The following is a 905,373-nucleotide window of genomic DNA, read 5'->3' on the forward strand; positions in this document are numbered from 1 at the left end:
AGTTCAGCGGGTGCCGGACGGGAACGATGGGTTCGTTATCGTCCGAACTCTTCCGCCTCCCATCGGTCACGGAAGGCAGTCTGGCATGGGTGCTCATGGCTCAGTTCTCCGCGACACTCGGGTTCACCACAGCCTTGTCGATGGCCATCGCGCTCAGTCCCCACTTCGTCATGATCTTCTGGTAGGTGCCGTCGTCCATGAGCCGCTGGACGGCGGCCTGCATGGCCTCGGCCATGCCCGAGTTCTTCGTCATCGCGGTGCCCAGGGGGTTGGGCTTGAGGTAGCTGCCCACGACCTTGGCGCGTTCGTTGCTGGTCTTGACGAAGTAGCCGACGGCGGTCGCGCCAGACCAGTACAGGTCACTGCGTCCGCTGGTCAGGCTCAGCGCGGCCTGGGCGTCGTCGTTGAACACCCCGATCTTGATAGCCTCCTTTCCGTCCTCGACACACTTGGGGTTCTGCGCCTTGGCGAATTCGTACTGGCGCGCACCGCGGACGACGGCGACACTGCGTCCGCACAGATCGTCCAGGCTCGTGACCTTGATGCCGGAGTCCGACCGCGCCGCGAACAGCTGGTTGGACTGCAGGGTGGCGACGAAGTCGACGACCTTCTCCCGCTCACTCGTGACGCCGAACTGCCCGATCGCAGCGTCGAAGCGGCGCGCCTGCAGGCCGGGGATGAGGGAGTCGAACGAGTTCGGCACGAACTTCACGCTCAGGCCCATGGTCTGAGCGGCCGCACGCACCACGTCGACTTCCCAGCCGACGATCTTGTTGTGCTTGTCCTGGAACTCGTCGGGCGGCGAGCCCAGAGCGACGCCCACCCGCAGGACTCCCGCCTTAGCAACCGAGGCCGGAACCAGCTTGGCTGCCGCCTGGTCCTTCTGCGCGGTGATGGAGGCGTTGTTCGTCGCCTTGGACGTGTCGCCACCGTCTGAACCGCTGGAGGAGCATCCGGCGACGGCGAGGGTACAGCCGAGCGAGATGGCGATTGCTGATCTGCGTGTCTTCATGGGTGTTCCTTAGGCCTGCTGGGTTGTCTGGAATCGGCTGGGGGACAGGAACGAGATGTCGTGATTCGTGTGACCGTCGACGGCGAGTTCTGCGGCGATCTCGCCGAAGACGGGGGCCAGTTTGAAACCGTGACCGGAGAACGCCGCGGCCACCGTGACCGGGCTGCCCGGGTGAAGGGGGCCGAGGAGGGCGTGCTCGTCCGGGCTGTAGAGGTCGCTGTAGGTGGCGATGCGGATGGGGGTGTCGTTAAGCGCGGGCAGGACAGACCGGACCGCTGCGGCGGCGTGCTCGACGATGTCGCGGCCGACCGTACGCGGCAGCTCGTCCGGGTCGTCCAGGTCGGTGAAGGCCGGTCCGCGGGCGATGACCTTCACCGACACGCCATCGACACAGGGGAAGCAGGAGAAGGTGGGGGTACCGACCCGGATGGCCACCGGCGTGCGGTTCAGGTCGAAGGCGCGCGAATCGCGCCGGGGGAACCAGGTCGCCACGAACTGCTTGGGCGCCAGCTGGAAGCCGGCGAACAGCTTCAGGCGGTTTGCCCAGGGGCCCGGGCACACAATGACGCGGTCGAAGGTGTCCTGGCCGTGCTCGGTGACGACCACCGCGCGGTCCCCGTCCTCCTGCACGTCCAGCACCGCGGTGTTGGCACGGACCGTAGCCCCGGCGGCCTCAGCCAGCCCGACGGCCGTCACCACGCTGGCCTCCGGCCGGATCAGGCCGCCGAGCGGGTCGAACAGCAGGGACTCGCCGGGGCGAAGCGGGTGCTCGGGAACCCGGATGCGGGCCGCCTCCTCATCCAGCTCTTCCAGCGTCAGCCCGTGGGCCGCCGCCGCGTCGCGCACCGCCTGCAACCCCCCATGGTCGCTGGGGCCCACCGTGGCGCATCCGACCGGGTAGAACAGCTGCTGGCCGGCTGCCGACTGGAGGCTGCGCCACCGCTCCAGAGACTGAAGCAGGAGCGGCACGTAGTCGGCCTGCTCCTCATAGGCGACACGGAAGATCCGGCTCTCCCCGCCCGCCGCGCCGCGGTCGTGCCCGGGGGTGAACGCGTCGTACCCGACGACTTCCACCCCGCTGCGGACCAGATGCAGCAACGCCATTGCGCCGATCGTGCCGACACCGACAACGGCCACCTTCATACGGCTCCTGGCCATACGTTCGCTCGCCTTCCCTTCGCTCACCGACACTGTGTTGTCGGCGAGATTGCAGGGAATGTAGGCTGCACTACTAAAAGGAGTCAATGTCTGTCGTGAAAACTACGAGATTTTCGAGTGCACCGCTACACGAGCGCGTCGTGGCGCTCGCTGACGAGCTGTCGCCCAGCGAGCGGAAGGTGGCCCGCTACCTCGCGGACCACCCCAACGAGATCCCGTCGTCGACCGCCGCCGACCTGGGCCTGCGCATCGGGACCAGCGACGCAACCGTGGTGCGCACGGTGAAGGCGCTCGGCTACTCAGGGCTACCGGAACTCAAGCGAGTCCTGCTTAAGGCGGTGGTAGATCGGCGCGACCCCGCCCGGATGCTCGCACAGTCGATCGAACAGCTCGGCACCGATGCCACCATCGCCGATCAGGTACTGCTCGACACCAGCAACCTGATGCTCGAGGCACGCCACCTCGTAGACCCCGACACCTGGCACACGGCCGTCGACCTCCTCGACACAGCCGGCGAGGTGCTGGCCTACGGGATCGAGGAAGCCGGATGCGTCGCGGAATTCATCGCCATAGAGCTGCGCCGGTGCGGTGTACCAGCCCGTAGCCTGACGCAGACCGGACTCGGCGTCACTGGCGGGCTGCTGCCCCTCTCCAGCAACGACACCGTCCTCGTCGTCGCCCCGCTGCGCCACTTCCGGGAGATCGACGTCGTCATCGACCACGCCCGCGCCGTGGGAGCACGGGTGCTGTTCATGAGCGAAGCCCTGGGCATGTCGGTGCGTGACCGGGTGGACGTGGTTCTGCAGACACCCCAGACGAATGTCGGTCCGGCCAGCCCGGTGATCATCGCAATGGCCCTCGCCCGGGCGCTCACCCTGGAGATTGCCGCACGTCACCCCGACCGCGCCGTCGCGACCGAGCAGCTGGTCAACGAGCTTCGCTACAAGGCCGTCGGAACAGACCTGGACGTTGACCCTCTGCCCTCGCTGCCCACCGGCGCCGAGCCATCGGAGGAGGCTGAGTGAGCGGCACTGCCTGATGCTCGGCTCCGCCGGCCTTTGGCGTCCCGGCGCATCCAGGTCGCCTCGGCTCCCCCCCCCGGTGCTCGTCGGCCCTGGACGCCGAGGGCTGCCCGGTGGATCACGGCCGAGCCGGGGGAACGCCGGGCGCTAGGCTCTGGCGTGATCTGCACATTGCCCGACACGGCCGTGGTCGCGTCCGGGCTGATGCGTTCGCTCTTGCTGGCCGAACGCTAGCGGCCGAGCGCGCTGGCGGGACCCCCATCGACGCTCTCGCGTACTTCCTGGCCGGCGCGAGCTTAGGACCGGATCTCGATGATGCGGTGCCGCCCCGGGATCCGCGAGGCCGACGTGCAGGAGCTGCTGGTGGACCTACCGCTCTCATCGAGGAGCTCGACAGGGCGCCCGGCTTGCGCAGCAGCTGCCAACCGTGCCGCCCGACGGGCTGGTCGGCGTGTTCGCCCACGTCCTGCCACTCGAGAGGGATCCGCCGACGAAGATGCTGCTGTCGAAGAGCAGGGGCTTGAGCTGGGCGCGGGCGGTTTAGAGGGCGGCGGTGTATCCGGCGGGGCCGGAGCCGATGATGACGACGTCGCGTATCTCGCTCACGCCGTCGCCTCCGGCTTCGCCGGGGCGATCTCGGCGATCAGGCCCTCGACCAGGGTCTTGATCTCGTCGCGGATCGGACGGACGGCCTCGACGCCCTGGCCGGCCGGGTCGTCGAGCTTCCAGTCGAGGTAGCGCTTGCCGGGGAAGACGGGGCAGGTGTCGCCGCAGCCCATGGTGATGCAGACGTCCGACTCGCGGACCGCGTCGATGGTGAGGATCTTCGGCGTCTCCTTGGAGATGTCGATGCCGACCTCGGCCATGGCCTCGACGGCGGCCGGGTTGACCTGGTCGCCCGGGTTGGAGCCGGCGGAGCGGACCTCGACGCGGTCGCCGGCCAGGTGGGTCAGCCAGGCGGCGGCCATCTGGGAGCGGCCGGCGTTGTGGACGCAGACGAACAGGACGGACGGCTTGTCGGCCATGGTGATCGTTCTCTTTCGTCGCATGGCGGAACTCGGCCGCCAATGACTTCAGCCACCGCTGATATCAGCGAGTGGTGATGTGAGAGTATCAGTGCATGCTGACTTCAGTCGATCCTGATGTGATCCGGGTGCTGGGTGATCCGCTCCGCCTGAAGATCGTGACCCTGCTGGCGCGCGAGACGCTGTGCACGACGCACCTGGTCGAGGAGACCGGAGCCAAGCAGACCAACCTGTCCAACCACATGAAGGTGCTGCGCGAGGCCGGGATCGTGGAGACCGAACCCTGCGGCCGCTACACCTACTACAAGCTCAGGCCCGAGGTCCTGGCCGACCTGTCCGAGCAGTTCGCCGAACTCGCCGCCGCCGCCCGTACCGCCGCCGAGAACAAGAGGGCCTGCCCGTGACCTCCACCGAGCCCACCACCTCCGTGCAGACCGGGGGTGGCGACGACTCGATCGTCAAGAAGCTCTCCACCCTCGACCGCTACCTGGCGGTGTGGATCCTCATCGCCATGGCCGTCGGCCTCGGGCTCGGACGGGCCATTCCAGGGCTGAACGACGCGCTGGCGAAGGTGGAGGTCGGCGGTGTCTCCCTGCCGATCGCGCTCGGCCTGCTGATCATGATGTATCCGGTCCTGGCTAAGGTCCGCTATGACAGGCTGGACGCCGTCACCGGCGACCGGAAGCTGATGATCTCCTCCCTGGTCATCAACTGGATCCTCGGACCTGCGGTGATGTTCGCGCTGGCGTGGATCTTCCTGCCGGACCTGCCCGAGTACCGCACCGGCCTGATCATCGTCGGCCTGGCCCGCTGCATTGCCATGGTGATCATCTGGAACGACCTCGCCTGCGGCGACCGCGAGGCCGCGGCCGTGCTCGTCGCGCTGAACTCGGTTTTCCAGGTCCTGGCGTTCGGTCTGCTGGGCTGGTTCTACCTCGACCTGCTGCCCGGCTGGCTCGGCCTCGGCGACGGAGAGCACCTGGACATCTCGATGTGGGAGATCGCCCTGAACGTGGTCATCTTCCTCGGCGTCCCGCTGCTGGCCGGCTTCCTGACCCGCCGGATCGGTGAGCGGAAGATGGGCCGTGGGGGCTACGAACAGCGCTTCCTGCCGAAGATCGGGCCGTGGGCGCTGTACGGGCTGCTGTTCACGATCGTCATCCTCTTCGCCCTGCAGGGCAAGACCATCACCTCCCAGCCCCTGGACGTCGCCCGGATCGCGCTGCCGCTGCTGGTGTACTTCGCGGTCATGTTCTTCGGCACCTTCGTCCTCGGCAAGGGCCTGGGCCTTGCCTACGACCGCACCACCACGCTGGCGTTCACGGCTGCGGGCAACAACTTCGAGCTGGCCATCGCGGTCGCCATCGCGACTTTCGGCGTCACCTCCGGTCAGGCCCTGTCCGGCGTCGTCGGCCCGCTCATCGAAGTCCCGGTGCTGATCGGCCTGGTCTACGTCGCACTGGCCTGGCGTAAGAAATTCGCCGCCCATGCGGTGACGACTGCACCGTGACGCAGCACACGGACGTGGTGGTGGTCGGCGGCGGCCAGGCTGGGCTCGCCGCCGGCTACCACCTGCGCCGCCACCCTGGGTCCGCTTCTACGAGCTGGCCGCCGCCGATGCCGCCGCGCCGGCCAAGGACATCGACACAGAGCTGGTCGGTCCGGGTGGCACGCTGTTCTCCACACCGCGGCTGCCGCAGGCTCCGGCGGGGGCCGACGGTACCCATGCCCACCTCATGATCCGCATCATGCTGGAAGACGTTGCCACCAGCTTCCTGCGCGATTCGGTGGCTGAGGCAGACCGCTTCACGGTGCTGTCCGACTTCGACCGGCTGCCGGTGCCGGCCCGGGCTGAATGGGGTCACCTGCTGTTGGACATGCTCCGTGACGTGCCGGAGGTACCGGATGAGCACTGCAAGTGGCGCTTCCGGCGTCTTCTCGAAGAGGACGGGGCCCGTCAGCTGATCGTGGGCGCGGCCACCCGCTTCGATCCCATCGTCCAGGCTTCCTTCTCCGCGTACGTGCAACTGCGCCACCATGAGGTCACCGCGCGCACTGGCATGGCAGAGGAATCTTCCACGCTCGGAGTCCTGCTCACTCCACGCCACGACGGCGTGCGCCCGTGGGATACCAACGTGGTGCGCGTCCACGGCGACCTGGACCTGTCCGATGAAGAGATCCAGGTCTACAGCGAGGCATGGAACCGTGCGGCCGAGGACGCTGAGTCAGCGTGAGCGACTGAGCCGGGACAGCACGTGCGCGGCATCGCGGCCCACGCCGCGCAAGGTGTTGGAAGAGAAGCTGCGCTGGAACTCGATGCCGACGAACCCGAGCCCGGGAACGGTGGCGATGCCGCCGTGGTGGCGGGGCCGGCCATCGGTGCCCAGGACACCGCTTCCGTTCAGGTAGGGACAGGTGAGGCGGTACCCGGTGGCCCAGATGACCGTACCGACAGGTTCCTTGGCACCGTCGGCCCACACGACACCGTCCGGTGTGAGACGAGCGAACATCTCGCGCCGCTCGATGCCGTGGGTGTCGAGAGCCCTGCGGTAGCGCCCGTCGTCGAGGACGGACACCGGCACCCTCTCCAGCATCCGGCTCAGCGGGGCGATGTCGAACCCGGTGCGCCGGAGCCACCAGTGAATGTCCCGGCCCAGCGGACGCTGCTTCACCCAGCCGATCGGCCGGCGGCTGGCCAGCGTGGTCTCGGCGACCACGCCGAGTTCGGCGGCAATCTGGACGGCCGAGTTGCCGCCGCCCACGACCACGACGCGCCGGCCGGTGAACGGCTCGGAGGTGCGGTAGTCGGCGGCGTGGAGCGACTGCCCGGCGAACTCCTCACAGCCGGGCACGACCGGCGTGTAGGGACTGCGGAAGGCGCCGGTCGCGGCCACGACCGCTCGCGCCGTGAACTCGGCGCCGTCCTCCGTGCACACCATCCAGGCACCGTCGCGCGGCTGCACCGAGGTGACGGTGGTGGAGGTGCGGATGTCGGCGTCGAGCCGGCGGGCGTAGGCGCGCAGGTAGTCGACCACTTCGTCCCTGGTCGGGTAGCGGTCGCCGTCACCGGGGAAGCGCATGCCGGGCAGCGACGAGTACCGGGCGGGAGAGAACAGGGTGAGGCTGTCGTAGTAGCGGGGCCATGACCCGCCGACCTGGTCGGCCGACTCCAAGACGAGCGCACGCGCGAAACCGTGGCGGGGCGCGAGTGCGGCGGTGGCCAGACCGGACTGGCCGGCGCCGAGAACGATGAGGTCGGCGTGGGGCTCCATGAGAACCTTCTCCTGTAAGCGTCGTCGTTTCGGGAAGTGACGAAATATGAGTCGCGGATCAGCCGAGGAAGTGGCAGGTGGCGGTGCGGGCGAGGGGGTCGACCCGGCGACGGCCGACTTCCTCAAGGCCCTGGCGAGCGAGACCCGCCAACTGGTCATGCAGCAGTTCGCGGGCAGTCGCGAACTGACTGTCGGAGAGATCGCCGAGCGGTGCGGCCTCAAGCCGTCAACGGCCTCCGAGCACCTGAGCCTCCTGCGGCGCGGCGGCCTGGTCCTCTCCCGCAAGGAGGGCAAACAGGTCTTCTACCGCGCCGACGGCGCCACCATGGCTCACCACCTGGACGCCCTCAAGGCATACCTGCTGCGCTGCTGTCCGCTCGGCTGCGGCGCCTGACCGCAGCCCGGCTCGGGCAGCGGTCAGCCGCGCAGATCGAGCATCGCGGCCATGGCCGCCACCACCGGCGGTGCGACCTGGTAGTAGACCCAGGTGCCGCGCCGCTCGGAGGTCAGCAGGCCGGCCTCGCGCAGCTTCTTCAGGTGGTGGGACACGGTCGGCTGGGACACGCCGACGTCGGCGATGTCGCACACGCACGCCTCCCCGCCCGGATGCGAGGCGATCCTGGAGAACAGGCGCAGGCGCACCGGGTCCGACAGCGCCTTGAACATGGCGGCCATCTTCTCCGCGTCCGCCGGGGACAGCTCCCCGGCGGTGATCGGCGGGCAGCACGGTACGACATCCCCGTCCTGCAGGACAGGGAGTTCCACGGCCTCTGATTTCGACATGTGTCTATGTTGACACTCGTCGATACGGGTGGCAAGCTCCGAGGCGTAGACACGTATCGACAGACATCGAAACAGGGAGTCGTCGTGGCCACCACCCTCCGTACTGCGCTCACCGCGGCCCGAGCCCGTCGCACCGCCCGCCACCTGGCCGGCGTCAGCTTCTGCGACAGCTGCGCTCAGGTCAGCGACAGCGCCGCCCGGGCGGCCGAACGCCGGCAGCACACTCAGCCAACCGCCCTCACGCACGCGCGCTGACCCCCTTCGCCCTTCAAGGAGATCGAGCATCATGAGCACCCAGCAGCTCCCTGTCGTCGTCATCGGGGCCGGCCCCGTCGGGCTCGCCGCCGCCACCCACCTCGTTGAGCGCGGCATCGAGCCCCTCGTCCTGGAAACGGGCGGCCGTGCCGGTGCGGCCGTGCGTGAATGGAGCCACGTGCGCCTGTTCTCCACCTGGGGCGAGGTCGTCGACCCGGCCGCCGAGAAGCTCCTCGCCCCCACGGGCTGGATCCGCCCCGACCCGGCGACGTACCCGACCGGCGGAGACTGGGCCGAGCAGTATCTGCAGCCGCTCGCCGACGTCCTCGGCGACCGGGTGCGCACCGGGGCCACCGTCACCGGTGTTTCCAGGACCGGCCGCGATCGGATTGTCGACGCCGACCGGGAGCAGCAGCCGTTCGTGGTGCACGTCGAGTACGCCGACGGCCGCGAGGACCGCGTCTTCGCCCGCGCGGTGATCGACGCCTCCGGTACCTGGGCCACGGCCGGCCCGGCCGGCGGCAGCGGTCTGCCCGCGCTCGGCGAGAGGGCGGCGGCCGACCGGATCACCTACCGCGTACCGGATCTGAAGGACCCGGCCGTCCGCGCCCGGTACGCGGGTAAGCACACGGCCGTCATCGGCTCAGGTGCCTCCGCCTTCACCGCGCTCGCGTACCTCGCCGAGCTGGCCGAGTCCGAGGGCGGTACGGGCACGCACGCGGTGTGGATCCTGCGCCGCGGCATCTCCGGCTCCACCTTCGGCGGCGGCGCCGCCGACCAACTGCCCGCCCGAGGAGCCCTCGGCCTCGCCGCGAAGGCTGCTGTCGACAAGGGGCACGCGGACGCGGTCACGGGCTTCCGTACCGAGGCGTTCGAACGCGACCGTGACGGCCGCCTGGTCCTGGTGGGCGAGGACGGACGCCGCCTCGACCCGGTGGACGAGGTGATCGTGCTGACCGGCTTCCGCCCCGACCTCTCGTTCTTGGACGAGCTGCGCCTGGGCCTGGACGAGCGTCTTCAGGCTCCAGTGGAACTGGCCCCGCTGATCGACCCGAACCAGCACTCCTGCGGCACCGTCTACCCGCACGGTCACCGCGAGCTCTCCCACCCCGAGCAGGGCGTCTACCTGGTCGGCATGAAGTCCTACGGCCGCGCGCCCACCTTCCTGGCCATGACCGGCTACGAGCAGGTCCGCTCCGTCGCCGCGGCCGTCGCCGGCGACATCGAGTCCGCCGACCGCGTGGAACTCACCCTCCCTGAGACCGGGGTCTGCGGCGGTGCGGGCCTGTTCGACACCCCGGACGCCCAGCAGACCGAAGGTGACGGATGCTGCGCTGCCCCGGAACCGCAGCTCGTCACGCTCGTCGCGCCCGCGGCGGTGGGCACGGCTGCCGAGGAAGCACCGGCGGGCGGCTGCTGCGGCTCGTGACCGGCCTCAACACCCGCGACAGCGGGGCCGCGACCGGAACAGGGGACCGGTCGCGGCCCCGCGCCGCCCTACCTACCTTCTGCCTGACGCAGATCGTGAGCTGGGGCATCGTCTACTACGCCTTCCCCGTCCTCGTTCCGCTTCTCATGGAACGCGGCTACACGACCCTGCGGATGCGATCGCGGTCGCCCCGGCGACCTTCAACACGGTCAACAAGTGGGCCGCGGGGATCTCGGACAACCTCGCGCTGGGCATCCTGTGCGAGGCGCCCGCCATGGGCGTTCCGGTCGCCGTGCCTGAACTCCGCCCAGGCCGCCCATCCTGCATACCGCCGGAGCCCGGACGTGCTGCGGGAGATGGGCGTCCTCATCGGCTCCTACGAGCCTCACCGGCCGAAGCCGGGCGGCGGTGCCGACCGCTACCGCTGGGAGGAAGTGCTGGAGCTGCTTGCCCCGAGGCTGCCCGCAGGGTCGTGATCAGCGCCGATGTGCTCGCGGCGAGTTCCTCGGCCACTCGGCCCCGGGCTTCACGTTCCGGACGTACACCCACTGCTGCCGTCCAGCGAGAGCCGGACCCTCAAGGCGGTCGACGGTGCCTTCACCGGCGCGGAGCCGCCGGAAACCGGAAGGGCGAGGCCCGAAGGCCCCGCCCGGGTGTCGCGAAGCCCCGGCTCAGGGCCATACCAGGCAGTACGCCTGGTGGCCGGCCTCGTGCAGGCGGTGGCTGAAGTCCTGCCACTCGTGGAGCAGCTGGTACACGTTGAACGCGTCACGCGGGCCGCCCCGGTCCGGGACCGTGGACCAGATGAAGGCGGCCGCGCCGACCGCCTCCTCGCCTATGCCGCGCAGGGGGTCGACGACCGTCATGGGGAGCTTCACGACCGCGTAGTCGGGGTGCAGGACGACCAGTTCCAGGGGCGGGACCTTGTGCAGGGGGACGCCCTCGATGCCCGTGAGGACCATCGCGGCCATCGTCTCCGGCTTGATCTTGGTGAACATGCCGTTCATCCCGAGCTCGTCGCCGCCGAGTTCCTCGGGGCGCATCGAGATCGGGACGCGGGCCGCGGTGGCGCCGTCCGGCGCGCCGAAGTACTTGTACGTCACCCCCACCCGACCACCATTCCTGCTCTCCGCCCCCCTCAGCGGGCCGGTCCGCTCCGGCTCGCCATGGGTCCGAGGCGTCGTCTCGTCCGTCTCCTCCGCCTCGCGCCGGTGCCTTCCCCGCCGGGCACGTCGAGGACCCAGGTCGTCAGTCCCCTCGCCCAGTCCGCCACCGCGATGCATATCTCCACCCGACTGCTTTTCTAGGACGCGTGGCCCCGCCGCGCAACCCGATCATCGTGTCAGTGACCTCCCCCACGGCCGCCCGCCGAAACGTGCGGTGAACCATCTTGTCCGCGGGATCTTCGCAGCCTCCGGCCGCCCGGCCGTATGAGCTGTGTGTATCAGACGACAGTTTCGCAGATCACGCGGGATCGGGGGCCGGATGCGCGAGGCCCGCCCTGGCCTACCCTGAGACGAGTCACACGCACCCGCAGCCCGGCGAGATCCCGGGACGTCGGAGAAGGTCGGAGAAGTCGCAGGTCATGAGCGAACTGCCATATTCGTACGAAGCCCCAGCCTCGCAGGCGCTGTTCGATCGTGCCGCGGCCGTCACTCCCGGTGGTGTGAACTCACCGGTGCGTGCCTTCCGCGCCGTCGGCGGCACGCCCCGGTTCATGGTGTCCGGCGCCGGACCCTGGCTCACCGACGCCGACGGCCGTGAGTACGTCGACCTCGTCTGCTCGTGGGGGCCGATGATCCTCGGGCACGCGCACCCCGAGGTGATCGCCGCCGTGCAGGAGGCCGTCGCCCGCGGTACGTCCTTCGGCACGCCCGGTGAGGGCGAGGTCGCGCTCGCCGAGGAGATGGTCGCCCGGATCGAGCCGCTGGAGCAGGTGCGGCTGGTCTCCAGCGGGACCGAGGCCACCATGTCGGCGATCCGCCTCGCGCGCGGCTTCACGCAGCGCACCAAGGTGATCAAGTTCGCCGGGTGCTACCACGGCCACGTCGACTCGCTGCTCGCCTCCGCCGGGTCCGGGCTGGCCACGTTCGCGCTGCCCGACACCCCCGGCGTCACCGGCGCCCAGGCCGGCGACACCATCGTGCTGCCGTACAACGACCTCGACGCCGTGCACGCCGCGTTCGCCGCGCACCCCGGTGAGATCGCCTGCGTGATCACCGAGGCCTCGCCCGGCAACATGGGCGTCGTACCGCCGCTGCCCGGTTTCAACCAGGGTCTCAAGGACGCGTGCGCGGCGAACGGCGCGCTGTACGTCTCCGACGAGGTGATGACGGGCTTCCGGACCAGCCGCGCCGGGTGGTACGGCGTCGACGGCGTCCGTCCCGACCTGATGACCTTCGGCAAGGTGATGGGCGGCGGCTTCCCGGCCGCGGCCTTCGGCGGGCGCGCCGACGTGATGGCGCACCTCGCCCCGGCCGGGCCCGTCTACCAGGCCGGCACCCTCTCGGGGAACCCCGTCGCCACCGCCGCCGGGCTGGCCCAGCTGCGCCTGCTCGACGACGCCGCGTACGAGAAGGTGAACGCCGTCTCGGCGCAGATCCAGGCGCTCGTCGCCGAGGCGCTGGCCAAGGAGGGGGTGGCGCACACGCTGCAGAACGCCTCCAACATGTTCTCGGTGTTCTTCACCGACCGCCCGGTGCGCAGCTACGAGGACGCCAAGGCGCAGGAGTCGTTCCGCTTCACCGCGTTCTTCCACTCCCTGCTCGAGAACGGCGTGTATCTGCCGCCGTCGGCCTTCGAGTCCTGGTTCGTGTCCACGGCCCACGACGAGCGGGCCGTCCAGCGCATCGCCGACGCCCTCCCGGCGGCGGCCCGAGCGGCAGCGGAGGCGACCGCGTGAGTACTGAGGAGAAGCACCGCGAGAACGAGGACATCACCGTCGTCCATCTGATGCGGCACGGCGAGGTCGACAACCCCGACGGCATCCTCTACGGCCGCCTCGCCGGCTACCACCTCTCCGAGCTGGGCCGCCGCATGGCCGACCGGGTGGCCGAGCACCTCGCGTCCCGCGACATCGTCCATGTCGGCGCCTCCCCGCTGGAGCGGGCGCAGGAGACGGCCGAGCCGATCGCCAAGGCGCACGGGCTGGACATCGTCACCGACGAGCGGCTGCTCGAGGCGGAGAACGTCTTCCAGGGCAAGACCTTCGGCATCGGGGACGGCGCGCTGCGCCGCCCGGCCAACTGGAAGCATGTGGTCAACCCGTTCAAGCCGTCCTGGGGCGAGCCGTACGTCGACCAGGTCGTCCGCATGACGGGCGCGCTGAACGCGGCCAAGGACGCGGCGCGCGGACACGAGGCGGTGCTGGTCAGCCATCAGCTGCCGATCTGGGTCGTACGGTCCTACGTCGAGAAGCGGCGGCTGTGGCACGACCCGCGCAAGCGGCAGTGCACGCTCGCCTCGCTGACCTCCTTCACCTACCGGGGGGATCGCATCGTCTCCGTCGGTTACAGCGAGCCGGCCCGCGATCTGGTGCCGAAGCATCTGCTGGCGGGCGCCAAGCCGGTGAAGGGGAAGGGCAAGGCCTTCGGGGCGTGAGACCAGGGCACCTTCGGGGCGTGAGACAAGGACGCCTTCGGGGCGTGAGACAAGGACGCCTTCGGGGCGTGAGACAAGGACGCCTTCGGTGCTCAACGCCCGTACGCCCGGCCCGGTAACGGCCTGACGCCGATTCGTTGCCAAATCTTCGCACTTGACGGGAACCTCCCGGTCCGTCACGTCCTCTGAATGAGTGACCACCAGAGGACGTGACGAAGGGGGGCGCCATGCGTGCTCTCTCCCGCAGGGGAATGCTCGGGCTCGGCGCGGGTGCCGCTGCCGCCGTCTCGCTGGCGGGCTGCGGCGGCGGCGACACAGACTCCGACGGTTCCACCCCCGGGAACGGTTCCGGCAAGGGGGGTGACGGCGGGTCCGGGAAGCCGAAGCCGACGAAGACGGCCCGTCCGATCGGTGACGGGTCCACCTCCTTCACCGGCAAGCAGCCCCACCAGCCGGAGGCGCCCGTGCCGCTGGAGCCGGGTCAGGAGCCCCCGCAGTTCGTCGTCTTCTCCTGGGACGGGGCCGGCGAGGTCGGCAACGGGCTCTTCCCCCGGTTCCTGGACCTCGCCAAGGAGCACGGCGCGTCCATGACCTTCTTCCTCTCGGGGCTGTATCTGCTTCCCGAGTCCAAGAAGCGGCTCTACGACCCGCCGAACAACCCGCGCGGCGCCTCCGACATCGGCTACCTCACCGACGGGCACATCAAGGACACGCTGAAGAACCTGCGCCGCGCCTGGCTCGAGGGCCACGAGATCGGCACGCACTTCAACGGCCACTTCTGCGCCGGCTCCGGCAGCGTCGGCAACTGGACGCCGCAGCAGTGGCGCAACGAGATCGACCAGGCCAAGTCCTTCGTGAAGGAGTGGCGCACCAACTCCGGGTGGACCGACCTGGAGTCCCTGCCGTTCGACTACGACAAGGAGCTCGTCGGCGGCCGCACGCCCTGTCTGCTCGGCCAGGACAAGCTGCTGCCCACCGCCCGTGAGCTCGGCTGGCGCTACGACGCCTCCTCGCCCGGCGGACGGCAGGTCTGGCCCTCGAAGAAACAGGGCATATGGGACCTTCCGCTCCAGCAGATCCCGTTCCCCGGGCGCTCCTTCGAGGTCCTGTCGATGGACTACAACATGCTCGCCAACCAGTCCCTCAACACGACCAAGGCGCCCGCCCACAACTACCCTGCCTGGCGCAAACAGGCCGCCGGGGCGTACATATCCGGCTTCAAGCGCGCATACGAGTCGAACCGGGCGCCGTTCTTCGTCGGCAACCACTTCGAGGAGTGGAACGGCGGCATCTACATGGACGCCGTGGAACAGGCGCTCAAGCACATCGCACGGGAGAAGGAGAAGGGCGGCGACGTGAGGATCGTCTCCTTCCGGCAGTTCACCGACTGGCTCGACGTGCAGAAGCCGGAGATCCTCGACAAGCTCCGCACCCTGGAGGTCGGCCAGGAACCGGCCGGTGGCTGGAAGGCCTTCACCAAGGACGCTGGCGCCGGCGCCGGAACGGAGTCCGGCAACCCCGCCTGATATGCGGGTATCCGGCCGCGCGTGAGCGCGCAGGGGGGTGCGCAAGATCCCCGGAACGGACATGCGAAACTTTTCACATGAGTGCCGCACGCCGCGCCCCCCAGCGCTCGAACCGGGCCCCGCAGAGCTCGCACCGCGCCACCCGCGCCGTCCGCGTCCGCCGTCGCGCCGGCCTGGCCGCCGGTGCCGCCGCGGCCGCGCTGGTCGTCTCCGCCTGCGGCTCCGGCGGCACGTCGGGCGGCGGCGGTGACACCGGCTACGTGGCCGGATCCGACGGCATCGCCACCGTGGCGAAGGGCAGCCGCGCCGACGCCCCCGACCTGTCCGGCAAGACCGTCGACGGCGACCGGCTCGCCGTCGACGACTACAAGGGCAAGGTCGTCGTCGTCAACGTGTGGGGCTCCTGGTGTCCCCCCTGCCGCGCCGAGGCCAAGAACTTCGAGAAGGTGTACCAGGACCTCAAGGACGAGGGCGTCCAGTTCGTCGGGATCAACACCCGTGACGCCACCGTCGGTCCGGCCCGCGCCTTCGAGGAGGAGCAGGGGGTCACCTACCCGAGCCTGTTCGACCCGGCCGGCAAGCTGATGCTCCGCTTCGAGAAGGGCACCCTCAACCCGCAGGCCGTTCCCTCCACCCTCGTCTTCGACCGGGAGGGGAAGATCGCCGCGCGCTCGCTCCAGGCACTCAGCGAGGAGAAGCTGCGCAAGATGATCGACCCGGTCCTCGCGGAGAAGTGACGTGACCGCAGTGTCCATGCTGGCCGCCGACCCCGGCGAGACGGTACGCAGCGGGGCGCTGCTGCTCGCCCTGCCCATCGCCGTGCTCGGCGGGCTCGTCTCCTTCTTCTCGCCCTGCGTGCTCCCGCTGGTCCCCGGCTATCTCTCCTATGTCACCGGCGTCTCCGGCACCGACCTGGCGGAGGCCCGGCGCGGCCGCATGGTGGCCGGCGCCTCACTGTTCGTCCTCGGCTTCACCGCCGTGTTCGTCTCCGGCGGCGCCTTCTTCGGCTACTTCGGACAGAACCTCCAGGAACAGTCGGACGTCCTGTCCAAGGTGCTCGGCGTCTTCATGATCCTCATGGGTGTCTTCTTCATGGGCCTGATGCCCTGGCTCACCCAGCGCGAGTTCCGCTTCCACCGGCGGCCGGCGACCGGGCTGGTCGGCGCCCCCGTCATCGGCGCCCTCTTCGGCATCGGCTGGACCCCCTGCATCGGTCCGACGCTCGCCTCCGTCACGGCCCTGTCGTTCAACGAGGCCACCGCCGGCCGCGGCGCGCTCCTCACGGTCGCGTACTGTCTCGGCCTCGGCGCGCCGTTCGTACTCACGGCCGTCGCCTTCCGCAAGGCGCTCGGCGCCTTCGGCTGGGTCAAGCGCCACTACACCTGGGTGATGCGCATCGGCGGCATCATGATGATCGCGACCGGACTGCTGCTGCTGACCGGAGTGTGGGACATCATCGTGCAGCACATGCAGACCTGGTCCAACGGCTTCACTGTGGGGATCTGATCCGATGAGCAACACCACGACAGACAACGCCCCGAAGGCCGGTGACGACCAGGACCTCGGCGCCGCCGGCTCCCAGCTGTCCACCGCGCCCAAGGAGGAGCAGCCCAACCTGCCGTCCCTGGGCCTCATCGGCTGGGCCCGCTGGTTCTGGCGGCAGCTCACCTCCATGCGGGTCGCGCTGCTGCTCCTGCTGCTGCTGTCGCTCGGCGCGATCCCCGGCTCCCTCATCCCGCAGACCGGCATCGACGAGACGAAGGTCGCCGCCTTCCGCGAGCAGCACGACGTCCTCGCGCCGGTCTACGACAAGCTCGGGCTCTTCAACGTCTACAGCTCGGTGTGGTTCTCCGCGATCTACATCCTGCTGTTCATCTCCCTCATCGGCTGCATCGTGCCCCGCACCTGGCAGTTCGTGGGCCAGCTGCGCGGACGCCCGCCGGGGGCGCCACGCCGGCTGACCCGGCTGCCCGCGCACACCACCTGGCGCACCGACGCGGAACCCGAGCAGGTCCGCGAGGCCGCCCTGGCCCTGCTCCGCGGGCGCCGCTTCCGGGCCCATGTCGTCGGTGACGCCGTCGCCGCCGAGAAGGGCTATCTGCGCGAGGTCGGCAACCTGGTCTTCCATGTCGCGCTGATCGTCATGCTGATCGCCTTCGCCTGGGGGCAGCTCTTCAAGTACGAGGGCAACAAGCTGATCGTCGAGGGCGGCGGCTTCGCCAACACCCTCACCCAGTACGACGACTTCCGCTCCGGGAACCTGTTCACCGAGGACGACCTGGACCCGTTCAGCTTCGACCTCGTGGACTTCAAGGCGACGTACGAGCCGACCGGGCCGAACCGGGGCACCCCGCGGACGTACGAGGCGGACCTCACCTACAGCGTCGGCGCCTACGGCGACGAGCGGAGGACCACCGTCAAGGTCAACGAGCCGCTGGAGATCGACGGCTCGAAGGTGTACCTCGTCAGCCACGGCTACGCGCCCGTCCTCACCGTGAAGGACGCGAGCGGCAAGGTGGTCATGGACAAGGAGGCCGTCGCCCTGCTGCCGCTCGACGGCAACGTGACCTCCTCCGGCGCCGTCAAGGTCATGGACGGCTACCGCAACGCCGACGGGGAGCGGGAGCAGCTCGGCTTCAACGCCTTCTTCCTGCCCACGTACGGCGGTGAGGGCAGCACGATGCTCTCCGTCTTCCCGGCGCTGATCAACCCGATGCTCGCGCTCTCCGCCTACCACGGTGACCTCGGCGTCGACGCGGGCACCCCGCAGAGCATCTACCAGCTCGACAAGACCAACATGGAGGAGTTCAAGGACTCCGACGGCAAGCTGTTCAAGAAGCAGCTCGCCCTCGGGGAGACCATGACCCTCCCGAACGGCGCCGGCACCGTGACCTTCGAGGGCGTCAAGGAGTGGGCCGGCTTCCAGATGGTCCAGGAGCCGGGCGGCGGCTGGGCGCTGGGCGGTGCGGTCGCCGCGATCGCCGGGCTCGCCGGCTCCCTGTTCATCCAGCGCCGCCGCGTGTGGGTGCGCGCGGTGCGCGGCGCCGACGGCGTCACCGTCGTCGAGATGGCCGGACTCGGCCGCAGCGAGTCCGCGAAGGTCCCCGAGGAACTGGGCGACCTCGCCGGACTCCTCTACGACAAGGCACCGGGGGCGCCTGAAGCCGAGGGCTCGGAGGAGTCGGACGGCTCCGGCGGCTCCGACGGCTCCGACGAGTCCGGCCGCACTGACCGGACCGCCCCCAAGACCACCGGATCCACCGACACCGACACCGACACCGACACCGAAGCCGTACCTGCCGAAGGGGCTGAGCAGCAGTGACTCTCGCCGCCGCGAACAACGAGAACCTCGCGGAGATCAGCAACGTACTGATCTACTCCGCGATGGCGATCTACACCCTCGCCTTCTTCGCGTACATCGCGGAGTGGCTCTTCGGCAGCCGCAGCAAGGTCGGCCGTACGGCCGCGGCGCTCACGCCGAAGGCGGACACGGTGCGGACGGCACCGGCCGTCACCGTCAACAAGGGCGGCGGCACCGCCGTACTGGAGCGGCCCACGGTCGTCGTACGCGCCTCGAGCGGTTCCCGTGACGTGCCCGACGGGCCCGGGGCGCACGGCGGGGACGAGCAGGGCGACCTCTACGGACGTATCGCCGTCTCCCTCACCGTGCTCGCGTTCCTCCTCGCGCTCGGCGGTGTGCTCACCCGGGCGCTGTCCGTGGAGCGGGCGCCGTGGGGCAACATGTACGAGTTCAACATCACGTTCTCCACCACCGCGGTCGGGGTGTACCTCCTGCTGCTGGCGCTGAAGAAGAACGTGCGCTGGATCGGCCTGTTCCTGACCACCTCGGTCCTCCTCGATCTCGGTCTCGCCGTCACTGTCTTGTACACCGCCAGCGACCAGTTGGTTCCCGCCCTTCACTCGTACTGGCTGTACATCCACGTCTCCACGGCGATCCTGTGCGGCGCGGTCTTCTACGTCGGCGCGATCACCACGGTGATGTACCTGTTCAAGGACTCCTACGAGAACAAGCTCGCGAGCGGCGGCAGGCCCGGCAGCTTCGCGACCTCGTTCCTGGAGCGGCTGCCCGCCTCCTCCTCCCTGGACAAGTTCGCCTACCGCGTCAACGCCGCCGTGTTCCCGCTGTGGACGTTCACGATCATCGCGGGCGCCATCTGGGCCGGTGACGCGTGGGGCCGCTACTGGGGCTGGGACCCCAAGGAGACCTGGTCCTTCATCACCTGGGTCGCCTACGCCTGCTACCTGCACGCCCGCGCGACGGCCGGCTGGAAGGGCCGCAAGGCCGCCTACCTGGCGCTGGGCGCCTTCGCGTGCTGGCTGTTCAACTACTACGGCGTCAACATCTTCGTCTCCGGCAAGCACTCCTACGCCGACGTCGGCCTGGGTGTGCTCCAGTCGGCCGGCTTCTGACCCACCGGGCTCCGCGCGCGGGCCGGTCTCCCGCGACCTCCGGGTCATGGGAGGCCGGCCTGCGGCGTGTCACCATCAGCAGTCCGGCCTCCCGGCCGACCAGCAGGGGCACGGTCTGACACCAGAGCTCGAACGGCTCCGGCGACGAAAGTGCTCACCTGCTGGCGGCCACTCATCGAGTCTCACTCATGACCCGATGAGCCCCATTAGGCGCCGATGTCCTCGTTCCACAGCTGTGGATGACGCGCGATGAACTCCCGCATCAGCGCGACGCACTCCGGATCGTCCAGCAGCACGATCCGCACGCCGTGCTCCGCCAGCCAGTCGTGCCCGCCCTGGAAGGTGACGGCCTCGCCGATCACCACGCGGGAGATGCCGAACTGCCGGACCAGGCCGGAGCAGTACCAGCACGGGGACAGCGTCGTCACCATCGTCGTGCCCCGGTACGACCGCTGCCGTCCCGCCGCGCGGAAGGCGGCGGTCTCCGCGTGGGCCGACGGATCGCCGTCCTGCACGCGGCGGTTGCGGCCCCGGCCGAGCAGCGTCCCGTCGGCGCCGTACAGCGCGGCGCCGATGGGGATCCCGCCCTCCGCGAGCCCCGCGCGGGCCTCCGTCAGGGCCGTGGCGAGCCAGGCGCGTGCGGTGGCCGGATCGAGTGCGTCCATGCGCCCAGTGTCCCCTGCCGGCGGCCCCCGCCGGGCGCGCCGCACCGCCTCGGTACGCTGACCCGATCGCCGCCGCGCGGACGGCGGTTGGGCCTGGGAGGAACGACATGGGTGCTCCGGTTCTGGAGGAGCTGCGGGAGGTCTGCCAGCCGCAGGCCAAGATGGCGAGCCGCAACGGCGAGCACTGGGCCGGCCGGCTCTACATGCGCAGGATCTCCCTGCGCACCACCCGCCATCTGGTGCGTACCCCGGTCACCCCCGACCAGCTCACCTGGACCATGGTGGTGTGCGGGGTGGCCTCGGGCGCCGCGCTGATGATCCCGGGCCTGACCGGCGCGATCCTCGCGGTCGTCCTCATGCAGCTGTTCCTGCTCTTCGACTGCGTGGACGGCGAGGTCGCCCGGTGGAAGGGCCAGAACAGCGCGGCCGGCATCTACGTCGACCGGCTCGGCGCCTATCTCGCCGACGCGGCGCTGATGGCGGGCGCCGGCTACCGCGCCGCCGAGTCGGGCGCCGGCGGCTGGCTGTCGGTCGGCATCGCCACCGCCCTCGGTGTGGTCCTGCTCAAGGCCTCCACCGACCTGGTGGATGTCGCCCGCGCCCGCCGCGGTCTGACCGTCGCCGACGACGAGTCGACCCGCCCCCGCTCCCAGGGTGTCGCCACGGTCCGCCGCGTCGCCGCCGCCTTCAAGATCCACCGCGTGACCAACGGCATCGAGGCGTCCCTCGTCCTCCTCGTCGCGGCCGTCGCCGACGCGCTGACCGACAGCCTCGACTCGACCCGCTGGGCCCTCGGCGCGCTCGCCGTCATCACCTGGGTGATGGTCCCGGCCCACCTGCTGTCGATCCTGTCGTCGTCCCGCCTGCGCTGAGGGCGCGCCGGGGCGGGACGGCACCCACGATGTCCTGGAGCAGGGCGTAGTACCGCGCGGGCCGGTACTCGAAGTCGACCCATGCGGCCAGCCCCGCCGGGTCGCCGTCCGTCCCCCGCAGCAGATCGACCGACACCTGCCGGAAGCGTTCGGCCACGCCGTCCCGGTCCGCCTTAAGCAGCAGTGCGCGCAGTTCGGCCACGGCGGCGCGTACCCCCTGACGCTGCTCACGGTCCGCGTCCAGGGCCCGCCGCCACCCGGCGGCGGGCGCGGCCCCGGCGAGGTGCAGCTCCAGCCGGGCGGCCAGCCGCCTGCCCTCCTCGGCCGTGCGGCGCGCGGCCGGGCCGGCCTCGACCAGCACCCACAGCGCGGTCAGCAGCGCCGCGGAGCGCGAACCGGGCGGGGTCGCCTCCAGCCGTACCACCGTGTTGTCGCGCACGTCGTCGGCCTTGCGCCGGGCGGCGGTCCACAGCTTCTCGGCCGTGCGCCGTCCCGCGCCGGACGCCTCCGCCACACCGTGCGGTCCGGCGTCGAGCACATCCTGGACGCTGCGCAGGCCGTGGCGTTCCAGGTCCTTCACCGGCAGGAGCACCAGGCCGGTCCACCGCAGCCTCGCGACCGGGATCCGTTCCAGGCGCTCGCGCACGGCTTCCTCGTACAGTGGCGCCCAGGCGTCCCGGACCGCCCGCACGGCCCGCGCATGGTCCTCGGCGACCCCGGCGGCGAGCCGGTGCAACCGCTCGGCGAGGCGGACGACGCCCGGGCGGACGCCGGTCAGCCGGAACAGGGAGCGGATGTTCCCGCCGAGGACACCGACGGTGGTCAGGAGCATTCCGAACCCCACCAGCACACCGGACATCTCCATCCACCGGTCGCCGTGCCGGTCCCGCTCCGGCGAATACAGCTCGCCCTTGTGCACGCCCTCGGCGACCACCCGGCCCACCTCCCAGCCGATGGAGGTACCGGGCCGGTAGTGCGGCGCCTTGAGGATCTCGCTCCGCTCCGGGTCGCAGAGGTACGGGGCCTGGTGCCTGCCGGACCCGTACGGATCGGTCCACTCGACGGTGCACGTCCCGTCGGGCCGTTCGCCCAGGACGGTCAGCTCGACCTGCTCCAGTTCGGGGCGGTCCGGGGCCGCGAGGAGGACGGCGATCGAACAGGTGATCAGCACCAGACCCGCGGACACGACCCACCGGAAGAACGGCACATGCTTCATCCGGGCCCCCGTCTGTCGCCCCGTCGCGGCTCGGCTCGTGACGGGCCCTCACTGTCTCGGAGGCGTATCCGCGCCGACAACGACGCGATCCGGCAGCCGCACGGCTCCGGGCCCTTCCTGTCCCCGGCAGCGGCAGCCGCACGCGGTCGCGGGCCGGTCGCGGGCCGGTCGCGGAAACCTCCGAGACCGATACTTCATACTCATACTCCTCAACACCCCCATAAATAAAGGGAGTTGAGCCGTCGACTGTCGGCCCGCTCCGAGCTCGGTGACACCTACCGGAAGGATCACACGAACGTGCACGACTTACGCAGGCCCACCAAGGCCCGGACGACACCGCATGCCGCCGGACCCGAGGCGATGCCCCTCACCGGTATGGCCGCGCTCCGGCAGCGCGCGGGGAACGCGGCGGCGACCCGCTGGGTGCAGCGCCAGACGGGCGCCCTGGACGAGCACTACGCCACGCGACCCACGGAGCACCCCGAGTGGGAGACGTACCAGAAACTGACGCAGGCCGCGGGCATCCCCAAGGACGAGGCCGAAGCCGCCTGGCAGCTCCTGCTCGGCGGGGTCGACTCCCAGCCCGCGCTGAACGCCGAGGCCGCGGCGCGAACGAGCGACCGTCAGAAGCAACGGGGAGATCCGTGCGACGAATACGTGGTACCACGAGTTCGTCAAGCTCATGACCAAGCATCTGGAGCTCGAGACGCCCACCATGGCCCTGTGGGCGGGCGGCGACGGTGTCAGCGAGTACGCGCACTCGCGGGGCCACACACCGCTGGCGGTGACCCGGATCGGCAGGGTGCTCAACGTCCTGACGCTGCACCCGGACTGGAAGCTGACCGGGCCGATGTGGAACGTCCTGTCGAAGGCCTTCGTGAACCTCGCCACCGGCCCCGTCCACATCTTCGTGCGGGCCTACGAACCGGACAGCATCCTCATCCGCCTGGAGGTCCCCGAGCTCCACCTGGTCCAGCGGCTGAACCCGGACGTGGAGATGATCTGGCATCCCCTGTACACCGGGCCGGACGGGCGGACGAGGGAGATCTCCCCCCGACTGCCGACTCGTCGACAACGCGGAGTACGACGGCCGCGACAAGTGCGTGAGCGTCCTGTTCCGCTACCTCCGCCAGTTCCACGACCGCGGCAACAAGGAAGCCGCCCCCGCCCACAAGAGCATGGAGCGGATCCTCACGGAGAACGGCCACAAGGACGGTGTCTAGGCCCCGGACATCAGCTACTGCATCGCATCTCCCTCTCGAGGAGGGCCCGGAAGGTGCCCGGCGGCCGGCCGGTGAGGCGCTGGACGGTGTCGGTGACGCGGTCCTCCGCCCCTTGGGCGATGGCACGGTCCAGGCCGGCCAGTATGGCGGCGAACTCCACCGGCACCTGCGCCGTGAGGTGATCGCGCATCTGCTCGTAGGACAGACGGCGGTGGACCACGGCCCGGCCCGTGACCTCGGTGACGATCGTGGCGATGTCGTCGTAGCCGAGTGCCTCGGGCCCGGTGAGGACGAGATCGGTGTTGGGGGTCTGCTCGTCGGTCAGCGCGCGGACGGCCACGGCCGCGATGTCCTCGGCGTCGACGAAGCCGACCCGGCCGCTGCCGGTGGCGGTCCGGATGACGCCCTCGTCGCGGATGCTGCGGGCGTGCGCGTGCGTGCCGGTGAAGTTCTGCATGAACCACGAGGGCCGCAGCACCGCCCACTGTTCGAACAGACTGGGCAGGGCCTGGTGCACCGCTCCCACCGCCGGGCCGCCCTCAGGAATGGCCGAGGAGCTCAACAGCACCGCGCGGTGCACGCCGGCGGTGCGGGCCCGACGCAGAAACGGGAGCATGATCGCCGCGGGGTCGGAGTCGCCCACGGGCGGTATGAGGTGGACGCGGTCGACGCCGTCGAGGGCGGCCGCGTGGGTGGCGGAGTCGTACCAGTCGAAGGAGACCGGCTCGGCACCGGCGACCGGGGTGGCACGGCGACTGGCGGCTCTGACGCGGTGGCCCGCGGCCGTCAGTTGCGCGGCGGTGCGGCTGCCGGTGGTGCCGGTGGCGCCGATGACCAGAGTGGTGCCGGCGCCGGTCATCGGCTGCTCCCGGTGAAGTCGGCGGCGGGCTCCTGGACGGCGAGGGGGTTCCAGTAGTCGCGGTAGGAGATGAGGTGCCCGTCCCGAACGGTCACGACGGCGATGTAGGTCATGTCGAAGGGAGCGCCGCTCTGCACCAGGCGGCCGACGCCGCGCATCTCGACCACGATGGTCTCCGGGTCGGTGGTCTCGTGGATCCGCAGGTCGGGGAAGTCGTGCAGGTCGATGTGGTCGGGGTAGTGGCGCATGTAGGCGGCGACGGCCTCCTTGCCCTCCAGACGGCGGGGCCAGCCGTCTGGGGCGAAGGGGAACTCCATGAGGCCGTCCTCGGCCCACAGGGCGACCCACGCGGGGATGTCCTTGTCGAGCAGCAATCGCAGGCTGTGGCGGTACAGGTCCGCCGGGGAGGTGGGTGCGGACATGGGTATCCTCCAGTCGTAGAATCCGGACCTTGGGTCCGCTTCGACGATACGGACCCCGGGTCCGTTTTGCAAAGGGAGGGAGCGGCATGCCCGAACGCCAGTCGTCCCGCAAGGACGCCATCCGCAACCGGGAGGCCGTGCTCGCGGCCGCCGACGCCCTCTTCACCCGCCGTGAGAGTCCCGAGGACGTCACCATGGCCGACGTCGCGGCCGCGGCCGGCGTCGGCAAGGGCACGCTCTTCCGTGCCTTCGGCGATCGCGCCGGACTGCTCCGCGCGCTGTACGAGGCACGGCTCGAACCCATCAGGCAGGCCGTCGAGACCGGCCCGCCGCCCCTGGGACCCGCGACCCCACCGCACGCGCGCGTACCCGCCCTGCTCGACGCCGCCCTGTGCTTCAAACTCGACAACCGGCGCCTCGCGCTGGCGCTGGAGGAGGGCGGGAGCAGCAGCCCGTACCGGGCGGAACACTACGAGCGGTGGCACAGCCTGCTGCGAGCCGTACTGGAGCAGATCCCCGGCCTGGACGACAGCGACTTCACCGCCCACGCCCTGCTCGCCGCCACACGAGCCGACCTCGTCGAGCACCTGGCCGGAGAAGAGCGCGTTCCGCGGGAGACGATGCGGGCCCAGTTGGCGAACTACGTCACCAGAGTCCTGGCCTCGGGCCCACTGCAGGTGCCGCCCATCGAGAAGTGACCGAGGATGGGGCGGGTCCTTGCAGCTCCCGGGCTCACGTGCACGGCATCCCGCGCGACAAGGTGTCGGCTCGAGTGAGCACCGGGGGCTGGTCCGGCCAGGCGAACGCGTACCGGGGATCGCCCGCTCGGTTCAGCCGTACGAAGCGCAGGAGTTCACGGACGATGCCCGCGTTGCCCATCGCCCAGCCGGTGCGCGGTTCGAGGCCGCTCGGGGTGGCCCGGTGCTCGACGTTGGACCAGCGGGCGCCGTCGGTGTCCCGGATCGCGCGGGCGGCCAGGTCCGCGACGAGGACGTGGGCGAAGTCGTACGCGTCCTGCTGTTCGGCAATCCGGTCGCAGGCCAGGGCGAGGACGCCCGCAGTTCCGCAGCAGCGGCCGTTGTTGTCCCAGAAGCCGGGGCGCAGCCGCCGGGGCAGGCCGGAGTGGGTGACCGTGTGCCAGCAGCGGTCGGCGAGGGCGGACCAGGCGCCGTCGGCCGTGACGTCCCGCAGCAGCCGGAAGACCTGGGCGTCGCCTGCCGGGCCGTGGCACCAGCCGTAGCTGATGGGCTCGATCACATCGGGGCGGTACTGCGGCGTGGAATGCAGCACCAGGAAGCCCTCCGGCCCCGCCTCGTCACGCGCCACGACGTCCGCGGCACCCGCCAGCGCCAGCTCGAGAAGGTCCGCGCGGCCGGTGGCCCGGCCGATCCGGGCAAGCGCCAGGACGATGCCGAGCGTGCCGTGCGAGATGTGGTGCAGACGGGATTCGATGCCCGTGCGGTGGGCCCACTGGACGCCGTTCGGGGTCTGCTCCGCCGCCCGCAGATACGGCTCCACGGCGAGGACGGCCAGTTCGGCGTCGCCGGCCAGCAGTGCCCCGAGGCCGATCCCCGCGTTGCCACCCATCAGCTCGAACAACTCGCCCCAGCGGGTTCCGTCGAACCGTGAGCGCACGAGTCCCAGCGCGCGGTCCGCGGCGGTGCCGGCGGCCTTGTCGCCGAGTTCGTCGTGAACGGCCCGCAGGACGAGCGCCATTCCGGTGCGCCCGAAGTAGAGGGAGTCGTCGCCGGTGCCCTCGACGAAGGCCGCGAGGCCGCGGGCCGCGCGCAGGGCGGCATCGGCGTAGGAGTCGTCACCGAAATGCCGCCACGCCTCCAGGAGCACGGGGACGTTCCCGGCCGTACCGCTGTAGAGCATCGGGTCGAGTTCGTCGTCCGAGGGCCCGCTCGTCCAGGCGAGACTTCCGTCGGCCGTTTCCCGCGCCGTCGAGGTCAGCCACCGCAGCCCGTCCACGGCGAGCCCCTCGACCTCGTCGACCGCCACGACCGTGGCCTCCGGTGCCGTCATGGGCCCACTCTCGCATGAGCTTCCGTAGAGCGGGTCCACATCGCGCCGGAGAGTGCCCGGTCAGAAATCGCAGGTCCGGTAGTTGTAGCCGGCGAACCACCAGTCGCCGGTCCCGTCCCCGAAGCGATATTTCCCGTCTTCGTCGCGCGCCAGGGTGAAGGAGCGGTACCTGCCGTTGTACGCCACCACCAGGAACTGGCCGGAAGCTTCGCTGCCCGACATGTAGGAGAGCCGGTTGTCGGCATTGCCCCAGGTGTTCTTGCCGGCGCTTCCGTCGGCGGACGCGGCCCCCATGAAGTGGCGTTGCCAGTCGGCGGTCGCGGTCGCGGTCCTGCTTCCGAAGATGCCGTCGATGTCTGCGGTGGACGTGAGGTAGCCGTCCGCCCACAGGATTTGCTGCCACATGCAGGTGGCGTTGGAGCTGGTGTTGTGGGTGGTGTCCGTGACGCCTTCGTCACCCCAGTCGTCGGTGTAGGTGCCGGCGCCGTAGATGTAGGCGAGGCCGCTGTAGTTCCCGGATGCGGAGGCGGGCGTGGTGCTCAGTGCCAGGGTGGCGGCGGTCAGCAGTCCGACCGCGGATGCGGCGAGCTTGATCCGCTTGAAGCGTGAACTCATGAATCCCCCAGAATCCGGCTTCCCTTGGGAGCCAAGCAGGTGAGTGGCGCACACGTGTCGCCGTCGGTATCCCGCAGGTTCAGTGCCACGTTCCTTCACACTCGACGATCTGCCCCCTGGAGTTGGCGTGACAGGCCCGTGCCGCGACCTTGCGGGTGGGGTATCGCGCCATCCAGTTCGCGCTGTGCTGGGGGAGCGATTCGAGGTAGGAGCAGTCGAGGGCGCCACCGACGGGCCGGTAGTGCCAGTGGCCTGCCCAGTGGCCGGGACTCTCGGAGATCTCGTAACGGATCTGGACAGCCGCGCAGTGGCCGTCGGTCTTCCTGTCCCACACCTTGCTGTGGACCCAGACCTCACCGTTGGCCTGCCAGTAGATGTCCGTCTCCTGCTCCACACCACCGACATAGCTCTTCGCGGTCCGGTGTGCCCATCCCGCGGGCGCGCCCTGGGTGGTCTTGGCCCAGTCGTTGGTGCTGTGTGCCGAGGCCGGCGTGGTGGTGATCAACACCATGCTGAAGGCCGCGCCCAGCAGCCCGAGTACGCGTCGCTTCACTGACTCCCCCTTGAATGTCGCCGCCACGTGGCGTCGGTCTCGCGGAGAGTCTGGCGTGCGCGGGCCATCTCGGCGTCAACCCCGGGTTGGGCTTCGGGTAAACCTCCGCGGTAGCCGAGAGGTACGCCGGCGCGATCTCCTCCGGCTGTGCGACCCGTGCGAGCGGGCCCTCGGTGCCCAGGTGGGCCGCGTTGTGCCGGTGGTCAGCCGCAGCATCCGCCGGCGTCGGTCTGCCCGCTCTCGGGGGTGGTGGTGCGTCGGGCTGGGGCCACGAGCACCTTCTTGATTCGACGTTCGTCGATGCCGCTTCGCTTCGGAGCTTGCCACCCGTATCGACGAGCGCCAACATAGACACATGTCGAAATCAGAGGCCGTGGAACTCCCCGTCCTGCAGGACGGGGATGTCGTGCCGTGCTGCCCGCCGATCACCGCCGGGGAACTGTCCCGGGCGGACGCGGAGAAGATGGCCGCCATGTTCAAGGCGCTGTCGGACCCGGTGCGCCTTCGGCTGTTCTCCAGGATCGCCTCGCATCCGGGCGGGGAGGCGTGCGTGTGCGACATCGCCGACGTCGGCGTCTCGCAGCCGACGGTCTCCCACCATCTGAAGAAGCCGCGCGAGGCCGGCCTGCTGACCTCCGAGCGGCGCGGCACCTGGGTCTACTACCAGGTCGCACCGCCGGTGGTGGCGGCCATGGCCGCCATGCTCGATCTGCGCGGCTGACCGCGAGCGACGGGAGAAACGATCACCATGGCCGACAAGCCGTCCGTCCTGTTCGTCTGCGTCCACAACGCCGGCCGCTCCCAGATGGCCGCCGCGTGGCTGACCCACCTGGCCGGAGACCGCGTCGAGGTCCGCTCGGCCGGCTCCGCCCCCGGCGAGCAGGTCAACCCGGCCGCCGTCCGGGCCATGGCCGAAGTGGGCATCGACATCTCCGGGGAGACGCCGAAACTGCTCACCGCCGACGCGGTCCGCGAGTCGGACGTCTGCATCACCATGGGCTGCGGTGACGCCTGCCCCGTCTTCCCCGGCAAGCGCTACCTGGACTGGAAGCTGGAGGACCCCGCCGGCCAGGGCGTCGAGACCGTCCGTCCCATACGCGACGCGATCAGGACCTTGGTCGAGGGGCTGATCGCCGAGATCGCACCGGCGGAGGCGGAAGGGACGCCCTGAGCGGGGTGCGCGAGGTCGCGTGAGCCCGGGGGTGCGCGAGGTCGCGTGAGCCCGGGGGTGCGCGAGGTCGCGTGAGCCCGGGGGGTTCGGGCGGACAGGTTCGACGCCGGGTGCGGTGGGCGCACGTTCGGCTGGTCCGGTGGAGGGAACCGTTCCGTTCGGGGGTGCGAGCGGTGGCCGGTGAGGAGCGGCCGTGAACAGACTGAGGGTCGCGTCCGAGCTCGTCGCCTGAACCGGGGGTACCTCAGCGGCGCGCGCATCCCTCGTCCCCAGGAGGCACGCCCATGGCGTTCAATCCGCTGGAGCAGCGGGGCATCCCGCTCGACCGCCAGCTGCGCAGCTGGCGGGAGCTGAACGTTGACCCGATCGACCCGGACCGCTGCGACCCGTACACCCGGTGCCGGATCATCACGATGAACGGGATCGAGGTGGAGGCGATCCTGTTCAGTCACCAGCTCGCCCGCCACACCGCGGACCCGGAGATCAAACGGCAGCTCGCGCGGGTGCGCTACATCGAGGCACAGCAGCAGAAGGCCGTGAACTGGCTGCTCCCCGGTGTGTCGTCAGTGCTGGAGACGACGATCGCCTACGAGCAGGTCGCGGTGGACCTGACGGCATGGGTGGCCCGGATGGAGCCGGACCCGTATCTGAAGCAGGCGTACGAGTTCGGCGTGCTGGAGGACTTCGACCATCTGTACCGGTACGCCAACCTGTACGAGATGATCGAGCACCGCAAGGCGGAGTCGATCGTCGACAATCTGACCGAGGTCATGCCGGGCCGCCCCACGCGGTACCACCACCGCAACCCAGTCGACAACGTCCGTGACCCCTACGCCAAGGACCGGACGGACCCGCTGTCCAAGCTGCACGCGCTGACGATCATGTCGGCGGAGCAGCAGACCATGAACTTCTACATGAACACCGGCCCCACCTACATGGAGCCGATCGCCCGTCAGCTCTACCAGGAGATCGGGCTGATCGAGGAGGAGCACGTCACCCACTACGAGTCGCTGGTCGACCCGGGTGAGACGTGGTGGGAGCAGCTGGTCAACCACGAGTACAACGAGTGCTACCTCTACTACTCCTTCATGGAGCAGGAGAGCGACCCCAAGGTCAAGGCGATCTGGGAGCTGCATCTGAACATGGAGCTGGAGCACCTGCACGAGGCCTGTGACCTCATGCGCCGCCACGACGGCCGCGACCCGGCGTCGGTGCTCGCACCCGAGTTGCCCAACGTGCTCACCTTCGAGCCGAACAAGGGCTATCTGCGCGAACTGCTCGACACGCAGATGGACCTGACCACGCTCGGAGCCGGCTACGTCCGCGAGGCGCACGAGCGGTTCGAGACGATGCAGGAGCAGATCCACGGCGGCGAGGCACCGCCGAGCGACCGGGTGATGGCCGAGCACGACGACATGTTCGGCCGCGAGTACCGCGTCCAGTCCGAGGGCGAGCACCCCGACCCCGCGCTGCGCGAGAAGTGAGGGGAGCCCCCGCATGTCCGAACTGAGGACCCCGCAGGCCGGCGACGACCACGCCGTGGACGACGACGTCGTCGCGCTGCTGATGCGCCAGCACGGCGACATCCGCAATCTCTTCGACGAGGTCGAGGCCGCCGAGGGCGAGGAGCGCCGGGACGCCTTCCGCCGTCTGGTGCGTCTGCTGGCCGTCCACGAGACCGCCGAGGAAGAGGTCGTCCATCCCTTCGCCCGGAAGCGTTTCCCCGGGGGCGAGCAGGTGGTGAAGGACCGGCTCGCCGAGGAGAAGGCGGCCAAGGAGACACTGGCGGCGCTCGACGAGATGGACACCGACGACCCCCGGTTCATGCCGAAGCTGATGAAGCTGCGCAAGGAGGTCCAGGAGCACGCGCGGGCGGAGGAACGCTACGAGTTCATCCACATCCGCCGCAGCACCGACGTCACCGGGCTGGCCACGATGGCGAAGGCGATCAAGGCCGCCGAGGCCATGGCACCGACCCGGCCGCACCCCGGCGTCGAGTCCGGGGCGAAGAACGTGGCCCTCGGACCGGTGGCCGCCCTCATGGACCGCACCGCGGACACGGTCCGCAGGATCATGGGAGAGTAGATGGAATACCCCTAGGGGGTATATCGTTCCCGACTGCGGGGCCGTGCGGAACCGCACGGCCCCGCACGGCCCGCGCAGTTCGCGGTCCGTACCGCACGTGGATCGGGGATGAGGGGCATGAACCACGGCACGCAGCACTCCGACAGCGGGCACGCGCACGGCGGGCACGCGCACGGCGCCACCTGGGCGATGGCGGTGAAGGCGACGCTGCACTGCCTCACCGGGTGTGCCATCGGCGAGATCCTCGGCATGGTCATCGGCACGTCGCTGTCGTGGGGCAACGTGCCGACGATGGCGCTGGCCATCGCCCTGGCCTTCGTCTTCGGGTACTCCTTCACCCTGTTCGCCGTGGTGCGCGCCGGGGTGTCCCTGAAGGCCGCGGTCAAGGTCGCGCTCGCCGCCGACACCGTCTCCATCGCGGTGATGGAACTGGTCGACAACGCGATCATCGCGCTGACCCCGGGGGCGATGGAGGCGCAGCTGTCCGACTCACTCTTCTGGTTCGCGCTGCTCGGCGGCTTCGCCGTGGCGTTCGTGATCACCACACCGGTCAACAAGTGGATGATCGGCCGCGGCAAGGGCCACGCCGTGGTCCACGCCTATCACTGACCCGTTCCGCTACGGCACCGGAAGGCTCCCCGCGCCGGCGGCCTCGTCCAGCAGCCGTATCAGGGACGCCCGGGCGCGGGCCACGCGGGAGCGGACCGTGCCGACCGGGCAGTGGCTGAGCGCGGCCGCCTCCGCGTAGGGCAGGCCGAGCAGCTGGGTGAGGACGAACGCCTCGCGCCGCTCGTCCGGCAGCGTGGCCAGCAGGTCCAGCAGGGCGACGCCGTCGTCGAAGCCGGGCAGGCCGCGCGGCTGGGCCCGCTCCACGGCGGCCTGCCAGTCCGGCACCTCGGCCGGCCGGGGCCGGGCGGCGTTGTACCGGTAGCTGTCGACGACGGCGCGGCGCGCGATGGACAGCAGCCAGATGCGGGCCGAGGAGCGGCCCTCGAACCGGTGCAGACCGGTGAGCGCGCGCAGGAACGTGTCCTGGGCGAGGTCGTCGACGGCCTGGGGGTCGCCGCACAGGTGGCTGACGTAGCGGCGTACGTCGCGGTCCAGGGCGCGGACGAATTGCTCGCCGGCGTGCGCGTCACCGCCGCGGGCGGCCAGTGCCCACGCGGTGATCGGGTCGTCGTCCGACGCGTCGCGCCGGGACTCGCCGGGCGAGCCGGGCAGGTCGTATGTGATCACCTGGTGTCCTTCTCGGAATCCGTGATCCGGACCGGGGCACGGGTGGCCGCGGGCGGTCCGGTGAAGTGGGGGCGGCCCCGCGCACGCGGGCGCGGCGCGCGTGGCGGGCGCCACGGCGGCGGTGCGTGCGTACGGCCGGGCCCGGGGCGCGCGGGAGCGGCCCCGGGAGGATCGGCTGTCGTCAGAGGACAGCGGTCCCCACGGGCGGACCACGGGACGTGATCGCGTGGACGAGAAGGAGAAGGCCCGGGGCACGGTCCGAGCGGGGGCGGCCGGGGCGGATCCGGCGGCGGTCGGGGACGACGGGGAGGGCGAGCAGCAGCCGCAGGGGCGCCGCGAGCCATCCGGCCACGGACCGCAGGATGCGGAAGGCGGCCTTCTCTCCGTAGGCCAGCCACAGTCCGGTGAGGAGAGCGGCGAGCAGGTGGGCGGCGAGCATGCCGGACGACGAGTCGCCGCCGCCGGTCAGGGGGAGGCCCATGGCGCCGACGTCCATGTGGTCCCCGGACATGGAGGACGTGGGCATGTGGGACGTGGGCATGTGCGACATGGGCATGTGGGCCATCGGCATGGGCGCCAGGGCCGTGTGCCGCATGGGCATATGGGCCATGCCCATGTGGTTCATGGAGGCGTCGGCTCCGGTGGCCGGCTGGGTGAGGGAGAACACCGTGTGCAGTGCCGTCTGCGCTGCGACCGCCACGGCCACGACCACCAGGAGCCCGCGCTCCCGGCCGGCTAAGCACCAGCCGACGGCACCCGTCGCGACCGTTCCCACGCCCAGCGTCCACAGGGGGACGTCGCGGCCGGACATCATGACGTGGCCCAGGGCGGCGAGCAGCACACAGACGGCCGCGAACACCGCGGCCCGTACCGTGCGGGAACCCCACCCTGCGGTCATGGCGCCTCATCCTCGCATCCGAACCCCCTCCGCCACAGGAGGGACGTCATCCCCACCCACCGCACGGGTAGAGTTGCCGGGTCCGCCGTGTCGGGGCCGACGGAGCCCCCGGCGATGAATCGTTGTCCGCGGGAGAGAGTGTGCGCATGTCTGTGAGGCCCGGCGCCGCTGCCTGCCCGCCGTGACCCTTCGCCCCGAGGTGACCCTTCGCCCCGAGGGGGCCGCCCCCGTCGGCCCCGGGCGTTGCCTCCCCGCCCCTCACTGACGTCCTTTCCGAGCCCTTCCCCCGCCCTTCCGCGCGCCCGCGCCCCTGCCGGGTGTGCCCGAGCACGACAGGTTCCCCGCGTCTTGTCCACCTCCTCCGCACTGTCCCCCTCCGCCTGGCTGCGCGGCTCCCGGCGCCCGTCCTGGCTCTCCGATCCGAAGGTGCTGCGCACCGAGGTGCTCGGCGGCCTCGTGGTCGCGCTGGCGCTGATACCCGAGGCGATCTCGTTCTCGGTCATCGCCGGGGTCGACCCGGCGGTCGGCCTGTTCGCCTCGTTCACCATGGCGGTGACCATCGCCATCGTCGGCGGCCGGTCCGCCATGATCTCCGCGGCCACCGGGGCCGTCGCCCTGGTCATCGCCCCGCTCAACCATGAGCACGGCTTCGGCTACCTGATCGCCGCCGTGATCCTCGCCGGTGTCTTCCAGATCGTCCTCGGCGCGCTCGGCGTGGCCAAGCTGATGCGGTTCGTGCCGCGCAGCGTGATGGTCGGCTTCGTGAACTCCCTGGCCATCCTCATCTTCATGGCCCAGGTGCCGGAGCTGACGGACGTGCCCTGGGCGGTCTATCCGCTGCTGGCCGCCGGCCTGGCGCTGATGGTCCTCTTCCCGAAGGTCACCACCGTCGTCCCGGCGCCGCTGGTGTCCATCGTGATCCTCACCGTCGTCACCGTCGGGGCGGGCATCGCCGTGCCGACCGTGGGCGACAAGGGTGAGCTGCCGTCCTCCCTGCCGGTGCCGGGGCTGCCGGACGTGCCGTTCACCCTCGACACGCTCACCACCGTCGCGCCGTACGCGCTCGCCATGGCCCTGGTCGGGCTGATGGAGTCGCTGATGACGGCCAAGCTGGTCGACGACATCACCGACACGCGCTCCTCCAAGACCCGTGAGTCGCTCGGCCAGGGCGTCGCCAACATCGTCACCGGCTTCTTCGGCGGCATGGGCGGCTGCGCGATGATCGGCCAGACGATGATCAACGTGCGGGTGTCCGGTGCCCGCACCCGGCTGTCGACGTTCCTGGCGGGCGCGTTCCTGATGGTGCTGTGCATCGTCTTCGGGCCGGTCGTCTCCGACATCCCGATGGCGGCGCTGGTCGCCGTCATGGTCATGGTGTCGTTCGCCACGTTCGACTGGCACTCCGTCGCCCCGAAGACGCTCCGGCGGATGCCAGCCGGGGAGATCACCGTCATGGCGGTCACGGTCGTCTGTGTGGTCGCCACCCACAACCTCGCGATCGGCGTCGTCGTCGGCTCGGTCACCGCGATGGTCGTCTTCGCCCGCCGCGTCGCCCATCTGGCCGAGGTCACCGCCGTCACCGACCCCGAGGGCGGCACCGTCGTCTACCGGGTCACGGGCGAGCTGTTCTTCGCGTCCTCCAACGACCTGGTGGGCCAGTTCGCGTACGGCACCGACCCCGACCGGGTCGTCATCGACCTGTCCGCCGCGCACATCTGGGACGCCTCGTCCGTGGCCGCGCTGGACGCCATCGAGACCAAGTACGCCCAGCACGGCAAGACGGTCGAGATCACCGGGCTGAACGAGCACAGCGCCCGGATCCACCGGACGCTCAGCGGAGAACTCACCGGCAGCCACTGACCCGGCGGGACGGGGCGGAACCGGTCAGTTTCCGAGAAGCGGACCCGACCGGGCCGCCCCTACCGTCGGAGGCATGAACTCCATCGACTCCGTGACCCTGGACGTGGCCGACCCCGAGGCCGCCGCACGCTTCTACTCCGACGCCTTCGGACTGGACCCGTCGCGGTCACGGGTACGGGTGCGCGGCTCGGAGGAGCCGACGAGCGGCTTCCGCGGCTTCACCCTCTCGCTGGTGGTCTCCCAGCCGGGCAACGTCGACGCGCTGCACCGCGCCGCCCTCGACGCCGGCGCCACCTCCCTGAAGCCCGCCGAGAAGTCGCTGTGGGGCTACGGCGGCGTGGTCCGGGCACCCGACGGCACCGTCTGGCAGCTCGCCACCTCGTCGAAGAAGGACACCGGCCCGGTCACCCGGGACGTCGACGAGATCGTCCTGCTGCTGGGCGTCGAGGACGTCAAGGCCACCAAGCAGTTCTACGTCGAGCGGGGCCTCACCGTGGGCAAGAGCTTCAGCGGCAAGTACGTCGAGTTCGCCACCGGCCCGGACACGGTCAAGCTGTCGCTGTACAAGCGCCGCGCCCTCGCGAAGGTGGCGGGTGTCCCCGCCGACGGCACCGGCTCGCACCGGCTCGTCGTCCACAGCCCGCTCGGCTCCTTCACCGACCCCGACGGCTTCGTCTGGGAGGCCTCCGGTCAGTAGCCGAACACCTGGGTCCAGGTCCAGTCGTCGGTGGTGACGCCGACGCCGAGGGACTTGAGCGAGCAATTGAGGATGTTCGCGCGGTGGCCCTCGGAGTTCATCCAGGCGTCCATGACGCTCTCGGCGGAGCTCTGGCCCTGGGCTATGTTCTCGGCGCCGGGGCTCGGGTGGCCCTGCGCCTTGGCGCGGTCCACGAAGCTGCTGCCGTTCTGGCCGGTGTGCGAGAAGTAGTTGTTGGCGGACATGTCCTCGCTGTGCAGCTGGGCGGCCCTGGCCAGCCGGTCGTCGGCCTCGACGGGATCACAGCCCGCCTTGGCCCGCTCCGTGTTGGTGAGGCTCAGGACCTGCGCGGCGGGGCCCCCGGCCGGGGGCGCGGCCGGCTTGTCCGGCGTCGACTGGGCCGGCGGCTTCGCGGGCGCGGACGTACGGGTGGGTGCGGACTTCCCCTCGGACTTCTGCGCTGTGGGGGTGTCCGAGGCGCTCGGCTTGCGGGACGCGCTGGGCGACGGTGAGGACGAGGGGGAGGAGGAAGAGGAAGGGGACGCGGAGGACGCCGCGGCGGAGGGTTCGGACGTCGTGGCGCCGGGCTCCACGGAGCGCGCGCCGCGCTCGGACGCCGCCTGGGGACGGTCCCGTTCGCCGTCGGGGGTCAGGATGGCTATCCCGGATATCGTGCCGCCGGTGACCAGCAGCGCCGCCGCGACTGCCGCGACGGTCCGGCCGCGCCGCCTGCGCTCCCGGCTCCGCGCCCGGAGCTCCGTACGGTGGCCCACCACCGGGCCCGCTTCGTCACCGGCGGCGGATTCCGCGGTCCGGGAGTACGCGGACTCCGGCACGGCGTCGTCCCCGTACGCCGAGTCCCGGCCACCCGGCACACCGCCGGGGCCCGCCGCGCCGTCACCGCCCGGCCGGTGCGGCACACCGCCACCGTCCGCAACACCACGGTGCCCAACCACACCGCCGGGCCCCGCCTGCGCACCGCTGCTGTGCCCCGCCCGCCCCTCGCCGGGGCCGGCCACCACATCGCCCTGTGCCGGCCACACATCCCCGTACTGAGCCGGCCCACCGCCGTGCTCGGCCCACCCTCCGTCGCCGGAGCCGACGCCATGTCCCGCGCCGCCCGGGTCCGTCCACGCACCCGGCTCGCCCCACGCCCCGCCCGTGCCCGTGCCCGTGCCCGTCGGCACCTCCCCCGGCCCGCCCCCGGGCCCCATCGGCCCCGCGAACGGCATCCCCGGGTCGCCCGTGCCGGGCACCGGGCCCAGCGCGTCCGGACCGGCCCCGGGTCCGGCCCCCGGCCCGGCGACCGGTGCCGCGTCGGCCGTCCCCGTGCCGAAGGCGGTGAGCAGGGCGGAGGCCGCGAGGAGGCTCGCGCCGACGGGGACCAGGCCCAGGCCGACCAGCAGGCCCTCCGCCGGGACCAGGCCCGACTCGAAGCCCGAGCAGACCGTGCAGTCCCGGGCGTGGCGGGCGATGCGCTTGCGCCACAGGGCGGAGGGGACGGTGTCCCAGGAGGCGACCACGTCGTCCAGGAGGACACAGCGCGGCCGGGCGGCCAGGGCCCGTACCACCAGCCGGGCCGTCTCCAGCTGCGCCTTCATCCGCTGCACGCGCACCGCCGTGTGCTGCGGCGACAGCTCCAGCGCGGCCGCGACCTCCGCCCGCGTCAGCTCGCCGGCCGCCTCCAGCCACCACAGGGACAGCAGCACCTGGTCGTCGGGGTCCAGCCAGCGGGTGGCCTCCGCGGCCTCGCGCCGCTGGCCCTCGAGGCCGAGCCGCACGATCGTCAGGTCGACGAAGTCGGCGCCCGGGTCGGCGACGTCGTACGCGTCGTGCAGGGCCGCGCTGGCGGGGGCCGTACGGTGATCGCGCCAGTGGCGGCGGAGCTGGTTCATGGTGATGGCGACCAGCCAGGAGCGGAAGCCGGCGGGGTCGTCGAGGGAGCCCAGCGCGGCGAGGGCGCGGAGCATGGTCTCCTGCACCACGTCGTCGACGTCGGGGTGCCCGTTCAGGGCCCGGCCCACGATGTTGTAGACCAACGGGAGGTAGGCGGCGACGAGTTCGTCCTGGGCGTGCGTGTCGCCACGCTGTGCCGCCTCGACCGTCTCCCTGCCGGGTCCGCTGCTCGCTGCCACGCTCGTCCACGCTCCTTCTCGGTCCTGGACCCTGCTGTCCCGGCCCTTTCCTCACAGGAGAGCCGCAGCCGCGGTCCGGATAACGCAAAACCGGGAAACGGATTCGCGCGGGCGTCATTCCAGCACGTGCCGCAGATACGCCCCCGGGTCGGCGAGATACCGGCGCCAGTGGTCGACGAGATCCAGGTCCTGCCAGGTCGTGCGGCGCATGCCGTGGTCACCGACCTCGACGATGTCGGCGCCGGGGAGCGCGGTCAGCAGGGGTGAGTGTGTGGCGCACATCACCTGGGCCCCGGCACGGGCCAACTGGTCGATATGACCGATCAGTCCGAGGCAGGAGGAGAAGGACAGGGCGGCTTCCGGCTCGTCGAGGACGTACAGCCCCGGGCGCAGGAACTTGTCCCGGAACGCCGCGAGGAAGCCCTCACCGTGGCTGCGCGCGCCGGGGTCGAGGCCCTCCCGGCCGAGGGCGTCGAGGGCCGTCTCGGCGCGCAGGAAGAAGCCCTGCCGGGCGGACCAGTCGGCGAGCATCCGGCGGCCGCGGGGGGCCGCGTCGAAGCGGATGTGCTCGCCGAGGACGGACTTGGCGCGGTGGCTCGCGTGGCGCCACTCGTGGGAGCCGCCCCAGGAGTCCAGTCCGAAGCCCTCGGCCAGCGCCTCGACCAGGGTGGACTTGCCCGAGCCGTTCTCCCCGACGACGAAGGTCACCGGGGCGGTGAACCGCATCCCGCCGGCGAGCAGTTCGCGTACACAGGGCACGGACCAGGGCCACTCGTCCTCCTCGCCGGAGCCCCGGTGTGCGTACGCGCGTTCGATGATCACGGGGCCGAGTCTCCCACGGCGCCGGGGATTTCCCGGGGAGGTGCGGCTTCAGGGCAGGAGACATGCGGCGCCAGGGCCGTTCGTCGTCGTGCGGCAGGACGGGCGGGCCGGAGTGGTTCCGTACAGGGTGGCGGGTGCGGCGCAGGCGCGACGGAGGGATTTTGGCCGTATCTCGTCTGCCGTCCCACGCCCCCGCGCAGGCTTAATGATGCTCCCGAGCCACGCACCGCGCGGTTGTCTGCGACGAAGGAACGGGGGGACCTCTTGGCCGACCCGAGAAACACCGGCGTCCCCCCTCCCGACCCCCCGCCCCGCCCACCGCAGTCACCACCCCGGATACTCCCGGTGCCGTCGCCTCCCCGAAGGGGAAAGCAGGTGGAACTGCGGGTCGAGCGCCACATCCTGTGGGTGGGGTCTGCGGCGGCTCCGGTGCGCAACATCAGCTGGGTCGACGTGTTCAGGCTGAAACCCGCCTGGGGGAGGGCGGCCGGCTACTTCCTGGTGCTGACGCTCCTCGCCCTCCTGATCACCGACCGCATCGGCCCCACGGACGGAAACGGCGAGGACACCGGTTCAGCCCTTCGCCTGCTCCTCCTGATCACTCTGGCCGTCGTCTGCGGCGTCCTGCTCTCGTCGCGCAAGCCGGTGCTGGTCGTCGAGCTGAACAGCGGCTCACGGCTGGTTCTGACCCGGTCGGACATAGAGGAACTGCGGGCGGTCGCCGGCCAGCTCGTGTACGCGATGGACCACCCGGAATACGAGTTCTCCACCTTGCTCGAGCAGCACAACACCACGAACAACTTCGGTTCGGTCGTCCACATGAACGGCGGCAAGGGAAACACGGGGATCAAACTATGAGCGACACATCGAACTACTACGGAGACGTCGTCCACGTGAACGGCGGCGAGAAGGTCGTCGGCATCAACCACGGCACGGTCGTCCACAACGACGGCACCGCTCAGGATGCCGAACTCCAGGCCGCCGTGGCCGACCTCACCCGCTTCCTCAACGACCTGCGCCCGCAGCTCACACCGGACCAGGCCCGGACCGTGGACGACGCACTCCCCGAACTCGCCCCCGACCGCACCGCTTTGCGCGAACGCGGCCTTGTCCTGGCCTCCGTCGCCCAGATCGCGGCAACCGCGGGCGAGATCGGCAGACCCGTGACGGACGCGATGGCCCGCCTGCTCGCCCTCCTCGGCTGACACAGCCCCTCACTGACCGGAACGGCGGGAGAGCAGTGCGGCGAGCCCATGTACCTCGCGGTACGTGTGTTGAGCCTCCACACGGCGTCGCGGCCTGTCTCCCGCGCCGTGAACGCCACCTCGACCGGGTCTCCGACTACGCCACCGGCCGTTCAACCAGGCTGACCAGCCCCAAGAGCGGCACGGCAGCAACCGCAGGTGTGCGAGGGCACCAACACTGGTGCGGGCCACCGAGTCAGCCCCGGCTGTGTGCCAGTACCTCCGCCGGCTCGCCGGAACCCCCAGCCTTCCGCCCGCACACCTGCACGCAGAACCCCCGCCTCACGTCTCCGCGGCTGCGGGCAGTCGTGCCTCCCCCAGTGCCTTGCCCCGCACCACCTACCGTCCCCGCACCACCTATCGTCCCCGGACCACCTATCGTCCCCGCACCCCCTCCACCGTGAACCCCGTAACCGTCCCCCCACCCTCCCGCCGGAAGGCATACGGCGCACCCCCGTGCGCCAACGCCACCTCCCGCACGATGGACAACCCCAGCCCCGACCCCGGCAGGGACCGCGCGTCCGCCGCCCGGTAGAACCGGTCGAACACCCGCGTCAGATCGTCCTCCGCGATCCCCGGCCCCCGGTCCCGCACCTCCACCCGCACCACCCCCGGCCGCGCCGGCCCCGCGACCCGGATCTCCACCGGCCCACTCCCGTCCCGGTCGAACTTCACCGCGTTCTCCACCAGGTTGGACACCGCCCGGGTCAGCATCCCCGGCCGCCCGTCCGTCGTGGTGTCGCCGCTCGCGGTGACGAGGATCTCCCGGCCCGTGCGCCGCCGCGCCGGCCCCGCCACGTCCTCGGCGATGTCCGCGAGGTCGACCCGCTGCGGCGGTTCCGTGTCGTACTGCCCGGCGGCGAGGTCGACCAGTTCGTTGACGAGGTCGGTGAGTTCGCGGGCCTCCTGGGTGAGGTCGGCGACGAGTTCCTCCCGGCTGCCGGGCGGCAGCTCGTCGATGCGGCGCAGCAGCGAGATGTTGGTGCGCAGCGAGGTGAGCGGCGTACGCAGCTCGTGCCCGGCGTCCTGGACCAGCCGGCGCTGGTCCTCCTCGGACTGGGCGAGCCGGCCCAGCATGCGGTCGAAGGCGCGGCCGAGCCGCCCCACCTCGTCGTTGCCCGCGACGGGCACCGCGATGCCGAGCCGCCGGGTGCGGGCGACGGCCTCGGCGGTGTGGGTGAGGACGACCAGCCGGCGGGTGATGCGGCGGGCCAGCCACCAGCCGAACAGCCCGGCCCCGACCACCACCGCCGCCATCAGGATCAGCGTGCGCCGCTGGAGGGCCCGCAGCAGGTCCTCGGTGTTGCTGAACTCCTGCGCGACCTGCACCGCGCCCCGGCCGCCGCCCAGCGAGACGGTCGCGACCCGGTAGACGTCGTCGCCGACGTCGACGTCCGCGTGCACGACCACCCGCCCCGCCGTCCGCGCACCGGCGATCCGGCGGTCGGGGCCGACCACCGGCAGCCCGGGGTCACCCGGGTCGAAGACGCTGCCGTCCGGCCCGAGCACCTGCACATCGGTCCGGGCGGGCCGCACCAGGTCGTGGCCGGGCGCGGCGGAGGAGAAGTCGTGCGGGGTCATCCGGTTCTGCCGGACCTCGCCGCGCAGGTCCTGGACGACCTCGTCGAAGACCGACTGCTGGTCCACCCGCACCAGCCGGGCCGCCGCGTTGTAGGACAGGATGCCGACCAGCACAGTGACCGTGGCGGTGACCGCGGCGAACGCCAGCGCGAACGTGGTCCCCAGCGACAGCAGCCGTAGCCGCCGGCGCGGGACCGGCGTGCCTGGCGCGGGGTCCGCGGCCACTCAGCCCTCCCGCAGCACGTAACCCACCCCGCGCACCGTGTGGATCAGCGGCGGTGCGCCGGGCTCGTCGAGCTTGCGGCGCAGATAGCCGACGTAGACGGCGAGGTTCTTGGAGCCGGGGCCGAAGTCGTAGCCCCAGATGCGGTCGTAGATCGTGGAGTGCTCCAGGACGACGCCCGCGTTGCGGATCAGCAGCTCGAGGAGTTCGAACTCGGTGCGGGTCAGCTCCAGCTCCCGGCCGCCGCGCCAGGCCCGGCGCGCCTGGGGGTCCATGCGCAGCCCGGCCGCCTCGAGCAGCCGTCCGGAGGGTTCCGGCTGCTCCACGGGCCCGGGCTCCGGCGCCGGGGTGACGGGCGCGGCCCGGCGCAGCAGGGCGCGCAGCCGGGCGAAGACCTCCTCGACGTCGAACGGCTTGACGACGTAGTCGTCGGCGCCCGCGTCCAGTCCGGCGATCCGGTCGGCGGTCTCCACCAGCGCGGTCAGCATCAGCACCGGTGTGCGGTCGCCCTCGGCGCGCAGCACCCGGCACACCTGGAGGCCGTCGATGCCGGGCATCATCACGTCGAGGACCAGCACGTCGGGCCGGCTGCGGTGGGCCTGTGCGAGGGCCTCGACCCCGTCGGCGACGGCCGTGACGCGGTAGCCCTCCAGGGTCAGCGCGCGCTCCAGCGCGTTGCGGATGGCACGGTCGTCTTCGGCGAGCAGAACGGTGTGCGGCACCCGCCCAGTGTGCCAACCCGGCGGCCCGCCCCGGATCCGCCGGGGGTTCCGGGCCACGCTTCTTACCCGTATCTCACCCGGCGGGCCGCAGCGCCGCCAGGCGCTCCTCGAAGGGGGTGACCTCCTCGAAGGTGTCCCGCCGTGGCAGCGGGCGGGCGGTGGACTGCCCCGCCATCAGCGCCGCCAGTTCCTTCCCCGCCCGCTCGACGCGCTCGTCCAGGCCCTCGGCGCCCCAGTCCTCGGAGGCGGCGTAGACGCCGGTGGGGACGACGACCGCCCGGAGGTAGGAGAAGAGCGGGCGCAGGGCGTGGTCCAGCACCAGCGAGTGGCGCGCCGTGCCGCCGGCCGCGGCGATCAGCACCGGCTTCCCGGCGAGGGCGTCGGGGTCGGTGACGCCCAGCGCGTCGAAGAACGACTTGAACAGTCCGCTGTACGACCCGGAGAACACCGGGGTGACCACGATCAGCCCGTCCGCCCCGGACACCGCCTCGAACGCCTCGGACAGCGCCCGGCCGGCAAAGCCGTTGGTGAAGGTGTGCGCGATCTCGACGGCGAGGTCGCGCAGCTCGATCACCCGGACGTCCGCGGGAGCGGGCTCCGGGGCGGTCGCGGCCGGGGCGGCCACCGCGGCCAGCCGGTCGGCGAGCAGCCGCGTGGACGAGGGCACGCTCAGTCCGGCCGATACGACGACGAGCCTCATGCGCGCGCTCCTTCCCGCTTGCTGTCCTGCGCGTCCTTCTGCCCGCCGTCCCTCTTCCCGGCGGCGGCCAGCAGCGATCCGTGGGTGGGGGCGTCCGGCACGCCGGCCGGACGGTTCCTGGCGAACTCCTCGCGCAGCACCGGCACGACCTCCTCGCCGAGCAGGTCGATCTGTTCCAGCACGGTCTTCAGCGGCAGCCCCGCGTGGTCCAGCAGGAACAGCTGGCGCTGGTAGTCACCGGCGTAGTCGCGGAACGACAGCGTCTTGTCGATCACCTGCTGCGGGGAGCCCACGGTCAGCGGGGTCTGCTCGGTGAACTCCTCCAGCGAGGGCCCGTGCCCGTAGACCGGCGCGACGTCGAAGTAGGGGCGGAACTCGCGCACCGCGTCCTGGGAGTTCTTCCGCATGAACACCTGACCGCCCAGGCCGACGATCGCCTGCTCGGGCGTGCCGTGCCCGTAGTGGGCGTAGCGGGCCCGGTACAGCTCGACCATGCGCTTGGTGTGGTCGGCCGGCCAGAAGATGTTGTTGTGGAAGAAGCCGTCGCCGTAGTAGGCGGCCTGCTCGGCGATCTCCGGCGAGCGGATGGAGCCGTGCCAGACGAACGGCGGTACGCCGTCCAGCGGGCGGGGCGTGGCGGTGAAGCCCTGGAGCGGGGTGCGGAACCGGCCCTCCCAGTCGACGACGTCCTCGCGCCAGAGCCGGTGCAGCAGGGCGTAGTTCTCGACGGCGAGGTTGATGCCCTGGCGGATGTCCTTTCCGAACCACGGATACACCGGTCCGGTGTTGCCGCGGCCCATCATCAGGTCCACCCGGCCGTCGGCCAGGTGCTGGAGCATCGCGAAGTCCTCCGCGATCTTCACCGGGTCGTTGGTGGTGATCAGGGTGGTCGCGGTGGAGAGGATCAGCCGCTCGGTGCGGGCCGCGACGTAGCCGAGCATGGTGGTGGGGGAGGACGGCACGAACGGCGGGTTGTGGTGCTCGCCGGTGGCGAAGACGTCCAGGCCCGCCTCTTCGGCCTTCAGCGCGATGGCGACCATGGCCTTGATCCGCTCGCGTTCGGTCGGCGTGCGCCCCGTGGTCGGGTCGGGGGTGACGTCCCCGACGCTGAAGATCCCGAACTGCATGGCGGCTCATCCTCCGGTTTGTTGACGGTTCAACTATACCCCGGGAACGACTCCCCCACCCCGCCTATTCCCCCGCCACGGGTACCCCGCCGGCCGGCCGCCTACGGCACCAGCGCCAGCCGCCCCCGCACGCCGCCCTCCGCCAGCCGCGCATGCGCCTTCACCGCGTCGGCCAGCGGATACGTCTGCTCGACCCGCAGCGTCAGCACCCCCTCGTCCACCAGCCGCACCAGCTCGGCCAGCCGGCCGCCGTCGGCGGACGCCTCCACCGCGGCCACCCGCACCCCGCGCCCGGCCGCCGGCTCCGCGCCCGGCATCACGCCCGCGTAGGCACCCCCGTCCCGCACCCACGCGACCGCCCTTTCACCGAGCACCGCCGCGTCCAGCACCGCGTCGAAGCTCCCCGCGTCCACGGCGCCGCCCGTGAAGTGCGCGGCACCGAGCGAACGCACGAGCTCCTCGTCGTCCTCCCGGGCCAGACCGGTGACGGTGACCCCCCGGTGCGCGGCGAGCTGGACGGCGTATCCGCCGACCGCGCCCGCGGCGCCGGTCACCAGCAGCGACGCACCCTCGGACAGCGTCAGCAGATCCAGGGCCTGCACGGCGGTCAGCGCGTTCAGCGGCAGCGTCGACGCGTGCACCGCGTCGGCCGTCCGCGGCGCCCGCGCCACCGCCTCCGCCGGTACGACGACGTACTCGGCGTGCGCGCCCAGCGGCTTCACCAGGCCGTGGTCGAGCGCGATCACCTCGTCGCCGGCGCTCCACGCGGTCGCCGGCCCGGTCGCGTCGACCGTCCCGGCGACATCCCAGCCGAGCCCGGTCACCTGGCCGGCCTCGCCGAAGACGCCCTGCCTCATCATCGCGTCGACCGGGTTCAGCGTCGTCGCCGCGACCCTGATCCGCACCTCGCCGGCCCCCGGCTCGGGCATCTCCACGTCGTCGATCCGCACGGCCTCGGGCCCGCCGAACGACGTCACGACTGCAGCACGCATGGCTGAAAACTCCCTCAATGTCACTCTTCGCCGCGGTTTCTCCGCGGCCGAGCACAACCCTAGGGAGAGCTACTATCAATAAGTAAGTAGTTACCTGGAAGTGCGTTTGTCTCCCGGAGGTGAGCCATGCCGACCATGACGGCGGCCCAGCGGCGCGAACAGGCCCGCGTCGCGTACGACGCGTTCATCCGGAACTGCCCCACCAACCAGCTCCTGGACCGCATCAGCGACAAGTGGGTCTCCCTGGTGGTCAGCGCGCTCGCCGACGGCCCCATGCGCTACAGCGACCTCGGCCGCAGGATCGCCGGCGTCAGCCCCAAGATGCTCACCCAGACCCTGCGCGCCCTGGAACGCGACGGCATCCTCACCCGCACGGTGACCCCGTCCGTCCCGGTCCGCGTCGACTACGCGCTCACCCCGCTCGGCTCCAGCCTCAGCACGCTGCTGAGCGCCGTGAAGGACTGGGCCGAGAACCACTTCGACGAGGTGCACGCGGCCCGCGAGCGCTACGACGCCGAACCGGCCCGGAAGGACTAGGGTCCTAGACGTCCCCCGACCGCAGCCGGGCCGCCTGCTCGGTGCCGAAGGCGGTCGTGCGCCGCATGTGGTCGACGAACAGCGCGAGTTCGGCGTCGTCCAGGTCCTCGAAGAGCGTCACCCAGCCGCTGCCGAACCGCTCCCACGTCCGCCCGAACTCCGCCGCCTTCTCCGGCACCGGCGCCACCAGCACCAGGCGCCGGTCCCCCGCGTCCCGCTCCCGCGTCACATAACCCGCCCGCTCCAGCCGGTCCACCAGCCGCGTCGCCGAGCCGGTCGTCAGCCCCGTCAGCTCCGCGATCCGTCCGGTGGTCACCGGGCCGCCCTCCAGCGTCAGCAGGTTCAGACACTGCAGATCGGTGGGGTGCAGCCCCAGACGATCGGCGAGGGCCTGGTTGAACAGGGCGTACGACGCCATGTGGCGCCGGGACACCACGGCCAGCTCCGCCATCAGCCGCGGCCGCGCGCTCCCCGGCATCCCGCACCTCCCAGTCCCGTCGAGCCCTTCGCCGTACCGCATGTATCCCCGGTGCGGGCCGCGGCAGGCGCCCTCCAACAGGTGACAGCGGGCGGCCGGGGCACGCGTGCGAAGCTGCGGGCATGCTGATCCTGCGCTCCGCCGCCCTGTTCGTCCTCGCCGCGCTCCTGGAGATCGGCGGCGCCTGGCTGGTCTGGCAGGGCGTACGCGAGCACCGCGGCTGGATGTGGGCGGCCGGCGGCGTGCTCGCGCTCGGCGCCTACGGCTTCGTCGCCACCTTCCAGCCCGACGCCCACTTCGGCCGGGTCCTGGCGGCGTACGGCGGCATCTTCGTCGCAGGCTCGATCCTGTGGGGCGTGGTCGCCGACGGCTACCGCCCGGACCGCTGGGACATCACCGGCGCCCTGGTCTGCCTGGCCGGGATGGCCGTGATCATGTACGCCCCGCGCAACGGCTGACGCCCCCGCCACCGCCCGGACGGCGCCGCTTATCCTGGCCGGGCACGGCCGGCCCCCGCGCCGCGCCCGGATGCGCCCGGTCCGCCCGATGATGTCCGATGACGCCCGACCGCCGAGGAGCAGTCCCCATGGCCACCGCCGTACCGCCCGCCGCGTCCCGCATCGCCGTCGTCACGGGCGCGAGCAGCGGCATCGGCGCCGCCACGGCCCGCCGGCTCGCGGAGGCCGGGTACCGCGTGGTGCTCACCGCCCGCCGCAAGGACCGTATCGAGGCGCTCGCCGAGGAGATCAACGCCGCGGGCCACGCGGCCACGGCCTACCCCCTCGACGTCACCGACCGCGCGGCCGTCGACGAGTTCGCGACGGCCTTCAGGACCATAGGCGTCCTCGTCAACAACGCCGGCGGCGCGCTCGGCGCCGACCCGGTCGCCACCGGCGACCCGGAGCAGTGGCGCACCATGTACGAGACCAACGTCCTCGGCACCCTCAACCTCACCCAGGCCCTGCTCCCCAAGCTGGACGCGAGCGGCGACGGCACGGTGGTGGTCGTCTCCTCCACCGCCGGCCACGCCACCTACGAGGGCGGCGCGGGCTACGTCGCCGCCAAGCACGGCGCCCACGCCCTCGCCGAGACCCTGCGCCTGGAGATCGTCGGCCGCCCGGTGCGCGTCATCGAGATCGCGCCCGGCATGGTCAGGACCGAGGAGTTCGCACTCACCCGCTTCGGCGGCGACGCGGAGAAGGCCGCCAAGGTCTACCAGGGTGTCGCCGAGCCCCTCACCGCCGACGACGTCGCCGACACCATCACCTGGGCGGTGACCCGCCCGCCGCACGTCAACATCGACCTGTTGGTGGTCCGCCCGCGGGCCCAGGCCTCCAACACCAAGGTGCACCGGGAGTCCTGATGACCGACGACCTCGAACAGCGCCGACTGGCCCTGGAGAAGAAGCGTGAGCGCTACGTCTGGTACTACCTCGGCTACTTCCTCTTCGGCATCCACATCGTCGCCTTCGTCATGATCTACGCGGTCACCCACGCGAAGTAGCCCGCGTCAGCCCTTCACGCAGACGACCTGCTTCAGCTTGGCGACGACCTCCACGAGGTCCCGCTGCTGGTCGATGACCTGCTCGATCGGCTTGTACGCGCCCGGGATCTCGTCCACGACGCCGGAGTCCTTGCGGCACTCCACGCCCCGCGTCTGCTCCTCGAGGTCCTTCGTGGAGAAGCGCCGCTTCGCCGCGTTGCGGCTCATCCGCCGGCCGGCGCCGTGCGACGCCGAGTTGAAGGACTTGGCGTTGCCGAGGCCCTTGACGATGTACGACCCTGTGCCCATGGAGCCCGGGATGATGCCGTACTCGCCGGAACCCGCGCGGATCGCGCCCTTGCGGGTCACGAGCAGGTCCATGCCGTCGTAGCGCTCCTCGGCCACGTAGTTGTGGTGCGCGCTGATCTCCGGCTCGAAGACCGGCTTCGCCTTCTTGAACTCCTTGCGGACCACGTCCTTCAGGAGCGCCATCATGATCGAGCGGTTGTACTTCGCGTACTCCTGCGCCCAGAACAGGTCGTTGCGGTACGCCGCCATCTGCGGGGTGTCCGCGATGAAGACGGCGAGGTCGCGGTCGACCAGGTTCTGGTTGTGCGGGAGCTTCTGCGCGATGCCGATGTGGTGCTCGGCCAGCTCCTTGCCGATGTTCCGGGACCCGGAGTGCAGCATCAGCCAGACCGAACCGGACATATCGGTACATACTTCAACGAAGTGGTTTCCTCCGCCCAGCGTTCCCATCTGCTTGGTGGCCCGCTCCTCACGGAACTTCACCGCGTCCGCCACCCCGCCGAACCGGCCCCAGAAGCCGTCCCAGCCGCCCGTCGCGAAGCCGTGCAGCCGGCCGGGGTCGACCGGGTCGCCATGCATGCCCCGGCCGACCGGGATCGCCTGCTCGATCTTCGAGCGGAGACGGGACAGGTCGCCCGGCAGGTCGTTCGCCGTCAGGGAGGTCTTCACCGCCGACATGCCGCAGCCGATGTCGACGCCCACCGCGGCCGGGCACACCGCACCGCGCATCGCGATCACCGAGCCGACCGTCGCACCCTTGCCGTAGTGCACGTCCGGCATCACGGCCAGACCCTTGATCCACGGCAGGGTGGCCACGTTCCGCAGCTGCTGGAGCGCGCCCTCCTCCACCGTCGCCGGGTCCGTCCACATGCGGATCGGAACCTTCGCGCCCGGCACTTCCACGTACGACATGACGACCCCATTCCCCCGAAAAACCGACAAAAGCCTTGAATCGCAAAACCGGCGCCAAGGTCGACGAAAAGGGATGACGGACCGGCGTCCACGGCAGTGCGTGCGGTACACATTGTCCGGGGAGACCGCCCCCCTGCGGCAACCGATTAACCAGCGGGGACACTGGGAGGACCGGCGGGCACCGTCCCCGCACCCACCGTCGAGAGGAGCCCGACCGTGCAGCGGAAGGCGTACGTAACCGGCGTCGCCGCGCTCCTGGCGGCCGTCCTGGCCGGCTGCACCGGCAGCTCGGACAGCGGCGGCCGGTCGGACGACTCCAACCCCGGCAGCGCCGGTGCGGCGACCCAGGAGGCCCAGCCCGGCAGGTACGCGACGCTCCCGGAGCCCTGCGGCGCGGTCGAGGAGTCGACGCTCGACGAACTCCTGCCCGGCATCGGCGAGATGCGCGACGAGGAGCGGCGCGAGAAGGCGTACGCGGGCGAGGCGACCCTCACCTACGACACCGACCGCAAGGTGGGCTGCCGCTGGAAGGTGGAGTCGGCGCAGGCCACCGACCACCTGCTGATCGACCTGGAACGGGTCGTCTCCTACGACAACGCCGTCAGCGACGACGCCAAGGCGCAGGAACTCTTCGCCGCCCGGCAGCAGTACGCGAAGCTGCCGGAACCCGCCGCGACCACCACGGAGCCCGGCGCCCCCTCCACCGAGCCCGCTAAGAAGGCGAGTTCGTCCCCTTCCTCCGGATCGCCCACCGGCTCGCCGTCCGCCACCCCCTCCGATCTCCGGCCCCGGCTGCTGGAGGACCTGGGCGACGAGGCGTTCCTCGACGACGAGCTGGGCAGCTCCGGTTCGACCGCTCAGCAGCGCACGGTGACTGTGGCGTTCCGCACGTCCAACGTGATCGTGACCGTCGAGTACGCGGAGCAGCCGATGACCGTCGGCATCGTGCCGGACAGCAAGGAATTGCAGGACAGGGCACGGGAACTGGCCTCCGAGTTGGCCGATTCCCTGGGCGGCTGAGCGCCCTTCGCGCCCTCCTCGCCCCTCCTGACGAAGCCCGCGAAGCAGGGCCGCGCGACCGGCTCACCGCGTACCGTGACCCCTCGGACCCGATCCGACCGCAGGGAACACGAGCGTCATGAGTGAAGGAACCATGCAGCGACGAGCAGAGCGAGAGCAGCCCGAGCGAGCCAAGCGCCTTACCCGCGTTCTTGTCGGCGCGGCCGTTGTCCCGGCGATGCTGATCGCCGCCGGCTGCTCCTCGGACTCCGGCTCCGACGACGGCAAGGACAAGGGTGCCGGCGCCTCCGCCTCGACGTCCGCGAGCCCGTCCCCGACGGTCCAGGCGGCGGCGTACAAGAAGCTGCCCGAGGCCTGCTCGGTGCTGTCGAAGAAGACCCTGGACGATCTGGCACCGAAGGCGAAGTCGGGCAAGGAGGGCAGCTCGGACGACGTCTCCACGCGCGCCAGCTGTTCCTGGAGCAGCCTGGACAACAACGGTGTGAAGGGCTCGCAGTTCCGCTGGCTGAATGTGTCGCTGCTGCGCTTCGACTCGGACACCACCCGGGGCGCGGGCGACAAGCTGGCCAAGGAGTACTACGACAAGCAGGTGCGCGACGCCCAGGGGACCGAGGGCGCGAAGGGCACCAAGGCCGAGCCGGTCACCGGGACCGGCGACGAGGCGACGGCCGTGCGCTACGACCTGAAGAAGAAGGAAGGCACCTTCAAGCAGCAGACGGTCGTGGCCCGGGTGGAGAACGTGGTCGTCACGCTCGACTACAACGGCGCCGGGCTGGCCGGTGACAAGACGCCGGACGCCGGCGATCTGCTGAAGGACGCGCAGAAGGCCGCCAAGGAGGCGGTGGCCTCGGTGACGAAGGCCAACGGAACGGGCTCGGCGGACAGTTCGCCGTCGCAGTCCGCGTCGGGCAAGGCGTCGTCCAAGCCGTCGCCGTCGGACTCGAAGCCCGCCTCCGACAAGGGCTGAGCCCTCTGAATCGGAACCGGCCACCCGTTCCCCGCACACATGTGCCACTCTGTTGCGCGCAACAACACGCATGGGGAGGGGAGTACGGGTGGCCGCGCCACTTCAGCTGACACGGACGCACCGGGTTCTCATCGGTGTGGTCGTCTTCGGAGCCGTGATCATCGCCGGGATCGGCTTCGCGGGTTCGTACGCGGCTGTCCGTGAACTCGCCCTGAAGAAGGGCTTCGGGGACTTCAGCTATGTCTTCCCGATCGGCATCGACGCCGGCATCTGTGTCCTGCTCGCCCTGGACCTGCTGCTGACCTGGATCCGCATCCCGTTCCCGCTGCTGCGGCAGACCGCGTGGCTGCTGACGGCGGCGACGATCGCCTTCAACGGCGCGGCCGCGTGGCCCGACCCGCTCGGCGTGGGCATGCACGGCGTGATCCCGGTGCTGTTCGTGGTCTCCGTGGAGGCGGCCCGGCACGCGATCGGGCGGATCGCCGACATCACCGCCGACAAGCACATGGAGGGCGTCCGCCTCACCCGCTGGATGCTCTCGCCGGTACCCACGTTCCTGCTGTGGCGGCGGATGAAGCTGTGGGAGCTGCGCTCCTACGAGCAGGTGATCAAGCTGGAGCAGGAGCGCCTGGTCTACCAGGCCCGTCTCCGCTCCCGGTACGGCCGCGCCTGGCGCCGCAAGGCCCCGGTGGAGTCCCTGATGCCCCTCCGTCTCGCCAAGTACGGCGTCCCCCTCGCCGACACGGCCCCGGCGGGCCTGGCCGCGGCGGGCATAGAACCGGCCCTGATCCCCCCGGCACCGGAGCACGACGCGGCCGCGGGCGGCCGTGCCGTCCAGGCACGGGGCGAAGCACCCGCCGGGGAGCAGCGCCTGCAACTCGAGGGCAACCAGGAACCGGAGTACCGGGACGACACCACCGGCAACCCCTGGCTGCACGCCCGCGACCCGCAGACGGTCGAGTACCACGGCGGCTACGACCCCACGTACGACCCCGACGAGGAGTACGCCCGCTGGTACGCGGAGCAGCAGCACGCCGAGCAGTACGAGGACCAGTACCAGGAGGAGCCGCCCCTCCAGGAGCCCTCTCCGGAGGAGACCGGCAGCTTCCCCATCCCCGTCGTCCCCGGCGGCCGCACCCGCGAGCTCGGCGAGGGCGGCGGCACCTCCGCGTCCGACCCGGACGAGGAGGCGTACTACCAGGTGTTCCGTCAGTCGATAGACGGCAGTTACCCCACGCCCCGCGTCCTGGGCGACAACATCGAGGCGACCTACGGCACCACGCTGAGCCCGAGCGCCCTGAAGGCCCTCGCCGAACGCTTCCAGGCGCGCCACACGGCGGAAATGGAAGAGGACCACATCGCGTAGCGCGCACACACGACGACAGACGACAGGGGGCGCCCGGTGATCACCGGGCGCCCCCTGTCGTCGTCCTGCCGCCTACTCCCCGAGCAGGGTCCGCACCCGCTCCTGCCCCACCGCCAGCAGCAGCGTGGGCAGGCGCGGGCCGGTGTCCCGGCTCACCAGCAGGCGGTACAGCAGTGCGAAGAACGACCGCTGGGCGGTCTTGATCTCCGGCGGCAGCTCCTTGGGCGTGGCGTCGGCCGGGAAGCCCGCCTGGACCTTGGGCACGCCGTAGACGAGGTGGGTGAGCCCGTCCAGCGACCAGTTGTCCGCGAGCCCGTCGAGCAGCAGGCGCAGCGACTGCCGCTCCTCGTCGCCGAGGGACTTCAGCAGCTCCGCGTCGGGCTCCGAGCGGACGATGGTGCGCTGGTCGGCGGGGACGTGGGTGTTGATCCACGCCTCGGCCTTGTCGTAGCGCGGGCGGGCCTCGTCGAGGGAGGTCAGCGGGTTCGCCGGGTCGAGGTCGCTGAGGATCCGCAGCGCCTGGTCCTCGTGCCCGGCGGTGATGTCGGCCACCGAGGCCAGCGTGCGGTACGGCAGCGGGCGGGGCGTCCGCGGCAGCTCACCGCTCGCCGTGCGCACCGCGCGGGAGTGCGCGGCGACGTCGGCGGGCAGGGCGGAGCCGTCGGCGACCTTGGCGTCGAGGCGGTCCCACTCGTCGTAGAGGCGCTGGATCTCCTGGTCGAAGGCGATCTTGAAGGACTGGTTGGGCCGGCGGCGTGCGTACAGCCAGCGCAGCAGCTGCGGCTCCATGATCTTCAGGGCGTCGGCGGGCGTGGGCACACCGCCCCGGGACGACGACATCTTCGCCATGCCGCTGATGCCGACGAAGGCGTACATCGGGCCGATGGGCTGCTTGCCGTGGAAGATCCCGACGATCTGCCCGCCGACCTGGAAGGACGAGCCGGGCGAGGAGTGGTCGACCCCGCTGGGCTCGAAGATCACGCCCTCGTACGCCCAGCGCATCGGCCAGTCGACCTTCCAGACCAGCTTGCCGCGGTTGAACTCGCTCAGCCGGACCGTCTCCGGGAAGCCGCACGCCGTGCAGGCGTAGGTGAGCTCGGTGGAGTCGTCGTCGTAGGCGGTGACCGTGGTGAGGTCCTTGCCGCAGTTGCCGCAGTACGGCTTGTACGGGAAGTACCCGGCCGCGCCGGAGCTGCCGTCGTCCTCGGCGGCGGCGCCGGAGCCCTCGGCGGCCTCCAGCTCGGCCTCGTCGACCGGCTTCTGCTGCTGCTTCTTCGCCGGGGCCTTCTTCGTGCGGTACTGGGCGAGGATCGCGTCGATGTCGCCGCGGTGCCGCATGGCGTGCAGGATCTGGTCGCGGTAGGCGCCGGAGGTGTACTGCTCGGTCTGGCTGATCCCGTCGAACTCCACGCCCAGTTCGGCCAGCGACTCGGTCATCGCGGTCTTGAAGTGCTCGGCCCAGTTCGGGTGCGGCGAGCCCTTGGGGGCGGGGACGGAGGTCAGCGGCTTGCCGATGTGCTCGGCCCACGACTCGTCGACCCCGGGAACGCCGGCCGGGACCTTGCGGTAGCGGTCGTAGTCGTCCCAGGAGATCAGGTGCCGGACCTCGCGGCCGCGGCGGCGGATCTCGTCGGCGACGAGGTGCGGTGTCATGACCTCGCGGAGGTTGCCCAGGTGGATCGGGCCCGAAGGCGAGAGCCCGGACGCGACGACGACCGGTTTGCCCGGGGCCCGACGCTCCGACTCCTCGATGACCTCATCCGCGAAACGGGAGACCCAGTCGGTGGTCTCGGTGCTCTGAGCCACGATCGGCACGTCCTTCTTTCTGCTCGGGCAGCCGGTACGGTCGCACGGCTGACCGCTTCATTCTCCCAGCCCGGCCCGTATCCGCGAAAATCGCTTTTCACGGCGTGGGATACTCGTCTGTCGTAGCAGTCCCACGAACCCGAGCAGAACGGCAGCCTCCATGGCCTCGGTCACGTCCCTCACCGACTCCGTCCAGCAGCAGCTCGCGTCCGCCCTCTCGGCCACCCGGCCGGAGGCCGCCGGCGCCGACCCGCTGCTGCGACGAAGCGACCGGGCGGACTTCCAGGCCAACGGCATCCTCGCGCTGGCCAAGAAGGCGAAGTCCAACCCGCGCGAGCTCGCGGCCGAGGTCGTCGCCCGCATCACCACCGGCGACCTGATCAAGGACGTCGAGGTCTCGGGACCCGGCTTCCTCAACATCACCGTCGCCGACCGGGCGATCACCGGGAACCTCGCTGCCCGGTACGCGGACGACGAGCGCCTCGGGGTGCCGCTGAACGAGAACGCGGGCATCACGGTCATCGACTACGCCCAGCCGAACGTGGCGAAGGAGATGCACGTCGGCCATCTGCGCTCCGCGGTCATCGGCGACGCCCTGCGCGGCATGCTCGACTTCACCGGCGAGAAGACGATCGGCCGGCACCACATCGGCGACTGGGGCACCCAGTTCGGCATGCTCATCCAGTACCTGTTCGAGCACCCGGGCGAGCTGGCCCCGCCCGAGGAGGTCGACGGCGAGCAGGCCATGTCGAACCTGAACCGGGTGTACAAGGCCTCGCGGGCGCTCTTCGACGCGGACGAGGAGTTCAAGGAGCGGGCCCGCAAGCGGGTCGTCGCCCTCCAGTCCGGCGACAAGGAGACGCTGGAGCTGTGGCAGCAGTTCGTCGACGAGTCGAAGGTCTACTTCAACTCCGTCTTCGAGAAGCTCGACATGGAGATCCGCGACGAGGAGATCGTCGGCGAGTCCGCCTACAACGAGGGCATGCCGGAGACCGCCCGCCTCCTGGAGGAGATGGGCGTCGCCGTGCGCTCCGAGGGCGCGCTGGTGGTGTTCTTCGACGACATCCGGGGCAAGGACGACCAGCCGGTCCCGCTGATCGTGCAGAAGGCCGACGGCGGTTTCGGCTACGCGGCGTCCGACCTGACCGCCCTGCGCAACCGGGTCGACGAGCTGCACGCGACGACGCTGCTGTACGTCGTGGACGTCCGCCAGTCCCTGCACTTCAAGATGGTCTTCGAGACGGCCCGCCGGGCCGGCTGGCTGAACGAGGACGTCACCGCGCACAACATGGGCTACGGCACGGTGCTCGGCGCGGACGGCAAGCCGTTCAAGACCCGTGAGGGCGAGACCGTACGCCTGGAGGACCTGCTGGACGAGGCCGTCCAGCGGGCCGCCGAGGTGGTGCGGGAGAAGGCGCGGGACCTCACCGAGGACGAAATCCGGGAGCGGGCCGCGCAGGTCGGCATCGGCGCGGTGAAGTACGCGGACCTGTCGACCTCGCCGAGCCGCGACTACAAGTTCGACCTGGACCAGATGGTCTCGCTCAACGGCGACACGTCGGTCTACCTCCAGTACGCCTACGCCCGTATCCAGTCCATCCTCCGCAAGGCCGGCGAGGTCCGCCCCGCTGCCCGTCCGGAGCTGGAGCTGCACGAGGCGGAGCGGGCCCTGGGCCTGCACCTGGACGCGTTCGGCGACACGGTCTTCGAGGCGGCCGCGGAGTACGCCCCGCACAAGCTGACGGCGTATCTCTACCGGCTGGCCACGCTGTTCACGTCGTTCTACGACAAGTGCCCGGTCCTCAAGGCCGACACCCCGGAGCAGGTCGGCAACCGGCTGTTCCTGTGCGACATGACGGCCCGCACTCTCACCAAGGGCATGGGCCTGCTGGGTATCCGGACCCCCGAGCGGCTCTGACCCCTCCGACGGCACACGCGACGCGGCCCGTCCTCTCCCCCGGTGGGAGGACGGGCCGCGCCCGGTTGTGCGGTGCCGGGTCCGGCTCAGCAGGCACCGCACCGCGACCGGAGCCCGGGTGGAGCTGCGCTACAGCGGGGAGTGCGGCGCCGGCTGGGCCCGGATGTACGCGACGCGCGTCGGCGACGGGCTGACGGTGACGGCGGGCGGACCGACCCGCCGGGCGCGCATCGCGGACGAGGTCGACGCGGCAGCGTACGTCTACACCGCCATGACCACGGCCCGTCCGGGAACGGTCCTGCGGGCCTGTTTCCGGCCCACCGCGGCCGCCGACAGCCGGCGGGAGTGCTTCGAGGCCCGCGTGGGCGGGGGTGCCCCGGTGAGCCCGGCGAGCTGAGGCGCCGCGTGCCGGCGGCCCGTCATTCCTGCAGGGTCGTGCCCTCCGGCACCCACTTCTCGCCGCCCAGCGGGAACTCGTACGCCGGGCGCCCGTTGTTGCCGCTGGTGCGGAAGGGGCGGCCCTTGTCGTCCACGGTGAGCGTGCCGCTGCGGGAGCCGCTGGACCACTTCAGCTCCAGGAACCAGCTGACGTCGTAGGCGGAGGCGTCGGCGGTGATGTAGTAGACCTCGGGGTCGGACTGGCTGACCGAGAACGGGAAGTCGTCGTGCCCGGCCTGCGGGGTCACGTCCGGCCGCGCGGCGTCGAGGGCGACGGTGAAGGAACGCGTGGGCACGCCCGCGCCGCAGCCGACGCCGGGGTGGCCCATCACGAAGTCGTTCCACGCCAGCGGCGACCGCTTGCCCGCCACCCGCACGGTGAGATCCTCCACGACCACCGTCCTGTCCGAGGTCCCCTGCACGGTGAGCTGCACATACTGCTCCCCCGAGGACACGGCCCCGAACGCGCTGACCCACGCCGGCGCGTCCTGCTCCACGGGCGGCGGTTTCACCTCGCTCGCCGGCCGGTTGACCAGATACCGCTGGAAGCAGGGGCTCTCCCAGGCGTACGGCTCGGTGTGCACGGTGAGCGGCACCCCGCTGTCCTCGTCGTCGGTGTCCGCCGCGGCGGCCCCGGCGGCCGGCGGGCTGCTCGTCTTCTTGTCCGCCGGGGCGGGGGTCTGGGACGGGGAGGCGGAGGCGGAGGAAGAGGAAGAGGGAGAGGCGGAGAGCGACGGTGTGGGTGTGACGTCCTTGTCGTCGACGGTCGCGGCCCCGACCGGCTTCTTGGCCGCGTCGCCGTCCGTCCCGCCGTCCGGCAGCCCCAGGGCGACCGTGATACCGACGACCACGGCGGCGACGGCGGTCCCGGCCAGGACGGCGGTACGGGTACGGCGCCGGGGGCGGGGTCCGGCGGACGCCTCTTCCGTCGGGGGTTGGGTGTACTGCTCCGGCGCTTCGGCGGCGGGTGCCGGTGCGGCGTTCCGGTCCGGCGCTTCGGCGGCCGCGGGTCCGGTGGTCCTCCCGGGCGCTTGCGTCACCGCTGGCGCGGTGTCCTGCTCCGGTGTCCGCGTCACCTTCTCCGGCGCATCCGCCGCCGGGGTCTCGGGCTTGCGTCTGCGTACCGCGTCCGCGAGCACCCACCGCCGGTGCAGTTCGACCAGTTCCTCGGGGCCCGCCTTGCAGAGCCGGGCCAGCCGCTCCACCGGCGCGTAGTCCGTGGGCACCGCGTCCCCGTTGCAGTACCGGTGCAGCGTCGACGTACTCATGTGGAGCCGCTTGGCAAGGACCCCGTAGCTCAGCCCCGACCGGTCCTTCAACTCCCGCAGGAGCGCTGCGAACTCCGCCGCGGGCATGCTTTCCGACACTGTTCCTCCTTCCCCCTGTCCCGTTCCGCCATTCCAGGGAACGGCCATTTCCCCAGGTCAGAGCGGTATGAGCGTTCCAGCGTCCCGGATCGTCCGCCGGATGTGGCGGCCGGGACGGATCCCCTCACAAGCTTTGGTCATCCAAGCACGCCGCTCCCGCCGAACGGTCGAGCGGCCCCAACTCGTGACGAGAAAAGAGAATTTGCCATGCGTGCCTCCCGCCTCCGCCTGATCGCCGCCGCCGGAATCACCCTCGCCACGCTCGCCCTCACCGCCTGCGAGGACGGCACGGGCACCAAGGACGAGGGCCCGGGTCAGTCGACCGACTCGGCGGCGACCGCGGACGGGTCCAAGAACTCACCCACGGACCCGGCGGCGGAGGGCACCGGTACGGGCAAGCCCGCCCAGGACGGCAAGGGCGGCGGCAACGGAGGGAGCGACGGCGGCAAGGACACGGACCAAAGCGCCGGTTCGCCGGCCGACTCCGGCGACCCGCAGTCCCGCGTCGCCTGCAACGGCTCCAACACCAGCGTCACCGCGAAGCCGGTCTCCCGCCCCGTCAACCACATGCTGATCACGGTGAAGAACACCGGGTCCAAGCTCTGCGACCTCACCTACTACCCGGTGCTCCGGTTCGACGAGATGCAGTGGGTGCCGCAGCCGGTCAAGGAGACCCAGCCGCAGGCCGTGGTGAGCCTCCAGCCGGGCGAGACGGGGTACGCGGCGGCCCTGCTGTCGGCCGCCGACGGCAGCGGCGACGGCGGCACCACCGGCCGGAAGCTCGCCGTCGGCTTCCAGGGCTCCACCCCGAACAGCGACGGCGGCCCGGCCGCGATCCCGTCCCTGCCGGCCGAGGGCGTCTACTACGACAGCTCGCTGGCGGTGACGTACTGGCAGCGGTCGATGGACGACGCCCTCAACTACTGAGCGGCCCGGCCGGGACGTGGACGCGCTCGCAGGCGCCGTATCCCCGACACCTCCGGGATCCCCGACATCCCCGGGATCCCCGACGTCTCCGGGCTCCCCGCAAAACACGAAGGACACGCCGTGGTCCGTCCCTCCCCCGCGAGGCTCTCCTCCGCAGGGGCGGACCACGGCGTGTCCGCGGTTGCCGCTCCACTCAGTCGCAGTAGGTGAAGAGCAGGCCGGAGTAGTCCCAGAACGCCGAGGGGCGGGTCGGGAACGAGGACGACACCACGACGTACGTCTACACGCCCATGGTCACGGCCCGCCCCGGCACGGTCCTGCGGGCCTGCTTCCTGCCGGCGTCGACACCGGCGGCCGCACCTGCATCGAGGCGCGCGTCGGCGCCTCCACGACGACCTCTCCAGCCGCGGGTCCCGCGGCCGCGTCCGTCCCTTACCGCGCAGCGTTCAGCTTCTGGGCCGCCTCGATCGCCCAGTAGGTCAGGATGTTGCGCGCGCCGGCCCGCTTGATGCCGGTCAGCGTCTCGAGGATCGCCCGGTCCCGGTCGATCCAGCCCTTCTCGGCGGCCGCCTCCACCATCGAGTACTCACCGGAGATCTGGTACGCCGCCACCGGCACGTCCACCGTGTCCGCGACCCGCGCCAGGATGTCCAGGTACGGGCCGGCCGGCTTCACCATCACCATGTCGGCGCCCTCCTCCAGGTCGAGCGCCAGCTCGCGCATCGACTCACGGACGTTCGCCGGGTCCTGCTGGTAGGTCTTGCGGTCGCCCCGCAGCGAGGAGGCGACGGCCTCCCGGAACGGGCCGTAGAAGGCGGAGGCGTACTTGGCGGTGTAGGCGAGGATCGCCACGTCCTCGCGCCCGACCCGGTCGAGGGCGGCGCGGATGACCCCGATCTGCCCGTCCATCATCCCGCTGGGCCCGACCACATGCGCGCCCGCCTCCGCCTGGACCTGCGCCATCTCGGCGTACCGCTCCAGCGTGGCGTCGTTGTCGACGCGGCCCTGCTCGTCCAGCACCCCGCAGTGCCCGTGGTCGGTGGTCTCGTCGAGGCACAGGTCGGACATGACGAGCAGGTCGTCCCCGACCTCGGCCCGCACGTCCCGCAGGGCGACCTGGAGGATTCCGTCCGGGTCGGTGCCCGGCGTCCCGAGGGCGTCCTTCTTCGACTCCTCCGGCACGCCGAACAGCATGATCCCGGAGATCCCGGCCGCCACGGCCTCGGCGGCCGCTTTCTTCAGACTGTCCCGCGTGTGCTGCACGACGCCCGGCATCGCCGCGATCGGCACCGGCTCGCCCGCCCCCTCGCGCACGAAGGCCGGGAGGATGAAGTCGGCGGGGTGCAGCCTGGTCTCGGCGACCATGCGCCGCATCACGGGAGTGGTACGCAGACGCCGCGGCCGCGCGCCGGGGAAGGATCCGTACGTCGTCATACCACCTACGCTACGCCCGCCCCGCCCGTGCCTTTGCCGACGCCGAGTCGGCGGCCCGGAGGCCATGTGCGGGCCTCCCGCCCCGGAGTCATGCTGGAGGAAAGGCCCCGAACGGCGGGTCCCTCCGTACACGCCTCACGGAGGACGCGATGACCACCACGCATCCCACCCCCGACCTGTTCGCCCTGTCGGAGATCCGCGGCCCCGTGCTGCGCCCCGGCGACGAGGGGTACGCCGAGGAGGTCACGGGTTTCAATCTGTCCGCCCTGCGCACCCCCGACGTGGTCGTCGCCGCGACCGGTGCCGACGACGTGGTGAACGCGCTGCGCTGGGCGTCGGCCACCGGCACCCCGGTCGCCGCCCAGGCCACCGGTCACGGGGCCAACTTCCCCGTCGACCACGGGTTGCTGATCAGCACCGCCCGCATGAGGGCCGTGGAGGTCGACCCGGGGCGGCGCACCGCGACGGTCGCCGCCGGCGCGAAGTGGGGGGACGTGCTGGCCGCGGCCGCGCCGCACGGGCTGGCCACGCTCAACGGCACGTCCACGGACGCGGGCGCGACCGGCTACCTCGCGGGCGGCGGTCTGCCGGTGCTCGGCCGGACGTACGGGTACGCCGCCGACCTGGTCCGCTCCTTCCGGGTCGCCACGCCGGACGGGCGGCTCCACGAGACGGACGGGACCAGCGAGCCCGAGCTCTTCTGGGCCCTGCGCGGCGGCAAGGGCACCGTCGGCGTGGTGACGTCCCTGGTCACGGAGTTGCTCCCGCTGCGCACGGTGCTCGGCGGCGGCCTCTACTTCCGCGGCGAACACGCCGAGGCCGTCCTGGCCGCCTGGACGGAGTGGACCCGCACGGTCCCGGAGCGGATGTGCAGCGCGTTCGCCGTCCTGCGCATGCCGCCCATCCCGCAGATCCCCGAACCGATCCGTGGCGGCTTCTGGGCCCGCGTCGCGGTCGTCTGGACCGGCGACCCGGCCGAGGGCGAGCGGCTGCTGGCCCCGCTCCGCGCGGCCGCGCCGGTGGCCGTCGACTGGGTGGAGGAGATGCCGTACACGGACATCGACCGCGTGCACCTGGACCCGCAGGATCCGCTCCCCGCCCGGGAGTCCTGCTCCCTGCTGCGCGAACTGCCCCCGCAGGCCCAGCGGGCCTTCCTGGACCAGGTGGGCCCCGACGCCTCCGGCAGCCCGATCCTGGTCGCCCAGATCCGCCACATGGGCGGTGCCCTGTCCCGCCCCGCGCGCACGGAGGACGCGATCTGCGCCCGCGACGCGGCCCACCTCCTGGAAGCCGTCGCGGTCATGGGAGCCCCGCCCGACGCCGAGGCCGTCGAACGCGCCACGGCGTCCCTGCACACGGCGATGTCCCCCTACGGCACCGGCCGCACGATGATCAACATCCACGGCACCCCCGGCGACGCGGCCGACCGGGCCCGCGCCTGGACCCCACAGGTCCACGAGCGCCTGCGCCGCGTCAAGGACACGTACGACCCGGCGAACCTCCTGCGCTTCGGCCACACGGTGTGAGAACCGCTGCCCACCTGGTCCGGGCCGGCCGGGAGAAGGCTCTGATCCTGCTCAAGATCCTTTACCTTGCTACCGGTCGGTAGATACGTTCGTTCCCGACCACAGAGGTGGACAACACCTCATAACTGAACAGAAATACGGGGACTCTGGCATGACCACCAGAATCATCACGAACACCGGGCGGCGCGGTGCCGCCCGGCGCACCGGCGCGATGCTCGTCGCCGCCGTCACCGCGGGCACCCTCCTCGCCACCGCCACCGGCGCCCAGGCCACGGAAGCCGCGGACCCCGCGGCACAGCGCACGGTCTCGGCGACCGCCACTCCGGCCGCCGAGGCACCGGAGTTCACCGCGGCGGAGCGGGCGCAGGGTGCGGTGCTCGCGCAGGGGATAGCCGAACTCGGCGTGACCGAGGACCAGTTCGCCGCCGCCCTGGACGTGGCCCTGACCAGGCCGGCTCCGGACCCGGATGCCCTGCGCACCCGTCTCGCCGCGCTCCCGGCGCGGCCGACGGCCGAGCAGCTCGTCCAGGCCGCCCACCCCGAGGACGGCGAGGCCCGGGCCGCGCTGCTGCCCCTCTTCGCCAACGCGGAGGTGCGCGCCGCCACCCTGGCCCGGCTCGCCCCGGCCGCCGCTGCCGCCCCCGGCGGGAAGCAGCCGATGATGGCCGCGATGGGGTGGTGGGACCAGACGAAGTTCGTCGTCAAGTGCAGTGCCGCCGTCGCCGCCGTGCTGATCAGCTTCGCGCCGGCCGGTTCCAGCATCAAGGTCGCCCGCGCGGTCGCCCTGTTCAAGCGGTACGGCGCGAAAAAGACGGCGAACATCATCTGGCGCTTCGTCAACGGCAAGCGCGTCGGTTCCAAGGAGCGCGAGGCCGTGAAGGCGTTCATCGGCATCTCCGCCATCTCGTCCGCGTGCGGCAAGTGAGGTGAGTGCAGTGACGATCGAGCATGTCGCCGTGATCGCTCTGGCGGTCGAGGTGGTGATCATGGTGCTGGCCCGGGTCGGCACCGAGCGTCGCCACTGGAACCACGCCAAGGGGCGCGGGCCCGCCCCGCTGAAGAGGGACGACGTCACCCTCGCGTCGGGGACGCTGTACGCGATCGCCGCGGTCGCGATGGTGGCGGGTGCCGTCGCCACGCCGGTCGAGCTCACGCTCGGGGCGGTCGGCACGTTCGCGCTGTTCGGCATCCTGCTTCCGGCGTTCGCCGCGAACGCCGTGCTGGTGCTGTCGACGCGGGGCAACCCCGGGGCGGTCACCGCGGGCCGGCGCGGGCTCGCTTTCGCGGTCGCCGCGGGAGGCGGTCTCCTGTCGGTCGGCCTCGTCTGACGAACTCCCGTCGGGCGTCCTCGTCCGACGAGCTCCCGTCAGGCGTCCTCGTCCGACGAGCTCCCGTCAGGCGTCCTCGTCCGACGAGCTCCTGTCGATCGGCCTCGTCCGACGAGCGCGCATACGGTCACGGACCCCGGTGCGGTGCACGGGGTCCGTGCCTTTTGGACCTGTAGAGCCCGCACCGTTTGGCTCTGCCCTTCGGGCCATGACTGCGCCAGGCTGGGAGAACCGTCCATCTCCCGGAGGGATCCTGTGAGTCTCGCGTTCCTGCTGACCACCCTGGTCGTGGTGGTCACGCCCGGCCCCGGCGTGGTGTACACCCTCGCCGCCGCGCTGTCCCACGGCCGCCGGGCGAGCCTGCTGGCCGCGCTCGGCGGCACGCTCGGCGTCGTACCGCACCTGGTGGCGACGATCAGCGGCCTCGCCGCGCTGCTGCACGCCAGCGCCGTGGCCTACTCGGTGGTGAAGTACCTCGGTGTCGGCTACCTGCTGTACATGGCGTGGACGACGCTGCGCGACAAGGACGCGCTGACCGTCGAAGCGGCAAAGACCGCGCCACCGCCCGCGCTCCGCGTGATCACCTCCGGGGTCCTCATCAACCTGCTGAACCCGAAGCTGACCTTGTTCTTCGTCGCCTTCCTCCCCCAGTTCGTGCCCGTCGGCACGCCCGGCTCCCTCGGCATCATGCTCCAGCTCGGTGCGGTCTTCATGGCTCTGACCCTGGCCGTCTTCGCCGTCTACGGCCTGTGTGCCGCGGCCGTGCGCGACCGCCTGATGACCCGGCCCCGCATCATGACCGGCATCCGCCGGGTCTTCGCCCTCTGCTTCGTCGGCATGAGCGCACGCATGGCGGTGGCCTGACATGCGCTTCCGGCACGCGGACGCCATCTGGTCCGACCACCCCCGCCTCGCGGCGGCCGCCCTGCACGCCACCGGCATCGGCCCGGCGGCCGACGTCGGCCCCCGCGTCGCGGAGTACACCGCCCGCGCCCTGACCCGGCTGGCCGGCGCCACCGAGGGCCAGTTCCCCGAAGTGCTCGCCTGGCGCCGGACGTTCACCCGGATGGGGCTCAAGCCGACGCAGTACCGGTGCGCCTCGGAGTCCCTGCTGCGGCGACTGCGCAAGGAAGGGACCCTCCCGCGCATCCACCCCGTGGTCGACCTGTGCAACGCGATCTCCGTCGCGTACGCCGTCCCGGTCGCCGTCCTCGACGCCGACCGCATCACCGGCCCGCTGCTCGAAGTGCGCCACGCCCACGGCGACGAGGAGTACACGACCTTCGGCGGCGCCATCGAACATCCCGCCCCCGGCGAGGTGACGTACGCCGACTCCGCCGGCCGGGCGCATGCCCGCCGCTGGACCAACCGGCAGAGCGGCCACTCCGCGGTCGGCGAGCACACCACCCGGATCTTCGTCGTGGCGGAAGCCGTGCACGACGGCGGTGCGGACACCGTCGCGGAGGCGGTGCGGACGATCGCCGCCGAACTCACCGCGCACTGGCGGACCGACCCCGTGACGGCCCTTCTCACCCCCTCCGCACGGGAGTGCACGTTCAGCGACGAGCCCCTGTCCGGCGCCCGGACACCGTAAGGGACGCGTGGCACCATGGGTGCGGTGAGCGAGCAGGAACGGCCGACGGCCGACGCGGCGGAGACCACCGCCCCGCCGGCGCCCGGCTCCGACTTCCTCTCGCTGTACGCCGGCGACGCGCCCGCGGGCGGTAAGGCGGACTGGCTGGCCCAGCGGCTGCGGCAGGCCATCACCGACCGCCGGCTGACCGTGGGCAGCAGGCTCCCGGCCACCCGGGTGCTCGCCGCCGAACTGCGCGTCTCGCGCGGCGTGGTCACCGAGGCATACCGGCGCCTGGCCGAGGACGGCCACGTCGAAGGGCGCCGGCGCGGCGGCACGGTGGTGGTCGCGGCACCCCCGGCAGCGGCACCCCCGGCCCAGGGCACGAAGCCCCCGCACCCCGGCGGTACGGCCCCACCCTCCCCCTTCGCCGGAGAACCCGACGCCGACGTCTTCGACGCGCTGCGCGCCGCCGACGCCCGCATCGACCTCACCCCCGGCCGCCCCGACCTCTCCGCGTTCCCCCGCACGGCCTGGCTGCGCGCCGAACGCGCCGTGCTCGCCGAACTGTCGGCCGCCGATCTCGGCTACGGCGACCCGCGCGGCGCCCCGCGCCTGCGCCGCGCCGTGGCCGACTGGCTGGCCCGCAGCCGCGGCATCAGGGTCGACCCGGACGGCCTCCTCGTCGTCGCCGGCATCGCGCAGGCGCTCACCCTGCTGACCCCCCTGCTGTCGGCGGACGGCATCACCGCTGTCGCGGTGGAGGACCCCGGCTCGCTCGGCACCCGCCAGCACCTGCGCAACGGCGGACTGGCCACCCCGCCGGTCCCGGTCGACGCCCACGGCCCACGCGTCGACGCGCTGCGCGCCACCGGAGCCCGCGCCGTGCTCCTCACCCCCGCCCACCAGTTCCCCACCGGCGTGGTGACCAGCGGCGAGCGCCGCCGCGAACTGCTGCGCTGGGCCGCGGACGGCGGCCTGATCCTGGAGGACGACTACGACGCCGAGCACCGCTACGACCGCCCGCCCGTGCCCGCGCTGCGCGCCCTGGTCACCGACGAGGTGCACTACATGGGCAGCGTCTCCAAACTCCTCGCGCCCGCGCTGCGCATCGGCTGGCTCCTGCCGCCGGCCCGCCATCTCAAGGCGCTGACCGACGCCAAACGCTTCACCGACCTGGGCAACGCCGTACTGCCCCAGCTGGTCCTGGCCCAGCTCATGGAATCGGGCCAGCTCGAGCGGCATCTGCGGCTGCTCCGCGCCCGCCACATCCGCCGCCGGGACGCGATGATCCACGCCGTGCAGGAGCATCTCCCGGGCGCGGTCGTCCACGGCGCGTCGGCCGGGCTGCACCTGACGGTCACGTACGCCCCGGACGTCCCCGACACCGACCTCGCCGCCGCGGCCCTCGCCCACGGCGTGAAGTGCCATCCCCTCTCCTGGCACCGCCAGCTGCCCGGCCCCCCGGGCCTGGTCCTCGGCTACGCGGCCGACCCGCCCGGCACGATCACCGAGGGCGTACGGACCCTCGGCCGGGCCCTGCGCGAACTGACCCGGCGCTCCTGAGTTCCGTAACGGCGCTCAAGCATGTGTCCAGGTTCCGTCTTGGTCTGTAACAGGCGCGTCCTAGCGCGCCGTTGGGCGAAACGCGGGCCGGACCGGGCGCCTCTAGGTGATCAGAAACGGCCGCCCGCACCAACGAGCGGGCCCCCCACTGACACTGAGGATGACACCATGCGCGTCAACAAGCTCACCATCGCCGCCCTGGCCGTCGTCGCGGGTCTCTCGCTCACGGCCTGCCAGAACGACGACGTTGCCGCCGCCGGCGACACGCCCGCCGCCTCCCCCACGACCGCCGGCACGGGCGGCCAGGACGGCCAGAAGGGCAACGACGCCTCCACGGGCGGCTCCGACGGCAACGACCAGGCACAGGGCTCGGTCGCCGGAACCGGCTCCAACCAGAACGGCGAGGTGGGAGAGTGCCGGACCGACGAGCTCGAGGTCACCGCGGTGGAGGGCGCCGGCGGGGACGACGAGGGCCTGGTCGCGGTGGAGTTCGGCAACGAAGGCGGCCGGGACTGCTCCCTCGTGGGGTACGCGGGCGTCGACCTGGAGACCGGCTCGGGAACGGTGTCCGCGGAGCGTACCGGCGAGGAGGCCGAGACGGTCATCCTCAAGGACGGTGAGTCGGTGTCCTTCGCCGTCAGCTACCCGATCAACAACTCGGGTGGCTCCGGCGTCAAGATCACCAGCCTGGTGGTGACCCCGCCGAACGAGACGAAGTCGGTCACCCTGGACTGGCCGGGCGGCGCTTCCCTGCCCGTGACGGACGGCTCCGGCTCCTCCGTGAAGGTCGGCCCGATGGGCAGCGCCGGCCAGGGCGGCTGACCACCATCGGCACGACAACTTCACCGACACCACATCGGCCAGGCCCTCGCCCCGGGAACGCTGGTCCCGGGGGGCGAGGGCCGACCCACGACCCCAACAAGGGTCCACAGCCGCTCCGCCCCCTTGAACAGGACCGGCGGACGGACAGAACAACTTGAGGACAGTCCAACAGAGCGTCAGTCAGTGCCCGGGTCACGACCACCGGAACCCGAGTATCAGCATCAATGTCAGTGCCGGCGGCTACGGTGCCGCGCATGAACGAGACGACCGGTGACGACCGCGCCTTCCCTCCCGCCCTCGCCGAACTGGCCCGCACGGGGGTCGACTACGCCGACGGCGAGGGCATCGACTTCGAGCCCTATGACGCCTTCGAATCGGCCGAGGAGACCACGGACTGGCTGCGCAAGTGGACGGGGAACCCGGACCTCGACGGCGACGCCTACCGGGTCTTCGGGCAGGACGGCACCGGCGGCCTCGCGGCCCTCTGGCGCGTGCGGCCCGGCCGTCCCCTCGCCGAACAGCCCGTGATCTTCCTGGGCTCGGAGGGCGAGCGCGCCGTGGTGGCCGGGAACCTCTCCGACTTCCTGTGGATGCTGGCCGACGGCTGCGGCCCCCTGGAGGCGGTCCTGGACGAGGACCGCGAACTGCGCCCCGACGCGGCGCTCACCGCCCTCGCCGAACGCCACGCCACCACCCCCCGCAGGCCGGCCCACGCCATCCTCACCGAGGCCGCAAGCGAGTTCCCGGCCTTCTCGGACGACATCGACGCTCTCTGCCGCTGAGGTCACTGAGCCCCGTCACCAGAAGCGGGCGACCTCCAGCTCGGCCCACACGGTCTTGCACGGCACCGGCCCTGCCACCACCCCCCAACGGTCCGCCAACTCCCCCACCAGCACCAGCCCGTACCCCGACTCACCGAGCTCCGGCACGGCACTCCCCCGCACCGGCAGGCTCTCACCCTTGGCGTCGGTCACCTCGATGCGCAGCACCCCGCACGTGGTGACCGTGAGCGCGAGCCGGAAGCCGCGCCCGGGAACCCGGCCGTGCGCGACGGCATTGGCGGCCAGCTCGGCAACAATCAGCCGGGCCGGATCCAACGGCACGCCCCACCCCTCCAGTTGCTCGGTGGCGAACAGCCGAGCCAGCCGGGCACCCCGGCGCGTGGCGGAGAGGGGCACGGTGAACTGGTGGAGCGGGGTGCGGGGTACGGCGATTCTTTGATCCATGTCACTCAGGGTGTTCACTCGCGTTCCCGCTGTGAAGGCGGTGGACCCGTGCGACCGAGGGCTGTCCGGCCCGTCCCTCAGGGCAAGGGCAGCGCCAAGCACGGCAACCGCGCGTGACGCAGATGCTGTCCGCAGCCATGGACACACAAGGTGAACGTCTCGGGCCCCGGCCGCCCCGCCGTCTCGTAGCCGTCGAGAACGCGCTCGACCCGCTCCCACAGCCGCACCGGACCCCCCTCCCGCACCCGCCAACCCCCGTCACCGTCCGGCGTCAGCGCGGCGGCCGACCCGCTCGCCACGTCGATCAGATGCACCGCGTCGCCGACGGTGGCCAGTTGGGCACCGGGTACGGCGCTCTGTACGAGGAAGCGCAGATGGAAGGCTTCCTCGCTCCCGGTGGTGATCCGCTCGGGCCCGTACCGGGCGACCCGCATCTCTCTCGGCAACCCCGCCGCCCAGTGGGCGGGATTACCAAAGGCCAGCGCAGCGTGCGTGCGCGCCGCCATGAAGGAGACCGTACCGCCGAGCAGTTGCCCCTCGGCGGTGCCGTCCCCGGCGACGGTGAGCAGGACGCGGGCGTACCCGTACAGCCAGCCGGAGAGTGTCAGCAGGATCTTCCCGCCCGGCCGGGTCTGGGCGACCAGGGCCGGGGGCACGGCGCGGAAGGAGCAGGCCGCGACGATCCGGTCGAACGGGGCCTCGGGCCAGTACCCGTACAGCCCGTCGGCGACCGCGAGGGTGGGCGCGTAACCACAGCCGTGCAGCGCGCTCGCGGCGCGTTCCAGCCGGCGCGGATCCACCTCGACGCTCGTCACACCGGCCGACCCGAGACGTTCGCAGGCGAGTGCCGTCGAGTACCCCGTACCCGTGCCGATCTCCAACACCGTGTGCCCTTCCCGGACATCGGCGTCGGCCCACATCCGCACCACGAGCGACGGCAAGGTGGAGGACGAGGTCGGGGCCCCTCCGTACCGCTCGACCGGGTTTTCCCACTCGGGTTCCTCACCGTCGAACTGCGTGATCAGCGTGGTGTCGGAGTACGCGGCGGCCAGCCAGCGCCCGCGATCGAGCGCGGCGGTGACCGGCTGCCACACGGCCAGCCCCCGCCCGTCCCGCTCCCCACCGGCCAGGTAGAACCCAGGCACGAACCGATGCCGCGGCACCGAATCCACGGCCGCCCGCCAGCCCGGATCGTCCAGCTCCCCACGTACGGCAAGCTCCTCCACCATGACCGCACGCAGCCGCGCGGCATCGGTCTCGAGGTCTACGGGCAACGCCATGGACGGCCCTTCCTTTCACCTGGTTTCACCACGCATTGTGCTCGCGCGCGTGCAGACTGTGCATGCGATCAGCTCGTACAAGCGGCGGCTGTACGCCAGGTGGGCCGGTTTCTGTCCGGGCTGCCCGGGGTGACCGGGCGCGGGCGGCCGGAGTTGGTCCGGGGAAGGACGCGCGCGACGGGAGGCGGCGTACATGAGCGGGTGGGAAGCAGGTCTGGACGACGAAGAGGCCGGTGCCGTGATGCGCACCGTCACACGGCAGTTGAAGCTGTGGCGCGAGGCGGCCGGCCTCACCCAGGCGGAGCTCGGGGCGGCGATCAAGTACGGGGAGGAGATGGTCTCCTGCGTGGAGCGGGGGCGACGGATCCCCCGGCCCGAGTACTTGGACGCGGCGGACGAAGTCCTGGGCGCGGGCGGCAAGATCGCCGCGATGAAGAAGGACGTGGCGGAGATCCGGTACCCGAAGAAGGTGCGGGACCTGAAGAATCTGGAGGCGGAGGCAACCGAGCTGTGCGCCTACAACAACTCCGTCATCCACGGATTGCTGCAGACCGAGGAGTACGCACGGGCAGTGCTCAGCGCCCGCCGCCCGCCGTTCACTGTCGACCAGTTGGTACAGCAGGTGTCGGCCCGCCTGGCGCGACAGGAGATCGTCAGCGACACGACAGGCCAGGCGGCCTTCAGTTTTGTCCAGTGCGAGTCGACGCTTCGGCGGCCCATCGGGGGCAAGATGGTGATGCGTGGGCAACTCGAACGGCTGTTGGAAGTCTGCGCGTTCCGCAACGTCGACCTTCAGGTACTGCCGCTGAGCCGAGAGGAGAATTCGGGGCTCGACGGCTCGTTCCGGCTGCTCAGGCTCGGGGACGGCACCACGGTCGGTCATGTCGAGGTGGCGCACATCAGTCGCGTGATCACGGAGCCGAAAGAGGTGCAGCTCCTGGACATCCAGTATGGAATCATCCGGGCACAGGCTCTCAGCCCACGGGAGTCGATGGCCCTCATCGAAAAAGTGCTTGGAGAGACATGAAGCTGGAGTGGATAAAGAGCAGTTACAGCACGTCCAGCGGCCCCGACTGCGTCGAGGTGGCCACCCCGGACGAGAGTCACGTCCTCGTCCGCGACTCCAAGAACCCCGCAGGCCCTCGCCTCGACCTCACCTCAGCCGCTTGGTCGGCCTTCCTGCCGTACGCCTCCGGGCGCTGACATCGCAAACACACGTGGCCCACACCCCACTACATACGTGCGGGTCACGTCTGCGTCAGCGGACCACGCCATGCGGTGACCAGCAGTGTGTCGGCCGCTCGCGGTCCTTGCCCGGCGGGCAGAAGGGCGCCGCTGATCCGGGTGAAGCCGGCTTCGTCGAGGAGTTTGGTCCACACGTGCTCCTGAAGCACCCAGCGGCGCATCGTGGCCGGCCCCCCGTCCGGGGTCCGGGCCGGAATGTCGGCGTGCTCCACGTCGGGCTGAGCGGGCGCACCGCCGAGGTAGTGGGCGAGTGTGGAGAACACCAGCCGTCCGCCCCGCCGCAGCACGGACGCCGCCACCGGCAGCAGCTGACGCGGCTCGGTGAAGTCGACCGCGCCGAACACGCTGTAGAGCACGTCGTACGTGCCGGGCGCCGCCCGCAAGTGCTCCACGACGTCTGACCGCACCAGTTGCAGGCGCGGCGCGAGGTGGCCGTACAGGTCCGTGGCCATCGTGTGCTGAGCGGGTGAGGCGTCGACGGCGACAATCCGGGCGGGCCGGTGGTGGACGGCCAAGTGGGCGGCGTGCCGGGCGGCGCCCGCGCCGAGGTCGGCGACGCACAGTCCGGACAGATCACCGAGGATGTCCGGACCGGGCCCGCAGTCCTGGCCCCAGGCCCACCGGAACGTGTCGGGCACGGTCCGGTCGGTGGCGTGGCGCGTGCGGCCGTAGTGGTGCCACAGGTCTGCGGAGGTAGGAGCTGTCACTCGCCCCATGGTGGCGGGCACAGCCTCCAGGAGGGCCGGTTCGCGGGAATCCGCACACCGCCGTGGCCCGAGGCTGAACGGGGACCCGAGGACGAGGAAGGGCGCCCCCGGAAGGGCGCCCCGTGTCACCTCACGTCGTGGACCGGCGTCTGCGTGCACCCGGCCGACGCTCGCTCGGCCGGGTCACCGGGTCGCCCGCGTCGATCGCGGCCGCGCGGCGGCGGGCGCCGAAGTCGGCCAGGGCCTCCGCCAGCTTGTGGACCGACGGCTCGGGAGCCATCACGTCGACGCGCAGGCCGTGTTCCTCGGCCGTCTTCGCCGTCGCCGGGCCGATGCAGGCGATGACCGTCACGTTGTGCGGCTTGCCCGCGATGCCGACCAGGTTGCGGACCGTCGACGACGAGGTGAACAGCACCGCGTCGAAGCCGCCGCCCTTGATGGCCTCCCGGGTCTGCGCGGGCGGCGGCGAGGCGCGCACGGTCCGGTAGGCCGTGACGTCGTCCACCTCCCAGCCCAGCTCGATCAGGCCCGCGACCAGCGTCTCCGTGGCGATGTCGGCGCGCGGCAGGAAGACGCGGTCAATCGGGTCGAAGACCGGGTCGTAGGGCGGCCAGTCCTCGAGGAGACCCGCCGCCGACTGCTCGCCGCTCGGCACCAGGTCCGGCTTCACGCCGAAGGCGATCAGCGCGGCGGCCGTCTGCTCGCCCACCGCGGCGACCTTGATGCCGGCGAAGGCGCGGGCGTCGAGGCCGTACTCCTCGAACTTCTCCCGGACCGCCTTCACCGCGTTGACCGAGGTGAACGCGATCCACTCGTAACGGCCCGTCACCAGGCCCTTGACCGCCCGCTCCATCTGCTGCGGGGTGCGCGGCGGCTCCACGGCGATCGTCGGCACCTCGTGCGGCACGGCCCCGTACGAGCGCAGCTGGTCGGAGAGCGACGCCGCCTGCTCCTTCGTGCGCGGGACGAGCACCTTCCAGCCGAACAGCGGCTTGGACTCGAACCACGCCAGCCGGTCGCGCTGGGCGGCGGCGGAACGCTCACCGACCACGGCTATCACCGGCCGGCTGCCCTCCGGGGAGGGCAGCACCTTCGCCTGCTTCAGCGTCTGCGCGATCGTGCCGAGCGTCGCCGTCCAGGTGCGCTGCCGGGTCGTCGTACCGGCGACCGTCACCGTCAGCGGGGTGTCGGGCTTGCGTCCGGCGGACACCAGTTCGCCCGCCGCGGCGGCCACGGAGTCGAGCGTGGTGGAGACGACCACCGTGCCGTCCGACGCGCCGACCTCGGTCCAGCACCGGTCGGACGCGGTGAGCGCGTCGACGAACCGCACGTCCGTGCCCTGGGCGTCGCGCAGCGGCACACCGGCGTACGCGGGCACGCCGACCGCGGTGGCGATGCCGGGCACGACCTCGAACGGCACCCCGGCCGAGGCGCACGCCAGCATCTCCTCGGCGGCGTACGCGTCGAGCCCGGGGTCACCGGACACCGCACGCACGACCCGCCTGCCGCCCCGCGCGGCCTCCATGAGAAGATGTCCGGCATCCCTCATCGCGGGGACACCGGCGGTTGTTGACGCGCCGTCAACGACCGTCAGCTGGGGCGTGCCCGTGCCCGGCACCGACGGATCGGCGTCCGTGTGCACTTCGGCGACGCCCTGCCTGGCGTGCGTCCGCACGACGTCGAGCACGTCCTGCTCGGCGACGAGGACGTCCGCGTTCGCCAGCGCCTCCACGGCGCGCAGTGTCAGCAGTCCCGGATCCCCGGGTCCGGCACCGAGGAAGGTGACGTGCCCGTGTTCCGGAGGGGCGGGAAGGGTGGTGGGGCTCAATGTGCTCGCTCCCCCATCAGACCGGCCGCGCCCTGCGCGAGCATCTCGGTGGCGAGTTCGCGACCGAGCGCCATCGCCGCCTCGTGCGTCTCGGGCACGGGACCGGTGGTGGACAGCTGCACCAGCGTGGCACCGTCGGTCGAGCCGACGACACCCCTCAGGCGCATTTCCTTGACAGACTGCCCGTCGGTCAAGAGGTCGGCCAGCGCCCCCACAGGTGCGCTGCAGCCGGCCTCCAGGGCGGCGAGCAGTGACCGCTCGGCCGTCACGGCGGCCCGCGTGAACGGGTCGTCGAGCTCGGCGAGCGCGGCGATGAGGTCCGCGTTGTCCGCGGTGCACTCGACCGCCAGTGCCCCCTGGCCGGGGGCGGGCAGAATCGTGTCGACCGACAGGAAGTCGGTCACTTCGTCGCTGCGTCCGATCCGGTTCATCCCGGCGGCGGCCAGCACCACGGCGTCCAGCTCGCCCTTGCGGACGTACCCGATGCGGGTGTCGACGTTGCCCCGGATCGGGACGGTCTCGATCTCCATGCCGCGGGTGCGCGCGAACGCGTTGAGCTGCGCCATACGGCGCGGCGAGCCGGTGCCGATGCGGGCACCGCGCGGCAGGTCGGTCAGCTTCAGCCCTTCGCGCGTGATCATCACGTCGCGCGGGTCCTCACGGACCGGAACGGCCGCCACGACCAGCTCGTCGGGCTGTGTGGTCGGCAGGTCCTTCAGCGAGTGCACCGCGAAGTCCACCTCGCCGCGCGCGAGGGCCTCCCGCAGCGCGGCCACGAACACCCCCGTGCCGCCGATCTGCGCGAGGTGTTCGCGCGAGACGTCGCCGTACGTGGTGATCTCGACGAGCTCGACGGGCCGTCCGGTCACCTGGCTCACGGCATCCGCCACCTGCCCGGACTGGGCCATGGCGAGCTTGCTCCGCCTGGTCCCCAGCCTCAGTGCCTTCTCAGTCATCCCGGCCCTCGGCTCTCTGCGTTCTTCTCGGTGCTTTCCTCGGCGCGGGAGACGGAGGCCACCGTCTCGGGGTCGAGGTCGAACAGGGTGCGCAGCGCGTCGGCGTACCCGGCGCCGCCGGGCTCGGCCGCGAGCTGCTTGACCCGTACCGTCGGCGCGTGCAGCAGCTTGTCGACCACCCGCCGCACGGTCTGTGTGATCTCCGCGCGGTGTTTGTCGTCCAGGCCGGGAAGCCGCCCCTCGAGACGGGCGATCTCTCCGGCCACCACGTCGGCCGCCATGGTGCGCAGGGCGACGACGGTCGGCGTGATGTGCGCCGCCCGCTGTGCCGCCCCGAACGCGGCGACCTCGTCGGAGACGATACGCCGGACCTGGTCCACATCGGCAGCCATCGGAGCGTCCGCGGACGCCTCCGCGAGCGATTCGATGTCGACCAGCCGGACGCCGGCCAGCCGGTGCGCGGCCGCGTCGATGTCGCGCGGCATCGCCAGGTCCAGCAGGAAGAGCAGGGGCTCGGGGCGGGGCGGCTCGGCCACCGGCTCCGGGCGGCGCCGCTCGGGGATCCGGCCGGCGGTGGAGGCGGTCGCGGCCAGCGCGCCGATCAGGTCGGCGTCGGCCTCGGGGCCGCCGCGGCCGGTGCGGCGGCGGTCGACGGTCGCGCCCGTGGCCCAGGCGGCATGCTGCTCCAGCGTGGCCGCGTCCATGCCGGCGACGGCGGCCTCGCCCATCACGGAGAAGCCGGGGGGCACGGAGGCCAGGTCGAGCGGGCAGTTCTCGTCGGTGCCGGCAGCGGCGGACTGCCGGACAGCCCCGGCACCGGCGGACGCGGACGGCTGAGACGCCACCGCACCGGCAGGAGCGGACGGCTGGGGAGCCCCGGCACCGGCAGGAGCAGACGGCTGAGACGCCACCGCACCGGCGGAGGTACGCGCCTCGGAAGCCACCGCACCGGCGGACTCGGGCGACTGAGGGGCCACCGCACCGGCAGGAGCGGACGGCTGGGGAGCCCCGGCACCGGCAGGAGCAGACGGCTGAGACGCCACCGCACCGGCGGAGGTACGCGCCTCGGAAGCCACCGCACCGGCGGAGGCGGGCGACTGAGGAGCCACCGCACCGGCGGAGGCGGGCCGCACGTGGGGCTCGTCGGCCACCTCGTCGAGGTCGACGACGACCGGCTGCCCTCCGGCGCGGCTCTCGACGCCCGACGCGATCGCGTCGGCCGTAAGGACGAGCCCGGTCGCGCCGGTGCAGGAGACGACGACGTCTGCACGTGTCAGCTCGAACGGCACCGATGCCATCGGTACCGCGCGGGCCAGCACGTTCGTGTCGTCGGCCGCCGTGAGAATATCGGAGAGCCGCTCGGCGCGGTCGGGCGTGCGGTTGGCGACGACGACCTCGGCGACACCGGCCCGCGCGAGCGTGGCCGCGGCCAGCGAGGACATCGAACCGGCGCCTATGACCAGGGCCTTCTTGCCGTGGGCCCAGTTCTCGACGGGCCGCCCGGCGGCGAGCTGCTCCAGTCCGAAGGTGACCAGCGACTGCCCGGCGCGGTCGATCCCGGTCTCGGAGTGGGCGCGCTTGCCGACCCGCAGCGACTGCTGGAACAGGTCGTTCAGCAGCCGGCCCGCGGTGTGCGTCTCCTGCGCCCGGGCCAGCGCGTCCTTGATCTGGCCGAGGATCTGCCCCTCGCCCACGACCATCGAGTCCAGCCCGCAGGCCACCGAGAACAGGTGGTGGACGGCCCGGTCCTCGTAGTGCACATAGAGATAAGGAGTGAGCTCCTCCAGACCGACCCCGCTGTGCTGGGCGAGCAGCGTGGACAGCTCGGCGACACCGGCGTGGAACTTGTCCACGTCGGCGTACAGCTCGATGCGGTTGCAGGTGGCGAGGACCGCGGCCTCGGCGGCGGGCTCCGCGGCGACCGTGTCCTGCAACAGCTTGGTCTGGGCGTCCGCGCCAAGGGTGGCCCGCTCCAGCACGCTGACCGGCGCACTTCTGTGGCTCAGTCCGACGACGAGGAGACTCATGCCGGCATCACGGCGGGTACGTCCCCGTCGGGCCCCTGGTCGGTGGCGGACTGCTTGCGGGGGGCGGCGGGGGCGACGGCGGTGTCGGCCGCCGCTTCCTCACCGGCTTTGCGCTGCTCGTGGAAGGCGAGGATCTGCAGCTCGATGGAGAGGTCCACCTTGCGCACGTCGACGCCGTCCGGCACGGACAGCACGGTCGGCGCGAAGTTCAGGATGGAGGTGACACCGGCGGCCACGAGCCGGTCGCAGACCTGCTGGGCGGCGCCGGCGGGGGTCGCGATCACGCCGATCGAGACCCCGTTGTCCGAGATGATCGACTCGAGCTCGTCGGTGTGCTGCACCGGGATCCCGGCGACGGGCTTCCCGGCCATCGCGGGGTCGGCGTCGATCAGCGCGGCGACCCGGAAACCGCGGGAGGCGAACCCGCCGTAGTTGGCGAGGGCGGCGCCGAGGTTACCGATACCGACGATCACAACCGGCCAGTCCTGGGTGAGGCCGAGTTCACGGGAGATCTGGTACACGAGATACTCGACGTCGTACCCGACGCCCCTGGTCCCGTACGACCCCAGGTAGGAGAAGTCCTTGCGCAGCTTCGCGGAGTTGACCCCCGCCGCGGCCGCCAGCTCCTCCGAGGAGACCGTGGGCACCGAGCGCTCGGAGAGCGCGGTCAGGGCGCGGAGATACAGCGGAAGCCGGGCGACGGTGGCCTCGGGAATCCCTCGGCTGCGGGTCGCCGGTCGGTGAGTTCGGCCAGTTGCCACGGTGCTCCTGCGGGTAGAGCGGGGCTTCAGGCGGTCACAGATCAGGTCATACGTCGAGCCATACGCCCTCGGACCGCCCCGTCGAATGCAGGCTATGTCTTTGTGAACGCGTGCACAAAGATTGTGTCCGATTTGCCCGGCCAACGTGACCGGGGTCACGCGCCCCCGGCGCACTGCGCTGGAACCGGCGCATGAGCACCGCCATTCCTTCTCTTCTGGGGGCAAAACCGCACACGCTCCTCTGTGAATCCCGCCCCCGAGACCAAACCGCCATCGATCCTAAGCGACTTTCCGGCCAGTTTGTACTGGCCGGTCAGTCCCCGAGCGCCCTGCGGAGCCGGTCCTCGTCGACACGCCAGAAGGTGTGCTGACGGCCATCGACGAGCACCACGGGGATCTGCTCCCAGTACAGGTCGTACAGCTCCCGGTCCTCGGTGATGTCCTTGCGCTCCCACGGAACGCCGAGTTCCGTGCACACCTTCTCCACCACCACCTGCGCGTCGTCGCACAGATGACAGCCGGGCTTGCCGATCAGGGTGACGAGCCGGTCCCGCGGAGCGGCCGGAGTGTTGCGGCGGAAGAGAGGGCTCATACGGGCCATTGTCGCGCGCTTCGTAACGCCGCCGCCCCGGAGAGTTCACGACGTTCGAACCCGGCGGATCCGGAACCCGCCGTCCGGACTGGCTATGCTCACGCCATGGCCGCTCTCGGATGGCTCACTCCCCGTAGGCGCTCCGCCACGGCGCGGAGCGTGTTGGCAGGCGAGGCCTCGGCGGAGGCAGCACGCAAGTCCACCCAGGACCTTGCCGAACGCGAACCGGAGTTCCCGGTACCCGGCGACGAACGGGCCGCCGCGTTCTTCGACCTGGACAACACGGTGATGCAGGGCGCCGCCCTGTTCCACTTCGGCCGGGGCCTGTACAAGCGGAAGTTCTTCGAGACGCGCGAGCTGATGCGGTTCGCCTGGCAGCAGGCGTGGTTCCGGCTGGCGGGGGTCGAGGACCCCGAGCACATGCAGGAGGCCCGCGACTCGGCGCTCTCCATCGTCCAGGGGCACCGCGTCGCCGAACTGCAGTCCATCGGCGAGGAGATCTACGACGAGTACATGGCCGAGCGGATCTGGCCGGGCACCCGGGCGCTGGCCCAGGCGCACCTCGACGCCGGGCAGCGGGTGTGGCTGGTCACGGCGGCACCCGTGGAGATCGCGCAGGTGATCGCCCGCCGGCTCGGGCTGACCGGGGCGCTGGGCACGGTCGCCGAGTCGGTCGACGGCGTGTACACCGGCAAACTCGTGGGTGAGCCGCTGCACGGCCCCGCCAAGGCGGAGGCGGTGCGCGCGCTGGCGCTCGCGGAGGGGCTGGACCTGAGCCGCTGCGCGGCGTACAGCGACTCGCACAACGACATCCCGATGCTGTCGCTGGTCGGCCACCCCTACGCGATCAACCCGGACGCCAAGCTGCGCAAGCACGCCCGCCGCATGGACTGGCGCCTGCGCGACTACCGCACCGGCCGCAAGGCCGCCAAGGTCGGCATCCCCGCGGCGGCCGGCGTCGGCGCGGTGGCCGGCGGCACGGCGGCCGCCATCGCCCTGCACCGGAAGCGCCGCTGACCACCGGCCGCGCCGCCGGGGCCCGCTTCGTCCACGGGCCCGCGGACCGCGTTGTCCACAGGCCCGCCGGCCGCGTCGTCCACAGGCCCCTGCACTCGGTCTGAAGGGCCGTCATACTTCCGGAACGGGGGAGACGAGGGCGGCTACGGCTGACGGGCCGGACGGGGGTGGGGAACGTGTCCGCACGTGGACGCCGATCACGCGGTGAGCTGATCCGGCAACGCGCGCAGGCGCGGTTCGTGGGCAGACGCGCGCAGCTGTCGCTGTTCGCCGAGAACCTGGCGAAGGACCCGCTCGCGGAGGCCGATCCGGCGGACTTCCTGTTCCACGTCCGCGGTGTGGGCGGGGTCGGTAAGTCGACCCTGCTGCGGCAGTGGCGGGAGACCGCGCAGCGGGCCGGTGCGGTGACCGCCGTGGTCGACGAGAACGACGTCCACGGCGTACCGCAGGCGCTGACGGCACTGTCCCGGCAGCTGGCCGGCGAGGCCGGGCCGCTGAAGGGGTTCGACCGGGAGGCGGAGCAGGTCCGCCGGGAGCAGGCGGCGGCCGCCGATCCCGTACCGGCGGACGGCGCCGGCCCGGCCGACGGCGAGGCGTCGCTGGCGAGCCGGATGGTGGCACAGGCCACGCTGGGTGCCGTGTCCCTGATGCCGGGCGCCGGTGTGGTGACCGCGATGGCGAGCCCGGAGGCCGCGGCCCAGGGCCTGGACCGGCTGCGCGGCGCCGCGGCCCGTGGCCGCCGGGGGCGCGCGGCCGACCCGACGTCCCTGTACCGGGCGTTCGTCAACGAGCTGGACCGGCTCGGCGGACAGCACCGCTGGGTGGTGCTGTTCTTCGACACCTGGGAACAGACCGGGCGCTACGACGACGCGGCCAGGGCCTTCGGTCTGTTCCGGGGGCTGCTCCTGGAATCCGGCGACAGCGTGGAGCCCGCGGCGCGGAGCTTCCTTGCCGAGGAGCCGGACACGGACTGCGTCACCGACGTCCTGTGTATCTGGCCGAGCTCTCCGGCCTGGGTGGTGACCTGGCGGACCGCGCGCGGCGGTGCCATGGGCTGATCTCCGAGCATGTCCGGAACGAGGGGCGGATCACGCTCGGATCCGGTCAACGCGGCACACCCTGACCGACCTCGACCGCGGTCCAGGACGCGCTCCCCAACACGCCCAATCCAGCTCTCGTACCCCGCAACCCCTCTGTCCAGTCCCGTTGGCTGGACACGGCCACAACTCGCCCCGCTCACACCCCGAAGACGAAAACTTTCGGTCAACAATTGGTCACCACAGCACACTTGAACGCACGTCAACCGGTTACGGAAGCGACGTAATCGACGATTTGAGCAACTCGGTGTAGCAGAGCCTGCACGAAGCGTTATTCTCCTCAGACGCAATCCGGTACCAACCCGTCGCTACGACGGGTGAACGGTCCCGCACTGCACGTACTACGTACTGCACGTGATGGAAGCTCTGCCTCTGGGAGTCCCGTGTACCCACACGTCGGGGTTGACGCCTCGGGCCTGGCTACGCTGCGCGCGACAGTCGCGACAGCCCGAGACATGCTGCGCGGTTTCGTCCCGACCGCGCACACCGTCCCCGCATTCGCCACCGCCCTCGCCGGCCCGTGCTACGCCCTCGCCGACGGCACCGCCGCCGTCGGCCGGAGGGGCCGCCCGGCCACCACCGCCCGCCGCCCCGCCGCCGACAGCGACAGCGCCCGGATGATGGACCTCGTGGAGCGCGCACAGGCCGGTGAGGCCGAGGCCTTCGGGCGGCTCTACGACCAGTACAGCGACACCGTGTACCGGTACATCTACTACCGCGTCGGCGGGAAGGCGACCGCCGAGGACCTCACCAGCGAGACCTTCCTGCGGGCGCTGCGCCGTATCGGCACCTTCACCTGGCAGGGACGCGACTTCGGCGCCTGGCTGGTGACCATCGCCCGCAACCTGGTCGCCGACCACTTCAAGTCCAGCCGCTTCCGCCTCGAGGTCACCACCGGGGAGATGCTCGACGCCAACGAGGTCGAGCGATCCCCCGAGGATTCCGTTCTCGAGTCCCTGTCCAACGCCGCCCTCCTCGATGCCGTACGACGACTCAACCCCCAACAGCAGGAATGCGTCACGCTCCGGTTTCTCCAGGGCCTGTCCGTCGCCGAGACCGCCCGGGTCATGGGCAAGAACGAGGGCGCCATCAAGACCCTCCAGTACCGGGCCGTCCGCACCCTCGCCCGGCTCCTCCCTGACGACGCCCGCTGACCCGTACACCCCCGTCCGGCGGAACACGCTCCGCGACAGCCAACTCACGGTACGTGAAACCCGGTTGGCTTCCTCATTCGGTCATCCGGAGTCCGTAACCCAAGTGCCGCGCCGCTCGTTGTGCGGGATACAGGCTCCCTGTGGTCACCCCCTGACCGACTTCGATCACTCGATCGTGTGGCCTTGGTCGGGCCGGGGAACCCTCAGGACCCCCTGGGGAGTCGACCGTCATGACGAGAGGAGGTGCCGCCAGTGATCGCGAACGTATCGGCGCACCGGCGGGCGAACGCCTTCGCCCAGGCCCTGGAGGAGCAGTCCGACCGGGGCACGGCGGCCGAGCAGTCCGAAGGACCGGCACCGGCACCGGCCGCCGCGGAGAGCGAGCAGGAAGAGCTGCTCGCTCTGACCTCCGGCCTCGGCGCGCTGCCCAGGCCGGAACTGGACCCCGAGGTCAAGGTCGTCCAGCGGGCCCAGCTGGTGGCCGCGTTCGAGGCCATGCTCCAGGAGGGCACCGCGGCGGGCGAGGCGACGGATCAGGCCGTACCCGGACAGCGTGCGCGCCGCGCCCGGGGCGCACACCGGGCGACCCCGCTGGGCAGGCTGCGACCGCGATCCCGGCTCGCCAAGGGCCTCACCGCGGGCGGACTCACCATCGGGGTCGCCGCCGGCGCCCTCGGCGGAGTCGCGGCCGCCAGCTCCGACGCGCTGCCCGGCGACTCCCTCTACGGGCTCAAGCGAGGCATCGAGGACGTCAAGCTCGGACTCGCCGACGGCAGCGACGAGCGCGGCCGGGTCTACCTCGACCACGCCTCCACCCGCCTCGGGGAAGCACGCCGGCTGATGGAGCGCGGCCGCAGCGGCTCCCTGGACCACGAGTCGCTCGGCGAGGTCCGCCGCGCCCTGTCCGCCATGCGGCACGACGCCTCCGAGGGCCACCGGCTGCTGCGCGAGGCGTACCAGCGGGACCCGGACTCCCTCGGCCCCATGCAGGCGCTCTCCTCCTTCTCCCAGAACCACCGCGAGTCCTGGAGCACGCTCCGCGACCAGCTGCCGGTGCAGCTGGGGGACGTCCGGGATCAGGTCTCGTCGGTGTTCGACGCCATAGACGAAGACGTCGCCCCGCTCCAGTCCCTCCTCCCCCAGCCGCCCAGCGACAAGGTCGGCGACGGGACGCGGCGCAGCGGCTCCGCATCGGCCTCCGGCGACCCGTCGGCGTCCCGCCCGGCGCAGTCCCCCGGCACCGCCGACGACACCTCCGGCGGGAGCGCCGCACGCGAGGCGGATCCGTCGAGCTCCGCCGGCCCGGACCGCGAGAGCGACGGCCTGCTCGGCGGCAACACCGGCGGCCTGCTCGACCCGCCCGGGGAAAGCGCCGGCACCGCCACCACACCGCCGCCCACGGGCGACGCCACCCGACCTCCGGCCCCCGACGTCACACTCCCACCTCTCCTACCCGGTCTCCTTCCGGGTCTGGGCATCGACGCCGAGGACGCGGAATAGGGCCGGGGGCGCCCCCTACGAAGGGGCGCCCCCCGGCACCGCACACACATACGGCCGGTAGAAACGACCTGACCGGTCGGAGGAACTCAGAAGAACACCGACCGCCGCTGCACCAACAACTTGGCCCCTCCTGTCCGCTGCCCTCGCACTGCTTCGCAGGCTTCGGACAGCTGCGCCGGACTCCGTCCGGCGACTCACCACCCGGGCCAACGGGAAGGCGGCTTCAGAAGAACACCGACCGCCGCTGCACCAACAACTTGTACAGCGTGTGCTGAATCTGTTCCCTGACCTGGTCCGTCAGGTTGAACATCAGCATTGGGTCCTCCGCCGCCTCCGGCGGAAAGCCGTCCGTCGGGATCGGCTCGCCGAACTGGATCGTCCACTTCGTCGGCAGCGGCACCGCACCGAGCGGCCCGAGCCACGGGAACGTCGGCGTCAGCGGGAAGTACGGGAAGCCCAGCAGCCGCGCCAGCGTCTTCGCGTTGCCGATCATCGGGTAGATCTCCTCCGCCCCGACGATCGAGCACGGAACGATCGGCGCCCCCTGCCGCAGCGCCGTCGAGACGAACCCGCCCCGCCCGAAGCGCTGGAGCTTGTACCGCTCGCCGAAGGGCTTCCCGATGCCCTTGAACCCCTCGGGCATCACCCCGACCAGCTCCCCCTGCGCCAGCAGCCGTTCCGCGTCCTCCGCGCAGGCCAGGGTGTGTCCGAGCTTCCGGGCGAGTTCGTTGACCACCGGCAGCATGAACACCAGGTCCGCGGCAAGCAGCCGCAGATGACGGTCGGCCGGGTGGTGGTCGTGCACGGCGACCTGCATCATCAGGCCGTCCACCGGCACCGTCCCGGAGTGGTTGGCGACGATCAGCGCGCCGCCCTCCGACGGGATGTTCTCGATGCCCTTCACATCGACCCGGAAGTACTTCTCGTACACCGGACGCAGCAGCGACATCAGAACCTGGTCGGTGAGCTCCTCGTCGTAGCCGAAGTCGTCGACGTCGTAGTCCCCGGTGAGGCGGCGGCGCAGAAAGGCCAGGCCGCTCGCGATCCGCCGCTCCAGGCCGCCGTCGCCGTCACCGTCCCCGGCGCTCTCGGCGGCCGGCTGCTCCTGGGTCTGCTCGTCCTCACCGGTCACCGGATCATCATCGTGCACGGGCGTCACTCCCGGCAGGGGCTGGACCTCCCCCACCGCCGCGGGCCCCGGCCCGCCCTGGCGCCGACTCGCCGCACTTCGGCGGCGCGACGTGCGCTGCGCGGCCCCGCCGCGGGAACGGTGGTCGTCGTCGAACGGAATGACCTTGGCGTCCGCCATCGTTGCTGCGCTCCTCAGTTGGCGCTCTGCGTCGGGGAGTGACCGCTGCCCGGCAGGGGCAGCGCGGCGATCCGGTCGACGGCCCCCGCGAGGGCCTCCGGCGGAAGCAGCCCGGGACCACGACTGCGGACGAAGTCGGCAAACGTTTCGGCAGTCGAGTACTTCGGGGTGAAACCCAGCGTCTCCCGCATCTGGTCCGTCGCCACCACCCGTCCGTGCGTGAGCAGCCGGATCTGCTCGGGCGAGAAGTCCGACATCCCCAGCGTACGCATCAGCGAACCCGCCCAGGTGACCGCGGGGAGCAGCAGCGGCACGGTGGGCCGGCCCAGCCGCCGGGAGCACTGCGAGAGCAGCAGCACACCGTCGCCGGCGATGTTGAAGGTGCCGCTGTTGAGCGTGGAGCGGCGGGGTTCGTGCGAGCCGATCCGCAGCACCTCGATGACGTCGTCCTCGTGGACGAACTGCAGCCGGGGGTCGTAGCCGAAGACGGTCGGCAGCACCGGCAGCGAGAAGTACGAGGCGAGCGGGCTGTCCGCGGCCGGGCCCAGGATGTTGGCGAACCTGAGCACGCACACGGCGACGTCCGGGCGGCGCCGCGCGAAGCCGCGCACATAGCCCTCGACCTCGACGGTGTCCTTGGCGAAGCCGCCACTGGGCAGCGACTTGGGCGGGGTCGTCTCGGTGAAGACCGCCGGATCGCGGGGCGCCGAACCGTAGACGTTCGTACTGGACTTCACGACCAGCCGCTTGATGCTGGGGGACTTCTGGCAGGCGCCCAGCAGCTGCATGGTCCCGATGACGTTGGTCTCCTTCAGCGCCGTCCGGCTGGAGCTGCCCAGCGGCGTCCCGGTGACGTCGAGGTGGACGACCGTGTCGGCGCCCGTCTCGGCGAGCACCCGCGCGATGGTGGGCTGCCGGATGTCCGCCTGGACGAAGTCGGCGCCGCCCAGGTGGTGCTCGGGCGGCACCGCGTCCACGCCGACGACCCGGTCCACCTCGGGGTCCCGCAGGATCCGCCGGACGAAGCGGCCTCCCAGCTGCCGGGCCACCCCGGTCACGAGCACGACCTTTCCCAAGATCAGCGCCTTCCTCTCGCCCTGCTCCCGACGGCCAACCTATCGGGTCACCGTCGCTCTGCGGAACCAACCGAATGCCCGTCGTGACGACCGCCCCGGACGTACGAACGGCAGTGGCCCCCCACCGGACTGCGGTGGGGGGCCACTGGACACGCTTTCGCGCTGCCGCTTACTTCTTGTTGCGACGCTGGACGCGCGTGCGCTTGAGCAGCTTGCGGTGCTTCTTCTTGGCCATCCGCTTGCGCCGCTTCTTGATAACAGAGCCCACGACTACCCTCGCTCACTTCTCATCACTCGGTGTTTGGGCGCCATGGGCCCACACGACCTACGAGGGGCTAGCCTACCCGCCCGAGCGCTGAGGTCGTAATCGAGGTGACCGGGGAGGCCCCTACACGCTCGGTACGGGACTCCCCGGCACGCCGTCAGGCGGTTTCCACCCCCACGTAGCTCTCGCGGAGGTACTCGTGAACCGCTTGCTCCGGGACGCGGAAGGACCGCCCCACCCGGATCGCGGGCAGATGACCGCTGTGCACCAGGCGGTACACGGTCATCTTCGACACTCGCATCACCGAGGCGACTTCCGCCACGGTAAGGAACTGAACCTCGTTCAGAGGCCTCTCGCCAGCTGCAGCCATGACACACCTGAACCTTCCGCACTCGACGGCCACCGGCTTCCCCTTCCGGTGACTCTTCGTCGCTGCGTGCTCACTCCCCAATGTAGGTGCCTGTGATGCGAGTGGGGAAGAGGTGCAGCCATCGGCGACCTACTGTGACAGACACGCTCGATTGAGTACGTAGCGGGTCAGCGGCAGGTAGTAATCGGACCGCGCACCGTCCTCAAGTGGAACGACGAGCGATACGGCCCCCTCGGCCTCCCCGACGAACGGGGCCGGGTCGTTCACATCGGCCAGTCCCATGGCCTCGAACCCCAGCTGACCTGCCCCGCAGACCCAGCCGTGGTCTCCGATCACCAGCGCGGGAAGCGGCCCGCCGGCGTCGGCCGCCGCGGCGAGCGCGGTCCGAACCGGGAGCGGGGAGTGCGTGTGTGCGCCCGGCTCACAACCGGGGTGCTGCGAGGTCGCGCCGCGGACGAGCCCGACTCCTCGTACGTAGTCGAGGTTGCAGGTGCGTAGGCCGAACCGGGTCGTTATGTCGACACGGCGACCCTGCGCCGGAGTGAGGACGGTACATCCCGCTGACGACAGACCGTCTGCCAGAGCGGCGTAGAAACCGAGCAGCCGGTGGGGGTGACCGGTCCCGAGAAGGACCGGCTCACGGCCCCGGGCGGCCTCCGCCAGACGCTCCGCACAGGCGTCCAGCGCGGCCAGGGTACGCCCGGGGTCGATCACATCATGGCCGAAGGTATGCGCAGGATCGGCCGAAACTCCACACCGGTCCGCCATCAGCGCGATCAGATCCCGCTGTCCCCATACCCATTGCGGATCCAATCCGATCAACAGGCGCGGGTCCCGCGCGGCGAACAACCGATAGCTGCGCAGGCTCTCCTCCCGGGTGGTGCCCACCACCCCGGCGAGCCGGGCAGCCAGGAGATGCGCACGAAGGCCGTCGGTGGTCAGCACACCAGCGATGGTGCGGGACACCGGGGCCCTGCGGGGCCGGAACGGCACGGACACCGCACGGTCGGCCTAACGGCCCCCGCGGACGCCGTCGTCGGAGCCGGCCCTACGGGCACCCTCCCCCGGGGCCCTACGGCAGCAGCCCCCGCAGCGGGAACACCGCACGCCGTGTCGCGAGGATCGCCTGGTCCAGGCGGTCCGCCGGGTCGTACCCCTCGTCCCACGCGGTCCAGGACACCGGCCACCGCCCGTCCGTCATCCGCCGGGGTGCCGGCTGCCGGGTCCGGGCGTAGACCTGCTGCCGCCATTCCTCGGGGATCATCTCCGTCGGCTCCACGGGCCGCCCGGCCGCGATCGCCACCAGATGGGTCCAGGACCGCGGCACGACCTCCACCACCGCGTAGCCGCCACCGCCCAGTGCGACCCACCGCCCGTCGGAGTACTCGTGCGCGAGCTCGTGGCAGGCCGTCTGCACCGCCCGCTGCGCGTCCAGCGACACCGCCAGATGCGCCAGCGGATCCTCGAAGTGCGTGTCGGCCCCGTGCTGCGTCACCAGCACCTGCGGCCGGAAGTCCGCCAGCAGCTCCGGTACGACGGAGTGGAACGCCCGCAGCCATCCGGCGTCGCCGGTCCCGGCCGGCAGGGCGACGTTGGCCGCACTGCCCTCCGCCGTGCCCGCTCCGGTCTCCTCCGGCCACCCGGTCTGCGGGAACAGCGTCCGCGGATGCTCGTGCAGCGAGATCGTCAGCACACGCGGGTCGTCCCAGAACGCCGCCTGCACCCCGTCGCCGTGATGCACGTCCACATCGACGTACGCGACCCGCTCGGCCCCCAGCTCCAGCAGCCGGGCGATGGCCACGGAGGCGTCGTTGTACACGCAGAAGCCGGAGGCGGACCCGGGCATCGCATGGTGCAGCCCGCCCGCGAAATTCACCGCGTGCGCCGCCTCCCCACGCCACACGGCCTCCGCCGCCCCCACCGACTGCCCCGCGATCAGCGCCGACACCTCGTGCATCCCGGCGAACGCGGGATCGTCCAGCGTGCCCAGCCCGTACGACTGGTCCGCGAGCTCGGGCACCTCCGACGCCGTCCGCACCGCCTCGATGTAGTCCTCCCGGTGGACGAGCCGCAGCGTCGACTCCCCGGCCGCCTTGGCGGCGACCACCTCCACCTCGCGGTCGAGCCCGAAGGCGGAGACCAGTCTCCGGGTCAGGTCGAGCCGGACCGGGTCCATCGGATGGTCCCGGCCGAAGTCATAGCCCGTTACTGCCTCGTCCCACATCAGCTGTGCGCGGCCGCTCATGATGGCCACCGTATCGGTCAGGCCGAGGCGCGAACGAACGGGCGTACACGAGGGTCACCAGGACCAACACCATCGGAACGAGCATCGCCCCGCGATAGCTCCACACATCGCCCAGCGTCCCGACCAACGGAGAACCGATCAGAAAGCCCACATAGTTGAAGACATTCAGCCGGGCTATGGCCGCGTCCGAAGCCCCCGGCCGCCCCGTCTCGTCCGCACGCCGCCCCGCCGCCGCGAACGTCTGCGGCACCAGCACACACAGTCCCAGCCCCAGCAGCGTGAACCCGAGCATCCCCGCCCACGCCCCGGGCGCCCCGGCCACCACGGCGAACCCCACCGCCGCCACCAGCGCCCCCGCCCGCACCACCGCCACGGCCCCGAACCGCCGCACCCCGAGGTCCCCGATCGTCCGCCCCAGCAGCGTGGTGACCATGTAGACGTTGTACGGAACGGTCGCCAGCTGCTCCGAACTGCCGAGCACGTCCTGGAGGTACTTCGCACTCCAGTTGGAGACCGTCGAGTCCCCGATGTAGGCCACGGTCATCACCAGACACAGCGGCAACAGCCATCTGAGACCGCCGCCCGCGCCCACACCCTCGACGTCCTGTGGAGCAGCGTCGTCGCGGCTGTCGACGTACCAGCGGCTCCCGACCAGCGCCGCCGGCATCAGCACCAGCACGACCGGCAGATACGACACCCACAGCGCCAGCTCCCAGTGCGCCCCGACCCAGGCGAGCGACGCCCCGACGATCCCGCCCAGGCTGTACGCCGCATGGAAACTGAGCATGATGCTGCGCCCGTACGCCCGCTGAAGGCTCACCCCGAGCATGTTCATCGACGCGTCCAGCGCGCCGACGGCCAGCCCGAAGGCGGCCAGGGCCACGGCGAGCAGGGTCATGTCACGGCCCGCCCCGACCCCGAGCAACGCCAGCAGCACCACGGGCTGCGACCAGCGCAGCACCCGGCTCGGCGGAACCCGCTTCACCAGACGCTCCGTGGTCACACTGCCGACGCCGGCCAGGATGGGAACGGCGGCGAGGAAGACGGGCAGCAGCGCGTCGGAGACCCCGTACCGGTCCTGGATGGCCGGGATGCGCGTCACGAGCAGAGCGAACGCGACGCCCTGCACAAGGAAGCTGAACGCCAGCGAGGCCCTGCCGCGCCGCAGCACATCAGTCATGGCGGCGAGCGTAAGGCTCGGGGGTACTGGTGGGTAGATCCGGTCAAAGATGAGTCGGATTCAGTTTCAGTCCGAGTCTCTGGAGACGAGCGCGACCAACTCCCGCATGTCGCCGAAGAGTCGCGTGGCTCCGTCGAGCTTCTCGGCCGGCGTCATCGCGGTGAACCCGTACACATCCATCCCGGCCGCCACGGCCGCCTGCACACCGAGCGGGCTGTCCTCCACGACCACACACCGCTCGGGCGGCAGGCCCATGCGCGTCGCCGCGTGCAGGAACAGATCGGGGGCGGGCTTCCCGCGTCCCACGTCCTGCGAGCTGAAGATCCGCTCGTCGTCGAACCACCGGTCGAGCCCCGCCGCACGGTGCCCCACCCGGATCCGCTCATGACTCCCCGACGACGCCACGCAGTACGGCACCCCGTCCGCCGCCAGCTTCTCCAGGACGTCGGCGACCCCGGACACCGGCTTCAACTCCCGCTCGAACGCGGCGAAGACGCGAGCGTGGAAGACGTCGTCGAAGTCGGCCGGCAACCGCCGTCCGGTCCGCTCCTCGATGAGGTCGTGCACCCGGTGCAAGGCCGACCCCATGTAGTCCCGGATGGAGTCCTCGTAGGTGGTGGGGTGCCCGAGCTCGGTGAGGTAGGAGGCAAGGTGCCTGTTGGAGATGGGCTCACTGTCGACGAGCACACCGTCGTTGTCGAAAATCACGAGGTCATAGCGCATGGCATGACCCTAAACGCCGAAAGCCCCCGGGCCGAATGGCACGGGGGCTCTCTCAAGAATTGTTCGGCGGCGTCCTACTCTCCCACAGGGTCCCCCCTGCAGTACCATCGGCGCTGTAAGGCTTAGCTTCCGGGTTCGGAATGTAACCGGGCGTTTCCCCTACGCTATGACCACCGAAACACTATGAAACAATCAACAACCAGCACCACGCCGTGACCATGGCATGGGGTTGTTCGTGGTTTCAGAACCAACACAGTGGACGCGAGCAACTGAGGACAAGCCCTCGGCCTATTAGTACCGGTCAACTCCACACGTTACCGTGCTTCCATATCCGGCCTATCAACCCAGTCGTCTACTGGGAGCCTTACCCCATCAAGTGGGTGGGAGCCCTCATCTCGAAGCAGGCTTCCCGCTTAGATGCTTTCAGCGGTTATCCCTCCCGAACGTAGCCAACCAGCCATGCCCTTGGCAGAACAACTGGCACACCAGAGGTTCGTCCGTCCCGGTCCTCTCGTACTAGGGACAGCCCTTCTCAAGACTCCTACGCGCACAGCGGATAGGGACCGAACTGTCTCACGACGTTCTAAACCCAGCTCGCGTACCGCTTTAATGGGCGAACAGCCCAACCCTTGGGACCGACTCCAGCCCCAGGATGCGACGAGCCGACATCGAGGTGCCAAACCATCCCGTCGATATGGACTCTTGGGGAAGATCAGCCTGTTATCCCCGGGGTACCTTTTATCCGTTGAGCGACGGCGCTTCCACAAGCCACCGCCGGATCACTAGTCCCGACTTTCGTCCCTGCTCGACCCGTCGGTCTCACAGTCAAGCTCCCTTGTGCACTTACACTCAACACCTGATTGCCAACCAGGCTGAGGGAACCTTTGGGCGCCTCCGTTACTCTTTAGGAGGCAACCGCCCCAGTTAAACTACCCATCAGACACTGTCCCTGATCCGGATCACGGACCCAGGTTAGACATCCAGCACGACCAGACTGGTATTTCAACGACGACTCCACCCGAACTGGCGTCCAGGCTTCACAGTCTCCCAGCTATCCTACACAAGCCGAACCGAACACCAATATCAAACTGTAGTAAAGGTCCCGGGGTCTTTCCGTCCTGCTGCGCGAAACGAGCATCTTTACTCGTAGTGCAATTTCACCGGGCCTATGGTTGAGACAGTCGAGAAGTCGTTACGCCATTCGTGCAGGTCGGAACTTACCCGACAAGGAATTTCGCTACCTTAGGATGGTTATAGTTACCACCGCCGTTTACTGGCGCTTAAGTTCTCAGCTTCGCCCACCCGAAAGTGAGCTAACCGGTCCCCTTAACGTTCCAGCACCGGGCAGGCGTCAGTCCGTATACATCGCCTTACGGCTTCGCACGGACCTGTGTTTTTAGTAAACAGTCGCTTCTCGCTGGTCTCTGCGGCCACCCCCAGCTCACCGAGTAAATCGGATCACCGAGTGTGGCCCCCCTTCTCCCGAAGTTACGGGGGCATTTTGCCGAGTTCCTTAACCATAGTTCACCCGAACGCCTCGGTATTCTCTACCTGACCACCTGAGTCGGTTTAGGGTACGGGCCGCCATGAAACTCGCTAGAGGCTTTTCTTGACAGCATAGGATCATCCACTTCACCACAATCGGCTCGGCATCAGGTCTCAGACTATTGCCAGGCGGATTTACCTACCTGACGTCCTACACCCTTACCCCGGGACAACCACCGCCCGGGATGGACTACCTTCCTGCGTCACCCCATCACTCACCTACTACCAGCTCGGGTCACCGGCTCCACCACTCCGACCTCGTCCGAAGACTCAGCCGACGGCTTCACGGGCTTAGCATCACTGGATTCGATGTTTGACGCTCCACAGCGGGTACCGGAATATCAACCGGTTATCCATCGACTACGCCTGTCGGCCTCGCCTTAGGTCCCGACTTACCCTGGGCAGATCAGCTTGACCCAGGAACCCTTAGTCAATCGGCGCACACGTTTCTCACGTGTGAATCGCTACTCATGCCTGCATTCTCACTCGTCAACCGTCCACAACTCGCTTACGCGGCTGCTTCACCCGGCAGACGACGCTCCCCTACCCATCACGATCCCCGTTGGGGGTACATATCGCAATGACACGACTTCGGCGGTACGCTTGAGCCCCGCTACATTGTCGGCGCGGAATCACTAGACCAGTGAGCTATTACGCACTCTTTCAAGGATGGCTGCTTCTAAGCCAACCTCCTGGTTGTCTCTGCGACTCCACATCCTTTCCCACTTAGCGTACGCTTAGGGGCCTTAGTCGATGCTCTGGGCTGTTTCCCTCTCGACCATGGAGCTTATCCCCCACAGTCTCACTGCCGCGCTCTCACTTACCGGCATTCGGAGTTTGGCTAAGGTCAGTAACCCGGTAGGGCCCATCGCCTATCCAGTGCTCTACCTCCGGCAAGAAACACACGACGCTGCACCTAAATGCATTTCGGGGAGAACCAGCTATCACGGAGTTTGATTGGCCTTTCACCCCTAACCACAGGTCATCCCCCAGGTTTTCAACCCTGGTGGGTTCGGTCCTCCACGAAGTCTTACCTCCGCTTCAACCTGCCCATGGCTAGATCACTCCGCTTCGGGTCTTGAGCGTGCTACTCAGATCGCCCTCTTCGGACTCGCTTTCGCTACGGCTACCCCACCCGGGTTAACCTCGCAACACACCGCAAACTCGCAGGCTCATTCTTCAAAAGGCACGCAGTCACGACGTTGAGTGCAAGCACTCAACGCGACGCTCCCACGGCTTGTAGGCACACGGTTTCAGGTACTATTTCACTCCCCTCCCGGGGTACTTTTCACCATTCCCTCACGGTACTATCCGCTATCGGTCACCAGGGAATATTTAGGCTTAGCGGGTGGTCCCGCCAGATTCACACGGGATTTCTCGGGCCCCGTGCTACTTGGGTGTCTCTCAAACGAGCCGCTGACGTTTCGACTACGGGGGTCTTACCCTCTACGCCGGACCTTTCGCATGTCCTTCGCCTACATCAACGGTTTCTGACTCGTCTCATGGCCGGCAGACCATGAAAGAGAGATCCCACAACCCCGAATGCGCAACCCCTGCCGGGTCTCACACGCATACGGTTTGGCCTCATCCGGTTTCGCTCGCCACTACTACCGGAATCACGGTTGTTTTCTCTTCCTGCGGGTACTGAGATGTTTCACTTCCCCGCGTTCCCTCCACTTGCCCTATGTGTTCAGGCAAGGGTGACAGCCCATGACGACTGCCGGGTTTCCCCATTCGGACACCCCCGGATCAAAGCCTGGTTGACGACTCCCCGGGGCCTATCGCGGCCTCCCACGTCCTTCATCGGTTCCTGGTGCCAAGGCATCCACCGTGCGCCCTTAAAAACTTGGCCACAGATGCTCGCGTCCACTGTGCAGTTCTCAAACAACGACCAACCACCCACCACCCCAAGCAGCGGCTCGAGTTCACTGGGGCCGGCACCGAAGGAACGACCATGCGGCCGTGCCTTCAGACACCCAACAGCGTGCCCGGCACCCTCGCCTCTCGTGGTCTGCGTTCCACGCTCCGAAGAGCAGTACTAGCAGCCCGAGGCGGCTGAAGATGCCGAGTAGTCAACGTTCCACCCATGAGCAACCAGCATCAGACGTTCGCCGATGTACTGGCCTCTGACCAACCGGAGTTGGTGAGAAGTGCTCCTTAGAAAGGAGGTGATCCAGCCGCACCTTCCGGTACGGCTACCTTGTTACGACTTCGTCCCAATCGCCAGTCCCACCTTCGACAGCTCCCTCCCACAAGGGGTTGGGCCACCGGCTTCGGGTGTTACCGACTTTCGTGACGTGACGGGCGGTGTGTACAAGGCCCGGGAACGTATTCACCGCAGCAATGCTGATCTGCGATTACTAGCGACTCCGACTTCATGGGGTCGAGTTGCAGACCCCAATCCGAACTGAGACCGGCTTTTTGAGATTCGCTCCACCTTGCGGTATCGCAGCTCATTGTACCGGCCATTGTAGCACGTGTGCAGCCCAAGACATAAGGGGCATGATGACTTGACGTCGTCCCCACCTTCCTCCGAGTTGACCCCGGCGGTCTCCCGTGAGTCCCCAGCACCACAAGGGCCTGCTGGCAACACGGGACAAGGGTTGCGCTCGTTGCGGGACTTAACCCAACATCTCACGACACGAGCTGACGACAGCCATGCACCACCTGTACACCGACCACAAGGGGGCACCCATCTCTGGATGTTTCCGGTGTATGTCAAGCCTTGGTAAGGTTCTTCGCGTTGCGTCGAATTAAGCCACATGCTCCGCCGCTTGTGCGGGCCCCCGTCAATTCCTTTGAGTTTTAGCCTTGCGGCCGTACTCCCCAGGCGGGGCACTTAATGCGTTAGCTGCGGCACGGACGACGTGGAATGTCGCCCACACCTAGTGCCCACCGTTTACGGCGTGGACTACCAGGGTATCTAATCCTGTTCGCTCCCCACGCTTTCGCTCCTCAGCGTCAGTATCGGCCCAGAGATCCGCCTTCGCCACCGGTGTTCCTCCTGATATCTGCGCATTTCACCGCTACACCAGGAATTCCGATCTCCCCTACCGAACTCTAGCCTGCCCGTATCGACTGCAGACCCGGGGTTAAGCCCCGGGCTTTCACAACCGACGCGACAAGCCGCCTACGAGCTCTTTACGCCCAATAATTCCGGACAACGCTCGCGCCCTACGTATTACCGCGGCTGCTGGCACGTAGTTAGCCGGCGCTTCTTCTGCAGGTACCGTCACTTTCGCTTCTTCCCTGCTGAAAGAGGTTTACAACCCGAAGGCCGTCATCCCTCACGCGGCGTCGCTGCATCAGGCTTTCGCCCATTGTGCAATATTCCCCACTGCTGCCTCCCGTAGGAGTCTGGGCCGTGTCTCAGTCCCAGTGTGGCCGGTCGCCCTCTCAGGCCGGCTACCCGTCGTCGCCTTGGTGAGCCGTTACCTCACCAACAAGCTGATAGGCCGCGGGCTCATCCTGCACCGCCGGAGCTTTCGAACCGCCTGGATGCCCAGACGGTTCAGTATCCGGTATTAGACCCCGTTTCCAGGGCTTGTCCCAGAGTGCAGGGCAGATTGCCCACGTGTTACTCACCCGTTCGCCACTAATCCCCACCCGAAGGTGGTTCATCGTTCGACTTGCATGTGTTAAGCACGCCGCCAGCGTTCGTCCTGAGCCAGGATCAAACTCTCCGTGAATGTTTTCCCGTAATCGGGATGAACACCACGAGAGCGGTGCGAGAGGAGGAATAGTCCCCTCGCACACAGCGTCCTCGCTGTGTTTTTTCAAAGGAACCTCGCCCCAGCAGAAGCTGGAGACGGGGTATCAACATATCTGGCGTTGACTTTTGGCACGCTGTTGAGTTCTCAAGGAACGGACGCTTCCTTCGTACTCACCCTCTCGGGCTTTCCTCCGGGCGCTTCCCTTCGGTGTTTCCGACTCTATCAGATCTTTTTCTCGATCTGATCCCCGGTCAGCGGGGTTTGTCATCCCGGCCGTTGGGCCGTTCCGACGAGTGAGACTTTAGCGGATTCCCGGCTCCCGACCTAATCGGGGTCCTGCGCCCTTTCGGGTGCGGATTCCTCATTGCGCGAATACACATACCAATGGACACGTCGGCAGACAGACTGCTGACGTCGATCAGTAGTGGTACTCGCGGAATGGCCACCCGGGGACCGACCGAAGTCGGCGCTCACGTCGGGCAACCCGGAGAACACTACGGATCCCGCCAAGGCGTGTCAACTCGCTGCCCGGCCCCACCCCCAGGGCGTAGGGTGGGCCCATGACGACGCGTACGTACAGCCAGTTCTGGTGGGCCGCCTGACGGCGGCCGACGCTACGTACGCACTCGACGGCCGCCGCCTCGGCGGCCGTTTTGTTTTCTCCCTCCAGCACTCCGAGGGGCGGCCGCACCGGGGACGGCGGTCCTGGCCAGGAGCAGGGAGAAGAAGAGATGACACGGGTCTTCAGTGGGATCAAGCCGACCGGACATCTGACGCTGGGGAACTATCTGGGGGCCATGCGGCGGTGGGCCGCGGTGGACCAGCACCAGTCGGACGCGCTGTTCTGCGTGGTCGACCTGCACGCGCTGACCGTGGACCACGATCCGGGGCGGGTGCGCAGACTCAGCCGGCAGGCGGCGACGCTGCTGCTGGCGTCCGGGCTCGACCCGGAGCTGTGCACGGTGTTCGTGCAGAGCCATGTGGACGAGCACGCGCGGCTGTCGTATCTGCTGGAGTGCGTGGCCACGGACGGCGAGATGCGGCGGATGATCCAGTACAAGGAGAAGGCGGCCCGGGAGCGGCGGCGGGGCGGGAGCGTGCGGCTGTCGCTGTTGACGTATCCGGTGCTGATGGCGGCGGACATCCTGGCCTACCGGGCCGATGAGGTGCCGGTCGGCGACGACCAGACGCAGCATGTGGAGCTGGCACGGGATCTGGCCGTGCGGTTCAACCAGCGGTACGGGCATGCCTTCGTGGTGCCGCGGGCCACCCATCCGGTGGTGGCGACGCGAGTGATGAATCTGCAGGATCCGCTGGCGAAGATGGGCAAGAGCGAGGACACGGGGCCGGGGATCGTCTATCTGCTGGACGAGCCGGACGTGGTGCGGAAGAAGGTCATGCGGGCGGTGACCGACAGCGGACGCGAGGTCGTGTACGACAGGGAGGCCCGGCCGGGGCTGGCGAATCTGCTGGAGATCCTCGCGGCGTGCTCGGGTGGGAACCCGGAGGCGCTGGCCGGTGTATATGAGTCGTACGGGTCTTTGAAGAGGGACACGGCGGAGGCCGTGGTCGAGGTTCTGCGGCCCGTGCAGGAGAGGCACAAGGAGTTGTGCGCGGATCCTGGCTATGTAGAGGGGGTGCTGCGGGATGGTGCGGAGCGGGCGCGGGGTAGGGCGCGGCCGACCGTGGATGCCGCTTACCGGGCGATCGGCCTGTTGCCGGCGGGCTCGGATACCGGGGCGCCCGTGCTGAACGCGGCTCGGTAGGCGCGGGGGCTGGTGGCGAGGCGCGATGCGAAGTGCTGACGCATGGTGACCTCGCTGCCGAAGCCGGCCCGGCGGGCGACCTCGGGCATGGGGAGGTCGGTGCGTTCGAGGAGGCGCTGGGCTGCGGCGATGCGCTGGTCGAGGAGCCAGCGCAGCGGCGTGGTGCCGGTGGCCGCGGTGAAGCGGCGGGCGAAGGTGCGCGGTGACATGCCGGCGCGGGCGGCCAGGTCGGCGACCGTGAGCGGCTGGTGGAGATGGCGCAGGGCGTGCTCGCGTACGGCGGCGAGGGTGTCGGCGTCGCGGTCGGTGCGGGGAGTGGGGTGCTCGATGAACTGGGCCTGGGTTCCGGTGCGGAAGGGGGCCGTGACCATGGAGCGGGCGATGGTGGCGGCGGCTTCGGCTCCGTGGGCGAGGCGGATGAGGTGGAGGCACAGGTCGATGCCGGCGGCGGTGCCGGCCGCGGTCCAGATGTTGTGGTCCTCGATGAACAGGGCGTCGGGGACGACGGTGACGTGGGGGTGGTGGGCTCGGAAGAGGTCGATCAGGTTCCAGTGGGTGATGGCGCGGCGGCCGTCGAGGAGACCGGCCTGGGCGAGGGTGAAGGCGCCGCCGCAGAGGGCGGCGATGGGGGTGCCACGGGCGTGGGCGTGGCGGAGGGCGTCGAGTACGGGAGGCGGTGCGGGGGTGAGGTGGTCGTCGAGACCCGGGACGACGACGAGGTCGGCCTCGGTGAGCCAGGTGAGGGGGCGGTCGGGGAGCAGGGTGAGGCCGCCGCGCATGGGGACGGGGGTGGTGTCGGAAGCGACGCGGTGCAGGTCGAAGGCGGGGGCGCCGCGGTCGGTGCGGTCGGGGCCCCAGACCTCGGTGATGACGGAGACGTCGAAGGCGCGGATGCCGGGGAAGGCGACGAGGGCCACGCGGTACGGGGCGCGTGGGCGGTCCGGTGCGGGGGTGCTCACCATGGTCGGCAGTAAACCATCGATCGATGGCTTTTGCACCTCTGGGATGCGGGGCGGAGGGCGGCAAGGATCGGGGGCATGGATATCGCGGAGAACGCAGCGCTGGTGGTCGTCGATGTGCAGCAGGGCTTCGAGGACCTCGAATTCTGGGGGACGCGGAACAACCCCGGAGCCGACAAGAACATCGCCTCGTTGATCGACGTCTGGCAGGCGTCGGGCCGGCCGGTGGTGTTCGTGCGGCACGACTCGGTGGGGCCGCGGTCGCCGTTGCGGCCGGGACAGCCGGGCAATGCCTTCAAGGACTATGTGGAGGCGCGGCGGGGGAAAGGGGGTGCGGGGTCCGAGCTGCTGGTGACGAAGAGCGTGAACTCGGCGTTCCACGGTTCGCCGGATCTCGATGCCTGGTTGAAGGAGGCGGGCATCTCCCAGTTCGCGGTGGCCGGGATTCAGACCAACATGTGCGTGGAGACGACGGCCCGGGTGGGTGGGAACCTGGGGTACGAGGTGCTGTTCGTGTACGACGCGACGTACACGTTCGGTCTGGAGGGGCCGTTCGGCTGGCGGCGCGAGGCCGAGGAGCTGGCGCGGGCGACGGCGGTGTCCCTGCACGGGGGTGGTTTCGCCCGGGTGGTGACGACCGGGGAGGTCGTGGAGGCCGCGGGGTGACCCTCTCCGTGCAGGGGTGGTGAGGTGCGTCAGTCCTTGGTGCCGCCGGCGAGTTCGCGGCTGCGGTCGCGGGCGGCTTCGAGGGCGGCGATGAGGGCGGCTCGTACGCCGTGGTTCTCAAGTTCGCGGATGGCGTTGATGGTGGTGCCGGCGGGGGAGGTCACGTTCTCGCGGAGCTTGACGGGGTGTTCGCCGCTGTCGCGGAGCATCGTCGCGGCGCCGATCGCGGACTGGACGATGAGGTCGTGGGCCTTGTCGCGGGGCAGGCCCAGCAGGATACCGGCGTCGGTCATGGCTTCGACCAGGTAGAAGAAGTACGCCGGGCCGGAGCCGGAGAGGGCGGTGCAGGCGTCCTGCTGGGACTCGGGGACGCGGAGGGTCTTGCCGACGGCGCCGAAGATCTCCTCGGCGTGGGCCAGGTGCTCGGCGGTGGCGTGGCTGCCGGCGGAGATGACCGACATGGCCTCGTCGACGAGGGCGGGGGTGTTGGTCATGACGCGGACGACCGGGGTGCCGGTGGTGAGGCGCTCCTCGAAGAAGGAGGTGGGGATGCCCGCGGCGCCGCTGATGACGAGGCGGTCGGCGGGGACGTGCGGGGCGAGTTCGTCGAGGAGGGCGCCCATGTCCTGGGGTTTGACCGTGAGGATCAGGGTGTCGGCAATCTTGGCGGCTTCCGGGTTGGAGACCGGGGTGACTCCGTGGCGGGCGCGGAGTTCGTCGGCCCGTTCCTGGCGGCGGGCGGTGACCAGGAGGTCGGCGGGGGCCCAGCCGGCGCGGATCATTCCGTTGAGCAGGGCTTCGCCGATCTTGCCGGTGCCGAGGACTGCGACTTTCTGGGTCATGGCTGTTGGTGCCCTCCAGGGGTGGTTTGTCCCTCGTCATCCTCGCATCCCGGAGGTGTGGCGGGTGTGGGCGTCCGGTGGGCGGGACGCCTACGGGGTTCGGCGTTTCAGGGTGGCGGCGCCCAGGGTGAGAACCAGCAGGGCGCAGCCGGCGACGATCAGGACGTCGCGGACGAGGGCTGCCGTCATGTCGGTGTGCTGGAGGACCTCGTTCATGGCGTCGACGGCGTAGGACATGGGCAGCGCGTCGGAGACGGCCTCCAGGACGGGGTGCATGTTCGGGCGGGGGGTGAAGAGGCCGCAGAGGAGGAGCTGGGGGAAGATCACCGCCGGCATGAACTGCACCGCCTGGAATTCGGAGGCGGCGAAGGCCGAGACGAAGAGGCCGAGTGCGGTGCCGAGGAGGGCGTCGAGCAGGGCCACCAGGAGGAGCAGCCAGGGGCTGCCAGTGACGTCGAGGCCGAGGAACCAGACGGCGAGGCCGGTGGCGAGGACGGACTGGACGATCGCCAGGGCGCCGAAGGCGAGGGCGTAGCCGGCGATGAGGTCGCCCTTGCCGAGGGGCATGGCCAGGAGGCGTTCCAGGGTGCCGGAGGTGCGTTCGCGCAGGGTGGCGATCGAGGTGACCAGGAACATCGTGATGAGCGGGAAGATCCCGAGGAGGGAGGCCCCGATGGTGTCGAAGACGCGTGCGCTGCCGTCGAAGACGTAGCGGAGCAGGAAGAGCATCACGCAGGGGACGAGGACCATCAGCGCGATGGTGCGCGGATCGTGGTGGAGCTGGCGCAGGACCCGGGCGGCGGTGGCGGTGGTGCGGGAGAGGTTCAGGGCGCGGGGCGGGGCGGGTGCGGCCGGGGCGGTGGGGGCGGCCGTCGTCGGGTGGGTGGTGCTCATGGGGTGGTCTCCTTCGCCGTCTCCTGTGTGCGGCCGGCCGCGGTCGCCTCGTCGACCAGGTGGAGGAAGGCGTCCTCGACGGTGTCGGTGCCGGTGCGGGTGCGCAGGGCGTCGGGGGCGCCGTCGGCGAGGATCTCGCCGGCGCGCATGAGCAGGAGGCGGTGGCAGCGTTCGGCCTCGTCCATGACGTGGGAGGAGAGCAGCAGGGTCGCGCCGCGTTCGGCGGCGATGGTGTGGAAGAGCTGCCAGAGGTCGCGGCGCAGGACGGGGTCGAGGCCGACGGTGGGTTCGTCGAGGACGAGCAGTTCCGGGGTGCCGAGGAGCGCGACGGCGAGGGAGACGCGGCTGCGCTGCCCGCCGGAGAGGGTGCCGGCGAGGGCGTCGGCGTGGGTGGTGAGGTCGACGTCGGCGATGGCCCGGGTGACGTTCTCGTGGCGGCGGTCGGCGGCCGCCCGGCCGGGGTCGAGGATCGCGGCGAAGTAGTGGAGGTTCTGGCGGACGGTGAGGTCGTCGTAGACGGAGGGGGCTTGGGTGACGTAGCCGATGCGGGTGCGCAGGGTGGGGTGTCCCGCGGGGCTGCCGAGGACCTCGAGGGTGCCGGTGACCTTGGCCTGGGTGCCGACGACGGCCCGCATCAGGGTCGATTTGCCGCAGCCGGAGGGGCCGAGGAGGCCCGTGATCCGACCGCGCGGGACGGTGAAGTCGAGGCTGCGCAGGACGGTGCGGGGGCCTCGGACGACGGTGAGGTCCTGGGCGTGGACGGCCGGTTCCTCCGGTGGGCGGGAGGAGTAATTCATCATGCGATGAATAATCCTCCGCGCCCCGGGAGGCGTCAAGCCGTCGGTGTCGTCGGCGTCGTCGCGAGGAGGAGGACGACGTCGTAGGTCTCCTCGACGATCCCGTCCGGGAAGATCCTCAGGACGTGCCGTCGCTCCTCGGCGAGGTAGGCCGCGGTGCGGTCGGCGTCCTGGGTCAGGAAGACCGAGTGGGTGCCGAGGTTGGCCAGGTGGGTGTCGACGGGCACGCGGCGGCTCCAGCGGATGTCGCGGCGGAGCAGGCCGAGGCGGCCGGTGGGGTCGGCGGCGCGGGCGCCGACGGTGCGCTGCTCGGCGGAGAGTCCGCGGCCGAAGTGGCGGTCGAGGCGCCGGCCCGCCTCGGCGATCCACGTCACGTCGAGCGCGGCGGTGTTCCACCACAGGGCGAGTGCGCCGCCGGGGCGCAGGACGCGCAGCGCCTCCGGGACGGCACGGGCGGGGTCGGTCCAGTGCCAGGCCTGGGCGTAGGTGAGGACGTCGGCGCAGTGATCGGCGAGAGGGAGGGCATTGCCGTTGCCCCGGACGACCGGCACATGGGGCAGGGCGCGGCGGAACTCGGCCGCCATGCCGTCGCCGGGCTCGACGGCGAGCACATCGGCGCCGCGCGCGTGCAGACGGGCGGTCGCCATGCCCGTACCGGCGCCGACGTCCACGACGCGGGAGCCGGCGAGAGGGCGTCCGGCCAGCTCCTCGATGGTGTCGAAGAGCGCGTCCGGGTAGGAGGGGCGGTTGGCCGCGTACCGGGCGGCGGCTCCGTTGAAGGAGTGGGCTCGGGCGGTGTGGGCGGCCTGGTCGGAACTCGATGTCGTCATACGGCCATGGTGGCCGTGGCAGGGCGCGGGCCGGAGGGGTTTCTCCGGTGCGGTCAGGAGCGGCGGCGCTTCTTCGACGGGTTCCCCGAACGGCGGGTGACGCGCTTGTCGTACTCCTCGCGTGCCGTGGCGTACTCCGCGCGGTGCAGCTTCTCGCCCGGCGCCTCGACGAGGGAGCGGACGAAGTAGGCGAGGAGTGAGCCGATGAAGCCGATGGACAGCAGGCCGCGCAGGGACGCCTGGCGCTCGGGGTCGGGGCGGGTGCTGAAGCCCGACCAGGTGTGGCGGAAGGCGAGCGAGCTGCAGATCGCGAACATCACGACCATGAGCAGCGAGACGAAGCTGCCGACGTCGGCGATCCGGAGCCCGTCGTAGGCGATGCGCAGCACGAAGCAGGCGGCGGCCGCGGCCGCGAGGGAGCCGACGGCGACGCCGATGCGGCGGGCGGTGTAGCCGCCGGAGTGGTCGACCCAGGTCGTGCCGAAGAACCGGATGGGCTCGGGCCGGGGGCCCGCGGGGGTCCCGGGGGTGCCGTGCGTGTCGTTCTCTGCTGCGCTCACCCGACGATTGTCACTCCTGCCCGCGCGGACGCGGGACCCCTCCCCCGCCGGCTCCCGCCGCGGGCCGGTTGTGCGGCCCGCGGCGGGCACCACGGTGGCGGTCCCTCTAGCAGCGCGGGGCGACGTAGCCGTCGCTGCCGGTGTAGATGTACGCGTCGGAGACGTACTGGCCGCTGCCGATGTTGTCCCAGATGTTCGACGTGCCGTACGGGCCCGACACCCGGGTGCCGGTCGTCTGGCAGTTGATCCGCACCCTGGCGCCCTCGGACAGGACCCGCACGACGGAGTAGTTGGTGCCGGGACCGCTGCGGACGTTGAGCCGGTAGCCCGGAGCCACCGGGTAGGAAGCCGCGGCGGCGGCCGTGGTCACCTTCTCGTCCCCGCCCGCCATCTCCTGCGTCCCGTCGACAGACATGGGAAACCTCCCCCGTTTTTCGTCCCACGACCGTCGTGGGGCCACAGTCATTCCCCTGGAACAAGCCATGAAACACGAGTTCTCCGATCACACGTACTTACGGGCAAGCCCCCTCGGTCCCGTACACCTCATCGACTAGGCTCCGAACGATCGCGCGCGTGAACGACAGCACGGGGGTGGTTCCATGGCGCCGCAGCGGAACGCCGGGGCGGGCGCGGAAGCGGAACTTCCTGAGTACGCCGGCCACTACCGTCTGGAGTCATGCCTGGGCTCGGGCGGCATGGGCGTGGTGCATCTGGCCCGCAGCCCCTCGGGGATGCGGGTCGCGGTGAAGGTCGTGCACGCCCGGTATGCCAGGGACCCCGAGTTCAGAGGGCGGTTCCGGCAGGAGGTGGCCGCGGCGCGGCGGGTGAGCGGAGCGTTCACGGCGCCGGTCGTCGACGCCGACCCGGAGGGCGTGCGGCCCTGGATGGCCACCCTGTACATCCCCGGTCCGACCCTCTCCGAGCAGGTGAAGCGGAACGGCCCCATGGACCCGGACCAGTCGCGTCGGCTGATGGCCGGACTGGCGGAGGCGCTGCGCGACATCCACCGCGTGGGCGTGGTGCACCGGGACCTGAAACCGAGCAACGTCCTGCTCGCCGAGGACGGGCCGAAGGTCATCGACTTCGGCATTTCCCGGCCACGTGACAGCGAACTGCGCACGGAGACGGGGAAGCTGATCGGAACGCCGCCGTTCATGGCGCCCGAGCAGTTCCGCAGACCCCGTGAAGTGGGCCCCGAGGCCGATGTGTTCGCCCTCGGCTCACTCGTGGTGCACGCGACGACGGGACGCGGTCCGTTCGACTCCGACAGCCCCTATGTCGTCGCCTACCAAGTGGTGCACAACGAGCCCGATCTGACGGGCGTACCGGAGTCGCTCGCGCCACTGGTACTGCGGTGCCTGGCCAAGGAGCCCGGGGACCGGCCGACACCGGACGAGCTGATGCGGGAGCTGCGGTCGCTGTCCGCGGCGTACGAGACGCAGCTCTTCGTCCCGGCGCCGCGCACGCCCGCTGCCTCGGAGGCGGCGAAGGAGCCGGAGTCATCGGCGGAGGCACCGAAGTCCCCGGTGGAGGCGGCCGGGGAGCGGCCCGTGCGGCGGCTCGGCCTGCGGACGGCCGTGGTGGCCGGGGCGCTCTGCCTCGCCGTGCTCGGCGGGTTCACGGCGGTTCAGCTGCTCGGCGGCGGCACGGAAACCGCGCGGAAGGCCCCTGCCGCGCAGAGCGCGGCGGGCCGCTACGGCACGTGGGAGACGGCGCCCGCCCCGGACAGCGGCGGCATGCCCCAGTGCACCCCCATGACCGAGGGGCTGCTGTGTGCCCTGCCCGGCCTGGTCTTCGCCCTCGACCCGGCCGACGGCCGCACCCTGTGGCGGCACGAGGTGGAGGGGACGGTCCGCAGTGAACCGCCGGTCGTGGCGGGCGGCTTCGTCCACCCCTCCCTCGACCGGATCGGTGATCTGGAAGCGCTCGACCCCGCCACGGGCGAGCGGGTGTGGCGGAAGGACGCGCCCGAGTACCAGGGGCTGGAGGCGGTCGGCGACATGCTCCTGCTGACCCGCGGCGACGGGACGGTCACGGGCGTGGACGCCGCATCGGGCGAGACCCGCTGGTCCACCCGGATCCCGGGCCATGGCGTGCCGTACTTCACCTCCTTCGCCGGGGAGACGGCTGAGACGGGGGAGACCGGTACGGCGGGGCAGGCGGTGAAGGCGGCGGAGCCGTCGGCGTACACGACGAGCACGTCCCGGGACGAGAGCCGGACCCGGGTCACCGCGGTGGACCCGGCGACCGGTGAGGTGCGCTGGGACGCCGAGCTGGAGGGGTCGCTGACGCCCGTGGGAGCCGCGGACGGGGACGTGTACCTCGTCGCCGGCGGCGATGTGTCCGGGGACGCGAAGGCCGTGCTCCGCTACACGCCCGCCACCGGCGACACCCGCCGGGTGACGCTGGAGGTGCCCGTCGCGGAGGCGCAGAGCGGGGTGCACGGGGACACCGTGTACCTCATGGGTGCGGGCGGTTCGCTGGTCGCCGTCGACATGGCCGCCGGCACCGAGCGGTGGCGCCTGGAGACGGGTGTGAGCCGGGGCTCGGTGCCCGCCTCCGACGGGCGACACGTGTATGTGACCGCGCCCGACGGGCGGCTGCTGGGCGTCGACGCCCGCGAGGGCAAGCTCCTCGGCCAGACCCGGCCGCGTCTCGGCGCCGATTCCGACCGCGTTCCCGCGTCGCTGCCGACGCCCGTGCTCGCGGGAGGCCACGTCTACGCCGGTGCGCCCGACGGCACCGTGTTCGGCGTGTCGGGGCGCGACCCGGCCGCCTGGTGATCCGACGGGCGCCCGCGAGGGCGGACCGGGCGGTCAGCCCAGCTTGCTCACGTCCCGCACCGCGCCCTTGTCCGCGCTGGTCGCCATCGCCGCGTACGCGCGCAGGGCCGCCGAGACCTTGCGGTCGCGGTTCCTCGGCACGTACCGGCCGCCCAGCGCCTGCTCGCGCCGGCTGAGCTCGTCCTCGTCGACCAGCAGCTCGATGGAGCGGTTGGGGATGTCGATGCGGATGCGGTCGCCGTCCTCGACCAGGGCGATGGTGCCGCCCGAGGCCGCCTCCGGGGAGGCGTGGCCGATGGACAGGCCGGAGGTGCCGCCGGAGAAGCGGCCGTCGGTGACCAGCGCGCAGGCCTTCCCGAGGCCACGGCTCTTCAGGTACGACGTCGGGTAGAGCATCTCCTGCATGCCGGGGCCGCCCTTGGGGCCCTCGTAGCGGATGACGACGACGTCGCCCTCCTTGACCTGCTTGGTGAGGATCTTCTCGACGGCCTCCTCCTGCGACTCGCAGACGACCGCCGGGCCCTCGAAGGTCCAGATGGACTCGTCGACGCCGGCCGTCTTGACGACGCAGCCGTCGACCGCCAGGTTGCCGCGCAGCACCGCGAGGCCGCCGTCCTTGGAGTAGGCGTGCTCGACGGAGCGGATGCAGCCGCTCTCGGCGTCCTCGTCCAGGGACTCCCAGCGCTCGGACTGGGAGAAGGCCTCCGCCGACCGCACGCAGCCGGGGGCGGCGTGCCAGAGCTCCAGCGCCTCCCGGGAGGGCGAGCCGCCGCGGACGTCCCAGGTCTTCAGCCAGTCGGCGAGCGAGGGGCTGTGGACGGAGTGCACGCCCTCGTTGAGCAGCCCCGCGCGGTGCAGCTCGCCCAGCAGGGCGGGGATGCCTCCCGCGCGGTGCACGTCCTCCATGTAGTACGTGCGGTCCTTGGCGACGTTCGGGGCGACCTTGGCCAGGCAGGGGACGCGGCGCGAGAGGGCGTCCATCTCGGTGAGGCCGAAGGAGACGTCGGCCTCCTGGGCGGCGGCCAGCAGGTGCAGGATCGTGTTGGTGGAGCCGCCCATCGCGATGTCGAGCGCCATGGCGTTCTCGAAGGCCGCCGGTGTGGCGATGTTGCGGGGCAGGACCGAGTCGTCGTCCTGCTCGTAGTAGCGGCGGGTCAGCTCGAGCACCGTGCGCGCGGCGTCCTCGTAGAGGGCCTTGCGGGCGGTGTGGGTGGCCAGCACCGAGCCGTTGCCGGGCAGGGAGAGGCCGATGGCCTCGGTGAGGCAGTTCATCGAGTTGGCGGTGAACATGCCGGAACAGGAGCCGCAGGTCGGGCAGGCGTTCTCCTCGATGCGGAGCACGTCCGCGTCGGAGATCTTGTCGTTGGCCGCCTCGACCATGGCGTCCACCAGGTCCAGCGTGCGGACCGTGCCGTCGACCAGGGTGGCGCGGCCGGACTCCATCGGGCCGCCGGAGACGAAGACCGTGGGGATGTTCAGGCGCAGGGCCGCGTTGAGCATCCCCGGCGTGATCTTGTCGCAGTTGGAGATGCAGATCAGGGCGTCCGCGCAGTGTGCCTCGACCATGTACTCCACGCTGTCCGCGATCAGGTCGCGGGAGGGCAGGGAGTACAGCATGCCGCCGTGGCCCATCGCGATGCCGTCGTCGACGGCGATGGTGTTGAACTCGCGCGGGATGCCGCCGGCCGCCGTCACCGCCTCACTGACGATCCGGCCGACCGGGGCGAGGTGGGTGTGTCCGGGGACGAACTCGGTGAAGCTGTTGGCGATCGCGATGATCGGCTTGCGGCCGATGTCCGCGCCCGGTACACCGGAGGCGCGCATAAGGGCGCGGGCGCCCGCCATGTTGCGGCCGTGGGTGACTGTGCGGGACCTCAGATCGGGCATCGTCGCTCGCTCCTTCGGAGAGTTCTGACGGCATCGAGCGTACGCCGGTCATCCAGAGGGCGGGACAAGGTGTCCGGAATACGGGACGAATGTCTCAGTGCCGCCCGGCAAGGCAGCGCCACGCGGGGGCGGTTCCCACCCGGACGGCGTCAGCGGCCGGTCAGGTGGCCCTGCACCACGGGCGCCACGCGGCGCACGATCTCCTCGGGGTTCACCGAGGCCAGCGGCTCCACCTTGATCACGTAGCGGATCATCACGATGCCGACCAGCTGGGCGGCGGCCAGTTCGGCGCGCAGCTCCGCGTCCGCCGCGTCGATCCGGCCGGCGACGCGGCGCAGCAGCTGGCCGGCGATCAGGCGGCGGAAGACCGCGGCGGCCGTCTCGTTGTTCACGGCGGAGCGGACGATCGCGAGCAGCGGGGACCGGGTGACGGGGTTCTCCCAGAGCCCGATGATCAGGCGGGTCATCTGCTCGCCGATCTCCTCCACCGGGCCCTCGGAGATCGTGTCCCGCACGGCGAGCGCCGGAGCGAAGGCGACCTCGACGGCGGCCTCGAACACCTGCTCCTTGGTGCCGAAGTAGTGGTGCACCAGCGCCGGGTCGACCCCGGCCGACTTGGCGATCCCCCGCACGGACGTCTTGTCGTACCCCCGCGCGGAGAACTCCTCGCGGGCCGCGTCGAGGATGCGGTCCCGGGTGCCGGCCGCTTCCGTACGAGGCGGGCGGCCGCGGCGCCGCGTGGTGCCGTCGCCCCGCGCGGAGGCGCCCGGACCGTTGCTCGCGGTGAGGCCGGTCACCGGCGGGGCACCCGGATCGTGGAGGAGTCGGAGGCGAGGTGGAGACGCGTGAAGGCCAGCGCCTCGGCCAGATCGGCCTCCCGCTCCGCGCTCGACATGGCCCGCCGCGTGTTGACCTCGATGACGACATGGCCGTCGAAGCCGTTCGACGCGAGGCTTCCCAGCACCTCCGCGCAGGGCTGGTCGCCGCGGCCGGGGACGAGGTGCTCGTCCTTGGCCGAGCCCTTGCCGTCGGCGAGGTGCACATGGCCGAGACGGTCGCCCATGCGGTCGATCATCCGCAGGGTGTCGGTGCGGGCGGTCGAGGCGTGGCTGAGGTCGATCGTGAAGTGGCGGTAGTCCTCCTTGGTGACGTCCCAGTCGGGGGCGTAGGCGAGCATCTCGCGGTCGCGGTAGCGCCAGGGGTACATGTTCTCCACGGCGAACCGCACGTCCGTCTCGCCGGCCATCCGCCAGATGCCCTCCACGAAGTCGCGGGCGTACTGCCGCTGCCAGCGGAAGGGGGGATGGACGACGACCGTGCCGGCGCCGAGCTTCTCGGCGGCCGCCTGGGCCCGCTGGAGCTTGGTCCAGGGGTCGGTGGACCACACGCGCTGCGTGATGAGCAGGCAGGGCGCGTGGATGGCCAGGATGGGGATGCGGTGGTAGTCGCTGAGTCTGCGCAGTGCCTCGATGTCCTGGCTGACCGGATCGGTCCACACCATGACCTCGACGCCGTCGTACCCGAGGCGCGCGGCGATCTCGAAGGCCGTCGCCGTCGACTCCGGGTAGACGGAGGCCGTCGACAGGGCGACCTTCGCATCCGGGATGCGGACTACGTCCCTTGGTTCTGCCACGAGCCTCAGGTTACGGGGTGGGGTCGGGTGGATGCGGGGTGCCCGCTGGCCGTTGTGGTGAGTGCCATAGGCGCGTGCCGCGCTACACCTGACCCATGTGGTCCAGGCGGCGGAGGATGACGCCCTCCCTCAGGGCCCAGGGGCAGATCTCCAGGCGTTCGATGCCGAACAGGTCCATCGCGCCTTCCGCGACCAGGGCCCCGGCGAGCAGCTGCCCCGCGCGGGCCTCGGAGACGCCGGGGAGCTCGGCGCGCTCGGAGGCGGTCATGGCGGCGAGCCTGGGCACCCAGGCCTCCAGGGACTCCCGTTTCAGCTCGCGCTGGACGTAGAGGCCCTCGGCGGAGCGGGCCGCGCCCGCGAGCCGGGCGAGCTGCTTGAACGTCTTGGACGTGGCCACCACGTGGTCGGGGGCGCCCAGGCGGCTGAAGTCACCCACCGTGCGGGCGATCTCGGTGCGCACATGGCGGCGCAGCGCGCGGACGTCGTCCGGCTCGGGCGGGTCGCCGGGCAGCCAGCCGGCGGTGAGGCGGCCGGCGCCGAGCGGCAGCGACACCGCGGTGTCGGGCTCCTCGTCGAGGCCGTAGGCGATCTCCAGGGAGCCGCCGCCGATGTCGATGACGAGGAGTTTCCCGGCCGACCAGCCGTACCAGCGGCGGGCGGCGAGGAAGGTGTGCCGGGCCTCCTCCTCGCCGCTGAGCACCTGGAGCTCGACGCCGGTCTCCTCGCGCACGCGCGCGAGGACGTCGTCGGCGTTGCCCGCCTCGCGCACGGCGGAGGTGGCGAACGGCAGCAGTTCCTCGACGCCCTTGTCCTCCGCGGCCTGGAGCGCCTCGTGGACGACCTCGATCAGCTGGTCCACCCCGTCGGGGCCGATGGCTCCGCCGTCGTCGAGGAGCTGGGCGAGGCGCAGCTCGGTCTTGTGCGAGTGGGCGGGCAGCGGGCGCGCGCCGGGGTGCGCGTCCACCACGAGCAGATGCACGGTGTTCGAACCCACGTCGAGGACTCCGAGTCTCATGTACAGAACGCTACTGCCCGCAGCGCGCCGTGTTGGCCGGTCTGCGGTGGCCGAGCCGGTCCCGTTCCCCGGTGCGGGCGGCTTACCCTGGTCGGGTGCCAAAGACGAAAAAGGCGAAGGACGAAAAGGCGGACAAGAAGGCCAAGCGGGACAAGAAGGCCGGACTGGTCGCGGATTCCTCTTCGCGAGTGACAGCACCGCAGTTGCCGGGGCAGGCGCCGGCGGACGACGAGAAGAGCCTCGATTTCGCTCGCGCATGGGTGGAATTTCCTGATCCGGCGGACAACGAGCAGGTCTTCCGCTGCGATCTGACATGGCTGACCTCTCGTTGGAACTGCATCTTCGGCAGCGGCTGCCAGGGCATCCAGGCCGGCCGCGCGGACGACGGGTGCTGCACCCTGGGTGCCCACTTCTCGGACGAGGACGACGAGAAGCGGGTCGCCGAACATGTGGCGAGACTCACGCCCGACATCTGGCAGCACCACGACGAGGGCCGGCGGGGCGGCTGGGTCGCGGAGGACGAGGACGGTGAGCGTCAGACGCGGCCGTTCCAGGGCTCGTGCATCTTCCAGAACCGGCCGGGGTTCGTGGGCGGCATGGGGTGCTCGCTGCACATCCTCGCCCTCAAGGAGGGCCGCGAGCCGCTGGAGACCAAGCCGGACGTGTGCTGGCAGCTGCCCATCCGGCGGACCTACGACTGGATCGACCGGCCGGACGACACACGCGTGCTGCAGGTGTCGATCGGTGAGTACGACCGTCGCGGCTGGGGCCCGGGCGGCCACGACCTGCACTGGTGGTGCACGTCGGCCACCTCGGCCCACGGCGCCGGGGACCCGGTGTACGTCTCCTACCGCGCGGAACTGACCGAACTGATGGGCAAGGCGGGCTACGACCGCCTGGCGGAACTGTGCGAGGAACGCCTGGCGTCCCAACTGCCCCTGCTGGCACCGCATCCGGCGGATCCGGCGAGGCAGGCGGATTCGGCGGGTCCGGCGGACCAGGCGGATGCGGCGGGCCGGCCGGGCGCCTGACGCGGGGCGGACGGCACGCGGCGCGGGCCGGTGACAGCGCCGCGCGGACGCCGCCGCGTGCAGGGGCCGGGGTGTCCCTTCTGCGGCAGCCGCGGCACCCGCACGGCGAAAGCCACGCCGCCGCTCACGCCCCGGCCCGCCGGGGGCACCTGGCACGGGGGCGCATAGCGCCTGTGCTTGCGGTAAGGGCACATGACGCCGAACCCTCCGGCGCGACGCCTGACGCCGACCCGTCCGAGGGACGGGGTGCCCCTGACACCCGAGCCCGACGCGGCGCGACGCCGAGCGTCCGACGCGGGTGCCTGACGCGGGGCGTTCGACGGCTCCTGGCGCTCTGGAACGCCGGGAACCGGCCGTGCGGACCTCCGGCACCAGCCGCAAGGAGCGCGGCCCCGCTCCCCCCACGCCGACCGGCCGACACAGAAGCGCCTGATGCCGCCCGCGCATCCGGACCCCGGGATCCCGACGCGAGGCGTTCAACGGCTCCTGGCGCTGTGGAACGCCGGGAACCGGCCGTGCGGACCTCCGGCACCAGCCGCAAGGAGCGCGGCCCCGCTCCCCCCACGCCGACCGGCCGACACAGAAGCGCCTGATGCCGCCCGCGCATCCGGACCCCGGGATCCCGACGCGGGGCGTTCGACGGCTCCTGGCGCTGTGGAACGCCGGGAACCGGCCGTGCGGACCTCCGGCACCAGCCGCAAGGAGCGCGGCCCCGCTCCCCCCACGCCGACCGGCCGGCACAGAAGCGCCTGATGCCGCCCGCGCATCCGGACCCCGGGATCCCGACGCGAGGCCGTCCCGATACGGCGGTGCGCGGGGCGGGGCAGTCCGCGTCGGCCCACGGCCCCTCGGGGGTCCGGCACCGAGCTGCCAGGGCGCGGCCCGCTCCCCAACCGACCGGCCCGGCTGAGGGCCTACTCCGCGGGTGGGGGTGTTTCGGAGGTTTCCGGGGTGGGGGTCACCGGGGTGCTGGGGGTCGGGCCGGTGGGGGTGGGGCCGTCGGTGGTGGGCTCCGGGGTGGGTGAGGGGGGCGGGTCGCTCGGTGCGGGCTCCGACGGCGGCGGGGTCGTGGGGGTGGGGTCAGGGGCGGGTGACGACGCGGGAGGGGCGCTCGGGGTGCCCGGATGCGCGGTGCCCGGGGCGCCGGGGTGGCCGGAGGGCGAGGCGGGGACCGAAGGGGCGGGGCCGTAACCGTCGATGGTCACGGCCGAACCCGCCGGGGAGATCGCCACCGTCGCGCGCCAGGGGCCGGACGGCTCGCGCAGCTGGTCGACGTAGACCCGGACGGTCACCGACTCGCCGGGGGCGAGGGTTCCCGACGACTCGCTCAGGTAGAGCCAGGACGCCTCCGTCGCGGCCGACCAGTGGACCGGCCGGGCGCCCGTCGCCGTCAGGGTGATCAGCGTCGTGTCGCCCCTGTGTCCGGCCGTGACGGCCAGTGTGGCCGCGCCCCTGTGTCCCGCGCCGCCGGTGCCGACGACCTCCACGGACACGTCCGCCCCGCCGTCCTCGTCGAAGCGGGGGCTCGGGCGGGTGCCCGCGTTGCCCGTGTTCTCGTAGCCGGCGCCCGCCTCCTCGCCGTCGAGGTCGACGGTGCCGCCGTCCTCCCGCGCGGAGGCCGAACGGCCGTCCTGGGCCTCCCCGACCGGCGTGCCCCGGTAGGCGGCCCACAGCGCGAGCACGGGCGCGGCGACGACGGTGGCGACGACGGTCGTCGTCATGACACGCGCGCGGAGCCGGTTCCGGCGCGCGACACGGTCCTTGGGGTCCACGGGGAAGCCGCGCCGGTCGAAGCGGGGCGCGGCACCGCGCGCGCGTGGGTGATGCGCGATGGCGGTGCGCAGGGCCGCTGCAGGCACCGGCAGGACGGGCAGGGCGTCCGGGGTGACGCTGGTGCCGGGCCAGCGGCCCGGAACGGCCCGCTCGGCGGTGCGGCGGCAGCGCGGGCAGTCGTCGACGTGCCGGACGAGTTCGCGGCGCAGGGTCGTGCTGAGCACCAGCCGCCGGTCGCCGGTGAGATGCGCCACGCCCGGACAGGTGCCGGTCTCGACGACGGCGAGCGCCGCGCGGGTGCGTTCCACCTCGCAGGCCGCGGTGGCGAGCAGCTCACGCGCGGCGGCCGGTTCCCTGCCGAGCACGGAGGCGACCTCATGGGCGGCGAGGTCGTGGCGCACGGCGAGTTCGAGCGCCTCGCGCTGCTCCGGGGTGGTGCCGGCGGCCTCCGGCCACGCCAGCTCGGCCAGTTCCCGGCGGCGCCGCTCCCGCACCTCCTCGGAGACGGCCGGGGCGGCGGGCGTCCCGGCCTCCCGCCGGCGGCCCGCGCGGCGGCCCGCGCGGCGTCCGCCGTGCGTGGCCTGGCCCCGCTGCCTGGACTCCGCCAGCCGGCGCAGACACGCCCAGCGGGCCAGGGCGTACAGCCAGGCCCGGCGGCTTCCCAGCTCCTCCGGGACGTGCCGGCCACGGCGCTCGGCGAGCGCGAGCACGTCGGCCAGGGCGGCGATCGCCGCGTCGTGGTCGCACAGCACGGACAGGCAGTAGGTGAACAGGCCGTCCAGATGGGCCTCGTAGCCGGGGGCGGGCCGCTCGGCCAGGGTGCGTGCGGCGCCGCGGTCGCGTACTTCCCGGTGCGCCCGGCGGGTTCCGGTCGTGCGGGTCGAGGTGTGCGCGCCACTGCTTGTCATCCGGCGACCGTAGGGGGCCCGGGGCGGCCCCTTCCGGAGCCCTGCGCACTTTTAATCCGTACGGGTGAAACGATCCCTCAATCGGGGACAGGAACCTTTCACCGCACGTGAGCCGCGCCGCGACCGCGCCCGCAGCCGCGCCGCCCGGCCCGGCGGAACGAGGGTGCGGGATGCCCCGCTGTCAGAGGCTGCCGCTACCTTTTCCGCATGGCTGCCCGTACGAAGACCACCAAGGACCGCCCGTCCTTCCGCTGCACGGAATGCGGCTGGCAGACGGCCAAGTGGCTCGGCCGCTGCCCCGAGTGCCAGGCATGGGGGACGGTCGAGGAGTACGGCGCGCCCGCGGTCCGTACGACGGCGCCCGGCCGGGTCACCACCTCCGCCCTGCCCATCGGCCAGGTCGACGGCCGTCAGGCCACCGCCCGGTCCACCGGCGTGCCCGAGCTGGACCGGGTGCTCGGCGGCGGGCTCGTGCCCGGGGCCGTGGTGCTCGTGGCGGGCGAGCCGGGTGTGGGCAAGTCCACGCTCCTGCTGGACGTCGCGGCCAAGTCGGCGAGCGAGGAGCACCGCACGCTGTACGTGACGGGTGAGGAGTCGGCGAGTCAGGTCCGGCTGCGCGCCGACCGCATCCACGCCATCGACGACCACCTGTATCTCGCCGCCGAGACGGATCTGGCCGCCGTCCTCGGCCACTTGGACGCGGTGAAGCCGTCCCTGCTGATCATGGACTCGGTGCAGACGGTCGCGTCCCCGGAGATCGACGGCGCCCCGGGCGGCATGGCCCAGGTCCGCGAGGTGGCGGGCGCGCTGATCCGCGCCTCCAAGGAGCGCGGGATGTCCACGCTCCTTGTGGGACATGTCACCAAGGACGGCGCGATCGCCGGACCGCGCCTGCTGGAGCACCTGGTGGATGTCGTCCTGCACTTCGAGGGCGACCGCCACGCGCGGCTGCGCCTGGTGCGCGGCGTCAAGAACCGCTACGGCACCACGGACGAGGTCGGCTGCTTCGAGCTGCACGACGAGGGCATCACGGGTCTCGCGGACCCCAGCGGACTTTTCCTGACCCGTCGTGACGAACCGGTCCCGGGCACGTGTCTGACCGTCACGCTGGAGGGCCGCCGCCCTCTGGTCGCCGAAGTACAGGCGCTCACCGTCGACTCGCAGATCCCCTCCCCCCGGCGCACCACGTCCGGCCTGGAGACCTCTCGGGTGTCGATGATGCTGGCGGTGCTGGAACAGCGCGGCCGGATCAGCGCCTTGGGCAAGCGGGACATCTACTCGGCGACGGTCGGCGGGGTGAAGCTCTCCGAGCCGGCCGCCGACCTGGCCGTCGCGCTGGCGCTGGCGTCGGCGGCGAGCGACACCCCGCTGCCGAAGAACCTGGTCGCGATCGGCGAGGTCGGCCTCGCGGGCGAGGTGAGACGCGTCACGGGCGTCCAGCGCAGGCTCGCCGAGGCCCACCGTCTGGGCTTCACACACGCGCTGGTTCCGGGCGATCCGGGCAAGGTTCCGGCGGGAATGAAGGTGCTGGAGGTAGCGGACATAGGGGACGCTCTGCGCGTGCTTCCGCGCTCGCGTCGCCGAGAGGCCCCGCGGGAGACGGAGGACCGCCGGTAGACTTTGCCCAGGTCTCGCCCGTCCGTACGAACCGAGTGCGCGAAGCGGGGGCGCCCCAGAACCTGCGACCGGAGGAGTGCAGTGGCAGCCAACGACCGGGCAGCAGCTCCCGGAAAGTCCGGTGGGAGTGCCGGTTCCGATGGCCTGATGCGCGCCTCGCTGAGCGCCGTGGCACCCGGCACCGCCCTGCGTGACGGCTTGGAGCGCGTACTGCGCGGCAACACCGGCGGTCTCATCGTGCTCGGTTCCGACAAGACCGTCGAGACGCTGTGCAGCGGCGGCTTCGTGCTGGACGTCGAGTTCACCGCGACCCGGCTGCGGGAGCTGTGCAAGCTGGACGGCGGCATCGTGCTGTCGTCCGACCTGTCGAAGATTCTGCGGGCGGGCGTCCAGTTGGTGCCGGACCCCACCATCCCCACCGAGGAGACCGGCACCCGGCACCGCACCGCCGACCGCGTCTCCAAGCAGGTCGGCTTCCCCGTCGTCTCGGTGTCCCAGTCGATGCGCCTGATCGCGCTGTACGTCGACGGCCACCGGCGGGTCCTGGAGGACTCGGCGGCGATCCTGTCCCGCGCCAACCAGGCGCTGGCCACCCTTGAGCGCTACAAGCTCCGCCTCGACGAGGTCGCCGGAACGCTGTCGGCACTGGAGATCGAGGACCTGGTGACCGTCCGGGACGTGTCGGCGGTCGCGCAGCGGCTGGAGATGGTACGCCGCATCGCCACCGAAATCGCTGAGTACGTGGTCGAACTGGGCACCGACGGTCGTCTCCTCGCCCTCCAGCTCGACGAGTTGATCGCGGGCGTGGAGCCGGAGCGCGAACTGGTGGTGCGGGATTACGTGCCCGAGCCCACCGCCAAGCGCGCCCGCACGGTCGAGGAGGCCCTGCACGAGCTGAACGTGCTCACGCACGCGGAGCTGCTGGAGCTGTCGACCGTGGCCCGTGCGCTCGGCTACACCGGTTCGCCGGAGACCCTGGACTCGGCGGTGTCGCCGCGCGGCTTCCGGCTGCTGGCGAAGGTGCCGAGGCTGCCCGGCGCGATCATCGACCGTCTGGTGGAGCACTTCGGCGGTCTGCAGAAGCTGCTCGCCGCCAGCGTGGACGATCTCCAGACGGTGGACGGCGTCGGCGAGGCCCGCGCGCGGAGCGTGCGCGAGGGTCTGTCGCGGCTGGCGGAGAGCTCGATCCTCGAGCGGTACGTCTGAGCTTCGAGCGGTACGTCAGTCCGCCTTCAGCACGAAGGACGTCCGCGCCTTCTCGAACCCCGGTGCCTTCGCCTCCACCAGGTACGTCCCCGGCTTCGCCGACCCCGCCTTCGGCGTCGCGCACTCCGGCGCGCTCGCCTTGCGGTCCCACTTCACGGAGTAGGTGATGCTGTCCCCGGCCGGGACCCGGAACACCAGGCTCCGCGCCCCCTTCGGGCAGTCGTCCGACGCCCAGAACGGGTCGTCGTCGCTGGCCTGAGCGACCGTCAGCACCGCGTTCTCAGGGCCGAGATCGATCTTGCAGTCGCCGGCGGAGGTGTTGCGCGCGGTAAGCAGGAACGTGGGCGTCTGACCCGGGTCGTAGGAGTTGCGGGTACTGCGCAGACTCAACTCGACGGCGTTCGCGGAGCAGTTGGGCAGGCCTGAGCCGGATCCGGCCGGCAGCGCGTCGCCCGCGCCGACCCCGGCCGACGTACCGCCCTCGGAACCACCGCCGGCGCTGCCCCCCGCGCCCCCGGCGCCGCCGGAGCCGTCCGGGTCGCCGTTGGCGCCGTCGTCGCCCGAGCCGGACGACGAACCGCCGGAACCGCCGGAGCCCTCGCTGTCGTCGGACCCGCCGCCGCCCGACTCGTCCCGTCCACCGGGCGCCTGGCTGATCGCCGGTCCGGAACTCGACGGTCCCGGCGTGATGGACGGCGCGGGATTCTTGCCGTTGGCACCCGTGTCGCGGTCGTCCCCGCCCCCGCCGCCGGAGACGACGATCCAGGTGGCCAACAACGCCAACAGGGCCAGCACGGACAGCAGTACGGCCCTCCGTCGCCAGTAGATGGAGGAGGGAAGCGGCCCGACCGGATTGCGCAGAGATCCCACGGCGCAAACCTTACGAGAGATCGGCGCGTTAGCTTGCCCCACCCGCCGCTCTGGGCGACAACTTTTCAGGATCATCATCCCGGAAACCGGCCAGTCAGCCTGACTTGCGTCCGGTACCGCAGCCGGTGATCGCTGGGTGTGACCGATTCGGGCGCTCACCTACAGTCTGTGACCGTGGACTTCGGGGGATGGTGCGCGCGTTCGCGATCGCGTCGCTTGCACCTCTGGCCACGGCTGTGCCGTTCCCTTGGGGCGGGCTGTGTCGCGGCGACCGGAGAACTCGCCTGTTCCCGAGCGGCCGTTGGCGCAGCCGTCCACAGTGCCCGGCGAACCCGGGGCGGGGCGGCACGGCGGGTGCACCTGTGTTGGTGCGGGCCGGGGGGGTGTTCGCGCAGCCCGGCGCTTACGGGGCGCCATCGCGCCCACCCTCCCCCACTCTCGGCTTCTCCCCCACTCTCGGCTTCGCTCGAGCGGGAGGTACCCCCATGAGCGGGGGGACCCCCATCGCCCTGGGGGCACCTCCCAGGCCCTTGAGGCACTGGGGGAGGCGACTGCCCGCGGAAGCGGCGAGAGCAAGGCGACTGCCCGCGGAAGCGGCGGGAGCCCAGGAGCGGCTGGTGGCGGAGGTGGCGGGAGCCGGGAGGGCCGGCCGCGGGGTGGCGGGAGCGGGGGGCTGGCTGGGGGGTGGCGGAAGCGGGGGGGGCCGGCCGCGGGAGCGGCGGAAGCCGGGGGGCCGGCCGCGGGAGCAGCGGAAGCCGGGGGGCCGACCGCGGTGGGGGTGGAGAGTGTGGGCCTGGGCGGCTCGAGTCGGTCGGTGGAGAGGAGAGGAGGGGCGGGGCGGGGCGGATCTCTCGCGCGTTGGGGGGTGAACCGTGCTCGTGTGGGTGCTCCTGGGGCTGGGGCCGTGGCGCTCACCCCTTACGTGGGGACCGGCGTGGCAGGATCGAGGGGCCATGACTGCTCCCACGAAGCCCCCGTACGGCCATCCCGCCGATTCCGCGTCCGAGCGTGCTCCCGGTGAGCCGCTGCACTCCCCTGTCATCGACTGGTTCGACGAGCACGCCCGGGACCTTCCGTGGCGGCGCCCGGAGGCCGGCGCGTGGGGAGTGATGGTCAGTGAGTTCATGTTGCAGCAGACCCCGGTGAACCGGGTGCTGCCCGTCTACGAGCAGTGGCTGGCCCGCTGGCCGCGCCCCGCCGGCCTCGCCGCGGAGGCGCCCGGCGAGGCCGTCCGCGCCTGGGGCCGGCTCGGCTACCCGCGCCGCGCGCTCCGCCTGCACGGCGCCGCCGTCGCCATAACGGAACGGCACGGCGGCGACGTGCCGTCGGACCACGCCCAGCTGCTGGCGCTGCCCGGCATCGGCGAGTACACCGCCGCGGCGGTGGCGTCGTTCGCGTACGGGCAGCGGCACGCGGTGCTGGACACCAACGTGCGCCGGGTGTTCGCCCGCGCGGTGACCGGTACGCAGTACCCGCCGAACGCCACCACCGCGGCCGAGCGCCGGCTGGCCCGCACCCTGCTGCCGGAGGACGCCCCGACCGCCGCGCGGTGGGCCGCCGCCTCCATGGAGCTGGGCGCGCTGGTGTGCACGGCGAAGAACGAGTCATGCCACCGCTGCCCGATCGCCGCCCTGTGCGCCTGGCGGCTCGCGGGCAAGCCGGCCCACGACGGCCCGCCCCGGCGGGGTCAGACCTACGCGGGCACGGACCGTCAGGTCCGCGGGCGGCTGCTGGCCGTGCTGCGGGAGGCACCCGGGCCGGTCCCGCAGACCGCGCTGGACCGGGTGTGGCACGAACCGGTGCAGCGCGCCCGCGCGCTGGACGGTCTGGTCGCCGACGGACTCGTGGAGCCCTTGCAGGGAGGGCTGTACCGGCTGCCGCTGGCCTGATCCGGGGCAGCCGCCGAGCCCTCACCCGAGCCCCACCCCGAGGGCCGCTCCGGGACCGCTCCTGGGCCGCTCCCGTTCACTCCCGTCACTCCTGTCCCGGCCCCACAATCGGCCATAACCGGTCAAGGCCACCCCAGTCGGGCAGCCGCTTTACCCGCTTTCTTCTTCCGTTACACAACCGACGGACAGCCGAGGGCTGCCCGCAAGCTCCAGCGGACAGCGCCGTGACAACGCCTCCGTACCTTCAATCGCGTGCTCGACAAGGAGCACGACGAGCAAGGGTCACAGGCAGTGCGACCGGTCCGCGCGGGCGGCCGGGACGGGGATCGGGAGGCGGTTCACCATGGCGCAGGGCGAGGTGCTCGATTTCGAGGAGTACGTCCGCACGCGGCAGGACGCGTTGCTGCGCAGCGCCCGCCGCCTGGTCCCGGACCCCGTGGACGCGCAGGACCTGCTCCAGACCGCGCTGGCCCGGACGTACGGCCGCTGGGAGACCATCGAGGACAAGCGGCTGGCCGACGCCTATCTGCGCCGCGTGATGATCAACACGCGCACGGAGTGGTGGCGGGCCCGCAAGCTCGAGGAGGTGCCCACCGAGCAGCTCCCGGAGCCCTGTGTGGAGGACGCCACCGAGCAGCACGCCGACCGGGCCCTGCTGATGGATGTCATGAATGTGCTCGCCCCGAAGCAACGCAGTGTCGTGGTGCTGCGACACTGGGAGCAGATGTCCACGGAGGAGACGGCCGCCGCCCTCGGCATGTCGGCCGGAACGGTCAAGAGCACGCTGCACCGGGCGCTCGCCCGGCTCCGCGAGGAGCTGGAGGCACGCGATCTGGACGCACGGGCGCTGGAGCGTGAGGAGCAGGAGCGTTGCGCGGCCTGACCGGCCCGAGGTCCGCACGGACCCGGTCCACCGCCAGGGCGGCGACCACGGCGACGGCCGTGGTCGCCGCCGTCGTGCTGTTCGCCGGCGGTTGCGGGACGGGCGGCACCGGCACCCGGGACGAGGGCCCGGCGCACGGGGACTCGATGGCGAGCGCGGCCGCGCCGGTCGCGCCCTCGCAGACCCCGCACGAGGTCGACGTCAACGCGGTGCGTCTGCTCAAGGCGGACCCGGCCGTCTCCGTGGAGGTCAAACGGGAACTCAAGCCGTGTGTGGCCGACGAGTACCCGGTCGACGTGAGCTACGGCAACCTCACCGGGGGAACCTCCGACGACGTCGTGATCAACGTGCTGACCTGCGGGGACGCGGTGGGCGTCGGCTCGTATGTGTACCGCGACCAGGATGGCGCGTACGTGAACGTCTTCGCCTCCGAGGACACCCCCGTGTACGCGGAGATCGACCGTGGGGACCTGGTGGTGACCAAGCAGGTGTACGACCGCGGCGACCCGGTGACGAGTCCCTCCGGCGAGGATGTGATCACCTACCGCTGGGCCTCGGGCCGGTTCGACGAGCAGTACCGCACGCACAACGACTACGGGCAGGTGGCGGGGGCGCAGCCGTCGCCGATGCCCGAGGGCTGAGACACGGCACCTTGGAATGAACCGCGGGGCCGCCCCGTCCGATGAAGGGGGTGAACCTTTCGCGCGCCTCACGCGTTCGCCGGTCGGGCGACAAGCGGCCCGGGGCGGACCGGGAGGGCCGCGCCCGCACCCACACGAGACCACACGAGGACTGAGAGCACCGGGATGGCAGACCAGACCCACGTTCTGTTCGTCGAGGACGACGACGTCATCCGCGAGGCCACCCAGCTCGCCCTGGAGCGGGACGGCTTCGCGGTGACCGCGATGCCCGACGGGTTGTCGGGCCTGGAGGCGTTCCGCTCCGACCGGCCCGACGTCGCGCTGCTCGACGTCATGGTCCCGGGGCTCGACGGGGTCAGCCTGTGCCGGCGCATCCGGGACGAGTCGATGGTCCCGGTCATCATGCTGTCGGCGCGGTCCGACGCCATCGACGTGGTGCTGGGGCTGGAGGCGGGCGCCGACGACTATGTGACCAAGCCGTTCGACGGGGCCGTCCTGGTGGCCCGCATCCGCGCGGTGCTGCGGCGTTTCGAGCGGGCGGGCGGCACCCGGGAGGAAACCGCGCCGGACGCCGGGGGCGTCCTGGCCTTCGGCGAACTGGAGATCGACAGAGAGGGCATGGAGGTGCGCAGAGCCGGACGGCAGGTGGCGCTGACGCCGACCGAGATGCGGCTGCTGCTGGAGTTCTCCTCGGCTCCGGGCACCGTGCTCTCCCGGGACAAACTGCTCGAACGGGTGTGGGAGTACGGCTGGGGCGGTGACACCCGGGTGGTGGACGTCCATGTGCAGCGGCTGCGGACCAAGATCGGCCAGGACCGTATCGAGACGGTCCGCGGCTTCGGCTACAAGCTGAAGGCCTGAGCAAGCGGATGCGTGGGGGGTATTTCCGGGACCTGGTGGCGGCGGGCGTGCGCCGGGCGGGCATCGGGGCGGGTCTGAGGTGGAAGCTCAGTGCGGCCATCGCGCTGGTCGGGGCGCTGGTGGCGGTCGTCCTGAGCCTGGTGGTGCACAACGCCGCGCGGGTGTCGATGCTGGACAACGCCCGCGACCTGGCCGACGAGCGCATCATGATCGCCCAGCGCAACTACGAGATGTCCGGGCGGCTGAACTTCCCCAACACCAAGATCGACGACCCTCAGCTGCCGCCTGAGCTGCGGGAGCGGGTCGAGGCGGGGCGGCGGGCGACCTACGTGGCCGACCGCAGCGGGTCGCCGGACATCTGGGCGGCCGTGCCGCTGAAGAACGGTCATGTGATGTCGCTGCACTCGGGTTTCACCGACCGCAGCTCCGACATCCTCCAGGACCTCGACCAGGCCCTGGTGATCGGTTCCATCGCGGTCGTGCTCGGCGGCAGCGCGCTCGGGGTGCTCGTCGGCGGGCATCTGTCGCGGCGGCTGCGCAAGGCGGCCAGCGCCGCCAACCAGGTCGCCAAGGGCGAGACGGACGTCCGGGTGCGCGATTCCATCGGCGGGGTGGTGCGCGACGAGACCGACGACCTGGCCAGCGCGGTGGACGCCATGGCGGACGCGCTGCGCCAGCGGCTGGAGGCCGAGCGCCGGGTCACCGCCGACATCGCGCACGAGCTGCGCACACCGGTGACCGGGCTGCTCACGGCCGCCGAGCTGCTGCCGCCGGGCCGCCCGACGGAACTGGTGCTGGACCGGGCCAAGGCGATGCGCACCCTCGTGGAGGACGTCCTGGAGGTGGCCCGGCTGGACAGCGCCTCCGAACGGGCCGAGCTGCAGGACATCCTGCTCGGGGAGTTCGTCGCCCGGCGGGTCGCGGCGAAGGACCCGGACGTCACCGTGCAGGTCGTGCACGAGTCGGAGGTGACCACCGACCCGCGGCGTCTGGAGCGTGTGCTGTTCAACCTGCTCACCAACGCCGCCCGGCACGGCAAGCCGCCCTTCGAGGTCACCGTCGAGGGGCGGGTCATCCGGGTGAGGGACCACGGGCCCGGCTTCCCGGAGGCCCTGCTCGCCGAGGGTCCGAGCCGTTTCCGCACCGGGAGCGCGGACCGGGCCGGGCGCGGTCACGGGCTGGGGCTGACCATCGCGGCCGGCCAGGCCCGGGTGCTGGGCGCACGGCTGACCTTCCGCAACGTACGGCCGGCCGGGGCACCGGAGGGCGTACCGGCCGAGGGCGCCGTCGCCGTGCTGTGGCTGCCGGAGCACGCGCCGACGAACACCGGGAGCTATCCCGTCCTGGCGTAGGGGCGGCGACCGGTCTCAGGCGGTACGGCCCCAGGAGAAACGGCCTCAGGAGAAGCGGCCTCTGCGGTCAGCAGGCCCAGTCCTTGTCCGTGTCGAGTCCGCCCTCGCGGCGCTGGGTGAAGGAGAACCAGTTGCCGGAGTCGTCGCGGAACAGCGCCTCGGTGCCGTACGGCCGTTCCTGCGGCTCCTGGATGAACTCGACCCCGCGGTCCTTGAGCTTGGCGTAGTCGCCGTGGATGTCGTCGGTGGTCAGCACCCCGGGGCCGAGCGCTCCCTTGGCCACCAGCGTTTTGATCATCTCGGCGGACTCGGGGTCCATGCCCGCGCCGGGCACCATCAGGGTCAGCTCGACGTCGGGCTGCTCCGGTGAGCCGACAGTGAGCCAGCGCATCCCGCCCTCGCCCAGGGTCATGTCGGTGCGGACCTCCAGGCCGAGCTTCTCGGTGTAGAACTCCTTCGCCCGGTCCTGGTCCAGGACCCAGACGGTGGAGATGGCGAGACCCTTGATCATGGTGTACTCCTGCTTCGCGGCCGCTTCTTCGGTGCTCTGTCACCGTAGGCAGCGCCACCGTCAGCGCGCTTCTCCGGAATTGCGCTGTGCCGCCGCCGTCCCGTCCGGCCCGGGCCGGTGGCCGCCGAGCCAGTGCATGGCGTAGCAGCCCGGGATCAGGGCGGCGCCGCGCCCCACGAACCGGGCGCGGTACTCACTGGGGGTGAGGCCGGTCCGGGCCTTGAACCGCGCGGAGAAGGTGCCCAGGCTGCTGAAGCCGACCAGATGGCAGATCTCCGTGACCGTCAGGTTGGCGGTGCGCAGCAGGTCCTCGGCGCGCTCGATCCGGCGGTGCGTGAGGTACTGGCCCGGGGTCTCGCCGTAGGTTTCCCTGAAGGCGCGTATGAAGTGGTAGCGCGAGTAGCCCGCGTGTGCCGCGACCGCTTCCAGGTCGAGGTCCGGGTCCGCCCAGTCGCGGTCCATCGCGTCCTTGGCCAGCCTCATCCGGCGCGCCCTGTCCATGCCCTCGATGGTGGCACGGGGGTCCGACACCGGGTCCGGGCCCGGGTACGCGGCAGGCCCCCGGAGACGCTCCTCCGGGGGCCTGCTCCGTGCTCGCTCGTCAGACGGGCTCGGTCACCGCCGCGGCCGCCGGGGCGGCGTCGTCGGCGCCCTTCCCGGCGGGTCCCTCGCCCTTGAGCGGGACCTCCTTCACGAACACGGCCGCCGCCAGCGAGATCACCGCGATCACGGCGCCCAGCAGGAACGCCGAGTGCGTGCCCGAGGACACCGCGTGCTGGTAGGCCTCACGGGCCGCCTCCGGCAGCTGGGCCAGGCTGTCCGCGTCCAGCTGGGCGGACTGCTCGGTCACCTTGGAGCCCAGCGAGCCGGCCCGCTCGGTCATGGCGTCCTGCACCCGGCTGTTGAAGAGCGCGCCCATGATGGCGACGCCGAACGAGGCGCCGAGGGTGCGGAACAGGGTGGTGGACGACGACGCCACGCCCATGTCCTTCATCTCCACGCTGTTCTGAGCGACCAGCATGGTGATCTGCATCAGGCAGCCCATGCCGAGGCCGACCACGGCCATGAAGACCCCGGAGGTGAAGCGCGAGGTCCCGGTGTCCATCGTGGACAGCAGGTACAGGCCGACGACCATCAGCGCGCTGCCGAGGACGGGGAAGATCTTGTACCGGCCGGTGTTGGTGGTCACCCGGCCCGCGACCATCGAGGTGACCAGCATCGCGCCGAGCATCGGCAGCAGCAGCAGACCGGAGTTGGTGGCGGAGGCGCCCTGCACGGCCTGCTGGTACAGCGGCAGGAAGAGCGTGGCGCCGAACATCACGAAGCCGACCATGAAGCCGATGACGGACATCAGCGTGAAGTTGCGGCTGCGGAAGATGTGCAGCGGCAGCACCGGCTCGGCGGCCTTGGTCTGCCAGAAGACGAAACCGATGAGGGAGGCGACACCGAGGCCGGTCAGCTCCATGATCTGCGCGGAGGTCCAGGCGTACTCCGTGCCGCCCCAGGTGGTGACCAGCACGATGGCGGTGATGCCGACCGTCAGCAGGGCGATGCCGAAGTAGTCGATGCCGGCCTTGGACCGCTTCTTCGGCAGGTGCAGGACGACCGCGACGGAGGCCAGCGCGATCGCGCCGAGCGGCAGGTTGATGTAGAAGGCCCAGCGCCAGCCCCAGTTGTCGGTGATGGTGCCGCCGACCAGGGGGCCGCCGATCATGGCCAGCGCCATGACGCCGGCGATCATGCCCTGGTACTTGCCGCGCTCGCGGGGCGGGATGAGGTCACCGATGATCGCCATGACGCCGACCATCAGGCCGCCGGCGCCCAGGCCCTGCACCGCGCGGAAGCCGATCAGCTCGCCCATGTTCTGCGCCATGCCGCTGAGCGCGGAGCCGATCAGGAAGATCACGATGGACGTCATGAACGTGCCCTTGCGCCCGTACATGTCGCCGAGCTTGCCCCAGACCGGAGTGGCGGCCGCGGTCGCGAGGGTGTAGGCGGTGACCACCCAGGACAGGTGCTCCAGGCCGCCGAGTTCGCCCACGATCGTCGGCATCGCCGTGCCGATGATCATGTTGTCGAGCATCGCGAGCATCATCGCGATCATGAGCGCGAGCAGGACCACCCGCACGCTGCGCGGCTGTTTGCCGCTCTCTGTTTCCGCGGCCCCCGCCGCCTCTGTCATCGCCATGGGTTTTCACTCCCCCGGCCACCGTTGTGTGGCCACCGCTACTTACTTGCCGCCCGGCTAGTTCTTACACTGGGAAGGTAGTCGCGCAACTAGCCGGGCGTCAAGTAAGTTTTTATCCAAGGCAGGTCGAGTAGGAGGATGGGCGGCACCATGGACGGCACCACACAGCGGCGCCGCGGGAACACCCGCCAGCGCATCCAGGACGTAGCCCTCGAACTCTTCGCCGAGCAGGGCTACGAGAAGACCTCACTCCGCGAGATCGCCGAGCACCTGGACGTCACCAAGGCGGCGCTCTACTACCACTTCAAGACGAAGGAAGAGATCCTCGTCAGCATCTTCGAGGATCTCGTGCGGCCGATCGAGGACCTGATCGAGTGGGGGCGCCGGCAGCCGCGCTCACTGGAGACGAAGCAGGAGATCATCCGCCGCTACAGCGACGCGCTGATGGGCGCGGCCCCCCTCTTCCGCTTCATGCAGGAGAACCAGGCCACGATCCGCGAGCTGAGCATCGGCGAGATGTTCAAGAACCGCATGCTCGGCATGCGGGACATCCTCATGGACCCGGACGCCGATCTGGTGGACCAGGTGCGCTGCGTCAGCGCCCTGTTCACCATGCACGCCGGGATGCACGTCCTGGTGGACATGGAAGGCGACCCCGAGGAGAAGCGCAAGGCCATCCTCGAGGTCGCCATCGATCTGATCACCCAGGCCCACCGGGGCTCGTCGGGCGCCCAGCTCAGAGGTTGACGCCGTTGGCGCGCAGGAACGTGGCCGGGTCGACGGCGGAGCCGTAGTTCGGGGTGGTGCGGATCTCGAAGTGCAGGTGGGGGCCGCTGGAGTTGCCGGTGCTGCCGGACTGGGCGATCTTCTGGCCGGTCTTGACGACCTGGCCGACCTTCACGTTGACCGAGGACAGGTGGGCGTACTGGGAGTACGTCTTGTTGCCGTGCTTGATGACGACGGCGTTGCCGTAGGCGGGGCCGTCGCCGGCGCCGTTGCCGCCGGCCTTGACGACGGTGCCGCCGTGGGTGGCGACGACCGGGGTGCCGGTCGGGACGGCGTAGTCCTGGCCGGAGTGCTTGGAGGCCCACATGCCGCCGTTCTGGGCGAAGCTCGCGGACAGCTTGTAGCTCTTCACCGGCGAGACCCAGGACGCCTGCTTCTTCGCGGCGGCCTTCTTGGCCGCCTGCTTCGCCTGGGCCGCCTTCGCGGCCGCGGCCTTCTTCGCCGCGGCGGCCTTCTCGGCCTTGGCGGCCTGCGTCTTCGCGGCCTCGGCCTGCGCGGCGGCCTGCGCCTGGACGGCACTCGCCGCGCCGGAGGCGGCCGTGGTGTCGACGGAGGCGACCGCGACCCCGGCCCCCAGTGCGACCGAGGCCCCCAGTCCGGCGGTCAGCACGGCCGCGCGGGTGCGGATCAGGGACGTACGGGAGGAACGGGACGTGACGCGCTCGAACATCAAAACCTCGTAAGGGAGGGGGCAGAGGAAAACCACCCGGCGGACGGGTCCGCGCCTCGGTGGCGATTCCTTGGTAGCCCCTCCGGCCATAACGGCGCAAAGGTGTGATGTACGACGATAGTTCGTACTTCTGCACTGAGATACACGTCTCTTGACAGAGCATTCTTATGGGGTGAAACCCTCATTTAGAGCTGATCGATCAGAACGGTGAGCTAAATGTCCGTTTTGCGACAAGCGTTTAGCCACTATTCCGGCTAGTACCGGACAAACCGCCTGTGCACCATGTCACCGGCGAAGGAGTTCGGCCATTCCATAAATGTGGCGCAGACCTCTAGGCGCCTACCGCCCGGTAACCCTACGGTTCACCTCGCGCCACCCTCGCAGACGAGCATGTACACGCCATGTTGGCAGCGTTACGGACGTGAGAGGACCCCCACGACTATGAGAAGCCGACACCCCTGGCTGCGCCGCGCATCGGTCACCGCCGTCTCCGCGGCCGTCCTCGTGGCCCTGGCCGCACCGGCCGAGGCCACGGCCCCCGCCCCCGCAGCGCCCTCCGGGCAGCTCGTGGCGGCGCCCGCGGCGGCAGCGGCGGACGTGGACTACGACACCTGGCAGCGGGACTGCCGGGCGGTCATGGACCGGGCCCTGCCCTATCTGAAGCAGCGGCTCGGGGACACGGCGCCGGGCGAGAAGCCGGCCCTCGTACTCGACATCGACAACACGGCGCTGGAGACCGACTTCGGGTTCAGCTTCCCGCAGCCCGCGAACAGGCCGGTCCTGGAGGTGGCGGAGTACGCCCAGGAGCACGGGGTGGCCGTGTTCTTCGTGACCGCCCGCCCGAGCATCATCCACTGGCCCACCGAGTACAACCTCGACCACGCCGGCTACGAGTCCGCGGGCCTGTACGTGCGCGGCTTCGTCGACCTGTTCCGGGACGTGGCCGAGTACAAGACGGCCCAGCGCGCCGACATCGAGTCGAAGGGCTACACGATCGTCGCGAACATCGGCAACAGCGCCTCCGACCTGTCCGGCGGGCACGCGGAGAAGACGTTCAAGCTGCCGGACTACGACGGTCAGCTGTCCTGACACGGCTCCGGTGGCGGCACCGGGCCGCGACGCGGAGAAGGGTCTGCCCCGGGACGTGTGTCCCGGGGCAGACCCTTCTCGTACGGTCGGACGCGGTGGTTACGCGTCCTTGCTCAGGTTCGGTCCGGCGCCGCCGGCCGCCTGCTCGATCGGCGGGACGTCGGGCAGGGCCGACTTCTCCTCACCGCGGAAGGTGAAGGTCGCGCTGTCGCCCTCGCCCTCCGTGTCCACGACCACGATGTGACCGGGGCGCAGCTCGCCGAAGAGGATCTTCTCCGACAGCGAGTCCTCGATCTCCCGCTGGATGGTCCGGCGCAGCGGCCGGGCGCCCAGAACGGGGTCGTAGCCCCGCTTGGACAGCAGCTCCTTGGCGGACTGGGAGAGCTCGATGCCCATGTCCCGGTCCTTCAGGCGCTCGTCCACCTTGTCGATCATCAGGTCGACGATCCGCAGGATGTCGTCCTGGCTGAGCTGCGGGAAGACGACCACGTCGTCGACGCGGTTGAGGAACTCGGGCCGGAAGTGCTGCTTGAGCTCGTCCTGGACCTTGTTCTTCATCCGCTCGTAGTTGGTCTTCGTGTCACCCGCGGCGGCGAAGCCGAGGTTGAAGCCCTTGGAGATGTCCCGGGTACCGAGGTTGGTCGTCATGATGATGACCGTGTTCTTGAAGTCCACGACCCGGCCCTGGGAGTCGGTCAGGCGACCGTCCTCCAGGATCTGCAGCAGCGAGTTGAAGATGTCCGGGTGGGCCTTCTCGACCTCGTCGAAGAGGACGACCGAGAACGGCTTGCGGCGGACCTTCTCGGTGAGCTGGCCGCCCTCTTCGTAGCCCACGTAGCCGGGGGGCGAACCGAAGAGACGCGAGACCGTGTGCTTCTCGCTGAACTCCGACATGTCGAGGGAGATCAGCGCGTCCTCGTCGCCGAAGAGGAACTCCGCCAGCGCCTTCGACAGCTCGGTCTTACCGACACCGGACGGACCGGCGAAGATGAACGAGCCACCCGGACGCTTGGGGTCCTTCAGACCCGCACGGGTACGGCGGATCGCCTTCGACAGCGCCTTGACGGCGTCGTTCTGGCCGATGACCCGCTTGTGGAGCTCGTCCTCCATGCGCAGCAGACGGCTGGACTCCTCCTCGGTGAGCTTGAAGACCGGGATGCCGGTGGCGGTCGCGAGGACCTCGGCGATCAGGTCGCCGTCGACCTCGGCGACGACGTCCATGTCGCCGGCCTTCCACTCCTTCTCCCGCTTGGCCTTGGCGGCCAGGAGCTGCTTCTCCTTGTCGCGCAGGGAGGCGGCCTTCTCGAAGTCCTGCGAGTCGATCGCGGACTCCTTGTCGCGGCGCACGCCGGCGATCTTCTCGTCGAACTCGCGCAGGTCCGGCGGCGCGGTCATCCGGCGGATACGCATCCGGGAACCGGCCTCGTCGATCAGGTCGATCGCCTTGTCCGGCAGGAAGCGGTCCGAGATGTAGCGGTCCGCGAGCGTCGCCGCCTGGACCAGGGCCTCGTCCGTGATGGAGACCCGGTGGTGCGCCTCGTAACGGTCGCGCAGACCCTTGAGGATCTCGATCGTGTGCGGCAGGGACGGCTCGGCGACCTGGATGGGCTGGAAGCGGCGCTCCAGGGCCGCGTCCTTCTCCAGGTGCTTGCGGTACTCGTCCAGCGTGGTCGCACCGATGGTCTGCAGCTCGCCGCGGGCCAGCATCGGCTTGAGGATGCTCGCCGCGTCGATGGCGCCCTCGGCGGCGCCCGCGCCGACCAGCGTGTGCAGCTCGTCGATGAACAGGATGATGTCGCCGCGGGTGCGGATCTCCTTGAGCACCTTCTTCAGGCGCTCCTCGAAGTCACCGCGGTAGCGGGAGCCGGCGACCAGCGCACCGAGGTCCAGGGTGTAGAGGTGCTTGTCCTTGAGGGTCTCGGGCACCTCGCCCTTGACGATGGCCTGCGCGAGGCCCTCGACGACGGCGGTCTTGCCGACGCCGGGCTCACCGATCAGGACCGGGTTGTTCTTGGTACGGCGGGACAGCACCTGCATGACCCGCTCGATCTCCTTCTCGCGCCCGATGACCGGGTCGAGCTTGGACTCACGAGCGGCCTGGGTGAGGTTCCGGCCGAACTGGTCGAGGACCAGGGACGTGGAGGGCGTGCCCTCGGCAGGACCGCCGGCGGTGGCGGTCTCCTTGCCCTGGTAACCGGAGAGCAGCTGGATCACCTGCTGCCGCACGCGGTTGAGATCGGCGCCCAGCTTGACCAGGACCTGGGCGGCGACGCCCTCGCCCTCACGGATCAGGCCGAGCAGGATGTGCTCCGTGCCGATGTAGTTGTGGCCCAGCTGAAGGGCCTCGCGGAGCGACAGCTCCAGGACCTTCTTGGCACGGGGGGTGAAGGGAATGTGCCCGGACGGGGCCTGCTGGCCCTGGCCGATGATCTCCTCCACCTGCTGGCGGACCGCCTCGAGCGAAATCCCGAGGCTCTCAAGGGCCTTGGCGGCGACACCCTCACCCTCGTGGATCAGGCCCAGGAGGATGTGCTCGGTGCCGATGTAGTTGTGGTTGAGCATCCGGGCTTCTTCCTGAGCCAGGACGACAACCCGCCGCGCGCGGTCGGTGAACCTCTCGAACATCGTTAATCGCTCCTCAGAGCGGTCAGGCAGTGGGGGGAACTTCCCCTCCCTGTCCTTCCGCAGCTTAGTCCCGCAAGCGGGGACCGCTCATTCCAACTGCCGACACCGTCGATGGCCTCCTGACCCCGCTCACGCCGACATCTGCTCCAACCCGATGGTGCGAGACGATGTTCCCGCAGGCCAGACAGTTACCCCCATCGCCAGTACGCCCATGGCGAACGGGAGACGTGCCGCCCTGCGTGTCGCCCCCTCCCACTAGGGATGTCTTACCCGCTGCTACGGACAGTCCATGCCGAGTGCACGGGTTCCCTCCGCTACGGGCGAACAACCTTGTGCCTCCCCGCACCCCCTCGCGCCCCCTTGTTCGACACTCTGTGCTCATGCGTGGAAACCCAGCGTAACTCGCGAGTGCTTCCGGTGGTTGCGCGGGGCATGGCGTCGAGTGACGGCGGGCGGGGCGGAAACGGGCCGGGCGACGACGAGGTGCGTCTCTGGTACGAGGACGTCCTGGGCTGGCCCACGGTGCCCGCGGAGCGCGGGCGGACCGGGCAGCGCGGGCGGACCGGGCAGCGCGGGCGGACCGAGCAGCGCGAGCAGCGCGGGCCGTCCGTGCGGCTCGCCGTGGGGGTGCGGTTCGACGTCCTCGACGTGCCCGCGGAGGCGGGGGCCGCGGCGCTGGCCCGGCTGGAGGGCCGGGGGCGTCGCGGGGGCAGGCCCGTGGGGTTTCCCGTCGCGCTGTGCGGCGGCCGGATGCTGCTGCTGGTGGCCGCGGGCAGCGCGGCGGAGCTGCCGGGGCTGCTGGAGTGGCTGGAGTGGGGGGCGCCGCTGGAGCTGGACCTGATGGCCGTGGGGGCCGGCGGGGTCATGGAGGCTCCCCTGCCGCTGTCCGTCGGCTCCGGTGCGGGCGTGGGTGCGAGTGCGGGCGCGCCTGATGTGGGTGCGGGCGCGTGGGCGGGTGCTGGCGCGGGGGCCGCCAGGGGTGGTTCGCAGGGGGCCGCCGTGTGGCTGCGGCCCCCCGGGCCGGAACGCGGGGCCGAGGCCTCGCTGCCGACGCTGTCGGCGATGGGTGCGAGGGATGCTCTGGGGGACTGTGACAGCCCCCCGGACCTCGCGCGGGTGGTGAACACGGTGGCCACGCAGGTCCACCGCGTCCGGCTGCGGCGCGCTCGCGCGGCAGCCGCCGTACGGGCCGACGCTCAGCCGTTGGCCTTCTCGTAGGCCTCGCGGATGGACGCCGGAACACGGCCGCGGTCGTTGACCTCGTATCCGTTCTCCTTCGCCCAGGCGCGGATCGCCGCGGTGTCCTGGCTCCCGCCGGAAGAAGCACGGGCCTTTCCGCGCCCGCCCGAAGCGCGGCCCCCGGTGCGACGACCGCCCTTCACGTAAGGCTCGAGAAGGCCACGGAGCTTGTCCGCATTGGCGGTGGTGAGATCGATCTCGTACGTCTTGCCGTCCAACGCGAACGTGACGGTCTCGTCCGCCTCGCCGCCGTCGAGGTCGTCGACAAGAAGGACCTGAACCTTCTGTGCCACCGGATTTCCTTTCATCGATAACTTGAGGGTCGGGGGTGCCGGCGTCCGCCGTATCGCCGCCCCTTGTTATATGCAGTACTGCAGTACTCCGGAAAGCAAACCGCTTTTGCCGTAAAAACACAAACCCCTGGCGGAGACCCGCTCCCCGGGCCCGGCTCGGAAACATGCGCGTTTCGGACATAGGGAACCGCTGGGGAACCGCTGGGGAAGCCCTGCGGAACCGCCGCGGAACCCTCCGCAGATCACAGATGCAGAAGCATCCGGCTGTTGCCCAAGGTGTTCGGTTTCACGCGTTCGAGACCGAGGAACTCCGCGACGCCCTCGTCATAGGAGCGCAGCAACTCGGCGTACACATCCCTGTCGACGGGCGTCTCCCCGATCTCCACGAAGCCGTGCTTGCCGAAGAAGTCCACTTCGAAGGTCAGGCAGAATACGCGCCGAACACCGAGCCAGCGGGCGGTCTCCAACAACTTCTCCAGCACCCGGTGGCCGACGCCGGCGCCCTTCAGGCCGGGCTTCACGGCGAGAGTGCGCACTTCCGCGAGGTCTTCCCACATCACGTGCAGGGCGCCGCAGCCGACCACCTCGGCGTTGTCGTCCCGTTCCGCGACCCAGAACTCCTGGATGTCCTCGTAAAGCGTCACCGTCGCTTTGTCGAGCAGGATGCCGCCGCGGACGTAGGTGTCGAGGAGACGGCGTACGGCGGGCACATCGCTGGTGCGGGCCCGTCGGACGGTGATGGCATTTGCGGTGACTTCGGGGCTGTCTGCTGACATGAGCGGACGCTATCGTCCGGCGCGGTCCTCGGTGGAGCCGGGGTTCTCGTCCGAGTCCCGGTTCTCGTCCGAGCCTCGGTTCTCGTCCGAGCCCCGGTTCTCGTCGGAGGTTTCCGGGAGCTGGACGATCCGTACCGCGTCCGTGAGAGCCTGGCGCTGTTCCTCGCTCATCATGCCGAAGAAGGCGACGAGAGCGGCGGCGGCGTTGTCACTCTGCGACCACGCCTCGTTCATCAGGGCCGCCGCGTAGGCGGCGCGAGTGGAGACGGCCTCATATCGATAGGCCCGGCCTTCGGCTTCTCGGCGCACCCAGCCCTTCTGATGGAGATTGTCCAGAACGGTCATCACCGTGGTGTACGCGATGGACCGTTCCTTCTGCAGATCTTCCAGGACTTCCCGAACGGTCACCGGCCGGTTCCACTTCCACACCCGCGTCATGACCGCGTCTTCGAGTTCTCCCAATGGGCGAGGCACAGCTTCGACGATAGTGCGGGATCTTGGTAATGGCGTGCCGGAAGGGGGCCCGAGGGGGCAAATGCGCACAAAAGGGACGTACGACGGTGTGTCGTACGCCCCTCAGGTGCGGGCCGTGTACCCCGTCAGGCCTCGTTCTTGGGCGCTTCGGCCCTTGCGAGGGCGGCGTCGACGGCGGCGTCCTCCTTGGCCTTGTTGGCGCCGCCCTGGGTCTTCACGATCACCCTGATCACGGCGATGAAGAGGACGGCCATGACGGCCGGGGGGAGGAGCGCGGAGACGTAGTCCATGAATCCAGGGTAGCCAGGGTGGGCCGTCAGCCCGCGGCCAGGTGCTCGTCGGGTGGTGGCGGCGGCGTGGGCTTGCGGCGGGGGAAGACCTCGCCGGGGGTGGGGATGGGGCGGGGGGTGGGCTTGGGGGTGCCTGGGGCGGGGTGGGGGGTGGGTGCGGGGGCCGGGCTGGGGTTGGGTGCGGGGTGCGGGCCGGCGGGGCCCTCCTCGGGCTTCTTCTCTTTCTTCTCCTGCTGCTGGTCCCGGTCCCGGTCCCGGTCTGCGGCGGTGACTTCCCTGCCGCCGGGGAGGGCGGTGAGGCGGGTGCGTTCGCAGTGGCGCAGGAGGGTGACGGCGGTGGGGTTGCCGCTCAGGGCGCGGAGGGCGGCCAGATCGTCGGGGTGGGGGCGGTATCCGGCGCCCAGCGCCTCCTCCAGGAGCGTGAGGTAGCCAGCGGCGGTGCCGGGGAGGGCGGCGCGGTAGCGGCCGAGGTCAGCCAGGAGGAAGGCGCGCAGCCTGGCACTCTCCCGCGTCGCCTCGTCGAGGGAGTCGGCGAGGTGGAGACAGTCCTGGACGTCGTCGGCCGAGGCGGGGGTGGGGTGCAGGGCGAGGGCGAGAGCGCGGCGGAGCACGCGCAGTTCCTCTGCGCCGAACGCCATGCCGCCGCGGGATCCGTAGGGCGTGGGCATGCTGCGACGATACGCGCTAATCAGACAAACACCGTGTATGGGGTGCAGGTGTGGCGTGCGGCGCCACCCGGGTGGGTGGGATGCCTGCGGCGCAGCTGCGGGTGCGGTGGGGGTGCGCGTAGCGCCCACGGCGGGTGGGGGTGCGGGGCCGGGTCGGGGGTGTACGTCCTCGGACTGGCGCGATTGAGCTTGCTGGTGGGGCTGAACGGCGCGGACGCGCCAGCCACTGCGGGCGCACACCCCCGCCCCGTCCCCTCCCGCCACCGGCGAGTGCCGCACTCCCCGACCTGCGCGCCGCCACTCCCCGCGATCCGCGCCGCCGCTCCCCGCCCTCCGCGCGATCCGCGCGATCCGCGCGATCCGCGCCATCCGCGCCATCCGCGCGAGGCGCGCCATCCGCGCCATCCGCGCGAGGCGCGCGAGGCGCGTGAGCCGCATGAGGCGCGTGAGCCGCATGAGGCGCGTGAGCCGCATGAGGCGCGTGAGCCGCATGAGGCGCTGAGCCGCATGAGGCGCGTGAGCCGCGGGCAGTCGTGCCTCCCCCAGTGCCTGAAGGGCCTGGGAGGTACCCCCAGGGCGATGGGGGTACCTCCCGCTCGAGCGAAGCCGAGAGTGGGGGAGGAGCCGAGAATGGGGGAGGCACCCCGCACGCGCCGGGCTGCGCAGACACCCCCCGGCCGGCACCAACGCAGGGCACCTGCAGAAGCGCCGGGTGTGCAGCACCGCCCCCCGGCCCGCACCAACGCGGGCCAGCGTTTTCGCGCCGGGTGTGCAGCACCGCCCGGCCCGCACCAACGCCGGCCGGTGTTCACGCGCCCGCTGTGCAGCGCACTCCCCGCCCACGCTCGCGCACGCGTCACATGCGGGAGATGTTCCGTTCGTACACCAGCCGCAACCCGATCAGCGTCAGCCACGGCTCGTGCTCGTCGATCACCGAACTCTCCCCCAGCACCATCGGCGCCAGCCCACCCGTAGCGATGACCGTCACATCGTCCGGATCGTCCGCCAGCTCCCGCGCCATCCGGTTGACCACGCCGTCGACCTGACCGGCGAAGCCGTAGATGATGCCGGACTGCATCGCCTCGACCGTGTTCTTGCCGATCACACTCCGCGGGCGCGCCACCTCGATCTTGCGCAGCTGCGCGCCGCGCACCCCGAGCGCCTCCACGGAGATCTCGATGCCGGGCGCGATCACACCCCCGACGTACTCCCCGCGCGCGCTCACCGCGTCGAACGTCGTCGCCGTCCCGAAGTCGACGACGATCGCCGGACCCCCGTAGAGGTCGACCGCCGCGACCGAGTTGATGATGCGGTCCGCGCCGACCTCCTTGGGGTGGTCGGTGAGGATCGGCACGCCCGTCTTCACGCCCGGCTCCACCAGGACCGCCGGGACGTCGCCGTAGTAGCGGCGCGTGACCTCGCGCAGTTCGTGCAGCACGGACGGGACGGTCGCGCAGATCGCGATGCCGTCGATGCCGTCGCCCAGCTCGTCGCCCAGGAGCGGGTGCATGCCCATCAGGCCCTGGAGGAGCACCGCCAGCTCGTCGGCCGTGCGGCGGGCGTCCGTCGAGATGCGCCAGTGCTCGACGATGTCGTCGCCGTCGAAGAGCCCCAGGACGGTGTGGGTGTTTCCCACGTCGATGGTCAGCAGCATGGCTACTCCGCCGCTCGCAGGTCGAGGCCGATGTCCAGGATGGGCGCGGAGTGGGTCAGGGCCCCCACGGCCAGGTAGTCCACGCCGGTGTCCGCGTACGCCTTCGCGTTGGCGAGCGTGAGGCGGCCGGAGGCCTCCAGGGCGGCGCGGCCGTTCACCAGGGACACCGCCTCCTCGCACTCGGCGGGCGTGAAGTTGTCGAGCAGGATCAGGTCGGCACCGGCGTCCAGGACCTCGCGGAGCTGGTCGACGGTGTCGACCTCGACCTCGATCGGGACGTCCGGGAAGCGCTCACGGACCGCGCGGAACGCCTCCGCGACGCCGCCGGCCGCCACCACGTGGTTGTCCTTGACCAGGGCCGCGTCCGAGAGGGACATGCGGTGGTTGACGCCGCCCCCGCAGCGCACGGCGAACTTCTCCAGGGCGCGCAGGCCCGGCGTGGTCTTGCGGGTGTCGCGGACCTTCGCCTTGGTGCCGTCGAGGGCGTCCGCCCACGCGCGCGTGGCCGTCGCGATGCCCGACAGGCGGCACAGCAGGTTCAGGGCGCTGCGTTCCGCCGTGAGGATGTCACGCGTGCGCGTGGTGATCGACAGGAGCTTCTGGCCGGCCTCCACGCGGTCGCCGTCCTCCACGTGGCGTTCGACTTCGAACTCCTCCGTGCAGACGATCGACATGACCGCCTCGGCGACCCGGAGGCCCGCCACCGTGCCGGCCTCCCGCGCGGTGAAGTCGGCGGTGGCTACGGCGTCCTCCGGGATGGTCGCGACCGTCGTGACGTCCACGCCGTGCGCCAGGTCCTCCTGGAGGGCCACGTTGGCGATGTCCTCGACCTCCACGGGGTCGAGGCCCGCGTCGGCCAGGAGCTGGGCGAGCGCGGGGTCGAGGCCGCACTCCAGATAGGTCTCCTCGTCGGCGCCGCAGGCACAGCCGTCGCCACAGCCGCCGGAGGAGACGAGGGGAAGGTCGGGGGTGGTCACTGCTGTCACTGCTCCTGGTGCCGGGGGAGGGTAGGGGGGAAGTCTGTGGTGCCGGTGGTGTGCACCGCCAGCGTCCGGTCCGGATTGAGCCGTACGACGATGTGGCGGCGCCACGTGGTGTCGTCGCGCTCGGGGTGGTCCTCGCGCCAGTGGCAGCCGCGGGTCTCCTCGCGCCGCTGTGCGGCGGCCACCAGGACCCGGGCCACGCACAGGAGGTTGGTGGCCTCCCACGTGTCGACGCCCGGTTCGGCGGTCTTGCCGTTCTCGTCGAGGGCGTCGCGTGCGTCGGCGTGCAGCTGGTGGAGGCGCCGCGCGGCCTCGGACAGGGACGCCTCGGAGCGCAGCACGCCCGCGCCCCGGGTCATGATCCGCTGGATGGTGAGGCGGGCCTCCGGCGGCAGGAGGGGGTGCGCCGGGCGCTCCGTGACGGGCAGCGGCTGCGGCACGCGCGCGTGGTGGGCGCTTCCGGTGCCCGCGATGTCCCCGGCGATGCGTTCGGCGTAGACCAGGCCCTCGAGGAGGGAGTTCGAGGCCAGGCGGTTGGCGCCGTGCACCCCCGTGCAGGCGACCTCGCCGCACGCGTAGAGGCCGGGCACGGTGGTGCGGCCGCGGGAGTCGGTGCGGACGCCGCCGGACGCGTAGTGGGCGGCCGGGGCGACCGGGACGGGCTCGGTGGCCGGGTCGATGCCGTGCGCGCGGCAGGCGGCGAGGATCGTGGGGAAGCGGTGCTCCCACATCTCGGCGCCGAAGTGCCGGGCGTCGAGGTACATGTGCTCGGTGTTCTGCTCCCGCATGCGACGCGTGATGCCCTTGGCCACGATGTCGCGCGGGGCGAGTTCGGCCAGTTCGTGCTGCCCCTGCATGAAGCGCACGCCGTCGGCGTCCACCAGGTGGGCGCCCTCGCCGCGTACCGCCTCGGAGACCAGGGGCTGCTGGCCCTCCGCCTCGGGCCCCAGGAAGAGGACCGTGGGGTGGAACTGGACGAACTCGAGGTCGCTGACCTCGGCGCCCGCGCGCAGGGCGAGGGCCACGCCGTCGCCGGTGGAGACGGCGGGGTTCGTCGTCGCCGAGAAGACCTGGCCCATGCCGCCGGTGGCCAGGACCACGGCGGGGGCGTGCACCGCCCCCACGCCGTCGTGCTGGCCCTCGCCCATGACGTGCAGGGTGACCCCGGCCGTGCGGCCGTCGGCGTCCGTGAGGAGGTCCAGGACGAGGGCGTTCTCGACGGTGCGCAGCCCCCGTGCGCGGACCGCCTCGACGAGGGCACGGGAGATCTCCGCGCCGGTGGCGTCACCGCCCGCGTGGGCGATGCGACGGCGGTGGTGGCCGCCCTCGCGGGTGAGCGCGAGGCCGCCCTCGCCGGACTCGTCGAACTGCGCGCCCGTCGCGATGAGGCGGCGTACGGCGTCGGGGCCCTCGGTGACCAGGATGCGGACGGCTTCCTCGTCGCACAGGCCGGCGCCGGCGACCAGGGTGTCGTCCAGGTGCTGCTCGGGGGTGTCGCCCTCGCCCAGGGCGGCGGCGATGCCGCCCTGGGCCCAGCGGGTGGAGCCGTCGTCGAGGCGGGCCTTGGTGACGACCACCGTGGTGAGGCCCGCGGCCTCGCAGCGCAGCGCCGCCGTGAGTCCGGCGACGCCGGAGCCGACGACCACGACGTCCGCGTCGATGGACCACCCGGGCGCGGGCGCGTGCAGTCTTATGCCTGTGCTCGTCACGAGGCGGCTCCGAAGCTTCCGAAGGTCAGGGGGATGTTGTCGATCAGGCGGGTGGTGCCCACGCGGGCGGCCACCGCGAGGACGGCCTCCCCGGTGAAGTCGTCGCCGATCTCGGTGAAGTCGGACGGGTCGACCAGGGCCAGGTAGTCCAGCACCAGGGGCGGGTCGAGGCGGGCGGCCACGTCGAGGACCAGGCGGGCGGCGGCGCGGATGGCCGCCGGGCCGCCCGCGGTGGTGGCGACGGCGTGCACGTCGGCCGCGGCGCGGGACTCGCCGATGGCGCTGAGCGCCTCGGCACGCGCGCGGGTGGCCGGTACCTCGCTGGCCCGCGCGCGCAGCGCCTGCTGGGCGGCGTGCCGGTCGCGGCCCGCGAACAGGGCCTGGGAGAGCGCGAGCGCGGTGCGCCGCTCGGCGGGCGAGAGGTAGCGGTTGCGGCTGGACAGGGCGAGCCCGTCCTCCTCGCGGACGGTGGGCACCCCGACGATGTCGACGCCGAAGTTCAGGTCGCGGACCATGCGGCGGATCAGGGCGAGCTGCTGGGCGTCCTTCTGCCCGTACAGGGCGAGGTCGGGCCGGGTGAGGTGGAGCAGCTTGGCGACGACGGTGAGCATGCCGTCGAAGTGGCCGGGCCGGGCGGCGCCCTCCAGGCGTTCGCCCATGGGGCCGGCGCTGATCCGCACCTGGGGTTCGCCGCCGGGGTAGACCTCGTCCACGGCGGGCGCGAACACGACGTCCGCGCCGGACTGCTCGGCGATCTTGATGTCGGCGTCCAGGGTGCGCGGGTAGCGGTCCAGGTCCTCGCCCGCGCCGAACTGCAGCGGGTTGACGAAGACGGTGACCACGACCTCGCCCGCGGGGCCCGCGATCTCGCGCGCGGTGCGGATCAGCGTGGCGTGGCCCTCGTGCAGCGCGCCCATGGTCATCACGACGGCGCGGCGGCCGGTACGCGCGCGTGCGCTCAGTTCGGCGGCGGTGCGCAGCACAGTGGCGGTCATCGGGCGACTCCGTATCCAGGCGCGCGGGTCGTGGTGCGGTCGGTGGTCCTCATCGGTCCTCCCCCGGTGCCTGGGCACCGTCGGCGAGCACCCCGAGGAGGTCCTCGGCGAGTTCCGGCTTCAGCAGGCCGTGGGCGAGGGCACGGTCGGCCGTCGCGCGGGCCATCGCCAGATAGCCGGCCACGGCCCCCGGGGCGTGCCGGCGCAGCTCGCTGACGTGCGCGGCGACCGTGCCCGCGTCGCCGCGCGCGACCGGGCCGGTGAGGGCCGCGTCGCCGGAGCGCAGGGCGTTGTCCAGGGCGGCGCCGAGCAGCGGTCCGAGCATCCGGTCCGGGGCCCCGACGCCGGCGGTGCGCAGCAGTTCGAGGGACTGGGCGACCAGGGTGACCAGGTGGTTGGCGCCCAGGGCGAGGGCCGCGTGGTAGAGCGGGCGGTTCTCCTCGGCGATCCACTCGGGTTCGCCGCCCATCTCGATGACAAGGGCCTCGGCGGCCAGCCGCAGTTCCTCGGGCGCGGTCACGCCGAAGGAGCACCCGGCGAGGCGCTGCACGTCGACGGGGGTGCCGGTGAAGGTCATCGCGGGGTGCAGGGCGAGCGGCAGGGCGCCCGCGCGCAGGGCCGGGTCGAGGACCTTCGCGCCGTACCGGCCGGAGGTGTGCACCAGCAGCTGCCCCGGCCGCACCGCGCCGGTGTCGGCGAGTCCGGAGACCAGCTCGGGCAGCGCGTCGTCGGGGACGGTCAGCAGGACCAGCTCGGCCTGTCGGAGGACCTCGGCGGGCGGCATCACCGGCACGTCCGGGAGCATCTGTTCGGCGCGCCTGCGGGAGGCGTCGGAGACGGCGGAGACGGCCACCGGGCGGTGTCCGGCGAGCTGGAGGGACGCGGCCAGGGCGGGGCCCACGCGTCCGGCGCCGACGACGCCGACGGTGAGCCGCGCGGGGCGGTCCCTGGGATCGGGCTGTGGGGTTGTGTTCACGCGACGGCGGCCTTCCCGTTCCAGTCCGCTCGGGGTACCGGACGATTTCTCGTCATGTTAACGCGATCGGTTCCGGGGGCGTCCGGTTGTCCACAGGCTGTGGGTTTCCGTGCGACGCGGCGGCACACGCGCGTGCGGAAATGTGCGGGAAGGGCGCGGGACGGGAAACCGGAGTGCCCGCGCGGGCGGGGGCACGGGATGATCGCGGGTATGAGCGATACGGCGGACGACACCGACGACACCACGGCCGGGGACGAGCGGCCCGGATCCACGGCGGACGGCACACACCTGCCGACGCCGCGCGAACGGCGGCTCGCCGCGTGGCGCAAGGCCCCGCGGGTGCTCGCCCGCCTCGGTTTCCTCGCCCCGCTCTCGCAGCGCCTTGCCCTGCTGGAGGCGGCGGGCGAGGTGTACGACCTCGACGAGGACTCCGACCTCTACGGCAACGGGGTCGTGACGGCCCTGGAGCAGCGGGTCGCCGGCCTGCTCGGCACCCAGGCGGCCGCGTTCTTCCCGACCGGCACGATGGCGCAGCAGGTCGCGCTGCGCTGCTGGGCCGGCCGCACCGGCGACCCGACGGTCGCCCTGCATCCGCTCAGCCATCCGGAGGTGCATGAGCGTGGCGCGTTCAGCCAGGTCAGCGGGTTGCGCCCGGTACGCGTGACCAACGAACCCCGGCTGCCCACGGCCGAGGAGGTGCGCGACTTCGAGGAGCCCTTCGGGGCGCTGATGCTGGAGCTGCCGCTCAGGGACGCCGGTTTCGTGCTGCCCACGTGGGAGGAGCTGACCGAGGTGGTGGACGCCGCGCGGGAACGCGACGCGGTGGTGCACGTCGACGGCGCGCGGCTGTGGGAGTGCACCGAGCACTTCGGACGCCCGCTGGAGGAGATCGCGGGCCTCGCGGACAGCGTCTACGTGTCGTTCTACAAGTCCTTCGACGCCTTCGGCGGTGCCGCCCTCGCGGGCCCCGCCTCGCTGGTGGAGGAGGCGAAGGTCTGGCGGCACCGGTACGGGGGCGCGGTGTTCCAGCAGTTCCCGACCGCGCTGTCCGCGCTGATCGGGCTGGAGCGTGAGCTGCCCCGGCTGCCGGAGTACGTACGGCACGCGCGCGTGGTCGCCGCCGCACTGCGTGAGGGACTTCACGCCGGGGGGCTGCCCTGGTCCCGGGTGCATCCCGAGGTGCCGCACACCTACGACTTCCAGGTGTGGGTGCCGTACGAGCCCGAGGCGGCGGCCGAGGCGGCGATCGCGGCGGCGGAGGAGACCGGGGCGATGCTGTTCGCCAACTACTGGGATCCCAAGGGCCCGGGGCTGTCCTTCACCGAGGTCCATGTGCGGGCCGCGGCGCTGGAGTGGACGGCCGGCGACGTCCGCGCGGCGGCCGTGGACTTCGCGCGGCGGCTGCTCCGGCCCTGACGGCAGGCGCCCCCGCCGCCGGAGATGTGCGGCCGCGCGGGGGCGCCTGCCGGGCCCGGTCAGTCGAGGCGGATGTGTTTCAGGCCGACGGCCGCCTGGCGCAGCCGGGTCCGCATCCGGCCCTCGTGGTTGGGGCGCAGGGTCAGGCCGGCGAGCACGGCGATGCGGTCCGCGGTCTTCGGCACCGTGGTGTGGTCCGTCCACAGGTGCTCGGCGAACTCCGGCTCGGCCAGCCGCTCCAGGCAGTGGTCGAGCCGCCGCACCGCCCAGCTCTCCCGCCGCAGGGCGGCCTTGCCCATGACGGAGGCGAGGACGTGGCCGAAGGTGCGCTCGCGCAGGCGCCGCAGCACGGTGTCGCGTTCGGCGAGGAGGGTGAAGTGACGGACGTCGTGGCCCATGTCGCGCAGCCGGCCCACGGTCTGCGCGAAGTACCCGGGGTCGGTGACGGTCATGGGGGCGATCACCACACCGTCGTGCTGGGTCAGGGTGAGGTCGAGGACCTCGACGACGCCCTGCCGCCAGGCCGTCAGGTCCTGGAAGTCGCCGCGCAGTTGGGGCGGCAGCATGCGGTGCAGGCCGAACCCGGGGTACTCCGGATCGCAGACGACGCTCCCCGGCAGCCGGCGCCGTATCTCGTGTGCGGTCTGTGTCTTGCCGCCCCCGAAGGGCCCGTTGATCCACAGGAGCATGCGCCGACCCTACCGGCGCGCGGGCGTGCGTTCAGCCGTGTCCGCCGGCCCGCACCAGTCCCGTCTCGTAGGCGAGGACGACCACCTGCACCCGGTCCCGCAGGCCCAGTTTGGTGAGGATGCGCCCCACGTGGGTCTTCACGGTCGCCTCGGAGAGCACCAGCCGGGCCGCGATCTCGCCGTTGGACAGGCCCTGGGCGACCAGCATCATGACCTCGCGCTCGCGCTCGGTGAGCCGTTCCAGCGTCTTGTGCTCGGGCTGCTTGCCGGAGCTGGGCAGCATCGGCGCGAAGCGGTCGAGGAGCCGCCGCGTGGTGGAGGGGGCGACCACGGCGTCGCCGCTGTGCACCGCGCGGATCGCGGTGAGCAGTTCACCGGGCGGCACATCCTTGAGCATGAAGCCGGACGCGCCCGCCTTCAGCCCGGAGAAGGCGTACTCGTCGAGGTCGAAGGTGGTGAGGATCAGCACCTTCGGCGGGTCGGCGTCGGCGCAGATCCGGCGGGTGGTCTCCACACCATCGAGCTTGGGCATGCGGACGTCCATCAGCACCACGTCGACGGCGGTGGACCGCAGCGCCTGGAGGGCCTCGACGCCGTCGCCCGCCTCCGCCACGACCTCCATGTCCGGCTGGGCGGCGAGCACCATCCGGAATCCGGTGCGCAGCAGCACCTGGTCGTCGACGAGCATCACGCGGATCGTCATCGGGGCCTCTTCCGTTCGGTTCGTCGTCGGACCGTCACAGGGGTTGTGACAGGGTGTCGGCAGGGGGTGTGCGGCGGACTCGGGGCGCTGGTCGTCGGCCTCACAGCGCGGGTTTGAGCGGCAGCAGCACACTGATGCGGAATCCTCCGCCCGGACGCGGTCCCGCGTCCAGCGTTCCGCCGACCATGCCGACCCGTTCGCGCATGCCGATCAGTCCGTGCCCCTGGCCGTCGAGGCCGCCCTCCTCGTACAGCTCGTGCGGGGCGCCCTTGCCGTCGTCCTCCACGAGCAGGCCCAGCCCGTCGTCGAAGTACACCAGACGCACGCTGGCGCCGACGTTGGGGCCGCCGTGCTTGCGGGTGTTGGTGAGCGCCTCCTGCACGATGCGGTACGCGGTGAGCTCGACGCCGCTGGGCAGCGGGCGCGGGGTGCCCTCCACCTTGAAGTCCACGGGCAGTCCGGACCCCCGGCACTGCTCGACGAGGTCCTCGATCTGCCGCACGTCGGGCTGCGGCACGTACTCACCGGCCTCCTGGTGCTCGCCGGTGCGCAGCACGCCCAGCAGGCGGCGCATCTCGGCGAGTGCCTGGCGTCCGGTGGAGGAGATGGTCTCCAGGGCCTTCTTCGCCTGGTCGGGCGCGGCGTCGAGGACGTAGGCGGCACCGTCGGCCTGCACCACCATCACCGACACGTTGTGCGCGACGACGTCGTGCAGTTCACGGGCTATCCGGGCGCGCTCCGCGGCGACCGCGACCTTGGCCTGCGCCGCGCGCTCCTTCTCCAGGCGGGCGGCCCGCTCCTCCAGCTGCGCGAAGTAGGCGCGGCGGGTGCGGATGGAGTCGCCGAGCACCCAGGCGAGCGCGAAGGGCACGGTCTGGAAGACCATCACGCCGATGTTCTCCGCCGTACTGGCGTCCTCGTTGGGCCAGCGCAGCGTCGCCAGCGGCGCCGCGCACAGGGCGGCGGTCAGCGCGAACCGGGACGCCCAGCGGGCGCCGATCGCCGCGACCGTGTAGACGATCACCAGCAGGGCGAAGTCGGCGGGCATCGTGGCCACGTCCGTCACCAGCTGTCCCACGCCCACCGCCAGGGCGAGCACCAGCATCCGCTCGGGCATCCGCCGGCGCAGCGCGACGACCAGCGACAACAGCAGCATCACCGGCACGGTGAGGAACGGCAGATCGGTCCCCTGGGAGTCCTCCTCGACCACTCCGCCGATCACCGAAAGCCCGAACAGGACCACGGCCCAGAAGCCGTCGACCCAGGTCGGGTGTCTGCGGAGCAAGTCGTAGAGGCGCTGCACGTAACCCAGCGTAAAGAAGTGAAATGCGTGCAGGGGTCAACCGAAGGGCCGATCCCCTGCCGGTACACGTACTCCGCAAGGTGGAGGCCCGGCTGATCCGCGCGTCTAACCTGGGCCGATGACGACGGCAGGGACAGGAGAGCGGAACCGGTGACCACAGGGGCTGCGGAGGACGGCCGGCGGGGCTGGCGGGGCTGGCGGGCGGCGGCCCAGGAGGCCCTGTACGGGCCGGACGGCTTCTACCGCGGGCCCGGCGCGGGCCCGGCCGGGCACTTCCGTACGTCGGTGCATGCCTCGCCGCTGTTCGCCGGCGCCGTGGCGCGGCTGCTGTGCCGGGTCGACGAGGCGCTGGGGAGGCCGGCGCGGCTCGACTTCGTGGACATGGCGGCCGGGCGGGGCGAACTGGTCACCGGCGTCCTCGCCGCGCTCCCCGCCGAGGTGGCGGCACGCGCGCGTGCCCACGCCGTCGAGCTCGCCGGGCGGCCCGCCGGGCTCGATCAGCGGATCGAGTGGGGGGCCGAGCCGCCGGCGGGGATCACGGGGCTGCTCTTCGCCAACGAGTGGCTGGACAACGTGCCCGTGGACGTCGCCGAGGTGGACCCGGCGGGCGTGGCGCGGACGGTGGAGGTGCGGGGGGACGGCACGGAGCGGCTCGGCGAGCCGGTCGCCGGTGCGGACGCCGCGTGGCTGGCGCGGTGGTGGCCGCTGGGCACGGAGGCGGGGCTCCGCGCGGAGATCGGGCTGCCCCGGGACCGGGCGTGGGCGGCGGCGGCCGGGACCGTCGCACGGGGGCTCGCCGTCGCCGTGGACTACGCGCACACGGCCGCCGCGCGGCCGCCGTTCGGCACCCTCACGGCCTTCCGGGAGGGACGGGAGACGGCGCCCGTGCCGGACGGGTCGTGCGACATCACCGCCCACGTGGCGCTGGACGCGTGCGCCGAGGCCGGGCCGCACACCGGCGCGCGCCTGCTGACGCAGCGGAAGGCCCTGCACGCCCTGGGCGTGAGCGGCGCACGCCCCCCGCTCGCCCTGGCCGCCACCGACCCCGCCGGGTACGTGCGCGCCCTCGCGGAGGCCGGGGAGGCCGCCGAACTCACCGCGCCGGGCGGGCTCGGGGACTTCGGGTGGCTGGTGCAGCCGGTGGGCATCGGGGACGTACTCGGCGGCTGACCGCGGGCGCGGCGCCCGCGGTCCGCGGCTTCGGGGGCGGGCCTACTTGTCGATGTCGCCCACGACGAAGAACAGCGACCCCAGGATCGCCACCATGTCGGCCACCAGCGTCCCCGGCAGCAGCTCGGTGAGGGCCTGGATGTTGTTGTACGACGCCGAGCGCAGCTTCAGCCGGTACGGGGTCTTCTCGCCCTTGCTGACCAGGTAGTAGCCGTTGATGCCGAGCGGGTTCTCGGTCCACGCGTACGTGTGGCCCTCGGGCGCCTTGAGGACCTTCGGCAGGCGCTGGTTGACCGGGCCGGGCGGCAGCTCGGCGAGCCGGTCGAGACAGGCGTCGGCGAGGTCGAGGGCGTTGTGGGTCTGCTCCAGGAGGCACTCGAAGCGGGCCAGGCAGTCACCCTCCTCGCGGGTCACCACCTTCAGGACGTCACCCAGTTCCCCGTAGGCGAGGTACGGCTCGTCCCGGCGCAGGTCGAAGTCGACGCCCGAGGCGCGCCCGATCGGCCCGCTCACCCCGTAGGCGTGCACGGCCCGGGGGGACAGCACGCCGACGCCGCGCGTGCGGCCACGGAAGATCTCGTTGCCGAGCACCAGGTCGTCGAAGCGGTCCATGCGGGAGCGCACGCCGGAGACGGCGGCACGCGCGCGTGCGATCCACCCGGCGGGCAGGTCCTCCTTGAGGCCGCCCACACGGTTGAACATGTAGTGCATGCGCCCGCCGGAGACCTCCTCCATGACGTGCTGGAGCTCCTCGCGCTCGGTGAAGGCGTAGAAGATCGGGGTGATGCCGCCGAGCTCCAGCGGATAGGAGCCGAGGAACATCAGGTGGTTGAGCACCCGGTTCAGCTCCGCGAGCAGCGTGCGCAGCCACACGGCGCGCTCGGGGACCTCCATGCCGAGCATCCGCTCCACGGCGAGGACCACGCCCAGCTCGTTGGAGAACGCCGACAGCCAGTCGTGACGGTTGGCCAGCATGATGATCTGCCGGTAGTCACGGGCCTCGAACAGTTTCTCCGCGCCCCGGTGCATATAGCCGATCACCGGCTCCGCGCGGATGATGCGCTCGCCGTCCAGGACGAGCTTCAGCCGCAGCACGCCGTGCGTGGAGGGGTGCTGCGGTCCGATGTTGAGCACCATGTCGGTGCTCTCCGCCGCGCCGCCGATACCGACCATGGTCTCCGTCGTAGGAGTCATGAACACAGTCTCTCCTACGTACGCTGGCCTCATGGAGACGGGGAGCCCGCAGGACAGGGGGCCGACGGTGACGGACGGAACGGCGCACGCGGTGGAGCCGGTGGGCGCCGGGGACGAACCGGTGTGGATCGCGCTGCCACCCGGCCTGCTCAAGCTGCGGCGGTTGCTGCTGGTGGTGTGGCTGGGACTGCTGACGCTCGCCACCGCCCTGGTGCCGGGGCTGCTCGCGGGTCCCGCCTGGGCCGCCTTCGCGGCACTGCCGCTGGCCCTGCTGCTGTGGGGCTGGGTGATGCTGGAGCGCAACTGGCGCTCCTGGCGGTACGCGGAGCGCGCCGACGACCTGCTCATCAGCCGGGGCGTGCTGTGGCGCGAGGAGACGATCGTCCCGTACGGGCGGATGCAGCTGGTCGAGGTCACCTCCGGCCCCGTGGAGCGGCACTTCGGGCTGGCCAGCGTGCAGCTGCACACGGCGGCCGCGGCGACCGACGCGACCATCCCCGGCCTCGATCCGGCCGAGGCGGAACGGCTGCGCGACCGGCTCACCGAGCTGGGCGAGGCCCGATCGGCGGGGCTGTGACGGCGCCCGGCGTCCAGGAGGACGTACGCGGCCGGCCGCCGGTGACCGAGCGGCGGCTGCACCCCGTCACGCCGTTCAGGCGGGCCTGGGCGCCCGTGGCGGTGCTGATCGGCTGGGCGCTGCACGATCCCGACCAGGCGCAGCGGCAGCTGAGCCGGCTGACGACCACGACCCTGCTGATCGTGCTCGCCGTGCTCGTCCCGGCGGCCGCCCTCTACGGCTTCCTGAGCTGGTGGTTCACCCACTTCGCGGTGACCGACAGCGAGTTGCGCATCCGTACCGGGCTGCTGTTCCGGCGCACCGCGCACATCCGGCTCGAGCGGATCCAGGCCATCGACGTCACCCAGCCGCTGCTCGCTCGGGTCGCGGGCGTGGCGAAACTCAAGCTCGACGTCATAGGCACCGACAGCAAGGACGAGCTCGCCTTCCTCGACGCCGGCGAGGCGCGCGCGCTGCGCGCCGAACTGCTCGCGCGGGCGGCGGGTTTCGCGCCGGAGACCGCGCACGAGGTCGGGGAGGCGCCGTCCCGGCAGATGCTGCGGGTGCCGCCGCGCGTCCTCGCCGTCTCCCTGCTGCTGACCGGGTCCACCTGGGTCTGGCTCGTCGTCGCCTGCGTCGCGGTGCCGTCGCTGTGGACGGCCACCCACAGCCTGTGGACGGTGCTCGCCGCGGCGGTGCCCATGCTGGGCGCGGCGGGCGCGAGCAGCGTGGGGCGGTTCGTCACCGAGTACGACTGGACCCTCGCCGAGTCGCCCGACGGGCTGCGCATCGACCACGGGCTGCTGGACCGGGCGCACGAGACGGTGCCGCCCGGACGCGTGCAGACCGTACGGATCGTCGAACCGCTGCTGTGGCGGCGGCGCGGCTGGGTGCGCGTGGAACTCGACGTGGCGGGGTCGTCGAACTCCCTGCTGCTGCCGGTCGCCCCGCGCGACCTCGCCGAGTCGGTCGTCGCGCGGGTGCTGCCCGGGGTGAGCGTGCCCCCGCGCGAGGCGCTCGTCCCGCCGCCGCGCCGCGCGCGGTGGTGCGTGCCGGTGTGGTGGCGCGGCCACGGGCTCACCGTGACCGACACGGTGTTCGCCGCGCGGCACGGGCTGCTGCGGCGCAACCTGGCCCTCGTGCCGCACGCCAAGGTGCAGAGCGTACGGCTCGTCCAGGGCCCCTGGGAGCGGGCCCGCGGGGTCGCCGACGTCGTCGTGGACACCGGCGCGAACAAGTCGGTCAGCGCCCGCCTCAGGGACGCGGGGGAGGCGGCGACCCTGCTGCACGCCCAGGCCGAACGCTCCCGCACGGGACGCCGGGACGCCCGCCCCGATCGCTGGATGGCCTGACGGACAACGGCGGCGGGGCCCCGCACGTGTCTCGCGCGGGGCCCCGCCGGTGCGGCCCGTGGTCCGGGTCCTTCAGGACGCCGCGCTGCGCAGGCCCTCGACCTCGATGTGTTCCGTCTCGTCGTGCTCCGTCAGGTCGATGACCTGACCGGCCGCGCCGCGCGCCGCCTCGCCGACCGGCTTGTGATCCGTCTCGTCGGCCGGCTTGTGATCCGTCTCGTCGGCCGGGTTGTACTGCGTCTTGTCGGCCGGGTTGTACTCCGGCTCACCTGCCGGCTCGTACGCCGCTTCGCCGGCCGGCTCGTACTCCGTCTCGCCGGCCGGCTTGTACTCCGTCTCGTCTGCCGGGTTGTACTCCGGCTCACCTGCCGGCTCGTACGCCGCTTCGCCAGCCGGCTCGTACGTCGCTTCGCCGGCCGGCTTGTACGCCGTCTCGTTCTCGGCCTTGTGCAGCGCGAGCGCCTCCTGTCCGACGACATCGGCGAGGTCCTCGTTCTGGACGGTGTCCAGGGCGGACCCGTCCGCGTCCTGGTCCTGCTTCGTCCCGAAGAAGTCGAACCCGCCCTCGGTCACGGGACGCCGTACCGGCTCGGTCGGCGGTACGACCGCGACCGCGGTCGGCACGGTGAAGTGTCCGGAGGGCTGCCGCGCGGGCGGGACCGGAGACGCGGCCGGTGCGCCGGAGGCGGCCGCGCGCTCATGATCGCCGGCCGCCTCGGGCCGGCCCTCGGCCTCGTCCTCCTGCGCCGGCTCGGGCTTGGGCTTCCCGGTGGGCTCGGGGCCGTCGTCCTCGGGGGTGCCGTCGCCCTTCGGACCGTCGTTCCGCTCAGGGGCGGTGCCGTCGTCCGGCCCGTCGGAGGCGGGCCGGACGGTGGCGTCGTCGTTCCCGGCCGTCCCGGCGTCGTCGGAGCCCTCGGCGGGCTCCCCGGCCTCGTCGGGCTGTCCGGTCTCCTCCCGGGTCTGCCCCTCCGCCGGCTCGCCGGTCTGCCCGTCCGTCTGCCCGTCCGTCTGCCCGTCGGTCCCCTCGCCGGCCTCCCCGGCGGCCTCTCCCGCGGTGGTCCCGGCGGTGTTCCGGTCCGCGTCCCCGGCGAGCCGCGCCAGCGCGGCGTCGGCCTTCAGGAACAGCTTCGACCCCTCCGGCGAGAAGACAGCGCGCGCCGCAGCCGCGTCCTCGGCGCCGGTCCCGTCCCCGGCCGGTGCCACGTCCCCGGCCTCCCCGGACGCTTCCGCGGCCTCCGGCTCCTCGGAATCCGACGTCCCCGGCGGCAGCGCACGGGCCGGGACCGTGGCCTCGATCTCGAGCACCCGGCGCTCCTCCAGGACGGTCGCCCGGTCGACCTCAGACGCCGCGTACCGCCGCAGCAGCGACGCGTGCTCGTTGCGCAGCCCGGCCAGCTCCGCGCGCTTGGCGCGCAGCCGCTGTTCCAGCTTCGCCCGCAGCTCGCGCGACTCCTCGAGATCGGACTCGAGTTCGGCGATCCGTTCCTCGAAACGCCATTCGTCGCTCGCACGCGCGCGCGAGAGATCGGCGACGCGTTTACCCGCCTGGGCATCCCAGTGCCGCATGACGACGGCGCCGGCGATCGCGGTGACCGCGGCGACCGCGGCCAGGACACGAAGCGCCATCGGTTGCGTGAACACCCAGGACCCCAGGGCGCAGACGGTGGAGACGCCTGCGATCGCCGACGGGGGCAGCATCCTGTGCAGAGGCGGGGAATGGCGGTGACGTCCACGTGGCATGGCCAGAAACTTACCGCGCGTAGGGGAATCGTGGTGCCCCGGGCCGTAAAAACAAAGCCACATCCAAGCTTTCACAGGGCATCAGGGAACGCGGAACGAGCGTGAATAGACACACGACCCGATTTCATCAAGATCATTTCGTCACCGGTGGACCGTGAAGTCCCTTCCGGCGCATTCCGCTTCCCGTACGAGGCACCGCTGCCGGCGCTCCTGCGGGCGCCGCTCCCGGCTCCGCTCCCGGCGCCGTGTGAACCCGTTGCGAACATCCGGCCGCGCGGAGTGAACCTCCCTGGCTGCGGCACCGTCCTAGAGGGCGCAATGTCGCCGGATGCCCGAATCGGCGCCGGAACCACGCTCTCTCGCGGAACTACGGGACACGATGTCTGTCAGGACGGGTGAGGAAATGCCGGACGGGGTGCCGAGACCCACGGACGGGCGGCGCCTCGGGGGCGGACCACGGGACGACGGGGCGGCCGGGGGCACCGCGGCCGTACCCGACGACCGGGCCGTACGGGGCGTGCGCCGGCTGCTGCGGGGACCACGCCCCGAGGCGGTCCCCGTCCTCGCCGGACGCGCCTGCGCCCTGGTGGGCGTCCTGGACATCGCCGCCGGCGTCCTCCCCCGCTTCCGGCACGGCTACACGTACGCCGTCGCCGTGCTGCTCCCCGACGCGCTCGGCCCGATCGCGGCCGCCGTCTCCCTCAGCGCCGGTGTGCTGTTGCTGCTGCTCGCGCAGGGACTCAAGCGCGGCAAGCGCAGGGCCTGGCGGGCCGTCGTCGCCGTACTCCCGGTCGGCGCCGTTGCCCAGTTCGCCTACCGCGACTCCGTCCTGGGCGTCCTCCTCACCACCGTGCTGCTCGCGCCCCTGCTGCACCACCGCGGGCAATTCACCGCACCGCCCGACCCGCGCAGCAGATGGCGGGCACTGGCCAACTTCGTCCTCATGGGCGCCGGATCGCTGCTCCTGGGCCTGATCGTCGTCAACGCCCACCCCGGGCCGCTGATCGACGACCCGAGCCTCGCCGACCGCCTCGCCCACGTCCTGTACGGCCTGTTCGGCCTCCAGGGCCCGATCCACTACCGGGGCGACACCTCCTGGACCGTCTCCCTCTCCCTCGCCGCGCTCGGCCTGCTCACCGCCGTCACCACCCTCTACCTCGCCCTGCGGCCCGAGCACCCCGCCACGCGGCCCACCGAGGACGACGAGGCACAGCTGCGCGCCCTGCTCGACCGGCACGGCCACCCGGGCGCCCACGGGCACACCGCGCTGCCCCGCGGCACGGCCGTCGTCTTCTCCCCCAGCGGCAAGGCCGCGGTGACCTACCGCGTGGTCTCCGGGGTGATGATGGCCGACGGCGATCCGATCGGCGACGTCGAGGCCTGGCCCGGCGCCATCGAACGCTTCATGGACGTGGCCAGAGCCCACTCCTGGATCCCCGGAGTGCGGGGCTGCTCGCGGACCGGCGGCGAGGTGTGGACCCGCGAGACCGGGCTCCACGTCCTCGCACCGAGAAGCGAGGGGGACGAGAGGAACGAGGGGAACGAGGCGGTGGTGGACACCGCGGATTTCCCCCTGGCCGGCCGTGCGACGCGCACCGTGCACCACACGGTGAGGCGCATCGCGCGAGCCGGTCGTCGGACCCCGGTACGGCGCGTCCGTGACCTCGGCGGGTCCCGGACGCGCCGCCCCGCCCCCGCGAGGACCGAGCACGGCGACCTGAAGGCGGTCCTGCACGCCACGCCCGGGGTCCGGACGGCACCCCACCGGCCCTGAAGCCGGACCCGTCCGGGCGTCCAGCCGAACCCGACCCGGGCGGGGAGCCGGACCCGGACCCGGGCGGGGAGCCGGACCCGGACCCGGGCGTGAAGCGCCGCACCGCCCGGCCGTCGCCGCACCCGGGGCGAGGCACCGCACGGCCGTCCCCTGGGCCTACGCTGAACATATGAGCAACCACAGCGGACGCCGACACGTCGCGGGCCTTCCTCACTGGGACCGCTGCGCGGTCATGGGAGTCGTGAACGTCACCCCCGACTCCTTCTCCGACGGCGGCCGCTGGTTCGACACGACGACCGCCGTCAAGCACGGCCTCGACCTGGTCGCCCAGGGCGCCGACCTGGTCGACGTCGGCGGCGAGTCCACCCGGCCCGGCGCCACCCGCGTCGACGAGGCCGAGGAGCTCAAGCGTGTCATCCCCGTGGTGCGCGGCCTCGCCGCCGAGGGCGTCACCGTCTCCGTCGACACCATGCGCGCCTCCGTCGCCGAACAGTCCCTCGCCGCCGGCGCCGCACTCGTCAACGACGTCAGCGGCGGTCTCGCCGACCCGGCCATGATCCCCGTGGTGGCCGCCGCCGGAGCCCCGTTCGTCGTCATGCACTGGCGCGGCTTCCTGGAGGGCGGCAACGTCAAAGGCGTATACACCGACGTGGTCACCGAGGTCGTCGACGAGCTGCACGCGCGCGTGCGGGCCGTCCTGGAGGGCGGCATCGCCGCCGACCGCGTGATCGTCGACCCCGGCCTCGGCTTCTCCAAGGACGCCGGCCACGACCTGGCCCTGCTCGCCCGTCTCGACCGCCTCCTGGGCCTCAACCACCCCGTGCTGGTCGCCGCCTCCCGCAAACGATTCCTCGGCCGCGTCCTGGCCGGACCGGACGCCCCGCCGCCGCCCGCGCGGGAGCGCGACGCGGCCACCGCCGCCGTCTCCGCCCTCGCCGCGCAGGCGGGCGCCTGGGCGGTCCGCGTGCACGAGGTCCGCGCGACCGCGGACGCCGTCCGGGTCACCCGCGCGATAGAACAGGCCCGCACGGCAGAACGGGCGCACACGGCGCCCGCCACACCGTCCGAACCCGGCGCACACGGCGCAGAAGGAGCCCGGTGACCGCACCCCACACCGACGTCGAACAGGTCGAAGCCGCCAACACCGCCTTCTACGAGGCACTGGAGAGGGGCGACTTCGAAGAGGTCGCGTCGCACTGGCTCACCCCGGCCGACCTCGGCATCGACGAGACGTACCACGACCCCGCGGACAGCGGAGTCGTCTCCTGCGTACACCCCGGCTGGCCCGTGCTCACCGGACGCGGCGAGGTCCTGAGGTCGTACGCCCTGATCATGGCGAACACCGACTACATCCAGTTCTTCCTCACCGACGTGCACGTCTCCGTCACCGGCGACACCGCCCTGGTGACCTGCACCGAGAACATCCTCAGCGGCGGCCCCGCACCCGAGGCCGGTGAGGAGCTCGGGCCGCTGGTCGGCCAGCTCGTGGTCGCCACCAACGTGTTCCGGCGCACACCGGCCGGCTGGAAACTCTGGTCGCATCATGCCTCCCCGGTCCTCGCCGAGGAGGAGGAGACCGAGAACGGCGAGACCCCGGGCGCCCCGGACTGAACACCGTGGCCCCGGGGCACCGGCCCTGTCGGCGGCCGCAGGTAGATTCGAGAGCAGGCCGGTGTGCCCCCGCACAGGGCACCGACCGGCCGGACCGACGACTGCAGGAGTGATTCGCGTGGATCGTGTCGCGCTGCGCGGCCTGAAGGCCCGCGGGCACCACGGTGTGTTCCCGAAGGAACGCGAGGAAGGCCAGACCTTCGTCGTGGACCTCGTCCTCGGCCTGGACATCAGGCCGGCCGCGGCCGACGACGACCTGACGAAGACGGTGCACTACGGCATCGTGGCGGAGGAGGTCGTGGCCGTCGTCCGGGGCGAGCCCGTCAACCTCATCGAGACGCTCGCCGAGCACATCGCCCAGGTCTGTCTGAAGCACGACGTGGTGCAGGAGGTCGAGGTGTGCGTCCACAAGCCGGACGCGCCGATCACCGTGCCCTTCGACGACGTGACCGTCACCATCACCCGGAGCCGCGTATGACCAGGCCGTCCGCCACGGGCCACACCGACCCGACCGTCCAGCCCGTCCCCGCCTCCGTCGTGGAACAGGTCGACGCCGCCGACACCACCCTCCAGAACCCCGAACGGGCCGTGATCTCCCTCGGCGCCAACCTGGGCAACCGCCTGGAGACCCTCCAGGGGGCCGTCGACGCACTGGAGGACACCCCCGGCATCCGGGTCAAGGCGGTCTCCCCCGTGTACGAGACGGAGCCGTGGGGCGTCGAGCCCGGCAGCCAGCCCTCGTACTTCAACGCGGTCGCGGTCCTCAGGACCACGCTGCCCCCGTCCTCCCTGCTGGAGCGGGCGCAGGCGGTGGAGGAGGCCTTCCACCGGGTCCGCGACGAGCGCTGGGGCCCGCGCACCCTGGACGTGGACATCGTCGCCTACGCCGACCTCCACTCCGACGACCCCGGCCTCACGCTCCCCCACCCGCGCGCCCACGAGCGTGCCTTCGTCCTCGCCCCGTGGCACGACGTCGACCCCGAGGCGGAACTCCCCGGCCGCGGCCCGGTCGCCGACCTCCTCGGAACCGTCACCCGCGACGGCGTCACGCCGCGCGCGGACCTGGAACTCCGGCTGCCCGAGTAGCCGTTAAGGTCGAGACGCCCCGTATCCGGGGGCACCGGTCCGGGTGAACGCGAAGGGACACCGTGAAAGAGCTGCGCATCAGGGTGCTGGCAGGCGTCTTCGTCGTCGCCGGGATCCTGGCCTGGGCCGTCGCCCGCCTGTGGAACTCCCTGGGCACCCTCCCGAGCGTGCCCGTGGCCGCGCCCATCGTCCTCGCCGTGATCGCGGTGGTCCTCGTGGCCACCGCGCTCTCCCTCCGCGCCCGCCTCAAGGCCCAGCGCGAGCGGCAGCACGACGCCAAGGGGGTCGACCCGCTGATGGCGGCCCGCGCGGTCGTCTTCGGCCAGGCCAGCGCCCTGGTCGCCGCCCTGGTCGCCGGCATGTACGGCGGCACGGGCGTCTTCCTCCTGGAGTCCCTGGACGTCCCTGCCCGCCGCGACCAGGCCATCTACGCCGGCCTCTCCGTCCTCGCCGGCCTCGGCGTCATAGCGGCCGCGATCTTCCTGGAACGCGTCTGCAAGCTCCCGGAGGACGACGACGACAACAACCGCGGCCCGGGCCCGGCCCCGGCGGCGTGAGCCGGCGACACGCTCCGCGTCAGCGCGCCATGATCAGGCTCATTGCCTCGTTGCGGGTGGCCGCATCGCGCAGCTGACCGCGCACCGCCGAGGTGAGGGTCTTCGCGCCCGGCTTACGGATGCCCCGCATGGACATGCACATGTGTTCGCACTCCACCACGACGATCACCCCGCGCGGCTCCAGGATGTCCATCAGGGAGTCCGCGATCTGCGTGGTGAGTCGTTCCTGCACCTGCGGACGGCGGGCGTAGACGTCCACGAGCCGGGCCAGCTTGGACAGCCCCGTGATCTTGCCGCTGGTGGACGGGATGTACCCGACGTGCGCCACGCCCCTGAACGGCACCAGATGATGCTCACAGGTCGAGTACACCTCGATGTCCTTCACCAGGACCATCTCGTCGTGACCGAGGTCGAAGGTTGTCGTCAGGACGTCCTCGGGCTTCTGCCACAGGCCCGCGAAGATCTCCCGGTACGCTCGCGCCACCCGTGCCGGGGTTTCGAGCAGGCCCTCACGGTCCGGGTCCTCGCCGACCGCGATGAGGAGCTCGCGTACGGCGTTCTGGGCCCGCTTCTCGTCGAACTCACCGATGGGGGCTATGCCGTCCAGCGTCACGGGGTCGGTCATGGGGTGCCTCGTTCCTGTGCCTCACGCGTGCGGGGCACGCGTCTCAAGTGCGGTGATGCAAATGCCGCGCCCCCCAGGCTAGAACCAGGGGGGCGCGGCATCCATTCCGGGCCCGGTGGGGCGCGGGGAGGCTGGGATCAGCTCTCCGGGCGTTCCTCCGGGGTCCGCCGCTCCTGCTGCGCCGGGGCGGGCTCCGCCGCGGTGCTCTTGGCGGTGCTGATGGCCGGCGTCGCGCCGTTCGCCCCGTTGGTGAGGGCCAGCTCCTTGGGGGAGAGGACCGGCGGGCGGGTGGACGGCGTGCGCCGCGAGGAGCCGGTCCAGGCGGGCCGGGGCGGGCGCTTGACGATCGGGGCGAAGATCTCGGCGATCTCCTCCTTGCCCAGCGTCTCCTTCTCCAGGAGGGCCAGGACGAGGTTGTCGAGGACGTCGCGGTTCTCGACGAGGATCTCCCACGCCTCGTTGTGCGCGGTCTCGATGAGCTTCTTGACCTCTTCGTCGACCAGCGCGGCGACCTCTTCCGAGTAGTCGCGCTGGTGAGCCATCTCACGGCCGAGGAACGGCTCGGTGTTGTCGCCGCCGAACTTGATCGCGCCGAGCCGCTCGGTCATGCCGTACTGCGTGACCATGGCGCGGGCCAGGCCTGTGGCCTTCTCGATGTCGTTGGCGGCACCGGTGGTCGGGTCGTGGAAGACGAGCTCCTCCGCCGCGCGGCCGCCGAGCATGTAGGCCAGTTGGTCCAGCATCTCGTTGCGCGTGGTGGAGTACTTGTCCTCGTCCGGCAGGACCATGGTGTAGCCGAGGGCGCGGCCTCTGGACAGGATGGTGATCTTGTGGACCGGGTCGGAGTTCGGTGAGGCCGCCGCGACCAGGGCGTGTCCGCCCTCGTGGTACGCGGTGATCTTCTTCTCCTTGTCCGACATGATCCGGGTCCGCTTCTGCGGGCCCGCCACCACGCGGTCGATCGCCTCGTCCAGCATGTGGTTGTCGATCAGCTTCTGATCGCTGCGCGCGGTCAGCAGCGCGGCCTCGTTGAGCACGTTGGCCAGGTCGGCGCCGGTCATGCCGGGGGTGCGGCGGGCGACGGCCGACAGGTCGACGTCCGGGGCGACCGGCTTGCCCTTCTGGTGCACCTTGAGGATCTCCAGCCGGCCCTGCATGTCCGGGCGGTCGACCGCGATCTGGCGGTCGAAGCGGCCGGGCCGCAGCAGCGCCGGGTCGAGGATGTCGGGCCGGTTCGTCGCGGCGATGAGGATCACGCCGCCCTTGACGTCGAAGCCGTCCATCTCGACGAGGAGCTGGTTGAGGGTCTGCTCGCGCTCGTCGTGCCCGCCGCCGAGGCCGGCGCCGCGGTGGCGGCCGACCGCGTCGATCTCGTCGACGAAGACGATGGCCGGGGCGTTGGCCTTGGCCTGCTCGAACAGGTCGCGGACCCGGGAGGCACCGACACCGACGAACATCTCGACGAAGTCGGAACCGGAGATCGAGTAGAACGGCACGCCGGCCTCGCCCGCGACGGCGCGCGCGAGCAGGGTCTTGCCCGTTCCGGGCGGGCCGTACAGGAGCACGCCCTTGGGGATCTTGGCGCCGACGGCCTGGAACTTCGCCGGCTCCTGGAGGAACTCCTTGATCTCGTGGAGCTCCTCGACGGCCTCCTCGGAGCCCGCGACGTCGGAGAACGTCGTCTTCGGGGTGTCCTTGGTGATGAGCTTCGCCTTGGACTTGCCGAAGTTCATGACGCGGGAGCCGCCGCCCTGCATCTGATTCATCAGGAACAGGAAGACGAGCACGATGAGGACGAACGGCAGCAGGGACAGCAGAATGCTCACGAAGGGGTTCTGCTTGGACGGCGAGACCGTGTAGCCGTCCGGGATCTGCTCGTTCTGGAACTTGTCCTGCAGCGTCGCGGCGATGGTGACGCCCTGGTCGCCGATGTAGCTCGCCTGGATCTTCGAGCTGCCCTCGACCTCTTGGCCGTCCTTGAGCTGGACCTTGATGGTCTGCTCGTCGCCGGTGGTCAGCTTGGCCTGTTCGACCTTGTTCTCATTGATCGCCTGGACGACCTGGCCCGTGTCCACCGTCTTGTAGCCGCCCGACGAGCCGACGACCTGCATCAACACGACCACGGCAAGGACGGCCAGCACGATCCACATGACCGGCCCACGGAAGTATCGCTTCACGTCCATCCATACGGAGCGGTGCCGCCCCGTCCCTCCTGCCATAGTGAGTTTGATAAAGGCTGTTCTTCGGACGGTACCCCAGCATTGTCCCCCGAAGCTGCGGGGGACGGCCGACATTCGCGTCCACGCATGCTCCAACGCCGCGGAGCCCGCCGGGGTTCCCGATCACCGTACGGCCGGCCGGGCCCCTGGGTTCAGCCGCCGTAGACGTGGGGGGCGAGCGTACCGACGAACGGGAGGTTGCGGTACTTCTCGGCGTAGTCCAGGCCGTATCCGACGACGAATTCGTTGGGGATGTCGAAGCCGGCCCATTCCACGTCGATGGCGACCTTGGCGGCCTCGGGCTTGCGCAGCAGCGTGCACACCTTGAGGGAGGCGGGCTCGCGCGAGCCGAGGTTGGAGATCAGCCAGGACAGGGTCAGTCCGGAGTCGATGATGTCCTCGACGATCAGGACGTGCCGGCCCTTGATGTCGGTGTCGAGGTCCTTGAGGATCCGCACCACACCGGAGGACTGGGTGCCCGCCCCGTACGACGACACGGCCATCCAGTCCATGGTGACGGGGGTGGACAGCGCCCGCGCGAGATCGGCCATCACCATCACCGCGCCCTTGAGCACGCCGACGATCAGCAGGTCCTTGCCCGCGTACTCCGCGTCGATCTTGGCGGCCAGCTCCACCAGCTTGGCGTCGATCTCTTCCTTGGTGATGAGCACCTTCTCGAGGTCGGCACCCATGTCGTTCGCGTCCACCGCATCACTTTCGGTCGTCCCACCGGCCGGTCCGGTCCGCCCCGCGACTCGTACGGGTCGGTGGGGTCCGGATTCAGCCCTGCCGAATGACCAGTCTGCCACCCTGCCGGCGGACGACGACCCGGCCGGGGAGATTGATGGCTCCCTGACCGCGCCAGCCGGTGATCAGCCGGTCGACCTCCTCGATGTGGCGGGCGAACAGCGATCCGGCCGGGGATCCGGCCTCGATGGCGGCGCGGCGCAGCACGCGCCGGCGCACGGCGGGCGGCAGGTCGTACAGGGCGGCGCACTGCAGGCGGCCGTCGGCGTCCCGGACGCCGGCCTCGGCCCGGCCGGCCCAGGCGTCGAGGGCGTCGGCGTCGTCGCGGGAGAGCTGGGCCGTACGGGCGAGGGCCTCGACGACGCCCTTGCCGAGGGCCTTCTCCAGGGCGGGCAGGCCCTCGTGGCGGAGCCGGGAGCGGGTGTAGGCGGGGTCGGCGTTGTGCGGGTCGTCCCAGACGGGGAGGGACTGGACCATGCAGGCCTTGCGGGCGGTCTGCCGGTCGAGCTGGAGGAAGGGGCGCCGGTAACGGCCGTCGGCCCCCGAGACCGCGGCCATGCCGGACAGGGAGCGGATGCCGGAGCCGCGGGCGAGGCCGAGCAGGACGGTTTCGGCCTGGTCGTCGCGGGTGTGGCCGAGCAGGACGGCGGCGGCGCCGTGCCGTTCGGCGGCGGTGTCCAGGGCGGCGTAGCGGGCGTCCCGGGCGGCGGCCTCGGGTCCGCCCGCGCGTTTGCCTCCGCCGCCGCGGTACGCGGTGCCGTGCGCCACCTTGGTCTCGCTGCCGACGGTGACGGCGACGGACTCGACGGGGTCGAGGCCGAGTTCGCGCAGGCGCGCGACGACTTCGGCGGCGCGCAGGTCGGAGCCGGTCTGGAGGCCGTGGTCGACGGTGACGCCGCCGGCGCGGATGCCGAGCCGGGGGGCTTCGAAGGCGAGGGCGGAGGCGAGCGCCATGGAGTCGGCGCCGCCGGAGCAGGCCACCAGCACGAGCGGGGAGGAGGACGGCTCGTGCGGGTGCCGGCCGGGGGTTCGGCCGTGGTCGTCGAGGATGTCGGTCAGGACGCGGCGGACCGCCAGGCGTATCGCCGCGACCGCAGGATGGGGACCCATGTCCGGTTCCCTTCATGAAGTTTTCGGGGGGTGAGCCCGAGGTTCGGTCACGCAGAGTGTATAGATGGTGACAGAACCGGGCCGTTCCCCGAGCATTGCACGCCTGCCCAGGGCCCACGGTCCCTCGGACGGGTGATTGGAGGGGCGTCCGTCTGCCATCGGCCGGATCCGTCGCATGCCAGGGGCACGGGGCTCATGCTTCCGGTTTGCGGTGCACCCGAGTGATCCAGTCCGCCGGTTTGGCGATCTCCGCCTTGGTGGGGAGGGTGTTGGGGGAGGTCCACACCCGGTTGAAGCCGTCCACGCCCACCTCCTCGACGACGGCACGGACGAACCGTTCTCCGTCGCGGTACTGCCGCAGCTTGGCGTCCAGGCCGAGCAGCTTGCGCAGGGCCATGTCCAGGCGGGAGGCGCCCTTGGCGCGGCGCTGCTGGAACTTCTCGCGGATCTCGGCGACGGTCGGCACGACCTGGGGGCCGACGCCGTCCATCACGAAGTCGGCGTGGCCCTCCAGCAGCGACATCACGGCGGTGAGCCGGCCGAGGATCTCGCGCTGCGCGGGCGTCTGCACGACTTCGACGAGGGAGCGCCCTTCGTCGCCCTCCTCTCCCTCGGGGCGTCCGCCGGCGAGCGACTGGACGGCTTCGCGGACGCGTTCCAGGAGGGTCATGGGGTCGACGTCGGTCTCCTCCAGGAACGACTGGATCTCGCCCTCGAGGTGGTCCCGCAGCCAGGGCACGGCGGTGAACTGGGTGCGGTGGGTCTCCTCGTGGAGGGTCACCCACAGGCGGAAGTCGTGCGGGTCGACGTCGAGTTCGCGTTCGACGTGGACGATGTTGGGGGCGACGAGCAGCAGCCGGCCGCCGCCGTTGGCGCCGGCCGGGAGGTCGCGGGTGGCGGGGGCGAAGGTCTCGTACTGGCCGAGGACGCGGGAGGCGAGGAAGGACAGCAGGACGCCCAGTTCCACGCCGGTGACCTTGCCGCCGACGGCGCCGAGTACGGCGTTGCCGGGGCCGGTGCCGCGGCGTTCCTGCATTTTGCCGAGGAGCGGCTTGAGGAGTTCGCGGAAGCCGGCGACGTTGGCCCGGACCCAGCCGGGGCGGTCGACGACGAGGAGGGGGGTGTCGTGGGTCTCCTCGGTGCCCAGACGAGTGAAGCCCCGGACGTGCTCCTCCGAGGCTTTCGCGTGCCTGCGCAGCTCCGCGACGACGGCGCGGGCCTCGTCGCGGCTCACGTCGGGGCCGGGTCGCATGAGCCGGGTCGCGGTCGCGACCGCGAGATTCCAGTCGACCATGCCGGAAGAGGCAGCACCACCGATGCTCGTCATGCGTCAACGGTACGTGAGGGGGTCGGTTCCGGGCAGGGCGACGAGAGTGGGGGCGGCCGCGGAGAGGGGGCGGGGGTGGTGCGTTCCCCCGCCTCCTCTAGTGCCGCGGCAGGCAACGTTTGCCCGTCAAGGAGCGGCGTCCGGTGCGTGCTCTCGGCGTGCCGGCCGGAAGTCCTCGTACTGGACGTACTTGGGCTTTCGGCCGGTGCGGCGAGAGTGCGTGCCGGGCGTCGCGACGGGGCGAACGTTGCCTGTCGGGGCACTAGTTTCGGCAGCCGCAGGTCGCCAAGGCCGTGGCCGCCTTGTCGAGGGCCGTCTGGGCGGCCGTCGGGCCGGGGGTGTCGTTGGCCAGGAAGGCGAAGGCCAGCAGGCGGCCGTCCCGGTCGACGACGGTACCCGCGAGGGTGTTCACGCCGGTGAGGGTTCCGGTCTTGGCGCGTACGACGCCGGCCGCGCCGTCGGTGTAGCGGCCGGCCAGGGTGCCGGTGAAGCCGGCGACGGGCAGGCCGGTGAGGGCGGGGCGCAGCTCGGGGTGGGCAGGGTCGCCGGCCGTGACGAGCAGGGCGGTGAGGAGGTCGGCGGTGAGTCTGCCGCGCCGGTCGAGGCCGCTGCCGTCCCTGATGTGGATGCCGGGGCCGACGGGGAGTCCGAGGTGCTCGAGGCGGGCGGTGACGGCCGCACCGGCGCCGGCGAAGTCGGGGGTGCGGCCGGTGGCGAGGGCGGTGTGCCGGGCGAGGGCCTCGGCGAGGTCGTTGTCGCTGTGGGTCAGCATCCGTTCGACGAGGGCGGAGAGCGGGGGCGAGGCGACCGTGGCGAGGGTGGTGGCCCGGGTGGTGGCCTTCGAGGGGCCGGGGGGCGTGGTCTTGATGCCGTGCTTGCCGAGCAGGTCGCCGAACTTCCGCGCGGCGTCGGCCGCCGGGTCGGCGACGCGCGGGGCGGGGCCGCCGGTGGAGTCGTCGGTGCGGGCCTCGTCGGCCATCAGGGGGGTGACGGGGGCGAGGTTCGTGTTGACCCCGATCGGGTGCCGCGTGGTGCCCTTGTAGAGGGTCGTGTCGTAGGACAGCGTCACCTTGCGCACACCGCGCTTGGCCAGGGCGGCCGCGGTCCGCTCGGCGAGGTCGGGCAGTCCGGCGAGGCCCCGGGTCTCCTTGCGTGCGGTGAGCGTGGGGTCGCCGCCGCCGACCAGGACGACCTCCTCGGTGTCGGGCTCGTACACCGCGCGGGTGGTGAGGCGGTGGTCGGGGCCCATGGCGGAGAGCGCGGCGACGGCGGTGGCGATCTTGGTGGTGGAGGCGGGGGTGAGGGCGTCCCCGGTGCCGGTGCCGTACAGCTGCTTGCCGGTGGCCACGTCGACGACGGCGGCGGAGCGGCGGCCGAGCGCGGGGGACTTCAGCAGCGGGTCGAGCAGGCCGGCGAGGGTCTTGGCGGCGGGCGCGGACCGGGCGGCGGTGGCGGTGCCGCCGAGTCCGGTGAGCACCGAGGCGGCCGGCGGGGCGGTCCGCACTCCCTTCGGCGGGGTGCCGGCGTTCGCGCGGCTGCCGCCGTGATCTGTGCCACGCGAGGCTTCCAGGGCCACGGCCCGGTCGTGCTCGGCCGTACGCTGACCCGAGGAGTCCCAGGGGCCGGCGACGGTCACCACTGTCGCGGCCAGCGCCAGACCGGCGGTGGCCGCGGTCGCGGTGAACTGCCAGGTCTTCGGCCGCGTGACCCGCTTGACCTGCGGTGATCCCGGCCGGTCCGGCCGTGCGGACCGTGGCCCGAGGGCCGCGGCGGCGCGCGCCGTACGTGACCGTACGCTCTGCGCTGCCCGGGTGAGACGCGGCCGCAGGGCGTCCGCGATCCGCACGACGTGCGGTCCCGCAGCCCGCCAAGGCCTCAGCTCCGGCACGACCACCAGCCCCTTTCGCGACCACATACCTGCGTGAGGGACACTTAACCACCAGAACTATGTGCTGATCATGGAGGAGCGTCCGGTGGAGTTCGACGTCACGATCGAGATCCCGAAGGGTTCGCGGAACAAGTACGAGGTGGACCACGAGACGGGTCGGATCCGCCTGGACCGTCGGCTCTTCACGTCGACCGCCTACCCGACCGACTACGGCTTCGTCGAGAACACCCTCGGCGAGGACGGCGACCCGCTGGACGCGCTGGTCATCCTGGACGAGCCGACGTTCCCGGGCTGCCTGATCCGCTGCCGCGCGATCGGCATGTTCCGCATGACGGACGAGGCCGGCGGCGACGACAAGCTGCTGTGCGTTCCGTCGACGGATCCGCGGGTCGAGCACCTGCGCGACATCCACCACGTGTCGGAGTTCGACCGCCTGGAGATCCAGCACTTCTTCGAGGTCTACAAGGACCTGGAGCCCGGCAAGTCGGTCGAGGGCGCCAACTGGGTGGGCCGGGTGGATGCCGAGGCCGAGATCGAGCGGTCCTACAAGCGTTTCAAGGAGTCGGGCGGCCACTGAGCCCTCCCCCGCTGCGAGACGCAGAACGGGCCGCACGCGCGCGTGCGGCCCGTTTTGTTGTGCGTGCGCATACTGAGGCAGTGGGAGGGACAGGCCGGGGAAACGGTCCTGCGGACAGTGTCGTGACAAGGAGCGAAGGGCAAAGTGACGGACGCGGAGGACCGCAAGCCGCAGTCGGACGAGGCGAGGAGTGCGTTCATGCCGCCCGCCGGTGTCGCGGCGGCGGCGGAGGCCGATGCGTCGACGACGTCCGAGTTCGCGCTTCCCGAGGGACTGGCCGTCTCCAGGAACCCCACGGAGTCCGAGACGACCTCCGAGTTCGCGGTGCCGGACGGGCTGGACGTGGCGCCGCAGCAGCCCGTCGAGGCCGAGGGGTCGGCCTTCAACCCGCCCAGTACGTACAGCGCGCAGCAGCCGCCGCCGGCGTTCACCCCGCCGAACGGTGTGCCGGCCGTCAGCCTGACCCGCGACGTGCCGTGGCAGGACCGGATGCGCACGATGCTGCGGATGCCGGTGACCGAGCGGCCGGCGCCGGAGTCGGTGCAGCGGCACGACGAGGCGGGCCCGGCCGTGCCGCGGGTGCTCGACCTGACCCTGCGGATCGGGGAGCTGCTGCTGGCGGGCGGTGAGGGCGCCGAGGACGTGGAGGCGGCGATGTTCGCCGTCTGCCGCTCCTACGGCCTGGACCGCTGCGAGCCCAACGTCACCTTCACCCTGCTGGCGATCTCCTACCAGCCCTCCCTGGTGGACGACCCGGTGACCGCCTCCCGTACGGTGCGCCGCCGCAGCCCCGACTACACCCGTCTCGCGGCGGTCTACCAGCTGGTCGACGACCTCAGCGACGACGAGACGCACGTCTCCCTGGAGGAGGCCTACCGGCGGCTGGCGGAGATCCGGCGCAACCGGCACCCGTATCCCGGCTGGGCGCTGACCGCGGCGAGCGGGCTCCTGGCGGGCGCGGCCTCGGTGCTGGTCGGCGGTGGCTTCGTGGTGTTCCTGGCCGCCGCGGCCGGCGCGATGCTCGGCGACCGGCTGGCGTGGCTGTGCGCGGGGCGGGGGCTGCCGGAGTTCTACCAGTTCACGGTGGCCGCCACGCCGCCGGCCGCGATCGGGGTGGCGCTCACCGTGGCGCACGTGGACGTGAAGGCGTCCGCGGTGATCACCGGTGGGCTGTTCGCGCTGCTGCCCGGGCGGGCGCTGGTGGCGGGCGTGCAGGACGGTCTGACCGGCTTCTACATCACGGCGTCCGCGCGCCTGCTGGAGGTCCTGTACTTCTTCGTGGGCATCGTGGCCGGTGTGCTGACGGTGCTGTACTTCGGCGTGCAGCTGGGTGCCAAGCTGAATCCGGACGCCGCGCTCGGGGGCGAGTCGCACCCGGTGCCGCAGATCGCCGCGTCGATGGCGCTGTCCCTGGCCTTCGCGATCCTGCTCCAGCAGGAACGTTCCACGGTGCTCATGGCGACCCTGAACGGCGGGGTGGCCTGGGTGGTCTACGGGGCGATGCACGTGACGGGTGACATCTCACCGGTGGCGTCCACGGCGGTGGCGGCCGGTGTGGTGGGCCTGTTCGGGCAGTTGCTGGCGCGGTACCGGTTCGCGTCCGCTCTGCCGTACACCACGGCGGCGATCGGGCCGCTGCTGCCCGGTTCCGCGACGTACTTCGGTCTGCTGGGCATCGCCCAGAACGAGGTCACCTCGGGTCTCGGGTCGCTCACCAAGGCCGTGGCCCTGGCCATGGCCATCGCGATCGGGGTGAACTTCGGGTCGGAGATCTCCCGCATCTTCCTGCGGATCGGCTCCCCGGAGAAGCGGCGGGCGGCCAAGCGGACGCGGGGCTTCTAGCGCCTTTTGCCGTCCGGCTCGCAGCGCCGCGCCGTCCGGCTCGGTCCCGGGGGCGCGTGGGCGGCTGCGGGCCGGTGGAGGTGGTCCGCGCAGTTCCCCGCGCCCCTGCGGGACGTGCTTCAGTAGCCGCCGTTGTAGGGCTGCTGGTTGTGGTACTGGTCGTTGTCGTACGGCTGCTGAGGCTGCTGCGGGTAGCCCTGGTTGCCGTAGTGCTGCTGCCGGGGCTGCTGCGGGGCGGCGGCCGGGGTGATGCGGCGCAGCTGGGTGGTGGCGTCGTCCATGACCGGGGCCTGGGCGTGCTGCGGGGCGGCGGCCGGGGCCTCGGCGGCGGCGCGCTTCTTCTTCCCGCGCTCGCGCAGGTACTCGACGATGATCGGCACCACGGAGACGAAGACGATCAGGACGAGGATCGCCTCGACGTTGGTCTTGATGAACTCGATCTGTCCGAGCCAGTAGCCCGCGAGGGTGACACCGCAGCCCCAGGCCACGCCGCCGATGACGTTGAACGTGAGGAACGTGCGGTACTTCATGCGGCCGGCGCCGGCCACGATGGGGGCGAAGGTGCGCACGATCGGCACGAAGCGGGCCAGGACGATCGCCTTGGGGCCGTACTTCTCCATGAACTCGTGGGCCTTCTCCAGGTTCTCCTGTTTGAAGAGCTTGGAGTTGGGCCGGCTGAACAGTCTGGGGCCGAAGAACTTGCCGATCATGTAGCCGACTTGGTCGCCGATGACGGCGGCCAGCACGATCAGCGTGCACACCAGCCACAGCGGCTGGCTGATGTAGTTGCCCTCGGCCACGAAGAGACCCGCCGTGAACAGCAGGGAGTCACCGGGCAGGAACGCGAAGAGTCCGGATTCCGCGAAGACGATCAGAAGGATGCCGGGAAGGCTGAACGTCTCGATCAGGTAGTCCGGGCTCAGCCACTCGGGGCCGAGCGCAAGGGTGGTCACGGGGATGTGGCTCCTGCAGCTGGGGGGTACGGGCTGGGCTGGCTGCCCAAATTATGAACGCAGCCGTCGGAGCCCAGGTTCCGCGGGGGTACCCAGCATGCACCGTCCTGTGGCCCGGAGAAAGCCGCGATCCGGCGCCGTGGGGCATCCGTGCTGGTCGTGGCCCGGACGAGAGCCGGGCCACGACCGCTCAGGAGATGTGCCGCACGGCGTTGGCGAGGATCGCGTCCCGCAGGTAGGCGGCGAGACCGGGCTTCGCCTGGTCGATGTTCCGGGTGAAGCGTTCGTCGTTGACGTACATCTCACCCAGGCAGGTGTGCATCTCGTGGTCGCACTCGTAGTGGTTGCGGGAGATTCCCTCGCGGTGGGCCTCGGCGGCGTCCATCGCCGCCTCGGAGTCGGCCGGCTCGCCGGCCTCCATCAGCCCGACGAAACGCCGGGTGAGCTCCTCGGCCTCGCGCTGGATCCGCTGCCAGTCCTCCTTGGTGTAGGAGGCCGCCCGCTGCTGCGACTGACGGTAGGCGTCGGTGTTGCCCCAGCGTTCCTGGACCTCCTCCTCGTAGGCGTCGGGGTCGAAGTCCCCGAACACCTCGAACTTCTCCTCGGGCGTCAGATTGATCCCCATCCTGCGTGCCTCCATGGCGTGTTCCACGGCCGCCGCCATCTTCCGCAGCCTCTCGATCCGGGCGGTCAGCACCTCGTGCTGCCGGCGCAGATGCGCGCGCGGGTCCGCGTCCGGGTCGTCGAGCAGGACGGCGACCTCCTCGAGCGGGAAGCCGAGCTCGCGGTAGAACAGGATCTGCTGCAGCCGGTCGAGGTCGGCATCGCTGTAGCGGCGGTGTCCGGCCGGGCTGCGCTCGCCGGGCACGAGCAGGCCGATGCCGTCGTAGTGGTGCAGGGTGCGCACCGTGACGCCGGCGAAGTCGGCCACCTGTCCCACGGAGTAGCTCACTTCCGCTCCTTTCGGTTCCGCGCTCCAGCCTGGGTCCTCACGCCACGTGAGGTGCAAGCGGGTTCCCGAATTGTCCGTCTCGTCCGTTTATCGTGTGCGCGTGTCCCAGGACAGCGCGCCGCCCGCCCCCTCCGCCGCCACAGCGGCCACCGCGCGCGCCCTGCTGCCGACCATCGTCCCGGCGCTGCTGGTGGGCGTGGTGACGAGTCTGGTGCTGCTGGGGGTGAGCGCGGCGGCGGAGGAGCTGCAGGACGTCCTGTGGCAGACGCTGCCGGACGCCCTCGGCGTCGGCCGGTACTCCGTCCTGTGGATGTTCGTGGTGCTCGTCGCCACCGGCGTCGCCGTCGGGCTGGTGGTGTGGAAGGCACCGGGCCACGCGGGCCCCGACCCCGCGACCACCGGCCTGGAGGCGCCGGTGCTGCCGCCCGCGGTGCTGCCGGGGCTGCTGCTGGCGACCGCGTTCGTGCTGGCCGGCGGGCCGAGCCTGGGGCCCGAGAATCCGATCATCGCGGTGAACGTCTCGCTGGCGGTGTGGGCCGGTCTGCGGGCCTTTCCGCGGACCGAGGAGCGCGGCTGGGTGGCGCTGGCGGAGGCCGGGACGATCGGCGCGCTGTTCGGTACGCCGGTGGCCGCCGCCCTGGTCATCTCGGAGGCGCTGGCCGGGCAGCGGATCAAGGGGCAGCTGTGGGACAGCCTTTTCGCGCCGCTGGCGGCCGCGGGGGCGGGTGCGCTCACCACCTCGCTGGTGTCGGAGCCGAGTTTCGATCTGCGGCTGCCGCCGTTCGGGCGGCCCGGCTGGGGCGATCTGCTGGCATCACTCGTGGTGGCGTCGGCGGGCGCGGCACTCGGCATGTGCGCCGTGTACGCCTTCCCGTACGTCCACAGGGCCTTCGCGCGGCTGCGGCACCCGATGCTGATGCTTCCGGCCGGCGGTGCGGTGCTGGGCGCCCTGGCGGCCGTGGGCGGGCAGCTGACCCTGTTCAAGGGGCTCGACGAGATCGCGGAGCTGGCGGCCGACCCGGACGGCTGGACGGCGGGCGAGTTCGCCACGATGACCGTGGTGAAGCTGGCGGCGCTGCTGGTCGCCGCGTCCTGTGGCTTGCGCGGCGGGCGGATCTTCCCGGCCGTTTTCGTGGGCACGGCGCTCGGGCTGTGCGCGCACGCCCTGGTGCCCGCGGTGCATCCGGCAGTGGGCGTGTCGGCGGCCGTCCTGGGGCTCTTGCTGGCCGTCACCCGGCAGGGCTGGGTGAGCCTGTTCGTCGCCGCCGTCCTGGTCGCCGCCCCCGGAGTGCTCGCGCTGCTGTGCCTGGCCTCCCTGCCGGCCTGGCTCCTGGTCACGGGCCGCCCGCACATGCAGCTACGGCCGGGCGGGACGGCCGTCCGGTGAACCGCCGTCCATGGAACCCACCGCCCTCACGGGCACCCGACACCGCACGGAGGCACCCATGCCACTCCAGAGAGCCGCGCAGCACGACGAGCGCCCCATGTCCGTCAACCCTTTCCTCGGGCCGGCGAACCCGGTCGGGGACATGACCGGGGCGCCGCCCCGGCACCGGATGCCCGCCAGGCCCATGGCTCCGTCGACGGCGTATCAGCTCGTGCACGACGAACTGATGCTGGACGGCAACGCGCGGCTGAACCTCGCCACCTTCGTCACCACGTGGATGGAGCGGGAGGCGGGCGTCCTGATGGCGGAGTGCCGGGACAAGAACATGATCGACAAGGACGAGTACCCGCGCACGGCCGAGCTGGAGCGGCGCTGTGTGTCGATCCTCGCCGACCTGTGGCACGCGCCCGACCCGTCGGCCGTGGTGGGCTGTTCGACGACCGGTTCGAGCGAGGCGTGCATGCTCGCCGGGATGGCGTTGAAGCGGCGCTGGAGCCGACGGCGTCCCGCGCCGGGTGCCCGGCCGAACCTCGTCATGGGCGTCAACGTCCAGGTGTGCTGGGACAAGTTCTGCACCTTCTGGGAGGTGGAGCCCCGTCAGGTGCCCATGGAGGGCGAGCGGTTCCACATCGACCCGGAGGCCGCCGTCGCGCTGTGCGACGAGAACACCATCGGGGTCGTCGGCATCCTGGGCTCCACCTTCGACGGGTCCTACGAACCGATCGCGGACCTGTGCGCGGCGCTGGACAGGCTCCAGGAACGCACCGGGCTCGACATCCCCGTGCATGTCGACGGGGCGTCCGGCGCGATGGTCGCGCCCTTCCTCGACGCGGACCTGGTGTGGGACTTCCGCCTCCCGCGCGTGGCGTCGGTCAACACCTCGGGGCACAAGTACGGGCTGGTCTACCCGGGTGTCGGATGGGCGCTGTGGCGGAACGCGGACGCGCTGCCCGAGGAGCTCGTCTTCCGGGTGAACTACCTGGGCGGCGAGATGCCCACGTTCGCGCTGAACTTCTCCCGGCCGGGCGCGCAGGTCGTCGCGCAGTACTACACGTTCCTGCGGCTGGGCCGGGAGGGCTACCGCGCGGTGCAGCAGGCCGCGCGGGACGTGGCCACGGGGCTCGCCGCGCGGATCGAGGCGCTCGGTGACTTCCGGCTCCTCACGCGGGGCGACCAGCTCCCGGTGTTCGCGTTCACCACCGCGCCGGAGGTGACGGCGTACGACGTCTTCGACGTGTCCCGGCGGATGCGGGAGCACGGCTGGCTGGTGCCCGCGTACACCTTCCCGGCGCACCGCCAGGACCTCTCCGTCCTCCGCGTGGTGTGCCGCAACGGCTTCTCCGAGGACCTCGCGGACGTCTTCGCCGAGGACCTGACCCGGCTCCTCCCGGACCTGCGCCGGCAGCCACGTCCCCTCACGGAGGACAAGAACGCGGCCACCGGCTTCCATCACTGACCTGCGTGCTCCGGGAGGGTCCCCCGTGGGAGCTACTCGTTCTGTCCACTCAGGGGTGAATCGGGGACGTCGCCGCTCTCGTAGCGTCCATGGCAGATCGCGGAAGGCACGCGACCGATGCCATACGGAGGTCACCATGAGCACGACGCACACCGCGTCCCCCCAGCCCACAGGCCGGAAGGGCCGCCGCTTCCTGCGGTCTCCCCTCGGCTGGATGCTGATCGGGATGGTGGCTGTGGGCCTGGCGTCCAGCCTGGTCTCGGCGGGCGGGGTGGTCGCCGTCCTGGGTGCGGCCGTGGCGGTTGCCGTCTACTGGGCGGTCATGCGCCACGTCGCCCAGCGGGACGTCCCGGAGATCGCGAAGTCGGGGGCCGTGACACAGACGTTGTCCGGTGCGGTGATCGGCTTCGGGCTCATCACCGTGTCGATGCTCACGCTCCTCACCGAGTTCTCGTTCGACGAACGGCCCGGTAACGCCCTGTCGATCGTGGCGAGCATGGCCGCGATACAGGTCGGCGCCGCCGTGACCGAGGAACTGCTCTTCCGCGGCCTCGCCCTCCAGGCGCTGGAGAAGCTGTGCGGCAGCTGGGCGGCTCTGGCGATCACCGCGGCCCTGTTCGGCGGACTGCACGCGGCCAACCCGGGCGCCACGCTGTGGAGCTCGACCGCGATCGCCATCGAGGCCGGCGTCCTCCTCGGTGCCGCGTTCCTGTGGAAGCGCAACATCTGGTTCGCCGTGGGCCTGCACTTCGCCTGGAACACCGGCCTGGGCCTGATCGGCATCCCCGTCTCCGGCCACGCCTCGGAGGGCCTGATGACCACCACTCCGACCGGCCCCGACCTGGTGACCGGCGGGGAGTTCGGCCTCGAGGCGTCGATCGTGCCCGTCGTCATCAGCGTGCTGATCGCCATCCCCATGCTCATCGCCGCCCACCGGCGCGGCAACCTGGTCCCCATGCGCCGCGGGCGCCGCTGACACCGGGTGCCCGCCGCCCACGGGATCTCGCCCCCGCTCGCCCTACGAGCGGGGGCGAGATCCTGTGGGCGGGGGCGGTCAGAAGCGAAAGCCGCCGCTGCGGACCGCCGCGACGAACGCCGACCAGGCGGGCGACGGAACGATCACGGCGGGTCCGTCGGGATCCTTGGAGTCGCGTACGGGGACGCCCGCGGGGTGGCCGTCGAGGACTTCCAGGCAGCTGCCGCCCTCCGGGCCGCTGTACGACGACGCCCGCCAGCCCGTGTACGTCGCGCCGTTCGCTGTGACCTGGTCGGTCAAGAGCGGAAGCCCCCCTCCCTGACCGCCGCGACGAACGCCGACCAGGCGGGCGACGGAACGATCACAGCGGGTCCGTGGATGTTCTTCGAGTCGCGTACGGGGACGCCCACGGGGTGGCCGTCGAGAACCTCGACGCAGCTTCCCCCTTCGCTGTTGCTGTAGGACGACGCCCGCCAGCCCGTGTACGTCGCAGCGTTCGGTATGACGTGATCAGTCATGATGCCCATAGTCCTTCGCTAGTGCCTTCAGCAGGGCCTGAGACTCCTTCAGCGGCAAAGCGTCGCTGAGCGCAAGATCGTAGCGACCTCGCAGCTCCCGAACTACTGACGGGGAGTCGTGCAACGCTCCCATGCGCATGCCCTCGCCGTAGGCGACTGGTGGTTGGTCCTCGAATTCCATCAACGTGAGCATGCCGTCCATCAGCGAGTGAGAGCCCAGCCCGAACGGCAGCACGTGGATACGGACGCGTCCCGACTCCATCAGAAGGGTCAGGTGCGTGATCTGCTCCGCCATGACCTCCCCGCCACCAACGACCCGCCGCAGCACCGCCTCGTCCAGCAGCGCCCAGACTACGGGCGTCACCGGGTTGCTCAGGATCTTCGCCCGCTCCAGGCGTGTGACAACGAGCCTGTCACATTCCTCTTCACCCACCGGAGGGAACGACGTGCTCAGAACCGCACGCGCGTACCTTTCCGTCTGGAGGATGCCCGGGACGAACGACAGGGCGAACTCGCGGATCATCACCGCCTGTTGTTCGAGCAGCCGGGCCGCCTCGAAGTAGTCGGCAACCGCCACGTCCTCTTGCGGCAGAAACCTGCTCAGCACATTCCCCGTGCCCAGCGCGTTGTCCAGCCGCCGCGCGTCCTCCTTCGACGGCACCCGGCGTCCCGCCTCGATGTGCGCGATGTGCGTTCGAGTCATGACCGCCGACTCGGCCAACTGCTGTTGCGTCAGTCCCGCCGACTCACGCTGTTCCTTGAGCCACTCGCCGTAGTTGGTGCCCACGAGATCAACTCCCTTGTGACACATGCTCTGTCACACCGAACCCCCTGGCGAGCCTAGTACGAGCCGTCTCACTCTGTATCGCAATCGCTACGGACCGCGACATCGATCACGGAGTCATCTCATGCTCGACCTCATCGCCCGCCTTCTCGACCCACTGCTCCGTCTCGCCGTGCCCGCAACCGGACGACGCCGGCGCGGCGCGCGGGACGGCTACGAGCCTCCGCCCGCCGAGTGCGGCCCCGCGCCGCACCGGTTCGGCGAACGGCCCCTGCGCGGCGAGGACCACCACCTCGTACGCCCCTACGTCGTCGCGCACGAGCGCCGGGAACAGGAACGGCGCCGACAGGCCCGGCGCCGCGCCCTGCTGATCACCCGTCAGAGCGTCCGCATCCCCCCGCACCCGCACCCGACGCGCCACCTGGGACTGACCGCATGACCCACCACGCCCTCACCCCCGCCCGCCTCCTGCCCTGGGTGAGCCCGGAAGGCAAGCCCTGCTATCTCCTGACCGACGGCAGCGGGCCCCTCTCCCGGGCCGCCGACATCGCCGAGGGCGTGCAACTCGACATGGCAGCCGATCTGCTCGCCCACCTCGCCGACATGCTCGACGACGAGCGGCCCGTGACCGCCGTGCAGCTGCGCTACCTGCTCGCCCGCATGGGCGAGGCCCTGGCCGATGTGTGCCGCATCGCGGAGAGCAGGGGCGCCCGGCTGCGGGTGCACGACCCCGCTGTCACCGACTGAGACGGGCGAAGCGGCGTACCGCCAGAGGGAAGAAGAGAGCGAGGAGGGCGAGGGGCCAGGCGATGGCGGGCCACACGTGGCCCGGTTCTCCGCCGGGGCTGCCGAAGAGGTCGCGTACGGCCGTGGCGGTCTGGGACAGGGGGTTCCACTGGACGACCGTGCCCAGCCAGCCGGGCATGGACTCGGGGGCGGCGAAGGCGTTGGACAGGAAGCCGACCGGCCAGACCAGGATCTGCACGGCCTGCACCAGCTCCGGTTTACCTGCCACCAGTGCCAGGTGGATGCCGATCCACAGCATGGCGAACCGGAACAGCAGGAGCAGTCCCACGGCGCCCAGGAAGCCCGCCGCACCGCCGTGGGGGCGCCAGCCGAGCGCGGCGGCGACGGCGAGCAGGACCGCCAGGCCGAGCGCCGACTGGAGCATGTCGGCGGCGGAACGGCCCACCAGGACCGCGCCGTCGGCCATGGGCATGGAGCGGAAGCGGTCGATGACGCCCTTGTTGAGATCCTGGGTGACGGCGACCATCGTGCTTTCCAGACCGAAGGCCATGGTGAGGGCGAGCATGCCGGGCACCAGGAAGTCGAGGTACTCGCCGCTCACTCCCCGGCCGCCGCCGACCAGGTAGCCGAACATCAGCAGCAGCATGACCGGGAAGACCAGGCCCACGACGACCGCGACCGGTTGCCGTTTCCAGTGCGCGAGTTCGCGGCGGGTCATGGTCCAGGAGTCGGTCAGCGCGTAGGTGGTCATACGGCCTCCTTCGTTCGGTCGTCGGGCCCGGTCAGATGGAGGAACACCTCGTCGAGCGTGGGCCGGCGCAGGGCGATGTCCTCGGCCTCGATGCCCGCGTCCTCCAGTGCGCGGACGGCGCCGGTCAGGGCGGCCATGCGGTCGGTCACCGGTGCGCTCAGCAGCCGCCGGTCGGTGTCCACCGTGACCGTGTCCTTCGGTACGGGCAGCAGGGCGACGGCCGCGCCCAGGTGCCCGGCGTCACGCAGGACGACGTCGATGCGGTCGCCGCCGGTGGCCGCCTTGAGCGCGTCGGCCGTGCCGTCGGCGATGACGCGGCCGGCGTCCACCACGGACATGCGGTCGGCGAGCTGGTCGGCCTCCTCCAGGTACTGGGTGGTGAGCAGGACCGTCGTGCCGTCGCCGACCAGGGAGCGGACGGAGTCCCACACCTCCGCGCGGCCGCGCGGGTCGAGGCCCGTGGTCGGTTCGTCCAGAAAGAGCACCTCCGGTTCGGTGATCAGTGATGCGGCGAGGTCGAGGCGGCGCCGCATGCCGCCGCTGTACTGCTTGACCGCCTTGGACCCGGTGCCGGAGAGGTCGAAGCGCTCCAGCAGTTCGCCGGCACGCGCGCGTGCGCGACGCGCGCCCAGGTGGTGCAGCCGGCCGAACAGCTCCAGGTTCTGCCGCCCGCCGAGCTCCTCGTCGAGCGCCGCGTGCTGGCCGAGCAGGCCGATGCGCAGCCGTACGGCGTACGCCTCGCGCACGACGTCGTGCCCCGCCACCTCGATGCGGCCCGCGTCGGGGCGCAGCAGGGTGGCGAGGATCCGCACCAGGGTGGTCTTGCCCGCGCCGTTCGGCCCGAGCACCGCGTGCACCGTGCCGCGCCCGACCGTGAGGTCGAGCCCGTCCAGCGCGGGTGCGCCGGGTCCACGGCCGCTTCCGCCGTATGTCTTGCGTACTTCCTCGACGATGATCGCCGCGTCGGCCACTGGGACTCCCTTGCTAGTCAAACTTGACTACCCGCCCGCAGCATAATACCCGCCCTAGCGGTGGTCAAACTTGATTAATGCGCATCCCCAGGATGCGGCTCCCGTTCCCCGGTCGCGAACGGGTTCTCCTCGCCGTCGGCCAGCACGCCGACGAACGGCTCACCCTCCCCGGCGAACGTGTACGCGCCGCCCCTGATCCGTTCGATGAGCCCGCGGGTCCACGCGGCCCCGGAGTCCGCGGAGTGGACCCAGAAGTCCATGATCTCCCCGATGTGCCCCAGCTGACCGGGGCCGTCCTCGGGGATGTAGTACTCGGTGACGGCCCTGCGCCACTCCTCGATCGAGCGCATCCGCCGCTCCAGGAGGGCGAGGGCCTCGGCGCGGTCGAGGTCGACCATGAGGCCGAGCCCGGCGGAGAGCACGTCCGGCTTCTGGTCGTAGGAGGTCAGCGCCTCCCGCAGCAGCCGGAAGTACTCCTCGGTGCCCTGCTCCGTGACCTCGTACTCCGTGCGCGGCGGGCCGCCGGCCGTGGACGGGGCGACCTCGTGCGCGTGCAGCAGTCCCTGTTTGGCCATCTGCTTCAGCGCGTGGTAGATCGAGCCGGGCTTGGCGTTGGACCACTCGTGCGCGCCCCAGTACTCCAGGTCGTTGCGCACCTGGTAGCCGTGGGCCCGCCCGTGCTGCCGCACCGCGCCCAGCACCAGGAGACGGATCACTGACATGCGCACCAGAGTAGGCCGCACGGGGCCGCCACCAGGAGCGGCCCCGCCATCCACGGGCCGGTGCGGGCGCGGGGGCTCAGAAGGGGAAGCCGCTGCGGCCGTGCTGGACGGAGATCCACTTCGTCGTGGTGAAGGCGTCCAGCATCGTCTCGCCGTTCAGCCGGCCGATGCCCGAGTGCTTCTCGCCGCCGAAGGGGACGATCGGCTCGTCGTGCACGGTGCCGTCGTTCACGTGGAACATGCCGGTGTCGATCTGCTTGGCGAAGTTCACACCCCGCTCGATGTCACCGGTGTGCACGGCGCCGCTCAGCCCGTAGGGCGTGTCGTTGACGAGGCGTACGGCCTCCTCCTCGCCGTCGAACGGGACGAGGAAGACGACGGGGCCGAAGACCTCCTGCCGGAGCAGCGCCGAGTCCGCGGGCAGGCCGGTGAGCACGGACGGCTCGACCAGGTTGTCGGTGCGGTTGCCGCGCACCAGGGCGGTGGCGCCCTCGGCGAGCGCCTGCTCGACGGCGCCGGAGACGACGTCCGCCTGCCGGGAGTTGATCACCGGGCCGATGACGGTTTCCGGGTCGCGCGGGTCGCCGGCCTTGAGGGACTTGACCTTGGCGACGAACTTCTCGGTGAACTCGTCGGCCACCGCGCGGTCCACCAGGACGCGGTTGGCGGCCATGCAGACCTGCCCCTGGTGGACGTACCGGCTGAAGACGGCCGCGTCCACGGCGTAGTCGACATCGGCGTCGTCCAGGACCACCAGGGCACTGTTGCCGCCGAGTTCGAGCACCGAGCGCTTGAAGTGGGTGGCGCAGACGGTCGCCACGTGGCGGCCGACCTGGTCCGAGCCGGTGAAGGAGATGACCTTGGGGACCGGGTGCTCCAGGAAGGCGTCGCCGATCTCGGCGATGTCCGTGATGAGCACGTTCAGCAGTCCGCCGGGCAGGCCGGCGTCCTCGAAGATCTTCGCGACCAGGGTGCCGCCGACGATCGGCGTGTTCTGGTGCGGCTTGAGCACCACGCCGTTGCCGAGCGCGAGCGCGGGGGCGACCGACTTCAGCGACAGCAGGAACGGGAAGTTGAAGGGGCTGATCACGCCGACGACACCGACCGGCACGCGGTAGACGCGGTTCTCCTTGCCGTCCACCGGCGAGGGGATGATCCGGCCCTCGGGGCGCAGTGCCAGGTGGACCGCCTCGCGCAGGAACTCCTTGGCGAGGTGCAGCTCGAAGCCCGCCTTCAGACGCGTACCGCCGAGCTCGGCGACGATCGCCTCGGCGATCTCCTCCTCGCGCTCCTCGACCAGTCTCAGCGCCTTCTCGAACACCGCGCGGCGGGCGTACGGATTGGTCGCCGCCCAATCCTTCTGCGCGCGGGCGGCCGCCCGGTACGCCTGATCGACCTCGTCGACCGTGGCTATGGTGACCGACGCCAGCTTCTCGTCGTCGTACGGATTGAAGTCGATGATGTCCCAGGAGCCCGTCCCCGGACGCCACTCACCGTCGATGTACTGCTGAGCCAGGTCGGTGAAGTACGACGACATGTGATCCCTCGATCCTTGCTGCATCAGCAGAGCACTGACTGACCGACTGCGCGTTCTGAGTGCACGTCATCGTACTTGCGTTTCATACGAGTTGAAGGCGATCTTTGGACACTCAGGACAGTTGCAGCAGTCCGCGGAGAAGGTCCCGGCTCTCCGAAGGGCCCGGACTGTCGTGCTGGAGCTCCTTGAGCGCCTTCTCGTACTGCGCCACGTCCTCGGCCTTGTCCAGGTACAACGCGCTGGTCAGCTGCTCCATGTACACGACGTCGGACAGGTCGGACTCGGGGAAGCTCAGGATGGTGAACGACCCCGACTCCCCGGAGTGGCCGCCCAGGCTGAACGGCACGACCTGCAGCCGCACATTGGGCCGCTCGGAGATGTCGATGAGGTGCTGGAGCTGACCGCGCATCACCGCGCGGTCACCGTACGGCCGGCGCAGCGCGGCCTCGTCGAGGACGACGTGGAACTCCGGGGCGTTCTCGGCGACCAGGTACTTCTGGCGCTCCAGCCGCAGCGCCACCCGTCGCTCGACATCGGCGTCGCTCGCGCTCTTCATCCCGCGCCGCACCACCGCGCGGGCGTACTGCTCGGTCTGGAGCAGGCCGTGCACGAACTGCACCTCGTAGGCGCGCAGCAGCGAGGCCGCGCCCTCCAGTCCCACGTAGGTGGGGAACCAGCTGGGCAGGACGTCCGAGTAGCTGTGCCACCAGCCGGCGACGTTGGCCTCCTTGGCGAGGGAGATCAGCGAGGTGCGCTCCTGCTCGTCCGTGATGCCGTAGAGGGTCAGCAAGTCCTCCACGTCCCTGGTCTTGAAGCTCACCCGGCCCAGCTCCATCCGGCTGATCTTCGACTCGGAGGCGCGGATCGAGTAGCCCGCCGCCTCGCGCGTGATCCCCCGCGCCTCACGCAGTCGCCTGAGTTGTGATCCGAGCAGCATGCGCCGCACCACCGATCCCGGCTCTCCCGCGCTCACGTTCGCCAGCCTCCCCAACGTCTTCAGGGCCCGCAGTCTGCCACTAAAACACTCCGAGCTGTACTCGTCCGGTTACGGAAACGGAATCCAGCCGAGCCTTTCGCTCAGGAAGCGGTACGGAAAGGGCAGAGAAGGAGCACCGAAGGGGCAAGAGGGCAGCCAGGCGAGGGGGTGAAGATGACGGAAAAATTGGCCAACAAACCAGTACGGGCAGGGTGATTCCGGTCAGCTGCACGTGCATCTGCCCTTGCATCTGCTGTTCGCATCCGAAACCATGGTCCCCGCACCACCGCCGCTCGCTACGACCGCGAATTCCCGGGAGTGCCTCGCATGGGGACGAATGGATCGACCATGCTCGAGCCGTTACGGCAGGGCCTTCCGCCGCTGAACCTCGCGGCCGCCTCCGACGCCGCCTCCTGCGCCCTCCCGGCCCGCTACGAAGCGGTGCGCGACGCACGCCGGTTCACCCGCAAGATGCTCGACCAGTGGGACCTGAGCGACCGTTTCGACGACGTGTGCCTGGTGGTGTCCGAGCTGGTCACCAACGCGCTGCGGCACGCCGTACCGGGCGGCCCCCCGAGACCGGGGCCGCAGGAGCCACCGGTGCGGCTGCATCTGCTGCGCTGGAGCGAGCGGCTGGTGTGCGCGGTGCGCGATCCCAGCGACGAGAACCCCGTCGCCCGCGACTCCGACGACTTCTCCGCCGAGTCCGGCCGGGGGCTGTTCCTCGTCGAGTCGTTCAGCGACAGCTGGGGCTGGCACCCGCTGGCGGGCGCGCTCGACGGCAAGGTGGTCTGGGCGCTGTTCCGCCTTCCACGGCCCGCCGAGGGGCCCGGTACCCGCGGGGTGTGACACGCCGCGGCACGTCGGCACGGCGTGCGTCTACGCGCGTCGCCGCCGCTCGTGACCCCGGTGCCGTCGAGGCCCCGCGCGCGGCGGCCGTGTGAGCCGTCCGCGCGCGGGGGCCCGTGCCGTCCGCGCGCGGGGGCGTCTCAGCCGAGGACCAGGTGGTCGAACTCGCCGTCCTTCACACCCAGCAGCATGGCCTCGATCTCGGCGCGGGTGTAGACGAGCGCCGGTCCGTCGGGGAAGCGGGAGTTGCGCACCGCCACGTCCCCGCCCGGCAGCCGGGCGAACTCCACACAGGAACCCTGCGAGTTGCTGTGCCGGCTCTTCTGCCAGGCCACGCCGTCGAGCCCGGTGGCAGCCATGCCGTTGTACACGCCGGGCGCGTCGGCACCGTCGTACACGTCACCGTCGAACACGTCGTGGTTCACAGGTCGCTCCCCGCTGATGCACTGGCTGATGTGGCCATTGATGCAATGGTCAACTGACCCGGATCATAGCTTCGTTCACGTGCAGATGCATGGGCAGATGCACGTGCACGTGGGGTGTTCCCGCGATTACAGTGTCGCGGTCGTGCCGTGCCGTCTTGACGGACGCTTTACCGAAGGCCCGCTGCTTTGTAGACGCACGCGAGGGCTGTTGTGTTCCATCCTGTGCCGTTTCGGTGAAGGGGGTCGCCGAGGGTGCGAGGTGTGTCACGGAGGGCTGGCCGGGCGGCGTGCGGTTCCTGTTAGCTGACGGCGGTCGACCGGTCGGCGGGGCCGGCAACAGGCAGGGGGACGGCAGTGACTTCGGAGGCTTCGGTGCACTCGATGGACGCGATCGGCGGGGCGCGGGGACCCCGAAGGCAGCGGGGGCCGCGCTCCCGGCGTGCCCGGGTGGCCGCCGCGTCCCTGGGACTGGCCGCCTCGCTCGCGCTGACGGCGTGCAGCGGGGACGGGTCCGACGACGCGGACGACGCCCCGTCGAACTCCACCCCGTCCGCCACGGCGACCGCGGACTCCGGCGGCGGCACGGGAGGGTCCGGAGCGAGCACGGCCCCGGCGAGTGAACTGGAGGGCAGCTGGCTCACCACGGCCGGGGGCAAGGCCGTTGCCCTGATGGTCACCGGCGACCGCGCAGGTCTCTTCGCCACGGGCGGGCCCGTGTGCAGCGGCAGCACCCAGGAGGAGGCCGGAACCCGGTCGATCAGCCTGACGTGCGACGACGGAAGCGAGGAGCGGGCCAGGGGCACGGTCGCGTCCGTCGACGACACCTCCCTGAAGATCACCTGGGAGGGCTCCCTGGGCACCGAGACCTACACGAAGGCCGAGGGCGGCAAGCTTCCGACGGGGTTCCCGACGGCGGGGCTGGGCACCTGAGCACCGCCCGCCGGTCCGGCGGGGCGTCAGGGAAGCGGCCGGCGCGAGTCGACCCGGGCGTCGTCCGCCGCGCGGGAGCCCTCCTGCCAGCCCGCCGCGTCGCTCACGCCGCGCAGCCGCGTGGTGGTCGTCTCCGGGAACAGACGGTCGGTCCGGTCGGCGACCGCCACCGCGCGGGAGGCGAGCACCGGGAGCAGGTCCTCGCTCACCGGTGATCCGGCGGCGGCCGCGAGCCGCGTCCCCACGCGGTGCGCGTAGGCCGCGAGGAAGGACTGCCGGAACGTCTTGGTGCGCTTGCGTCCGCCCGCGCGCTGCGCGGCCTCCGCCTTGGTCATCGCGACGGTGGCCTGCACCAGCAGTGAGGTGTGGAGGAGTTCGACCGCCTCCAGGTCGGAGGCGAAGCCGACCACGGTGGAGAAGCCGAGGGGTTCGTTCCACACGGCCCGGCAGTGGTTGGCGCCGGCGACCGCGTCCAGCAGCACCGCCTTGGCCTGCTCGTAGGGCGGCTCCACCCCGATCCGGCAGGCGCCCGGTGTCCCGGCCGCGGGCGCCCGCGCGGCGACCAGCGCCTCGTCGAGGCTGTGCCGCGCCATCAGCTCCTGCGCCTTGGCGCTGAGCGCCTCCGCCTCCTCCGGGAACCCCGTCGCCTCCGCCTTGGCCAGCAGCGCGCGGATGCGGCCGGAGACGCGGGACTCCGGCCTCCGGTCCGCCGGACCCGGGTCCGGCGCGTCGTCGAGGGGGTCGAGGACCGGCAGGCGCAGCAGCAGACGGTACAGCTCCAGCACGGCCGTGGCGTGCGAGAAACGGTCACCGCGCGGGGCTGCGCCGGGGTACTCCGCCGCGCGGGCGTCGATCCGGGCCAGCTGTGCCTGCCAGCGCGGCCCCCGGGAACGGTCGTCGCGCGGCGCCTGCGCGCGGATCAGCGCCTCGGCCAGCCGCACATGGACGTCGTCCAGTTCGCGCCGGACGATCCGTACGACGTCGGCGGGCTGCCAGCCGCGCCGCCAGGCGGCGGCCACGAACTCCTCGCCCCGCCGGGACAGCTCCCCGTCGGCCGCCGGGTCGGCGGCGAGCAGGGAGGCGCCGGTGTCGAGGGCGGTGTCACCGGTGTCGTGGAGGGCGGCCCGGAAGGCCCGTTCGACGGTGCTGGACGTACTCACGAGCCGATGGTGCCACGACGTCACCCAGAAGTGTCAACTCGAGGTTGACACCCCCCCGCTGTCAACTTACGGTTGACACATGACGACGAACCCCGCCATCAAGTCATCCGTACGCCTCGACGACCTCATCGCGGCCATCAAGAAGGTCCACGAGGAGCCCCTCGAACAGCTCCAGGACGCGGTGCTCGCCGGCGAGCACCTCGGTGACGTCGCCGACCACCTGATCGGCCACTTCGTGGACCAGGCCCGGCGCTCGGGCGCCTCCTGGACGGACATCGGCAGGAGCATGGGCGTCACCCGCCAGGCCGCCCAGAAGCGCTTCGTCCCCCAGGGAGGCAACGACCCCGACCCGAGCCAGGGCTTCGACCGCTACACGCCCCGCGCCCGCAACACGGTCATGGCCGCGCACAACGAGGCCCAGGCCGCGCGCAACGCCGAGGGCCGTCCCGAGCACTTCGTCCTCGGTCTGCTGGCCGAGCCGCAGGGCCTGGCGGTCAAGGCGATCACCCAGCAGGGCGTGACCGTGGACGCGGTCCGCGAGGCCGCCCGCGCGGCGCTCCCGCCGGCCGTCGAGGACGCCCCCGAGCTCGTGCCGTACGGCGCGGCGGCCAAGAAGGTGCTGAAGCTGACCTTCCGTGAGGCCCTCCGCCTGGGCCACAACTACATCGGCACCGAGCACATCCTGCTGGCGCTCCTCGAGCACGAGAACGGCGAGGGCCTCCTCAGCGGCCTCGGCATCGACAAGGCGGCCACCGAGCGGTACGTCACCGAGGTGCTGGCGCAGTACGTCGAGACGCGCACGGAGGACGGACCCGCGCAGGAGGGCTGATCCGGCCGGACCCTGTGCACGGCCGTCGCCCCGGCCGCCGGTCCGGTCGCCGGGGCCTCTCTGCCCCTGATCGGCGGACCGCTGTTCGCCGCGCGGAAGGGCACGCGGCCCAGGCCAGCCGGGAGGGGCACGCGCGTGGAGCACGGTTTCGGTTCCGCGCGGGGCGTCCCGGCTGTGCGGGTGCCGGTCGGGACGTGTGATCCGCTGCTCCGGCGAGGGCTCCGACTCGGGGAACCCCCAGGTCAGGGGCTGTTGTCAGACCCTGCTGCCACACTCGCGGCATGGCCGACAGGTGGGCGCTCGCTCCGGCCGAGGAAGGCGGCGTGGACGTCGCTCCCCTCGGTCCGGACGGGCTGCCCTCCGGGCCGGTGCGGCGGGAGGCGGACCTCGCCGAGGCCGTCCGGAGCCGTCCCGGAGTCGCGCGGTGGGTGTGGCGGTCCACCGCCGAGGTCTACCCGCGCCTGCTCGCCACGGGGGTGCGAGTGGAGCGGGGATACGACATCGAGGCCGCCGAGACCCTCCTCCTCGGCCATGAGGGGCGGTACGGGGAACCCCGTTCGGCCGCGGCCGCGCTGGCCCGGCTGCGCGGGGGCCCCGTACCGCCCGATCCGCCGCAGCGGCACGCCGAACCGGGCGCCCAGTCACCGCTCTTCGAACCCAGCGGCACTCCCCTGCCGCTGACCGACCTCCTCGCCGTCTACGCCGAGCAGCAGCGGCGGACGGACGCCACCGCGCACCCCGACCGGATGCGGCTGCTGACCGCCGCCGAGTCGGCGGGGATGCTGGTGGCCGCCGAGATGAACCGCGCGGGGCTGCCCTGGCGGGCGGACGTGCACCGCGCGGTGCTGCACGACCTGCTCGGCGAGCGGTACGCGGGCGGTGGCGAACCCCGCCGGCTCGCCGAGCTCGCCGACGAGGTGTCCGCCGCCTTCGGCCGCCGGGTCCGGCCCGACCTGCCGGCCGATGTGGTCAAGGCGTTCGCCCAGGCGGGCATCAAGGTGTCCTCGACCCGCCGCTGGGAGCTCGAAACCGTCGAGCACCCCGCGGTCAAGCCGCTGATCGAGTACAAGAAGCTGTACCGGATCTGGGTCGCGCACGGCTGGTCCTGGCTCCAGGACTGGGTGCGCGACGGCCGCTTCCGGCCGGAGTTCCTTGCCGGCGGGACGGTGACCGGCCGCTGGGTGACCAACGGCGGGGGCGCGTTGCAGATCCCCAAGGTGATCCGCCGCGCGGCCGTCGCCGACCCCGGCTGGCGGCTCGTGGTCGCCGACGCCGACCAGATGGAGCCGCGGGTGCTGGCGGCCATCTCCCGCGACCCCGGCCTGATGGAGGTGGCCGGCCGGGAGGCCGACCTGTACCAGTCGGTGTCCGAGCGTGCCTTCTCCGGCGACCGCGCGCAGGCCAAGCTCGCCGTCCTCGGCGCGGTCTACGGCCAGACCTCCGGCGACGGCCTGAAGAACCTCGCCGCCCTCCGGCGCCGCTTCCCCAGGGCGGTGGCCTACGTCGACGAGGCCGCCCGCGCGGGCGAGGAGGGCCGGCTCGTGCGGACCTGGCTGGGCCGCACCTGCCCGCCGGCGGCCCGCGCCACGGACGACGCGGCGGAGGAGGCGGGCATCCCGCTCGCCTCCCCCGCCGAGGACGACCGGAGCGCCGAGGCCCGCCCGTGGGTCCCCGGCTACGCCTCGACCGACGCCCGCGCCCGCGGCCGCTTCGCCCGCAACTTCGTGGTCCAGGGCAGCGCCGCCGACTGGGCGCTGCTGTTGCTCGCCGCGCTGCGGCAGACCCTCGCCGGCATGGCGGCCGAGCTGGTCTTCTTCCAGCACGACGAGGTGATCGTGCACTGCCCCGAGGAGGAGGCGGCGACGGTGGCGGAGGCGATCCGGCAGGCCGCGGACCTCGCCGGCCGGCTGACGTTCGGCGAGACACCGGTGCGCTTCCCGTTCACGACGGCGGTGGTGGAGTGCTATGCCGACGCCAAATGATCAGTCCGCCGCCCGAGCGCCCGCCAGCAGCTCCCGCAGCTCTTCCACCACCGTCTGCTCATCGGTCCCGTCCAGCGCTTCCAGCGCGGACCGCCACTGCTCCCGCGCCTCGCCGGTACGCCCCAGCTCCCGCAGCAGCAGCCCGTGCTGATGGCGGGCCAGGCCCCCGGTGTAGCGGTCGGCGCGGGCGTCCGCGCCGCGCAGCAGCGCGGTGCACTCGCGGACGGCCCGGTCGCAGTGCCCCAGCAGCCGCAGGGCGCGGACCAGGCCGAGCCGGGTCTGGGACTCGCCGTGCCAGTCGCCGTCCCCGCCGAGGATGCGCAGGCTCTCCTCGAAGTGCGGCAGCGCGGCGGCCGGTTCGCCCAGCCGGAGGTGCGCGTAGCCGATGTTGCAGTGCGCGGAGTGCTGCACGATGACCGCGCCGATCTCGTCCCCGATGGCGAGGGAGCGCCGGTGCTGCTCGATCGCGGCCCGCGGATCGGTGTGCTCGTACAGGTTGCCCAGGTGGCTGCGGGTGACGGCCTCGCCGTAGGGGTCGTTCAACTGCCGTGAGTGGGCGAGGCTCTGCCGCAGCGCCCGGCCCGACTCGGTGTACCGGCCCAGCCCTTCGAGCAGCAGACCGCGGTTGTTGAGCGAACGCCGGATCCACGAGACGACGCCGAGCCGCTGCCAGATCTCCAGGGCGCGGTCGGTGAGGGCGAGGGCGTTGCTGTGCCGGCCGGTCAGGAAGTGGAACCCGGCCAGGTCGCCCAGCGCGTACCCCTCGGCGGCCTCGTCCCCGAGCCGCCGCGCCACCTGGAGCGCCGCCCGCCCGAGCACCTCCAGTTCGGGGACGCGGCCGCGGCGCAGGAGGGAGGGGTACAGGAGGCGCAGCAGCACGGAGAGGTGGGCGTCACGGCGGTCCGGGGCACCCGCGGGGCCGGTGGTGCCGCCGGCGTACCGCTCGGCCAGGGTGACGATGTTCTCCAGCTCCCGGTCGCTCCAGGCGAAGGCCGCCGCGGCGTCGGCGAACGGGGGCACGGTGTCGACGTACGCGGTGTGGCCGGGCGGCTGGGACGGTGTCGGGCGGCGGCGGTCCTCCAGGTCCGGGCCGGGTTCGGCGACGGCGGCGAGGACGCGTTCGGCGACGGCGGCGTACCAGCGCAGGGCGGTCTCGGCGGCGTCCTCGTGGGGACCGGCGGGCGTGCCGGCACCGGCGCGTTCCCGGGCGAAGTCGCGGACCAGGTCGTGCGGGACGTACTGGCCGTACGCCGTCTCCTCCATGAGGGCCACGTCGACCAGCCGGTCCAGCGCGGCCCCGGCCCGGCGCTCGTCGGTGCCGGTGAGCCGGGCCATCAGGGGGGCGCCGTAGCCGGGCAGGTCGAGCGCTCCGATGCGGCACAGGGCGCGGGCCGCGTCGCGGTCGGCCTCGCGGTCGGAGACCCTGAGCGCGTCGTGGGCGACGGCCAGCGAACGGCGGACGCTCAGATCGTCGTACTCCAGATGGGGCAGCCGGCTGTCGCTGTCGGAGAGCTGCCCGGCGAGCGCCTCGGGAGTGAGGGCCCGGCGCGCGGCGAGCCGGGCCGCGACGACCCGCAGGGCCAGCGGGAGCCGGCCGGTGAGCGCGACGAGCGGATGCCCGGCGTCGAGCCCGTCCCGGCCGGAGACCGCCCGCAGCAGGGCGGCGCTCTCCTCGTCGGTCAGCGGGGCGAGGGGGACCCGGACGGCGCCGTCGAGTGCGGCGAGCGGCGAGCGGCTGGTGACGATCACCGCGCAGCCGGCGCCCGCCGGCAGCAGCGGCCGTACCTGCGCGGCGTTCGCGGCGTCGTCCAGCACCAGGAGGGTGCGGGTGGGCGCGAGCAGGGAACGCAGCAACGCGGCGGCCGCGTCGGGGTGTCCGGGGATGGCGCGGGGGTCGGTGCCGAGGTCGCGGAGGAGCGCGGTGAGGGCCTGGGCGGGGGTGAGGGGCGTCATCCCCGGGGTCGCGCCGTGCAGGTTGACGTAGAGCTGTCCATCGATGAAACGTTCCTTCATCGTATGGGCGGCCTGTAGCGCGAGCGCGCTCTTGCCGACGCCGGCGGTCCCGCAGATCACGGCCACGGGAGGCACGTCCGGCCGCGGGGGGCGGGTGAGCACCCGGCTCAGCCGGTCCTGTGCGCACCGGCGTCCGGTGAAGTGGACGGGGGGTGGGGGGAGCTGGGCGGGACGTGGCGGGGTGGCGTTGGTGCTGCTGCCGGCGTCGGTGCCGGCGCTGTGGGGCGGGTCGTGCCCCTGGACCTCGGGTTCCCCGTCGCCGCTCCCCCGCAGCACCTCCACGTGGGCCGCGCGTACGCCCGGCCCCGGTTCGATGCCGAGTTCGTCCACCAGGCGGGCGCGCAGATCACGGTGGACCACCAGCGCCTCCGCCTGGCGTCCGGTGCGGTGCAGGGCGAGCATCAGCTGCCGGTGGTACGCCTCCCGCAGCGGATGCTCCGCGGCCAGCGCCGCCAGCTCGGGCACGAGGTCGGCCAGGCGCGCGCCGCCCAGGGCGAGTTCGGCGTCGTAGCGCCATTCCAGGAGCAGCAGCCGCGCCTCGGACAGCCGCCGCACGAGAGCGTACCCACCGGTCTCCGGAGCCAGCCCGGCCAGCGGGGCGCCCCGCCACAGCGCGAGCGCGACCGTGCACTCCCGCACCACGCGCTCCCAGTCGCGCGCGGTGTGCGCGGCACGGGCCGCGGCGGTGCGGGCGTCGAAGACGTGGACGTCCAGCTCGCCGTCGTCCACCCGCAGCGTGTACCCGGTGGGCACGGTGGCCAGCCGCTCGGGGTCGTCGAGCAGCCGCCGCAGCCGGGCCACGTGATTGTGCAGCGAGGGCTGCGCGGAGAGGGGCGGCGCCGCGCCCCACATCGCGTCCTTCAGCGCGTCGACGGAGACGACGCGCCCGGCGTCGAGCAGCAGCACCGCCAGCAGGACACGGAGCTTGGGGCTGCGGATGTCCCGCACGCCGCCGTCGGGGAGGTCACGCCCGTCCCCGCCGTCGTACAGGACCGGCGCTCCCAGCAGTCCGAACCGCAGCCCGCGCCGTGTCACGCGCACCACTGCCTTCCGGGTGACGGGGGACATCCATTGGCCACATGTTAGCGATCCGTTGGCAAGTTCTGATGTGATCACTTCATCGGACCCGGCCCGGGGGTGCGCGCGTAGAACGCGCAGCTCGGGGGAGTGCCACCGTCGCGGCCCGGTCCGGAAACGAGGGTTCCCGGTCGACGAGGTGAACGACCGGGCCCTCGGTCTTCCCGCACCCGGCGGGGTCAGATCACCGGCGGCCGTCCGAGCCGGGTGAGCCGCCACACCGTCCGCCAGCGCATCGCCCGCCGCTCCCCGGCCGGCTCCCGCCACCCCTCCGCGAACCCGCCGAACCAGGCACGCAGCCCGCGCGCGGAACGGTTCCGCGCCACGGTGAGCAGCATCCACACGCCGAGATGCACGGGCACGAGCGGGAGCGGCAGCCGCCGCCGGGCCAGCCAGACCCGGTTCCGGGCGTTCACCCGGAAGTAGATGGCGTGCCGGGCGGGCGAGGTCTTCGGGTGCTGGAGCAGCAGTTCGGGTGCGTAGAGGATCCGCCACCCGGCGTCGACGGCGCGCCACGCGAGGTCGGTCTCCTCGTGCGCGAAGAAGAACTCCCCCGGCCAGTCGCCGATCTCGTCGAGCATCTCCATCCGCAGCGCGTGCCCGCCGCCGAGGAAGCCGGTGACGTAGCCGCCCTTCATCGGGTCCGCCTTCCCGAGGCGCGGCACATGCCGCTGCTGGGTCTCCCCCAGCTCGTCGGCGATCCGGAATCCGACGACCCCGAGCCGCGCGTCGGCGGAGTAGAGGTCCCGCACGCGGCGCAGCACATCGGCGTCGACGAGCAGACCGTCGTCGTCCAGCTCCACGACGACGTCCACGTCCCCGAACTCCCGCAGCCGCTGGATGCCCACGTTCCGTCCGCCGGGGCAGCCGAGGTTCTCGTCCAGTTCGACGGTGGTGACCTCGCCGGGCAGGGACAGTCGCTCGGCGAACTCGGGCAGCGGACAGCCGTTGCCCACGATCACGATCCGCGCGGGCGGCACGTCCTGCTTCGCCACGGACTCCAGCAGGGCGTCCACCTCGGCCGGCCGGTTCCCCATGGTCACCACGGCGACGGCGATCCTCGGCGTCGTCTCCATGCCCTCACCCCAACTCGACCGGCCTGCTCGTGACGGGCGTTGCCCACCGTTCACGGTGGGGACGCCTCGAGTACGCACAGTATCGAACCCGGTGAAGCGGACGCGGTCGCGGTGGACGTCGTCCCGGGGCCCGCCGGCGCCGGGCCCCAGGGCCGTGCCGACCCTGACCAAAAGCCAGGAAGTACAAACTCGACGCGCAAGTGATCGCACCGCGAAGATGTGAGTGCACCGTACAGAAATCCGGCAGGATTAAGGGTCGCCGTGATAGCGTCTGACTGGCGTTTTGACACCCGGGGAGAAGAATGCTGACGAACGTCTCGGTCGAAATGCTTCATCGACTGTTGCGCAGTCCGAAAACCAACACCTGCTCTCTCCGAAGCAGAATCCCACAGTCGAAACATCCGCTTCCGGATCATGGCGGGCGGCACATTACGCGATGAGCGTCCGATTACTCGTGTGCTGTAGCAACACCATCATCGGAGCGGGGATTCAGGCACTACTGGAGCAGTATCATTTCAAGGCCAGCGTGGAGGCATCGGTGCGCCGCGCCATCACCGTGGCCGTCGAGACGGCACCGGAGGCCGCTCTCGTCGTCTCCCCGCTGCTCACCGTCGACGATCGCCGGGAGCTCGCCGAACTGGCGGCCCACAGCAGAGTCATTCTGCTCTGCAAACCGGAGAACGCGCATCGCGCGCTGGAAGTACTGCAGATGCGGGTGCGCGCGGTGCTCTCGGTGGAGAGCACCGTGGAGGACCTCATCCACGTGATCAGGACGGTCACCGAGGTGAACGCCATGGTGCTGCCGGACGAGGCTCGCTGGTCACTGGAGTTCGCCGCCACCCACCCGGCCGCACCATCGGCCGCGACGGGCTCCAAGCTCACCCGACGTGAGCGCGAAGTCATGCTGCTGCTGTCCCAGGGCAAGTCCAACGCCGAGATCGCCGAGCGGCTGACCGTCTCCAGCGCGACCATTCGGTCGCATGTGCATCACGTCCTGCAGAAACTGAACGCGCGGACGCGCGCCCAGGCGATCGCCATCGCCTACGAGTCGGGCCTCATCGACGCGATCACGCAGCAGGACGGGAGTTCCTGAAACGAGGAAGAGCCGCCCACGCCGATGTCGTGCACCGTCAGGTGCAGTCGCGGCCTGGGCGGCTTGTGGTGCCGGGGCAGGGAACAACACCGGGTGTGTCAGCCCGCGGAATATCCTGGTTCTATCCGGTCCCCGGAAATCTCGTCCACCACGGACGCCATGGTGTCGAAAGCGGCGACAAGAGACTGGAACACCTCGGTCTTCATGTCCCGTTCGAACTCCTCGGGACCGGTCACCGAAATCACTTCAAAATAATGGAAGGCGGCATTCGCATCCACTGCGGCACGGTGCACGGCAAAAGAGATCAAACTGGGTAGTTCGGGCGCGGCTCGGTAGTCGCTCTCCCGTACCCAGGTCTCGAACCGGACGGGATCGATTCCCTCGTGCAGTCGGATGCGATGAACGATGACGTGCATGCTCTTCCAGCCCCTTCCGCTCAGCGCCGACGCGCTCGGCGGCGCTCGCCCAGGCCCAGTTCACGGGCGATGTTGTTCTTCTGGATCTCGTTCGTTCCGGAGAAGATCCTGGCCGGCAGGGCATCACGGAGCAGCGACTCCGCCTCGCCGTCGAGAATCCCCAGCGCGCCGCGCAACTGGATCGCGTCGAGCCCCAGTTGCACTGCCGCCTCGCTCACCACGAGCTTGGCGAGGGCGGGGCCGATCCTGTCCTCGCTTCCCGTGTCGATCCCACGCGCCGCCCGGTACAGCATCAGCCGGGCGGTCTCGTACCGCGCGAGCATGTCGACGACCCGGTGGCTCACCGCCTGGAATCCGCCGATGGCCGTACCGAACTGTTCCCGCTCCTGCACGTGGCGGAGCGTGGAGTCCAGCGTGCGCCGCATGCTTCCCAGATAGATGCCGAACAGGCAGGTCCGCTCCCACTTCATCGACGTGGAGAAGACCACGGCGCCCGCGCCCTCCGAGCCCAGCATGTTCGCCGCGGGCACCGGGCAGTCGGTGAAGCGCACATCGGCCATCGGCGACCCGCGCAGCCCCACCTTGTCGTAGGGCCGCCCGACCGTCAGCCCCGGCGTACCGGCCGGCACCAGGAAGGTGGTCAGGCCGAAGAAGCCGCCGCCGTCCCGGGTGGCCGCCTGCACGACGAAGAGATCCGCGACCGGGGCGTTGGTCGTGAAGCACTTTTCCCCGCTGAGCACATAGTGGTCGCCGTCACGCCGCGCGCGGGTCTCCAGGCTCAGTGCGTCGGAACCGGCTCCCGGCTCCGTGATGCCGTGGGCCGCGATCAGTTCCCCGGAGCACAGGGGCGGCAGCCAGCGGTTCTTCTGCTGCTCGGTGCCGAACTCCACGATGGGCATGACCGCGGCGAACAGATGCGCCGCCACGGAGAAGGCAAAGCCGGTGTCCTGGCTGCCCTCCCCGAGCGCCTCCATCATCGCGGCCGCCTCGACGGCGCCGAGGCCGCTGCCTCCGTAGGCGACCGGGACGCTGCTCCCGACAAGTCCCTGTTTGCCGGCCGACTCCCAGCGGCGCCGGAAGCCGTCCGGATCGAAACCGGCCGCCGCCGGGAGTTCGCGGCGGGCGAACCGCAGGACCATGTCGCGCATGTCCCGCGTCTGCGGATCGAAGTCGAGGTCTGGGATGGAGTTCATCATGGCCCGTCCGTGTGTTCCTCGAGGAGCAGGTGGTAGTCGATGCCGCCGGTTCCGAAGGAACTCACGGCTGCCCTTCGCGGCTCTCCGTCCGGAGTCGTCCAGGGGGCGGCAGCGGTGCGTATGCGCGCGGGAATGCGGTCCAGCGCCAGGTCCGGACTGAGGGTGCGCAGGCCGGTGTTGGGGGGAACGGTCGCGGTCCGCACCGCGTGCAGCGCACGCAGCAGGCCGGTCCCGCCGGCCGCCGCGAAGGTGTGGCCGAAGAACGACTTGGCACTGCCGATGTCCAGCGGCCGCCGACGCGGCACGGCACCGTAGACCTGCGTCACCGCCGCGATCTCCACTCGGTCGCCGACACGGGTGCCCGTGCCGTGTGCCTCCAGGTAGCCGACGTCGGACGGGTCGAACTCGACCTGGTCGAAGGCCTGGCGCATGGCAGCCGCCTGGCCCACGGCGTCCGGCGCGATCAGCGACTTCGCGTCGTTCGCGGCGCCGATGCTGCGCAGCAGGCCGTGCACCGGATCACCGTCCCGCAGCGCGTCCTCGTACCGCTTGAGCAGGAAGAGCGCGCAGCCGTCCCCGGGGGAGAACCCGTCGGCGGCCTCGTCGAACGGGGTGATCCGGTCGTGCGACAGCAGGCCGAGCGAGGAGCACAGCACCATGTCACGGGCGTTGCAGGGAAGTTCGACACCACCGGCCAGCGCGTAGTCGACCGCGCCCGAGCGCAGCCGGCCGACTGCCAGGTCCAGCGCGGCGAGCGACGAGGCGCACGCCGCCTCCACGGCCACAGGCACGGCGTCCAGGGCGAACTCGTTGGCGATCAGCGCCGCGATGCCGCTGGCCAGGGAGCCGTCGAGCGCGTGCGTGAGGTCCACGTCCGCGCCGGTGCCCGTCCGCTCCCGGACGAGCCGGAGCACCTCCCCTCTCGCGCGGGCGGTCAGCGGGCCGAGGGCGTTCAGACCCTCGGCCACCTCTTCCAGCACATCGGCGGCGAGCAGGGAGTTGAGGCGGCGCTCGTTGTGCAGCCCCAGGTTGCTGCCGACCGCGATCAGACCGGCGCCCGGCAGTTCACCGGAGGGGGACCCTCGCTGGGCGAAGAGTGCGGCGGCGACGCCGAGCGCCACCCGCTGGGCCGTGTCCAGAGCGGCGTAGCGGCCCGGCGGGAGGCTCAGTCCGGGCGGGGGCCCGACCGGCCTCGGCAGGGGCGCCCCCTGGTCGCTGTAGGAACGGTCGAGGCTGATGGCTCCCGGCGCGTGGTAGAGGTGCCGGTCGAGCACGTCGTCCGGCACCGGTCCGACCATGGTCCGGCCCGCCAGCATGCGTGCCCAGAACGTCTCCGCGTCCGGGGCCCCGGCACACCGCCCGGCGAAACCGACCACGGCGATCGGCTCCGGCCCGGTCCTGCTCGCGCGTGCCCGGCTCACCGGCCGGACGACCTCGGCGGCTGCTCGGCCGCCGCGCCGCGGGGCCCGGTACTCCTCCATGACGATGTGAGCCACCGTTCCGGTCAGCGACGATCCCAGCAGCGCCGCCCGGCGTGGCCCGCCACCGGGCGGTTCCGGCCAGTCCTCGGTGTCGGCCACCGCACGGAAGGCGTCCCCCTGCGGCAACCGCGCTGTTGTTCCGCCGCCGGGCAGTGTGCCGTGGTACAGGGCCAGTGCCACCTTGCTCACCCCGGCCACCCCGGCGTTGGCGAGGGTGTGACCGATCCGCTCCCGGACCGAGCCGACCGCCACGGATCCGGGCTCCGAGCGGCCGAACAGGGCGGTCAGCGCCTCCTCTTCGGCCTGCGACCCGGCACCGGCGCCGTACCGCGAGCACTCGGCGTACTGCACGGTGCCGGCCGCCGTCGCGTCGGCCCGACGCCCGGCGACGGCCGCCTCCTCCCACAGCCCCGCCCGGGTCGGGTACCGGAAGACGCCGGGGCGGCCCTCGTGCCGCACGCCGCACGCGCGCACAGTGGCGTACACCCGGTCGCCGTCCCGCTCGGCGCACGAGAGCCGCTTCAGCAGCAACGCGCCGACACCCTCACTGAACGGGCCCTTGCCGGCGAAGGCCTGCTCTCCGATCCCCTTCGCGGCGAAGGCCCGCGCCGCGAAGGGGCCCTCGTGCCGCTGTCCGGCGATCAGAAGGACGGCATCCGTCAGTCCGGCGCGCAGAGTGTCCGCGGCGTACGCCAGTCCCATGTGCGAGGTGACGTCGGCGGACTCCAGCGCGAACGTCCTCCCGCGCAGTGTGAAGGCGGAGGCCACCCGCGCCGGGATGCTGCTGACGAGCTCTCCCACTTTGTCGTGCGGCGACGCGCCGAGCCGGCGGATCAGCGCGGCGCGGAACTCCTCGGCGATGCCGACGCCCCCTGGCCGTGCGTCATCGCCGTACGCCGAGAGCGCCCGCTCGAGTTCCTCGGCATAGCGGGCGCCCTCGACCCTCAGGGCGTTGGCGTACTGGCGGTCGAGACCCAGGCACGTGCCCACCACCACGTCGACACGGTCCGACGGCAACGGCCGTCGCCGGTAGCCCGCGTCCGCCAGGCACTGACGGGCCGCCTCGAGCGCGAGGACCTGCATCCGGGACATCGACCCGGTCTGGGCCGGTGGGATCCCGAAAGCGGTGACATCGATGTCAAGATCGCCGAGTCCGTCCGCGGTGGAGAGCCCGGCATCATCGGTCGCCGGGGCGGTCAGGTACCGCCAGTAGTCCTCGACCCCACGGGCAGCCGGGTACAACGCCGCGATGCCCGCCACGGCGATCGGCTCGGACGCGGCCGAGAGGTGGTGCTCCTCGGGACACGCGCGCGACTCAGAGGTCATGATGAACGCCCCGTTCCCGACCGGGCCGGCCGCCGGCCATATCGGCGCGCCACCCGCTCACAGGCCACTGACGAGGGTCAGCGCGGGATCCTGCGCCAGGATCTCCGCGTGCCGACGCTGGAGGCGTTCCCCGGGTCTGACGCCCAGTTCCGTGTCGAGACGCTGGCGGGCCAGCCGGAACTGCTCCAACGCGTCGCTCTGCCGTCCGGCCTGGTACAGCCCCAGCATGAGCAGGTCGCAGAACTCCTCCCGCAGCGGGAACTGGGCCACCAGCTGGTGCAGTTCGGCGATCGCCCGAGCGTGGTCCCCGAGCATCATGCGGGCCCGCATCTGATCCGCCAGAGCCGAGATCCTCGTCTCCTCGAACAGCTGAGCCGCGCTGCGGCAGCGCAGCCCGTCGCCCGCGTCCAGCAGCGCCGGACCACGCCACAGGGTCAGCGCCGAGTCCAGCAGCCTCAGTGCCTGTTCGGGATCGGTCGCCAGCCTCGTCTTGGACCGGGACACCAGGTCGAGAAACCGATGCCCGTCGACATCCTCCCGAGGCACCTCCAGGACATAGCCGTTGGGTACGGAACGCAGCACGGTGCTTCCCTTGGTGCCCGCCTGGCCCTGTAACGCCCTGCGTACCCGGGTGGCATGCGCCTGCAGGGCGTTGCGCGGATTACGGATGGTGTCGCCCGACCAGAGCTCGTTGGCCAGGTCAAGGTGAGAAACGGCCTGCCCGGTCTCCATGGCAAGGGTGGCGAGCATGGCCCGGACTTTTATGGATCCCACCGCACGCTGCTGATTGTTCACCGTGACGGATACAGGACCGAGAAGATCTATATGCACAGCGTATCCCCATTATGCTTCGCGGTCTCACGCGAGAACACGTCGGCGCGGGCGCCAGGCATTCACGCATCAGAAAATGAACACCCAAGACTTTTGTCAAGGGTGCCCGAATGGGCATTTTGGACATTGCGCACTGAGATTTCAAAGATTCGCCCGAGGGTGGCAGCACATCGCAGTAGGTCGGCTCGGATCAGACCGGATCCGTCGACGACGGGCGCCGCGCAGAGCATTTTGGGACTTGATCATCAAAATCCTTCCGATTTGCTCCACTATTCCCCTGGTCCGAGGAGCCCCGGCGATGATCCACCCTCAGGCGCCCATCCTGACAGGCATCGCAACCGGGGTCATCGATCGGCCGGATCAATTCACGCCTACATGGACGGTCAACGAAGTATTGATGGCTCAACGCTTCGTTGAAGAAATTCTCCACACGTCAACGAAGAGTGGAGGCCGTTGGGTTCACTCGAGGGGTTGCCCGCTCGGCGGGAAGGCGGCAGACGCGGACGGCCGTGCAGGCGTCAGCCCGAAGGCGGAGCAAACATCTGGCCAAGCGGCCCGGCCGTCATGGTGCCGCGAAGACCTCTGCGCTCATACCGACAAGTATGCGGCGGATTCCGGGCGCCTGAGGGAAGCCGGCGCTTCGCCGGGAGAAATGCCGAGGCGACTGACGAAGAAGGGGTGTCCGGCCAGGCCGAAGAGCGCTGCCGTCTCGCGTCGCAGATCGTCATGCTGCACCACGATGCTGAGCGGATGCAGTGACAGCCCCGCTTCCGTGGCGGCAAGCCAGTAGTCCAGCAGCCGCTCGCCGCCCCGCAGTTGCTCCGCCACACCGCTGGGCCCGTCGGGGTCCCCGGTGATTCCGAGCGCGACCACGGCCGGCGTGCGGCGCCGCACGGTCTCGGCCGTGTGCGCGGCGAGCCGGTGCTGGAAGCCGGCCAGGCACAGGGCCCGCATCACGGGTGGGGCCAAGGTGAGGCGTTTTTGCAGGCGTTGCGGCGGTGTCAGGGGTCCGAACAGTTGATCCGCCGTGAAGCCGTCGCGGTGCCGCCGCGCCTCGGCAGCACTCCACCGCACGTACGCATGGGTCTCCCGCCATGCACCCGGGTGGCTGAAGTCGCGCCCCGCGTGACGTCCGAGGAGGCCGGCGAACGAGGCCCTGTCCTGAGCCGACGTCAGGTGACGTACCGCGATGCCGCTCCGTTCCGTTCCGGGCGGGGCGGCGACGGCCCGGGTGAGCGCGTCGAGTGTCCCGTGGCCGAGGGCGGTGTTCCGGTACGGGCCGCGGTGGGTTCGCCGGCCGCGGGCCAGTGCCCACAGGTCGTCGAGGCGCTCCGCCGAGGGCCGGCCGCGGCGCAGTTCCGCCACGGCCAGGGGAAGCCAGTGCGACGGCCACCGCGCGGCAGGCCGGACCCGCGCGGCGTCCTCGACGGCGTGCGTGCGCAGGACCGGCCACCCCGCGGCGGCCAGAGCCCGCAGCAGCAGCCGCCAGTACGCGCCGCAACTCACCCGCATCTCCATCGCGTGCGCGTCCAGCGCGCGCAATTCCCTGCGGCGGTCCAGGGCGAGCACCAGGTACTCGGCGCCCGCTTCGCCGGCCGTGCCGAGGACGTCGGCAGCCATCCGCCGGGCCTGCGCGGAGTCCGCCCGGGCGAGCGCCCAGGGCTGGCAGTTGTGGGAGGAGGGGCTGAGCGAGGCCAACGCGGCGGCGTCGGCCAGTACGTCTTCGAACCGCCGGGCAGGAGCCGCGGGCGGACGTGGGGCGGGCACGGTCCTCACCTTCTCCGACTGCCGGCGTGCGGGGTCACTCCCACACCAGGGCCAAGTGGTAGCCGTCCAGCTCACGGGCCCAGGTCCGCAGTCGGGTCCGCGAGGCGGGCACGTGCCGCAGCAGTCCGGGGCCCGCCTGCCAGGCGAACCGTCCGTCCTCGTGCCAGCCGGTCAGTCGCACCTCACGGGTGTCGACCCGCAGACCGAACCCGTAGCACTTGAGGACGGCCTCCTTGCAGGTCCAGCGCAGGGGCAGCGGCATGGTGTCCAGGCGTCGCCGGGCCGCGAGGTCGGCCCCGGCCGACGTGTCGTCGTACAAGAGGATGCGGACGAGTTCCGGCGGAAACGAACGCGGACGCTCCAGGTCCACTCCGACCGGCCCGGACCCGCACAACGCGACGGCGTAGTCGCCGGAGTGCGTCAGGCTCACCTCCACCGGGAGGTCGGTCGTGGGCTTCCCGGCGCGCATCCCCTCCGCCACCCGCGTGACGCGGACGTCGTCGTAGGCGACCGGAGTCCTCCCGGTGTGCCGCGCGTGGGCCCGCACGGCGTACTTGAGCGCCATCCGGCCGGCCAGCCACTCCTGGCGCCGGCGCGGCAGGGTGAGCACGTCCGCGTAGGAGGCCTCGGCCGGCGTCAGGTGCCGTGCCTCGAGCCGGGCCCGGGCCTCCGGCCCGGCGGCGCGCAGCCAGGCGAGTGACACGACGGTCAGAGCCAGCCGCGGCGCGGGCCGGAAGACCTGGAGCGGCGCTGCCGGGTCGAGCCGGATGGAGTCACGGCCCGGGCGGTGCCGGGCTCCGCCGGGCGGCGCGGTCTCAGCGGTGGACACGGGGTGGGAGCAGGAACGGATAAGTGCGGCGCCGGATCCTGCGGTGCCAGAAGCGGTCCGCCCGCTTCAGGGCCTGGAGCACTTCCCACATGCGGGCGTCCTCGCGGTAGCAGGCGGCGACCTCGTCGGAGGTGACCGGAGGAAGGAAACGGCCCTCGCTCCGCGCCAGGAAGTCCGGGACGAGGTGCGCGACGCGTTCCTTGTGCAGGTTGCCGAGGAAGTCGAGCACGACGCCGCGCGGCTCGTAGAACTTGTCGAAGATCGCCCGGGTCCGGGACAGCCGCACCACGTCACGCAGGATCCAGGGCAGCGAGGTGAAGAACAGCCGTACATCGAGCCGTTCGCGCCCCCTGGTGTCCCGCAGCAGAGGGGTGGTCACATCGAGGTAGACCAGTTCCCCGTCGAGGTCCATCCAGTTCGACGCCTGGGCGTCGAGCCCGACCTCCGGGGTCACCGCCCCCTCGACCAGCGCGAGGAAGCGGGTGTAGAAGTCGCCGGCCCACGCGCCGCTCTCGGTGCGCAGCAGCCGGGAGCACAGCCGGTCGCCGTCCAGTGCCTCCTGGACGCAGTAGCCGACGACCCTGCCGGAGGGCAGCCGCGTGTGCCACAGCCGGGTGGCGGCCACGCGTACACCGGCCTTCTCCAGACGCTGGACGTACTCATCCACCAGCGACTCGTGGCGCCGGAAGCTGTCGTAGGAGGGGAAGACCGGGAGCCTCTTGCACGCGAAGGAGCCCTGCGCGGTGTCCAGCCGCAGCACGAGGGTGACCTCACCGAACCCGAGAACGGGCAGCTCCGCGTGGCCGGCGGTGCGCAGGGCGTGCTGCACCCGCGTCTCAAGCGCGGCGATGTCCCGCTCGGGCAGAACGAAGGCCATGAGGCGCCGTCACCCCCTCCACCCGGACACCCGTGGGGCCGGGGCGATGCTCAGGCGGCGGTGAAGACGAGCACGGCATTCTGCCCTCCGAATCCGAACGAATTGCTCATGGCCACGTCGACCTTCTCCTCGCGGGCCGTGCCCGAGACCACGTCCAGGTCGACGTCCGCGTCGAGCTGGTCCAGGTTCGCCGTGGGCGGGATGGTGGAGTGCTGGACGGCCAGCACGGTGAGCGCGGCCTCGATCGCTCCCGCGGCGCCGAGGGTGTGGCCGAGCACCCCCTTGGTGGAGGTCACGGCCACGCCGTCACCGAACACCGCACGCAGCGTTCGTGCCTCGATCACGTCGTTGACCTGGGTCGACGTGCCGTGCGCGTTGACGTGCCGCACCTCCTCGGGCCCCACCCCGGCCTGCGCGAGCGCACTCTGTATCGCCCTGCGGACACTGCGCCCCTCCGGCTCGGGGGTGGTGATGTGGTGGGCGTCCGCGGAGGCGCCGTACCCGGCGAACCGGGCCCGCACCGGGGCGCGGCGTGCCCGGGCGTCCGCTTCCCGTTCCAGTACGAGAACTCCGCTGCCCTCGCCGATGACGAAGCCGTCGCGGGCCGCGTCGAAGGGACGGGAGGCGGCGGTGGGATCGTCCACCCGGCGTGAGAGCACCCCCATCTGCGCGAAGCCCGTCACCATCAGCCGGCTGACGTTGGCCTCGGTGCCGCCGGTGAGCACCACGTCGCAGAGGTCGTCCCGCAGCAGCTGCGCGGCGGCGCCGAGGGCGGTGGCACCGGAGGCGCAGGCGCTGGCGGTGACGAAGTTGGGGCCGGTGGCGCCCAGGTCCATCGCCAGATGGCCCGCGGCCATGTTCGGTACCAGCATCGGGAGCAGGAGGGCGGAGACCGCCTGCGGTCCCTTCTCGAGCAGCCGGCGGTGCTGCTTCTCGAACGTCGCGATGCCGCCGAGACCGCATCCGATCACCACACCGACCCGGGCGCCGTCCCAGGTCTTCGGGTCGAGTCCGCTGTCCGCGACGGCCTCACGGGCGGCCACGATCGCCAGCTGGATGAAGCGGTCGTGCATCAGCGCGCTGCGCGGCCCGACATCCCGGGCCGGCTGGAGATCCGGCACCGTGCAGGAGATGTCGATCGGCAGGCCGTCGAGGACCGGGTTCCTCGTGGCCCTCGACCGGCCCTCGCACACGCTCCGCCAGGACACGTCCGTGCCGATCCCGGCGGCGGTGACCAGGCCGAGGCCGGTGACGGCGATACCGGCGCCCGGCGTCAAGGCGTCACCCCGAGACGGCCCTCCACGAGTTCGGCCAGGTGGCCGAACGTGTCCGTCCGGTTCACCGCGTCATCGGCGAGCTCCATGTCGAACTCGGTCTGGAGCACGAGCAGCAGCTCGACGAGAAACAGCGAATCCAGATCGAGTTCCTCGAATGTGGCATCCGGCCTGATCTTCTCGCGCTCCACGGCGAAGTGAGTGACGAGCAGGTCGACGAGCTTCTCGTAAGTAGCGCTCATGAAGGTGATCTGCCTCTCTGCTGAGTTGACCGGATCACTGTGCGGCCGTCAGAACGCGCGCGGCTGCGCGCCGGCGGTCGGCCACATGGCACGGACAGTGAACCGGCGGCTGTCGCACACTCTCGCGCCGCTCGCTTACCGTTCGCTGACCGATTTCTGACTTGGTCTCCGGTCAGAAATCGGTCAGCGAGCGGTAAGCGAGTGCGGCGAGACTCCTGCCAGTCGAGGCCGTCCGGCCGCACCGTTTTCGCGAGGAGTCACGCCTTGGTCGTCTGCCACCGTGCTCACCCGCCCCGCCACGGCGCCGTCCGGACCGGAGCCGGACGATGAGCCGGGCGGCCGTACTCGCCGGCCTCGGCAGTTGCCTGCCGCCCCGGCTCGTGACCAACGAAGAACTGGTGAGCCGACTCGACACCTCCGACGAGTGGATCCGCACCCGCACCGGAATCCGGCAGCGCTACGTCGCCACCGACGGACTGCTCACCTCGGACCTGGCCGCCGGAGCAGGAGCGCTCGCCCTGAAGTCGGCGGGTCTTTCGCGGGCGGACGCCGTGCTCCTGGCCACGACCACCCCGGACCGCCCCTGCCCGGCCACCGCTCCCCTCGTGGCCGAGAAGCTGGGCCTCGGGCACATACCGGCCTTCGACGTCTCGGCGGTGTGCACCGGATTCCTCTACGCACTCGCCACGGCATCGGGTCTCATCGCCGCGGGCACGGTCGACAACGTGCTGGTCATCGGGGCGGAGACGTTCACGCGGATTCTCGACCCGGCCGAGCGCACCACATCGGTCGTCTTCGGCGACGGGGCCGGCGCGGTCCTGGTGCGCGCGGGCGACCCGGCGGAGCCCGGCGCCCTGGGGCCTCTCGCACTCGGCAGCGACGGGAGCGGCCAGGATCTGATCACCGTGCCGCGCGGCGGCCCGCCGTCGCCGGGCGAGACGGCCGCCGACGGCTACTACTTCACGATGCAGGGCAAGAAGGTCTTCCGGCTCGCCGTCCAGCGGATGGCGGAGAGCATCCGGGCCGCCCTCGACCAGGCAGGGTGGCGCATCGAGGACGTGGACCGGTTCGTCGGCCACCAGGCCAACCACCGCATCCTGCTGCGGCTGGCCGACGAGATCGGACTTCCCCGGGAGCGCGGCTACAACCACATCGCCGAAGTGGGCAACACCGCGGCGGCCTCCCTGCCGCTGGCTCTGGACCACGCACACGCCGAGGGCGCGCTGCGCCCCGGCGACCGCGTGCTGCTGGCCGCCTTCGGCGGCGGGCTCACCTGGGGAGCCACCACGCTCATCTGGCCCGGCATCGACCGGGTCTGACGCCGGCGGGAGCCGGCACCCGAGCCAAGCCATCGCAGGATCCAATCAAGGACGGTCATGACCTCTCGGGAACTGATCACCGATTACATCGTCGATGTCTGGATGGACGGCGACGCCGAAGGCCTGGAGCCGGAAACCCCGATCGCGGAACTGAACATCATCGATTCCGTGGGCGTTTTCGATCTCGTTCACCACCTGCAGAGCACCTTGCGGATCAGTATTCCGGTGCGGGAGATATCGCTGAAGAACTTCCGGTCCGTCAACGCGATCGCCGAGCTGGTCGACCGTCTGCAGGAGAGCCAAGGGGGAAACGCGGCATGACATACCGCACGGACGACGCGCTCGACCTCGCACACCTGCACGAGCAGATCGTGCGGATCATCGCGGACCGCTCGGGCTACGACACGTCCTTCCTGCTGCCGGACAGCCATTTCGAGGCGGAACTCGGCATTGACTCCGTCATCCTTCGATCCATTCTGGAAGCGGTGCGCGAGCGCTTCCGCATCGATGACGACAGCCTTCCAGCCGAGCCTGCCACGGTCGGTGAACTCATCGGCGCGGTCGGCAGCGCCCTGCGCCTGCCGGACGCCGCTGCGGGCCTCCGGCAGGACGCCGTGGCCACGGCGGCGACGGGTGCGCCGTCCGAGGACCCGGTTCTTGAGGCCGTGCTCACCGCCGCCGTACGCCAGACCGGTTACCGCGGCGACCAGTTGGACCTGGACGCCGACCTGGAGAGCGCACTCGGCATCGACTCGGTGGTCCTCGCCTCCATCACGGCCGAGGCCGCCGGGGCACTCGGCCTGCACGGGACGGCGCTCGGTCCGGTGGAGGCCACCACACTGCGCGACGTCACCGCCGCGCTGGCCTCCCGCCGTACGACGTCCGCCGCCGGCCCGCCCGTGCCGGGCGCCGACAGCGGCACCTGGGACCCCCGCTCGGCCAAGGACTTCGTCGAGCAGCGCGACCGTGACATCTTCGCCAAGACCCGCAGCTTCCGGTCCTACCTGCGGGGGCGGGAGCGGGAGCAGCTGTACTGGTACGGCATGCCGTTGCGCTCCCGGTGCACCAACCGCGCCGTGATCTACGACGAACAGGCCGGCCGGGAACGCGAGTTCCTCATGTTCGCCTCCAACAACTACCTGGGGCTCGCCAATCACCCGCGGGTCGTCGAGGCGGTCTGCGACGCCACCCGCACCTACGGGGCCACGCACACCGGTTCGCGCTTCATCGGCGGCACCAACACGCTGCACAAGGAACTGGAGCGACGGCTCGCGGCCTTCAAGCAGCGCTCCGCCTGCATCGTCTTCCCCGGTGGTTACGCGGCGAACCTGGGCACGGTCTCCGCCCTGGTCAAGAGCTACGACACACTCGTGGTCGACAAGCTCAACCACATGAGCATCGTCGACGGCGGCCGGCTGTCGGGGGCCGCCCGCAAGATCTACCGGCACAACGACATGGCGGACCTGGAACGGATCCTCGCGCGCACCGCCGAGCAGTCCGACGGGGGCAGCCTCATCGTCGCCGACGGCGTGTTCAGCATGCACGGCGACATCTGCGACCTGCCCGAGATCGTCCGGCTCGCCAAGACGTACGGCTCCCGTGTGCTGATCGACGACGCGCACTCCACCGGTGTCCTCGGCGCGCGCGGCTCCGGCACCTCCGAGCACTTCGGTCTCAAGGGCGAGGTCGACCTCGAACTCGGCACGATGAGCAAGGCGCTGGCGGGAATGGGCGGCTTCGTCGTCGGTGACGAGGACGTGATCGAGTACCTGCGCCACTACGCGAACTCCTACGTCTTCGCTGCGAACATCCCGGCGGGGGTCGCGGCGGGTCTCCTCGCCTCCCTGGACGTCATCGAGGCCGAGCCGGAGCGGCTGAAGCGGCTGTGGGCCAACATCGACGTGCTGCGCGGCAGCCTGCTGGACGCCGGGTTCGACCTGGAGCGCTCGCAGAGCGCGATCCTGCCGGTCGTCATCGGTGACGAACGCAAGGCGATGGAGATGGGGCGCGCGGTCCGCGCCCGCGGCCTGTTCTGCCAGACCGTCGTCCATCCGGGCGTGTCCCTCGGCGACGCGCGGCTGAGGGTCAGCGTCACCTGTGAACACACCCGGCAGGACCTGGACCTGGCCACCGAGATCTTCACCGCCGCCGCCCGCGAGACCGGTGTCCTGCCGGGGGCGCGATGAGCACGCCCGCGTCACGCGGCACGGGGCCGACGCCCCCGGTCGCCCTCCGTCTGCCGCCGCGCGAGAGCACCGCGGCGGATGCGCGCCCTGCCTTCGTGGGACCGGACGGCGCCACGTACGGCGAGGTCCGTTCCCAGGTGGACGCCATCGCGTCCCGGCTGGTGGACACGCTGGAGGTCCGCATCGGTGACCGCATCGCCATCTGGATGGACAAACATCCGTGCTACGCCGAGACCATCCTGGCCGCACTCCAGGCCGGCTGCGCCTACGTCCCGCTCGACGGCGGACAGCCCGCCGGCCGGGCGTCGGCCGTCCTCGCCGACGCCGAGCCCGTGGCGCTGTTCACCGACCGGGCCCACCTGGACCTGCTCGGCCGGGAGCCGTTGCCGGCCTCGCTCCGGGTGGTCGTGACGCGTGGCGAGAACCTGCCCGACACGGTCGGCGGCGTCCCGGTGCGTCCCTGGGACGACTTCGTGCGGGCGGCCGCGGGCCGGGTCACCCTCATGCCCGCCCTGAACCCGGGCCATCTGGCTGCCCTGCTGTACACCTCCGGTTCCACCGGCACCCCCAAGGGGGTGCAGATCTCACACGGCAACCTCGCCGGCTTCGTGAGCTGGGCCCGCGCGGAGTTCGGCATCGGCCCCGGGGACGTGCTGTCCAACCACGCCTCCTTCAACTTCGATCTGAGCACCTTCGACCTGTTCGTCGCGCTCACTTCGGGTGCCGCGCTCTGGATCGTGCCGGATGACCAGGCGAAGGACGTGACGGCACTGGCACGGGGAATCCGGGAGCACGCGGTGAGCGTCTGGTACTCGGTCCCCTCGGCGCTCGGCCTGCTCGTCTCCTCGGGCGCGCTCACCGCCGACGGGGCCAAGAGCCTGCGCCACGTGCTGTTCGCCGGCGAGGTGTTCCCGATGCCCCGGCTGCGCGCCCTGGCCGGCCTGCTGCCCGAGGGCACAACCCTGTACAACCTCTACGGCCCGACCGAGACCAATGTGTGCACGTTCCACCGAGTCCGCCCCGAGGACCTGGACCGCACGGCCCCGGTGCCCATCGGCGGCCCCGTCGACGGCGCCCGGCTGACCGTCCTCGACGAGCAGGGCCGCACCGTGACGGAGCCCGGCACGATCGGTGAACTCGTCGTGGGCGGCGACTGCGTCACGCCGGGGTACTGGCGGCGCGCCGGGGACCCGGCGGCCGCACTGCACTGCCAGGGTCTGCACCCCACCGGCGACCTCGTCTCCTACGACGAGGACGGACTGCTCGTCTACCGCGGCCGCAAGGACCGCATGGTCAAGATCTCCGGCTACCGGGTGGAACTCGGTGAGATCGAGGCGGCGGTGCAGCGGCACCCGTCGGTGGCCGAGGCGGCGGTCCGCTTCTGTGAAGGTCCGGGCGGTGGACGTCTCACGCTCTACTACACGCTCCGCGAGGGCGCCGAGGCGCCGGGCCTGATCCAGCTCAAACGGCACTGTGCGGCGCTGCTGCCCACCTACATGGTCCCGCATGCCGCGCAGCGCCTCGCCACGATGCCGCACAACGCCAACGGCAAGGTCGATCACCGCCGGCTCGACGGGGCCCCGCCCCCGCCCGCCGCGGGGACCACCCGCGCCGGCCGGCCGGCGGCGAGGGAAGGGGGAAGACCGTGAAACCGACGCCGAGCGGCGCGGCACGTCCGGACGGCGACGCGCAGACGGTGGCCGCTCTGCTGCGGCGACGGCTGGACGAGCGGCCCGACGCGGTCGCCTACCGCTTCCTCGAGGACAGCGCGGGCACCAGCACATCACTGACCTACCACGAACTCGACGCACGGGCACGGGCCGTGGCGGCCCATCTCCAGGACAGGAAGCTCGCCGGTCAGCCCGTGATCTTGTCGCACCCACCGGGCGTCGACTACATCGCGGCGTTCTTCGGCTGCCTGTACGCCGGCGCCCTGGCCGTCCCCGCCTACCCGCCGGACCGTACCGGAGCAGGCCGTACGGCCACCCGGCTGGCCGCCGTCGTCCACGACTCGGGCGCCCGGCACGCCCTCACCACGCGCGCGGTCCTGGATGCCGTACGGACCGGGCAGGCGGAACCGCGCGCCACGGGGCTCGCAGGGCTGGAGTGGACCGCGAGCGAGGAACTGGCGCCGGAGCTCGCCGGCGCCTGGCGGGAACCCGACGCCACCGCCGGGACCCTGGCCTTCCTCCAGTACACCTCCGGCTCGACCTCGACACCCAAAGGCGTCATGGTCAGCAACGGAAACCTGCTGCACAACCTGCGGGCGATGCACTCCTGGCTCGAACACGGTGCGGACGCGCAGCTGGTGTCCTGGCTGCCGCCGTACCACGACATGGGGCTCATCGGTGCCATCCTGCACCCGATGTACGGCGGATTCCCCGCCCACCTCATGGCGCCGAGGACGTTCATCCAGCGGCCCCTGTTGTGGCTGGACACGCTCTCCGCCACCGGCGCGACGCTCGGGGCCGCCCCCAACTTCGGCTACGAGCAGTGTCTGCGCCGGGTCACCCCCGAGCAGCGGGACGCCCTGGACCTGAGCAACTGGCGGCTCGCCCTCAACGGGGCCGAGCCGGTGCGGGCGAGCACCCTCGACCGGTTCGCCGAGTACTTCGCCCCGGCAGGCTTCGCCCGCACGGCGTTCATGCCCTGCTACGGGCTCGCCGAGTCCACTCTCATGGCCACCGGCGTCCGCCCGCGGGAGGAACCCGAAGCGGCCCGGTTCTCCGCGGCCGCGCTGGAGGCGGGCGTCGCCGAGCCGGCCGGACCCGACACGGAACGCACCCGCCGGGTCGTGGACTGCGGTTTGCCCGTCCCGGGCGTCGAGGTGGCCGTCGTGGCCCCTCGGACCCGGCGGCGCCTCGGCGCGGACGCGATCGGCGAGGTCTGGCTCGCGGGACCCAGCGTGGCGCAGGGCTACTGGGGCCGGCCGGACGCCGGTGCGGACACGTTCGGGGCGACGATCACGGGCGAGCGGGGCACCCGCTGGCTGCGCACCGGCGACCTCGGGTTCCTGCGGGACGGCCGGCTGCATCTGACCGGCCGCATCAAGGAGATCGTCGTCGTCCAGGGGCGGAACTTCGCCCCGCACGACATCGAGCGCACCGCCGAGAGAGCCAGTCGGGCCGTGCGGCCCGGCAACGGCGCGGCCTTCGGCATCCCCGCCCCGGACGGCGAACAGCTCGGCCTCGTCCACGAGTTGGGCGGCCCCGGCGCAGGGGACCCCGGTGCCGTACTGGCCGCGCTGCGCGGCGCGTTGGCCGAGGAGCACGAGATCGCGCCGCACACCGTCGCCCTGGTCCGGCACTCCGCCGTACCGAAGACGACGAGCGGCAAGACCCAGCGCCGGAGCGTGCGTGCCGCCCTGCTCGCCCTGGAACTGCCCGTGGTGGCGGCGAGCGTGGTGCGCGCCACGGACCCGGCCCCCGAAGCCGGGGCCGGGGACCGGGTGGACCTCGACGGGCTGACGCCCGGCGAGAGCCGTGCCCGGGTCGCCGGCGCGGTGGCCCGTGCCCTCACCGAAGCCGCCGGGCGGACGGTCACGGTCGCCGATGCGGGCAGTTCCCGGCCGCTGGCCGAGCTCGGCCTCGACTATCTGCGGCTCCTCGACGCGGTGGGCACCCTCGAAGCACGGCTCGGCATCCGCATTCCGGTCGGTGAACTTCTGGTGCGCCCGCAGGCCGCCCGGCTCGTCGAGCTCTGCCTCGGCGAGAACGCGGAGCCCGCTGAGCGCGCAGAGAGCACGGAGAGCACGGAGAGCACGGAGGAGGCCGTGCCCGCCGCGGGCATCGGCCACTCGGCGGCGGAACTGGAGGCGTGGCTGCGCGGCCGGGTCGCGGACCGGCTCGGGCTGCCGGCCTCCGTCGTCGACGTCACGCGTCCGTTCGCCTCGCTGGGGCTGGACTCCAGGCAGGCGGTGGCCCTGGGCGCCGAACTCGGCGCTCTGCTCGGCCGGGAGATGCCCGCCGCCACCGTCTTCGACCACCCGACCATCCGGGCCGTGGCGGACCGCTTCGGCTCCGGAGGCGCGGACCGGACACCGGCCCCCGACGCGGCCGCCCCCACTCCGGCTCACGGCGAACCCGTCGCGGTGGTCGGCATGGGCTGCCGGCTGCCGGGAGCGCCGGACGTGGACAGCTACTGGCGGCTGCTCCTCGACGGCAGGGACGCCGTGGGAGAGGTTCCGCCGGGCCGCTGGGACACCGCGGGGGTGGCCGCACCGCGGCACGGCGGATTCCTCGACCGGGCCGACGAGTTCGACGCGGGCCTGTTCGGGATCTCCGCCCGCGAGGCGCACCGGATGGACCCGCAGCAGCGCCTGCTCCTGGAGACCGCCTGGCAGACCTTCGAGGACGCCGGAGCGCCGCCGTCCCGGTTCGCCGGCAGCCGCACCGGGGTCTTCGTCGGCATCAGCAGCCAGGACTACGCGCAGTTGCAGATGCCGCGGCTCGACAGCGCCGACGTGCACGCGGCGACCGGCACCGCGCAGTCGGTCGCCGCGAACCGGCTCTCGTACGTCTTCGACCTGCGCGGCCCGAGCCTCGCCGTGGACACGGCGTGCTCCTCGTCGCTGGTCGCGGTGCACATGGCCTGCCGGGCCCTGCGGGAAGGCGAGTGCTCCGTCGCGCTGGCCGGCGGTGTCAACCTGATGCTGACTCCCGGCCTGTCCGTGGCCCTCGCGGCCGGTGGCATGCTCAGCCCCGGCGGCCGCTGCCGCACCTTCGACGACGGTGCCGACGGATACGTACGAGGGGAGGGCGCCGGGCTCGTCCTGCTCAAGCCGCTGTCCGCCGCCCTCGCCGACGGTGACCGCATCCACGCCGTCATCCGGGGCTCCGCGGTCGGCCACGGCGGCCGCGGCAACGGCCTGACCGCGCCCAGGAGTTCCGCCCAGCGGCAGGTCATGGCGGAGGCGCTGGCGCGGTCCGGGCTGCGCGCCGGCCAGATCGACTACGTCGAGGCGCACGGAACCGGCACCTCGCTCGGTGACCCCGTCGAGTGGGAGGCGCTGGCCGGCGTGTACGGCCGCGGCCGGTCCGCGGACCGGCCCTGTCAGGTCGGCTCGGCCAAGACCAACATCGGTCACCTGGAGGCGGCCGCCGGGATCGCCGGACTGATCAAGGCCGCCCTCGTCGTCAGGGACCGCGAGGTGCCGCCCCTGCTGCACCTCGACCGGCCCAGTAGCCGTCTGGACTGGGACGGTTCCGGTCTGGCCGTGCCCACCCGCCGGCGTGCCCTGTCCGCCGGCGGCACGGCCCGCGCCGCCGTCAGCTCGTTCGGGTTCGGCGGCGCCAACGCCCATCTGGTCCTCGAAGCTCCGCCCGCCCCCCTACGGGAGGAGACCCTCACCGTGACGAACCCCCGTGCGGTGCACGCACTGTGCCTGTCGGCCCATACGCCGACCGCCCTGACCACCCTCGCCCGCTCGTGGCGCACCCACCTCGCCGCGCACCCGGACGTTCCCGTGGCGGACCTGTGCCGCGCCGCCAACACCGGGCGGGCCCATCTGCCGCACCGGGCCGTGCTGACGGCCGGCTCGAACGCCGAGTTCGACACGGCCCTCGACGCGCTGATACGGGACGAACCCGCGCCATCGGTCCTGCGGGGCAACGCGGCCACCGGGCCCACGCCCCGCATCGCCTTCCTCTTCAGCGGCCAGGGCACCCAGTACACCGGCATGGGCAAGGACCTGTACGAGGCCCACCCGGGCTTCGCGGCCTGTCTGGACCGGGCCTGCGAAGTGCTGCGCCCCCACCTCGGCATCCCCCTGCTCGACCTGCTCTTCGACCCGGAGCACGAGGACGCACTGCGCGGCACACGCGACTGTCAGGCCGCACTGGTCGCGTTCGAGGTCGCCCTGGCCCGGCTGTGGACCGACCTGGGCGTGCGCCCGGCGGCGGTGCTCGGACACAGCGTCGGCGCGCTGGGGGCGGCCTGCGCGGCGGGCGCGTTGTCCTTCGAGGACGCCCTCACCCTGGCCGTGGAGCGGGGCCGGCTCATGGACGAGCAGCCGGGGGACGGCGCGATGATCTCGTGCGTCGGTGACCCTGAGGCCGTCCGGGCGGTCGCCGCGGGCTTCGCCTCGGTCGCGGTCGCGGCCGTCAACACCCCCGACCACCTGGTGCTCTCGGGAGCCGCCGAGGACATCGGCCCGGTGCGCGAGCTGCTGACGGACCGCGGTGTCGCGGTGCGCCCGCTCGCCGTCTCGCACGCCTTCCACTCCCCGCTGATGGCCGGGGCGGCGGCACCACTGCGCCAGGCCGCGGGCCGGATCGGCTTCGCCCCGCCGCGCATCGCGTGGATCTCCGACCTGACCGGCGGGCCGGCGGAGCACGTGAACGCCGACTACTGGGTGGAGCACATGCTCTCCACCGTGCGGTTCGCGGACGGTTTCGCCGAGCTGCGCCGGCGGGGATGCGATGCCTTCGTCGAGATCGGCCCGCACCCGACGCTCCTCAACCTGTGCCGGAGCACGGTCGCTCGGCAGGGCGGAGCCGACGGCGAGCCCGGCAGGCTGCTGTGGCTGCCCTCACTGAGCAGGAAGGGCGGCGGCCGGCGGACCTTCCTGCAGTCGCTCGGCCGACTGCACTGCTCCGGCGGCGAGGTCGACTGGTCCGGCCTCGACGGGCGGGCGACCGCCGCCCGGGTCCCGGTTCCGCACCTGCCCATGGAGCGTGACCGGTACTGGTTCGGTCCGGCCGCCGCACGGACCGGCAGCCAGGAGGCGGCGGCCGCCGGGGAACCGGCGCCCGCTTCCGCCCCCGGTACGGCAGCGGGCGCGGCCCCCGGCCCCGCGACGACGCCGGTGCCCGCGGGTCCTCCGGCTCCCGCGCCGGGTGCCCCCTACCCCGTGCCGGGTGCGCCGTTCGCCCCATGGGGCCCCTACCTCGTGTGGGACGGCGTCCGCTATGTGCTGCCCGGCATGCCCTACGTCCCGGCGCCGCCCGCCCCCTTCGCCCACCCCGGCGCCTGGCCGATGCCACCCGCCCACCCGGCCGGCCCTCAGGCCGCCGCACCGGGCTTCGCGCCCCTGCCGGACGCCCAGGGGGCGCCGGCGGGGTCCCCCTCCGCGGACGGCACACCGGAGGGGGGATTCCTGCCGTTCGTACGCGAATGTGTCGCGCTGGTGTCCGGGTTCCCCGTGGAACGGCTGGCGCCGTATGCGAGGCTCGGTGCGGACCTGGGCCTCGACTCGCTGATGCAGACCGATCTCCGGCGTCGCATCACCGCCCGGTTCCCCCGCGAGGCCGAGCAGTTGCGGCACGGGCTGCCCGAGGATCCGACGGTCCAGGACGTTGCCGACCGCCTCGCCGGACGGAGCACGCCCGCGCGGCCCGTCGCCCCGCCACCGGACCCGGTGCCGCCGGCCGCCGTACGACCGCCCGAACCGGTCCCGGTGCGGCCGGAGTACGCCTTCGAGGAGTGGCCCGAGTACACCGCGCATCTCGAGCGCCTGCGGCAGGTCGGCAGTGGCCCCCACAACCCGTACGGTCGCGTCCACCAGGGGTTCAACGGCGCCGTCGCGAAGGTCGGCGGACAGGAGGTCGTCAACTTCGCGTCGTTCAACTACCTCGGTCTCTCCCACCATCCGCGGGTCAGGGAGGCGGCCCGGGCGGCCATCGACCGCTACGGCACCTCCAGTTCGGCGACCCCGCTGCTGTTCGGCGAGACCCCGCTCCACCACGAACTGCAAGCGGAGATCGCCTCGTTCCTCGGCACCGAGGACGCGATCGTGTTCGCCGGCGGCCATGCCACCAACGTCGCCACGGTCGGCCACCTGTTCGGCCCCGAGGACCTGATCGTGCACGACGAGTGGATACACGACAGCACGGTGCGCGGTGCGATCCTGTCCGGCGCGCGCCGCCGCCCCTTCCCGCACAACGACTGGGAGGCTCTGGACCGGATCCTGTCCACGGCCCGCGGTGGCCACCGCCGTGCGCTCGTCGTGATCGAGGGCGCCTACAGCCAGGACGGCGACATTCCCGAACTGCCGCGCTTCATCGAGGTGAAGCGGCGCCACCAGGCCCTGCTGATGATCGACGAGGCGCACTCGCTCGGCGTGCTCGGCCGCACCGGCCGGGGGATCGGCGAGCACTGGGACACCGACCCCGCCGACGTCGAGCTGTGGATGGGCACGCTCAGCAAGGCCATCGGCAGCCTCGGTGGATACATCGCGGGCCGTGCCCCGCTCGTCGACTACCTCAAGTACACCGCGCCGCTGCACATCTTCAGTACGGGCATCGCCCCGGCCGGCGCGGCGGCGGCGCTGGAGGCGATCCGTGTCCTGCGCGACGAACCGGAGCGCGTGGCGCGGGTGCGGGAACTCGCCGAGTTCTTCCGCACGCGGGCCCGCGCGCGCGGCCTGGACGTCGGAGTGTCCCGCGCCTCCGCGGTGATCCCGGTGATCACCGGGGACTGGGAGAGGACCATCGAGCTGTCCAACACCCTCCTGGGCAAGGGCGTGAACGTGATGCCCATCGGTTACCCGGCCGTCCCCCGCGACCGGTGCCGCCTGCGTTTCTTCGTGAACGTCGAGCACAGCGAAGCCGACCTCGAACACTCCCTCGACCTTCTGGTGTGATCCATGACCTCGCACAGCAACGAGCCCATGCCCGCCACGGCCCCCGATGCGCCGCCCCCGGCCGGCCACGCGCCCGACGTCCTCGTCACCGGAGCCGGCGGATTCCTCGGCCGGCACCTGGTCCGCGGGCTGGCCGAGCGGGGCCACCGTGTCCGGGTCCTCGCCCGTCCCGGCAGCGACCGGTTGCCCTTCGCCGAAACGGCCGACGACGTCGTCACCGGATCACTGGAGGACCGCGAGAGCCTGCGCCGGGCCGCCGCCGGTGTCACCCACGTCTACAACTGCGCCGGCGTGTCGGCGGACTGGGGACCCTGGGAGGAGTTCCGCCGCGCCAACGTGGACGGTCCGCGCAACGTCGTGGAAGCCGCCCACCACGCCGGCTCGGTGGCCCGTGTGCTGCACGTCAGCACCACCGACGTGTACGGCTACCCCAAGGAACCCTGCGACGAGAGCCGGCCCCCGCGCGACATCGGACTGCCGTACAACCGCAGCAAGGTCCTCGGCGAGCGCGCGGTCCAGCAGGCGTCCGAGGCCACCGGGGTGCCGGTGACGATCGTCCGGCCGGTGTCCGTCTACGGGCCGGCCAGCAAGGACTTCGTCATCGAGATCGGCGGTCTGCTGCGGCAGAAGCAGATGATCTACATCAGGAAGGGCGAGGTGCCCGCCGGTCTGCTCTACGTGGACAACGCGGTCGACGCGATGATCGCGGCCGCGGGTTCGGAGCACACCGTGGGCCGCGCCTACAACCTGCGCGACCCGGACCGCACCACCTGGCGCGAGTACATCGAGGCACTCGCCGAGGGCATGGGCACCGGCACCCCGAAGCTGAGCCTGCCGACACCGCTGGCCACCGCACTCGCGGTCTGCTCCGAGGGGATGTACAAAGCGCTGCGCGTCAAGTCGAGGCCGGTGCTGACCCGGCACGCCGTCCACCTCTTCGACCGCGACCAGTCGTACGGGATCCACCGCGCCCAGGAGGACTTCGGGTTCAAGAGCGAGGTGGACTTCGCGGAAGGCATGCGCCGCACCCTCGCGTGGCTCGACTCGGACGAGGGGCACCGTCATGTCGCCCGGTGACCCGCTCACCCGGCGAGGCGGCTGGTTCCCCGAACCCGCCTCCGCCGGTGCGGACCGCGAGAGCACGGCCACGGGCCCGTACCTGGTGTGCCTGCCCTATGCGGGCGGCACCGCGTCGGTCTACCGCGACTGGCAGCGGGAGCTGGCGGACCTCGGCTGGCCCGGCCGAGTGGTGCCCGTGCTGCTGCCGGGCCGCGGGCCGCGCCTGCACGAGGCGGCGTACACCGCGATACGGCCGCTCGCGGAGGCCCTCGCCCAGGCCCTGATCTCCCGCGGGTTCACCTCGGACTACGCCCTGTTCGGTCACAGCATGGGAGCCCTGCTCGCCTACGAGGTGGCCCGTGCGCTGACCCTCGCCGGGGAGCGTGAGCCCCGGCACCTGTTCGTGTCCGGCAGCCGGGCGCCGCACCTCTACGGAGACCGCACGGATCACACCCTGAGCGACGACGCGCTGTTCCGGCTGGTCGACGACCTCGGCGGGCTCGGCCCCGAACCCTCCGTCGGCAGCGCCTACTTCACCCGCCGGCTGCCCGCGCTCCGGGCGGACCTGCGCGCCTGCGACGAGTACCGCTGGCGCCCGTCCACCCCGTTGTCGTGCCCGGTGACGGCCTTCTCCGGCGCCGGCGACCAACTGGCCCCGGAGTCCGCGGTGGAGGCCTGGCGCCCCTACACCGCCGGCTCCTTCCTCCGCCGCCACCTGGAGGGGGGCCACTTCTTCGTCAACGGTCCCGCGCGCTCCCGGCTGCTGCGCGAGGTGCGGGCCCAGCTCGGCACACCCCGCTCCGGCCCCGGCGACGACACACGGCCCCTCTTACCGGCAAGGAACGCAGCATGGACATACTGAGTCTCGCCCGGACCCTCCGCAACCGTGTGGAGGACCCGCTCACCGACATCCTCACGGCGGCCAAGCTCCTGGGCAATCCACGCATGCCGCTGCTGCTCGCGCTGTCGAAGGGAGTCATCGAGCCCGTCTACCGGGTGTCCTTCCTGGCCGCCGCCTCCGGCTCCGGGGTGCTCGCCTGCCTCGCCTACCGCCCCTGCGACGTGGCCTCCCTGGCCGACCGCCTCGGCATCCCGGCCGAGGACCGGGACCGCCTGCGCGCCTGGCTCGACCTGGGGGTACGGCTCGGCGATCTCAGCGTCACCGTGGAAGGCTGCTACCGGCCGGCCAGCATCCCGGCCAGGGCCCTGGCCGAGCCCGAGAACGACGCGATCGCGGCCATGCTCGAGGAGGTCGCCCGCTTCCATGTGCCCGCGCTCCTCGACGGCCCCGCCATGCTGCGCGACGGCCGGCGGTTCACCCTCGGGGACCAGGACGGTGCCGTCATCGCACGGTCCACCCGCGTCGTGCAGCCCTTCGTCGAGGAGGCGGTCTCGCGGACCCTCGGCCGCGGCCGCGAGCTGCGGCTGCTGGAGGTCGGCTGCGGCAGCGGCGTCCACGTGCGGTACGCGGCGGAGCTGAACCCGCGGCTGACCGCCGTCGCGATCGACCTGCAGAAGGAGGTCGCCGACCAGGCGGCCGACAACATGGCCGCCTGGGGACTCGCGGATCGCGTGGAGACCCGGCAGGGCGATCTGCGCACCCTCGAACTGGAGCCCCAGTTCGATCTTGTGACGATGCACAACAACATCTACTACTTCCCCGTGGCCGAGCGCGTCGAGGTGCTGCGCAGGGTCCGCTCGCTGCTCGCCCCGAACGGAAAGCTGCTGCTCACCACCGGCTGCCAGGGCGGCAACATCGCTCTGGACGTGCTGAACCTCTGGTTCACCAACGCCGACTTCGGCGGCCCCCTGCCCCGCGAGGCCGAACTCGTCGACCAGATGGAGCGGGCCGGCTTCGTCGACGTGGAGGCCACCCGGATCGTCCCGGGTGAGCAGTTCTGGTCCTTCGTGGGCACCAGCGTCCGCCCCGTGCGGTCCTGACCGCCCGTCCGGCCCGTCTCCCGGGGCCACCGACGGCAACCGGCCATCCGCCACACCCGGTCCTCCCCGACCGCCTCACATCCTTAGGGCACCCACCATGACCATCCACGCGCCCGGCACCGACTCCGTAACCTGGTCCGACCACCTCCTCCGCCTCGGCTCCGCACCCGGCGCCGACCCAGCGGTCCTCGGTGGAAAGGCGGCCCGGCTCGCCGACCTCGTGGCCGCCGGACTTCCGGTGCCGCCGGCCTTCTGCCTCACCACGACATTCTTCGACGCCTTCCTGGACGCGACGGACCTGGCCCGCGAGCTGCCCGGCCTGGACAGCCGCACCGCCCGTGAGCGGGTGCTCGCCACGGCGATGCCGGCCCCGATGGCCGAGGCCGTGCGCGCCGCGTACGCCGCGCTGGGGCGCCCTCGCGTGGCCGTGCGTTCGTCCGCCCTGAAGGAGGACTCCGCGACCCAGTCCTTCGCCGGCCAGCACGACACCGTTCTGGACGTGGCGGGCGAGGACGACCTCCTGGACGCGATCCTGCGGTGCTGGGCGTCGCTCTGGTCCGACCGGGCCGCCGCCTACCGCCAGGAGGGGGAACCGCCGGGCTCCATCGCGGTGGTGGTGCAGGAGATGGTGAACACCGACGTGAGCGGGGTCCTGTTCACGGTCGACCCGGTCGGCGCGCGACCGCACCGGATCGTCGTCGAGGCGTGCGTCGGCCTCGGCGAGGGCCTGGTCGCGGGCCGTGTCTCCAGCGACTACTTCATCGTGGACGACCGCAGCCTGGAGGTCGTCGAGGAACAGGTGCGCCACAAGGTCACCAAGTGCGCCCCGCTCGCCCCCGGCCGCATCGGCGTGACCAAGGTCGACGGCACGGCACGCACCGCGCCGTGCCTGACCCACGACCAGCTCGCCGAACTGGCGCGCCTGGCGCTGCGGGTGCGCGACCACTACGGCTGCGAGCAGGACATCGAGTGGGGCCTGCGCGACGGGGCCTTCCATCTGTTCCAGACCCGCCCCGTCACCACACGCCCGGCGGCCGAGCCGACCGTGCCGAGCCCGTACGTCTCACCGCAGCCCGAGCACATCGAGCAGGGCACCCTGTGGTCGCGCATGGACATCGGCGAGATCTTCGTCGGCCTCATGACACCGCTGGGACTCAGCTTCGCGAAGTACTACCAGCAGCACGTCCACCTGGACTGCACCTCCGCGCTCGGCGTGCGCACCACGGGGGACCCCGATCTGCCCATGGGGTACGTCCAGGGGCACGTCTACCTCAACATCTCCTACAGCGCGTACGCGATGCAGCAGGCGCTGCCCACCCGCGACCAGCGCCGGTTCACCGACCGTTTCGTGAGCGAGGACGTCGACACCACCCACTACGAGAACCCGTTCGGCACCTTTCCCTCCGGCATCCCGGACGCCCTGTCCGTCGCCTTCTGGGTCCGCACCACCGCCAACGAGATGGCACGGGCGGTGCCCCGGTCCAAGGAGATGGCCGACTCCCGGCTGTACGAGTTCGACCGGGCCCGCGGCCTGGACCTGACGCGGATGCCGCGCAGGGAACTGCACGCCGAACTCGACCGGCGGCTGAGCTACTTCCACGACATGCACGTGGGCTACATGCCGTACTACATCAACGCGTTCGGCTTCTACGGGGTGCTTGCCGAGCTGTGTTCGCGCTGGCTCGGCGAGGACGGCGCCAACCTGCAGAACCGCGTCAAGACGGACATGTCGAATCTGCGGACCGTCGGCTGCGCCAAGGAGATCTGGGCCATCGCGCAGGCCGCCAAGGAGCGGCCGGACGTGCTGAGGATCATCCAGGAGGAGCCGCTGGACGCCGTCGAGGACGCCCTGCGCGCGGACGAGGAGGGGCGCGCCTTCTGGGAACGGCACATGGAACCCTTCCTGCGCGCCAACGGCACCCGGGGCCCGCAGGAGATGGAGCTGTCCCACCCGCGTTGGGTGGACGACCCCTCGTACCTGTTCCAGATGATCCGGCGCTACGCGGCCGACGGCTTCTCGGCCGACGACATCCTGCAACGCGGCAGCAGCCACCACGACGACTCCCGTGCCGCCCTGGACCGTCTCCCGCTCCCGAAGCGGAAGGCGCTTCAGGGCGTCATCTCCCTGTACGAGGGGACGAGCGAACTGCGCGAGACCACCCGGATGTCGATGATCACGTCGATCTGGCTGGTGCGGGCCGTGGTCTACGAGGTAGGGCGCCGGCTGGTGGCGGCCGGTGTGCTCAAGTCCCTGGACGAGGTCATGTACCTCGACTTCGAGGATGTGCGCCGCTACCTCGCCGGCGGTGCCGCGGAGACGGTGGCGTTCGACCGCGCCCGGATCGAGGCGGCACGCCGGCAGCACGAGTACAACAAGCGGCTGCCGGAACCGCCGCTCACCTTCATCGGCCACCACGACCCGGCCACCGCCGTACGGCCGGTGCCGGACGGGGAGATCCTCGAGGGCCTCGGCTCCAGCCCCGGACGGGTGGTGGGCCGGGCCCGCATCGTGGAGGACCTGGTCTGGCAGGCGGACGAGTTCGAGGCGGGGGAGATCCTCGTCACCCGTTTCACGGACGCCACCTGGACCCCGCTGTTCGCCATCGCGGGCGGTGTCGTCACCGACATCGGCTCGATGCTCTCGCACAGCTCGATCGTGGCCCGGGAGTTCAACGTGCCGTCGGTGGTGAACACCAAGCACGCGACCCAGGTCATCCGGACCGGAGACCTGATCGTCGTCGACGGCGACGCCGGAACGGTCGAGGTCGCCGAATCCACCGGCTCCTGACGGCGGTTTTGCACGGGGCCGCGGTACATCGCCGGCCGGAGGGCCGCGCCCGGAGCGGCCGGTGACAGACGAAGAGACAGGAAAGGGCGAAGAGCCAGACCGCAGGACGATGCCCGCCGCCGCGTCGGCGGGCCGGTGAGGAGAGACGGATGATCCCTGATCTGTGGTACCCGATCGCGATTTCCACGGACGTCACCAAGAAGAAGCCCACGGGCCTGCGCCGCCTGGGCATGGAACTGGTGCTCTGGCGCGACCTGGACGACAGGATCGTGGTCCAGGACGCGCGCTGCCCGCACAAGGGGGCCAATCTGGGCGACGGCCGCATGAAGGGCAACACGGTCGAATGCCCGTACCACGGCTTCCTGTTCAACGCCGAGGGCGCGTGCACGCTGACCCCGGCCATGGGCAGGGGCGCCCGCATACCCGGCTCGCTGAAGATCCGTTCGTACCCGGCCCAGGAGAGGTACGGCCTCATCTGGATGTGGTGGGGCGACGACCGTCCGGAGAGTGAGCGTCCGGACATCATCGCGCCCACGGAGATCAAGGAGAACGACAAGCTCTACTCCACGATTTCGTGGGAGAAGCCGGTCCACTACACCCGGTACATCGAGAGCGTCCAGGAGTTCTACCACGTCACCTATGTGCACCGGGATCACTGGCTGAACTACCTGGACTTCAACTTCCTGTACGGGACGCTCGCCAAACTCGGCCTGGACGGAAAGCAGAACTTCCTCAAGGCCACCATGATCCACAACCACCATGTGGAGACGGACGACGACGGAATGACCTTCCGCTACTCGTTCGACCACGGCGAGGAGGACGATCCGGGCAAGAGCATCCACTACGTGATCACGTTCTCGTTCCCGTGCATGGTGCACGTGCAGACCGAGGCGTTCGAGACGACGTCGTGGTTCATGCCGGTGGACGAGGAGCACACCCAGCACATCTTCCGCGTGTACGAGTTCCCGCAGCTGAAGCCCTTCCTGCGGCTCGAGTCGCTGCGGCGCATGATGTCCACGCTCCAGGTGTATCTGGAGAAGTACGTCCAGGATCCGCAGGACTACAAGATCATGGCGAAGCAGGAACCCCGGGTCAGTGGTGGCGGCGTCAACAAGTTCATCCCGGTGGACGAGATGAACGCCAAGTTCATCAAGACCCGCGCCCGGCTCCTGCGGGAAGCCAGGGAACGCCGCAACGAGGCGGTCCACGACAGCGGCGACGGCATGGTCGGCGGTCTGGACATGGCCGAGGACGAGGACGCGCCGACGGCACCGGCCGCGCGCCGTGACATGCCCTCGGCCGGCAGACGGCGCGCGGGTGCCGGCCGCCCGTCGGTGAACGGCAACGGCAACGGCGTCCGGAAGGGCCGCTCCGGCGCTGCCCTGCCGCCGGGCGAGGAGGTCGCGAACCGGTCGGGGACCGGGGCCAAGTGAGCCTTCGGCAGGACGGATCACCCGAGGAAGACGGCGAGCGTGACAGGAGACGCAATGTCCATCGAAGAGGACTCGGCCCCGGGCGCCCGGAACCGCGACGGGCAGCGGACCGAGACGTCCGCACCCGGCGCCGGGACGGAGAGCAAGGACCCCTCCTTCGTCATGGAAGTCGTACAACAGCTGCTGGCCGAAGGAATGGACCTGTTCGGCCGGCTGGCCTCGGAGGACGGCGCGGTCGACGACTTCGGGTTCGACCCCGACCTGGTCGACGGTGCGCTGCTTCCGTTGCTCCGCCCGCTGTACGAGAAGTACTTCCGGGTCGAGGCGGAGGGCCTGGAGCACGTGCCGGACGACGGCGGCGCCCTGGTGGTGGCCAATCACTCCGGGACCCTGCCGGTGGACGCGCTCATGCTTCAGGTGGCGCTGCGCGAGAAGCACCCCGCCCGGCGTGCGGTGCGGATGCTCGCCGCCGACCTCGCGTTCGACTTCCCGGTGCTGCGCGACCTGACCCGCAAGCTGGGCCATGTGCGCGCCTGCCCGGAGAACGCTCTGCGGCTGCTCTCCGACGGTGAACTCGTGGGCGTGATGCCGGAAGGCTACAAGGGGCTCGGCAAGCCCTACGAGGAGCGCTACCGCCTGCAGCGCTTCGGCCGGGGCGGCTTCGCGGCCGTGGCGCTGCGCACGGGGCGCCCGATCGTTCCGTGCTCCGTAGTCGGCGCCGAGGAGATCTACCCGATGATCGGCGAGTCACGCACCCTCGCGCGGCTGCTGAACCTGCCGTACTTCCCGATCACCCCCACCTTCCCCCTGCTCGGGGTGCTGGGCCTGGTGCCGCTGCCGACCAAGTGGACGCTCCGGTTCGAACCGCCGGTGCACACCGACATGTTCCCGCCGGACGCGGCGGACGACCCGCTGGTGGTGGAGAAGCTCGCCGGCGAGGTGAAGGACACGATCCAGCACCGGCTGAGCGAGACGGTGCGGCACCGCGGTTCGGTCTTCCGCTGAGACGTGTCCCGCGTGGTGGGGCCCCGGGCCGCGGCCCGGGGCCCCACCACGTGCGCGGGCCGTGCGCTACTGCGCCCGCTCCCGCACCACCCGTGCGATGTCCAGGGACCGCACCATCCGTACCGCGGGGATCTGCGACAGCAGCGACGCCCCCAGCACGGCGACGGCGGCGAGCAGGAGGGAGGACCAGCCCAGGGTGAGCTCCATGGAGAACATGTCGCTGTTGAAGGACTGGATGGACGCCCAGGCGGCCCCCGCCCCGGCGAGCAGCCCGAAGGGCGTCGCGATCGCGGTGGCCGTCAGATTCTCGACCGCGAGGATCCCCGCGATACGCCGCAGCGGTACGCCCGCGGCACTCAGCGTCGCCAGCTCGGAGGTCCGTTCCGCGACGTTGACGGTCATGGTCACGTAGATGACGGTCAGCGCGAGCACCGCACCGAGCGCCAGCATGACACCCACGAAGATCCAGAACAGCTTGAGGAAGCTGTCGAACTGGCGCTTGACCGCTTGCGCGTCCGCATAGGCCACCACACCCGTCATCCCGGTGATCTCCGATCGCACCTGGTCACGTGCCGAGGTGCCGGTGCCCGGCGTGAAACGCACCTCGTAGGTGCCGGGCTCGGCGCCGGTCAGCGACCGGACGGTCTCCGGCGTTCCGTAGAGCGCGGTGCCGAGCGGTTCGTCCAGGAGCCCGACCAGGCGCACCTCCGTACTGCGGCCGGCGCTGCTCACGGTCACGGTGTCGCCGACCGACACACCCAGCTTGTCGGCGAGCGGCTCGCCCCCGAGGATGCCCTCGTCCGGCAGCTTCTCGCTGCCGCCGTCAGCACCGCGGAAACCGTGCATCCGGGTGTCCGGGCGGTAGCCGGTCAGCGAGGTCCGGTACGAGCGGCCGTCCGCGCCGACCGACACCGGGGCCGTCGTGACCCGCTCCACCTCGGCGACGTGGTCCACCGCGCCCAGCGCCTGCGTCAGGTCCGGTGCGCCGGGGGCGGCGGTGATCGTGGCGTCCTGCCGCTGCACCTCGTTGAACTGCGTGTCCATCATCGACCGCATGCTGGCGAGCAGCCCGACGGACGACAGCACCACGACGAGAGCGAGCAGGGTGCCGGTCATCGTGGCCACCGTCCGCCGCCTGCTGCGGGTCAGTTCACGCAGCGCGAGACGGCCGATCACCGGCACGCGCCGGGCACGTGCCACCGCGCGGCTCCACGGTCCCGGTGGCTTCAGGGTGCCCCCGTCGCCCCGCATGGCCTCCGCGGGGGCGGCCCGGGACGCCGCGAGCGCCGGAGCGATTCCGCCGGCCAGGCCGACCACCACGCCGAACAGCACGCCCAGCACCAGGGTGAGCGGCCGCCCCTCGACCACGGTGTCCGGAATGCTGAGCCCCTCGGTGTAGGCGTGGGTCAGCCCCGAGGTGGCGAGGGCGCCCAGGCCGGCACCGGCCACCGCGCCCGCCGTGCCGGCGATGAGCCCGTGCCCGAGATAGTGCCGTACGACCACGGCGCGCGGCGCACCCGCGGCGAGGAAGGTCGCGATCACCTTGCGCTCGGACAGCACCAGGCGGGTGATCAGGACGTAGGCGGCGATGGCGGCCGCCGTGAGGAACAGCATCGGGAAGAGCACGGCCAGTTGCTGGAAGCCCTTGAGGTCCTCGTGCAACACGGCGTTGGACGCCTGGTCGTCGGCCTCGGTGACATCGGTGGCCCCGGCCCGGCGCAACGCGTCGGCCGCCTTCGCGAGATCGTCGTCGGAGGCGGAGTCCTTCATCCGTACCAGGGTCTGCAGGCCCGCGTCCGGGCCCGCCAGCTCGCGGGCCGTCGCCTCGGGGGCGAAGACGACCGCGAAGGAGTGCGGGTCGGACAGGGCTTCCTGCCGGTTGCGCGCGGGCCACAGGTACTCGGGGGACACCACGACGCCGCGCACGGTGAGCGTGCGCCAGTCGTGGCCGTCGAAGGCCCGCAGATGGTCACCCGGTCCGAGGCCGAAGGTGTCCGCGGCGTGCGTCTCCAGCAGCACGCCGTCGGGCGCGTCGGCGCTCAGGGCCCTGCCGGACTTGAGGTCGACGGCATTGACCGGGGGCTGCCCGGTGGCCGGCATGCCCACCACCCGCCCGAGCAGTTTGTCCTTGCCGAGGCGAACGGGCAGATCCTGCTGGGTGCGGTTGGCCACGGCACTCACGCCGGGGGCCTTCCGCGCGGCGTCGGCGGTGCGTTGCGCGTCGCCGCCGGAGGCGGTCAGGTCGGCGAAGTCCAGCCGCTCATAACTGCGCTTGTAGGAGGTGTCCAGATTGCGGAAGGCGTCGTAGCTGGCGATGAACAGCAGCACACCGACCATGACGGTGATCGCGATCGCGATGAACTGCGGCAGCCTGCGGCGCAGGTCACGACGCGTCTTGGCGAGGAGGATGCCGTGCACGCCTGTCACCAGCCCACGGAAACGGCGTCGGCGGGCGTCGCGTTCTTCTCCATGGACGAGATGTTGCCGTCCCTCATGGTGATGACGCGGTGCGCGATGGCGGCGACCGCGGCGTTGTGGGTCACCATCAGCACGGTGCGGCCCTGCCGGTTGGTCTCCTGCAGGAGCTTCAGGACCGACCTGCCGGTGGCCTGGTCCAGGGCGCCCGTGGGCTCGTCGGCCAGCAGCAGGTCGGGGTCCGTGGCCAGGGAGCGGGCGATGGAGACCCGTTGCTGCTGGCCGCCGGAGAGCTGGGCGGGGAAGTGGTCCATGCGCTCGGTCAGTCCGACGGCCGCGAGCAGTTCGGGCACCCGGCGGCGGTCGCCGCGGCCGGTGAGCTCGATCATCACCTCGACGTTCTCGCGTGCGGTCAGGGTGGGCACCAGGTTGAAGAACTGGAACACGAATCCGATCCGGTCCCGGCGGAAACCGACCAACTCCCGTGGCGGGCGGCCGGTCAGGTCGACCCCTGCGACCTGGATCTCTCCGCCGTCGGCGCTCTCGATGCCGCCGATCACGTTGAGCAGTGTGGTCTTGCCGGAGCCGCTGGGGCCGAGCACGACCACCATCTCGCCGGGCTCGATCTCCAGGTCGACGCCGCCGAGCGCGGTGAGTGCGGTCTCACCGCTTCCGTAAGTCTTGGTCACTGAACGCAGGCGCACGCTTCCGCGTGGCGCCGTCACTTCTGCCATCGGTCTCTCCTCGGAGATTCGGCGATGGCGCGGTGTCCTCGGCGGCCGGGGTGCCGTCGGCGACACGCGTCATCATTCAGCGGATTCGGGGGAGTTCGGTGCCATGGGGTCCACGCCGGCGGATTCGGGGGAGTTCGCCGCCGTGGGCTCGACGCCGGCCATCCGGAAAAGAGGGCCGGTCAGGGATGCGGCGCGCAGCTCGGGGTCGAGCATGCGGTGCAGCACCAGGCCGTCGAGGGCGGCGCTCAGCACGACGGCGGTGGCCTCGGCGTCTTCGACGCCCTGGGCACGGAGCCACTGACCGGTGGCCGCGCGATACTCCCGCAGCAGCGTCGACACCTCGACACGCAGCCGTTCGACCCGGGTGGCGGCGAGCAGGGTCTCGCTCATCAGCACCGTCAGCGGATCGTCCGCGGTGTACTGCCCGACGACCTTCAGCATGTCGCTCAGCCCGGTCGGCGTGTCATGGCCGTCGAACAGGGCGACCACCCGCCTCAGTTCCCGCCGGATCGTGTCGAGGGCCGCTTCCACGAGCAGGTTGGTGACGGTGCCGAAGTGGTAGTGCACCACTCCGGGCCGCACACCGGCCCGCTCGGCCATCTTCCGGGTGGTGGCGGCGCCCCAGCCTTCCTCCACGATCAGTTGCACCGCGGCCTCGAGCAGGCTTGCCCTGGTCTGCTGGCCTCGGGCGGCGGAATCCGTCGTCATGATCGCGCTTTCCTCCATCTGCTTCGACGATCCTGTGACCGATCCGGACTGTAGGCCTCGGCGTCTCCCGAACAATTTGAACTATCGCCTTGGACAATCGCCTTGGACCATCGACCAAGTCGATACCCCCAAGGTAGCAGCCGGTTCGCGGAGCACTAGGGGACGTCGATCGGGTGTGCTACGTTGTCGCCACGAACTTGGACGTTCGACCAAGACGATCGGCCAAACCGATGCGTGCCACCCCGGCGGCCGCGTCGGGCGCAGGTCGAGGCCCGGGCTCTGTCGGGCCTCACCCCTTCACCCCCCGGCACTGACGGCCGGTCCACGAGCCACGGCCCTTCGACTGCGGGAGAAGAACCATGGAAGTCGTCAAGAAGGTGCAACCGCCGTCCGGGCCGCTCGGTTTGCTGCTCCGGCTGCCGGTCCACTTCTACAACGCCGGCCTCGGATGGCTGTTCGGGAACCGCATGCTGCTGATCAATCACGTGGGCCGGGTCACCGGAAAGCAGCGCCAGGTCGTGCTCGAACTCATCGAGCACGACCGCGAGAAGGGCCGCTACGTGGTCGCCTCCGGCTGGGGGCACAAGGCGGCCTGGTATCGCAATCTCCTGCACACCCCGGATGTCACGATCAAGGTCGGCAACCGCAGCATCCCGGTCACGGCGGTGCCGATGCCGCCGGAGGAGGCGATCGACTTCATGGAGGCCTACTACTGGCGCAACCGGCACATGGCCAAGCGCCTGCTGCCCCACCTCTACGGCTACTCGGTGGACGGCTCGCGGGCGGACTTCCGGGAAGTGGCGGAAAACGTACCCGTGATGACGCTCGTCACGCGCGCCTGACACACCGCACCTCCGCCTCCCGCGCGAGGCCCCTTCGACCGCTGCCCCGGAGCGACCATCCCCCCGCCACCGGGGCAGCCCCCGATGACGTCCGCTCAGGTCGACCCATCGGGAGCCGCCTCTTGGATTCGAACCCGAGTCACGCATGACGAGGGCACCTCGCCGCAGGCCACGCTCATGCTCGCCGCCGGCATCGACTGGCCAAAGCTGCCCCGAGCAACGCAAAACCCCGGTCACGTTCAATGTGACCTGGGCTTTTTTCAGAGCCGCCTTCGGGATTCGAACCCAAGACCTACGCATTACGAGACCGTAAGGGATCATGCTGCCTCGTACCAGCTGGTACTGCCTGATGCCGTCCTGTCTGATCAGAGCGGCTGCGGTGTCCTGAAACGAGGTCGTCCGGGAATCCTGGCTCGGGCCGCTCGCCGCTGCCCAAGCCCGGCAACCGTCGACGGTGACGCGATCATCGGAACCGCCGACGAAGAGTCCCATGTGCCGGTGACCGGAATGGGGATCCCCCAGGGACGACGGAGGAAGTCGGCGTTCGGGATCGTTCTCCTCGGGCGCTGTCGCCGGATCAGGCACGGGTGAGGTCGGACAGGAGTGCGGGCAGGAGGCGTTCCTCCATGACCGTGCTGCCCGACGCCTCCATCGCGAGGGCCAGTCCGGGGTCCCAGGGGCTGGCCGCGGGCGGTCCCGCGAGTCGCGTGGACCCACCCTCCCGGAGGGCTGCTGTGTAGTCGGCGGCCGTCATCCGCCAGGGGTGGGCACCGTGTCGGGCCATGGCGTTCGCGGTGATCCGCAGGCCGGCCCAGTCGAAGTCGGCGCGCCAGTGCAGCCGGGACCCCGCGCGTACGGCGTCGCCGAGCAGTTTGTGGCAGGCCGCGGACGGGACGCCCTCGGTGCAGACAAGGGCGGCGCCGGTGTCCTGCAGTTCGCCGGCGGCGGCGCGCAGGACGGCCGGGTTCTCGCAGACGAAGATGGTGCGGGCGGCGGGGACGACGGGGTCGGTGGCGAGCTGGTGGAGGGTGAGCCGGAAAGGGATGCCGAAGCCGGCGGCGTCACGCAGCCAGTCGCAGACGACGGTGTCGCCGTCGGCACCGATGTTGAGGACGAGCACTTGGCTGGCGAGGTCGTCCGCGATGGCGCCGGCGCTCTCCCACAGGGCGCGCCGCCCGGCCCGGTCGGGCGGTACCTCCGAGCCGCCGCCGGTGCGCTGGGCGAGGGCCCGCAGGACGAGCTGTTCCAGCGGGGCGCCGGACACGAGGGCCTTGGTGTCGCCGGTGGCCCACTCGGCGAGGACCGGGAGCGGCAGGACGCCGGGAACCCGCTTCGGGGAGCCCGCAGGGCGGTCCCCGTCACCGGTCAGCCCTTCCAGGACACGTACCGCCGCGTCGAGGAGCGGCGCGTCCCCCCGACGTACGAGACGGGTGAGCGTGCCGTCCGCGACGATCCGGTCCAGCCAGGCGGCGAACCATCCCAGCCCGGCGAGCCGACTGGAGTGGGCCGACTTCAGGGCGTCGTCGCGGCGTGCCTCCTCTTCGGCCCGTTCGGCGGGCCGGTCACGCAGCGGCCCGTGGAGACGGCCGAGGGTCTGGAGGAGACCGGTGCCGTACCGGTCGTGCAGATACCCGTCCAGATCACTCAGGGGTACGGCGAGGCGCTTGGCGGTCTCGGGCCGGTAGCGGCCGGTGATCCCGATGACGGTGCGGCGCTCGGCCTCGCTGGGTGTCGCGAGCCCGATGTCGCCGTCGAGCGCGCCTCCGGTGCGCTCCAGCCTGCGGCGGGCGACGGCCAGCAGCCGGGTCCATCCCTCGCCCCGCAACTCGTCGTAGGCCGACGGCTCGCGCTCAGTGGACAACCGCGGCCTCCTCGGGCGTCGGGACGCGCCGGGTGCCGGGCGAGCCGAGGGCGGCGGTGAGGTCCCCGGTGTCGTCGGCGAGGAGCCGGGCACCGTCCCAGACGAGCAGCAGGGCGGAGACGGTGTGGTCGACGGCGGTGTGCGCGAGGTCGTAGTGGGCGGCGGCGGACACGGAGGCGTGGGCGGCCCACAGGTCGTAGCCGGTCATGAACAGGTCGAGGTCGAACTGGGCGGCCAGCGACATGAGTTCGCCGCGCCCGGTGTCGTCCACGCCCGCGAAGGCCTCGTCGAGGGCGAGCAGGCGCGGGGCGTGCGGGTCGGCGGAGTTGAGCATGGCGTGCGCGGCGGCGAACAGCGGCAGGTGCAGCGACACGGACTGCTCGCCGCCCGACAGGCGGCTGTGCCGGGCGCGGGTGAGCCGCTCCTCGCTCTTGTCGGGGCGTACGAGCTGGAACGCGAAGTGCCGCCAGCACCGGTAGTCGAGGACCTCGGCGAGCAGTTCGCGGTAGGGCTGGTCGCGGTGGCGGGCGCGGGCGGTCTTGATCTGCGCGGCGAAGTGCGTGCGCACCCTGGCGAGACCGTCGGGGCCGAGGCGGGCGGCGTCGGCGTCGAGGAGGGAGCAGACGGCGCGCTGCTCGTCGTCGAGATGGTCGGCGAGCAGCCAGCTCACCCCGACCGTCGTCCCCGATGACATCGTCCGCTTGCGCATGTCGGTGTTCATCCGCCGGATCAGGTCACGGGCGTCGACGGTGCGGTCGTGGATCTGCTGGGCGAGCCGGGTGAGCAGGGCGTCCTCCAGGATGCGCTGCTCGGACTCGGAGAGCAGTTCCGCCTGGTCTCGGCGGTGGGAGGAGATCTTCTGGGCGAAGGCGGCGACGGGCAACGGCCCCTCCTCGTCGGCCACGCGCACGAGGATGACGCCGTCGGAGCCGTCCCATTCGGGCCGGTAGTCCTGTCCGGCGGCGGCGAGCTGCGCCTGCAGGTCGTCCAGGGCCCTGGTGAGCCGGGTGACGGACTGCTTGAGGCTGGTCTCCGTGGGGGTGAGGTCGCGGGTCGCGGCCAGGACCGCCTCGTGTACGGCGGCCACGGCCGGCGGGAGTGCCTCGCCGGTCCAGTCGGCCTCCTGGGCGGGCCAGGCGAGGCCGGGCGGGCAGCGCAGGATGTCGAGGAGCTCGCGGGCGGCGTACGGGCGCAGACCACGGGCGGTGTCCTTCTCCTCCGCCGCGGCGACCGCGCCGGCTTCGGCGGCGGCCGTACGGCGGGCCTCGGCCGCGGCGGTGTCCGCGATCGCGGCGTGCTGGGCGGTGCGGGCCTCCTCGGCCTCCCGGACCAGGGCGTCGATCCCGTCCTCGGCCTCCTGCACCTGCCGCATCACCTCCTGCGCCTCGGCCCCGACCGCCGCTTGGAGGGCGTCGAGTCCTGCGGCCTCCTCGGCATGCCGGCGGCGCGCCGCACGTTCGGTGTCCGCCGCCGCCTCCTCGTCCTCGGCGGCGGCGGTGAGCCGGTCGGCGCCCGCCTGGGCGGCCTCGGTCTGGCGGGCGTGTTCGCGACGGCGGGCGGCGAGTTCGCGGACCGCCGCCTCGAAGGCGCGGGTGGCGGTCTCCACGGCGTCGACGCGCTCGGTCTCGATGCCGTGCTCGGCGGCGGTACGGCGCAGGGCGCGCTCGGCGACCGAACAGGCGGCCACCGACTCGTCGTACGAGCCCTGGGCCGCGTCGGCGGCGTCACGGGTGGCGCGCAGCCGCGCCGCGGCCCGGTCGAGTTCGCGCAGGGCCTGCGTGATGCCGGTGGTGCGGGGCAGCGCGGCGCGGGCGGCGGCGTACGCGTCGAGGGCCGCGTCCGTACGGGTCCGCACGCGCCCCAACTCGTCGAGTTCGGCGGCCAGTTCGGCCAGCAGCGCCTCGCAGGCGGCGATCCGGGCGGCGCGCCGACGGGCGCGGGCAGTCGCGCCGACGTACTCGGCGTGCTCCTTGGTGTGGGCGCCGACCAGGACACCGGCCGCGTACCGGCCGTCCGGACCGATCTGCGGGGTCCCGGTGTCGAGGTCGCCGGTGACGGCGACCGAGCGCAGTACGGCGGTGATGCGGGCGGCCGGGATCGCGGCGTCACCCGCAGGGGTCTCGGGGACCTCGGGTCGCAGGAGGTCGGCGAGGCTCGGGCCGTTCACTGGGGCACCGGCCCGGAGGTAGCCCTCGCTGTGCCCGGCCGCCACGGGGATGTCCTCGGCGGTGACCAGGGCGTCGAGGAGGCCGGACGCCTCCAACGCCGCTTCCAGATCCGCACATTGACGATCAGCCAGGTCGCTTTCGAAAGCGACGAGTCGCCACAGGGGCACACCGTCACCGGACGCCCTCTCGGCGGTTCGGCCACGGGCCGGGGGCGGGGCGTCGTCGTACTCGGCCGCGATCCGGTCGCGTTCGGCCTCCGTGTCGGCGCGGCGGCGCTCGACATCCGTGCGCCGGGCGCGCAGGGCGGCGAGGGTGTCGCGCAGTTCCTGTACGGCGGGAGCGGTGGCCTCGGTGAAGGCGTCGGCGAGCGTGACCGCGTCGGCCTCTCCGGTGAGTTCGAGGGCTTCGGCGAGCCGGCTGGCATCCTCCTCGGCCAGCAGCGTGCCGTGTGCTTCCGTCCACCGGCCGAGCGCTGTGCAGGCCTCTTCGCGGGCGGATTCGAGGGCCGCCTCGGCAACCGTCTCGGCGGTTTCGGCCGCGGCGACGGCCTCCTGCGCGCGGTCGAGGGAGACCCGGGCGAGGTCGCGGGTCTGCTCGGCGCCGCGTGCCGTCTGCTGGGCGGCGCGCACGGCCCGGACGCCCTCGTGGCGGGCGGCGGCAAGCACGGATGAGCGTTCGGTGAGGCGGGCGGGCTCGGCGTCGGCCGGGGTCCAGGGGAGGCCGGCGGTGTGGGCGTGGTCGGCGACGGTGGCGGCATCGCGGGAGACGGCGGCGTCGAGTTCGGCGGCGATCCGGGCGGCGTGTTCGGCCTCGGCGCGGGCGCGGCCGGTGGCTGCCGTACGGCGCTCACGCTCGGCGGTCGCCTGCCGGGCGGTCTGCTCGCAGGTACGCACCAGCCGCTCCAGGTCGGCCAGTTGCTCGACGGCCTGGTAGGCGGCGGAGGAACGCAGCTGGTCGAGGCGGGCGCGCTGGGCGGCGAGCGAGGCATCGGCCGACTCGGCGCGCGTCTCGGCGGCGGCCTGCGCCTCGCGGGCCGCCGTCAGGTCCGCTGCGGCGGTGCGCAGGGCGGCGGCGCGCTCGGCGGTCTCGGCGCGGCGGGCGGTGAGCCGGTCCGCGGCGGCGCGGGCGTGGACCCGCAGATAGGTGGAGTAGCTCGCGAGGAAGGCGCGGGTGGCGTCGTCGGCGGCGGCCAGGCCCTCCAGGGTGCGCTGCACGGACTCCATGTCGTCGAAGGAACGGGCCGCCTCGGCGATCAGGTCGTCGTCGAGCGGGCGCAGGCCGGCGGTGAGGGTGTCGGAGAGCTTGGCCGGGTCGAGGTTCTTGGCGAGCTGCGGGCGGCGCAACGTGAGGATCAGGGTGAGCAGTTGCTCGTAGCGCTCCGGACCGAGGCCGAACAGGCGCCGGTCGACGGCGGCGCGGTAGTCGGCCGTGGAGACGATCAGCTCGCGTCCGAGTTCGGCGGCGAGCTGCTTCTTCGTCATCGGCCGGTCGTCGGGGGTGAGGAGGGAGAAGTCCTCGCCGACCCGGCCGTCGGCGACGAAGTGCCAGCGGGCCGGCGTGTCGCGGTGCCGCTGTGCGTGCAGCCCGATGCCGCAGGTGACGGCTTCCCCGGTCTCCCGGTGGGTGAACTCGATCCAGACATAGCCGAGCGCGCTGTCCTGCCCGCGGAAGAGCAGGTTGGACTTCATCGTGCGGTCCTCGGCGGCGAACGGGTTGAGCCGCTTGGGGTCGATGCGCCCGTCGAGGACGAACGGGAACAGCACTTCCAGCGCCTTGGTCTTGCCGGACCCGTTGGGGCCGCGCAGCACCAGCCAACCGCCCGCGAAGGAGAACTCCTCGTCCCGGTAGTCCCACAGGTTGATGATCCCGGCGCGGGTGGGGACGTAGCGGGCTGCCGGTGGGGGGGCGGGAGTGCTCACGGAGTCGCGTCCTTGGCGGTTTCGTCGTCGAACAGGGCGGTCTGGGCGGGTGGTTGGGGGGCCGTACGGGTCTTCACCCGGGCGGTGACCCCTCGGTAACGGGCGAGCAGAGGCAGCGCGAGGGCCCCGCCGTCGACCCGAACGATCAGCGACATGGCGGCCAGCAGGTCGAGAGCCTGGTCGAGCAGCCGGTCCGGGTCGCCGCGCAGATCGGCGGCGAAGCCCGCGCCGTACTCGCCGATGATCTCCTTGAGCCTGCCCCGGAGCCAGGAGTCCGTGACGAAGGGGTACCGGGTCTCGCCCGGCTCGTGATCCGCGTCGACGGCCGTCTCGTACGCCGACTCCTCATCGGGCTCGGCGAGTTCGGCGAGTCCGGTGAGTTCGGCGACCGTCCCACGCGACGGCAGCGCGCCATCGATCCGCCGGGCGCGGGCCGCGAGGCGTTCGGCGGCCGTGGGTGCGGGCAGCAGTTCGAGAGCGTGCCGTCCGGAGCGCTGCACGGCGGCACTGATCCGGGCGGCGAGGAGCAGCGCGGCCTGCGCGACGGTTCCGCCGCCGGGGAAGCGGAGGTCGGACAGCCTGCCGGAGGTGTCGACGAGCGCCACGCCCTCCGCCCGCCGCTCCACCGACAGCCCGGTCAGCCGCTCCAGGTCCTCGGCGAGAGCGGGCGCCCGCAACTGGCCCAGGAGTTCGGTGTCGGCGTCGGCGTAGTACGCGACCGGGTTCTCCAGCACCAGGCGGCGGGCGCGGCGGGCCTGGTCGCGGCGCTGAGCGGCACGGCCTGCGGACAGTCCCAGCGCGCCGGAGGAGTCCAGCAGCGCGGTGACCGAGGTCAGATGCTGCAGGACCCGGGTCGGGTGGTGGACGGCGAGGAGGACCTCGCGGTCGATGTCGTACAGGGCCTCGGCGCGCTCGGGATCGCCTGCCCAGGCGGTGGCGGAGCCGTCGGCGAGGGTGAGCGCGCCGCGTTCGGTGAGCCAGGTGACGGCGTCGACGTAGGCGTCCCGGTCGGGTTTGCGGGCGGTGTCGAGGCCGAGTCCGTCGATGCGTACGGCGTCGGCGGCGACCGCGTCGGCCAGTTCACCGAGCGCCACCTGCGCGCCGTGGCGGCCGAGGGCCGCGAGGGTGAGGACGAGGTAGGCGTAGCGGCGGCGGTCGAAGGGGCGTCCCGCGCGGGTGAGGGCCGGGCGGGTGGTGTCCAGGCCGTCCTGGGCGCGCTGGAGCCGGACGGTGTCGGCGGTGGTGACGAGCCGGTACCCGAGCACCTCCATCAGGTCGGTGCGCAGCTGATCGGCCCAGCGGCGCACGGTCGCCAGCGCCGCCTTGTCCGGGTACGCGGGCGTGACCAGGGGGTGTCGCAGGACGAGCCGTACCGCCTTCTGGTAGTCGGCGAGTTCGAGCGCGGAGACGCCCTCGGCAACACGGCTCATACGACGGCCTCGCTCATGGGGTGACCTCCAGGCGCAGCCCGTCGAGATGGAGACGGCCGCGCACGGTGTCGACGGTGGTGAAGCCCTCGGCGGGGGTGAGGGTGAGCCGTACCCCGTGGGCAGAGCCGGAGGCTGCGGTGACACGGCGGCTGGCGGGGACACGGGCGGCGAGCGTCACGTCCAGCAGGGCGAGCAGTGCCCGCGTCTCCGGCTCGTCGAGCGTCCGGCCGTACACGCCGTCCGACGCGAGGGAGTTCGCGGCACTGCGGCGCTCGGCCTGTTCCTTGAGCTGGCCGGCGCGCAGCAGCGCTCGCCGGTCGTCGTCGCGCTCGATGCGGCCGGGGCCGTGCAGGGAGGGGGTGCGGCCGGACTGGACCAGGGTGCGGGCGAGTTCGACCGGCTCGGCCTCCCACCAGGACGTACGGGACGGGATCCGCTCGGGGTCGGCGTACGGGACGGCGATGTGGCGGGGTGCGCCGAGCCCGAAGACCGCCTGGAACAGGGCGTGCGCGTCCTCGTCGCTCTCGCAGGAGGTGAACCACTGGGCGAGATGGCGCAGTTGGCTCTCCCGGCTCACCCCGCCCCGGCGCGCCTCGGTGACCCGGCGCAGCAGGGCGAGGACGGAGCGGATCGCGGTGACGGTGGCGTCCTGCAGCCGCTCGGTCTCACTGTGCTCGCGCTCCGCGAACCAGTGGACGATGCCGTCCCACCGGTGCCGCCAGTCCGCGAGGCGCTCGGCGGGGCTGCGGAAGAGCCGTTCGTCGGCCTCGGCCGCGTACTCGATCATCCGGTCCACGCCGGTGGCCGCGGCCTTCTCGACCGCCTCGGCCAACAGCGGTGCGTAGCGCCCGATTTCGGCGGTGAACTCCCGCATGTGCGCGAGGAGCGTGTCCTTGTGGGCGAGGAACACCTCGGGCCGGGTGTCGTTGGTCCGGGCCAGATCGCCCAGCATGAGGTAGAAGCGGGCGGCGCGCTGCGCCATCTCGTTCAGCACCGAGTCGAGACGGCCCAGCTTGCGGTACACCTCCTCGCCGTCGCCCGCCGTGTTGGCCTCGGCCAGCGCGCGCAGGTCGCCGAGGATGTCGGGGAAGACGAGACGGGAGAGCTGTGCGTCCTCCAGACTCGCCCCGAGCACGTCCTCCACGGCCCGGTACGCCCGGTACCCGGCCTGGGTGAACTGGTACACGTAGTGCCGGTTGCGGTACTCGGCGAGGTTCGCGGCGCGTGTCCCGTCGTACGACCGGTCCAGGACCTGCCACTCCGCGAGCGCGTCGAGCAACGGCTGAACGCCGGCCGACCCTCCGACGGCGCCCGCGGCGGGATGGTCGACGGCGAGCCGCTCCAGCAGTCCCACCGTGTCCGAGGCGTGCAGCAGCACCTGGTAGTTGGCACGCCCGCGGTCGAAGGCCCGCAGCAGCCACAGGTACTCGTGACGCTTCTCGGCGGCGGCGAAGTGGAACAGCCGCAGCCGGTCGTCGAGAGAGAACGCGTCGATACCGAACGCGCCCTCGTCGACGGGGTCCGCGGCATCGGGCTCCGGGACGTCGAACTCGTCACTCACGGAACTGTGGGCTTCCCTTCTCCTCCGCTTCGGCCGGTGCACGTCCGGCCGGACGTGCACCACCGGATCCACACCAGTCTGCCGCACCCCGATCGGTGCGTGTGAGCCGCTCCCCGGCCCATGCCACCTGTGCTACCGTGCGCCCGTTTCACGCTCCCTGCCGGGCGGTGGCCGCCGTAGGGACCCGCCCGGCGGCCGGCTCAGCGGCGGATCGCCGCGTACGCCCCGAGCCACCCCGTCCCCAGCCGGTCACCGCCCCTGGTGAAGACGGCCGCCCCGCTCTTGCCGGCCGAGTTGTCCGACGGGTCGTCGGGTGGCAGGAGCAGGGTGCTCTCCTCGCCGTCGCCGATGTGCAGGGGTGGTGGTCGCGCCGTCCCACAACCGGATCACCGAGCCCGGTGGGGCCGCCACCCGGACCTCGCCGTCGTCCTCCCGCAGGTCAAGGTGGACGCCGGTGGCGCGCTCCGCGAGCAGCGCGCGGTAACGGTCCGGGGGCAAGGCGCAGTCGTTCGGCGGTGTCGTCCCACTCCAGTCGGGGGCGTCGACGCCACGGGCGCGGGCCGCGCGCCACATCCGGGGAACGAGATCGGGCGCGAGCGGGGCGATGGCCATCCGCTCGCACATCCACAGCAGCCGCCCGGCCCCACGGCCGGGCCCCAGTGCGCGCCACCGGATGCGCTGGGCCAGGTCACCGGCGGCGACGGCCGCCCACGGGTGGACCGTGCCGATCGGGCCCTGCGCGTCATGAGTCCACACAACCCCTGATGATCACGCGGTGGCCGTACCCGTTCGCAGCCGGGTCCGCGACAAGATCGCGAAGTCACACTGGAGTACTAGCTACTCACCATCTGGCCGGCCGAGCACGCCGGCTTCTTCGCCGTCCGCAGACGATACCGACGACGCGTTCCGCCGACGTGCACGTGAACGGCTCCACCGCCAGCAAGCACCGTAGGCCTCGGGCTGCCGCAGTGGGTAGCGTGAGCCGCTCGTTGGCGCTTCAGGCCGGTGGGGACTCGGCCGGCTGGACAAAGGTCGGCTCCGGGTTCCGGGAGCCTGTGTGCAGATAGGTGGTCAGGCGCGCGCCTTCGGTCCGCTCGTCGCGTGGATTGGTCGGCAGGGGCCAGTGGGCCGCCTGGTAGAGAAGCCGACGGTGAACGTCGAAACAGGACTCGACGACATCGCCGACGGCAAACGCGGCCGGGAGCATCCTCGCGTATGCCGCAGCGGCTACTAGCAGCGCTGCGGGAAGAGCCCACCAGCACCACACGGTCCACAAGGTGAACAGGGCTCCGCAAATAAACACTTGAACTGTCAGCAGCAGCGAGGTGTAAGCGGCTGCGGTCTCCTGTCGCGCGGTGTCGGGCAGTAGTAGCCACAGCCTCGGCCAGCACACCATGGGGTCGAGACCGTAGCGGGCACGTATGCGGGACTCCGCCGCACGGAGGCTGTTCCCCAACCGGGTCGGCATCCGTTGGACGCGCTGCGCCGGTACGCGGCGGTGACGGCGCTCGAGACGTGCCCGTTCCGCCAGTTCGCCTGCGGTGAGTTCAGGAAGCGATCTGGCCGCGAGCTGCCGCAGGCGCAGTGACTGTACGTCGGAGCGGTGTGACAAACGGGCCCGCAGTGTGCTTGCCAGGGGCGCGAAAGACGCAGGCCAATAACCTTGCAGAGCGCGCAGAACTGGAATGGCGAGTTGCTGCAACGCCAAGCCGGAGAGGACGATCAAAGTGAGGGGCGCCACCACGTAGATCCCCTGCACGATCGCCGGCTGCCCTTGGCGCTCGCGCCCGAAGGCGAGAGCTCTGGACGTCCAGCCTCCGTCCCGGGACTCTGAACCCGATAGCCAGGCGACCATTCCGCCGACCCAGAACGCGAACGCGGGCGAGAAGAGCGCGGCCACCCAGCGCTCGGCCAGCCGTCCGCCGACGCCTCGCCAGAAGTCTCCGATCACGGCGTGCTCATACCCCCGGACGTGTTGGTCAGCACCGTGCCATCGTTCGGGCAAGACTCTGGCGGCTGGTCGTCCTCGTCGGCGTCAAGGACCACCCAGAACCGCCCGCACCGGGGGCAGACGTGTCGTTCATACCCAACGAAGGGATCGCCGGCGAGGCGCACGTGCCGATCGGTACCGGGATCGGGACCCACCAGTTCGTTCAGCCGCTCTCGGGTACGGTGCCGAGCCGCCAGCATCACCAAGATCTCGTCGAGCGCATCGCCCCTAACCGCGGTGGCGTCCGACCTTAACCGGGTGAGCAACGCTCCGAATTCCGCCCGTACGTCAGGCTCGCCGGGCAGCAGTTCGGGAAGTTCCTCGGCGAGACGCTCGATGGCGTGAACCAGACGAGCTTCCTCGGACGCAGTACTGTGGTCGAAGTCATCGAAGGACACGGTTCATTCTGGCCTGCGGGGACGGCAGGGACAAAGCGAACATGTCAAGTCGGAAGAGAAGGGTGGCACGCACGCCTCGTTCGTCCGGCGACTCCATGAGCCGCGATGAGGCGACCGCTGTGCTGCATGCCCTGATCAAGGCTTACTCGATATCCGTTTTGAGGCATGGCAGTGTTTCCGGGATGAGCGCGTGGTTCCGTGCGCACCCCCGGGCACTGACGCCCGCCTTCGAGGCATTCCTGAGGTCGATCCTCGACACGCGCGGTGCGGGCGTGGAGGCCGTGGTGTCCCACCCTGCCAAATTCGCGCTTCGCGTGATCCACCTCTGCAGGGACGTCGGAGACGAGAGAGGGCTCGCCCGACTCGCCAAGGCGTCGGCGCACAAGGCCGAGTTCGAAACACTCATGGCCCGGCTGGAGGAGGGTTTCCGGTCGCCTGATTCCCTGCACGAGGCGACGGCGCTGTGCGAGCGACTCTTCGATCACCCCTTCATGATGGTCGTGGAGCCCGAAGCCCACACGATTCTGCTCATCCGGATGAGCGTGCTGCTGCGCACAGTGCAGCTTCTCGCGAGCCGATCCGTCCCGGGCCTGCCGAACCTTCGTATTCGCGTCGCGCAGGCGGCCCTGGATCCGCCCCCGCAGGACGGGAGTCAGCATGCCGAGTTGCTCGTGCTCCTCGGGCATGCCTACACGGACCGTGGCGAGCACACCGGCGACATTGAGGACCTGCGTAGGGCCCTGACTCTTTATGAAGAGGCGTGCGGCATCACGCCCGAGGGTGATCCCGAGCGTGCGGACCGCATACACAACATCGGGGCCGCGTGGCGAGATCTCCATGCCATGGCCGAAGAGCGGGACGCACTGGACCAGGCCATCGTGCTGTTCGAATGCGCGGTAACGCTGAGAGGCGAACACACCCTCTACGCCAACAACCTCGCGGCTTCGCTGCGCGACCGATTCCGTCGAGACGGTGAGCCGGCGGATCTAGACCGATCCATCGCCGCGTTCGAGCGCCTCGCAGCCACTGCCTCAAAGACCGATGTCGAACTTCCCCGTGTCCTCACCGACTATTCCGCTGCCCTGCGGGAACGCTTCCACCTCACCTCCGCTCCGGCTGATGTCGACCGGGCCGTCGAGCTCGGCGAGCGCGCGATCGCGCTCGGACCCCGCGGACCGCTTCTCGTCCGATGTCTGACGGAACTCGGCGTGACGCTGGCCGCTCGCGCGTCGGCCCGCCGTGACGAGGCCGATATACGGCGGTCCGTCAGCCTCTTGGAACAGGCGCAGGCGGTGACGAGACCCGGCTCGCGACTGCATAGGCTGGCGGTGGTCCAAAGCGCCATTGTGCAGGGGGGCTGGGATTTCGAGAAGTCCGACGGTGTCTCACAGACAGTGCCCGTCCTGCGCGCCGCGCTCTCCGAGACAGCGGAGGGCACGGGGGACCACCGAAGGCTGACGCAGCTGCTTCTCGAATTGGAGCCGCCGTACGCACTGCAGAGCCGGGACCCGGAGGAAATCACGCGTGCCATCGCCCGGCTCGAGGCCTGTGCCCCGGACGGGAACGAGGACTCGCCGAGTCAGGTCGACGTGACGCGTCCGCTGGCGGATCTTTACGTCATGCGCGGCGTGGTGAACTCCTCGCTCGCCGATCTCGACAGCGGCATCACGCTGGGGCGGGAGGCGGCGGCCGAGGCCGCGCTTGCTTGCGGTTTTGCCGAGCGCTTCGCTCTGACTCTGCAAGTGGACGACTTGGAGAGGGCGCTCACCGCAATCACGTACCCCTCTATCTTATCCGCAACCTCCTGGTACGACTGGCAACATGGAGTCCAAGGGATCGTCGGGACGGCGAGGCGGCATCGGGAACTCCCCGACGGGCAGGACATGACGAAGGTCGCCCTCCGCCTCGTGAGCCGACGCATGGGGACGCCGGGACCCGCGGCGTCGGTCCACGCCATTCTCACCAGTCAGCTCCTCGTGCACCGGTATGAGACCAGCGGGGATCAGGAAGATCTGCGCCATGCCACCGAGATACTGGAGGCCCAGCTCGCGACCACGCCACCCGACACGACGTTCTACGATCACCTGCTCCGACAGGCCGGGGCTCGGTGGCGCGAGCAGTACTCGCTTTCGGCCAGCACGACGGCCTTCAGTCGCACGACCGAACGACTGGGACACGCCCTGAGCAGGTGCGAGCCCGGCAGTACTGACTATCGGCTCGTCATGGGAAACCTGGGAACCGCGCTGCGGGCTCACTACAACGTCACGGGCGATCTCGGTTATCTCGACAAGGCCATCACCGCCTATGAGCGGTCGACGTCCGGTTGGGTCAGCGAAGACGACGGGCCTTCGAGGGCGGTCGGGATTGGCAATCTCGCCAACGCGCTGCGCGCCTCCTACGACGCCACGGGCGAAGGGGACCGGCTCAATCGCGCGATCAACCTGCACGAACAGGCAGTGGCAGCGTTACCGCCCGGCCACCCTGACCTCCCGCGGTGCCTGTTCAACCTGGCGAATGCGCTGATGACCCGGTTCTCCGGGTCGGACAAGCAGCGCGCCGATCTGGAGCGCTCCCATGCACTGCTGAGACGCGTACTCGACGAGATCCCCGACGGGTCTCCGTTGCGCCGAGACACCGTCATGACTCTGAGTATGGCGGCAGCTGCGAAGTTCGGGGTCACCGACGAACCGGCAGACCTGGACGAGGCCGTCGAACTGGCTCGGAAGGCGGTGCGTTCCTCCCGGGAGGGCACTCTGATGGAGAAACACACGGCCCTCCAACTCGCCTCGGTTCTGAGCACGCGCCACACACATCAAGGAAACACGTCAGCCGGCGCCGAAGCCACGGCCATCTTCCGAAGGCTCTGCACGGAGACCGAGGTGACCGACCCGCGGGTGAAGCGTGCCGCGAGCGTGGAGTGGGCACACTGGGCCGCTGGGCGTGGGGCCTGGGGGGAGGCGGCAGAGGCGTCCCGTGCGGCGACCGAAGTGCTGGGCGAGCTCGTGCGTCTTCAGGTGAGCCGCGGGCTGCGCAATCGCGTGATCGGGCAGAACCCGGACTTCGGGGCGTTCGCCGCATACGCCCTCACCCGGTCCGGAGACCGCGAAGCCGCGGTCATGGCGGTGGAGATGGCCCGGGCCGTTTCCCTCAGTGAAGTTCTCCAACTCGGTTCCGCGGACGTCGGATGGTTGAGCGAGCATGGTCACCACGGTCTGGCCGAACGCTTCGAGGCCGCAGCGGCTCGCTGGCTGGCCGCCGCAGACGACAGTCTGGATCGTGACCTGCTCGGCGGCGCCCACGTCGTGGACTTCGCCGAGCACGACGCCGCGGTCAGGGCCGCCCGTTCGAACCTCGAGGATCTTGTCGATGAGATCAGGGCCACTACCGGTCGAGCCGAGTTTTTCAGGCCGCCGAGCTTCGCCGATGTGGTCACAGGCGCGCCCGACCGCCTGGTGTATCTTGTCGCGACCAAGTACGGCGGGGCGGCCCTCATCGTCGACAAGGGCGACGTCCGCCCCCTGGATCTACCAGCGTTGACGACGGAGCAGGTCACTGGCTGGCTGGTAGCGCTGATTCAGGACGGAACGCTCAACTGGTGGGCCCGGCTCGAGACCGTCGCGCGAGAGCTGTGGGATACGGTCCTCGGCCCTCTCACGGTGGCATTGGGTCAGGGGCCCGTGACGCTCATTCGGAGTGGCTATCTCGAACTGCTGCCGCTGAACGCCGCATGGACCCCCGCACCGGACAGGCCAGGGGGGCGTTGCTACGTGATCGACGACATGCCGATCGGCACCGTCCCGAACGCCCGGGTCCTCGCCACCGCCGTCGCCCGCGCCGAGCGCGCCGGGCAGACCAGTGTGCTCGCCGTCCAGGATCCTCAGCCCGTATCGGCCGCGCCCCTGCCCCAAGCGGCCATTGAAGTAGCCGGAATCCGCTCCTACTTCCCCGACGGTGTCGTCCTGGCCGGAGAGCGGGCGGTTCCGGCCGCGGTCCTTCCCCTGCTCAAGGACCACGATGTGATTCATTTCGCCTGCCATGGCAGCGCAGACCTGTTCAACCCGCTCAACAGTTCGCTGACCCTTGCCGGAGACACACCTTTGGAGCTCAGGGACATCCTCAATGCGCGGCTCGGCGAGCAGAATCCTGTCCGTCTGGTTGTCCTCTCGGCATGCGAGACGGGCGTGATCGGACTGGACGTGCCCAACGAGGTCGTCAGCCTGGCGAGCAGCCTGCTCGAAGCTGGAGTGGCAGGCGTGATCGCCTCCCAATGGCGAGTCCCCGATCTGTCGACCTGTCTCCTCATGCTCCGCTTCTACGCCGAATGGAAGGCCAATGGCCGCACAGCGGACTCGGCGCTCCACACGGCCCAGCGCTGGCTCCGTGACACCACCAACAAGGAGAAGGCCGGCTACTTCGCGCCGGGAGCACCCAACGGTCTACCGCCCGCGGCTGCGCGCGGCCTGTGGCGTACCCTCATCCGGCTCGAGCCGGGCCACAAGAGTTTCGCCCACCCCGTGCACTGGGCCGGTTTCGTCTTCGTGGGAGCGTGAGCTGCTACCAGGCCGTACCGACGACTCCGGAGATCCTTGCTAGACCTCGGCAGTACCGTGACACGAAAAAACCCAGATCAGTGGTGGTCCGACATGGGTTTTCATCGAGAGCCGCCTTCGGGATTCGAACCCGAGACCTACGCATTACGAGTGCGTTGCTCTGGCCATCTGAGCTAAGGCGGCGTGCTGTGTGCACCATGGTGCGATCAGCGACGTCGGTAAGTCTACACAGTTTCCGAGGGTGCTTCGTACCGGCCCCGGGGGCGGGCCCCGGTGGGGGGATCCGGGGCCGGTGGCACCGTTATGAGCAGCGCTTTCCGTCCTTCGGCGGGGTGCCGGCGATCAGGTAGGTGTTGATCGCGGAGTCGATGCAGGCGCTGCCCCGGCCGTAGGCGGTGTGGCCGTCGCCGTCGTAGGTGAGGAGGCGGGCCGAGGAGAGCTGGCCGGCCAGGGCCTCGGCCCAGCGGTACGGGGTCGCGGGGTCGCGGGTGGTGCCGACGACGACGATCGGGGCCGCGCCCTTCGCCTCGATGCGCCGGGGCTCGCCCGTGGCCTCCACCGGCCAGTGCGCGCAGTTCAGGGAGGCCCACGCGAGGCCCTCACCGAAGACCGGGGACGCCTTCTCGAAGTCGGGGAGGGCCTGTCGCACCTCGTCCGGGGACGCGAAGGCGGGCGGGAGGTCCAGGCAGTTCACGGCCGCGTTGGCGAACATCAGGTTGGTGTACTCGCCCTCGGCGTCCCGTTCGTAGTAGCTGTCGGAGAGGAAGAGAAGTCCGGCGCCGTCGTTCTCGCGCATCGCCGCCGTCAGGGACTCGCGCAGCTGCTGCCAGGCGCCCTCGTCGTACATGGCGGCGATCACGCCCATCGTCGCGAGCGACTCGGTGAGCCGGCGGCCGTCGGCGTCGCCGGTGGGGATCGGGCGGGTGTCGAGGTCGTCGAAGAACGCCTTGAGGTTCTTGCCGGCCTGCTCGGGAGTGGTGCCCGCGCCGCCGAGGGGGCAGTCGCTCTGGCGCACGCAGTCCTTCGCGAAGGCGGTGAACGCCGTGTCGAAACCCTCCGTCTGCTCGAGGTTGAGCCGCCGCGGGGACAGCGAGGGGTCCATCGCGCCGTCCAGGACGAGACGGCCCGTGCGGTCCGGGAACAGTCCGGCGTAGGTCGCCCCCAGGAAGGTGCCGTACGAGGCGCCCACGTAGTGGAGCTTGTCGTCGCCCAGCGCCGCCCGCACGATGTCCATGTCCCGGGCCGCCTCGACGGTCGACACGTGGCGCAGCAGCCGCGGCGCGTCCTGCCCGCAGCCCTCGGCGAACTTCTTGTACGCCGCGACCAGCGCGTCGGTCTCCTTCGCGTCGTCGGGCGTGACGTCCGTCCGCGTGTACGCGTCCATCTCGGGCCCGTCCAGGCACTCGACGGGCTCGCTGCGGGCGACGCCGCGCGGGTCGACGGCGACCATGTCGTAGCGGGCGCGCACGTCCGCCGGGTAGCCGATCCCGGCGTACGCCTGGAGGTAGCCGATCGCCGATCCGCCCGGGCCGCCGGGGTTGACCAGGAGGGAGCCCAGGCGCTTGCCCGGGCCCGTGGCCTTCTTGCGGGCGACGGCGAGACGGACGTCACCGGCGGACGGTTCGGCGTAGTCGAGCGGGGCGGTCAGCGTGGCGCACTGGAAGCCGGGGGCGCCGCAGTCGCGCCAGGCCGGCTTCTGCTCGTAGTACCGGGTGAGCTCCGCGGGGGTGGAGCGGGGCAGGGGCGTCAGCGCCGCCGTCTGCTCCGCCTGCGAGCTGGCCGTGCTCGTCGAACTCCCGGAGGAGCAGCCCGCGACGAGCAACGCGGCGAGCAGGGTGGCTCCGGTACGGATCCCGCGAGGGGTGCGCCTTGAGTGCATACGGCGATCGTAACTGTGCGCAACGGATCGGACGCTCTGCGCGCACACCGTGCCTCGTACGGGCTACGGCGGCAGGGCGGCCGCAGTGGTGGGCAACAGGTGTGCGTCAGCCCGATCTGAGCGCCATCGTCATCGCCTCCACCGCGAGCAGCGGGGGCACATTGCGGTCCAGGGCCTCGCCGCACGCCGCGATCGCCTCGATGCGGCGGAGCGTGGACTCCGGGGAGCTGCCGCGGGCCAGACGCTCCAGCGTGTCCTCGGCGTCCGTGTTGGCGAGGGCGATGCGCGAGCCGAGCTGGAGGGCGAGGACGTCGCGGTAGAAGCTGGTCAGGTCCGTCAGCGCGATGTCGAGGCTGTCGCGCTGGGTACGGCTTCTGCGGCGCTTCTGCATGTCCTCGAGGTCCTTGACCACGCCCGCCGTGCCGCGCGGCAGCCGTCCGCCCTGGGCCGCGCCGAGCGCCGCCTTCAGCTCCTCGGTCTCCTTGCCGTCCGTCTCCTCGGCGAGCTGCTTGGCGTCCTCGGCGGCGGCGTCGACGAGTTCCTGTGCGGCCTTGAGGGCACCGCCGACGTCCTCGACGCGCAGGGGCAGTTTCAGCACCGCGGCCCGGCGGGCGCGGGCCGCGGGGTCGGTGGCCAGACGGCGGGCCCGGTCGACGTGGCCCTGGGTGGAGCGGGCGACGGCGGCGGCGACGTCCGGCTCGATGCCCTCACGCCGCACGAGCATGTCGGCGACGGCCGCCACCGAGGGCGTGCTCAGGTTGAGGTGGCGGCAGCGGGAGCGGATCGTCGGCAGGACGTCCTCGACGGAGGGGGCGCACAGCAGCCAGACGGTGCGGGGGGCGGGCTCCTCGACGGCCTTGAGGACGGCGTTGGCGGACTTCTCGTTCAGCCGCTCGGCGTCCTCGACGAGGATCACCTGCCAGCGGCCGTTCGCCGGGGCGGTGAAGGACTTGCGGACCGTGTCACGCATGTCGTCCACGAGGATCTGGGCGCCGACGGCGGCGATCGAGCTGACGTCGGCGTGGGTACCGACGAGCGCGGTGTGGCAGCCGTCGCAGAAGCCGCAGCCGGCGGCGCCGCCGAGCGCGCGGTCGGGGCTGACGCACTGGAGGGCGGCGGCGAAGGCGCGCGCCGCCTGGTTGCGTCCCGCGCCGGGCGGTCCGGTGAACAGCCAGGCGTGCGTCATCTTCGACGCCTCGGGCGGGGGCGTGCCGGTCGCCTCGGCGGTGACGAGCGCGTCGGCGTCCCGGGCGGCGGCGGCGAGCTGGTCGCTCACCCGTTCCTGCCCGACGAGGTCGTCCCACACGGTCATGGGGCGGTCCTCCCTTCCGTCGCGTCCGTCACGTCTGCCTTACGGGATCCGTCTGCCCTGTCTGCCCTACGGGCTCCATTGTGCGGGTGGGCACTGACAACCGGGGCACCGCCGGCACGGATACGCACCGACCCCGCGGACACGCGCCCTGCCCGGCACCGACCCGCACCCGCCGTCCGGTCAGCGCCCGCGTCGCCGCCCGCGTCCCCGGCCGCCGTCGTCCTCGTCGTCGGGCTCCTCGTCGCGGGGGCCCAGCAGTTCGTCGGCCAGGGTGGGCAGGTCGTCCAGGGGGGTCTCCTCGGCCCAGTCGGAGCGCTGCAGGCGTCGGCGCGGCGCGTGCTCGGAGCCGACCTGCGGCAGTTCGCGCGTACGGTCGTCGCCGCCGTCGGGGGCACCGGGTCCGGGCTCGTCATCGCGCACCGGGGGCAGCACCGCCGTCTCGTCCGCGGCGCCCGGCGGCACGGGCGGCAGCACCGCGGTCTCCTCGGCAGCGTCCTGCGGGACCTGCGGCCTGGGCAGCTCGGTCGTCACCTCGGCGTCCGGCACCCCGTCACCGGGGCGTCCGGCCCGCCGTGCGGCGTCCTCGTCCGGTACCCGCGGCAGCTTGGCCGTCTCGTCCACGGGTCCGCCCGGGGCGTTCGTCGGCGTCACCACCGGCGTCGGCACGGTCACCGCCTCATCCGCCTGCCGGCCGGAGGACGGCGCGCCCTCGGCGCCGCGCTTCGGCTTCGGCGGTCCCGCCTCGGCCGCGGCAGCCGCCTGCTCGGCCATCCGCCGGGCCTCCTCCGCGCGCAGCAGCGCCTCCTCGGCCTTGCGCTGCTTCTCCAGGCGCAGGGCCTCGGCCTCGGCACGCAGCCGGGCCTCCTCCTCGGCCTGCTTGCGGCGGCGCTCCTCCTCCGCCTTGCGACGGGCTTCCTCCTCGGCCCGCGCCTTCTCCTCGGCGAGCAGCCGCTGCCGCTCCTCCTCGGCGCGCCTGGCCGCCTCCTCGGCCCGGCGGCGGGCCTCCTCCGCCTGCCGCTCGGCCTCGCGCCGCTGCGCCTCCTCCAGCTCGCGCCGCTTGCGCTCCTCCTCCTCGGCGCGCAGCCGCTCCAGCTGCTCCTGGCGCTCGCGCTCCAGACGCTCCTCCTCGGCCTTGCGGGCCGCCTCCTCCTCCGCCTTGCGGCGGGCCTCCTCCTCGGCCTTGCGGCGGGCTTCCTCGCGAGCCTGGATCTCGGCCTCGGACAGCGGCAGCACCTGGTCGAGCCGGTGCCGGATCACCGTGGTGACCGCCTCCGGCTCCTGACCGGCGTCGACGACCAGGTAGCGGCCGGGGTCGGCGGCGGCGAGGGTGAGGAATCCGGCCCGCACGCGCGCGTGGAACTCGGCCGGCTCCGACTCCAGCCGGTCCGGCGCCTCGGTGAAGCGCTCCCGCGCGGTCTCCGGGGCGACGTCCAGCAGCACCGTCAGGTTCGGTACGAGCCCGTTGGTCGCCCAGCGGTTGATGCGGGCGATCTCGGTCGGCGACAGGTCGCGCCCCGCCCCCTGGTAGGCGACGGAGGAGTCGATGTACCGGTCGGTGATGACGACCGCGCCACGCTCCAGGGCGGGCCGCACGACGGTGTCGACGTGCTCCGCGCGGTCCGCCGCGTACAGCAGTGCCTCCGCGCGGTGCGAGAGACCGGCGCTGGAGACGTCCAGCAGGATGGACCGCAGCCGCTTGCCGACCGGGGTCGCGCCGGGCTCGCGGGTGAGGACGACCTCGTGCCCCTTGGAGCGGATCCAGTCGGCGAGGGCCTCGGCCTGGGTGGACTTGCCGGCGCCGTCGCCGCCCTCCAGGGCGATGAAGAAGCCGGTGCCGACGGGCACCTGGTCGGGGTCGTCACCGCCGAGCAGCGCGTCGCGCAGGTCCTGGCGCAGCGGCACCCCGGAGCGGTCGTCGACCTTGGCCAGCACCAGGGCGGCCACCGGCAGCAGCAGGGCGCCGATCAGCATCAGGGTGAACGCGGCACCGCCGTGCGCGAAGACGAACCGGCCGTTCTCCAACCGGTGAGGGCCGATGGCCGCGGCGGCCAGCGGGGCGACGACCGCGCCGAGCGCCACCAGGACGCGTACGACCGCGTGCAGATGCTCGGTGGTGCGGATCCGGCGCTGTTCCTCGGTCTCCTGGTCGAGCAGCGTGTGGCCGGTGCTGGCGGCCATGCCCGCGCCGATGCCCGCCAGCGCCATGATCAGCACCACGCTGGTGACGTCCGGTACGAGCCCGGCGGCCAGCAGCGCGACCCCGGTGAAGGCGAGGGACAGCGCGAGCAGCCGGCGCCGCGACAGGGCCGGCAGCAGGACGGGCGCCGTCCGGATGCCGACGACGACACCGCCGGTCAGCGCGCCCACCAGGAGGCCGTAGAGCACCGGGCCGCCGCCCAGGTCCTTGGCGTGCAGCACCGCCACGGCGACGGCGGCCGACACGGCGGCGGCGACGGACGCGGAGGCCAGCACCAGCAGCGGCAGCGCCCCTGTGCGGCCCTTGTCGGGACCGGCGGCGCTCCTGGGGCGGCGCAGGCCCTCCAGCGGGGAGCGCGCGCGGGGGGTGCGGGTGTCGGGCAGTTCCAGGAAGGTGACGAGGGACAGGGACGCGGCGAAGAGTCCGGCCGCGACGTACGACGCCAGCGCGGCCTGGTGCTCGTCGAACCACGCGACGCCGGTGCCCAGGAGGTTGTTGAACAGGGCCGCGCCGACGAGCGTGAGGGCCGCGAGCGGTATCGCCACGAAGCTCGTGCGCAGCGACAGGCGGCGCAGCGCGTCCATGTGGTCGGGCAGCGGCCGTACGGTCGCGCCCTCGGGCGGCGGAGCGGGCAGCAGCGCGGGCGCGGCGCTCTCCCGGCAGACCGTCCAGAACCGCTCGGCGACACCGGCCACGAAGGCGGTGACGAGGAGCACGGCCAGTGCGTTGTCGGGCGTCCAGTCGATCCACAGCGGGGCCACGATGAGCAGCGCGGCGCGCAGCCCGTCGGCGCCGACCATGGTCCAGCGGCGGTCCAGCGGCCCGTCCTGCGCGGTGAGCGAGGTGAGCGGGCCGAGGAGCACGGCGCCGAACAGCAGCGTCGCCAGGATGCGCACGCCGAAAACGGTCGCCACTGCGAACGCCGCACCGCGGTAACCGCCGCCGAACGCACCTTCGAGGACGGCCGCCTGAAGGGCGAGCAGGATCAGCACCAGGAGGGCGAGGACGTCGCCGACCCCGCCCACGAGCTGCGCGCTCCACAGCCGTTTCAGCTGCGGCCGGCGCAGCAGGGCGCGGACGGCACGCTCGCGGGAGTCCGCGACAAGGGCGTCGTCGGGGGCCGGTTGAGAGGCCGTTGGCTGCTCGGCTCGCGTCATGCGTTCAGCCTATCGGCCCGCGCCGACGGCCCGGAGCTACCCGCCTGGCATGCACACACCCCGACACCAAAGTGTTGCCGGGGCGTTCGCATTCCGAACGCCGGGCGAAGACCGCCCGGCGTCGCCGCGGTGGGGGTGCCGGCGCCCCCACCGGTCAGTCCTCGGCGCCGTTCGAGGCGGCAGCCTTCTTGGCGGCTGTCTTCTGCGCCGTCGTCTTCTTGGCGGCCGTGGTCTTCTTGGCGGCCGTCGTCTTCTTCGCCGCGGTCTTCTTCGCCGGCGCCTTCTTGGCCGCCGCCTTCTTGGTGGCCTTCTTCGCGGTCTTCTTGGCGGGGCCCTTCGCCCGCTTCTCGGCGAGCAGCTCGAACCCGCGCTCCGGCGTGATCGTCTCGACGCTGTCGCCGGAGCGCAGGGTCGCGTTGGTCTCCCCGTCGGTGACGTACGGGCCGAAGCGGCCGTCCTTCACCACGACCGGCTTCTCGCTGACCGGGTCGGTGCCCAGTTCCTTCAGCGGCGGCTTGGCCGCGGCCCGGCCACGCTGCTTGGGCTGGGCGTAGATCGCCTGCGCCTCCTCCAGCGTGATCGTGAAGATCTGCTCCTCCGACTGCAGCGACCGCGAGTCGGTGCCCTTCTTCAGGTACGGGCCGTAGCGGCCGTTCTGCGCGGTGATCTCCTGGCCGTCGGTGTCGACACCGACCACGCGCGGCAGCGACATCAGCTTCAGCGCGTCCTCGAGCGTCACCGTGTCCAGGGACATCGACTTGAGGAGCGAGGCCGTGCGCGGCTTGACCGCGTTCTTGCCCGTCTTCGGGGTGCCCTCGGGCAGCACCTCCGTGACGTACGGGCCGTAGCGGCCGTCCTTGGCGACGATCGTGTGCCCGGTCGCAGGGTCGGTGCCCAGCTCGAAGTCGCCGCTGGGCTTGGCGAGCAGTTCCTCGGCGAGCTCGACGGTCAGCTCGTCGGGCGCCAGGTCCTCGGGGATGTCGGCCCGCTGGTGCTGCTCGCTGTCCTTCTCGCCGCGCTCGATGTACGGGCCGTAGCGCCCGACCCGCAGCACGATGCCCTTGCCCATCGGGAAGGACGACACCTCGCGCGCGTCGATGGCGCCCAGGTCGGTCACCAGCTCCTTGAGCCCGCCGAGGTGGTCCCCGTCGCCGTTGCCCGCCTCGGCCGCGTCACCGTTGCCGGCTCCCTCACCGAAGTAGAAACGCTTCAGCCACGGCACGGCCCGCGCCTCGCCGCGCGCGATGCGGTCGAGGTCGTCCTCCATGCGCGCGGTGAAGTCGTAGTCGACGAGCCGGCCGAAGTGCTTCTCCAGCAGGTTGACCACGGCGAAGGAGAGGAACGACGGCACCAGAGCCGTGCCCTTCTTGAACACATAGCCGCGGTCGAGGATCGTCCCGATGATCGACGCGTACGTCGACGGGCGGCCGATCTCGCGCTCTTCCAGCTCCTTGACCAGCGACGCCTCGGTGTAGCGGGCCGGCGGCTTGGTGGCGTGACCGTCGACCGTGATCTCCTCGGCGGTGAGGGCGTCGCCCTCGTTCACCTGGGGCAGCCGGCGCTCGCGGTCGTCGAGCTCGGCGTTCGGGTCGTCGGCGCCCTCGACGTACGCCTTCAGGAAGCCGTGGAAGGTGATCGTCTTGCCGGAGGCGCTGAACTCCGCGTCCCGGCCGTCGGACGCCGTACCGCCGATCTTCACGGTGACGGAGTTGCCGGTGGCGTCCTTCATCTGCGAGGCGACGGTCCGCTTCCAGATCAGTTCGTACAGCTTGAACTGGTCACCGGTCAGCCCGGTCTCGGCGGGCGTGCGGAAACGGTCCCCCGAGGGGCGGATCGCCTCGTGCGCCTCCTGCGCGTTCTTGACCTTGCCCGCGTAGGTGCGCGGCTGCGGCGGCAGGTAGTCGGCTCCGTACAGCTGCGTGACCTGGGCACGGGCGGCGGCGACCGCCGTGTCGCTCAGGGTCGTCGAGTCCGTACGCATGTAAGTGATGTAGCCGTTCTCGTACAGCTTCTGCGCGATCTGCATGGTGGCCTTCGCGCCGTAACCGAGCTTGCGGCTCGCCTCCTGCTGGAGCGTCGTCGTACGGAACGGGGCGTACGGCGAGCGGCGGTACGGCTTGGACTCGACGGAACGCACGGCGAACCGCGTGTTCTCCAGGGCGGCCGCCAGCGCGCGGGCGTTCACCTCGTCGAGGTGGAGCGTGTTCGCGCTCTTCAGCTGCCCCAGGGAGTCGAAGTCACGGCCCTGCGCGATCCGCCGCCCGTCGACCGACTGCAGGCGGGCGACCAGCGACGACGGGTCCGAGGCGTCCCCCGCGCGGCCCGATGGGGGTCCCCCCGCCGGAGTGAAGTCGGAAGTGGGGGAGAAGGTGCCCGTCAGGTCCCAGTACTCGGCGCTGCGGAACGCCATGCGCTCCCGCTCCCGCTCCACCACGAGCCGGGTGGCGACGGACTGGACACGGCCGGCCGACAGCCGGGGCATGACCTTCTTCCACAGGACCGGCGAGACCTCGTAGCCGTAGAGACGGTCGAGGATGCGGCGGGTCTCCTGGGCGTCGACCAGCTTCTGGTTGAGCTCGCGCGGGTTGGCCACGGCCTGGCGGATCGCGTCCTTGGTGATCTCGTGGAAGACCATCCGCTTGACCGGGATCTTCGGCTTGAGCACTTCCTGCAGATGCCACGCGATGGCCTCGCCCTCGCGGTCCTCATCGGTGGCGAGGAAGAGTTCGTCGGACTCCTTCAGCAGGTCCTTGAGCTTCTTGACCTGGGCCCGCTTGTCCGCGTTGACCACATAGATCGGCTGGAAGTCACGGTCGACATCCACACCGAGCCGACGCACCTCGCCGGTGTACTTCTCGGGTACCTCCGCAGCGCCGTTGGGAAGGTCGCGAATATGCCCGACGCTCGCCTCGACGATGTAGCCAGGGCCGAGATAACCCTTGATCGTCTTCGCCTTGGCAGGCGACTCGACGATGACGAGTCGGCGGCCGCCGTTCGCGGTCTCGCTGGTCGGGGACAACTTCGCTCTTCTCTCCGGTCGACGCTGGGGCCTCCCCAGGCGCTCTCCCCCGGGGGTCGGGTCATGGTGACGCTGCGGAGTGTGACGGTACATCCCGCCCCCGTGTCAAACGGGAAAAGCCCGCAACGGCCACTCGAACGGTAACCCGACTACCACCGTTCCTGCCGCCCGGAGTGTCCAGACTCCGCCCGGGTACATGCGGAGCGCAACCTTTCGGTTACCGCGGGCGGCCGGAGTTCCCCGCTCTTCACAGCCGGGTGAGGGACCACGCGCCGAGGGCCAGGGCGGTCACCGCGACGAGCCCGGCGACGGCGAGGGATGCGACGGGGCTCACATCCTGGGCGACCGGGCGGTGCTGCCGCGCGCGGGTCACGGTCCAGGTCAGCAACGCGGCCCCGAACAGGCAGAACACCACTCCCGTGAAGATCGCCGGTCCGCTCTCCATGACTCCCCCGCGCCCCTCTTTCCCGTCCAGTGACACCGGCCCGGACGGGACGCTGCCACCCCCGGGCGGCGCCCCGGCGAACCGGAGGTGAACGGGGGTGCTACGGAGCGGAGCAACTCGGCCGGAACCGGTCCGGGCCGGCGACGGAAATTTTCGGAGGGATGTGAAAAGGAGGCCGGCGGTGCATGGTGCGGGCGGGACGGATGCGACGGGTGAGGGTGCTGTGACTGCTGGTGTCCGGCGGGTGGACCGGACCGGTGGGTCCGGGCGCGGTGCACCGATGGCCCGGGCGCGGTGGCCCGGTGGCCCGAGCGCGGTGGCCCAGTGGCCCGAGCGCGGTGGCCCAGTGGCCCGAGCGCGGTGGCCCAGTGGCCCGAGCGCGGTGGCCCAGTGGCCCGAGCGCGGTGGCCCAGTGGCCCGAGCGCGGTGCACCCGAAGGGTCTCGCGGCGTGCACCCGCGGGGCCGGTACCGAGCACCTGGGTGGTCGTGCGGTGTGCCCGCGGGGTCGGCACGGCGTCGCTGCCGGGGCCCGGCGCCGTGCACCCGCGGGGTCGGCGCGTGCCGCGGACGGGCGGCTGCGCGTGCCGCCGACGGGCCGGCTCCGCGTCGCGGCGCCCGCTCAGCGGGCCGGCTCCAGGAAGCCCTGCTCCACCAGCAGCCGGATCTGGGCCGGCGTGCGGTCGCGCAGCACCACGGGGTCCTCGCCGAGGAGCTGGGCGATCGCGTCCAGGATCCGGCCCGCGCTCATGGTGCCGTCGCACACCCCGGCGAAGCCCGCGCCGACCGTGTCCACCTTGGTGGCCCGGCGCATCCCGCGGTTCTGCCGCAGCACGACGTGCTCCGGGTCCTCGGCACCGGGCAGCCCGACCTGCTCCTGCACGACCTCGGGGGCCAGCTCGAAGCGCGCCTCCAGCAGCGCCGCGTCGTCGTGCGCCCGCAGATAGCCGAGCCGCTCGAAGTGCGCCCGGACCGTCTCGCCGAGCGGCTGCTCGACCGGGTGCGGCCACTCCTCCACCGTGACCGCGGGCACGGTGGAACCCGACTTGCGCAGGGTGATCCAGCCGAAGCCGACCGCCTTCACCTTCCGCGCCTCGAACTCGTCCAGCCACGCGTCGTACCGCGCCCGGTACGCGGCCGCGTCGCCGCGGTGGTCGCCCGCGTCGCGCAGCCACAGCTCGGCGTACTGGGTGACGTCCTGCACCTCGCGCTGCACGATCCAGGCGTCGCACCCGCGGGGCACCCATGATCTGAGCCTGTCCTGCCAGTCCTCCCCTTCGACGTGCTGCCAGTTGGCGAGGAACTGCGCGAACCCGCCCTCGTTCAGCCGTTCCCCCGACTCCTGAACGATCGTGCGGCACAGATCGTCCCCGCCCATCCCGCCGTCGCGGTAGGTCAGCCGGGCCCCCGGGGAGATCACGAAGGGCGGGTTGGACACGATCAGGTCGAACGTCTCGTCGTGACGGACCGGCGTGAACAGCGACCCCTCGCGCAGATCGGCGGCCGGGGCCCCGGACAGGGCCAGGGTCAGCGCGGTGATGTGCAGCGCGCGCGGGTTCACGTCGGTGGCCGTCACGCGGGTGGCGTGCCGCGCGGCGTGCAGGGCCTGGACACCGGAACCGGTGCCGATGTCGAGCACGGAGGCCACAGGCGTACGGACGGTGATGCCGGCCAGGGTCGTGGAGGCGCCGCCGACGCCGAGCACCACGCCCTCGTCCCGGCTGCCGATGCCGCCGGCGCCGCCGACCGCGCACCCGAGGTCGGAGACGATGAACCAGTCCTCGCCGGACGGCCCGCCGTACGGCCGCACGTCCACGGCCGCGGCGAGCTCGTCCGCACCGGTGCGGGTCAGCCACCCGCTCTCCAGGCAGACGTCGACGGGCAGGACGTCCGCCACGCGCGCGTACGGCACCGGCTGTTGCAGCAGGAACAGCCGGACCAGCGGCTCCAGCGGGGTGTCCCCGCGCGTGACCCGGAGGGCGGGCACCGTCTCGCTGCGGGCCAGCGCCGCGTAGGCGGGGGCGCCGAGCAGATCGAGCAGTCCGTCGGCGGTGAAGGAGGCTGCGAGCAGCGCGTCCCGCAACCGCGCGGCGGCGTCGGGACGGTCGGACGAGGGCAGGGGCGGCAGGCTGACGTCACTCACGCCCCCCATTGTGGCGTCCACCCTCCCACCGCGCGTACGACGGCAGCGGCGGACCGGGGGGCCACGACTGCCAGGGGTGGTGCGGCCCGGAGCCGCGTGCACTGCCGGGGCCCTGGAGCCCGGGGCCGGGTGCACTGCCGGGGCCCTGGAGCCCGGGGCCGCGTGCACTGCCGGGGGCCCGGCGGGCCGGGGCACTGCGACGGCCAGGGTTCACGTAGCCCGGAGACCCTGCGGCCGCCGAGACCCCTGCGGCCCGGGGCCGCGTGCACTGCCGGAGTTCTGGCCGACCGGGACGGCCGGGGCCGCGCAGCCCGGAGACCCTGCGGCTGCCACCCCGGAGGCCATGCGGCGCCGAAGTCCTGCGGCCCCGGGCTACGTGCACTGCCGGGGGCCTGGCGGGCCGCGCCCGCAACGGCCAGGGTTATCCGGCCCGGAGGCGGCCGCCGGGGGTCGCAGCCCGGAGCCGCATGCGCCTCCCGGGCCGTCCGGGGCACCGCGACTGCCGAGGTCGCGCGGCCCGGAAGCCCTGCGGCCGCCGGGGTCCCGCAGCCCCGGGCCGCGTGCACTGCCGGGGGCCCGGCCGACCGGGACACCGCGACTGCCGGGAATCCTGGCGGCCGGGGCTCTGCGGCTCCCGGCGGTCCTGCGGTCCTGTGGTCCTGCGGCCCAGGACACTGCGACTGCCGAGGACCTGGTGGTCCGAGGCTGCCGCCAGCCGGGGGTTCTCCGGCCCGAGGGCCTTGCGGCTGCCAGGGGTCCCGGGGGGCCAGGGCGGCCCGCGACCCCCGGGGTCCTGGTTAACGGTGCGGCGTCAGCTCTTGGTGGCGCCCGCCGACGCCGTCGCGGTCTGGCAGCTGGGCTGACGGGCCATGGCCTGGCCGACGTCGCCCTCCTCCAGCGCGCTGAGGGCGTTGTTGCCGCTCCTGCTCAGCTCGTCCAGCTCGGCGGCGATGTCCTTCAGACCGTCGGCGAACTCCGCCTGGTCGTCGGTGTCGAGGCCGTCGACCTGCTTCTGCAGCGAGGCGTAGGAAGCGGAGATACCGTTGAGCTCCTTGACCGCGTCCTGCTGCTTCTTCTCGCCGTCCTCGACGTCCGGCGCCCCGGCCTTGTTCACGGCGGCGCCGATCGCCTTGTACGCGTCGGACATGTCCTGGAACGCCTTGGAGTCGGCCTTCTGGACCTCTTCCGGAGTGCTGTTGTCCGAGGTCTCCTTCTGGATCGCGGCGTTGGCCGACCTGATCTTGGCCGCCTGCGGCTGCACCGAGTCGCAGACCTCCTTCGCCCAGGCGTCGAGCTCTTCGTTGCTGTCGTCGCCACCGCATCCCGTGAGCGCCAGTACCAGTACCGCACCGCCGGACAGTGCGGCCGCGAGCTTCTTGTTCACCGGGTTGGTCCCTTCCATGGCCTTCGGCCCCGGAAGATACACGCCGGATGGGCGACGACCACCCGTCGAACGTCCGTTAAGACAACTTTTGAAGCCATTTGCACCAAGCGAGAGAAGGCTCACGACGACGGTGCCGAGACGACGGTGCGGGCGGGTGGCACGCCAATGCATGCCACCCGCCCGCACCTTGATGCGGTGTCCGCCGTCCGCCCTAGGAAACCACCGCCGGATCGGGCGACTTGGGCTCCGTCTCGGGGCTGTCCTCGCCGTCCACGGCGATCCCGCGGCGCTTGGACGCATAGACCGCGCCGACGATGACGGCCAGCGACAGCACCGCGATGAGCACCCGCATCCCGGTGCTCTCGTCCGCTCCGTAGGAGAACTTGATGACCGCGGGCGCGATGAGCAGCGCCACCAGGTTCATCACCTTCAGCAGCGGGTTGATCGCGGGCCCCGCGGTGTCCTTGAAGGGGTCCCCGACGGTGTCCCCGATCACGGTCGCCGCATGGGCCTCGCTGCCCTTGCCGCCATGGTGACCGTCCTCGACGAGCTTCTTGGCGTTGTCCCAGGCGCCACCGGAGTTGGCGAGGAACACCGCCATCAGCGTGCCCGCGCCGATCGCTCCGGCGAGGAAGGCGCCCAGGGCACCCACACCGAGGGTGAACCCGATGAAGATGGGCGCCATCACGGCGAGCAGTCCGGGCGTGGCGAGTTCGCGCAGGGCGTCCTTGGTGCAGATGTCGACGACCTTGCCGTACTCCGGCTTCTCGCTGTAGTCCATGATCCCGGGCTTCTCGCGGAACTGCCGCCGCACCTCGTAGACCACCGAACCCGCCGACCGCGACACCGCGTTGATCGCCAGCCCCGAGAAGAGGAAGACGACCGCGGCGCCGGCGATCAGGCCGACGAGGTTGTTGGGCTGGGAGATGTCCATCATCAGGCTCATCGGCGCGCCCTCACCGCTGAGCCGCTCGCCCACGTCTCTCGCGCCGGTGGTGATGGCGTCCCGGTACGAGCCGAACAGCGCCGCCGCAGCCAGGACGGCCGTGGCGATCGCGATGCCCTTGGTGATGGCCTTGGTGGTGTTGCCGACCGCGTCCAGGTTGGTGAGCACCTGGGCGCCCGCGCCCTCGACGTCGCCGGACATCTCGGCGATGCCCTGCGCGTTGTCGGAGACCGGGCCGAAGGTGTCCATGGCGACGATCACACCGACCGTGGTGAGCAGTCCGGTGCCGGCCAGCGCCACCGCGAACAGCGCCAGCATGATCGACGTACCGCCGAGCAGGAACGCCCCGTAGACGCCGAGACCGATCAACAGCGCGGTGTAGACCGCCGATTCGAGGCCTATGGAGATACCGGACAGCACGACCGTGGCCGGACCGGTGAGCGAGGTCTTGCCGATGTCCCGCACGGGACGCCGGGTGGTCTCGGTGAAGTAGCCGGTGAGCTGCTGGATGAGGGCGGCCAGCACGATGCCGATGGCCACCGCGACGAGGGCGAGGATCCGCGGGTCGCCGCCCTTGTCCGCGATCGCCGTGTCGGTGACGCCGTCCAGGTCCGCGTAGGACGACGGCAGGTAGACGAACACGGCGATCGCGACGAGGACGACGGAGATCACCGCGGAGATGAAGAACCCGCGGTTGATCGCGGTCATGCCGCTGCGGTCGGCGCGCCTCGGCGCCACGGCGAAGATGCCGACCATGGCGGTGAGGACTCCGATCGCCGGCACCAGCAGCGGGAACGCCAGCCCCGCGTCGCCGAACGCCGCCGAACCGAGGATCAGCGCGGCCACCAGGGTCACGGCATACGACTCGAAGAGGTCGGCCGCCATGCCCGCGCAGTCGCCGACGTTGTCGCCCACGTTGTCGGCGATGGTCGCGGCATTGCGCGGATCGTCCTCCGGAATGCCCTGCTCGACCTTGCCGACCAGGTCGGCGCCGACGTCGGCGGCCTTGGTGAAGATGCCGCCGCCGACCCTCATGAACATCGCGATGAGCGCGGCCCCGAGGCCGAACCCCTCGAGCACCTTCGGCGCGTCCGCCGCGTAGACCAGCACCACGCAGGAGGCGCCGAGCAGGCCGAGGCCCACGGTGAACATGCCGACGACGCCGCCCGTACGGAAAGCGATCTTCATCGCTTTGTGCGAGACGGCGGTGAGATCCTTTTCCGGCTCGCCCTCGGCCGGAGTGGCTTCGCGTGCCGCTGCCGCGACCCGCACATTGGTGCGTACGGCGAGCCACATGCCGATATAGCCGGTGGCCGCCGAGAACGCCGCTCCGATCAAGAAGAACACCGATCGTCCGGCACGCTGATTCCAGTCGTCCGCGGGCAGCAGCATGAGCAGGAAGAACACGACGACGGCGAATACGCCGAGCGTGCGCAACTGGCGGGCCAGATAGGCGTTCGCGCCCTCCTGTACCGCTCCTGCGATCTCCTTCATGCTGTCGGTGCCCTCGCCTGCCGCGAGCACCTGGCGCACCAGGGCTCCCGCGACCACGAGCGCCGCCAGTGCGACGACCCCGATGGCCACCACGAGCAGGCGGTTGTCGTCGGTCAGCACGGCGGCCGCGAGGGTTGTGGGTCGGCCCGACTCGTATGAGATGGAAAGCCCCGCCATTCGTCCTCCTTGACGCTTGGGCTGAGCTCAAGATGTGGACGGGATTGTAGGTACCGGAACCTGATCAAAACAGAGCGCGGGAAATGTAAATGGCCTGCACGCACTCTTCCCAATGATCGTCGGGCGGCCAGTTGCCCGAAATCGGTAATGCCCTTGAGGCATTCACGTGATCGCATTTCCAGGACACCGGTCGATCGTGAAGGAATTCACGCGATCAACCGCTCGAGACCACTGTAAGGGCGGGTGCCGACACCCGCACATGGCGAAGGGCCCCCACCAGGGGGCCCTTCGGAAAACGGGTCGCTGTCCGGGTGAACCGGGTCAGGCGAGGACGGTGGGCGGCGGCACGGTCGGCCACCTCATGCGGATCGATCCGCCGCTCTCCCCCGCGCTGACCTCGACGTCGTCGACGAGTCCGCTGATGACCGCGAGGCCCATCTCGTCCTCCTCGGTCTCCCCGTCGGCGTCGGCGGATCCGTCACCGGATCCGCGGTCGCCGGGGACCGCGTGGGGCGCTTCGTCGCCGACCTCGATGGAGAACTGTTTCTCCTCCTCGATCAGCAGCACCCTCACGGGCGCCGAGATGCCACCGTGCTGGTGCAGCCCCACGGCCCGGGTGCACGCCTCACCGACGGCGAGCCGGACCTCGTCGAGGACGGCCTCGTCCACTCCGGCCCTGCGCGCCACCGCGGCCGCCACGAGACGGGCGGTCCTGACATGCTCGGGCAGCGCGCTGAAGCGGAGTTCAACGGTGGCCATGCATCCCCCTCGCAACTACGGGCGTGCTGTGGAGAGGCCGGGCCGCCGGACGCCCGGCCCTCCTCATGGTCCTTCTTCCGCGTTCTTCCTCCGCCCTCCGGGGCACCGGGGGGCGGAAACGCGGTGGTCAGTCGGTCGCCGCCACCGCTTCCTCGACCGAGGTGTGGATCGGGAACACCTTGGTGAGGCCGGTGATACGGAAAATCTTCAAGATGCGCTCCTGGTTGCAGACCAGGCGCAGTGAGCCCTCATGGGCTCGGACACGCTTCAGGCCGCCGACCAGCACGCCGAGTCCGGTGGAGTCGAGGAAGTCCACGCCTTCCATGTCGACGACAAGGTGGAAACTGCCGTCATTCACCAGCTCGACCAGCTGCTCGCGCAGCTTGGGCGCGGTATATACGTCGATTTCGCCACCGACCCTGACGATCGTGCGATCGCCCATGGTCTCGGTCGACAGGGACAGGTCCACGGATCCTCCAGCACCTAGCTATCGAGCGGTCGCCCTTGGGGCATCTCGGCTCAGCCCCCGGGACGGTTCGCCAGCCGCGATGGCATTCAATCACTTACCGGCAGGCGTGCACGACGCCTTGGCCCCATTGTCCGTCACGCCAGTGACACACTCGGTGCCGATGGCCAAGAATCACCGATCCGATCGACCCCCGACGGACACGCCCTCCACCACCGCGCCGGGCGTGGTCCTGGACCGGCTCGCGTCCGGACCGAGCCGGGCTTCGCGCATTACTCATACGGAGCACTTGCCCCCACGTGCGGGTCGGCATGCCCGCTGGCCGGACCGGATCCGCACGGAAGTCGTGGCCGCCGTGCGCTCCGCGGGGATCGACCGTCCCTGGGTCCACCAGGCACGGGCCGCCGAGCACGCGCTGGACGGCGAGTCCGTCGTGGTCGCCACCGGTACGGCGTCCGGCAAGTCCCTGGCGTATCTCACGCCCGTCCTGTCCACCCTCCTGGACGGCGCGCAGGCCCCGAACGGCCGCGGGGCGACCGCCCTGTATCTCGCGCCCACGAAGGCCCTGGCGGCGGACCAGTGCCGGGCCGTGAAGGAACTTTCACAACCACTGGGCCATTCGGTGCGTCCCGCGGTCTACGACGGGGACACACCGTTCGAGGAACGCGAGTGGATCCGCCAGTACGCCAACTACGTCCTGACCAACCCGGACATGCTGCACCGGGGCATCCTGCCGTCCCATCCCCGCTGGTCCTCCTTCCTGAAGTCGCTGAAGTACGTCGTCATCGACGAGTGCCACACCTACCGGGGGGTGTTCGGCTCGCACGTCGCCCAGGTGCTGCGCCGCCTGCGCCGCCTGTGCGCGCGCTACGGTGCCTCGCCCGCCTTCCTGCTGGCCTCCGCGACCGCCGCCGAGCCCGCGGCCGCCGCCCGCCGGCTCACGGGCCTGCCGGTGGTCGAGGTGGCCGACGACGCCTCACCGCGCGGTGAACTGGTGTTCGCCCTCTGGGAGCCGCCGCTGACCGAGCTGCACGGCGAGAAGGGCGCCCCCGTCCGCCGTACGGCCACCGCCGAGGCGGCCGACCTGCTCACCGACCTCACCGTGCAGGGCGTCCGCTCGGTCGCCTTCGTGCGCTCCCGGCGGGGCGCCGAGCTCATCTCGGTGATCGCCCAGGAGCGCCTCGCCGAGGTCGACCGCTCGCTGGCCCGGCGTGTCGCGGCCTACCGGGGCGGCTACCTCCCCGAGGAACGCCGTGCTCTCGAACGCGCCCTGTACTCCGGCGAACTCCTCGGCCTCGCCGCCACGAACGCACTGGAGCTCGGGGTGGACATCTCCGGCCTGGACGCGGTGGTCATCGCCGGCTATCCGGGGACCCGGGCGTCCCTGTGGCAGCAGGCCGGGCGCGCGGGACGCTCCGGGCAGGGTGCCCTCGCCGTCCTGGTCGCCCGCGACGACCCCCTGGACACCTTCCTCGTCCATCACCCCGAGGCCCTCTTCGACCGGCCCGTGGAGTCCACCGTCCTCGACCCCGACAACCCCTACGTGCTCGCCCCGCACCTGTGCGCCGCGGCCGAGGAACTCCCCCTGACCGAGGACGACCTGGCCCTGTTCGGCCCGGCCACCGAAGAGCTGCTCCCGCAGCTGGAGGCGGCGAAGCTGCTGCGCCGGCGGACCAGGGCCTGGCACTGGACCCGCCGCGAACGGGCCGCCGATCTGACCGACATCCGCGGCGAGGGCGGCCGGCCGGTGCAGGTCGTCGAGGCCGGTACGGGCAGACTGCTCGGCACGGTCGACGCGGGCGCCGCGCACACCAGCGTCCACGAGGGCGCGGTCCATCTGCACCAGGGCCTCAGCTATCTCGTGCGCTCCCTGGACCTGGAGGACTCCGTCGCCCTGGTCGAGCAGGCGAGCCCGACCTACACGACGGTGGCCCGGGACACCACGTCGATCTCCGTGCTGGAGACGGACACCGAGATCCCGTGGGGCGACGGCCGCCTGTGCTACGGCTCCGTCGAGGTCACCAACCAGGTGGTCTCCTTCCTGCGCCGGCGTCAGATCACCGGCGAAGTGCTCGGCGAGACGAAGCTCGACCTCCCTCCTCGTACGCTGCGCACCCGCGCGGTGTGGTGGACCGTCACCGAGGACCAGCTGGACCGGGCCCGGATCGGTCCGGAGATCCTCGGCGGTGCCCTGCACGCCGCCGAACACGCCTCGATCGGCATGCTTCCGCTCTTCGCGACCTGCGACCGCTGGGACATCGGCGGCGTCTCGATCCCGCTCCACCCCGACACCCTGCTGCCCACGGTCTTCGTCTACGACGGCCACCCGGGCGGCGCGGGCTTCGCCGAACGCGCCTTCCACACCGCCCGCGCCTGGCTCACGGCCACCCGCCAGGCCATCGCCTCCTGCGAGTGCGACGCCGGGTGCCCCTCCTGCATCCAGTCCCCCAAGTGCGGCAACGGCAACGACCCTCTGCACAAGCGCGGTGCGGTACGCCTCCTGACGGTGCTGCTCGAGGGCGCACCGGCCGAGAAGCCGGGCGAGACGGAGGATCCCGCCGCCGGGGCGGCCGGGGTGAGCGAGGCGGCGGACGTCACCGGGGGCTCTGGGCCGAGTGAGGCCGACGGCGCAGGCGGGACGGACGGGGTGAGCGAAGCCGACGGTGCGGCCGGAGCTGCCGGGGCCGACGAAGCCGACGGTGCGGTCAAGACCGAGGGAACAGGCGCGGCCGGTGCCGGCGGGACCGACGGAGCCGGCACAGCCCACGGTTCGGGCGGACCCGACGGAGCAGGCGCTGCCGACGGTGCCGCCGGGGTCCGCGAGGCGGATGGTGCAGGGGTGACTCGAGCCCCGCGGACTGAGGCGTAGCCGAGCCCGGAGGCGTGGCCGGGTCCGCGGCCGGAAGCGCAACCGACACAGGAGCCACGCCGACCGGAACCGGGGCCCGAGCCGGGGTTGAGGCCTGTGCCCGAGCCGGGGTTGAGGCCAAAGCCGAGGCCGGAGCACGAGGCCGGAGCACGAGGCCGGAGCACGAGGCCGGAGCCCGAGGCCGGAGCCCGAGGCCGGAGCACGAGCCGGGGCCGAGACCGGTGCGCCGGCCGGGGCCGAAGCGTCGCCAGGGCCGGGACCAGAGCCAGAGCCAGAACGCCGGCTTTGCCGGATCCCGAGCACCGGGCGGGTCCGGAGCGCCGACCTTGGCCGGATCCCGAGCACCCTGCGGAGCCAGAGCGCCGACCATGGCCGGATCCCGAGCACCGGGCGGAGCCAGAGCACCGGCCTTGGCCGGATTCGGAGCGTCGGCCGGGTCCGGAGCGTCGGCCGGAACCCGAGCGTCGGCCAAGGGCGGGGCCGGCACGCCCGGTCGGGGTTGCGGCCCCGCGGCCGGTCCCGCGCGGGCCCTGACCTCCACCGTGAACGGGCCCCGGCCCGACGCCACCGACACGTCCGAGACCTCGCCGGTGAGCACGCACCGCACAAGCCGTGCGCCCTGTTCCCGGGCCACCCGGTCCGCCCGCGCGCAGGCAGCCGCACCGCCCCGTGTCCAATGGCCGGCCGCGGCGAGCGCCGCCATGTCGGCGCCACCGGCGGCCCGGTGCCGGACCACGACGACGTGTCCCAGGGTGAGAACGATGCCGAACACCACACACAGCACGGCGATGGCCCCGACGCTCCAGACGCTCGCCGACCCCTGATCGGAGCACCGTGCGCGCCTGCGCCCGTCCCGATCGTCCCGGTCGTCCGCCCGCCACCGCACACCGCCGTTCCGGACCGCCCTCACGTTCCCGCTCCCACCGTGTCCTCCGCCGCCGCCACGGCCTCCTCCCGCAGGTCGAACGGCAACCCGTGCAGCACCGGCGGCCTGGCCTCGACGACCACCCGGACCCGCTCCGCCTCCCGGCGCACAGTGATGCGGGCCCCGGGCGGCGCCGCCGCGCGGGTCACCTCCACGACCGCGTCGGGCGGATCCTGACGGGCCGCCGCGCGAGCGCCCGTGTACGCCGCGTCCACGCACTGGATCTGCGCGGCCACCACCAGCAGGCCCCAGACCAGCGCCGTCGCGAACATCACCAGGACGGGCAGCACCAGGGCCGCCTCCGCCGTCACGAACCCGCGGTCGGCCCGGCGCTCACATCCGGCCATCGAGTGCCTGCTGCACGATGTTGCGCAGCGCCGTGCTGACCGGACCGCTGTTGACGACCTTGTAGAGCACGACGGAGAACGCCACGGCCGCCACGATTCCCATGGCGTACTCCGAAGTCACCATTCCGGCGTCCCTCCGTGTCGCACGCCCCTTGCACACCAGGGCACGCAGCCGTGCCCGTACCGCCTGATACATCTCAACCCCCGTGAGGAGAAACTCGCATCGATCTTCCGTGTCCCGCTGTCCGTCCGGTGGGTCCGTCATCGACCACCTCCTCCCAGCACTCCGCCCGCGAGGCCGATCACCACGGGCAGGACGCCGACCGCGATGAACGCGGGCAGGAAACACAGCCCCACGGGTGCGCTGATCAGGACGGCCGCTTTCCGGGCCCGTGCGGTCGCTGCTCGGGTCCACTCCGTTCGGGCCTCGGCGGCCAGCCGGCCCACGGGCGTGGCGAGGGGAAGCCCGGACGTGTCGGCCCGTTCGAGCAGCCGGGCCAGCGGCAGAGCCCCCGGCAGCGACGCCAACCGGTGCCAGGCCGCTCCCGGTTCCCCGCCGAGCCGCACCTCAGCCGCGCCCCGCGCCAGGGCGTCGCCGACCGGCCCGCCCAAGGTCTCCCCGACGGCCTGTGCCGCCAGGACCGGCCCGGCGCCCGCCGCGATGCAGGCGGACAGCAGGTCGGCCGCCAGGGGGAGTTGCCGTGCCGCTCGCGCGGTGTCCGGACCGCGCCTCTGCGCTGCCGCCGTCTGCCGCAGCCGCCACCGCCACAGCCCGGCCGCCGCGGCCAGCCCGGCCACCACCCCGGCAGGCCCGCCCACCAGCGCCCAGCCGGCACAGACCACGCCGATGTGGGGCAGCCACCTCCGCGCGGCTCGCGTCAGCCCGCGGCGGGCGGAGGGCGACGCGCGTTCCGGAGCGAGCAGACCGGTCAGTCGCCGCCGTACTCTCCGCTCGCGCCGCGTGCGGTCCCACCGGGCCGCCAGCCAGACGAGCGCCGGTACGGTCCCCACGACCACCCCCAGCCTGTGGACAACGTCCGCGTTCACGCCGTCCCCTCCTCAGCACCCCGCATGATGCGCAGCGCCCACCACAGCCCCAGCCCCTCCAGCACTCCGCCCGCCGCCAGACAGACCAGCCCCGACGCGGTGTGCAACAGGATGTGCAGCGGGTCGGCGCCGAGCGCCGCGCCCAGTGCCAGACCCACGACGGGGAGCCCGGCGAGCATCACCGCCGTGGCGCGGGCACCGGCCAACTGGGCGCGCAGGTCGGCCCGCTGATCCCGTTCGGCCCGCAGCGCCGCACCCAGCCGGTCGAGTCCCGCCGCGAGGCCGGCCCCCTGGTCCACCGCCACCCGCCAGCACGCGGCGAGCCCTCGCAGCCCTTCGGCGCCCGGCTGCCGTGCCGCCGCCGCGAGCGCGTCGGGGACGTCCCCGCCGAACCGCGCCGCCGCCAGCACGGCGGCGTGCAGATCGCCGAGCCCGCCGGAGTCCCGCGCGGCCGGCAGCAGCGCCTCGCCCGGCTGCCGCCCGGCGCGCACCTCACCGGCGAGCGCCCCGCACAACGCGATCACCGCTTCCGCACGCCGCTCCCCAGCCCGGCGCTGCGCCGCGGCGCGCCGCACCCGCCGCAGCAGGGGCACGCCGGCCGCCCCCGCGACGACCGGCAGCACCGACGCACCCAGCGCCGCCAGCACCAGCCCCACGGCCATCGACCACCACTCGGCGCGCCACCGGCCGCGGATCCGCGCCCAGGCACGGAGCGCCCTGGCCCGGCCCGGCGGCCCGCTCTCCACGGCGCCCCCACCGGCCAGCAGCAGCCGGGGCCGCCCGGCCCCCGCGCTCCCGCCGCCGAGCACCAGCGCCGCGGCTCCCAGACAGGCCGCGGCCGCGGCCGTCGACATCCCGGTCATGCCGTTCATCCCCCGGTCCTCTCCCGCCGTCCGTCACCCGCACGGGCACCCCTGAGCAGCTCCCGCAGCCGCTCCCATCCCGGCTCGGGAAGGAACGCCGCCGGTCCCCAGCGCAGCGCCGGCACCGTCCGCACCAGCCCCGAGGGGTCCCGCTCCAGAACATGCACCTCCGCGATCCGCCGCCGCCCGCCGCGGTCGCGTACGAGGTGGAGCACCACCGAGAGGGCGGCGGCCAGCTGGCTGTGCAGGGCGAAGCGGTCGAGTCCGGCGGCCGTGCCGAGCGCTTCCAGCCGGGCCGGCACATCCGCCGCCGCATTGGCATGGACAGTGCACGAGCCGCCTTCGTGGCCCGTGTTCAGGGCGGCCAGCAGATGGACCACCTCAGGGCCGCGCACCTCTCCCACGACCAGCCGGTCCGGCCGCATCCGCAGCGCCTGGCGCACCAGGTCCTCGAGGGTGACGAGGCCCGCGCCCTCCTGGTTGGCGGGCCGCGTCTCCAGGCGTACGACGTGCGGGTGCTCGGGCCGCAGTTCCGCCGAGTCCTCCGCGAGGACGACGCGTTCGTCCGGGCCGACCAGGCCCAGCAGTGCGCTCAGCAGGGTGGTCTTGCCGCTGCCGGTGCCCCCGCTGACCAGGAACGACAGCCGTGCGTCCAGCAGCGCCCGCAGGACGCGGTCCCCGCCCGGCGGCACGGTCCCGGCCGCCGTCAGCTCCTCGAGCGTGAAGGCCCGAGGCCGCACGACCCGGAGCGACAGGCAGGTTCCGCCGACCGCCACCGGGGGCAGGACCGCGTGCAGCCGTGTCCCGTCCGGCAGCCGGGCGTCCACCCAGGGGCGGGCGTCGTCCAGGCGCCGGCCGGCCACGGCGGCGAGCCGCTGGGCCAGGCGCCGGACGGCCGTCTCCTCCGGGAAGGAGATCCCGGTGAGCTCCAGCCCGCCGCCCCGGTCCACCCAGACCCGGTCGGGCGCCGACACCAGGACGTCGGTCACCGAGGGGTCGGCCAGCAGCCCCTCCAGCGGTCCGCTGCCGACCAGCTCGGACCGCAACCGCTCGGCGGCTCCCAGGACTTCGGCGTCCCCGAGTACCCGCCCCTGGTCCCGCAGCGCCTGCGCCACGCGCGCGGGCGTCGGCTCGGCCCCGCTCTCGGCCAGCCGCCGCCGCACCCCGTCGAGCAGGTCCGGGGGCATGCCCGCGCCGCTCGTCACCGGACCGTTCATGCCGCCCTCGCCTCCACCAGCGCGCGCTCCCAGAACTCCTTGCAGAAGCGGGCCAGCGGCCCCTTGCCGGAGGCGCCGGGCGGTCGTCCCGCATCCTGGGGACGGCGCAGCGCGGGCTCGACGGGCAGGTCCCCGGCGAGGGGCAGTCCGAGCAGCCGGGCCACCTCCCGGTCGTCCAGGCCGGGCGCGTACGGACCGCGTACGGCGGCCCGCAGATCGCGCAGGACCATGCTGACGGCGGAGGCGACGCGGCCCGCCGCGGCGACGGCGCGCAGTTCCGCGGGGACCACGAGGAGACCGAGGTCGAGCTGGGCGAGGACCTCGGCGACACCGTCGTCCACGCGGCGCGGCAGGTCCACCACGACGGTGCCGCCGCCGCGCCGGGCGGCGGCGAGCACCGCCCGTACGGCCGGGGGCGGTACCGCGAGGCAGTCGCTGCGGTCCCAGCTGAGCACCCGCAGCGAGTGCAGTTCCGGCAGGGACTCCTCCAGGGCGGTGCCGCCGACCCGCCCGCGGGACGCGGCGAACGCGGGCCAGCGCAGTCCTTTGGCCGCTTCCCCGCCGAGGGCCACGTCGAGCCCGCCGCCCAGGGGATCGGCGTCAACGAGGAGTGTGCGCAGTCCCTCCCGCGCGGAGGTGACGGCGAGCGCGCACGCGAGGGTGGACGCTCCCGCGCCGCCCCGGCCGCCGATGACGCCGACGGTCAGGGCGGGCCGGCCGACGCCTTCGGCCACGTCGGCGATGCGGTCGACCAGCCACTGCTCGCCGTCGGGCAGCATCAGCACATGGTCGGCGCCGATCTCGACGGCCCGCCGCCAGACTCCGGGGTCGTCCTGGTCACGGCCGACCAGCACCACGCCCGGCCGGCGTGCCGCCCCGCGCACCCGCCGGGCGGCGTCGTCGCCGACCAGGACGAGCGGAGCCGTCTCCCAGCCGTCCCTCGGCTCGGGCACCCCGTGATGGACCTCGGGGGTGGCGCCGGCCGCCGCGCACAGACGCAACAGGTCGTCGAGGAGTCCGGCGTCCTCGGTGACGATCAGAGGTGCGCCCGGCCTGCCTCCTCCGGAGGCGGGCGGCGGATCGTGCGTGATGGTTCCGTTCATGTTCGTCCCCCTTCGCTGCTTTCTCGTACGGCCCTTGCGGCCCCCCGCTCCCACGACGTGCCGGGAACGGGGGCGAGCGGCCTTCGGTGAACGGCCGGAGGAAACCGGCCGAACGCGACCCGGCAATCGGAACCGGGACAGAACTCGCGGCGAGCGGGTCGCGTTGGAATCACGGTGCAGCGATCCGGAAAAACGTGTGGATCTTGGTGGAAAACTGTGGACGAACCGACGGCTGTGAATATCGCGGTCACTCATACCGGTGAGTCCTGGGAGCCCTGTGCGCGAGCTCCACAGAGCAGCCCCACGACTACCCGCGGTAACCATTCATGCGCATGACAAGAACTTCTCTCCCGCCCTCACCACGGCACCATCAGCAGGGAGCGGAACAGAAAAAAGCGTCCGGACATGCGACGACCCCCGCCGGGGGGGAGAGCGGGGGTCGTCCCCACGGCCGACTCGGGGGGGGGAGGAGTCGGACCGGGTTAGACACGGTCGCGAACGATCCGTGACTTCCATGGTGTACCCGAGAGCCCTCTCAGGCAAACCCACGCGCCCCACCTTACGCCGAATGGGCTGCGCCTATGCTCGACGCTGTGGAAAACCACTCCTTGCCCCGCACAGCCGCCTTCTTTGACCTGGACAAGACGGTCATTGCGAAGTCGAGCACACTCACGTTCAGCAAGTCGTTCTACCAAGGCGGTCTGATCAACCGCAGGGCGGTCCTGCGCACCGCGTACGCCCAGTTCGTGTTCCTCGCCGGCGGCGCCGATCACGACCAGATGGAGCGGATGCGCAAGTATCTGTCCGCCCTGTGCCGAGGCTGGAACGTCCAGCAGGTCAAGGAGATCGTCGCCGAGACCCTGCACGACCTGATCGACCCGATCATCTACGACGAGGCCGCCACGCTCATCGAGCGGCACCACACCGCCGGACGCGACGTGGTGATCGTCTCCACCTCCGGCGCCGAGGTCGTCGAACCGATCGGCGAGCTCCTGGGCGCCGACCGGGTCGTGGCCACCCGTATGGTCGTCGGCGACGACGGGTGTTTCACCGGCGAGGTGGAGTACTACGCGTACGGCCCGACCAAGGCCGAGGCGATCCGGGAACTGGCCGCCTCCGAGGGCTACGACCTGGCCCGTTGTTACGCCTACAGCGATTCGGTGACCGATGTGCCGATGCTGGAGGCCGTGGGTCGTCCGCACGCGGTGAACCCGGACCGGGCGCTGCGCCGCGAGGCCCTCGCGCGCCAGTGGCCGATCCTCGACTTCCACCGTCCGGTCCGGCTCAAGCAGCGCCTGCCCGCGCTCTCCGTACCGCCGCGCCCGGCCCTGGTCGCGGCGGCCGCCATAGGGGCCGCGGCGGCCACCGCGGGCCTCGTCTGGTACGCCAGCAGGCGCCGCGCCTCGGCGGCCTGAGCCGCCGCCCGGCGCGGGCCGGCGCACCGCCGCGCGCGGCCCGCGCCGGGCGGCGGCCCGGCGCGTTCGCGATAACGGCACCCGACGAGCATGTAATTGAATTCAAAAGTAAAGAGGGCGGGCCCAGGACTTCCGTGTGCCGGGAACACGGAGTACAAAGGAGTTAACGGCCCGCGAGACCAAGGACATCCGAGAGGATCACCTTTACAACGCATCTGGCCCCACGGACCGAGCATGAAAACCGGGCACCCACGCGACGTCGACCCGTCGATTACGGGCCAGCCGCACCAGGTGACGGGCAAAGTTCCCGGCCTGATGGGCATATTTCGAGGACGCTTGGTAACCCGGTGGACATGCCAGCGGCGGTACGAGTATTCGTACCGCCGCATCTCTGTGCGGCCCCGAATGGGGCCTTTTCACACCGTTCCGTTCACGCCGCCCCGCGCTGAAGAGCCTCGCAGACCGCGGTCGACTCGCGGGCTCCGAGCTCGACCGCGCGCCCGCAGTGGGCGATCCAGGCGGCCACTCCCTCCGGAGTGCCGGAGACATAGCCCTCCAGCGCCTCCAGGTAGGCCTCGCGCCCCAGCTCGGCGTGTCCGACCTCGGCGGGGCAGACCGACTTGGGGTCCAGCCCGCTGCCGATCAGGACGATGCGTTCGGCGGTGCGCGCGACCAGCCCGTTGTGGGAGGTGAAGGGGCGCAGCGCGAGGAGTTCTCCGTGCACCACGGCGGCCGTCACCAGCGCCGGTGCCGAGCTGCCCGCGACGATCAGCCCGGCCAGCCCCTCCAGCCGGCCGTGCGCCTCCGCCGCCCCGGGCAGGGAGAGCCCGGCCAGGGGCTCGTCGACCGGTTCACCCTCCTGCCGGGGCCGTCCGACCTGCTCGGCCTTGCCGGCCGCCGCGACCAGATGCAGCCGGGCCAGCACACGCAGCGGCGACTGCCGCCAGATGGACAGCAGCTGGCCCGCCTCGGCGGTCAGGCGCAGGGCCGCGCCCACGGTGCGCGCCTCGTCGTCCCCGCTGAAGTCACTGCGCCGGCGCACCTCCTCGAGGGCCCAGTCCGCGCCGGACAGCGCGGCCGAGCCACGGGCGCCGCGCAGCGCCGCCTCGGAGGTGATCTCGTTGCTGCGCCGCCGCATGACCCGGTGGCCGTAGACCCGGTCCACGGCCTTGCGCACGGTCTCCACGGAACCGGCCACACCGGGCAGGGCGCCCAGGGCCGCGAGCGGATCGGCGGTCGCGCCTGTCGTACTCATGAGTACGACCCTACGCACCCCGGACGCCCGCCCCACGATGGAGTGGTCTTCTTCACGCCCGACTATTACTCAGCGCTATCCTTCCCTTACTGTTGGTGAACATGAAAACTGCTTTCGTGGGAAAGGGCGGCAGCGGAAAGACGACCCTGTCCTCCCTGTTCATCCGTCATCTCGCGGCCTGCGGTGCCCCGGTGATCGCGGTCGACGCCGACATCAACCAGCATCTCGGGGCCGCGCTGGGCCTGGACGAGACGGTGGCCGCCGGTCTGCCGGCGATGGGCGACCACCTTCCCCTGATCAAGGAGTACCTGCGGGGCAGCAACCCCCGCATCGCCTCCGCCGAGACGATGATCAAGACGACGCCCCCGGGCGAGGGGTCCCGGCTGCTCCGGGTGTGCGAGGACAATCCGGTCTACGCCGCCTGCGCCCGTCCGGTGGAACTCGACGGTGGAGCGGTCCGTTTGATGGTCACCGGCCCCTTCACCGACGCCGACCTGGGGGTCGCCTGCTACCACTCCAAGACCGGAGCGGTGGAGCTGTGCCTGAACCACCTGGTCGACGGCCCCGGCGAGTACGTCGTCGTCGACATGACCGCCGGCTCCGACTCCTTCGCCTCCGGCATGTTCACCCGCTTCGACATCACGTTCCTCGTGGTCGAGCCGACCCGGAAGGGGGTCTCCGTCTATCGCCAGTACAAGGAGTACGCCCGCGACTTCGAGGTCGTCCTGAAGGTCGTCGGCAACAAGGTGCAGGGCCCGGACGATCTCGACTTCCTGCGCGCGGAGGTCGGGGACGACCTGCTGGTGACGGTAGGGCACTCGGACTGGGTCCGGTCCCTGGAGAAGGGCCGGCCGCCCCGGTTCGGCCTCCTGGAGGAAGCCAACCGGGACGCTCTGCACCTGCTGAAGTCGGCCGTCGACGCGACGTACGAACGGCGCGACCCGGAGCGCTACACCCGCCAGATGGTGCACTTCCATCTGAAGAACGCCCGGTCGTGGGGGAACGAGCGGACGGGGGCCGACCTGGCGGCCCAGGTCGACCCCGGTTTCGTGCTGGGCGCGACCGTCACCGCGTCCGCCTGACGCTCACCCCTTCGCCGCCGGGGAGCCGGGCGCTCCCTTGGGGGCCGGAGCGGGGCCCCCGGCCAGGAAGGACTTCCAGCCCTTCGCCGGGGCCTCGCCGACGTCCAGCGAGCGCAGCTTCTTCAGGACGGCCGGTTCCTGGGCGTCCAGCCAGTCCGCGAGCTGCCGGAAGGAGACACAGCGGACGTCCGCCTTGGGGCAGACCGTCTCGATGACCTCCTCGACGGCTCGCATGTACGTGCCGCCGTTCCAGGACTCGAAGTGGTTGCCGATGATCAGGGGCGCCCGGTTGCCCTTGTAGGCCCGTGCGAAGCCCTGGAGCAGGCCGTCGCGCATCTGGTCGCCCCAGTACTCGTGTTTGGCGGGGTCGCCCTGGGTGGCGGTGCCGGACTGGTTGACCATGAAGTTGTAGTCCATGGTGAGCTGTTCGAAGGAGTGCCCGGGGAAGGGCACCAGCTGCATCGACAGGTCCCACAGCCCCTGCTTCTTCTTCGGCCACACCTGGTTGTTGACCCCGCTGGTGTCGTAGCGGAAGCCGAGGTCGCGGGCGGCCTTCATGAAGTTCTCCCGCCCCTCCAGACACGGGGTGCGGGCGCCGATGAGTTCCTTGTCGTAGTCGAAGGGCAGCGGGGCCGCCTCCTTCATGCCGGTGTTGGTCTTCCAGGTCTGCACGAAGCGCTTGGCCTGCGCGATCTCGTCCTTCCAGTCCGCCACCGACCAGTCGCCGACCCCGCCGTCGGCGCCGCAGAAGTGGCCGTTGAAGTGGGTGCCGATCTCGTTGCCCTCGAGCCAGGCCAGCCGCAGCTGCTTCACGGTGTCGGCGATGCCCTCCTGATCGTTGAAACCGATGTCGGAACGTCCCGGGGAGTGCTGCGGCGGCTCGTACAGCTCCCGCTTCTCCTCCGGAAGCATGTAGACGCCGCTCAGGAAGTACGTCATGGTCGCGTCGTTCCGCTTGGCGACCTTGCGGAAGTGGGAGAAGAGCTTCTGGCCGTCCTCCCCCGCACCGTCCCAGGAGAAGACGACGAACTGCGGGGGCTTCTCACCGGGCTTCAGCCGCTCGGGCCGCGGCAGGTGCGGCTGGGCTCCGGTATAGGCGGTGGAGCCGTCCCCGATCAGCCGGAGGACGTTCTTCGGCGCGGGGGCAGGCTGGGCCTTCTCCTTCTCGCCGCTGGTGTCGGCTCCTGCCCCGCAGGCGGAGAGCGAGGCTGCGCAGACAGCGGCGATCACGGTGCCCGCGGCGATCCTGTGGGTGGCGGCCATCCGCCCACCTTCTTCCTTCTCTCGGGCCGGACTCGATGAGGCGATGCCGGGTGCTGTGCCGGTCCTTTCCGACGGCGCCGCCAACGTCGCACGGGAACAGAGAAGGAATTAATACGACAAGCCGATGAAATACCCACTTCACTCGCTGGAGTGATTACTTCGACCGTTTGCCCGGAAAGTCTATGCCAGCCCTTTACTTCGAATTACGATCCGTTTACTGAACGTGCTCATCCCGCCGTTCTGGGGCCGTGCCCCCACGGCCGCGACCGCCCAGCCACCGAGCGGGCCACCCCCTCACGCGACCGCACAGACCCGAAGGAGACGGGACACCATGTCAGCCTGCGTCCCCGCCCGTGCCGCCGATGCGGGCCACACCGAGCGCGCGCACCCGCCCCACAGCCCGCCGCGGCGCGCCCGGGGGCCGCGTGTCGCGGGCGCCGACGTCTCCGCCGCGGTCGCCGTCTTCCTGATCGCCCTCCCCCTCTCCCTCGGCATCGCCCTCGCCACCGGCGCTCCGCTCCAGGCCGGCCTGGTCGCCGCCGCCGTCGGCGGAGTCGTCGCCGGGCGGATCGGCGGCTGTCCGCTCCAGGTCAGCGGTCCGGCCGCGGGACTCACCGTCGTCACCGCCGACCTCATCCAGCAGTACGGATGGCGCACGACCTGCGCCGTCACCGTCCTCGCCGGCCTCTCCCAGCTCGGCCTCGGCTGTCTGCGCGTGGCCCGCGGCGCGCTCGCGGTGAGCCCCGCGATCGTCCACGGCATGCTGGCCGGCATCGGCGTCACCATCGCCGTCGCCCAGCTCCACATCGTCCTCGGCGGCACCCCGCAGAGCTCCGTCCCCGACAACCTCCGCGCCCTGCCCGCCCAGTTGGCGCAGCTGCACCCCGCAGCCCTCTCGGTGAGCGTGCTCACCCTCACCCTGCTGCTGCTCTGGCCGCGGCTCCCCGGCCGGACCGGCCGCCTGCTGCGTGCGGTTCCCGCCCCGCTCGTCGCCGTCGCCGGAGCCACCGCGATCGCCGCCTCCGCCGGCCTCGTCCTGCCCAAGGTGGACCTGCCGTCCTGGCGCAACCACGCCCTGGCCGGATTCCCCGAGGGCCCCGTACTCGGCCTCGTGGCCGCCGTGCTCACCACCACGCTGGTCTGCAGCGTGCAGTCACTGCTCGGCGCGGTGGCCGTGGACAAACTGGTGTCCGCCCGCCCCGGCCCGAGCCACGTCGGCCGGTCCGACCTGGACCGCGAACTGCTCGGGCAGGGCGCGGCCAACGTCGTCTCCGGCTCGCTCGGCGGACTGCCCGTCGCCGGGGTCGCCGTACGCAGCTGCGCGAATGTGCGCGCGGGCGCCGTGAGCCGGAACTCCACGATGCTGCACGGCGTTCTCGTCGTGGCCGCCGCGCTGCTGATGGTCCCGCTCCTGGAGTTCATCCCGCTCGCCTCACTCGCCGCCCTGGTGATGGCCGTCGGCATCCAGATGGTGTCCCTGCACCACATCCGCACGGTGACCCGCCACCGGGAAGTCCTCGTCTACGCCGTGACCACCCTCGGCGTCGTGTCCCTCGGCGTCCTGGAGGGCGTGGCCCTGGGCATCGCCGTGGCCGTCGGTGTGGCCCTGCACCGCCTCACCCGCACCCGTATCACCCACCAGGTGGCGGAAGGAATCCATCACGTACATGTGCGCGGGCAGTTGACGTTCCTCGCGGTGCCCCGGCTCAGCCGCGCGCTGCATCTCGTCCCCCAGGGGGCTCCCGCCGTGGTGGCGCTGGACGGCTCCTTCATGGACCACGCGGCGTACGAGACGCTGCAGGACTGGCAAAGCGCGCACACCGCGCGGGGCGGCACCGTGGAGATCACCGGACGCCGCGCCGGCGTCCGGATCGCCGAACCCGCCGTCCTCACCTCCGGGCATCCGGCCGACGGGCCCGAGGAGGCCGAAGCGTCCGGCTCCGGCTGCCGCTGCCGGCCCTGGACCGCCTGGCGCAACCACCAGTGCGAACGCCCGCGGTCCCTCCCGGACGGCGGCCGGCGGCCGGACACGGCCGACAGCGAGGAAGGGGAGGAAGGAGGGAAAGCCGCGGGACGAACGGCCCGCGCGGACCAGGCCGGCGGGGCCGAGCCGGAACAGGACGGCAGTGGGGGCAGCCAACTGGTGCGCGGCATCAGCGCGTTCCAGAGCCACACCGCCCCCCTGGTGCGCGGCGAGCTGGCCCGGCTGGCGCGCGAGGGACAGCGGCCGACCCAGCTGTTCCTGACCTGCGCCGACTCACGGGTGGTCACCTCCATGATCACGTCGAGTGGCCCGGGAGACCTGTTCGTGGTGCGCAACGTCGGCAATCTGGTGCCCCCGCCGGGCGCGGAGAGCGGCGACGACTCGGTGGCGGCCGCCATCGAGTACGCCGTGGACGTCCTGGCGGTGCGTTCGATCACGGTGTGCGGGCACTCGGGGTGCGGTGCGATGCAGGCACTGCTCGACGCCGAACCGGGCGGCGCCCGGACATCGCTGAGACGCTGGCTGCGGCACGGGCGGCCGAGCCTCGAGCGCCTGGGCGACCCGGGCGGGCCCCCGCCGCGGCTGACCGGGAGGGCGGTCGCCGACGCGGCCGAGGAGCTCTGCCTGGTGAACGTGGTGCAGCAGCTGGAGCATCTGCGCGCCCATGAATCGGTGGCCCGCGCCCTGAAGGACGAGCTCCTGGAACTGCACGGCCTGTACTTCCACGTGGGTGAGGCGCAGGCGTATCTGCTCACCGAGCGGGACGGGCAGAGGGTGTTCGACCGGGTCCGGGCCGTGGACCTGGCGACGTGAGGCGGCACGTCCCGATGTGAGAGGCGTTACACCCCTTGAACCGGCTTGCTCCGGGGCCCGTGGGAAGGGGTGTCGTACAGCGCACCACTCGGCACCCGACAGGTCTAAACCAATTTGCCGTCGGCCCTTGTCAGCGCACCCCCGGGTCTGATGAGGTGTGGCCTGGGACACAACGGACACCCTGGGAAAGGCAGATGCCGTGAGCAATGAAAGCCTGGCCAACCTTCTGAAGGAGGAGCGTCGCTTCACTCCCCCCGCCGACCTGGCCGCGAACGCCAACGTCACGGCGGAGGCGTATGAACAGGCCAAGGCTGACAGGCTCGGCTTCTGGGCCGAGCAGGCCCGCCGGCTGACCTGGGCCACCGAGCCCACCGAGACACTCGACTGGTCGAACCCCCCGTTCGCCAAGTGGTTCAAGGACGGCGAGCTCAACGTCGCCTACAACTGCGTGGACCGCCATGTGGAGGCCGGCCACGGCGACCGGGTCGCGATCCACTTCGAGGGCGAGCCCGGCGACAGCCGCGCCCTGACCTACGCCCAGCTCAAGGACGAGGTCTCCAAGGCCGCCAACGCCCTGCTGGAGCTGGGCGTGCGGAAGGGCGACCGGGTCGCCGTCTACATGCCGATGATCCCCGAGACCGCCATCGCGATGCTGGCCTGCGCCCGCATCGGCGCCGCGCACTCCGTGGTCTTCGGCGGCTTCTCCGCCGACGCGCTGGCCACCCGCATCCAGGACGCCGACGCACGTGTCGTCATCACCGCCGACGGCGGCTACCGGCGCGGCAAGCCCTCCGCGCTCAAGCCCGCCGTGGACGAGGCGGTCGGGCGCGTGGACAACGTGGAGCACGTCCTGGTGGTCCGCCGCACCGGCCAGGACGTCGCCTTCACCGAGGGCCGGGACGTGTGGTGGCACGACCTGGTCGACCGCCAGAGCACCGACCACACCCCGCAGGCGTTCGAGGCCGAGCACCCCCTGTTCATCCTCTACACCTCGGGCACCACGGGGAAGCCGAAGGGCATCCTGCACACCTCCGGCGGCTTCCTCACCCAGGTCGCCTACACCCACTGGTCCGTCTTCGACCTCAAGCCCGAGACCGACGTGTACTGGTGCACCGCCGACGTCGGCTGGGTCACCGGCCACTCCTACATCGTCTACGGCCCTCTCGCCAACGGCGCCACCCAGGTCATGTACGAAGGCACCCCGGACACCCCGCACCAGGGCCGCTTCTGGGAGATCGTGCAGAAGTACGGCGTGAGCATCCTCTACACCGCGCCCACCGCGATCCGCACGTTCATGAAGTGGGGCGACGACATCCCCGCCAAGTTCGACCTGTCGTCCCTGCGCGTCCTGGGCTCGGTCGGCGAACCGATCAACCCCGAGGCATGGATCTGGTACCGCAAGAACATCGGCGGCGACCGCACCCCCGTGGTGGACACCTGGTGGCAGACCGAGACCGGCGGCATCATGATCTCCCCGCTGCCCGGCGTCACCGACGCCAAGCCCGGCTCCGCCCAGACCCCGCTGCCCGGCATCGCCGCGACCGTCGTCGACGACGAGGCCCGCGAGGTGCCCGACGGCGGGGGCGGCTACCTGGTCCTCACCGAGCCCTGGCCGTCGATGCTGCGCACCATCTGGGGCGACGACCAGCGCTTCATCGACACCTACTGGACCCGCTTCGAGGGCAAGTACTTCGCCGGGGACGGTGCCAAGAAGGACGACGACGGCGACATCTGGCTGCTGGGCCGGGTCGACGACGTGATGCTGGTCTCCGGCCACAACATCTCCACCACCGAGGTCGAGTCCGCGCTGGTCGCCCACCCCTCGGTCGCCGAGGCGGCCGTGGTCGGCGCCACGGACGAGACCACCGGCCAGGCCATCGTCGCCTTCGTCATCCTGCGCGGCACGGCCGCCGAGACCGAGGACCTCGTCGGCGAGCTGCGCAACCACGTCGGCGCCACCCTCGGCCCGATCGCCAAGCCCAAGCGGATCCTGCCGGTGGCCGAGCTGCCCAAGACCCGCTCCGGCAAGATCATGCGGCGTCTCCTGCGCGACGTCGCCGAGAACCGCCAGCTGGGTGACGTCACCACCCTGACCGACTCCACCGTCATGGATCTCATCCAGGCCAAGCTCCCCCAGGCGCCCAGCGAGGACTGATCGGGCACCGCCGCGGAGCACGTCCGGGCGCCCCACCACTGGTGGGGCGCCCGTGGGCGCTCCTGTGCGCTTCGGGTACGTTGGCTAAACTGAGCAAAAAGCTGTCTCATGGGGCGCCGGGAAGTCTGGTCGGCACGCGATTCGTGCTACCCGTCGACCAGAGGAACGCCTGTGACCCCACCCCGCACGCCCACCCCCCGCAAGGCCTTCGGGTACCTGTCGTTGCCCGAGCGTTCCTATGTGACGGACGCGCTGCGCACCGAGACCGTCGGCGGCGTCCTCCTACTGCTGGCCGCCGTCGGCGCGCTGATCTGGGCGAACATACCCGCACTGCATGACAGCTACGAGAGCGTCAGCCACTTCCACTTCGGCCCCGAGGCCCTCGGGCTGAACCTGTCGGTGGCGCACTGGGCCGCCGACGGACTCCTCGCGATCTTCTTCTTCGTCGCGGGCGTCGAACTCAAACGCGAACTCGTCGCCGGTGACCTGCGCGATCCCAAGGCCGCCATGCTCCCGGTGGTCGCCGCCCTCTGCGGCATGGCGGCACCGGCGATCGTCTACACGATCACCAGCAGCGCGGGGGGCGGCTCCCTCGCCGGCTGGGCCGTGCCCACCGCCACCGACATCGCCTTCGCACTCGCCGTGCTCGCCGTGATCGGCACCTCCCTGCCGAGCGCGCTGCGTGCCTTCCTGCTCACCCTCGCCGTCGTCGACGACCTGTTCGCGATCCTGATCATCGCGGTCTTCTTCACCGACCAGCTGAACTTCGCGGCGCTCGGCGGCGCAGCAGCGGGCCTGGCCCTCTTCTGGCTGCTGCTGCGCAAGGGCATCCGCGGCTGGTACGTGTACGTGCCGCTGGCCCTGGTCGTGTGGGCGCTGATGTACAACAGCGGCATCCACGCCACCATCGCTGGTGTGGCCATGGGTCTGATGCTGCGCTGCCACCGTCACGAGGGCGAGGACCAGTCCCCGGGCGAGCACATCGAGCACCTCGTGCGGCCGCTCTCCGCGGGCCTCGCGGTCCCGCTGTTCGCGCTGTTCAGCGCGGGTGTGGCGGTATCCGGCAGCGCCCTGGCGGACGTGTTCACCCAGCCCGAGACGCTCGGTGTGGTCCTCGGGCTCGTCCTCGGCAAGATGCTGGGCATCTTCGGCGGCACCTGGCTGACGGCACGCTTCACCAAGGCGTCGCTCAGCGACGATCTGGCCTGGGCGGACGTGTTCGCCGTGGCGACCCTCGCCGGCATCGGCTTCACCGTCTCGCTGCTCATCGGTGAGCTCGCCTTCGACGGCGACGCGTCGATGACGGACAGCGTGAAGGCGGCCGTACTGACCGGCTCGCTGATCGCCACCGCCCTCGCGGCCGTCCTGCTGAAGATGCGCAACGCCAAGTACCGCAGGCTGATCGAGGAGGAGGAGCGCGACGACGACCTGAGCGGTGTCCCGGACGTCTACGAACAGGACGACCCGGCGTACCACCTGCGCATGGCGGAGATCCTCGAGCGCAAGGCCGCCGAGCACCGGCGTCTCGCCCGGGAGAAGGCCGCCGCGCGAGACGCGCTTGCCGAAGTGTCGAGCGGGGCAAGCGATCAGGACCACGGTCCGGCATGATCTGACGAGACGGTACAAAAGACGGACACCGTACGCGCAGTCATGAGGACGTCCGCAGGACGTACGCAGAAGAGGGAGACCGCGATGAGCGCACCCGACGGCAGCCCGGTCGGCGCCGAACGCAGCATCGGCCAGCTGTTCGCCTCGGCGACGGCTGACATGTCGGCGCTGGTGCACGACGAGATCGCGCTGGCGAAGGCGCAGCTCAAGCAGGACGTCAAGCGGGGCGCCACCAGCGGCGGCGCGTTCACGGCGGCCGGCCTGCTGCTGCTGTTCTCCCTGCCGATGCTGAACTTCGCCCTCGCCTACGGCATCCGCACCTGGAGCGACTGGAACCTCGCGCTCTGCTTCCTGCTGTCCTTCGCCGCGAACGTGCTGGTCGCCGTCGTCCTCGCGCTCATCGGCACCGTCTTCGCCAAGAAGGCGAAGAAGAGCCGCGGTCCGCAGAAGGTCGCCGCCTCGGTGAAGGAGACGGCCGGCGTGCTGCAGAAGGCCAAGCCGCATCCGCGTCCCGCGCTGCCGCAGGAGCCGGCCCCCCAGGCCATCGAGGCTGTGGCACGCTCGTCCTCATGACGGACCCCGCCACTCCTCCGGCGCAACCCGCTTCGGTCGTACGCCTCGACATCCCCGGCGGCACCGGGCTCACCCACCGGGACGTCGCCGCCAACGGCGCCCGCTTCCACATCGCGGAACTGGGTGACGGCCCCCTGGTGCTGCTGCTGCACGGCTTCCCGCAGTTCTGGTGGACCTGGCGGCACCAGCTGACGGCACTCGCCGACGCCGGCTTCCGGGCCGTCGCCATGGACCTCAGGGGGGTCGGCGGCAGCGACCGCACACCGCGCGGTTACGACCCCGCCAACCTCGCCCTGGACATCACCGGGGTGATCCGTTCCCTGGGCGAGCCGGACGCCGCGCTGGTCGGCCACGACCTGGGCGGATATCTGGCCTGGACGGCGGCGGCGATGCGCCCCAAGCTCGTACGGCGGCTGGCGGTGGCGTCCATGCCGCATCCCCGGCGCTGGCGGGCGGCGATGGTCTCCGACGCCAGGCAGTCGGCCGCCATGTCCCACATCTGGGGGTTCCAGCGGCCCTGGATCCCGGAGCGGCAGCTCACCGCGGACGACGGCGCGCTGGTGGCGAAGCTCATCCAGGACTGGTCGGGCCCGCACGTACCGGACGAGAAGGCGCTGGAGAACTACCGGCGCGCCATGTGCGTCCCGTCCACGGCGCACTGCTCGATCGAGCCGTACCGCTGGATGGTGCGCTCCCTGGCCCGTCCGGACGGCATCCAGTTCAACCGGCGGATGAAGCGGCCGGTGCGGGTGCCGACGCTGCATCTGCACGGCTCGCTGGACCCCGTGATGCGCACGCGCAGCGCCGCGGGCTCGGGACAGTACGTCGAAGCGCCGTACCGCTGGCGGCTGTTCGACGGGCTGGGGCACTTTCCGCACGAAGAGGACCCGGTCAGTTTCTCGACCGAACTGATCAACTGGCTGAAGGATCCCGAGCCCGATCGGTAACCGGGCGAACGCTGTCGGTGCCGGTCCCGGCACTCACCCCCTGAACGCTTGTCCGACGAACGCCAATTGCCCGACGCATAGGCCAATTGGCGGCCCGCGGGGCGGTTATCGACCATGGGCCAGGGGCACAGGTCGGGGTATGGGCTGGACGCACGACTACAGTGACGCACGCCGCAATCGCCGCTCGGCGGGCGGTGTGAGCTCCCACCAGCGAGGCGGTGCACCACAGATGGCGACCACGGACCTCAGGGTGGGAATTCCGCGCATCCTCCGCCGCCGGGCCCGCTGGGTCTCGGTCCGGCTGCGCCACCCGCGCGGCTGACGGTCCGTACGCCCGCTCGCGGGACACAGAGGGCTACAGCGCGCAGCTGTCGCTGTCCACCGCCTGATTGGCCCTGCGGCCCTTGGCGATGTCCTCCCGGATCTCGTCCACGGTGAGCGCGTAACCCGTCTCGGCGTCGTCGAGCGACTTCGCGAACACCACGCCGTAGACCTCGCCCTCCGGGGTGAGCAGCGGGCCGCCCGAGTTCCCCTGACGGACCGTCGCGAAGAGCGAGTACACGTCACGGCGGACCGTGCCGCGGTGGTAGATGTCGGGGCCGTTCGCCGTGATGCGTCCCCGCAGGCGCGCCGCGCGGACGTCGTACGCCCCGTTCTCCGGGAAGCCGGCGACGATGGCGCTGTCACCGCTGCTCGCGTCCTCGTCCGAGAACCGCAGCGCGGGCGCCCTCAGGTCGGGCACGTCGAGGACGGCGATGTCGCGCTCCCAGTCGTAAAGGACGACGGTGGCGTCGTACTTCCTGCCCTCGCCGCCTATCTGCACGGTCGGTTCGTCGACGCCGCCCACGACATGCGCGTTGGTCATGACGCGGCGCTCGCCGAAGACGAAGCCGGTGCCCTCCAGGACCTTGCCGCAACTCGGCGCGGTGCCCATCACCTTGACGATGGAACGCTGCGCGCGGAGCGCGACCGGGCTGCCCGCCAGGGCCGGGTCCGGGGGCCGGACCTCGGTGATCGGCTCGTTGGCGAACGGGCTGAAGACCTGCGGGAAGCCGTTCTGCGCGAGGACGGAGGAGAAGTCCTGGAACCAGGTGTCCGCCTCGTCGGGCAGCGCGCGCGAGACCCCGAGCAGCACCTTGGAGCTGCGGACCTCCTTGCCGAGCGTCGGCAGCGTCGTGCCGGCCAGGGCGGCTCCAATCAGCCAGGCGACCAGCAGCATCGCGACCACGTTGACCAGGGCACCGCCCGTGGCGTCCAGCGCGCGGGCCGGCGACCAGGTGATGTAGCGGCGCAGCTTGTTGCCGAGATGAGTGGTCAGGGCCTGGCCGACGGAGGCGCAGACTATGACCACGATGACGGCGACGACGGCCGCCGTCGTACCGACCTCGGCGCCGTCCGTCGTGGCGTCCCAGACGACGGGCAGCAGGTAGACGGCGGCGAGCCCCCCGCCCAGGAAGCCGATCACCGACAGGATGCCGACGACGAAACCCTGCCGGTAGCCGACGACGGCGAACCACACGGCGGCGACCAGCAACAGAATGTCCAGCACGTTCACCGCTTCACGCCCCGCCTCGTCGTACCCAGCACGGCGCCCACCCTGTCACGAGCGCCAGTCCAGCGGGACCTGCTTGGTGCGATCCCAGGGGCGCTCCCACCCGGCGAAATGCAGCAGCCGGTCGATGACGCCCGCGGTGAACCCCCACACAAGGGCGGATTCGACCAGGAATGCCGGGCCCTGGTACCCGCTCGGGTGAACCGTGGTCGCCCGGTTGTCGGGGTGCGTGAGGTCCGCCACGGGGACCGTGAACACCCGCGCGGTCTCGTTCGGGTCGACGACCCCCACCGGCGTGCGCATGCGCCACCAGCCCAGCACGGGGGTGACGACGAAACCGCTGACCGGGATGTAGAGCTTCGGCAGTACGCCGAAGAGCTGGACGCCGGACGGATCGAGTCCGGTCTCCTCCCGGGCCTCGCGGAGTGCGGCGTGCAGCGGTCCGTCGCCCAGCGGGTCGCCGTCCTCGGGGTCGAGGGCGCCGCCCGGGAAGGACGGCTGCCCCGCGTGCGAGCGCAGCGAGCTCGCCCGCTCCATGAGCAGCAGCTCTGGGCCGCGCTCGCCGTCACCGAAGAGGATGAGGACGGCGGACTGGCGCCCCGCGCCGTTCTCCGGGGGCAGGAAACGGCTCAGCTGGCGCGGCGCGACCGTCTCCGCCGCGCGGGCCACCGGATCCAGCCAGGAGGGCAGCCCCTCCCGGCTGAGCGTCACCCGGCCGCCCTGGGTACCGCTCGTGCGCGTCATCGCCACCCCTGTCGTCCGGCCGCCTCCCACGGGTCCAACGCCCGGCGGCCCCGAGATCGTTCCGCGGGCCGCCGTGGCGCGGTCCGCTCCGTCATCCGGCCCCCAGCGGCGGGGCGGGCTTGCCGCCGGCGTCCAGATAGGCCTGCGGGGGCTTCAGCCGCTGCCCCGGAAGGTCGGCCTTCTCGTACTTGAGCAGCTTCTTCGCCTTCTCGGGGTCCGTCTCGCCCTCCCCGTACGCCGGGCAGAGCGGCGCGATGGGGCAGGCGCCGCAGGCGGGCTTGCGGGCGTGACAGATACGGCGGCCGTGCCAGATCACGTGGTGGGACAGGTCGGTCCACTCGCTCTTGGGGAACAGCGCGCCGACCGCCGCCTCGATCTTGTCGGGGTCGGTCTCCTCGGTCCACTGCCAGCGCCGTACGAGCCGCTGGAAGTGCGTGTCCACGGTGATACCGGGGCGGCCGAAGGCGTTGCCCAGGACGACGAAGGCGGTCTTGCGGCCCACGCCGGGCAGCTTGACGAGGTCCTCGAGCCGGCCGGGCACCTCGCCGCCGAAGTCCTCGGCGAGCGCCTTCGACAGCCCTATCACCGACTTGGTCTTGGCCCGGAAGAAGCCGGTGGGACGCAGGATCTCCTCCACCTCCTCGGGGTTGGCGGCGGCCAGATCCTCGGGGGTGGGGTACTTGGCGAAGAGGGCGGGGGTGGTCTGGTTGACGCGCAGGTCGGTGGTCTGGGCCGACAGCACGGTGGCGACCAGGAGCTGGAAGGGGTTCTCGAAGTCCAGCTCCGGGTGGGCGTAGGGGTACACCTCGGCCAGCTCGCGGTTGATCCGGCGCGCCCGCCGGACCAGCGCGGTACGTGACTCCTGTCCGGCGGGCCTGACGACGGTCTTCGCGGGAGCGGCCCGCACGGCGGCGGCCGCCTTCTTGGGAGCGATGACCTGCTTCTTGGGGGGTGGGGCCTTCTTGACGGGAGGCTTCTTGGCAGCGGCCTCCGCCGTGGCGGCCCTCTTGGCGGGGGCGGCCTTCTTGGCGGCGGCCTTCTTGGCGGCGGCCTTCTTGGTCACGGCCTTCTTGGTCACGGCCTTCTTGGCAGTCACCTTCTTGGCCGAACCGGCCTGCTTCGCGGCACCGGCCTGCTTCGCGGCACCGGCCCGCTTCTCCGGTGTCGCGCCCGTGCCGGCCGAACCGCCCTCACCGGCGGCGGCCTTCTTCGACGGCGACCTCTTTGTCGTTTTCGCCGTCTCCTTACCGCCATCGGAGCCCTGTTCGCCCACAGCGGAATCGCGACGTACTGCCACCCGTGCAGCCCCCTCGGCCTGTGCTCTCACCGGCGTTTTGGACACCCGGCCAGCCTACGACCCGGCACCGACATCCGCCCCGGCCCCCGAGGACCGGCGTCCAATTGGACCCCTGCCGCTTACCCCGACCGGCCCGTACGGCATCCTTGTGACAGATCACACTGTTTGGACCGTCCGGCAAAATGGGCACCACGGTCCCCTGGTACGTGGGGAGCAAGATCCCCTGAGCAGGCCGACAAGGAGAGAACTCGTGGACGACGTTCTGCGGCGGAACCCGCTTTTCGCGGCGCTCGATGACGAGCAGGCCGCGGAGCTTCGCGCCTCCATGAGCGAGGTGACCCTGGCACGGGGCGACTCCCTGTTCCACGAGGGCGACCCCGGTGACCGCCTGTACGTGGTCACCGAGGGCAAGGTGAAGCTGCACCGCACGTCCCCCGACGGCCGGGAGAACATGCTCGCCGTGGTCGGTCCGGGCGAGCTGATCGGTGAGCTGTCGCTCTTCGACCCCGGCCCGCGCACCGCGACGGCCACGGCGCTGACCGAGGTCAAGCTGCTCGCCCTCGGTCACGGCGACCTGACGCCCTGGCTGAGCGCCCGCCCCGAGGTCGCCACCGCGCTGCTGCGGGCCGTGGCCCGCCGGCTGCGCAAGACCAACGACGCCATGTCGGACCTGGTCTTCTCGGACGTCCCGGGCCGTGTCGCCCGCGCCCTGCTCGACCTCTCCCGGCGCTTCGGCGTGCAGTCCGAGGAGGGCATCCACGTGGTGCACGACCTCACGCAGGAAGAGCTGGCCCAGCTGGTCGGCGCCTCCCGCGAGACGGTCAACAAGGCGCTGGCGGACTTCGCCCAGCGCGGCTGGCTCCGTCTGGAGGCCCGCGCGGTGATCCTCCTGGACGTCGAGCGCCTCGCGAAGCGCTCCCGCTGACACCGACGACACGGAAACGGACTGCGCCGGACGTCTCCCGCGCGGCAGAGTGATCCGCATGGCCGAAGCCGCCGGACACCGCCCCGGACTGGACGCACACGGGTACCTCACGCGCGAGGGCTCCCTCGCGCGGGTGCCGCACGCCTTCCGCCCGGTCGTCGCCGCCGCGCGGGAGCGGCTGGCCGCCGCCTTCGGACCCCGGCTGAACGGCGCGTACCTCTACGGCTCCGTCCCGCGCGGCACCGCACGCGTGGGCCGCAGCGACCTCGACCTGCTGGTCGCGCTGCACGGCGAGCCGACCGCAGGCGACCACCACGCCGCCCGCGTCCTGGAGGAGCGGCTGGACCGCGGGTTCCGCGAGATCGACGGCGTAGGCACGCTGCTGTTCAGCCGCGAGCGGCTGCTGAGCGAGCTGGAACGGCACGACCTGGGGTGGTTCGTGTCCTGCCTGTGCACACCCCTGTCCGGCGAGGATCTCGCCCCCGTCCTGCCGCGCTACCGGCCCGACTCGCTGCTCGCCCGCGAGACCAACGGTGACCTGGCGCTGCTGCTCCCCCGCTGGCGGGAGCGGATCGCCGGGGCCGCCGGCACGGAGGAGGCCAGGCGGCCGCTGGTGCGCTTCATGTCCCGGCACCTCGTACGGACCGGTTTCACCCTGGTCATGCCGCGGTGGAACGGCTGGACCAGCGATCTGACGGAGATGGCGGCGGCGTTCGGCGCGTACTACCCGCAGCGGGCGGCGCAGATGCGGGCCGCCGCCGTCCTCGGTCACGAGCCGGCCGGTGACGCCGGGATCCTCGCCTCGTACGTCGACGACCTCGGCCCCTGGCTCGCCGAGGAGTACGCGCGCGTGCACGGCGTGAAGGCGCCGCGCCCCGCGTGACGGACGTCCGGGGCGACCGGGCGTCCACGGGCCCTAGATGAGACCGTGCTCCCGCAGATACTCCAACTGGGCGCGCACGGACAGCTCCGCGGCGGGCCACAGGGAGCGGTCGACGTCGGCGTAGACATGGGCGACGACCTCGGACGGCGTGCGATGGCCGTCCTCGACGGCCGTCTCGACCTGGGCCAGGCGGTGGGCGCGATGGGCGAGGTAGTACTCCACGGCGCCCTGTGCGTCGTCCAGAACGGGACCGTGGCCCGGCAGGACCGTGTGGACGCCGTCGTCGACCGTGAGCGACCTGAGCCGGCGCAGCGTGTCCAGGTAGTCGCCCAGGCGGCCGTCGGGATGGGCCACGACGGTCGTACCGCGCCCCAGGATGGTGTCGCCCGTGAGGATCGCCCGGTCGGCCGGGAGATGGAAGCACAGGGAGTCGGCGGTGTGGCCGGGCGTCGGTACGACCCTGAGCTCCAGGCCTCCGACGGTGACGACGTTCCCGGCGGCCAGCCCTTCGTCCCCGACCCGCAGCGCCGGGTCCAGTGCCCGCACCCTGGTGCCGGTCAGCTCGGCGAACCGGGCGGCGCCCTCGGCGTGATCGGGGTGACCGTGCGTCAGGAGGGTGAGGGCCACGCGCTTGCCGGCCTGTTCCGCCGTGCCGACGACATGCCGCAGATGCCCGTCGTCCAGCGGGCCGGGGTCGACCACGACGGCCAGGTCGGAGTCCGGTTCCGACAGGATCCAGGTGTTGGTGCCGTCCAGGGTCATCGGCGAGGCGTTCGGGGCGAGCACGTTGACGGCACGCGCGGTGGCGGGGCCGGAGAGGACACCGCCCCGTGGCTGGCCGGGCAGGGTGCTTGCGTCCGTCATACGGTGGCTCCCCCGGTCGGGATGTGCTGGGTGAACTCGTCGTGTCCAGGCCAGGAGAGCACGATCTGACCCTCCACCAGACGCGCGGTGGCCAGCACCGGCGTGAGATCCCGCGCGGGAGCCGCGTCGAGCGCCTCCGCGGCGGTGGCGTACACCGTGAGCTGACGGAGGGTGGCGATGGTCGGGGGCATCATCAGCAGCTCGCCCCGGTCGTAGGCGGCGGACGCCGCGCGGGGGGTGATCCACACCGTGCGGTCGGCCTCCGTGGAGGCGTTGCGGGTGCGCTGGCCCCGCGGGAGCTCGGCGACGAAGAACCACGTGTCGTAGCGGCGGGGCTCGAACTCGGGGGTGATCCAGCGGGTCCAGGCGCCGAGCAGGTCGGAGCGCAGGACCAGTCCGCGGCGGTCCAGGAACTCCGCGAAGGACGTCTCCCGCGCGACGAGCGCGGAACGGTCCGCCTCCCAGTCGTCGCCGGTGGCGTCACCGACCACACCGTCCGGGGTGGGCCCGGCGAGCAGCACCCCGGCCTCCTCGTACGTCTCCCGTACGGCCGCGCAGACGATGGCCTGCGCCCCCGCCTCGTCCACACCGAGCCGGTCCGCCCACCACGCGCGCGAGGGGCCCGCCCAGCGGACGTGCAGGTCGTCGTCGCGCGGGTCGACGCCGCCGCCGGGGTAGGCGTAGGCGCCGCCCGCGAAGGCCATGGACGTACGCCGGCGCAGCATGTGCACGGCGGGTCCGCCGCCGGTGTCCTTCAGCAGCATGACGGTGGCCGCGCGCTTCGGCGTGACGGGCGTGAGGCCGCCGCCCGCGAGCGCCCGGATCCGCTCCGGCCACTCCGGGGGGTACCACTGACCGTCCGCCCGCGCATTCACCATGGCCGGAGGCTAACCCGAGACGCCCGGATGTTCGAGTGCCCACCGCGACGACGGGGGACCACGGCGATTGCCACCCCGGGTGGCCGCGCCCCGTCCGACGGCATCCGGACCCGACGGCCGCAATGACCGAGGGGCACCACAGGCGAGACGCACGCCCACGACAACGCCGACCGGACCCGACGCCCGCCCGCCTCCACGACCGGCGACGCCACCCCTACGGCGACGAACCCACGCGGTTCGCGCCCGGACCGCGACTCCACGGCGCCGCCGACAACTGGTCGGGCCCCGGCCCGCCTCGGCAGCCGGAAGAGCGGCCACGGGGGAACCACAGCCCTTGCGGGCACCGGCGCCCGTGCACCCCCCGGAAGATGTGGGCCGTGCCCGAGTCGCCTCGCGTCCTCCCGGACGGCGAACGGGCCCAACCCGCCTCCGGCGTGGGGCGGGCACCGGAGCCGCGGAAGACACCGCCGCCCGTCACGTCCCCGGAAGCCGCAGGGCGCACCGGAACGTGCGACCGAGGGGCCGCCACAGGCCAGACGCACACCGGCGACGACGCCCACGCGGCAGCGCCCCCACAGGCGTCGAGCGGGCGGCCAGGACAGAGGCCACCGCGACGTCAGGGCCGCTGAAGACACCGCCGATGACCACCCGCCTCCACGGCGCGACACCGCATACGGCGCATACGGCGCATACGGCGCATACGGCAAGCAACGGACCCGCGCGCGGTTCACGCGCGAACCGCGGCTTCGCGGCGGCGGGGCCACAGCTGAACCGCGACCGTCGGAGACGGCAGCCCATACGCAGCCCCGGGCGGCGTGCAGCACGCACGCGCGACGCGGTGCCGACGACATGCCGCCCCGGCACCGGCATGCGGCCCTATTCCCGCGGCGGCGGTGTCGCCCCCCGCGCGGCGCCCCGGGTTACGCCTCCGTGAGCTCCACCTGGATTTCGACCTCCACCGGGGCGTCCAGGGGCAGTACCGCGACGCCCACCGCGCTGCGGGCGTGGACGCCCCTGTCGCCCAGGACCTCGCCGAGCAGCTCGCTCGCGCCGTTGATGACGCCCGGCTGGCCCGTGAAGTCCGGGGCCGAGGCCACGAAGCCCACGACCTTCACCACGCGCGCCACCCGGTCCAGGTCCCCGGCGACGGACTTGACCGCGGCGAGGGCGTTCAGCGCGCAGGTACGCGCCAGTTCCTTCGCCTCCTCGGGGGTGATCTCCCCGCCGACCTTGCCCGTCGTCGGCAGCTTGCCGTCCACCATGGGCAGCTGACCGGACGTGTAGACGTACGGTCCCGACCGCACGGCCGGCTGGTACGCGGCCAGCGGAGGCACCACCTCCGGCAGCCGCAGCCCCAGCTCGGCCAGCTTCGCCTCGACGGCGCTCATGCCTGCTTCTCGCGCTTCAGGTAGGCCACCAGCTGCTCCGGGTTGTTCGGCCCGGGCACGACCTGGACGAGCTCCCAGCCGTCCTCGCCCCAGGTGTCCAGAATCTGCTTCGTCGCGTGGACGAGAAGCGGCACAGTCGCGTATTCCCACTTGGTCATGCGGCCGACTCTAGCCGCTGCCGCAGCAGGTCCCGCGGCCCCCGCCCACCCCGTGTGCCCGCGCCCCGCGCGAAGCGCGATGGCCGCGGTGTCAGCCCACCGCGCGGGGCGCGGGGCCCGCGAACGGCCACCCGGAGCCGCCGGGCCGCGCGGCGAGCATTTAGGCTCGAAGGCGTGAGCAGGCTCCAGGTCGTCAGCGGCAAGGGCGGAACCGGCAAGACCACGGTTGCCGCGGCCCTAGCGCTGGCTCTGGCCAAGGAGGGGAAGCGGACGCTTCTCGTCGAGGTCGAGGGCCGGCAGGGCATCGCACAGCTCTTCGAGACGGAGGCGCTTCCGTACGAGGAACGGAAGATCGCCGTCGCACCGGGCGGCGGCGAGGTGTACGCCCTCGCCATCGACCCCGAACTGGCGCTTCTGGACTACCTCCAGATGTTCTACAAACTGGGCAGCGCCGGCCGGGCCCTGAGAAAGCTCGGCGCGATCGACTTCGCCACCACCATCGCCCCCGGCGTCCGTGACGTCCTGCTGACCGGCAAGGCGTGCGAGGCGGTCCGGCGCAAGGACAGGAACGGCCGGTTCGTCTACGACTACGTCGTCATGGACGCCCCGCCGACCGGCCGCATCACCCGCTTCCTCAACGTCAACGACGAGGTCGCCGGTCTCGCCAAGATCGGACCGATACACAACCAGGCGCAGGCGGTCATGCGGGTGCTGAAGTCACCGGAGACGGCCGTGCACCTGGTCACACTGCTGGAGGAGATGCCGGTCCAGGAGACCGCGGACGGCATCGCGGAACTGCGCGCGGCACGGCTGCCGGTGGGCAGGGTCATCGTGAACATGGTGCGGCCGCAGGTGCTGGACGCCGACGCCCTGGAACTCGTGGCGACGGTCCCTCGTTCCTCTGTCGCGCGGGCGCTGTCGTCCGCCGGCCTCGGCGGCGCGCGGCGCGGCGGACACGCCGAGCGTCTGGTGGAGCCGCTGCTCGCGCAGGCGGCGGAGTACGCCGAGCGGTACGCGCTGGAGACGGAGCAGCGCGCCGTGCTGGCGGATCTGGACGTGCCGTTGCACGAACTGCCGCTGCTCGCGGAGGGCATGGATCTGGCGGGTCTGTACGCGCTGGCCCGGCAGCTGCGCGAACAGGACGTGTCATGACCGCCCGCACCAGCACGGCCCGGCCGCCCCGGTCATCGCGGAACGGCCGTCACCTCCGTCACCGCCACCGCCGTACCGGCCCCGTCACGGGCCGGCAGCACCGGGATCGGAAGCACCGGAAGCAGGGGATGCCATGAGCCGTCGTCCGGAACCGGCGGGGACCCAGGACCCGGCCCGTCACCACCTCTCCCCCACCCGCACGCTCGACATCGACCCGCTGATCGAAGACCCGGACACCCGGATCGTGGTGTGCTGCGGCTCGGGCGGCGTCGGCAAGACGACCACCGCGGCTGCGCTGGGCCTGCGCGCGGCCGAGCGGGGGCGCAAGGTGGTCGTGCTGACCATCGACCCGGCGCGCCGGCTCGCCCAGTCCATGGGGATCGACTCGCTCAACAACACCCCGCGCCGCGTCAAGGGCATCGACGACTCCGCGGGCGGCGAACTGCACGCGATGATGCTCGACATGAAGCGCACCTTCGACGAGATCGTCGAGGCGCACGCGGACGCCGAGCGGGCCGCCGCGATCCTGGGCAATCCCTTCTACCAGTCGCTCTCGGCGGGCTTCGCGGGCACGCAGGAGTACATGGCGATGGAGAAGCTGGGGCAGCTGCGGTCCCGGGACGAGTGGGACCTCATCGTGGTCGACACGCCGCCCTCGCGCTCCGCGCTGGACTTCCTGGACGCGCCCAAGCGGCTCGGGTCCTTCCTGGACGGCAAGCTCATCCGCGTCCTGCTGGCCCCGGCGAAGGTGGGCGGCCGCGCGGGGATGAAGTTCCTGAACGTCGGCATGTCGATGATGACCGGCGCGCTGGGCAAGGTGCTCGGCGGTCAGCTGCTGAGGGACGTGCAGACGTTCGTGGCCGCGATGGACTCGATGTTCGGCGGGTTCCGTACGCGCGCGGACGCCACGTACAAGCTGCTCCAGGCGCCCGGCACGGCGTTCCTGGTGGTGGCGGCCCCGGAGCGGGACGCGCTGCGCGAGGCCGCGTACTTCGTGGAGCGGCTGGCGGCGGAGGACATGCCGCTGGCCGGTCTGGTGCTCAACCGGGTCCATGGCAGCGGCGCGGACCGGCTCTCGGCGGAGCGGGCGCTCGCCGCCGCGGAAAATCTTGAGGACCCCCGCATTGTGGATCAGGAGGACGGGAAAGCTGGACTTCGTAACTCTCCCGACACGTACGACAGTTCAGAATCTCCCGCGGCTTCGGACGTTCCCGACGGAGGCTCCCCCGCCACCACGGACGTCGACTCCCCGGACGGGAACACGGCCCCGGACGCGGATTCGGATGCCGGCGCGGAGCGGCCCGTCGAGCGGCTCACCGCGGGCCTGCTGAGGCTGCATGCCGAGCGGATGCGGCTGCTCTCCCGCGAGCAGCGCACGCGCGACCGCTTCCTCGCGCTCCACCCCGAGGTGGCGGTGACCGAGGTGGCCGCGCTGCCCGGCGATGTGCACGACCTCACAGGGCTGCGGGACATCGGCGACCGGCTCGCGGCCGACCGGCCGGAGCTGCCCGTCACACCGTAGGCCCGGAGAACCCCCGCGCGAGGGGTCCTCAGCCGACCGCGGCGAAGTTCTCGTACACCTCGTCGTCGTTGAGGGGGACCATGCCCGTCCCCCGCTCGTACTCCGTGCGCGCGGTCTCCAGCAGCCTGCGCCAGGAGGTCACGGTCGGCCGCCGGCGCAGCAGTGCGCGGCGCTCTCGCTCCGTCATGCCTCCCCACACGCCGAACTCGACGCGGTTGTCCAGCGCGTCGGCCAGGCACTCCGTACGCACCGGGCATCCGGTGCACACCGCCTTGGCCCTGTTCTGCGCTGCTCCCTGCACGAACAGTTCATCCGGATCGGTAGTGCGGCAGGCAGCCTGCGCACTCCAGTCGGTAACCCAGCCCATACCGGCGCCGTCCTCTCCCGAATCGAGGCTCCCCCACGGCGGCAGCGGCATATTCACCGCCGCCAGTTGAGGACGTTACGGAAGGTGGGCACAGCGCAACACCCCCAGCGGGCCCAATCTTGAATGGTCCGAACGGACTATGGGTAAGCGGCAGATCACCCGGGGGAGTGAGGGGGCGACATGCCCGACAAAGGGGGCATTGCGGGTCAGTTCAGTTGCGTCACAACGGACACCGCATGACACACGAGGTGGATCCGGACACGGGCTCAACACCCTTCGACGGAACTCATGTGAAAAAAGTCGAAGAGATCCGGAACGCTTCGGGGCTGCCGGACGTATTGATTACGTGGCCTCACTGCTGTGACAGTTGAGTGCAGCTTAGGCCAAGGCATATACGCTTGTCCGGCGAATGAGAACGTAGGCTGCTCCTATGCCAAAGAAGCGCTCGGGCGGTGGCCTGTCTCCCACACAGCAGGCTGCCAAGTTCCTCGGTGTCAGTGTCCTCGCGGGGGCCGTCATGGCCGGCATCGCGCTGCCCGCTGTGGGCGCGCTGGGCCTGGCGGCCAAGGGTTCGGTGGAGAGCTTCGACGAGCTCCCGGCCAACCTGAAGACCCCGCCGCTGAGCCAGCGCACCACCATCCTCGACGCCGAGGGCGGCGAGATCGCCACGGTCTACTCGCGCGACCGCACGGTGGTCGGCCTCAAGGACATCTCGCCGTACATGCAGAAGGCGATCGTCGCGATCGAGGACTCGCGCTTCTACGAGCACGGCGCGATCGACCTGAAGGGCGTCCTGCGCGCGATGAACAGCAACGCGCGCAGCGGTGAGGTCTCCGAGGGCGCCTCCACGCTCACCCAGCAGTACGTCAAGAACGTCTTCGTCGAGGAGGCCGGCGACGACCCGACGAAGGTCGCGCAGGCCACCCAGCAGACCATCGGCCGCAAGATCCGCGAACTGAAGTACGCGATCCAGGTCGAGGAGGAGCTGGGCAAGAAGACGATCCTCGAGAACTACCTGAACATCACCTTCTTCGGCCAGCAGGCCTACGGCATCGAGGCCGCCGCCCAGCGCTACTTCTCCAAGTCCGCCAAGAACCTCAACATCCAGGAGTCCGCCCTCCTCGCCGGTCTCGTCCAGTCACCGAGCCGCTACGACCCGATCAACGACGAGACGGAGGCGAAGAAGCGGCGCAATGTCGTCCTGCAGCGGATGGCCGAGGTCGGCGACATCTCCCAGGAGCAGGCCGCCAAGGCCGCCAAGAGCCCGCTGGGCCTGAAGGTCAGCAAGCCGAAGAACGGCTGCATCACCGCGGTCAGGGGCGCGGGCTTCTTCTGCGACTACGTGCGCGAGGTGTTCCTCAACGACCCGGTCTTCGGCAAGACCCGGGAGGAGCGGGCCAAGGTCTGGAACCGGGGCGGTATGACGATCAAGACCACGCTGGACCCGCAGGCGCAGGAGGCGGTCCAGCAGTCCGTCAAGGACCACGTCTACCAGAAGGACGAGGTCGCCACCGCCGCCACCATCGTGGAGCCCGGCACCGGCAAGGTCCTCGCGATGGGCCAGTCCCGGCCGTACGGCAACGAGGCCAAGAAGAACGAGACGATGCTCAACCTCTCGGTCGACGCGAGCCACGGCGGCGGCGCGGGCTACCAGCCCGGTTCGACGTTCAAGCCGATCGTGGCCGCGGCGGCCCTCGAGGGCGGCATGCCGGCGACCAAGGTGTACGCGTCGCCGTACGAGATGGAGTACCCGAGCCCGGTCCAGGCCTGCGACGGCAAGATCTGGAACGAGAAGGGCGTCACGCTCACCAATGAGAACGAGACCGAGGTCGGTCCGTACGACATGAAGGAGGCGACCGCGAAGTCCGTCAACACCTACTTCATCGAGATGATCTCGGAGATCGGCATCTGCCCGGTGACGACGATGGCGGAGAAGATGGGCGTCGAGCGGGCCGACGGCGGTGACCTCGCCCAGGCCCCGTCCATCGCCCTCGGCACCATGGAGATGTCCCCCCTGACGATGGCGGCCGGGTACGCGACGTTCGCCTCGCGCGGGATGTACTGCACGCCGGTGGCCATCGAGTCGGTCACCCAGAAGGTCGACGGGAAGACGGAGTCCCTGGAGGTTCCGAAGTCGACCTGCCGGCGCGCGATGTCGGAGACCACCGCCGACACCATCAACACCCTGCTGAGGGGTGTGGTCGAGGACGGTACGGGTACGCAGGCGGGCCTCGGCAGCAGCCGTCCCAGCGCCGGCAAGACGGGTACGACGGACGAGCGGTACGCGGCCTGGTTCGTGGGCTACACGCCGAACATGGCCGGCTCCGTCTGGGTCGGCGACCCCGCCCACAAGCGGAAGATGCAGAACATCACCATCGGCGGCGTCCCGCACGACAAGGTGTTCGGTGGTGCCGTGCCGGGCCCGATCTGGCGCGACATGATGAACGGCGCTCTGGACGGCAAGGAGGCGCCCGACTTCAACCTGGTGAACATCCCGGACCGCAAGGACCGCGACAAGGACCGGGACAAGGACCGCGGCCGTGACCGTGACGACGACGGGAACAACGGCGACGACGGCTTCCTCGGCGGCCTGATCAACGGCGGCAACGGCAACGGCGGCGGTGACAACGGCGGCCCTGGCGGCAACGGCGGCCCGGGCGGCACCGAGCCGGACCCGACCTTCTCCATCCCGGAGGGCTTCATCGAGGGACCGGGCAACGGCCCCGGAGGACGCGACTGACCGCCTCCGCGCGCACCACAGGACTCCCCCTTTTCCTGGAAGAGGGGGAGTTCTCTTTTTTCACCGATCGCACAACCGGCATCGGACATACCTCCGGCGGCTGGCGTAATTGCGCCAACATCATTGACCCGAACAGCTCCTTTCGTGACAGTTTGCACCCCTTTCAGGAATACCGAACCTCCCCGTATGGTCATCGCGTCGAAGTGGCGATCCAGCGTGCCAAGAACGCGCTGAATCGCGCGTGCATGAAGCGATTCTTCTTCGACTACGACCCTCCGGCTCCCGGCGGGCGCCCCGCGCACAGCTACAACGCGGCCAACATGAAGCGGCGTTGGGGCATCACGGATCCGGCGGAGGCCAAGGAGCACGGTTACCGGCTGCCGCAGGAGCCCAAGGACGACGACTGGCGGCCGTACGAGCTGGAGGGCCCGGACGCCAACTACGTCTTCGACCTCACCCTGGCGTCCGGCGCGTCCGGCGCTTCGCACAGTTCGTACCGCCGCCGGCGCTGGAGTAGTACAGGTAGGCAGTGGACCACACTTCATTGTTGGTCCCGATCAGGTTGTACGCGCCGATCTGGGATCCAGGACACCCGTATGCGAACGGAGCATCTTTCCGGGTGACGGTTGAATTGGAGCGTGGCGTAATTACGCCTTCGCTTTCCGCGGGGCCGCTCAGCCGGCCAGCGCCTTCTTGACCAGCGCCGCGACCCGGCCGCCCTCGGCCCGGCCCGCGACCTTCGGGTTCACGATCTTCATGACCTGCCCCATGGCGCGCGGCCCCTCGGCCCCGGCGGCCTTCGCCTCCTCCACCGCCTGGGCGACGACCTGCTGCAACTCCTCGTCGCTCAGCTGCTGCGGCAGATAGGCGGCCAGCACCTCGCCCTCCGCCTTCTCCCGCTCGGCCTGCTCGGGGCGGCCACCCTGCGCGAAGGCCTCCGCCGCCTCGCGGCGCTTCTTCGCCTCACGGGTGATCACCTTCTGCACCTCGTCGTCGGAGAGCTCCCGCTTCTCCTTCCCCGCGACCTCCTCCTTGGTGATCGCGGCGAGCGTCAGCCGGAGCGTCGAGGAGCGGAGCTCGTCGCGCTCCCTGATCGCGGCGTTGAGGTCATCCTGCAGCTTCGACTTGAGCGTGGTCATGGCCCGATTGTCGCAGGTACAGGTGCGAGAACGCCCGCCGATTTAAGATCCCCTGGTTCCAGGCGTGTTCGGCCCGCCGTCCGCGGTCTGACACGATGGACGCATGCGCGCGCGATACGGAATCCCCCTGGGAATCACGGCGGCCGGGGCCGCCGGGCTGCTGTACGCGGCGGGCTTCGAGGCCCGCTCCTTCCGACTGCGGCGGGTGACCGTCCCCGTACTGCCCTCCGGGATGAGGCCGCTGCGCGTGCTGCAGGTCTCCGACATCCACATGGTCGGGGGCCAGCGCAAGAAGCAGCGCTGGCTGCGCTCCCTGGCGGGCCTGCGCCCCGACTTCGTGATCAACACGGGCGACAACCTCTCGGACCCGGAGGGCGTACCCGAGGTCCTCGACGCGCTCGGCCCCCTGATGGAGTTGCCGGGCGCGTACGTCTTCGGCTCCAACGACTACTACGGCCCCAAGCCGCGCAACCCCGCCCGCTACCTGCTCGAGAAGGTCCAGGGCCGGCACGGCCTGAACGGCAACCCCCCGGTGGTCGGCGCGGTCCACAACCCGTGGGAGGACCTGCGGGACGGTTTCGACTCCGCGGGCTGGCTGAACCTGACCAACACCCGGGGCACCCTGAAGCTCGAGGGCGCGTCGGTCGAGCTGACCGGCCTGGACGACCCGCACATCAAGCGCGACCGCTACCTGGAGGTGGCGGGCGGCCCGTCGAACGCCGCGGACTTCTCCATGGCCGTCGTCCACGCCCCCTACCTGCGCGTCCTGGACGCCTTCACGGCCGACGGCTACCCGCTGGTCCTGGCCGGCCACACCCACGGCGGCCAGCTGTGCATCCCCTTCTACGGCGCCCTGGTCACCAACTGCGACCTGGACACGGACCGCGTGAAGGGCCTGTCCAGGCACACGGCAGAGGGTCGTACGTCCTACCTCCACGTGTCGGCGGGCTGCGGCACCAGCCGCTACACACCGGTGCGCTTCGCCTGCCCCCCGGAGGCGACACTCCTCACCCTCGTCGACCGCGACCAGGGCACGCTCCGGTAACCCGTCCGGCCCACCCATATCGCCCCAACCGGGACATCCCCGCACGCTGGGGTGCATGACCGCGCCGATACCCAGGGACATCCCGGACCTCCCCGCCCTGCCGCGCTCGAAGCCGCGGCTGCTTCCCTCCGCCGTCCCCGCCAGGGCCGTCGTACCACTGGTACGGCGGCCCGTGGCAGCGGCGTACCGCCTGACCCTGGCGCTACTGGCGGCCGGTGCGGTCCTGGTCGAGACGCTCGCCGGCAGCCCGACCCGGATCCTGAGCTACTTCGCGGTCCAGAGCGCGGTCCTGCTGGCCGTGGTCATGCTCGCCTCGGCCCGCCGCGCATGGCTCGCCCGGCACCCGCTGCCGGGCGCGATCACCGGAGCGACGCTGCTCTACGTCACGATGGCGGCTCTCGTCCACCACACGCTCCTCGCGGACGCCACGCCCCGCTTCACCATGGCGGACGGCCCCGTCGGCCCCGCCTGGCTGGAGCCCCACGCGGCCCACACCCTGCACACGGTGCTCCCCGTGGCCGCGCTCCTGGACTGGCTCCTCCTCTCCCCCTCCGCCCGCATGCACCTCCGCCAGGCCGCGACGTGGCTCCTCTACCCCATGGCCTACCTGGTCCTCACCCTGGCCCGGGGCGAACTCCTCCCCGGCTCCCCCATCCGCTACCTCTACCCCTTCCTCGACGTCGCCCGTGACGGCTACCGGAGCGTCCTCGCCAACGCCCTCCTCCTCGGCCTCGCCTTCTACGCCCTGGCCGTCCTCCTGGTGGCCCTGGACCACGCCCGCCCGAACCTGGTCCGCCGCCGCCCCTCGAAAACCGGATTTCGCCTCTAGCCACCAGTGGGCTAAAGTAAACGTCGTCGCCGCGACAGCAGCGACGATCGGGGTGTAGCGCAGCTTGGCAGCGCGCTTCGTTCGGGACGAAGAGGTCGTGGGTTCAAATCCCGCCACCCCGACAGAGAAACACCAGGTGAGGCACCTACTCAATTGAGTAGGTGCCTCACCTGTTTCGTGTGCGTGTCTATCTGCGTGACTACCGCTTCCCGCGTGCCTACGGCCGCCGCGCATCAGCGCCGAAGATCCCGTCCATGACCACGGCGCCGGTCTGGATCACGGGCCGGATCTGCTTCCGGTAGACCTCCTCGGTCACGGCCGTCCCGGAGTGTCCGACGAGCCGGGAGATCACTTCCAGCGGGACGCCACGGTCGGACAGCAGGGACACGAAGCTGTGCCGGAGCTCCCGGGGCGTCCACTCGTCGGCGTTGATCCCATCGACGCCCTTGAGCGCCTGACGGAAGGCACGGCGGACGTTGGCCGCGTCCAGTGGCTTGCCGACGGCCGAGGAGAAGACGAGCCCGTGTTCCTCCCACTTGTCGCCGGCCGCCAGCCGATCCCATCCCTGATCTTCGAACTGCTGCCAGAGGGCTTCGACGCAGCGCGCCGGGAGGGCGAGCGTGCGCCGGGACTTCCGGGTCTTGGTGTCACCGCCTCTCCGGACCGAGCGCCACACCGCGATGTGCGGAGGCTGCGGCGGGTCGGCGTCCGGCTTGCCCTTGAGGAAGACGTGGTCCCAGGTGAGCGCCCGCAACTCCTCGGTCCGGGCACCGGTCAGCAGGGCGACGACGATGTACGCGTACATCGAGGTCCCCTCGGCACCCTTCAGCACGGCCTCGGCCTGAGCGAAGGTGAGCGCCTTGGAAGGACGTCCGGCTTGTCCCTGGGGCACCGAGCACAGCTCGACGACGTTGCGCTTCACTTTGTCCCGGGCCATGGCCCGCTTGATCGCGCGGTTGAGACACGAGTGGATCGCCTGGAGAGTGCGCGTGCTGAGCGTCTTCGCCTTGGCGGCAAGCCAGCGGTCGACGTCCTCCGCGCTCAGGTCGCGGAGCTTGCGGGCACCGAGCGACGGAATGACGTGCTTCTCGCTCAGGAGCGTGGTGGTCTCGACGGTGCTGGGGTCGAGGCGCGCCAAGCCGTACGTGAGCCAGTCCGTCACCGCGTCCTTGACCGTGTAGTTGGTGGGTGCGATGGCGAGGCCGTCCTCATGGTCCCGCAACACCTCCTTGAGCTTGTTCTTGGCCTCCGTCTTGGTCTTGCCACTCCCCCGCTTCACGATCCGCTTTCCGCTCGGATCGAACCCGAGGTTCGCCGTGGCGATCCACCGTTTCCGCTTCTCGTCCCAGTGCAGGCCGCCGTCACCACGGCTCCGACGCTTGGTCATCAGGCCGCACTCTCCATCTGCTCCGCGATGAAGTCGCCCAGGGCGGAGGCCGGAATGCGTCGGCACCGACCGATGGTGACCGAGGGCAGCCGCCGCGTACGGATCAGGTCGTACACCGTGGACCGACCGAGTCTGAGACGGGCCATCACCTCGGCAACGGTGAGCAGTTCGTCATCGTGCACGGTCAGGGTCTCCTTCTGTGTCGTGGGAAGCGGGGTGCGAGGACGCGAAGAGGGCTTCTGCGTCCGTGAGGCCGGTACCGGCGAAGCGCCAGTGGGAGAGGACGAGCACGGTGTCCGGGTCGGGCAGCGGGTGGCCGGCCTCGGCCGCGCGTTCGCGGGCCAGGGCTTCGTTGTGGTCGGCGCGTTCCTGACGGAGGGCGCCGAGGGTGACGGAGTAGGCGCGGGACTTGGTGGAGAAGTGGCCGCGGAAGCCGAGCATGTGGGCCCACTTGCGCAGACGCAGATCTTCGAGTTCGGGCAGCGCGCCGAGATGCCAGCAGGTGAGGATCATGCGCCGGGCATGGTCGGTGACACCGGAGCCGATCAGGTCCGTGATCGGGTTCCGGACGGGCCGGTCGAGGGTGCCCGCGGTCTCGGCGCCCTTGGTGGCGTACTTGGCGACATAGGCGGCCACGGCGCGGCTGGACAGTTCCGAGGTACCCGAGAAGTCGGCCGAGCGGATGGGGCGGATGTCGAGCTGTTCGCCGAAGCGGAAGGCGTACGCGTGGCCGTCGAGGACGGGGCCGGGTGTCTCGGCGAGGCGGGCCGCCGAGCGGATCGCGTCGGTGAGGAGTTCGGTGGTGGCCCAGGCCGGCGGGGCGTCCTCGGCGCCCTTCGGGCCGTCGAGGCGGATGACGGCGTGGAAGTGGACGGCGCCGCGCCGCTGGTACTCGGCGACCTTGGCGTAGGAGACCTTGAGGCAGTCGCGCAGCGCCGAGCGGCCGATACCCGCGCGGGAGGCGAGCTGCTGGCGCAGATATGTGGTGAAGCGGCCCCACAGTGCCCCGGCGTGCGCGTTCCACAGGACGGCCGCGCGGTAGTCGTAGCGGTCCGGGGCCAGGGGCGTGCCGAGGGCGGGGTCATCGTCCGGGTGGAGGCGTCCGCAGCGGCACCGTCCGCTGCCGGGGCGGTTGTGGACGGGGCCGAAGGACGGGGCGGTGAAGGTAGCGAAGACGCGGGGGTGCTGGGCGACGGACGGGCCGATGCCCTTGCCGCCGCTCAGGCCGGCCGTGACGAGGTGGAAGGTGTCTTTGCGGTACACCTCGGCGCAGGTGGCACACCGAGTGGCCCGGCGGTTGTTGCAGCGGATGAGGAGCTGTCCGGCCGGAAGGGCACGGTCGATGACCTCACGGACGATCTCACCCGTGGCAGCGTGGACGTCGAGCCGGTGGCCCTCCATCCGTACGGGCCGCTCACAGCCGCCGAGGCGCTGGATCTGGTGGGCGTAGGCGCTGAGGTCGCCGTGCCGGGCGAGGGACGCCAGACGGCGGATGGCTCCGGCCGAAGCCGTGGAGTGCATGTGCGGTTTCCTCCTGGCGGAGAAGTCGAGGGACTGGGCGACAAGCCCCCGCCCGGCTTGTCGAGGGGGCTAGACAGTGCAGGCAAGCCGGGCGGGCGGAGAAGAGGAGGTCAGCGGCGAGTGAGAAGCGAACGGAGGACGACGGCGCATACGGCCACGGACGCGGCGGTGATGGCGACGGCGAGGAGCATGGAGACCAGGACGGCGCCGACGACCAGGACTACGGCGGTACCGCCGCCCACGAGAGCGAGCACGGTGCCGGGGGTCAACTGGACGGCCGGGCGGGACGGCGTCGCGGGCACGGCGGTCGGCTGCGGAGTCGTGACAGCCGGAGTGATGGCGGCCGGTTCGACGACGGCGGGCGGGGTGACCAGGCCGGTCGGCTGGGGCATGGTTGGCATCTTCGGCTGGAACATGAGCAGGTCTCCCTTCGCGGTTACTTGACGGCGGTGTCGAGGACGGGGGCCAGCAGGCTGTCGGCGAGGAGATAGCCGCCGAGGAGCAGCGCGGCGATGAGCCACCAGGGCGGACGGATGAGCTTGACGCCGAGCACCCCAACCACGAGCAGGGCGAGCCAGAGCGGTACGTCCATGGAAGTGGTCTCCTCTCAGGCCGAGCAGCGGTGGATGCGGGCGGCGAGTTCAGCAGCGGCGCGGCTGTCGTACTCGGCGGAGAAGTCGCAGCGGGGCGCGGTGCAGGCGGCCAGGTGGCGGTTCCGTCCGCGGTCGATGTACGAGGCGACGTTGACCGGGCCGATGCGGCGGACGTTGCGGAAGCGCGGGTTCATGGTGGTGCTCCTCTCTCAGAGGTGAGCGGCGATGGATGCCGTCATGGACGGGGGCAGGCCGAGCCGGGCGCGCACGGCGTCGGGATCGGCAGGGCGACCAGTGGTCGAGCGGTGCTCGTCGGCCAGAGCCCGGACGCGGTCGACGAGGGCGGGTGGAAGCGCAACGGCCGGAGCAGGCGCCGGGGTCGGAACGGTGACCGGTTCGGCGGCAGGCTCTGGAGTGGTGAGTGGTGCCGGGAGCGCGTGCCGGTCGGTCACGTCGACTTCGACGGGTGGGGCGGGGTGCGGCTCCGCTTCCGTGTCAGTGGTCGACGCGGTCTGCTCCCTCGGCTCTTCCTGAATGTGTGGTGTGTGGGCCAGGAGAGTTCCGCCGAAGAAGGCGACGGCAGGCCAGCCCGCGACTGTGACGCGAAGCCAGGCCGGTACGTCGTCCAGGTCGAGGAGTCCGGCCGTGGCGACGTTGGCACCGAGGGACGCGGCCAGCGCAATGAGGAACCACAGCCGCGGACCACCGGCCGTCTGTCCCGCTCGCTGCGCCTGCCGCATCCGGCGCCAGGCGGCGACCAGGAGCAGGTCGACGCTCACGGGGTAGGCCCATGCCTTCCAGCCGTCCTGTCCGGCCGCCGCAGCGAGGTCGTGCAGATGGGAGAAGGACAGAGCGCCGGCGATGACGGCCTGAACGATCACGGCGTCCACGCGGGCCAGGTGAGCACGCATCGACTCGACTCCTTCCGCGTGATCAGCCGTCGGACTTGAGGGAGTCGGCACGCTCGCGGGCGAGTCGGGCCACCTCGGTGGCGCCGGTGTCGCCGGGCGTGTGGGCGGCGATCCGCTCCAGCAGTTCCGCCTTACGCTCCATGAGCGCGGCGTGGTCGGCGGAAGTGCGGCTCTGCCTGAGCGCGGCCAAGTCGGCGATCAGCGCGCTCACCTCGACGATGGTGGGGCGTGACATGGGTTTCCTTTCGGTTCCGGGCATGGAGGGGGTAGGGACGCGGCGCGAGATGGTCACGCAGACCGTGGAGAGGGGGGAGGGCGGTTACTCGATCACCGGACGAGCGGCGGGGACGGCAGCCGAGGACGAGGACGACTTGGCCGCGTCCGTGACGACGGGCCGGAAGGAGTCGAGCCGGGGCAGTGCGGGCGCCAGGGCAGCCGTGTCGCGGCAGATGGCCGCAGCGTCGTCGAGGGTGAGGTGTGGTGAGCGGACGCGGGACCAGCCGCCGGAGGAGTCACCGACGACGGCGACGCCGGGCCGGTCGGCAGGGATCGAGGTCGCGGCCAGGGCCGCTTCAGGAGAGACGTCGGCCAGCGCCATATTCGCCGAGGACTCGTCGTTGACGCGGTGGCAGACCCGGCCGGTCAGCTGAGCGCGGAGCATCGTTGCGCCCCTGCCGAGTTCGGAGCCGAAGCGCTGCCCGCACACCTCCAGGTAGATGCCGGCCGCTCGACCGAGCTGGGCGAGGCGGATGAGCTTGGTGACCATGGCGTCCCGCCGCTTCTCGTCGTCCTTGCTCGCGGCAAGGAAGAACTCTGCCACTTCGTCGACGACGACCACGACCGGCACCGGCCGTACGTCGTCCGGCAGCCCCCACACGTCCGAGGTGAGTACGGAGTCCGGACCGGCCACGCCCGAGAGCCCGATCAGGCGGAACCGTGCCTCCATCTCCTCCAACAGGGCGTCCAGGAGATCGTTCGCCCGATCCGGGTGGTCGGCGAGGGCGGACAACCGGGGAGCGAACGGCGCCAGTTCGACGCCCCATTTGCAGTCGATGCCGACGAGCACGACCGGTCGCCGGGCCAGGCCGCACAGCAGGTTGCGCAGGTAGACGGACTTGCCGGACTGCGTGGCGCCGAGAATGAGTTCGTGCGGCACGGTACGGAAGTCCCGTACATGCCATGCCCCGTCCTCCCGCAATGCGAGAGGCAGGCACAGCGGGCCATTTGTCTGCTGACGCCGGGCGGGACGGACCTCGGCGAGTACGTCCCAGCCGACCAGGCGCAGTTCGAGGCGTCCCGGCTTGGTGGAGCGGACATGCACGGCATGAGCGCCCCAGGCGTGCCGCAGCCGGTCGGCCGAAGCGGTGAAGTCCTCGGGCGCCTGCCCGGCAGCCAGACGCAGCCGCATCACGAGACCGGATCCGGTCGGCCACGGTAGCGAGTGACGCGGCGGTACGGGAGCCGCCTGCCACCCCACCACCCGGGCCGTGGCCCGACGGATGGCTGAGGCGGGAACCGTCAGGCCGCACGCGTCCATCGTCGCCCGGTACGAGGTGAGCACCCGCAGCGCGACGGCTGGATACCCGATGAGCCACCAGAACAGGACCGGCAACCGACGGCGGAGCACGAGCAGCGCGGCCAGGACCAGCAGGACCGGTAACAGCACGCGGACGATGTCACCCATGGTCGTCAGCCCTGAGCCGGTGCGGCGGCGCTGACCATGACGGCGTCGGCCCGGTAGGCGATGCCGTGCCGGGCGCGCCCGCCGAACTCGCTCTCCCAGGGCCGGGCCACCAGGCCCGACAGGAAGACCGGTGCACCCATCACCAGGCCGTCACCGATGCCCTGTTCCGGGATCGTGACCTTGACCATGTCCGAGCCGCCGGCCGCGATGAACACCAGCTCCAGCGTCATGAGCCGCTGATTGGTCACCGGGTCCACGGCGACCTCTCCGGTCTGCCGGTCCCTCACCTTGACCTCGGGCAGCTTGGTAACGAGGAGCGTCGCGTCCGAAGTGTCCACGGGGATGACACGCATATCAGAACCTCACTGGATTGTGGGCACCGGTCGCCCGGCACCGCGCTACATGAGTACCCCCCTAGACAGTGCAAGGAGGGCGGCCCCCAACTGTCTAGGGGGGTTGACGACCACCGTAAACCGACACCCCGTCAACTGTCTAGGGGGGTATACGTACGTGTCTTGGTGTCCGCGGACGCTCTACGGCAACGCCCAGTGAAGGACAGTGGCGTCGTCCCGCGCCTTGCCACGCGGCCAGCGTCGGCCGTCGGGGTCGCCGGCCTCGGCTTCGCGCACGCGGCGGATCAGCTCGTCCGGCCCGGAGGAATCGAGGACGGCCAGGATCTGCCGCCAGTCGGCAAGTTGGAAGCGGTCGACGAGTCGCGTCGCGCCGTCACTCATCAACGTCACGGATGCCAGGGATTCCAGCGGCACCGTCCCTGTCAGGGCGTGTTCGGCCGCTCGCGGGTCGGGACCCGCGATCCAGAAGCCGCCCGGCCGGTTACGGAGCCCCGTCAAGGCGTCCCGGTACTCGGCAAGCGCAGCGGAGTGCTCAGGAGAGCCTGTGGGCAGCGCGTCGACCGGCCCACGCAGGCGCTTGCCCACCTCATCCAGGCGCCGGTCGGTGACCACGTGCGCACTCCCGCCCTTGTCGGCGAGGAGGAGCGAGGAGTCGCCGAGGACGAGGTGCTCCAGCACTCCCCCGCCGGCCCGTACGGCGACGACCGTACTGGTGGGACTGGCCCGGTAGGTCAGATCGCAACTGTTCTCGTGCAAGGCCCGGACGAGGCCGATGGAGTCGGCCAGACAGGCGGCGAGCGGCCGGGCCGGCTGCACGGTGATGCCGCGCAACAGGAGGCCGCCCAGCGTCGAGGAGAACCAGGCGACGCCATGGGTGCATCCCGTCTCAGCACTGCCCACGCCGGCACCGTCTAGGAGGACAGCCGCGCCAGAAGCAGCAGCGGCGAAATCCTCGTTACTTCCGTCCGGATCAGCAGGCAGTGAGGCGAGGGTCACCCTCACGCCTCGGTCTCCTCGTCGTGCCGGTACAGGGGGCAGAGCAGTTCGACGGACTGCGGTTCGCTGGTCTCCGGGTCGTACTCGACACCCACCAGCGTGGAGAAACGGCGGTCTCCCACCTGCCCCCACAGCGTGTTGAGGTCGTTGGCGAGCAGTTGCACGACGCCGAGGGAGCCTTGCGTGTGGATACCGGCGATGGCGAGCAGCGAACCGGAGCCGTCCGGGCGCGACAGTCTGCCGATGTATCCGACGTCATACGGCCGGGCCGGATCACTGTCCTGTCCCGACCGGTGCACGGTGCCGGTACGGCGGTCCACCACTGTCCAAGGCCCGTCTTCCGCGCGCTCCCAACGCAGTACGGGATCCTGCCCGTACGTCTCCCACATTTCCTGAGACATGCGCGGCCCGCAGACGACGACCAGGCCTTCCCGGTTGAGGTCGATCTCACCACTCACCGGCACGTGTTCCGAGGTGACCTCGAGCCCGTACGATCGCGCCAGATCCTCCAGCCGCTTGCCGGAACTGACGTCGTCCACGGCGACGACCGTGCGCCCACGCTCGTCGTCACGCCGCAGCGGAGTGGCGACGGTAACGGCGCCCCGCCCGAGGAAGGCACCTTCCGGCGCCGGACCGGTGTGCCGGATCTGGTGAATCCGCCCACGGCTCAGACCTGCCTTCGCTGCGATCTGCGCATACGACAACCCTTGCGCATGGAGATCCTGCACCACACGCCGACGAAGCCGGGCCAGCTCGGTCACCTCTTGCTGCGCGTCGGCCAACCGGGTCGTGACCTCACGCAGGAGCAGGTACGGATCGTCAATCGCCATGATCCGTTGCAGCTCGTCCGACATGACCTCACCTCCTAGCACTAACCAGGAGTCTAGGGCCCTAGACGAAACGGGCGGGAGACGCCGCCCTGAACGAACGCCTATCACGTAGAACCGGGCCCGCCGCCGAGGAACACCCCGGGGACTCACCCTGCTCTACTTACAAAGCAGGCACGGCCCACCGCCTCACACGGAACCATCACGCACTCACCCGCGCCAGCTCTGCCCAGATGCATCGCCCGCCGGGCCGGTCCTGTACACCCCAGTCCTTGGCACAGGCCGTGACCAGTAGAAGGCCGCGGCCACCTTCTTCCACATCGCTGTTGACACTGCGAAGCAGCGGTTCCCTGTCCCCACCTGCGTCGATGACTTCGATGCGTACGACGTCGTCACCGAAGCCAACGACCACCAGGAACCAGCCGCCGTACCAGCCGCTCCGCGTGTGCCGGACGGCGTTCGTGGCCAACTCGCTGACGATCAACAGGGCGTCATCAACAGGAACTGACCCTTCATCCTCGAGCAGGGCCGCGACGAAGGCACGAGCCTCCGCCACCTTGCGGGGCAGGCCGGGAAACTTACGGCTCCACTGTTTGAGCATGCGAACACTCCTCGTCTAGGGGGCTAGACAGCACAGCGAGCAGAGTATTCTCATGCGCGACAGCAGGCCAGGCATCGTGAGGAATTATTCCTCTAATGAGTGGTGCAGTCCGCCAACTCACGGAACTCGTGCATCACGCGGATCAAGAGCTCCCGCATCTCAACCCCGAAGACCGCGGCTTCCTCGAAGCGGCTGAAGGTCTCCTCGTATGCGGCGACCTCAGCGGAGTCGTCCACGACCCGCTCACCCTGGAAGGTCTCGACCACGACGGCCCGCTGGTCGCACAGGGTGAACCCGTGACGGGGCATGACAGGTACTGCCCGACGCCAGGGGATGATCCCGAGACGTACGGTGCTCAGACTGTCGACGGCCAGGAGCCTGTCGAACTGAGCGAGCATCAACTCAGGAGTTCCCGGCCACGTACGCAAGACGGCTTCCGTCACGACAAACACCGACTCCCGTCCGGGCTCGTACAAGACGCTCTGCCGCTCCACGCGGGCAGCAACAGCACGGCCGACAGCCTCAGGCGCGGGGTTCGGTGCGCTTTCGAAGACGTGCCGGGCATACTCGGCGCTCTGGAGCATGGCCGGCAGGACGACGCATTGGAATGAGCGAACCAGCCGAGCGGACCGCACCGCTTCATCAAGGACTGCCCCGTCGGGTGCGTTGTCGTCGGATGCGTCAACGGTGTTCGGCGCATCCTCCACGGCGGCCAGGAGGTCACGCACCTCACGACTGGCCGGCTCATCAAGGTCGAGAGCACGCGATAGGCGACCCAAGACGTCGGCGCTGGGAACCATCCGCCCGTTCTCGATCTTGGACACGGTCGGCTGTCCCACGCCGGCGCGTTGTGCCAGCACAGCACCCGTCAGACCGGCCTCTGCCCGGAGCCCTCGAAGACGTGCCCCAAGCGCCGTCATCCGCTCCTGCCGCTCACTCCCCATGACCAGGTTCTACACCACGAGGAAGCGGACATCGGCCCCTAACCTAGATGATCAACCTCCCGTAGGACCGTGATTCAAACTTTCTCTACTGGTTCAAGACGGCTCGCTCCGCTCGCCGCGCGCGGCCCGGCCCTCGCCCGGGCCTGCGCTCCTAATGGCGCGGTAAGACGTCGGGCGGTGAGTCATGCCAGGCGTCTGGGCGGGTGGGCATGTGGTGATCCGTAGTCGCTCCTGAGGCCTGACCTCTCAAGACAGAGTCGGCCCCACGTGCCTTCCCGCTCTGTGAAGCATCGCCGGGGTGGCGGGGCCGGTCCGCGCTCATGCCTTCGTCCCGCGCGGACCGGCCCCACCACCCACGCTCGCACACGAACACAGCATCGTTGCTTCTCGTGGTCCAAGCCGCCGCCAGGGAACACCTCTCACCGCTTGACGAACACTCCCAGTTCCGCACCTGACCGAGGCCCCTGGCGACCGCTGGGATTGCGAACGGCTAATCGGATGACGGGCCCTGAGCCCTGCCATTAGGGAGACGCGCAACCCCGCCACGGCGACGACCTCACCTCACCGGCACCCACCCAAGGACACCACCATGACCAGCGTGTTCTGCGGCATCGACTGGGCCACCGACCACCACGACATCGCACTGCTCGACCAGGCCGGCACCCTCCTGGACAAGCTCCGCATCGACGACACCCCCGCCGGCCTCAGCCAGCTCCTGCAACTGCTCGCCCAGCACGGCGACAGCCCAGAGAACCCGATCCCGGTCGCCATCGAGACCTCTCACGGACTCCTGGTCGCCTGCTTACGCGCCACCAGCAGACCCATCTACGTGATCAACCCGCTCACCGCCGCCCGCTACCGCGACCGCTACGCACTCAGCCGCAAGAAATCCGACCACCTGGACGCCAAAGTCCTGGCCAACATCCTGCGCACCGACCCGGCAGAACACCGGCCCCTGCCCGCGGACAGCCACCTCGCCCAGGCCATCACCGTCCTGGCCCGAGCCCAGCAGGACGCCGTCTGGGACCGCGTCCAGACGGGCAACCGCCTGCGCTCCCACCTGCGCGAGTACTTCCCCGGCTTCCTCACCGTCTTCAGGCACTTCCGCGAAGGCCTCGCCTCACCCGTCACCCGCACCCTGCTCGCCGCCGCACCCACTCCGACCCAGGCCGCCCAGCTCACCCAAGCCCAGCTGCGAGCGATCCTCAAGAAGGCCAGACGCCAACGCGAGATCACCGGCGAGGTCGAACGACTCCACACGCTGCTCCGCGAGCCACAGATGCATCAGCCACCCGTCATCGAGCAGGCCATGGGCACCAAGACCCTCGCTCTGCTGCGGCAGTTCGACGCGGCCTGCACCAGCGCCGACGACCTGGAAACAGCCACCACCACGGCCTTCGCCACCCACCAGGACGCCGAGATCATCACCAGCTTCCCCGGCCTCGGCGCCCTGACCGGCGCCCGCATCCTGGCCGAACTCGGCGACGACCACACCCGCTTCACCAGCCCACGCGCTCTGAAGGCCTACGCCGGATCCGCCCCCATCACCCGCTCCTCCGGACGCAAGACCACCGTCCTGGCCAGGCATATCAAAAACCAGCGTCTCGCCTCAGCCGGCCACATCTGGGCCTTCGCCGCCCTCACCGCATCCTCTGGAGCACGAGCCCACTACGATCGCCGCCGCGCAGCCGAAGACAGACACGTCGCAGCCCAACGCAACCTCTTCAACCGCCTACTCGGCTGCCTGCACCACTGCCTCACCCACCGCATCCCCTACGACGAGCAGACCGCCTTCCCCAGCACCGCTTGACTGATCAACCGCATCGGATGTCTGTCTCCGCCCCGCTCCAGCCCGGCCGGCACCCGCGCCGCGCGCGTGGACAAGCCGAGGGCCACAAGGTGAACACCTCTGGTGAGCCACCAAGATCAGAACGATGCCTCCGGCGGGGGATCGGCCAGCACCGGGATGGACGGGGCGCCATCGCCGACTGCGGGTTCGTCGTGGCGTGCGCGGGGGCTTCCATCCCGTACGCCGGCGACCCAGGCAGAGCCGAGCAGACGCGGCCCCTGGCGTCCAGGTCGTTCGTACAGTGGCGCGCTCCACCTGGACGCCAGGAACCACGCCAGCTCCACGGTGTGTGGGTCGACGGCGGACGGGATGGAAGCTGGGGCCGGTAGGGGCGTAGGTTCCCTACGGCTGCATGTCGGCGCCCCGAAGCCTGGACCTAAGCAGTTACCAAGATTCGACCGTCGGTGTGCCATCCGGATCGAGCCCGTACGGCCAAGGGTCATCAAACCCTTCACGGCTTACTCTCTCCTTCGAGAGCGCACGTACGGCACCTGCGTCCCCGGCATTAGCAGCCTGTAGCGCAATCTCGACCGCACCAGCGTGATCGCCCCTATACTCTTTGAGCTCACTGAGTCGACACAGGGCATACGCATTTCCTGCCTCGATCGCCCGCCAATAAAGAGACTCAGCCTCTTTAAGGTTTCCGGCCTTTTTCATCAAGTTAGCGAGGAGCGCTAGCGGAGCATCATCGCCCGACCCGATGAGCGCTCGATAAAGAGCTTCCGCTTCCTTTAGCTTACCGGCCTTCTCTCGATTATTCGCAAGCTCGATTAAGGCGTACGTATCCCCATCCCGTCCGGCACGCTCCAGCATCTTTTCAGCTTGATCACTATCTTCTGAAGCAAACAACAAGTAGCGACACATAGTTCCATAAGTGTCACCATTGCGGCTGGCATCTGTCACGGCATTAATAAATCCCCTAAGATCCCCTGCATCTCCCTTCTCTTCGATCTCAACAATTGGATTCGCTACCCTTCTCCCCGAGCCCCACGGCCCCATAGATGAGTGCTGTACTCCCGTCACTCTGTCCAGCCTCCCTATGGTTGCGCGTGCGGCTTGGCGCACCATCAGAAGAATCGAGCGAGTGAACAGAGAGATGGCCTCGACCTTGTCTCCACCTCTGTCGGACACGATGCGGCCCAGGGAGCCCAGAGCTTCGGTATGCCCTAAATCTAGAGCTTGCCGGTACAACCTCTCCGCTTTTTCCGCATCCCCCAAATTCTCGTAAATCTCGGCGAGACGATAAGCGGCCTCCCCGTCGCCGGCTTCAGAAGCCTTCCGATACCACTCTTCGGCCTCATCTCTGTCACCGGCGTCTTCACGGAGATATCCCACACTATTCATGGCGCGAGCATTTCCCATTTCGGCTGACCGCCGATATAGGGACTCGGCCAATTCGGGATGCTCTTCCATCCACATATCCGCTAGTTCAATCAGCGCAGAGGCATCCCCGTGTTCCTCAACCCGTCTAGTTAGGCGATGAGCCCAGTAGAGTCGGTGCCGATCGTGAGCAGCGACGGCCAGATTTGCGAGCTCTACGAAATCCGTAAGGTACTCATGAGCCGCCTCCCAGAACGAAGCTGGCGGGCAGCATTGGTTACGGTCAAGTCGCCCCAGTTGTTCGAGCGAGTCAGCCAGTCGGTATTTACTGGACGCGATATTGTCTATCTGGTGCAGTTGATGCCGATAAGACGCGCCGCGAATACGAACGGGCACCAGGGGCGCCAAGTTCCCATGCACTGGCCTATTGGATTCACGAAAGGCTTCGTAAAGCCAATTATCCCCAAGGGTCAAGTATTCGGGATCTGTGAGATAGTCCTCCGCTGCATGAGCAAGAAAATTGCCCGCTATGTGATTCCCGACACCGAATCGACGTCCGTCCATGGCGGCCTGAATCAATGCTCTCACGGCAGGGGCGGCCATTCTGTATCGCTCAGACAAGGCTGGAGCTCCTGCGAGATACTGAGTCAGGCGCCCGTCTTGCGCTTGATTCAATGCTTGAGTCAGTTGCGGGTCGCCTGCGCTTGCCATGATCCGAGCATCTCTGATTGCGACTGTGTCAAAATTATCGGGAACAGAGATCAAGCGGCCCGCCAAAAGTTCACGCGTTTGCGGATATGGATCCGGTTTTCCCGATGCGGGAAGAGTCGTGTATTCAGTCGCGTAGTTATTCCACAAAGTACCCAAAATCAGGATCGGGCTAGCCTGTCGGTTAAGTAGGAGAGATCGAAGGGCAGCCGCAATGTGCTCTCCCACCCCTTGGCCGGCACCAATGTAATGCTGAGTTTCGTTTAGCCATACCACAGTGCGCGGCCCCACACACTTGAGATCGTTCAAGGCGGCCTCAGCTCGTGTGGGATCGAATGGGTGCCAGAGGCGCCATCCCTGAGACGCTAGGGGTTGAATTGCCTCCCAACACGCGCGAGTCTTCCCTGTCGAGGACGAACCGACCAGCACGACCATCCCGCTTTGCCCGTCGGCTGCCGCCTTAACAAGAGCCTTCAGCTCTCCATCGTGGTTACGACGTACATAGCCGGGAAGCCGACGAGCCTGCATGCTCTTCGGTTCACTCAAAGCAGGTACGACGTCAATGGCCGGATGAACTTCAAGGTCATGGGGGTCAAACTCAGCGATTGGCCGCCCAATGCCCGCCTCTAAGGAGATCCCGTTCTCCTCTGAAGACCTGTGTTGAACACCAGCAGCGGTCGTCCGAAGCTTCAAGAGAGCCTCCACATCAAGGTGGAGTGCTCGGGCAAGCGCGCCAACGGTTCGGGCGGAGGGAGCAGGGGCGGACCTGTTGAACGCTTCACTGACAGCAGTTCGTCCCAACTTCGAGCGCCGTGCAAGGGCAGTCTTCGTTATGCCCAACTCTGCCAGGCCGTGCTCCAGACGAGCACGTAGTTCAGCCAGAGCCGCCGCAGGCGACGAATCATCCTCCATGGCCATGCCATCTCCCGTGGTCGTTCGCTCCTGTTCGTCTTCGACCAGTTCTACCGTCGCGGACCACGACGAACAGCAACTTGAGGAGATTGAGCAGCACAGGTTGACGCACCGATAGGAGACCGATCGTGTCTTACCACTCTGCTGTTGTTGTTCTGGGCTGCGCCGTGGCCGTGTTGCTCGCTGTGCTTGTCGCGATTGCTACCGCAGTCTTCGCACGTCGAGATCGCGCCACCTACCCCGCAGCTTGCTCGAAGGCAGCCGCAGCATTCGGAACGGCCCTGACACTGGCTTGCAGTGTCACTACGGCGCTGGTGGCAGTCACACGCTGATCATGGGTCTCCAGCCCGCCGGAGCCCTTCATTGATCGCCTCCACCGACCTCGGCAAGCAAACTTGTGACGCGACTGACTGACTCGGCTGAACCCGCTGCCGTGCCAGATGCGTGCCAGGTAGTGCGGGGAACCACGGGGAACAGCAGTCACCCACCCAGCACGCCCGTAGGTCAAGACACCGCTTCTCAACAGGTCAACAAGCCTGCCGGCCGCGCAGAACCCAAGCTTCCCAAGCTGAAGGCTCCGGACTCTCGTGAGCAGTTACCCCGGTCGGCCCCCTGCCCTCGCAGGCTCTGCCAGACTCCCTTCATGGGGCATTGCGCTGGGGTGACACGGCAGGGACGAGCGTGCGGAAACCCTGCCGGATGGAACGGCTACTGCCATCTGCACGGTGGTGGAGGCCGACGAAGCCGAAGCCCACGTGTCTCTACTCCTCCCCGACTTCCGCGCATGCCGGCGCGTCCGGAACCACAGCCGCAACGCAGGCGCAGAGGTTGGTTCTGGTGGTTGAGGTGGCTCTTCATGGGTTGGTTCGAGGCGCTGCGTAACGCGGTAAGCCGACGCTCATGACGGTGCTGGCTGGGCCGTCCCTGGGCCGTCCGAGGCTGCTCGGCAGCGACCAATGACGACCAACGACGACCACCAGGCGCACGAGCCCACCGCTCCTGACCAGCAAAAACCCAGCTAACCAAGATCCCCGGCAAGACCCAAGGCAAGAAGAAGCCGAGGGTACAACAACAATCGGCTAGCCAGGACGTCTCGCCGCCACCCACGATGGGCCCATGGACCGGTTGCAGTTCAGCGCTTGGCAGTACGTGGCGGAGATCCTCCCTCCCGAGGAACTCCCGATGCTCGCTGCGCATGCGCTTATCGATGGACATGATTCCCCTGCCCTGCGCGAGCTGGCCGGTCTGCCGCGCCGGAGCGACCCGGCCGAAGTCCGCGAACTGTACGTTCTAGCCTTGCGCGAACTTGGCATACCCCTTCCCGACGAGGAGACAGCCGGCCGATGTCTCCTGGTGAGACTGGCGTTCAGCCTCGCGAAAGGCGAGCTGAGCCCCAAGGATGTCGGCAATGGACTGTCGATGACGGTCACAGCCCGCACCCGGGAGGAGACACGGTTCCTGTCCGTCGCAGCGGACTACAGCGAATGGCTCGGACCCGACGAGCTTCCGGGATGGGAGAAGGAACTGAAAACCGCGGCCCACTCATTGGCCGCCACCACTGATCTCGGCCCCAGCATCGGTGTCCCAGGTGCGCGGTCCGACTGACTAAGCCGCGGTGAGTCATCGCCGACGCCGCTGGCCATGCAGGCAGCGGCCCGTCTCAGTTTCCCTCTCATTCATCGACGTCCACGAGCGTTCAGACGCGTTCCGCGCCAGGCCCCACACGGGCCGCCGACCAACGGTGAACCCGGGTGAACGGCCATAACCGCAGCTGTCACATCGACCACCACAGTTGGAAAGCGTGCGCCCCCGAGCAACCTCCTTGGGCCGCCGTGCACCGCTGCGCGGAGCAGTGCGCCTTCCACAGAGGACATGTGCCCGGCAATCCTGCACTGGTCCGCACGACGGTCGAGACCGGGGGGAGACGTGGCTCGTACGCAGTCCAGGTGTGGAGCGCTCACGGAGAAGGGCACTCGGTGCCGGCGGCTGGCGATGGTCGGTGCGTCGCGATGCAACCTGCACCGTGGCGAGTGGTCGTCGTACACCATCGAGAAGCGCAAGGAAGCCGAACGCAAGGCGAAGACACGCAAGCGGCGCAAGTGATCCCAGCCGGTGTGAGGTGACATCCATGGCTGACATCAACGACAGCGGACAGCGGCGGCGCCGTGCGGTCTGACACGGCCACGGCCGCCCCGCGCAGCACGGGTGGACGGGCGGTCAGATCGAACTCCTAACCTCGGGCTTTCGCGAGGTGGGGTGTCCGATGCTTGATCAAATAAGCGGAGAGTGCTCCTGACCTGCAACGATGGGACTTGTCTAGGGTCCTGTTAGCTGCACGGAAAGAAGCACTCTCCAGGTGAGTAAGCGTATCGGGTTGTACCCGCGTGTCCGCGTCGAGGGCGGCGGCCGTGGGGTGGTCTCGCAGGCCGGGGCGGTGCTTCTGGTCGAGACGGTCCGCAAGGCGGGTCTGGACACCGCGATATCGGCGGCGTTGGCGCCGTGGCGCAAGCCGCGGACGGTGCACGATCCGGGCAAGGTCCTGCTGGATGTCGCGCTCGGAGTCGCTCTGGGCGGGGACTGTCTCGCCGATGTTGCCGTGCTGCGGGCCGAGCCCGATGTGTTCGGCCCGGTGGCATCCGATCCCACTGTCTCCCGCCTCATCGACGCCCTCGCCGCAGCCGGACCGAAATCGCTCACCGCGATCCGGTCGGCTCGTGCCGAAGTACGCTCGCGGGTCTGGGAACTGGCCGGGGCGAACAGCCCCGCCGCCGACGGCTCGGTGATCGTGGACATCGACGGCGTGCTCGTCCTTGCCCACTCCGAGAAGCAGGACGCCACCGCGACCTGGAAGAAGACCTTCGGCCATCATCCGCTCGTCGCGTTCGTCGACCACGGCCAGGCCGGTTCCGGAGAGCCGGTGGCAGCCCTGCTGCGGCCTGGCAACGCCGGTTCCAACACCGCGAGCGATCACATCGCCACAGCCCAACTCGCGCTGGCCCAACTCCCCAGGCGCCTGCGGCGGGGCCACAGGACGCTGATCCGCACCGACTCCGCCGGCGGGACCCATGCCTTCCTCGACTGGCTCTCCCGCCGGGGCCGGTGGCTGTCGTATTCCGTCGGAATGACCATCACCGACGCCATCCACCAGGCCGTCCTGAAGATACCGAAGAAGGCATGGACTCCGGCCTACGATTCCGGCGGCACCGAGCGGCCCGGCGCCTGGGTCGCAGAGATCACCGACGTCCCCGACCTGAGCACGTGGCCCAAGGGCATGCGGCTGATCGTCCGCAAAGAACGACCGCACCCCGGCGCCCAGTTGCGATTCACCGACCTCGACGGACTACGACTCACCTGTTTCGCGACCAACACCCAGCGCGGCCAGCTTGCCGACCTGGAACTACGTCACCGCCGCCGGGCCCGCTGCGAGGACCGCATCCGAAACGCCCGCGACACCGGCCTGCGCAACCTGCCCCTGCACGACACCGCCCAGAACCGGATCTGGCTGGAGATCGTCCAGATTGCACTCGACCTCCTCGCCTGGATGCCGATGCTCGCCCTGACCGCGGAAACCCGCCTCTGGGAGCCCAAACGGCTTCGCCTGCGTCTGTTCTCCGCCGCCGCCCAGCTGGTCACCACCGGCCGCCGCAGCTGGCTCCGCTTCACCGCCCGATGGCCCTGGACGGACGTGATCACCCACGCAGTCCAGCGACTCGCAGCCCTGCCGAACCCCGACTGACCATCGAATCCGACCGTCCCGACGACTCACATCAACTCCCCGGAACCGTGGAACCCGGCGCCCACCCGACGCGGCACTCGGGCTGCCGGCCTGCCCGGCAGCAGCCACCGAAAGCAAAACGGTCCGCCGACTCCGTCGGCGGACCGTCAAGAAAGATCGAGGCTAAAGCGGGTGTCGCAGGTTCGAATCCTGCCGGGGCACAGCGAGAAGGACCGGCTCAGAAGAGGTTCCTCCCGAGCCAGCCCTTTGCTGTTTCAGGTGCCATACCACGCGTGCAACACCGACGGCAGTTATCGTTACGCCAGCTCGCGATCAACCTGGTGGAGATAACTGAACGGGTGCCCATTCCTCGTCCGGAACAGCGGACGGACCTCACGGGTAGCGATATTGAACCCTATGCTGCCCGCTATGCCTGCCACCCAGGCGAGATCTGGGACAACCAACGCACCTACAGCAGCCGTAGCCACTCCCACCGTGACTGAGATGGACCTCTGCACCCAGGCCATACGGCTGGCTTGGGCAGCTGCCTGGTAGTCTTCGCGCGCCTGTTTCAGCGCCACTCGCATGCGTTCCAGCACGTCGGCCGGGTGCTCCCATTCGCGGCGCAAATCGCTGAGCATGGTCTGAGTGGCACCCATCAAACGTTCCCGCTCGTCGGCATACCTGTCACGAAAGGCCAGCACCTCTGATGTGGTGGTGCCCGGTGCTGGCATGGGCAGCAGACGGCCAAGCTCAACTCGCCAGGCTGCTACACCGAAGCCAGGAGCCATCGGCCGAAGCGACGTCTCATGGGCGGATCGTTGATCGGTGTACGGCGTGTAGGCGCGAGTGTCAGTCGTAAAAGCCACTTCCTGCGCCAGTGTGCCGAGTAATAGAAGGCGTACCTCCCTAGACACGGCCAGGCCGGCGCCACGCCACCTCGCTGAGCTCTCAAGCCTACGCCCCAAACCTAAGCGGATGATCTCTTGCTCCAAAAAGTGGCCGAGCTTCGAGCGGAAGAGAAAGGCATCCATGACAGAAACCTGAGGACTAGGCGGCCCGGCAGCGAGATCACGAAGTTCCCGGGTCAAGACTTCAAGATGAAGCATGTCGTCGAGTGGCTGGCGGTATTCAGTACCGAGGACGATGGGATGGTAGAGCCCTCGTTCTCTGAGATCCTTCAGCTCATCCGAGACTGCATCCTCGTATACCTCTGGATCCATCGGCACCACGGACGCCATGTCGTCCCAGTACAACAACGCCTGATGCAGGACCTCCTGAGGCGGTCTTACCAAAGGGTAGTAGAGCAGCGTAGGCATCGGGTTCCCCTTCCAACAGGGTGATCCACCGTAGTGGACTCTCAGAGCCGTCACCACGAGACGTGATCTGTAGGACAGAACTGCGCGGTTGGCAGCCAGCAACACCCACCCGCCCTCATGTACGAGCCACCTTCAAGCTGCCGAGTACGACTAGCTGAACAACTTCCCTGAGAGCTGCAGTACAGCAGCGGAGTACATAACCACCCCGGCCGCAGCCAACCGCCAATGCGCACAGGTGGCCTCCGGTCGTGTCCCTTGACGTGGTGTAGGCGATCAGTCGTCGGTTGTGGTGGTGGTGTTCGGGAGCACGGGGGCGCTTTCGCCGGGCTCGGTGGGGTAGATCTGGTCCATGCTGCCTTCGGGTAGGTAACGGCGGGGGAAGGCGATCCACTCGTCGTGCATCTCGAAGAGCACGGCGGTCACCAGCCGCAGGAGGGCGTCGTCGTTGGGGAAGACCTGGACGACATCGACGCGGCGTTTGATCTCGCGGTTGATCCGCTCCAGCGGGTTCGTGGACTGAATCTTCTTCCAGTGCCGTTCCGGGAAGGCGGCGAAGGCGGTGAGGTCGTCCTTGGCGTCCAGGAGCATCTGTTTGACCTGGGGAAACTGAGCGCCCAGCATGTCGGCGACCGTGTCGAGCTGGTTGCGGACGGCGTCCTGGTCGGGCTGGGCGAAGATGGTGCGGATGGTTGCGGCGACCATTTCCGCGGCGTCCTTGGGTATCACGCCGAAGACATTGCGCAGGAAATGAACCCGGCAGCGCTGGTAGGCCGCGCCGATCATGACCTTGCGGATCGCCTTGACCAGGCCCGAGTGGTGATCGCCGAGCACGAGACGGACACCGCCCAGGCCGCGTTCACGCAAGGAGCGCAGGAACTGGGTCCAGAACACCTCGGTCTCGCTGTCGCCGACCATCACTCCCAGGACCTCGCGGCCGCCGTCCTCGGTGATGCCGGTGGCGATCACCACGGCCCGGGAGACGATCTGGTGCGCGACCCGTGCCTTGCAGTAGGTCGCATCGAGGTAGATGTAGGGGAAGCGGGTGTGGTCCAGGGGCCGGCCCCGGAACGCGGCCAGCTGGGTGTCCAGGTCCTGGCAGATCCGTGAGACCTCGCTCTTGGAGATCCCGCTGTCCGCTCCCAGTGCCTTGACCAGGTCGTCGACCGAGCGGGTGGACACCCCGTGGACGTACGCCTCCATGATGACGGCGAACAGGGCCTGGTCGATGCGGCGGCGACGCTCCAACAGACTGGGGAAGAAGCTGCCGGCGCGCAGCTTGGGTATGGCCAGGTCCAGGTCACCGGCCTGCGTGGTCAGCGTCTTGTCGCGGTGCCCGTTGCGCAGTGCAGTGCGTGTCTCGGTGTGCTCGTTCCACTCCGCGCCGATCCTCGACGTTGCCTCGGCCTCGATCAGCTCCTGCAGCATCCGCTCGGCCACGGACCGGACAAGTTCGAGTCCGTCCGCCGAACGCAGTGACTCCAGCAGCCGAAGTAAGTCATGCTGGGACAGGGCCATCATGCACCTCCTGGTTGAACTGGCCGTTCACCAGGGAGAGTTGCATGGTGGCCCGCCTGTCGGGCAGAGAGCGGAACCCCTGTCGGCACACGCCCCGGGGCGTACGCCCCAACGTTGATCGGCTACACCACGAAGCGGGACGCCATCTGGCCTCCCGACCAGCCCACCTACCCAGTAGTTCGGGACGAAAAGCTCCCGTGCCACAGTCGTGCCAGATGCAGGGGTCGGCTACGGTCAACAGCGGGGACGAGCGAGGGCATCCGTGCTCGCTAGCTCAACCCAAGAAGCCGCAGGTCACCGGCCAAGCGCCCCAGCCTCTCTCCTAAAGCGGGGGTCGCGCTTCGGCAAGGCCGACGTCGTCACGATCATCGGAACCGGCGCCGAGAGATTCGCCGCCGAGCCATCGAAGTCAGCCAGTTCCACGCACACCACCAGACGCGCGACTACAACAGCACCAAAGCGGCTGCATCCCGAAGTGGTCGCCCTCACTTGCCGCCCCTGTGTCCCCAACTGCTGTCAGTGCAGCCGTTCACAGAGGATGATGCGTCTCACAACAGCACCATCGCAGGGGGGATCATGAGTACCAACATCACGCCGCCGCCGATGCCGGCTCAGCCGCCGCAGCCCGGCAAGAAGAGCCACATCAACGCCTACATCATCGGCGGCGCGGCCATCATTGCCGCCGCCATCGTCGCCACAGGGATCGCCATCTCTGGCCGCAGCGACGACACAGCAAAGCCACAGCCCACCGTCACCGTGACGGAAACCGTCGAGCTCGGTGCCACAGTCGAAGAGGACACCGCAGCAGCAACCGACCAGAACGCAGACGCCAAGGTCGGCGACCAGGCCCGGAACGGCGGAGCCGTCGTCAAGGTCACCAAGGTGGCAGAGGCCGACACCATCGTGCTCGCCGGAGCCCGCAAATCCGCAGGCGCCGACGCCAAATACGTCGTACTCAAGACCGTCGTCAGCAACGAGGGAAAGGCCAGCATGGACCTGACGTGCTCGCTGCCCATCGTCAATGCGCTCATCGACGACCAGGGCCGACGCTTCGACACGATCGAAGATCTTTACGACGTCGCCGGCAACCCAGAATGCAACGCACAGTTGCAACCCGGCTTCGACGACGAGATGCAGTTCGTCTATCGCGTTCCAAAGGACGCGGTGGTAACAACATGGGAGTTCTCCGAGTACGACCTTGAGAACGAAGTGACACCCACCCTCGTCAACCTGACCTGACCAGCCACCATCGGGCCTCCACCCCTCAACCAGGAGTCGGGGGCCTGTCGTGCTGTCAGTCCTGCCAGTACAGGCGAGGCGAGCGTGGAGTAGGCGTCGATTGGGTGGCCTCCTGCACACTCATTCGTGTGAGCACCGGACCACAAGCGCACCAGATCGAGCGGGAACTGCGGGGAGTGGCGGTGAGAACGTCGTTGCCCATCCTGGAGACCCATGGCCGCCGGAGCTCACATCACCCGACCACAGGGGGAGGCGGTGTGCCTGCACTGTCACGCTCGGCACGACGCCGGAGCCGGTCTTCCCCCTGGGCCTCCGCGATGGCTTCCCACTCGTCCCGCTTGGCCTGCATGGACTCCCGCGCCTCCCGGAAGGCGCGGTTCGGTTCGGGTAGTGCCTCTTCCCGCTGCCACGCCCCTACGCACTCCACAGCATGGGCAATCACCCCGCGTAGCACTCCGACACGGGAGCGGCCGTGGAAGGCATACACCAGCCCACTCTCCCACTCTTCCAGCAGATTCATGGTCTCGTTGAGGCGGCGGCGCAGTTTCTTGTCCCGGATGACCCCGATGGCCAACCGGGCCGGCGCAATGAAATCTTGCAGCTTCTCATCCCACGCCTGTCGTGCCGCCGTGACGGCGGCAGCCGCCCCGGCGTCCATCCCCGGCTCCCATTCGCCTGGGACCTCCCGGACATGCTTCTGAAGATCACCAAAAGTCTCGGCCAATGTGGTTACGGCTTGGTCCTGCTTGGCCTGGAGGCGGGCCAAGCGGGCATCAGCCAGTGCCTTAGCCTGCGCCCGGTGTGTACCGAGGTATGACAATCCCGCACCCACCAGGGCGCCAACGAGTCCGGAGACGGGTGAAATCCAGTCCATGGCGGCCAGTCTGCTGGATGGTCTATTGCACTGGCCGCGTGTTTCCCACAAACGAGGAGAAGTACCGGGTGAGTGTCTAACTGCGTGACAACGCCAGCGAACGTCGGCGAACAACCGCGAACGCCTGCGGACCGTCAGCCCAGGTGAGCGCCGTACCAGCTCAAGGCAGCGCCCCCAGCCAAGTTACTTCGGGACGAAGAGGTCGTGGGTTCAAATCCCGCCACCCCGACACAGGTCAGAGGCCCATTTACGTAATCGTGAATGGGCCTCTGTCGTGCGTGCAGCAGCGGAGTACAGGAATCTCTGCGGCTCCCGACGGCCGTCCCTGGCCCGCTCCTACTGCTCGCGCTCGCCCTTCTTCGCCCCCTTCTGCTGGCCGCCGCCGCCCAGTGCCTTGCGGAGCGCCCCGCGGGACTGGATGGAGACGTCGCTTCCGCGACCAAGCCTGAGCTGGCGGCCCGCATGATCGGCCGGTTCCTGGACGCCGGCCGCCACGCGGGCTGGGTTACGGGCGACGAGGTCTACGGCGGCACCCCCACGCCGCGGACCGCGCTGGAAGACCGCGGGGTCGGCTGCGTGCTCGCCGTCGCCTGCTCTCGTCCAGTTTCTACGGTGCGGGGGAGCGGGCTCCGCGCCGTTGCCCTGACCGCTAGGGTACCCAAGCGGGCCTGGCAGAAGCTGCCGGCAGGGGGCGGCGCGAAGGGGCACCACTGCTGCGACTGTGCCGTCATCGACCTGGCTGAACCCCGGTCCGGCCACCACCAGTTGCTGACCCGCCGCAAGCGCACCGCTGGTGAACTCCCCCACTACCCGCCACGGCGCCGCTGGCCACGCTGGTGCGCATCGTCGGGTCGAGATGGCGAGTCGGGGAGACCTTCCACGTGTCGGAAAGGGCTTGGCCGGACTGGACAAGCACTAGGTCCGCCGCTTCACATCGTGGTCGCGCTGGGTCACCCTGGCCGTGCTCGCCCACGCCTTCCTCACGGTCGTCCGCGCCCGCCATCCCGCCCCGGACGGTGCACCGTGAATCTCACAGTTGTCCCAGACCAGCACGATCGGGCCGCCGAGCTGTTGGCGGGCGCTCTGGATCAGGTCGCGGTAGTCCTTCCAGGAGAAGCTCTTGCGCCCGTCGGGCCAGGCGTCCGGGCAGGGACAGTAGTCCAGTCGGGAGAGTTCGCCGCACTTGTAGCAGGCCGGGGCGGCCACCGGTAAGCGGCGGTCCTGGACGCGGATCACGGGGGTGTGGCCGCGGCGGGACCAGGTGCGGGTGGTCGGCGGCGTCATCGAGAATCCGGCCTCGTCCTCGAAGACGAGCCAGGCGTCGAGCGCCGCCACGGTCCTTCCACCTGGAGCCGGGTCTCCTTCACCCAGCCGGCCACCGCCGCCTCGTCCCGCTCGGTGCAGCTCCTTGTGGAAGCGGCACCCGATCAGCGTCTTGATCCGCGCCAGCGCCAGGGTCCAGGTCTGGTCCGGCCGGCCCGTGCGCCACCGGCCCCTTGGCCGGCTCCCGCTCGAGCACAGCGAACAGTTCGTCACTGAACAGCGGCAGTGATGCCGGGCCCCGGCCAGGGCCCGGGCCCGTTCCACGGCCAGGCCTTGCGCCGGCACTGAACCGATCGGACGCTGACCCGCAGGTCGTGCGCGATGACCGGGTTCTCGTCGCCCTGGGCGAACCGCTCGGCCCGGAGCCGCCGCACGGCGGCCTCCGCCGCCGCATCCAGCCTCGACTTCGCACGGAAGGCCCGCCGTTCATCGGTCAGCCCCCTTGCGCACACCTCATGCGGTCGGCATACCGCAGGGATCACGACGCGTCAGCCCTGGCGACACCACGCACTGAAGGTGAGTAACACATTAATGGCCGAGCAACAAAGGCCGGGCGGGGTTTATTCCCGGCGTGGGGGAGTTTTTGTCTCAGTGGTGACCAGCCTTGTTGATGGCGACACTTGACGACATTGCATCTCGGTACACAGTGTGTGAGTCCGAGTCTGCGCACGATGGGTGAAAGTCGTGGGCATTCATGAATTGTGTTCAAACAAGACAGGTTTGGAGAAGTGCGCAGATGGTTTCCCCCGACATACCCCTCCAGCTGAGCGCCCAGTTCTTGCACGAACCCAACGCACACCTCGAGCGGCTGGGCGTGAATGTGCCGGTCAGTCGGGCGGTTTACCCCGATGGCAGGGAGGGATGGCTCGTCACCGGGTACGCCGAAGCCAAGGCATTACTGGCGGACCCGCGGTTGCGCAACAGGCATCCCGCGCCGGATCAGGACGTGGACGAGAGCGACGGGCCGAAGCTTCCCGAGGCTCTATTGTCTCACCTGCTCACCATGGATCCGCCCCATCACACGCGGTTACGGAAGCTGGTGAACAAGGCCTTCACCACACGCACGGTGGCGGCGTTGGGGTCTCGTATCCGGAAGATCTCAGACGGGCTGCTGGACGCGATTCCGGTGCCGGGGGAGGTGGATCTGCTGACTGCGTTCGCTTCTCCGCTGCCGATCACCGTGATCTGTGAGTTGTTCGGGGTGCCCGCCGAGGATCGCGCCGATTTCCGTATGTGGTCTGTCTCGGTTACCTCCTCGTTCTCCGCGGACACCGAACGGCATGCCGCGGAACTGCTCGACTATCTGACCGGCCTCGTGGCGCGGAAGCGGGCACAGCCCACGCAGGACCCGCTGTCCGACCTGGTACACGTCTCCGACGGCGGCGACAGGCTGACCGAGGTCGAGCTGACCTCGATGGCCTGCCTGCTACTCGTGGCCGGGCACGAGACGACCGTCCATCTGATCGGGACCGGGGTGCGGGCCCTTCTGGAACGGCCCGACCAGTTCGAGGCTCTGCGGCGTGACCGGGCCTTGATTCCCGGCGCCGTGGAGGAGTTTCTCCGGGTTTCCAGTCCGGCGCACACGGCGACGCTGCGATACGTCGCCGAGCCGGTGCAGGTGGGGGAGGTCCGGATTCCGGCGGGCGACACCGTCCTGATCTCGTTGCTGGGCGCGAACCACGATCCGCGGCGGTTCGCTGATCCGCACCGGCTCGACGTCACCCGTCCGGCCAGTGGTCACCTGACGTTCGGGCACGGGGTCCACCACTGCCTGGGCGCACCTCTCGCCCGCCTCGAGGCCGAGGTGGCCTTCCGGGGACTGATCGAGCGGTTCGAAGTGATCGAAGCCGACGGGCCTTCACGGTGGCGGGACAGCACGATGATTCATGGACTCGAAGCGCTTCCTGTCCGTGTGAGGTGAGTCGCGCCCCGCAGAATGAGGCGTAACTCCTTGGAAAGGACGCTTTTATGACTGACCGGCCGCTGACGCTCATGGCCGTGCACGCCCACCCCGACGACGAGGCCACCGGGACCGGGGGGATTCTCGCGCGGTATGCGGCGGAGGGTGTGCGGACCGTTCTTGTGACCTGTACCGACGGCAGTTGCGGTGACGGGCCGGGGGGTGTCAAGCCGGGTGAGCCCGGGCATGATCCCGCGGCCGTCGCCGCGATGCGACGGGAAGAGCTCCGGGGGAGCTGCGAGATTCTGGGGGTCAGTGATCTGGAGATGATGGGCTACGCCGACTCCGGGATGGCGGGCTGGCCGAGCAACGACGCCCCCGGCTCCTTCTGGCGGACCCCCGTGGAGGAAGGCGCCGCCCGTCTCGCGGAACTGATGCGGCACTACCGGCCCGATGTGGTCGTCACCTACGACGCGAACGGCTTCTACGGTCACCCCGACCACATCCAGGCCCACCGCATCACCATGGCGGCGCTGGAGCTGGTCACGCTGACGCCGAAGGTGTACTGGACCACGGCGCCGCGTTCGGCGATGCAACGGATGGGCGAGGTCATCCGGGAGGTGTTCCCGGACATGCCGGAGCCGGACCCCGCCGAGGCGGCCGCGATGGCCGAGATCGGTCTGCCCGAGGAGGAGATCACCACGTGGGTGGACACCACCACGTACAGCGGCCGGAAGTTCGACGCCCTGGCCGCGCATGCCAGCCAGGGCGAGAACATCTTCTTCCTCAAGATGGGCAAGGAGCGGTTCGGTGAGCTGATGGGCGTGGAGACCTTCGTGCGGGTGCGGGACACCACCGGCGCGGAGCTGCCCGAGAACGATCTCTTCGCCGGACTGCGCTGACGCGCGCACCGGGTGGGCTCAGCCGGTGGGTCCGATGCGGAGGACGGCGGTAGTGTCCGTCGTTTTGACGACCTCCAGGCTCATCACGTCGTTGATGGTCGCGACCGTGCCCTTGTCGCAGCTCAGGCCGACTCCGCCGCCGCCCGCGGACGACACGCCCCCGCCGCCGGAGCAGCCGGAGACGCTGTAGCCCGAGCCGGTGAGCGGGGCCGTCATCTCGACGGTGCCGTCGCTGATCGCCTGCACCTCGATCGGGCCCAGGCCGTAGGTGTCCGGAACGCTCACCTTGTCCCCGACCTCGACCTCCACCTCGCACGTGCCGTCGGCGCAGGGGCCGGTCGGGCTCGGGGTGGGTGTGGAGGCCGCTGTGGAGGGCGCGGGCTCGGAGGTGGAGGTGGTGGGGGTGTCTGCGGCGGTGGAGTCGTCCGAGGAGTCCGAGGAACATGCTGTGAGGGCTGCCAGGAGCATGGCGGCGACCACTGCTGTCGTTGACGTTCGGCGCATCATGAGGCCATGGAACCCCCTCGCGGGCGGGACCCCTCCCCGGGCCGTCGCGCAAGGCCGGTCACCGGGACCGGCTGTCCGGTCAGCGGTCGGCTACGGGGCGGTTGCCGGCATGTTTCCCCTGTGTCGTAAGGTGCCTCGTTCATGGGCCCGGGAACACTCGCTTGAGGTAGGGGGACGGTTGTGGGCGGCGCTTCGCGCATGGGGTATACGCCGTTGCCGGACGGCGGGGTGCGGTACGACATGGCCACGCGGGAACGGCGGCGGCTGTCGGTCGTGGCCCATCTCGACGGGTCCCGGACGTTGCAGGTGTACGACACGGACGACGTCGGCGCCGACGCGCTGTCCCTGCGGCTGGCCGCCGACGAGGCGGCGGTCCTCATGGACGCCGTGATGCCCGCCCGGCACAGCCCCGGCCTGCTGGCGACGGCCGAGCTGGGTCTGGTCGCCGAGCGGATCGCGCTGCCGGAGGACTCGCAGTGGGACGGGCGGCCGCTGGGCGACACCCGGATGCGCACGGAGACGGGCGTGTCGGTCGTGGCCGTACTGCGCCTGGCCGAGGCCGTTCCGTCGCCGGGGCCGGACTACCTGCTGGCCGGCGGTGACACCCTCATCGTGATCGGCACGCGGGAGGGTGTCGGCGCCGCCGGCGAGATCCTCGGCCGGTAGCGGGCGTAGCGGGCCGGGCCCGCCCGGAGCCGGTCAGGCGCGTGCCGGTTCCGGCTGTTCCGTGGCGGCCGCCGGGGGCGCGGGCGGGCCGGGGCGGGTGAAGCGCCGGGCCAGCGGCTCGGTCCAGCGGGCGGTGAGCGGGCCGAGGACGACCAGGATCAGGACGTACGCCGTGGCCAGGGGGCCGATGCGCGGCTCTACGCCCACGGCGAGGCCGGCGATGACGATGGAGAACTCGCCGCGCGCGACGAGGGTGCCGCCCGCGCGCCACCGGCCCCCGCCCCGGATGCCCGCCCGGCGTGCGGCGTACCAGCCGGTGGCGATCTTCGTGAGCGCGGTGACCACGGCCAGGAGCAGCGCCGGCACCAGTACGGGCGGGATGTCCGACGGGTCGGTGGAGAGGCCGAAGAAGACGAAGAAGACGGCGGCGAACAGGTCCCGCAGGGGGGTGAGGAGGGTGCTCGCGCCCTCGGCGACCTCGCCGGACAGGGCGATGCCGACCAGGAAGGCGCCGACGGCGGCCGACACCTGGAGTTCCTGGGCGAGGCCGGCGACCAGGAGGGTCAGGCCGAGGACGACCAGCAGCAGCATCTCCGCGTTGTCGGAGGAGACCGCGCGGCTGATCAGCCGGCCGTGGCGCAGGGCGAGGTAGAGGACCGCGCCGACGGTGCCCAGGGAGATCAGCAGGGTGACGGAGCCGCCTGCCAGTCCGGCGCCGGCCAGCAGGGCGGTGAGGATCGGCAGGTAGACGGCCATGGCGAGGTCCTCGATGACCAGCACACCGAGCACCACGGGCGTTTCGCGGTTGCCGAGCCGGCTCAGGTCGCCGAGGACCTTGGCGATGACGCCGGAGGAGGAGATCCAGGTGACACCGGCGAGCGCGACGGCGGCCACCGGGCCCCAGCCCAGCAGCAGGGCCGCCAGGGCGCCGGGTATCGCGTTGAGGACGAAGTCGACCGCGCCGGAGGGGTACTGGGTCTTGAGGTTGGTGACCAGCTCCGAGGCGCTGTACTCCAGGCCCAGCAGGAGCAGCAGCAGGATGACGCCGATCTCCGCGCCGGTGGCGGTGAACTCCTCGCTCGCCTGCAACGGGATGATGCCGCCGTGGCCGAAGGCGAGTCCGGCCAGCAGGTAGAGGGGGATGGGGGAGAAGCCCACGCGTCCGGCGAGGCGGCCCAGCAGGCCCAGGGCCAGGATGATCGCGCCAAGTTCGATGAGCATGGCGGTGGTGTTGTGCACGTGCGGCGGTCCTCCGGTTCGGCGACGGCGGCGTCAGTGCCTTGGGTCGGCGGGGGCGGCCGCGCGGGGGCGGCCGCGGCAGGCGGGCGGGTTCTGGGCCGGCCGCGCGGTGGCGGCAGCGGGGCGGGCGGTTCTCGGCGGCGGCAGGGGACGGGCGGACGGTTCTCGGCGGCGGCAGCGGACGGGCGGACGGTTCTCGGCGGGCCGCTCGGCCGGGAGCGGGCCCGCGGCCGGTGCGGCAGGGCGAGGGGTGAAGGGATGGCGGGGTGGAGGGTGAAGAGCGCGGGGTCGGCGTCCGGGCGGGACGGGCGCGTAACGGCCGGGCGGCGGGTCCGCGGTCGGAGAGGGGACCCCGCGTCGGTGCCGGGCCGGGGGTCAGACGCCGGAGGGGGCGTAACCCCGTTCGGGAACGCTGTCACGTGCGGCGTTGTCGATGCGTACAGGCCGGTTCATGTCACGTCGACGCATGTCATGTTCCCCCCGTCGCGATCGAGAGCCATTCCCACGAGATGAGCATTCCGGTCGCCCAAGGGAGCGCCAAGGCTCGGTAAAGAAGTTTAGCGCACGACGAATTTCACATTCTTCGTATTCCATCGGCAATGCGGTGAAAATACCTGCGATCATCCGTCGGACACGCGCGGAGTTCCGTTCTCGCCGAGCCAGCGGGCCAGCTTGCCGTGCCGGCCGATGGCACGCAGTCTGCGCTCCGCCGCCTCGCGGGTCAGCGGCGTCGTGACGAGCAGGAGTTCGTCACCTGCGTTCAGCACGGTGTCGTGGCCGGGTACGACGGAGCTGCCGCCGCGGACGATCAGGGTGATGACCGTCGGGGGCGGCAGGCGCAGCTCGAAGACGGCGACACCGTGCAGCCGGGAGCCCTCCGGGATGGTGACGGTGAGCAGGTCGGCGTCGAGGACGTCGAGGGGAGCCGTCTCCACCTGGATCTCGCGCAGCGCCCCCGTGCGCACCAGGCCCAGGCGCCGGGCGACGGCGGGCAGGGTGGGGCCCTGGATGAGGGTGAAGAGGATCACCAGGACGAACACGATGTTGAGCACGTCGCGTGCCCCGTCGATCCCCGCGACGATCGGGAACGTGGTGAGCACGATGGGGACCGCGCCGCGCAGGCCGGCCCAGGAGATGAACGCCTGCTCCCGCCAGGGGATCGGGAAGGGCAGCAGACAGAGCAGGACCGAGACCGGGCGGGCGACCAGCAGCAGGACCAATCCGACGACGAGTGCCGGGATGATCGCGGAAGGCAGCTCGCTGGGGTCGACGAGCAGGCCGAGCATGACGAACAGGCCGATCTGGGCGAGCCATCCGACGCCCTCGGCGAAGGAGCGGGTGGCGGCCCGGTGCGGCAGCTGGGAGTTGCCCAGCACCAGGCCGGACAGATAGGCGGCGATGATGCCGCTGGCGTTGACCGCTCCGGCCGCGGCGAAGGCGATGATGCCGAAGCCGACCGTCGCCAGCGGGTACAGCCCCGTGGCGGGCAGGGCGATGTGCCGCAGCGCGGCGGCACCCAGCCGGCCCGCCAGCACGCCGAGCGCGCCGCCGAGCGCGAGCTGGTAGACGAGGTTGACCACCAGGGGCCCGGGGCCCGGCAGGTCCGCGGTGGCGGTGGAGAACACCGTGACCAGGATGATGGTCGGGGCGTCGTTGAAGCCCGACTCGGCCTCCACCAGTCCGGTCAGTTTCTGGGGCAGCGGCAGCGCGCGCAGTACGGCGAAGACCGCGGCGGCGTCGGTGGAGGAGACGATCGCCGCCAGCAGCAGGGACAGGGTCCAGTCCAGGCCCAGCAGCCAGTGGACGCCGGCGGCGGTCACCACGACCGAGAGGGCCACGCCCACGGTGGCGAGCACACCGGCGGGGGCCAGCTGCCGCCGTACGTCGTCCCACCGGGTGCTCAGACCGCCCTCGATGAGGATCAGCCCCAGCGCCGCGGTCCCCAGCGCCTGGGCCAACTGGGCGTTGTCGAAGTCCAGGCCCAGCCCGTCCTCACCGGCGACGACACCGACGGCCAGGAACAGCAGCAGGCTCGGCAGGCCCACGCGGTAGGCGGTGCGGGCGGCGGCGATGCTGGCCAGCAGGACGGCGCCGCCGATCAGCAGCGTCACATACAGCTCGGACAGCGTCATCGACCGATTCCCGTTGCGTTCCCGGTTGCGTGGTCAGGAGTCGGGTGGTGGGGGGTCGGGTGGTGGGGGGGCGGTTCGGGCAGGTCGGGCTCCAGGCGGTGGCGGGCCGGCTCAGAATCCGGGCGGGGGCGGGTCGCGGCGGTTCCGCATCCCGCGGTGCGGGTCGAACATCTCCCCGGCGACACCCGCCAGGACCAGCCCCGCGGCGATGAGCAGCCCGTGCGCGAGGGCGATGCCGGCGCCCAGGGCGGCCAGCGCCACGGTGAGCAGCAGCCAGGCCCTGCTGTAACGGTACTCGCGCGGTTGGCAGGGACGGCCGTGGCCGAGGGCGCGCGCGAAGCGGGGGTCCTCGTGGTGGAGTCGGGCCTCGATGTCGTGGAGCCGTTTGTCATCCGGTCCGTCCATCGCCCTCTCCTCGGCCGCCCGGGCGCGGCGGGAGGCGGTGGGAAGCCGTCGTAGCGGTCGCCGGTGTGCTCCATCTGTTCTCCTTGCGCATTCCGTGCCTCACGATCACACCAGGACGAAAAGGCGCAACCACACATACGCGGCCGCGACGGTGACGGTGCCGGTGACCGCGGTGACGATCATGGTGCTGGGCGGGCCGCCGTGGAGCGCGGCGCTCCGCCGGTGTCGCGGGGCATCGACCCGTCGAGCGGACACGGCACCCCGGGCACCACGGGACGCCGACGGGCCGGGAGCGTCAGCGGCGCACCCGGCGGCACGGTCACGGTCGGGGCGCGGTCCGGCCACGCCAGGAGAGAGCCGGTCGCCAGGACCGGCGACGGCGTCATCGGCCGGTACGGCCCGCCACGCCCCCGGTGCGCCGCCCGGCCGGCGGAGGGCCCCACGCCCCCGGGGCGTCCCACCGCCGGGCGCGGCGGCCCGGTGCACCCATTCCGTCGCGATCAGAACACAGCAGGCGGCGAACACCGCCACGGCCATCCATGCCGTGACGTTCATCGAGGCCCGCTCGGCGCTGATCCCACCCTTCCGGCGGACGGGGATTCTCGTTCCCAGGCGGCGGATCGACACAGCAGCATGAGCGGGGCCGGGACGGTCACTTCGCCGGTGTGGCCTGTTCTCTGCTGTGCCGGGCGCATCAGGGGGCGGTGCTCCTCTCTGGAGCCGGCAGCCCGCGTGATCCGCCACACGAGCGGTACTTCTGTGGCAGGACGGACGCAGGGCGAAGCCGGGGGTGTGTTGATCACACCTTCTCCCCGCTCGAGGAGCGCGCGCCATCCAGGACAGCACCCAAATGGGGCAGGGGCGGACCTGTACGGATTTCACGAGGCGTGGGTGTTGTCACCCATGCCCCGTCCCGCCCCGCACGCTCAGGGCACGGTGATCACGGTCTTGCCGCGGGCGTGTCCCCGCTCGACGTGCCGTACCGCCTCGGCCGTATCGGACAGAGCGTAGGTCCGGTCGACGACCGGCGCGAGCCTTCCGGACGTGATGAGCCCGGCGACGGCGAGCAGATCCTCGCGCACCGGGCCGGCCGGAGCCGCCGGGAGGATCACACCCAGGCGCTGCCGGACGAAGGCGTTGAGGACGATCACCCGCAGCATGGCCCCCATCGCCCCGAGGACATGGCCGGGCGAGCCGCCGCCGTTGGCCACCAGGGTGCCCGTCGGGGTGAGCACCCCGCGCAGCCGGCCGGGCGGGTGGTTGCCCACGTTGTCGAGGATCACGTCGTAGCGGACGCGGCCCTCGGTGAAGTCCTCGCGGGCGTAGTCGACGACGTGGGCCGCGCCCAGGGAGCGCACCAGGCCGGCGTTGCCGGCACTGCACACTCCGGTGACCTCCGCGTCCAGCGCCGCCGCCGTCTGCACGGCGAACGTGCCCACGCCGCCGCCGGCGCCGTTGACCAGCACGCGCTGTCCCGCCCGGACCCGCCCCACGGTCCGGATGCCGCGCAGGGCGGTCACCGCGCCCATGGGGACGGCCGCCGCCTGCTCGAAGGTGAGGCCCCCGGGCTTGAGCACCAGCAGGTCCTCCGTGGTGAGCGCGTACTCGGCGAAGGACCCCGGGCAGAAGCCCAGGACCTCGTCGCCGGGCCGCAGCCCGTGCACCCCGGCGCCGACCGCGTCCACCCGCCCGGCCGCGTCGATCCCGGCCACCCGGGACTTCGGGCGCGTCAGCCCCACGCCCGGGGTCAGCCGCGCCGCGTACGGGTCACCGCGCAGCATGTGCCAGTCGTACGGATTGACCGACGCGGCCCGCACCCGCACCCGTACCTGGCCGGGACCCGGCTCGGGGACGTCGAGATCTGCCGGCCGCAGGCTCTCCGGCGGGCCGAAACGGTCCTGCACGATCGCCTTCATCATCCGCTCCCCCTTCACTCCGCGAAATCCGCGAACTACGCGCACTCCGCTAAATCCGCGCACTCCGCGCACTCCGCCGATGCACGCACGCCGATGCACGCACCTCGAAGGTGTACGGCGTACACCTCACATCATGGGTGTACGCCGTACACCCCGCAAGAGGCAGGAGGAAAGGATCAGTTGGCGGCGGTGTGGAGGCGCTCGAGGCCGTCCAGCGTCAGGTCCAGCGCGAACTCGAACTCGAACTGGTCGTCGCAGCCCCCGCCGACGACGGACCCCTCGTCATGGGCGACCGCCATGGCCAGTTCGGTGATGTGCGGATAGCGCGCGGCCATCTCCTCGGGCGGCAGCGCGTCGGGGTCCGGCGCGCGGTCCGCGCCGTCGTCGAACAGCTCCTGGGAGAAGCCCAGCAGCCGGCTGCCCATGATGTGCATCGCGTGGTGGACCAGGTCGAGCGAGAACCCCCCGGCGCGGAAGAGGCCGATCATCGAGTCCAGGTACGCCATCACCGCGGGCGTCGGGGCGGTCCGTGCCTTCATCCGCGCCTCGATGACCCCGGACGCCCACAGATGGCGCAGCAGCATGCGGCGGGCGGACAGCACCCGCAGGCGGACGGCGGTCTTCCAGTCGGCGTCCGCGACCGGCGGGTCGATCTCGCCGACCACGGCGTCGATCATGCCGTCGAGCAGCTCGTCCTTGTTGGCCACGTGCTTGTACAGCGCCATCGGCACGACACCGAGCTCCTGCGCGAGCCTGCGCATGCTGAGCGCGTCGACACCGCCCCCGTCGGCGAGGGCGACGGCGGCGGACAGGACCCGCTGCCTGCTCAGCGGCGTGCGGGACCGCCGGGGCGCGTCGGCCGCCTGCCCGGTCATCTCCACCATCCCTCTCGTACGACCGGACCGCCGGGGGTGTACGGCGTCCACTACGGTGTGCACGCCATGCTAGGCCCTGCCTGGTGCGGCCCTAGGACGCGACCGTCGGGGCCGCCCATTCGACGAACTGGACGACGATCCCGTTGGGGTCGGTGACCTGGAAGAGCCGCTCGCCGGAGGACTCCTGACACAGCGGCATGGTGATGTCCACCCCCCGGTCCCGCAGCCGCCGCTCCTCGCCCTCGATGCCGGTGACGGTGAAGGAGAGGACGAACCCGGCCGTGGGCCCGGCAGCGGGCCGGTCGCGCCGGTCGTCCGGCAGCGCGTCGGTGCCACGGCCCAGCAGGACCAGGTCGACGGCGGCGTCCCCCCGGGTCAGCGAGGCGAACCCGTCGGCGGCGGCTATCTCCTTGTAACCGAGGTGGCTGGTGAAGAAGTCCTGTGAGGCGGTCACGTCGTCGACGGTGAGCGAGAGGGTGGAGACGGTGATCTGCATGCGTTCCTCATCTCGTTGCGGGGTCGGCGCTGGAGGGCGAGCTCGCTACGGCGTCACCGTTCCCGCCTCCTGGACGGGGACGGCCGGGGTTCGCGACAGGTGCAGTTCCTGCAGGATCCGGGTCAGGTCGGCGGGGGCGGCGGCGAGGCGCACCGGAGTGCCGGCGTCCTCCAGTTCGGCAACGTGCCAGGTGCGCGGGATCGTGCCCGGGTCGCCTTCGCGGACTCCGCGGACCCGGGTGAGGGCGAGACGGGAGACCGGGATCGGGCGGGCCGCGAAACGGCCGGGGCCGGAGTGCGGGGTCACGGCGGGCGGACCGTCGCCGCCCAGGACGACGTGGGTGCCGAAGTGGTGAGGGTTGTAGTCGGTGGCGTCGAGGAAGCGGGCCGGCAGGAAGACCTCGGTGTCCTGGTCCGACGGCACGGCGAGGCGCGCTTCAGCCCCGTCGGGCTCCCTCGGCTCCCCCGGCTCCTCGGTCTCCCCGGGCGGGCGGATCCGCGTGGCGCGCCAGGCCCACACCAGCAGGGTGAGCGTCGTCAGGGTGCCCAGCGCCGTCCAGGCGGTCGTCGCGGGCGAGGCGAACGGCTCCCCGGGGTGCAGGTAGCACAGGGGCAGCAGCCACAGCGCCGTGACGACGAGGGCCGCCCCGAACGGGAGCGCCGACGGCAGCACCTCGCCGTCCGGGCGGTGCCGTCCGCGCGCCGCGATCAGGACACGGGCGGCCGGGTAGCCCGCGGCGAGGATCAGCCCTGCCGCGAGCCCGGCGAAGTCCCCGGCACCGGGGGCGTGGTCGCGCCACACATACCGGCTCCCCGCGACCTCCTTGACCACGCCGCGCCACACCGTCAGCCGGACGGGGTCGCCCGCGCGGAACGCCCGGGCCGCCTCCCTGGACACCTCCAGCCGCTCCACCGGGCGGGCGTCGGTGAAGTACAGCCAACTGGTCTTCCTCGGGCGTTGCGGTTCCGTGCGGTCGATGACGGCGCGGACGGTGCCGAGGCAGTCGCCGCGCTCGGCCGCCGGCGTTCCGGACACGCAGGGGGCGGCCGACTCCCACTCCCGTTCGAGCCTGCCGGCGTCTGGGACCGCCCACACGGCGAGGGCCGCGCCCGCCAGCAGCAGGACGCACGCGACGACGGAGCCGAACCGCCCGCTGCCCGTGGTACGGCCCGAGATGACCGTGAGGGGGCCTGGCTGGAGTCCGTCCCGGGCGATGCGGGGGATCGTCCGAGGCGCACCGCCTGGGTCTGCGCCCGCTTCCGCCGGCGCCTTCCCGGCGCCGTGACACCGGTGCAGTGCGCGCAGCCGCTCCAGCGTCGCGTCGAACTCCTCGGTGTCCGGGGTCCAGGTCCGCGGCAGCGGCAGTTCCCACCGGCGTCCGTCCCGGAGCAGCACACTCACCCGGCGGCTCTCCTCACCGCGGGCCAGATGCGCGTACCTGGCCCGGATGCGCAGCTCCGCCACCTCGCTCCAGGGCACGCTCCGGCGGCGCAGCAGGGTGCGCGAGCGCAGTCCGCGGTCGTCGGCGCCGACGCGGGCGGTGACCCGGTGCAGGGCGGCGAACCCCGCGAGCGCGCACAGCAGGGCGGGGACCAGCCAGGCGACCGTGCCGGTGTACGCGGTCAGCGCCGCCCCCACGGCCGCTCCGCTCCAGCCGAGGCCGGCGAAAACCCTCAGGGTGCGCGTCCACCGGGGACGGCAGCTCACTTCCCAGGTGTCCGTCATACGAGAAGAGTGGCAGCAGCGGGCCGGTGTGCGCTTGTGCAGGGTGCGGCAGAGTTGCGCCCGGTCACGTTGCCGACTGCCGTCACCGTCTGGTGGGGTGGTTCCGGGGGCCGCGGCCCGGGAAGGATCGACGTCATGATCATCTTCGGTACCAAGGGGTATCTGTACCAGCTCGCGATACTGACGCTGGTGTGCGCCCAGTGCGGTAATCCCGCCGCGCACACGCTCAGGAAGCGGGTCACGAAGTTCACCCTGTTCTTCGTACCGCTCTTCCCGGTCTCCACCAAGTACGCGACGCAGTGCACGTTCTGCGGTACCGAGAACAAGGTGACCGCGGAACAGGCCGAACAGCTCCAGGCGCAGGCCGCCGCCGGCCCGGACGGGCAGAGGCACGGCCAGCCGCACCCCCAGCAGCCCTACCAGTCGTAGCGCTACCCGTCACAGCAACGCGAGCCGGGTCGTCCGCCGGGTTCAGCCGTCCCACGGCGCGTCGTACGGGTCGCTCGGGGCGGGGACCGGTTCGGCGCGGGTGACCTCGAAGTACGGGACCGGGCCGCCGTTGACCGGGTCCTTCGTACGGCGCGGGGTGTAGCCGCCGGTGACCTCCAGCCAGGTGTCCGGCCGCAGGACCGGGGGGAGTTCACCGGTCAGGGCGATCTTGACGGGCTGGGCGTCGGCGGCGCAGCAGTTGAGCCCCATGCGGACCAGGTACGGGTCGCCCGAGCCGCTCATCGCCACGAAACCGGTGATACGGATGGACCGGCCGCGCAGACGACGTCCGTCGTCGTAGACCGCGCGGGCCGCGTACTCACCCACGCCCAGCCGCAGCGGGCCCTCGTCGGGCAGTTCGGGGAAGCCCAACGGCTTCTGCAGCGCCGTACCGGTGTGGGTGGCGCTGTAGGAGCCGAGGGCGGGCGGGGCGACCAGGATCAGGGCGAAGAGGGGCACGGCGAGGAGCCAGGCGACCCGGGGTTCCCGGTGCGCCTCCCCCGCGTGCGACGGGCGCCGCCACTCGTACCAGACCGTGGCCGCCGCGGTCACGATCAGGACCGCGCCGGACAGCAGCAGCAGCGGACGCAGTCCCGCCTTGACGTACCGCAGGTGCAGATCGGTCAGGCCGGCGTGCAGCACGGTCGCGCCGAGCAGGAACAGCAGGGCCGCCTGGGCCTGGCCGTTGAGCCGGGTTCTCACAGCAGCACCGCCCCCGTCAGCACCGACACGGCCACCGCCAGCACGAAGGTCGCGGGCGCGAAGCGCAGGGCGAAGGAACGGCCGAACGTGCCCGCCTGGAGGGCGAACAGCTTCAGGTCGACCATGGGGCCCACGACCAGGAAGGCGAGCCGCGCCGTCAGCGAGAACTGGGTCAGCGACGCCGCCACGAACGCGTCCGCCTCCGAGCAGATCGAAAGGAGCACGGCCAGGACCGCCAGCACCAGCACCGACAGCACCGGGTGGCCGGCCGCCGCGCGCAGCCACTCCGCCGGGACCACCGCCTTCAGGGTCGCCGCGGCCATCGCGCCGACCACGAGGAAGCCGCCCGCGTGCATCACGTCGTGCCGCACCGAGCCCCAGAACGCCGCGCCTCTGCCCTGCCCCTCGTACGCCGAACGGGAGGGCGGGCGCAGCCAGTCGGCGCGGCCGAGGCGCTGCCACAGCCAGCCCATCGCGCACGCCACCACCAGGCTCGCCACGAAACGGGCCGCCACCATCTCCGGGTTGCCCGGGAAGGCGACGGCCGTCGCGGTCAGCACGATCGGGTTGATCGCGGGCGCGGACAGCAGGAACGCCAGGGCCGCCGCCGGGGTCACTCCCCTGCGCACCAGCGCGCCCGCCACCGGCACGGACGCGCACTCGCACCCGGGGAGCACCGCGCCCGCCGCGCCGGCGACCGGCACGGCCAGCGCCGGGCGCCGCGGCAGGGCGCGGGCGAAGAAGGACGGCGGGACGAACACCGCGATCGCCGCCGACAGCAGGACGCCGAGCACCAGGAAGGGGAGGGCCTGGACGACCACGGCCACGAACACGGTCATCCAGCTCTGCATCACCGGGGCGGACAGGGCGCCGCGGACCGGCCCCTGGAACATCACGGCCGTGAGCAGGACCAGGGTGAGGAGGAGGGGGGAGCTGAGGTGGTGACGCTGCTCGGGTGGGGTGCCGCCCCCGGCTCCGGAGGAGGGCGGTTCGGGTCCGGGTCCGGACCCGCTCGTTCCGCGCGAGGGGGGTGATGTGGTGGTGGCCACGGGCCGGGTACACCTCCGGGGATGGGCGCGCGGAAGGGCGGGGCCGCTCGGGGCCCCTGCCCCTTGGTACGCGGCGCGGCGCACCGGTGTTCAAGTCGCCCTGGAACCAGCGGTCCTGATGAGGCAGTCTCTTCCCCTGTGGTGAGCCTCCTTCCCAACCCCGCCCTGCCCAGCGACCCTTCCACGCACATGGTGGTGTGCGGCGACGACGGGCTGGCACACCGGCTCGCCGCCGAACTCCGGGGCGTGTACCGCGAACAGGTGATCCTCGTCGTACCGCCGGCCGGGCGCGGTGTCCGCCAGCCGGTGGTGGGGCGGGCCCGTGCCGTCTCGGCGGCCCTGTTCGGCCGGATGGTGACCGCCGTCAACAACCGGGGTGGCAGCGGCTCCGACGACACGCTGGTGCCCGACGAGCGGGTGATGGAGGCCGCCGAGCCCACCGAGGAGGTACTCGCCGAGGCGGGCGTGGACCGGGCGGCCGCGCTGGCGCTGGTGTACGACGACGACGAGACCAACATCCGCGCCGCGCTGAACGCCCGCCGGCTCAATCCCCGGCTGCGCCTCGTGCTGCGCCTCTACAACCGGCGGCTCGGGCAGCACATCGAGGAACTCCTCGACCAGGCCGCCGAGCTGGCGGGCGGTACGCCCGCCGGGCGTGCGGGCGGTGGCGGCTTCGGGGGCTCCGGGGCCGACATCGCCACGACCGTGCTGTCCGACGCCGACACGGCCGCGCCCGCGCTGGTCGCCACCGCGCTCGTCGGCACGAGCAAGGTCGTCGACGCGGAAGGGCTGCTGCTGCGGGCGGTGGAGCGCCGGCCGCCGGACCCGGGAGAAGTCGCCGACCCGGGGCTGTGCACGCTGGCACTGCTGTCCGCGACGAGCAACGACCCGGCGGGCGACGAGGGCGCGGAGGACAGCGGCGATCAGGGGCCCCAACTGCTGCCCGACGCGGCGGCGGTGGCGGCGGCGACCGGACGCGGAACGGTCGTACTGGAGCAGCTTTCCTACTCCGGGCCGCCGTTGCCCGCGGGACGGAGCGGGCCGCCGTTCGCCTCGCTGTTCTCGCGGCGGCTGCGCTGGTCGCTGGCGGGGCTGGCCGCCGCGGTCCTCGCGCTCGCCGTCGCGCTGGCCGTGGTGACCCGGGACCACCCGCTGCACGCCACCTATGTGACGCTGCTGGACCTCTTCGCCATCAACGAACCCGCGCACAACGAGTCGCCCGGGCGGCAGGTGCTGCAACTGCTGTCCATGGTGGTCGGGTTGCTGCTGCTGCCGGTCCTGCTGGCGGCGGTGTTCGAGGCGCTGGGGATGTTCCGTACGGCGTCGGCTCTGCGCAAACCGCCGCGCGGGCTGAGCGGGCACGTGGTGCTGCTCGGACTGGGCAAGATCGGGACGCGGGTGCTGACCCGGCTGCGGGAGCTGCACATCCCGGTGGTGTGCGTGGAGGCGGACCCGGAGGCGCGCGGGGTGGCCGTGGCGCGGCGGCTGCGGGTGCCGGTGGTGATCGGGGACGTGACGCAGGAAGGCGTACTGGAGTCCGCGAAGATCCATCGCGCGGACGCGCTGCTCGCCCTGACCAGTATCGACACCACGAACCTGGAAGCGGTGCTGTACGCACGGTCCGTACGGCAGGACCTGCGGGCCGTGCTGCGGCTGTACGACGACGACTTCGCCAAGGCCGTGTACCGCACCCTGCGCACGGCGCACCCCGGTGCGGTGACCCGGAGCCGGAGCGTGTCCCACCTGGCGGCACCGGCCTTCGCCGGGGCGATGATGGGGCGCCAGATCCTCGGGGCGATCCCGGTGGAGCGGCGGGTGCTGCTGTTCGCGGCGGTGGTGGTGCACGGGCATCCGCAGCTGGAGGGGCGGACCGTCGGAGAGGCGTTCCGGCCGGGCGCGTGGCGGGTGCTGGCGCTGGACACGGCGGCGCGCGGGGGGACGGGCGACGGCGCCGGGGCGGCGGCCGAGGCACCGGGGGGCGGGCTGGTGTGGGATCTGCCGGACACGTATGTGCTGCGTCCGGGGGACCGGGTCGTGCTGGCGGCCACCCGGCGGGGGCTGGCGGAACTGCTGGGGCGGCGGGCCCGGAGCACGTCGTAGCGCCTGCCGTACGCCTGCCGGCCGCCGTGCGGGCTCCTCTGGTGGCGGCTCGCCGGGGCGTGACTAGGGTGGGCCGAGGGGACCCGACTGGCGGTGAGCGAGGTCTCTGTGAGCGGATCGGTCTCCCCTGCGCGTGCCGAGGGAACGATGGGCCGCGGCTACGCACGGCACTCCCGGGTGCAGCGCCGCGCCGGTGACTACGGCATGCCCCTGCTGCACCGGGCCCTGGACGCGGTCGTCCTGCCGGAGGGCGGCGCGCCGTTCCGGGCGGCGGACCTCGGTGTGGCCGCCGGTTCCAACTCCCTGGAGCCGATGCGGGCCGTGGTGGAGGGGGTTCGGGGGCGCACCGGCGAGGAGACCCCGGTGACGGTGGTCCACACCGACATCCCCGACAACGACTTCAACACCATGTTCGCGACGCTCCTGGACGCGCCCGGCTCCTACGCACATCTGCCGCACGTCTTCGTCCACGCCGAGGCGCGCTCCTTCTACGAGCCCCTCTTCCCGCCCGCGGAACTGCATCTGGTGTGGAGCGCGATCGCCGTGCACTGGCTGTCCCGGGTGCCCGCGCCGGTCCCCGGGCACATCTTCTCCTCCCGGGCCACCGGCGACGTACGCCGCGCCCTGAAGGAACGGTCCCGGGCCGACTGGGAGGCGTTCCTCGCGCACCGGGCCCGGGAGCTGCGCCCCGGCGGGCAGCTCGTCGTGCTGGGCGGGGCGTGCGCCGACGACGGCACCACCGGGGCGGACGGGCTGATGGACGCCGCCGAGGCCGTCCTGACCGACCTGGTGCGTCAGGGCCTGCTCACCTCGGACGAGTACGCCAGGATGACGATCCCGACCTGGAACCGGACCACGGAGGAGTTCCTCGCCCCGCTGCGCACGGAACCGCTGGCGGGGGTCCTGCGGGTGGAGGAGCACGACCTGGTGGTGCTCCCCGACGTCCTGCTCGACCGGTTCCGGGAGACCGGGGACGTCCAGGACTACGCCGGCCAGGTGACGGCGTTCTTCCAGGCGGCGTTCCTGCCCTCCCTGCTCGCCGCGCTGGACCCCGGCGGCCCGGAGGGCCGGGCGGAGGTCGTGGCGGAGACGTTCGCCACGGGCCTGCGCTCCCGTGTCGCCGCCGATCCGGAAGCGGTCGAGACCCACTGGCATGTCGTCCCGCTCCGCATCGCACGCGGGTGACGCGGGCCGGCGGCCACGCGGTGCCCTGACCGTCCTGCTCCTGGCGGCGCTCATGGGCATCCTCGACGTGCTCATCGTCAATGTCGCCGCCCCGTCCATCCAGCGCGACCTGCACGCGAGCTTCGACGACATCCAGGCGGTGATCAGCGGCTACGTGCTGGTGTACGCCGTGACGCTGACGACCGGAGCGCGGCTGGGGGACACCTACGGCAGGCGGCGCGTCTTCGTCCTGGGCGTTCTGGGCTTCACCGCCTTCTCCGCGGCATGCGCGGCGGCGCCGTCGGCCGGGGTGCTCATCGTGCTGCGGCTGGGCCAGGGGCTGGCGGCCGCGCTCATGCTGCCGCAGGTACTGGCACTGATCCAGATGATCTTCCCGCCCAAGCAGCGGGCCCGCCCGCTCGCGCTGTACGCGGCGACGCTGGGCCTCGGGGCGGTCCTCGGCCAGATCATCGGCGGTGCCCTGCTCCACTGGGACGTCCTGGACCTCGGATGGCGGTCGGTGTTCCTGGTCAACGTGCCCGTCGGGCTCACGGCGGCGGCCTGTGTGCCCGCGACGCTGCCGCGGCACCGGCCCTCCGGGCGGCAGCGTCTGGACCTCCCGGGGCTGCTGCTGAGCGGGGCCGCCATGACGCTGCTGATCGTCCCGCTCATCCGGGGCAGCGCCGACGGCTGGCCCCTGTGGGTGTGGCCGGCGTTCGCCGCGTCGGCCCTGGCCCTGGTCGCGCTGTGGCAGGCCGAGCGCCGGGAGGAGCGGGCGGGCGGTGCGCCCCTGGTGCGGCCGTCGCTCTTCCGCAAGCCGGGGTTCCGGATCGGGCTGGCCATCGCGCTGATCTTCTACAGCGGGAACTACGGGCTGTTCCTGCTGCTGGCGTATGTGTTCCAGGACGGTCTGCGGCTGTCGCCGCTCGCCTCCGGTGTCGCGTTCGTGCCCTTGGGCGCCGGGTTCGCCGGGGCGTCGCTGGCCGGCCGCCGGCTCCTCGCGCGGTACGGCAACCGGGTGCTGGTGGTGGGGGCGGGGACGATGGCGGCCGGTTATCTCGTCCTCGTCGTGACCCTGTGGCCGGGGCCGGCGTCCTCCGGGCCCGTCACGGCCCTGGTGATGGCGCCGGCGCTGCTGGTGGCGGGGGTGGGGCAGGGGATCGTGTCGGCGCCGCTGATCGGGGTGGTGCTGGCCACGGTGCCGGAGGCGGAGGCGGGGGCGGGGTCGGGGATGGTACTGACGGCGAATCAGCTGGCGAGTTCTCTCGGGGTGGCTGTGCTGGGGTCGGTGTTCGTGGGGTTGCTCGGGGCGGATCCGCAGGGTGCGGGGGCGCGGGCGGCGGGCGGGGAGGGGTTCACTTCGGCGCTGGTGGGGTGTTCTTGGGTGTTGCTCGCGCTGGCGGGGGGTGTGGGGGTGTTGGCGTGGCGGCTGCCGGGGGGTGGGCGGGGTGGGCGGAGGGTGCCCTTTGGGGCCGACGGTTCGTGAGGCTCACCGTGGCCCCGGGGGCGGGGTGCCGTTCGCCGGTGCTGGGCGGGGGGCTCGCAGCCCGGCGCTTACGGGGTGCCTCCCCCACTCTCGGCTCCTCCCCCACTCTCGGCTTCGCTCGAGCGGGGGGACCCTCATGAGCGGGCGGTACCCCCACCGCCCACCCGTGCCGCCCTGGGGGCACCTCCCAGGCCCTTCAGGCACTGGGGGAGGCACGACTGCCCGCAGGCTGCGGCGGTGTCAGGGGAGGTGTCTGGTGGCGAAGTCGAGTTCCAGGCGGACTTGTTTGATGCGTTCGTCGACCACCAGGGAGCCGTGGCCGGCGTCGTAGCGGTAGACCTCGTGGACGGCGTTGCGGGACTCGAGACGCTTGACGTAGTTCTCGATCTGCTGGATGGGGCAGCGCGGGTCGTTGACGCCGGCCGAGATGTGGACCGGGGCCCTGACCTCGTCGACGTAGGTGATGGGGGACGAGGCCTCGAAGCGGTCGGGGACCTCCTCCGGCGTGCCGCCGAGCAGCGTGCGGTCCATCGCCTTCAGCGCCTCCATCTCGTCGTGGTACGCCGTGACGTAGTCGGCGACCGGAACCGCCGCGATGCCCACCGCCCACGCGTCCGGCTGGGTGCCGAGGCCCAGCAGGGTCAGATAGCCGCCCCAGGAACCGCCGGTGAGGATCAGCCGGGCGGGGTCGGCCAGACCGGAGGCGACCGCCCACTCGCGGACCGCCGCGATGTCCTCCAGCTCGATCAGGCCCACCCGGTGCTTCAGGGCGTCCGTCCAGGCGCGCCCGTAGCCGGTGGAGCCCCGGTAGTTGACGCGGACCACCGCGTAGCCGTGGTCGACCCAGGCCGCCGGGCCCGCCGCGAAGGAGTCGCTGTCGTGCCAGGTGGGGCCGCCGTGGATGTCGAACACGGTCGGGAGCGGGCCGGTCGCGCCGGCCGGCTTCTGCACCAGCGCGTGGATGCGGCCGCCGGGCCCCTCCACCCACACGTCCTCCACGGGCACCGACCCCGGCGACTTCATCCCCGGCGGGTCCAGGACCACTCCGCCCGTCGTGGAACGCACCGCCGGCGGTTCGGCCGCCGACGACCACAGGTACTCCACGCTGCCGTCCGGGCGGACCGTGGCCCCGGAGACCGCGCCGCGCGGCGTGGGGATCCTCACCAGCCGGCGCTCGGTCAGGTCGTAGCGGAACAGCTCGCCGCGGGCCTCGTAGCCGTGCGCGATGAGCAGACCGGTGCCGTCCGGGTACCACTCGGCGCTCACGTCGCCGGGCAGCTCCAGTACCAGGTCGGTCTCCTCCCCCGTCGCGACGTCCCACACCAGCGGCTCCCAGCGTCCGCGCCGCTGGTGGCCGATGAGCAGCCGGGTGTCGCCCTCGACCGGCGCGAAGCCCAGCACCTCCAGGCCGAGCTCCTCGGTGCCGCCCCGGGTGTCGTCGAGCTCCGCCACCGTCGTGCCGTCCGGGCGCATGACCCTGAGCGCGGAGTGCATCGCGTCCCCGTGCTCGGTGTGCTCCACGGCGATCAGCGAACCGTCGTGGGAGAGGTCACCGACGCCCGCCGACTCGCGGTGCCGGTACAGCTCCACCGGGGCCTCCCCGGTGCGCACCAGGTGGATCGTCGTACCGTCCTCGTCCGTGGAGCGGCCCACGACCGCCGTGCGGCCGTCCCTGCCCAGCGCGATCCCGGCCGGGTAGGAGGGGTCCAGGCCCGGGGCCGCGAGCTCGTCCTCGCCGCCCGAGAACCGCTGCCGGCGCCAGACGCCGAACTCGTCGCCGTCCTTGTCGTCGAACCACCAGATCCAGTCGCCGTCCGGCGAGAGCACCCCGTCCGTCGTGCCGTTGGGCCGGTCCGTCACCTGGCGCTGCTCACCGGTCGCCCGGTCCCAGGCGTACAGCTCGTACGTCCCCGTCGCGTTCGACACGAACAGCGAGCGGTCCGGGGCGTCCTCGGCCCAGTCGGGCAGGGACACCCGGGGCGCGCGGAAGCGCTTCTCCCAGTCGGGCATGTCCTCGGCGCCCTCGTGCCGCGTTCGATCGTTCTGGTGGTCCGCCCGGCCCGGCGCGTCGGACCCGTTGCTCTCAGTCATGACCCCATACTGCCCGCCCGGAGGGTCATCGCGCGGCCCAGCTCCCCAGCCTGTGGACAACTTCTCCCGGATCTTTCACCGGCCCCCCGGGACACCCCGGCCCGGCCCCCCGGACGCGCCCCCGCCCGAGCCGCCCGACGCGCCCCCGTGCGCGCCCACCCCGCGGGCCGGGAACCGCCCGCGGACCCGTACCGTTGAGGACGTGTACCGGTTTCTGCTGACGCCCCGCTGGTGGGGGATCAACGTCTTCCTGCTGCTCTCCATCCCCTTCTGCGTCTTCATGGGGTCCTGGCAGCTGGGCAGGTTCGAGGACCGGGTCGACAGCCACCGCGAGGCGGAGTCCCGGATCGCCGAGGACCGGCGGGAGGCGCCCAGGCCGCTGGACGACCTGCTGCCGGTGACCAAGGCCACCTCCGGCAAGCAGACCACCGCGAGCGGCCGGTACGACACCGAGCTGCTGGTGCCCGACCGGAAGCTGGACGGCGAGGACGGCTACTACGTCCTGACCCTGCTGCGCACCGACACCGGCCGCGCGCTGCCCGTCGTCCGGGGCTGGCTGCCCGGCACCGCCGACCCGGCCGAGGTGCCCCCGGCACCGGCCGGTGAGGTCACGGTGACCGGCGCGCTCCAGGCCTCCGAGACCCCCGGCAGCAACGGCGTCAGCGCCCGCGGCGGCCTGCCGGAGGGGCAGACGTCCGCGATCAGCGCGGCCTCGCTGGTGAACCTGGTGCCGTACGACGTGTACGACGCCTGGGTCACGCTCAACCGCGGGGACGCGGGGATGCGGGCGGTTCCGGCGTCGGCGCCGGACGGCACGGGTCTCGACCTGAAGGCGTTCCAGAACCTGGGCTACACCGCGGAGTGGTTCGCCTTCGTCGGCTTCGTGATCTTCATGTGGTTCCGTCTGCTGCGCCGCGAGGTCGAGCTCGCCCGCGACGCGGAACTGGGCCTGCTCCCGGACGGGAACGCCGAGGACGGGAACGCGGAGGACGGGAACGCGGAGGACGAGGACATCCCCGGCGGCGGCGACGGCGACGACGACGCGCCCCGTCAGCCGACGGGCGTCAGCAGGCCCGTCCAGTAGACCGTCCCCACGCAGGCGTTGCTCACCGTCGTGGTGGCCGAGCTCGAGCCCGTCGACGCCGTGTACGTCACCGCCACGCTGCCGCCGGTGCCGCCGTCCGTCCTGACCAGCTGAGTGGCCGTACCGTTGTCGGACGTGCCCGAGGAGGCGCCGGTGGTGTTCGTCGGCTCGCCGGTGGGCGAGGGGTCGGCCGAGGGCCCGCCCGTGCCGCCGCCCGCGGTGTCACCCGGGTCGGAGCAGGTCTCGGAGGGCACCCAGGCGAACTTCACCTCGTACGACGCGCCCGGCTCGAGGACCTGCTGCGCGGCCTCGAGGGAGGGGTCGGGCAGTCCGGCCGCCGCGTCGCCCGCCACATGCCGCATCGCGCTCACCTTGCCGGCGGCGGCCTTGCCCTGCGGGGTCACGTTCACGACGCCGGGGCCGTCGACGGTGCAGCTCGCGGTGGAGACGTTGGTGACCCGGAAGGAGCCGTAGACGGCGCCCGTGGTCTCGGGGGAGGCGCTGCTCGCGACCGCCGGGCCGAGCTGGGCGGCGGTGCACACGGACGCCTCGTCCTCGGTGTCCGCCGAGGTGTCGTTCCCCTCGGTCGTGCCCGCGCCGGAGCCGGTGCTGCCGCCGCCGTGGTTCCTGTCCTTGGTGTCGCCCTTGTCGGTGCCCTCGACCCGGTTCGACGGACCGCCCGCGGTGCTCTCGCCACCGCCGTGGTCCTCGCCCCGGCCGGTACCGCCCTGCGTCTGCGAGGCATGACCGACGGCGGAGGGGCGGGCGTCGGAGCCGGAGCCGCTGGAGACGTGGACGACGGCGGGGACCGCGGTGCCGACGAAGAGGGCGGCGGCGGCCATGCCGACGAGGGCCTGGCGCTTGCGGGCCCGGCGCGCCGGGACGGCCCGGCGCAGATACTCCAGGGTGCCGTCGCCCGGCTCCACCTCGCGCACCGCCTGGTGCAGCAGGGTGCGCAGTTCCAGCTCGTCCGAGTCGAGCCCCTCGGGGCTCTGTTCGTCCCGGCCGTCGTTCACAGTTCCGTTCCCAGCATGCGTCTGCTTCAGCTCTTGCCCACCCGGCACCCCGGCCCGGCCCGCCCCGGACCGCGCACCGCTCCCATCACCGGGCCGCGCGCCACTCCCATCGCCGGTCAGCGCGCCACTCCCATCGCCGGGCAGCGCACCGTCCGCAGCGGACCGCGTGTCCTCCGTGGAGGCGTGCGGGGCGTCGGGGGCCGGCGCCCCGTCGGAGGCCGGCACGGCGTCGGAGGCCGGCACGGCGTCGGAGGCGGGCGGGGTTTCCGGCTCGCGGGCCTCGTGCCGCGCGTCCCTGGCGCTGGCGTCGCTCATGCCGGGGCCTCCATGGCCAGCCGCAGCGCGGCGATGCCGCGCGAGCCGTACGCCTTCACCGAGCCCAGCGAGATGCCGAGCGTCTCGGCGACCTGCGCCTCGGTCATGTCCGCGAAGTAGCGCAGCACGAGCACCTCGCGCTGGCGGCGCTGGAGGCCCTTCATCGCCTTGATGAGGGAGTCGCGCTCCAGCTGGTCGTAGGCGCCCTCCTCCGCGCTCGCCATGTCCGGCATCGGCTTGGAGAGCAGCTTCAGCCCGAGGATGCGGCGGCGCAGCGCGGAGCGGGACAGGTTGACGACCGTCTGGCGCAGATAGGCCAGGGTCTTCTCCGGGTCGCGGACGCGCTTGCGGGCGGAGTGGACGCGGATGAACGCCTCCTGGACGACGTCCTCGCAGGAGGCGGTGTCGTCGAGGAGGAGCGCGGCGAGGCCCAGCAGCGAACGGTAGTGGGCGCGGTAGGTCTCGGTGAGGTGGTCGACGGTGGTGCCGGCGGCGACGGCGTCGACCGCGCCGTCACGCTGGCCGGGTATGTGGGCGGGACGCGCAGCGGGCATCGGCGCGATCACCGGCATGCCGCCGGACGGACCGGACGCACGGGGTCGGAGTGCCTGGCGGGGCGGGCGGAAAGCCGTGCCCCGCGGCGCTGTGAAGTCGAGTACCTCAGCCACGTCAGTTGGACACGCTTCCCCTCGTAAGGGTTGTACGTGCCGGGCGGTACTTTTGCGGCGGCCGGTTCCGGCGGCCGCCCGCCCGCGTCAGGCAGCACCGCCGACAGCGCTTCCATTGCCCTCATGCGCCCCGCTCTTCCCCTGTGTCCCATATGAACGGGCGTCCCCACGCCCGGCTCCAGACGTCCCCACGTCTGAAAGGCAGCGTCCCCACGTCCCGGATAGGGGTGACCGCAAAGACGCTCCCCGCCCTCCGCTCGGTTGCGGAGGACGGGGAGATGAATCCTCGTGCCATCCTCGGTCGGCGGACAGGCACGTTCAAGTGGTCCAGACCGAGAACCGCGGCTCACAAGACTTACACAGATCCTACAAATGAATCCTGTGTGATCCAGAACTTTTCACTGTTCAGCCACCACGAGCTCGGCGATCTGCGCGGTGTTCAGCGCCGCTCCCTTGCGCAGGTTGTCCCCGCACACGAACAGCTCCAGCGCCGTGGGGTCGTCCAGGGCCCGCCGGACGCGCCCCACCCAGGTCGGATCGGTGCCGACGACATCGGCGGGGGTGGGGAACTCCCCCGCGCCCGGATTGTCGAAGAGCACCACGCCGGGTGCCGTGGCGAGGATCTCGCGCGCCTTGTCGACGGTGACCTCGCCCTCGAAGCGGGCGTGCACGGTGAGGGAGTGCGTGGTGATCACGGGGACGCGGACACAGGTGACCGCCACGGGCAGCGTGGGCAGGCCCAGGATCTTGCGGGACTCGTCCCGGACCTTCATCTCCTCCGACGACCAGCCGTCCTCGCGCAGCGACCCGGCCCACGGTACGACGTTCAGCGCGACCGGCTCCGGGAACGGCCCGGTGTTGTCGCCCACGGCCCGCCGTACGTCACCGGGGTTCGTGCCCAGCTCCGTGCCGGCGACCAGGGACAACTGCTCGCGCAGGGTGCGCACGCCCGCGTGCCCGGCACCGCTGACCGCCTGGTACGACGAGACGACCAGCTCGCGCAGGCCGAACTCGGCGTGCAGCGCGCCCAGCGCGACGATCATCGACAGGGTGGTGCAGTTCGGGTTGGCGACGATCCCGCGCGGACGCCGCCGTACGGCGTGCGGGTTGACCTCGGGCACGACGAGCGGCACGTCCGGGTCCATGCGGAACGCCCCGGAGTTGTCCACCACCACCGCGCCCCGCGCGGCGGCGACCGGCGCCCACCGCCCGGCGACCTCGTCGGGAACGTCGAACAGCGCGACGTCGACCCCGTCGAAGGCCTCCTCGGTGAGCGCGACGACCTCGACCTCCTCGCCGCGCACGGCCAGCTTGCGGCCGGCCGAGCGCGGGGAGGCGATGAGCCGGATCTCGCCCCAGATGTCCGCCCGCTGGGACAGGATCTGGAGCATGACCGTGCCGACGGCCCCGGTCGCTCCCACGACCGCGAGCGTCGGCCGCCCGGAACGGCCGGGTCCCGCTGTGCCGGCCATCAGCGGCCGGTGCCTCCGTAGACCACGGCCTCGTCGCTGTCGGAGTCCAGACCGAAGGCGGAGTGCACGGCGCGAACGGCCTCGGGCACGTCGTCCTTGCGCGTGACGACCGAGATGCGGATCTCGGAGGTCGAGATCAGCTCGATGTTCACGCCGGCGTCGCTGAGCGCGGTGAAGAAGTCGGCGGTGACGCCCGGGTTGGTCTTCATGCCCGCGCCGACCAGGGAGATCTTGCCGATCTGGTCGTCGTAGCGCAGGGAGTCGAAGCCGATGCTGCCCTTGTTCTTCTCCAGCGCGTCGATGGCCTTGCGGCCGTCGGTCTTGGGCAGCGTGAAGGAGATGTCCGTCAGGCCCGTGGAGGCGGCGGACACGTTCTGCACGACCATGTCGATGTTGATCTCGGCATCGGCGATCGTGCGGAAGATCGCGGCCGCCTCGCCGGGCTTGTCCGGCACGCCGACGACCGTGACCTTGGCCTCGGAGGTGTCGTGCGCGACACCGGAGATGAGAGCCTGCTCCACCTGCTTGTCCCCTTGCTTCTTCGGCTCGCTGCTGACCCACGTGCCCTGCAGTCCGCTGAAGGACGAGCGGACGTGGATCGGGATGTTGTACCGGCGGGCGTACTCCACACAGCGGTGGAGCAGCACCTTGGATCCGCTGGCGGCGAGTTCGAGCATGTCCTCGAACGAGATCCAGTCGATCTTCTTGGCCTTGGTCACCACGCGCGGGTCGGCGGTGAACACGCCGTCGACGTCGGTGTAGATCTCGCACACCTCGGCGTCGAGCGCGGCGGCGAGGGCGACGGCGGTGGTGTCGGAGCCGCCGCGGCCGAGGGTGGTGATGTCCTTGGAGTCCTGGCTGACGCCCTGGAAACCGGCGACGATGGCGATGTTGCCCTCGTCCACCGAGGTCTTGATCCGGCCCGGTGTGACATCGATGATGCGGGCTTTGTTGTGGACCGAGTCGGTGATGACACCTGCCTGGCTGCCGGTGAAGCTCTGGGCGTTGTGGCCCAGGTTCTTGATCGCCATGGCCAGCAGGGCCATGGAGATCCGCTCTCCGGCGGTCAGCAGCATGTCGAGCTCGCGCCCGGCAGGGATGGGGGAAACCTGCTCGGCGAGATCGATCAGCTCGTCCGTCGTGTCGCCCATCGCGGAAACCACGGCGACCACCTGGTGGCCGTTCTTCTTGGCTTCCACGATCCTCTTGGCGACGCGCTTGATGCCTTCGGCATCGGCTACGGAGGAGCCTCCGTACTTCTGCACGACAAGGCCCACGTGCGCTCCTCGCTCAGTCCGTCGTTGTCCACAGTCCGCACACATATGTGTCCGCTGCGGTCGGCTCAGTCTATCGAGCGCCCGGAAAACACCTTTGCGATCCCGCATGGTGAGACTCCCCGGCGCTCTTGCAGGGGGGCTCATGCCCATCCCCACGCGGACCACTCGGAAAAGTGCCCCGCGTCACAGTGGGACTCACGCGGCGAGATCCGCAAGGGGCCCGGTGTCGAGGGTGATGTTCACGGGGTCGGGAAGGTCGATCACGGCGCCGAACGGCTTGTTCACCTGCAAGCGGTAACGGCCGTCCTCAGGATCGGAGAAGACGGTGACGGTGCGGTCCTCCCGGTCGACGAGGAGATAAATGGGGATGCCTGCGGCCGCGTACCCACCGGGCTTCTCCACGCGGTCACGCCGGTGGGTATCGGCGTCGTGAGAGGTGACCTCCACGGTCATCAGCACGCCCTCCGCCTCCGACCAGTCCCCGTGTCCCTTCGTGAAGCCGAAGGGAGCAAGGACGCCGTCGGGGCGAGCCCTCCCTCTCCGGTAGGCCTCGACCTTCATGCCACGCTCGGCGTAGAGCCACAGCTCCGGACGGTGCTGCACGCACAGCCTCTGCAACCAGGCCACGATCTGGTCGTGGTCGCCGTCGGTCACTGCCTTGACCTGGACCTTCCCATTGATGAACTCCAGCCGCACGGTCTCCGGGGCATGGCGCTCGAGCTCCTCGAACTCCTCGACGGACATCTGCGGCCGGTGTTCGGTCGTGGGGGTCATGGCGTCGCCTCCTCGACACCATGGTGCCCCGACCGGCGCTTCCTGCACGCTCATTTCCAGCGCCTCGGCGGGAGGCCGTTGGCAATACGGTCGCGGTTGTCGCGGTAGTGGTAGAAGACGCGGTCCTCGATGGGCACGGAGCGGAACGTGTCGGGCACGGGGCCACCCGTGCTCCGCTCCAGCTTCTTCCTCAGGAAGTACGCCGACGCGGTCCCCAGGTGGGCGATCTCCTCGAAGCCCTTGACGATGTCCTCGTCGGACATCGGATTGGCCTCGTCCTCCCTGCGACAGTCCACGCAGATGCCCCGGTCGATCTCCACCGTGCGTTCATCCTGGTCACAGGTGGCACAGGCCATGATCGCGCGGGTGACCTTCGCGCGCGGTTCCCTCTGCTGCGGAGGCATCTTCGACTCCAGTCGTCGGCGGGCGAGACCGCCCGGGTTGCTGACAGTGGGTGGCAGCCCTTCGGTGAGGGCCCGGATGAGGTCCTTCGAGGTCGCCCCGCGCGACAGCCACTCCTCGGCAAGGGGGGCGAGGGAGCGGCAGTCGCCGTGACTGAGCGGCATACGGGGGTCGGCGGCACGCAGGCCGGTGAGGGTGCGGTACGCGGCGCTTTCCGGCTCCGGCTCCGGCGCGTCCGGTACGGCGGGCTGCTCGGCGGAGGACTCCACGGCGGACGGCTGCTCCTCGACCCGGGCCAGGCCCGGCTGGTGGCCCCGGGTGACGTCCTTGCCGTGACGCTCCCGCGCGAACCGCGCCCACCACTCCGCCGACCTGCGGGTACGCGACCAGTACGTGCGCGTGACCCACCGCATGGTGCCGTCTTCGACGGTGATGTGCTCCTTGATCCAGCGCAGGTGGCCGGCCTCGGTGATCCGGTTCAGCGAGGTACGCATCGCCTGCTGGCCGTAGCGGGGGTGCTCCGCCGCGAGCACCTTGTGGCCCATCGCGTGACCGGTGTCGAGATGGTCGATGAAGACGGCGACCTCGGCGTCACGCGGGAGCAGATGTGCGAAGTCCGAGTCCGCGTGCGGGTCTTCGTCACCTACGGGGCGCTTTCCGTACCCCGAATTGGCCATCGGGTGGGACGGGGACGGCAGAGCGGGACTAAGGTGGGCGTAAGCCACGGTCGAAGCCTCGATTCGATCCGTAGGTCAGGCCCCGGAGTGGTGTTGGCGCACCGCCGGGGCCGACTCATTTGCTGGTCGTTTGCTGCGAACCTAGAGCTGCTTCACGCAGCGGCGCAAGCCGATCACGCAACGTCACTCATTCGAGGGATGACGACTCAACTCACGTTCAGACTTGGTTGGTTGGGTATTTCAACCAGACCAGAAAACCCAGGGGAAGAGCTCGGATCCCGGGGCTCAAGCTCCGGGCTGAACTGCGGAAACGAACGCCGCCCAGGCGGACGCCGTGAGGTGGAGCTCGGGGCCCGTGGGGGCGGCCTTGGAGTCACGGACGTGGACGGCGTCCCTCAGGGCGACCTCGACGCAGTTGCCGCCCTCGTTGTCGCTGTAGCTCGACTTGAACCAGCGTTCAGTCGTCAGGAGAGGCGGGACAGTTGGCGTCCCTCATCGACCGTGTCGCGCCCCCAGCGACTCCCCCAGCTCCTCGGCCATGACCTTGCCCGCCTCGAGTTCGAGGGTGTCGTCGCCCATGCCCTGGTCGGTGTCGAGGCCGTCGAGTTCGGCGAGGGGCTGGTTGAGGCGGACGTGGGCGACCACCGACTGCAGGGCGCGCAGGGTGGCGGACGCGGTGGAACCCCAGTTGGAGAAGTAGGAGAACTGCCACCACCACAAAGCCTCCGTGGTGCGGCCGGCCCGGTAGTGGGCCATGCCGTGGCGGAGGTCGGTGATGACGTCGGTGAGGTCGTCGGAGATGCGGGCCGGGACGGGCGCCTTGCGGGGCTCGTACGGGTCGAAGACCTCGGAGTAGACGTCGATCGGGTCGAGCATGCGGGCGAGGTTCTCGCGGAGCTGGTCCACGTCCGGCTCGGGGCCCGGGTCGGGCTCGTAGCGCTCGTCGGGGACGATGTCCTCGTGGGCGCCCAGGCGGCCGCCGGCCAGGAGCAGCTGGGAGACCTCCAGCAGCAGGAACGGGACCGCCGAGTCCGGCTCGTCGCCCTTCGCGACCTCCGTGACGGCGACCAGGAAGCTCTCGATCTGATCGGCGATCTGGACCGCGAAGTCGTCCGGGTTCTGGTGCGTCGCGTGCAGCGTGGCGTCAGACATCTAGGAGTCGTCTCCCCTCGAAGGCGCGGCCGAGGGTCACCTCGTCCGCGTATTCCAGGTCGCCGCCCACCGGGAGGCCGCTGGCCAGGCGGGTGACCTTCAGGCCCATGGGCTTGATCATGCGAGCGAGGTACGTCGCCGTGGCCTCGCCTTCGAGATTCGGGTCCGTGGCCAGGATGAGCTCGGTGACCGTGCCGTCGGCCAGCCGGGCCAGCAGTTCCCTGATCCGCAAGTCGTCCGGGCCCACCCCGTCGATCGGGCTGATCGCGCCGCCGAGGACGTGGTAGCGGCCGCGGAACTCACGCGTGCGCTCGATGGCCACGACGTCCTTCGGTTCCTCCACTACGCAGATGACGGCCGGGTCGCGGCGGGTGTCGCGGCAGATGCCGCACTGCTCCTCCTGCGCGACGTTGCCGCAGGTCGCGCAGAAGCGGACCTTCGCCTTGACCTCCATCAGCGCGTGCGCCAGGCGCCGCACGTCCGTCGGTTCCGCCTGAAGGACGTGGAAGGCGATCCGCTGCGCGCTCTTGGGACCGACGCCGGGCAGCCGCCCCAGTTCGTCGATGAGGTCCTGGACCACGCCTTCGTACAACGGACTGCCATCCTTCCTGGTGTGCCTTCAGTACGTACCGTAGAGGCCCGTGGGCCGTCTTAGAAAGGTCAGAAGGGGAGACCGGGGATACCGCCGCCGCCCAGTCCCTGGGCCAGCGGGCCGAGCTTCTGCTGCTGGAGCGCCTGGGCGTTCTCGTTGGCGGCCTGGACCGCCGCGACGACCAGGTCGGCGAGGGTCTCGGTGTCCTCCGGGTCCACCGCCTCCGGGTCGATCTTCAGCGCCCGCAGCTCGCCGGAACCGGTGACGGTGGCCTTCACCAGACCGCCGCCCGCCTGGCCGTCGACCTCCGTACGCGCCAGTTCCTCCTGCGCCTTGGCCAGGTCCTGCTGCATCTTCTGGGCCTGCTCGAGCAGCTGCTGCATGTTGGGCTGGCCACCACCGGGGATCACGATGAACTCCTTGGTCGATCGGTCGGTCCGTGCTGTCGGTGTTTCGGGGTGCTCACGGTTTTGCCGTTCGGCACGAGCCTACGTGGTCGGGGGAGGCGTCGCCCCAGCACTCTTTCGAGTGAGTTCGGGCGGAGGCCCTATACCTGATCACGGCCATCTTCCGAGGGAAAGAGGGCGCGAACCCCCGACGCGGCCACCCATTGGGCGGTAGGAAGGGGCGGCACGCGCGGACACGGATCGTCATGGTGTGAGCACGGAACGTAGTGGGCAGGGTCGGCAGGGGTCAGCAAGGGTTCAGCTCAGTAGGGAGATACCGGGTGGGTCAGCCGGAGATGCAGCCCGAGGGTCGGCCTCAGGGCCGGCGGGGAGAGGGGGCGGCCGGACTGCGGCCGGGCCGTCCGACGGGGCGGGAGTTCCCGCTCGGCGACTGGGGCGAACCGGCGGCCCGGCTGGACGAGCTGTACCGGTGGGCGGAGCGCGGCGCGCTGGACACCGCCGCCTGGTATCTCGAGGACCGGGCGTGGAAACGGCGGGGCGCGTGGGCGCTGCGGTCCGGGACGGCGGCGGGCGCGCTGACCGGGGCCGCGCTGCCGCTGCTCGATCTGACCGGGGTGGCCGACGGCTTCGCGCCCTGGGGGTATCTGGCGCTGCTGCTCGCGGTGGCGTGCGTCGCCGGGGACCGGTTCTTCGGGATGACCTCCGGCTGGATGCGGGACGTGGCGACGGCGCAGGCGGTGCAGCGGCGGTTGCAGACGTTCCAGTTCGACTGGGCGTCGGAGTGCATCCGCGAGGTGCTGGGTCCCACGGAGGGCACGGCGAGCGAGGCGGCCGAGCGGTGCCTGTCGGTGCTGCGGCGCTTCTCCGAGGACGTGACGGAGCTGGTGCGCGTCGAGACGGCGGACTGGATGGTGGAGTTCCGCAGCGGCGGCGCGCCGCTGGGCGTGCAGACGGCGCTGACGGGGGCGGCACGCCCGGAGAGCGCCGTACCGCACGGCCGCTTCCCGGCCACGCCCGGACCGACCCGCCCGAACATGCCGAGGCAGCGCCCGCCCGAGCCGCGCTGAACCGCACCGGACGGACGGGGGCAGGGCGGGGTGTCATGGACCGCCCCGGCCGCAGAGCTCCATCCCCTCCGGGGTCCAGCAGGGCACATGGCCGTGGGTGCGGATCACGTCCTGCCCGTTGCCCCGCGCGAGATACGTCAGGAAGCTCGACGCCAGTGAGTCCGCCGGCGGCTGCCCGTAGGTGTAGGCGTACTCGATCTCCCGGTACGGGTAGGAGCTGGTCCCGTGCTCGATGGCGTCGACGGACGCGGGGTCGCCGTCGAGGTCCAGGCGGTGCAGCCCCTTGATGCCGATGGCCCGGTTGAGCTCGCTGTACCCGATCGCGCCGGGCAGCTCGGCGACGGTGTCCAGCACCTGCTCGGTGGAGTCCAGCTCGCAGCGGATGACGGGCGCGGACGGGTCGTCCCTGTGGACGCAGTCGACGGAGGAGTGGGCGATCTCGCCGCGGCCCAGCACGCGCTGCTGGAACACCTGGCGGGTGCCGGAGTTGGCGTCCCGGCTGACCAGGTGGACCGGCAGGTCGGGGCCGCCGAGCTCGCTCCAGTTCGCGATCTCGCCCAGGTAGAGCCGCCGTACGTCCGCCGTCGACAGGTTCCGCAGCCCTACGGCGTCGTTGACCACCAGCGCGAACACCGACACCGCGACGCGGTTCTCGCGCAGTTCGGGCAGCCCGCCCGGCTTGGGGCCGTCCGACAGGGCGACCACCGCCGGCGAACCGTGTTCCGCCTCGGCACCGGCCGCCGCCAGGTCCCGTATCCCGGCCGCCGACCCGTGCGGATCCACCTCGATGCGGGGGTCGTCCTCCTCGCAGTCGCGTTCGTACTTCTCCGCGACCTCCCGCAGCACGGGGGCGAACGCCGTCGAGCCGGTGAGTGTCAGGGTGCCGCCCTCGCAGCCGATGGGCGGCGGGCTGTCGTCCTGCGCCACGACGATCACCGCCAGCGCCACCACGCACAGCGTGAGCGTGATGGTGATCAGCCGTGCCGCACGGCTGAACAGCGGGGCCGTCTCGTCCGGGGTGGCGCTGCGGTTGCGGTGCACCTCGCCCTCGCTGAGGTCGCCGCGCAGCTCGATCTCGTCGCCCACGCTCCCGCCGGAGAGCAGCACCAGCAGCTTGAAGTAGGCGCCCCGGTTCAGTGGGACGCGGGGCAGGCGCAGAGTGCTGCCCTGGTGGCCGAATCCCCGTTCCGGGGTGAAGTGCTCGATGAGGTGGCTGGTCGCGGAGGGCTGGGTGACCGAGACGCCGAGGATGGTGCGGGTGCCGAACTCCACGGTCAGGCCGTGGTTCCCCGGGCTCTGGTAGTCGTCGCTGTCGACGGCCTGGAAACCGTCGTTCTCGATGCGCAGCAGCACCATGCTGGCGTCCGTCATCCCGGCCGCCGTGTCGAACCAGCCCACCCGCCGGTTGTTGCGGCGGCCCGAGCGCTGGTCGTCGCCGATCGGGGCGTCCAGCTGGACGCGGTAGCCGATCCGCTTGCGGCGCGGCACCCGTCTCTCGTACCAGACCATGACGGCGGAGGCGACGACACCGAGGATCGCCGTCGCCACGGCCACCAGGTTCTCCGCGCTCAGCCACTGCACCGTGCCGCCCCCGCCACTGCCCGCCCGTCCGACCGGGTGGCCACCGTACGGCCGTACGCGGCACCGGCGGCGACGGACGTCCGCGGAAGTTCACCTGGGTTCGCCGAACGTTCAACCACTCCGGGCGGACGGGGCGTGGCGGACAAGGGCTTGGGCGGACGAGGGCTCGACGGCCCCCGTTCGTCAGTCGCGGGTGTAGGTGAGCTGTCTGCCGTCGCCGGTGCTCACGCGCCGCAGCGAACCGTCGGGGAGCAGGGTGATCTCGCTCGCGGAGCCGGGAGTGCAGGCGCCGGAGGGCCGGCCGACGGTGACGGACGACGGGCCGATGTCCAGCCGGCCGCTCGAGGCGGCGGTGAGCCGGGCCTTGAAGACGCAGTGGTACGGGCCGCTTCCGGTGGGCCCTTCGGCGACGAGCGACAGCATCGTGTCGCCGACCTCGCCCTGCTCGACGGTCAGCCGGCGGGTGTGCCGCCCGGCGGCGTTGGTGAACGAGGTGGACCAGGTGCCCAGGAACTTCTCGGGCACGGTGCCGTCGTCCGCCGGTGCGGAGCTGCTCGGCGGGCGGGTGTCCGGTGACTGCCCGGGGCCGGAGCCGCCCGGCTCCGTGCCGGAGGACGCGCCGCCGCTCGGTGTGACGGGGGCCGACGGGTCGCCTCCGGCGCGCTGGTCGCCGTCCCCACCGCCGCTCATCAGCGCGTACACGGTGCCGCCCGCGGCGAGCGCGACGACCAGCGCGACCACGACGAGCAGCGCGGTCGACCGCCGGTCCCTGCGCGGCTCGAACACCGGCCCGAACGGCGGCGGGCCGTACGGCGGGGTCCGGCCCGCGCCGTAGCCGGCGTACGGGTAGCCGTACGCGGGCGGCTGGGGGTGCTGCTGAGCGTGCCCGTAGGCGCCACCGCCGGGGGTGGGTCCGGGCGGTGGCGTGGGGGTGCTCCGGCCGGCGATCAGGGTGGGGAGGTGATTCACACTCGGCTGCCCCGGCGGCGGCGGAGCGGAGGGCTCCGGGGCGCCGTCATCGGCGGCACGGGCGTGTTCGGGCGTCCCGCCCGGGTCCTCGGCGGCGGGGTCCCGGGCACCGCCCGGTCCGGCGGCGCGGGCCGACTCGGCGGCGGGGCGCGGCTCAGCCGCGGGAGACGGTCCGGCAGCGGGGTTCGGCCCGGCGATGGGTCCCGGCCCGGCAGCGGGGCGCGGCTCTTCGGCGGGGGTCTGCCCGGACGGTCCGGACGCGCCCGGCTGCCCGTCGGCGGATGACGCGGAACCGTCGCCCGGTTGTCTCGCACCCGCCGCCCCGGGAGCGGCCGCCGCAGGCCGACCCGGCTCCCCCGCGACCGGACGCCCCCCATCGGGCGCCGCCTGACGCGCCGCCCCGGCCTCCGGCTGCCTGTCACCGGGCGAAGCGGACACCCCGCCCGACGGATCGGCACCAGGCACACCTGGACCACCGGCCTGTCCCGCCGCCGGCCCGCCAGCAGCACCCGCCTCCCACACCCCAGGCTGCCCCTCAGCGGGTGACGCGGACCCACCAGGCCGATCCGCACCCGCCCCGCCGGGAACGGCCGCTCCGGGCCCACCCGGCTGCCCGCCACCGGGCGCCGCGGGCCCGCCCGGCCGGACCGCACCCGCCCGGGGGTCACCCGCATCCCCGTGCACCTCATGTCCCGCAGCGGGCGCCGCCGGAAGCCCTGGCCCAGGCCCGGCCGCCTGCCCGCCACCGGGCACCCCCGGCCCGCCCCGCTCCGCCGCGACCAGCGTCTCCGGCGTCGGCGGCGCCAGGTGGCCCGGTCCGGGCGACGCACCGTAGCCGTCAGCCCGCGGCGCGGGTGCCGCGTCCGGCCCCCACGCGCCGTGTTGCCCTCCCGGCGCGGGCTCCGGGTCCTCCGCGTCGAGGAGGCGTACGGCGTGGCGGCCGAGCTGGGCGACCAGGGCGCTGGGCAGCCAGGGGTCACGGGAGCGGCCGTCGACGACGGTCTCCTCCGCGCCGGTGCGTGCCAGCACCTCGTCGAGGCCCGGCCGTGCGGCCGGATCCTTCCGGAGACAGTCGCGGACGAGTTCCGCGAGCCCCTCCGGCACCTGCTCCAGGTCGGGTTCCTCCTGGGCGATGCGGAACATCAGGGCGTGCACCCCGCTGTTGGCCGTGCCGAAGGGAACCGCGCCGGTCGCGGCGAAGGCGAGCACCGAGCCGAGGCAGAACACGTCGCACGCCGGTGTGATGCGGTCACCGCGCACCTGTTCCGGGGCCATGAAGCCCGGCGAGCCGACGAGCGCGCCGGTGCGGGTGAGCCCGCCGTCGGCCACCGTCTCCAGCGCCCGCGCGATGCCGAAGTCGATGACCCGGGGACCGTCGATGGTGACGAGGACGTTGGACGGCTTGAGGTCGCGGTGGACGATCCCGGCGGCGTGGATGTCGCGCAGCGCGTGCGCGAGACCGGCGCCGAGGATGCGCACCGACCGCTCGGGCAGCGCCCCGTGATCGTGCCCGACCACCTGCTGGAGGCTGGGCCCGGCGACATACCCGGTGGCGACCCAGGGCACGGGCGCCTCGGTGTCCGCGTCCAGCACGGGCGCCGTCCAGTCGCCGCCGACCTGCCGGGCGGCCCGCACCTCCTGCCGGAAACGCGCCCGGAACTCCTCCTGCCGGGCCAGCTCCTCCCGGACCAGTTTCACGGCGACCGTGCGCCCCCGGTCGGAACGCGCGAGGTAGACCTGCCCCATGCCGCCGCCACCGAGCCGCGCCAGCAGCCGGTACGCCCCGATCCGGCGCGGATCCCCCGCCCCGAGCCTGTCCATCGCTGCCCGCCTCCCCCCTGCAGTGAGCAACACGTCGAGGATAGTGGCGGGCCGCTACCCAGGGCGACGGTCGCGTTGTCTACGGTTGCGTAACAGGCGGGCCGAGAGCGCCGAGGATGTCGGACAGACGTTCCAACGCGCGTATCGCGCGGGCGAGCTCCTCCTCCCCGTACGCCTCCTCGAACGCCTCGGCCAGCCGCTCCGCGTACGCCGCGTGACCGGGGTCGATGCGGCGGATCGCGGCGCGGCCCTCGTCGGTCGGGGCGAGGAGTTTGGCGCGGCGGTGAGCGGGGTTGGGCCGGTACTCCGCGAGTCCGCGCCGCACCAGCAGGTCGGCGATGCGCTGCACGCTCTGCCGGGTGATGCCCATGGTCCTGGCGATCCCGGAGACCGGCAGCGGCTCCGGGAGGACCGCGCCGAGCACCTGCCACCAGGCGGCGGTGATCCCTGCGGGCCGGGCCAGCTCCTCGGCGACCGCGAGGAACTGGCCGTTCAGCCGGAAGGCGCCGAGCGCGCCCCGGCTGAGCAGGTCCTGGCGTGCCCGGCTCACCGGCTCAGTGCCTCCTCGTACACGGCGTACGCCTCCGGGTCGGAGTCGCGGAACAGCCGGTACCAGGCGTCGGTCACCTTGTCGTCGTGGATGCCGAGCAGCCGGAAGATCTCGCGGGCGAAGGCGACGGGCTCGGTGGGGCCCGCGGTGACGAGTCCGCCGTCGGTGACGGCGTCGGCCTCCACGTACCGCCCGGCGCCCGCGTATCCGGTCATGGCGAGGTAGGCGGCGGCGCCGCTGGTGTGCGCCCGGTCGTCGAGCAGCCCCTCCCGGGCGAGCCCGGCGGTGGCTCCGCAGATAGCGGCGACGGGCACACCGGCGTCGAGGAAGGCGCGGGCGGTGCGGGCGAAGGGGGCGAGGTCGTCGCCCTCGTCCCAGAGGGAGGCGCCGGTGAGGATCAGCAGGGAGCTGTCCTCGGGGCGCAGCTCGTCGAGCGCGAGGTCGGACAGCACCCGCAGTCCGCCGGCGCTGGTGACGGGCTCACCGGACGGGGTGACGGTGCGCACCTCGTGGCCGGCGCGCGCGAGGTGGGCGGTGGCGTGACCGGTCTCCCAGTCGGCGTAGGTGTCGTAGAGGGCGAGGTGGACGGGCTTGCGGGTCATGACCGCTCCCTTGTTGGGGCTGGATTCACTGCCTCGATATGACAGCAGCCTGCCATGACGACAGCAGACTGTCAAACAGTCTCCGACCGCCGGCGTCGACAACATGTCGCGGAAACCCCCCGACCGCAGACAGCCCGCCGATGTCGCGGGCCCGGCGCTCCCGCCTACCCTCGGCGGCATGACCCCTCAGCCGAACCCCGAGGCCGGCGCCGCCGTCAAGGCCGCCGACCGTGCGCATGTGTTCCACTCCTGGTCCGCGCAGGAGCTCATCGACCCGCTCGCCGTCGCCGGGGCGGAGGGGTCGTACTTCTGGGACTACGACGGCCGGCGCTATCTCGACTTCGCCAGCGGACTCGTCTACACGAACATCGGCTACCAGCACCCCAAGGTCGTCGCCGCGATCCAGGAGCAGGCCGCCCGGATGACGACGTTCGCGCCCGCGTTCGCCGTCGAGGCGCGCTCGGAGGCGGCCCGGCTGATAGCCGAGCGGACCCCGGGCGACCTGGACAGCATCTTCTTCACCAACGGCGGCGCCGACGCCGTCGAGCACGCGCTGCGCATGGCCCGGCTGCACACCGGGCGCCCCAAGGTGCTCTCCGCCTACCGCTCGTACCACGGCGGCACCCAGCAGGCCGTGAACGTCACCGGCGACCCCCGCCGCTGGGCCTCCGACAGCGGCACGGCCGGCGTCGTGCACTTCTGGGCACCGTTCCTGTACCGCTCGCGCTTCTACGCCGAGACCGAGGAGCAGGAGTGCGCGCGGGCGCTGGAACACCTGGAGACGACGATCGCCTTCGAGGGGCCGTCGACCGTCGCCGCGATCATCCTGGAGACCATCCCGGGCACCGCCGGGATCATGCCGCCGCCCCCCGGCTACCTGGCCGGCGTCCGCGAGCTGTGCGACAAGTACGGCATCGTCCTGGTCCTCGACGAGGTCATGGCCGGGTTCGGACGGACCGGGACGTGGTTCGCGGCCGACCTGTACGACGTCGTGCCGGACCTGATGACCTTCGCCAAGGGCGTGAACTCCGGCTATGTGCCGCTGGGCGGTGTCGCCATCAGCGGGGCGATCGCCGAGACCTTCGCCAGGCGGCCGTACCCGGGCGGGCTGACGTACTCGGGGCACCCGCTGGCCTGCGCCGCCGCCGTGGCGACGATCGGCGTGATGGCGGAGGAGGGCGTCGTGGAGCACGCGGCCGGCCTCGGCGCGTCCCTCCTCGGGCCCGCGCTGCGGGAGCTGGCCGAGCGGCACCCATGCGTGGGCGAGGTGCGCGGCGTCGGCATGTTCTGGGCGCTGGAGCTGGTGCGCGACCGGGAGACCCGGGAGCCGCTGGTGCCGTACAACGCGGCCGGGGAGGCGAACGCCCCGATGGCCGCGTTCGCCGCCGCCGCGAAGGAGGGCGGGATCTGGCCGTTCGTGAACATGAACCGCACCCATGTGGTACCGCCGTGCAACGCGAGCGAGGCGGAGCTGAAGGAGGGGCTGGCGGCGCTGGACGCGGCCCTCACGGTGGCGGACAGCTACGTGGCGTAACCGTGCGTGCGGGTCGGAGTGACCCGGCCGGAGCGGGCGCGGGGCGGCTCTCCCCTCGCGCCCGTTCGAACGTCCCGGCCCTTCCCGACCGCGTAAGGTGGCGTTTCTCGCGGACATTTACCGTGCACGTCATTCGAACGCGACGAGGGAGACGCCCCGAACATGCCCGGCAGCAGCGGCACTGGCGCCGTGACCCGCAGCACCTTGCGGCAGCAGATCGCCGACGCGCTCCGTGACGAGGTACTGGGCGGGCGGCTCCAGCCCGGGCAGGAGTTCACCGTCAAGGAGATCGCCGAGCAGTACGGCGTCTCCGCGACCCCGGTCCGCGAGGCCCTGGTCGATCTGTCGGCGCAGGGGCTGCTCGACGCCGACCAGCACCGGGGCTTCCGTGTGCACGAGTACTCCTGCGACGACTTCCGCGGCATGATCGAGGCCCGCAACCTGGTGGTCGACGGCATGTTCCAGGCGCTGACCGAGGGTCACCTGGCCCAGCTCCGGCCGGACGAACCCCGGGTCGCCGCCGCCCTCGCGGGGGTGCGCCGCCGCGGCGAGGAGGCCCAGCGGGCCGCCCTCGCCGGCGAGGTCACCGTGCTCATCGGCTACGACCTGCGCTTCTGGCGCGAACTCGCGGCCGTGTTCGGCAACCCCTACCTCACCGACTTCCTGCACCGGCTCCGCGTCCAGGGGTGGGTGTACGTGGTGCAGCATCTGCGGCGGCTGCCCGATCTGCGGGGACTTCTGTGGGCCGAACACACCGATCTGGTGGACGCGCTGATGCGCCGTGACACCGATTCCGCCCGGGCGATCGTCGACGGGTACAACACGCACGCGCTGTCCCTCGTCGAGGGCCTGATGGCCGGCGGGATGGGTAAGGGACCTGCACGACCCGCACGACCCGCACAACGGTCCGCACCGGAGGAGTCGCCCCGCCCGGGCGCGGATACGCTTCCCTGACCGGGACGACCACGACCGGGACGACCACGACCGGCACGACCACGACCGGCACGACCGCCCCCGACCACCGCGCGATGCGAGGAGCCCTCTTTTGGCCTGTGACCTGTGGCTGGTACCGCTCGTCGACGTGTTGTGCCACACGCCCGACAATCCGTTCGCCGAGGAACTCGCGCAGTACAACGCGGTGCTGGCGGAGGCGGGGCTGCCTCCGGTGCCGGTGTATCAGTACATGCCGGGACTGACCGGCGAGGTGGCTCCGGTCGCGGGCTTCGACTACGACGCGCTGCACTTCCTGCGCCGGGTGTACCTGCTCCAGGTGTGCGGGCTGCCGGTCACTCCGGTGGACGAACTGGGCGGCGACTACGAGCAGTTGCTGGAGATGTTCGAGGCGACGGCCCAGCAGTCCCACCTGGTCTGGCACTACGACCACGCGGGCGCGTACGTCCCGCTCGACTTCCCCGCCCCCCTCTCCAGCGACGAACTCCTCGCCGGCGGCGGCCCGTTGGGGTCGGCCCACGCACTGCTGCGGGAACTGGAGCTCGTCGCGCCGTCCATCGGCATCGACCCGGCGAACCCCCCGGCGGCACCCGAGCCGCCGCGCGGCCCGACGGAGCTGGAGGAGCCGGCGGTCCCGGCCCCTTACGACCCCAGCCCCTTCGCCCGCGAGCGCCACGTGTGGCTGGGCCTGCACGCGGCGGCGACGCGGAGCCTGGCGCAGGGGTCGATGATCGTCTTCAGCTGACCGTCACCGCGGCTCGCAGAGCCCGTGCGCCGGCCCCCCGGAGGGCGCCGGCGCACGGGCCGGCCGGGCTACAGGAACGAGTTGATCTGGATCGTCTCGGTGCGGCCCGGGCCCACGCCGATCGCGGAGATCGGGGCGCCGGACATCTCCTCCAGGGCCTTGACGTACGCCTGGGCGTTCTTCGGCAGGTCGGAGAAGGACGTGGCCTTGCTGATGTCCTCGCTCCAGCCGGGCAGCATCTCGTAGACCGGCTTCGCGTGGTGGAAGTCCGTCTGCGAGTACGGCAGCTCCTCGACGCGCTTGCCGTCGATCTCGTAGGCCACGCAGACCGGGATCTGCTCCCAGCCGGTGAGGACGTCGAGCTTGGTCAGGAAGAAGTCCGTCAGGCCGTTGACCCGGGTCGCGTACCGCGCGATCACCGCGTCGAACCAGCCGCAGCGGCGGTCGCGGCCGGTGGTGACGCCGCGCTCGCCGCCGATGCGGCGCAGGGCCTCGCCGTCCTCGTCGAAGAGCTCGGTCGGGAACGGGCCGGCGCCGACGCGGGTCGTGTACGCCTTGAGGATGCCGATGACCCGGCTGATCTTCGTCGGGCCCACGCCGGTGCCGGTGCAGGCGCCGCCCGCCGTCGGGTTGGACGAGGTGACGAAGGGGTACGTGCCGTGGTCGATGTCGAGCAGGGTGCCCTGGCCGCCCTCGAAGAGGACCACCTTGTCCTGTTCCAGCGCCTGGTTCAGCACCAGCACGGTGTCGGCGACGTACGGCGCGAGCCGCTCCGCGTAGCCCAGCAGCTCCTCGACCACCTGGCCGACGGCGATCGCGCGCCGGTTGTAGAGCTTGGTGAGCATCTGGTTCTTGACGTCGAGGGCCGCTTCGACCTTCTGGGTGAGGATCGACTCGTCGTACAGGTCCTGGACGCGGATGCCGACGCGGTTGATCTTGTCGGCGTAGGTGGGGCCGATGCCCCGGCCGGTGGTGCCGATCTTGCGCTTGCCGAGGAAGCGCTCGGTCACCTTGTCCACGGTCACGTTGTACGGGGTGATGATGTGAGCGTTTCCGCTGATCAGGAGCTTCGACGTGTCGACGCCGCGCTCGTTCAGACCGCTCAGCTCGGAGAGCAGGACCGACGGGTCCACGACGACGCCGTTACCGATGACCGGCGTGCAGCCGGGGGAGAGAATCCCGGAAGGGAGAAGGTGCAGGGCGTACTTCTGGTCGCCCACGACCACCGTGTGGCCGGCGTTGTTGCCGCCCTGGTAGCGCACCACATAGTCGACGGAACCACCGAGCAGGTCCGTCGCCTTTCCCTTGCCTTCGTCACCCCACTGAGCACCGAGCAGCACAAGTGCGGGCACGCGCGTACACCCCTTCCGGGCGGGGCATGTCCAAGGTCAGGGGCGCACACGGAGGATCACCGTCGCGTGCACCGCGACCACCGTTGGCCGCCAACCGTCGGACCGGATGCCCCGGAATAGACGAAGCCCCTGGCGCAATAGCGCAAGGGGCTCTTGCACAAAGATGCTACCCGAGGAAGCGAGGCATGGCCGAGGTGGCGACTTCCAGGACCTTCTCCGCGGCATCCGATCAGCTCCTGGTGGTCGTCGATCCGGTCGCCCGGCGGGCGGACGGCGAGTCCGTCCGGATCGCGAAGGACGTGATCGGCGCGGGTGCGGCGAGCGCGAAGGTGTGCCTGCCGGACGGTCCGGAGGAGTTCGCGCGGGCGCTGGCGCGGCGCGGGTCGCGCCGGCCGGTGGTGGTCGGCGACGACCGGGCCCTGGTGCGGGCGGTGACGCTGCTGCACCGGCGGCGGGAGCTGGCCGGATGTGCGCTGTCCCTGGTGCCGGTGGGCGGCGCGGTCTCCCTCGCCCGGTCGCTCGGGGTGCCCGCGGGCGCGGTCGCGGCGGCGCGGGCGGTGCTGGACGGGACGGAGCGCCGGATGGACCTGCTCGTGGACGACAGCGACGGGGTGGTGCTCGGCACGCTGCGGATCCCGCCGGTGGGAGGGGTGACACCGGTGCGGGAGGACGCTCCCGGCGGGGCGGGGCGCCCCTGGCTGCGGACGTACCGGACGCTGGTACGGACCCTGGTGCCGGCGCGGCCGTCCGGGACCGTGTCCGCGCCGGAAGGAGGACCGGCGCGGCTGCGGGTGGAGGTGGACGGGGAGACGCTGGTCGATCTGGGGCAGCCCGTGGAGGGCGTCTCGGTGATGCCGGGCGCTCCCGGCCGGGCGCAGGTGGAGGTGCGCCCGGCGTCGGTGGGCACGGAGGCGTCCGTCCTGTCGGCTGAGGGCCGCACGGTGACCGTGTCGGGCGCCCACTTCCGCTACCGGGCGGACGCGACGGTGTCGGGCCCGGTACGCACACGGACGTGGGAGGTGCTGGAGGGGGCGTGGGGGCTGGTGCTGCCTGCGCGGTAGCGGGGCGTCAGGGCTGGGGAGCCTTGAAGTCGGTCGTGTCCAGGACGCAGCCGAACGGGGCGGGGACGGCCAGTTTCTGGCCGAAGGGCTTGGTGTCGCGGGACTCGTAACCCTTGGCCGAGGGCATCGAGAAGACCGTGGCCCGCTCCTCCTGCATGTCGAGGAGGAGGTAGACGGGGACGCCCGCCTTTCCGTAGGTCTCGACCTTGTCCGTCATGTCGTCGTCGCGGGTGGACAGGGAGGTCAGTTCGGCGACGAAGGAGAGGGCTTCGCCGTCCAGGTGGCGGCTGGTCGTCTCGAAGGCGCTGTCGGGCGCGGCATGAACATCCGGTCCGTACGCGCGCTCGTCGCCGGGAAAGACGTAGAGGAACGGGCCGAAGCCGATGGCGTGCCCGGCGGGGAGGTGGGGTTCCAGCTGCCTGCACACCTGGCGCATGACTCGGTGGTAATACCCCTCGGACCACGGCGACACGACGATGTTCCCCCTGATGATCTCGGCCTTGTAGCCGTCGGGCACGTCCAGCTCGTCGAGGGTCCTCAGCAGGTTCTCGAAGCTGTCGGACTCGGTGCCGCTCGTCATCGGTCGCTCTGCCATGACTGTCATGATGCGCCCTCCCCGGTGATGCGAACCAGTCATGACTCAGAGTATCCGATCAGTCACTCAATCCGCGCCGTGGTGTCACCCCTCAGGCCCGCCCGAACCGCTCCTCCCGATGCGTCCGCCAGCGTTCCATCATCGCCTCGAGCTCCTTTTCCACGAACTCGAGGAAGGCGAGCGTCTCCGCCAGCCGGCGGCCTGCCGGAGTGGCCTCGCCCAGGCTGGTGACGCCCTCGCGCAGGGCGTCCTCCCAGCGCCTGATGACGGCGTCGCGGTTGGCGAGGGCCTCGTACCACTGGTCGCCGTGGACCCGGTACCGCTCCCGACGGGAGCCGGGTTCGCGCTCGCGGGAGACCATGTGCTGCTGGGCGAGGTAGCGCACCGCCCCGGACACCGCGGCCGGTGAGATCTTCAGCCGTTCGCCCAGTTCGGCGGAGGTCAGCACCCCGGTGTCCGAGGCCAGCAGCGCCACGAAGACACGGGCGGGCATGCGCGGCAGGCCGGCCTCGACCAGCTGCGCCGCGAAGTGCTCGACGAACCGCGAGACCGCCTCCGGGTCGCGTGCCGCCTCGCTCGGCTCGCCCATGTCCGCTCCTCTGCCGCTCCCGCTCCCGTGATCAAGTCTACCGGTTGATTTATATGCTTCCTTAACTTCACAAATTTCTGAAGGAAGCGTACGTTCCGAAGCATGACGAAGGCCATCACCGTGTCCGGGCTGCACAAGTCGTTCGGCCGGACCCACGCGCTGGACGGACTCGACCTGAGCGTCGGGTCCGGTGAGGTCCACGGGTTCCTCGGACCCAACGGCTCCGGCAAGTCCACCACCATCCGCGTCCTGCTCGGCCTGCTCCGCGCCGACGCCGGCGCCGCTCAGGTGCTCGGCCGGGACCCGTGGGCGGACGCCGTGGAGATCCACCGCCGCATCGCCTATGTCCCCGGCGACGTGACGCTGTGGCGCAACCTCTCCGGCGGCGAGGTCATCGACCTGTACGGCAGGCTGCGCGGCGGCCTGGACACGCGGCGCCGCGCCGAGCTGACCGAGCGCTTCGAGCTGGACCCGACGAAGAAGGGCCGCACCTACTCCAAGGGCAACCGGCAGAAGGTCGCCCTGGTCGCCGCGTTCGCCTCCGACGTCGACCTGCTGATCCTCGACGAGCCGACCTCCGGCCTCGACCCGCTGATGGAGGAGGTCTTCCAGCGCTGTGTCGCCGAAGAGCGCGACCGCGGGCGGACCGTGCTGCTGTCGTCGCACATCCTCAGCGAGGTGGAGGAGCTGTGCGACCGGGTCAGCATCATCCGCAGGGGGCGGACCGTGGAAAGCGGCTCGCTGGCCGAGCTGCGCCATCTGACCCGCACCAGCGTGAGCGCCGAGCTCGCCGGTCCGCCGAACGGCCTCGCCGGACTGCCGGGCGTGCACGACCTCGACATACAGGGCCACCGGGTGCGGCTCCAGGTCGACACCGACCGGCTCGACGCGGTGCTGCGCTCCCTGAGCGAGACGGGCGTGCGATCGCTGACGTCCACCCCGCCGACCCTGGAGGAGCTGTTCCTGCGCCACTACCAGGACGCGCAGGACGAGGTGACGGTCCGATGAGCACCGCCGCCTTCGCCGTACGGCCCGCGAGCGCACGCCAGTTCGCCGGCACCGGCATCCTGCTGCGGTTCGCGCTGCGCCGGGACCGGGTGATGATCCCGGTCTGGGTCGCGGTGAACGCCCTGCTGGTGCTGTCCATGCCGAGCACGCTCGAGGGGCTGTACGGCACCCCCGCCGAACGCGCCGACCTGGTCGCGCAGATGGGCGCCAACTCCTCCCTGCGGGCCATGGTCGGCCCCGTCTTCGGCGACTCCCTCGGCGCGCTGACCGCCTGGCGGGTCGGGATCACCGCGGGCGTGCTGGCCGCCGTCACCGGCCTGCTGGTGGTCGTACGGCACACCCGGGACGAGGAGGAGAGCGGGCGTCAGGAGCTGGTGATGTCCGGGACGGTCGGGCGGCGGGCCGCGCTGACGGCGGCGCTGCTCGCGGCGGCCGTCGCGAACGGGGCGCTGGCGCTGCTGGTGACGGCCGGCCTGGCCGGGCAGGGCGCGGCGGGCGCGCTCGCGTTCGGGCTGGGGGTCGCGGGGGTGGGGATGCTCTTCGCGACCATGGCGGCGATCGTGGCGCAGCTGACGGAGAGCGCGCGGCTCGCGCGGGGGCTGACGGCGGCCGTGCTGGGGGCCGCGTTCGTGCTGCGGGCGGCGGGCGATTCCGCGAAGGACGACGGGTCCTCCCCGCTGACCTGGGCCTCGCCGCTCGGCTGGCTGTCGAATGCGCGGGCCTTCGCCGGCGAACGGTGGTGGGTGCTCGGCCTGTTCGCCGGCGCGGTGCTGCTCCAGGCGGCGGTGGCGTACGCGCTCGCCGGGCGCCGGGACGTCGGCATGAGCTTCCTGCCGAGCCGCCCGGGTCCGGCCGCCGGACGGCTGGGCAGCGCGGGCGCGCTGGCCTGGCGGTTGCAGCGGGGCGGTGTGCTCGGGTGGAGCATCGGCTTCCTGCTGGCGGGGCTGGTGTACGGCGGGATGGCGAAGGGGGCGGCCGATCTCGTCGGGGACAACGACAACGCGCGGGAGATCTTCCAGCGGATGGGCGGGCAGTCCGGGCTGACCGACGCGTTCCTCGCCGCGATGGCCGGCATGTTCGGGCTGGTGGCCGCCCTGTACATCGTGGCGTCGGTGCTGCGGCTGCACGCCGAGGAGACCTCGGGCCGCGCCGAACCGGTCCTCGCCGGGGCGGTCGGGCGGCTGCGCTGGGCCGCCGGGCACCTGGCGCCCGCGTTCGGCGGGTCGGTGCTGCTGATGCTGCTCGCGGGTCTGGGACTGGCCGTGGGCCACGGTGAGCAGGCGGGCCCGATCCTGGGGGCGTGCCTGGTGCAGGTCCCGGCGGTCTGGGCGGTCGGCGGGATCGCGGTGCTGGTGTACGGACTGGTGCCCGGGGCGGCGACGGGCGCGTGGGGCGTGGCCGGTGCGGTGCTGCTGATCGGCTGGGTCGGCCCGGTCCTGGATGCCCCGAGGGCGGTGCTGGACCTGTCGCCGTTCGGTCATCTGCCGAAGCTGCCGGGCGGATCCATGGAGTGGCCCCCGCTCCTCGTCCTCACGGCGCTCGCGGCGGCCCTGGTGGCGGCGGGGCTGGCCGGGCTGCGGCGCAGGGACATGACGACGTGACAGGGAGCGGCCGGGCGGTCAGTCCATGTACGGCTTGAGCTCGTCGGTGTCGAAGGCGATGCCGACGGGGGGCGGAAGCACGACCTTCTGGCCCAGCCGGCGCTTCTGGACATTCCGGTAGCCGACCACCGGGTCCGGGTCGCTGTGCACGAGGACGGAGCGACGGTCGCGGTCGATCAGCAGGTAGACGGGGATCCCGGATTCGGCGTAGGCCTGGGGCTTCTCCACACGGTCGCGATCGTGCGTGTCCGAGTCGAAGGAGGTGACCTCCACCGTCATCAGCACGCCTTCGGGCTCCGCCCAGTCCCCCTGCCCTGCGAAGTGGGCGACGGGCGCGAGCACCGCGTCCGGCCGGGCCCGGCCCTTTCGGTAGGACTCCACCTTCAGCCCCTGTACCGGGCTGAGATCGAGTTCTGGCCTGGCCTGCATGCACTGACGGACCAGCCACATGATGATCGCGCCGTGGTTGCCGTTGGTCACTTTCCTGAGCCCGATCCGTCCGTTGATGAACTCGAACCTGACGGTCTCGTCCTCACGTTCGGCGAACTCGGCGATCCGCTCGAACATGTCCACCGACAACCGGGACGACCCACGTTCTGCCATAACGGTCATGGTGCCTCCCTCCGCAGGCGGACACCAGCTTGGCGAGCCACGCACGTCCCGCACCCGGAATCGACCAGTGATCAGCCGAACGGGTGATCAGCCCACTTCCACGGCCAGCCCCTCCAGGCCCCTGATCACGAAGTTCGGCTTGCGGCGGGGTTCTGCCGCGAGGCGCAGGGTCGGGGCCTTCCTCAGGAGGGCCGTCATCGACGCCGCCAGCTCGATGCGGGCCAGTGGCGCGCCGATGCAGTAGTGGATGCCGGCGCTGAAGGAGATGTGCGGGTTGTCGCGGCGGGTGAGGTCCAGGCGCTCCGGATCGGTGAAGACGGCCGGGTCGTGGTTGGCGGAGCCGAAGAGCATCGCGATCTCCGCGCCCCGCGGGATCACCTGCCCGTCGATCTCGATCTCGTCGAGCACCCAGCGCTCGAAGAGCTGGAGCGGGGTGTCGTAGCGCATCAGCTCCTCCACGGCGGAGGGGACCAGGGAGTGGTCCGCGCGCAGGGCGGCGAGCTGACCGGGGTGGCGGAACAGCGCCCACCAGCCGTTCACCGTGGAGTTCACGGTGGCCTCGTGGCCCGCGTTCAGCAGCAGCACGCAGGTGGAGATCATCTCCTGCTCGGTGAGCCGGTCGTCGTCCTCGTCGTGGGCGGCGATCAGGCCCGAGATGAGGTCCTCGCCCGGGTGCTTGCGGCGCTCGGCGATCAGCTCCCGCAGGTACTCCGAGAATTCCAGCGACGCCCGGACGGCCTTCTGCGCCGTCTCCTCGGACGGGTTCAGCTCGTACATCCCGCAGATGTCCGCCGACCACGGGCGCAGCGGGGCCCGGTCCGCCTCCGGGATGCCCAGCATCTCGGCGATCACCGCGACCGGCAGCGGCTCGGCCACGTCCGTGAGCAGGTCACCGCCGCCCGCCGCGACCAGGGCGTCGACCAGCTCACCGGCCAGCCGCTCGACGTACGGCCGCAGGCGCTCCACCGTGCGCGGGGTGAAGGCCTTCGACACCAGGCGGCGGATGCGGGTGTGGTCCGGCGGTTCGAGGTCGAGCATCCCGTGGTCGTTGAGGGTGTGGAACGGCTCGTGCTCCGGCGGCGGGGCGGTGCGGCCGAACTCCTCGTGGGTGAAGCGGTGCTGGTAGGTCCGGCCCAGGCGCCGGTCGCGCAGCAGGGCCGAGACGTCCGCGTGGTGGCCGACGAGCCACTGGTTCGTCGGCTCGAAATAGCGCACCCGGCCCGCTTCCCGCAGCTCGGCGTAGGCGGGGTACGGGTCGGCGACGAACGCGGGGTTCCACGGGTCGAACGCGAGGTCGTCAAGGGCAGCCATACGCACGGACGGTAGCCGCGCACCCCGCCCCCTGGCCAGGGTCAGCCCGGGGTGACCAGCCGGGCCTCGTAGGCGAACACCGCCGCCTGGGTGCGGTCCCGCAGGCCCAGTTTCACCAGGATGCGGCTGACGTGCGTCTTGATCGTCGACTCGGCGACCACCAGCCGCTCGGCGATCTCCGCGTTCGACAGGCCCTGCGCGATCAGCACCAGCACCTCCGTCTCCCGCTCGGTCAGATCGCCGTACGCCGCCTGCGCGGACGGCATCAGCCGGGGCGCCGCGGACAGCTTCGAGAACTCGGTGATCAGCCGCCGGGTGACCGTCGGCGCGAGCAGCGCCTCACCGGACGCGACGACCCGCACCCCGTCGGCGAGCTGGCGGGCGGAGGCGTCCTTGAGCAGGAAGCCGGAGGCGCCCGCGCGCAGCGCCTGGTAGACGTACTCGTCGAGGTCGAAGGTGGTCAGCACGAGGACCTTGGCGTCGCCGCCGGCGGCGACGATCTCCCGGGTTGCCTCGATGCCGTTCAGCTCGGGCATGCGGATGTCCATGAGCACCACGTCGGGGGCGAGCTCGCGGACCCGCTGGACCGCCTCCCGGCCGTTGACGGCCTCGCCGACGACCTCGATGTCGGGCATCGCGCCGAGCAGGACCGAGAACCCCTCGCGCACCATCATCTGGTCGTCCGCGATCAGCACACGGATGGTCATGCCTCACCCTCGTTCGCCGTGGTGACCGGCAGGAACACCGTGACCTCGTAGCCGCCGTCGTCGGTGGACCCGGCCGTCATCTCCCCGTTCAGCATGGTGACCCGCTCGCGCATGCCGGTGATGCCGTGACCGGCGCCCATCGAAGAGGGCGGGCGAAGCCCTCCTTCAGGGGTGGTGGCCGGGTGACGGGCGGGCTTCACCAGGCTGGGCTCGGGAGCCGGGCCGTTGACGACGCGCACGCCGAGTCCGCCGAGGACGTACGCGATCTCGACGCGTGCGCTCGCGCCGGGCGCGTGCCGCAGGCTGTTGCTCAGCGCCTCCTGCACGATCCGGTACGCCGACAGCTCGACGCCCTGCGGCAGCTCCCGCACCGCGCCGGTCACCGTCTTGTCCACGGTCAGGCCGGCGTCGCGCACGTTGACGAGCAGGTCGTCCAGGTCGGCCAGGGTGGGCTGCGGGGCGTCCGGGGCCTCGTAGTCCTCGGCGCGGACCACGCCGAGGATGCGGCGCAGCTCGGTGAGCGCGGCCACCGCGTTCTCCCGGATGGTGGCGAAGGCGCGCTCCAGCTCGGGCGGCGGGTTCTCCACCCGGTACGGCGCGGCCTCGGCCTGAATGGCGACGACCGACATGTGGTGGGCCACCACGTCGTGCAGTTCGCGGGCGATGGTGGTGCGCTCCTCCAGCGCCGTGCGCCGGGACCGCTCGTGCGCGGTCACCGTCTGCTGGGCGGTCACCTCCTGCTGGGCGGCGTGCCGGACGTGCCACAGGGAGACCAGGAGCAGGGCGAAGGCGGACACCACCAGCATGGGAGCGCTGTTGGAGTAGTAGTACGAGCCGGTGAAGGCGAGGTCCGAGAGGAGGGCGTACGCGAACGTCATCCCCCACATCCACACGGCGGTGCGCGGCCGGGTGCGCAGGGCGACGACGACCAGCACCGTCAGGTGGGAGACGAACGCGCCGGGCATCCACGGCCATTCCAGACCGTTGCCGTAGAGGACCGCCACCACCGGGGTGACGGCGAGCGACAGCCAGAAGGCGCCGACCGGCCGGACGAGTGTGGCGAGCACCGGCAGCGCGCACAGCACGCCGCTCAGCAGGGACGGCAGGTCGCCTCCGGGCAGACCGCTCGACAGCGAGCCGACGGCCAGGGTGAGCAGCGCGACCGCCGCCACCGCAGCGTGCGGCAGGTGCCGCGCGGACTGCCGCAGCCTGCCGGGCAGCCGCCGGACGAAGGGACCGTCGGTGTGCCGGGGCGGCAGCGGGCGGTAGGCGAAGGGGTCGTGGAACAGGTCCTCGCGCAGTCCCCGCAGGGCACTCTGGGCCAGCCGGTACTCCGGGCTGCGCGTCCCGGCCCCGTCGCCGCCCCGCGGGGCGCCCGGGTTCTGCTGGTGCGTCGTCTCGGTCACGCTCACACGGTAGGCCGACCGGGTGGTCGCGGTCGTCCCCGCTGAGACGGGTTCCGGGGCGTCCGTCTCAGGTACTACGCAGGCCGCACGCGGGTTACCTGCCGGTACAGAGGGTGTGCCGACAGGTCAGTACCCGGAGGGCCGTACCAGCCCCGACTCGTAGGCGAACACCGCGGCCTGGGTGCGGTCCCGCAGGCCCAGTTTGACCAGGATCCTGCCGACATGCGTCTTCACGGTCTGCTCGGCCACCACCAGACGCAGCGCTATCTCGGCGTTCGACAAGCCCTGGGCGATCAGCGTGAGCACCTCCGTCTCGCGTTCGGTCAGCTCGCCGACGCGCTGTCTCAGCGGGGTGCGGGGCCGGGGGTCGAGCCGGGAGAACTCGGCGATCAGCCGCCGGGTGACACCCGGTGCGAGCAGCGCGTCCCCGGCCGCCACCACCCGCACCGCCTCGGCGAGCTGGTCGGCGGAGGCGTCCTTGAGCAGGAAGCCGGACGCCCCGGCGCGCAGCGCCTCGTACACGTACTCGTCGAGGTCGAACGTGGTCAGCACCAGCACCCTGACGTCCGGGGTGGCGGAGGTGATCCGGGCGGTGGCCTCGATACCGCCGAGTTCGGGCATCCGGATGTCCATCAGCACCACGTCCGGTGCCAGCTCACCGACCTGCGCGACCGCGTCGAGTCCGTCCACCGCCTGGCCGACCACCTCGATGTCGGGCTGCGTGTTGAGCAGCACGGTGAAGCCCTGGCGGACCATCTGCTGGTCGTCGGCGATGAGTACACGGATCATGCGGTGCCGTCCTGGGAGGGGGGTTCGGTGGCGGGCGGTGCGGAAGCCGGGAGGTAGGCGTCGACCCTGTAGCCGCGTCCCGCCCAGGGGCCGGCCGTCAGCGTCCCGCCCAGCATCACGGCCCGCTCCCGCATGCCGAGCAGCCCGTGCCCGGCGCCGGCGGACGGCGGTGCCTCGCGGGCGGGGCCGGTGTTGACGACCTGCACCCGCAGCCCGTGCGGATCGTAGGCCAGGGTGACGTGGGCGGTCGCGCCGGGGGCGTGCCGCAGCACGTTGCTCAGCGCCTCCTGCACGATCCGGTACGCCGACAGTTCCACGCCGGGCGGCAGCGGGCGCCGCTCGCCGCTGATCTCGGTGGTGACGGTGAGTCCGGCGGCGCGGGTGTTCTCCACCAGCGTGCCGAGCCGGCCGAGGGTGGGCTGCGGCGCGTGCCGGGTGGTGTCCGGGGCGTCCGCGCGCTCGCCGGGGGCCGGGTGCTCGGCGCGCAGGACGTCCAGGACGCGGCGCAGTTCGGTGAGCGCCTCCACCGCGTTCTGCCGGATGCCGGCGAGGTTCTCCTTCAGCTCGTCGGACGGGTCCGTCACCAGGTGCGGGGCGACCTGGGCCTGGATGGAGATCACCGACATGTGGTGCGCCACCACATCGTGCAGTTCCCGCGCGATCCGGCCGCGTTCCTCCAGCAGGGTGCGCCGGGCGCGTTCCTCGGCGGTGAGCGTGGTCTGCTGGAGGAGTTCGGCGCGGGCCTCGCGGCGGCCGCGCAGGGCGCTGCCGAGGACGACGGCGAGGGCGAACAGGATGACGGCGACCTGGCCGTTGCTGACGTGGTTCCACGCGCCCCACAGGCCCTGGAGGACATACGTCTGCAGGGCCGTCGCGGCCAGCGCCACGACGGCGGCGCGGGTGGGCACCCGCAGGGTGAGGAGCAGCAGCACCAGTGTGTGGGTCACGATCCCCCACTGGGTCCAGGGCCACGGGAACCCGTCGATCTCGCCGGCCATCAGCATGCGGCGCTCCAGGACCGCTCCCGCCAGCGAGGCGGTGAGCGACAGCCACAGCGCCGGCACCGGGCGCCGCAGCGCGAGGACGGCCGCCCCGCACTGTCCGAGCGCGACCAGCAGGGCGTTGCCCTGGCCGATCCTTCCGTGCCCCATGAGCTGGTCCAGGTCACCGAAGAAGATGCCGAACGCGGCCAGGCACACGACGCCGTGCGGCACCCAGCGCAGCCACTCCGACGGCGGCAGCGGGTCGGCACGCACCGTCAGCAGATCGCCCCGCAGCGCCCGAAGCCACCGCAGGACGGTCCTCGCCCCCTTGTCCGCCACGCGCTTCAGCCTAGACATGACGTACGTCCTCCGTCGCGGGCCGGTGCGTACGGACCACCCGGGACCGCCCGCCGCCGCCCCGCTCCCCGTGCCGGAACGCCGCCCAGCAGAGCAGGAGGGCGAGGGCGAACACGGGCAGCCAGAGCAGCCGGGCGGCGACCCAGCCGAGGCCGTCGGGCACGGTGTGCAGTCCGGGCAGCGGGCCGGCCAGGAGGCCGGTGGCGGTGGTCGCCATCAGGGCGGTCTGGTGCCACAGGAAGACCGTCATCGCCCAGAGGTTGACCAGCGCCACCGCCGCCCAGGCGACGGGCCGCCGCATCGCGCGGCGCAGCCGGTCGCGCAGCAGCAGCGCGAGCCCGCACTGGGCGAGGCCGAAGGTGACGACGGCCAGCGTCGGCGGGTCGAGGTTGGACACCCCGGCGCCCGGGACGCCCACCATCGACGCCGGATACCCGGCCCGGGAGACGAGCGCGGCCGTGGCCGCCGACCCGGCGAGCAGGAGCAGCCAGCCGGACCGGCGGCGCTCCAGCTCGCCCCGTGTCCACGCGGCGCCCAGGGTGTACGGCACCAGCCAGCCGGCCACCACGTTCAGCAGGCCGATGCCCTCGGGGGCGCCGAGCCCGAACCGGAGCAGGTCGACGTGGAGGACCACGGCGAGCGGCCACAGCGGGTGGAGCCGGGTGAGGAACGGCGTCGCGGCGGTGAGCACGGCGAAGACCAGCAGGAACCACATCGGCGACAGGGCGAGCTTCACCAGCGTGCGGAGGGTGGCGTACTCGGTCCCGGAGAGCGCCAGGGCGACGGCGACGACCGTCCACAGGGTGAGGACGGCGGCGACCGGTGCGAACAGCCGGGCCATCCGGGTCCGCAGCCACCGGTGGTACGGGATGCCGCGGGCGCGGGCCGATCCGTACGAGAGGGTCGCGACATGGCCGCCGACCAGGAAGAAGACGGCGAGCGTCTGGAACGCCCAGGAGACCGGGGCCAGCCACGGCATGTGCTGGAGCGGGCTGGCCGTGCGCAGCGTACGGCCGTCGGCGACGAGGGCGGTGACCAGCCAGTGGCCCAGGACGACCCCGAGGATGGCGGCGGCGCGCAGGGCGTCCACGGCCCGGTCGCGGTGGACGGGGGTGGCCGCGTCGACGCGCCGGGCGGCGTCGCGTATCGCGGCTGCGGGAGAAGTCATGGGGTCACCGCCTGGGTCTCGCCGAGGACGATCCGGGTCAGGTTGGTCAGGGAGAGGGAGCCGGGCGCGAAGTAGTCGCTGTGGCCGCCGCCGCCGGCCGCGAAGACCCGGGCGCCGAAGGCCGGGGACACCGGGTCGGTACCGAAGCCGACGGTGGTGCCGAAGAGGCCGAAGCTGACATGCGGGACGTGCTCCACCCAGTCGCCGGCGGCGCGGGCGGCCCAGATCCGGGCCCGGGTGCGCAGACCGGCGGCGGTGTCGGCGCCGGTGCCGGGGCTGCCGAGGAGGGCGATGTCGTCGACGTCGAGACCGGCGGCGGCGCGGGCGCAGACGACGGAGCCGTAGGAGTGGCACAGCAGGGAGACCCGGGTGCGCGGTCCGGCGACGGCCCGCACGTCGTGCACCAGCGTCCGGAGCGCGGGGGCGGCCTCCTCGGCGCGGTCGGTGGTGGCGACGGCGGCGCTGAGGGTGCCGGGCGTCTCGTAGCCCAGCCAGGCCACGACCGCGGCGCGCCCGCCGAGCCGCCGGTGCAGGGCCTGGGCGGCGGCGCGGAACCGGCCGTAGGTGTCGATCGAGGTGTCGGAGCCGGGCACGAGGACGGCGACCCGGTCGGCGCGGGCGAGATCACCGAGCACCTCGGTGACCCGACCGGGCCCGCGCCCGTCGAAGTACAGCAACTGCCGCCGGGCCAGCGCGCGGTCGGCGACGGCCCGCCGCCGGTCCCCGTACGCGTCGGCCATCCGCGCGGCCTCGGCTGCACCGGCCCGGTGGGCGTCGTACACCGCGTCGAGCGTCCCTGCGGACGGCGCGGCCGCCACCACGGGCACCGGCGCAGGCACCCGAGCCCCCACCGCCCCACCCAACGGCACAGCAACAGCGCCCGCAACGATCAGGGCCAGCCCCCCACGCCCCCACCGCCGAAGCCACCCCACCCGGCCGTTCCCGCGGGCAGTCGTGCCGCTGGGGCGATGGGGGTACCTCCCGCTCGAGCGGAGCCGAGAGTGGGGGAGGCACCCCGCCGGCGCCGGGCCGCACGAACACCCCCCGGCCGACACCAACACCGGTACACCCGCCACGCCGCCCCCGCAGGCACCGTGGGCGCGACGGCACCCCGCTGGCGCCGGGCCGCACGAACACCCCCCGGCCGACACCAACGCCGGTACACCCCCCACGCCGCCCCCGCAGGCACCGTGGGCGCGACGGCACCCCGCAAGCGCCGGGCCGCACAAACACCCCCCGGCCCGCACCAACACCGGTGCACCCGCCACGCCGGCCCGCACCCACGTCAGTACACCCGTCCCGCCCCGGCCCACCGTCCCCGCCCTCCCCGCACCGGCCCGCCCATCGGGCCTGTCAGGAAGGGAAGTTACGGATCACCGCAGGTAACCCGCGTCCCGCCGGGGGACTCACTCCGGGGGTAGCTCTCAAGTACTAGGGGTATGACATACCCCCACCGCACCCCAACAGCCCCACGCTCACCACGCCAGCTGCGCGATCTCCTCCGCCACCACCGCACACGCATCCGCCCCCGGATCGATCAGCGGAAAGTGCCCGACGTCCTCCAGCAACGTCACCCCCACCACCTCCCCCGCCTTCGCCGCCGCCTCCGCATACGCCTCGGCCACCGCCTGCGGAACGTCGATGTCGGTGCGCCCCTGCACCAGCGTCGTCGCGATCCCCGTCGGCACCAGCAGCGCGGGATCCGCGTACGCCCGCCGCTCGGCGAAGTGATCGTCCCCGCCGAGAAACTCCCGCACCGCCCCCTCGCACGAACCGAGCTTGTCGGCGACCGCGAAGTCGGCGAGCGGGGCAAGCGCGACGACCCCGCGCAACGGCGGAGGCCCCTCCGTGCGCCACGCCGCGCCCTCGGGCAGCAGATGCCGCGCCGACGCCCACAGCGCCAGCTGCCCCCCGGCCGAGTGCCCGGTGAGCACGACCCGCCGAGGATCGGCCTGCGGCAGGTGCTCCCGGATCAGCGCGGGCAGCGCGTCCATCGCGGCGGCGACGTCGTCGAACGTCTCGGGCCACCGCCCGGCGACCGGCGCACCACCACCCGTCTCCCCCGCCCCGCGCCGGTACTCGACGCTCGCCACGGCGAACCCCCGCCCCGCCAGGAACGCGGCGAACGGGCTGATGTGCCCCCGGTCGTACGGCGCGCGCCAGGCACCGCCGTGCAGCACCACGACGACGGGCACGGGCCCCTCCGCCCCACCGCGCGGCGCGTAGAAGTCGATCAGCTGGTCCGGGTCGTCGCCGTACGTCGCCGTGGCGTCGGGGGGAACGGGCGGGTGGGAGAGCGCCGACTTCTCCTCGGCGGCGGCCCGGGCGGCTGCGACGTCGTCCGTCATGCTCCAACCTCTCAGCGATAGAACGCGGGTGACGGACCGGCGGACACACGGCCGTTCGGCCGGGACGGTACCAGGACGGCCACGTCCCCCGACATGGGGATGTCACGCTCGGTCAGCGGGCCGGGGGCGGCGGCCCGGGCGACCCCGTACGCCGTCACCCCCGGCCCCCGGGTCACACCGGCACCTCCTCCAGCACCTCCGCCAGCACCCGCGCCGCCCGCTCCACGTCCGCGAAGCCGACGTACAGCGGGGTGAAGCCGAAGCGGAGCACGTCCGGGTGGCGGAAGTCGCCGACCACGCCCCGCCCGATCAGCCGCTCCATGACCTCACCGGCGTCCTCGCAGCGCAGCGCGACCTGGCTGCCCCGCTCCCCGTGCGGACGGGGCGTCAGACACGCGACCCGGCCCTCGGCGACGTACGCCTCGACGCACTCCAGGAAGAAGTCCGTGAGCGCGAGCGACTTGGCGCGCACCGCGTCGACCGGCACCCCGTCCCAGACGTCGAGGGCCGCCTCCAGGGCGAGCATCGAGAGGATGTCCGGGGTGCCGACCCGCCCGCGCGGCGCGCCCGTCGCCGGCCGGTACTCCGCGCACATCCCGAAGGGCTCCGCATGCGAGTTCCAGCCGGGCAGCGGGGAGTCGAACCGGTCCTGGAGATCCGCCCGCACGTACAGGAACGCCGGTGCGCCGGGCCCGCCGTTCAGATACTTGTAGGTGCAGCCGACCGCCAGGTCCACGCCGTGCTCGTCCAGCCCGACCGGCAGCGCGCCCGCGCTGTGGCACAGGTCCCAGACGACCGGCGCCCCCGCCGCGTGCACGGCGGCCGTCAGCGACGGCAGGTCGTGCAGCCGCCCGGTGCGGTAGTCGACGTGGTTGAGCAGCACGGCCGCCGTGCGCCCGCCCAGCGCGCCCGGCACCTCGGACGGCGCCACCGGGCGCAGTGTGCAGCCGGTCATCCGGGCCGCCGAGCCGGCGATGTAGCCGTCCGTGGGGAACGTGGTCGCGTCGACCACGATCTCGTCCCGCCCGGGGCCGGTCTCCCGCGCCAGCCGGACCGCGCCGACCAGCGCCTTGAACACGTTGACACTGGTCGAGTCGCCGACCACGATCTGCCCGGCCGCCGCGCCGACCAGCGGCGCGATCCGGTCGCCGATCCGCTCCGGCGCCGTCCACCAGCCGCTCTCCGTCCAGGACCGGATCCGCAGCTCGCCCCACTCGCGGCGCACCACGTCCCCGACCCGGCCGGGAACGGCCACGGGGAGCGCGCCCAGCGAGTTGCCGTCGAGGTAGACCACGTCGTCGAGGACGAACTGCTGCCGCTTGGCGGCGAGTTCGTCGGACCCGTCCAGCTTCTCCGCTCTCAGTGCGAGTTCAGACATGGGACCGCGCCGTCCACAGCTCGGGGAACACGCTCTTGCCCGCCCGCTTCTCCAGCCAGGCCACCCCGGCGGAGCCGCCCGTGCCCGTCTTGGCGCCCATCGCGCGCCGCGTGGCGGTCAGGTGGTCGTTGCGCCAGCGCCACACCAGCTCGGCGACATCGGTCAGGGCCTCGCCCAGACGGGCGACCTCGTCCCGCTCGTCGCCCGCGTAGACGGCCGTCCAGACCGCCTCCACCCCGGCCGACGGCTCGTACTTCAGCGACACGTCGCGCCCCAGCACCGCGTCCGGGACCGGGTGCCCGCGCCGCGCGAGGAACCGCAGCACCTCGTCGTAGAGGCTCGGCTCGTGCAGCGCCTTCTCCAGCTCCGCGTGGACGCGCGGCGCGCCCCGGTGCGGGACCAGCATGGACGCCGACTTGTCGCCGAGCAGGAACTCCATGCGCCGGTACATCGCCGACTGGAAGCCGGAGCCCTCGCCGAGCGCGCCGCGGTAGGAGTTGAACTGCGCCGGGGTGAGGCCGCTCAGCGGCCGCCAGGAGGCGTTCAGCGCCTCCAGCTCCCGCCGCGACCGCTTCAGCGCGTCGACCGCGGTGGGTACGTCGTCCTCGCGCAGCGCCTGCGCCGCGGTCTCCCACTCGTGGACGATGACGGTGAACCACAGCTCCATCACCTGGGTGGTGACCAGGAAGACCATCTCTCCGGGATCGTCGGAGAGGGTGTGCTGGAGGTGGGTGAGGACATCGGCCTTGACGTAGTCCTCGTACGGGGTGGTCCCCTCGAAGTCGAGATGCGGGGTCTCGGGCTCGTGAGCCTCGTGGGACATCGCTGTCTCCTGAAATGTACTCCGGGTAGCGGTCCGCCCCTGCCGTTACCGGCACGGGGGCCCCGGTCCCCACCCCGCATCCTGCGTAATCGTCGCAGGAAACCGCAAGGCCCGCCTGGTCACAGGCGGGCCCGGCGCGGGTCGTCGCGGCGGCGTCGTCCAGGGCCCGTTGGTCGGCCGCCTGCTGGAGGAGCTGCTCCGGGTCGTGGCCTGCGGCTTCGGCTTCGGCGAGGGCAGCGGTGAGAGCGTCGAAGGCGGGGTCTTCGATGACTTGCTCCACGTGATCGGGAACGGCCCGGCGTATCTCGCGGATGTGTCGGTCCACGGCCTGCTGGGGCGGCCGGTGCTGGGCGAGGGCGGCCAGGGGTGCGGCTGCGGCCTGTTCGTAGGCGGCCTGGAGGTGGAGCAGGGTCTGCTGGGCGGCGCCGACCTGCTGGTCGTGGTGGCGGAGCTGGTGCCAGCGGGCGGCGGCGATGACGACCAGAATCGCGGCGTCGAGGAACATTGCCAGGGCGGCGCCGTCCTTGGGAGCGGGCTCGCGGAGCATGGTGCGTACGGCGCCCCGCAGTGCTCGGGCGTGATGATGTTCGGCCCGGATGCGGGAGCGGGTGGCCCGCTCGAACGTGGACGCCGCCTCACGGAGCTGGGAGCGCAGGTGCTGGGGTGCAAGAAGGGGAAGGCCCCTCCCAAGCGATCTACCGGCGGGCCGGTGTTGCCGCACCCATGCCCGCCGGAAGAGGACTCACCCCTTGCGCCAACCCGCAATACCCCCTGCCTCCGCATCGACCCCGCGCCCGAACGCCGCCCTCCCTCCCCGTGTCCCACCGCTGTGTTCCCGCCCACCCGGCGGTCGCGGCGGTGCGGTGCGGGAGGTGCAGCTCTTTGACTGAGGACGAGTGGCTGCGCCGCGTAGAGGCGCAGCTCCCCGACCGCGACGAGGAGTGGGTTGACGATCTGCTCCGCATCTTCGGCATAGACCGGTCGTGAACTAACGAAGCCGGGTCCCCAACAGGCAAGGGGACCCGGCTTCCATCTGTCACCTGAGCACCGGCTCGATGTCCGCCGGATCGAAGATCGGCCCGTTGGACGCGGGCTTGATGATGACCGCGCGGAAGACCTTGAGGACCGCGGCGCGCTGCTGCTCGATCGCCAAATTCTCCCAGCGCCCCCGTATGTCGATGGGGCCCGCTGCGAAAGTCGCGGCCTCTGCCCGATGCAGGGCTCGCTCCCGATGCAGCTCCGCGATCTGCTTCTCCAGATCCTCGGTGAGCGCGATGTAACGGGCGGCCGACATGCGCTTCTCCTGCCACGCCTGCTTGAACTCGGCCATATCCCGTTCCAAGGAAGCCAGTTGCTCCTCCTTGGTCCACTCCGACACGCGCTCACGGACGTTCGCCAGCGCCTTGTCCGAGCTGAGGAACACGGCATTCCTGATGAGACGGTCGACCGGTTCGCCAGCCCGGGCCACTCCCCCGCAACCACCGTCGTTCTTGCCGGGGCACGCGTACTTGAACTGCGACGACGTCTTCGTCTTCCGGTACGACGGGAAGGCCCGCATCTTCGTACCGCACCGCCCGCACCGGGCGATGCCGGAGAGCAGGTACTTGGTGGCGTTGTCCCGTGGGACACGCCCCTCCGACTCCCGCTTGACCTTCTCCGTCAGCAGGTACCAGTCATCGGGGGTGATGATCGGCTCCCAATCGCCAACGACGGGAGCACCGCTCTCGTCCAGGAACAGCTCGCCCTGGTGCATCCGGTAGCCGCAGATCCGCGGGTTCATCAGCATCCGCTTGATCTTGGAGTCGTCGAAGACGCCGCCGCTGTGCGACCTGACCCCCTTGTCCCGCCAGTCACGCGCAATCGAGGCCCAGCGGACGCCACCGAGAAAATCCCATACCGCCTTGCGGAGGTTCTCGGCCTCTTCCGGCACCAGCGTCCGCCGGTCCTCACGGTTCCATCCGTACGGCGCCCGCCCGCCGGGGAGCTTGCCCTTCGCAGCCAGTTCCAGGTGCTTGCGCTTCGTCCGCTTCGACGTGTCCGCCGAGGACTTGTTGGCGATGGTGACCTTGATCCGGGCGATGAACCGGCCGTTCTCCGTGGACAGGTCGATGTCCGAGGCCGAGACGGAGTCGAAGACGAGATGACGCTTACGGCGCTCGCCATCCTCGTACTCGTCGATCCACGCCTCCAGTTCACGCGGCTGACGCGTGAAGCGGTCGATGTCCCAGGCGACGACCCCGTCGATCCGCCCCGCCTTGAGGTCCTCCAGCATCTGGCGGAACTCCGGGCGCACAGTCTTGCGCTTGTACGCCGAGAGGTCGTTGTCCTCATAGACCCTGGCCACCTCCCAACCCCTGGCGGCACAGTGCAGTCGGCAGTCCTCCTCCTGCCGCGCGACGCCCAGCCCCTCGGCCTCGTCGTCCTTGCTGATCCGGGTGTAGATGCCCACCTGTATGGCCCCGGAGGACCCCCGTCGTGCTGCCATGCGCCGGATCGTCGCATATCGCGATCAGGTACATCAACCGCCGTTCTCATTTATCCTCGGACCACGGCCGATTACTCTTGCGGACGTCCCGAACGCCTGGCCACAAGTGGCAGACTGGCGGCATGACGACGCACAAGAACCTGCTCGGCGGTCCGGATCCGACGTACCTCCCGGAGAACGAAGAGGCATACCGCCTGCTGGGCGAGGAGTCCCGGTCGCCGGCCGAGGTCGCGGCGAAGCACCCCACGTTCTCGCTCGCCTGGGCGATGCTCGCCGACGACACCTTCGAGGCGGGGCGAGTGGTCGAGTCGTACGCGTATGCGCGGACCGGCTATCACCGCGGTCTGGACTCGCTGCGCCGGGCCGGGTGGAAGGGACATGGCCCCATCCCTTGGGACCACCGCGCCAATCGCGGGTTCCTGCGCTGCCTCGCCGCCCTCGCCCGTGCCGCCGGCGAGATCGACGAGAAGGAAGAGACGGAGCGTTGCTGGCAGTTCCTCAAGGACAGCAGCGCCGAGGCGTACACCGAACTGAAGCGGTAGTCACCGCAGTTGAGACGTCTGTGCCGCCGTCACTCAGACAGCGACGGCGGCACGGAATGCAGAAACTGAACGATCACATGTAGCGCCGTGCTCCCACGGCACCGGGCCGTGGCCCTTCCAGCCGTTGCGGCGCAGCGCGTCCAGTCCGCGGTGGTAGCCCGTACGGGCGTACGCGTACGACTCCACGACGCCGCCCCGCTCGAACGCCTCGTCGGCCAGCCGCGCCCAGGCCAACGAGGAGGTGGGGTGGCGCGCGGCGACATCGGCGGGCGAGGTGCCGGAGGCGAGGAGCTCGCGCGGGCCGGGGTCGACCGGCGTTCGGGGTGAGGCCGCACAGCAGGGAGGCCGCGGCGAACCACAGCACCCCGGTGACGAACACCCTGCGCCGCCCGAACCGGTCGCCCAGCGCCCCGCCCAGCAGGATCAGCCCGGCCAGCGTGACCATGTAGGCGTTGACGGTCCACTGCAGCGCGGCGAGGTCGGTCCAGGTCGCGGCCGATGCGCGGGAGGGCGACGTTGACCACGGTGGAGTCCAGCAGCGCCATGCTGGAGCCGAGAACCGTGGTGAACAGGATCCACGTGCCCTGCGGGGAGGACAGCCGGACGTCGGGCGCGCGGCGAGCATACGGAAGAGCCCGGCACCGCGGACGGGTGCCGGGCTCACACTCCGAGAGGTGTTACTTCAGGCGGGTGCCGACGGAGCGCAGGTTCCGGCAGGCCTCCACCACGCGGGCGGACATGGACGCCTCGGCCAGCTTGCCCCAGGTGCGCGGGTCGTAGGTCTTCTTGTTGCCGACCTCGCCGTCGACCTTCAGGACGCCGTCGTAGTTGCGGAACATGTGGTCGGCGACCGGACGCGTGAACGCGTACTGGGTGTCGGTGTCGATGTTCATCTTCACCACGCCGTTCTCCAGCGCGGTGAGGATCTCCTCCGGGGTGGAGCCGGAGCCGCCGTGGAAGACGAAGTCGAACGGCTGGGAGCCGGCCGGCTTGCCGTACTTGGCGGCGACGCCCTCGTTGAGCTCCTTCAGCAGCTCGGGACGGAGGACGACGTTGCCCGGCTTGTACACGCCGTGCACGTTGCCGAACGACGCGGCGAGCAGGTAGCGGCCCTTGTCGCCGAGGCCGAGGGCCTCCGCGGTGCGCACGGCGTCGTCGACCGTGGTGTAGAGGGAGTCGTTGATCTCGTGCGAGACGCCGTCCTCCTCGCCACCGGTCGGGGTGATCTCGACCTCGAGGACGATCTTCGCGGCGCGGGCGCGCTCGAGGAGCTCCTGGGCGATGCTCAGGTTGTCGGCGAGGGTCTCCGCGGAGCCGTCCCACATGTGGGACTGGAACAGCGGGTTGCGGCCGGCCTTGACCCGCTCCTCGGACACCGCCAGCAGCGGACGCACGTACCCGTCGAGCTTGTCCTTCGGGCAGTGGTCGGTGTGCAGGGCGATGTTGACGTCGTACTTCTCGGCGACGATGTGCGCGAACTCGGCCAGCGCGACGGCGCCGGTCACCATGTCCTTGCTGTGCTGGCCGCCCAGGAACTCGGCACCGCCCGTGGAGATCTGGACGATGCCGTCGCTCTCCGCCTCGGCGAAGCCGCGCAGTGCCGCGTGCAGGGTCTGGGACGAGGTGACGTTGATGGCCGGGTAGGCGAACTTCTCCGCCTTCGCCCGGTCGAGCATCTCGTTGTAGACCTCGGGGGTTGCGATGGGCATCTGTCCGCTCCTTATGCGTGCGGTATGGCGTACTGCGTACGGTCGGCCCTGACCTGGAACCTTGGATGCGACGTCATTGTCGGGCCCATCTTCCCAGACTTGTCGGGCTGGTCGACGGTGCAGGTCGAGTCGTTGTGTCGGGCGATGTCCGGCACGTACCGTCCGGTCCCGCCCCACGGCCTCAGTCGAGGCCGAGTTCGTCCTTGGAGTAGGCGAACAGGTACGGCACCCCGGCGCCCTCCTCGATCTTCTCAGCGGCGCCGGTCGCCCGGTCGACGATGGTCGCCACGGCGACGACCTCCGCGCCGGCCTCGCGCACGGCCTCGACCGCGGTCAGCGGGGAGCCGCCGGTGGTGGAGGTGTCCTCGACGACGAGTACACGGCGGCCGGCGATGTCCGGGCCCTCGACGCGGCGCTGCAGCCCGTGCGCCTTGGCGGCCTTGCGCACGACGAAGGCGTCCAGCCTGCGGCCGCGCGCCGCGGCGGCGTGCAGCATGGCGGCCGCGACCGGGTCGGCGCCCATGGTCAGCCCGCCCACCGCGTCGAACTCCAGCTCCGCGGTCAGGTCCAGCAGCACCTGCCCGACCAGCGGGGCGGCCTCGCCGTCGAGAGTGACGCGACGCAGGTCGACGTAGTAGTCGGCCTCCAGACCGGAGGAAAGAGTCACCTTGCCGTGCACCACGGCCTTGTCCTTGATCTGCTGCAGCAGCGCGCCGCGTGTGTCCGTCATGGCAGCCAGCTTAAAGGCGCCTCCAGCTCCAGGTGGTCGAGGCCTCGAGCGGCTCCAGGGGCGTGACCAGGCGCGGGTGGGTGTTCAGCCCGTTGGGCGGTCCGGTCTGCGGCTCGACACAGACGGCCTCGCGCTGCTCGTCGTAGATCACGACCCACTCCTCGCGGCTGGTCACCTTCAGCTCCAGCCGCCCCGGCCAGGTGAGGGTGACGTCCACGCCCCCGGGCATCCCGAAGCAGTCGTCCCACGGGCCCGGCCGCGGGTCGGTCCGCCGGCCGGTCGGCAGATGGTCCTCCCCGCGCTCCTCCTGCCAGGCGGGCGCGAAATCGATCGTCACGTCCTCGCCCTTCTCGCCTTCCTCGCCTTCCTCGCCGCCGAGGTTGCGCAGGAACCACGGGTGCCAGCCGAGCTGCGCCGGGAACGACGACCCGTACGTCTCCACGCTCATCGTCAGCGTCAGCGCCCCCTCGGTGAGCGCGACCTGCTGGGTGACCCGCCCCGGGTACGGCCACGGCTCGGCGAGGTCGTACGTGAGCACGGCCTCGTCGGTGCTCTTGCGGGCGGTGCGCCAGGCGGCGTCGCGTGCGGTGCCGTGGATGGCGTGCGGCGGGGCGTTGAGCGGCATCCGGTGCACGGCGGCGCCGTCCCGGAACCGTCCCTCCCGGATCCGCCCGCACCAGGGCACCATCGGGAAGCACCCGAACCGCTCCCCCTGCCGGAGCAACTCGACGCCCGCGATCCGCAGCCCACCGATCCGCCCGCCGTTGCCCGGCAGCACGTCCACTTCCGCGTCCGCCGCGGTCAGCGTGATGTGTTCGTCACTCACGTACCCGACCCTACTGGGACGATCAAGCGGGCGTGCCGCGCCAGGACGTGGCCGGGTGCCGACGAACGGCGTCCGGCTCGCGCCCGGGTCGTTCCCGGGTCGCGCCCGGGTCGTGCCCGTGCCGGGGCTCAGCGGCGCCCGCGGCTCAGCGGCGCCTGCGCAGGGCCCGGAACGCCACGACCGCCGACGCCACCGCCAGGGCCGCCGCGGGGGCGGCCCAGCGCAGCGAGGGGGAGGACGAGACCGTCTGCGGTGCGGGAACGGGCGCGTAGCGGCCGCGGGGCGGGGCGTGGTCCACCTCTTCGGCGCTCCGGCCGATCATCGTCCGCCGCGCATGCGCCGCCTCCGCGACGGAATCCTCGTCGTCCATGCCGTCGTCCATGCCGTCCTCGTCGTCGTCCTCGAAGTCCGCGAGGGAGGGCGGCGGAATCTCCGCGTCGAACACGGAGGAGCCGTCGGCCTCCGCGTCCGAGGGCGGCGGCGCGTCCTCCGCGTCCGGCGTGGTCTCGAAGTCACTGGTCGCCCGGGCCTCGAAGTCCCCCGTGGACAGCAGCTCGGGCGACTCGGGGGCTTCTGCCGCGTCCGATGCGTCAGCCGGCTCGAGGGCTCCGCCGGCTTCAGCAGGCTCCGGAGCACCGCCGGGCTCCGGGGACTCTGCCGACTCCGAGGGCCCGCCGGACACCGAAGAACCTCCCCGCTCCGGAGACACATCGGCCTCCGGGGAACCACCGGCCTCCTGGGAACCACCGGCCTCCGCGGAAACATCGGCCCCCGGAGACTCCGGTGCCTCCGGAGACTCCGGAGACTCCGGAGACTCCGGTGCTCCCGGTGCCCCCGGAGACTCCGGTGCCTCCGGCGACCGCGGAGCACCGGGCCCCGGCGACGCCGAGGCCTCGTCGGGTGCCGGGGGCGTAGCGGCCGCCGGAGAGCCGTCGCTCTTCGAGGGCCGTTCGTCCGCCGGGCGGGCGGGATGCTCCGTCGCGCTGGTGCCCAGGTTCTCCGCGAAGCGGGTCAGCAGGCGGGCCGCCGCCGCCGTCACCGCCTCCGGGGGGAGTTCCGTGACGCGTCCGGTGGCCGTGGCCGTACCCGTGACGCGTACGGTCGTGCCGGTGTCCGTGGGGCGCAGGCGCAGCCGGAGCGCCAGCTTCACCCCGCCGCTGCCGCGGGCCTCCGCCGCGTCGCCCTCGACGGCGTAGGAGCCGTCGTCGCGCGCGGACACCCGTACCGATCCGCGGTAGGTGACGGAGTGGCTGCCGACGCGGACCTTCAGGCGGCCGGCGACGGGATCCGCGCCGGCGTCGTGCTGGAGCCCGGGCACCGCCCGGGCGACCCGCGCGGGATCGTCCAGCACCTCCCTGAGCCGTTCCTCCTCGACCGGAACGAACACCTCGTGCTCCATGAGTGCGGAGCCTACCCAGCGGACGCCCGGCTGCACCCCCGTCCGCCGGAAGTCGCGGCGCGTCGGCGCGGGGCGCGCACGGGGCTCAGCCGGTGTAGCGCGGATGGACCAGCGTGGACGGCGGCAGACCGCGCACCCGGGTGTCCTCGGCGGCCCGGACGTCCGCCGCGAGGGAGGCACCGGTGAGGGTGTCAGGGCAGGGCCCGGACGGGTCGAGGCGCGGCTCGGGGGCGTACCGCGCGGCCAGCACGAACCCCCAGTCGCGGTGGACGTGGGCGGTGTCCATGGAGCTCCGGTCGGGCCCGGGGGCGTAACCGGCCCGCCGGCCGCGCACGCGGTAGGCGGCCGTGTCGAACCCCGCCGCGCGGAGCGTGGCGTCCACGGTCCAGAAGTCGCGCGGGCGGCTCGCCACCGTGCCCCCGTGCACCACGAGCCGCCCGCCGGGCGCCAGCACCCGCCGGGCCAGCCCGTAGAACTCCTGCGAGTACAGCTTCGTGCTCGCGGCGATCCCGGGATGCGGCAGATCGGAGACGACCACGTCGTACGCGGCCCGGGGCGCGCTCCGCAGCCAGTCGAAGGCGTCGGCGGTGGTCACCCGTACGCGCGGGTCGTCGAGGGAGTGCGCGTTGAGCGCGGACAGCGCCCGGTCGCGGCGGGCCAGCCGCACCAGTCCCCCGTCGAGTTCGACGACGTGCACCCGGCGGACACCGCTGTGGCGCAGCACCTCCCGCACGGCCAGCCCGTCGCCGCCGCCGAGGACGAGCACGCGCGCGTGCGGCCCGTTCATCGCGGGGTGCACCAGCGCCTCGTGGTACCGCCGTTCGTCCCGGCCGCTGACCCGGAGCCGCCCGTCGAGGAACAGGTTCAGCGGCCGCCCCCCGCTCCCGCCGGTGAGCAGCACCTCCTGCACGTCCGTGTGCAGGGCCACCCTGACGTCCGCGCCGTACATGGCGTGCCGCGCGGCCCGTTCGAAGTCGTCGACCAGGACGGCGGCGGAGCCCAGCACGGCGAGCACGCACACATTGGCGGTCACCAGCATCCGCCGGGCCCGGGGGGTGAGGTCCTGCCGGAACAGCCCGAGCACCAGCGCACCGCCGACGACCGCGTTGACCGCGCCCGTGATCAGCGCGCCGGTCAACTGGCCGAGCAGCGGCAGGAGAAGAAAGGGAAACGCGAGCCCGCCGACGAGCGCGCCGACATAGTCCGCCGCGGACAGATCGGCCACCGCGCCGCCCGCGTCCTGCCGGCGGATCCGCTGGATCAGCTCCATCAGCAGCGGCACCTCGGCCCCGATCAGCAGCCCGGTGGCGAGGGAGAACGCCACCAGCAGCGCGCGGGGTCCGCTCGCCCACAGTCCGCCCCAGTCACCCGTCCAGGCGAACACGGCGTACAGCGCCATCGCGCTGCACCCGCCGACCAGCGCCAGGGCCGCCTCCACGGCGCCGAACCCGGCCGCCGCGTGCCGCCGCAGCCGTTTCGCGGCCAGGGAGCCGATGCCCATCGCGAAGACCATCACGGACAGCACGACGGACGCCTGGGTGATCGAATCCCCCATCAAGTACGTGGCCAGCGCGACGAGTTCCAGCTCGTACACCAGTCCGCAGGCCGCGCAGACGAACACCCCCGCGAGGACCAGGAACCGCCCGGTGCCCTGCCGCACGGGCAGCCGCAGCGCGCCCCCCGCGTCGCCGTCCGAGCCGTCCCGAAAGTCCGCGGAGCCGGGCGGAGCGGGGGCCTGCGGTTCGATCACCTCAGCGACGTTACGTCACGGCCTCACCGCACAACGTCACCCACACGCGTGATATTTGTTTACGCCCGGACCGCGCTGGTATGCGCCAACTCCCGTACCCCCACCCGTGTCCGCGTCGCCACCAGCTGCCCGTCCTGCGGGTAGGCGTGCCAGGTCCGCCAGTGCACCTGGCCCTCGTGGCGCTGGGCGAGCAGCGCCGTGAACGCGTGCGGACTGCCGGGAAAGACACCGGCCAGGCCCTGGGGGTGGTCGGAGACCAGGGCGAGCAGCTCCTGCGCCCGGCCGGCGAAGGACCCCGGGGGCAGCTCCTCGACCCGGGCGGCGAACTCGTACTCCCAGTCCCCCACCCGCTTGGCCACGCCCAGCGGCAGCGGTGTGCTGCTGCCCGGAATGCACGCCACCGTCTCGCACCACTGTCCCCGCTCCTCCTCCACCAGCACCTGGTGGGAGGCGCCCAGCAGCCGCAACTGCAGCTTCACCCCGCTCAGATCGAGATCGAGCGTGGCCAGCGCGGGAAGCGGCTCACGCCCCAGATCCCAGGCGAGGTCGGCCGCGCGGGTGTCGGAGTAGGCGGTGTTCAGGGTCGTGAGCATGGATCGGCTCCGCAAGCACACAAGGAGAGGGAGATACGGCTCCGCGCGCCCCGGCCGCGCCGGGGAACTCGGCCCGTCAGCCCGGTCGCCCGGCCGGAAGAAGGGTCCGCGGGGGGTCCGAGGGCTGCGCTGGTGATTTATAGGGAATCATGAACTGTGGCGCCACCACAGCTTTTTTACCCAACTTCGTGGGCTTTCCATCCCCTCGGGGGCTCCCCAGCTCAACTGTTCAACCCCTGAGTACGCCCCTGAGATACGGCGTACGCCTCCCCCGCGCGCCGCCCCCGACGCCAACCGGAACCGGAGTCCCGGCCACCGCTCAACGCCGGAGCGGGGCCCGCCCCAGGTGCGGACCCCGCCCTCGCGGATGCGGCATCTCCCGAAGTGGAGCCGCGCTGCCCCGTGTCAGCCGCCTCCACCGCCGCATCCGCCCCCGCCTCCGCACGACGACCCGCCTCCGCAGGACGAGCCTCCGTCGGAGGACGATCCACAGCCGCCGGCGCCCGCGCCGCCGTGCCCGCCGGCCCACCAGCCCTCGCCACCGTCCCGGCCGCGGCGGCGTCCGGACCGGCCGGCCGTCCCCCGCTCGGCCTTGCGGCCCGCGTTGCGGGCGCCGAACCAGCCGACCCCGAAGAACAGCACCGCCAGCACGATCGAGATGACGCCGATCTCCATGGCCCCACTCCCCTTCCGGTCCCCCGTGATCCCCCGTGATCCCCCTGAAGCAGCCCCCCGTGGGCTCCCCTCACGTGCGTGCCCGGGAAATGCCCCCCGCCCGCCCGGCCCAAAGCAGAGTTGAGGAACTCCAGAGGTTCGGCGCAGGATGGCCGCCATGACCTCCAGCGCGCGCTCCCACCTCAACCGCCGGCTCGCCGCCACGCGACGGAGTCGCAAAGAATGGCTCGGCGGGACGACGGTCTTCGCCGAGATGTCGGCCCTGGCCCTGCGGACCGGGGCCATCAACCTCGGGCAGGGCTTTCCCGACACCGACGGCCCCGAGGAGGTCAGGGAGGCCGCCGTACGGGCGCTGCGCGACGGCCTCGGCAACCAGTACCCGCCGGGCCCCGGCATTCCCGAGCTGCGCACCGCCGTCGCCGCGCACCAGCTCCGCCGCTACGGCCTGTCCGTCGATCCCGACACGGAGGTGCTGGTCACGGCGGGCGCCACGGAGGCGATCGCGGCCGCGCTGCTCGCCCTGGTGGAGCCCGGCGACGAAGTGATCGCCCTCGAGCCCTACTACGACTCCTACGCGGCCTGTATCGCCATGGCGGGCGGCACCCGTGTCCCGGTCACGCTCCGACCCCGCGAGGGCCGCTTCCGCCTCGACCTCGACGAACTGCGCGACGCGGTCACCGACCGCACCCGCCTGCTGCTGATCAACACCCCGCACAACCCGACGGGCACCGTCCTCACCCGCGAGGAACTGGCGGTGATCGCCGAGCTGGCCGTCGAGCGCGACCTGCTGGTGGTGACGGACGAGGTGTACGAGCACCTGGTCCACGACGGCGCCGACCACATCCCCCTGGCCACCTTCCCCGGCATGCGCGAGCGCACGGTGACCATCTCCAGCGCGGGCAAGACCTTCTCCTTCACCGGCTGGAAGGTCGGCTGGGTGACCGCCACCCCGGAACTGGTCACGGCGGTCCGCTCCGCCAAGCAGTACCTGACATACGTCTCCGCGGGCCCCTTCCAGTACGCGGTCGCCGAGGCCCTCGCGCTGCCCGACGCGTACTTCGACGACTTCCGCGCGGACATGCGCACCAAGCGCGACGTCCTGGCGACCGGCCTGACGGAGGCGGGCTTCGAGGTCTTCCGCCCGGCCGGCACCTACTTCATCACCGCCGACATCCGCCCCCTGGGCGAGACCGACGGCATCGAATTCTGCCGGGCGCTCCCGGAACGCGCGGGCGTCGTCGCCATCCCCACGGCGGTCTTCTACGACCACCGGGACATGGGCGCGCCCTTCGTCCGTTTCGCGTTCTGCAAGAAGATCAGTGTCCTCGAGGAGGCGGCCCGCCGCCTGAAGGAGACGGCGGCGGGCTGACGCCGGGACGCCGGCGCGTCACTCGCCCGTACCGGCCGGCGCGGGCGGCGCGGGCGGCGCGAGCATCGCCTCGAGGATGCGCTGCAACTCGACGCGGTCCTCGGGGGTGACCCTCGCCAGCCTGCGGTCGTACTCCGCTGCGAGGGCCGCCAGTGCGCGATCGCGTGCTCGGGTGCCCTCGGCGGTCAGCACGAGCCGGTGACGCCGCAGGTCCGCCTCGTCGATCTCGCGGCGGACCAGACCCTTGGCCACGAGGTTGCGCACGTAGACCGTCACGCTCGCCTTGGGCAGCAGCAGCGCGCTCGCGATCTCGGCCGGGTACGGCGATGCCTCCACCTCGGCCAGGACGAAGAACTCCTTCGTCTCCAGCCCGAGTTCGGCCAGCTCCCCCGTGCAGGCGTCCAGCACGACGCCCAGCAGCCGCTGGTTCAGCGTCCACAGCCGCGCACCGTCGACCGACATGCGAGCCTCCATGTAGTACCGTTTCGTATTAGTTTCGCGAGTCCCGCGACCTCGAAGACCCCTACCGCCGGGGCGAGGACATCTCCCACGCCCTCGACGCGCTCACCACCACCCCCGGCATCGACCCCCGGCGCCTCGGCGTCCTCGGCATCTGCGCCGGTGGGGGCTACGCCGTGCACACCGCCCGCACGGACCACCGCATCAAGCCGACTTCCGGCGCGAGGGCCGCGCCGCCGGAGTAGCAGAAGCGAGGTACGGTCGGTCAACCGCTGCCCGGCACGGAGGTGCGGATCGCGGACGACGGCGAGATCCTGCTGCGCGGCCCCGGCATCATGGAGGGCTACCACGGCCTGCCCGAGGTGACCGCCGAGGTCCTGGAAGCCGACGGATGGTTCCACACCGGTGACATCGGCGAGCTGTCCGCGGACGGTTTCCTGAGCATCACCGATCGCAAGAAGGACCTCTTCAAGACGTCCGGCGGCAAGTATGTCGCGCCGACGGAGATCGAGAGCCGGTTCAAGGCCGTGTGCCCCTACGCCTCCCACATCCTGGTGCACGGCGCCGGCCGCAACTTCTGCACGGCACTCATCACCCTCGACGAGCAGTCGATCCTCCAGTGGGCACAGGCGCACGGGATGGAAGGCAGGTCGTACGCCGAAGTCGTGGCCGCGCCGGCCACTGTCACGCTCATCGAGGGATATGTGGCACGGCTCAACCAGGGTCTCCAGCGCTGGCAGACCATCAAGAAATTCCGGCTTCTGCCCCGCGACCTCGCTGTCGAGCACGGTGAGATCACCCCCAGCCTGAAGGTGAAGCGACCGGTCGTCGAGAGCGCGCACCGGCGGTTGATCGACGAGATGTACGCCGGAACACGCGAAGCGTGAACCACCACCCTCCTCCCATTGACCGTTCGGCAAGAAAGGCGAATTCAGGTGTCCAAGAGCCACTTCCGGTCCCCCTTATCGTCCGCGGGCTTCTCCGCTGTCGTCCTGACGGGCCTGTTGTCAACCGGTGCGCCGGCAGCGACGGCAGCTCCCGAGCACGCCGTGCCGAAGGGCCGGTTCACCCCGCTGGTCGGCCTCGCCGCCGAGCGGATCCTGCTCGCCGACAAGGTCGCCGCCGCCAAGTTCGGTACGACGACGCCCATCGAGGACCCGGTACGGGAACAACAGGTGCTGGACCAGGCGGCGGCACTCGCGGTCGACGCCGGTATCGACACGGACGACACCGTGGAGTTCTTCCGGGCGCAGATCGACATGAGCAAGGTCGTGCAGCGGGAGCTTCACGCCCTGTGGACGAAGCACCCGGAACTGGCGCCTGCCGAGCGTCCCGATCTCGCCACGGAGGTCCGCCCCGAACTGGACCGGATCACCGTCGCGTTCATCGGACAACTGGCGGCGACGGAGGACCTTCGCACCCCGGCCCACGCCTGCAAGACCTCACTGGTTCTCGCCAAGACGGAAATCAACCACGCATACGGACTCGGCCGACTGCACAGCCGTGCCCTGTGGGGGGCGATCGAGCCGGTGTGCAAGTGATCCTCCGGCACCTCTGTCGGAGCGTCCCTCTCAGCGAACGGAGCGCCCATGGCGAACGTGATGATCCTCGGCATCACCGGCGGTGTCGGAGGCCTGCTCGCGCAGAAGCTGCGCTCGAGAGGAGACGCCGTCCGCGGTCTCGTCCGCCGGGACGACCACAAGGCCGAGCTCGCCACGCAGGGCGTGGACGCACGCGTCGGCGATCTCGCCCTCATGACCGTGGACGAACTGGCGGAGACGTTCAGCGGTGTCGACGTGATCGTCTTCACCGCCGGCTCGAACGGCGGCAGCAGGGAGGTCACGAAGGCCGTCGACGGCGACGGGGTCACGAAAGCGATCGAGGCGGCGCGCCTGGCCGGTGTCGAGCGCTTCGCACTGGTCTCCGTGCTTCCGGAATCATGGGGGGAGCGCGATCTCGGCGAGGACCTCGAGTACTACTTCGCCGTGAAGAAGGGCGCGGACATCGCGGTCGGCCGCAGTGGGCTGGACTGGCTGATCCTCCGTCCCTCCCTGCTTCTCGACGGCCCGGGAACCGGCACCGTGTCCTTGGGACCCGCGGAGCTCCACGGCGAGATCACCCGTGACGACGTCGCCGGCACGCTGGCCGAACTGCTCCACGAACCCCGTATCGGCCGGCAGATCCTCGAACTCAACACGGGTTCGGTTCCGATCGCGGAGGCGGTGCGGGCGAACATCCGCCGGCCGTACGCGCTTCACGACACGTCGGGCTGACCACTCCCCAGCTTCCGGCGTTCCCACCGGTTCGGGTGGCGGATCACCACGCCCGCCACGCCCCCGCCGCCGGTGAGCTTGATCAGGGGGGTGCCCGGCAGGCGGTCCGGTGTGGTCTTGTCCTTCAGGCCGCCCATGCCGGGGTCCATGCCGGTCGTGTCCGCCGCCCAGCCGTCCGGGATGACGATCGTGACGCCCGCCGCCTCCCCGTACGCCTCCACCGTGACCTCCGGCAGACGGCACACGGCGCGGCTGAAGTCGAGCTTCACGCCCGCCATCCCGCCGTGCGCCACGACCCGCCCGGGAACCTCCCAGCGACCGGGGCCCCGGGACGCCCCGTGCAGACCGCCCTTGAGCACCAGGGGCGGCAGGTCCGCGGCGGTCTCGCGCCTCGGCAGGTCCGCGGTCAGGGCGTCCAGCTCGGCATAGGTCTTGGCGGTCAGCGCCTGCTCCAGGCGCGTGTCCAGCTCGTCGAGGTCGATGCGGCCCTCGGCGGCCGCGTCGCGCAACTGCTCCACCACGGCCTCCCGGTCGTCGTGGGAGGCGCGCAGGGCGCCGGGGGGCCGGGAGGTGGGCTCCGGAGGCTGGGCTGTCATGGTCACAAGAATAAGCAGCCACCCACCGGACGGACCGGGCCACGGACGGAACCGGCTCCGTCAGTTCCGGGCGCGCGAGAGCCCGGCCCCGGCAGGTGACCCCGTGGGTCGCCGGCCGGACCGGGCTCCTCCCGTGGACGGCGCGTACGTCGCCGTACCCGCCGCACGCATGCCGTGCCCCAGGGGCGGGCTACTCGCCGTCTTCCGGCTTCTCCGCCTCGTTGATCTCCTTCTCCAGGCCGAGCTGCTCGACCAGCCACCGGTCGAACTCGATCGCGGCGCGTACCCAGCTCACCGTCGACGAGACGAAGTGCTCGAGGCTCACGCCCGTGCCGATCAGCATCTGCGCCTCACCGATGAGACGGACCGTGCCGTCGTCGTGGGTGTGCGTGTAGAGCTTGGGCCACAGGGTGCGCCGGTTCCAGTCGTCGATCGACTCGAGCAGCTGCGGCTTCTCGTCGATCTTGTGCGGCCGGTCGTAGAACGTGCGGACGGAGAAGATCTGCTGATCGCCCTCCCCGCGGAACATGAAGTAGGTGCGGAACTGCTCCCACGGCGCCGCGAGGTCACCCTCTTCGTCAACGACGTACTTCAGCTCCATCTGATCGAGGAGCTGCTTCACGAGGTCCTGATCCGGGACGACGGGGCCCGCCGGTCCTTGGGGCTGCGGCTCTGGCTGCTGGCCCCCGAAATTCGGAATCGAGGACGGGTCGATGGTCACCGTGTTTTTCCCTTCGTACGGATCCCGCCATCCTCCCTTATGCGGGGAGGGGGGTGGCAAGCCCCGACGGGCCTGTCAGCCGAGGGCTGACTCGATCCGGTCCCTGCCGAGGTACCCGGTACGGCCCGGGCCCAACGTCCCGAGGGGACATCGGGCCCGGAAACGGAATCGTCACTCAGAGCGACTTGCCGGTGGCGGGACCCACCAGGAGCCCGTCCTCGAAGCGGTCCACCCGCACCGTGTCGCCGTCCTTGATCTCGCCGGCCAGGATCTCCTTGGCGAGACGGTCGCCGATGGCCGTCTGGACCAGGCGGCGCAGCGGGCGGGCGCCGTAGGCCGGGTCCATGCCCTCCTCGGCCAGCCAGGCCAGCGCCCCGGGGGTGACCTCCAGGGTGAGGCGGCGTTCGGCCAGCCGGCGGGCCAGGCTCTCGATCTGGAGCTGCGCGATGCGTTCCAGTTCGGGCTTGGTCAGGGCGGAGAAGACGACCAGGTCGTCGAGCCGGTTGAGGAACTCGGGCTTGAAGGAGGCCCGCACCACTTCCAGCACCTGCTCCCGCTTCTCCGCCTCGGTGCTCACCGGGTCCACCAGGTACTGGCTGCCCAGGTTGGACGTCAGCACCAGGATGGTGTTGCGGAAGTCCACGGTGCGGCCCTGGCCGTCGGTGAGCCGGCCGTCGTCGAGCACCTGGAGCAGGATGTCGAAGACCTCGGGGTGGGCCTTCTCCACCTCGTCGAGCAGGACGACGCTGTAGGGGCGGCGGCGGACCGCCTCGGTGAGCTGGCCGCCCTCCTCGTAGCCGACGTAGCCGGGCGGCGCGCCGACGAGCCGGGCGACGGAGTGCTTCTCGCTGTACTCCGACATGTCGATGCGGACCATGGCGCGCTCGTCGTCGAAGAGGAAGTCGGCGAGCGCCTTGGCGAGCTCGGTCTTGCCGACACCGGTGGGGCCGAGGAAGAGGAAGGAACCGGTGGGGCGGTCGGGGTCGGCGACCCCGGCCCGGGAGCGCCGCACGGCGTCGCTCACCGCGCGGACGGCCTCGGTCTGGCCGATGAGGCGCCTGCCCAGCTCGTCCTCCATGCGCAGCAGCTTCTGCGTCTCGCCCTCCAGCAGGCGGCCGGCCGGGATGCCGGTCCAGGAGGCGACGACGTCGGCGATGTCGTCGGCGCCGACCTCCTCCTTGACCATGGTGTCCCGGGCCACCTCCTCCTCGGCCTCGGAGGCGGCCTCCAGGTCGCGCTCGAGGGTGGGGATCTCGCCGTAGAGCAGCTTGGAGGCGGTGTCGAAGTCGCCGTCGCGCTGGGCGCGTTCGGCCTGCCCGCGCAGTTCGTCGAGCTTCTCCTTCAGCTCACCGACCCGGTTGAGGGACTGCTTCTCCTTCTCCCAGCGGGCGGTGAGTCCGCGCAGTTCCTCCTCCTTGTCGGCGAGGTCCCGGCGGATCTTGTCGAGGCGCTCGCGGGAGGCGGCGTCGGACTCCTTGCCGATCGCCAGCTCCTCCATCCGCAACCGGTCGACGGCGCGCTGGAGTTCGTCGATCTCCACGGGCGAGGAGTCGATCTCCATGCGCAGGCGCGAGGCGGCCTCGTCGACGAGGTCGATGGCCTTGTCGGGCAGGAAGCGGGAGGTGATGTAGCGGTCCGAGAGGGTCGCGGCGGCCACCAAGGCGCTGTCGGCGATCTGCACCTTGTGGTGGGCCTCGTAGCGGCCCTTGAGCCCGCGCAGGATGGCGATGGAGTCCTCGACGGACGGCTCGGCGACCAGCACCTGCTGGAAGCGGCGCTCCAGCGCCGGGTCCTTCTCGATCCGCTCGCGGTACTCGTCGAGGGTGGTGGCGCCGACCATGCGCAGCTCGCCGCGCGCGAGCATGGGCTTGAGCATGTTGCCCGCGTCCATGGCGGAGTCGCCGCCGGCGCCCGCGCCGACGACGGTGTGCAGCTCGTCGATGAAGGTGATGATCTGCCCGTCGGAGTCCTTGATCTCGGCCAGGACGGTCTTCAGCCGCTCCTCGAACTCACCGCGGTACTTGGCGCCGGCGACCATGGCGCCCAGGTCCAGGGCGACCAGCCGCTTGTCCTTCAGCGACTCGGGGACGTCGCCCTTGACGATGCGCTGGGCGAGGCCCTCCACGACGGCGGTCTTGCCGACGCCCGGCTCACCGATCAGCACGGGGTTGTTCTTGGTGCGGCGGGACAGCACCTGCACCACGCGCCGGATCTCCTGGTCCCGTCCGATCACCGGGTCGAGCCTGCCCTCGCGGGCGGACGCGGTGAGGTCGGTGCCGAACTTCTCCAGCGCCTTGTACTGGCCCTCGGGGTCCGGTGTGGTCACCCGGCGGGCTCCTCTCGTCTTCTGGAACGCTTCCTGCAACTTCTTGGCGGTGGCGCCCTGGTTCGCGAGCACCTCGCCGGCGGCGCCTCCCTTGGCGGCGATGCCGATGAGGAGGTGCTCGGTGGAAAGGTACTCGTCGCCGAGGTCGCGGGCGCGGGCCTGGGCGTCCGCGACGACGGCGAGCAGTTCGCGGTTGGGCTGGGGCGGGGCGACCGTGGACCCGGTGACGCTCGGGAGGCCGGCGAGGACGCGTTCGGCCCCGGCGCGTACGGCGGCCTGGTCGGCGTCGACCGCGGCGAGCAGGTCCGTGAGGTTCTCGTTCTCCTGCCCGGCGAGCAGGGCGAGCAGCAGGTGGGCGGGGGTGAGGTCGGGGTGGCCCTCGGTCACGGCCCGATTGCCGGCGGCGCTGAGCGCGTCCCGGCTCCGGTTGGTCAGCTCGGCGTCCACGTGTCCGTTCTCCTTCTCGATAACCCTTATGACCCTTCAGTGACCCTCAGCGGTCCTCATGACCGTCACTGGCCCGCGGCTGACTCGGCCAGACTGCCTCGAACAGCGTACACAAAATTGAGTCTATTCCGCTCAAGGTAGTCCGCGGGAGTGCGACGGGATAAGTTCCGGCCCATGGCCACCACGTACTCCGTCGATCCGGGCGATCCGGACGCGTCATATCTCAGCTTCTGGCGCGAGAAGCACCTGTGCACGCTGACCACCCTCCGCCCGGACGGCACCCCGCACGTGGTACCCGTCGGAGTGACATACGACCCCGGGGCGCGGCTTGCTCGGGTGATCGCGAGCAAGGCGAGCGCAAAGGTGCGCCATGTCCTGGCCGCGGGGGCAGCGGGCGCGGCCGTCGCGGCCTGCCAGGTGGACGGCCGGCGGTGGGCGACACTGGAGGGACGCGCGGTGGTCCGCACGGAGCGGGAGCACGTCGAGGAGGCGGAGCGGCGCTATGCGGAACGCTACGGACGGACGCCGTCGCCGAACCCGTCCCGGGTGGTCATCGAGATCGCGCTCACACGGGCGCTGGGGCGTGCGTGAGGCGGACGGTGCCGCGCGCACCGGCGAGCGACCGCTTCCGGCCATCACCCGATCCGGCCGATACCCGGAAATGTCCCACAAAACTGCAGCGGCGTCACCGTGTTCAGGTCACGGTGACGCCGCTGCGGGGGGAAGCACCTGCGCGATCTGTTACGACGGGGGAATCGCGTCAGGCACTGCGGGGGGTGGCCGAAATGGTCCGGGGGGCGGGGGAGTCGGACTCCACCTGCCGATGGTCCCGCTGGTCCAGGTTCACAAAGATCATTCCGTACCGGATGGCACATCGCACGGGCTTCGGAGCACCCCTGGGCCGCCGCAGGCACCGGTACGCCCGTACGTCGCCGTCCTCGTCCCGCGTGACGACGACCGGCTCACCGAACACGGTCACCATCAACGAGTCACCGCTGTGAGGGAGGGCGGTGACCAGGTCGATGAAGTGCCATCCGGATCGGTAGGCGGTCGCCATCTCACGGCGGAAGGATCGGTCATCGGGTGGGGTGGTCATCGCTCAGCCCCACGTACTGTCGTCGGCGAGCCGCGGTTGAACCACGCCCCAGGTGCTGTCAGGGGGTGCGGACTTCTCCGCCGCTACCGGCCCCCAACTGCTGTCAGCCCGGACGTCGCCCTTCGTGCCGGCCAGGCCACTCAGCACTCCGAAGGCCATAACGGCAGAGAAGGCGGCGACAAGTACCGAGCGAAGCGTTCTCTTGCGCATAGTCGGCTTCGTCCTCACTCGAAAGTCACCCTTCCCCCGTCAAGTACGACGATGGCTCATTCGGGCACGTCATGGCCACACAATCGGTGCATCATGTTCCTGCATGTTCAGGACCCTGGGGGGTGGAGATTTGACAACGAATCGGACCAATGAGACGCATCCCCATGCGGTGACCGAACTGTGTGAGGCCGGGAGCCGTCTCTATGCCGACGCACTGCGCGCAGGCCGGATCCCGCGCGCGGACGCGGATCCCGCTCCCTGTCTGATGGAACTCGCCCTGCTTCACCCCGATCCGGACGACCCCGCCTGGCTGCGTCCGGTTTCCCCGGCGGTTGCCCTGGCGCAGCGGCTCAACCCCCTGGAGCGGGAGATCACCGAACGCCGGCGGATGTCCATCGAGCTCGCCGACGCGTTCGAGCCGTTCATGGCCGTCAGCGCGCAGACCACGATGAGTACCCATTCGATGACCGTGCTCGAGGGGTTCGACCGGATCAACGCCGCCCTTGACCTGGCCACCTCCCAGTGCCGGTTCGAGATGCTCTCCGTCCAGCCGGGCGGCCGCCGTCTGGAGCACACCATGGCCCAGGGGCTCGAACGCGACCGGCAGATGACCGAGCGCGGGGTGCGCATCCGGACCCTCTACCAGCACACCGCCCGCCACAGCCCCGAAACCCTGGCGTATGTCGCCCAGTTCGACGCCGCCAAGGTGGAGTACCGCACCATCGACGAACTCGTGGAGCGGCTCATCATCTGCGACGAGACCGTCGCCTTCATCCCCACCCGCGACGACCGGCAGGTGGCCCTGGAGCTGCGCCACCCGGGCCTCGTCCGCTACCTGATCAAGGTGTTCGAGTTCATGTGGACCCGAGCGGTCTCACTGAACGCGGGCGCCCCGTACGAACCGGCCCCCGACGGCCTCACCGACATCCAGCACTCCATAGCCAAGCTCCTCGTGGAGGGCCACGTCGACGAGGCGATCGCCCGCCGTCTCGGCATGAACGTCCGCACCTGCCGCGCCCACATAGCGAAACTGGCGTCCGCCCTCGGCAGCGGCAGCCGCGCCCAACTCGGTTATCTGATAGCCCAGTCGGGGATCCTCGAAAACGATGGCGGCTCCAAGTGACCGGCGTGGCACACGCGGAGCACCCCATGGAGGAGCTCTGCGCTGCGGGCGCCGAACTCTACGAGAGAGCCCTCACCCACGGACGGCTGACTCCCCAGGAAGCACAGCAGGCGCCCTGCGCGGTGCACCTGGGCCTGCTGCGTCCCGCCGTCGAGGACGTGGGCCGGCTGGAGCCCGTCGCGCCGACCGTCGCCCTCCAGCGGCTGCTGCGCCACTCCGAGGAACGCATAGCCGAAGAACGGCGCCGCGAAGAACGACTGGCCGAAACCTTTCATTCGCTCATGCGACCCGGCGCACCGGCGGCGCAGGCCGAGAGCACGCCGACGCTCAGCATCCTCAGCGGAAAGGAGCAGATCAACGAGGCGATCGCCGAGGAACTGACCCGGGCCACGGATCAAGTCCTGGCCATCCATCCGCACAGTGGGCACAACGGCCCACTCACCCACATCCACCAACTGGCGTTGCAGCGGGACCAGGCGTTCCTCGACCGTGGCGGCCGCATCCGCACGCTCTACCAGCACACGCTGCGGCACTCACCCACCGTGCTCGCCCGCTACGAACTCCTGTCGGGCGACGTCCAGGCGCGCACCCTGGACGAGGTCACCGAACGGCTGATCCTCTTCGACCGCACAGTGGCCTTCGTCCCCGCGAACGCCGAGCGCACTCTCGCACTCGAGGTCCGTCATCCCGCCCTGATCACCTTCTTCATCACCGCGTTCGACCGCCTGTGGCACCTGGCGACCCCGATGTACCCCCAGGCCGTCCAGCCGCCCTCACCGGACGGGATCAGCCTCCGCCAGCGCTCCATCGCCCGCCTGCTGGTCGAAGGCCACACGGACGCCGTCATCGCCGACCGTCTCGGCATGAACGTCCGCACCGCACGCGTCCACATCGCCAAACTCGCCGCCACCCTCGGCAGCAACAGCCGGGCCCAGCTCGGTTACCTCATCGGGCAGTCCGGGATTCTCGAGCGGTCAGAGTGACCGTGGGGTCGCGGGAGCCGTCGAGGCCCGCCTGGGCGATCCGCACGCCCAGTTGCGTACGGCTCGCCGCCCCCAGCGTCTCCGACAGGCGGGCGATGTGCGCCCGGCACGTCCGCACGCTGATGCCCAGCCGCTCCGCGATCACCGCGTCCTGGTGCCCCTCCGCGAGCAGCGCCGCGATGGACTGCTCCCGGTGCGAGATGCCCTCGATGCCGGTGTCGGGCAGCGGGGCGGTCAGCGGGATGGCGAGCCGCCACAACCGCTCGAAGACCGTGCCCAGGTACTCCACCAGCGCCGGGTGGCGCAGCTCCAGCGCCATGGTGCGCTCGGCGTTCGCGGGGATGAAGGCGACCGTGCGGTCGAAGAGGATCAGCCGCTCGATCACCTCGTCCAGCGTGCGCGCCTCCACCGCGTCGCCCATCAGCTCCAGATAGGAGAGCAACCCGTGCCCGTGCCGGGCGACATGGGTGTACAGGTCCCGCATCCGCACGCCCTGCCCGCGCAGCGCCATCGCCCGGTGCAGGCCCTCCGACAGCTCCGCCTCCCGCCGGATGCCGCCGGGCTGGACGGTGAGCACCTCGCTCGTGCACGCCTGCGTCGCCTCGTCCATGGCCGCCTGGATCCGCGCGAGCCCGTCCAGCACCCGGATCGCCGGGCCCTCCGCCGTCGACGGCGCCGCGGGCACCTGACGGCCCAGTCCGGCGTACCACTCGACCGCCGCCACGGCCGAGCCGACCCGGCGCTGACTCGCGCTCACCTCGTCGTACATCCCGCGCAGCAGCCGGGTCATGACCTCCTGCGGAGCGGTCGGCACGAGCCAGTCCATGTCGTCCGGGTCCGGGTGCAGCAGGGCCAGCTCCAGCAGGCACGGCACCGGTTCCGCCTCCCGGCGCGGCAGCCGTCCGCGCCGTACGGCCCGGGAATACACGCGATCCCCGGCCTCGCACAGTCGGTCAGCACCGTGTGGATGCCCGTCCGTCCCGTGCCCGGCCATCGCCCATCCCACCCCCGGTTCCAGCTCCTCGGTCGGTCGGCCCCGCCTCGGAACGCCAGCCCTTTCCGCAGGCGCAACTATGCGCGGACCGTCCCCGCTCCCGCAACGTGACTCCGCACCGCACCCGCCCCGGAATGCCACGCAAAGCGTGCTTTGTGAACCCCACCGGGATGGCGAGATGGGCGTTGGCAGCGATGTCGCCGCGTTGTCCGGGGACCATTCGGGCCGTTCTTGACGGATGTGTCACCTGCGCGGGAAACGGCGTGAAAAAGCCACCCGCCGGTTCGGGGACCGGAGGGTGGCCGGAGGTGGGGCGGGGGCTACTTCAGCTTGATGTCCTCGCAGGCGGACTTGAAGTCGGCCGTGCAGATGTCGCCGAGCTCGTAGATGCCGTCGGCGATGACGGTTTCCTTGATGTTGTCCTGGGTCAGGGCGACCACGGGGACGAGCTGGGCGGGGATGTCCTTCTCGGTGGGGCTGTCCACGCGGTCACGGGTCAGGGCGTCGAACTGGATGTCGCGGCCCTGGACCCTCGCCACCGCCATCTCCGCGGCGCTCTCGGCCTCCTCCGGGTACGACTTGTACACGCTCATGTACTGCTCGCCGGTGATGATGCGCTGCACCGCCGCGAGTTCGGCGTCCTGGCCGGTGATCGGGGGCAGGTCGGTCACGCCGGCCGCACGCAGGGCCTTGACGATGCCGCCCGCCATGCCGTCGTTGGCGGAGTAGACCGCCTTGATGTCGTCCACGCCGATCGCGTTGATCGCCTCGGCCATGTTGGCCTGGGCGTTCTCCGGCTTCCAGTCCTTGGTGTCGTAGGACTTGGCGACCGTCACCTTGCCCTTGAGCTCGGAGAGCGCGCCCGCCTTGAACTGCTTGGCGTTGGGGTCGGTCGACGAGCCGTTCATCATCACGATCTTGTCGCTGACGCTGAGGTCGCCTTCGAACGCCTCCAGTAGACTGCGCGCCTGCACCTCGCCGACGAGTTCGTTGTCGAAGGAGATGTACGCGTCGATCGGGCCCTCGGCGAGCCGGTCGTAGGCGATGACCGGGATGCCCGCCTCCTTGGCCTTCTTCACCCCGCCCGCGATGGCGTGGGCGTCGACCGCGTCCAGCACGATGACGTCGACCTTGTCGTCGATCATCCGCTGCAGCTGGCTCTCCTGCTTGTCGGCGTCCGCCTCCGCGTTGGCGTACTCGACCTTGCCCTGGCTGTTGGTGAGTTCGCCCACCTTGCGCTTGAAGATGGGGTAGTCGAACTGCTCGTACCGCGTGTTGGTCTTCTCCGGGAGCAGCAGCCCCACGGTGATGTAGTCGCCCTTGGCCGGGCTCGCGTCGTCGCTGCTCTCCGCCGCGTCGAGCACACCGCAGCCGGCAGCGAGCATGACGGACATCGAGGCGGCGGCCACGGATATGGCGATACGACGCATGCGAGGGCTACCTTCAGGTGCGTTTTGGACGTGGGCACAGCTTTGCGACCCATGTGACTGAAAGCCAACGCTTTCGCCCCTGTCGGAGTCAAGGGCGACCACTTAACGAGATGGACACAGCACCGTGCCCTGAACTCGTGTGCGGCCCGCGAAGGCACAGCGTGGGTCATCTGGACACGCAGCCATACCATAGTCACAGATGTGGCCGGACAGAAGGGAAGGGGCCCGGTGCCACGACGAGTTCGTCGTGGCACCGGGCCCCTTTTCCGAGGTCAGGCGCCGGTCAGTCGGTCTGCTGCCGTTTCGGCCGCCACACCACCAGCGCACTGGTCTGCTGCACCTCCTGGTACGGCACCAGGTCCCGGCGGTACGACGCGTGCACCGCGGCCTCGCGCTGACGCATCGTCGCCGCGGCACCGTCCAGCGCGTCCTCCAGCTCCGCGACCCGCGCTTGCAGGGCCGCGACCTGGTTCTCCAGTTCGATGATGCGCTTGATTCCGGCCAGATTGATACCCTCGGTCTGCGACAACTGCTGCACCTGACGGAGCAGTTCGATGTCCCGGGCCGAGTAGCGCCGGCCCCGGCCGGCCGTACGGTCCGGGGACACCAGCCCCAGACGGTCGTACTGGCGCAGGGTCTGCGGGTGCAGGCCGGAGAGCTGGGCCGCCACCGAGATGACGTAGACCGGGGTGTCCTGAGTCAGTTCATACGGATTACGTCGACGGCCGTCCATCTGCAATCAAGCTCCCTTCGCGGCCTGGAACAGCTCCGCCCGCGGATCCTCGTCCGCGGTCGCCTCGCGATACGCCTCCAGCGCGTCACGAGCCTTCCCCGACAGGTCCTTGGGAACACTCACCTCGACGGTGACCAGCAGATCACCGCGCGTGCCGTCCTTGCGGACCGCGCCCTTGCCCCGCGCCCGCATGGTGCGGCCGTTGGGCGTGCCCGGCGGCAGCTTCAGCGTGACCGGCGGACCCCCGAGCGTCGGCACCCGGACCTCGCCGCCGAGGGCAGCCTCGGCGAACGTCACCGGGACCGTGACGGTCAGGTTGTCGCCCTTGCGGCCGAACACCGGGTGGCTGCCGACGTGCACGACGACATACAGGTCGCCGGCCGGTCCGCCGCGCTCGCCCGGCGCGCCCTTGCCGCGCAGCCGGATCCGCTGCCCGTCGCTGACGCCCGCGGGGATGCGTACCTGCATCGTCCGCGAGGACTTGGCCCGGCCGCTGCCCTTGCAGACCTCGCAGGGGTCCTCCGCGATCAGACCGCGGCCCTTGCAGTCGGGGCACGGGTCGGTGAGCGAGAAGCCGCCGCCGGAGCCCCGCGCCACCTGTCCGGTGCCGACGCAGGTCGGGCACACGCGCGGTGTGCCGTTCTTGTCGCCGGTGCCCGAACAGGCCTTGCAGGCCGCCTGCGAGGACATCCGCAGCGGGACGGTCGCGCCCTCGATCGCCTCGGTGAAGCTGAGCGTCACCTCGGACTCGATGTCCTGACCGCGCCGCGGCTGGGTCCGCGTGGGTCCTCCCGCGCCGCCGCGGTTGAACAGGCCCCCGAAGACGTCACCCAGGCCGCCGCCGAAGCCGCCGCCCGCCTGGCCGCCGGGCTGGCCTCCGAAGAGGTCACCGAGGTCGAAGTTGAAGGAGCCGCCGCCCGCGCCCGGCCCCGGACGGAATCCTCCGTTGCCGAAGAGCGCGCGCGCCTCGTCGTACTCCTTGCGCTTCTTGGGGTCGCCGAGGACGTCGTGCGCCTCGGAGATCTCCTTGAACCGCTCCTCCGCCTTGGCGTTGCCCTTGTTGGCGTCCGGGTGGTACTCGCGGGCGAGCTTCCGGTACGCCTTCTTGATCTCGGCCTCGGTGGCGTCCTTGGGGACGCCGAGGACCTTGTAGTAGTCCTTCTCGATGAAGTCCTTCGTGCTCATCCCCGACGTCCCTCCTTTCCTGCGTCAACTCCCGCGTCAGCCCTCGTCCGGGCCACCGCTCTCCTTGTTCTCCGATCCGTCCTGCGCCTCGGCGGGCTCCTCGGCCGGCTGCTTGACCGTCTGCGCGCCCGGCTGCGGTTCGGCGACGGCCACCCGCGCGGGGCGGATGGTGCGCTCGCCGATGCGATACCCGGGCTGCAGGATCGCCACGCACGTCGTCTCGGTGACGTCCGGCGCGTAGCTGTGCATCAGGGCCTCGTGGATCGTCGGGTCGAAGGGCTCGCCCTCCTTGCCGAACTGCTGGAGGCCCAGCTTGGCCATCGTGGTCTCCAGCGACTCCGCGACGGACTTGAAGCCGCCGAGCAGTTCACCGTGTTCACGGGCCCGGCCGATGTCGTCGAGCACGGGAAGCAGCTCGGTCAGGAGGTTCGCCACGGCGACCTCCTTGACCGCGACGCGGTCCCGCTCCACCCGCCGGCGGTAGTTCTGGAACTCCGCCTGGAGACGCTGGAGGTCCGCCGTGCGCTCGTTGAGCGCCGTGCGCACCTGGTCGAGCTGCGCCACCAGAGCCGCTTCGCGGTCCGTGCCCCCGGCCGGGGCCGCCGTCTCCTCCGCGGGAGGCGTCTCGGCGGCCTTCGGCTCGGCGTCGTCGGAGGTGGCGCCGGAGGGGACGTCGGGCTGCTGCGACTGCTCGTCGAAGCCCGGGGTCTCCTCGGTCACGCCGCACCGTCCTTCCGGTCCTCGTCGACGATCTCGGCGTCGACGACGTCGTCGTCGGCCTTGGCCTCTCCGGCACCGGCGGACGCGCCGCCGGCCGCCTGGGCGCCCTGCGCGTCGGCGTACATGGCCTGGCCCAGCTTCTGGGAGACGGCCGCGACCTTCTCCGTGGCCGTACGGATCTCGGCGGTGTCGTCGCCCTTGAGCTTCTCCTTCAGCTCGGCGACGGCGCCCTCGACCTCCGTCTTGACGTCGCCGGGGACCTTGTCGGCGTTGTCCGCGAGGAACTTCTCGGTCTGGTAGACGAGCTGCTCGCCCTGGTTGCGGGACTCGGCGGCCTCGCGGCGGGCGTGGTCCTCCTCCGCGTACTTCTCGGCCTCCTGGCGCATCCGGTCGACCTCGTCCTTCGGGAGCGAGGAGCCGCCGGTGACGGTCATCTTCTGCTCCTTCCCGGTGCCGAGGTCCTTGGCCGTGACGTGCATGATGCCGTTGGCGTCGATGTCGAAGGACACCTCGATCTGCGGGACGCCGCGCGGCGCCGGCGGCAGACCGGTCAGCTCGAACATGCCGAGCTTCTTGTTGTACGCGGCGATCTCGCGCTCGCCCTGGTAGACCTGGATCTGCACGGACGGCTGGTTGTCCTCGGCCGTGGTGAAGATCTCGGAGCGCTTCGTCGGGATCGTGGTGTTGCGCTCGATCAGCTTGGTCATGATGCCGCCCTTGGTCTCGATGCCGAGGGACAGCGGGGTGACGTCGAGCAGCAGGACGTCCTTGACCTCGCCCTTGAGCACACCGGCCTGGAGCGCGGCGCCGATGGAGACGACCTCGTCCGGGTTGACGCCCTTGTTGGCCTCCTTGCCGCCGGTCAGCTCCTTGACCAGGTCGGCGACGGCGGGCATACGGGTGGAACCGCCGACGAGGACCACGTGGTCGATCTCGTTGACGGAGATGCCGGCGTCCTTGATGACGTTGTGGAACGGCGTCTTGCAGCGCTCGAGCAGGTCAGCGGTGAGCTGCTGGAACTGGGCGCGGGTGAGCTTCTCGTCCAGGTGCAGCGGGCCCTCGGCGGAGGCCGTGATGTAGGGCAGGTTGATCGTGGTCTCGGTGGACGAGGACAGCTCGATCTTCGCCTTCTCGGCGGCCTCGCGCAGACGCTGCAGCGCCATCTTGTCCTTGCCGAGGTCCACTCCGTGGCCCGACTGGAACTGCTTGACCAGGTAGTCGACGATGCGCTGGTCCCAGTCGTCACCACCGAGGTTGTTGTCACCGTTGGTGGCCTTCACCTCGACGACACCGTCGCCGATCTCCAGCAGCGAGACGTCGAACGTACCGCCACCGAGGTCGAAGACCAGGATGACCTGCTCGTCCTTGTCCAGGCCGTACGCCAGCGCGGCGGCCGTGGGCTCGTTGACGATGCGCAGCACGTTCAGACCGGCGATCTCACCGGCCTCCTTGGTCGCCTGGCGCTCGGCGTCGTTGAAGTACGCCGGAACGGTGATGACGGCGTCCGTGACCTTCTCGCCCAGGTACGACTCGGCGTCGCGCTTCAGCTTCTGCAGCACGAAGGCGCTGATCTGCTGCGGGTTGAAGGGCTTGCCGTCGAGCTCGATCTTCCAGTCGGTGCCCATGTGGCGCTTGACCGACCGGATGGTCCTGTCGACGTTCGTGACCGCCTGGCGCTTGGCCACCTCGCCGACCAGCACCTCACCGTTCTTGGCGAAGGCGACGACGGACGGCGTGGTCCTGGCGCCCTCGGCGTTGGTGATGACGGTGGGCTCGCCGCCCTCCAGAACGCTGACGACGGAGTTAGTCGTGCCCAGGTCGATGCCGACCGCACGTGCCATTTCGATTCCTCCAGCTGACTTGAGTGGAACGGACTCAAGCATGCATGACGGCCGCCGCAACGGTCAACAGAACTGAGTCGGCCTGACTCAACTCTTATCCGTTCCTTACACGCAACTGCCCTGTGACCTGCGACGACGCACTGGAAGAGCGTTGACGCGGACGGAAAACAGGGGTGACGGGCAGACGGACGAACGCGAGGACGATCACCGCCGCGACCGCCGCCACCCACAGCACCGCACTCCCGGGCACCCGCCCGGCGTGCACGGCCACCCCCACCAGTACCCCGCCCAGCGAGGCCGCACCGATCAGGACCGTCACGGCCCGATGGGCGATCCCGAGCCGCCGCAGCCGGTGCCCGAGATGGTCCGGCCTGCCGCGCGTCACCGGCCACCGCGCCAGCCGCCGCGCGAGCACCACCAGCACGGCGTCCGCGCAGGCCACCGCCGTCAGCGCGTACAACACCCCGGCCCCGGCGCCGATTCCCTGCCCGGCCCGCACGAACACCGCCGCCGAGGCGATCACGAACCCGGTGAACAGGGACCCGCCCGCCCCGAGCGCGGCCCGCGCGGGGTGCCAGTTGTGCAGCAGGAACCCGGCGAGCGCGGCGGCCAGCACGCTCACCAGCACCGCGAGCCCGTCCATCAGCTCGGCCGCCGCGCAGGCCGCCACCCCGAACGCGGTCACCGCCCCCACCGTGCCCGCCACCCCGTCGGCGTGGTCCAGCCCCCGGAAGGCGGCGGTGACGGCGGTGATCCACCCCGCGGCGAGCACCCCGCCCGGCACGCCGGTCCACTCGTACGGCACCACGAGCGCCGCCGCCACGGCCGTACCGGCGAAGGGGACCCACCAGCGCAGCCGCCACAGATCGACGGCGAGCCCGAGCACGCCCACGCACGCGCCCGCCGCCAGCAGCCGCCCCACCCCGTTCCCGAGCGGCGCGACACCGGCCGCGTCCCCGCCGGCCGCGAGCAGGCCGGTGACCAGGCCGACGGCCACTCCCCCGGACAGCGGCACCGGGCGCCGCCGTCTGCGGTCGAGGATGCCCAGGCGCAGGGCGGGGACCCGCAGCACTCCCGTGAGAAGGGCGGAGAGCAGCAGGGCGGTGGCGGCGGCGGCGATCCCGTAGAGCACGGATATAAGTTAGGTGCGTATGGACCGATTTCGCGCGAATAACACGATCGGATCCTGGACGCCATCCGGGACGCCCGCGAGGGACGCCCGGTAGGCGACCCTCAGCGATTCAGATCACTCCGTGCCCGGCTACAGTGCGGCCGGGGATCGGGGTAGTCTCGTACGGACTGCATAAGTTACCGCTTAGTAATCTCGGGTAAGCCGTAGTGGAGCCCCCGAGGACACACCAGGAAACCCTCCCCAAACCCTCGCAGGCCCGAGGAGCCCCCATGCAACTCGCCGCGATCATCGTGTCGCTGGTCCTGACCGTGGTCGGCGTTGCGCTGCTCGCACGCGCGATCGGCCAGTTCGTCCGGTACTTCAAGCTGGGCCAGCCGGTCCCGGCCGGCACCCGGACCGACAACCCCTACCAGCGCAGTGTGACCCTGGTGCGGGAGTTCCTCGGCCACACCCGCATGAACCGGTGGGGCATCGTCGGCATCGCCCACTGGTTCGTCGCCATCGGCTTCCTGACGCTGCCGCCGACCCTCGCGCAGGCCTTCGGCCAGCTCTTCCAGGCCGACTGGGTGCTGCCGGTCCTGGGCGGCTTCCTGCCGTTCGAGATGTACATCGAGTTCATCGGCGTGATGACCGTGCTCGGCATCGCCGTACTCATCGTCATCCGGCTGCTGAGCCTGCCGTCCCGCCCGGGCCGCAAGTCCCGCTTCGCCGGCTCCAAGGCGGGCCAGGCGTACTTCGTCGAGTACGTCATCCTCACCATCGGCCTGGCCATCTACGTGCTGCGCGGCCTGGAGGGCGCCCTGCACCACGTCGACGCCTACGAGGCGTCGTACTTCGCCTCCTACCCGCTGGTCCTCGCCTTCGACAACCTCTCCGTCGGCACCCTGCAGAACCTGGTCTACCTGGTCGCCATGATCAAGATCGGGACCTCGTTCATCTGGATGATCGTGGTCTCGCTGACCCCCAACATGGGCGTGGCCTGGCACCGCTTCCTCGCCTTTCCCAACATCTGGTTCAAGCGCGAGGCCGACGGCGGCACCGCCCTGGGCGCCCTGCAGCCCATGACGAGCGGCGGCAAGCCCATCGACTTCACCGACCCCGGTGACGACGACGTCTTCGGCGTCTCCCAGGTCGAGCAGTTCTCCTGGAAGGGCCTGCTGGACTTCTCCACCTGCACCGAGTGCGGCCGCTGCCAGTCGCAGTGCCCCGCCTGGAACACCGGCAAGCCGCTCTCCCCCAAGCTCCTGATCATGTCCCTGCGCGACCACGCGCACGCCAAGGCGCCGTACCTGCTCGCGGGCGGCGGCAAGACCATGGAGGGCGAGGAGAAGGCGTCCGAGGAGCAGCTGGCCGGCGTCCCGGCCGCCGCCCTCGCCGAGGCCGAGCGCCCGCTGATCGGCACCGCCGAGCCCGTGTCCGACAGCGGCTTCGCCACGGGCGGCGTCATCGACCCCGACGTCCTGTGGTCCTGCACCACCTGCGGCGCCTGCGTCGAGCAGTGCCCCGTCGACATCGAGCACGTCGACCACATCGTCGACATGCGCCGCTACCAGGTCATGATCGAGTCCGCGTTCCCGTCCGAGGCGGGCACGATGCTCAAGAACCTGGAGAAGAAGGGCAACCCCTGGGGCCTGGCGAAGAAGCAGCGCCTGGAGTGGACCAAGGAGGTCGACTTCGAGGTCCCCGTCGTCGGCAAGGACATCGAGGACCTCTCCGAGGTCGAGTACCTGTACTGGGTCGGCTGCGCCGGCGCCCTGGAGGACCGCGCCAAGAAGACCACCAAGGCCTTCGCGGAGCTGCTGCACATCGCGGGCGTCAAGTTCGCGATCATGGGCGGCGACGAGAAGTGCACCGGTGACTCCGCGCGGCGCCTCGGCAACGAGCCCCTGTTCCAGGAGCTCGGCATGGAGAACGTCGCCACGCTGAACATGGCCTTCGGCGAGGAGACGGACGACGAGGGCAACGTCACGCCCGAGTCGAGGAAGCCCAAGTCGGCGAAGAAGATCGTCGCCACCTGCCCGCACTGCCTCAACACCCTCGGCAACGAGTACCCGCAGCTCGGCGGCGACTACGAGGTCATCCACCACACCCAGCTGCTCCAGCACCTGGTGGACGAGGGCAAGCTGATCCCGGTCACCCCGGTCGAGGGCCTCATCACCTACCACGACCCGTGCTACCTGGGCCGCCACAACAAGATCTACACGCCTCCGCGCGAGATCATCGGCAAGGTCCCGGGCCTGCGCAACGAGGAGATGCACCGCCACAAGGAGCGCGGCTTCTGCTGCGGCGCCGGCGGCGCGCGGATGTGGATGGAGGAGCGGATCGGCAAGCGCATCAACGACGAGCGCGTCGACGAGGCGCTGGCGCTGAACCCCGACATCGTCTCCACGGCCTGCCCGTTCTGCCTGGTCATGCTGACCGACTCGGTCAACGGCAAGAAGAACGATGGCAAGGCGAAGGAGTCCGTCCAGGTCGTCGACGTGGCCCAGCTGCTGCTGGAGTCCGTCAAGACCCCGGTCGACCCGGCGGGCGAGGAGGAGAACGAGGACGCCCCGGAGCCGGAGCCGGTGAAGTAACGCGCGCATACGCAGCACCGCCGCGGTGCACCAAGGGGCCGCCCGGGTGGGCGGCCCCTTGGTGTGTTCGGGGGCGCTGCGCGGTGGTGCGCGGGGCGGCTCGCTCGCGGCGCCGGAATTGGTCGAGCAATTGGCCGAACAGCGGTACAACCCTCCCCGCCCGTCACCGGTCTCATGATCGCCGGATGACCGAACCCCCGGTGAACCGCGGAAGGACTCCCGGCGAACCCGGACGGCCGCCCGGCACCTCATCGACTCCGGATGCCCGCCAGGCATCCCTCGCATGCCGCAGGGAGAACCCGCATGCACCGACACATGAGACTCGCCCTCGCCTCGGCCACCGCCGTCGCGCTCACGGGCGGTCTGCTCACCTTCGCCGCCTCGCCCGCGACGGCCGCCGACTCCACGCACGTCGCGCTGGCCGACTTCAACGGCGACGGCCGGGGCGACGTGGCCACCTCGGTCACCGGCGCCTACGTCGGCGGCAAGGCCCGCGCCGGCCAGTTCGCCGTCCTGTACGGCACCTCCACCGGCGTGTCGTCCGCCAAGCGCCACACCATCAGCCAGAACACCAAGGGCGTCCCCGGCGGCGCCGAGACCGACGACAACTTCGGCTACGACCACGCCTTCGCCGACTTCAACGGCGACGGCTACGACGACGTCGCCGTCTCCGCCCCCTACGAGGACCTCGGGAGCGACAAGGACGCCGGCCTGCTCAGCATCCTGTGGGGCTCGGCCTCCGGGATCACCGGCAAGAGCATCACCGTCGAGGACCCGACGCCCTCCGCCCACGACCTGTGGGGCAAGAACCTCGCCGCCGGCGACTTCGACGGCGACGGCAAGGCCGACCTGGCCGTCGGCACCGACCACGCCAAGATCCACGTCTTCAAGGGCGGCTTCACCACCGCGGGCACGTCCGGCGGCCGCTACACCATCACCCCGCCCATCATGGGCGCCGAGGTGGACGGCCCGCTGAACCTCACCGCCGGTGACGTCGACGGCGGCGCGACCGACCTGGTCGTCGACGGCTACGAGACCACCTCCGCGTACGGCTGGAACCGCAACTACTTCATCCCCGGCACCACCACCGGTCTGAAGGCGTCCGCGGCCAAGGCCCTCAAGCCCGGCGTCATCACCGCGATCGGCGACATCGACCAGGACGGCTTCGGCGACATCGTCAGCGGCGCCGGATGGGACTCCACACTCGAGGACGGCACACCGGTCCCCGACGCCGCCAAGGGCGGCAAGGTCTGGGTCACCCCCGGCTCGGCCTCCGGCCCGCGCACCGGCTCCGCCACCGGCATCACCCAGAACAGCGGCAACATCCCCGGCGCGTCGGAGAAGAACGACTACTTCGGGTACGAACTCGACCTCGGTGACATCAACGGGGACGCCTTCCTCGACCTTGTCATCGGCGTCGCCGGCGAGGACATCGAGTCCGAGGTCGACACCGGCATGGTCGTCATCCTCTACGGCACCGCGAACGGGCTGAGCACCACCTCCGGCGTCCAGTCCTTCCACCAGAACAACACGGGCGTCCCGGGCGGCAACGAGGACCACGACGGCTTCGGCCTGGACGTCAAGCTCGACGACGTGACCGGCGACGGCAGGGCCGACCTGATCGTCGGCTCCGCCGAGGACAAGGGCGACGGCGCGATGGTCTACATGCCGTCCAACGGCACGAAGATCACCACGAGCGGCTCCCGCTTCATCGCCCCGGACACCTCGGGCGTCTCCAGGTCGGGCACGCCGTACTTCGGCTCCAACTTCGCCGACTGACGGCCCCGCGCCTCCGTCCTCCGTAGGACCGGACCGACCCGCGACCCTACGGAGGACGGACACCGGGCCTGACGACCCCTTAGGGGATGTCACAGCTCGGCCGCAAACCCCCGCCCGAAAGCGGGGGTCCAGCACACGGCCGCCGCGGACCAGGTACGTTCGATGACGTGGCTGGATTCAGGATGGGACGCGGACGGAACAACAACGGCGCGCCGCACGGACAGCAGACGCCGCCGGCGCCGTCGTACGGCTACCCGCAGGCGCCGCAGCCGCCGACGTACGGAAACGGCGGCGGGGGCGGCAGCCCGTGGCCGCCTGCGCACGGCGGCCACGGCGGACCCGGTGGACCCGGTGGGTACGGCGGTCACGGCGAGCCCGAGTACTTCGGCGACGGCGCCCACCCCCACGGCGGCGCCCCGCACGATCCGTACGCGGCGAACAACCCGGGCCACACCCAGGCCTTCTCCATCGACGACCCCTACCACCAGGGCGAGACCTACCGCGCCGGCTCGGCCGCGCCGCCCGGACCGGTCGGTCCCCGGCTGCGCTGGAAGGACCTGCTGAAGGGCATCGTCCTGTCCCCCGCGCAGACCTTCCTCCAGATGCGCGACTACACGATGTGGGGCCCCGCCCTCATCGTCACCTTCCTCTACGGCCTGCTCGCCGTCTTCGGCTTCGACGGCGCCCGCGAGGACGCGATCAACGCCACGCTCTCCAACGCGGTCCCGATCGTCCTGACGACGGCCGTCGCGATGGTGATCAGCGCCTTCATCCTCGGCGTGGTCACCCACACCCTGGCCCGCCAGCTCGGCGGCGACGGGGCGTGGCAGCCCACGGTCGGCCTCTCCATGCAGATCATGTCCATCACGGACGCGCCCCGCCTGGTCTTCGCCATGTTCGCCGGCGGCGACGCGGCCTTCGTCCAGATGCTCGGCTGGGCCACCTGGGTCGCGGCCGGCGCCCTCCTCACGGTCATGGTCAGCCGCTCCCACGACCTGCGCTGGCCCAAGGCCCTGGGCGCGTCCGCGATCCAGCTGGTCGCCCTGCTGTCGATCGTGAAGCTGGGCACGTTCTGACCCACGCGCGGCACATGAGACGAGGGGCCCCCGCTCGTGGGGCCCCTCGTCTCATGTCCGGGAAGAAGCCTCTACGCCCCCTCACCCGCCCTCAGGCGTCGAGCACCTGCCCGTCCCGCCGCCCGACCGGCGGCTGAACGCTCCACGGGAAGTTGGCCGTCGTCGGCGATGGCCTGGGCGAGCTCGCGGACGGCGACGCCGAACTGCTCGTAGCTGAGGTTCTCGCGCACACCGCTCACACCTGCGTCCGGTGGAAGTTGAGGAACGACCGCGAGGCCGTCGGCCCCCGCTGCCCCTGGTAGCGCGAGCCGTACCGCTCACTGCCGTACGGGTGCTCGGCGGGCGAGGTGAGCCGGAACATACAGAGCTGCCCGATCTTCATACCGGGCCAGAGCTTGATCGGGAGCGTGGCGAGGTTGCTCAGCTCGAGGGTGACGTGCCCGGAGAACCCGGGGTCGATGAACCCGGCGGTGGAGTGGGTGACCAGCCCCAGCCGCCCCAGCGAGCTCTTCCCCTCGAGCCGCGAGGCGAGATCGTCGGGCAGCGTGATGACCTCATACGTGCTGGCCAGCACGAACTCCCCGGGGTGCAGGATGAACGGCTCGTCCCCCTCCGGCTCCACCAGCCGGGTCAGGTCCACCTGCTCGACGGAGGGATCGATGTGGGGGTACCGGTGATTCTCGAACACCCGGAAGTAACGGTCGAGGCGTACGTCGATGCTGGACGGCTGCACCATGGATGCGTCGTAGGGATCGATCCGCACCCGTCCGGCGTCGATCTCGGCCCGGATGTCCTTGTCTGAGAGAAGCACGCCCCGAGAATACGCAAGGCGCGCGCAGCGGCCACAACCGGCCGCCCCGCGCGCCCACGCCCTCTGTCTGTCTCCCCGTGCTACCGCTTCTGCAGGCTGACCGGCACGACACTGCGAAGCCGCGCACAGCGCGGACACCGCAGAAGCCGGCCGGGGCCGAGTCGCTCGGCCTGCTGCATCGGGAACGAGGCGGCGGTGAACACGTGCCCATCGGCACAGCGGACGACGGTGCGCTCCATCAAGTCCAAGAGTCCCTTCCCCAAGAGCCGCGTCTGGCTAACTGCCCTGACGACAAAAGCCACGTTACGGGATCAAAGGAACGACCCTCCAGGCGGCACCCCGCACGCGCGCCTCTGCTTCACGGTACGCCCCGACGACTGCCCCCCGCAGCCGCATCCTCGCCTGAAACACAGTCAGGCCCCCGGGGGTTGATACACCGGGGGCCAGGCATGAGGTAGAGTGAGCAAGCGTCCGGACACGGTCGGTGCGACGGGGTCTGGATCTTACGCGGGTGTAGTTTAATGGTAGAACATCAGCTTCCCAAGCTGAGAGCGCGAGTTCGATTCTCGTCACCCGCTCCACGCGAAACCCCCAGGCCAGAGGCCCGGGGGTTCTTTGTTGTCCAGACCGGCGAGCGGGGCGCCGCACCACAACCGCACCACTAGCCCGCCGACGGTTCCTCCCTGTGGTGCGCACGGTCGTCGGTGTGGTGCTTCGCACGCTCGGCGCGTACGAGGTCGTCCAGTCCGGCGGCGACCTCCCGTTGCCGCTCCTCGTCGGAGTGCTGATAGATCAACGCCGCCTTCTCGGAGGACTGGCCGGCGCGCACCATCGTGTCCCGGAGGGTGGCGCCCGAGCGGGTGGACAGGGTGTGTCCGGTGTGGCGGAGGTCGTAGAAGCGGAAGCCGTCCGGGAGACCGGCGACCGCACGGGCCCGTCGCCACTTCCGCCCGAAGGTCGTACGCCGGAAGGCCGCGCCCTTCTCCCCCACGAAGACCAGCCCGTCCGGGCCCTTCTCGGCGAACCAGTCGAGGTGACGCCTCACCTCCTTCCGGAGGAAGGGCGGCAGAACGACCACACGAGCACCCGCGTCGGACTTGGTCGGCCCCGGAGCCCGCTTGCCGTTGGTCCGCTCCGGCTCGGCGACGCGCACGCGGATCACGAGGTTGTCGACGTCGACGTCCCGACGGCGCAGGCCCGCCAGTTCCTCCGGTCGCATCGGACCGTAGGCGCCGAGGTAGACCATGAGCCGCCAGCGGATGCCGATCGCGTCGGCGAGCGCGTCGACCTGGGCGACGGTGGCGATGCGCCGTTCCGCCGCCGACTCCTTGCCCGCCCCTTTGATCCGGCACGGGTTACGCGTGATCAGGTCATCGTCGACGGCCGTCTCAAGGATGCCCTTGAGGAGGCGATACGCCTTGGCCACGGTGGTCTTGGCCTTGGTGGCGCGGAGCCGTTCGGCTCGCCACTCACGTACGCGAGGAGCCGTGATCTCGTCCAGGTCGAGCCCGCCGAACGTCGGGAGGATGTACAGGCGCAGCAGGTGCCGGTACAGATCCTCGGTCCGGACGGCCAACTCCCGCTCCTCGACCCACTTCTCGGCGTAGACACCGAAGTTGACCGCACCGGCGTCGGGAGCGCGCCAGTCCCCGCGGCTGAGATCCGCCTCGACCTGGGACAGCCAGATCTCGGCGTCCTTCTTGGTCGCGAAGGTCTCCTCAGCACGGACGCGCTCACCGTCGGGCCCGAGGTACGAAGCCGTCCACCGGCCGGACCGGTACTGCCGCACCGCGCCGAAGCGCCGACGCCTGCCCTTCTTGTTGGCCATCAGGCAGCCCTCCGCAGTCCGGCGCGACGGAGCCCCACCGGTTCCACGGTGTGGGCGGCGAGGTAGTCGCGAACGGCGCTCTCGGGGATGCGGACATGCCGGCCGACCTTCACGTACCGGATGCGCCGCTCCTCGATGAGCCGCCGCGCGAAGCGGACACCCGTACCGAGGCGTTCGGCGACCTGGTCCACGGTGAGGAGTCGCTCCACGGTCACCACTCCCCCTCTGCCCCGGCTCGGTCGCGGAGTGCTTCGCGGGCGGTCTCGCGGTTGAGCCGGATGTCCCGGGCGATGGTGGCGGCGAGGGCGGATTCTCCGGGGGTGTGGCCGTGTCCGGCGTACTGCCAGTCCGTCAGGACGAGGACGGTGTCCGGCTCGCGGTCGTCCAGGCCGAGGGCTCCGGCGTCCTGTGCGGCGCGGTAGTCGGCGCGTGCCTGGCGGAGGGCGCCGAGGGTGGTGGAGTAGTGGCGGGACTTCGAGGAGAAGTGGCCGCGGAAGCCGAGCATGTGCGCCCAGGCCCACAGGCGCCGTTCCGGATACAGCGGGTCGAGGTCGCGGCAGGCGGTGATGAGGCAGCGGGTGTGGTCGGGCACGCTGTGGCGGTCGAGTTCGGAGAGTTCCCCGATGCGGCGGTCGAGGGTGCCGGTGTTCTCCGCTGCCTTGGTGGAGTACTTGGCGACGTACGAGGCGACGGCCTGTTCGGTGATGTCGGAGCCGTCCCCGAACGCCTTGACCGGCCGCACGTCGAGCTGTGTGCCCCAGCGGAACGTCCGGGCCGGCTGGTCCCCGGCGGGCGGGACGGAGACCGAGGTGTAGGAGTGTGCGGCTGCCGCACGGATCGCGTCGGCGAGGACCCCGACCGTGGCCCACGCGGGCAGCGGTGCTCCAGGGCCCTCCGGCCCGTCCAGCCGGAGCACGGCATGGAAGTGCAGGGCGCCCCGCTTCTGGAACTCGGCGACCTTGCCGTACGAGAGACGGAGGTGACCGGCGAGTTCCCGGCGGGGAAGGCCGCCGCGGGCGGCGAGTTCGCGGCGGAGCCGGGTGGTGAAGCGCTGCCAGAGCTGCCCGGCGTGGTTGTTGAAGAGGACGGCGCCCGCGTAGTCGTACGTCGCCGGGTCGAGGGCGGTGCCCAGCTCGGGCGCGTCGGGGGTGTGGCGGGTGCCGCAGCGGCAGACGCCGTGATCGGGCCGGTTGTGGACCGGGCCGAACGAGGGTGCGGTGAGGGTGGCGAAGGCGCGCGGGTGATCGCGGACGGTGGTGGGGATATCGCGGCGGTCGTCACCGGCGAGGCCGGCGCGGATGAGGTGGTAGGTGTCGCCCGCGTAGGTCCAGGCGCAGGACGGGCAGCGGGAGGCGCGGCGGTTGCCGCAGGCGAGGCGGAGGCGTCCGCCGGGTTCATCGGCGGTGGTGTAGTGGTGCAGGGTCTCGCCGGTGGTCTTGTCCTTGTGGAGGGTCCAGCCGGTGAGGTGGACGGGGTCGGCGCAGCCGCCGGTGCGACGTATCTGGTCTTCCCATCGGGTGTAGTCATCGGCCGAGGCCACCCGCAGCAGGTCGCCGAGGGTGGTCGGGTCGAGCGGAGGTTCAGGCGCGGACAGGGCGCGGTGCGCCATGCTGGGTGCTTCCTTCCGGTTGAGAGATCGGACAGGGACGGCTCCCGGGCGGCGGATGCTTGGCGGTATCGAGGCCGCCCGGGGGCCGGTCAGCGACGCTTGGCGTCGGCGTGGACGAGGGAGCGGATCACCAGGGCGCACACGGCGACGGAGGCGCCGGTGATGGCGACGGCCAGGAGCAGGGAGACCAGGACGGCGCCGACGACCAGGACGACGGCCGTGCCGCCGCCGACGAGGGCGAGCGCGGTGCCGGGGGTGAGCTGCACTGTGGGCCGGGCGGGGGCCGGGGCGGGGACGGTGGCCGTCGGCGGGGTCGAAGTGCCGGGTGTGATCGTGGTCGGCTCGACGACGACAGGCGGGGTGACGGTGCCGGTGGGCTGGGGCATGGTCGGGAGCTTGGGTCGGAACATGAGCGGATCTCCTTTCGCGGGTTACTTGACGGCGGTGTCGATGAGCGGGGCCAGCACGCTGTCGGCGAGGAGGAAGCCGCCGAGGAGGAGCACGGCGATCAGCCACCAGGGCGGGCGGATGAGCTTGACGCCGAGCCAGCCGACGACGATCAGGGCGAGCCAGAGCGGGACGTCCATGGCGGTGGCCTCCTAGCGGACGCGGCAGCGGTGGGTGCGGGCGGCGAGCTGGGCGGCGGACTGGCTGGAGTAGTCGGCGGACCAGCCGCAGCCGTCGTTGCTGCACACGGCGGCGTGCTTGGTCTGGCCATTACGGTCGCGGTGGGTGCCGATCTGCACCGGGCCGATCCGCATCACGGAGTGGAAGAAGTCACGGGCGGGCATGTCAGTCGGTCTCCGTTCGGGTCAGGTTCGGGTCGGGGAAGGCCGCGCGGATCTCGGCGGCGGTGACCGGGTCGGCGGTGAGGCGGGCGGCCTCCTCGGCGAGCAGGTAGGCGAGGAAGGGCCGGTTCGCGGCGGCCATCTCGCGGGCGGCGTCGAGGTGGTCGGCTGCGGTCAGGTCGGCCGGGTCGACGAGCACGAGGTGTCTCCCTTCGGGTCAGGCGAGCTGGGCGGCGATGGCGTCGGCCAGGTGTGGCGGGACGCCGAGGCGGGCGCGCAGGGTGTCGGTGTCGATCCGGGCCCCGGTGCGCTCGTGGTGGTCGGCGGCGACCTTGCGGGCGTGGTCGACCAGCGCGGCCGGGACCGGAACGGCCGCCGGCGGAGCGGGAGCGGAGTGGACGGGCGGGAGGGACGGGGCAGCGTCGGCGGAGTCGACCGGGGACGGCTCGGGTTCGACCTCGGGCACGAGGTCCGTCCCTGGCGCGGGGTCCGGCGAAGCCGAGGCGTGGCCAGCGGACGAGTGGGCGAGGAGCGTGCCGCCCATGAAGGCCAGGGCGGGCCAGGCGGCGACGAGGATGCGCAGCCAGGCCGGTACGTCGCCGAGGTCGAGGAGCCCGGCGGTGGCGACGTTGGCCCCGAGGGAGGCGACCAGTGCGATGAGGAACCAGCACCAGGCCAGCCGGGAGGGCCCATCCGTACGGAGCCGTCGCCAGGCGGCTACCAGGAGCAGGTCCACGGAGACCGGGTAGGCCCAGGCCTTCCATCCGTCCTGTCCAGCAGCGGCGGCGAGGTCGTGCAGGTGGGCGAAGGACAGTGCCCCGGCGATGACGGCCTGAACGAGCACGGCATCCACGCGGAAGGCGGGGCGGGACATGACGGCTCCTCCTGTGATCAGGCATGGCGGGGGTAGGGACCCGGCGCGAAGCGGTCGCGCCGACCGTGGGATGTGGAGAGGTCAGGCGGAGGCGGGTGCCGTCTTGGACAGCGGCACCCGGGCCGACGGCAGCGCGGCAACCGCAGGCCGGAACGCGGCTAGGGCCGGGAGTTCCGGGGTGCGGTCGGCGTGCTTGTTGCAGGTGTTCACGGCTTGCCGCAGCGAGGTGTGCGGGGCGCGGATGCGGTGCCAACCACCGGTGGAGTCGCCGGCGATGGCGAGCCCGCGCGTCTCGGCGGGGATCTGGATCGCGGCGAGGACGGCGTCCGGGGCGATGTCGCCGAAGGCCATGTTCGCCGAGGTTTCGTCGTTGACGCGGTGGGCGGTACGGCCGGTGAGCTGGGCGCGGAGCATGGTGATGCCCTTGCCGAGTTCAGAGCCGAAGCGCTGCCCGCAGATTTCCAGGTAGATGCCGGCCGCGCGGCCGAGCTGGGCGAGGCGGACCAGGGCGGTGATGATCCGGTCCCGCCGCTTCTCCTCCTCCTTGCTCGCGAAGAGGGCGAGTTCGGCGACCTCGTCGACCAGGACCACGACCGGCACCGGTCGCAGGTCTTCGGGCAGGTCCCAGATGTCGGCGGCGATCTCCGCATCCGGCACCGCGACGCTGACGCGCTGCTCAGCCCGGATGAGCTGATACACGCCCCCCATGTGGGACACCAGCGCCTCCAGCAACTCCAGCGCGGTGTCAGGGTTGTCGGCGAGCGCGGAGAACCGGCGCGCCAGCGGGAACAGCTCGACTCCCTGCTTGCAGTCGATGCCAACCAGCGCGACGTGCTGCGGGGCGAGCCCGGCGACGAGGTTGCGCTGGTAGACCGACTTCCCGGATTCAGTCGCTCCGAGGGTCAGCCCGTGCGGAACGGCACGGTAGTCGCGGTAGTGGACCGAACCGTCCTCCCGCAGCGCCACCGGAACCCGCATCGGACGAGTGTCGGTCTTGGCAGGCATTTGCACCCGCTTGAGCACGTCGTAGCCGGTCATCCGGATCTCGACCACGCCCGAGCGCAGCTCACGGGAGGTGACGCCGTACACCCCGAAGGAGTGGCGCAGCCGATCCGAGGCGGCGGCGACGTCGAAGGCGTCCTGACCGGGACGGAGCTTGAGCCGCAGAACCAGTCCGGTACGGGTGGGCCGTACCCGCAGGATGCGCGGTGCGCGGGACTCTGGCGCCGGGCGGTTGGTCATCCGGGCCAGTGCCAGGCGCCAGCGCGAGGGCGGGACCGTCAGGCCACAGGCGTCCATGACCGAGGCGTAGCGGACCAGGACCCGCAGAACAGCGAGGGCGACCCCGAAGGTCAGCCAGTACCAGGCGGGGCGCCGCCACCGCAGGAGACCCGCAGCGGCGACGACCACCAGCAGTAAGACCGTCGGCCACGTCATGGCTCAGGCCGCCTTCGAGGCCGAGTCGATGTCGACCAGCGACGTGACGGCGACCGCGCGGAAGGCGATCCCGTGCCGCTTCTGGCCGTTGAACTCGTTCTCCCACGGCCGGGCGACCAGGCCGGTGAGCGCGACCGGGGTACCCATGGCCAGCTCACCGGAGAAGCCGGTCTCCGGAACGGTGATGGACAGGATCTCCACCTCGTCGTTGGCCGCGAACATCACGTCGACCGTCATCAGCTTCACACCGGTCTCCATGTCAGTGGCGATCTCACCGGTACGGCGGTCCTTCACCTTGGGCTGCGGGGCCTTGGCGACCATCACGGTGGCACCGGACGTCTCCACGGGAATCTGACGCACAGCGATCACTCCTCTATAGATGCTGAACTCCGCCACTCATGTACATGAGTGATGAGAAGAAGAGTGCCTCACTCCTATACATGAGTCAACCCGCCGCGGCAGTGAAGTCGCGACGGGCTGCGGGGAGTTGAGCGTGCGTCAGTCGGCCGCGGGGATCCGGTACTCGAAAACGAACTGGTCAGCGGCCATGAGCGTGTCGCAGACCTCGACCACGAGACCGGCCGTCGTGCGAGCCTCACGGATCAGATGAACCACCGGCGCGCCGGGGCTGAGCGCCAGCTCGGTCGCCTCCGCCTTGGAGGCCGGTCGCGCTTGCAGCGTCTCGACGAACTCGGCGAACTCATGGCCGTGGTCTTCAAGTCGGGCGTAGATGCCCCCGCCGCCGGGGTTCTCGGCGAACAGTTCCGGGATCTCCTTGACGACGTCCCACGGGAGGTAGGAGGAGGCGGTCTCGACCGGGGTGCCGTTGCGGAAGTAGAGACGCCGACGCGCGAGCACCTGGGCGCCGACGGGAACACCGAGCCGCCGGGCAACGTCCTCGGGGGCCTCCATGGGCCCGATGTAGAGGACGCTCACCTTGGCCGTGGCACCGGACTGTGCCGACTCAGCGAGGTACGCAGCCTTGCCACCCTGCCGAAGGGACCGCCGGAACCGATCCGAGGAACGATGCCGCACCGGCGGCCGGTCCTTCACGATCGAGCCCTTGCCGTGCCGGGTCTCGACGAGCCCGCTCGCCCGCACCTCGACCATGGCCTTACGGATCGTGCCGCCCGAGACGCCGTAACGCTCCACCAGCTCCGACTCACTCGGCACCATGTCACCGGGCTTGAGCACGCCGGCCCGGATCTGCTGCACGATCTCATCGGCGATCTGCACGTACCGAGGCCCCGACCTGCCTCCCTCGACCGCAGTTCCCATAGCGTCTCTCCGCCTCCTATGCTCCTGTACATGAGTCAATCACAGGAAGCAACGCCCTCACCCCTGCACTCCGTATCCGTCGCCGGAGTCGTGGTGCGCGAGGACGGCCGCCTCCTGGCCATCCGCCGAGCCGACAACGGCACCTGGGAGCTCCCCGGCGGCGTACTCGAACTCGACGAAACCCCCGAGGCCGGCGTAGCCCGCGAGGTCCTGGAGGAGACCGGCATCCACGTCGAGGTGGACCAACTCACCGGCGTCTACAAGAACACCACCCGAGGCGTCGTCGCCCTGGTCTTCCGCTGCAAGCCCTCCGGCGGCACCGAACGCACATCGAGCGAGTCAACAGCCGTCTCCTGGCTCACCCCCGACGAGGTCAGCGAGCGCATGGCCGAGGTCTACGCGATCAGACTCCTGGACGCCTTGGACGGCAACGGCCCCCACGTACGAAGCCACGACGGCAAGCAACTGCTCAGCCGATGACAGAACCGAGTGGCGCACGTCGGCAGCCGAGGCATCTCACTCAACTGTCCAACGTCCACGACTTCCTCGATGAGGTACGACTTCGCCCCGTCATGTGGCTGCGCGGCGGCTCTCTTCAGCATCTCGACTCCCTGCTGATCGGCTACCGAGTCGCGATGGCCGTACACGGCATCGACGAGGACTTCGACTTCTGGAGCCCTGGAACTCAAGGCCCGTTCGCCGAGTGGCTGTGGCAGCGACTCGGTCAACACAGCTCCCTGGGATGGGCCGCCGAGATCGAGCGCGAAGCCGAAGCGACGGGCGTACCCGCGGTCGAGCTGTTCTTCAGCCTCCTCGATGAGTACCGAGCCGACCGCGACAGAGCCCTGTAGCCCCAGCGGGATAAGACTTTCCCTACTTCATCAAGGCCCGCGCACGGCGCGGGCGCGCGCCGCCTCTGCGGCGCGGCCTGCCTCCTGTCTACGCCCCGGCTGGCCGCGCCCGGCGGCGCGCTCGGCGGCTGCGGGCATGAAGTGGGAGACACCCTCTGTGGCTGGGGCGGTCGGCTCCACGGCTTTAGGCAGCCACTTTGGGGCGAGCCTCTAATATCATGGCCCCAACGTCGTGCTTTAACGGGCAGGTCCACAGACTGCCCGACGCGCCGGAAGCTTACGGGGCCATGACCACTCGCCCCAAAGCAGCTCCCGCCCAAAGCCGTTCCACCGACCTCGTCCGTAAGGCCTCAGCCGCCGATGAATGCGTCCCAACTGCTTCGCGACCACGCAAGAGAAGCCACAGGAGATACCGGCTGAACTCCAACTACGGGGTACGGAGGAAGCTCCTGCAGCACCGGAGGGGGAGGCGGCAGGGAAGGAACAGGAGTTATTGGGCCCCCCGCAGCTCCAGCCATCCAAGCAACCGATGCGCCGTGCTGATCTCGAAGATAGCCGTTGATCAGCTGCCCCACGTGCCGACCTCGACAGCTGATAATCCAATTGCCACGGATGTATGCGAGCGGCTCCCCACAAGGATTCCAGATAACACCCTGCTGAAGCCAAGCGCAAAAATAACCCGACCGGTCATAAATTGGATCCACTCACGCATCTCCACCTAAGCCGCTTGATCGCCCCTAGCCGTGCCGAAGACCGTCCAGCCTCACGTCCAGAGCAGCTTGAAATGCCGGATGAATAGTGAATCCCACAGTCGCCTCAAGATTGCTCACTCTCTCAGCGAACTCCGGGAATGTGCGAACGTAACGGACTGTACCTTGCCGACCCGTAGTACATCCGATGAATCCGATATTGTACAACAGGGACGCCAACGGCCCATACCACTCGGCCCAACTCCCTGCAGGGTTATTCCACATGGAAGAGGTCATGTAGTCCAGCCACTCAGCGCCCCTGAAGTAAGGATCGGCCAGCAAAAGGGCGGCATCATCGAGTCGTCTAGTGAACTCTTCACGCGACATTGGAACTACCGCACCATTGAATGCCGTGAAAACACGGTCAATGTCTGGATAGGACATCTTCCACTCGTCACGCAAGGCGAGTAGCCGCTTGTAGGAATAGGAGTCTTCTGCGTTCTTAATATCCTCCCATGAGACCCTTCCACTGCCCGAGGAGATGACAAATGTCTCATTGACGAAGGCAATGATGTCCCGCGGCCGCATTAGCGTTCTCGCCAACATGTAATCAAAAGCGTCCCCGCGCGTTGTGTTTCTGCGCGGCAGGACCTCAGATATAGAGTTATTCTGCGTGCCTTGTTTGGCGGAAGCGATGCGTAGCCGACTGCTGACAAGGTCACGCAGTTCAGCCGGCCCCCACCGCATGTGTAGGGAAAGTGAGCGGAACTTCTCTTCCTGACCCCCTGTCCTGTGCCCGAAGTCGAGGTTTTCGAAGATGTTGGTCCTCAGTGCAACGATTACTTTCAGGTTTCTGACACGATGCAAGTCGAGTACTGCTCTGAAAAGGCAGCGGATGAGGGCGTTCGCAATCTTCTCGTCGACCCAGTCTCGATCGAGGTCGTCGATAACTACGTACGTGAAGTTCTGGCGACTATCGAGGATATCCTCATCTAGGACCTTCAGCATTTTATTGAGACGGGCCATTTGCGTCTCATTGACGACGCGCTGAAATCGGTCAGTTAGCTCACGGCGGGTCTCCGTCGAGAAAGTGTCAGCCTGGCCTGCGCCAACCGTTGCTGTTGCGCTAGCCGCAGAATTTCCTGCAACCTTGAGGCTTCCTTTCGCCTCTTTATTGATTTTCTCTTCGAACTTCTCCGTGATTTCACGGACGCGCTCGTCGGCTTCTACCCAAAAACGGTCCTGGAATTCTTCCAAATAATCAAGGGCATGCCTCTTGCCCGGGTCCCGCTTAATCTTGTCGCGTAGTGAACTTAAAAAATTCATTTTGGCCGCGTAAGAATCGACCTTGTATCTGTGTCGAATGAGCTCGACCAGGAGAACGTGCTTCCAAAGAGCGATGAACAATGGATCGAGGCTAACCTCTAGTTCATCCAGGTAGCGCATCACTCCAAGATTGGTGATGTAGTTCAACGAAAGGTCTTCGGGCGCCACACGAACAACATGGTCGGAGTTTTCTTCCTCCAGCCTCTGCAGGAGGGCAGATTTCCCGCTTCCTGTTCGCGCGATTACGAAACAGCGCGGGTCCTCTTTCGAGGAAACTGTCCGGTAGTCGTCAGATTCGTAGAATGCTTCCATGAGCAGCGGATCTGCCTCCGCTTGCTCTCCGCCGATACTGAAGTTCGAACCACGGGCCCCACCAGACCGCATCCAGCCCCCCTCAAGGCATGACGAAGCTCACATCGTAACGCTGTTCTTGGCATCGAGTTAGGTGTTCGTACGGGCTCATTGCAGGATCAGGGAGCCACACAGTCCCTGACCCGAGCTCCTAGTCGGTGTTGGTTACTGGGCAGCACCGCTGACGGCAGTGACGGCAGTGCTGACGGCAACGACGACGGACGGCAGCAGAATCAACGGCCCAGTATGATGCCGGTGTAGGCCGATCGAGTGGACTTGCCAAGGTGTGCTGGCATCTTCTAAGCACTTGGCAGTCAACGCCACCTGGGCTGTCTACTGGGCCGTACGAGGTCAACCGACGCCGACCGCAACGACAGAAGCCCACGGCAGCTGAACTGGTCAGAGCCGTGGGCTTCTTCAGGCCCACTGGTCAGCGGGGGCGGTGATCAGTAGACCTGCCCTCCAGGCGGTGCCCGCGGCTGGCCGCAACGCGGAGCGTGTCCCGCAGAGCCCCGGTCAGGTCCTTCGCCAGGAGTCTCAGGTCGTCTTGGTCCGTGTGGGTATCGGCGAGGAGGTCTAATGCCTGGTGCAGGAGTTCGGCCGCCATGCCGAGTTGTACTGACTCGAGGTTGTCGGCCAAGCGGGACAAGTGGCCGTCGTTGTCATCGGTGCTGAGGAAGCACGGCTTGCCATCGGGCCCCGTCCAGGGGAGGAGCCGTAGCTCGTTCGACATCGTCATCCTTCCATCGGCCTCTCGTCGATCACGTATCGAGTGGTGAACACCGCGTCGGCGCGGTCTCCCGGGAGCACCAGGAGAGCCGCCTCGATCACGCGTCCAGCGGCGTCGGCCGTCTGGCGAGTGATGGCGAGGACTGCCAGGGCGGAACTGATCCGGAGAGTGGATGCCTCCTCCGACGTCGGAAGGCGAACGCTGATCTCCTCCCGGACTTCAGCCGGCGGCGGGCGGAGTTCCGTCAGGCGCGTCACCACTGCCTCGTACGGGAGTGACTCGCGGAGTACGGCGACCGGTGCCAGGTCCCAGGGGACGTAGATACGCGCCATGCTGTGTGGTCTCTCGTCCTCACGGCCGAGACAGAGGATTTCGGTCAGGGTGCTGCCAACCGGTGTCTTCAGCAGGGCCGCGAGATGTCCGCGGGCCCGGACCCTAGTGGTGTGGACGGTGATGCTCAGGGGTGCGAGATCCGGGATGTGCGTGTCCGGTGTTCGGTGCCCTCCGACGTACGTGATCCTGCGGACCGGACGGCGGACGAAGTTTCCCTTCCCGTGGACCTTCTCGATGAGGCCTTCCGTATGGAGCACGGCGAGGGCGTTCCGCAGCGTGGGCGTGCTGACCATGTAGCGCGCGGCCAGGTGTGCTTCAGAGGGCAGGCGTTCGCCAGGTTTGAGCCGACCGGTGGTGATTCGGTCCCGGAGGTCATCGGCGATGGCGTCGCGGCGCGAGGGCATGGGCGGGCTCACCGCCTTTCACTCGCCTGAGCCGGAGGGCCATGAGTCGGGTCCCGGCGTGGATGGTCAGCAGCTCGCCCGAGTCGAAGACAAGGCGTTTCGCTCCGCCGGGCAGCTGGAAGAGGTCGGTCACCCGGCACTGCTGACCGCCGACCTGAATGACGTCGCCGAGCTGCACGCTGGCCGAGGTGATCTCGACGGGGGACAGCACCGCGCCGCTGAGTGCCGTTGCCTTCACCGTGCTGCCTCTGTCGGGGGCGGGCAGTTGGCGATGGCGTGGCACGAGCAGGTGCAAGTTTCGTAGATGACCGGCACGTCTACCGGCGCTGTGAGCGGGGACGACTCCGCGCAGGCGTGGTGAGTGCCGATGCGGCAGGAGGTCGACCGGTAGGAGTCGGGTCCCGGTTGGGGGTTATGGGGTTGTGGGCGGGGTGGCATCAGTGGTCACCTGCCCACGCGTGCCAGGGGCCTGCGAGTGGAGCGGAGGTTGCGGGCGCCGAGTGGTGCCGTGTGCGGGCCTCGCTGGCCAGGACGTACGGGCGGACGAGTGCCGTCTCCTCGCCTGCGAGAACGCACGTGTGCTCGCGGTGTCGGCGCAGGTACAGCACCGCGCCGTGGGCGGCTTGCGGGGCGGCGGGCACTGGTCGCACAGGTGTTGCGGACCGGCGGTGCCTGCCCTTGTAGCGGTACCGCTCCCTGAGGCGCGAGGCGGTACGGCGGATACGATTGAACACGGTATTCAGCCCCTATCGCTGATGACCCGGTCCCCCGACATCGCCCGTCGTGGGGACCGTTCTGTGTACGACCGCCCACAGGGTGCGGTCGTTCGAACTGGTGGCGAGGAGGCCGAAGCGGTCTGCCGTTGCCACCGCGTCCAGGACCTCCCGCCACGACTCGGCGGAGAGTGGTTCCGGCACCTCCGCCTCGATGGCCGTGCAGTCGTCGCGCTCCTCCACGCGCGTGGCGAGCCCGACGGCCGATAACCGGGCGGCGATGGCCTCCGCGCGCTCCTTGGAAGCAGGCACAGGGCAGCCCTCCGGTTAGCGGCGATCACTTTGAGTGAAGCTAGTTAACTAGATTAGAGCTAGTGGACTAGATTTTCCATATGCCTGAGCAACCGCCCTACCTCCGCATCGCCGACGAGCTACGGCGGCGGATCGCGGAGCACGAGTGGGAGCCGGGGGACCGGCTCCCCTCCCGCGCCCAGTTCGCCGAGGAGTACGGCGTCGGCGACAACGTGGTGCGCCGCGCACAGGAGTTGCTGATCTCCCAAGGTGTGCTGGAGGGCCGCGCCGGTTCCGGTACCTACGTCGCCGAGCCACGGCAGCGCGTACGGGTGGTCCGGTCGTCGGCGCGTGAGCAGCCCAGCGGATCGCCGTTCCGGGCGGACATGAAGGCCGTTGGCAGGCAGGGCGACTGGGAGAGCCGGACCGAGGCCAAGGTTCCGGCGCCGGCAGAGGTCGCCACGCGGCTCGGTATCGCCGAGGGCGAGCCGTGCGTGCGGACCGCGTACGAGTTCCTCGCCGACGGCCGGCCGGTTCAGCTGTCGACGAGCTGGGAGCCGTACGACCTCACCGGTGGCACGCTTGTCGTGCTCCCCGAGGGAGGGCCGCACGCCGGGGCAGGGGTCGTGAACCGCATGGCGGAGATCGGCATCACCGTCAGCCATGCCGTGGAGCAACCGGAGCCGAGGCAGGCCACCGCCGAGGAGGCCTCACTTCTGGGGATTCAGAAGGGCTCACTCGTCACGCATATCCGGCGGACCTACTACAGCGACCAGGGGAGGCCCGTCGAGACCGCGGACATCGTCGTGCCCGTCGCGCTCTGCGAGATCGTCTACGAGATCCCGATCAACCGATAGCCGTGCGCGCGTGCTCCACCTCATGCCAGATGCGTGCCAGATCCTGCGGGAGACCACGGGGAACAACGGGGAACCAGGCGACCGCCCACCGGGCGCCGACGCAGCTTCACTACAGGTCAGCCCTTTAACAAGCCCGAAGTGCCCCGAGCTTCCCAAGTTGAAAGTCTGAGGCCCCAGAAGCTCGCGTTGGTAGGCGGGTAGGTCCGTCGCGCATGACCCACCAGAACCCAGCGGATCACCGGGCACACGCCGGGATACGCTCACGGCCTTGGCTTGGGTCAGCCACCTCAAATCCGGGGGGAATTATGGCGATTTCATTGCGTGGTTGTGTACCACTCAGAGTGACGAGCGCGACCTTCGTCGCTGTGCTGCTCGCTGGGGGAACGAGTGCCTGCGGAGAGGGCTCGGCGAGTAACTCTCCGAATCAGGGCTCGTCCAGGGTGACGCCCGCTACGGCCGTGGCGAAGGCGGCGGCGAACTCCGAGCGCATCACGTCGCTCCACTACCGGGTCACCGGGACCGTGCCGGATAAGGGCCGGCTGGAGGCCGAGGCATCCATGAACACGGAACCCCTGACCATGAGTATGAAGATGAACGCGACCGACCAGGGTGGAGACGGCCAGCTGGAGGTCCGGTTCGTCGACGAAGTGATGTACGTGAGCGGGAGTGCGATCGACTTCGAGAAGCTGGACGGCAAGAGCTGGTTCAGCGCCGACCCGGCTGTATGGGGAGGCAGCGCTGTGGACAACCAGTCCTACGGCATACTGCCGCGTCAGATCGAAGGCAACCCAGCCGTGCAGTCCACGATCCTGACCGCATCCAAGGACGTGCGAAGCATTGGGACGGAGACGATCGACGGGACCCGGACCACTCACTACAGGGGAACGGTCACCAGTAGCGGCATCGGCGCTGCCCGTGATGCTGCCGCCAGCGAGGCGGCTCGGGAGCGCCAGATCAACAGCCTTGATCAGTTCACAGCGCTAGGCATTGAGGGCACGCTCACCATGGATCTGTGGATCGGCGATGACAACCACACCAGGCAGTTCCGCATGCGGGGCGATACACACGCCACACGGAGCGGTGAGGGCAAGGCGCTGGAGTTCGTCGACGGCGAACCCCTCGACTTGACCTTCACCTTCCTTGACGTTAACCAGCCGGCGACCATCGAGGCACCACCGTCCGCAGACACCGTTGACCTCGGCGCGCAGGTGGACGAAACACAGGCAGGATGAGCAACACCCGGGAGGACTCGCCTGTCCCCCGCCGTCTCAGTTTCCGTCCCATTCGGCGCCGTTCACGACCGTTCAGGGATGACTCGCTAAAGGACGGCACGAGGGTGGGCCGGAAACGGGGAACCGTGAGCAGAAGACGCCACGTCGCCCGGGGCGTGCCGGGTGGTTACCGGATCTGGGAGAACCGGGGACGTCGTTGGTGGGGCGATCTCTACGAGTGTGTCCTGACGATCTCGTGGCCGAGCTCAACGGCCAGGCGGACTACGCACGGATCACTGCGCTGCCGAAGCGCTACCGGGCGCAGAAGCGGTAGGTGGCCTAGAGCGTGGATGACGAGCGGCGCGCACCACAACCGCACCAGATCCAGCGGGGAACAGCGGGGGATCCCGGGGAAAGCAGTCGAGCCCGACGAGGCCGCACCTCGACCATTCGTCCAGGTCAGCGCCCGAACCGGCCGCAAATGATCGCAGCTTCCCAAGCTGAGAGCGCGAGTTCGATTCTCGTCACCCGCTCCACGAAGAAGGCCCAGATCACCGATCTGGGCCTTACTTGTTGTCTAGTCCAATCAGAGGGCGGCGTGCCCTCGGCGTGCCCTAAGTCGAGTCCAGGCCGCCACACCAGCGCCATTCGGGTGCCCAGCAGGCATCAACCTGCCCCGGCGTCCCATATCGCGAGACGCAATTCGTGTGGCCTGCGCCACACAGGGCGCAAAGGGTCACCAAGACGCATACGCAAAGGGTGGTTTGCGGGACGGGTGGCGCCCCGGTCTCCGGGCCTGCCTTGACGGGTTTACCTCGCCGACTCGGCAGTACGGTGAACCCGTGACCTCCTTACCGGAAGAATCGCCCTCACTGATCCGTGAAGGCGACCGCGAGGCAGCCGTGCGACGTCTGCAGGAGGCGTACGCGGAAGGGCTCATCCCACACGAGGTGTTGGACGAGCACCTCCACCAGGTGCTCAGCGCCAAGACGCGGAGCGAACTCGCGTCCGCTCTGGTCGCGCTCCCGGAGGAGCAACCGGGAAGCACTGCCACGATCGCCGCCGCCGGTGGGCGGATCAAGCGGCGTGGCGCGTGGCGGGTGCCTCGGGTCCTCAAGGTCGAGTCAGCATATGGAAGGGTGCGCCTGGACCTGTCCCGGGCGGTCATCGAGCACCCGATCGTCGACATCGAGCTGCAACTGGGAACCGACGGGGCCCGGATCACGGTGCCCCGGGACGCGGTGGTCGACGTCGAAGGACTGAGCACGGGATGGAAGGACCTGCGCTACAAGATCCCGCGACAGCCCCGGCCCGGCGGGCCGACGATTCGAATCTCCGGGGTCATGGGATACGGACGCTTGAAGATTCGCCACGCCCTGCGTTGAAGCCCCGTCCGGTGCTTCGGCCCCGCCGGCGGCGAGTGCAGCACTAGGCGGGTACCAGGTCTCCCAGCGCCTCGCGAAGCGCCGTGCCCACGACAGGTCCCGCCACGGCCACCTGTCGAAGCTCGTCGCCCTTCATGTAGCGGTAGCTCTGCGGAGGGTGGAAGGACCCGGCGGAGCGCAGCGCATTGAGCGATACCGGCTCATCGAAGGAGACAGGATTCTCCATCGTGAGACCGCTCGCCTGCCTCGCGCCGCTCATGTAGGCGTCGTACTCCCGCCGGGTGATCCCGGTCTGTCCCCGATGAGCCGACCAGACCTCGCTGGGCGTGGCGACGTAGATGGCGGCAATGCGCGCCATGCCCACCACCGCCATGGTGGGCGCGGTCGCGTACAAGAGGACGGGCGTTCCCGGAGGCGCGGCGACGCGCTGGCGGCGAACCTCCACCGTCTTGCTGCCGGCCAGGATCGCGTTGGCGAAGCGCGGGTGGACGGACAGCAGCATCGCGCGTTCCGGATCGCTCACGTCGTTCGGTGCCCCTCTTGGTAAACCGCCTGGAACAGCTCACTGCTGATCTTGGACAGCGAGATCAGCGAGCCAGGCGACCACGTTAGCCCCCGGCCCCTGGCCAGCGAGGTCAATCGGCGCAGCGTCACCGGCTTCGGGAAGATCTCAGTGTCCGAGAACCTCAGCGCCATGGCGTGACCGGACGCGTCTGCAGCCCTCTCGACCTCAGCCCGACCATATACGCCCAGGTGTTCGAATTTCGAGAACAGAACATCCGGAGTGTCGATGAGCACCTCGTCGAGCCGCGAGCTGCCCACCACCATCTGACCCTCTCCCGTGGAGTTGCCGTCGCTGACGTACCAGAGCAGTCGAGCCGGGACGCTCTCTCCTCGACGCTGCGAAGATCGGTAGTAGACGTGTTCCCTGCTGATGCCCAGGGCGTCGCTCCGCGCGATGAGCATGGCCGGGACGTTGAACAGCTCAGTCGACCAGCGCGGCTTGATGGGCACCATGAAGGACGGCAGCTCGGAGTCGATGACCTTGGCCGGCCACCACGCACGCTCCAGCACGGCGGTCACCTCCGCCGGCATGCCGACGTCGAGCACGGTCGCATCGACAGCAAGCTCTCGGGCCAACCCGCCGGCCACCACCTCCACCTCGGCGGCGGTCCCGCACACGTTCACCAGGAGCGCGACGAGCTCGCCGTTGTGCTCGAAGAAGCCGTCGTCACCGGCCGCGGCCCGCGCCGCCTCGGAGGGGTGCGGATCACTGATGCGGACGATCTCGGCCCCGCAATCCCTCCCGAGCCGCTTAAGCAGGAAGAGGAGCTGCCGGGCCAGGGTCTCTTCCAGGGGGTGGCCAGCTGTGCGAAGGACGGGTACAACCAGGGTTCGGCCGTCCAGCGACCACGCGTAGAGGGCGACCGGTCGGCCCTGGCCGTCCCGGAGAAGCTCACGACGCCATGCGATCCCGCCCTCGTTCAGCGACCGCAGCCGCTCAGAAAAGGCTGAGCCGTCGTCAGCGCCCGACTGCTCGAAGAAGGCGACCAGTTCATCCTCCGCGCCCGGCGCCACCTCCGCGGACCGGAACTCCGTCCCCATCAGGTCAGCCGGGCGATACACCTGGGCCTGCCGCAGCTCATCGACGTGAAGCGTCACGGTCGACGGTGAGACGACCCGGACGCGAGCCACCTCCCAGGCCACATCTGTCAGGCGAGACAGCAGCGGATCACGGGTCGCCAGGACTTGTAGACCAGCACACGAGGTCTCGGCCACATACCGCATGCCTCGCAGAAGTGCTGGGTCGGCAGCCAGGCCGGGAACCGCCTGCGTAGCGGCTTGCACCAGTTCGCGGGTTCGCTCCTCCACGGCCGCGGAGCCGGGAGAGAGCTTGTGGAGCCCGGTCAGCGCCGCCTGCTGGTGCTGACGCTCTGCCGTGTCCGTGAGGTCCCGGATCTGATGGACCAACTGCGGGGTGTAGGCAAACTCAACGAGATCCGCCATCCATCCGGCTTCGAGCGCACGGGACTCCTCGGCACCGGTGGTGTCCGTGAGGCCGCGCAGATCGGCGAACACACCATGGTCGACCGTCACCACGAGGAGCGCGTCGCTCTCCATCTCCGTGAACAGGTCCGGATGGCCGAGGTCCAGCCACCAGCCGTCCAAGATCTCCCCGTCACGACCACGCCCACGGACCTCACCGTCCGGAACGAAGCCCAGACTCCTCCACATCCCGCTCAGGTCATAGTCCCGACGGCACTTGGCCTTGATCCCAAGGCGTTGTGGATACCGCTCCTTGATGCCCTCCACCAGACGGCCCGCAATTCCCCGCCCCCGTTCCTCCTCAGCCACACACAGGTGCGCGAGTCGGATACGCGCGCTCCTCTTCGGCAGCCCGAACAGCGCGTAGCCGATCACTTCGCCGGCCTCGACCGCGACCAGAAGGCCACCGTCCTCAGCTGCCTTCTCATAGGCAGGAGGCGTCAGAAGCCCCAGCGTCTTCGTGTACCGGTCCCCCAGGGCTATGGCCTTAACGATCAACTCTTCTTGCGCGGGCGAAACGGACACCAGCTTGATCGCCATTACTACCCCCTCCAGCTGTGGCTGATCGCGACCGGCCACAACTCCCCTGTCACTGCATACAGGGAGAAGCTGATCTCAGTTGCTGCCATCCCTCAAGGGGGCACGAGGGGCGCACGGTGCTGCGGAGACCGTCGCCTGCCTCCAGAGTCCGGCCGATGGAACCGTCCCGCCGGACTCGTAGCCCCGATACCGGTCCGCCTAATTGGCTTCCGACCGATCGGCACCCGCCTCACGCAAGCGCTCGCGCACTTCAGTGTCGATCCCCTGGGCCAGCCTCCGCTGATGCTTGACCGTCGAGTGCTGGTAGATGAGCTGGGCGCGCTCCGAGGACTGGCCGGCGCGCACCATGAGGTCCTTCAGCTTGGCGCCGGTGTCGGCGGCGAGGGTGTTACCGGTGTGCCGGAGGTCGTAGAAGCGGAAGTTGTCGGGCAGCCCCACCTTCGTCCTGGCCTTGCGCCACTTCCGTCCGAACGTCGAGCGGCGGAATGGAGCGCCCTTCTCCCCGACGAAGAGGAGACCATCCGGCTCCTTCTCGGCGAACCACTGCACGTGGCGTCGCAGCTCGGGCAGGAGGAAGTCGGGCAAGTAAACGGTGCGCTTGCCCGCTCGGGACTTGGGATCGCCGGTGACCCTCCTGCCGTTGGTCAGCTCCGGTGACGCATGCGTGATCCGCAGGGAGCATTCGTCGAGATCGACACTGCGGCGGCGCAGTTCAGCCAGCTCCTCGGGGCGAAGCGAGGCGAAGGCACCGAGCAGGACCATCAGGCGCCAGCGCGGACCCATGGCGTCGGCGAGGTCGAAGACCTGCTCCACGGTGGCGGTCGGCCGCTCGTCGGCTTCCTCCCGACCGGCGCCCTTGATCCGGCACGGGTTGGTCCGCAGGAGGTCGTCATCGACCGCGGTCTGCAGGATGGCCTTCAGCAGCCGGTACGACTTGGCGACCGTCGTGGCACCCGTTGCCTTGAGCCGCTCGGCTCGCCAGGTGCGGACGGAAGGCGGTGTGATCTCGTCCAGGTCCTTGCTGCCGAAGACCGGCAGGAGGTGCAGGCGTAGCAGGCCGTCGTAGCGGTCGACCGTGGTCGGGGCCAGACCGCGCTCCTCCATCCAGCGAAGGGCGTACTTCTCGAAGTTGATCGCGCCGGCGTCCGGGTCACGCCAGTGGTCACGCTCGATGTCGGCGCGGACCAGGTTCAGCCAGTCCTGCGCGTCGGTCTTCGTGTCGAAGGTCTCGGGGGCCTTGTGGCGCTGCCCGTCCGGGCCCAGGTAGCGGGCCTGCCATCGACCGGACGGGAGCTTGCGTACGGTACCGAACTCCCGACGACGCTGGAGCTTGCGTGTCGGCATCAGGCGGCCCGCCCGTACCGAGTGCGGGTGCGCCGGGTCGGCTCGACCGTGCGCGCCTCGATGTACTCGGTGACGGCACTCTCGGGGACGCGCACGGGACGTCCGAGCTTGACGTAGCGAATGCGGCGCTCGGCGATCAGACGGCGAACGAAGCGTTCGCCGGTACCGAGCTGTTCGGCGGCTTCGGCCACCGTCAGGAGGCGGTCAGCCATGGGCGACCGCCCCCTTTCGGCTGTGCTGCTGAGTGCAACGGGCCGGGGCTATTGCGAGTCGGTGCAACGGTGAGACTTCCTTACCGAGGTCGAAACTGGAGCGGGCACGGCGGACCGGTGGTGGCTTCAACAGGTCGCGGAGTCCTGGAGCAGGGCGCGGGCCGGGACGCGAAGTGCCTGCGCGAGGGTGAGCAGGTCGTCGACGTCGCAGCGGCGCTGAGCGCGTTCGATGCGGGACAGCATCGTGTTGGACATTGGCCGGCCAAGGGCGGTGACGCGAGCGGCCAGCTCTCGCTGGGAGAGGCCGCGCTCGGTGCGGAGAATTTCGATCGTGCGGGCGGCCCTTATCCCGGCTGCGCCGATTTCCAGTGAACGTGCTGCCATGACTCCAATTCTCGGCTGTGTTCGCCGGTTTGGTTAACCGGCGATCGTCGGCTATGTTGCGCCGCCGTGCGTTTGGCAGGCGGGTGGCCATTTCGTCGATGGGTTCCCTGTGACGGCGGCCCGAGCAGTGCTCGACAGCGTCTCTGACGTGGGGTGTTGTGTTGTAGCTTCGCCACTCACCGGACGTCAACGCCTTGCCGGTGTGATCCTTCTGGCTTGACGCCCAGAACAACTATTTGGTCAACCGCCGATCGTGACCTACCGTTTTCACGCCGCCCTCGCCGCCCCGATTCCCGACGGCCTTTCTGCCGACAGAGATTCGACAGGTCAGGGCTGGACTTGTGCCGCTCGGGTGTGGCTATGTTGACGACACCCCCGGAAAGCGCGACCGGCTCTCAGCCAGCCTCGCGTCCACGGCCGGCCAACTCCCCCGCCTTTGCCGTCACGACCGACGGTGAGCCATGGGTGCCCGCCCATCGGCCACCGAGTGAGGAACACTCCGCTCTTGGCACGGATCCGCACCATCAAGCCCGAAGCCTTCGTCTCCGAATCCCTCGCCGTCGTCACCCTGACCGCCGAGCGCACCTTCTTCGGCCTGCTCACTCAGGCCGACGACCAAGGCCGCTATCGCGACCACGCGGCGATCATCGCCGGTCAGCTGTGGGTTCTGCGTCCGGAGCACACTCCCGCCGAGGTCGAGAAGGATCTCGCCCAGCTGGCCGACGCCGGCCTGGTCTGCCGGTACAAGGGCTCGGACGACAAGCGCTACCTGCACATCGTCACGTGGCACAAGCACCAGAAGATCAACCGGGCCAGCAAGAGCCGCATCCCGGCCTGCCCTCGCCACAACGATCCGAACGGTGCCCCGGGCGGCACCAAGACTGTCGAGGCCGTGGCACCCGCGCCGTCCGTAACGCACGGAGCCGTCGCGGACCATGCGCCGAACCCTCACGGAGGTGACAGTGAAGGGGCACGGAACCCGCACGATCCCTCGAACCAAACGGAAACCACCAACAAAACCGCAGGTCAGGAGGCAGTCAGTGAGCCCTCACCTGAACCTCATGGACTCGTGCTTGAGGCCGCGGTGACACCTCACGGTCCGGATCTAGGACCTAGGATCATGGATCTAGGATCTACCCCTTCGGGGGGCGCAAGCGCCCCCGCGGCCAGCACCGTCTCGGCCAAGCAGCTCATCGCCGAATACAGCGCGGCATGCGCCCACCGCCCGCCCCAGGACGTCCTGGGCCATCTCGGCCGAGAGGTGCGCAAGCTGCTCGCCGAAGGCATCGCTCCCGACCACATCAGGGCAGGGCTCGTCCTCCACAGGACCAAGGGCAAGCACCCCAGCATCCTGCCGAGCCTGGTGCACGAGGCCATGAACGCCGCCCTCGCCCAGCCCGTCATCCACAGGCCGTGGACAAACCCCGCCGACGCCGAAGCCGCCTACGGAGAACAGCTCTGACCTCCACCCTCACCCGCGAACCCCAGCCCGTCGGCCTGCTCGCCGACCGTCTGAACGGCATACTGGCGGGCCGCGGCATCGACCCCGGCGCCGTAGCCACGGAGCCGCCCGCCGAACCCGTCACCGCCTTGGAGCTGGCCGACGCCCGCATCCCGGCCCGCTACCGCCGCGCCCTCGCCGACCACCCTCAGATCATCACCTGGGCCGACCACATCGCCCATGCCGGACGCCCCGGCCCCAGTGGGCCCGGCATCGCCGAGGGTCCCTCCCTGCTGATCGCCGGCCCCACCGGCACGGGCAAGACGCATCAGGCGTACGGCGCCGTCCGGGCACTCCTCACCCGCGGGGTCCGCCTGCGCTGGGAAGCCGTCACCACCGCCGACCTGTACGCCCGCCTGCGTCCCCGTGCCGGCCACGACGCCGAACGCGACCTGCAGACCCTGGCCCGCAGCCCACTGCTGCTCCTGGACGACCTCGGTGCGGCCAAGACCAGCGAGTGGACCGAGGAGCTGACCTACCGGCTCATCAACCACCGGTACGAGCACATGCTCCCCACCCTCATCACGACCAACCTCCCCACCGCCGAGCTGCGCACCACCCTCGGTGACCGCGTCGCTTCCCGCCTCGCGGAGATGACCGACCGCGTCATCCTCAAGGGCCCTGACAGACGACGTCACCGCTCCCCCTGACGATGGAGGAAGAAGACCGGACGACGGAAGGGCAGTCTGCGAGCGCGCGTCCTTTCACCAGGAGGACCGGCCGCGTGCCGCGTCGAGGACCGAGCGAGGGTGTCGGGGACCAGTCCTCAATGGCCGGGGACCGGATGGCACATGCGAGGACCGAGCATCCCGGTCCCGGGACCGTGGCCGCCCGAGGTGGGGACCGGTCCTCACCAGACATCGGGGACCGGTCCCGTACGTCTCGGGGACCGGTCCCCGACGGTCCCGTCGGACACGAAAACGGTCTCCTGGCAAAGCAGCAGGTCACAGCCCCCAGGTGGGCGGAAACAACGGTCCTGCACCGCGAATGACAGTCAATCGTGAGGGAGGACCGAGCCCTGCCGGGTCCCGGTCCTGCCGAGGACCGAAGACCCGCACAACGCGGTCCGCGGTCCCCAAGCGTGATGCGCAGAGGAAGAGAGGACCGGTCCTCGCGGACCGCTCCAACCTGGAGCCCACCCCACACGGTCCCGTAACGAGCCCGCCCGGTGCCAGCCGCGCACGGCCGCCGCTACGGGTTCTCACCGTGGAACACCCACCCAGAAAAGCGACCCATGCACCAACCACATCAGCACACTCCTGACGACGTGCGTCAGGGGGCCACCATCTCAGCCTCCGACGGGTCGGGTAGCCGGAGCCCATCGCTGGGCCCCGGCCCCCTCAGAACCGGACGTGCGCCTTTCAACGCATCCGGCTCAAGCAAGCCGCGAGGGCTCCGCAGGGCGGATACTTACGGTCCGATTTCCGTCGTTTACATGATGCTGACGGTGACAATCGGCGTGCACGAGGCTGAGGTTGGCTCGTTCATCCGTCCCGCCGTGTCTCCGGTAAACGAGGTGGTGCTTGTTGAGCACCTTCCTCGACGCCGCGAACCAATCGATCCACTCGCGCAGATTGTCCGGCTCGTATTCAGCTCCGTCGATCAGCGCCTGACGGCAGAGGGGACACACGCCCCTCTGCCGCGCCGCCAGGTACAAACTGGTCTTGTCCATAGGCGGCGGCGCTTTGATACGGCGACGCGCCCGCCAGTAGCCGGTCAGGGCCGGATCGTCCGGAGACGACGCCCCTTTGACCGCGTTATGCCGGGCGTAACGGGTCCAGGCGAACTTCTGGAGGTAGGCGCCACTGGAGTGGTCGCCGAATACCCAGTTGTCCCGCCTGGCCTTGTTGAACCGGCCGAAATAGTGGCGCTTGATCCACAGCCCCGAGCGGTTCTCGTGGCCACGTTTCGCCCACTTGTAGAGCAGCGTGAACATGTAGAAATCCATCGAGCAGAACACCCGATGCGACGCCACACCCCGGTAGTACGCCGTCCAACCCCGCACGATCGGGTTGAATTTGGCGATCACGGCCTTGGCCGGAGCGCCCCGGAGGGCGCGCATTTCGGTCCGGAGCCGTTTTCGGAGCTTGTTGCACGCCTCTTTACTCGGCCTGATGACCAGCGTCTCTCCGTGCTTCTTCACGGAGAAGCCCAGGAAGTCGAACCCCTCACCGAGGTGGACGACCCTGGTCTTCTCCTCGTTGAAGCGAAGACCTCTGGGCGCAAGCCAGTTCATCAAATCCTCTTTGACTCGGAACGCTTCTTCCTTGCTGTGGCACAGCGCCACGAAGTCGTCGGCATACCGGATCAATACGGGAGTTCCGGCGACGACGCAGAATTCACGCCCTCTGCGCGTGTCGCGCCTGGCTCCCGCGGCCTCTTCCATCCCGTGCAGTGCGACGTTCAGCAGCAGCGGGCTGATGACACCGCCCTGAGGAGTACCCTCCTCGGTCGGCGTCCAGCGTCCACCTTCCATCACGCCGGCCCGCAGCCATGCCCGGATCAGGTCCCTGGCGGGGAACTGACCGATCATGGCGGTCAGGTGGTCGTGACTGATGCGGTCGAACGCGCCCTCCAGGTCCGCGTCCAGCGCCCACAGGCGCTTGGCCAGCCTGCCCCTGCCGAAGGAGCGGATGGCCGCGATCGCGTCCTGACAGCCGCGCCCGGGCCGGAAACCATACGATTTCGGCTTGAACCGCGCCTCCCACTCGGGTTCCAGCGCGTTCTTCACGCGGGCCTGGAGCACACGGTCACGGATGACCGGGATACCGAGCGGGCGCTGCTTCCCGTTCGCCTTGGGGATGTACACGCGCCGGACCGGCTGGGCCTTCCACGGGGTGTGCGTCCGGTGGCTCTCAGCCGCCAGCCAGGCCCTCCCCGCAGGGGTGAGGGCCGTTTCCCCGTCGATTCCAGCCGTCCGGCGACCCTTGCTCTGCTGGGTCACCCGCTTCACGCTCACCAGCGTGTTGCTGCGGCTTCTCAGCATGAGCTTTTGCAAGTTACGGACCCGCTTGAGGTCCCCGTCCTGCGTCGCCTTGAAGATCCGCCGCCTCAGCCGCCGTACGTTCTCCTCGCACTCGGCCCAGTCGATGCTGTGCCACGCGAGTTTCCCGCCCTCCGGTCCGTTCGCCTCGGACGCGCGGGCAGTCGCATCTGCCGCTGTGGTACTCAAGCACGCCTCCGGCATCCAACTTGTCCTTCGGTTCCGGCGCCTTTGCATTGGGGCTTCAAAGGCTCACCTGATCCACGTGGGCGCCCTTTCGGGCCGGGCCACCAGGGCCCGTATCCGGCGGGTTATGGCGGACAGCGGGTGGAGAGCCACCGCCCGTTTTCCCCTGACCTTTCGGCCTACCGGCCTTCGCTTCTTGGATCATCCTGTTCCTGCTGGGGAGTTGGGCCTCCCTTGCGGTCGGCTTACCGGTCATTCCGGACCCCATCAGGGTTTCCGTGTTCCGCACGCAGAAGATGCGGCTGGGGTGGGCGCCCCCTCTACCCCGTGGCCAGCGGTGTCCCACTACCGGTGTTGCTTGCACCGGAAGCCGCCTGTGCCTTGCAGCACCGGGCCCGACCCTGCCGAGAACCAGCCATCGCAGGGGTTCCATATGACGAGGCATTAACCAGGGGTTCACGCGTGTTCGCCCGTCCAGCCTTCCCCTTACCTGTGGCCCCTCGATGGCCGAGGCGCCCTTGGGCGTGAACGCTCAGCTTCACACCCCGCCGTTACCAGCGACGCATGTGAGCGCGGGGACGGAAATCGGGACACTAATCCGGAGGAAATCTCTTGTCTGAATCTCTCCACGAGACGGACCTCACTTCTCAGCGTGCGGCCTCACGTCGCACAGCAAGTTGGTGCAAGAGCATTGCTCCCGACGGGAGCAATGCTCTTGCGTCTCCCGCCCCGAGAGCGGCGGGCCCGGAAGCGACCGAGGACGGATCGCAAACCGGCGGGGAAGAGCTACACGCGAACCACAGCATCGACTGCGCGCGCACCTCTCCGTCGCAGCCCCGCATACAGCAGCGCGAACGCCTGCGCGACGAGAACAAGCGCCTGCACCAGCCCAGCTGCCGCATGAACGACGCCGAGTACCAACTGCTCGCCCGAGCAGCCGCCACGTGCCACATGAGCATCGCCGGCTTCCTCGCCCGCTCCACTCTCGACGCCGCCCACGACCTCGGCCGTACCGCCGCGGACATCGCAGGCGAGCGAGAGATGCTGCACGAGCTGTTCGCGCTGCGGCGCCACCTCGGGCAACTCGGCAACAACCTCAACCAGGTCGCCAAGGCGCTGAACTCCGGCGCCGACGCATCGCAGGCAGAGGCGGTCCTCGCCACCGTCCAGCGCGCCGCCAAGCGCGTCGACGCCTTCACCCAGCACCACTTGGACAACAGGACAGCCGGGTGATCCCCCGCGTCCACGCAAGAGGCACGCGCACCATCGGCCTGCTCCACTACTTGTACGGGCCCGGCACGCACGAAGAGCACACAGACCCGCACCTGGTGGCCGCCTGGGACAGCCTCGCCCCTGATCCCGGGCGCGACTCCGATGCCACGTACGGCGATCTCCAGCGGCTGCTCGACCAGCCGGTCAACGCCCTGCCGAAGAACCGCCGGCCCGCCGAGCACGTATGGCATCTGTCGGTACGCGCTGCTCCTGAGGACCCGGTCCTGTCGGACGAGCAGTGGGGCGAGATTGCGCGCCGAATGGTCGCCGCCACCGGCATCGCTCCCGACGGTGACGACGCCGCCTGCCGCTGGGCAGCGATTCGGCACGCCGACGACCACATTCACATCATCGCCACCGTCGTACGTGAGGACGGCCGCCAAGCCCGTATCCGCCAGGACGGTAAGCGTTCCCAAGCGGAAGCCCGCGTGATCGAGATCGACTACGGGTTGCGCCGCCTCGCCACCGGCGATGGCACCGCAGCCCGTCGTCCGACCAGCGCCGAACGGCACAAGGCCCAGCGGGAAGGCCGGGAGCGCACAGCGCGGGAGGAACTTCGTGAGTCCGTGCGCCGGGCAGTGGCCGGTGCTGCCTCGACGGACGAGTTCTTCGACCGCCTGGCCGCCGCCGGTCTGCTGATCCGCAAGCGTCTCGCGCCCTCCGGCGATCTCCTCGGGTACAAGGTCGCCCTCCCTGATGACCGGAACAAGGACGGCGAGCCGGTCTTCTACTCAGGCTCCAAGCTGGCGCCCGACCTGTCCCTGCCCCGTGTCCGCGAACGCTGGAGCCGGCCCTCGGAGACGCCCACCGCCATCGACGGTTCATGGCCGGATCAGCCTGCACTGCCGCCCGTGACAGGCCCCGCGTTCGCGCGGCGGCGGGCCGCGGCTGCCACGTGGCAGGCCCTGCTGGTGATCGACCACGGCGACGACGGCACCGCAGCAGCCCAGATCGCCGCGACCGGAGAGGTCCTGGACGCGCTGGCCAAGACCTCCGCCGCCCACACCCGGGCCGAACTGCGCGAGGCAGCCTCCGCGTTCGAGCGCGCGAGCCGCTCCCACGTGAAGGCGGTACGCGGGCACGACCGGGGCCTGCGACAAGCCGCCCGTGATCTCGTCCACAGCGGGCCGGTCCTGGGCCGGGGCGAAGACGGCGCCTGCACGGCCATGCTCATCGACATGGCCGTCTTCGTCGTGACCGCCGCGGCAAAGTGGCACGCCAGGAAGCATCACACCCAGCAGGCCACAGCAGCCCAGCAAGCCGCCGAGCACCTCCGCGCCGCCTACCAGGCCGCCTCAGTCCAGCCCATGACCGCACTGAGCCAGCGAGGCCGGCGGCTGACTCAACGTGTTCGGCAACAGCAGGCGAACCTGCTCCACCAAGTGCTGCCGGAGCTGGCCGACCAGATCCAAGCCGAGTCCGGTTGGCCCGCCTTGGCCGCCACACTGGACGACGCCCGGAGGGCCGGCCATGACCCGGCCGCCCTGCTGACCGAAGCCACGGCACGGCGCGAACTACGCTCCGCCGGATCCATGAGCGACGTCCTCGTCTGGCGCCTGCGCCGCAGCGCTCACCTGCCCGCACTACCCGACGACCGCAACGCCACGGCCCTCCGAGCCAACCGGCACACCTCGCACTCGGCGCCCACCACGCAGTCGGTGCCCGGCCCGACAGGGAATGATCCCCGCCGTGGGCGCTGACGACCGCGTCCTGATCACCTGTACCGGGCCACGGTGTACGCGGTAGGCCCGTGCAAGGTGCCTGCTCCGATCCCGTCGGTGATCTGGAGGACGTCGAAGCCGGCGAGCGTCGCGTACAGCTCCAGCTCACGCGGCCCGAGAACACGCCGACGGATCACGTCCCGTGTTTCTTCACCAGAGTTGAACACCCACTGCCGACGCATGGTGTTCATCTGGGTCCGCAGGTCCCACTCATAGCTGATGGTCACGTGGGCCGTGCCCGATCCGGTCTCGACCTCTGCTTCCTGCGGCTCATCACGCTCGATCGGCGCTACGGAACAGCAGAGTACAAGGAGCGTCCCGGGACGGGCGTGCGCTGCGAAGGTCCGGAAGACCGCCTGGATGTCCTGGTTGTCGTGCACGTAGGAGAGGGAGTTTCCCAGGCAGGTCAGCACGTCAGCGGTATGGTCGAGTCGGATGGTGCGCATGTCGCCGAGGCGGATGTCGAGGCCGGGCCGTGTGCGGCGGGCGTAGTCGACCAGGCCGGGCTGGAACTCGACACCGATGCAGTCGAAGTGGCGGGCCAGCAGCTCCAGGTCTCTCCCGGTTCCGCAGCCCAGATCCAGCAGAGTGCGGGCGTCCGGGCGGTGCCGATGGACGAGCGCCCGACAGCTGCTCGCGCTGGTGCTGTCAGACTGCACTCTGTCGTACAGGGCGGGGTCTCGGTAGAAGAGGTTGGAGGCTGCCAGGTGTCTGATTTCGGCGATGTCCAGGCCGCTCATGCGAGGCTCCGCAGTCCGACTTCCAGGGCGAGTGTGTCGCACAGCAGGTCGGGCACCGCGGGAGTCCGCTCGGCGTGGTCGCGGGCCCGGCTGAGGGCGTCGGCATCAACGTAGCCGAGATCGATCAGCAGGGAATCGGTCAGCATCTCGTCCAGGAGAGGGAGCCCGTAGGTGCGCAGTCCCGACTCCATGACCGCGAGGAAGTTCTCCGGCTCGGTCGGAGCCGCGACGGACTCGGGCAGACCCGTCCGCCGAAGTCGGTCGCGGAACATCCTCTTGTCGCGTTTGTACTCGTACGGCAGCTGTTCCATGAAGCGGATCATCCGGGGGTGGACGAGCGGGGCCACCGGCCAGATACCGAGTCTCACGTACGCCGGATTGTGCAGGCCGAATGCCATGAGCGTCGGCACAGGCAGGACCGGGATGGGAGCGAGGTTCTCGTTCACCTGGGCCAGCGCCGCGGTGGCCTTGTCGCCGAGCCATGGCACCGGCTCCATCGGCGGGAGTCCGGCTTCCGTACGCGAGTGGTGGGCGTTGACCTCGTCCCCGCCGCCACCTGTGAAGATCAGCTCGCAGCCGTGTGCGGCCACGTGCCCGCGCACGACGTCGAACGCTTCCTGGTAGAAGGCGCCTGCCGGATCGTGCGGCCGTCTGCGTTCCCTCACGCCACCAGGCACGAAGGGCGGGTGCTGCATCGCCGGCACGGCGGTGTCCCGCAACCCCAGGTGATCCACCAGTGAGCGGCGCCGGTCTCGCTGGAGCTGGCCGATCCGGCCGCCCATGAGCAGCCCCATGGTGTGCACGGAGCCGAATCCGGCCGCGACGGCGGACAGTGCCACGTTGGCCGAGTCCGCTCCGCCTGACACCTCGACGCCGACGCGGCCGGCCGTCGATCGCCACTCGGCCACGGCCTCGGTGAGCAGTGCGTCGAACACGGTCACGGGGTCCACTCCGCTACGGAGGCTGCGGGGTTCCAGGACGTGTTGGGCGGGCTCGGGGTAGAGGATGGAGAGCCCTGCCGGCGTGAAGACCGCGGTAGCGCGTTCGGTGAGTCGGTACACGCCGTCGAAGAGGGTGTCGGTGCTGTAGCGGTGTTGGCGGCTCAAGGTGCGGGCGACCGCTCGTGGATTGAGCTGGTCAGGTCGCAGGTGCGGCCGGAGGTCGACGATGTCCCAGGACCCGAAGATCTCGTCGCCGACAGCTGTGAGGTACAGCGGGACGGTACCCAGCATTCCCGCCGAGACCTGGATCTCGTCGGGCCGGACGAGCAGCGACGTGTAGTCGGCTTCACCGTCTCTGTCTTCCCGCACCAGCACACAGACGCTCGATCCGTCGCCCGGTATGAGGTCCGCGACCAGGACGGTTGCGTGAGCGGGTCGGATCCAGCTCTCCCCCTTGACCCAGCGGTCTGTGTCCCATCGCCAGCCGGCGTCCCGGGTGTCTGCCAGTCGCACACGAAACGAGAGCACTCCGCTCCCCTCCTCTACGGAGCGGCGGAGCAGGACGCCAGGCCCTGCTCCGCCGCGTTCACCGGCCGGTCAGCTGCAGTGGTCGCCGTTGTTGTCGCCGCCGCCGGGCATCTTGTCGAGCAGCGCCGCGTCCATGCTGGGGACGCCGGTGACCAGGTCTCCCGTGAAGAGTTCGTCGATGATCATGGCTGTTCCTTCCTCCTGCGGAGTGGGTGGACGGGCCCCGCGAGCTGCGGAGCCCGGACCCGTCCCTGCCGCCGGCGTTCACGGCGAACTGGACGGGAGCTCGTTGGGTGGGGGCCCGCTCTGGCCGAGGGGAGAGAGCGGCTGAGCCCTTCCCCGGTGGGGACCGGGTCTTCCCGAGGGCTCGCTCGGCCAGAGCGGGAGTCGGTAGGTCCGGAGTGGACCGGTGGTCTCTCTCAGTCGGGGGCGAGGTGCCACAGAGCCCAGGCGACCGGGGTAGTAGAGACGATGATCAGGGCCGACGGCAGCCACTGCCGCCAGCCATAGGGGCGACCTCGCCTGCTGCGCCGCCGGCTCACCATCCCCGGGACACCGCCACCACGATCGATCCCCCGAGCACCATGACGCACGCGATGTACATGACCTGAGCCGTGACCTGGCCTTTCACCGCGCGCCCTGGTCCTTGCCACACTGTTGCCCCACGGTCGGCGCGAGGCCAGGTCGGCCGACGAAGACGCGTCGTGCTCGTTCCTGGTCGGGCAGGGTGGCGCCGATCCGGCACACCGGCGGCTCGGCCGGGGTTTGGTCAGCCATCGTTCTGGTCCTTCTTCCGGGTCGCGCGGTAGACGTCGGCGAAGCGTCTGGTCAGCGCGCCGACGTCGCGCATGTACTGGTAGGCGATGAAGTGGGGGGACTGCTCCGTCGGCCGACGCGTCAGGTCGAGGACCCGGTAGCCCTCCCGGAACAGCGCCTGGACGGCCGGGTCCTCGTCAAAGCCGAGTTCCTCGGCCATCAGCACTCTCAGGTGGCTGACCAGGTCTCGGGTCGTGGCGTCGATCACCGGGCGCTCGGGCATCGACAGCCGGATGGCCAGCGCTGTCTCCACGGCCTCGTCGACCGCCTCCAGGACAATCGACGCTCCAGCCACCTCGGACGACGTGACGCTTCCTGCTGCCATGTCCGCACCCCTTCTCCGGCCTCCACCGTTGTCGTTTCTGACAACGTCCAGAAAAGCGGCTCGCGTTGGCGCAGACCACGGCATCCACGGGCCAGTCCTGGGACACTTCTGGGACAGCCCGGTGCCGTCGGGTTAGACGCGGGTTGATGCGTGGAAAGGGGGCGGCATGGGGCTTGCGGAGAGGCGCAGGGCGCTGGGCTACAGTCAGGAAGAGCTCGCGCACGCCCTCGGCGTGGACCGACGAACCGTCGGCCGCTGGGAAGGCCGCACCACCACGCCGCAGCCGCCGCTGAGACCACGGCTGGCCGAGCTGCTCCACCTCGACCTTGACGAACTCGACGCGTTGGTGGGACAGCCACAAGCAGTCCGACCGGAGTCGGCAGGGCCGCCGCCTCGCGACCACCATGGCTCAGGGGACCTCGACGACATGATCCGACGCCAGTTCCTGCGCGCCATCACCGTCACCAGTGCCCTGGTGGCCCTGCCCCCCGATGAGGGCGCAGCCCTCGCGGAGGGCGCGCTGCGCGGGATGTCCGATGACTTCCTGCGCATGAACGGACACCTGTGGCAGGTCTACCAACTCGCCCGCGCCAAGCGTTCCGTCTACCCGGTCGTCCGCGACCAGCTCACCGCCCTGAACGAGACCCTCGGCGGACGGCCCGAGGTCGAAGCACAGGCCCTGTGCGGCGCGGCCGGTGACCTCTTCCAGCTCGCCGGAGAACTGGCCTTCGACGGCAACCGCTACACCGACGCCGCCGCCTCCTACACGCTCGCCGCCTCTGCCAGCCAGGAGGCGAAGTCCTACGACCTGTGGGCGTGTGCCCTCGTCCGCCACGCCTACGTCGATCTGTACGAACGCCGGTACGCCGACGCGGTCGGCGCGCTGTCGGCCGCAGAGAAGGTGGCAAGGCGCGGGGACGGTTCCCTGTCCACCCGCTACTGGGTCGCTGCCGTCCAGGCCGAGGCGTACGCCGGCCTCGGCGACCTCTCCGCCTGCGAACGCGCCTTGGACGAGGCGGAGAAGGTGACCGGCCTGAGCGGGGCGGCCCACAACGGTGGCTGGCTGCGTTTCGACGGCTCCCGCCTCGCAGAAGAGCGTGGCGCGCGCTACCTCCAGCTCGGTCGCCTCGACCTCGCCGAGAAGGCACTCAGCAGCGCGCTCAGCCAGGACATCCTCGCTTCCGGCCAGTCCTTCCGCCGACGCGGTGCGGTCCTGACCGACCTCGCGGCCGTCGGCGCCCGGCGCCAGGACCCCGACCAAGTAATCGCCTACGGCGGGGAGGCGCTGCGACTCGCCCGCACGACCTCCTCGGGTTACGTCGCCCGTAAGCTTCTGGGGTTACGAACCGACCTCGGCCCGCTCACCCGCGACGCTCGTGTGGCGGAGCTGGGCGCCGAGATCGACGCACTGTGCACGACGTGACGAGAGGGGAAGGCATGTCGCAGTCCGAGGGCGCCCGACTGTTCCGCGAGGCTTGGATCACCGGAGTGCGCAAGCACTTCCCCGGCGAGCCCAAGCCCGGTTACGTCACCCCCTGGGAAGAGACACCCGAGTGGGAGCGCCAGGCCGCCGGCGCCGTCCACGACCAGGTGCGCCAGTTCCTCGACCTCAGCGACCGCCACGCCTCCCGCCTCACCCGCGAGCAGAAGAGCCGCTTTGTCGCCACCTGCTGGACCGCGCAGATGTACAAGCACTTCGAGAACCCGAAGCCGGGCTATGTCGCCGACTGGGCTGCCCTGCCCGACTGGCAGAAGGAGACCGACGCGGACATCTTCGAGGCGATCGAGGACGCTCTGAAGTAGTCGCACGGGACTGCCATTCAAGTCGGCCTGCGCAACCGCCGGGCTTCCTACGGCGTCGATCGGCCCTCCCTTCGCGGCTCGTTTCCGACCGCCGCGTCACGGTTCAGCTCCTGTGGGACCGGCGCGGCGAGGGGGCCGGACAGCGGGCGGATCCTGCTGAGCATGCGCGCGGCTCCGAACTGTTCTGCGGGGTTTCTGGTTGTCCCTTTTCGGGACGGGCGTCATGTCCCGACTCGGGACAAACCTCTTGTCCCGACTCGGGACGGGCTTCCTCCCCCACGACCGCCGAGGCTTTGACTGTCACCATCGTGGCCAGCCCGTCAGCCGCTGCAACACCGTCGTAGCCGTAAACAGTGTGCTCGCCGTCCTGACGGTCGGCGACGACGCCTTCATCGAGCAGCATCCCGGGGATCCCGCCACCTGCTGGCCTCGCCGTCCTCGTCACGGTCCTGGCCGCGTCCGTGGTCCTGAGCATCCGACGCCCGTGCCCGGGCGGAGCTGCGCTCCTCGCGGACCGGGGCGAGGACGGCGCTGAGTACGGCTCGCCGGAGACGAGCCGACCAACCGCCCGGGAGACACTGCGTCTGGACAGACAGCGGGATGACGACTGCCCCTGGTCCGGACATACCTGGCTGGCCCGTGGGCCGTGCCCGCGCGGTGTGCGCCGACTGCCCCGGTGCCGTGCGAGCAGGGCCGCGTCGGAGCACCATCGACGGGAAGGCAGCCACTGGAGGGTCCGTGCGCGATGCGGTGGGTGATGACGTGGGGCCGTGGCCGGCGGACGAACCGGGTTTCTGGCGGCAGGTCGTCGAGCGGCTGGGCACGGCGGTGCTGGTGCTGGACACAGCCGGACGGGTGATCGCCGCGAACCCGGCGGCCGAGCGGCTGCTGGGCCGCACCGCCGCCGCGATGCGGGGCGCCGACGCACACGATCTGCTGCACCGGGACGCGGACGGCAACAAGGTGCCGCGAGACCGGTGCCCACTGCTCCACGCGCTGGCCGAGGGGCAGGGGGCGCGAGGGGAGGGCGGCACGTATCTGCGCGGTGACGGTCGTCTGCTGGCTGTCTCCTGGTCCGCGTCCCCCTTGACGGAGGACGGCTCCGTGCAAGGCATGGCATTGCTGTTCACGGACGCCACGGGGGACCGCCGCGTCCATCGGGAGCGAACGGCGCGCACGCGCGCCTTGGAGGACCTCAACGAGCGGCTGTCCCTGGTCGCGGAGATCACGGACGTCCTGGGGCAGACTCTGGAGACCGACGAGGCGCTGGCCCGCCTGGTGCGGCTGCTCGTGCCCCGTCTGGCCGACTGGGCCGCGGTGGACCTGCGGACCGGTTCCGGCGAGGTCCACCGGGTGACGGTGACCGGTCCGGAGGGACGGGACGCCGGATTCCAGGGCCGGAGCGTACTCGGCGCGGAGGGAGCCGGTGAGGGGGAGGACTCGCCGCTGGGCCGTGCGCTGACCGGGGGCGAATCCGTGCTCCAGGAGCGGGTGGCTGCCGTCACCCCGGCCACCGCACATCCGCCTCTGGTGGCTCTCCACAGTGGCTTCCTGGCCGCGGTGGGTGCGCGCTCCGCCATCACGGTGCCGCTCGGCGCCCGGGACCGGATCACCGGGGCGCTGACGGTGGTGCGCACCGACCCGGCGCATCCCTTCGACGAGGACGACCTGGCGGCAGTGAGTGACGTCGGCCGCCGGGTCGGCGTGGTCATCGACAACACCCGCCGCTACGGCCGTCAGCGCGCCGTCGCCGAGGCGATGCAGCGCAACCTGCTCGCCCCGCTGCCGCAGCACGGCCATCTCCGGCTGGCCGCCCGCTACCAGCCCGCACCTGCGGGCTCGCAGGTCGGTGGGGACTGGTACGACGCCTTCATCCTGAAGGACGGCGCGCTCGCCCTGGTCATCGGTGACGTCGTGGGCCACGACCTGACCGCGGCGGCCGGTATGGCCCAACTGCACGGCATTCTGCGTTCGCTGGCCTGGGACCACACGGGACCGCCCGGCGCCGTCGTCGACCGCCTCGACGCCGCCATGCCGGTCATCACCACCGTCCCGCTGGCCACCCTGATCCTCGCCCGCGTCGAGGGCGACCCGGACACGGGACCGTGGACGCTCCGCTGGACCAGCGCGGGGCACCCGCCCCCGCTGCTCCTCTCCCCGGACGGCACCGCATGCTTTCTTGAAGCCGGCCAGGGGCTGCTCCTCGGCACCGGATCCGTCGGCGACGCGGACCGACCGGACGCCACGCATCCCCTGAAGCCCGGCTCCACCCTGCTGCTGTACACGGACGGGCTCGTCGAGACACCGGGCAGCGACCTCGACACGGGCCTGGACCGGCTGCTCCGGCACGCCCTCACTCTCGTCCACGAACCGCTGGACAGGCTGTGCGGAAAGGTCCTCGCCCACCTGCCGCCCGGCAGCACCGACGACGTGGCTCTGCTCGCCCTGCGTGTACCGCCGCCATGAGACGTGGTGGCCGTCGGACCGGGCCGGTGCCGCGGAGGCGCCCACCATCTGCCACGCCACTGATGACCTGCTGTCACGCCGCCTTTACGCGCCGAGGAGTAGTCTGAGGAGACCGAGGGCATCAGGCACGCCGGTGGCGGACCGGCTCCACCCCGGTATCCACCGGCGTTCGTCACGCGGAAGGGTCTCCCCCTTCACCCCGCATACGCCCGCCGACTCCCTTCCCGCGAACTCGCGGCGGTCGTCGGCGTTTTCCTCCGGCAAGAGCGGCCAGGCACGACCTCCAGCACCCGGATCCACCGGCCACGTCCGGCGCTGCCCGACAGCCCGCGGACCGTCGGCCGCCGTGCCCTGCCGAACCGGCCGGCAACCACCTCGTCAGAAAGAACCCACGTGATCACCACAGTCCCCACCGCACCGTCCACCCCGCCTCCGCCCCCGCCCCTGCCCCTCGTCCGCCTGCGTCTCGCGCCACACGGCGCGCTGCCGCGCCGGATCGACGGGGTGTGGTGGCCGTACTCCCGCGATCTTCTGACACAGCTCCCGAAGATGCTCGCCGCGCTGCCGAGAGCGTGGGGCGACATCACCGGCGTCACCGTGGACGCCGCGGCCTGGTCGGCGGCACCGGGGCGCATGTTCGTCGCCAACCAGGTCGTCCGCCTGCACAAGGCCCCCGCCTCTCCGCACGCTCCGGACCGGGTCGTCCTGCTCTCCCCCGGGCTCGGCCGTTGGGATCTGCAGGTGATCCCGCCGGACGCGACGGAGGAAGCAGCCGCTCTCCTCACGGCCGCCGCCCTGGACGACCGGCGGCCCGGCGCCGACGGAGAAGCCCGGCCCCCGACCCCGACGGCGGCGGCAGGTCCCCACGGCCGTGTGGGGCCCACCGGGCGGGGCACCCGGGCCCCTCGGTGGTAGGAGCCGCCGCGGGCACGTCCATGTACGCACCCGCTCCCCGCGCCCAACTCGCCCTGGGGCCGCCCCGAGTCATCCGCCCGCTTCTGAGAGAGACGTCCTCATGACCATGGCCACCACCACCGCCACGCGCTCCGACACTCCCGGCAGCGACTTCGCCCGGCTGTCGAAGAAGATCGCGGACGCCGGACTGCTGGGGCGCCGCCCCAGCTACTACACGTTACGCATCACCGCCGTGACCGGGCTCTACGCCGCCGGATGGGCCGCGTTCATCCTCGTCGGCGCCTCCTGGTGGACACTGGCGATCGCCGCGTTCCTGGCCGTGATGTACGGGCAAGTCGCCCTGGTCGCCCATGACATGGCCCACCGGCAGGTGTTCCGCCGCCGCCGGGCCAGCGAGTTGTCCGGACGGATCGCCGGCGCGTCGATCGGCATGAGCTACGGCTGGTGGCAGGACAAGCACACCCGTCACCACGCCAACCCCAACACCGAGAACCTCGACCCCGACATCGGACCCGACCTGCTCGTCTGGTCCCCGGACCAGGCCCGCGCCGCCACCGGACTGCCCCGCCTGCTCGGCCGCTGGCAGGCGTTCCTCTTCTTTCCCCTGCTCACGCTGGAGGGCTTCAACCTGCACGTGGCGAGCTGCAGGGCCATGGCCAACCGCCGGCTCAAACGCCGAGCGGTCGACGGCGCTCTGCTCCTGGGGCACTGCGCCGTCTACCTGGCCGCCCTGTTCTGGGTCCTGCCGCCCGGGATGGCGATCGCCTTCCTCGCCGTCCACCAGTGCCTGTTCGGCGTCTACCTCGGTTCGGCCTTCGCACCCAACCACAAGGGGATGCCGATCCTGACGGCCGACGACCGCCCCGACTTCCTCCGCCGCCAGGTGCTGACCTCACGCAACGTCAACGGCGGCCGGTTCACCGACCTGGCGCTCGGCGGCCTGAACCACCAGATCGAGCACCACCTGTTCCCGAGCATGCCCAGCCCCAACCTGCGCAAGGCCCGCGCCATCGTCCGGCGGTACTGCCGGGACCTGGGCGTCGACTACGCGGAAACGGGCCTGGTCGCCTCCTACCGGTTGGCACTCACCAGCCTCCACGACGCCGGCGCCCCGCTCCGACGGACCCGCGTCCCCACCTAGCGGGGCGAGACGCCGCCGTGGGTACGGCGGCGTCCAGGACGCAGCCGTCCGCGTCCGCCGTACCAGGAGCCCCGGCGCTCGCCGCCGTCGTTGGCAACCGGGGACCGTCGGCGTACCGCCGGCCCTTCGTCGGTCTTCCGGTCTGGTGCGACGACACCGCTGCGGCCGTAGTGGAAGGCGGCGCTTCTGTCCCCGTGCTGAGAGTTCAGCCGGTGGATGAGGAACGCGCCTGCCGCGATCACCGCCAGCAGCACGAACACCGTCACCAGGATGTCCATGGCCCTCACACCCTTTCCGGCCGGTCCTCCGGTGTGGCGACGGCGACTCGAAGCCATGGAGAAGTGACGGAAGCACCGGCTCCATGTCCTCCTTCGGACTCCCACACCGCTTCCCTGGTGCGGTCGGCCTCGGCGGTCACCGTCAGACGCGCGGCATCCGCCAGCAGGCTGCTCGCGGTCGCTATCCGGCGCGGGTCGCTCGCAGCGGCCATCAGCCAGGCGGCCGCGGCCGGAGGCGTCTGCGGGGGAACGACCAGCAGGTTCCAGCGGCCCACGTGGTAGGAGAGCAGCAGCAACTCGTGCTCGTCCTGCTCGAAGCGGAACCAGCCCACCTTCACCACGTGCCCGGCGACAGGCACCTTGCGCGGGACGACCGGCCACTGGGCGGGGTTCACCGTGACCCGGGTGACCCGCCCCCACAGTGGATCGAGAACGGACGCCAGGGCAGGCAGTTCGGCGGCGAGATCACGCGAGCGTGGCCACCAGGCGCCGTCCAGCAGAAGCGGTGCCGAACCGGCGGGAGCGAGCGAGAGGCGTACGGGGGACATGGGACGCCGGTCTTCGGACGTCGTCGGAGGGGAGACGGTCGCAGTCATGACGCGAACCCTGCCCCGGGCGGGCCTGAGCCGACCCGGCGTATTCGATCACCGAAAACGGCACAGACGCGAAATGTCCGTGCGCGGAGTGTTCCCGGTACCTCCAGCCTACTCTTCGCGGCGCCCGAGCAGGCCGTACGCCGGGAGCAGCCCACCCGATGAGGCCGAAGCCTCTCGTCGGGGCTCGTCGAGGAGTAGCCTGAGGACTTCGAGGGCTTTCGTGCACCGGCGCCGCCGGTCCCGTCCTCGGTCACCCAACCACCGGGCGCTCCGTCAGCCAGCGCAGGCCCGCAGTCAGGCTTCTTCCTCATGATCATGAACTCCACTCAGCTGCGTCCGCACGCGGCACCGTTCCGCTCACGTGCCGCGCGCCTCGTCCTCGGATCCGCCAGCCGTTTCGGCCGTCCGGACGGCGCTTGGTGGCCACGGACCCGCGACCTGGCACGAGAACTCGGCGAACTGGCCGACGTGATCGATCCGCTGTGGGGCCGGCTCACCCACGTGGCCGTCAATCCCCGCCACTGGCAGCCTCTCCCGCACGGCCTGGTCGTCGTCAACGGCTACGAGGTGGCGGTCGACCGATTCACCGAGGTGCTCAACCCGCACAGGATCCTGCTGCAGTCCTACACCGCGGGCCGCTGGGATCTCCTCGTGGTGCCGCCCCCGACGAGCGCGTCGTCAGCGGCCCGGCTCATGGCGGCCGTGGCGTAGCGCAGCGGTGGGTGCGTGCCCCGGACCCACACGCTCCGTGCCGGTGTCGATGAGGATCTGTTCCGCCGACGTCTGACTGCCGGCGCGCACGGCCGCGGCCATGGCCGCGCGGGCCGCGTCGGCCGCGGTGTGCGGCGGAACCACCAGCAGCGAAAAGAGATCATTGCTGCCCCGGGTGATGAGAACGGTGTCGTCTCCGACCGGGAAGGAGTCGATGCGGACGACACGACCGTCGATCGTCAGCCGCGTCGGCAGCTCGTCCCAGGCGTCGGTGTCCAGACCGACACGTGTGATCGGCCCGAGGTACTCGGACAGCGCGGAGACGAGGCCGGGCAGTTCACCGGCGATGTCGCGGGAGCGGGGCCACCACGCCCCGTCGAGCGCACCCTTCCGGTCATGCGTCGTCTCAAGCCGCACCACCGCGGTTCCAGGTCGCGAAACCGCCTGATGCACAGCGTCGGGCAGGAGCCTGCTCACCCGCGGGGGGTCGGGGTCGGACATCGCACTCGCCTGCCTACCGGGGACGGCAAACCGAAAGTCTCCTGGTTTCACGGTACTCCTCGGCCGACGACGGCCGGGATTCCACGATCATCGGGGCACTCACCGTCACCGCCGCATACGCGTAGAAGAACAAGGTCGAGCTGTGCTTCCTCCCCCACCCACCACCACCGCAGCCGCCCCGCGACAAACCCAGGCACTGCACCGCTACCTGCGTCGGCGCAATACCAACGCCCGCCACCACGACGTACTCCCCCCACCGCAAGGAACGCGCTGACCAACCGCGGACCGCAGCCCCGCGCCGAAGGCGGCAACCGCGCGTGCCGCGCAGACCCAGGGGTGGCAAGTGCGAGAGGGCAGGCCGGTAACCGGTGCACCAAATTACGGCGTCGGCGGGCGCGCGCGTGCCGTCGGCCCAGGCGACGCCGTCACGGTCGATGCGGGCGAACATGGGCGACGCTTTGAGCCGCCCGGCCTCCCGTGTCGGTGCGGCCCTCGCCGAGGGCACGGCGTCGGGCGGTGGCCGCGTCGAACAGGGCGCGGCCGTCGATGTCGTCGGCAAGGTACCGGGGCGGACGCTGGGTCACCCAGGTCAGTTCGGTGTCGTGGGCGAGGTCGGAGCGCGATCTTCGTCGTCGACCGTCACACCGGTACCGTCCACCACGCGAAGACGGGGCCGCTCAGACCGACCATGGCATCACGCTGATCGTCTACCTGAGCCTACGCAAGCGCCTCGGAGCCTCTGCGACGCCGGAACACCGATAGCGGGCAGCGCAGCATCCACCCCCTCGGCCCGCCTTGCTGCCGATACTCGACAAAACCTCGGTCCACGCACACACCAAGTCACCGATGTCCAGCAACAGCCCCCGGACCTGCCGGAGCAGAACGCGCAGGACCACAACACCCGCGACGCTTCCGAGCCCCATCCCGATCCACCACATCGGCCGCCTCCTCGCCCAGAACCCCAGGCTGCCTGCGGCGAAGATCGAAGTCTGTACCCAAAGAGACGCTTTTTGTGATCTTGGCATCCTCGGTTAGGAGTGTGCACACGCAAGTCACCGTGGCAGCAGTGCTCCCCCGCCAGGCATTCCTCATCGCCAAGTGCCCAGCGGCCCTCCGCGAAGCAGCGCCGACCAGCCTCGTGCCCACAGCGTGCCCATACGACCGGACAACAACGGTAAACAGCGGCGCGGAACAGGTAGCCGAAAGCCCGCTCCAGAATACGTAGCCGCAGGTGAGAGGTGGTCTCACCCGTGAAGCGCCCTCGCTTCCCAAGCTGAGAGCGCGAGTTCGATTCTCGTCACCCGCTCCACGAAGAAGGCCCAGGTCAGAGAACCGGGCCTTTCTGCTGTTCAGGGCGATCACTCGCGCGTGCCAGATCCGTGCCAGCACGCTCCCCGTCGGAGTGCCGGCAGATCAGCGCCGCCTTCTCGGACGACTGTCCGGCGCGGACCATGGTGCCTTGAGGGTGGCCCCGGACCGGGTGGGGAGCGTGTGCCCGGTGTGCCGGAGGTCGTGGAACCGGAAGCCCCCGGGAGTGCCGACGACCTCCCGCGCCCGCCACCACTTCCGCCCGAAGGTGCTGCGCCGGAAGCCGTGCCTCTTCTCCCTCACGGAGACCAACCCGTCCGGCCCCGACTCCAGGTGCCATCGGAGCTCCCGGTGGAGGAACGCGGGAAGAATCACAGTCCGGGTCCGGGTCCCACGCCCTTCGGACACCTCGACCGCCACCGACCAGTACGGAGGCCGGTATCGATCAGGTCCGTCGTGGGGTCAAGCGGCGCGTTCGAGCTCCTGGAAGGTCTCGCGTGCCGTGGCCAGGAACGCCGGAACGCTGGGCCGCAGCTCCGCGCGGCGCAGCCAGGTCATCGTGACCTGGGTCTGCGAGGCGCCGCCCGTCAGGGGTACCGCAGCCACCTCGCCGCGAGCGGCCGGTCCGGCCACCGCGATCTCGGGCAGCAGCGCGCAGCCCATGCCCGCGGACGCGCATCGGCACAGAGCGGCCATGCTCGCGACCTGGGTGTCGATGACGGGCGCGTCGGGTCCCAGCGTGTGGATCAGCGTGTCGAGCATGTCCCGGAAGCCGCATCCCTGCGGAGTGGCGAGGAACGACTCGCCGCGCAGGTCATGGCCGACGACCCTGGTGTAGGACGCGAGTCGGTGGTCGATGGGCGCGACCACCAACAGCCGGTCGGTGGCGAGGGGCTCGCTCGCCAGGAGCTTGTCCTGGGGCGCCTGGCCGAAGGTGAGCGCGACGTCGATCTCGCCGCGCCGGACCCAATCGTAGAGCTGGCCGCGGCCGCCCTCGCGCAGCGTGACCTGGACGCGTGGGCAGCGCCGGCGGTAGCGGGCGAGGATGGCGGGCAGCCGGTGTGCGCACAGGGTCTCCAGGCCGCCAATGGTCAACTGGCCGCCGGGCTCTTCGGCTTCGTCCGCCACGGCGGTGCGCGCTTCCTGGACGAGCAGGAGCATCCGGTCGGCGTATTCGACCAGCCGTTCACCGGCCGGAGTCAACGACAGCTTGCGGTGGGTGCGGTCGAAAAGCTTGGCGGCGAGCTCGTTCTCCAGGGCCTGGATCTGTTCGGTGACGCTGGATTGAGCGTAGTTCAGCTCCGCGGCGGCCCGCGTGAAGTTGAGGGTGCGCGCCACGGTCCGGAACGTCCGCAGGTGGCGCAGTTCCACAGCTCCCGCCCTTCTGATCGGCTCTGCCGATGGTCGTCATCGGAAGCGCCCGCTTCTGCAACCGGGTACGCACTGCAAGGATTTCAGGCATCGCCTCCTGCCTACAACCGGTCCAGGCGCTGTCTCATGCTGCCGTTATGCGGCTTTTATGCAAATACCCTCGTATTCCCTGGGAAGGACGGCCATGTCCAGCCAGTCAGCCAGTCCCCCGAACCTCTCCCGGCAGTCTCCCGGAGCCCCGCCCGGCACATCCCCCACCGGATCGAAAGGGCTTCTTCTGCTGGGGCTGTCGCTGGGTTACTTCATGGTGATGCTGGACACCACGGTGGTCACGGTGGCACTGCCCGCCATCGGAGAGGACCTGTCAGGCTCGCTCAGCGGACTGCAGTGGGTCTCCAACGGATACACGCTCACCTTCGCGGCTCTGCTGCTCACCGCCGGTGCGCTCTCCGACCGCTACGGTGGCCGGAAGGTCTTCCTGGCCGGCCTGTGGCTGTTCGCTGTCACCTCCGGTCTTTCGGCGATGGCCACGTCCATGGGCGCGCTGATCGCCCTGCGGGCCCTGCTCGGTGTGGCGGGGGCTCTGCTCCTGCCCACGTCTCTGGCGATCATCGCGCATGCCTACACCGATCCGGCGGCCCGGGCACGGGCCATGGGCGGCTGGGCCGCGATCAGCGGCACCGCGCTGGCTGCGGGACCCATGGTCGGCGGTGTCCTCACCGACACGCTCGGGTGGCAGTCCATCTTCCTGCTCAACATCCCGGTCGGACTCATCGGCATCGCCACCACAATGCAGTACGCCCCCGTCAGCATCCCCAAGCCCGCCAAGGGAGTCGACCTGCCGGGGCAGATCAGCGCCGTCCTCGCCCTCGCCGGCCTGACGTACGCGCTCGTCGAGAGCCGGCCCAAGGGCTGGGGCTCGACCGAAGTGCAGGGCGGATTCGCGGTGTTCGCGGTGGCCGGGTCGCTGTTCCTGCTCGCCGAGCGCCGCAAGGAGACCGCGGCCCACGCGCCGATGGTGCCGTTGCGGATGTTCCGCAACCGGACGTTGTCCGCATGTCTGTTCGCCGGACTCCTGGTCAACTTCGGGCTCTCGGGGGTCCTGTTCGTCCTGTCCCTCTTCTTCCAGGAGGCGCACGGTTACTCGGCCTTCACCGCGGGCCTCGCCTTCCTGCCGCTCACCCTGCCGACGGCCTTCAACCCGATCTTCACCGGCCGTCTCGTGGCCAGGATCGGCGCCCGCAAGCCCGCCATCGCCGGTTTTCTGATGATGGGCGTCGGCGTCCTGATCCAGTCCGTCTCCACAGGGGACTCCACCGCCTCGCTCGTCGCGATGTGCGTCGGCCTGCTGATCCTGGGATTCGGCGTGTCCTACTCCATTCCACCGCTGATGACGGCGGTCGTGGGGTCGGTGACCAAGGAACAGGCGGGTATCGCCTCAGGCACGCTGAACTCCGCGCGCCAGACCGGTGCGGTCCTGGGCGTGGCGGTCCTGGGCGCGGTGATCGGCGGTGCGTCGTCGGTCACCGACGGCACCCGGGTCGCGCTCGCGGTGGCCGGCCTCGTCCTGCTCGCCGGAGCGGGTGTGGTGGCTGCGTACATCGGTCGCCCCGCGAAGGACGGCGCCTGACGGGACGGGTGGAAGGAGCCGGTCGGCCGGAAGATGCCGGCCGGCGGGCAAGTGGTCCGCTCACCTTCCGCCCAGGACCAGGGCGTGAAGGGGTCGGCAGTCAGGTCGAGGTGATGGGGGGTCCTGAAACCTTCAGCCATCGGTTCGGGACGAAGAAGCGCGCGGCCGGCGCTGGCAGGTCTCACTCTTGGCCATCGACGAAGCCCGGCCGTCGGTTGGGTCCCGGGCTGTTCCCGGGCCGCCCCCAGACAGAACCGGGGATGCAGCCGCACTACAGAGCTGGGCACCTCGGATGCCGACCGCGCGTCCGTGACCCTAGCCGTAGCCACTGACAACGGCCTGCTCCCGAAAGCCGATGACCCATGAACCCGTACTCTGAGCGAATGACGCGGTTGATCCTCGCAGCAGGCGGAGGGGGTGACGCAGTCGCCGCCACCATGCTGCACGCCGCCCGCTACGGCGACGAGGACCAGGCGGTGATCCTCACGTTCGCATGGGACCGCCTCCTGATCGCCCCACTCGCGGGACCACGAGAAGCCGACAGGTTCACGGGGCTCGAACCCGTCACTCAGTCCGTCCGGTCGGTGCCGGCCGAGGCACAGCCGATCGCCCCGGCGGGCTCCACGCTTCCCCGACTCGCGGCAGAGCTCCCACACAGGCTGGCTCTGCTCGACCCGCACCACGGCGCCAAAGGCATCACCCGCCAACTCCACGAACCGGTAGCACCGGCATCGATCGATCTGTTGGACGTCGGCGGCGACATCCTCGCCCTGGACGACGAGCCCACGCTCAAGAGTCCGCTTGCCGACGCCCCGACGCCCTCCGCCTGCTGCCAGGTCAACGCCCCAGTCCGGCTCCTGGTCGCAGGCCTCGGGCTGGACGGCGAGGTCTCTCCCGGCGGCCTACGTCCCCTGCTCGGAACCCTCATCCACACCTTCACGGCCGAAAACGCGGAGACGATCGGCAGCATCCTGGAATGGCACTCCTCAGAGTACGACGTGCCTCTTCGGCGAATTGCATGACGAACAGCGATCGGCTCACGTCACCGAGTGCTTCCGTCCCTGGAGAGTTGTCGACACATACGGACTGGGCTGCGCTGGAGCACGCTTACGGAACGGCCTCCGAGGCGCCAGAGATGCTGGCCGCGCTGCTCGACGAAGACCGAAGCACCAGAACCAGGGCGCTTGACTATCTGTACGGCACCCTGCACCACCAAAACACCCTCTACGAGGCGACGGTACCCGCTGCACTGTACGTGTCCGGCATCCTGTCGGATCCGCGAACGACCAGCACCGTCGTCAAGGACCGCCACTCGAGCAATGTTCAAGACCTGTGGATCGGCCTCGGGAGGGGTGCCTCGCGGAATGCGGAGGGCGTACCTTCCCGAGTGATCGACTGATGGTCATCGAGTAGGCCCGCGTTGCAGCGCGGGTCGGGAAGGCACGCCCGTGCTCAGCGTAGTCAACGACGAGGGATCCACCGAGACCGGCTCCTTGATGGACGACATCGTCCGTGAGGGCGCCCGGCGGATGCTCGCCGCCGCCCTGGAAGCCGAAGTCAACCAGTACATAGCCGAGTTGGTCGGTCAACGCGACGAGAACGGCCGCCGCCTGGTGGTCCGCAACGGCCACCACCGCGAACGGACCGTGACCACTGCCGCCGGCCCGGTCCAGGTGCGGGCGCCCCGGGTCAACGACAAGCGTGTCGACACGGAGACGGGCGAGCGCAAGCGGTTCTCGTCGAAGATCCTGGCGCCGTGGTGTCGGAAATCCCCGAAGGTCAGCGAGGTCCTGCCCCTGCTCTACCTGCACGGACTGTCCTCGGGCGACTTCGTGCCCGCGATGGAGCAGTTCCTCGGCTCAGCGGCCGGGCTCTCGCCGGCCACGGTGACCCGGCTGACGAAGCAGTGGCAGGACGACCACGCCGCCTTCCAGGCCCGTGACCTGTCCGGATCCGACTATGTCTACGTGTGGGCCGACGGTGTCCACCCCAAGGTCCGCCTCGGCCAGGTGCACTCCTGCGTCCTGGTCCTCATGGGCGTCCGCCTGGACGGCACCAAGGAACTCATCGCGCTCGCCGAGGGCCTGCGCGAGTCGACCGAGTCGTGGGCGGACCTGCTGCGCGACTGCCGGCGGCGTGGCATGCGCGACCCCGAGCTCGTGGTCGGCGACGGTGCGATGGGCCTGTGGCGGGCGCTGGCAGAGGTGTTTCCGCAGGCCAGACAGCAGAGGTGCTGGGTTCACAAAACCCGCAACGTGATCAACGCCCTGCCGAAGTCGGCTCAGCCCGGCGCCAAGAAGGCCCTGCAGGAGATCTACAACGCCGAGGACCGCGGCCATGCCATGAAGGCGGTCAAGGACTTCGAGCGGTCCTACGTCGCGAAGTGGCCCAAGGCCGTCAAGAAGATCACCGACGACGTCGACGAACTCCTCGCGTTCTACGACTTCCCGGCGGAACACTGGGTGCACCTGCGCACAACAAATCCGATCGAGTCAACCTTCAGCACGGTGAAGCTCCGGACCAAGGTCACCCGCGGAGCAGGCAGCGCGGCCGCCGCCCTGGCGATGGTGTTCAAACTCGCCGAGTCCGCCCAGGCCCGATGGCGTGCGATCACCGCACCCCAACTCGTCGCCCTCGTCCGCGCCGGCGCCCGCTTCGAGAACGGTCACCTCATCGAACGCCCCGAGGCCGCCGCGGCCTGAACAACCCCGCTGATCCACAACTCTTGACAATTACTCCCGCCACTCCTTCCCAGGATGCATGCGCGCAGAGCTGCTGCAGTGGATCGGCTCAGTGGCGAGCGAAGTCACGGACGAGGCCGCAGCCACAAGTCAACAGTACGGATTCCCACTCGGCGACTACGCGCCGGCCGTCGGCATCATCAGGATGCGTCCTCTCCTGTTCTCAAGGACCCTCCCCTACATCACGAACCCTGATCGTCACGTACGTGAGGCAGCTCTGACGGCATGCATCCCGCTCCTCGACGATCCCCAGTTGTCGCACCATCGACCAGCTCTGGCAGCCCCGCTCCGGGAGCAGCTGGGCACCAGTGACCTCTGGCAGCATCGCGAGCGAGCCATCGACGCCCTCGACGCGTGGGGCGAGGACTCCTCCGGTATAGAGCGGCAGCGGAATCCATTCCTGTTCTGTGACTCGGATCCGTCGCCCGACGAGGCATTGGCGTGGTCCGCCGGTTCGGGTTCGAACGAGGGCTACAGCGAGGACCTGCCGTTCTGACGCTGCGGCCTCACCGCGCGCAGGCCCGGCCGGCGCCCGTACCGCGCTCACAGCATGCAGCCGCCTGATACCGGAGAAGGGGTACGTCGTGGCTGGATCGGTCGGCTCTGCGGCTTTGCGGAGCCACTTCGGAGCGAGTTGCGAAGATCGGGCCGACAACAGCCACTGCGGCCAGTCCGCGCTATACGGGCTGGGCCGTGGGCAGGATGGTCAGTTCGCTGATGTTGACGTGTCGGGGAAGAGCGGCGATGAACGCCACGGTCTCGGCGATGTCGGTGCTGCGCAGGCACTCGATGTCGTTGAGCAGACCGGTCATCAGGGCGCCGGCGTCGGGGTCGGTGACGTGGTCCGGCAGTTCGGTGTCGACCATGCCGGGCTCGATGGCGCTCACCCGCACGTTCTTCCGGCCCAGTTCGACGCGGATGAGACGGGTGAGGTGGCTGATGTAGGCCTTGGTGCCCGAGTAGATCGAGAATTTCTCCAGGATGCGGGTCGCCGCGATGGAGGAGGTGTTGATCAAGTCGGCGGGCCTTCCGCGCCCGGCGGCGGCGGTCAGGTGCGGGAGGAAAGCGGCGATCACGTTCATCACTCCCGTGACGTTGAGATCGATCTGCCGCTGCCAGTCCTCCACCTTGAGCTCGTCGATGGCGGAGATCAACTGAACGCCCGCGTTGTTGAACACCAGGTCCGCCGGACCCAGTGTGTCCGCCACCTGGTCGGCGGCCGTACGGACGGCTGCCCGGTCGGTGACGTCGACGGGTAAGTACATGACCTTTCCGCCGGCCGAGGCGACGTCGTCGGCGAGGGCGGAGAGCTTTTCCTCCCGGCGTGCGACGACGGCGACAGCGGCTCCGTGTCCGGCGAGCCCGCGTGCGGTGGCCTCACCCATTCCGCTGGAGGCGCCGGTGACCACGGCCACGCGGCCGTCGAGTGGCCGTCCGGTGAGCAGGGATGTCATGGGAAGGGCTCCCCTTTCTTTCGCGGGGTCGGGGTGATCAGGCGGCGTCGTCGCAGGCGGTGGCGGCGGACTTGTCCTGCCAGGTTGCGAGGTCGTCCTGAAGGCCGCGGATCTTGACCAGCCGGCGTTCGATCGCGTCGCGGCCCAGCGCCAGATGACCGGGGAGCTTGTCCGCGCTGGTGACCTCATGGATCAGGGCGGCGCCCTTGACGGGGTCGCCGAGCTGGGTGTGGTTGGCGGTGTCGATCCAGTCGAGGGTCGCGTGGGCGGGCGTGCCGTCGTAGTCGGGGATGCGCCGGGCCGCGGTCGCCAGGGAACTGGTGTCGAGGAAGTCGGTGCGGAAGACGCCGGGTTCCACGACCATGCTCTGGATCCCGAACGGCTCCAGTTCCACCGCGAGCGCCTCGCTGATGCCGGCCACCGCGAACTTCGAGGCGTTGTACAGGCTCACCCCGGGCTCCCCCTCGAACCCGGAGCGGGAGCCGATGTGCACGATCTTCCCCGCTCCCGCTGCTCGCATGTGGGGCAGGACGGCGCGGGTCATGTTGATCAGTCCGAAGACGTTGAGGTCGAACAGTGAACGCGCCTCGGCGTCCGTGATCTCCTCCAGGGCACCGAGCAGGCCACGGCCCGCGTTGTTGACGAGGACGTCGACCGTGCCGAAACGCTGCACGGCCGTTTCGACGGCGGCCGTGATCTCCTCACTCCGGGTGATGTCGAGGGTGACCCCGAGGACCCGGTCGGACTGCCTCAGGTCGTCCGGCAGCTTCCGCGGGTCCCGGGCGGCGGCCACGACCGTGTCACCGCCCCGGAGCGCGGCTCGGGCGATTTCCAGCCCCAGCCCGCGGGACGCACCGGTGATGAACCACGTCGGCATGGAATGCCTCCATCTCTTCCGGTTCGGACGCTGCCCCGACCGCCCCTCCGGAAGCGGGGCCAGAACAACTCCGAAACGCCAACAAGGTTGGCAGAGTGCCCTCCTGATTCAGGGACAAACTGGGTCACTCTCCCGCCGTCGGCTCTTCGGCGCATCCGCGACCCTGACGACCCACGCCTGGGCCGACGCCCGAGTACCTGGCCTCCGCCGGGAAAAGTTCGCCCGGCCGGCCGGCCGGTGTCAGCGTGGACTACTGCACGCGCCTCGAACAGGGCCGCAGCCACAGCGCCTCAGTGGAAGTGCTCTGCGGGCTCGCCACCCCCTGCATCTGAACACGCGCGAAACCCCCAGGTCACCGACCTGGGGGCTCCTGGTTGTCTGCATGCATCGCGTCCAGTCCGGCACACTCCTGCCCTGCCGCTCGTCGCCGGAGAGCCGATGGGCCGGTGGCGCTACCCCGAGGGCTACGGAACGGATTTCACCGTGCTCCGTCGAGGTGCCGGGCGATCCAGGTGGGCCACCACTGTGGCGTAGAACCGGTGCACGGCTTCATCGACACTGCGGATGAAGCCGGACTCGGCGTTGCCACGGCGGCTGCCCATGCCTTTGAAGAGGGACAGACGGAAACCGGTGATCTGTGTGCCGTTCTTCGGCAGCATGTCCGCCGGCTCCGGGCGCCGGACACGTGGGGGCGCGGTACGGGCGCTTGACACGACCTTCCATCGGGCGCGACCGGGCGACGCCGAGCAGTACGGATGGGACCAGGCGGCGGCCGCTGGACTCATCGCCACCTGCCCCGTCACCGAGCTGGAGTTCTGCTACAGCGCGCGTTCCGCCGCCGACCGCGCACGGGGCATCGAGGACCTCCGCCTGCTCTTCGGCTGGGTGCCGGTCGATGACCGCGCCTACGATCGCGCCTGGCGGGTCCAGGACCTGCTCACCCAGCGCGGAGAGCATCGCAGAGCCGGAGCCGTCGATCTCGTGGTGGCTGCCACGGCCGAGTTGCAGGGCGTGACGCTGCTGCACCGCGACCGGGACTTCGCATCCATCGCCGCCGTCACCGGCCAGGCCCTCCAGGGAGGAAGCCGCGACCGTCGGCCCAGCACCGTAAATCGGGTGCCGACACGCCCTCCGCGTACACCCCGGGCACCCCGGGGACGCAACCGTTCCTGCCGGAACCGGACGTGTACGTGACGGCCGGGGACCCGGTGACCCCGTGCTCATGCTCCCTGTCGCTCGGGCCACACCGACATGGCGAGTTCGGCCACCCGCTCCAGTTGCGCCGCGCTCGCACCGTCCCGCGCCTGTTGCGACATGCCCTGGATGACGGCCGCGAAGTAGACGGCCAGGGCGTGTGGTTCGGCGCCTCCGGGAAGTGACCCCGTCCTCTCGGCGGCGGTCAGCCGCTTCTCGAAGACACGGATGTTCCCCACCCTGCGTTCGCGCAGGTCCTGCTCGACAGTGGCGTTCTGCGGCGAGCAGTTGATCGCGGCCGTGACGACCAGACAGCCCGCCGGGTGGTGGGGATCGGTGTACGTCGCCGCCGCCTCGCGCAGCATTCTGGCGAACCCGGCGCGGGCGTCGCTCTCCTCCTCCAGCGCCCTGCCCATGAAGGAGCCGAAGGTTTCGCCGTAGCGGTCGACGACCTCGGTGAAGAGTGTGCGCTTGTCGCCGAAGGCCGCGTACAGGCTGGGCGGAGAGATCCCCAGGGCCCGGGTCAGGTCGGCGATGGACGTGCCCTCGTAGCCGTGCTCCCAGAACAGCCGCGTGGCCTGCGCGAGCGCCGCCTCACGGTCGAAACCACGCGGCCGTCCCCGCTTCGCCACCGTCATACGAGAATTTTACAGCGATCGCTAAGTATTCCTTGTACCCTCATTCCATAGCCATCGCTACAGAAAGGAAGGCCATGCCTTCACTCATGGGCAGGACGGCTCTGGTGACCGGCGGCAGCCGCGGCATCGGGCGGGCCACCGCGGAGCGGCTCGGCAGGGAGGGCGCCCTCGTGGCCGTGCACTACGGGCGCGACGCCGCTGCCGCCGAAGAGGTGGTGGGGGCGATCCGGGCGGCGGGCGGCGCGGCGTTCGCCGTACGGGCCGAGCTGGGGGCGAGGGGTGATGTGGAGGCCCTGTGGGCCGAGTTCGACCGCCAGGCCGCGGAGCACGGTGACGGCACCGGGCTCGACATCCTGGTGAACAATGCCGGCATCACACGCCGCGGCCAGATCGAGGAGACCACGGCCGAGGCCTTCGACGAGATGTTCGCCGTCAACGTGCGCGCCCCGTTCTTCCTGGTCCAGCAGGGGCTCAAGCGACTGCGGGACGGCGGCCGGATCATCAACATCTCGTCCGGTGCGACGCGTATCGCGCTGACCGAGATCATCGCGTACAGCATGACCAAGGGCGCCGTCGACACTTTCAGCCTCACACTCGCCAAGGCCCTCGGACACCGCGGCATCACCGTCAACTCGGTCGCGCCCGGCATCGTCGACACCGATATGAACGCCTCCTGGCTCCGAGGCAACGACGTCGCCGAGCGGTCCGCCGCGGAGACGTCGGCACTCGGACGCGTGGGCCGCCCCGGTGATATCGCCGACGTCGTGGCCTTCCTCGCCTCGGACGACGCCCGTTGGGTGACGGGGCAGGTCATCGACGCCACAGGGGGTTCGCAGCTCTGAGGGAGCCGCCCGATGCCGTCCCGCTGCGCCGGCGGTCGGAGATCCCTCGGTTGGGTAACCGACCAGTGAGGCGATGGCGCCGTTCCCTACTACGGTAGTGGCGAGGGTGGCGCGAATACGCACGGAGTTCTGCGAAGCGGTCGAACTGTGTGCGGGGAAAGGCGCGCTGGCGGGCGTCCGCCAGCGGGTCTTGTTCTGCGCCTGGCGGCTGCCGTCGTACGTGGCGGCAGCGCCCACCAGGGCGCCCTTCAGTGCCACGCCTCCGACAGACGTCGCGTGACGACCGAGCTGAAGATGCGGACGCCGCGCGTCGAGCCGGGGTCGATGCCGGTGAGTTCCCTCACCCGGCGGAGGCGGTAGTCCAGGGTGCGGGGGTGGACGTTGAGGGCCGCCGCCGTGGCGCCGCGGTGCATGTCGTGGCGGTAGTACGCGTCGAGCGTGACAAGGAGGTCCGGACCGGGCCGCAGGCTCCGGCCCACGGTGCGGAGCCATGCGTCGACGAACGGGGCGTCCGCGAGGGCGAGTTCGACGAACACGTCCGACACGGTGTGCGGCCGCGGCCGGGCGGACGCCCGTCGCAGTGGCGCCGCCCTGCTGATCCGCCGGGCCAGGTCGAGGGCGTCGGCGACCTCCGACAGCGGCGAGGTGGCGGTGCCGGCGGCGCAGGGGCGGCCGAGGGCCTGGGCGAAGTCCCGTACGAAGTCGGTCACGGAGTGCGGCTGTACGAGGTCGGCCGGATCGGGCGGCTCCGTGGACGACTGGGCTCCAGCGGGATGCACGGGAATCAGGGCGATCAGTTCACCGCCCCTGCTCTCGCTGTCCGAGCGCCACATGGTCGGGGCGTGATGGGATTTCACCAGCGTTTCGATCTCGTTTTCCAGGGCGCGATCGCCGACGGGACGGTCCGGTACCCGGATCACCGTGACCGCGCAGTGCTCGGACAGTTCCATGCCCAGTGCCGAAGCGAGTTCCTCCGAAATGGGGTCCCCGTTCAGCAGCGACCTGGCCAGCAGGGCGGCCTGCTCGACATACGGCAGACGGTGGCGCAACGCCGTCACGAATCCCTGACTGTAGGCGCTGATACCGCGTTCTCCCTGCGGGCCGAACCAGTTCATGATGCGCATGAGTTCGTCGACGCCGACGCGGCGCTGGGCTTCGGTGGCTTCGTTGATCTCGCGCAGCATGAGTGAGGTGTGCAGTCGCAGCACCCGCTGCCGTGCCCGGAGTGACATCCCCGCCGCGGCCCGCATCTTGCCCATCGCCGCGATGTAGTCGAGGTCGTCGTCGCTCAGTTCGCGGTTGTCCGGGGACAGTTCGATCGTGCGGCGCCGCAGCCACAACGCGTACTCCAGCGCCTGGGCGCGGGCCCGGGAGTTCGTGTCCAGGAACCCGAACTCCGGGATCTCGCGGGCGTACGCCTCGACCTCCAGGCGCGCGTTGGCCGGCGCCTGTCGGGACAACTCGGCGAAAAGACTCCCCATGTGCGTGAGCATGCCATTACGGCCGAAGCAGCCGACAGGGGGAATCCGGACGGCGTTCATCACTCTGCGCACATCGGAGACGACCGCGTCTGGGGCACTTTGTCACAGTGCGCAAAATCCCTGCATCGGGGCATTCCCATCGCCTGTTCCACTTGTGGGGAACACCGCGAGCTGGCCTTAATAAGAACCGCGTACCAGCCCGTGGGGGAGCACACAGCGATCATTCCGGCCACCACTCCGGATCAGCGCGGGAATCGGTACGGAAATCTCTCATCTGCACACCCGTCAATGGTGCTTGCTCAAACGGGAGGGAAACACCGATGAAAGCTGGAACGAGAAAGAGAATCGCGGCTGCGGTAGCGGTCGTGACCACGTCGACAGCGCTCATGCTGAGCACACCGGGCAGTGGCTCGGCCGCTGCGGCCGCCCCACCCAGCCTGCGCGCGTTCGGGATCACGGGTGACGGCACGCAGATGGCCACCTTCACCACGGACCGGCCGAACGTGCTCAACTGGGTCAGGGACATCGTCGGACTCAGTGGCGACACGGCTCTGATCGGCATCGACTTCCGGGTGCAGAACGGCCTGATGTACGGCGTCGGCGACAAGGGCGGCATCTACACGATCAAAACCCCGCCGGCCACCACGGACGTCGTGATCACCAAGGTGTCCCAACTCCAGTACACGCTGCACGGCATGAACTTCGGCGTCGACTTCAACCCGGCCGCCGACCGGCTGCGTGTGATCAGCGACAACGGCCAGAACCTGCGGCACAACCTCAACGACCACACGACCATCCAGGACCTGAACCTCACCACCCCGCCGGCCGAGGGCACCACCAAGGGCGTCTCCGCCGCCGCCTACACCAACAACGACCTCAACGGGGCCACCGGGACCACGCTGTTCGACATCAACACGGCCACCGACCAGGTCGTCCTCCAGTCCCCGGCCAACAACGGCATGCTGGCACCGACCGGCAGCCTCGGCGTCGACACGCAGATCAACAGCGGCATGGACATCTACTGCACCCTGTCGGGCGGCAAGACGGTCGGCAACGCCGCCTTCGCCACGCTCACCCCCTCCGGCGCCAGCCGGCCCTCCCTCTACAGCGTCGACCTCCTCACCGGCGAGGCCACGCTCGTGTCCGACGCCTCCACGTCCAGGTTCCCCCTGAACATCACGGACCTGGCCATCTCCCTCACCGGGAGCTGAGCCCTCCCGCAGATCATTCACTCGCCGCGGCCCGGCCGCTCCAGGCCGCGGCGAGTCCGAAACTTCCGCACGCGTCGGGCTCCGGGGCCTTCTGCGGGGCTCGTCACCGTGGCTGCACGCGTCGTGCCAGCCTACGGCCCCAAGTCTGGCTCGGGGTTTCGATGTAGCGGTGGGTCAGGAGGCACAGGGGTAGGAGTGCGGTGAAGAAGGCCACTTCCAGTGCGAGGTCGTCCTGCCGGCGGCGGCCCAGCGTGCTGTCGATCAGTGTCAGCAGCAGCGGATGAACCATGTAGACCGAGTAGCTGATCGTTCCCAGGCCGGTCAGGGTCCGTGGGAGGCGTCGGTGGCGTGATGTCAGGCCGGCGGTGAAGGTCAAGGCGGCGAGCAGGAACGCCGTGATCCAGCCGCGTCGTGTGAAGTGGTCGCCGTCGCCGTGCGCGTACGCGCTTCCCACGGCACAGGCGACCACCACCATGGCCGCGACGGTCGTGCGGCTCCAGGTGTTCTGGCCGGTCTCGGCGCGGTGGACGGCGGTGCCGAGGAACATGACGGCGAGGATCGTCAGGCCCTCCCACACCGGGACAGTGCCGTTGAGCGGGACCAGGGCCAGCGCCTGCATGCCGCCCAGCACGGCGCCGAATCCCCTGAGCACGGATGATCTCGCGCTCGCGCAGGCGATGGCTACGGCCATGGCTACGGACGCGAGGGTGATCAGAGGGACGGCACCGACGTGGGAGGACAGGGCGGAGGGTGGCAGTGCCAGCCCTGCTGTCGTGCTCGCCGCGGCGAGAACGGCCAGGGTGACGGCGATCGCCGCGGAGTGCTGGTGGAGGCGGACCGTGAAGAGGGCGACGACCAGCAGGTAGAAGGACATCTCGTAGGAGAGCGTCCACAGCGTGAGCAGGAGGTTCGGCGTGCCCAGCAGTTCCTGGAGCATCGTGGCGTGGGCGGCGGCGACGGCGGCCGTGCTGTGTTGTCCGAGGTCGGGCAGCTCCGCGATGTCTGCCAGGTGCGCGGCGATGAGCACGGTGACGACAGCCGCCCACAGCGGGTAGACACGGAAGATCCGTCCGATCCAGAACGTGCGAACACAGCCCCGGCGCTCCAGCGAGGCCGGGATGATGTAGCCGCTCACCAGGAAGAACACCATGATGCCGTAGCGGCTGGTGTTGAAGTGCGGCATCAGTTCCCCGCGGAAGTCCGCCATGAAGGTGTACGACGAGTGGTCGAACACCACGACCAGTGCGGCGATGCCGCGCAACGCGTCCAGCCATCCCATGCGCGAGGGAGATGCCCGTCCCCTCACCCCCGGTGGCCGTGCGGGTGGTGCGGAGGCGGGCGGTAGGGGGTGCATGCGTCGACGGGGTCCTTCCAGTGAGGTGTCAGGGGTGTGGCGTGGGCGGGGCCCGTGCCGCTCGCGTCGACGAGTTCAGCGCTCTGAGCATTTGTTCGGCAGTACCGTTCTGGCGGCCGAACAATGACGGGCGTGCAGGGGCGCCTGCTGTCCGCTCCGATGCGGGGCAGCCGGAGAGGGTGAGGGTGTGGCGGGACGTCGTGAGGTACCGGTTGACCCGGCATCGGGGCCGGTGCAGCGGTTCGCGTACGAGTTGCGCGAGCTGCGGGCGGCGGCCGGCGGGATCACCTACCGGGCCCTGGCCCAGCGGGCGGGCTACTCGGTGACCACGCTGTCGCAGGCGGCGGCGGGTGAGCGGCTGCCGACGCTGCCGGTGGCCCTGGCCTATGCGGAGGCGTGCGGTGGGGATCGGGCGGAGTGGGATGCCCGATGGAGGACGGCGGTGGAGGAAGCCGCCCGTGACGGCTCCCGTGATGACGGCGGATCAGTCGCGCCGTACCGGGGGCTGGCACGGTTCGAGACCGGCGACAGCGCCTTGTTCTTCGGCCGGGAACAGCTCACCGCCGACCTGGTCGACCTGCTGCGCCGTCGGCGGTTCGCAGCGGTCTTCGGGCCCTCCGGCAGCGGCAAGTCCTCGCTGTTGCGGGCCGGTCTGATACCCGTTCTGCGGCAGGCGCAGGAGCCGGATCTACGACCGGCCGCGATCCGCATCCTCACGCCGGGCGAACGACCCGTCGGACGGCATACGCCCCTCCTCACGGCCGACACACGCGGCGCCGGGGCGGACACGCTCGTGATCGTCGACCAGTTCGAGGAGGTCTTCACCCTCTGCACCGACGCCGTCGAGCGCGCCCGCTTCATCGATCTGCTGCTGGCCGCCCGGCGGCCCGGAAGCCGTTTACGGGTGCTGTTGGCCGTGCGCGGCGACTTCTACGGCCGCTGCGCCGAGCACCGCGGCCTGGCCGACGCACTGCGCGACGCCAATCTGCTGGCCGGGGCGATGACGCCGGCGGAACTGCGCGACGCCGTCGTCAAGCCGGCCACGGCCGCCGGACTGACCGTGGAGCGCGCCCTCACGGCCCGGCTGGTCGAGGCGGTCGCCGACGCGCCGGGCGGGCTGCCACTGCTGTCCCACGCGTTGCTGGAGACCTGGCGCCACCGCCGGGGCAAGACACTGACCCTGGCGGGCTATGAGGCGGCCGGATGTCTGGACGGCGCGATCGCCAGGAGTGCCGAGACGGTCCACGGCCGGTTCACGGAAGGCCAAGCCGGCGTCGCCCGGCGAATATTGCTACGTCTGATCTTCCCGGGCGACGGCGCCCCCGACACCCGTCGTCCCGTCCACCGCGCGGAACTGCCGGGCGCCGACCGGGAGGACACCGCCCGGGTGCTGGAAGAGCTCGCCCGAGCACGGCTGCTCACCCTGGACGGCGACATGGTCGAGCTGGTCCACGAGGCTCTGATCACTGGCTGGCCGCGGCTGCGTGGATGGATCGAGGAGGACCGCGAACGCCTGCGTGTGCACCGGAACCTGACGGCCGCGGCCCACGCGTGGCAGGAGCTGGGCCGCGAGGAGGACGCCTTGTACCGAGGAAGCCGGCTCGCCGCCGCCCGGGAACACTTCGGCGGAGCACCGCGCGAGGAACTGACCGACCTGGAGCGTTCCTTCCTCGACGCCGGCTGCGCCCTCGCACGGAAGGGCCGCCGACGGTACCGGCTCGTGCTCACCGCGGTCACCACCGCCCTGTGCCTCGCCCTCGTCGCCGCCGGTCTCGCCGCGAGGCAGTGGAAGAGCGCCGTGGCCGCCCAGCAACTGGCCCAGTCCCGGCAACTGGCCGCCCAGTCCGGTGCGCTCCTGGACTCCGCACCCGACCTCGCCGCACTGCTCGCGGTCCGTGCCCACCGCACCAGCCCCACCCGCGAAGCCACCGCCGCCCTGTACGCCGCCGCGGCGCTGCCGTTGCGCAAGCGCCTGATCGGCGGCACCGAACCCGTGCAGTCCATCGCCCTCAGCCCGGACGGACACACCCTCGCCGCCCAAAGCGGCGACGGCACCCTACGGATCTGGAACCTGCCGGAGGGTCGGCTCCGGCACACCGTCACCGGCCACCGCATCAGCGACGTCTTGGCGTTCGGCCCCGACGGACGCACTCTGGCCGTCACCACCGCCGAGGGGACCGGCACGACCGTGGGCCTGTGGGATCCGGTCACCGGCAGGAAACTCACGGACTTCGCCGTTCCCGACGGTGCGGTACGCGCGGTCGACTTCAGCCCCGACGGGCGTACGGTCGCCGTCGCCTCGCCGGCTGCCGTACGGGTGTGGGATGCCGCCACCGGACGGGAGCGGCACAGGTTCACCCGTCACTCTGACGCGCACGCCGTCGCCTTCGGGCCCGACGGACGTACCGTCGCCGCAGCCGCCCTCGACGGGGCGGTGCGGGTGTGGGACGTGGGCACCGGTCGCACGCGGACCACACACGCCGACGGGACCGATAGCCATGCCGTGGGGTTCGGTCCTGACGGGCGGACGTACGCCGTTGTCCGCGACGACGGTTCGGTGCAACTGCGGGCGACGGCCACGGGTGATGTCCGGCGCACCATTCGGGACAAGGCGGGCGACTTGAGCGGAGTGGCCTTCGCTCCGGACGGGCGGACCCTCGCCATCCCGGGCCGTGGGGACACGGTACGGCTGTGGGACACCGTCTCCGGCACGGCAATGGCCACCGTGACCGCCGGTCACCACGGACGCGGACTCATGGATGTGGCCCTCGGTGCGGACGGCCGCACCCTGGTCACCAGCAGCAACCTGGATCCCGTCGTCCGGGTCCACAGCCCGTCCGTGCATCATCCGCGGACCGTCCTCTCGGGCCCTGCCGGCACGTCCGTCGCCGGGGTGGCGTTCAGTCCGGACGGACGTACGGTGGCCGCGGTCCACCAGGGGCCGCCCGGACGTGGGTCCGTACGACTCCGGGAGGTCGGGACGGGCGAACACGAAGCCGCCTTGGCGCTCGACACCGCTCCGGCACGCCGGGGAGAGCAGCCGCCCCTCACGGTGCCACGCCCCGGAGCCGTCGGGTTCGGCCCGGCCGGGCGCGCCCTGGCTGCCAGGGTCGTCGGGAAGAAGGTGATCGAGGTCCGGGACATCGCCACGGGCGGTCTTCGCCGGAGCCGCGAACTGGGGGCCGTCGACATGGTGGTCTTCAGCCCCGACGGGACGCGGCTCGCCATCGTCGGCGTGAACGGGTCGGTACGGATCTGGCACCTCTCGACGGGCGCCCTGCGCACCGTCCGCATCGGCCACGGCCGGCCCGTGCGGGCGGTGACGTTCGCCCCGGACGGACGCGCCCTCGCCGTCGCTCATGTCGAGGACAGCGGCGAACGGGTCAGCCTGCTCGATGCGGCCAACGGCCGTACCCGGCACACCATCGACACGAGCGCCCGGAGCCCGCTGTCCCTGGTGTTCAGCCCGGACGGGGACACGCTGGCCACGGCGAGTGGCAGCGAGGTGAGGACCTGGGACGTACGCACCGGGCGGCTCCAGGGCCGCTTCAGCGCCGACGATGAGGTGACGTCGCAGGCGTTCAGCCCCGATGGACGCACCCTTGCCGCGAGCACCGTGAGAGGGGTCGGGCTGTGGGACCTCAACACCGGCCGGACGCGCGCCACCCTGCCGGCCCGTCCGGCCGCGGCAGTGGCGTTCAGCCCGGACGGGCGCACTCTGGCCGTCGGCACAGACGAATCCGTCGGGCTGTGGGAGATCGATCTGCCCGATCCCACCGGTGCGATCCGGGACATCTGCGAAGCCGTCGGCAGGACTCTCACCCCCGCGGAACGGTCCCGGTACGTGCACGACCGGTCCGCCGGGACCGACTGCTGACCGGCCGTACCCGCGCGGGGGACCCCTCCCGGGGCTCCGCCCGTAGAACGGTGCCATGACCACATGGGAATCATCGGCCGCCCGGGCGGGGATCATGTGCGCCCTCGTCCTCGCCGCCGCCGCGCTGACCGGCTGCGGCTCCGACGACGACGCAAAGGCCGCCGCGTCGGCCACGCCCTCCCGTTCCGCCGAGCCGTCGTCCGCCTCCCCTGCGCCCACGCCAACCTCTCCCTCGCCGTCGCCGACTGCGGCGAAGCCGATGAAGCCGTCGACTCCGGCCCAGCTGCAGGCGTGTGCGGACGGGACGTGCACGGTCGTCGTGACGAAGGGCACCGAGATTCCGCGTGCCGACGGGCTTCGGGCGGGGCCGTTCACCGTGACCGATGTGGGGGCCGAGGGGGTGGATCTGACCTCGGTGGACGCGACCGGGTTCACGTCCAATCTGCTCGGTCAGCGTCCTGACCAGGGCGGGCCCTCCACCGTCAACGAGCTGTCGATCGCCGTCGTCTCCATCGTGGGGGACACCGCCGAGCTGCGGCTCTTCCCGGCGGAGTAGCCCGGCGGCCGGCGCGTCAGCGCACCGGCACCGCGAGGTACTGGACCTCGAGGAACTCCTCGATCCCGGCCCGGCCGCCCTCGCGGCCGAGTCCGGACTGCTTGACGCCGCCGAAGGGCGCGGCCGGGTTGGAGACGAGGCCGGTGTTGAGGCCGACCATGCCCGCCTCCAGGCGTTCGCTGACGCGCAGGGCCCGGTCGAGGCCCTCGGTGAAGACGTATCCGACCAGGCCCCAGGGGGTGTCGTTGGCGCGGCCGATGACCTCGTCCTCGTCGTCGAAGGTGAGGATCGCCGCGACGGGGCCGAAGATCTCGGTGTTCATCAGGCGGCTCGCGGGGTCGACGTCGGCGAGCACCGTCGGAGGGTAGAAGCAGCCGGGTCCTTCCGGGGTACGGCCGCCGACCAGCACCCGGGCCCCGCGCCCGACCGCGTCGGCGACCAGCTCCTCCACCTTGGCGCGGCCGGCCGCGTCGATCAGCGGTCCGACGTCGACGCCGTCCCGGGTCCCGGGGCCCACGACGAGCGCGCCCATCCGCTCGGCCAGCCGGCGCCCGAACTCCCCGGCGACCGACCGGTGCACGAAGAAGCGGTTGGCGGCGGTGCACGCCTCGCCCATGTTCCGCATCTTGGCGAGCATCGCGCCGTCGACGGCCGTGTCCAGGTCGGCGTCCTCGAAGACGATGAACGGCGCGTTCCCGCCCAGCTCCATCGAGGTCCGTACGACCGCTTCCGCGCTGAGCGCGAGCAGGTGCCGTCCGACGGCCGTGGACCCGGTGAAGGACAGCTTGCGGATCCGCCCGCCGCGCAGGAGCGGTTCGCACACCTCCCCCGCGCGGGAGGTGGTGACGACGTTGAGCACGCCGTCGGGGAGCCCGGCCTCCTTCAGGATCGCGGCGAGGGCGAGGCCGGAGAGCGGGGTCTGGGGTGCCGGCTTGAGGATCATCGTGCAGCCCGCCGCGATCGCCGGGCCGATCTTGCGGGTGCCCATGGCGAGGGGGAAGTTCCAGGGGGTGATGAGCAGGCAGGGGCCGACCGGCCGGCGGGAGAGCAGCATGCGGTGGCGGCCGTCGGGGAGGGTGCCGTAGCCGCCGTCGACGCGTACGGCCTCCTCGGCGAACCAGCGGAAGAACTCGGCCGCGTAGGCCACCTCTCCCCGGGCCTCGGCGAGCGGTTTGCCCATCTCGGACGTCATGAGGCGGGCGAGTTCGTCGGTGCGCCCGATGATGATCTCGTAGGCGCGGCGCAGGATCTCGCTGCGGGCCCTCGGTGCCGTACGCGCCCACTCCTCCTGCGCGCCGACGGCCGCCTCCTCGGCGAGCCGGGCGTCCTTGGGGCCGGCGTCGGCGACGCGGGCGATGACCTCGCCGGTCGCCGGGTCGTCGACGGGCATCGTGGCGCCGTCCGCGGCGTCCGCCCAGGCGCCGCCGATGAACAACTGCGTGGGTGTACCGGTCATGGTGTCCCTCCTGGTCGGTCGGCGGCGGGGCGAGGAGTTCCGCGGGGCGCGCGGAGGCGAAGTCGAAGTCGATGCGGACGTGGACGCGGTCGGTCCAGGACGACACCGGGCCCGACCGCGTTGCCGGCCATGTTGGTGCCGCCGCCCCGCGCGGTGACCGGAACGCCCGTCTCCCGGCAGGCCCGCACCACCGCGACCACGTCGTCGGTGGTGCGGGGGAACGCCACGGCCCGCGGAGGGACCCGGTAGGTGGAGGCGTCGTAGGCGTAGGCGCCGGTGCCGGGGCCCGTCTTCAGCCGCAGGCCCGGAGCGGACTCGGCGAGCCGGGCGGTCAGCCGCCCGAGGGCGTCGCTCATCGTGCCGGGGACTGCGAGGTTCCCGCCTCCACCGCGGCCGTCCACGCCCGGAGGCCCTCGTCCACCGCCGTCTCGTCGACGACCAGGGCGGGGATCATCCGTACGACCTGGTTCCACGCCCCGCACAGCAGCAGGAGCAGGCCCTCGTCGACGGCGGCGCGCTGGACGCGGGCGGCGGTCTCGGGGTCGGGGCCGCCGTCCTCGGTGACGAACTCGGTGGCGAGCATCAGCCCGAGGCCCCGCACGTCCCCGATGCCCGGGGTCCGGCCGGCCACCGCTTCCAGGCCGTGGCGCAGCCGCTTGCCCATCGCCTCGGCGTTCTCGACGAGCTTCTCCTCGCGTACGACGTCGAGCGTGGCGCAGGCCGCGGCGCAGGCGACCGCGTTGGCGCCGTACGTTCCGCCCTGCGAGCCGGGCCACGCCTTCGCCATCAGCTCCTGCGGGGCCGCGATGCCGGACAGCGGGAAGCCGCTGGCCAGGCCCTTGGCGGTGACGAGGATGTCGGGCGTGACGCCGAAGTGGTCGTGGCCCCAGAAGCGGCCGGTGCGGCCGACGCCGGTCTGCACCTCGTCGAGGATCAGCAGGAAACCGTGGCGGTCGGCCCGCTCCCGCAGCCCCTCGAGGAAGGCGCAGGTCGCGGGGACGTAGCCGCCCTCGCCCAGCACCGGTTCCACGACGACCGCGGCGGTGTCGTCGGGGGAGGAGATCGTCTGGAGGGTGTAGTCGAGTTCCCGGAGGGCGAAGCGGGTGGCGGTCTCCTCGTCCCAGCCGTAGCGGTACGCCGTCGGGAAGGGGGTGACGACCACGCCGCTCATCAGCGGGGAGAACCCGGACCGGAACCGGGTGCCGGAGGTGGTCATCGAGGCGGCGGCGACGGTACGGCCGTGGAAGCCGCCGTGGCAGACGAGGACGTTGGGTCGGCCGGTCGCCTGGCGGGCCAGCCGCAGTGCGGCCTCGACGGCCTCGCTGCCGGAGTTGGTGAAGAACAGGCTGTCCAGGCCGGCCGGCAGCACCTCGCCCAGCTTCTCCACGAGCCGTTGCAGCGGCGGGTGCATGACGGTCGTGTACTGGCCGTGGATCAGCGTGCCCACCTGCTCCCGCGCCGCCGCCACGACCTCGGGGTGGCAGTGCCCGGTGCTGGTGACACCGATGCCGGCGGTGAAGTCGAGGTAGCGGCGGCCCTCCTCGTCGTAGAGGTGGACGCCCTCGCCCCGCACCGCCGTCACGGGCGTGGCCTGGCGAAGATGCGGCGACAGTGCGGTCATGGTCGTCTCCCGGCGTGGGTCGTCGGACGCGTGCGCTCCCCTCGAGCATCTCCACCACCCCGACCGGGGCCAACGCGCGATCTGTCCGCCGGGGGCACGATGTTCGGACGTTGTGTCAGGTGTGGGGTCGGCGGGCGGACGTGCCCGGCTCTTGTGCAGGTCAGCCATGCTTGTCACAGTGGCCGCGCACTGAGGGAGACACCGTGAACGACAATCCCCCGCTGGACGCCGACGGCCGGTCCGACGGTCCGCCCGGCCGTGCCCTCACCGTCGCCGACGTGCTGGCGCTGCCCGTCATGGCCTCCGGACAGCCCCAGGTGGTCACCGGCCTGCCCCTCCTCGGCCGTCCCGTCCGCTGGGTCCACATCACCGAGCTGACCGACCCGGCCTCCTTCCTCAAGGGCGGCGAACTCGTCCTGACCACCGGCATGCCGCTGCCCGACGACGCCGCGGGGGTGCGCCGCTACGTCGACGAACTCGCCGACGTGGACGCGGCGGCCCTGGTCATCGAACTCGTACGGCGCTACCACCGCCCGCCCGACGCCCTCGTGCACGCCTGCCGCGCCCGCGGTCTGCCCCTGATCACCCTGGCCCGGGACGTCAACTTCCTGGAGGTCACCCAGGTGGTGCACGCCCTCATCCTCGGCAACCAGGCCGAGGCGATGCGCCGCACCCAGCGCGTCCACGAGGCGTTCACCGCGCTCACGCTGCGCGGCGCGGGACCCGAGGACGTCATGCGCGCGGCGGCCGAGATGGGCGGCCGCACGGTCGTCCTGGAGAACCTCGTCCACCAGGCACTGATCTGCGCGCCTTCCGGCACCACCCTGGAGGAGGCGCTCACCGGCTGGGAGGAACGCTCCAGGGCCGCCCCGCCCGGCGACCCCAGGAGCCGGGTCGGCCCGGAGGGCTGGCTCACCGCACCCGTCGAGTACCAGGGCGAACGCTGGGGACGCGTGGTCATGCTGCCCGCCCTCGCCGCGGATCCGTCCTCCGGACAGGCCTTCGAGCAGGCCTTCGATCCGGAGCATGTCATCGTCCTGGAGCGGACGGCGATGGCCCTGACCGTCGCCCGCCTCATCCACCCCGCCCCCTGGGAACGCACCGCGCACCGGGGCGCCCTGCGCGACCTCGTCGAGCAGCGCCACCGCTCCCCCGAGGACGCCCGCGCGCGGGTGGCCGCACTGGGCCTGCCCACCGGGGACTGCCGCTTCCTCACCGTCGTGGTGGAGCTCCCGGTGGACGACACCACGGCGCGGGCCGAGAGCCGGCTGGCCCAGGCCGTGCGCCGGACGGCGGCCCCGGCGCTCGTCGGCGAACTGGCCCCGGGCCGTCTGGGCGTACTGCTCGCCCTCGGCTCCTCACGTGCCTGGCGGCCGGTGGTGGAGCAGGTGGCGCGGGCCGCGCTCGAGCTGTCCCCGCGGGCCGTCGTGAGCGTCGGCTCCGAGGCCGACGACCTCACCGGCGCCCCCCGTTCCTTCCGCCAGGCGACGCGCGTCGCCGAGGCCACCCCGCCCGGCCGGCCGCTCCCGCCGGGCCGCTCCTTCCACGAGCTCTCCGACGTCGGCCTGCGCGGCCTGCTGTACGCGCTCCGCGCGGACACCCGGGTCCAGGACTACGCCGAACAACGCCTCGGCCGTCTCCTCGACCACGACCACCGGCAGGGCACCGATCTGCTGACGACCCTCCGCCACTACCTCGACGCCGCCGGCAACAAGACCAGTGCCGCCCGCCGCGGCGGCCTGTCCCGCGAGACGTTCTACCAACGCCTGCGCACGATCGAGCGGCTGCTGGGCTGCGACCTCGAATCCGGCGCGCAGCGCACCGAACTCCATGTGGCCCTCACGGCTCTCGACGTGCTCCGCGACGGCTGACGGCCCGGGCGGCCGGGCGCTGTCAGCCGGGCGGTGTTCAGCCGAGGGTCTTGACGAGCTGGGGGTAGTAGCCGGACTGGTAGCCGGCCGCGGTCGGGTGGAAGACCTCGGACAGGTTGGTCAGGTCGTTGATCCACGAGTCGGAGCCGCAGGCCCCGTGGTCCTGGAACGCGTCGCGCACGTCGACGAACGTGACCGACTGCTGCGCCGCCGCGGCCTCGGTGCCCTCGGCCAGCGCGTCGGCGAAGCCGTTCATGTAGGTCCGCTTGTCGACGCTGAGGTCGATCAGCGGGCAGGTACCGGTCGGGGAGAGCGCCCTCGGGTAACCGAGGACGATGATCTCCGCCTCGGGCGCCCGGTCCTTGATCTCCCCGTACAGTCCGGCGAGTTCGGTCACCAGCTGGTTCCTGGCGTAGGACGACGCCATTCCCGCGGACGACTTGCAGTAACTGTCCGTATTCAGCAGGCAGTCCGTGGCCACGGTGGTGAACTGGGCGTCGTTGCCGCCCACGGTGACGGTGACGACGTCGGTGTCGCCGTTCACGGCGGAGAGCTGATTGGCGCGCACGTCCTCGATGGTCGCGCCGCTGCAGGAGACGTCCGTCAGCTTGTATTCCGAGTGCGCCTTCTGCACCAGGCTCGGGTAGCTGTTCGCGCTGCGCTTGCAGTCACCGCCGTCCGGGTCGTAGTTCCCCGCGCCGACCCCGGACGCGTAGGAATCCCCCAGAGCCACGTACTGGAGCTCCTCCGCGGCCTGGGCGGGGGCAGCGGCCATCGCCGTCAGTCCGGCACATGCCATTACGGAGCTGACAGCAATCGACGTCAATTTACGCATGAGTTCCTTCTGAAACGAATAGGGAGAACTGGTGATCGAGGTGCGGCACAGCTTCACACAGCGCTTCTTATTCGCAACAGATGGGCTGCCCCAAAGGGCAGTTGGACCAATGCGCCGTCGGCATGGATCGACTTTTCTTCAGGAATGGCACGGCGGGCGGCGGGCAGTGGTGGCGCGTACGCGACCCCGGGCCCGTGCGCCCGCCGAGGGAAACCCCTGCAACCACTGCCCTTTGTGACCAGCCGTCAGGTCGCGGCCCGGTCCATGAGTCCTCCCGTCCTGTGCCCGTAGGCGCGGCTCGGCCAGCGTGACGGCGGTCAGGGCGCGGAAGAGGAGTAGTGCGCCAGCACCTTGCTGATCAGTCCCTCGTCGTCGACGAACAGCACCTCGGCCACCATGCGGGCCGCCGACGCCGCGCATGTAGATCGTGACGCTGTCCACGCAGCGCAGCACGTCGACGATCTCGAAGCGCAGGTCGGGGTTCTTGGCCAGTGCGGTGCCGAAGTACTCGCGCAGGCCGTCCCGGCCGCGCACGACGTCGCTGCCGACCACCTGTCCGGCGAACGGGGAGACCAGCTCGACGTCCTCGGTGTACAACTGGAGGATTTCCTCCAGATCGTGCTTGTTCCACACCTCGATGTGGTGCTCGACGAAGGCCACCGCCTCCTGCTCGGTCCACGGCATCGTCAGGTTCTCCTCTCCCGTCGCGGCCTGCGCAGGACGGTCGTGCTGAACAGATGGTCGGCGCCGACGCTCGGGGACGAGGGCGCGCTCACCCGCCCCCGGCTGACACCGCCGCGTCACGCGGGCCGGCTGTCCGCCTCCTCGACGAGGTGCCGGACGTCTTCGGCAGTCTCGCGGGTCAGGGCGGTGGCCGCGAGGGAGACGCAGGTGTCGAGGCGGAGGCGGCGGATGCGGGCGCGGACCTCGTCGAGGGCGGCGGGGCCGACGGAGAGGCTGTCGCAGCCGAGGCCAAGGAGGAGGGGTATCACGAGGGGGTGTGCGGCGGCGTCGCCGCAGACGGAGACCTGACGGCCGTGGCGGTGGGCGACGGTGACGACACGGGAGACGGCGCCGAGGACGGCGGGGTGCGCCGCCGCCGCGGGTGTGGCGGCCGGGTCGCGCCGGTCCAGGCCCAGGATCTGGCAGGTCAGGTCGTTGCTGCCGACGGAGAAGAAGTCGGCCTCACGGGCGAGATCGTCGGCCGCAGCGACCGCTTCGGGCAGTTCCACCATGATGCCCAACGGTGGTACGGGTACGTCGGCTTCGGCGGCCGCCGTCTCCAGCAGGGCGCGGCAGGCGCGTAGTTCGTCCACGCTCGCGACCATGGGGATCATGATGCGCAGATCGGTGCCGGCTCCGGCGCCGAGCAGGCTGCGGAACTGGTCGGCGAAGGCGTCAGGCCGGGCCAGCATGAGGGAGAGCCCGCGGCCGATCCGCCCGCCCCTGTCGGGGGCGAGGAACGGCGGCAGTTTGTCGTCGGCGAAGTCGAGCGTGCGGACGGTGACGACCTGCCCGGTGAGCGCGCGCATGACCGGAACGAGGGCGGCCGCGTGCTGTTCCCGCGTGGGCCAGGCGGGGTGGTTGAGGAAGGGCAGCTCGGTACGGAGCAGGCCGACGCCTTCCGCGCACGTGGTGACGGCCGCGCGGGCGTCCGCGGAGGTGGCCACGTTGGCCCGCAGCACGACGCGGTGCCCGTCGAGGGTCTCGGCGGGCAGGTGCCGCTCCTCGGCGAGGGCGAGCCTGCGTGCCCGGGCTGCCTCCATGGCGTGCAGGGCCCTGGCCCGCTCCTCCTCACCGGGGTGGGCGACCGCGGTGGACGTATCGGCGTCGAGCAGGATCTCGGCCCCGTCCGGCAGGTCGAGCAGTGCGGGCTCGACGCCCAGGAGGAAGGGGATGCCCAGCGAACGGGCGACGATCGCGGCGTGCGAGTTCGGGCCGCCGGTCACGGAGAGGGCGCCGGTCACCGTCCGGCCGGGTTCGAGCAGGTCGGCGGCGCCTATCTCGTGGGCGGTGAGAACGAGCGGCTGGTCGGGGGAGGGGGCCGGCTCGCCGTGGAGGTGGGCCAGGACGCGGCGGCCGACCTGGCGTACGTCCGCGGCGCGTTCGGCGAGGGTCGGATCGTCCAGGGCGGCGATGATCCCGGCGTAGGTGTCGACGGCCTGGCGGACGGCGACGGCGACCGGCAGGCCCTCGTGCGCCCGCTTGACGGCCTGGTCGCGCAGGTCCGGGTCCTGCGCGAGGTAGCTGTTGACCTCCATGATGTCGGCCTGTTCGTCCTTGCCCTGTTCGCGCAGGGAGGTGGACAGGTCCAGCAGGCGCGCGGCCACGGCGTCGAAGGCGTCGGTGATCTGCCGCCCGGGGTCGCCGCCGATGCGCTGGGGCAGCTCCGTCCTGGTGAGCGGGCGGTCTGTGCGGTGGGCGACGCCCAGGGCCGTCCCGGGTGCGGCGGCGTGCCCGCGGTAGGTGCGGCGACGGGCGGTCATCGGGCCTCCCCCGCCAGCGTGTCGGCGAGGGCGCGGAAGACCAGGGCGGTGGAGGTGGCGCCGGGGTCCTGGTGGCCGACGCTGCGGGCGCCGAGGTAGGAGGCGCGGCCCTTGCGGGCCTGCATCGGTGTGGTGGCCCGCATGCCCTCCTCGGCGGCCTCGGCCGCGGCGGCGGCCGCCGTCGCCGCGTCGTCTCCCGCGTCGGCCCGCTGCCGGAACGCTTCCAGCGCGGGGGCGTAGGCGTCGATCATGGTCTTGTCGCCGGGCGCGGCCGCACCGAGCTTCTCGATGCTCGCCAGGCCGGCGGCCAGCGCGTCGGCGATCTGCCCGGCGTCGGCGGTGGGGGTGTCCAGGGCCTTGCCGATGGCGCGGAGGGCACCGCCGTAGAGCGGTCCGGAGGCGCCGCCGACGGTGGAGACGAGAGTGGTGCCGGTCTTGACCAGGACGGCCCCGACGGTGTCCGGCTCGTAGTCGGCCAGGGCCGTGACGGCGGCGGAGAAGCCGCGGTGCATGTTGGTGCCGTGGTCGGCGTCGCCGATGGCCGAGTCGAGCTGGGTGAGGTGGTCCTTGTGCTGGTCCACGGCGGCTGCGATGGCCTGCACCCAGGTGCGGGCGAGGTCGGTGTCCACGGGGTCTCCGTTCATGGTCGGTACGGGGTGGGCGGGCTTGTCGGGCGCGAGGTGCGCGGGCGGGCGGAGGGAGCCGGGACCGGTGCCGGGAGGGACCGGTTCCTCGGCGGATCCGGTCCCGGGAAGGTTCCAGTCCCAGGAGGGTCCGCCCCGGGAAGGTCCGATCCCAGGAGAACCGGTCCCGGGAAGGTCCAGCCCGGGAAGGGCCAGTCCCTGGGAGGGCCGGTCCCGGGGAGCACCGGCCCTGAGAGGAACCGGCCTCCCGGGAGAGTCCGAACCCGGGAAGGTCCGCCCCGGGCGGATCCGGTCCCGGAAGGGGCCAGCCCGGGAAGGGCCGATCCCAGGAGAACCAGTCCCGAGGAGAACCGGCCTCCCGGGAGAGCCCGAACCCGGGAAGGTCCGCCCCGGGCGGATCCGGTCCCGGAAGGGGCCAGCCCCGAAAGAGTCCGGTCCCGGGGCAACCGGTCCCGGATCCGGAAAGAGCCGGGGCTGGACGCGAGGGGTGCGGGCGGGCGGACAGCCGGGCCGGGTCCGCGTCGCGCGCGGACCCGGCTCGGTTCAGGCGCCCCAGCGCAGGGCCGGGGTGTTCACGGGTGCGTCCCACAGGGACAGCATGTCGGCATCGGCCCTGCACACGGTGAGCGAAACACCCGCCATGTCCAGACTGGTCACGTAGTTGCCCACGAGGCTGCGGGCGACGGTCACCCCCCGGTCCGCGAGAGCGGCGGCGACCTCGTGGAAGGCCACGTACAGCTCGAGGAGCGGGGTGCCGCCCAGCCCGTTGACCATGACGATGGCGTTGTCGCCGCGGTCGAGGGGCTGGTCGGCGAGGACGGCGTCCAGCGCGGTGGCCATGATGTCCCTGGCCGGGCGGAGCTTCTCGCGGCTGCGTCCGGGCTCGCCGTGGATGCCGACGCCGACCTCGATCTCGTCCTCGGGCAGGTCGAAACCCGGCTTTCCGGAGGCGGGCGTGGTGCAGGCGGTCAGCGCCACGGCGAAGGAACGGGACGCGGCGTTGACCCGCTTGCCCATCTCCGCCACGGCGGCGAGGTCGGCACCCCGTTCCGCGAGCGCGCCGGCGATCTTCTCGACGAAGACGGTGGCGCCGGTGCCCCGGCGCCCCGCCGTCCAGGTGGAGTCCTGGACGGCCACGTCGTCGTCGACCAGGACGGTCTCCACGGCGATGCCCTCGTCGGCGGCCATCTCGGCGGCCATCCGGAAGTTGAGGACGTCACCGGTGTAGTTCTTCACGACGAACAGCACGCCCGCGCCGCCGTCGACGGTCTGGGCGGCGGCCAGCATCTGGCCCGGCACCGGAGAGGTGAACACCTCGCCGGGACAGGCCGCGTCGAGCATGCCCTGGCCCACGAAACCGCCGTGCAGCGGCTCGTGCCCGGATCCGCCGCCGGAGACCAGGGCGACCTTGCCCGGCGCGGTGTCCGAGGCACGGGTGATCACCTTGTTCCCGGTGTCGACGCGCAGACCGGGGTGGGCGGCGGCGAGCCCGGACAGCGCCTCGGCCAGCACCGCTTCGGGGGCGTTGATGAGCTTCTTCATGACGGGGTCCCTTGTTGCCTTGGTGCGCGGAGGAGTCGCGCGGAGGAGTGGTGCGGAGCAGTTACGCCGAGGCGGACTCGGCCGGCCGGCTCCCGTCGGCAGCCGTGACGGTGGCGGGACGGCGGGTGCCGAGGGCGGCGTACAGGACGCCGGCGGTGACCGCGCCGAGCGCCTCGGCGACGACGTAGACCGGCAGTTGGTCCCAGTGGACCGTGCCGCCGAACAGCTCGCCGGTGAGCATCGGGCCCAGCGTGCGGGCGGGGTTGATGGACGCCGCGGTGGCGGGGGCGAGCGGGATGATGATCGCGAAGACGGCGAGCCCGATGGCCACCCCGGCGAACCCGCCGGGCGCGCGGCGGTCGACGGCGCCGAAGACGACGAGGGTGAGGATGAAGGTGCCCACGGCCTCGGCGAAGAACGCCTGGCCGGCGCCGACTCCGGTGCCGTACACGGCGATGCCGAGGCCGAGGTCGACCGCTTTCCTCCCCAGCACCCCGACGATCGCGAGGGCGCCGAGCACCGCGCCGGCCAGTTGGGCCGCGAGGTAGCCGGGGACGTCCCGCCAGGGCATCTTCCGTGTCACGGCCAGCGCGAGGGTGATGGCGGGGTTGATGTGGCAGCCGGAGACATGGCCGATCGCGTAGACCATCGCGACGACGGCGGTGGCGAAGGCCAGCGCGATCATGCCCAGGTCGGCGAACGTGAACGGGGCGTCGCCGTTGACGAGGAGCGTCGCGGGGATGGAGCCGACGCCGATGAAGATCAGGACGGCCGTGCCCAGCATCTCGGCCACGAGCTTGTGCGAGTAGGAACTTTCTTCCATGGAAGGCGCCCAGCGCGGAGCGGCGGCGTGGGCGTCTCACCTCCTCCGCGGGGGCGGGCTGTGAAGGGAGGTGGCCGCCAGGTGGTCAGGGTCGGGCAACCTGGCGGCCGCTCAAGGGAGGCCGGGGAGCGTGAGCTTGGAGTCTCCCGGCTGGATGACGTTCGTCATGGCTGAACGTTGTTCTGGAAATTAAGGGGACGTTTCCGGACTGTCAAGACCTTCGGCAGCCCTGACGTTCCGTCGGCACGCACCAGGCCCCCCGGAGTTCACCGGGGGGCCTGGTGCGGGAGGCGGAGGGGCCGGTGAGGACGGCCGCCGGCGCGCGGTCGGTTCACCTGCCGCGCCCGGCGGCTCCGCGCGGGGCGCCCAGGTCGCGCGACAGGTTGCGGGCGGTCTCGCGTACGGCGACGGCGTGCTCCTGACGTGCCGAGGCGGCCAGTACGCGCTCGACGGGGCCGACGATGCCGAGGGCGCCCACCACCGCGCCGGAGCGGTCGAAGACGGGGGAGGCGATGCCGGCGTCCCCGATGGCGGACTCCTGGTCCTCGACCGCGTAACCGGTCCTGAGCACCTCTTTCAGCTGCGCGGCCAGCTCCTCGGGCTCGGTGATGCTGGCACCGGTGAGCACGGCCGGCTCGGCCGCGAGGAGCCGCTCGCGCTCGGCGGCCGGGAGGAAGGCGACGACGGCCTTGCCCAGGGCGCACGTGCTCCACGGGATGCTCGCGCCCACCTCGAGGATCTGCACGGCCCCCTCGGGCCGGAAGGCGTGGTGCACGACCATGACCTGGTCGCCGGTGAGCACGGCCACCCAGACCGCCTCGTTGGTGCGGTGGGCGAGCTGGTCCGCCCAGGTCAGCGAGCGGGTGCGCAGCTCCTGGGTGTCCAGGTAGGCGTTGCCCAGCTGCACCAGGTCGGGGCCGAGCTGGTACTTCGAGCTGTCCCGGTCCTGCACCACCAGGCCCTCGGCCTCCAGGGTGCGCAGCAGCGCGTGCACGGTCGGCTTGGCCACGCCCAGGCGGTCGGCCAGCTCGGTCACGCCGAGCCGGGGCCCGGTGGCCGCGAGCTCCCGCAGGATCTGCACCGCCCGCTGCACCGCCTGCACCATCGAGAACTTCTCCCTCGTTCGCTATTGCTGAACAGCGTTCCGGCATCTACGGTACGGATTCATGAGCACATCCGTCGGCATCGTACTCGTGTCCCACAGCGCCGAGCTCGCTGCGGGACTCCGCCTGCTGGTGGAGCAGATCGGCTCCGACTCGGTCCCCCTCGCCACCGCCGGAGGCACCGACGACGGCCGGATCGGCACCAGCTACGACCGCGTCCTCGACGCCATCCGCAGCGCCGACCGCGGCCAGGGTGTCGTCGTCCTGCCCGATCTCGGCAGCTCCGTGCTGACCGCCCGCACCGTTCTGGAAGACCATCCCCGTTCCGACGTGCTGATCGTCGACGCGCCCTTCGTCGAAGGGGCCGTCGCGGCCGTCGTCACCGCCGCGTCCGGCGCCGGTCTCGAAGCCGTCGCCGACGCCGCCAAGGAGGCACGCCATGTCCACAAGCTCTGAGCCCGCCACGACCGCGTCCCGGCACGAGGCTGACGTCGTCCTGCCCGCCCATCTCCACGCCCGGCCCGCGGGCCGGCTCGCCCGGGCCGCGTCGTCCTTCACCAGTGCCGTACGGCTGGAGTACGCCGGCCGGACGGTGAATCCGGCGGGCGTACTCGCCGTGATGGGCCTGGGCGCCACCGCCGGCAGCACCGTGACCGTCCGTGCCGAGGGTGAGGACGCCGAACAGGCCGTAGCGGCGCTGGCAGAGATTCTCGCCACCGCCGAGTGACCCGGCCGCGACGAGCGGCACACCAGCGAGACCAGTGGAGGTGGCCGAGGTGAACGCCCCCGCCACATACACGTCCGACTCACGGGCGGGCCCGCCGTCCCGGTTCGAGCACGCCTGCCCGATCCCGCACATCCCGGAGGCCGTCTCCGCCGTACGCCGGCGGGTCCGCACCGTTCTCGCCCGGTGGCGCATGCCCGCCGCGACGGCCGACGACGCCCTCCTGGTGATCTCGGAGCTGGCCACCAACGCCATCCTCCACGCCCGCCCGCCGGCGGTCCTGCACCTGTCCCTGCCCGACCCCGGCAGCGGCGCCCTGCGCATCGAGGTCACCGACGCCGGCCCGGCCCCCGGGCCCGGCCCCGCCCACGCCGGCCCCGAGGAGCACCGCGAGAGCGGCCGCGGAACCGACATCGTCGCGGCCCTCGCCACCCGCCACGGCACATCCCGCCAGGCCGGCCGAACCACACGGTGGGCACTCCTGGAACCGGCCGCCTGACAGCCCGTCGTGCCCGGTGACCGCCGGCTCAGCGCCACTCCCTTCTGAGCAGGCCGAACACCCAGGTGTCGGAGACCTCGCCGTTCACGACGCAGTCCTCACGGAGCGTGCCCTCGCGGACGAAGCCGAGTCTTCCGAGGACGCGGGCGGAGGGGACGTTACGGGTGTCGGTCTCGGCCTGGACGCGGTTGAGGTCCAGGGTGTCGAAGGCCCACCGCAGCACGGCGTGGGCGGCCTCCGTCGCGTAGCCGTGGCCCCACATCGGTTCGCCGAGGACGTAGCCCAGCGACGCGCTGCGGTGATCCGGGTTCCATCCGGTCAGACCGCACCAGCCGACGAAAGCCCCGTCCGAGACACGGTCGATGGCCACGCGCGCGCCCGTGCCCTCGTCGGCGATCTTCCGGCACACGGTGATGAACCGCTCGGCGCGGGCCGGTTCGGTCCACGGCGGCGAGTCCCATTGACATCCTCGCCGCCCTGAAGGACGGCGATTCCCGCCTACCGAGCCGTTGAAGGCTGCGGTGTCGAGAGGGTTCCTGCTTCGCCGCGCGGTGCCGGGAGGAGTCCCGGTCTTACCTGCGCTCCACAGGCTGACACGGCCAGTCCGGCCGCCTTGGCGACGTTGACCGCCGCGTTGATGTCCCGGTCCAGGACGGCCCCGCACGCCCCGCAGGTCCACACACGGACGTGCAGGGGCTTGGGGCCGTCCTTGACACCGCACTGCGAGCACACCTGAGACGTGGGCTCGAAGCGGCCGATCCGAATGAAGGTGCGCCCGTACCGGGCGGCCTTGTACTCCAGCATGCTCACGAACGCCGACCATCCGGCGTCGTGGACGGACTTGGCCAGGCGCGTACGGGCGAGCCCCTTCACCGCCAGGTCCTCCACGGCGACCGCTTGGTTCTCGCGGATCAGCTTCGTGGAGAGCTGGTGGTGGAACTCGCGGCGCGCGTCCGCGACCCGGGCGTGTGCCCGTGCGACGCGGACCCTGGCCTTGTCCCTGTTCCTGCTGCCCTTCTCCTTGCGGAACAAATCCCGCTGGGCCTTCTTCAGGCGCTTGGCGGCCCGGCGCAGGAACCGCGGGCTGTCGACCTTCGTCCCATTCGAGAGGACCGCGAAGTGCCCCAGCCCGAGGTCGATCCCGATCTCGGGCATCGACTGCGGCAGCAGTTCCTCGGGGCCGGTCTCGACGACGAAGCTCGCGAAGTACCGGCCCGCGCTGTCCTTGACCACGGTCACCGTGGACGGGGTGGAGGGCAGGGATCGGGACCACTTGACCTTCAGGTCGCCGATCTTCGGCAGACGCAGCTTCCCGCCCGGCGTGATTGACCAGCGGGCGTTCGCCGTGAACCGCACGGACTGCCGGGTGTCCCGCTTCGACTTGTACCGGGGCGCGCCCATGCGCGGGCGCTTGCCCTTCAGGCCGTCGAAGAAGTTCTTGTACGCGGTGTCCAGGTCGCGCAGCGACTGCTGGAGGACGACTGCGGAGACTTCGCTGAGCCAGGCCCGCTCCGGGGTGTTCTTCGCCTCCGTGATCAGCCGCTTGGCCAGGTCCCCGGTCTTGGGGAACGGCAGTCCTTGGCTGCGGGCGGTCTCCCGAGCGCGAAGCGCGTCGTTGTAGACCACCCGCGCACACCCGAACGCCCTCGCCAACGCGCTGCGCTGACCGGCGCTCGGGTACAGGCGGAAGCTGTACCGAAGCTGCACGCCGATCATGATACACAGTTGGTTTATGGGTATCGATGAGAACATCCGTGCAGGTCGCCACTGCGTCTTCCGCATGCATGTCCACTTGGTTTTCGTTACGAAGTACCGGCACAAAGTCTTCGCCGACCGGCACCTGACGCGGTGCGAGGAGATCATGCGCGCCGTGTGCGAGGACTTTGAGGCCGAGCTGGTCGAGTTCAACGGCGAGGCCAGCCACGTCCACCTGCTCGTGAACTTCCCGCCGAAGGTCGCCGTGTCCAAGCTGGTGAATTCCCTCAAGGGCGTGTCCTCCCGACGCCTCCGTCAGGAGTTCCCCGAACTCGTCCGCCACTACTGGCGGGCACAACGTCTGTGGTCCGGCTCGTACTTCGCCGGATCCGTCGGCGGCGCACCGCTCAGCATCGTGAAGCAGTACATCGAGCAGCAGAACCGGCCGCTCTGACCCGGGTTGAGGTGAACAGTGCGAATCCGTGCACACAGCTGAGGTCAGAGCAGTTCTCAGATTCGCTTCACCACCGGGCTGAAGCCCGGTGCACTGCGAATAGACCCGGTAGCGCAGCACGTGCGCGTCGCTGTGCAGCGCGAAGAGCCGGCCGGCGTCGGCGTCGGTGAAGGGGCGCAGGCGCAGGCGGGCGGTGCGGAGGACGGGAGTGGGCAGGGTCATGCGCACCATCCTGGGTCCCGGCGGCGCGGGCGCGACAGCGGATTTACGTCGGGGACGGGGTGGCGCCGCCGGACGGGGTGCAGGTCGCGGTGGCCGAGGCTCCGTCCTCGCCCTTCAGGTGGACGACGGTCCTGCCGTCGGCGTCCCGGTTGTAGGCGATGGTGCAGGTCAGCTGGCGCACGGCGGTGGGGTCGAGGGTTTTCAGGGGGAAGGGGAGGCGGGCGGTGACGGTGTTGTCGGCGGTGGAGGTGATCTGCACGGTGGCACCGGGGCCGGGCGCGGGCAGGGCGGTGGTGAGTCCGGCGGCGCGGTCCTCCTCGCGCGGGCCCGTCAGCAGGGCCGCGACGACGTCCTCCGTCCGCACCGGGCCGGACCCGGCCTGGTCCCCGGCCTCCGGTCCGACGACGTAACCGCCGCCGAACTCGTCCACGGCCCCGGGCGTCCGGATGACAGGGCGCACGCTTCCGTCGGGGGCGCGGAAGAAGAGCAGCATCTCGTAGTCGCGGTCGAAGAAGGCCTGGACGGAGGCGGGGGCGCCCGCCTCGATGACGTCGGTGTCCCGGATGCCGCAGGCGCCGAGCAGGGGGACGGCGGCCGCCACCGCGAGCACCGCCGCGCGCCTCATGCGTCCGCCTCCGCCGCGTGCAGCGGTATCTCCACGGTGAAGACGGCGCCCCCTCCGGGAAGGTTGCCCGCGCTGATCGTTCCACCGTGCAGCTTGACGTTCTCCAGCGTGATGGCCAGCCCCAGGCCGCTGCCCGCCGAGCGGGTGCGGGCCGCGTCGGCCTTGTAGAAGCGGTCGAAGATGTGCGGCAGCACCGCGGGCCGGATGCCGGGTCCGCTGTCCGCGACCTCGGTGATCAGCACGGGCGGGCCCGGGGAGCGGGCCGCGGTGCGCAGCCGTACCGTGACGGGCGCGCCGCCGTGCTTCAGGGCGTTGCCGACGAGGTTGGCGATCACGAGGTCGAAGCGGCGCGGGTCGAGGCGGGCGCGGATGCCGTCGGGGAGTTGGGTGCGGATCCGCTCGTCGGTCCAGTGCCGGCTGTGCAGGGTCTTGCGGATGGCCTCGGCGACGTCCACCTCGTCGGCGTTCAGCTCGGCCGCGCGCGCGTCGAAGCGGGAGATCTCCATCAGGTCCTCGACGAGCACGGCGAGCTTGCCCGTCTCCGTGCTGACCAGCCGCACCGCGCGGGCGGTGTCGGCGTCCAGGCCGGCCGCGTCCTCCTCGAGGACCTCGGTGACGGCGAGCATCCCGGCGAGCGGGGTGCGCAGTTCGTGCGAGACGTCGGAGGCGAAGCGGCGGGCGCGTTGCTCGGCCTCGCGCAGTTCGCGCACGGACCGCTCCAGCCGGCCCGTGGACTCGTTGAAGGTCCGCGCCAGGTCGGCCAGTTCGTCGCGGCCGCGCACCGGGATGCGGGTGTCGAGCCGGCCGCTGCCCAGGCTGCGGGTGGCCCGGTGCAGTTGCCGCACCGGGCGCAGCACGCTGCGTGCGGCGAGCAGACCGGGGATCAGCGCGACGGCGAGGCCGGGCAGGGCGCCGTCCCGGGCGGCGATGAGCAGGGCGTCGACGTTGACCTGCTCGTCGGTCATCCGCATGACGGCGTACAGGACGAGCCCGCTGGGCAGCACGCTGTCGGGGCCCGTCCTGAAGACCGTGGGCATGGCGATGGTGAGGTAGGGGACGCCGTCCTTGACGACCCGCTCGAAGTGGCCGCGGGGGTTGGCCGTCGCGGCGCGCCGCAGCTCGGGGGTGATGACGGTGGAGACGGGGTTCTCGCCCGAGGAGGCGCGCAGCGAACCGTACTCGGCGAACACCACCCAGGGGCGCGGCTTGCCCTTGCGGGCGAGGTCGCGCAGGACGTCCTCCAGGCCCTCCTCCCGCACGGGCAGGCCGAACCCGGTCTGCTGGACCTGGTCGCGGAACGACGAGACGGCCGTGTCCTGGGCGGTCTTCAGCAGCGCGGTGCGGGCCTCGCGGTAGGTCAGCGCGGCCGTCGTACCGGCGCTGACGACGGCGACGAGGAGGAAGGCGAACAGCAGCCGGGTGCGCAGGCCGAACGCCCTTATCGCAGGCCGGGAGGGGCCGGGACCCGTGGTCACAGCGGTCCGAAGCGGTAGCCGAAGCCACGCAGGGTCCGGACGTAGCGGGGGCTGCCCGCCTCGTCCTCGATCTTGCCGCGCAGCCGGGCGACACACGCGTCGACCAGCCGGGCGTCGGCGTGGTAGCTGTGCTCCCAGACGTGCTCGAGGAGCTGCTGCCTGCTGAACACCTGCCCGGGCGCGGCGGACAGGTGCAGCAGGAGCTTGATCTCCGACGGGGCGAGCGCGAGCGGCCGGCCGGACTTGCTCACGGTCAGCGCGGACCGGTCGATGGTGAGGTCGCCGTGCACCTCGACGGCCGCGCGCCCCGCGCCGCCGCCGTCCAGCCGGCGCAGGACGGCACGGATCCGGGCCTCGATCACCTCGGTGCGGGCGGGCTTGACGATGTAGTCGTCGGCCCCGGCCTCCAGGCCGATGACCACGTCGAAGTCGTCGCCGCGCGCGGTGAGCATGATGATCGGCAGCTGGCTGTGCTCGCGGACCCGCCGGCAGACCTGGACGCCGTTCATGCCGGGCAGCATCAGGTCGAGCAGCAGCAGATCGGGGCGGAACGCGGTGAGCGCGGCGAGTCCCGCCTCGCCGGTCGCGGCCGCCCGTACCTGGTGGCCGCGGCGGCGCAGGCCGAGTTCGACCCCCTCGCGTACGGAGGGGTCGTCCTCGATGAGGAGCACCCGGGGCATCGGCGGTTCTCCCTCGGTGGTGGTCAGGTCCGGGTCCGTGTCCGGCGGAGGCGGGCGAGCAGCGCGTCGAGTTCGGCGAGCCGCAGCGGACGGGCGAGCAGGGCGAAGGTGAGGACGACGGCGCTCGCGCCGACGAGTGTGGAGAGTGCCGCCCCCGCCGGTGCGGTTCCCCGGGCCGCGAGATGGCCCAGCGCGGTGGCGGGGACGGCGGCGAGGAGCAGCCGGGCGTGGGCGCCGGCCGCGCCCGACCGGAGGGGCCGGGCGACGGCGAGCCGCCGGCTCAGCACCCGGGCCGTCACCGCCCAGCCCGCGCACAGCGCCAGGGAGTACGCCCCCGCCATGCCCGTGACGGCCCAGCGGGCCGGCAGCAGCTGGGCGGCGGCCAGGGACAGTCCCGCGTTGAGGGCGACGATCACGAGGTTGAGCAGGAAGGGCGTACGGGTGTCGGACAGCGCGTAGAAGGCGCGGGAGAGGACGTACTGGCCCGACAGGGCGATCAGTCCGGGCGCGAACGCCATCAGGATCCCCGCCATGGCGGCCGTGTCGGCGGCGCTGGTCCTACCGTGGCCGAAGACGAGGGCCATGCCCGGGTGGGCGAGGGCGAACAGCGCGCAGGCGGCGGGTACGACGGCACTGGCGCTGACGCGCAGGGCGTGGGAGACGTCGTGCCGCAGGGCGCCGGTGTCGCCGTCGGCGGCGGCCGCGCTCATCCGGGGCATCAGCGCGGTCACCACGGAGACCGTGACGATGCCGTGCGGTACGGCCCACAGGGCATAGGCGTGGGTGTACGCGCCGTAGCCGGGGCCGCCCTCGAGGCCGGCGGTGGTGGCCAGTCGGGTGGTGACCCAGTAGGCGGCCTGGTTGGCCAGGACCAGCAGCACCAGCCAGCCCGCCGAGCGCAGGGGGCGGGTCAGTCCGCTGCCGCGCCAGTCGAAGCGGGGCCGCCAGCGGAACCGGGCGGCGCGCAGGGCGGGGAGGAGGACGAGGGCCTGGGCGGCGATCCCGGCGGTGGTGCCCCAGCCGAGGACGGCGGTCTCGGCCGCGGTGAGGACGCCCCCGTCGCCGCCCGGGGACAGCGCGAGATACAGCCCGAACACGGCGATGACGACGACGTTGTTGAGCACCGGCGCCCACATCATCGCGCCGAACCGGCCGCGGGCGTTGAGCACCTGGCCGAGCAGGGTGAACAGGCCCAGGAAGAAGATCTGCGGCAGGCAGTAGCGGGCGAACGCCGTGGTCATGGCGGCCTGTTCGCCGGTGTAGCCGCTGTACGCGCCGACGATCGCGGGCGCCGCCCACACCGCGGTCGCGGTGATCGCCAGCAGCGCGAGCACGCAGACGGTGACCAGCCGGTCGGTGTAGGCCCGGCCCCCGTCGGCGTGCTCCTTGGCGGCCCTGACCAGCTCCGGCACGAAGACGGCGTTCAGCGCGCCGCCGAGGAGCAGCATGTAGACGATGGTGGGCAGGGCGTTGCCGACCGCGTAGCCGTCGGCGGCCGGGCCGATGGTGCCGATGGCCGCCGCGACGACGGCGGAGCGGACGAAGCCGGTGGCGCGGGAGACGACGGAACCGGCGGCCATGACGGCACTGCTGCGCGCCGTGGAGGCCGGCTTCGCCTCCGTCGCCGCCTCCGTCGCGGTCGTCCGCGTCATCGGCGGTTCAGATACGCCTGGAAGGCGCGGTGGAGCGTGTGGTTGGCGCTGCCGGCCAAAGGTTTCTCCCATTCCCCCGACGTCTCGACGACGTGTCCCCCGGTGCCGAGCTTCCAGCGCAGCAGCCCGTACGCGCGTTCGCCCGGATCGAGTGTGGAGGGTACCCCGCGCATGTCGTAGACGTGGGCGCCCCGGGCGTGGGCGTCCAGCAGCATCCGCCACTGCAGGGCGTGGGAGGGGCGGACCTCGCGGCGGTGGTCGGCGGAGGCACCGGTCTGGTACCAGGCGCGGGCGCCCGCGGTGATCAGGGTGTGGGCGGCGAGGATCTCGCCCCGGTGCCGGGCGAGGTACAGCGTCATCCGGCCCGGCTCCTCGGCGTTGAGCGCCGCGTACTGACGCTCGTAGTAGGCGAGCGAGCGGCCGAGCCGGAAGCCGTCGCGCCGCTCGGTGACGCCGAGCAGCCGGTGGAAGGCGGGGAGGTCGGCGGCGCTGCCCACCACCACCTCCACACCCTCCCTGCGGGCCCGGCGCACATGGCGCCGCCACGCCTGGCTGAGCCCGGCCCACAGGTCCTCCTCGGTGCGTCCGGCGAGCGGTACGTGGAAGACGTACCGCGGCTGGGCGTCGCCGTCCCCGTGTTCCCCGCAGCGGCGCCAGCCCCGGGCGCGCAGCCGCTCGGCGACGGCGGTGCCGAGCGGGTCGACCTCCCCGGGGAGGACATCGGCGAGGCGGCGGCCCGGACCGGTGGACGACTTGAGCAGGGCGGCGTCCCAGCGCCGGTATGCGGGCGACGGGCCGATGCGCACGGCGAAGGCGCCCGCGCGGCGCAGGTGTTCCAGCAGCGGGTCGAGCCAGCCGTCGAGGCCGGGGTCGCTCCAGTCGGCGACGGGGCCCTCAGGAAGGTACGCGAAGTACTTGCGGGTGCCCGGGAGTTGCCGCAGCAGCACCAGGGCGACGCCGGTCAGCACGCCGGCCTCCGGGTCCGGGCCCCAGCCGAGCAGCCGGGCGTGCCAGCCCTCCTTGACCTCGGCCCAGGAGGGCAGTTGCAGGAACCCGGCGCCGAGGGCCGCGCCGCGGGGGGTGGCGAGGAACGCGCGGTAGGTGTCCGGGGTGATGGGGCGCGGGGTGAAGCCCGCGCGCTCCGCCCGGCGTCCACGGCCGGGCGGGACGAGCAGCGCTGACACGGTGTGAGCCTCTCCTTCTCCCCGGGCCGGTGGCGGGGACACACAGGAGGTTCACAGCGGGCCGTGACCGCTCCGTCCGGCGTATGTGACCGGACCATGACCACTTGGCACCAGACGCCGTCACAGTCCTCGAGAAGCCGCTGACCTCGGTCTTTGCGGCTCTACAGTCACGGCGTCCACCCCCCTTTCCGCCCCTCTCGGAGGCCCCGTTGTCACGCATCCGTGTCCTCGCCCCGGTCCGGGCCGCCGTCGCGGCCGCCCTGCTGGCGCCGCTCGCCGCCTGCTCGCCGGGCGGCTCCGCCGGCACCCCGGAGACCGGCACCACGCCGAGCGCCGCCGACCGCCCCGTCACGGTCACCGTCACGCCCGCGGGCGAGCGGGTTCCGGCGGGCCGGCCGGTGCGGGTCACGGCCGACGGCGGCAGGCTCACCTCGGTGACCGTCACCGACGCCGAGGGCCGCCGACTGGCCGGGAAGGCGTCCGCCGACGGCCGGTCGTGGGTGTCCGGGCGCAACGCCGTACCCGGCGCGTCGTACGCGGTGACGGCGGTGGCCCGGAGCGAGGGCGGCACCTCCCGGACCACCCGGGCCGCCTTCAGCACGGCCCCGGCGGACAAGGTGAACAAGGTCGACTGGCGGCCGGGCGCCCGCTCCACCGTCGGCGTCGCCCAGCCCGTCTCCCTGGTCTTCGACCACCCGGTCGAGAACAAGGCCGCCGTGGAGAAGCTGCTCAGGATCACCACCTCCGACGGCACCGAGGGCTCCTGGGGCTGGATACGCGACTGGTCGGGCCGGGACCGCGTGGACTGGCGGCCCAAGGCGTACTGGAAGCCGGGCACCGAGGTCACGCTGGACGCCCGGCTGAACGGCGTGCACTCGGGCGCGGAGGGCGGGTGGTTCGTCCGCGACTACTCGACCACCTTCACCGTCGGCGCCCGGCAGATCGTCCGGGTCGACCTCGACCGCCACCGGCTCACCCTCGTCCGCGACGGCAGGACGGTCCGGCACATCCCGGTCTCGGGAGGCACGCCGGGCGGTGACAAGCGATCCTGGCGCGGCACCGCCGTGCTCATGGCCAAGGAGGGCACGATCAACATGAACTCCGAGACGGTCGGGCTGGGCGACGCCTACGACAAGATGGTCGACCACTCGATGCGGCTGACCTGGTCCGGCATGTACGCGCACGCCGCCCCGTGGAACGCCCGCTACTTCGGCCGGGCCAACCGGAGTTCGGGCTGCATCGGCATGAGCGACGCGGACGCGGCCTGGTTCTACGGGCAGGTGCGGCCGGGCGACCCGTTCGAGATCAGCGGCAAGGACACCAAGGGTGTGGTCGCGCCCGGCAACGGCTTCGGCGCGTGGAACCTCTCGTGGAGCGAGTGGCGGGACAGGAGCGCCCTGCGCTGAGCGCACGGTGACCGGCACACCACCTGCCGTGCCCCAAGTCCCCCCTGTTGTCAGCGAACTTCCCCGGAATTGTCCGTGATCGGTAACGGACGGATCCCCGGCCGCGTATCGCTCGTCTCGCCCAGTGGGTTCAGGTGATCCACGGCGATGAACAACAGCGGAGGCGGAGCGGACATGGCGCGGCACGGTGGGGTACGGGGCTGGTACGGCAAGATGGCCGGGGCGGCGCTCGCGGTGACGGCGCTGGCCGTCGGGGCCTCGGTGTGGACGGCGCAGGCCGACGCCGTGAACCGCGGTTCCGCGCCGCAGGCGTCCGCGCCGGCCGCGCCGGGCGGTGCCGGTGACGTCAAGCGCGTCTCGAAGACCATCGTGCACGCCTCCGACGCGGGCGAGCGCGGCGTCAACATCACCATCGACGACGGCCCCGACCCCACGTGGACGCCCCAGGTGCTCGACCTGCTGCGCGAGCACGGGGTGAAGGCCACGTTCTGCGTCACCGGCATCCAGGCGCAGGCCCACCCGGACCTGGTGAAGGACGTGGTGGCGGCCGGGCACCGGCTGTGCGACCACTCCGTGTCGCACGACACCACCATGGACCGCAAGTCCGAGGCCTACCAGAAGAAGGAGATCCTCGACGCCGAGCGCATGATCGTCGAGGCGTCCGGGGGAGTGCGCCCGATGTACTACCGGGCGCCCGGAGGGGCGTTCACCCCCTACAGCCGCGAGCTGGCCGCCTCCCGGGGCATGCGCCCGCTGGGCTGGAACGTGGACACCAAGGACTTCGAGCAGCCCGGCGCGGACGCCATCGTCGCCACCGTCGAGGAGCAGATCGCCAACGGGCCGACGATCCTCTTCCACGACGCGGGCGGCGACCGCTCCCAGACCCTCGACGCCATGCGCCGCATCCTCCCCTGGCTCAAGGAGCAGGGCTACACCTTCGGCTTCCCGGTGCGCTAAGACCGTCAGATGGGCTCGGGCTGCGGTTCGGGGCGGGGCTGCGGGACGGCCGTGCGGGACCACTGCCCGGTGGTCCGCGCGTAGCCGACGACCACCGAGGCCGTCGCCAGCAGCAGCAGCGGTCCGGCCAGCCAGGCGTGGTGGGCCATCTGCACGGGGAGCCAGCGGTACGACAGCAGGAACGCGGTGAAGACCACGGTGCCGTAGGCGACCAGCCGGAGCCCCGCCCGGTCCCAGCCCCGGTCGTAGGTGCGCAGGGCCGCCTCGATGGTGAGGGTGAACACCGCACCCGCGATCAGGTCGGCGCCGTAGTGCCAGCCGAAGCCGAGGGTCGCGCAGAGCGTGGCGATCAGCCAGAACGTTCCCGCGTAGCGCAGCGGCCGCGGGCCCTTGCGGGTGTGGATGAAGATCGCGACCGCCCAGGCCGTGTGCAGGCTGGGCATGCAGTTGCGCGGCGTGAGGCCGTCGAACGGCATGGGCTGCGGGGCGGCCGGCGGCACGGGTGTGTGCGGCCACAGGTCGGCCACCGCCCAGGACGCGGTGGGCGCCATGTCCGGTGACCACAGGGCGACCTCCGCCCAGTGCTCGGTGCCGGTGCCGTAGGCGAAGATCGGGCCGACCACCGGGAAGATCATGTAGTACGCCGGTCCGACGAGGCCGATCACCAGGAACGTGCGCACCAGGTGGTGGCGCGGGAAGCGCCGCTCGGCCACCACGTGGCGCAGCTGGTAGAGGGCCACTACGACCGCGGCCACCGCGAGATTGCCGTAGACGAAGTCGAGGACGTTGTACCCGACGGAGCCGGAGGCGGTGACGACCCGGCCCACCAGCCAGGACGGGTTGCCCAGCGCGTGGTCGGCGACGGCGACGTACTGGTCGAAGACCGTCGGGCGGGTCTTCGAGGTGATGAGCAGCCAGGTGTCGCCCGTCTTGCGGCCTGCCATCAGCAGCAGGGCCAGGCCGACGCCCTTCAGCAGCAGGACGCGGTCCGGGCCGGTGCGTCGGGTGAGGGCGAGGACCGCGACGCCCAGGGTCACCCACAGGGCGCCGTTGCCGAAGGGATGGCCGCCCGCCGTGTCGGCGTCCACGGCCCACCTGACCACGAGGAAGACCAGGTCGATACCGATCGCCGCGCCCACCGCGATGAAGCGTTCCCGCCAGGTGAGGACCACCGTCATCAGCGCCATGGCGGCGTACAGCAGCCCCCCCGACTTGGGGGCGTGGATCACCTCCCGCGCCTGCAGGGTGATCGGCCCCGGTGTGCCGTAGTGACGCGCGGCGACTTCGAGCGCGACGAGGAAGCCGAGGGTCACGGCGGCGGTGAGGGTCCAGAGCACGGCCTTCGGCCGGCGCCACACGGGCGTCACGGGTCTCTCCCGTACGCCCTGGTCGTTCTGCGGTGGTATGTGTATCAACGTCTGTCAGCTTCGTTTAGGTGTCGGTCCCGTGAGGGCAGCCGTCGTTCAGTCGGAAGACGGAAGATGCACAGTACGGGTTCACCTCGGACCGGAGACGCCCGGCCCGGTGCGTCAGGCGCGGGCGAGGGCCGCGGCGCCGAACGAGACGTCGAAGCGGTCGCACCAGATGCTCACGCTGCGGTACCGGCCCGGGTCGACGCCGGCGGGCAGGACGTAGTTCTGGCTGCCCTTGTTCCCCTTGAGCCGGCCAAGGCTGACGTACTCCCCGTCGTCGAACAGGTGCCAGCCGGCCCGGCCCTCCACGACCGGCGCGTCGGTCAGCCAGACCCGCAGGTCGGGGCCGTTGCTGGTGTCGAGGCCCTCCAGCCGTACGACATGGGAGCCGTCGGCCAGCCGTACGAGCCGCACGGTGCCGGAGGTCGCGTGCTCGTGGCTGATCAGCTCACCGCTCGCCACCGTCACCGGACCGGCCGGGGAAGGTGCGGGGGAGGAGGCGTCGGGCGAGGGTGTCCCGGCGGGCGTCGCCGGGGCGGTGCCCGCGGTGACGGGCAGCGCCTCCTGGACCGTCTCGTCCACCCACAGCTTCCACGGCTGGAACCAGTACAGCCCGAACCCGGCCCCGGCGACCGCCACCAGCAGCGCCCCGGCCATCCACGGCCGCGTCAGTGCACGCCGTCCACGCCTCATACCGCCCGCCCTCCCGGAGGCATGCCGTCCGCCTCCCCGTCGTCCTGCCCCCATTCAACGGACGCGGCGGCCGTCGCGGGCGGCCCGGCGGATGACGAAACCCTTACGTCCGCGCCGCCGCGCACCCTGCGGAAAACCGCAGGGTGCCGGGTGCGGGAAGCCGCGGCAACCCGACGGTCTTCCGCATACCGGCGCTGATCTGCGGTTTCTAGCGTGGTCGACGGATCGCGGCACCCGCCGCGAGGACCGCCCCGCAGCCACCCTGGAGACGTCGCATGGACCTCGTGACCCTGGCTCTGCCCCAGGAACCCGCCGACGGCGTCGCAGGCTGGGCCGCCGGCCTCGTCGACACCATGGGCGCGCCGGGGGCCGGTCTCGCCGTCGCCCTGGAGAACCTCTTCCCGCCGCTGCCCAGCGAGATCATCCTGCCGCTGGCCGGATTCGCCGCCGGGCAGGGGGTCATCGGTCTCCTCCCGGCCCTGCTGTGGACCACCCTCGGCTCCACGGTGGGCGCCACCGTCCTCTACTGGGCCGGCGCGCTGTTCGGCCGCGCACGCATGTACGCGATCTGGGCCAGGCTGCCGCTGGTCAAGGTGTCCGACCTGGAGCGGACGGAGCAGTGGTTCGCCCGGCACGGGACGAAGGCGGTCCTCCTCGGCCGCATGGTCCCGATCTTCCGCAGCCTCGTCTCCGTACCCGCCGGTGTGGAACGCATGCCGTTGCCCGTCTTCGTGACGCTCACCGCCTTGGGCAGCCTGATGTGGAACGCGGCGCTCGTCCTGTCCGGCTACTGGCTGGGCGAGCGGTGGGAGACGGTCGGGACGTACGTCGGGTTCGCCGGCAAGGCCGTCCTGGTCCTGGCCGCGGCCGCACTGGCGCTCTACGTCGTGACCCGGCTGCGCACCCGCGGGTCCGCCCGGCACCGCCGCGCCTCGTGACCGGCCCCGTCCCCGCACCGGCCGGACGATCTTGTCCGGGCTGTGCCGCGCGACTACGCTCACCAGGCGTGCAGGAGGAATCGGCGGACTTCGGCGCCCGGCCCCTCCCGACGGCCCCCACATCCCCGTCAGGCGGGCCCGCGCCCGCTCCGGCACTGCCGCGCAGGGCCGCCGGACTGCTGCTCGGCTGTGCCACCGCGGCCCTGGGGGCGCTGTACTTCCTGATCGCCGGCCTCCCCCTCGGTCCGCTGCTGCTGTGGCCGCGCACCCGTCACCGCGCCCTGGCCGCCCTGGTCGCCGGGGCGCGCCGGCTGACGGCGCTCGACCGCCGGCGCCGTTCGGTGTTCTTCGGGGACCGCTTCCCCGACCGTCCCGTCCCCGGCCACCGGATCCTGCGCCATCTCGCCGTCCGGGTCTGGGCGGGCCTGGTCACCGGGGTCGTGGCGGGCCTGCTCGCCTTCGGTGCCGTCCTGGCGGGGCTGCTGGTCGCGAGCCTCGTACGGGGCACCCTGGGCTGGCGGGAACTGCTGGTCCAGGGGCTGCTCGGCGGGGTGCTGCTGTTCTTGAACGTGCAGGGCCTGGTGGCGCTGGAGTCGTTCGACGCACGGCTGGCCCGCGAGAGCTTCGGTCCCTCGGAGGGCGAACTGCTGCGGCGGCGCATCGACGAGCTCGCCACCAGCCGGGCGGCGGTGCTGCGGGCCGTGGACACCGAGCGCCGGCGCATCGAGCGGGACCTGCACGACGGGGTGCAGCAGCGTCTGGTGGCGCTGGCGATGCTGCTCGGACGCGCCCGCCGGGGCCGTACGCCGGAACAGGCGGACCGTCTGCTGGAGCAGGCCCACCGGGAGTCGCGGGAGCTGCTGACCGAGCTGCGGGAGGTCGCCTGGCGGGTCTATCCCACGGCGCTGGACAGCCAGGGGCTGCGGGAGGCGCTCGCCGGGGTGTCCGAGCGGTGCGCCCTCCCCGTCCGGATGGACTACGCCCTCACCGGTCCGCTGCCCGCCCCCGTCGAGACCGCCGCGTACTTCGTCGTCTCGGAGGCCGTGACCAACGCCGCCAAGCACGCGGTCGCCACGCGGATCGACGTGAGCGTGCGGGCGTACGGCGCCGTGCTCGTCGTCCGCGTGGAGGACGACGGGGCCGGCGGCGCGGACCCGGCGGGCAGCGGACTGACCGGGCTGCGGAGCCGGGTCGGCGCGCTGGACGGTCGGCTGCACGTCCACAGCCCCTCCGGGGGACCCACCACGATCACCGCGGAGCTGCCGTGCGCGTAATGCTCGCCGAGGACTCGACCCTGCTGCGGGAGGGGCTGGTACGGCTGCTCACCGAGGAGGGACACGAGGTCCCGGCCGCGGTCGGGGACGCCGCCGCGCTGCTGCGGGAGGTCGGGGCGCACCCACCCGACCTGGTCGTCGTCGACATCAGGATGCCGCCCACCCACACCGACGAGGGGCTGCGGGCCGCGCTGGAGATCCGCCGGCGGTGGCCCGGCGTCGGGGTGCTGGTGCTCTCCCAGCACATGGAGCGCAACTACGCGGCCCAGCTGCTCGCCGAGGGCGCGGAGCGCGTGGGCTACCTGCTCAAGGACCGTGTCGCCCAGGTCGAGGAGTTCCTCGACGCCCTGGAGCGGGTGCACGCGGGGGGCGCGGCCATCGACCCCGAGGTCGTACGGCAGCTGGTGATCCGTACGACGCACGGCGATCCGCTGGCCCGGCTGACGCCCCGCGAGCGCAGTGTGCTGGAGACGCTCGCCCAGGGGTACACCAACGCGGCCATCGCCGAGCAGCTGCACATCTCCCTGAGCGCGGTCGAGAAGAACCTCAACACGGTCTTCGACAAGCTCGAACTCCCCCACGCCACGGGCTACAACCGCCGGATCCTGGCGGTGCTGCGGTACCTGGAGTCGTAGGCGCCCGGCCGCCGGACGCACGGCCGGTCCGAGTTGCCGCGCACCGGTGATGCGAGAAGGTGAGTGAGGGAGGTCCGCGAAGGGAGCGTGCGGTGACAGGCTGTCCGGTCGACGACACCACCGTGCTGAACGCGCTGTTCGCCGACTCGCCCCAGGGTCTGTTCGTCTTCGACGCCGAACGGAAGGTCACCCGCTACAACCCGGCGGCGCGGGGCGTGCGGGGACTGGCCGCCGAGGACGTCGTCGGGCACCCCGTCGAGGACTTCGTCCCCGGATTCGGGTCGCGTGAGCTCGGAGCGCTGATCGACGAGGTCTTCGTGACCGGCGAGCCCCTGCGCAGCCGGCTGGTCCGCGGCCCCTCGCCCTCGGACCCGCGCCTCACCCTCTCCATCGAGGTGTCCCTGTTCCCGCTGCCCAGCCGCGAGGGCCGCATCCCCGGGCTGGTGGGCGTCATCGAGGACGTGACCGAGCGGCAGGCGGCCGCGGACCGCCTCGCCGTCCTCAGCGAGGTGCACGCGAGCGTCGGCTCGACCCTGGAGGTGGAGACCACGGCGGACGAACTGGTGCGCGCGCTGGTGCCCGCCTTCGCCGACGCGGCGGGCGTCGACCTGCTCGAGGAGGGGCCCGGCGGGGGCGCGCCCCGGGCCGGTCCCGTGTCCACGGATGTGCCGCTGCGCCGGGTCGCCTTCGCTCCCCCGACCATCGAGCCGGCCAGGAAGAAGGGCGACAGCCTGCCCTTCCCCTTCCCCACCCCGTACACCCAGGCCCTCAACGACACGCACGCCCGCCTGGTCCGGGTCACCCCGGACGATCCGTGGCTCTCGGCCGACCGGGACGGATTCACCCCGCTGATCGCGGCGGAGGTGCGCTCCATGATCGTCGCGCCGCTGATGGCGCGGGAGACCGTGCTGGGCCTGCTGACGCTGTACCGGAACCGCGCCGAGGACTTCGAGGAGGCGGACCTGGACGTCGCCCAGCAGGCGGCCGCCACCGCGTCGGCGCACCTGGACAACGCGCGCAGCTACCGCCGGGAGCACACCGTGGCCTCCGCGCTCCAGCGCAGGCTCCAGCCCGGGGACATTCCCCGGCTCTCGGCGGTGGACACCGCCCATGTGTACCTGCCCGAGGGGGCGGGCGGCGCCTGGTTCGACGTCATCCCGCTCTCCGGCACCCGGGTCGCCCTGGTCGTCGGTGACGTCACCGGGCACGGCATCGAGGCGGCGGCCACGATGGGCCAGCTCCGCATCGCCCTGCGCACGCTGGCGCTGCAGGACCTGGAGCCGGACGAGGTGCTGATCCATCTGGACGACGTCGTCTCGCAGCTCCCGGCGGCCGACAGCCCGGCCGAGGACCGTCACACGGCGACCTGCGCGATCGCCGTCCACGACCCCGTCGCCCGTCAGTGCACCCTGATCCGCGCGGGACACCCCGCCCCCGTCGTCGTCGACCCCGACGGCGCGCCGCTCGCCGTGGACGTGCCCAAGGGGCTGCCGCTGGGAGCGGGCGGCGAGCAGCCCTTCGCCCCGACGGTGGTCCAGCTCGCTCCCGGCAGCCTGGTCGCCCTGTGCACCCGCGGCCTCCTCGCCTCCGGCAAGGAGGGCGAGACGGCCGCCCGGCACGACCTCGAGCACGTCCTCGCCACCACCTCCCGGCCGCTGCAGGAGCTGTGCGACACCGCCGTGTACCGGATGGCGCCCTCGCGTCAGGACGACGCGGTCCTCCTGCTCGCCCGCGTCCACGCGCTGACCCCGGAACAGGTCGCGGACTGGACGCTGCCCCCCGACCCCTCCGTGGTGGGCACCGCCCGCCGGCTCGTCGACCGGCAGCTCGCGTCCTGGCACCTCGACGAGGCGTCCTACACCACCGAACTGATCGTGAGCGAACTCGTCACCAACGCCATCCGCTACGGCAAGGGTCCGGTACGGCTGCGGCTCATCCACGACCAGCAGCGGCTGCTGTCCGAGGTCACGGACGCCAACACCGTCAGCCCGCGGCTGCGGCACGCCCGCACGAGCGACGAGGGCGGGCGGGGCCTGTACATCGTGATGCGGCTCAGCTCCCAGTGGGGCGTGCGGCACAGCCGCCGGGACAAGACGATCTGGTCCGAGCAGGACCTCGGCGGGACCCCCGCGGACCCGCTGACCCTGATGGACGCCTTCGACCTGGCGGACGCGGCGGAGCTGTGAGCGGCCGGTGACCCCGGCCCGCTGGGCCGTGCCGCCCGGCGGATGCGCGGGGGGAGGCGCCCCGACCCGGGCGCGCGAGCGGGACGGGACCGGCCGGGGCCGTGGTGAGCAGCGGGACGACGCCCGTATGAGGGAGGCGTCCTCATTCCCCGGCGGCACTCGCCGCGAACGCTCGGATCAGCAGGCGGCGCGGAGCGACTGGTGGACGGGGCGGCGCGGTCGGCGGGGCACGGGCCGGCCGGTTCCGGGTCACGGCGGTCGACTGTGTCCTGCCGGACCGTCCCGGCCCGGGCCCCCGGTGATCAGGAGGCCCGGGCCGGTGTGGCCGGTGGGCGGGGTCGGGGTCAGGCCGCTGCTTCCGGTGCGGGTTCGGCCGGGGCCGACGGGGTCGCGGGCCGTACGGCGCGGCGGCGGGTCGGGAGGCCGAGGGTCGGGTTGGCCACGGCCCAGGCGGCGCCCTTGCAGACCAGCTCCTTGTAGACGGCGGCGAGCCGTCCGGTCAGGGCCATGTCCACGGCGCGGTCATCGGCGGTGACGTACTGGATGAGGCCCTCCTTGCGGCCCAGTGAGATGCACTGGTTGAAGTAGCGGATCGGCACGTTCGGGAGCTTCCCGCCGGTCAGCCGGGCCGCGATCGCATCGACGGCCTGCCACGCCGTGGGCGCGCCCGAGGCGCACGACATCCGCAGCGGCTTGTCGCCGGGGCCCATCGCCATGGCGGCGTCGCCGACGGCGTACACCTCGGGGTGCGAGACCGAGCGCATGGTCCCGTCGACCACGATCTGGCCGGTGCCGGTGACCTCGAGGCCCGTGGCCCGCGCGATCGGGTGGACGGCGAAACCGGTGGTCCACAGGGTCAGGTCGGCCGGGACGGTGTCCCCGCCCCCGGTGGTGACCCGGTCGGCCGCGACGGCCGCGACGTCGGTGTGCTCGTGCACGGTGATACCGAGCCGATCGACGACCTTGCGCAGATGCCGGCGGCCCTTGGCGGAGAGCCAGTCGCCGAGGCCGCCGCGGGTGACCAGGGAGACGTCGAGGTCCGGACGGGCCTCGGCGACCTCGGTCGAGGCCTCGAGCCCGGTCAGACCGCCGCCGACCACGACGACATGCCGTCCGGCGCCCAGCTCCGCGAGGCGCTCGCGCACCCGCAGCGCCCCGGAACGGCTCGCGATCTCGTGGGCGTACTCGGCGGAACCGGGCACGCCCTGGTCGTTCCACCGGCTGCCGAGGGCGTAGACGAGGGTGTCGTACTCCAGCTCGCCCGCGCCGTCGTCGTCCCGCACGGTGACAGTCCTGCGGTCCACGTCGACGCCGGTGACCCGCGCGATCCTCAGGTCCACGCCGGTTCCGGCGAGCATGTCGGCCAGCGGGCGGGGCTTGACCGCGCGGCCGGCGGCCACCTCGTGGTTGCGGACACGTTCGACGAAGCCGGGCTCGGCGTTGACCAGGGTGATGGCGACGTCTTCCCGGCGCAGCCGCCTGGCGAGGCGTCCGGCGGCGGTGGCCCCGGTGTAGCCGGCGCCGAGGACGATGATGCGGTGCTGCATGGCCTGCTCCTGTCGTCAGCGGATTCACCCCTTGAACCGGGCAGGCCGCCGATTCCTGACAGGTGTGAAATGTGACGCCCGTCACGTCGCCCGTCGCACCGCGCCGGGCGGCTCAGAGGGCGACGCGCACCAGGGGTTCCCCGTGCTCGGTGGCCGCCCAGCGCTCGGTCACCCGTTCGAGCTTGTCGGGGTTGACCTGGTTCCGGACGGCGGCGATGCCCTCGCCGGTGACCTCCAGGCACATCACGCCGATGACCCGGCCGTCGACGACCACGACCGCGGCGGGGTCCCCGTTGGCGGTCGTCGCGTAGACCTCGGGGGTGGCGCCGCCGACCATGTCCCGCTTGGCCTTGCCCGGCAGGAACAGGCCGCGCAGGAACGTCGCGACCGCGCGCGCCCCCTCGAACGCCTTGGCGCGGGCCGGGACCTTTCCGCCGCCGTCGCCGACCGAGACGGCGTCCTGGGTGAGCAGCCGCACCAGCGGCTCGGTCCGGCCGCTGGTGGCGGCGGCGAGGAACTCGTCGACGATCCGGCGGGCGGCGGCCTCGTCGATCTCCGTACGGGCCCTGCCCCGCGCGAGGTGCTTCCGGGCGCGGTGGAAGATCTGCTGACTGGCCGCCTCGGTGATGTCGAGGATCTCGGCGATCTCCCGGTGCCCGTACTCGAACGCCTCCCGCAGCACGTACACGGCCCGCTCGTTCGGCGTGAGCCGCTCCAGCAGGACGAGGACCGCGTACGACACCGACTCCCGCTGTTCGGCGGTGTCGGCGGGCCCCAGCATCGGGTCCCCGGCGATCAGCGGCTCGGGGAGCCACTGCCCCACGTAGGTCTCGCGCCGCGCGCGGGCGGAGGTGAGCTGGTTGAGGCACAGATTGGTGAGCACTTTGGTCAGCCACGCCTCGGGCACCCGGATGCGGTCGACGTCGGCGTCCTGCCACCGCAGGAACGTCTCCTGCACGGCGTCCTCGGCCTCGCTCGCGGAGCCGAGCAGCCGGTAGGCGATGGCCTCCAGCCGGGGCTTGGAGACCATGAACCGCTCCACGTCACGCGCGCTCAGAGCCATGCCCGGATCCTACGACTTCACGCCGCCGTCCCCGGCAAGGGTGTGGGCCACCGGAGTGCCCGCCTCACGAAGTGAGGCCGATCTCCGTGCAGGCCTCCGCGTAGGGCTCGGTGCAGATGTCCTCGGCGGTGTAGACGCCGTCCTGGATCACCGTCTCCTCGATGTTCTGCTTCGTCAGGGCGACCACCGGGACCAGCATCGCCGGGACGTCCTTGTGCGTGGGGCTGTCGATGCGGTCCCCGGCGAGGGCGTCGAACTGGATCGAACGCTCCTGCACCTTCGCCACCGCCATGTCCGCGGCCCCCGTCGCCTCCAGCAGGAAGGACTTGTACACCGTCATGTACTGCCTGCCCGCGACGATCCGCTGCACGGCCGCGAGGTCCGCGTCCTGCCCGGTGACCGGCGGCAGATCGGTGACGCCCGCGTCCTCCAGCACCTCGATGACGGCGCCGGCCATGCCGTCGTTCGCCGAGTACACCGCGTCGAGCTCGTCGGCGCCGACCTTCTTGAGTGCCTCGCGCATGTTCTCCGCGGCGACCTCGGGCAGCCACTCGTCGGTGTCGTACGTCCCGACGATGTCCACCCTGCCGTCCAGCTCGCTCATCGCGCCCTCCTTGAACAGCCCCGTGTTCGGGTCGGCGGGCGAGCCGTTGATCATGACGACCTTGCTCTTTGCGGCGTCCTCACCGAGCGCTTCCACCAGAGCGCGGCCCTGCACCTGGCCGACGAGTTCGTTGTCGTGCGACACGTACGCGTCGATCGGCCCCTGGGCCAGGCGGTCGTAGGCGATGACGGGTATGCCCGCCTCCTTCGCCTTCTTCACGTCGGACGCGACGGCCGCGGCGTCGACCGCGGTCACCAGGATCACGTCGACGCCGTCGGCGATCATCCGCTTGAACTGCTCGCTCTGTTTGTCCTTGCTGCCCTCGGCGTTCGCGTGAACGAGCTTGCCCTGGTTGTGGGTGACGGAGGCGAGCCGCTGCTCGATGAGCGGGTGGTCGAACTCCTCGAAGCGCGTCGTCTTCCTGTCGGGCATCAGCAGGCCGACGGTGATGTCGTAACGTCTCGCCTCTCGTCCCGAGGCGTTGTCGCTCGCGTCGTCCAGGCCGCAGCCGGCGAGCGCCAGGGTCGACAGCGCAGCGGTCAGGAACAGGACAGAGCGGCGCACGGAGTTGGTACGGGGGTTCACAAGAAGGCCTTCCGGGCGAACGTGCGGCATGGGCGACCAAGTGACTGGATAGCCAACGCGCACCGCGGTACGACGTCAAGTGCAACGATCAACTCTTACCTGAAAGGTTGTCATTAATTGCCGTTACGTGGGAGTTTGTGACGTGATGCGCCCCCCCGTTCACCGCCTTCCCGCGGGTCACACAGAGAATGGGCGCAGGAGAGACACACGGGCTGCACACAGTGCATCGTGGCCCTGGCTAGCGTGGTCGTTCCCCCTCCGTGCCCTTCGCCTCCCGGGCGGTCGGTACGTCAACTCAGGAAGACAGCGGATGGACTACTGCTCCACGTGTCGCCGGCATCTGAACGGCGCCCTGGTCTGCCCGGGCTGCGGTGCCTACGCACCCGACATCGCGCCCAGCCTCGTCGGCGGCCACACCGTCCCCGGTGCGGTGGGTGCGGCGGCCGAGCCCGCCGAGGCCGTGTCCGCCCCCGCCCCGCGGTCCGCTGACGGGGCGTCACCGGCGGCCGCGCCATCGGTCGCCGGTACCGGCAGGGCGGCGCGACGGCGGCAGCAGACCCGCTGGAGGAAGACCCAGCGGCGGGCCCTGGTCGCCACGGCCGTGGCCCTCGTGGGCGGCGGACTGACCGTCGCCTCGATGGACCGGGGCTCCGGGGACCGCGCCCAGGCCGCCACGGCACCCGACCACCGGGGGCTGGGCGGCGCGACGGGACCCGCGGACGGCACCACCGACCCGGGAACCACGCCCGCCTCCCCGGACCGCACGCCGCGGTCGCCGGCCGGCGACGACGAGCAGCGCCGGGCCCGGACCGGAGGCACGCAGGCGTCCCCCGCCCCGTCCCGCACCCACACCGACGGCGCCACCGAGGGGCGTACGGAGGTGACGCCCGAGTCGCGCACGACCGCCCCGGAGTCCGTCTCCCGCTCCGGCGCCCGCGCCGATGCGCGCGGGAACGCGGGCTCCGGCGCCGACACGGGCACGGAGTCGGGGGCGGGCTCCGCGTCCGGTTCCGGCACGGCCACCACCCCGCCGACGACGCCGCCCCCGGCCGCGGACGACGGCGACGCGTCCGGCGGCTCGGACCGGGGCGAGAGCACCCAGCCGGCCCCCGCCACCCCGCCGGCCGGCGAGACGGAGTCCGACCGGCTCTGCCTCCTGGTGCTCTGTGTGGGCTGACCGGTCCTCTGCGTGGGCCGACGGATCCTCTGCGTGGGCTGACCCGCCGCGCGCCGGACGCCGTCCTTGCGGCACCATCGGGACATGAGCATCGTGAAGATCAATGTCCTCACCGTTCCGCCCGAGCAGCGCGAGACGCTGGAGCAGCGGTTCGCCGCGCGGGCCGGGGCGGTGGAGAGTTCGGACGGCTTCGAGTGGTTCGAGCTGCTGCGTCCGGTGGAGGGCACCGACACCTACCTCGTGTACACCCGCTGGCGCAGCGAGGAGGACTTCCGGCGCTGGGCCGCCGGCCGGGGGCAGGCCGCCCACGGGGCCCAGGGCGACAAGCCCCGCCCGGCGGCCACGGACGCCACGCTCTGGTCGTTCGAGGTGGTCCAGCAGGCCGCGCCCAAGGAGGGCTGACTCCCCGTCGCCCGCCCCGCCTCAGCGGAGGGCTTCGAGGACGCGCCGGGTGGCCTCGGCGACCAGCGGGTTGCTCGGCTCCGCGTCCCGGTCGGGACGGTCGGTCAGGACGGCCAGCACCAGCGGGGCGCCTCGCTCCGGCCACAGGACGGCGACGTCGTTGGCCCGGCCGTAGTCGCCGGTCCCGGTCTTGTCGCCCACCTTCCAGCCGCGGGGGGCGCCCGCCCGGATGCGCTCCCCGCCGGTGGTGCTGCCCACCAGCCACTCCGTCAGCAGCGTCCGCTTCGCGGCCGGCAGGGCGTCGCCGACGACGAGGGCGCGGTAGTCGGCGGCGACGGCCCGCGCGGTCGTGGTGTCCCGGGGGTCCTTCGGCGGGTTGCCGCCCAGATGGGGTTCGTACTGGTCCAGGCGGCTGACGGAGTCGCCGAGTCCGCGCAGGTAGGCATTGAGCGCGGCCGGGCCGTCGAGGTCGCGCAGCAGCAGGTTGGCGGCGGTGTTGTCGCTCTCGCGGACGGCGGCGTCGCAGAGTTCCCGCAGGGTCATGCCGGTGCCGGTGTGCTTCTCGGTGACCGGCGAGTAGGTGACGAGGTCGTCGCGGGTGTAGCGGACGCGCTTGTCGAGGCGGGAGAGCGGGCCGCGGTCCATGACGGCGGCCGCGGCGAGGGTCTTGAAGACGGAGCAGATCGCGAAGCGTTCGTCGGCGCGGTGGACCACGGTGGCCCCGGTGCCGGTGTCGACGGCGTACACCCCGAGGCGGGCGCCGTACTCGCGTTCGAGGCCGGGGAGGCTCCGGGGGGTGACCGGGGCGGGTGCGCCCCGGCCCGAGGAGGGCGAGGACGGTGCCGCGGTGCCGTCGCGGCCCTGCTCCTCGCCGGTGGCGCACCCGGCCACGGGAGCGAGGGCCGCGGCCAGCAGCAGGGCGCGGCGGGAAGGCTGTGAGGTCACGAAGGACGCTCTCTTTCGTTCGGTGCGGTCAGGACTCGGGGACGGCGGACAGCAGCTCGCGGATCACCGGCCCCGCCGAGCCGCCGCCGGTGACGCCCTCCTCGACGACGCAGGCCACGGCCACGTTGCCCCGGTGGGCGACCATCCAGCCGTTGTTGTCCTGCTCGTCGGAGACCTCGGCGGTGCCGGTCTTGGCGCCGATCTCGCCGGGCAGGCCGGCCAGGACGCGCGCGGTGCCCTCGGTGACCGTGGCGCGCATCAGTGCGCGCAGCTGGGTGACGACCTCGCGGGGCAGCGGGGTGGTGCGGGTGGTGTCCTCGGTGCCGTCGACGAGCGTGGGCTGGTGGAAGGTGCCCGACACGGCCGTCGCGGTGACCGACGCCATGATCAGCGGATTGGCCTGAACCCGGCCCTGCCCGATCATCGACGCGGCCTTCTCCGTGGCGTCGCGCGGCACCGGCACCGAGCCGTCGTAGGAGGGGATGCCCACGTGCCAGGTCTGGCCGACCCCGAAGTACTTCTTCGCCACGTCCCCGAGCTCGCCCTCGCCGAGTTCGCCGCGCAGGCTGATGAACGCGGTGTTGCAGGACTCGGTGAAGTCCTTGCGGAAGGTGGCGCCGGGGTGTTCCGACGTCTCCACGTTCTGGAAGCGCTTGCCCACCGTCAGGTACTTGGGGCAGTCCACGACGTCGTCCGGTGCCACGGCGTCCTTCAGCAGCAGGGCGCTGCTGGTGACGATCTTCCAGGTGGAGCCGGGGGCGTAGGTGCCGGAGACGGCGCGGTTGAAGCCTGCGGCGGGCGAGTTGGCCACGGCGAGGATCTCGCCGTCGTCGATGCGCAGGGCGACGAGCGCGGCGTTCTTGGCGTCGGCCCGCTCCAGGGCACGTTCGGCGGCCGCCTGCCAGCGGGCGTCGAGGGTGGTGCGGACGGGGCCGTCGTCCCCCCGGGGCTTCTCGCCGCCGAAGGACGCCTCCGTGCGCTCGATCTCGCCGGTGGCCCGGTCGACGAGGTGCACCGCGCCGCGCGGGCCGCCGTCCGCGGCCCCGGCGAGCTGGGCGAGGACCGGCGCGAGGGAGGGGTGGGTGGTGCCGGTCAGGGTCTCGCCGTCGCGGTCGGTGGCCTCGACGGGCGCGCTCTCCTCGCGCTCGAGGCGGAACTTCTCCGTGTCGCTGAGTCTCGGGTGGACGACCGACAGCTTCCACTCCACCTTCCAGGTCCCGTCGTCCTGCTCCCGCAGCGGCAGCTCCGAGGTGTACGTCCAGGTGCCGAGGCCCTTGACGGGCATCCGCGCGGTGAAGGGCACGGTGAGGGTGCCGTCGTCGCCCTCCTGGGGTTTCCCGGCCGTGAGCCGCGGTTTCTCGATGTCGAGCCCGGAGGTGAAGCTGCCCAGGATCTGCTCCGCGCGGTCGGGTCCGGTGGTGCGGGCGGCGGCGTCCGGCAGCCGTCCGGCCGCCCAGTCGGCGAGGAACGCCCGGGCCTCGGACACCGCCTCGGGATCGGGTCCGGTGTCGTTCTCGAAGGGGCCGAGGCCGGCCGCGTACGCGCCGCCCGCCGCGACCGCGGCCACGACGGCCACGGCGGTGAGGGACCTGGCAATTCTGCGCGGGCGGCGGGGGCCGCCCGGGGAGAGGTCGGGATAGGTGTTCATGCTCCGACCCCAGCAGGGGGTGGCACCGTGCGTCCAAGACCGATATGGATCATGAAACGATTAATACTCGATATGATGACTGGTCGTGGACCTGGTGCGGCACCTGGAGTGCTTCGTGGCTGTTGCAGAAGAGTCACACTTCGGGCGTGCCGCGGCCCGTCTGGGGATGGCGCAGCCGCCGCTGTCCCAGCGCATCCAGCGGCTGGAACGGGAGCTGGGCGTGCGGCTGTTCGAGCGGACCAGCCGCAGTGTGACGATCACCGAGGCGGGCCGGCTGCTGCTGACCGAGGCCCGTGAGGTCCTCGCCCGCTCGGAGTCGTTCCTCGCCACCGCCCGCCGGGTGCGCGACGGCGAGACCGGGCTGCTGCGGGCGGCGCTCCCCCCGGACCTGTCCGGCCCGACCGTCGCCGCCCTGCTCGCCGACTTCGAGCGCCGCCGGTCCGGTCTGGAGCTGGAGCTGCACGAGCTGTCCACCGCCCAGCAGCTCGCCCGGCTCGCGGCCCACGAACTCGATGTCGGCATCGTCCACCATCCGTGTGACGTGGCGGGCCTGGAGCTGGGACCGGTGCTGCGGCGGGAGCTCGGTGTGCTGCTGCCGCGCGGGGCCCGGGCGGCCCGGCTCGAGGAGGTGCCCCTGGCGGCGCTGAGCGGCCACGACCTGATCCTGTTCCCGCGCTCCGCGGCCCCGGCCCTCTACGACGACCTGCTGACCACCTGCGCCCGCGGCGGCTTCACCCCGGCCGCCGTGCGCCACGGCCAGGGCGACAGTTTCGTACGGGGCCTGGTCCTGTCCGCCGGGGCCGTCGCCCTGTGCCCGCGCGATGCCAGGCCGCCGTCCACGGGGGAGACGGATGTCGTCTGGCGTCCGCTCACCGGCGGGGCCCCGGCCCTGCGGCACTCCGCCGCCTGGCCCGCGGGGCGCGGCGACGCCGCCGTGCACGCCTTCGCCGAGGCGGCCACCCACGCCCTGCGCACCACCGCCGGCGCGACCACCGACGCGCCGACCCGTCCGCTGCACCTGCGACCGGCATCGGAGTTCTGGCTGTGACCGACGCCGTGGCCCGCATTCACGCCGCCTTCGCCGACGCCGGCGTCACCGGCCGGCTGCACGCCGTCGGCATCGACTCCGGGGTGCAGCTCGACGCCGGGGCGGACCGGCCGGTCCCCACGGCCAGCGTCCACAAGCTGTGTCTCCTGGTCGCGCTGCACGCCCAGGACGCGGCGGGCCGGCTCGACCTGACCGAGCAGGTGGAGTGCCTGCCCGCCGACCGCACCGCGGGCCCCACCGGAGTGGCCGCGATGTTGGACACGGCCCGGCTGTCCCTGCGCGACCTGGCCTATCTGATGATGGCGGTCAGCGACAACGCCGCCGCCGACCTGCTGCTGCGCCGGGTGGGTCTGGACGCCGTGAACGCCACGACGGCCCGGCTGGGCCTGACCCGGACGCGCGCGGTGCACTCCTTCGGCGAGATGCTCGCGATGGTCAGGGAGGACGCCGGTCCGAACGGCGCCCGGGCGCTCGCCGACCCCCATGTGATCACCCGGCTGCGGGCGCTGGATCCGGCCCGCACCAACCGCAGCACCCCGCGCGACCTGACCCGGCTGCTGGCCGCCGTGTGGCGGGACGAGGCGTGCACGCCGGAGCACGGCGCGGCGATGCGCCGGATCATGGGGCTCCAGGTGTGGCCGCACCGGCTGGCCTCCGGTTTCCCGTTCGACGACGTCCATGTCGCCGGCAAGACGGGCACGCTGCCGACCCTGCGCAACGAGGTGGGCGTCGTGGAGTACCCGGACGGGGGCCGTTACGCCGTCGCCGTGTTCACCCGGACCGCGCACACCGCCGCCACTCTTCCGGCGGCCGACGCGGTGATCGGAACGGCGGCGAGAATCGCGGTGGACGCGCTACGGGCGGAGGAGTCGCGCACACGCCGGCGGGCGGGGAATAACGCGGAATAAACGCCGGACGGGTGATGCGGAAAAACAAGGAGCAGGGCCCCGCACGTGACGTGCGGGGCCCTGCTCTCAAACCCTGGGTTCGGGTCAGGCGGGAACGATGTTCTCCGCCTGGGGGCCCTTCTGGCCCTGGGTGACGTCGAAGGTCACCTTCTGGCCTTCCTGGAGCTCACGGAAGCCCGAGGTGGCGATGTTCGAGTAGTGGGCGAACACGTCAGCGCCGCCGCCGTCCTGCTCGATGAAGCCGAAGCCCTTTTCCGAGTTGAACCACTTCACCGTACCGGTGGCCATATAAATCTCCTGAGACAGTGTCGGAACTCGCACTTTACGAATCCCTACATCGTCGCGATGATCACCTGCCCGGAGACCCGGTAGCAAACTGGCAACCACAACTGCAACTGACGTCAGCCTAGCACGGGAAAGGGCCGCGGCAAGCAAGGAAAATCACTTGAATAAAACACCGACGGCGTGTTTGGGAAAGAGATTTTCCGCAGCGGAAGCGGTATTTCTGTTCCGGCGGCGACAGATTTTCACCCGGGTCGGCGCACCGCGTCCGTCCCCCGCCCGCGGAGCTCCTCGTTGGCCCGCTCGGCCTGCTCCAGCTGCTCCTCGAGGCTGATGATGCGGCACGCGGCGTCGACCGGGGTGCCCTGGTCGACCAGCTCACGGGCCCGGGCGGCCAGCCGGAGCTGATGGCGCGAGTAGCGGCGGTGGCCGCCGTCCGAACGCGTCGGCGTGATCAGCCCCACCTCGCCCAGGGCGCGGAGGAACGCGGGTGTGGCTCCGACCAGTTCCGCGGCCCTGCCCATGGTGTAGGCCGGGAAATGATCGTCGTCGAGCCGGTCGGCGACGGGGAGCCGGTCCTGGTCCGGCTGCCGGCCGTCGGCGTACGGCTGACCTTCCGAGGGCATGCGCACCTTTCCGCGGACCACAACGGCACGGTCCGCCACGGGGACGGGTTTCCCCGGAAGAGAACTCTAGTCGCCTCGGCGGAAAAACTGCCGCGGCCGGGACAGATGTCCACGGCTAGGTGCGCGCTCGCGTCCTCTTCTCGTCCGCCGTCCGGGTGCGGTGCGGGCCCATGTCGGCGAGTACGGCTCCGAGTTCGGCCTCGGTGAGGGCGCTGCCGGGCAGGGGCGGCGGCGCGGCCGGGCCGGCCCGCAGGCCGTCGAGGAACAGCGCGAGGGGGCGGTGCCAGGCGTCGGGGGCGGTGGCCGCGGTCAGGGGCGGGACGGCGCGGCCGAGCGCGGCCAGGGCGAACAGCAGGTCCTCGGTGGTGACGTCGGGGCGCACGGTGCCCTGCGCCCGCGCCCGGTCCAGCAGCAGGCCCACGGTGTCGCGGTTGTGGGCGTGCACGGCCTGGAGGACCTCGACGTCCGGCAGACGGGTGGTCATCAGGTCGTTGGTGCCGCGATCGGCCGCAAGGGTGGCGAAGACGGCCCGGAGGTAGCCGGTCAGGCCGGTCCAGGCGTCCGGGGCCGTCCGGGCGCGCTCGCCGGCCGCCATGGTGCCGGTCAGCTGGTCGTGGAAGACGGCGTCGACGAGGGCGGCGCGGGTGGGGAAGTGCCGGTACAGCGTCGCGTTGCCGACCCCGGCGCGGCGCGCGATCACGTCCAGCGGGGCGTCGAGGCCCTGCTCGGCGAAGACCGCGTGCGCCGCGTCCACCAGCCGGTCCCGGTTGCGCCGCGCGTCCCGCCGCCGCCGGGGCGCGGGTGCGGTGGGCTCTTCACCCTCGGTCATCGTCTTCCTCCGTACGAAGCGGGGAGCACTCCCCGACCGGATGCTATCGTCACCGAAAGAAACGGGGACCACTCCCCACTTACCTTCGGCACGGAGAGGACGGCGACGTGCGAGCGCCCACCCTTCAGGAACTGTCCCCCGACGGCCACGACCCGGCCGCCGACCCGTTCCCCGTGCTCGCGGCACTGCGGCAGCAGGGCCCGGTGCACCGTGTGCACGTCCCGGGGAGCGGCGACGCCTGGCTGGTGGTGACGCGGGAGGCGGCGCGGGCCGCGCTGACCGATCCCCGGCTGCGCAACGACATCCGGCACTCCGCCACCTGGGAGACCGACGGCGGCCACGCCATCGGCCGCAACATGCTGCAGAGCGACCCGCCGCACCACACCCGGCTGCGGCGGCTGGTGGCGGGCCGGTTCACCCCGGGCCGGATCGCCGCCCTGCGTCCCGGCATCGAGGCCGTGGCCCGCGGGCTCCTCGACCGGCTGCCGGAGACGGGCGGCACCGACCTGGTGAGCGGCTACGCGCTGCCGCTGCCGGTCACGGTCATCTGCGGCCTCCTCGGCGTCCCCGAGGCCGACCGCGCGGCCTTCCACACCTGGTCCAACGAGCTGGTCATGCCCACCGGTGAGGAGACCGCCGGCGCCGCGGGCGCCGCGCTGGCCGGCTATCTCACCGGCCTGATCGCCGAGAAGACCCGCACCCCCGACGACTCCGTGCTCGCGGACCTGGCCGGGGACGCCGAGGACCGCCTGCCCCCGGAGGAGCTCCTCGGCATGGCCTTCCTCCTCCTCGTCGCCGGGCACGAGACGACGGTGAACCTGATCTCCGCGACGGTGCACAGCCTGCTGACCCACCCCCGCCAGCTCGATCTGCTGCGCGCCGACCCGGACCTGACCGGCGCCGCGATCGAGGAGTCGCTGCGCTTCAACTCCCCCGTCCACTCGGCCGCGTTCCGCTTCGCCGCGGAGCCTCTGGACCTGGCCGGCACCCCGGTCGCCGCCGGTGACTCGGTGCTCGTCTCCCTGGCCGCCGCCTCCCGCGACCCGCTCGCCTTCCCCGACCCCGACCGCTTCGACATCACCCGCCGCCCCCAGGGCCACCTCGCCTTCGGACACGGCGCGCACCACTGCCTGGGCGCCCCGCTGGCCCGCGCCGAAGGCGCCGTCGCCCTCCGCCTCCTGCTGGAACGGCACCCCCGTCTCGCCCTCGACGCCGCCCCGGAGTCCCTCGTCTGGCGTTCGAGCACGCTGCTGCGCGGGCTGACCGCGCTCCCGGTGCGGCCGGGCCGGGCGGCCGGGCGCCCCTGAGGGCCGGCCTCCCCGGGCGTCCCCGGAGCCGACCCTGAGGCGTCCCCGATCCGACCCTGAGATGTGTCAGAAATCTTTGACAGGTCCCTCCGGGGCCTGTCAGCCTTTTCTGACAGGTACGAGGGAAAGGGGCCGCGATGCCCGAGGTCCCGCCGCCGGCGCCCACGGGTGACGCGCTGCTGAAGGTGCTCACCGCGCTCGGCAACCCGCACCGCATGCGGATCGTCGCGGCGCTCCTGGAGAACCGCACCTATGTCAGCGCGCTGGCGCGCGAGATCGGCATCAGCCGCCCGCTGCTGCACATGCATCTGCAGCGGCTGGAGGCCGCGGGCCTCGTCACCGGCACGCTCGAAGCCGCGGAGGACGGCAAGACCATGAAGTACTACGACGTCACGCCGTTCGTCTGCGAACTCACCCCGCACACCGTCGCCCGCGCGGCCGCGACGCTCACCGACGCCGAGGCGGACACCGCCGGCCGCACCCCGCAGCAGCCGGACCGAAGCGCGAAAGAGGAAGCGAAGTGAACGACGAACTGGTGACGCAGGCCGCAGGAGCCGACGAACTCGGCGTCCTGGTCGGAGCCGTCGGCGCGGCCGGGTTCTTCGCCCTGCTGATCGTCATCGTCTGGCAGGTGGCGGCCACCTGGCGCGCCCGGATGCTGGCCGCGCGCGAGGAGCAGTACAAGGAGCTCGCCACCCGGTACGCGCAGCTCCTGGAGGACACCGTGGAGCTGCAGCGCCGCACCACCGACGAGCAGCGCCAACTGCTGGACGAGCTGACGCAGACCCGGCTGGCGGTCGGCTCGATGGAGAAGATGATGCGCGAGATCGAATAACGGCACCCACGCGTGCGCCACAGGCGTACGGCCGGGAGCTGCAACTCCCGGCCGTACCGAGGAAGCACACGCCCCGGACACACCCCTTCCCGTCGCCACGGCAGGTCGTCACACCCTGTGCGCCGTGGTGCGGGTTCCGTGCGCCCCGCGCCGGCCGTCACCGGCCGGCGGTGCGCTCCACACGAAGGAGACTACTCATGCGTGCCCAGTTGCAGCGCTTCGCTCGTGCGCCCGGCGGGCGTCGCGGCAAATGGATGGTGCTGGCGGCCTGGCTGATCGTGGCCGTCGCGCTCGGCCCGCTCGCCGGGAAGCTCGGCGACGTCGAGGAGACCGGCCCCAACGCGTTCCTCCCGCACGGCGCCGAGTCCGCGCGCGTCAACACCGAGCTGGAGAAGTTCCGTACGGACCCGGTGATGCCCGCGGTCGTCGTCTACACCGGCGAGGGCGCGCGGGAGGCGGCGGACGCCGACCGGCAGGGCCTCGCGCGGTTCGTCCCGGCGGACCGGGAACTGACCGGGCCGATCCCGTCCGAGGACGGCCGCGCGCTGATGACGGTGGTCCCGCTGGACAGCGAGGACGAGATCACCGACAAGGTCGACGAGCTGCGCGAGATCGCCGGGGCCAACGCGCCGCCCGGCACGGACGTCGCGGTCGGCGGTCCCGCCGCCTCCCTCACCGACAGCGTCGCCGTCTTCGACAGCCTGGACGCGACCCTGATGATCGCCACCGGGCTGGTCGTGACCGTCCTGCTGCTGATCACCTACCGCAGCCCGGTGCTGTGGCTGTTCCCGCTGCTGTCGGTCGGCTTCGCCGCCGTGCTCACCCAGGCCTCCACGTATCTGCTCGCGCGGTACGCCTCGCTGCCCGTGGACCCGCAGAGCGCGGGCGTGCTGATGGTGCTGGTCTTCGGCGTCGGCACCGACTACGCGCTGCTGCTCATCGCCCGCTACCGCGAGGAACTGCACCGGCACGAGGACCGGCACAGGGCGATGCGGATCGCCCTGCGCCGCTCGGGCCCGGCGGTGCTCGCCTCGGCCGGCACCATCGCCGTGGGCCTGGCCTGCCTGGCGCTCGCCGACATCAACTCCTCGCGCTCGCTGGGCCTGGTCGGGGCGGTCGGCGTGGTCTGCGCCTTCCTCGCCATGGTCACGATCCTGCCCGCCCTGCTCGTCCTGGCGGGCCGCTGGGTCTTCTGGCCGTTCGTCCCCCGGTACGGCACGCCCGCGCGCAAGGCGCGCACCGTGTGGTCGCGCATCGGGACCGCGGTGGCCCGGCGTCCGCGCTGGTCGTGGCTGATGACGGTGGCGGCCACCGGGGTGCTCGCGCTGAGCGCCGCCGGGATCTCCCTCGGGCTCACCCAGTCGGAGATGTTCCAGGACAAGCCCGAATCGGTCGTCGCGCAGGAGCGCGTCTCCGAGCACTACCCCTCGGGCTCCTCGGACCCGGCGCAGGTCGTCACCCGGACCGCCGCGGCCGAGGAGGTCAGGTCCGCCGCGGCGCGGGCCGACGGGGTGGCCCGGGTCGAGCCCGGCGGCGAGCGCACCTCCGACGGCTCGCTCACCACCCTCTCGGTGGTGCTCGAGGACGCCCCGGACAGCGATGCCGCCAAGGACACCGTCGACGTCCTTCGGGACGCCGTGCACGCGGTCGACGGGGCGGACGCCCTGGTGGGCGGGACCACGGCGGAGAGCCTGGACACCGCGCGGGCCGCCGACCGGGATCTGACGACGGTCGTGCCGGTCGTGCTGCTCGTCGTCCTGGCGGTGCTGATCGGGTTGCTGCGGGCGCTGGTCGCCCCGGTGCTGCTGCTCGCCACGGTGGTGCTGTCGTACCTGGCGGCGCTCGGCGGCTCCAACCTGCTCTTCGAGCATGTGCTGGGCTACGCGGGCGTGGACTGGTCGATCCCGCTGATGGGTTTCGTGTTCCTGGTGGCCCTCGGCATCGACTACAACATCTTCCTCATGCACCGGGTCCGGGAGGAGACCGGCCGCCTGGGTTACGCGCGGGGTGTCCTGGAGGGACTGACCAGCACGGGAGGCGTCATCACCTCCGCGGGCGTGGTGCTGGCGGCCACCTTCGCGGTGTTCGCCGGGCTGCCGCTGGTGACCATGGCGCAGATGGGCGTGCTGGTCGGCCTCGGCGTCCTGCTGGACACGTTCCTCGTGCGTACGGTCCTGGTGCCGGCCCTCGCGCTGGACCTCGGCCGCTGGTTCTGGTGGCCCGGGCGGCTGTTCCGGGATCCGCCGCGCGACGGGGCGCAGACTCCCGCCGCGGACGCTCCGGAGGCGGTGGCGACGGCCTCCGGGACGCGGGCGTAGCACGGCGGCGGATGCGGGAAGGCCGGGGCCGGGCCCCGAGCTGCACACGTGGGGACGCGACGGCCCGTCCCGGCCTTCCCTCTGGCCGCAATCTGCCACGCCCCGGGCCGGGCCGCCCACCGGGACGGGCCGAACGAGGAAACGGGCGGACAGGCGCCCAGGGGAGGACCGACCATTCGGTCACATCGGATCGTCACGGTGCATTACAGAGCATCACTGGGCATCACTGGGCACCTCGGGAGCTTTATCACACTTTCTGGGCCATACTCGGAAACATGGACACGGCAACGTATGTACAACTGGCCGCGAATGAGCACCGGTGGGCCGTCCTCGCGGCGTTCATCGGCGGGCTGATCGTGGCCGGCGCACTGGTCTGGGCCGTACGTGTCGGAATGCGGTACATGGATCGCGAGGAGCCCCGTCCCCGGCCCGAGGACCAGCCGAAGCTGCCGGAGGGCGGTGCGGTCCACGAGGTGCGGGAGATGCGCGAGCCGGACGAGATTCCGAGGATGGACAAGACCGGGTCCCGGCTCATGCCCTACGAGCTCCATCACGCCGCCACCCGGACGGGCAAGGACCAGACCCGCAAGCGCTGGCTGCCCGGATCCAGCGGCGCCTTCGGCAGTGGAGGTCCCGGGCACGTCTGAGTCACGGCACGCTTCAGGCAGGCGGGTCGGCCTGGCCCACGGTGATCTGCACCTGCTCGCCGACCGCGCTCACCCCGTTCAGGGCGGCGGCCGCCTGGAGCCGGTTGGGGCCGTCGGGGAGCGCCCGGGCGGGAGTGCAGGTCCAGTGGCCGTCGGCCCCCGCGGTGTCCGTGCACACCTCGGTGCCGTCCTTGTCGGTGACGGTGACCTGGGCCCAGGGGTGGGCCGTACCGGAGACCGCCGGCCGGGCGTCCAGCGGCACACCGGACTCGGGGCGGGCCAGGATCGGCGGGGCGAGCCCCACGGTCACCTGGCAGCCACCGGTCGCCCGGACCTCGCCGCGCGCGTCCGCGAGCCGCAGGACGCAGCCGGTCAGCCGGGTCCCCGGCACGGCGTCGGCGGGCACCGACAGCACGAACGGGAAGGTCCGCCCCAGCCACGGCCGCTCGGCCGAGGCGGCGGTGTAGCCGGCGGTACGGCCGTCGGCGGCCACCGCGCCCCGGTAGCCGGGCGCTTCCAGGGGGACGCCCGTCACGCGGGTCCCCTCCGGCGCGGTGAGCGTCAGCGTGGAGCCGGTGGCGAGGGCCGGTCCCGTGAAGCCCGCGGCCTCGACGACGCCGTCCCGGCCGGGCGGGATCGTCACGTCTCCCCACAGCACACGCGCCTGCGCGGCGGGAGCGGGACCGTCGGCCGCGGCGGACGCCCCGCCCGGCATCAGCCACGCACCGGCGAGCGCCCCGGCCGCGACCACCGCGGCGGCTGTCTTCCTTGACCTGTTCATCGTCGGCGGGCTCCCTGTACGGCCGTCACGGACAAACCCCCCACCGATACTGCCCCTCCCCCCACCCCCACCGCCCCCACGGCACACCCACCCGAGTGACCCCACCCGAACCGCCACCACGCCCGGCGCCGAAGGGGCTCACCAGGTTTCCGCCCGGGTCACTCGGCTCGGGGCTCGGCCTGGGGTGGGCGCCGTGCCCGGGCCCGCCGCCCATGTCCGTCCCCTGGCCACCCGTACCGGCCGTCGGCGCGCCCCGGACGAGCGAACCGGCCGGAAACCCCGGCGAGCCCGCCAGGCCCACCGCATCACCGCGTCGCCGCGACCGGGCACGACTCCCGCGTCCGGCCCCCGGCCGCCCGCACCGACCGCCCGCGCGCCGGCACCAGCGGCACACGGGTCGCCGGCCGCCCGCATCAGCTCGCCGTATCGAGCCGGGCGCCGCGCGCCTCGCCTACCGCCCCGACCGACTGGGACCCCAGGAGGGCCGGGCCGCCGCAGCCGGGCGGCTGGTCGGCAGCCGCGCGCACGAAGGCCGCCCGCCCCGGGCCGGGTGGGCGGCGCCCGTGTTCAGCGGGTCAGTGGGTGAGCCAGGCTGTTGTGTCCGGGGCCAGGCGGCCGTGGTGCAAGGGGGCGCTGGTGAGGACGATTTCGCCGGCGGGGAGGTCGACGGGGTCGGCGGAGAGGTTGGCCACGCAGCGCCAGCCGTTGCCGCGCTCGAAGTGGAGGACCCCCGGCGGAGTCCCCTCCGCCCAGGTCAGCGTCTCGCCCTCCAGCAGCTTGCGGCGCAGCCGCAGGGCCGTGCGGTAGAGCTCCAGCGGCGAGCCCTCCACCCCGTCCTGCGCCTCGACGGCGTACTCGGCGAAGGAGGGCGGCTGCGGCAGCCAGGCGCCGCCGGGCCCGAAGCCGTACGACGGCCCGGTGGTGGTCCACGGCAGCGGCACCCGGCAGCCGTCGCGGCCCTTGCGGACGTGTCCCGTCTGCTCCCAGATCGGGTCCTGGAGGACCTCGGTGGGCAGGTCGGCGACCTCGGGCAGCCCGAGCTCCTCACCCTGGTAGACGTACGCCGAGCCGGGCAGCGCCAGCATCAGCAGGGTGGCCGCGCGGGCCCGGCGCAGTCCGGCGTCGGTGTCGACGGCGGGCGCGTGGCCGCCGGAGAGCAGCCAGGCGTTGCTGTCGGTGCCCGGCGGCAGCATCAGCCGGGAGGCGTGCCGGACCACGTCGTGGTTGGACAGCACCCACGTCGCCGAGGCACCCGCCGCACGCGCGGTCTCCAGGGACTCCGTGATCACCTGCCGGAGTTCGTCCGCGTCCCACGCGGCCTGCAGATACTCGAAGTTGAAGGCCTGCCCCAGTTCGTCCGGGCGGGCGTACAGGGCGCGCCGGGCGCCGGGGACCCAGGCCTCGGCGACGGCCATCCGGGGCGGGGAGTACGCGTCGAGGATCTTGCGCCAGTCGCGGTAGATCTCGTGCACCTCGTCGCGGTCGTAGAACGGGTGCGTGCCGGGCGGGAACTCGCCGAGGGCGTCCTCACCGCTCCGCTCGGGCGTGCCCAGGTCCCGCAGCGGCTCGCTGAGATCCTTGGCGAGGGCGTGCGCGACGTCGATCCGGAATCCGTCCACGCCCCGGTCGGACCAGAACCGCAGGGTGGTGCGGTAGTCGTCGCGGACGTCCTGGTGCCCCCAGTTGAGGTCGGGCTGCTCGGCGGCGAAGAGGTGCAGGTACCACTGCCCGTCCGGCACCCGCTGCCAGGCGCTGCCGCCGAACACGGACTGCCAGTCGCTGGGCGGCAGCTCGCCCCGCTCGCCCCGGCCGTCCCGGAAGACGTAGCGGTCGCGGGCGGGCGAACCCGGACCCGCGCGCAGCGCCTCCTGGAACCAGACATGCTGGTGGGAGGTGTGGTTGGGGACGATGTCGACGATCACCTTCAGCCCGAGCCGGTGCGCCTCGCGGACCATCGCGTCGAAGTCGTCGAGGGTGCCCAGGCGCGGATCGACGTCCCGCGGGTCGGCGACGTCGTAGCCGCCGTCGGCGAGCTCGGAGGGGTAGAACGGGCTCAGCCACAGGGCGTCGACGCCCAGCGCGGCGAGGTGGGTGAGGCGCCGGGTGATGCCGCGCAGGTCCCCCAGTCCGTCACCGTCGGCGTCGGCGAAGCTGCGGGGGTACACCTGGTAGACGACGGCCTGCCGCCACCAGTCGGGGTTCCGGGAGGAGAGGTCGGGCGTGGCGTCGGGCACGGGGTGCGGGGGCCGGGGGTCGGACGTGGGGGTGCGATCGGTCACGCGGTCTCCTCTGGGTGCGTGCGGGTACCGGCAGAGAATCTGTCCACACCACCGTAAAAGTGAACACTCCGGCGACAGGGAGCGTTTCCGCTGTGTCGCGGAGCACGTCGAGGGCCCCGTCCGGACACGGTGCGCCGGGCGCCTCCCGGCGAGGGCTACGCGGAGGGGCGCGCCACCGTCGTCAGGTACAGGCGTACGTACCGCTCGACGTCCACGTCCAGGCCGACGTCCACGAGCGGCTGCTCCCGGACGCCCTCGTGGAGCTCGGACTCCCCGGCCCGGGGACGGCGGTCGACCACGGTCTGGCCGCGGGCCGGGCCGGGCGCGAGGGAGACCTCCACCGGCAGGCGGTGCGTGGTCAGCCCCAGCGGGTCGGCGACCGCGCACAGCGCGCCCGCGTCGCCGAGCCCGCCGGCGTCCTCGGCGGGGTCGTCGGGGCGGCTGCCCGGGTGGGCGGGGCGGTGGGCGAGCAGGTCGCCGGCCAGCCGGGTGCCCGGTTCCGCGCTCGCGCGCAGCCGCCGCACCTCCGCGCCCGGGACCACGACCTCGGTGAACACGTCCAGGCCGTACATGGTGATCGGCACGCCCGCGGTGAGCAGGATCGCGGCGGCCTCCGGGTCGTGCCACACGTTGAACTCGGCGACCGGCGTGGCGTTGCCCGCGCCCGCCGCGCCGCCCATGAACACGATCCGCTCGATGTTGCCGGTGACCTCGGGGTGGCTGCGCAGCAGCAGGGCGATGTTGGTGAGCGGGGCGGTGGGCACGAGGGTGACCGGGCGCGGGGAGGCGAGGATCTCGCGGCGCAGCAGGGTCACCGCGTCCACACCGGCGGGGGCGCGGCGCGGGGCGGGCAGTCCCAGGTCGCCCATGCCATCGTGGCCGTGGACGTGACGGGCGGAGCGCGGTGCCTCGATCAGCGGGCGCTCGGCGCCCCGCGCGACCGGGACGTCGGGCGCGCCCGCCGTCTCCAGCACGGTCAGCGTGTTGCGCACCACGCCGTCCACGTCGGTGTTCCCGGCGACACAGGTCACCGCGCGCAGGTCGATCCCGGGGTGCCGCACGGCGAACAGCAGGGCCAGGGCGTCGTCGACCCCGGTGTCGCAGTCGATGATCACCGGGATGGGCCGGCCGTTCGTCACGTGGGGGACTCCTTCCGGGCGTTGGGGTGCCCGTCGACCCTACGCGGCGTCCCACAGGCCGGGCCCGCGCCGGTCCGCGCGCTCCCCGATCCGCCGCAGCAGTTCCTCCGCCGGCAGGGCCCCGGGCCGCCGCCCGTCCCGCAGCCGTACGGCGACCAGCCCGCCCTCGGCCTCCCGTTCCCCGAGCACCGCCTGGTACGGCACCAGCCGGGCCCGGCGGATCCGGGCACCCAGACTGCCCTCCGCGCCCCCCGCCACCTCCGCCCGCAGCCCCAGCTCACCGGCCCGCCGTACGACGGCGTGCGCCCGCTCCTCCTGCGCCGCGCCCACCGGCAGGACGGTCAGCTGCACCGGTGCCAGCCACACCGGGAGGGCGCCGCCGTGCGCCTCCAGCAGGTGGGCGACGGCCCGTTCCACGCTGCCGATGATGCTGCGGTGCACCATGACCGGGCGGTGCCGGGCGCCGTCGGGGCCGATGTGACGCAGGCCGAAGCGCTCCGGCTGGTGGAAGTCGATCTGCACGGTGGACAGCACGGGCGAGTACACGTGCCGGTACCCGGCCGCGCGCTCCGCCTCGCGGACGTACTCCTCCAGGGTGTGCCGGACGACGGCGCCGTCGGGCAGCCAGTAGGGCAGGCCCGCGCCCATCAGCGGGTCGGTGTCGAACAGGCCGGGCTCGCGGCCGAGACGTCGGTGGTCGTGCACGGTGGGCTCCTCGTGGCCGGGAGGCGAGCACCACGCGCGCGAAGCCCCGGGGCACTCGCCCCGGGGCTTCGTCAGTGGTCAGCTGTCAGCGCGCCGGGACACTCTCCGGCGTCGTCGTGCGGGACGCATGGGCGCGCTGCATGCGCCGGACCGTAGCAGGGGCCGGGGGTCACCCGCGAGCGGGTTTCCGTGCGGGCGGGCTCACCCGGACGGCTCGTCGCGCTGGTGGCGGGGGCGGCCCGGTGGTGCCGTAAGAGCACGTCACGTCGCGTCCGTTCACGGACGGCCCGGTCCCCCCAGGAGGCACCCTGATGACCCATGCCCCGGCCGCCGCCCGCGCCCTCCTCGCCTCCGCGCTGTCGGTGACCGCCCTGCTGACCGCGACCGCGTGCGTGGCCACCGACCGGAACGTGCCGCGCGCCCTGCCCGCGGGCGTCTCCCAGGCCCCGGAGCCGTCCCCCTCCCCGTCGGTGACGGCGTCCGCCGCCGCCTCCGCGGGCGAGCGGCCCGCGCCGTCCCCGCCCGCGCTGAGCGAGGCGCAGCTGCGGGACGCGCTGCTCACGGCGGCGGACCTGGGGGAGCCGTGGATGACGAGCCGGGGCGCGGCGACCTGGCGGGACGGCGTGCTCAAGGCGACCACCGAGGACCCGGACTGCCGCCGGCTCCTCGACGTTCTCTACACGGAGGAGCTGTTCGGCGGCCCCACCGGCCCGCGCGCCACCGTCACCCTCGACGACGCCTACAACGACGCCCAGCTGCGCTACCAGGTCACCGCCCATCCCCGCGCCGACGCCGACCGCGCCCTGAGCTGGCTGGGCACCCTGCCGGAGACGTGCGCGCACTTCGAGGCGGAGACGGCCCGGGCCGGCACGCAGCGCGTCGAGGTGTCCGCGCTGCCCCTGCCCGAGGCGGGCGACGCGCGGGCGGCGCTGCGGGTGCGGATGACCGGGGAATCCTCCGGCGGGGCCCCGGCGAACCTCACCGTCGACGTCGCGGCGGTCCGCGTCGGCGACGACACGATCACCCTCACGAACGGCGGTTTCGGCGCGGTGCTCCCGGAGGTCACCCAGGCCATGACCCAACTGGGCGCGGACCGCCTGAAGGAGGTCGGCCGGCGGGCCCGGGTACGCGTCTGAACGCGGGGCCCGCCGCCGTCAGCTCAGCCGGTCGACCGCCTGCTTGGCCTCGACCAGGTCCGCGCCCGTGTTCTCGCGGTACAGCTTGACCGCCTGGATCTGCTTGCCCTCGCGCACGAGGGCGCGCACCTCGTCCAGTCCCGGGATCTCTTCCTGGAGTCCCAAGTGCCCCATCACCACGTCGAGTTTGCGCTCGATGCGGGCGGCGCGGCGCTCGACCCGGGAGACGTGGCTCTGGATCGTCACGATGCCGAGGATGACGACGGAGGTGAGGAAGAGAACGGCTATGTCCATGGTCGCAAAGCCTATGCGGGCTCCGCGGTCAGCGGGCGTCGAAGCGCCGACGGCGGGCGACGACTTCGCGCGCGGCCTCGAGGACGGTCGCGCCCCGGGCGAAGGCGTCACCGCGCAGCCGCGCGAGCGCCTCGTCCGCGCCGACACCGAGCTGGGCCATGATCATGCCGACGGCCTGATGCACCCGGTCGTGGTCGGTGGCCAGTCCGCTCAGCCAGGGTTCACCGCCGTCCCGGGGGTCGTACGGCAGGTCCGTCAGCGCCCCCGTCATGACCCCGGCCACCACCAGGGCCGTGCGCAACTGGCCGTCGGTGAGCACACCAGGGGTGTCGCGGTAGAGGTCGAGGGTGCCGACGCAGACACCGGCGCCGCCGAGGGGGAGTGCGTACACGGCCCGTACGCCGGCCCCGAGGGCCTGCTGGGCGAAGACGGGCCAGCGGCCGGCGCAGTCGTCGGCGGCCAGATCGCCGACCAGCACGGGTGCGCCGGTCACCAGGACGTGACAACAGGGGCCGTCGCCCAGGGTGGCCTGGAGCAGGGAGAGCCGTGCGGCACGGGGGCCGGAGGCGGCGAGGTGCACGGGCATGGCGTCACCGCGCAGCGACACGCTCGCGCCGTCCACCGGCAGCAGGGTCACGGCGACGGCGCACAGCCGCCCGGGCACGGCGGCGGGGCCGGCCCCGCGCAGCTCCGCGGAGATCGTCTCGGCGACCCGCGCATACCGGTCCGGCTCCTCCGCCCCGCCCCCGGCACGCACACCCACCGCCCCCGACTACCCTTGCCCCGACCCCCAAAACCAACGCCCGCAACTGCGGGCAGTCGTGCCTCCCCCAGTGCCTGACGGGCCTGGGAGGCGCCCCCAGGGCGACACGGGTGGGCGATGGGGGTACCTCCCGCTCATGGGGGTACCTCCCGCTCATGGGGGTACCTCCCGCTCGAGCGAAGCCGAGAGTGGGGGAGGAGCCGAGAGTGGGGGAGAAGCCGAGAGTGGGGGAGGCACCCGGCAAGCGCGGGTGAGCGAAACCCACCCCCGGCCAGCCGCAGTGCACGGCAACAGACACGGCGCCGGACGGCGAGCCGCCTCGTTACACCGCCGGCTGCGCCGGCGCCGGTCCCAGCGTCGTCGTACCCGGCGCCGTCCGGTGCCCCAGCCCCGTCCGGTACGCGTCCAGCGCCGCCTCGATCCGCCCACCCCGCCGCAGCAGATCCCCCAGCAGCCGGCACAGATCCGCCAGATCCCCCGCCGCACCGGCACGTTCCAGCAGACTCAGCGCCCGCACATAGTGCTCCTCCGCCTCCTCCACCCGCCGCGCGTCCTCCGCGATGATCCCCAGCAGCCGGTGCGCCGCCGCCGCGTGCACCGCGCCCCGCTCGGGCGACAGCCCGCCGAGCACGTCCCGCAGCAGCTCCGCCGCCTCCTGCGAGCGCCCCCGCCGGTGCAGCACATCCGCCAGCTCGACCGTCAGCTGGCTGCTGTAGAGGGCCGCGCGCGTGGCGGAGAGCATGTGCAGCGCCTCGCGCATCTCCTCCTCCGCCCGCTCCAGTTCACCGTTCTGCGCGTACACGTACCCGCGCATCCAGTGGCAGTTGGCCAGCTCGGTACGGAGTTGCAGCCCTCGGTACAGTTCCGCGGCCTTGGCCAGCGAGGCGTCCGCCTCCGCCAGGCGGCCCTCGGCGAGCAGGGTGCGGGCCACCGACCGGTGCATGCGCGCCACCAGCGCGGGATCGCCGGACTGCGGCGCCAGCGCCAGCGCGAACTCCGCGGCCTGCGCGGCCCGCGCGTGCGCGCCCATGTCCATGTACGGGCCGATCACACTGGCGTAGAGCAGCAGCAGCGCGTCCGGGTCGTGCAGCCCGCCCCGGTTCAGCTCGTCGAGCGTGGACTCCAGCAGGTAGACGGCGTACCGCAGTTCCCCCGCGAGGTAGTGGGCGACGGCCCGCCCGCGCAGCGCCGGCACCCGCGCGGTCAGCGGCGCGTCGGAGAGCCGGGCCTCGGCGCGCTCGAAGTACAGGCGGCCCTCGGCCAGATCACCGGTCTCCAGCGCGCACTCCCCGAGCCCGAGCAGCGCGGCGGCCTCCTCCTCGGCCAGACCGTGCGTCTCCGCCTCGGCGAGCAGCCCGGTGTACTGCTGCACGGCCTCCTCCGCGGCACCGGCGGCGAGCGTGCGCTGCGCCTCGGTGAGCCGCAGCCGCAGTTCGGTCACGAGCCGGGCGGGGCGTCCGGTCGCCAGTTCGTCGAACTCGACTCCCAGACGGGCGGCGAGATGCCGCAGCGCGTCGTCGGAGGGACGCACCCGTCCGGCCTCCAGCGTGGAGATGTACGCAGGGGTGTACACGGGCTCGGCCAGCTGTTTCTGGGTCAGCCCGCGCTCCACACGCAATTGCTGCACCCGGCGCCCGATGGTCCCGGGCTCGTCCCGATCCCCCATGCCAACTCCCCCAGTGCCCCTTGCCGTTCGCGTTCGACAGCCCCTAGGTTAAACCGCGAATTAAACATGCTTAACCCATCGCTGTTGCGAGGTCGCCGTGCTGGAACCCATACGCACCACCGAGCGCTACGCCCGAGGCTTCGCCGCGGCCGTCGCCGCGGTCGCGGCGCTGGTCCTGGCAGCGAACGCGGGCCCGGCCAAGGCCGCCGACCCCACACCGGAGCCGCACCCCACGGCACCGGTGGAAGCGGCGGTGCGGTAAGGGCGGCGCGGCGCCGCGGTGCCCGTCAGCCGGGCAGCGCCCTGCGCAGTGCCTCGTCCAGCCGCTCCGCCAGCTCCTCGTCGCCCGGCGGGTCGTCACCGAGGAGCGGGCCGAGCTGAGCGGTGAGTGTCTGGTTGAATCCTCCCCTCCCTGAAGGGGAGGGGATTCCTGGCTCAGGCTGCCTCCGGGAGCAGCGCTCCCGGAGGTCTTACGCCCTCGACACCAGCCGGGTTGAGACCAGCCCGGACCAGCATCACGCGGGCGGAGTTCTTGTCCCTGGGGGAGACGACTCCGCACGTGGTGCAGGTGTAGGTACGTTCCGAAAGAGGAAGTGCGTGCTTGGTTCTCGCTCCGCACAATGCGCAGTCCATGGTGGTGTGCGCGGGATGCACGAGACGGATGTCCCGTCCGTGCTTGCGGCCCATCTCGATCAGGGCCGTCTTGGTGGCGCCGATCGCCGCGTCAGCGGCCTTGCGGGCCATGGTGGTACGGCTGAGGAACTTCGGCCGGAAGTCCTCGACGGCGATTGCGTCGTGGTCGCGGACGACGCGCTTGGCCCACTTGCGGGCGGTGTCCTGCCGCTGCCGGGCCACCTTCTTGTGCAGCTTCGCGGTCTGTGCCTGGGCTTCGCGGTAGCCCTTGGAGGCGGCCTGTCCGCGCGCGTTTTTACAGCGGGCCATCATCCGCTGGTAGCGGGCGAGGCGCTGCGCGGCGCGCTTGCCGTGCTCGGCGTGGGGGAGGTCGTGCGCGTCGGATGTGGTGGTGGCGGTTTCCTTGACGCCCCAGTCCACACCGAGCACGCGCCCCGTGGCGGGGAGCGGCTGCACCTCGGTCGCGACGACGAACGACGCGTACCAGTGCCCCAGGCTGTCCTGGTAGACGCGCACGCTGGAGGTCGCGGCCGGGAGGTCGCGGGACCAGACGACCGTCAGGACAATCCCGCCCGCGAGGTGCAGGCGGCCGTCCTTGAGGCGGAACCCTCGGGTGGTGTAGTTCAGCGTGGGCAGCGCGTCCCGCTTCCGCTTGATGCGGGGCATCCCGGCGCGCTGCCGGACCGGCAGCTTCGCTTTGATGTCCTTCATCGCCTTGGCGCGGGACTGGGCGAAGTCGCGGATGGTCTGCTGCTGCGGCACCGACGCACCCTCACGCAGCCAGGACATCGCGGTGCGGGCCTCGGTCAGCATCTTGTCGAGCTGCGCCGGTCCGCACGTCGTCTTCTCGACCGTCCCCTGGTTCGCGGCGTGGACCTTGCGGGACATGGCCACGCACTCGTTCCACACCCACCGGCAGCGCGCCCACTCGGCATCAAGGCCGGCGCGGGCGGTCGACGACACGCGGAGCCGGAAGGTGTACCGGGCATGCCCGGCCCCGCCGGTCGCCGTTGGTGTCGTCATGCGCTCATAATAGCACCATGGATAACGAAGTACGGATGACGCTCCGCCTCCCCGAAGAGCTCCGTGACTGGCTGCGCGACCACGCACAGCGCGAACGCCGGTCCCTCAACTCGGAGATCGTCTACATGCTTGAGGTCGCTCGCGCCGCCGTGGGTGGCGACGACCAATCGCCCTGACGGCGATTGCTCTATCCCGTGCCCCGCTACGCCGGAGCTTCGATTCCTCCCCGCCCTGAAGGACGGGGCATCCTCGAAGGAGACAAGGTGAAGTCGTACTCCGACACGCCGACCAGCAGCGCCCGGTTCACCCGCTCGCGCGGGCCGTCGGGGGTCACCGGCCTACCTGTCGTCGACGTTCACCGGTTCGACTTCCGCGTCCGGCGGCTCGCCGGTCTCGACGGCGCTCCGATTGGCGCGCCAGGCCGCCACCGCCCGCTTGACCTGCTCCAGGAGCTCCTGGAAGAACACGGCCGCGCCCGCCCCCGTGACGACGAGGACGATCTCCGTGCCGACGCCCATCGGGGCACCGGTGCCGTCCGGTACGGGCCGTTCGTGGATCCGTAACTCGCCGGCCCGCACCCGTTCGTCGAGCGGTTGCTCTCGTCTCAGCCACTTGCGCAGCGCCCCGACGTCCCGCTCGGTCGCCGTCCCGTCCAGGCGTACGCGAATACCCTGGTTGGCCACACCGTCCCCCTCAGCCATGACTCACCATCATGGCACCGCCCCGGCCCACTGGGGAGGGTCCGTACGTCACTCAGCTCTGTGTCTGCAACTGCCGCAGCTGCCGGCGCACATGGTCCAGCGCGCCCTCCCGGCGGCCGGGTACGCGGCCGCGCAACTCCGCCAGGACCGGCCCGAGTTCACGGGCCGTGACCGGGTCGCCGATGCGGCCCCACTGGTGGTGGGCCCGGTCCGCGGCCGCCTCCACGGCGGGCGCGTCCGGCGGCTGGCCCGCGGCGAGCCGGGCGGTGGCCACCGCCAGCCAGGCACGGCAGCTGCGCGCCGCGTCCCCGGCCAGCATCGCCAGGTCCGCCCGTACCTCGGTCCAGTGCATCGCCTCCTCGGAGACCGGCCCGTGCGCCAGACCGGCCGCCTGCTCCAGCCGCGCGGCGAGCGCGTCGGCCTCCGCGTGCCGGCCGGCCCTGACCGCGGCGGTGACGGCCGCGTGCGGGTCACCCGGCAGCGGCCCGCGCCGGGCCAGCACCAGCCCCGGGTCCCCGCCGTCCGCCGCGATCCGGGTCAGCGCCCGCTGGTGCAGCTCCTCGTCCGGCGGACGCCGCCCGCCGCGCAGTATCGTCGCGACCGCCTTCATGTACGCGGGCGCCGCGACCGTCCGGCGGGACGGCGGCGGTGCGATGCGGCCGTACACGGCGGTGTCCCGCCCGCAGTCCAGCGGCGCCGGGCCGCCCGGCGGCGGCGCGGACAGCGACGGCCAGGTCTCCGCGTCGGCGTGCAGGTCGAGGATCAGGGTCGTCGCACCCGCCGGCCGCAGCCGCAGCTCCTCCCGGAACCAGTGCCAGGGCAGGCCCGTGTACCGCACGGTGGACGCGGTCGTCCGCGCCAGCGCCAGGTGCGGCAGCCGCTGCCGGCGGTCGAGCTGGAGCTGCCCGGTGACGTACACGGTCAGCGGTCCCGGCGCGGCGGCGGCCGCGCGCAGCCGGGTCAGCACGGCCTGCGGCTGAAGCGGGTCGGCGAGTTCGACGACGTTGGCGGTGTCCGTGCCGGACAGCACGGCGGGCGGGACGGCGGCGAGGACCGGGAGCACGGACGCCGCGTCCACCAGCCGCCCGCGGCCCACCGGCGAGGCCGCCAGCAGCAGCACGGTTCCGGGCATGATCCCCTCCCCTGTCGATCATCTACGCAGCACGGTAACCGCTGCCGCCGCACAGGGTGCGGTCAGTACGGCGAACGTCCCCCTTCGTGGCCTTCGCCCACCGGCACCCCGGTCCGCCGCACCGCGAACGCGGTGGTGTCGTCGGCCAGACGCCCCCCGGAGTGCCGCAGCGTGCCGTCCCGTACGAAGGAGACGAGCCGTGCCGGTGCGGCGAGCCGCGGATCCCTCGCCACGGCCCGCCGCACCTGGTCGGCCAGCGGGTAGAAGCGCCCCTCGGCGTCCCGCGCCTCGGTCACCCCGTCGGTGACCACCAGCAGCGTCTCGTCGCTCTCCAGCGGCAGCCGGCACATGCTGGGCCGCCCGGGTGCCAGGTCGCGGTAGCCGAGCGGCAGCCCCCCGGCGACCGGGACGGCGCGTACGCCGTCGGGGCCGACGGCCAGCGGCGGTTCGTGCCCGAAGACGATGGTGTCCACGACGTCGTCCCGGTCCGCGGGGAAGCCGAGCAGCACGGCGGTGGCGAACCGGTCGCCGTCGGCCCGGCCGATGGCGGTGGTGTACTCGCGGTGCCGCCGCATCCGGGTCTCCAGACGGTCGGCCACGGCCGTCAGCTCCCGCTCGTCGTAACCTGCCTCCCGGAACGTGCCGAGCAGCACGGCCGCCGTCTCCACCGCCGTCAGCCCCTTGCCCTGCACGTCGCCGACGAAGACGCGGGTGCCGTGCGGACCCGGCTGGATGTCGTAGAAGTCGCCGCCGACCCGCGCCTCGGTGTCCGCGGGGAGGTACAGCTCCGCATGGTCCAGACCGCCCCAGCCGCGGGGCAGCGGGCGCAGCACGGTACGCCGGATGGTGTCGGTGACGTCCCGCATGTGCAGCGCACGCCGCTCACCGCGCACCCGCACGATGCACGCCAGGGTGGCCAGGACGCCGCCGAGGGCGACGAGGATGAAGTCCGGCAGCCCCGCCTGGTACTGGTGCGGCCAGGCGCTGTCCACCAGGGTGTAGACGCCCATCGACGCCACGGCGAACAGGGCCGTTCCCCACACGCCGCAGATCGCGGCGGCGATGCCCGGCACCAGCACGATCCAGGAGAGGATCCGGAACTCGCCCGTGGTGTTGCGGTCGGCCACGGCGATCGCCGTGAGCAGCAGCAGCGGCGGCACCCAGGCGACACTGCGGCCCCGCACCCGCAGCACCTCCTGCCCGTGCACCACGTCTCGACGGCCGGCCGGCGGGTACCGGTCGTGCAGGCCGTGGCCCCCGCTCCCCGAACTCACGGCCCCAGCGAAACACGGGGCCGCACGCCCCGCATCCGGTCCCGGGCTACGGGTCCGTGCGGCCGACTTGCCAGGGGGGCGCGGTGGGTGTGCCCTGGGAGGCGGGGGCGAGGAGAGAGGAGTGCTCTCATGGCGCATGCGGCACCCCGGGCCCGTAAGGCGATCGAGCGGGGCGGCGAACGGGGCAGCACGACGGACGTCCTCAGCCCACGGGCCCACAGGGCGGCGCTGGTCGTGATGCCCGTCCTCCTCGGGCTGGTGTACGGCTACTGGGCGGCGGCCAACCGGCGCTACGGCGGTCCCATCACCGGCTGGAACCTCCTGTTCGGCTTCCTGACCGCGCTGGTGTTCGCCGTGGTCCTCATGGCGCTGCTCGTCCTCGCCCCGAAACTCCGCCGGGAGCTGCACGCGGTGGTGTGGGCGGTCTTCAGCGGCGCGGCGGTGGGCTTCCTGTTCAGCCAGTCCGGCGGGAGTGTGCTGCGCTCCGCGGCGCTGTCCCTGGCGGTCGCGGCGGGCGTCTTCGCCACGATGTTCTACCGCTTCTACACCCACGAGGACGCGGAGGGCCACCGCATCACCTAGCCTGCGGGCAGTCGTGCCTCCCCCAGTGCCTTAAAGGCCTGGGAGGTGCCCCCAGGGCGGCACGGGTGGGCGCAGGCGGCGGCGCCCCGCTGTCGCCGGGCTGCGATTTTTTTCCCCCCGCCCAGCCCCAGCTCCGCCCTCACCCGTACGCCCGCGCAGCACTGGCGCACGGCACCCCCACCCCCTTGCCTGGAACCGTGCGCCTCCGCAACTCCCTGTCCGCCGCCCTCGTGGCCCTCGCCTGCCTCCTCACCCCCTGCACCGCCCTCGCCGCCTGGGCCACCCTCGCCCTGACGGACACCACCCGCTACGTCGACACGATGGCCCCCCTGGCCGCCGACCCGGCCGTACGCACCGCCGTGGCGGACACCGTGGAGGAGGAGGTCCTGCGGAAGCTGGCCCCGGAGGCCCAGGGCGCGCAGAGCTCCGTCCTCGCCCCCTTCATCCGGGACGCCGTCCACTCCTTCACCGGCACACCGGCGTTCCGCGCCGCGTGGGAGACGGGGAACAGGGCCGTCCACGACGCGGTCCTGCACGCCCTGCGCGACGACACGGCCGTCCGGGGCCCCGTCACCGTGGACCTCGCACCGGTCACCGCGCAGCTGCGCGAGCGCCTCGCCGCCGACCACATGCCCTACGCCCACCGCATCCCCGTCGAGCACACCGAGGTCGCGGTGGTGCCGGCCGAGGAGGTGGCCGGACTCCGGAAGGGGTACCAGGTGCTGCACGCCGCCGCCTTCTGGCTGCCGCTCGCGACCGTCGTCCTCGCCGTCACCGGGATCGCCGTCGCCGCCTGCCGGCGCCGTGCGCTCACGGCCACCGGGCTGGGCACGGCGCTCGGCGGCGCCCTGCTCGTGCTGGCGGTCGCCATCGGCCGCCGGCTCACCCTGGCCGACCTGCCCGACCGCGACCACCGCCCGGCGGCGGGCGCGATCTACGACGCCCTCACCGCCACCCTGCGCACCGCCGCCTGGCTCCTGCTCGCGGTGGGTCTGACGGTGGCCCTGCTCTCCTGGCTGACGGGCCGCTACGGCACCCGTCGCCGCCCCGGGTCGCCGACCGCCCACGCCGCCCCGGACGGCCCGTCCCGGCAACCGCCCGCCACGCTGCCGCGTCTTTGAGGAAGTATGCGTGTCAGCGCGACCGCGAGCGGAGGGCCTGGACGTTGGAGACTGCGACTGCCGGCCCGACGGTCACCGGGGACGGAGCGGGACCGCGCGGCGGGGGAGGGCGACGGTTCGGCTCCTGGTGTGCGGCGCTGCTGTTCGCCGGGGTGAGCGTGGTCGTCGGCTGCCGCACCGCGGACACCGACGGCATCACCCCCGTGCCCCAGCTCCTCGCCTTCCTGCCCTGGCTGCTCGTCCCCACCGCCGCCGGCCTGCTGTTCACCCTGCTCGCCCGCTGGTGGACCGGTGCGGTGTGGGGCGTGATCCTCCTCGGCCTGCTGGCGTGGTTCATCGAGCCGTACGGGAAGAACGTCGACCCCTCGGGCCGCCCCGTCGCCGAGCTGCGGGTGCTGACCTCCAACGTGGAGTTCGGGCGGGCCGCCGACGCGCTGATCGAGACGGTGCGCCGCGAGAAGCCGGACATCGTGTTCGTCCAGGAGTGCGAGTACCGCTGTGACGCGGCCCTGAAGCGGGAGCTCGCGAAGGACTACCCGCACCGGCAGGCCGTGGCGGGCGGCGGCTCCGAGGGCTCCGTCATCCTCAGCCGCTTCCCGCTCGAGCCCACCGACGGCGTGCGCGGCACCATGGGCATGCCGGGCGCCGTGGCCGACGTCGACGGGCACGCCGTACGGCTCCAGCTCGCCCATCCCATGCCGCCGCTGCCCGACCAGGTGCCGCTGTGGCAGCGGGAGCTCGGCCGGCTGCGGGACGCGGCCGCCGCCGATCAGGACACCCCGACGGTGCTCGCCGGCGACTTCAACGCCTCCCAGGACCACGCGGCGTTCCGCCGCATCCTCGACACCGGTCTGCGCGACGCGGCCCGGCTCGACGGCGCGGACCGCACCCCGACCTGGCCGTCACGGACCACCCCCGCATTCGGCGCCCAGATCGACCACGTCCTGGTCTCAAAGAACTTCACAGCCGAAAAAGCCCGCTTCCTCAGCCTCCGAAACACCGACCACGAAGCCCTCATAGTGAACCTGACCCTGCACGCCACGTAGCTGCGGGCAATCGTGCCTCCCCCAGTGCCTCAAGGGCCTGGGAGGTGCCCCCAGGGCGGCACGGGTGGGCGGTGGGGGTACCTCCCGCTCGAGCGAAGCCGAGAGTGGGGGAGGCACCCCGCTATCGCCGGGCTGCGCAACACCCCCCGGCCACCCCAACGCCGGGCGGCTACCGGTTACCGCGACTTCTGCAACGCCTTCTCCGCCTTGTCCAACGCCGCGGCAAACCCATTCGCCCACAGCTGGTTCACCCGCGACCGCTCCGCGGAGTTCGGGTACGGGTTCGTGCAGGAAGGACCGGGCCCGCCCCCGGACATCAGCTCACTGCACGGCCCGGAGTAATGGTCCGGCAGCCCGAGCACGTGCCCCGTCTCGTGCGCGGTCACGCGCGTGGAGTCGTAGACCTGGTTCTGCCGGTAGTCGAGGAAGATGTACCCCCGGCCGTGACCGTCCGTCGACGCGTACGAACCGCGCGAGTCGTTGCCCTCGTAGTACGAGAAGTCCGCGCCCGACGTGCCGGCCTGGAGTCTGACGTTCGAGACCGAGCTGTTCCATATCTGCGCGCTGCGGGATATCTGCGAGGCGAACGAGGGCGCCCTGGAGGCGTTGTAGACGACGGTGACGGCCGCCGCGCTCGACGGGTTCGCGGCCCGCTTCTCGGCCGCCGACTTCAGCACGGCCTCGAAGAACGCACGGTTCGCCGCCGCTTCTTCGGACGAACCGTCGTACGCGGCGATCGAGGCGGACGCACCGTGGTCGAGGGGGGCGGGGGCCGCCGTGGCGGGAGCGGTGCCGAGGCCGAGGGCCGTGAGGCTCAGCCCCGCGGCGGTGAGAACGGACATGGGCATGCGCATGCGCATCGATGACTCCTTCGGTGGGGGTGAGTCACGTGTCACCGGTGAGTGTCCGCGCCCGTACGGCGGCTGTGATGATGGCAACCGGTGATAGGACCGTGCTATCGGCGCACTTCGGCCAACCGCCGCGCCCGCCCGACTCCGCCTGAACGGACGGGATTTGTATGTCTGGTGAAACGTGAACTTCCGCCTTACCCTCCCAGGGCATGGAGCTCGAGGTCAGGCACCTCAGGGCGCTGTGCGCGATTGCCGACACCGGCAGTCTCCACCGCGCCGCGCGCCAACTCGGCGTGGCCCAGCCCTCGTTGAGCACGCAGTTGCGGCGCATCGAACAGGAGCTGGGCGGTGCCCTGTTCGTACGCGCACGCACCGGCTGCCGCCCCACCCCACTGGGCCGGCTGGTGCTCAGCCGCGCCCGTCCGCTCGTCACCGAGCTGCGCTCCCTGGTCACCGAGGCCCGGGCGGCCGCCGTCGGTGGCCGCCAGCTGCGTATCGGCTCCACCGCCAGCCGGGCGCTGGCCGGCTGGCTGCGCCGACTGCGCCGGCACTGGCAGGAACCCACCCTCCACATGGACGTCTCCCCCAACGCCCTGCTGCGCATGGTCGCCGACGGACAGCTCGACGTCGCGTTCGTGCACGAGGTGGAGGGCTGCCCGCTGCGCGTCCCGGAGGGCCTGCGCACCCGGGTCCTCATCGAGCGCGAGCCCCAGTTCGTGTCCCTGCCGGCCGACCATCCGGCCGCCGCGCACCCGGTCGTCCACCTGTCCGACCTGGCCGGCGACCGCTGGATGATCGACCCGACGGTCGACGGCGAGTGGGACGCCGTACGCCGGATGCTGCGCGCCGCCGGAATCAGCCCGCGCGTGCTGCACGGCGACTACCACACCGCCGCGTCGCTGGTCGCCACCGGCGAGGTCGTCACCGTGTGCCAGCCGACGTCGCCCTCCCGCCCCGAGACGGCCGTCCGCCGCCTGTACGGCGATCCGCTCGGCGTACGGCTGCTGCTGGCGGCCCGTACGGAGACGGAGCTGGAGGGGGTCTATCCCGACCTGGCCGACGCCTACCGGGAGGTGGCGCTCCAGGCACCGGCCTACCGGGAGTGGCTGGAGGAACTGGTACCCGGCCCCTGACCGAGCCCGGCCCCCCAGCCGCCCCCTCACCGGAACGGCCGGTGTCAGACCCCGATGTCCCGCCCGTCCGCGCGCCACACCGCGACCACGGCGGGCCGGACGTACGTACCGGGCCCGTCGGGCCAGGCGCTCCCCGGGTTGTCGACGGTCGCGCCGTCCACCTCGCCCGGGTGCTGTACGGCGACCAGGACCCGCCGGTCCTGGATGACCGGGCCGCAGGTCTCCGCGCCGTTCGGCACAGTGAGGAACTGCTTCAGCTCACCGCGCCGGTGGCCGCGCGTGGCAACGCCGAAGAGGCCGTCGTGCGATCCGAGGGCGCTGCCGTCGGTGGAGATCCACAGGTTGCCGTGGTCGTCGAAGGCGACGTTGTCCGGGCACGAGATCGGGCTGACGGAGTCCTTGGGGAATCCGGCGAAGTACGTCGCCGGGTCCTCCGGGTCACCCGCGACCAGGAACAGCGACCAGGCGAAGGTGGTGCTGTCCGGCCGGTTCCGGCGCTCGGTCAGCTCCAGCACGTGGCCGTGCTTGTTGGCGTTGCGCGGGTTGGCCTCGTCGGCGGCGGGGTTGCCCTCCCTGCCCCGGTTGGAGTTGTTGGTGAGGGCGAGGTACACCTTGCCGGTGACCGGGTTGGGCTCGATGTCCTCGGGCCGGTCCATCTTGGTGGCGCCCACCTTGTCACCGGCGAGGCGCGTGAAGACGAAGACCTCCTCGGCGGTCATGCCCTCGACGTGCGAGATCGCACCGTCGGCGGTGGCGGTGGCCAGCGGGATCCACCGTCCGCCGCCGTCGAACTCGCCGTCCTCGGGCAGCCGGCCCGTCCCGTCGATCTCCATGGCGGGCGAGTCACCGGTCAGCTTGGCGACGTACAGCGTGCCCTCGTCGAGCAGCGAGAGGTTGTGCTCGCGCGCCCAGCGGCTGTTTCCGTGCCGCATCCGCTTGCTGCCGACGAACTTGTAGAAGTAGTCGAACCGCTCGTCGTCGCCGGTGTAGACGACCGGACGCCCGTCGTGCGTGAGCCGCACGGTCGCGCCCTCGTGCTTGAACCGGCCGAGCGCGGTGCGCTTGCGCGGGGTGGAGTGGGGGTCGTACGGGTCGAGCTCGACGACGTAGCCGAAGCGGTGCGCCTCGTTCGGCTCCTGGGCGAGGTCGAAGCGCTTGTCGAACCTCTCCCACTTGCGCTCGGTGGCTCCGCCGCCGATGCCGTACCGCTTGTCGGTCGCGCTGCTGCCGTGGGCGAAATACTGGTTGAAGTTCTCCTCGCCGTGCAGGGTCGTGCCCCAGGGCGTGGTGCCGCCGGCGCAGTTGTTGAGGGTGCCGAGCACCCTGGTGCCGCTCGGGTCGGCGGAGGTCTTCACCAGGTCGGACCCGGCGACGGGGCCGGTGAGCCGGAACTCGGAGGTGGCGGTGAGCCGCCGGTTGAGGTGGTGCCGGCGCACGGGCGTCAGCCTGCCGCTGCGCCGCTCCTCCTCGACGGCGACGACGGCGAGCCCGTGCGCGGCCCAGGCGATCTCCACCTGCTCGCGGGTCGGGTTCTCCGGGTCGTAGTCCCGGAACATCAGGATCTCGTCGGTGTACTCGTGGTTGGCGACGAGCAGCTGCCGGCCGCGCTCGCCGCGCAGCGGCAGCAGCGCGAGGAAGTCGCAGTTGTACCCGAACTGTCCGGCCTGCGCACGGGCGCTCTGCCGCTCGGGGTCGAAGGCGGGCGCACCGCGCAGGATGGGCTCGCCCCAGCGGATGACGACGTTCTGCCGGTAGCCCTCCGGCACCGTGACGGCGTCGTCGGTGTTCGGCGCGACGGGAGTGAACCGCAGACCGCGGGCGCTCTTGCGTGGGTGAGGGTGGTGACCGTGCCCGTGCCCGTGCCCGTGGCGGGTGGCGGCCGCCGCGGCCTGCGCCTCGGGAGCCGCCACGACACCGGCCGCTCCGGCGCCCGCCGCGGCGACGGTGACGACCGCGGCGGCGCGCATCATGGAGCGGCGGCTGAGGGCACCGGCGATGACGTCGCCGACGTACTCGTTGGAGCTGGTGTTGGGCACCTCGTGGAAGCAGGCGTCACCACACCGGAAACGACAAGTCAGGGCGGACCGGCCGCCAGGATGGGAATCGGACGGAGTTCCGATCAACGGCAGCAGCTTTCGCACGTGGTTCCTCCTTGGATGCCCGTGGTGTCAGCGAGACCGTAGGGGCACATATGTGCGGTAGCCGGGCGCCCGGATGAACGGTGAGTGAACCCGCGGCAGCGTTCGGGAAGGTGAGCGGGTGACTGCGAATCACCGTCCCGGGGGGCCGGATCGCCCCCTTGACATATACGATTCCGCAAACCCAACCCTGCCCAAGATCGCCCTTGCGGGCCGTTAACCTTACGTGTCCGTCCTGGCCAGGGTTTGACGGGCATAAACTCACGCGAAGGGTTGCTCACATGGGCATTCTCACTCTCCTGCGGAACGCGTTCGGACGGTCACGCAAAGCGAGGACCGCTGAAGCGGAGGGTGCGGCACCGGCCGCCGAGGCGACGGAAACGGCCGCTCCGACGGCGTCCGAACCGGCCCCGGAACCCACCGCGAGCACACCGGCGTCCCCGACGATTCCGTCCCCCTCCCCGGAACCGGCTCCGGAGCAGACCACGGCGTCGGTCCCGGAACCGCGCGACGACGAGCACGACCTCGTCAGCGCCGCATTCGACAACATCACGGTCCCCGCCCAGGGCCCCTCGGACGCCCCGGAGCCCAAGACGGAGCCCGCCCCGGAGCCCAAGCCGACAGCCAAGACCGAGGCAGCCCCCGAGGCCAAGGCCGAGGCCGAAGCAGAGGCCGCCTCCCAGCTCGCCCCGGAGGCGGAGCCGAAGCCCGAGACAAAGCCGGAACCCGAACCGGAACCGGAGCCCGAGGCCAAGCCGGAGGCAAAGACCGAGGCGGAGCCCGAGCCGGAGCCCGAGCCGGAGCCGGAGGCAAAGACCGAGGCGGAGCCGGAGCCGGAGCCGGAGGCAAAGACCGAGGCGGAGCCGGAGCCCAAGGCCGAGGCAGAGGCCCCCGAGCCCGCTCCGGAGGCGGAGCCGGAACCGGAGCCCTCCCCCACCGAGGACTCCCCCGCAGCCGCCGACGGCGAGCAGGCCCCACAGGGGCCACCCGCACCCGACAACGAGAGCAGCACGGGTGGTGCGGGTGGGAACGAAACCCGGGCCGAAGCCGAAGGCGAGGCCGAACCAGCCACCCCCGCCACCCCCGCGACGCCCGCCACAAAACTCCGCAACACCACCCTCACCACCGCCTACAAGGCCGCCGGCGCCACCCTCAAGAAGCACGACCTCACCGGCACCCGCGCCAAGATCTACCTCGTCCTCGACCGCTCCGCGAGCATGCGCCCGTACTACAAGGACGGCTCCGCCCAGGCCCTCGCCGAGCAGACCCTCGCCCTCGCCGCCCACGTCGACACCGAGGCCACCCTCCACGTCACGTTCTTCTCCACCGAACTCGACGGCACCGGTGAGCTGACCCTCACCGACCACGAGAACAAGATCGACGAGCTGCACGCCGGGCTCGGCCGCATGGGCCGTACCAGCTACCACGCCGCCGTCGAGGCGGTCCTCGCGCAGCACGCGAAGGAGCCGGCCGGCACTCCCGCCCTGGTGGTCTTCCAGACCGACGGCGCCCCCGACGCCAAGACCCCCGCCACCCAGGCCCTCACCGACGCGGCGAAGAACCACCCCCACGTGTTCTTCTCCTTCGTCGCCTTCGGGGAGCACGACAACAAGGCCTTCGACTACCTCCGCAAGCTGAAGACGGAGAACACGTCCTTCTTCCACGCGGGCCCCACCCCCCGCGAGCTCACGGACAAGGAGCTGTACGAGGGCGTCCTGGCCTCCTGGCGCCCGTAACCCCCGCCCGGGGCGGGCGGACGGCCGTAGTGGACACCCGCCCCGGCCGGACGGCCGCCCGCCCCGAAACGCGTGTGAGTCGATCTCCGCGGGCCCAGTAGGATTTCGACCATGGCGGCCACTGGATCAGAGAAGCAGGGGGCGAAGGCGTACTACGTCTCGACCCCCATCTACTACGTCAACGACGCTCCTCACCTGGGCCACGCCTATACGACCGTCGCAGGCGACGTGCTCACCCGCTGGCACCGCCAGCGCGGCGAGAAGGTGTGGTACCTCACCGGCACGGACGAGCACGGTCAGAAGATCATGCGCACGGCCGAGGCGAACGGGGTCACCCCGCAGGCCTGGGCCGACAAGCTCGTCACGGAGGCCTGGAAGCCCCTGTGGGAGCACCTCGAGATCGCGAACGACGACTTCATCCGCACCACGCAGAAGCGGCACACCGACCGCGTCCAGGAGTTCGTGCAGGACCTGTACGACAAGGGCGAGATCTACAAGGGCGGCTACGAGGGCCCGTACTGCGTGGGCTGCGAGGAGTACAAACTCCCCGGTGAGCTGATCGACGGCGAGGGGGAGTACGAGGGCCAGAAGCTGTGCCCGATCCACAAGAAGCCGGTGGAGATCCTCAGCGAGGAGAACTACTTCTTCAAGCTCAGCGAGTACACCGACCGGCTGCTCGCGCACTACGAGGCCAACCCGGGCTTCATCCAGCCCGAGTCCGCGCGCAACGAGGTCGTGAACTTCGTCCGCCAGGGCCTTCAGGACCTGTCCATCTCCCGCTCGACGTTCGACTGGGGCGTGCCGGTCCCGTGGGACGACAAGCACGTGATCTACGTGTGGATCGACGCGCTGCTGAACTACGCCACGGCGGTCGGTTACAACGAGAACCCGGAGAAGTTCGAGTCGACGTTCCCGGCCGACGTGCACCTGGTCGGCAAGGACATCCTCCGCTTCCACGCGATCATCTGGCCGGCCATGCTGATGGCGCAGGGTCTCCCGCTGCCCGGGAAGATCGCCGCGAACGGCTGGCTGATGGTCGGCGGCGAGAAGATGAGCAAGTCCAACCTGACCGGCATCAAGCCGCAGGACCTGACCTCGCACTTCGGCGTGGACGCGTACCGCTGGTACTTCCTGCGGGCGATCGCCTTCGGCCAGGACGGCAGCTTCTCCTGGGAGGACTTCTCGGCCCGCTACACCAGCGAGCTGGCGAACGACTACGGCAACCTCGCCTCCCGCGTGGCGGCCATGGTCAACAAGTACTTCGGCAGCGAGCTGCCGGCCGCGACGGCCGACGGCGAGGCGGAGAAGGCGATCCACGACGGCCTGGCGAAGGCGGTCACGGAGGCGGACCGCCGCGTCGGCGACGAGCTGGACTTCCAGGGCGGCATCCTGGCGGTGTTCGACTTCGTGAAGCAGGTCAACGGCTACATCACGGAGCAGGAGCCGTGGAAGGTCGCGAAGGACGATTCGCAGGAGGGCAGGGCCCGCCTGGCGACGATCCTCTACACGGCCGCGGAGTCGCTCCGCGCGGTGGCGGTCCTGCTCAACCCGATCATGCCGGACACCTCCCGGAAGCTCTGGGACTCCCTCGGCGCGGAGGCGGGCCTCGGCCCGCTCGCCGACCAGAAGGTCCAGGAGTCCGCCACCTGGGGCCTCCTCCCTGCCGGCTCCACGATCACCAAGGGCGCGGTCCTCTTCCCCCGTCTCGAGGAGAAGCCGACCGCGTAGGACGCGTCGCGGACGTCCAGAGGCCCGGAAACGCCGTGTTTCCGGGCCTCGCTCAGCTTCCCGACGCGTGCGCCACGAAGTCCGCCCACGCGTGGCGCGTCAGCACGAGCTGAGGACCACCTATGTGCTTGGAATCGCGGACGTGCACCACGTCGGGGGGCGTAGCAATCTCGATGCAGTCGTTGCCGTCGCCGCTGCTGCTGTAGCTGCTCTTGAACCAGACCAGTGCAGAAGCGTCGTGGCCGGTGGAGGTGCCGATCATGTCTCTCCAAGCATCTGCTCGATGAGGGCCCGCGACTCTCGGGGCGTGAGAGCCTGCGCCCGGATCATTCCATAGCGCAGTTCAAGGATCCTGAGCTGCTTCGGCTCGGACACCGGGCGACCGCTGAACGCGCCCTCGGAGCGACCCACCGCAGTGCCGTCCGGAAACTTGAGCACCTCGATCAGCCCGCCCGTGCCGAAGTGATCCTCGCAGTCAGTCGGCATCACCTGAATCGAGACGTTCCGCAACCGCCCGAGCTCCAACAGGCGTTCGAGTTGCCGCCGCCACACCATTCTGCCCCCGACCGGGCGCCGCAGCGTCACCTCTTCCTGGACAAAACTCAACGTCGGCGCCGGTGACCGCTCGAAGATCGAACGACGGGCCATCCGCGCGGCCACCATGCGCTCCGTTTCCTCATCCGAGTAGGCAGGAAGCCACGCTTCGAAGAGCGCCCGCATGTGCTCCTCGGTCTGCAACAAACCGTGGATGTTGTGGTTGCTGTACAGCGCCGCCTCGACCGCCTGCGCCTCCAGCTTGCCCAGCGCCCGCACACTCTTCGGATACCGGACCTTCCTCACGTCCTCCCAAGCCGCCGCGATGAGCCCACCCGCGCCCAACACCTTGTCGGCCTTGGCCAGATACTCCTGTCGGGGAATCCGCTTCCCGCCCTCAATCTTGTAGACGAGGTCGTCCCCGTACTTGACCGCCGCCGCGAAGTCGGCGACCCGCATCCCCACGGCCTCCCGCCGCAGCCTCAACTGACGCCCCACCGTGGCGAGTACGGCCATGCCCCACTCGTCCTCCGGGTCCACCTCCCACCCCGGCTCGTCCTCCTCGGCGCCGGTCCGCAGCCGTACCGCCTCGCCGTCCACCGACATGCCGCACCCCTCCGTCGTACCGCCGTGCTGTTCAACGCCCGGACTCGCAGGCCGGTTTCCGACGGTCCGGACAGCGGCCGACAAGCTCCGACAGTCACCCTACGTATCGGCGCTGTCACTATTCACGGTAAGCGCGTACGGCCACGCTCGGTCACGTGAACAGCGAAAAGACCACCCAACTTCTGTCACCCGCCGACCACTTCAGCGTGCTCCTGTCACCCACACCCCGCAGTGCCCGCCTCGCCCGGTTGCTCGCCACGGACTGGACGCGCGACCGGGACCTGCCCCACCGCACCACCGAGGCCGCCGAACACCTCGTCGCCGAACTCGCCGCCAACGCGGCCACCCACGGCCGGCTCACCGGACGCGACTTCCGTCTCGCCCTCCAGACCGACGGCGCGATCCTGCGCATCGAGGTCACGGACACCCGAGGTGACGCCCTCCCGCACCGCCGCGTGCCCGCCCCTGACGAGGAGTCCGGACGCGGCCTGCTCCTCGTCGAGGCCCTCGCCGACCGCTGGGGCGTGGCCCTCGGACCGGTCCCCCGCAAGACCGTATGGGCGGAACTCGATCTGCCACCACACTGACCAGCGGAAACGACACCGGCACCGGAACCCCGCCGCGTGTGTTCCGGTGCCGTCGGCCGTCTTTCCCAAGGACCACGGGAGAGAAAGAAACCCTGCCAAGCCCCACCCCTCCCGCCCACGGCGCATGCTCACTCGCGTGGGTGAATATCACCAACTGGAGTGGATATGCCACAGGTTGCCTGCCCTACGCTCGGCGCAGCACGGCACACAGCCCCAGACACGCAAACGGCCCCCGCCGGGAGTGACGTCCCGTTGCGAGGGCCTGACCACCAAGGAAGTTAGGGCTTCCCGATGGACATCCGAAACACTAGCGTGCCCCCGCACGCCCAGTCCCGTGACAGCGGGAAAAACCACCCCTCCGGGCACCCTCGAACGAAGCGGCGCCCTGGCGGCGTCACCCACGACAACACCCGCCACACCACCCGCTTCACGGTGATCGGCAACCACCTCACCCAGCACCCGGACCTCTCCCTGCTGGCGATCGGACTGGCGTGCCACATCCAGTCCCTCCCCACCGGCACCCCCGTCGACATCAAGACCCTCGCCGCCCGCTTCCCCGAGGGCCCGACCCGGATCGCCGCCGCCCTGCGCGAACTGGAGACCCACGGCTACCTGCGCCGCACCCGCGAACGCACCCCGACCGGCCGCCTCGTCACCCGCACCGTCTCATGCAACCAGCCCGGCCGACGCGACACCGCGTCCGGAACGAACGAGAGGCCCACCCCTCCGGCCCGCCGCACAGCCACCGCCCCGCAGCAGGAACCCCCACGCCGTCGCGCTCTCCCCGCCGTACCGAAGCCCGGCCACACGTCCCCCGACCTCCTCCGGGCGGCCGCCGACGTCCTCGCCGGCCTGCGCCGCGAAGACCCCCGACTGCTGCTCTCCGCCACCGACGCCGAACACCTCGCGCCGGGCGTCGTCGCCTGGCTGGAGCGCGGCCTGACCCCCATCGCCGTGAGCAAGGCCCTGGCCGGGGACCTGCCGCTGGAGCCCCTGATCCGGCCCGCCGCCTTCCTGGCCCACCGCCTGACGGCCAAACTCCCGCCCCTCCCGCCCTACCGCGCCCCCGAACAGCCCCCGCCCGTCCAGCACCCCCTCCGCAACTGCGACACCTGCGACCACGGCTACCGCGGCCCCGACCCCCACCACTGCCCGGGCTGCCTCGCCCTCCGACAACCGCCACTCACACCCGCCTGACGAGGTCCCCGTCCCTCCGCCCCTTCACCGCACAGGAATCCCCATGGTCAGTTCGCCCCACGAGGCGATGCACCGCATCTTCCAGCAGTACCCGGACCTCTTCTCCGGAGTGTCCGAGGTGCTCGGCATCGACTTCCCCAGGCCCACCTCGATCACCGTCCTGCCCAACGACCTCACCGAGACCAGCCCCGTGGAACGCCGCGTGGACACCCTTCTGCGGCTGGACCCGGAGGACGGTGAGCCGCTGCTCCTCGCGGTCGAGGCCCAGAGCGGGAAGAGCCCCGACAAGCCCGCCAGCTGGGCGTACTACGCCTCCTACGTCCTCAACAAGTACCGGCTCCAGCCGCTGCTGCTGGTCGTCTGCCAGGACCGCGCCACGGCAGAATGGGCCGCACGCGAAGTCAGCTTCGGCCCGCGTCAGTGGCCGTTGCTGACCCTGCGGCCGCTGGTCGCGGGACCGCAGAACATGCCGGTGCTCACCAACCCGGCCGAAGTCCGCAAAGACCTGGCCCTCGCCACGCTGTCCGCGATCACCCATGCCACGCATCCGGACGCCGGGGCCATACTGAAATCCATGACGACCGTCCTGCGGGACACGCCGCAGGACATCGCCGCCCCGATCATCGAACTCGTCGCACAAGGCCTGGGCAAGCACCCGGCAGCACAACTGTGGAGGAAACTGGTGGCCGTGGACCTCTCCTTTTACAAGTCCGACCTCTCCGAGGAAATCCGCAACGAGGGCCGAGCCGAGGGGCGAGCTGAGGGGCGAGCTCAGCGTGCTGCCGAGGACGTCCTCGACATCCTGGAAGTACGCGGCATCGGCATCCCCGAAGCCGTCCGTGAACGCGTCACCGGCTGCGACGACCTCGAGATCCTGCGCCACTGGCACCGGCGGGCCGTCACGGCCCCGACGGCCGAAGAGATCTTCGAAGACGAATAGAGCAGGGGCCGTGGCGATCGTCCCGTGTCTTGAGGAGGAGCCCGCCGCGTAACGCGCTCGCTACAGCAGGGGCCCGGGAGAGGAACGGATCTTCTCCCGGGCCCCTCTGTTTTGCGACGATCGCGACAAGGCGCCCGACATCCGGCCGCCTCAGCTCACGTGGGGGGATTCGTTCCATGGCACTCTTCGGCAACGCGCACAGCATCGACCCGGCCCAGGCGCAGCACGATTACGCGCGTCTGCTCGGCCACGGCGAGCAGATCCACGCGGCCTACCTGCTGATCCGCGACACCATCCTGTTCACCGACCGCCGTCTGATCATGGTCGACAAGCAGGGCATCACCGGCAAGAAGACCGAGTACCACTCGATCCCGTACCGCAGCATCACGCACTTCGCCGTGGAAACAGCCGGCCACTTCGACCTCGACGCCGAACTGAAGATCTGGCTCTCCGGCTCCCAGACCCCCATCGAGAAGACCTTCACCAAGGGCGTCGACATCTACGAGGTCCAGGCCATCCTGACCCAGTTCGTAGCTCGCTGACCCGATCGGGCGAACATCCCACATATGCCGGACGCATAGGCCACGAGCGCACCAGTCTGGTGCACATGGTCACAGCAACACACGAGGCCTCCCACCGGCTCTTCCAGGAACACCCGGAGGCCCTGGCACCCGTCTTCGAGGCACTGGGGCTGCCGCCACCCGCGAAGACGGACTTCCACGAGCTCTCGCCGGATGTCACCGAAATCCGGCCGGTGGAAGCGCCGCGCGGACACGGTCCTCATGTTCGAGCCCGACATGGGAGAGCACTTCGTCCTGGCCGTGGAAGCCCAGACGAAGAAGGACCCCGACAAGGCGAGGAACGGGGCGTACTACGTCTCCTACCTGCACGCCAAGTACGACCTGCCCGTCCTGCTGGTCGTCGTCTGCCGGGACCGGTCCACCGCGGCTTGGGCAACGGGCCCCTTCACCTGCACCGTGTACTCGTGGACGACGCAGGCCACCCGGCCGTTCGTGCTGGGCCCGCAGACGGTCCCGGAGGTCACCGACGAGACGGTGGTGGCCCAGCAGCCGGCCCTGGCGGCGCTCTCGGCCCTCGTGCACAGCTCGACGTGGTGTGAGACGGGTATGAGGGGACGTCTTGCCCCGACAACGCTCAGGGATTGCCCCCCTGGACGCCCGCGCGTACCTGCACGGGCCTGCCGGACGGCGGTAAGTGTGTGCAAACGATCGCCTCAGCGGAGCGTGACTGCCTTGCATGCCGACAGATCCGGTCCTGGTCGCCAGGAGGGCACACCCCATGCCCTGCCCGCCGGTCAGCGTTCGCCCGTCGCTCCCGGGAGTACCGCTCCTCGCCTCCTTGCCCTGCAAAGAGCAGCCGGCAACTCCGCGGTGCACCGAGCACTGACGTCCGGTGACGTCGCCGTGCCGGTGCAGCGGCTCGTGATGGTCGGGAAGCGGGTGTACTCCAACGATCCGAGGCAGTCCGCGCACGAGCGGACCGCGGACTCGCTGTGGAACTCCGTCGTCGCGGTCGGCGAGCGGCGGACGGACTCGGCACGGGAGGAGTTCGAAACCTACCGCGAGCAGATGCGCAGGCAACTGGACAAGTGGGTGGACGACCGCGGCGTGGGCGCGGTCAGCCCGGATCCGGCCACGGCCAAGAGCCACCCGCGGGGCCGCAAACAGCAGTCTCGTGCCTATGTCAACGCGGAGGAGCTCTACGAAGGCCTGCTGGGCTGGGTGAAACAGAAGCCGGGGCGCCACGACGAACGCGCATGGGCCGAGCAGGTTCAGAAGTCCTCCGACATCGACCGCCACCTCGACGCGCTTCTGGTGAAGATCGGGGGCTGGCTCGACGAGCATCCGGACCTGCTCAACGACCCCGGCCGGCGGGTGGCCCTGTTGCGGGAACTGCGGACCAGCCGGGTGTATGACGACGCCGGCCGCGCCCGCCAATTAGGGACCTACCGGGTCAACACCGCGAAGATGGCGAGGAAGGGGCGGGGCCCGGCCACCCGGATCGGCACGGACATGATGGCTGTCATCAAGCGCCCGGAGAAGTACGGCCAGATGGACAAGCTCGCCGTACTGCACGACCTGCAGGAGTATCTGAAGCCTCCCCGCAGCCTGGAAACCGCGGGTTCGCGCCTTCTCGGTGTCCCCGGTCGGAACCGGACACAACACACCAACGAGATCGACCCTGCCACCGGTCGGCGGACGGGGGCGACGTCGAGTCGCGGAGTGCGGCACCCACGCCTGGACGGGGAGATACTCCCCACGCGTGTCGAGAACGACCCCACCACCCGCCTCGCCCGGCAGCACAACGTGCCGGTGTGGTCCGGGTCGTCCCACACCGCGGCCCGCATGCTCCACCTCGGTGCCGAGGCGGGCGGCACCAGCAGGGAGCTGGGGGCCATGGCCTGGGCCCTGTTCGCCTTTTGGCGCATCAATTACGACCACACGTCGAAGATGGCCTACCACACCCTGCACGAGACACTCGACATGGCATCGAACTTCGGTGTCGACTACAACATGCTGGACCGTGGCGCGGGCCTGGACGACTACCGCCCCGGCAAGCTGCTGGGTGAGATGCGGGCGACCATCGCCGCGCTCCGCGGTGATCTGGCCGGACTGGGCGAGGCGGTGAAACAGCACGACCTCACGGCGGCCGACGGCAGCAGCAAGCTGGCGGCCCGGTACCACGTCCTGAGCGAGAAGGTGGACGCGGCGGCCCAGGGCACCGGCTGGATGTTTCTCTCCGGTCCCGAGGAGAGGGCGGTCGCGCGCCGGAACGCGGCGCTGACCCTCCAGGCGGCACTCACCGACTACACGTGGCTCTGCGAGGACCTGGCCCGCTCACCCGCCGTGGCCGACCCGGAGTGGGCCCGCAAGCCTCCGCCCAACGAGCCCTAGTGCCGACACCGTTTCACGCGGTGTCCGCTCCCGGACGCGTACAGGGCCCGGCCCGTCCGCGGGACGGTGAGGGCCTCGAACCTGTGCCGGTTCCGGGCCCTCACCGTCGTCGCCGCTACTTCGGCTGCGGCTTGCGTACCGCGAGGTGGAGTTCCTTCAGGCGGGGCTCCTCCAGCTCGGTCGGGGCGCCCATCATCAGGTCCTGGGCGTTGCCGTTGAGCGGGAAGGCGATGGTCTCGCGGATGTTGGGCTCGTCGGCGAGGAGCATGACGATGCGGTCGACGCCGGGGGCGATGCCGCCGTGCGGCGGGGCGCCGAAGCGGAACGCGCGGAGCATGCCGGCGAACTTGTCCTCGACGGTCTCACGGTCGTAGCCCGCGATCTCGAACGCCTTGAGCATGATCTCCGGCTCGTGGTTCCGGATCGCGCCGGAGGACAGCTCGACGCCGTTGCAGACGATGTCGTACTGCCACCCGAGGATGTCCAGCGGGTCCTGGGTCTCCAGGGCCTCCAGGCCGCCCTGCGGCATCGAGAAGGGGTTGTGCGAGAAGTCGATCGCGCCGGTCTCCTCGTCCTTCTCGTACATCGGGAAGTCGACGATCCAGCAGAAGCGGAAGACGTTCTCCTCGAAGTGGCCGGCGCGCTTGGCGGCCTCGACCCGCACCGCGCCCATGATCTTCGAGACCTCGTCGAACTCGCCCGCGCCGAAGAACACCGCGTGGCCGGGGGCGAGCGAGAGCCGCTTGGTCAGCTCGGCCACGTTGTCCTCGGTGAGGAACTTCGCGATCGGGCCGGTCAGCGAGCCGTCCTCGGCCACACGGACCCAGGCCAGGCCCTTCGCGCCCAGCGAGACGGCGTAGTCCCCGAGCTGGTCGAAGAACTTCCGCGGCTGGTCCTGGACCGCCGGCACCGGCAGCGCCCGCACGTGCTTGCCGGCGAACGCCTTGAACTCCGAGCCCTCGAAGACGTCGGTGATGTCGACGAGCTCCAGCAGCGCGCGCAGGTCCGGCTTGTCGGAGCCGTACTTCAGCATCGCCTCGCGGAACGGGATGCGCGGGAACGGCGACGTCACGTGCCGGCCGTTGCCGAACTCCTCGAACAGCGCGGTCATCAGCTTCTCGACCGGCTGGAAGACGTCCTCCTGCTCGACGAAGCTCATCTCGATGTCGAGCTGGTAGAACTCGCCCGGCGAGCGGTCCGCGCGGGCGTCCTCGTCGCGGAAGCAGGGCGCGATCTGGAAGTAGCGGTCGAAGCCGGAGATCATCAGCAGCTGCTTGAACTGCTGCGGCGCCTGCGGCAGCGCGTAGAACTTGCCGGGGTGCAGCCGGGACGGGACCACGAAGTCACGGGCGCCCTCGGGAGAGGTGGCGCTCAGGATCGGCGTCGCCATCTCGTTGAAGCCCAGCGCCGTCATCTTGTGGCGGATCGCCGAGATCACCGACGTACGCAGCAGGATGTTGCGGTGCATGCGCTCGCGGCGCAGGTCCAGGAAGCGGTACTCCAGACGCCGCTCCTCGTTGACACCGTCCTCGGTGTTGATGGTGAAGGGGAGCGGAGCGGCCGCGCCGAGCACCTCGACCTCGCCCACCTCCACCTCGACCTCACCGGTCGGCAGCTCGGGGTTGATGTTCTCCGTGCCGCGGGAGACGACCTGGCCGTCGACGCGGACCACGGTCTCCTTGGAGAGCTTGTCCAGCGCCTCGTACGCCTCCGTGCCCGGTCGCGCCACGAGCTGCGTGATGCCGTAGTGATCGCGCAGATCGATGAAGAGGATGCCGCCCAGGTCGCGCCGATTGTGCAGCCAGCCACTCAGCCGGACGTCGGTGCCGACGTCAGAGGCGCGGAGCTCGCCGCAGGTGTGGGACCTGTACCGATGCATCGTCGTTCATCCAGCCTTCGCGGATCGGGGTCTGTGTTTCACGTGAAACTCCCCCAAGCCTACCGGCCGGGCCGGCCCCGCTTCTCCGCCATTGCCTCCCGGACGGGCACCGCCCTTCAGTGGAACTTTTCGGCAGCATCTTCATAAAGTGGTGCAATGCGCACTGGTGAGCCCCTGCCCGCCGTGGGGGACGTCCTCGCCGCCCTCGACACCGGACTGTGGCACTGGGACACCGCCGCCGGGCTGGTCACGGTCGACACCGTGGCGGCGCGGCTGCTGGGGCTGCCCGCCCAGCAGGCCACCCTCACCGAAGCGCAGATCCGCTCCCGGCTGCACCCCGTCGACTGGAGCGAGATCAGGGGAGTGATCCAGCTCGCCGTCGCCGAGGGCACCCTCGCCGAGGTACGCATCCGGATCATGGACGACCGGCAGCGGGTGGTCCGGGTCGTCCGCAGCCGCTCCAAGCCCTCCTTCGACCGCGTCCGCAAGGCCTACGTCCTGACTGGCACCCTCCAGGAGGTCACCGAGCCGATGCCGGGCACGCCCGCCGGGCGCAGGGCGGTCACCGGGGACTGGCGGCGCTCACGGGAGGCGTTCCTGCTGGACGCGGGACGCGCGCTGGCGGAGGCACGCTCGACGCAGGAGGTGCTGCGGGTCGCGGCCAACCTGTCGATGCCCGGCTTCTCACCGGACGGACTGGCCGTCTTCGGAGTCGAGGGCGACCACCTCACGATCATCGGCCACCACGGACACGAACCCGGCGCCGACAACCCCTTCACCTACATGCCGCTGGAGACGGACTACCCGGCCGCCGAGGTGGTGCGCACGGGCCGCGCGGTCTATCTCTCCTCCCCGGAGGAGTACAAGTCCCGCTACCCCCTCACCTGGCCGCTCGCCCAGCGCTTCGGACGCCGGTCCTGGGCGTTCCTGCCGCTGACCGTGGCCGGCCGCACGATGGGAGCCTGGCTGGCGGCCTTCGCCTACCCGGTCGCCTTCACCCCGGACGAGCGGTCGGTGCTGACCACGGTGGCCCGGATGCTGGCCCAGGCGCTGGCCCGCGCGGGCACCGCCGAGAGCGAGCGGGCGCTGACCGACGGCCTTCAGCGCTCGATGATGCCGAAGCTCGGCAAGGGCATCCCGGGCATGAGCGTCGCCGCCCGCTACGTCCCCACCGGCGGCGGCCTCCAGGTCGGCGGCGACTGGTACGACGTCATCCCGCTGCCCAGCGAACGGTTCGCGATGGTCATCGGCGACGTCCAGGGCCACGACGTACGGGCCGCGGGACTGATGGGCCAGCTGCGGATAGCCCTGCGGGCGTACGCGTCCGAGGGCCACCGGCCGGACGCCGTACTCGCCCGCGCCTCCCGCTTCCTGCACGGCATCGGCGAGGCGGACCCCAGCGACCTGCGCTTCGCGACCTGCCTGTACACCGAGGTCGACCCCGCGAGCGGGGTCCTGGAGATCGCCCGCGCCGGACATCCGGACCCGGTGATCCGCATGGCCGACGCGACGGTGCTGACCCGGCCGACGGCGGGCGGGCTGCCGCTCGGCATCGACCCGGACGCCGACTACCCGACCACGCGGATCGTCCTGGAGTCCGGCGAGACGATGATGATCTGCACGGACGGGCTGATCGAGACCGGCGGCCACGACCTGGACACCGGCTGGCAGCGGCTGCGCACCATCCTCGAGGGGCACAAGGGCAACCAGGAGGAACTGGCCGACGCCCTGGTCCAGGCGGTGCACGGCCCCTCCTCGCACCACACCACGGGACCGCTGGCCGACCGGCGCGAGGACGACATCGCCGTGCTGCTGCTGTCCCGGCAGGGCGAGGGCTGCGGCTGCGGCGCGGAGTCCGACACGGTACGGCCGCCGGTGCGCCGCACGATGCTGACCGTGGCCCAGGCCGAGCCCGAGCGGGTCGCCGTGGCCCGGCAACAGCTGCGCGAGCTGCTGCACGACTGGCCCTCGGCGGACCAGGTGGACTCGGCGGTGCTGCTGCTGTCGGAGATGCTCACCAACGTCCTCGTGCACACCGACACCGACGCCCTGCTGCTCGCCGAGGTCACCGCCGGGGGAGACGGCCGCCGGATACGCGTGGAGGTCACCGACGTCGGCGACGATCTGCCGCATCTGCGCAGTCCGGGGGAGCTGGCGTCCTCCGGCCGGGGTCTGGTCCTGGTGGAACTCCTCGCGCACACCTGGGGCGTCGACCCGCGCGGCGAGGGCAAGTGCATCTGGTTCGAGCTGTACGAGAAGGACGGCTCGGGACACGGCTGAGACACGCGGGCCCGTCCCGTGCCGTCCGCGCGCCCCGGTCGCCGGCGGCCGGGGGCGCTGCCGGTGCGCTGCGGCGCTCAGGCGCCGTCGTCGCCGGTTGCCGGGCCCGCCTCGGTCATGCCGTGCACGGCCGGGACCGTGCCGAGGCGGCCCTTCTGGAAGTCCTCGAAGGCCTGCATCAGCTCGTCCTTGGTGTTCATGACGAACGGGCCGTAGTGGGCCATGGGCTCCCGGATGGGCCGGCCGCCGAGCAGCACGACCTCCAGGTCCGGCGTGTGGCTGTCCTGCTTCTCGTCCGCGCGCACGGTCAGGGAGCCGCCCGCCCCGAAGACCGCCGTCTGGCCGAGGTGGACCGGGCGGCGCTCGGCACCGACCGAACCCCTGCCCGCCAGCACGTACGCCAGCCCGTTGAAGTCCTCCTGCCAGGGCAGGGTGACCTCGGCGCCCGGGGCGAGCGTCGCGTGGATCATCGTGATCGGCGTGTGCGTGATGCCGGGGCCCTCGTGGCCGTCCAGCTCACCGGCGATGACCCGCAGCAGCGCGCCGCCGTCGGGGGAGGTGAGCAGCTGGACGCTGCCGCTGCGGATGTCCTGGTAGCGCGGCGCCATCATCTTGTCCTTGGCCGGCAGGTTCACCCACAGCTGGAGGCCGTGGAAGAGCCCGCCGGAGACGACCAGGTGCTCCGGCGGCGCCTCGATGTGCAGCAGGCCGGCGCCGGCCGTCATCCACTGGGTGTCGCCGTTGGTGATGGTGCCGCCACCGCCGTTGGAGTCCTGGTGGTCGAAGATCCCGTCGATGATGTAAGTGACGGTCTCGAAACCGCGGTGGGGGTGCCAGGGGGTGCCCTTCGGCTCCCCGGGCGCGTACTCCACCTCACCCATCTGGTCCATCATGATGAACGGGTCGAGGTAGCGGTAGTTGATCCCCGCGAACGCCCGGCGCACCGGAAAGCCCTCACCCTCGAACCCGCTCGGCGCGGTCGTGACGGCGAGCACGGGACGGGCCACGGCGTCGGCGCCCACCGTCACCCGGGGCAGCGTCAACGGGTTCTCGACGGTCACTGCAGGCATGTCGGTACCTCCTCGGATACGCCCACTTTAGTTGAGCGTTGAACTTCCCGCTACCCGGAACAGCGAAAGCCCGGAGGGCATTCCCTCCGGGCTCGGTTCGGGCGCGGACCGGTCCTCGCCGTCTGCGCGGCAAGGGCATCAGCCGTACATCCGGCGCATGGCGAACTCGACCATCTGCTCCACGGCCTTGGCGTCGAACACCATCCGGTGCTCGCCCTCCATGTCGAGCACGAAGCCGTAGCCGGTCGGCAGCAGGTCGATCACCTCGGCGCCGGTGATCACGAAGTACTTGGACTCCTTGCCCGCGTACCGCCGCAGCTCCTTGAGCGAGGTGAACATCGGGATCACCGGCTGCTGGGTGTTGTGCAGGGCGAGGAATCCGGGGTTGTCGCCGCGCGGGCAGTAGACCTTGGACGTGGCGAAGATCTGCTGGAAGTCCTCGGCCGCCATCTGGCCCGAGGTGAACGCGCGCACGGCGTCGGCGAGCGAGGGTGCGGACGGCTCGGGATAGGCCGGCGCCTGCTGTCCGTACCCGCCCGGCATCTGCTGCTGCGGCGGAACGTAACCCTGCTGTGTCCCCGCGCTCTGGTCGTAGCCGTACATGCCGCACAGACTACTGACCCGCCGGGAGGGCTGGGTCACAGATGTCCGGATCGGGGTTGCTTCTTATTACCGACGGGTAGCATCATCGTGCTACTTGTTGGTACGTGAACTAGGTGCGAGGAGTCAGTGCCTCGCCGATCTCTCTCTAACGGAGCCGTCGCCATGGGGCACTACAAGTCGAATCTCCGCGACATCGAGTTCAACCTCTTCGAAGTACTCGGGCGCGACAAGCTGTACGGCACGGGCCCGTTCGAGGAGATGGACGCCGAGACCGCGAAGAGCATCCTCGACGAGCTGACCCGGCTCGCGGAGAACGAACTGGCGGAGTCCTTCACCGACGCCGACCGCAACCCGCCGGTCTTCGACCCGGAGACCGGCACGGCGCCGGTCCCGCCGTCCTTCAAGAAGAGCTTCCAGGCGTTCATGGACTCCGAGTACTGGCGTCTCGGACTGCCCGAGGCCATCGGCGGCACCACCGCCCCGCCCTCGCTGATCTGGGCGTACGCGGAGCTGATCCTGGGCGCCAACCCGGCCGTGTGGATGTACTCCTCCGGTCCGGCCTTCGCCGGGATCCTCTACGACGAGGGCAACGAGGCGCAGAAGAAGATCGCGCGGATCGCCGTCGAGCGGCAGTGGGGCTCGACCATGGTCCTCACCGAGCCGGACGCCGGCTCGGACGTCGGCGCCGGCCGCACCAGGGCCGTGCGGCAGGAGGACGGCTCCTGGCACATCGAGGGCGTGAAGCGGTTCATCACCTCCGGTGAGCACGACATGTCGGAGAACATCCTCCACTACGTGCTGGCCCGCCCCGAGGGCGCGGGACCGGGCACCAAGGGCCTGTCCCTCTTCCTCGTCCCGAAGTACCTCTTCGACGCCGAGACCGGCGAGCTCGCCGAGCGCAACGGCGTCTACGCCACCAACGTCGAGCACAAGATGGGCCTCAAGGCCTCCAACACGTGCGAGATGACCTTCGGCGACAAGCACCCCGCCAAGGGCTGGCTGATCGGCGACAAGCACGACGGCATCCGCCAGATGTTCCGCATCATCGAGTTCGCCCGCATGATGGTCGGCACGAAGGCGATCTCCACGCTGTCCACGGGCTACCTGAACGCGCTGGAGTACGCCAAGGAGCGCGTCCAGGGCCCGGACCTGGCCAACTTCATGGACAAGTCCGCGCCCAAGGTCACCATCACCCACCACCCCGACGTGCGCCGCTCGCTGATGACGCAGAAGGCGTACGCGGAGGGCATGCGCGCCCTCGTCCTCCACACCGCGTCCGTCCAGGACGCCATCGCGGTGAAGGAGGCGGCGGGCGAGGACGCCTCGGCCGAGCACGCGCTCAACGACCTGCTGCTGCCCATCGTGAAGGGCTACGGCTCCGAGAAGGGCTACGAGCAGCTCGCCCAGTCGCTGCAGACCTTCGGCGGCTCCGGCTTCCTCCAGGAGTACCCGATCGAGCAGTACATCCGGGACTCCAAGATCGACACCCTGTACGAGGGCACCACCGCGATCCAGGGCCAGGACTTCTTCTTCCGGAAGATCGTCCGCAACCAGGGCGCGGCCCTCAACTCGCTCGCCGAGGACATCAAGAAGTTCCTGGCGCTCGGCGAGGGCGGCGAGGAACTGGCGGGCGCCCGCGAGCACCTGGCCAAGGCGGCGGTCGAGCTGGAGGCCATCGTCGGCCTGATGCTCACCGACCTGGCGGCCACCGAGCAGGACGTCAAGAACATCTACAAGGTGGGCCTGAACACCACCCGCCTGCTGATGGCCTCCGGCGACGTGATCGTCGGCTACCTGCTCCTCAAGGGCGCCGCGGTCGCCGCCGACAAGCTGGCCACGGCCCCCGCCAAGGACCAGGCCTTCTACACCGGCAAGATCGCCGCGGCCCGCTTCTTCGCGGCCAACGTCCTCCCGGGCGTCACCCTGGCCCGCAAGATCGCCGAGGGCGTCGACCTGGACCTGATGACCCTGGACGAGTCGGCGTTCTGACCCTTTCGGGCTCTCACGGTACGTAACCAGTACAGAACCGCACGAGACCCGGCCGGACCCCCGCGAGGGCCCGCTCCCGCACAGGGAAGCGGGCCCTCGCCCTCGTTAAGGTGAACCCCATGAGCGAACCCCCCCGCTTCGATCGCGGTCACACCGACGACCTCATGTCCTTCCTGGCGGCCAGTCCCACGCCGTACCACGCCGTGGCGAACGCCGCCGAGCGGCTGGAGAAGGCGGGCTTCCGGCAGGTCGCGGAGACGGACGCCTGGGACGGGGCGTCGGGCGGCAAGTACGTGCTGCGCGGCGGCGCGATCATCGCCTGGTACGTCCCCGAGGGCGCGAGCGCGCACACGCCCTTCCGGATCGTCGGCGCCCACACCGACTCCCCCAACCTGCGGGTGAAACCCCGCCCGGACAGCGGTGCGCACGGCTGGCGCCAGGTGGCCGTGGAGATCTACGGCGGTCCGCTGCTCAACTCCTGGCTCGACCGCGACCTGGGCCTGGCCGGCCGGCTGTCGCTGCGCGACGGCTCCACCCGGCTGGTCAACGTCGACCGCCCGCTGCTGCGCGTCCCCCAGCTCGCCATCCACCTGGACCGCTCGGTCAACGCCGACGGCCTCAAGCTCGACAAGCAGCGGCACATGCAGCCGGTCTGGGGCATGGGCGGCGACGTCCGCGACGGCGAGCTCATCGCCTTCCTGGAGGAGACCGCCGGCCTCTCCTCCGGTGAGGTCACCGGCTGGGACCTGATGGTCCACTCCGTGGAACCGCCCGCCTACCTGGGCCGCGACCGCGAGCTGGTGGCGGGGCCGCGCATGGACAACCTGCTGTCCGTGCACGCCGGTACGGCGGCGCTCGCCGCCGCGGCCCGGGGCGTGGACCCGTCCCACATCCCCGTCCTCGCCGCCTTCGACCACGAGGAGAACGGCTCCCAGTCCGACACCGGCGCCGACGGACCGCTGCTCGGCGGCGTCCTGGAGCGCTCGGTGTTCGCGCGCGGCGGCTCCTACGAGGACCGGGCGCGCGCCTTCGCCGGCTCCGTCTGCCTGTCCTCCGACACCGGTCACGCCGTCCACCCCAACTACGCCGAGCGGCACGACCCCACCCACCACCCGCGCGTCGACGGCGGCCCCATCCTCAAGGTCAACGTCAACAACCGCTACGCCACCGACGGTTCGGGCCGCGCCGTGTTCGCGGCGGCCTGCGAGAAGGCGGACGTCCCCTTCCAGTCCTTCGTCTCCAACAACGCGATGCCGTGCGGCACCACCATCGGCCCGATCACCGCGGCCCGGCACGGCATCCGGACCGTCGACATCGGCGTGGCCATCCTGTCGATGCACAGCGCACGCGAACTGTGCGGGGCCAACGACCCGTTCCTGCTGGCGAACGCGCTCGTCGCGTTTCTTGAGGGCTAGTCAGCCGCCCTGCGCAGCACGGCGCATGACGGCCGCCTGCCCGGGTACCCGGTGCGCACCGGAAACACCGGACAGGGAGGCGACACTCATGGGCCTCGGCGGATGCATCATCCTCATCGCCGTGGGAGCAATCCTCACGTTCGCGACCGACTGGGACATGCAGGGTGTCAACCTTGACCTGGTCGGCATCATCTTCATGATCGTCGGTCTGATCGGCGTCGCGACCTTCAGCAGCATCGCCCGGCGTCGGCGGGTCGTCGTACCACCCGCCACCCCGGTCGTCGACCACACCACCCGGCCCCACCACCCCACCCGCGACGGCTACAGCGACGGGTACGGGGTCTGACCAGCAGGCGAACCCAGGGGCGGCCGAGATGCACAAGGGCGCGGGAGAGCGGGCCTCTCCCGCGCAGACCTGTCCACGTCGCGATTCGATCGCGTGGCAGAGGTCTTCCAGTGCTGACGCACGACCGCGGGTAAGGGCGCGCTCCTGGTCCGGCCTCCCGGGACCGGTCGGAGCCGCACGAGGCCGGGTGAACGAACTCGGCCCGTCGGCCCAGTCGGGGGGTCCCGGGGACGGGGCGGGGGAAACCGTCACGGCATGAGATTTCTCGTGCGGGACCGGATCCTCGGGATCGGGGACGACTACTGGATCGAGGACGACCGGGGCAACAAGGTCTTCCTCGTCGACGGCAAGGCGATGCGGCTGCGGGACACCTTCGAACTGAAGGACACCGAGGGCCGGGTGCTCATCGACATCCGCCAGAAGATGCTCGCCCTGCGGGACACGATGGTGATCGAGCGGGACGGCCGTCCGCTCGCCACCGTCCGGCGCAAGCGGCTGTCGCTGCTGCGCAACCACTACCGGGTGGCGCTGGCGGACGGCGGCACCGAACTGGACGTCAGCGGCCGCGTCCTGGACCGGGAGTTCGTCGTGGAGTACGACGGCGAGGTGCTCGCCGTGATCTCCCGCCGCTGGCTGCGCATCCGCGAGACCTACGGCGTCGACGTCGTACGGGAGGACGCCGACCCCGCGCTGCTCATCGCCGTCGCGGTGTGTGTGATCCACCTGGCGGAGAAGGAACGGCAGGAGTAGCCGGGAGCGCCGTTCGCCGCGGGCCGCGTGGGGCGGGGGTGCAACACGCGCTTCTTGTGGGCATTCATCGCCAGTGACCGCACGGAGCCGACCACGGAAGGGCGAACCGGTGACGATCAGGCGAATACTCGGCGGCGGACAAGGGATCACCAAGAGCGGCGGCCGCGGCAGAAGAGCCGCGGCCCTGGTGGCGATGACAACGTTGTTCTCGACTCTGGTCGGCGCGGCGCCGGCCACACCGGCGGTGGACTCCGGCCCGTCCGGGGCGAAGACCGCGCCGGCGCGGGCCGGCTGGCACACCGTCTGGGCCAACTCCCAGCAGCGGCTCGCACCGACCACGCTCGACAACCAGACGGTCCGGTCGATCGCCCGTCTGAGCCAGGGCGGCAAGGCCCTGCGGGTGCGCATCCAGAACGAGTTCGGCACCGAGCCGCTGAAGATCGGGCGCGGCACGGTCGCCCTCAGCGACGGCAGGAGCGCCGCGGTCCGCGCCGGCACCGTCCGGCCCCTGACCTTCCACGGCCGCGCCTGGGTCACCGTGCCGGCCGGCGGTGACGTCTGGAGCGATCCGGTCGCCCTCACGACGGCAGCGCACAGCGACCTCGCGGTGAGCCTCCACGTGCCCGGCAGCGCGCGCCCCGGCGAGCACAGCGCGGCGTACCGCGACCACTACCTCACCGAACCCGGCGGCGGCGACCACACCGCCGACACCGACGGGTCCGCGTACACGAGGACCGTGGGGTCGACGTACCTGGTCAGCGCGGTGGACGTGCGCAACCCGCGGCTGCGCGGCACGATCGTCGGGTACGGCAGCTCCGTGGTGGACGGCGCGGGCAGCACCGACTGCGGTCCCGGCTGCGACGGGTGGGGCAACAACAGCCGCTGGACGGACGTCCTCGCCCGGCGCATCACCGAGGAACTGCCCGCGCGTCAGCAGCTCGCGGTGGCCAACGCCGGCATCAACGGCACCCACAGCGCGGCCGGCTGCCCTCAGGCCCCGGGATCCGTCGCCGGACTCGAAGCCGGACCGCGGCTGGAACGCGATGTCCTGGCGCTGCACGGCGTGACCGGGGTGATCTACTTCTACGGCACCAACGATCTCCAGAACAAGTGCACGTCGGCCCAGATCATCGACAGCTACAAGGACGTCTTCGCTCGGCTCCACGAGGCGGGCATCCAGGTGTACGTCGTGCCGAGCACGCCGCGCCCGATCTACACCGACCAGATGAACCGCTACCGCTGGGACGTCGGCGCCTACGCCGGTGACCAGGGCAACTGCGGCGGCGACTGCGACGGCGTGATCGACTTCGACCACGCCGTCCTGGACCCGGTGGCGCCCAACAGCATCAACAAGGCGTACGACGTGGGCGACGGCATCCACGTCAACAAGGCGGGCCACGAGGCCGAGGCCGGCGCCGTCCCGCTGCGCATGCTGCTGTCCTCGGCCCGGCGCTGACCCGGCGCTGACCCGCACGACCGGCGCCGATCCGCACGACCGGCGCTGACCCGCACGACCGGCGCCGTCCCGCACCGGCGGCGCCGAGCGCCGAGCGCCGTCCCGCCCCGGGTTCTCCCGGTGGCGGGGCGGCTACGCGCGGGGCCGCCGGGGAGCGGCCAGGCCCAGGACGCGGTCCTTGAGGGCGGGGAAGCGTTCGCGGGTGCCCGCCACCGACGCCGGGTCGAAGCCGACGGTGAGGACCTCCTCGCCGGGGCCCGCCTCCGCCAGGACCTCGCCCCAGGGATCCACCACGATCGAGTGACCGGCCTGCGGAACTCCCGCGTGCGTCCCCGACGTTCCGCAGGCGAGGACGAACGCCTGGTTCTCCACCGCCCGGGCCCGCGCCAGCAGCGTCCAGTGCGACCGGCGGCGCTCCGGCCAGCCCGCCGGGACCACGAAGGCCTCGGCACCGGCGTCGACGAGACCGCGGAAGAGTTCGGGGAAGCGGAGGTCGTAGCAGGTGGCCACGCCGAGCACGGTGTGCGGCAGCCGCACCGTCACCAGGTCCTCGCCCGCCCCCATCAGCACGGCCTCGCCCTTGTCGAAGCCGAAGCGGTGGATCTTGCGGTAGGCGGCGGCCAGGTCGCCGGAGGGGGAGAAGACGAGGGAGGTGTTGTAGAGGGTGCCGTCGCCGGCGTCACGCTCGGGCACGGAGCCCGCGTGCAGCCAGACGCCCGCGTCGCTCGCGGCCTTGGCCATCGCCTCGAAGGTCGGCCCTTCGAGCGGTTCCGCCTCACTGCCGAACGCGTCGTAGGCGAACGCGCCCGTGGTCCACAGCTCCGGGAGCACGACCAGATCGGCACCGGCCTGATCCCGTACCATCGCGGCGACCCGACGCCGACGCGATTCGACCGATTCATCCTCGTTCACGGCGACTTGGAGCAAGGAAGCGCGCACACTACCACCGTCCTGGCATTCGACCCGCGCACGCGGGCCTACGATCGTCACACGAAAGCACTGCCGGGGTGCCTCGGAGCAGCGTAACTTAGCGACCCGAGACACCCACGCAGTGCAGCCACCGCCCACTGGCACCGCCGCCACAACCTGCCCGTGTACCGACCGCCGAGGGGTCCCGTTTCCGTGAGCCTGCATCCCGCCCTCCAGCCCTACGCCGACGCCTGGTCCCACTCCATCGAGGCGATATCCGAGCTGGTGCAGCCGCTTGTGGAGGCCGACTGGAACCGGCGGACGCCGTGCCCCGGCTGGTCCGTACGCGATGTCGTGTCCCACGTCATCGGCCTGGACTCCGAGATGTACGGCGACCCCCGCCCCATCCACACGCTCCCGCGCGACCTGTTCCACGTCACCAACGACCACCAGCGGTACATGGAGATGCAGGTCGACGTGCGCCGCCACCACACGGCGCCGGAGATGACCTCCGAGCTGGAGCTCATGATCATCCGCCGCAACCGCCAGCTGCGCAACGAGTCGCGCGAGCCCGGCACCAAGGTGCGCGGCCCGCTGGGCACGGAACTCACGCTGGAGGAGTCCATGCGCCGGCATGCCTTCGACGTGTGGGCGCACGAGCAGGATCTGCGCGCGGCCCTCGGCCGGCCCGGCAACCTCGACTCCCCCGGCGCGCACATCGCCCGCGACGTGCTGCTCGCCGAGCTGCCGCGCGTGGTCGCCGAGCTGGCGGGGGCGCCGCGCAGTTCGGCCGTGGTCATCGATGTGCACGGACCGGTGGAGTTCCTGCGCACGGTGCGCGTCGACATCCAGGGCCGCGGCACCCTGGAAACGGCCCCGGCCCTCGGCCCGGCCGTCACCCTCACCCTCGACTGGGAGACGTACGTCCGGCTGGCCTGCGGCCGGGTGACCGCGGACGCGGTGGCGGACCGGGTGAAGACGGAGGGCGACCAGGACCTGGCGGCGGCGATCCTCCGTGACTTCGCGGTGACGCCGTAGCGGCGGCCCGTAAAGGGCTGGGCGGGGGTGGGATGCGCGGCCCGGCGCTTGCGGGGCGCCTCCCCCACTCCCGGCTCCGGGGAGGCGCGATGGCCCGCGGGCAGCGTACCTACACCGGCACGTGCACCGACGTCACCCTGCTCGCCACCAACCGCTCCCGCTCCGCCCGCGCCGCCCGCCTCCGCAGCCGCAGGATCTGCGAGACGCCCACCGCCTGGAGCACGAACACCGACGAGAACGCGACGGCGTAGTCGCCGCCGGTCGCGTCCAGCAGCACCCCGATCGCGAACAGCGTCGTCATGGACGCCGTGAAGCCGCCCATGTTCGTGATCCCGGACGCCGTCCCCTGCCGCTCCGGCGGATTGGCGGGCCGTGCGAAGTCGAACCCGATCATCGAGGCCGGCCCGCAGGCCCCCAGCACCGTGCACAGCACCACCAGCAGCCACATCGGCGCCGTGTCCGCCGGGAAGGCCAGCGTCGCCGCCCACAGCACCGCCGTCGCGGCGACCGTGCCGAGCGCCAGCGGCAGCCGCGCCCCGTGGCACCGGGCGACGGTCTGGCCGTAGACGAGGCCGAACACCATGGTGGACAGCACCACGAGCGTCAGCAGCTCACCGGCGGCCGCCCGGGACAGCCCTTGCGCCTCGACGAGGAACGGCATGCCCCACAGCAGGAGGAACACCATCGCCGGGAACTGCGTCGTGAAGTGCACCCACAGCCCGAGCCGGGTTCCCGGTTCCCGCCAGGACGCGGCGATCTGACGGCGTACGAAGGCGGCGCCCCGGTGCCCGGCGGGCGCCGGCTCGTGGCCCTCGGGGTGGTCCTTCAGGAACAGCACCAGCAGGACGAACACCACGACCCCGGCGGCCGCGCTGCCCGCGAACGCCGCCGTCCAGCCGACGCCGTGCAGCAGCCGCGCCAGGACCAGCGTGGAGACCAGGTTGCCCGCCATGCCGGCCAGCCCGGCCAGCTGCGCGACCAACGGCCCGCGCCGCGCCGGGAACCACCGGGTGCCCAGCCGCAGCACGCTGATGAACGTCATCGCGTCCCCGCAGCCGAGCAGCGCCCGCGAGGCCAGCGCCATGCCGTACGACGGGGAGAGGGCGAAGCCGAGCTGCCCGGCCGTGAACAGCACGACGCCGATGCCCAGCACCCTCTTGGTGCCGAGCCGGTCGACGAGCAGCCCGACGGGTATCTGCATGCCCGCGTAGACCAGCAGTTGGAGGATGGAGAAGGTGGACAGGGCGGAGGCGTTGACGCCGAAGCGGTCGGCGGCGTCGAGGCCGGCCACACCCAGGGAGGTACGGAAGATGACGGCCACGAAGTAGACGGAGACGCCGATTCCCCAGACGGCGAGGGCCCGCCGTCCGCCGGGAGGGTCCGCCGAGGGGGCCGCGGACCGGAGCGGGGCGGGACTCATCGCACCTCGCCCCTGGCCAGGTGGGAGAACCAGCCGACGTGCCGCTGGACCACCCCGACGGCCGCGTCCGCGTCGCCCGAGCGCAGCGCCGTGAGGATCTCCTCGTGCTCGGCGAGGGTCTTGGCGATGCGGTCGGGGTGGGAGTGCATCACGGCCACGCCCATGCGCAGCTGGCGGTCGCGGAGCTGGTCGTAGAGGCGGGAGAGGATCTCGTTGCCGCCGCTGCGGACGATCTCGGCGTGGAAGCAGCGGTCGGTGACGGCCGCGGCGGCGAAGTCGCCGGCGGCGGCCTGCTCCTTCTGCTGGGCGAGCAGCCGCTCCAGGCGTTCGACGAGGGCGGGCGGCGCGGGTACGGCCTTCTTCGCGGCGTGCTCCTCGACGAGCAGCCGGGTCTCCACGACGTCGGCGATCTCCTGCGCGGAGACCGGCAGGACCAGGGCGCCCTTCTTCGGGTAGAGCCTGAGCAGTCCCTCGGCCTCCAGGCGCAGCAGCGCCTCCCGCACCGGGGTGCGGGAGACCCCCACCGCCTCGGCCAGCTCGCCCTCCGTGAGCAGTGTGCCGCCCTCGTACCGACGGTCCAGGACCGCTTGCTTGACATGGCTGTAGACGCGCTCGGCGGCGGGCGGCTGCTTCACATGGGCCAGGCTGGTCATGCCGACAGGATAGATACAACACGTACGCGTCATGCCGCCCGTCCACGATGCGGACTCGGCCCGTCCCCCGAAAAGTCACCCCACAACACGCACAACCATCCGCCACCGTCAGGAGTCGGACATGTGCGGCCCCCACCACAGCCGCACCTCAACTCCGCCGCACCACTGGGGCATTCAACTCAATCGGGGTACCTCACTTGAAGATCGGCATTCAGGGCGTCCGCCTCCGCGGAGCCATCGGCGTCGCCGTGACCACCGGCGCCGTGCTCGCGACCGGAGTCCTTCCCGCAGCGCCCGCGCAGGCCGCGCCCGCGGTACGGACCACCGGTCCCGTACGGGCGGCCGCCGCGCCCACGATCGTCGCCAAGGGCGGCTTCGCGATGGACAACGCGGGCGGCAGGTCGCTGTACACCAAGGCCGCGGACACGCGTCGTCCGACCGGTTCGACGACGAAGATCATGACCGCGAAGGTCGTACTCGCGCAGAAGAACCTGAACCTCGACGCCAAGGTCACCATCCAGAAGGCCTACAGCGACTACATCGTGTCGAAGAACGCCTCGTCCGCGCGGCTGATCGTCGGTGACAAGGTCACCGTGCGCCAGCTGCTCCACGGCCTGATGCTGCCGTCCGGCTGCGACGCGGCGTACGCGCTGGCCGACACGTTCGGCACGGGCAGGACGCGTTCGGCCCGCGTGAAGTCGTTCATCGGCAAGATGAACGCGGACGCGAAGAAACTGGGCCTGAAGAACACCCACTTCGACTCGTTCGACGGCATCGGGAACGGCAAGAACTACTCCACGCCGCGCGATCTGACGAGGATCGCGAGCAGCGCGCTGAAGAACTCGACGTTCCGCTCGATCGTGAAGACGAAGAAGTACACGGCGAAGACACGGACGAAGTCGGGCGGCACCCGCACGATGGCGCCGTGGACCAACACCAACCCGCTGCTCGGCAGCTACCAGGGCACCATCGGCGTGAAGACCGGCTCCGGCCCCGAGGCCAAGTACTGTCTGGTCTTCGCCGCGACACGCAAGGGAAGGACGGTCGTCGGCACGGTCCTGGCGTCGTCCTCCGCCGCCCAGCGCGAGAAGGACGCGAAGAAGATCCTGACCTACGGCTTCGGCCGGGTCTGACCCGCGCCGACGAAGAAGGCTCCCCGCGGAGGGCGGGGAGCCTTCGTTCTTCGTGCGGGGGGTCAGGCCCAGGTGCGGGCAGGGTCAGGCCCAGGTGATCAGCCGCTTGGGCTGTTCCAGGATCGCGGCCACGTCCGCCAGGACCTTCGAGCCCAGTTCACCGTCGACCAGTCGGTGGTCGAAGGAGAGGGCCAGGGTGGTGACCTGGCGCGGCTTGACCTTGCCCTTGTGGACCCATGGCTGGGGCTTGATCGCGCCCACCGCGAGGATCGCCGACTCGCCGGGGTTGATGATCGGCGTGCCCGTGTCGACGCCGAAGACGCCGACGTTGGTGATCGTGACCGTGCCGCCCTGCATCGCGGCGGGGCTGGTCCGGCCCTCCCGCGCCGTCGACACCAGCTCGCCCAGGGACTCGGCCAGCTGCGGCAGCGTCTTGGCGTGGGCGTCCTTGATGTTCGGGACGATCAGGCCGCGCGGGGTGGCCGCCGCGATGCCCAGGTTGACGTAGTGCTTGACCACGATCTCCTGGGCCGCCTCGTCCCACGACGCGTTGATGTCGGGGTTGCGCCTGATGGCGACCAGCAGCGCCTTGGCGATCAGCAGGAGCGGGTTCACCCGCAGGCCGGCGAACTCCTTGTCCTGCTTGAGCTCCTCGACCAGCTTGAGCGTGCGGGTCACGTCGACCGTCACGAACTCCGTGACGTGCGGCGCCGTGAACGCCGAGCCGACCATCGCCGCCGCCGTCGCCTTGCGCACCCCCTTGACCGGGATACGCGTCTCGCGCCCGGTGTCGTACGACACCGGGGCGGCCGGAGCCTGGGCCGGGGCGGGCGCCTGCGCGGGTGCCCGCTCCGGTGCCGGAGCCTCGGCCGCGGCGACCGCGGCGTGCACGTCCTCGCGGGTGATGATGCCGTCCGGGCCGGTCGGGGTGACCGTGGCCAGGTCGACGCCCAGGTCCTTCGCCAGCTTGCGCACCGGCGGCTTCGCCAGCGGCCGCTCCCGGGGGACGGCGGGGGCGGCGCCGTGGCCGTTCAGCTCCGACTGGACCGCCACCGCCGCCTGCCGGGCCGCGGTGGCGTCCGGGGCCTGCTTGCGCGGGCGGCGGCGGGTGGAGGAGGTCGCCACGCCGTACCCGACCAGCACGGGCTGGCGGGCGGCCGGCTCCTCGCCCTTCCCGGAGGGCTCCTCGCCCTTCCCGGAGGGCTCCTCGGCGGGTTCTCCGGCGGGGGCGGCGGGTGCCTCCTGCGCCGGGGCCGCGCCGCCCGAGACGTCCACCGCGATGATGGACGTGCCCACGTCGACCGTGGTGCCCTCGGGGAAGTGCAGCTCGCGGACCACGCCGTCGTAGGGGATGGGCAGCTCGACGGCCGCCTTCGCCGTCTCGACCTCGCAGACCACCTGGCCGTCGGTGACCGTGTCACCCGGCTGGACGTACCACTTGAGGATCTCGGCCTCGGTGAGGCCCTCGCCCACGTCCGGCATCTTGAACTCGCGTACGGACGCGTTCGTCATCGTCGTCACGACCCTCTCCTCAGTACGCCAGCGAGCGGTCGACGGCATCGAGCACCCGGTCCAGGTCGGGGAGGTAGGTCTCCTCCAGGCGGGCCGGCGGGTACGGGGCGTGGTAGCCGCCCACCCGCAGCACCGGGGCCTCCAGGTGGTAGAAGCACCGCTCGGTGATCCGCGCGGCGATCTCCGCGCCGGAACCGAAGAACACCGGTGCCTCGTGGACCACGACCAGCCGGCGCGTCCTCTCCACCGACGCCTGGACGGCGTCGAAGTCGATCGGGGAGACCGAGCGCAGGTCGAGCACCTCCAGGGAGCGGCCCTCCTCGGCGGCCGCGTCGGCGACCTCCTGGCAGAGCTTCACCATCGGGCCGTAGGCGGCGAGGGTGAGGTCCGTACCGGCCCGCACCACGCGCGCGGCGTGCAGCGGACCCGGGATCGCCTCGGTGTCGACGTCGGACTTGTCCCAGTAGCGCCGCTTCGGCTCGAAGAAGATCACCGGGTCGTCGCTCTGGATGGCCTGCTGCATCATCCAGTACGCGTCCGACGCGTTCGACGGCGAGACGACCTTCAGACCGGCCACGTGCGCGAACAGCGACTCCGGGGACTCGGAGTGGTGCTCCACCGCGCCGATGCCGCCGCCGTACGGAATGCGCACGACGACCGGGAGCTTGACCTTGCCCAGCGAGCGGGCGTGCATCTTCGCGAGCTGCGTGACGATCTGGTCGTACGCGGGGAAGACGAAGCCGTCGAACTGGATCTCCACCACCGGGCGGTACCCGCGCAGGGCCAGGCCGATCGCCGTGCCGACGATGCCCGACTCGGCGAGCGGCGTGTCGATGACGCGGCTCTCGCCGAAGTCCTTCTGCAGCCCGTCGGTCACCCGGAACACGCCGCCGAGCTTGCCGACGTCCTCGCCCATGACGACGACCTTCGGGTCCGCGTCCAGCGCCCGCCGCAGCGACTCGTTGATCGCCTTGGCCAGGGCCATCTTCTTCGATGTCACGGTCTGCGCCATGTCACTCACCCCCGTCTTCGTCCGCGAACGACGCCTGATAGGCGGCGAACTGCGCCCGCTCCTCGTCCACGAGCGCGTGGCCGTCCGCGTACACGTTCTCGAAGACGGCGAAGTGGTCCGGGTCGGGCATGGCACGGACCGCTTCGCGCACTCGTTTGCCCAACGCCTCGCTCTCGGCCTCCAGTTCCGCGAAGAATCCCTCGTCCGCGTGGTGTGCGGACTCCAGATGGCGGCGAAGGCGCAGGATCGGGTCCTTGGCCTCCCAGGCGGCCCGCTCGTCGTCGTGGCGGTAGCGGGTGGGGTCGTCGGATGTGGTGTGCGCGCCCATGCGGTACGTGAACGCCTCGACCAGCGTCGGGCCCTCACCGGCGCGCGCCCGCTCCAGGGCCCACTTGGTGACGGCCAGGCTCGCCAGCACGTCGTTGCCGTCCACCCGGACGCCGGGGAAGCCGAAGCCCTGCGCGCGCTGGTACAGCGGCACGCGGGACTGCTTCTCGGTCGGCTCGGAGATCGCCCACTGGTTGTTCTGGCAGAAGAACACCACCGGGGCGTTGTAGACCGCGGAGAAGGTGAAGGCCTCGGCCACGTCGCCCTGGCTGGAGGCGCCGTCGCCGAAGTAGGCGATGACCGCGCTGTCCGCGCCGTCCTTGGTGATGCCCATCGCATAGCCCGTGGCGTGCAGCGTCTGGGAGCCGATGACGATGGTGTACAGGTGGAAGTTGTTCCCGCCCGGGTCCCAGCCACCGTTGTTCACACCGCGGAACATGCCGAGCAGATTGGTCGGGTCCACCCCGCGGCACCACGCGACGCCGTGCTCACGGTAGGTGGGGAAGACGTAGTCGTCGTCGCGCAGCGCCCGGCCGGAGCCGATCTGCGCCGCCTCCTGCCCGAGCAGCGAGGCCCACAGGCCCAGCTCGCCCTGGCGCTGCAGGGAGGTGGCCTCGGCGTCGAAACGGCGGGTGAGCACCATGTCGCGGTACAGACCGCGCAGATCCTCGGCGGTGATGTCGGCGACGTACGGGTCGAACTCGGCGTTCTTGACGCGCTTGCCCTCGGGCGTCAGCAGCTGGACGAGGGCGGGCTCGGCGCTCTTCCTGGCGCCGGCGGCCTTCTTGGCGGTGCTGGTGGTGCGCTTGGTGCCGGTGGTGCCGGCCTTGTTTCCGGCGCTGCGTCGCGATGTGCGCGCGGCAGTGCTCTCCACGGTCACGTGTGCTCCTCCGTCGGTCCGGCCCCCGGGGTTGCCGGTAGGCCAGTGCGGCTCACCTGCTACTCGACCACCGGGCACGGGGTGGGTGCCACTCGGCCGGGAACAGGCGTGACAGGTGCCCCGGCGAGCGCCCTGCAAGAGGCACGGTACCCAGTGCTCCACATTTCTGTGAAACCCCAATTGACCTGCGATTTTGCTTGGATTTCCAAGTAAATCGGGCTAGGCCTCAACGGCGTGCTGGTCACAGCCTTGCAGGAGGCCGGAGCAACGGCACGTTATCCCGGCCACCCCGGGCACGGGAAGAGTCGGCGCCGTGACGGCACGGCGTGCCGCGCGGGAGGTCACGGGGTGCCCGGGGAGGCGGTCAGCTGGTGCGGAGCGGGTCAGTTCACACCACCGGGAAGGCCGGCCGTACCGGCGTTCTCGCCACCGCCGCCTTCCGTGGTGCCGCCGTCCTGGTTGCCGCCCTCCGTGGTGCCGCCGTCCTCGTTGCCGCCGCCCTCCGTGGTGCCGCCGTCCTCGTTGCCGCCGCCCTCCGTGGTGCCGGCGTCGGTGCCGCCCGGCTGGCTCGGCGAGTTGGTCGACGGCGGGGTGGTCGGCGTCTCCGGCTGGGTCTCCGACTGCGTCGGCGCCTCCGGCGGGTCGTAGGTCGGCGTCCACTCGCCGTTGCCGCCCGAGCCGTTGCCCGGATCGGTGTTCGGGTCGGGTGCCTCCTCGGTCTCCTCGTCGCTCGGGGACCGGCTGGCCTTGTCGTCCTCCGTGGACTGCGTGACGGACGGCGACTTATCGGTCTCGGTGCCGCCTCCGCCCTCGGCGCCGTTGTTGAGCGCCAGCGCGACACCGGCCGCGACGGCGATCACCGCGAGCACCGCGAGGATCCACAGCTTGCCGCGCCCGTTGCCCCGGTTGCCGTTGCCCTCGAAGCCGCCGTCGTCCCCGCCGCCGTAGCCGCTGGGCAGGATCGGCTGCGGGATCGCCGTCGTGCCGGCGGCGTCCTGGTGCGGCATCACGGCCGTCCCCGCGAAGCCGGCCGCCGGGGTCGGCGGGCCCTCGTGCATGTTCACCGGGCCCGTGTTCCAGGTGCCGGTGTGGCCGCCCTGGTCGTAGAGCATCTGCAGCGCGTACTGGACCAGCCCGCGCATCTCCTCGGCCGTCTGGAACCGGTCGTCGGGCTCCTTGGCGAGGGAGCGCATGACCAGGCCGTCCAGCTCCGGCGGGCAGGCGTCCGAGGCCTCCGAAGGAGGCGTGGGGATGTCCTGGACGTGCTGGTAGACCACCGACAGCGGCGTCTCACCGGTGAACGGGGGACGCAGCGCCAGCAGTTCGTACATCAGGCAGCCGGTGGCGTACAGGTCGGAGCGGTGGTCGACGGCCTTGCCGAGCGCCTGCTCGGGGGAGAGGTACTGCGGGGTGCCCATGACCATGCCGGTCTGCGTCATCGTCGTGGACGCGCCGTGCAGGGCGCGGGCGATGCCGAAGTCCATCACCTTGACCGCGCCGTTGTTGGTGATGATGACGTTGGCCGGCTTGATGTCGCGGTGCACGATGCCGTGCTGGTGCGAATAGGCGAGCGCCTCCAGGACACCGGAGACGATGATCAGCGCCTGCTCGGGTCCTGGCGCCTCGGCGTTCATCAGGAGGTCGCGGATGGTGCGCCCCTCGACGATCTCCATCACGATGTACGGCACCGGCTGGCCGCCGATGACGTCCTCGCCGGAGTCGTACACGGCGACGATCGCGTGGTGGTTGAGACCGGCCACCGACTGCGCCTCGCGCGTGAAGCGGGCCTTGGCCACCGGGTCCTCGGCGAGGTCGTTGCGCAGCAGCTTCACGGCGACCGTGCGGCCGAGGCGCACGTCCTCGGCGGCGAACACCTCGGCCATGCCGCCACGGCCGAGTCTGCGGGTCAGCCGGTACCGGCCGTCGCCGACGAGCCCGCCGTTGCCCCAGTTGTCCGGCGCGTCCGACATGCCGCCGCCAGTCGCCTCGGGGTCTTCGGACGGGCCCTGAGCGCGCTGCTGCTGTGCCATCAGTCCTCGCCGTCGTTTCTGCCCGCGGTGCGCGCGGTGTTGTTACGGTCTCCGTCGGCCACGCTACAGCCTTTGCACAAGGCTCTGGTCCGAGACGGGCTGCCGGGACCGGCACGAGACGGACCGGTCATGAAACCCGCTGTACGTACTGTCGTGCAAATTCCGTGTACCGGCCGTACGACCGCTGTAACGCTTCCGCGACGCTTCATTCGCGTACGGTCACGGAACGGGCACCGCGCTTGACGTGTCAGTGCCCTGGGGCAGACTTGGCCGGGAATAGCACATTGGATCTACGACGAAACAGCCGACGAAGCAGCCACCGACGGCGGCGCCGGAGAGGCTACGGGGGACGCGGAACATGAGCCAGGACGGCGCACAGGGCCAGTACGCGGGGCGGGCGCTCGCCGGCGGACGGTACCAACTGCGGGACCTGCTCGGCCAGGGCGGAATGGCGTCGGTGCACCTCGCCTACGACAGCGTGCTCGACCGTCAGGTCGCCATCAAGACGTTGCACACGGAACTCGGCCGGGAACAGGCCTTCCGTGAGCGCTTCCGCCGCGAGGCCCAGTCCGTGGCGAAACTCACGCACACCAACATCGTCTCGGTCTTCGACACCGGCGAGGACGAGCTCGACTCCATGACGACGCCGTACATCGTCATGGAGTACGTCGAGGGCCGCCCGCTGGGCTCCGTGCTCGAGGAGGACATCCGGCAGCAGGGCGCGATGCCCGCCGACAAGGCGCTCAAGGTCACCGCGGACGTGCTGGCGGCGCTCGAGATCAGCCACGAGATGGGCCTTGTCCACCGGGACATCAAGCCGGGCAACGTCATGATGACCAAGCGCGGCGTGGTCAAGGTGATGGACTTCGGCATCGCCCGCGCCATGCAGTCCGGTGTGACGTCGATGACGCAGACCGGCATGGTCGTCGGCACCCCGCAGTACCTCTCGCCGGAGCAGGCGCTCGGCCGGGGCGTCGACGCGCGCTCCGACCTGTACTCGGTCGGCATCATGCTGTTCCAGCTGGTCACCGGGCGGCTGCCGTTCGAGGCGGACTCGCCGCTGGCCATCGCCTACGCGCACGTCCAGGAGGAGCCCCCGACCGCCTCCTCGATCAACCGCTCGCTGCCGCCGGCCGTGGACGCGCTGATCAGCCGCGCGCTGAAGAAGAACCCCAACGAGCGTTTCCCCAGTGCGGAGGCCATGCGCGGCGAGTGCCTGCGGGTGGCGCAGTCCTTCCAGCCGGCCCCGCCGAGCATCGTGCCGGGCGCGCCGGGTCAGAGCGGCTCGGGCGTGGGCTCGGCCGTGTTCCCGCCGGTCGACCAGGCGACCCCGGCGCCGTCGGGCAGCGTCCAGACGCCGTACCAGCCGACTCCGCCGCCGAACCCGTACAGCACGCCGGGCACACCGGCCCCGTCGCCGTCCGCGTCGTACGGATATCCGCAGCAGGGGGGCTACCAGACGCCCGCCCAGACGCCCGCCCCGTCGGCGTACTCGCCGCAGGGCGCGTCGACCCCGCCGCCGTACAACATCACTCCGCAGACGTCCGGTGCGGGCGGCTCGGGGGGCGGCGGGCGGAACAAGCCGGTGATCATCGGTTCCATCGCCGTCTCGGTCCTGGCCGTCGGCGGCCTGGTCGCGGCGCTGCTGATGAACGGCGGAGGAGAAGACGAGGACCCGGAGGCCGGCGGGGGCAACAGCGTCGCGGCGTCACCGAGCAAGGCGCCGGGCCACCGCGGGCCGGACACCTCCAAGACGATCGACAAGGAAGACTGCGAGGAGCCGCGGGAGTCGTACAACGACCCCGACAAGATCCGGCTGCCCAACTTCAAGTTCAAGTACATCGGGTCGGTGAAGGAGTGCCTCCAGGCCGCCGGCTGGGGCGACTTCAAGATCGTCTACGTGGACGAGAACACCTACGGCGAGGGCTCCGTCCGGGAGCAGTTCCCGCCGGCCGATACGGACGTCGACCCGGAGAACATGCCGGAGATCACCCTCAAGGTCTCCACGGGCAACCCGCCCTCCTGACCTCCGCGGCCCGCGGTACGGCGAGCCGCGGCCCGTGACACGGCGAAGGGGCCCGGCATCGGCTGCCGGGCCCCTTCGTGCTGGTCGGTTCGTGCCGTTCGGTTCGTGCTGGTCGGTTCGTGCTGGTCGGTTCGTGCTGGTCGGTCGGGGTCGGGGACGGTTACAGGTACGGACCGCCGGAGCGGCCGCCCAGGTGGGGGTCCTCCGGGTTGCCCTCGCCGACGCCCGGGGGCAGCGCGCGGCGCATCTGCTCGAGCTGGGCGCGCGCCGCCATCTGCTGGGCGAAGAGCGTGGTCTGGATGCCGTGGAACAGGCCCTCCAGCCAGCCCACCAGCTGGGCCTGGGCGATGCGCAGTTCGGCGTCGCTCGGCGTGGCCTCGTCCGTGAAGGGCAAGGAGAGCCGCTCCAGTTCCTCGACCAGCTCCGGGGCCAGACCGTCCTCCAGCTCCTTCACCGAGCTGGCGTGGATCTCCTTGAGCCGGGCCCGGCTGGCCTCGTCCAGAGGAGCCGCTCGTACCTCCTCCAGCAGCTGCTTGATCATGCTGCCGATCCGCATGACCTTCGCCGGCTGTTCGACCTGCTCCGTCACCGGGGTCTCGCGGGAGTCGTCGTCTCCGTCGCCGCCGCTGAGCGCCATGCCGTCCTGACCGACAACCAGGATCTGCGGGTTCTCCGGCGACCGTTCCTTCCTCGGCATCTCCATGCCCTCATTGTCTCGCACACCCGTGGTACGCCTCGGCGGCGCCCCCGGAAGTGACGGCCGGCGCGGGATCCACCCGACGGCGGTATCCGGAATGCCGGGACGATTCGGGAATGCGAGGCTGTTGGGCGTCCATCCGGCCCATCTTGCCGACGGTGCGACCGAGCACCGGCCGGCGCGGGAGGTCACGGTCGTGACTCCATGGCTGCGTGTAGTGGGGGCGACGGTAGTGCTGGGAGCGGGGGCGGCGGTCCTGCCGTACGGCACCGGGACGGGGGTCTCCGGTACGGCGGCGGCCGCGTACGGGGCGCCGGGACACGGGGCCGCGGCCGCGTACGGGGCCGCGCCCGCCTCCCGTTCTCCCTCGGCACCGGCCGCGTCCCCCTCCCCGTCCTCGGCGCGGCCCTCCTCGTCGCCCTCCGGGCGGTCCTCGCGGGACGCGTCCCGGCCGGGCGACGACCGGGAACGGCCCGGCCGGCCCGAGCGGACCGAGGAGTCGCGCGACGCCGGACCGCGCGGGCCGCAGCAGCGGGGCGAGGCCGAGGCGCACGACGAGGGCCCGGGTCCCGACGTCCTCCGGGACGACCGGTCACAGACGCCGTATCCGGACGGCGAGCAGGCCGTGTCCCGGACACCCGGGGGCGGCATGCCGACGTCCCAGGAGGCGGTCCCGGTGCCCTCGGCGACCTCGCGGACGGCGGCACCCGGCACGGTCGCCGGCACCGGGCCCGTCCTGCGCATCCTTCCGCTCGGCAGCGGCCTGGTGCTCATCGGCCTCGGCTTCGGCCTCGCGTTCATCGCCCTGCGCATGCGCCAGGCGTCCGGCTGAGGACCGCCGGAGCCCCCGGGCCGCTCGGCCGGTTCAGCTCGGTGTGACCAGCAGGACCTTGCCGATGTGCCCGCTGTCCTCCACCACGCGGTGGGCGGTGGCCGCGTCCGGCATCGGGATCTCTCGGTCGATCACGGGACGCACGTGGCCGGCGGCGACGAGCGGCCAGACGTGTTCCCGTACGGCCGCCACGATCGCCGCTTTCTCCCCCAGTGGCCGGGCCCGCAGCGAGGTCGCGCTGATGGCGCCGCGCTTGGCGAGGAGGGCGCCGATGTTCAGCTCGCCCTTGACCCCGCCCTGCATGCCGATGATCGCCAGCCGGCCGTTCACGGCGAGGGCCTGGACGTTGCGGTCCAGGTACTTGGCGCCCATGTTGTCCAGGATGACGTCCGCGCCCGCCCCGTCGGTGGCCCGCTTCACCTCGGCGACGAAGTCCTGCTCGCGGTAGTTGATCAGGATGTCGGCGCCGAGCTCGGCACAGCGCTCCAGCTTCTCGGCGGTGCCCGCGGTGACGGCCACCTTCGCGCCGACGGCCTTGGCGAGCTGGATCGCCATGGTGCCGATGCCGCTGGAGCCGCCGTGCACGAGGAAAGTCTCGCCGGGGCGCAGGTGGGCGACCATGAAAACGTTGGACCAGACCGTGCAGACGACCTCCGGGAGCGCCGCCGCCTGGTCGACGGTGAGCCCCTGCGGGACGGGCAGCAGCTGCCCGGCGGGGACGGCGACCTTCTCGGCGTAGCCGCCGCCCGCGAGCAGCGCGCAGACCTCGTCGCCGGCGGCCCATCCGCTCACCCCGGGGCCGAGCGCGGCGATCCGTCCGGAGCACTCCAGGCCGGGGTAGGGGGACGCGCCCGGCGGGGGGTTGTAGAAGCCCTGCCGCTGGAGGATGTCGGCCCGGTTGACCGCTCCGGCCACCACCTCGACCAGGACCTCGCCCTCGCCTGCCACGGGATCGGGCACCTCGTCCCACACCAGAGCCTCGGGCCCACCGGGTTCGGGAATCGTGATCGCATGCATGAGGGGACGGTACTCCTGGGACGACGGAGGCCAGGACGCCTGGGGCGGCGGGAGTCCGGGTTCCTGGGGTGCGGTGTCGGCCATCGGGGCGGCGGGACTCCTGCGCGGCGGAGGAAACTCCTGGGCGTGAGGGGCTCGGATGTGCGGTCGGCGGAAATGTGCGTGCGCGACCGATGAGTTTGCGCGACCGTGTAGGTCTCCCCCTGCGTAGCCCGAGCACGCGGAAGGACCTCAGCATGAGCACCCAATCGTCCGGCCCGGCGATCGAGACCACGGGCCTGGTCAAAACCTTCGGTGAGACACGGGCCGTCGACGGGGTCGACCTCACCGTGCCGGCCGGCACGGTGTACGGCGTCCTCGGGCCGAACGGCGCGGGGAAGACCACCACCGTGAAGATGCTCGCCACCCTGCTGCGGCCCGACGGCGGCGAGGCCCGGGTCTTCGGTCACGACATCGTCCGCGAGGCCGACGAGGTGCGCGGCCGGGTGAGCCTCACCGGCCAGTACGCGTCCGTGGACGAGGACCTCACCGGCACCGAGAACCTGGTGCTCCTGGCCCGGCTCCTCGGTCACCGCAAGGTCGCCGCCCGCACCCGGGCCGCACAGCTGCTGGAGGCGTTCGGCCTCACCGAGGCGGCCGGGAAGCAGGTCAAGCACTACTCGGGCGGCATGCGGCGCCGCATCGACATCGCCGCGTCCATCCTCAACACCCCCGACCTGCTGTTCCTCGACGAGCCGACCACCGGCCTGGACCCGCGCAGCCGCAACCAGGTGTGGGACATCGTGCGCGCGGTCGTCGCCCAGGGCACCACGGTGCTGCTGACCACGCAGTACCTCGACGAGGCCGACCAGCTGGCCTCCCGGATCGCCGTCATCGACCAGGGCAGGGTGATCGCCGAGGGCACCAAGGGCGAGCTGAAGGCGTCCGTCGGCGCCGGTTCCGTCCATCTGCGGCTGCGGGACGCCGAGCAGCGGCCGCTCGCCGCGGACCTGCTGCGCCGGACGCTCGACGCCCAGGTGCAGCTCGAGCCCGACTCCGTGGCGCTCACCGCCCGGCTCGCCACGGCGGCGAGCAACGACACCGCCGCCGAGCAGGCCGCCCGCGCGCTGAACGAACTGGCCCGCGCCGGCATCACCGTCGACAACTTCTCACTCGGCCAGCCCAGCCTGGACGAGGTGTTCCTGGCCCTCACCGGCCGCGACACCCAGCAGCCCCTGCCCGGATCCGACGACGCCCACGACCCGAAGGACGAGGTGGCGGCATGAGCACCACGACCACCGTCGAAAGCGGCGAGCTCGCCCCCGTACGCACCGACTCCCTGGCCGATCTGCTCGTCGCCAAGGAGCGCCCGCCGCGGCCGAGCGCCTGGTCGGCCTCGCTGACCTTCGGCTGGCGCGCCGTCCTCAAGATCAAGCACGTGCCGGAGCAGCTCTTCGACGTCACGGCGTTCCCGATCATGATGGTGCTGATGTACACGTACCTGTTCGGCGGGGCGCTGGCCGGATCGCCGAAGGAGTACATCCAGTTCCTGCTGCCGGGCATCCTGGTGATGTCGGTCGTGATGATCACGATGTACACCGGTGTCTCGGTCAACACGGACATCGAGAAGGGTGTCTTCGACCGGTTCCGCAGCCTGCCGATCTGGCGGCCGTCGACCATGGTCGGCTATCTGCTCGGCGACGCCCTGCGCTACACCCTCGCGTCGCTCGTAATGCTGGCCGTCGGCCTGATCCTGGGCTACCGCGCCCAGGGCGGCGTGGCCGGCGTGCTCGCCGGGATCGCGCTGCTGGTGCTGTTCTCGTTCGCCTTCTCATGGATCTGGACGATGTTCGGGCTGCTGCTGCGCACCGAGAAGTCGGTGATGGGCGTCAGCATGATGGTGATCTTCCCGCTCACCTTCCTGTCCAACGTCTTCGTCGACCCGAGCACCATGCCGGGCTGGCTGCAGGCGTTCGTCAACAACAGTCCCGTCACCCATCTCGCGTCGGCGGTGCGCGGGCTGATGGCGGGCGACTGGCCGGCCGACGAGATCGCCTGGTCGCTGGGCTGGTCCGCGCTGTTCGTGGTGGTCTTCGGGCCGATCACGATGCGGCTGTACAACCGGAAGTAGCGGGCCGGGGCGGCGGTGGACGGAGGGACGCGGCTCAGCCCCGGGGCAGCGGGCGGATGTCGGGGGCGACCTGGGTCCCCGGCGTCGCCCGCACGATCGTGATCAGGCGGTCCGTCAGCTCCAGCGTCCCGACGTCCGGGTCGTCGTAGCCGAGCACCCGGTGCCCGCGTACGACGCTCACCACCAGGTCGGGCGTCTCGCGCGGGGTCTTGCCCACCTCGGCCTTTATGACCGGGCGCTCCACGATGTCGAGCCCGGTCCCCTGCTGGATGAGGTCCTCCATGACCATGCCGGCCGAGGGGCTGAGCACCGAGAGCCCGAGCAGCCGCCCGGCGGCGCTGGCGCTGGTGATGACCGCGTCGGCACCGGACTGCTTCAGCAGCGGCGCGTTCTCCTCCTCGCGCACGGCGGCGACGATCTTCGCGCCCCGGTTGAGCTGCCGGGCCGTCAGCGCGACCAGGACGGCCGTGTCGTCGCGCTGCGTCGCGATGATGATCTGCCGCGCACGCTGCAGTTCCGCCCGTTTCAGTACCTCGCTCCGCGTGGCATCGCCTATGACGCCCGCGAAGCCGTCCGCCGTGGCGGCCTCGATGGCCTTGGCGCTGGGGTCGACCACCACGACCTGCTCCTTGCGCAGCCCCGTCGCGCAGACCGTCTTGATCGCCGACCTGCCCTTGGTGCCGAACCCGACGACAACGGTGTGATCGCGCAACATGGACCTCCAGCGGTTCAGTCGCCACTCCTCCCGGGTGCGTTCGGTGAGGGCCTCGAGGGTGGTGCCGACCAGGATGATCAGGAACGTGACGCGCAGCGGCGTGATGACGAAGATGTTGGTGAGCCGGGCGCCGTCGGTGACCGGTGTGATGTCTCCGTACCCGGTGGTGGAAAGGGTGACGGTCGCATAGTAGAAGGCGTCGAGGAGATCGAGGGACCCGTCGGAGTTGTCGGTGTAGCCGTCACGGTCGGCGTACACGACGAGCGCCGTCACGACCAGCACCACCAGGGCCATCGACAGCCGCTTGGTGACCTGGCGGATCGGATGCTCCACCATTTTCCTCGGGAGTCTCACCCGATGGGTCACCAGATGTTCGTCCGCCTGGCGAGCGATGGCGTCCTGGCCCGGAAGTTTCACGTGAAACACACCCCGATTCCCCCGGACGCCCACGGCAGGTCGATCAGTTCCGCCTCCTCCCCGGGCCCGGAACCGCCGGGGGGTACGACGGCGAGCGCGTCGGCCGCCGCGATGCCCCGCAACATGGCCGGACCGTTGTAGAGCAGCGGCAGCGCCCGGTCGCCGCGCAGGGCGACGGGGATCAGCCGGGTGTCGTGGGGGTGCCCCTGCACCGCGTCCCGCAGCGGCAGCGCGTACGGCTCCGGGGCGGGGCGGGCCGCGAGGGTCCGCAGCAGCGGCTCGGCGAGGGTGAGCAGACCGGAGACGGCGGCCAGAGGATTGCCGGGCAGGCCGACGAGGTGCTGGTTCTCCTTGGTGCGGGCCAGGAGCATGGGGTGGCCCGGACGCACCGTGACGCCGTCCACGAGCAGGTCGGCGCCGATGCGGCGGAGCGTGGGGTGGACGTGGTCGACCGGGCCGGCGGCCGTCCCGCCGGTGGTGACGACGACATCGGCGTCGCAGCCGGTGATCGCCTCGTGCAGCGCCTCCGCGTCGTCCCCGACCCGGCGGACGTCGGTGAGCTCGGCGCCGAGCGCGCGGAGCCAGGGCGGCAGCAGCGGGCCCAGCGCGTCCCGGATCAGCCCGTCGTGCGGCAGTCCCGCGCCGAGCAGTTCGTCCCCGAGGACGAACACGGCGGCGCGCGGGCGCGGAACGGCGACGAGGGAGTCGTATCCGGCGGCGGCGGCCATGCCCAGGACGGGCGGGGTCACCACCGTGCCCACGGGGAGCAGCTGGTCGCCGCTGCGGCATTCCTGGCCGCGGGGCCGGATGTCCTGGCCGTGGCTGACGGTGTGCGGTGACCGGTCGGCGGCCGTGGCGTGCAGCCGCCCCTTGTCGTCGGTGCGTCCGCGTTCGCTGCGGAGCACGGCGGTGGTGTCCGGGGGGATGCGGGCGCCGGTGGCGATACGGACGGCCTCGCCGTCGGTGAGCGGTACGTGCTCGGCGTGCCCGGCCAGGACGCCCTTCTCCCGTACGTCCCAGGGGCCGGGGCCGGAGACCGCCCAGCCGTCCATCGCGGAGGTGTCGAAGGAGGGCAGGTCGGTGAGGGCGGTGAGCGGGGCGGCCAGGGTGAGACCGAGGGCGGAGTCGAGGGGGACGGGCTCCGGGGGCAGATGGCCGGTGCGTCCGGCGGCACCGTGGCGCGGGGCGCGTGCGGCGATGTCCCGTGCCTCGCCCCAGTCGGTGGCGTGGTGGCGCGACGGACGGCCGGTGGGGCCCGGGGCCCGGCCGTCGCCGGGGCGGTCGGATGGTTCCTTCACGAGGGCGAGCGCCTCCTCGACGTCGAGGTCATCGGCGTCCTCATCGGCCCGGGTGGCACGCGCGGTCATTCTGCTTCCGCACGGGTGTCCGCGGTGGCGGCGGAGGATGCGTCCGGGGTGGCCTTGTCCGGGGTGGCTTCGTCCGAGGCGGCCTTGTCCGGGGTGGCTTCGTCGGCCCAGCGTGCGGCCAGGGCCGCTGCCCTGCGGGCGGCCTCGGCCACGGCGTCCCGGTCGCCGCCCGCCCGGGCGGCCGCGTACCCGACGAGGAAGGTGGTCAGCGGAGCGGCGGGCCTGGCCACGCCGTGGGCGGCGTCACGGGCCAGGTCGAGCAGTACGCCGGTGTCGACGTCCAGGTCGATGCCCAGCTCGTCCTTGACTGCGGAGATCCATTCGTCCAACACGTGTCCATGCTCCCTGATGCGTGCCCTGGCAGTGGCGATGTCGTCCCAGGTGTCGCAGTCGAAGGACGCCACCGGGTCGGAGAGACGGGTGAGGCCGAGCGCGCCGGTCAGCCGGCGCAGGGGCAGCCCGGTCAGCTCGCCGTGCCGGCCGGTGAGCTCGGCCAGTCCGCGGCGCAGGGCCGGGGTCCGGTAGGCGGCCACGAGCGGCTGGTCCCGGCCGTCGGAGTCGGTCAGCAGCACACCGTCGGCCGTACCGCGGCGCAGGGACGCCAGCAGCGCCTCGACGGTGGACCGGCCGAGGAACGGCAGGTCGGCGGAGAGCAGCACGACCTGGCCGGCGGTGGTGTGCCGGAGCCCGGCGTCGAGCGCGGCGAGGGGGCCGCCGCCCGGGGGCTCCTCCCGGGCCCAGACCACGGGCCGGGCGGTGGGGCGGGGGCCGGCGACGACCACCGTGGTCGCGGCGCCGGCGCAGGCCGCGAGCACCCGGTCCAGCAGCGCCCGGCCGCCGACGCGCACACCGGGCTTGTCCGCGCCGCCGAGCCGCCGGGCGGCACCACCGGCGAGCACGACGGCGTCGTACGCGGTATCGGAGCCACCAGGAGGGCCGTCGAAGGCATCACCGGGTGGCTGGAACTCGGTCACCCCCCGAGTATGCGTGCCCCCCGCGATCACAGGGAACGCGGGGCGGGCGGACACGGCCCGGGAGTCGGGGAAAGGCCCGCGAAGGGCTGTGCGGTGGACTCAGAGAGTCCGCAGCAGCACCGCCGGCTGCTCCACGCAGTCCGCCACGTAGCGCAGGAAGCCTCCCGCCGTACCGCCGTCGCAGACGCGGTGGTCGAAGGTGAGCGACAGCTGCACGACCTGGCGCACCGCCAGCTCGCCCTCGTGCACCCATGGCTTGGGGACGATGCGGCCGACGCCGAGCATGGCGGCCTCGGGATGGTTGATGATCGGCGTGGAACCGTCGACGCCGAACACGCCGTAGTTGTTCAGCGTGAAGGTGCCGCCGGTGAGGTCCGCGGGTGTCAGCGTCCCGGCCCGAGCGGCCTCGGTCAGCCGGGCGAACTCCGCCGTGAGCGCCTCCGCGTCCCGCGTGTGCGCGTCCCGGACGACGGGGACGACGAGCCCCCGGTCGGTCTGCGCGGCGAAACCGAGGTGCACGGCGCCGTGCCGGACGATCTCCCTGGCCTCGGTGTCCACCGAGGCGTTGAGCTCGGGGAAGCGGTCGAGCGCGGCGGTGCAGATCCGGGCCAGCAGGGCGAGCACGGAGATCTTCGGCCCGCCGGACGCGTTCATCGCCGCGCGGGCCCGCATCAGCTCCGTCGCGTCGGCGTCCACCCAGCAGGTCGCGTCCGGTATCTCGGCGCGGCTGCGGGAGAGCTTGTCGGCGACGGCACCGCGAACGCCCTTGAGGGGGACGCGGGTGGCGGCCGGGGCCTCCGCCGGCGCGGCCACCGCTGCCGGAGTCGCGGAGGTGGTCCGCGGCTCGCCGGCCTCGCGGCCGGTGCGGCCCTGCGTGGCGGCGGCGCGCAGCGCGTACTCCACGTCGGCCCGCAGGATCAGCCCGTCGGGCCCGGAACCGGTCATCTCCCGCAGATCCAGACCGTGCTGCCGGGCCAGCCGGCGCACCAGCGGGGAGATCACGGGGACGGGGCCGTCCGCGGGTGCGGAGGGGGCGCGGTCCCGTGGACCGGCCGGTTCCGTGGGGGTCGTCGCCCCGGTGGGCCTGACCCGCCCGTTCGCCGTGGGAGTGGCGGACGGGGTGGGCGGGGTGGCCGCGGGCCCCGCCGGTCGTATGCGGCGGCGACGGCCCGGTGCCTCGGAGGTGCCGTAGCCGACCAGGACGTTGCCGGAGCCCTCCGTGGCCGGTGCACTGCCGCGTGTCTGCTCCGCGTCCGCTGTGGACGCGGCGTCGGGGGTATCGGCCGTGCCGGCGGTGTCGGTGCCGTGCGCATCGCCGGCCGGGCGGCCCTCGGCCGCCTCGCCCACCGCGACCGTCAGCAGCGGAGCGCCGACGGGCAGCTCCGTGCCCTCGGCACCGAACCGGGCGGTGACCACACCGCCGTAGGGACAGGGCACCTCCACCATCGCCTTGGCCGTCTCGACCTCGACGACCGGCTGGTCCACGGCGACGACATCGCCGACCTCGACCAGCCAGCGCACGATCTCCGCCTCGGTGAGTCCCTCACCGAGGTCGGGGAGCTTGAACTCCAGCACCTGTGCCATCAGCTCTCGGCCTCCCACTGCAGGCGCCCCACGGCGTCCAGGATCCGGTCCACACCGGGCAGGTGGTGGCGCTCCAGCATCGGCGGCGGATACGGCAGGTCGAACCCGGCCACGCGCAGCACCGGCGCCTCCAGATGATGGAAGCAGCGCTCCGTGACGCGGGCCGCGATCTCCCCGCCCGGGCCGCCGAAGCCGCCCGACTCGTGGACGACGACCGCGCGTCCCGTCCGCCGTACCGAGGCGCACACCGTCCCGTCGTCGAACGGCACCAGGGAGCGCAGATCGACGACCTCGAGGTCCCAGCCCTCGGCCCGGGCCGCCTCGGCCGCCTGCATGCAGACGGGTACGGACGGCCCGTAGGTGATGAGCGTGGCACTCCGGCCGGAGCGCCGCACCACCGCACGGCCTATCGGTTCAACGGTTGCCGGCTCCTCCGGGTTCCAGGCGTCCTTCGACCAGTAGAGCCGCTTGGGCTCCAGGAACACGACCGGGTCGTCGGAGGCGATGGCGGCGCGCAGCAGCCCGTAGGCGTCCGCGACGGTCGCGGGCGTGACGACATGGAGCCCGGGAGTCGCCATGTAGTACGCCTCGGAGGAGTCGCTGTGGTGCTCGACCCCGCCGATGCCGCCGCCGTAGGGGACGCGGATGGTGAGGGGCAGCGGCATCTTCCCGCGCGTGCGGTTGCGCATCTTCGCGACGTGCGAGACGAGCTGTTCGAACGCCGGGTAGGCGAAGGCGTCGAACTGCATCTCCACCACGGGGCGCAGCCCGTACATGGCCATGCCCACGGCCGTGCCGAGGATGCCCGCCTCGGCCAGCGGCGTGTCCGTGCACCGGTCCTCGCCGAACTCCTTGGCGAGTCCGTCGGTGATCCGGAAGACACCGCCGAGGGTGCCGACGTCCTCACCCATCACGTGCACCGACGGGTCGGCGGCCATGGCGTCGCGCAGGGCGCGCGTGAGGGCCTGCGCCATGGTGGCCGGCTTGACGGCGACCGTGGTCATCCCTGCACCCCTTCCTGCTCGGCCTCGGCCGCCAGTTCCGCCCGCAGCTGCTCCCGCTGCTCCAGCAGCTGCGGGGTGGGCTCGGCGTACACGTCGGCGAAGAGGTCCATGGGGTCGAGCGCCGGGTCCTCGTTCATGTGTGCGCGCAGGTCGGCGGCCATGGTCTCGGCGTCCCGGCGGGCGGTCTCGGCGCCCGCCTCGTCGAGCAGTCCGCGACCGGTCAGCTCCCGCTCCAGGAGCGCGATCGGGTCGTGCTGCTTCCAGGTCTCGACCTCGGCGTCGCCGCGGTAGCGGGTGGCGTCGTCGGCGTTGGTGTGGGCCTCCACACGGTAGGTGACCGCCTCGATCAGGGTGGGTCCGCCGCCCGCGCGGGCGTGCCGTACGGCGTCGGACAGCACCTCGTGCACGGCCGCGGCGTCGTTGCCGTCGACCAGGCGTCCGGGCATCCCGTAGCCGACGGCCTTGTGGGCCAGCGACGGGGCCGCGGTCTGCTTGGCGAGCGGGACGGAGATCGCGAAGCCGTTGTTCTGGACGAGGAAGACCACCGGGGCCTGCCACACGGCGGCGAAGTTCAGCGCCTCGTGGAAGTCGCCCTCGCTGGTGCCGCCGTCGCCGACCATGGCCAGGGCGACCACGTCGTCGCCCTTGAGGCGGGCGGCGTGGGCGAGGCCGACGGCGTGCGGCAGCTGGGTGGCGAGCGGGGTGCTCAGCGGCGCCACGCGGTGCTCGTAGGGGTCGTAGCCGGTGTGCCAGTCGCCGCGCAGCAGGGTGAGGGCCTCGACCGGGTCCACACCGCGCGCGACGACCGCGAGGGTGTCGCGGTAGCTGGGGAAGAGCCAGTCGCGCTCTTCCAGGGCGAGGGCGGCGGCGACCTCGCAGGCCTCCTGGCCGGTGCTTGAGGGGTAGACCGCGAGACGGCCCTGCTTGGTGAGGGCGGTGGCCTGCGCGTTGTAGCGGCGGCCCTTCACCAGCTCCGCGTACAGCCGGCGCAGCAGCTCCGGATCGGCCTTGGCGGCCGCCTCGGTGCCGAGGACGCGGTACGGCTCCGCGTCCGGCAGCAGGGGCGCGGGGTCGGTACGGGGCTGCCAGGCGGGCGGCGGGGCAGGCCGGTAGGTCCCCCGCTGCTCCATGACCGTCATGACGGCACCTCCTCGTGGGATGTCGGAGGCGCGGCATCTGTGACGCGCCTCACCAACCGATTGTTCGGTCGCCGGCACAATTTGGCTATGGCTGGCACCAGCCTGTGGACAAACGGTTCTCCACAACTTGAGATGGATGCAGTACGTCCACGGCGGAGAGGTGGGGGCGGGTGGCATCTGAACAAATGGCCGAGGCGCAGGAGGAGACCGGGCCGCTGCCTCCCCCGCGGCCCCTGGACGGCATCGATCAGGACATCCTGCGGATACTCCAGACGGACGGCCGCGCGTCCATACGCTCGGTCGCCGAGCGGGTGCACGTCTCCCGGGCGAACGCGTACGCACGGATCAACCGGCTCGTCGAGGACGGCGTCATCCGCGGCTTCGGGGCCCGCGTCGACCACGAACGCGCCGGTCACGGGACGTCGGCGTACATCACCCTGAAAATCGTCCAGAACACCTGGCGCACGGTCCGCGAGCAGCTCAGGCAGCTTCCGGGCGCCTCGCACATCGCCCTGGTGGGCGGGGACTTCGACGTGCTGCTGCTGGTGCACACGCCCGACAACCAGGCGCTGCGCGAACTGGTCCTGACCCGGCTCCAGGCGATCCCCGAGGTGCTCAGCACGCGCACCCTGCTGGTGTTCGAGGAGGAGGACCTGGAGCCGCAGGGCTGACACCGGCTCCCGGCCGGCCGGCGCGAGCCCCCGGTTCCCGCACGACGGTGTCAGCCGGCCCTGCGCAGCCCTCCGAAGGCCAGCTGCGCCACCGCGTCGGCCACCTCGCGCTCGTTCATGCCGCGCCCGTCCGGCCGGTACCACTCCACGATCGAGTTGATCATGCCGAAGACCAGCCGGGTCACCAGGCGCACCTCTATGTCCTCACGCACGTCGCCGTCGGCCGCCGCGGCCTTCAGCAGCTCGGCCACCCGGCGGTCGAACTCGCGCCGCCGCTCCAGCGCCCACCGCTCGGTCGCGGTGTTGCCGCGCACCCGCAGCAGCAGCGTCACATACGGCAGCTCGGCGATGAGCACCTCGACCATGCGCCGCACGACGTACTCCAGCCGCTCGGCCGCGCGCCCGGTGCCCGCCCGCTCCTCGTCGAGGATGCCGAAGAGCCCGTCCAGGGCGCGGCTCACCGCGCGGCGCAGCAGTTCCTCCTTGCCCGCCACGTGGTGGTAGATCGACGACTTGGAGATGCCGGCGGCCTTGGAGAGGTGCTCCATGGAGGTGCCGTCGTAGCCGCGTTCGTTGAACACCCGCACGGCGACGTCCAGCAGCGTCTCCGGGGTGTACGTGTCGCGCTTGGCGGTGGTCATGCGGAGCCCTCCCGCAGGTCCGAGGCGTAGGCATGGCGGTACAGGGCGAGGGACGGCGCGTAGCGGCCGGACGGGTCGCACTCGTGCAGGTTGTCCAGCACGGAGCAGGCCCAGCCGCCGCCGAGCCGGCGGCTCCACTCCAGCGGGCCCAGCGGGTAGTTCACGCCCAGGCGCATCGCGGTGTCGATGTCGTCCTCCGTGGCGACACCCTTGGCGACGGCGTCGACGGCGAGGTCGATGATGCGGGCCACCGTCCGCGCGACGATCATCCCGGGAACGTCCCCGATGACGCTGACGTGCTTGCCGAGCGCCTGGAACAGTCCGGTGGCCTCGGCGACGGTCACGGGCGAGGTGTTCGAGGCGTGCGACAGGGCGACGCGGGTGGCCCTGCGGTAGTCGAGGGCGAGGTCGAAGTACACGACGTCGCGGAACTCCACGGAGGTCTGCCCGTCGGCGAGCACCAGCTGGCCGCCGCCCGGCAGCACCAGACGGGTGCCGTTGTCCTCGTCCTCCTCGCGCACCTCGATGCCCGCCTCGCGGATCATGGCGAGCAGCTCGGACGCGGGTCCCAGATCGCCCTCGGCGACCACGTACGCGGGCGGCCGCGCGGGCTCCGCGGTGTGCGGCCCGGGGCGCTCGGCGCCCTCACCGTGGTCGTACCAGCCGCGTCCGGTCTTGCGGCCGAGGCGCCCGGACTCCACCAGACGGCGCTGGGCGAGTGACGGGGTGAAGCGCACGTCCTGGAAGAAGGACTGCCACACGGAACGGGTGACGGACTCGTTGACGTCCTGGCCGATGAGGTCGGTCAGCTCGAAGGCGCCCATCCGGAAGCCGCCGCACTCGCGCAGCACCGCGTCGATGGTGGCCGGGTCGGCGCCCTGGGACTCGTACACCGCGAAGGCCTCGGCGTAGAAGGGCCGGGCGACCCGGTTGACGATGAAGCCGGGAGTGTCGGCGCAGGCCACGGGCGTCTTGCCCCAGGCCCGGGCCGTCTCGTACGCGCGCGTGGCGCACGTGACGTCGGTGGCGAACCCGGAGACCACCTCGACGAGCGGCAGCAGCGGCGCGGGGTTGAAGAAGTGCAGGCCCACGAAGCGGCCGGGGAGCCGCAGCGCTCCGCCGATCGCGGTGACCGACAGGGAAGAGGTGTTGGTGGCCAGCAGACAGTCGTCCGGGACGACGTCCTCCAGCGCGCGGAACAGCTCCTGCTTGACGTCGAGACGCTCCAGAATTGCCTCGACGACCAGGGAGCAGCCGGCGAGTCCGGTGAGCTCCTCGACGGGGCGCAGACGGGCGCGCGCCGCGTCCCGTTCGGCGGCGGTCAGCCGCTCCTTCTCCACCAGCCGGTCGAGCCGTGCGCCGATCGCGTCGGCCGCCTGCCGGGCCCGGCCGGGGGCGGTGTCGTACAACCGCACGGGATGGCCCGCGACCAGCGCGACCTGGGCGATTCCCTGGCCCATGGTGCCGGTGCCGACCACGGCCACGGGACTGCTGAGGTCGAGTGCTGTCATGGGCGCGATCCTCCCGCACGCGGTTGTCCACAGATGCGGCGGACCCCCTTGTCCCGACCGATCGTTCGGTTACTCTAACTCTGACCGCCCGTTCCTGACTACGTTTCCGCACAGGTCCAAGAGCTCGACGAAGAGTTCCTGAGACGAGGAGTTGGTCCCGCATGGCCGCCGAACTCACCGCGCACGAGCTGATCGCCCGGCACCGTCCCACGCTGGACCAGGCGCTGGAAGCGATCCGCACGCGCGCGTACTGGTCCCCCCACCCCGAGCACCCCAAGGCGTACGGGGAGAACGGCAGCCTGGACATGGCGGCGGGCAAGGCCGCCTTCGACGCCCTGCTCGGCACCCGCCTCGACCTCGGCCAGCCGGGCACGGACGGCTGGGTGGACGGCGAGACCTCCCCGTACGGCATCGAGCTGGGCGTGAGCTACCCGCACGCGGACCTCGACGCGCTGCTGCCCGCCATGAAGGCCGGCATGCGGGCCTGGCGCGACGCCGGAGCGGAGACCCGCGCGGTGGTCTGCCTGGAGATCCTCAAGCGGATCAGCGACCGGACGATGGAGTTCGCCCAGGCGGTCATGCACACCTCCGGCCAGGGCTTCATGATGGCCTTCCAGGCCGGCGGTCCGCACGCCCAGGACCGCGGCATGGAGGCCGTGGCCTACGCGTACGTGGAGCAGATCCGTACGCCCGACACCGCCGAGTGGACCAAGCCGCAGGGCAAGCGCGACCCGCTCGCGCTCACCAAGCAGTTCGTCCCGGTGCCGCGCGGCATCGGCCTGGTCATCGGCTGCAACACCTTCCCGACGTGGAACGGCTACCCGGGCCTGTTCGCCTCGCTCGCCACCGGCAACGCGGTCCTGGTCAAGCCGCACCCCCGCGCGGTGCTGCCGCTCGCGCTCACCGTCCAGGCCGCCCGCCAGGTGCTCGCCGAGGCCGGATTCGACCCGAACCTGGTGGCGCTGGCCGCCGAGCGGCCCGGCGAGGGCATCGCCAGGACGCTGGCCACCCGCCCGGAGATCCGGATCATCGACTACACCGGCTCCACCGAGTTCGGCGACTGGCTCGAGGACAACGCCCGCCAGGCACAGGTGTACACCGAGAAGGCCGGCGTCAACTCGGTGCTCGTGGAGTCCACCGACGACTACCAGGGGATGCTGGCCAACCTGGCGTTCTCCCTGTCGCTGTACAGCGGCCAGATGTGCACCACCCCGCAGAACCTGATCATCCCCCGCGACGGCATCACCACCGACCAGGGCCCCAAGTCCTTCGACGAGGTCACCGCCGACCTCGCCCAGGCCGTGGACGGCCTGCTCGGTGACGACGCGCGCGCGAACGCGCTGCTGGGCGCCATCGTCAACCCGGACGTCAAGGCCCGCCTGGAGGCCGCCGCCGGGCTCGGCGAGGTCGCTCTGGCCTCCCGCGAGATCACCAACCCGGAGTTCCCCGGCGCGGTGGTGCGTACACCGGTGATCGTGAAGCTGGACGGATCGAAGCCGGACGCCGAGGCCGCCTACATGAGCGAGTGCTTCGGCCCGGTCTCCTTCGCCGTGGCCGTGGACTCGGCCGACGACGGGGCGGAGCTGCTGCGGCGCACGATCCGCGAGAAGGGCGCCATGACGGTCGGCGCCTACACGACCACCCCGGAGGTCGAGAGGACCGTCCAGGAGGTCTGCCTGGAGGAGGCCGCCCAGCTCTCCCTGAACCTCACCGGCGGGGTGTACGTCAACCAGACGGCCGCCTTCTCCGACTTCCACGGCTCCGGCGGCAACCCGGCGGCCAACGCGGCCCTGTGCGACGGCGCGTTCGTGGCCAACCGGTTCCGGGTGGTCGAGGTGCGCCGACAGGCCTGAGCCGCCTCAGGCGGGTGCGCCCCCGGTGGCGCTCCAGTGGTACAGCGTCATGGCCGCACTGGTCGCGAGGTTGTAGCTGGAGACCTGGGGGCGCATCGGCAGCGCCACCAGGTGGTCGGCCCGCGCGCGCAGCTCGGGCGACAGCCCGCTGCGCTCGGAGCCGAACGCGAGCAGCGCGTCGTCCGGCAGTTTCAGCGAGCGGATGTCCTCGCCCTCCGGGTCCAGCGCGAAGACCGGCCCCGGCGGCAGCTCCGCGACGGTCAGCCGCTCCACGGCGGTGGCGAAGTGCAGCCCCGCCCCGCCGCGCACCACCGTGGGGTGCCAGGGGTCGAGGGTGCCGGTGGTGACCACGCCGGTCGCCCCGAAGCCGGCGGCCAGCCGGATCACGGCCCCCGCGTTGCCGAGGTTGCGCGGGTTGTCCAGGACCACCACGGGTGCGGTGCGCGGCCTGTGCGCCAGCTGCGCGAGGTGGTCCGCGCGGGAGGGGCGTACGGCCAGGGCGGCCACGGCGGTGGGGTGCGGGCGCGGCACCAGCGAGGCGTACGTCGCGTGCGGCACCTCGGTCAGCAGCGCCACCAGCGTCTCCCGCACGTCCGGAGCCAGTTCGTCGGCGAGCGCCAGCGCCGCGCCCCGGTCCGCGGCGAGCGCGATGCGCACCTCGGCCCCGAAGCGCACCGCGTGCTTGAGGGCGTGGAATCCGTCGAGCAGGACGGCGCCCTCGGCCAGCCGGCGCCAGGCGGACACGGGGCCGGCCTGGTTCTCGGGGCCCGGGGTGGGGGCGGGGTCGTTCATGCCCGCAGCCTACGTGCGCGGCCCCGGCGCCCCGCCCGGCGCCGGGGCGGCCGGCTCCGGTGGAGCCCCGGCGGGAGCGTCCGCCGGGGGCCGCGGGCCCGGGACCCGCGCCCGGACCCCGCGCGGGCGCAGCCGGCCACCCGCGCGGGCCACCAGGCCGCCCAGCCGGCGCAGGAAGGACGTCGGCAGGAAGACCGCGTCGGCGATGATCATCGCCAGGGAGAAGAAGGGCAGCCCGAGCACGACGGCGATCACCGCGTGCTCGAAGATCATGAAGGACAGCAGGACGTTCTTGAGCCGCCGGTTGAACAGCGTGAACGGGAAGGCGACCTGCACGGCGACGGTCGCATAGGTCACCAGCATCACCATGGTGCCGCTGGCCGCCAGCAGGTCCGCCAGAGCCGGCCAGGGGGAGAAGTACTCCAGCTGGAGCGGGTAGTGGACCGCGGTGCCGTCCTGCCAGCGGGAGCCCTGCACCTTGTACCAGCCGGCCGTGGCGTAGATCAGACAGGCCTCCGCCATGATCACGAGCAGGGCGCCGTTGTGCACGATGTTCGCCACGACGTCCAGCAGGATCCGCGGCTGCCCCGTCCTCGCGCGGCGCCCGACCACCCACCACAGCGCCTGACCGAGCCACACCGTCCACAGCAGCGCCGGTACGAACCAGTCGCCGTCCGTCCGGCCCGCCAGCGTGGCCGCCACCAGCAGCAGGCCCAGCACGCCCCACAGGACCGGGCCGACCCGGTCGCGCGGCCGTTCCCCGCGCGCGCGTGCCTCCGCCACGCGGCGCGCCCGCCGCGCGTCCAGCGACCAGACCAGACCGCAGCGGGTGAACACCAGGTAGATCGCCATCAGATGCAGGACGTTGTCGCCGCCGTCCCCCATGAAGACGCTGCGGTTCTGCAGTGCGAGCACGCCCACCATGAACAGCACCGACAGGGTGCGGGTGCGCCAGCCCAGCAGCATCAGGACGCTCCACAGCACGGCCAGCGCGTAGACCGCCTCGAACCACACCTGGCTGTCCGACCAGAGCAGCACGGTGAAGGCGTCGTTCGTCGTGACCAGCTGATCGGCGAGGTCCCACTCCCACGGCCCGTCGGGGCCGTACAGCTCCTGGCGGTGGGGGTACTCGCGCAGCAGGAACAGCAGCCAGGTCAGGCCGAAGCCGATGCGCATCACGGCCGTCTGGTACGGGCCGAGCGCGGAGTCGGTGACGCGGGCGATCACCCGGGAGAGCCCCAGCGAGAGACGGTTCACCCGATGCCTCCCCGGGTCTCGTCCTCGGGCAGCGGCCACCACGGCAGCGTGCGGTACACGGGCGCGGTGGAGACCTTCTCCTCGCTCCAGTCCGGCGGGGGCACGTCGCTGGTGCGGGAGCGGATCTGGACCCGGTCGAGGACACCGCCCTCGCCGGCGGCGCCCGCCCGCTCCAGCCGCATCACCATGATCCGGCGCAGATACGCCTCGGACAGCGCCCCGCGCAGGCCCACCGGGCGGTTGTCGTCGTCGTGCGTGGACACGTAGAAGTCCCAGGCCCGGCGCAGTTCGTTCTGCTGGGTGTGGCTGGGCGCCGGGTTGCCGTCGATGGCCCGGCCGTCCTCGGCGGACAGGTCGTACCAGCCGGTGGTCCGTGACGCGCCGTCCGCGGTGCGGATGCCGGCGCGCACCTGGACGGCGATGTTCTGTTGCAGCGGGTTCGGCGCGAACAGCTTCCAGTTCTGCTCGAACTCCGGGTAGATCCAGTTCTCGATGGCCTCGCTGTGCTGCTTGCTGACCGTGTTCGAGGGCGCGACGTGCAGGAACGTCATGCCGAGGTGCACGCAGATCGCGACGGCGACGATCGCGAGGGCCGCCGCGGCGCCGATCTGATAGCGCAGAGAGAGCGCGGCCACGCCGGTACGGAGGCCGGCGGGCGGGCCGGACGCGGAGGCGGGGTCCGTGGAGGGGGCGCCGGTACGGAGGCCGGCGGAGCGGTCCGTCAGGGGGCCCGTGTCCGCCGAGCCGGTGCCGGGGTGAGGGCCCGGGCGGCTGTCCGGAACGGTGTCGCCACCGGTGCCGGGGGAGTGGGGCGGGGCCGGGCGGGGGTCCGGCAGGTCCCGCCCGGCAGTCCCGTGCCGGGCGTCGGAGCCCTTGTCGTGCGCGTTCATCCCGCCCCGATCCACCGATTCCCGGTCCGTCCCTGCTGCCGCCCCCTCCGCGAGGGCTCCGTACCGCCGCGCGCGTCCGATCCGCCGCGTCGCACGGAACGGTACTCAGCACCGGCCGCCGGGGCACAGTCCTCTCGGGACCCGCTTGCGTGGCCGTCACCACATCCCCGGACCGAGCGCCGTTGTCCACAGACGGTCCACGCAGGTTATCCACAGCGGTTGACACCTCGCGGCGCCCGTCCGACCATGGAACCGCACGAACCGAACGATCGGTCGGGAGCGTGCTCCGGGAACCATCCAGGTCGAGGGGGACCTCATGGCGACAGCAGCCGCCCGCGATACGACCGGCAGCCGGGCGTACGACGTCATGGCCGCGGACGACACCGCCGCCCACCAGCACGCCTTCGACGCGGCCGTCGCGGCCGACGAGCGGATCGAACCGCGCGACTGGATGCCGGACGCCTACCGGGCCACACTGGTCCGGCAGATCGCGCAGCACGCCCACTCCGAGATCATCGGCATGCAGCCGGAGGCCAACTGGATCACCCGCGCGCCCTCCCTGCGCCGCAAGGCCATCCTCATGGCCAAGGTGCAGGACGAGGCCGGGCACGGCCTGTATCTCTACAGCGCCGCCGAAACGCTCGGCACCAGCCGCGAGGAGCTCCTCGACAAGCTGCACTCCGGCCGCCAGAAGTACTCCTCGATTTTCAACTACCCCACCCTCACCTGGGCGGACGTCGGCGCCATCGGCTGGCTCGTGGACGGCGCGGCCATCACCAACCAGGTCCCCCTGTGCCGCTGCTCCTACGGGCCGTATGCGCGCGCCATGGTCCGCATCTGCAAGGAGGAGTCCTTCCACCAGCGCCAGGGCTACGAGCTGCTGCTCGCCCTCAGCAACGGCACCCCGGAGCAGCACGCGATGGCGCAGGACGCGGTGAACCGCTGGTGGTGGCCGTCGCTGATGATGTTCGGCCCGCCCGACGACGAGTCCCAGCACTCGGCGCAGTCGATGGCCTGGAAGATCAAGCGGCACTCCAACGACGAGCTGCGCCAGCGTTTCGTCGACATCTGCGTCCCCCAGGCCGCCTCCCTCGGCCTCACCCTGCCCGACCCGGACCTGAAGTGGAACGAGGAGCGCGGGCACCACGACTTCGGCGCGATCGACTGGTCGGAGTTCTGGGAGGTCCTCAAGGGCAACGGCCCGTGCAACGAAGAGCGGCTGAACAGGCGCAGGACGGCTCACGAAGAGGGCGCCTGGGTCAGGGAGGCGGCAGCGGCCCACGCGGCCAGGCACCACACCGGCGAGACAGGAGCGACGCGAGCATGACCCACACCGACTGGCCCCTGTGGGAGGTCTTCGTGCGCTCGCGCCGGGGCCTGTCCCACACCCACGCCGGCAGCCTGCACGCGCCGGACGCGGAGCTCGCCCTGCGCAACGCCCGGGATCTGTACACCCGGCGCGGCGAAGGCGTCTCGATCTGGGTCGTGCCGTCCTCCGCGATCACCGCCTCCTCGCCCGACGAGAAGGACCCGTTCTTCGAACCGGCCGCCGACAAGCCCTACCGGCACCCGACGTTCTACGAGATCCCCGAGGGGGTGCAGCACCTGTGACGACGCCATCCGCCAGGGACCTCCCCGAGGACACCACCGGGGACACCGCCGTCACGGCGGCCGCGCTCGCCCTCGGTGACGACGCCCTGGTGCTCTCCCACCGCCTGGGCGAGTGGGCCGGCAACGCGCCCGTGCTGGAGGAGGAGGTCGCCCTCGCCAACATCGCACTGGACCTGCTCGGCCAGGCCCGGGTGCTGCTGTCGATGGCCGGTGACGAGGACGAACTGGCCTTCCTCCGCGAGGAGCGCGCCTTCCGCAACCTGCAACTGGTGGAGCAGCCCAACGGCGACTTCGCCCACACCATCGCCCGTCAGCTGTTCTTCTCCGCCCACCAGTACCGGCTGTACGCGGAACTGGCCGCCGGAGACGGGCCCTTCGCGCCGCTGGCGGCCAAGGCCGTCAAGGAGGTCGACTACCACCGCGACCACGCCGAGCAGTGGACCCTGCGACTCGGCGACGGCACCGAGGAGAGCCACACACGGATGCAGCGGGCCGTGGACGCCCTGTGGCGCTACACCGGCGAGATGTTCCAGCCGGTCGAGGGCGTCGACGTCGACTGGACCGGCCTGGAGACGGCCTGGCTGGAATGGACCACTCAGGTACTGCGCCGGGCCACGCTCGCGGTGCCCGACGGCCCGCGCACGGGAGCGTGGACGGCGGGCGCGGGCCGGCAGGGCCTGCACACCGAGCCCTTCGGCCGGATGCTCGCCGAGATGCAGCACCTGCACCGCAGCCACCCGGGGGCGTCATGGTGACCGTCACCCCCCTGGAGGCGGAGCTGCTGGAACTCGCCGGTTCGGTGCCCGACCCCGAACTGCCGGTGCTGACCCTGCGCGAGCTGGGCGTCGTCCGCGCGGTGCACGCCCGCGGGACGGACACCGTCGAGGTCGAGCTGACCCCGACGTACACCGGCTGTCCTGCCCTCGAGGCGATGAGCCTGGACATAGAGCGGATCCTGCGCGAGCACGGCGTGCGCGAGGTCACCGTGCGCACCGTGCTCGCCCCCGCCTGGACGACCGACGACATCACGGAGGAAGGACGCCGCAAACTGCGGGAGTACGGCATCGCCCCGCCGCGCGCGCGGACCTCCTCGGGGCCGGTCCCGGTGGAGCTCGGAACGACCCGCACCCGCGGGACACCGCCCACCGAGGACGAACCGGCGCCCGTGCCCTGCCCGCACTGCGGCTCCACCGAGACCGAACTGCTCAGCCGCTTCTCGTCCACCGCGTGCAAGGCGCTGCGGCGCTGCCTGGCCTGCCGCGAACCGTTCGACCACTTCAAGGAGCTGTGATGGCCCGCTTCCACCGGCTCCGGGTGGCCGCGGTCGACCGGCTCACCGACGACTCCGTCGCCCTCACCCTCGACGTCCCCCCGCACCTGCGCGAGGAGTACCGGTACGCACCCGGCCAGCATCTGGCCCTGCGGCGCACCGCCGACGGCCGGGAGATTCGGCGCACCTACTCCATCTGCTCCCCCGCGCCCGACGGCGAGGCACCGAGCACACTGCGGGTCGGGGTGCGGCTGGTCGAGGGCGGCGCCTTCTCCACCTACGCGCTCAAGGAGATCGACCTCGGCGACGAGCTGGAGGTGATGACCCCGGCCGGCCGCTTCACGCTCCCGCCCGCCCCGGGCCGGTACGCGGCGATCGTCGGCGGCAGCGGCATCACCCCGGTGCTGTCGATCGTCTCGACGCTCCTGGCCCGTGCGCCCCGCGCCCGGTTCTGCCTGATCCGCAGCGACCGCACCACGGCCTCGACGATGTTCCTGGAGGAGGTCGCCGACCTGAAGGACCGCTACCCCGAGCGGTTCCAGCTGGTGACGGTGCTCTCCCGTGAGGAACAGCAGGCGGGGCTGCCGTCCGGGCGGCTGGACTCCGAGCGGCTGACCGGGCTGCTCCCGGCGCTGCTGCCCGTGGAGCAGGTCGACGGCTGGTTCCTGTGCGGGCCGTACGGCCTGGTCGAGAGCGCCGAGCGGGCGCTGCGCGGCCTGGGCGTCCCCCGTGCCCGTATCCACGAGGAGATCTTCCATGTCGACGCCGGTACGGCGCCCGCCGTCACGGCGTCCGCGCCGGCGCACAGCACGGTCACCGCCCGGCTCGACGGACGCGGCGGCACCTGGCCCGTGCGGTCCGGGGAGTCCCTGCTGGACACCGTGCTGCGCAACCGGCCCGACGCGCCCTACGCCTGCAAGGGCGGGGTGTGCGGCACCTGCCGCGCCTTCCTGGTCTCGGGCGAGGTGCGGATGGACCGCAACTTCGCGCTGGAGCCGGAGGAGACCGGGGCGGGCTATGTCCTGGCCTGCCAGTCGCATCCGGTCACGGAGACGGTGGAGCTGGACTTCGACCGGTAGCGAACGGCTCCAGGAGGTGGCCGGCTACAGGACGTGCCCCGGCTGTCCGTCGTCGGTCACGACGGGACGGCCGGCGGCCTCCCACAGCTGCATGCCGCCGTCCACATTGACCGCGTCGATGCCCTGCTGGGCCAAGTACATGGTGACCTGCGCCGACCGTCCGCCGGACCGGCAGATCACATGGATCCGGCCGTCCTGCGGGGCGGCCTCGGTCAGCTCGCCGTAGCGGGCCACGAACTCGCTGACGGGGATGTGCAGCGCCCCTTCGGCGTGGCCGGCCTTCCACTCGTCGTCCTCACGGACATCCAGCAGGAAGTCGCCGTCCTTGAGGTCCGCGACCTGGACCGTGGGCACACCAGCTCCGAAATTCATGTCTCCGACGCTACCCGACCGGGCGTGCGCGCCGCCTCAGCTCCGCAGGGCCTGAAGCTCGGCCTCGCGCTCGGCCACCTGGGCCTTCAGCTGCCCGGCGATCTCCTCGAGCAGCGCGTCGGGGTCGTCGGGGGCGAGGCGGAGCATGGAGCCGATGGCGCTCTCCTCGAGTTCCCTGGCGACGAGCGTGAGCAGTTCCTTGCGCCGGGAGAGCCATTCGAGGCGGGCGTAGAGCTCCTCGGCCGCGCTGGGGACGCGCTTCAGCTCCGGTCCGGCGGCCCACTCCTCGGCCAGTTCCCGCAGCTCGTCCTCGCTGCCGCGGGCGTATGCGGCGTTGACCCGGGTGATGAACTCCTCGCGGCGGGCCCGCTCCTTGTCCTCCTGGGCCAGGTCCGGGTGGGCCTTGCGGGCCAGCTCGCGGTAGAGCTTGCGGGCCCCCTCGCTGGGCCGCACCCGCTGCGGGGGCCGCACCGGCTGGTCCGTGAGCATGGCGGTGGCCTCCGGGAACAGGCCGTCCCCGTCCATCCACCCGTTCATCAGCTCCTCGACCCCGGGGATCGGCATGAGCCGGGCACGCGCCTCGTCGGCCCGCCACCGGTCCTCGGGATCGTCGCTGCGGGCGGCCTTGGCCTCCAGGATCCGGGCGTCGAGCTCCTCGAGACGGGCGTACATGGGGCCGAGCTTCTGTTCGTGCAGCCGGGAGAAGTTCTCGACCTCGACGCGGAAGGTCTCCACGGCGATCTCGAACTCGATCAGCGCCTGCTCGGCCGCCCGCACGGCCTGTTCCAGCCGGTCCTCGGGCCGCTCCGCACCACCGTCGGGCGTCCGCTCCGCGCCGGCGCCGCCGTCACCCTGCTCACCTTCCGAGGTCGTCACCCGGACAGCGTAGGGCACCCGTCGGGGCCCACGCGTCCCGTGCCCCGCTCCCGCGACGTACTGCGGCGCACTGTCCCGCCCCCGACGCCCGCGTTCCGCCCCGGGGCGGACGCTCAGACCCCCGTCTCCGCCGCGATGCGGCCCGAGCGCACCGCCCTCACCAGGTCCGTGTGGTCCGCCTCCGTGCGGTCGGCGTAGGCGACGGCGAACGCGGCCACCGCCTCGTCCAGCTCGTCGTTCTTGCCGCAGTAGCCGGCGATCAGGCGGGGGTCGGCGCTGTGCGAGTGGGCCCGGGCCAGCAGGGCACCGGTCATCCGGGCGTAGTCGTCGACCTGGTCGGCGGCCAGCGCCGCCGGGTCCACGCTGCCCTTGCGGTTGCGGAACTGGCGCACCTGGAAGGGGCGGCCGTCGACCGTCGTCCAGCCGAGCAGGCCGTCGCTGACGACCTGCATGCGCTTCTGCCCGTGCACCACGCGCCTGCCCTCGTGCCCGGCGTCGGGGACGTCGAAGCCTGCCACCGGCAGGTGCGGCACCAGCGCCGAGGGGCGGGCCTCCTTCACCTGGAGCACCAGGGGCGCGCCCCGGTGGTCGAGGAGCAGCACGACGTAGGAGCGGGTGCCCACACTGCCGGTGCCGACGACGCGGAACGCCACGTCGTGCACCGCGTGGCGGGCGAGCAGCGGATGACGGTCCGGCGGGAGCGTGCCGAGGTACTCCTCCAGGGAGGAGGCCACCAGCGCGGCCTCGGCGTCCGGTATTCGGCGCAGCACCGGGGGCGCGTCGATGAAGCGGCGCCCGCCGTCCTCGGTCCGCTCGGTCGACTTGGCCGCGAACCGGCCGCTGGTGTTCGCGCGGGCCTTCTCCGAGACCCGCTGCAAGGTGCCCACCAGGTCGTGGGCGTCGGTGTGGGAGACCAGTTCCTCGTCCGCGATGGCGTTCCAGGCGTCCAGGGCCGGCAGCTTGGAGAGCAGTCGCATGGTGCGGCGGTAGGCGCCGACGGCGTCGTGGGCGGCCGCGCGGCAGATGTCCTCGTCCGCGCCGGCCTCCCGCCCGGCCAGCACCAGCGAGGCGGCGAGCCGCTTGAGGTCCCACTCCCAGGGACCGTGGACGGTCTCGTCGAAGTCGTTGAGGTCGATGACGAGGCCGCCGCGCGCGTCACCGTAGAGGCCGAAGTTCGCCGCGTGGGCGTCGCCGCAGATCTGGGCGCCGATGCCCGTCATGGGGGTGCGCGCCAGGTCGTACGCCATCAGGCCGGCCGAGCCGCGCAGGAACGCGAACGGTGTGGCCGCCATCCTGCCGACCCGGATCGGGGTGAGCTCGGGCAGCCGGCCGCGGCCGGACTCCTCGACGGCGCTCACGGCGTCGGGGCGGGAAGCGGCCAGGTGGAGGGTGCTGTGCGCGCTGCGCGGCAGCCGACGGCGCAGGGCCTTGCCCTCCGCCTTGGGCGTGCCCGCTGCGGGCCACTCCGCGAACCCCGGCACGCGCGGCAGCCGCCGCCCCTGGCCCGCGGCACCCGTCCCTCCGGTCCGCGGCGCCCCGGCCGCGCCGTGGGCCCCGGCCGTCCCGGCGTTGAACTCGGTCATCCTCGACCGCCCCCGTCCCCTGTACCTGACGTACACACGCTCGACAGTGATCGTGCCGACCGTACAACCGGTGACCGAAAGGCGTCAGGCCCTGTGGACAACCCACAGCCTGTGGACAACCAGGCCGCCCGAGTGGCGCCCGGCCCGCCGCGCGACTCGTCCTGGTGGCGCCCGGCCCGCCGCGCGACTCGTCCTGGTGGCGCCCGGCCCGCCGCGCGACTCGTCCTGGTGGCGCCCGGCCCGCCGCGCGACTCGCCCGCCTACCCCGCCTCCGCCACGTCCTCCACCGCCACCGGCAGGCTCTGCCCCTCGGCGAGCAGCCGCCCCGCGCGGCCGGGCGAGATGTCCAGGCGGGCCAGCACCGCGGGCACCGCGATGCCCGGGAGCATGTGGTGGAACAGCACGACGACCCGGTGCTCCAGATCCTGCCGCTGACAGCGCAGCTGGGACAGCAGCTGCACCCCCGAGAAGCTGCCGACCAGCAGCTCCGCCGTCTCCGTCACATCGACGTGGGGCAGCAGTTCACCGCCCGCCTTGGCCTCGGCCAGCGTCCGGGTGGTCTGGTCGATCCACATGCCGAACGCCGGTGTCCGGTCCAGCCCCAGCGCCCCCTGGTCCAGCGCCAGCCCGACGCTCGCCCGCACCAGTGGCTCGGTCCGCAGCCGCAGCGCCAGCACGAGACCGGAGTCGACCAGCTCCTGCAGCTTGGCGGACTGGGGCGGCAGGGAGATCGCCAGCTGCTCCTCGAACACCCCGAGGGCCAGCTCCTCCTTGGAACCGAAGTGGAAGTAGAGCGCACCCTTGGTGACCCCGGCCCGCTCCAGGATCTCCCCGATGGTCGCCGAGGTGTAGCCGCGTTCGTCGAAAACGGCCGCCGCCGCCTCCAGAATGGTCCGCCGCGTGCGGATCGCGCGCTCCTGTCGCGCCATCGGGTGCCTCCTGATCTGCGTGGATCCTCGTGGGTCTCATGGGTCGCACCGTGCGGTCACCGTGCCGTCGGCGTGCAGCCGCCGTGCGGTCCGTCCGTCGCGCTCGGGCTGGAATCCGGCGATGTGGATCACCCTTGGAAAAAAACCGTCTCGTCCGTATCTTAGTGCGAAACCGACCGGAGCCAGATTGCCGATCCCGGGGGTTCCTCATGCTGCAGCCGGATTCATCGAGCGCACCCAGGGAGGATCAGACCGGAGAGCAGGGCCCGCCCGCAAACACCGCGGGCACCGCCCCCGCCCGCTCCCTCGTCACACCGGAGCTCGCCCACCGTCCCTGTACGGCGGACGTCTTCCCGAAGGAATGGGTGCGGTTCCCACACGACCGGTTCCTCGTCACCGCGCGCTGGCCGGCCGAGCACAGTTTCTTCGGCCCCGTCGACGACCGCCACCACGATCCGATGATCGTCGGCGAAACGTTGCGCCAGATCGCGATGACCCTCGCCCACGCCGAGTTCGACGCCCCCGCCGACACCCATTTCGTCATGCGCGACCTGGAGGTCTCCACCGATCCCGCCGCGTTGCTGCTCGCCGAGGCGGCCGAGCCGGTCACCGTCGACGTCGTGTGCTCCGAGGTGCGCCGCTGCGGCCGCGGCCTGAACAGCATGCGCACCACCATGGAGTTCCACCGCGCGGGCCGGCTCGTCGCCCGCGGCACCGGCAGCACGGGCTGCACCTCACCGGCCGCCTACCGCCGCCTGCGGGCGCGCCAACTGGCCGCCCAGGGGGCGCGAATACCGCTGCCGGCACCGGTTCCGCCCGTGAGGGTGGGACGTCACCGCGCGGAGGACGTCGTCCTCGCCCCCGCCGACCGGCCCGGCACCTGGCTCCTGCGCGTCGACACCACGCACCCGGTGCTCTTCTGCCGCCCCAACGACCACGTCCCCGGCATGGTCCTGTTCGAGGCCGCACGCCAGGCCGCGACCGCGGCGTCGGGCCGGCGGCCCTTCCTGCCGTCCGCGCTGTCCGTCTCCTTCAGCCGCTACGCGGAACTGGACAGCCCCTGCTGGATCGACACGGAAGTCCTGGAGAAGGACGAGGGCGAGGTGACGGTCCGGGTGGCGGGACGGCAGGAGGGCGAATCCGTCTTCACGGCCACGCTCACCCGCGCCCCCGCCGCGCCGGTACGGGCGTTCCCGTGACCGCCGGTCTCCTGCTCACCGGCGCGACCGGCTTCATCGGCAGCCGGGTCGCCGCGGCGGCCCGGGAGCATCCCGGCGTCCGCGTCCGCACCCTGTCCCGCCGCGCACCGCGCGGGGAGCCGCCCACCCCGACCGCGCCCGGCGGCACGACGCCGCCGGGAACCACGACCGTGCCCGGTGACCTCGCCGACCCCCGCACGCTGCCCGGCAGTTGCGACGGCGTCGACGTCCTCGTCCACTGCGCCTCCCGCGTGAGCGGCGACCCGGAGGCCGTCGCGGCGGTCAACGACCTGGGCACGAAGGCCCTGGTGGAGGAAGCCGTACGGAGCGGGGTGCGCCGCATCGTGTACGTGAGCACCGCCGCCGTCCACGGCCGCGGCCCCTTCCGAGGCGTGCGGCCCGGCGAGGCACCGATCGCTCCCGCCTCCGCCACCAGCCGCTCCCGCGCGGCGGCGGAACGCCATGTGCTCGCCGCGGGCGGACTCGTCCTGCGCCCGCATCTGGTCCACGGTGAGGGCGACCGCTGGGTGATCCCCGGGCTCGTCGGCCTGCTGCGCGAGCTGTCCGCGCCCCTCACCGGCTGCGGGGCGCTCCACTCGGTGATCGACGTCGGCACCCTGGGCCGGGCGGTGCTGGCCGCCGCCCTGTCACCGCACCACGGACCCGGCACGCACTACGTCGCCCACCCGGACCCCGTACCCGCCGCCGAGCTGCTCACGGCCGTGTACGAGCAGGTGGAGCACCCCGGCGACGGCACGCCGCTGGACCTGCCCACCGCCCGCGCACGAGCCGCCGCTTCCCCGTGGGCACTGCATCACCTCGACATGCTCGCCGCGGACCACTGGTTCACGGACGACGCCTTCTGGAAAGACCTGGACTGCACACCGGGCGAGGGTTTCGCCGCGGCCTTCGGCCGATCGGCGCGCTGGTACCGGCAGCACGTCACCGACAAATAAAACCGGTTAGTCGGTTTAATTTCTCCCGAGGCCCCGAAACCGGCCGACCCAGAAAACCGGGCGGACGACCCGTTACACCCCCGCGAACAGGCCACACACCGCCCCGCGGACTGAAATGATCATGAGATGTTCCTCACACGGAATTCCGCCCCGCACCGCCCCCGGGCATGCGAAACGGGCGGCATCCGAAGGATGCCGCCCGTTCGACGGTGTGCGCGAGGGGGGAGTTGAACCCCCACGCCCTTGCGGGCACTGGAACCTGAATCCAGCGCGTCTGCCTATTCCGCCACCCGCGCATTGGGTGTGTCTTCGTGCTCTCGCCCCCCCGGGGGGGGTGCGCCTTCCGACACCAGAACATTAGCACGCTGGTCGGGATGGATTCACATCCCTTTTCCCGGCACCGGCCCCACCGGCCATGACGTCCCACCACCGGTCGCGGTCACGTCCCCGCCGGAGCGTCGTGCAACGACCACGACTGCTTCACGTATCAACCTCGTACCGGTCGTCCCCGTCTCCCCAGGAGCAGGACGGAGTCCACAGCCGGGTGCGGGACACTGGTCCGCGTCCCCCTCTACGATCCATGGCGGAACGGCGCGCACGAGCACGGTACGAGGAGCCCGAAGGAGGGACCGCGAAGGGCACCTCGACAGCGAGTCGACACCGTCGGCCGGGCGGACAGGGGGAACCAGCCGATCGAGCGGCGCGTGGATACGATCAGTAAGCAGTACCAGGTAAGCGGTGCACGGAACCGTGCACGGGGCAGTACACAGGACAACGGCGACGGAGGAGGTGCCCCATGGGAGTCCTGAAGAAGTTCGAGCAGCGTCTCGAAGGTCTGGTCAACGGCACCTTCGCCAAGGTGTTCAAGTCCGAGGTTCAGCCCGTGGAGATCGCGGGAGCACTCCAGCGGGAGTGCGACAACAACGCCACCATCTGGAACCGCGACCGCACCGTCGTGCCCAACGACTTCATCGTCGAGCTGAGCACCCCGGACTTCGAGCGGCTGAGCCCGTACTCCGGCCAGCTCGGCGACGAGCTCGCCGGCATGGTGCGCGATTACGCCAAGCAGCAGCGCTACACCTTCATGGGCCCCATCAAGGTGCACCTGGAGAAGGCGGACGACCTCGACACCGGCCTGTACCGGGTACGCAGCCGCACCCTCGCCTCCTCCGCCAGCCAGGCCCCCGGAGCCGGCGGCGGCCCCGTGGCCGCCCCGCCGGCCGGCCGTCCCGGCGGCGGCTACGGCTACCCGCCGGCCGCCCCCGCGGGTGCCCCGCCCATGCCCGCCGCGCCGCCCCCCGGCCGTCCCGGCGGCGGCTACGGTTACCCGCAGCCCGCGGGCGGCCACCGGCCCCCGGCCGCCCCAGTCGGACGCACCCGCTACTGGATCGAGATCAACGGCACCCGCCACCAGATCTCCCGCGCCACCCTGGTGATGGGCCGCAGCACCGACGCCGACGTGCGGATCGACGACCCCGGCGTCTCCCGCCGGCACTGCGAGATCCGGACCGGAACGCCCTCGACGATCCAGGATCTCGGATCCACCAACGGCATCGTGGTGGACGGACAGCACACCACCCGCGCTACGCTCCGCGACGGCTCGCGGATCGTCGTGGGCAGCACCACCGTTATCTATAGGCAAGCCGAAGGGTGAAGCGGGGGCAATGTCAGAGCTGACCCTCACGGTCATGCGGCTGGGGTTCCTGGCCGTACTGTGGCTGTTCGTGATCGTGGCCGTGCAGGTCATCCGAAGTGATCTGTTCGGAACCCGCGTCACCCAGCGCGGTTCCCGGCGGGAGTCCGGCCGGGCACAGCAGCCCGCCCGCCAGGCACCGCCCCCGCAGCGCCAGCAGACCGGCGGCCGCCGCGGCCGCAACACCCCCACCAAGCTGGTTGTGACCGAGGGCACCCTCACGGGCACCACCGTCGCCCTCCAGGGGCAGACCATCACCCTGGGCCGGGCACACGACAGCACCATCGTGCTGGACGACGACTACGCCTCCAGCCGCCATGCCAGGATCTACCCGGACCGCGACGGCCAGTGGATCGTCGAGGACCTGGGCTCCACCAACGGCACGTACCTGGACCGGACCCGGCTGACGACCCCCACGCCGATTTCGCTGGGAGCCCCGATCCGCATCGGCAAGACCGTCATCGAGCTGCGGAAGTAGTACGACAATGAGCGAGCGGAGCGAGCACGCAGTGGGGGTCCCCACCCAGGGTCCCGGCGCGCTCCCGACCGGAGGGTGGGCAGTGTGGCTCGACACGACCGGCTGTACCCGGAGCCGACGGGCGAGGTGCGCATGAGTCTGTCCCTGCGCTTCGCCGCCGGATCGCACAAGGGCATGATCCGGGAGGGCAACGAGGACTCCGGTTATGCCGGCCCCCGCCTGCTCGCGATCGCCGACGGCATGGGCGGCGCCGCCGCCGGCGAGGTCGCCTCCTCCGAGGCGATCTCCACCATCGTCGCCCTCGACGACGACGTACCCGGCTCCGACGTGCTCACCTCTCTCGGCACGGCCGTCCAGCGGGCCAACGACCAGCTGCGCATGATGGTCGAGGAGGACCCCCAGCTCGAGGGCATGGGCACCACCCTGACCGCCCTGCTGTGGACCGGTCAGCGCCTCGGCATGGTGCACGTCGGCGACTCCCGCGCCTACCTCCTGCGCGACGGCGTCCTCACCCAGATCACCCAGGACCACACCTGGGTGCAGCGTCTGGTCGACGAGGGCCGGATCACCGAGGAGGAGGCCACCACCCACCCGCAGCGGTCCCTGCTGATGCGGGCCCTGGGCAGCGGCGAGCACGTCGAACCCGACCTCTCCATCCGCGAGGTCCGGGCCGGCGACCGCTACCTGATCTGCTCCGACGGCCTGTCCGGCGTGGTCTCCCACCAGACCCTCGAAGAGGCCCTGGCCAGCTACCAGGGCCCCGAGGAGACGGTCCAGAACCTGATCGAGCTGGCGCTGCGCGGCGGCGGGCCCGACAACATCACGGTGATCGTCGCCGACGTGCTCGACCTCGACACCGGGGACACCCTCGCCGGGCAGCTGTCCGACACCCCGGTCGTGGTGGGCGCCGTCGCCGAGAACCAGAACCAGCTGCACGACAACGGCATCATGCAGACCCCGGCCGGCCGCGCCTCCGGCCTCGGCCGCCGGCGCTCCCAGGGCGGCGGCGAGTTCGGCCCGCCCGGCAGCGGCGACGTCACCGGCTTCGTCCCCACCGACGGCCTCTCCTACGGCGACGACGACTTCGTCAAACCCGCCAAGAACCGCAGGTGGCTCAAGCGGTCCGTGTACAGCCTGCTCGCGCTCGCCGTCGTCGGCGGCGGCCTGTACGGCGGCTGGCGCTGGACCCAGACCCAGTACTACGTCGGCACCAAGGGCGAACACGTCGCGCTGTACCGGGGCATCAACCAGGACCTCGCCTGGGTCTCGCTCTCGAAGGTCGAGAAGGACCACCCCGAGATCGAACTCAAGTACCTGCCGCCCTACCAGCGCAAGCTGGTCGAGGCGACCATCGTCGAAGGCGACCTGTACGGCGCGCGGGAGAAGATCGAGGAACTGTCGGTTCAGGCCTCGGCGTGCAAGAAGCAGGCCGAGCGGCGTACGGCCGAGAGCGAGAAGAACGCGAAGACCGGTGAGGGCGAGGCCGGAGGCACCACGGGAACCACGCCCGCCTCCTTCACGTCCAAGGAGTCGCCGACGCCGGATCCCTCGGACTCGTCGAAGGCCCCGGAGTCCACGCCCCCGTCCACGACCGCACCCACTTCCAGCCCCGGCCCCAGCCTCTCGGAGGAAGAGCAGAAGGTCGTCTCGCTGTGCGGTAAGCAGTAGGCAAGCCGTGAGAGGCCCTGTCACACGATGAGCAGTACTACGAACCCGTCGACGCACCACACGTCCACGATCGGCGCGATCGGCGCACCCAGCCGCCGCAACACCGAGCTGGCGCTTCTGCTGTTCGCCGTCGTCATCCCGGTCTTCGCCTACGCCAACGTGGGCCTGGCCCTCGACGGCCAGGTGCCGGCCGGGCTGCTGAGCTACGGCATCGGACTCGGCATCATGGCGGGCCTCGGCCATCTCGCCGTACGCAAGCTCGCGCCGTACGCGGACCCGCTGCTGCTGCCGCTCGCGACGCTGCTGAACGGCATCGGGCTGGTCGCCATCTGGCGCCTGGACCAGTCCGACCGCCTCCAGGCGAGCCGGACGTTCGTCGAGGCGGCACCGCGGCAGCTGATGTACTCGGCGCTCGGGGTCGCCCTGTTCGTGGCCGTGCTGTTCTTCCTCAAGGACCACCGCGTCCTGCAGCGCTACACCTACATCTCCATGGCGGGCGCGCTGGTACTGCTGCTGCTGCCGCTCGTTCCGGGCCTCGGCCACAACGTCTTCGGCGCCAGGATCTGGATCAAGATCCCGGGTCTCGGCACCCTGCAGCCGGGCGAGTTCGCCAAAATCGTCCTCGCGGTCTTCTTCGCCGGATACCTCATGGTCAAGCGCGACGCCCTGGCCCTGGCCAGCCGCCGCTTCATGGGGCTCTACCTGCCCCGCGGCCGTGACCTCGGTCCGATCATCGTCGTCTGGATCATCTCCATCCTGATCCTGGTCTTCGAGACCGACCTCGGTACCTCGCTGCTGTTCTTCGGCATGTTCGTGATCATGCTGTACGTCGCCACCGAGCGGACCAGCTGGATCGTGTTCGGTCTGCTGATGTCCGCGGCCGGCGCCGTCGGCGTGGCGAGCTTCGAGCCGCACATCCAGACGCGTGTGCAGGCCTGGCTCGATCCCATGCGCGAGTTCGAGCTCAGCCGCGCCGGGGTCCAGGACGGCGTCGTCCACTCCGAGCAGGCCATGCAGGCCCTGTGGGCCTTCGGCTCCGGCGGCACCATGGGCACCGGCTGGGGGCAGGGCAACTCCGACCTCATCGGCTTCGCCGCCAACTCCGACTTCATCCTCGCCACCTTCGGCGAGGAGATCGGCCTGGCCGGCGTCATGGCCCTGATCCTGCTCTACGGACTGATCGTGGAGCGCGGCGTGCGGACCGCCCTCGCCGCCCGCGACCCGTTCGGCAAGCTGCTCGCCATCGGCCTGTCCGGCGCCTTCGCGCTGCAGGTCTTCGTCGTCGCCGGCGGTGTGATGGGCCTCATCCCGCTGACCGGTATGACGATGCCCTTCCTCGCGTACGGAGGTTCCTCCGTCATCGCCAACTGGGCGCTGATCGGCATCCTGCTCAGAATCAGCGACACCGCCCGCCGCCCGGCGCCCGCTCCCGCCGCCAACCCCGACGCCGAGATGACCCAGGTGGTCCGCCCGTGAACAAGCCCCTGCGCCGGGTCGCGATCTTCTGCGGCCTGCTCATGCTCGCTCTCCTCGTCCGCAACAACTGGATCCAGTACGCCCAGGCCGACAAGCTGCGGACCGACGAGAAGAACCGCCGTGTCGCCATCGAGCGGTACGCCTCGCCGCGCGGCGACATCATCGTCGACGGCGAGCCCATCACCGGGCACAAGGCCACCAAGGGCGACTTCGCCTACAAGCGCACCTACAAGGACGGCGCCATGTGGGCGCCCGTCACCGGTTACGTCTCCCAGGCCTTCGGCGCCAACCAGCTGGAGGCCATCGAGGACGGCATCCTCACCGGCAACGACGACCGCCTGTTCTTCCGCAACACGCTCGACATGCTGACGGGCAAGAACAAGGAGGGCGGCAACGTCGTCACCACCCTCAACGGCGCCGCCCAGAAGGCCGCCTACGAGGGCCTGAAGAAGCAGGGCGGCAAGGGCTCGGTCGTCGCCCTGGAACCGTCCACCGGCAAGATTCTCGCGCTGGCCTCCTTCCCGTCGTACGACCCGTCCACGATCGCCGGCAACAGCCTCGACACGGACACCAAGAACTGGCAGAAGCTGCAGAAGAAGAACAACCCCGACGACCCGATGCTCAACCGGGCGCTGCGCGAGGTCTACCCGCCCGGCTCGACCTTCAAGGTCGTCACCGCGGCCGCCGCGCTGGAGCACGGGCTGGTCGACGACGCGGACCAGAAGACCGAGACCCCGCTGCCGTGGGTCATGCCCGGCACCACGACCGAGCTGAAGAACGACGGCAACCTGCCCTGCGAGGACGCCACCCTGCGCGAGGCGCTGCGGGTGTCCTGCAACACCGTCTTCGGCAAGGTCGGCTCCGACCTCGGCAACGACAAGATGCTGGAGACGGCCAAGAAGTTCGGCTTCACCGAGGAGCAGTTCACCCCGGTCCGCACCAGCGCCTCCGTGTTCTCCGAGGACATGGAGCCCTCGCAGGTGGCGCTCTCCTCCATCGGCCAGTTCAACACCGCCGCCACCCCGCTGCAGATGGCCATGGTCTCCGCCGCCGTCGCCAACAACGGCACGCTGATGAAGCCCTACATGGTCGACGAGCTCCAGTCCCCCGGCCTCGACACCATCGAGAAGACGGACCCGGAGGAGCTGAGCGAGCCGATGTCGGCGAAGAACGCCCAGATCCTGCAGTCGATGATGGAGACCGTCGTCAACGACGGCACCGGCAGCAACGCGCAGATCCCCGGCATCACGGTCGGCGGCAAGACGGGCACCGCCCAGCACGGTGAGAACAACAGCAAGAACCCCTACGCGTGGTTCATCTCCTACGCCAAGGGCGACGACGGCAACTCGCCCGTGGCGGTCGCGGTCGTGCTCGAGGACGAGGACGCCGTGCGCGGTGACATCTCCGGTGGCGGTCTCGCGGCACCGATCGCCAAGAGCGTGATGGAGGCGGTCATCAACAGCAAGCAGTGACGCCGATCACGTCTGCTTCACATCGGTGCACGTTGCGGTACCGGTCCTGTATCGGCTGACGCACTTGGCCAGGTCACACAAAGCGAGCCGGGTACGGTAGGCCCGGACGGCAGCCTCCGGCGGCACGCGTGTGCCGCCCGGGACCGACGGAGAGGGCTGGTAGGTAGCTATGGAAGAGCCGCGTCGCCTCGGCGGCCGGTACGAACTGGGCCAGGTGCTCGGTCGCGGTGGAATGGCGGAGGTCTACCTCGCCCACGACACCCGCCTCGGCCGCACCGTGGCAGTGAAGACGCTGCGCGCCGACCTCGCGCGCGACCCGTCCTTCCAGGCCCGGTTCCGCCGGGAGGCCCAGTCGGCCGCCTCGCTCAACCATCCCGCGATCGTCGCGGTCTACGACACGGGCGAGGACTACATCGACGGGGTCTCCATCCCGTACATCGTCATGGAGTACGTCGACGGCTCCACGCTCCGTGAGCTCCTGCACAGCGGCCGCAAGCTGCTGCCGGAGCGGACGCTGGAGATGACCATCGGCATCCTCCAGGCGCTGGAGTACTCCCACCGGGCCGGCATCGTCCACCGTGACATCAAGCCCGCCAACGTCATGCTGACGCGCAACGGCCAGGTCAAGGTCATGGACTTCGGCATCGCCCGCGCGATGGGCGACTCCGGCATGACGATGACCCAGACCGCCGCCGTCATCGGCACCGCGCAGTACCTCTCGCCGGAACAGGCCAAAGGCGAACAGGTCGACGCGCGGTCCGACCTGTACTCCACCGGCTGTCTGCTGTACGAGCTGCTGACCGTCCGCCCGCCCTTCGTGGGCGACTCCCCGGTCGCCGTCGCCTACCAGCACGTCCGGGAGGAACCGCAGCCGCCGAGCGTCTTCGACCCCGAGATCACGCCCGAGATGGACGCGATCGTGCTGAAGGCGCTGGTCAAGGACCCCGACTACCGCTACCAGTCGGCCGACGAGATGCGCGCCGACATCGAGGCGTGCCTCGACGGGCAGCCCGTCGCGGCGACCGCCGCCCTGGGCGCCGTCGGCTACGGCGGCTACCCGGACGACCAGCCGACCCAGGCGCTGCGCGCGGACGCCGGCGGGGCCGCCGCCACCTCGATGCTGCCGCCCATGAACCCGGACGACGGCGGCTACGGCTACGACGAACGCCAGAGCCGCAGGCGCCCGCCGAAGAAGAACAACACCTCCACGATATTGCTGGTCGTGGCGGGTGTTCTGGTCCTCATCGGCGCGATCCTGATCGGCCGCTGGGCCATCAGCGGCAGCGGCGGTGTGGGCAACGACACCGTCGCGGCCCCGAATTTCGTCGGAGAGACGAAAGCCGACGCCGAAAAGCTCGCCGCCAACAGCGACTTGAAGCTCAGCTTCGACGAGAAACCCTGCGAGAACCAGAGCAAGGGCAAGATCTGCTCGCAGGCCCCGGAGGCCGGCACGAAGGTCGACAAGGACTCCACCGTCGCCCTGGTCGTCTCCACGGGCGCGCCGAAGGTCGCGGTGCCGAGCGTCGTCGGCGACAAGCTCGAGGACGCCAAGGCCGAGCTCGAGGGCGACAAGTACGAGTTCGTCGTCGAGGTCGAGGAGAAGGTGGACGCCCAGGAGCCGGGCACGGTCCTCGAACAGGACCCGGGCCTGGGCGAAGAGGTGGAGAAGGGCACCACCGTCACCCTCACCGTCGCCAAGGAAGAGGCCAAGTCGACGGTTCCGGACGTCCTCGGCAAGTCCTGTGACGAGGCCAAGGCGCAGATGACGGCGAACGACCTCACCGGCAACTGCACCGAGCAGGAGACCGACGACCCGAACCAGGTCGGCAAGGTCATCAGCACCACGCCGGGAGCGAACACCCAGGTCGACAAGAACTCCCAGGTCCAGATCGTCGTCGGCAAGGCCAAGGAGCAGCAGAAGGTGCGGGTGCCGGAGGTCCGCAACCGGACGCTGGCCCAGGCCCGGCAGGAACTGCAGCAGCAGGGCTTCACCAACATCCAGGTCGCGGGCCCGGGTGCCGGGAACGACAACTCCCTGGTGGTCCAGCAGAACCCGCAGCCCGGCACCGAGGTGGACAACCCGGCGGCCACGCAGATCACGCTGACCACCCTGGGCGGCAACGGAGGCGGCGGCGGAGGCGGCGGCGACAACAGCAACTTCTTCGGCGGCCTCACCGGCGGCAACGAGGACTGACCCGCACGAGGGGACCTTCCCCCGCCCCGCACGACAGGAGCCCCGGCCCTCCACCGAGAGGGCCGGGGCTCCTTGTATGCGCGGGCGCGTCCCCTTGTATGCGCGGGGGCGTCCCCCGGGACCTCAGCGCAGTTCCGCCGGCGGGGTCCGGTCCTGGTCGACCTTCTCCGTGCGGACGAGTTCGCCCCAGACGATGTAGCGGTACTTGCTGGTGTACACCGGCGTGCAGGTGGTCAGCGTGATGTAGTGACCGGCCTTCTTCCTGCCGGACTCCTCCGGGATCCCCTTGAGGACGCCGACGTTGTACTTCGAGGTCTCGGGCAGGGTCGCGAAGGTCTTGTAGACGTACCAGGTGTCCTTCGTCTCGAAGACGATCGGATCGCCCTTCTCGACCTTGTGGATGTTGTGGAACTTCGCGCCGTGGCCGTCCCGGTGCGCCGCCAGGGAGAAGTTGCCCTTCTTGCCGGAGGTGGGCAGCGTGGCCTTCACGGGGTCGGTGTAGTAGCCGGCGACCCCGTCGTTGAGGACCTTCATCGAGGTGCCCTTCTCGACGAGGATCTCGTCCCCGGTCATCGCGGGCACGTGCAGGAAGCCGATGCCGTTCTTGCTGTCGTAGGAGGCGGGACCGCCGCTGCTGCCGCCCCCGTCCGACTCCTGCTCCCAGGCGTCGCGGACCTTGTCCGCCTGCTTGTCCGCCTCGCGGTCCGCGACGACGTTGGTCCACCACAGCGAGTAGACGACGAACAGCCCCATCACCAGGCCCGCGGTGATGAGGAGTTCCCCGAAGAAGCTGACCACCATCGCCACCGGCCCCGGGCGGCGGCGGCGCGCCGGCGCGGATGCGGGCGGGTCGGAGTGCTGTGCGGTGTCGTCGGCGGTCGCTGCCACGTTTCCTCTGCCCTTAACTGACGAGCGCATCCGGCTTGCCCTTGCTGCGCGGCCGTTCCTCGACCATCTTGCCCCAGACGATCAAGCGGTACTTGCTGGTGAACTCCGGGGTGCACGTGGTCAGCGTGATGTAGCGCCCCGGCCCGGTGAAGCCCGACCCCTTCGGGACCGACTCGAGGACGCTCACGTTGCTCGGCGGGGTGACCGGCAGCATCGACGCCGTCTTGTAGACGAAGTAGCTGTCCTGGGTCTCCACGACGATCGGGTCGCCCGGCTCCAGCCGGTTGATGTACCGGAACGGCTCCCCGTGGGTGTTGCGGTGGCCCGCGAGCCCGAAGTTGCCGGTCTTCGCGTCCGGCATCGCCGTCTTGAGGGCACCCTCCGCGTAGTGGCCCACCATGCCCCGGTCCAGCACCTTCTTGCTGCTGATGCCCTCCGCGATCGGCACCACCACGTCGAGCCGCGGGATGTGCAGCAGCGCGAAGCCCTGTCCCGGCTCGAACGCCCCCGGCTGACGCTTTCCGTCCGCCCAGTCCTTCTGGAGGTCACTGACCTCCTTGCCGGCCTGCGCCTGTGCCCGCACGTTCGTCCACCACAGCTGGTAGGTGACGAACAGCAGCATCAGGACGCCGCAGGTGATGAACACCTCACCGATGGCCCGGCTGGCGACGACCGCCGGACTCGCCTTGCGCGCCCGGGCCCGTCGGCGTGCCTCCACACGGGACAGGGGCGCCCGGGAGGCCTCCTCAGCGGCCTCTGACGCCCCCTCGCGGCCTCCGGCGGCCTCGTGGCCCTCCGCGGCCTTGTGGGAGCCTCCACGGCGCCCCTGACGCTTCCTGGCGGCCTTTCTGCGGGCCGCCCGGCCGCCCGGCGCCGGCGTGGCTTCGGCAGGGGCCGTCCTCTTCGGGGGCTCGGGGATGCGCAGCGCCACGGTTTCCTCGTCGACCGGCGGCAGCGTGGCGGTGGCGTCGGACGCGCCGCCGTAGGCATCGGGCTGCGGGTAGGGCTCCGGCTGCGGGTAGGACTCGGGCTGCGGGGCGGGGGCGTAGGCCTGAGCCTGCGTGCCGTCGTAAGCCTGCGTGCCGTCGTACCAGCCATCCCCGTACGCGCCTGGCGCTCCGTACGCACCGGGCGCCCCGTACGGCTGCCCGCCGTACGAGGTGCCCTGGTCGCCGGCACCGTAGGCGCCGGACTCGCGCTCGGGGCGCAGCGCCGTCACGCCGTGGACCTGCCCACCACGGGGGCGAGCCCCGCGGACCTCGCCACCGCGCCCTGGTCCCCGCACTCCACCAGCCAGTTGGCCAGCATCCGGTGGCCGTGCTCGGTCAGCACGGACTCGGGGTGGAACTGCACGCCCTCGACGGGCAGTTCACGGTGCCTCAGGCCCATCACTATGCCGTCGGGCGTCCGGGCCGTGACCTCCAGCTCCGCCGGTACCGTGGCCGGTTCGGCGGCCAGCGAGTGGTAGCGCGTCGCCGTGAACGGGGAGGGCAGGCCGGCGAAGACGCCCTTGCCCTCGTGCGTCACCGGTGAGGTCTTGCCGTGCAGCAGCTCCGGCGCCCGGTCCACCACGCCGCCGTACGCCACCTGCATCGACTGCATGCCGAGACAGACGCCGAAGACCGGCACCCCGGCCGACGCGCAGTGCCGCACCATGTCCACGCAGACCCCGGCCTCCTCGGGAGTGCCGGGGCCCGGGGAGAGCAGCACCCCGTCGAAGCCTCCCCCACTCTCGGCTTCGCTCGAGCGGGAGGTGCCCCCATGGGCGTGCGCCGTCGACACCTCGTCGTTGCGCAGGACCTCGCACTCGGCGCCCAGTTGGTACAGGTACTGGACCAGGTTGAAGACGAAGCTGTCGTAGTTGTCGACGACGAGAATGCGCGCGCTCACTGGTTGTCCACCGTCACATCGTTGAAGGGCAGCAGCGGCTCGGCCCACGGGAAGACGTACTGGAAGAGCACGTAGACCACGGCGACGATCAGCACCAGTGAGATGAGCGCCCGCACCCATCCGTTGCCCGGCAGATGCCGCCAGATCCAGCTGTACATGCCGTCCCTTCCGTCGTACCACGGCACCAGACCCACGCCGTACGCCAACAGACTAACGGCGCGACCCTTCCGTTTTCCCGGCCTCCACGGGGTGTGCGAAGTCCGTACGAGTCCCGCCGCGCGCACCGGTATGTACGTGGCGCGGGGCCGAACGCCTCACGCCGGAGCATGTTCCACGTGAAACATCGACGGGGGACGGCGTCCGCCGGTGTGCGGACTGCTAGTCCACGGGCTTCGCGTGGTGCAGATCGACCGTGCCGGAGTAGCCGGGCAGGGTCACCGTTCCGTGGTCCTCGACCTTCCAGCCGAGCCCGTAGACGTTGACGTACACCATGTAGTTCTGGATCGCCGGCGAGGCCGAGAGCGCCTTCTTCAGCTTCTCCGGATCCCCGACCGCGGTGATCTTGTACGGCGGCGAGTAGACGCGCCCCTGGAGGATCAGGGTGTTGCCCACACAGCGCACCGCGCTGGTGGAGATCAGCCGCTGGTCCATGACCTTGATGCCCTCGGCGCCGCCCTCCCACATGGCGTTCACCACCGCCTGGAGATCCTGCTGGTGGATGACCAGATAGTCGGGCTGCGGCTCGGGGTAGCCGGGCAGCTTGGCGGTGGCGTCCGGCGGGGCGTCGTCGAGGGTGACCGTGATCGCCTCGCCCTTGAGCTTCTGGGTGCCGGCGCGCTTCTCCAGATCGGCGAGCTTCTCGTCCTCGGCCCGGGTGCTGCCGTCGTCCCGCTCGGCCAGCGACTCGACGTCCTCGCGCAACGCGCCGTTGGACTCCTCGAGCTTCCCGTTCTCGCGGCTGCGCTCGTGGATCAGGTCGGACAGCCTCAGCAGTGAGGCGTCCGTACGGATGTCGGTGCCCTTGGCCGTGTCGAAGCTGGTGAAGAAGATCAACCCGGCCAGGGCGAACACGCCCGCGGTGAGGATCCGCACGGGCCGGACACGGCGTCGGCGGACGGGACTGGATTCCGGTCCGGGGAAGTCGGCAGAATTGCTCAACGTACCCTTATCTCCTTCGGCGCCGTGGAAGGACTACGCTAACGGACGCCCGGGGGAGCCCTCGGAGTCCCCTTGTACGCTGCTCCGAGCCCGACCCAGTTCCCTGCGCGGCCACGCAGCGCATCGACAGGAGAGACCCTCGTGCCGAAGTCACGTATCCGCAAGAAGGCCGACTACACGCCGCCGCCGGCGAAGCAGGCGACGGCCCTCAAGCTGACCAACCGCGCCTGGGTCGCGCCCGTGATGCTGGCGCTGTTCCTCATCGGGCTGGCCTGGATCGTCGTCTTCTACGTCACCGACGGCACCCTGCCCATCGATTCCCTGGGCAACTGGAACATCGTCGTGGGGTTCGGGTTCATCGCCGCCGGATTCGGCGTCTCCACGCAGTGGAAGTAGCGCACTCCGCACAGTGAGCGCTGCTCTGCCCAGAGCTGTTCCCGCAGCTCTGGGCAGGACTATCCACTGAGTTATCCACAACCCTTGTCCACATGTGGATAGGGAACCCGATCTGTGGATAACCCTTCGGAGGTTGACGCCGGTGTGACAGAAACACCGGCAACCGAAAACATGTTCGCGAGCCGTCTGACCTGCGCAGACACGGGTCGAACGGTGAGCGTCCCGGCCTCCCGGCACCCTGTGCACAAGATCCGCCACGAACTGTGGACAACCTCGGCCCTCAGGTGAGCTGCGCCGTCCTGAGCACGGTCATCAGCACCACCACGGCCAGCACCAGCGCACAGGTGCCGTACTGCACCAGCGCCCGCCGGTTCCGCGGGGCGTGCACCATGGCGTACCCGATCACCACACCGGCGACGAACCCACCCAGGTGCGCCTGCCAGGCGATGTTGCCCCACCCGAACGTGATGATCACATTGATGACCAGCAGGGCGATGATCGGACGCATGTCCTGGTTGAGCCGGCGCATCAGCACGGCGATCGCGCCGAACAGACCGAAGATCGCGCCGGACGCACCGAGTGACGCCGTGGAGCCCGAGGCCAGCACATAGGTCAGCGCGCTGCCCGCCAGGCCCGAGATCAGGTAGAGCGCGAGGTAGCGGGCGCGGCCGAGGGCCTCCTCCAGCGGGCCGCCGAGCCACCACAGACCGAGCATGTTGAAGCCGATGTGCCAGATCGCCTCGTGCGTGAACATCGAGGTGAACAGGCGGTACCACTCGCCCTCGGCCACGCCCTCGGTGGGCAGGAAGGGCTCCGGCGGCCAGACACCGACCAGCACGAGCGGGTCCAGCAACGACGGCCGGATCTGCACGGCGAGGAACACCGCGAGATTGATTCCGAGGAGGATCTTGGTCAGCAGCCGGGGATCGGCGGCGACGGTCCCGCCGGCGATGGTGCGCGGCATCGAGGCCGCGGGCGGGTGCCCGGTGCCCGACCCGCCGCGGACGCACTCCGGGCACTGGAATCCGACAGAGGCACTGACCATGCACTCCGGACAGATCGGCCGTTCGCACCGGGTGCAGCGGATACCGGTCTCGCGGTCCGGGTGGCGATAGCAGACAGGGACGCGCTGGGCGCCCTGCGGGCCGCCGGCAGCCTGGTCGTCCATGGGATCCCCTACGTCGTGTGGAAAAAGGCACGCCCCGCCCATCCTTACGGATGAGCGGGGCGATTGGTTCCCTTCGGGGGCTTTGGCGCTCCGGGGTGCGCTCAGCCCTCGCGGATCTGGACCGACTCGATCACCACGTCCTTCAGCGGACGGTCGGTACGGGGGTTGGTCTGCGTCGACGCGATGCTGTCGATGACCTTCTGGCTCGCGGCGTCGGTGACCTCGCCGAAGATCGTGTGCTTGCGGTTCAGCCACGCCGTCGGGGAGACGGTGATGAAGAACTGCGAGCCGTTGGTGCCCGGACCGGCGTTGGCCATCGCCAGCAGGTAGGGCTTGTCGAAGCGCAGGTCGGGGTGGAACTCGTCCTCGAACTGGTAGCCGGGCCCACCGGTGCCGTTCCCCAGCGGGTCCCCGCCCTGGATCATGAAGCCACTGATCACCCGGTGGAAGACCGTGCCGTCGTAGAGCTTGTCCGTGGACTTCTGACCGGTCTGCGGGTGGGTCCACTCCCGCTCGCCCTTGGCGAGCTCGACGAAGTTCTTGACCGTGATCGGCGCGTGGTTCGGGAAGAGCCGGACCTCGATGTCGCCGTGGTTGGTCTTCAGGGTGGCGTAGAGCTGCTCAGCCACGATGTGCCTTCCGTTGTTTTCCGTGACTCCCCGATCCTCGCACGGACCGGACGCGCAGTCGCCCGGCCTGCGTTCACAGCAGGGCAACACGGCCGTTCGGCTTGCGGAAAACAGCGCGAGTACTCCCGTGCCGGGGGCGCCGGGCGGCGATCCGTGGCATTGTCGACGACAAGCTCCCGTTACCCCGGATTCATCCGGAATTGCACGCGATATCACGATCGATCAAGCACACCGGCACCCGTATGCCCGTCCGCGCATGCCGCAGGGCGACCCGGCAGGCATGATCCGTAAAAGGGTGGAAAGTCGAAATACCGTACGCCACCGAGGAGGAGGAACCCGTGACCCGCATCGACAGCGTGCGCGCCGCGACCGGTTCGGCGAAGGACAGCGTGCTGCACGCCGCGGAAGTGGTGGCGCCCTACGCCGACACGGCCAAGGTCAGGGCCGCGCACTACGCACAGGAGGCCCGCGTACGGCTGGCGCCCAAGGTGACACAGGCCGCCGGGCAAGCCCGCGTCCAGTACGGCACCCATGTGCAGCCGTACCTGGAACAGGCCCGGACGCATGTGCCGCCGAAGGTCGACAAGGCCGCCCAGCAGGCCGCCGTCCGCACCCGCACGGCCGCCCGGCAGGCGGCGGACTACTCCCGGCCGGTGATCGAGCAGGCGGTGGCCGCCGCCGGTCCCGCCAGGGAGCAGGCCGCGGCCCGCAGCGCCGCCGCGCTGGCCGCTCTGCGCGGCCAGGTGTCCGCCCGGGACATCCAGAAGCTGGTCCGCAGGCAGGAGCGGCGGGCCAAGGCCGGCCGTGCCGCGCGGATGGTCCTGATCCTGGGCGCCGTGGCCGGCGGTGCCTTCGCCGCCTGGAAGTGGTGGGACAAGCAGGCCAACCCGGACTGGCTGGTGGAGCCCCCGGCCGCGACGGATGTGTCGGGCTCGTCCAAGCTGACGTCGGTGGACGGCAGCGACCTGGGCGCGCTCGACCCCGAGGTCGAGGCCAAGGAGGCCGCGGAGGAGGCCGCCAGGCGCGACGAGCCCTGACGGGCACCCACAGGTACCCACGTCAACGGCACGGTGGGGCAGAAGACGTGGAGCGTCTTCTGCCCCACCGTGCCGTTTCACGTGAACAGGACCCCTCCCACCATGGATCCGCGGGTGGGAGGGGTCCGGGTGTGGAGCCTAGGGGAGTCGAACCCCTGACATCTGCCATGCAAAGACAGCGCTCTACCAACTGAGCTAAGGCCCCGGAAGGAAAGCGTCCACCTGGAAGAACACATCCCGGTGGGCGCCCGACACCAGAGTACCGGGTCCCCCCGGGGATTCCGCAAAAGGATTGGGGGTCCCCGTGACCAACCACTCTCCGTAAGATGCTCGGCGGGGTTCGCTACAGCGAACCGCGGTTCATGGGGAAGCGATGGGGAGACGCAATGGACGCCGCACAGCAGGAAGCCACCGCCAGAGCGCGGGAACTGCAGCGGAATTGGTATGGGGAGCCACTGGGGGCGCTCTTCCGTAGGCTCATAGACGACCTGGGCCTCAACCAGGCCCGTCTCGCGGGGGTACTGGGACTGTCCGCGCCGATGCTCTCGCAGCTGATGAGCGGGCAGCGGGCGAAGATCGGCAATCCGGCGGTGGTTCAGCGGGTACAGCTGCTGCAGGACCTGGCGGGGCAGGTCGCGGACGGCAGCGTCAGCGCCGCCGAGGCGACCGAGCGCATGGAGGAGATCAAGAAGTCCCAGGGGGGCTCGGTGCTCAGCAACACCACGCAGACGACGAGCAGTTCGGGAGCCCCCACCGTCAAGCGCGTGGTCCGTGAGATCCAGTCCCTGCTGCGCTCGGTGGCGGCCGCGGGGGACATCATCGAAGCCGCCGACACCCTCGCTCCCACCCACCCCGAACTGGCCGAGTTCCTGCGGGTCTACGGCGCCGGCCGCACCGCCGACGCGGTCACCCACTACCAGTCGCACCAGAACTGATCTCCCGCCCGGCGGCCGAAGGGGGTCGGCCGCCGGGTGCACACGGGAAGACCCAGGAGACCGAGCCGGCGCGGAGCGGGCCGGGCACAGCCGAGAGATCAGAGGCGCGGGGGGAGTCGTATCACTCGTCGAGGGGGAGTGACAGGGGGACACCGCAGGGGGAGGAGCGACGTACAGCCATGGGTGAGGTCTTCGCCGGCCGGTACGAACTGGTCGATCCGATCGGACGCGGGGGCGTCGGTGCCGTCTGGCGCGCCTGGGACCACCGCCGCCGCCGCTATGTGGCCGCCAAGGTCCTGCTCCAGAGCGACGCCCACTCCCTCCTGCGCTTCGTCCGCGAACAGGCACTGCGGATCGATCACCCCCACGTCCTCGCCCCGACCAGCTGGGCCGCCGACGACGACCAGGTCCTGTTCACCATGGATCTGGTGGCCGGCGGTTCCCTGGTCCACCTGATCGGCGACTACGGCCCCCTGCCGCCGGCCTTCGTCTGCACCTTGCTGGACCAGCTGCTGGCGGGGCTCGCCGCGGTGCACGCGGAAGACGTCGTCCACCGTGACATCAAGCCCGCCAACGTGCTCCTGGAGGCCACCGGTACGGGCAGGCCCCGGCTGCGGCTGTCCGACTTCGGCATCGCGATGCGGCTGGGCGAACCCCGGCTGACGGAGACCAACCTGGTGGTGGGCACGCCGGGCTATCTCGCGCCGGAGCAGATGCTGGGCTCCGAACCGGACTTCCCCTCCGACCTGTTCGCCGTGGGCCTGGTGGCCCTGTATCTGCTCGAGGGCGCCAAGCCGGACAGCAAGGCCCTCATCCAGCACTTCGTCGACCACGGGACACCCGGTCCTCCCCAGGGCATTCCCGAACCGCTGTGGCAGGTCGTCGCCACGCTGCTCCAGCCGGATCCGCTGGCGCGGTTCCGCACGGCGACCGGGGCGCGCAAGGCGCTCGCCGCGGCCGCGGAGCTGCTGCCGGAACCCGGCCCGGACGACGAACAGATCGAGATCTTCGACCAACTGGGCCCCCTGCCCCCGGGGTTCACCGCCGACGGCCCTCTGAAGAGGGCCTCGGGGGTACGACGGGACGGCGGGGGCGCCACGGCGCCCGCAGGGCTCGATGCCGGGGAGGAACAGCGGCCCGCGGCCGGTGCTTCCGGCCCGGAGCCGGGCACGCCGGACAGTCCGGGTGCTCCGGGTGCTCCGGGCGTGGAGGCCGGGCCGGCCGGGGGAGACGACGCCGCACCCGCACCGGAAGGCGCGGGCGTCACCGGAGACCCCGCGGGTCCGACCGGCCCCGTATCCGCGCCACCGGCCCCGGAGGCGGGCGCGGCCACCGACACCGGAACCGGAACCGGAACCGGTCCAGGCCCACTGGGTCTTGACCGCGGCACGGGCGGGAGCAGGGCCGGCGCCCCGGGCGATCCCCGCCGGAGCGACGCATCCCCCGCGACGCCTGCCGGATCCTCCCCGCAGCCGACGAGCATGTCGGACACCGGCAGCTTCCACCTCCCGCCTCCCCGCTCCACGGTCACCCCCTCCCCCGTGCCCGGCCCGCCGCCTCCGGCCCACGGCCCCTGGACTCCTCAGCACCCGCAAGAGGCCGCACACGGCAGCCCGTACCAGCCGGCCCGCCCCGAACCCCTCGTCTCGCCCCACGACCCCACTCATCCGCTGCGCTCCCCATTGCCGCGGCCGACCGCACCGCCCGACGTCTCCACTGCTGAATACACCGCCCAAGGCCCGCAGGTTCCGCCTTCCGGCGGGGCGATCCCGCAGCACGGCACGCCTGTCCGGTCCCACCGTCGGCGCAGCCGTCGGCCCGGCCCTCCGGCCAAGGTGACCGTCCCGGTCCTGCTCCTGGCCCTGGCCTGCTACGCCGTGGGGTTCTGGGCGCTCACCCGCATCTGATCGGCCGCCGCCTACGGACGGGCCCGCCGCCGTGCCACCAGGGTCCACACGCCGAGCCCCACCAGCAGGGCGCTGCCGGTACCGATACCGCCCGCCGCGAGCGCCCGGTACGCGGCGTCGCCATCCGACGTTCCGCCTCCCCGGGCGGCCGTGTCCCGGTCCTCCCCCGTGACCGTGAAGACGTCCGAGGGCACCGGCCGCCCCGCGTAGCCGGGCCCGTCCTGTGCCTCACCGCTCAGCCGGATCCGCAGCGTCAGCGGAACGGGCCCGTCGCCGAAGTCGTCCGCGACCTCCGGCGAGAGGTGGGCGACGAGGTAGTGGAAGCCGGCGAACCGCATCGCCGCGACCTGTCCGCCTGCGGCATGGCGGTTGACGTGCGCCACCGGCGGCAGGGGCGCCAGGCTCCTCGACTTCTGGCCGCCGTCGTAGCCGACGCCCACGTCCTCGACATGGCCCCGGACCGGATTGTAGAGGTCCAGGTCCAGTGCGGCGGCGACATAGCCGCCGCCGGCCGAGCTCGAACTGCCCAGTTCGGCGGTGGCGTGGAGCTGCTGCCCCCAGTCCACGGGGACCTTGTAGAAGAGGGTCTGGCCGGGACGTATGTCGTCCCGCCACACTCCCTGGCCGATGGAGGTGGCATCGGCGAAGCCCGCACCGCCCGGCCGCCTTTCCGGATCGCCCGTGGCAGGGCGGGGGGAGGCGGAGTTCCACTCCTTGGGCGCCTCGGTGGGACCGGGCTCCTCCAGCGCCGGCTCCGACACCGTGGTGAGCTCGATGTCCCAGGGGGCGGGGGAGGAGTTCTTCCCGTCCGGGTCGCTGCGTTCGACGGTCACGTAGTACGTACCGGCGTCCCTGCACAGTGGTCTCCTGGGCGAGATCTCCCGCCCGGCCCACGCGGCGACCGGATGCGGGCTGCCGCCGGCGCCGAAGGTCGCCGTACCGGAGTCGCAGGACCGGCCGTCGCCGTCCTGCACGGAGATTCTGACGCCGTCGATGACGGAGGTGTCACGGCCGGCGGGCGGAGCGGCCGTGACGGAGGCGTAGGTGTTCGTGGTGCCGTCGAGTTCGAGGCGGTAGTGGACCTTGCCGGAGGCCGGCAGGGTGCTCCGGTAGGTCCGGCCCGGCACCAGTTCGGCGGCGTCCGCGGTGCTCGCGGCCCCCTCGATCCTCCGGGCGTCCTCGGCGAAGGCGTAATCCCCGGCGGCCTCGGCGCCGGCCGCCGCCTGCGCCGCCGGAACACCGCCCAGCCCCAGGACGACCGCCACCCCCACACATCCGGCGACCGGACGCCTCCCGGCCCGCCGCCGCGCCGTCCACTGCCGTCCCCTCACGCGCCACCCCTCGTCGCTGCCCGGACGTCGCACCGTGCCGCCCATCCTGCCCCGTGGACGAGCCCGGTCCACAAGGCCCCGCGCACACAAAACCCCGACCGCGAGGGCGGCCGGGGTCTGTTCAGCGTCGGATATCGGTACTCACGAACCCGTGGGCACGGAGTCAGTCGCCTCCGTCCACAGATCCTGCTCGGCGCGATCCGCCTGGATCTGGCGGTACACGAGGAGCCCGCCGATGGCGGCCAGTGCGACCAGGAGAAGCTTCTTCACCGCGCGACCTCGTCTTTCGTTGACGTAGGGGACCTCTGGCGCCCGACTATACACACCGGTCGATATCGATCGGTGACCTGCGTCGAGGCCTTGAACCGCCCTTGGGACGGGCGCATTGGAAGCGGAGTACGGCGATCCGATCGGACGGTGATCACACCTCCACGCGCGGTCACTTCGACCCTTTCCCTCCCGTCCAGGCATCTTTTCCACCTCCTTGACTCCATCCGGGTGGTGTTCATCTGAACATCCACGCGCCACGGGCGTCGGTCCACCACTTCGCGACCCTCATACACATCATGAGGAAAGTACGCAAATCGCCCAACCCGAAAGTGAGGGGCCATGGCCCGGAACAAGGTCATGAAGCTGTGGAACGCCGTCGTCACCGCCTTCCTCGCGCTCTGCACAGCGCTCGGACTCATCACCACGACCGCCTCCGCGGCCGTACCGCAGCCCGAGAAGACGCGCAACAGCGACAGCACGCCCAAGACCTCGGCACCGGCCGCGCCCCTGTGGTCCTGGTCACTGATCAGGGCCCTGCCCCCCACGATGAAGCAGCGCATCCACGCCGAGGCCCACGGCAAGGCCCCCAGCTGCCGCCACCGTCCCCTCTCGGACACCGCGGAGGAGTCCGGCCCGGCCGAGTGCTCCGACGACACGGCGCCGGTCCCCCTGCCGGAACCCGTCACCGGACTCATCCCGCTCCAGCGCTGACCCTCCGCAGCACCTGAACCCCTTCGTGCCGTCGCTGCCCCCCGAGTCCTGGCGAACTTGCGTACAGCACCACGGCACGACAAAGGCCCCCGTCGGCATCCGACGGGGGCCTTCCCTTGCGTGATCCTTCCATGGAGCCCAGGGCCGGCCGGCTCAAAGGCTGCTCTTGAGCTTCGCAGTCCGTGGGTACTTCGTCCCGTTGATCTCAGGGATCCAGTCCGGGGTGTTCGCGAGAGCCACGTCGACGATCTCCTGAGGAGTGACAACTCCGTACGCCGATCCTTCAGCGCCCGCCGGCTTCGTTGCCTCGGAGACGTGTTGGGAAGACTCGGCACCGTCGCTCTTACGGATGGCGGGACCCCAGACCTGCACAAAGCTGATCTGCCAGCCGCCGTCCAGGTAGATCCAGTGGACCGTCGCCTTCTTGATGCGCGCGGTCCTCTGCTTCACCTGCATGGAGAAGTCCTCGATCAGCAGGGTCGTGTACGCCTTCACCAGAACCTGGGTCGTCGTCCCGTCGACCGTTGTCCGCACGAGAATCCCCTCCGGCGCTCCGTCAACGTACGAACCCTACAAGTCGACGCGGTGTACCAGCCGACCGCCGGACCAACGCGGACCGACACGTCACGCGCACCCCAAAACGAAGAGCGGGCATCTCCCACCTGGGGAAACACCCGCTCAATCGGATCTTCGTCTGTGGGGCTAACAGGATTTGAACCTGTGGCCTCATCCTTATCAGGGATGCGCTCTAACCAACTGAGCTATAGCCCCGCCGCGCTCTGCGGGCTGCCCCGCGCGCTGACTCCTGAAGATTAGCGCACGACCCGGGCAGTCCCAAAATCGGTTGTCCACAAGCCGTGGGTGGCGGCGGGGAAAGCGTCGTGAGCAGGTCACTCGTCCTCGGCCAGCGTCAGTTCGACGCCGCCCACGAAGCCCGCGGAAAGGTTGTAGATGAACGCCCCGAGCGTCGCGAGCGCCGTCGCCAGGACGACGTCGATGACCGCGATGATCGTCGTGAACAGCAGCACGTTGGGCAGCGACAGGAACGACTGGAGATCGAAGCCGTTCGAGTCGTTGGAGCCGGTCGCCTCGGAGATCGTGCCGCCGACCGTCGAGAACACGCCCATGGCGTCCATGACCATCCACAGCACCGCGGAGGCGACGATGGTGCAGACGCCGAGCGCGATGGACAGCAGGAAGCTGACCTTCATCACCGACCAGGGGTCGGCCTTGGCCACGCGCAGGCGCGCCTTGCGGACGCGCGGGGTGGTGCGCGCCCCGGTGCGGGGGCGCCGTACCACGCCGGTCTGGGCGGCTGCCGCGCCGCCCTGTGCCGGGTAGGCCTGCGGCGGGTGGTACGGGCCCGCCTGTTGCTGCGGCTGCCGTTCCCCCGGCAGCGGTGAGGTCGGCCGAGCGGCCGCGCCCTGGTCCGGCGCGGCCTGCTGTCGGCCCCGGGTGTCCGTCACGGTTCCCCCCTGGGATCCCTGTCTGTCGGACGAGGAGGCGTCCTTGGCGGGCGACTTGATCGCTTTGAGATTGGTCGTGTGCGGATCTGCCGCCTGCGCGGCGGAGCCACGGCCACCGCCGTCCGTTCCCGAACTGGTACCGGCCGATCCGGCGCCCGTGGCTCCGTTCACGCTGACTCACTCCTCGTGCTACTCGGCCGAGGGCGCCTCACCCTCGTCCGTGCCGGTGGTCGCGTCCCCGTCGGTGGTCTCGTCCACGGCCACGTCGCCGTCGACTTCCTCCGCCTCGCGTCCCGCCTCGGCGTTACGAGCGATGCCGACCACGGCATCGCGCTTGCCCAGATTGATCAGTTGGACGCCCATGGTGTCACGGCCGGTTTCCCTGATCTCGTTGACTCGCGTACGAATCACACCGCCCGACAACGTGATGGCGAGGATTTCGTCGGTCTCCTCGACCACCAGCGCGCCGACGAGGGAGCCGCGGTCCTCGACGAGCTTGGCGGCCTTGATGCCGAGGCCGCCGCGCCCCTGGACGCGGTACTCGTCGACGCCGGTCCGCTTCGCGTACCCGCCGTCTGTGGCAGTGAACACGAACGTACCGGGTCGAACAACATTCATCGAGAGCAGCTCGTCCCCCTCGCGGAAACTCATGCCCTTGACACCCGAGGTCGCACGGCCCATGGGCCGCAGCGTCTCGTCCGTCGCCGTGAACCTGATCGACTGCGCCTTCTTGCTGATCAGCAGCAGATCGTCGTCGGACGAGACGAGCTCGGCGCCGATCAGTTCGTCGTCGGTTCCGTCCTCGCGCTCGCGCAGATTGATCGCGATGACACCGCCCGAGCGCGGCGAGTCGTAGTCTTTCAGCGGCGTCTTCTTCACCAGGCCGCCCTTGGTGGCCAGCACCAGGTAGGGCATCGCCTCGTAGTCGCGGATGGCGCGGATCTGCGCGATGGTCTCGTCCGGCTGGAAGGCCAGCAGGTTGGCCACGTGCTGCCCGCGCGCGTCCCGGCCGGCGTCGGGGAGCTCGTATGCCTTCACCCGGTAGACCCGGCCCTTGTTGGTGAAGAACAGCAGCCAGTGGTGGGTGGTGGACACGAAGAAGTGGTTGACGATGTCGTCTTCCTTGAGCTTCGTGCCGCGTACGCCCTTGCCGCCGCGCTTCTGGGCCCGGTAGTCGTCGGTCTTGGTGCGCTTGATGTAGCCGCCGCGCGTGACCGTGACGACGATGTCCTCCTCGGCGATCAGGTCCTCGATGGACATGTCGCCTTCGTAGGGAATCAGCTTCGTCTTGCGGTCGTCGCCGAACTTCTCGACGATCGCCGTCAGTTCCTGGCTGACGATGCCGCGCTGGCGCACGGGGGAGGCGAGGATCTCGTTGTACTCGTTGATCTTCGTCTGCAGCTCGTCGTGCTCCTGGACGATCTTCTGGCGCTCCAGTGCGGCCAGTCGGCGCAGCTGCATCTCCAGGATTGCGTTGGCCTGGATCTCGTCGATCTCCAGGAGGTCCATCAGGCCGCCGCGGGCGATCTCGACGGTCTCACTGCGCCGGATCAGCGCGATGACCTCGTCGATGGCGTCCAGGGCCTTCAGCAGACCGCGCAGGATGTGCGCCCGCTCCTCGGCCTTGCGCAGCCGGAACCGCGTACGCCGGACGATGACCTCGATCTGGTGCGCCACCCAGTGGCGGATGAACGCGTCCAGGGAGAGGGTGCGCGGCACGCCGTCGACCAGGGCCAGCATGTTGGCGCCGAAGTTGGTCTGCAGGTCAGTGTGCTTGTAGAGGTTGTTCAGGACGACCTTGGCGACCGCGTCCCGCTTCAGCACGATGACCAGGCGCTGACCGGTGCGCGAGGACGTCTCGTCGCGCACGTCGGCGATGCCGCCGACCTTGCCGTCCTTCACCAGGTCGGCGATCTTCTGCGCGAGGTTGTCCGGGTTGACCTGGTACGGCAGCTCGGTGACGACCAGGCACTGGCGGTTCTGGATCTCCTCGACCTCGACCACCGCGCGCATGGTGATCGAGCCGCGGCCCGTGCGGTACGCCTCCTCGATGCCCTTGCGGCCGACCACCAGGGCGCCGGTCGGGAAGTCGGGGCCCTTGATGCGCTCGATGAGGGCGTCCAGCAGCTCCTCGTTGGACGCCTCGGGGTTCTCCAGGTACCACTGGGCGCCGGCGGCGACCTCGCGCAGGTTGTGCGGCGGGATGTTGGTCGCCATGCCGACCGCGATACCGGCCGAGCCGTTGATCAGCAGGTTCGGGAAGCGGGCCGGCAGGACGGTCGGCTCCTGGGAGCGGCCGTCGTAGTTGTCCGTGAAGTCGACGGTCTCCTCGTCGATGTCCCGGACCATCTCCATCGACAGCGGCGCCATCTTGCACTCGGTGTAGCGCATGGCCGCCGCCGGGTCGTTGCCCGGCGAGCCGAAGTTGCCGTTGGAGTCCACCAGCGGCATCCGCATCGACCACGGCTGCGCGAGGCGGACCAGCGCGTCGTAGATCGAGGAGTCGCCGTGCGGGTGGTAGTTGCCCATGACGTCGCCGACGACGCGGGCGCACTTGTAGAAGCCGCGCTCGGGGCGGTAACCGCCGTCGTACATGGCGTACAGCACGCGGCGGTGGACGGGCTTGAGACCGTCACGGACATCGGGCAGCGCGCGCGAGACGATGACGGACATCGCGTAGTCGAGATACGAGCGCTGCATCTCGGTCTCGAGCCCGACCGGCTCCACGCGCAGTCCGGCCGCGTCCGGGTCCTCGAGGGGCGTGACGGGGGTGTTCTCGTCGGTCATTGCTGGTGGTGGTCCTTCCTGGTGCGGTCAGCTGAGACCGACTCAGATGTCGAGGAAGCGGACGTCCTTGGCGTTGCGCTGGATGAACGCGCGGCGGGCCTCGACGTCCTCGCCCATCAGGACCGAGAACAGGTCGTCGGCCTGCGCGGCGTCGTCGAGGGTGACCTGGCCGAGGACGCGGTGCTCCTGGTCCATCGTGGTGACGCGCAGTTCCTCGGCGTTCATCTCGCCGAGGCCCTTGAAGCGCTGGACGGAGTCCTCGCGGACGCGCTTGCCGGCCTGACGGCCCATCTCGATCAGCGCGTCGCGCTCGCGGTCGGAGTATGCGTACTCGAAGTCGTCCCGGCCCCACTTGATCTTGTAGAGCGGCGGGCGGGAGAGGAACACGTGCCCGGCCTCGACCAGCGGCCGCATGAAGCGGAACAGGAACGTCAGCAGCAGCGTGTTGATGTGCTGGCCGTCGACATCGGCGTCCGCCATCAGAATGATCTTGTGATAGCGGAGCTTCTCGATGTCGAAGTCCTCGTGCACGCCGGTGCCGAACGCGGAGATCATCGCCTGGATCTCCTGGTTCTGCAGGATCCGGTCGATGCGCGCCTTCTCGACGTTGAGGATCTTGCCGCGGATCGGCAGGATCGCCTGGTACTGCGGGTTGCGGCCGGACTTGGCCGAACCGCCGGCGGAGTCGCCCTCGACGATGAAGATCTCGCACTTGGTGGGGTCGTTCGACTGGCAGTCGGACAGCTTGCCCGGCAGGGACGCCGACTCCAGCAGGCCCTTGCGCCGGGTCAGGTCGCGGGCCTTGCGGGCCGCCACGCGCGCGGTGGCCGCCGCGATGCCTTTGCGGACGATGTCCGCCGCCTCGTTGGGGTTGCGGTCCAGCCAGTCGGCGAGGTGCTCGTAGACGACCTTCTGCACGAAGGTCTTCACCTCGGTGTTGCCCAGCTTGGTCTTCGTCTGGCCCTCGAACTGGGGCTCGCTCAGCTTGACCGAGATGATCGCGGTCAGACCCTCGCGGATGTCGTCACCCGTGAGGTTGTCGTCCTTGTCGCGCAGCAGCCTCTTGTCCCGCGCGTACTTGTTGATCAGCGAGGTGAGCGCCGCGCGGAAGCCCTCCTCGTGCGTACCGCCCTCGTGCGTGTGGATGATGTTGGCGAAGGAGTACACGCCCTCCTGGTAGGAGTTGTTCCACTGCATGGCGACCTCGAGGGACAGGTGGCGCTCCTTGTCCTCGGCCTCCAGGTCGATCACGGTGGGGTGCACCACGTCTCCCTTGCGGGAGTTGAGGTACTTCACGAAGTCGACGATGCCGCCCTCGTAGTGGTACGAGACCGACTTGACCTCGTGCTTCTCGTCCTCGCCCGCCTCGTCCGCACCGGCGGTGGCCTTGGCCGACTCGCGCTCGTCGGTGAGGTTGATCCGCAGACCCTTGTTGAGAAACGCCATCTCCTGGAAGCGCCGGGAGAGCGTCTCGAAGGAGTAGTCGGTGGTCTCGAAGATGTCGCCGTCGGCCCAGAAGGTGACCGACGTCCCGGTCTCCTCGGTGGCCTCGTGCCTGGCGAGGGGCGCGGTGGGCACACCCAGCTTGTACTCCTGGGTCCAGCGGTAACCGTCGGTCTTGACCTCGACGGCCACCCGCGTCGACAGCGCGTTGACCACGGAGACGCCCACACCGTGCAGACCGCCGGAGACCGCGTAGCCGCCGCCGCCGAACTTGCCGCCCGCGTGGAGCACGGTCAGGACGACCTCGACGGCGGGCTTGCCCTCGGAGGCGACGATGCCCACCGGGATGCCGCGGCCGTTGTCGACGACGCGTACGCCGCCGTCCGCCAGGATCGTGACGTCGATGGTGTCCGCGTGCCCGGCCAGCGCCTCGTCGACGGAGTTGTCGACGACCTCCTGCACGAGGTGGTGCAGTCCCCGCTCGCCGGTCGACCCGATGTACATACCGGGTCGCTTGCGGACCGCGTCCAAACCCTCGAGGACGGTGATGGCGGTCGCGTCGTACGACGCGGCGGCCTCGCCGGTCGAGGTGCTCGCCGCGTCACTGACGCCGGTGTCGGTGGACGGGATGTTCTCGTTGGGGTTGCCGGAATCGGCCACGAAGCGCCCTTTCTGGCACAGCACGAGCCGGGCTCGTCGGCAGGTTGCCGGAGCGGCTGCGGCATGTTGCGTTGGTAAGCCTTGATCAGCGTTGCTCAGCTTTTCCCGGGCGGTCCCCACGATCGGGGCGGGATTGCGTTCCATTCTACCGGTAGCGCTGACATCGATGGGGGTTTGCGGGCACCTGAGTCCGCATGTGCCGCCCTCAACCGGTCTCGTCCGACTCCCGATATGCGGATGGGGGCTCCAAGAGCCCCACGAGGGCACTCAGCGCTTCCGGCCGTCAACCCTTTGCTACTTCGGAGTCAGGTGGCGATTCGCAACCGTGTGCGGTCCCCCGCCGAAACGGGTAGCGACGGTGCGAACGCACCGTTGAGAAGCCCTGATGTGAAGTCGGTCACGTGGGGCAGGAGGGGACGGAAACGCCGCCCGGTCACCCGTACGTGTCACCGGGGCCGGCGCTTCCGGGGGCGCGCAGGGGCCCGAAGCGGCGGGCGGGACCGGCGGGGCCGACCACCTTGATCAGCCGCACCGTGCCGTGCCCCAGGTCCTCGTTCAGCCGCGCCACCAGGGTCGGCGCGAGCAGCCGCAGATTGGTCGCCCAGGCCGTGGAGTCGCAGCGCACGACCAGCACCCGCTCGTCCTCGTCGTAGCGCTCCGGCTCGCAGTGCTTGGCCACGTCCTCGCCGACGATCTCGGGCCAGCGCCCCATCACCCCGCCGACCGCGGCCGGGGCCTCCCAGCCGCGCTCGGTGAGCAGCCGGTTGATCGCCGCGCCCAGCGCCATGGGGTCCCGCCCGTCGGCGCGCGCGCCGGAGCGCAGTCCGCCGCGCCGCGCCTGCTTCTTCTGCTGCGCCGCATCTCCCCGCGCGCGCGCCGCCTCCCTGGCCGCGCGCAGCGCCACGCGTGCCAGGTCGACCCCGGAGGGCTCGGGAGTCCTGCCGGCCCCGCCCTCGGGCGGCTCCTGCCCGCTCATACGCGCTCCACCGTCCCCTCGGCCACGGCGAACCGCGTACCCGCCAGCACATGAGGTACGTCGTCGTCCACGGCGGCGGTCACCAGCACCTGCTCACCGGGCGCGACCAGCTCGGCCAGGCGCTCCCGGCGGCGCGTGTCCAGCTCGGCGAAGACGTCGTCCAGCACCAGCACCGGCTCGTTGCTCTCGGCGCGCAGCAGGTCGTACGAGGCCAGACGCAGCGCCAGTGCGTAGGACCAGGACTCGCCGTGCGAGGCGTACCCCTTGGCGGGCATCTGCCCCAGCTTGAGGAGCAGGTCGTCACGGTGCGGACCGACCAGGGTGACGCCGCGCTCGATCTCCTGCTTGCGGACCTCGGCCAGCGCGGACATCAGCTGCTCGAACAGGTCCTCGCGGGTGTGGGCCTCGCCGGGCGCGGACGGCCGGTACTCCAGCGCCACCGGCCCGCCGCCGGGTGCGAGCTGCTCGTACGCCTTGTCGGCCAGCGGCTGCACGGCGGCGATCAGGTCCAGGCGCTGCGCCAGCAACTCGGCACCCGCACGCGCGAGGTGCTGGTCCCAGACGTCGAGCGTGGACAGGTCCAGGGTGCGCCCGCCGTGCCGGCGGGCCAGCGCGGCCGACTTCAGCAGTGTGTTGCGCTGCTTGAGCACCCGGTCGTAGTCGGAGCGGACTCCGGCCATGCGCGGCGCCCGCGCGGTGATCAGGTCGTCCAGGAACCGGCGCCGCTCACCGGGATCGCCCTTGACCAGGGACAGGTCCTCCGGCGCGAACAGCACGGTCCGTACGATCCCGAGCACGTCCCGGGGCCGCACCTGCGAGGACCTGTTGACGCGGGCGCGGTTGGCACGCCCCGGGTTGAGCTCCAGCTCGACCAACTGCTGACGCTCCCCCTGGCGGACCTGGGCCCGGATGACCGCGCGGTCGGCTCCCATGCGGACCAGCGGGGCGTCGGAGGAGACCCGGTGGCTGCCGAGGGTGGCGAGGTAGCCGATCGCCTCGACGAGGTTCGTCTTGCCCTGCCCGTTGGGGCCGACGAAGGCCGTCACCCCCGGGTCGAGCGGGACCTCGACCCGGGGATAGGAGCGGAAGTCGGCCAGCGACAGATGCGTGACGTGCATGGTCGTTTCGCCGACCTCCCCCGGCGCTGTGGACCGCCGAACGGTCCTGTGGACAGATGCGTTGAATACGTGCGTGCCCTGTGGACTACTTCTTCTCGACCGCGTGGCCGCCGAACTGGTTGCGCAGCGCCGCGATCATCTTCATCTGCGGCGAGTCCTCCTGGCGGGAGGCGAACCGCGCGAACAGCGAGGCCGTGATCGCCGGCAGCGGGACCGCGTGGTCGATCGCGGCCTCCACAGTCCAGCGTCCCTCACCGGAGTCCTGTGCATAACCCCGGAGCCCGTCCAGGTGCTCGTCCTCGTCGAGGGCGTCGACCGCGAGGTCCAGCAGCCAGGAGCGGATGACGGTGCCCTCCTGCCAGGAGCGGAAGACCTCCCGGACGTCGGTCACCGAGTCGACCTTCTCGAGCAGCTCCCAGCCCTCGGCGTAGGCCTGCATCATGGCGTACTCGATGCCGTTGTGGACCATCTTCGCGAAGTGCCCCGCGCCGACCTTGCCGGCGTGCACCGAACCGAAGTCGCCCTCCGGCTTGAGGGCGTCGAATATCGGCTGCACCTTGGCGACGTTCTCCTTGTCGCCGCCGTACATCAGCGCGTAGCCGTTCTCCAGGCCCCAGACGCCTCCGGAGACGCCGCAGTCGACGAAGCCGATGCCCTTGGCCGCGAGCTCCCGGGCGTGCTTCTCGTCGTCCGTCCAGCGGGAGTTGCCGCCGTCGACGACGACGTCGCCCGGCTCGAGGAGTTCCGCGAGCTCGTCGATCGTGGACTGGGTCGGCTCGCCGGCCGGGACCATCACCCACACCACACGCGGTCCGGCGAGCTTGTCCACAAGCTCCCGCAGGCTGTGCACATCGGCGAGGTCCGGGTTGCGGTCGTATCCGTGGACGGTGTGGCCTGCGCGGCGGATCCGCTCGCGCATGTTGCCGCCCATCTTGCCGAGGCCGACGAGACCGAGCTCCATCAGTTGTGTTCCTTAGGTATGCGACGTGGCGTGACGACACGTACATGACGTACGTGCCCGGCGTCCGAGCCTAAACCCGGACGCTCGCGCACATCTGTGGGCATACGCGCTCACACGCATCCCCTCTCACCTGCGGCTATCCACGCGCAGATGATCGGCCGCCGAGGACCTCGGACGCCCGGAACGTCAGCCGCTGAGCCGCACGGGCATGATCAGGTACTTGTAGGCCTCGTCCGCCTCCGCGTCGACGGCCGGGCGGCCGCTGAGCAGTGCGGGCTTGGTGGACGTGGTGAACGACAGTTGCGCCACCGGGGAGTCGATGGCGCTCAGGCCGTCCAGCAGGAACGTCGGGTTGAAGGCGATCGAGATGTCGTCGCCCTCCAGCTGGGCGTCGACCCTTTCCACAGCCTGTGCGTCGTCGCTGGAACCGGCCTCCAGGATGAGCACGCCCTGCTCGAAGCTCAGCCGCACCGGGGTGTTGCGCTCGGCGACCAGGGCCACGCGCTTGACGGCCTCCACGAAGGGGGCGGTCTCGATCACGGCGACGCTGTTGAACTCGGTCGGGAACAGCGTGCGGTACTTGGGCAGGTCGCCCTCCAGCAGCCGCGTGGTGGTACGGCGGCCGGCCCCCTCGAAGCCGATCAGGCCTTCGCCCGCGCCCGAGCCTGACAGCGCAAGGATCACCTGGTCACCGCTGGTCAGCGCCTTGGCGGTGTCCTGGAGCGTCTTGGCGGGCACCAGGGCGACCGCGGAGACCTCCGGGTTCTCCGGCTTCCACAGGAACTCGCGGACCGCGAAGCGGTAGCGGTCGGTGGAGGCAAGCGTGACGGTGTCACCCTCGATCTCGATGCGCACACCCGTGAGGACGGGCAGCGTGTCGTCTCGGCCGGCCGCGATGGCGACCTGCTGGACGGCGGAGGCGAAGACCTCGCCCGGGACCGTGCCCGTCGCGTTCGGCATCTGCGGCAGGGCCGGGTACTCCTCCACAGGCAGTGTGTGGAGGGTGAACCGCGAGGAGCCGCACACCACCGTCGCCCGTACACCGTCTGTGGAAATCTCCACCGGCCGGTTGGGGAGGGCCCGGGAGATGTCGGCCAGCAGCCGGCCGGAGACCAGGACCGTGCCCTCCTCCTCGACCTCCGCCTCCACCGACACCCGCGCGGAGACCTCGTAGTCGAAGCTGGACAGGCTCAGCTGGCCGTCCTCGGCCTTCAGCAGCAGGCCGGCGAGGACAGGGGCCGGCGGACGGGCCGGGAGGCTGCGCGCCGCCCAGGCCACTGCCTCCGCGAGTACGTCGCGTTCCACCCGGATCTTCACTGTTGCCGCCTCCTGCTGTTGCCGGCGCTTCTCGCCCTGCCTGGCTTCGTCGTCTGACTCGGTGTCGTCGGCCCCCGGGAGGGGAAGAACACCGGGGACCAGTCTGACGCACCGCACTGACAGTAGGTGCCCCTCGGGGTCAAGTCGTGACGAGTGGCAGTCGGGGCTCGGAGAGCGAGTTGTGCACAGGACCCCCTTCGAAACGAATTCCTCGCTCTCTATGGTCGGGAGTAGTAGTAGGGCCTGTGGATACCGTGGATAACCTTGTTCTCCCAGCTCAGAGGCGGTTTTTTGTCCACGGGTCCTGTGGGCGGAGCCCGTGGACAACCAGGCCCTTCTGTGGAGAACGGAAAGTTCTGCACACCCCGTGCACAGGCAGGGGCCAGTTGTCCCCAGCTCCGTCCCCAGCTTTGCGGACCTTTCCCACAGCCCCCTGCGGCACCTTGATGTGACGCCTTTCACTCGCCCCGGTGAGAGAGCGCGTCGCGTTGCCGAACAGTGGACAGCCATGTGGAGAAGTGGCCGATCACTGGGGACAACCGGGCCCGGCCTGTGGGTTGTCCGTGGACAACTTGATGCACAGGGTGTGGATCACGGCTTCGTCCACAGTCTGTGGAGATCGTTCGTCCACGAATCCACAGGCGCTTGAGCTGGCCCGATGACGTCCCGGCACCCCTTGCTGTGGACAAGATCGGGACAACTTCCCGGTCCCCAGGATGTGGACGGGAAAAAGTCACCGAATCTGTGGAGGACGGCCGTAACCCGGCTCCGGAATCGAACACCGCCGGGCGGTCGGTGCACGGCCGGTGCATGAAGAAGGGCGCCTCCGGATCCCTCCGGAGGCGCCCTTGTGCGTCCTGTGGGCCGTCAGCCGGCCTTGATGCGGTTGGTGAGCTCCGTGACCTGGTTGTAGATCGAGCGCCGCTCGGCCATCAGATTGCGGATCTTCCGGTCGGCATGCATCACCGTGGTGTGGTCGCGGCCGCCGAACAGTGCGCCGATCTTCGGCAGGGAGAGGTCCGTCAGCTCCCGGCACAGGTACATGGCGATCTGCCGGGCGGTGACCAGCGCGCGGCCGCGCGAGGTGCCGCACAGGTCCTCCACGGTGAGCCCGAAGTAGTCGGCGGTCGCGCCCATGATGGCCGTCGACGTGATCTCGGGGGACGAGTCGTCGCCCCCGGGCATCAGGTCCTTGAGGACGATCTCCGTCAGTCCCAGGTCCACCGGCTGCCGGTTGAGCGAGGCGAACGCCGTCACCCGGATCAGCGCGCCCTCGAGCTCACGGATGTTCCGCGAGATGCGGGAGGCGATGAACTCCAGCACCTCCGGAGGGGCGTTGAGCTGTTCCTGGACCGCCTTCTTGCGCAGGATCGCGATGCGCGTCTCCAGCTCCGGCGGCTGGACGTCGGTGATCAGGCCCCACTCGAAACGGTTCCGCAGCCGGTCCTCCAGGGTGACCAGCTGCTTGGGCGGCCGGTCGCTGGAGAGCACGATCTGCTTGTTGGCGTTGTGGAGCGTGTTGAAGGTGTGGAAGAACTCCTCCTGCGTCGACTCCTTGTCCGCGAGGAACTGGATGTCGTCGACGAGCAGGATGTCCATCTCGCGGTAGCGCTTGCGGAAGCTGTCGCCCTTGCCGTCGCGGATGGAGTTGATGAACTCGTTGGTGAACTCCTCCGAGCTCACGTACCGCACGCGCGTGCCCGGGTAGAGGCTCCGCGCGTAGTGTCCGATCGCGTGCAGCAGATGCGTCTTGCCGAGCCCCGACTCCCCGTAGATGAACAGGGGGTTGTACGCCTTCGCGGGTGCCTCCGCGACGGCGACCGCGGCCGCGTGCGCGAAACGGTTGGAGGCACCGATGACGAACGTGTCGAACAGGTACTTCGGGTTCAGCCGTGCGGTCGGCTCACCGGGACCTGGCGCCGGGGCGGGCTGCGCCGCGAGGGGGCCGGGCGCGCCGGTGGTGGGCAGGTTCGGGCCCACGGGGCCGCCGCGGTGGACGTGGCCCGAGCCGGAGGGCGGATCGGGCAGTTCGCGGCGCCGGGCGTCGCGCTGGTCGTAGTCGCCGCGCGGCGCGTCGTAGTCGGAGCGCGGCTGGTCGTAGGGCGGCCGCTCCATCGGCTGCGGGCGGTAGTCCTGCGCGGGCGAGCCGCCGTAGCTCTCCTGTGAGCTGTACGCGTCCTGGTTGCCGTAGGAGTCCTGCGGCGGCGAGGCGTACGGGTCCCGGTCGGGAAAGCCGAGGCGCGGCTGCTGCCAGCCGTACTCCTCCTGCGCCGGCCGCGGCCACGAGCCGGGCTCCGGGCGCTGGTACTCCGAGGGGTAGGCGGGGCGTGCGGTGGGGAGCTGGTCACCGGAGGGGCCCGGCTGCTGGTCGGCGCGGCGCCGGCCGTATCCCTCGTATCCGTCGTACGACTCGCGCTCCTGCCGGTCGGGCCGCTCGCGGTGATCACGGTGATCGGAGGAGTGGTCCGGGCGTTCGGGGTGCTCCTGGCGCATGGCGGGGAGCTCCGGCTCCTCGTACCGCGGCTGCGGCCGGGGCGCCGGCGGGGCCGGGGGCTCGCCCGCGGTCTCGTCGACGGTGATCGCGATCCGGATGGGGCGGCCGCACTCGCGCGTCAGGGTCTCGCTGACGATGGGGGCCAGGCGGCCCTCGAGCACACCCTTGGCGAACTCGTTCGGCACGGCGAGCAGCGCGGTGTCGGCGACCAGGGCCAGCGGCTGGCAGCGCCGGATCCAGTGCTCGTCCTTGCCCTCGACCCCTTGTCCGCGCCCCTCTCCGAGTAGCTGTTCCATTACGCGTGGCCACACTGCGGCAAGATCGGCAGGTACGTCAGCCACAGGGCACGCTCTCTCACAGGTCCCTCGATCGTGTGAAGCGAGAGACGGGTCGGGATGTAAATCGGGTGGTGAAGGGTCAAGGGAACGAATCGGAGTCCAGTCACGGTAGTCAGCGCGGCCGGTACGGTTCAAGTTGTTGTCCCCAGGCTGTGGACAAGTGTCTCCCGGCAACCGCTGGTTTGACCGATTGACGCAGCCGCGCGTACCGTAACGAGGTCGAGTTGTCGATGGCTGCTGCCGCCTGCCTCCGATGGGCACAGATCGCGCAAGATGATCGGTCAGCGGTGCACTGGGGCGTAACGCGAGCTACTCGTGGGCGCACGGTGACAGCCAGGACGGCACCCCGCAAGAACCGATTTCTTCTGGAGCCCCCGAGTGAGCAAGCGCACCTTCCAGCCGAACAACCGTCGCCGCGCCAAGACCCACGGCTTCCGGCTGCGTATGCGCACCCGTGCCGGCCGCGCGATTCTCGCGTCCCGCCGCAGCAAGGGTCGCGCCCGTCTGTCCGCCTGATCCCGGTCAGGTCATGACGTCGTGCTGCCCACCGAGAACCGGCTGAGGCGGCGCGAGGACTTCGCGACCGCGGTACGACGGGGGCGCCGGGCCGGGCGCCCGTATCTCGTCGTCCATCTTCGTAGCGGTGCAACGGACCCGCATGCGCCTGGGGAGAATGCTCCCCCGCCGCGTGCGGGTTTCGTCGTGAGCAAGGCCGTGGGCGGTGCCGTGGTGCGCAACAAGGTGAAGCGCAGGCTTCGCCATCTGATGCGCGAGCGAGTCGACCGGCTGCCCCCCGGTAGCCTGGTAGTCGTACGAGCGCTGCCCGGTGCGGGTGACGCCGACCATGGACAGCTGGCCCGAGACCTGGATGCCGCTTTGCAGCGGCTGCTGGGAGGGGGCGCGCGATGAAGTACCCGCTGCTGGCTCTGATCAAGCTCTACCAGTGGATGATCAGTCCGCTGCTGGGGCCGGTATGCAAGTACTACCCGTCGTGTTCCCACTACGGCTACACGGCCATCGACCGGCACGGTGCCCTCAAAGGCACCGCACTCACGGCCTGGCGCATCCTGCGGTGCAACCCGTGGTCGCTGGGTGGTGTGGACCATGTCCCGCCGCGCAAGCGTCCGCGGTGGCACGAAATGTTGCGTAACGCCTGGCGTGCACGCAAGGGCGGGACCTCCGCCGCCGAACCGGCCACCGAAGGACAGACTCCTTCCGAACGTCCGACGAGTCCTTCGAGCCCGGCCGCAGAGACCTCGTCCCATGCCCAAGGAGCATGATTAGTGGACACGATTGCCAGCCTCTTCAGCTTCATCACAACACCTGTCTCCTGGGTCATCGTCCAGTTCCACAGCGTGTACGGCGCCGTCTTCGGCCCTGACACCGGGTGGGCCTGGGGCCTGTCCATCGTGTCCCTGGTGATCCTGATCCGTATCTGCCTGATCCCGCTCTTCGTGAAGCAGATCAAGGCGACGCGTGCGATGCAGACGCTCCAGCCGGAGATGAAGAAGATCCAGGAGCGCTACAAGAACGACCGGCAGCGCCAGTCCGAAGAGATGATGAAGCTCTACAAGGAGACGGGCACCAACCCGCTCTCCTCGTGTCTTCCCATCCTGGCCCAGTCGCCGTTCTTCTTCGCCCTCTACCACGTGCTCAACAGCATCGCGTCGAACGACACCATCGGCGTGATCAACGAGCGTCTGCTGGAGAGCGCGCAGAAGGCCCACATCTTCGGTGCCCCGCTCGCGGCGAAGTTCACGGACAGCTCGGACAAGGTCGAGGCGCTCAACTCCTCGCTGACCGACGTCCGCGTCGTCACGGCGATCATGATCGTGCTGATGTCGCTGTCGCAGTTCTACACGCAGCGCCAGCTGATGACGAAGAACGTCGACACCTCGGTGAAGACGCCGTTCATGCAGCAGCAGAAGATGCTGATGTACATCTTCCCGGTCATCTTCGCCGTCTTCGGCATCAACTTCCCGGTCGGTGTCCTCGTCTACTGGCTGACCACCAACGTGTGGACCATGGGCCAGCAGATGTACGTCATCCACAACAACCCGACCCCGGGCTCCAAGGCTCAGGCCGCGTACCTGGAGCGCCTGTCCAAGCACGTCACCCGGCACGGCAAGACCCGCAATCGCCGTGAGCGCGCCATCGTCAAGGCCATCGTCGCCAAGGGCCGCGACCGCAACGAGTACGAGCGCAAGTTCATCAACGGCCTGAGCAAGGCGGGGCTGGCCGCCCAGCCCGACGGCGCGGTGGTCAAGAGCGAGAGCAGCGCCGTGGACCAGACCGAGGACGGCACGCCGACCACCACCGCTCCCAAGCGGCAGCAGCCGAAGAGGCAGAGCAAGTCCCAGCGCCAGGCCGGGGCGTCCAAGGCGGCGGGTGAGACCACCTCGCTGACGAAGTCCGGCGAGCCGCAGAGCGCCAAGCCCGCCCCCGCTGCCAAGAAGGGCAACGCCAAGCCCGCCGGCGGTACCCGCAGCAAGGCCCAGTCCGGACAGCGCAAGGGCCCGCAGCGCCCCAAGTCCCCGTCCAAGAAGTAAGAAGGAGTCCATCCCGTGACGGAAGGCACCACCGCCGCCGCTGCCGAGGGCGCAGACACCCTGACCCGCCTGGAGCAGGAGGGCGAGATCGCGGCGGACTACCTGGAGGGTCTGCTCGACATCGCCGATCTCGACGGCGACATCGACATGGACGTCGAGGCCGACCGCGCCTCTGTCTCGATCATCAGCGACACCGGCAGCCGTGATCTGCAGAAGCTGGTGGGCCGGGACGGTGAGGTGCTGGAGGCGCTCCAGGAGCTCACGCGTCTGGCCGTGCACCGGGAGACGGGGGACCGCAGCCGCCTCATGCTCGACATCGCGGGCTTCCGGGCCCGGAAGCGGACCGAGCTGTCCGAGATCGGAGCGAAGGCCGCCGCCGAGGCCAAGAGCAGCGGCCGGCCGGTGAAGCTCGACCCGATGACGCCGTTCGAGCGCAAGGTCGTGCACGACGCGGTCAAGGCGGCCGGCCTGCGCAGCGAGTCCGAGGGCGAGGAGCCGCAGCGCTTCGTCGTCGTACTTCCCGCCTGATCGGTCCCCTCCATTCCACCGGCCCCGTCTGTTGCGCAGACGGGGCCGAATTTTGTCAGCCTGATAGTTCTGGTGCCGGCGCCCTGTGCCGGCACGGTACGGAAGGACGGTCCCCCGTGACGGAGGCAGCGGAGCTTCCCCCCGCGCCCGAGCAGGCCCGCGAGGTGTTCGGTGATCGCTTCGCGGACGCGGTCCGCTACGCGGAGCTGCTCGCCGAGGCAGGTGTGCAGCGTGGCTTGATCGGTCCGCGCGAGGTACCCCGCCTCTGGGAGCGGCATCTGCTGAACTGCGCGGTGCTCTCGGAAGTGGTGCCCGAGGGCGTGACGGTGTGCGACGTCGGTTCGGGGGCCGGTCTGCCGGGCATCCCCCTGGCGCTGGTACGTGACGACCTCAAGATCACACTCCTGGAGCCGCTGCTGCGGCGCACCAACTTCCTGACCGAGGTCGTCGAACTGCTCGGCCTGGACCACGTGACGGTGGTACGCGGCCGCGCCGAGGAGGTCATGGGGAAGCTGCCGGCTGTGCACGTGGTGACCGCTCGTGCCGTTGCTCCGCTCGACCGCCTTGCCACGTGGGGCATCCCCCTCCTGCGGCCGTACGGCGAGATGCTCGCGCTCAAGGGTGATGCCGCCGAGGAGGAACTGAAGAGCGCGTCGGCGGCGCTGAGCAAGCTGGGTGCCGTGGCGACATCGATCGTGCATGTGGGCGAGGGCGTCGTGGACCCGATGTCCACCGTGGTGCGGGTCGAGGTCGGTGAGAGCCCCGGCGGTGTGCGTTTCGCCGCCAAGCGTGCGAAGGCGGCCCGCACCGGCCGGGCCCGACGGCGGCGCGGCTAGCGGACGCCGTGTGTCCGACGAGGGGTGCTCAGGCGGAAGGCCGGCCTACTCCGAGGGCCGGACGTACTCCACATAAGCTGCCAAACCTGTGCATTCCGGAGTGTCGCGGCAGCGCCGCCTCGGCCGCTGTGCATCGTGTTTCACGTGAAACGTCGCTCACTGCTGCACGGCATCATCAGTCGGGGCCGCGCTGCGGCCGAACCCCGTGACCGGAAACCTCTCGGCGCGCTCGGAGAGGGGCCCGGTCCCGACGAAACATCGGCCTCCCCGAGGGGCACGGAGTTGTCCACAGAGGTGGATTTCTCCACAGAACGTCAGGCCTCACTGGTTCACGACCCCGAAGGCATGGGAGGCTCTGTTCATTGCGAGCCTGAAGTCGAGGAGAGTGAATCCTTGCGGTCCGACGCCAACATCGCGGGACCGATGACCGATCCGGTCCCCGGTCCCCGTACCGAATCGACGGGGGTGGATGTTTCACGTGAAACACCGCCTCCGATGGACGACACTCCCATCGGTCGAGCCGCCCAACTGGCGGTGGAGGCTCTGGGCCGTGCCGGTGAGGGGCTGCCGCGGCCCGAGCAGACCCGCGTCATCGTGGTCGCCAACCAGAAGGGCGGAGTCGGCAAGACGACGACCACGGTCAACCTTGCCGCTTCGCTGGCCCTGCACGGCGCCCGTGTCCTGGTGATCGACCTCGACCCTCAGGGCAATGCGTCCACGGCCCTGGGGATCGACCATCACGCCGAGGTCCCCTCCATCTACGACGTACTGGTGGAGAGCAAGCCTCTGGCGGATGTCGTTCAGCCGGTCCCCGATGTCGAGGGACTCTTCTGCGCACCCGCCACCATCGATCTCGCCGGTGCGGAGATCGAGCTGGTGTCCCTGGTGGCGCGGGAGAGCAGGCTGCAACGGGCCATCCAGTCCTATGAGCAACCACTGGACTACATCCTCATCGACTGCCCGCCCTCCCTCGGACTGCTCACGGTCAACGCTTTGGTGGCCGGGCAGGAGGTCCTGATTCCGATCCAGTGCGAGTACTACGCGCTGGAGGGCCTGGGGCAGCTGCTGCGCAATGTCGATCTGGTGCGGGGGCACCTCAACCCCGCCCTGCATGTATCGACGATCCTGCTCACCATGTACGACGGCCGGACGCGGCTGGCGTCCCAGGTCGCCGACGAGGTGCGCACCCACTTCGGCGATGAGGTCCTGCGGACGAGCATCCCCAGGTCCGTCCGTATCTCGGAGGCGCCCAGCTACGGGCAGACCGTGTTGACCTACGATCCTGGATCGAGCGGTGCCCTCTCCTACTTCGAGGCGGCACGAGAGATCGCGCTGCGAGGCGTCGGCGTCCGTTATGACGCATCGCAGGCGCACATCGGCGCACAGCAGAATGATCCGAACATGGTGGAGGGCGTCCAGTGAGTGATCGACGGAGGGGACTGGGCCGTGGTCTCGGTGCCCTGATCCCTGCTGCCCCGACGGAGAAGTCGGCGCCGCCGGCCTCCCTGGGAGGTACGGCGTCCACGTCTCCTGCGGCGGTCCCGCTCCTGCCGCACGAGCGTGGGGTGGCTGCCGCGAAGGTGGCCACACTGTCCTCTGTTTCACGTGAAACGGAGGAGCCCGCGACGACGGGTGCCGCGGGTGTGCCCGCGCCGCCCATGGGCGCGCACTTCGCCGAGATCCCCCTCGACGCCATTACGCCGAACCCCCGGCAGCCGCGGGAGGTGTTCGACGAGGATGCCCTGTCCGAGCTCATCACCTCCATCAAGGAGGTCGGTCTCCTCCAGCCCGTCGTCGTACGGCAGGTCGGTCCCGGGCGCTACGAGCTCATCATGGGGGAACGGCGGTGGCGGGCCTGTCACGAGGCGGGGCTGGAAGCCATCCCGGCCATCGTGCGGGCCACGGACGACGAGAAGCTCCTTCTGGACGCGCTGCTGGAGAACCTGCACCGCGCCCAGCTGAATCCACTGGAAGAAGCGGCCGCCTACGACCAACTGCTGAAGGACTTCAACTGCACGCACGACCAGCTGGCCGACCGCATCGGCCGGTCCCGGCCGCAGGTGTCGAACACGCTGCGGCTGCTGAAGCTCTCCCCGACCGTTCAGCGCCGGGTCGCCGCCGGCGTGCTGTCCGCCGGACACGCACGCGCGCTGCTGTCCGTCGAGGACTCCGAAGAGCAGGATCGGCTGGCTCACCGGATCGTGGCCGAGGGGCTGTCGGTGCGGGCGGTCGAGGAGATCGTCACCCTGATGGGCTCCCGGCCTCAGAAGGCTCAGCGTGCCAAGGGTCCCCGGGCCGGTGCGCGTGTGTCGCCCGCACTGAATGATCTGGCGACGCGTCTGTCGGACCGCTTCGAGACCCGGGTGAAGGTCGACCTCGGCCAGAAGAAGGGCAAGATCACCGTCGAGTTCGCCTCCATGGAGGACCTGGAGCGCATCCTCGGCACACTCGCCCCGGGTGAGGGTCCGGTTCTGCAGCAGAGCCTGGCGGACGACGACTCCGTGGAGGCCGAGTCCTGAGCTGTCGGCGTCCCAGCCGGTCAGTCGACGAGGGCGGCCCGTGTCCGGGTTACCGGAACACGGTCCGCCCTTTGCTTTTTGTCGGTATCGACGGAATCGCTTCGTGGTTACGATGCGGTCGTAGATGGCGCATCCTTCGGGCAGTACCTCTGAGACCAAGGCAGGGGCCATGCGAAAGACGAGCCGCACCGGACTGCTGTACGCGGGACTGGGGGTGGGTGCCGTCAGCGGCTTCGTCGGCAGTCTGCTCAGGGAATGGAGCGCTCTGACAGCCGCCCGCGAGGCAGCGGGCGAAGGAAGCGAGGAACAGCCTTCATGGGCCGTCGGCTCGTACCGCTCACGCTGGACAACCTTCAGGACCTCCCCCAGCGCTGCCGCTCGTGCGTCTTCTGGGAGCGTGACCCCGTCAGCGGCGAGGCAGCGGTAAAGGCGGGAACCGCCGCGCTCGAGAAGGAGTCCTGGATCTCGGCCGTCCTGCTGGACTGGGGATCCTGCGGCAGGGTCGTCTATGTCGACGACGTCCCGGTGGGCTTCGTTCTCTACGCCCCGCCCGCCTATGTGCCCCGCTCCATGGCGTTCCCCACCAGCCCGGTGTCGCCCGATGCGGTGCAGCTGATGACGGCGTTCATCCTGCCCGAGTACCAGGGGCAAGGCCTGGGGCGGGTGATGGTGCAGACCGTGGCGAAGGATCTGCTGCGCCGCGGGTTCAAGGCGATCGAAGCCTTCGGCGATGCGCGCTGGAAGGAGCCCGCCTGTGTCCTGCCCGCGGACCATCTGCTGGCCGTGGGGTTCAAGACGGTCCGCCAGCACCCCACCTACCCCCGGCTCAGGCTGGAACTGAGGACGACCCTCTCCTGGAAGGAAGATGTGGAGATGGCGTTGGACCGGCTGCTCGGTGCCGTGCAGAAGGAGCCGGTGCTGCGCCCGCTCTGACCTCGCACCCCCGACACCGGCGCACCTCACGCGAATGGGCCGACCCATCAGGGCCGGCCCATTCGTGTTTCACGTGAAACATCCACCGCCCGCAGGCGGTGAGCTGTCACTCCGCGATGAAGTCCTCGAGGTCGCGCACGATGGCGGCCTTCGGCTTCGCACCGACGATGGTCTTGGCGACCTCACCATCCCGGTACACGTTCAGGGTCGGGATGGACATGACGCCGTACTTGGCAGCCGTACCCGGGTTCTCGTCGATGTTCAGCTTGACGACCTCGATCTTGTCTCCGTACTCGGAGGCGATGGCCTCGAGGGACGGAGCGATCTGACGGCACGGACCGCACCAGGCGGCCCAGAAGTCCACCAGAACGGGCTTGTCGCTCTTGAGGACGTCCTGCTCGAAGGAATCGTCGGTCACATGCTTCAGGGTGCCGGCCACGGCGGGCTCCTTAACTGGTTGGTGCAGGGGGCGGGTGGTGGTCAGACAGCGGTCTTCTCGGGCTCGGGCTTCTCACCGTCCGTGAGAGCGGCGAGGTAGCGCTCGGCGTCGAGGGCGGCGGCACAGCCGGTACCGGCCGCCGTGATCGCCTGGCGGTACGTGTGGTCGACCACGTCGCCGGCGCCGAAGACGCCGGTGACATTGGTGCGGGTCGACGGCGCGTCGACCTTCAGGTAGCCCTCCTCGTCCAGCTCCAGCTGGCCCTTGAAGAGCTCGGTGCGCGGGTCGTGGCCGATCGCGATGAACAGGCCGGTGACCGGCAGGTCGGAGAGCTCGCCGGTCTTCACGTTGCGCAGCTTCAGGCCCGAGAGCTTCTGGTCGCCCTGGACCTCGGCGACCTCGCTGTCCCAGATGAACTTGATCTTCGGGTCGGCGAAGGCGCGCTCCTGCATCGCCTTGGAGGCACGCAGGGTGTCACGGCGGTGGACGATCGTCACGGACTTGGCGAAGCGCGAGAGGAAGGTGGCCTCCTCCATCGCGGTGTCGCCGCCGCCGATCACGGCGATGTCCTGGTCCTTGAAGAAGAAGCCGTCACACGTGGCGCACCACGAGACACCGCGTCCGGAGAGGGCGTCCTCGTTCGGCAGGCCGAGCTTGCGGTGCTGCGAGCCGGTGGCGACGATGACGGCCTTCGCCTTGTGCACGGTGCCGGCGGTGTCGGTGACGGTCTTGATCTCGCCGGTCAGGTCGACGGCTACCACGTCGTCCGGGACCAGCTCCGCACCGAAGCGCTCCGACTGGGCACGCATGTTGTCCATGAGCTCGGGGCCCATGATGCCGTCCTGGAAGCCGGGGAAGTTCTCGACATCGGTGGTGTTCATCAGCGCACCGCCGGCGGTGACAGCTCCCTCGAACACCAGCGGCTTCAGCGACGCACGGGCGGTGTAGAGAGCCGCCGTATAGCCGGCGGGCCCCGAGCCGATGATGATCACGTTACGGACGTCGCTCACGGCTTGATTCCTCGTCTCTGGTCAGCGTCGGTCGACCGGGGGAGCTTCTTGCGAACCTCTCACCCCACCCAACGGATCCTAAGGGGCGGGCATTCCCGCTGTGCCCGGGCACACGGATACACCCCCCGGCTGACAGGGGTGGGCCACACCGTAGGGGACATCACGCAGGGGGCGCGGACCGGGCGGCGATCGTCAGCGCGTGTAGGAGTGCTGCAGCAGAACCTTCGCCGTGGTGGACGAGGAGGGGTTGCTCACACACGTCGACTCGACGAGGTACGCGATCACCCGGGTGTCGTCCGACGTGTCGGGAAGCACGACGAGCAGCGCGTCCTCTCCCCTGTAGACACCGGGCTCTGCGGCGAGGGCGGCATCATCCCGGCCGATGCCCTCGCGGACGCACTCCGGCACCGAGGGCGCTTTCAGAACCCGGGGATTCGCCGCGTCCGCCTCCGATTCCAGGCCGAAGGTCCGCGGGGAGGCGGAATCCTTGCCCGTCTCCTGGTTGCGGGCCAGGAGGTCGGTGACCTGCTTTTCGAGCTTCTCCTCGGAGAAGGTGTCCGAGGCAGTCGTCCGGCGCGCGTCGTCGGGCCCAGCGTCGTCCTTCAAGGACGACAGCACCACGGTTCCGAGTCCCAGCGCCGCGACGGTGAACACGGTCCCCAGGACGGCGATCCGCCGGCGCCCGCTCCGCAGGCGGCCCTTACGGCCCGGCCCCGTGGTGGAGGGGCGAGGACGTCCGGACGGCCGGTCCGAGGGCATCGATGTTTCACGTGAAACATGCGAGGGATCCGCGTCGGACGGTGCGGGAGACGCGGCCGGGTCTTCCTCGGCGGTCCCGGGAGCGGGGGTGGTGGCGTGCAGCAGGGCTTCCGCGGCCAGGGCCGCGTCGATCCGCCCCGCCACCTCGGCGGGCATGCGGGGCGGTCCCGGTACGGCGCCGAGGAGGCCCCGGATCTCCTCGAGTGAGGCATGGACATCGGCGCAGAGTTCGCACGCGTCCAGATGCCGGCGTACCTCTGTGCTCCGGGCCGTCGGGAGGAGTCCCTCGGTGAGGTCGGAGATCTCCGCGACGTCCGGGTGCTCCGCCATGTCATTCGTCGACGTCACGCTCGCCCACCTCCGCCCTTCGCTGCAGCCGGGTCATTCGATCCTGTGTCCTGCGGGTCCGGTCGCCGATGACCCGCTGCAGGTGGGACGGACGTCCCGGGCTTCCGGTTCCGTGTCTCTCCCGTCCGGGGCTCACCGGTGCCGTCCGGCCGTAGGTGGGTGAGGAGGGGCAGGAGTCTGGCTCTGCCCCGGGCGCAGCGGCTCTTCACGGTGCCGGTGGGCACATCGAGGATGCGGGCGGCTTCCGCGACCGGGTAACCCTGCATGTCCACGAGGACGAGCGCGGCACGCTGATCGGGCGGGAGGGTGCCCATCGCCTCGATGAGCTGGCGGTGCAGATCATTGCGTTCGGCGGGCCCCGCGGCGGACTCGTGGGGCTCGAGGAGCTGGTCCAGGCGCTCAGGGTCGTCGACCGGTGCGGTCTTGCGGGAGGCGGCCTTCCGGGCACGGTCCAGACAGGCGTTCACCGTGATCCGGTGCAGCCACGTCGTGACGGCCGACTGGCCCCGGAAGGTGTGGGCGGCCCGGTAGGCGGAGACGAGGGCGTCCTGCACGGCGTCAGCGGCTTCCTCGCGGTCGCCCAGCGTGCGCAGGGCCACCGCCCAGAGCCGGTCGCGGTGCCGGCGCACGAGCTCGCCGAAGGCATCCGGGTCGCCCTTCACATGGAGCGTGAGCAGCTCCTGGTCACTCGCCCCTTCGAACGCGGCGCCGTCCGCCATCGGCCGTCCTCCCCTGGTCGCAGAAGGCCTAGCTGCTGACCTTGACGTCCACGACACGGCCACGGAAGGTGCCGTCATTCGTCGGCGGCAGCTCGGTCAGCCACACCAGAACGTACCGGGACTCGACCGCCTTCTTGGGCTCGAGGGTCACCGCGGAGCCGGATCCCTCGGCGACCTTGGAGTAGCCGTCGAAGGAGGTGGGCCGGGTGTCACCGGAAGCGGCGCGCAGTTCGACCGAGGTGTCCCCCACGAAGGAGACGGTGACCTTCCCGACGTTCTGGCTCTTGCCGAGATCGAGGATGACACCGACACCGGGCTTCAGCCGTCCGAAGTCCGCGCTCAGGTAGTAGTCCGTCTGCCAGTACGTGTCGGGCGCGCTGTCGTACACCTTGCCCACGTCGCCCGGCTTCTCGGAGCCGTCGCTGCCGAACGGGTCGAAGTCCTTCGCTCCCTGGATCGCTATCGGCTTGCTGACGGGCTTCTTCGGGCTCTTGTCGTCGCCCTCCGTGGTCTGGGTCTTGTTGGTGTCGTCCGCCTTACCCCCCTGCTCCATGAGGGCGTCCGCGAGCTGCCAACTGCCCAGGCCCAGCGCGGCGATCAGCAGGCCCGAGACGGCCCACTTGAGCGCCTTGCCCGTGCGGCTCTGCAGCGGGGGCGGCGGAACCGGCGTCGGCTGGGTGACACCGGGACGCGGCGCCGGCCGGCCGTAGCTGCCCTGCTGGTACGTGGTGCGCTGGAAGTCGGGCGGGGCGGTGAACGCCGGCTCCGGCGGGCGGATGCGGGGCATCTCGCCGATCGCCTTCACCAGTTCCTCCGGTGTGGTGCACGGCGATTCGTGGCGGGAGGCGGTGGCGCCGTCGTTGGCGAGCGCGCGCATGGCCAGCTCGGACAGACCGCGGTGCACACCGGCCCGCACCTGGTCGGGCGGGATCAGACCGATGTCCTTGGGCAGGCCCGACATGCCGTAGGCGTCGCTCTCGTACGGCCAGCGCTGGGTGAGCGCCGCGTAGAGGAGGGCGCCGATGGACTCGGTGTCGGTGCGCTGCGGGGTGTCGGAGCTGATGCCGCGCAGGGCCGCGTTCACGGCGAGGCCGCGGATGCGCCACTGGCCGGTCGAGGTACGCAGCACCGCGTTGGGGTTGAGCCGCAGATGGGCGAGGCCCTCGCGGTGCGCGGCGGCCATGGCGGCGGAGATCTGACTGACCATCTGGTAGGCGTCGTACACCTCCAGCGGACCGGCCGCCAGCAGCGTGGTCAGCTCGGTGGCGTCGGGAAGCCACTCGTGGACGACATAGACGAGGTCGTTCTCCTCGACGGCATCCAGCACCTGCACGAAGCGCGGGTCCCCCAGCAGGGCGGAGGAACGGGCCGCGGCCAGCACGGAGCGGGCACGGGAGTGATCGGCGGGCAGGACGTGCACCCCGACGGCGCGGCGGAGCATCTCGTCCACGGCACGCCAACTGCTGAATCCGTCCAGACGGGTGACGCACTCTTCGAGGCGGTAGCGTCTGGCGAGCTTGTGGCCGCTGTGCAGTTCGGGCGGCGACGTCTTACCGGAGCCCTCGGCCCCGGTGCTCTCCTGTGCCTCGTCGCTGTCCGTGTCCCGCTCCCGGTTCTTGGCCACCCCGTCGGCCGTGGACTGGTCCGCCTGTGCGGTCAGCGGCTGCTCGCCGCTGTTGTCTGCCACGTCGACGGCAGCTGTGCTCCGTTCCGCCACCGTCGTTCCCTGCCTCCCCATCCATTGCGCGTCGGCCGGCGTCCGTCGCGCGCCGTCCGACGCCGAAACCAATTGTGCCCACAGTCCGCCGCTATGCACGACACACAAGGGCCGTTGATGGTTGTGCGCCTACCCCCCGACTCAGCGTCCCAGGCGTCCGCGCACCATACCCACCAGAGAGTTCACCTCATCAATACGCATGCGGCGGGCCGCCACGTAGAAGATGCCGAGCAGAACTGCCCCTCCGCCGAGCAGCGCGGCGAACGAGCCCAGGACCCCCTGGCCCAAAGACTGACTGATTCCGTAGCAGGCCGCGCCGCTGAGCAGGGCGGCCGGCACGGAGGCGATGCACAGCCGTGCGTACGTCCGCAGCACCCGGGCGCCGTCCAGATCCCCGCCCAGCCGCTGGCGCAGCCGCTGCCACGCGACGCCCACACCGATCACGTAGGCCAGGCCGTAGGAGGCGGCCATGCCGACCACGGCCCAGCGGGGCGGGAGCAGCAAGAAGCAGATGCCCGAGGCGATGGCGTTGCCCGCGGCCACGATGACCGTGTTGTAGAAGGGGGTACGGGTGTCCTCGTAGGCGTAGAAGGCCCTCAGGACGACGTATTGCACCGAATAGGGGATCAGGCCGAGGCCGAAGGCCATCAGCATGTAGCCCATGTTGGTGGCGGCGCCGGTACCCGAGGAGCCGAACATCAGCGTGCACATCGGGATGCCGAGGGCGACGAAGCCGAAGGCGACCGGCACGATGGCGACGGCCGTGGTGCGCAGGCCCTGGGAGATGTCGTCGCGGACGGCGCCGGGGTCGTCGTCGGCCGCCGAGCGCGAGATGCGGGGCAGGAGCGCGGCCATCAGGGAGACGGTGATGATGGCCTGGGGCAGGCCCCAGATCAGCTGGGCGTTGGAGTAGGCGCTGAAGCCGGTGCCGGCGATGTTCGTGTCCTTGACCGACGCGGTGGCCAGCTGGGAGACGACCAGGGCGCCCGCCTGGTTGGCGAGGACGAAGAGGATGGTCCACTTGGCGAGCATGGCGGCCTTGCCGAGCCCGTGGCCCTTCCAATCGAAGCGCAGGCGGATACGGAAGCCGGTCTCACGCAGATACGGCACCATCGCCAGGGCCTGGACGACGAGCCCGAGCAGGACGCCGACGCCGAGCAGCCGCAGCCCCTCCGGCGGGATGTTGGTGACCTTCATGTTCGAGTCCGCGGCGGTGCCGTAGACCCAGATGAACGTGCCGAGGGTGACGATGATGACGATGTTGTTCAGGACCGGGGTCCACATCATCGCGCCGAACCGGCCGCGGGCGTTGAGGATCTGACCCATCACCACGTGAATGCCCATGAAGAAGATCGAGGGCAGGAAGAAGCGGGTGAAGGTGACGGCGACGTCGTTGGCCGCGGGGTCATTGGCGACGGGTACCGACAGCGCGCGCACCAGGAGCGGGGCGGCGAGCCACGCGAGGGCGGTGAGGGCGGCCAGGGCCACCATGACGAGGGTCAGCAGGCGGTTGGCGTAGGCCTCGCCCCCGTCCTCGTCGTCCTTCATCGCCCGCACCAGCTGCGGCACGAAGACGGAGTTGAGGCCGCCGCCGACGGTCAGGATGTAGATCATCGTCGGCAGCTGGTAGGCGATCTGGAAGGACTCGCCCAGAAGAGCGAGGCCGAGCGCCGAGACGATCATCGCGGAACGGATGAACCCCGTGAGGCGGGAGACCATCGTGCCCGCCGCCATCACGGCGCTCGACTTCAGCAGGCCTCCGGCCCGGCCGCCCTTCTTGGGCGCGGCGGCGGGGGGCGCCTCGGGGGCCGGAGCTTCGGCGGCGGGCGGCGGTGTGGCACCCGCGTAGTGGCCGGGTGTGGGGGACGCGGGCCCCGGCACCGGTGCGGGCGCGTAGTGCTGCCCGCCGCTCACCGGCGCGTGTCCGCCGCCGTGCTGCTGAGGGTAGGCACCGTCGTGCTGCTGGGAGTACCCACCGCCGTGCTGCGGCGGGTACCCACCGCCCTGCTGGGGCGGGTAACCGGTGCCCTGCTGCTGGTCCGGGAAGGCTCCGCTCTGCTGTTGGTCGCGGAAGAGGTGCGCGAAGGCGTCCGGTTCGTGGCGCTCGTCGCCGGCCTGGCCGACCAGGTCGTCCACGCCCACGAACTGCGTCGTACGCGGGTCGTCGCCGTACGGCAGGTACTGCGTGGGGCCGTCCGGCTCGGGTGCGGGCGTTCTCGCCCACACCCGCGGGTCGGGGGCGTACGGCGACTGGGGCGGCTGCCCGTACAGCGGCTGCTGAGGGGGGTGGGCGCCCGGCGGGGGCGGCGGGTGCGCGGCGCGGTCGTACAGCGCCTCACCGACCGGGTCCTGGGCGGCGATGTCCTGCGCGCGGTAGGGATCCTGATCGTAGGCGTCCTGGACGTACGGGTCCGGGGGCGGCTGCGGCACCTGGCCGTGCCCGGGCGGCGGACCCTGTGAGGGGTCCGACTCGGGGTGGCCCGAGTTGCCCGCGGCATGGCCGCGGTCACCGTCGTACGGCGCGTTCATGGCTACCCCACCTCATCGTCCCGGGCCGACGGCCACGACTTCCTCAACGGTCCACTCTCTCACCCGGGCCGGACGGGTCGGCGCTTTCCGGTGCGGTGTCCGGCGCCGGGTCACTCGGCTGCTCGGGGTCCTCTTTCCGCGAGCCCGTCGCGGGCTCCTGGGGGAGACGCGTCTCGCGTGCCGCGGGGTTCTGCGGGCCCTCGGCGTCCTCGTCCGCCTCGGACTCCGGGTCCTGCTCCTCGGCATCCCGGGCCGCGGCACGCTTGCGCTGGGTGTACATGCGGAAGCCCGCGAGAACGAGGAGCAGCACGCCGCCGCCGATGACCAGCATCACCGTCGCGGTGATCTCGGTGACCTTGACGTCGAAGGTGACCGGAGCCCCGTACTTCTGGCCGTCCTGCGTGTACAGCTGGGCGACCACGGTGGCCCGGCCGTTGGCATTGGCCGACGTGGTGAACTTCACCGACTGGCTGTGGCCGCCGGAGACGGCGACGGGCTGCTCCTCGTAGGCGTCACCGCCGATCTCCAGGCGTGTCGGGTTGGTGGAGGTGAGCCGCAGCACCAAGTGCTCGACACCCTGCACCAGGTTGTTCTGGACCGTCACGGGGATCGTGGCGCTCCGGCCGGAAAGCTTCGTCTCCGACTTGTCGATGAGCCGCACCTGTCCGATGAGCTCGTCCAGATAGGCCTCGACACCGCTTCGGTGGATCGCCGCCTCGGACTCCCGGCCCCGCCACGAGACGGACATGCCGCGGTTCAGGGCGCGTCCGAACGGGGTCACCACCCGGGACTGGTCGGTGAGGATCACCTTGAACTTGTCGAGCTTGTTCTGGGTCCGGGCGATCTGCTCGAAGGTCGTCTTCGGAAGCTCCCGCTTGCGCAGCGACGAGGGGTAGGAGGAGGCCGCGGGGACCTTGGTGGCGGCAGCGGGGTCCGGCTTGGCCTTGGCGGCCGCCGTGAGGTTCTGGGACTGCGACCAGGTGCCGTCCTGGAGGATCGCGAAGGCCTCGGCCATCGTCTGCGCCTGGCTCGCGGACGGCGTGCGCTGCGGTGCGACGACGACGCTGCGCTGCCGGTCGGTCTGCAGGCCGAGGGTCAGGCTCTGGGCCAGGAACCGCTGCACCGCGAGCGTCGAGGTGGAGGCCTTGGTCATGTCGCCCTGGAACGCCGTGGACAGGCGTGCGTCGGAGACGACGGCCGTGGTGCCGCCCCCGATGGGACGGGGCGCGGTGGGCGTGTACGTCAGGCCGCGCTCCTCGAAGGTGTCGCTGCGGGCGATCACCTTGTCCGCTCCGGCGGACGTGGCGACCCTGACCACCGAGGGGTCGACGGCGCCGTTGACGGGCCAGGCGAAGTCCGTGGTGGGTTTCACGTGGAGGATCGACTCGACGGTGCTGGAGGCGACCTCGGTGGCTTCCTTGAGGTGGCTCAGCGACCCGGTGACGGACGTGCCGTTGTGGGCGAGGGAGGCCAGGTCGGGGTCGCCGAACGGCAGCGCGACGACTTCCTTGTCCGCCACCGCCTCCTGCAGCTCGGTGAGCCATCTCTTGGCGACGTCCTGCTGGCCTCCGACGAGGTTGTCCTCGCCCTCACCGGGGATCTCGTAGCGGCCGGTCATCGCCTCGACGGTCGCGAGCAGGTCCGGGTCGATCACCCAGGTGACGTCCAGGTCCTTGCCGAGCGCCACCATCCGGTCCAGCCGGCCGCCGGGGGAGATCTCCTCGGCCAGGTCGTCGTCGTGGAGGACCGGCGTCTGCTGCTCGTCCGATCGTGTCTCCGCCGTCATGTGGACGGTGGAGATCAGCGGCCACATGAACGTCGTCTTCGCCTTCGTACCGACGTTCTCGGGCTGCCACGGGAGGAAGGTGCGCTGGATACCGAGCGTCTGCTCCCACGGCTGGGCCGAGGTCTCCCCGGCGAGTGAGACGGCCAGCTGGTAGACGCCGTCCTGCCCCAGATTGAGCTCGTCCACCGGTACCGAGAGGGTGAAGGGCCGCGGGACACCCGGGGCGAGCTCGGAGAACTTCTCGGAGAACTTGTCGTCGATCTCCGCGCCGACGATGCTCTGGACGTCGTCGCCGTTCTTGGCGACGGAGTCGATCGCCGACCGGGTGTTGAGCAGCGGCCCGAGGCGCAGGCCCACATGGGCGTCCGTGACGGGCTGCCTGCCCTTGTTGGTCACCGTTCCGGACACGGTCAGGGTGTCGCCGTCGGTCGGTGCGCCGGGGGTCAGGGAGTCGACCGACACGGCGACCGAGCCCGCGCCGGCGGGGGCCTGCGACGCCTCAGGGGCGGCGGCGTCCGCGGGGGCGGCGGCCGGCAGCTGGAGGAGCCCGGCCAGGAGCGGCGCTCCGGTGAGCAGGGCTCCGGTGCGCCGCAGCCAGCGGCGGGCAGGTGAGGGACTCGTCCCCTGGAAGTCTGCCGCCTCGGCCACGCGCTCGCCCGTCCCTCGTCGTCGTCAGTGGTCGTCGGAATGTGCGTCCACGCATGGTAACGATGCGCGCTGAGGGGAAGTGCCGCGGTCCGGCGCGCAAGATCGGGGGACGTGGGCCTTGTCCGAGTATCGCCGGGGGTGTCCGCGTGCGCGTAATGGAGGCGCTGCCGGCCGTTCGGGACACGTACCCTCTTCTGTTGTGCCGAACGCCAAAGAAGAAACCAGTGCCCTGAGCCAGGCGCAGGACCGCGCCGTGAACGAGCTGCTCCGGGTCGCCCCGGTCGCCGACGACCTTGCCCGCCGTTTTCAGGAGGCCGGGTTCTCTCTCGCCCTGGTCGGCGGGTCGGTGCGGGATGCGCTGCTCGGCCGTCTCGGCAATGACCTGGACTTCACCACGGACGCCCGTCCGCAGGACGTGCTGAAGATCGTGCGGCCCTGGGCGGACGCCGTGTGGGAGGTCGGGATCGCCTTCGGCACGGTGGGCGCGCAGAAGAACGCGCGTGTGGGAGGCGTCGACCGGAGCTTCCAGATCGAGGTGACCACGTACCGGTCGGAGGCGTACGACCGCACCTCGCGCAAGCCGGAGGTGTCGTACGGCGACTCCATCGAGGAGGATCTCGTCCGCCGTGATTTCACGGTGAACGCGATGGCCGTCGCCCTGCCGGAGAAGCGGTTCATCGATCCGCACGGCGGCCTCGGCGATCTCTCGGCGCGTCTGCTGCGCACTCCGGGCACGCCCGAGGAGTCGTTCTCGGACGACCCGCTGCGGATGATGCGGGCCGCCCGGTTCTCGGCCCAGCTCGACTTCGAGGTGGCACCCGAGGTCGTCACGGCGATGAAGGAGATGGCCGGACGGATCGAGATCGTGTCCGCCGAGCGGGTACGGGACGAGCTGAACAAGCTGATCCTGTCCGCGCACCCCCGCAAGGGACTGTCCCTGCTCGTGGACACCGGCATCGCCGAGTACGTCCTGCCCGAACTGCCGGCCTTGCACCTGGAGCGGGACGAGCACCACCGCCACAAGGACGTCTACGAGCACACGCTGATCGTTCTGGAGCAGGCGATGGCACTGGAGGAGGACGGTCCCGACCTGACTCTCCGGCTGGCCGCCCTGCTGCACGACATCGGCAAGCCCCGCACGCGCCGTTTCGAGAAGGACGGCCGTGTCTCCTTCCACCACCATGAAGTGGTGGGGGCCAAGATGGCGAAGAAGCGCCTGACGGCGCTGAAGTACTCCAATGAGCTGGTGAAGGACGTATCGCGTCTCGTGGAGCTCCATCTGCGGTTCCACGGCTATGGCACGGGAGAGTGGACGGACTCCGCCGTCCGTCGCTACGTGCGCGACGCCGGACCGCTCCTCGAACGGCTGCACAAGCTGACCCGCTCGGACTGCACCACGCGCAACCGGCGCAAGGCCGCCGCGCTCTCCCGGGCCTACGACGGGCTGGAGGAGCGGATCGCGCAGCTTCAGGAGCAGGAGGAGCTGGACGCCATCCGTCCGGACCTCGACGGCAACGAGATCATGGAAATTCTCGGCATCAAGCCGGGTCCCGCCGTCGGCCGGGCCTACAAGCACATGCTGGAGCTCCGGCTGGAGAACGGTCCGATGGAGCACGATGAAGCGGTGGCGGCGCTCAAGGAATGGTGGGCCGCGCAGGGCTGAAGCGCGAAACGGGGTCATGTTTCACGTGAAACATGACCCTACTGAGATGACGAGGGCGGTGTTTCACGTGAAACACCGCCCTTCGACGTCCGGTCCTACTTGTCCTTCAGGCAGAGCAGGAAGCTGTCGCTGCCGTTGGTCTCGGTGTACACGTACTCGAAGTCCTTGGCCTCCGCCTCGCACTTGCTCTGAGCGGTGATGCCGGAGAAGTTGCCCTCTATCTTGGCCAGCACCGTGTACTGGGCCTTGGAGTCGCTGCAGTCGACGACCTCGAGGTCCGGGTTGTTGTTGTCCGAGTTGCCACGGTGCATGCAGTCACCGACGGCGGCGGTGTTGGCGTCGTCCCGGCTGGCGAGGTAGCCGCCGATCGCCACGCCGGCGATGATCAGCACGATGACGATGTTCTTGATCGTCTTGAAGCTCAGCTTGCGACCCTGCTGCGGCGGAACGGGGGCACCCGGCTGCGGGAAGCCCGGCTGGCCGGCCTGGGGCGGGTAGGGGGCCTGGCCCTGGGGCTGGCCGTAGGGCTGCTGCTGACCCTGTGCGAACGGGTTGCCCTGGGGCGGCGGAGTGGTCACTTGGGAGTCCCCCTAGAACATAGATGTCTGGCGCGAAAGCTGCGCCGATAAGATGCACGTAAGCTACCGGCCCGCGCTGACAACTTCGTAGCCCTCTAAGGCTCTGTGGCGCTGATGTGACACTTACTGGCGCACAAAACGCCCCAAAGTCACAGCTACTGCTGCGTAGATAACGGCGATCGTTACGACCAGCGGGACCGACCGGCCGTCCGGCGGAAGCATCAGCGCTGCCACCGCGGCGGCGCCGACGAAGGCCACGTTGAACAGGACGTCGTACAGCGAGAAGATCCGGCCGCGGAAACCGTCCTCGATGACGGCCTGGACGATGGTGTCCGTGGCGATCTTGGAGCCCTGAGTGGTCAGTCCCAGGACGAAGGCCCCGGCCAGGAGCGGACCGGTGGCGAACGGCAGTCCGAACGCGGGTACCAGCACCGCCGCCGACGCGGCGCACACCACCATCCAGCCGCCGGGACCGAGCCGCCCGGCGGCCCAGGGCGTCAGGACGGCCGCCGCGAAGAATCCGGCGCCCGAGGCCCCCAAGGCCAGCCCCAGCAGGGCTAGTCCGTCGTCGGTGGTCGAGGTCAGCGCGTACCGGCACAGCATCAGCAGCAGGACGAGCATGGCGCCGTAGCAGAACCGCATCAGGGACATCGCCGTCAGCGCCCAGGCCGCCTCCCGGCGCGAGGGTGCGGCGAGATGGCGCAGCCCCGCCCTCAGATCGCGGACGGCCCCGGCGAGTGCCGTGGAGAGGCGGGGGCGCAGCAACGCGGGTTCGGGGCCGAGCAGTTCCCTGGCGATCCGCAACGAGGCCAGGGCCGCGACCAGATACAGCACGGCGCCCACGAGCACCACCGCCGCGTCGGAGTCGGCGACGACCAGACGGACGGCGAAGGCGAGGCCGCCGCCCGCAGTCGCGGCGAGCGTCCCCGCGGTCGGGGACAGGGAGTTGGCGATGACCAGTCGTTCGCCGTCCACCACGCGCGGCAGCGCGGCGGAGAGCCCCGCGAGGACGAAGCGGTTGACGCCGGTGACACACAGGGCGGAGACGAAGAGGAGCCAGTCCGGCACCCGGCCGAGGACGAGGAGCGCGGTCACGGCCGCCATCAGGGCGCGCAGCAGATTGCCGTAGAGAAAGACCTGGCGGCGGCGCCAGCGGTCCAGCAGGATCCCGGCGAAGGGCCCGACCAGGGAGTACGGCAGGAGCAGGACCGCCATCGCGGAGGCGATCGCCGCGGCCGAGGTCTGCCGCTCCGGTGAGAAGACCACGTACGAGGCGAGCGCGACCTGGAAGACGCCGTCGGCGCCCTGGGAGAGCAGCCGGACGGCGAGCAGGCGCCGGAAGCCCTGGAAGCGCAGCAGAACGCGCAGGTCACGGACGACGGCCATGGGGCACAGCCTCACATATGACGAGGGTCTCCGGGACATACGACCCGGAGACCCTCAACTGCCCACAGCGGGAGGTCTCAGCGCTCGACCTCGCCCTTGATGAACTTCTCGACGTTCTCGCGGGCCTGGTCGTCGAAGTACTGCACCGGCGGGGACTTCATGAAGTACGAGGACGCCGACAGGATCGGGCCGCCGATGCCCCGGTCCTTGGCGATCTTCGCGGCGCGCAGGGCGTCGATGATGACACCGGCGGAGTTCGGGGAGTCCCAGACCTCGAGCTTGTACTCCAGGTTCAGCGGGACGTCACCGAAGGCGCGGCCCTCGAGGCGGACGTAGGCCCACTTGCGGTCGTCCAGCCAGGCGACGTAGTCGGACGGGCCGATGTGGACGTTCTTCTCGCCGAGCTCCCGGTCGGGGATCTGCGAGGTGACGGCCTGCGTCTTGGAGATCTTCTTGGACTCGAGGCGGTCGCGCTCGAGCATGTTCTTGAAGTCCATGTTGCCGCCGACGTTCAGCTGCATCGTGCGGTCCAGGATGACACCCCGGTCCTCGAACAGCTTCGCCATCACGCGGTGCGTGATGGTGGCGCCGACCTGGGACTTGATGTCGTCACCGACGATCGGGACGCCCGCCTCGGTGAACTTGTCCGCCCACTCCTTGGTGCCGGCGATGAAGACCGGGAGGGCGTTGACGAAGGCGACCTTGGCGTCGATGGCGCACTGGGCGTAGAACTTCGCCGCGTCCTCGGAGCCGACGGGCAGGTAGCAGACGAGGACATCGACCTGCTTGTCCTTGAGGACCTGGACGACGTCGACCGGTTCCTCGGCGGCCTCCTCGATGGTCTCGCGGTAGTACTTACCGAGTCCGTCGAGGGTGTGGCCGCGCTGGACCGTCACACCGGTGCTGGGCACGTCGCAGATCTTGATGGTGTTGTTCTCGGAGGCGCCGATGGCGTCCGCGAGGTCGAGGCCGACCTTCTTGGCGTCCACGTCGAAGGCGGCGACGAACTCGACGTCGCCGACGTGGTAGTCGCCGAACTGGACGTGCATCAGGCCCGGCACCTTGGACGCCGCGTCGGCGTCCTTGTAGTACTCGACTCCCTGTACCAGCGAGGCGGCGCAGTTGCCCACGCCGACGATGGCTACGCGAACCGAACCCATTCCGGTTGCTCCCTGTGTGTACGAGTGAGGCCCTGAGCGGGTCTCACATGGCGGTGTCGTCGGGCGTATCCGGGCGGGGGTCGTCCCCCGCCCGGGGCAGGCCGCCCGGCGCTCCAGATGTGGTGTCCTGCTGAGCGGGTCCCCCGGTGGCGGACCCCTTCAGGTCCCGCCCGGCCCGCTCGCTCTCGATGAGCTCGTTCAGCCAGCGCACTTCGCGCTCCACGGACTCCATCCCGTGGCGCTGGAGCTCGAGGGTGTAGTCGTCGAGGCGCTCCCGGGTCCGGGCCAGGGAGGCGCGCATCTTCTCGAGGCGCTCCTCCAGCCGGCTGCGGCGGCCTTCGAGCACGCGCATGCGTACGTCGCGTGACGTCTGCCCGAAGAAGGCGAACCGCGCGGCGAAGGTCTCGTCCTCGTACGCGTCCGGCCCCGTCTGGGAGAGCAGCTGCTCGAAGTGCTCCTTACCCTCCGCCGTCAACCGATAGACGATCTTGGCGCGCCGCCCCGTGAGGGGAGCGGCGAGGGCGTCCTCGGTGGTGTTCCCCGGCTCCTCGATCAACCAGCCGTTGGCGACCAGCGTCTTGAGGCAGGGGTAAAGCGTCCCGTAGCTGAACGCACGGAACACACCCAGTGACGTATTGAGTCGTTTGCGCAGCTCATAGCCGTGCATCGGAGATTCGCGGAGCAGGCCGAGTACGGCGAACTCGAGGATCCCGGAACGCCGGCTCATCGTCGCCTCCCCTCTCCCGCGGTCATGCCGTGACGGTCTTCCTGTACGGCTCGTCGCCGTCCTTATGTCGAGCTGATGTATCGACTCGATACATCACGACGATAGAACGGCCACCCGGGAGGGACAAGAGGGAAGAGAGTGAGCGGGGTCACATCACTGATTCGTTGCGAGCAAGTTGCCACATTTGAGGTGAACTTCTGTGCTCGGCGGGTTTTGACGGTGCGTAGTCTGTGCGCCATGCACACCACCGGGAACCAAGTGACGCCCGGGGGCGTCCCCGTCCCCGGTGCAGTACGGGTGAATGCGGAAAGCGTCATATCCGTACTTCGGGGGGACCGGAAACCAGCCGCCGTTTCCAGGCGCGCAAAGGTGCGCCTGCCCGAGGAGTAGTCGTTCGATGAGCGAGCACCGTCGCAAACCGCCGCAGCCGCAGGGAGGCGGACGTGCCGCGGCCCGACGCGGCCAGTCCGGCTCGTCCTCCGGCCGCCGCGCGGCACCGCGAGGCGCCACCGGATCTCCGTCCGATGCCTATGGGGCGGGTTCCCGCGGCTCGGGTGGTGACCGTACACACGGGGGCCGCGCCGAGGCGCGGCGCGCGGCTCAGCGGGGAGCAGCCCGCCGAGCCGGGTCCGCCGCGGCCGGCCGCGGAAGAGGACGCGCGGCCCCTCCCGGAAAGAAGCGGATCATCGACTATCCGCGCTTCGACAGGGATGGCTGGCGTCGCTGGGTGCCGTCCTGGAAGCTCGTGTCCGGCCTGTTCCTCGCCTTCTTCGGCAGCCTGGTCGCCGTGGCGGGCATCGGGTACGCGATGGTGAGCGTTCCCAGTGAGGGAAAGGCCATGGCGTTGTCCGAGAACAACGTCTACTACTGGGCCAACGGTGATCAGATGGTCGCCACCGGAGCCGGCCAGAACCGGCAGAACGTGACGATCGACCGCATCCCCGAAGCCATGCAGTGGGCGGTGATCTCGGCCGAGAACAAGAGCTTCTACGACGACTCGGGCATCGACCCCAGGGGTATCGCCCGGGCGCTCACCAACATGGCCACCGGTGGTGACACCCAGGGCGGCTCGACGATCACCCAGCAGTTCGTGAAGAACACCTACCTGACCCAGGAGCAGACGCTCTCCCGGAAGTTCAAGGAGATGTTCATCTCGATCAAGGTGGGCACGCAGCTCTCCAAGGACGACATCCTCCAGGGCTACCTGAACACCTCGTACTACGGCCGTGGCGCCTACGGCATCCAGGCCGCCGCCCAGACCTACTACGGCAAGGACGCGGTCGACCTCAACGCGAGCGAGTGCGCCTTCCTCGCCGCGGTGCTCAAGGGCCCGACGTACTACGACCCGGCGGGCAACCAGAACCTCGACAGCACCGCGACGCCGCAGGCCAACCGCGAGCGCTCCGAGGAGCGCTGGGGCTGGATCCTCGAGCAGATGCACGACGACGGGCACCTCTCCGACGCCGAGTACCAGAAGGCGACCGCGAAGTACCCCATGCCGCAGGGCCGCAAGGCCGCCAAGGGCATGACCGGCCAGGTCAGCTACCTCGTCGACACGGCGAAGCGGTACGTCCTGAAGAACACCGACATCACGGAGGCGCAGTTCGACCAGGGCGGTTACCAGATCTACACGACCTTCGAGAAGGACAAGGTCGACGCGCTGGCCCAGGCGGTCAAGAAGGTCGAGAAGGAATACATCGACCCGAAGAAGCGCAAGCAGGACGAGCACGTCCAGTTCGGCGCGGCGTCGGTGCGGCCCAACGACGGGGCGATCGTGGCCCTCTACGGTGGTGCCGGCTTCGAGAACGGCCACTTCAACAACAACGCGGACACCTCGGGTGTCCCCGTCGGTTCGACGTGGAAGCCGTTCGTGCTGGCCGCCGCGATGCAGCACGGTACGTACAAGACGGACGGCGAAGGCGTCTCACCGCAGAGCAAGTACAACGGCGACGACCACCTGAAGATCAGGAACCAGGACGGCTCGTTCGTTCTCAACAAGGACAACACGCCCTTCTTCCAGGAGAACGAGAGCGACCGGAAGTGGGGCTACATCACCCTCAACAAGGCGATGGAGCAGTCCGTCAACACGCCCTTCGTCCAGCTCGGCATGGACGTGGGCATGAAGCACGTGGCGGACGTCGCGCAGCGGTCCGGAATCCTGAAGGAGAGCTTCGCCGGCCTGAACGCGTCGTTCGCCCTGGGTACCTCCACCCCCAGCGCGATCCGCATGGCCGATGGCTACGCGACGTTCGCGGCTTCCGGCAAGCAGGCCGACCCGTACTCGGTGAAGTCCGTCAAGCACAAGGGTTCGGAGCTGCCCGGCTTCGAGAAGCCGCGGATCAAGCAGGCGATGCCCGAGAACGTGGCGAACAACGTCACCAAGACCCTCGAGAACGTGATCGAGAACGGTACCGGCACCCGCGCGCAGGAGCTGGGACGCAGGGCCGCCGGCAAGACGGGTACGACGGACGAGAACAAGTCGGCCTGGTGGGTCGGCTACACCCAGCAGCTCTCGACCTCGGTCGCGATGTTCCGTGAGGACCCCAAGAGTCACAAGCTGCTCTCCATGAACGGCACCGCGGGTATGGACTCCATCCACGGTGGTGACGTCCCCACGCAGGTGTGGACGGAGTACATGAAGGCCGCGCTGAAGGGGAAGGAAGACCCCGGATTCCCCAAGGCGGAGAAGATCGGCAAGATCGCCGACGGGGTCGGCGCGCCCTCCCCGACGCCGACCAAGACGGAGACCGAGGACTCGGCGCCCCCGACGACGGCGCCGCCCACTCAGCCCGAGACCTCGGCGCCGCCGCCGCCCACGCAGGGCGAAACCTGTGCGCCCTTCGACTTCCGTTGCAACGACGACGACGACGAGGACGAGGAGGAGGGTCCGGGCGGCACCGGACCCGGCGGGACGGGCCCCGGCGGTACGGACGGAGGCTCGACCTCCTCTCCGGATCCCACGAACAGTGAGGATCCCGGAAACAGCCGGGGCAACGACAACGGAGGCAACTTCCTCGGAGGCCCGGGCGGCTGATCCCGCCCGACGCCCGGGTTGGGTGTTTCACGTGAAACACGGGCCGCCGTACCCCTCGGGTACGGCGGCCCTCGGCGTATCCCCGGCCTCGTACGGCAGGATGTGCGGCATGCCCAGTGGAGAATCGACGCAAGTGAGCGTCCACGAGCCGGAGCCGGTGCCGCCGACCGAGGAGGACCGGATCGCCGCGGCCGGCAGCGAGCTGATCGGCGGCCCGCTCGGACGGCGTGCCGTGACCGGCAGGTCCTGGTGGACACCGGTGCGGGTGATCGCGCTGGTGGCGATCGGCATGTTCACCCTCGGCCTCGTGCAGAAGGCGCCCTGCTACAACGGCGCCTGGTTCTTCGGCGCCAGCTCCCAGTACACGCACGCCTGCTACTCGGACATTCCCCACCTCTACCAGGGGCGCGGCTTCGCCGACGGGCTGGTGCCCTACTTCGACCAGCTCCCCGGGGACATGCAGTACCTCGAGTACCCGGTCCTGACCGGTGTCTTCATGGAGGTCGCCGCGTGGCTCACGCCCGGCAGCGGCAGCATCCAGGACCAGGAGCAGTGGTACTGGATGGTCAATGCCGGGATGCTGATGGTGTGCGCGGCCGTCATCGCCGTCTGTGTGACCCGCACGCACGCACGGCGGCCCTGGGACGGTCTGCTGGTCGCGCTGGCACCGGCCTTCGCGCTGACCGCGACCATCAACTGGGACCTGCTGGCCGTCGCTCTGACGGCCGCCGCGATGCTGATGTGGTCGCGAGGGCGTTCCCTCGCCTTCGGCGTCCTCCTGGGCCTGGCGACGGCCGCCAAGCTCTATCCCGTACTACTGCTGGGACCGCTCCTGGTGCTGTGCTGGCGCGCGGGCCGGTGGCGGCAGTACGGCACGGCCCTCGCGGGCGCGGCCGTCGCGTGGCTCGTCGTGAACGTGCCCGTGATGCTGTTCGCCTTCGACGGCTGGTCGAAGTTCTACACGTTCAGCCAGGAGCGGGGCGTCGACTTCGGGTCCTTCTGGCTGATCCTGGCGCAGAACTCGGACGACCCGGTGAGCACCGACACGGTCAACACGCTCGCCACCGTGCTGATGCTGTTGTCCTGTGCGGGTGTCGCGGCACTCGCGCTCACCGCTCCCCGCCGTCCCCGCTTCGCCCAGCTCGCCTTTCTGATCGTCGCGGCGTTCATCCTCACCAACAAGGTCTACTCGCCGCAGTACGTCCTGTGGCTGGTGCCGCTCGCCGCCCTGGCCCGGCCGAAGTGGCGGGACTTCCTCGTCTGGCAGGCCTGCGAAGTGGCGTACTTCCTGGGCATCTGGATGTATCTCGCCTACACGACCAGCGGCGACGCCCACAAAGGTCTGCCCACCGACGGCTACCACTGGGCCATCGGCATTCATCTGCTGGGGACGCTCTACCTGTGCGTCATGGTCGTGCGCGACATCCTGATGCCGGAGCGGGATCCCGTGCGCCGGTCCGGGGACGACGACCCCTCGGGCGGTGTGCTCGACGGGGCCGAGGACGTCTTCGTGTTCGGGCCCGCGGCCCGGCCCGCCCGGCACGCGGCCCACTTCGAGGGCCCTCGGGTCGAGTGGGGCAGGTCGGGGGCCACCGGGTAGTTCGCTCTGAGCGAACTACCCTCACCAGGGGCCTGGTTCACACGGCGAAGGCCGGGCACGGGAGCCCCGTGCCCGGCCTTCGCCGTCGTGTCAGCGGTCGACGAGACGGTCGAACTGTGTGGTGGTGTGCCGGAGGTGGGCCACCAGTTCCTCGCCGACCTGCGGCTCCGGTGCGTCGGCCGGCACGAACAGGATCGACACCTGCATGTGCGGCGGCTCGGCGAACCAGCGCTGCTTGCCTCCCCAGACGAAGGGGGAAAGGTTGCGGTTGACCGTGGCCAGGCCGGCGCGGGCGACGCCCTTGGCGCGCGGCATGACCCCGTGCAGGGCCTTGGGGGCCTCCAGACCCACCCCGTGCGACGTACCGCCCGCCACGACCACCAGGTAGCCGTCGGAGGCGGCCTTCTGCTGCCGGTAGCCGAACCGGTCCCCCTTGGTGACGCGCGTGACGTCCAGGACCGCGCCGCGGTACTCGGTGGCCTCGTGGTCGCCGAGCCACAGCCGGGTGCCGATCCGGGCACGGAAGCGGGTCTGCGGGAACTGCTGCTGGAGCCGGGCGAGTTCGTCGGCCTTGAGGTGGCTCACGAACATCGTGTGCAGCGGGAGGCGGGCCGCCCGCAGGCGGTCCATCCAGCCGATGACCTCCTCGACGGCGTCCGAGCCGTCGGTACGGTCCAGTGGCAGATGGATGGCGAAGCCCTCCAGCCGGACGTTCTCTATCGCGGCGTGCAGCTGGGGCAGGTCCTGCTCGCTGATGCCGTGCCGCTTCATCGAGGACATCACCTCGATGACCACCCGGGCACCCACCAGGCCGTACACGCCGTCCACCGACGACACCGAGCGGATGACCCGGTCGGGCAGCGGCACCGGCTCCTCGCCGCGCCGGTAGGGAGTCAGCACCAGCAGGTCGCCGCCGAACCAGTCCTTGATCCGTGCGGCCTCGTACGTCGTGCCGACGGCGAGGACGTCGGAGCCCAGCCGGGTGGCCTCCTCGGCGAGGCGCTCGTGGCCGAAGCCGTAGCCGTTGCCCTTGCAGACCGGGACCAGTCCCGGGAACTGCTCCTGCACGTGCTTGTGATGCGCCCGCCAGCGCGCGGTGTCGACGTAGAGCGTGAGCGCCATGGCCGGACCTGGAACCTTTCTCGTGGCTGCGGTGTATCAAAGGTATGGGAGCCAACGAAGCCCGCGGGGCTACGAAGACGAAGACCGTGACGAAGAGCGGCTCAGCGGCGCGACATGTAGATGTCGAGTGCCTTGTGGAGCAGCTTGTTCAGCGGGAAGTCCCACTCGCCGAGGTACTCGGCGGCCTGACCGCCGGTACCCACCTTGAACTGGATCAGGCCGAAGAGGTGGTCGGTCTCGTCCAGAGAGTCCGAGATGCCGCGCAGGTCGTAGACGGTGGCGCCGAGCGCGTAGGCGTCGCGCAGCATCCTCCACTGCATCGCGTTCGAGGGCCGGACCTCGCGGCCGATGTTGTCGGAGGCGCCGTAGGAGTACCAGACATGGCCGCCGACGATCAGCATCGTCGCCGCGGACAGATTCACGCCGTTGTGCCGGGCGAAGTACAGGCGCATGCGGTTGGGGTCCTCGGTGTTGAGGGCCGTCCACATGCGCTGGAAGTACGACAGCGGGCGGGGCCGGAAGTGGTCGCGCACGGCCGTGATCTCGTAGAGCCGCTGCCACTCGGGCAGGTCGTTGTAGCCGCCTTGGACGACCTCGACGCCAGCCTTCTCCGCCTTCTTGATGTTGCGGCGCCAGAGCTGGTTGAAGTTCTTGTGGACCTCTTCCAGGGAGCGGTTGGCCAGCGGCACCTGGTAGACGTAGCGGGGCTGGACGTCACCGAAGCCGGCGCCCCCGTCCTCGCCCTGCTGCCAGCCCATGCGGCGCAGCTTGTCGGCGACCTCGAAGGCGCGGGGCTCGATGAAGTCGGCCTCCAGGTCGCGCAGACGCTTCACGTCCTGGTCCTGGATGCCCTTCTTGATGGTCGCGGCCTCCCAGCGCCGGATGATCACCGGCGGACCCATCTTCACGGAGAAGGCACCCTGCTGCTTCAGGTGCGCGAGCATCGGCTCGATCCACTCCTGAAGGTTCGGCGCGTACCAGTTGATGACCGGACCCTCGGGCAGATAGGCGAGGTAGCGCTTGATCTTGGGCAGCTGCCGGTAGAGGACGAGACCCGCACCGACCATCTCGCCGGTCCGGTCGTCGAACCAGCCGAGGTTCTCCGAGCGCCACTCCGCCTTGACGTCAGCCCAGGCCGGGACCTGCATGTGACTCGCCGACGGCAGGCTCTGGATGTAGGCCAGATGCTGCTCTCGACTGATGGTCCTCAGGGTCAGGCTCATTCGGGGCGCTCCTCGGGCTGGTGTGTCCCCATGGGTCAGGGGCTCCGGCTCTCGCGCGAAGCCTACTGCGCCTTGGGTGCGCCCCGGTTGGGCGCACGGGACCTTCGCCCCGGCCCGGTGCCGGCCGGGGCGAAGGACGCTGTGCGGATGGAGTGGTGTCCGGGGGCGGTCAGGTGATCCCGCCGAAGAGGCCGCCGTGCGCCATGCCCAGGAAGAACCCGACCGCCGACGCACCGAGTCCCAGGATCAGCCCGAAGCGCTCGCGCGTCGTCACCGAGATCCACTGGCCGTAGGCGCCGGTGAGGATTCCCACCAGGCCGGTCCAGGAGCTGAGCAGGTGCAGATGGTGGAACATCGCCGTGACGAAGGACGTGAGGCCCAGTACCAGGGTCACCACGAGCAGGGTGTCCTGGACGGGGTGGGGCTTGCCGTCCGTGGCGAAAAGGCCTCCGACGGTGTTGGGTCGCATTGCCTGTGCCATGGGGCACCTCCTGCGAAAGGCGGCGGATCGTAGCGCCGTACACACCCGATGTGTACAGATTGGGGGTTCTCACGGGCGGATTTCAACCGCACGCCGCTGTGCGGGTACTCTGTACCGTCCGCACCGGTGTCTGTCCGGACAGAGCCAGGCAGGACCTGGAGCCGCCACCCGGCCTCGATTGTCAGTGGCGGCTGTTTTACTGACAGGCATCGTTGCGCAACGCATCACGACCCTCCTGCCACGGAACGACCGTGGCCGCTGAGTCCAAAGGAGGTGGGTTCCACATGCGTCACTACGAGGTGATGGTCATCCTCGACCCCGATCTCGAGGAGCGTGCTGTCTCCCCGCTGATCGAGAACTTCCTTTCTGTCGTCCGTGACGGCGGCGGAAAGGTCGAGAAGGTCGACACCTGGGGCCGTCGTCGTCTCTCGTACGAGATCAAGAAGAAGCCCGAGGGCATCTACTCGGTCATCGACCTGCAGGCCGAGCCTGCGGTCGTCAAGGAGCTCGACCGCCAGATGAACCTGAACGAGTCGGTCCTCAGGACCAAGGTCCTCCGTCCCGAGACCCACTGAGCCCTTCCGCTCAGCCGATCTCGGGATCCGAGTAGCAGCACAAGCAGCCAGCAGCAAACCCGCCGAGAGGTTCCCCATGGCAGGCGAGACCGTCATCACGGTCGTCGGCAATCTTGTCGACGACCCCGAGCTGCGCTTCACCCCGTCCGGTGCGGCCGTCGCGAAGTTCCGTGTCGCGTCGACCCCCCGCACCTTCGACCGTCAGACGAACGAGTGGAAGGACGGCGAGAGCCTGTTCCTGACCTGCTCCGTCTGGCGCCAGGCGGCGGAGAACGTCGCCGAGTCGCTCCAGCGAGGCATGCGCGTGATCGTGCAGGGCCGGCTGAAGCAGCGGTCCTACGAGGACCGTGAGGGCATCAAGCGCACGGTCTACGAGCTGGACGTCGACGAGGTCGGCGCCAGCCTGCGCAATGCCACGGCCAAGGTCACCAAGACCACCGGCCGCGGTGGCCAGGGTGGCTACGGCGGCGGTGGCGGTGGCGGCCAGGGCGGCGGCTGGGGCGGCGGTCCCGGCGGCGGCCAGCAGGGCGGCGGCGCTCCCGCCGACGACCCGTGGGCGACCGGCGGTGGCGCCGGTGGCCAGCAGGGCGGTGGCGGCGGCTGGGGCGGTGGCTCCGGCGGCAGCGGCGGCGGCTACTCGGACGAGCCCCCCTTCTAGGCGGGCCGTACCCACACTTCTTGATCACACAGGAGATACACCATGGCGAAGCCGCCTGTGCGCAAGCCGAAGAAGAAGGTCTGCGCATTCTGCAAGGACAAGGTCACGTACGTGGACTACAAGGACACGAACATGCTGCGGAAGTTCATTTCCGACCGCGGCAAGATCCGTGCCCGCCGCGTGACCGGCAACTGCACGCAGCACCAGCGTGACGTCGCCACGGCCGTGAAGAACAGCCGTGAGATGGCGCTGCTGCCCTACACCTCCACCGCGCGATAAGGGAAGGGTGACCGACTCATGAAGATCATCCTCACCCACGAGGTCTCCGGCCTCGGCGCCGCGGGCGACGTCGTCGACGTCAAGGACGGTTACGCTCGCAACTACCTGATCCCGCGGAAGCTCGCGATCCGCTGGACCAAGGGCGGCGAGAAGGACGTCGAGCAGATCCGTCGTGCTCGCAAGATCCACGAGATCCACACCATCGAGCAGGCCAACCAGGTGAAGGCCCAGCTCGAGGGCGTCAAGGTCCGCCTGGCCGTCCGCTCCGGCGACGCCGGTCGGCTCTTCGGCTCCGTCACCCCGGCCGACATCGCTTCCGCGATCAAGGACGCCGGTGGCCCCGAGGTCGACAAGCGCCGCATCGAGCTGGGTGCGCCGATCAAGACGCTGGGCGCCCACGAGACGTCCGTGCGTCTGCACCCCGAGGTGGACGCCAAGGTCAACATCGAGGTCGTCGCCGCCTGAGTGCCGGCGTGCTGAAGCAGTGACCATGGGGGCCACATCCTTCGGGAGGTGGCCCCCATCGTCATGTTTCACGTGAAACAGTCCGCTTCACGTGCAGGTCACGCGACACCCGAAACCGTCAGCGCGCAGCGCCGGTGACGATCCAGCGACCCGAGCGGGTGCGCACCCACAGGGTCAGCATGCGCACGGTCATCATGAGCGTCATCGTGGCCCACAGCGCGGTGAGTCCGCCGCCGAGCGCGGGAACGAGCAGGGCGGCGGGAGTGAACACCGCGAGGGTCAGCAGCATGGCCCAGGCCAGGTACGGTCCGTCTCCGGCACCCATCAGGACTCCGTCCAGGACGAAGACGATGCCGCAGATCGGCTGGGACAGCGCCACGATCACCAGGGCGGGCAGGGCCACGTCCTTCACCGTGGGGTCGCTGGTGAACAGCGGAAGGAACACCGGCCGGGCGAGGACCACCAGGACGCCGAGGACGACACCGACGGCGACGCCCCACTCGACCATGCGGCGGCAGGCCTCGCGGGCTCCCTGGGCGTCCCCGGCCCCCAGATAGCGTCCGATGATGGCCTGTCCGGCGATGGCGATCGCGTCCAGCGCGAAGGCGAGCAGGCTCCACAGCGAGAGGATGATCTGGTGCGCCGCGATGTCGGAGTCGCCGAGGCGGGCGGCGACGGCCGTCGCGATCATCAGGATGGCCCGCAGGGAGAGGGTGCGTACCAGCAGCGGGGCGCCCGCCTGGGCCGAGGCCCTGATCCCGGCGGCGTCCGGCCGCAGTGAGGCTCCGTGCCTGCGTGCTCCGCGCAGGACCACGGCCAGATAGACCGCGGCCATGCCCCATTGCGCGATGACGGTGCCCCAGGCGGAACCGGCGATGCCGAGACCGGCGCCGTAGACCAGGGCGACGTTGAGCACGGCGTTGGCGAGGAAGCCGGCGATGGCGACGTAGAGCGGGGTCCTGGTGTTCTGCAGTCCGCGCAGGACACCGGTCGCGGCGAGGACGATGAGCATGGCGGGTATGCCGAGCGCGGAGATCCGCAGATACGTGGTGGCGTAGGGGGCGGCCGTGTCGGAGGCGCCGAAGAGGTTCACGAGGCCGGGCGCCGTGGGCAGCACGACGGCCATCACGGTGGCGCCGAGGAGCAGCGCCAGCCAGATGCCGTCCATGCCCTGGCGGATGGCCGACGGGAGGTCGCCCGCGCCGACCCGCCGGGCAACGGCGGCCGTGGTGGCGTAGGCCAGGAAGACGAAGACGCTGACCGCCGTCATCAGGAGCGCCGAGGCGACTCCGAGGCCGGCGAGCTGTGCCGTTCCGAGGTGGCCGACGATGGCGCTGTCGGCCATGACGAACAGCGGCTCGGCGACGAGGGCGCCGAAGGCGGGGACTGCCAGCAGGACGATCTCTCGGTCGTGCTTGCGTCGGGCGGCTCCGGGGCGCGCGGGGGCCTGTGTCATGTGCGCCAATCTAATCGTCCACAGGTAAGAGATGCAAAGCATCTTCGGGTCTTACTTTGTGGCGGAGGGTGTGAGCGTGCGTACACCGCACGCACCGATCTTGATCCTGCTGGGCAAGTTTTTCTTCTGCACAGCCGGTGGACGGCAACATCGCAGGTCACAGGCTCTCTCGGCAGGGCGTGCCGAGCTTGTTCACAGGCCTGTCCACCGGCTCGTGCACAGGTTTCCCGGAGTTCTCCACAGCATTGGGCCCGTCGTCCACATGGCCTGTGGATAACCAGATTGGCTGACGCTGCCGACGGGCCTACCGTGGTCCGGCGCCCGCTCCGTCCGCCGGTTTCAGAAACGACACAAATCCGGCGCGCGACAAACGGAGTTGGGCCTCTTATTTGTCAGTGCCGTGCCGTAGAACAGAGGGGCACGGCGAGGTCCGCTCGGCGGACGGGAGGAGGTGGCTCGGTGAGCATTTCCGAGCCCTTGGACGACCCGTGGGCCGGTAGCGGTCCCAGTGATCGTCTACCCGCCTCCCGCCGTCGTGAGGACCACGGCAGGGGCCGCGACGAGCAGCACGACCGCGGACGGGAGAGCGGTGGATGGGACGGCGCAGGCTCCGCGTTCGAGCGGGTGCCGCCCCAGGACCTCGACGCCGAGCAGTCCGTGCTCGGCGGAATGCTGCTGTCCAAGGACGCCATCGCCGACGTCGTCGAGATCCTCAAGGGCCACGACTTCTACAAGCCGGCCCACGAGACCGTCTACACGGCCATCCTCGACGTCTACGCCAAGGGCGAGCCCGCCGACCCCATCACGATCGCCGCGGAGCTGACCAAGCGCGGTGAGATCAACAAGGTCGGCGGAGCCTCCTACCTCCACAGCCTCGTCCAGACGGTTCCCACGGCGGCGAACGCGGCCTACTACGCCGAGATCGTCCACGAGCGCGCCGTGCTGCGGCGCCTGGTGGAGGCCGGTACGCGCATCACACAGATGGGATACGCGGCCGACGACGACGTCGACGAGATCGTCAACCGCGCGCAGGCGGAGATCTACGCCGTCACCGAACAGCGCACGAGCGAGGACTATCTGCCCCTCGGCGACATCATGGAGGGCGCCCTTGACGAGATCGAGGCGATCGGGTCGCGCAGCGGCGAGATGACCGGCGTGCCTACCGGGTTCACCGATTTCGACTCGCTCACCAACGGCCTCCACCCGGGGCAGATGATCGTCATCGCCGCGCGTCCGGCGATGGGCAAGTCGACGCTCGCCCTGGACTTCGCGCGGGCCGCGTCCATCAAGAACAACCTGCCCAGCGTGATCTTCTCGCTGGAGATGGGGCGCAACGAGATCGCGATGCGTCTGCTCTCCGCCGAGGCGCGCGTCGCCCTGCACCACATGCGGTCCGGCACGATGACCGACGAGGACTGGACACGTCTGGCGCGCCGGATGCCGGACGTCTCCGCGGCACCGCTGTACATCGACGACTCACCGAACCTGTCGATGATGGAGATCCGCGCCAAGTGCCGCCGTCTGAAGCAGCGCAACGATCTGAAGCTGGTCGTCATCGACTACCTCCAGCTGATGCAGTCCGGCGGCTCCAAGCGGGCCGAGAGCCGCCAGCAGGAGGTCTCGGACATGTCCCGCAACCTCAAGCTGCTCGCCAAGGAGCTGGAGATCCCGGTCATCGCGCTCTCCCAGCTCAACCGCGGCCCTGAGCAGCGCACCGACAAGAAGCCGATGGTCTCCGACCTGCGTGAGTCCGGTTCCATCGAGCAGGACGCCGACATGGTCATCCTGCTGCACCGCGAGGACGCCTACGAGAAGGAGTCGCCGCGTGCGGGGGAGGCCGACCTGATCGTGGCGAAGCACCGCAACGGTCCGACGGCGACGATCACGGTCGCCTTCCAGGGCCACTACTCGCGCTTCGTGGACATGGCCCAGACCTGACGCGAACCGCTGTAGGTGAGGGGCTACTCCGTTGTTTTTTCGGCGAGTACTACCGGGACCCCAACTACGTGATGAGAAAATCGAAGTAGGTGTCCGGATAAGGTTCGCCGTTCAGTGTGTAGTGCCACCACTCGCACCCGTACGAGCTGAAACCGCAGCCTTCCATGATGGAACGCAGGTGTTCCCGGCTTCGCGCTTCGACTTGCCCGATCCCCGTTGCTCCATGATGGGAGAGGGAATCCATCAGGTCGTGACCACCACCCATGGAGGCAAGTTCGCCGGTATCCAGGTGATACAGCGTCATGTCCACGGCTGCCCCGACCGTGGCCCGACTTGGTGGCCACGTATCCCATCTCGAACATGTCGGATCTGTCGATGTTCGGATAGTGCCGTGGCTTCGTCAGGCCGTCCTCCGGCTGTTGCGACCAGCGCACGAAGCAGTCCACGGCGCGTTGCGGGCGGTAGCCGTCCCAGAGCATCAGGCCGAAGCATTGACCTCGTTGAGGACCACTTCGCCATCCTCCTTGAGGAACATGTCCACTCGCGCCAGTCCCCGGCATCCCAGGGCGCGGTAGACGGCCTTCGCGGCGCCGTGGTCGTGCTCGGCTCCGCATCGCCACCCCGAGCACCGCCGACGCCATCTGCGCGACCGGCGGCCTCGACACCCACGGCGAGCTCAACTGCCGGGTCGACCGGACGGTCGCGGTCAACCTCAAGCGCCGGCAGCTCGGTTCAACCGAATTCGCCGGACCGCCCGAGGAGTACCGGGCACTGGTCATCAACCATGAGGTCGGGCACTGGCTCGGCTACGGCCACCGCGGATGCCCCGGGCCCGGCGAGCCGGCCCCGGTGATGATGCAGCAGATCAAAGGCCTGAACGGCTGCGTCTCCAACGCCTGGCCCTACGCCCCGGACGGCACCTTCCACGACGGCCCCGAGGTGCCTTGAGGAGGTGCCCTGAGGTGCCCTGAGGTGCCCTGAGTGTCAAGCGGAGCGGCCCGGTCAGGGCTCGGGGCGCCGTCGAACCAGTCGAGTGCCGCTGCGCATGCCTCGGCGGCGTAACCGTGTCCCCACGCTCGCGGCAGGAACAGGTAGCCGCGATCGACCTTCCCCGCGGCAGCCGGGCGGTGGTGCCCAGGAGCTGACGGTGATCAGGTAATGGGAACCTACACCGCCGCCCCGTCGGCGGTGGTTCGTCGGGGTGGCCGGTGCCCGTGCTGGACTGTGGGGATGACGACACCTGAGGAAGAACTGCTGTCCGGGACGCGGCGGGCCTTGCTGCACCGGATCGCCGTGGCGCAGACCGAAGGACGCGCGCCCTCGCTGACCGCGGCCGTGGTGCGGGGCGGGAAGGCCGTGTGGACAGGGGCACGGACCTCGGTGGAGGGCCAGGTCCCGGACGAGAACGTGCAGTACCGGATCGGTTCGATCACCAAGACCTTCACCGCCGTTCTGGTTCTGCGGCTGCGTGACGAGGGCGCGCTGGATCTCTCAGACCCGCTGGAGAAGCATCTGCCGGGCACCGGAGCGGGCGAGGCGACCATCGCCGAACTGCTCTCGCACAGCGCGGGGCTGGCCGCCGAGACGCCCGGCCCCTGGTGGGAGCGGACTCCCGGGACGCTGCGGCCCCGTCTCGCCGATGTGCTGGGCGAACGGCCGCAGGTGCACCCGAGGGGCAGGCGGTTCCACTACTCGAACCCCGGCTACGCGCTGCTCGGCGCGCTGGTCGAGAAGATGCGCGGTGTCCCATGGGAGGTAGCGCTCCGGGACGGTGTGCTCGAACCGCTGGGACTGCGCCGGACGAGCGTGCGGCCCGAGGCGCCGCATGCGGATGGCTGGGCGGTGCATCCGTGGGCCGATGTGCTGCTGCCCGAGCCGGTGGAGGACCTGGGGGTGATGGCCCCCGCCGGGCAACTGTGGTCGACGGCCGGAGACCTGGCGCGTTTCGCTGCCTTCCTGGCCGAGGGCGACGAGCGCGTGCTGGGGTCGGAGACGGTACGGGAGATGAGGACGCCGGCGGCGCCTGTGGAGGCGGCGGACGTGGCGGACGGCTACGCGTACTGCCTGGGCATGGAACTGCGCCACCAGGACGGGCGTGCCCTCGTCGGGCACACCGGGTCGCTTCCCGGCTTTCTCGCCTGCGTCACGATGAGCGTGGCGGACGATGTCGGTGCGGTGGTCCTGGCGAACTGCACCTCCGGGCCCGCCCCGTTCACGGTGGCGGCCGATCTCGTCCGGATCGTCGCTCGGGCCGAGCCGCGTATCCCCGCTCCGTGGCAGCCGCTGAGGGAGGCCGATCCGGCGGTGCTGGAGCTGGTGGGTCAGTGGTACTGGGGGACGCATGCCTTCGCGCTGCGGCTCTCCGCCGACGGGTTCCTTTCGCTGGAGCCGCTGTCCGGCACCGGCCGGCGCTCACGCTTCCGCCCGGACGGGGACGGCACCTGGGTGGGGCTGGAGGGCTATTACGCCGGAGAACTCCTGCGGCCCGTGCGGCGTCCGGACGGACGGGTGAGCCATCTCGACCTGGGGTCGTTCGTGTTCACACGCCAGCCGTACGACGAGGGAGCCCCGGTGCCGGGCGGAGTGGACCCCGGTGGCTGGCGGGGCATCGGCTGACCGACGACGCGGGCACGCCGTCCGAAGGGCCGTGTTTCACGTGAAACACGGCCCCGGCCTCGTCACAGCGGCAGTTTGAAACCCACGTGGGAGGCCGTGAAGCCGAGTCGTTCGTAGAAGCGGTGGGCGTCGGTGCGCGTGACGTCGGAGGTGAGCTGGACCAGTTGGCAGCCCTCGCGGCGGGACATGTCGATCGCCCACTCGATGAGCCGGCTCCCCAGCCCGCTGCCGCGCTCGTCCGCGTGGACGCGGACCCCCTCGATGATGGACCGGGTGGAGCCGCGGCGGGACAGTCCCGGAACGATCGTGAGCTGCAGGGTGCCGACGACGCGCTGCTCGCGGACCGCGACGACCAGGTGCTGGTTCGTATCGGCGGCGAGCCGTTCCCACGCGGCCAGATACGGGGTGAGGTCGTCCGGTGACTCGCGCCGCGCGCCCAGGGGGTCGTCCGCGAGCATGCCGACGATCGCGGGGATGTCGTCGGCGACCGCGGGACGTATGTCGAGATCTGCCATGGCGGCACCCTATGCGGGCACCGGCGCCTTCAGTGTCTCCACCACCCGGACCAGAGGGGCCAGCCCCGGGTCCTTCGCCGCCTCGTCGAGGGCCTCGCGCAGGGCGGCGTCATTGGTGGGCCGTGCCTGTTCCAGGAGCGCGCGGCCGGCCTCGGTGACGTTGGTGTAGATGCCGCGCCGGTCGGTGGGGCAGAGATAGCGCTCCAGCAGCCCCCGGTCCTCGAGCCGGGTGACCAGCCGGGTGGTGGCGCTCTGGCTCAGCACGACCGCGTCGGCGACCTGCTTCATCTGCAGATGGCCGCCTTCGCCGTCGTGCTGCCGGCTCAGCACGTCGAGCAGGTAGTACTCCCGCACGCTCAGGTCGTGCCCGGCCTGAAGGGCCCGCTCGATGTGGGTCTCGATCCTCCCGTGCAGCAGGGAGAGTGCGCACCAGCCCTGAGCGAGAGCGGTGAGCGCGGGGTCCGTGGCTGTCATGGGCGTTTCCTCCGGGTCCAGGAGCTCCTGACACCAGCGTAGAGCAGGTCCGCAATAGTCAGCGTTTGCAAATAAAGCTCGTCTGCAATTATTGTCAGAGCGCGTAAAGCGCTCCTGCAATCTCTCGAAGGGTTTGTCCCTCCATGCCTCTCGCGCTCCTGGCCCTCGCGATCGGGGCCTTCGGGATCGGCACCACGGAGTTCGTGATCATGGGCTTGCTGCCCGAGGTCGCGGGTGACTTCGGTGTCTCCATCCCCACCGCCGGCCATCTGGTGACCGGCTACGCGCTCGGCGTCATGCTCGGCGCGCCCCTGATGACCGTGCTCGGCACCAAGATCTCCCGCAAGCGGATGCTGATGCTGCTGATGGGACTGTTCGTCGTAGGGAACCTGCTCTCGGCGCTGGCCCCCGCCTTCGGCCTCATGCTGACCGGACGCGTGATCGCCTCACTGGCCCACGGCGCCTTCTTCGGCATCGGCTCCGTGGTCGCCGCCGACCTGGTCGCCCCCGACCGGAAGGCCGGCGCCATCGCCCTGATGTTCACCGGGCTGACCGTCGCCAATGTCGTCGGCGTCCCCCTGGGCACGTTCGTCGGCCAGTCCATCGGCTGGCGCGTCACCTTCGCCGCCGTGGCCGCCCTCGGCGTCGCCGGCCTGGCCGGCATCGCGGCGCTCGTCCCCGACATGCCCCGGCCCCAGGGCGTACGGCTGCGCCATGAGCTGGCCGCCCTCAAGAACGCCCACGTCCTGCTCGCCATGGGGATGACTGTTCTCGGTTTCGGCGGTGTCTTCGCGGCGATCACCTACATCGCGCCGATGATGACGGAGGTCGCCGGGTTCGCCGACGGCTCCGTCACCTGGCTGCTGGTCCTCTTCGGGCTCGGCATGGTCGGCGGCAACCTCGTCGGCGGCCGGTACGCCGACCGGGCCCTGATGCCGATGCTGTACGTCTCCCTGGGCGCCCTGGCCGCCGTCCTCGCCCTCTTCACCCTGACCGCGCACAACAAGGTCACCGCCGCGGTCACCGTCGCCCTCGTCGGAGCCCTGGGGTTCGCCACGGTGGCGCCGCTGCAGAAGCGGGTCCTCGACCACGCGCACGGTGCCCCCACCCTGGCCTCGGCCCTCAACATCGGCGCCTTCAACCTCGGCAACGCCCTGTCCGCCTGGCTCGGCGGCCTGGTCATCGCGGCGGGCCTCGGCTACACCGCCCCCAACTGGATCGGCGCCGTCCTCGCCGCGGCGGCCCTGGTGCTCGCCCTCGTCTCGGCCACCCTGGAACGCCGCGCCGGCGCGCCCGGCACCGCGCGTACCGGGCCGGCGTCCGCCGAGCGGCCGGCCGCCCTCACCCACTGACCCGACGGCACCGGCAGGCGCGGGGCCAGGGCCGTCCCCGCCCCCACCGCTGCCGGACCCGCACGACCGACGTCACCCGTATCGCAAGGAGAACCCTCATGACCACCACGACTGCCTCCGCGGTCGCCCCGCTCGGCACCGCGGACGCCGAAGCCCTCGTCATCGCCGCCCGCCGGGCCGCCGAGGCGGCCGGTGTCGCGGTCAGCGTCACCGTCGTCGACGCAGGCGGGCACCTGCTCACCTTCCACAGGGACGACCGCGCGGTGCTGATCTCCGGTGAGACCAGCACCCGCAAGGCGTACACCGCCCTCCAGCTGAACGCGCCCACCGCCGACCTCGTGGACGCGGTGCGGCCCGACGGCCCCTTCCACACCCTGCCCACCGCCCTCGACCGGCCGCTGCTGTTCATCGCCGGGGGCGTGCCCGTCCGGCGGGACGGCAGGCTGATCGGGGCGATCGGCGTCGGCGGTGGCGCTCCGGAGCAGGACCACGCCTTCGCCACCGCGGCCGTGGAAGCCCTCGTCTGATGAGGCGCCCGCGTGAGGCGGTTGACGAGGCGGCCGCGTGAGGCGGTCAAAGGCGACCGACGCCCGCGGGGTCAGCCCGCCGCGACGGTCACCGGGGCGAACCGCCGGTTCCAGTCCCCGGGCAGCTCCGTGGCCCCGTAGGTCATCACGGCGTTGAACGCGACCGACGCCAGCCCATGACCCTTCGCCCAGTCCAGCAGTTCCTCGTGCCGCACATCGATGTCGGTGCGCAGGGGCCGGACGGTGTGGGCGGCGAGGGAGGAGACAAGGGCCTTGGCCGTCGTGGTGTCACGGGCGATCAGCGGGCCCACGACATGGGTGTCCATGGTGGGCCAGGCGGCCGCGTAACCGATGAGCCGTCCGTCCTCCTCGGCGACGCGCAGCTGATCGGCGAAGGCGGGCAGCCGGGTGACGACATGCGTCCGGTCCGCCCCGAACACCTCCTCGTCGAGCCGGAGGATCGCCGGGAGGTCCTCGGCGGTCGCGGTACGGGTGGCGACCTCGGCCCGGGCGTCCGTGCCGGTGAACCGGCCCCGCAGCATCTCGGCCCCGCCGGTGACCTTGAAACCGAGGCCCTCGTAGAGCGGACGGCCGGAGGGGGTCGCGTGCAGGGTGAGAGGCGTGGTCCCCGCCTCGGCGACGATGTGCCGCATCAGCCGGCGTCCCACACCCCGGCGGGCATGCCGCTCGGCGACCAGGACCATGCCGACGGCCGCGAGCGCGGGCCGCTCCTGCGGCCCGTACTCGGTGACGACACAGGCGCTCACCAGACCACCGCCAGGGTCGTCGATGCCGTACCCCTTCCCGGACGCCAGCAGGAGTCCCCACTTGTGCTCCTCCCGTGGCCACCCCCGGTCCTCGGACAAGTCGGCGCAGGCGGTGAGATCGCGGAGCGTCAGACGGCGGATGGGCAGAGCGTCAAGGGAAGGTGTCGGCACGCAGGTCAGGCTGTCCGACGGGAGCCCTCGGCGTCCACCAGTTTCGATGGACTCGTACGAGCTTTTGGCCACCCGCGCGGGCGGGGGTCAGCCGAGGTCGGGCGCGTGCATGGCGCGCACGCCCTCGATGTTGCCGTCCAGATAGTGCCGCAGCGACAGCGGCACGAGGTGGACGGAGGCGATGCCGACCCGGGTGAACGGCACACGGACGATCTCGTACTCGCCGATCGGCTCCTCGACCTCGGGACCGTGCCGCAGCGAGGGGTCCATCGACTCCAGGCGGCAGACGAAGAAGTGCTGCACCTTCACGCCGGTGGCGCCGCCGTCCTCGCCGATGTGCTCCACGGTGTCGACGAAGCAGGGCACCACATCGGTGATCTTCGCCCCGAGCTCCTCGTACACCTCCCGGTGCAGGGCGTCCACGACGGTCGAATCCTTCGGCTCGACGCCGCCCCCGGGGGTGAGCCAGTAGGGATCCATGCCGGGTTTGGTGCGCTTGATCAGAATGAGGTCCTCGCCGTCGAGCAGAACGGCTCGGGCGGTACGCTTGACCACGGGTCGGACGGTCATGGGGGAAATGTGGCCCGGCTGGTTCCACGTGAAACATCGCACGGCCGCACCGGCCGGAATCATCCGGCAGGACACGCCCCGGCAGCGCTCCGGCGGGTCAGCACCAGTCGGTGGCCGCCCGCTCCAGCCACTCGTGGGCCCGGGCGATGTGCGGCATCGCCAGCGTGCCGGTGCGCACCACCAGGAAGTAGGTGCGCAGCGGAGGCACCGGCGGTTCGTGCAGAGCCACCACCTCGCCCCGCTCGAGCGCGCCCGCGCACAGGTACCGCGGCAGCACCGCCAGCCCCGCCCCCACGGTGGCGCAGGCCAGCACCGCGCGTAGATCCGGAACGATGACCGTGCCCGGGGCGACGGGACGGGAGTCGAAGACGGACGCCCAGTAGCGGGCGACGAACGGCAGCGTCTCGTGCACCTCGACCACCGGGACCTGCTCGAGGGCGGACGGACCGGTGCGGCCGACCGCGCCGGGGCCGATCCGCTCGGCCCAGCGCGGGGCGGCGACCAGGACGTGCTCCTCGTCGCAGAGCGCGGTCGCCGTGAGCAGGGCGCCGCGCGGCCGGGCCGTGCTGATGGCGAGGTCATGATGTCCGGCGGCGAGTCCCTCCAGGGCCTCCTCGGCGGTGCCGAAGGAGGCACGCAGGGCGAAGCCCTGACCGTCCTCCCCGGCCAGCTCCGTGAGCGCCGGCAGCGCCCGCTCGGCGGTGAACTCCGGAGGCCCGGCCAGGTGCAGGGTCCGTAAGAAGGAGTCCTCCTCCAGCCCGGACTCCGCTATCTCCACCAGGGCGTCGAGATGCGGTGCGGCCTTGTGGGCGAGCTCGTCGCCGATGGTCGTCGGTGTCACACCGCGTGCCTGGCGCAGGAACAGGGGGCGCCCCAGCTGCCGCTCCAGCGTCCTGATCTGCGAGGTGACAGCCGGCTGGGAGAGGCCGAGCAGGGCGGCGGCACGGGTGAAGGAACCGGCCCGGTGCACGGTCACAAAGGTCCGCAGCAAGGCCAGATCCACGGCACACCCTCCCTTGTCAGCCCCCGCTGCAGGCCGGATGCCGCCAACTATAAATAAGTCGATAGGTCGCTGTCGCTACTGTGATTGGACACTGACACTGAGTCAACTAGCCTTGGTCGCGCGGTTCTTCGCGCGCGGAACCGAGGACGGTCCGAGCCACGAGGGGGGAGGCTCGGACCGTCCGCCATGGTGCGCCCGCCGCCGGGCCGCCGTCCGCGCGGCCGGCGGCTCAGGAGGCCGAAGCGGTCAGGGCCCGCAGCACGTCCGCCACCAGGTCCTCCGGATCCTCGGCGCCCACGGAGAAGCGGATGAAGCCCTCCGGCACCGCGTCCCCGCCCCAGCGCCCGCGCCGCTCCGCCGTGGACCGTACGCCGCCGAAACTCGTCGCGTCGTCCACGAGGCGCAGCGCGTCGAGGAAACGGTCCGCCCGCGCGCGCGTGGGCAGCGTGAAGGAGACCACGCATCCGTAGCGCCGCATCTGCCGCGCGGCGGTCCTGTGCGCGGGGTCGTCGGGCAGCCCGGGATAGCGCAGCCCCGTCACCTCCGGCCGCTCCCGCAGCGCCCGGGCGAGGGCGAGAGCGGTGGCGTTCTGCCGGTCGACGCGCAGTTGGAGCGTGGCGATCGAGCGGTGGGCGAGCCAGGCCTCCATGGGCCCGGGAATCGCACCGGCGATCTTGCGCCAGCGCCGGACGGCGGCCATGGCCTCGGTGTCGCGCCCGGTGACGTAGCCCAGCAGCACGTCGCCGTGCCCGGTGAGCTGCTTGGTGCCGCTGGCCACGGAGAAGTCGGCACCGAGCTCCAGCGGACGCTGGCCGAGCGGTGTCGCGAGGGTGTTGTCGACGGCGACCCGAGCGCCCCGCGCGTGCGCCGCGTCGGCGAGCCGCCGCACGTCGCACACGTCGAGGCCGGGATTCGAGGGCGTCTCGATCCACAGCAGTTTCGCGCCGTCGAGCACCTCGAGCTGGGCGTCGCCGCCGGTCGGGGCGGTGCGCACCTCGATGCCGTACGCCTCCAGCTGGGTGCGCACCAGGGGCAGCGCCTGGTAGCCGTCGTCCGGCAGGACGACCGCGTCCCCGGCGCGCAGCTGGGAGAAGAGCACCGCGGAGACCGCGGCCATGCCGGAGGCGAACACCAGGGCCTCGACGCCGTCCTGCCCCGGTGCCTCCAGCTCGCCGATGGCCCGCTCCAGCAGGGTCCAGGTCGGATTCTCGTCCCGGCCGTAGGTGTACGGGCCCGTGGGATCGCCGGGCAGATGGAAGTGGGCGGCGAACACGGGGCCGGGCAGGGTCGGCTCGTGCTTGACCGGCTCGGGCAGTCCGGCACGCACCGCGCGGGTACCGTCGCCCGCGCCCTCGGGGAAGGCCCGGCCGGCGTTCGTCGTCGCATCGGTCATGCCGCGTGTCCTTCCACGTGCTCACGCACCGCGGCGAGCAGCCCGGTGCCGGCCGCCTCCACCATCTCCAGACACGCGACGAAGCCCTCGGAATCACCGTAGTAGGGGTCCGGCACGTCGAGATCGTCGCCGGCCGCGGGGTCGTAGGAACGCAGCAGGCGGACCTTCTCCGCGTCCTGGTCCGTCGGGGCGAGCCGGCGCAGCGCTCGGAGGTGGCCGGAATCGAGCGCTATGACGAGGTCGAGGCGGGCGAACCAGGAGCGGTCGAACTGGCGGGCGGTGTGTGCGGTGCCGTAGCCGTTCTCCCGCAGCACGGCCGCCGTGCGCGGGTCGGCGCCGTCGCCCTCGTGCCAGCCGCCCGTGCCGGCGCTGTCCACGTCGACCAGGCCGTCGAGCCCGGCCTCGGCCACCCGTGCGCGGAAGACGGATGCGGCCATCGGGGAACGGCAGATGTTGCCGGTGCAGACGAAGCAGACGCGGTAGGTCATCGTGCTCAGTCCCCGTCGGGCAGGACGACGTTCAGCGCCCAGGAGACGACGGAGATGATCAGACCGCCCAGGACGGCCGTCCAGAAGCCCTCCACGTGGAAGCTCAGGTCGAGCTGGTCGGCGATCCAGGAGGTCAGCAGCAGCATCAGCGCGTTCACCACCAGGGTGAACAGGCCGAGGGTCAGGATGAGCAGGGGAAGGCTCAGAAGCTTCACGACCGGCTTGACCAGGAAGTTCACCAGACCGAAGATCAAGGCGACCAGAAGGAGGGTGCCGATCTCCTTGCCGGTGCTGTCCCCGGTCAGCGTGATCTTGTCGAGCAGCCAGACCGCGACGGCGAGGGCGCCGGCGTTGGCGATCGTCTTGACTAGGAAATTCATCATGTGTCTGATCGTGGCAGACACGATCGCGCTTGAGCAGTGAGGTAGGGGCGGGGACCAGGAGATGAAGGCATTCCGGCTGGACGAACTGGAGGCGGAACGCGCCGCCAACGACGGGGCGTACCTGCAGTTCCTGCGGGAGCGGAACATGTCGGTCGGCCTCTACGCCCTGGACGCGGGGGCCCAGGACCCGCAGCAGCCGCACGGCCAGGACGAGGTGTACTTCGTCGTCAGCGGACGCGCGTCGATCACCGTCGGCATGGAGACCACGCAGGTGGCCCGCGGCAGTGTCGTGTACGTGCCGGCCGGCGTTCCCCACAAGTTCCACCACATCAGCGAGGACCTGCGGGTTCTGGTGGTGTTCTCTCCACCCGAGAGCTGAGCCGGGCCCCGCGGGTTCCCTAGGGGACCGGTCAGGGGAGGACAAGGGATCGGACGCCCCCGCCGGGCCACCCGCCGCCCTAGCATCGGATGCAGGACATGATGGACGACCCGCATGCGGCGGGCCGAGAGTGCCGAGAGTAAGGAACAAGAGCGATGCGAGAGATCTTCGCGGGACTCCCGTGGTGGGTGAAGTGGATCGCGGTGCCGGTCATCGCTCTGGTGGTGTTCGGCGGGCTGCTGGCGAGCGTGGTCGGATTCCTGATCGGGCTGCTCTTCAAGCTGCTGGTGTTCGTGGCGCTGGTCGGCGGCCTGATCTACGTCGTACGCAAGTTCACGTCGAGTTCCTCCTCACGCAGCGACTGGTGAGCGCAGGGGACCGGTGGGGCGGTAACAGGAATCACCGGTTCCCTCGGGCGGGGGACTTTTCTCCGGCGAGCCGTCTGCGTGCGGTGACAGCCCGTTAGAGTCCGGAACCCGAACGCGGGGTGGACCCATCCCCGCGAGCGGCGAACCCCCCGACCCGTGTACCTCACACGGGCCGCCCCCCTCGCGTTTCGGGAGTGACCCTTGGCCACGACTGGCACCCCCTCCGCACACCTGACCGCGGTCCCTTCTCAACCCCGCTCGCCGGCGTCCCAGGCGCCGGCGCCCACGGCGACCCTCATCGGATCCGTGCAGCGGGCCATGCGCCTGCTGGAAGCCGTCGCCGGACACGAGCAGGGAGCCCCCGCCAAACAGCTGGCCCGCGAGACCGGGCTGGCGCTCCCCACCACCTACCACCTGCTGCGCACCCTGGTGCACGAGGGCTATCTGCGCCGTGACAAGGGGCTGTTCTTCCTGGGAGAGGCGGCGGAGCGGCTGAGCAGCAGCGGAGCCCAGCAGAAACGTCGCACCAAGGTCGTCGAGACCCTCGCCCGCTGGCGTGACGTGATCGGGGTCCCCGTGTACTACGCGGTGTACCGCGAGGGCGAGATCGACATCGTCTGCGTCTCCGACACCCCGGGCATCCCCGCGGTCGAGGAGTGGGCCGACTTCCGCGAGACCGGCCACGCCCACGCCATCGGCCAGTGCCTGCTCGCGCAGCTCGACGAGGAGACCCGGCGCGACCACCTGGACCGCTACCCCGTGCGTCCCGTCACGCCGTACACCGTGCGCGACGACCGCAGTCTGCTGCGCCGCCTCGATCACAGCCGGAACGCGGAGCTGGTGACGGAGCGCCAGGAGTACGCCCTCGGGACGGTCTGCGCGGCCATCCCGATCACCGTGGGCACCACGGCGGCCTCGGTGGCCATCTCCCTGCCCGCACACCAGGCCGACCGGCTCCTCCCGGCGGCCCGCCATCTGCGGGCGGAGCTGGGACGCCTGCTGGGGTCGCTCACGCTGTCTATCAGTATCTGAAAACTCACTCCTTGTGATCTGCTGTGTACGTTCAGCAAGATTCCCTGTGGTGTCAGGGTCCATGCCCGGCCAGTCCGCGGCGAATGACGGGGTAGGCGATGCGCGCATCCGTACAGGCAGAGGTCATGATGAGCTTTCTCGTGTCGGAGGAGCTGTCCTTCCGCATCCCGGTGGAGCTGCGGTACGACACCTGTGATCCCTACGCCGTGCGCCTCACCTTCCACTTGCCCGGGGACGCCCCGGTGACCTGGGCGTTCGGCCGGGAACTGCTGGTCGACGGCGTCGGCCGGCCGTGCGGCGAGGGGGATGTACGTGTCTCCCCGGTCGACGGCGACATGCTGGGCGAGGTACTGATCCGGCTTCAGGTCGGCAGCGACCAGGCGCTCTTCCGCTCGTCGACCGCACCGCTGGTGGCCTTCCTCGACCGCACCGACAAACTGGTACCGCTGGGCCAGGAGGGGGCGCTCGCCGACTTCGACGCCCACCTCGACGACGCGCTGGACCGGATCCTGGCGGAGCAGAGCGCCGGCTGAGGCGCTCCGCCGGCCGGATGAACCTGTGACGGAACGCTTCAGCGCGTTCCGCCCCGCTCCGCGGCCCGTCAGCGCTTGCGGCGCCTGCCCCTCCCGCCGGACGCGGCCGACCGGGCCTCCGGCACCTGCGCGTGCCCGTCACCCCGGTTGCGCCCCTGTGCCCGTTCCGCCGGGCGATCAGCGGAGACGACCACCGCCGCCAGGGCCGTGGTGACCGGCACCGAGGCCACCAGGCCGATCGAACCGATCAGGGTGCGCACGATCTCCTCCGCGACCAACTCGCTGTTCGCGACCGTCCCCACGCCGCTCTGCGCGATGGAGAACAGCAGCAGCAACGGCAGCGCGGCGCCGGCATAGGCGAGGACCAGCGTGTTGACCACGGACGCGATGTGATCGCGGCCGATCCGGATCCCCGCGCGGTACAGCCCGCGCCGGCCCATCGACGGATTGGCCTCGTGCAGCTCCCAGACCGCCGACGTCTGCGTGACCGTCACATCGTCGAGGACACCGAGCGACCCGATGATCACTCCGGCCAGCAGCAGACCGCTCATGTCGATCCCGGGATACAACCCGTGGATCAGACCGGTGTTGTCGTCGGTGTTGCCGGTGAGCGCGGCCCAGCCGATGAAGACCGACCCCAGGATGCCGATCAGCAGCAACGAGATGAGGGTGCCCAGCACCGCCACCGAGGTGCGTGCCGACGGCCCGTGGCAGAGATACAGGGCGAGCAGCATGATGGCGCTCGCCCCCACCACGGCCACCACCAGCGGGTTCGACCCCTGCAGAATGGCCGGAAGGATGAAGAAGTTCAGCACCAGGAAGCTGACGGCCAGGGCGACCAGCGCCATGACGCCGCGCATCCGTCCCACGGCCACCACGGCGAGCGCGAAGACACCGGCGAGCAGCGCCATGGGGAAGCGCCGGTTCACGTCGGTGACCGAGTACTGCAGATCCTCGGGCGCGGAGGGCTCGTAGGCGACGACGACCTCCTGACCCTCGCTCAGCTGTCGGGACTGGTCCGGCTGCACGATCTCCTCGAACGTACGGCCCTTGTCGTCGCCGGTGTCGACCCTGATCGTCGCTCTCTTGCAGGTCCCCTCCGCCTGCTGCTGGGCGGAGGAACCCTCGGCGGTGGAGGTGTCGCCGGTCGGTACGCCCCCGGAGGCGTTCACGGACCGGCAGTCCACCTCCACCACCTCGGTCACCGTGGCCTGCTGCGTCTGACGGTCGAAGCCGACGCCGGTGCGCTCGTGCGCCGGGGCACCGCCCGGCCACAGCACGGCGAGTCCGACCAGCACCGCGGCGGCGAACGGGATCAGGACCGCCGCGATGACTCTGCGCAGATGCCGGGACACGGGAGCCGCGGGGCCGTGACTGTGACTGTGTCCGTGCCCGTGGCCGCTTCCGGCGCCTGCGCCGTGCGGTGGTTCGGGTGGCGGATAGGGGGGAGGCTGGGTCGAGGTCACCGACCGATCATCGCAAGAACAACCGGGGCCCTCTGTTCACCGCGCCAGAGATGACGCTAGCGTGGAGGCACCTTTTGTACACGCGGGAGCTCGGAGCACCGGGCTGAGAGGGCGCTGACCTCCGTCCCAGCGATGTTTCACATGAAACATCACCGAAGTCGGGTGACGTTTCACACGGAACATCGGCGGACGGAAACCGCTGCGTCGACCGCCGAACCTGTTACCGGGTAATGCCGGCGTAGGGAGTAGGTCTCATGACCGACAAGGACGCACGTACGCCTGCCTCCGTGCAGGACCCCACCACGACCCCGGGGGACGCGGAGGCCGCGAAGTCCATCGGCTGGCACAAGGCGTACGTCGAGGGCTCGCGCCCCGACCTGCGGGTGCCGGTCCGTCAGGTGCACCTCACCAACGGGCAGTCCGTCACGCTGTACGACACCTCGGGCCCGTACACCGATCCGCTCGGCGACACCGATGTCCGCCGCGGGCTGTCTCCGCTGCGGGAGAACTGGATCGTCTCCCGCGGTGACACGGAGGAGTACGCGGGCCGTCCCGTCCGTCCCGAGGACGACGGAATCAAGCACACGTCCCCGCGCGGGGGCCTGCGCAACCTGGACGCGGTCTTCCCCGGCCGACCACGCCAGCCGCGCCGGGGGAGGCCGGGCCGGGCGGTCACACAGCTGGCCTACGCGCGCCGTGGTGAGATCACGCCCGAGATGGAGTTCGTGGCGATCCGGGAGAACGTCTCACCGGAGGTGGTCCGCGAGGAGATCGCGGCCGGCCGGGCGGTGCTGCCCGCGAACGTCAACCACCCGGAGACCGAACCGATGATCATCGGTAAGCGGTTCCTGGTGAAGGTCAACGCCAACATCGGCAACTCGGCGGTGACGTCCTCCATCGAGGAGGAGGTGGAGAAGATGACCTGGGCGACCCGGTGGGGCGCCGACACGGTCATGGACCTCTCCACCGGCCGCAACATCCACACCACGCGCGAGTGGGTGCTGCGCAACTCCCCCGTTCCCATCGGCACCGTGCCGCTCTACCAGGCCCTGGAGAAGGTCGACGGCCGGGCCGAGGAACTGACCTGGGAGATCTACAAGGACACGGTCATCGAACAGGCCGAACAGGGCGTGGACTACATGACGGTCCACGCGGGCGTGCGTCTGGCGTACGTGCCGCTCACCGCCAACCGCAAGACCGGCATCGTCTCCCGCGGCGGCTCGATCATGGCCGCGTGGTGCCTCGCGCACCACAAGGAGTCGTTCCTGTACGAGAACTTCGAGGAGCTCTGCGAGATCCTCGCCGCGTACGACGTCACCTACTCGCTCGGCGACGGCCTGCGGCCCGGCTCCATCGCGGACGCCAACGACGAGGCGCAGTTCGCGGAGTTGCGCACGCTCGGGGAACTCAACACGGTCGCGAAGCGTTTCCACGTACAGACCATGATCGAGGGCCCGGGCCATGTCCCGATGCACAAGATCAAGGAGAACATCGACCTTCAGCAGGAGATCTGCGATGAAGCTCCGTTCTATACGCTCGGCCCGCTGACCACCGACGTCGCTCCGGCGTACGACCACATCACGTCCGGTATCGGTGCCGCGATGATCGCCTGGTGGGGTACGGCCATGCTCTGCTACGTCACCCCGAAGGAGCACCTGGGCCTGCCCAACCGCGACGACGTCAAGACCGGCGTCATCACCTACAAGATCGCCGCGCACGCCGCCGACCTCGCCAAGGGGCACCCCGGCGCCCAGGAGTGGGACGACGCGCTGTCCGACGCCCGCTTCGAGTTCCGGTGGGAGGACCAGTTCAACCTGGCCCTCGACCCGGACACGGCGCGCGAGTTCCACGACGAGACCCTCCCGGCGGAACCCGCCAAGACGGCCCACTTCTGCTCGATGTGCGGCCCGAAATTCTGTTCGATGAAGATCAGTCAGAACATCAACGAGCGGTTCGGCGCGGGCGCGGCCGAGGGGGCCACGGCCGAGGAGATCGCCGAGGGGATGCTCCAGAAGTCGAAGGAGTTCGCGGCGAGCGGGAACCGGGTGTACCTGCCGCTGGCGGACTGAACGGGCCGGGGGCGGGCCGTCGGGCCCGTCCCCCGCTTCCGTGCAGCGGGGTCCCTCGTCTTCGTCGGAGCAGGTGGGCAGACTGGGCCCATGACAGCGAGTTCGATGAGCAAGGGGTCCAATCGTCCCGTCGACGCGTCCGTGGTCCGGGTCGAGCTCGCCTGGGCGGCGGGGCCCGGGGTGCCCGACATCGATGCCTCGGCGCTGCTTCTGACGGCGGACGGGCGGGTGCGGGACGACGGGGACTTCGTCTTCTACAACCAGCCCCGGCACGCGTCCGCCGCCGTGACGCATCTCGGGAAGCACGGCGCCACCGGGACCGCGACCGACACCGTGGAGGTGAATCTGGGCGCGGTCGAGCCGGCCGTCGAACGGATCGTGCTGTGCGCCTCGGCCGACGGCGGGACGTTCGGCCAGGTGCCCGGGCTGGTACTCCGGCTCCTCGACGCCGCCGGCGGGGCCGAGGTCGCCCGCTTCGACATGAGCGCGGGGGCCGAGACGGCGTTCATCGGCGGTGAGCTGTACCGGCGGCAGGGCAAGTGGAAGTTCCGGGCGGTGGGACAGGGGTACGCCTCCGGGCTCGCCGGACTGGCCACGGACTTCGGCATCACCGTGGACGAGCCGTCACCGGCGGCGGGCGCACCCGGACCCGCGAGCACACCCGCGCCCACACCCGCGCCCGCGAGCACACCCGGACCCGCGCCCACACCCGCGCCCCCGCCCACACCCGCGAGCACACCCGCGCCCGCGAGCACACCCGCGCCCGCGGTCGCCCCGGTTCCGCCGCCCCCGGCGTCTCCGCCGCCCGCGCAGGCACCTCCCACCCCGGCTCCCTCCCCTCACCCCCAGCCGGACACTCCCCGGCTCACCAAGGGCGAGGAGCGGCTGCCCGTCGACATGCGCAAGCGGCTCTCCCTGCGCAAGGAGCAGGTGGCGGTCAGTCTGCGCAAGCACGGGGCAGCCGGGGTCACCGCGCGCGTCATCCTCGTACTGGACGCCTCCGGGTCGATGTCCTTCCTGTACTCCAGGGGCATCGTGTCCGACGTCGTCGAGCGGATGGCCGCGGTCGCGGCCCAGCTGGACGACGACGGTGAGATGCAGGCCTGGACGTTCGCCTCGAACCCGGCCCGGCTGCCGGATCTGCGGCTCGGCGAGCTCCCCGAGTGGCTGCGGCTGCACGTACGCGTGGGGGAGGTCGGTCTCTTCCGGCGCGGCAGGAAGAAGGGGCTGAAGCCGGGCCAGGTCGACATGCGGGACGTCGGCATCCAGAACGAGGAGCAGAAGGTCATCGCCGAGGTCCGCGCGTTCGTCCGGAACAACCCGGCGTCCGCCCCGACGCTCGTCCTCTTCTTCTCCGACGGCGGCGTCTACCGCAACAAGGAGATCGAACGCGAGCTCCGGGAGGCGGTGGAGGAGCCCGTCTTCTGGCAGTTCGTGGGGCTGGGCAAGGCCAACTACGGCGTGCTCGAGCGGTTCGACACGCTGCCCGGACGCCGGGTCGACAACGTCGGCTTCTTCGCCGTCGACGACATCGCCACCGTGCCGGACCCGGTGCTGTACGACCGGTTGCTGTCCGAGTTCCCGCTGTGGATCACGGCCGCGAGGAACGCGGGCATCCTGTGAGAACGCACCGAGGGCAGGCCGGGGCGCGGACGGCCCCATCCACCCGGCTCGCGCCCCCGGTGCGGGAAGCGCAAGCCGACGGACGGGTACCGGGCGTCCGGCGCCGGACGTCTCCCCGGCCGGTCCGGCTGTCCGGCTACTCCGGCTGGTGCTCCGGCCCGCCGAAGTCCGGGCTGGAGTAGTCCGGACTGGAGTAGCTCGGCCGTGTGCCGCGGGCCGAGCCCTCGTCGGGCGCGGCGGGGCTGGAGAAGCCCGGCCGGTCGTATCCGAGATGCGGCATACGGCCGGCCGGCGCGGGCGGTGCCGTGTGCTGCAGCGCGGCGGCCGCCGCCGGGTCGGCGAGTGCGTCCCGCAGGAACGGGATGATCCCCCGCTCCAGCAGTGCCTCCCGCCAGGCGTCCCTGGCCCGCTTCACGTCCCCGTCGAGTTCGACGTACGTGCCGCCGAGGGCCGAGGGCTTGTTGCGCAGCGCGGTGAGCAGCAGACCCACGGCGGCGACGAGGATCGCGACCGCCGTCACCGCGCCGAACACCCACCCCGTGGTGAGCATGGTCCGGGCGAACGCCGCCCCGGGGTCCAGCAGCCCCAGGATCCAGCCGACGAGCAGGAAGATCGCGGCCGCGGTTCCGGCGAGCACCGGTGCCAGGACCGCCAGGACGGCCACGACGCCCGCTCCGGTGGTCTCGGCGACCTCCCCCATGGTGGCGGCGAGGCCCGCCGCTCCCCTGCCCGGCTCGGCGGAGCCGGACTCGCGGCCGGTCGCGGCGGACGCCGCCGGTGGCCGGCGCAGTTCCTCGCGGACCTTCACATAGTGCTGGTACTCGACCGCCGCGGCCGCCGTGACGATCGCGGTGGCGTTGAGCGCCATCGTGCGCAGTTGTTCCGAGTTGAGCCGCTGTCCTATGGCGGACAGTTCCGGGTTGTGTGGTGCGGAGCGCAGCGCCTCATCGAGAATCCGCTCGTATTCCTGGCGGTCCTCGCTCAGCAGGTGCTGCGGAACGCTGTTCATGTGCATCCCCCGATGCTCCGTAGGGCTTGGGGCTCGGCATGCTGACGAGCCGTCGGGCAGAAACGGAGGGGAGCCTGCTACGGATAAGCCGATGGTAGAGCGGTGACGGCGCGCGGTGACAGGGGGTTTACCGAAATTGCCGTTTCTCGCGGCGGGGCCGCGGGCCGCCGGAACGCGGCCCCGGGAACGCTCAGACGCCCAGCGGCAGCTGCTGGACCAGCAGTTTTCCGGCCATGGTGACCCCGCCGTCCATGGCGATGGCCAGTCCGTCGGCGTAGACGTGCGGACCGGCGACCACGGGGCCGCTGTCGTCCTCGCCCTCCTCGGAGCCGACTTCGCCCAGCAGATACGGGATGGGGCTGTGGCCGTGCACGACCCGGCTGCCGCCGTAGGTGTCCAGCAGGGAGCGCACCGCCTCGGGGCCGCCCTCGTCGCGGAAGGAGAACCGCTTGGTGAACTTGCGGAAGAGGTCCCAGACCTCGTCCGCGTCGTTGCGGGTGAGCGTCTCGCGGACGGTGTCGTTGACCTCTTCGATGGAGCGGCCGTAGTCGAGGTAGGCGGTGGTGTCGGAGTGGAGCAGCAGATGGCCGTCGACCTCCTCGACGGCGTCGAGGCGGGCCATCCACTGCAGATGGTGGTCCTGGAGGCGGTCCATGTCGGTCTTCTGGCCGCCGTTGAGCAGCCACGCCGCCTGGAAGGTGGCGGTGCCGGCCCCGGAGTTGACGGGGGTGTCGCCGAACCGCTTCGCGCCGAGCAGCAGCAGCTCGTGGTTGCCCATGAGCGCCTTGCAGTAGCCGCCGGCCGCGGCGGCCTCGGCGGACAGCCGCATCACGAGGTCGATGACGCCGATGCCGTCCGGGCCGCGGTCGGTGAAGTCGCCCAGGAACCACAGCCGCGTGGTGCCGGCGCACCACTTGCCCGCCGAGTCGACGAGGCCCTGCTCCTGGAGGGCGGCCAGCAGCTCCTCGAGGTAGCCGTGGACGTCGCCGACCACGTACAGGGGACCCTGGCCGTTGACGGGCTGCGGGGCGGGCACGGGGTCGACGCTCACCTGGACGGTGTCGCCCCGGTTGATGACGGGGAGGTCCCGCTGGGTGGGCGTGTACCCCTCCGGGTACGTCTCCTCGGCGGGCGGGGCCGCGGGCGGGGCGGTGTCGCCGGGGCGCGTGCTCTGGGCGTACGGACCGGTCTCGTGGACGTAAGCGGGTACCCGGAAGTCGCGCAACGTCGCCGTCCGCTCCACCTCGGGTCCCTGACCGGCCCCCTGAGTCATCGACCCCTCCACCATCGCGCCGCATCTGCACCGCATCGGACTGCCTGGTCGCAGCGGCCCGCGGTGTCGTGGGCCCATCATAGGAATGCGGATCGCGCTGTGTGATGACCCAGGGGTGGTGAATCGGAGCGCAACTCAGATTCTCCGTGGCTTTCGTCCCGTTCTGTCCGGTCCGGCGGCCGCCTCTGTGGCCGTTCCTGCCGCGCGCTCGCCGCCGGTGGCCCCGGTCGCTGCGGCCCGTGCCGCGGACACTCCGGCCGGCGACCCGGGCTCAGCTCCCCTTCGGCGACCTCGGCGGGCTGACCGTCGTGCGGGGCGGGCGGCGCTGCGAGGAGGTGCGCACGATCAGCTCGGTCGGTATGACCTGCTCCACCGGCTGGTCGCAATCGACGCCCTCGATGGCGTCGATCAGCAGCTGGACCGCCGCCGTGCCGATCCGGCGCGGTTTCAGGGACAGCGTGGTGACGGGCGGCTCGGTGCTGGCGTAGACGGTGGACTCGCTGCAGCAGACGAGCAGCAGGTCGTCCGGGACGCGCAGGCCGTAGCGGCGGGCCGCGGCGAGCAGATCGGTGCCGTTGGGGTCGAACAGGCCGTAGACGGCGTCGGGGCGGTCGGGACGGGCCAGCAGCCGGTCGGCGGCGACGGCGCCCGCGCAGGGATCGTGCGCCGGATAGGCCTCGTACACCGGGTCCTGGCCCACGCGTTCGCACCAGCGCAGGTACGCGGTGGTCGACAGGTGGGTGTAGGTGTCGGTGGTGGTGCCGGTGAGCAGGCCGATGCGGCGGGCGCCGGAGTCGGCGAGATGGTCGAGGATGCCGAGGACGGCGGCCTCGTGGTCGTTGTCGACCCAGGCGGTGACCGGCAGCGATCCGGCCGGGCGGCCGTCGGAGACGACCGGTAATCCCTGCCGGACGAGTTCGCTGACGACCGGGTCCTGGTCGGAGGGGTCGATGACGACCGTGCCGTCCAGGGCGACGTTGGACCACACGTCGTGGCGGGAGGTCGCGGGCAGGATGACGAGGGCGTAGCCGCGGTCGAGCGCGGCGGAGGTGGCCGCCCGCGCCATCTCGGCGAAGTAGGCGAACTCGGTGAAGGTGAAAGGTTCATCCCCGTATGTCGTCACGGTCAGGCCGATGAGTCCGGACTTCCCGGTGCGGAGCGTACGGGCGGCGGCCGAGGGGCGGTACCCCAGTCTGTCGGCCACCTCTCGGACGTGGCGCCGGGTGGCGTCCGGGAGCCGGCCCTTGCCGTTGAGGGCGTCGGAGACGGTCGTGATGGAGACTCCGGCGGCGGCGGCCACGTCCCTGATGCCCGCTCGACCCGGCCGGCTGCCTCGGCGTGAGGTTTCCGCGCGGCTCACCTGGTGCTTCCCTGCTGCTGTCATGGCGAGCCGATAGTAGGGCTCATGAGGTGGGGTAGGGCGGACGCATATGCATGCGTTGACAGGCACGATTCTGCATGATCGTTTACGTCAAGCTCCTTGGATACCAAGGGTGTTGAACGTTCAAATGGCAAGATCTGACGTGTGGGCGCATGCGGGCCTGCCGAGGGTGCGATGTTGCGAAGAGGTCTCAACTCACCTGCACGAGGGATGCGCGCCACGGCGCCCGCCACCGGCGCATAGATATATGTGCGGCGCGCCCCTGCGCCGCGCGCCGTTCGCACCCCTTCGGGTGATGTTGCCCCTGTTGTCTCCGTGACGGCGCTGTGACGCGGAAGGCAGGCACGAGCGGCCACCGCGCCTATACGCAGCGGCGCCGAATCCTCATAAGGTGAGCAGTATTGGATGACGGCGGCGGTCCTGGGCCGCCGGTCTTCGCGAGGAGGACTGCGGTGAGCGAGACGAGCCCCAAGCTGCGCGCCGAGCTGGAGGGGATTCCCACGTACAAGCCGGGCAAGCCGGCCGCGGCCGGAGGACCGGTGGCGTACAAGCTCTCCTCCAACGAGAACCCCTATCCGCCGTTGCCGGGTGTGATGGAGACCGTGGCGGCCGCCGCCTCCTCCTTCAACCGCTATCCGGACATGGCCTGTACCGCGCTGACGGCCGAGCTGGCCGAGCGCTTCGCCGTCCCAGTCTCCCACGTGGCCACCGGCACCGGCTCGGTCGGTGTCGCCCAGCAGCTGCTGCAGTCCACCTCGGGCCCCGGCGACGAGGTGATCTACGCCTGGCGGTCCTTCGAGGCGTACCCGATCATCACGCAGATCAGCGGCGCCACCTCCGTCCAGGTGCCGCTGACCCCGGGCGACGTCCACGACCTGGACGCGATGGCCGGCGCGATCACCGACCGGACCCGGCTCATTTTCGTCTGCAACCCGAACAACCCCACCGGCACGGTGGTGCGGCGGGCCGAGCTGGAGCGTTTCCTCGACCGGGTGCCCGATGACGTCCTGGTGGTCCTCGACGAGGCCTACCGCGAGTTCATCCGGGACACCGAGGTGCCGGACGGCATCGAGATCTACCGGGAGCGGCCCAACGTCTGTGTGCTGCGGACCTTCTCCAAGGCGTACGGGCTGGCGGGGCTGCGCGTCGGTTTCGCCATCGCGCACGAGCCGGTGGCCGCGGCGCTGCGCAAGACGGCGGTGCCGTTCGGGGTGAGCCAGATCGCGCAGGACGCGGCGATCGCGTCGCTGCGGGCCGAGGACGAACTGATCGGCCGGGTCGGTTCGCTGGTGTGCGAGCGCAACCGGGTGATGGACGCGCTGCGCGGCCAGGGCTGGACGGTGCCCGAGAGCCAGGCCAACTTCGTGTGGCTGCGGCTGGGGGAGCGCACGGTGCCGTTCGCGCAGGCGTGCGAGCAGGCGGGGGTGGTCGTCCGGCCGTTCCCCGGCGAAGGCGTGCGGGTCACCATCGGGGAGACCGAGGCGAACGACATTTTCCTGAAGACCACGGAGGACTTCCGCAAGGAGCTCTGACCGGGACACGGACCATGGGCGCACGGGCGGCCGGCGGGCATCCGCGGGCCGCCTTCGTGCTTCGTGCTGCGAGGCGCGAGGCGCGAGGCGCGAGGCGCGGGGCGCGTGCCTTCGTGCAGAGGGGCTGACGTCACAGGGGACCCCCCTTCCTGGTCGGAAAAGAGGTACGTCATAATTGCTTGTGAATGTGAACGCGTTCACAAGCGCATCCCGTTTTCCCGAGATGTGCGGGATACGAACGGGATCAAGCGGTCCTGACCACCGCTGAGTAAGGAGCGATGACGTGGATCTTGCTCTGGCGCCGGAGACCCTGGCGCGATGGCAGTTCGGTATCACCACCGTCTACCACTTCCTCTTCGTTCCCCTGACGATCTCGCTGGCCGCCCTCACCGCGGGGCTGCAGACCGCCTGGGTGCGCACCGGGAAGGAGAAGTACCTCAGGGCGACGAAGTTCTGGGGCAAGCTCTTCCTGATCAACATCGCGATGGGTGTGGTCACCGGCATCGTGCAGGAGTTCCAGTTCGGCATGAACTGGTCCGACTACTCGCGGTTCGTCGGCGACGTCTTCGGCGCCCCGCTCGCCTTCGAGGCCCTGATCGCCTTCTTCTTCGAGTCGACCTTCATCGGCCTGTGGATCTTCGGCTGGGACCGGCTGCCCAAGAAAATCCACCTCGCCTGCATCTGGATGGTCTCGATCGGCACCCTGCTGTCGGCGTACTTCATCCTCGCGGCCAACTCCTGGATGCAGCACCCGGTCGGCTACCGGATCAACGAGGAGAAGGGCCGCGCGGAGCTCACCGACTTCTGGCTGGTGCTCACCCAGAACACCACGCTCAACCAGGTCTTCCACAGCTTCTCGGCCGCCTTCCTCACCGGCGGCGCCTTCATGGTCGGCATCGCCGCCTTCCACCTGATGCGCAAGAAGCACATCCCGGTGATGCGCACCTCGCTCCGGCTCGGCCTCGTCACCCTGGCGGTCGGCGGACTGTTCACCGCGATCAGCGGCGACACCCTCGGCAAGGTCATGTACGAGCAGCAGCCGATGAAGATGGCCGCCGCGGAGGCCCTGTGGGACGGTGAGGAACCGGCGCCCTTCTCCGTGTTCGCCTACGGGGACGTCGACAAGGGGCACAACGAGGTCGCCCTGGAGATCCCCGGCCTGCTGTCCTTCCTCGCCCACAGCGACTTCGAGTCCTACGTGCCGGGCATCAACGACACCAATGAGGCCCTCCAGGAGCAGTTCGGCCCCGGTGACTACAAGCCCATCGTCCCCGTCGCCTACTGGGGCTTCCGCTGGATGATCGGCTTCGGCATGGCCTCCTTCTCGCTCGGTCTGCTCGGCCTGTGGCTCACCCGCAAGAAGTTCCTGCTGCCGGCCGCGCACCGCACCGGGGAGGACGCGGTGCCGCACCTGGTGCTGCTGAGGAAGCCGCTCGGCTCGCGCCTCACCCGGCTGTACTGGCTGCTGGCCCTGTGGACCATGGCGTTCCCGCTCATCGCCAACGCCTGGGGCTGGATCTTCACCGAGATGGGCCGTCAGCCGTGGGTGGTCTACGGAGTGATGCGGACCGAGGACGCCGTCTCCCCCGGTGTGTCCACCGCCGAGGTCATCACCTCGATGTCCGTCTTCACCCTGCTCTACGCCGTCCTTGCCGTCATCGAGGTCAAACTGCTCGTCAAGTACGTCAAGGCCGGCGCGCCCGAGCTCAGCGAGTCCGACCTCAATCCGCCCACGAGGCTCGGCGGCGACGTCCGTGACGCCGACAAGCCGATGGCCTTCTCGTACTAGGCCGAGGGAGCCGTACTGTCATGGAACTGCACGACGTCTGGTTCGTTCTGATCGCCGTCCTGTGGACCGGCTACTTCTTCCTGGAGGGCTTCGACTTCGGGGTGGGGATCCTCACCCGGCTGCTGGCCCGGAACCGGGCCGAGAAGCGGGTGCTGATCAACACCATCGGTCCCGTCTGGGACGGCAACGAGGTGTGGCTGCTCACGGCGGGCGGTGCCACCTTCGCCGCCTTCCCCGAGTGGTACGCCACGCTCTTCTCCGGCTTCTACCTCCCGCTGCTGGTCATCCTGGTCTGCCTGATCGTCCGCGGTGTCGCCTTCGAGTACCGGGCGAAGCGGCCGGAGGAGAACTGGCAGCGCAACTGGGAGACGGCGATCTTCTGGACCTCGCTGATCCCGGCGTTCCTGTGGGGTGTGGCCTTCGGCAACATCGTGCGCGGAGTGAAGATCGACGCCGAGTTCGAGTACGTGGGGAGCTTCTGGGACCTGCTCAACCCGTACGCCCTGCTGGGCGGCCTGGTGACCCTGACGCTGTTCACGTTCCATGGCGCGGTGTTCACGGCCCTCAAGACGGTCGGGGAGATCCGTGGCCGGGCGCGCGGGCTGGCCCTGCGCGTGGGGCTCGTCACCGCCGCGCCGGCGGGGGCCTTCCTGCTGTGGACCCAGGCCCGTGACGGTGACGGCGCCAGCCTGGTCGCGCTGGCCGTGGCGGTCGCCGCGCTGGTCGCCGCACTGCTGGCGAACCAGGCCGGACGTGAGGGATGGTCGTTCGCCCTGTCCGGCGTCACCATCGTGGCCGCCGTGGCGATGCTCTTCCTGACGCTGTTCCCGAACGTCATGCCGTCCACGCTCGACGCGGACTGGAGCCTCACCGTCACCAACGCCTCCTCCAGCCCCTACACCCTGAAGATCATGACCTGGCTCGCGGTCCTCGCCACACCGGTGGTGCTGGTCTACCAGGGCTGGACGTACTGGGTGTTCCGCAAGCGGATCGGCACCCAGCACATCGCCGACCCCGTGCACTGAGGTGTGTTTCACGTGAAACCAATCGACCCGCGCCTGCTCCGGTACGCGCGTGCCACCCGGGGTTTCCTGGTGGCGGTCGTCGGCCTGGGCGTCGCCGGCGCGGTGCTGGTCATCGCCCAGGCCATGCTCATCGCCGAGATCGTGGTGGGCGCGTTCGAGGACGGCCGGTCCGTCGCCGCCCTGCGCACTCCCCTGCTGCTGCTCGTCGCCGTCGCCCTGGGCCGGGGCCTGGTCGGCTGGCTGACGGAACTGGCCGCGCACCGGGCGAGCGCCGCGGTGAAGTCGGAGCTGCGGGGGCGGCTGCTGAGCCGGGCGACGGCGCTGGGACCGCAGTGGCTGGCCGGACAGCGCACCGGATCGCTGGTCACCCTGGCGACCCGTGGCGTCGACGCGCTCGACGGCTACTTCTCCCGCTACCTCCCTCAGCTGGGTCTCGCGGTGGTCGTGCCGGCGGCGGTGCTGGCGCGGATCGTCACCGAGGAATGGGTCTCGGCGGCGATCATCGTCGGCACCCTGCCGCTGATCCCGGTCTTCATGGTGCTGATCGGCTGGGCCACCCAGTCCCGGATGGACCGTCAGTGGCTGCTGCTGTCCCGGCTCTCCGGCCACTTCCTCGATGTCGTCGCGGGACTGCCGACGCTGAAGGTGTTCGGGCGGGCCAAGGCTCAGGCGGAGTCGATCCGGCGGATCACCGCCGAGTACCGGCGGGCCACCATGCGCACGCTGCGGATCGCCTTCCTCTCCTCCTTCGCGCTCGAACTGCTCGCCACGCTCTCGGTGGCCCTGGTCGCCGTGACGGTCGGCATGCGGCTCGTGTACGGCGAAATGGACCTCTACACCGGTCTGGTCATCCTGATCCTGGCGCCGGAGGCCTATCTGCCGCTGCGTCAGGTGGGTGCGCAGTACCACGCGGCGGCGGAGGGCCTCGGAGCGGCCGAGGAGATCTTCGCCGTACTGGAGACGCCGGTCCCCGGCCGCGGAACGGGCGCGGTGCCGGAGGGCGCCGTCTCCTTCGAGGACGTGACGGCCCGTTACCCGGGCCGGGACACGGACGCCGTGACCCGCGTGTCCTTCACGGTGGAGCCCGGGGAGACGGTCGCGCTCGTGGGACCGAGCGGGGCGGGGAAGTCGACCCTGCTGAACGTCGTGCTGGGGTTCGTCCGGCCCGCCGAGGGGCGGGTGCGGATCGGCGGGGCGGATCTGGCCGGGCTCGACCTCGCCGCGTGGCACGGCCGCGTCGCCTGGGTGCCGCAGCGTCCGCACCTGTACGCCGGGACGATCGCCGAGAACGTACGGCTGGCCCGTCCCGGGGCGGACGACGACGCCGTACGGCGTGCCCTGCGCGACGCGGGGGCGCTGGAGTTCGTGGACGCGCTGCCCGAGGGCACGGGCACCGTGCTCGGCGAGGACGGAGCGGGGCTGTCGGCCGGGCAGCGGCAGCGGCTCGCGCTGGCCCGCGCGTTCCTCGCCGACCGGCCCGTGCTGCTGCTCGACGAGCCGACGGCCGCGCTGGACGGCGCCACCGAGGCCGAGGTCGTGGCGGCGGTACGACGGCTGGCGGCCGGACGGACGGTGCTGCTCGTGGTGCACCGGCCGGCCCTGCTGGCCGTCGCGGACCGGGTGGTGCGGCTGGGCGAACCGGCTCCGGCCCCGGACCGCGCGGCACCCGTGCATCGTGCGGCCGGTTCCCCGGAGCACCGGGAAGCCGGACCGGCCGAGGAGAGCACGCGCGCCCCGGACCCGTTCGCCGGCGGGCCGGCGGGTACCGGGGAGGCACCGGCGCCGGGAGGTGTCCTCGCCCGCGTCCGCGCCCTGTCCGGTGCCCGGCGGGGGAGGATCACGCTCGCGCTGCTGCTCGCCGGCCTCGCCCTGGGCAGCGCCGTCGGCCTCATGGCGACGTCCGGCTGGCTCATCTCGCGGGCGTCGGAGCAGCCGCCCGTGCTGTATCTGATGGTCGCCGTGACGGCCACCCGGGCCTTCGGTATCGGGCGGGCCGTGTTCCGCTACGCCGAGCGGCTCGTGTCGCACGACGCCGTCCTGCGGATGCTGGCCGACACCCGGGTCGCGGTCTACCGACGCCTGGAGCGGCTGGCGCCCGCGGGGCTGCGCGACTCCCGCCGGGGTGACCTGCTCACCCGGCTGGTCTCCGACGTGGACGCCCTCCAGGACTACTGGCTGCGCTGGCTGCTGCCGGCGGGCGCCGCCGTGGCCGTCTCCGCTCTGTCGGTCGGTTTCACCGCGTGGCTGCTGCCCGAGGCCGGGGCCGTGCTCGCGGCCGGGCTCCTCGCGGCGGGGGCCGGTGTGCCCCTGCTGACCGGTGCCGTGGCCCGCCGCGCGGAACGCAGGCTGGCACCGGCCCGGGGCGTCCTGGCGACCCGGGTCGCCGATGTGCTCACCGGCACCGCCGAGCTGACCGTCGCGGGCGCCCTGCCCGCGCGGACCGCCGAGGCGGCCCGGGCCGACACCGCGCTCACCCGGATCGCCTCGCGCGCGGCCACCGCCACCGCGCTCGGCGACGGGCTCACCGCACTGATCTCCGGGCTGACCGTCGCGGCTGCCGCGCTCGCCGGCGTCGGGGCCGTGGCCGGCGGACGGCTGGAGGGTGTGGCCCTGGCCGTCGTGATCCTCACCCCGCTGGCCGCGTTCGAGGCCGTCCTCGGCATGCCGCTCGCCGTGCAGTACCGGCAGCGGGTACGCCGGAGCGCCGAGCGGGTGTACGAGGTCCTGGACGCCCCGGTACCCGTACGGGAGCCGGAGGTACCCCGGTCGGCGCCCGTGTCGCCGTTCCCGCTCGTCGTGAGGGGGCTGGCCGCCCGGCATCCCGGTCAGGACCGGGACGCACTCGCCGGGCTGGACCTGACCCTGGAGCGGGGCCGCCGGATCGCGGTGGTCGGCCCCTCCGGGTCGGGCAAGACGACGCTCGCCCAGGTGCTGCTGCGGTTCCTGGACCCGGGCGCGGGCTCGTACACGCTGGCCGGGGTGGACGCCTGCGCCCTCGACGGCGACGACGTACGGCGGCTGGTCGGTCTGTGCGCCCAGGACGCGCACCTCTTCAACAGCTCGATCCGGGAGAACCTGCTGCTCGCCCGGAAGGACGCGACCGAGGACGAACTGCGCGACGCGCTCGGCCGGGCCCGGCTGCTGGAGTGGGCCGACGGCCTGCCCGACGGGCTGGACACGCTCGTCGGTGAGCACGGGACGCGGCTGTCCGGCGGGCAGCGGCAGCGGCTGGCGCTCGCCCGGGCGTTGCTCGCGGACTTCCCCGTGCTGGTGCTGGACGAACCCGCGGAACACCTCGACCTGCGGACCGCCGACGCGCTCACCGCCGATCTGCTCGGGGCCACCGAGGGCCGCACGACCGTGCTCATCACCCATCGGCTCGCCAACTTGGAGGCGGTGGACGAGGTCGTCGTGCTGAACGGGGGACGGGTGGTCCAGCACGGGCCGTACGCCGAACTCGCCGCCGTGGACGGCCCGTTGCGGGACATGGTGCGGCAGGAGGCGCAAGCGGAGCCGCTGGTGGTGGCACGTCAGAACGCCGGAACAGGGGAGGGCGCCGCGTGTGACACGACGTCAACCGGCTCTTATGACGGCTGTTCGGCGGTATCGGTGTGCCGTCCGGGGTGAGCGCTCCCCCATGTGTACGACATGAACAGGACCGCGCGCCGCGACGGGGTCCAGGATCGCAGTCATGCGCTTCACCCGCCGCCATCCGCTGCTCGTCGCCGTGCTGCTGTGCGCGCTCGCCGTGCTCGCCGCCCGGCCCACCGACGGCGACGGCTCCCACGTCCCCGGTCACGGCTCCGCCTCCGGCATCGGCGCGGAGGTGGCGCGGCTCTACGAGGAAGCGGCCACGGCGACGGAGCGGTACGAGGCCGGCCGGCGCGAGGCCGAGGAGCAGCGGGCCAGGGCCCAGCGGCTGGAGGAGCGGCTCGACCACGAACGCCGGGAGATGGCCGAACTGCGCAAGAGCCTGGGTCGCATCGCCAGCTCCCAGTACCGGGACGGCGGCGGGCTGCCCCTCACCGCGCACATGCTGCTCGCGGACGACCCCGATGAGCTGATGCGCGGTCAGCGGGCGGTCGCGCAGGCCGAGGGGACGCTGGACAAGGCGATCGGCCGGAGCGAGCGGGCCGAGGCCCGGCTGGTTCGCGACGAGGCGAAGGCCGCGGCGGCGTGGCGCAGGCTGGAGAAACGGAACGCCGAACTCGCCGACCTGAAGCAGCGCATCGAGGCGAAGCTCGAAACGGCGCGGTGGAAGCTCCAGGGCCAGGCGGACGCCTCGGTCGCGGCGGGCGCCTGCCGCGGCGCCATCCGGCTGGACCAGCCGGAGACACGGTTCGACAGCGGCTGGGTGGCGCCGGTGGAGACGTACGAGCTGTCCGCGTCGTACGGCAGCGGCGGCGCGCGGTGGGCGAACCGGCACACCGGGCAGGACTTCGCGGTGCCGATCGGGACGCCGGTGCGGGCCGTGGGGACCGGCAGGGTGGTGAAGGTGTCCTGCGGCGGGCCCTTCGGCATCGAGATCGTGCTCGAGCACGCGGGCGGCTACTACACCCAGTACGCCCATCTCGCCGCGGTCGCCGTCGACCAGGGCGACCGGGTCACGGCGGGGCAGTGGATCGGCCAGTCCGGCACCAGTGGCAACTCCACGGGGCCGCATCTGCACTTCGAGGTACGGGTCACGCCCGAGATGGGGTCCGCGGTGAACCCCGTGTCATGGCTGGCCCGGCACGGAGTGTCGCTCTGAGTGGTCTCCCGGCGTGTCGGTCGGGCTACGCCCGCCCGTCGATCAGCCGCTCGATCACCACGGCGACGCCGTCGTCGTTGTTGGCGATGGTGCGGCCCGAGGCGGCGGCCAGCACGTCCGGGTGGGCGTTGCCCATCGCGTAGGAGCGGCCCGCCCAGGTCAGCATCTCGACGTCGTTCGGCATGTCCCCGAAGGCGACGACCTCCTCGTGGGAGATGCCGCGCTCGGCGCAGCACAGGGCGAGCGTGCTGGCCTTGGACACCCCCGGGCCGCTGATCTCCAGCAGGGCGCTGGGGCTGGAGCGGGTGACGTCGGCGCGGTCACCGATGGCGATCCGGGCCAGGGTGAGGAAGGCGTCGGGTTCGATCTCGGGGTGGTAGGCGAGGATCTTGAGCACCGATTCGCCGGCGGTGTGGGAGTCCGGAGCCAGCAGGTCCTCGGCGGGGGCCAGGGTGTCCGGGATCTCCATGTGCAGCTTCGGGTAGTCGGGCTCCTGGTTGAAGCCGTAGGTCTGCTCGACGGCGTACACGGTGCCGGGGGCGGCGTCGCGCAGCAGCTGGACCGCGTCCAGAGCGTTCTTGCGGGGCAGCTCGCGGACCTGCACGAACCGGTGGGCCCCGGGGCCGCCGTGCAGGTCGACGACGGCCGCACCGTTTCCGCAGATGGCCAGGCCGTGGCCGTGGACGTGGTCGCTGACGACGTCCATCCAGCGGGCCGGGCGGCCGGTGACGAAGAAGACCTCGATCCCGGCTTCCTCGGCGGCGGCCAGTGCGGCGATCGTGCGGGGGGACACCGACTTGTCGTCGCGCAGCAGGGTGCCGTCGAGGTCGGTCGCGATGAGCCGCGGTGGAGTGAGGGCTGCCGGGGTGTCGGGCTGTCGGGTCGCTGAGGTCACCCGGCCATTGTCCCGCATATGCCCGCACGACCGTGCGGGACCCCGCACATCTGAGTGGTTACCGCCGTTGCCGGCGGTCCTCCCGTGCCTGCGGCCGGCCCGGCTCACCGCAGCTGCACCGGTGCTTCCATGGCGATGCGTTCGAAGATCTTCTGGTCGGCGGCGAAGTCCGTGTCCGGGATGGGCCAGTGCACGACGATCTCGGTGAAGCCCAGCTCCATGTGGCGGCCCGCGAAGTCGACGAAGGCGTCCAGGGACGCCAGCGGACGGTTGCGGTCCGGGGTGAATCCGGTGAGGAGGATCTTGTCGAGCCCGGTCACATCCCGGCCGAGCTCGGCGCAGGCGTCGGCCAGCCGTTCCGCCTGACCGCGGATGGCCTGAAGCGACTGCTCGGGCGTGCCGCTCTCGTACAGCCTGGGGTCGCCCGTGGTCACCCACGCCTGTCCATGGCGCGCCGCGAGCCGCAGCCCGCGCGGTCCGGTGGCCGCCACCGCGAAGGGGAGCCGGGGCCGCTGCACACAGCCCGGGATGTTGCGTGCCTCGTGCGCCGCGTAGAAGTCGCCCTTGTAGGAGACCGAGTCCTCGGTGAGCAGCCGGTCGAGCAGCGGCACGAACTCGGCGAAGCGGTCGGCGCGCTCGCGCGGGGTCCACGGCTCCTGACCGAGCGCGGTGGCGTCGAAGCCGGTGCCGCCCGCGCCGATGCCGAGCGTGACACGGCCGCCGGAGATGTCGTCGAGGGAGATCAGTTCCTTGGCGAGGGTGACCGGGTGCCGGAAGTTCGGCGAGGTCACCAGCGTGCCGAGGCGCATCCGGTCGGTGACGCACGCGGCGGCGGTCAGGGTGGGGACGGCGCCGAACCACGGGCCGTCCCGGAACGTGCGCCAGGACAGGTGGTCGTAGGTGTACCCCGTGTGGAAGCCGAGTTCCTCGGCGCGCATCCATGCCGTACGGCTGCCCTCGTGCCAGCGGCGGTAGGGGAGGATCACGGTGCTCAGGCGCAGGCTCATGCCGTCGAGCCTATGGGCAGGCCGCAGGTTTCACGTGAAACACCCGCCCCGCGCGTCCGTCACCGCACGCGGGCGCTCAGCCAGGGTGTGAGCAGGATCATGGGGATGAACTCCTTGTGCGTCCGGTCTCCCGGCAGGGGCACGATCAGGAAGTAGCCCGGAGGGAAGCGCCGTGCCCTGACGTGGGCCAGTCCGTCGAAGAGGGAGCGCAGGAAGGCCGGCACGTCGTCCCGGGGGACGTCGGGGAACTCCACGCCCTCGACATCGATCAGCGCGTCGTCCTCGGGGTAGAGCCGGACGCTCACCCGGGGCAGGCCGCCGAACTCGATGTAGGCCTCATGGGGGAGGGAGCCGTCGGGGTCCGTGCTGACGCCGACGCCGGCCGCTGTGCGGCGTGAGGTCTGGTCCGCGCCGATGTCGTGGCTGACCTCGATCTCGCGCGCGTAGGTGCCGGCGAGGGCACGGAGGGCGGTCACGGCGGCCTCGGTGCTGGGCAGGTGGTGCATACCGCCGATCATGCACGTCCGTTGCCGTCGGGGAAACGCAGGTACCGGCTCGGTACGGCCTGCGTCAGCCAGACGCCGTTCGCGCTGACGTGGAAGACATGGCCGTCGCGGTGCATGGCACCGGCGTCCACGGACAGTACGACCGGCCTGCCCCGGCGGGCCCCGACGCGGGTCGCCGTCCCGCGGTCGGCGGAGAGGTGCACGGCGTGCCGGTTCATGGGGCGCAGCCCTTCGGCACGGATCGCGTCGAGGTTGCGGGGGACGGTCCCGTGGTAGAGGTACGGCGGCGGAGCGGCGGCCGGGAGCCCGAGGTCGACCTCGACGCTGTGCCCCTGGCTGGCGCGGATCCGGGTGCCGTCGACGGCGAAGCGCCGCTTGTCGTTGGTGGCGACGACATGGTCCAGTTCCTCACGGGTGAACCGGAAGCCGTGCGCGGCCGCCGCCGAGATCAGCGTCTCGATCTCGACCCATCCGCCGTCGTCGAGGGTGAGCCCGATGCGCTCGGGCTGATGGCGCAGATGCTTGGCGAGGTACTTCGACACCTTGACGATGCGTCTTTCGTCCATCCGTTCAGACTGCCGGGAGAGACGCGGATCACGCGATCGATTTTGCTCCGGAGGTTTGATCCACAGCCAAGTGCGGTTATCCACAGGGGATTTGGAGATTCTGTGGACAACCGCCGTCCCCGCCCGCCGTCCCCGCCCGCCGTTCTCTCCCGCCGTCCCTCCCCGGCGTCACCGCAGCGGCGGTTTCACCCGCGCGATCCGCCGCAGCGCACCCGGCATCCACCGCGCCAGGACGTATGCCGTCCGCGCCTCCACAGTGACCGGCACCACCGCCTCATCGCGCACCACCGCCCGCAGGACCGCGGCGGCGACGCGCTCCGGCGGATAGCCGCGCATCCCGTACAGCCGCGCCACCCGCCTCCGCAGCCGCCGCTCCTCCTCGGCGTCCGCGCCCGCGAACCGCGCGGTGGAGGTGATGGCGGTGTCGACGAAGCCGGGACAGATCGCCGACACGCCGATGGCCCGCTCCGCCAGCTCCGCGCGCAGGCACTCGCTCAGCATCAGCACCGCGGCCTTCGACGTGCCGTAGGCGGGCAGCGCCCTGGACGGCTGGAACGCCGCCGCCGAGGCGACGTTCACGATGTGGCCGCCCTGCCCGCGCTCCGCCATCCGCTTCCCGAAGAGCCGGCAGCCGTGGATCACCCCCCACAGGTTGACGTCCAGAACCCGCTTCCAGTCCTGGGTGGTGGTGTCGAAGAACGAGCCGCCCAGCCCGATGCCGGCGTTGTTCACCAGGACGTCCACCACCCCGTGCTCGGTGGTCACCCACTCGGCCAGCTTCTCCATGTCCTGCTCGTCGGACACGTCCGCCTGCTCCGCCCACGCCTCCGCCGCGCCGCGACGGCGCGCCTCCCCGGCGGTGCGGGCCGCGGCCTCCGCGTCCCTGTCGACCGCCAGCACTCGCGCGCCCGCCTCCGCGAACGCGAGCGCGGTGGCGCGCCCGATACCGCTGCCCGCGCCCGTGACCAGGACCAGCTGCCCGCCGAACCGGTCGGCGTACGGCCCCGCGGCGGACGCCTCCGGCCGGCCCGCCTCCACGGACGTCACGAAATCGGAGATCCAGGTCGCCAGCTGATCGGGGCGGCTGCGCGGGACCCAGTGCCGGGCCGGCAGCGTCCGCCGGGTCAGCCGCGGCGCCCACTGCTCCAGGTCCTCCGAGAGCCCCTCCGAGAGAAACGCGTCCTCCAGGGGCGTGATGAGCTGCACGGGGGCGTGCGCGTAGGCGTCCGCGCGCGGGCTGCGCAGCCGGCGCCGCACATTGTCCCGGTAGAGCCAGGCGCCGTGGGCCGCGTCCGACCGCAGGGACGCGGTCGGATAGCCGTCCCCGGGCACCTTCTCGACGCGCGCGAGCAGCTGCGGCCAGACCGCGCCGAGCGGCCCGCGCCAGGCCAGCTCCGGCAGCACGGGCGTGTGCAGCAGGTACACGTACCAGGACTTGGCGCCCTGGCCCAGCAGCTGGCCCACCCGGCGCGGGGTCGGCCGCTTCACCCGGCGTTCGATCCAGTGCCCGAAGTGGTCCAGCGACGGGCCGGACATCGACGTGAAGGAGGCGATCCGCCCCTCGGTGCGGCCGGCCGTCACGAACTCCCAGGACTGCACCGAGCCCCAGTCGTGCCCCACCAGGTGCACCGGCCGGTCCGGGCTGACCGCGTCCACGACGGCCAGGAAGTCGTCGGTCAGCTTCTCCAGGGTGAACCCGCCGCGCAGCGGACGCGGCGCCGTGGACCGTCCGTGGCCCCGGACGTCGTACGCCACGACATGGAAGCGCCCGGCGAGCCGCGACGCCACCTCGGACCACACCTCCTTGCTGTCCGGGTATCCGTGCACCAGGACGACCGTCGGCCGCCCCGGATCGCCCAGCTCGGCCACGCACAGGTCGACCCCGTCCGCCCGCACCCGGCGCTCCCGCGCGCCTTCCAGTCCCGTCACACCGGCGAATCTGACAGTGGCCGGAGAGCCCGTCAACAGGGCCCCCGAGCCTGTGCATAACTCTCAGGCAGGGCTTCCCCTACGGGCCCGTACGACTCCAGGCGGACTCCAAGACGGCTCTCCGGTCTGACGACCGGAGTGGCGCGGCTCACTAGTGTCATGGACGTGACTGTGATCGCGACCGAAAGCCTGAGCAAGCGGTTCCCCCGGGTGACCGCTCTTGACCGGCTCTCCGTGGACGTCGGGCCCGGTGTGACCGGACTCGTCGGAGCCAATGGAGCCGGCAAGTCCACACTGATCAAGATCCTGTTGGGTCTGTCCCCCGCCTCCGAGGGCCGCGCCGAAGTGCTCGGCCTCGACGTCGCCACCAAGGGCGCCGCCATCCGCGAGCGGGTCGGCTACATGCCGGAACACGACTGCCTGCCACCGGACGTCTCGGCCACCGAGTTCGTCGTCCACATGGCGCGCATGTCCGGCCTGCCGCCCACCGCCGCGCGGGAGCGCACCGCGGACACGCTGCGCCACGTCGGCCTGTACGAGGAGCGCTACCGTCCCATCGGCGGCTACTCCACCGGCATGAAGCAGCGCGTCAAGCTCGCGCAGGCCCTCGTGCACGACCCCCAGCTGGTCTTCCTGGACGAGCCGACCAACGGCCTCGACCCGGTCGGCCGCGACGACATGCTCGGGCTGATCCGCCGGATCCACACCGACTTCGGCATCTCGGTCCTGGTCACCTCCCACCTGCTGGGCGAGCTGGAGCGCACCTGCGACCACGTCGTCGTCATCGACGGCGGCAAGCTGCTGCGCTCCAGCTCCACCACGGACTTCACCCAGACCACCACGACCCTCGCCATCGAGGTCACCGACACCGACGAGCACCCGGACGGCACCCGCGCGGTGCGCGAGGCGCTCCACGCGCGCGGGGTGGACACCGAGGACGGCAGCGGGCTGCCCGGCGCCGGACACATCCTGCTGCTCACCGCGCAGGGCGAGGAGACCTACGACCTGGTCCGGGACGTCATCGCGGACCTCGGCCTGGGCCTGGTGCGCATGGAACAGCGCCGGCACCACATCTCCGAGGTCTTCACCGACAGCGACGAGAACCGCGACGAGGCACGGAAGGAGGCGGTCGGCCATGGCAGCTGAGCAGTCCATGCAGACACCTGCCACTGCACCGGGTGACACCCGTATCCACAACATCGGCTACCGCTCCTACGACGGCCCCCGCCTGGGCCGCGGCTACGCCACCCGCTCGCTGTACTCGCAGTCCCTGCGCGGCGCCTACGGCCTCGGCCGCTCGGTGAAGTCCAAGGTGCTGCCGATGCTGCTGTTCGTGGTGATGTGCGTGCCCGCCGCCATCATGGTGGCCGTCGCCGTCGCCACCAAGGCCAACGACCTGCCCGTCGACTACACGCGCTACGCGGTCATCATGCAGGCCGTCATCAGCCTGTACGTCGCCTCCCAGGCGCCCCAGTCCGTCTCGCGCGACCTGCGCTTCAAGACCGTGCCGCTGTACTTCTCACGGCCCATCGAGACCGGCGACTACGTGCGCGCCAAGTTCGCCGCGCTGGCCTCGGCGCTGTTCGTCCTCACGGCCGCTCCCCTGCTGGTGCTGTACATCGGCGCGCTGCTGGCCAAGCTCGACTTCACCGACCAGACCAAGGGATTCGCACAGGGACTCGTCTCCGTGGCACTGCTCTCGCTGCTCTTCGCCGGCATCGGCCTGGTCATCGCGTCGGTCACCCCGCGCCGCGGCTTCGGCATCGCGGCCGTGATCGCGGTGCTCACCATCTCCTACGGCGCGGTCTCCACGCTCCAGGCGATCGCGGAGGTGCAGAGCGACGGCGACGGCGTCGCCTGGATCGGCCTGTTCTCGCCGATCACTCTCATCGACGGTGTGCAGTCCGCCTTCCTGGGCGCGACCTCCGCCTTCCCGGGCGGAGTGGGCCCGACCAACGCCGAGGGCGTCGTGTACGTCGTCTTCTGCCTCGGCCTGATCGCCGCGAGCTACGGCCTCCTGGTGCGCCGCTACAAGAAGGTGGGACTGTGACCACGCTCAGCATCGACCACGTCTCCCGCTGGTTCGGCAACGTGGTCGCCGTCAACGACATCACCATGACCATCGGCCCCGGCGTCACCGGCCTGCTCGGCCCCAACGGCGCGGGCAAGTCCACCCTCATCAACATGATGGGCGGCTTCCTCGCCCCCTCCACCGGGTCCGTCACCCTCGACGGGCAGCAGGTGTGGCGCAACGAGGCCATCTACCGGCACATCGGCATCGTCCCCGAGCGCGAGGCGATGTACGACTTCCTCACCGGCCGCGAGTTCGTCGTCGCCAACGCCGAACTGCACGGTCTGGGCGCCAAGGCCGCCCAGAGGGCGCTGGCCACGGTGGAGATGGAGTATGCGCAGGACCGCAAGATCGCCACGTACTCCAAGGGCATGCGCCAGCGCGTGAAGATGGCCTCCGCGCTGGTCCACGACCCGTCGCTGCTCCTGCTGGACGAGCCCTTCAACGGCATGGACCCGCGCCAGCGCATGCAGCTGATGGACCTGCTGCGGCGCATGGGCGACGAGGGCCGCACCGTGCTGTTCTCGTCCCACATCCTCGAAGAGGTCGAGCAGCTCGCCTGGCACATCGAGGTCGTCGTCGCCGGCCGGCACGCCGCCAGTGGTGACTTCCGCAGGATCCGCCGCCTGATGACGGACCGTCCGCACCGCTACCTGGTGCGCTCCAGCGACGACCGCGCGCTCGCGGCCGCGCTGATCGCGGATCCGTCGACGTCCGGCATCGAGGTGGACGTGGCCGAGGGCGCCCTGCGCATCCAGGCCGTCGACTTCGGCCGCTTCACGTCCCTGCTGCCCAAGGTCGCGCGCGACCACGGCATCCGGCTGCTCACGGTCTCGCCCTCCGACGAGTCCCTCGAGTCCGTCTTCTCGTATCTCGTCGCGGCGTAGGAGGCCCCTGATGTACGACCCCACAGTCGCCCGGCTCACCTACCGGGCCCTGCTCGGCCGCCGCCGGGCCCTCATCCTGGGCGCGCTGCCCCTGCTGCTGATCGCGATCTCCCTGGCGGTGCGCGCCCTCGCCGGGGCCGACGACCAGACCGCCGCCGACATCCTCGGCGGACTCGCGCTCGCCACCATGGTGCCGATCATCGGCGTCATCGCGGGCACCGGGGCGATCGGCCCCGAGATCGACGACGGCTCGGTCGTGTACCTGCTGTCCAAGCCGATCAAGCGACCCACGATCATCTACACCAAGCTGATCGTCGCCATCGCCGTCACCATGGTGTTCTCGGCGCTGCCCACGTTCATCGCGGGCTTCGTCCTCAACGGCAACGGCCAGCAGGTCGCCGTCGCCTACACGGTGGCCGCGCTCGTCGCCTCCATCGCGTACGCGGCGCTCTTCCTGCTCCTCGGCACGGTCTCGCGCCACGCGGTGGTGTTCGGTCTGGTCTACGCGCTGGTGTGGGAGGCACTGTTCGGCTCCCTGGTGCCCGGCGCGCGCACGCTGAGCGTGCAGCAGTGGTCGCTGGCCGTGGCACAGAAGGTCGCCGGCGGTGACCTGGTCACCTCGGACGTGGGCCTGACGACCGCGACGGTCCTGCTCGCCGCGGTCACCGTGCTCGCCACCTGGTACGCCGGCCAGAAGCTGCGCGCGCTCACGCTCGCCGGCGAGGAGTGAGCGGCACCCGCTCCGGCCGGCACCGCCGACGGGACAGCGGCGCCACCGGTGTTTTATTCGGTGGCGTCCGCGCCGCGCCGCGGGCAGAGTGAGAGTGTCCGCATCGCCGGGAACGTCCGGCGACCATGTGCCGGGAAGGGAGCGGGACGATGTCGATGCACGGCAGTACGTCCAGCTCCCGTCGGGGCGGCCCGCGGCGGACTCCGGAGTAATCCCTACTGCTCCGTCGAGTCCGCCCCGCACGGGGAGCCGCCCGGGGCGGCCGCTTCGAGCGCGCGCATCGTGTCGCGCGGGCCGCCCACCCGGAGGATTGGCCGAGTGGTAAGGCACCGGTTTGCTAAACCGTGGTCGGGTCTACAGCCCGCGCACGTTCGATCCGTGCATCCTCCGCACAGCGCCGGGCATCAGCCCAGCAACTGCTCCACGACCACCGCGATCCCGTCCTCCTCGTTGGAGGCCGTGATCTCGTCCGCCACCGCACGCAGGTCCTGATGGGCGTTGGCCATGGCCACGCCGTACGCGGACCAGGCGAACATCGGCAGATCGTTGGGCATGTCGCCGAAGGCGATGGTGTCCGCGGCCTTCACGCCGAGCCGGCGCGCCGCCAGGGACAGCCCCGTCGCCTTCGACAGACCGAGCGGGAGCAGTTCGACGATGCCCTCGCCCGCCATGGTGACGGTGACGAAACCGCCCGCGGTGCGGGTGGCGGCCTCGGCGAGCTCGTCGGAGGCCAACGCCGGGTGCTGGATGTAGAGCTTGTTCAGCGGCGCCGCCCACAGGTCCGCCGCGTCGGTGAACGGGGTCGCGGGCAGCGCGCCCACGACCTCGTAGCCGGGGCCGACCAGCACCTCGCCGTCGAGTCCGTCGCGGCTGGCCGCCAGGTGCAGCGGCCCGACCTCCGCCTCGATCTTGGCGAGCGCCACCCCGGCCAGCTGCCGGTCCAGCGTCACCGAGGTCAGCAGCCGCCGCGCCCCTGCGTCGTACACCTGGGCGCCCTGGCCGCAGACGGCCAGACCGGTGTAGCCGAGGTCGTCGAGGATGGGGCGCGTCCAGGGCACCGCGCGGCCGGTGACGACGATGTGCGCCGCGCCCGCCGCGGTGGCCGCGGTGAGCGCGTCACGGGTGCGGCGGGAGACCGAGTGGTCGTCCCGCAGCAGCGTGCCGTCGAGATCCGTGGCGATGAGCCGGTAGGGGAGGCCGCCGCTCACGTGGCGACCGGTTCCAGCAGCTCCCGGCCGCCCAGGTACGGACGCAGCACATCCGGCACCCGGACCGAGCCGTCGGCCTGCTGGTGGTTCTCCAGGATCGCCACGATGGTGCGCGGTACGGCGCACAGGGTCCCATTCAGCGTGGCCAGCGGCCGCACCTTCTTGTCCTCGCGGACCCGGATCGACAGCCGGCGCGACTGGAACTCGGTGCAGTCCGAGGTCGAGGTCAGCTCGCGGTACTTGCCCTGGGTGGGGATCCACGCCTCGCAGTCGTACTTACGCGCGGCCGAGGAGCCCAGGTCGCCCGAGGCGACGTCGATCACGCGGAACGGCAGCTCCAGCGAGGTCAGCCACTGCTTCTCCCACTCCAGCAGCCGCTGGTGCTCCGCCTGCGAGTCCTCGGGGGCCACGTAGGAGAACATCTCGACCTTGTCGAACTGGTGCACGCGGAAGATGCCCCGGGTGTCCTTGCCGTGCGACCCGGCCTCGCGGCGGAAGCAGGGCGAGAAGCCGGCGTACCGCAGCGGCAGCCGGTCGGCGTCGATGATCTCGTCGCTGTGGTAGGCGGCCAGCGCCACCTCGGACGTGCCGACCAGGTACAGGTCGTCCCTCTCGAGGTGGTAGACGTCCTGCGCGGCCTGGCCGAGGAAGCCGGTGCCCGCCATGGACTGGGGGCGGACCAGCGCGGGGGTCAGCATCGGGGTGAAGCCGGCCGCGGTGGCCTGCGCCATCGCGGCGTTGACCAGGGCGAGCTCCAGCAGCGCGCCGATGCCGGTCAGGAAGTAGAAGCGGGAGCCGGAGACCTTGGCGCCGCGCTCGACGTCGATGGCGCCGAGCAGCTGGCCGAGCTCCAGGTGGTCCTTGGGCTCGAAGCCCTCGGCGCCGAAGTCGCGGACGGTGCCGTGGGTCTCCAGCGTGACGAAGTCCTCCTCACCGCCGACGGGGACATCGGGGTGGACGAGGTTGCTCAGCTTGAGCAGGAGGTCCTGGGTCTCGGTGGCGGCGGCGTCGCGCTCGGCGTCGGCCGCCTTCACGTCGGCCTTGAGCTGTTCGGCCTTCTTCAGCAGCTCGGCCTTCTCGTCACCGGATGCCTTGGGGATGAGCTTGCCGAGCGACTTCTGCTCGGCGCGCAGCTCGTCGAAGCGGACGCCGGACGACCTGCGCCGTTCGTCGGCAGACAGGAGGGCGTCGACGAGCGCGACGTCCTCTCCACGGGCGCGCTGGGAAGCACGCACACGGTCGGGGTCCTCACGGAGCAGGCGAAGGTCAATCACGTGGTCAAGGCTACCGGTGCGGGATGGCCGTCCACGACTGGCTATTCGCGACGGAACGGCCACTTTCCGTTATGGGGTGAATGCGCATTGTGTTCCACGGGGTCAATGGCCGGAGCCTCGCCCCTTGAACGGGTCACTTCCAGGGTGTGCGGTTGACCGAATCCCTTACGCGGAGCGGGACTTGGGGGCCGCTTGTCCACAGGGATCCTCACCCCTGAAATAGTTATCCACAGGGTGTGGGGAAGATCTGTGGACTTCGGAATTGATCACTCCGAAACGCTCCGCGCCTCCGGGGGATTCCCCGCACAAACCCCCCTCCATCCCTACTTTTGAGTGGAAAGAGTTCCCTCCAAAGGGTTGACCAAAGGAAAACAATGGACGAAGGGAGGTGAAGGGTGATCTACGGGATGATGAATGCGATCATGGCTTGTAGGGCGATTTGTCGACGGAGTCGCGCTTCCGTATCGACTTGTCCCCAGGTCGAGAAGCGGACCTGTGGATAACTCCTGTGGACAATGACAATCGGCAGGTAGGACCGGGTGGCCGAGAACGCCCTCTGGTCAGAACCGGCCGTCCTGGCAGCGTGCCACCCAGTCCGCCGCATCCACGAACTCCGCGTCCGACGTCCCGGGGAACGGGGGCCGCACCTCCCCCGGCGCCACATCCGCCCGCGGATAGGAACCGAGGTAGCGCACCTGGAGACAGATCCGCTTGAGCCCCATCAGCGCCTCCGCCATCCGGCGGTCCGAGATGTGGCCCTCGGCGTCGATGCAGAAGCAGTAGTTGCCGATCCCCGCCCCGGTCGGCCGGGACTGGAGCAGCATCAGGTTGATGCCCCGCGTGGCGAACTCGCCCAGCAGATCGCGCAGGCCACCGGGGTGGTCGTCGCGCTGCCAGAGCACGATCGAGGTCTTGTCGGCACCGGTGGGCGCCGCCGGCCGCGCCGGGCGGCCCACCAGAACGAACCTGGTCTGGGCGTTCTCGGCGTCGTGGATCTCCGTCTCCAGCGCCTCCAGGCCGTACCGGGCGGCCGCGAACTCACCGGCGAAGGCGGCGTCGTACCGGCCCTCCTGGACCAGGCGGGCACCGTCGGCGTTGGAGGCGGCCGACTCCCAGACGGCGTCCGGGAGGTGCTTCTTCAGCCAGTTGCGCACCTGGGGCTGCGCGGCCGGATGGGCGGTGACCGTCTTGATGTCCGACAGCTTGGTGCCCGGACGGACGAGCAGCGCGAAGGTGATCGACAGCAGCACCTCGCGGTAGATCATCAGCGGGGTGCCGGCGACCAGTTCGTCGAGCGTGGTGGTGATCCCGCCCTCGACCGAGTTCTCGATGGGGACGAAAGCGGCCTCGGCCTCGCCCGTCCGCACCGCGTCGAGCGCGGACTGCACGGACACGTACGGCGTCAGCTCACGCGTCGCCGCCTCGGGAAGCGTGCGCAGGGCGACTTCGGTGAAGGTGCCCTCTGGGCCGAGATACGCATAGCTCGCTGGCATGTCCTCACCCTAATGGGCCCGCGGCCGTGGACGGCTTCCGGAATCCCCTCAGGGGTGACTTCCGGGCCGTTCTCATCCCTCCAGTAGCGCCTGCCCCACATACTCGCCCTCCGCCGCCCCGCCCGGAACGGCGAACAGCCCGCTCGCCTCGTGCCGGACGAACGGCGTCAGGGCGTCGCCGCGGTCCAGTTTGCGCTGCACCGGCACGAAACCGCGCAGCGGATCGGCCTGCCAGCAGATGAACAGCAGACCCGCGTCCGGCACCCCGTCCGTGCCGATGCCGTCGTGGTACGAGAAGGGCCGGCGGAGCATCGCCGCGCCGCCGTTCTGGTCGGGCCGGGTGATCCTCGCGTGGGCGTTGATCGGCACGACCAGGTTGCCCTCGGCGTCGGTCTTCTCCAGGTCCATCTCCGAGGTCTCGGTGCCCCCGGACAGCGGAGCCCCGTCGGACTTGCGGCGCCCGATGACGCCCTCCTGCTCCTTGACGGACAGCTTCTCCCAGTCGTCCAGCAGCATGCGGATACGGCGTACGACCACGTAGGAGCCGTTCGCCATCCAGGCGGGCTCGCCGCTCTCCGGTACGAAGATCCGCTGGTCGAAGTCGGGGTCGGCGGGCTTGGGATTGCGGGTGCCGTCGACCTGCCCCATCAGATTGCGGGCGGTCATGGGATGAGCGGTGGCGCCCGGTGAGCGGTTGAAGCCGTTCATCTGCCAGCGCACCCTGGCCGCCGCACCGGCGTCCTTCTGCACGGCGCGCAGGGCGTGGAAGGCCACGAGGGCGTCGTCCGCGCCGATCTGCACCCACAGGTCGCCGTTGCTGCGCGCCTTGTCGAGGTGGTCGGAGGAGAAGTCCGGCAGCGGATCCAGGGCTGCCGGGCGCTGCTTCTCCAGCCCGGTGCGTTCGAAGAAGCTGTGGCCGAAGCCGAAGGTGAGGGTCAGCGAGGAGGGACCGGCGTCGCGCGCCACCCCGGTGTCGTCCTCTGCGCTCGGCTCGCCCGCCATCAGCCGCCGGGCCGTGTCCGACCAGCGGCGCAACAGTGCGGCCGCCTCCGTGCGACCGGCGCCGGGTGCCAGGTCGAAGGCGACCAGATGGCCTCGGGCCTGGAGCGGCTGGGTGATGCCGGGCTGATGTTTCACGTGAAACGGCACCTGGCCCTCACCGACCGAGGTCAGTGGAGTGGCTCCGGCGGGCGCCGCCGCGTAGCCCACGGCCCCGCCCGCCGCTCCCAGGACGAGCCCGGTGGCACCGGCCGTGCCGAGCAGCCGGCGCCGGGAGATGCCGCCCCGGGTGGTCCGGACGGACTCCTCCGTGGGTGCCTGTGGCGTACGGGTCTGTGGAATGGACTGGTCAGCCATGGTGGTTCAGCCGATCTTCGCGTTCTTCGAGACGGTCACCTGGTCGATGTCGGAGGTGCGCACGGTCACCTCGATCGTCCAGTCGCCCGTCATGGGGAGCTGCACTCCGCTCGCCGACCAGTGTCCGGTGGTGATGTGGTCGGGGACGACGGGCAGCGGTCCGAGGTCCTTGGCGGAGAGGGTGAAGGCGACCTTCACCTCGGGAATGTCGACGGGGCGGCCGTCCGGGCCGTCGACGTAGACGTGCATGGCGTTGTCACCGACCCGGGCCGGCTCGAGGTCGATCGAGACGACACCCTTGCCGTTCTCGCCGCCGGTGTCGAAGGGCATGGTCAGAGTCACCGCTCCGGTGCCCTGGCCGGTGGCGGCGGGCGCGGAGGACGAGGCGGAGCCGGCCGCCTCGGCCTCCTGCTCCGTGCGTCCCGGCTCGGTCTGCGTCAGCACGGTGGTGACGGCGAGCAGGACCACGGCGACGCCCGCCTCGGCGAGTACGGAGCGACGCAGGCCGGTGCGGCGGGGGTCGGCGTCGCGCAGCCGCTTCTGCCGGGCGGTCTCCATCGCGGCCCGCTGCCGGGCGAGCTGAGCGGCCCGCGCGGCCCCGGCCTTCGAGTCGGCGCCGTCTCCGGAGGCTTCCGGGGCCGCGTTGTCATGGGACTTCACGTCCGAGGCCGCGTCAGCCGTCGACTCCGCTTCCGAGGCCGCACCGTCCCCGGACGCCTTGGATGCGGCGCCGGCCGTGGTCTCCGCTCCCGGGGCCGTGTCCTCCCCGGACTCCGCTCCCGAAGCGACGCCGTCCCCGAGCCCCGCCGTCGTGCCCCGCGCCTCGCCGCTCTCCCCGGCGGCCGCCACGCCTGCCCGCGCCGCGGACCGGTCCGTGTCGGACTTCTCCGCGGCGTCCTCCGGCGCGGACACGGCGTTCGCGGGTGCCCCCGCCAGCCGTGCGGTCCACCGCCGTGAGACGGAGGCGATCCCGACCAGCACCGCCACGAGCCCGATCTTGACGAGCAGCAGCTGCCCGTACCGGGTGTCGGTGAACGCCGACCAGGAGCCCAGCTGCCGCCAGCTCTGGTAGATCCCGGTGACGACCAGGGTGACCACGCTGCCGAAGGCCAGCCGCGAGAACCGCTGGACGGCGTCCCGGCCGACCGGCGTCTCGGCGGGCGCCCGGAAGAGGGCGACCAGCAGCGCGGTGAGCCCGCCGAGCCACGCGGCGACGGCCAGCAGATGGAGCACGTCGACCGGCATGGCGACGCCCGGCTGGAGCCCCTGGGAGGCGTGCTCCGACATCGCCCAGCTCGCGGCGAGCCCGGCCGCCACCACCGTGCCCCCGACCGCGAGCCCGAAGGACAGGTCCCGCTTCTCCTCGTCCTCCCGCTTGTCGTAGGCCCCGAACAGGACCGCTATGAACAGCGCGGCCGCGGCGAGCAGCAGCAGCCGGGAGACCAGTGCCGCGCCGGTCTTGGTCTGGAGCACGTCCGCGAGCAGCGACAGGTCGAAGATGTCACCCGGTTCCCCGGACGTGGTGTAGGAGCCGCGCAGCAGCAGCAGCCCCAGCGTGGCCCCGGTGAGCGCCAGCCATCCGGAGACCACCAGCCGCTGCACCGCCCGCACCCCGGCGCCGCGCCCCCAGCAGGCGAGCACGAACGCCGCCCCGCCGGCCAGGACCACGAAACCGGCGTAGGACAGGTACCGGCCGATGCCGTACAGCACGCCGACCACACCGTCGTCGGAGCCCTGCGCCGAGACCGAGACGGACGTCTCGGAGGGGGCGCCGATGGAGAAGGTGAAGGCCCCGGCGACGGGATGGCTGTCCGCCGACACCACCTGGTAGGCGACGGTGTACGTGCCGTCGGGCAGCCCGCCGACCAGCGTCACGGTGTAGATCGTGCCGCTCGGGTTGGCCGGGTCGCCCTTGTCCACCCGTTTGCCCTTGGGGTCGAGCACCCGCACGGCGTCGTCACCGACCGCGATCTGCTCGGAGAAGGTCAGCGAGACCTGGGTGGGCGCCGTGTCGACCACCGCATCCCGCGCGGGGTCGCTGTCGGTCAGCGCGGCGTGCGCGGACGCGGGAGCGGCCCCGGCGAGGAGCGCGCCGGTGACCACCAGGAACAGCAGCACCAGGGTCCGTACGCGGGGAGCGATGGTCTGGGTCACAGGGGTGTCTCCCTCAGTGTCCGGTCTTCGGGTTGTAGGTGGCCGCCTTCACCGGGATCTCGACCGTGAGGGGGTCGGACCGTTCGAAACGCAGCTCGACGGAAACGTTCTGGCCCTGCCGGGGCTTCTCTTTCAGCTGCTCGAACATCAGATGGCTGCCGCCGCTCTCCAGCACCAGGCTGCCGTGGGCCGGGATGTCCAGGGCCCCGGCTTCCCGCATGGCGCCGTCGACCGTCTCGTGGACGGTGACCTGGCCGGCGGCGTCGCTGCTGACCGAGGTCAGCCGGTCCGCGCCGTCGCCGTCGTTGGTGATGGTGAGGAAGCCGGCGGCCATGTCCGACACCGGCTGGGGCATGTAGGCCGAGCCCACGGACAGCTCCGCCCGGCCGTCGCCGGAGCCCGAGCCGTCCGAGCCGCCGCATCCGGCGAGGGCCAGCACCCCGACGACGGCCGAGGCCGCGGCCGTCCGGTACCTCACGGCTTCTCCCCCTTGATGATCTTGGGGAGATCCTTGGTGTAGTCGTCGACCGTGGCGTCCTCGCCGTAGAGGACATAGCCGCCATCGGTCTTCGGGGAGAAGGCGATGACCTGGGTGCCGTGGTCGGAGACGGTCTTGCCGTTCTCGTCCTTGCGCGGCGGATTGATCGAGATGCCGATGCTGCGGGCGCCGGCCTGGATGGTGTCGAAGTCGCCGGTCAGGCCGACGACCTGGGAGTCGATGCCCTTGAGCCACGTGCCGAGCGCGGCGGGGGTGTCCCGCTCCGGGTCGGTGGTGACGAACACGATCCGCAGCTGGTCCTGCTGCTCCTGGGGCAGCTGCTTCTTGGCCACCGCGAGGTTGTTCATGGTCAGCGGGCAGACGTCGGGGCAGTGGGTGTAGCCGAAGTAGATCAGCGTGGGCCGGCCCGCGGTCTCCTCGCGGAAGTCGTACTCCTTGCCGCGGGTGTCCGTCAGGACGAGGTCCGGCTTCTCGAACGGCTTCTCGAGCACCGTGCCCGCCTTGTCCGAGCCGGGAGCCTCGGACACCAGGGAGACGGGGTCGCCGCTGTCGCTGTCGCTGCCGCAGGCGGAGAGGGTCAGGGAGGCGACGGCCAGCAGAGCCGCCGCCGCGAAGGTCTTCTTGCGCATGGAAGTTCCTGAAGGTGTGTGCTGCGGAGCGCACCGGGGCCACGGGACCGTGGACGGCACGTGGACGGCCCCGGCGCGCTCCGTGAAGAGGGAGGGAGGGGTCAGGCGGTCGTGCGCCGGCGACCGGCCAGGACGCCGTAGGCGACGCCCGCGGCACCGACCACGATGCCGACGACACCCAGGACACGGGCGGTGGTGTCGGTGCCGCCGGAGTCGCTCTCGGAGGCGCCGGAGGTCTCGGCGGAGGCGTTCTCGGCCTGCGCGGCGTCGTCGGCGGCCTTGTCGTCGCCCGAGGCGCCGTGGTGGTCCCCGGAGGCCGCGGAGAGGGCGAGCACGGGAGCCGGGTGCTCGGGCTCCTCCTGGCCCTCCTGCGGCACCTCGATCCAGCGGACGACCTCCTCGTTGGAGTACGTCTGCAGGGCCTTGAAGACGAGTTCGTCGGCGTCCTCGGGCAGCGTGCCCACGGAGACCGGGAACTTCTGGTAGAAGCCGGGCTCGATGCCGTCGCCCTTGGCGGTCCAGGTGACCTTGGAGACAGCCTCGTTGATCTTCTTGCCGTGCATCTCCAGCGGCTTGTCCAGCTTGGACGTGGTGACCTCGACGTCCCAGCCCTCGACCGGCTGGGGCATCACCGACGCCAGCGGGTGGTCGGTGGGGAAGGTGACCTCGAGCTTGGTGGTCGAGGCGTTGTCCCGCTCGTTGGGGACCTTGAAGCCGACGACCGCGTAACCGCCCTTCGCCGCCTCGCCCTCGGGCTGCACGCTGACGTGCGCGAGGGCCGGGGAGGACACGGCGAGAACGGTGACACCGGCGACGGCACCGGCGGCGGCGATTCGGGAAGCCTTCATGGCAGAAGCACTCCGCTTCGGTTGAGTTCTTGTCACTGACGGTGGGGAAGCGCCTCGTGCGCGGCCGGAGGGATCCTCATGCGGACGCCCCGGACGTACACCGGCGACGGAACGCACGCGCGCGTGCCGCACGCGAGCGCCTCCGCTCCTCCCCCCGGGGGATCCGGCAGTGGCGGAGTGGTGGTCGCTTCAGGCGGCGAGAGCGAGTGCGGCGACGGCGGCGGGCGGACCGCGGCGGATCACCGTGTGCTGGAGGACGGGGGTACGGGGCACCGAGGGCGCGAGCAGCGCGGTGCGTACCGCGCGCGGCGCCCGGTCGGGTGCTCCCGGGAGCCCGGAGCGCAGGGCCCGCACCAGGGCGAGCGCCGCGCGGAGGGCCCGTACGAGGGTGCCCTCGGCGACGCCGTGCGCCGACAGCTCGGCCAGGCGCAGCAGCGCCAGGTCGCCGCGGCGCAGCAGCCACCCCGCGGCCGTCGCCGCGAGGAGGTGGCCGAGCAGCATCGGCAGCGACGGCAGCAGGGCCGCGGAGGGCGCGGCGGCCGACAGGGCATCCGCCGCGTGGGGGTCCGCTCCGCCGGAGTGGATCCGCGCGTCGGTGAGGATCCGCTCGGCCTGCGCCGGGCTGATCCCCGCCGCGGTCGGCCCGCACAGCAGCCGCGCGGCCTGCTCGACCAGCGCGGCGTCGGAGAGCGCGGACGACGAACCCGTGCCGGATGTGCCGTGCTGCCCGAGGCCGAACAGCGTGTGCAGTGCCGTCTGGCCGAACGCCAGCATCGCCGCGATGCCCGGCATGGAACGGGTGCGTCCCGCGAGCGGCGCGGCGACGGCGACCGCCGCGAGGAATCCCGCGCCCAGCGTCCACAGCGGGACGGTGTCGCAGGAGGCGAGCGTGTGGCCTGCCCCGGCCAGCACGACGCAGACCGCGGCGAACACCGCGGCCCGCATGATCCGGAGTCCTCGTCCGGAGCGCCTCGTGCGCGGGTGGGGGGCAGACATGGCGGGCTCATCATCGCACCGGCCTCCCGTCCGCCGTACGGCAGGTCCGCAAGATGAGGTACGACCGGTAGATCACCTCTGACACGGGCCGCCCCACATACACCGTTCGGCTCCGGCGCACACCCGCCGTATGGGCGGTATCACGTCAACGCCACGCTTACGAGCGAGGACTCAGGGCAATACCTAACGGTATGTCGAGCCGCAGCCAGGAGGCTGGAGCATGAGCATCTGGTGGTCACTCCATCTGCGGCGTGATGCCGCCAGCGTGCCGCTCGCCCGGCGCCTGCTGCTCGGCACCATGGAGACCGCGGGCGTCGACCCCGACATCTCCTACGACCTGTCCGTCGCCCTCAGCGAGGCATGCGCGAACGCGGTCGAGCACGGCGGGGACGCCGCGCGCGAAGGTACCTCGGAGGCATACCGGGTGACCGCCTATCTCGACGGGGAGAAGTGCCGTATCGAGGTCGCCGACGCGGGCCCCGGCTTTCCCTCGGTGACGGGGGCGTGGGCCCGTCCGCCGGCCCGCCCCGCCGCGTCCGACGCGGAGCACGGCCGGGGGCTGTGCCTCATCCAGGAGCTCGCCGACCACGTCCACTTCGGCAACAAGCCGGGACGGGGCGGCGCGGTGGTGAGCTTCGACAAGATCCTCAAGTGGCGCGAGGACGCGCCGCTGGTGGCGGTGTAGCGACGGCGCCGGCGGCGGCGCGGTGACGGGGGCGGGCACGCGCGCGTGCCCGCCCCCGTCACCGCGCGGTGTGTCGCGTGGCGCGTCAGCCCTTCAGGCCCGCCATCCACGCCTCGACCTCGTCCGACCGCCGGGGCAGGGCCGCGGACAGGTTCCGGTTGCCGTCCTCGGTGACGAGGATGTCGTCCTCGATGCGGACGCCGATGCCCCGGTACTCCTCGGGCACGGTCAGGTCGTCGGCCTGGAAGTACAGGCCCGGCTCGACGGTGAGCACCATGCCGGGCTCCAGCGTGCCGTCGACGTACGTCTCGGTCCGCGCGGCGGCGCAGTCGTGGACGTCCATGCCGAGCATGTGACCGGTGCCGTGCAGCGTCCAGCGGCGCTGCAGACCCAGCTCCAGCACCCGCTCCACGGGTCCCTCGACCAGGCCCCACTCGACAAGCCGCTCGGCCAGCACCCGCTGGGCGGCGTCGTGGAAGTCCCGGTACTTGGCGCCCGGCTTCACCGCCGCGATGCCGGCCTCCTGGGCGTCGTACACGGCGTCGTAGATCTTCTTCTGCAGCTCGGTGTAGCGGCCGTTGACGGGCAGGGTGCGCGTGACGTCGGCCGTGTAGTACGTGTGCGTCTCCACACCCGCGTCGAGCAGCAGCAGGTCGCCGGAGCGGACCGGGCCGTCGTTGCGCACCCAGTGCAGGGTGGTGGCGTGCGGGCCGGCGGCGCAGATGGAGCCGTAGCCGATGTCGTTGCCCTCCACGCGGGCGCGCAGGAAGAACGTTCCCTCGATGTAGCGCTCGCTGGTCGCCTCGGCCTTGTCGAGGACCTTCACGACGTCCTCGAAGCCGCGCACGGTGGAGTCGACGGCCTTCTGCAGCTCGCCGATCTCGAAGTCGTCCTTGACCAGCCGCATCTCGGAGAGGAAGACACGCAGCTCCTCGTCGCGCTCGGCGGTCACCTTGTCGGTGAGCGCCGCCTCGATCCCGGCGTCGTGACCGCGCACCACCCGGACCGGGCCGGTGGCCTCGCGCAGCGCCTCGGGCAGCTCGCGCACGTCGGAGGCGGGGATGCCGTAGAGCTTTGCGGCCTCGGTGAGGGAGTGCCGGCGGCCGACCCACAGCTCGCCCTGGCCGTCCAGCCAGAACTCGCCGTTCTCGCGGTTCGACCGGGGCAGGAGGTAGATCGTCTCCCGGTGGCCGTCGGCCGTGGGCTCCATGACGAGGACGCCGTCCTCGGTCTGGTTGCCGGTGAGGTACGCGTACTCGACCGACGCGCGGAAGGGGTACTCGGTGTCGTTGGAGCGGGTCTTCAGGTTGCCCGCGGGGACGACGAGACGCTCACCGGGGAAGCGGGCGGACAGCGCCGCGCGGCGCGCGGCGGCCCGGGCGGCCTGCGGGACCGGCTGCAGATCGTGCAGCTCGGTGTCGGCCCAGCCGCTCTTCATGTTCTCGGCCAGCTCGTCGGACACGCCCGGGTACAGGCCGTTCTTGCGCTGCTTGACGGGCTCCTCTTCGGCAGTCTCCGGGGTCTCCGGCAGCTCCTCCGCCACGGTCATCCTCCTTGATACGGCACTGGACCACCCCCCATCGTACGGTCGGGCGGAAACGGACGAACCGGCGAAGGACCTGTTACCTGGGACGCAACGGAACCGCCCTGGACGCGGCCGGCGCGGCGACGGGGGTCGTGCCGGGCCGTGCACGAGAGAGCCGGCCTGGACGCGTCCCCGCGCGGCGACGAAGGCCGTGCTCGGCCGGACGGGCTGTGCTGGGCGGCGTGGACCGCGTTCTCCGGGCGCAACGTGCCATCGCCTGGGACCCAGGCGAACCACTTGCACGCGGCGCCCCGCGGGCCGTGCTCGGCCGCGCGGGCCGTGATGTTGCCCGGGATGCGGCGGCACCGGCTCGGACGTGGCCGGCGCGGCGACGGGGGGTGTGCCGGGCCGTGCACGAGAGAGCCGGCCTGGACGCGTCCCCGCGCGGCGACGAAGGCCGTGCTCGGCCGCACGGACCGTGGTGGGCGATGCGGTCTGTGCTCGGCCGCGCGGGCCGTGCTGTTGCCCGGGACGGGGGAACCGGCTCGGACGCGGCCCGGCGCGGCGACGGGGGGCCGCGAACTCGGCCAGGCGAATCGTGCTCGGCCGGGCCGGACGGCCGTGCCGGGCGATGCAGCCCGCGTTCGTCAGGCGGGCCGTGCGGCCGGTGCGGCGTGGCTCTTCGCATCGTCGGCCGGTCGAACCGTGCGCCGCTACTCGAACCGTGCCGCCAGCAGCACCACGTCCTCCGGCGAGTCCCCGGTGTCCGCCCCCTCCGGCAGCACCGCGCGCAGGACGTGGTCGGCGACGGCGCCGGGGTCGCGGCGCAGCGGGGCGGGCACCCCGGCCGCCGCGGCGTGCAGCCGCGCGAAGGCGCGGTCCGTCGGATCGCCCGTACGGCGCAGCAGCCCGTCGGTGTAGAGCAGCACCGTCTCTCCCGGCCCCGCCTGGACCTCCACGCTCGGCGCCTCCCAGCAGGCGAGCATGCCCAGCGGGGCGGAGACCGACGTCTCGACGAACTCCGCGCGGTGTTCGCCGAGCAGCAGCGGCGGACTGTGGCCCGCCCCGGCGAGCGTGATCCGCCGCAGCGCGGGTTCGCAGTAGCCGAACAGCGCGGTGGCCGACCGGGCCGGCTCGGTCAGCCGCAGCAGCAGTTCCAGGTCGGACAGAACGGCGACCGGATCCTCGCCCTCCATCACGGCGTACGCGCGCAGCGAGGCGCGCAGCCGTCCCATCGCGGCGACGGCGCTGGGCCCCGACCCGGTGACGGACCCGACCGCGAGCCCGAGCGCGGCATCCGGCAGCGGCAGCGCGTCGTACCAGTCGCCGCCCCCGCGCGGGGAGGTGCGGTGCCGCGCGGCGAGCTGGACGCCGGCGACGCGGGGGAGCCGGGAGGGCAGCAGTTCCTCGGCCATCGTGGCCATGCGCGTGCGCGTGCGCTCCAGTTCGAGGAGCCGGGCCAGGTGCTCGGAGGCGTGGCGGACGTACAGACCGATGAGATGGCGCCGGTGCTCCGCCGGTTCGGCCGGCTCGTCGTAGAGCCACACCGCGGCGCCCAGACGGCCGGAGGCGCCGGTGCCCAGGGGGAGGGCGAAGCTCGCGGCGTAGCCGAGGCGGGCGGCGACCTCGCGGTGGCGCGGGTCGAGCCCCTTCTCGGCGAGCAGGTCGGGCTCGGCGATGCCGTCGTCGGCGGGCAGCCCGTCGAGGATCCTGCCGTACGACAGCGAGCTGCGCGGCACCGTCTCGATGTGGCCGAGGTCGGAGCGGGCCAGTCCCAGGCCGATGGAGGTGACCGGGCCGAGTCCGTCGGAGGGTTCCAGGGCGACGAGGCCGCGTCGGGCGCCGACCAGCGCGGCTCCCGCGCGGAGCAGTTCCTGGAGCGCTTCGTCGAGTGTGCCCGCGCGGACGAGGCGTTCGGTGAGTTCGTGGAGGGTCGTCAGGTCCGAGACCCAGCCGGCGAGCCGGTCCTGGAGCAGTGCGCCCGGGGCGTTCTGGGGGGTTGCGGGAGGGGCGGATGAGGTACCCGTGACGGGCGCGACAGTGTGTGCCGGTGCGGGAACCGTAGAATCGATTCCGGCCACTTTCGGAGGGTGCGGGGCATTCATGGCGTCCGGCTTTCCGACCGGTACGTACTGCTCAAAAGCATCGCAAACCCCCATGTCATTCTGCGTCGCCGGCAGTGTCTCCACATGTACACGTACTCGTGAGGAGATGTCCAGCATTGTCCTGCTGGGATTCCTGGTGTCCGTGGGGTTGAAGGGAACTCCCCGCAGACCCCTTGCCGAAATATGAAGTTGGCTTGAAACTGCCTCAGGGGGAGGCATATTGCGGTCGACTGGCCTTGCTCGACGGAAGCGTCACAGCGGTCGTGATGGGTACGTACTCGGTGAAGGCCAGGGGTGGTTGGAAACCGCTCGGGAACCTGGCGACGGACCCGGGCGTCTTAACCACCGACGACCGTGCCCCATCCTCCCGTGGCGGAGGCGGAGAGAACCACGCGCGACGTGAAACGCCAGACTTCGCCACCCCCACGCCACACCCGTACTTCTGATAGACGCAGTATGGGTGGAACGGCCGCGGAGGCAGCCCAAGCTCGGCCCAGAGGGGTTCCCCCTGCCCGGCGCGGGGGTGTGATGCGCCAACAGGTACGCACAGTGAAGTGATCGACACATGACGTGATGTGGACCACGGTGTTGCCAGGCGTGCAACGGAAAGGAACGAGCGCTCATGCGCGAGATCCTCGGAAGGCGACGCAGGCTCCTGTCCCGACGCGGCGACGGAGGGCCTGAGCTGATGGGCGCGGCCCTGACCTACGCCGCGCAGTGGCAGTGGCCGGTACTCCCCGGCGTGGCGGCCGACCCGCAGGGCCGGTCCCGCTGCGGCTGCCCCGACCCCGAATGCACAGTGCCGGGCGCCCACCCGTTCGACCCCGGTCTCCTCGCCGCCACCACCGACGCCCGCATGGTGCGCTGGTGGTGGAGCAACCGGCCGACGGCGCCCATCGTCCTCGCGACCGGCGGCAGGGCCCCGTGCGCGGTCTCGCTGCCCGCCGTGCCGGCCGCCCGCGCCCTGGCCGCGCTCGACCGCCGGGGCATGCGGCTGGGCCCGGTCGTCGCCTCCCCCGACCGCTGGGCGATCCTCGTCCAGCCGTACTCCATGGAGCAGCTGGGCGAGCTGCTGTACGCCAAGGACTTCGTCCCCGGCTCCCTGCGCTTCCACGGTGAGGGCGGCTACCTCGTCCTGCCCCCGTCCGAGACCGCCCAGGGCGGGGTCCGCTGGGAGCGCGCGCCGCTGCCCGGCTCGGCCACACCCTGGGTGCCCGGTGTCGAGGCCGTGGTGGACGCCGTGGTCGAGGCCCTCACCCGTACGGGTGTGAGCGCGCCCGAGATGTAGCGCGTCCCGGCGCGTGCCGCGCCCGGGGGGCCGCCGCGGGCGGCTATCTTCCCGGGGCATGCCGCGTCATGCCGGGGGCCGCGCCCGGGCCTTCCGAAGAGCTCGCCCGCTCGTCCTCGCGGGCGTCGTGGCGGCGTGCGCGTTCGCACTGCCGATGGCCGTGGAGTCCGCGGTACGGCCCGCCCCGCGCGGTGACGGCAAGGCACCCGTTCCGGGCGCCGCCGCCCCGTCGCCACCCGGCCCGCATCTGTCGACCGCCCTGCGCTGCGGTCCCGCGGTCTCCTCCCCCGACGGCATCGAGGCACAGACCTGTGTCGTGGCGCAGGGCGAGGAGATCTGGGCACGGACGTACTACCGCAACGCCACGGGAGAGGCGCGGTCCGCCGCGCTGAGCCTCACGGGGCCCGGCGGCCGTACCGTCCGGACGCGGTGCGCCGTGTCCGCCGACGACGAACCGGCCCGGTGCGAGACACCGCGCGAGAGCGGCGACGCGGATCTCGCCCGCCACACGGCCGTGGCGGAGTTCGCCCACCACGCGGGGCAGGGAACACTGCTGCTGCGCGCGGGGAGCGACTGAACGCCCGGGACGAGCCGTTGCCCGGCGGACACCGGAATCGCCGACGGGCCGGGAGAGCCGACTTGGCGGAATGGGAACCCCGGACGTCCGGAACGGGGGTTTCCGACCTGCGGAACGGGGGTCTCCGACCGGCGGATGGAGGTCCCAGGCGGCCGGAACGGGAAGCGCGGCCCGACGCACTGGCGTCCCGAGGAGCCGGAACGCGGGTCACCCGGCACGCCGAAACGGAGATCCCGGTCGGCCGGAACGCGGGTCATCCGATCCCGGGCAACGAAGATCCCGGGCGATCGAAAGAGGGCCCCGAATCGAGGGAACGGAGGTCCCGAGCAGCCGGAACGAGGTGCCCCGTCCCGCGGGACCGGGAGCCGCCCACGGCACGGCCGAGTGCCCGGAGGCGGGTCGCGTCGCGTGCGCGGAGAACCGGCACACAAAGACCCGGTTGCTGGCGACGGGGGATGCACCAGCAACCGGGCTATGGGAACGGTAACAAGAGATCGGCTGTTCGCAAATTCGATCTCGGCTTTTCCGGTCACCGATTTGCTTGTCCGTGACGGGAGTTGCCCATGGGGCGGGTGGTGCGCGCCCGGGCGTTTCCGCCGGCCGGCCGCCGGCGGAACCCCTGCCGCGCGGTGCCTCAGTTGAGGGTGACCTGGCGGTTCGTCAGACCGCCGCGCGCCCGGCGCTCGTCCGCGGTGAGCGGTGTGTCCGTCGCCAGGGCCTCGGCGAGCCGCTCCGCGAACTCGGCCGCGGGCTTCTCCACGTCCTCGGCGCCGACCCCGCTGGGCAGGTCCCAGACCGGCACGGTGAGCCCGTGAGCGCGGAAGGAGCCCACGAGACGGGTGCCCTCGCCCAGGGAGGACCGCCCCGCCGCGTGCAGCCGGGCGAGAGCGTCCAGAAGCCGCTCCTCGGGGTGCGGCATGACCCACCGCAGGTGGTTCTTCTCGGGCGTCTCGCACCAGTACGCGGAGTCCACGCCCGACAGCTTGACCGTCGGGATGGCGGCGGCGTTGGCCCGCTCCAGGGAGGCGGTGACGTCCGGCGTGGCGCTCTCCGGGTCGGGGACCCAGAACTCGAACCCGCTGTGCACGACCGGCTCGAAAGCGCCCTCCGGCGCCAGCAGATCCTGCAGCCGGGGCCCGTCGGCGGGAGCGCGCCGGCCCTGCACCGGCGTACCCGGGTCGGCGGTGAGCGCACGCTGGAGCGTGTCGGCCAGATCGCGGCTGATGTCGCCGGAGGAGGTGTCGTTCTGCAGACCGAGCAGCACCGAGCCGTCGTCGCGGCGCAGCGCGGGCCAGGCCATCGGCAGCACCGTGGCCAGCGTGACCGACGGGACTCCCTCGGGCAGGCCGTCCTTGAGCGTCAGCTCGACGGTGGCGGCCGGCACCAGTTCGCGCAGCGCCACCCAGTCGCATTCGCCGGGCAGGCCCTCGAAGGGGCGGTGCACCAGCTCGGTCACGGCGTGCGCGGCGGCGCGGCCGTGGCAGGCCTTGTAACGGCGGCCGCTGCCGCAGGGGCAGGGCTCGCGGGCGCCGACGACCGGAATCTGCCCGTCCGTGAGCTGCGGGCGCTTGGCCTTCGTCTGGGGTCGCTTCTTGGCCATCGTGGGTGTCTCCCGGTTACGGCTCGTCTCGTACCCGCGCGAGCCTAGCCGTTCGCGCCACGGCCGTCGGGAACCTGTGGACAACGTGCCGGACCGCGCACCCCGCGGGCGCGGCGGACGGCGGCGTGCGGTCCCGCCCGCGGCCGGTGGGCCGTCAGCCCAGGTCGTCGAAGACGTCCGCGAAATCGAGTTCCGGCAGGCGGGAGACCGGGGGAGCGGTCACCCGCGCGGCGAAGTCCTCGCGCCGGTGTCCGGCCGAGGCGTCCGGGTCGTGGACGTCGTCGTGGACGACCACCCACACCGTGACCTCGCCCGGAACCTCGTCGCGTACGCCCCAGTCGTCGGCCAGCGCGGTGACGATGTTGAGCCCGCGGCCGCCGTGCGCCGTGACCGACGGCGTGGCCGGCGCCGGACGGGTCGGGCCGCCGCCGTCCGTGACCTCGACGACGAGCCTGCCGCACGGATCCACCCGCCAGGCGGCCCGCACGTCGCCGTCCCCGGCCAGGGCGTCACCCAGGGGCCGGCCGTGCCTGCACGCGTTGCTCAGCAGTTCGGAAAGAATCAGCACGGCGTCGTCGATGACCGAATCCGGCACGCCCCCGTCGCGCAACTGCGCGCTCATACGGCGCCTCGCCTTCCCCACGCCCGCAGGGCCATGGGGTACGGCCATGCTCGACGACGTGGGCACCTCCTGTGCCACCACCAACGCCACCCCCGAGACCTCCTTCGCCCCACGCCACGGTGTGGATGCCCCAATGGCCTGAACCGGAAACCGGCCAATCCATGAGCGGTGACGCACTCGGAACGAGTGAATACGCACTGAACGCGCCGGAGCACTCCCTGTAGCCGTGTGGCTGGAATTCGTCGGTGTGGCCGAGATGCGAGGATGCTCCCGGCCGCAGTGCGCGGTCAAGATACCTGCGGGGAATTTCCGGGACGGATGGGAAGGATGTGACACGAGGGGACCCATCGCGCGGCGGCCGGCCGGGGCCGCCGCTCACCGGTCGGGGCCGCCGCTCACCGGTCGGGGCCCGTCGTCCGGCGGTCCGGCGCGTCGCCCGCCGGTCCGGGCCGTCGTCGGGGCCCGGTTCAGCGTCCGAGCCGGTCGAGCACCGCGCGGGGACGGTTGGTGATGATGGCGTCGACGCCCAGGTCCGCGCAGCGGTCCACGTCCTCCGGTTCGTTCACCGTCCACACGTGCACCTGGTGCCCGGCATGCTTGAGACGCTCGATGTACGCCGGGTGGCTGCGCACGATGCGGATCGAGGGGCCCGAGATCCGCACGCCGACGGGCAGCCGTCCGTCACGCAGCCGCGGTGTGACGAACTGCGTGAGGTGGACCGTGGGCAGCGTCGGCGACGCCGCCAGTACGCGGTGCAGCGACCGCGCGGAGAAGCTCATCACGCGCACGGGCGAGTCCTCGGGGGTGGCGGGCGCGTCCAGGCCGAACCGCTTGAGCAGGAGCAGCAGCCGCTCCTCCACCTGTCCCGCCCACCGCGTGGGGTGCTTGGTCTCGATCGCCAGCTCGACCCGGCGCCCGGCGTCGGAGACGAGCTCGAGCAGCCGCTCCAGGGTGAGGACGGAGGTGGCCTCCCGGTCCTCCGGACGGTGCTCCCAGTCGGGCTCCTCGACGCGCGGCCCGCCCGCGGGGCCACGGCTCTTCCACGACCCGAAGTCCAGGGCGGCGAGGTCGGAGAGCTCGAGCGCCGACACCGCACCGCGCCCGTTGGACGTACGGTTGATGCGGCGGTCGTGAACGCACACGAGGTGACCGTCGGCGGTCAGGCGCACGTCACATTCGAGCGCGTCCGCACCATCCTCGATCGCCTTGCGATAGGCGGCCAGGGTGTGTTCGGGAGCGTCCTCGGAGGCCCCGCGGTGCGCGACGACTTGGGTCGGGTGCTGACGTGCGTGGGTCACCGCGTCATGGTGCCACCACGTGCGGGCGGACGAGCGCACGGAGTGGCGTGAACGGTCTCGACGTCCGGTCGGAGGCATCGGGATAGCGCACCTTATGTGTGCAATGCCCTATATAAAGTACGTGAGTAATGCCCTATATAAAGAGTGCCCCCGGACCCACAGGCACGGCTTATCGTGCCCTGACGGCCCGTGGGAAAGGCTGACGTCATACAAAGGGACGTGCACAGCTGCATCGCGCCGGACTCGTGGACGTGCGTGAACGAGCCGGACCGAGTGCGACCGAGAACAACAGCCGTGGATCGAGGAGAGAAGCTGTGAGCACCGAGAACGAGGGCACCGCGGTACCCCCGGCCCCGTCCGCACCGCCGCCCGCGCCGGTGGATGCTCCCGCTGCCTCGGCGCACCAGGGGTACGCCGCCCCGGGCGCGGCTCCGGCTCCGCCCGCGGGCGCACCGGCCGCGGACACCGCCGCACACGGCACGGCCCCGCAGCCCCCGACGGCCGGGACCGCCGCGTACGGCCCCCGTGACAGCGACCCGAACCAGGACCCCGCCTCCCCCGGCGCCACGCCCGCCGGCCCCCCAGCCGGGGCGCACGCCTCCTCCGCCCCCGACGCGTCCTGGCCCCCGCCCCCGCCGCCGTCCACCCCGTCCTTCGGCGACGGCGGCGCGGGACACGGCGGATGGGGCTCGTCGTACCAGCAGCCGGCCCCGAGGAACGGCGGCGGCGGGCGCGGCCGCATGATCGCCGCGGTCCTGGTGGCCGCGCTGGTCGCGGGCGGCGCGGGCGGCGGCCTCGGCTACACGCTGGCCAAGGAGAACGACAGCAGCGACTCGACGACCGTCTCGTCGTCCACCAGCGGCGGCAATGTCAAGCGCGAACCGGGCACGGTCGCCGCCGTGGCCGCCAAGGCGCTGCCCAGCACCGTCACCATCGAGGCCGAGGGCCGCAGCGGCGAGGGCGGCACCGGCACCGGGTTCGTCTTCGACAAGCAGGGCCACATCGTCACCAACAACCACGTGGTGGCCGAGGCCGTCGACGGCGGCAAGGTGACCGCGACCTTCCCGAACGGCAAGAAGTACGACGCGGAGGTGGTCGGCCACGCACAGGGCTACGACGTCGCCGTCATCAAGCTCAACGACGCCCCCTCGAACCTGAACCCCCTGGCCCTGGGCAACTCCGACGAGGTGGCCGTCGGCGACTCGACGATCGCGATCGGCGCGCCGTTCGGCCTGTCCAACACGGTCACCACGGGCATCATCAGCGCGAAGAACCGCCCGGTGGCCTCCAGCGACGGCAACGGCAGCCAGGCCTCCTACATGAGCGCCCTGCAGACCGACGCGTCCATCAACCCCGGCAACTCCGGCGGCCCGCTGCTGGACGCGCAGGGCAACGTCATCGGCATCAACTCCGCGATCCAGTCCACCAGCAACGGCGGCTTCGGCACCGGCCAGGCCGGCTCCATCGGCCTGGGCTTCGCCATCCCGATCAACCAGGCCAAGTACGTCGCCCAGGAACTGATCAGGACGGGCAAGCCGGTGTACGCGAAGATCGGCGCGTCGGTCTCCCTGGAGGAGACGACGGGCGGCGCGAAGATCACCGAACAGGGAGCGGGCGGCTCCGAGCCCGTCGACCCCGGCGGCCCCGCCGACAAGGCCGGCCTCCAGCCCGGCGACGTCATCACCAAGCTCGACGACCGGGTCATCGACTCCGGCCCCACCCTGATCGGCGAGATCTGGACGCACAAGCCGGGCGACGAGGTCACGATCACCTACGAGCGCGACGGCAAGGAGCGCACCACGGAACTCACCCTGGGCTCCCGCGTGGGCGACAACTGACCCCACCCCCGCGGCCCGAACCCGTTACCCTGGTCCCCGCGCCGCCGATCACCGGCAGGCGCGGGGAGGTGTGCCCGAGCGGCCGAAGGGAACGGTCTTGAAAACCGTCGTGGCAGCGATGTCACCGTGGGTTCAAATCCCACCGCCTCCGCGCATCAAGCACTGAAAACGGCCCCTGACCCGGGAAACTGGTCAGGGGCCTTTCCCGTGCCCGGACCCCTCGGCTCCCCGCCGTTCCCTGCGACTCCCCGCTCGACCGGGCACGCGAGGGGCACGCGCGATCGGCTGTACGCCCCGGAAACGCAAGAGGCCCCGGATCTCTCCGGGGCCTCTCAGCTGTGTGCACTCGGCAGGATTCGAACCTGCAACCTTCTGATCCGTAGTCAGATGCTCTATCCGTTAAGCTACGAGTGCTTGGCTTTTCAGTTTTCTCGCCGCTCCCGGCCCTTGCGGCCCGCTCGCGGCGACAGGAAGAACATTACATGACTGCCGCCGCCATGTGAAATCCGTTTGGTGCACCCCTTGTGACCTGCGTAAACGTGGTTTCGGAAGGGGTACGGACGAAGCCCCGGCCGCTGGGGCCGGGGCTTCGTGGTGGGGGCGGAGGCGGAGGGATTTGAACCCTCGATGGGCTTTAAGACCCAAACCGCATTAGCAGTGCGGCGCCATAGACCGGACTAGGCGACGCCTCCATGCACAGGCCTTCCACGCGTGAGCGCGAGCGGGTCGGTGCGTGCCGATGATGACACAACCGCGTGGGGTGTCACCAATCGGTGCCCACGGTACTAGGCAGGAAGCCCGCAGGGCAAAGCCCCGCGCGCCGACGAGGGTGCAGGGGGGGCGTAAAGGTCCCGCGAAGGTTCCGGTCGCGTCGGTGCAGGCCGCGCGCGTTCCGGGCGTACCGGGCGTCACATTGCGGTCACTTCCTGATGCAATGTCCGGCCCATCCGGCGTCCCTGGCGCACCCCCAGCCCTTAGACTCCCTCCCGTGACACGTTGCGGGCGGATTGGCAAGATGGCCCGAGCGGTCGGCACATCGCGGTAACAGGAGGGAAGCGTCTCGTGAGCAGCAGGCCATCCCGAGGCGCTGCTCGCCTCGCAGCCATACTGGACGCGCTTCCCGACGCCCTCGTGCTGGTCAACGCCAACGGGACCGTCGTCAACGCGAACACCATCGCCCTGGAGGCCTTCGAGGCCCCGGGCACCGCCCTGGTGGGGCGGGGGCTGCTGGATCTGCTGCCGCAGTTCGACAGCAAGCTCATCCCGGGTTCCATGCGGCGCCCCGACCACATCGACCCGCGCGGGCGCACCAAGCCGACGCGGATGATCGCGCGGCGCACGGACGGCAGCGAGTTCCCCGTCGAGGTCACCAGCGCGAACCTGGAGACCGGCCAGCAGGCGTACGACAATTACGGATACACCTCCGACGAGCTGCTGATGCTCGTCGTCCGTGACCTCTCCGGCACCGTCGACACCGAGGCCGAGCTGGCGCGTTCGCAGCGGCAGACCGAGATGATCCTGCGCGCCGCCTCCGAGGGCGTCGTCGGCACCGACACCGACGGGCGGATCGTCCTCGTCAACCCGGCCGCCGCCCAGATCCTCGGCTACCGGGCCGGCGAACTCGGCGGACGCGAGCTGCACACCCTCGTCCTGCACTCCCGCGCCGACGGCTCCCCCTTCCCCTACGACGAGTCCCCGCTCGCCGACACGCTGCGCTCCGGGCGCAAGCACCGGGTGCGCGGACAGGTGCTCTACGCCAAGAACGGCGACAAGCTGCCCGTCGACCTGACCACCGCGCCGGTGCGCGACGGCGACCAGCTCGTCGGCGCCGTCATGACCTTCCTCGACCGCCGCCCCTACGACGCCCTCCTCAAGGAGAAGGAGAAGGGCGAGCAGGAGCACGCCGAGGCACTGGAGCGGCTCGCCGAGGAGCACGGCTCCGAGCTCACCGCCCTGCGCCAGAGCCACGTCACCGAGCTGGAGCAGCTCAACGAGCGGCACGCCGAGGCGCTCGCCGCCAACGAGGAGCGCTACGCCGCGCTCGGCGAGCGCGAGAAGGACCGCTACGAGGCCCTCGCCGCCCGGCACGACCAGCTGCTCACCCTGCTCGGGCAGTCCCTGCGGGGCCCGCTGGACGAACTGCGCCGCGAACTGTCCGCGCTGGCCGCCGACGACGCCGGACAGCTGTGGCCCGAGGCCAACCAGGTGCTCCACCACCTCTCGGCCGGTTACGCCCGGATCACCACGCTCATCGACAACGTCCTCGGCTACCAGCGGCTCGACACCGGTGCCGAGCAGGTCGCCCGTACGAAGGTGATGCTCGACGCCGTCGTCGCCGCCGGGGTCGACGGCGCGGTGGAGCTGATCGGTCCCGGCCGGGTGCAGTTCGCCGTGCACGCGCCGCCCATCGAGGCCGAGGTCGACCCGCGGCTGCTCGCGACCGCCCTGGCCCATCTGGTCGCGGACGTCGCGGGCGTCGACGCGACCGGCAACACCCCTCTGTCGGCGGGCGGTTATCTCGACAACACCGTCGTGGTGGCGGCGGCGCAGCGCGGTGAGGTCGTCCGCATCGAGGTGCGCGGGCCGTACAGCGGCGGCGACCCGGTGCACGAGCCGATCGTGCGCGGGATCGTCCGCGCCCACGGTGGCGTGCTGCAGACGCACGAGGTGCCGGGCATGAGCGGCAGCGCGTTCGTCCTCGAGGTGCCGATCGGCGGCGGGGCGGGGGCCGTGGCGGCTCCCGAGGCACCGGCCCCGGCGGAGGAGCCGGGGCCGGAACCGGCCGCCCCCACCGGCGGCGGGCGGCGCCGGGCGCGACGTTCCTCCGTGGACGCCTTCCTGGAGAGCGAGGTGCCCGGCGCGCAGGAGAACACCGCCCCCGGGACCGCGCCGACCGGCCGGCGCAGGCGCCGCGCGGCGCCCGCCGAGCCCGCGCAGGCACAGCTTCCCGCCCAGGCGTCCGCCGAGGGCGCGGCGGTCTCGGGCGGCACCGGGCGCCGCCGGGGCCGGCCCGCCGAGGACGCGCCGGCCGGCGCCCAGCTCGAACTCGCCGGTGCCGGGGTGTCCGAGGGTGCCGTCGTCACCGCCGCCGAGCACGCGGCGGGGGCCGCCGCTTCGAACACGGCACTGGGCGGGACCGTACCGCCGCAGGGAGTGCCCGCGCCGTCCGGGCGGCGTGCCCGGCGCGCGTCCGGCGATCAGCACGCGCTGCCGGCGGCGCTGCCCGCTCCGGCCGGCTCCGGGGAGACGGCCGCCGAGGTGGCCGTGCCCGTTCCCGCCCAGGGGCAGGCGCCGGGACAGGTCGCGGGGCAGCCGCAGCAGCCGACGGGACGGCGGCGGCGTGCGCTGGCCGCCGCCAGCGAGCGGGCGGCGGCCCAGGAGGCCGTGCCCCGTACGGTGTTCGCGCTGCCGCCGGCCGAGGCGGACCAGGCGGTGCCGGCCGGTCAGGCCGAGGCCGTCGGGCAGGCCGCGCAGCCGGGTGCGGGCAGGGCCGCCGCTCCCGGTGACGTCATGGCCGACCACGGCCGCCACGACGCCGTACCGCACGACCAGGCCGGTGACCACACCCCGCCGCAGCCGCATCCCACCAGCGCCCCGACCGGTCGCCGGCGCCGGGTGGCCGCCCTGCCGGCGGAGGCCGGGCAGGTGCCGGGCGTTCCGGCGCCGGGGAACCCGGAGCAGTGGGGGGCGGTGCCTCCGCAGGGAACATCGGCGGCGGAGCAGGGGACTGCGGTGCCGGAGCAGGGAACTCCGGTGGCTGGGCAGGCGAATGCCGGGCAGGGAACTCCGGTGGCAGGGCAGGGAGGTCCCGTGGCTCCGCAGGGGGGTTCGGTTCCTCCGCAGGGGGGGCCTGTGCCTCCGCAAGGGGGTTCGGTTCCTCCGCAGGGGGGGCCTGTGCCTCCGCAAGGGGGTCCGGTTCCTCCGCAGGGAGGTCCCGTGCCTCCGCAGGGGGGTCCGGTTCCTCCGCAGGGAGGTCCCGTGGCTCCGCAGGGGGGTCCGGTTCCTCCGCAAGGGGGTCCTGTGCCTTCGCAGGGACGTCCGGTGGCTCCGCAGGGGGCTCCTGTTCCGCCGAACGGGGCGGCTTCCGTGCCCGGGCAGGGCGTGCCGGGGGCCGTCGCGGCGCAGGTGCCCGCGGCACAGGTACCGCAGCCGTCGCAGCCTGCGCAGAACCAGGCCGTCGCCGCGGAGCACACGCCCGCGCCCGCACCCGCACCCGCCGCGGCACCGCTTCCCGCCGCGCAGCCGCTTCCCGCCGAAGCCGCGCCGCCCGCGCCCCCCGCGCCGCCCGCGCAGGGCACCCCGGCCGAGGGCACCCCTGCCCCGCAGTCGTGGCCCGCGGCCGGTGACAGCTCCGGCGCAGGTACACCCGTACCCCAGCCCCAGCCCCAGTCCCAACTGCAGGCCACGCCCGCCGCCGGTACCCCGTTGCCGCCCGAGAGCCCGGCGGCGACGCCGCAGCGGGCGGCGCAGCCGTTGCCCGCGGAGGCCGCCGCGCCGGTGGACCCGGACTCCACACAGGGGCGGGCGATCAGCGTGCGCACGCTGGGGCAGGGCGTTCCGTTCAACCGGCAGGCCGCCCAGGTGCAGCAGCCGCTGCCGTCGGCCACGCCTCCTCCGCACCAGCCCGGAGGGTCCGGGCGGCGGCGCAAGCTCGGTACACGGCCCGACCCGGCCGCGTCCGGCGAGCAGAACGCCCGCCCGCACCCGCCGGCCGAGCCCGCGCCCGCCGCGCAGGCACCGGCCCAACGCAACGGCACCCCGGCGGCCGCCCAGGCCCCCGCCCCGGCCCAGGCACCGGCGCAGCCCCAGCCGCAGCACTCGCTCGCCGGCCAGTCCCGGCTCGCGCCCGGGACCGAGGGCACCGGGCGTTCGTACGCCATAGGGGCGCCCGACGCGAACGCCGCCGAGGGGCCCGAGCCGCTGGACGGTCCTGGCGGCGCCGTGGAGGTGGCGGACCCGCCGCGTCCGCAGCCCATGGACGACGAGCTGCCGCCGGAGCCGCTGGACAACCCGCGCCGGCTGCTGGTGTGGCCCGCGCCGGACGTCTCGACCCAGCAGGCGCTGAGCGACCGGGGCTACCGGCCGGTGGTCGTGCACTCGCGCGAGGAGGTCGACGCGCAGATCGCGGCGTTCCCCGCCGCGCTGTTCGTGGACCCGCTGACCGGTCCGATCACGCGCACGGCGCTGCAGTCGCTGCGCCAGGCCGCGGTGGCCGCCGAGGTGCCGGTGCTGGTCACGGCCGGGCTCGGGCAGGCCTCGCGCGACGCGGCGTACGGTGCCGACCCGGCCGTCCTGCTGAAGGCGCTCGCGCCGCGCGACAGCGAGCAGCACCCTCCGCGCGTGCTGCTGATTGAGGAGCACGCGGAGATCGCGCTGGCGCTGACCGGGACGTTGGAGCGGCGCGGGATGCAGGTCGCGCGGGCGGCGAGCGACGGTGACGCGGTGTCGCTGGCGGGGCAGTTCCGGCCGAACCTCGTGGTGATGGACCTGATGCAGGTGCAGCGCCGGCAGTCCGGGATCGTGGACTGGCTGCGGGCGAACGGTCAGCTCGACCGCACCCCGCTGGTCGTCTACACGGCCGCCGTCGAGCAGGCGGACCTGCCGCGGCTGGCCGCGGGCGAGACGGTGCTGTTCCTCGCGGAGCGGTCCACCAGCGCCGAGGTGCAGGAGCGGATCGTCGACCTGCTGGCGCGGATCGGGACCAACTGACCGGCGTCCGCCCCACGCCCCGCGCCCCGCGCACGACATACGACGCGCGCCGGGCGGTGAGCGGGGAACACCCCCTCGCCGCCCGGCGCGTCGCCGTACGGGTGTCAGATCCGCGTGACGTCCAGCGATCCTTCGGCGTACTGCCGGCGCAGTACCTTCTTGTCGAACTTGCCGACGCTGGTCTTCGGCACCGCCTCGATCACCGTCCAGCGCTCCGGGAGCTGCCACTTGGCGATCCCGCCCTCCTCCTGGAGGAAGCCGCGCAGCGTGGTGAAGTCGGCGGTGGCGCCCTCCTTGAGGACGACCGTGGCCAGCGGGCGCTCGCCCCACTTGTCGTCCGGGACGGCGACGACGGCCGCCTCGGCGACGTCCGGGTGGGCCATCAGCGCGTTCTCCAGCTCGACCGAGGAGATCCACTCGCCGCCCGACTTGATGACGTCCTTGGCGCGGTCGGTCAGGGTGAGGAAGCCGTCGGGGCTGATGATGCCGACGTCGCCGGTCTTCAGCCAGCCGTCCTCGCTGAACTTGTCGGCGGGGCGGAGCGGCTCGGCGTCGGGGCCGTTGTAGTAGGCGCCGGCGATCCAGGCGCCGCGGACCTCCAGTTCACCGGCCGACTCGCCGTCCCAGGGGAGGCGTTCGCCGCCGGGGCCGGTGAGCCGGGCCTCGACGCCGGCCGGGAAGCGGCCCTGGGTCAGCCGGTAGGCGAACTCCTCCTCGGTGCCCACGGCCTGGGCCGGCGGGCGGGCGATGGTGCCGAGCGGGGAGGTCTCCGTCATGCCCCAGGCGTGGAAGACCCGCATGCCGAGCGTGTCGAACGCCTCCATGAGGGAGGGCGGGCAGGCGGAGCCGCCGATGGTGACCTGGGCGAGGGAGGAGACGTCGCGGGGCCTGGCGGTGAGCTCGGCGAGCAGGCCCTGCCAGATGGTGGGGACCGCGGCGGCGTGGGTCGGCTTCTGGCTCTCGATCATCTCGGCGAGCGGGGCCGGCTGAAGGAAGCGGTCCGGCATCAGCATGTTGACGCCGGTCATGTAGGTGGCGTGCGGCAGTCCCCAGGCGTTCACGTGGAACTGCGGGACGACGACCAGCGAGGTGTCCTCGTCGGTCAGGCCCATCGACTGGGCCATGTTGACCTGCATGGAGTGGAGGTAGATGGAGCGGTGGCTGTAGACCACGCCCTTGGGGTCGCCGGTGGTGCCGGAGGTGTAGCACATGGCGGCGGCGGCGCGTTCGTCCAGCTCGGGCCAGTCGTAGGCGACGGGCTGTCCGGCGAGCAGGTCCTCGTACTCGTGCACCGGGACGGCGGCGTCCGCGAGGGCGGAACGGTCTCCGGCGCCGGAGACGACCACGTGCTCGACGGTCTTCAGGTGCGGCAGCAGCGGGGCGAGCAGCGGGATCAGCGATCCGTTGACGATGATCACCCGGTCGGCGGCGTGGTTGACGATCCACGCGAGCTGCTCGGGAGGCAGGCGGAGGTTCAGGGTGTGGAGGACGGCTCCCATGGAGGGGATCGCGAAGTACGCCTCGACGTGCTCGGCGTTGTTCCACATGAGGGTGGCGACCCGGTCGTCGCCGGTGACACCGAGGTCCTCGCGCAGGGCGTGGGCCAGCTGGGCCGCGCGGGCACCGATCTCCGCGTAGGAACGGCGCTGCGGCTCGCCCTCGCCGGTCCAGGTGGTGACCTGGGACGAACCGTGGATCGTCGACCCGTGGGTCAGGATCCTCGAGATCAGCAGCGGTACGTCCTGCATGGTGCTCAGCACGGCGTCCTCCTGGGCGACATCGCCTACGCGTCGGTAAAGGTTGCGCTGATTCTGCGCGCATACCGCGCGGTATGTCACTAGGGGAGCGGATGATCGATCACCGCCGCCGGAGGACTTCTTCCCTCACATAGGGCTCATTTTCGAACAAGCCCCAGTTCAGCGTCCTCGCGGAGTTTGCCGAGCGCCCTCGACACGGCGGACTTCACGGTACCCACCGAGACGCCGAGCACCTCGGCCGTCTGGACCTCGCTGAGGTCCTCGTAGTACCGCAGAACGACCATCGCCCGCTGCCGCGCGGGCAGCCGCATGATCGCCCGCCACATCGCGTCGCGCAGCGCCTGTTGCTCGGCCGGGTCGTCGCCGGCGGGCAGCGGGTCGGGCTCGGGCAGTTCGTCGCAGGCGAATTCGTCGACCTTGCGCTTGCGCCACTGCGAGGTGCGCGTGTTGAGCAGGGCTCTGCGCACATAGCCGTCGAGCGCGCGGTGGTCCTCTATGCGCTCCCAGGCGACATACGTCTTGGTGAGCGCGGTCTGCAGCAGGTCCTCGGCGTCGCTCGGGTTCCCGGTCAGCGACCGGGCGGTACGCAGGAGCACCGGGTGGCGGGCCCTCATGTACGACGAGAATGACGGATACGGGACGGTCTGCGTCGGTGGAGCAGCGGCGTTCGAAGTGCCGGTGCAGACGAGTGTGGTCATGCCTCAACGCTAGGAGCGGGCCCCGTTTTGCGGATCGGCCGCAGGTCGCGGAGCCGGATCCCCCTCAGGTTGTAGGGGTGGGGCCGGCCTCACCTCCTGAAGGTGGACGTGCGGATGAGGGGGTAGTGCGGGTGCATCCCTGAGGAGGACCACGCGGGAAGCGGGCCGCCGGCGAGGGGCGCCACCCGGGAAGCAATCCGCCGCGAAGGGTGTCCGGGGGCGCCTCGGCGGCGGCACCGCGGCGGCACGCCCCCGCGCGCACGCTTACGCGCACGCTTACGCGCACACCTGCGCGCACGCCTGCGCGGCGGCACCGAAGTACCGCCGCGCGGACGCCTTGCACCCCACGAAAGCACGCCCCCCTGACAGCTCACCCCCCGGCGGTCAGGCGGCCGCCCTCACCACCACAGTGGGGTGAAGCTGATGGCCACGTTGTCGGTGCCCTGGTTGACGGCGGTGAACGCGGAGCCGTTGACCTGGGCGGAGTTGCTCTGGTTCGTGGCACCGGAGCCGGTGGCCTGCTGCTGTGCGGTGGCCGAGTTGCCGAAGTTGTCGCCGCCGACACCGCTGCCGAGGGCGTCGGCCACGGAGTGCGTGGCCGTCGCCTTCGATCCGTTGTCCGCGAGGGCGCCGCTGTCCGCCGTCGCGACGCCGCCGAACAGAGCGGCGGCGAGCGGAAGTGCGGAGGCCGCGGCGATGACGCGGGCGGTACGGATGCTTGCCATGTTGTGTTCCCTCCAGAACAAAGACCCATGTGACCAGGGACGTTTTCCCCCCGCCCCGGTGCTGTTCGCGACGTCGCGAGATCAGAGTTGCCCACCGATTCACCGTCGAACCGTCCCGAAGGCCGCAGTTCGCACGCAAGCGTGACGACAGGCCGATAAACCCCTTCAGGCCTCCGATGACGGGACGACGCCCCGGCAGGAATGTCCGCACCCCGTGCGCCGCAAGGGGTGAAGCGTTCCGGCACCATGCCCCCGCCGGCGGCCTCGCCCCGGCGCGTCGCGGCGTGTCGCGGCGCTTCCCCCTTCCCTTACTCGAACATGTGTACGAACATGGAGTCATGGCCACCACCGACCGGCAGGCCACGACGCCGGCCCTCGCACACGCCCTGTCAGCCGCCGAGCGCGGACTGCCCGTCATCCCTCTCTCCCGGACGAAGCTCCCGGCCCTGCGCTCCCCGCACCGCGGCACCACCGATCCGGCCGGGGTGCCCTGCCACGGTGAGTGCGGCCGCTTCGGCCACGGGGTCCATGACGCCTCGACCGACCCCGCCCGGATCCGCGCGCTGTTCGCCGCCGCACCCCGCGCCACCGGCTACGGCATCGCCTGCGGCCGTTCCCCGCACCACCTGATCGGCGTCGACCTGGACACCAAGAGCGGCACGGACTCCTCCGCGGGCCTGCGCGAACTGGCCTTACGCCACCTGTTCACGATCCCCGCCACGGTGGTCGTCCTGACCCCCAGCGGCGGCCGCCACCTGTGGCTGAGCGGCCCGCCGGACGTCGTCGTCCCCAACTCGGCCGGCCGCCTGGCCCCCGGCATCGACATCAGGGGAGCGGGCGGATACCTCGTGGGCCCCGGCTCCCGTACCGCCCACGGCACGTACACGACCGCGCCCGGCACCGAGCACCTCACCCCGGCCGCGTGCCCGCCCGCCCTCCTGCGCCTGCTCCTCCCACCGCCCCGTGCCCACCACCCGACGCCCCCGTCCACCGGCGGACACGGCCAGGGCCTGGTCCAGTTCGTCCTCGCGGCACACGAGGGCCAGCGCAACACCCGCCTGTTCTGGGCGGCCTGCCGTGCCTACGAGGACGGCATCGGCCCCGCGCTGGCGGACTCCCTGGCCGACGCCGCCGTCAGTACGGGCCTGTCCGCACACGAGGCCCGCGCGACGATCGCGTCGGCCGCCCGCATGACGTCCCGCCGGCCGTGATTCCGACGCCCCCGACCTCGTTCACCACGCCCAGAGAACCGAAAGTCCCGGATGCACCACCGCAACAAGGTGCCGACCATGGCACTCACCCGCGTCGCCCTCGCCTCCGGCCGCTCGGTCGACCTCTCCGAGCTGCGGATGTCGTCGACGTACGGCGGGCTGCTCGAGGGCTACCCGTGCAAGATCCTCAACGACCGCCGGATCGCGGGCCTGTTCCGCTCGGCCGAGCAGACCTTCCCCGGCACCCCGGTGCATCTGATCCCGCCCCCGCGCGAGTACCCCGACCAGTACGCGGGCGCCTTCGGTCCGGTGGAGGTGCTGCCCGCCGTGACCTGCGTCGGCAGCTTCCGCTCCGAGGCCCTCGATCCGGCCCACGACCGCGCGCTGTACCGCTCCCGCCTCACCGTGATCTGGTTCCAGCCCACCTCGTGCCTGCCGTCGGGCCATGACGCGGTGCCCGCCCTCCGGGACCTGCCCTGGGACCGTCTCGCCACCGACGCGGAACTGTGACCGCCGGGCCACCGGCCCCTCCGCGCGTCCGGTGCGGTCAGTGGTCCGACGGCGGGCCGTGGAGCGGCGCCGGGTCGCCCGCCAGGGCGGACGTGACGAAGTGGCTGGGCTCGCCGGCCAGCACCTCGACGGCTCCCGCCGGTACGCCGTCGAGGGCGGCGCGTGCGTCGGCGGGGTCGGTCCCGGGCGCGTCGCGTCCCGCCGTCATGTGGGTGTCCGCGGCCGCCGGGTGACCCCGCGCGGTGCCCGGCCTTCCTCGGCCCGGACCAGGGCACGGCTCACCCCTGTGGGCGTCCCGTCTTCTCCCGCTGGTAGTGGGCCAGTTGGCGGGAGCGCCGGCGCCGGTCGGCGACGAGGGCGAGGGCCGGGGAGCGCGGGGAGCAGTCCTTGCCGTGGCCGAGGGCGTGCAGGCGTCCGGTGACGGCGGCCTGAACGGCCGCCGCCCGCATGAGTTTCGAGGGGAGCGCGGACCGGGGCGGCGCGACCGGTGCGTCCTCACCGGCCAGCCAGCGCTGTGGCAGCTCCGGGTGCTGGGCCAGCGCGGTCGCCACGCCCACCAGGGCGAACCCGCGCTCGATGACGCGTTCGGCGACCGTTGCGCGGCGGATGCCGCCGGTGAGCATGAGCGGCACGGCCGTCCGGTCGACCAGGCGCGCGGCGAGATCGAGGAAGTACGCCTCACGTTCGAGGGTGCGGTCGTCGGCGGTGTGGCCCGCCGTGGCGAGCGCCTCGACACTGCCGCCGGAGAGTTCCACGAAGTCGACCCGGCCCTCGAGCCACTCGATGACGCGCCCGGCGTCGTCGACGTCGAAGCCGCCGCGCTGGAAGTCGGCGGAGTTCAGCTTGACCGCGATCCCGAACCCGGGCTTCACCCGGTCGTGGACGGCGTCGACGATCCGCAGCAGCAGGCGCGCCCGGTTGTGCAGCGTGCCGCCCCACTCGTCGTCCCGGCGGTTGACCAGGGGTGACAGGAACTGCGACAGCAGATAGCCGTGCGCCGCGTGGATCTCGACGCCGGCGAACCCGGCGTCCTGCGCCAGGGCCGCCGTCGTCGCGAACCGCTCGATCACCGTGTCGATGTCCGCGCCGGTCATCGGCTTCGGGGTGGGGTAGAACGACGACAGCGTGCCGATGTCCACCCGCGTGGCGGAGGGCGCCAGGGCGAGTGCTCCGGTGTCGCGCAGGACCACCCGGCCCGGGTGGTTGATCTGCATCCAGAGCGGGGTGGGGGCGGCCGCCGAGACCCACCGCCGGAACGCCGCGAGATCGCTGGCGCGGTCCAGCACGATGTCACCGGGCTGCGCGAGAGCCCGGCGGTCGACCATGACATGCCCCGTGATCAGGAGCCCGGCCCCGCCGGCGCCCCAGCGGCGGTAGAGGCGCTCGATGCGCTCGTCGGGCTGCTGCCCGGTCCCGGCGAGCTGCTCCTCCATCGCGGCTTTCACCACGCGGTTCTCCAACGTCATGCCGCTGCTCAGGGTCAGCGGACGGGCCACCAGCACCATGGAAACTCCTTCAAGTCTTGAAGCACTGTAACCGAAGTGCTTCAAGACTTGAAGTACATGCCTCCCGAATGCCGCGGCCGCCCGGCTACTCCGGAAGGTCCGCCACCCGCGTCAGCACGTCCGCCAGGGCGGCCAGCTCCGCCGAGGAGAGCGCCGCGAACGGGGTCAGCGCGAGCGCCTCGTCCACCACCTCCCTGCGGACCCGCTCCCCCTCCGGGGTCAGCACGAGCACACTCGACCGCCCGTCCTGCGGATCCCGGCGCCTGACCACATAGCCGCGCTCCTCCAACTGCTTGGCGATGAACGTCACGTTGGACGCGTTGCAGTGCAGGCGCTGCGCCACGACGCGCATCGGCGGCGCCTGCCGGTCCGGATCGATGGCCCACAACGCCTGCGCCGTCTGCTGCGTGAGCCGAAGCCGGGCCAGCAGGGGCTCCAACCGTGTGCTGGTGACCATCGAAATCTCGTGCACCGCGCGCACCACGCTCAGCAAATCGCTCACACCCACCATTCTCGACCACCCGCCGAACCCGGTGCGGAGGCCGGTCCGGCTCCGCGTCGGTGCGTGCCGCGGCGCGGGCACGGCCGGGGTTCTGCAGGACGCCCGCGCGGGCAAGGTCCGGACCCGATCGGGGTGGGGACGGAACCCGGTCGCCGAAGGGGCCGTACTTCATCACGTACGCCCCATTCCATCGGGAGATCCCCATGCCCAAGCAGCTTGACGTTCTCGTCGTCGGGGCCGGTGTCGCCGGTCTGGCGACCGCCATCGCGCTGACGCGCAACGGCATGACCGTCGACGTCGTCGAACGTTCCTCCGACCATCGCGGCGGAGGGGCCGGTCTCTTCCTGCCCGGGAACGCCGTCCGGGCGCTGACCGCCCTGGGGGTGGGCGACCGCCTGAACGCCTCCGGGGCGTCCGTGCCCGGCCAGCGGCTCATGAACCGGCGGGGCGGCGTGCTGGCCGACATCGACATGGCCGGACTGTGGCGGGGCACCGCCGGCTGCGTCGGCGTCACCCGGGACGACCTCCATGCCGCGCTGCGGGACCTCGCGCCGGTGCCCGTCCGCCACGGCGTCACCGTGGAGTCGACCGGGCCGGCCGACGACGGTGTGCCCGTGGTGTTCAGCGACGGCACGTCCGGCCGGTACGACGTGGTCGTGGGCGCGGACGGCATACGGTCGGGCCTCAGGGAGTCGGTCGATCCCGCGGCCCGGACCCGCCCCCTCGGACAGCTCTCCCGGCGCTTCCTCACCGACGCCCCCGACATCGAACGGTGGTCCCTGTGGCTGGGCCCTGGGTCGGTCTTCCTGGCCTATCCGGTCGGCGGGGGCCGGGTGTGCTGCTACGCCGACGTGTCGGTGTCCTCCCCCGGGGACCCGGCTCACGAGGCCGGCTTCTCCCGGCACTTCGCAGGGTACGACCGACGGGTGCGGGACCTGCTGGCGACGCCCGCCGCCCTCGACGCGTACGTCTCGCCGGTCGAGGAGGTCGCGTGCAGGACGTGGGCGCGCGGACGCGTCGTCCTCGTCGGGGACGCGGCCCACGCGAGTTCGCCCAACATGGCCCAGGGCGTGGCCATGGCCGTCGAGGACGCCCAGGTCCTGGCCGAGGTGCTGGCCGGGGACGGCGACACCGTGGAGCTGCTCCAGGAGTTCGTCCGGCGCCGGCTCCCCCGGGCCCGCTGGGTGCGGGAGCAGACGCACCGGCGCGACCGGACCCGCTCCATGCCCACGTTCGTGCGCGACCTCGCGCTCCGCTTCGGCGCCAACGGCCTGTACGAGCGCGCCTACGCGCCCCTGCGCGACCTGCCGTGAACCCGGCCTCCCGGGGCGCGCGTCAGGCGAGGCTGAACTTCTCGGCGTGCACCTGGCGGGCCGGTACCTTCAGCGTCCGCAGTGCCTCCAGCACGGCCGCCGTCATGGACGGCGGTCCGCAGACGTACACATCGCGTTCCGTGACGTCGGGGACCAGGGCGTGGAGGTTCCCCGGCTCGAACGGCCGGACCCCCGCACTGCTCGCGCCGGTGAGCAGGTGCAGCCGGCCGCCGCGCGCGGCGACCAGGTGCCGTACCTCGTCGACGAGCGCGGCGTCGTGGGCGCTGCGCACGCGGTAGAGGACCACGACGTCGCCGGCCGTGGGCTCCTCCAGCAGGGCGCGCACGGGCGTGATGCCCACGCCGCCCGCGATCATCAGTGCGCCCGGCCGCGTGCGGTGCAGCGAGGTGAACGCTCCGTACGGGCCCTCCACGAGGACCCGGGTGCCGACGGGCAGATGCCGCAGGCCCGCGCTGGTGCTGCCGACCGCCCTGGCCGTCAGGCGCAGGGACCGGCCGTCGGGCGCCGCCGACAGCGAGAACGGGTTGGCGAGCCACCAGTGGTTGTGCCCGGGGAAACGCCAGATGGCGAACTGCCCGGCCCGGGCGGGAAGCCGCTCGAGACGGCGCCCGGTGACATGGACCGACACCACGCCGTCCGACTCGGGCACCACGGCCGCGACCCGGAACCGGTGGTAGGCGTTGCGCCACACCGGCAGGACGATCCGCCCGCCGACGAAGGCGCCGAAGGCGAATAGCCACAGGGCCCACCAGTAGACCGTTCCCGCCGTGGACGCCCGGAAGCTCGCGGGTTCCAGCAGCTGGTGGGCGAAGGCCAGGCCGATGGCCAGGTACAGCATCAGGTGCAGGGCGTGCCAGGTCTCGTACCGCAGCCGCCGGCGCAGGCGCCGGGCCGAGGTGACGGCGATCGCGGCCACGAGGGCCGCCGCCAGCATGCCCAGCAGGGAGGCCGGTACCCCGCTCAGGGCGCCGAACGTCCTCGCCATCGACACGCCGTCGAGCCGCGCGTACCCGAGCACCACCAGCGTGGCGTGGGTGAGGACGGTCCACAGCAGCGTGAAGCCGATCCACCGGTGCCACACGGTGAGCCGGTCCATGCCGATACGGCGGTCCAGCCACGGCAGCCGGGCCACCAGCAGCAGCTGGAACAGCATCAGCAGTGCCGCGTGCAGGCCGAAGAACTCGGCCACCCTGAGCGTGGTGTTCCTGCCGGTCCCGCCCGTGAGGAAGAGGACCTCCACGATCATCGCGTTGGCGACGACGAACGTTCCCATCGTCCACTGCGCCGCCACGCCCGGAAGTATGGTCCTTCGCCGCACCTGGCCATTCGTCGTCGCCACCCTCGTCGCCCTTCGCTCACCGCTCCGCCGCCCATGCTGTGTGCACGCGCCGGCGGGGGGAGACGGTTCCGGCGGGCGGCCGCGGGTCAGGTGCCGGAGGGAGCGATGTTCTGGTTGGCGTGGAAGAAGTTGTGGGGGTCGTAGGTCCGCTTGACCGCGGCCAGGCGGTCGTAGTTGTCGCGGTACGTGGAGCGGACGCGTTCGGCCCCCTCGGCCTCGCCGATGAAGTTGACGTACGAACCGCCCATGGAATACGGGTGCAGATCGGTCCAGTAGTCGACGCACCACTGCCGGATCGTGTCGGCGTTGGCCGGGTCCGGGTCGATTCCGGCGACGACACCCGACCACACGGCGTCCCGGTAGGCCCAAGCCGTCTCTCCGGGGGCGACGCGGTGGGCCGCGGCGTCCACGGGGTACAGGTGCATCGTGGACAGGGCGGTGGGCAGGGCCTCGCCGTACCGCTGGTGCACCGCGAAGGCCTCGTCGGGGATGCCGTCGAAGAAGTCGCCGCGCCAGTACCACTGCAGACCCTTGGGGACCAGATCGTCGAACATGGTCTGCAGGGCCGGGTACGGCATGGGCGTGGTGAAGTGGAAGGCCGGCGGGGCCGGGTCGTTGACCACGGACAGTACGTCCTCCAGGCGCCCGTCCGCGAGGTCACCGGTGTAGCACCAGACCACGGCGCACATCTTCTGACCGTGGATCGGCTCGGGGAAGGGCTGTGCGGGCGGCACGGCCATGATCGCGAAGAAGCCGTTGATGTCGTCGGGCGCCGCGGGCAGGAACTCCCGGTACCACCGCAGCACGTCCGGCGTGCGCTCGACCGGCCACACGGTCACCGCGACCCCGACCTCGTCCACCGGGTGCAGCCGGAAGGTGAAGGAGGTGACCACGCCGAAGTTGCCGCCGCCGCCCCGCAGCGCCCACAGCAGATCCGGGTGCTCCTTCTCGGAGACGCTGATCACGCTGCCGTCCGCCAGGACGACGTCCGCGCCGACCAGGCTGTCGATGGTCAGCCCGTACTTGCGGGTCAGATGGCCGTGTCCGCCGCCCAGGGTGAGGCCGCCGACCCCGGTGGTCGAGTTGATCCCGGAGGGTATGCCGAGTCCGAAGGCGTGCGCCTCGTGGTCCAGGTCGCCCAGCTGACTGCCGCCGCCCACCTGCGCGGTGCCGGTCAGCGGGTCGACCCGCACCCAGCGCATGGGCGAGAGGTCCAGGGTGAGCCCGCCGTCGACGAGGCAGAGGCCCGGGCCGCTGTGCCCGCCCCCGCGCACGGCGAGTTCGACGCCCGTGTCCTGGGCGAAGGAGATGGTGGTCCGCACGTCCGCCGCGCCCACGCACTGGGCGATCGCGGCGGGACGCCGGTCGATCATGGCGTTGTAGATGCTGCGGGCCTCGTCGTAGCCCGGGTCCTGCGGTGCGACGACGCGTCCTCGCAAGGCCGTACGCAGTGGGTCGAGAGCAGTTGTGTCCAGGCCGCTCATGACGGGACACCCCTCGGGAAGAAGGCGGAACGGGAGGGCCGCGGCCGGACGGAACCGGCCCCTCGGCCGACGTTGGTCCGGGGACCCGGGGAGGGGAATCCGAGGGCCCGGGGACTGGAATATGACACCCCCACTGCTTCAGTGTGACGTGGATCATAGTCATGCGCGACATGGCGGTGGTCAGTCCGGCCGGCGAGGGCTCTCGCGGCGGCGGAGCTCGTCGCGGAGGTAGCGGGTCAGGGAGGTCGCCGCGGCGGTGAGGAAGACGAAGGTGTAGACGATCTGCAGGACGGTCACCAGGCGGGCCGCCTGGCCGTGCGGGGTGATGTCGCCGTAGCCGATGGTGGCCAGGGAGACGAGCGTGAAGTAGAGGGCGTCCAGGCGGGTGGCGATGCCGTCGAGTTCGCCGGGGCGCTGCGCCAGGGCCAGGTAGGCGGTCGCGAAGACCAGGATGGCCAGGCACATCAGCGGCGGGATGACCATCCCCGGGCGCACGTCCCGCAGCGACAGCAGGACGTGCACGACCTGCCGCAGCAGCAGGGCGGCGATGAGTCCCAGGGCCAGTCCGAAGAGGAGCCAGCTCAGCACCGGGCGGCTCGGACCCAGCCGGTCCAGGGGCAGCAGGAAGTAGGCGGCGACCATCACCGTCACCCCGGCCGCCTGGACCAGCCAGGGCCAGAGGGCACCCCGGCCCGTGGACGCGCGCGCTACGCGCGGGACTCGCGGCTTCCGCGACGGGGTGCGCACAGGGCCCAGATGATGAAGCCGTCGATGACGATGAGGACGATCGCCCACACCGGCGCGTAGGGCAGCCACACAAAGTTGGCGATCATGCTGAGCCCGGCCAGCGCGATGCCCACCGCGCGGGCCCAGGTGGCCCCGCTGAACAGCGAGAGACCGGCGACGGCCACCAGCGCGCCGAGGATCACATGGAGCACGCCCCAGCCGGTCAGGCTGAACTCGTAGGTGAAGTCGCGGGTGGCGACGAAGACGTCGTCCTCGGCGATGGCGGCGATGCCCTGGAAGATCGCCATGATCCCGCCGAAGGTCATCAGGACCGCGGCGGCGGCCGTCCAGCTCGTGGCCCAGGGGCTCTCCGTCTCCCACCCGGTGCGGTGGGTACCGCTGACATTGCTCGCCATGTTGTCGACCTTTCGGACGTCCCCGAGCAGTGCGATGCCTCCTCCAGACTGGCACTCCCGATCGGCACCGGCACCCGGACGGCGGGCCGGGGTCCGGGGCGTGCCGGGCGGGGTCCGGGGTGGGCCGGGGCGGGTGCCGGCGGGCGGGGCCGTTGTCAGTGGGGGTCTCTACGCTCGGGGGGATGGCACAGATGTGGCGGTGTGCGGGGCTGCGGTGGACGGCTCGGGGTCCCGTGCTGCTGTGGGACGGCGGGCGGCGTTCCGCGCTGACCCGGGGGAAGCGGGTGGCCTTCGGGGTCGCGGAAGGGGGAGTGCGCAGCTGCGTGGGGGCACGGGGGCACGCCTGTCCGCTCGGTGCGGCCGTGCCGGGGCGGAGCACGGGGGCGCGCTGCGAGGAGTGCGCCCGGCTGGACCGGGCGCACTCGGTGGCCGCCGACACCCTCGCGGACGATCCGCGGCCCTACCGCGTGTACCTGGCGTGGTTCGGGCCCGGCATGGTCAAGGTCGGGATCACCGCGGCCGAGCGGGGGACGGCACGGCTGCTGGAACAGGGCGCGGTCTGTTTCACCTGGCTGGGCACCGGACCGCTGATGGCCGCGCGGCGCACCGAGGAACTGCTGCGTGCCGCGCTCCGTGTGCCCGACCGGATCCCCTACGCGGGCAAGCGGGCGGCGAGGGCGGCCCTCCCGGCCACCGGCGGGGAACGGGCGGCGGAGATCGCCGGGCTGCACGCGCGGGCGGTCGCCCTGAGCGGGTGGCCGGAGTCGCTCGACCCGGCGCCGTACCGGCCGGTCGATCACATGGAGGTGTTCGGGCTGACACGGGCGCCCGCGGCCGTGGGGGAGGTCGCCGAGCTGGTCGCCGGGGGCGCGGTCAGCGGTCAGCTGGTGGCGGCCGCCGGTCCCGATCTCCATCTGCGGACGGCGCGGGGGGTCGTCGTGCTGGACACCCGGCTGCTCACGGGGTGGGGCCTGGTCCCAGCCGGGGAGCGGGAGTTCGCCGTGCCGGTCAGGGCGCTGAAGGAGCCGGTGGCGGCGCAGGACGGGCTGTTCTGACCGGGCCCCTGGACCGCGGGCACCCTCGCGGGTGATCGTGACGGCATGAGCGATCACCGCGACACCGGCGCCGAGGCGGACGACGTGCGGCGTTTCCGGGAGGGGCTCGGGCTGCCCGGGCTCGTCGACGTCCACACGCACTTCATGCCGGAGCAGGTGCTCCGCAAGGTGTGGGCCTACTTCGACGCGCTCGGACCGCTGACCGGCGGGGTCGAGTGGCCCATCACCTACCGGAAGGAGGAGGGCGAACGGGCCGCGGTCCTGCGCTCGTTCGGCGTGCGGGCGTTCACTTCCATGCTCTACCCGCACAAGCCGGGCATGGCCCGCTGGCTGAACGACTGGGCGGCCGCCTTCGCCGGGCGCACACCCGACTGCCTGCACACCGCGACGCTGTTCCCCGAACCGGACGTCGCCGGCTACGTCCGGGACGCCGTCGAGGCGGGCGCGCGCGTCTTCAAGGCACATGTGCAGGTGGGCGCGTACGACCCGGCCGACGAGGCGCTCGACGCCGCCTGGGGACTGCTCGCCGAGGCGGAGGTCCCCGTGGTGATCCACTGCGGCTCCGGCCCCGCCCCCGGCAAGTACACCGGCCCCGGGCCCGTCGCCCGGGTGCTGGCCCGGCACCCCCGGCTGCGGCTGGTGATCGCGCACCTCGGGATGCCCGAGTACGAGGACTTCCTGGACCTCGCCGAGCGGTACGGGCAGGTGCGGCTGGACACCACGATGGCGTTCACCGACTTCAGCGAACGCATGGCGCCGTTCCCCCGGCGCGCCCGGCCCCGGCTGGCCGCCCTCGGCGACCGGATCCTGCTCGGCTCCGACTTCCCCAACATCCCCTATCCCTACGTCCACCAGTTGCACGCGCTGGAGCGGCTGGGGCTCGGACAGGAGTGGCTGCGGCGGGTGTGCCACGACAACGCGGCGGCGCTCTTCGGCCTTCCGGAGCGGTGAGGGCGCGGCCGTGCGGGCGGCCGGCGGCAACGCGACGGCCGCGTGCCGTTTCTCAGGGAAATCACAGGTTGCCGCAAGGGTGCTCTCAGAGGCCGCCCACATCGTGTGCCGTATGACCACGATCTCGCCCCGGGGGCGCACAGAAGTGCCGAGGCAGGACGGAAGCCCCGTCCGCGTGCTGGTGGTGGACGACGAGCAGTCGATCACCGATCTGCTCTCCATGGCCCTCAGGTACGAGGGCTGGCAGATCCGCAGCGCGGGGGACGGCCAGGGTGCCGTCCGCGCCGCGCGGGAGTTCCGGCCCGACGCCGTCGTCCTGGACATGATGCTGCCGGACATGGACGGGCTGTCCGCCCTCGGCCGGCTGCGCCGCGAACTGCCGGACGTGCCCGTGCTGTTCCTGACCGGCAAGGGCACCGTGGCGGACCGTGTCGCCGGGCTGACCGCCGGCGGCGACGACTACGTCACCAAGCCGTTCAGCCTGGAGGAGGTCGTCGCACGGCTGCGCGGGCTGATCCGCCGGTGCGGGACGGCCGGCCGCCGCTCCGGCTCGATGCTGGTCGTCGGCGACCTCACCCTCGACGAGGACAGCCACGAGGTGACCCGGGGCGGGGACGGCATCCACCTCACCGCCACCGAGTTCGAACTGCTGCGCTTCCTCATGCGCAATCCGCGGCGCGTGCTCAGCAAGGCCCAGATCCTCGACCGGGTCTGGTCGTACGACTTCGGCGGGCGGGCGAACGTCGTCGAGCTGTACATCTCGTATCTGCGCCGCAAGATCGACGCGGGCCGGGAGCCGATGATCCACACCCGGCGCGGCGCTGGCTACATGATCAAACCTGCGGCGTCCTGACCCGTTGTACGCCGTATAGGGCGAGTGCTATACGGTGTACAGCATGACGACGTCGCCCCAGGAACAGGCCCCCGACCGGACCCCGGCGCCGACGGACCCGGCGCCGCGGGGCCACGCGCGGCGCTGGCTGATCCTCGCCGTCATCTGTCTCGCCCAGCTCACCGTGCTGCTGGACAACACCGTCCTGAACGTCGCGATCCCCTCCCTCACCCGGGAGATGGACGCGTCCACCGCCGACATCCAGTGGATGATCAACGCGTACTCCCTGGTGCAGTCGGGCCTGCTGCTCACCGCGGGCAACGCCGCCGACCGCTACGGCCGCAAGAAGATGCTGCTCGTCGGCCTGACCCTGTTCGGCGCCGGATCGCTGGTGGCCGGACTGGCCGTATCGTCCGGTCAGCTGATCGCCGCGCGGGCCGGCATGGGGGTGGGCGGCGCGCTGCTGCTGACCACGACCCTCGCCGTCGTGATGCAGATCTTCACGCCCGAGGAGCAGCCCAAGGCGATCGGCATCTGGAGCGCCGTCAACTCGCTGGGCTTCGCGGCCGGTCCGCTGGTCGGCGGATTCATGCTCAACCACTTCTGGTGGGGCGCGATCTTCCTGGTCAACCTGCCCGTCGTGGTCCTGGCACTGGCCGCCGTCGCCACGTACGTCCCCGAGTCCCGCAACCGCCAGGGCGACCGCCCCGACCTCGTCGGCGCGGTGCTCTCCACCATCGGCATGGCGGCGCTGGTGTACGCGATCATCTCGGGCCCCGAGCACGGCTGGATTTCCGGCCGGGTCCTGGGCACGGCGACCGTGGCGGCCGTGGTCCTCGCCGCCTTCGCGTACTGGGAGAGCCGGATCCCCCACCCCATGCTCGACCTGCACTTCTTCCGCAACCGCCGGTTCACCGGAGCGGTCGGCGGTCTGGTGCTGATCACCTTCGGCATGGGCGGGGCGCTCTTCCTGCTCACCCAGTACCTCCAGTTCGTCCTCGGCTACGGCCCCCTGGAGGCGGGGCTGCGCACCGCGCCGATGGCCCTGACCGTCGTCGCCCTCAACTTCACGGGCGTGGGCACCAAGTGGGCGGCGAAGCTGGGCACTCCGCTCGCGATAGCCCTCGGCATGGGGCTGATGGCGGCCGGGCTGGTGTCGATCGCCGTGCTCACCGAGCAGGGCTACGCCGGTACGCTGCTCGGCCTGGTCCTGATCGGGGCGGGCACCGCGATCGGCAGCCCGGTGATGGCGCACGCGGTGATGAGCTCCGTGCCGCGCGAGAAGGCGGGCGTCGGGGCCGGGATCAACGGCACGCTCGCCGAGTTCGGCAACGGGCTCGGGGTCGCCGTCCTGGGCGCGGTGCTCAACGCGCGGTTCGCGGCACTGGTACCGGTGGCGGCGAGCTCGCTCCCGGTGGCGCTGGCGGCGGCGGGCTCGGACGGGGAGCGGGCGCGGATCACCGACGCGTTCTCCTCGGGACTGCAGACGAGTCTGCTGGTCGGGTCGGTGGCCGTGCTGCTCGGCGGGCTGATCGCGGCGGCGTTGCTGCACCGGGCGGACCGGGCAGACTCGGGGGAGAAGGCCTGAGAGCCGGATCCGTACGCACCCGGGCACGGGCGCCTGGGAGGATCCGGTGTCGGCACGTCGAGGAAGGTGCGCCATGGTGAGGGCAGCCCAGCGGTCCGGCGGTGCGCCGCGGATCAGCGTCTGGCTGGAGGACAGGGCCCGCGGCGGGGGCCGGGGCGGCGGGCAGCCGTCCGGCCTCGACCGGGAGCGGATCACCGAGGCCACGGTACGGCTGCTGGACGCCGAGGGCCCGGCCAAGTTCTCCATGCGCCGCCTCGCCGCCGAGCTGAACGTGACGGCGATGTCCGTCTACTGGTACGTCGACACCAAGGACGACCTCCTCGAACTCGCCCTGGACCGCACCTTCGGCGAACTCACGCTGCCCGACCCGGCCGCCGAGGAGGACTGGCGCGACCAACTGCGCGCCCTCGCCCGCGAGTACCGCGCGCTGCTGGTGCGCCACCCCTGGCTGTCGCCGCTGGCCGGCCGGTTCCTCAACATCGGGCCCAACGCGCTGGCGTTCTCCCGGGTGATCCAGCAGGTCATCCGGAAGACGGGACTGCCCGCGCACGGGGTGACCGGGGCCATCTCGGCCGTCTTCCAGTTCGTGTACGGCTACGGCACGATCGAGGGCCAGTTCCACGCACGCGTCGCTGCCACGGGCATGACCGCCGACGAGTACCACCGGCACGCGATGAGCGAGGCGACGCAGGCGCCGGACGCCTCCGGGGTCATCGAGGAATCGGCCCGGGTCATGAAGGCCCGCGGCGGCGACACCGTCGAGGAGATGCTGGAACGGGACTTCGTCTTCGCCCTGGATCTGCTGATCGCGGGCATCGAGGCGATGGTGGCGCGCGGCCGGGACTGAGCCGGGACGGCCGCCCCGGCCTACTGCCCCCCGGCCTACTGCCCCCCGGCCTACTGCCCCCCGGCCAGCCGGGCCGGGAACCCGCCGGTCGCCACCGGACCCCAGCGCTCGGGAGTGATCCGGATGATCGACTTGCCCTGCTTGACCATCGCCGCCCGGTACTCGTCCCAGTCGGGGTGCTCGCCCGCGATGTTGCGGTAGTACTCCACCAGCGGCTCCACGGACTCGGGCGGGTCCACGACCTCCGCGGTGCCGTCGATCTGCACCCAGGGGCCGTTCCACTCGTCGCTGAGGACGATCAGGCTCACCCTCGGGTCCCGCTTGGCGTTGCGGGTCTTGGCGCGTTCGGGATACGTGGAGACGACGACCCGGCCCGAGTCGTCGACCCCGCAGGTCAGCGGAGAGCCCTGGGGACCGCCGTCGGCCCGCCGGGTCAGCAGGATCGCCCGGTGCCGCGGGCGCACGAAGTCCAGCAACTCGTCGAGGGACACACGCGTGTTCGTCGCGATATTCGGTGCCATACCGCCAGCCTAGGCCGCCCCACCCGGCACACGCGCCTCATGCCGGCTGCGGCGCGGGGGACTGCCGTCCGTCTCCGCCACGTACGCGCCGACCCGCCACGGACCGGTTCCCGATGCCCGCCGGCGTGGCGGCGACCGGCCGGACGCCGCTCCTGGCCCCGGTCCGCATCCCGCACCCGTGAGCGTGGCCGGCGCCCGTCGGGCGGAGTTCGCGTGACGGCCAACCGGAGGGCGCCCCGGTGCCGTTGGTACCGGGCCCTCGTCCGAGGGGGGCCGGCGTGGTGGCGACCGGCGGGGGCGGCGGTGGCGTACACCCCGTCCGCACCGGTCGTCGCCGCCGGGCCGGGCACCGGGGACCGCCTCGGGGCGGCAGCACCCTCGGGCCCGGCCCGTCGAGGTGGCCGGTACCCGGCGGGAGGCGGGCGCCGGGGCCTGGGCGCGGTCCGTGTCCCGCGCCCGTGAGCGTGGCCGGCGCCCGTCGGGCGGGGGAAGTGTGGCGGCCGGTCGGGTGCCGCCTCGGTACCGGTGGTGGCTGGGGTCTCGCTCGCCGGGCCCTCGTCCGAGGGGGCCGGCGTGGTGGCGACCGGCGGGGGCGGCGGTGGCGGTGGCGTACACCCCGTCCGCACCGGTCGTCGCCGCCGGGCCGGGCACCGGGGACCGCCTCGGGGCGGCAGCACCCTCGGGCCCGGCCCGTCGAGGTGGCCGGTACCCGGCGGGAGCCGGGCGCCGGGGCCTGGGCGCGGTCCGCGTCCCGCGTGCGTGAAGGTGGCCGGGGCCCGTCGGGCGGGATCCGGGTTTTCGTCCGAGGGGGGGGCCGGTGTCTCCGGCCTCGGCGGGGGCGTACCCCCCCCGTTCGGGCTGGTTGTCGCCGTGCCGGCTGGGGACCGTGGTGGCCGCCGGGCGGCAGCCCACTCGGGCCCGGCCCGTCGAGGTGGCCGGTACCCGGCGTGAGGCGGGCGCCGGGGCCCGGGCGCTACCCGGTGGGATCAGCGTGGCGGGCGGCCGGCGGGTGCCTCGGTGCCGGTGGGGGCCGGGGTCCCGCTCGCCGGGGCCGCCTCGTCCGAGGGGGCCGGTGTCTCCTCCGCCGCTGCCTGGGCCAGAGCGCCCGTCGTGCGCAGGGGGACCTCCTTGATGAACAGGGTCACGACGAACGCCAGCAGGGCGATGGGGGCGACGTACAGGAAGATGTCGGCGATGCCGTGCCCGTACGCGCTCTCCAGCCAGGTGCGGATGGACGGCGGCAGCAGGTCCATGTCGGGGATCGCGCCGTTGCCGGAGGCCTGCGCGGCCGCCGCCCGCTCCTGCGGGGCCAGCTGCCCGATGGTGTCCCGGGCGTAGCCGCTGATCCGCCCGGCCATGACCGAGCCGAGCACCGAGACGCCCACCGCTCCGCCGAGCGACCGGAAGAACGTCACCACGGAGGAGGCCGCGCCCAGGTCGCTCGGGGCCACCTGGTTCTGCGTGCACAGCACGAGGTTCTGCATCATCATGCCGACGCCGAGCCCCAGCAGCGCCATGTACACGCCGACGTGCCAGTACGGCGTGTCGTGGCGGATGGTGCCGAGCAGGCCGAGGCCCGCCGTCAGCAGCAGCCCGCCGGCCAGCAGCCAGCGCTTCCACCGGCCGGTCCGGGTGATGATGATCCCGGAGACCGTGGACGACACGAACAGGCCGCCGATCATCGGGATCGTCATGACGCCCGACATCGTGGGGGACTTGTCCCGGGCCAGCTGGAAGTACTGGCTGAAGTAGACGGTCCCGGCGAACATCGCGATGCCGACGAACAGCGAGGCCAGCGAGGCCAGGGTGATCGTACGGTTGCGGAACAGCCGCAGCGGGATGATCGGCTCGGCGGCCCTGCTCTCGACGGCCAGGAAGGCCAGGGTGAGCACGAGCGAGCCGCCCACCATCGCACCGGTCTGCCAGGACATCCACGCGTACTTGTCGTCGGCGAAGGTGACCCAGACGAGCAGCAGGCAGACCGCGGCGGTGACGAGGAACGCGCCCGCCCAGTCGACCTTGACCCGGCGCCTGACCAGGGGCAGATGCAGCGTCTTCTGCAGCACGACCAGCGCGATCAGCGCGAAGGGCACGCCGACGTAGAGGCACCAGCGCCAGCCGAGCCAGCTGGTGTCGGTGATGACCCCGCCGAGCAGCGGGCCGCCGACGGTGGCGACGGCGAAGGTGGCGCCGAGGTAGCCGGAGTAGCGTCCGCGCTCACGCGGGGAGATCATCGCGGCCATGATGATCTGGGCCAGGGCGGACAGACCGCCGGCGCCCAGGCCCTGGATGGCACGCGCGCTGATGAGCATCCCCGGGTTCTGCGCCAGTCCGGCCACGACGGAGCCGGCGACGAAGACGCAGAGGGCTATCTGGACCAGGACCTTCTTGCTGAACAGGTCGGCGAGCTTGCCCCACAGGGGGGTGGAAGCGGTCATCGTCAGCAGCGAGGCGGTGACGACCCAGGTGTAGGCGCTCTGGCCGCCCCCGAGGTCGCCCACGATCTCCGGCAGAGCGTTGGTGACGATGGTCGACGACAGGATGGCGGCGAACATGCCGAGCAGCAGCCCGGACAGCGCCTCCATGATCTGCCGGTGGGTCATCGGAGCGTCTCCCGAGGAGCCTCCCCCGTGCTTGGCATGAGCCCGCACACCACTGGGTGTGGTCGTTGCCATGGGCGTCCTTCTCTTAGGTGCTTGCGGATGTACGGACGGTCTCTTCGCGTGCGGGAGGCACCGGCCGGGGCGCGGCGCGGCCCTCGCCGAAGCTGTCCCTGAGCCGGGCCAGCAGCTCGGTCAGCAGGCCGACCTCCTCCTCGGACCAGCCGTCCAGGCGCTCGGCGAGGAGCTCGGTGGTCCGCCGGAACAGCTCGTCGAGCCGGTCCTGGCCGGCGGGGGTGAGCCGCAGGATGCGGGACCGTTTGTCGGCCGGGTCGGCGGAGCGCTCGATCCAGCCGCGCTCGGCCAGATGGGCGACGTGGCGGCTGGTGACGGACAGGTCCACGGAGAGCAGCTCGGCGAGTTTGCTCATGCGCATGGCGCCGTGGCGGCCGAGGACCGTCAGGACGGACGCGGAGCCGCCGTGGCAGTCGGCCGGCATGAGCCGGTTCAGCTCGCGCTTGATGACGCCGAAGGCGCTGAACTGCCGGACCAGCTCCTCGTACCGCGCCGGCTCGGCCATGACACCTCCCATTTCGTTGCTCGAAGCAACCATAAAGATCGATGGTTGCTACAGGCAAATAAAATGGGGCGGCGGGGTGCAAAAAGTTGACAAAGGCAAGTAATCGCGCGAGTAAACACGCAGGTCGCGTGGGTGGGCGGCCCGCGCGGCCCGCACTCCCGCTGCCGCCGGTGCGCTCCTCCCCTGCCCCGCTTGGGCCGTCCGTCGGTGATTCGCTAGGGTCTCGTGCCATGGCTGACACCCAGGGCCCGCAGGGCCAGCACGACCCCGCCGGCAGCACCCAGATGTTCCGCGCGTTCGTCGATGAGGCACCCCAGGGACGGCAGGCCGCGTCCGTGGGCTCCGGGCCCCGGATCGGGCTGATCGTCGGCGTCGTCGTGGCCGTGGCGGTCGTCGCCGCCGTCGCCTGGCTCGCGCTGAAGTAACCGGCGCCGGCCGGCACGACACCCCGGCCCGCGACAACGCGGCGGCCGCCGTTGCGCCCCTGCGGGACGCCCCGGCGGCCACGAATCCGCGATCCCCGTAGGGGAATCCGCCCGCGGAGCGTCCTCGTCGGCGCTCCGCGCTGCGCGCTGCCTCAGTCCGAGATGAGGCCCTCCCGCAGCTGGGCGAGGGTGCGGGTGAGCAGCCGCGAGACGTGCATCTGGGAGATGCCGACCTCCTCGCCGATCTGCGACTGGGTCATGTTGGCGAAGAAGCGCAGCATGATGATCCGCCGCTCGCGCGGCGGCAGCTTGGCGAGCAGCGGCTTGAGCGACTCCCGGTACTCCACGCCCTCCAGCGCCGTGTCCTCGTAGCCGAGGCGGTCCGCGAGGGAGCCCTCGCCGCCGTCGTCCTCGGGGGTGGGGGAGTCCAGCGAGGAGGCCGTGTACGCGTTGCCGACCGCGAGCCCGTCGACCACGTCCTCCTCCGACACGCCCAGCACGGCGGCGAGTTCGGGAACCGTGGGGGAGCGGTCCAGCTTCTGGGACAGCTCGTCGCTGGCCTTCGTCAGCGCCAGGCGCAGCTCCTGCAGCCGGCGCGGCACCCGCACCGACCACGACGTGTCGCGGAAGAACCGCTTGATCTCGCCGACAACCGTCGGCATCGCGAACGTCGGGAACTCCACGCCCCGTTCGCAGTCGAAGCGGTCGATCGCCTTGATCAGGCCGATGGTGCCGACCTGGACGATGTCCTCCATCGGCTCGTTGCGCGAGCGGAACCGGGCCGCCGCGTACCGCACCAGCGGGAGGTTGAGCTCGATCAGCGTGTCCCGGACGTAGGCGCGCTCCGGGCTGTCCTCGTCGAGCACGGCGAGCCGCAGGAACAGGGAGCGGGACAGGGTGCGGGTGTCGAGGGCCGCCGTGTCCGGGAGTTCCGGCGTGTCCGGGAGCTCCGGGACCGGTGCGGCCTGGCCTTCGTCGATGGGGCCGAGTGCGTCGAGAGCATGGGGAGCTGCCTCGCTCTCCGCGAGCGTGAGCACCTTCGAGCTGCCCTGTTCTGCGGACATGCCACCCCCTTTGGGTCGCGGGACGGTCGCGGCGCACGCTCCGATGGGAGGAACGCAGCCTTCACCTGAATACCGGCGCCGGAGCTCCGGCAAACGCGCTTCCCGCAGAATGTCACATGTCGGCAACGCGCTGTAGTGACATGTCGACATCTGAGATGCGAATCAGCCCTGGAAACACGGGGTCTGACGGGCTTTCGGAGCAGAAGTCCACAGAAGGGCACTCGTGAGCGATTCGCTCGTTCCGGTTACGCGTCGATCCTGTTTGCGGACCGCAGCCGCTGGAAGCTACGCGCCAGTAGGCGGGAGACGTGCATCTGCGAGACACCGAGTTCCGCACTGATCTGCGACTGGGTGAGATTGCTGTAGTAACGCAGCAGCAGGATGCGCTGCTCCCGCTCGGGCAGCTGGACGAGCAGATGCCGGACCAGGTCGCGGTGCTCGACGCCGTCCAGCGCGGGGTCCTCGTAGCCGAGCCGGTCCAGCAGCCCCGGCATCCCGTCGCCCTCCTGCGCGGCCTCCAGCGAGGTGGCGTGGTACGACCGCCCCGCCTCGATGCAGGACAGCACCTCCTCCTCGCTGATGCGCAGCCGCTCGGCGATCTCCGCGGTCGACGGGGAGCGCCCGAAGGCGGTCGTGAGGTCCTCCGTGGCGCTGTTGACCTGCACCCACAGCTCGTGCAGCCGGCGCGGTACGTGGACGGTGCGGACGTTGTCCCGGAAGTACCGCTTGATCTCGCCGACCACCGTCGGCATCGCGAACGTCGGAAACTGCACGCCCCGCTCCGGGTCGAAGCGGTCGATGGCGTTGATGAGCCCGATGGTGCCGACCTGGACGACGTCCTCCATCGGCTCGTTGCGGGAGCGGAACCGGGCGGCCGCGTAGCGCACGAGCGGGAGGTTCGCCTCGATGAGCGCCGCGCGCACGCGGGTGTGCTCCGGCGTGCCCGGCTCCAGATCCTTGAGCTGTCCGAAGAGCACCTGGGTCAGCGCCCGGGTGTCGGCGCCGCGTCGCTTGACGGGGGTCCGGACCGCGTCGGGAGACACCTCGTCCTGGGGCGGCGCAGTACTGGCCGACACGGTCAACGCCACCTCTTCATCGCTCACATCGCCCGTCAACTCATCCGGCAAAAGCGGTCATAGCATCACAAGACTGACTCACTGTGTGCAAGCACCGCATATTCCGTGTTGAGGGAGCGGGTGCGGCCGCTGACGCGCCGGAGCCCCCTGCCGTCACCGCAGGGGGCCCTCACGCGCCGCCCGGGACCGTGGCCGGGCCGCGCCTCAGAACTCGTAGTCGGCGATCACCCAGGTGGCGAACTCGCGCCACAGCGCGACGCCCGCCTGGTGCTCCGGGTGCTCCACGTACCGGCGCAGCGCGTCCGCGTCGTCGAACGCCGAGTTGATGGCGAAGTCGTAGGCGATGGGACGGTCGCTGATGTTCCAGGCGCACTCCCAGAAGCGGATCTCCGGGACCTTGTCCTCGAGCGCGCGGAAGGCCTCCACGCCCCGCACGACCGCCGGGTCGTCGCGCTCGACGCCCTCGTTCAGCCGGAACAGCACCAGGTGCCGGATCATCACTTACCTCCGTTGGCGAGCCAGGTCATGAAGTCGCCGATGGCCTTCGCCGCGTCCGAGATGCCCTCGAACCCGACCGTGACGTAGTCACCGGCCTTCTCCGGGTCCGTGATGATCAAATACAGCACGAAGACCACGACGACGTAGACAGCGACCTTCTTCGCGTTCACCGCCATCGCGGCCCTCCCCTGTCCCAGTTGTGCGCTGCCGTCGCGCGCGTGAGCGGGCCCATGATCGCACGAAGGGCCCCGTCCGACGACGAGGCCCTTCACAAGCGGTAGCGGAGGGATTTGAACCCTCGGTGACTTGCGCCACACTCGCTTTCGAGGCGAGCTCCTTCGGCCGCTCGGACACGCTACCGAGGGAGACCTTACAGCACGGTGGCGCGTGGTTCGAAATCAGTATTCAGCGTCCGCGGAAGAAGTCCGTCAGCTGCCGGGAGCACTCCTGGGCGAGCACTCCCCCGATCACTTCGGGCCGGTGGTTGAGGCGCCGGTCGCGGACCAGGTCCCACAGGGAGCCGACCGCGCCGGCCTTCTCGTCCCGGGCGCCGTAGACGAGCCGGTCCAGCCGGGACTGCTGGATGGCGCCCGCGCACATCGTGCACGGCTCCAGCGTCACCACCAGGGTGCAGCCGGCCAGCCGCCACTCCCCGAGCCGTGCGGCGGCCCGCCGCACGGCGAGGACCTCCGCGTGTGCCGTGGGGTCGCCGGCGGCCTCGCGCTCGTTGTGGGCGGCGGCCAGCACGGTGCTGCCGTCCGCGGCCAGCACGACGGCGCCGACGGGCACGTCCCCGCCCCGGACGGCCCGTGCGGCCTCGTCCAGGGCGAGGCGCATCGCCGCCCGCCAGCGGTCGCGTACCGGGTCCGGGGGCCCGGACGCGGCGGTGGTGGAGGACGGCACGGTCAGCGGACGGTCTCCAGGACCTCCGAGGCGCCCAGGGACTCGGCGATCTCGTTGACGGCGTCCCCGGTCATCGAACGCAGTTCCTTCTCGCTCACGCCCAGGTCCTCCAGGACCTGCGCGTCACCGACCGGTCCGTGCGGCACGGCGTCGGCGGAGCCGGCCGACGCGGCGCCGTCGTCGGCGTCCTCGTCGTCCGGTTCGCCGTCCTCGGTGCCGTCGAGGTCGAGGGCGTCCAGGTCCGTGCCGTCGTCCCCGGGCTCACGGCCGAGCAGTTCGTCGGTGAGGAGGATCTCGCCGTAGCTGCTGCGGGCGGCCGCGGCGGCGTCGGAGACGTAGACCCGGGGGTCCTCCTCGCCGTCCACCCGGACGACGCCGAACCAGCCGTCCTCCTGCTCGATCAGCACGAGCACCGTGTCCTCGTCGGGAGAGGCTTCCCGGGCCAGGTCGGCCAGATCCGACAGGGTTTCCACATCGTCGAGCTCCGTGTCGCTCGCTTCCCACCCGTCTTCGGTGCGCGCGAGCAGTGCGGCGAAGTACACCGTGACTCTCCCACTGGTCATAGGCGTGCCGGTTGGGAATCCCCCCGGCGGAGGTGTGCGGACGAGGTCGGTGTGCCGAGCCCCGTCCATGGGGAATCGTGGCAGAAACAAGGCCGTCGGGGGATGCCTTCCGCTGCCTGTGTCCGCCAGTTTCGATCGCAGTTCGCCGTGTGCGCCCCCGAAGGGCTCACCGGCGGGCCGATTGCCGCCACGTGCGGATCGTACGCGGCGCCGCCCGCCGCGCCCGTGCGGCACTCGTGCGGCACTCGGGCGGCGTGGCCGGGCGGACCCGGGTGGTGACGTCTACCAGCGGAAGGTGCGCATGCGCATCGCGTGCCGCAGCCGGGCGGCCTTGGCGCGGCGCGGCTGGACCCGCTCGCGCAGTGCGCGGGCCTCGGCGAGTTCGCGCAGGAACCGGGCGCGGCGCCGTCGTCGCTCGGCCTCCGGCTCGGCCGCGGCACCGGCCGCGGGGCCGGTCCCGTTCGCGGCCGGGCCGGGTGTCTCGCGCAGCGACGGATCGTCCCGCTCTTCCTGCTCAGGCATCGGTTCATCACCCCAGTCCGTCCCTCCCACTTTCCCCCGGACGGGTGGTTTGACGCCAGCGAACGGGTGGCGGGGACCCCGAGCGCTTGCCGTGCGCGCGGATGCCGGGGTCCCGGGGCCCGGCTCCTGGCGCCGGGGCCGGGGAGCCCGGCTACTGTTGACGGCATGCGTCTCCACGTCGTCGACCACCCCCTGGTCGCCCACAAGCTCACCACGCTGCGCGATGAGCGCACCGACTCCGCGACCTTCCGCCGTCTCGCCGACGAGCTGGTCACCCTGCTCGCCTACGAGGCCACGCGCGACGTGCGCACCGAGCAGGTCGACATCCGGACCCCGGTCGAGCGGACCACGGGCGTCAAGCTCTCCCACCCTCGTCCGCTGGTGGTGCCGATCCTGCGGGCCGGTCTCGGCATGCTGGACGGCATGGTCCGGCTGCTGCCGACCGCCGAGGTGGGCTTCCTCGGCATGATCCGCAACGAGGAGACGCTGCAGGCCTCGACGTACGCCACGCGGATGCCGGAGGACCTCTCCGGGCGTCAGGTCTACGTCCTGGACCCGATGCTCGCCACCGGCGGCACGCTGGTGGCGGCGATCCAGGAGCTGATCAAGCGCGGCGCGGACGACGTGACCGCCGTGGTGCTGCTGGCCGCGCCCGAGGGCGTCGAGGTCATGGAGCGGGAGCTGGCCGGAACGCCGGTGACGGTCGTGACGGCGTCGGTCGACGAGCGGCTCAACGAGCACGGCTACATCGTGCCGGGCCTCGGCGACGCGGGGGACCGGATGTACGGGGCGGCCGAGTAGTTCCTCGCGCTGGGCGCCCGGCAGCGGTTCTGCCGCGCGTTCAGCAGTTCTTCTTCTTCGAGGCGGGCGTCGGATCCGGGTGGGCCAGTGCGGTCAGCGCCCGGTCGGCGTCCGCCTTCTTCGCCAGCTCCCGGAACCCGTCGCCGATGATGAGGTCGAGCTCGCCGCCCTTGCGGGCGGGGTCGGTGCGGCGTTCGGCGCCGGGGAGCTGGGTACCGAGCACCGGCAGCGCCGTGTCGAGGGCGGAGGACGGGCCGAGCAGTACGCCGGTGCCCTTGACCTTCTTGTCGTACTCCTCGGGCGCGTTGGCGACATCGCCGATCTTGAAGCCGCGCTTCTTCAGCTCGTCGGCCGTCTTCTGGGCCAGCCCGCTGCGGGTGGTGGCGTTGAGGACGTTGACCGTGATCGTGCCGGGCACGGGGAGTGCCTTGGGGGCCGCCGCGGGGGTCGCGTCGGTGGCGCACGCGGCCTTGGTGCCCGCCGCGGACGCGGAGTCGCCGCCGCCGGTGAACACGTCGATGAGCTGCAGGGTGCCCCAGCCGCCGGCGCCGAGGACGACGACGGAGGCGACGGTCAGCGCGATGATCCTCCCGCGCCGGCGGGGCCGGCGCATTCGCGGGTACCTGTCGCCGGTGATCCGGTACTGGCCGCCCATGCCGGGTGGAGTGAGCATGCTCATGAGCGCAGCGTAGTGCGCCCGGGCGTCCGTGCCTACCAGATGATCATTCGACTGGGTGCAGTCCGCCCCGAAAGGGCCAAACCGGCCGCGGAAGGGCTTCCGAACGGGCGCCGGGGCAGGCGGAACGGGTCCTGAACGGGTATGGGGCGGACCGGCTCCGCGGGTGCCCCGGTCTGCGGCCCGCGGCCCTCAGTCCAGCTCGAGCACGCGCGCGTGCAAAACCTGGCGCTGCTGGAGGGCCGCCCGCACGGCGCGGTGCAGTCCGTCCTCCAGGTAGAGATCGCCCTGCCACTTCACGACGTGCGCGAAGAGGTCGCCGTAGAAGGTCGAGTCCTCGGCGAGCAGGGTCTCGAGATCGAGCTGCTGCTTGGTCGTCACGAGCTGATCGAGGCGAACCGGGCGTGGCGCGACGTCCGCCCACTGCCGGGTGCTTTCCCGGCCGTGGTCGGGGTACGGCCGGCCGTTTCCGATGCGCTTGAAGATCACACGGAAAGCCTACCGGTCAAGACGTTCCGGGCGCAGCCATGGCGACGCAGTGCGACGCCGGAAAAGGTGTGTGAAACCGGGTGGAAAGGGTCTTCACCGGCGCGGCGTGTCCGCCGCACGGCGACGCCCGCGAGGTGTTCCGGGCCCGATCGCGTGCGTGCGGTGACCGATTCCCCCGAAAGGGTTCGGGCTACGCGCCGGGCTTCTTCGCCGCCTTGGCCGCCTTGGCCGCGGCCTTCAGCTCCTGCTTGTGCGCCCGCACCTTGGCCAGCGACTCCGGCCCGGTGATGTCGGCGACGGAGCGGAACGCCTCGTCCTCGCCGTAGGCGCCCGCGGCCTCCCGCCAGCCGGCGGGCCGGACACCGAGCTGCTTGCCGAGCAGAGCGAGGAAGATCTGCGCCTTCTGCTTGCCGAACCCCGGCAGGTCCTGCAACCGCTTCAGCAGCTCCTTGCCGTCGTCCACGCCCCGCCAGACGGCCTCGGCGTCGCCGTCGTAGTGCTCGACCAGGTACTGGCACAGCTGCTGGATGCGGCCCGCCATGGAGCCCGGGTAGCGGTGCACGGCGGGCTTCTCGGAGAGCAGCGCCGCGAAGGCGTCGGGTTCGTACGCGGCGATCTCGTGCGCGTCCAGATCGTCCGCGCCGAGCCGCTCGGCGATCGTCGCCGGGCCCTTGAACGCCCACTCCATCGGGATCTGCTGGTCCAGCAGCATCCCGGTCAGCGCGGCGAGCGGGCTGCGGCCCAGCAGGGCGTCGGCGTCGGGGTCCTGGGCGAGGTGAAGAGTGACGTCCATGCCCCGATGATCGCGCGTCCGGGCCCGGGCCGCCCGTCGCGGGCCGGCGGGTCTGCCGACAGCGGCCGAGGAGGGTCCGCGGCACGTTGTCCCGCTGCCACTCGTAGCCGCGCTGACGTGGCCAGTCGTAGCTCACGCTCCACCACAGGCCTCCAGCGAGGCGACCCGAGGGCGGGCTCCCCCGACGCCGACACCTCGGCCGGGTAGGGCCCGATCACCTCGCGCCAGGCGTTGGCCACGTGGGAGGAGGGGTGCTCCTCGGCCGTCGGCGGGCCGGACGGCATCGGGCCGATGTGGAACAGGGCACGGGCCGGGACCGCGCCTTCCACGTGCGGCCCGGCGGGGCGTCGGCGCCGGGGCCCCGGGAGGTGAAGAAGGGCGTCCTTGCCCCGGGGGAGCGTGTCCGGGCTCAGGCCGCGCGCCAGTACCCCAGCGCGTGCAGCCGCTGCTTGGGCACGCCGAGTTCCTTGCGTACGAACGCCGAGAGCGCCCGGGTGGTCGTGGTGTCGCAGGCGATCCACACGTACGGGTCGGGGCCGGCCCGCAGCGCCTTTGGCAGTTCGGCCCGCACCCGGTCGACGAGCTCCGCGCCCGCCCGCTGCCGGGGCACCTCGCGCACCTCGTGCCGGCCGGGTTCGGCGCGGCAGGGCAGTCCGTCGAGGGTGCCCTCGAACCAGATCGTCGCCGGTGCGGAGCCCAGGGTGCCGAGCAGGGAGTTGATGGCCGGGAGGGAGGCCGGGTCGCCGACCACGAGGACGTGGGAGGGCGCGGGGTCGGGGTTCTCGAAGCCGGTGCCCTGCACGGTCGCCTCGATGGTGTCCCCGGGCTTCGCCGCCCGCGCCCAGTCGCTGGCGCACCCCTCGTGCAGCGCGAACTCCAGGCTGAACGTGCCGGCGGCGGTGTCCGGGTCGACCAGGGTGTAGGCGCGCTGATGCGGCTTGCCCGCGTTGTCGAACCACAGCCGCACCCACATGGTGGGATGGACACCGGTCGCCGTCAGCAGCCCGCCGTCGGTGAAGTGCACCCGCCGGTAGCCGGCGGTGACGTCCTCGCTGTCCGTCACGGTGAACGTGAAGTCCTTGGCGCGCAGCAACTTGAGGACCGCGCCCTCCCAACCCCGCCCCTGACCCATCGCCTCTTCACCCTTCGCGTACGATTCCGCCACGGTTTACTTAGGGAAGCCTAACCTAAAGTGAAATGAGGGCACAGTGACCGGCGAGATCTTCCGGGACCCCTGGGGCATCCCGCATCTGCGTGCCGACGGCGTGAACGAACTCGCGCGCGTCCAGGGCCGGGTCACCGCCCTCGACCGGGCCTGGCAGCTCGAGGTCGAACGCCATCGCGCGCAGGGCACCTCGGCCTCCTTCCTGGGCCCCGACGCCCTCCCCTGGGACCGCTTCGTCCGCCGCGCCCGCCTGCCCGACACGGCCCGCCGCTGCTACGCCGAGCTGGAACGGCGCGACCCGGAGACGGCGGAGTGGATCCGGGCGTACGTGACCGGGGTCAACGAGGGCCTGGCGTCCCTCCGGCCCGGGACCCGCGCGGCCGGGGAGACGGTCACGCGGACCGGGGCGGGCGCGTCCGTCGGAGGGCCGGCCGGGCTTGCGGGGGAGGCCGGGTCACGGGCGGGTGAGGGCGACCCGGCCGCTGAGGCGGCGGACGGTGCCGGTCGTGGGCCGGCGTCCGCGGGGGACGCGGGTTCCGCGGGGAGTGGTACCGGGTGGGGCCCGGCGTCCGCAGGGGAGGCGGGGGCGCAGGGTCCCGACGTTGGTCAGGGAGGCGGACGCGGGTCCTCGCCCGCCGGGGGTGGCGGTCTCCGGGGTGACGCGGGGTCTGCCGGGCCGGCGGTCGGCGGGGAGGCGGGGGCGCCGGGGGCCGCCGGTGGTTCGGGAGGCGGGCGGGGGGCCTCGCCCGCCGGGGAGGCCGGGGTGCCGGCCGCTGGGCGGGGTGGCGGTCTCCGGGGTGAGGCGGGGGTGCGGTCCGGTGCGGGGGCGCAGGGGGCCGCTGGTGGTCCGGGGGTCTCGCCCGCCGGGGAGGCCAGGGTGCGGGGTGGTGGTCCCGCGGGTGACGCGGGGTCTGCCGGGCCGGGGAGCCTGGGCGGTTCCGCCGACGGCACGGGTGCCGCGTCCGAGTTCGTGCGGGCCGGGGTCGTACCCGGGCGGTGGGAGGTGTGGACGCCGTTCGCCGTGTGGCTGGCCACGCACATCCTCTTCGCCGGGTTTCCCGCCAAGCTCTGGCGCGAGCACGTCCGTACGCACCTCGGCCCCGACGCCGTCGGCCTGTTCGCCGCCGACGGCCCGGGCACCTCCGGCAGCAACGGCTGGCTGGTCGCCGGGGAGCGCACGGTCACCGGACAGGCCGTGATCGCCGGCGACCCGCACCGCTTCATCGAGGACCCGGGCGTCTACCAGCAGATCCGCCTGTCCTGCCCGGAGTTCGACGTCGTCGGCCTCGCCGTGCCCGGCATCCCCGGTGTCGCCCACTTCGGGCACACCGGCACGGTCGCCTGGGCCATCACCAACGCCATGGCCGACTACCAGGACCTCTACCGCGAACGGCTGCGCCGCACCGGTGCCGGTGTGGAGGCGCTCGGCCCGGACGGGACATGGCGGCGGGCCGCCCGGCACACCGAGACCGTCGAGGTGGCGGGCGAGGACCCGGTCGAGGTGGAGGTCATCGAGACCGACCGGGGCCCCGTCGTCATCGGCGGCCCCGAGGGCCTGGACGACGGTGTCCCCGAGCCCGGCGAACCCCCGCTCGCCGTCGCCCTCCGCTACCCGCCCCGGATCACCGGCGACCTCGGCTTCGGCGCCCTGCTGCCGCTGCTGCGGGCCCGCAGCACCGCCGACGTCGACCGGGCCGTTGACCTGTGGGCCGAACCCGTCAACGTCGTCCTCGCCGCCGACACCGACGGCGGCACCCTGCACCGGGTGGCCGGCCGGGTCCCCCTCCGCGCGGAGGCCAACGGGACCCGCCTGGTCCCCGCGTGGGAACCGGGTCACGAGTGGCGGGGCTGGCACGCGCCCCCGCGCGACGGACTCACCGACGGTGTCGCCGTGATGGCGAACCAGCGCGGCCCCTCCGCCCCCCTCGGCGTCGAGTTCGCCCCGCCGCACCGCGCCGACCGCATCGCCACCCTGCTGGCGCAGCGGACGCGCTGGTCCGCCGCCGACATGTCCGCCATCCACATGGACACCCACCTCGCCTCCGCCGCTCCCCTCCTGGACCACCTGGCCGCCCTCGCCCCCGGGACCCTCACCGAGCCCGCCGCCGCCCTGCGCGACCGCCTGCTGCGCTGGAACCGGCACATGGACGCCGACAGCGCCGACGCGGCCGCCTTCGCCGCCGTCCGCAGCGCGCTCGTACGCCGGCTCGCGGCGGACCCCGCCTTCGCGGCGACGGCCGCGCCACCCCCGTACCCCGAGGTGTTCCGGCCCTGGCTCGCGCTCGTCCCGCGCGTCGGCCACGCCCTCGAACACCTCCTCACCGCCGACGAGCTGTACGGCATCGACCGCCCGGCCGCCGTCCGCGCCGCGCTCGAGGAAGTCGCCGCCCGGCCGCCCGCCGGCACCTGGGGCGACACCCACCGACTCGCCCCCTGGCGGGCCCTGCCACCGCAGACGCCGCAGGAGGAACCCGGCCTGTCCGGCGACCACGACTGCGTGCTGTGCACCTCCCCCGTGCCCGGCCTCACCGACCGCGCCGCGCGCGGCCCGGCCGCCCGCTACGTCTGGGACCTGGCCCGGCGCGAGGACAGCCGCTGGGTGGTGCCGCTCGGCGCCTGCGGCGTGCCCGGCTCACCCCACCACCGCGACCAGCAGGCCCTCTGGCTCGCCGGCGACCTGGCCCCGGTCCTCACCGACTGGGCGCGGCTGACGAAGGAGACCGATGTCTGACCCGTACGCCTCCCGCACCGCCGTCCACGAACAGGAGGTCGACGGCTTCGGCTCCGTACGCATTGTGCGGCTGGACCCCGCCGCCGACGCGCCCCTGCTGCACCGCTGGGTGAGCGAGGAACGCGCCGCCTTCTGGGGCATGAACGGCCTCTGTGAGCAGCGGGTCGCCGAGATCTACGCCCACATGGACACCCTCGACACCCACCACGCGTATCTCGTCCTCAAGGACGGCACCCCGGCCGCGCTGCTCCAGACGTATGAACCGCACGCCGACCGCGTCGGCGAGGTCTACCCCGTCGAACCCGGCGACATCGGCGTCCACCTGCTCCTCGCCCCCGCCGCTCCGGAGGGCGCCCGTTCCGGCTGGACGGGCGGGCTGGTCGCCGCGATCGCCACGTACATCCTGGTGGTGCTGGACCGCGGGCGGGTGGTGGTCGACCCGGACGTGGCCAACGAGAAGGCGATCGCCCGCTTCCTGAAGCAGGGCTTCACCGCCGGTCCCGCGGTCGTCCTCCCGGAGGTCGACCTGCCCGACGTGCACCTCCCGGAGAAGAAGGCGCAACTCGCCTTCCTCACCCGCGAGGTAGCCTTCCGCGAGTGACCCCCGACGACCTCGTCGCCCACTACGGTCTGGAGCCGCTGCCCCGCGAGGGCGGGCGGTTCCGGCAGACCTGGGCAGGTCCCGAACGCCCCGACGGCCGGCCCGAGGGCACCGCCATCGTCGCCCTGCTCACCGACGCGCCCGGCGACCATTCCGCCCTGCACCGGCTGCCCACGGACGAGATCTGGCACTTCTACCTCGGCGACCCGCTCCAGATGCTCCTCCTCGCCCCCGACGGCACCTCCCGCACCCCCGTCCTCGGCCCGGACGTCCTCGCCGGCCAGCACGTCCAGCTCACCGTCCCCGCCGGCACCTGGATGGGCGCGCGGGTGGCGGCGGGCGGCTCCTGGACGTTCTTCGGCTGCACGATGGCGCCCGGGTTCACCTTCGACGGCTACGACCACGGCGACGCGGCGGAACTGACGGCTCGCCATCCCGACCGGGCGGCGCTCATCGCGGAGCTGTGCCGCCCGTGAGCGGCGGGGGACTGCTCCGGGGCCAGGTCGCCCTCGTCACCGGCGCGGGCGGCGGCATCGGCCGGGGCATCGCGCTGCGGTTCGCCGAGGAGGGCGCGGCCGTCGCGCTGCACTGCCGCACCTCGGTGGCGCCCGCGCGGGAGACGGCCGAACGCATCCGGGAGGCGGGCGGCACGGCCGTCGTGCTCCGCGCGGACCTCACCGACGAGGACGCCTGCCACCGCGTGGTGGCCGACGCGGCCGAGTGGGGCGGCGGCCGGCTGACCGCGCTGGTCAACAACGCCGGCATCCAGCCCGTCCGGCCGCTCGCCGGGATGACCGCGGCCGAGTGGCGCACGGTCGTGGACACCGACCTCACCGGCGTCTTCGCCTGCACCCAGGCGGCGGCACGGCACATGCGCGACCAGGACGGCGGCGGCTCCGTCACCCACATCGCCTCCGTCGAGGCCCGCAGCCCGGCACCCGGGCACGCCCACTACAGCGCCGCCAAGGCGGCCGTGGTGATGCACGCCCGCGCGGCGGCCGCGGAGTACGGGCCGTGGGGCGTGCGCGTCAACACCGTCTCGCCCGGCCTGATCGAACGGGAGGGCCTCGACGAGGCCTGGCCGGAGGGCGTACGCCGCTGGCGGGAGGCGTCCGCCCTGGGCCGCCTCGGCCGCGCGGAGGACGTCGGTGACGCGTGCGTGTTCCTGGCCTCGGGCCTCGCATCCTGGATCACGGGCCACGACCTCCTCGTGGACGGCGGCGCGTCCACCAACCCGACCTGGTGACCACGCGGGGCCGCCCCTCGGCCGTGGGCGGGCGCGCGGACCTCGACCGTCGGGGGCCCGCGTGGTGCCGCACCCACGGAGGCCGGGCGCCCGGGGGTGCCGGGGGCGTGGGAGGGCCGGCCGGGCAGTGGCCCGTCCGGGAGTGCTGCGCGCCGAGCGGGCGTGGCCGTCTGTGCCGGGGGCGTGGGAGGGCCGGCCGGGCAGTGGCCCGTCCGGGAGTGCTGCGCGCCGAGCGGGCGTGGCCGTCTGTGCCGGGGGCGTGGGAGGGCCGGCCGGGCAGTGGCCCGTCCGGGAGTGCTGCGCGCTGAGCGGGCGTGGCCGTCTGTGCCGGGGGCGCCCGGGCGGGCGTGGGGCCGGTCGGGCACCGGTCGCTCCTGGGAGATGTGTGGTGTTCGTGCTGCCGGGTGGTGCGCGCCGGGAGGGCGGGGCCGCCCCTCGCCGTGGGCGGCCGGGGCACCTCCGGCTGTCTGTCTGCCGTCCGCGTCCCGGATGGGCGGACGCGGCGTGCCGGGCGGCGGGTCGCGGCGGACGCCGGTCGGCCGGTCGTCGGCCTGGCGGGAGCGGGCTCGATCGGTGTGCACCCGTGCAAGGGGGGCCGGGCGGCCCGGTACGCGGCCGCGCCGGGAGCGGGTTCCGGCCCGTCGGTGACCTGACCGTCCCCCGGGCGTGGATCTCCCTCCCCTCGGCAAGCTCCCGCCGACTCCGCCCCGGGCGCCGGTGAGCAGTACGGCCCCGCCATCCGTACGTAACCCGTAGCCGGATGGCCGGGAGGCGGGTACGACGTGGAGCGACGGCGGAGCGAGGCGGCGGGCGATGGCGGACCGAGAGGGGCCGCAGCCCGCTGCGGAACCCGGCGACTTCAAGGGCTGGTGCTGCTGGGCACCGTGCTGGTCCTGCTCCTCCTCGGCAGCGCCGCCCCCGCAAGCGCCCACGCCGCCCTCCGGGACAGCGACCCCAAGGACAACAGCGTCGTCGAGTCCGCCCCGCGAGACATCACCCTGACCTTCACCGAGTCCGTCGGCCTGCTCGACGACTCCTTCCGCGTCTACAGCCCCGACAACCGCCGCGTCGACCTGGGCGAGCCGCAGCACGCGGACGGCGCCTCCGACACCGCCCGCGCCGCCCTGCCCCGCGGCCTCGAGGACGGCACCTACACGGTGGCCTGGCGGGTGATATCCGCCGACAGCCACCCCGTCTCCGGAGCCTTCACCTTCTCCATCGGTGCGCCCTCCCCCCACCCGCCCGCCGCGCCCGCGGACCACGCCGAGCACCCCGTCACCAAGAGCCTCTACGACACCGGCCGCTACCTCGCGTACATCGCCGCCGCCCTCCTCATCGGCGCCGCGGCCTTCGCCGGGCTGTGCCGTCCACCGGACACCGCCCCACTGCGGCCGGCGCTGCTCACCGGCTGGTGGACCCTCGTCACGGCCACGTCCGCGCTGCTCGTCCTGCGCGCCCCCTACGAGAAGGGCACGGCACCCGCCACCGCCCTCGACCTCGCCGCGTTCTCCGACGCCCTCACCGGCCGCCCGGGCCTGGCCCTGCTGACCCGGCTCGCCCTGCTCCTGCTGACCGCGGCGGTCCTCGTGCCGCTCGTCCGCCGCCGGGGCCCCCGCACCCGCCTGGCGACCGGCGCCGCCGTGTCCGTCGCGCTCGCCCTCACCTGGGCCGCCGCCGAGCACGCCTCCGCCGGGATCCAGGTCCCGCTGGCGATGACGTCGTCCGTCCTCCACCTGCTGGCGATGGCCTGCTGGCTCGGCGGCCTGACCGCACTCCTCCTCACCCTGTACCGCGCGAAGACCCCGCCCCCGCCCGCCACCATCACCCGCTTCTCCCGCCTGGCCTTCCTCTCCGTCACCGTCCTCGTGGTGACCGGCGTCTACCAGTCCTGGCGCGGCCTGGGCTCCTGGGCCGCCCTCACGGACACCGCGTACGGCCGGACCCTGACGGCCAAACTCGCCGCGACCGTCTTCCTGCTGCTGGCGGCGGGCCTGTCGCGCCGCTGGACCGCGCTGCTCGTGCGCCGGGCGGCGGCACACACCCCGGCGACGTCGGAGGCACGGGTGCCCGAACTGGTGGGCGCGTCCGGTACGGCCACCCCCGGGCGGGGACCGGGAGAAACGGGGACGGACGCGCCCGGCACACCGCCGGAGCCGCCCGCACCGACCGCCGATCACTACCGCCGTGCCCTGCGCCGCTCCGTGCTGGCCGAGGTGCTCGTCGGTGTCGTCGTCCTGCTGATCACCTCGGTGCTCACCGGCACCCTTCCCGCCCGCGCGGAGGCGGAGGCCGCCGAGGCGCCCCGGCCGCAGGTGGCCGGGCTGCCCGGGGCGGAGGCGTTCACCGTCCCCTACGACGTCGGCACGCCCGGCGGCAAGGGCACGGTGCAGATCACGATGGACCCGGGCCGGGTCGGCGAGAACGGACTCCAGGCCGTCGTCTTCGGCCCCAAGGGCGCCCTGACCTTCGTCCCGGAGGTCAGGATCTCCTTCACCCTCGCCGCCAAGGACATCGGCCCGATCGACGCGAAGGTGACCGACCGCGGCGGCTACTGGGCCACCAGCGACCTCAACCTCCCCCTCGCGGGCACGTGGACGATGAAGCTGACGATCCGGGTCTCCGAACTGGACCAGATCACCGAGACCCGGCAGGTGCGGATCACCCGCTGATCGCCCTCAGTCGCGTGGCAGCAACATCAACTGCACTGATCAACAAGCTCAGTTGGTGAATTCACCGGCAACTCTTCTACAACCTTCCGTGACGGGCGCATGTCTGGCTAACGCAGGGGTGTTCGGGGCGTCCATGAAGAGGGGCTCAGCAACATGACCATGCGTACCTTCGTCCGGCGGGTGGGGCGGCGGGCCGAGCGGAAGACGGCCGAGAGACTGTGGCGGCTGCGCACCCTGCGGCGCCGTCGCAGAGCCGCGGCCGCGGACCCGGCGTTCCGCCCGGTGACGGTCCGCGGCCAGGCGCTGTACGGGCGGGTCGTGACCCGGTTCGGCGCGGCGGAGGCAGCCGCGTCCCACCTCGGTCTGGTGGTCGCCGCACTCGAGCGGGAGGGCATCCCGTACTTCCTGGTGCCGGCCTCGCGCATCCGTCACACCGTCGGTGTGAACGCCGTCGACCGGGACCGTCTCCTCGCCGCCCTGGAGACGCTGCACGCGGGACGGCCGGTGTTCATCGGCAGACCGCTGCCCGGCGTCGGTGCCCCGCACCCGCGGCCGACTTCTTCTGCCTCAACGACGTGGACACCGCCCCGGCGGACAGGGCGCGGGCGCGGACCGCCCTGCACGCCTTCCTGGAACGCAAGTACCCCTTCCCCAGCCGCTTCGAATGCGCCCGGCGCCCGGCCCGCCGCCCGGCCGTCCCCCTCACCACGACGCCGCCCCACCGGCCGGCCCGGCTCCGCGAGTGACCCACGGCCTCACCGTGCGGCGGCGCGGTCGCGGGGCCCTGGGATCCGTGCTCTGCTGGAAGCAGTCGCAGGAGTACGCGCCGATGCGCCACACCCGGATCCCCACCGTCGCTTCCGCCCCGCGGCCGCCAGCGCCGACCGGAGCGGGCGGGGCGCTGCTCCCGGCCCGCCGGCTCGCCGCCGCCTGGCTGCTGATCGTCCTGATCACGGTGCCCGCCTGGGTACTGACGATCGGACAGGCCCGGGACATGGGGGTCGGACCCGGCACGATGGGCACGGCCCTGCCGCTGTTCCTGCTGCTGTGGGTGACGATGATGGCGGCCATGATGCTGCCGTCCATGGCGCCGGTGGCCGTCACCTGGGTCCGCGCGATCGGCCGACGGTCCTCCGGCTGGACGCGGACCGCGCGCACCACCGAGTTCGTGGGCGGCTACCTGCTGGTGTGGACCGCCTTCGGCCTGCTCGCCTACGCGGCCCTGGCCGTCACCGGCGGCCTGGTGGAGGACCACCCCACCGCCGGGCGCTGGATCGCAGCGGCCGCCTTCCTGCTCGCGGGCCTGTACCAGCTCGGCCCCCTGAAGAACGTCTGCCTGCGGCACTGCCGCGACCCCATGGGCCACCTGGTGCGCTACGCCGGGTTCCGCCGGCCCGCCCGCGACCTCCGGGTGGGCCTGCACCACGGCGCCTACTGCGTGGGCTGCTGCGCGGGGCTGATGCTCGTCCTGGTGCCCCTCGGCGTGATGAACGTGGCGGCGATGGCGGCGCTGGCCGTGGTGATCTTCGTGGAGAAGCTGTGGTCCCGCGGCCCGCTGCTGGCCAGGGCGGTGGGCATCGCCTTCCTGGTCCTGGCCGCGCTGGCCCCGACCCAGGACTGGCTGCTGCCAGGACTCCAGGCAACGATGCCGATGACGAACGACATGTGAGAGTGGGCCTCACCCGGAGAGTGGGCCTCACCCGTCATTCATCGGGCCCGCTCCACTCGAACGGGAAGTGCTTGCTCGACTTCCCCGAGCGTTCCCAGGAGAAGCCGAACGCCTCGGCACGGTCGGTCGTGGCCCGGCCCCAGGTGGCGACCTGGCCCGGCCCGACCTCGGCACCCGGGGCGTTGAGCACCTGGACGCGGGCGCCCTCCGGCGTCGTCGGACCGCCGAGCGCCTCGGCGACGGCCGTGACCCGGCCGGGAACCTCGGCCCGCCAGGCGCCGAGGTCCTCGTCGATCTCGACGTGCACGGGTGCGACGTCCATGCCGCGCATCTCCGGGTGGAACATCTCCCCGAACCGCGCCGGCCACCCCCCGGCCTCCCCGCCGAAAATGGCCCCGAGCGCGGCCCGCTGCCGCTCGTCGGCCCGCTCGTCGAGGAACACCGCGGCGTACGGATCGGTGTGGGTCCCCTCCCAGGGGTTGCCGGTGAAGGAACCGATCATCAGGACGTTCAGCCCGTCGAGCCGCACATCCCCGAAGCTCCCTTCGCGCACGTGCCAGACCAGCACACCCTCGCAGTCGCCGTAGGTCGGAGGCTGGGCGAACGTACAGGGGCACGGTATGGCGCACTTGCACACGTCGAACCAGTCGCCGGTGAGATGCCAGCGGGTATCGGTGCCGACGTGCTCGGTGGTGACGTGCTCGGTGGTGACGTGATCGCTCATCTCGCTTCCCTCCCGCCGAGCCGGAACGGCTCACTCGGAGTGGCAAGACCGCGCGCCCACGAGCCCGCGCCCGACACGACGAGACGGCCTCCCTTCCAGCTTGCACCCCGCTTCCCACAGAGGGAACCCACCCCGCCCCGGGCTTCTGCGTCCCCTCACACCCCGCGCCAGGCGCCGAGCCGGTCGGCGCCCACCACGCCGATCTCCGCTGCGCCCCCATGGCCGAGACACCCTGGCGGAGGTTACGAGACCGCTGGCTTCCGGGCTACTCGTCCCGGAGGCGGATGGCCATCACGGTGCCGTCGGCGCGGATCGACACCGCGTTCCACTGCTTCGACGTGCTGTCCTGCGGCCACTGCCCTCGCAGGGTGTGAACCTGTCGGAGATCCCGCGAGAGGGTCGGAACCGGGTCAGGTGCGCGAGGAATCCCCTCCGCGGAGCGCTTGCTCCGCGATGGCGGCGATGACGGGTTTCTGGTGGTCGTTGGTGCCCGGCATTTGGGCGGCGTGGTGGGGCGAAGCGGTGTTCATCTGACCGAGCAGGCCGGCTCGGTCAGCGGGGCGGGCTCAGGGGCCCGCCTGGCCTTGCGGCGGGGAGACCTCGCCGTAGAGGGTCGCCAGGTTGATCAGTCGGATGTCCGGGTCGGCCGCTGCTGCGGCGTGCGCCTTGTCGTTGAATCCGGCTCCGCTGAAGCAGAAGAGCCGGGTGTTGGTGGTGTCGTAGCGGCCCGCCAGGGTGACGAGGTCGCGGATGTGCCGGAGACGTTCGATGTGGGAAGCGCCCATGGTGTCGTTCCATTTGGCCTCTCCGATGGCCAGGAGCGGAGGCTTGGCGCCATCCGTGATTCCGATGACCGCCACATCGACCTCGTGACCGGTGCGGGCCTTGGGGTCGTGGACGACACCATGTCCGACGCGGGCGGGCAGACCGCCCAGGAGCTCGGGGTCGGCGTGATGCAGCGCCCAGTCGCGGCAGATCTGTTCGAAGTGGGGCCCGAGGACATTGCTTACGAAGCGTCGACGGCTGGCCTGCCAGACCCGAGTCGCACTGCCGGGGCGTTCGAGCTGGTCCCAGACCGGTCGCATGAGCGCATGGTAGAAGCCGATCAGCGGTTCGGCGGCCACCGTCGACGCCTACGACGAGGATGAGCAGCGCACCGGCTTCTTCACGATGATCGAGGAGAGCCTTGCCGTGCCGTTCACCACGACTGTTCTCGGCGTCGAGGTGAGCGTGGTCGGTGTCGATCTGGCCGAGGACGGGGGCGTGGTCGCACGTTGCGCCCGGGACACGGTCCGACAGGACATCGGAATTCTGGACCTGCCGCTGCCGGAACCTGCCCCCGAGGGCTGGCAATGGATCGAGGCATACCGCTCCTGGGCTCGCTGAACTGGCGCGTCGTACAACTGCCCGGCTGATCCCCTGCTCGACCTGACAGTCGCCGCGATTGCCGCTGACCGGACCGACAGCGGAGGAAAGGCAGCACGCAGCGCGCATACCGCAGTATGCTTGCGGTATGGCTGACACCACACGCATCACGGTGACACTCCCCACCGAGCAGGTGGCAGAGCTCAAGAAGATCACGGACAACATCTCCGGCTACGTGGCCGAAGCGGTCGCCAGGCAGATCCGGCACCAGCTCCTGGGGGCCGACCTGCGTAGCCACACAGACGACCACGGGGCCTTCAGCGAGGAAGAGCTGGCCGAGGCGCGGGCGCGGATCTTCGGTACGACGCAGGCCGCCGGTGGCGCGAGCGCCGCGTGAGCGGGCACATCGAGACCGTCGTCCTGGACAGTGAGGGGCTGTCGGCCTGGGTGGCGCAGGACCGGAAGGTTCTGGCGATGTTCCAGGTGTTCCACGACATGGGAGCGGACCTTGTCGTCAGCGCCAACACCATCGTGGAGGTGAGTCACGCCAGGGTGAACCTGCCCCGACTGCAATGGGCGCTCTCCCGGGTCAAGGTGGAGCCGGTCACGGAGGCGGCGGCCAAGGCGGCGGCACAACTGCTCAAGGGCGCCGGTTTGCACGGACACAAGTACGCGATCGACGCAACCGTCGCGGAAGCGGCTTTGCGTCAGCCTGGCCCGGTCGCCATCCTCACGTCGGATGTCGATGACCTGACCCGGCTGTGCGGCAGCAAGGTCCGGATGATCGGGCTGTAACCGCGACATCGCCCCGGGGCCATGGGCAGATCCGCGTGGATTCGCAGAAATCAGAGTCGCCGCAGGTCAGCCCGCGATGGGTGCATGAGGCATCGACGGACGCGGGGGCATGACCGCGTTCGGTGTCAAAGCTCCTCAGGGTCTGCGTCGGTCGCCCTGGAGGGACTGAGCGTGCGCCTTTCCTGCTTGAGGATGTGTCCTAAATGTCGCCTATAAATGCAACCGAAACTGCAATCAGGGCATGCCGAAGAGCCGGATCGCAATGAGCGGTCCGGCTCTTCGTTTCGCCTGTTCAGGCGGCTGCGGAGGATACGAGATTCGAACTCGTGAGGGGTTGCCCCCAACACGCTTTCCAAGCGTGCGCCCTAGGCCTCTAGGCGAATCCTCCGCCGGAAACATTACATGACCGAGAGGAGTGCTCGCGAACTCGTTCCGGGGCCGGGACATGGGGTAGCCTCTGCGTAGCCCCTCACGCGGCGCTATCTGACTGAACTCCCCCAGGGCCGGAAGGCAGCAAGGGTAGGTTGGCTCTGGCGGGTGCGTGGGGGGCGCTTGTGTGTGCGGTGGGACAGGGCGGCGCGGGCGGCGGCGTAGGCGTCGATGGGGTCGGACTTGCCGATGCGGCGGCGTTCGGCCCGGTCGGGCCGGTTGACCTCGATCACACGGTGCCCGCAGGAGCGGGCGGCGCGGGTGAAGCCCGCCCCGTAGGAGGCGGTTCCTTCCACGCCGATGGCGACGACGTGGCCGTGGGCGGTGAGGAAGGCCAGAGCTGCGGCGTATCCGGCCGCGGTGGTGGCGAACTCGGCGTCCGCGAGATGGCCGCCGTTGTCGCTGATGACCGCGATATGGATGGTGTCGGCATGGGAGTCGACCCCGCCGAGCACGTCCTGGTCCGCTGTGTCCTGGGCCGCCGCTGATGTCATGCTGAGGGTGCCTTCCTAGCCGGAGGTGAGGCGCCGGCCGGGTGGCGCAGACAGGACATTGAGGGGGCTTCTGACCAAGCTCCTGACTTGTTGAATCAACCCCAGACGCTCGGTCTGCAGCCGTAGCGTCCAGGGTGTCGGTCGGCACGGGCCCGCAGTGCTCCTTGCCGCCCTCGGGCTGGCTCACTGATAGCGTGCCGCCGCCGGCCGACACCCGCGCGGTGTGGCTCGACAGAGGCATGAAGGCGACACGGTGACTTCAAGTCAGGGTGCCCACCGCACTCCCCTTCCTGTCTCATCGAGTGCGAGGGCAGCAGCCTGTGATCCTGATCGGTGTCGATCCCCACAAGTCGTCCCACACCGCCGTCGCCGTGGACGCCGCCGGCCACCAGGTGGCCCAGCGCCGGTTCGTCGTCAACGCCGGAACCTTCCGCCAGCTGATGCGCTGGTGCGAGCAGTGGCCCGACCGTCGTTTCGCGGTCGAAGGCGCCGGCGGCCTGGGCCGCTCCCTCGCCCAGCAGCTGGCCGCCGCGGGCGAGAACGTGGTCGACGTGCCCTCCACCCTGTCGGCCCGGGCCCGGCTGCTGGCCACCGGCGGAGACCGCAAGACCGACGCGAAGGACGCCCTCCACGTCGCCCAGGCCGCCCTCTTCCGCCACGACCTGCGACCCGTGGTCCCCGAAGACCAGACCACGATCCTGCGGCTGCTGACCGAGCGCCGGGACGACCTGGTCCACGAGCGCACCCGCGTCCTCAACCGGCTCCACGCCGTCCTGCGTGATCTCCTGCCCGGCGGAGCCCCCACCGGCCTGTCGGCCGACAAGGCCGCCGCCTTGATGAAGGGCGTCCGGCCGGTCACGGCCACCGACAACTGCCGCCGGGACATAGCCCGTGATCTGCTGGCCGACCTGCGCAGACTGGACCGGCAGGTCAAGGACAATGAAGCCGAAATGCGCGAGGCCGTCGCCGCGACCCGCACGACGCTGACCACCCTGCCGGGCCTGGGCACCGTGCTGGCCGCGAAGGTCCTCGGCCACATCGGGGACGTCGCCCGGTTCCCCACCGAGCATCACTTCGCCAGCTACACCGGCAGCGCGCCACTGGACGCCTCCAGCGGCAACAACGTCCGCCACCGGCTCAACACCGGTGGCAACCGCGCGCTGAACTCGGTGCTGCACACGATCGCCGTCTGCCAGATCCGCGACGGCGGGCGCGGGCAGGACTACTACCTCCGCAAGATCAGTGAGGGGAAGACCCCTTCGGAGGCCCGCCGGGCCCTCAAGCGACGCCTGTCCAACGTGGTCTACCGGATCATGAAACGAGATCAACGGAACCACCTCGCTCAGGCCGCTTGACACACAGAGGCGCTATCAGGTCATGTTCCGCCCGGCCGGAGCCGTGAGAACAGGTCCCGGCAGCCGGACAGAACAACCGGAAGACAGCCCAGCAGGACGTCAGTCAGTGGTGGAGCCACGACCACCGGAACCTGCGTACCACTATCAATGTCAGTGGGCGCCTATAACCTCGTAGGCGTGTCGTCTCTCGCGCTGTACCGCCGCTATCGCCCGGAGTCGTTCGCCGAGGTCATCGGGCAGGAGCATGTCACCGGCCCGTTGCAGCAGGCGCTGCGGAACAACCGGGTCAATCACGCGTACCTGTTCAGTGGTCCGCGCGGCTGCGGCAAGACGACCAGTGCGCGCATCCTCGCGCGGTGTCTGAACTGCGAGCAGGGGCCCACGCCGACCCCGTGCGGGGAGTGCCAGTCGTGCCGCGACCTCGCGCGCAACGGGCCCGGTTCGATCGACGTCATCGAGATCGACGCCGCGTCCCACGGTGGTGTGGACGACGCCCGTGACCTGCGTGAGAAGGCGTTCTTCGGGCCCGCCTCCAGCCGGTACAAGATCTACATCATCGACGAGGCCCACATGGTCACGTCGGCCGGTTTCAACGCCCTGCTCAAGGTCGTCGAGGAGCCTCCTGAGCACCTCAAGTTCATCTTCGCGACCACCGAGCCCGAGAAGGTCATCGGGACGATCCGCTCGCGCACCCACCACTACCCGTTCCGGCTGGTACCGCCCGGCACCCTGCGCGAGTACCTCGGCGAGGTGTGCGGGAAGGAGGACATCCCCGTCGAGGAGGGCGTGCTGCCGCTCGTCGTGCGGGCCGGTGCCGGGTCCGTGCGTGACTCGATGTCCGTCATGGACCAGCTGCTCGCCGGTGCCGGGGCGGACGGCGTGACGTATGCCATGGCCACGGCCCTGCTCGGGTACACGGACGGCTCGCTGCTCGACTCCGTGGTCGAGGCCTTCGCGACCGGGGACGGCGCCGCCGCCTTCGAGGTCGTCGACCGGGTCATCGAGGGCGGCAACGACCCGCGCAGGTTCGTCGCGGACCTGCTGGAGCGGCTGCGGGACCTCGTCATCCTCGCCGCCGTCCCCGACGCCGCAGAGAAGGGGCTGATCGACGCCCCCGCCGACGTCGTGGAGCGGATGCAGGCCCAGGCCGGCACCTACGGACCCGCCGAGCTCACCCGCGCCGCCGACATCGTCAACGAGGGGCTGACCGAGATGCGCGGCGCCACCTCGCCCCGTCTCCAGCTCGAGCTGATCTGCGCGCGCGTGCTGCTTCCCGCCGCGTACGGCGACGAGCGCTCGGTCATGGCCCGGCTGGACCGGATCGAGCGCGGGGTGAACTTCTCGGCGGGGGCCGGCGCTGCCGGAGTGCCCGCCATGGGATACGTCCCTGGGCCGGAGGCCCATGGGGGAGCGCAGGGGCAGGGCGGCATCGAGCCGGGAGGCGGTGCCGCCGCTGCCCGGGCCGCGGTGCGGCCACCGGGGCCGGCGCCCACGCCCGCGCCGCCCGCACCGGCTCCCGCCCAGGCACCGCCCCCGGCGGCCGCACCCGCTCCCGCCCCGGCACCGGCCGCCGAGAGCCCGGCCGCGCCGGCCGGTGCACCCGGTGCCTGGCCCACCGCCGCGCCCGCCGGGGGAGCGCTCGCCGGGGGAGCGGCGGCCGGGGGCGGCGGCGGAGGCCGGCGGCCTGGTGGCTGGCCCACGGCGACTCCCGCCGGTGGCGGCCGGCCCGCCACGCCACCGCCGAGCGCACCCGCACCCGCACCCGCGCCCGCGCCTGAAGGGGCGCCGCCGGCCACCGCGCCGTCGGGCGGCGGCGGTGGTGGACCCGATCCCCGCATGCTCTGGCCCAACATCCTGGAAACGGTCAAGAACCGTCGCCGCTTCACATGGATCCTGCTCAGTCAGAACGCCCAGGTGACCGGATTCGACGGCACGACCCTCCAGCTCGGCTTCGTGAACGCGGGCGCCCGGGACAACTTCCTCAGCAGCGGCAGCGAGGATGTCCTGCGCCAGGCGCTGGCCGAGCAGTTCAACGTGCAGTGGAAGATCGAGGCGGTCGTCGACCCGTCCGGCGGCGGTGCGGGGGCTCCCCCGCCGTCCGGCCCGCCCGGCGGTCGCAACGGCGGCGGGTACGGCGGTGGCGGCGGCGGGTACGGCTCCGGCGGTTCCGGCGGTCCGGGGGGAGGGCAGCGTCCCTCCGCGCCCCAGGCTCCCGCGCCGGCCGCCCCCGCGCAGCCGCCGGGCCCGCCCGGTGCGGCGGCCGGGCCCGTGCCGGGTTCCGCTCCGCCGGCCCCCCGGCCCTCCGCGCCGGAGCCGCCCCCGCCCGTCTCGCCCGAGGACGACGTTCCCGAGGACGACGACCCCGACCTGGACGAGTCCGCCCTCTCCGGACAGGAACTGCTCGTACGGGAGCTGGGAGCGACGGTCGTCGAGGAGATCGCCAGCGAGTAGGGGACGGCCGGGCTGCCGAGGCATGGTGTCCGTGGTGTATTTGGAGGAAGCGACAAGGCATCTCTCCCTCCGCTCTCAGCAGCCCGCACAAAGGGAACCCGCCGTCTCCCGTTAGGCTGACCCCCGTGAAGGTCCTCGTCATCGGTAGCGGCGCCCGCGAACACGCCCTGTGCCACTCCCTGTCCCTCGACCCCGACGTCACCGCGCTGCACTGCGCCCCCGGCAACGCCGGCATCGCCGAGGTGGCGGAGCTGCACGCGGTCGACGCCCTCGACGGCGCGGCCGTGTCGGCGCTGGCCACGCGGCTCGGCGCGGACCTCGTGGTGGTCGGCCCGGAGGCGCCCCTGGTCGCCGGTGTCGCCGACGCCGTGCGCGACGCGGGCATCCCCGTCTTCGGCCCCTCCAAGGAGGCCGCGCAGCTCGAGGGTTCCAAGGCCTTCGCGAAGGACGTCATGGCGGCGGCCGGTGTGCCCACCGCCCGCAGCTACGTCTGCACGACGCCCGAGGAGGTCGACGCGGCCCTGAAGGCGTTCGGCGCCCCCCATGTCGTCAAGGACGACGGGCTCGCGGCCGGCAAGGGCGTCGTCGTCACGGACGACATCGAGGCGGCCCGCGCGCACGCCCGTGGTTGCGACCGCGTGGTGATCGAGGAGTTCCTCGACGGCCCCGAGGTCTCCCTCTTCGCGATCACCGACGGCGAGACCGTCGTGCCCCTCCAGCCGGCCCAGGACTTCAAGCGCGCACGGGACGGCGACGCGGGCCCGAACACCGGCGGCATGGGGGCCTACTCCCCGCTGCCGTGGGCCGACCCGAAGCTGGTCGACGAGGTCATGGAGACGGTTCTCCAGCCGACCGTCGACGAGATGCGGCGCCGGGGCACCCCGTTCTCCGGCCTGCTCTACGCCGGGCTGGCGATCACCTCGCGCGGTGTCCGCGTGATCGAGTTCAACGCCCGCTTCGGCGACCCCGAGACCCAGGTGGTCCTGGCCCGGCTGCGGACGCCGCTGGGCGGGCTCCTCATGGCCGCCGCCACCGGCAACCTCGCCCATCTGGAGCCGACCCGCTGGAGCGACGAGGCCGCCGTCACCGTGGTCGTCGCCTCGCACAACTACCCCGGCACCCCGCGCACCGGCGACCCGATCACCGGCCTGGACGAGGTCGCCGCCCAGGACGCCCCGCACGCGTACGTCCTGCACGCCGGCACCAGGCGCGACGGTGACCGGATCGTCAGCGCGGGCGGGCGGGTGCTGTCCATCACGGCGACCGGCAAGGACCTCACCGAGGCCCGCGACCGCGCCTACCGCGCGGTCTCCCGCATCGGCCTCGACGGCAGCCAGTACCGCACGGACATCGCGGCCAAGGCAGCCCAGGACGCCTAACGGCTGGCCCAGGGCCCCGGCCCATCGGGCCCGGGCTGGGTCCTGGTCCATCGGGCCCGGCGTGGGCTCCGGCCTATCGGACCCGGGCAGGGCTCCGGCCCATCGGACCCGGGCTGCGGGCCTTCCTCCACCGGCTCCGCTCCCCCGCCCGCCGGTGCCTCGTCCACGACGGGCCACCGACTCCGGGCCCCGCCGGCCCGTCGGACCGCCGACCGCGGGTCCTCTGGACCGTCGGCCCCGGACGGCCGGAGTCCAGCGGCCTCAGGCCCACCCGGACCCCGAGCAGTTGGGTTCTTCGGTCTTCCGGGCCGCCGAGCTGTCCGCCCTCGTCTAGGCACCCCCGCGCCGCGCGGTTCATGCCCGGTTTCGAGGCACGACCCGGCATCGGCGAACCGGCGGATCCGGTCCTGTGCAGCGATCTCGTCCGAGGCGTCGAAGTGCCGTACCCGGTTCCACCAGCTGTGGACGTGGCCGCCGTTGAGAGCCCGCGGCGGAACCGTCGCTTCCGACCTACGAGGCCGAATCGCCGGTATCAACCCGGGCCCGAGCGGCGGCAGCGGCCTGCGCCGCCTCCTGGAAGTCGGCGATGGCCCCGCCGTGATTCCTCGCCCAGTCCGTCAGCACCTCGATCGGCTCGACGAGGGTCCGGCCGAGGTCGGTCAGGCCGTACTCAACCCGCCTCGGAGCTACTGCATGGCGCTCGACCAGGCCGTACTGCTGGAGCCGACGCAGCGTCTGCGTGAGGACCTTGCGCGAGATGCCGCCGATCAGGTCAACGAGCTCACCATGCCTACGGGGCTCCTGACTCAGCCCGAAGAGCACGAGCGCGGCCCACTTGTCGGCGAGGATCTCGACCGCCAGGCGTGTGGGGCAGTCGGCGAGGAAGGCTGATCCGGCCGTGTTCCGCATGAAATCGAAGGTACCAAAAGGTAACCAGCCGCTCCGTAACGTCTTTCCGCGAGAACAAACCACCGTGGAAAGAGGAGCAGTCCCATGCCCAGAGTCGTCGTCTTCGATGAGTTCGGCGGGCCGGACGTCATGCGCGTCGTGGAGGAACCGGTCATCGAGCCGCAGGCCGGCGAGGTACGGGTCAGGATCGAAGCCTTCGCCGTCAACCCGCTCGATCAGATGATGCGTTCCGGTACCTTGCCCGCCCCCATCCCCCTGCCGCACGCTCGCCTCGGTGTCGAAGGAACGGGCATCGTGGACGCGCTCGGCCCGCAGGTCACCGGGCTGGAGGTCGGTGACCCGGTCATCCTCACGGCCATTCCGGACGCCGGTGTCAGGGGCAGCTACGCCGAATACACCACGGTCCCCGCCAACAGGGTCATCGCCCGGCCCGGTTCGCTCGGGATCACTGAGGCGGCAGCGATCTGGGTCGCCTTCTCCACCGCCTACGGCGCGCTCGTCGAGAAGGCGCGGATGCGGCCCGGCGACCACGTCCTCATCACGGCCGCATCCGGCAGCGTCGGACAGGCGGCGATACAGATCGCCCGGCAGATCGGCGCCGTTCCCCTCGCCGTCACCCGGCACACCGCCAAGAAGGACGGCCTGCTCGCCGCGGGCGCCGCCGCGGCCGTCGCCACCGATGAGACGGACGTCGTCGAAGCCGTTCACCACCACACCGGCGGAGCCGGCGCCGACATCGTCCTTGACCTCGTCATGGGCCCCGGCCAGCAGGATCTCCTGGCCGCGGCCCGCCCCGGCGGAACACTCGTCGCCGCGGGCTTCCTGGACCCTCGGCCCGTGCCCTTCCCGTCAGGCGCGCCTCTGACGTTCTTCAGCTACCAGAGTTTCGAACACACCCTCGACGACGTCGTGGTCAAGCGCATGTCGGCCTTCCTGAACGCCGGTGTACGTCTTGGTGCGCTCCAGCCCGCCATCGACAAGGTCTTCACCCTCGACGATGTTGTCGACGCGCACCAGTACCTCGAGAAGGGGCTTCACACCGGCAAGATCGTCGTCACTGTCTAGGGGCTGCCGGGCCCCGGCCTGCCTCCCTGCCCGATAAACCCCCCAGGCCCCGGATCCGTCTCAGGATGCGGGGCCATGCCCTTGTCGTCCGTCATCCACCTTTCCCCAAAGCCATTCCATCGAGTGAGCGATGAGCCATCCGGCTGACGTGACCCGGGGCCCCAACTAGGGTGCCGCGCAGGCATTCCGGCACTTGGCCCACCGGGATTGCGATGTCAGTGGCCGGTGTCACAGTGGGGGGCATGGGCAACGCCAGGACAGTGTCCGGAGCCGGGAGGGGGTGAGGTCGGGCCATGAGCGGAAGCGGAATGGGAGCGGGCGCGGGCGGACAGAGCGCACGGTCCCGTGCGCTGGCCGTGCTGCGGGTCCGCAGCCGGGCCCTGGCCGCCGCGCTGCTGCCGGCCGGCGTCGCCGTGATTCTGCTCGTCGGCGCCTCCACCGGGCATTTCCCGGGCACCGGCTGGGACCTGGCCCGCAGGCTCGTCACCCCGGTGGCGGTGCTCGTGCTGCTCCTTGCCGCCGGTGTCGCCCTGGTCGTCGCCCGCGCCCGGCCCGCCGTGAGCCCCACCGTGCCGATCGCCGAGGAGGCGGCCCCGGATCTGTACCGGATGGTGCGCGACCTCGCCGACCGTCTCGACGTTCCCGCGCCGTCCGCGATAGCGCTCACCCCGGACTGCGACAGCTGGCTGGAGGACCGCACCCACCCGGCCCACGGCCCCCCGCCGCCGGAGGAGTACGACGACATAGCCGGTACGGCACGGCCCCCGCGCCGTACACCCGTCCCGCCCGTGCTGGTGATCGGCTCCCCGTTCCTGTGGTGGATGCGGGTGGGGGAGCTGCGCGCGGTCCTCGCCCCGGTCGTCGCCGGTACGGGACCGTCGGCCCACCCGGACATAGCCGCCGCGCGGCGTTTCGTGCAGGGGCTGGACGCGGCGGTTGCCGTCACCTCGGCGCCGCACCGCGGGCCGGTGGTCCGTGCGGGGTTCGCGGCCGTCGGCTGGGTGGTCAGGCTGCTGCTGCGCGGGTGCAGGGGGCACGCCGCCGAGATGGAGCGCGGGGTCGCCGCCGCGGCCGCCGACCGCGCACAGGCTGTGGATTACGGGCTGCGGATCGTCGCCCAGGAGCAGGTGGGGCTGGCGTACGCGGGGTGGGACCGGCTGCTCACCCGGGTCGCGCTGCCCGCCTGGCGGATGGGCCGCTGGCCCTCCCGCCTCAACGCGGGAGTGGTGGCGGCGCTCACGGAGCTGTCCCGCCGGGACCGGCTGGCCGAGGGCTTCGCCTCCCGCCTCGGCGAGCGTCCCGCCTGTGACCTGCTCGAGGAGCCGGGCGCGGTCGACGAGGCCGCCTCGCTGCTCGCCGCGCGACTGTTCCACGGAGGACCCGCGAAGACGGGACCCGACTGGGCGCCGGTCCACTGGGGCGACTATCCGGAGGAGGTCGTCGACCGCAAGTGGCGCACCGACGCCGCCCGCCTCCACCGGGTCCTGGACGCCCTCCACGCACCCCCGGACCCGGGAGACCCTCCGGCCCCGGACGGGCCGACCCTCACCCGCGTCCTCACCCACCTGACGGCCCACCCCGGCCCGGGGGAACCATCGGCCCCGTTCCCGGACGCGGAACCATCCACCCCGTTCGCGGACCCGGCGCCGCCCTCCGGCCTCCTTCCGGACGAGGACGAGGACGAGGACGAAGCCGAAGACGGGACCGAGGACGACGATCTGGCCGGTACCACCGCGCGCAGTGCCGCCCTGGCCGCCCGGCTGAGCGCCGAGCTGGCCCGTGAGGAGGCGGCGGCAGGGGCGGCGGCCGCCGCGAGTGCCGTCACCGGAGGCGCCCCGGCGCACGGCCCCGGCGACCCCGCTCCCCTCCGCGACGAGCGCGCGCTCCCGCTCTTCCCCCTCCAGCCCCCGCGCACCGGCCGCGAGCTGCTCGCCGACCACATCACGGCGATGGTCTGCTGCGCGGCGATGGACACCGCCGGCGCCACGCCGGGTCTCGACTGGCTCGACGGCCCGACCCTCCTCCTGGGCGGTGCGCGGGCTGCGGATCTGTCCCCCCAGGTGCTGGCCCTGATCGAGGACGGCGATCCCTCGGCCCTCCGCGGCTGGCTGACCGAGCACGGCATACGCGCCGAGAAGCCCGTACGGCTCGTCTGAGCCCTCGCTGTACGCCGCCGCACACGGCCGTACGCCGCCGCACACGGCCGCACACGGCCGCCGCACACCGTCCCGCCCGGAGCAGACCCTTCCGCTTTCGGTCAATTCAAAACGAACGGTGACGGAGTGGGTGCGTTATGTGATGTGCTTGGACCGTTCGGACCCGCGGGCAAGGGCTCGGGACATACGACAAGCACATAACCGTCGCCGGGCCTCACCCGTCAGGCGCCTGCCGGACAGCACCACGCGCCGCACCGCAACCGGGGTACGAGGGATGGGGAGCGATCATGGGCTCGGAGCAGATCCGTCGCTGGGAGTCGGGAGTGCTGGCACACGCCGTGAACGACCCTTTCGGGCAGGGCCCCCTCCCGTGGCTGCGCGGCAGTGAGACCTACTTCGGCGACACGGGCCAGGTCGTCCCCTGGTACGTGGACCAGGACAGCGCGCGCCCCGGCACCGTCCCGTCCCGGGTCGCCGCCGCGCCCCGCGTCCCCCGGCAGGGCGGCCCCCGGGTCCCCGCCCCCCGGTCCTCCGGCGGCCCCCGCGCGGCCGACGACGTGCACCGTCAGATCAAGGGGTTCACCTCCACCGGCGCCGTCGCCCCGGGGGAGGCCATCGACTTCCACGTCACCGTCGACCCGCCCCAGGAGTTCGACGTCGACGTCTACCGCATCGGCCACTACGCCGGCGACGGCGCCACCAAGATCACCTCGAGTCCCCGCCTCTCCGGCATCGTGCAGCCTCCGCCGCTCACCGCCGACCGCACCGTCTCCTGCCACCACTGGTGGCTGTCCTGGCGGTTACCGGTCCCGTCGTACTGGAGCGTCGGCGCGTACGTCGCCGTACTGACCACGGCCGACGGGTACCGCTCGCACATCCCGTTCACCGTCCGCGACGACCGTCCCGCGGACCTCCTGCTCGTCCTGCCCGACATCACGTGGCAGGCCTACAACCTCTACCCGGAGGACGGCCGTACCGGCGCGAGCCTCTACCACGCCTGGGACGACCAGGGCCGGCTGCTCGGCGAGTCCGACGCCGCCACCACCGTCTCCTTCGACCGCCCCTACGCGGGCGCCGGCCTCCCGCTGCACGTCGGGCACGCCTATGACGTCATCCGCTGGGCGGAGCGCTACGGCTACGACCTCGCCTACGCCGACGCCCGCGATCTGCACGCCGGCCGGGTCGACCCCACCCGCCACCGGGGCCTGATCTTCCCCGGCCACGACGAGTACTGGTCGGTGCCCATGCGCACCGCCGTGGAACGCGCCCGCGCGCACGGCACGTCCCTGGTCTTCCTCTCCGCCAACACGCTGTACTGGCAGGTGGAGCTCGTCCCCTCCCCGTCCGGCCCCGACCGCCTGCTGACCTGCCGCAAGCGCCAGGGCCCGGGCAAACCGGCGCTGTGGCGGGAGATCGACCGCGCGGAGCAGCAGCTGCTCGGCATCCAGTACGCCGGGCCCGTCCCGGAACCCCACCCGCTGATCGTGCGCAACGCGGACCACTGGATGTGGGAGGCGACGGGCGCGGGCGAGGGCGACCGGATCGAGGGCATGGTCGCGGGCGAGGCGGACCGCTACTACCCGCGCACCCCGCTGCCCGCCTACGAGGAGCGCGTCCTGCTCGCCCACTCCCCGTACACCGACCGGGCGGGCGCCCGGCGGCACCAGGAGACCTCCCTCTACCGCGCCCCCTCAGGCGCCTGGGTGTTCGCATCCGGGACCTTCGCCTGGTCCCCGGCCCTGGACCGGCCGGGCCACGTCGACCCCCGGGTTCAGCGCGCCACCGCCAATCTCCTGGACCGCATCTGCAAACGCGACTGACCCCGGGCCGCGACCGTTCACCCCGTGCGGGAGAATCAAGGCATTCATACAGAACCACGGGGAGGAACCGTGTCCGGATTCGTCGAAAAGCCCGAGCCGATCCAGGTTCCGGGCTTGGTGCATCTGCACACCGGCAAGGTGCGCGAGCTGTACCGGAACGAGGCGGGCGACCTCGTGATGGTCGCCAGCGACCGCATCTCCGCCTACGACTGGGTCCTGCCGACCGAGATCCCCGACAAGGGCCGGGTACTCACCCAGCTCTCCCTGTGGTGGTTCGAGCAGCTCGCCGATCTGCTCCCGCATCATGTGCTGAGCACGGAGCTGCCGGCCGGCGCCCCCGACGACTGGGCCGGCCGCGCCCTCGTGTGCAAGTCGCTGAACATGGTTCCCGTGGAGTGCGTGGCCCGCGGCTATCTCACCGGCTCGGGCCTGGCCGAGTACAACGAGTCCCGTACGGTCTGCGGGCTCGCCCTCCCCGAGGGCCTGGTGGACGGCTCCGAGCTGCCCGCTCCGATCTTCACCCCGGCCACCAAGGCCGCCGTCGGCGAGCACGACGAGAACGTCTCCTACGAGGAGGTCGCCCGTCAGGTCGGCGCGGACACCGCGGCCCAGCTGCGCCAGGCGACCCTCGCCGCCTACTCCCGGGCCCGAGACATCGCCCGGGACCGGGGGATCATCCTGGCGGACACCAAGTTCGAGTTCGGCTTCGACGGCGACACCCTGGTCATCGCGGACGAGGCGCTCACCCCGGACTCCTCCCGCTTCTGGCCGGCCGACCAGTGGGAGCCGGGCCGCCCGCAGCCGTCGTACGACAAGCAGTTCGTGCGGGACTGGCTCACCTCGGCCGAGTCGGGCTGGGACCGCAGGAGCGAGCAGCCCCCGCCGCCGCTGCCGCAGCACGTCGTGGACGCCACCCGCGCCAAGTACGTGGAGGCCTACGAGCGGCTGACCGGCACGACCTGGGGCTGAGCACCCGGCATACGAAGGAGGCCCCGGTCGATGACCGGGGCCTTGTCCCTGAGCGAACGACGAGGTTCGAACTCGCGACCTCAACCTTGGCAAGGTTGCGCTCTACCAACTGAGCTACGTTCGCATGCGCCGTGGCGCGGGAACCACTATACCCAACCTCGTTCCCGTGCGAGGCGCACCGCCGCGTGGCGGTTCTCCGTGCCGAGCTTCGAGACGGCCGAGGAGAGGTAGTTGCGCACGGTCCCCGGGGACAGCGCGGCCCGCTCGGCGATCTCCGCCACGGGCGCCCCGTCGGCCGCGAGCTCCAGCACCTCGGCCTCCCGCGCGGTCAGCGGGGAGTCTCCGGAGGCGATCGCGTCGGCGGCCAACTCGGGGTCGACGTAACGGTTTCCCGCGTGGACCGTGCGGATGATCTCCGCGAGCCGCTGGGCGCTGACGGTCTTGGGGACGAACCCGCGCACCCCCGCCGCGAGCGCCCGCTTCAGATGGCCGGGCCGCCCGTGACTGGTCACGATCAGCACCCGGCAGTCGGGCAGCTCCGTCCGCAGGGATGTGGCGACCTTCACACCGTCGGCGCCGGGCATCTGGAGATCCAGGACGGCGACGTCGGGGGTGTGCGCCCGCGCCATCGCCAGCGCCTCCGGTCCCGAGGCCGCCTCGGCGACGACCGTCAGATCGTCCTCGAGCGACAGCAGCGCGGCCAGCGCGCCCCGGATCAGGTGTTCGTCGTCGGCCAGGAGCAGCCGCACGGGCCGGGAGCTCGTCACGATGCAGCCTCGCTCGCAGGAACGGATGTCTTCTCGGGCGCCGATGTCTCTCCGGAGGCCGACGTCTCCTCGGGCGCCGATGTCTCTCCGGAGGCCGACGTCTCCTCGGGCGCCGATGTCTCCTCGGGCCCCGACGTCTCTCCGGGCCCCGACGTCTCTCCGGGCCCCGACGTCTCCTCGGGCCCCGACGTCTCCTCGGGCGAGGAAAGAGGGGCCGGTACGGCGCCGGGCGGAGCCTCGCCCGGATGCGCGGGCAGCGGTACCTCGGCGGTCAGCCGGAACAGCCCGTCCCCGGCCGGCCCGGCCCGCAGCGTGCCCCCGATCTCCGCCAGCCGCTCGCGCAGCCCGATCAGTCCGGACCCCCGGCCGCCCGGGCCGCCGCTCTCCGGCACCCCGTCGTTCTCCACTGTCAGCACCACGTGCCCCTCCCGTACCCGCAGTTCCATCGCGCACCGCCGCGGGTCGCCGTGCCGCAGCACGTTCGTGGCCGCCTCCCGTACCACCCAGGCGAGCGCGGACTGCACCGGTGCGGGGAATCCGGTCACCGGGCCGGTGACGGTGCAGTCGATGCCGGCGGCGGACAGCACGCCCTGCGCGCCCGCGAGTTCGGTGGTGAGGTCCGCCTCGCGGTAGCCGCGCACCACCTCGCGCACCTCCCGCTGGGCCTCGTGGGCGAGGCGCTGCACCTCGACCATCTGCGTCACGGCCTCCGGCCGTTCCCGCTGCGCCAGCTGGACGGCCAGCTCGCTCTTCAGCGCGATCACCGCGAGATTGCGTCCCATCACGTCGTGCAGATCGCGCCCGAACCTGAGCCGCTCCTCGGCGACGGCGAGCCGGGCGCGGGTCTCGCGGGCGTCGTCGAGTTCGTAGACGGCGTTGAGCAGCCAGGCGGAGAAGGCGTAGGTGAAGGCGAAGAAGCCGCCGCCGGCCAGCACCAGCAGCGCCGTGACCAGCGCGACGGCCCAGGGCAGTCCGGCGGCGGCGGACGCGGCACCCGTGGTCACCGCGAGGCCCGCCGTCACGGCGGACACCCGCCGCCACCCGTGCACACCGACGCCGGCCGTCCCGGCGCCGAAGACCGTCACGAGCCCGAAGACCCCGCCCGCGGCGTTCTCGACCTCGCCGCCGGGGCCGTACCGGGCGACGGCGAGCGCGGCCAGGGCCATCACCGCCGTCGTCGCGCCGAACGCCCACAGGGTGCGCACCGGACGGTCCCGCTGGCCGCGATGCCAGTCCAGGGCCCGCGAGGCGGTGACGGCGCACGCCACGCTGTGCAGGGCGGTGACGGCCAGCAGCAGCGCCGCCGGCCGCGAGCCGATCTGGCCGAGCATCATCCCGCCGGCCACCGAGAACTCGGTCAGCGCGAGCCCGTGGAACGACCACCGCGTGTACGTCTCGAACTTCGCCGGTGTGCTCTTGCGCCGCCACCAGCCGCCCGGCCTGTTCATCTTCACGCGTCCCCGTTCCCGTTCCCGCTCCCGACCGTGTCAGCGCCTCGGTTCCCAGCGGAACCAGCGCTGTACAGCAAACACCGACAGCAGGATCCAGGCCACCGCCGTCGCCACGGCTCCCAGTGCCGAGTACGCCGACAGGTCGCCGGTGAAGCCGCCGCGCACCAAGGTCATGACGGGGGTGAGGGGCAGCAGTTCGCAGACGGAGGTGATGCGGTCGGGCAGGATCTCCAGGGGGATCATCATCCCGGAGGCGATCGCCGACACGAACAGCAGCGGCAGCGTCGTGACCTGCGCGCTCTCGCTGGTGCGGGTGAAGGCGGCGGTGAGGGCCGCGAGCGCGGTGCACAGCACCAGGCCCAGGAGCACGCCGAGCACCGACAGATGGACGGCCGGCGGAGTCTTCATGTCGAGCAGGGCGACACAGCCGGCCGCCAGCACCAGCGACTGGGCCAGGCCGGTCGCGGCGGCGGGCAGCGCGGCCCCGGCCAGGATCTCGGCGTCCCGCAGTTCCCCGGTGCGCAGCCGCTTGAGGACGAGCTCCTCGCGGCGGGCGACGAAGGAGCCGACGAGCGCCGCGTAGACGGCGAACAGCAGCGAGAAGCCGATGGCGGCCGGCAGCACCATCTCGCCGATGGTGAGCCCGGCCTCGGCGAGGTCCATCTCCCCGGCCGCCTGGTGGGCGCTGACCGGCAGCACCAGCGGCACGAACAGGGCGGTGACGAGCGTGCCCTTGCTCCGTACCAGCAGGGTGAGTTCCGCGCGGGCGAGCGCGGTCATCCGGCTCATCGGTGTGGTCACGGTCGTGCTCATGACGCGTACTCCTTCGTCGCCGCCGCGTCCGCGGAGGCGTCCTTGGCGATGGACAGGAAGGCCTCCTCCAGGGACGCCGAGCGCACATCGAGGCGGCGCAGCTCCACCCCGGCCTGCTGCGCCCACACGAGCAGTCCGGTGGCGGCGCGCTGCAGTTCGTGGGTGCGCAGCCGGACGGTCCGGCCGTCGGTGGTGTGGTCGCTCACACCCAGTGCGGCGAGCGGCGGCAGATCGCCCACGTGATAGCCGTGGGGCAGTTCGAAGGAGATCCGGGACGGCTCGGTGGCGGTCACCTCGGCCGGGGTGCCGGTCACGGCGATGCGGCCCTCGTGCATGATCGCGAGCCGGTCGGCGAGGTACTCGGCCTCCTCCAGGTAGTGCGTGGTGAGCAGCACGGTCGTCCCGGCCTCGCGCAGGGCGCCGACCAAGTCCCAGGCCTCCCGGCGGCCTTCGGGGTCGAGCCCGGTGGTCGGCTCGTCGAGGAAGAGCACCTCGGGGTCGCCGAGCAGCGCGAGCGCGAGGTCAAGACGGCGCCGCTGGCCGCCGGACAGCTGCTTCACCCGCACACCGGCCTTCGACTCCAGGCCGACCAGGGCCAGCACCTCCCGCTCGGGCCGGGCGCCGCTCACACAGCCCGCCCACATCCGGGCGGTCTCGGCGACGGTCAGCTCGGAGGGGAAGCCCCCTTCCTGGAGCATCACACCGGTGCGGGGGCGTACGGCGGCACGTTCGGTGTACGGGTCGTGGCCGAGGATCCGGACCCGCCCGCCGGCCGGGGCGGCGAGTCCCTCGAGGAGTTCGACGGTGGAGGTCTTGCCCGCGCCGTTGGTGCCCAGCAGGGCGAAGACCTCCCCGCGCCGTACGGAGAAGTCGATGCCGCACACCGCTTCGAACCCGCCCCCGTAGACACGTCGCAGGTCGGTGACCTCAATCACGTGTTCGTGTTCGTTCGCTTCCATGCCTCGAGCATCCCGGTCGCCGGGGCGCGCGGGCAGTGCGTGCTGTCACCACCGGACATGACAAATGTCAGACGGCGGCGGGTCCGCGAACGGGCGGCGGCTCCGGACAGGGCAGCAGGGCGGCGGCTCCGGACATGCGAAAAGACCCCGGTCCGGGGGACCGGGGTCATTCTCCCGAGCGGACGACGAGGCTCGAACTCGCGACCTCAACCTTGGCAAGGTTGCGCTCTACCAACTGAGCTACGTCCGCATTGCCTCCGACCGGCTCTCACCGATCGGTGCAGTCACCAGCGTACCCGATCGACCGGGGTCGTCGGTACGGCGATGCAGAGCGGGTGACAGGAATTGCACACTGCGCCTTCCCCCTGGAAGGGGGATGTTCTACTACTGAACTACACCCGCATGTACTCCGTGGGCCGGGCCTTTCGGCCTTGCCCCTCGGCGTGCTCCAGACTCTAGCTGATCAGCGGGGGTGCTGCGCAAGTCGGTTGACGCACAGGGCGGGTGACCGGCCGTCGGGCGGATCGCCCGGCCGCGTGCCCCGAAGGCGGCCACCCGGCCGGGTCACTGCGCCGCGGCGAACGCCTCGTACACCTTCTTGGGGATGCGGCCCCGCGCGGGGACGTCCATCCGGTTCGCCTGCGCCCAGGCGCGCACGGCGGACGGGTCGGGGGCGACCTGCGTCTGCCGGTAGGCCTTGCCGGAGCGCGAGCGCTTGCGGCCGGCGTCCACGTAGGGCTCGAGCGCCTGCCGCAGTTTCCTGGCATTGGTTTCATTGAGGTCGATCTCGTACGACTTGCCGTCCAGTCCGAAGGCGATCGTTTCCGCCGCTTCCGAGCCGTCGATGTCGTCAAAGAGAGTGACCACGACCTTCTGCGCCACGAATATCGGTCCCTTCGTGCGAAACCTCTCGCCCGGCCGTCCTGATGACGTGCCGGTACGTCGCCGAGATGTCGGCTGTCCGCCTGTAATCGGGCAAAGTATCTGCTAATGACAATTCATTTGTACAGTGCCCGGCATTGGAATGTGAAGCCCGACTAAATCTGTCCGCGTGTCCGCTGCGCAATAGAGATGTGCGGGCGATCGTGGATCTTTCCCGGATCTTTTCCCAGTCGCCTCCCCGCGATGCCGGATCGTGATGGTGCTCACGTAGATTCCTACAACTCTACCCGCGTAGAAATTCTGTGCGGGTAGTCTGAAGGAACCTGCTCAGCACCACACACCGGGAGTGCCAGTGGCACGCGTCGTAGTCGACGTCATGCTCAAGCCGGAGATCCTCGACCCCCAGGGCCAGGCGGTGCAGCGCGCACTGCCGCGACTGGGTTTCGAAGGGATCTCGGACGTCCGCCAGGGAAAGCGATTCGAACTGGAAGTTGACGGGCCGGTCGACGAGGCCGCGCTCGCCCGTATCCACGATCTTGCGGAATCCTTCCTCGCCAACACCGTGATCGAGGACTTCACTGTACGGGTCGAGGAAGTCGCGGAGGCCGCGAAGTGACCGCTCGTATTGGCGTCGTCACTTTCCCGGGCAGCCTCGACGACCGGGACACCCGGCGCGCGATCCGTGTCGCCGGCGCCGAACCCGTCGCCCTCTGGCACAAGCACAAGGACCTCAAACAGGTCGACGCCGTGGTGCTCTGCGGTGGTTTCTCGTACGGCGACTATCTGCGCGCCGGAGCCATCGCGCGCTTCTCGCCGGTGATGGGCACCGTCATCGACCAGGCCAGGGCCGGACTGCCGGTGCTCGGCATCTGCAACGGCTTCCAGATCCTCACCGAGGCGCACCTGCTCCCCGGCGCGATGCTGGGCAACGACCACCTGCACTTCATCTGCCGCGACCAGAAGCTGCGGGTGGAGAACGCGGAGACCGCCTGGACCACCGACTACACGGCCGGCCAGGAGATCCACATCCCGCTGAAGAACATGGACGGCCGCTACGTCGCCGACCGGCGGACCCTGGACGAGCTGGAGGCCGAGGGCCGCGTCGCCTTCCGCTACGTGGCCCGCGGCGAAGCCGCTGACGGATGCGGCAACCCGAATGGCTCGCTCAACGACATCGCCGGCATCACCAACGCCGCCGGCAACGTCGTCGGCCTGATGCCGCACCCCGAGCACGCCGTCGATCCGCTGATCGGTACGGGCCGTACCGACGGCCTGCCGTTCTTTACGTCGATCCTCAAGAAGCTGGTCAACGCATGAGCCGCACGCCCCTGGACACCGTCGAGCACGCGGCCGCCACGCCCGGCGTCGAGCTGCCCTGGGCAGAACTGGGCCTCAAGAAGGACGAGTACGAGCGGATCGTCGAGATCCTCGGCCGCCGCCCGACCGGCGCCGAGCTCGCCATGTACTCCGTGATGTGGTCCGAGCACTGCTCGTACAAGAGCAGCAAGGTCCACCTGCGCCAGTTCGGCGAGAAGGCCCCCGAGTCCGACGCCCTCCTCGTCGGCATCGGCGAGAACGCCGGTGTCGTCGACGTCGGCCAGGGCTACGCGGTCACCTTCAAGGTCGAGTCGCACAACCACCCCTCCTACGTCGAGCCCTACCAGGGCGCGGCCACCGGCGTCGGCGGCATCGTCCGCGACATCATCGCCATGGGCGCCCGCCCGGTCGCCGTCGTGGACCCGCTGCGCTTCGGCGCCGCGGACCACCCCGACACCAAGCGCGTCCTGCCGGGCGTGGTCGCCGGCATCGGCGGGTACGGCAACTGCCTGGGCCTGCCCAACATCGGCGGCGAGGTCGTCTTCGACGCCTGCTACCAGGGCAACCCGCTGGTCAACGCCGGAGCCATCGGCGTCATGCGGCACGAGGACATCCACCTCGCCAAGGCGTCCGGCGCGGGCAACAAGGTCATCCTGTACGGGGCCCGGACCGGCGGCGACGGCATCGGCGGCGCGTCGATCCTCGCCTCCGAGACCTTCGACGACGCCAAGCCGTCGAAGCGGCCCGCCGTGCAGGTCGGCGACCCCTTCCAGGAGAAGCTCCTCATCGAGTGCACCCTCGAGGCGTTCGCCGAGAAGCTCGTCGTCGGCATCCAGGACCTGGGCGCCGCCGGTCTGTCCTGCGCCACCTCCGAGCTGGCCTCCAACGGCTCCGGCGGCATGCGCGTGACGCTGGACGACGTCCCCCTGCGCGACTCCACGCTCTCGCCCGAGGAGATCCTCATGAGCGAGTCGCAGGAGCGCATGTGCGCGGTCGTGGAGCCCGACAAGGTCGACCGCTTCCTCGCGATCTGCGACAAGTGGGACGTCATCGCCACCGTCATCGGCGAGGTGACCGACGGCGACCGGCTGGAGATCTTCTGGCACGGCGGCAAGATCGTGGACGTCGACCCGCGCACCGTCGCCCACGACGGCCCGGTCTACGAGCGCCCCTACGCCCGCCCGTCCTGGCAGGACGAGCTCCAGGCGGACGACGCGAACAAGCTGCCCCGCCCGCGGACGGGCGAGGAGCTGAAGGAGCAGGTCCGCACGCTGGTCGGCTCGCCCAACCAGGCGTCCAAGCAGTGGATCACCCAGCAGTACGACCACTTCGTGCAGGGCAACACCGTGCTGGCCCAGCCCGAGGACTCCGGCATGATCCGCGTCGACGAGGAGTCGGGCCTCGGTGTCGCGATCGCCACCGACGGCAACGGCCGCTACGCCAAGCTCGACCCGTACACGGGTGCGCAGCTGGCCCTGGCGGAGGCGTACCGCAACGTGGCGACGACCGGCGCCAAGCCGCTGGCCGTCTCGGACTGCCTGAACTTCGGCTCGCCGGAGGACCCGGCCGTCATGTGGCAGTTCGCGGAGGCCGTACGCGGTCTGGCGGACGGCTGTCAGCAGCTCGGGACGCCGGTGACCGGCGGCAATGTCTCGCTCTACAACCAGACGGGCGAGGCCGCCATCCACCCGACGCCGGTGGTCGCGGTCCTCGGTGTCATCGACGACGTGGCCCGCCGCACCCCGGTTGCCTTCCAGGAAGAGGGCCAGCTGCTGTACCTCCTCGGCGACACCCGTGCGGAGTTCGGCGGCTCGGCCTGGGCGCAGGTGGTCCACGACCACCTCGGCGGCCTGCCCCCGAAGGTGGACCTGGAGCGTGAGCGGCTGCTGGGCGAGATCCTGATCTCCGCCTCCCGCGACGGCATGATCGACTCCGCGCACGACCTGTCGGACGGCGGTCTGATCCAGGCGGTCGTCGAGTCGGCGCTGCTCGGCGGCAAGGGCGCGCGTCTGGTGGTGCCCGACGGGCTCGACGCGTTCACCTTCCTGTTCTCCGAGTCGGCCGGCCGCGCGGTCGTCGCGGTGCCGCGCTCGGAGGAGGTCCGCTTCAACGACATGTGCGGTGCGCGCGGCCTGCCGGCCACCCGCATCGGCGTCGTGGACGGCGACACGGTCGAGGTGCAGGGCGAGTTCGCCCTCTCCCTCGCCGAACTCCGCGAGGTCCACGAGGCGACGATTCCGGCCCTGCTGGCCTGACCGCCCGCCTCTCGCACCCTCTCGAACGCAGCCCCGCCCGGTCCGCCGGGCGGGGCTGCGACGTGTTCGGGGACCGTGCGGCTGTGCTCGTCCACAGGCTCTTGCGCGGGATTACGTAGTTACGTAATCTCGAACCTGTGGAACTCGAAGAGCGAATGACGAGCCTTGAGCGCCGGCTGGCGGCGCTCGAGGCGACGGAGCGGGCCGCCCCTCGCTTCGGTGAGGGCGACTTCTGGGCCCTGGAAGGGCTGAAGCAGCAGCTCGCCGAGCTGAGAGCGGAGGACGGAGGAGTGCTGTTCACCGGAGCGGTCCGGATGCCGACCGGAGAGCAGTACGAGTGGCAGCACGGCGCGCTCACCGAAGGGCTGCTGAACATCGAGTGGCCGGAGGCCGCCGACGCGCTCGCCGCACTCGGCCATCCCGTGCGGCTCCGCCTGCTGCGCGAGATAGTCGGCGGCCGGCGCAGCGCCGCGGAGCTGGCGGAACTGGAGGGGATCGGCACCACCGGCCAGATCTACCACCATCTGCGCCAGCTCACCGGCACCGGCTGGCTGCACACCACCGGCCGCGGCCGCTACGAGGTGCCGCCCGGCCGGGTCGTACCACTGCTGGTGACGCTGTCGGCGGCGCGCCCCTGACCGCCGCCCGGCACCGAGGACAAGGGGGAGACCATGTCCGCACGCAAACTCGCCATGGCCGCGTTCCGCGGCCTCCAGCTCGCCTTCATCGGGCTGGTGATCGCCCACATCGCCTTCGGCTGGGACCACAGCATCTGGTGGAACCTGCTGCCCCTGGGCCTGGCGTACGCCCTGATCATCACGGTGAACCGGTGGGGCGGCGCCCCGGACGCCCCGCGTGCCGCCCGCGAGCCCGTCGAGGTCGCCCCGCCCGTCACCGGCCGATGGTCCGCGCTGAACAGCCCGGCCGACCGCACCCCGAGCCACGGTGTCCACGCCTACGGCCAGACCTACGCCATCGATCTCGTCGCCGAGCCCGAGCCGGGCGCCCGCCCCCGGTTCTCCCTCCTGTGGCCGCTCGCCCGCCGCAGCTCCGCCTTCCCCGCGTACGGCGCCCCGCTGCACGCGGTCGCCGACGCCACGGTCGTGCGGGCCGACGACCGGCAGCGCGACCATCTCAGCCGCACCTCCCTGCCCACGCTGCTGTACCTGATGCTGATCGAGGGATCGCTGCGCGAGCTGTCCGGGGTCCGCAGGATCCTCGGCAACCACCTCGTGCTGGACCTCGGCGACGGTACGTACGCGGCCTACGCCCACCTGCGGCGCGGTTCGCTCACCGTCCGCGAGGGGGAGAAGGTGCGCGCCGGGCAGACCCTCGCCCGGGTCGGCAACTCCGGCAACTCCACGGAGCCGCATCTGCACTTCCAGCTCATGGACGGCCCCGACCCGGACACCGCGCGGGGCATACCGTTCGCCTGGCACGGCATGCCCGTCCCCCGCAACGGCGAGGTGTTCGACGTCCCCGGTCCGGCTCCGGCCGTGTCCGCGTGACGGCCTAGGCTGCCGCCATGCCACCGGCCAAGAAACGCCCCCGCTCCTACGACCCCGCCAGGACCCGCGCCGCCGTCCTGGCCCAGTTCGGCAACGTCCGGGCGGCGGTGCGCACGCTCACCCCCGAGCAGCTCGCCCTGCCGACGCGGCTCGGCGACTGGACCGTACGGGAGCTGGTCGCGCACATCGGGATGGCGCTGACGGCGGTGGACCGGCTGCTCGACGAGCCCGAGCCGGCACGGCAGGACGCGCGGGCGACCGACTGGCCGTCCGCCATCGCCGCCGACGCGGACGCCATCTCCGCCACCGCGCGCCGCCTCGCGGCGGATCACCCCGACCCCGACGCCCGCCTCGCGGACGTCGAGGAGCGCTTCACCGCCCGGCTCGGCACCCACCCGGGCAGCAGGCTGCTTTTCACCAGCGCGGGCGCGCTGCCGCTGGACGACTACGTGGTCACCCGCACCGTCGAGCTCGTCGTGCACACCGACGACCTGAACGCCGCCGTCCTCGGCCTGGACGTCCCGTACGACCGTCAGGCCCTGGCCGCCTGCACGCGGCTGCTGGCCGACGCGCTCGCCCAGAAGGCGCCGGGCGGTTCCACCGAGGTGCGGGTGCCGCCGTTCGCGGTGGTGCAGTGCGTGGAGGGGCCGCGGCACACCCGGGGCACCCCGCCGAACGTCGTCGAGACCGACCCGCTCACCTGGATCCGGCTGGCCGCGGGGCGGACGGCCTGGCCCGACGCCGTGGCCGACGCCCTGGTCAGCTCCAGTGGAGAGCGGGCCGACCTCGGCCCGTATCTGCCGCTGCTGGGCTGATCCCGCCGGTGGAAGGGGAACCGCCCGCTCCTGGGCCGCGTCGCATCGGCATGGACCGGCACAAGCACCAGCAGCGCATGACCCTGGCGGCCGTCGCCACGCTCGTCGTCACGCTCGCGGCCGCCTGTGGCAGTGACAAGGCAGGCGCGGGCAGCGGGTCCGCCGGCCCGGCGGACCCGGTCACCGGCGTCCGCTGGAGCATCGACAGTGTCACCGCCGGCGGCACCACCCACCGCGTCCCGGGCGGCGCGCATCTCACCGTCCACGACGGCGGCGGCGTCGAGGGCACCTACGGATGCAACCTGTTCAAGGGCCGGGCCGCCTTCGAGGGCGACCGGATCCGGCTGGAGGACCGGGAGACCACCCTGCGGGCCTGCGAGAAGCAGCTCATGGACCTGGAGGGCATCCTCGCCCGCACCCTCGGCGACGGCGCCCTGCGGACCCGCGTGGACGACGGCCGCCTCACCCTCACCACCGAGGGCGGCGACACCGTACGCCTCAGCAGGACCGAGGACAGCCCGCTGCACGGCACGGAGTGGACCGTCACCACCCCCGCCGTCGGCAAGCGCGCCCACCTCACCTTCGACCAGGAGGAGGGCACCGTCGCCGGCAGCCTCGGCTGCAACCACGTGAACGCCGAGGCCACGGTGCGCGACGGGCGTATCACGCTCGGCGTGCCCGGCCTGACCCGAATGATGTGCGAAGACTCACTCATGGACAGCGAGCGGGCCCTGACAAAGCTGTTCAACGGCACCGTGAGCTACCGGATCGACGGCCAAACCCTCACGCTGACCAGCGAAAACGGCACCCGTGTACGGGCCGTCGCGCAGAGCTGATCCACCTCGGGGTTCCTATCCCGCATTCGGACCAGTGGTCGATCTCGCCTACACTCGGAGACGTGCCACGTGGTGACGGACGACTCAACCACGACCTGCTCCCCGGTGAGAAAGGCCCTCAGGACGCCTGCGGCGTCTTCGGTGTCTGGGCTCCGGGCGAAGAGGTCGCCAAGCTCACGTACTTCGGGCTCTACGCCCTCCAGCATCGGGGCCAGGAATCCGCGGGAATCGCGGTCAGCAACGGCTCCCAGATCCTCGTCTTCAAGGACATGGGACTGGTGTCCCAGGTCTTCGACGAGACCTCGCTCGGTTCGCTCCAGGGTCATATCGCGGTCGGACACGCCCGCTACTCGACCACGGGTGCCTCCGTGTGGGAGAACGCCCAGCCGACGTTCCGCGCCACCGCGCACGGATCCATCGCGCTCGGCCACAACGGCAACCTGGTCAACACGGCGCAGCTCGCCGAGCTGGTCGCCGAACTCCCCCAGGACAACGGGCGCGCCCCCAAGGTGGCGGCCACCAACGACACCGACCTGATCACCGCCCTCCTCGCCGGCCAGCGCGCCGCCGACGGCGAGCCGGTGACCGTGGAGCAGGCCGCGCACGTGGTCCTGCCGAAGGTCAGGGGCGCCTTCAGCCTCGTCTTCATGGACGAGAACACCCTGTACGCGGCCCGCGACCCGCAGGGCGTCCGCCCGCTGGTCCTCGGCCGGCTGGAGCGCGGCTGGGTCGTCGCCTCCGAGTCCGCCGCCCTCGACATCTGCGGCGCGAGCTTCGTGCGCGAGATCGAGCCGGGCGAGTTCGTCGCCATCGACGAGAACGGCCTGCGAACGTCGCGATTCGCGGAAGCAAAGCCCAAGGGCTGTGTTTTCGAGTACGTGTACCTGGCCCGTCCGGACACCGACATCGCCGGCCGGAACGTGTACCTCTCGCGCGTCGAGATGGGCCGCCGCCTCGCCCACGAGGCCCCGGTCGAGGCCGACCTCGTCATACCGACCCCGGAATCGGGCACCCCGGCCGCCATCGGCTACGCGGAGGCGTCCGGCATCCCCTTCGGCGCGGGCCTGGTCAAGAACGCGTACGTCGGCCGTACGTTCATCCAGCCCTCGCAGACCATCCGGCAGCTCGGCATCCGCCTGAAGCTGAACCCGCTCAAGGAAGTCATCAAGGGCAAGCGCCTGGTCGTCGTTGACGACTCGATCGTGCGCGGCAACACCCAGCGCGCCCTGGTCCGCATGCTCCGCGAGGCGGGCGCCGCCGAGGTGCACATCCGGATCTCCTCGCCGCCCGTGAAGTGGCCCTGCTTCTTCGGCATCGACTTCGCCACCCGCGCCGAGCTGATCGCCAACGGGATGACCATCGACGAGATCGGGACCTCGCTGGGCGCCGACTCGCTGGCGTACATCTCCATCGACGGCATGATCGAGGCGACCACCATCGCCAAGCCCAACCTGTGTCGCGCCTGCTTCGACGGCGAGTACCCGATGGAGCTGCCCGACCCCGAGCTCCTCGGGAAGCAGCTCCTGGAGACCGAACTGGCCGCCGGCACCGCCGCCCCGGCCGCGGTCGACGCGATCCGCCGCCCGTAAGCCCTGACGGACGACACGAAAGCTCTCACAGCCATGTCCCAGACACCTCTTTCCGAGGGCGGCGCCAGCTACGCAGCGGCGGGCGTCGACATCGAGGCGGGCGACCGCGCGGTCGAGCTGATGAAGGAGTGGGTGAAGAAGACGCGGCGCCCCGAGGTCCTCGGCGGCCTCGGCGGATTCGCCGGCCTCTTCGACGCCTCCGCCCTCAAGAACTACGAGCGCCCCCTGCTCGCCTCCGCCACCGACGGCGTCGGCACCAAGGTCGACATCGCGCGGCAGATGGGTGTCTACGACTCCATCGGCCACGACCTGGTCGCGATGGTCATGGACGACATCGTGGTGTGCGGCGCCGAGCCGCTGTTCATGACCGACTACATCTGCGTCGGCAAGGTCCACCCCGAGCGCGTCGCCGCCATCGTCAAGGGCATCGCGGAGGGCTGTGTGCTGGCCGGATGCGCCCTGGTCGGCGGCGAGACGGCCGAGCACCCGGGACTGCTGGGCCCGGACGACTTCGACGTCGCCGGCGCCGGTACGGGCGTCGTGGAGGCCGACCGGCTGCTCGGCCCGGACCGCATCCGTACGGGTGACGCGGTGATCGCCATGGCGTCCTCCGGACTTCACTCCAACGGCTACTCACTCGTCCGCCACGTCCTGCTGGACCGGGCCGGGCTCGCCCTGGACGCACGCATCGACGAGCTGGGCCGGACCCTCGGCGAGGAGCTGCTGGAGCCCACGAAGATCTACTCGCTGGACTGCCTGGCGCTGCTGCGCACCACCGAGGTGCACGCCTTCAGCCATGTCACCGGCGGCGGGCTCGCGGCCAACCTGGCCCGGGTGATCCCGGACGGGCTGCACGCCACGGTCGACCGCTCCACCTGGGCCCCCGCTCCGGTGTTCGACCTGGTGGGAAGGACCGGTGCGGTCGAGCGGCTGGAGCTGGAGAAGACGCTGAACATGGGCGTCGGCATGATCGCGATCGTGCCGCAGGAGTCCGCCGACGTGGCGCTCGCCACACTGGCCGACCGCGGAGTGGACGCCTGGGTGGCCGGTGAGATCACCGACCGCGGCGAGCACACCACGGGCGCGGCCCTCGTCGATGACTACGCGAACTGAGCAGCCGGACGCTGCCCGCGCCGGGGACGGGCGGGCAGCACACCCGGTGGTGAGGGCGGCCCCGCGGTCCCGGGCAGCACTGAACCCGGTGGGTGACCGAGGTCACCGACCGGGCTCATGCTCCGCGCAAGGTCAAGCGCCGCGACGCTGTTGCGAGGACGGACCGTCCTCGTCCTCGTCGTCGTCCTCATAGAGGTCGGCGTACCGTGCGTACAGGTCGTCGTCTTGCTCATCGTCCTCGAAACGCTCACCGTTCGGTGGCTGACTCGTAGGCGATGCACCCAGCTCCTCGGCCAGGCGTGAGAGATCAGTCCCACCGCTGTTGTACTTCAGCTGGCGGGCGACCTTCGTCTGCTTGGCCTTGGCCCGGCCGCGCCCCATGGCTCGACCCCCTCAACGACGGGGCTCGACGGCCCCAGAGTCTTGACACGCGTTCATGGTCCAGAACGGACTCTCCGCGGAGAGTCCGGTCCGTAGGGCTTCCACGGTACCTGAGCCCGCGCCCATACGGTACGTCGCCCGCATGACGTGCCCGCGCCCGGGTCCGTCGAGACACCCCGTTCTCGCTGGTCAGTCGCGATTTTTGGCACTTATCGGCGGTCGACCCGCCGGGAGAAGTGAGAGTTCTCTCCAAGTGCCCGCCGGCGGGTACCGCTCAAACGTACGAAGGCGGCCGGAAGGGGGCCCGCCCCGCGCACGTCAACGCACCGGACGCGCCTCCGCCATCCGCTGCTCGGCGATCCGGTCGGCCGCGGCGGCCGGCGGAATCCCGTCCTCCTTCGCACGTGCGAATATCGCGAGCGTGGTGTCGAAGATCTTCGACGCCTTCGCCTTGCACCGGTCGAAGTCGAAGCCGTGCAGCTCGTCGGCGACCTGGATCACACCGCCGGCGTTCACCACGTAGTCCGGCGCGTAGAGGATCCCGCGGTCCGCGAGGTCCTTCTCCACTCCCGGGTGGGCGAGCTGGTTGTTGGCCGCGCCGCAGACCACCTTGGCGGTCAGCACCGGCACGGTGTCGTCGTTCAGCGCCCCGCCCAGCGCGCACGGGGCGTAGATGTCCAGGCCCTCGGTGCGGATGAGCGCCTCGGTGTCGGCGACGGCCGACACGCCCTCGGGGTGCCGGTCGAGGATCCGTCGCACGGCGTCCTCGCGCACATCGGTGATCACGACCTCGGCGCCCTCGGCCCGCAGGTGCTCCACCAGGTGGTGGCCGACCTTGCCGACGCCCGCCACGCCGACCTTGCGGTCGCGCAGCGAGGGGTCGCCCCACAGGTGCTGGGCCGCGGCCCGCATGCCCTGGTAGACGCCGAAGGAGGTGAGCACCGAGGAGTCGCCCGCCCCGCCGTTCTCGGGGGAGCGGCCGGTGGTCCAGCGGCACTCGCGGGCCACGACGTCCATGTCGGCGACATACGTGCCGACGTCGCAGGCGGTGACGTACCGGCCGCCGAGGGAGGCCACGAACCGGCCGTAGGCCAGCAGCAGCTCCTCGGACTTGATCTGCTCCGGGTCGCCGATGATCACGGCCTTCCCGCCGCCGTGGTCGAGACCGGCCATGGCGTTCTTGTACGACATCCCGCGCGCGAGGTTCAGCGCGTCGGCGACGGCCTCCTCCTCGGAGGCGTACGGATAGAAGCGCGTACCGCCGAGGGCGGGGCCCAGGGCGGTGGAGTGGATGGCGATCACGGCCTTGAGGCCGCTGGCACGGTCCTGACAGAGCACGACCTGCTCGTGCCCTCCCTGGTCCGAGCGGAACAGGGTGTGCAGGACGCCGTCAGATACGTCGGTCACTGTGGTGACTCCTGAGTAGTCGCGGCGGGTGGGGTCGGCTCCCGATGATCCCCTAATCGCTTGTGGCAGGGGGACGTGGCGGGGGCTGTGGCATGAGAGTAGATCCTTCCGCGCCCGACGGCGGCACCGTGTCCGAGATCACCTCCGTCCGGAGTACCGCCGTGCGACGATTTGGATGGGTTTCCCACCCGCCCGAGCGGGGGTCCGGCAGGTTTTCGCGGTGGTCCGCGGGGGAGGGAGCAGGCGTGCCCAAGGTGTCCTCGGTGATCGTCCCGTACGCGGCGTACCTGCGTGTGTACGAGCCGCTGGCCGCCTTCCCCGAACCGGAACGCGACCATTGGGCCCGGTACGCCCGCCGCCCCGACCGCCCCTCCTACCAGGACGAACTGCGCCGGTCGCTGATGGACCTGGCGCCCACCCCGCCGGTGCCGGTGCCGGTGCACGAGAGCGACGACGCGTTCGTCCTGGAGGCCGACGGCGTGGTCTGCGTCTGCCCGTGGCGCACCCGGCTGCGCGGCTGGCAGACGTTGGGTGAGCTGGCCGAGGACTTCCCGCTGCCGGTCCTGGACGTGCTCCTGCCCCCGGTCGTACGGCACCAGGCCACCCAGGACTACGAGCGCTGGCTCGCCGACCATCCCGACGCCCGGCCGTGGATCCGCACCTCGACCTGGCAGGTGCCGATCAACTGGTTCGTGCTGTTCACGGACGACGAGCGGGAGTACGACAAGGGCTCGGCGGCCGAGGCCCCCGTGCTGCGCTACCGGACCCCCATGGTCCAGGCCCGCCGGCGGGTGGCGCGCGGGCTGCGGGCGCTGCGGGACGCGATGGACGAAAGCCTGCTCATCGACGGTCTGGTGGACGTCGGGCGCTGGCTGGAGGAGTTCCACCCGCGCTCGCTGGTGGAGCTGGACTACGGCGGACTGGTGCACGCCCTGCCGGCCGGCACGCTCGAGGACGACCACTCGGCGGCGGACGTGGCCGAGGGGATCGCGGCGCTGCGGAGGGGCGACGGGGAGGGCGCGGGGGAGGCCTACGGGCGGCTCGTGGAGCGCTGGCGGGCGGTGCGTGACCTGCGCTCGGCGAACTGACGTTTGACCAAACGCCCTTCTTGGGGTTTTGTCTTCGCTCTGAGGTGTCTGAGGTTCTGTCAGCGAGGGCCCGAGAACGGACGTAGTTGTCGATCCGGGCGTATGGCTCAAGCGCGTCAAGCGTGACGGACCGCACGTACGCGGCCCTTGCGCCCCTTGCCCACCCTCATGCCAAAATAGGACAAGGAGTCCGGGGAGGGCTCCTCCGTCCTGCTGTGCTCGACTATGGGCGGAATCTCAGCATTGCACGCTTTGGGGGGTCTGGTGACTCCTGATCGCTGCTGTGACTGATCGTCACAGCAGCGTGACTGTCCGCTATGGCATGGTCCATCGGCTTCCGCGGCTGATGAACACCTGGGAGGGCAATTCCATCGGTTTGGCCGACGTGGCTGGACAGATGGTGTAGTTGTAGTGCCGAGGACAAGCCGTTCGTCCTATAACCGACTCGACTCGCGTCCGCCATTTCGGGCAACGCGGGTCAAGGTGCAGAATTTAGAGGAAAGAACCGAGAAGGTTCGGTTCTCCCGAGGAGGCCGCTCATGACCGCTCGCACCCCTGATGCCGAGCCGCTGCTGACCCCGGCTGAGGTCGCCACCATGTTCCGCGTCGACCCCAAGACGGTCACGCGCTGGGCGAAGGCAGGCAAGCTCACGTCGATCCGCACGCTCGGCGGGCATCGCCGTTACCGCGAAGCCGAGGTTCGCGCACTGCTCGCGGGTATTCCGCAGCAGCGCAGCGAGGCCTGAACAACTGCATGAACCGGGCAGAACCGACTGGTCCCCCACTGGTCGAGACGCCCGGGAACACTGGCTCCAAGCGACGCGGGGACTGCCCCAACAGGCCCTTCGCCCAAGCCGATCAGAGCTTCACAGGCAACTGAACACAGGGTGCGTCGTCGATCGCGCTGGACTCCGCCGGGTCCAGCGCGATCTTTTTTGTGCGCTGGTGGGGGCCGGCGGTGTGCTCCCGTGGGGCGGGGGGACGGTCTGTGCGCGGGGTTGTCGGACTCTGGGGAGCGGAACTGTCCGAGGGGGCGGCGAGAGTGCAATTGCACATATTAAATTGACCCGTTGTAGGAGAGGTGTAAGTGCCGCACCTCTGAAAACTCATGCGGTGACACCCGTCACATACCAGTCGGCTTGTTGAGCCGATGGCATATGCGCTAGAGGGAACGGGTCTTGGGGGCGGGTTGTTCCCGGGGTGGTTCCGGCGGGGCGGAGGGGGAGCCGGGCGGGGAGTCCAGCGCCAGTCGCAACAGGCGGTGGCAGATGGGGCAGTGACGGGTCAGATGCCGGTAGGACGACGCGGCGGACAGATGTGCGCGGAGCAGGGCCCGCGTTTCGTGCCTAGCCGATGCCGCCATACGCCACCTCCAGGGGGCCACACGGAGTCGTGCCCTGCTTCTTGGGGTACCGGGGGGTGACGGGGCCGTCAAGACGGCGCGAGGCGCACTGGCGGGCGCACAGCGCCGCAAACCCCGGACGCCCGGCGGAAGTCCGTCCCGGGGGGTCTCTCTCGCCCCCGCCGCCCCTTCCCGTCCCGGCCCCGGAGGCTCCGCCCCCGAACCCCCTTCGACGCCGCCGCGCGACTCCGCGGCGGCACGCCGGCTTGAGGGCGGCCCGGGTGGACCGAAGACCCGCGATCCCTTGCCGGGGCGGGCCTTTGGGAGGTGCGGTCTTGACCGGACGCTGCGTCCGTACACGGCTCGGCTGCGGGACGGGACCTTTGTGGGGCGGGCCTTCTCGGACGGCGTGATCCTGACGGGATCTGCTGTGCGCGGCTCCGCCGCGGGGCGCGGGACCGGTATGCCGAAGGCGTCGCGGTCCCTTCCGGGCGCGGGCCTTGGTGCGGTGCGCTCCTGACGGAACAGCTGTGTCTGTACGCGGCTCGGGGGAGCGGGCCGAGGGTACGAAAGGCCTGCAATCCCTAGCGGGTGCGGGCCTTGGTGCGGTGGGGTCCTGACGGGATTTGCTGTGTTCTTGCGCGGCTCCGCCGCGGGGCGCGGCCTCGGGGGCGGGGCGGGTGTGACGGAGGCCCGTAGTGCCTAGCGGGTGCGGGCCTTGGTGTGGTGGGGTCCTGACGGGATTTGCTGTGTTCATGCGCGGCTCCGCCGCGGGGCGCGGCCTCGGGGGCGGGGCGGGTATGACGAAGGCCCGCAGTCCCCTGTGGGGATGCGGGCCTTCCAGCGATGCGGTCCTGACGGGATTTGAACCCGCGGCCTCCACCTTGACAGGGTGGCGAGCACTCCAAACTGCTCCACAGGACCTGGTTTCGCAGCGCCATTCCTGCGTTGCGCTGCGAGAAGAGACTGTACAGGAGCCTGAGCCCCCGGTCGAACTCACCCTGCGTGCCGGTCCCGTTACGGCACTGCCGCGTCGATCGCCTTCACGATCCGCTTGTCCGACACCGGGTACGCCGTGCCGAGCGCGTGGGCGAAGTAGCTGACCCGCAGTTCCTCGATCATCCAGCGGATGTCCAGGACCTGCCGCGGCACGGGCCGCCCCTGCGGCATCTGCTCCAGCAGCCAGGCGTACTCGTCCTGCATCTCATGGACCTTGGCCATCCGCGTCGTGTCCCGCTGCGCGTTCGCCGCCATCTGCTGCAGCCGGCGGTCCGCGGCCACCAGATACCGCATCAGATCCGGCAGCCGCCGCAGCCCCGCCTCCGTTACGAAGCCGGGCCGTACGAGGCCGTCCAACTGCTTGCGCACGTCCTGGAGGTTCGGGAGGAGCGCGGGGCTCCGCACACCCTTGAGGCGCCGCTCACAGGCCTGCCACGCGGCGAGCACCTGCTGCACCCCGTCCACCGCGCGGACCGTCATGTCGACGATGTCCGCGCGGACCTTGTCGTACAGCTTCCGGAACGACTCCTCGTCCCACACCGGGCCGCCGAAGTCGGCGATGAGCCTGTCCGCCGCGGCGGTCGCGCAGTCGTCGAACAGGGCCTGCACCGAACCGTGCGGATTCGCGGACAGCGCGAGCTTCTGCGCGTTCGTCAGCTTCTCGGATGCGAACTTCGCGGGGTTCACCGGGATCCGCAGCAGGATCAGCCGCCGGGTGCCCTTCCACATCGCCTCCGCCTGCTCGGCCTCCGAGTCGAACAGCCGCACCGAAACCGAGTCGCCGTCGTCCACCAGGGCAGGGAACGCCTTCACCGGCTGACCCGCCCGGCGTGTCTCGAACACCCGGGTGAGCGAACCGATCGTCCAGTCCGTCAGCCCCTTGCGCTCCAGCGACTCCCCGCCCTGGCGCTGCGCCGTCGCGGCCGCCGCCTGCGACAGCGCCTTGCGGGCCTTCGGACGCAGCCGGAGCTTCAGGGCCTCCAAGTCCTTGTCCTCGGCGAGCTTGCGGCGCCGCTCGTCGACGATCCGGAACGTCACCTTCAAGTGGTCCGGAACGCGGGACCAGTCGAAGTCGTCCGCCTCGAACGGCACCCCGACCATCCGCTTGAGCTCACGGGCCATCGTGACCGTCAGCGGCTCCTGCAGGGGCACCGCCCGCTCCAGGAACGCCTTCGCGTAGTTCGGCGCCGGCACGTAGTTCCGCCGGATCGGCTTGGGCAGCGAACGGATCAGCTCGGTGACGACGTCCTCCCGCAGACCCGGGATCTGCCAGTCGAACCCCTCGTCGGTCACCTGGTTCAGCACCTGCAGCGGGATGTGGACCGTGACACCGTCGGCGTCCGCACCCGGCTCGAACTGGTACGTCACCCGGAACTTGAGCGGGCCCTGCCGCCATGAGTCGGGATAGTCGGCCTTGGTGACCGCCTCCGCCGACTCACGGATGAGCATCTCCCGCTCGAAGTCGAGGAAGTCCGGCTGCTCGTGCCGCTTGTGCTTCCACCACGAGTCGAAGTGGGCGCCGGACACCACGTGCTCGGGGATCCGCTGCTCGTAGAAGTCGAACAGGGTCTCGTCGTCGACGAGGATGTCCCGGCGCCGGGCCCGGTGCTCCAGCTCCTCCACCTCGGTGAGGAGCCGGCGGTTGTCCGCGTAGAACTTGTGGTGTGTACGCCAGTCGCCCTCCACCAGCGCGTGGCGGATGAACAGCTCCCGGGAGACCTCCGGATCGATCCGCCCGTAGTTCACCTTGCGCTGCGCCACGATCGGTACGCCGTACAGCGTCACCTTCTCGTACGCCATCACGGCCGCCTGGTCCTTCTCCCAGTGCGGCTCGCTGTAGGTGCGCTTGAGCAGATGCTCCGCGAGCGGCTCGACCCACTCCGGCTCGATCTTCGCGTTGACCCGCGCCCACAGCCGGGACGTCTCCACCAGCTCGGCCGACATCACGAACCGCGGTGGCTTCCTGAACAGCGCCGAACCCGGGAAGATCGCGAACTTGGCGTTGCGCGCGCCCAGGTACTCGTTGCGTCCGCCGTCCCTGCGGCCGCCGCCCTGACCGGAGTCCTTGGACTCCTTCACGTCCTTCATGCCGATGTGCGACAGCAGACCGGACAGCAGCGAGACATGGATGCGGTCCGCGGGGGCGTCGTCCTCGTTCAGGCGGATGCCCATCTGCTTGGCGACGGTCCGCAGCTGCGTGTAGATGTCCTGCCACTCGCGGATCCGCAGGAAGTTCAGGTACTCCTGCTTGCACATCCGCCGGAACGACGACGAACCGCGCTCCTTCTGCTGCTCGCGGAGGTACCGCCAGAGGTTGAGGAAGGCCAGGAAGTCACTGGTCTCGTCGCGGAACCGGGCGTGCTGCTGGTCGGCCTGGGTCTGCTTGTCCGCCGGCCGCTCCCGCGGGTCCTGGATGGACAGGGCGGCCGCGATGACCATGACCTCGCGGGCACAGCCGTTGCGGTCCGCCTCCAGCACCATGCGTGCCAGCCGGGGGTCCACCGGCAGCTGCGCCAGCTTCCGTCCGGTCTGCGTCAGCCGCTTGCGGGGGTCCTTCTGGGCCGCGTCGAGCGCGCCCAGTTCCTGGAGCAGCTGGATGCCGTCGCGGATGTTGCGGTGGTCCGGCGGGTCGATGAAGGGGAACTTCTCGATCTCCCCCAGGCCGGCGGCCGTCATCTGCAGGATGACCGAGGCGAGGTTGGTGCGCAGGATCTCCGCGTCCGTGAACTCCGGCCGGACGAGGAAGTCGTCCTCGCTGTACAGCCGGATGCAGATGCCGTCCGAGGTACGGCCGCAGCGGCCCTTGCGCTGATTGGCGCTGGCCTGGGAGATGGGCTCGATCGGCAGCCGCTGCACCTTGGTGCGGTGGCTGTAGCGGGAGATACGGGCGAACCCGGGGTCGATGACGTACTTGATGCCCGGCACGGTGAGGGACGTCTCGGCGACGTTGGTGGCCAGAACGATCCTGCGGCCGGTGTGCTGCTGGAACACCCGGTGCTGCTCGGCGTGCGAGAGCCGCGCGTACAGCGGCAGCACCTCGGTCGACCGGTACCGCTTCTTGGTGAGCGCGTCCGCCGTGTCCCGGATCTCCCGCTCGCCGGAGAGGAAGACCAGGATGTCGCCGGGCCCCTCCGCCATCAGCTCCTCGACGGCATCGGTGATCGCCGTGATCTGGTCCCGGTCGGCGTCGTCGGAATCCTCCTCCAGCAGCGGCCGGTACCGCACCTCCACCGGATACGTACGCCCGCTGACCTCGACGATCGGCGCGTCGTCGAAATGCCGGGAGAAGCGCTCCGGGTCGATGGTCGCCGAGGTGATGACGACCTTGAGGTCCGGGCGCTTGGGGAGGAGCTGGGCGAGGTAGCCGAGCAGGAAGTCGATGTTGAGCGAGCGCTCGTGCGCCTCGTCGATGATGATCGTGTCGTAGGCGCGCAGCTCGCGGTCGGTCTGGATCTCCGCCAGGAGGATGCCGTCGGTCATCAGCTTGATGAACGTGGCGTCGGGGTTCACCTGGTCGGTGAAGCGGACCTTCCAGCCCACGGCCTCCCCGAGCGGGGTGTCGAGTTCCTCGGCGACGCGCTCGGCCACCGTACGGGCGGCGATCCGCCGGGGCTGAGTGTGGCCGATCATGCCGCGTACGCCCCGGCCCAGCTCCATACAGATCTTCGGGATCTGCGTGGTCTTCCCGGAACCCGTCTCACCGGCGACGATCACGACCTGGTGATCACGGATCGCCTTGGCGATCTCGTCCCTCTTCTGGCTGACCGGCAGCTGCTCCGGATACCGCACCTGCGGCACCCGGGCCCGTCGCGCGGCCATCCGCTCCTCGGCCCCGGCGATCTCCGTCTCGATCTCGGCGAGCACGGAGGCGCGGGCCTCCGGCTTGCGGATCCTGCGTGCGCCCTCGAGTCGCCGCCCGAGCCGGTGCGCATCGCGCAGCGACAGCTCGGTGAGGCGAGAGGCAAGAGGGCCGAAAGAGGGGGCAGAGTGCGTAGACATACGGACTCCAGGATCTCATCCCGCGAAAATTCGCGGCCAATGATTTTGCCGGGGCACACAACAAGGCCCCGATCGGAGATCGGGGCCTTCGCTGTGGCTGGGGCCGGGGTCGAACCGGCGACCTTCCGCTTTTCAGGCGGACGCTCGTACCAACTGAGCTACCCAGCCGCGATGTTTCACGTGAAACACCAGCGGTCCTGACGGGATTTGAACCCGCGGCCTCCACCTTGACAGGGTGGCGAGCACTCCAAACTGCTCCACAGGACCAAGCATGTCGTACGACAGTGTCGCACAGGGTGGTGCGTGCCCCCAACGGGATTCGAACCCGTGCTACCGCCTTGAAAGGGCGGCGTCCTGGGCCACTAGACGATGAGGGCGGACCCAGCGCGTCGCTTCGCTGTTCGCCTCCGCGTGGGAGACGTGAGAAGCATGTGACTCCGCATCCCCTCGAAAGGTTCCGCTTCTCCTTTGCCCCGTACGGGGCTCGGGACGGTCAAGCCCTGACCGCTGCCGTTGGGCACGACCAGACTGTACTACGGCTTCCGGGACGCGACCAAACTGAATAGTCGCGGGTCATCGAGGGGACGGAGTGCTGTCTGCCGGTGAGGATTCTCCGCCTGTCGGCGAAGGGGTGGCGCCCGGCTGGTTCTCCTCGGGGAGGTGCCGGCTGACCTCCGCCGTCGTCAGCCCGAGACCGCCCAGTTCGATCGAGTCCCAGGCCTGCAGGCGGCGGGTGTCGCGGTCGAAGTAGAGGATCGACGTCTCGATCGGGTCGGGGTACTCGCCCTCGATGGCGCGCAGGCCGCTGCCGCCGGTGGAGCCCTCGACCCGCAGCCGGGTGCCGTACTCCATGACCTCGCTGTCCTCGTGGTGGACGTGCCCGGCCAGGACCAGGGGGACGGTGCCGTCGACCTCACGGGCCGCGGACGGTTCGTGGACGACCGCGACGTCGACCGGGGTGCCGGCGGCGCGCTGGTCGCGCAGCGCGGAGGCGAGACGGGCCCCCGCCAGTTCCTGGGACTGCTCGGCCCCGTTCTTGTCGGAGCGGTCCGGGGTGAACTGCGGATCGCCCATGCCGGCGAAGCGCAGCCCGCCGATGGTCTGCGCCCTGCCGTCGTCGAGCACGTGGACGTTGTCCAGTCCTTCGAGGTAGCGCTGGGTGACTCGCGAGTCGTGGTTGCCGCGGACCCAGACGTAGGGCGCGCCGAGGTCCTCGATGGGGTCCAGGAAGCCGTTCTCGGCGGCGGTGCCGTGGTCCATCGTGTCGCCGGAGTCGACGATCACGTCCACCTGGTACTGCTCCACCAGCGAGGCGATGATCTTCCAGCTCGCGGGGTTGAGGTGGATGTCGGAGACGTGCAGGACCCGGATGGTGGTCGGGTCGGGCTGGTAGGTGGGGAGCGTGGACGTGGCGTCGTAGAGCTTGGTCACGTTGGTGACCAGGCGGGCCAACTCCTTCTGGTACACGTCGAACTCGGTGACGATGCTGCGCGCGTCACCGACGAGGGAGGGCGCGGAGGAGAGCAGGCCGGAGAACCTCGGCTCCAGGACCGAGTCGGGGTTCCAGGTGGCGAACGCGGTGCCGCCGGACGCGGCCAGCAGAGTGAGGGCGAGCCCGCCGGCGGCGAGGGCGCGGCGGGGCCGGCGGTAGACGACCAGGCCGAGGGCCGTGGCGCCGGTGACGACGGCGACGCAGGAGCGGACGGCGAGGTCGGCGGTGCCGTGGGTGATGTCCCGGGCGACCTCCTTCTGGAGGCCGGAAAGGCGCTCGGGGTGGTCGACGAGGGCCTGGGAACGCTCGGGGTCGAGCTGGTCGACGTTGACGTCGAGGCGCACGGGCGCGGTGTGGCTGTCGAGTTGCAGCGCGCCCAGCGGCGAGACGTTGATCTTGGTGCCGCCGGTGAAGGAGGGGCGCAAGGTCATCGTGGTGTCCATGGGACCCACGGGGACACGGACGTTTCCGACCACGAGCAAACCGAGCCAGGCGCCGAGGATGACCACCACGACCAGCCCGAGCGCCCGTGTCCAGGGGCGCTGCTGCGGGGCGAGGGAGGCCGTCGCGGCCGTGGGCCGTGGGGAGCGGTGGCGGCGGGTGAGGGCACGCGGGAGCCGTCGGACGCGCTGGGCGACGTTCGCGACTGGGGAGGGGACGCGGGCCATTGGTCCCGTATGCCCAAGTCGCGGCCCGGATATGCGGGTCTCCCGCGCATCTCGTACGGACGGCTCGTACCCGACAATGGCTCTGTGCTGGAGATGACGCGCGAGACGTTCGAGGAACTGGTCTCCGAGGCGCTGGACCGGATCCCCCCGGAGCTGACGCGGCTGATGGACAACGTCGCGGTGTTCGTCGAGGACGAGCCCCCGGCGGACGACCCGGAGCTGCTCGGCCTGTACGAGGGGACCCCGCTCACCGAGCGGGGCGAGTGGTACGCCGGGGTGCTGCCGGACCGGATCACCATCTACCGGGGGCCGACCCTGCGGATGTGCGAGTCCCGGGAGGACGTGATCGCCGAGACGGAGATCACGGTCGTGCACGAGATCGCCCACCACTTCGGCATCGACGACGCCCGGCTGCACGCGCTCGGCTACGGCTGAGCCATTCGCGTGTCTTCTTGCGGGTGGCGGGAGTTGGGGTTGTTGACCCTGTACTCCAACCGGAGGTGGCCCCGTGCGCCGCTTGTACGTACCCGTCCGCCTGGCCGCCACGGTCGTGGCCGTCGCCGCTGCCGCCGGATGCGTGAGCGTGGGTGAGGACGGCGCCGGCCGGACCGCCGGACCGTCGCACTCCGCCGGGCGCTCCGGCGGTGAGGCACCGGACGGAGGGGCGGCCGGGCCGGGCGGCGGTGGCGGGTACGGAGCGGCGGCGGCCGACGGCGAGCGCGGCGACCGCGGCAAGGACGGGCGGGACAAGGGCAAGAAGAAGCGCCGGACGGAGAAGTCCGCGCAGGACGAGGCCTCTCCGTCCGCGAAGGCGAGCGGGTCCGCGCCGTCCGACGGCGGTCCCGGCGGGCACCCCGGACCGGCACCGGACGACGGGCAGGACCCGCCGGAGCCCTCGCGGACGCCGGACCCGGAGCCCACCCCGACGCCGCCCGAGCCGTCGGTCACCCCGGAGCCGACCCAGGCGGAGCCGTCCTCGTCGGCGCACCCCCCGCCGGACACGCAGCTGGCGCAGCGGGAACCGGCGCCGGAAGCGGGGGCGCCGGTCTAGACTCTCCCGAGCCCACCCGTACTCGGCGGACCCCGTTTCACCTGCAGATTTGCTCTCGGGGTGCCGGAGTGCGTATGGTGGCAGATCGTTTGATCCTATTTGCCCGGCGCCACTGCAGAGCGCGCCGTGTGGCGCGTACTCTCCCTTACCGTGGTGGACCGCATCGAGGCGGTCGTTATTGCGAATCGCGAATCACGGAGTTGACGGGCGCGTGCCGAAGAGACTCCGGAAGGTTTCGCATTCGTATGCCCATCGCCAGTACTGATCACGTCGTCGTGCCCGAGAACACCGAGGACACCGACATCGACGCCACCACCGACGTGGCGGCGCCCGAGATCACCTTCGCCGACCTCGGCCTCCCCGAGGGTGTCGTGCGCAAGCTCGCGCAGAACGGCGTGACCACCCCCTTCCCGATCCAGGCGGCCACCATCCCGGACGCCCTGGCCGGCAAGGACATCCTCGGCCGGGGCCGCACCGGCTCCGGCAAGACCCTCTCCTTCGGACTGCCGACCCTGGCCACGCTGGCCGGCGGCCGCACCGAGAAGCACAAGCCGCGCGCCGTCATCCTGACGCCGACGCGTGAACTCGCCATGCAGGTCGCCGACGCGCTCCAGCCCTACGGCGACGTCCTCAACCTGCGGATGAAGGTCGTCTGCGGCGGCACCTCCATGGGCAACCAGATCTACGCCCTGGAACGCGGCGTCGACATCCTGGTCGCCACCCCCGGCCGCCTGCGCGACATCATCAACCGCGGCGCGTGCTCCCTGGAGAACGTGGAGATCGCCGTCCTCGACGAGGCCGACCAGATGTCCGACCTGGGCTTCCTGCCCGAGGTCACCGAACTCCTCGACCAGGTCCCGGCGGGCGGCCAGCGCATGCTGTTCTCCGCGACCATGGAGAACGAGATCAAGACCCTCGTCGACCGCTACCTCAACGACCCGGTGTCGCACGAGGTGGACGCGGCGCAGGGCGCGGTGACGACCATGTCGCACCACATCCTCGTCGTGAAGCCCAAGGACAAGGCGCCGGTCACCGCGGCCATCGCCTCCCGCAAGGGCCGCACCATCATCTTCGTCCGCACCCAGCTCGGCGCCGACCGCGTCGCCGAGCAGCTGCGCGACGCGGGCGTGAAGGCCGACGCGCTGCACGGCGGCATGACCCAGGGCGCCCGCACGCGCACCCTCGCCGACTTCAAGGACGGCTACGTCAACGTCCTGGTCGCCACCGACGTCGCCGCGCGCGGCATCCACGTCGACGGCATCGACCTGGTCCTGAACGTGGACCCGGCCGGCGACCACAAGGACTACCTGCACCGCGCGGGGCGCACGGCGCGCGCCGGCCGCACCGGCACCGTCGTCTCCCTGTCCCTGCCGCACCAGCGGCGCCAGATCTTCCGGCTGATGGAGGACGCGGGCGTCGACGCCACGCGCCACATCATCCAGGGCGGCGCGGCCTTCGACCCGGATGTCGCCGAGATCACCGGCGCCCGGTCGATGACCGAGGTGCAGGCCGAGTCGGCGGGCAACGCCGCCCAGCAGGCCGAGCGGGAGGTCGCCCAGCTCACCAAGGAGCTGGAGCGGGCCCAGCGCCGCGCGTCGGAGCTGCGCGAGGAGGCCGACCGGCTGGTGGCCCGGGTCGCACGGGAGCGCGGCGAGGACCCCGAGGCGGCGGCGTCGGCCGACGCCGAGGTGTCCCTGCCGGCCCAGCCGACCGCGCGGGACGTCGAGCGCACGGAGGCCCCGGCCCCGTACGAGCGGCGCGAGCGCCGTGACGACCGAGACCGTGACCGCGCTGGTTTCCGCCGTGACGATCGCGGTGACCGTGGTGGTCGTTCGTTCGAGCGTCGTGACGACCGGGGCGGGTTCAACCGCGACCGCGACCGGGACCGTGACCGTGACCGCGGTGGTTTCCGCCGTGATGACCGCGGTGACCGTGGTGGTCGTTCGTTCGAGCGCCGCGATGACCGGGGCGGGTTCAACCGCGACCGCGACCGTGACCGCGGCGGCTTCCGTCGCGACGACCGCGGTGACCGTGGTGGCCGTTCGTTCGAGCGTCGTGATGACCGCGGTGACCGTGGCGGTCGTTCGTTCGAGCGTCGTGACGACCGGGGCGGCTTCAACCGCGACCGCGACCGTGGCGGCTTCCGCCGGGACGACCGCGGCGGCCACCGCGGCAGCGACCGGCCGTTCAACCGCGACCGCCAGGGCGACCGCCCCGGCTTCCGCTCAGGCGGCCACGACCGCCCGTACGGCCGTCGTGACGACCACCGCGGCGGCGGCTCCTTCGGCCGCCGCGAGGACAAGCCGCGCTGGAAGCGCAACGGCTGACACCGCCTCACCGAACCAACGGCAAGGGCCCGCACGACACCCGTCGCGCGGGCCCTTCCGCGTGCCGTATGGGACACGGCCCGACCCGCCTCCCCCGATACCCGATCGGAGACACGGCGACGTCCGGCTATGCTCGGGGAGGCAACATCGCCAGGGGCCCTTAGCTCAATTGGCAGAGCAGTGGACTTTTAATCCATTGGTTGTGGGTTCGAGTCCCACAGGGCCTACCGGTGGCGGGGGAGGGAGAGACACCCCCGATTCGCTGTGCAGCGCCTGATCCGGCTTCGTCCGGGTCGGGCGCTGTTTCATTGTCGCGTGCGGACGGGTGAACTCCGTGCGTCGTGCTGCCGCTCAAGGCCGACGTCGGGGCACTCGGGGGCATCGTGCCGGTCGCGGTCGAGGACATCCCCATCCTGGGGGCCCGCAGAACAGCCAGTGTGGGGCCGTCGACGAGTCGATCCGCGACCTGGCGCAGAGCCGGCCGGTCCTCAGCGGCCAGTAGGTTCCTCCGTCGGGACCCGTCCCGTAGGTTCTGCCGTGGAATAGGTCCGGGACCGGCGACGCCGCCCGGGTGGGGGTCGGTCGCCAGGAGGAGGGGCAGGCCATGGGGTACAGGGAACGGCGGGTCGAGATGATCGCCCGCGCGGCGGCGCCGTATCTGGAGCCCGGGGAGCAGATCCGGACGGGGTTCATGACGGTGACCGGTTCGGGGATCATCACCGTGCCGGCGGAGACGATCGTGGTCACCGACCGCGCGGTCCTCGTCGTGGGCCGGGACGGGGCGCAGCGCCTTCCGCGTGACGTGCGGTTCGGCAAGCCGTCAGGGATCTACCACAAGTTCGAGCTGGACCGTACCTACAGGGTGCACCGGCAGTGGTTCAAGGAAGTCGTCGCCGCCGACGAGGCGCTCGGTGCCTCGTCGACCGACGACGGCCCGGTGGCCGGGGAGCACTGAGCCCACCCGGCCGCGTCGGGTCAGCAGCGCCGGGGGCGGCGCGGCGGCCGCGAGCGGCGCTCCGGGTCGAGGAGCTGCACGGCGATGCCGGAGAGAACCAGGCCCGCCGCGATGAGCAGTCCGTCGGGGACGATCACTCCCGCGATCAGCATCGTCACCCCGATGACCAGCGCCCACCAGGCGCCCGTGCGCCGGTACTCGCGCGGGCGGGTCGGCTGCCCGGTGGACAGCGAACGGGCGAATCGGGGATCCTCGTGCTCGAGTCGGGCCGCGAGGCCGACGAGGCGGTCGTCGCTGGACTGGGGCACGGCTCCTCCTTCCGAGGGCTGGCCGTACGGCGCCATGCCGACGGCCGCGTTCCGGTACACCGGACGAGTGGAAGGGGTCCGTCGGCCTGTCGTGGATTCGGGCCGGTACCAGGGAGCTTGCCCGTGTGCCGACGTGGTCACCCGTCCGGTACGGAAAGTCCAGCCTCTCCCGTAGCCGTCGGCCGCGGCCATCGGTCGCGCTCCCCATGTTCCCCGGGAGCCGATGCCCAAGGGAGCCGGGTTCCTATAGGGGTGCCGCCGGGAAAATGGGGGTTGTCACGGATGGCGCTCCGGTTGTTCGGGGGACACGCTGGATGGGGATGGCCCCGATCCGCGCCCCCGGTCCGCGGGTCCTCCCGACTCCCGACGCACCGGGAGACTCACCCGTCGGAACGGGCATGGCGAGGAGGCGGTACGGGGTGCCTCTGTTCTGGCGGATCTTCATGCTGAACGCCGTCGTGCTCGTCGTCGCCACGGCCCTTCTGCTGGGACCCGTCACCGTCTCCACCCCGGTCCTGCTCACCGAGGCCGCGGTCCTCGCCGTGGGCCTGGCCGCCATGCTGGTCGCCAACGCGCTGCTGCTCCGCTTCGGACTCGCGCCGCTGCAGCGTCTGACCCGCGCCATGACCACCACGGACCTGCTCCGCCCCGGGCACCGTCCCGAGGTCGGCGGGCGCGGTGAGATCGCCGAGCTGATCACCACGTTCAACACCATGCTCGACCGGCTCGAGGACGAGCGCGCCACGAGCAGCGCCCGCGCCCTGTCCGCGCAGGAGGGCGAGCGCCGGCGCATCGCCCAGGAGCTGCACGACGAGGTCGGCCAGTCCCTGACCGCCGTACTGCTGCAGCTCAAGCGGGCCGCCGACCACGCCCCGACGGAGCTGGGCGAGGAGCTGCGGCAGGTGCAGGAGACCACCCGCGCGAGCCTGGAGGAGATCCGGCGGATCGCCCGCCGGCTGCGCCCCGGGGTGCTGGACGAGCTGGGGCTGGCCAGCGCCCTCAAGGCCCTCGCCACCGAGTTCGGCGGTTCCGGCACCGGACTGAGCGTCCAGCACTGCCTCGCCGCCGACCTGCCCGAGCTGGACCGGGAGACCGAGCTGGTCATCTACCGGGTCGCCCAGGAGGGCCTCACCAACACCGTCCGTCACTCCGGAGCGCGCCGGGCCGAGATCGCCCTGTCCCCCGCGCCCGGCGGGGTCCTGCTGCGCGTCCGGGACGACGGCCGGGGCATCGCCGGCGCGGCGGAGGGCGCCGGTATCCGCGGCATGCGGGAGCGCGCGCTGCTCGTCGGCGCCGATCTGTCCGTGGAGCCCGGCCCCGGCGGCGGCACCGAGGTGCGGCTGGCCGTGCCCGTCCCGGCCCGGTTCCCCGCGCACGCCCTCATCCCCGTAGGAGGCCCGTCGATGCCCGCGCACGCTCCTCCGCCACCGTGACCGTTGCCACCCGACCGGAAACGCTGAACATGACCGAGCAGGCCCCCACCCGCATTCTTCTCGCCGACGACCACGCGCTGGTCCGCCGGGGGGTTCGCCTCATCCTGGACGGCGAACCGGATCTGACCGTCGTGGCGGAGGCGTCCGACGGTGTCGAAGCCCTCGAGCAGGCCCGTGAGCACCGTCCCGACCTGGCCATTCTCGACATCGCCATGCCCCGCCTGACCGGACTGCAGGCGGCCCGTGAGCTCTCCCGCACCTCGCCGGACACGCGGATCCTCATCCTGACCATGTACGACAACGAGCAGTTCTTCTTCGAGGCGCTCGCCGCCGGCGCCTCGGGCTACGTGCTGAAGTCCGTCGCCGACCAGGACCTCGTCGAGGCCTGTCACGCCACCATGCGCGGCGAGCCGTTCCTCTACCCGGGCGCCGTCAACGCGCTGATCCACAACTACCTCGATCTCGCGCGGGAGGGCCGGACGCTGCCGGCCAAGGCCATCACCGACCGCGAGGAGCAGATCCTCAAGCTCGTCGCCGAGGGGCACACCTCGCAGCAGATCGCGGACCTCCTGGTGATCAGTCCCAAGACGGTGGAGCGGCACCGCGCCAACCTGCTGGCCAAGCTGGGGCTCAAGGACCGCCTGGAGCTCGCCCGCTACGCCATCCGCGTCGGTCTGATCGAACCCTGAGCCGTCGCCGCGGCGGGTCAGGGGCGCGGACGGCACGCGGTTCAAGGGGTTGTCAGACTTGACCCGGGCCGCGGCACAGCGGTCCCGCCCACCGCCGAACCCTTCCGGAGTGCGCCGATGCCCCGCCCGTACGTCCTGCTGTCCGCCGCCGTCTCCCTGGACGGCTATCTGGACGACACCGGTCCCGAGCGGCTGCTGCTGTCGAGTCCGGCCGACTTCGACCGGGTCGACGGGGTACGGGCCTCCGTGGACGCCATCCTGATCGGCGCCGGCACGATCCGCGCCGACAACCCGCGGCTGCTGGTCAACTCGCCCGAGCGGCGCGCCGCCCGTGTCGTCGGCGGCAAGGCCGAGTATCCGCTCAAGGTCACCGTCAGCGGCTCCGGCGAGCTGGACCCGGCGGCGCGGTTCTGGCGCACCGGCGGCGAGAAGGTCCTCTACACCACCGACAGGGGCGCCGAGCGCGCCCACGCCCTCGGGATCGCGGCCGACGTCGTCCCGCTCGGCCCGGAGCTCGACTGGCGGCGCCTGCTGGAGCATCTGGGCGGCGTGCGCGGGGTGCGGCGGCTGATGGTGGAGGGCGGCGGCCGGGTCCACACCCAGCTGCTCACCCAGGGCCTCGCCGACGAGCTCCAGCTGGTCCTCGCCCCGCTGTTCGTCGGCGACGCGGACGCGCCCCGGCTGTTCGGCCCCGGCTCCTACCAGGGCGGGCGGCTGCGGCTCGTGGAGACCCGCCCGGTCGGCGACGTCGTCCTGATGCGCTACGAGCCCACGGCACCCGGCACCGGAGCGCTGCCGTCCGCCGCCGACCGTCACTGGCTGGCCCTCGCCTGCGAGCTGGCCGCGCAGTGCCCGCCCTCGCGCACGGCGTTCAGCGTCGGCGCGGTGGTGGTGGCCGCGGACGGCACGGAGCTGGCGCGGGGCCACTCCCGGGAGGGCGGTGACCCGGTGGTGCACGCGGAGGAGGCCGCACTCGCCAAGGCCGATCCGGCGGATCCCCGCCTCGCGGGTGCCACCGTGTACTCCAGCCTGGAGCCGTGCGCCCGGCGGGCGTCGCGGCCGGCGCCCTGTGCGCGGCTGATCCTGGACGCGGGCATCCGGCGAGTGGTCACGGCCTGGCGGGAGCCGGACACGTTCGTGGCGGGTGCCGACGGCAGCGCGGTGCTGGCGGAGGGGTGCGCCACCGTGGTCGTCCTGCCGGAGCTGGAGGACCGCGCGAAGGCCCCGAACGCCCACCTGACCGGCGACTGAGCCGCGCCGATCGCGCGTAGGCCGGGTCGCTGGTCGGGTGACGGAGGACCGGCTCGCGCGGACCCGGAAACCGCAGCCGCCCGGTAACGGGTGTGCGGCATGTCCCGCGGATGGCGTACACTGGTTTCACCGACGCGGGGTGGAGCAGCTCGGTAGCTCGCTGGGCTCATAACCCAGAGGTCGCAGGTTCAAATCCTGTCCCCGCTACTGAAGGCCGAGGGCCGGAATCCGAAAGGTTTCCGGCCCTCGGCGTTGTGGTGCCCTTCCCCCCTCGTCCTCACGCACGGTGAGCATCCCGTCCCGCAGCGCATCACGACTGACGCACCGTCAGGCGGCGGCTCGCGGCCGAGACGGAGTCAACTCGCCCGTTTTTGGCACCTCGTGGCGGTTAAGTCCGCGGGAAAATCGTTAATGATCAAGAGGAACGGCTTGGAATCCGGCCCTCGCGTCTATTAACGTTCGATAACGCAGCGCGGTCGTCCCAGCCGTCACAGAAGTCGGCTCCGTGCGCACGCGCCGAATCCCGCAAGGGAACCGGGGAACCACCACCATGGGGTGAATCGTGTGGGTGCAGCCGTGGGAACACGGCTCGTATACGCGCGTAGGAGACCTTCCTGCTCCGAACCCGTCAGCTAACCCGGTAGGCGAGAAGGAAGGAAAGGAGCGCGCCCACGTGGCGTCCAACCCGCCTGCCCCCGAGGCCCCGTTCAAGCCGAGCGACACCTTCGTCTACGGCGGTGACCGCACCGACGAGGGCCCGTTCGAGGAGTGGAACCCCACCGCGGAGTCCATTCGCCCGGTACGTGGCCGGCACCGCGTCGCCAAGCAGCGCGGGGGCGGACTCGCCCGCAGCTCCACCGTTCTCGGCGTCGGCGTCATCGCGGCGGTCGGCGCCGGCGGCATGGCCAGCGCCCAGACCGGCAAGCCTCCGGTCTCCATCTCCATGCCGGACCTGCCCAACGTGGGTTCCCTCATCTCCGACGAGGAAGAGCCCGAGGGCTCGTCCACTCCGCTCAGCAGCCTCGGCGTGGCCACGACCGAAGCCGACGAGGGCACCACCGAGGGCGCCGGTGAGGCGCTGCGCACCCGGATCATGGCCCAGGTCGAGCAGCAGCAGAGCCAGGCCGAGACCAAGGCCGCCGCCGAAGCCGCCGCCAAGGCGGAGAAGCAGGCCGCCGAGGCCGCCGCCAAGGCGGAGAAGGAGGCCAAGGCCAAGGCCGAGGCCGCCAAGAAGAAGGCCGAGGAGGAGGCCGCGAAGAAGGCCGAGGCCGAGCGCCTCGCCCAACTGGCCAAGCAGTACACGCTGCCGACCTCCTCGTACACCATCTCCTCCACGTTCGGACAGGCCGGCGCCTACTGGTCCTCCGGCCAGCACACCGGCCTCGACTTCGCCGCCCCCACGGGCACGCTGATCAAGGCGGTCCACACCGGCACCATCACCTCCGCCGGCTGGGACGGCTCCTACGGCTACAAGACCGTGCTGACCCTCGAGGACGGCACCGAGATCTGGTACGCCCACCAGTCCTCCATCAGCGTCAGCGTCGGACAGAAGGTCAACACCGGCGATGTGATCGGCCGCGTCGGCTCCACCGGCAACTCCACCGGCGCCCACCTCCACCTCGAGGTCCACCCCGGCGGCTCCTCCTCGGGCATCGACCCGATGGCGTGGCTGCAGAGCAAGGGCCTCACCCCCTGATCCACCGCTTCCGAACAGCCCTGCCGCCCCTGAACCCCGGCAGTCCCGACGACGACCCCCCGACGTCAGGGCTGCCGGTCAGGTGTTTTCGGGGCCCTGCGGCACGCGTCCGTCAGGAGTGGTGGGCGCCCGGGTCGTAGGCGGGGTAGGGATGCCCGTAGGGCGGACGTCCGTGCGCGGGATGACCGTACGGCGGATGCCCGAGCGGCCCGTGCACCGGCCATGGCGCGGGAGCGACCCGGACCGGGGGCGCGGTGAGACGGGCCGCGTGGTCCAGGGCCGGACGCGCCGCACCCCGCCGGTGCCACAGCTCCAGCAGCAGCTCCCGCTCCCGGGTGACGAAGTCCGTCCCGGCCCGCCCCAGCCGGCCGCGGTGGCGCAGGAACGCCAGCGACGTCGCGTACGCCTCGTACTGCGCGACCGCCCGCGCCGCCGGCTTCCCCCCGTACCGGCGCGCGTACTGCCGGGCCAGGCGCCGCGCCCGCATCGAGCCGAGGGCGAACGGCTCCGCCGGGGTGAGCCAGCCGGCCGCCGCGTACGCGGGCAGCTCCGTGCGGACGGTGCGCAGCTCGCGCTGGCGCGTCCACACCACCAGCCAGGTCAGCAGCCCGAACGCCGGCACCATGAACGCCGCGTACACCGCGATGAAGCCGTACTGGCCGAGTGTGGTGGAGCCGTTCCACAGGGCGTGCATGCCCATCGCCAGGAGCAGACCGGCCGGCGGGAGCAGCACCCGCCGGAAGCGCTGCCGGTCCGTGGAGAGCGCGGCGATGCCGAAGCCGATCCCGGTGAGCACGGTGAACAGCGGGTGCGCGAACGGCGACATGACGATCCGCACGAAGAAGGTCGCCGCGGTGACCGAGGCCATGCCGCTGTCGCCGGTGAGCTGGTCGGCGCCGTGGGCGGTGCCCAGGTAGAGGATGTTCTCGGTGAAGGCGAAACCGGTGGCGGTGACCCCGGCGATCACCACACCGTCGAGGATCCCGGTGAAGTCGCGTCTGCGGAACAGGAAGACCAGCAGCACCGCCGCGGCCTTCGCGGACTCCTCCACGACCGGGGCTATGACCGTCGCCCCCAGGGTGTCGGCGCCGGTCGGGTCGGCGGTCGTCGTCGCTATCCACTGCGTGGCGAAACTGTTCGCCACGATCGCTATCAGCGCCGCCGCGCACGCGCCCCAGGCGAAGGAGAACAGCAGGTTCCGCCAGGGGCCTGGCTCGACCCGGTCCAGCCAGCGGAAGGCGGCCAGGAGCAGCGGCACGGGCAGGACGGCGAGACCCAGGCCGACCAGGAACCCCTCGGTGCCCGTCTGCTCGCGCACCAGGGCGAGGATCACCAGCCCGGAGAGCGTCAGCAGCGTGGTCAGCGCGCCGTAGCGCACCCAGGGGCGCTGCCACCAGTGCGCGTGCCGCAGCACTCCGCCGGAGGCTGCGCCGGCGGGCGTCGGGTACGGGGGGCTGCTGGCCACGGGTTCGACCCTAACGAGGGAGGGGCAGGACTGCGTGCGGGCTCGGGCCCGGTCCCGGGCCTACTCCTCGGTCCGGTGCCCGGTCCGCTCCTGGTGCGGTACGCGGCGGAAGAGCAAGTCGTTCACGACATGACCCTTGTCCAGTCCCTGCGCCTCGAAACGGGTGAGCGGACGGAACTCGGGACGTGGCGCGAATCCACCGTCGGCCTGGGTGTTCTCGAAGGCGGGGTGCGCGGTGAGCACCTTGAGCATCTGCTCCGCGTACGGCTCCCAGTCGGTGGCGCAGTGCACGACCGCCCCCGGCCGCAGCCGGGCCGCGGCGAGGGTGAGGAACTCCGGCTGGATCAGCCGGCGCTTGTGGTGCCGCTTCTTGGGCCACGGGTCGGGGAAGTAGACGCGCAGCCCGTCCAGGCTGTCCGGGGTGAGCATCTCGCGCAGCAGGATGATCGCGTCGCCGTTGCCGACCCGGATGTTGGCCAGCCCCTGCCGCTCGGCGAGATTGAGCAGATTGCCCTGGCCGGGGGTGTGGACGTCCACGGCGAGGACGTTGGTGCCCGGGTCGGCGGCGGCCATCGCTGCGGTCGCCTCGCCCATGCCGAAGCCGATCTCCAGGACGACCGGATTGCCGTTGCCGAAGAACGCGCCGAGGTCGAGCGGCCCGCTGCCGTCGATGTCGAATCCCCACACCGGCCACAGCCGCTGCAACGCGTCCGCCTGTCCGGCGGTGACACGGCTGCGGCGCGGCTGGAAACTGCGGATCCGCCGCTCGAAGTGCGACCCGGCGGGATCGGCCTTCGGCCCGTCCGGGAACCGCGGCTCGCCCTTGGCCCGGGTACGGCGGATCGACGCACCGGGCGCGATTGCGGAATGCGGTGCTTCGGGGGTGCTCACGGAATCAGACACAGTGCTTCGATTTTACGGGGGAGCGGCGGGCGGACGTCGTGATCCTCACCCTCCTTCCGGCGTGAGCTGCGCCATCGCCCGCCGCGCGATCTCCCGCCCGATCGGCAGGGACGCCGTCGCCGCGGGGGAGGGCGCGTTCAGCACGTGCACCGCGCGGGGGGCCTCCTGGATCAGGAAGTCGTCGGCGAGGGTGCCGTCCCGCAGCACCGCCTGCGCTCTCACCCCGGCCGCCGTCGGCACCAGGTCCTCCTCCCGCACGGCGGGCAGCAGCCGGCGCACCGCCCGCGCGAAGGCCGGCTTGGACAGCGACCGGCGCAGTTCACCGGTGCCGTAGCGCCAGTGGCGGCGGGCCAGCTGCCAGGAGCCCGGCCAGGACAGGGTCGCCCCCAGCTCGCGCGGACGCACCGTGCGCCAGTCGTAGCCCTCGCGGGCGAGCGCCGGGACCGCGTTGGGGCCGACGTGGACACCGCCGTCGACGCCCCGGGTGAGGTGGACGCCGAGGAACGGGAACGCCGGGTCGGGCACCGGGTAGACCAGGCCCCGCACCAGCTCCGGCCTGGCCAGCTCGTAGTACTCCCCGCGGAACGGCACGATCCGGGCGCCGGGCTCGTCACCGGTGCGCCGGGCGATCTCGTCGCAGTGCAGCCCGGCACAGTTCACCAGCACCCTGCCGCGCACGATGTCGCCGGCGGCCGTCAGGACGGCGGCCCCGCGGCCGGGACGGCGGTCGACGCGGACGACCCGCGCCCCGTAGCGGATCTCCGCGCCGGAGGTCTCCGCGAGCCGGCGGGCGACCGCGCCGAAGTCGCAGATGCCGGTCGTGCCGACGTGCAGGGCCGCCAGGCCCTCCACGTCCGGCTCGTACTCCGCGATCTGCGCTCCGGACAGTTCGCGCACCGTGAGGCCGTTCTCCCGGCCGCGCTGGGCCAGGGCGTGCAGGCGGGGGAGCTCCTCGCGCTCCGTGGCGACGATCAGCTTGCCCGTCACGGCGTGCGGGATGTCGTACTCGGCGCAGAACTTGACCATCTCCGCGGCGCCCCGCACCGCGTAGCGCGCCTTCAGCGAGCCGGGGCGGTAGTAGATGCCGCTGTGGATGACGCCGCTGTTGCGGCCCGTCTGGTGCCGGGCCGGGCCCGCCTCCTTCTCCAGCACCGTCACCCGCGTGCCCGGGGCCGCCCGGCCGATCGCGTACGCCGTCGACAGACCGACGATCCCGCCGCCCACCACCAGCACGTCACAGTCGTACGAGCCGGCCACCACCTGCGTCACCTGCGCCACCTCCCGCATCCGATAGTGCACCGCGCCACTGACAGCGTGCACCGCGCCGCCGGCAACGGCCGCACCTTCCGTGGGTCAGGCCGTCGTCATCAGCAGCGGGCGGGCGCGTTCGCGCAGCTCCACCACGCGGGGTTCGTCGCCGTACGGCTCGAGACGGTGCAGCAGGTCCTTGACGTACTCGGTGGTGCGGGCGGACGAGATGCGGCCCGCCACCTCCACGGCGCGTACGCCCTGCTCGCACGCCGCGTCCAGGTTGCCCGACTCCAGTTCGGCGACCGCCGAGACGACGAGCCGCAGCCCGTGCGAGCGCACGAACTCCTCCGTCGGGCGGGACAGCGCCTGCTCGGTGAAGCGGCGGACCTGGCGGGGTGCCTTCAGATCGCGGTAGCACTCCGCGGCGTCGGCGGCGAAGCGGTCGTAGGAGTAGAAGCCGAGCCAGGTGGGGTCGCTGTCGCCGGGGCGGGAGCGCTCCAGCCAGCTCTCCGCCGACTTCAGGGCCGCGCCGGCGGCCTGCGCGTCACCCGCGCGCGCGTGCGCGCGTGCCTCGACCAGCCGGAAGAAGCTCAGCGTGCGGGCGGTGGCCAGCCCCCGGTTGCGCTCCAGCGCGGCCTGGGCGAGGTCCACGCCCTCGTCGCCGAAGCCGCGGTAGGTCGCCTGGAGGGACATCGACGCGAGGACGTAGCCGCCGAGCGGGACGTCGGCCGCCGCGCGGGCCAGGCGCAGCGCCTGGATGTAGTAGCGCTGTGCCGCCTCCTGCTGGCCGGTGTCGAAGGCCATCCAGCCCGCGAGGCGCGTGAGTTCGGCCGCCGCGCCGAAGAGGGAGCGGCCCACGTCGTCGGAGTAGGAGCCGAGCAGCAGCGGGGCCGCCTCGACCCTCAGGCACTCGGGGACCATCGACGAACGCCAGTCGCCGCCGCCGTACTTGGAGTCCCAGCGCCGGGCGTCCTCGGCGGCCTCCCGCAGCTTCTGGACATCGCTGTGGCCGACTTTGAGCGGTGCGCCGGAGCCGTCCGCCGGGTTGGCCTCCCGCGCGACCGAACTGTCGGCCGGGGTTATCAGCCACCGCGAGGCAGGCGTTGCGTATGCGCTCACTGCGAACGATCCGGCGAGCGACTGCCAGATGCCGCCGGAGCCGGCTCTGCGGCCCGCGAGGTCCAGCCGGTACAGCTCCGTCGCGGAGCGCACGGCCTGTCCCACGTCACGGGGGAAGGCGAGGCCCACCTCGGGTGCGGGATCCGCGTCCGCCAGGCCGATCTCGTGGAGCGGCACCGGACGGCCCAGCTTCTGGCCGATGGCGGCGGCGATCAGGTGCGGGGCCGCACCCTGCGGCACCATGCCCTTCGACACCCAGCGGGCCACCGACGTCTTGTCGTAGCGAAGTGTCAGTCCCCGCTGTGCGCCAAGGTCGTTGACGCGCCGCGCGAGGCCTGCGTTGGAGATTCCCGCGAGGGCGAGAACGGCGCCGAGTTTTTCGTTCGGCCCGCGTTGCTCCCTGGACATGCGCCACCCCTCGACACAGACGGCTGCCGCGCTGGCATAACCACGCGGCATTCGTAAACCCAGCGTAGTTCGCCGCATCCCAAGCGTTAAGGGGCATTCTTCCGGATGGCGGGATTGTGGTCCGTACTGAAGTACGGGTCCGATACGCGCAGTTGCGGCGTGCTCCCGTTGTGTGGCCGTGCGCCCGTGCGTGCGCTCTTCTCCGGCCATCGCGGGAGCGGTTCCATGGTGGTGCGTGGGTCGGCCCGCTGTACTGGATCCAGTGGGCTGGGGGACACCGCCGCCTTCATCCCCGCGGGCGGCGGAACGGTCCGGGAGGCGTGCTCCGTCTCCCGGACTGCGCGACCGTTCAGCGGTGCGCAGAGCATGCACGGAGCGTGTTCGAGTTGGGTCTCGCCGCTCCGATTTGGCCGAAAATCGACCCCACTCTTTCGGGTGCATCGACGCTTCTACCCAGGTAGTTGACGGCGCGTTGGGCGTTTTGGGGGCGCGCTCCGGGGGCGCATTCGCGTCGCAGCGGTGTGGTGCCTTGCGCTGCACCGACACCGCACTCTCCTTGCCTCGCGCGGCTGTTCGGATCGGCGCGTGGCCGCGCCGCAGGAGGGTGGGTGTATCCGCCGGGGCGCATTCGACGGAGCACAACCGGCTCCGGCACCCCCTCCTGAGCGCCTCCTTCATGGCAGCATGGGGAACCGGTTCGTACGGTGCACTGGTTGTCCACAGCCTGTGGAGGCGGCGATGCGGTGGTTGGTGGGATGGAGCAGCACCGCCGCGGGAGCCGTGGGGTTCGGCCCCACCGGCTCCGCGGGCGCCACCGGAACCGACGGGGAGACCGTCCACCCCGTCGGCTCCCAGCTGCTGTGGGGCGACCCCGACCCGCTGTGGGCGGTCGGCGACTGGCGCCCCGACGAGGTCCGCGTGGTCAAGGCCGACGACCAGACCCGGATCGCCGTCCTCGGCACCTGCGCGGCCACCGACGAACAACTGCGCGTCGCGCTGTTCGCCGCGCGGGGCGGGGCACTGCGCCACCTGACCGCCTGGGCGGGCAGCTACACGGCCGTGGTCCAGGTCGGGCGCCGGGTCACCGTGTGCGGCGACCTCGCCGGGGCCCGGCCGGTCTTCTACACCCCCTGGGCCGGCGGCACCGCCTACGCCACCGCCGCGCTGCCGCTCGCGGACCTCATCGAGGCCAACCTCGACTTCGGGCACCTCGCGGCGCTGCTCGCCGCACCCGACGTACCGGCCGCGCTGCACGACTCCACGCCCTACGACGGCGTGAAGCGCATCCCGCCGGGCCACGCGCTGATCCTCCGCGCGGGTTCGCGCGAGATCGCCGGGTACGAACCCGTCGCCTCGCTCGCCGTCGCCGCCCCCACCGCCGACCCGGAGCGGGCCGTGGACGCGGTGCGCGACGCCCTGGTCGAGGCCGTACGGACCCGGCTCGCCGCTCCTCGGCACGTCCCGGGCGCCGACATCGACCCCGGGCCCGTGCCGGGCATGGGCCCCGCCGAGCGGCGTGCCGCACGGGGGACTCCGGTGCCGGGGATCGGGGCGGACCTGTCCGGGGGGCCGGCGTCCGGGGCGCTGGCGCTGCTGGCGGCGGGGCTGCCGGGGATGCCCGGGACCGTGCTGGGGCACGGCACGGGCGCCGGTGAGCGGCTGCTCGCCGTCACCTTCAACGACCTCGCGGCGGGCGGGGCGGCCGGACGCGACGAGGGCGAGCTGGAGCGGGCCGTGGCGCTGGCCGCCAACCCGCGGCTGCACCACGTGGTGGTGACCGGTGAGGAGTCCACCCTCCCGTACGTCGAGCTCGACGGGCCGCTGACGGACGAGCCAGGGCCCTCGCTGGTGACCGCCGCGCGGCACCGGGCGCGGCTGGCGGCGGGCAGCGCGGACCACTTCACCGGGTACGGCGCGAAGCAGGTGCTGGACGCGCACCCCGCGCGCCTCGCCGACCTGCTGATGGACCGCAAACGGCGGCACCTCGTACGGCCCGTCGCCGCGCTGGCGAAGGCCGACGGGTCCGTGATGGTGCCGGCACGCGTGTACGCGGCCGCCCGGCGGCTGGCGCGCACGCCGTACCGGGCCGGGCTCGAGAGCCTCGCGGAGCGGCTGCTGCACCGGCGGCTGGACGACGACGGGCCGGGCGCCGCGGATGCCTCGCTGGCCGCGCTGACCTGGGGCAGACCCGGGCCGGCGGCCCGTTGGCTGACCGGGGAGGCGCTGGCTGAAGTATCGGTTCGCCTCCAGGCGTCGACGCGGCGGTCGGACGTGGGGCCGGGGCAACGGCCCGGGGACTTCCGGGCGCGGGCGGCGCTGGCCCGGCACGCGGCGGATCTGCGGGTGCTTGAGCAGGCGGCCGAGGTCCGCTCCCAGCGGCTGCACGCGCCGTTCCTCGACAACCAGGTGGTGCGGGCGTGCCGGGCCCTTCCGGAGGCGCTGCGGGTGCAGCCGGGGGCGCGGGCGTCGATTCTGCGGTCCGTGCTGGAGGGCGCGGGGGTGCGGGAGCTGCCGGCGGGGTGGGGGACGCCGGGGGCTGCCACGTCGGCGGCCGCGGCGTCGCGGGCGGGGCTGCGGGTGGCTACGGGGTCGCTGATGTCGCTGTTCGACACGCCGCTGTTGGCGGAGGCGGGGCTGGTCGAGGCGCGGGTGGTGCGCAAGGCGCTGCGGGGGGCCGCGGAGGGGGAGCCGCTGCCGTTGGACGGGCTGGCGGATCTGGTGGCCCTGGAGGTGTGGCTGCGGCGGTTGCTGGCCCGGCGCGGGACGTGCTGGACGGGCACGCCGGCGCGGCAGCGGGCGGTGCCGGGCGGCATCGCACCGCAGCGGGGGGCGCTGGGCGCGGGGGCGGCGGGCACGCGCTGACACCTTCGGTGGGGGTGCGCGTCTGGATGCCTGCGGCGCAGGTGCGGGTGCGGTGGGGGCTTGGGTAGCGCCCACGGTGGGTGGGTGGGTGGTGCGGGGGCGGGTCGGGGGTGTACGTCCTCGGACTGGCGCGATTGAGCTTGTTGGTGGGGCTGCACGGCGCGGACGCGCCAGCCACTGCGGGCGCACACCCCCGCCCCGCCCCCTCCCGTCACCGGCGAGTGCCACACTCCGCGGGCTGCGCGCCGCCCTTCCCCGTGCTCCGCGCGATCCGCGTGCTCCGCGCGATCCGCGTGCTCCGCGCGAGGCGCGCGATCCGCGGGCAGTCGTGCCGCTGGGGCGATGGGGGTCCCCCGCTCGAGCGAAGCCGAGAGTGGGGGAGGAGCCGAGAGTGGGGGAGGCACCCCGTAAGCGCCGGGCTGCGCGACCCACCCCCGGCCCGCACCGACGCAGGGCAGCTGCGGAAGCGCCGGGTGTGCAACGCCCCCCGGGCCACCTCAACGCGGGCCGGCGTTCGGGTGACGGCTGTGCGACCCGTGTTGGGGGTGGGCGTTACGACGGGCGGGAGCGCAGGCCTTCCAGCAGGATGTCCAGCAACCGCGCCGACGCCGCCGCCTGCTGCGCCGCATCCGGCAACGACGGCGCCGCCGTGGCTATCACCAGCAGCACGTCCGACACGGACACGTCCGGCCGCAGCTCCCCCGCCGCCCGCGCCCGCTCCACCAGCTGTCCCACGACATCGAGCAGCTGTGCCGCCCCCGCGTCGTCCGCCGCACCCGCCGGCTCCCCCGGCACCAGCCGCAGCTCACCCGTCGTCTGCGTCCGCTGCTGCGGAAGCCGCGCGTGGTCCGGCGCACCGCGCTCCTCCGCCACGCCCACCCGCAGCACCTGCGGCGGCAGCAGCCGGCCCGCCCCGGAGGCGACCGACGTGCGCAGGAAGCGGGACAGCGCCGACCACGGCTCGTCCTCCTGGCCCAGCGCCGCGCGTGCCTGTTCGGTCAGCCGGGAGGTCTCCTCCTCGGCGATTCGCCGCACCAGTACGTCCTTGCTCGGGAAGCGCCGGTACACCGTGCCCACCCCGACCCGTGCCCGGCGTGCCACGTCCTCCATCGGCGCGCCGTAACCCAGCTCGCCGAACACCTCACGTGCCGCGCGCAGCACGTGCTCCAGATTGCGCTGGGCGTCCACACGCAGCGGCGTCGTGCGCGCGCCGTCCGCGCGCGTGCTGCCCGCGGGTGCGCTCAGCGTGCCGCCGGCCGCGACAGCGGAAGACCAATGAGAGTCCTGAACATGCATATGTATTCCCCCGGTAATGACGTCTCCCCCCGGAGACTTCTCCCCGCCATTGATGCGCGGGGCGTGGGACGGGCTCTTCCGCTCGGTTCCGCCCGTCACGGTTCCGATGAGCTCGTCTCCTGCACCCCGACGACACACGAACATAGTTGAGCGGGGGTCAATTCAGAAGGGGCACGTTCCGCACGGAGCGCCCCTCGATCGGAGCACGAGTCGTTTTCGTCCTGAATGTACCCCGGGGTGCATGCGGTTTTACCCCCGCTGACCTGCGCGTATGCCGGAAGGTCGGAGAATCGGCCAACCCTGGGTGACGAGGACGTCCGGTCACACAATTCGTCGAGGCTGTGGACAAACGCAAGCGGCGGGTGCGTCATGGGATGGTGAAGGAACGTGCGCGCATTCTCGTTGTCGGCGGTGGCTACGTCGGGATGTACACGGCCCTGCGCCTCCAGCGGAAGCTGAAACGGGAACTCGGACGGGGTGAGGCCGAGATCACGGTCGTCACCCCGGACCCGTACATGACGTATCAGCCCTTTCTGCCCGAAGCAGCCGCAGGTGCCATTTCTCCTCGCCATGTCGTCGTACCACTGCGTCGTGTTCTCGACCGGTGCCGCATCATCATCGGCGAGGCCACCGGCATCGACCACGCCCAGCGCACCGCCACCGTCGCCACCCTGGCCACGGAGGAGGAGGGCACGGGAGGGGAGCAGATCGTCTACGACGAACTGGTGCTCGCCCCCGGCTCCGTGCCGCGCACGTTGCCCATCCCCGGGCTCGCCGAGCACGCCATCGGCTTCAAGACCGTCGAAGAGGCCATCGGCCTGCGCAACCACGTGCTGGAGCAGATGGACATCGCCTCCTCCACACGGGACCCGGCCCTGCGGGACGCCGCCCTGACGTTCGTCTTCGTCGGCGGCGGATACGCCGGGGTCGAGGCGCTCGGCGAACTGGAGGACATGGCCCGCTACGCCGCGCGGTACTACCACAACATCCGCCCCGAGGACATGAAGTGGATCCTCGTCGAGGCGTCCGGGCGGATCCTCCCCGAGGTCGGGGAGGAGATGGGCCGGTACACCGTCACCGAACTGCGCCGGCGCAACATCGACGTCCGCCTGGAGACCCGGCTGGAGTCCTGCGCCGACCGGGTGGCCGTGCTCAGCGACGGTTCCCGCTTCCCCACGCGTACGGTCGTGTGGACCGCCGGCGTCAAGCCGCACCCCGTGCTCGCCGCCGCCGATCTGCCGCTCAACGGCCGGGGACGGCTGAAATGCACCGCCGAACTCACGGTCGACGGCGCCGCACACGCGTGGGCCGCCGGAGACGCGGCCGCCGTCCCCGACGTCACCGCGCGGGAGGAGGGGCGCGAATGCGCCCCCAACGCGCAGCACGCGCTCCGCCAGGCGAGGGTCCTCGGGGACAACATCGTCCACTCCCTGCGGGGCGAACCCCTGGAGACGTACGCCCACAAGTACGCCGGTTCCGTCGCCTCCCTGGGCCTGCACAAAGGCGTCGCCCAGGTGTACGGACGCAAGCTCAAGGGCTACCCCGCCTGGTTCATGCACCGCACGTACCACCTCAGCCGGGTCCCGACCTTCAACCGCAAGGCACGGGTGGCCGCCGAGTGGACCCTCGCGGGGCTCTTCAAACGGGAGATCGTCTCCCTCGGTTCACTCGAACATCCCCGAGCGGAGTTCGAACTGGCGGCCGGTGGAAAGCCTTCTCAAGACCCCCCGCACAACCCGAAGGGGTCGTCCTGACCGGACGCAGGAACTCCAGCGGCGGGCCCGGCGTCTGACGGATGTCGGCCCGGTCGGCACCCTGCCAGACTGGTCCACCACCGCGGACGGGCCACCGCCCACCCCGGTGCGGCCCCCGGGGCCCCGGCCGGTCCCGGTTTCCGGCCGCCGACAACTACACGAGGCAAGGATTCGTGAACTTCACGCGCTGGAGCGCCCGGCTCCCCGGAACGCAGCGCCGCGCCGCAGCGCGGACCGAGCAGGCGGTCTCCCCGGACCGGCGGGGAGAGGGCTCCGTGCCCGCGGCCCGCGCCGAACAACTCACCGAGGACGCACCGCCCGTGCCCGCCGTCGACGAGCTCAAGGTGCGCGAGGTCCTCGACCGCGTGCCCTCCCTCGTCGCCCTGGTCCACGGCCCCGACCACCGCATCGCCTACGTCAACGACGCCTATACGGCGGCCTTCGGGATGCGCCCGCTCGGCGCCCCCGCGCGCGGAGCCCTCCCCGAACTCGACGAACTCGGCCTGCTGCCCCTGCTCGACCAGGTCCTGCGCAGCGGCAAGCCCCGCACGGTGAAGTCCCGCAAGGCCCCCGACGGCCGCTCCTACACCTTCACCTGCACCCCGGTCGCCGAGGGCGACGCCCGCGGGGTGCTCGTCTTCGCCACCGACGTCACCGACCACGCCGAGGCCGCCGAACGCCTGCGCGCCAGCGAGCGCCGGCAGCGCGAGACCGCCGTCACCCTCCAGCGCTCCCTGCTGCCCCAGGAGCTCGAGGAACCCGACGACCTGCGCATCGCCGCCACCTACCACCCCGGCGGCACCGAGGCCGCCGTCGGCGGCGACTGGTACGACGTCATCACTCTGGGCGGCGGCCGCACCGCACTGGTCATCGGCGACGTCATGGGGCGAGGAGTGCGGGCGGCGGCGGTCATGGGACAGCTGCGCACGGCCGTACGGGCCTACGCGCGGCTCGACCTCCCGCCGCACGAAGTCCTCCAGCTCCTCGACGGCCTCGCCATGGAGATCGACGCCAACCAGATCGCCACCTGCACCTACGCCATCCACGACCCCAACGAGGGCCGCCTGGTGTACGCCTCCGCAGGCCACCTGCCCCTCCTGGTCCGCGATGAGAACGGCACCGTGCGGCGCGCCGACGAACCCACCGGCCCCCCGCTCGGCACGGGCGGCTGGATGCACGCCTCCGGCTCCGTCCCCCTCGGCCCCGGTTCCACCGCCGTGCTCTACACGGACGGCCTGGTCGAACGGAGGAACGAGGACCTCGACGAGGGCATCGCCGCCCTGGAGCGCGCCCTGGCCGGAGCCACCGGCAGCCCTCAGGTCGTCTGCGACCGCCTGGTCCGCTCGGCCGGTGTGACGCCGGACCACGACGACGACGTCGCCGTCCTGGTCCTCCAGCACCCCGCCCGGAAGGACGCCGAGAGCGAGCTCTTCCGCAACGCCGCACTGGAACTGCTCGGCGGAGTCGAAGCGGCGCCCCGCGCGCGTGCCTTCGCCTCGGGCGTGCTGACCAGCTGGCGTTTCCCCGCCGAACTGCACGACCTGGGAGTCCTGGCCGCCAGCGAACTCGTCGCCAATTCCCTCCAGCACGGCACACCCCCCATGCGCCTGCGGCTGCGCCGCACCGACCGCCGGCTGATCATCGAGGTCACCGACGGCGACGACCACCTGCCGAGGCGCCGCCGCGCGGAACCCGGGGACGAGTCCGGCCGGGGCATCGCCATCGTCGCCACGATCGCCTCCAGCTGGGGCAGCAGACGCACACCGGGTGGCGGCAAGGCCGTCTGGTGCGAGTTCCTCCTGCCGAAGCCGTCGAAGACACAGGGGGCGCAGCCCACGCGGTGGGCAGCCGGCTCCGGCCTGTAGAGCACGGCCGGAGCCGGTTCGCGGTACGGGTACGGGTACGGGTACGGCCAGGACGCCGGGGGCGCACGCCCCTCGCACGTCCCTCAGGCGTGCGCCGGAGCCTGCCCCGTCGCCGCGCCGCCCTGGGCCACCACACGGCTCCGTGCCGCCGAGGGGTGGTTCTGCACCTCCGTCAGCTGCCTGCCCAGCCGTACCGCCAGCACGGTGATGCCGAGCGAGAACAGCAGGAAGACCACGATGTACGGCGCGTGCAGCGAGGCACCCAGCGGACCGCCCACCGCCGGACCCACGGCCAGCGCGAGCTGCTTCACCAGGGCGAAGGCAGAGTTGTACTGACCGGCCATCCCGGCCGGCGCCAGATCGGCGACCAGCGGTGCCAGGGTCGGCGACAGCATCGCCTCCCCGAGCCCGAACAACGCGTACGTCGAGACGAAGGCGGCGGTCGCCATCGCCTGGCTCCCGTTGCCCAGCCCCGCGTACCCGGCCACGGCCCACGCCATGGCCCAGATCAGCCCGACGGACGCGATGACGCGCGACCGCTTGCGCCGCTCCACGAACCGCAGCACCGCGAACTGCGCGACCACGATCACCAGCGTGTTCGCGGCGAGTGCCGTCCCCAGCGCGGAGGTGGAGATCCCGGCGGCCTCGACGCCGTACGCGCTCAGGCCCGACTCGAACTGTCCGTAGCAGGCGAAGAACAGCACGAAGCCCAGCACGCACAGCTGCACCATGGCCCGGTTGCCCAGCAGCTGCTTCCATCCCGTCTTCGCCGACTGCTGCGGCGCGTCCGTGATGCGCGGCGAGTGTGGCATCCGCACGGTCGCCATCACCACGACGAGGAGGAGGAAGATCGCCGCCTCGAGGGAGAACAGGAGCGTGAAGGAGCCGGCTTTCGTCGCGTCCACGAGATGGCCGCCGATGAGACCGCCGACGCCGAGCCCGAGGTTCTGCAGGAAGAACTGCATGGCGAACGCCCGGGACCGGGTCTCCATGGTGGAGCAGTCCACGATCATCGTCGCGAGCGCCGGCTGCATCACGGCCTGCCCGGCCCCGAGCGCCGACGCCGACAGCAGCACCGCCGCCGCACTGCTCGACAGTCCCAGGGCGATCGCGCCGATCGCGGCCGTGACCAGCGCGGCGAGCAGCACCGGCAGCGGACCTCGCCGGACGATCGCCCGCCCGGCGAAGGGAAGCACGACCAGCGCCGCCACGGCGAAGACGGCGAGTACGAGACCCGCCGTCATGGCCCCCAGTCCTCGCACCTGCGCCACATAGACATACAGATACGGGACCGTGAAGCCCAGCCCGAACGCGCTGAGTGCGTTGCCCACGTGGATCCGGCGCATCGCTGCGCCCATCGCCCTGGTCACGTTCACCTCTCTCACTAGTTAGGTGTGAAGACTTCGAAGCTAAAGTTCGATGCTGAAGAGTACACAGTGAAGGACTTCAAGGCAAAGGCGAGGCGTGCCATACTGCGGGCATGGGCGACACGACCGGCCTCGGCGAGCCGACACTCGAAGAGCAGATCGCCGCGTACCAGCGCGAATTCCAGGACCTCGACCCCCAGGTCGAGAAGATCGTCAACGCGCTGTCCCGGCTGAACCGCCGGATGAACGTCGCCTACGGCCGTCAGACCGCCGAGCTCGGCATCACCAACGCCGACTGGGAGGTCCTCAAGGCCCTCGTCCTCTCCGGCGCCCCGTACCGCATGGGGCCGAGTGACCTCGCCAAGCGGCTGGGCCTGACCCCGGCCGCCATGACCCACCGGATCGACCGCATGGTCGCCGAGGGGCTGGTCACCCGGGAACGGGACGAGACCAACCGGGTCCGCGTGATCGTGGAGCTCACCCCGGCCGGCCGGGAGAAGTGGCAGGAGGTGATGCGCATGGCCACCGTGTTCGAGGCGGACCTCCTCCAGGACCTTGACCAGGAGGAACGGGCGCATCTGGGCGAGATCCTGACGCGGCTGCTGCGCAGGGTGGAGGAGGCCCAGCCTGACGCCGGCGGCCGCCTCACCGACCTGGACTGAAAGATCTTGAAGAACGTGGCCGGGGCCGGTTGACAGTCGTCATGCCGATCCGTAAGGTTCTTCGGGTTGCCACGGGACCGTAACGGTTCTGCGACAGCACCTTCCGCCGCAACAGCGGCACCCAACCTTCAGCACGACCTCCCAGTGGGACAATTTTGGCATGCCCGAAATTCGATTTCACAGCCCCGATTTGGGGAAAACGGAGAGAGCCGCTAAGGTTTGAGACGTCGGAACGGCCCAACGGCCGGGATGGCAAACCCCGCTGACCGGGGATCAGATCGAGAAAAAGATCTGATAGAGTCGGAAACACCGAAGGGAAGCGCCCGGAGGAAAGCCCGAGAGGGTGAGTACGAAGGAAGCGTCCGTTCCTTGAGAACTCAACAGCGTGCCAAAAGTCAACGCCAGATATGTTGATACCCCGTCTCCAGCTTCTGCTGGGGCGAGGTTCCTTTGAAAAAACACAGCGAGGACGCTGTGTGCGAGGGGACTATTCCTCCTCTCGCACCGCTCTCGTGGTGTTCATCCCGATTACGGGAAAACATTCACGGAGAGTTTGATCCTGGCTCAGGACGAACGCTGGCGGCGTGCTTAACACATGCAAGTCGAACGATGAACCACCTTCGGGTGGGGATTAGTGGCGAACGGGTGAGTAACACGTGGGTAATCTGCCCTGCACTTTGGGACAAGCCCTGGAAACGGGGTCTAATACCGGATACTGAACCGTCTGGGCATCCAGGCGGTTCGAAAGCTCCGGCGGTGCAGGATGAGCCCGCGGCCTATCAGCTTGTTGGTGAGGTAACGGCTCACCAAGGCGACGACGGGTAGCCGGCCTGAGAGGGCGACCGGCCACACTGGGACTGAGACACGGCCCAGACTCCTACGGGAGGCAGCAGTGGGGAATATTGCACAATGGGCGAAAGCCTGATGCAGCGACGCCGCGTGAGGGATGACGGCCTTCGGGTTGTAAACCTCTTTCAGCAGGGAAGAAGCGAAAGTGACGGTACCTGCAGAAGAAGCGCCGGCTAACTACGTGCCAGCAGCCGCGGTAATACGTAGGGCGCGAGCGTTGTCCGGAATTATTGGGCGTAAAGAGCTCGTAGGCGGCTTGTCGCGTCGGTTGTGAAAGCCCGGGGCTTAACCCCGGGTCTGCAGTCGATACGGGCAGGCTAGAGTTCGGTAGGGGAGATCGGAATTCCTGGTGTAGCGGTGAAATGCGCAGATATCAGGAGGAACACCGGTGGCGAAGGCGGATCTCTGGGCCGATACTGACGCTGAGGAGCGAAAGCGTGGGGAGCGAACAGGATTAGATACCCTGGTAGTCCACGCCGTAAACGGTGGGCACTAGGTGTGGGCGACATTCCACGTCGTCCGTGCCGCAGCTAACGCATTAAGTGCCCCGCCTGGGGAGTACGGCCGCAAGGCTAAAACTCAAAGGAATTGACGGGGGCCCGCACAAGCGGCGGAGCATGTGGCTTAATTCGACGCAACGCGAAGAACCTTACCAAGGCTTGACATACACCGGAAAGCATTAGAGATAGTGCCCCCCTTGTGGTCGGTGTACAGGTGGTGCATGGCTGTCGTCAGCTCGTGTCGTGAGATGTTGGGTTAAGTCCCGCAACGAGCGCAACCCTTGTCCCGTGTTGCCAGCAGGCCCTTGTGGTGCTGGGGACTCACGGGAGACCGCCGGGGTCAACTCGGAGGAAGGTGGGGACGACGTCAAGTCATCATGCCCCTTATGTCTTGGGCTGCACACGTGCTACAATGGCCGGTACAATGAGCTGCGATACCGCAAGGTGGAGCGAATCTCAAAAAGCCGGTCTCAGTTCGGATTGGGGTCTGCAACTCGACCCCATGAAGTCGGAGTCGCTAGTAATCGCAGATCAGCATTGCTGCGGTGAATACGTTCCCGGGCCTTGTACACACCGCCCGTCACGTCACGAAAGTCGGTAACACCCGAAGCCGGTGGCCCAACCCCTTGTGGGAGGGAGCTGTCGAAGGTGGGACTGGCGATTGGGACGAAGTCGTAACAAGGTAGCCGTACCGGAAGGTGCGGCTGGATCACCTCCTTTCTAAGGAGCACTTCTCACCAACTCCGGTTGGTCAGAGGCCAGTACATCGGCGAACGTCTGATGCTGGTTGCTCATGGGTGGAACGTTGACTACTCGGCACACTTGATCGTCTTCTGCTGCTAGTACTGCTCTTCGGAGCGTGGAACGTTGAGGGAAGCGGGGAGTGTGTCGGGCACGCTGTTGGGTGTCTGAGGGCACGGCCGCAGGGTCGTTCCTTCGGTGTCGGCCCCAGTGAACTCGAGCTTCTGGCTTGGGGTGATGGGTGGTTGGTCGTTGTTTGAGAACTGCACAGTGGACGCGAGCATCTGTGGCCAAGTTTTTAAGGGCGCACGGTGGATGCCTTGGCACCAGGAACCGATGAAGGACGTGGGAGGCCGCGATAGGCCCCGGGGAGTCGTCAACCAGGCTTTGATCCGGGGGTGTCCGAATGGGGAAACCCGGCAGTCGTCATGGGCTGTCACCCTTGCCTGAACACATAGGGCAAGTGGAGGGAACGCGGGGAAGTGAAACATCTCAGTACCCGCAGGAAGAGAAAACAACCGTGATTCCGGTAGTAGTGGCGAGCGAAACCGGATGAGGCCAAACCGTATGCGTGTGAGACCCGGCAGGGGTTGCGCATTCGGGGTTGTGGGATCTCTCTTTCATGGTCTGCCGGCCATGAGACGAGTCAGAAACCGTTGATGTAGGCGAAGGACATGCGAAAGGTCCGGCGTAGAGGGTAAGACCCCCGTAGTCGAAACGTCAGCGGCTCGTTTGAGAGACACCCAAGTAGCACGGGGCCCGAGAAATCCCGTGTGAATCTGGCGGGACCACCCGCTAAGCCTAAATATTCCCTGGTGACCGATAGCGGATAGTACCGTGAGGGAATGGTGAAAAGTACCCCGGGAGGGGAGTGAAATAGTACCTGAAACCGTGTGCCTACAAGCCGTGGGAGCGTCGCGTTGAGTGCTTGCACTCAACGTCGTGACTGCGTGCCTTTTGAAGAATGAGCCTGCGAGTTTGCGGTGTGTTGCGAGGTTAACCCGGGTGGGGTAGCCGTAGCGAAAGCGAGTCCGAAGAGGGCGATCTGAGTAGCACGCTCAAGACCCGAAGCGGAGTGATCTAGCCATGGGCAGGTTGAAGCGGAGGTAAGACTTCGTGGAGGACCGAACCCACCAGGGTTGAAAACCTGGGGGATGACCTGTGGTTAGGGGTGAAAGGCCAATCAAACTCCGTGATAGCTGGTTCTCCCCGAAATGCATTTAGGTGCAGCGTCGTGTGTTTCTTGCCGGAGGTAGAGCACTGGATAGGCGATGGGCCCTACCGGGTTACTGACCTTAGCCAAACTCCGAATGCCGGTAAGTGAGAGCGCGGCAGTGAGACTGTGGGGGATAAGCTCCATGGTCGAGAGGGAAACAGCCCAGAGCATCGACTAAGGCCCCTAAGCGTACGCTAAGTGGGAAAGGATGTGGAGTCGCAGAGACAACCAGGAGGTTGGCTTAGAAGCAGCCATCCTTGAAAGAGTGCGTAATAGCTCACTGGTCTAGTGATTCCGCGCCGACAATGTAGCGGGGCTCAAGCGTACCGCCGAAGTCGTGTCATTGCGATATGTACCCCCAACGGGGATCGTGATGGGTAGGGGAGCGTCGTCTGCCGGGTGAAGCAGCCGCGTAAGCGAGTTGTGGACGGTTGACGAGTGAGAATGCAGGCATGAGTAGCGATTCACACGTGAGAAACGTGTGCGCCGATTGACTAAGGGTTCCTGGGTCAAGCTGATCTGCCCAGGGTAAGTCGGGACCTAAGGCGAGGCCGACAGGCGTAGTCGATGGATAACCGGTTGATATTCCGGTACCCGCTGTGGAGCGTCAAACATCGAATCCAGTGATGCTAAGCCCGTGAAGCCGTCGGCTGAGTCTTCGGACGAGGTCGGAGTGGTGGAGCCGGTGACCCGAGCTGGTAGTAGGTGAGTGATGGGGTGACGCAGGAAGGTAGTCCATCCCGGGCGGTGGTTGTCCCGGGGTAAGGGTGTAGCCCGAGTGGTAGGTAAATCCGCCACTCATCGAGGGTGAGACCTGATGCCGAGCCGATTGTGGTGAAGTGGATGATCCTATGCTGTCGAGAAAAGCCTCTAGCGAGTTTCATGGCGGCCCGTACCCTAAACCGACTCAGGTGGTCAGGTAGAGAATACCGAGGCGTTCGGGTGAACTATGGTTAAGGAACTCGGCAAAATGCCCCCGTAACTTCGGGAGAAGGGGGGCCACACCTGGTGATCCGATTTACTCGGTGAGCTGGGGGTGGCCGCAGAGACCAGCGAGAAGCGACTGTTTACTAAAAACACAGGTCCGTGCGAAGCCGTAAGGCGATGTATACGGACTGACGCCTGCCCGGTGCTGGAACGTTAAGGGGACCGGTTAGCTCACTTTCGGGTGGGCGAAGCTGAGAACTTAAGCGCCAGTAAACGGCGGTGGTAACTATAACCATCCTAAGGTAGCGAAATTCCTTGTCGGGTAAGTTCCGACCTGCACGAATGGCGTAACGACTTCTCGACTGTCTCAACCATAGGCCCGGTGAAATTGCACTACGAGTAAAGATGCTCGTTTCGCGCAGCAGGACGGAAAGACCCCGGGACCTTTACTACAGTTTGATATTGGTGTTCGGTTCGGCTTGTGTAGGATAGCTGGGAGACTGTGAAGCCTGGACGCCAGTTCGGGTGGAGTCGTCGTTGAAATACCAGTCTGGTCGTGCTGGATGTCTAACCTGGGTCCGTGATCCGGATCAGGGACAGTGTCTGATGGGTAGTTTAACTGGGGCGGTTGCCTCCTAAAGAGTAACGGAGGCGCCCAAAGGTTCCCTCAGCCTGGTTGGCAATCAGGTGTTGAGTGTAAGTGCACAAGGGAGCTTGACTGTGAGACCGACGGGTCGAGCAGGGACGAAAGTCGGGACTAGTGATCCGGCGGTGGCTTGTGGAAGCGCCGTCGCTCAACGGATAAAAGGTACCCCGGGGATAACAGGCTGATCTTCCCCAAGAGTCCATATCGACGGGATGGTTTGGCACCTCGATGTCGGCTCGTCGCATCCTGGGGCTGGAGTCGGTCCCAAGGGTTGGGCTGTTCGCCCATTAAAGCGGTACGCGAGCTGGGTTTAGAACGTCGTGAGACAGTTCGGTCCCTATCCGCTGTGCGCGTAGGAGTCTTGAGAAGGGCTGTCCCTAGTACGAGAGGACCGGGACGGACGAACCTCTGGTGTGCCAGTTGTTCTGCCAAGGGCATGGCTGGTTGGCTACGTTCGGGAGGGATAACCGCTGAAAGCATCTAAGCGGGAAGCCTGCTTCGAGATGAGGACTCCCACCCACTTGATGGGGTAAGGCTCCCAGTAGACGACTGGGTTGATAGGCCGGATATGGAAGCACGGTAACGTGTGGAGTTGACCGGTACTAATAGGCCGAGGGCTTGTCCTCAGTTGCTCGCGTCCACTGTGTTGGTTCTGAAACCACGAACAACCCCATGCCATGGTCACGGCGTGGTGCTGGTTGTTGATTGTTTCATAGTGTTTCGGTGGTCATAGCGTAGGGGAAACGCCCGGTTACATTCCGAACCCGGAAGCTAAGCCTTACAGCGCCGATGGTACTGCAGGGGGGACCCTGTGGGAGAGTAGGACGCCGCCGAACAATTCTTGAGAGAGCCCCCGTGCCATTCGGCCCGGGGGCTTTCTGCGTTTCAGGACGGCTCCACCAGCTTGGTGTCGTACGCCAGGATCACCGCCTGGATACGGTCCCGCGAGCCCGTCTTCGCGAGGATCCGGCCCACGTGTGTCTTCACCGTGGACTCGGCCAGGTGGAGCCGGGCGGCGATCTCGGTGTTCGTCCAGCCCTTGCCGATGACCGTGAGGATCTCGCGTTCCCGTTCCGTCAGCGCGGACAGACGCGCGTCCGCAGGGGGCATGTCCCCCGTGTCGTTGTCGGGCGCCGGCAGACGGTGGGCGTAGGCGTCGAGGAGACGTCGGGTCAGGCTGGGAGCGACGACCGCGTCCCCGGACGCCACGGAGCGTACGCCGGAGAGGAGTTCCTCCGGCTGGGCGTCCTTGATGAGGAAGCCGGACGCTCCCGCGCGGAGGCCCGCGTGGGCGTATTCGTCCAGGTCGAAGGTCGTGAGGATGAGGACGCGGGTGCGGTCGCCGGCGGCGACGATGCGACGGGTCGCCTCGATGCCGTCCAGGCCGGGCATGCGGATGTCCATCAGCACCACGTCGGGGTGGAGTTCCGCCGTCATGCGGATCGCTTCGCTGCCGTTAGAGGCCTCGCCTACGACGGTCATGTCGTCCTGGCTCTCCAGGAGCATGCGGAAGCCGAAACGCTGGAGGGGCTGGTCGTCTGCGATGAGGACGGTGGTCACTGCGGGGTTTCCTCCGGAAGGTGCAGATGGACGCGCCAGCCCTGTTCCGGGCGCGGGCGTGGGCCGGCTTCAAGTGTGCCGCCGTACAGGGCCGTTCGCTCGCGCATTCCGGGGATGCCACGGCCGTCGGACGGCGTGGACGGCGTGGACGGGGGCCGGCCCCCACCGGTGTCGGTGACGGTGACCGTGACGGCGCCCCTGCCGCCGTGAACGAGGGCGATCTCCGCGCGGGTGTCGGGCCCTGCGTGCTTGAGGGTGTTGGTGAGGGCTTCCTGGACGACGCGGAAGACGGTGAGCTGGCGGCCGGGCGACAGGGTGGGCCGCCCCTCGACCGTGGTGTGGACGGGCAGGCCCGCGGTGCGGACGCCGTCGATGAGCTGGTCGAGGTCGGTGAGGCCGGGCTGGGGGGTGCGTGCGGCGGGGAGTGCGGTGTCGTCCTCGCGGAGGACGTCGAGGAGGCGGCGGAGCTCACCGAGCGCCTGGCGGCTGGTGGTGCCGATGGCGTCCAGGGCCTGGGCGGCGCGTTCCGGGGACTTGGTGGCCGCGTACTTGCCGCCGTCGGCCAGACCGGTGATGACGGACAGGTTGTGACCGATGATGTCGTGCATCTCGCGGGCGATGCGGGCGCGTTCGGCTGCGGTGGCGATGCGGGCCTGCTGGTCGCGTTCGATCTCCAGGCGGCGGGCCCGGTCCTCGAGGGCCTCCGTGTAGTTCTGGCGGGTGCGGACGGTGATGCCGATGAGGACGGCCACGCCGATGGACGTGACGTGCGAGCCGATCTGCTGGCTCCACGCGCCCTCGCCGAACCGGGCCGCCGAGACGCTCACCGGGACGAGCATCAGGGCCGGTGCCCACCACAGGTGGCGCAGGGGAAGCCGCAGGACGATGTGGAAGAGAACGACGAGCTGGAGCAGGACCACCTGGAGGGTGGCGCCGGACCAGGCGTTGACCACGGCGAACGGGGCCATGGCGAGCAGCACCGCCGCCGGGCGGGTGCGGCGCAGGAGGAGCGGGACGGACAGGCCGAGGCTCAGGACGAACAGGAGCACGTCCGGGGTGTCCGGGGCGTAGGTGACGGTGAGCCAGCCGCCGCCGGTGACGTCGATGAGGGCGGCGGTCACCCAGAAACCGGTGAAGGCCAGGTCCCACAGCAGCGGGTGGCGCCGGTCGAACTCGCGCACCCGCTGAGTGAGGCGCTGCATGTACTGGATGAGGGGTTCCGTCGTCCGTACCCCCGCCGGGTACTCCCGATCGTTCGTCACGCGGTCCATGGTGGCGGGTGCGTCCGTCGGGGAGAACGGCCGCGGGCCGTATTTCGGGTGAGGGAGGTGGTACCCCGGTACTACGGTGGCGGCCATGACTGCCATGCCCACCGACGACTGTGTGATCCGGCCGGTGCGCCCGGAGGAGTGGGCCGCGTCGCGGGAGCTGCGGCTCGTCGCGCTGCGGGACCCGGTCGCGCACATCGCGTACATGGACACCTACGAGGAGGCCGTGGCCCGGCCGGACTCCTGGTGGCAGGAGCGTACGGCGAACGGGGCGCAGCAGCTCATCGCCGAGACGGCGGACGGGAGCTGGGTCGCCAACGCGGCCGTGCTGATCGAGGAGGCCGGTTCGACGGACTGGACCGGGTCCGTCGTCGCGCGGCGGCAGGGGCACCTGGTGGGTGTGTACGTGGATCCCCGGTACCGGGGGAGCGGGCTGGCGAAGGCGCTGTTCCATACGGCCCTGGAGTGGGCCTGGGGGCAAGGGGCGGAGCGTGTGCGGCTGCTCGTGCACGCGGACAACGTGCGGGCGCTGGGGTCCTACCGCAAGGCGGGCTTCGTCGAGACCGGGGTGACCATGTCGCTGGGGGACGAGCCGGACGATCTGGAGCTGGAGCTCGCTGTGGAGCGGCCGGTGCCGGACCGGTAGTCCGGCACCGGGGTGCGCACGCAGGATCGCGAGTCGCTAGGCGGCAGCCCGCTGGTTCAGCCATGCGAGGATGGCCCGGTTCGTTTCTTCCGGCTTCTCCTGCTGGATCCAGTGGCCGCAGTCCAGGCTGACCACCTCCGCGTTCGGCACGAAGTCCGTCAGTCGTTCGGACCTCGCGATCACGTCGCGGTCGCCGTAGATCATGAGGGTGGGCTGGTGGATGATGGGGTCCACGTCCGCCAGCAGGCGCCAGTTGCGGTCCAGGTTCCGGTACCAGTTCACGCCGGGCGTGAATCCTGAGGATTCGAAGGCGGAGACGAGAACGGCCAGTTCGCTGTCGCTCATGACGGGATCACCGAGTGGCCTTTCCGCTCGGGCGAGCTCGATCAGCGCCATACCCGGCCGGGGCTCCCTGGGGGGCTCGTTCTTCCGGTACAGATTGCGAAGGAACCGGTGGGTGTTCTCCTCGAACACGGCGTCCGCGACGCCGGGCTGCCGATTGAAGTGGACGAAGTAGAAGTCGCCGCCGAGCATTTCTTCCATGGCCTCGATCCAGGGCTTCGCCCCGCGCTCCTGGTAGGGCAGGGCCAGGTTGATCACCTTGTTCACCCGGTTCGGATGCAGCAGGGCCAGTCCCCAGACGACGAACGCACCCCAGTCATGACCGACGAAGGTGGCGTCCTCGTATCCGTAGTGGTCGAGGAGCGCGACGAGGTCACCCGACAGGTGCGCGATGTCGTAGTCCGTCACTTCGGCCGGGCGGGACGAGTTGCCGTAGCCCCGCTGGTTCGGTGCGATGACGTGGTAGCCGGCTGCGGCCAGGGCGGGCATCTGGTGGCGCCAGGAGAAGGCGTGCTCCGGCCAGCCGTGGCAGAGCACGATGGGGTTTCCCGCGTTCTCCCGGCCTGCTTCGAAGACCTCGAGTTCCACACCCTTGACCGGAATGAGGGTGGGCTCGGGAAAATCTGCTGGATGGAACATGTGCCTTCTCTCTCTGCGGGTGTCCGCCGGTGGCCGACCTCCTCGGTGAGGTCGTGACGCCATCCTGCGGCCCGAAACCGGTCATCCCATGACCGGTTTGTGTGAGAGTTTGTCGGCATGCGAACCGACCGGCTGGTGGCCATCCTGCTGATGCTGCAGCGGCGTGAGCAGGTGACGGCGGCGGAGGTTTCCCGGGAGCTGGAGATCTCCGAGCGCACCGCCCGCCGCGATCTGGACGCCCTGGCCATGGCCGGGGTGCCCGTGTACTCCGTGCAGGGCCGAGGCGGCGGGTGGCGCCTCGTGGGCGGCGCCCGTACCGACCTGTCCGGGCTGACCGCCAGTGAGGCCCGCGCCCTGTTCCTGGCCGTCGGCCCGGCCTCGGCTGCGACGCCGGCCGTGAAAGCGGCTCTGCGCAAGCTCGTCCACGCGCTGCCGGAGCCCTTCCGGGTGCAGGCCGAGGCAGCGGCGTCGTCGCTGGTCGTGGACCCGCAGCAATGGGGGGCGAGCCGCGTCGAGCACCGGCCGCCCCGCTTCCTCGACGCACTCCAGGACGCGGTGATCCGCGGCGTCCAGGTGCGGCTCGGTTACGTCGACGGTCAAGGCGTCGACACCCTGCGGACCGTCCACCCGCTGGGCATCGTCGCCAAGGGGCCGGTGTGGTACCTCGTCTCCGACACCGGGACCGGACGGCGGACCTTCCGGATCGACCGCGTGTCGTCCGCCGACCCGACCGACGAGCCCGTGCGCCGGCCTGAGGACTTCGACCTTGCCGAGAGCTGGCGCGAGATCGCCGACGAGGTCGACCGCAGACGGACGCCGCTGGAGGTCCAGGCGGTATGCCCGCCCCACGGGATCGGAGTGCTCCGGATGGCGTTCGGCAGCCGGCTCGACGTGGGCGGGTCCACGGCCGACGGCCGCATCGAGGTCGGGATCCGCGGCCACAGCGAGTCCATGCTCGCCGGAGAGCTCGCCGGGCTGGTCGAATGGGTCGAGGTGACCGGCCCCGAGGGTGTCCGGGACCACCTGGCCTCGATCGGCAACGCGCTCGTCGAACGATACGGCTGACCGCCGGGGGAGACCTTCAGGGGCGGCCGGTCATGGTGTCGACGGGTCCGCCGGCCTGGCCCGCTGCGGGTGGAACGTCTCGTGCCGGGCCAGCATCGCGACGCACTCGGCGATCTTCCGGGTGCGCGTCTCGGCCCGCTTGACGGCGTTGACCCGGTGGACCAGGGTGTAGCGGTTGGTCTTGGTGAGGACCTCGAACATCGCCTGCGCCGCCGGGTCGGCGGCGATCGCGGCCAGCAGGTCGGCCGGCACCTCCGCCTCCGATGACGGCGCATAGGCGGCCGCCCACCGCCCGTCGGCCTTCGCGGCGTCCACCGCGGCGCGTCCGGCGTCCGTCATCAGGCCCGCCGCCTCCAGCCGGGCCACGTTGTCGACGTTGCGCCGGGACCAGATGCTGCGGGGCCGGCGCGGGGTGAACCGCCTCCAGGAACTCTCCTCGTCGCGCTTGCGGGCCTGCCCGTCGATCCAGCCGAAGCACAGTGCCTGGTCGACCGCCTGCTGCCAGGTCAGCGTGGTGACGGAGCCGCCCTTCCTGGTCAGGGCGAGCCACACGCCGGGAGAGGTGGTGTGCTGGTCCAGCAGCCACGCGCGCAGCGCCGCGCCGTCAGCGACGATCAGCTCGTCCAGCTCGGTTCCGGTCACCATCGCAGGTTAGTGCCCGGGGGAAGGCGGCGGGCCCGCCGGGTCAGACCGGCAGTTCGTCGTGCGGCCAGCGGGCTCTGCCCTGTTCGCGGGAGCGGAGCAGGGCGAGCGTGGGCAGGCCGCGGTCCGTGCCGGTGGCCAGGAGTTCCGGGAGCTGGGGGAGCGGGGCCACGGCGGCCACGTCGTCCAGGACGAGGGTGAGTGGTGGGTCGAGCCGACCGGAGGATGACCGTTCGGCCATGCGCCGGCCGTGCTCGACCACGTGTGAGGCGAGCGCCGTCAGCAGGGGCATCGCGCCCGGGCTGGTGCGGGGATCCTCGATGGATTCGCCCACAACATAAAGCGTGCCCCCTTCGTCGACGAAGGAATCCAAGGCGAGGGCATCATTTCGGTGGGGAGTGCAGGCCTCGCGGACGTTGACCGTGGAGAGGGCGGACAGGGCCCGCGTCGTGAGCTGCTGGGCCATGTCGCGGCGTTCGGGGTGGGCGGTGAGGGCCGCTTCGAGTTCGCCGGCGGAGCCGGGGGCGGCCTTGGGGCTGGTGCGGAGGATGCGGACGGCCTCGTGCACCTGGAGGCCCTGCGCCCAGCGGTGGACGTGGCGGACGGTGCGGCCGTCGACGGCGGCGGCGTGGACGTAGCTGCGGAGCAGTGTCTCGGCAGTGTCGCTGACCGCCTGGTCGAGGCGGGAGGAGGGGCGGACGGGGGCGAGGAGCGCGGCCGCGCGGGCGGCGGCCGTCTGCTTGTCCTCGCAGCCGGCCGTGGGGGCCCAGTGCAGGCGTGCGGGGGTGTCGCAGAGGTGGGTGGGGTCGTAGAGGTGGGTGGGGCCGAGCTTGGCGCGGGCGTCCTTGGTGTCGTGCCAGAGGGTGGGGTTGGAGGTGATGACCAGCGCCGGGCCGGCGGCGTCCCGTATGGCCTGGGTGGCCGTGGTGTGGCGGGTGGCCGGGGGGCCGTAGCGGAGGCCGGCGCCTTCGGTGCGGGGGGTGTGCCACGCGTCCGTCGGCGCGCCGGTGAGCGGTGCTTCCTGCGGCGCGGGTGACGGCTCGGGTGCCGGTACCGGCTCCGGGGTCTTCTGTTCCAGCCGGTCGGGTTCCCTGGGGGTCGGTACCTCGTGCGGGGGCGCGGGGGCCGGCTGGGGCTCGGGGGCGGGGTCGTGCGCGGGCGCACGGCGCCGGGCGGGGCCGGAACGGGGGGTTCCCGCCGCCCGCGCGGCGCGCCGTCTCTCCCGTACGGCTCTCCAGCGGGCCAGCGTGCCGACGACGAACACCGTGAGGACGGCGAGGATCATCAGCTGGCTGATGAACAGGCCCCAGAAGAGGCCGTACCCGGAGAGGTCGGCCTCCGGCGCGTCGGGCCAGGCGGCGGGCAGGTCCTGCGGTGCGGTGATCAGGTGGCGCAAGGCCACGGGGGTGCGGGTGAAGGTGACGCCGGACGGCCAGTGGCCGTGGGCGAGGAGGCCCGCGAGGCCCGTGGCCGTCCACACCATCGCGGTCAGGCCGATCAGGAAGGCGAGGATGCCGATCAGCAGCCCGTCGGGGATACCGCCCTGGCCGGTCCGGCCCTGTGCACGGTGATCGTCCGGTCTCACGCGTTTCCCCCTACGCCACCGTCGATTCGGAGTCGCCGATGTGCTGTTCCACGAAGGCGGCCGCCCGCTCCTCCGCCTCGAGTTCGGCGGCGCGCAGGGCGTCGTCGGTGAGGTCGACCGAGGACTCGGTCATGGCGCGGTCGGTGAAGACCAGCGGGCGTTCGGTCTCCGTGACCAGGTGTTTGACCACCTGGACATTGCCGTTGACGTCCCAGACCGCGATGCCGGGGGTGAGCGTCGGGATGATCTCCACGGCCCACCGGGGCAGGCCGAGCACCCGGCCGGTCGCCCTCGCCTCGTCCGCCTTCTGGGCGTAGACGGTCCGGGTCGAGGCCATCTTCAGGATGGCCGCGGCTTCCTTCGCCGCCGCCCCGTCCACCACGTCGGACAGGTGGTGGACGACCGCGACGAAGGACAGGCCGAGCCGCCGGCCGAACTTCAGCAGCCGCTGGAACAGCTGGGCGACGAACGGGCTGTTGATGATGTGCCAGGCCTCCTCGACCAGGAAGATGCGCTTCTTCCGGTCGGGGCGGATCCAGGTGTGCTCCAGCCAGACGCCGACGATCGCCATGAGGATCGGCATGGCGATGGAGTTGCGGTCGATGTGGGACAGGTCGAAGACGGTGAGCGGGGCGTCGAGGTCGATGCCGACCGTGGTCGGGCCGTCGAACATGCCGCGCAGGTCACCGTCGACGAGGCGGTCGAGGACCAGGGCGACGTCCAGGCCCCACGCCCGTACGTCGTCTATGGCGACGTTCATCGCCTCGGCGGACTCGGGTTCGGGGTGGCGCAGGCGCTCGACGATGTCCGAGAGCACCGGCTGGCGTTCGACGATGGACTCGTTGACGTAGGCGTGCGCGACTTTGAGGGCGAAGCCGGCGCGCTCGTCCAGGCCGTGGCCCATCGCGACCTCGATGATCGTCCTCAGCAGGGCGAGCTGGCCGGTGGTGGTGATCGACGGGTCGAGGGGGTTGAGCCGGATGCCGTGGTCGAGGGCGGCCGTCGGGTCGAGGCGGATGGGAGTGATCCCCAGCTCCTGCGCGATGAGGTTCCACTCGCCGACGCCGTCCTCGCCCTGCGCGTCCAGGACGACGACCTGGCGGTCGCGGAAGCGCAGCTGGCGCAGGACGTAGGTCTTCTCCAGGGCCGACTTGCCGTTGCCGGACTCGCCGAGGACCAGCCAGTGCGGTGCGGGCAGCTGCTGGCCGTAGAGCTGGAAGGGGTCGTAGATGTAGCCCTTGCCGGAGTAGACCTCGCGGCCGATGATGACGCCGGAGTCGCCGAGGCCGGGGGCGGCGGTGGGCAGGTAGACCGCCTGTGCCTGTCCCGTGGACGTGCGCACCGGCAGCCGTGTGGTCTCGACCTTCCCGAACAGGAAGGACGTGAAGGCGTCGGTGACGACGGACAGCGGATCCCGCATGGCGGCTCAGCCCCTACCTTCGAATGCCGGTGGCGAACGGGAGTGTGTTCACGAACGCGCGGTGGTGCTCGCGGTCGCACCACTCCAGCTTCAGGTACGACTTTCCGGCCGACGCCCGTATGGTCCGCTTGTCGCGGGCCAGGGCCTCGGGTGTGCGGGAGGAGACGGTGATGTAGCCGACCAGGTTGACTCCCGCGGCGCCGCTGGCGAGGTCCTCGCCGCGCTGGTCGAGGCGGCTGTGCGCGGCGATGTCGCGCGGGTCGACGGTGCGGTTCATCTTGGCGGCGCGGGACGCCTCCGCCTCGTCGTTGGTCTTCTCGGTCAGCATGCGCTCGATGGCGACCTCGGTGGGTTCGAGGTCCATGGTGACGGCGACCGTGCGGATCACGTCCGGGGTGTGGACGAGGAGCGGGGCGAGGAAGTTGACGCCCACGGGGGTCATCGGCCACTCCTTGATCCAGGCGGTGGCGTGGCACCAGGGGGCGCGGGTGGCGGACTCGCGGGTCTTGGCCTGGAGGTAGGTGGGCTCGGTGGCGTCCAGCTCGGCCGGCCAGGCGTTGCGCTGGGTCATCGCCTGGATGTGGTCGATGGGGTGGTCCGGGTCGTACATGGAGTGGACCAGCGAGGACAGTCTGCTCTGGCCGAGCGGCTGCCGTACGCGGATGTCGGCCTCCTGGAGCCGGGAGCAGATGTCGGTCAGCTCGCGGGCCATGACGACGGCGAGCCCGGCGTCCCGGTCGGCCTTGCCGCCGCCCTGGCCGCGCATCGCGCGGGCCATGGTGTTGGCCTCGGCGGCCAGGTCGCGGGTGTAGTGCATGCAGGCGACGAGGTAGGCGCGGTGCTGCTCGCTGCTGGTCGACACCATGGACTGCAGCTGGTCGTAGGACTGCTGGAGCCAGGGCGGCGACTTGTCGTCGCCGCGGACGGTGACGTCCTTGGCGTGGGCGTCGGGGTCGGCGGGCAGGGTGCGGGCCAGCATCTGGAGGCGGGTCACGAAGCCGTCGCCGTTGGCGACGTGCTTGAGCAGCGTGCCGAAGCGGTCGACGAGGGCTTCCTGGTCTTCGGAGTCGCGCAGGCCGACGCCCGGCCCCTCGATCTCGATCGCGGCGGTGACGGTCTTGCGGTCCGCGTGCAGCAGTACGGCGATCTCGTCGGGGCCGAAGGGGGCGGCGAGCCAGGTGATCCTGCCGATGCCCGGGGGGGTGCCGATCTCCACCTCGCGGCCGTCCAGTCGGGTGCCGGCCTCGACGGCACCGGAGCGGTAGGTGGCGCTGCGGCGGACGGTGCGCTTGTAGCTGCGGTTGATCTCGAACCACTTGTAGAAGGTGCGGCCCCGGTAGGGCACGTACACCGCGGCCAGCGCCAGCATGGGCAGGCCGGCGAGCAGCACGATCCGTACGGACAGGACGGGGACGAGAAGCCCGCACATCATGCCGAGGAACGCGCCGAGGACGATCAGCGCGATCTCTCCGGTCTCGCGATTGCGGCCGACGATCGCGTTCGGCCGGGCGCGGCCGATGAGATACGTACGGCGGGGCGTGACCGGATGGGACAGATGGGACTCGGTCGTCAACGCCCTTCACCTCCCGTGCGGTTGCTGCTGTCGCGGTTGTTGCTGGCGTGGGGGGTGTTCACCGGGCTGCCCGAGCGGGGTGCGGGGGTGGCGGAGGAGCTGCCTCCGCCGCCGTTCGACGGGCGTGAGCTGTGCGCGGCGACTCCGCCGGAGGCGGGGTTGGAGGGGCGCGGGCCGGAGGACTGGCCGCCGCCGTTGTTGTCGGCGCGGCTGCTGTGGGTCTTGATGCCCTGGGCGACCAGGGTCGCCGGGGAGCTGATGACGGCGGCGGCCTTGCCTTCGGCGCTCTGCATGATGCGGTTGTTGCGGGAGCCGGCGATCTCGTCGCCGAAGCCGGGGACGAAGCGGTAGATCATGGCGGAGGCGAAGATGGCGAGCAGGATGATCGCCAGTCCGGAGACGACGGCGGAGAAGGCGTCGGGTCCGTCGTCGGCGGACAGGGCCCCGGCGAGGCCGAGGACGATCACGATGACGGGCTTGACCAGGATCACCGCGATCATGATGCCCGCCCAGCGGCGCACGTGGCCCCACAGGTTCTTGTCGACGAGGCCGGCGTAGACGACGGTGCCGAGGAGGGCGCCGACGTAGAGCAGGGCGGCGCGGATGATGAGCTCCAGCCAGAGGACGCCGGCGGCGAGGATGGAGACGAGGGAGACGACGATCAGCATGATCGGTCCGCCGCCGATGTCGTCGCCCTTCTCGAGCGCGCCGGAGAACGTGCCGAAGAACGTGTCCGTCTGATCGCCGGTCGCGTTCGCGAGGACGTCGGTGACGCCGTCGGTCGCGGAGACGACGGTGTAGAGGACCAGGGGGGTGAAGGCGGAGGCGAGGACGGTGAGCCAGAGGAAGCCGATCGCCTCGGAGAGGGCGGTGGTGAGGGGGACGCCCCGCACCGCGCGCTTGGCGACCGCGAGCAGCCACAGGAGCAGGGTGAGGATCGTCGACGCGGCGAACACGACGGCGTACTGCTGGAGGAACGTGTCGTTGGTGAAGTCGACGTCCGCGGTCGCCTCCACGGCGGCGCTGAGCTGGTCGACGGTCCAGGCGGCGGCGTCGGCGCAGCCCTTGGCGAGGGAGGCGAGGGGGTCGAGGGTGGTGGTGGGGTCGTCGAGCGTGCCGGCACCGTCGGCTCCGCTGCCCTGGCCCTCTTCGCAGTAGTCCTTGGCGGGGCCGTCGATCAGCTCGCAGGGGTCGTTGCTGCCCGTCGGGGTCGGCGACGGTGTGGGAGCGGCGACGGCCCGCGTGGCGAACAGGACGGCTGTCGTCTGGACGGCCGCGAGGGCACCCGTCAGGCTCAGCAGGCGGCGGTCAGCGGGCATACGTCAACCCTCCGTACTCCTGGACGGCCTGGGCCATCTCCTCGGCGCTGGAGGCCCGCTCGTCGCCGGGAACCGGTGCCGGGCCGTCCTTCTGAGAGCGGGTCACGATCTTCCAGTCGTCGTCGGCCCACCGGAGCTGCATGGTGATGGTGAACCAGCTGCTGGTGACCGGATTGGTGGAGGTTTCGCCCGCGAGCCCCAGCAGGCCACCGCACCAGACCTCGACCGTGGCGGTGTCGGCGGAGGACTCGGTGACCTTGGTGCCGAGCGGGCTGGTGCGGGAGACGAAGGTGAAGCCCTTCGGGGTGGTGCCGTCCTCGTTCAGGCCCACGTTCTTGTTGAACTCCGGTGTGTACGCCTGGTTCAGGGTGGCCTGGAAGTCCGCGACCCGGTCGGGGACGATGATCGTCTGCAGGATCGCGTCGCGCCGCTCCTTGTCGAACATCTCGGCGGACCCCAGCGCCACCGCGTAGTTCGCCGCCGCGCTCTGTGCCCCTTGGCGGTCGTGGGCGAAGCCGGACGGGATGCCCGCCGTCTTCGTGCCCACCGGCTTCTGCCCCGAAGGGGCGGTCGCCGCCGCCTTGGGGGAGTCCCCGGAGCCCTCCTCCGCGTCGGAATCGTCGCCTCCACGGTTCGCGAAGGCGATCGCGGCGATGAGGAGCACCACCACGCCGACCACCGTGACGAGGCTGCGCGACGACGAACGGCCGCCTCTGCGCGCGCCGCCGTACGGGTCGCTGCCTCCTTCGGGCAGGCGGGTGCGGGTCCGGCCCGTGTCGTCTCCGAGACTCATGCCGCGTACGCCCCCTCAGCGTCGTGCGGGTACACCTCGTACTCCGGGTACTCCACGTACGACGGTAGCCGGGCCGGCTGCCGTTCGGGCGCGGTGTGGTGACTGGACATCAGGGAAACGCAACCTCAGCCGGTGGGCACGACGGGCGGGTGGGATGGAGGGGGAGCCGGGCGTGCCCGGTCGGACCGATGGTGCGGAACCTATACGGCCATGCCGTACACGATGGTGAACAGTGTGCCGAGTGAACCGATGATGAAGACGCCCGTCAGGCCCGCGATGATGAGGCCCTTGCCCTGTTCGGCACTGAACGTGTCCCTCAACGCGGTGGCGCCGATGCGCTGTTTGGCCGCCCCCCAGATGGCGATGGCCAGGCAGATGAGGATGGCGACCGCCATGACCACTTCGATCATGATCTTGGCCTCGTTGCCCAGGCTGCCGAAGGGGCCCCAGTCCGGGGCGATTCCCCCGATGATGGTGTTGATGTCTCCCTCGTCGGCCGCGAAGAACATGTAAGTCACCGCCCCCGTATGGGTAGTTCCGCGTCCCCTGCGGTGTGCAGAGGTCAGGCCTCATTGTCGCCGACGATGCCGCTGTCGTATGTCGACTTGGCGTCATCTGTTGGCGGGTTTCGTACGAATAGCTTGCCACCGGCGCGCGCCGGACCCCGGCAGGGGCGCGCACCGGTGGGCGAAGAGATGGGTGAAGAGTCGTATCGTCACTCTGTGTATCACGCTGGGTAATGGTGAGCAACAAGCTGTGAGCGTGACCCGGGTCGCGTGGCGGCCGGAGGGGACAGGCGGGGCCGCGGCTCTCACCTGAAAGCGTGAGCGGGCTGCGGGGTCGGGGGGCTGTCGCACGTGAGTCGGCCTTGTTGGGCCGGTTTGCGGCGAGTTCGGGGCGCTTGGCCTGGGTGCTCGTCTTGCGGTCCGCGTGCAGCAGTACGGCGATCTCGTCGGGGCCGAAGGGGGCGGCGAGCCAGGTGATCCTGCCGATGCCCGGGGGCGTGCCGATCTCCACCTCGCGGCCGTCCAGGCGGGTGCCGGCCTCGACGGCGCCGGAGCGGTAGGTGGCGCCGCGGCGCACGGTGCGCTTGTAGCTGCGGTTGATCTCGAACCACTTGTAGAAGGTGCGGCCCCGGTAGGGCACGTACACCGCGGCCAGCGCCAGCATGGGCAGGCCGGCGAGCAGCACGATCCGTACGGACAGGACGCGCGCGTGGGACGCGAGCTGGGCCTCGCGCACCGGACGGTGCAGCGCAGGGTGCACGCGCTGATGGTGCGGCTGAACGTCAACGGGCGGTTCGCGCTGAGGGCCCGCGCGCAGGAACTGGGCTGGACCGACATGCGCGCCACCGCTCCCCGGTCCGGCCGGCCCGCCGCCGGTGCCTTCGGGAACAGAGTGGCGGATGCCGCGTAACCGCGTCCGGGTCACCGTGGGGGTCTGCGCGTCGGCCGTGGTCCTGACCGTGGCGGGCCTCGCCTCCACCGCCTACGTCAAGTCCCCGCAGCAGGTCGCCGCCGAGGCGGGCCCGCCCGCACCGGACGTGCTGACCGCGCCCGTGGAGCGCCGGGTGCTGACGGACACCGTGGTGATCAGGGGCACGGTGGAGGCCGGCCGTACGATCGCCGTCTCCTCGCCGGGGCCCTCCGGCAAGGAGTCCGTATCCCCGGTCGTGACCAAGGTGATGGCCGCTCAGGGCGACTCCGTCGAGCCCGCCACCGCACTCGTCGAGATCTCCGGCCGGCCGCTGTTCGCCCTCAAGGGGGCCCTCCCCGTCTACCGGGACCTGCGGCCCGGCGCCCACGGCGACGACGTCCGGCAGTTGCAGACGGCCCTGCGCAAGCGGGGCTTCCCGTCGGCGGGGACACGCCCGGCACCTTCGGCCCGGGCACCAAGGAGGCGGTACGGAAGCCGTACGCGGCCCTCGGCTACGACCCCGTGCCCGCCGACCCGGAGGGGCGCAGCGGCTGAAGGAGGCCGAACGCGCGGTCCGGGACATGGAACGCGCCTGGCAGGACGCCGAACCGGGCACGGACCGGGACCGCGCGGCCGAGGACCTGGCCGAGGCCAGGGAGGAACGGGCCGGGGCGCGGGCCGCGGACGGGCCGATGGTGCCCGGGGCGGCCCCGTGCGGGGGGAGAGGGCGCGGATGCTCATCTCCACCCGGCTGGGGGCCGCCACGCAGGTGGCCCACAACGCCGCCACCGCGCTCGACCCCGCCCATCCCGAACGCTTCAAGGTGGTACGGCCCCCCGACCCCCGCACCCTGCGCGGCGGAGTCGGCGGCGACCTCGACCGGCTGTTCCTGCTGCTCGCCGGCATCTGCCTGGTGATCGGCACCGTCGGCATCGCCAACACCACCCTCGTGGCGGTGCTGGAGCGCACGGGCGAGACAGGGCTGAGACGGGCGCTGGGGGCACGGGCCCGGCACATCACCGCCCAGTTCCTCACGGAGTCGGCGGCGTTGGGTCTGGTCGGCGGGCTGGTCGGCACGAGCCTCGGCACCCTGGTGGTCGTCGGGGTGGCCGTACTGCGGGACTGGACCGCGGTCATCCATCCGCTCACCGTCGTCGCCGCCCCCGCCATCGGACTGGCCACCGGACTGCTGGCGGGCATCCACCCCGCCTGGAAGGCGTCCCGCATCCCTCCGGTGGAGGCGCTCCGCCGCTGACGGAACCCCCCAAGAGCGCGTCCCGCCTCTACACTGACGTGCGGCGGTGGACTGCCGGACGGTGAGGGGTGGTTGACGGTGCGTAAGGTGTGGGTCGGCGTGACCCTTGCCGTCGGTTCCGCGCTCGCCTTCGTGATGCTGCTCGTCGTCGGGGTCTACGTCGTCGCCGGGAACCTCGCCGGCGGGGTGGCCGGCGGGGCCACCAAGACCCTGGCCAAGGGCAGCGTGCCGGCCGCCTACCAGCAGCTCGTCTCGACGTGGGGGAACCTCTGCCCCGCCATCAACCCCGCCCTGCTCGCCGCGCAGCTCTACCAGGAGAGCGGGTTCAACCCGCGGGCGCAGAGCCACGCCGCGGCCCAGGGCATCGCCCAGTTCATTCCCGGCACCTGGGCGACGCACGGCATCGACGGCGACGGCGACGGCGACCGTGACGTATGGGACCCGAAGGACGCGATCCCGTCGGCGGCGAAGTACGACTGCACCCTCGCCTCCTATGTGAAGGACGTCGGCGGAAATCTGACCGAAAACATGCTCGCCTCGTACAACGCCGGGGCGTACGCGGTGATCAAGTACGGGGGCGTGCCGCCGTACAAGGAGACGCAGAACTACGTCAAGCGCATCCGCGCCCTGGAGAAGAGCTTCGCCGCGCCGGTGGGGCGGGTCGACCCGTCGGAGCAGGCCGCCGGGGCGATCGGGTACGCGCAGAAGAAACTCGGCACCCCGTATCTGTGGGGCGGCAACGGCACCGCTGAGCAGGGCGGACGTTTCGACTGCTCGGGGTTGACGAAGGCGGCGTACGAGAGCGTGGGGATCACGCTGCCGCGCGTGGCGAACGACCAGTACAACGCGGGGCCGCATCCGAAGCGGGACGAACTGCTCCCGGGCGATCTGGTGTTCTTCTCGGACGACCTCACCAATTCACGGGCCATCCGGCATGTGGGCATTTATGTCGGCGGTGGGTACATGATCGACGCGCCCCGGCCGGGTGCCGTGATCCGTTTCGACCCGATCGACACTCCTGACTACTTTGGTGCCACCCGTGTCACCGAAGATGGCGCGAAAGCATTGCCCACGAAGGCGTAGCGGAGCGTTAACCCTCCCCCTGAGCTGCGGAGACGCGTCTCTCTTCGATAACGTCTGCGTGATCATTCGGTGGAGCGTGGAACGTATTCACGGGGGCCGTGCGTTCCTGTTGTCGTAACCGAGCGGACGAGTGGATCTGCAAACCACGGGGGTGGTGGCAGGAACGGCGTGCACTCGCGCGCCGAGAGAGATGACGAAGGGGCCGCAGCACCATGGCTGGACTCGCCGATTCCGGGTCGAACCCCGACGTCGACCTGCTGTACGACATCAACGGCCTCGCCAAGCAGGCACCGCCGTGGTTCGACCGGCTCATGGAGTACGTGGGCGAGTACGGCCTGCTGTTCGCCCTGCTGGGTCTGCTCACGTGGTGCTGGTGGGGCGTCAGGAAGCGGGGCGGCGAGGACGCGGCCCCGACCGTGGCGGCCCTGGTGTGGGCCCCGCTCGCGGCCGGAATCGCCGTGCTGGTCAATGTGCCGATCCGGGGATTCGTGGAGCGGCCACGGCCGTTCAACGACCACGAGGGACTGGAAGTCCTCGTCCACGGCAAGGACGACTACTCGTTCGTCAGCGATCACGCCACGCTCTGCATGGCACTGGCGGTGGGACTGTTCCTGGCGAACCGCCGGCTCGGGATCATCGGCCTGGTGCTGGGACTGCTCGGCGGGTTCATCCGCGTCTACATGGGCGTGCACTACCCGACCGACGTGGTGGGCGGGCTCGCGCTCGGTACCGCGGTCGCGCTGCTGCTGTCGCCGCTGGCCATGGCGCTGCTGACCCCGCTGATGCGGGCGATCGAGCGGTCGCCGCGCGGCGGATGGCTGATCGCGTCCCGGAAGCGGCAGGACGGCGAGCGGGGGCGGCCGGCCTCCGGCGCGCGGTACGGAACGCAGGGAACCGGCTCGGATCCGGACGAGCGGGATCTGGCCGCCTGAGCGGACGGGACCGTGTGACGTCGTCCCGGATCCTCACAGGCCCTGTGGACAGGTGAAGACGCGGTCCGGGTCGTACCGCCGCTTCAGCCGGGCCGGCGCGGGGCCGCGTCGCCGTAGTGGGCGCGGCGCCAGTCGGTGAGGTCCGGGTCCGCGTAGTTCTGGTGGGCCGCTCCGGACGCGTGCGGGCGCATGGCCCGGTGAGTCTCCGTCAGCCACGACCGGGCGGCGGCACCGGAGGCGCCGCGCGCGGCACCGATCCGGCCGGGCAGCGTGTCGATCCCGGCCGGGTCGAGCGGACGGTCGAAGAAGTCCGAGCACGCCGCGTACGTTTCACGGTCCAGGGCGCCCTCGGGGGAGCGGCCGGGCGTCGTGCCGGCGGCGGCCGTGCCGGTGAGGAAGGTGCGGCGGTTCATGTGAGCCTCCCTTGGTGGAGGGCTGGGCGGGGGTGGTGCGCGGCCCGGCGTCGGCGGGGTGCCGCGTCGTGTCACTCGGGGGTGTGGTTCTTGGCGTCCTTGCGCGCCTGGCTTCTGGCCCTTCTGGCCGGGCCACGCCAGCCGCAGGTGCAGCGGGCCAGGCAGAAGGGCCCCTGTTCGGTGGTGGTGGTGACGTGTCGGCCCGGCGGCGGCTCCTCGTCCTGTTCTGGCACGCCGACCACCGTAGCGCCCGGCGTGTCGGCGTGACGGGGCCACATACCGGTCGTTAACCCCGGCGACAGGCGGCCCGTGTCGGACGGAGCGGGGGTAGGCAGGCATGGCTCGACGGCAGCAGCACTGGCGGATGCGCGGCGTGGTGGCCGGTGTCGGGGTCGTGTGCTGTCTGGGCCTCGGGGCGGCCGGGTGCGCGCGCAGCGACGCCGTGACCCGGGGGGCGCCCGCCGGGGATCCGGTGGAGGTGCTGCGGGAAGCCGCCGAGGCGCTGGTGCAGGCGGGCAGTTCCAAGGCGCGTACGTCCCTCGAGATGGCCACCGGCGGCACCCGGGTCACCATCCGGGGCCAGGGGGTCTACGACTACCGGAAGCGGCTCGGCCGGCTGAAGGTGCTGCTGCCGCAGGATCCCGCGGGGGAGACGGTCCGCCGGCCCATCACCGAACTGCTCGCCCCCGGAGCGCTGTTCATGAAGAACCGGGGAGCCGGCGTGCCCGCCGACAAGTGGGTGCGGGTGGACACGGGCACGCTGTCCGACGGCAACCTCGTCACCGGCGGGGCCACCGATCCGTTCGCCGCCGCCGAGGTGCTGCGCGGGACGCGTTCGGCGAAGTTCGTCGGGCGGACCGAGGTCGCGGGGGCGAAGGTGCGCCACTACCGGGGGACCGCCGATCTGGAGCAGGCCTCGCGGTCGGCGACGGAGGCGAACCGGGGGCCGCTGGGCGCGGCGGCGAAAGGGTTCGCCACCGCGCGCGTGCCGTTCGACGTCTACCTCGACGACGAGGGGCGGATCCGCAAGGTCCGTCACCGGTTCAGTTTCGTCAACGGCCGGCAGGACGAGCCCGTCGCGGTCGCCTCGACGACGCTGCTGTACGACTTCGGGACCCCGGCCGACGTACGGCTGCCCGAGGGCGAGGACATCTACGCCGGCCGGATCGCCGCGGAATGAACCCGGGGCCGGTCCGTACGGGCCGGATGTGACCGGCGTGAACTAGCCCTTCCGTGCCATGCGCGGTGCGTAGGCCGCTCCCTACTCTAGGAAGTCGGTGACGACGGAGATGGGGTGAGGCGCGTGACTCCGCTCAGGGGCGGGACGGTCCAGGACCACGTGGCGCTCGCCGAGATCGAGCTCTGCGGTGAGCTGATCATCGCCGCCTCCGCCGCCGAGGACCGGCTCAGTCTGGAGAGCATCGACGAGGTGCTGCGGGTGGCCGAGGCACGGGCGGAGTCCGCCGGTCCCCCGTCCTAGCCGGCCAGCAGGGCGACCGCGGTAGCGGCGACTGAGCCGTCCGCGCCGGACGGCCGCACCGTCGGTCCGGCACCCTAGTGCCCCGACAGGCAACGTTCGCCCCGTCGCGATGCCCGGCACGCACTCTCGCCGCACCGGCCGAAAGCCCAAGTACGTCCAGTACGAGGACTTCCGGCCGGCACGCCGAGAGCACGCACCGGACGCCGCTCCTTGACGGGCAAACGTTGCCTGCCGCGGCACTAGGTGCGCAGCATGCGGGCGATGGCCTGGGTCGCCTCCTTGACCTTCGCGTCGATCTCGTCGCCGCCCTTGACGGCCGCGTCCGCGACACAGTGGCGCAGGTGCTCCTCCAGCAGTTGCAGGGCGAACGACTGCAGGGCCTTGGTGGAGGCGGACACCTGGGTGAGTATGTCGATGCAGTACACGTCCTCGTCGACCATGCGCTGCAGCCCGCGGATCTGCCCCTCGATGCGGCGCAGGCGTTTGAGGTGCTCCTGTTTCTGCTTGTGGTAGCCGTGCACCCCCCGGTCGTGATCGGTCACGATCTCCGGGGAGGAGGGCGCGTCCGCGCCGGTTTCGGTGGTCGTCATCGCGTCCTCCTGTGATGATGATGGCCGACATATACCCCTGGTGGGTATATGGTACCGAGCTTCCCTGGGTATGGACCCCTTGGCCAATGAGGTGCGCTCCGGCCCGGAAACAAGCCTCGGACCGCCCCCCTGCTCATCACTCTGCCTGATGGGCGACACTGGGGGCGGCCCGTTACACGTGGCCGGATGATGCGCCTAGCATCAGCCTGACCGACACCGATGCATACCGAGGACCCCACGTGCGCTTTCGTCTGACCCCCAGGGAGACGAGCTTCTACGACATGTTCGCCGCGTCCGCGGACAACATCGTCACGGGCTCCAAGCTCCTGATGGAACTGCTCGGGGCGGACAACTCCGCCCGGGCCGAGATCGCAGAGCGTATGCGGGCCGCGGAACACGCAGGTGACGATGCCACGCATGCGATCTTCCACCAGCTGAACTCCTCGTTCATCACGCCGTTCGACCGTGAGGACATCTACGCCCTGGCGTCCTCCCTCGACGACATCATGGACTTCATGGAGGAGGCCGTCGACCTGGTCGTCCTCTACAGCATCGAGGAACTGCCCAAAGGCGTCGAGCAGCAGATCGAGGTCCTGGCGCGGGCCGCGGAGCTCACCGCGGAGGCCATGCCGCATCTGCGCACCATGGAGAACCTCACGGAGTACTGGATCGAGGTCAACCGCCTGGAGAACCAGGCCGACCAGATCCACCGCAAGCTGCTCGCCCACCTCTTCAACGGCAAGTACGACGCCATCGAGGTGCTGAAGCTCAAGCAGATCGTGGACGTACTGGAAGAGGCGGCCGACGCCTTCGAGCACGTGGCGAACACGGTGGAGACCATCGCGGTCAAGGAGTCCTGAACCCTTCATGGACACCCTTGCTCTGATCGTGACCATCGGGGTCGCGCTCTTCTTCACCTACACCAACGGCTTCCACGACTCGGCGAACGCGATCGCCACGTCCGTGTCGACGCGGGCGCTCACTCCTCGGGTGGCGCTCGCCATGGCGGCCGTGATGAACCTCGCGGGCGCCTTCATGGGCTCCGGGGTCGCCAAGACGGTCAGCGAGGGCGTGATCCAGACGCCCGAGGGCTCGACGGGGATGGGGATCCTCTTCGCCGCGCTGGTTGGGGCGATCGTCTGGAACCTGATCACCTGGTACTTCGGGCTGCCGTCGTCGTCCTCGCACGCGCTGTTCGGAGGCATGGTCGGCGCCGCGCTGGCCGGCGGGACGACCGTCTACTGGGACGGGGTGCTCGACAAGATCGTCATCCCGATGTTCGCGTCGCCGGTGATCGGTCTGCTCGCCGGGTACCTGGTGATGGCCGCGATCATGTGGATCTTCCGGCGGGCCAATCCGCACAAGGCCAAGCGCGGGTTCCGTATCGCGCAGACGGTGTCCGCGGCGGGTATGGCGCTGGGGCACGGTCTGCAGGACGCGCAGAAGACGATGGGCATCGTGGTGATGGCACTGGTCATCGCCGACGTCGAGGAATACGGCGATCCGATTCCGGTGTGGGTGAAGATCGCCTGTGCGGTGATGCTGTCCGCGGGGACGTACGCGGGGGGCTGGCGGATCATGCGGACGCTGGGGCGGAAGATCATCGAGCTGGATCCGCCGCAGGGGTTCGCCGCGGAGACGACGGGGGCGTCGATCATGTTCGGGTCGGCGTTCCTGTTCCACGCGCCGATCTCCACGACGCATGTGATCACGTCGGCGATCATGGGTGTGGGGGCCACGAAGCGGGTCAACGCGGTGCGGTGGGGGGTTGCCAAGAACATTGTTCTTGGGTGGTTCATCACCATGCCGGCGGCCGCGGCTGTGGCTGCGGCTTCGTTCGGGTTGGTGCACTTGGCGTTCTTGTAGGGGCAACGCATGCCCGCCGGCAGGTGCGTGAGCGGAAGGGCCCGCCCCTGTTTCGGGGGCGGGCCCTTTGGCCTCGCGGTGGCACCGCCATGCAGCACCGCGAGGGGATCGGTCAGCCGAAGCGGCCGGAGATGTAGTCCTCCGTGGCCTGGACCGACGGGTTGGAGAAGATCCGCTCCGTGTCGTCGATCTCGATCAGCTTGCCCGGCTGGCCGACCGCCGCGAGGTTGAAGAACGCGGTGCGGTCGGAGACCCGGGCCGCCTGCTGCATGTTGTGCGTCACGATGACGATCGTGAAGCGCTCCTTCAGCTCGCCGATCAGGTCCTCGATGGCCAGCGTGGAGATCGGGTCGAGGGCGGAGCAGGGCTCGTCCATGAGCAGGACGTTCGGCTCGACCGCGATGGCACGGGCGATGCACAGGCGCTGCTGCTGACCACCGGAGAGGCCCGAGCCGGGCTTGTTCAGGCGGTCCTTGACCTCGTTCCAGAGGTTGGCGCCCCGCAGGGACTTCTCGACGATGTCGTCCAGCTCGGACTTCTTGTACTTGCCGTTCAGCCGCAGGCCCGCCGCCACGTTGTCGTAGACCGACATCGTGGGGAACGGGTTCGGGCGCTGGAAGACCATGCCGACCTCGCGCCGCACGGCCACCGGGTCGATGCCGGCGCCGTACAGGTTCTCGTCGTCGAGCATGACCTTGCCGTCGACCCGGCCGCCGGGGGTCACCTCGTGCATGCGGTTGAGGGTGCGCAGGAAGGTGGACTTGCCGCAGCCGGACGGGCCGATGAAGGCGGTCACGGAGCGGGGCTCGACGGTCATCGAGATGTCCTCGATGGCCAGGAAGGAGCCGTAGTAGGCGTTGAGGCCGCTGACGTCGATGCGCTTGGCCATGGGTATCACTTCTTCTCTCGGGTCGGGGGAGGCCTTCAGCGACCGGTCTTGGGTGCCTTCCAGCGGGCGACGCCGCGGGCCAGCAGGTTGAGGATCATGATGAAAGCGATGAGCGTCAGGGCCGCCGCCCAGGCACGGTCGTACGCCGCACCCGAGCCGCCGCTGTTGGCCCACTGCAGGTAGATGTACATCGGCAGCGATTCCTGCGGGTCCTGGAACGGGTTGGCGTTGATGAAGTCCGTGCCCCAGACCACCAGCAGCACGGGCGCCGTCTCACCGGTGACGCGGGCGATCGCCAGCATCACGCCCGTGACGATGCCGCCGATCGACGTCGGCAGGACCACCTTCAGGATCGTGCGCCACTTCGGCACGCCGAGCGCCAGCGACGCCTCGCGCAGCTCGTTCGGGACGAGCTTGAGCATCTCCTCGGTGGAGCGGACGACCACCGGGATCATCAGGATCGACAGGGCCAGCGAACCGGCGAAGCCGGACTCCCCCATCCCGAGGATCAGGATCCACAGGCTGAGGACGAACAGACCGGCGACGATCGAGGGGATACCGGTCATGACGTCGACGAAGAAGGTGACGGCCTGGGCGAGCCTGCCGCGCCCGTACTCGACCAGGTAGATGGCGGTGAGCACACCGACCGGCACGGAGATCAGGGTGGCGAGGCCGACCTGCTCCAGGGTGCCGAGGATGGCGTGGTAGATGCCGCCGCCGGGCTCGGCGTCGGCGACCACGCCCATCGAGTGGGTGAGGAAGTAGCCGTCGAGGACCTTCACTCCGCGCTTGGCCGTCTCCCAGATCAGGGAGGCCAGCGGTGTCACGGCCAGGAGGAAGGCGACCCACACCATGCTGGTCGCGGTGCGGTCCTTGGCCTGGCGGCGGCCCTCGACCTTCGCGGAGATGCCGTAGGAGCCGGCCACGAAGAGCACGGCGGCGATGAGGGCCCACTGGATGTCGCTGTGCAGTCCGGCCACGGCGCTGACGCCGTAGCCGACGGCGGCGGAGCCGGCCGCGATCGCCCAGATGCTCCACCTGGGCAGGGTCGCGCCGCGCAGGGAGCTGGGCTTCGAAGACAGAGTCGCGTTGCTCATGCGTTGGCCCCCGAGTACTCCTTGCGGCGGGCGATGATCAGGCGGGCCGCGCCGTTGACCAGCAGGGTGATGACGAAGAGGACGAGACCGGAGGCGATGAGGGCGTCCCGGCCGATGGGCGTGGCCTCGTTGAACTTGCTGGCGATGTTCTGGGCGAAGGTGCCGCCGCCCGCGTTGAGCAGGCTGAGATTGATGTCGAAGGAGGGCGAGAGCACCATGGCCACGGCCATCGTCTCGCCCAGCGCGCGGCCGAGACCCAGCATGGAGGCGGAGATGATGCCGGAGCGGCCGAAGGGCAGCACCGACATGCGGATGACCTCCCAGCGGGTGGCGCCGAGGGCCAGCGCGGCCTCCTCGTGCATCCGCGGCACCTGGCGGAAGACCTCGCGGGTGACGTTGGTGATGATCGGCAGGATCATGAGGGCCAGCAGGATGCCGACGGTGAACAGCGAACGGGCGGGGCCCTCGTCCCAGTCGAAGACGCCGGTCCAGCCGAGGTGGTCGTCGAGCCAGCCGTAGAGGCCGTCCATCTGCGGCACCAGGACGAGGACGCCCCACAGGCCGTAGACGATGGACGGTACGGCGGCCAGCAGGTCGATCACGTACGCGATGGTGCCGCCGAGGCGGCGGGGGGCGTAGTGGGTGATGAACAGGGCGATGCCCACCGAGATCGGGACCGCTATGACCATGGCGATGACCGACGACACGACGGTGCCGAAGGCGAGGACGGCGATGCCGAACTCCGACGGCACACCGGTCGGGTTCCACTCGAAGGTGGTGAAGAAGTTCGCCTCGTTCTCGCCGATGGCATTCGAGGCGCGGTAGGTGAGGAAGGCCGCGATGGCGGCCATGACGACGAGGACGAAGATGCCGGACCCGCGGGCAAGTCCGAGGAAGATCCGGTCACCGGGGCGGGTGGCGCCGCGCACGGGGGGCGGGCCGGCGGGCGCGGACGGTCCGGGTGTGGGCGGAGCGGCGGGTTTCTGCGTGGTGGTGTCCATCGGGTTCTCCGGTCTGCGGAGCCGCCGGGGCCGGCGGCTCGGTGGAGCCGTCCGGACTTCCGGGGCTCCTGTGGGCGGTGCACCGGACGCGTGCGGCCCGGCCCCGGTCGGGGACGGGCCGCACTCACGGGTCAGCTCAGGCCGCTGACGGTCTCGCGGACCTTGGTGATGATCTCTTCGGGCATCGGGGCGTAGCCCGCGTCGGCCAGCAGCGACTGGCCGTCCTCGGACGCCATGTAGTTGAGGAAGGACTTGGTGGCGGGCAGGGTGTCGGACTTGTTGCCCTTGTCGCAGACGATTTCGTACGTCACCAGGACGATCGGGTAGGCGCCGTCGGCGGACGGGGTGTAGTCCAGCTCCAGCGCGAGGTCCTTGCCGGTGCCGACGACCTTGGCGGCGCCGATGGCCGCGGTGGCGTTCTCGACGGTGGCCGCGACCGGCTCGGCGGCCTCGGTCTTGATGGACACCGTGTTCATGCCGTCCTTGGCGTAGGACAGCTCCATGTAGGAGATCGCGCCGGGGGTCTGCTTGACCTGCTGGGCCACACCGGAGGAGCCCTGCGCGGACTGGCCGCCCTTGGCCTCCCAGGACTTGCTCGGCTCGTACGACCAGTCGTCGGGCGCGGCGGCCTGGAGGTAGGTGGTGAAGTTGTCCGTGGTGCCGGACTCGTCCGAGCGGTGGAAGGCCTGGATCTTCAGGTCGGGCAGCTCGGCGTCGGGGTTGAGCTTCGCGATCGCCTCGTCGTTCCAGTTGGTGATCTTGCTGTCGAAGATCTTGGCGAGGGTGGGCGCGTCCAGGACGAGGTCGTCGACCCCCGTGACGTTGTGGGCGACGGCGATCGGGCCGCCGACCATCGGCAGGTCGATGGCCTGGCCGTCGGCGCACATCTCCTTGGACTGCTCGATCTCCTCGGCCTCCAGCGCGGAGTCCGAGCCGGCGAACGCGGTCTGGCCCTGGAGGAACGCGGTGACGCCCGCGCCGGAACCGGTCGGGTTGTAGTTGACCTGCACGCCCTTGCAGGCCGCGGCGTACTGCTTGACCCAGGCGTCGATGGCGTTCTTCTGGGCGGAAGACCCGGACGCCTGCAGCTGGCCCTTGGCGTCGCCGCAGTCGATGTTGCCGGCCTGTGCGGTGGCGGAGGAGCCGTCGCCGTCGCTGTTGCCGCCGGTGTCGTCGGAGCCGCACGCCGTGAGGGCCAGGGCGCCGGAGACGGCGAGAGCACCGAGAGCGAGGGCCCGCCGGTTCTTGCGCTGAAGCTTCACGTGAGTTCCTTCCAGTGGCCGCCGTCCTGAATTCGGCGGCGTGCGAAGTGTGGGTGAGGCGGTTGCCCCTTCTGTCATCGGGCGGACCGCATCGCGTAGGGCCGAAATTAGGCAGAACAGGTGAAGCCGCCGATGGGCGTACATGAACGAGGGGTGAACCCCTGTGGACGGTGCGGTGAGGTCACGGAACGCTCACGCCGGGGACACGGGAGGGTCGCGGGCGGAGAGGGCTCAGTGGCCGGTGCGGAAGGTGGCGAGGAGGGCGTCCACCAGGCCGGCGTCCCCGGGTGCGGTGAGGCGGGCGCGGGCGGCCTCCGGGTGGAGCCAGAGGATGCGGTCGACCTCGTCGTTCGGGGTGAAGGAACCGGAGACGGCCTCGGCCGCCCAGTACCGGACCCGCTTCGGGCGGCCGTTCGCCAGATAGTGGGCGCTGGGGAGCTCGGCGGACGGCACGGCGGTGTATCCCGTCTCCTCGGCGACCTCGCGCAGGGCGCCGGCCAGCGGGTCCTCGCCGCGCTTGAGCTTGCCCTTGGGCCAGGACCAGTCGTCGTACTTGGGCCGGTGGACCAGGCAGAGTTCGAGCTCGCCGGTCACGGGCGAACGGCGCCACAGGACGCAGCCCGCGGCCTGGACGGTGAGGGTGTGGTACGAGGCGGGGCCCGGGGTGCTCACCGTGTGCCTCCTCATGACGTGCCGGGGGTTTCCGTCTGCCAGGCGCGCTGGAACGCGTACCGCGCCGCCTCCACCTCATGCCGCTGGTCGGCGTGGAGCACCCCCAGCGCGTACGCCGTGGCCGGGGCGATGCGCGGGGTACGGGCCGCATGAGCGGCGGCGGCCGCCGCCTCCGACGCGGCGCGGTGCCGGTCGAGGGCCTCGCCGGCGGCGAGCAGCCGGCGGTCGGCGGACGGGTCCGGGCCGGTGCGGTCGCGGAGGACCTCGCGGGCGTAGCGGTGCAGGCGCAGCAGGAGACGGACCTGGTGCCAGGGGGCGTCCTGCGGGTGCGGGGCCGGGTCCGGGGAGAGCCCGTGGGATAGCGCCTCGGCGTTGTACGGGCTGCCCGCGGTGAGCAGGGGCAGCGCGGCGACGGCGTCCGCGAGGCGCTCGTGCGCGGCGTCGGCGAGGGGGCGCAGGTCGGCGCCCGCGGCGGCGGGGGACAGCGGCACCTCGCTGGCGAGGACGGCGACCTTGTCCGCGATCCCGTGGAACCGGGACGACCCGAGGGCCTGGAGCGCGGTGGAGTGCGCCCGGGTACGCGCCAGTGTCAGTTGGCGGTCCAGCAGCGCGCCCGCCTTGGCGGCACCGACGGTGAGCCCGGCCCGGTCGGGCGGGGGCACGTGCCGACGGGGACGGTTGTCGCTGCCGCGGGGCTCTGCGGAGTCGGGCGCGGCGGCCGCGGCTGTGGCACGCGGGACCCCGTCCGCCGCGGCGACGGTCCGCCCCCGAACGGCGACGGCCGCGCGGCCCGGTGCGTCGGCGGCGGCGAGGACGCCGTCCCGCGAGGGGGCCGGCCGGCCGGGCACACCCCCGGCGCCGGCCGGGACGCTCGACGGCGCGGTCGTGCGGCGGAGGGCGGCCGAGGGGCCGGCGGGAGGCTGCGCCCCCGGGGCACGCGTGCCGGTGCGTTCCGCTGCTGTGTCGGTGTGGGGGGTGGCGGGGTTTTCGGCTTGGCGGGGGGAGGGGGCTGTGGCGGTGTGGGTGGGGGGTTGCGTGCCCGGGGCGTGGTCGCTGCCGGTGCCTTCCGCTGCCGCGTCGGCGTGGGAGGCGCCGGGGGCTGTGGCGGTGTCGGCGGGGGCGGTGGTGCGGTCACCGGGTGTGTTGGCTGTGGCCTGGGGTGGGCGGGCGGAGCCGTCGAGGGGATCCGGGCCGGGGGTCCCGTGCGGGGGGAGGCCGCTGGGCGCGCTTGCCGGGGCGTCGAGCCGTGCCGTGCCGGGAGGCGGGTCGGCGGGCGCGCCGGTGGTGTGAGGAGCGCCGGGCCGGAGGGTCGTGGTGCGCGGTGGGTCCGCCGGGCCGTCGAGGGGGTGCGCGCCGGTGGTGCGGTCCCGGGGGGCGTTCGGGGTGGTGCGGTCACCGGGGGTGTTGGTTGTGGTGCGGGGTGGGTCCGTCGGGCCGTCGAGGGGGTGCGTGCCGGGGGCAGGGTGTGGGCCGCGGGATGCCCCCGGCCGGGTGCCGGGCGTCGGCTGGGGTGGGAGCGGGGGTGCTCCCGACAGGCGGTGGAGGGCCAGGAGAAGTTGGTCCAGGCGGGCCGCGTACGCGTACTCCTGGGCCAGCGTGCCGGAGACCCACGCCAGTTCGGGGCGGAGCGCCTCCGACCAGTCGGGGTCGAGCACCGCCTGGAACGTGTGCAGGCCGGCGCTGATACGGCGGGCCGCGCGCCGCAGTGCGCGGGCCGCCTCCACGGACCCCTCCGAACCGGCCGCCCCCGCGCCGGTCTCCCGGTGCAGACGCAGCGCGCGGAGGAACTCGGTCGCCTGGGCCCGCAGATAGCCGGCCAGGGCGTCCGCCGGGACGGGCGGGGACATCGGATCAGGGTGTCGCTGTGCCACGCCGGCGCCTCCGGGCGTCAATGAGCATCTCCTGGATGTTGCGCAGGGGCTGGCCGTCCGCGTCCGTGGCGTGCCGGGTCCACTCACCGTCCGAGTCCAGGTGCCAGGACGCCGTGGTGTCGGACATGCCGGTCTCCAGCAGCCGGTTCAGGGCCGCCCGGTGCGCGGGGTCGGTCACCCGCACCAGCGCCTCTATCCGGCGGTCGAGGTTGCGGTGCATCATGTCCGCGCTGCCGATCCACACCTCGGGCTCACCGCCGTTGCCGAAGGCGAAGACGCGGGAGTGTTCGAGGAAGCGGCCCAGGATGGACCGCACGCGGACGTTCTCCGACAGGCCCTCCACGCCGGGCCGGATCGCGCAGATGCCGCGCACCCAGATGTCGACCGGCACGCCCGCCTGCGACGCCCGGTAGCAGGCGTCGATGACGGCCTCGTCGACCATCGAGTTGACCTTGATGCGGACGTACGTGGGCCGCCCCGCGCGGTGGTGCTGGGCCTCCTTGTCGATCCGCGAGATCAGGCCGTCCCGCAGGGACTTGGGGGCGACCAGCAGACGGCGGTAGGTCTCGCGGCGGGAGTACCCGGACAGGCGGTTGAACAGGTCGGAGAGGTCCGCGCCGACCTGCGGGTCGGCGGTGAGCAGGCCGAGGTCCTCGTAGAGGCGGGCCGTCTTCGGGTGGTAGTTGCCGGTGCCGACGTGGCTGTAGCGCCGCAGCGTCTCGCCCTCCTGACGCACCACCAGCGACAGCTTGCAGTGGGTCTTCAGACCGACCAGGCCGTAGACGACGTGACAGCCCGCCTCCTCCAGCTTGCGCGCCCACTTGATGTTGGCGTGCTCGTCGAAGCGGGCCTTGATCTCGACCAGGACGAGGACCTGCTTGCCGGACTCGGCGGCGTCGATGAGCGCGTCGACTATGGGGGAGTCGCCGGACGTCCGGTACAGGGTCTGCTTGATGGCGAGGACGTCCGGGTCGCCGGCCGCCTGCTCCAGGAACGCCTGCACGGAGGTGGAGAAGGAGTCGTAGGGGTGGTGCAGCAGCACGTCCCGGCTGCGCAGCGCCGCGAAGATGTCGGGGGCCGAGGCGGACTCGACCTCGGCGAGGTCGCGGTGGGTGCCGGCGACGAACTTCGGGTACTTCAGCTCGGGCCGGTCCAGGCTGTGGATGCGGAAGAGGCCGGTGAGGTCGAGCGGGCCGGGCAGCGGATACACCTCCGCCTCGCCGACCTTCAGCTCGCGCACCAGCAGGTCCAGCACCTCGCGGTCGATGGACTCCTCGACCTCCAGGCGCACCGGCGGCCCGAAGCGGCGCCGCATGAGCTCCTTCTCCAGCGCCTGGAGCAGGTTCTCCGCGTCGTCCTCCTCGACCTCCAGGTCCTCGTTGCGGGTGAGCCGGAAGGCGTGGTGCTCCAGCACCTCCATGCCGGGGAACAGCTCCTCCAGGTGCGCGGCGATGACGTCCTCGATGGGGACGTAACGGCCGGGGGAGCTCTCCAGGAAGCGGGACAGCAGCGGCGGCACCTTCACCCGGGCGAAGTGCTTGTGCCCGGTGACGGGGTTGCGTACGACGACGGCCAGGTTCAGCGACAGGCCGGAGATGTACGGGAAGGGGTGCGCCGGGTCGACCGCGAGGGGCGTGAGCACCGGGAAGATCTGGTGCCGGAAGAGCGTGAAGAGCCGGGCCTGCTCCTTCTCCGTGAGCTCGTTCCAGCGGACGAGGTGGATGCCCTCCTCCGCGAGCGCGGGGGCGACGTCCTCGTGGTAGCAGGCGGCGTGCCGGGCCATCAGCTCGCGGGAGCGGGCCCAGATCATCTCCAGCACCTCGCGCGGCTGGAGCCCGGAGGCGGAGCGGGTGGCGACGCCGGTGGCGATACGGCGCTTCAGACCGGCCACGCGGACCATGAAGAACTCGTCCAGGTTGCTGGCGAAGATCGCGAGGAAATTCGCGCGCTCCAGCAGCGGGGTGGCGGGGTCCTCGGCGAGTTCGAGGACGCGCTCGTTGAACGCGAGCCAGCTGCGTTCCCGGTCGAGGAAGCGGCCCTGCGGCAACTGCGTGTCGTCAGCCTGCGACTCCTCGTAGCCGTCGAGGTCGGCATCGATGTCGGGGTCCAGGTCGGAGCCGCCTCCGGCCACGGTGTGCGGGCGGTGGGCCGCTATGGAGCCCACGGAGGGCTGCGGGTGCTGTACCTGTGCCTGGGTGCTGGGCTGGCTCATGTTCCCATTGTTCCGCGCCGGCAGCCGCACGGGCGCGTCGGAAAGCGCGGGTGGGAGCGGTGGTGGCCCTGGGGCGTCCCCGTTCCCCCCGTTCACCCGTCGGGGCGGGGCGGACTCTGGCACGGCGGGAGTCATTGGCCGAGCGTCGCAAGCCTGTCTGAAGCGATGGTTACGACGACATGACGTGAGGGAAAGCGGGGGACGTCCCACGGGGGCACGCCCCCGGCCCCGCCCGGCGGACGACGGCGCACGGCCGGGCTCCGGCAAGGGGCCCCAGGACGCCGTACGCCGAACGCGACGGCCGGGACGAGAGCGGCGCGGACCCGCCCCGCGACCTCGCCGGACCGGCGCGGATCAGCGCGACGAGCGCGACCGGGCTCCCTGCCGGGGGCTTCCCCGCGAGGTATCCGGGCGCGCGGGACCTGGCGCCGGGTGCCGCCGCGCGCCCACGCCGGTGAACACCGTGGCGACGTCCCCCCGGCTCGAGCCCCGCCCGCTGCGCGGAGCGAGGAGCCGGCGGCTCTGACGGCCTTGCGTGTGTGGGGAGTGCGCCGCCTGGCGCTGCTGCCTCGCCGCGCGGGGTCTCGGCGCCTTGCCGTCCTGTTTCGCGCGGAGCGGCGGGGTCGGCGGTTTCGGACGGCCTTGCGTGTGGGGGCAGCGTGTCGCGCGGTGCTGCTGCCTCGCCGCGCGAGGGCGTTCGGTGCCTTGCTGTCCTGCTCTGCGCGAAGCCGGGGGACGGCGGTGTCGACGGCCGTGCGGGCTCGGGTCTTTGTTGCTTGGCGTTGCCGTCTCGCCGCGCGGGGTTCGGCGCCTTGCCGTCCTGTTTCGCGCGGAGCGGCGGGGTCGGCGGTTTCGGCGGCCCTGCGGGTGGGGCAGCGTGCGGCCTCGCCGCGCGAGGGTGCTCGACGCCCAGGCGTCCCGCTCCGTGCCGAGCGGCGGAGGGCGCGGTTTTGCGGGTCCCGCGCACCTCGTCGCCCCGCGCGGTATGCCCAGGTCCAGGGCCTGTTCGGACTGCCCCGCGACCTGCCCCGCACGGAAGTGCGAAATTATTCCGCGATTGCGTGAACCGATCGGGTGGGCTCGTCCGATGAGGGGGTGTGAGCGAAACGAGAAGTGATGGCGAACTGCTGCGCGCCGTCGCGACGGACGGCGACCGGCGCGCCTTCGAGGAGCTGTACCGGCGTTACGCGCCGTGGCTGACCGCGCGGATGCGCAGCCGGTGCGCCGACGCCGGCATCGTCGACGACGTCGTGCAGGAGACCTTCCTCGCGGTGTGGCGCGGCACGGCCCGCTACCGCGACGACGCCGTGGGCGCGGACGCCGCTGGCTGGCTGTGGCGCATCGCCTCCCGCCGGCTGGTCGACGCCCTGCGCGGCGCCGGTGCGCGCGGCCGGCTGCGGCAGGCCCTGGCCCGGCTGCGGCACCGGGACGAGGTGTCGGCGGAGGAGCGCGTGCTCGCGGGAGTGGAGCACGGGGACCTCGCCGGTGCCCTCGTCCGGCTGTCGCCGGAACTGCGCGCGGTGCTCCAGGCCACGATCATCGACGGGCTCACCACCCGTGAGGCCGCCGTCCTGCTCGGCATCCCGCCGGGCACGGTCAAGACACGGGCGATGCGGGCCCGCAAGCAACTCCGGGAGGCGCTGGCATGACGCACGCAACAACGGGCTGGCACGTCCCCGAGACCGACCTGCGGGCCTACGCGCGCGGCGACCTTCAGCCGCCCCTGCTCTGGTCGGCCGACACCCACCTCGCCGCCTGCGCGCACTGCCGGGCCGTCCTCGCCGGCGCCGGCGACCCCGCCGCCCTCGACGACGGCTGGGAACGGCTCGACGCCGCCCTCGACGCACCCCGGCCGGGGTTCCTGGAGTCACTGCTCCTGCGCCTCGGCATCGCCGACCACACCGCACGGCTGCTCGCCGCCACCCCGGCGCTGCGCCGCTCCTGGCTCGGCGCTGTCGTCGCCGTCCTCGTGCTCACCGTGGCCGTCGCCGCCGGTCACACCACCGGCGGCTCGCCCACCCTGTTCCTGGCCCTCGCGCCGCTGCTGCCGCTCGCCGGGGTCGCCCTGTCCTACGGGCCCGCGCTCGACCCGACGTACGAGATGGCGGTCGTCGCCCCGATGCACGGCTTCCGGCTGCTGATGATCCGCACCGTGGCGGTGCTCGGCGCCGGGCTCGGCCTCAACGGCCTGGCCACCCTCGCCCTGCCCGGGTACGGGCTGCGCGCCCTGACCTGGCTGCTTCCCGCCCTCGCGCTCACCGCGACCGCCCTCGCGCTGACCGCCCGGCTCGGTCCGGTGCTGGCCCCGTCCCTTGTCGGAGGCGGCTGGGTCGCGGTCCTGCTCGCGGCGAGCGGCTCCCGGTTCGGCGAGGAGGCCACGCTCGTTCCGTTCACCGCGGCCGGGCAGGGCGTCTCCGCGGCGGTCGCCGTACTCGCCGCCGGGCTGGTCGTCGCCATGCGGGACCGGTTCGACCTCAGCCGGGGCAGCGCGGTCTGACCGCACCCGCCCTCCCTCAGCACTCAGCACTCACTGTTCGGCGGGCGGTTCGACCCGCCCGCCGGCCCCAGCATCCCTCCGGGAGTTCTGTATGACCCCCACCGTCTCCGCCTCCGGGCTGAGCCTCCATTACGGCGGTACCCGCGCCCTCGACGACGTCTCACTGCGGCTGTCCGCCGGCGTCACCGGGCTGCTCGGACCCAACGGCGCCGGCAAGACCACGCTGCTGCGGGTCCTCGCCACCGCCGTACCGGCCGACCGGGGCGCCTTCACCGTGCTCGGCCACGACCCGGGCACCTCGCGCGGCCGCCAGGAGGTCCGCCGGCACCTCGGCTACCTGCCGCAGACGCCCGGCTTCCACCCCGACTTCACCGCCTTCGAGTTCGTCGACTACGTGGCCATCCTCAAGGAGCTGACCCACCGCGCCGCCCGGCACCGCGAGGTGCGGCGCGTGCTCGACGAGGTCGGCCTCGGCGACGTACGCGGCAAGCGCATCAAGAAGCTGTCCGGCGGCATGCGGCAGCGGGTCGCGCTCGCGGCGGCCCTCGTCGGCGACCCCGAGTTCGTCGTCCTCGACGAGCCCACCGTCGGCCTGGACCCCGAACAGCGCATGCGGTTCCGGGAGCTGATCGCCCGGGCCGGGGAGGGCCGTACGGTGCTGCTGTCCACGCACCAGACCGAGGACGTGGCGATGCTCTGCAACCGCGTGGTGGTACTGGCCGACGGCACCGTCCGCTTCGACGGCACCCCCGCCGAGCTCACCGCCCAGGCGGCGGGCCGGGTGTGGAGCAGCGCGGAACGCGACCCCGGCGCCAAGGCCGGCTGGCGCACCGGACAGGGCACCTTCCGCAACGTGGGCGACCCGCCCCCCGGCGCCGACCTGCTCGAACCCACCCTGGAGGACGGCTACCTGCTCACCCTCGACGGCGCCGACGCGGAGGTGACGGCATGACCACGACCTCGGCCGACCGGGCCACCACGCCCACCCCCGCCGCGACGGCGGCCGGCCCTCGCGACTCCTGGGCGGCGGTGTTCGCCCTCGCCCGCTTCGAGGCACGCCGGCTCCTGCTGCGGGTGCCCGTCCTCACCGCCTTCGCGGTGTACCTCACCTGGATCGTGTGGCGCACCCGCGACTCCTTCGACGGTTTCCCCGCGTTGCAGGACGCCGACCGGGCCACCCAGGGCGGGCCGCTGCTCGTCGGCCTCGCGGTGCTGCTGTGCGCCAACCACGCCGTGCTGCGCTCCGACCGGTACGGCACCGACCGGCACTTCACCGTGCTGGTGGTCCAGCCGTGGCGCCGCACCGTGGCGCATGTGCTGTCCGTCGTCCCGGTGACGCTGCTCGCCACGGTGGGCGTGGCCGGCCAGTTCACCTGGGAGGCGCTCAAGCCGGGTGCCGTGGGGAACGGCTCACCCGCCGAACTCCTCGTCGGACCGCTGTCCGTGCTGCTGTGCGGCGCGTTCGGCGTGCTGCTGGGCCGGCTGCTGCCCGCGCCGCTGGCCGCACCGCTGCTGATCGTGTTCCTGCTGCTGTTCTTCGTCTTCACCACGGGCTTCGGCAGCTGGGCGCGCTGGCTGATGCCGGTGGTCGGCGAGGGCGGCGGCTCCTTCAGCCTGCCCTCCGAGCTGCTGGGCCGCCCCGCCGCCTGGCACGCCCTGTACCTGGCGGGACTCGCGCTGACCGTGGCCCTGCTGGCGGTGCTGCTCTCCGGCGGCCTCCGGCTGCGGGCCGTCCAGGCGGGCGTCGCGGGTGCGCTGGCGCTGACCGTGGTGGGCGCCGTGGGACAGTCCCGGGGCGTGCCGGAGGAGACGGCCGAGGCGCGTACGCGGGTCTCGGTCACGCCGGAGAAGGTGCACCGCTGCGACGAGCGGGACGCCACGACCTACTGCGCCTTCCCGGAGTGGGCCCCCCGCACCGACGACTGGGCGGAGGTCGTGGACGGCGTGCGCTCCCTCGCGGGCCCCGGCGCCCAGGACCGGCCGCTGGTCGTACGGCAGCGGGTGGAGGCCCGCTACGGACTGGACAACGACCCGCTCCTCACCCCGTCCGCCCGCTCGGGCGAGGTGACCGTCGGCACCACCTGGGGCGGCAACCGCGTCCCCGAGTTCGCCGCCGCCGTGGCCGGTGTGCTGGTCACCGGGAAGGAGGAGGCGGTGCACGGCATCTGCGACGGCCGGATGGTCACCGTCATGTGGCTGGCGCTCGCCGACCTCCCGGACCCGGTGGACGCCATGCGCAGCGTCCGTCTTGACGACAGCGACACCGGCTCGGCGATCGTCGTCTCGCAGACCGAGCCGCTGTCGATGTCCGCCGCGCACACGGAACTGGTGCGCGAGCTGCTCCGGCGGCCCAAGGAGGACACCGCCGCCCAGATGCGGACCAACTGGGCCGAGCTGACGGCCCCCGGTGTGACCACGGACCGCGTCGCGCAGATGCTGGGCCTGGACGCGCCGGACGTGGACGAGGAAGAGGAAGAGTGCTCGTGAGCGCCCGATCGGTGAGCTCCGTCCTCGTCCGGCCGCTGGCACGGACGCTGCCCTGGCGGACGATCGCGGCGGCGGGCGTCCTGGGCCTGCTGCTGGCCGCCGCCCCCAGGCTGGCGGGCGACGACGCCAACATCTGGCTGGCGGTGACCGCGCTGCGGACGTCCGCCGTCGCCTTCGCGCTCGGCGCGGCCTTCCTGCTGGACGACCCCGCCCGGCACACCACGGCCGCCGTCCCCGCCCGGCGCGCCGTCCGGCACGGCCTGCGCCTGGCCCTCCTGGCACCGGTGGCCGCCGTGTACTGGACCGGGGCCCTCCTGCTCGTCCCCGGACCCCTGCGCCCCCCGGCCGGCGCGGTCACGGTGGAGGCGGCGGCGGTCCTCGCCCTCGCCCTCACCGGGTCGGCGTTCGCGATCCACCGCGGGGACGGCCTCCGGCCGGGTCAGGCGGTCGCCGGGTTCCTGCTTGCCTCGACGGTCCTGGCGCCGCTGCTGACTCCCGGGAGCTGGGCGCTGTTCGTGGCGCCGGGCGACCCGAGGTGGGCGGCCGGCCACGACCGCTGGGCGCTGCTGCTGTGCGCGGTCCTGGCGGTGGGGGCGGTGTGCGCCACGGAGCCGGTACGGCGGTACCGGCTGCGCGGAACCGGACTCAGGTCTCCGTCCGGTACATCAGATCCGTCTCGTGCGTGACGAAGCCCAGCCGTTCGTAGACGGACACGGCGGCCTTGTTGTCGGCGTCGACGTAGAGCATGGCGGTCGGCAGTCCCTGGTCCGCCAGGTACCGCAGCCCGATCGTGGTGAGGGCCTTGCCGAGGCCGCTGCCCTGGGCGTCGGGGCTCACCCCGAGGACGTACACCTCGCCGAGCCCCTCGTCCCGGTGCACCTTGGTCCAGTGGAAGCCGACGAGCCGGCCGTCGGCGTCCTCGGCGAGGAAGAAGCCCTCGGGGTCGAACCACGGCTCGGCCCCCCGGTCGTCGAGGTCGCGCTGGGTCAGTGAGCCCTGCTCGGGGTGGTGGGCGAAGGCGGCGGCGTTCAGCTCCAGCCAGGCCGCGTCGTCCCGACCGGGCACGAACGTACGGACGCGCACGCCCTCCGGCAGCACCGGATCCGGCAGGTCGAGGCCGGCCAACGGCCGCCGCATCTGCCGCAGTTCCCGGAACAGCGTCAGACCCAGCACCTGGGCCAGATGCCGGGCGGCGGAGTGACCGCCGTGCGCCCACACCCGCAGCCGCTTCCCGGAGGCGGCGAGCAGCGCGGCACCGAGCGCCCGCCCGTGCCCGCTGCCCCGGTGCGAGGGGTGCACGACGAGTTCGGCGGCCGGCGGCTCCACCGGATCGGTGTCCTCCAACTGGGCGTATCCGACGAGTTCGTCACCGACGGTCAGTAGCAGGTGCGAGACGCCCTCCCGCTCCCCGCCGCGCAGTTGCAGCCGCCCCTGCTCGGACACCGCCTGCTGACCGTCGGTCCGCGCGGCCTCGGCGAGCAGCGCGAGAACCGCGTCGACCTGCTCGGGGGAGAGCGCGCTGAGGGTCTGGAGCGAACGGGGCCGGCCGGTCCGTGCGAAGTCGTCGTCGCTGGTCATGCCTACGAGGGTAAGGGGAGGGCGCCGGAGGGCGCCGCAATCCGGGCGGCAAGGGCGCCGCTCCACCAGCCACAGGGGCGCCGCCGAAAGATAAACCAGGTCGTAACCCTGAAGCCCCTGTCGCGCTACGCGCGTTGACTCTAGGCTGCGCCGGTACCCACTCGGACTCACAGGGGGACGCATGCCAGCCAATTCCCCGGCGCACCCTCCGCGCCGCAGACGCCGTACGAACCGTCTCCTCGCGACCGCCGCCGGTGTGCTCACCGCCGGCGCGCTGGCCGCCGCGGCCCTGCCCGGGTCGGCAACCGCGGGCGAGAACCACGGCGGCAAGGGCAGGTCGCACGGCCACCACCACGGCCGCTACCAGGAGGTCCAGCTCCTGTCGTTCAACGACCTGCACGGCAACCTGGAGCCCCCGTCGGGCTCCTCCGGCCGGGTCACCGAACTCCAGCCGGACGGCACGACGAAGACCATCGACGCGGGCGGTGTCGAGTACCTCGCCACCCACCTGCGCGAGGCCCGCGAGGGCAACCGCTACTCCATCACCGCCGCCGCCGGCGACATGGTGGGCGCATCCCCCCTGATCTCCGGTCTCTTCCACGACGAGCCCACGATCGAGGCGCTCAACAAGCTCGATCTGGACGTCACCTCGGTCGGCAACCACGAGTTCGACGAGGGCGCCCGGGAACTGCGCCGCCTGCAGAACGGCGGCTGCCACCCTGACGACGGCTGCGCCACGGACAAGAAGTTCAAGGGCGCCGACTTCCCGTACCTGGCGGCCAACGTCGTGAACGAGAAGACCAAGAAGCCGCTCCTCAAGCCGTACTGGGTGTGGAAGCAGAAGGGCGTCAAGGTCGGCTTCATCGGCGTGACGCTCGAGGGCACCCCGGACATCGTCTCCGCCGAGGGCGTGAAGGGCCTGTCCTTCAAGGACGAGGTCGAGACGATCAACAAGTACGCCCGGGAACTGCGCCGCAAGGGCGTGAAGTCCATCGTGGCGCTCATCCACGAGGGCGGCTTCCCCGCGTCGTCCGCCTACAACTACGACTGCGACTCCCCGGGCGCCGGCGACGGCATCTCCGGCCCGGTCGCGGACATCGCCAAGAACGTCACGCCGGACGTGGACGCGCTGGTCACCGGCCACACCCACGCGGCGTACGCCTGCACCATCCCGGACCCGTCGGGCAAGCCGCGCACGGTCACCTCGGCCGCGTCCTTCGGCCGCCTCTACACCGACACCACGCTGACGTACGACCGCCGGACCGGCGACATCGCCCGTACGGCGGTGAAGTCCGCGAACCACGTCGTCACCCGGGACGTCCCCAAGGCGCCCGACATGACCCGCCTGATCAACAAGTGGAACACCCTCGCCGCCCCCATCGGCGACCGCCCGATCGGCTACATCTCCGGCGACATCGTGCGCGACGGTACGGAGTCCCCGCTCGGTGACCTCATCGCCGACGCGCAGCTGGCGTACGGCAGGACACTGGACCCGGAGACCGACCTGGCGCTGATGAACCCCGGCGGCATCCGCGCCTCCCTCACCCACGCGGCCAGTGGCAGCGAGGGCGACGGCGTGGTGACGTTCGCCGAGGGCTTCACGGTCCAGCCGTTCGCCAACACGGTCAACCTCCAGGACTTCACCGGGGCGCAGCTGATCCAGGCCCTGAAGGAGCAGGTCAGCGGGGTGAACGAGGCGGCACCGAAGATCCTCCAGATTTCGTCCGGCCTGACCTACACCCTGGACCTGACGAAGACGGGCGCGGACCGCGTGGTCACCGACTCGATCCGGCTGGACGGCTCGCCCATCGACCCGGCCGCCACCTACCGCGTCGCGACGAACAGCTTCCTCGCGGGCGGCGGCGACGGCTTCCCGACCCTCGGCGAGGGCACCGACGACCTGGTCGGCCTCGACGACCTGACGGCCCTCGAGCAGTACCTGACCGCCAACTCCTCCCCCGCCTCCCCGCTCACCCCGCCGGCGGCGGACCGCATCACGATCGTGCAGTAACCACCGTTGCCGCCCGGGGCGGGTACGAGCTCACACACCACCTCGTACCGGCCCCGACGGCTGTCACCACGCTGTGCATTCCACTGAGCCCCGGCCGCTGGTCGATCAGTCGATCCACACCATGGCCTGCGCGACGATCACCCGCTCGCCGTCGAAGGTGACGGCCGGCCCTTTGTGCAGCATGTACCCCATATCCAGAGCCTCGCTCACCCGGCGGCAGAACTCCGCATCATCGGGACCGGTCAGTACGCGGTAGACGGGCAACCCGTCCGGTGGTGTGGACATACGCCCACCGTGCCACGCGGGTTGCCCGGATGTGCGGGAAAAGAACAACCCGTCAGAAGCGGAACCCGATGACGCCGAAGCCCGTTTGGGCCTGGGCGCTCCGCATCCATCCGATGCACTGCATGACCGCGTCCACGACGTCGGGGTCGAGGGGCGGCGGTGCCTGGCGCCCCTCGTCGACCGCCTGCTTGGTCGCCTCGAACTGCTCGAGTGCCTCGGCTATCCGCTCCGGCGTCCACTCACCGCAGTCCACGACGTAGGTGGACGGCAGCGGCGCGGGCAGACTGCCGAAACCGAAGTCCTCGACGGACACGGCGGTGATCCCCAGGGCCTTCAGCCCCTGCCCGACGACCGACAGCCAGTCACCCCGGTGGGGCGTGTAACAGTCGTTGGCCAGGAACGAACCGGTGAGCGAACACAGCCGCTCGTAGGCGTACGCGTACTGAAAGGCGTGCTCCGTGTCCGCACTGAAGGGCCCACCGTGGACGACCGCCCGCAGCGCCTCGTACGCGGTGGGCGCACCGTCCTCGATGCCGCTCCGGAACTGAGCGTCCGCGCGCTCCAGCTGACCCCCGAAGTTGGTACGGATCACCTCGAGCAACTGGTCGTCCCGGGACCCGATGAGGGCACGCGTGGCAGCGACGTCGAGCAGGTAGACACTCAGCGAGGAACTCATGCGACGAATCTAGGTCCCCCCTCTGACATCGCGAGCCCATCCCAGCGATGGCGCGGACCGGCCTTCAACGGCATGCTTCAGCGGGCCGTCGGCGGTGCGGAATCCTTCGGGGCCCGAGGGGGCGGGGTCGGGGCGCCCGGGAGGTGGATGGTGGCCGTGGTGCCGGTGCCGTCGGCCGGGGTCAGGGTGACCGTGCCGCCCGCCTGGTGGACCGTGCGGGCCACGATCGACAGGCCCAGGCCGGAGCCGGGGAGGGCGCGGGCGGTCGGGGAGCGCCAGAAGCGGTCGAAGACGTGCGGGAGTTCGTCGGCCGGGATGCCGGGGCCGTGGTCGCGGACGGTGAGGACGCCGTCGGCGAGGCGGACCTCGATGGTGCCGCCGGGCGGGCTGAACTTCACCGCGTTGTCGAGGATGTTGACCACCGCCCGCTCCAGCGCCGCGGGCTCGGCCCGTACGTACCAGGGCCGCACGTCCGCCGTGATGCTCAGCTCCGGGCCGCGCAGCCGGGCACGGCGCAGCGCCGACTCGACGGTGTCGTGCCACGCCACGATCCGGGTACGGCCCGCCTGCTGGTCGGTGTCCGGGCGGGACAGCTCCTGAAGATCGCCGATGAGGGCGGCCAGTTCCGTCATCTGCGCCTTGACCGAGGAGAGCAGCGCCTTGCGGTCCTCGGCGGGCAGCGGACGGCCCGTGTCCTCGCTGCGAGTGAGCAGCTCGATGTTGGTGCGCAGGGAGGTGAGCGGGGTGCGCAGTTCGTGGCCGGCGTCCGCGATGAGCTGCTGCTGGAGGTCGCGGGAGCTGGCCAGGGACGAGGTCATGCTGTTGAAGGAGCGGGAGAGGCGGGCGATCTCGTCGTCGGCGTCCTCCTCCACGGGGATGCGGATGCCCAGGTCCTCGGTGCGGGCCACGTGTTCGACGGCCGCGGTGAGCCGGTCGACCGGGCGCAGTCCGGTACGGGCGACGGCGAGCCCCGCGGCGGCGGAGCCGAGCACGCCGATGCCCGAGACGAGGAGCAGCAGCAGGGCCAGCTCGTTGAGCGTGGACTGGGTGTTGCTGAGCGGCAGGGCCACGACGAAGGCGTAGTCCTGGACCACCGCCCGGCTCAGCGGGCCGGTCTTCACGGTGACGGCCGTCGTCAGCACGCGCACCCGCGTGCCGTCGCTGTCGGTCCCGTTGCGGAAGAACCCCTCGTTGGGGTCCGGGGCGGCGGCCACGTCCTTGTCGCCGCCGGTGACGTCGACCGCGGCCGCGGAGTAGGGCAGCACGCACACCCTGCCGTCCGAGCGGACCAGTTGGGCGTACTGCTTGCTGCGCGGGGTGATCGTGCCCGTGTCGGAGGGCTCGGGGACACAGGCGTTGGTGAGCTGCTCGAACTCCTCCTGCTGGAGCGTGAGCACCGACTCCTTCAGATCCTCGTCGATCTCGTCGTACAGCTTCCCGCGCACGATGAACCAGCAGGTCACCGACACCGCCGCCACCGCGAACGCCACGGCCGCCGCCACCAGCAGGGACAGCCGCGCCCGGATCGGCAGCGAGCGGACGCGGCGCAGCGCCTTCGTCACTCCGCGCCGCCCTGCCGCAGCGCGTACCCCACCCCCCGCACCGTGTGCACCAGGCGCGGCTCGCCGCCGGCCTCGGTCTTGCGGCGCAGGTACATGACGTACACGTCCAGCGAGTTGGAGGACGGCTCGAAGTCGAAGCCCCAGACCGCCTTGAGGATCTGCTCCCGGGTGAGCACCTGCCGGGGGTGGGCCATGAACATCTCCAGCAGGGTGAACTCCGTGCGGGTCAGCTCCACCGGACGCCCGCCGCGCGAGACCTCCCGGGTGGCCAGGTTCATGGTCAGGTCGGCGAAGGAGAGGACGTCGTCGGACTCGGCGGAGGCGGCCACCGCCGCCGCGTAGGAGCTGCGGCGCAGCAGCGCGCGGATCCGGGCGAACAGCTCGTCCAGCTCGAACGGCTTGACCAGGTAGTCGTCCGCCCCGGCGTCCAGCCCCGTCACCCGGTCGCCGACGGTGTCCCGGGCCGTCAGCATCAGGATGGGCGTGGTGTCGCCGGTGGCGCGGATGCGGCGGGCGGCGGTGAGGCCGTCCATGCGGGGCATCTGGATGTCCAGGACCAGCAGGTCCGGCCGGTACGCCGCCGTCTTCTCCAGGGCGTCCGCGCCGTCGACGGCCACCTCGGTGCCGTACCCCTCGAAGGCCAGGCTGCGCTGGAGCGCTTCGCGGACCGCCGGCTCGTCGTCGACGATCAGGATGCGCTGGGGGGCACGGTCGCCTTCTGCGGGGGTCATGGTGTGTCGGGTTCCTCTTGTTCTGCGCCGGGGAGCGCGGCCATGGGCCTTGGGGCTCGGTACGGGTCTTCAGCCTCGCACGTTTCCCGGGGTGCGCGTCAGTTCGTCGAGCCGGAGCGCAGGTCCGGCAGGTCCGCCTTCACCGTGTCGACCGGGATGGCGAAGCCGAGGCCCACGCTGCCCGCCGCGGACGCGCTCAGGCCGCTGGGCGCGTACATCGCGGAGTTGATGCCGATGATGTTGCCGTTCATGTCGATCAGCGCGCCGCCGGAGTTGCCCGGGTTCAGGGACGCGTCGGTCTGGATCGCCTTGTACGTGGTCGTGGAGTCGCCGGTGTCGCCGTTGAACTCACGCCCGCCGAACTCGAACGGCCAGTTGCCGCCCTGCTGCCGGCGCTCCTGCCCGTTGTCCCTGGAGACGGTCACATCGCGGTCGAGGGCGGAGACGATGCCGCTGGTCACCGTGCCGGTGAGGCCCTCGGGGGAGCCGATCGCCACCACCTGGTCGCCGACCCGCACGGCGTCGGACTCACCGAGGGTGGCCGCCTTCAGACCGGAGGCGTTGTTCAGCTTGAGCAGCGCCAGGTCCTTGGCGCTGTCGGTGCCGACCACCTCCGCGGTGTACGTCTTGCCGTCGTTCGTCCGCACCTTGATCGAGGACGCCCCGGCGATCACGTGGTTGTTGGTGACGATCTCGCCGTCGCCGGTGATGATCACGCCGGAGCCGGTGGAGGAGCCGGTGCCGGTGGTCGCGTTGATCTCGACGATGCTCGGGCTGACCGCCTCGGCGACGCCGGACACCGTGCCCTTCTGGCTCGACGGTACGACGTTGGTGCTGGTGGAGCTGGAGCCGGCGACGGTGTCGGAGCCGGTGAGCTCCTGCACGCCGTAGGCGGTGCCGCCGGCCACGGCCGCCGCGACGATCGCGACGGCGGCGAGCATCGCGACGGGACCCCGGGTCGGCCTGCGCCGCGGGGGCCGGGCGGGTGGGTACGGCTGCTCGGGCGCCGGGTCCGAGGACTGCGCCGGCGTCGGGGCGGACGCGGGCGGGGGCGGCCACTCGGGGTCCACTCGGTGGGGGTTGCTGCTCTCGTACTCGCCGCTGGGGCGGGGGCTCTCGGTCATGTTCATGAGCGTCGCGCGGGACGATGAGAACACCCTGAGTGCTCGCTGAGAAGCCCGGCAGAAGCTCGTATGCCCGATATAAAGGGTCGGGGGCGGGATGAAGGACTCGGGACGCGGGTTCCGGTGGCGGGTTGGTGCGGGTCGATGCGGGTCGGTGCGGGTTGGTTACGCGCAGCCGCAGGACTGGCGTACCACCAGGCGGGACGGGAACACCTTCAGGCGCTCGCGGCGCGAGCCCGCCACCCGCAGACCGTCGTCGAGGACGAGGTCGACCGCGGCACGGGCCATCGCCGGGCGGTCGGAGGCGACCGTGGTCATCGGCGGGTCGGCGAGCGCCGCCTCCTTGATGTCGTCGAAGCCCGCCACCGCCAGCTCGCCCGGCACGTCGATGCGCAGCTCCCGCGCGGCGCGCAGGATGCCGATCGCCTGGTCGTCGGTGGAGCAGAAGACCGCCGGCGGGCGGTCCGGCCCCGAGAGGATCTCCAGGCCGACGCGATAGGCGTCGTACCGGTTGTACGGGGCCTCGAAGAGACGCCCCTCGGTCGGTATCCCGGCCTCCTCCATCGCGCGCCGCCAGCCCTCGACGTGGTCCGAGACCGGGTCGCCGACGGCCGGGGTCTCCGCGGTGCCGCCGACACAGGCGACATACGCGTTGCCGTGCTCCAGCAGGTGGCGCACGGCGAGCTGGGCGCCGCCGAGGTCGTCCGTGACGACCGCCACGTCGTCGATCGCCTCCGGGCGCTCGTGCAGCAGCACCACCCGGGCGTCCCACGCCTCGATCTCCGCGGCGGCCAGGTCGTTCAGCGCGTGGCTGACCAGGATCAGACCGGAGACGCGCATCCCGAGGAAGGCGCGCAGATAGTGGACCTCGCGCTCGGCGATGTAGTCGGTGTTGCCGACCAGCACCATCTTCCCGCGCTCCGACGCCGCCTGTTCGACCGCGTGCGCCATCTCCCCGAAGAACGGCTGCCGGGCGTCCGGGATGATCAGGCCTATGAGGTCCGTGCGCCGTGACGCCATCGCCTGGGCGACGCGGTCGGGCCGGTACCCCAGCTCCTTGATCGCGGCGAGAACGCGCTCGCGCGTGGCCGGGGCGACCGGCCGGGGTCCGTTGTTGATGACATAGCTGACGACGGCGGTGGACGTACCCGCCAGCCGCGCCACATCATCCCTGGTTACCTTGGCCACGCGCGGAGTCTACGCGGATATATCCGGTCGGGGCAGGGCGTGCAGAGAGTTCCGAACAGCATGAAAACGGCTCGCATGTGCGAACGCAATGCTCATGCGTGCGCCCGTCACGCCCGCGAGTGCGCGTCGGTGGCCTTCTTCGTGGCCGTCTCGTCCGCATCCGCGGCCTTTTGCCGGTCGGCCTGGGCCTTCGCCTCCTCGGCCGCGCGCTCCACCTTTTCGGGCGTAACGAATCGATAACCGACGTTCCGGACGGTCCCGATCAGCGACTCGTGCTCGGGGCCGAGCTTGGCGCGCAGCCGC

Annotated in this window: 800 protein-coding genes, 21 tRNA genes, 6 rRNA genes, 1 other RNA gene, 29 pseudogenes and 1 riboswitch (2 of these 858 running past the window's edge); of the genes and pseudogenes, 359 read left to right on the forward strand and 498 right to left on the reverse strand. The window is 71.3% G+C overall.

From position 1 onward, the window contains the following. The 3 genes in view from AC5L3C_RS15740 to solA are tightly spaced (at most 9 nt apart) and all read right to left on the reverse strand, a layout consistent with a single transcriptional unit that may run on beyond the window. Positions 1-97 carry the 5' portion of an amino acid ABC transporter permease gene (locus AC5L3C_RS15740; protein ID WP_493649529.1) on the reverse strand. The gene continues 776 nt to the left of window position 1, outside the view, so only the first 97 of its 873 coding nucleotides appear in the window; it begins with the start codon at positions 95-97; its stop codon lies beyond the left edge, outside the window. A gap of 3 nt (positions 98-100) precedes the next feature. Further along, positions 101-1,012, reverse strand: a complete 912-nt coding sequence (locus AC5L3C_RS15745; RefSeq protein WP_493649530.1) for an ABC transporter substrate-binding protein — start codon at positions 1,010-1,012, stop codon at positions 101-103. Positions 1,013-1,021: 9 nt separating this feature from the next. Then, positions 1,022-2,155 carry an N-methyl-L-tryptophan oxidase gene (solA, locus tag AC5L3C_RS15750; protein WP_493649531.1) on the reverse strand — a complete coding sequence of 378 codons (1,134 nt, stop codon included), beginning with the start codon at positions 2,153-2,155 and terminating at the stop codon, positions 1,022-1,024. A gap of 155 nt (positions 2,156-2,310) precedes the next feature. Between solA and AC5L3C_RS15755 the strand changes: the two genes are divergently transcribed. After that, positions 2,311-3,195, forward strand: a complete 885-nt coding sequence (locus tag AC5L3C_RS15755) for a MurR/RpiR family transcriptional regulator (RefSeq protein ID WP_493649532.1) — start codon at positions 2,311-2,313, stop codon at positions 3,193-3,195. Positions 3,196-3,794: 599 nt separating this feature from the next. On the opposite strand, the gene AC5L3C_RS15760 is transcribed toward AC5L3C_RS15755, so the two are convergent. Next, on the reverse strand, positions 3,795-4,217 hold the full coding sequence (locus AC5L3C_RS15760) for an arsenate reductase ArsC (RefSeq protein WP_319252880.1): 423 nt from the start codon (positions 4,215-4,217) through the stop codon (positions 3,795-3,797). Between the two features lie 95 nt (positions 4,218-4,312). On the opposite strand from AC5L3C_RS15760, the gene AC5L3C_RS15765 reads away from it, so the two are divergent. The 3 genes from AC5L3C_RS15765 to AC5L3C_RS15775 all read left to right on the forward strand — a co-directional run bounded on the left by AC5L3C_RS15765 (position 4,313) and on the right by AC5L3C_RS15775 (position 6,451). After that, positions 4,313-4,621, forward strand: a complete 309-nt coding sequence (locus tag AC5L3C_RS15765) for an ArsR/SmtB family transcription factor (RefSeq protein ID WP_493649533.1) — start codon at positions 4,313-4,315, stop codon at positions 4,619-4,621. Beyond that, positions 4,618-5,727, forward strand: coding sequence for an ACR3 family arsenite efflux transporter (arsB, locus tag AC5L3C_RS15770; protein WP_493649534.1), 1,110 nt, complete (start codon positions 4,618-4,620; stop codon positions 5,725-5,727). The genes AC5L3C_RS15765 and arsB overlap by 4 nt, the downstream gene beginning before the upstream one ends. 226 nt (positions 5,728-5,953) lie before the next feature. Next, positions 5,954-6,451 (forward strand): hypothetical protein, encoded by a 498-nt coding sequence (locus AC5L3C_RS15775; RefSeq protein WP_493649535.1) that lies wholly within the window; start codon positions 5,954-5,956, stop codon positions 6,449-6,451. Here AC5L3C_RS15775 and AC5L3C_RS15780 read toward each other — a convergent pair. After that, complete coding sequence (locus AC5L3C_RS15780) at positions 6,443-7,489, reverse strand: flavin-containing monooxygenase (protein ID WP_493649536.1); 1,047 nt, start codon at positions 7,487-7,489, stop codon at positions 6,443-6,445. The two genes, AC5L3C_RS15775 and AC5L3C_RS15780, sit on opposite strands and share 9 nt — an antisense overlap. A gap of 46 nt (positions 7,490-7,535) precedes the next feature. On the opposite strand from AC5L3C_RS15780, the gene AC5L3C_RS15785 reads away from it, so the two are divergent. After that, positions 7,536-7,883, forward strand: coding sequence for an ArsR/SmtB family transcription factor (locus AC5L3C_RS15785; RefSeq protein ID WP_076975681.1), 348 nt, complete (start codon positions 7,536-7,538; stop codon positions 7,881-7,883). A gap of 23 nt (positions 7,884-7,906) precedes the next feature. Here AC5L3C_RS15785 and AC5L3C_RS15790 read toward each other — a convergent pair whose 3' ends face one another. Next, positions 7,907-8,272: an ArsR/SmtB family transcription factor gene (locus AC5L3C_RS15790; protein WP_493649537.1), complete on the reverse strand. Its 366-nt coding sequence runs from the start codon at positions 8,270-8,272 to the stop codon at positions 7,907-7,909. 286 nt (positions 8,273-8,558) lie between these two features. Between AC5L3C_RS15790 and AC5L3C_RS15795 the strand changes: the two genes are divergently transcribed. The 3 genes and pseudogenes from AC5L3C_RS15795 to AC5L3C_RS15805 all read left to right on the forward strand — a co-directional run. Further along, positions 8,559-9,956: an NAD(P)-binding domain-containing protein gene (locus AC5L3C_RS15795; RefSeq protein WP_493649538.1), complete on the forward strand. Its 1,398-nt coding sequence runs from the start codon at positions 8,559-8,561 to the stop codon at positions 9,954-9,956. Beyond that, positions 9,953-10,096: pseudogene (locus AC5L3C_RS15800) on the forward strand (MFS transporter); the annotation flags it as partial. The gene AC5L3C_RS15795 and the pseudogene AC5L3C_RS15800, both read left to right, overlap by 4 nt. Positions 10,097-10,122: 26 nt before the next feature. Next, positions 10,123-10,432 (forward strand): annotated as a pseudogene (locus AC5L3C_RS15805) (flavoprotein); the annotation flags it as partial. Positions 10,433-10,627: 195 nt separating this feature from the next. Here the strand turns inward: AC5L3C_RS15805 and AC5L3C_RS15810 are convergent. After that, on the reverse strand, positions 10,628-11,239 hold the full coding sequence (locus tag AC5L3C_RS15810; protein ID WP_493649539.1) for a hypothetical protein: 612 nt from the start codon (positions 11,237-11,239) through the stop codon (positions 10,628-10,630). Between the two features lie 302 nt (positions 11,240-11,541). Between AC5L3C_RS15810 and hemL the strand changes: the two genes are divergently transcribed. From hemL to ccsB, 7 genes are all read left to right on the forward strand, one after another. After that, positions 11,542-12,858: a glutamate-1-semialdehyde 2,1-aminomutase gene (gene hemL, locus AC5L3C_RS15815; protein ID WP_493649540.1), complete on the forward strand. Its 1,317-nt coding sequence runs from the start codon at positions 11,542-11,544 to the stop codon at positions 12,856-12,858. A gap of 50 nt (positions 12,859-12,908) precedes the next feature. Beyond that, positions 12,909-13,556, forward strand: coding sequence for a histidine phosphatase family protein (locus AC5L3C_RS15820; RefSeq protein ID WP_493653895.1), 648 nt, complete (start codon positions 12,909-12,911; stop codon positions 13,554-13,556). A 251-nt stretch (positions 13,557-13,807) separates the two neighbouring features. Next, the gene (locus AC5L3C_RS15825) at positions 13,808-15,082 is read left to right on the forward strand and encodes a polysaccharide deacetylase family protein (RefSeq protein WP_493653896.1); all 1,275 of its coding nucleotides are present in this window, start codon (positions 13,808-13,810) and stop codon (positions 15,080-15,082) included. A gap of 77 nt (positions 15,083-15,159) precedes the next feature. Beyond that, entirely contained in the window at positions 15,160-15,819 is a 660-nt protein-coding gene (locus AC5L3C_RS15830; protein WP_493649541.1) for a TlpA family protein disulfide reductase, read from the forward strand. A gap of 16 nt (positions 15,820-15,835) precedes the next feature. Further along, on the forward strand, positions 15,836-16,588 hold the full coding sequence (locus tag AC5L3C_RS15835) for a cytochrome c biogenesis CcdA family protein (protein WP_411573129.1): 753 nt from the start codon (positions 15,836-15,838) through the stop codon (positions 16,586-16,588). Between the two features lie 4 nt (positions 16,589-16,592). Then, entirely contained in the window at positions 16,593-18,404 is a 1,812-nt protein-coding gene (gene resB / locus AC5L3C_RS15840) for a cytochrome c biogenesis protein ResB (protein ID WP_493649542.1), read from the forward strand. Further along, positions 18,401-19,513: a c-type cytochrome biogenesis protein CcsB gene (gene ccsB / locus AC5L3C_RS15845; protein ID WP_493649543.1), complete on the forward strand. Its 1,113-nt coding sequence runs from the start codon at positions 18,401-18,403 to the stop codon at positions 19,511-19,513. Before resB ends, ccsB begins: the two co-directional genes overlap by 4 nt. A 206-nt stretch (positions 19,514-19,719) precedes the next feature. Here ccsB and AC5L3C_RS15850 read toward each other — a convergent pair whose 3' ends face one another. Beyond that, positions 19,720-20,178, reverse strand: a complete 459-nt coding sequence (locus AC5L3C_RS15850) for a nucleoside deaminase (protein WP_493649544.1) — start codon at positions 20,176-20,178, stop codon at positions 19,720-19,722. A 107-nt stretch (positions 20,179-20,285) separates the two neighbouring features. Here AC5L3C_RS15850 and AC5L3C_RS15855 point away from each other — a divergent pair, with 107 nt between their 5' ends. Beyond that, positions 20,286-21,050, forward strand: coding sequence for a CDP-alcohol phosphatidyltransferase family protein (locus AC5L3C_RS15855; RefSeq protein ID WP_493649545.1), 765 nt, complete (start codon positions 20,286-20,288; stop codon positions 21,048-21,050). On the opposite strand, the gene AC5L3C_RS15860 is transcribed toward AC5L3C_RS15855, so the two are convergent. From AC5L3C_RS15860 to AC5L3C_RS15870, 3 genes are all read right to left on the reverse strand, one after another. Beyond that, the gene (locus AC5L3C_RS15860; protein WP_493649546.1) at positions 20,989-22,266 is read right to left on the reverse strand and encodes a serine/threonine-protein kinase; all 1,278 of its coding nucleotides are present in this window, start codon (positions 22,264-22,266) and stop codon (positions 20,989-20,991) included. The two genes, AC5L3C_RS15855 and AC5L3C_RS15860, sit on opposite strands and share 62 nt — an antisense overlap. Positions 22,267-23,499: 1,233 nt before the next feature. Continuing rightward, positions 23,500-24,348 carry an NAD(P)H-binding protein gene (locus AC5L3C_RS15865; RefSeq protein WP_493649547.1) on the reverse strand — a complete coding sequence of 283 codons (849 nt, stop codon included), beginning with the start codon at positions 24,346-24,348 and terminating at the stop codon, positions 23,500-23,502. Next, positions 24,345-24,770 (reverse strand): nuclear transport factor 2 family protein, encoded by a 426-nt coding sequence (locus tag AC5L3C_RS15870; RefSeq protein ID WP_493649548.1) that lies wholly within the window; start codon positions 24,768-24,770, stop codon positions 24,345-24,347. Before AC5L3C_RS15870 ends, AC5L3C_RS15865 begins: the two co-directional genes overlap by 4 nt. Positions 24,771-24,856: 86 nt before the next feature. Here AC5L3C_RS15870 and AC5L3C_RS15875 point away from each other — a divergent pair, with 86 nt between their 5' ends. Further along, positions 24,857-25,468 (forward strand): TetR/AcrR family transcriptional regulator, encoded by a 612-nt coding sequence (locus AC5L3C_RS15875; protein ID WP_493649549.1) that lies wholly within the window; start codon positions 24,857-24,859, stop codon positions 25,466-25,468. A 34-nt stretch (positions 25,469-25,502) separates the two neighbouring features. Here AC5L3C_RS15875 and AC5L3C_RS15880 read toward each other — a convergent pair whose 3' ends face one another. The 3 genes from AC5L3C_RS15880 to AC5L3C_RS15890 all read right to left on the reverse strand — a co-directional run bounded on the left by AC5L3C_RS15880 (position 25,503) and on the right by AC5L3C_RS15890 (position 27,966). Continuing rightward, positions 25,503-26,798, reverse strand: coding sequence for a lanthionine synthetase LanC family protein (locus tag AC5L3C_RS15880; RefSeq protein ID WP_493649550.1), 1,296 nt, complete (start codon positions 26,796-26,798; stop codon positions 25,503-25,505). 60 nt (positions 26,799-26,858) lie between these two features. Beyond that, positions 26,859-27,413, reverse strand: coding sequence for a peptidoglycan-binding domain-containing protein (locus tag AC5L3C_RS15885; protein ID WP_493649551.1), 555 nt, complete (start codon positions 27,411-27,413; stop codon positions 26,859-26,861). A gap of 79 nt (positions 27,414-27,492) precedes the next feature. Continuing rightward, the gene (locus AC5L3C_RS15890; protein WP_493649552.1) at positions 27,493-27,966 is read right to left on the reverse strand and encodes a hypothetical protein; all 474 of its coding nucleotides are present in this window, start codon (positions 27,964-27,966) and stop codon (positions 27,493-27,495) included. Positions 27,967-28,321: 355 nt separating this feature from the next. Here AC5L3C_RS15890 and AC5L3C_RS15895 point away from each other — a divergent pair, with 355 nt between their 5' ends. The 5 genes from AC5L3C_RS15895 (at position 28,322) to AC5L3C_RS15915 (ending at position 31,831) form a co-directional block, all read left to right on the forward strand. Next, positions 28,322-28,687, forward strand: coding sequence for an ArsR/SmtB family transcription factor (locus tag AC5L3C_RS15895; RefSeq protein ID WP_493649553.1), 366 nt, complete (start codon positions 28,322-28,324; stop codon positions 28,685-28,687). Between the two features lie 27 nt (positions 28,688-28,714). After that, the gene (locus AC5L3C_RS15900; protein ID WP_493649554.1) at positions 28,715-29,137 is read left to right on the forward strand and encodes an arsenate reductase ArsC; all 423 of its coding nucleotides are present in this window, start codon (positions 28,715-28,717) and stop codon (positions 29,135-29,137) included. A gap of 284 nt (positions 29,138-29,421) precedes the next feature. Then, positions 29,422-30,621: a hypothetical protein gene (locus tag AC5L3C_RS15905; protein ID WP_125504876.1), complete on the forward strand. Its 1,200-nt coding sequence runs from the start codon at positions 29,422-29,424 to the stop codon at positions 30,619-30,621. 13 nt (positions 30,622-30,634) lie between these two features. Continuing rightward, positions 30,635-31,222 (forward strand): hemerythrin domain-containing protein, encoded by a 588-nt coding sequence (locus tag AC5L3C_RS15910; RefSeq protein ID WP_493649555.1) that lies wholly within the window; start codon positions 30,635-30,637, stop codon positions 31,220-31,222. A 117-nt stretch (positions 31,223-31,339) separates the two neighbouring features. Continuing rightward, positions 31,340-31,831: a DUF4396 domain-containing protein gene (locus AC5L3C_RS15915; RefSeq protein ID WP_493649556.1), complete on the forward strand. Its 492-nt coding sequence runs from the start codon at positions 31,340-31,342 to the stop codon at positions 31,829-31,831. A gap of 9 nt (positions 31,832-31,840) precedes the next feature. Here the strand turns inward: AC5L3C_RS15915 and AC5L3C_RS15920 are convergent, their stop codons facing one another. Both AC5L3C_RS15920 and AC5L3C_RS15925 read right to left on the reverse strand, forming a co-directional pair. Continuing rightward, a complete protein-coding gene (locus tag AC5L3C_RS15920; RefSeq protein ID WP_493649557.1) occupies positions 31,841-32,458 on the reverse strand; it encodes a sigma-70 family RNA polymerase sigma factor in 618 nt (205 codons plus the stop codon). Between the two features lie 181 nt (positions 32,459-32,639). Continuing rightward, entirely contained in the window at positions 32,640-33,356 is a 717-nt protein-coding gene (locus AC5L3C_RS15925; protein WP_493649558.1) for a hypothetical protein, read from the reverse strand. 348 nt (positions 33,357-33,704) lie between these two features. Here AC5L3C_RS15925 and AC5L3C_RS15930 point away from each other — a divergent pair, with 348 nt between their 5' ends. Then, on the forward strand, positions 33,705-35,216 hold the full coding sequence (locus AC5L3C_RS15930) for a SulP family inorganic anion transporter (RefSeq protein WP_493649559.1): 1,512 nt from the start codon (positions 33,705-33,707) through the stop codon (positions 35,214-35,216). A 73-nt stretch (positions 35,217-35,289) separates the two neighbouring features. Further along, on the forward strand, positions 35,290-35,913 hold the full coding sequence (locus AC5L3C_RS15935; protein WP_493649560.1) for a VOC family protein: 624 nt from the start codon (positions 35,290-35,292) through the stop codon (positions 35,911-35,913). Here AC5L3C_RS15935 and AC5L3C_RS15940 read toward each other — a convergent pair. Together AC5L3C_RS15940 and AC5L3C_RS15945 are read right to left on the reverse strand one after the other, a co-directional pair. Then, entirely contained in the window at positions 35,907-38,048 is a 2,142-nt protein-coding gene (locus tag AC5L3C_RS15940) for a sigma-70 family RNA polymerase sigma factor (RefSeq protein WP_493649561.1), read from the reverse strand. The two genes, AC5L3C_RS15935 and AC5L3C_RS15940, sit on opposite strands and share 7 nt — an antisense overlap. Before the next feature lie 114 nt (positions 38,049-38,162). Further along, positions 38,163-38,870 (reverse strand): AAA family ATPase, encoded by a 708-nt coding sequence (locus AC5L3C_RS15945; protein WP_493649562.1) that lies wholly within the window; start codon positions 38,868-38,870, stop codon positions 38,163-38,165. Between the two features lie 375 nt (positions 38,871-39,245). On the opposite strand from AC5L3C_RS15945, the gene AC5L3C_RS15950 reads away from it, so the two are divergent. Together AC5L3C_RS15950 and AC5L3C_RS15955 are read left to right on the forward strand one after the other, a co-directional pair. Continuing rightward, positions 39,246-39,728, forward strand: coding sequence for a DUF6232 family protein (locus AC5L3C_RS15950; protein WP_493649563.1), 483 nt, complete (start codon positions 39,246-39,248; stop codon positions 39,726-39,728). Continuing rightward, entirely contained in the window at positions 39,725-40,075 is a 351-nt protein-coding gene (locus AC5L3C_RS15955) for a hypothetical protein (RefSeq protein WP_493649564.1), read from the forward strand. Before AC5L3C_RS15950 ends, AC5L3C_RS15955 begins: the two co-directional genes overlap by 4 nt. 414 nt (positions 40,076-40,489) lie before the next feature. On the opposite strand, the gene AC5L3C_RS15960 is transcribed toward AC5L3C_RS15955, so the two are convergent. From AC5L3C_RS15960 to AC5L3C_RS15980, 5 genes are all read right to left on the reverse strand, one after another. Further along, the gene (locus AC5L3C_RS15960; RefSeq protein WP_493649565.1) at positions 40,490-41,920 is read right to left on the reverse strand and encodes a sensor histidine kinase; all 1,431 of its coding nucleotides are present in this window, start codon (positions 41,918-41,920) and stop codon (positions 40,490-40,492) included. After that, positions 41,921-42,640 carry a response regulator transcription factor gene (locus AC5L3C_RS15965; protein ID WP_493649566.1) on the reverse strand — a complete coding sequence of 240 codons (720 nt, stop codon included), beginning with the start codon at positions 42,638-42,640 and terminating at the stop codon, positions 41,921-41,923. It lies immediately after the preceding gene. Between the two features lie 73 nt (positions 42,641-42,713). Next, positions 42,714-43,340, reverse strand: coding sequence for an FMN reductase (locus AC5L3C_RS15970; RefSeq protein ID WP_493649567.1), 627 nt, complete (start codon positions 43,338-43,340; stop codon positions 42,714-42,716). Continuing rightward, positions 43,337-44,467, reverse strand: coding sequence for an LLM class flavin-dependent oxidoreductase (locus AC5L3C_RS15975; RefSeq protein ID WP_493649568.1), 1,131 nt, complete (start codon positions 44,465-44,467; stop codon positions 43,337-43,339). The genes AC5L3C_RS15970 and AC5L3C_RS15975 overlap by 4 nt, the downstream gene beginning before the upstream one ends. 101 nt (positions 44,468-44,568) lie before the next feature. Then, positions 44,569-45,459, reverse strand: a complete 891-nt coding sequence (locus tag AC5L3C_RS15980; RefSeq protein ID WP_493649569.1) for an NADP-dependent oxidoreductase — start codon at positions 45,457-45,459, stop codon at positions 44,569-44,571. A gap of 126 nt (positions 45,460-45,585) precedes the next feature. On the opposite strand from AC5L3C_RS15980, the gene AC5L3C_RS15985 reads away from it, so the two are divergent. After that, complete coding sequence (locus AC5L3C_RS15985) at positions 45,586-45,996, forward strand: winged helix-turn-helix transcriptional regulator (protein ID WP_493649570.1); 411 nt, start codon at positions 45,586-45,588, stop codon at positions 45,994-45,996. Between the two features lie 4 nt (positions 45,997-46,000). Here the strand turns inward: AC5L3C_RS15985 and AC5L3C_RS15990 are convergent, their stop codons facing one another. Next, positions 46,001-46,474: a MarR family winged helix-turn-helix transcriptional regulator gene (locus AC5L3C_RS15990; RefSeq protein ID WP_493649571.1), complete on the reverse strand. Its 474-nt coding sequence runs from the start codon at positions 46,472-46,474 to the stop codon at positions 46,001-46,003. Between the two features lie 122 nt (positions 46,475-46,596). Here AC5L3C_RS15990 and AC5L3C_RS15995 point away from each other — a divergent pair, with 122 nt between their 5' ends. The 3 genes from AC5L3C_RS15995 (at position 46,597) to AC5L3C_RS16005 (ending at position 47,977) form a co-directional block, all read left to right on the forward strand. Further along, the gene (locus tag AC5L3C_RS15995) at positions 46,597-46,932 is read left to right on the forward strand and encodes a YnfA family protein (protein WP_125504915.1); all 336 of its coding nucleotides are present in this window, start codon (positions 46,597-46,599) and stop codon (positions 46,930-46,932) included. Between the two features lie 128 nt (positions 46,933-47,060). After that, complete coding sequence (locus tag AC5L3C_RS16000) at positions 47,061-47,837, forward strand: SDR family NAD(P)-dependent oxidoreductase (RefSeq protein WP_493649572.1); 777 nt, start codon at positions 47,061-47,063, stop codon at positions 47,835-47,837. Continuing rightward, positions 47,837-47,977, forward strand: a complete 141-nt coding sequence (locus AC5L3C_RS16005) for a hypothetical protein (protein WP_493649573.1) — start codon at positions 47,837-47,839, stop codon at positions 47,975-47,977. Before AC5L3C_RS16000 ends, AC5L3C_RS16005 begins: the two co-directional genes overlap by 1 nt. Before the next feature lie 6 nt (positions 47,978-47,983). Here AC5L3C_RS16005 and AC5L3C_RS16010 read toward each other — a convergent pair whose 3' ends face one another. Continuing rightward, positions 47,984-49,177 (reverse strand): RtcB family protein, encoded by a 1,194-nt coding sequence (locus AC5L3C_RS16010; RefSeq protein ID WP_493649574.1) that lies wholly within the window; start codon positions 49,175-49,177, stop codon positions 47,984-47,986. 216 nt (positions 49,178-49,393) lie between these two features. Between AC5L3C_RS16010 and AC5L3C_RS16015 the strand changes: the two genes are divergently transcribed. The 3 genes from AC5L3C_RS16015 to AC5L3C_RS16025 all read left to right on the forward strand — a co-directional run bounded on the left by AC5L3C_RS16015 (position 49,394) and on the right by AC5L3C_RS16025 (position 52,530). Beyond that, positions 49,394-50,197, forward strand: coding sequence for a DUF3558 domain-containing protein (locus AC5L3C_RS16015; RefSeq protein ID WP_493649575.1), 804 nt, complete (start codon positions 49,394-49,396; stop codon positions 50,195-50,197). Positions 50,198-50,315: 118 nt separating this feature from the next. Continuing rightward, positions 50,316-51,164: a DUF3558 family protein gene (locus AC5L3C_RS16020; RefSeq protein WP_493649576.1), complete on the forward strand. Its 849-nt coding sequence runs from the start codon at positions 50,316-50,318 to the stop codon at positions 51,162-51,164. A gap of 88 nt (positions 51,165-51,252) precedes the next feature. Further along, on the forward strand, positions 51,253-52,530 hold the full coding sequence (locus AC5L3C_RS16025) for a DUF2637 domain-containing protein (protein WP_493649577.1): 1,278 nt from the start codon (positions 51,253-51,255) through the stop codon (positions 52,528-52,530). A gap of 72 nt (positions 52,531-52,602) precedes the next feature. Here the strand turns inward: AC5L3C_RS16025 and lysS are convergent, their stop codons facing one another. Continuing rightward, a complete protein-coding gene (gene lysS, locus AC5L3C_RS16030; RefSeq protein WP_493649578.1) occupies positions 52,603-54,345 on the reverse strand; it encodes a lysine--tRNA ligase in 1,743 nt (580 codons plus the stop codon). Between the two features lie 151 nt (positions 54,346-54,496). Here lysS and argS point away from each other — a divergent pair, with 151 nt between their 5' ends. Together argS and AC5L3C_RS16040 are read left to right on the forward strand one after the other, a co-directional pair. Next, positions 54,497-56,254: an arginine--tRNA ligase gene (gene argS / locus AC5L3C_RS16035; RefSeq protein ID WP_125504922.1), complete on the forward strand. Its 1,758-nt coding sequence runs from the start codon at positions 54,497-54,499 to the stop codon at positions 56,252-56,254. Positions 56,255-56,321: 67 nt separating this feature from the next. Continuing rightward, positions 56,322-56,651: a DUF2690 domain-containing protein gene (locus AC5L3C_RS16040; RefSeq protein WP_493649579.1), complete on the forward strand. Its 330-nt coding sequence runs from the start codon at positions 56,322-56,324 to the stop codon at positions 56,649-56,651. A gap of 22 nt (positions 56,652-56,673) precedes the next feature. On the opposite strand, the gene AC5L3C_RS16045 is transcribed toward AC5L3C_RS16040, so the two are convergent. Continuing rightward, complete coding sequence (locus tag AC5L3C_RS16045; protein ID WP_493649580.1) at positions 56,674-58,059, reverse strand: helix-turn-helix domain-containing protein; 1,386 nt, start codon at positions 58,057-58,059, stop codon at positions 56,674-56,676. A 207-nt stretch (positions 58,060-58,266) separates the two neighbouring features. On the opposite strand from AC5L3C_RS16045, the gene AC5L3C_RS16050 reads away from it, so the two are divergent. Next, positions 58,267-58,986 (forward strand): DUF4232 domain-containing protein, encoded by a 720-nt coding sequence (locus AC5L3C_RS16050; RefSeq protein ID WP_493649581.1) that lies wholly within the window; start codon positions 58,267-58,269, stop codon positions 58,984-58,986. A gap of 432 nt (positions 58,987-59,418) precedes the next feature. On the opposite strand, the gene hemB is transcribed toward AC5L3C_RS16050, so the two are convergent. Continuing rightward, the gene (hemB, locus tag AC5L3C_RS16055) at positions 59,419-60,420 is read right to left on the reverse strand and encodes a porphobilinogen synthase (RefSeq protein ID WP_493649582.1); all 1,002 of its coding nucleotides are present in this window, start codon (positions 60,418-60,420) and stop codon (positions 59,419-59,421) included. Positions 60,421-60,569: 149 nt separating this feature from the next. Here hemB and AC5L3C_RS16060 point away from each other — a divergent pair, with 149 nt between their 5' ends. The 8 genes from AC5L3C_RS16060 to AC5L3C_RS16095 all read left to right on the forward strand — a co-directional run bounded on the left by AC5L3C_RS16060 (position 60,570) and on the right by AC5L3C_RS16095 (position 68,017). After that, positions 60,570-61,946: an FAD-binding oxidoreductase gene (locus tag AC5L3C_RS16060; RefSeq protein ID WP_493649583.1), complete on the forward strand. Its 1,377-nt coding sequence runs from the start codon at positions 60,570-60,572 to the stop codon at positions 61,944-61,946. 151 nt (positions 61,947-62,097) lie between these two features. After that, positions 62,098-62,871 (forward strand): hypothetical protein, encoded by a 774-nt coding sequence (locus tag AC5L3C_RS16065; protein ID WP_493649584.1) that lies wholly within the window; start codon positions 62,098-62,100, stop codon positions 62,869-62,871. A gap of 10 nt (positions 62,872-62,881) precedes the next feature. Continuing rightward, entirely contained in the window at positions 62,882-63,274 is a 393-nt protein-coding gene (locus AC5L3C_RS16070; protein ID WP_493649585.1) for a hypothetical protein, read from the forward strand. A 255-nt stretch (positions 63,275-63,529) separates the two neighbouring features. Then, positions 63,530-64,138 (forward strand): LysE family translocator, encoded by a 609-nt coding sequence (locus tag AC5L3C_RS16075; RefSeq protein WP_493649586.1) that lies wholly within the window; start codon positions 63,530-63,532, stop codon positions 64,136-64,138. Between the two features lies 1 nt (position 64,139). Continuing rightward, positions 64,140-64,868, forward strand: coding sequence for a B3/B4 domain-containing protein (locus AC5L3C_RS16080; RefSeq protein WP_493649587.1), 729 nt, complete (start codon positions 64,140-64,142; stop codon positions 64,866-64,868). A gap of 15 nt (positions 64,869-64,883) precedes the next feature. Further along, positions 64,884-66,413, forward strand: coding sequence for a MocR-like pyridoxine biosynthesis transcription factor PdxR (pdxR, locus tag AC5L3C_RS16085; RefSeq protein ID WP_493649588.1), 1,530 nt, complete (start codon positions 64,884-64,886; stop codon positions 66,411-66,413). 168 nt (positions 66,414-66,581) lie between these two features. Next, on the forward strand, positions 66,582-67,235 hold the full coding sequence (locus tag AC5L3C_RS16090; protein ID WP_493649589.1) for a DUF4232 domain-containing protein: 654 nt from the start codon (positions 66,582-66,584) through the stop codon (positions 67,233-67,235). Positions 67,236-67,489: 254 nt separating this feature from the next. Then, positions 67,490-68,017 (forward strand): SMI1/KNR4 family protein, encoded by a 528-nt coding sequence (locus tag AC5L3C_RS16095; RefSeq protein WP_493649590.1) that lies wholly within the window; start codon positions 67,490-67,492, stop codon positions 68,015-68,017. A gap of 15 nt (positions 68,018-68,032) precedes the next feature. On the opposite strand, the gene AC5L3C_RS16100 is transcribed toward AC5L3C_RS16095, so the two are convergent. Next, the gene (locus AC5L3C_RS16100; RefSeq protein WP_493649591.1) at positions 68,033-68,461 is read right to left on the reverse strand and encodes an ATP-binding protein; all 429 of its coding nucleotides are present in this window, start codon (positions 68,459-68,461) and stop codon (positions 68,033-68,035) included. Positions 68,462-68,538: 77 nt separating this feature from the next. Continuing rightward, positions 68,539-69,741, reverse strand: coding sequence for an ATP-grasp peptide maturase system methyltransferase (gene tgmC, locus AC5L3C_RS16105; protein ID WP_493649592.1), 1,203 nt, complete (start codon positions 69,739-69,741; stop codon positions 68,539-68,541). A 193-nt stretch (positions 69,742-69,934) separates the two neighbouring features. On the opposite strand from tgmC, the gene AC5L3C_RS16110 reads away from it, so the two are divergent. Together AC5L3C_RS16110 and AC5L3C_RS16115 are read left to right on the forward strand one after the other, a co-directional pair. Next, entirely contained in the window at positions 69,935-70,768 is an 834-nt protein-coding gene (locus AC5L3C_RS16110) for a helix-turn-helix domain-containing protein (RefSeq protein ID WP_493649593.1), read from the forward strand. Then, positions 70,765-70,944 (forward strand): DUF397 domain-containing protein, encoded by a 180-nt coding sequence (locus AC5L3C_RS16115; RefSeq protein ID WP_493649594.1) that lies wholly within the window; start codon positions 70,765-70,767, stop codon positions 70,942-70,944. The genes AC5L3C_RS16110 and AC5L3C_RS16115 overlap by 4 nt, the downstream gene beginning before the upstream one ends. Before the next feature lie 44 nt (positions 70,945-70,988). On the opposite strand, the gene AC5L3C_RS16120 is transcribed toward AC5L3C_RS16115, so the two are convergent. The 6 genes from AC5L3C_RS16120 to AC5L3C_RS16145 all read right to left on the reverse strand — a co-directional run bounded on the left by AC5L3C_RS16120 (position 70,989) and on the right by AC5L3C_RS16145 (position 77,866). Continuing rightward, positions 70,989-71,702 (reverse strand): class I SAM-dependent methyltransferase, encoded by a 714-nt coding sequence (locus AC5L3C_RS16120; protein WP_493649595.1) that lies wholly within the window; start codon positions 71,700-71,702, stop codon positions 70,989-70,991. 121 nt (positions 71,703-71,823) lie between these two features. Next, positions 71,824-73,521 (reverse strand): bifunctional uroporphyrinogen-III C-methyltransferase/uroporphyrinogen-III synthase, encoded by a 1,698-nt coding sequence (locus AC5L3C_RS16125; RefSeq protein ID WP_493649596.1) that lies wholly within the window; start codon positions 73,519-73,521, stop codon positions 71,824-71,826. Then, a complete protein-coding gene (hemC, locus tag AC5L3C_RS16130; protein ID WP_493649597.1) occupies positions 73,518-74,477 on the reverse strand; it encodes a hydroxymethylbilane synthase in 960 nt (319 codons plus the stop codon). Before hemC ends, AC5L3C_RS16125 begins: the two co-directional genes overlap by 4 nt. Continuing rightward, positions 74,474-76,504, reverse strand: a complete 2,031-nt coding sequence (locus AC5L3C_RS16135; protein ID WP_493649598.1) for a glutamyl-tRNA reductase — start codon at positions 76,502-76,504, stop codon at positions 74,474-74,476. The genes hemC and AC5L3C_RS16135 overlap by 4 nt, the downstream gene beginning before the upstream one ends. Then, on the reverse strand, positions 76,501-77,265 hold the full coding sequence (locus AC5L3C_RS16140) for a redox-sensing transcriptional repressor Rex (RefSeq protein ID WP_125504944.1): 765 nt from the start codon (positions 77,263-77,265) through the stop codon (positions 76,501-76,503). Before AC5L3C_RS16140 ends, AC5L3C_RS16135 begins: the two co-directional genes overlap by 4 nt. A 313-nt stretch (positions 77,266-77,578) precedes the next feature. Continuing rightward, complete coding sequence (locus tag AC5L3C_RS16145) at positions 77,579-77,866, reverse strand: glutaredoxin family protein (protein WP_493649599.1); 288 nt, start codon at positions 77,864-77,866, stop codon at positions 77,579-77,581. A 96-nt stretch (positions 77,867-77,962) separates the two neighbouring features. Between AC5L3C_RS16145 and AC5L3C_RS16150 the strand changes: the two genes are divergently transcribed. From AC5L3C_RS16150 to AC5L3C_RS16165, 4 genes are all read left to right on the forward strand, one after another. Beyond that, on the forward strand, positions 77,963-78,874 hold the full coding sequence (locus tag AC5L3C_RS16150; protein WP_493649600.1) for an HAD family hydrolase: 912 nt from the start codon (positions 77,963-77,965) through the stop codon (positions 78,872-78,874). 176 nt (positions 78,875-79,050) lie between these two features. Continuing rightward, positions 79,051-79,932 (forward strand): AAA family ATPase, encoded by an 882-nt coding sequence (locus AC5L3C_RS16155; protein ID WP_493649601.1) that lies wholly within the window; start codon positions 79,051-79,053, stop codon positions 79,930-79,932. Positions 79,933-80,354: 422 nt separating this feature from the next. Further along, positions 80,355-81,125, forward strand: coding sequence for an ECF subfamily RNA polymerase sigma factor, BldN family (locus AC5L3C_RS16160; RefSeq protein WP_125504948.1), 771 nt, complete (start codon positions 80,355-80,357; stop codon positions 81,123-81,125). A gap of 252 nt (positions 81,126-81,377) precedes the next feature. Then, positions 81,378-82,625, forward strand: a complete 1,248-nt coding sequence (locus tag AC5L3C_RS16165; protein ID WP_493649602.1) for a DUF5667 domain-containing protein — start codon at positions 81,378-81,380, stop codon at positions 82,623-82,625. Between the two features lie 223 nt (positions 82,626-82,848). Here AC5L3C_RS16165 and AC5L3C_RS16170 read toward each other — a convergent pair whose 3' ends face one another. The 11 genes from AC5L3C_RS16170 to AC5L3C_RS16220 form a co-directional block, all read right to left on the reverse strand. Next, complete coding sequence (locus tag AC5L3C_RS16170) at positions 82,849-83,934, reverse strand: lysophospholipid acyltransferase family protein (RefSeq protein WP_493649603.1); 1,086 nt, start codon at positions 83,932-83,934, stop codon at positions 82,849-82,851. Positions 83,935-83,948: 14 nt separating this feature from the next. Then, entirely contained in the window at positions 83,949-85,010 is a 1,062-nt protein-coding gene (locus tag AC5L3C_RS16175) for an NAD-dependent epimerase/dehydratase family protein (protein ID WP_493649604.1), read from the reverse strand. Between the two features lie 169 nt (positions 85,011-85,179). Further along, positions 85,180-85,278 carry a 30S ribosomal protein bS22 gene (locus tag AC5L3C_RS16180; protein ID WP_003948845.1) on the reverse strand — a complete coding sequence of 33 codons (99 nt, stop codon included), beginning with the start codon at positions 85,276-85,278 and terminating at the stop codon, positions 85,180-85,182. A gap of 154 nt (positions 85,279-85,432) precedes the next feature. Beyond that, positions 85,433-85,645 (reverse strand): helix-turn-helix domain-containing protein, encoded by a 213-nt coding sequence (locus tag AC5L3C_RS16185; RefSeq protein ID WP_004984898.1) that lies wholly within the window; start codon positions 85,643-85,645, stop codon positions 85,433-85,435. Positions 85,646-85,774: 129 nt separating this feature from the next. Next, positions 85,775-86,590, reverse strand: coding sequence for a phosphatase (locus tag AC5L3C_RS16190; protein ID WP_493649605.1), 816 nt, complete (start codon positions 86,588-86,590; stop codon positions 85,775-85,777). Positions 86,591-86,717: 127 nt separating this feature from the next. Further along, on the reverse strand, positions 86,718-87,890 hold the full coding sequence (locus AC5L3C_RS16195) for an acetoin utilization protein AcuC (RefSeq protein WP_493649606.1): 1,173 nt from the start codon (positions 87,888-87,890) through the stop codon (positions 86,718-86,720). Continuing rightward, on the reverse strand, positions 87,841-89,070 hold the full coding sequence (locus tag AC5L3C_RS16200; protein ID WP_493649607.1) for an MFS transporter: 1,230 nt from the start codon (positions 89,068-89,070) through the stop codon (positions 87,841-87,843). The genes AC5L3C_RS16195 and AC5L3C_RS16200 overlap by 50 nt, the downstream gene beginning before the upstream one ends. Before the next feature lie 66 nt (positions 89,071-89,136). Further along, positions 89,137-89,793: an HAD family hydrolase gene (locus tag AC5L3C_RS16205; protein ID WP_493649608.1), complete on the reverse strand. Its 657-nt coding sequence runs from the start codon at positions 89,791-89,793 to the stop codon at positions 89,137-89,139. Positions 89,794-89,854: 61 nt separating this feature from the next. Further along, positions 89,855-89,971: ribosomal RNA gene (rrf, locus tag AC5L3C_RS16210) — 5S ribosomal RNA — on the reverse strand. Positions 89,972-90,064: 93 nt separating this feature from the next. Further along, positions 90,065-93,190 (reverse strand): 23S ribosomal RNA (locus AC5L3C_RS16215). Positions 93,191-93,499: 309 nt separating this feature from the next. Further along, positions 93,500-95,027, reverse strand: a 16S ribosomal RNA gene (locus tag AC5L3C_RS16220). 755 nt (positions 95,028-95,782) lie between these two features. Between AC5L3C_RS16220 and trpS the strand changes: the two genes are divergently transcribed. Further along, entirely contained in the window at positions 95,783-96,817 is a 1,035-nt protein-coding gene (gene trpS, locus AC5L3C_RS16225; RefSeq protein ID WP_493649609.1) for a tryptophan--tRNA ligase, read from the forward strand. On the opposite strand, the gene AC5L3C_RS16230 is transcribed toward trpS, so the two are convergent. Continuing rightward, positions 96,748-97,779, reverse strand: coding sequence for a GlxA family transcriptional regulator (locus AC5L3C_RS16230; RefSeq protein WP_493649610.1), 1,032 nt, complete (start codon positions 97,777-97,779; stop codon positions 96,748-96,750). The genes trpS and AC5L3C_RS16230 overlap by 70 nt on opposite strands. Before the next feature lie 75 nt (positions 97,780-97,854). On the opposite strand from AC5L3C_RS16230, the gene AC5L3C_RS16235 reads away from it, so the two are divergent. Further along, entirely contained in the window at positions 97,855-98,442 is a 588-nt protein-coding gene (locus AC5L3C_RS16235; protein WP_493649611.1) for a cysteine hydrolase family protein, read from the forward strand. Between the two features lie 29 nt (positions 98,443-98,471). On the opposite strand, the gene proC is transcribed toward AC5L3C_RS16235, so the two are convergent. The 6 genes from proC to AC5L3C_RS16265 all read right to left on the reverse strand — a co-directional run bounded on the left by proC (position 98,472) and on the right by AC5L3C_RS16265 (position 102,780). After that, positions 98,472-99,284, reverse strand: a complete 813-nt coding sequence (gene proC / locus AC5L3C_RS16240; RefSeq protein WP_493649612.1) for a pyrroline-5-carboxylate reductase — start codon at positions 99,282-99,284, stop codon at positions 98,472-98,474. 90 nt (positions 99,285-99,374) lie between these two features. Continuing rightward, positions 99,375-100,178 carry an ABC transporter permease gene (locus AC5L3C_RS16245; protein WP_493649613.1) on the reverse strand — a complete coding sequence of 268 codons (804 nt, stop codon included), beginning with the start codon at positions 100,176-100,178 and terminating at the stop codon, positions 99,375-99,377. After that, the gene (locus tag AC5L3C_RS16250; RefSeq protein WP_493649614.1) at positions 100,175-100,978 is read right to left on the reverse strand and encodes an ABC transporter ATP-binding protein; all 804 of its coding nucleotides are present in this window, start codon (positions 100,976-100,978) and stop codon (positions 100,175-100,177) included. The genes AC5L3C_RS16245 and AC5L3C_RS16250 overlap by 4 nt, the downstream gene beginning before the upstream one ends. Positions 100,979-101,010: 32 nt before the next feature. Continuing rightward, the gene (locus tag AC5L3C_RS16255) at positions 101,011-101,805 is read right to left on the reverse strand and encodes a class I SAM-dependent methyltransferase (RefSeq protein WP_493649615.1); all 795 of its coding nucleotides are present in this window, start codon (positions 101,803-101,805) and stop codon (positions 101,011-101,013) included. Between the two features lie 53 nt (positions 101,806-101,858). After that, positions 101,859-102,365 carry an EamA/RhaT family transporter gene (locus tag AC5L3C_RS16260; RefSeq protein ID WP_493649616.1) on the reverse strand — a complete coding sequence of 169 codons (507 nt, stop codon included), beginning with the start codon at positions 102,363-102,365 and terminating at the stop codon, positions 101,859-101,861. A gap of 106 nt (positions 102,366-102,471) precedes the next feature. Further along, a complete protein-coding gene (locus AC5L3C_RS16265) occupies positions 102,472-102,780 on the reverse strand; it encodes an SH3 domain-containing protein (RefSeq protein WP_493649617.1) in 309 nt (102 codons plus the stop codon). Positions 102,781-102,964: 184 nt separating this feature from the next. Between AC5L3C_RS16265 and AC5L3C_RS16270 the strand changes: the two genes are divergently transcribed. Next, a complete protein-coding gene (locus AC5L3C_RS16270) occupies positions 102,965-105,148 on the forward strand; it encodes a serine/threonine-protein kinase (protein ID WP_493649618.1) in 2,184 nt (727 codons plus the stop codon). 33 nt (positions 105,149-105,181) lie between these two features. Here the strand turns inward: AC5L3C_RS16270 and ilvD are convergent, their stop codons facing one another. From ilvD to AC5L3C_RS16290, 4 genes are all read right to left on the reverse strand, one after another. Further along, entirely contained in the window at positions 105,182-107,035 is a 1,854-nt protein-coding gene (gene ilvD / locus AC5L3C_RS16275) for a dihydroxy-acid dehydratase (RefSeq protein WP_493649619.1), read from the reverse strand. A gap of 149 nt (positions 107,036-107,184) precedes the next feature. Further along, positions 107,185-107,832, reverse strand: a complete 648-nt coding sequence (locus tag AC5L3C_RS16280; protein ID WP_493649620.1) for a TetR/AcrR family transcriptional regulator — start codon at positions 107,830-107,832, stop codon at positions 107,185-107,187. Next, complete coding sequence (locus AC5L3C_RS16285; protein ID WP_493649621.1) at positions 107,829-108,668, reverse strand: sugar phosphate isomerase/epimerase family protein; 840 nt, start codon at positions 108,666-108,668, stop codon at positions 107,829-107,831. The genes AC5L3C_RS16280 and AC5L3C_RS16285 overlap by 4 nt, the downstream gene beginning before the upstream one ends. An 82-nt stretch (positions 108,669-108,750) precedes the next feature. Then, positions 108,751-109,683: a Ppx/GppA family phosphatase gene (locus AC5L3C_RS16290; protein WP_493649622.1), complete on the reverse strand. Its 933-nt coding sequence runs from the start codon at positions 109,681-109,683 to the stop codon at positions 108,751-108,753. A 95-nt stretch (positions 109,684-109,778) separates the two neighbouring features. Between AC5L3C_RS16290 and AC5L3C_RS16295 the strand changes: the two genes are divergently transcribed. Continuing rightward, positions 109,779-110,714, forward strand: a complete 936-nt coding sequence (locus AC5L3C_RS16295; RefSeq protein ID WP_493649623.1) for a DUF3109 family protein — start codon at positions 109,779-109,781, stop codon at positions 110,712-110,714. 914 nt (positions 110,715-111,628) lie between these two features. Here the strand turns inward: AC5L3C_RS16295 and AC5L3C_RS16300 are convergent. Further along, positions 111,629-113,395, reverse strand: coding sequence for a BACON domain-containing protein (locus AC5L3C_RS16300; RefSeq protein WP_493649624.1), 1,767 nt, complete (start codon positions 113,393-113,395; stop codon positions 111,629-111,631). Between the two features lie 207 nt (positions 113,396-113,602). On the opposite strand from AC5L3C_RS16300, the gene radA reads away from it, so the two are divergent. Then, the gene (gene radA, locus AC5L3C_RS16305; RefSeq protein ID WP_493649625.1) at positions 113,603-115,012 is read left to right on the forward strand and encodes a DNA repair protein RadA; all 1,410 of its coding nucleotides are present in this window, start codon (positions 113,603-113,605) and stop codon (positions 115,010-115,012) included. An 81-nt stretch (positions 115,013-115,093) separates the two neighbouring features. Further along, a complete protein-coding gene (gene disA / locus AC5L3C_RS16310) occupies positions 115,094-116,218 on the forward strand; it encodes a DNA integrity scanning diadenylate cyclase DisA (protein WP_493649626.1) in 1,125 nt (374 codons plus the stop codon). A gap of 15 nt (positions 116,219-116,233) precedes the next feature. Here disA and AC5L3C_RS16315 read toward each other — a convergent pair whose 3' ends face one another. Beyond that, positions 116,234-117,088, reverse strand: coding sequence for a hypothetical protein (locus tag AC5L3C_RS16315; RefSeq protein WP_493649627.1), 855 nt, complete (start codon positions 117,086-117,088; stop codon positions 116,234-116,236). A gap of 953 nt (positions 117,089-118,041) precedes the next feature. Between AC5L3C_RS16315 and AC5L3C_RS16320 the strand changes: the two genes are divergently transcribed. From AC5L3C_RS16320 to cseC, 5 genes are all read left to right on the forward strand, one after another. Further along, entirely contained in the window at positions 118,042-118,977 is a 936-nt protein-coding gene (locus tag AC5L3C_RS16320) for an HhH-GPD family protein (protein WP_493649628.1), read from the forward strand. Between the two features lie 343 nt (positions 118,978-119,320). Continuing rightward, the gene (locus AC5L3C_RS16325; protein WP_125504976.1) at positions 119,321-119,860 is read left to right on the forward strand and encodes a SigE family RNA polymerase sigma factor; all 540 of its coding nucleotides are present in this window, start codon (positions 119,321-119,323) and stop codon (positions 119,858-119,860) included. Beyond that, positions 119,848-120,501 (forward strand): hypothetical protein, encoded by a 654-nt coding sequence (locus tag AC5L3C_RS16330; RefSeq protein ID WP_493649629.1) that lies wholly within the window; start codon positions 119,848-119,850, stop codon positions 120,499-120,501. The genes AC5L3C_RS16325 and AC5L3C_RS16330 overlap by 13 nt, the downstream gene beginning before the upstream one ends. 165 nt (positions 120,502-120,666) lie before the next feature. Next, positions 120,667-121,362, forward strand: coding sequence for a two-component system response regulator CseB (gene cseB / locus AC5L3C_RS16335; RefSeq protein ID WP_125504977.1), 696 nt, complete (start codon positions 120,667-120,669; stop codon positions 121,360-121,362). Between the two features lie 8 nt (positions 121,363-121,370). Next, positions 121,371-122,714 (forward strand): two-component system sensor histidine kinase CseC, encoded by a 1,344-nt coding sequence (cseC, locus tag AC5L3C_RS16340; RefSeq protein WP_493649630.1) that lies wholly within the window; start codon positions 121,371-121,373, stop codon positions 122,712-122,714. Between the two features lie 67 nt (positions 122,715-122,781). Here the strand turns inward: cseC and AC5L3C_RS16345 are convergent, their stop codons facing one another. From AC5L3C_RS16345 to AC5L3C_RS16355, 3 genes are all read right to left on the reverse strand, one after another. Then, positions 122,782-123,225: a VOC family protein gene (locus AC5L3C_RS16345; RefSeq protein WP_493649631.1), complete on the reverse strand. Its 444-nt coding sequence runs from the start codon at positions 123,223-123,225 to the stop codon at positions 122,782-122,784. A gap of 60 nt (positions 123,226-123,285) precedes the next feature. After that, positions 123,286-123,726, reverse strand: coding sequence for a helix-turn-helix transcriptional regulator (locus AC5L3C_RS16350; RefSeq protein ID WP_493649632.1), 441 nt, complete (start codon positions 123,724-123,726; stop codon positions 123,286-123,288). Positions 123,727-123,826: 100 nt separating this feature from the next. Further along, positions 123,827-125,413 carry an MDR family MFS transporter gene (locus tag AC5L3C_RS16355; protein WP_493649633.1) on the reverse strand — a complete coding sequence of 529 codons (1,587 nt, stop codon included), beginning with the start codon at positions 125,411-125,413 and terminating at the stop codon, positions 123,827-123,829. A gap of 138 nt (positions 125,414-125,551) precedes the next feature. Here AC5L3C_RS16355 and AC5L3C_RS16360 point away from each other — a divergent pair, with 138 nt between their 5' ends. Continuing rightward, positions 125,552-126,160 (forward strand): TetR/AcrR family transcriptional regulator, encoded by a 609-nt coding sequence (locus tag AC5L3C_RS16360; protein WP_493649634.1) that lies wholly within the window; start codon positions 125,552-125,554, stop codon positions 126,158-126,160. Here the strand turns inward: AC5L3C_RS16360 and AC5L3C_RS16365 are convergent. Beyond that, positions 126,150-126,869 carry a M23 family metallopeptidase gene (locus tag AC5L3C_RS16365; RefSeq protein ID WP_493649635.1) on the reverse strand — a complete coding sequence of 240 codons (720 nt, stop codon included), beginning with the start codon at positions 126,867-126,869 and terminating at the stop codon, positions 126,150-126,152. The two genes, AC5L3C_RS16360 and AC5L3C_RS16365, sit on opposite strands and share 11 nt — an antisense overlap. Positions 126,870-127,310: 441 nt before the next feature. Here AC5L3C_RS16365 and AC5L3C_RS16370 point away from each other — a divergent pair, with 441 nt between their 5' ends. After that, the gene (locus tag AC5L3C_RS16370) at positions 127,311-127,958 is read left to right on the forward strand and encodes an HAD family acid phosphatase (RefSeq protein WP_493649636.1); all 648 of its coding nucleotides are present in this window, start codon (positions 127,311-127,313) and stop codon (positions 127,956-127,958) included. A 99-nt stretch (positions 127,959-128,057) separates the two neighbouring features. On the opposite strand, the gene AC5L3C_RS16375 is transcribed toward AC5L3C_RS16370, so the two are convergent. After that, the gene (locus AC5L3C_RS16375) at positions 128,058-130,583 is read right to left on the reverse strand and encodes an ATP-dependent Clp protease ATP-binding subunit (RefSeq protein WP_493649637.1); all 2,526 of its coding nucleotides are present in this window, start codon (positions 130,581-130,583) and stop codon (positions 128,058-128,060) included. Between the two features lie 432 nt (positions 130,584-131,015). Between AC5L3C_RS16375 and AC5L3C_RS16380 the strand changes: the two genes are divergently transcribed. Beyond that, positions 131,016-131,801: an SCO3374 family protein gene (locus tag AC5L3C_RS16380; RefSeq protein WP_493649638.1), complete on the forward strand. Its 786-nt coding sequence runs from the start codon at positions 131,016-131,018 to the stop codon at positions 131,799-131,801. On the opposite strand, the gene AC5L3C_RS16385 is transcribed toward AC5L3C_RS16380, so the two are convergent. From AC5L3C_RS16385 to AC5L3C_RS16430, 10 genes are all read right to left on the reverse strand, one after another. Beyond that, positions 131,780-132,115 (reverse strand): histone-like nucleoid-structuring protein Lsr2, encoded by a 336-nt coding sequence (locus AC5L3C_RS16385; protein WP_037939819.1) that lies wholly within the window; start codon positions 132,113-132,115, stop codon positions 131,780-131,782. The two genes, AC5L3C_RS16380 and AC5L3C_RS16385, sit on opposite strands and share 22 nt — an antisense overlap. Before the next feature lie 242 nt (positions 132,116-132,357). Continuing rightward, positions 132,358-132,891 (reverse strand): amino-acid N-acetyltransferase, encoded by a 534-nt coding sequence (locus tag AC5L3C_RS16390; protein WP_125504985.1) that lies wholly within the window; start codon positions 132,889-132,891, stop codon positions 132,358-132,360. Positions 132,892-132,900: 9 nt separating this feature from the next. Then, positions 132,901-133,329, reverse strand: a complete 429-nt coding sequence (locus AC5L3C_RS16395; protein ID WP_493649639.1) for a BlaI/MecI/CopY family transcriptional regulator — start codon at positions 133,327-133,329, stop codon at positions 132,901-132,903. Between the two features lie 161 nt (positions 133,330-133,490). Next, on the reverse strand, positions 133,491-133,655 hold the full coding sequence (locus AC5L3C_RS16400; protein ID WP_125504987.1) for a hypothetical protein: 165 nt from the start codon (positions 133,653-133,655) through the stop codon (positions 133,491-133,493). A gap of 26 nt (positions 133,656-133,681) precedes the next feature. Further along, entirely contained in the window at positions 133,682-134,323 is a 642-nt protein-coding gene (locus tag AC5L3C_RS16405) for a hypothetical protein (RefSeq protein ID WP_493649640.1), read from the reverse strand. An 856-nt stretch (positions 134,324-135,179) separates the two neighbouring features. Then, entirely contained in the window at positions 135,180-135,977 is a 798-nt protein-coding gene (locus AC5L3C_RS16410) for a type III pantothenate kinase (RefSeq protein ID WP_125504988.1), read from the reverse strand. Between the two features lie 2 nt (positions 135,978-135,979). Then, positions 135,980-136,954: a carboxylating nicotinate-nucleotide diphosphorylase gene (gene nadC / locus AC5L3C_RS16415; RefSeq protein ID WP_493653901.1), complete on the reverse strand. Its 975-nt coding sequence runs from the start codon at positions 136,952-136,954 to the stop codon at positions 135,980-135,982. Between the two features lie 5 nt (positions 136,955-136,959). Then, positions 136,960-138,669, reverse strand: a complete 1,710-nt coding sequence (locus AC5L3C_RS16420) for an L-aspartate oxidase (protein WP_493649641.1) — start codon at positions 138,667-138,669, stop codon at positions 136,960-136,962. Beyond that, entirely contained in the window at positions 138,666-139,664 is a 999-nt protein-coding gene (gene panC / locus AC5L3C_RS16425; RefSeq protein WP_493649642.1) for a pantoate--beta-alanine ligase, read from the reverse strand. The genes AC5L3C_RS16420 and panC overlap by 4 nt, the downstream gene beginning before the upstream one ends. Positions 139,665-139,713: 49 nt before the next feature. Beyond that, positions 139,714-140,640, reverse strand: coding sequence for a Rossmann-like and DUF2520 domain-containing protein (locus AC5L3C_RS16430; protein ID WP_493649643.1), 927 nt, complete (start codon positions 140,638-140,640; stop codon positions 139,714-139,716). A 198-nt stretch (positions 140,641-140,838) separates the two neighbouring features. Between AC5L3C_RS16430 and AC5L3C_RS16435 the strand changes: the two genes are divergently transcribed. Next, positions 140,839-142,056: a threonine aldolase family protein gene (locus tag AC5L3C_RS16435; RefSeq protein ID WP_493649644.1), complete on the forward strand. Its 1,218-nt coding sequence runs from the start codon at positions 140,839-140,841 to the stop codon at positions 142,054-142,056. A 59-nt stretch (positions 142,057-142,115) separates the two neighbouring features. On the opposite strand, the gene AC5L3C_RS16440 is transcribed toward AC5L3C_RS16435, so the two are convergent. From AC5L3C_RS16440 to AC5L3C_RS16450, 3 genes are all read right to left on the reverse strand, one after another. Continuing rightward, the gene (locus AC5L3C_RS16440) at positions 142,116-142,745 is read right to left on the reverse strand and encodes an AAA family ATPase (RefSeq protein WP_493649645.1); all 630 of its coding nucleotides are present in this window, start codon (positions 142,743-142,745) and stop codon (positions 142,116-142,118) included. Positions 142,746-142,776: 31 nt separating this feature from the next. Beyond that, the gene (locus tag AC5L3C_RS16445; protein ID WP_493649646.1) at positions 142,777-143,448 is read right to left on the reverse strand and encodes a response regulator; all 672 of its coding nucleotides are present in this window, start codon (positions 143,446-143,448) and stop codon (positions 142,777-142,779) included. Between the two features lie 100 nt (positions 143,449-143,548). After that, the gene (locus AC5L3C_RS16450; RefSeq protein WP_493649647.1) at positions 143,549-144,751 is read right to left on the reverse strand and encodes a sensor histidine kinase; all 1,203 of its coding nucleotides are present in this window, start codon (positions 144,749-144,751) and stop codon (positions 143,549-143,551) included. A 150-nt stretch (positions 144,752-144,901) separates the two neighbouring features. Here AC5L3C_RS16450 and AC5L3C_RS16455 point away from each other — a divergent pair, with 150 nt between their 5' ends. Further along, positions 144,902-145,921 carry an SAM-dependent methyltransferase gene (locus AC5L3C_RS16455; RefSeq protein WP_493649648.1) on the forward strand — a complete coding sequence of 340 codons (1,020 nt, stop codon included), beginning with the start codon at positions 144,902-144,904 and terminating at the stop codon, positions 145,919-145,921. 42 nt (positions 145,922-145,963) lie between these two features. Here AC5L3C_RS16455 and AC5L3C_RS16460 read toward each other — a convergent pair whose 3' ends face one another. Continuing rightward, positions 145,964-147,115 carry an NADH-quinone oxidoreductase subunit D gene (locus AC5L3C_RS16460; RefSeq protein WP_493649649.1) on the reverse strand — a complete coding sequence of 384 codons (1,152 nt, stop codon included), beginning with the start codon at positions 147,113-147,115 and terminating at the stop codon, positions 145,964-145,966. A 31-nt stretch (positions 147,116-147,146) separates the two neighbouring features. Here AC5L3C_RS16460 and AC5L3C_RS16465 point away from each other — a divergent pair, with 31 nt between their 5' ends. Then, positions 147,147-147,692, forward strand: a complete 546-nt coding sequence (locus AC5L3C_RS16465; protein WP_493649650.1) for a PH domain-containing protein — start codon at positions 147,147-147,149, stop codon at positions 147,690-147,692. Next, positions 147,689-149,023 carry a PH domain-containing protein gene (locus AC5L3C_RS16470; protein WP_493649651.1) on the forward strand — a complete coding sequence of 445 codons (1,335 nt, stop codon included), beginning with the start codon at positions 147,689-147,691 and terminating at the stop codon, positions 149,021-149,023. The genes AC5L3C_RS16465 and AC5L3C_RS16470 overlap by 4 nt, the downstream gene beginning before the upstream one ends. 72 nt (positions 149,024-149,095) lie before the next feature. On the opposite strand, the gene AC5L3C_RS16475 is transcribed toward AC5L3C_RS16470, so the two are convergent. Beyond that, positions 149,096-150,649, reverse strand: a complete 1,554-nt coding sequence (locus AC5L3C_RS16475; RefSeq protein WP_493649652.1) for a hypothetical protein — start codon at positions 150,647-150,649, stop codon at positions 149,096-149,098. 640 nt (positions 150,650-151,289) lie between these two features. Here AC5L3C_RS16475 and AC5L3C_RS16480 point away from each other — a divergent pair. The 6 genes and pseudogenes from AC5L3C_RS16480 to AC5L3C_RS16505 form a co-directional block, all read left to right on the forward strand. Then, positions 151,290-152,450 (forward strand): annotated as a pseudogene (locus AC5L3C_RS16480) (phosphatidylglycerol lysyltransferase domain-containing protein); the annotation flags it as partial. 256 nt (positions 152,451-152,706) lie between these two features. Next, complete coding sequence (gene folP, locus AC5L3C_RS16485; protein WP_493649653.1) at positions 152,707-153,639, forward strand: dihydropteroate synthase; 933 nt, start codon at positions 152,707-152,709, stop codon at positions 153,637-153,639. Continuing rightward, positions 153,636-154,148 (forward strand): nuclear transport factor 2 family protein, encoded by a 513-nt coding sequence (locus AC5L3C_RS16490; RefSeq protein WP_493649654.1) that lies wholly within the window; start codon positions 153,636-153,638, stop codon positions 154,146-154,148. Before folP ends, AC5L3C_RS16490 begins: the two co-directional genes overlap by 4 nt. A 118-nt stretch (positions 154,149-154,266) precedes the next feature. Continuing rightward, positions 154,267-154,626 carry a dihydroneopterin aldolase gene (folB, locus tag AC5L3C_RS16495; RefSeq protein ID WP_493649655.1) on the forward strand — a complete coding sequence of 120 codons (360 nt, stop codon included), beginning with the start codon at positions 154,267-154,269 and terminating at the stop codon, positions 154,624-154,626. Next, entirely contained in the window at positions 154,623-155,234 is a 612-nt protein-coding gene (gene folK, locus AC5L3C_RS16500) for a 2-amino-4-hydroxy-6-hydroxymethyldihydropteridine diphosphokinase (RefSeq protein ID WP_493649656.1), read from the forward strand. The genes folB and folK overlap by 4 nt, the downstream gene beginning before the upstream one ends. 62 nt (positions 155,235-155,296) lie before the next feature. Next, complete coding sequence (locus AC5L3C_RS16505; protein WP_493649657.1) at positions 155,297-155,791, forward strand: DUF3180 domain-containing protein; 495 nt, start codon at positions 155,297-155,299, stop codon at positions 155,789-155,791. A 19-nt stretch (positions 155,792-155,810) separates the two neighbouring features. On the opposite strand, the gene folE is transcribed toward AC5L3C_RS16505, so the two are convergent. The 6 genes from folE to dacB all read right to left on the reverse strand — a co-directional run bounded on the left by folE (position 155,811) and on the right by dacB (position 163,665). Then, positions 155,811-156,416: a GTP cyclohydrolase I FolE gene (gene folE / locus AC5L3C_RS16510; protein WP_125505005.1), complete on the reverse strand. Its 606-nt coding sequence runs from the start codon at positions 156,414-156,416 to the stop codon at positions 155,811-155,813. Positions 156,417-156,553: 137 nt separating this feature from the next. After that, positions 156,554-158,599, reverse strand: coding sequence for an ATP-dependent zinc metalloprotease FtsH (gene ftsH / locus AC5L3C_RS16515; protein ID WP_125510160.1), 2,046 nt, complete (start codon positions 158,597-158,599; stop codon positions 156,554-156,556). Positions 158,600-158,787: 188 nt separating this feature from the next. Further along, positions 158,788-159,327 carry a hypoxanthine phosphoribosyltransferase gene (hpt, locus tag AC5L3C_RS16520; protein ID WP_006132608.1) on the reverse strand — a complete coding sequence of 180 codons (540 nt, stop codon included), beginning with the start codon at positions 159,325-159,327 and terminating at the stop codon, positions 158,788-158,790. A gap of 88 nt (positions 159,328-159,415) precedes the next feature. Further along, positions 159,416-160,492: a tRNA lysidine(34) synthetase TilS gene (gene tilS / locus AC5L3C_RS16525; RefSeq protein WP_493649658.1), complete on the reverse strand. Its 1,077-nt coding sequence runs from the start codon at positions 160,490-160,492 to the stop codon at positions 159,416-159,418. A 193-nt stretch (positions 160,493-160,685) separates the two neighbouring features. Beyond that, the gene (locus AC5L3C_RS16530; RefSeq protein ID WP_493649659.1) at positions 160,686-161,819 is read right to left on the reverse strand and encodes a zinc-dependent metalloprotease; all 1,134 of its coding nucleotides are present in this window, start codon (positions 161,817-161,819) and stop codon (positions 160,686-160,688) included. 262 nt (positions 161,820-162,081) lie between these two features. Beyond that, positions 162,082-163,665: a D-alanyl-D-alanine carboxypeptidase/D-alanyl-D-alanine endopeptidase gene (gene dacB, locus AC5L3C_RS16535; protein ID WP_493649660.1), complete on the reverse strand. Its 1,584-nt coding sequence runs from the start codon at positions 163,663-163,665 to the stop codon at positions 162,082-162,084. A 127-nt stretch (positions 163,666-163,792) separates the two neighbouring features. On the opposite strand from dacB, the gene AC5L3C_RS16540 reads away from it, so the two are divergent. Further along, the gene (locus AC5L3C_RS16540; protein WP_125510164.1) at positions 163,793-164,284 is read left to right on the forward strand and encodes an inorganic diphosphatase; all 492 of its coding nucleotides are present in this window, start codon (positions 163,793-163,795) and stop codon (positions 164,282-164,284) included. Positions 164,285-164,428: 144 nt separating this feature from the next. Further along, a complete protein-coding gene (locus AC5L3C_RS16545; protein WP_493649661.1) occupies positions 164,429-166,126 on the forward strand; it encodes a threonine/serine exporter family protein in 1,698 nt (565 codons plus the stop codon). A gap of 119 nt (positions 166,127-166,245) precedes the next feature. On the opposite strand, the gene AC5L3C_RS16550 is transcribed toward AC5L3C_RS16545, so the two are convergent. Together AC5L3C_RS16550 and AC5L3C_RS16555 are read right to left on the reverse strand one after the other, a co-directional pair. Further along, positions 166,246-167,079, reverse strand: a complete 834-nt coding sequence (locus tag AC5L3C_RS16550; RefSeq protein ID WP_493649662.1) for a DedA family protein — start codon at positions 167,077-167,079, stop codon at positions 166,246-166,248. Positions 167,080-167,269: 190 nt separating this feature from the next. After that, positions 167,270-168,031, reverse strand: coding sequence for a MerR family transcriptional regulator (locus AC5L3C_RS16555; protein WP_493649663.1), 762 nt, complete (start codon positions 168,029-168,031; stop codon positions 167,270-167,272). 100 nt (positions 168,032-168,131) lie between these two features. Here AC5L3C_RS16555 and AC5L3C_RS16560 point away from each other — a divergent pair, with 100 nt between their 5' ends. The 3 genes from AC5L3C_RS16560 (at position 168,132) to AC5L3C_RS16570 (ending at position 171,850) form a co-directional block, all read left to right on the forward strand. Then, entirely contained in the window at positions 168,132-169,418 is a 1,287-nt protein-coding gene (locus tag AC5L3C_RS16560; RefSeq protein WP_493649664.1) for an ion channel protein, read from the forward strand. A gap of 58 nt (positions 169,419-169,476) precedes the next feature. Then, positions 169,477-170,874 (forward strand): glutamate decarboxylase, encoded by a 1,398-nt coding sequence (gad, locus tag AC5L3C_RS16565; RefSeq protein ID WP_493649665.1) that lies wholly within the window; start codon positions 169,477-169,479, stop codon positions 170,872-170,874. A gap of 136 nt (positions 170,875-171,010) precedes the next feature. Continuing rightward, positions 171,011-171,850 carry a CPBP family intramembrane glutamic endopeptidase gene (locus AC5L3C_RS16570; protein ID WP_493649666.1) on the forward strand — a complete coding sequence of 280 codons (840 nt, stop codon included), beginning with the start codon at positions 171,011-171,013 and terminating at the stop codon, positions 171,848-171,850. A gap of 78 nt (positions 171,851-171,928) precedes the next feature. Here AC5L3C_RS16570 and AC5L3C_RS16575 read toward each other — a convergent pair whose 3' ends face one another. Genes AC5L3C_RS16575 through AC5L3C_RS16585 form a run of 3 tightly spaced genes read right to left on the reverse strand, consistent with a single transcriptional unit; the run spans position 171,929 to position 173,155 of the window. Beyond that, positions 171,929-172,150, reverse strand: coding sequence for a DUF397 domain-containing protein (locus AC5L3C_RS16575; protein ID WP_493649667.1), 222 nt, complete (start codon positions 172,148-172,150; stop codon positions 171,929-171,931). Then, positions 172,147-172,368 carry a DUF397 domain-containing protein gene (locus AC5L3C_RS16580; RefSeq protein ID WP_493649668.1) on the reverse strand — a complete coding sequence of 74 codons (222 nt, stop codon included), beginning with the start codon at positions 172,366-172,368 and terminating at the stop codon, positions 172,147-172,149. The genes AC5L3C_RS16575 and AC5L3C_RS16580 overlap by 4 nt, the downstream gene beginning before the upstream one ends. Then, the gene (locus tag AC5L3C_RS16585) at positions 172,361-173,155 is read right to left on the reverse strand and encodes a helix-turn-helix domain-containing protein (protein WP_493649669.1); all 795 of its coding nucleotides are present in this window, start codon (positions 173,153-173,155) and stop codon (positions 172,361-172,363) included. The genes AC5L3C_RS16580 and AC5L3C_RS16585 overlap by 8 nt, the downstream gene beginning before the upstream one ends. 121 nt (positions 173,156-173,276) lie before the next feature. Between AC5L3C_RS16585 and AC5L3C_RS16590 the strand changes: the two genes are divergently transcribed. Both AC5L3C_RS16590 and AC5L3C_RS16595 read left to right on the forward strand, forming a co-directional pair. After that, positions 173,277-173,591 carry a hypothetical protein gene (locus tag AC5L3C_RS16590; protein ID WP_493649670.1) on the forward strand — a complete coding sequence of 105 codons (315 nt, stop codon included), beginning with the start codon at positions 173,277-173,279 and terminating at the stop codon, positions 173,589-173,591. Beyond that, positions 173,588-173,899, forward strand: a complete 312-nt coding sequence (locus AC5L3C_RS16595) for a hypothetical protein (protein WP_493649671.1) — start codon at positions 173,588-173,590, stop codon at positions 173,897-173,899. The genes AC5L3C_RS16590 and AC5L3C_RS16595 overlap by 4 nt, the downstream gene beginning before the upstream one ends. Here AC5L3C_RS16595 and AC5L3C_RS16600 read toward each other — a convergent pair. The 5 genes from AC5L3C_RS16600 to AC5L3C_RS16620 all read right to left on the reverse strand — a co-directional run bounded on the left by AC5L3C_RS16600 (position 173,889) and on the right by AC5L3C_RS16620 (position 178,829). After that, positions 173,889-174,650: an ABC transporter permease gene (locus tag AC5L3C_RS16600; RefSeq protein WP_493649672.1), complete on the reverse strand. Its 762-nt coding sequence runs from the start codon at positions 174,648-174,650 to the stop codon at positions 173,889-173,891. The genes AC5L3C_RS16595 and AC5L3C_RS16600 overlap by 11 nt on opposite strands. After that, on the reverse strand, positions 174,647-175,621 hold the full coding sequence (locus AC5L3C_RS16605; protein ID WP_493649673.1) for an ATP-binding cassette domain-containing protein: 975 nt from the start codon (positions 175,619-175,621) through the stop codon (positions 174,647-174,649). Before AC5L3C_RS16605 ends, AC5L3C_RS16600 begins: the two co-directional genes overlap by 4 nt. 74 nt (positions 175,622-175,695) lie before the next feature. Beyond that, positions 175,696-176,343: a PadR family transcriptional regulator gene (locus AC5L3C_RS16610; protein WP_493649674.1), complete on the reverse strand. Its 648-nt coding sequence runs from the start codon at positions 176,341-176,343 to the stop codon at positions 175,696-175,698. A gap of 76 nt (positions 176,344-176,419) precedes the next feature. Continuing rightward, positions 176,420-177,880, reverse strand: a complete 1,461-nt coding sequence (locus AC5L3C_RS16615) for an aldehyde dehydrogenase family protein (RefSeq protein WP_493649675.1) — start codon at positions 177,878-177,880, stop codon at positions 176,420-176,422. A gap of 112 nt (positions 177,881-177,992) precedes the next feature. Next, entirely contained in the window at positions 177,993-178,829 is an 837-nt protein-coding gene (locus AC5L3C_RS16620) for a Sco1979 family transcriptional regulator (protein WP_493653904.1), read from the reverse strand. A 375-nt stretch (positions 178,830-179,204) separates the two neighbouring features. Between AC5L3C_RS16620 and AC5L3C_RS16625 the strand changes: the two genes are divergently transcribed. Next, complete coding sequence (locus AC5L3C_RS16625; protein WP_493649676.1) at positions 179,205-179,705, forward strand: ATP-binding protein; 501 nt, start codon at positions 179,205-179,207, stop codon at positions 179,703-179,705. 140 nt (positions 179,706-179,845) lie between these two features. On the opposite strand, the gene AC5L3C_RS16630 is transcribed toward AC5L3C_RS16625, so the two are convergent. Beyond that, positions 179,846-180,130: a DUF397 domain-containing protein gene (locus tag AC5L3C_RS16630; protein WP_125505018.1), complete on the reverse strand. Its 285-nt coding sequence runs from the start codon at positions 180,128-180,130 to the stop codon at positions 179,846-179,848. A 354-nt stretch (positions 180,131-180,484) separates the two neighbouring features. On the opposite strand from AC5L3C_RS16630, the gene AC5L3C_RS16635 reads away from it, so the two are divergent. Continuing rightward, positions 180,485-181,060 (forward strand): hypothetical protein, encoded by a 576-nt coding sequence (locus AC5L3C_RS16635; RefSeq protein ID WP_493649677.1) that lies wholly within the window; start codon positions 180,485-180,487, stop codon positions 181,058-181,060. Positions 181,061-181,086: 26 nt separating this feature from the next. Here the strand turns inward: AC5L3C_RS16635 and AC5L3C_RS16640 are convergent, their stop codons facing one another. Continuing rightward, entirely contained in the window at positions 181,087-182,220 is a 1,134-nt protein-coding gene (locus tag AC5L3C_RS16640) for a DUF2786 domain-containing protein (protein ID WP_493649678.1), read from the reverse strand. 79 nt (positions 182,221-182,299) lie between these two features. On the opposite strand from AC5L3C_RS16640, the gene AC5L3C_RS16645 reads away from it, so the two are divergent. Continuing rightward, positions 182,300-183,049, forward strand: a complete 750-nt coding sequence (locus AC5L3C_RS16645) for a Clp protease N-terminal domain-containing protein (RefSeq protein ID WP_493649679.1) — start codon at positions 182,300-182,302, stop codon at positions 183,047-183,049. Between the two features lie 281 nt (positions 183,050-183,330). Continuing rightward, entirely contained in the window at positions 183,331-185,031 is a 1,701-nt protein-coding gene (locus tag AC5L3C_RS16650) for a bifunctional 3'-5' exonuclease/DNA polymerase (protein WP_493649680.1), read from the forward strand. On the opposite strand, the gene AC5L3C_RS16655 is transcribed toward AC5L3C_RS16650, so the two are convergent. Beyond that, positions 185,032-188,112, reverse strand: coding sequence for an AfsR/SARP family transcriptional regulator (locus AC5L3C_RS16655; RefSeq protein WP_493649681.1), 3,081 nt, complete (start codon positions 188,110-188,112; stop codon positions 185,032-185,034). A 188-nt stretch (positions 188,113-188,300) separates the two neighbouring features. After that, entirely contained in the window at positions 188,301-189,197 is an 897-nt protein-coding gene (locus AC5L3C_RS16660) for a glycosyltransferase family 2 protein (protein ID WP_125505023.1), read from the reverse strand. A 436-nt stretch (positions 189,198-189,633) separates the two neighbouring features. Here AC5L3C_RS16660 and AC5L3C_RS16665 point away from each other — a divergent pair, with 436 nt between their 5' ends. Further along, positions 189,634-190,290, forward strand: a complete 657-nt coding sequence (locus AC5L3C_RS16665) for a helix-turn-helix transcriptional regulator (protein WP_493649682.1) — start codon at positions 189,634-189,636, stop codon at positions 190,288-190,290. A 98-nt stretch (positions 190,291-190,388) separates the two neighbouring features. Here AC5L3C_RS16665 and AC5L3C_RS16670 read toward each other — a convergent pair whose 3' ends face one another. The 9 genes from AC5L3C_RS16670 to AC5L3C_RS16710 all read right to left on the reverse strand — a co-directional run bounded on the left by AC5L3C_RS16670 (position 190,389) and on the right by AC5L3C_RS16710 (position 200,529). Further along, complete coding sequence (locus AC5L3C_RS16670) at positions 190,389-190,706, reverse strand: RedY/HapK family protein (RefSeq protein ID WP_125505025.1); 318 nt, start codon at positions 190,704-190,706, stop codon at positions 190,389-190,391. Positions 190,707-190,726: 20 nt separating this feature from the next. Then, the gene (gene redW, locus AC5L3C_RS16675; RefSeq protein WP_493649683.1) at positions 190,727-191,902 is read right to left on the reverse strand and encodes an L-prolyl-[peptidyl-carrier protein] dehydrogenase; all 1,176 of its coding nucleotides are present in this window, start codon (positions 191,900-191,902) and stop codon (positions 190,727-190,729) included. Further along, a complete protein-coding gene (locus AC5L3C_RS16680) occupies positions 191,899-194,709 on the reverse strand; it encodes a beta-ketoacyl [acyl carrier protein] synthase domain-containing protein (protein WP_493649684.1) in 2,811 nt (936 codons plus the stop codon). The genes redW and AC5L3C_RS16680 overlap by 4 nt, the downstream gene beginning before the upstream one ends. 57 nt (positions 194,710-194,766) lie before the next feature. Continuing rightward, the gene (locus tag AC5L3C_RS16685; RefSeq protein ID WP_493649685.1) at positions 194,767-195,459 is read right to left on the reverse strand and encodes an AfsR/SARP family transcriptional regulator; all 693 of its coding nucleotides are present in this window, start codon (positions 195,457-195,459) and stop codon (positions 194,767-194,769) included. 669 nt (positions 195,460-196,128) lie between these two features. Then, complete coding sequence (locus tag AC5L3C_RS16690; protein ID WP_493649686.1) at positions 196,129-197,307, reverse strand: RedV protein; 1,179 nt, start codon at positions 197,305-197,307, stop codon at positions 196,129-196,131. A gap of 34 nt (positions 197,308-197,341) precedes the next feature. After that, entirely contained in the window at positions 197,342-198,136 is a 795-nt protein-coding gene (locus AC5L3C_RS16695) for a 4'-phosphopantetheinyl transferase family protein (protein WP_493649687.1), read from the reverse strand. After that, entirely contained in the window at positions 198,123-199,013 is an 891-nt protein-coding gene (locus AC5L3C_RS16700; protein ID WP_493649688.1) for a DUF6206 family protein, read from the reverse strand. The genes AC5L3C_RS16695 and AC5L3C_RS16700 overlap by 14 nt, the downstream gene beginning before the upstream one ends. A 50-nt stretch (positions 199,014-199,063) precedes the next feature. After that, positions 199,064-200,290 (reverse strand): beta-ketoacyl-[acyl-carrier-protein] synthase family protein, encoded by a 1,227-nt coding sequence (locus AC5L3C_RS16705; protein WP_493649689.1) that lies wholly within the window; start codon positions 200,288-200,290, stop codon positions 199,064-199,066. Continuing rightward, positions 200,287-200,529 carry an acyl carrier protein gene (locus AC5L3C_RS16710; RefSeq protein WP_493649690.1) on the reverse strand — a complete coding sequence of 81 codons (243 nt, stop codon included), beginning with the start codon at positions 200,527-200,529 and terminating at the stop codon, positions 200,287-200,289. The genes AC5L3C_RS16705 and AC5L3C_RS16710 overlap by 4 nt, the downstream gene beginning before the upstream one ends. Between AC5L3C_RS16710 and AC5L3C_RS16715 the strand changes: the two genes are divergently transcribed. The 12 genes from AC5L3C_RS16715 to AC5L3C_RS16770 all read left to right on the forward strand — a co-directional run bounded on the left by AC5L3C_RS16715 (position 200,528) and on the right by AC5L3C_RS16770 (position 220,841). Continuing rightward, a complete protein-coding gene (locus tag AC5L3C_RS16715; RefSeq protein ID WP_493649691.1) occupies positions 200,528-200,689 on the forward strand; it encodes a hypothetical protein in 162 nt (53 codons plus the stop codon). The two genes, AC5L3C_RS16710 and AC5L3C_RS16715, sit on opposite strands and share 2 nt — an antisense overlap. Positions 200,690-200,855: 166 nt before the next feature. Further along, positions 200,856-201,848, forward strand: coding sequence for a beta-ketoacyl-ACP synthase III (locus tag AC5L3C_RS16720; RefSeq protein WP_493649692.1), 993 nt, complete (start codon positions 200,856-200,858; stop codon positions 201,846-201,848). A gap of 57 nt (positions 201,849-201,905) precedes the next feature. After that, positions 201,906-202,169, forward strand: a complete 264-nt coding sequence (locus AC5L3C_RS16725) for an acyl carrier protein (protein WP_125505033.1) — start codon at positions 201,906-201,908, stop codon at positions 202,167-202,169. Then, on the forward strand, positions 202,166-204,034 hold the full coding sequence (locus AC5L3C_RS16730) for an aminotransferase class I/II-fold pyridoxal phosphate-dependent enzyme (RefSeq protein ID WP_493649693.1): 1,869 nt from the start codon (positions 202,166-202,168) through the stop codon (positions 204,032-204,034). Before AC5L3C_RS16725 ends, AC5L3C_RS16730 begins: the two co-directional genes overlap by 4 nt. Further along, on the forward strand, positions 204,031-205,683 hold the full coding sequence (locus AC5L3C_RS16735) for a D-alanine--poly(phosphoribitol) ligase (protein ID WP_493649694.1): 1,653 nt from the start codon (positions 204,031-204,033) through the stop codon (positions 205,681-205,683). The genes AC5L3C_RS16730 and AC5L3C_RS16735 overlap by 4 nt, the downstream gene beginning before the upstream one ends. Then, a complete protein-coding gene (locus AC5L3C_RS16740) occupies positions 205,680-212,615 on the forward strand; it encodes an aminotransferase class I/II-fold pyridoxal phosphate-dependent enzyme (protein ID WP_493649695.1) in 6,936 nt (2,311 codons plus the stop codon). Before AC5L3C_RS16735 ends, AC5L3C_RS16740 begins: the two co-directional genes overlap by 4 nt. A 3-nt stretch (positions 212,616-212,618) precedes the next feature. Continuing rightward, positions 212,619-213,692 (forward strand): NAD-dependent epimerase/dehydratase family protein, encoded by a 1,074-nt coding sequence (locus AC5L3C_RS16745; protein ID WP_493649696.1) that lies wholly within the window; start codon positions 212,619-212,621, stop codon positions 213,690-213,692. Then, complete coding sequence (locus AC5L3C_RS16750) at positions 213,679-214,536, forward strand: thioesterase II family protein (protein WP_493649697.1); 858 nt, start codon at positions 213,679-213,681, stop codon at positions 214,534-214,536. The genes AC5L3C_RS16745 and AC5L3C_RS16750 overlap by 14 nt, the downstream gene beginning before the upstream one ends. Further along, entirely contained in the window at positions 214,524-215,615 is a 1,092-nt protein-coding gene (locus tag AC5L3C_RS16755; RefSeq protein WP_493649698.1) for an SAM-dependent methyltransferase, read from the forward strand. Before AC5L3C_RS16750 ends, AC5L3C_RS16755 begins: the two co-directional genes overlap by 13 nt. Positions 215,616-215,712: 97 nt before the next feature. Next, complete coding sequence (gene redH, locus AC5L3C_RS16760) at positions 215,713-218,403, forward strand: undecylprodigiosin ligase RedH (protein ID WP_493649699.1); 2,691 nt, start codon at positions 215,713-215,715, stop codon at positions 218,401-218,403. A gap of 149 nt (positions 218,404-218,552) precedes the next feature. Next, positions 218,553-219,836, forward strand: coding sequence for a Rieske 2Fe-2S domain-containing protein (locus tag AC5L3C_RS16765; RefSeq protein ID WP_493649700.1), 1,284 nt, complete (start codon positions 218,553-218,555; stop codon positions 219,834-219,836). 54 nt (positions 219,837-219,890) lie between these two features. Next, the gene (locus tag AC5L3C_RS16770) at positions 219,891-220,841 is read left to right on the forward strand and encodes a lysophospholipid acyltransferase family protein (RefSeq protein WP_493649701.1); all 951 of its coding nucleotides are present in this window, start codon (positions 219,891-219,893) and stop codon (positions 220,839-220,841) included. Positions 220,842-220,907: 66 nt separating this feature from the next. Here AC5L3C_RS16770 and AC5L3C_RS16775 read toward each other — a convergent pair whose 3' ends face one another. The 3 genes from AC5L3C_RS16775 to AC5L3C_RS16785 all read right to left on the reverse strand — a co-directional run bounded on the left by AC5L3C_RS16775 (position 220,908) and on the right by AC5L3C_RS16785 (position 224,698). Then, positions 220,908-223,268, reverse strand: a complete 2,361-nt coding sequence (locus AC5L3C_RS16775) for an ABC transporter permease (RefSeq protein WP_493649702.1) — start codon at positions 223,266-223,268, stop codon at positions 220,908-220,910. Further along, a complete protein-coding gene (locus AC5L3C_RS16780; protein WP_493649703.1) occupies positions 223,265-223,945 on the reverse strand; it encodes an ABC transporter ATP-binding protein in 681 nt (226 codons plus the stop codon). Before AC5L3C_RS16780 ends, AC5L3C_RS16775 begins: the two co-directional genes overlap by 4 nt. A gap of 117 nt (positions 223,946-224,062) precedes the next feature. Beyond that, positions 224,063-224,698 carry a TetR/AcrR family transcriptional regulator gene (locus AC5L3C_RS16785; protein WP_493649704.1) on the reverse strand — a complete coding sequence of 212 codons (636 nt, stop codon included), beginning with the start codon at positions 224,696-224,698 and terminating at the stop codon, positions 224,063-224,065. A 359-nt stretch (positions 224,699-225,057) separates the two neighbouring features. Between AC5L3C_RS16785 and AC5L3C_RS16790 the strand changes: the two genes are divergently transcribed. Next, positions 225,058-225,540, forward strand: a complete 483-nt coding sequence (locus AC5L3C_RS16790; RefSeq protein ID WP_493649705.1) for a nitroreductase family deazaflavin-dependent oxidoreductase — start codon at positions 225,058-225,060, stop codon at positions 225,538-225,540. Positions 225,541-226,117: 577 nt separating this feature from the next. On the opposite strand, the gene AC5L3C_RS16795 is transcribed toward AC5L3C_RS16790, so the two are convergent. The 7 genes from AC5L3C_RS16795 to AC5L3C_RS16825 form a co-directional block, all read right to left on the reverse strand. Then, the gene (locus tag AC5L3C_RS16795) at positions 226,118-227,401 is read right to left on the reverse strand and encodes a TIGR02679 family protein (RefSeq protein WP_493649706.1); all 1,284 of its coding nucleotides are present in this window, start codon (positions 227,399-227,401) and stop codon (positions 226,118-226,120) included. After that, positions 227,391-231,488: a TIGR02680 family protein gene (locus AC5L3C_RS16800; protein WP_493649707.1), complete on the reverse strand. Its 4,098-nt coding sequence runs from the start codon at positions 231,486-231,488 to the stop codon at positions 227,391-227,393. The genes AC5L3C_RS16795 and AC5L3C_RS16800 overlap by 11 nt, the downstream gene beginning before the upstream one ends. Beyond that, positions 231,485-232,918 (reverse strand): TIGR02678 family protein, encoded by a 1,434-nt coding sequence (locus AC5L3C_RS16805; RefSeq protein WP_493649708.1) that lies wholly within the window; start codon positions 232,916-232,918, stop codon positions 231,485-231,487. The genes AC5L3C_RS16800 and AC5L3C_RS16805 overlap by 4 nt, the downstream gene beginning before the upstream one ends. A 13-nt stretch (positions 232,919-232,931) precedes the next feature. Continuing rightward, positions 232,932-234,479, reverse strand: a complete 1,548-nt coding sequence (locus tag AC5L3C_RS16810; RefSeq protein WP_493649709.1) for a TIGR02677 family protein — start codon at positions 234,477-234,479, stop codon at positions 232,932-232,934. Positions 234,480-234,728: 249 nt separating this feature from the next. Further along, a complete protein-coding gene (locus AC5L3C_RS16815; RefSeq protein ID WP_493649710.1) occupies positions 234,729-235,235 on the reverse strand; it encodes a hypothetical protein in 507 nt (168 codons plus the stop codon). Between the two features lie 241 nt (positions 235,236-235,476). Then, positions 235,477-236,430, reverse strand: a complete 954-nt coding sequence (locus AC5L3C_RS16820; protein WP_493649711.1) for a hypothetical protein — start codon at positions 236,428-236,430, stop codon at positions 235,477-235,479. After that, on the reverse strand, positions 236,427-236,867 hold the full coding sequence (locus AC5L3C_RS16825; RefSeq protein ID WP_493649712.1) for a hypothetical protein: 441 nt from the start codon (positions 236,865-236,867) through the stop codon (positions 236,427-236,429). The genes AC5L3C_RS16820 and AC5L3C_RS16825 overlap by 4 nt, the downstream gene beginning before the upstream one ends. A 95-nt stretch (positions 236,868-236,962) precedes the next feature. Here AC5L3C_RS16825 and AC5L3C_RS16830 point away from each other — a divergent pair, with 95 nt between their 5' ends. Continuing rightward, positions 236,963-241,417 carry a CHAT domain-containing protein gene (locus AC5L3C_RS16830; protein ID WP_493649713.1) on the forward strand — a complete coding sequence of 1,485 codons (4,455 nt, stop codon included), beginning with the start codon at positions 236,963-236,965 and terminating at the stop codon, positions 241,415-241,417. 109 nt (positions 241,418-241,526) lie between these two features. Here the strand turns inward: AC5L3C_RS16830 and AC5L3C_RS16835 are convergent. From AC5L3C_RS16835 to bldG, 11 genes are all read right to left on the reverse strand, one after another. After that, positions 241,527-241,600: transfer RNA gene (locus AC5L3C_RS16835), tRNA-Thr, on the reverse strand. A 118-nt stretch (positions 241,601-241,718) separates the two neighbouring features. Next, the gene (locus AC5L3C_RS16840) at positions 241,719-243,296 is read right to left on the reverse strand and encodes an alpha/beta hydrolase (protein ID WP_493649714.1); all 1,578 of its coding nucleotides are present in this window, start codon (positions 243,294-243,296) and stop codon (positions 241,719-241,721) included. 106 nt (positions 243,297-243,402) lie between these two features. Next, positions 243,403-244,608 carry a DNA polymerase III subunit delta' gene (locus tag AC5L3C_RS16845; protein ID WP_493649715.1) on the reverse strand — a complete coding sequence of 402 codons (1,206 nt, stop codon included), beginning with the start codon at positions 244,606-244,608 and terminating at the stop codon, positions 243,403-243,405. Positions 244,609-244,788: 180 nt separating this feature from the next. Beyond that, positions 244,789-247,962 carry a dTMP kinase gene (tmk, locus tag AC5L3C_RS16850; RefSeq protein WP_493649716.1) on the reverse strand — a complete coding sequence of 1,058 codons (3,174 nt, stop codon included), beginning with the start codon at positions 247,960-247,962 and terminating at the stop codon, positions 244,789-244,791. 154 nt (positions 247,963-248,116) lie between these two features. Next, complete coding sequence (topA, locus tag AC5L3C_RS16855; RefSeq protein ID WP_493649717.1) at positions 248,117-250,981, reverse strand: type I DNA topoisomerase; 2,865 nt, start codon at positions 250,979-250,981, stop codon at positions 248,117-248,119. A 247-nt stretch (positions 250,982-251,228) separates the two neighbouring features. Beyond that, complete coding sequence (locus AC5L3C_RS16860) at positions 251,229-251,426, reverse strand: hypothetical protein (protein WP_493649718.1); 198 nt, start codon at positions 251,424-251,426, stop codon at positions 251,229-251,231. A 620-nt stretch (positions 251,427-252,046) separates the two neighbouring features. Then, a complete protein-coding gene (locus AC5L3C_RS16865) occupies positions 252,047-253,576 on the reverse strand; it encodes a DUF7059 domain-containing protein (protein ID WP_493649719.1) in 1,530 nt (509 codons plus the stop codon). 802 nt (positions 253,577-254,378) lie between these two features. Continuing rightward, on the reverse strand, positions 254,379-254,969 hold the full coding sequence (locus AC5L3C_RS16870) for a small secreted protein (protein WP_493649720.1): 591 nt from the start codon (positions 254,967-254,969) through the stop codon (positions 254,379-254,381). Between the two features lie 193 nt (positions 254,970-255,162). Next, complete coding sequence (locus tag AC5L3C_RS16875; RefSeq protein ID WP_493649721.1) at positions 255,163-257,568, reverse strand: sodium-translocating pyrophosphatase; 2,406 nt, start codon at positions 257,566-257,568, stop codon at positions 255,163-255,165. Positions 257,569-257,889: 321 nt separating this feature from the next. Then, a complete protein-coding gene (locus tag AC5L3C_RS16880) occupies positions 257,890-258,327 on the reverse strand; it encodes an ATP-binding protein (protein WP_125505052.1) in 438 nt (145 codons plus the stop codon). A 127-nt stretch (positions 258,328-258,454) separates the two neighbouring features. Further along, positions 258,455-258,796, reverse strand: coding sequence for an anti-sigma factor antagonist BldG (gene bldG / locus AC5L3C_RS16885; RefSeq protein WP_003991900.1), 342 nt, complete (start codon positions 258,794-258,796; stop codon positions 258,455-258,457). Positions 258,797-258,875: 79 nt separating this feature from the next. On the opposite strand from bldG, the gene AC5L3C_RS16890 reads away from it, so the two are divergent. After that, positions 258,876-261,662 carry a DEAD/DEAH box helicase gene (locus AC5L3C_RS16890; RefSeq protein WP_493649722.1) on the forward strand — a complete coding sequence of 929 codons (2,787 nt, stop codon included), beginning with the start codon at positions 258,876-258,878 and terminating at the stop codon, positions 261,660-261,662. A 445-nt stretch (positions 261,663-262,107) separates the two neighbouring features. On the opposite strand, the pseudogene AC5L3C_RS16895 reads toward AC5L3C_RS16890, so the two are convergent. The 7 genes and pseudogenes from AC5L3C_RS16895 to ssd all read right to left on the reverse strand — a co-directional run. Further along, positions 262,108-262,548, reverse strand: a pseudogene (locus AC5L3C_RS16895) (Rv3654c family TadE-like protein); the annotation flags it as partial. A gap of 20 nt (positions 262,549-262,568) precedes the next feature. Next, the gene (locus AC5L3C_RS16900; RefSeq protein ID WP_493649723.1) at positions 262,569-262,934 is read right to left on the reverse strand and encodes a TadE family type IV pilus minor pilin; all 366 of its coding nucleotides are present in this window, start codon (positions 262,932-262,934) and stop codon (positions 262,569-262,571) included. After that, the gene (locus tag AC5L3C_RS16905; protein WP_493653906.1) at positions 262,921-263,130 is read right to left on the reverse strand and encodes a DUF4244 domain-containing protein; all 210 of its coding nucleotides are present in this window, start codon (positions 263,128-263,130) and stop codon (positions 262,921-262,923) included. The genes AC5L3C_RS16900 and AC5L3C_RS16905 overlap by 14 nt, the downstream gene beginning before the upstream one ends. A 65-nt stretch (positions 263,131-263,195) precedes the next feature. Next, on the reverse strand, positions 263,196-263,981 hold the full coding sequence (locus AC5L3C_RS16910) for a type II secretion system F family protein (RefSeq protein ID WP_493649724.1): 786 nt from the start codon (positions 263,979-263,981) through the stop codon (positions 263,196-263,198). After that, positions 263,978-264,844, reverse strand: a complete 867-nt coding sequence (locus AC5L3C_RS16915; RefSeq protein ID WP_493653907.1) for a type II secretion system F family protein — start codon at positions 264,842-264,844, stop codon at positions 263,978-263,980. Before AC5L3C_RS16915 ends, AC5L3C_RS16910 begins: the two co-directional genes overlap by 4 nt. Before the next feature lie 5 nt (positions 264,845-264,849). Further along, on the reverse strand, positions 264,850-266,061 hold the full coding sequence (locus AC5L3C_RS16920) for a TadA family conjugal transfer-associated ATPase (RefSeq protein ID WP_493649725.1): 1,212 nt from the start codon (positions 266,059-266,061) through the stop codon (positions 264,850-264,852). Next, entirely contained in the window at positions 266,058-267,164 is a 1,107-nt protein-coding gene (gene ssd, locus AC5L3C_RS16925) for a septum site-determining protein Ssd (RefSeq protein ID WP_125505058.1), read from the reverse strand. Before ssd ends, AC5L3C_RS16920 begins: the two co-directional genes overlap by 4 nt. A gap of 581 nt (positions 267,165-267,745) precedes the next feature. On the opposite strand from ssd, the gene AC5L3C_RS16930 reads away from it, so the two are divergent. Next, the gene (locus tag AC5L3C_RS16930; protein ID WP_125505059.1) at positions 267,746-268,579 is read left to right on the forward strand and encodes an HAD family hydrolase; all 834 of its coding nucleotides are present in this window, start codon (positions 267,746-267,748) and stop codon (positions 268,577-268,579) included. 430 nt (positions 268,580-269,009) lie between these two features. Here AC5L3C_RS16930 and AC5L3C_RS16935 read toward each other — a convergent pair whose 3' ends face one another. After that, positions 269,010-269,834, reverse strand: a complete 825-nt coding sequence (locus AC5L3C_RS16935; RefSeq protein ID WP_493649726.1) for a Fic family protein — start codon at positions 269,832-269,834, stop codon at positions 269,010-269,012. Positions 269,835-269,935: 101 nt separating this feature from the next. On the opposite strand from AC5L3C_RS16935, the gene AC5L3C_RS16940 reads away from it, so the two are divergent. Next, positions 269,936-270,916 carry an ATP-binding protein gene (locus AC5L3C_RS16940; RefSeq protein WP_493649727.1) on the forward strand — a complete coding sequence of 327 codons (981 nt, stop codon included), beginning with the start codon at positions 269,936-269,938 and terminating at the stop codon, positions 270,914-270,916. A gap of 3 nt (positions 270,917-270,919) precedes the next feature. On the opposite strand, the gene AC5L3C_RS16945 is transcribed toward AC5L3C_RS16940, so the two are convergent. Then, entirely contained in the window at positions 270,920-272,179 is a 1,260-nt protein-coding gene (locus tag AC5L3C_RS16945; protein ID WP_493649728.1) for a polysaccharide deacetylase family protein, read from the reverse strand. 331 nt (positions 272,180-272,510) lie between these two features. Here AC5L3C_RS16945 and AC5L3C_RS16950 point away from each other — a divergent pair, with 331 nt between their 5' ends. From AC5L3C_RS16950 to AC5L3C_RS16975, 6 genes are all read left to right on the forward strand, one after another. Then, positions 272,511-274,976 carry a SulP family inorganic anion transporter gene (locus tag AC5L3C_RS16950; RefSeq protein ID WP_493649729.1) on the forward strand — a complete coding sequence of 822 codons (2,466 nt, stop codon included), beginning with the start codon at positions 272,511-272,513 and terminating at the stop codon, positions 274,974-274,976. 199 nt (positions 274,977-275,175) lie between these two features. After that, positions 275,176-277,131 (forward strand): acetate--CoA ligase, encoded by a 1,956-nt coding sequence (acs, locus tag AC5L3C_RS16955; protein ID WP_125505064.1) that lies wholly within the window; start codon positions 275,176-275,178, stop codon positions 277,129-277,131. A 171-nt stretch (positions 277,132-277,302) separates the two neighbouring features. Beyond that, positions 277,303-278,739 carry a Na+/H+ antiporter NhaA gene (gene nhaA, locus AC5L3C_RS16960; protein WP_493649730.1) on the forward strand — a complete coding sequence of 479 codons (1,437 nt, stop codon included), beginning with the start codon at positions 277,303-277,305 and terminating at the stop codon, positions 278,737-278,739. A gap of 84 nt (positions 278,740-278,823) precedes the next feature. Further along, positions 278,824-279,312, forward strand: a complete 489-nt coding sequence (locus AC5L3C_RS16965) for a phage holin family protein (RefSeq protein ID WP_125505066.1) — start codon at positions 278,824-278,826, stop codon at positions 279,310-279,312. Next, complete coding sequence (locus AC5L3C_RS16970) at positions 279,309-280,259, forward strand: alpha/beta fold hydrolase (protein WP_125505067.1); 951 nt, start codon at positions 279,309-279,311, stop codon at positions 280,257-280,259. Before AC5L3C_RS16965 ends, AC5L3C_RS16970 begins: the two co-directional genes overlap by 4 nt. Positions 280,260-280,398: 139 nt before the next feature. Further along, the gene (locus AC5L3C_RS16975) at positions 280,399-280,581 is read left to right on the forward strand and encodes a hypothetical protein (protein WP_125505068.1); all 183 of its coding nucleotides are present in this window, start codon (positions 280,399-280,401) and stop codon (positions 280,579-280,581) included. 33 nt (positions 280,582-280,614) lie between these two features. Here the strand turns inward: AC5L3C_RS16975 and AC5L3C_RS16980 are convergent, their stop codons facing one another. The 3 genes from AC5L3C_RS16980 to nth all read right to left on the reverse strand — a co-directional run bounded on the left by AC5L3C_RS16980 (position 280,615) and on the right by nth (position 283,651). Then, entirely contained in the window at positions 280,615-281,814 is a 1,200-nt protein-coding gene (locus tag AC5L3C_RS16980; RefSeq protein ID WP_493649731.1) for a MarP family serine protease, read from the reverse strand. A 45-nt stretch (positions 281,815-281,859) separates the two neighbouring features. Continuing rightward, the gene (locus AC5L3C_RS16985) at positions 281,860-282,555 is read right to left on the reverse strand and encodes an NUDIX hydrolase (RefSeq protein WP_493649732.1); all 696 of its coding nucleotides are present in this window, start codon (positions 282,553-282,555) and stop codon (positions 281,860-281,862) included. 91 nt (positions 282,556-282,646) lie between these two features. Further along, positions 282,647-283,651, reverse strand: coding sequence for an endonuclease III (gene nth / locus AC5L3C_RS16990; RefSeq protein ID WP_493653909.1), 1,005 nt, complete (start codon positions 283,649-283,651; stop codon positions 282,647-282,649). Between the two features lie 451 nt (positions 283,652-284,102). Here nth and AC5L3C_RS16995 point away from each other — a divergent pair, with 451 nt between their 5' ends. Beyond that, positions 284,103-284,777, forward strand: a complete 675-nt coding sequence (locus tag AC5L3C_RS16995) for a Crp/Fnr family transcriptional regulator (RefSeq protein ID WP_004928297.1) — start codon at positions 284,103-284,105, stop codon at positions 284,775-284,777. 58 nt (positions 284,778-284,835) lie between these two features. Beyond that, positions 284,836-285,660, forward strand: coding sequence for a nucleotidyltransferase (locus AC5L3C_RS17000; RefSeq protein WP_493649733.1), 825 nt, complete (start codon positions 284,836-284,838; stop codon positions 285,658-285,660). A gap of 33 nt (positions 285,661-285,693) precedes the next feature. Here AC5L3C_RS17000 and AC5L3C_RS17005 read toward each other — a convergent pair whose 3' ends face one another. From AC5L3C_RS17005 to sp36, 4 genes are all read right to left on the reverse strand, one after another. After that, on the reverse strand, positions 285,694-286,524 hold the full coding sequence (locus AC5L3C_RS17005; RefSeq protein ID WP_493649734.1) for an MBL fold metallo-hydrolase: 831 nt from the start codon (positions 286,522-286,524) through the stop codon (positions 285,694-285,696). Further along, positions 286,521-287,402 (reverse strand): NUDIX hydrolase, encoded by an 882-nt coding sequence (locus AC5L3C_RS17010; RefSeq protein WP_493649735.1) that lies wholly within the window; start codon positions 287,400-287,402, stop codon positions 286,521-286,523. The genes AC5L3C_RS17005 and AC5L3C_RS17010 overlap by 4 nt, the downstream gene beginning before the upstream one ends. Before the next feature lie 920 nt (positions 287,403-288,322). After that, complete coding sequence (locus AC5L3C_RS17015; protein ID WP_493649736.1) at positions 288,323-288,790, reverse strand: RidA family protein; 468 nt, start codon at positions 288,788-288,790, stop codon at positions 288,323-288,325. Next, positions 288,787-288,948 (reverse strand): Sp36 family protein, encoded by a 162-nt coding sequence (gene sp36, locus AC5L3C_RS17020; RefSeq protein ID WP_003975360.1) that lies wholly within the window; start codon positions 288,946-288,948, stop codon positions 288,787-288,789. The genes AC5L3C_RS17015 and sp36 overlap by 4 nt, the downstream gene beginning before the upstream one ends. A 174-nt stretch (positions 288,949-289,122) precedes the next feature. Between sp36 and bagA the strand changes: the two genes are divergently transcribed. Both bagA and bagB read left to right on the forward strand, forming a co-directional pair. Continuing rightward, the gene (bagA, locus tag AC5L3C_RS17025) at positions 289,123-290,100 is read left to right on the forward strand and encodes an ATPase BagA (RefSeq protein WP_493649737.1); all 978 of its coding nucleotides are present in this window, start codon (positions 289,123-289,125) and stop codon (positions 290,098-290,100) included. A gap of 133 nt (positions 290,101-290,233) precedes the next feature. After that, positions 290,234-291,622, forward strand: coding sequence for an ATPase BagB (bagB, locus tag AC5L3C_RS17030; protein ID WP_493649738.1), 1,389 nt, complete (start codon positions 290,234-290,236; stop codon positions 291,620-291,622). Between the two features lie 28 nt (positions 291,623-291,650). On the opposite strand, the gene wblA is transcribed toward bagB, so the two are convergent. Beyond that, complete coding sequence (wblA, locus tag AC5L3C_RS17035; protein ID WP_493649739.1) at positions 291,651-291,989, reverse strand: transcriptional regulator WblA; 339 nt, start codon at positions 291,987-291,989, stop codon at positions 291,651-291,653. A gap of 430 nt (positions 291,990-292,419) precedes the next feature. Between wblA and AC5L3C_RS17040 the strand changes: the two genes are divergently transcribed. Together AC5L3C_RS17040 and AC5L3C_RS17045 are read left to right on the forward strand one after the other, a co-directional pair. Then, on the forward strand, positions 292,420-294,729 hold the full coding sequence (locus tag AC5L3C_RS17040) for a transglycosylase domain-containing protein (RefSeq protein WP_493649740.1): 2,310 nt from the start codon (positions 292,420-292,422) through the stop codon (positions 294,727-294,729). A 245-nt stretch (positions 294,730-294,974) separates the two neighbouring features. Next, the gene (locus AC5L3C_RS17045; protein ID WP_493649741.1) at positions 294,975-295,352 is read left to right on the forward strand and encodes a hypothetical protein; all 378 of its coding nucleotides are present in this window, start codon (positions 294,975-294,977) and stop codon (positions 295,350-295,352) included. A gap of 51 nt (positions 295,353-295,403) precedes the next feature. Here the strand turns inward: AC5L3C_RS17045 and AC5L3C_RS17050 are convergent, their stop codons facing one another. Further along, positions 295,404-295,868, reverse strand: coding sequence for a GatB/YqeY domain-containing protein (locus tag AC5L3C_RS17050; RefSeq protein WP_125505083.1), 465 nt, complete (start codon positions 295,866-295,868; stop codon positions 295,404-295,406). A 103-nt stretch (positions 295,869-295,971) separates the two neighbouring features. On the opposite strand from AC5L3C_RS17050, the gene AC5L3C_RS17055 reads away from it, so the two are divergent. The 3 genes from AC5L3C_RS17055 (at position 295,972) to AC5L3C_RS17065 (ending at position 297,864) form a co-directional block, all read left to right on the forward strand. After that, positions 295,972-296,913 (forward strand): metallophosphoesterase, encoded by a 942-nt coding sequence (locus tag AC5L3C_RS17055; protein ID WP_493649742.1) that lies wholly within the window; start codon positions 295,972-295,974, stop codon positions 296,911-296,913. A gap of 55 nt (positions 296,914-296,968) precedes the next feature. Further along, complete coding sequence (locus AC5L3C_RS17060; RefSeq protein ID WP_493649743.1) at positions 296,969-297,742, forward strand: Pr6Pr family membrane protein; 774 nt, start codon at positions 296,969-296,971, stop codon at positions 297,740-297,742. Between the two features lie 48 nt (positions 297,743-297,790). Then, positions 297,791-297,864 (forward strand) — tRNA-Pro (locus tag AC5L3C_RS17065). Positions 297,865-297,959: 95 nt separating this feature from the next. Here AC5L3C_RS17065 and AC5L3C_RS17070 read toward each other — a convergent pair. The 14 genes from AC5L3C_RS17070 to AC5L3C_RS17135 all read right to left on the reverse strand — a co-directional run bounded on the left by AC5L3C_RS17070 (position 297,960) and on the right by AC5L3C_RS17135 (position 307,559). Further along, a complete protein-coding gene (locus AC5L3C_RS17070) occupies positions 297,960-299,129 on the reverse strand; it encodes a site-specific integrase (protein ID WP_493649744.1) in 1,170 nt (389 codons plus the stop codon). Then, positions 299,129-299,311 carry a helix-turn-helix domain-containing protein gene (locus AC5L3C_RS17075; protein ID WP_389496592.1) on the reverse strand — a complete coding sequence of 61 codons (183 nt, stop codon included), beginning with the start codon at positions 299,309-299,311 and terminating at the stop codon, positions 299,129-299,131. The genes AC5L3C_RS17070 and AC5L3C_RS17075 overlap by 1 nt, the downstream gene beginning before the upstream one ends. Further along, complete coding sequence (locus AC5L3C_RS17080; protein ID WP_493649745.1) at positions 299,301-300,650, reverse strand: replication initiator; 1,350 nt, start codon at positions 300,648-300,650, stop codon at positions 299,301-299,303. Before AC5L3C_RS17080 ends, AC5L3C_RS17075 begins: the two co-directional genes overlap by 11 nt. Positions 300,651-300,760: 110 nt before the next feature. Further along, on the reverse strand, positions 300,761-301,066 hold the full coding sequence (locus AC5L3C_RS17085; RefSeq protein WP_493649746.1) for a SpdD-like protein: 306 nt from the start codon (positions 301,064-301,066) through the stop codon (positions 300,761-300,763). A gap of 20 nt (positions 301,067-301,086) precedes the next feature. Further along, positions 301,087-301,242 carry a hypothetical protein gene (locus tag AC5L3C_RS17090; protein ID WP_493649747.1) on the reverse strand — a complete coding sequence of 52 codons (156 nt, stop codon included), beginning with the start codon at positions 301,240-301,242 and terminating at the stop codon, positions 301,087-301,089. A gap of 15 nt (positions 301,243-301,257) precedes the next feature. Then, a complete protein-coding gene (locus AC5L3C_RS17095; RefSeq protein ID WP_231158339.1) occupies positions 301,258-301,437 on the reverse strand; it encodes a mobile element transfer protein in 180 nt (59 codons plus the stop codon). A gap of 15 nt (positions 301,438-301,452) precedes the next feature. Continuing rightward, positions 301,453-302,154 carry a DUF2637 domain-containing protein gene (locus tag AC5L3C_RS17100; RefSeq protein ID WP_493649748.1) on the reverse strand — a complete coding sequence of 234 codons (702 nt, stop codon included), beginning with the start codon at positions 302,152-302,154 and terminating at the stop codon, positions 301,453-301,455. Between the two features lie 22 nt (positions 302,155-302,176). Then, positions 302,177-302,389, reverse strand: coding sequence for a hypothetical protein (locus AC5L3C_RS17105; protein ID WP_493649749.1), 213 nt, complete (start codon positions 302,387-302,389; stop codon positions 302,177-302,179). An 84-nt stretch (positions 302,390-302,473) separates the two neighbouring features. Continuing rightward, on the reverse strand, positions 302,474-303,838 hold the full coding sequence (locus tag AC5L3C_RS17110) for an FtsK/SpoIIIE domain-containing protein (protein WP_493649750.1): 1,365 nt from the start codon (positions 303,836-303,838) through the stop codon (positions 302,474-302,476). Positions 303,839-303,843: 5 nt separating this feature from the next. Beyond that, positions 303,844-304,191 (reverse strand): SCO3933 family regulatory protein, encoded by a 348-nt coding sequence (locus AC5L3C_RS17115; RefSeq protein WP_037930775.1) that lies wholly within the window; start codon positions 304,189-304,191, stop codon positions 303,844-303,846. A 180-nt stretch (positions 304,192-304,371) separates the two neighbouring features. Beyond that, positions 304,372-305,193: a protein phosphatase 2C domain-containing protein gene (locus tag AC5L3C_RS17120; protein ID WP_493649751.1), complete on the reverse strand. Its 822-nt coding sequence runs from the start codon at positions 305,191-305,193 to the stop codon at positions 304,372-304,374. Further along, the gene (locus AC5L3C_RS17125) at positions 305,190-306,041 is read right to left on the reverse strand and encodes a sigma factor-like helix-turn-helix DNA-binding protein (protein ID WP_493649752.1); all 852 of its coding nucleotides are present in this window, start codon (positions 306,039-306,041) and stop codon (positions 305,190-305,192) included. The genes AC5L3C_RS17120 and AC5L3C_RS17125 overlap by 4 nt, the downstream gene beginning before the upstream one ends. Positions 306,042-306,216: 175 nt before the next feature. Beyond that, the gene (locus tag AC5L3C_RS17130) at positions 306,217-306,615 is read right to left on the reverse strand and encodes an ATP-binding protein (RefSeq protein WP_493649753.1); all 399 of its coding nucleotides are present in this window, start codon (positions 306,613-306,615) and stop codon (positions 306,217-306,219) included. 92 nt (positions 306,616-306,707) lie between these two features. Further along, entirely contained in the window at positions 306,708-307,559 is an 852-nt protein-coding gene (locus tag AC5L3C_RS17135; RefSeq protein WP_493649754.1) for a helix-turn-helix domain-containing protein, read from the reverse strand. Positions 307,560-308,148: 589 nt separating this feature from the next. On the opposite strand from AC5L3C_RS17135, the gene AC5L3C_RS17140 reads away from it, so the two are divergent. Next, positions 308,149-309,369 carry an IS110 family RNA-guided transposase gene (locus AC5L3C_RS17140; protein ID WP_493649755.1) on the forward strand — a complete coding sequence of 407 codons (1,221 nt, stop codon included), beginning with the start codon at positions 308,149-308,151 and terminating at the stop codon, positions 309,367-309,369. 423 nt (positions 309,370-309,792) lie between these two features. Here the strand turns inward: AC5L3C_RS17140 and AC5L3C_RS17145 are convergent, their stop codons facing one another. Continuing rightward, positions 309,793-311,745, reverse strand: coding sequence for an SEL1-like repeat protein (locus AC5L3C_RS17145; protein WP_493649756.1), 1,953 nt, complete (start codon positions 311,743-311,745; stop codon positions 309,793-309,795). Positions 311,746-313,464: 1,719 nt separating this feature from the next. On the opposite strand from AC5L3C_RS17145, the gene AC5L3C_RS17150 reads away from it, so the two are divergent. The 3 genes from AC5L3C_RS17150 to AC5L3C_RS17160 all read left to right on the forward strand — a co-directional run bounded on the left by AC5L3C_RS17150 (position 313,465) and on the right by AC5L3C_RS17160 (position 316,084). Next, positions 313,465-313,953 (forward strand): hypothetical protein, encoded by a 489-nt coding sequence (locus AC5L3C_RS17150; protein WP_493649757.1) that lies wholly within the window; start codon positions 313,465-313,467, stop codon positions 313,951-313,953. Between the two features lie 321 nt (positions 313,954-314,274). Then, positions 314,275-314,451 (forward strand): HGGxSTG domain-containing protein, encoded by a 177-nt coding sequence (locus AC5L3C_RS17155; RefSeq protein WP_189885039.1) that lies wholly within the window; start codon positions 314,275-314,277, stop codon positions 314,449-314,451. Positions 314,452-314,704: 253 nt separating this feature from the next. Then, a complete protein-coding gene (locus AC5L3C_RS17160; protein WP_493649758.1) occupies positions 314,705-316,084 on the forward strand; it encodes an IS1380 family transposase in 1,380 nt (459 codons plus the stop codon). A gap of 296 nt (positions 316,085-316,380) precedes the next feature. Here the strand turns inward: AC5L3C_RS17160 and AC5L3C_RS17165 are convergent, their stop codons facing one another. Both AC5L3C_RS17165 and AC5L3C_RS17170 read right to left on the reverse strand, forming a co-directional pair. Next, positions 316,381-317,382, reverse strand: a complete 1,002-nt coding sequence (locus tag AC5L3C_RS17165; protein WP_493649759.1) for a hypothetical protein — start codon at positions 317,380-317,382, stop codon at positions 316,381-316,383. Between the two features lie 273 nt (positions 317,383-317,655). Beyond that, complete coding sequence (locus AC5L3C_RS17170) at positions 317,656-318,897, reverse strand: IS256 family transposase (protein WP_493653911.1); 1,242 nt, start codon at positions 318,895-318,897, stop codon at positions 317,656-317,658. Between the two features lie 576 nt (positions 318,898-319,473). On the opposite strand from AC5L3C_RS17170, the gene AC5L3C_RS17175 reads away from it, so the two are divergent. Continuing rightward, positions 319,474-320,136, forward strand: coding sequence for a hypothetical protein (locus tag AC5L3C_RS17175; protein ID WP_493649760.1), 663 nt, complete (start codon positions 319,474-319,476; stop codon positions 320,134-320,136). A 232-nt stretch (positions 320,137-320,368) separates the two neighbouring features. On the opposite strand, the gene AC5L3C_RS17180 is transcribed toward AC5L3C_RS17175, so the two are convergent. Further along, on the reverse strand, positions 320,369-321,010 hold the full coding sequence (locus AC5L3C_RS17180; protein WP_493649761.1) for a hypothetical protein: 642 nt from the start codon (positions 321,008-321,010) through the stop codon (positions 320,369-320,371). A gap of 402 nt (positions 321,011-321,412) precedes the next feature. Here AC5L3C_RS17180 and AC5L3C_RS17185 point away from each other — a divergent pair. Then, positions 321,413-322,025 (forward strand): annotated as a pseudogene (locus AC5L3C_RS17185) (IS701 family transposase); the annotation flags it as partial. Here AC5L3C_RS17185 and AC5L3C_RS17190 read toward each other — a convergent pair. Continuing rightward, on the reverse strand, positions 321,926-322,345 hold the full coding sequence (locus tag AC5L3C_RS17190) for a transposase (protein ID WP_493654203.1): 420 nt from the start codon (positions 322,343-322,345) through the stop codon (positions 321,926-321,928). The pseudogene AC5L3C_RS17185 and the gene AC5L3C_RS17190 overlap by 100 nt on opposite strands. A 724-nt stretch (positions 322,346-323,069) precedes the next feature. On the opposite strand from AC5L3C_RS17190, the gene AC5L3C_RS17195 reads away from it, so the two are divergent. Both AC5L3C_RS17195 and AC5L3C_RS17200 read left to right on the forward strand, forming a co-directional pair. Further along, the gene (locus tag AC5L3C_RS17195) at positions 323,070-324,254 is read left to right on the forward strand and encodes a cytochrome P450 family protein (RefSeq protein WP_493649762.1); all 1,185 of its coding nucleotides are present in this window, start codon (positions 323,070-323,072) and stop codon (positions 324,252-324,254) included. A gap of 47 nt (positions 324,255-324,301) precedes the next feature. Continuing rightward, a complete protein-coding gene (locus AC5L3C_RS17200; RefSeq protein WP_493649763.1) occupies positions 324,302-325,135 on the forward strand; it encodes a PIG-L family deacetylase in 834 nt (277 codons plus the stop codon). 18 nt (positions 325,136-325,153) lie between these two features. On the opposite strand, the gene AC5L3C_RS17205 is transcribed toward AC5L3C_RS17200, so the two are convergent. After that, positions 325,154-325,420 carry a hypothetical protein gene (locus tag AC5L3C_RS17205; RefSeq protein WP_493649764.1) on the reverse strand — a complete coding sequence of 89 codons (267 nt, stop codon included), beginning with the start codon at positions 325,418-325,420 and terminating at the stop codon, positions 325,154-325,156. Positions 325,421-325,840: 420 nt separating this feature from the next. Between AC5L3C_RS17205 and AC5L3C_RS17210 the strand changes: the two genes are divergently transcribed. Continuing rightward, entirely contained in the window at positions 325,841-326,308 is a 468-nt protein-coding gene (locus AC5L3C_RS17210) for a cation:proton antiporter regulatory subunit (RefSeq protein WP_493649765.1), read from the forward strand. A 33-nt stretch (positions 326,309-326,341) separates the two neighbouring features. Here AC5L3C_RS17210 and AC5L3C_RS17215 read toward each other — a convergent pair whose 3' ends face one another. From AC5L3C_RS17215 to AC5L3C_RS17250, 8 genes are all read right to left on the reverse strand, one after another. Further along, positions 326,342-327,547 (reverse strand): cation:proton antiporter, encoded by a 1,206-nt coding sequence (locus tag AC5L3C_RS17215; RefSeq protein ID WP_493649766.1) that lies wholly within the window; start codon positions 327,545-327,547, stop codon positions 326,342-326,344. Positions 327,548-328,167: 620 nt separating this feature from the next. Beyond that, positions 328,168-329,679 (reverse strand): potassium/proton antiporter, encoded by a 1,512-nt coding sequence (locus AC5L3C_RS17220; protein WP_493649767.1) that lies wholly within the window; start codon positions 329,677-329,679, stop codon positions 328,168-328,170. A gap of 111 nt (positions 329,680-329,790) precedes the next feature. Continuing rightward, positions 329,791-330,084 (reverse strand): DUF3040 domain-containing protein, encoded by a 294-nt coding sequence (locus tag AC5L3C_RS17225; protein WP_493649768.1) that lies wholly within the window; start codon positions 330,082-330,084, stop codon positions 329,791-329,793. A 105-nt stretch (positions 330,085-330,189) separates the two neighbouring features. After that, entirely contained in the window at positions 330,190-330,339 is a 150-nt protein-coding gene (locus tag AC5L3C_RS17230) for a hypothetical protein (RefSeq protein ID WP_493649769.1), read from the reverse strand. A 671-nt stretch (positions 330,340-331,010) separates the two neighbouring features. Next, a complete protein-coding gene (locus AC5L3C_RS17235; RefSeq protein ID WP_493653913.1) occupies positions 331,011-332,000 on the reverse strand; it encodes an NAD(P)-dependent alcohol dehydrogenase in 990 nt (329 codons plus the stop codon). Between the two features lie 176 nt (positions 332,001-332,176). Beyond that, entirely contained in the window at positions 332,177-332,875 is a 699-nt protein-coding gene (locus AC5L3C_RS17240) for a TetR/AcrR family transcriptional regulator C-terminal domain-containing protein (RefSeq protein WP_493649770.1), read from the reverse strand. A gap of 91 nt (positions 332,876-332,966) precedes the next feature. Further along, positions 332,967-333,371, reverse strand: a complete 405-nt coding sequence (locus AC5L3C_RS17245; protein WP_493649771.1) for a VOC family protein — start codon at positions 333,369-333,371, stop codon at positions 332,967-332,969. Positions 333,372-333,416: 45 nt separating this feature from the next. Further along, positions 333,417-335,096, reverse strand: a complete 1,680-nt coding sequence (locus AC5L3C_RS17250) for a PH domain-containing protein (protein WP_493649772.1) — start codon at positions 335,094-335,096, stop codon at positions 333,417-333,419. Between the two features lie 135 nt (positions 335,097-335,231). Here AC5L3C_RS17250 and AC5L3C_RS17255 point away from each other — a divergent pair, with 135 nt between their 5' ends. Beyond that, complete coding sequence (locus tag AC5L3C_RS17255; protein ID WP_493649773.1) at positions 335,232-335,525, forward strand: zinc-ribbon domain-containing protein; 294 nt, start codon at positions 335,232-335,234, stop codon at positions 335,523-335,525. Positions 335,526-335,567: 42 nt separating this feature from the next. Here the strand turns inward: AC5L3C_RS17255 and AC5L3C_RS17260 are convergent, their stop codons facing one another. Together AC5L3C_RS17260 and AC5L3C_RS17265 are read right to left on the reverse strand one after the other, a co-directional pair. Further along, entirely contained in the window at positions 335,568-336,287 is a 720-nt protein-coding gene (locus tag AC5L3C_RS17260; protein ID WP_493649774.1) for a TIGR03943 family putative permease subunit, read from the reverse strand. Next, on the reverse strand, positions 336,284-337,336 hold the full coding sequence (locus tag AC5L3C_RS17265) for a permease (RefSeq protein ID WP_493649775.1): 1,053 nt from the start codon (positions 337,334-337,336) through the stop codon (positions 336,284-336,286). Before AC5L3C_RS17265 ends, AC5L3C_RS17260 begins: the two co-directional genes overlap by 4 nt. A gap of 189 nt (positions 337,337-337,525) precedes the next feature. Here AC5L3C_RS17265 and AC5L3C_RS17270 point away from each other — a divergent pair, with 189 nt between their 5' ends. The 3 genes from AC5L3C_RS17270 (at position 337,526) to AC5L3C_RS17280 (ending at position 342,086) form a co-directional block, all read left to right on the forward strand. Next, positions 337,526-339,436, forward strand: a complete 1,911-nt coding sequence (locus tag AC5L3C_RS17270) for an NAD-binding protein (protein ID WP_493653915.1) — start codon at positions 337,526-337,528, stop codon at positions 339,434-339,436. 93 nt (positions 339,437-339,529) lie between these two features. Next, the gene (locus AC5L3C_RS17275) at positions 339,530-340,621 is read left to right on the forward strand and encodes a class I SAM-dependent methyltransferase (protein ID WP_493649776.1); all 1,092 of its coding nucleotides are present in this window, start codon (positions 339,530-339,532) and stop codon (positions 340,619-340,621) included. Then, complete coding sequence (locus AC5L3C_RS17280) at positions 340,590-342,086, forward strand: MFS transporter (protein ID WP_493649777.1); 1,497 nt, start codon at positions 340,590-340,592, stop codon at positions 342,084-342,086. Before AC5L3C_RS17275 ends, AC5L3C_RS17280 begins: the two co-directional genes overlap by 32 nt. A gap of 240 nt (positions 342,087-342,326) precedes the next feature. Here AC5L3C_RS17280 and AC5L3C_RS17285 read toward each other — a convergent pair whose 3' ends face one another. After that, complete coding sequence (locus AC5L3C_RS17285) at positions 342,327-344,177, reverse strand: S9 family peptidase (RefSeq protein ID WP_493649778.1); 1,851 nt, start codon at positions 344,175-344,177, stop codon at positions 342,327-342,329. 202 nt (positions 344,178-344,379) lie between these two features. Between AC5L3C_RS17285 and AC5L3C_RS17290 the strand changes: the two genes are divergently transcribed. Beyond that, on the forward strand, positions 344,380-345,261 hold the full coding sequence (locus tag AC5L3C_RS17290) for an SURF1 family protein (RefSeq protein WP_493649779.1): 882 nt from the start codon (positions 344,380-344,382) through the stop codon (positions 345,259-345,261). Here the strand turns inward: AC5L3C_RS17290 and AC5L3C_RS17295 are convergent. From AC5L3C_RS17295 to AC5L3C_RS17340, 10 genes are all read right to left on the reverse strand, one after another. Then, on the reverse strand, positions 345,228-346,592 hold the full coding sequence (locus tag AC5L3C_RS17295; RefSeq protein ID WP_493649780.1) for a hypothetical protein: 1,365 nt from the start codon (positions 346,590-346,592) through the stop codon (positions 345,228-345,230). The two genes, AC5L3C_RS17290 and AC5L3C_RS17295, sit on opposite strands and share 34 nt — an antisense overlap. Beyond that, positions 346,589-347,164: a SigE family RNA polymerase sigma factor gene (locus tag AC5L3C_RS17300; RefSeq protein WP_493649781.1), complete on the reverse strand. Its 576-nt coding sequence runs from the start codon at positions 347,162-347,164 to the stop codon at positions 346,589-346,591. Before AC5L3C_RS17300 ends, AC5L3C_RS17295 begins: the two co-directional genes overlap by 4 nt. Before the next feature lie 494 nt (positions 347,165-347,658). Continuing rightward, positions 347,659-348,732 (reverse strand): aspartate-semialdehyde dehydrogenase, encoded by a 1,074-nt coding sequence (locus tag AC5L3C_RS17305; protein ID WP_493649782.1) that lies wholly within the window; start codon positions 348,730-348,732, stop codon positions 347,659-347,661. Then, a complete protein-coding gene (locus AC5L3C_RS17310) occupies positions 348,732-350,009 on the reverse strand; it encodes an aspartate kinase (RefSeq protein ID WP_493649783.1) in 1,278 nt (425 codons plus the stop codon). The genes AC5L3C_RS17305 and AC5L3C_RS17310 overlap by 1 nt, the downstream gene beginning before the upstream one ends. 195 nt (positions 350,010-350,204) lie before the next feature. After that, positions 350,205-350,783 carry a Uma2 family endonuclease gene (locus AC5L3C_RS17315; protein WP_493649784.1) on the reverse strand — a complete coding sequence of 193 codons (579 nt, stop codon included), beginning with the start codon at positions 350,781-350,783 and terminating at the stop codon, positions 350,205-350,207. Between the two features lie 50 nt (positions 350,784-350,833). Continuing rightward, entirely contained in the window at positions 350,834-351,862 is a 1,029-nt protein-coding gene (locus AC5L3C_RS17320) for a hypothetical protein (RefSeq protein WP_493653916.1), read from the reverse strand. A gap of 285 nt (positions 351,863-352,147) precedes the next feature. Then, positions 352,148-352,330: a DUF397 domain-containing protein gene (locus AC5L3C_RS17325; protein WP_493653918.1), complete on the reverse strand. Its 183-nt coding sequence runs from the start codon at positions 352,328-352,330 to the stop codon at positions 352,148-352,150. A 24-nt stretch (positions 352,331-352,354) separates the two neighbouring features. Then, positions 352,355-353,014 carry a DUF5063 domain-containing protein gene (locus AC5L3C_RS17330; protein WP_493649785.1) on the reverse strand — a complete coding sequence of 220 codons (660 nt, stop codon included), beginning with the start codon at positions 353,012-353,014 and terminating at the stop codon, positions 352,355-352,357. Then, positions 353,007-353,606 (reverse strand): recombination mediator RecR, encoded by a 600-nt coding sequence (recR, locus tag AC5L3C_RS17335; protein WP_125505128.1) that lies wholly within the window; start codon positions 353,604-353,606, stop codon positions 353,007-353,009. The genes AC5L3C_RS17330 and recR overlap by 8 nt, the downstream gene beginning before the upstream one ends. A 68-nt stretch (positions 353,607-353,674) precedes the next feature. After that, positions 353,675-354,016: a YbaB/EbfC family nucleoid-associated protein gene (locus AC5L3C_RS17340; RefSeq protein WP_493649786.1), complete on the reverse strand. Its 342-nt coding sequence runs from the start codon at positions 354,014-354,016 to the stop codon at positions 353,675-353,677. A gap of 317 nt (positions 354,017-354,333) precedes the next feature. Between AC5L3C_RS17340 and AC5L3C_RS17345 the strand changes: the two genes are divergently transcribed. Continuing rightward, positions 354,334-355,080, forward strand: a complete 747-nt coding sequence (locus AC5L3C_RS17345; protein WP_493649787.1) for an SLATT domain-containing protein — start codon at positions 354,334-354,336, stop codon at positions 355,078-355,080. Between the two features lie 33 nt (positions 355,081-355,113). Here the strand turns inward: AC5L3C_RS17345 and AC5L3C_RS17350 are convergent, their stop codons facing one another. The 4 genes from AC5L3C_RS17350 to AC5L3C_RS17365 form a co-directional block, all read right to left on the reverse strand. Next, entirely contained in the window at positions 355,114-356,661 is a 1,548-nt protein-coding gene (locus tag AC5L3C_RS17350; RefSeq protein WP_493649788.1) for a substrate-binding domain-containing protein, read from the reverse strand. Positions 356,662-356,844: 183 nt separating this feature from the next. Further along, on the reverse strand, positions 356,845-359,451 hold the full coding sequence (locus AC5L3C_RS17355) for a serine/threonine-protein kinase (RefSeq protein ID WP_493649789.1): 2,607 nt from the start codon (positions 359,449-359,451) through the stop codon (positions 356,845-356,847). Between the two features lie 79 nt (positions 359,452-359,530). Next, positions 359,531-360,001: a MarR family winged helix-turn-helix transcriptional regulator gene (locus AC5L3C_RS17360; RefSeq protein WP_493649790.1), complete on the reverse strand. Its 471-nt coding sequence runs from the start codon at positions 359,999-360,001 to the stop codon at positions 359,531-359,533. After that, on the reverse strand, positions 359,998-360,603 hold the full coding sequence (locus AC5L3C_RS17365; RefSeq protein ID WP_493649791.1) for a type 1 glutamine amidotransferase family protein: 606 nt from the start codon (positions 360,601-360,603) through the stop codon (positions 359,998-360,000). The genes AC5L3C_RS17360 and AC5L3C_RS17365 overlap by 4 nt, the downstream gene beginning before the upstream one ends. Before the next feature lie 178 nt (positions 360,604-360,781). Between AC5L3C_RS17365 and AC5L3C_RS17370 the strand changes: the two genes are divergently transcribed. The 3 genes from AC5L3C_RS17370 to AC5L3C_RS17380 all read left to right on the forward strand — a co-directional run bounded on the left by AC5L3C_RS17370 (position 360,782) and on the right by AC5L3C_RS17380 (position 363,833). Next, positions 360,782-362,137 carry an aspartate aminotransferase family protein gene (locus tag AC5L3C_RS17370; RefSeq protein ID WP_493649792.1) on the forward strand — a complete coding sequence of 452 codons (1,356 nt, stop codon included), beginning with the start codon at positions 360,782-360,784 and terminating at the stop codon, positions 362,135-362,137. A 162-nt stretch (positions 362,138-362,299) separates the two neighbouring features. Next, complete coding sequence (locus AC5L3C_RS17375) at positions 362,300-363,091, forward strand: GntR family transcriptional regulator (RefSeq protein ID WP_493649793.1); 792 nt, start codon at positions 362,300-362,302, stop codon at positions 363,089-363,091. A 91-nt stretch (positions 363,092-363,182) separates the two neighbouring features. Continuing rightward, positions 363,183-363,833 (forward strand): putative DNA-mimic protein, encoded by a 651-nt coding sequence (locus tag AC5L3C_RS17380; RefSeq protein ID WP_493649794.1) that lies wholly within the window; start codon positions 363,183-363,185, stop codon positions 363,831-363,833. Between the two features lie 68 nt (positions 363,834-363,901). Here AC5L3C_RS17380 and AC5L3C_RS17385 read toward each other — a convergent pair whose 3' ends face one another. Next, a complete protein-coding gene (locus AC5L3C_RS17385) occupies positions 363,902-365,185 on the reverse strand; it encodes an adenylosuccinate synthase (protein ID WP_125505135.1) in 1,284 nt (427 codons plus the stop codon). 185 nt (positions 365,186-365,370) lie between these two features. Here AC5L3C_RS17385 and AC5L3C_RS17390 point away from each other — a divergent pair, with 185 nt between their 5' ends. Beyond that, the gene (locus AC5L3C_RS17390) at positions 365,371-366,246 is read left to right on the forward strand and encodes a diacylglycerol kinase family protein (RefSeq protein WP_493649795.1); all 876 of its coding nucleotides are present in this window, start codon (positions 365,371-365,373) and stop codon (positions 366,244-366,246) included. A gap of 7 nt (positions 366,247-366,253) precedes the next feature. On the opposite strand, the gene AC5L3C_RS17395 is transcribed toward AC5L3C_RS17390, so the two are convergent. Together AC5L3C_RS17395 and AC5L3C_RS17400 are read right to left on the reverse strand one after the other, a co-directional pair. Then, positions 366,254-366,850, reverse strand: a complete 597-nt coding sequence (locus AC5L3C_RS17395; protein ID WP_493649796.1) for a Uma2 family endonuclease — start codon at positions 366,848-366,850, stop codon at positions 366,254-366,256. Positions 366,851-366,932: 82 nt separating this feature from the next. Continuing rightward, the gene (locus AC5L3C_RS17400) at positions 366,933-367,430 is read right to left on the reverse strand and encodes a GbsR/MarR family transcriptional regulator (RefSeq protein WP_493649797.1); all 498 of its coding nucleotides are present in this window, start codon (positions 367,428-367,430) and stop codon (positions 366,933-366,935) included. 102 nt (positions 367,431-367,532) lie between these two features. Here AC5L3C_RS17400 and AC5L3C_RS17405 point away from each other — a divergent pair, with 102 nt between their 5' ends. Together AC5L3C_RS17405 and AC5L3C_RS17410 are read left to right on the forward strand one after the other, a co-directional pair. Continuing rightward, entirely contained in the window at positions 367,533-368,438 is a 906-nt protein-coding gene (locus tag AC5L3C_RS17405) for an ABC transporter ATP-binding protein (protein ID WP_493649798.1), read from the forward strand. Next, a complete protein-coding gene (locus AC5L3C_RS17410; RefSeq protein ID WP_493649799.1) occupies positions 368,435-370,039 on the forward strand; it encodes an ABC transporter permease in 1,605 nt (534 codons plus the stop codon). The genes AC5L3C_RS17405 and AC5L3C_RS17410 overlap by 4 nt, the downstream gene beginning before the upstream one ends. A gap of 18 nt (positions 370,040-370,057) precedes the next feature. Here AC5L3C_RS17410 and AC5L3C_RS17415 read toward each other — a convergent pair whose 3' ends face one another. The 14 genes and pseudogenes from AC5L3C_RS17415 to AC5L3C_RS17480 all read right to left on the reverse strand — a co-directional run bounded on the left by AC5L3C_RS17415 (position 370,058) and on the right by AC5L3C_RS17480 (position 384,406). Continuing rightward, positions 370,058-370,651 carry a Uma2 family endonuclease gene (locus AC5L3C_RS17415; RefSeq protein ID WP_493649800.1) on the reverse strand — a complete coding sequence of 198 codons (594 nt, stop codon included), beginning with the start codon at positions 370,649-370,651 and terminating at the stop codon, positions 370,058-370,060. An 87-nt stretch (positions 370,652-370,738) separates the two neighbouring features. Beyond that, positions 370,739-371,962 carry a cytochrome P450 gene (locus tag AC5L3C_RS17420; RefSeq protein ID WP_493649801.1) on the reverse strand — a complete coding sequence of 408 codons (1,224 nt, stop codon included), beginning with the start codon at positions 371,960-371,962 and terminating at the stop codon, positions 370,739-370,741. 41 nt (positions 371,963-372,003) lie between these two features. Further along, entirely contained in the window at positions 372,004-372,669 is a 666-nt protein-coding gene (locus AC5L3C_RS17425; RefSeq protein ID WP_493649802.1) for a response regulator, read from the reverse strand. Then, entirely contained in the window at positions 372,666-374,075 is a 1,410-nt protein-coding gene (locus AC5L3C_RS17430) for a sensor histidine kinase (protein WP_493649803.1), read from the reverse strand. Before AC5L3C_RS17430 ends, AC5L3C_RS17425 begins: the two co-directional genes overlap by 4 nt. A 126-nt stretch (positions 374,076-374,201) precedes the next feature. Continuing rightward, complete coding sequence (locus AC5L3C_RS17435; protein WP_493649804.1) at positions 374,202-374,864, reverse strand: response regulator; 663 nt, start codon at positions 374,862-374,864, stop codon at positions 374,202-374,204. Further along, positions 374,861-376,204, reverse strand: a complete 1,344-nt coding sequence (locus AC5L3C_RS17440) for a sensor histidine kinase (RefSeq protein WP_493649805.1) — start codon at positions 376,202-376,204, stop codon at positions 374,861-374,863. The genes AC5L3C_RS17435 and AC5L3C_RS17440 overlap by 4 nt, the downstream gene beginning before the upstream one ends. Continuing rightward, positions 376,197-377,372 (reverse strand): acyltransferase family protein, encoded by a 1,176-nt coding sequence (locus tag AC5L3C_RS17445; RefSeq protein ID WP_493649806.1) that lies wholly within the window; start codon positions 377,370-377,372, stop codon positions 376,197-376,199. Before AC5L3C_RS17445 ends, AC5L3C_RS17440 begins: the two co-directional genes overlap by 8 nt. Next, entirely contained in the window at positions 377,369-378,304 is a 936-nt protein-coding gene (locus tag AC5L3C_RS17450; protein WP_493649807.1) for an alpha/beta hydrolase, read from the reverse strand. The genes AC5L3C_RS17445 and AC5L3C_RS17450 overlap by 4 nt, the downstream gene beginning before the upstream one ends. Before the next feature lie 543 nt (positions 378,305-378,847). Next, the gene (locus tag AC5L3C_RS17455) at positions 378,848-379,720 is read right to left on the reverse strand and encodes an alpha/beta hydrolase (protein WP_493649808.1); all 873 of its coding nucleotides are present in this window, start codon (positions 379,718-379,720) and stop codon (positions 378,848-378,850) included. 11 nt (positions 379,721-379,731) lie between these two features. Then, a complete protein-coding gene (locus AC5L3C_RS17460; RefSeq protein WP_493649809.1) occupies positions 379,732-379,896 on the reverse strand; it encodes a hypothetical protein in 165 nt (54 codons plus the stop codon). Continuing rightward, positions 379,893-381,098 carry a kynureninase gene (kynU, locus tag AC5L3C_RS17465; RefSeq protein WP_493649810.1) on the reverse strand — a complete coding sequence of 402 codons (1,206 nt, stop codon included), beginning with the start codon at positions 381,096-381,098 and terminating at the stop codon, positions 379,893-379,895. Before kynU ends, AC5L3C_RS17460 begins: the two co-directional genes overlap by 4 nt. Then, on the reverse strand, positions 381,091-381,921 hold the full coding sequence (locus AC5L3C_RS17470) for a tryptophan 2,3-dioxygenase family protein (RefSeq protein ID WP_493649811.1): 831 nt from the start codon (positions 381,919-381,921) through the stop codon (positions 381,091-381,093). Before AC5L3C_RS17470 ends, kynU begins: the two co-directional genes overlap by 8 nt. A 136-nt stretch (positions 381,922-382,057) precedes the next feature. Next, positions 382,058-382,600, reverse strand: a pseudogene (locus AC5L3C_RS17475) (mobilization protein); the annotation flags it as partial. Between the two features lie 357 nt (positions 382,601-382,957). Next, the gene (locus tag AC5L3C_RS17480) at positions 382,958-384,406 is read right to left on the reverse strand and encodes a recombinase family protein (RefSeq protein WP_493649812.1); all 1,449 of its coding nucleotides are present in this window, start codon (positions 384,404-384,406) and stop codon (positions 382,958-382,960) included. Positions 384,407-384,528: 122 nt separating this feature from the next. Here AC5L3C_RS17480 and AC5L3C_RS17485 point away from each other — a divergent pair, with 122 nt between their 5' ends. Continuing rightward, positions 384,529-384,948, forward strand: a complete 420-nt coding sequence (locus tag AC5L3C_RS17485; RefSeq protein ID WP_493649813.1) for a DUF3151 domain-containing protein — start codon at positions 384,529-384,531, stop codon at positions 384,946-384,948. A gap of 87 nt (positions 384,949-385,035) precedes the next feature. Here AC5L3C_RS17485 and AC5L3C_RS17490 read toward each other — a convergent pair. The 9 genes and pseudogenes from AC5L3C_RS17490 to AC5L3C_RS17530 form a co-directional block, all read right to left on the reverse strand. Then, positions 385,036-385,263: pseudogene (locus AC5L3C_RS17490) on the reverse strand (DUF3151 domain-containing protein); the annotation flags it as partial. Continuing rightward, positions 385,238-385,547, reverse strand: a pseudogene (locus tag AC5L3C_RS17495) (MFS transporter); the annotation flags it as partial. The pseudogenes AC5L3C_RS17490 and AC5L3C_RS17495, both read right to left, overlap by 26 nt. Positions 385,548-385,625: 78 nt before the next feature. Next, positions 385,626-386,657 (reverse strand): class II fructose-bisphosphate aldolase, encoded by a 1,032-nt coding sequence (gene fbaA, locus AC5L3C_RS17500; protein ID WP_125505152.1) that lies wholly within the window; start codon positions 386,655-386,657, stop codon positions 385,626-385,628. A 181-nt stretch (positions 386,658-386,838) separates the two neighbouring features. After that, on the reverse strand, positions 386,839-387,387 hold the full coding sequence (gene pyrE, locus AC5L3C_RS17505; protein ID WP_493649814.1) for an orotate phosphoribosyltransferase: 549 nt from the start codon (positions 387,385-387,387) through the stop codon (positions 386,839-386,841). Positions 387,388-387,397: 10 nt separating this feature from the next. Continuing rightward, positions 387,398-388,213 carry an aldose epimerase family protein gene (locus tag AC5L3C_RS17510; RefSeq protein WP_493649815.1) on the reverse strand — a complete coding sequence of 272 codons (816 nt, stop codon included), beginning with the start codon at positions 388,211-388,213 and terminating at the stop codon, positions 387,398-387,400. Between the two features lie 145 nt (positions 388,214-388,358). Next, a complete protein-coding gene (locus AC5L3C_RS17515) occupies positions 388,359-389,612 on the reverse strand; it encodes an SRPBCC domain-containing protein (RefSeq protein WP_493649816.1) in 1,254 nt (417 codons plus the stop codon). Positions 389,613-389,697: 85 nt separating this feature from the next. Beyond that, positions 389,698-391,362, reverse strand: a complete 1,665-nt coding sequence (locus tag AC5L3C_RS17520; RefSeq protein ID WP_493649817.1) for a polyamine aminopropyltransferase — start codon at positions 391,360-391,362, stop codon at positions 389,698-389,700. 59 nt (positions 391,363-391,421) lie between these two features. Next, positions 391,422-391,955, reverse strand: coding sequence for a DUF2617 family protein (locus tag AC5L3C_RS17525; RefSeq protein WP_493649818.1), 534 nt, complete (start codon positions 391,953-391,955; stop codon positions 391,422-391,424). 405 nt (positions 391,956-392,360) lie between these two features. Then, the gene (locus AC5L3C_RS17530; RefSeq protein ID WP_493649819.1) at positions 392,361-392,630 is read right to left on the reverse strand and encodes a hypothetical protein; all 270 of its coding nucleotides are present in this window, start codon (positions 392,628-392,630) and stop codon (positions 392,361-392,363) included. Between the two features lie 148 nt (positions 392,631-392,778). Here AC5L3C_RS17530 and AC5L3C_RS17535 point away from each other — a divergent pair, with 148 nt between their 5' ends. Continuing rightward, the gene (locus AC5L3C_RS17535; RefSeq protein WP_493649820.1) at positions 392,779-393,999 is read left to right on the forward strand and encodes a pyridoxal phosphate-dependent aminotransferase; all 1,221 of its coding nucleotides are present in this window, start codon (positions 392,779-392,781) and stop codon (positions 393,997-393,999) included. A gap of 18 nt (positions 394,000-394,017) precedes the next feature. On the opposite strand, the gene AC5L3C_RS17540 is transcribed toward AC5L3C_RS17535, so the two are convergent. After that, the gene (locus AC5L3C_RS17540; RefSeq protein ID WP_493649821.1) at positions 394,018-394,461 is read right to left on the reverse strand and encodes a MarR family winged helix-turn-helix transcriptional regulator; all 444 of its coding nucleotides are present in this window, start codon (positions 394,459-394,461) and stop codon (positions 394,018-394,020) included. A gap of 38 nt (positions 394,462-394,499) precedes the next feature. Between AC5L3C_RS17540 and AC5L3C_RS17545 the strand changes: the two are divergent. The 4 genes and pseudogenes from AC5L3C_RS17545 to AC5L3C_RS17560 form a co-directional block, all read left to right on the forward strand. Further along, positions 394,500-394,667 (forward strand): annotated as a pseudogene (locus AC5L3C_RS17545) (dienelactone hydrolase family protein); the annotation flags it as partial. A gap of 39 nt (positions 394,668-394,706) precedes the next feature. Next, positions 394,707-395,345 (forward strand): annotated as a pseudogene (locus AC5L3C_RS17550) (long-chain fatty acid--CoA ligase); the annotation flags it as partial. Positions 395,346-395,507: 162 nt separating this feature from the next. Continuing rightward, positions 395,508-395,999 carry a gamma subclass chorismate mutase AroQ gene (gene aroQ, locus AC5L3C_RS17555; RefSeq protein WP_493649822.1) on the forward strand — a complete coding sequence of 164 codons (492 nt, stop codon included), beginning with the start codon at positions 395,508-395,510 and terminating at the stop codon, positions 395,997-395,999. 48 nt (positions 396,000-396,047) lie between these two features. Further along, positions 396,048-396,731: an NAD(P)H-binding protein gene (locus AC5L3C_RS17560; protein WP_493649823.1), complete on the forward strand. Its 684-nt coding sequence runs from the start codon at positions 396,048-396,050 to the stop codon at positions 396,729-396,731. Here the strand turns inward: AC5L3C_RS17560 and AC5L3C_RS17565 are convergent. The 3 genes from AC5L3C_RS17565 to clpB form a co-directional block, all read right to left on the reverse strand. Continuing rightward, the gene (locus tag AC5L3C_RS17565; RefSeq protein ID WP_493649824.1) at positions 396,713-397,327 is read right to left on the reverse strand and encodes a DUF1707 SHOCT-like domain-containing protein; all 615 of its coding nucleotides are present in this window, start codon (positions 397,325-397,327) and stop codon (positions 396,713-396,715) included. The genes AC5L3C_RS17560 and AC5L3C_RS17565 overlap by 19 nt on opposite strands. Before the next feature lie 190 nt (positions 397,328-397,517). Further along, the gene (locus tag AC5L3C_RS17570; RefSeq protein ID WP_493649825.1) at positions 397,518-398,048 is read right to left on the reverse strand and encodes a YbjN domain-containing protein; all 531 of its coding nucleotides are present in this window, start codon (positions 398,046-398,048) and stop codon (positions 397,518-397,520) included. Between the two features lie 175 nt (positions 398,049-398,223). Continuing rightward, the gene (clpB, locus tag AC5L3C_RS17575; RefSeq protein WP_493649826.1) at positions 398,224-400,821 is read right to left on the reverse strand and encodes an ATP-dependent chaperone ClpB; all 2,598 of its coding nucleotides are present in this window, start codon (positions 400,819-400,821) and stop codon (positions 398,224-398,226) included. A gap of 174 nt (positions 400,822-400,995) precedes the next feature. Here clpB and AC5L3C_RS17580 point away from each other — a divergent pair, with 174 nt between their 5' ends. After that, positions 400,996-401,412 carry a pyridoxamine 5'-phosphate oxidase family protein gene (locus AC5L3C_RS17580; protein WP_493649827.1) on the forward strand — a complete coding sequence of 139 codons (417 nt, stop codon included), beginning with the start codon at positions 400,996-400,998 and terminating at the stop codon, positions 401,410-401,412. A 169-nt stretch (positions 401,413-401,581) separates the two neighbouring features. On the opposite strand, the gene AC5L3C_RS17585 is transcribed toward AC5L3C_RS17580, so the two are convergent. After that, the gene (locus AC5L3C_RS17585) at positions 401,582-401,917 is read right to left on the reverse strand and encodes a Rieske (2Fe-2S) protein (RefSeq protein ID WP_125505164.1); all 336 of its coding nucleotides are present in this window, start codon (positions 401,915-401,917) and stop codon (positions 401,582-401,584) included. A 313-nt stretch (positions 401,918-402,230) separates the two neighbouring features. Between AC5L3C_RS17585 and AC5L3C_RS17590 the strand changes: the two genes are divergently transcribed. Further along, positions 402,231-403,250, forward strand: coding sequence for a helix-turn-helix transcriptional regulator (locus AC5L3C_RS17590; protein WP_164555661.1), 1,020 nt, complete (start codon positions 402,231-402,233; stop codon positions 403,248-403,250). Then, positions 403,247-404,233: a helix-turn-helix transcriptional regulator gene (locus AC5L3C_RS17595; RefSeq protein WP_125505167.1), complete on the forward strand. Its 987-nt coding sequence runs from the start codon at positions 403,247-403,249 to the stop codon at positions 404,231-404,233. The genes AC5L3C_RS17590 and AC5L3C_RS17595 overlap by 4 nt, the downstream gene beginning before the upstream one ends. Here the strand turns inward: AC5L3C_RS17595 and AC5L3C_RS17600 are convergent. From AC5L3C_RS17600 to AC5L3C_RS17630, 7 genes are all read right to left on the reverse strand, one after another. Then, on the reverse strand, positions 404,196-405,227 hold the full coding sequence (locus tag AC5L3C_RS17600; RefSeq protein ID WP_493649828.1) for a helix-turn-helix transcriptional regulator: 1,032 nt from the start codon (positions 405,225-405,227) through the stop codon (positions 404,196-404,198). The genes AC5L3C_RS17595 and AC5L3C_RS17600 overlap by 38 nt on opposite strands. A gap of 320 nt (positions 405,228-405,547) precedes the next feature. Then, positions 405,548-406,657, reverse strand: a complete 1,110-nt coding sequence (locus tag AC5L3C_RS17605) for a substrate-binding domain-containing protein (RefSeq protein WP_493649829.1) — start codon at positions 406,655-406,657, stop codon at positions 405,548-405,550. A gap of 283 nt (positions 406,658-406,940) precedes the next feature. After that, positions 406,941-407,390 carry a heat shock protein transcriptional repressor HspR gene (locus AC5L3C_RS17610; RefSeq protein ID WP_125505170.1) on the reverse strand — a complete coding sequence of 150 codons (450 nt, stop codon included), beginning with the start codon at positions 407,388-407,390 and terminating at the stop codon, positions 406,941-406,943. Between the two features lie 6 nt (positions 407,391-407,396). After that, positions 407,397-408,575: a molecular chaperone DnaJ gene (gene dnaJ, locus AC5L3C_RS17615; protein ID WP_125505171.1), complete on the reverse strand. Its 1,179-nt coding sequence runs from the start codon at positions 408,573-408,575 to the stop codon at positions 407,397-407,399. A gap of 36 nt (positions 408,576-408,611) precedes the next feature. Then, positions 408,612-409,295 (reverse strand): nucleotide exchange factor GrpE, encoded by a 684-nt coding sequence (gene grpE / locus AC5L3C_RS17620; RefSeq protein ID WP_493649830.1) that lies wholly within the window; start codon positions 409,293-409,295, stop codon positions 408,612-408,614. Beyond that, complete coding sequence (gene dnaK / locus AC5L3C_RS17625; RefSeq protein WP_125505173.1) at positions 409,292-411,136, reverse strand: molecular chaperone DnaK; 1,845 nt, start codon at positions 411,134-411,136, stop codon at positions 409,292-409,294. The genes grpE and dnaK overlap by 4 nt, the downstream gene beginning before the upstream one ends. 94 nt (positions 411,137-411,230) lie before the next feature. Further along, positions 411,231-412,268 carry an MraY family glycosyltransferase gene (locus AC5L3C_RS17630; RefSeq protein WP_493649831.1) on the reverse strand — a complete coding sequence of 346 codons (1,038 nt, stop codon included), beginning with the start codon at positions 412,266-412,268 and terminating at the stop codon, positions 411,231-411,233. A gap of 269 nt (positions 412,269-412,537) precedes the next feature. On the opposite strand from AC5L3C_RS17630, the gene AC5L3C_RS17635 reads away from it, so the two are divergent. The 3 genes from AC5L3C_RS17635 to AC5L3C_RS17645 all read left to right on the forward strand — a co-directional run bounded on the left by AC5L3C_RS17635 (position 412,538) and on the right by AC5L3C_RS17645 (position 417,699). Beyond that, positions 412,538-414,844 carry a (Fe-S)-binding protein gene (locus AC5L3C_RS17635; protein ID WP_493649832.1) on the forward strand — a complete coding sequence of 769 codons (2,307 nt, stop codon included), beginning with the start codon at positions 412,538-412,540 and terminating at the stop codon, positions 414,842-414,844. 303 nt (positions 414,845-415,147) lie between these two features. After that, a complete protein-coding gene (locus tag AC5L3C_RS17640) occupies positions 415,148-416,623 on the forward strand; it encodes a VCBS repeat-containing protein (RefSeq protein ID WP_493649833.1) in 1,476 nt (491 codons plus the stop codon). 86 nt (positions 416,624-416,709) lie between these two features. After that, positions 416,710-417,699: a Yip1 family protein gene (locus tag AC5L3C_RS17645; protein WP_493649834.1), complete on the forward strand. Its 990-nt coding sequence runs from the start codon at positions 416,710-416,712 to the stop codon at positions 417,697-417,699. Positions 417,700-417,845: 146 nt separating this feature from the next. Here AC5L3C_RS17645 and AC5L3C_RS17650 read toward each other — a convergent pair. Next, positions 417,846-417,938: pseudogene (locus tag AC5L3C_RS17650) on the reverse strand (phosphoribosyltransferase); the annotation flags it as partial. Beyond that, positions 417,935-418,510 (reverse strand): dCTP deaminase, encoded by a 576-nt coding sequence (dcd, locus tag AC5L3C_RS17655; RefSeq protein ID WP_125505178.1) that lies wholly within the window; start codon positions 418,508-418,510, stop codon positions 417,935-417,937. The gene dcd and the pseudogene AC5L3C_RS17650, both read right to left, overlap by 4 nt. Positions 418,511-419,017: 507 nt before the next feature. Between dcd and AC5L3C_RS17660 the strand changes: the two genes are divergently transcribed. After that, positions 419,018-419,091 (forward strand) — tRNA-Gly (locus AC5L3C_RS17660). Positions 419,092-419,171: 80 nt separating this feature from the next. Here the strand turns inward: AC5L3C_RS17660 and AC5L3C_RS17665 are convergent. The 11 genes from AC5L3C_RS17665 to AC5L3C_RS17715 form a co-directional block, all read right to left on the reverse strand. Beyond that, positions 419,172-420,338 (reverse strand): tyrosine-type recombinase/integrase, encoded by a 1,167-nt coding sequence (locus tag AC5L3C_RS17665; RefSeq protein WP_493649835.1) that lies wholly within the window; start codon positions 420,336-420,338, stop codon positions 419,172-419,174. Further along, positions 420,338-420,556 (reverse strand): excisionase family DNA-binding protein, encoded by a 219-nt coding sequence (locus tag AC5L3C_RS17670; protein WP_493649836.1) that lies wholly within the window; start codon positions 420,554-420,556, stop codon positions 420,338-420,340. Before AC5L3C_RS17670 ends, AC5L3C_RS17665 begins: the two co-directional genes overlap by 1 nt. Beyond that, positions 420,550-421,947, reverse strand: a complete 1,398-nt coding sequence (repSA, locus tag AC5L3C_RS17675; RefSeq protein ID WP_493649837.1) for a replication initiator protein RepSA — start codon at positions 421,945-421,947, stop codon at positions 420,550-420,552. Before repSA ends, AC5L3C_RS17670 begins: the two co-directional genes overlap by 7 nt. Before the next feature lie 89 nt (positions 421,948-422,036). Further along, positions 422,037-422,357: a SpdD-like protein gene (locus AC5L3C_RS17680; RefSeq protein WP_493649838.1), complete on the reverse strand. Its 321-nt coding sequence runs from the start codon at positions 422,355-422,357 to the stop codon at positions 422,037-422,039. 21 nt (positions 422,358-422,378) lie between these two features. Further along, a complete protein-coding gene (locus AC5L3C_RS17685; protein ID WP_493649839.1) occupies positions 422,379-422,534 on the reverse strand; it encodes a hypothetical protein in 156 nt (51 codons plus the stop codon). A gap of 12 nt (positions 422,535-422,546) precedes the next feature. Beyond that, on the reverse strand, positions 422,547-422,738 hold the full coding sequence (locus AC5L3C_RS17690) for a mobile element transfer protein (protein WP_493649840.1): 192 nt from the start codon (positions 422,736-422,738) through the stop codon (positions 422,547-422,549). A gap of 1 nt (position 422,739) precedes the next feature. After that, positions 422,740-422,934, reverse strand: coding sequence for a hypothetical protein (locus AC5L3C_RS17695; protein WP_493649841.1), 195 nt, complete (start codon positions 422,932-422,934; stop codon positions 422,740-422,742). Between the two features lie 18 nt (positions 422,935-422,952). Then, positions 422,953-423,609 carry a DUF2637 domain-containing protein gene (locus tag AC5L3C_RS17700; protein ID WP_493649842.1) on the reverse strand — a complete coding sequence of 219 codons (657 nt, stop codon included), beginning with the start codon at positions 423,607-423,609 and terminating at the stop codon, positions 422,953-422,955. Between the two features lie 81 nt (positions 423,610-423,690). Beyond that, positions 423,691-425,046, reverse strand: coding sequence for an FtsK/SpoIIIE domain-containing protein (locus AC5L3C_RS17705; RefSeq protein WP_493649843.1), 1,356 nt, complete (start codon positions 425,044-425,046; stop codon positions 423,691-423,693). A gap of 3 nt (positions 425,047-425,049) precedes the next feature. Beyond that, positions 425,050-425,406 carry an SCO3933 family regulatory protein gene (locus tag AC5L3C_RS17710; RefSeq protein ID WP_493649844.1) on the reverse strand — a complete coding sequence of 119 codons (357 nt, stop codon included), beginning with the start codon at positions 425,404-425,406 and terminating at the stop codon, positions 425,050-425,052. A 138-nt stretch (positions 425,407-425,544) separates the two neighbouring features. Further along, positions 425,545-426,324, reverse strand: coding sequence for a GntR family transcriptional regulator (locus tag AC5L3C_RS17715; protein WP_493649845.1), 780 nt, complete (start codon positions 426,322-426,324; stop codon positions 425,545-425,547). Between the two features lie 18 nt (positions 426,325-426,342). Between AC5L3C_RS17715 and AC5L3C_RS17720 the strand changes: the two genes are divergently transcribed. Next, positions 426,343-426,804: an NUDIX hydrolase gene (locus tag AC5L3C_RS17720; RefSeq protein WP_493649846.1), complete on the forward strand. Its 462-nt coding sequence runs from the start codon at positions 426,343-426,345 to the stop codon at positions 426,802-426,804. Beyond that, positions 426,801-427,175 carry a hypothetical protein gene (locus tag AC5L3C_RS17725; protein WP_493649847.1) on the forward strand — a complete coding sequence of 125 codons (375 nt, stop codon included), beginning with the start codon at positions 426,801-426,803 and terminating at the stop codon, positions 427,173-427,175. Before AC5L3C_RS17720 ends, AC5L3C_RS17725 begins: the two co-directional genes overlap by 4 nt. Before the next feature lie 350 nt (positions 427,176-427,525). Here the strand turns inward: AC5L3C_RS17725 and AC5L3C_RS17730 are convergent, their stop codons facing one another. From AC5L3C_RS17730 to AC5L3C_RS17755, 6 genes are all read right to left on the reverse strand, one after another. Beyond that, the gene (locus tag AC5L3C_RS17730; protein ID WP_493649848.1) at positions 427,526-427,879 is read right to left on the reverse strand and encodes a 4-fold beta flower protein; all 354 of its coding nucleotides are present in this window, start codon (positions 427,877-427,879) and stop codon (positions 427,526-427,528) included. 33 nt (positions 427,880-427,912) lie between these two features. Further along, the gene (locus AC5L3C_RS17735) at positions 427,913-429,574 is read right to left on the reverse strand and encodes a P-loop ATPase, Sll1717 family (protein WP_493649849.1); all 1,662 of its coding nucleotides are present in this window, start codon (positions 429,572-429,574) and stop codon (positions 427,913-427,915) included. 397 nt (positions 429,575-429,971) lie between these two features. After that, positions 429,972-430,280 (reverse strand): hypothetical protein, encoded by a 309-nt coding sequence (locus AC5L3C_RS17740; protein WP_493649850.1) that lies wholly within the window; start codon positions 430,278-430,280, stop codon positions 429,972-429,974. Next, entirely contained in the window at positions 430,277-431,008 is a 732-nt protein-coding gene (locus tag AC5L3C_RS17745; RefSeq protein ID WP_493649851.1) for a GntR family transcriptional regulator, read from the reverse strand. Before AC5L3C_RS17745 ends, AC5L3C_RS17740 begins: the two co-directional genes overlap by 4 nt. Further along, positions 430,977-431,303, reverse strand: a complete 327-nt coding sequence (locus AC5L3C_RS17750) for a hypothetical protein (RefSeq protein ID WP_493649852.1) — start codon at positions 431,301-431,303, stop codon at positions 430,977-430,979. The genes AC5L3C_RS17745 and AC5L3C_RS17750 overlap by 32 nt, the downstream gene beginning before the upstream one ends. Before the next feature lie 451 nt (positions 431,304-431,754). Next, positions 431,755-432,033 carry a hypothetical protein gene (locus tag AC5L3C_RS17755; RefSeq protein WP_493649853.1) on the reverse strand — a complete coding sequence of 93 codons (279 nt, stop codon included), beginning with the start codon at positions 432,031-432,033 and terminating at the stop codon, positions 431,755-431,757. 80 nt (positions 432,034-432,113) lie between these two features. Here AC5L3C_RS17755 and AC5L3C_RS17760 point away from each other — a divergent pair, with 80 nt between their 5' ends. From AC5L3C_RS17760 to AC5L3C_RS17775, 4 genes and pseudogenes are all read left to right on the forward strand, one after another. Beyond that, entirely contained in the window at positions 432,114-432,869 is a 756-nt protein-coding gene (locus AC5L3C_RS17760) for a GntR family transcriptional regulator (protein ID WP_493649854.1), read from the forward strand. 305 nt (positions 432,870-433,174) lie between these two features. Further along, on the forward strand, positions 433,175-434,101 hold the full coding sequence (locus AC5L3C_RS17765) for an SCO4651 family lipoprotein (protein WP_493649855.1): 927 nt from the start codon (positions 433,175-433,177) through the stop codon (positions 434,099-434,101). A 125-nt stretch (positions 434,102-434,226) separates the two neighbouring features. Then, positions 434,227-434,414: pseudogene (locus AC5L3C_RS17770) on the forward strand (hypothetical protein). 508 nt (positions 434,415-434,922) lie between these two features. Next, positions 434,923-435,465 (forward strand): DUF1707 SHOCT-like domain-containing protein, encoded by a 543-nt coding sequence (locus tag AC5L3C_RS17775; protein WP_125505179.1) that lies wholly within the window; start codon positions 434,923-434,925, stop codon positions 435,463-435,465. Between the two features lie 43 nt (positions 435,466-435,508). On the opposite strand, the gene AC5L3C_RS17780 is transcribed toward AC5L3C_RS17775, so the two are convergent. From AC5L3C_RS17780 to AC5L3C_RS17800, 5 genes are all read right to left on the reverse strand, one after another. After that, a complete protein-coding gene (locus AC5L3C_RS17780) occupies positions 435,509-435,988 on the reverse strand; it encodes an ASCH domain-containing protein (protein WP_224219990.1) in 480 nt (159 codons plus the stop codon). Beyond that, complete coding sequence (locus AC5L3C_RS17785) at positions 435,985-438,051, reverse strand: GNAT family N-acetyltransferase (RefSeq protein ID WP_054103071.1); 2,067 nt, start codon at positions 438,049-438,051, stop codon at positions 435,985-435,987. The genes AC5L3C_RS17780 and AC5L3C_RS17785 overlap by 4 nt, the downstream gene beginning before the upstream one ends. A gap of 198 nt (positions 438,052-438,249) precedes the next feature. Then, the gene (locus AC5L3C_RS17790; RefSeq protein WP_037640757.1) at positions 438,250-439,395 is read right to left on the reverse strand and encodes a tyrosine-type recombinase/integrase; all 1,146 of its coding nucleotides are present in this window, start codon (positions 439,393-439,395) and stop codon (positions 438,250-438,252) included. After that, positions 439,395-439,607, reverse strand: a complete 213-nt coding sequence (locus tag AC5L3C_RS17795; protein WP_151785044.1) for an excisionase family DNA-binding protein — start codon at positions 439,605-439,607, stop codon at positions 439,395-439,397. Before AC5L3C_RS17795 ends, AC5L3C_RS17790 begins: the two co-directional genes overlap by 1 nt. Positions 439,608-439,733: 126 nt before the next feature. Beyond that, positions 439,734-439,991: a helix-turn-helix domain-containing protein gene (locus AC5L3C_RS17800; protein WP_030401440.1), complete on the reverse strand. Its 258-nt coding sequence runs from the start codon at positions 439,989-439,991 to the stop codon at positions 439,734-439,736. 505 nt (positions 439,992-440,496) lie between these two features. Between AC5L3C_RS17800 and AC5L3C_RS17805 the strand changes: the two genes are divergently transcribed. Both AC5L3C_RS17805 and AC5L3C_RS17810 read left to right on the forward strand, forming a co-directional pair. Further along, positions 440,497-441,453, forward strand: coding sequence for a hypothetical protein (locus AC5L3C_RS17805; RefSeq protein WP_167998787.1), 957 nt, complete (start codon positions 440,497-440,499; stop codon positions 441,451-441,453). Beyond that, the gene (locus AC5L3C_RS17810) at positions 441,450-442,142 is read left to right on the forward strand and encodes an ATP-binding protein (RefSeq protein ID WP_030401442.1); all 693 of its coding nucleotides are present in this window, start codon (positions 441,450-441,452) and stop codon (positions 442,140-442,142) included. Before AC5L3C_RS17805 ends, AC5L3C_RS17810 begins: the two co-directional genes overlap by 4 nt. 725 nt (positions 442,143-442,867) lie before the next feature. On the opposite strand, the gene ltrA is transcribed toward AC5L3C_RS17810, so the two are convergent. Then, complete coding sequence (gene ltrA / locus AC5L3C_RS17815) at positions 442,868-444,664, reverse strand: group II intron reverse transcriptase/maturase (protein WP_493649856.1); 1,797 nt, start codon at positions 444,662-444,664, stop codon at positions 442,868-442,870. 876 nt (positions 444,665-445,540) lie between these two features. Here ltrA and AC5L3C_RS17820 point away from each other — a divergent pair. Continuing rightward, entirely contained in the window at positions 445,541-445,894 is a 354-nt protein-coding gene (locus AC5L3C_RS17820) for a plasmid mobilization protein (protein WP_493653919.1), read from the forward strand. Next, on the forward strand, positions 445,891-447,633 hold the full coding sequence (locus tag AC5L3C_RS17825; RefSeq protein ID WP_359577064.1) for a relaxase/mobilization nuclease domain-containing protein: 1,743 nt from the start codon (positions 445,891-445,893) through the stop codon (positions 447,631-447,633). Before AC5L3C_RS17820 ends, AC5L3C_RS17825 begins: the two co-directional genes overlap by 4 nt. Before the next feature lie 14 nt (positions 447,634-447,647). Here the strand turns inward: AC5L3C_RS17825 and AC5L3C_RS17830 are convergent, their stop codons facing one another. From AC5L3C_RS17830 to AC5L3C_RS17845, 4 genes are all read right to left on the reverse strand, one after another. Beyond that, positions 447,648-448,394: a class I SAM-dependent methyltransferase gene (locus AC5L3C_RS17830; protein ID WP_493649857.1), complete on the reverse strand. Its 747-nt coding sequence runs from the start codon at positions 448,392-448,394 to the stop codon at positions 447,648-447,650. Beyond that, a complete protein-coding gene (locus tag AC5L3C_RS17835; RefSeq protein ID WP_203550459.1) occupies positions 448,391-449,704 on the reverse strand; it encodes an asparagine synthetase B family protein in 1,314 nt (437 codons plus the stop codon). The genes AC5L3C_RS17830 and AC5L3C_RS17835 overlap by 4 nt, the downstream gene beginning before the upstream one ends. A gap of 786 nt (positions 449,705-450,490) precedes the next feature. Continuing rightward, positions 450,491-450,640, reverse strand: a complete 150-nt coding sequence (locus AC5L3C_RS17840; RefSeq protein ID WP_158002360.1) for a hypothetical protein — start codon at positions 450,638-450,640, stop codon at positions 450,491-450,493. Then, positions 450,633-451,004, reverse strand: coding sequence for a hypothetical protein (locus AC5L3C_RS17845; protein WP_007453357.1), 372 nt, complete (start codon positions 451,002-451,004; stop codon positions 450,633-450,635). Before AC5L3C_RS17845 ends, AC5L3C_RS17840 begins: the two co-directional genes overlap by 8 nt. A 166-nt stretch (positions 451,005-451,170) precedes the next feature. On the opposite strand from AC5L3C_RS17845, the gene AC5L3C_RS17850 reads away from it, so the two are divergent. The 5 genes from AC5L3C_RS17850 to AC5L3C_RS17870 all read left to right on the forward strand — a co-directional run bounded on the left by AC5L3C_RS17850 (position 451,171) and on the right by AC5L3C_RS17870 (position 457,329). Beyond that, positions 451,171-452,427 (forward strand): helix-turn-helix transcriptional regulator, encoded by a 1,257-nt coding sequence (locus tag AC5L3C_RS17850; protein ID WP_007453339.1) that lies wholly within the window; start codon positions 451,171-451,173, stop codon positions 452,425-452,427. A 14-nt stretch (positions 452,428-452,441) separates the two neighbouring features. Beyond that, a complete protein-coding gene (locus tag AC5L3C_RS17855) occupies positions 452,442-452,807 on the forward strand; it encodes a hypothetical protein (protein WP_007453337.1) in 366 nt (121 codons plus the stop codon). Positions 452,808-453,545: 738 nt separating this feature from the next. Beyond that, the gene (locus AC5L3C_RS17860) at positions 453,546-455,273 is read left to right on the forward strand and encodes a SpoIIE family protein phosphatase (RefSeq protein ID WP_493649858.1); all 1,728 of its coding nucleotides are present in this window, start codon (positions 453,546-453,548) and stop codon (positions 455,271-455,273) included. A 393-nt stretch (positions 455,274-455,666) separates the two neighbouring features. Next, positions 455,667-456,188, forward strand: a complete 522-nt coding sequence (locus AC5L3C_RS17865) for a DUF5994 family protein (RefSeq protein ID WP_037640747.1) — start codon at positions 455,667-455,669, stop codon at positions 456,186-456,188. A 100-nt stretch (positions 456,189-456,288) separates the two neighbouring features. After that, positions 456,289-457,329, forward strand: coding sequence for a fatty acid desaturase family protein (locus AC5L3C_RS17870; protein WP_493649859.1), 1,041 nt, complete (start codon positions 456,289-456,291; stop codon positions 457,327-457,329). Here the strand turns inward: AC5L3C_RS17870 and AC5L3C_RS17875 are convergent. Both AC5L3C_RS17875 and AC5L3C_RS17880 read right to left on the reverse strand, forming a co-directional pair. Further along, positions 457,326-457,607, reverse strand: coding sequence for a hypothetical protein (locus AC5L3C_RS17875; RefSeq protein ID WP_033276642.1), 282 nt, complete (start codon positions 457,605-457,607; stop codon positions 457,326-457,328). The two genes, AC5L3C_RS17870 and AC5L3C_RS17875, sit on opposite strands and share 4 nt — an antisense overlap. A gap of 5 nt (positions 457,608-457,612) precedes the next feature. After that, a complete protein-coding gene (locus tag AC5L3C_RS17880) occupies positions 457,613-458,203 on the reverse strand; it encodes a DUF5994 family protein (protein ID WP_033276641.1) in 591 nt (196 codons plus the stop codon). Between the two features lie 315 nt (positions 458,204-458,518). Between AC5L3C_RS17880 and AC5L3C_RS17885 the strand changes: the two genes are divergently transcribed. Beyond that, positions 458,519-458,914, forward strand: coding sequence for a DUF5994 family protein (locus AC5L3C_RS17885; protein ID WP_203550461.1), 396 nt, complete (start codon positions 458,519-458,521; stop codon positions 458,912-458,914). Here the strand turns inward: AC5L3C_RS17885 and AC5L3C_RS17890 are convergent. The 4 genes and pseudogenes from AC5L3C_RS17890 to AC5L3C_RS17905 form a co-directional block, all read right to left on the reverse strand. Continuing rightward, the gene (locus AC5L3C_RS17890) at positions 458,882-459,415 is read right to left on the reverse strand and encodes a DUF5994 family protein (protein WP_125505185.1); all 534 of its coding nucleotides are present in this window, start codon (positions 459,413-459,415) and stop codon (positions 458,882-458,884) included. The two genes, AC5L3C_RS17885 and AC5L3C_RS17890, sit on opposite strands and share 33 nt — an antisense overlap. Positions 459,416-459,725: 310 nt before the next feature. After that, positions 459,726-460,032: pseudogene (locus AC5L3C_RS17895) on the reverse strand (pyridine nucleotide-disulfide oxidoreductase); the annotation flags it as partial. A 707-nt stretch (positions 460,033-460,739) separates the two neighbouring features. Beyond that, positions 460,740-461,104: pseudogene (locus AC5L3C_RS17900) on the reverse strand (site-specific integrase); the annotation flags it as partial. A gap of 81 nt (positions 461,105-461,185) precedes the next feature. Further along, positions 461,186-462,094 (reverse strand): LysR family transcriptional regulator, encoded by a 909-nt coding sequence (locus AC5L3C_RS17905; protein ID WP_493649860.1) that lies wholly within the window; start codon positions 462,092-462,094, stop codon positions 461,186-461,188. Positions 462,095-462,278: 184 nt separating this feature from the next. On the opposite strand from AC5L3C_RS17905, the gene AC5L3C_RS17910 reads away from it, so the two are divergent. The 5 genes and pseudogenes from AC5L3C_RS17910 to AC5L3C_RS17930 all read left to right on the forward strand — a co-directional run bounded on the left by AC5L3C_RS17910 (position 462,279) and on the right by AC5L3C_RS17930 (position 466,961). After that, positions 462,279-463,724, forward strand: a complete 1,446-nt coding sequence (locus tag AC5L3C_RS17910) for an MFS transporter (protein WP_493649861.1) — start codon at positions 462,279-462,281, stop codon at positions 463,722-463,724. 383 nt (positions 463,725-464,107) lie between these two features. Continuing rightward, positions 464,108-464,716, forward strand: a pseudogene (locus AC5L3C_RS17915) (DUF1152 domain-containing protein); the annotation flags it as partial. A 143-nt stretch (positions 464,717-464,859) separates the two neighbouring features. After that, a complete protein-coding gene (locus AC5L3C_RS17920) occupies positions 464,860-465,123 on the forward strand; it encodes a hypothetical protein (protein WP_493649862.1) in 264 nt (87 codons plus the stop codon). 49 nt (positions 465,124-465,172) lie between these two features. Beyond that, on the forward strand, positions 465,173-466,426 hold the full coding sequence (locus AC5L3C_RS17925; RefSeq protein WP_493649863.1) for an IS256 family transposase: 1,254 nt from the start codon (positions 465,173-465,175) through the stop codon (positions 466,424-466,426). 58 nt (positions 466,427-466,484) lie between these two features. Continuing rightward, positions 466,485-466,961: a hypothetical protein gene (locus AC5L3C_RS17930; RefSeq protein WP_493649864.1), complete on the forward strand. Its 477-nt coding sequence runs from the start codon at positions 466,485-466,487 to the stop codon at positions 466,959-466,961. 181 nt (positions 466,962-467,142) lie between these two features. Here the strand turns inward: AC5L3C_RS17930 and AC5L3C_RS17935 are convergent, their stop codons facing one another. From AC5L3C_RS17935 to AC5L3C_RS17945, 3 genes and pseudogenes are all read right to left on the reverse strand, one after another. Then, the gene (locus AC5L3C_RS17935) at positions 467,143-467,919 is read right to left on the reverse strand and encodes an SDR family oxidoreductase (RefSeq protein WP_493649865.1); all 777 of its coding nucleotides are present in this window, start codon (positions 467,917-467,919) and stop codon (positions 467,143-467,145) included. A 37-nt stretch (positions 467,920-467,956) separates the two neighbouring features. After that, positions 467,957-468,796 carry an SDR family NAD(P)-dependent oxidoreductase gene (locus AC5L3C_RS17940; protein WP_493649866.1) on the reverse strand — a complete coding sequence of 280 codons (840 nt, stop codon included), beginning with the start codon at positions 468,794-468,796 and terminating at the stop codon, positions 467,957-467,959. Positions 468,797-469,260: 464 nt separating this feature from the next. Next, positions 469,261-469,473: pseudogene (locus tag AC5L3C_RS17945) on the reverse strand (TerD family protein); the annotation flags it as partial. A gap of 58 nt (positions 469,474-469,531) precedes the next feature. On the opposite strand from AC5L3C_RS17945, the pseudogene AC5L3C_RS17950 reads away from it, so the two are divergent. Further along, positions 469,532-469,873 (forward strand): annotated as a pseudogene (locus AC5L3C_RS17950) (PIN domain nuclease); the annotation flags it as partial. 143 nt (positions 469,874-470,016) lie between these two features. Here the strand turns inward: AC5L3C_RS17950 and AC5L3C_RS17955 are convergent. After that, positions 470,017-470,628 (reverse strand): TetR/AcrR family transcriptional regulator, encoded by a 612-nt coding sequence (locus tag AC5L3C_RS17955; protein WP_493649867.1) that lies wholly within the window; start codon positions 470,626-470,628, stop codon positions 470,017-470,019. Between the two features lie 74 nt (positions 470,629-470,702). Between AC5L3C_RS17955 and AC5L3C_RS17960 the strand changes: the two genes are divergently transcribed. Beyond that, positions 470,703-471,470, forward strand: coding sequence for an SDR family NAD(P)-dependent oxidoreductase (locus AC5L3C_RS17960; protein WP_493649868.1), 768 nt, complete (start codon positions 470,703-470,705; stop codon positions 471,468-471,470). Between the two features lie 248 nt (positions 471,471-471,718). On the opposite strand, the gene AC5L3C_RS17965 is transcribed toward AC5L3C_RS17960, so the two are convergent. Next, positions 471,719-472,951 carry a PucR family transcriptional regulator gene (locus AC5L3C_RS17965; protein WP_493649869.1) on the reverse strand — a complete coding sequence of 411 codons (1,233 nt, stop codon included), beginning with the start codon at positions 472,949-472,951 and terminating at the stop codon, positions 471,719-471,721. 386 nt (positions 472,952-473,337) lie between these two features. Here AC5L3C_RS17965 and AC5L3C_RS17970 point away from each other — a divergent pair, with 386 nt between their 5' ends. After that, positions 473,338-474,162 carry a DUF4394 domain-containing protein gene (locus tag AC5L3C_RS17970; protein ID WP_493653921.1) on the forward strand — a complete coding sequence of 275 codons (825 nt, stop codon included), beginning with the start codon at positions 473,338-473,340 and terminating at the stop codon, positions 474,160-474,162. Between the two features lie 103 nt (positions 474,163-474,265). On the opposite strand, the gene AC5L3C_RS17975 is transcribed toward AC5L3C_RS17970, so the two are convergent. Continuing rightward, complete coding sequence (locus AC5L3C_RS17975) at positions 474,266-475,441, reverse strand: acyltransferase family protein (protein ID WP_493649870.1); 1,176 nt, start codon at positions 475,439-475,441, stop codon at positions 474,266-474,268. A gap of 262 nt (positions 475,442-475,703) precedes the next feature. Between AC5L3C_RS17975 and AC5L3C_RS17980 the strand changes: the two genes are divergently transcribed. Together AC5L3C_RS17980 and AC5L3C_RS17985 are read left to right on the forward strand one after the other, a co-directional pair. After that, complete coding sequence (locus tag AC5L3C_RS17980; RefSeq protein WP_493649871.1) at positions 475,704-479,393, forward strand: nSTAND1 domain-containing NTPase; 3,690 nt, start codon at positions 475,704-475,706, stop codon at positions 479,391-479,393. Positions 479,394-479,448: 55 nt separating this feature from the next. Continuing rightward, positions 479,449-479,949 (forward strand): hypothetical protein, encoded by a 501-nt coding sequence (locus AC5L3C_RS17985; protein WP_493649872.1) that lies wholly within the window; start codon positions 479,449-479,451, stop codon positions 479,947-479,949. Positions 479,950-479,965: 16 nt separating this feature from the next. Here AC5L3C_RS17985 and AC5L3C_RS17990 read toward each other — a convergent pair whose 3' ends face one another. The 3 genes from AC5L3C_RS17990 to AC5L3C_RS18000 are packed head-to-tail and all read right to left on the reverse strand — an operon-like array spanning position 479,966 to position 483,026. After that, on the reverse strand, positions 479,966-481,405 hold the full coding sequence (locus tag AC5L3C_RS17990; protein ID WP_493649873.1) for an NAD-dependent succinate-semialdehyde dehydrogenase: 1,440 nt from the start codon (positions 481,403-481,405) through the stop codon (positions 479,966-479,968). After that, positions 481,402-481,761, reverse strand: coding sequence for an FAD-binding oxidoreductase (locus AC5L3C_RS17995; RefSeq protein WP_493649874.1), 360 nt, complete (start codon positions 481,759-481,761; stop codon positions 481,402-481,404). Before AC5L3C_RS17995 ends, AC5L3C_RS17990 begins: the two co-directional genes overlap by 4 nt. After that, positions 481,758-483,026, reverse strand: coding sequence for an aspartate aminotransferase family protein (locus tag AC5L3C_RS18000; protein WP_493649875.1), 1,269 nt, complete (start codon positions 483,024-483,026; stop codon positions 481,758-481,760). The genes AC5L3C_RS17995 and AC5L3C_RS18000 overlap by 4 nt, the downstream gene beginning before the upstream one ends. A 203-nt stretch (positions 483,027-483,229) precedes the next feature. On the opposite strand from AC5L3C_RS18000, the gene AC5L3C_RS18005 reads away from it, so the two are divergent. After that, positions 483,230-484,897, forward strand: a complete 1,668-nt coding sequence (locus AC5L3C_RS18005) for a PucR family transcriptional regulator (protein ID WP_493649876.1) — start codon at positions 483,230-483,232, stop codon at positions 484,895-484,897. A gap of 37 nt (positions 484,898-484,934) precedes the next feature. On the opposite strand, the gene AC5L3C_RS18010 is transcribed toward AC5L3C_RS18005, so the two are convergent. The 7 genes from AC5L3C_RS18010 to AC5L3C_RS18040 form a co-directional block, all read right to left on the reverse strand. Continuing rightward, the gene (locus tag AC5L3C_RS18010; RefSeq protein ID WP_493649877.1) at positions 484,935-485,672 is read right to left on the reverse strand and encodes an SGNH/GDSL hydrolase family protein; all 738 of its coding nucleotides are present in this window, start codon (positions 485,670-485,672) and stop codon (positions 484,935-484,937) included. A gap of 198 nt (positions 485,673-485,870) precedes the next feature. Next, entirely contained in the window at positions 485,871-486,416 is a 546-nt protein-coding gene (locus AC5L3C_RS18015; protein WP_493649878.1) for a nuclear transport factor 2 family protein, read from the reverse strand. A 116-nt stretch (positions 486,417-486,532) separates the two neighbouring features. Beyond that, on the reverse strand, positions 486,533-488,218 hold the full coding sequence (locus AC5L3C_RS18020; protein ID WP_493649879.1) for a phosphoenolpyruvate--protein phosphotransferase: 1,686 nt from the start codon (positions 488,216-488,218) through the stop codon (positions 486,533-486,535). Then, a complete protein-coding gene (gene dhaL / locus AC5L3C_RS18025; protein WP_493649880.1) occupies positions 488,215-488,862 on the reverse strand; it encodes a dihydroxyacetone kinase subunit DhaL in 648 nt (215 codons plus the stop codon). Before dhaL ends, AC5L3C_RS18020 begins: the two co-directional genes overlap by 4 nt. A gap of 543 nt (positions 488,863-489,405) precedes the next feature. Next, the gene (gene dhaK, locus AC5L3C_RS18030) at positions 489,406-490,404 is read right to left on the reverse strand and encodes a dihydroxyacetone kinase subunit DhaK (RefSeq protein ID WP_493649881.1); all 999 of its coding nucleotides are present in this window, start codon (positions 490,402-490,404) and stop codon (positions 489,406-489,408) included. A 61-nt stretch (positions 490,405-490,465) separates the two neighbouring features. Beyond that, the gene (locus tag AC5L3C_RS18035; protein WP_493649882.1) at positions 490,466-491,227 is read right to left on the reverse strand and encodes an MIP/aquaporin family protein; all 762 of its coding nucleotides are present in this window, start codon (positions 491,225-491,227) and stop codon (positions 490,466-490,468) included. 331 nt (positions 491,228-491,558) lie between these two features. Further along, positions 491,559-492,332 carry an IclR family transcriptional regulator gene (locus tag AC5L3C_RS18040; RefSeq protein WP_493649883.1) on the reverse strand — a complete coding sequence of 258 codons (774 nt, stop codon included), beginning with the start codon at positions 492,330-492,332 and terminating at the stop codon, positions 491,559-491,561. Between the two features lie 61 nt (positions 492,333-492,393). Here AC5L3C_RS18040 and dhaM point away from each other — a divergent pair, with 61 nt between their 5' ends. The 3 genes from dhaM to AC5L3C_RS18055 are packed head-to-tail and all read left to right on the forward strand — an operon-like array spanning position 492,394 to position 493,553. Beyond that, the gene (gene dhaM, locus AC5L3C_RS18045; protein WP_125505224.1) at positions 492,394-492,786 is read left to right on the forward strand and encodes a dihydroxyacetone kinase phosphoryl donor subunit DhaM; all 393 of its coding nucleotides are present in this window, start codon (positions 492,394-492,396) and stop codon (positions 492,784-492,786) included. Further along, a complete protein-coding gene (locus AC5L3C_RS18050) occupies positions 492,770-493,057 on the forward strand; it encodes an HPr family phosphocarrier protein (RefSeq protein WP_493649884.1) in 288 nt (95 codons plus the stop codon). Before dhaM ends, AC5L3C_RS18050 begins: the two co-directional genes overlap by 17 nt. A gap of 49 nt (positions 493,058-493,106) precedes the next feature. Beyond that, positions 493,107-493,553 carry an ATP-binding protein gene (locus AC5L3C_RS18055; protein ID WP_493649885.1) on the forward strand — a complete coding sequence of 149 codons (447 nt, stop codon included), beginning with the start codon at positions 493,107-493,109 and terminating at the stop codon, positions 493,551-493,553. A 28-nt stretch (positions 493,554-493,581) separates the two neighbouring features. Here the strand turns inward: AC5L3C_RS18055 and AC5L3C_RS18060 are convergent. Beyond that, positions 493,582-494,013 (reverse strand): annotated as a pseudogene (locus AC5L3C_RS18060) (GNAT family N-acetyltransferase); the annotation flags it as partial. 38 nt (positions 494,014-494,051) lie between these two features. Next, positions 494,052-495,260: an RNA-guided endonuclease InsQ/TnpB family protein gene (locus AC5L3C_RS18065; protein WP_493649886.1), complete on the reverse strand. Its 1,209-nt coding sequence runs from the start codon at positions 495,258-495,260 to the stop codon at positions 494,052-494,054. Between the two features lie 25 nt (positions 495,261-495,285). Here AC5L3C_RS18065 and tnpA point away from each other — a divergent pair, with 25 nt between their 5' ends. After that, positions 495,286-495,702: an IS200/IS605 family transposase gene (gene tnpA, locus AC5L3C_RS18070; RefSeq protein WP_493649887.1), complete on the forward strand. Its 417-nt coding sequence runs from the start codon at positions 495,286-495,288 to the stop codon at positions 495,700-495,702. Positions 495,703-495,810: 108 nt separating this feature from the next. Here the strand turns inward: tnpA and AC5L3C_RS18075 are convergent. The 6 genes and pseudogenes from AC5L3C_RS18075 to AC5L3C_RS18100 all read right to left on the reverse strand — a co-directional run. Continuing rightward, positions 495,811-495,924: pseudogene (locus AC5L3C_RS18075) on the reverse strand (GNAT family N-acetyltransferase); the annotation flags it as partial. A gap of 43 nt (positions 495,925-495,967) precedes the next feature. Continuing rightward, a complete protein-coding gene (locus tag AC5L3C_RS18080; RefSeq protein WP_493649888.1) occupies positions 495,968-496,549 on the reverse strand; it encodes a hypothetical protein in 582 nt (193 codons plus the stop codon). Next, on the reverse strand, positions 496,546-498,024 hold the full coding sequence (locus tag AC5L3C_RS18085) for an ATP-binding protein (RefSeq protein WP_493649889.1): 1,479 nt from the start codon (positions 498,022-498,024) through the stop codon (positions 496,546-496,548). The genes AC5L3C_RS18080 and AC5L3C_RS18085 overlap by 4 nt, the downstream gene beginning before the upstream one ends. Then, positions 498,021-498,704: a response regulator gene (locus AC5L3C_RS18090; RefSeq protein WP_493649890.1), complete on the reverse strand. Its 684-nt coding sequence runs from the start codon at positions 498,702-498,704 to the stop codon at positions 498,021-498,023. Before AC5L3C_RS18090 ends, AC5L3C_RS18085 begins: the two co-directional genes overlap by 4 nt. A 23-nt stretch (positions 498,705-498,727) precedes the next feature. Then, positions 498,728-500,356, reverse strand: a complete 1,629-nt coding sequence (murJ, locus tag AC5L3C_RS18095) for a murein biosynthesis integral membrane protein MurJ (protein ID WP_493649891.1) — start codon at positions 500,354-500,356, stop codon at positions 498,728-498,730. After that, positions 500,353-501,540 (reverse strand): lipid II:glycine glycyltransferase FemX, encoded by a 1,188-nt coding sequence (locus AC5L3C_RS18100; protein ID WP_493649892.1) that lies wholly within the window; start codon positions 501,538-501,540, stop codon positions 500,353-500,355. The genes murJ (AC5L3C_RS18095) and AC5L3C_RS18100 overlap by 4 nt, the downstream gene beginning before the upstream one ends. Positions 501,541-501,749: 209 nt before the next feature. Here AC5L3C_RS18100 and AC5L3C_RS18105 point away from each other — a divergent pair, with 209 nt between their 5' ends. Next, positions 501,750-502,946, forward strand: a complete 1,197-nt coding sequence (locus AC5L3C_RS18105; protein ID WP_493649893.1) for a L,D-transpeptidase — start codon at positions 501,750-501,752, stop codon at positions 502,944-502,946. A gap of 174 nt (positions 502,947-503,120) precedes the next feature. Continuing rightward, a complete protein-coding gene (locus tag AC5L3C_RS18110) occupies positions 503,121-503,903 on the forward strand; it encodes a polysaccharide deacetylase family protein (RefSeq protein ID WP_493653922.1) in 783 nt (260 codons plus the stop codon). 5 nt (positions 503,904-503,908) lie between these two features. Here AC5L3C_RS18110 and AC5L3C_RS18115 read toward each other — a convergent pair whose 3' ends face one another. Both AC5L3C_RS18115 and AC5L3C_RS18120 read right to left on the reverse strand, forming a co-directional pair. After that, positions 503,909-505,261 carry a DUF5933 domain-containing protein gene (locus tag AC5L3C_RS18115; protein WP_493653923.1) on the reverse strand — a complete coding sequence of 451 codons (1,353 nt, stop codon included), beginning with the start codon at positions 505,259-505,261 and terminating at the stop codon, positions 503,909-503,911. 171 nt (positions 505,262-505,432) lie between these two features. After that, on the reverse strand, positions 505,433-506,008 hold the full coding sequence (locus tag AC5L3C_RS18120) for a DM13 domain-containing protein (RefSeq protein ID WP_493649894.1): 576 nt from the start codon (positions 506,006-506,008) through the stop codon (positions 505,433-505,435). Positions 506,009-506,283: 275 nt separating this feature from the next. On the opposite strand from AC5L3C_RS18120, the gene AC5L3C_RS18125 reads away from it, so the two are divergent. The 4 genes from AC5L3C_RS18125 (at position 506,284) to AC5L3C_RS18140 (ending at position 511,041) form a co-directional block, all read left to right on the forward strand. Next, complete coding sequence (locus tag AC5L3C_RS18125; RefSeq protein WP_493649895.1) at positions 506,284-506,946, forward strand: DedA family protein; 663 nt, start codon at positions 506,284-506,286, stop codon at positions 506,944-506,946. Between the two features lie 68 nt (positions 506,947-507,014). Further along, positions 507,015-508,220 carry a sensor histidine kinase gene (locus AC5L3C_RS18130; protein ID WP_493649896.1) on the forward strand — a complete coding sequence of 402 codons (1,206 nt, stop codon included), beginning with the start codon at positions 507,015-507,017 and terminating at the stop codon, positions 508,218-508,220. Next, positions 508,220-508,855, forward strand: coding sequence for a response regulator (locus AC5L3C_RS18135; protein ID WP_493653924.1), 636 nt, complete (start codon positions 508,220-508,222; stop codon positions 508,853-508,855). Before AC5L3C_RS18130 ends, AC5L3C_RS18135 begins: the two co-directional genes overlap by 1 nt. A gap of 92 nt (positions 508,856-508,947) precedes the next feature. Next, positions 508,948-511,041: an ATP-binding SpoIIE family protein phosphatase gene (locus tag AC5L3C_RS18140; RefSeq protein WP_493649897.1), complete on the forward strand. Its 2,094-nt coding sequence runs from the start codon at positions 508,948-508,950 to the stop codon at positions 511,039-511,041. 344 nt (positions 511,042-511,385) lie between these two features. On the opposite strand, the gene AC5L3C_RS18145 is transcribed toward AC5L3C_RS18140, so the two are convergent. The 3 genes from AC5L3C_RS18145 to AC5L3C_RS18155 all read right to left on the reverse strand — a co-directional run bounded on the left by AC5L3C_RS18145 (position 511,386) and on the right by AC5L3C_RS18155 (position 514,870). Next, on the reverse strand, positions 511,386-512,588 hold the full coding sequence (locus AC5L3C_RS18145) for an NAD(P)/FAD-dependent oxidoreductase (RefSeq protein ID WP_125505232.1): 1,203 nt from the start codon (positions 512,586-512,588) through the stop codon (positions 511,386-511,388). A 112-nt stretch (positions 512,589-512,700) separates the two neighbouring features. Next, the gene (locus AC5L3C_RS18150) at positions 512,701-513,651 is read right to left on the reverse strand and encodes an RNA polymerase sigma-70 factor (protein ID WP_493649898.1); all 951 of its coding nucleotides are present in this window, start codon (positions 513,649-513,651) and stop codon (positions 512,701-512,703) included. Between the two features lie 64 nt (positions 513,652-513,715). After that, positions 513,716-514,870, reverse strand: a complete 1,155-nt coding sequence (locus AC5L3C_RS18155; RefSeq protein WP_493649899.1) for a sugar ABC transporter substrate-binding protein — start codon at positions 514,868-514,870, stop codon at positions 513,716-513,718. A gap of 280 nt (positions 514,871-515,150) precedes the next feature. Here AC5L3C_RS18155 and AC5L3C_RS18160 point away from each other — a divergent pair, with 280 nt between their 5' ends. Further along, positions 515,151-516,017: an SCO2400 family protein gene (locus tag AC5L3C_RS18160; protein ID WP_493649900.1), complete on the forward strand. Its 867-nt coding sequence runs from the start codon at positions 515,151-515,153 to the stop codon at positions 516,015-516,017. An 84-nt stretch (positions 516,018-516,101) separates the two neighbouring features. Continuing rightward, positions 516,102-516,419, forward strand: coding sequence for an antibiotic biosynthesis monooxygenase family protein (locus tag AC5L3C_RS18165; protein WP_493649901.1), 318 nt, complete (start codon positions 516,102-516,104; stop codon positions 516,417-516,419). A 21-nt stretch (positions 516,420-516,440) separates the two neighbouring features. Here AC5L3C_RS18165 and bla read toward each other — a convergent pair whose 3' ends face one another. Both bla and AC5L3C_RS18175 read right to left on the reverse strand, forming a co-directional pair. After that, complete coding sequence (gene bla / locus AC5L3C_RS18170) at positions 516,441-517,364, reverse strand: class A beta-lactamase (protein WP_493649902.1); 924 nt, start codon at positions 517,362-517,364, stop codon at positions 516,441-516,443. A 28-nt stretch (positions 517,365-517,392) separates the two neighbouring features. Further along, positions 517,393-519,012, reverse strand: a complete 1,620-nt coding sequence (locus tag AC5L3C_RS18175) for a penicillin-binding transpeptidase domain-containing protein (protein WP_493649903.1) — start codon at positions 519,010-519,012, stop codon at positions 517,393-517,395. An 85-nt stretch (positions 519,013-519,097) separates the two neighbouring features. Between AC5L3C_RS18175 and AC5L3C_RS18180 the strand changes: the two genes are divergently transcribed. Beyond that, on the forward strand, positions 519,098-520,060 hold the full coding sequence (locus tag AC5L3C_RS18180) for a LysR family transcriptional regulator (protein WP_493649904.1): 963 nt from the start codon (positions 519,098-519,100) through the stop codon (positions 520,058-520,060). Then, complete coding sequence (locus AC5L3C_RS18185; protein WP_493649905.1) at positions 520,057-520,968, forward strand: serine hydrolase; 912 nt, start codon at positions 520,057-520,059, stop codon at positions 520,966-520,968. The genes AC5L3C_RS18180 and AC5L3C_RS18185 overlap by 4 nt, the downstream gene beginning before the upstream one ends. Before the next feature lie 84 nt (positions 520,969-521,052). Here AC5L3C_RS18185 and AC5L3C_RS18190 read toward each other — a convergent pair whose 3' ends face one another. The 3 genes from AC5L3C_RS18190 to AC5L3C_RS18200 form a co-directional block, all read right to left on the reverse strand. After that, a complete protein-coding gene (locus tag AC5L3C_RS18190; RefSeq protein WP_004985680.1) occupies positions 521,053-521,256 on the reverse strand; it encodes a cold-shock protein in 204 nt (67 codons plus the stop codon). 239 nt (positions 521,257-521,495) lie between these two features. Continuing rightward, positions 521,496-521,876 (reverse strand): MerR family transcriptional regulator, encoded by a 381-nt coding sequence (locus AC5L3C_RS18195; RefSeq protein ID WP_493649906.1) that lies wholly within the window; start codon positions 521,874-521,876, stop codon positions 521,496-521,498. 115 nt (positions 521,877-521,991) lie between these two features. Further along, entirely contained in the window at positions 521,992-522,705 is a 714-nt protein-coding gene (locus AC5L3C_RS18200) for a TetR/AcrR family transcriptional regulator (protein ID WP_493649907.1), read from the reverse strand. 107 nt (positions 522,706-522,812) lie between these two features. Here AC5L3C_RS18200 and AC5L3C_RS18205 point away from each other — a divergent pair, with 107 nt between their 5' ends. The 5 genes from AC5L3C_RS18205 to AC5L3C_RS18225 all read left to right on the forward strand — a co-directional run bounded on the left by AC5L3C_RS18205 (position 522,813) and on the right by AC5L3C_RS18225 (position 527,812). After that, positions 522,813-524,012, forward strand: coding sequence for a cytochrome P450 family protein (locus AC5L3C_RS18205; RefSeq protein WP_493649908.1), 1,200 nt, complete (start codon positions 522,813-522,815; stop codon positions 524,010-524,012). 137 nt (positions 524,013-524,149) lie between these two features. After that, positions 524,150-524,536: an ArsR/SmtB family transcription factor gene (locus AC5L3C_RS18210; protein WP_493649909.1), complete on the forward strand. Its 387-nt coding sequence runs from the start codon at positions 524,150-524,152 to the stop codon at positions 524,534-524,536. Then, positions 524,533-524,847 (forward strand): hypothetical protein, encoded by a 315-nt coding sequence (locus tag AC5L3C_RS18215; RefSeq protein WP_164555668.1) that lies wholly within the window; start codon positions 524,533-524,535, stop codon positions 524,845-524,847. The genes AC5L3C_RS18210 and AC5L3C_RS18215 overlap by 4 nt, the downstream gene beginning before the upstream one ends. A 197-nt stretch (positions 524,848-525,044) precedes the next feature. Further along, complete coding sequence (locus tag AC5L3C_RS18220) at positions 525,045-527,165, forward strand: MMPL family transporter (RefSeq protein ID WP_493649910.1); 2,121 nt, start codon at positions 525,045-525,047, stop codon at positions 527,163-527,165. Between the two features lie 275 nt (positions 527,166-527,440). Beyond that, positions 527,441-527,812 carry a DUF6479 family protein gene (locus tag AC5L3C_RS18225; RefSeq protein ID WP_125505246.1) on the forward strand — a complete coding sequence of 124 codons (372 nt, stop codon included), beginning with the start codon at positions 527,441-527,443 and terminating at the stop codon, positions 527,810-527,812. 13 nt (positions 527,813-527,825) lie between these two features. On the opposite strand, the gene AC5L3C_RS18230 is transcribed toward AC5L3C_RS18225, so the two are convergent. From AC5L3C_RS18230 to AC5L3C_RS18245, 4 genes are all read right to left on the reverse strand, one after another. Further along, positions 527,826-528,593, reverse strand: coding sequence for an Ig-like domain-containing protein (locus tag AC5L3C_RS18230; RefSeq protein WP_493649911.1), 768 nt, complete (start codon positions 528,591-528,593; stop codon positions 527,826-527,828). 575 nt (positions 528,594-529,168) lie between these two features. Beyond that, positions 529,169-530,872 carry a glycoside hydrolase family 13 protein gene (locus AC5L3C_RS18235; protein ID WP_493649912.1) on the reverse strand — a complete coding sequence of 568 codons (1,704 nt, stop codon included), beginning with the start codon at positions 530,870-530,872 and terminating at the stop codon, positions 529,169-529,171. A 155-nt stretch (positions 530,873-531,027) separates the two neighbouring features. Then, positions 531,028-532,011 (reverse strand): nucleoside hydrolase, encoded by a 984-nt coding sequence (locus AC5L3C_RS18240; RefSeq protein WP_493649913.1) that lies wholly within the window; start codon positions 532,009-532,011, stop codon positions 531,028-531,030. Between the two features lie 39 nt (positions 532,012-532,050). After that, positions 532,051-532,716, reverse strand: a complete 666-nt coding sequence (locus tag AC5L3C_RS18245) for a His/Gly/Thr/Pro-type tRNA ligase C-terminal domain-containing protein (protein WP_493649914.1) — start codon at positions 532,714-532,716, stop codon at positions 532,051-532,053. Between the two features lie 311 nt (positions 532,717-533,027). Here AC5L3C_RS18245 and AC5L3C_RS18250 point away from each other — a divergent pair, with 311 nt between their 5' ends. Then, on the forward strand, positions 533,028-533,852 hold the full coding sequence (locus tag AC5L3C_RS18250; protein ID WP_493649915.1) for a hypothetical protein: 825 nt from the start codon (positions 533,028-533,030) through the stop codon (positions 533,850-533,852). An 18-nt stretch (positions 533,853-533,870) separates the two neighbouring features. Here the strand turns inward: AC5L3C_RS18250 and AC5L3C_RS18255 are convergent, their stop codons facing one another. The 3 genes from AC5L3C_RS18255 to AC5L3C_RS18265 all read right to left on the reverse strand — a co-directional run bounded on the left by AC5L3C_RS18255 (position 533,871) and on the right by AC5L3C_RS18265 (position 536,575). Further along, positions 533,871-534,146, reverse strand: coding sequence for a hypothetical protein (locus tag AC5L3C_RS18255; RefSeq protein ID WP_493649916.1), 276 nt, complete (start codon positions 534,144-534,146; stop codon positions 533,871-533,873). A 28-nt stretch (positions 534,147-534,174) separates the two neighbouring features. Next, positions 534,175-534,909, reverse strand: a complete 735-nt coding sequence (locus AC5L3C_RS18260; RefSeq protein WP_493649917.1) for a GAF and ANTAR domain-containing protein — start codon at positions 534,907-534,909, stop codon at positions 534,175-534,177. 322 nt (positions 534,910-535,231) lie between these two features. Beyond that, a complete protein-coding gene (locus tag AC5L3C_RS18265; RefSeq protein ID WP_493649918.1) occupies positions 535,232-536,575 on the reverse strand; it encodes a tetratricopeptide repeat protein in 1,344 nt (447 codons plus the stop codon). A gap of 97 nt (positions 536,576-536,672) precedes the next feature. On the opposite strand from AC5L3C_RS18265, the gene AC5L3C_RS18270 reads away from it, so the two are divergent. After that, the gene (locus tag AC5L3C_RS18270; RefSeq protein ID WP_493649919.1) at positions 536,673-536,837 is read left to right on the forward strand and encodes a hypothetical protein; all 165 of its coding nucleotides are present in this window, start codon (positions 536,673-536,675) and stop codon (positions 536,835-536,837) included. A gap of 173 nt (positions 536,838-537,010) precedes the next feature. On the opposite strand, the gene AC5L3C_RS18275 is transcribed toward AC5L3C_RS18270, so the two are convergent. Continuing rightward, positions 537,011-538,231 (reverse strand): RNA-guided endonuclease InsQ/TnpB family protein, encoded by a 1,221-nt coding sequence (locus AC5L3C_RS18275; protein ID WP_493649920.1) that lies wholly within the window; start codon positions 538,229-538,231, stop codon positions 537,011-537,013. A gap of 17 nt (positions 538,232-538,248) precedes the next feature. Between AC5L3C_RS18275 and AC5L3C_RS18280 the strand changes: the two genes are divergently transcribed. Next, positions 538,249-538,407 (forward strand): Arc family DNA-binding protein, encoded by a 159-nt coding sequence (locus AC5L3C_RS18280; protein ID WP_493649921.1) that lies wholly within the window; start codon positions 538,249-538,251, stop codon positions 538,405-538,407. Between the two features lie 162 nt (positions 538,408-538,569). On the opposite strand, the gene AC5L3C_RS18285 is transcribed toward AC5L3C_RS18280, so the two are convergent. The 3 genes from AC5L3C_RS18285 to AC5L3C_RS18295 form a co-directional block, all read right to left on the reverse strand. Next, positions 538,570-538,932 (reverse strand): effector-associated constant component EACC1, encoded by a 363-nt coding sequence (locus AC5L3C_RS18285; protein WP_493649922.1) that lies wholly within the window; start codon positions 538,930-538,932, stop codon positions 538,570-538,572. Positions 538,933-538,984: 52 nt separating this feature from the next. Further along, positions 538,985-540,064, reverse strand: coding sequence for a hypothetical protein (locus AC5L3C_RS18290; RefSeq protein ID WP_493649923.1), 1,080 nt, complete (start codon positions 540,062-540,064; stop codon positions 538,985-538,987). A 62-nt stretch (positions 540,065-540,126) separates the two neighbouring features. Continuing rightward, positions 540,127-541,338, reverse strand: a complete 1,212-nt coding sequence (locus tag AC5L3C_RS18295; RefSeq protein WP_493649924.1) for a PP2C family protein-serine/threonine phosphatase — start codon at positions 541,336-541,338, stop codon at positions 540,127-540,129. Between the two features lie 129 nt (positions 541,339-541,467). On the opposite strand from AC5L3C_RS18295, the gene AC5L3C_RS18300 reads away from it, so the two are divergent. The 3 genes from AC5L3C_RS18300 to AC5L3C_RS18310 all read left to right on the forward strand — a co-directional run bounded on the left by AC5L3C_RS18300 (position 541,468) and on the right by AC5L3C_RS18310 (position 544,087). Further along, positions 541,468-541,920, forward strand: coding sequence for a hypothetical protein (locus tag AC5L3C_RS18300; RefSeq protein ID WP_493649925.1), 453 nt, complete (start codon positions 541,468-541,470; stop codon positions 541,918-541,920). A 197-nt stretch (positions 541,921-542,117) separates the two neighbouring features. Further along, entirely contained in the window at positions 542,118-543,041 is a 924-nt protein-coding gene (locus AC5L3C_RS18305) for a hypothetical protein (RefSeq protein ID WP_493649926.1), read from the forward strand. 44 nt (positions 543,042-543,085) lie between these two features. Beyond that, entirely contained in the window at positions 543,086-544,087 is a 1,002-nt protein-coding gene (locus tag AC5L3C_RS18310) for an endonuclease/exonuclease/phosphatase family protein (RefSeq protein WP_493649927.1), read from the forward strand. Positions 544,088-544,263: 176 nt separating this feature from the next. Here the strand turns inward: AC5L3C_RS18310 and snpA are convergent, their stop codons facing one another. Next, on the reverse strand, positions 544,264-544,947 hold the full coding sequence (gene snpA / locus AC5L3C_RS18315) for a snapalysin (protein ID WP_493649928.1): 684 nt from the start codon (positions 544,945-544,947) through the stop codon (positions 544,264-544,266). Positions 544,948-545,147: 200 nt separating this feature from the next. On the opposite strand from snpA, the gene AC5L3C_RS18320 reads away from it, so the two are divergent. Beyond that, complete coding sequence (locus AC5L3C_RS18320) at positions 545,148-546,071, forward strand: LysR family transcriptional regulator (RefSeq protein WP_493649929.1); 924 nt, start codon at positions 545,148-545,150, stop codon at positions 546,069-546,071. A gap of 44 nt (positions 546,072-546,115) precedes the next feature. Here AC5L3C_RS18320 and AC5L3C_RS18325 read toward each other — a convergent pair whose 3' ends face one another. Beyond that, positions 546,116-548,212 (reverse strand): PhoX family protein, encoded by a 2,097-nt coding sequence (locus tag AC5L3C_RS18325; protein WP_493649930.1) that lies wholly within the window; start codon positions 548,210-548,212, stop codon positions 546,116-546,118. Positions 548,213-548,490: 278 nt separating this feature from the next. Between AC5L3C_RS18325 and AC5L3C_RS18330 the strand changes: the two genes are divergently transcribed. Continuing rightward, the gene (locus tag AC5L3C_RS18330) at positions 548,491-549,945 is read left to right on the forward strand and encodes a VWA domain-containing protein (RefSeq protein ID WP_493649931.1); all 1,455 of its coding nucleotides are present in this window, start codon (positions 548,491-548,493) and stop codon (positions 549,943-549,945) included. Positions 549,946-550,056: 111 nt separating this feature from the next. Next, positions 550,057-551,673, forward strand: coding sequence for a methionine--tRNA ligase (gene metG / locus AC5L3C_RS18335; RefSeq protein WP_493649932.1), 1,617 nt, complete (start codon positions 550,057-550,059; stop codon positions 551,671-551,673). A 52-nt stretch (positions 551,674-551,725) separates the two neighbouring features. Here metG and AC5L3C_RS18340 read toward each other — a convergent pair whose 3' ends face one another. Continuing rightward, entirely contained in the window at positions 551,726-551,935 is a 210-nt protein-coding gene (locus tag AC5L3C_RS18340) for a DUF397 domain-containing protein (protein WP_493649933.1), read from the reverse strand. After that, positions 551,932-552,813, reverse strand: a complete 882-nt coding sequence (locus AC5L3C_RS18345; RefSeq protein WP_493649934.1) for a helix-turn-helix domain-containing protein — start codon at positions 552,811-552,813, stop codon at positions 551,932-551,934. The genes AC5L3C_RS18340 and AC5L3C_RS18345 overlap by 4 nt, the downstream gene beginning before the upstream one ends. 155 nt (positions 552,814-552,968) lie before the next feature. On the opposite strand from AC5L3C_RS18345, the gene AC5L3C_RS18350 reads away from it, so the two are divergent. The 5 genes from AC5L3C_RS18350 (at position 552,969) to AC5L3C_RS18370 (ending at position 558,452) form a co-directional block, all read left to right on the forward strand. Continuing rightward, positions 552,969-553,400: an ATP-binding protein gene (locus tag AC5L3C_RS18350; RefSeq protein ID WP_493649935.1), complete on the forward strand. Its 432-nt coding sequence runs from the start codon at positions 552,969-552,971 to the stop codon at positions 553,398-553,400. A 291-nt stretch (positions 553,401-553,691) separates the two neighbouring features. Then, a complete protein-coding gene (locus AC5L3C_RS18355; RefSeq protein ID WP_493649936.1) occupies positions 553,692-554,597 on the forward strand; it encodes a helix-turn-helix domain-containing protein in 906 nt (301 codons plus the stop codon). 43 nt (positions 554,598-554,640) lie between these two features. Further along, positions 554,641-555,537: an RpnC/YadD family protein gene (locus AC5L3C_RS18360; protein ID WP_493649937.1), complete on the forward strand. Its 897-nt coding sequence runs from the start codon at positions 554,641-554,643 to the stop codon at positions 555,535-555,537. 176 nt (positions 555,538-555,713) lie between these two features. Further along, positions 555,714-556,079 (forward strand): PH domain-containing protein, encoded by a 366-nt coding sequence (locus AC5L3C_RS18365; protein WP_493649938.1) that lies wholly within the window; start codon positions 555,714-555,716, stop codon positions 556,077-556,079. 240 nt (positions 556,080-556,319) lie between these two features. Then, on the forward strand, positions 556,320-558,452 hold the full coding sequence (locus AC5L3C_RS18370; protein WP_493649939.1) for a hypothetical protein: 2,133 nt from the start codon (positions 556,320-556,322) through the stop codon (positions 558,450-558,452). A 115-nt stretch (positions 558,453-558,567) separates the two neighbouring features. Here AC5L3C_RS18370 and aspS read toward each other — a convergent pair whose 3' ends face one another. Further along, the gene (gene aspS, locus AC5L3C_RS18375; RefSeq protein WP_493649940.1) at positions 558,568-560,331 is read right to left on the reverse strand and encodes an aspartate--tRNA ligase; all 1,764 of its coding nucleotides are present in this window, start codon (positions 560,329-560,331) and stop codon (positions 558,568-558,570) included. Positions 560,332-560,487: 156 nt separating this feature from the next. On the opposite strand from aspS, the gene AC5L3C_RS18380 reads away from it, so the two are divergent. After that, positions 560,488-562,611, forward strand: coding sequence for an ATP-binding SpoIIE family protein phosphatase (locus AC5L3C_RS18380; protein WP_493649941.1), 2,124 nt, complete (start codon positions 560,488-560,490; stop codon positions 562,609-562,611). A gap of 77 nt (positions 562,612-562,688) precedes the next feature. Here AC5L3C_RS18380 and AC5L3C_RS18385 read toward each other — a convergent pair whose 3' ends face one another. Continuing rightward, positions 562,689-563,681, reverse strand: a complete 993-nt coding sequence (locus tag AC5L3C_RS18385; RefSeq protein ID WP_493649942.1) for a pirin family protein — start codon at positions 563,679-563,681, stop codon at positions 562,689-562,691. 138 nt (positions 563,682-563,819) lie between these two features. After that, positions 563,820-564,284: an SseB family protein gene (locus AC5L3C_RS18390; protein ID WP_125505274.1), complete on the reverse strand. Its 465-nt coding sequence runs from the start codon at positions 564,282-564,284 to the stop codon at positions 563,820-563,822. A gap of 162 nt (positions 564,285-564,446) precedes the next feature. Here AC5L3C_RS18390 and AC5L3C_RS18395 point away from each other — a divergent pair, with 162 nt between their 5' ends. The 5 genes from AC5L3C_RS18395 (at position 564,447) to AC5L3C_RS18415 (ending at position 570,240) form a co-directional block, all read left to right on the forward strand. Continuing rightward, positions 564,447-566,273, forward strand: a complete 1,827-nt coding sequence (locus tag AC5L3C_RS18395) for an acyl-CoA dehydrogenase (RefSeq protein ID WP_493649943.1) — start codon at positions 564,447-564,449, stop codon at positions 566,271-566,273. Between the two features lie 119 nt (positions 566,274-566,392). Further along, positions 566,393-567,688: a M18 family aminopeptidase gene (locus AC5L3C_RS18400; RefSeq protein ID WP_493649944.1), complete on the forward strand. Its 1,296-nt coding sequence runs from the start codon at positions 566,393-566,395 to the stop codon at positions 567,686-567,688. An 88-nt stretch (positions 567,689-567,776) separates the two neighbouring features. Next, entirely contained in the window at positions 567,777-568,034 is a 258-nt protein-coding gene (locus AC5L3C_RS18405) for a DUF6458 family protein (protein ID WP_493649945.1), read from the forward strand. A 255-nt stretch (positions 568,035-568,289) separates the two neighbouring features. Further along, positions 568,290-568,784 carry an LURP-one-related/scramblase family protein gene (locus AC5L3C_RS18410; RefSeq protein WP_493649946.1) on the forward strand — a complete coding sequence of 165 codons (495 nt, stop codon included), beginning with the start codon at positions 568,290-568,292 and terminating at the stop codon, positions 568,782-568,784. 109 nt (positions 568,785-568,893) lie between these two features. Continuing rightward, entirely contained in the window at positions 568,894-570,240 is a 1,347-nt protein-coding gene (locus tag AC5L3C_RS18415) for a GDSL-type esterase/lipase family protein (protein WP_493649947.1), read from the forward strand. Between the two features lie 132 nt (positions 570,241-570,372). On the opposite strand, the gene AC5L3C_RS18420 is transcribed toward AC5L3C_RS18415, so the two are convergent. Beyond that, complete coding sequence (locus tag AC5L3C_RS18420; protein WP_493649948.1) at positions 570,373-571,179, reverse strand: carbon-nitrogen family hydrolase; 807 nt, start codon at positions 571,177-571,179, stop codon at positions 570,373-570,375. Positions 571,180-571,362: 183 nt separating this feature from the next. On the opposite strand from AC5L3C_RS18420, the gene AC5L3C_RS18425 reads away from it, so the two are divergent. Continuing rightward, positions 571,363-572,187, forward strand: coding sequence for a maleylpyruvate isomerase family mycothiol-dependent enzyme (locus AC5L3C_RS18425; RefSeq protein WP_493649949.1), 825 nt, complete (start codon positions 571,363-571,365; stop codon positions 572,185-572,187). 109 nt (positions 572,188-572,296) lie between these two features. On the opposite strand, the gene AC5L3C_RS18430 is transcribed toward AC5L3C_RS18425, so the two are convergent. Together AC5L3C_RS18430 and AC5L3C_RS18435 are read right to left on the reverse strand one after the other, a co-directional pair. Further along, positions 572,297-573,607, reverse strand: coding sequence for an MFS transporter (locus AC5L3C_RS18430; RefSeq protein WP_493649950.1), 1,311 nt, complete (start codon positions 573,605-573,607; stop codon positions 572,297-572,299). After that, the gene (locus AC5L3C_RS18435; protein WP_493649951.1) at positions 573,604-574,260 is read right to left on the reverse strand and encodes a GntR family transcriptional regulator; all 657 of its coding nucleotides are present in this window, start codon (positions 574,258-574,260) and stop codon (positions 573,604-573,606) included. The genes AC5L3C_RS18430 and AC5L3C_RS18435 overlap by 4 nt, the downstream gene beginning before the upstream one ends. 197 nt (positions 574,261-574,457) lie before the next feature. On the opposite strand from AC5L3C_RS18435, the gene AC5L3C_RS18440 reads away from it, so the two are divergent. Continuing rightward, a complete protein-coding gene (locus tag AC5L3C_RS18440) occupies positions 574,458-575,393 on the forward strand; it encodes a D-alanyl-D-alanine carboxypeptidase family protein (RefSeq protein WP_493649952.1) in 936 nt (311 codons plus the stop codon). Positions 575,394-575,477: 84 nt separating this feature from the next. Here the strand turns inward: AC5L3C_RS18440 and AC5L3C_RS18445 are convergent, their stop codons facing one another. The 4 genes from AC5L3C_RS18445 to AC5L3C_RS18460 form a co-directional block, all read right to left on the reverse strand. Beyond that, positions 575,478-576,914 (reverse strand): dihydrolipoamide acetyltransferase family protein, encoded by a 1,437-nt coding sequence (locus AC5L3C_RS18445; protein ID WP_493649953.1) that lies wholly within the window; start codon positions 576,912-576,914, stop codon positions 575,478-575,480. Positions 576,915-576,924: 10 nt separating this feature from the next. Next, positions 576,925-577,917: an alpha-ketoacid dehydrogenase subunit beta gene (locus tag AC5L3C_RS18450; protein ID WP_493649954.1), complete on the reverse strand. Its 993-nt coding sequence runs from the start codon at positions 577,915-577,917 to the stop codon at positions 576,925-576,927. 1 nt (position 577,918) lies between these two features. Further along, positions 577,919-579,124: a pyruvate dehydrogenase (acetyl-transferring) E1 component subunit alpha gene (gene pdhA / locus AC5L3C_RS18455; RefSeq protein ID WP_493649955.1), complete on the reverse strand. Its 1,206-nt coding sequence runs from the start codon at positions 579,122-579,124 to the stop codon at positions 577,919-577,921. Positions 579,125-579,507: 383 nt separating this feature from the next. Then, positions 579,508-581,154 carry a protein kinase domain-containing protein gene (locus AC5L3C_RS18460; RefSeq protein ID WP_493649956.1) on the reverse strand — a complete coding sequence of 549 codons (1,647 nt, stop codon included), beginning with the start codon at positions 581,152-581,154 and terminating at the stop codon, positions 579,508-579,510. A 358-nt stretch (positions 581,155-581,512) separates the two neighbouring features. Between AC5L3C_RS18460 and AC5L3C_RS18465 the strand changes: the two genes are divergently transcribed. Further along, positions 581,513-583,180: a protein kinase domain-containing protein gene (locus AC5L3C_RS18465; RefSeq protein ID WP_493649957.1), complete on the forward strand. Its 1,668-nt coding sequence runs from the start codon at positions 581,513-581,515 to the stop codon at positions 583,178-583,180. Between the two features lie 160 nt (positions 583,181-583,340). Here AC5L3C_RS18465 and AC5L3C_RS18470 read toward each other — a convergent pair whose 3' ends face one another. Next, positions 583,341-583,883 carry a bacterial proteasome activator family protein gene (locus AC5L3C_RS18470; RefSeq protein ID WP_125505290.1) on the reverse strand — a complete coding sequence of 181 codons (543 nt, stop codon included), beginning with the start codon at positions 583,881-583,883 and terminating at the stop codon, positions 583,341-583,343. A gap of 190 nt (positions 583,884-584,073) precedes the next feature. Between AC5L3C_RS18470 and AC5L3C_RS18475 the strand changes: the two genes are divergently transcribed. Continuing rightward, positions 584,074-584,709 carry a hypothetical protein gene (locus AC5L3C_RS18475; RefSeq protein ID WP_493649958.1) on the forward strand — a complete coding sequence of 212 codons (636 nt, stop codon included), beginning with the start codon at positions 584,074-584,076 and terminating at the stop codon, positions 584,707-584,709. A 33-nt stretch (positions 584,710-584,742) separates the two neighbouring features. Here AC5L3C_RS18475 and AC5L3C_RS18480 read toward each other — a convergent pair whose 3' ends face one another. Continuing rightward, positions 584,743-585,726 (reverse strand): NAD(P)H-quinone oxidoreductase, encoded by a 984-nt coding sequence (locus AC5L3C_RS18480; RefSeq protein ID WP_493649959.1) that lies wholly within the window; start codon positions 585,724-585,726, stop codon positions 584,743-584,745. A gap of 236 nt (positions 585,727-585,962) precedes the next feature. On the opposite strand from AC5L3C_RS18480, the gene AC5L3C_RS18485 reads away from it, so the two are divergent. Together AC5L3C_RS18485 and AC5L3C_RS18490 are read left to right on the forward strand one after the other, a co-directional pair. After that, positions 585,963-586,991 (forward strand): ATP-binding cassette domain-containing protein, encoded by a 1,029-nt coding sequence (locus AC5L3C_RS18485; RefSeq protein ID WP_493649960.1) that lies wholly within the window; start codon positions 585,963-585,965, stop codon positions 586,989-586,991. After that, entirely contained in the window at positions 586,988-587,836 is an 849-nt protein-coding gene (locus AC5L3C_RS18490; protein WP_493649961.1) for an ABC transporter permease, read from the forward strand. Before AC5L3C_RS18485 ends, AC5L3C_RS18490 begins: the two co-directional genes overlap by 4 nt. A gap of 34 nt (positions 587,837-587,870) precedes the next feature. On the opposite strand, the gene AC5L3C_RS18495 is transcribed toward AC5L3C_RS18490, so the two are convergent. From AC5L3C_RS18495 to pdhA (AC5L3C_RS18520), 6 genes are all read right to left on the reverse strand, one after another. After that, positions 587,871-588,968 carry a potassium channel family protein gene (locus AC5L3C_RS18495; protein WP_493649962.1) on the reverse strand — a complete coding sequence of 366 codons (1,098 nt, stop codon included), beginning with the start codon at positions 588,966-588,968 and terminating at the stop codon, positions 587,871-587,873. Continuing rightward, positions 588,965-590,335: a molybdopterin molybdotransferase MoeA gene (locus AC5L3C_RS18500; RefSeq protein ID WP_493649963.1), complete on the reverse strand. Its 1,371-nt coding sequence runs from the start codon at positions 590,333-590,335 to the stop codon at positions 588,965-588,967. The genes AC5L3C_RS18495 and AC5L3C_RS18500 overlap by 4 nt, the downstream gene beginning before the upstream one ends. Then, entirely contained in the window at positions 590,332-591,309 is a 978-nt protein-coding gene (locus tag AC5L3C_RS18505) for an NTP transferase domain-containing protein (RefSeq protein ID WP_125505297.1), read from the reverse strand. The genes AC5L3C_RS18500 and AC5L3C_RS18505 overlap by 4 nt, the downstream gene beginning before the upstream one ends. A 99-nt stretch (positions 591,310-591,408) precedes the next feature. After that, positions 591,409-592,893, reverse strand: a complete 1,485-nt coding sequence (locus tag AC5L3C_RS18510; protein ID WP_125505298.1) for a dihydrolipoamide acetyltransferase family protein — start codon at positions 592,891-592,893, stop codon at positions 591,409-591,411. Continuing rightward, positions 592,893-593,897, reverse strand: a complete 1,005-nt coding sequence (locus AC5L3C_RS18515; protein ID WP_125505299.1) for an alpha-ketoacid dehydrogenase subunit beta — start codon at positions 593,895-593,897, stop codon at positions 592,893-592,895. The genes AC5L3C_RS18510 and AC5L3C_RS18515 overlap by 1 nt, the downstream gene beginning before the upstream one ends. After that, the gene (gene pdhA / locus AC5L3C_RS18520; protein ID WP_125505300.1) at positions 593,894-595,036 is read right to left on the reverse strand and encodes a pyruvate dehydrogenase (acetyl-transferring) E1 component subunit alpha; all 1,143 of its coding nucleotides are present in this window, start codon (positions 595,034-595,036) and stop codon (positions 593,894-593,896) included. Before pdhA (AC5L3C_RS18520) ends, AC5L3C_RS18515 begins: the two co-directional genes overlap by 4 nt. Before the next feature lie 185 nt (positions 595,037-595,221). Here pdhA (AC5L3C_RS18520) and AC5L3C_RS18525 point away from each other — a divergent pair, with 185 nt between their 5' ends. Continuing rightward, positions 595,222-595,707: an Lrp/AsnC family transcriptional regulator gene (locus AC5L3C_RS18525; RefSeq protein WP_493653926.1), complete on the forward strand. Its 486-nt coding sequence runs from the start codon at positions 595,222-595,224 to the stop codon at positions 595,705-595,707. Positions 595,708-595,757: 50 nt separating this feature from the next. On the opposite strand, the gene AC5L3C_RS18530 is transcribed toward AC5L3C_RS18525, so the two are convergent. Continuing rightward, on the reverse strand, positions 595,758-596,348 hold the full coding sequence (locus AC5L3C_RS18530; RefSeq protein WP_493649964.1) for a TetR/AcrR family transcriptional regulator: 591 nt from the start codon (positions 596,346-596,348) through the stop codon (positions 595,758-595,760). Further along, a complete protein-coding gene (locus AC5L3C_RS18535) occupies positions 596,345-597,859 on the reverse strand; it encodes a 3-hydroxyacyl-CoA dehydrogenase (protein WP_493649965.1) in 1,515 nt (504 codons plus the stop codon). The genes AC5L3C_RS18530 and AC5L3C_RS18535 overlap by 4 nt, the downstream gene beginning before the upstream one ends. Before the next feature lie 161 nt (positions 597,860-598,020). Between AC5L3C_RS18535 and paaN the strand changes: the two genes are divergently transcribed. Then, entirely contained in the window at positions 598,021-599,712 is a 1,692-nt protein-coding gene (gene paaN, locus AC5L3C_RS18540; protein ID WP_125505303.1) for a phenylacetic acid degradation protein PaaN, read from the forward strand. A gap of 6 nt (positions 599,713-599,718) precedes the next feature. On the opposite strand, the gene AC5L3C_RS18545 is transcribed toward paaN, so the two are convergent. Genes AC5L3C_RS18545 through AC5L3C_RS18555 form a run of 3 tightly spaced genes read right to left on the reverse strand, consistent with a single transcriptional unit; the run spans position 599,719 to position 602,651 of the window. Then, positions 599,719-600,504 (reverse strand): TrmH family RNA methyltransferase, encoded by a 786-nt coding sequence (locus AC5L3C_RS18545; protein ID WP_493649966.1) that lies wholly within the window; start codon positions 600,502-600,504, stop codon positions 599,719-599,721. 9 nt (positions 600,505-600,513) lie between these two features. Beyond that, positions 600,514-601,761 (reverse strand): HTTM domain-containing protein, encoded by a 1,248-nt coding sequence (locus AC5L3C_RS18550; RefSeq protein WP_493649967.1) that lies wholly within the window; start codon positions 601,759-601,761, stop codon positions 600,514-600,516. Next, the gene (locus tag AC5L3C_RS18555; RefSeq protein ID WP_493649968.1) at positions 601,758-602,651 is read right to left on the reverse strand and encodes a DUF5819 family protein; all 894 of its coding nucleotides are present in this window, start codon (positions 602,649-602,651) and stop codon (positions 601,758-601,760) included. The genes AC5L3C_RS18550 and AC5L3C_RS18555 overlap by 4 nt, the downstream gene beginning before the upstream one ends. Before the next feature lie 316 nt (positions 602,652-602,967). Here AC5L3C_RS18555 and paaA point away from each other — a divergent pair, with 316 nt between their 5' ends. From paaA to paaE, 5 genes are all read left to right on the forward strand, one after another. After that, the gene (gene paaA / locus AC5L3C_RS18560) at positions 602,968-603,978 is read left to right on the forward strand and encodes a 1,2-phenylacetyl-CoA epoxidase subunit PaaA (RefSeq protein ID WP_493649969.1); all 1,011 of its coding nucleotides are present in this window, start codon (positions 602,968-602,970) and stop codon (positions 603,976-603,978) included. Further along, positions 603,975-604,262 carry a 1,2-phenylacetyl-CoA epoxidase subunit PaaB gene (paaB, locus tag AC5L3C_RS18565; RefSeq protein ID WP_093764322.1) on the forward strand — a complete coding sequence of 96 codons (288 nt, stop codon included), beginning with the start codon at positions 603,975-603,977 and terminating at the stop codon, positions 604,260-604,262. The genes paaA and paaB overlap by 4 nt, the downstream gene beginning before the upstream one ends. An 86-nt stretch (positions 604,263-604,348) precedes the next feature. Beyond that, positions 604,349-605,017 carry a 1,2-phenylacetyl-CoA epoxidase subunit PaaC gene (gene paaC, locus AC5L3C_RS18570; RefSeq protein ID WP_240661485.1) on the forward strand — a complete coding sequence of 223 codons (669 nt, stop codon included), beginning with the start codon at positions 604,349-604,351 and terminating at the stop codon, positions 605,015-605,017. Continuing rightward, positions 605,011-605,553 (forward strand): 1,2-phenylacetyl-CoA epoxidase subunit PaaD, encoded by a 543-nt coding sequence (paaD, locus tag AC5L3C_RS18575; protein ID WP_125505308.1) that lies wholly within the window; start codon positions 605,011-605,013, stop codon positions 605,551-605,553. The genes paaC and paaD overlap by 7 nt, the downstream gene beginning before the upstream one ends. Further along, positions 605,553-606,611, forward strand: coding sequence for a 1,2-phenylacetyl-CoA epoxidase subunit PaaE (paaE, locus tag AC5L3C_RS18580; protein ID WP_125505309.1), 1,059 nt, complete (start codon positions 605,553-605,555; stop codon positions 606,609-606,611). The genes paaD and paaE overlap by 1 nt, the downstream gene beginning before the upstream one ends. A 24-nt stretch (positions 606,612-606,635) precedes the next feature. Here paaE and AC5L3C_RS18585 read toward each other — a convergent pair whose 3' ends face one another. The 4 genes from AC5L3C_RS18585 to AC5L3C_RS18600 form a co-directional block, all read right to left on the reverse strand. Further along, complete coding sequence (locus AC5L3C_RS18585; protein ID WP_125510223.1) at positions 606,636-606,965, reverse strand: rhodanese-like domain-containing protein; 330 nt, start codon at positions 606,963-606,965, stop codon at positions 606,636-606,638. Between the two features lie 54 nt (positions 606,966-607,019). Then, positions 607,020-607,859, reverse strand: a complete 840-nt coding sequence (locus AC5L3C_RS18590) for a J domain-containing protein (protein ID WP_125505310.1) — start codon at positions 607,857-607,859, stop codon at positions 607,020-607,022. A 113-nt stretch (positions 607,860-607,972) separates the two neighbouring features. After that, positions 607,973-609,442: a DUF2252 domain-containing protein gene (locus AC5L3C_RS18595; protein ID WP_493649970.1), complete on the reverse strand. Its 1,470-nt coding sequence runs from the start codon at positions 609,440-609,442 to the stop codon at positions 607,973-607,975. Positions 609,443-609,702: 260 nt separating this feature from the next. Further along, positions 609,703-610,371 (reverse strand): ScbR family autoregulator-binding transcription factor, encoded by a 669-nt coding sequence (locus AC5L3C_RS18600; protein ID WP_493649971.1) that lies wholly within the window; start codon positions 610,369-610,371, stop codon positions 609,703-609,705. 209 nt (positions 610,372-610,580) lie between these two features. On the opposite strand from AC5L3C_RS18600, the gene AC5L3C_RS18605 reads away from it, so the two are divergent. Both AC5L3C_RS18605 and AC5L3C_RS18610 read left to right on the forward strand, forming a co-directional pair. After that, positions 610,581-611,570, forward strand: a complete 990-nt coding sequence (locus AC5L3C_RS18605) for a ScbA/BarX family gamma-butyrolactone biosynthesis protein (RefSeq protein ID WP_493649972.1) — start codon at positions 610,581-610,583, stop codon at positions 611,568-611,570. Beyond that, a complete protein-coding gene (locus tag AC5L3C_RS18610) occupies positions 611,567-612,526 on the forward strand; it encodes an NAD-dependent epimerase/dehydratase family protein (protein WP_493649973.1) in 960 nt (319 codons plus the stop codon). The genes AC5L3C_RS18605 and AC5L3C_RS18610 overlap by 4 nt, the downstream gene beginning before the upstream one ends. A gap of 212 nt (positions 612,527-612,738) precedes the next feature. Here AC5L3C_RS18610 and AC5L3C_RS18615 read toward each other — a convergent pair. Then, a tRNA-Leu gene (locus AC5L3C_RS18615) sits at positions 612,739-612,822 on the reverse strand. Between the two features lie 500 nt (positions 612,823-613,322). On the opposite strand from AC5L3C_RS18615, the gene AC5L3C_RS18620 reads away from it, so the two are divergent. The 6 genes from AC5L3C_RS18620 (at position 613,323) to pknB (ending at position 621,507) form a co-directional block, all read left to right on the forward strand. Beyond that, a complete protein-coding gene (locus tag AC5L3C_RS18620) occupies positions 613,323-614,180 on the forward strand; it encodes an FHA domain-containing protein (protein ID WP_125505315.1) in 858 nt (285 codons plus the stop codon). A 10-nt stretch (positions 614,181-614,190) separates the two neighbouring features. Then, positions 614,191-614,697 (forward strand): FHA domain-containing protein FhaB/FipA, encoded by a 507-nt coding sequence (locus AC5L3C_RS18625; protein WP_125505316.1) that lies wholly within the window; start codon positions 614,191-614,193, stop codon positions 614,695-614,697. Positions 614,698-614,781: 84 nt separating this feature from the next. Next, positions 614,782-616,365, forward strand: coding sequence for a Stp1/IreP family PP2C-type Ser/Thr phosphatase (locus tag AC5L3C_RS18630; protein ID WP_493649974.1), 1,584 nt, complete (start codon positions 614,782-614,784; stop codon positions 616,363-616,365). Between the two features lie 27 nt (positions 616,366-616,392). Beyond that, the gene (locus AC5L3C_RS18635) at positions 616,393-617,841 is read left to right on the forward strand and encodes an FtsW/RodA/SpoVE family cell cycle protein (protein ID WP_493649975.1); all 1,449 of its coding nucleotides are present in this window, start codon (positions 616,393-616,395) and stop codon (positions 617,839-617,841) included. Next, entirely contained in the window at positions 617,838-619,313 is a 1,476-nt protein-coding gene (locus AC5L3C_RS18640) for a peptidoglycan D,D-transpeptidase FtsI family protein (RefSeq protein ID WP_493649976.1), read from the forward strand. The genes AC5L3C_RS18635 and AC5L3C_RS18640 overlap by 4 nt, the downstream gene beginning before the upstream one ends. A 169-nt stretch (positions 619,314-619,482) precedes the next feature. Continuing rightward, positions 619,483-621,507 (forward strand): Stk1 family PASTA domain-containing Ser/Thr kinase, encoded by a 2,025-nt coding sequence (gene pknB, locus AC5L3C_RS18645; RefSeq protein ID WP_493649977.1) that lies wholly within the window; start codon positions 619,483-619,485, stop codon positions 621,505-621,507. 123 nt (positions 621,508-621,630) lie between these two features. Here pknB and AC5L3C_RS18650 read toward each other — a convergent pair whose 3' ends face one another. From AC5L3C_RS18650 to AC5L3C_RS18670, 5 genes are all read right to left on the reverse strand, one after another. Further along, on the reverse strand, positions 621,631-622,395 hold the full coding sequence (locus tag AC5L3C_RS18650) for a class E sortase (protein ID WP_240661235.1): 765 nt from the start codon (positions 622,393-622,395) through the stop codon (positions 621,631-621,633). A gap of 13 nt (positions 622,396-622,408) precedes the next feature. Then, positions 622,409-623,614 (reverse strand): class E sortase, encoded by a 1,206-nt coding sequence (locus AC5L3C_RS18655; RefSeq protein WP_493649978.1) that lies wholly within the window; start codon positions 623,612-623,614, stop codon positions 622,409-622,411. Beyond that, the gene (locus AC5L3C_RS18660; RefSeq protein WP_493649979.1) at positions 623,611-624,285 is read right to left on the reverse strand and encodes an aminodeoxychorismate/anthranilate synthase component II; all 675 of its coding nucleotides are present in this window, start codon (positions 624,283-624,285) and stop codon (positions 623,611-623,613) included. Before AC5L3C_RS18660 ends, AC5L3C_RS18655 begins: the two co-directional genes overlap by 4 nt. Further along, complete coding sequence (locus tag AC5L3C_RS18665; RefSeq protein WP_185931086.1) at positions 624,282-624,443, reverse strand: hypothetical protein; 162 nt, start codon at positions 624,441-624,443, stop codon at positions 624,282-624,284. The genes AC5L3C_RS18660 and AC5L3C_RS18665 overlap by 4 nt, the downstream gene beginning before the upstream one ends. Before the next feature lie 220 nt (positions 624,444-624,663). Further along, on the reverse strand, positions 624,664-625,443 hold the full coding sequence (locus tag AC5L3C_RS18670) for a DUF881 domain-containing protein (RefSeq protein ID WP_493649980.1): 780 nt from the start codon (positions 625,441-625,443) through the stop codon (positions 624,664-624,666). 141 nt (positions 625,444-625,584) lie between these two features. On the opposite strand from AC5L3C_RS18670, the gene crgA reads away from it, so the two are divergent. Beyond that, positions 625,585-625,839, forward strand: coding sequence for a cell division protein CrgA (crgA, locus tag AC5L3C_RS18675; protein WP_125505322.1), 255 nt, complete (start codon positions 625,585-625,587; stop codon positions 625,837-625,839). A 280-nt stretch (positions 625,840-626,119) separates the two neighbouring features. Here the strand turns inward: crgA and AC5L3C_RS18680 are convergent, their stop codons facing one another. Both AC5L3C_RS18680 and AC5L3C_RS18685 read right to left on the reverse strand, forming a co-directional pair. Beyond that, on the reverse strand, positions 626,120-627,007 hold the full coding sequence (locus AC5L3C_RS18680; protein ID WP_493649981.1) for a rhomboid family intramembrane serine protease: 888 nt from the start codon (positions 627,005-627,007) through the stop codon (positions 626,120-626,122). A 101-nt stretch (positions 627,008-627,108) separates the two neighbouring features. Further along, positions 627,109-627,636: a peptidylprolyl isomerase gene (locus AC5L3C_RS18685; RefSeq protein WP_125505324.1), complete on the reverse strand. Its 528-nt coding sequence runs from the start codon at positions 627,634-627,636 to the stop codon at positions 627,109-627,111. 338 nt (positions 627,637-627,974) lie between these two features. On the opposite strand from AC5L3C_RS18685, the gene AC5L3C_RS18690 reads away from it, so the two are divergent. Continuing rightward, positions 627,975-628,673: a DUF5324 family protein gene (locus tag AC5L3C_RS18690; protein WP_493649982.1), complete on the forward strand. Its 699-nt coding sequence runs from the start codon at positions 627,975-627,977 to the stop codon at positions 628,671-628,673. A 132-nt stretch (positions 628,674-628,805) separates the two neighbouring features. Here AC5L3C_RS18690 and AC5L3C_RS18695 read toward each other — a convergent pair. Then, positions 628,806-628,878 (reverse strand) — tRNA-Ala (locus AC5L3C_RS18695). Positions 628,879-629,059: 181 nt separating this feature from the next. On the opposite strand from AC5L3C_RS18695, the gene AC5L3C_RS18700 reads away from it, so the two are divergent. After that, a complete protein-coding gene (locus AC5L3C_RS18700; protein WP_125505326.1) occupies positions 629,060-629,608 on the forward strand; it encodes a helix-turn-helix domain-containing protein in 549 nt (182 codons plus the stop codon). Positions 629,609-629,787: 179 nt separating this feature from the next. Beyond that, positions 629,788-631,515: a serine/threonine-protein kinase gene (locus tag AC5L3C_RS18705; RefSeq protein WP_493649983.1), complete on the forward strand. Its 1,728-nt coding sequence runs from the start codon at positions 629,788-629,790 to the stop codon at positions 631,513-631,515. Positions 631,516-631,526: 11 nt separating this feature from the next. On the opposite strand, the gene AC5L3C_RS18710 is transcribed toward AC5L3C_RS18705, so the two are convergent. Next, positions 631,527-632,846, reverse strand: a complete 1,320-nt coding sequence (locus tag AC5L3C_RS18710) for a hypothetical protein (RefSeq protein ID WP_493649984.1) — start codon at positions 632,844-632,846, stop codon at positions 631,527-631,529. Between the two features lie 141 nt (positions 632,847-632,987). Beyond that, positions 632,988-633,116 (reverse strand): DLW-39 family protein, encoded by a 129-nt coding sequence (locus tag AC5L3C_RS18715; RefSeq protein WP_003999697.1) that lies wholly within the window; start codon positions 633,114-633,116, stop codon positions 632,988-632,990. Positions 633,117-633,455: 339 nt separating this feature from the next. Here AC5L3C_RS18715 and AC5L3C_RS18720 point away from each other — a divergent pair, with 339 nt between their 5' ends. Then, entirely contained in the window at positions 633,456-633,827 is a 372-nt protein-coding gene (locus tag AC5L3C_RS18720) for a DUF6344 domain-containing protein (protein WP_125505329.1), read from the forward strand. A 153-nt stretch (positions 633,828-633,980) separates the two neighbouring features. Here AC5L3C_RS18720 and AC5L3C_RS18725 read toward each other — a convergent pair whose 3' ends face one another. From AC5L3C_RS18725 to dnaA, 10 genes are all read right to left on the reverse strand, one after another. Further along, positions 633,981-634,361: a hypothetical protein gene (locus AC5L3C_RS18725; RefSeq protein WP_493649985.1), complete on the reverse strand. Its 381-nt coding sequence runs from the start codon at positions 634,359-634,361 to the stop codon at positions 633,981-633,983. A 163-nt stretch (positions 634,362-634,524) separates the two neighbouring features. Then, positions 634,525-634,598 (reverse strand) — tRNA-Ile (locus AC5L3C_RS18730). 119 nt (positions 634,599-634,717) lie between these two features. Further along, entirely contained in the window at positions 634,718-635,464 is a 747-nt protein-coding gene (locus AC5L3C_RS18735; RefSeq protein WP_493649986.1) for a DUF3566 domain-containing protein, read from the reverse strand. 18 nt (positions 635,465-635,482) lie between these two features. Continuing rightward, positions 635,483-638,080, reverse strand: coding sequence for a DNA gyrase subunit A (gene gyrA, locus AC5L3C_RS18740; RefSeq protein WP_493649987.1), 2,598 nt, complete (start codon positions 638,078-638,080; stop codon positions 635,483-635,485). A 42-nt stretch (positions 638,081-638,122) separates the two neighbouring features. Further along, positions 638,123-640,183 carry a DNA topoisomerase (ATP-hydrolyzing) subunit B gene (gyrB, locus tag AC5L3C_RS18745; RefSeq protein WP_185931087.1) on the reverse strand — a complete coding sequence of 687 codons (2,061 nt, stop codon included), beginning with the start codon at positions 640,181-640,183 and terminating at the stop codon, positions 638,123-638,125. A 433-nt stretch (positions 640,184-640,616) separates the two neighbouring features. Beyond that, complete coding sequence (locus AC5L3C_RS18750; protein WP_493649988.1) at positions 640,617-641,159, reverse strand: DciA family protein; 543 nt, start codon at positions 641,157-641,159, stop codon at positions 640,617-640,619. Next, positions 641,156-642,277, reverse strand: a complete 1,122-nt coding sequence (recF, locus tag AC5L3C_RS18755) for a DNA replication/repair protein RecF (protein ID WP_493649989.1) — start codon at positions 642,275-642,277, stop codon at positions 641,156-641,158. The genes AC5L3C_RS18750 and recF overlap by 4 nt, the downstream gene beginning before the upstream one ends. Before the next feature lie 85 nt (positions 642,278-642,362). Continuing rightward, positions 642,363-643,238: a phosphogluconate dehydrogenase (NAD(+)-dependent, decarboxylating) gene (gene gnd / locus AC5L3C_RS18760; protein WP_125505336.1), complete on the reverse strand. Its 876-nt coding sequence runs from the start codon at positions 643,236-643,238 to the stop codon at positions 642,363-642,365. Between the two features lie 186 nt (positions 643,239-643,424). Then, positions 643,425-644,555, reverse strand: coding sequence for a DNA polymerase III subunit beta (gene dnaN, locus AC5L3C_RS18765; RefSeq protein WP_030820091.1), 1,131 nt, complete (start codon positions 644,553-644,555; stop codon positions 643,425-643,427). Between the two features lie 867 nt (positions 644,556-645,422). Continuing rightward, positions 645,423-647,390 (reverse strand): chromosomal replication initiator protein DnaA, encoded by a 1,968-nt coding sequence (gene dnaA, locus AC5L3C_RS18770; protein ID WP_493649990.1) that lies wholly within the window; start codon positions 647,388-647,390, stop codon positions 645,423-645,425. A gap of 375 nt (positions 647,391-647,765) precedes the next feature. On the opposite strand from dnaA, the gene rpmH reads away from it, so the two are divergent. The 9 genes from rpmH (at position 647,766) to AC5L3C_RS18815 (ending at position 654,752) form a co-directional block, all read left to right on the forward strand. Continuing rightward, positions 647,766-647,903 (forward strand): 50S ribosomal protein L34, encoded by a 138-nt coding sequence (gene rpmH, locus AC5L3C_RS18775; protein ID WP_003956500.1) that lies wholly within the window; start codon positions 647,766-647,768, stop codon positions 647,901-647,903. A 21-nt stretch (positions 647,904-647,924) separates the two neighbouring features. Continuing rightward, entirely contained in the window at positions 647,925-648,296 is a 372-nt protein-coding gene (gene rnpA, locus AC5L3C_RS18780; protein WP_493649991.1) for a ribonuclease P protein component, read from the forward strand. After that, positions 648,293-648,667, forward strand: a complete 375-nt coding sequence (gene yidD, locus AC5L3C_RS18785) for a membrane protein insertion efficiency factor YidD (RefSeq protein WP_493649992.1) — start codon at positions 648,293-648,295, stop codon at positions 648,665-648,667. The genes rnpA and yidD overlap by 4 nt, the downstream gene beginning before the upstream one ends. Positions 648,668-648,670: 3 nt before the next feature. Next, on the forward strand, positions 648,671-649,936 hold the full coding sequence (yidC, locus tag AC5L3C_RS18790; protein ID WP_493649993.1) for a membrane protein insertase YidC: 1,266 nt from the start codon (positions 648,671-648,673) through the stop codon (positions 649,934-649,936). 15 nt (positions 649,937-649,951) lie between these two features. Continuing rightward, on the forward strand, positions 649,952-650,464 hold the full coding sequence (locus tag AC5L3C_RS18795; RefSeq protein ID WP_125505341.1) for a Jag family protein: 513 nt from the start codon (positions 649,952-649,954) through the stop codon (positions 650,462-650,464). 116 nt (positions 650,465-650,580) lie between these two features. Beyond that, a complete protein-coding gene (rsmG, locus tag AC5L3C_RS18800; RefSeq protein WP_493649994.1) occupies positions 650,581-651,300 on the forward strand; it encodes a 16S rRNA (guanine(527)-N(7))-methyltransferase RsmG in 720 nt (239 codons plus the stop codon). Positions 651,301-651,645: 345 nt separating this feature from the next. Next, complete coding sequence (locus tag AC5L3C_RS18805) at positions 651,646-652,722, forward strand: ParA family protein (RefSeq protein WP_125505343.1); 1,077 nt, start codon at positions 651,646-651,648, stop codon at positions 652,720-652,722. Then, complete coding sequence (locus tag AC5L3C_RS18810) at positions 652,719-653,819, forward strand: ParB/RepB/Spo0J family partition protein (RefSeq protein ID WP_493649995.1); 1,101 nt, start codon at positions 652,719-652,721, stop codon at positions 653,817-653,819. The genes AC5L3C_RS18805 and AC5L3C_RS18810 overlap by 4 nt, the downstream gene beginning before the upstream one ends. Before the next feature lie 315 nt (positions 653,820-654,134). Continuing rightward, complete coding sequence (locus AC5L3C_RS18815) at positions 654,135-654,752, forward strand: GNAT family N-acetyltransferase (RefSeq protein WP_125505345.1); 618 nt, start codon at positions 654,135-654,137, stop codon at positions 654,750-654,752. Positions 654,753-654,858: 106 nt separating this feature from the next. On the opposite strand, the gene trxA is transcribed toward AC5L3C_RS18815, so the two are convergent. The 7 genes from trxA to AC5L3C_RS18850 all read right to left on the reverse strand — a co-directional run bounded on the left by trxA (position 654,859) and on the right by AC5L3C_RS18850 (position 664,707). Further along, positions 654,859-655,191 carry a thioredoxin gene (trxA, locus tag AC5L3C_RS18820; RefSeq protein WP_125505346.1) on the reverse strand — a complete coding sequence of 111 codons (333 nt, stop codon included), beginning with the start codon at positions 655,189-655,191 and terminating at the stop codon, positions 654,859-654,861. Positions 655,192-655,232: 41 nt separating this feature from the next. Then, the gene (trxB, locus tag AC5L3C_RS18825; protein ID WP_493649996.1) at positions 655,233-656,201 is read right to left on the reverse strand and encodes a thioredoxin-disulfide reductase; all 969 of its coding nucleotides are present in this window, start codon (positions 656,199-656,201) and stop codon (positions 655,233-655,235) included. A gap of 192 nt (positions 656,202-656,393) precedes the next feature. After that, a complete protein-coding gene (locus tag AC5L3C_RS18830; protein WP_493649997.1) occupies positions 656,394-657,308 on the reverse strand; it encodes an anti-sigma factor family protein in 915 nt (304 codons plus the stop codon). After that, on the reverse strand, positions 657,305-658,027 hold the full coding sequence (gene sigM, locus AC5L3C_RS18835; RefSeq protein ID WP_493649998.1) for an RNA polymerase sigma factor SigM: 723 nt from the start codon (positions 658,025-658,027) through the stop codon (positions 657,305-657,307). The genes AC5L3C_RS18830 and sigM overlap by 4 nt, the downstream gene beginning before the upstream one ends. A gap of 28 nt (positions 658,028-658,055) precedes the next feature. Further along, entirely contained in the window at positions 658,056-659,744 is a 1,689-nt protein-coding gene (locus AC5L3C_RS18840; RefSeq protein WP_493649999.1) for a protein kinase family protein, read from the reverse strand. A gap of 141 nt (positions 659,745-659,885) precedes the next feature. Beyond that, positions 659,886-662,273, reverse strand: a complete 2,388-nt coding sequence (gene murJ, locus AC5L3C_RS18845) for a murein biosynthesis integral membrane protein MurJ (protein ID WP_493650000.1) — start codon at positions 662,271-662,273, stop codon at positions 659,886-659,888. A gap of 43 nt (positions 662,274-662,316) precedes the next feature. After that, positions 662,317-664,707: a DUF6049 family protein gene (locus tag AC5L3C_RS18850; protein WP_493650001.1), complete on the reverse strand. Its 2,391-nt coding sequence runs from the start codon at positions 664,705-664,707 to the stop codon at positions 662,317-662,319. A gap of 199 nt (positions 664,708-664,906) precedes the next feature. On the opposite strand from AC5L3C_RS18850, the gene AC5L3C_RS18855 reads away from it, so the two are divergent. Beyond that, positions 664,907-666,370, forward strand: coding sequence for a CCA tRNA nucleotidyltransferase (locus AC5L3C_RS18855; protein WP_493650002.1), 1,464 nt, complete (start codon positions 664,907-664,909; stop codon positions 666,368-666,370). A gap of 95 nt (positions 666,371-666,465) precedes the next feature. Here the strand turns inward: AC5L3C_RS18855 and AC5L3C_RS18860 are convergent, their stop codons facing one another. The 4 genes from AC5L3C_RS18860 to AC5L3C_RS18875 form a co-directional block, all read right to left on the reverse strand. Further along, complete coding sequence (locus tag AC5L3C_RS18860; RefSeq protein ID WP_493650003.1) at positions 666,466-666,948, reverse strand: LppU/SCO3897 family protein; 483 nt, start codon at positions 666,946-666,948, stop codon at positions 666,466-666,468. A 123-nt stretch (positions 666,949-667,071) separates the two neighbouring features. Next, positions 667,072-668,334 (reverse strand): MFS transporter, encoded by a 1,263-nt coding sequence (locus AC5L3C_RS18865; protein ID WP_493650004.1) that lies wholly within the window; start codon positions 668,332-668,334, stop codon positions 667,072-667,074. A 77-nt stretch (positions 668,335-668,411) separates the two neighbouring features. Continuing rightward, positions 668,412-669,494, reverse strand: a complete 1,083-nt coding sequence (locus tag AC5L3C_RS18870; protein ID WP_493650005.1) for an inositol-3-phosphate synthase — start codon at positions 669,492-669,494, stop codon at positions 668,412-668,414. A gap of 43 nt (positions 669,495-669,537) precedes the next feature. Continuing rightward, positions 669,538-670,221, reverse strand: coding sequence for a PadR family transcriptional regulator (locus tag AC5L3C_RS18875; RefSeq protein ID WP_493650006.1), 684 nt, complete (start codon positions 670,219-670,221; stop codon positions 669,538-669,540). 397 nt (positions 670,222-670,618) lie between these two features. Here AC5L3C_RS18875 and AC5L3C_RS18880 point away from each other — a divergent pair, with 397 nt between their 5' ends. Further along, positions 670,619-673,255: a transglycosylase domain-containing protein gene (locus AC5L3C_RS18880; RefSeq protein WP_493650007.1), complete on the forward strand. Its 2,637-nt coding sequence runs from the start codon at positions 670,619-670,621 to the stop codon at positions 673,253-673,255. A gap of 100 nt (positions 673,256-673,355) precedes the next feature. Further along, positions 673,356-674,855: a glycosyltransferase family 87 protein gene (locus AC5L3C_RS18885; protein ID WP_493653929.1), complete on the forward strand. Its 1,500-nt coding sequence runs from the start codon at positions 673,356-673,358 to the stop codon at positions 674,853-674,855. Between the two features lie 90 nt (positions 674,856-674,945). Here the strand turns inward: AC5L3C_RS18885 and AC5L3C_RS18890 are convergent, their stop codons facing one another. The 3 genes from AC5L3C_RS18890 to AC5L3C_RS18900 all read right to left on the reverse strand — a co-directional run bounded on the left by AC5L3C_RS18890 (position 674,946) and on the right by AC5L3C_RS18900 (position 677,681). Beyond that, positions 674,946-675,977, reverse strand: a complete 1,032-nt coding sequence (locus tag AC5L3C_RS18890) for an alanine racemase (protein WP_493650008.1) — start codon at positions 675,975-675,977, stop codon at positions 674,946-674,948. A 101-nt stretch (positions 675,978-676,078) separates the two neighbouring features. Beyond that, the gene (gene femX / locus AC5L3C_RS18895; protein ID WP_125505360.1) at positions 676,079-677,200 is read right to left on the reverse strand and encodes a peptidoglycan bridge formation glycyltransferase FemX; all 1,122 of its coding nucleotides are present in this window, start codon (positions 677,198-677,200) and stop codon (positions 676,079-676,081) included. 169 nt (positions 677,201-677,369) lie between these two features. Continuing rightward, the gene (locus AC5L3C_RS18900; protein WP_125505361.1) at positions 677,370-677,681 is read right to left on the reverse strand and encodes a hypothetical protein; all 312 of its coding nucleotides are present in this window, start codon (positions 677,679-677,681) and stop codon (positions 677,370-677,372) included. Positions 677,682-677,965: 284 nt separating this feature from the next. On the opposite strand from AC5L3C_RS18900, the gene rpsF reads away from it, so the two are divergent. The 4 genes from rpsF to rplI all read left to right on the forward strand — a co-directional run bounded on the left by rpsF (position 677,966) and on the right by rplI (position 679,658). After that, entirely contained in the window at positions 677,966-678,256 is a 291-nt protein-coding gene (rpsF, locus tag AC5L3C_RS18905) for a 30S ribosomal protein S6 (RefSeq protein ID WP_004985983.1), read from the forward strand. 76 nt (positions 678,257-678,332) lie between these two features. Further along, positions 678,333-678,914 (forward strand): single-stranded DNA-binding protein, encoded by a 582-nt coding sequence (locus tag AC5L3C_RS18910; protein WP_493650009.1) that lies wholly within the window; start codon positions 678,333-678,335, stop codon positions 678,912-678,914. A 42-nt stretch (positions 678,915-678,956) separates the two neighbouring features. Further along, a complete protein-coding gene (gene rpsR, locus AC5L3C_RS18915) occupies positions 678,957-679,193 on the forward strand; it encodes a 30S ribosomal protein S18 (RefSeq protein ID WP_003949403.1) in 237 nt (78 codons plus the stop codon). Positions 679,194-679,211: 18 nt separating this feature from the next. Then, positions 679,212-679,658: a 50S ribosomal protein L9 gene (rplI, locus tag AC5L3C_RS18920; RefSeq protein ID WP_125505363.1), complete on the forward strand. Its 447-nt coding sequence runs from the start codon at positions 679,212-679,214 to the stop codon at positions 679,656-679,658. A gap of 118 nt (positions 679,659-679,776) precedes the next feature. Here the strand turns inward: rplI and AC5L3C_RS18925 are convergent, their stop codons facing one another. After that, the gene (locus AC5L3C_RS18925; RefSeq protein WP_493650010.1) at positions 679,777-681,114 is read right to left on the reverse strand and encodes an MATE family efflux transporter; all 1,338 of its coding nucleotides are present in this window, start codon (positions 681,112-681,114) and stop codon (positions 679,777-679,779) included. 459 nt (positions 681,115-681,573) lie between these two features. On the opposite strand from AC5L3C_RS18925, the gene dnaB reads away from it, so the two are divergent. Then, positions 681,574-683,052: a replicative DNA helicase gene (gene dnaB / locus AC5L3C_RS18930; protein ID WP_125505365.1), complete on the forward strand. Its 1,479-nt coding sequence runs from the start codon at positions 681,574-681,576 to the stop codon at positions 683,050-683,052. 64 nt (positions 683,053-683,116) lie between these two features. On the opposite strand, the pseudogene AC5L3C_RS18935 reads toward dnaB, so the two are convergent. Continuing rightward, a pseudogene (locus tag AC5L3C_RS18935) lies at positions 683,117-683,540 on the reverse strand (M15 family metallopeptidase); the annotation flags it as partial. Positions 683,541-683,542: 2 nt separating this feature from the next. Beyond that, positions 683,543-683,638, reverse strand: a pseudogene (locus AC5L3C_RS18940) (hypothetical protein); the annotation flags it as partial. Between the two features lie 20 nt (positions 683,639-683,658). On the opposite strand from AC5L3C_RS18940, the pseudogene AC5L3C_RS18945 reads away from it, so the two are divergent. Further along, positions 683,659-684,000: pseudogene (locus AC5L3C_RS18945) on the forward strand (DUF3152 domain-containing protein); the annotation flags it as partial. A gap of 20 nt (positions 684,001-684,020) precedes the next feature. On the opposite strand, the pseudogene AC5L3C_RS18950 reads toward AC5L3C_RS18945, so the two are convergent. Beyond that, positions 684,021-684,194 (reverse strand): annotated as a pseudogene (locus AC5L3C_RS18950) (GNAT family N-acetyltransferase); the annotation flags it as partial. 88 nt (positions 684,195-684,282) lie between these two features. On the opposite strand from AC5L3C_RS18950, the gene AC5L3C_RS18955 reads away from it, so the two are divergent. After that, positions 684,283-685,668: a serine hydrolase domain-containing protein gene (locus AC5L3C_RS18955; RefSeq protein WP_493650011.1), complete on the forward strand. Its 1,386-nt coding sequence runs from the start codon at positions 684,283-684,285 to the stop codon at positions 685,666-685,668. A 62-nt stretch (positions 685,669-685,730) separates the two neighbouring features. Here the strand turns inward: AC5L3C_RS18955 and AC5L3C_RS18960 are convergent, their stop codons facing one another. Further along, positions 685,731-686,183, reverse strand: coding sequence for a GNAT family N-acetyltransferase (locus AC5L3C_RS18960; protein WP_493650012.1), 453 nt, complete (start codon positions 686,181-686,183; stop codon positions 685,731-685,733). A 9-nt stretch (positions 686,184-686,192) separates the two neighbouring features. Then, positions 686,193-686,657 (reverse strand): MarR family winged helix-turn-helix transcriptional regulator, encoded by a 465-nt coding sequence (locus AC5L3C_RS18965; protein ID WP_493650013.1) that lies wholly within the window; start codon positions 686,655-686,657, stop codon positions 686,193-686,195. Positions 686,658-686,800: 143 nt separating this feature from the next. Between AC5L3C_RS18965 and AC5L3C_RS18970 the strand changes: the two genes are divergently transcribed. Together AC5L3C_RS18970 and AC5L3C_RS18975 are read left to right on the forward strand one after the other, a co-directional pair. After that, on the forward strand, positions 686,801-688,009 hold the full coding sequence (locus AC5L3C_RS18970) for an MFS transporter (RefSeq protein WP_493650014.1): 1,209 nt from the start codon (positions 686,801-686,803) through the stop codon (positions 688,007-688,009). A 98-nt stretch (positions 688,010-688,107) separates the two neighbouring features. Next, on the forward strand, positions 688,108-688,536 hold the full coding sequence (locus AC5L3C_RS18975; RefSeq protein WP_493650015.1) for a GlcG/HbpS family heme-binding protein: 429 nt from the start codon (positions 688,108-688,110) through the stop codon (positions 688,534-688,536). 71 nt (positions 688,537-688,607) lie between these two features. Here the strand turns inward: AC5L3C_RS18975 and AC5L3C_RS18980 are convergent, their stop codons facing one another. The 6 genes from AC5L3C_RS18980 to AC5L3C_RS19005 all read right to left on the reverse strand — a co-directional run bounded on the left by AC5L3C_RS18980 (position 688,608) and on the right by AC5L3C_RS19005 (position 693,311). After that, positions 688,608-689,474 carry a GNAT family N-acetyltransferase gene (locus tag AC5L3C_RS18980; protein ID WP_493650016.1) on the reverse strand — a complete coding sequence of 289 codons (867 nt, stop codon included), beginning with the start codon at positions 689,472-689,474 and terminating at the stop codon, positions 688,608-688,610. Positions 689,475-689,561: 87 nt separating this feature from the next. Next, the gene (locus AC5L3C_RS18985; RefSeq protein ID WP_125505385.1) at positions 689,562-690,044 is read right to left on the reverse strand and encodes an NUDIX domain-containing protein; all 483 of its coding nucleotides are present in this window, start codon (positions 690,042-690,044) and stop codon (positions 689,562-689,564) included. Positions 690,045-690,141: 97 nt separating this feature from the next. Next, positions 690,142-691,047 (reverse strand): LysR family transcriptional regulator, encoded by a 906-nt coding sequence (locus tag AC5L3C_RS18990; protein ID WP_125505386.1) that lies wholly within the window; start codon positions 691,045-691,047, stop codon positions 690,142-690,144. Positions 691,048-691,276: 229 nt separating this feature from the next. Then, positions 691,277-692,440, reverse strand: a complete 1,164-nt coding sequence (locus AC5L3C_RS18995; RefSeq protein ID WP_493650017.1) for a cystathionine gamma-lyase — start codon at positions 692,438-692,440, stop codon at positions 691,277-691,279. Beyond that, a complete protein-coding gene (locus AC5L3C_RS19000; RefSeq protein WP_493650018.1) occupies positions 692,437-692,928 on the reverse strand; it encodes a low molecular weight protein-tyrosine-phosphatase in 492 nt (163 codons plus the stop codon). The genes AC5L3C_RS18995 and AC5L3C_RS19000 overlap by 4 nt, the downstream gene beginning before the upstream one ends. A 5-nt stretch (positions 692,929-692,933) precedes the next feature. Next, positions 692,934-693,311 carry a phage holin family protein gene (locus AC5L3C_RS19005; protein ID WP_125505389.1) on the reverse strand — a complete coding sequence of 126 codons (378 nt, stop codon included), beginning with the start codon at positions 693,309-693,311 and terminating at the stop codon, positions 692,934-692,936. 61 nt (positions 693,312-693,372) lie between these two features. Here AC5L3C_RS19005 and AC5L3C_RS19010 point away from each other — a divergent pair, with 61 nt between their 5' ends. The 4 genes from AC5L3C_RS19010 to AC5L3C_RS19025 all read left to right on the forward strand — a co-directional run bounded on the left by AC5L3C_RS19010 (position 693,373) and on the right by AC5L3C_RS19025 (position 695,623). After that, on the forward strand, positions 693,373-693,690 hold the full coding sequence (locus AC5L3C_RS19010) for a cupin domain-containing protein (RefSeq protein WP_493650019.1): 318 nt from the start codon (positions 693,373-693,375) through the stop codon (positions 693,688-693,690). Between the two features lie 155 nt (positions 693,691-693,845). After that, positions 693,846-694,058, forward strand: coding sequence for a DUF5326 family protein (locus AC5L3C_RS19015; RefSeq protein WP_125505391.1), 213 nt, complete (start codon positions 693,846-693,848; stop codon positions 694,056-694,058). A gap of 306 nt (positions 694,059-694,364) precedes the next feature. Then, a complete protein-coding gene (locus AC5L3C_RS19020; protein ID WP_493650020.1) occupies positions 694,365-695,090 on the forward strand; it encodes an IclR family transcriptional regulator in 726 nt (241 codons plus the stop codon). A 98-nt stretch (positions 695,091-695,188) separates the two neighbouring features. Then, complete coding sequence (locus AC5L3C_RS19025; protein ID WP_125505393.1) at positions 695,189-695,623, forward strand: SsgA family sporulation/cell division regulator; 435 nt, start codon at positions 695,189-695,191, stop codon at positions 695,621-695,623. Positions 695,624-695,691: 68 nt separating this feature from the next. Here AC5L3C_RS19025 and AC5L3C_RS19030 read toward each other — a convergent pair whose 3' ends face one another. Beyond that, a complete protein-coding gene (locus tag AC5L3C_RS19030) occupies positions 695,692-697,089 on the reverse strand; it encodes a YibE/F family protein (protein WP_493650021.1) in 1,398 nt (465 codons plus the stop codon). A gap of 254 nt (positions 697,090-697,343) precedes the next feature. Here AC5L3C_RS19030 and thiC point away from each other — a divergent pair, with 254 nt between their 5' ends. After that, on the forward strand, positions 697,344-699,158 hold the full coding sequence (thiC, locus tag AC5L3C_RS19035; RefSeq protein ID WP_493650022.1) for a phosphomethylpyrimidine synthase ThiC: 1,815 nt from the start codon (positions 697,344-697,346) through the stop codon (positions 699,156-699,158). 90 nt (positions 699,159-699,248) lie between these two features. Then, positions 699,249-700,781 (forward strand): VWA domain-containing protein, encoded by a 1,533-nt coding sequence (locus tag AC5L3C_RS19040; protein ID WP_493650023.1) that lies wholly within the window; start codon positions 699,249-699,251, stop codon positions 700,779-700,781. A 136-nt stretch (positions 700,782-700,917) separates the two neighbouring features. Here the strand turns inward: AC5L3C_RS19040 and AC5L3C_RS19045 are convergent, their stop codons facing one another. The 3 genes from AC5L3C_RS19045 to AC5L3C_RS19055 form a co-directional block, all read right to left on the reverse strand. Further along, positions 700,918-701,796 (reverse strand): hypothetical protein, encoded by an 879-nt coding sequence (locus tag AC5L3C_RS19045; RefSeq protein ID WP_493650024.1) that lies wholly within the window; start codon positions 701,794-701,796, stop codon positions 700,918-700,920. Between the two features lie 184 nt (positions 701,797-701,980). Then, the gene (locus tag AC5L3C_RS19050; RefSeq protein WP_493650025.1) at positions 701,981-703,078 is read right to left on the reverse strand and encodes a metallophosphoesterase; all 1,098 of its coding nucleotides are present in this window, start codon (positions 703,076-703,078) and stop codon (positions 701,981-701,983) included. A gap of 256 nt (positions 703,079-703,334) precedes the next feature. After that, positions 703,335-704,447, reverse strand: a complete 1,113-nt coding sequence (locus AC5L3C_RS19055; protein ID WP_493650026.1) for a LacI family DNA-binding transcriptional regulator — start codon at positions 704,445-704,447, stop codon at positions 703,335-703,337. A 449-nt stretch (positions 704,448-704,896) separates the two neighbouring features. Here AC5L3C_RS19055 and hisC point away from each other — a divergent pair, with 449 nt between their 5' ends. The 5 genes and pseudogenes from hisC (at position 704,897) to AC5L3C_RS19080 (ending at position 713,540) form a co-directional block, all read left to right on the forward strand. Then, positions 704,897-705,976: a histidinol-phosphate transaminase gene (gene hisC, locus AC5L3C_RS19060; RefSeq protein WP_493650027.1), complete on the forward strand. Its 1,080-nt coding sequence runs from the start codon at positions 704,897-704,899 to the stop codon at positions 705,974-705,976. Positions 705,977-706,259: 283 nt separating this feature from the next. Continuing rightward, the gene (locus tag AC5L3C_RS19065; protein WP_493650028.1) at positions 706,260-707,765 is read left to right on the forward strand and encodes a cytochrome ubiquinol oxidase subunit I; all 1,506 of its coding nucleotides are present in this window, start codon (positions 706,260-706,262) and stop codon (positions 707,763-707,765) included. A gap of 20 nt (positions 707,766-707,785) precedes the next feature. Continuing rightward, complete coding sequence (cydB, locus tag AC5L3C_RS19070; RefSeq protein ID WP_493650029.1) at positions 707,786-708,790, forward strand: cytochrome d ubiquinol oxidase subunit II; 1,005 nt, start codon at positions 707,786-707,788, stop codon at positions 708,788-708,790. 12 nt (positions 708,791-708,802) lie between these two features. Continuing rightward, positions 708,803-712,318: pseudogene (gene cydD, locus AC5L3C_RS19075) on the forward strand (thiol reductant ABC exporter subunit CydD); the annotation flags it as partial. 163 nt (positions 712,319-712,481) lie between these two features. Next, the gene (locus AC5L3C_RS19080; protein WP_493650030.1) at positions 712,482-713,540 is read left to right on the forward strand and encodes a M23 family metallopeptidase; all 1,059 of its coding nucleotides are present in this window, start codon (positions 712,482-712,484) and stop codon (positions 713,538-713,540) included. A gap of 25 nt (positions 713,541-713,565) precedes the next feature. Here the strand turns inward: AC5L3C_RS19080 and AC5L3C_RS19085 are convergent, their stop codons facing one another. From AC5L3C_RS19085 to AC5L3C_RS19105, 5 genes are all read right to left on the reverse strand, one after another. Then, entirely contained in the window at positions 713,566-714,453 is an 888-nt protein-coding gene (locus AC5L3C_RS19085; protein ID WP_493650031.1) for an HAD family hydrolase, read from the reverse strand. An 86-nt stretch (positions 714,454-714,539) separates the two neighbouring features. Beyond that, a complete protein-coding gene (locus AC5L3C_RS19090) occupies positions 714,540-715,442 on the reverse strand; it encodes an LLM class flavin-dependent oxidoreductase (RefSeq protein ID WP_493650032.1) in 903 nt (300 codons plus the stop codon). 59 nt (positions 715,443-715,501) lie between these two features. After that, the gene (locus tag AC5L3C_RS19095) at positions 715,502-715,948 is read right to left on the reverse strand and encodes a hypothetical protein (protein ID WP_493650033.1); all 447 of its coding nucleotides are present in this window, start codon (positions 715,946-715,948) and stop codon (positions 715,502-715,504) included. 8 nt (positions 715,949-715,956) lie between these two features. Beyond that, complete coding sequence (locus AC5L3C_RS19100; protein WP_493650034.1) at positions 715,957-716,514, reverse strand: RNA 2'-phosphotransferase; 558 nt, start codon at positions 716,512-716,514, stop codon at positions 715,957-715,959. A 168-nt stretch (positions 716,515-716,682) separates the two neighbouring features. Next, entirely contained in the window at positions 716,683-718,443 is a 1,761-nt protein-coding gene (locus AC5L3C_RS19105; protein WP_493650035.1) for an SDR family oxidoreductase, read from the reverse strand. Between the two features lie 171 nt (positions 718,444-718,614). On the opposite strand from AC5L3C_RS19105, the gene AC5L3C_RS19110 reads away from it, so the two are divergent. From AC5L3C_RS19110 to AC5L3C_RS19130, 5 genes are all read left to right on the forward strand, one after another. After that, positions 718,615-719,589, forward strand: coding sequence for an ABC transporter ATP-binding protein (locus AC5L3C_RS19110; RefSeq protein ID WP_493653931.1), 975 nt, complete (start codon positions 718,615-718,617; stop codon positions 719,587-719,589). Next, entirely contained in the window at positions 719,579-720,493 is a 915-nt protein-coding gene (locus AC5L3C_RS19115) for an ABC transporter permease (RefSeq protein WP_493650036.1), read from the forward strand. Before AC5L3C_RS19110 ends, AC5L3C_RS19115 begins: the two co-directional genes overlap by 11 nt. Beyond that, positions 720,490-721,401: an ABC transporter ATP-binding protein gene (locus tag AC5L3C_RS19120; protein WP_493650037.1), complete on the forward strand. Its 912-nt coding sequence runs from the start codon at positions 720,490-720,492 to the stop codon at positions 721,399-721,401. The genes AC5L3C_RS19115 and AC5L3C_RS19120 overlap by 4 nt, the downstream gene beginning before the upstream one ends. Positions 721,402-721,411: 10 nt before the next feature. Then, positions 721,412-722,131, forward strand: a complete 720-nt coding sequence (locus AC5L3C_RS19125) for an ABC transporter permease subunit (protein ID WP_493650038.1) — start codon at positions 721,412-721,414, stop codon at positions 722,129-722,131. A 304-nt stretch (positions 722,132-722,435) separates the two neighbouring features. Next, a tRNA-Ser gene (locus AC5L3C_RS19130) sits at positions 722,436-722,521 on the forward strand. Between the two features lie 14 nt (positions 722,522-722,535). On the opposite strand, the gene AC5L3C_RS19135 is transcribed toward AC5L3C_RS19130, so the two are convergent. The 9 genes from AC5L3C_RS19135 to AC5L3C_RS19175 all read right to left on the reverse strand — a co-directional run bounded on the left by AC5L3C_RS19135 (position 722,536) and on the right by AC5L3C_RS19175 (position 732,588). Then, positions 722,536-723,339, reverse strand: a complete 804-nt coding sequence (locus tag AC5L3C_RS19135; RefSeq protein ID WP_493650039.1) for an HAD family hydrolase — start codon at positions 723,337-723,339, stop codon at positions 722,536-722,538. Beyond that, positions 723,336-724,613, reverse strand: a complete 1,278-nt coding sequence (gene serS, locus AC5L3C_RS19140) for a serine--tRNA ligase (RefSeq protein ID WP_493650040.1) — start codon at positions 724,611-724,613, stop codon at positions 723,336-723,338. Before serS ends, AC5L3C_RS19135 begins: the two co-directional genes overlap by 4 nt. 560 nt (positions 724,614-725,173) lie before the next feature. Further along, positions 725,174-726,106, reverse strand: a complete 933-nt coding sequence (pheA, locus tag AC5L3C_RS19145; protein WP_125505436.1) for a prephenate dehydratase — start codon at positions 726,104-726,106, stop codon at positions 725,174-725,176. A 72-nt stretch (positions 726,107-726,178) separates the two neighbouring features. Beyond that, positions 726,179-727,462 carry an iron uptake transporter deferrochelatase/peroxidase subunit gene (gene efeB, locus AC5L3C_RS19150; protein ID WP_493650041.1) on the reverse strand — a complete coding sequence of 428 codons (1,284 nt, stop codon included), beginning with the start codon at positions 727,460-727,462 and terminating at the stop codon, positions 726,179-726,181. Positions 727,463-727,468: 6 nt separating this feature from the next. Then, entirely contained in the window at positions 727,469-729,616 is a 2,148-nt protein-coding gene (locus AC5L3C_RS19155; RefSeq protein WP_493650042.1) for a copper resistance protein CopC, read from the reverse strand. Positions 729,617-729,629: 13 nt separating this feature from the next. Further along, positions 729,630-730,094 (reverse strand): copper chaperone PCu(A)C, encoded by a 465-nt coding sequence (locus AC5L3C_RS19160; protein WP_493650043.1) that lies wholly within the window; start codon positions 730,092-730,094, stop codon positions 729,630-729,632. After that, positions 730,091-730,744 carry an SCO family protein gene (locus tag AC5L3C_RS19165; RefSeq protein WP_493650044.1) on the reverse strand — a complete coding sequence of 218 codons (654 nt, stop codon included), beginning with the start codon at positions 730,742-730,744 and terminating at the stop codon, positions 730,091-730,093. Before AC5L3C_RS19165 ends, AC5L3C_RS19160 begins: the two co-directional genes overlap by 4 nt. Positions 730,745-730,845: 101 nt before the next feature. Further along, on the reverse strand, positions 730,846-731,592 hold the full coding sequence (locus AC5L3C_RS19170; protein ID WP_493650045.1) for a YcnI family copper-binding membrane protein: 747 nt from the start codon (positions 731,590-731,592) through the stop codon (positions 730,846-730,848). 189 nt (positions 731,593-731,781) lie between these two features. Next, complete coding sequence (locus AC5L3C_RS19175) at positions 731,782-732,588, reverse strand: hypothetical protein (protein WP_493650046.1); 807 nt, start codon at positions 732,586-732,588, stop codon at positions 731,782-731,784. A gap of 220 nt (positions 732,589-732,808) precedes the next feature. Between AC5L3C_RS19175 and AC5L3C_RS19180 the strand changes: the two genes are divergently transcribed. Then, positions 732,809-733,273, forward strand: a complete 465-nt coding sequence (locus AC5L3C_RS19180) for an ATP-binding protein (protein WP_493650047.1) — start codon at positions 732,809-732,811, stop codon at positions 733,271-733,273. 85 nt (positions 733,274-733,358) lie between these two features. Here AC5L3C_RS19180 and AC5L3C_RS19185 read toward each other — a convergent pair whose 3' ends face one another. Continuing rightward, positions 733,359-734,822: an aminopeptidase P family protein gene (locus AC5L3C_RS19185; protein ID WP_493650048.1), complete on the reverse strand. Its 1,464-nt coding sequence runs from the start codon at positions 734,820-734,822 to the stop codon at positions 733,359-733,361. A 689-nt stretch (positions 734,823-735,511) separates the two neighbouring features. Then, positions 735,512-737,020, reverse strand: coding sequence for a PP2C family protein-serine/threonine phosphatase (locus AC5L3C_RS19190; protein ID WP_493650049.1), 1,509 nt, complete (start codon positions 737,018-737,020; stop codon positions 735,512-735,514). A gap of 505 nt (positions 737,021-737,525) precedes the next feature. Here AC5L3C_RS19190 and AC5L3C_RS19195 point away from each other — a divergent pair. Further along, positions 737,526-738,191, forward strand: a complete 666-nt coding sequence (locus AC5L3C_RS19195; RefSeq protein WP_493650050.1) for a bifunctional DNA primase/polymerase — start codon at positions 737,526-737,528, stop codon at positions 738,189-738,191. A gap of 58 nt (positions 738,192-738,249) precedes the next feature. Continuing rightward, entirely contained in the window at positions 738,250-738,768 is a 519-nt protein-coding gene (locus tag AC5L3C_RS19200; RefSeq protein ID WP_493650051.1) for a hypothetical protein, read from the forward strand. 634 nt (positions 738,769-739,402) lie between these two features. On the opposite strand, the gene AC5L3C_RS19205 is transcribed toward AC5L3C_RS19200, so the two are convergent. From AC5L3C_RS19205 to AC5L3C_RS19215, 3 genes are all read right to left on the reverse strand, one after another. Beyond that, positions 739,403-740,368: a DUF5926 family protein gene (locus AC5L3C_RS19205; protein WP_493650052.1), complete on the reverse strand. Its 966-nt coding sequence runs from the start codon at positions 740,366-740,368 to the stop codon at positions 739,403-739,405. Positions 740,369-740,522: 154 nt separating this feature from the next. Further along, positions 740,523-741,167: an ATP-binding protein gene (locus AC5L3C_RS19210; protein WP_493650053.1), complete on the reverse strand. Its 645-nt coding sequence runs from the start codon at positions 741,165-741,167 to the stop codon at positions 740,523-740,525. Positions 741,168-741,457: 290 nt separating this feature from the next. Continuing rightward, a complete protein-coding gene (locus tag AC5L3C_RS19215) occupies positions 741,458-742,288 on the reverse strand; it encodes a glycerophosphodiester phosphodiesterase (RefSeq protein WP_493650054.1) in 831 nt (276 codons plus the stop codon). Between the two features lie 314 nt (positions 742,289-742,602). Between AC5L3C_RS19215 and AC5L3C_RS19220 the strand changes: the two genes are divergently transcribed. After that, a complete protein-coding gene (locus AC5L3C_RS19220) occupies positions 742,603-744,126 on the forward strand; it encodes a S1C family serine protease (RefSeq protein WP_493650055.1) in 1,524 nt (507 codons plus the stop codon). A 64-nt stretch (positions 744,127-744,190) separates the two neighbouring features. Beyond that, positions 744,191-744,277, forward strand: a tRNA-Ser gene (locus tag AC5L3C_RS19225). A gap of 190 nt (positions 744,278-744,467) precedes the next feature. Here AC5L3C_RS19225 and AC5L3C_RS19230 read toward each other — a convergent pair. Continuing rightward, positions 744,468-744,540, reverse strand: a tRNA-Arg gene (locus tag AC5L3C_RS19230). Between the two features lie 187 nt (positions 744,541-744,727). Further along, positions 744,728-744,818, reverse strand: a tRNA-Ser gene (locus AC5L3C_RS19235). A gap of 370 nt (positions 744,819-745,188) precedes the next feature. Between AC5L3C_RS19235 and AC5L3C_RS19240 the strand changes: the two genes are divergently transcribed. After that, on the forward strand, positions 745,189-749,835 hold the full coding sequence (locus tag AC5L3C_RS19240; protein WP_493650056.1) for a hybrid sensor histidine kinase/response regulator: 4,647 nt from the start codon (positions 745,189-745,191) through the stop codon (positions 749,833-749,835). 104 nt (positions 749,836-749,939) lie between these two features. Here the strand turns inward: AC5L3C_RS19240 and AC5L3C_RS19245 are convergent, their stop codons facing one another. The 3 genes from AC5L3C_RS19245 to AC5L3C_RS19255 all read right to left on the reverse strand — a co-directional run bounded on the left by AC5L3C_RS19245 (position 749,940) and on the right by AC5L3C_RS19255 (position 753,015). Further along, positions 749,940-751,595 (reverse strand): long-chain fatty acid--CoA ligase, encoded by a 1,656-nt coding sequence (locus AC5L3C_RS19245; protein WP_493650057.1) that lies wholly within the window; start codon positions 751,593-751,595, stop codon positions 749,940-749,942. Between the two features lie 134 nt (positions 751,596-751,729). Next, positions 751,730-752,290: a SigE family RNA polymerase sigma factor gene (locus tag AC5L3C_RS19250; RefSeq protein ID WP_493650058.1), complete on the reverse strand. Its 561-nt coding sequence runs from the start codon at positions 752,288-752,290 to the stop codon at positions 751,730-751,732. Positions 752,291-752,688: 398 nt separating this feature from the next. Further along, entirely contained in the window at positions 752,689-753,015 is a 327-nt protein-coding gene (locus AC5L3C_RS19255; RefSeq protein WP_493650059.1) for a hypothetical protein, read from the reverse strand. A 338-nt stretch (positions 753,016-753,353) separates the two neighbouring features. Between AC5L3C_RS19255 and AC5L3C_RS19260 the strand changes: the two genes are divergently transcribed. Together AC5L3C_RS19260 and AC5L3C_RS19265 are read left to right on the forward strand one after the other, a co-directional pair. Next, on the forward strand, positions 753,354-754,226 hold the full coding sequence (locus AC5L3C_RS19260) for a bifunctional DNA primase/polymerase (protein WP_493650060.1): 873 nt from the start codon (positions 753,354-753,356) through the stop codon (positions 754,224-754,226). Between the two features lie 78 nt (positions 754,227-754,304). Further along, entirely contained in the window at positions 754,305-754,736 is a 432-nt protein-coding gene (locus AC5L3C_RS19265; protein ID WP_493650061.1) for a hypothetical protein, read from the forward strand. 37 nt (positions 754,737-754,773) lie between these two features. On the opposite strand, the gene AC5L3C_RS19270 is transcribed toward AC5L3C_RS19265, so the two are convergent. From AC5L3C_RS19270 to AC5L3C_RS19280, 3 genes are all read right to left on the reverse strand, one after another. Beyond that, entirely contained in the window at positions 754,774-754,944 is a 171-nt protein-coding gene (locus tag AC5L3C_RS19270; RefSeq protein ID WP_164555681.1) for a Rossmann-fold NAD(P)-binding domain-containing protein, read from the reverse strand. A 70-nt stretch (positions 754,945-755,014) separates the two neighbouring features. Continuing rightward, positions 755,015-756,241, reverse strand: coding sequence for an NADH:flavin oxidoreductase/NADH oxidase family protein (locus tag AC5L3C_RS19275; RefSeq protein ID WP_493650062.1), 1,227 nt, complete (start codon positions 756,239-756,241; stop codon positions 755,015-755,017). An 85-nt stretch (positions 756,242-756,326) separates the two neighbouring features. Then, positions 756,327-756,743 (reverse strand): MarR family winged helix-turn-helix transcriptional regulator, encoded by a 417-nt coding sequence (locus AC5L3C_RS19280; protein ID WP_411573112.1) that lies wholly within the window; start codon positions 756,741-756,743, stop codon positions 756,327-756,329. Between the two features lie 203 nt (positions 756,744-756,946). On the opposite strand from AC5L3C_RS19280, the gene AC5L3C_RS19285 reads away from it, so the two are divergent. Continuing rightward, positions 756,947-758,056 carry an FAD-dependent oxidoreductase gene (locus tag AC5L3C_RS19285; RefSeq protein ID WP_125505457.1) on the forward strand — a complete coding sequence of 370 codons (1,110 nt, stop codon included), beginning with the start codon at positions 756,947-756,949 and terminating at the stop codon, positions 758,054-758,056. 22 nt (positions 758,057-758,078) lie between these two features. Here the strand turns inward: AC5L3C_RS19285 and AC5L3C_RS19290 are convergent, their stop codons facing one another. From AC5L3C_RS19290 to AC5L3C_RS19305, 4 genes are all read right to left on the reverse strand, one after another. Then, on the reverse strand, positions 758,079-759,350 hold the full coding sequence (locus AC5L3C_RS19290; RefSeq protein ID WP_493653933.1) for a ferredoxin reductase family protein: 1,272 nt from the start codon (positions 759,348-759,350) through the stop codon (positions 758,079-758,081). A gap of 152 nt (positions 759,351-759,502) precedes the next feature. Continuing rightward, complete coding sequence (locus tag AC5L3C_RS19295) at positions 759,503-760,900, reverse strand: FAD-binding oxidoreductase (protein ID WP_493650063.1); 1,398 nt, start codon at positions 760,898-760,900, stop codon at positions 759,503-759,505. A gap of 180 nt (positions 760,901-761,080) precedes the next feature. Beyond that, positions 761,081-761,542 (reverse strand): potassium channel family protein, encoded by a 462-nt coding sequence (locus AC5L3C_RS19300; protein ID WP_493653935.1) that lies wholly within the window; start codon positions 761,540-761,542, stop codon positions 761,081-761,083. 65 nt (positions 761,543-761,607) lie between these two features. Then, positions 761,608-762,042 (reverse strand): DUF7144 family membrane protein, encoded by a 435-nt coding sequence (locus AC5L3C_RS19305; protein WP_125505459.1) that lies wholly within the window; start codon positions 762,040-762,042, stop codon positions 761,608-761,610. Between the two features lie 182 nt (positions 762,043-762,224). Here AC5L3C_RS19305 and AC5L3C_RS19310 point away from each other — a divergent pair, with 182 nt between their 5' ends. The 5 genes from AC5L3C_RS19310 to AC5L3C_RS19330 all read left to right on the forward strand — a co-directional run bounded on the left by AC5L3C_RS19310 (position 762,225) and on the right by AC5L3C_RS19330 (position 767,315). Then, on the forward strand, positions 762,225-763,097 hold the full coding sequence (locus AC5L3C_RS19310) for a DUF2797 domain-containing protein (protein ID WP_493650064.1): 873 nt from the start codon (positions 762,225-762,227) through the stop codon (positions 763,095-763,097). 45 nt (positions 763,098-763,142) lie between these two features. Next, a complete protein-coding gene (locus tag AC5L3C_RS19315) occupies positions 763,143-764,048 on the forward strand; it encodes an amidohydrolase family protein (protein ID WP_493650065.1) in 906 nt (301 codons plus the stop codon). A 112-nt stretch (positions 764,049-764,160) separates the two neighbouring features. Then, positions 764,161-764,901 carry a response regulator transcription factor gene (locus AC5L3C_RS19320; RefSeq protein ID WP_493650066.1) on the forward strand — a complete coding sequence of 247 codons (741 nt, stop codon included), beginning with the start codon at positions 764,161-764,163 and terminating at the stop codon, positions 764,899-764,901. A 43-nt stretch (positions 764,902-764,944) separates the two neighbouring features. Next, a complete protein-coding gene (locus tag AC5L3C_RS19325) occupies positions 764,945-766,468 on the forward strand; it encodes an MFS transporter (RefSeq protein WP_493650067.1) in 1,524 nt (507 codons plus the stop codon). A 73-nt stretch (positions 766,469-766,541) separates the two neighbouring features. Next, positions 766,542-767,315, forward strand: coding sequence for a TetR/AcrR family transcriptional regulator (locus tag AC5L3C_RS19330; RefSeq protein ID WP_493650068.1), 774 nt, complete (start codon positions 766,542-766,544; stop codon positions 767,313-767,315). A 50-nt stretch (positions 767,316-767,365) separates the two neighbouring features. Here the strand turns inward: AC5L3C_RS19330 and AC5L3C_RS19335 are convergent, their stop codons facing one another. The 3 genes from AC5L3C_RS19335 to AC5L3C_RS19345 form a co-directional block, all read right to left on the reverse strand. Continuing rightward, positions 767,366-767,836, reverse strand: coding sequence for a PPOX class F420-dependent oxidoreductase (locus tag AC5L3C_RS19335; protein ID WP_493650069.1), 471 nt, complete (start codon positions 767,834-767,836; stop codon positions 767,366-767,368). Between the two features lie 986 nt (positions 767,837-768,822). Continuing rightward, entirely contained in the window at positions 768,823-770,439 is a 1,617-nt protein-coding gene (locus AC5L3C_RS19340) for an MDR family MFS transporter (protein WP_493650070.1), read from the reverse strand. Between the two features lie 85 nt (positions 770,440-770,524). Further along, entirely contained in the window at positions 770,525-771,016 is a 492-nt protein-coding gene (locus AC5L3C_RS19345; protein ID WP_493650071.1) for a MarR family winged helix-turn-helix transcriptional regulator, read from the reverse strand. Positions 771,017-771,246: 230 nt separating this feature from the next. On the opposite strand from AC5L3C_RS19345, the gene AC5L3C_RS19350 reads away from it, so the two are divergent. Further along, the gene (locus AC5L3C_RS19350; RefSeq protein ID WP_493650072.1) at positions 771,247-771,441 is read left to right on the forward strand and encodes a hypothetical protein; all 195 of its coding nucleotides are present in this window, start codon (positions 771,247-771,249) and stop codon (positions 771,439-771,441) included. Positions 771,442-771,593: 152 nt separating this feature from the next. Here the strand turns inward: AC5L3C_RS19350 and AC5L3C_RS19355 are convergent, their stop codons facing one another. The 8 genes from AC5L3C_RS19355 to AC5L3C_RS19390 form a co-directional block, all read right to left on the reverse strand. Then, positions 771,594-772,505 carry an RNA polymerase sigma factor SigF gene (locus AC5L3C_RS19355; RefSeq protein WP_125505468.1) on the reverse strand — a complete coding sequence of 304 codons (912 nt, stop codon included), beginning with the start codon at positions 772,503-772,505 and terminating at the stop codon, positions 771,594-771,596. Positions 772,506-772,750: 245 nt separating this feature from the next. Beyond that, a complete protein-coding gene (locus AC5L3C_RS19360) occupies positions 772,751-773,587 on the reverse strand; it encodes an RNA polymerase sigma factor SigF (protein WP_493653936.1) in 837 nt (278 codons plus the stop codon). A gap of 198 nt (positions 773,588-773,785) precedes the next feature. Beyond that, complete coding sequence (locus tag AC5L3C_RS19365) at positions 773,786-774,079, reverse strand: Dabb family protein (RefSeq protein ID WP_493650073.1); 294 nt, start codon at positions 774,077-774,079, stop codon at positions 773,786-773,788. Then, positions 774,079-774,255 carry a hypothetical protein gene (locus AC5L3C_RS19370; RefSeq protein WP_125505470.1) on the reverse strand — a complete coding sequence of 59 codons (177 nt, stop codon included), beginning with the start codon at positions 774,253-774,255 and terminating at the stop codon, positions 774,079-774,081. Before AC5L3C_RS19370 ends, AC5L3C_RS19365 begins: the two co-directional genes overlap by 1 nt. 99 nt (positions 774,256-774,354) lie before the next feature. After that, positions 774,355-774,439: transfer RNA gene (locus AC5L3C_RS19375), tRNA-Ser, on the reverse strand. Positions 774,440-774,484: 45 nt separating this feature from the next. Further along, complete coding sequence (gene tadA / locus AC5L3C_RS19380) at positions 774,485-774,916, reverse strand: tRNA adenosine(34) deaminase TadA (protein WP_493653938.1); 432 nt, start codon at positions 774,914-774,916, stop codon at positions 774,485-774,487. Between the two features lie 68 nt (positions 774,917-774,984). Continuing rightward, positions 774,985-775,524, reverse strand: coding sequence for a tRNA adenosine deaminase-associated protein (locus AC5L3C_RS19385; RefSeq protein WP_125510253.1), 540 nt, complete (start codon positions 775,522-775,524; stop codon positions 774,985-774,987). 303 nt (positions 775,525-775,827) lie between these two features. Continuing rightward, on the reverse strand, positions 775,828-776,067 hold the full coding sequence (locus tag AC5L3C_RS19390) for a hypothetical protein (RefSeq protein WP_125505471.1): 240 nt from the start codon (positions 776,065-776,067) through the stop codon (positions 775,828-775,830). A gap of 165 nt (positions 776,068-776,232) precedes the next feature. Between AC5L3C_RS19390 and upp the strand changes: the two genes are divergently transcribed. Beyond that, positions 776,233-776,868, forward strand: coding sequence for a uracil phosphoribosyltransferase (gene upp / locus AC5L3C_RS19395; RefSeq protein WP_125505472.1), 636 nt, complete (start codon positions 776,233-776,235; stop codon positions 776,866-776,868). A 40-nt stretch (positions 776,869-776,908) separates the two neighbouring features. Here upp and AC5L3C_RS19400 read toward each other — a convergent pair whose 3' ends face one another. The 4 genes from AC5L3C_RS19400 to AC5L3C_RS19415 form a co-directional block, all read right to left on the reverse strand. Next, positions 776,909-777,523: a LytR C-terminal domain-containing protein gene (locus tag AC5L3C_RS19400; RefSeq protein ID WP_493653940.1), complete on the reverse strand. Its 615-nt coding sequence runs from the start codon at positions 777,521-777,523 to the stop codon at positions 776,909-776,911. A gap of 213 nt (positions 777,524-777,736) precedes the next feature. Then, the gene (locus tag AC5L3C_RS19405; protein ID WP_004943146.1) at positions 777,737-778,033 is read right to left on the reverse strand and encodes a type II toxin-antitoxin system VapB family antitoxin; all 297 of its coding nucleotides are present in this window, start codon (positions 778,031-778,033) and stop codon (positions 777,737-777,739) included. A 190-nt stretch (positions 778,034-778,223) separates the two neighbouring features. After that, positions 778,224-778,826 carry an HhH-GPD-type base excision DNA repair protein gene (locus AC5L3C_RS19410; protein WP_493650074.1) on the reverse strand — a complete coding sequence of 201 codons (603 nt, stop codon included), beginning with the start codon at positions 778,824-778,826 and terminating at the stop codon, positions 778,224-778,226. Positions 778,827-779,235: 409 nt separating this feature from the next. Continuing rightward, positions 779,236-779,958 (reverse strand): siderophore-interacting protein, encoded by a 723-nt coding sequence (locus AC5L3C_RS19415; RefSeq protein ID WP_493650075.1) that lies wholly within the window; start codon positions 779,956-779,958, stop codon positions 779,236-779,238. Between the two features lie 76 nt (positions 779,959-780,034). Between AC5L3C_RS19415 and AC5L3C_RS19420 the strand changes: the two genes are divergently transcribed. The 7 genes from AC5L3C_RS19420 (at position 780,035) to AC5L3C_RS19450 (ending at position 788,907) form a co-directional block, all read left to right on the forward strand. Further along, the gene (locus tag AC5L3C_RS19420; protein WP_493650076.1) at positions 780,035-782,722 is read left to right on the forward strand and encodes a penicillin acylase family protein; all 2,688 of its coding nucleotides are present in this window, start codon (positions 780,035-780,037) and stop codon (positions 782,720-782,722) included. Then, positions 782,715-783,323 carry a GNAT family N-acetyltransferase gene (locus AC5L3C_RS19425; protein WP_493650077.1) on the forward strand — a complete coding sequence of 203 codons (609 nt, stop codon included), beginning with the start codon at positions 782,715-782,717 and terminating at the stop codon, positions 783,321-783,323. Before AC5L3C_RS19420 ends, AC5L3C_RS19425 begins: the two co-directional genes overlap by 8 nt. Further along, positions 783,320-783,799, forward strand: coding sequence for a cupin domain-containing protein (locus AC5L3C_RS19430; RefSeq protein ID WP_493650078.1), 480 nt, complete (start codon positions 783,320-783,322; stop codon positions 783,797-783,799). Before AC5L3C_RS19425 ends, AC5L3C_RS19430 begins: the two co-directional genes overlap by 4 nt. After that, positions 783,796-784,569 (forward strand): SDR family NAD(P)-dependent oxidoreductase, encoded by a 774-nt coding sequence (locus AC5L3C_RS19435; RefSeq protein WP_493650079.1) that lies wholly within the window; start codon positions 783,796-783,798, stop codon positions 784,567-784,569. Before AC5L3C_RS19430 ends, AC5L3C_RS19435 begins: the two co-directional genes overlap by 4 nt. 869 nt (positions 784,570-785,438) lie before the next feature. Then, on the forward strand, positions 785,439-787,238 hold the full coding sequence (locus AC5L3C_RS19440) for a copper resistance CopC/CopD family protein (RefSeq protein WP_493650080.1): 1,800 nt from the start codon (positions 785,439-785,441) through the stop codon (positions 787,236-787,238). A 218-nt stretch (positions 787,239-787,456) separates the two neighbouring features. Continuing rightward, complete coding sequence (locus AC5L3C_RS19445) at positions 787,457-787,984, forward strand: hypothetical protein (protein ID WP_493650081.1); 528 nt, start codon at positions 787,457-787,459, stop codon at positions 787,982-787,984. An 83-nt stretch (positions 787,985-788,067) separates the two neighbouring features. Next, a complete protein-coding gene (locus tag AC5L3C_RS19450; protein ID WP_493650082.1) occupies positions 788,068-788,907 on the forward strand; it encodes a DUF2182 domain-containing protein in 840 nt (279 codons plus the stop codon). Between the two features lie 34 nt (positions 788,908-788,941). On the opposite strand, the gene AC5L3C_RS19455 is transcribed toward AC5L3C_RS19450, so the two are convergent. Both AC5L3C_RS19455 and AC5L3C_RS19460 read right to left on the reverse strand, forming a co-directional pair. Further along, on the reverse strand, positions 788,942-789,631 hold the full coding sequence (locus AC5L3C_RS19455; RefSeq protein ID WP_493650083.1) for a DUF1326 domain-containing protein: 690 nt from the start codon (positions 789,629-789,631) through the stop codon (positions 788,942-788,944). A 566-nt stretch (positions 789,632-790,197) separates the two neighbouring features. Next, entirely contained in the window at positions 790,198-790,716 is a 519-nt protein-coding gene (locus AC5L3C_RS19460) for a hypothetical protein (protein ID WP_493650084.1), read from the reverse strand. Between the two features lie 85 nt (positions 790,717-790,801). Here AC5L3C_RS19460 and AC5L3C_RS19465 point away from each other — a divergent pair, with 85 nt between their 5' ends. The 3 genes from AC5L3C_RS19465 (at position 790,802) to AC5L3C_RS19475 (ending at position 791,791) form a co-directional block, all read left to right on the forward strand. Continuing rightward, a complete protein-coding gene (locus AC5L3C_RS19465) occupies positions 790,802-791,017 on the forward strand; it encodes a hypothetical protein (RefSeq protein WP_493650085.1) in 216 nt (71 codons plus the stop codon). 127 nt (positions 791,018-791,144) lie between these two features. Further along, a complete protein-coding gene (locus tag AC5L3C_RS19470; RefSeq protein WP_189696107.1) occupies positions 791,145-791,393 on the forward strand; it encodes a hypothetical protein in 249 nt (82 codons plus the stop codon). Then, positions 791,390-791,791, forward strand: coding sequence for a PIN domain-containing protein (locus tag AC5L3C_RS19475; protein WP_115905919.1), 402 nt, complete (start codon positions 791,390-791,392; stop codon positions 791,789-791,791). The genes AC5L3C_RS19470 and AC5L3C_RS19475 overlap by 4 nt, the downstream gene beginning before the upstream one ends. A gap of 303 nt (positions 791,792-792,094) precedes the next feature. On the opposite strand, the gene AC5L3C_RS19480 is transcribed toward AC5L3C_RS19475, so the two are convergent. After that, positions 792,095-792,179, reverse strand: a tRNA-Ser gene (locus AC5L3C_RS19480). Positions 792,180-792,251: 72 nt separating this feature from the next. Between AC5L3C_RS19480 and ffs the strand changes: the two genes are divergently transcribed. Then, positions 792,252-792,350: signal recognition particle sRNA small type (gene ffs / locus AC5L3C_RS19485), an RNA gene on the forward strand. A gap of 40 nt (positions 792,351-792,390) precedes the next feature. Here the strand turns inward: ffs and AC5L3C_RS19490 are convergent. Beyond that, positions 792,391-792,714, reverse strand: a pseudogene (locus AC5L3C_RS19490) (IS110 family transposase); the annotation flags it as partial. Between the two features lie 320 nt (positions 792,715-793,034). Between AC5L3C_RS19490 and AC5L3C_RS19495 the strand changes: the two are divergent. The 3 genes from AC5L3C_RS19495 (at position 793,035) to purD (ending at position 797,899) form a co-directional block, all read left to right on the forward strand. Continuing rightward, entirely contained in the window at positions 793,035-794,069 is a 1,035-nt protein-coding gene (locus AC5L3C_RS19495) for an IS110 family RNA-guided transposase (protein WP_493650086.1), read from the forward strand. 177 nt (positions 794,070-794,246) lie between these two features. Then, positions 794,247-796,520: a DNA polymerase III subunit gamma and tau gene (locus tag AC5L3C_RS19500; protein ID WP_493650087.1), complete on the forward strand. Its 2,274-nt coding sequence runs from the start codon at positions 794,247-794,249 to the stop codon at positions 796,518-796,520. A gap of 125 nt (positions 796,521-796,645) precedes the next feature. Continuing rightward, the gene (gene purD / locus AC5L3C_RS19505; RefSeq protein WP_493650088.1) at positions 796,646-797,899 is read left to right on the forward strand and encodes a phosphoribosylamine--glycine ligase; all 1,254 of its coding nucleotides are present in this window, start codon (positions 796,646-796,648) and stop codon (positions 797,897-797,899) included. Between the two features lie 510 nt (positions 797,900-798,409). On the opposite strand, the gene AC5L3C_RS19510 is transcribed toward purD, so the two are convergent. Continuing rightward, positions 798,410-798,808, reverse strand: coding sequence for a winged helix-turn-helix transcriptional regulator (locus AC5L3C_RS19510; protein ID WP_493650089.1), 399 nt, complete (start codon positions 798,806-798,808; stop codon positions 798,410-798,412). Between the two features lie 84 nt (positions 798,809-798,892). Between AC5L3C_RS19510 and AC5L3C_RS19515 the strand changes: the two genes are divergently transcribed. The 4 genes from AC5L3C_RS19515 to AC5L3C_RS19530 all read left to right on the forward strand — a co-directional run bounded on the left by AC5L3C_RS19515 (position 798,893) and on the right by AC5L3C_RS19530 (position 804,818). Then, entirely contained in the window at positions 798,893-799,873 is a 981-nt protein-coding gene (locus AC5L3C_RS19515; RefSeq protein WP_493650090.1) for a zinc-dependent alcohol dehydrogenase family protein, read from the forward strand. Between the two features lie 293 nt (positions 799,874-800,166). Next, positions 800,167-802,029, forward strand: coding sequence for a M48 family metalloprotease (locus AC5L3C_RS19520; protein WP_493650091.1), 1,863 nt, complete (start codon positions 800,167-800,169; stop codon positions 802,027-802,029). A gap of 287 nt (positions 802,030-802,316) precedes the next feature. Further along, positions 802,317-803,849, forward strand: coding sequence for a N,N-dimethylformamidase beta subunit family domain-containing protein (locus AC5L3C_RS19525; protein WP_493650092.1), 1,533 nt, complete (start codon positions 802,317-802,319; stop codon positions 803,847-803,849). A 69-nt stretch (positions 803,850-803,918) separates the two neighbouring features. Next, positions 803,919-804,818 (forward strand): phosphoribosylaminoimidazolesuccinocarboxamide synthase, encoded by a 900-nt coding sequence (locus AC5L3C_RS19530; protein ID WP_493650093.1) that lies wholly within the window; start codon positions 803,919-803,921, stop codon positions 804,816-804,818. Between the two features lie 51 nt (positions 804,819-804,869). Here AC5L3C_RS19530 and AC5L3C_RS19535 read toward each other — a convergent pair. From AC5L3C_RS19535 to AC5L3C_RS19570, 8 genes are all read right to left on the reverse strand, one after another. Continuing rightward, positions 804,870-804,942 (reverse strand) — tRNA-Gly (locus AC5L3C_RS19535). Positions 804,943-804,964: 22 nt separating this feature from the next. Beyond that, positions 804,965-805,585 (reverse strand): response regulator transcription factor, encoded by a 621-nt coding sequence (locus AC5L3C_RS19540; protein ID WP_125505485.1) that lies wholly within the window; start codon positions 805,583-805,585, stop codon positions 804,965-804,967. Then, positions 805,582-807,033 carry a sensor histidine kinase gene (locus tag AC5L3C_RS19545; RefSeq protein ID WP_493653941.1) on the reverse strand — a complete coding sequence of 484 codons (1,452 nt, stop codon included), beginning with the start codon at positions 807,031-807,033 and terminating at the stop codon, positions 805,582-805,584. Before AC5L3C_RS19545 ends, AC5L3C_RS19540 begins: the two co-directional genes overlap by 4 nt. 39 nt (positions 807,034-807,072) lie before the next feature. Further along, the gene (locus tag AC5L3C_RS19550) at positions 807,073-807,849 is read right to left on the reverse strand and encodes an ABC transporter permease (RefSeq protein ID WP_493650094.1); all 777 of its coding nucleotides are present in this window, start codon (positions 807,847-807,849) and stop codon (positions 807,073-807,075) included. Further along, on the reverse strand, positions 807,846-808,808 hold the full coding sequence (locus AC5L3C_RS19555) for an ABC transporter ATP-binding protein (RefSeq protein ID WP_493650095.1): 963 nt from the start codon (positions 808,806-808,808) through the stop codon (positions 807,846-807,848). The genes AC5L3C_RS19550 and AC5L3C_RS19555 overlap by 4 nt, the downstream gene beginning before the upstream one ends. Before the next feature lie 177 nt (positions 808,809-808,985). Next, positions 808,986-809,058, reverse strand: a tRNA-Gly gene (locus tag AC5L3C_RS19560). 80 nt (positions 809,059-809,138) lie between these two features. Next, a tRNA-Gly gene (locus AC5L3C_RS19565) sits at positions 809,139-809,210 on the reverse strand. Between the two features lie 162 nt (positions 809,211-809,372). Beyond that, positions 809,373-809,690 (reverse strand): histone-like nucleoid-structuring protein Lsr2, encoded by a 318-nt coding sequence (locus AC5L3C_RS19570; RefSeq protein WP_125505488.1) that lies wholly within the window; start codon positions 809,688-809,690, stop codon positions 809,373-809,375. Between the two features lie 352 nt (positions 809,691-810,042). On the opposite strand from AC5L3C_RS19570, the gene purS reads away from it, so the two are divergent. The 9 genes from purS (at position 810,043) to purM (ending at position 819,123) form a co-directional block, all read left to right on the forward strand. Further along, a complete protein-coding gene (purS, locus tag AC5L3C_RS19575) occupies positions 810,043-810,306 on the forward strand; it encodes a phosphoribosylformylglycinamidine synthase subunit PurS (RefSeq protein ID WP_006133353.1) in 264 nt (87 codons plus the stop codon). Beyond that, the gene (gene purQ, locus AC5L3C_RS19580) at positions 810,303-811,007 is read left to right on the forward strand and encodes a phosphoribosylformylglycinamidine synthase subunit PurQ (protein ID WP_493650096.1); all 705 of its coding nucleotides are present in this window, start codon (positions 810,303-810,305) and stop codon (positions 811,005-811,007) included. Before purS ends, purQ begins: the two co-directional genes overlap by 4 nt. Beyond that, the gene (gene purL / locus AC5L3C_RS19585) at positions 811,004-813,262 is read left to right on the forward strand and encodes a phosphoribosylformylglycinamidine synthase subunit PurL (protein WP_493650097.1); all 2,259 of its coding nucleotides are present in this window, start codon (positions 811,004-811,006) and stop codon (positions 813,260-813,262) included. Before purQ ends, purL begins: the two co-directional genes overlap by 4 nt. Before the next feature lie 155 nt (positions 813,263-813,417). Then, entirely contained in the window at positions 813,418-813,900 is a 483-nt protein-coding gene (locus tag AC5L3C_RS19590) for an ArsR/SmtB family transcription factor (RefSeq protein WP_493650098.1), read from the forward strand. Between the two features lie 33 nt (positions 813,901-813,933). Further along, complete coding sequence (locus AC5L3C_RS19595; RefSeq protein WP_493650099.1) at positions 813,934-814,770, forward strand: M23 family metallopeptidase; 837 nt, start codon at positions 813,934-813,936, stop codon at positions 814,768-814,770. A 17-nt stretch (positions 814,771-814,787) separates the two neighbouring features. Then, on the forward strand, positions 814,788-815,585 hold the full coding sequence (locus AC5L3C_RS19600; protein ID WP_493650100.1) for a maleylpyruvate isomerase family mycothiol-dependent enzyme: 798 nt from the start codon (positions 814,788-814,790) through the stop codon (positions 815,583-815,585). 50 nt (positions 815,586-815,635) lie between these two features. Next, positions 815,636-816,421 carry an META domain-containing protein gene (locus AC5L3C_RS19605; protein WP_493650101.1) on the forward strand — a complete coding sequence of 262 codons (786 nt, stop codon included), beginning with the start codon at positions 815,636-815,638 and terminating at the stop codon, positions 816,419-816,421. Positions 816,422-816,483: 62 nt separating this feature from the next. After that, positions 816,484-818,010, forward strand: coding sequence for an amidophosphoribosyltransferase (purF, locus tag AC5L3C_RS19610; protein WP_493650102.1), 1,527 nt, complete (start codon positions 816,484-816,486; stop codon positions 818,008-818,010). Between the two features lie 33 nt (positions 818,011-818,043). Beyond that, on the forward strand, positions 818,044-819,123 hold the full coding sequence (gene purM / locus AC5L3C_RS19615; RefSeq protein ID WP_493650103.1) for a phosphoribosylformylglycinamidine cyclo-ligase: 1,080 nt from the start codon (positions 818,044-818,046) through the stop codon (positions 819,121-819,123). 132 nt (positions 819,124-819,255) lie between these two features. Here the strand turns inward: purM and AC5L3C_RS19620 are convergent, their stop codons facing one another. Both AC5L3C_RS19620 and AC5L3C_RS19625 read right to left on the reverse strand, forming a co-directional pair. Beyond that, positions 819,256-819,504, reverse strand: coding sequence for a DUF3073 domain-containing protein (locus AC5L3C_RS19620; protein ID WP_125505497.1), 249 nt, complete (start codon positions 819,502-819,504; stop codon positions 819,256-819,258). A 318-nt stretch (positions 819,505-819,822) separates the two neighbouring features. Continuing rightward, entirely contained in the window at positions 819,823-820,911 is a 1,089-nt protein-coding gene (locus tag AC5L3C_RS19625; RefSeq protein ID WP_125505498.1) for a Leu/Phe/Val dehydrogenase, read from the reverse strand. A gap of 245 nt (positions 820,912-821,156) precedes the next feature. Here AC5L3C_RS19625 and AC5L3C_RS19630 point away from each other — a divergent pair, with 245 nt between their 5' ends. Beyond that, entirely contained in the window at positions 821,157-821,999 is an 843-nt protein-coding gene (locus AC5L3C_RS19630; RefSeq protein ID WP_493650104.1) for a DUF8083 family protein, read from the forward strand. 539 nt (positions 822,000-822,538) lie between these two features. Continuing rightward, the gene (gene bldC, locus AC5L3C_RS19635) at positions 822,539-822,745 is read left to right on the forward strand and encodes a developmental transcriptional regulator BldC (protein WP_003949541.1); all 207 of its coding nucleotides are present in this window, start codon (positions 822,539-822,541) and stop codon (positions 822,743-822,745) included. Between the two features lie 416 nt (positions 822,746-823,161). Here bldC and AC5L3C_RS19640 read toward each other — a convergent pair whose 3' ends face one another. From AC5L3C_RS19640 to AC5L3C_RS19670, 7 genes are all read right to left on the reverse strand, one after another. Continuing rightward, positions 823,162-823,362 (reverse strand): DUF6274 family protein, encoded by a 201-nt coding sequence (locus AC5L3C_RS19640; protein ID WP_493650105.1) that lies wholly within the window; start codon positions 823,360-823,362, stop codon positions 823,162-823,164. An 828-nt stretch (positions 823,363-824,190) separates the two neighbouring features. After that, a tRNA-Asp gene (locus AC5L3C_RS19645) sits at positions 824,191-824,265 on the reverse strand. 93 nt (positions 824,266-824,358) lie between these two features. After that, entirely contained in the window at positions 824,359-828,339 is a 3,981-nt protein-coding gene (gene hrpA, locus AC5L3C_RS19650) for an ATP-dependent RNA helicase HrpA (protein ID WP_493650106.1), read from the reverse strand. Between the two features lie 94 nt (positions 828,340-828,433). Beyond that, positions 828,434-828,507, reverse strand: a tRNA-Phe gene (locus AC5L3C_RS19655). Positions 828,508-828,531: 24 nt separating this feature from the next. Beyond that, positions 828,532-828,606, reverse strand: a tRNA-Asp gene (locus AC5L3C_RS19660). A 37-nt stretch (positions 828,607-828,643) separates the two neighbouring features. Continuing rightward, positions 828,644-828,716: transfer RNA gene (locus AC5L3C_RS19665), tRNA-Glu, on the reverse strand. Positions 828,717-828,912: 196 nt separating this feature from the next. Next, the gene (locus AC5L3C_RS19670) at positions 828,913-830,499 is read right to left on the reverse strand and encodes a metallophosphoesterase family protein (RefSeq protein ID WP_493650107.1); all 1,587 of its coding nucleotides are present in this window, start codon (positions 830,497-830,499) and stop codon (positions 828,913-828,915) included. Between the two features lie 84 nt (positions 830,500-830,583). Here AC5L3C_RS19670 and AC5L3C_RS19675 point away from each other — a divergent pair, with 84 nt between their 5' ends. The 5 genes from AC5L3C_RS19675 to AC5L3C_RS19695 all read left to right on the forward strand — a co-directional run bounded on the left by AC5L3C_RS19675 (position 830,584) and on the right by AC5L3C_RS19695 (position 834,832). Continuing rightward, positions 830,584-830,934 carry a metallopeptidase family protein gene (locus AC5L3C_RS19675; RefSeq protein ID WP_185931080.1) on the forward strand — a complete coding sequence of 117 codons (351 nt, stop codon included), beginning with the start codon at positions 830,584-830,586 and terminating at the stop codon, positions 830,932-830,934. Positions 830,935-831,007: 73 nt separating this feature from the next. Next, the gene (locus AC5L3C_RS19680) at positions 831,008-831,550 is read left to right on the forward strand and encodes a hypothetical protein (RefSeq protein WP_493650108.1); all 543 of its coding nucleotides are present in this window, start codon (positions 831,008-831,010) and stop codon (positions 831,548-831,550) included. A 245-nt stretch (positions 831,551-831,795) separates the two neighbouring features. After that, complete coding sequence (locus tag AC5L3C_RS19685) at positions 831,796-833,877, forward strand: DEAD/DEAH box helicase (RefSeq protein WP_493650109.1); 2,082 nt, start codon at positions 831,796-831,798, stop codon at positions 833,875-833,877. 154 nt (positions 833,878-834,031) lie between these two features. Beyond that, positions 834,032-834,104 (forward strand) — tRNA-Lys (locus tag AC5L3C_RS19690). Between the two features lie 377 nt (positions 834,105-834,481). Next, on the forward strand, positions 834,482-834,832 hold the full coding sequence (locus AC5L3C_RS19695) for a hypothetical protein (RefSeq protein ID WP_493650110.1): 351 nt from the start codon (positions 834,482-834,484) through the stop codon (positions 834,830-834,832). A gap of 20 nt (positions 834,833-834,852) precedes the next feature. On the opposite strand, the gene AC5L3C_RS19700 is transcribed toward AC5L3C_RS19695, so the two are convergent. After that, the gene (locus AC5L3C_RS19700; protein ID WP_493650111.1) at positions 834,853-835,140 is read right to left on the reverse strand and encodes a DUF3040 domain-containing protein; all 288 of its coding nucleotides are present in this window, start codon (positions 835,138-835,140) and stop codon (positions 834,853-834,855) included. Positions 835,141-835,559: 419 nt separating this feature from the next. On the opposite strand from AC5L3C_RS19700, the gene AC5L3C_RS19705 reads away from it, so the two are divergent. The 5 genes from AC5L3C_RS19705 (at position 835,560) to AC5L3C_RS19725 (ending at position 840,209) form a co-directional block, all read left to right on the forward strand. Continuing rightward, positions 835,560-836,573 (forward strand): HAMP domain-containing sensor histidine kinase, encoded by a 1,014-nt coding sequence (locus tag AC5L3C_RS19705; protein ID WP_493650112.1) that lies wholly within the window; start codon positions 835,560-835,562, stop codon positions 836,571-836,573. Positions 836,574-836,602: 29 nt separating this feature from the next. After that, positions 836,603-837,262, forward strand: a complete 660-nt coding sequence (locus tag AC5L3C_RS19710; protein ID WP_125505509.1) for a response regulator — start codon at positions 836,603-836,605, stop codon at positions 837,260-837,262. A gap of 117 nt (positions 837,263-837,379) precedes the next feature. Continuing rightward, positions 837,380-838,513 carry a dihydrofolate reductase family protein gene (locus AC5L3C_RS19715; RefSeq protein WP_493650113.1) on the forward strand — a complete coding sequence of 378 codons (1,134 nt, stop codon included), beginning with the start codon at positions 837,380-837,382 and terminating at the stop codon, positions 838,511-838,513. Positions 838,514-838,646: 133 nt separating this feature from the next. Further along, positions 838,647-838,720 (forward strand) — tRNA-Met (locus AC5L3C_RS19720). 297 nt (positions 838,721-839,017) lie between these two features. Then, positions 839,018-839,175, forward strand: a riboswitch (cyclic di-AMP (ydaO/yuaA leader). A gap of 11 nt (positions 839,176-839,186) precedes the next feature. Next, entirely contained in the window at positions 839,187-840,209 is a 1,023-nt protein-coding gene (locus tag AC5L3C_RS19725) for a M23 family metallopeptidase (RefSeq protein WP_493650114.1), read from the forward strand. A 112-nt stretch (positions 840,210-840,321) separates the two neighbouring features. On the opposite strand, the gene AC5L3C_RS19730 is transcribed toward AC5L3C_RS19725, so the two are convergent. The 4 genes from AC5L3C_RS19730 to AC5L3C_RS19745 all read right to left on the reverse strand — a co-directional run bounded on the left by AC5L3C_RS19730 (position 840,322) and on the right by AC5L3C_RS19745 (position 845,355). After that, entirely contained in the window at positions 840,322-841,674 is a 1,353-nt protein-coding gene (locus tag AC5L3C_RS19730; protein ID WP_493650115.1) for a PrsW family intramembrane metalloprotease, read from the reverse strand. A gap of 60 nt (positions 841,675-841,734) precedes the next feature. Next, positions 841,735-842,577 carry a tRNA (guanosine(46)-N7)-methyltransferase TrmB gene (gene trmB, locus AC5L3C_RS19735; RefSeq protein ID WP_493650116.1) on the reverse strand — a complete coding sequence of 281 codons (843 nt, stop codon included), beginning with the start codon at positions 842,575-842,577 and terminating at the stop codon, positions 841,735-841,737. 45 nt (positions 842,578-842,622) lie between these two features. Beyond that, positions 842,623-843,864: an L-2-hydroxyglutarate oxidase gene (gene lhgO / locus AC5L3C_RS19740; protein WP_493653943.1), complete on the reverse strand. Its 1,242-nt coding sequence runs from the start codon at positions 843,862-843,864 to the stop codon at positions 842,623-842,625. Positions 843,865-843,930: 66 nt separating this feature from the next. Then, the gene (locus tag AC5L3C_RS19745; protein ID WP_125505514.1) at positions 843,931-845,355 is read right to left on the reverse strand and encodes an NsdA family TPR-like regulatory protein; all 1,425 of its coding nucleotides are present in this window, start codon (positions 845,353-845,355) and stop codon (positions 843,931-843,933) included. A 738-nt stretch (positions 845,356-846,093) separates the two neighbouring features. Here AC5L3C_RS19745 and AC5L3C_RS19750 point away from each other — a divergent pair. Continuing rightward, on the forward strand, positions 846,094-848,217 hold the full coding sequence (locus AC5L3C_RS19750; protein ID WP_493650117.1) for an asparagine synthase-related protein: 2,124 nt from the start codon (positions 846,094-846,096) through the stop codon (positions 848,215-848,217). 552 nt (positions 848,218-848,769) lie between these two features. Here AC5L3C_RS19750 and AC5L3C_RS19755 read toward each other — a convergent pair. Continuing rightward, positions 848,770-849,513, reverse strand: a complete 744-nt coding sequence (locus AC5L3C_RS19755) for a TetR/AcrR family transcriptional regulator (RefSeq protein ID WP_493650118.1) — start codon at positions 849,511-849,513, stop codon at positions 848,770-848,772. A gap of 374 nt (positions 849,514-849,887) precedes the next feature. On the opposite strand from AC5L3C_RS19755, the gene AC5L3C_RS19760 reads away from it, so the two are divergent. Both AC5L3C_RS19760 and AC5L3C_RS19765 read left to right on the forward strand, forming a co-directional pair. Then, positions 849,888-851,267 carry an NAD(P)/FAD-dependent oxidoreductase gene (locus AC5L3C_RS19760; protein WP_493650119.1) on the forward strand — a complete coding sequence of 460 codons (1,380 nt, stop codon included), beginning with the start codon at positions 849,888-849,890 and terminating at the stop codon, positions 851,265-851,267. Positions 851,268-851,440: 173 nt separating this feature from the next. Next, a complete protein-coding gene (locus AC5L3C_RS19765; protein ID WP_493650120.1) occupies positions 851,441-853,132 on the forward strand; it encodes an ATP-binding SpoIIE family protein phosphatase in 1,692 nt (563 codons plus the stop codon). An 83-nt stretch (positions 853,133-853,215) separates the two neighbouring features. On the opposite strand, the gene AC5L3C_RS19770 is transcribed toward AC5L3C_RS19765, so the two are convergent. Then, positions 853,216-854,490: an MFS transporter gene (locus AC5L3C_RS19770; protein ID WP_493653944.1), complete on the reverse strand. Its 1,275-nt coding sequence runs from the start codon at positions 854,488-854,490 to the stop codon at positions 853,216-853,218. Positions 854,491-854,612: 122 nt separating this feature from the next. Here AC5L3C_RS19770 and AC5L3C_RS19775 point away from each other — a divergent pair, with 122 nt between their 5' ends. From AC5L3C_RS19775 to rrf (AC5L3C_RS19790), 4 genes are all read left to right on the forward strand, one after another. Further along, a complete protein-coding gene (locus AC5L3C_RS19775) occupies positions 854,613-855,161 on the forward strand; it encodes a MarR family winged helix-turn-helix transcriptional regulator (protein WP_493650121.1) in 549 nt (182 codons plus the stop codon). Positions 855,162-855,702: 541 nt separating this feature from the next. After that, positions 855,703-857,230, forward strand: a 16S ribosomal RNA gene (locus tag AC5L3C_RS19780). A gap of 309 nt (positions 857,231-857,539) precedes the next feature. Beyond that, a 23S ribosomal RNA gene (locus AC5L3C_RS19785) occupies positions 857,540-860,666 on the forward strand. Between the two features lie 93 nt (positions 860,667-860,759). After that, positions 860,760-860,876 (forward strand): 5S ribosomal RNA (gene rrf, locus AC5L3C_RS19790). A 49-nt stretch (positions 860,877-860,925) separates the two neighbouring features. Here rrf (AC5L3C_RS19790) and AC5L3C_RS19795 read toward each other — a convergent pair. Together AC5L3C_RS19795 and AC5L3C_RS19800 are read right to left on the reverse strand one after the other, a co-directional pair. Continuing rightward, positions 860,926-861,600 carry a response regulator gene (locus AC5L3C_RS19795; protein ID WP_493650122.1) on the reverse strand — a complete coding sequence of 225 codons (675 nt, stop codon included), beginning with the start codon at positions 861,598-861,600 and terminating at the stop codon, positions 860,926-860,928. After that, complete coding sequence (locus AC5L3C_RS19800) at positions 861,597-862,871, reverse strand: sensor histidine kinase (protein ID WP_493650123.1); 1,275 nt, start codon at positions 862,869-862,871, stop codon at positions 861,597-861,599. The genes AC5L3C_RS19795 and AC5L3C_RS19800 overlap by 4 nt, the downstream gene beginning before the upstream one ends. 85 nt (positions 862,872-862,956) lie before the next feature. Between AC5L3C_RS19800 and AC5L3C_RS19805 the strand changes: the two genes are divergently transcribed. Beyond that, positions 862,957-863,514, forward strand: coding sequence for a GNAT family N-acetyltransferase (locus tag AC5L3C_RS19805; RefSeq protein ID WP_493650124.1), 558 nt, complete (start codon positions 862,957-862,959; stop codon positions 863,512-863,514). Positions 863,515-863,550: 36 nt separating this feature from the next. On the opposite strand, the gene AC5L3C_RS19810 is transcribed toward AC5L3C_RS19805, so the two are convergent. Then, a complete protein-coding gene (locus AC5L3C_RS19810) occupies positions 863,551-864,495 on the reverse strand; it encodes an alpha/beta fold hydrolase (protein WP_493650125.1) in 945 nt (314 codons plus the stop codon). 117 nt (positions 864,496-864,612) lie between these two features. On the opposite strand from AC5L3C_RS19810, the gene AC5L3C_RS19815 reads away from it, so the two are divergent. Beyond that, positions 864,613-865,560: a helix-turn-helix transcriptional regulator gene (locus AC5L3C_RS19815; protein ID WP_493650126.1), complete on the forward strand. Its 948-nt coding sequence runs from the start codon at positions 864,613-864,615 to the stop codon at positions 865,558-865,560. 30 nt (positions 865,561-865,590) lie between these two features. Here the strand turns inward: AC5L3C_RS19815 and AC5L3C_RS19820 are convergent, their stop codons facing one another. The 8 genes and pseudogenes from AC5L3C_RS19820 to AC5L3C_RS19855 form a co-directional block, all read right to left on the reverse strand. Beyond that, a complete protein-coding gene (locus AC5L3C_RS19820) occupies positions 865,591-866,205 on the reverse strand; it encodes a YdeI/OmpD-associated family protein (RefSeq protein ID WP_493650127.1) in 615 nt (204 codons plus the stop codon). A gap of 40 nt (positions 866,206-866,245) precedes the next feature. After that, positions 866,246-867,787, reverse strand: coding sequence for a type IV secretory system conjugative DNA transfer family protein (locus AC5L3C_RS19825; protein WP_493650128.1), 1,542 nt, complete (start codon positions 867,785-867,787; stop codon positions 866,246-866,248). Between the two features lie 10 nt (positions 867,788-867,797). Further along, positions 867,798-869,207 (reverse strand): ATP-binding protein, encoded by a 1,410-nt coding sequence (locus tag AC5L3C_RS19830; RefSeq protein WP_493650129.1) that lies wholly within the window; start codon positions 869,205-869,207, stop codon positions 867,798-867,800. A 13-nt stretch (positions 869,208-869,220) separates the two neighbouring features. Continuing rightward, the gene (locus AC5L3C_RS19835) at positions 869,221-870,780 is read right to left on the reverse strand and encodes an SCO6880 family protein (protein WP_493650130.1); all 1,560 of its coding nucleotides are present in this window, start codon (positions 870,778-870,780) and stop codon (positions 869,221-869,223) included. Beyond that, positions 870,777-872,099 (reverse strand): hypothetical protein, encoded by a 1,323-nt coding sequence (locus tag AC5L3C_RS19840; RefSeq protein WP_493650131.1) that lies wholly within the window; start codon positions 872,097-872,099, stop codon positions 870,777-870,779. The genes AC5L3C_RS19835 and AC5L3C_RS19840 overlap by 4 nt, the downstream gene beginning before the upstream one ends. Then, complete coding sequence (locus AC5L3C_RS19845) at positions 872,089-872,892, reverse strand: DUF8175 domain-containg protein (RefSeq protein WP_493650132.1); 804 nt, start codon at positions 872,890-872,892, stop codon at positions 872,089-872,091. The genes AC5L3C_RS19840 and AC5L3C_RS19845 overlap by 11 nt, the downstream gene beginning before the upstream one ends. A gap of 200 nt (positions 872,893-873,092) precedes the next feature. Further along, entirely contained in the window at positions 873,093-873,401 is a 309-nt protein-coding gene (locus tag AC5L3C_RS19850; RefSeq protein ID WP_125510268.1) for a DUF8827 family protein, read from the reverse strand. A 394-nt stretch (positions 873,402-873,795) separates the two neighbouring features. Continuing rightward, a pseudogene (locus AC5L3C_RS19855) lies at positions 873,796-874,101 on the reverse strand (SCO6880 family protein); the annotation flags it as partial. 6 nt (positions 874,102-874,107) lie between these two features. Between AC5L3C_RS19855 and AC5L3C_RS19860 the strand changes: the two are divergent. From AC5L3C_RS19860 to AC5L3C_RS19875, 4 genes are all read left to right on the forward strand, one after another. Beyond that, positions 874,108-874,308 (forward strand): DNA-binding response regulator, encoded by a 201-nt coding sequence (locus AC5L3C_RS19860; RefSeq protein ID WP_493650133.1) that lies wholly within the window; start codon positions 874,108-874,110, stop codon positions 874,306-874,308. Then, on the forward strand, positions 874,298-875,563 hold the full coding sequence (locus AC5L3C_RS19865; RefSeq protein WP_493650134.1) for an FtsX-like permease family protein: 1,266 nt from the start codon (positions 874,298-874,300) through the stop codon (positions 875,561-875,563). Before AC5L3C_RS19860 ends, AC5L3C_RS19865 begins: the two co-directional genes overlap by 11 nt. Positions 875,564-875,635: 72 nt before the next feature. Then, positions 875,636-876,646: an NlpC/P60 family protein gene (locus AC5L3C_RS19870; protein WP_493650135.1), complete on the forward strand. Its 1,011-nt coding sequence runs from the start codon at positions 875,636-875,638 to the stop codon at positions 876,644-876,646. A gap of 212 nt (positions 876,647-876,858) precedes the next feature. Further along, a complete protein-coding gene (locus AC5L3C_RS19875) occupies positions 876,859-877,578 on the forward strand; it encodes a phosphatase PAP2 family protein (protein ID WP_493650136.1) in 720 nt (239 codons plus the stop codon). A 33-nt stretch (positions 877,579-877,611) separates the two neighbouring features. On the opposite strand, the pseudogene AC5L3C_RS19880 reads toward AC5L3C_RS19875, so the two are convergent. Together AC5L3C_RS19880 and AC5L3C_RS19885 are read right to left on the reverse strand one after the other, a co-directional pair. Beyond that, positions 877,612-877,952 (reverse strand): annotated as a pseudogene (locus tag AC5L3C_RS19880) (BBE domain-containing protein); the annotation flags it as partial. Positions 877,953-878,062: 110 nt separating this feature from the next. Beyond that, the gene (locus AC5L3C_RS19885) at positions 878,063-878,224 is read right to left on the reverse strand and encodes a hypothetical protein (RefSeq protein WP_164555521.1); all 162 of its coding nucleotides are present in this window, start codon (positions 878,222-878,224) and stop codon (positions 878,063-878,065) included. 104 nt (positions 878,225-878,328) lie between these two features. Here AC5L3C_RS19885 and AC5L3C_RS19890 point away from each other — a divergent pair, with 104 nt between their 5' ends. Together AC5L3C_RS19890 and AC5L3C_RS19895 are read left to right on the forward strand one after the other, a co-directional pair. After that, positions 878,329-879,171: an SCO4651 family lipoprotein gene (locus AC5L3C_RS19890; protein WP_493650137.1), complete on the forward strand. Its 843-nt coding sequence runs from the start codon at positions 878,329-878,331 to the stop codon at positions 879,169-879,171. A 114-nt stretch (positions 879,172-879,285) separates the two neighbouring features. Beyond that, positions 879,286-879,471: a hypothetical protein gene (locus AC5L3C_RS19895; RefSeq protein WP_493650138.1), complete on the forward strand. Its 186-nt coding sequence runs from the start codon at positions 879,286-879,288 to the stop codon at positions 879,469-879,471. Between the two features lie 239 nt (positions 879,472-879,710). Here AC5L3C_RS19895 and AC5L3C_RS19900 read toward each other — a convergent pair whose 3' ends face one another. After that, the gene (locus AC5L3C_RS19900; protein ID WP_493650139.1) at positions 879,711-880,061 is read right to left on the reverse strand and encodes a metal-sensitive transcriptional regulator; all 351 of its coding nucleotides are present in this window, start codon (positions 880,059-880,061) and stop codon (positions 879,711-879,713) included. A 239-nt stretch (positions 880,062-880,300) separates the two neighbouring features. Here AC5L3C_RS19900 and AC5L3C_RS19905 point away from each other — a divergent pair, with 239 nt between their 5' ends. Beyond that, the gene (locus AC5L3C_RS19905) at positions 880,301-880,921 is read left to right on the forward strand and encodes a DUF47 domain-containing protein (protein ID WP_125505540.1); all 621 of its coding nucleotides are present in this window, start codon (positions 880,301-880,303) and stop codon (positions 880,919-880,921) included. Positions 880,922-880,928: 7 nt separating this feature from the next. Further along, a complete protein-coding gene (locus AC5L3C_RS19910; protein ID WP_493650140.1) occupies positions 880,929-881,927 on the forward strand; it encodes an inorganic phosphate transporter in 999 nt (332 codons plus the stop codon). A 112-nt stretch (positions 881,928-882,039) separates the two neighbouring features. Here the strand turns inward: AC5L3C_RS19910 and pstB are convergent, their stop codons facing one another. From pstB to AC5L3C_RS19950, 8 genes and pseudogenes are all read right to left on the reverse strand, one after another. Next, complete coding sequence (gene pstB, locus AC5L3C_RS19915; protein WP_493650141.1) at positions 882,040-882,816, reverse strand: phosphate ABC transporter ATP-binding protein PstB; 777 nt, start codon at positions 882,814-882,816, stop codon at positions 882,040-882,042. 35 nt (positions 882,817-882,851) lie between these two features. Beyond that, a complete protein-coding gene (pstA, locus tag AC5L3C_RS19920) occupies positions 882,852-883,913 on the reverse strand; it encodes a phosphate ABC transporter permease PstA (protein WP_493650142.1) in 1,062 nt (353 codons plus the stop codon). Then, positions 883,910-884,914, reverse strand: coding sequence for a phosphate ABC transporter permease subunit PstC (pstC, locus tag AC5L3C_RS19925; protein WP_493650143.1), 1,005 nt, complete (start codon positions 884,912-884,914; stop codon positions 883,910-883,912). Before pstC ends, pstA begins: the two co-directional genes overlap by 4 nt. A 131-nt stretch (positions 884,915-885,045) precedes the next feature. Next, positions 885,046-886,176: a phosphate ABC transporter substrate-binding protein PstS gene (gene pstS, locus AC5L3C_RS19930; protein WP_493650144.1), complete on the reverse strand. Its 1,131-nt coding sequence runs from the start codon at positions 886,174-886,176 to the stop codon at positions 885,046-885,048. Between the two features lie 231 nt (positions 886,177-886,407). Further along, a complete protein-coding gene (locus tag AC5L3C_RS19935; RefSeq protein ID WP_493650145.1) occupies positions 886,408-886,848 on the reverse strand; it encodes an NUDIX hydrolase in 441 nt (146 codons plus the stop codon). A gap of 11 nt (positions 886,849-886,859) precedes the next feature. After that, positions 886,860-887,498 (reverse strand): annotated as a pseudogene (locus AC5L3C_RS19940) (CHAD domain-containing protein); the annotation flags it as partial. An 854-nt stretch (positions 887,499-888,352) separates the two neighbouring features. Beyond that, a pseudogene (locus tag AC5L3C_RS19945) lies at positions 888,353-888,695 on the reverse strand (CHAD domain-containing protein); the annotation flags it as partial. A 4-nt stretch (positions 888,696-888,699) separates the two neighbouring features. Then, positions 888,700-890,931 (reverse strand): RNA degradosome polyphosphate kinase, encoded by a 2,232-nt coding sequence (locus AC5L3C_RS19950; protein ID WP_493650146.1) that lies wholly within the window; start codon positions 890,929-890,931, stop codon positions 888,700-888,702. A gap of 1,097 nt (positions 890,932-892,028) precedes the next feature. On the opposite strand from AC5L3C_RS19950, the gene AC5L3C_RS19955 reads away from it, so the two are divergent. From AC5L3C_RS19955 to AC5L3C_RS19975, 5 genes are all read left to right on the forward strand, one after another. Continuing rightward, entirely contained in the window at positions 892,029-892,580 is a 552-nt protein-coding gene (locus AC5L3C_RS19955) for an RNA polymerase sigma factor (RefSeq protein ID WP_125505547.1), read from the forward strand. Then, the gene (locus AC5L3C_RS19960) at positions 892,577-893,428 is read left to right on the forward strand and encodes a cupin domain-containing protein (protein WP_493650147.1); all 852 of its coding nucleotides are present in this window, start codon (positions 892,577-892,579) and stop codon (positions 893,426-893,428) included. Before AC5L3C_RS19955 ends, AC5L3C_RS19960 begins: the two co-directional genes overlap by 4 nt. Before the next feature lie 91 nt (positions 893,429-893,519). Next, positions 893,520-894,380, forward strand: a complete 861-nt coding sequence (locus AC5L3C_RS19965) for an ABC transporter ATP-binding protein (RefSeq protein ID WP_493650148.1) — start codon at positions 893,520-893,522, stop codon at positions 894,378-894,380. Then, entirely contained in the window at positions 894,377-895,915 is a 1,539-nt protein-coding gene (locus AC5L3C_RS19970; protein WP_493650149.1) for an ABC transporter permease, read from the forward strand. Before AC5L3C_RS19965 ends, AC5L3C_RS19970 begins: the two co-directional genes overlap by 4 nt. Then, positions 895,912-896,601, forward strand: a complete 690-nt coding sequence (locus AC5L3C_RS19975) for an ABC transporter (protein WP_493650150.1) — start codon at positions 895,912-895,914, stop codon at positions 896,599-896,601. The genes AC5L3C_RS19970 and AC5L3C_RS19975 overlap by 4 nt, the downstream gene beginning before the upstream one ends. On the opposite strand, the gene mshD is transcribed toward AC5L3C_RS19975, so the two are convergent. Continuing rightward, the gene (gene mshD, locus AC5L3C_RS19980) at positions 896,561-897,493 is read right to left on the reverse strand and encodes a mycothiol synthase (protein ID WP_493650151.1); all 933 of its coding nucleotides are present in this window, start codon (positions 897,491-897,493) and stop codon (positions 896,561-896,563) included. The two genes, AC5L3C_RS19975 and mshD, sit on opposite strands and share 41 nt — an antisense overlap. Positions 897,494-897,674: 181 nt before the next feature. Between mshD and AC5L3C_RS19985 the strand changes: the two genes are divergently transcribed. Continuing rightward, a complete protein-coding gene (locus tag AC5L3C_RS19985) occupies positions 897,675-899,504 on the forward strand; it encodes a bifunctional metallophosphatase/5'-nucleotidase (RefSeq protein ID WP_493650152.1) in 1,830 nt (609 codons plus the stop codon). A 105-nt stretch (positions 899,505-899,609) separates the two neighbouring features. Here the strand turns inward: AC5L3C_RS19985 and AC5L3C_RS19990 are convergent, their stop codons facing one another. The 7 genes from AC5L3C_RS19990 to AC5L3C_RS20020 form a co-directional block, all read right to left on the reverse strand. Beyond that, positions 899,610-899,789 (reverse strand): DUF1737 domain-containing protein, encoded by a 180-nt coding sequence (locus AC5L3C_RS19990; RefSeq protein WP_493650153.1) that lies wholly within the window; start codon positions 899,787-899,789, stop codon positions 899,610-899,612. Between the two features lie 52 nt (positions 899,790-899,841). Beyond that, the gene (locus AC5L3C_RS19995) at positions 899,842-900,465 is read right to left on the reverse strand and encodes a DUF7691 family protein (protein ID WP_493650154.1); all 624 of its coding nucleotides are present in this window, start codon (positions 900,463-900,465) and stop codon (positions 899,842-899,844) included. Between the two features lie 77 nt (positions 900,466-900,542). Continuing rightward, positions 900,543-902,027, reverse strand: coding sequence for a sensor histidine kinase (locus tag AC5L3C_RS20000; protein ID WP_493650155.1), 1,485 nt, complete (start codon positions 902,025-902,027; stop codon positions 900,543-900,545). Next, positions 902,024-902,758, reverse strand: a complete 735-nt coding sequence (locus AC5L3C_RS20005) for a response regulator transcription factor (RefSeq protein WP_125505566.1) — start codon at positions 902,756-902,758, stop codon at positions 902,024-902,026. Before AC5L3C_RS20005 ends, AC5L3C_RS20000 begins: the two co-directional genes overlap by 4 nt. 98 nt (positions 902,759-902,856) lie before the next feature. Continuing rightward, positions 902,857-903,888: a S1C family serine protease gene (locus AC5L3C_RS20010; protein ID WP_493650156.1), complete on the reverse strand. Its 1,032-nt coding sequence runs from the start codon at positions 903,886-903,888 to the stop codon at positions 902,857-902,859. Between the two features lie 159 nt (positions 903,889-904,047). Then, positions 904,048-905,070 (reverse strand): LacI family DNA-binding transcriptional regulator, encoded by a 1,023-nt coding sequence (locus AC5L3C_RS20015; protein WP_125505568.1) that lies wholly within the window; start codon positions 905,068-905,070, stop codon positions 904,048-904,050. A gap of 107 nt (positions 905,071-905,177) precedes the next feature. Then, a protein-coding gene (locus AC5L3C_RS20020) for a winged helix-turn-helix transcriptional regulator (protein ID WP_493650157.1) crosses the window boundary here: on the reverse strand, positions 905,178-905,373 show its 3' portion. 584 nt of this gene lie beyond the right edge of the window; 196 of the gene's 780 nt are visible here — the last part of the coding sequence; its start codon lies off the right edge, out of view; it ends in the stop codon at positions 905,178-905,180.

The sequence above is a fragment of the Streptomyces speibonae genome, assembly GCF_984686075.1.

Excerpts from the sequence above, each read along its gene's own strand:
- AC5L3C_RS19715 (WP_493650113.1), top strand. The coding sequence starts at position 837,380 with ATGCCCCGCCCGTACGTCCTGCTGTCCGCCGCCGTCTCCCTGGACGGC.
- AC5L3C_RS19165 (WP_493650044.1), bottom strand. The coding sequence starts at position 730,744 with ATGCGCAAGAAGACCTTCGCGGCGGCGGCTCTGCTGGCCGTCGCCTCC.
- AC5L3C_RS17150 (WP_493649757.1), top strand. The coding sequence starts at position 313,465 with ATGGACCGGTTGCAGTTCAGCGCTTGGCAGTACGTGGCGGAGATCCTC.
- yidD (WP_493649992.1), top strand. The coding sequence starts at position 648,293 with ATGAAGTACCCGCTGCTGGCTCTGATCAAGCTCTACCAGTGGATGATC.
- AC5L3C_RS17330 (WP_493649785.1), bottom strand. The coding sequence starts at position 353,014 with ATGTCTGACGCCACGCTGCACGCGACGCACCAGAACCCGGACGACTTC.
- gnd (WP_125505336.1), bottom strand. The coding sequence starts at position 643,238 with ATGGAGCTCGGTCTCGTCGGCCTCGGCAAGATGGGCGGCAACATGCGC.
- AC5L3C_RS16845 (WP_493649715.1), bottom strand. The coding sequence starts at position 244,608 with ATGACCGTGTGGGACGACCTCGTCGGGCAGGAACGGGTGAGCGACCAG.
- AC5L3C_RS18125 (WP_493649895.1), top strand. The coding sequence starts at position 506,284 with ATGGACCTCGTGACCCTGGCTCTGCCCCAGGAACCCGCCGACGGCGTC.
- AC5L3C_RS18635 (WP_493649975.1), top strand. The coding sequence starts at position 616,393 with ATGAGCAGTACTACGAACCCGTCGACGCACCACACGTCCACGATCGGC.
- AC5L3C_RS16445 (WP_493649646.1), bottom strand. The coding sequence starts at position 143,448 with ATGACGATCCGCGTGATGCTCGTCGACGACCAGGTGCTGCTGCGCACC.
- AC5L3C_RS19525 (WP_493650092.1), top strand. The coding sequence starts at position 802,317 with ATGGGCTCGGAGCAGATCCGTCGCTGGGAGTCGGGAGTGCTGGCACAC.
- AC5L3C_RS17605 (WP_493649829.1), bottom strand. The coding sequence starts at position 406,657 with ATGCGTCGTATCGCCATATCCGTGGCCGCCGCCTCGATGTCCGTCATG.
- AC5L3C_RS15875 (WP_493649549.1), top strand. The coding sequence starts at position 24,857 with ATGCCCGAACGCCAGTCGTCCCGCAAGGACGCCATCCGCAACCGGGAG.
- AC5L3C_RS17285 (WP_493649778.1), bottom strand. The coding sequence starts at position 344,177 with ATGACTGAGAGCAACGGGTCCGACGCGCCGGGCCGGGCGGACCACCAG.
- AC5L3C_RS17050 (WP_125505083.1), bottom strand. The coding sequence starts at position 295,868 with ATGACCACGCTCAAGTCGAAGCTGCAGGATGACCTCAACGCCGCGATC.
- AC5L3C_RS16920 (WP_493649725.1), bottom strand. The coding sequence starts at position 266,061 with ATGAACGGTCCGGTGACGAGCGGCGCGGGCATGCCCCCGGACCTGCTC.
- AC5L3C_RS17125 (WP_493649752.1), bottom strand. The coding sequence starts at position 306,041 with ATGTCGGACGAGCTGCAACGGATCATGGCGATTGACGATCCGTACCTG.
- AC5L3C_RS19830 (WP_493650129.1), bottom strand. The coding sequence starts at position 869,207 with ATGCGGGATCCGCTGTCCGTCGTCACCGACGCCTTCACGTCCTTCCTG.
- AC5L3C_RS16475 (WP_493649652.1), bottom strand. The coding sequence starts at position 150,649 with ATGGCGCTTCGTGTCCTGGCCGCGGTCGCCGCGGTCACCGCGATCGCC.
- resB (WP_493649542.1), top strand. The coding sequence starts at position 16,593 with ATGAGCAACACCACGACAGACAACGCCCCGAAGGCCGGTGACGACCAG.
- purM (WP_493650103.1), top strand. The coding sequence starts at position 818,044 with ATGTCCCAGACACCTCTTTCCGAGGGCGGCGCCAGCTACGCAGCGGCG.
- AC5L3C_RS17320 (WP_493653916.1), bottom strand. The coding sequence starts at position 351,862 with ATGGCCAATTCGGGGTACGGAAAGCGCCCCGTAGGTGACGAAGACCCG.
- AC5L3C_RS17955 (WP_493649867.1), bottom strand. The coding sequence starts at position 470,628 with ATGACGGTGGCGAAGCGGGGACGGCCGCGTGGTTTCGACCGTGAGGCG.
- AC5L3C_RS18035 (WP_493649882.1), bottom strand. The coding sequence starts at position 491,227 with ATGGAAGAAAGTTCCTACTCGCACAAGCTCGTGGCCGAGATGCTGGGC.
- AC5L3C_RS17640 (WP_493649833.1), top strand. The coding sequence starts at position 415,148 with ATGCACCGACACATGAGACTCGCCCTCGCCTCGGCCACCGCCGTCGCG.
- AC5L3C_RS19415 (WP_493650075.1), bottom strand. The coding sequence starts at position 779,958 with ATGGGTCAGGGGCGGGGTTGGGAGGGCGCGGTCCTCAAGTTGCTGCGC.
- AC5L3C_RS18865 (WP_493650004.1), bottom strand. The coding sequence starts at position 668,334 with ATGGCCGTCGTCCGTGACCTGCGCGTTCTGCTGCGCTTCCAGGGCTTC.
- AC5L3C_RS15870 (WP_493649548.1), bottom strand. The coding sequence starts at position 24,770 with ATGTCCGCACCCACCTCCCCGGCGGACCTGTACCGCCACAGCCTGCGA.
- AC5L3C_RS17525 (WP_493649818.1), bottom strand. The coding sequence starts at position 391,955 with ATGCTCACGACCCTGAACACCGCCTACTCCGACACCCGCGCGGCCGAC.
- AC5L3C_RS19115 (WP_493650036.1), top strand. The coding sequence starts at position 719,579 with ATGGCAGCTGAGCAGTCCATGCAGACACCTGCCACTGCACCGGGTGAC.
- AC5L3C_RS16150 (WP_493649600.1), top strand. The coding sequence starts at position 77,963 with ATGGCCGCTCTCGGATGGCTCACTCCCCGTAGGCGCTCCGCCACGGCG.
- AC5L3C_RS17540 (WP_493649821.1), bottom strand. The coding sequence starts at position 394,461 with ATGTCGGTCGACGGTGCGCGGCTGTGGACGCTGAACCAGCGGCTGCTG.
- AC5L3C_RS16435 (WP_493649644.1), top strand. The coding sequence starts at position 140,839 with ATGATCGCGGGTATGAGCGATACGGCGGACGACACCGACGACACCACG.
- AC5L3C_RS16870 (WP_493649720.1), bottom strand. The coding sequence starts at position 254,969 with ATGGAAGGGACCAACCCGGTGAACAAGAAGCTCGCGGCCGCACTGTCC.
- AC5L3C_RS18600 (WP_493649971.1), bottom strand. The coding sequence starts at position 610,371 with ATGGCGCGACAGGAGCGCGCGATCCGCACGCGGCGGACCATTCTGGAG.
- AC5L3C_RS17060 (WP_493649743.1), top strand. The coding sequence starts at position 296,969 with ATGACCGCGCCGATACCCAGGGACATCCCGGACCTCCCCGCCCTGCCG.
- AC5L3C_RS19890 (WP_493650137.1), top strand. The coding sequence starts at position 878,329 with ATGGCTCGACGGCAGCAGCACTGGCGGATGCGCGGCGTGGTGGCCGGT.
- AC5L3C_RS19040 (WP_493650023.1), top strand. The coding sequence starts at position 699,249 with ATGACAGCGAGTTCGATGAGCAAGGGGTCCAATCGTCCCGTCGACGCG.
- AC5L3C_RS16770 (WP_493649701.1), top strand. The coding sequence starts at position 219,891 with ATGTCCATCGAAGAGGACTCGGCCCCGGGCGCCCGGAACCGCGACGGG.
- AC5L3C_RS18165 (WP_493649901.1), top strand. The coding sequence starts at position 516,102 with ATGAGCATCGTGAAGATCAATGTCCTCACCGTTCCGCCCGAGCAGCGC.
- AC5L3C_RS19990 (WP_493650153.1), bottom strand. The coding sequence starts at position 899,789 with ATGTCCACACCACCGGACGGGTTGCCCGTCTACCGCGTACTGACCGGT.
- AC5L3C_RS18705 (WP_493649983.1), top strand. The coding sequence starts at position 629,788 with ATGGGTGAGGTCTTCGCCGGCCGGTACGAACTGGTCGATCCGATCGGA.
- AC5L3C_RS17415 (WP_493649800.1), bottom strand. The coding sequence starts at position 370,651 with ATGACCGTTATGGCAGAACGTGGGTCGTCCCGGTTGTCGGTGGACATG.
- rpsR (WP_003949403.1), top strand. The coding sequence starts at position 678,957 with ATGGCGAAGCCGCCTGTGCGCAAGCCGAAGAAGAAGGTCTGCGCATTC.
- AC5L3C_RS18460 (WP_493649956.1), bottom strand. The coding sequence starts at position 581,154 with ATGGCACAGCAGCAGCGCGCTCAGGGCCCGTCCGAAGACCCCGAGGCG.
- AC5L3C_RS16915 (WP_493653907.1), bottom strand. The coding sequence starts at position 264,844 with ATGACCGGGATGTCGACGGCCGCGGCCGCGGCCTGTCTGGGAGCCGCG.
- AC5L3C_RS19670 (WP_493650107.1), bottom strand. The coding sequence starts at position 830,499 with ATGGCCCGCGTCCCCTCCCCAGTCGCGAACGTCGCCCAGCGCGTCCGA.
- AC5L3C_RS19595 (WP_493650099.1), top strand. The coding sequence starts at position 813,934 with ATGTCCGCACGCAAACTCGCCATGGCCGCGTTCCGCGGCCTCCAGCTC.
- AC5L3C_RS17105 (WP_493649749.1), bottom strand. The coding sequence starts at position 302,389 with ATGTCACGCCCCACCATCGTCGAGGTGAGCGCGCTGATCGCCGACTTG.
- AC5L3C_RS17715 (WP_493649845.1), bottom strand. The coding sequence starts at position 426,324 with ATGGGAACTGCGGTCGAGGGAGGCAGGTCGGGGCCTCGGTACGTGCAG.
- dnaJ (WP_125505171.1), bottom strand. The coding sequence starts at position 408,575 with ATGAGCACGAAGGACTTCATCGAGAAGGACTACTACAAGGTCCTCGGC.
- AC5L3C_RS15905 (WP_125504876.1), top strand. The coding sequence starts at position 29,422 with ATGGCGTTCAATCCGCTGGAGCAGCGGGGCATCCCGCTCGACCGCCAG.
- AC5L3C_RS17890 (WP_125505185.1), bottom strand. The coding sequence starts at position 459,415 with ATGTCCGACCCCGACCCCCCGCGGGTGAGCAGGCTCCTGCCCGACGCT.
- AC5L3C_RS18435 (WP_493649951.1), bottom strand. The coding sequence starts at position 574,260 with ATGACCAGCCTGGCCCATGTGAAGCAGCCGCCCGCCGCCGAGCGCGTC.
- AC5L3C_RS19960 (WP_493650147.1), top strand. The coding sequence starts at position 892,577 with ATGACGCACGCAACAACGGGCTGGCACGTCCCCGAGACCGACCTGCGG.
- AC5L3C_RS18390 (WP_125505274.1), bottom strand. The coding sequence starts at position 564,284 with ATGTACGGCTACGACCAGAGCGCGGGGACACAGCAGGGTTACGTTCCG.
- AC5L3C_RS18750 (WP_493649988.1), bottom strand. The coding sequence starts at position 641,159 with ATGAGCGGGCAGGAGCCGCCCGAGGGCGGGGCCGGCAGGACTCCCGAG.
- AC5L3C_RS16135 (WP_493649598.1), bottom strand. The coding sequence starts at position 76,504 with ATGAGTCTCCTCGTCGTCGGACTGAGCCACAGAAGTGCGCCGGTCAGC.
- AC5L3C_RS17010 (WP_493649735.1), bottom strand. The coding sequence starts at position 287,402 with ATGGTGAATGCGCGGGCGGACGGTCAGTGGTACCCCCCGGAGTGGCCG.
- AC5L3C_RS18330 (WP_493649931.1), top strand. The coding sequence starts at position 548,491 with ATGGGCATTCTCACTCTCCTGCGGAACGCGTTCGGACGGTCACGCAAA.
- AC5L3C_RS18805 (WP_125505343.1), top strand. The coding sequence starts at position 651,646 with ATGGGAGGCTCTGTTCATTGCGAGCCTGAAGTCGAGGAGAGTGAATCC.
- AC5L3C_RS17590 (WP_164555661.1), top strand. The coding sequence starts at position 402,231 with ATGTTCAGGACCCTGGGGGGTGGAGATTTGACAACGAATCGGACCAAT.
- paaN (WP_125505303.1), top strand. The coding sequence starts at position 598,021 with ATGGCCGCCGAACTCACCGCGCACGAGCTGATCGCCCGGCACCGTCCC.
- AC5L3C_RS19755 (WP_493650118.1), bottom strand. The coding sequence starts at position 849,513 with ATGCATGTTCAGGACTCTCATTGGTCTTCCGCTGTCGCGGCCGGCGGC.
- AC5L3C_RS15980 (WP_493649569.1), bottom strand. The coding sequence starts at position 45,459 with ATGCGTGCTGCAGTCGTGACGTCGTTCGGCGGGCCCGAGGCCGTGCGG.
- tilS (WP_493649658.1), bottom strand. The coding sequence starts at position 160,492 with ATGGGTCCCCATCCTGCGGTCGCGGCGATACGCCTGGCGGTCCGCCGC.
- AC5L3C_RS19340 (WP_493650070.1), bottom strand. The coding sequence starts at position 770,439 with ATGACCCACCGGCAGATCATGGAGGCGCTGTCCGGGCTGCTGCTCGGC.
- rpsF (WP_004985983.1), top strand. The coding sequence starts at position 677,966 with ATGCGTCACTACGAGGTGATGGTCATCCTCGACCCCGATCTCGAGGAG.
- dhaM (WP_125505224.1), top strand. The coding sequence starts at position 492,394 with ATGAGCACATCCGTCGGCATCGTACTCGTGTCCCACAGCGCCGAGCTC.
- AC5L3C_RS18400 (WP_493649944.1), top strand. The coding sequence starts at position 566,393 with ATGAGCGAACCCCCCCGCTTCGATCGCGGTCACACCGACGACCTCATG.
- AC5L3C_RS19315 (WP_493650065.1), top strand. The coding sequence starts at position 763,143 with ATGAGCGATCACCGCGACACCGGCGCCGAGGCGGACGACGTGCGGCGT.
- AC5L3C_RS18360 (WP_493649937.1), top strand. The coding sequence starts at position 554,641 with ATGGTCAGTTCGCCCCACGAGGCGATGCACCGCATCTTCCAGCAGTAC.
- AC5L3C_RS17665 (WP_493649835.1), bottom strand. The coding sequence starts at position 420,338 with ATGGCCAACAAGAAGGGCAGGCGTCGGCGCTTCGGCGCGGTGCGGCAG.
- AC5L3C_RS16400 (WP_125504987.1), bottom strand. The coding sequence starts at position 133,655 with ATGGACTACGTCTCCGCGCTCCTCCCCCCGGCCGTCATGGCCGTCCTC.
- AC5L3C_RS19365 (WP_493650073.1), bottom strand. The coding sequence starts at position 774,079 with ATGATCCGGCACCTGGTGCTGTTCCGGCTGAACGAGGGCGTCGAGCGC.
- AC5L3C_RS17135 (WP_493649754.1), bottom strand. The coding sequence starts at position 307,559 with ATGGGGAGTGAGCGGCAGGAGCGGATGACGGCGCTTGGGGCACGTCTT.
- AC5L3C_RS16900 (WP_493649723.1), bottom strand. The coding sequence starts at position 262,934 with ATGGCCGGATGTGAGCGCCGGGCCGACCGCGGGTTCGTGACGGCGGAG.
- AC5L3C_RS19400 (WP_493653940.1), bottom strand. The coding sequence starts at position 777,523 with ATGGGCGGCCAGTACCGGATCACCGGCGACAGGTACCCGCGAATGCGC.
- AC5L3C_RS18290 (WP_493649923.1), bottom strand. The coding sequence starts at position 540,064 with ATGCCCGGAACCGTGCTGCTGCTGGCGGCCTCGCCGGTGGGCCGCGGG.
- AC5L3C_RS19345 (WP_493650071.1), bottom strand. The coding sequence starts at position 771,016 with ATGGCCGAGCCGGCGCGGTACGAGGAGCTGGTCCGGCAGTTCAGCGCC.
- AC5L3C_RS19290 (WP_493653933.1), bottom strand. The coding sequence starts at position 759,350 with ATGGGAACGTTCGTCGTCGCCAACGCGATGATCGTGGAGGTCCTCTTC.
- AC5L3C_RS19750 (WP_493650117.1), top strand. The coding sequence starts at position 846,094 with ATGCGGTGGTTGGTGGGATGGAGCAGCACCGCCGCGGGAGCCGTGGGG.
- AC5L3C_RS18720 (WP_125505329.1), top strand. The coding sequence starts at position 633,456 with ATGGCCCGGAACAAGGTCATGAAGCTGTGGAACGCCGTCGTCACCGCC.
- AC5L3C_RS16120 (WP_493649595.1), bottom strand. The coding sequence starts at position 71,702 with ATGGGGCGAGTGACAGCTCCTACCTCCGCAGACCTGTGGCACCACTAC.
- pknB (WP_493649977.1), top strand. The coding sequence starts at position 619,483 with ATGGAAGAGCCGCGTCGCCTCGGCGGCCGGTACGAACTGGGCCAGGTG.
- AC5L3C_RS19970 (WP_493650149.1), top strand. The coding sequence starts at position 894,377 with ATGACCACGACCTCGGCCGACCGGGCCACCACGCCCACCCCCGCCGCG.
- AC5L3C_RS16580 (WP_493649668.1), bottom strand. The coding sequence starts at position 172,368 with ATGACTGATCACGTCATACCGAACGCTGCGACGTACACGGGCTGGCGG.
- AC5L3C_RS17705 (WP_493649843.1), bottom strand. The coding sequence starts at position 425,046 with ATGACGTGGCCGACGGTCTTACTGCTGGTGGTCGTCGCCGCTGCGGGT.
- AC5L3C_RS17870 (WP_493649859.1), top strand. The coding sequence starts at position 456,289 with ATGACCATGGCCACCACCACCGCCACGCGCTCCGACACTCCCGGCAGC.
- AC5L3C_RS16950 (WP_493649729.1), top strand. The coding sequence starts at position 272,511 with ATGTCAGCCTGCGTCCCCGCCCGTGCCGCCGATGCGGGCCACACCGAG.
- AC5L3C_RS17790 (WP_037640757.1), bottom strand. The coding sequence starts at position 439,395 with ATGCCGACACGCAAGCTCCAGCGTCGTCGGGAGTTCGGTACCGTACGC.
- AC5L3C_RS16010 (WP_493649574.1), bottom strand. The coding sequence starts at position 49,177 with ATGTCGTACGTGGAAGTGCCGGGCGCGAAGGTTCCGATCCGCATGTGG.
- redH (WP_493649699.1), top strand. The coding sequence starts at position 215,713 with ATGACCATCCACGCGCCCGGCACCGACTCCGTAACCTGGTCCGACCAC.
- AC5L3C_RS18510 (WP_125505298.1), bottom strand. The coding sequence starts at position 592,893 with ATGGCACAGGTGCTGGAGTTCAAGCTCCCCGACCTCGGTGAGGGACTC.
- AC5L3C_RS17855 (WP_007453337.1), top strand. The coding sequence starts at position 452,442 with ATGTCGCAGTCCGAGGGCGCCCGACTGTTCCGCGAGGCTTGGATCACC.
- AC5L3C_RS16265 (WP_493649617.1), bottom strand. The coding sequence starts at position 102,780 with ATGTCTGTCGACGGGACGCAGGAGATGGCGGGCGGGGACGAGAAGGTG.
- AC5L3C_RS18405 (WP_493649945.1), top strand. The coding sequence starts at position 567,777 with ATGGGCCTCGGCGGATGCATCATCCTCATCGCCGTGGGAGCAATCCTC.
- AC5L3C_RS15865 (WP_493649547.1), bottom strand. The coding sequence starts at position 24,348 with ATGACCGGCGCCGGCACCACTCTGGTCATCGGCGCCACCGGCACCACC.
- AC5L3C_RS19775 (WP_493650121.1), top strand. The coding sequence starts at position 854,613 with ATGGGCGACACGACCGGCCTCGGCGAGCCGACACTCGAAGAGCAGATC.
- AC5L3C_RS16200 (WP_493649607.1), bottom strand. The coding sequence starts at position 89,070 with ATGACTGATGTGCTGCGGCGCGGCAGGGCCTCGCTGGCGTTCAGCTTC.
- cseB (WP_125504977.1), top strand. The coding sequence starts at position 120,667 with ATGGCAGACCAGACCCACGTTCTGTTCGTCGAGGACGACGACGTCATC.
- AC5L3C_RS19600 (WP_493650100.1), top strand. The coding sequence starts at position 814,788 with ATGCCACCGGCCAAGAAACGCCCCCGCTCCTACGACCCCGCCAGGACC.
- AC5L3C_RS18480 (WP_493649959.1), bottom strand. The coding sequence starts at position 585,726 with ATGCATGCGATCACGATTCCCGAACCCGGTGGGCCCGAGGCTCTGGTG.
- AC5L3C_RS17220 (WP_493649767.1), bottom strand. The coding sequence starts at position 329,679 with ATGACGCTGTCCGAGCTGTATGTGACGCTGCTGATCGGCGGCGCCGTC.
- AC5L3C_RS19900 (WP_493650139.1), bottom strand. The coding sequence starts at position 880,061 with ATGACGACCACCGAAACCGGCGCGGACGCGCCCTCCTCCCCGGAGATC.
- AC5L3C_RS17910 (WP_493649861.1), top strand. The coding sequence starts at position 462,279 with ATGTCCAGCCAGTCAGCCAGTCCCCCGAACCTCTCCCGGCAGTCTCCC.
- AC5L3C_RS16465 (WP_493649650.1), top strand. The coding sequence starts at position 147,147 with ATGGAGACGGGGAGCCCGCAGGACAGGGGGCCGACGGTGACGGACGGA.
- AC5L3C_RS17470 (WP_493649811.1), bottom strand. The coding sequence starts at position 381,921 with ATGTCCCACGAGGCTCACGAGCCCGAGACCCCGCATCTCGACTTCGAG.
- AC5L3C_RS16660 (WP_125505023.1), bottom strand. The coding sequence starts at position 189,197 with ATGGAGACGACGCCGAGGATCGCCGTCGCCGTGGTGACCATGGGGAAC.
- AC5L3C_RS17355 (WP_493649789.1), bottom strand. The coding sequence starts at position 359,451 with ATGGACAGGCTCGGGGCGGGGGATCCGCGCCGGATCGGGGCGTACCGG.
- AC5L3C_RS18300 (WP_493649925.1), top strand. The coding sequence starts at position 541,468 with ATGGCGCATGCGGCACCCCGGGCCCGTAAGGCGATCGAGCGGGGCGGC.
- AC5L3C_RS16205 (WP_493649608.1), bottom strand. The coding sequence starts at position 89,793 with ATGCGCTATGACCTCGTGATTTTCGACAACGACGGTGTGCTCGTCGAC.
- sp36 (WP_003975360.1), bottom strand. The coding sequence starts at position 288,948 with ATGACCAAGTGGGAATACGCGACTGTGCCGCTTCTCGTCCACGCGACG.
- AC5L3C_RS18210 (WP_493649909.1), top strand. The coding sequence starts at position 524,150 with ATGCCCGAGGTCCCGCCGCCGGCGCCCACGGGTGACGCGCTGCTGAAG.
- AC5L3C_RS17250 (WP_493649772.1), bottom strand. The coding sequence starts at position 335,096 with ATGACGGACACCTGGGAAGTGAGCTGCCGTCCCCGGTGGACGCGCACC.
- AC5L3C_RS16110 (WP_493649593.1), top strand. The coding sequence starts at position 69,935 with ATGAGCGGGTGGGAAGCAGGTCTGGACGACGAAGAGGCCGGTGCCGTG.
- AC5L3C_RS19370 (WP_125505470.1), bottom strand. The coding sequence starts at position 774,255 with ATGGCGGTGAACGCGAAGAAGGTCGCTGTCTACGTCGTCGTGGTCTTC.
- aspS (WP_493649940.1), bottom strand. The coding sequence starts at position 560,331 with ATGCATCGGTACAGGTCCCACACCTGCGGCGAGCTCCGCGCCTCTGAC.
- AC5L3C_RS16235 (WP_493649611.1), top strand. The coding sequence starts at position 97,855 with ATGGATATCGCGGAGAACGCAGCGCTGGTGGTCGTCGATGTGCAGCAG.
- AC5L3C_RS15795 (WP_493649538.1), top strand. The coding sequence starts at position 8,559 with ATGAGCACCCAGCAGCTCCCTGTCGTCGTCATCGGGGCCGGCCCCGTC.
- AC5L3C_RS19335 (WP_493650069.1), bottom strand. The coding sequence starts at position 767,836 with ATGGCACCGAATATCGCGACGAACACGCGTGTGTCCCTCGACGAGTTG.
- lhgO (WP_493653943.1), bottom strand. The coding sequence starts at position 843,864 with ATGCGGGAGGTGGCGCAGGTGACGCAGGTGGTGGCCGGCTCGTACGAC.
- AC5L3C_RS17690 (WP_493649840.1), bottom strand. The coding sequence starts at position 422,738 with ATGCCCGCCCGTGACTTCTTCCACTCCGTGATGCGGATCGGCCCGGTG.
- AC5L3C_RS17375 (WP_493649793.1), top strand. The coding sequence starts at position 362,300 with ATGCCCGGCAGCAGCGGCACTGGCGCCGTGACCCGCAGCACCTTGCGG.
- AC5L3C_RS16255 (WP_493649615.1), bottom strand. The coding sequence starts at position 101,805 with ATGACGACATCGAGTTCCGACCAGGCCGCCCACACCGCCCGAGCCCAC.
- AC5L3C_RS17585 (WP_125505164.1), bottom strand. The coding sequence starts at position 401,917 with ATGACCACCCCACCCGATGACCGATCCTTCCGCCGTGAGATGGCGACC.
- AC5L3C_RS17990 (WP_493649873.1), bottom strand. The coding sequence starts at position 481,405 with ATGACCGGTACACCCACGCAGTTGTTCATCGGCGGCGCCTGGGCGGAC.
- AC5L3C_RS18000 (WP_493649875.1), bottom strand. The coding sequence starts at position 483,026 with ATGACCGCACTGTCGCCGCATCTTCGCCAGGCCACGCCCGTGACGGCG.
- AC5L3C_RS16090 (WP_493649589.1), top strand. The coding sequence starts at position 66,582 with ATGCGCGTCAACAAGCTCACCATCGCCGCCCTGGCCGTCGTCGCGGGT.
- AC5L3C_RS16875 (WP_493649721.1), bottom strand. The coding sequence starts at position 257,568 with ATGGCGGGGCTTTCCATCTCATACGAGTCGGGCCGACCCACAACCCTC.
- AC5L3C_RS15860 (WP_493649546.1), bottom strand. The coding sequence starts at position 22,266 with ATGAAGCATGTGCCGTTCTTCCGGTGGGTCGTGTCCGCGGGTCTGGTG.
- hrpA (WP_493650106.1), bottom strand. The coding sequence starts at position 828,339 with ATGTCTACGCACTCTGCCCCCTCTTTCGGCCCTCTTGCCTCTCGCCTC.
- AC5L3C_RS17235 (WP_493653913.1), bottom strand. The coding sequence starts at position 332,000 with ATGAAGGCGATCGTGCAGGACCGTTTCGGCCCGCCGGAGAGCCTGCGG.
- AC5L3C_RS16530 (WP_493649659.1), bottom strand. The coding sequence starts at position 161,819 with ATGACGAGCATCGGTGGTGCTGCCTCTTCCGGCATGGTCGACTGGAAT.
- AC5L3C_RS19995 (WP_493650154.1), bottom strand. The coding sequence starts at position 900,465 with ATGAGTTCCTCGCTGAGTGTCTACCTGCTCGACGTCGCTGCCACGCGT.
- AC5L3C_RS15830 (WP_493649541.1), top strand. The coding sequence starts at position 15,160 with ATGAGTGCCGCACGCCGCGCCCCCCAGCGCTCGAACCGGGCCCCGCAG.
- AC5L3C_RS19325 (WP_493650067.1), top strand. The coding sequence starts at position 764,945 with ATGACGACGTCGCCCCAGGAACAGGCCCCCGACCGGACCCCGGCGCCG.
- AC5L3C_RS18910 (WP_493650009.1), top strand. The coding sequence starts at position 678,333 with ATGGCAGGCGAGACCGTCATCACGGTCGTCGGCAATCTTGTCGACGAC.
- AC5L3C_RS19425 (WP_493650077.1), top strand. The coding sequence starts at position 782,715 with ATGTCTGACCCGTACGCCTCCCGCACCGCCGTCCACGAACAGGAGGTC.
- AC5L3C_RS17785 (WP_054103071.1), bottom strand. The coding sequence starts at position 438,051 with ATGGCGATCAAGCTGGTGTCCGTTTCGCCCGCGCAAGAAGAGTTGATC.
- dhaK (WP_493649881.1), bottom strand. The coding sequence starts at position 490,404 with ATGAAGAAGCTCATCAACGCCCCCGAAGCGGTGCTGGCCGAGGCGCTG.
- AC5L3C_RS17880 (WP_033276641.1), bottom strand. The coding sequence starts at position 458,203 with ATGACTGCGACCGTCTCCCCTCCGACGACGTCCGAAGACCGGCGTCCC.
- AC5L3C_RS15855 (WP_493649545.1), top strand. The coding sequence starts at position 20,286 with ATGGGTGCTCCGGTTCTGGAGGAGCTGCGGGAGGTCTGCCAGCCGCAG.
- AC5L3C_RS16195 (WP_493649606.1), bottom strand. The coding sequence starts at position 87,890 with ATGAGCGGCCGCGCACAGCTGATGTGGGACGAGGCAGTAACGGGCTAT.
- AC5L3C_RS19850 (WP_125510268.1), bottom strand. The coding sequence starts at position 873,401 with ATGTTCTTCGCGGCCGACGAGGGAGACATCAACACCATCATCGGGGGA.
- AC5L3C_RS18110 (WP_493653922.1), top strand. The coding sequence starts at position 503,121 with ATGGCGCGGCACGGTGGGGTACGGGGCTGGTACGGCAAGATGGCCGGG.
- pdhA (WP_125505300.1), bottom strand. The coding sequence starts at position 595,036 with ATGACGGTCATGGAGCAGCGGGGGACCTACCGGCCTGCCCCGCCGCCC.
- AC5L3C_RS16715 (WP_493649691.1), top strand. The coding sequence starts at position 200,528 with ATGAAGGTGATCTGCCTCTCTGCTGAGTTGACCGGATCACTGTGCGGC.
- AC5L3C_RS17080 (WP_493649745.1), bottom strand. The coding sequence starts at position 300,650 with ATGCACTCCACGGCTTCGGCCGGAGCCATCCGCCGTCTGGCGTCCCTC.
- bldC (WP_003949541.1), top strand. The coding sequence starts at position 822,539 with ATGACCGCTCGCACCCCTGATGCCGAGCCGCTGCTGACCCCGGCTGAG.
- AC5L3C_RS18080 (WP_493649888.1), bottom strand. The coding sequence starts at position 496,549 with ATGAGGCGCGCGGCGGTGCTCGCGGTGGCGGCCGCCGTCCCCCTGCTC.
- AC5L3C_RS16170 (WP_493649603.1), bottom strand. The coding sequence starts at position 83,934 with ATGGCGGACGCCAAGGTCATTCCGTTCGACGACGACCACCGTTCCCGC.
- AC5L3C_RS17170 (WP_493653911.1), bottom strand. The coding sequence starts at position 318,897 with ATGGCCCTGTCCCAGCATGACTTACTTCGGCTGCTGGAGTCACTGCGT.
- AC5L3C_RS17565 (WP_493649824.1), bottom strand. The coding sequence starts at position 397,327 with ATGACAGCCCAGCCTCCGGAGCCCACCTCCCGGCCCCCCGGCGCCCTG.
- AC5L3C_RS18135 (WP_493653924.1), top strand. The coding sequence starts at position 508,220 with ATGCTCGCCGAGGACTCGACCCTGCTGCGGGAGGGGCTGGTACGGCTG.
- AC5L3C_RS17000 (WP_493649733.1), top strand. The coding sequence starts at position 284,836 with ATGGCCGAAGCCGCCGGACACCGCCCCGGACTGGACGCACACGGGTAC.
- AC5L3C_RS19455 (WP_493650083.1), bottom strand. The coding sequence starts at position 789,631 with ATGAGCGATCACGTCACCACCGAGCACGTCACCACCGAGCACGTCGGC.
- AC5L3C_RS19015 (WP_125505391.1), top strand. The coding sequence starts at position 693,846 with ATGCGAGAGATCTTCGCGGGACTCCCGTGGTGGGTGAAGTGGATCGCG.
- AC5L3C_RS19875 (WP_493650136.1), top strand. The coding sequence starts at position 876,859 with ATGGCTGGACTCGCCGATTCCGGGTCGAACCCCGACGTCGACCTGCTG.
- AC5L3C_RS15885 (WP_493649551.1), bottom strand. The coding sequence starts at position 27,413 with ATGAGTTCACGCTTCAAGCGGATCAAGCTCGCCGCATCCGCGGTCGGA.
- AC5L3C_RS16245 (WP_493649613.1), bottom strand. The coding sequence starts at position 100,178 with ATGAGCACCACCCACCCGACGACGGCCGCCCCCACCGCCCCGGCCGCA.
- AC5L3C_RS19050 (WP_493650025.1), bottom strand. The coding sequence starts at position 703,078 with ATGGTGGAGGGGTCGATGACTCAGGGGGCCGGTCAGGGACCCGAGGTG.
- AC5L3C_RS16785 (WP_493649704.1), bottom strand. The coding sequence starts at position 224,698 with ATGACGACGGATTCCGCCGCCCGAGGCCAGCAGACCAGGGCAAGCCTG.
- AC5L3C_RS16930 (WP_125505059.1), top strand. The coding sequence starts at position 267,746 with ATGCTCGACGCTGTGGAAAACCACTCCTTGCCCCGCACAGCCGCCTTC.
- AC5L3C_RS19460 (WP_493650084.1), bottom strand. The coding sequence starts at position 790,716 with ATGCGACCGGTCTGGGACCAGCTCGAACGCCCCGGCAGTGCGACTCGG.
- AC5L3C_RS16865 (WP_493649719.1), bottom strand. The coding sequence starts at position 253,576 with ATGGGGGGCGTGAGTGACGTCAGCCTGCCGCCCCTGCCCTCGTCCGAC.
- AC5L3C_RS17365 (WP_493649791.1), bottom strand. The coding sequence starts at position 360,603 with ATGACCCGCAAGCCCGTCCACCTCGCCCTCTACGACACCTACGCCGAC.
- AC5L3C_RS19195 (WP_493650050.1), top strand. The coding sequence starts at position 737,526 with ATGCGCGAGATCCTCGGAAGGCGACGCAGGCTCCTGTCCCGACGCGGC.
- thiC (WP_493650022.1), top strand. The coding sequence starts at position 697,344 with ATGACCGACAAGGACGCACGTACGCCTGCCTCCGTGCAGGACCCCACC.
- AC5L3C_RS18430 (WP_493649950.1), bottom strand. The coding sequence starts at position 573,607 with ATGAGTCCCGCCCCGCTCCGGTCCGCGGCCCCCTCGGCGGACCCTCCC.
- AC5L3C_RS15780 (WP_493649536.1), bottom strand. The coding sequence starts at position 7,489 with ATGGAGCCCCACGCCGACCTCATCGTTCTCGGCGCCGGCCAGTCCGGT.
- AC5L3C_RS18515 (WP_125505299.1), bottom strand. The coding sequence starts at position 593,897 with ATGACCACGGTCGCCGTCAAGCCGGCCACCATGGCGCAGGCCCTCACG.
- AC5L3C_RS19950 (WP_493650146.1), bottom strand. The coding sequence starts at position 890,931 with ATGAGCCAGCCCAGCACCCAGGCACAGGTACAGCACCCGCAGCCCTCC.
- AC5L3C_RS18925 (WP_493650010.1), bottom strand. The coding sequence starts at position 681,114 with ATGACACAGGCCCCCGCGCGCCCCGGAGCCGCCCGACGCAAGCACGAC.
- AC5L3C_RS19770 (WP_493653944.1), bottom strand. The coding sequence starts at position 854,490 with ATGGGCGCAGCGATGCGCCGGATCCACGTGGGCAACGCACTCAGCGCG.
- AC5L3C_RS19820 (WP_493650127.1), bottom strand. The coding sequence starts at position 866,205 with ATGGTGACCGGAACCGAGCTGGACGAGCTGATCGTCGCTGACGGCGCG.
- AC5L3C_RS15760 (WP_319252880.1), bottom strand. The coding sequence starts at position 4,217 with ATGGCCGACAAGCCGTCCGTCCTGTTCGTCTGCGTCCACAACGCCGGC.
- AC5L3C_RS19005 (WP_125505389.1), bottom strand. The coding sequence starts at position 693,311 with ATGATGAATTTCCTAGTCAAGACGATCGCCAACGCCGGCGCCCTCGCC.
- AC5L3C_RS17920 (WP_493649862.1), top strand. The coding sequence starts at position 464,860 with ATGCTGGCCGCGCTGCTCGACGAAGACCGAAGCACCAGAACCAGGGCG.
- AC5L3C_RS18010 (WP_493649877.1), bottom strand. The coding sequence starts at position 485,672 with ATGGCCGCTGCCCCCGCCCAGGCCGCGGAGGAGCTCCAGTACGTGGCT.
- AC5L3C_RS18190 (WP_004985680.1), bottom strand. The coding sequence starts at position 521,256 with ATGGCCACCGGTACGGTGAAGTGGTTCAACTCGGAAAAGGGCTTCGGC.
- AC5L3C_RS16940 (WP_493649727.1), top strand. The coding sequence starts at position 269,936 with ATGAAAACTGCTTTCGTGGGAAAGGGCGGCAGCGGAAAGACGACCCTG.
- AC5L3C_RS16060 (WP_493649583.1), top strand. The coding sequence starts at position 60,570 with ATGACCACCACGCATCCCACCCCCGACCTGTTCGCCCTGTCGGAGATC.
- AC5L3C_RS18965 (WP_493650013.1), bottom strand. The coding sequence starts at position 686,657 with ATGACAGCCACGGACCCCGCGCTCACCGCTCTCGCTCAGGGCTGGTGC.
- tgmC (WP_493649592.1), bottom strand. The coding sequence starts at position 69,741 with ATGGCGTTGCCCGTAGACCTCGAGACCGATGCCGCGCGGCTGCGTGCG.
- AC5L3C_RS17765 (WP_493649855.1), top strand. The coding sequence starts at position 433,175 with ATGGCGATTTCATTGCGTGGTTGTGTACCACTCAGAGTGACGAGCGCG.
- AC5L3C_RS17600 (WP_493649828.1), bottom strand. The coding sequence starts at position 405,227 with ATGGCCGGGCACGGGACGGACGGGCATCCACACGGTGCTGACCGACTG.
- mshD (WP_493650151.1), bottom strand. The coding sequence starts at position 897,493 with ATGACCAGCGACGACGACTTCGCACGGACCGGCCGGCCCCGTTCGCTC.
- bagB (WP_493649738.1), top strand. The coding sequence starts at position 290,234 with ATGAGCCGTCGTCCGGAACCGGCGGGGACCCAGGACCCGGCCCGTCAC.
- hpt (WP_006132608.1), bottom strand. The coding sequence starts at position 159,327 with ATGGGTGCCGACCTCGAGAAGGTGCTCATCACCAAGGAAGAGATCGAC.
- AC5L3C_RS16745 (WP_493649696.1), top strand. The coding sequence starts at position 212,619 with ATGACCTCGCACAGCAACGAGCCCATGCCCGCCACGGCCCCCGATGCG.
- pyrE (WP_493649814.1), bottom strand. The coding sequence starts at position 387,387 with ATGACGGACACACGCGGCGCGCTGCTGCAGCAGATCAAGGACAAGGCC.
- AC5L3C_RS16390 (WP_125504985.1), bottom strand. The coding sequence starts at position 132,891 with ATGTCAGCAGACAGCCCCGAAGTCACCGCAAATGCCATCACCGTCCGA.
- AC5L3C_RS19085 (WP_493650031.1), bottom strand. The coding sequence starts at position 714,453 with ATGCGGGACAATGGCCGGGTGACCTCAGCGACCCGACAGCCCGACACC.
- AC5L3C_RS18875 (WP_493650006.1), bottom strand. The coding sequence starts at position 670,221 with ATGAGCCGGCGTTCCGGGATCCTCGAGTTCGCCGTACTCGGCCTGCTC.
- AC5L3C_RS16730 (WP_493649693.1), top strand. The coding sequence starts at position 202,166 with ATGACATACCGCACGGACGACGCGCTCGACCTCGCACACCTGCACGAG.
- AC5L3C_RS16750 (WP_493649697.1), top strand. The coding sequence starts at position 213,679 with ATGTCGCCCGGTGACCCGCTCACCCGGCGAGGCGGCTGGTTCCCCGAA.
- AC5L3C_RS19265 (WP_493650061.1), top strand. The coding sequence starts at position 754,305 with ATGGCACTCACCCGCGTCGCCCTCGCCTCCGGCCGCTCGGTCGACCTC.
- AC5L3C_RS17530 (WP_493649819.1), bottom strand. The coding sequence starts at position 392,630 with ATGGAGATCGGCGTCATCTCGATCGTGCTGGCGGTGCTGTTCTTCGGG.
- AC5L3C_RS16410 (WP_125504988.1), bottom strand. The coding sequence starts at position 135,977 with ATGCTGCTGACCATCGACGTGGGAAACACCCACACCGTCCTGGGGCTC.
- AC5L3C_RS19185 (WP_493650048.1), bottom strand. The coding sequence starts at position 734,822 with ATGACCGTGGCGGAGGAGCTGCCGGAGACCCCGGAGACTGCCGAAGAG.
- AC5L3C_RS16595 (WP_493649671.1), top strand. The coding sequence starts at position 173,588 with ATGACCCACCACGCCCTCACCCCCGCCCGCCTCCTGCCCTGGGTGAGC.
- AC5L3C_RS20005 (WP_125505566.1), bottom strand. The coding sequence starts at position 902,758 with ATGACCCCCGCAGAAGGCGACCGTGCCCCCCAGCGCATCCTGATCGTC.
- AC5L3C_RS17300 (WP_493649781.1), bottom strand. The coding sequence starts at position 347,164 with ATGCCGGTGATCGCGCCGATGCCCGCTGCGCGTCCCGCCCACATACCC.
- AC5L3C_RS17420 (WP_493649801.1), bottom strand. The coding sequence starts at position 371,962 with ATGGCTGCCCTTGACGACCTCGCGTTCGACCCGTGGAACCCCGCGTTC.
- AC5L3C_RS17070 (WP_493649744.1), bottom strand. The coding sequence starts at position 299,129 with ATGACCAAGCGTCGGAGCCGTGGTGACGGCGGCCTGCACTGGGACGAG.
- AC5L3C_RS19515 (WP_493650090.1), top strand. The coding sequence starts at position 798,893 with ATGCCCAGAGTCGTCGTCTTCGATGAGTTCGGCGGGCCGGACGTCATG.
- AC5L3C_RS18960 (WP_493650012.1), bottom strand. The coding sequence starts at position 686,183 with ATGGCAGATCTCGACATACGTCCCGCGGTCGCCGACGACATCCCCGCG.
- AC5L3C_RS16145 (WP_493649599.1), bottom strand. The coding sequence starts at position 77,866 with ATGGCCCGTATGAGCCCTCTCTTCCGCCGCAACACTCCGGCCGCTCCG.
- AC5L3C_RS16360 (WP_493649634.1), top strand. The coding sequence starts at position 125,552 with ATGGGCGGCACCATGGACGGCACCACACAGCGGCGCCGCGGGAACACC.
- AC5L3C_RS16755 (WP_493649698.1), top strand. The coding sequence starts at position 214,524 with ATGGACATACTGAGTCTCGCCCGGACCCTCCGCAACCGTGTGGAGGAC.
- argS (WP_125504922.1), top strand. The coding sequence starts at position 54,497 with ATGGCCTCGGTCACGTCCCTCACCGACTCCGTCCAGCAGCAGCTCGCG.
- AC5L3C_RS18530 (WP_493649964.1), bottom strand. The coding sequence starts at position 596,348 with ATGACCACCGCCAAGCGCGACACGTACACCCCGGAGACGCTGCTGGAC.
- AC5L3C_RS19000 (WP_493650018.1), bottom strand. The coding sequence starts at position 692,928 with ATGACCTACCGCGTCTGCTTCGTCTGCACCGGCAACATCTGCCGTTCC.
- AC5L3C_RS17580 (WP_493649827.1), top strand. The coding sequence starts at position 400,996 with ATGGCCACCACGTACTCCGTCGATCCGGGCGATCCGGACGCGTCATAT.
- recF (WP_493649989.1), bottom strand. The coding sequence starts at position 642,277 with ATGCACGTCACGCATCTGTCGCTGGCCGACTTCCGCTCCTATCCCCGG.
- AC5L3C_RS18155 (WP_493649899.1), bottom strand. The coding sequence starts at position 514,870 with ATGCCGCACGTTCGCCCGGAAGGCCTTCTTGTGAACCCCCGTACCAAC.
- AC5L3C_RS17940 (WP_493649866.1), bottom strand. The coding sequence starts at position 468,796 with ATGCCGACGTGGTTCATCACCGGTGCGTCCCGCGGGCTGGGGCTGGAA.
- AC5L3C_RS16625 (WP_493649676.1), top strand. The coding sequence starts at position 179,205 with ATGCTCGAGCCGTTACGGCAGGGCCTTCCGCCGCTGAACCTCGCGGCC.
- AC5L3C_RS19250 (WP_493650058.1), bottom strand. The coding sequence starts at position 752,290 with ATGACCACACTCGTCTGCACCGGCACTTCGAACGCCGCTGCTCCACCG.
- folK (WP_493649656.1), top strand. The coding sequence starts at position 154,623 with ATGACCAGGCCGTCCGCCACGGGCCACACCGACCCGACCGTCCAGCCC.
- AC5L3C_RS16665 (WP_493649682.1), top strand. The coding sequence starts at position 189,634 with ATGAGCGTCCGATTACTCGTGTGCTGTAGCAACACCATCATCGGAGCG.
- AC5L3C_RS18500 (WP_493649963.1), bottom strand. The coding sequence starts at position 590,335 with ATGACCGCGCGTGCCACCCGGGCCGATGAGGACGCCGATGACCTCGAC.
- AC5L3C_RS16460 (WP_493649649.1), bottom strand. The coding sequence starts at position 147,115 with ATGACTCCTACGACGGAGACCATGGTCGGTATCGGCGGCGCGGCGGAG.
- AC5L3C_RS15990 (WP_493649571.1), bottom strand. The coding sequence starts at position 46,474 with ATGCCGGGGAGCGCGCGGCCGCGGCTGATGGCGGAGCTGGCCGTGGTG.
- AC5L3C_RS17015 (WP_493649736.1), bottom strand. The coding sequence starts at position 288,790 with ATGAGCGCCGTCGAGGCGAAGCTGGCCGAGCTGGGGCTGCGGCTGCCG.
- AC5L3C_RS16095 (WP_493649590.1), top strand. The coding sequence starts at position 67,490 with ATGAACGAGACGACCGGTGACGACCGCGCCTTCCCTCCCGCCCTCGCC.
- rplI (WP_125505363.1), top strand. The coding sequence starts at position 679,212 with ATGAAGATCATCCTCACCCACGAGGTCTCCGGCCTCGGCGCCGCGGGC.
- AC5L3C_RS16975 (WP_125505068.1), top strand. The coding sequence starts at position 280,399 with ATGGGCTGGACGCACGACTACAGTGACGCACGCCGCAATCGCCGCTCG.
- AC5L3C_RS19205 (WP_493650052.1), bottom strand. The coding sequence starts at position 740,368 with ATGGCCAAGAAGCGACCCCAGACGAAGGCCAAGCGCCCGCAGCTCACG.
- AC5L3C_RS17445 (WP_493649806.1), bottom strand. The coding sequence starts at position 377,372 with ATGACTTCTCCCGCAGCCGCGATACGCGACGCCGCCCGGCGCGTCGAC.
- AC5L3C_RS17930 (WP_493649864.1), top strand. The coding sequence starts at position 466,485 with ATGCGCGCAGAGCTGCTGCAGTGGATCGGCTCAGTGGCGAGCGAAGTC.
- AC5L3C_RS18275 (WP_493649920.1), bottom strand. The coding sequence starts at position 538,231 with ATGACGACACCAACGGCGACCGGCGGGGCCGGGCATGCCCGGTACACC.
- AC5L3C_RS18230 (WP_493649911.1), bottom strand. The coding sequence starts at position 528,593 with ATGAACAGGTCAAGGAAGACAGCCGCCGCGGTGGTCGCGGCCGGGGCG.
- AC5L3C_RS19175 (WP_493650046.1), bottom strand. The coding sequence starts at position 732,588 with ATGTCTGCCCCCCACCCGCGCACGAGGCGCTCCGGACGAGGACTCCGG.
- AC5L3C_RS19605 (WP_493650101.1), top strand. The coding sequence starts at position 815,636 with ATGGACCGGCACAAGCACCAGCAGCGCATGACCCTGGCGGCCGTCGCC.
- hemL (WP_493649540.1), top strand. The coding sequence starts at position 11,542 with ATGAGCGAACTGCCATATTCGTACGAAGCCCCAGCCTCGCAGGCGCTG.
- AC5L3C_RS18265 (WP_493649918.1), bottom strand. The coding sequence starts at position 536,575 with ATGGGGGATCGGGACGAGCCCGGGACCATCGGGCGCCGGGTGCAGCAA.
- AC5L3C_RS16615 (WP_493649675.1), bottom strand. The coding sequence starts at position 177,880 with ATGTCGTCGTACTTCACCGACCTGGCTCAGCAGTACATCGACGGTGAG.
- AC5L3C_RS16905 (WP_493653906.1), bottom strand. The coding sequence starts at position 263,130 with ATGTATCAGGCGGTACGGGCACGGCTGCGTGCCCTGGTGTGCAAGGGG.
- AC5L3C_RS17850 (WP_007453339.1), top strand. The coding sequence starts at position 451,171 with ATGGGGCTTGCGGAGAGGCGCAGGGCGCTGGGCTACAGTCAGGAAGAG.
- AC5L3C_RS18955 (WP_493650011.1), top strand. The coding sequence starts at position 684,283 with ATGACGACACCTGAGGAAGAACTGCTGTCCGGGACGCGGCGGGCCTTG.
- AC5L3C_RS16685 (WP_493649685.1), bottom strand. The coding sequence starts at position 195,459 with ATGCTCGCCACCCTTGCCATGGAGACCGGGCAGGCCGTTTCTCACCTT.
- AC5L3C_RS17795 (WP_151785044.1), bottom strand. The coding sequence starts at position 439,607 with ATGGCTGACCGCCTCCTGACGGTGGCCGAAGCCGCCGAACAGCTCGGT.
- AC5L3C_RS17130 (WP_493649753.1), bottom strand. The coding sequence starts at position 306,615 with ATGCTCAAACAGTGGAGCCGTAAGTTTCCCGGCCTGCCCCGCAAGGTG.
- AC5L3C_RS16985 (WP_493649732.1), bottom strand. The coding sequence starts at position 282,555 with ATGACGCGCACGAGCGGTACCCAGGGCGGCCGGGTGACGCTCAGCCGG.
- AC5L3C_RS19845 (WP_493650132.1), bottom strand. The coding sequence starts at position 872,892 with ATGAGTCTCGGAGACGACACGGGCCGGACCCGCACCCGCCTGCCCGAA.
- AC5L3C_RS19330 (WP_493650068.1), top strand. The coding sequence starts at position 766,542 with ATGGTGAGGGCAGCCCAGCGGTCCGGCGGTGCGCCGCGGATCAGCGTC.
- AC5L3C_RS19805 (WP_493650124.1), top strand. The coding sequence starts at position 862,957 with ATGACTGCCATGCCCACCGACGACTGTGTGATCCGGCCGGTGCGCCCG.
- AC5L3C_RS16650 (WP_493649680.1), top strand. The coding sequence starts at position 183,331 with ATGGCCGACAGGTGGGCGCTCGCTCCGGCCGAGGAAGGCGGCGTGGAC.
- AC5L3C_RS19310 (WP_493650064.1), top strand. The coding sequence starts at position 762,225 with ATGGCACAGATGTGGCGGTGTGCGGGGCTGCGGTGGACGGCTCGGGGT.
- AC5L3C_RS16440 (WP_493649645.1), bottom strand. The coding sequence starts at position 142,745 with ATGCTCCTGTGGATCAACGGGCCCTTCGGGGGCGGCAAGACACAGACC.
- AC5L3C_RS15785 (WP_076975681.1), top strand. The coding sequence starts at position 7,536 with ATGAGTCGCGGATCAGCCGAGGAAGTGGCAGGTGGCGGTGCGGGCGAG.
- AC5L3C_RS19355 (WP_125505468.1), bottom strand. The coding sequence starts at position 772,505 with ATGTCCGCAGAACAGGGCAGCTCGAAGGTGCTCACGCTCGCGGAGAGC.
- AC5L3C_RS17225 (WP_493649768.1), bottom strand. The coding sequence starts at position 330,084 with ATGGACGGACCGGATGACAAACGGCTCCACGACATCGAGGCCCGACTC.
- AC5L3C_RS17400 (WP_493649797.1), bottom strand. The coding sequence starts at position 367,430 with ATGGGCGAGCCGAGCGAGGCGGCACGCGACCCGGAGGCGGTCTCGCGG.
- AC5L3C_RS16050 (WP_493649581.1), top strand. The coding sequence starts at position 58,267 with ATGCGTGCCTCCCGCCTCCGCCTGATCGCCGCCGCCGGAATCACCCTC.
- AC5L3C_RS19025 (WP_125505393.1), top strand. The coding sequence starts at position 695,189 with ATGCGCGCATCCGTACAGGCAGAGGTCATGATGAGCTTTCTCGTGTCG.
- AC5L3C_RS19080 (WP_493650030.1), top strand. The coding sequence starts at position 712,482 with ATGCGCTTCACCCGCCGCCATCCGCTGCTCGTCGCCGTGCTGCTGTGC.
- sigM (WP_493649998.1), bottom strand. The coding sequence starts at position 658,027 with ATGGCGGACGGCGCCGCGTTCGAAGGGGCGAGTGACCAGGAGCTGCTC.
- AC5L3C_RS19090 (WP_493650032.1), bottom strand. The coding sequence starts at position 715,442 with ATGAGCCTGCGCCTGAGCACCGTGATCCTCCCCTACCGCCGCTGGCAC.
- AC5L3C_RS19865 (WP_493650134.1), top strand. The coding sequence starts at position 874,298 with ATGCCGCGTAACCGCGTCCGGGTCACCGTGGGGGTCTGCGCGTCGGCC.
- AC5L3C_RS18090 (WP_493649890.1), bottom strand. The coding sequence starts at position 498,704 with ATGCCCCGGGTGCTCCTCATCGAGGACGACCCCTCCGTACGCGAGGGG.
- redW (WP_493649683.1), bottom strand. The coding sequence starts at position 191,902 with ATGATGAACTCCATCCCAGACCTCGACTTCGATCCGCAGACGCGGGAC.
- AC5L3C_RS16080 (WP_493649587.1), top strand. The coding sequence starts at position 64,140 with ATGCGCTTCCGGCACGCGGACGCCATCTGGTCCGACCACCCCCGCCTC.
- AC5L3C_RS16725 (WP_125505033.1), top strand. The coding sequence starts at position 201,906 with ATGACCTCTCGGGAACTGATCACCGATTACATCGTCGATGTCTGGATG.
- AC5L3C_RS19100 (WP_493650034.1), bottom strand. The coding sequence starts at position 716,514 with ATGGACGAAAGACGCATCGTCAAGGTGTCGAAGTACCTCGCCAAGCAT.
- AC5L3C_RS17645 (WP_493649834.1), top strand. The coding sequence starts at position 416,710 with ATGTCACAGCTCGGCCGCAAACCCCCGCCCGAAAGCGGGGGTCCAGCA.
- AC5L3C_RS20010 (WP_493650156.1), bottom strand. The coding sequence starts at position 903,888 with ATGAACATGACCGAGAGCCCCCGCCCCAGCGGCGAGTACGAGAGCAGC.
- paaE (WP_125505309.1), top strand. The coding sequence starts at position 605,553 with ATGGCCCGCTTCCACCGGCTCCGGGTGGCCGCGGTCGACCGGCTCACC.
- tadA (WP_493653938.1), bottom strand. The coding sequence starts at position 774,916 with ATGCGCCTCGCCCTGGACGAGGCCGCACGGGCCGTCCGGGGCGGGGAC.
- murJ (WP_493650000.1), bottom strand. The coding sequence starts at position 662,273 with ATGAACGCGCCGTACGACGGTGACCGCGGCCATGCCGCGGGCAACTCG.
- AC5L3C_RS18175 (WP_493649903.1), bottom strand. The coding sequence starts at position 519,012 with ATGAACACCTATCCCGACCTCTCCCCGGGCGGCCCCCGCCGCCCGCGC.
- AC5L3C_RS18050 (WP_493649884.1), top strand. The coding sequence starts at position 492,770 with ATGTCCACAAGCTCTGAGCCCGCCACGACCGCGTCCCGGCACGAGGCT.
- AC5L3C_RS16350 (WP_493649632.1), bottom strand. The coding sequence starts at position 123,726 with ATGGACAGGGCGCGCCGGATGAGGCTGGCCAAGGACGCGATGGACCGC.
- AC5L3C_RS17830 (WP_493649857.1), bottom strand. The coding sequence starts at position 448,394 with ATGAGCGGCCTGGACATCGCCGAAATCAGACACCTGGCAGCCTCCAAC.
- AC5L3C_RS18970 (WP_493650014.1), top strand. The coding sequence starts at position 686,801 with ATGCCTCTCGCGCTCCTGGCCCTCGCGATCGGGGCCTTCGGGATCGGC.
- AC5L3C_RS18345 (WP_493649934.1), bottom strand. The coding sequence starts at position 552,813 with ATGTCGGTGGACGGCGAGGCGGTACGGCTGCGGACCGGCGCCGAGGAG.
- AC5L3C_RS16860 (WP_493649718.1), bottom strand. The coding sequence starts at position 251,426 with ATGGAGAGCGGACCGGCGATCTTCACGGGAGTGGTGTTCTGCCTGTTC.
- AC5L3C_RS18200 (WP_493649907.1), bottom strand. The coding sequence starts at position 522,705 with ATGACCGAGGGTGAAGAGCCCACCGCACCCGCGCCCCGGCGGCGGCGG.
- AC5L3C_RS19685 (WP_493650109.1), top strand. The coding sequence starts at position 831,796 with ATGCCCATCGCCAGTACTGATCACGTCGTCGTGCCCGAGAACACCGAG.
- AC5L3C_RS15915 (WP_493649556.1), top strand. The coding sequence starts at position 31,340 with ATGAACCACGGCACGCAGCACTCCGACAGCGGGCACGCGCACGGCGGG.
- AC5L3C_RS17680 (WP_493649838.1), bottom strand. The coding sequence starts at position 422,357 with ATGTTCCGACCCAAGCTCCCGACCATGCCCCAGCCCACCGGCACCGTC.
- pstC (WP_493650143.1), bottom strand. The coding sequence starts at position 884,914 with ATGGACACCACCACGCAGAAACCCGCCGCTCCGCCCACACCCGGACCG.
- AC5L3C_RS17200 (WP_493649763.1), top strand. The coding sequence starts at position 324,302 with ATGACTGACCGGCCGCTGACGCTCATGGCCGTGCACGCCCACCCCGAC.
- metG (WP_493649932.1), top strand. The coding sequence starts at position 550,057 with ATGGCGGCCACTGGATCAGAGAAGCAGGGGGCGAAGGCGTACTACGTC.
- AC5L3C_RS17985 (WP_493649872.1), top strand. The coding sequence starts at position 479,449 with ATGACCACATGGGAATCATCGGCCGCCCGGGCGGGGATCATGTGCGCC.
- AC5L3C_RS18015 (WP_493649878.1), bottom strand. The coding sequence starts at position 486,416 with ATGCCGTGGACCGAGCAGGAGGCGGTGGCCTTCGTCGAGCACCACATC.
- AC5L3C_RS19745 (WP_125505514.1), bottom strand. The coding sequence starts at position 845,355 with ATGTCCAGGGAGCAACGCGGGCCGAACGAAAAACTCGGCGCCGTTCTC.
- AC5L3C_RS19190 (WP_493650049.1), bottom strand. The coding sequence starts at position 737,020 with ATGCTGGACATCTCCTCACGAGTACGTGTACATGTGGAGACACTGCCG.
- AC5L3C_RS19125 (WP_493650038.1), top strand. The coding sequence starts at position 721,412 with ATGTACGACCCCACAGTCGCCCGGCTCACCTACCGGGCCCTGCTCGGC.
- AC5L3C_RS19710 (WP_125505509.1), top strand. The coding sequence starts at position 836,603 with ATGACCGAGCAGGCCCCCACCCGCATTCTTCTCGCCGACGACCACGCG.
- AC5L3C_RS17240 (WP_493649770.1), bottom strand. The coding sequence starts at position 332,875 with ATGACCGGGCAGGCGGCCGACGCGCCCCGGCGGTCCCGCACGCCGCTG.
- AC5L3C_RS17115 (WP_037930775.1), bottom strand. The coding sequence starts at position 304,191 with ATGCGTGTCATCCCCGTGGACACTTCGGACGCGACGCTCCTCGTTACC.
- AC5L3C_RS17635 (WP_493649832.1), top strand. The coding sequence starts at position 412,538 with ATGCAACTCGCCGCGATCATCGTGTCGCTGGTCCTGACCGTGGTCGGC.
- AC5L3C_RS16065 (WP_493649584.1), top strand. The coding sequence starts at position 62,098 with ATGACCACCAGAATCATCACGAACACCGGGCGGCGCGGTGCCGCCCGG.
- trpS (WP_493649609.1), top strand. The coding sequence starts at position 95,783 with ATGACACGGGTCTTCAGTGGGATCAAGCCGACCGGACATCTGACGCTG.
- AC5L3C_RS16645 (WP_493649679.1), top strand. The coding sequence starts at position 182,300 with ATGACGACGAACCCCGCCATCAAGTCATCCGTACGCCTCGACGACCTC.
- AC5L3C_RS18595 (WP_493649970.1), bottom strand. The coding sequence starts at position 609,442 with ATGACCGAGTTCAACGCCGGGACGGCCGGGGCCCACGGCGCGGCCGGG.
- AC5L3C_RS17515 (WP_493649816.1), bottom strand. The coding sequence starts at position 389,612 with ATGGAGCACGAGGTGTTCGTTCCGGTCGAGGAGGAACGGCTCAGGGAG.
- AC5L3C_RS15895 (WP_493649553.1), top strand. The coding sequence starts at position 28,322 with ATGTCGAAATCAGAGGCCGTGGAACTCCCCGTCCTGCAGGACGGGGAT.
- AC5L3C_RS15955 (WP_493649564.1), top strand. The coding sequence starts at position 39,725 with ATGAGCGACACATCGAACTACTACGGAGACGTCGTCCACGTGAACGGC.
- AC5L3C_RS17005 (WP_493649734.1), bottom strand. The coding sequence starts at position 286,524 with ATGACGGACGCAAGCACCCTGCCCGGCCAGCCACGGGGCGGTGTCCTC.
- AC5L3C_RS19590 (WP_493650098.1), top strand. The coding sequence starts at position 813,418 with ATGACGAGCCTTGAGCGCCGGCTGGCGGCGCTCGAGGCGACGGAGCGG.
- AC5L3C_RS16300 (WP_493649624.1), bottom strand. The coding sequence starts at position 113,395 with ATGACAAGCAGTGGCGCGCACACCTCGACCCGCACGACCGGAACCCGC.
- AC5L3C_RS19170 (WP_493650045.1), bottom strand. The coding sequence starts at position 731,592 with ATGAAGGCTTCCCGAATCGCCGCCGCCGGTGCCGTCGCCGGTGTCACC.
- folE (WP_125505005.1), bottom strand. The coding sequence starts at position 156,416 with ATGACCGACCCCGTGACGCTGGACGGCATAGCCCCCATCGGTGAGTTC.
- AC5L3C_RS18150 (WP_493649898.1), bottom strand. The coding sequence starts at position 513,651 with ATGGCTCTGAGCGCGCGTGACGTGGAGCGGTTCATGGTCTCCAAGCCC.
- AC5L3C_RS16395 (WP_493649639.1), bottom strand. The coding sequence starts at position 133,329 with ATGACGCGGGTGTGGAAGTGGAACCGGCCGGTGACCGTTCGGGAAGTC.
- hemB (WP_493649582.1), bottom strand. The coding sequence starts at position 60,420 with ATGACGACGTACGGATCCTTCCCCGGCGCGCGGCCGCGGCGTCTGCGT.
- femX (WP_125505360.1), bottom strand. The coding sequence starts at position 677,200 with ATGAGCCTGACCCTGAGGACCATCAGTCGAGAGCAGCATCTGGCCTAC.
- AC5L3C_RS19255 (WP_493650059.1), bottom strand. The coding sequence starts at position 753,015 with ATGGCAAGCATCCGTACCGCCCGCGTCATCGCCGCGGCCTCCGCACTT.
- AC5L3C_RS16720 (WP_493649692.1), top strand. The coding sequence starts at position 200,856 with ATGAGCCGGGCGGCCGTACTCGCCGGCCTCGGCAGTTGCCTGCCGCCC.
- AC5L3C_RS16375 (WP_493649637.1), bottom strand. The coding sequence starts at position 130,583 with ATGTTCGAGAGGTTCACCGACCGCGCGCGGCGGGTTGTCGTCCTGGCT.
- efeB (WP_493650041.1), bottom strand. The coding sequence starts at position 727,462 with ATGGCTGACCAGTCCATTCCACAGACCCGTACGCCACAGGCACCCACG.
- AC5L3C_RS16965 (WP_125505066.1), top strand. The coding sequence starts at position 278,824 with ATGAGCGCACCCGACGGCAGCCCGGTCGGCGCCGAACGCAGCATCGGC.
- AC5L3C_RS16805 (WP_493649708.1), bottom strand. The coding sequence starts at position 232,918 with ATGAGCCGTGTTGCCGAGGGCGTCTCCGCGCTCGAACTCGCCGACTAC.
- AC5L3C_RS16370 (WP_493649636.1), top strand. The coding sequence starts at position 127,311 with ATGAGAAGCCGACACCCCTGGCTGCGCCGCGCATCGGTCACCGCCGTC.
- AC5L3C_RS17085 (WP_493649746.1), bottom strand. The coding sequence starts at position 301,066 with ATGTTCCAGCCGAAGATGCCAACCATGCCCCAGCCGACCGGCCTGGTC.
- AC5L3C_RS18160 (WP_493649900.1), top strand. The coding sequence starts at position 515,151 with ATGGACTACTGCTCCACGTGTCGCCGGCATCTGAACGGCGCCCTGGTC.
- AC5L3C_RS18195 (WP_493649906.1), bottom strand. The coding sequence starts at position 521,876 with ATGCCCTCGGAAGGTCAGCCGTACGCCGACGGCCGGCAGCCGGACCAG.
- AC5L3C_RS17435 (WP_493649804.1), bottom strand. The coding sequence starts at position 374,864 with ATGATCCGTGTACTCATCGCCGACGACCAGCAGATGGTCCGCCAGGGC.
- AC5L3C_RS18525 (WP_493653926.1), top strand. The coding sequence starts at position 595,222 with ATGGCCGAGGCGCAGGAGGAGACCGGGCCGCTGCCTCCCCCGCGGCCC.
- AC5L3C_RS17610 (WP_125505170.1), bottom strand. The coding sequence starts at position 407,390 with ATGGACGGCCGTCGACGTAATCCGTATGAACTGACTCAGGACACCCCG.
- AC5L3C_RS17140 (WP_493649755.1), top strand. The coding sequence starts at position 308,149 with ATGACCAGCGTGTTCTGCGGCATCGACTGGGCCACCGACCACCACGAC.
- dhaL (WP_493649880.1), bottom strand. The coding sequence starts at position 488,862 with ATGAACGGAGACCCCGTGGACACCGACCTCGCCCGCACCTGGGTGCAG.
- AC5L3C_RS17960 (WP_493649868.1), top strand. The coding sequence starts at position 470,703 with ATGCCTTCACTCATGGGCAGGACGGCTCTGGTGACCGGCGGCAGCCGC.
- AC5L3C_RS18020 (WP_493649879.1), bottom strand. The coding sequence starts at position 488,218 with ATGACCGCCCGTCGCCGCACCTACCGCGGGCACGCCGCCGCACCCGGG.
- AC5L3C_RS19410 (WP_493650074.1), bottom strand. The coding sequence starts at position 778,826 with ATGGACGTCACTCTTCACCTCGCCCAGGACCCCGACGCCGACGCCCTG.
- AC5L3C_RS16840 (WP_493649714.1), bottom strand. The coding sequence starts at position 243,296 with ATGCACTCAAGGCGCACCCCTCGCGGGATCCGTACCGGAGCCACCCTG.
- AC5L3C_RS18680 (WP_493649981.1), bottom strand. The coding sequence starts at position 627,007 with ATGGACGACCAGGCTGCCGGCGGCCCGCAGGGCGCCCAGCGCGTCCCT.
- AC5L3C_RS15925 (WP_493649558.1), bottom strand. The coding sequence starts at position 33,356 with ATGACCGCAGGGTGGGGTTCCCGCACGGTACGGGCCGCGGTGTTCGCG.
- AC5L3C_RS18890 (WP_493650008.1), bottom strand. The coding sequence starts at position 675,977 with ATGGCGCTCACGCTCTACGTCGACACCGCGCGCTGGCGGGCGCATCAC.
- solA (WP_493649531.1), bottom strand. The coding sequence starts at position 2,155 with ATGAAGGTGGCCGTTGTCGGTGTCGGCACGATCGGCGCAATGGCGTTG.
- AC5L3C_RS17410 (WP_493649799.1), top strand. The coding sequence starts at position 368,435 with ATGAGCACCGCCGCCTTCGCCGTACGGCCCGCGAGCGCACGCCAGTTC.
- AC5L3C_RS16830 (WP_493649713.1), top strand. The coding sequence starts at position 236,963 with ATGAGCCGCGATGAGGCGACCGCTGTGCTGCATGCCCTGATCAAGGCT.
- AC5L3C_RS18465 (WP_493649957.1), top strand. The coding sequence starts at position 581,513 with ATGAGCCAGGACGGCGCACAGGGCCAGTACGCGGGGCGGGCGCTCGCC.
- AC5L3C_RS17165 (WP_493649759.1), bottom strand. The coding sequence starts at position 317,382 with ATGCCTACGCTGCTCTACTACCCTTTGGTAAGACCGCCTCAGGAGGTC.
- AC5L3C_RS16790 (WP_493649705.1), top strand. The coding sequence starts at position 225,058 with ATGGAAGTCGTCAAGAAGGTGCAACCGCCGTCCGGGCCGCTCGGTTTG.
- AC5L3C_RS17280 (WP_493649777.1), top strand. The coding sequence starts at position 340,590 with ATGTCGTCCCGCTCCGCATCGCACGCGGGTGACGCGGGCCGGCGGCCA.
- AC5L3C_RS18280 (WP_493649921.1), top strand. The coding sequence starts at position 538,249 with ATGGATAACGAAGTACGGATGACGCTCCGCCTCCCCGAAGAGCTCCGT.
- fbaA (WP_125505152.1), bottom strand. The coding sequence starts at position 386,657 with ATGCCCATCGCAACCCCCGAGGTCTACAACGAGATGCTCGACCGGGCG.
- kynU (WP_493649810.1), bottom strand. The coding sequence starts at position 381,098 with ATGTCTGAACTCGCACTGAGAGCGGAGAAGCTGGACGGGTCCGACGAA.
- AC5L3C_RS17740 (WP_493649850.1), bottom strand. The coding sequence starts at position 430,280 with ATGACGATGTCGAACGAGCTACGGCTCCTCCCCTGGACGGGGCCCGAT.
- AC5L3C_RS18410 (WP_493649946.1), top strand. The coding sequence starts at position 568,290 with ATGAGATTTCTCGTGCGGGACCGGATCCTCGGGATCGGGGACGACTAC.
- AC5L3C_RS19285 (WP_125505457.1), top strand. The coding sequence starts at position 756,947 with ATGCCCAAGCAGCTTGACGTTCTCGTCGTCGGGGCCGGTGTCGCCGGT.
- AC5L3C_RS16765 (WP_493649700.1), top strand. The coding sequence starts at position 218,553 with ATGATCCCTGATCTGTGGTACCCGATCGCGATTTCCACGGACGTCACC.
- AC5L3C_RS18285 (WP_493649922.1), bottom strand. The coding sequence starts at position 538,932 with ATGGCTGAGGGGGACGGTGTGGCCAACCAGGGTATTCGCGTACGCCTG.
- AC5L3C_RS17210 (WP_493649765.1), top strand. The coding sequence starts at position 325,841 with ATGGGGTATACGCCGTTGCCGGACGGCGGGGTGCGGTACGACATGGCC.
- AC5L3C_RS18870 (WP_493650005.1), bottom strand. The coding sequence starts at position 669,494 with ATGGGTTCGGTTCGCGTAGCCATCGTCGGCGTGGGCAACTGCGCCGCC.
- AC5L3C_RS18450 (WP_493649954.1), bottom strand. The coding sequence starts at position 577,917 with ATGGCGCAGACCGTGACATCGAAGAAGATGGCCCTGGCCAAGGCGATC.
- AC5L3C_RS18355 (WP_493649936.1), top strand. The coding sequence starts at position 553,692 with ATGGACATCCGAAACACTAGCGTGCCCCCGCACGCCCAGTCCCGTGAC.
- AC5L3C_RS16405 (WP_493649640.1), bottom strand. The coding sequence starts at position 134,323 with ATGCCCACGCCCTACGGATCCCGCGGCGGCATGGCGTTCGGCGCAGAG.
- AC5L3C_RS17800 (WP_030401440.1), bottom strand. The coding sequence starts at position 439,991 with ATGGCAGCACGTTCACTGGAAATCGGCGCAGCCGGGATAAGGGCCGCC.
- AC5L3C_RS19520 (WP_493650091.1), top strand. The coding sequence starts at position 800,167 with ATGAGCGGAAGCGGAATGGGAGCGGGCGCGGGCGGACAGAGCGCACGG.
- AC5L3C_RS18340 (WP_493649933.1), bottom strand. The coding sequence starts at position 551,935 with ATGATCGGCACCTCCACCGGCCACGACGCTTCTGCACTGGTCTGGTTC.
- AC5L3C_RS18885 (WP_493653929.1), top strand. The coding sequence starts at position 673,356 with ATGTGCGGCATGCCCAGTGGAGAATCGACGCAAGTGAGCGTCCACGAG.
- AC5L3C_RS18665 (WP_185931086.1), bottom strand. The coding sequence starts at position 624,443 with ATGTACAGCTGGATCTGGCGGCATCTGCCGGGCAACGGATGGGTGCGG.
- AC5L3C_RS18985 (WP_125505385.1), bottom strand. The coding sequence starts at position 690,044 with ATGACCGTCCGACCCGTGGTCAAGCGTACCGCCCGAGCCGTTCTGCTC.
- AC5L3C_RS15825 (WP_493653896.1), top strand. The coding sequence starts at position 13,808 with ATGCTCGGGCTCGGCGCGGGTGCCGCTGCCGCCGTCTCGCTGGCGGGC.
- AC5L3C_RS19275 (WP_493650062.1), bottom strand. The coding sequence starts at position 756,241 with ATGGTGCTGGTGGCCCGTCCGCTGACCCTGAGCAGCGGCATGACGTTG.
- AC5L3C_RS17295 (WP_493649780.1), bottom strand. The coding sequence starts at position 346,592 with ATGAGCGACGCCAGCGCCAGGGACGCGCGGCACGAGGCCCGCGAGCCG.
- AC5L3C_RS18535 (WP_493649965.1), bottom strand. The coding sequence starts at position 597,859 with ATGACAGCACTCGACCTCAGCAGTCCCGTGGCCGTGGTCGGCACCGGC.
- AC5L3C_RS17745 (WP_493649851.1), bottom strand. The coding sequence starts at position 431,008 with ATGCCCTCGCGCCGCGACGCCATCGCCGATGACCTCCGGGACCGAATC.
- AC5L3C_RS18555 (WP_493649968.1), bottom strand. The coding sequence starts at position 602,651 with ATGAACGCGCACGACAAGGGCTCCGACGCCCGGCACGGGACTGCCGGG.
- pstA (WP_493650142.1), bottom strand. The coding sequence starts at position 883,913 with ATGAGCAACGCGACTCTGTCTTCGAAGCCCAGCTCCCTGCGCGGCGCG.
- AC5L3C_RS18145 (WP_125505232.1), bottom strand. The coding sequence starts at position 512,588 with ATGCAGCACCGCATCATCGTCCTCGGCGCCGGCTACACCGGGGCCACC.
- AC5L3C_RS15975 (WP_493649568.1), bottom strand. The coding sequence starts at position 44,467 with ATGCAGTTCGGGATCTTCAGCGTCGGGGACGTCACCCCCGACCCGACC.
- AC5L3C_RS19985 (WP_493650152.1), top strand. The coding sequence starts at position 897,675 with ATGCCAGCCAATTCCCCGGCGCACCCTCCGCGCCGCAGACGCCGTACG.
- paaB (WP_093764322.1), top strand. The coding sequence starts at position 603,975 with ATGACCCACACCGACTGGCCCCTGTGGGAGGTCTTCGTGCGCTCGCGC.
- AC5L3C_RS19800 (WP_493650123.1), bottom strand. The coding sequence starts at position 862,871 with ATGGACCGCGTGACGAACGATCGGGAGTACCCGGCGGGGGTACGGACG.
- AC5L3C_RS17270 (WP_493653915.1), top strand. The coding sequence starts at position 337,526 with ATGGTGGTGTGCGGCGACGACGGGCTGGCACACCGGCTCGCCGCCGAA.
- AC5L3C_RS19180 (WP_493650047.1), top strand. The coding sequence starts at position 732,809 with ATGAGCATCTGGTGGTCACTCCATCTGCGGCGTGATGCCGCCAGCGTG.
- AC5L3C_RS18250 (WP_493649915.1), top strand. The coding sequence starts at position 533,028 with ATGACCCATGCCCCGGCCGCCGCCCGCGCCCTCCTCGCCTCCGCGCTG.
- AC5L3C_RS18900 (WP_125505361.1), bottom strand. The coding sequence starts at position 677,681 with ATGGCACAGGCAATGCGACCCAACACCGTCGGAGGCCTTTTCGCCACG.
- radA (WP_493649625.1), top strand. The coding sequence starts at position 113,603 with ATGGCTGCCCGTACGAAGACCACCAAGGACCGCCCGTCCTTCCGCTGC.
- AC5L3C_RS16570 (WP_493649666.1), top strand. The coding sequence starts at position 171,011 with ATGAGCACGACGCACACCGCGTCCCCCCAGCCCACAGGCCGGAAGGGC.
- tmk (WP_493649716.1), bottom strand. The coding sequence starts at position 247,962 with ATGACGCGAGCCGAGCAGCCAACGGCCTCTCAACCGGCCCCCGACGAC.
- AC5L3C_RS15995 (WP_125504915.1), top strand. The coding sequence starts at position 46,597 with ATGCTGATCCTGCGCTCCGCCGCCCTGTTCGTCCTCGCCGCGCTCCTG.
- gad (WP_493649665.1), top strand. The coding sequence starts at position 169,477 with ATGCCACTCCAGAGAGCCGCGCAGCACGACGAGCGCCCCATGTCCGTC.
- AC5L3C_RS17685 (WP_493649839.1), bottom strand. The coding sequence starts at position 422,534 with ATGGACGTCCCGCTCTGGCTCGCCCTGATCGTCGTCGGCTGGCTCGGC.
- AC5L3C_RS16600 (WP_493649672.1), bottom strand. The coding sequence starts at position 174,650 with ATGACCACCTACGCGCTGACCGACTCCTGGACCATGACCCGCCGCGAA.
- AC5L3C_RS17055 (WP_493649742.1), top strand. The coding sequence starts at position 295,972 with ATGCGCGCGCGATACGGAATCCCCCTGGGAATCACGGCGGCCGGGGCC.
- AC5L3C_RS15810 (WP_493649539.1), bottom strand. The coding sequence starts at position 11,239 with ATGCATCGCGGTGGCGGACTGGGCGAGGGGACTGACGACCTGGGTCCT.
- AC5L3C_RS17245 (WP_493649771.1), bottom strand. The coding sequence starts at position 333,371 with ATGCAGATCACCGTCTCCACCCTCTCGCTCACCGTCGACGACGTGACC.
- AC5L3C_RS18470 (WP_125505290.1), bottom strand. The coding sequence starts at position 583,883 with ATGGAGATGCCGAGGAAGGAACGGTCGCCGGAGAACCCGCAGATCCTG.
- AC5L3C_RS16590 (WP_493649670.1), top strand. The coding sequence starts at position 173,277 with ATGCTCGACCTCATCGCCCGCCTTCTCGACCCACTGCTCCGTCTCGCC.
- AC5L3C_RS17095 (WP_231158339.1), bottom strand. The coding sequence starts at position 301,437 with ATGAACCCGCGCTTCCGCAACGTCCGCCGCATCGGCCCGGTCAACGTC.
- AC5L3C_RS17535 (WP_493649820.1), top strand. The coding sequence starts at position 392,779 with ATGGCCGCCATGACCTCCAGCGCGCGCTCCCACCTCAACCGCCGGCTC.
- AC5L3C_RS19450 (WP_493650082.1), top strand. The coding sequence starts at position 788,068 with ATGCGCCACACCCGGATCCCCACCGTCGCTTCCGCCCCGCGGCCGCCA.
- AC5L3C_RS18225 (WP_125505246.1), top strand. The coding sequence starts at position 527,441 with ATGGACACGGCAACGTATGTACAACTGGCCGCGAATGAGCACCGGTGG.
- ftsH (WP_125510160.1), bottom strand. The coding sequence starts at position 158,599 with ATGGACGTGAAGCGATACTTCCGTGGGCCGGTCATGTGGATCGTGCTG.
- snpA (WP_493649928.1), bottom strand. The coding sequence starts at position 544,947 with ATGCGCATGCGCATGCCCATGTCCGTTCTCACCGCCGCGGGGCTGAGC.
- AC5L3C_RS18975 (WP_493650015.1), top strand. The coding sequence starts at position 688,108 with ATGACCACCACGACTGCCTCCGCGGTCGCCCCGCTCGGCACCGCGGAC.
- AC5L3C_RS17875 (WP_033276642.1), bottom strand. The coding sequence starts at position 457,607 with ATGGACATCCTGGTGACGGTGTTCGTGCTGCTGGCGGTGATCGCGGCA.
- AC5L3C_RS19045 (WP_493650024.1), bottom strand. The coding sequence starts at position 701,796 with ATGCACATGAACAGCGTTCCGCAGCACCTGCTGAGCGAGGACCGCCAG.
- AC5L3C_RS16020 (WP_493649576.1), top strand. The coding sequence starts at position 50,316 with ATGAGTGAAGGAACCATGCAGCGACGAGCAGAGCGAGAGCAGCCCGAG.
- AC5L3C_RS18365 (WP_493649938.1), top strand. The coding sequence starts at position 555,714 with ATGGCACTCTTCGGCAACGCGCACAGCATCGACCCGGCCCAGGCGCAG.
- AC5L3C_RS19320 (WP_493650066.1), top strand. The coding sequence starts at position 764,161 with ATGACCACGATCTCGCCCCGGGGGCGCACAGAAGTGCCGAGGCAGGAC.
- purL (WP_493650097.1), top strand. The coding sequence starts at position 811,004 with ATGAGCCGCACGCCCCTGGACACCGTCGAGCACGCGGCCGCCACGCCC.
- murJ (WP_493649891.1), bottom strand. The coding sequence starts at position 500,356 with ATGACGCGGACGACCGCGACGGAGGCGGCGACGGAGGCGAAGCCGGCC.
- AC5L3C_RS19815 (WP_493650126.1), top strand. The coding sequence starts at position 864,613 with ATGCGAACCGACCGGCTGGTGGCCATCCTGCTGATGCTGCAGCGGCGT.
- AC5L3C_RS16735 (WP_493649694.1), top strand. The coding sequence starts at position 204,031 with ATGAGCACGCCCGCGTCACGCGGCACGGGGCCGACGCCCCCGGTCGCC.
- AC5L3C_RS16345 (WP_493649631.1), bottom strand. The coding sequence starts at position 123,225 with ATGATCAAGGGTCTCGCCATCTCCACCGTCTGGGTCCTGGACCAGGAC.
- AC5L3C_RS16230 (WP_493649610.1), bottom strand. The coding sequence starts at position 97,779 with ATGGTGAGCACCCCCGCACCGGACCGCCCACGCGCCCCGTACCGCGTG.
- AC5L3C_RS17725 (WP_493649847.1), top strand. The coding sequence starts at position 426,801 with ATGACAGAACCGAGTGGCGCACGTCGGCAGCCGAGGCATCTCACTCAA.
- AC5L3C_RS18995 (WP_493650017.1), bottom strand. The coding sequence starts at position 692,440 with ATGACCGATGCGACGACGAACGCCGGCCGGGCCTTCCCCGAGGGCGCG.
- AC5L3C_RS16890 (WP_493649722.1), top strand. The coding sequence starts at position 258,876 with ATGGCATTCAATCACTTACCGGCAGGCGTGCACGACGCCTTGGCCCCA.
- repSA (WP_493649837.1), bottom strand. The coding sequence starts at position 421,947 with ATGGCGCACCGCGCCCTGTCCGCGCCTGAACCTCCGCTCGACCCGACC.
- AC5L3C_RS15850 (WP_493649544.1), bottom strand. The coding sequence starts at position 20,178 with ATGGACGCACTCGATCCGGCCACCGCACGCGCCTGGCTCGCCACGGCC.
- AC5L3C_RS19305 (WP_125505459.1), bottom strand. The coding sequence starts at position 762,042 with ATGGCGAGCAATGTCAGCGGTACCCACCGCACCGGGTGGGAGACGGAG.
- AC5L3C_RS17995 (WP_493649874.1), bottom strand. The coding sequence starts at position 481,761 with ATGAGCGACGCCCTCGGGCGGCTGACCGCCCGGCTCGCCGAGTCCGCT.
- ilvD (WP_493649619.1), bottom strand. The coding sequence starts at position 107,035 with ATGCCCGATCTGAGGTCCCGCACAGTCACCCACGGCCGCAACATGGCG.
- AC5L3C_RS16115 (WP_493649594.1), top strand. The coding sequence starts at position 70,765 with ATGAAGCTGGAGTGGATAAAGAGCAGTTACAGCACGTCCAGCGGCCCC.
- AC5L3C_RS19840 (WP_493650131.1), bottom strand. The coding sequence starts at position 872,099 with ATGCCCGCTGACCGCCGCCTGCTGAGCCTGACGGGTGCCCTCGCGGCC.
- AC5L3C_RS19620 (WP_125505497.1), bottom strand. The coding sequence starts at position 819,504 with ATGGGGCGCGGCCGGGCCAAGGCCAAGCAGACGAAGGTCGCCCGCCAG.
- AC5L3C_RS18370 (WP_493649939.1), top strand. The coding sequence starts at position 556,320 with ATGTTCGAGCCCGACATGGGAGAGCACTTCGTCCTGGCCGTGGAAGCC.
- tnpA (WP_493649887.1), top strand. The coding sequence starts at position 495,286 with ATGGGTATCGATGAGAACATCCGTGCAGGTCGCCACTGCGTCTTCCGC.
- AC5L3C_RS15880 (WP_493649550.1), bottom strand. The coding sequence starts at position 26,798 with ATGACGGCACCGGAGGCCACGGTCGTGGCGGTCGACGAGGTCGAGGGG.
- AC5L3C_RS16970 (WP_125505067.1), top strand. The coding sequence starts at position 279,309 with ATGACGGACCCCGCCACTCCTCCGGCGCAACCCGCTTCGGTCGTACGC.
- AC5L3C_RS19910 (WP_493650140.1), top strand. The coding sequence starts at position 880,929 with ATGGACACCCTTGCTCTGATCGTGACCATCGGGGTCGCGCTCTTCTTC.
- AC5L3C_RS16380 (WP_493649638.1), top strand. The coding sequence starts at position 131,016 with ATGGCGTCGAGTGACGGCGGGCGGGGCGGAAACGGGCCGGGCGACGAC.
- gyrA (WP_493649987.1), bottom strand. The coding sequence starts at position 638,080 with ATGACCGACGAGAACACCCCCGTCACGCCCCTCGAGGACCCGGACGCG.
- AC5L3C_RS17370 (WP_493649792.1), top strand. The coding sequence starts at position 360,782 with ATGACCCCTCAGCCGAACCCCGAGGCCGGCGCCGCCGTCAAGGCCGCC.
- AC5L3C_RS18620 (WP_125505315.1), top strand. The coding sequence starts at position 613,323 with ATGGGAGTCCTGAAGAAGTTCGAGCAGCGTCTCGAAGGTCTGGTCAAC.
- AC5L3C_RS16290 (WP_493649622.1), bottom strand. The coding sequence starts at position 109,683 with ATGAGACTCGGAGTCCTCGACGTGGGTTCGAACACCGTGCATCTGCTC.
- AC5L3C_RS19510 (WP_493650089.1), bottom strand. The coding sequence starts at position 798,808 with ATGCGGAACACGGCCGGATCAGCCTTCCTCGCCGACTGCCCCACACGC.
- AC5L3C_RS19055 (WP_493650026.1), bottom strand. The coding sequence starts at position 704,447 with ATGACAGCAGCAGGGAAGCACCAGGTGAGCCGCGCGGAAACCTCACGC.
- AC5L3C_RS17735 (WP_493649849.1), bottom strand. The coding sequence starts at position 429,574 with ATGCGGTCTGGTGGGGCCCGTGGTTCGAACTTCAGTATCGGCGGAGAG.
- AC5L3C_RS16680 (WP_493649684.1), bottom strand. The coding sequence starts at position 194,709 with ATGACCTCTGAGTCGCGCGCGTGTCCCGAGGAGCACCACCTCTCGGCC.
- AC5L3C_RS18220 (WP_493649910.1), top strand. The coding sequence starts at position 525,045 with ATGCGTGCCCAGTTGCAGCGCTTCGCTCGTGCGCCCGGCGGGCGTCGC.
- AC5L3C_RS18625 (WP_125505316.1), top strand. The coding sequence starts at position 614,191 with ATGTCAGAGCTGACCCTCACGGTCATGCGGCTGGGGTTCCTGGCCGTA.
- AC5L3C_RS17315 (WP_493649784.1), bottom strand. The coding sequence starts at position 350,783 with ATGACCCCCACGACCGAACACCGGCCGCAGATGTCCGTCGAGGAGTTC.
- AC5L3C_RS17405 (WP_493649798.1), top strand. The coding sequence starts at position 367,533 with ATGACGAAGGCCATCACCGTGTCCGGGCTGCACAAGTCGTTCGGCCGG.
- AC5L3C_RS19390 (WP_125505471.1), bottom strand. The coding sequence starts at position 776,067 with ATGCCTGAGCAGGAAGAGCGGGACGATCCGTCGCTGCGCGAGACACCC.
- AC5L3C_RS16880 (WP_125505052.1), bottom strand. The coding sequence starts at position 258,327 with ATGGCCACCGTTGAACTCCGCTTCAGCGCGCTGCCCGAGCATGTCAGG.
- AC5L3C_RS18395 (WP_493649943.1), top strand. The coding sequence starts at position 564,447 with ATGGGGCACTACAAGTCGAATCTCCGCGACATCGAGTTCAACCTCTTC.
- pheA (WP_125505436.1), bottom strand. The coding sequence starts at position 726,106 with ATGCCAGCGAGCTATGCGTATCTCGGCCCAGAGGGCACCTTCACCGAA.
- panC (WP_493649642.1), bottom strand. The coding sequence starts at position 139,664 with ATGACCGCCACTGTGCTGCGCACCGCCGCCGAACTGAGCGCACGCGCG.
- AC5L3C_RS18880 (WP_493650007.1), top strand. The coding sequence starts at position 670,619 with ATGAGCGAGCACCGTCGCAAACCGCCGCAGCCGCAGGGAGGCGGACGT.
- dnaK (WP_125505173.1), bottom strand. The coding sequence starts at position 411,136 with ATGGCACGTGCGGTCGGCATCGACCTGGGCACGACTAACTCCGTCGTC.
- AC5L3C_RS17480 (WP_493649812.1), bottom strand. The coding sequence starts at position 384,406 with ATGGCAGCACGACGGGGGTCCTCCGGGGCCATACAGGTGGGCATCTAC.
- AC5L3C_RS16320 (WP_493649628.1), top strand. The coding sequence starts at position 118,042 with ATGACTGCTCCCACGAAGCCCCCGTACGGCCATCCCGCCGATTCCGCG.
- AC5L3C_RS16325 (WP_125504976.1), top strand. The coding sequence starts at position 119,321 with ATGGCGCAGGGCGAGGTGCTCGATTTCGAGGAGTACGTCCGCACGCGG.
- paaA (WP_493649969.1), top strand. The coding sequence starts at position 602,968 with ATGGCGACAGCAGCCGCCCGCGATACGACCGGCAGCCGGGCGTACGAC.
- AC5L3C_RS19640 (WP_493650105.1), bottom strand. The coding sequence starts at position 823,362 with ATGGCGGCATCGGCTAGGCACGAAACGCGGGCCCTGCTCCGCGCACAT.
- AC5L3C_RS17560 (WP_493649823.1), top strand. The coding sequence starts at position 396,048 with ATGGCGAACGTGATGATCCTCGGCATCACCGGCGGTGTCGGAGGCCTG.
- AC5L3C_RS18320 (WP_493649929.1), top strand. The coding sequence starts at position 545,148 with ATGGAGCTCGAGGTCAGGCACCTCAGGGCGCTGTGCGCGATTGCCGAC.
- AC5L3C_RS16270 (WP_493649618.1), top strand. The coding sequence starts at position 102,965 with ATGGCGCCGCAGCGGAACGCCGGGGCGGGCGCGGAAGCGGAACTTCCT.
- AC5L3C_RS16365 (WP_493649635.1), bottom strand. The coding sequence starts at position 126,869 with ATGTTCGAGCGCGTCACGTCCCGTTCCTCCCGTACGTCCCTGATCCGC.
- proC (WP_493649612.1), bottom strand. The coding sequence starts at position 99,284 with ATGACCCAGAAAGTCGCAGTCCTCGGCACCGGCAAGATCGGCGAAGCC.
- AC5L3C_RS15835 (WP_411573129.1), top strand. The coding sequence starts at position 15,836 with ATGCTGGCCGCCGACCCCGGCGAGACGGTACGCAGCGGGGCGCTGCTG.
- AC5L3C_RS19470 (WP_189696107.1), top strand. The coding sequence starts at position 791,145 with ATGGCTGACACCACACGCATCACGGTGACACTCCCCACCGAGCAGGTG.
- AC5L3C_RS15900 (WP_493649554.1), top strand. The coding sequence starts at position 28,715 with ATGGCCGACAAGCCGTCCGTCCTGTTCGTCTGCGTCCACAACGCCGGC.
- AC5L3C_RS17455 (WP_493649808.1), bottom strand. The coding sequence starts at position 379,720 with ATGACGGACGACGTCGCAGCCGCCCGGGCCGCCGCCGAGGAGAAGTCG.
- AC5L3C_RS16355 (WP_493649633.1), bottom strand. The coding sequence starts at position 125,413 with ATGGCGATGACAGAGGCGGCGGGGGCCGCGGAAACAGAGAGCGGCAAA.
- AC5L3C_RS18605 (WP_493649972.1), top strand. The coding sequence starts at position 610,581 with ATGCTGCAGCCGGATTCATCGAGCGCACCCAGGGAGGATCAGACCGGA.
- AC5L3C_RS17845 (WP_007453357.1), bottom strand. The coding sequence starts at position 451,004 with ATGGCAGCAGGAAGCGTCACGTCGTCCGAGGTGGCTGGAGCGTCGATT.
- AC5L3C_RS19095 (WP_493650033.1), bottom strand. The coding sequence starts at position 715,948 with ATGCACCACCTGCCCAGCACCGAGGCCGCCGTGACCGCCCTCCGTGCC.
- AC5L3C_RS19200 (WP_493650051.1), top strand. The coding sequence starts at position 738,250 with ATGCCGCGTCATGCCGGGGGCCGCGCCCGGGCCTTCCGAAGAGCTCGC.
- AC5L3C_RS17840 (WP_158002360.1), bottom strand. The coding sequence starts at position 450,640 with ATGGCTGACCAAACCCCGGCCGAGCCGCCGGTGTGCCGGATCGGCGCC.
- AC5L3C_RS17485 (WP_493649813.1), top strand. The coding sequence starts at position 384,529 with ATGACGACGCACAAGAACCTGCTCGGCGGTCCGGATCCGACGTACCTC.
- AC5L3C_RS15790 (WP_493649537.1), bottom strand. The coding sequence starts at position 8,272 with ATGTCGAAATCAGAGGCCGTGGAACTCCCTGTCCTGCAGGACGGGGAT.
- AC5L3C_RS18485 (WP_493649960.1), top strand. The coding sequence starts at position 585,963 with ATGAGCACCCAATCGTCCGGCCCGGCGATCGAGACCACGGGCCTGGTC.
- AC5L3C_RS19010 (WP_493650019.1), top strand. The coding sequence starts at position 693,373 with ATGAAGGCATTCCGGCTGGACGAACTGGAGGCGGAACGCGCCGCCAAC.
- AC5L3C_RS17425 (WP_493649802.1), bottom strand. The coding sequence starts at position 372,669 with ATGACCATCCGTGTGCTGATCGCGGACGACCAGATGATGGTGCGCGAG.
- AC5L3C_RS18545 (WP_493649966.1), bottom strand. The coding sequence starts at position 600,504 with ATGAACGACCCCGCCCCCACCCCGGGCCCCGAGAACCAGGCCGGCCCC.
- AC5L3C_RS19555 (WP_493650095.1), bottom strand. The coding sequence starts at position 808,808 with ATGGAAGCGAACGAACACGAACACGTGATTGAGGTCACCGACCTGCGA.
- AC5L3C_RS18815 (WP_125505345.1), top strand. The coding sequence starts at position 654,135 with ATGGGCCGTCGGCTCGTACCGCTCACGCTGGACAACCTTCAGGACCTC.
- AC5L3C_RS16250 (WP_493649614.1), bottom strand. The coding sequence starts at position 100,978 with ATGATGAATTACTCCTCCCGCCCACCGGAGGAACCGGCCGTCCACGCC.
- AC5L3C_RS18700 (WP_125505326.1), top strand. The coding sequence starts at position 629,060 with ATGGACGCCGCACAGCAGGAAGCCACCGCCAGAGCGCGGGAACTGCAG.
- AC5L3C_RS18490 (WP_493649961.1), top strand. The coding sequence starts at position 586,988 with ATGAGCACCACGACCACCGTCGAAAGCGGCGAGCTCGCCCCCGTACGC.
- AC5L3C_RS19550 (WP_493650094.1), bottom strand. The coding sequence starts at position 807,849 with ATGAGCACGACCGTGACCACACCGATGAGCCGGATGACCGCGCTCGCC.
- AC5L3C_RS16670 (WP_125505025.1), bottom strand. The coding sequence starts at position 190,706 with ATGCACGTCATCGTTCATCGCATCCGACTGCACGAGGGAATCGATCCC.
- AC5L3C_RS17195 (WP_493649762.1), top strand. The coding sequence starts at position 323,070 with ATGGTTTCCCCCGACATACCCCTCCAGCTGAGCGCCCAGTTCTTGCAC.
- AC5L3C_RS17175 (WP_493649760.1), top strand. The coding sequence starts at position 319,474 with ATGAGTACCAACATCACGCCGCCGCCGATGCCGGCTCAGCCGCCGCAG.
- AC5L3C_RS19760 (WP_493650119.1), top strand. The coding sequence starts at position 849,888 with ATGGTGAAGGAACGTGCGCGCATTCTCGTTGTCGGCGGTGGCTACGTC.
- AC5L3C_RS16610 (WP_493649674.1), bottom strand. The coding sequence starts at position 176,343 with ATGTCAGTGATCCGTCTCCTGGTGCTGGGCGCGGTGCGGCAGCACGGG.
- AC5L3C_RS17045 (WP_493649741.1), top strand. The coding sequence starts at position 294,975 with ATGAAGCGATTCTTCTTCGACTACGACCCTCCGGCTCCCGGCGGGCGC.
- AC5L3C_RS19260 (WP_493650060.1), top strand. The coding sequence starts at position 753,354 with ATGGCCACCACCGACCGGCAGGCCACGACGCCGGCCCTCGCACACGCC.
- AC5L3C_RS17970 (WP_493653921.1), top strand. The coding sequence starts at position 473,338 with ATGCTGAGCACACCGGGCAGTGGCTCGGCCGCTGCGGCCGCCCCACCC.
- AC5L3C_RS16005 (WP_493649573.1), top strand. The coding sequence starts at position 47,837 with ATGACCGACGACCTCGAACAGCGCCGACTGGCCCTGGAGAAGAAGCGT.
- AC5L3C_RS18385 (WP_493649942.1), bottom strand. The coding sequence starts at position 563,681 with ATGCCTGCAGTGACCGTCGAGAACCCGTTGACGCTGCCCCGGGTGACG.
- AC5L3C_RS16710 (WP_493649690.1), bottom strand. The coding sequence starts at position 200,529 with ATGAGCGCTACTTACGAGAAGCTCGTCGACCTGCTCGTCACTCACTTC.
- AC5L3C_RS18255 (WP_493649916.1), bottom strand. The coding sequence starts at position 534,146 with ATGGACATAGCCGTTCTCTTCCTCACCTCCGTCGTCATCCTCGGCATC.
- AC5L3C_RS16100 (WP_493649591.1), bottom strand. The coding sequence starts at position 68,461 with ATGGATCAAAGAATCGCCGTACCCCGCACCCCGCTCCACCAGTTCACC.
- AC5L3C_RS17965 (WP_493649869.1), bottom strand. The coding sequence starts at position 472,951 with ATGGGGAGTCTTTTCGCCGAGTTGTCCCGACAGGCGCCGGCCAACGCG.
- AC5L3C_RS17935 (WP_493649865.1), bottom strand. The coding sequence starts at position 467,919 with ATGACATCCCTGCTCACCGGACGGCCACTCGACGGCCGCGTGGCCGTG.
- AC5L3C_RS19295 (WP_493650063.1), bottom strand. The coding sequence starts at position 760,900 with ATGAGCGGCCTGGACACAACTGCTCTCGACCCACTGCGTACGGCCTTG.
- pdxR (WP_493649588.1), top strand. The coding sequence starts at position 64,884 with ATGGGTGCGGTGAGCGAGCAGGAACGGCCGACGGCCGACGCGGCGGAG.
- AC5L3C_RS17110 (WP_493649750.1), bottom strand. The coding sequence starts at position 303,838 with ATGGGTGACATCGTCCGCGTGCTGTTACCGGTCCTGCTGGTCCTGGCC.
- cseC (WP_493649630.1), top strand. The coding sequence starts at position 121,371 with ATGCGTGGGGGGTATTTCCGGGACCTGGTGGCGGCGGGCGTGCGCCGG.
- AC5L3C_RS16935 (WP_493649726.1), bottom strand. The coding sequence starts at position 269,834 with ATGAGTACGACAGGCGCGACCGCCGATCCGCTCGCGGCCCTGGGCGCC.
- AC5L3C_RS17700 (WP_493649842.1), bottom strand. The coding sequence starts at position 423,609 with ATGTCCCGCCCCGCCTTCCGCGTGGATGCCGTGCTCGTTCAGGCCGTC.
- AC5L3C_RS19350 (WP_493650072.1), top strand. The coding sequence starts at position 771,247 with ATGGCTGACACCCAGGGCCCGCAGGGCCAGCACGACCCCGCCGGCAGC.
- AC5L3C_RS19270 (WP_164555681.1), bottom strand. The coding sequence starts at position 754,944 with ATGACGGCGGGACGCGACGCGCCCGGGACCGACCCCGCCGACGCACGC.
- AC5L3C_RS16700 (WP_493649688.1), bottom strand. The coding sequence starts at position 199,013 with ATGGCCTTCGTTCTGCCCGAGCGGGACATCGCCGCGCTTGAGACGCGG.
- AC5L3C_RS15745 (WP_493649530.1), bottom strand. The coding sequence starts at position 1,012 with ATGAAGACACGCAGATCAGCAATCGCCATCTCGCTCGGCTGTACCCTC.
- pstB (WP_493650141.1), bottom strand. The coding sequence starts at position 882,816 with ATGGCCAAGCGCATCGACGTCAGCGGCCTCAACGCCTACTACGGCTCC.
- AC5L3C_RS17395 (WP_493649796.1), bottom strand. The coding sequence starts at position 366,850 with ATGACAGTCATGGCAGAGCGACCGATGACGAGCGGCACCGAGTCCGAC.
- AC5L3C_RS19465 (WP_493650085.1), top strand. The coding sequence starts at position 790,802 with ATGATCGAGGAGAGCCTTGCCGTGCCGTTCACCACGACTGTTCTCGGC.
- AC5L3C_RS18040 (WP_493649883.1), bottom strand. The coding sequence starts at position 492,332 with ATGGTGCAGGCGGTGCAGCGGGCGGTGCAGATCCTGCGGGAGCTCGCG.
- AC5L3C_RS17760 (WP_493649854.1), top strand. The coding sequence starts at position 432,114 with ATGCCTGAGCAACCGCCCTACCTCCGCATCGCCGACGAGCTACGGCGG.
- AC5L3C_RS17180 (WP_493649761.1), bottom strand. The coding sequence starts at position 321,010 with ATGGACTGGATTTCACCCGTCTCCGGACTCGTTGGCGCCCTGGTGGGT.
- AC5L3C_RS17100 (WP_493649748.1), bottom strand. The coding sequence starts at position 302,154 with ATGCGTGCTCACCTGGCCCGCGTGGACGCCGTGATCGTTCAGGCCGTC.
- AC5L3C_RS17975 (WP_493649870.1), bottom strand. The coding sequence starts at position 475,441 with ATGGGATGGCTGGACGCGTTGCGCGGCATCGCCGCACTGGTCGTGGTG.
- AC5L3C_RS18380 (WP_493649941.1), top strand. The coding sequence starts at position 560,488 with ATGCGCACTGGTGAGCCCCTGCCCGCCGTGGGGGACGTCCTCGCCGCC.
- AC5L3C_RS17440 (WP_493649805.1), bottom strand. The coding sequence starts at position 376,204 with ATGTCTAGGCTGAAGCGCGTGGCGGACAAGGGGGCGAGGACCGTCCTG.
- AC5L3C_RS15935 (WP_493649560.1), top strand. The coding sequence starts at position 35,290 with ATGAACTCCATCGACTCCGTGACCCTGGACGTGGCCGACCCCGAGGCC.
- AC5L3C_RS19545 (WP_493653941.1), bottom strand. The coding sequence starts at position 807,033 with ATGAACAGGCCGGGCGGCTGGTGGCGGCGCAAGAGCACACCGGCGAAG.
- AC5L3C_RS16945 (WP_493649728.1), bottom strand. The coding sequence starts at position 272,179 with ATGGCCGCCACCCACAGGATCGCCGCGGGCACCGTGATCGCCGCTGTC.
- AC5L3C_RS19300 (WP_493653935.1), bottom strand. The coding sequence starts at position 761,542 with ATGGTCGCCGCCTACTTCCTGCTGCCCCTGGACCGGCTGGGTCCGAGC.
- AC5L3C_RS17390 (WP_493649795.1), top strand. The coding sequence starts at position 365,371 with ATGGCCGAGGTGGCGACTTCCAGGACCTTCTCCGCGGCATCCGATCAG.
- AC5L3C_RS17305 (WP_493649782.1), bottom strand. The coding sequence starts at position 348,732 with ATGGCCGGCACAGCGGGACCCGGCCGTTCCGGGCGGCCGACGCTCGCG.
- AC5L3C_RS15820 (WP_493653895.1), top strand. The coding sequence starts at position 12,909 with ATGCGGCACGGCGAGGTCGACAACCCCGACGGCATCCTCTACGGCCGC.
- AC5L3C_RS16655 (WP_493649681.1), bottom strand. The coding sequence starts at position 188,112 with ATGTCCCCCGTCACCCGGAAGGCAGTGGTGCGCGTGACACGGCGCGGG.
- AC5L3C_RS17720 (WP_493649846.1), top strand. The coding sequence starts at position 426,343 with ATGCTCCTGTACATGAGTCAATCACAGGAAGCAACGCCCTCACCCCTG.
- hemC (WP_493649597.1), bottom strand. The coding sequence starts at position 74,477 with ATGACTGAGAAGGCACTGAGGCTGGGGACCAGGCGGAGCAAGCTCGCC.
- AC5L3C_RS17255 (WP_493649773.1), top strand. The coding sequence starts at position 335,232 with ATGATCATCTTCGGTACCAAGGGGTATCTGTACCAGCTCGCGATACTG.
- AC5L3C_RS19695 (WP_493650110.1), top strand. The coding sequence starts at position 834,482 with ATGGGGTACAGGGAACGGCGGGTCGAGATGATCGCCCGCGCGGCGGCG.
- paaD (WP_125505308.1), top strand. The coding sequence starts at position 605,011 with ATGGTGACCGTCACCCCCCTGGAGGCGGAGCTGCTGGAACTCGCCGGT.
- folP (WP_493649653.1), top strand. The coding sequence starts at position 152,707 with ATGAGCAACCACAGCGGACGCCGACACGTCGCGGGCCTTCCTCACTGG.
- AC5L3C_RS15985 (WP_493649570.1), top strand. The coding sequence starts at position 45,586 with ATGCCGACCATGACGGCGGCCCAGCGGCGCGAACAGGCCCGCGTCGCG.
- AC5L3C_RS15910 (WP_493649555.1), top strand. The coding sequence starts at position 30,635 with ATGTCCGAACTGAGGACCCCGCAGGCCGGCGACGACCACGCCGTGGAC.
- AC5L3C_RS16185 (WP_004984898.1), bottom strand. The coding sequence starts at position 85,645 with ATGGCTGCAGCTGGCGAGAGGCCTCTGAACGAGGTTCAGTTCCTTACC.
- upp (WP_125505472.1), top strand. The coding sequence starts at position 776,233 with ATGCGTCTCCACGTCGTCGACCACCCCCTGGTCGCCCACAAGCTCACC.
- AC5L3C_RS18120 (WP_493649894.1), bottom strand. The coding sequence starts at position 506,008 with ATGAGGCGTGGACGGCGTGCACTGACGCGGCCGTGGATGGCCGGGGCG.
- cydB (WP_493650029.1), top strand. The coding sequence starts at position 707,786 with ATGGAACTGCACGACGTCTGGTTCGTTCTGATCGCCGTCCTGTGGACC.
- wblA (WP_493649739.1), bottom strand. The coding sequence starts at position 291,989 with ATGGGCTGGGTTACCGACTGGAGTGCGCAGGCTGCCTGCCGCACTACC.
- AC5L3C_RS15775 (WP_493649535.1), top strand. The coding sequence starts at position 5,954 with ATGATCCGCATCATGCTGGAAGACGTTGCCACCAGCTTCCTGCGCGAT.
- AC5L3C_RS15765 (WP_493649533.1), top strand. The coding sequence starts at position 4,313 with ATGCTGACTTCAGTCGATCCTGATGTGATCCGGGTGCTGGGTGATCCG.
- AC5L3C_RS16000 (WP_493649572.1), top strand. The coding sequence starts at position 47,061 with ATGGCCACCGCCGTACCGCCCGCCGCGTCCCGCATCGCCGTCGTCACG.
- AC5L3C_RS19810 (WP_493650125.1), bottom strand. The coding sequence starts at position 864,495 with ATGTTCCATCCAGCAGATTTTCCCGAGCCCACCCTCATTCCGGTCAAG.
- AC5L3C_RS19965 (WP_493650148.1), top strand. The coding sequence starts at position 893,520 with ATGACCCCCACCGTCTCCGCCTCCGGGCTGAGCCTCCATTACGGCGGT.
- AC5L3C_RS17040 (WP_493649740.1), top strand. The coding sequence starts at position 292,420 with ATGCCAAAGAAGCGCTCGGGCGGTGGCCTGTCTCCCACACAGCAGGCT.
- AC5L3C_RS15970 (WP_493649567.1), bottom strand. The coding sequence starts at position 43,340 with ATGAGGCTCGTCGTCGTATCGGCCGGACTGAGCGTGCCCTCGTCCACG.
- ssd (WP_125505058.1), bottom strand. The coding sequence starts at position 267,164 with ATGAACGGAACCATCACGCACGATCCGCCGCCCGCCTCCGGAGGAGGC.
- AC5L3C_RS17885 (WP_203550461.1), top strand. The coding sequence starts at position 458,519 with ATGAACTCCACTCAGCTGCGTCCGCACGCGGCACCGTTCCGCTCACGT.
- AC5L3C_RS17090 (WP_493649747.1), bottom strand. The coding sequence starts at position 301,242 with ATGGACGTACCGCTCTGGCTCGCCCTGCTCGTGGTTGGGGTGCTCGGC.